This window comes from Bacillus cereus (genome assembly GCF_025917685.1).
GTDB classification, from domain to species: Bacteria; Bacillota; Bacilli; order Bacillales; family Bacillaceae_G; genus Bacillus_A; species Bacillus_A cereus_AT.
Window position 1 is genome coordinate 975,686 of record NZ_CP089518.1, and the last position, 922,746, is coordinate 1,898,431.

Below are 922,746 nucleotides of genomic sequence, written 5' to 3' on the forward strand. Positions count from 1 at the left end.
TGGATCAAAACCATATGCGATTGATGGCACAAAATCTTCTGTTTCAAATTGGGGCGGAAAAATGGCTGCATACGACTATACAATCGAGCCTGAAGATGGAGCGGTTGGTGTGTTTGCGCATGAGTATGGTCATGATTTAGGATTACCAGATGAATACGATACGAAGTACTCAGGACAAGGTGAACCTGTTGAGTCATGGTCTATTATGAGCGGCGGTAGCTGGGCTGGAAAAATTGCAGGAACAGAGCCAACAAGTTTCTCACCACAAAATAAAGAGTTTTTCCAAAAGAATATGAATGGTAACTGGGCGAATATCGTTGAGGTAGATTATGATAAACTTCGTACGGGAATTGGTGCTGCAACATATTTAGATCAAAGTGTTACAAAATCAAAACGACCAGGAATCGTTCGTGTTAACTTGCCGGACAAAGATATAAAAAATATCGAATCCGCATTTGGTAAGAAGTTTTATTACAGTACAAAAGGAAATGACATTCATACAACACTTGAAACACCAGTATTTGACTTAACAAATGCAACGAATGCTAAGTTCGATTATAAGACATTCTACGAACTTGAAGCGAAGTATGATTTCCTTGACGTAAATGCGATTACAGAAGATGGAACGAAGACACGTATTGATAGAATTGGCGAAAAAGATGTAAAAGGCGGTATGGATACAACTGATGGTAAGTGGGTTGATAAATCATACGATTTAAGCAAATTCAAAGGGAAAAAAGTAAAACTGCAATTTGAATATTTAACAGATATTGCAGTAGCTTATAAAGGATTTGCGTTAGATAATGCGGCATTAACTGTAGATGGAAAAGTTGTTTTCTCAGATGATGCAGAAGGTCAGCCAGCAATGACGTTAAAAGGATTTACTGTATCTAACGGATTTGAACAGAAAAAAAATAACTACTATGTAGAGTGGAGAAATTACGCTGGTTCTGACACGGCGTTACAACATGCGCGTGGTCCAGTGTTTAATACAGGAATGGTTGTATGGTATGCGGATCAAAGCTTTACAGATAACTGGGTAGGCGTTCATCCAGGTGAAGGATTCTTAGGAGTAGTAGATTCTCATCCAGAGGCAATTGTAGGGACATTAAACGGACAACCGACTGTGAAGAGCAGTACGCGTTATCAAATTGCCGATGCGGCATTCTCATTTGATAAAACGCCAGCATGGAGAGTAGACTCGCCAACTCGCGGTATCTTTGACTATAAAGGATTACCAGGCGTTGCAAAATTTGATGATTCTAAGCAGTACATCAACAGCGCGATTCCAGATGCAGGACGTAAGTTGCCGAAACTAGGATTGAAGTTTGAAGTAGTAGGTCAAGCTGAAGACAAATCTGCAGGTGCAGTTTGGATTCATCGATAGAATAAAGTGAAACTAAGAGGAGCTGCCTCATAAGTCGGTGAAACTGACCTATGGGCAGCTCTCTTCTTATTGTAGAAAGAGGCAGTCTAGGAACCAGTTCATTGGAAAGCGATTCTTTGAAAGCGCAAGAGACTATCGTAAAAAATATATAGACTATCAAATATAGAAGTGGAATCAAAACTCTATACTTTCGGAATTTTTTACGCAGGCAAACCATTGACCTATTATCTCGTTATGATGCTTAATAATTTGAGACGCCGATAATATTGTAGAATTATATGTACTATGCCCGTTCTTTACAAGAGTAACGTCATATCCTAAGCTGTATGCACGCCGGCATGTTGCATCTATACAAATTTCAGATTGAATTCCTGCTATAACAACTCGTTTTATATTTCTCATTTCTAGCTCTTGTTGCAGACTCGTTTTATGAAAAGAATCCGGATGATTCTTTTCAAGAACGACATCTCCTGTTGCTGGAGCAATTGATTTATGAATTTCCCATCCAGGTGTCCCTTGACTAAGTAAGGAACCAGACTTCCCGTTAAACTTCATATAAAAAATAGGGGCTGAAGCAGAACGGGCTTTAGAAATCAATAATTGAATAACTCTTAATAATTCCGTTCTATTATATAGGACTTTTTTCTCTTCAAATGAACCTACCTGTACATCAATAATAAGGAATGCTGTACAGCTTTTCATCATAAATACCCTCCTAATACTTAGTCCAAAAATACAAAAGTGAAATATATGCAAACTACAATGCTATGCGTATTTAATGTATCCAAAAGTTCTAAAGAATATTGCATGGAGGTATGAAGTGGATGCAAATAATTACACTTAGTAACAACTGTTTTAAATAAAGGACATGAAATTTGCAATCATATAATGAATTATGTTAAAAGGTATGCTCTCAAGATTCTATTGCGATTTTAATGGGGATAGCATTGTACATTTTAGCGAAATAAAAGCTCGAAAAGCGATATGTATAGTAACAATGTTACATTAGTATTTTTCTTTTTATTTATCCCGCTATTTGTGGGCAGTAAAACTGCCACCTCAAAATTCAGGTGGAGCAAAGAAGTTAGGTGAGAGTCGGACTGCCCGTAACCCCCAACTGATTAAAGTTTCACTTTATATATTCGCAACATAATATTAGTACGAATTACTATAGTAATATGAGTTTTTGCATATTTTTAAATTTAATATATCCTCCGAAAAGTTTTAATTGTATAATGTGTTTTGTCATATTCTTTTAGATTTTTCGACAAAAAATAACAAAAATAGAAGACGTATTGGGAGAATGCATTATGTACATAAAAATATTAAAATCAATTACATCATTATCGCTTATTGGTGGTGCTTTATTATATACAAATGGCAGTGATGTGAAAGCTGCTGAAGCGGGCGTTTTTTCTGATGTACCAACATCGCACTGGTCTTATCCGGCGATTAAAGATTTAGCGGGTAAAAATATTATTTCAGGCTATGGAAATGGAAAGTTTGGTTTTGGTGATGTTGCGACGAGGGAGCAAGTTGCAGCTTTAATTTATCGAGTGTTAGTACCGAATAAGCAAGGTGGTACGTTTAGTAATGATGGTGCCCGTTATGTATTAAAAGATGGGTCTACTTTAAATAATCCGTATCGTGATATTCGCTCAGGTTCTACAATGTTTCCGGAAGAGGTTTTAACGTTAACGAAATTGGGGATTTTTAAAGGTGATGGAAATGGCGGTTTTAGACCGAAAGATTCTGTTAGCCGCGCAGAAATGGCGCAAATTATTAAAAACGCGTTCCAAGTTTCAGCTAAACAAAAACATACATTTAATGATGTTCCAAATGGATTTTGGGCAGAAAACGCGATTAGTGCGGTGCAGTCAAACGGGATTGCATCTGGTACGGGAGACGGGAAATTTGAACCAGCTAAAATGGTAACGCGTGAACAGTATGCACAGTTTTTATATAATGCATTGAAATATAAAAAGCCTGAGGTTGCGGTGCAAGATACAGAAGATGCGGCATTATTAACAGCATTCAAAAATGAAGTGCAAACACGTATTAATACGTACGAAACGAACATTACACTTCCATATAAAACAAAAAATAGTAATACAGAAGAAGTGATGAATACACTTTTTAAAGCGTATAAAGAAGTCGCAAGTAAAAATGAGTATACAGATTATAATAGATCGAATGTTTCCTATTCACTGTCTGGATCACCTGGAAATTACACATTTTCGTTAAAGATTACATATCGTGAAACGAAAGAACAAACAGAGTATGTCATGAAACAAGCGAAAGCGATTGTTTCATCTATTATTCAAGCAGGAATGGATGATCACGAAAAAGTGAAGGCGATTCATGATTACGTAGTAAAACATGTTTCTTATGACACATCTTATAAAGCTTATACAGCATATGAAGCACTCGTAAATCATTCTGCTGTTTGCCAAGGTTACACACTATTAACCTATCAATTATTAAAAGAAGCTGGAATTGAGAATCATTTTGTAGTAGGAACTGGAGACGGTCAGCCTCATGCTTGGAATTTAGTGAAAATCGATAACAAATGGTACCACCTCGATACAACATTTGATGATCCCGTGCCAGATGTACAAGGCCGCGTAACGTATTCATATTTCAACTTATCAGATGAGCAAATTGCAAGAAATCACGTGTGGAACCGAGGGGACTATCCGCAAGCTACTACAAATTATTATGATACACTGACGAGTAAAATTGTAGGGAGAAACTCTAAATCAGCTGTGTACCAACAAATTTTGAAAGATACAAAGTTAAATTATTTAGGAAATGAATACATCGCAAATAGCTATAATGAATTAAAAAATAAAATGCAGCAGCGCTATAGTGCAAAGCCAGAGAAAATTGAGGTTCTTTATAAGCAATCAATGGACGGTTCACTGCAAGATGTGAGAAAAGTGATTGGAGAAATCGGTTATCCAAAAGGATCAAACCGTGTTTCTTATAAAGCGGAGCCGTATAATGCAAAAGAAGGGTATTCTTTGGTGACGATTACGTTTATGTATTAAGAATGAGAAAAAGCATCTGTTTTAGATGCTTTTTTTATTGTATTAATTCGATAGAATATGATAGCTTTTATAATTTTATATTTTGGATGATTAATAATGAATAAAAAGAAGATTTTTACTGCATTAATAGGCATTGTAACTTTACTTGTAATGATTAATGTAGTAGGTATTTCTTTATTTGTTGGCGGCATTGGTGTAATGAATATTATGTATGTTTCTGTTAGTGAGCGCCGTAAAGAAATTGGTATTCGCCGTGCTATAGGGGCGAAAAAGAGGGTGATATTATTGCAATTTTTAGTTGAAGCGATTTTTATCACTACCCTAGGTGGGGGCTTTGGAATTGCACTAGGATATAGTCTTTCACGTTTTATAGGTATATTTTTACCTGTTCACCCCATTTTAACAGCTAATGTTTTTATTGGATCGACTCTTACATCGATGATTATAGGTATAACGTTTGGTATTATACCAGCAATTAAAGCATCTAAATTAAGCCCTATAGAAGCAATCCGTCGTTAAATTTACTAATACATATAAATTACTAGTTTTATATTTTAGCCTTAATAAAATAATGATTAATGAAGCTAAAAATGCCTATTCTCTCGAATGATTTTTGAAGAAAGAATAGCATTTTTTATTCAATAAAAGTTATAGTAGATTAAATCTAGTATAACGAATGAAGTATCGACTTTTATGCTTTTTATTTAGACTCTGGTAAATGTTAATCATTGTATAAAGATTAAGGGCCCATCTATAAAGGGTCCTCACTTCGTGAAGACTAAAAATAATACTGTTTATCCTATCATAAAATCAAGGTAAGATTTTTGGTCGGAAAATCGGTCATTTGAAATCAAATTCTCTGAAATTACATAAGTACCATATAAATTACCCTTTTGGATTTCAAAAAAACATACTTTTTTCAGAATAAGACTTCTTTTCTTCTTTATATTATCTCTCGGGATTTCTAACCACTCGGTGTAATTTTGATTTACGTCTTGCTGAATCACTTTCTTTGCCCATACTGTCTTATCGCTTTTAATTATGATAGCAATATCATTTTTATGTAAATTCCCAGGATTTATATGAGCCATAATTGGATCTGCGTACTTAGCAACAAATCCACCAATACACTCTACATTTTGCTGCTTAATGATGTCATTAATCATACATATCCCCCATAACTAATTTTCATTTTGCGTGTTCTCCATTGCTTGTATTTTATCATAGAGCATCAATTGTTTATACGGTTCTATTGCAAAAAATCTCTTGAATTTGGCCAGATATAATCCAGAGCATATTGCTACGGCTAATTTATTGGACCCAGTCTTTGTATTTGCGCAAATGCCCATAAAGATGATTCTTGCATCTATTCCCGCTACCGTCCCTATTGTACCTAAGTTTCTAAATACATTGAATTCCAATAATGAGGCATTGTATTAATCTTACATGAATATGATATACAACCGAAATTACACAACATAGCAGCTCTTCCAAATGGTGTAATAAGGAAAAAGAAGAGCTCAATGAATTTTCTCATGCAAGTTTTTGATGCTATATTCAATATACTGCATGACTTTTTTCAAAAAGGAATTTGGATAGTCCTGTTCTTTTTTTTCTTAAATGAATTAATTAATTAATTAATCATAAGATACTTTTATTGAAAGGAAAAAAATTATGTTTTCTATAGCATATTTACCTATTATTTTGTATTTATTATTAGAATTTTATAGAAGTTCACCTGTTAAAGAAGAAAAACAAAATCGTGGTTCTAGTTTTTTTATCGGAGTAGTTTTAGCCTTGATGTTCACTATTCCAGAGATTATGTATTTTTTGACAATAAATAAGATTAATTCATTACTGTTTTTTGGTGTTACTGTCGGACTCATTGGTGTATGGATAAGATTTTCTTCAATGAAAATCTTAGGGAGATTTTATAGTAGGAATGTCGGAATGCAGGGGGAACATAAGTTAATTCAAAACGGTCTATATAAATATATTCGCCATCCTGGTTATTTAGGGTCTTTTTTGACCTTTTTAGGATTTGCTATATCTTCATCTTCGTTCATTGCCATTATCATAAATATCATTTTATTTTTCTTTGCGTATTCGTATCGTATAAAAATTGAAGAGAGAATTCTTATTACACTGTTTGGTGAACAATATAAACAATATCAGTCCAAGACTTGGCGAATTATTCCGTTTCTATACTAGAGATTATAGGAGAAAGTTCAAAATTAGTTACTAAAATCATTTAGTCTTTACATTGGAGTGATACCCAAACTAATCCTAAATAACATTGTGCTAAACAAATATCAGATTTATTTAAGACTGAGTAACTTCCGCTAATGAGAATTATGTGAATACGAAAGTCCTCCAGTTAAACAATCTGGAGGACTTTTAATAATCTTTTAAATACATTGAATCCCGATAATATTACGTTATGTTAACCAAACATGTATGCAATATACAAAAGGAATTTGACTTCTTAGAATCTAATATTCTATAAGTAAATAAAAGTGAAGGGGAGTTACATATGACTATAAGACTATTGCAAGCAACTGATGCAGAGAGTTATTGGAATTTAAGGTTGGAATCTTTAAAAGAGAACCCAGAGGCATTTGCAACAACTTATGAAGAATCAATGCAACAGGTTGCTAATAATTTAGAAACAGCAGGAAGTTTTACGTTTGGAGCATTTAAGAATGATAAACTCATAGGAATAGTTACTGTATTGCAAGAAAAACGATTAAAACTACAACATAGGGGCGTTATTGTATCTATGTATGTTACACCTAGTCAACGAAATTCCGGTATAGGCCAAGCACTTTTAAAAGAAACTTTAAAAAAAGCGAAAGAATTAAACCTAGAGCAAATTACTTTAACTGTATTAACAGATAACAAACCTGCAAAGGCGTTGTATGAGTCTATGGGGTTTCAGACATTCGGCATAGAGAAAAAAGCTTTAAAATACAAGGAACAGTATTTTGATGAGGAATTTATGGTTTTGGAGTGCCCATAATGAGACGTTATGTTAACTTTGTGTGAATATAATATTCATAGTCTGCCACATACTATGTTCTGATAAAATGAAATGAAAGGAAATTACTGTAAGGGGATGGTGGCTTGAGCAGGCAAAGGTTATTTGAGCTATTCTTAGTAACGTTTGCTTTACTATTCCTTCATGTGGGCACATTTACCAATTAAAAATTGAACGATAAATTTGGCAACTTTACCTTCTTTGTTGTACTTCTCATGTTTTATATCAACGTTGCATTTATAGAACGGTATTTTGATGATATACAAAAGTGGATTCGAAATATAACATTTTTTCTTGCCCTGTTAGTAGTAATTTTAGTATCAATATGGATAGATTACTTTTAAAACCCTATTTCCGAGAACGATAATTATGTAAATAAGCTGTCCATATGGGTAGCTTATTTTATTTTTTGCTTAGCACGGAGATTTTTTCATGAAGAAAAGACACTCACATGAGTGTCTTTTCCGATAGTTTTTTAGCAGAAGCAAGCAGCTCCAACGATGATTAATAAAATAAACAATACAACTAATAAAGCAAATCCTCCAGCAAAGCCGCCGCCGCAACTACCACCAAAGCCCATAACAGTTCCTCCTTTAGATAGGAGGGGAAAAACAAAGGTTCACTCATGTGTTTTAACGGATTCAATTTACTTTATGTATTTACGCATGAATGGAGCAGGTCCTTTTTTAAAAAAGAAAAACGCCCGACTGATTATAGCTTCACTTTATACTGTCATAGTTCCATGAAATGAGCTCGTATCAAATTTGTGTTCTATATAAATTTGATGCCATATCATAAAGGATAAGACTGTCCAAATTTTACGGCTATAGTCACCTTTACCGGTGCAGTGTGCTTCTAATAGATTTAAAACATAGTTCTTATCAACTAAGTAATCAGTTTCGCTCTCTTTAATAATTGTTACAGCCCAATCATACATTTCATTTTTTAACCAATGACGAATTGGCACAGGGAAACCTAGTTTTTTACGGTTTAAAAAAATCCTTCATCATTTTAACATCTTCAATATTCAATATCACACCCTCGACTGTATCTTTCTTCTCATCTTTAGCAATCGTAATTTGCTTCTTATTATCAACCCACACAAGAAACTCTTCTTTTGAGTCATCTTTATATGTAACGGTTATAGTAGAATGCACAGATTCTCTCTTTTTTTGATCTAATGTGATTGGTTTAGAGGTACCTTTTTGAACGGCTGAAACGATAGATTTTATCATTTTTTCGTTATCTGTTTGGGATTTGGAAGTAGTATTATTTATTGTTTTGAGTATTTCAATGTCTGTAATATTTGCGGAGTTTAATTGAAATGTATTTTGTGTATGTTCTTGCTTAGTTTGTGAAGCTTTATCTGTAGCTGAGGTGCTTGTACAACCTATTAAATTGAAAGATAGAACACTTAGAGCACATATGTAAGTGATTTTTTTCATTTTATCTCCTCCTCTAATTTAATTATAACAATATTCTGTTAATTTAGGTAGTTATTGTAAGGAAAAGGTAGAATAATATTTCACTCTTACAAAATTGTCACATTCATGTAAGGTAATTCAATAGATTAGATACTTTTTCCATGTCATAATAAAGACATAAGAAAGCTAATCAAAAAACTATAAGTTATTAGGAGAGTGTCAGTCATGATTGTAACAACAACGTCTGGAATTCAAGGTAAAGAAATTATTGAGTATATTGATATTGTAAATGGTGAAGCTATTATGGGTGCAAATATTGTCCGCGATTTATTCGCTTCAGTTCGTGATGTTGTCGGTGGTCGTGCTGGTGCTTACGAAAGTAAATTAAAAGATGCACGTGATATTGCGATGGATGAAATGAAAGAACTTGCAAAACAAAAAGGTGCGAATGCTATCGTTGGTATTGACGTAGATTACGAAGTTGTTCGTGATGGAATGTTAATGGTTGCTGTAAGTGGTACAGCTGTACGTATATAAGTAAATAAAAACAGGCTCACCCCTTGAAGCTTATGCTTTAAGGGGATTTTTTTGTTTTTCAGTTAAGCTATTTTCACTTCTATCTTTCTTTTGCTCATGACTAAAGTTAAAATGAACAAAATTAAGCTTAAAAGTGCCATTATAATAAAAACTTGCGTATAACCATCAAAATAATCACGAGCGATTCCTGCTAAGACAGGAATGAATCCGCCCATAATATATCCTCCTGATTGCATCATAGCAGTCCATGCACTCGCATCTTCTGAAGTTTTTGTTTCATATAGCGGTAGCATGAGAGCGAGTGGGAATACGCCGCCGAGACCGATACCTAGTAAAATAGAAGGGATCCATGGTGTAGTTAGTGGGTAAATCATAAGCGATAAACCTACGAGTACGAAGCATATACTCCCTAATAACCAAAGTGCTCGGTTTTTATAAATATCCGCTAATGTTGGAATTAAAAAGCTGCATATCATTTGAACAACTGTAAAAACAGTTATAAGAGTACCAGCTTGTTCGCTACTGACACCCATACTTTGATTTGCTGGCGCAAGCCACGTCGTAATGGAATAAAAGATTCCTGATTGTAGTCCGAAAAAGATTGTGAACAACCATGCTTTTTTATTTCTTATAGGTAAACTATTATTCTTTTTATCTTGTGTACTCGTATTCTTTTTTCGTTTCATAACCGGATACCAAAATAGAATAGCGATAATAGTAAGTCCCCCCCAAAAAGCGAGTGCCATATTCCAATCGTCTTTTAATACATGTTGTAAAGGAATCGTTAATCCTGCACTTAAAGAAGCGCCTGTCCCCATACCTACTGAATATATTCCAATCATTAAGCCGATTTTCGTAGGGAATTTTTCTTTAATAAAACCTGATAGTAACGGACCTGCAAGTGCGATCCCAATACCGATAAATAAAGAGCTCGCGAATAATGTGGAAATGGAAGAGGTAAAAGCTCTCATACATGTTGCGAAGCCAATTAAAATAAGACAAGCCATAATTGCTTTTTCTGCCCCATATTTTTTAATTACCTTCCCAGTCAGTAAGGCGAATGTCCCCATACAAAACACAGGAATAGCTGTTAAAAAACTAACGGAAAAATTGCTTATATTTAAGTCTTGTCGGATTGTTTCTAATAAAGGTGAAATAGATGTAATTCCGATACGTAAATTAATGGAAACAAAAAATAGTGCTAGTATATACAAATAAGTTCGTCCTTGATGTTTCAATTTAATTTTCTCCCCTCTTAAACATCGGACGTTATTGAGTATATCATCTGATGTTTGAGTGTAATATATAAGGAGCTTATTTCAGCTCCAAATTTTGAACGGCGTATGTTCGTGCCTCTTCGGCATTTTGTTTAAAAATAGCTTGGAATAACTTTTCATGAATGTCAGAGTTATCTTCATAGTTCACTGTATTTAATATTAATTGGCTTAAAATGTGGCGAAGGGCAGGTACGAAAGATTGATATAAATCAAGTAGAACTTCGTTTTTGCTCGCCTTTGCAATTGCTAGATGAAACTGAATATCTGCATCTATGTATGCTACATAATTTCCTTCTTGAAGGGCATTTTTTCTTTTATTCAAATGTCCTTTTAAGTATAAAAGATCCTCTTCGCTTCGGCGCTGTGCCGCTAACATCGCTACTTCTTTATCTAACATATTTCTTGCTTCATACACATGATTAATATTAGCTGCTTGCAATCGTTTTTCAAATGAATCTTGTGTTGTATTTAGTGAGACAATACGAGTACCTTGTCCTTGTCGAACTTCTAAGATGCCGGCATGTACTAATATCTTTATGCTTTCTCGCAGCGTCGAACGCCCTACACCTAACTCTTCCATTAATTGCGGCTCTGTAGGGAGGCGATCACCAACTTCATACTCGCCGGAAAAGATTTTTTCTTGTAAACGTTCCAACACTTCATCGACTAATTTCCGTCGAGAAACTTTTGAAAAAGATTTCTTTTCGTTTATATTCATCTGCTCATCTCCTGTTATATTCGCTTTTATGATAACCAATTTAAGTTCTGTTGACAATGTTATTTTTTAGGTAGTTGGAGCGGGAGGGGATAACGTTGATGAATAAATGAAAGGACAGCACATATTTTATATGACTCATATGTACTGTCCTCGCTTATTCCACAATTGTGTTTGTTTTTGGATTATGAATAATTGTTTCCTGTCTTGCTATAAATTTCATAAGCAAAAAATCCAAATAAATAGCCTATTCCAGCTCCTAAACCAACTGTAAACAGTGAGTGACCCGGGAAAAATATGTCGACAATTATACCGATTAAACACCCCAAAAGCATTCCCATTGGTATTAAACTATCTAATAAAACTTGAGCGTTTTTTGATTTTTTCTTACCTAAGTTACCGTTGTCATATTTATGTTTAAGCCTTCCAATCACATATAATATGATTCCTCCGACTATTACAACAGGCGCAATTACCGTAATTAACCACATGTTAGAATCTCCTTTCACCTTTTAAAGGAATTATACCAGATAATTACAAATGCACTCTTAAAAGTACTATCTAGTTTATTTAAAAGGCCAATCAAAAAAACCTTTCAATTGTAGTTAATAACTCGTCAAAAACACTTTCCCTTTCGTTTTCTCAGCAGACTGCACAACATCAACCGCAGTTTTCACATCTGCTAAGTCATACGTAGAATGTACCGTCATGAAACGTAATTTCTTATTTTCTACTAAGCGAATTAAGTGACGAAACGTTTCTTGCCATTTATATGGTGACACTTCTTTATTCCAATGTCGTAAATGAAATATGTTCGCGTGCACTTTTGCTTTCGTGACAATCTCTGCCCAGTTTACTTGTATACCTGATAGAAGACCAATCGTTAAAAAGTGCCCGTTTGGACGTAAGGAAAAAGCTAATTCATTTCCATCCGGTCCCCCGATAGAATCAATCGCAGCATCTGCACCGATCCCGTTTGTTAATTCCATAACGGTTTTATAAAGCGGGGCAGAGGAAGTATCTATTACATATTCAGCACCGAGCTGAAGTAACTCTTCTGTATGTTTACTATTTCTTGTCACTGCAATGAGCCGGAAGTTTAAAATTTGCGATAACTGTGCAAATAGATGACCAATAGCGGATCCACAGGCATTCACCAATAAAACGTCATTACGTTTTAAGTTTAGAGTTTCTGTACATGTAACCCACGCTGTAAGGGGATTAATATACATTTGTGCCGCTGTGAAATCATCAATGGAATCAGGTATAGGGACTACAAAGTCAGCTGATGTTGTAACAAATTCTTGCCAAGTACCTTCCCCTCGTAAAGGTAAAACACGTTTACCGATAAGGCCTTTAGAAACGAAAGAGCCAACATCTTCTACAATACCAACACCTTCATAACCAGGTATATTAGGTAAAGGGATCCTATGGGCGTACGCTCCGGTTACTGGAATTAAGTCAGATGGATTAATCGGTCTAACTAGCATACGAACTAAAACTTCATTATCTTTTAATGGTTCTATATTTTTATATTCAACTTGTAATACATCTTTTGGGTTACCGAACTCATGAAATTGAATGTATTTTCTGTGCAAGATAAACGTTCCCCCTTAGTTTGATTGGGTTAATTATAGCATTTTTAGCTTAATTGATTATTTCAGTAGCACTAAATAAAGAAGAGCAGACAGTCGTCGTTTATTCATTTAATAAAATCGTAGAAAATGGTATTGCTGTATATAAAAAAATTAATGAAAAATAGGCTCGCTTTATGCTTTGAGGGGACTTTTATTGTGCAAATGTTAAAAAGATATATTAATTATGTAGCATTGTATGGAGTGTTAAATTGATTTCCTAAATAAGTTATTAGGTACATATTAATATAATAAAAAGACGCCCTTGTGAGCGTCTTTTTCCAACTTGAGATAGATGTATCATTATTGTTCTGCTAGGGTATATAATTCTTGTTTGAAGTTTTCTCACACAAATGATCTGTGTATCAATTTGTTTTTGATATACAGATCATTTGTATGAGAATTCTTATAGATAATTGCTGAATCATAATCTTACATAAATGCTTTTAAAAGTTCTTGAACCAATGGAATTACTCCACCTACAAATTTTAAAACTGCCATTGCGATTTCCATATGATTGCCTCCTTTTTTAAATAGTAAGTTGTAATAAATATTTATATCACCATTATAGTAAGCGTTTACGTGAACATCAATGCATTTCGATATGCAATATTTCATATTTGTATTTGGTAATGAGGATGTAGAGGAATCAGTAACTCACCCCGCTATTTGTGGGAGTCGGGCTGTATGTAAAAGCCTTCATTTTATCAAAATGTAAGTTGCATCTTGTATAATGTAATGGTGGAGGTCAGATATGAAAAAAATAAGTTTAAATATAGATTTGGATACAAATGTATTGGAAGTGGTATTTATTCCAAGAAGGTTTATTATTTTATGGATTATACTCGTATATATAGCGTCAATTCTTTTAGAATTTCGTAATAATATTTTCTCTATAGATAGTTTTTTCTTTACAATAGTCATTGTTATTCATACTATTTTTCATTGGCATGCGAGTTCATTAAAGAATAGGCAATTGTTGTACTTCTTTTTTGTACAACTTTTCATTGTGTTTTTGGCTGCATTTATTGCAACAAATGCTTCGATAGCGATTTTTGTTGGATTAACTCCTATTTTAATCGCCCAAAGTTTATATGTTTATAACAATATATTTAAAGTAATGGCAGTTTTTACTCTTATGTATGCAATATTTTGTGCTGCAATTAGTATCAATTATGGTGTAAATAAATTAGCTATTCTTATCTCTATGTTTCTTTTAGTGTTAGCAATTATTGTTCCTTTTTCTTATATTAATAAGCAGCAATTTGATGCACGTAATCGTATACAGAGCTACATCCAAGAGTTAGAATCTGCATATATGAGAGTGGAAGAATTGACATTAGCTAATGAAAGGCAGCGAATGGCAAGAGATTTACATGATACGTTAGCACAAGGTTTAGCAAGCTTAATTATGCAATTGGAAGCAATAGATGCCCATATGCAAAAAGGGAATACAGGACGATCTCAAGAGATCATGAAACAAACTATGATAAGAGCGAGACAAACTTTACATGATGCAAGGTTGGTTATTGATGATTTGCGTCATACTACTAATTCATTTAATGGAGCAGTAGAGGAAGAGGTTCAACGTTTTTCTGAGGCTACGTCTATACAGGTGAGATTTACTATTCAAAGCCCCCCGCATATTTCAAGCTTAGTAAAGGAGCACTGTTTATATGTAATTAGTGAATGTTTAACGAATATCGCAAAACATTCACAGGCAACAGAGGTAAATTTAAAAGTTGAATATATCGATGATCTTGAAAAACTTACTATTGGAGTTGAAGATAATGGAATTGGGTTTGACACTGGATATATCGGTAAGAATCCTGGACATTATGGTTTGATTGGCTTAAATGAGCGTGTTCGATTGATTAAGGGAGAAATACATATATTGAGTGAAAAGATGAAGGGTACGAAAGTGTATATTCAAGTGCCTATAAATAAAGAAGGAGATAGCCATGAAGTATAACGTATTAATTGTGGATGATCATTTCGTTGTAAGAGAAGGTCTGAAACTAATAATAGAAACGAGTGATTCATTTCAAATTATAGGTGAGGCTGCAAATGGAGAAGAAGCCCTTTCCTTCATAGAGAAAAAGGAACCTGATGTCATTTTAATGGATTTAAATATGCCTAAAATGAGTGGTTTAGAAACAATTGAGGCTTTGAATGAAAAACAAAACCATACGCCGATTATCATATTAACTACTTATAACGAAGATGAATTAATGTTAAAGGGAATTGAGTTAGGGGCAAAAGGATATTTGCTAAAAGATACGGATCGTGAGAATTTGTTTCGAACATTGGAAGCGGCTATTCGAGGTGAGATTTTACTACAACCAAATATTATGGAAAAGATAGTGAAGTATAAAAGGAAAGAAGTACATGCTGATAAGGTTGAAGGGAATAACTTAACAGAAAAGGAATTGTTTGTGCTGAAAGCTATTGCACGCGGATATAAGAATAAAGAAATTGCATTCGATATGGGGATAGCTGAGCGAACGGTAAAAGCATATTTAACAAATATATACAATAAATTAGGTGTTAATTCCCGATCAGAAGCAGTAGCTGTATCTATTGAAAGGAAGTTAATTCATTTTTAAAACATTATATATGCCCAATCGTACATTATAGGCCTGCCCTTTTGTACGATTTTTTTATTTCTTTCTCATGTTATGCTTCAGAAAGTATGAGAGATTTAAGAACAATCTAATTGCATTACAATTACAGACGTTTCTAATGTAGGAAAGGAAGAAGAATAATTAAATGGAAACTTTGCTTTTAATTCCTGTAGTAATTTTCTTTATTTGGCTGCAAAGCAAACAAAGAAAAATAAACTGGATAGATATTATAACTTTTCTCATGATGATAGGGATTATTACTTATACGGCGCCGCAGCCAATGACTAGGGATTTACAAGCAGAGCTACTGGCAGTTACGCTTTTTTCTTTCGCTATTGGTATTTGGCAAGGTGGGGGAATTACAGTCTGTTATGTGGATGAAATTTTATATATTACAAATGGAAAACAGTATTCCATTTCATGGATTCTCTTAATAATTGGCAACATAATTATTATTAATATATTTGAAGGTGGATTTATATTTAATGGACCGTGGTTTCTTTTGTGTAGTGTTGTCATTACATCTGGGGTGAAAACCAGTATTCTATGTGTTCTGTACAAATTAACAGTGCGAAATTGAATGGAAAATCAAAGCTGTTTTCTTTTATCCCAACATAAAACGTATTGCTGTAAGTTCATTAAAAGACTGTAGTTGATAAAAAATGTGAAGGAAGTATTGGAAGAATGGGGGAGTTAACGTAGATGTTTCTACCTATTACTATATTTGATAGGTTTAGTTGGCTGGGGAATGTTGCTTTCTCTTCAGAAAAGATTAGCAGGAATCGAGCGCTTTCGAGGGCTGAAGAAAGAGATGTTAATTTGTGTAATAAGAACGGTATAGGTTCAGTTAATAATATGCATCAAAAAATAACGATAGATTCTGTGGAATATGGTGATAATTGTGTATTGGGCCGTGCAGAACCTCATTCAACAATTGTCATAACAAGTAGTGATATGTATGTTGGAAGCGGACGGGTTAATGAGTATGGAGAATTTAAAATATATACAAATGATTATCTGGAAGAGTATTTGGTACTAGAGATTCAGTTGATAATGGGCGGTTTCTATCAAGGAAGTATAACGGTAAAGTTAAAAAGTTAAGGTATGATGATTTTCTTTTTATTTAGTAAATAAAAAGGAAGCAACCGTAGTCGCTTCCTACATCTATTAAGCCGAAGCTTTCTTCATTCTCTCAAGTAAACTAGATAAAATATGCGTACGATAAGATTCTAGCTTTTTACCTTCATAAGTACGAATACCTAATTTTTTAAGTTCTTTTACATACCAACCTTTGCTTCCGAAATACATGTGATCGCTCCCCTTCAACTTTGTTTTTATTTGTTCTGATTGTACTTGGAGGTACAGGTAATATAATGAAGGAAATGAATTTCGCGCGAAAATGGTTAACTTTGTTGCAAAAGACATATATACTAAGGATAGTATATAACGAGGTGGGCAAGACGTGATTATAGAGAAGCACGAAATTCAAATTGACCAAATTACGAGCGGTAAAGTGAATATCTTTACTTTCTATAGAAATAGAAAGCAAATTGATGATCATTTTTTACGATTACAAGAACCATCGCTTACAGCAAACTACTTCTTCCATTTTCATTTTGATGCAGAGAGCTTGCATCTACTGCAGGAAGAGTTTCCAAGCGTATATCCGTACGACGGTAGTGAAACGATTCACGACTGGACGGAAAAGATGAAAGCAGAATTGCAACATCAGATCCAAACAGGTAAATGGAATAAACGCGTACGTATCGGCAATCGCATTCTAGATGTGGTGTTTACGTGGTGTGACGAAGATATAGTAGAGTGAAAAAGAAGCGGATGACGCTTCTTTTTTTTAGCGCTGGAATAAAACGAGCTTACCTGCAGAAGATGTGCAGCGATGTGTTTTTTCATACAATCCTTTTTCTTGTAAAATAGATTCACCTTTTGCTTTCGCTTCTTTTTCAGTTGCCGCCTCGAATGATTCGTCTAATGCTTTTGAACCATCTTTTTCAAAGACTGTTAGAACGTATACTCCCATGAAAATTCCCTCCAATAATAAAAATCAGAATCTTATAACTATTTTGGCATAAATCACTAGAATATGCAAAGAAATATATGACATTGCGTGTTACAATAAGGTGAAACTTTAATCAGTGGGGAGTTTTTTATTTCCTGCTTATTACTAGTTTTCACCAATTGAGCATTTATTGTTTGTGTTCATGCGGATAAAATGAAACTTTTGAACTATAGAAAGGATCGTTATTTGTGAAACAAGTGAAGTTTATACATGCGGCTGATTTGCATTTGGATAGTCCGTTTAAAGGGATGGAAATGAATGTAGCACAGTCTGTTTGGGAGAGAATGAAGCAAAGTACGTTTGAATCGTTCGAACGTATTGTTGATAAAGCGATTCAAGAGCGCGTTGATTTCGTATTACTAGTGGGGGATTTGTATGATGCGGAGACGAGAAGTTTGAGAGCGCAAGTGTTTGTGCGTGAGCAAATGAAGAGACTTTCGCAGTACGATATTCCCATTTTTATTATTCATGGTAACCACGATCATTTAGGGGGAAGCTGGGCAGCGATTGAGTTTCCGGAAAATGTTCATGTGTTTACGGAGCCTTATGTGGAAGAGAAGTCATTTTATAAAAATGGTGAGCTATTAGCTTCTATTTATGGGTTTAGTTATTTGCAGCAAGCGGTAACGGATAATATGACAGCGCAGTATACGAAAATGAGTGATGCGCCTTTTCATATTGGGATGCTTCACGGAAGTGTGGAAGGGGATGCGGAGCATAATCGCTATGCACCGTTTCAAATTCGTGAGCTGAAGGAAAAGCAGTTTGATTATTGGGCTCTTGGCCATATACATAAACGTGAAATTTTATCAGAAGAGCCTTATATTATTTATCCGGGCAATATACAAGGGCGTCATCGTAAGGAAATGGGCGAGAAGGGTGCGTACCTTATTGAACTTACGAAACAAGGATCGCATTGTTCATTTTTTCATACGGCGGATGTTGTATGGGATGAGATAGAAGTGAGTATCGATGGGCTTGAAACGGTTGATGATCTTATGACGAGCGCGTCAAGTGCGATGAATGAATGCCGAAGAGAAGAGGAAGGCACGCTTTTAACTGTCGTATTTACAGGGCAGGGGCCACTTTCTCCTTATTTGCGTGAAGACAAGCGCGTGGAAGAGATTTTTCATATTTTAGCAGCGGGAGAAGAGCGAAAAGATTTCGTTTATGCGATGAAGTGGAAAAATGAGACGGTTTCTTTTGCGGAAATTGAACGTTTGAAAGAGGAAAATCATTTCGTCGGTAGTGTGCTAAAAGAGTTAGAAGCTTTTACAAATATGGACGGAGTGTTGCGCACCATTTGGACATCTCCTGTAGCGCGTAATAGCATTGAAGCTTTTACGGAAGAAGAGAAGAAAGAGATTCAAAAGGAAGCGGAAAATATTATTTTAGAGCAATTATTCCAGCAAGAGAGGGATAAGAAATGAGAATTGAAAGACTCCATATTTATGGGTACGGAAAATTAGAAAATGTGGAAATGGATCTGTCAATGCTGACGGTGTTATACGGTGAAAATGAAGCGGGGAAATCGACAATTCGCTCGTTTATGAAAAGTATTTTATTCGGTTTTCCAACGAGAGGACAGCGCCGTTATGAACCGAAAGAAGGCGGAAAGTATGGCGGAGCAGTTACTGTTCAAACAGAAAAGTACGGTCGTTTAAAAATTGAACGATTGCCAAAGACGGCAGTAGGCGCGGTGACCGTTTATTTTGAAGACGGGAAAACTGGCGGCGAAGATATTTTAAACGATATATTAAGCGGTGTGAATGAAAGCTTATTTGATTCTGTTTTTTCATTTGATATGCATGGTTTGCAAAATATTCATCAGCTCGGCGAAGCGGATATTGGTAATTATTTATTTTCGGCAAGCGCAGTCGGAAGCGATGCGTTATTGCAGTTAGATAAAAAATTAGAAAAAGAAATGAATCAGCGCTTTAAGCCGAGTGGTCGTAATCCTGAAATTAACGTGTCACTGCAAGAGATGAAGAAAATTGAGGAAAAGATGAAAGAGTGGCAAGGGAAGATTGGCACGTATGAAAAACAGGTCGAGCAGTTAAAAGAAAGTGAAGAGAAACTTGCTTCTGTTCGTGCGGAAAAAGAGTCAGCCGAAAGACGAAAGCAAGACTATGAAATATTAGCGGCGCTTGAGCCTCTCGTTATTGAAAAGAGTGCGCACGAGAAAGTGTTAGAAAACGAGAACGGGCAGTTTCCTGTAAACGGAATGGTGCGCTATGAGGCGGTAAAGGCAAAGATAGAACCGCTCCAAGTACAAGTAGATTCACTTCAAAAAAAGATAGAAACAGTGCAATCAGAAATTGATTCCACAGAAATAGATGAAGCATTTTTACAAAAAGAAAGTTACGTAGAAGAACTTCGTATGCAGCACATGTCTTATGAAAATGCACGCCAAGAAATGCGTGATATGACGGGAAGTATTACGAATATAAAAGAAGAAATCGCAGAACTACAGCAGCAAATTGGAGCCACTTTTGAACAAGAGATGGTTCTTTCATTTGATATAAGTTTAGCGACGAAAGAATTAATTACGCAAACTGTGCAAAAGGCGCGTGAATTAGAATCGCAAAAAGCACAACTAGATGAACGTTTTAAAACGGCTCAGGAGCGATTAGAAGAGCAAGAAGAAAATATAAGACAGATTCAGAAACAAATGTTAGCGGATGAAGAGCGAAATACGTTAGTTGAGAAAGAAAAGTCATTTCAAGATGCGGCGTTTATCGGTATGGGCGCAGAGAGAATGAAGCGTCAGTATGAAGAGAAAGCGGGAGTTGCTAAGCAAAAGAAAAAACAGTGGCAAAGAGTTTGTCTTATTTTACTTCTTATTAACACGCTTGTTTTATTCACGAGCCTATTTATAGATAACCGCGTGCTATTATTTATTAGTGTCATTGTTTTTGTAGGGATTGTTTTAGCACTCGTTTTATATAAAGATCCATCAAGCGGATTACAAGAAGAACTCCTTACTCTTCAGCAAAGTGCTGGCGGGCGCCAAAGTGAAGAAGCGATGACAGTTCGTTATCAGTTAGAAAAGGATGAAGAGATTCGAAAGTTATTTGAGCGAGAGTCTTATAAATTGCAGCAAATGGAACGAGCTTATGATAAAGTCGTTTCATCGTATGAAGAATGGGAGCGAGAAACTTTCCAAATAGGAGAACAAGTAGATGCGTATAAAACGCGCTATATGTTCCCTGAATTTTTTACGTATGCGCACATGTTGCCAGCGTTTGAGCGTATTGAAAAAATGCAGCAATTATATCGTGAGCTAGATAAACAAGGCGAGCGGAAATCTTCATTATATGAAATGATTTCGCAATTTGAACATAAACTAGAAACTGTTATCGGTAGCACGGAGTATAGTAATTTGCATGAGGCGCAAAGTCGTATGCAAAATGAGAAAGAGAAGCGCCAAACTTGTAAGCAGCTGAAAGAGAAGCTGACGGAATGGCGAGAAGAATATGAGTTCATGCAAGAGCAATTGAAACAACTATTAGTAGAACGAGATAGCTTATGGCATATCGCAGATTCTACTAATGAAGAGATGTTTTTAGAAGCAGGTAAACGGGCAGAAAAACGTGAAGATGCGGATAAGCAAGTGAGGCGTTTATTACCTCAAATTGATCTTTTAGAACAGCGCTTAACGAGTTTGTCATTAGCTGAGCATTATGAGGCTGACGGTTATGATGAAAAGTTAAAGCAAGAAATGACCGCCGCGAAAAACTGTCTGACGAAAGAGAAAGAACTGACGGAGCGTATTGCGAAACACCGTATGGAAATTGCGAATTTAGAAGAAGGTAGTACGTATGGTGATTTAATGCATGAACGGGAAATGAAAAAAGCGCAAGTACGCGAACAAGTGAAGAAGTGGGCTGCTTATGCGGCGGCAAAGAAAGTATTAACGAAAACGAAGCAATATTATCATGAAGTGCATCTTCCGCGTATTTTACAAAAATCAGAAGAGTATTTCGTCTATTTAACAGGCGGACGATATAGTAAAATCTTTTCACCGTCAGAGGCGGAGCCGTTCATTGTTGAACGTAACGATGGTATGCGTTTTTACAGTCATGAACTAAGCCAAGCGACAGCGGAGCAGTTATACTTATCGTTACGATTTGCACTAGCGAAAACGTTTGAGCATGATTATCCATTTATTATTGACGATAGTTTCGTGCATTTTGATGCGATAAGGACGAATCGAACGATTGAACTTATAAAGGAAATTGCGAAAGATAGACAAGTAATCTTCTTTACATGTCATGCGCATTTACTCGCGTATTTTACAGAAAATGAGATTATAAAATTAACGCATAAGCGTAAAGAAAATGAGTTGTAGTATGCTATACTAAAAGTAACTGATTTGGTGGAGGAATTCGAATGAAAAAGAAAATTGCAGAATATGAAGTTGGTGAACAAGTCGATGTTTTCTTGTTAATTAAAACAGCGACAAAAGGTCTCGCAAGCAATGGGAAACCGTTTTTAACAGTAATCTTACAAGACCCAAGTGGAGATATTGAAGCGAAGCTATGGGATGTATCACCAGAAGTTGAAAAACAATATGTAGCGGAAACAATCGTTAAAGTAGCTGGAGATATTCTAAACTATAAAGGACGTATTCAATTACGTGTGAAACAAATCCGTGTTGCGAATGAAAATGAAGTAACAGATATCTCGGACTTCGTAGAAAAAGCACCAGTGAAAAAAGAAGATATGGTTGAAAAAATTACGCAATACATATTTGAAATGAGAAACCCGAACATTCAGCGTCTAACAAGACATTTGTTAAATAAGCACCAAAACGAATTTTTAGAATATCCAGCAGCGACGAAGAATCATCACGAGTTCGTATCTGGACTAGCTTATCACGTAGTGTCGATGTTAGATTTAGCGAAAGCTATTGCTACGCTATACCCATCGTTAGATAAAGATTTACTATATGCAGGCGTTATTTTACACGACCTTGGTAAAGTATTCGAACTATCAGGCCCAATTTCTACAACGTATACGTTAGAAGGAAATTTACTTGGCCACATTTCTATCATGGTGAACGAAATTGGGAAAGCAGCAGACGAACTACAAATCGATGCAGAAGAAGTATTAATTCTTCAACACATCGTTCTTTCCCACCATGGAAAAGCAGAGTGGGGTAGCCCAAAACCACCATTAGTAAAAGAAGCAGAAATTCTGCACTACATCGACAACTTAGATGCAAAAATGAATATGATGGACCGCGCATTAGGACGTACAAAACCAGGTGAATACACAGAGCGTGTCTTTGCTCTTGATAATCGTTCGTTCTATAAGCCAACTTTCCATAATTAAGATTGTGAATAGAATGGCCTCATTAAGTGTGGCATGACAATAAAATTGTTTAAAAAGATGGTGTGAAATTAAGTTTTCACACCATCTTTTGTTGCCCTGATAAGGGAAGACACTGCAAACAGCTTTAAAAACCATTATTTATTCCTTGATGAGGAAAGAAATAATGAGAGAAAAAGATGTAAATCATACGGAAAATTTATATTGCATTAGCTTGTGTAAAGCTAATGGATGAGAGTCTGTTGTCAATAAAAAAACGGATCTTAAACAAAACAATTCTTTTGCATATCATGTGATGCAAGGGAGGCAAGAGAACGTGTTCGTTGATTGGAAATCTTTTGTAGAGTATTCTAAATATAGAGTTGTATTAGGAATATTCTTTTAAGGAGAGTGATTACTTTATGCTAGGAAAATGGATGGATAAAGTAAGAGAACCTAGATGTATACACAATTATAAATTTATTAAAACTCAGGATAGTGAAAATTTTAAAACAGGGCAGATTGGGACAGCTAATATTTATAAGTGCGAAAAATGTGGTAAAGAAAAGGTGGATTATAAATATAACAGTGATATAAATAGTGATTTTTGGAATATATAAAATAAATCGTTTAATGAAACGGAGAATTACTAATATTAATTATTCGCTAAAATTACAAGTTATTGTAAGGATATTTAACTATTAAAGAATTTTAATAGCCTATGATTAGTTCATTGATTGTAGGCTATTTATTTTGGCGAGTGAAAAGGTTTTATTACCAGTAGATACGAAAATAATTACGCCACAAAACATATAGCATTTTAAACTAATACTGAGATATTAAAAAATTATCTCGAATTCAAGATAATTCACTTGCTTTTTAATCACTTGAGTTGTAAAGTGATAGTAACGAAAGGAATTACTACTTTCGTACGGATCGTTTTACACATTGAATTATTTTTTAAATTATCACTTGACTAGTAAAATGAATTAATTACTTCTTATAAACACGCGCTTCGCTGACCAGCAAGCAAAAATAAAATTATTAAATACAAATTAAAACCATTGGAGGAATAGAAAATGAACCAATTAAAAGGAATACACCACGTTACAGCGATTACAAGTAGTGCAGAAAAGAATTATGAATTTTTCACTCATGTTTTAGGAATGCGTTTAGTTAAAAAAACAGTAAACCAAGATGATATTCAAACGTATCATTTATTCTTTGCAGATGATAAAGGGAGTGCCGGAACGGATATGACATTCTTTGACTTCCCAGGCGTTCCAAAAGGAGTACACGGTACAAATGAAATTTCAAAAACTTCATTCCGAGTTCCAACTGATGCAGCGTTAGCATATTGGGTGAAACGTTTTGACCGTCTTGAAGTGGAACATACAGGAATTAAAGAGCAATTTGGTAAGAAAACTCTTTCTTTCGTTGATTTTGATGATCAACAGTATCAATTAATCTCTGATGAATTAGATAAAGGAATAGAATCAGGTACACCGTGGCAAAACGGTCCAGTTCCATTAGAATATGCAATTACTGGTTTAGGACCTGTATTTATTCGTATCGCGAACTTTAGTTTCTTTAAAGAAGTGTTAGAAAAAGTTCTATTATTCAAAGAGATTGCTCAAGAAGGAGAATTCTATTTATTTGAAGTGAACGAAGGTGGAAACGGTGCCTCTGTCATTGTAGAACATAATACAGTTCTTCCTGAAGCACAACAAGGTTTTGGTACAGTGCACCATGCTGCATTCCGCGTAGAAGATCGCGCTGTATTAGAAGAATGGATTGAAAGAATCGGTAGCGTAGGGCTTCCTTCATCTGGTTATGTAAATCGTCACTTCTTCGAATCATTATACGCACGAGTGGCACCGCAAATTTTATTTGAATTCGCAACAGATGGCCCAGGGTTTATGGGAGATGAGCCATACGAAACACTTGGAGAAAAATTATCTTTACCTCCATTCCTAGAGCCAAAGCGTGAAGAAATTGAAAAATTAGTTCGCCCAATTGATACAGTGAGAAGTACGAAGGAATTTATTAAAGAGTAAAAATAGAGGTAATAAGTAGGAGAGCAAGTAGTTTTAGCGGATCGCTGGAATTGCTTGCTTTTTTTGTTTTCGCTTTACAAGTATTTTGCTAAAATGTATGTAAAACTGATGGAGGAATAGAATGACGAAAATTAGTGGGTATACTTGTGGATGCTGCGGTACATATCATAAAGAAATTCCCATAAGTTATGGGTACCAAGCTCCAGCTTATTATTACGATGCTGAACCTGAAGAACGAGAAGATAGATTTGAAATGAACGATGATTTATGCGTGATGGATGGTGAACATTTCTTCATTCGAGGAATTATTGAGATTCCTATCATTGGTACAGATGAACACTTCCTATGGGGTGTATGGGTTTCATTAAGTGAAGCGAATTTTGATAAGGTGAATGAATTTTGGGATAAGCAACAATTATTAGAGCCGATGTTTGGGTGGCTTTCGACTGATTTACCATATGAGCTGGAAACAGTAAGTTTAAAAACAATGGTTCATCCGCGAGCGGATGGTATTCGTCCTTATATTGAACTGGAACCGACAGACCATCCTCTAGCAGTGGAATTTAGAGAAGGAATGACGATGGAACGGGTGCAAGAGATAGCGGAACAACTTTGTATAAATAACGATGATGATGAAAAAGAGTGCTGATGTTTGTTCAGCGCTCTTTTTCATCATGGGAAAATTAAGAGTGGAAACAAAGTGTACTATTTCATAAACCTGTCCTGGTTTTAAGGTATCCATAATGTGCTCTAAATTAACTTTGATGTTACTACTTTTGATAATGTGAATCATTTTAAAGTGTTATTAAAAGATGTTGTAATCGATTTGGCTCGTGAAGAAAAAAATAAAGTATACGATAAAAAACGCAAACTTCTAATCAAAAGAAGCTTGCGTTTTTTATTAACTAAAAGAAGTAAGGGACACCAAGTATAGTGATAACAAGCCTTCTTTCGGATATCCAATTGTCCGACCAAGTAATTCAGCGATGCAAAGGAAGCTAGCACCAAATAGCGCTGAGCAAACAATCTTTGATGGTTCATCTCACACTAATCGGACGGCCCGTTAACGCGGATAAAATAATTGACTTACTTTTTATTTGTAACTATAATAGTTACAAAGTAACCATTAGTAGTGGCATTGAGTAATATTTTTTTAATTTAATTGTAACCGATACGGTTACGATTAAAAAAGGAACATAAAACAACCAAAAAATGTAAAACCTTTAAATAGCAACATGAGAAAGGAGACGGGGATTTTGAAACGGTTTAAGTTTTATATGATTAGCGGTATTGTGCTCGTTTTGTTAATAGTTTGTAACTTCGTTGATAAGCCGATTGCGAAGGTTGAAGAAGTGAAAGATACTGTGATGATGAAGATAAATACGAAAGAGAGTATGGCACAAATTGATGGGCAGACAATTTATTTTAAGCAAATTGGCGTGGGGAAACCGCCTTTACTTATGCTTCACGGGTTTGGTGGTTCTTCAGATGGATTTAGTGATATTTATCCGGAACTAGCGAGAGATCATACGATTATTGCGGTTGATATTTTAGGATTTGGGCGTTCTTCTAAGCCAATAGATTTTCAGTATTCGTTTCCTGCGCAAGTGAATTTATATTATAAGTTAATGAAGAAACTTGGATATGATCAGTTCGCAGTACTTGGTCATTCGATGGGTGGAGAGATGTCCCTTAATTTAGCGTACTTATATCCGGACGCGGTTACGCATCTTATTTTAGCGGATTCTACAGGAATTGAATCTTTTGAGCAAAAAGAAGGTTATGAAATGCCACAGTTATCAACGGACCTGCAAACTGTAACTGCGATTACGGATTATAATAAAAATGAAGTGAAGAATAGTCGGGATGATAAAAAGCATTATGATGAGCTTACAAAAATGAAAGAGCGCCGTATTGCGATGGAGGCAGATAAAATAAAAGTGCCAACGTTGATTATATGGGGTCGACATGATAAGAGTGTTTCTTGGGAAAACGGTGAGCTGTATCATCAGTTATTTGCAAATAGTACGTTTCATATCATTGAAAAAGGATACCACGCACCGTTTCGCCAGGAACCAATCGAATTTATGGAATATGTACAAGCGTTTTTCGCGAAGCATCCACAAGGATAAAATGAATTTTCAAGCATAAATCCACTTCTTTCCTCATAGAGTGAAACTAATAAGGCTTGTCTAAGGAAAGGAATGAACGAAAGTGGAAACTTTACCATGGTGGATTTATCTTGTGATCGTTGGGATTGTATTGAGTGGTTACATGGTTTTATATACTTCGAAAAGAGAGCAAGAGATGGATAATGAGTTTATCGAAAAAGAAGGCGAAGTTTATATGAAGCGATTAGAAGAAGAGCGCGAGAAACGCAATCAGGATAGTGATAAAGATTCAGTATTGCTTTAATAGAAATTTTGAAAGGCTACCACTTAGTAGAACTTTACATCTAGGTTGGTAGTCTTTTTTTCTTTTGAGGGGAGCAAGTGCATGCCATCAAGTTAAGCTTATATAAGTTTAATTTTACATATATACGAGATTCATCATGAACTTTTATTGATGGTATTTATATATATATTTACTCATAAGAATGGAACTAGCTTAGTATTTATTGGGGGGATTAAGAATGAATAGGGATGAAACCTCATTACATCCTGATACGGGTGTTACGTCTGTAATGTTTGTTGAACGTTCATTAAATGAAATTCGTTTTTGGTCTAGAATCATGAAGGAGCATTCTTTTTTTCTTCGATTGGGGTTTAGATGCGAGGATACCCAACTAATCGAAGAGGCTAATCAATTTTATCGATTGTTTGAACATATCGAACAAATAGCATACTCCTATACAAATGAAACAGATCCTGGACAAATAAAAAGATTTAATTCAGAAGTACAACAAGCCGCAACTAATATTTGGGGATTTAAGCGGAAAATTTTAGGTTTAATTCTCACATGTAAATTGCCAGGACAAAATAATTTTCCACTGTTAGTTGACCACACAAGTAGGGAAGCTGATTATTTTAGAAGACGTTTAATTGAATTAAATGAAGGTAAATTAGATGCTCTTCCTGATGCTATTATTAAAGAAAATGTTTTCTTTTTAAGGATTATGGCAGACCATGCTAAATTTATTGGTCATCTTCTTGATCCATCGGAAAGAAAGCTTGTAGATACAGCCCGGAATTTTAGCAATGATTTTGATGAATTGATGTATCAAGCAATTGACTTAGAATCTATGAAACCACAATCTCAAACTGTTCCTCTTTTAGATCAATTTTTAGATCAAAATCGTGTGTCAGTTACATCTCTTCGGGATTTTAAGAAAACGGCACGTGATTTAATTGAGCAATGTAAAATAAAGAGTATCATTCATCCATTATTAGCAGACCATGTTTTTCGTGAAGCTGATAGATTTCTTGAAATAATTGATATGTTTGATGCTCATCTTACAAATATTAAATCACAATCTAGATAGTAGAAGATAAGGAAAGATACTATTTTTCCTTAAGGTGAGAAGTTAACAATTTATTGTTAGCTTCTTTTCTTTGTGATGAAAAGGTTTAAAAATGACACTTTTAGTGGATGAAGAGATAAAAATCAAAATTTTCTTTTCGTCTAGTAAATTTACCTTTAAAGACTATAAATACCTTTGATCATATATGTAATTATTTGCAAAATGATATATGCGGAAGATTTGCTAAATAAAGGGATTTAAAGTGAAAAGGAAAAATGATATTACTCCAAGTTCATTGTTTGTAGTCCATTTAAATCAATTGTGAAGTAATGATATTGAAGAATTACGGGACAATTTTAAAAGAATTTGATTTAGTGGAGAAAGGACCAAATGGACTCTGTTAGCTATCACAAAAATCCAATGTGCATATGCGAAGTGAAACAGAAGAAGGCCTATACTATGTCCTGTTTTTATATGTATCTTGGCTGTCTTATACATATGTATTTTGTCAGATAATCAAATAGATTAGTATAAAAATGAAAATGGAATTGATTTTTGCTAGAGAATACTATATATTCAATTTATTATAATATATGATTTTAACGTTACAAAGGAGGGGGATGTACTATGAAAAGAAGTAAATTTAAATTCACTAATTTAACAACGGCCGCCACTGAAGTGAATTTTAGTCCAAAATAAATTAGTTTAGATGAAGTTACCAAAAAGTACACAATTCCCATTGTACTCGAGGAGAGGGACTGACATGAATACAAAAAAATTTCAAACCTATGTGGCGTTGTCAACAAAAGACTGGAGTGCTGAAACATTTGTAAGAACCCTAGAAGAGATTGTAGCTTCGGCAAAAGAATATGAAAATGATTATATTGAAATCCATCAAGTATTAGAAATGGTAGTAACAGAAGTTGAAGTTGAGTATGTAATCATTCTAAATCATACGAGAAACTTAGATGATTTGGGGAAATACCTTAAATAATAATTTCTAAATACAGTTTATAAAAAAGGAACGCTTTCTGTTTATTATTCTAAAACAGAGGGCGTTTTTGTATTTTCCGTAAAGTTTTTATAGATTATTTTCTATTTTAAACAGTGATAGTAGTAGACTGTTAGAGAAAAACGTGTTGTATCCATAGTCACAGTAACCATCCAAACCCCAATTCATACACTAGGATAGAGGTTTTTTCACCTAATAATCCAATGAAAAAGGAGTGTAATGATGGAGAAACGTACTGTTAATGAAGCGGGAGGAAGTATACCACAACCAATCCGTAGCGATGGAGCAGGTGCGATTGATTCTGGCCCGCGTAATGTTATGCGGGATATTCAAAATCCGAATATGCTCGTTCCGCCTATAACTGATGCTGGATTAGTTCCTAACTTGAAATTTTCATTCTCAGACACTTCTATGATTTTAAAACACGGTGGGTGGTCTCGGGAGATTACTGTTAGGGAACTTCCGGTTTCGACTACGATTGCTGGTGTAAATATGAGTTTAACGGCCGGAGGAGTACGTGAACTCCATTGGCATAAACAAGCAGAATGGGCATATATGCTTTTAGGAAAGGCACGCATAACGGCTGTTGATCAAAATGGACGGAATTTTATTGCTGATGTTGGTCCGGGTGATCTTTGGTATTTCCCGCCTGGTATTCCGCATTCTATTCAAGGATTGGAACATTGTGAATTCCTGCTCGTTTTCGATGATGGACATTTTTCTGATCTATCTACTTTAGCTATTTCAGACTGGTTTGCACATACGCCAAAAGAAGTTCTATCGGCTAATTTCGGAGTGCCAGAAAGTGCTTTTAACTCTATTCCATCAGAGCAAATCTATATTTATCAAGGAGAGGTACCGGGTTCGCTTGAGAGTCAGGAAGTCCAGTCACCTGAAGGAGAAATTCTTTTAACCTTCAAGCACGAATTGTTAAAACAAACACCTATCAAGACCCCTGGTGGTAGTGTCCGAATTGTAGACTCTACTAATTTTCCTATTTCAAAAACAATTGCAGCAGCACTAGTTGAAATTGAGCCTGGCGGAATGAGAGAGCTCCATTGGCATCCTAACAACGATGAGTGGCAGTATTATCTTACTGGGCAAGGAAGAATGACTGTATTTCTTGGAGATGGTGCAGCTCGTACATTTGATTATCGAGCTGGTGATGTCGGATATGTACCGTTTGCGACGGGTCATTATATTCAAAATACAGGTACCGAAACATTGTGGTTTTTAGAGATGTTCAGAAGCAATCGTTTTGAAGATGTGTCGTTAAATCAATGGATGGCACTGACTCCTAAAGAAATAGTGGAAAGTAATGTGCATGTTGGGCCGCAAGTGATGGATTCTTTACGTAAAGAGAAATGGCCTGTTGTGAAATATCCTGGGTTTTCATATAGTCCGAAAAATTATGAGTAAAAATGAAAATTTGCGTTATTCTTTCTGGAGACTGATAAGAAGGGATGGCGTATTTTTTATGCCTAATCTAGTCTTTACTAGTATTCGTTCTTTGTATTATTGTTCGGGAAATTATTATAGAAGAAAAGTATATGAAATTTGCATGATATAAAATACAAAACGGCGCTATTATAAGGTGTAACGCACAAGTTGCACAGGTTATGCAACGATAACTAGCTTTACTCTTCATCATTTATTTGACCATACTAGGCTTAGAGAGGTGATAAGCACAGTATGATTTTTAGTGAACGTTTGAAAGAAGAAAGGGAAAAAAGAAATTGGTCGCAAAATGATTTGGCTGAAAACTTCATGTGAGCAGGCAGTCTGTTTCGAAATGGGAGACGGGAAAGAACTATCCGAGCATTGAAATTATTATTCATTTAAGTGATCTGTTCGGCATTACGATTGATGAGTTATTGAGGAGTGGTCAAGAGTTGACGCAGAAAGTAATAGAAGATAGTAAACAATTAGCGCATCCAAAATGGAAGGTGTTCTTTGATGGTCTATTTATGATAGGAGTATTTTTGTTTATTGCAAAAATCGTTGTATGGCTGTTAAATAAGTTTGCAGGAGCAGGCATTACAATTTTAGCGGATGCACCATACGTAATGAACTTTTTACCCCTCATATTAATGGTTATAGGTGGTACAGTTTCTGATAAGTTGAAGAAAATATATAGATAATGAAAGAAATCCCCCTACACTAGCTGTTCTTTCCACTCAAATTGTGTACTATAAAGGATAGGATGACATAAAGAAGGGGACATTTAGAATGGAATTTCATGAACAGAAGATTTTGCCGGCAGTGAGGCAAATTAAAGATTTGGAAAAGCTATTACATAGTTCGTATGAGTATATCGTTATTTTAGATATTCATGTCGGTCAATTGAGGAGTGTTATATCACTTGCGAAGCAATATTGTAAAAAGGTGTTTTTACATGTGGATTTAATTCATGGGTTGCAGAGTGATGGGCATGCGACGGAGTATTTATGCCAAGAGTTTAGACCGTACGGGTTACTTTCGACAAAGGCCGGTGTCATTATGAAGGCGAAGCAAAAGGGTGTTGTGGCAATTCAGCGTATCTTTTTAATCGATTCTAGCGCAATGGAAAAGAGTTGCAACCTTTTGGAAAAGACGAAGCCGGATTATATTGAGGTGCTTCCAGGAGCAATGACGGACATTATCGCTGAAGTGAAGGAGCGTACTGGTGTACCGATTTTGGCGGGTGGTTTTATTCGTACAGTTGATGATGTGGAGAAAGCGTTAAATGCTGGTGCGACAGCAATTACGACATCAAAACGCGAACTATGGAAACATTACCAAAAAAAGTGACGAAAATGTGAAAAAATTCTGTTGACACCGCTTTCATTAGAGGTTAACATTATAGACAAGTTAATAAACGTGACGGAGAAAAGAAGAGATCCACATTTCATTGTTTCTATATAATTTTATATAGAAACGTGCAAAGCTGTGGGTCTTTTTCTTTTGACAAAAACGAATGGCCATTCATTTTACCTCTATCACATTTAAAAGCGTTTAAATTGATTGTGGAGGGATTTTATGTCAGCATTTTTAGGGGAATTAATAGGGACAGCGTTGTTAATCTTACTTGGTGGCGGCGTTTGTGCTGGTGTAAGTTTAAAGAAATCGTTTGCGAAAGATTCTGGTTGGATTGTAATTACAATGGGCTGGGGCTTAGCGGTTGCTATGGCAGCGTATGCAGTTGGATCAATTAGTGGGGCACATTTGAATCCGGCTTTAACGATAGGACTTGCTTTTAAGGGAGCGTTCCCATGGAGTGACGTACCTATGTATATCGCAGCACAAATGATTGGGGCAATTATCGGGGCAGTTATCGTATATTTACACTACTTACCACATTGGAAAGAAACAGAAGATCCAGGAACAAAGTTAGGTGTATTTGCAACAGGTCCAGCAATTCCGAACACATTTGCAAACCTTTTGAGTGAAATGATTGGAACATTCGTTTTAGTATTTGGTATATTAGCAATTGGAGCAAATAAATTTGCAGATGGATTAAATCCATTTATCGTAGGTTTCTTAATTGTAAGTATTGGTTTATCATTAGGTGGAACAACAGGATACGCAATCAACCCGGCTCGTGATTTAGGTCCGCGTATTGCACACTTCTTCCTTCCGATTGCAGGAAAAGGCGGTTCAAATTGGAAGTATGCATGGATTCCAGTAGTTGGTCCGATTCTAGGTGGATCACTTGCAGGTTTATTCCATCAAGTTGTATTTGAAGGAAAACAAAATCCAGCACTTATTTATGTGATTATTGCAACTGTGATTGTACTAGCAATCTCTTATATGACAAGTAAAAAAAGCGGAAGCACTACAAATAATAGAAAAGTAGCATAGGGGGAAACCGATATGAAAAAATATATTCTTTCATTAGACCAAGGAACAACAAGCTCACGCGCAATTCTTTTCAATAAAGAAGGAAAAATCGTTCATTCAGCTCAAAAAGAGTTTACACAACATTTTCCAAAGCCAGGCTGGGTTGAGCATAATGCACAAGAAATTTGGGGATCTATTTTAGCAGTTATCGCAACTTGCTTAAGTGAAGCGGATGTAAAACCAGAACAAATCGCTGGTATCGGTATTACGAACCAACGTGAAACAGCGGTTGTATGGGATAAAACAACTGGAAAACCAATTTATAACGCAATCGTATGGCAATCTCGTCAAACAGTTGAAATTTGTGATGAGTTAAAAGAAAAAGGTTATAGCGAGATGGTTCGCGAAAAAACAGGTCTTTTAATTGATGCATACTTCTCTGGTACGAAAGTAAAATGGATTTTAGATAACGTTGAAGGTGCAAGAGAAAAAGCGGAAAACGGCGAGTTATTATTCGGAACAATTGATACATGGCTTGTATGGAAATTATCTGGCGGTAAAGCGCACGTAACAGATTACTCAAACGCATCACGTACATTAATGTTTAACATTCACGACTTACAATGGGATGATGAGCTTCTAGACATGTTAACAGTACCAAAGAGTATGCTTCCAGAAGTACGTCCATCATCTGAAATATATGGTGAAACAATTGATTATCACTTCTTCGGCCAAAATATACCGATTGCAGGTGTAGCTGGTGATCAGCAAGCAGCATTATTTGGACAAGCTTGTTTCGGTGAAGGTATGGCGAAAAATACTTACGGAACTGGTTGCTTCATGTTAATGAACACAGGCGAAAAAGCAGTTGCTTCTGAGCATGGCCTATTAACAACAATTGCATGGGGTTTAGATGGTAAAGTAAATTACGCATTAGAAGGAAGTATTTTCGTAGCAGGTTCTGCAATTCAGTGGTTACGTGACGGAATGCGCATGTTTAAAGATGCGAGCGAGAGTGAAGTGTACGCATCACGCGTTGCATCAACTGAAGGTGTATACGTTGTACCGGCATTCGTAGGTTTAGGTACACCGTATTGGGATAGTGAAGTACGCGGCGCTATGTTTGGTGTAACACGTGGTACGACGAAAGAGCACTTCATTCGTGCAACGCTAGAATCTTTAGCATACCAAACGAAAGATGTACTATGCGCAATGGAAGCTGATTCAGGGATTGAACTGAACACATTACGCGTTGATGGCGGAGCAGTTAAAAATAACTTCTTAATGAAGTTCCAAAGTGATATTTTAGAGGTTCCTGTAGAGCGTCCAGTGATCAATGAAACGACAGCTTTAGGTGCAGCATATTTAGCAGGTCTTGCGGTTGGATATTGGAAAAACCAAGATGAAATTAAAGCGCAGTGGCATATGGACAAACGCTTTGAACCAACGATGGAAGCGGAAACAAGCGAAGAGCTATATGCTGGATGGAAAAAGGCAATTGAAGCAACAAAAGCTTTCAAATAATCATAAACAGTGTTATAATGGTGACAAGTTAATAATTCGGTAGGAGATTTGGAGAGACCACAACGCGCTATAGAGGCGAAATCTATAGCGGAGTTTGTGGTCTCTTTTTTCGTTATCAAAGGGAGGAATTACCATGAAATTTTCAAGTAAACAACGTAAAGACGTATTAAATGGAGTAAATAAGCAAGAGTTAGATGTGATCGTAATTGGTGGAGGTATTACTGGTTCTGGTATTGCATTAGATGGGGCAACACGCGGTTTATCAACGATTGTGTTTGAAATGCAGGACTTTGCAGCAGGTACATCAAGTCGTTCAACGAAACTTGTACATGGCGGTTTACGTTATTTAAAACAACTTGAAGTGAAAATGGTAGCAGAGGTGGGGAAAGAGCGTGCGATCGTATATGAGAACGGTCCCCATGTAACAACACCAGAGTGGATGTTACTTCCGTTCCATACAGGCGGTACGTTCGGATCATTTAGTACATCAATTGGTCTTCGTGTATATGACTTCTTAGCAGGTGTAAAACGAAGCGAGCGCAGAAAGATGTTTAACCGTGAAGAAACGCTAAATAAAGAGCCTCTTGTAAAACAAGAAGGATTAAAAGGCGGCGGTTACTACGTAGAATATCGTACAGACGATGCGCGTCTTACAATTGAAGTAATGAAAGAAGCGATTGAGCATGGTGCGAAAGCTGTTAACTACGCAAAAGTAGACAGTTTCTTATATAAAGATGGAAAAGTATGCGGTGTACGTGTAATCGATTTACTAGACGGTGAAGTATACGAAGTTTACGGTAAGAAAATTGTAAACGCAGCCGGTCCTTGGGTAGATACACTTCGTGAAAAAGATAACTCGAAAAAAGGTAAAGTACTGCAGTTATCAAAAGGTGTTCACTTAGTAATTGATCAAAAACGTTTCCCATTAGGCCAAGCGATTTACTTCGATACACCAGATAAACGTATGGTGTTCGCGATTCCGCGCGGAGGAAAAACGTACGTAGGTACAACAGATACGTTCTATGATAAAGACGCAGCTGTACCGCACATGACAACAGAAGATCGCACATATATCATTAATGCGATTAACTACATGTTCCCAAGCGTGAAAATTACAGAAAAAGATGTGGAATCAAGTTGGGCTGGTGTACGTCCGTTAATTTATGAAGAAGGTAAGAATGCATCTGAAATTTCTCGTAAAGATGAAATTTGGACTTCTGAATCTGGTTTAATTACAATCGCAGGTGGTAAATTGACAGGATACCGCAAAATGGCTGAAATGGTAGTAGACTACGTAACGAACCTATTACAAAAAGAAGGACATAGCGCATATCCGAAGAGTGACACGAAACATATGCCAATCTCTGGTGGACATGTAAGTGGTTCACATGGATTCTCAGCATTCGTTGCGAAAAAAGCAGGCGAAGGTACGAAATACGGTTTAACAACAGCTCAAGCAGAAGAATTCGCGAAATTCTATGGCTCTAACGTAGACGTACTGTTCGACTTAGCGAAAAAACATAAAAACGAAGCGAAAGAATACAACATGCCGCTAGACGTTCTAATCCCTCTTGTATACGCAATGGATTACGAAATGACAGCGAAACCAGTTGACTTCTTCGTACGCCGCAGAGGTGCTGTATTCTTTAACATCCACTGGGTATACGAGTGGAAAGAAGCAGTAATCAACTACATGGCTGCAAAACTAGGCTGGAGCAAAGAAGAGCAAATGAAATATACTGCTGAACTAGAAAAAGCATTAACAGACGCTGTAATTCCTGTAGATCAACAAGAACAAGCAGCTGCGTTAGCGTAAAAATAGAGAACCACCTGAAGGGGAGCCTTTAGGTGGTTTTTGTTTTATTATGAATGCGCTAAAATATCGATTAAAGTGTTGTGTTTTACTCTTCCTAAAGAGAAATAAGCTTGAAATAAAGGTATAACAAAACGGTATGGACATAGCCAGCCATATTGTTATAGATTTATCCCGTCTTGTTTTGTTTTTTTCTTATTATTGGAGGTGTAAATATAAAGAAAAGCAAGAAGCCCATATAAGATTCCTCCTAACAAGAAAAACGGTTCAACAATTACTAATAGTAAAGAAAGGGATTCTGAGTCCAACAAGCTTTGAGTTATCCCTACGCCACCCCGCAAACCTAAAATTGCACATGCTCCCCATGCTGCAGTGAGCAACAACCAGGATGGAAATCTTCGTCCCCATGCTTGAACAAGTGCAAGTGCAGTAAATGCAGCAACTATACATAGAGCAATTGCAACTAGATTAATGATGAATAACACTTTGCCCATTGTCCTGCCTTCAAATCCTAAAGTACCTCCTGCCGCCCAATAAATGTGAATTAACCCGAATAGAGCTGACCAAACAAAAGCTGCATAACCAGTAAAAACCAACCACTTATCGATTTTGTCCGGCGGATGTTGATTATTATTGTTTTTGATTGTAATAACTCCTTTCATTACGAGGAATAATAGCAATCTTTTTGAATACCGTATAGTTTTATATACGGTATCATTTTATAATTTATTAGTATTAAATCCAATGGAAATGCGGAAATATTATGATTATATTTATGCGATCAGTTACTACATTATATGTCCCTTTTATGGAACAAAAATCAATTAGGACTTTTTAACCAAGGAGCTAAAATGTAGAGGAAACACGAATACGGTAAATGATGTCAAAATGCTAAATATACTCATGAAATAATTGATCTACTTATAAAAAGTTATGTAGAAAATGAACTATCTTCGGATCAAAAAAGAAAATTCGAATTGCTGACGGAATTATAAAACAACAGAAGTACCGCTACATTAGGGGTACTTTTTATTTTGTATCTTTATTGTGAATTTGAAACAAAGTTGTATACACCCTTTATCTTAAAATCAAGTTATGTTTAAATATAAATGTTAAAAATAAACCAAATGAGGTAAATTCTATGAAAAAGATTTGCGCTATTTTATTCTCTATCTTTTTACTACTTATTCTCTCTAGTTGCGGACGAGATATTTTAACTAAGGATACTATTGAAGACGGGTTCACACATCGATTAGACTTTGAAAATAAGTTAAAAGAATACTCAAATGGCATGATTGAGATCGAAGATTCAAATATAGAGTATCGTGATAAAGAAAACGATCGTATCTATAAAGCAGACTGGAAAGGATTTGAAATTTATTCCAAAATGGGTAAAAGTGATTGGCTGTCAAACTCCTATTCGGTTACAACTGAAAAACTGGTATTTGAGGATAAGACAGCTAATGAGCAGTATCGAAAACTAATGGAAATCATCATTCGTATTGCAGACCCAAAACTCAATATTGAAGAAGTAAATAAGCTAATAGATAGTGGAGTAGACTTAAACGAGGTAAAAGATGGGAGGGGGTTCTACTACCAACTAAAGGTAGGTCAAGACCCAGTAAACAACATTGACTTTACGATTGTACCTAAAGGTGGATGGTAATTGAAGAATGAATAGAAAGAGATAAGATTCTTAGTTGCGGTCTTAGTTTTTTGTTCTTTTAACTGATATCATTTTTGAAAAAACATGTTAAGCAAAATACAATGAGCTGCCCATATCGGCAGCTCATTTACATACTTATCGTTAGCGGAAGTCATTTTAAACTTCTATGTGTCGATTTTTTCTTTGCCCTTGCGGATAAACCACCATATCAAAGCTACAAGTAGTAGGAGGAGCGGTATTCCCTGAATAAAGAGAAATCCTCCCCAAAAATCAAGTTCAGTACTATATGGAGAGTCTGTTGCCATCACACCTATAAATAAAGCCACTGGAATTGTGCATAGATTTACCCCTAAACTGACCATTATGAATGTTAGATTTTTATCCTTAGTTTTTGGTGAATCAGAATTGAAGAATGAGAATACTGCAAGGCCGATTATAAAATACAGTATTACATAAAGCTGATTAAGATATCCCATAATATTCCTCCGTTATCCTAATTGTACCATTAGCAAGGCCTATTTTGTGTACATTTGGATGAATAGGATATTCATATAAAGTTAACATAACGTAACATTATTGATAGGAAGAAAAAAGTGGATCCCTACTCTCGCAAGGAATCCACCTATTCATTATATGCTTCTATACTTGTTTTGTTTTCTTTGCTAGTGCCAACTTCAAAAAAGCTGCAAGTAGTATGAGAAGCGGTATTCCCTGAATGAAGAGAAATCCTCCCCAAAAATCAAGTGCAGTACTATCTGGAGGGGCTGTTGCCATCCCGCCTATAAAAAAAGCTATTGGACTTGTGAGTAGATTTATCCCTAAACAGACCATTATCAACGATAGGTTTTTAGCCTTAATTTTTGGTGAACCAGATTTAAAAAATAAGAATATTGCAGTGCCGAATATAAGAAACAGTGTTACATAAAAATTTAACATAATAGCCCTCCATGACTTTAATTGTACCATCAGCAAGGACAAATTTGAACAAATAGGATATTTATGTAAGTCAGATATAGTGTCTCATTATCAGTAGCAAGAAAAAAGCGGATCCTTACTCTCAAAAGGAATCCACTCTCTCTTTTTCTATAACTATATTTTTATATGTTCCTACCATGCTGGGGGTACCCCATGCCCATCAACTTAAGAATTTTATAACAACACAGGCTAAAAATTCCATGTATTTTTGAAAGAAAACGGCTTATATTTTCGTTTTGGGGTATTTGCTTTTCATAGCTTGATGGTGATGGAGTAGCGCCAACAAAACGCGAATTTCGTACGCTAAGCAAAGTTATTAAAAGAAAAACCCGTTTTTCTGAACAGGTGAGAGTTATACAGTATTGTAGATGGAAAACATATCTAGATAATTCAAATCAGCTCAAATTATTTGACGTTGACTTTACTTTTTTGGTGCTTTGCATATCGATGGTAAATTCGTTGACCACGGTAGGACTTTGTTTCAAACCAAAACAAGAAAAATAAGATTACCTGCACACTAAAAAGTATAGTGAACAGGTAATCTAGGTTAGGTGTTTTGAGATTAATGAAAGCTAATTTATTTTTTGGATTCTTCCATCAATAATAGGCTGAATTGGTTCTTTTGCTTGTTTTATATAATCTACTAATGCTTCAAAATCAGTTGGTCCTGTTTCAGCATCTTTCCCATTTTTAAAGGATACAAATCCATCGCCACCTGAAGCTAGAAATGCATTCGCAACAACGCTGTAAGTTTTAGAAGGAATAATTTCTTCTCCATTTGTTAAGTGAATACTTGTGACTTTTTCTCCATTTGGCTTGTTCGCATCCCAAGTGTATTGGATCCCTGAAATTTGAAGCATTCTTGTGATGTCTTTTTGCCATTGTTGATTTAAAATATCACGTATGTCTTGACCCGTTAAATTAACCTTTATTAATTGATTTCCGAATGGTTGAATGCCATATATTTCTCCCCATGTAATATCACCAGCATCTAAGTCATTACGAATACCACCAGGGTTCATAAGAGCAATTTGGGATTGCATTGTTGCACGCTGGGCATCAGCAACTAAATTGCCGAGAGTAGATTCACCAGCCGTATTTAGTTTGCGATCTAGTGGATTGGTAGACTTACCAATAACCTCATTGACAAGAGGTGCGATTTTAGCTTGATACTTCTCCATCTTCTTCTTTATTTTTTTATCAGGCTCTATGCCTTCATGGTAAGTTGTAACAATTTCTGCTTTTTTCTCGACAATATCTTTTGTCTTACGATCAATCTTTACATCAACATCGGCAAAAGCCATTCCATAAGAATTTGCTTGTACGACAAGTTTATTATTAACAGTTCCATTTACATAGGTGTGGCTATGCCCCCCAAAAATAACATCGACTTCTGGATCAGTCTCATTTGCTAATCGGACGAGATCACCATTTGTTACGCCGTTCGCATCTGTTGTACCTCCGTTATGCGCAAGAACAACGATAGATTTAACGCCTAGTTCTTTCAATTGCTTTACGGATTTGTTAATGGCTTCAACTTCATCTGTAATTTCTACATTCTTTAGCATAGTAGGCATAACAACGTTAGGAACATCTGTTGTTACGACTCCGATAAAGCCAACAGGAACTCCTTGTACCTTTTTTATAGTAAATGGTGGTAAAAATAGACGCCCGGTGGATTTATTATAGAAATTTGCGGCAACATATGGGAATTTTGCTCCTTTAAAATTCCCTGTTTTTTCATGGTATCCACCATAAATAAGGCGGTGCATTTCTTCAACACCTTCATCAAATTCATGATTTCCGATGGTTCCAACATCAAATTTTAAATCGTTTAGAAATTCAATCGTAGGTTCGTCTTGTAATAATGCTGAGACAGGAGGACTTGCTCCAACGATATCGCCCGCATGAACCTTTAATGTATTTGGATTTTGTTTTTCACGATCACGTAAATAAGCCGCTAAGTACTCGATTCCCCCTGCATCTTTATTGTTAATTTTCTTTACAGTGTCTAGTTGCCCATGAAAATCGTTAATACCGAGCATTTGTACATCTATGTAGCGGTTTGGTTCTGTATTTGTTTGAGCCGAAGGCGCAGCAAATACACTTGAAAAAGTAATTGTACTTAATGCTAAAGCAACTGGAATGATTTTTTTTAACATAAAATTTTCTCTCCCCTTATTACAATCTGACATCATATGATATAATCTGTCATCATTCGATATTAATTTTAATAGATTAAGAAGATTATTTCTATAAAAATTCTACTAATTATAAAAATTAATAAGATTTTATTGTTTTCTGACAAAATACTCCTTCCTCAAAAATGTGAAACACTAATTTTAGGTGGGAGATGGATATCGGTATGCGCTACATAAATTGTTAGATATTCGCACACATCTGTTTTACAAACTATTCACAGGAAAACAGATTCATATGGATGAAATGACAGAATCAGAGTAAATGTAAAATAGGGTGAGTGCAAAATTATGGATGTTACTTTTATATTGTTCTTTGTAGGGAGACCTTACACATCCATCAAAGTAAGAGTGAAAGTAAACTGAGCTTGCGAAAGGATAACGCTTTTTATATTTGAGGGTATTAAAATTAACCTTAAAGAATGTATGCGATATGTTTTTCGTGCGGATAATTATGAAAGTTTATAGAAATGAATGTTAAAACAGTTTTTATTTACACTGATAGGACATAATTATATTCCAACTACAAATATTGATACGTCTATTAAATGGTATACTCATAATCTTTATTAAGGTAACGAGTTAGAGTTTTTCGTAACAAAAATGAGCAAAGGGATTTTGCTCTTTGGTTGAGCTAATACAAATGAATAAAAGGTTTACTCCTCGTAAAGAAAATTAGATTTAAAATAAAGGTAAAAAACGGTACGGACATTGCCATCCGTATTTTTTTATGAATTTATAAAACTTTTCCATGGCGTGCGTCGTCTAATATATGGGAAGGAGGAAATGATGTGGATGAATTAACGGTAGAAGTGTTTGAAATAGAAGATAAGGAGGACCTTATCGACGAAATAATGAACAAGTATGGACAAGAAGTCCTGCAGCTTGTGTATTCATATGTGAATAATAAAGAGGTTGCTGAGGATTTAACGCAAGATATATTTGTGAAATGCTATAAATCTCTTCATACATATAAAGGGAATTCTAATTTAAAAACATGGTTATGGAGAATTGCGATTAATCATTGTAAGGACTATTTAAAAAGTTGGTATAACAAAAAAGTTATCGTGACAGAGGATGAATCTGCGTATATTGAGATTCAAAATGATAGTGTCGAACAAACTGTCATTCAAAATGCAGAGGATAGTAGGCTGGCTTCTGCAGTAATGAATTTACCGATAAAATATCGAGAAGTGATTTATCTATTTTATTATGAAGAGTTATCAATTAAAGAGATTGCTACGGTAATAGAAGTGAAGGAAAACACGATAAAAACGAGATTGAAAAAAGCGAAGGAACTATTGAAGAAAGGATTGGAGGGATAATCAAATGGAAGATCGATTAAAAGGCTTGCGAAAATCAATGGAGAACACAACTTTTAAACATTTGAGTTTTTCTGATCAGCATCGAAAGCGGGTGCGTGAAAAAATCAATCAATCGTCCGAAAAGGAAGAAGATATCCTTTTAGCAGTGTTGCAACTTCTTATGAATGAAAAAACAGGTTATGAATTGATGCAGTTACTACGGGGGAGAGGGATTCAAAAGTTCGAAGGAAATGAAGGTTTTTTATACACTTTATTACACCGCTTAGAACAGAATCGTTTTATCCAATCGAGTTGGGATCACGAAGGAGCTAAATATTATCAATTAAATGATAAAGGAAATAAGATGCTGCGAAAGGCAGAGAAGAATGCTACGAAGGCACGAATTATATTAAAAGGATTAGTACAGGAGTGAGAAAAAATTGAACAAAAAAGGGGAGCAGTTTTTAAAAGAAGTTACGAACCATATTAAATCAAAAGAAGCGAAGGACTTGGTGGCAACTGAACTAGACTTTCACTTAAAACAGACGAAGAATATGTGGATGGATAAAGGGTTAAGCGAGGAAATTGCTGAAGATAAGGCTGTTGAGCAAATGGGGAGTCCGATTAAACTTGGCCAGGAGCTTAACAAACTACATAAGCCAAAGGTGGATTGGTTTTTAATTGGTTTATTAGTGGTTGCGATGGGGCTAGGATTTTTGCCGGTTCTAGCTTTTGGATATATGAATGATTTTCTAATGAATAAGGTGCTATCTGTTATTCTCGGTATTGCAACAGTTGTAGTGATGATGCTACTTGATTACCGGAAATTAGAGAGATTAGGGTGGCTGTTTTATACAATTGGTGTACTTATCTTGTTAATATTAAATTGTTTTCCAAACGCTGGGGTGGCTGGAGAACCGTTAATAAAAATTGGTCCCGTTGCAATTGGCCGTTTAATGGCAGTGCCGTTCTTTTTTCTAGCTTGGGCTTCTTTTTTCAATAATAGTAGGGTGAAAGTTAGGTATCTTGTGGCTTTGTATTTGTTTTCTCTGTATTTATTCTTAATTGGATCCGCTTTTTCAACAATGTTTATTTATATCGCGATGGTCTTCGTTATGCTTTGGTGGAGTAAATTAGGAAAGAAAACGGCAGTGATTATTACAGCTGTACCCATTTGCTTATTTATTATTAGGATGTCCTTTTCCCTGGATTCAGTGAAAAGATACTACTGGCCTACCTTTTTAGCATATATAAATCCAGAGCGTGATGCACGTGGCGCAGGGTTTATGTATATACGTTTAAAAGAGGTAATGTCGTCAGCAGGTTGGTTTGGTACAGCTGGAGATACAAAGTTCATCCCTGCTGGAGATACTGATTTTGTATTTGCAAGTTTGACTTACTATTATGGGTATTTTCTGGCACTAATTCTTGTGTTCGTTCTTTCTCTTTTTGTGGCAAGGATAGTGGTCATATCTTATAAAATAAATGACCGGTACGGTAAACTGCTTCTCGTTGGAGGGATGACTCTTTTTGTAGTTCAATTTATTTATAATGTTGGCATGATTCTAGGCCTATTACCGATTGCTGCTATATCCTTACCTTTTATTAGCTACGGATTAACGCCGACTGTATTTCATGCGCTTTTAATGGGGATTGTGCTCAGTGTATATCGACGTAAAGATATTTCGTTTAGAATGAGAAAAACACCTTGATACTTATATAAGTTGTATATAAAAAAATCATTACTATGATCAAGTACAAACGTAAATAGATAGTAGAAGAGGGTTATGATAAATAACCCTCTTTTTATGTTTAAATAAGCGAACTGGCTTTAATAGAAGTACATAATTCAGAACGAGAAATTGATTCAGCTAGCTGCTGTAAATAGGAGTATTCTTCCGTATTTTTTTCGGAAGTGTTAGGATCCAATAAAGGTGAAGAAAGAAGTACATCAATCGTAAGTATGTCTGCATCATGAGAAATGATGTTATACCCTGCAAATACAGGTCGTTTTAAGTCTTTTACTTTTTGAATCATCTGATGGAATTTCGTAACACTTATATTGATTTGTGCTAATGGAAAGCATTTTTGGGTAGGATTCTCGATGGTCTTTCTAATTTTATAATCGTATACGTAATAGTATTTCTCTTGCTGCTCAAGTGTTTGCAACTCTTTCGTTAATAAGTGGTATTTGTCTGTAAGTCCAGTTGTGAGTGCATCATGTTCTTCGCCAACTAATAATGTGAAAGGTCTTGGTGATGAGATTTTGAGAGGGCGGATGTTTAGGTCGGTAAAAGTAGGATTAGATTGTAAAATGGTATGTAATTTTTCGGTAGGAAACACGCCGTCATAAATAGCAATAAAATAATGGTTCATCTTGTCACTCCTTAGCTTTTTATAAAATGATATATTCTATTTTTAAGGTGTAAATCCTGCATAAAAAAGAAACACCTTGAATCATCAAGGTGTTTTCGTTATAAGTTCAAAACTCTCCGAATCAGCCCCAAGTACAAAAGGACTAACTTCGCCGACGCTATAAAGCTGCAATTCATGCATCGCGCGCGTACAAGCAGTGTAGAACAATCTACACAAGCTTTCATCACTGTACACATCTTTAGAAGCATCGTAAATAATAACAGCATCAAATTCGATACCCTTTGCTAAATAAGCAGGGATAACGACGATGCCTTGCTCATACTCGGCTGAGTTACTTTTCACAAGTTTAATATTCTCGATATGACTGAGTGCCTCGTAGGCAGCGGCACTTTCAGCTGCGGATTGACATATAATTGCGATCGTATTGTGCTGTTGTTTTTGTAGTTCAGCAACTTTGGCAGTAATACGGTCGTGCAGTTCGCTGAAATTAGACACTTTCGTCACTGTAGGTTTCTCACCGTCACGTTCAAAGGCATGAATGTTATTGCCTTCCGGTACGAGAGCACGTGTAAATTCAATAATCGGTTTTGTTGAGCGATAGCTACGAGTTAGGTTGATACCGTTCGTTTCATCTGGTCCGTATAAGCTAGTAAGTGTATTGAAATTCACTGCTTCACTCGCATGGGCAAATATCGCTTGGTTAAAGTCCCCGAGTACAGTCATTCTTGCAGCAGGGAAGAGACGTTTTAAAAACTCGAACTGAAACGGCGAATAATCTTGTGCTTCATCTACGAGTACGTGTTTAATCGATCTATTCGTTTGGAAGCCTTCAATTAACTCTTTTAAAAGTAAAAATGGAGTCGCATCCTCGTAATATAGTTTTCCTTCATCGAGCATGTTCACTGTTAATGAGCAAATATCATCCCATTCTTTCGGTTTTTCTCCAGTAACCAATGATGCATCTGTGAAGAGTTGTTTATATATTCCCGTGAAATTGATGAAGCGTAGTGTTTGAACACCTTTACGAAGCGGCTTCAATTTTTTGCGGACGATCATACGTCCAAGTACTTTCGTTTCTTGCTCATAATCATTAAAGGAGTTGTCGTCAAACTCTCCTTTTTTCTGTAAGTATTTATAAGCTTTTTGATATTCATCTTTACTAAGTAGTTCAATTTCTTCTTCTACCCAAGGTTTTTTTAGTTCTGCCTTTTCGATTGCATCTATTTGTTTATTTAGCCAATCCGTTAACTTTTCAATTCGATTATGGAAACGGAGGGAGGAGTCGGTATTGTAAAATTGCTCTGCGATTTCTTTAGCAGAGGCAATCAGTTTTCCTCTAAATTTCATTCCTCTAAATAGCATGCCTGAAGATTCAAGAGATTGTCTGTACGCTCTAATCATTTCGAAAAATTGAGTAGATGCTTTAAATCGAATGCTAGCATTTCTCGTTTTATAGATAGGGCTATTCGTTTCAGTTAACATATATTCTAATTGCTCATAAGGATCTTCAACGTCAAATGACTTGCTTAGTCTATGGTTTAAATATTCTTGGAATGTAACTTGCTGCATATTTTCTTCACCGAGTTCAGGTAGTACGTTAGAAACGTAGCTATTGAACATAGAGTTAGGGGAGAAGAGAATAATTTGATCTGCTTTTAACCATTCGCGATATTTATATAGTAAGTAGGCGATTCGTTGCAGGGCAGCTGACGTTTTCCCGCTACCAGCAGCTCCTTGCACGATAAGTAGTCGACCTTCATCGTGACGGATAATTTCATTTTGCTCGCGCTGGATAGTAGCAACAATACTTTGCATATGTTTGTTTGTACCTTTTCCGAGCGCTTGTTGCAGGATTTCATCGCCGATTGTAAGGCTCGTATCGAACATAGAATCAATCTCGCCATTTTGAATAATGTACTGTAATTTCTTCTCCACATTACCGTGGATTACGCCTCCTGGTGTACTGTATTCAGCCGGTCCTGGTGGATAATCGTAGTAAACACTCGAAATGGGTGCGCGCCAGTCATATATAAGAAAGTTTTCTCCGCTTGCATCAGTAAGTGTGGCTACGCCGATGTAAATTTGATCCGCAGCAGATTCTCCTTCTTCTTTGAAATCAATTCGCCCAAAGTAAGGTGCTTTATGCATGCGTCTTAATGCGGCAAGTCGATTAAAGGTGTGCTTATGGGTAATTTGTGTGACAGCTAGTGACTGAGCTTGTTGTCTTAAGTTGATAACTGTTTCAAGATAATCATCAAAAGTATCAGTATTCACTTTAACGTCATCCCAAAAATGTTTACGAATATTGATTACTTCTGCCCGGCGTCTGCCAGTTTCGTTTTCCAGTTTATCAATTTGCTCCGTAATCGTTTCTATTACGGTATCCAATCGTTTTTGCTCTAAATCAAGTTTTTTGTTCATACGTAAGCGCTCCTTTAAAAGTGAAAAATAGAGGTTGACTGAAGATGTGTTTTGGTGTACAATTAAGATACGGATAAATACATTCTGTTGTTTTTAGCGAATGCGTTTCTGTACTAATTTAACATAGTTTTTTAATTTAATCAATAATGATGAGATAAACCTTGGTTTCGTGTTGAGCGAATCAAGGTTTTTTTGTTTTTCTTTAAGAGGGGACTGCAAGCATTGTCAGTTTTTGTCGGTAAGTCGATATATTTCGAAAATCGCCGATATAATTAGAGTTACGGTCGATATAATTGAAAAATCGCCGATATAATTGGAGTTACGGTCGATATAATTGAAAAATCGCTGATATAAATAGATCTATAGTTGATCGATTTGAAGAACCAATCGCATAATTTCATTTACCGAATCTGGATGTAACGTATCGCGAAGAGAGAACATACAAAAAAGCTCGGGCTAAGCCCGAGCTTTTCATTATTTCTTTGCGTCTTTTTTAGCGTCAGCTTTTGGTTCTTCGAAAAGATCTTTCAAATCTTTGTCGTCAACTTTTACGTCAGCTTTTTTGATTTCTTTCATCATAAGATCGTTCATAAATTGAGCGTCTTGTGATTTTTCTTGAACTACTTCTTTTTTGATGTCAGCTTTTGCTTGATCGAAAGTTTTGTCAGCATGAGTATCAGTTACTTTAATGATATGGTAACCATGTTGTGTTTTTACTGGCTCACTTACTTCGTCTTTTTTCAGCTTACGAGCAGCTTCATCGAATTCTTTAACCATTTTATCTGGTCCGAAGAATCCTAAGTCGCCACCTTTTTCTTTTGAACCTGGATCTTCAGAGTACTTTTTCGCTAACTCTTCGAAAGATTTACCTTGTGCAAGTTCTTCTTTCACTTTTTTAGCAGTCTCTTCATCTTTTACAAGAATATGGCTTGCTTTAATTTCTTGCTTATAGTCTTCATATTTTGCTTGTAAGTCTTTATCAGTGATTGCTTTTGCAATTGCTTGTTCTTGAGCTAATGAAGCGCGAACACCGTTTTTAACTGTTTCTTCTTTAAGGCCTTGTTGTTTCAATAGTGTATCGAATTGATCACCGACTTGCTTTTTCATTTCATCGTACTTTTTGTCTACTTCTTTGTCATCGACTTTGTAGTTTTTGATAAGTACTTTTTCCATAACCATGTTATTTAGTACTTGTTTACCAGCTTGTGTCTTCATTTGATTGTAGAACTCTTCTTTAGTGATGTCACCAGCTTTAGATGTAACAATTTTGTCTGATGATGATGATGTTCCACATGCTGATAATGCGATTACACTTGTTGCGGCTAAGGCAAGCATAGCTTTCTTCATTCAATAAACACTCCTACTATTATGTATTTTTAATTTATCCCATACAAATGAAGAAACGCCTTATGATAGGTTATTTTCGTTCATAAGAACCCGATTAAGTCTCACTGATGTCTTTGCTTTTTTTATATGTAAAAGCACGCTTAACAGGGCTTAGCGAGGCTTTGGGATAAAGTTTAGATGCGTGTCGTTTATTTCATAGTATAAGCAATATGTACAAAATTTAATATATCATATTTCGACTCGTTTTCCTATTGATAAAGAAATTTTAACCAGTTTGTGTCAGATTTTGAAGGGGTACCACATTGGGCGCATGCTGCATATACAGAAAAGAGGAGGGGATGGGGGATGAATTCTCAACTTATTTTATTACTTGTACTGTTTATTTTATTGGTTATAGTAGGTATAATTTGCTTATAGAGGAAAAAAATGAGGAAGGGGCTTTCCTTCCTCACTTTCCATGAAATATAATTTCTACATAACTAGAAATTAATAGAATGGTAATACATACATTAATAACTCGAAAGACACCTGGCTGGCGGCTCGCAGATATTTGTTTTCGCTCACACAGTGTATGTGTCATGAAATTCGTGTAAAATATAACAAGAAGTGCAAATGCGACAAAAACAACGGTTATAAGAGTCATGAGGCGAGACCTCCTTTTGGCTAAAATACATATACTTTATATATTGTATCATACGATATTTTGTTCGTGTTACAAAATTCAGAAATAGAAGACTTTGTGTTAGGAAGTGAGGGAGAAAATGGACGTTGTAAGAAGACTAGAACAAGCTGAATATTACGTAGACCTACTATTTAAAATGATTGATGAAGAAAAGTGTCCATTTTATTCTTTAATCATAAAGAAAAAAGCTCGTAAAAAAGATATTGAACGTATACTAAATCTTTGTGAAAAGCTGAACGAACAATACGTAAAGGAGAAAGCGGAAGGCTTTCTATTGTTCGATGCGCTGTTAGATCAATTTGAAAAAGCGCTTCCACATCAGCTCGAAGTAAACGAAACTGCGGAAGCGCTAGTAAAACAAGGCTTATTTGTGCCACTTATGAATGAATTTTTACGCATGATTGCGAAAAGATAAAAAGATTATTTTTTAACTAATTTTTGATCGGACTCCGTAAAGTTCTCCTCAATATTCTCTAATGATTTCTCAAAAATATCGATGAAGTCTTGTCCGTAAATATTACGCAGGATTGCGATAAGTTCGATATTTTCTGGGAACTTACCGTAAAAATTACGAAGAGCAAGTGCCCCATTAAACACAGAATTATTTTCAGGATCATACTCCTCCATTAAGCGAAGTAGTAATTCTTCCCCTTTGTCTGTAATTTCAATGTACGTATTTCGTTTATCATCTTCTTTTTTCGAGAATACAAGATAGCCGCGTTCTTCTAGCTTTTTAGAGAAGTTAAACGCCGTTGATACGTGCATAACTCCAAACTTAGCAATCTCAGAAATAGAAGCCCCTTTTAAATGATAAGCGATTGATAAAATGTGATGCTCATTAATGTTCAAATCGTAAGGTTTAATCCACTGTTGCCAATCTTTCTCTACGCACTTCCATAACGCTTTTGATAATTGAGCAATGCGTTGGCTGAAAATCATCGCTTCTTTTACCGAGTAATCTTTTTCTCCACTTTTCATTTACTCACCCACTTTAACATTCTTTTTCATTACTATCTATTATGCCAGTAAAATAAAAATTAATAAAGTCTTTTTGTGAGAATTGTGAAAATTTTTTGGAAAAATGACATTCTATACAAATCATGCATAACTATGGAAGCGTTTTATGAGTCAAGAATACATGTGTTGTCCATACATGTTAAGGGATAACAGATATTGTAAATGCATAAAAACACGGCATATCTATGTGATATGCCGTGTCAAGGTCAATTCGTATAAAAAATATTTGTTATATGCAAAAAACTAAGCAGGAATATGTTTACGCTTTTTCTGGAACGGCTTCTTGTAGTTTCTCAATTGACTTTTGAATGTCTAAAATTTCTTTTTCAATATGTCGTTTGTTTTGAGAAATATCTTGTTTCCAGTTAGAAAGCGTGTCTTGCATATCGTCTTTTAGTTCTTGAAATACTTCTTTACCTTCTGAAGCAGTTTCAACGATTTGGCGCTTTAACAACTTCGTATCAGCTGTAATATCAGCTAATGTCTTTTTAATATCAGTTCCTTTTTCTTTCAGCTTACCGCGCATGGCTTTACCAGAAGAAGGAGTTGAGAAAAGAACGGCTAGTCCAGCAACTGCTCCGCCGCAAAGTACACCTGTAATAAAGGATTTAGCTTTTGACATAAAAGGAAACCTCCTTATTTTTCGTTCGTATTCATGATGTATAAAACTGTGCATATCTTTAAAACAAGGGGAAGAAAAGTGAACTTTTCTCTCTTGTACGTGCTATGCACAAAAAATCATATCCCCGGCATTTTTTGTGAAGAAACAAGCCATGCAATATATGCCGGAGGGAAGGCTTGTTATGTATTACTTCTTATTATAGTGGCACTATTTCACACTATTTGCAATTGTACTTGCGATGTTTTGTAAATTTTCCATAGTGTATTCATTTTGGTGTGATTTCCAGACAGCACCGAAACCATCGTTTTCACCGTAGCGTGGAATTAAATGAAGGTGGAAGTGGAATACAGTTTGTCCAGCTTTCTCGCCGTTATTGTTAAGCAAGTTGAAGCCAACTGGATTAAATTCTGCTTTCATTGCATTTGCGATTTTTGGAACGACAGCAAAAATATGTGATGCGATTTCTGGCGTTAACGCAAAAATGTCTTGTTTGTGAACTTTTGGAATAACAAGAGTATGTCCTTTTGTTACTTGACTAATATCTAAAAATGCAAGCACATGTTCATCTTCGTATACTTTTGAACAAGGGATTTGCCCGTCAATAATTTTACAAAAAATACAATTGTCCGCTGTATGATTCATCGATCTCATCCTTTCAAATAGCCTTAGCCGTATTTTACCATAATTACATAGGAGAACAAACACGAAAAACAGGAAGCTGACTCAGCTTCCTGTTTTCTGAAGAGGGATTGAAAAAGCATTTTTTATAATTTACGGTTCGCAGACACCTCATTTATTTAAGAAATGCACGGTAAATCGGCTAAAGTTTCTGCCGTAGACACCCCATTTTCAAGTGAAATGAATTGCAATCTTTTTTTAAAATGAAATTGTTTATTTTTTAAAACAGTATATGCTCTTTCGGAGACACCCCGTTTCGAAAATGAAACAAATTATCTGGTTATGTGTAAATTTCATTGTCCAATTTGGACACCCCATTTCATGATGACTTCACTGTGTTGTTATACTCATCAATTGGTGGTTGCTTTTTCAATGTGTTCCTTCCTCACTAATTATGATGTCCGCTTTCGTAAAAATATATGCTAATAAATTTAAATTTTTTTTGGAGGCATCGATACTATGTAGTACAGCGCCATTTTTGGTAAGATGAATATAGAATGAATACTAATGAAGAAAGTGGTGTCGTATGAGCGAGTTATTGCGTGTAGAAAATGTTACAGGAGGATATACGAAACGACCTGTACTAAAAGATGTTTCGTTCTCTGTGAATAAAGGCGAGCTTGTCGGCTTAATCGGTTTAAATGGAGCTGGTAAAAGTACGACAATTAAACATATCATCGGTTTAATGGAGCCGAAAAAAGGAACTGTCACAATTAACGGGAAAACAATTCGTGATGATATGACAGCGTACCGTTCTAGTTTCTCCTTCATTCCAGAAACGCCAGTATTATATGATGAGTTAACGTTAGAAGAGCATTTGAAATTAACAGCGATGGCGTACGGTGTAGATGAAAAACAATATGAAGAACGCGTAGGACAACTATTACAAGAGTTTCGCATGAAAAATCGTTTGAAATGGTTTCCGTCTCATTTCTCAAAAGGGATGAAACAAAAAGTAATGATTATGAGTGCATTTTTAGTTGAACCATCTCTTTACATTGTGGACGAACCTTTCGTTGGTCTTGATCCTTTAGCGATTCAATCGCTTCTTCAAATGATGGATCAAATGAAAAAGAGTGGTGCGGGTATTTTAATGAGTACACATATTTTAGCGACAGCAGAGCGCTATTGTGATTCATTCATTATTTTGCATCAAGGTGAAGTGAGAGCGATGGGAACATTATCAGAACTTCAATCCGGGTTTAATATGCCAGGTGCAACGTTAGATGATATTTACATTGCATTAACAAAGGAAGAAGATTATGAATAGCACAGCGTTATGGAAAGAACGGTTTCGACACTTTCTAAAAGAAGTTCGTACATATAGTAAATACGTATTTAATGATCATTTGAAATTTATTTTCGTATTTATCATCGGTGCAGGAGCGTATTATTACCAGCAATGGTTACAAACGTTAACATCTTCGTTTCCGACAGCGCTCGTTATGGCGGTCATACTTGGCCTCGTGTTAACAGCGGGGTCAATCCAAACATTATTAAAAGAAGCGGACCTCGTTTATTTGCTGCCAGTTGAAGAAAAGTTAAAGCCTTACTTTACAAAGGCATTTCTCTTTACGTTTATGATTCAGTTATACATAATCGCAATCGTAGCGGCTGCGCTTGCCCCGTTATACTTCCAGCAAATGAAACAAACAGGAGCGGCTTACATATGGATTGTAATCGCGTTCGTCATTGTAAAGGCGTGGAATTTATTCGTTGCGTGGGAAAAATCATTTTTAACAGATCAAAGCGTTCAAAAAGCAGATTGGTTCATTCGTTTTATCTTAAACGGCTTATTTGTGTACTTCCTTGTAGAACGTACTTCAGTCATTTTTACCGGTGTAATTGTCTTTTTAATGGTGCTATACCTCGCTGTTATGCATCAAAAGGTGAAGGGAAAGCCGCTGAACTGGGAGTATTTAATTTCTGAAGAAGGTAAAAAAATGATGCTGCTGTACCGCATTGCGAATATGTTCGTTGATGTACCAGCGTTAAAAGAGAGAGTATCACGCCGAAAATGGCTTGATTTCATCCTTTCGATGATCGGTGAGAAACGTACATATTTATACTTATATACGAGAACGTTTTTAAGATCCGGTAACTATTTTGGATTATATGTGCGCCTGCTCGCTCTTGGCGGAGTTATTCTTTACTTCATACCGTTTTTATATGGACGATTTATCGTAAGTTTTATTTTCCTATACTTAATCGGTTATCAGCTATTAACTTTATGGAAACATCACCGCATGAAAATTTGGCTTGATTTGTATCCAGTAAAGATAGATGAAAAGAAGAAAGATTTTCTTACTTTATTAAATGCGATTCTAATCATCGGGAGCGTAATCTTTACAGTTATATTTGCACTAGCAACGAAAGATTTCATGATGACAGGAATTTTACTAGTCGTAAGCATATTATTTAGTATTGGTTTCGTTTATCAATACGGTGCAAAGCGTATTGAGCGTTTAAATTGAAAGGAATGAACCTATGATTACATATGAAGAGAAGGTTATAAAAGAATTGGAGCAGTGGAAAGCTACATTCATGAAAGATTCTTCTATGATGACACGGTTCTCTAAAAAAGTGCAGGTGAAAGTGCAACAACTAGTGCCCGCGAAAGTGCAAAAGGTACTAACAGAAACGATTCGGATGATGGTGCAAACAATTAGCGCTGGATCAAACTTCATAAAACCGAAGCTAAAAGAAACGAACTGGTCACTGCAAAGACGAGACGATGAAGTCCGTAAAAAAATGGATGAGTACAAAAAAGTCGCAGCGGCAGAAGGGGCAGGAACAGGAGCAGGTGGTATTCTCCTTGGCCTTGCCGATTTCCCGTTATTACTGACCATTAAAATAAAATTTTTATTTGATGCAGCAACATTGTACGGATTTGATACGAGTAAACAAGAAGAACGCCTCTTTATTCTTCACGTTTTCCAGCTTGCTTTTTCAAGTGACGATTACCGAAAAGAAGTATGGAAAGCAATTGAAACGTGGGATACAGAAGAAGAAAATCATATGGACTGGGAAAAGTTCCAAACAGAGTACCGAGACTATATCGATTTAGCAAAAATGCTTCAACTCGTTCCAATCATCGGTGCCCCGGTTGGCGCATATGCGAATTATCAATTGTTGCAAAGACTTGGAGAAGTGACGATGAATTGTTATCGTATGCGATTGCTTAATAGAAATTAATTTGCGTTACAAAAAGCATCCTAAATGTGTAATTTAGGGTGCTTTTTTCTTTTCAGGAGTATCGCCCCATCACCGTCAAGATAAGAAAAGCAAATACCTAAAAACAAAAAAATTGACATCTCCAGGAAAAAATGTACATTTTTTTGTTTTGGGGCTTTATAAAATTCTTAAGTTAATGACTGTGTGGAACTATCATTATCCCTTCTATAAAGATAACTAAAATTTGGAAATCTTGTTTTAGTAGAAAATAGCTATTCTAAATAGTGAATTCATAATTATAAGGAGGAATTTAATTATGACAGCAATTACTAAGCTTAAACAAACTATTTCTGGATTAAAAAGTGCTCAAGCATGTTTAGAAGGATTTGTTCTTGATACTGACAATCAGCAAGCAAAACAACTGTATCAAAATGCAGCTCAGCAAACGCAGACAATTATTGATTCTTTAGAACCACGTGTTCAGGAGGTTCAACAAGATGAGCCCCAGTATAATCAATAAAGTGCAGTAACCCTCAGATTTTTTGCAGAGGTCTTATCATAGTTGGATTTATATATCTGGGGTTCTGACGTATACCCATCAAGCTAAGCTTATATAGGTTTAATTTCACGCGAGATTTTTTCTTTTTTTGGTATTTCTGGCGCATGGAAAGTATGCAAGTATTCATAATTTATGCAGAAACGGATATTTTCCCGTGGGGAATTTATCCGTTTTTTTGGCTGTATAACATGAGAAAATAATGATTTTCCCATAAGGTAACAAAATGGAACAAAAATTGCATAGATAAGTTGCAAAGATGAAGGGGGTTGAAAAGTGAAAGATGACATTCAGTTAAAGCGTTCGTTGACTTTTTTTCAACTTGTATTGCTAGGTTTAGCCTATATGGCACCATTAACGGTATTTACTACGTTTGGCGTAGTGGAATCTTTATCAAAAGGAGTGATACCAACAGCCTATATACTTGCGCTATGTGCGATGTTATTTACAGCATATAGTTATGGACAAATGACAAAAGCGTATCCAATTTCGGGATCAGCTTATACGTATACACAAAAGTCATTAAATCCAGGATTAGGTTTCATGGTTGGTTGGGTAATTTTAATGGATTATTTGTTTATCCCCATGATTAACTTCCTCATTATTTCACTCTATTTATCGGAATATCTGCCTTCTATTCCTTCTAGTATATGGATTATTGCGATGATTATAATTGTGACAGTAATTAATGTTGTAGGGACAAAAGTAACGATTACAATGAATATGATTTTTTTAGGGTTCCAATATATCGTATTGATAGTTTTTTGTGCTCTATGTATTAATTCACTTCTTAATGGAGTAGGAGAGGGAACATTATTTTCATTAAGACCGTTTATGAATCCAGATTCTTCAATAATTGCAGCATTTTCAGGGGCATCTATACTTTGTTTATCCTTTTTAGGGTTTGATGCTTTAACAACTTTTGCAGAGGAAACAATTCAACCAAAAAGAACTATTCCTAAAGCGATTTTCTTTGTCATTTGCTTTTCTGGAATGTGTTATATTATCGTCTCATATCTAGCACATCTAATACATCCAGACTATTTGGCATATAAAAGTTTAGATACGGCAGCTGTTGAAATCGCTAGAATGATAGGCGGAAATTTATTTAATGCTTTGTTTCTTGCAGGAATGGTTGTAACTTCATTCACATCCGCTTTAGCTTCTCATGCTAGTGTTTCGCGTATTTTATATGCAATGGGGAGGGACTCTGTACTACCAAAATCATTTTTTGCCTATATACATCCGCGTTTTCAAACGCCTATCAAAAATATTATTTTAGTGAGTATTTTTGCTTTGGTATCACTATTTACTGACCTTGTTACAATTACATCTTTTATTAACTTCGGTGCATTGATTGCTTTTACATTTGTGAATATTTCCGTCATCGCACATTATTTTATTAAACGGGGACAAAGGTCATTAAAATCTACGATTCTCTATTTGTTAATACCGCTAATTGGTGCATGTATAACAATTAAATTGTGGAGTGATTTAGACAAGATGTCTCTCATACTGGGAGGAATATGGACCATTATGGGTATTGTGTATCTTCTATATATAACAAAATTCTTCCGTGTTCAACCACCACAGATGAATTTTGATGAATTGCCAAAAGAAGATGGACAAGAAGTATCTATTTAGAGGGGGAGAATTATGAGAAAAAAAGCGGATATGATTTTAAGTAGTCATGCTGTATTTACAGGTATAGGAGAAAAACCTATCTCGGCATCAATTATTGTTAAGGATGAAAAGATTATTGCTCTTGTTCCGAAAGAAGATATTCATGGTTATGTAGATGCTGACACAATTGTACGTGATTTTGGAAATCAGCTTATTATGCCTGGATTTCATGATTTCCATATTCATTTAATGTTAGGAAGTTTAGTAAGTGAGGGAGTACAGTTAATTCATGCGCGTTCAGCTAGAGAAGTTGGAAAGTTTGTAAAGGAATTTGCTGAACGAAATAAAGAGATAAACTGTGTAATTGGAAGCAGTTGGGAACAGAATTTGTGGGAAATTCATGAAGAGCCACATCGGATGATATTGGATGAGTATATTGCAGATCGACCAGTGTTTTTATACCATGCTGAATTTCATAGTGTTTGGTTAAATAGTAAAGCACTTGAAATGGCAGGGATTAATAAAGAAACTAAGAGTCCACCATATGGAGAAATCGTTAGGGATCAAAATGGTGAGCCAACAGGAGTCTTAAAGGAAAATGCAGTCGGGTTAGTAACTAGCGTATTGCAGTTTAACTCTAAACGAAATAGGACACTGCTTCAAAATTTTTTAATAGAAGCTGCGAAATATGGAGTAACCTCTGTGCATGATTTATTGAGGATACCAGAAATGGGCGTGGAAGAAGCGGAGTTATATGATGAATTTGAAAAGATAGGAAAATTAACAACGAGAATTCATTTTGTTGCGCCGCTAAATGGAGATTTAAACTTAGCAAAATCCTTAAAGGAAAAATACCAATCTAGTATGGTTCAATTTTGCGGGTTTAAACAATTTATTGATGGAGTAACAACTAGTTATACGGCATATTTACTTGAACCATATAATGAAGAAACGACAAGAGGTCATACTACATATCCACCAGAAATCATAAAAAAATGGACAGTAGCGGCTGATAAGGAGGGCTTTCGCGTAAGATTTCATGCAATAGGAGATGGAGCTGTACGTTTAGCGTTAGATGCTTTTGAAGAGGCTGAAATACAGAATGGAAAAAGAGATGCAAGGCACGCAATTGAGCATGTCGAAATGATTCATCCCAATGATATTGAGAGGTTTCAAAAATTAGGGGTGTTGGCGTCTATCCAGCCTGAACATATTAATCTTACAAGTCGAGAAGTATATAGAAGGTTAATTGGATCAGAAAGAATGCAATACAATTACTTGATGAAAACATTAATGGATGCAGGAACAAAGCTTGTATTTGGCAGCGATTATCCTGTTGTTACAGTAAACCCGTTACCAGAAATTTACCGCGCTGTAACAAGGCTAGATGATGAAGGTGTGGAATGGAATTCGCAAGAGAAAATATCATTAGCGGAAGCGTTACGAGCATACACGTATACTCCTGCGTATGCCTCATTTCGCGAAAATGAACTAGGCATAATAGAAGAAGGGAAGCTAGCTGACATAGTTGTGCTAGATCGGAATTTGTTTACTGTACCGGTGGAAGAAATTAAAGATGCTAAGGTTACTTTTACAGTGGTAAATGGAAATATAGTTTTTCAGAATGAAAAAGAAAGTATAAAGAATTAATGGGGGGAAGATGAGAATGAGTGAAGTGACAATTGGGCTAGTTCAATTAGCGTGTAATGAGAATATCAAGGGGAATATAGAAAGAACAATAGCAAAGGTAAAAGAATCAGCGGAAAAGGGAGCACAGATTATTTGTTTACAGGAGTTATATCATGCTGAATACTTTGCTCAAAACGTTTCGGTTCGTAATTATGAACTGGCAATTCCTTTTGAACATGAAGCATTACAAGCGATGCAAAGGTTAGCGGAAGAACTTCATGTGGTTATAATTGTTCCTTTTTATGAATGGGTGGCACAAGGGATTTATTTTAACAGTGCAGCAGTGTTCGATGCTGACGGTAAATATTTAGGAACAACACGTAAAAATCATATTCCAGATGGACCGAGTTACCATGAGAAATATTATTTCACACCAGGAAATACAGGGTATCCAGTATATAGTACAAAGTATGGGAAAATAGGAATCGGGATCTGCTGGGATGAATGGTTCCCTGAAGTAGCACGAATTTTGACATTAAAAGGAGCAGAAATATTATTTTATCCTTCTGCAATTGGCTCTGAACCAGATTATCCAGAATTATCAACAAAACCAGTTTGGACAAAAGCTATTTCAGCTCATAGTATTCATAACGGTGTATTTGTAGCAGCTGTAAATCGAGTTGGGAAAGAAAAGGACATGTGTTTCTATGGAGGAAGTTTTATCAGTAATCCAATGGGGGACATTGTTTGTTCTTTAGGAGAGGAGGAAGGAATACTCATCCGAAAAATTGATACAAAGGAAATTAATGAAGCACGTAATCTATTGCAATTTTTAAGAGATCGTCGCACGGACACATATTCGCTAATTTTAGAAAAAGAAGTTCTAAACAGATAAAAAAGGCTCTCAAATTTGAGAGTCTTTTTTTGTTTCTATTCATATTTTTTATTATTTTACCAATAATATACATATGAAGTGGATTTGGTTATAAAGTTACTTGAGCTTACTTTACTGTATTTAGGGGTGCAAAATATGAAAGTATCAATATTTATTACTTGTGTTGCAGATGTTTTTTATCCAGAAGTAGGGAAAGATGTTGTGGAAATTCTTGAAGATTTAGGGTGTGAAGTTGATTTTCCAAAAACGCAAACTTGCTGCGGACAACCTGCTTATAATAGCGGGTATGTGAAAGAAACAAAAACAGCTGCAAAACATATGATTGAAGCCTTTGCTAGTTCAGAGTATGTTGTGGCGCCATCGGGGTCTTGCGCTATGATGGTTCACGAGTTTTCTAGCTTATTTTCTGAAAGTGAAGCGGAGTGGAAGAAAAAAGCAACTGAACTCGGGAATAAAACGTATGAATTCACACAATTTCTCGTTGAAGTATTAGGGAAAGAAGATTTAGGTGCAGAGCTTCATAAAAAAGCAACGGTTCATACGTCTTGTCATATGAGCCGATTAATGGGGATTAAGGAACCGCCGCAAAAATTATTAAAGTGTGTAAAGGGACTGGAAGTTGTTTCATTGCCGCATAATTATGATTGCTGCGGATTTGGAGGGACATTCTCGGTGAAAATGCCAGAGATCTCTGAAGAAATGGTTGAGGAAAAAGTAAAGCATATTATGGAAACCGGTGCGGAATTGTTAATTGGGATGGATTGTAGCTGCTTAATGAATATAAAAGGGCGTTTAACACGTAATGGCTACCCAATTGATGTAAAACATATTGCTCAAGTATTAAATGAAGATCGAAAATAAGAGGGGGATATAGAGATGGGAATGAGAATTGGGAACGATCTCTTTCATAAGCGTACTGAAACAGGCATTGGGGATCAATTTATGCGACAGGCTGTCAGGAAAGCGCAAGATGGTCTTAGAGTTAAGAAATTAAAAGCTACTGAGAGTCTTGGGAATTGGGAGGAATGGCGAGCTTTAGGAGAAGAAATTCGAAAGCATACATTAGAAAATCTTGATTATTATTTATATGAGCTAAGTGAAAATATCGAAAAAAACGGCGGTTTTGTTTATTTCGCAAAGACTGCAGAAGACGCAAGGGAATATGTAAAAGAGATTGTAAAAAAGAAAAATGCGAAAAAAATTGTGAAATCAAAATCGATGGTAACAGAAGAGATTAGTTTAAATGAAGCAATTGAAGAAGCTGGAGCGGAAGTGTTAGAAACAGATCTTGCTGAATTTATTCTACAAGTGAACGACCACGATCCTCCCTCGCATATTGTTGTTCCGTGTCTTCACAAGGATAAAGAACACATTTGTGAAATATTTAAAACAAAGTTAAATTACACTGGAACATCTGATCCTACGGAAATGGCGAGGTTTGTAAGATCATATTTACGGGATGATTTTTTTGCAGCGGATATAGGAGTGACTGGATGTAACTTTGCTGTTGCAGAGTCTGGATCAATTTCTATCGTAGCAAACGAAGGAAATGCAAGACTTACTACGACACTTCCGAAAACGCTGATTACAGTTATGGGGATGGAACGTATTGTTCCGACATGGGAAGAGCTTGATGTTTTAGTAACACTCCTATGCCGAAGTTCTGTAGGACAAAAGTTAACAAGTTATATTACAGGATTAACTGAGCCTGGCGGGACAGATGGACCTGAGGAATTTCATTTAGTCATTGTTGATAACGGTCGTTCCGATATTGTAGGAACAGAATTCCAAAGTGTTCTTCAGTGTATTCGTTGCGCGGCATGTATTAATGTGTGTCCTGTATACAGGCATATTGGTGGACATGCATACGGCTCTATTTATCCAGGGCCAATTGGAGCTGTGTTAACACCACTTTTAGGGGGATATGATGAATATAAGGATTTACCTTATGCATCTAGCCTTTGTGGTGCTTGTACAGAAGCGTGTCCAGTGAAAATCCCGTTACACGACTTATTAATTAAACATCGCAGCCGCATTGTAGAAGAAAAACAATCACCCGTAGCTTGGAACGTGGCTATGAAAGGTTTTGAAAAAGCGGTGAAGAGTCCTAGACTATTTTCTTTTGCTGCGAAGAGTGCTCCGTATGCATTAAAACCTCTTGCAAAAGGCGATAAGATCGAGCGTGGTATTGGGCCGTTAAAAGCGTGGACGGAAGCGAGAGATTTTCCAGTTCCGAAAAAACAACCATTCCGAGAGTGGTTTGAAAAACGCGTAAAGGAGAACGATGATGGCCATCCAAAATCGTGAGGAGTTTTTATTCCAATTATCAGAAAAGCTTGGTAGAAATCGTCCAGAAACAGTGGAAAAACCGAAATGGTCTGTTTCACCGCAGTGGAATGTTTTTGACGGACTTTCGCAAGACGAACTTGTATCAAAGTTAATAGAGCACTGCGAAGTGATTCATACAGAGGTGAAGCGAACAACAAAGGAAAATCTTGTTGAAACATTGGGGTCTTTTATAACAGATTGGAATATTAAATCTGTTATGTATGCGAATGATGAGCGCTTTAATGAGTATGGTCTTGCTCCATTTTTCAAAAATGAAGGTACAACACATTTTCGCGCATGGGGATTAGATCATAAAGAAGAGGACATAAAATTTGCGAAAGCTGCTGACCTTGGTATTACGTTCAGTGATATGACTCTGGCGGAATCAGGAACCGTTGTGCTATTTAATGATGGGTTAAAAGGAAGACATGTTAGTTTGCTTCCAGAGTCATATATTGCAATCGTTCCTAAAAGTACGATCGTACCAAGATTAACCCAAGCTACAAAACTGATTCATGATCAAAGTAAAGCGGGAGAAAACCTGCCGGCTTGTGTGAATTTCGTTTCTGGTCCGTCAAATAGCGCAGATATTGAAATGAACCTTGTCGTAGGTGTACATGGTCCAATTAGAACAGCGTATATTATTGTGGATGATCAATAATGAAACACACATGATGTATAAGAATGCTGAAAATAGAAAGCACTGGCCGTTAATATAGCCAGTGCTTTCTATTTTGCGAACATTACTGGTGAAAGTTAAAGACCAAGTCCACTATAGCTGACTCCAGCTACGATTAATATGATAAAGAGCACAATGAGTAATATGTAGCCGCTACTAACGCTCTTGCCATCTTGTCCAGCTTCACCGCCGCCAGTGCCACCACTACCGCCTTTACCGCCAAGTCCCATATGAACATCCTCCTTATTGTTATATGTTGCTTTTACTTTATGTTTTCTGCATTTACCAATAAATCCCTTCTGGAGCGCTAACTAACTTGCAAATCATTTCGTTTCATTTTATAATTTATTTACCGACCGGTAAGTAAAAGTAAGTGAGGTACAGTATGACAAAAAATTTACAAACATCGCAAAACATTGTAGAGGCATCATTTAAACTCATGGCAGAGCACGGTATTGAGAAGATGAGTCTTTCCATGATTGCGAAAGAAGTAGGCATATCAAAGCCAGCTATTTATTATCATTTTTCGTCTAAAGAAGCGTTAGTAGATTTTTTATTTGAAGAGATTTTTTCTGAATATCATTTCGTAAATTACTTCGATAAAGAACAATATACGAAAGAAAATTTTGCAGAAAAGTTAATCGCAGATGGTTTACAAATGTTGTCTGAGTATAAAGGCCAAGAAGGTATATTACGCGTTATAAATGAATTCATCGTAACTGCGACGCGAAATGAAAAGTATCAGAAACGTTTATTTGAAATACAAGAAGATTTCTTAAATGGATTCCATGATTTATTGAAGCAAGGTGTGGAACTTGGTGTTGTGTCAGAACATGGAACAGAAGAAAACGCGCATACGTTAGCGCTTGTTATTGATAACATGAGTAATTACATATTAATAGGATTCGATTTAAAGTATAAAGAAATTTGGATTCGAAATGTGAAAAACGTAATGAAGGGGGAATAAGGATGAAAATGCAAAAAAACTGGTGGCTCGGGTTTCTTGGATTTATTGGGGTTTATAAAATACCAGGTATGATAGAAGCTTTTCAAGCGGATAAAGGTTGGTTTGCATTAATCGGTTTCGTTTGGCTACTTTGGTTCGGATATTTTATTCCTGAGAAAAAGGATAAAGAAGAAGGAAAATAATAAAATATCAATTTTATGTAAAGTTATGTAAAATATAGGGTATAAGCATTCGTATATTAGATTACTAGATTTGGAGTGGTTACATGGATCCATTGAAAAATGAAATTCACCCTGACATGGTCAAGGTGTGGAAAACGCGTTCCTTAATTGAGCTAGGAATCAGTATTATAGTCATTTTGGCATATCTTTTCTTTATGATTAAGTTTAATTGGTGGGCTTGGATTTTTTATGTGCTCATCGGATTAACAATTGTATATACGCCGTTTGATTACTTTACGTTTCCAAAATTGCGGCAACGTTATTACAGCTACCAACTAAATGAAGAAGAACTTGAAATTCAGCACGGTCTTTTCGTTGTAAAACGTGTATTAGTACCGATGATTCGTGTCCAACACGTAACGATTGAACAAGGGCCAATTATGAGAAAACATGGATTAGCAGAACTACATATTTCAACAGCAGCAACTTCGCATAGCATTCCAGGTTTAACGATGTATGAAGCAGAAATGCTGAAAACGAGAATCGCAGAATTAGCGAAAGTGAGTGATGAGGATGTATAAGAGACAGCATCCAATCACGATGTTATTAGAATTAAAAATAACAGACTTTATACCATTACTTATTTTCATGTTTAGTTTAAACGGAAAGTTTCCATTTTGGTATTTAATTCCGGCTGGATTCGGTTTACTCACTATTTTTTCAGCATTTGAAAAATGGTATTACACAACATATTGGGTTGAAAATAACGTATTACATGTGAAACAAGGACTCTTTGTGAAGAAGGAGAGTTACTTAAATAAAGAACGTGTTCAAACGATTAATACAAGTTCAAACATTTTATATCAAATGCTTGGTTTAAAGAAAATTCAAATCGAAACAGCTGGTGGAGGCGATGATGCAGAAGTAAGCCTAGCTGGTATTACGGAAGATGAGGCGAAGAAGCTTATCTCCTTACTAAATGAGCCGACTCCAGAAGTGAAAGTAGAAAAAACATCAGAAGAAGTAGTAGAAAAAGAAGTTATGGCGGAGGAAAAGCAAGCGACAGAGTACAAATTAACTTTGAAAGAAATTTTATTAGCATCTGTTACATCTGGTCAGTTTGGACTATTATTCTCATTAATCTTTTTCGTGTATCACCAAGTAGATGAGTACATTCCGAAATGGATCAAAAAGAGCGTAGAGTCGTATGTAATGGATCATGATATATACGGCTGGATTTACATGGTAGCTATTTTACTTGTTGTTTCTTGGATTATATCCACAATTGGTTATGCGTTAAAACATGGCAACTTCACAGTAAATCGAAAAAACGATGAAGTGCGTATTTCTCAAGGATTACTTGAAAGGAAAGAACTTGTACTAAAGTTACACCGCATTCAAGGGATTACGATAAAAGAAGGTATTTTCCGTCAGATGTTCGGTTATTGTGCTGTGCAAGTCGAAGTTATTCAAAGTAAGGGATTGGGAGAAGAGAAAGACAAAGTTACGCTGCATCCGATTATTCGAAAAGATCGTGTGCAAGAGTTACTCGCTCATTTACAATTGCCATATGAACTGAATACAAACATTATTGCATTACCAAAAGCAGCCTTGCGCCGTTATTTAATTGATAGTTTCATTTTCTTTGCAATGCTAGCAATCCCGCTTACGGGGATAAGCATATACTTTGAAAAGTATTTCATCATGTGGGCATTAATTCCGCTCGCAATCCTCACCTTTACACTTGGATACGCAACATTTAAAACAAATGGTTACAGTGTAAACGGAGAGCAAATTACGCTTGTATATCGTAGTCTCGGAAAATATACAGGGCTTGTCAGAAGAAGACACGTCCAATCGATGGAAAAGACACAATCATATTTCCAGCGCCGCGCGGATTTATGTACGTATAAGTTCTCCAGTGCATCATCGAATTATAAAATAGAGCATACGAGAGTAGAAGATGCGAAGAGAATGCAGGATTGGTATAAGAAGAAATCAAGTGAGAAATAACTTGAAAAAGCTTGCCTATTACGAAAGGCAGGCTTTTTTTGTTATAGGAAAATGAGTGACTTAATCCATATATTAGTACAGCTACAGCGCACATATATCAATACATATCAAAAAAAGTAGTATACTTCTATTTCAGGAAAATCTGTGGAATTTTTGATATAAATGGTATACTGATATAGAAAAAGTATTAGGAGGCTATATATGATAAGTCAGTTAAAAAGAGAAGCACTTGATGCATTAAAAGGAAAATGGGGATTAGCGGTAGGGGCAACCTTATTACTTGGAATCCTTATTGGAGTTGTTGAACTTCTAACCACGGGTGTTTTCTCGATGTTTTGGGGCTGGAAAGAAGCAAGTGATTCGCTTACAGTAAGTATTATTGCAATGCTTGTTATCGGTCCATTAACAGTAGGTGCCTATTATCTCGTTTTACATGTAATCCGTAAGGATAATGCTGGTATTGGTCATTTATTTAGATGGTTTAGCGATGGAAGTAAGTTTATGAAGGCATTTTTAACATATTTACTAATGTATGTATACTTGATTCTATGGACATTACTTCTTATTATTCCGGGAATTATTAAATCATTTTCTTATGCTATGACGTACTTTATTTTGAATGATCACCCAGAATACACAGCGAATCAAGCAATTACTGAAAGTCGCCGTATGATGGATGGGCATAAAATGGATTACTTTTTACTATGCTTAAGCTTCATTGGCTGGTTCATTTTAAGTATTCTTACTATAGGAATCGGTTTCTTATGGTTGGCACCTTATTTCTACGCGACATCAGCTGCATTTTATGAAGAGATTTCAAAAGAATATTATAAAAAAGAAGGCACTACTTTCTAATAAAACACCTAAACCATCTATCCTAAAGAATATAGGGAGCAGATGGTTTAGGTGTTTTATATAGAAATTCTTCCCTCTATATTTTATTATAGAGGGTTATTTTTTTATATGAAAATGATAGGAAATCATGAATAATATAGGTAAAGAAAAAAAGCGAGGTGAATGAGATTGAGCAAATTTTTAATTCCGTATTCATTTTCTATATTAAGTTTCTTTATTTCAGCAACGGCACTTGATTTATATGATAGGATGGGAAAAAATGATGAGATGACTTCGCCGAACATACTGGGAAAGGTAATTCAATCTACTTCGCAAATGGGAGTCCTTACATTGTATTTCGGAGTACCTATTATTTTAGGTGGATGTCTTCTTGGAGAGTTATTATTTAGAGGTATCATTTTACGATTTAAATTAAGCTATATTATATCTTTATTATTATATCTACTTTTAGCTTTTAGTATTGTTTTTATCTTTTTGTCTGTAATGGTAGGAGTTCCAGCTGCATATGAAGAAGTTCGTACTCTTGAAATGATGTATTTCATAGGGATAACTATGATTTGCGCTGTTACATTCTTTGTGGGCCGGAATATATTGGAGAAAAAACAAGTTAATAATGGAGTGATAAAATGAAATATACATGTCCATGTTGCGGATATAAAGTGAAACTTTAATCAGTGGGGATTTTGTTCATTCCCCACTGATTATTAGTTGAACCAATCGGGCGTTTACGGGCAGTTAATTTCCCACCTAACACCTTTCTTTGCTCTAGCCGAATTTTGAGGAGGGAGTTTTACTGCCCGTTAATGCGGGGTAGAACATTAGAAGAAGAGCCACCAGGTACATATGAAATTTGTAATATATGTTATTGGGAAGATGATGAAGTTCAATTTAACGATCCTGACTTTGAAGGCGGGGCAAATGAAGCTTCGCTAAGACAAGCACAGAAAAATTTCATTGCATTTGGTGCTTGCGAGGAATGTTTTGTGAAATCAGTTAGAAAGCCGACTAGTGAAGATGTGAAGGATGCTAGTTGGAAGCAAATTTGTTGAGTAGTTTTAAATAAAAATGTTATTACTCCATTTAACAAGAGTAATAACATTTTTTTATGTAGTGACGAAAGAATTAACGCCGTCTTATAAGGTAAAATAATAAAGATGATAACGTAATAGGAAGGCCGGTTTCTAAAAAGGCTTCTAAATTAAAGGATAGAAAATTTCTGTCGTTAAACCACGTAAAAAATAAATAATTGTAGGAAATACCTAACAGTATAAATGCAGGAATTCCAATTTTTAATTCGTGACATCTTTTTATTTTTCTATAACAAAATTCACCTAATAAACAACCGATAAGAACGGGAATACTTCCAAGAATAATATACATAATGATCGAAACCCAAATCGGTCCCCATGAATCAGCGTAATTGGGAACTAGTGTATACTGCAAAACATTCATAACAATAGAGGAAACTAGTAAGCATGCTATATAGCTAACAGTAAATTTCTTCAATATAATCCCCCGCGCCTATGTAAAATAGTATAAAAAAGACATTTAGCAATAGAACTAGATGCAAATAAAAATCTTCCCATTTCCTGTATGTGATTATATCAAAAAAATTATAAAAAATTAGCAGTTATATGGCATTATTTTAGGTCTACTTTAATTAGTAGACTTTTTTTGTTGCAAAAAACCCCCGTAATAGTTTTTAAGAAAAAGTTAAGGAACGAAAGTCATAATAGGCTTATCAAAAAAATATACGAGGTGGAATGAAAATGGAACAAACGAAACAAAAGTTAATACAAATTTTACTCATAGTAAATTTTGGGATCAGTACGTGTGCAGCTATCGGAGTAGGATATGTAGCTTATAAACAAAGTAAAAGCCCTGATTTTTCAGAGATGGGCTCGAGAGGGCAGGGTAGGATGTTCCCGGGTAATGGTAATGGTCAATTCCAGCCGAATCAAGAGCAATCGGGACAAACTGAGCAATAGGAAGGAGAATAGAAATTTGAAAAAGTGGATTATTATTTCAACCATTATTGTTGTAATAGGAGGAGCGAGCGCTTGGTTCTTTTTACATAAAACAGATAAAACGCAAGGTGTTATAGCCGCTTCTCAAACAACGACAGTACAACAAGGAAAACTGGAGGTAGCAGTTAGTGGTTCGGGTTCGGTTACAGCAAATACAGATCAAGATGTAACAGCGAAAGGTACCATTCTTATTGTAGATACTATAAGTGTAGCGGCTGGAGATACAGTAAAAAAAGGTGACACACTTGTAACGTTTAAAAATGGTGCTGTTGTTTCGGCTCCATATGATGGGGAAATTAAATCAGTTAGTGCGAAAAAAGGCGGCAAAGCATCACAAGGAACAATTCTTCTTCGTATGGAAGATGCAGATGGATATACATCACCTGTAACGAGAGGAAACAATAGTGTAAGTTCGGATAAAGCAAGTGGTGGAAGTGGCTTGACAGTCGATAGTGTCAGTGTAAAGGAAGGTGATGTTGTAGATACAGGTGCAACACTTGTAACCTTTACAGATGGAAGTATTTTGCAAGCTCCAGTAACTGGAACAATCACAAGCCTTTCTGTTGCAAGCGGCGATTCTGTACAGGCTGCAGATCCAATTGCACACATAACAAATTATAATGCACTACAAACAACGATTAGTGTTGATGAATTAGATGTACCGAAAGTAAAAGAAGGTCAGGCGGTAAAAATAACAGCAAGTGCATTCGGAAATGAAACATTTAGCGGAAAGGTAACAAGTGTAGCAGAAAAAGGAACAGCAGAAAAAGGCGTTTCTACATTTGACGTAACTGTACAAATTGAAGATCCAAAAAATATGAAAATAGGTATGTCGACTGAAGCAAGTATCTCAATAGAAAGTAAAGAAGACGCATTATACGTTCCGGTAGAAGCGGTGTATACAAAAGGAAATGAAAAATATGTACTAGTTCCTACATCTTCAGACGATGCAGCGCAGTCAACCAAAAAAGTGACAGTAGAAACTGGGATTTCAAATGATACGCATGTAGAAATTACAAAAGGGTTAGCAAAAGGAGATACGGTGCAAATACCGAGGGTTAAATCTAACGGCAAGTCTTCTCAAGGGCCTATGATGATGCCTGGCGGAAACTCTCAAGGGGGATTTGGTGGCGGTAACTTCCAAGGAAGACCTGGTGGTGAATTTGGAGGAAGATCTAACGGCGGAGCTCCAGCTGGCGGCGGACAAGGAGGACGTTAATGTTATGGTAGAGCCAATTATTCAAATAAAGAACATGAAGAAAGTGTACGAACTTGGCGGCGAAACAGTAATGGCTCTAAAAAGTGTTTCCCTCGATATTCAAAAGGGCGATTTTATCTCTATCATAGGACCATCAGGCTCTGGAAAATCAACATTTATGAACATGATTGGATGCTTAGATCGACCGGATTCAGGTGAATACTTGCTAGATAATGAAGAAATAGGGAAAATGAAAAGCTCTGAGCTGGCGACGATTCGAAATGAAAAAATAGGTTTCATTTTTCAAAATTTCAACCTGATAGCGAAGCTTACAGCAGTTGAGAATGTCGAGCTTCCACTCATTTATCGAGGCATGAAAGCGGGAGAACGAAGAGAAACGGCATTAGAAGCATTACGAAAAGTAGGATTGGCAGATAGAGCGAATCATTTGCCATCTCAATTGTCCGGTGGGCAACAGCAACGTGTTGCAATAGCACGTGCGTTGGCTGGACACCCTCCTATTTTACTAGCAGATGAACCGACTGGAGCACTGGATAGTAAAACGAGTAAGGAAATATTGAGGATTATGGATTCGTTAAATGAGCAAGGGCATACAATTATTCTTATTACGCATGATTTAGAGGTTGCAAAGAGAGCAAGCCGTGTCGTCCGGATTCACGATGGACAGCTCTATGAGAATGGAGGTGAATGGTTTGCAAACATTCAAAATGGCACTGAAAAGCATTAAAGCAAATAAAATTAGAGCATTTTTAACGATGCTTGGGATTATTATCGGTGTATCCTCTGTTATAGTCATGGTTGCAATAGGGCAAGGTTCGACAAAAGAGGTACAAGATCAAATTGGCAACTTAGGTACAAATGTATTAACGGTATCGATTACGGATTCAGAGGCTACCTTTAAAGAAAAAGACGCAAAACAAATTCAGGATATCGATGGTATTAAAGATATTGCACCAACAGTATCAGGAAGAGTAACAGTGAAACATGAAAAAACGAATACACAAGTGTCAATGATTGGAACAACTTCTTCTTACTTAGACGTCCGTGATTTAAAACTGCAATCAGGACGCTTCATTGCAGACTTAGATCAGGAGAATCATTCAAAAATTGCAGTACTTGGTGCAAGCACAGCACAAACATTATTTGGTTTAGGAGACCCGGTTGGTCAATCAGTAAAGGTGAACGGAACATCGTATAAAGTCGTTGGGGTTCTTGAATCAGTAGGAAGCTCACTAGGAACAAGCGGAGATAGTACGATTATTGTCCCTCTTAGCACCGGACAGCGTTTAGCTGCTACTACGAATGTTGGGACAACATATGTGAAGGTAGAAAATGAAGATATGATTAATTTCATATCGACCCGAATTGAAAGAACGATGAATTCAATCTTGGGTGATACAGATAGTTATAGCGTATCAAGTCCGAAAGATTTAATGGAAACTGCATCATCTGTCAATGACACGATGACGTTCATGTTAGGTGGCAGTGCAGCAATCTCTCTTATTGTAGGCGGTATTGGTATTATGAACATTATGCTCGTATCAGTTTCAGAACGTACGAAAGAAATAGGTATTAGAAAAGCAATTGGAGCAAAGCGTAAAAATATTCTGCTTCAATTTCTCATCGAAGCAGTTATATTGAGTTCGTTCGGTGGAATAATTGGAATAGGAATTGGGGTAATTAGTGCACAAATATTTACGATAGCCACAGGTACAACAATAGCTTATTCCATACCTGTTATGTTGTTATCATTTGTTTTCTCTTTATTTGTTGGAGTTATATTCGGTGTATTTCCAGCGAATAAAGCGTCTAAGCTTGACCCAATTCAAGCGTTACGATATGAATAGAATAAAACATAGTTATAAAGTGCAAGTGTAATAGGCACAGGAACTTTAACAGCGATAAAAATAAAGATAATGAAAGTGAAAAGGTATCCTTCAAGTATTTGAGGATACCTTTTTTAGCTTATTTGGTATAAAAAAAGCATCTAGCAAAAGTACTAGATGCAAATAAAAACACAAGGGAAGAAAAAATTCTTCCCTTTTCCCGTAAGTAATTATATCAAAAAAATTATAAAAAACTAGCTTTATTTTTTATATAATTGATGTGTGAAGCTATGAAATTATAAGATTACACTATTTTTGTAGTGTTTTATTGAAAAAGGAGTTATATAAATGATTAATTTTAAACCGGAGAATTTCAACCAACTATTAAAAGTGACGCTAATTAGTGCGAATAAGTCGTATGATGCGATTAAAGATTATGAGTTTACGGGAGAAGCGGTAGTATTCCGTGTAGACTTCGAATATATTGATGTTGCACTGATGATTGTAGATATGTTAGGAAGATCAGCTTCTAAATTTAACATTTTGCCATATGCCCGTCCTAATACGGATGAAATAGATTATATTCAGTTTCAAGTGTATTCGATTAATGAAGGGAATTTTAAAGAAACGATTGATGTGATGTAAAAAACTATAATTTTACAAAAATGTATATAGCAACTAATATATAATTAATAAATTCATATAATTGGAGTGATGAGATGCAGCCGTTAGAAAGGGAGATTCATTCTAATATGCTGAAAGTGTGGAGAATTCACGCTTTAATGGGGGCAGCGGTTATATTAGCAGTCGTAATTGCGTATTTCTTTTTTATGATTAACTTTAACTGGTGGGGCTGGTTGTTTGGATTGTTAGTGACAGGAGCAGTTATATACATACCACTCGACTATTTTGTATTTCCAAATTTACGTCAACGTTATTATAGTTACAGATTAAATGAAGAAGAGATTGAGATTCAAAAGGGAATGTTCGTTATAAAACGTGTGCTTATTCCGATGATTCGCGTGCAGCACGTAACGATTGAACAAGGCCCGATTATGAGAAAGTATAATTTAGCAGAATTACATATTTCAACAGCAGCAACTTCTCATAGTATTCCAGGTTTAACGAAAGAAGAAGCAGAGCAGCTAAAAAGACAAATTGGAGAGCTTGCGAAAGTGAGTGATGAGGATGTATAAGAGGCAACATCCGATTACGATTTTATTAGGTATTCGAGTTGCGACTTTGTTGCCTTTTATTTTTCTTGTTTTATTTCGATCAGATGGTCAAGTAAAACCCTGGTATTTATTGCATCTTGTGCTTTTGTTTGTAGTATTCATTATGGTTATTTTTTCATCTGTAAAGTGGTATTTCAAAGTGTACTGGGTTGAAAATAATATTGTACATATAAAGCACGGTGTCTTTGTAAAGAAGGAAAGCTACTTAAATAAAGACCGTGTGCAAAATATTAGTACGTCTTCTAATGTCATTTATCAAATGCTTGGGCTTACGAAATTAAATATAGAAGTAGCGGGCGGCGGTAGTGAGCCGGAAGTGATGCTAGCTGGGATTAGAGAAGATGAAGCGAAGGAACTGATTGCCTTATTAAATAAAAAAAGAAGCGCTGCGAGTGAGGAAGTGCCCATGGCAGAAGAAAGTAAGACGATTTATCAGTTAACGATGAAAGAGATTTTAGTAGCTTCCATTACGTCTGGTAGATTCGGATTAGTGTTTTCTGGATTACTTCTTATTTACACAGAATTTAATCAATTTCTTCCAAAATGGCTTATAAATAAAGTGGAAGCGTATGTGATGGATAACGGTGTATATGAATTAATCGTTATGGCTGCGATTTTAATGGCAATTTCGTGGGTCATTTCAACAGCTGGCTATGCGTTAAAGTATGCGAACTTTACAATTGAGCGAAACGGAAATGAAGTTCGTATCGTGCAAGGATTGTTTGATAAGAAAGAGTTTGTGTTAAAATTGCACCGCATTCAAGCGATTACTGTGAAAGAAGGAATGCTTCGTCAGCCTTTCGGTTATTGCTCTGTCGAAGTAGAGGTCATTCAAAGTATAGAAGCGGCAGGGAATGAAGTGATGCTACATCCTTTTATGAAGAAGAGAGATGTACAGCAGTTACTTACATATTTACAGTTGCCGTATGAAATGGAAGAGGAAATCATTCATTTACCGAAGGCTGCATTGCGCCGTTACATAATAATGGGCTGGATTACAAGTGCCGTGCTTGCAATGCCGATCATCGGTGCGAGTATATATTTTAAACAAAATATCGCGTTGTTCACTCTGGTACCACTATTTATCGTATTTACGTTACTTGCATATGCTAGGTATACAAGTAGTGGTTATATGATACGAGAAAATCAGTTAGTAATGGTGTACCGGGGCCTTGCGAAATATACAGGAATCATGAGAAGTAGGCATGTTCAAGCAGTAGGATACAGTCAGTCGCATTTTCAAAAGAAAGATGAGTTATGTACAGCTGCCGTATCAGTAGCGGGGCAGAGGTATAAAGTGAAGCACATGCAAAAAGGAGACGCGCTTCGCATATATAATTGGTATAAAGAAAAAGGAAACACCGGTGTATAATGGTGTTTCCTTTTTTGTGTCGTCATTTGTCGATAAGTCGATATATTCGAAAAATCGCTGATATATTTTGAGTTGCGCCGATATATTTCAAAAATCGCTGATATATTTCGAGTTGCGCCGATATAATTTCACGTACTGCCGGTGTTGTACTACTTTTTAATTAAACTAAAACATCAAAAGTAGTCACGAATGACGGACGAGAGAAAATGCTCTTTTGCTGTTCTGCATGTGGATGCGCCTGAGCCTGGGCTTGGGCTTGTCCTTCTGCTTGTGCAGGACGTTTTTTATGAGCGTTTTCGAATGAACGTGATTCTGTCCAGTCTTTAAAGTTTTGCTCCGTTTCCCACATCGTTAAGATGACATATGTATCGTTACTTAATGGGCGTAGAACACGGATTGCTTGGAAGCCAGGTTCGTTTTCGATAAGGCCTGCGCGGTTTTTAAAACGGTTTTCAAATACAGGGCGACCTTCGTCTGTTACAGAAATGTTGTTACAAACGATGTAGCCAGGTTGTCCTTTAAATTCCCCAACAGCGTCTAATACGTCATACTGAAGTGCTGATTCTACAGACTCTTCTGTATTTTCTTTATAAAACATATCTTTTTCGTTATTTTTTGCAGTGAAATGCGCTTGTTCTAGAGGTGTTTCGTATGAAATAATAGCCTTCATTTTAATGCCCCCTTTATGGTTTGTCTCTATTATATCAATTCTCTTAAAAAACTTCGAAGATTATATACATAAAGATACTTCTTTTTCAAATAATAAATGTACCATCATTTGGAAAGAAGGCCGATGTATGAAGAAAGCAAAGTGGACTCTATTGGGCGGGTTAGCAACGTTTGTAGTAGCAATTGTACTTTATAAACTTATTGTGTTAGCTGGTGGCTATATGATGGATGAAAAGCAGCTTGTTTTCCACTCTTCATCACGTATCGTTGACCAGAAAGGAAAAGAAATTACGAAATTATATGTAGAAAATAGAGAACTCGTGCCGATCGAAGAAATTCCAAAGTACGTGCAGCAAGCATTTGTTGCTGTGGAGGATTCTCGTTTTTATGAGCATCAAGGAATTGATTATCCTTCTATATTTCGGGCGCTTTATAAAGACACGTTAGCTGGAGAGAAGGTAGAAGGCGGTAGCACGATTACACAGCAATTAGCTAAAAATGTCTTTTTAACTCGTGAAAAAACATTTACGCGCAAATTGAAAGAAGTCGCAATCTCTCTTCAATTAGAGCAAAAATATACGAAGCAGCAAATTCTTGAAATGTATATGAACCATATTTATTTTGGCCACGGGGCATATGGAATTCAAGCGGCAGCAAAGTTGTATTTTAATAAAAATGTAGAAGATTTAACAGTGGAAGAGGGGGCGATGCTTGCAGGGCTTCCGAAAGCGCCGAATGGCTATTCACCGTACTTATCTCCAGAAAAGAGTAAAGAGCGCCGTGATCTTGTTTTGTCACTAATGCATAAACAAGGCTATTTAACAGCGGAAGATAGTGTTCGTTACCAAGGGAAAACAATCGCTCTTTATAAAAATGCAGACGAACGTGAACTCGCATATATGCCGTATATCGATATGGTTATAGATGAAGCAGCGCGTTTATATGGTTTATCACATCAAGAAGTACTGCGCGGAGGATATACGTTTGTTGTACCGATGGATGAGAAAATTCAAAAGATAGCATATAACCAGTTTCAAGATGCGAGAAATTTCCCTGGTAAAGAAAACGGGGCGCAAGGTGCATTTTTATTAATGGATAACCAAACTGGCGGAATTAAAGCAGCAATTGGCGGAAGAGAGTATGTTCCGAGAGGGCTTAATCGTGTTTTTGCAAAAAGGCAGCCTGGTTCTGTTTTAAAGCCGCTTATCGTATATGGACCAGCACTTGAGACGAAAAAATATAATCCATATTCTTTATTAACGAATGAAAAAAGTTCGTTTGAAGGCTATGAACCTCGAAATTATAATCATGAGTATACGAAAGAGATGACGATGTACGATGCGGTATTAGAATCAGCAAACGTGCCAGCTGTCTCTTTATTAAATGAATTAGGGGTAGAAGAGGGAAAGCAATATTTAGAGAAAGGAAATGTTCATATTGCGGACTCAGGTTTAAGCACGGCACTTGGCGGGCTTAAAAATGGTGTTTCTCCATTTGATCTTGTTAAAATGTATCGCTCTTTTTTAGCAAACGGGAATATTATTGAACCGCACGTTATTGATAAAGTGTTAAATAGACACGGTGCAGTTCTTGGAGAATCATCAAAAGCTGAAACGAAAGTCTTTTCAAAGCAAACGGCATGGTACATGACAAAGATGCTGGAAGGAGTTGTGAAAGAAGGTACGGCGAAAGCTGGTGTATATAATGGAGCTTTAGCTGGAAAGACAGGCACAACTTCATTGCCGAATGATGACCATGGTGCGCGCGATATGTGGTTTGTTGGATATACACCGAATTTAGTAGGTGCAGTTTGGATTGGTTATGACCGCACCGATAAGGAGCATCAATTACAAGATGGAAATGCATCTGCAACGATGTTATTTAAAAAGATTTTAACGAAAGCAAACATACAAGATAAAGCGAGTTTTCATAGGCCAAAAGGTGTTGAAACAATTGGACTGCCAATTCGTTTAGATAAGATTAAAAACGTGGAAGCAAAACTAGCATTTAGTCCTTTCGGTTTATTTGCGATGAAACTAAGTTGGACGCCGCTTCCTGATGAGCGAATTATGTACCGGATTTATAAAGTTGAAAAAGGAATTCATACTCACGTTGGGACGGTAAAAGGAGCTGGGAAATATGAGGAAAAGTTTATTAACATATTCTCAAAACCGAGTTTTTACGTTGTGCCATTTAACACACAAACGAACCGCGAGGGAGAAAAGTCAAAAGTAGCTAAACCGTAGTTTTTCTCTGTGCTATAATAAGAATGTTGTGAAAATAGTAAGCGGTTTTACGAACATTTGTGTCAATTTAATGAACAACGTACATAATGTTATGCATTTTGTTTTTACAAGCTGTATAGTAAAAAAAGATAAATATCGGAATAGAGAATATTTAAAGAAAAAGCGTTGGTAAGGAAGGGAGCTAGGGTCTTGGTAAGAACTATAAATGAGACATTTTTAAAAGCATGTAGGGGGGAACGTACAGAGTATGTACCAGCATGGTATATGCGTCAAGCAGGTCGTTCACAGCCGGAATATAGAAAGATAAAAGAGAAATATTCTTTATTTGAAATTACACATAATCCAGAATTATGCGCTTATGTTACAAAGTTGCCAGTTGATCAATATAACGTAGACGCAGCAATTCTTTATAAAGATATTATGTCACCACTACCTGCAATTGGTGTTGATGTGGAAATTAAATCTGGTATTGGCCCAGTAATTGATAATCCAATCCGTTCTTTACAAGATGTAGAAAAATTAGGGGAAATCAATCCAGAAGATGACGTACCTTACATACTAGATACAATTCGTTTATTAACGACAGAAATGTTAGATGTACCGTTAATCGGTTTTTCAGGAGCTCCATTTACGTTAGCGAGCTATATGATTGAAGGCGGTCCTTCTCGTAACTACCATAATACGAAAGCGTTCATGTATGCAGAGCCGAAAGCTTGGTTCGCTTTAATGGATAAGCTTGCAGATATGGTTATTACATATTTAAAAGCGCAAATTAACGCAGGAGCAAAAGCTGTTCAAATTTTCGATTCTTGGGTTGGAACAGTAAATGTAGCGGATTACCGTATATTTATTAAACCAGCGATGGAGCGTATTTTTGCAGAAGTTCGTAAGGTGGGTGTTCCAATGATTATGCACGGCGTAGGTGCTGCACATTTAGTAAATGAATGGCACGACTTACCTCTTGATGTAGTAGGTTTAGATTGGCGCTTACCGATTGAAGAAGCACGCGCACGTGGCGTTCATAAGGCGGTACAAGGAAATATGGATCCTTCGTTCTTACTAGCACCATGGTCTGTTATTGAAGAACATGTAAAAGGTATTTTAGATCAAGGGATGAAAGAGCCAGGTTATATCTTTAATTTAGGTCACGGTGTATTCCCAGAAGTAAATCCAGATACATTAAAACGCTTAACTACATTTATTCATGAGTACTCTAAAGAACAGTTAGCGAAGTAAAGGAGATTGGCTGTATGAAAAAGAAAATTGGTTTGCTTGTAATGGCATACGGAACGCCATATAAAGAAGAAGATATTGAACGTTACTATACACATATTCGCAGAGGAAGAAAGCCAAGTCCTGAAATGCTAGAAGATTTAACAGAGCGTTACCGTGCAATTGGTGGTATTTCTCCTTTAGCTACTATTACATTAGAGCAAGCTAAAAAGTTAGAGACGCGTTTAAATGAAGTGCAAGATGAAGTAGAGTACCACATGTATCTTGGCTTAAAACATATCGAACCGTTCATTGAAGATGCAGTACAAGCTATGCATAAAGATGGAATAGAAGATGCAATTGCACTCGTTCTTGCCCCTCATTATTCTACTTTTAGTGTGAAGTCGTATGTAGGACGAGCGCAAGAAGAAGCAGAAAAACTTGGAAACTTAACAATTCACGGCATCGATAGCTGGTATAAAGAACCGAAATTTATTCAGTATTGGGTCGATGCAGTGAAAGGTATATATAACGGTATGCCAGAAGCAGAACGTGAAAAAGCTGTGTTAATCGTATCTGCACATAGCTTACCAGAAAAAATCATCGCACTGGGCGATCCGTATCCAGATCAACTAAATGAAACAGCGGACTATATTGCAAGAGGTGCTGAAGTAGCAAACTATGCAGTTGGCTGGCAAAGTGCCGGAAATACGCCAGATCCTTGGATTGGTCCAGATGTACAAGATTTAACGAGAGAACTAAATGAAAAGTACGGCTATACTTCATTCGTATATGCACCAGTTGGATTTGTTGCGGAACATTTAGAAGTTTTATATGACAATGACTTTGAGTGTAAAGTTGTAACGGATGAAATTGGGGCAAAATATTATCGTCCAGAAATGCCAAACGCATCGGACGCATTTATTGACTGTTTAGCAGATGTTGTAGTAAAGAAAAAAGAATCTGTAATGTAAGTAGAAAGGGGGAGCTTACTTGAGGAAAAAAGTTGTGATCATCGGCGGTGGCATCACAGGATTAACAACAATGTATAACTTACAAAAAGAAATTCGCGAAAAAAACTTGCCGATAGATACATTGCTTATAGAAGCGTCTGGTAAACTTGGCGGGAAAATTCAAACCGTTCAAAAAGATGGATTTACAATTGAACGTGGTCCTGATTCTTTCTTAGCAAGAAAAGAGAGTGCAGCTAAATTAGTGAAAGAATTAGGACTTGGCGATGAACTTGTAAATAATAAGGCAGGTCAATCATTTATCCTTGTAAATAATCGGTTACATAAAATGCCGAGCGGATCAATGATGGGAATTCCAACGCAAATTACGCCGTTTCTATTTTCCGGATTGTTCTCCCCAATTGGTAAATTAAGAGCTGGTTTTGACTTATTAATGCCAAGGTCAAAACCAGTTTCTGACCAATCACTCGGGCAGTTTTTCAGACATCGCCTCGGGAATGAAGTCGTTGAAAATTTAATTGAGCCATTATTATCTGGTATTTATGCAGGGGATATTGATGAAATGAGTTTAATGTCAACATTCCCTCAAATTTATCAAATCGAACAGGAGCACCGTAGTATTTCACTCGGTATGCGTGCGCTCGCTCCGAAGCAAGAGAAGGCCGAAGTGAAAAAAGGAATCTTTAAAACTGTGAAAACCGGTTTAGAATCTATAGTAGAATCTCTTGAAGTGAAGATTCTTAATGATATGGTAATAAAAGGAACGCGTATTGAGAAAGTTGCAAAACTTGGTGATGGCTATACGATTGCTCTTAGTAACGGAAAAGAACTAGAAGCAGATGCGATTGTAGTCGCAGCGCCGCATAAAGTGTTACCATCTATGTTTGCGCAATATAAACAGTTTCGTTTCTTCCGTAACATTCCATCTACATCCGTTGCGAATGTGGCACTTGCTTTCCCGAAGTCTGCCATTCAGCGCGATATTGATGGTACTGGATTTGTCGTATCAAGAAATAGTGATTACACGATTACGGCGTGTACGTGGACACATAAAAAATGGCCACATACAACGCCAGAAGGAAAAGTACTCCTTCGCTGTTACGTCGGACGTCCAGGTGATGAAGCGATTGTCGAACAAACGGACGAAGAAATTGTGCAGCTTGTATTAGAGGATTTACAAAAGACAATGGATATTACAGAGGATCCAGAGTTTACAATTGTAAGCCGCTGGAAAGAAGCGATGCCTCAATATACAGTAGGCCATAAAGAACGAATGAAGAAGCTCACAACATTTATGGAAAGTGAGTTGCCAGGTGTGTATTTGGCAGGTAGTTCTTACGCTGGTTCTGGTCTTCCGGACTGTATTGAACAAGGTGAGAGAGCTGCAAAGTGTGTGCTAACTCATTTAGAGAAAGTAATGGAAACGGAATTAGTCGCAAATTAAAATATTTCAAACAAACCGCCTTCAATTATATTGAAGGCGGTTTGTTTATTGGATAAAATACCTGTTAGTTAATAAACCTATATAAGTTATTTTGTGTTATAGTTTGAAAACTTGTAAATTAAATAAATTTTGTGTAAAACTTGTCGGAATATAGTTCTATATAACGAATCATTTGTTATGATAGACATGCTGAGAAAATATGAAATAGGGAGAGGAAAATAACTGTGAAGAAACTGTTAAGTGTCTTTTTATCATTCTTGCTATTGCTTTCATTTACGGGGACTTTAGCGCAGGCAGAAGAAACTACTTCTATGTCAGTAGAAAAAGCAATTCAAGTATTTAAGCAGCAAGGGAAAACGAAGGAGATAGTGGAAGGATATATTGTCGGATATACGCAAAGTCCTTCTAAATACACGAAGGATCCGGCTAAGTTTGATGACACAAACGTAGCAATTGCCGATTCGCCAAACGAAACGAATCCAGACAAAATCATGCCTGTTCAGTTGCCAAAAGGCGATGTGAGATCGGCAGTAAACGTGAAAGATCATCCTGAAAATATCGGGAAGAAAGTTAGTTTAACAGGGACGCTTGAATTATATTTTAGTAGCCCAGGTTTAAAATCGGTAACAGCTCATAAGTTTCAAGGGGAAGGACAAAACCGTGTTAGCGATGTAGTAGCTTCGCCTGGTGGCGGGGAAGTTGCTAAAGGAACAGCGGTAACATTAACAACGAGCACAGAAGGAGCAACAATCTACTATACGTTAGATGGTTCTAATCCTACAAACAAAAGTGTTCGTTATAACGGACAAATTGTAGTGAATGAAAATAGTGTAGTGAAAGCAATCGCAGAGAAAGAAGGGTTTACTTCTTCGGCGATTTCAACATTTTCATTTATTATCGTAAACAATGAACCAGTTCGTATTCATGATATTCAAGGGAAATCACATATTTCTCCTTACAATGGGAAGAAAGTATACAATGTGGAAGGCGTTGTAACAGCGCTTGATAAAAATGGCTTTTATATAGAAGACAATCAGCCAGATAATGACCCAGCTACGTCAGAAGGTATTTACGTATACAAAAAAGATGCGAATGTAGCGGTAGGAGATCTTATTCAAGTTGATGGAGAAGTAGAAGAATATGTTGGACCTGGATATGCAGAGCGATTTGAAACAGACTTAACGACGACGGAAATCAAGGCGAGTCGCATTGCTGTAATCGCAAAAGATCAACCTTTACCAGCACCGATTGTATTAGGAGAAAACGGTGTGAAAATCCCTGATCAAATTATCGATAATGATGCATTCGGTTTATTTGATCCAAATGAAGATGCAATCGATTTTTATGAAAGTGTAGAAGGTATGCGCGTTACGATGCCAACGCCAAAAATTATCGCTCCGCAGAAAAACGGTAATTTATATGTAACAGTAAAAAATGGCGGAGATAAAGTAGTAACGAAGTATGGTACACCTTTATTAGATAAAGAGCAATTAAATCCAGAGCGTCTTTCTGTAAAAGTACCTCGTGATTATGTCGCGAAAGTAGGAGATACGTTCACTGGAGATATAACAGGCGTAGTAGGATATGACTACGGTTCGTTCCGCATTTCGCCAGTAACGGAATTACCATCTGCAGTGGACGGTGGATTTAAGCAAGTAGGGGCAAATATTCAGCCGCGTCTTGATAAGTTAACAGTTGCTACATATAACATTGAAAACTTCTCAGCGAACAAAAAAGAAACAACGGACGAAAAAGTAAAAGCGTTAGCTTATTCTATTAAATATAACTTAAAAATGCCTGATATTATCGGTGTACAAGAGATGCAAGATAATAATGGATCAATCAATGACGGTACAACAGATGCATCTTTAAGTGCAAAACGTATTATTGATGCTGTATTAGAAATTCGTGGACCGAAGTATGAGTATGTAGAAATTGCGCCAAGCAACAATCAAGACGGGGGGGCACCTGGAGCTAATATCCGTGTCGGTTTCTTCTATAACCCATCACGTGTAAAATTAGCAGCAGTACCGAAGTTACTTGATAAAAATGTTGTTCGTATTGGAGACGAAAATCCTTTATTTGAAAGTACACGTAAACCGTTAGCGGCAGAATTTACGTTCCAAGGACAAAACATCGTTGTCGTTGCAAATCATTTAAACTCAAAACTAGGTGATGCAACGCCATTTGGAAAAGTGCAGCCGCTTGTATTAAAGAGTGAAGAAAAACGAGTTCAATTAGCACAAGAAGTGAATCAATTCGTACAAGGTATTCAGAAAAAGAATACGAATGCACCAGTTGTTGTATTAGGTGATATGAACGATTTCGAGTTCTCTAAACCACTAGCAGCACTGCAAGGAACGATATTAAAAGATATGTTAAACACAGTGCCGAAAGAGAATCGCTACACGTACATTCATGAAGGTAACGCACAAGTGTTAGATCATATTTTAGTAACAAATAACATCGCACCACACACAATTGTAGACCCAGTACACTTAAACTCAAACATTATGAAAGAACATGGACGTGTAAGTGACCACGACCCAGTACTGGCTCAAATTGATTTGAAGAAGGCTTCTTAAAGTAGGGGAACGCTTAGGTAACTAAGCGTTCTTTTTAGGCTGCATAATGAAATACCCCCAATTGCTAATGTTATATGCTTATTTAGTAAAAAGGTAGCCAAATAAGAGAACAGAGCTAATAAGTAAAATATTCAAAAGAGTGACCACTAAAGCTATAATAGGTAACACTTTCTTTTCAGAAGGACTAATAAATGAAATGATAGCCATTATTATAGATAAAATGGTTCCGCATAATATTGCGTACGTCATAGGAGTAATTGTATTGGGACCAAATCGATCTAAGACAGGAACAAGTGAAACCATTAAAATAGTACTGAATAGGCTAAAGGTTAAAAACATATAACTTTTCCAAGTATGAATTTTAGGTTGCATGATCAAAACGCCCCTTTCTGAGGTAATGTGGACTATTTATGTTTATCCATATGCAAATCATAACTGGAAAAATATTTTTATAATATTGTAAATTTTTAACTCAGTTTAAATTGTTGATCATTTTATTTGAAAAAGAGAATATAACTAATTACTCGAGATTATATATAGATACCCCTTTTTATAAAATTCATGATAAAATTAATTGAATATTTAGTTTTTAAGGAGGGTCAGCGATGCAAGCACGAATAAATGGGAAATTAATGAATCAGCTTGCAATTTTTTTTAGTACGATCGTCATGCTTCAGTTTGTAGCCGATATAACAGGGCTTACCCAGAATTTAGATAGTATGTATTACTTAATAAATACAGCAACTTCCTATATAACGTTTAGTTTGGCGGTTATTTTTACTTTAGTAGGTGCAAGAAGAGAATTAAGTAAATATGCAATTATTTCATTATGTTTAGTGGTAGCTATTAAAGCAATTTATTTTGCGGCGGTTGTTATTTTGTGGGGATTGGCTGGTACGCCGTAAAAGAATAGGTGATTAGATGAGTAGTGAAAGTATGCATTTGATACATGTAAACGAATAAGAGCGTAATTCCCATCTCACATAGGGAATTACGCTCTTATTCGTTTTAATCACTTAGTCTGAAATTGCTTGAAAAGCTTTTCTACACCGATCTCGTTTTTGAAGTCTTCTCATATATCTTTTTTTATCCCGTTGTAATCCTTTTATGTACATGAATAAGCTGACAAGGAAGAAAAATGTACATTGTAAAATGTATGGTGACATCCCGTGTAATGGTTGTTTCGGATCATATAAGTGAATAGGTGCTCCGCCTACTGTAGGGAATAGTGTATTTAGTAGGACGAAAGGAATGGAAGTAACTACAAATGGAAATAGAAGTGCCATGTAATCCTTTTGTGACCATGTGGACGCTGCTAAACCTAAGAGGGCCATTAAACCAGCGAATAAAAAATTAATCCCAATATATAGATGAATATAAGTGATGGGAGAAGAGAAATATAACTCTGCGAACATTCCGTTGCCGTTTATCATGCTAGTACCAACGGTGGGATCTCCATTTGGAATTGTTAATTTGCAAAGTAATAAAGAAAGAATGAACGGTAAAGTATAAAGAAATCCACCGCAGAAAAATGTAACGATATACTTCGTAAAGGAATACGAGAATAGGGAAATTTCCTTACTTATAAAAGATTTGAAACCATCGGATTTATCGGAATTGTAACTTGTACTAAATGGTAAACTTGCAATAACAGGAAGTAATAATAAATAAACATCCATTTCATTATCACGAAACCCGATCCATTTAAAAGCAGTTGCCATAGTCTCGTTCGTTGCGCCTCCTAAATAACGAATTACATAATAATAATGATAAATAGAAATAAGAACTAATCCACTAAACATAATAATTAAAGAAACACGATTACAAAAAGCTTGCTTTATATTTAAACGAAGTGCACGCATCATGACTGAAAAAGCCTCCACTATTTTTATAAATCTGTCTACTTTCTATATTACTATTAATTGTAAGGATTTTCTTGTTTTTTTATTTGATTATTTGAAGAAGGAGAATTTTGTTGTTGTGAAGTAAGGTTTAACTGTAAAGAGATAAAAGCTATTTTCTAAAATATGGTTGACAATTAAGTATTACATTTGTAATCTTAATAATAGATTACAAATGTAATACTTAGGAGTGAAACATACTATGACAAATCAGTTACCTAAAATATCTGAAGCGGAATTAGAAATTATGAAAGTACTTTGGTCGAACTCTCCACAAACAGCGAATGAAATTATAGAAGAACTGGAAGATGCAATGGACTGGAAACCGAAAACAATCCGTACATTAATTAATCGGTTAGTACAAAAGGAAGCTGTTTCTTACCATCAAGATAAAGGGCGTATGTACGCGTATTATCCGTTAGTATCACAAGATAATTATTTGCAAGTTGAAACGAAATCTTTACTAAAGCGTTTTTGCGGCGCGGCGTTTAAGCCATTACTTGTTAATTTCTTAAAAGAGGAAAAATTATCTTCAGAAGATATTAATGAACTAAAACGTATTTTAGATGAGAAGACAGAGGAGAATAAGAGGAAGGATCGATAAAAATGATAGACATGCTTATAAATGTATACCTTCCTCATTTTTTTGATTGGCTTATAGAAACGTCACTTATGGCTAGCATATTAGTTGGTTTTATTTTATGTATAAAAATTTTATTTAGAAATAAATTAACGCCCAGGTGGCAATATATGCTGTGGATTGTATTAATGATTAGACTCCTTTTACCATGGTCACCAGATAGCTCGTATAGCATTTATTCATTACTTTCCTATAGTTCTAGTGTATCGGAAGTTATTCCAAAAAATATGCCGTCTACTGAGAGTAAAGTGAACATAGAAAGCGACCGTAAAGTGGAATTGGAAACAAATTCTGAAACTATGACAAAAAATAATGAACTTGAAGTAAACGCGAGTGCGGAACAACAGCCTCCATTTTCTTTATACAAACTTGCTCTATATGTTTGGCTAGCTGGAGTAATCGTATTAGCAGCCATCACGTTTATTACAAATAGACGTTTATATTCGTACATAAAGAAACAACCGGATATTACGGATGAACAGGTCGTTACAGTGTTTAATCGCTGTAAGCAGACTATGAAAATGAAGAAGGCAGTTTCATTGCATCTAGCAGGGAAAATATCAAGTCCAACTGTTTTCAGTTTCTTCCGTCCGAAAGTATTACTATCAAAAAAACATATGAAAGTATTAAATGAGCAACAATTACAATATGTCTTTTACCATGAGTTAGCTCATATTAAGAGAAACGATGTAGCTGTAAATTGGATTATGTACAGTTTAATCTTATTAAATTGGTTCAATCCGATTCTTTGGTACGCCTATTTTTGTATGCGAGAAGATCAAGAATTAGCCTGTGATGCATATGCACTTACTTTTATAGATAAAGAGGAGCAAATTGCATACGGTCATACAATTATTACTCTTTTAGAACATTATTCCTATCAAGCACCAAGCCTAGCAAATTTAAGTAGAAATAAACGAACACTAAAAAGGAGAATCGTTATGATTAAAAAGTTCCAAAAGAAATCGTATCGCCTTTCTTTACTTGGAGTGATTACGATAGTTGCTATAGCAGGTGGATTCTTATTAAATGCAAGGATAACTGAGGGAGATGAAAGACCGGAAGAAAAGATTGTAGAAAAAAAGCAATCTAAAGCGGCTTTTGAGAAAGCGATAGAAACAGTATTAGGTACACCGGAGAATGCAAGTAGAGAATGGGGGATGTCAATAAAGTCATATAAAAGGAATACAGATTTTTTATATTTAGCAGAAAAGAATTTTACAAAAGAAGAATTTGATGAGTATGTTCAATTCTTTAAGGAAGCACAAGAAATTCGTAAAAAAGCAATGGTTAAGAAAAATGTGCCTGAGAATTATGATGGAGATACAAAGGAATTTAAACCTGAACGCTTGAAGAAAGTTGATCAAGAAAGACTAGCTACTATTGAGAAGAAATTAAAACCGCTTGGAGATAAGCTGGAGAAGTCTTTAACATATACTATAGAAGAAGCGAAAAATCATGTACCATTTCAAATTAAGCAGCCGACTTATATAACTGAAGGTTATGAGTTAAAGAGAGAATGGGCTGACTCATATTTTGGAAGAGATGTAGAATTAGTTATTAAATCAGAATATACAAAAGGGAAATATGGTTTTACAATTTATCAGTCAAGGATGTATGCAGGTGGTAATAAGGATCCACTACACTATATGATGCCTGGAGAAGATAATCTAGAAAGTTATAGTTTAGACGGGAAAGGAATGGTCTATAATAAATCTTCTCATGGAGAGGGTAAGTTAAGGGGCCTCAAAATGTTTGTACCCAAACAAGGCAAGAATAGTGAGTATCAAATTGTCATAGTGAATGATATTTTTACAAGAGATACAAAGATATACGAAGAGATAATCGATGATGAGCTAACTAAGAAAGAGATGGAGAAAATATTACTTTCTATGTCAAAATAAAAGACAGTGTTCTTAAAGTTTTGGTTTTAAGAACACTGTCTATTTAATTAGATTTCTAGTGTGATCTAGCCAGCAATTATTATGAATATATTCTAGCTTTCCATACAAGTATACTTTTTGATACACTATGGACAGTGTTATATAACTTGACTGGAATTTTTTATACTGGAAATAATAAAAAAGAGAACTTGTATACAATGTAAGCGTGTGGTAATATCAAGTATGTACTGATTGACTATATTATCCAATTGGTCATTTCTGGAGGTGATGATGTGGCGATAGATCGAAAACGTTCTATTATTGAAGCTGCAACAAAGTCTTTTTCAGCATTCGGTTATAAGGCGACGACGATGGATCAAGTTGCGAAGTTAGCGAATGTAGGAAAAGGAACAATTTATACTTTTTTCAAAAATAAAGAAGAACTATTTGGCGAAATTATTTCTAATTTAATTACAGAAATGAGGCAAGTTGCAAAAGATGCAATTCGTTCAGATATTTCATTTTTTGAAAATGTACATAGAGCATTATATAGCATCTTAGAATTTAGAAAAGAACATCAGCTCATGATTAAATTAATTCAAGAAGAGCGCGATATGGGGACGAAAGAAGTACAAGAAGTGATGCAACAAGTAGATGTGGAAATTGTTTCTGTCATTCAATCTTATTTAGAGATTGCAATTGAAAAAGGTGAAATTAGCAAATGTGATCCAGAAATTACAGCATTTATTATGCTACGCCTATACGTATCGCTTATTTTTGATTGGGAAAAAAATCATGAACCGCTAGAAAAAGAAAAAATCGCAGAATTATTTGAACTTTATTTATTAAAAGGATTGTCAAACTAAGATAATCCTTTTATTATTATAAAAAATGACTGATTGAACAAAATGGTCATAAGTTTAATTGAGGGGGGAATAGAGAAAGAAATTTCATAATGAGGAAAAGTTGCATAGTATAAATTTGGGGATGAGGCATATGTATGAACAGAATATAGCCTTTTTGTTTGCATAAAAATGACCGAATGTTGATTTTGGTCATTTTTAAAAAGGGGGATAAATTATGAAATGGCATAAGTTGCTTAGCAAAGAATTTGCAGAGATTATAAAAAGTAAAAAAATATTAATCCCAATCATTGCGGTTTTATTTGTACCGATTTTATATGCGGGTATGTTTTTATGGGCTTTTTGGGATCCGTATGAACAGCTAGATGACTTACCAGTTGCAGTAGTCAATTTAGATAAAGGTGCAGAACTTGATGGGAAACCAATTGAGGTCGGAAAAGGGCTCGTTGATAACTTAAAAGATAATAAAAGTTTTAAATGGGAATTTGTAAGTGAAAAAGAAGCGAAAGAGGGAATGGAAGGCAGAAAGTATTACATGTTAGTACGTATTCCAGATGACTTCTCAAGTAACGCTACAACGTTATTAAAAGACAATCCGAAACCATTGAACTTAGAATATATTCCAAATGAAAGTTTGAACTTCTTATCTTCACAAATTGGCGGAACAGCCATTGAAAAAATTAAAAGTGAAGTATCAAGCACGTTAACGAAAACATATGCAGAAAAAATGTTTGATTCCATTAAAGATGTCTCAAAAGGATTAGCAGATGGAGCGGATGGAGCAAATAAGTTACATGATGGAGCTAGTGAGTTGCATGATGGATCAAGTAAAGTGACGGATGGACTCCATACACTTCAAGGGAAGTCTGGAGAAATGAAAGATGGAGTTCAGAAATTAGCAGATGGATCTAGTAAATTATTAGATGGGTCCGGAAAAGTAACAGATGGTTTAAATACATTAAATAGTAAAACAGGCGAAATACAAACGGGTATAGGTAGATTACAAGATGGATCCGAGAAAGTAACAGCAGGTTTAAATACGTTAAATAGTAAAACAGGTGAGATGCAGACAGGTATAGGGAAATTACAAGATGGATCTCAGAAAGTAACAGTAGGTTTAAATACATTAGTAAGTAAAACAGGTGAATTAAAAACAGGAACGAATGAATTATCAACCGGTATGGAAAAACTTGCTGGCGGACAAAGTGAATTAGAAGGATATTCTCAAAACATTGAAAAGGGTTTGCAAGAGTTAAATAGTACAGTGAAAAATTTAGGGGAAATGCAGTCGAAAGTTCCTACTATATTAAATACGTTAAATGAGAAAATAGATGGAGCTGGAGAAAATGTAAGTCAGTTAAATGAATTCACTCAATCAACAGCAGGAGATGCAAAAACTGCAGCGCAAGATGTAGCTAATTTGCAAAAGCAAATCGAGAGTTTACCAAAAGAATATCAAGAGCAGCTACAACCATATATAGCAAATGCGGCAAAAAGTACAGCGACAGTTCAGCAGAAAGCCATTGGAGTAGCAGGTGGAACAAATAAATTAAATGAAGAAGTAAAACAATTAAAAGCTGGAATAAATCAAACAACAGGTGATGCGCAAAACAAACTACCGGATACAGCGGGATTGCAATCTTTAACGGATGGTATTGAGAAATTAGCCAGTGGACAAAAAGGATTTGTTGAAAATTTTCAAGGATTTGGTAAGAAGTTAAATGCTGCTAAAGACGGAGCAAATAAATTTAAAAACGAATCCGGTCAATTAATTGATGCGATAAATCAATTAGCAGATGGCTCGGGTAAAGTAACAGGTGGCTTAGACACATTATTTGCAGGAGCAAATCAAATGGCAGGTGGTGTAAATCAGTTAGTAGATGGTTCAAGCAAAGTGACAGGCGGTTTAGGTACATTATCAGTAGGAACAAACCAAATGATAGGTGGCGTAAATCAATTAGCAGATGGATCAGGGCAAGTAACAACTGGCTTAGGTACTCTAGATGGTGGGCTAAATAAAATATCCACTGGCTCAACCCAGCTAATCGACGGAGTAAATAAACTAACAGACGGATCCGGAAAAGTGACAGATGGACTCGTAAAAGTAAATGATGGTTCAGGTGAACTGGCTGAGAAACTTGGTGAAGGAGCAGAAAAAACAGGTGAAGTAAAAGGAACGGATAAAACGTATGATATGTTTGCAAACCCTGTAAAAGTGAAGACGGAGAAAATGGCGGAAGTTCCAAACTACGGAACAGGATTCACACCATATTTCTTATCACTCGGTTTATTCGTTGGGGCATTACTATTATCTATCGTATACCCATTACGCGATACAGTTGGCGTTCCGAAATCAGGATTCAGCTGGTTTATTAGTAAGTTCGGCGTTTTACTATCAGTCGGTATTATTCAAGCAATAGTAGCAGATGTCATATTACTGTTCTGGTTAGGTGTAGAAGTACAAAGTATTCCATACTTCATACTCTTTAGTATTGTTACGAGTTTAGCGTTTATTTCATTAATTCAATGTTTAGTAACAGCATTTGGTGATGCAGGGCGTTTCATCGCCATCATAACATTAATTATTCAGCTTACAACAAGCGCTGGAACATTCCCGCTAGAATTGATTCCGAAGTTTTTACAACCATTTAATGCTTGGCTACCGATGACATACTCTGTATCAGGATTTAAAGCAGTCGTATCAAGCGGTGATTTTAACTTTATGTGGCAAAACATTGGAATGCTCATGATCTTTATTGTTGTATTATCAATTGGAACAATCGCTTCCTTAACTTTGATGCACAAACGACAGTTTAAAAATATTGCTGACAATCAATCGATTGAAGCTTAGAAAAAAGCACCTTTTTGGTGCTTTTTTTATTTTAGTGCAGAGCATCTTTTCTGTCGTTCGTATACAAATGTTTTCCAAAGCTCTAGAAACGAAAGAAAAGGAATTACAACAATTTACAGAGAAACATAAAATAGAGGAGTTGATATGATGAAAGGAAATCTAACTTATTATTTTATCTTATATCCGCTAATTTTCTTTCTTGTTTTCGTCCTTTCACCTATCTTGTTTCATAAAGAAGAATATACAAGTATGAAAGATACACTGGGAATACTTTTATTCTACTATGTGTTAATTAGTGGATATTACATTATTGATGTTGTAAGCGAAAGAATAAAGAAAAACGATAAAGAAAAAAAGTGAAATTTTATTATAGAAAAACTGATGGAGGATAAAAAAATGACTGAAAGCGAAATGAAATTCCGGGATACAACCATTCGTAACTTTTTCGATAAAGAGGACCGCTTAAAATCGATTCCAGGTCAAAAGAAGAAAAAACTAGTATTGTTAGAGCATTTAGTTAGCAAGTTACATGCAGAGAATCAGTATACGGAAAAAGAAATTAATACATTCATAAAACAATATCACGAGGACTTTTGTACGATTAGACGAGAATTCATAGTGCATGGATTTATGGATCGTGAGGATAATATGTACCATATAAATGGGAGGGAAGCTTGGACGAAGTGGGAGGAGTTAAAATAATGAATCAGTGGGATCCCCACTGATTATGAGTCCGTGCTAGTTGTGCAGTTTCTTTGTAGTAAGTCTATGAACTCTTCAACATTTGAACTTGTAATGTATCCAAGCGTTATATATTCATCTTCATAGTAAAATATTATTTTTTTGTCAAAGATTCTTCTCTTCGTTTCTATAGATACAATTTTTTTATACTCAAATTCGGCGATTAATGTATTTTTATATTGGCTAAAAAAGAGAAGTCTTCTATTAGTAGCCAGTAGCATGCTGGAATACGGGATTTTATGAGTAATCGTATAGTCAGTGAACATTTTAGTGAAGAGACCGCCAATATTGGCAGTCTCTTTTTAGTGGCAATGTTTACACTGAGCGAACCTTAAGTTCCAGCCGATCTTTCTGACGAAGATGATGTGAAAAATGCATAGAAATAAGCTGGAACCATTCTGTTGCATTTAAGTAACCAAGCCCAGGGTGTTCGACTTTACAATTATTTGAAATAGAAGTAAGTGTTGCTTCGGTATTTTTTACAATTGTAATTAATTCTAGAAATTGTTTCTGCACTTCTTCTTTGTTAGTTGGGTTTTCAGGTGTATATCCTGGATGACCTGGCACTTTGATTTGTATGTCCGGGAAAGCCCCCAGTATATATACCTTTTCACCCATATCGGTTTTTTTATTAGTTACTGAGGGTGTTTCAGTTTTACATTTCGCGATTGCATTTAATTGCATGTATGTGGAGGCAACTAAATGATTATACATTTGACCGAGGGACCATTCCTCACTAGAAGGCTTCATCCTAAATTGTTCTATAGAGTATTTTTCTAACTCCTCTATGTAATACTTTGCTAACTCCTCGAATTTCTTCATCTTGCTAACTCCTTTTTATGAAAATGTATTTGTTAATACCTACTATAAAGGAGGGCTGCTGACAACATTATGTCAGTAGTGAAATAAAAAAATTAAAGATGTAACATTTTTTTTGCTTCATCACGGATTTTCTCAGAAAGAATTTTTGGCCCTAGTACTTGCACTTGGCTTCCCCAGCTTAATACCCATTGAAATACTTCGTCTATGCTTCTTGATTTCAAAAAGACGTGAAAACCATTATCTTTATGCTCGTATGAATCTATAAAAAAGTATCGTGATTCAATAATTTTATGCGCAATGTGGGCTGGGAATAATAAATGGATTGTAACAGTACGATTGTTTTCAGGTTGATAGTCTTGTAAAGAAAAGTCCTTCGGTTTTGTAAAAAATTTTTGTTCTTGCTGTAATGTATCCATACGGTCTAAGCGAAAATTACGTATTTGTTTTCGCAGTAAACAATGAGCAACGATGTACCAAATTCCTGAAATGTTGACTAAACCGTAAGGATGAACGGTACGTTTTGTTTTTGTAGTTTCTCTCGGTTTACGATATGAAAAAGAGATAGATTGCTCTCTTTGAATAGCTTCTTGTAACAAGAAAAGTTGGCTCTCTAGTTTTTCTTGCTCGGCTTGCTGGTTTGAAAATATAGGAGAAAGGAAACGGAAAGTTCCTCGCAAGCCCTCAATTTTCTTTTGTTGATCAGTAGGGAGGACTATCTCAAGTTTCTCTTTTGCTGATTGCGCATGTACAGAAAAAGAAGAGGTGAAAGCTTTCTCAATATAATCACCGCCCAATAAAAGAGTAACGGCCTCTTCTGGCGTAAGCTGAATGGGTGGTAAGAAATAACCATCCATTAATGAATAGCCGTGACCAGGCATTGAAAAAATGGGAACGCCGGATTCGCTGAGTGCGTCCATATCTCGATAAATAGTGCGTATACTTGTCTCAAATTTTTCAGCTAAGCTTTGTGCTGTGACAGTTTGTTTTCTTTGTAATTCAATTAATATAGCTAATAAACGATCCGTCCGATTCATGAAATATCATCCTTTATTTTATAAATATTCTTATTGTGAAATTCTAAAAGTAGTGTGTAATTTCCTGCCATTAACAGACTTTTCCCTATGTATAATATTAATATAGTAAAATCATAAGAACCTATATTGCAGTTTCCAATAATATACTATATAATCAGGATAAGAAAACGTTTTCATGCAAAGGGGGAAAATTTCGTGTCGACTATCGAGGACGTGGCGAAATTAGCGGGGTTATCAAGGACAACGGTTTCTAGGGTGATTAATAATCATCCATATGTTTCAGATGAGAAGAAAAAAAGGGTTCAATTAGCGATGAAGCATTTAGGCTTCGTTCCTAATTCTGCGGCGAGAAGGCTTCGTAAACAAAAAACGGAAACAATTGCGGTGCTTGTTCCAAGGATTACAAATCCTTTCTTCAGTCGATTTATTGAAGCAATCGAGATTGCTGCTTCTGAACATAAATATAAACTGATTATTTGTCAAACAAGGTATTTACCAGAAAAAGAGATGGAGTATTTACAATTATTATCTACGAAACAAGTAGATGGGATTATTCTATGTTCACTAGAAAATCCGTGGGAAGATGTAGAGCCATATTTACAACACGGTCCAATCGTGTTATGTAATGAATATATTGAAGAAGCAAATGTCCCAACAGTGAAATTTGATCATGCGCAAGGTGCATACATAGCTGCCAATCATGTATTAGAACAAGGATATCGTAATCTTATTTTTTGCCGTGGTAACGAAACCAAAGTAGTTAGCCAACAGCGAAAAATGGGCTTTTTACGCGCTATTACTGAAAAGAGTAGAGAAGTGGAAGCGATCGATTTTCTTGAAAACGCTTTCTCTTGGGATGATGGAAAACGAATATTCCATGAAGTATTAAAGGACAAAAAAAATCCTACCGCGATTTTGGCAGGAGGCGACGAGGTTGCAGCTGGAATTATCTCAGAGGCGAAACGCCATGATTGGAGTATCCCAGAGGATCTCGCTGTTATCGGTTTTGATAATCAAATTTTATCACAAATTACAGAACCAGGTATTACGACAATTGAACAGCCAATCGATGAAATGGCTCGAAAAGTTGTCGACCTGATGATGGATAAAATTCATACGAAAAATTATCGAAAAAAAGAATTGTATGAGTTTGAACTGGAGCTCTTGGTGAAAGGTTCAACGATGAAGGATACGATGTTATTAGCCTAGTAGACTATGTCTGCTAGGTTTTTTATGTTCACAAACTACTATTCTTCGTGAACGCAATCGTCACATTTGTTATGGTATGCTTCGTGCTGCTCATCAATTTCTTTCCCGCAGTGTGCACAAGTTTTCGTCGGTAAATTTCTGAAAAACTCCATTGGTTGATCGATCATGTCAATCCCTCCATTTCCATTTCTTACTATCATTGTATTAGTACAAAAAATAAAAGTCAACAACTGTTTTATAACAAAATTGAAAATTAATGAAAAAGTTTAGGAAATGGATTATAGTTAACAATGTAGGATGTAAGTAAAAAACTTTCTCAAGTACGGAGAAAAACTGCATTCCTACTCGGTTTTAGAAAGGATGGATACATATGAAAATGACTGTTGTCGGCTTTTGGGGCGGCTTTCCAGAAGCGGGAGAAGCAACGTCGGGGTATTTGTTTGAACACGATGGTTTTCGTTTACTTGTAGACTGTGGTAGTGGTGTACTAGCACAGCTTCAAAAATATATAACACCATCTGATATAGATGCAGTTGTACTGTCACACTATCATCATGATCATGTTGCAGATATTGGGGTATTGCAATATGCGAGATTAATTACGAGTGCGACAAAAGGGCAACTACCAGAATTACCAATATACGGTCATACGTTTGATGAGAATGGATTCCATTCTTTAACGCATGCACCGCATACGAAAGGAATCGCGTACAACCCAGAAGAAACACTTCAAGTTGGACCGTTCTCGATTTCGTTCTTAAAAACTGTTCATCCTGTTACATGCTTTGCGATGCGTATTACAGCTGGCGATGATGCTGTAGTATACAGCGCTGATTCCAGTTATATTCCTGAATTTATTCCATTCACGAAAGATGCTGATCTTTTCATTTGTGAGTGTAATATGTATGCACATCAAGAGGCTGCAAAAGCAGGGCATATGAATAGTACAGAAGTAGCAAGTATTGCGAAAGATGCAAATGTAAAAGAACTTTTATTAACGCACTTACCGCATACAGGAAACCCATCTGATTTAGTAACAGAAGCAAAACAAACTTTCAGTGGCCATATTACGCTAGCGCATAGTGGCTACGTATGGAATTCATGAGGTGATACGATGTTATTTATTGATAATAAAGGGATTACAGATCCTAGAATAAACTTAGCGATTGAAGAATATTGTGTGAAGAATTTAGATATTAACGAAACATATTTACTGTTCTACATTAACGAACCTTCCATTATCATTGGTAAAAACCAAAACACAGTAGAAGAAATTAATGCAGATTACGTAAAAGAAAAAGGTATTCATGTTGTTCGTCGTCTATCAGGCGGAGGCGCAGTATATCACGATTTAGGAAACTTAAACTTCAGCTTTATTACGAAAGATGATGGAGATAGTTTCAGCAACTTCAAAAAATTCACAGAGCCTGTAACGAAAGCACTCGGTAAATTAGGCGTAAATGCAGAGCTAAGTGGTCGTAACGACATTTTAGCTGAGGGTAGAAAAATTTCAGGTAACGCGCAGTTCTCAACGAAAGGTCGTATGTTCAGTCATGGTACGTTACTATTTGACTCTGAAATCGATCACGTTGTATCAGCGTTAAAAGTAAAAATGGATAAGATTCAATCAAAAGGAATTAAATCAATCCGTAGCCGCGTTGCGAACATTACAGAATTCCTAAACGAAAAAATGACGACAGAAGAGTTTAGACAACTTCTTCTAGAAACAATTTTCGAAGGAGAAACAGAAATTCCAACGTACGAATTAACAGAAGAGGATTGGAAAAAAATTCATAAACTTTCTGAAGAGCGTTACCGTAATTGGGACTGGAACTACGGAAAATCTCCGAAGTTCAACTTACAACATTCACACCGTTTCCCAGTCGGACAAGTTGACGTTCGTCTTGAAGTGAAAAAAGGAACAGTAACAGAATGTAAAATTTACGGTGACTTCTTCGGTTCACTAGATGTTCATGACATTGAAGAGCGTCTAACAGGCGTACAATTTGATAAAGATGCATTCACTGTAGCTTTAGAAGGCGTAGATATCGCGCGTTATTTCGGTAATATTACAACAGAAGATTTCTTACATTTATTCTTCTAAAAATAATGGGGGAGGCTGTCATAAAGGGCAGCCTCTTTCTGTTTGCGTAGATTGTCATGTTTTGTCGGTAAGTCGATATATTTGAAAAATCGCCGATATAATTTCATTTACCATAAAATCACAGGGCATCCGCCCCTTATAAAGGAATATATATATTCAAAAGGAGGCGGATCGAAATGAAAAGAGTAATGTACGTTGTATTCTTGCTCAGCCTAATCATCGGAATGACAGCCTGTAACGATAAAACTTCCTCAAGTCGTACACTTTTACTTATTGGAAAGCCAGCGAAGGATAATGTCATATATTATACGCATACAGATAACAAGCGAAAGATAGATGATATACAAACTATGTTTCAAAATAAGAAATGGAAAAGAAATGAAACGTTTAGTACCGTTGGTAAAACGCCAGATTTTGTCTTGTCGATAGATGAGGACAATAAAGGATTGCCGACATTATATGTTACAGTGTACATTCATGAAAATGGAGCGGACGCTCTCAATTTGTATGGGGAGCATATGCATTTAAATAAGGAGGAAGTTGAAAAACTTAGAGAGAAGATGAGTGCATATTATCCTAAAATGATTTCTGTGCTAGTTTAATAATTTGCTGGTAAGTGGAATTCCCTTATCCTCCCAAATAAATTCAACAGAAGATGCTCCGTGTATATGCAGTTAATAGAATATCACTTGCCACTTTAATTTTCTTTTAATATAATTAATTTAGAATTTTTAAATATTCTAAATTTTATAAAGGTGGGGTTTGTGTGAATCTCGTTCAATCTTTGGCTGAAACGGCAAAAAAGAAGGGGGATAAACTGGCTTATATATTTATGGATCAGTCGGTCTCTTATGACCAATTAAACAAAATGGTCACTAGGTTTTCTAGCAATTTAGCAAAAATGGGCATTGGAAAAGGGGACAATGTCGCATTAGCTGTTGGAAATTCACCACATTTTTTAGTCGGTTTATACGGAACGATGAAAGCCGGAGCAACTGTCATTCCGATTAATCCAATTTATACAGCAGACGAAATACATTATATTTTACAAAATGGAGATGTAAAAACAATCATCGTACTCGACGTCCTTCTACCTGTTATACAATCTCTTACAACAAGACTTCCTTCACTTGAAAATATCATCATATGCGAAACCTCATCAGATTTTAACCATACAGAAACCGAAAAAATGAAAACGTTTACTAATTTTGTAGGGACTGGAGATATAACTCACGAAGGCCCGGAACTAGATGAAGAAGATGTAGCTGTTATTTTATACACTTCAGGTACAACTGGAAAGCCAAAAGGCGCTATGTTAACACATAAAAACTTATATAGTAATGCAAGCGATGTGGCGTCGTATTTACAATATACTGCCGATGATCGTGTCGTTGCGGCGTTGCCAATGTTTCACGTGTTCTGTTTAACAGTTGCGGTAAATGCGCCGATTGTGAACGGGGCGACGATTTTAATGTTACCGAAATTTAGTCCGAAAGAAGTATTCCGTATTTGTCGTACGTATGAGCCAACGATTTTTGCTGGTGTACCGACGATGTACAATTACTTATATTTATTTGAAGAAGCGAGCGCAGAAGATGTGAAGACGCTGCGTCTTTGTATTTCAGGTGGTGCGTCAATGCCTGTTGCTCTTCTGCAAAACTTTGAAAAACGTTTTGGTGTAATCGTTTCAGAAGGATACGGTTTATCAGAAGCATCACCAGTTACTTGTTTCAATCCGTTAGATCGTCCTCGTAAACCAGGATCAATTGGAACAAATATTTGGCATGTAGAAAATAAAATTGTGAATGAACTTGGGGAAGAAGTACCAGTCGGTGCAGTCGGTGAATTAATTGTTCGCGGACCTAACGTTATGAAGGGTTACTATAATGCGCCAGAAGATACAGCAGCAACACTAAAAGAGGGTTGGCTGTATACGGGTGACTTAGCGAAAATGGATGAAGAAGGTTACTTCTATATCGTTGATCGTAAAAAAGATATCGTCCTAGTTGGCGGTTATAACGTATATCCTCGTGAAGTAGAAGAAGTATTATATACTCACGATTCGGTAGCTGAAGTTGTTGTAATTGGCGTTCCCGATGAAAATTTAGGAGAAGCAGTGCGAGCTTACGTCGTTCTGAAACAAACGAACGTAACAGAAGAAGAACTAATGCATTACTGCACGTTACATTTAGCGAAATATAAAGTACCAATGAGCATAGAATTTTTAACAGAGCTACCGAAGAATACGACGGGTAAGTTGCTGAGAAGAGCTTTGAGAGAGAAGGCATTGCAAGTATAAAAATGGGGCAACCATCTTTAACAAGGTGGTTGCCTTTGTATTTTTTAGCATTGGTTAAGCTATGATGCCATATATTTAAACCGTAATATGACCAAAAGGGAGGAGATATACGTGGAGCAGAAGGAATTACGCTTACGGAGAGTTCAATATCTTATTTGTGACATTATGGATGAAATGAACGCTGAAAATGAGAAGAAGAACTTAGAAATCTTGCAGCAAGTAATTGATCATCTTTCCGGTGCGATAGGTGATTTAGTTGATCCATCAAGCTCGTATTCTATCGATTATTTAGAAAGGAAAGTTCATACGGCTCATTATTTACTTTTTAAAAACGAGCGGAAGGCGTACTTATGTAGGAAATAGTATTTTAAATTATATTTGACAATGATAATCATTATCAATATGATAGTTATGTTGGATATATTCATATAAAAGGAGATGTCATATTAATAATGATTAAGAAAAAACATGTTAATGCGTTCGTTATAGCAGCAACTTTAGTAGTTCCATTTAGTGGTATTATGGCACCGATTGCGAAAGCAGATGCAGCGGTTGAAATGAAAGCAAATAGCAAACTAGCAGATGGCACATATGACGTTATTTTAAAGACTTATAAAGATCAAACGAACGATACATCAGTTGCTTCTACATATTTAAAAAATGCAAAAGTAACCATTCAAGGTGATAAAAAAATCGTTACGTTAACAGTTCAAGATAGTAGCTATTTTCAGTATCTTAAAGTAGAAGATACAAATAAATTAGGGACATTCCATGATGTAAAAGTGATTTCCGAAGATAAAGCAAATAACGGTACGAAAGTTGTTCAATTTGAAATTGATGAATTCTCGAAAAAATATAATATGCAAATGCATATATTAATTCCAGCAATTAAATATGACCATAAATATCAAGTACAGTTTGAAATTGATGCAAGTGCGATTGAAAAGAAATCTAAGTTCTCAGATGTACCAACGTGGGCACAAGAGTCAGTTCAATATTTAGTAGATAAAGAAGCAGTACATGGTAAGCCAGATGGTACATTTGCTCCAGCTGAAAATATTGATCGTGGTTCAGCGGCAAAAATATTAGCTACTGTTTTAGGATTAGAAATTAATAAAGATGCGAAGCCGTCATTCCGTGATGCGCAAAATCATTGGGCTACATCGTATATTGCCGCAGTTGAAAAAGCAGGTATTGTAAAAGGTGATGAGAAGGGTAACTTTAATCCGAGCGGGTTAATTAACCGTGCATCAATGGCTTCTATGCTAGTAAATGCATACAAATTAGAAAGAAATGAAAATATGAAACTACCAAAAGAATTTGCTGATTTAAAAAATCATTGGGGTGCGAAGTATGCAAATATTTTAATCCAAGAAAACATTTCCGTTGGAACAGATAATGGTTGGGCTCCAGATAAATCGGTAAGCCGTGCGGAAGCTGCACAATTTATTGCGAAGGCGGATAAGTTAAAGAAATAAATCGAAACTAAAATCAGTGGGATTCCATTCCCACTGATTTTTAGCATGTGTGGAGTTTCTTATATAACAAATTCAAATTCCAAGTTGACACATGTGAATTACGGAATTAAAATGAAAAGAAATCGAATAGAATACATTAGAAGCTAATCAGATAAACTGAAGGCGCACAATGTTCACGTTTGTGAATATATTGTGTGCCTTTTTCTATATGTATAAACTAAGGGGGTTTAACGATGAAAAAGTGGGGTAAGACAACGTTTATGAAAAGTACAGGTGTTTTATTATCAGCAGTTGTACTTTTATCAGGGTGTGGTTCGGCAACGTCCACTAATAATTCTGAAGGAAGTGGAGATACAAAAACAGTTGAGCTTTTAAATGTTTCATATGATCCAACGCGTGAGTTATATCAAGATTTTAATAAGGACTTTGCGAAGTATTGGAAAGAGAAACATGGCCAAACAGTAAATGTAAAACAATCACACGGCGGATCTGGAAGTCAGGCGCGCTCTGTTATTGACGGTTTAGAAGCGGATGTTGTAACGTTAGCACTCGCTTATGATATTGACGCAATTAGTAAGAAAAAACAGTTGGCAGAAGATTGGCAGAAGCGACTTGCGGATAATTCCACTCCGTACACATCAACAATTGTATTTCTTGTTCGAAAAGGAAACCCGAAAGGAATTAAAGACTGGGATGATTTAACGAAAAAAGGTGTTTCTGTCATTACACCAAACCCAAAAACATCAGGAGGAGCACGTTGGAACTATTTAGCAGCGTGGGGATACGCACTGAAAAAATATAATAATAGTGAAGATAAGGCGAAAGAGTTTGTTAGCCAAATTTATAAAAACGTAGAAGTATTAGATTCAGGAGCACGCGGAGCAACGACAACATTTGTTGAAAAAGGAATTGGTGACGTATTAATCGCATGGGAAAACGAAGCGTTATTATCCCAAAAAGAACTTGGAAAAGATAAATTCGAAATTGTAACACCTTCAATTAGTATACTAGCAGAACCACCAGTAGCTGTTGTAGATAAAGTAGTTGATAAAAAAGGAACGAAAAAAGTAGCAGAAGGGTATCTTGAATATTTGTACTCAGAAAAAGGACAGGAAATTGCGGCGAAAAACTTTTATCGTCCGCGTAATGAAAAAGTAGCAGAAAAGTACGCATCACAATTTCCGAAAGTTCAATTATTTACAGTTGATGAACTATTTGGCGGATGGAAAAAAGCGCAAGAAAAACATTTTAATGATGGAGGCGTATTCGATAAAATTTATCAAAAATAATGCGCGCTGCTAAAGGGTGATGAGGTGAAGGAATATGAGGAAGAAAAAACGTGTGTTACCGGGATTTGGATTATCTCTTGGATTTACAATGCTCTATATGAGTTTATTCGTACTTATACCACTTTCTATCGTATTTATTCAAACTTCGCAGCTAGGCTGGAAGAAGTTTGCTGAGGTTGTAACGAGCGAGCGTGTACTGCATTCTTATCAAGTGAGTTTAACGACTTCACTTGCAGCAGCAGTTGTAAATGCCATTTTTGGCTTATTAATTGCTTGGGTACTCGTTCGTTATACATTTCCAGGGAAACGATTATTAGATGGACTCATTGATTTACCGTTTGCCCTTCCGACAGCTGTAGCTGGTATTACACTTACAACGCTTTATGCGGAAAATGGATGGATTGGGAAAATATTTAGTCTGTTTCATATAAAAGTAGCTTTTACGCCGCTCGGAATAATCGTTGCGCTGACTTTTATCGGTTTACCGTTTGTCGTTCGAATGGTGCAACCGGTACTTCAAAATATTGATAAAGAAGTAGAAGAGGCGGCTTCTAGCTTAGGGGCGTCACGCTTTCAAATATTTGTGAAAATCATTTTGCCAGAAATATTCCCGGCTTTACTTGCTGGCTTTTCACTCGCATTTGCGCGGGCATTAGGAGAATACGGTTCTGTCGTTTTCATCGCAGGTAATATGCCGATGAAAACAGAAATCGCACCGCTTATGATTATGACGAAACTAGAACAATATGATTATGCAGGAGCAACAGCTGTAGCGACCGTGATGCTTATTATTTCACTTCTTTTCCTTCTTCTTATTAATATGATTCAAAGCTGGAGTAGAAGGCATGAATTAAAAAGTGAATAGGAGGAGAGAAAGTGGAACCAACATTATTAGAAAAGAAGATAGTAAAAAGTGTGTCAGCTACAAAAGAATCTAAACTTGTACCGAGTATATTAATTACAATTACAGTTTTATTTTTATCTCTCTTTCTATTACTCCCGCTCGTAACAATTTTTTTGAAAGCTTTTGAAAAAGGATTTGATGTATACCTTGCCGCTATCACAGATCAAGAAGCATTTTCAGCAATCAGGTTAACGCTTCTCGTTGCGTTAATCGTTGTGCCGCTTAATACGATATTCGGAGTAGCGGCTGCGTGGCTTATTACAAAGTTTCAGTTTAAAGGAAAACAAGTATTACTTTCTCTTATTGAACTGCCGTTTGCTGTGTCACCAGTTATTGCAGGATTAGTGTTCGTTTTACTTTTCACACCGCGGGGGGCTCTTGGCGAATGGTTACTCGAACATGGAGTGAAACTCATTTTCTCTGTTCCAGGCATTATTATCGCAACAATCTTTGTAACTTTCCCGTTCGTTGCACGTGAACTAATTCCGATTATGCAGGCCCAAGGGAAAAGTGAAGAAGAAGCAGCTTTATCACTTGGCGCAAGTGGCTGGAAAATGTTTTGGCGCGTTACGCTCCCAAACATAAAATGGGGTCTTTTATACGGCATGATTCTATGTAATGCCCGTGCTATCGGTGAGTTTGGAGCAGTTTCTGTCGTATCAGGTCACGTGCGCGGCATTACGAATACGATGCCGCTTCATATTGAAATTTTGTACAATGAATATCAATTTTCCGCAGCGTTCGCAGTAGCAACATTAATGTCATTAATCGCGGTGTTTACGCTCGTTATAAAAAACTGGATTGAATGGAGAATGGAAAAACGACAATAAGGGGGGATTATGGTGAGTATTCAAATTCAAAATGTATCAAAACAATATGGTACATTTCAGGCGCTAACAGACATTCATTTGGATATTCCAAAAGGCGAACTTGTCGCCTTATTAGGCCCGTCAGGTTCTGGGAAAACGACGTTATTACGAATTATTGCCGGATTAGAAGAAGCGGATGGTGGCTCTATATCATTTGATGGGGAAGACTTAACAAGCATTCATGTGAAAAATCGGCAAGTCGGCTTCGTCTTCCAGCATTATGCGCTCTTTAAACATATGAATGTATTTGAAAATGTCGCTTTCGGTTTAAAGGTAAGAAAGAAAAGCTTAAGACCGTCAGCAGAAGTGATAGAAGAAAAGGTAACAGAACTATTGAAACTAGTAAAAATGGATGGTTTCGCCAAACGTTACCCAGCGCAACTATCTGGCGGACAACGACAGCGTATCGCACTAGCGCGGGCACTTGCAGTTGAACCGAAAATTTTATTACTCGATGAGCCGTTCGGTGCACTTGATGCAAAAGTGAGAAAAGAATTACGAAGATGGCTTCGGAAACTACATGACGAATTTCAAATTACGAGCGTATTCGTAACGCATGATCAAGAAGAAGCACTAGACGTTGCAGACCGCATCGTTGTAATGAATGAAGGTCGCATTGAACAAATGGGAACACCGGAAGAAGTATATGAAAACCCAGCAAGTCCGTTCGTTTACGACTTTTTAGGAAATGTAAATTTATTTCACGGCCGCGTCCATAAAGGTAAGCTGAATGTAGGATCAGTGGAACTAGAAGCACCAGAGCATAAGCACGTTTCAAACGTAGACGGAGTAGCTTACGTAAGGCCGCATCACTTATCCATCTCTCGTACGAAACAAAGCGTAGATGCAATTCCTGCAAAAGTATCATACTCTCACGCAGTTGGACCTGTCGTATATGTAGAATTAAAACGAGACGGAACAGATGAGTATTTAGAAGCAGAAATTAGTAAAGAACAGTTTAGACAGCTAAGCATTCAAGCGGGTGATGTTGTATATGTACAGCCGAAAGAAGTGAAGGTGTTTATTCCGGAGGATTTTGTGATTTAAGAGAGCGAAAATTCAATTGAATTAACAGCAATCTATTAATAAGAGAAGGTCTCCTAAAATATCTTTTGGGAGACCTCCTCTTTGGTTATCGTGATAATTTTTTCTCATATGAAATGTACTAGAACAAAAGTGAACATAAGAGCTTTGTTGAATCATGTTCATATCATGTCGTTAGTAGACACGTATATAATGTGTTTTTTTAAGGTTGTTTTCGTAAGCATTGTTGCTATTAAACTATTTTAATTTTGGATATTTTTATCATATGTTTCTGCAACAAACACAAAGTCTACATGCTCTTTATCAATAAAAATACTTGTTTTAGATGGAAGACCTGTTATTTTAGAAACAATATCAACCTCAATAAAGTCAAATCCCACACGATAAGCATCTTCAATGTCAATTCCACCAGTTAGAAAATTTAATCCATCCCCAAATGACTTAAATACCAATACATTTTCTTTCAAACTTTTATTATCCATTTCAATCCATTCCTCGTTAATAAAAGTCTGACATGTCGTGCACTTTGGAACGCACTCGATGTGATGTATCCCCTTATAATTATTGTTATACAAGGCGGATAGTAATGGAGGATTAAATGTAAAGTATACTTATTATATAATTTATAAGGTGGAGGTAAATGTATGAATAAATTAGGGTTTAGAGTTATTCGCGGAGAAGAGGGATATGGTCATTATTTTGGTGGAGAAACTTGGAAAGTTCCTATATGTCCACAATGTAATGAACAAGCGCATCAAATATTTACCTTTGATTTGAATGATTCTAGATTAGAGGAACTTAAGACAGAAGGGTTAAGAGAGTTGCCATTAATCACTTGTTTAAATTGTTCCTTATATGAACATATACAAAATTTTAAAATAAATATAATGGAACGCTCTATACATACCATTACTCAAAGTGAGATGTTTGATTGGAAGTATGAATTAATTGATAAGATACCAGTTCCTTTGCCGAAATATGATATGAAATTAATAACGATGGAAAATTATGATGTCCCTTGTGATGAAGATGAATATGACGAAGCTTTAGATGCTATGGGAAGAGATTATATTTGTAGAATACTTGGAGCGCCTCTATACATAGACGATTCTATAGAGGTAACGTGTCCTTGTTGCTCGAAAAGTATGAACTATGTGGCTATGTTGACTGGAGAGGATTATGGGAACGAAGGGGGACTTACAGGAGGAATAACTTTTCAAATAGGAGAGAGTTTTTTATATTTTTATCTATGTAAAGAATGTCTAATCATACAAACTTTAATGCAGAGCACTTAAGTTTGTTCTGTAGTATTGAAAGTATTATTTTATAGAGAATCAATTGAAATTACGCTTATATGTAAAAGAATTTGAAGTAATTCAATCTCTTTTTTTATTATTGAAATAGCTTCTTAATTATTAATCAAAATATTTCACTATCTGCGGTGTTAAATCAAAATAAAGGAGTTGTAGCAACGTATGAATATGATGATGATGAATTTTAATAGTGTAGATAATTTATTTTCGATACTTTTAAAGTATCCAGTACGTATAATTTTAATATGTATTGGAATCGGCTGGATTTTTAAATGTATCAAACAAGGTTTCTTATTTTCAGCCGCACTTATGTTAACGATACTTACACTACTTTTTATTATTACATTTACAGACATATTAGCGTCTGTTTTAAATAGTATTCCTCTTATAATACAATATAGTGGTGTAGTATTTTTGCTAATACTATCATGTAGTATGTTTGATTATGAAGCTTCTCGTCAGTGAACTACTCACCACTTACTATTCTTATGGGCTATTTGAAGAGGAAGAATAGAAAATGTATATGAAATGTTGTCACTAGATGGAACAACCATTGGTAGGACGACGGAAAAAGAAATAGAAGAGGAAGAATAAGTAGAGTAATAATTAACATTGAGGATAGTAGTAATATGTATCCACCCTATAAAGGAATTTAAGGGAGATTTATAATGTTAGAAACAGTTCATGAAAGACAGGAACGAGAAAATCAGGATATAGAAACGTTAGCGGCTTTGAAACAGGCAGGTTCTACTTTAACGAAAGTACATTACCTAGAACATTATTTTTTATTAGATACTATAGACATCGCAGAGAAAATGGCAGATGTACTACATGTAAAAGGTTATGATATTTATGAACCGTCTGAACAAATTTCAAAAGATGGGTTAATTTACTTTGTATTTATAGTGGGCAAAAGAAATATTAAAAGATGACCCAAATAATGAAGTAGCTAAAAATTATATAAAAGAGAATTTATGAAAAAAGGATGTTCAGTTGAATATTTAAATTCATAATAGAAACGTTCTAAAAAGAAGAGCTGACGTAGGCTCTTCTTTTTTTGGATTATGATCCAATGCACTAACGTTTTAAACGCGACATTGCAAGATGGAAGAAGTAAATCTTGCATATATGGTAGTTTTAGAAACCGTATAAGTGTTAAAGTTGTAGAGAGTGGAAAAGAAATAAAGTCTGTAACAGCAACATGCAGTGATGGGAAGCAGCTTGGATCGATTGTAAAAGTATAAATAAAAAGAAGGTTTCCAGGAGTGATAGGAATTAGATTATTATTGATTCATTGGAGGTCTGTTAGTTATGAAAAAACTAGTATTCAATAAGTGGATGAATTTTTCATATATAGAAGGAGAAATTCTCTGTATTACAAAGGGAAATAAACAAGATATTATAATTTTAGTATTGGAGAAAAAGGTTACAGACACTTATTATTATAAAATTATACACTCTTTGAAATCTGGCGATTTGAAACAATATACTATAGAAAATAATCAATACTTTAACTTCATTCAACCTTTGGGAGAAAATTGGATTTTAGTTAAAGGTTTCGTTGAGAAAAAGGTAGATACGACAGCTACAATTTTTGATAATAAAGGAAACATCATTGCTTCATATTACTTAGGAATTGGAATTAAATATTTTCAAGTTGATGAAGAAGAACGTTTATTGGTTGGGTATAGTGAAGAAGGGATCTTTACTTCTGTAGATGAATTGTTTATTTCAGATGAAGAGTTTGATTCGATAGATTGGGAAAATATATATGATATTAATAAAGTTGAAAAGAGCGGATTAGCTATTTTCTCTAAGAATGGCAATTTAATTACTAATGAATTCAATAATTCAATAAAGAAATCTGTCTGTGATTGTACAGCAATAAATATACAAAAGACAGGTGATATTTTAATGTCTTATTATAATGAGCAAGGAACATATACATTCACACAGATTAATAAAGAACGATGTGAACAAGTTATCCTTTATGAAACAACATTGAATCACACGTCACTATATTTGAAAGTGAAAAATAATATCATCTTTGGTGTAGATAACAATCAAATATATGCATATTCACTTGTAAATAAAAAATTAGCAACTCTGTTAACAGTAGATAGTGAGGGAAATCTTATTCAATTTGAATATATTTTTTCAAAGGATCAAAAGATATACGCTGTTAAAGAGAACAGTCTATTTTGCTGGGAGCAACATGGAGTTTTAGAAGAGGGAGAATAAACGGAATTAGTATAATTTAATGAATTAAATTATATGTTACAGGTCAGGAAAATGCGTATGTTTATACTAGATTTTAGCTTAAAGGATTATATCCTTTTTGAAGATTTAGCGGAGGTATTAGGTTTAGAGGGAAATTATGATGCAATGAAATTCGTAAGGAATCAAGTCAAAGAAGCTGGAATAAAAGGCAGGGTTTGTTTTGATTCAGAGAGCGATTGCCTACTCCTTTTCGTGTAGTATTTCATTTTGTAGTTAATAAAAACAAATAGGAATAGATAAACTTAATATTATTAAATGAGAATAGTAGGATGGAATAGGGATAAATATAACTTTGAGAGAAAAGAAGGTGTATTATGGAGTTTACATTCGAAAAGGTTCAACGTATTGAAGATGCAAATATATATCGTGTTAGTAATGTAACTGATATTTATGAAATAGATTTATTTGATGATTATAATCGCAATGTTGATAATTTAAGTTTACTTGTTCAAGAGAGGATTCATCAGTTTATTGTACATGTAGATAAATCTGAGGAAAAAAATTAAAAAGAAGAAATAGGGTCTAAAAACATTTCCTACACAGTTTTTGATTCGGGAAGAAGGAACATTTTCTTTGTTTTTGATTCTATACCAAGGACAGAAGTATCATATATAATCAAGTATTTTTATGGTGTAAGTATAGAAAATACTTTTGCTATTATCAGTTTAGGAAATAGTGTTGGTATTAAACTAGAGAAAATAAATCAAAGTAAATTGATGAAGTGTTTCATGGGAGAATGTTTTGTACCACAAATCGAATTGGTTCCATCATCGGCGTGTGCATTTATTCAATATGATGGTGCGCTTTTAACGATTGCTAGTAATAATTTCGATATTTATGCAACATGAAAATAATAAGAGGTAATTAAATGTTTTTTTAGCGCAAGGAGATACTAGAGGATAGTTTCGAAGCTATTAAGTTGATATATGTAGGAGGTGTAAATAATGGAATGTTTTCATATAGGAGAGCGGGATGATAATTTCATCAAGGTTGTTATAACTGAATTTTCAAGTGAAGGAGATAGTTATTTTGGAGGAGCTTATTTCAAAGGAGAATGCGAACTAGGCTGTACTGGTTTTAAAGTGAAAACGACATCATTTTATTTTGACAATAATGATATATATCACTTTTACAAAGATCTCCAAAAAATATATACAGTGGGATCTGGAATAGTACATTTTAAATCAGAATCAAATGAGTTATCTTTAACTTGTCACTTGGACATTGATGCATCTTTTAAAATTTCAGTTAGATTTAAAGAGCTTGAAGGAGATAGTACGCTAAGTTGTTATATATATGAATCCTATGAATATATACCTAGTATTAAAAGTCAGCTTACTTCATTTTTAAATACTTTTAAATTCAATGGGGATGAATGGAAGTAAACTTTGAGGGTTCTATATAAAAAGTTGAATACTGAATCAGCTATTTCATGTGAGGATATTTAATATGAATTATATATGTTTAATCTGTGGTTTTGATGATTGTGATCAAGGCTATACGTTTGTTGCGTAGAGAGAAAAATGGTCGGAAAAAGGCGCGGTTTGGCATAACAACGCCGAAAAACCAACTGAGTGGTCATTAGAAAAACAACTAAAAAACATTGAGTGATTTTGTGGAATAACGAGTTAAAGAGAAAATTAATTGAAAATACGTTTATATAAGAAAAGAGTTTGAAGCAGTTCAAACTCTTTTTTATAATTATGTAGCGTAGTAGCTTTATATGTATTTTATAAACAATTCGGTATAATGTTGATAACAAATTAATGGTAGTTTAAGATACATGGCAATGTTACATATTAGTATGGTGTGAATGCAAAACGATTGGTGAATTATTCTAGGGAAAATAGAAACGCACATTAAAAATCTAAAACAAACCTTATGGTCGGGTATAATGCTTGAAAAAGAATAACTCAAAAAGGACGAAAAAACAAAGGGAAAAAGCATTTGAAAATTCAACGACAGCGAAATTTATGAAGATTTCGAATGCAGTGGGAAGACGTTAATGAAGGGAGACTAAAAATGCTTATAGAAATTTTAGAATTTGCTTCTATCTTGGCTTTAGAAGTTGTATTAATATTAACTGTTATGTTTCAGGATACATTCTTTATGAATATAAAGGAACAATATATTGAAACACGTATTGCGGCATTTATTTTTTGTATCCGTATGTTGTTCGGGACATGGGTAATATTTGTTACGGAAACTACTATAATCGCTGTCTCAAAAGTGACTGCAATTCAATTAATTATTTTATTTCTTATTTGGGCATTCTCGAAGTATGTACAAAAAAATAGTGAAAATTGGTGGATTACTATAATTGCTTTTGTTATTTATGGTGTTGGTACTTACATGTATATTCAGTTTGCTTTTAGAGGTTATTAATATATCACCAGAAAAGTTAGTGGTCAGAAAGATTCATTTGTTACATGTGTGTATGAAGGAAGAGCGAATATAGGCTCTTCTTTCTTATTAATATTAAGGAAGTTTGATGCTTATGTTTTATGTTTTATGTTTAGAATAAATGAGAGGTTTTTGATATATATGAAAGATATTGTATGTAAAGAATTAATAAGTTTTAAGTCTATTGTTGAAGCCTATCAATTTAGAAAAATGAATGTGGACTATAAACAAAATGTAATTTTATTAGTACAAGACAATCAGGATCGCCCTTGTATTATTTATTTAGATAAAAATAATGGGAATATAAGTCATATTAATTTAAACGTAGATATTGATGTGGAATCTGTGATGTGTATGCAGCGAATCGGAGAGAGATGGTTATTTATATTTAATTATGAAGATGAGAATGCGGTTATTTATAATCCGGATGGAAGTGAATATGTTAAGTTTTATGCCGGAGAAGGGATTCAAGATTGCCAGGCTGATGTGAATGAAGATATTTGGGTTAGTTATTGTGATGAAGGGGTTTTCGGAGAGTGCCCAATTGGAGTAAATGGTATAGTTGCTTTTGATTCTACAGGCCAATTGATTTTTGATAGCTATGATCAATATGTAGAAAAATATAATATACCTTATATAGATGATTGTTATGCAATTAATGTGTTAAATGGAGACGTCTGGCTCTATTATTATTCAGAATTTCCTTTAGTTCAAATGAAAGATAAAAAATTTCATATGTCGTGGAATGAAATAAATGTAATTAGGGAAATATGGTCGGAAAGTTTTGCGGTTGCTCAAGATAAAGTAGTATTCATTACTCAAGATAAAAAGTTGGTTGTTTATGATTTAAATAATAACCATGTGTACGATAGTAGCCCTTGTAATGAACGAGGAGAACCAATTCAATTTGTTAATTATTATAGCCGTGGGTCTGTTATGTATTTTCAGACGGATGATACGCTGTATTATGTTGATGCATGTAATATGTGAGGTGATAAATGTGAACGAACGCTTAAAGAGAATAGCAATGTTAAGAGAAAAAGTAGAGGGAAAAGCTGCTAGAGAAAAGTTTTTGATGTTATGTCCGTCCATAAAAAATTTCGAAGTTGTTAGTGGAGACAAAATAGCTTCAGTAGTAGAGTTCTTAATTCATGAGACACCTAATCCTGTCAAAGTTATGAGTGAATCAAATGCGGAACAAATTATCGATGAAATAAAAGAATTTGAACGTGAATTAACTAGTTTATTGTCTAAGAAGATTATTGTATGGTATGCACATGAAAACTGGGACTTTGGTGTGCAATTAAAATTAGAAGATTTCATGTTGTATACAAAAGAAATACTACATTTTATTGGATATGATGATCCGCAAAGGGGATTAATTCATTCTAGTCTTATTGTAGTAGATGAGTCTATGAGAAGTGCATTTTCTTTTCTAAAGAATGAGTATAATGTTGAGGTAGTGCTGTGGAAAGAAAGTTAAACTGTAGGAATTTATTATTATGAAATTTTCTTTAGCTGAAAGTTGAGGAATGGAGTATTTAAAAATATAGAAGGAGTAATGATATGGACATTTACGAGTTAGCTAATGATGTAGATTCAAAAGAAAAGCTAGTAGAATTCTTGTTTTATCTTCAAAAAGATTTCAAAGAAAATCGAGAAGATTGGGAGAACATAACGTTAGAAGATTACTTAGAATCAATGGAAGCATAGCTGAGTGATTGTGATGGTGCCTTTCAAAATAAAGGTGAAGAGATGTCTAAAAATATATCATGGAATTTCATAGCGACGCTATTACTAGCTGGATCTTATTATGAGTAATGAAAATTTTCAAAATGGGGTTTTTATATGATTAAATTGATTAAGCAAGAAAAGGATAAAGTGTTGTACTGGGAAGTATGGGAAGAAGATGAGAAAACTTTAATAGTGCATTGTGGCTGTGTTGGTGATACAGGGGAAATGTATGAAATAGAACTTTATCCATTCCAACGTGTTGAAAAAGAAATGAAAGAGTTAGCAGATGAACACTTGGCGGATGGTTATAAGGAACTCGATGAGGAAGAACTGATAGAATTTGTTTTGCAATATGATTATAAAGAAAATCAGTTGGAAGAGGCGCTGGAAAAGCGACACCAAGTTCAAGAGATGATGGATGAAGCATTAGGCTGGTCTGGAAATGGACATTGTGATGGTGGAGATATTGGTAGCGGGACAATTAACATATTTACTTTCGTAATTGACGTTGATAAAGCGTTGCAAACGACTCTAGATGAATTAGAAAATCAGCAATTATTAGATGGTGTGAAGATTGCCTATGTGAACGATGTGGAAGATTATATACAGGTTTATCCTAGTGAAGGGGTATTTAATTTATTATAAAAAGACTAAAGGTATGCCCCTTAGCCTTGTGTTTAATCAGTACTTCTCAGCTTTATATTCATTTGGAAACTATTTGAGTTCATTCCACTGCACTGTTTTTATTACCTGCCAATTCTATAGGTACAGAGATGTAGGGTGCAGTATATAATTGTTTCGCCATATACCTCCTAAGGTGTTTGTAACAAGGTAATGGGTTATTTTTCATTGTGATATTCTTCTAAAGTGATACCTTTCTCGTATATTTCTGTTGCAATGTCACCTACGTATCGAATATGCCATGGTTCATATGAATAGCCTGTAATGTGCTCTTTTCCTTTTAAATAACGTATAATAAATCCAGCACGATGAGCATTGTTTTTCAGCCATTTTCCTTCAGTAGTATTCGCGAATTGCGTTTCTAGTGTATTATTGACACTATTCGCAGATACATCCATCGTTAACCCCGTTTGATGTTCGCTATGACCTGGCCTTGCAGAAACTTTATCAGCTTGGACTTGACCTTGTTTCTCTACATTTCGTCTATAAACAGTTTGTTGATATTCTTCAGAACGAAATCCGGATATAGCATGTAATACGATTCCATCTTGTTTCGCTAAGGTAAATAATTTTTCCAAGGCGATAGCAGCTTCACTTCGTAAATGACTTTTTTCTTGAATCCCATCAAATGCAAATGTAACTTTAGGTACAACTAAATCGTCAGGTCTATAATTACTTGGAAGTTTCCTATTTTTGTTAACTACTACATCGACACTATTGGGGGATCCAATAGTTACAGATCCATCATTATTTTGTATATCGTCCTTGCCTTTAGCGATGTCAGTTATACTAGGGAAAAAAATATATATGCATAGGAAGAGAAGAACAGCTCCCCCTACTAAGCGGCCTATTAATTTTCTAATCATTTTATTTACTCCTTATAGCAAATCCATTTTAAAATTTACGTTTCTATATAATTTCGTATTAGCTATTTATTATAATTTAAAGATTAATGCTGCCAATTCAAAAAAGTCGAGCTAATTTTATTAAATCCATATGAAAATAATTTTTTTGTTTCTATAAATCTCTTAGTATCTTCGTTAGTTCCCGCAACAACAGAAATCAGCCTGTTTTCACCTTGTTTTGCTGTGCCTGTAAAACAGTATCCTGCTTCATCTGTAAATCCAGTTTTCAAACCATCAATTCCTTGAAAATACAATTCATCATTAGATGTATCGAGCATCTTATTTGTAGTTATTATAGTTGAACCATTATACGATAATGTATAGTTTGTTAGCTTGGTTATATCTAAAACTTCGGGATATGTTTTTAACAAATGTTGCGCGAGCGTTGCGACATCTAAAACAGTCATTTTTGACTCTTTATTTTGAGCATTTGGTAGTCCTGTAGCATTAACAAAATGAGTCGCATTAGATAAATTTAATTGCTTTGCTTTCATATTCATAAGCTTTGTAAAATTCTCTTCACTTTTAGAAATATGCTCAGCTAAAGCAACAGCAGCATTATTGGCTGATGATATTACCATCGCATGAAATAAATCTCTAACAGTTAAACGATTACCAACTCGTATATTGATCTTAGCTCCAATACTATTTACAGCATTTGGACCAATTCTGACGGGATCGCTCCATTTTAATGTACCGTTATGAATTTTTTCTAGTACAATATACTCGGTCATCATCTTTGACATACTTGCTGGAGCAAGGGGCACATTTTCATTCTTACCATAAACAACTTTTCCTGATTGTGCATCCATTAATATAGCAGCGTTAGCTTCTATAACGGGTTCTTTTGTAAAAGCTAAATAAGTATATAAGGTCACAAAAATAGCAATAAATACTATAAGCATGTTCCTACTTCTCTTTGCTATTTTCATTTTCAATTCTCCTTCATCATTGTTACTAGCAAAGTGTATGTTTCAGGTTTTGTTGCAAAGTTTCCGAAGACATAAAGAGCTGAGGAATATTGCAACAGAATCTGATTTTTATTATTACATTGCAATAGTAAATAAACTATCTAATAACCTTACGTAAAGGTGACAATCTTGTAAGGTTTCATAAGTAGAAAATGAATGTAACAAAAGGATCCTATTAATTTAGACCTCTAATTGTTAAATGCAAATCTAACAATTAGAGGTTTTTACTGTGATGAACAAGGTGCTTAATATTTACGTTTAACGTGCATAACAAGTTATAATAGAAGAAATCAATAAGGAGGCTGGCTGTGAAGAATCTTCGTTATTTCAATATATTTACTATGTTACTTGTATACACACTACTTATGTTTTACATAGGCTGGAACGGATGGGTTTGGCTTCATGCGGTATTTGGCTGGGAATCTTGGGGATATTACGCTTTCGTAGTTGGATTTATTTCATATGCGTATATTCTCGTGCAAGTGTTTAAGTTTTTGCCATTTCTGCGAACGATTGGTTCGATTTGGTTTGCGGTCATACAATATGCGCTTATGTTGTTGCCACTGGCTGATATTACAGTTTTCCTTTTTCAATTTGGGGTGGAGAAAGAAACAGCAATTATTTGGACAGGGGCGGCTGTGATAGCTGCATTTATCTTTATCTTTGCGTATGGAGTATTTAATGCGTATAGTCCAGTAGTAAGAAAATACGAAGTGCACATACCGAAAAAGGTAGAGGGGCGTAAAAATTTACGCATTGCGATGGCTTCTGATATGCATTTCGGTAAATTGTCTGGTGTTGCTCATTTGAAGAGACTTGTCCGTCATGTAAATGAAATGGAGCCCGATATTATTTTACTGCCTGGTGATATTATCGATGATCATCCAGGTGTGTTCATTCAGAAAAATATGGGACCAATCATGAAACAGATGAAAGCTCCATTAGGCGTATATGGTGTGTTAGGAAACCATGAATATTACGGCCGAGCTGTTCCTGAGTTTTTACAAGAGATGGATAAGATTGATATTCGTATTCTTTTAGATGAAGTCATTACAATTGAAGATGATTTTTATCTCGTCGGAAGAAGGGATAAAACAGAGCGTGATCGTCAAAGTTTTGAAAATCTAATGAGTACGGTAGATAAATCGCTTCCTGTTATCGCAATGGATCACCAACCATTTGAATTAAAACAAGCAGCGGACGCCGGCGTTGATTTATTATTATCCGGTCACACGCATCGCGGACAAATGGCGCCGAACCATATTGTGACGAGAAGAATGTACGAACTAGACTGGGGATACGCACAAAAAGGTGCATTCCACGCAATTGTTTCTTCTGGATTTGGATTCTGGGGACCACCGCTTAGACTGGGAAGTAGATCTGAGATTGTGCAGGTGGAAGTTACGTTTGAATAGGGGTATATAAAAGGGATTATACATGATTAATATGTATAGTCCCTTTTATTTTTTATTTCACAATCGTACTCTTTACTTGAATAAAATCTTAATTATTTGTTGTGGAGGTGTATTAATTAATTCATGGACAATAATAATTACCTACACCTTGTATGTAATGACTGAACTAACAGAAGTGATATTAATTCGTTAGATAAAAAAGAGTTTGTGCAATACTAGTTGTATAGATAGTGTTAAATATTGTAAAATAAAATGGTACTAAAAAAACTAAATTGGTACCAAGGGTTTAGGGGGCGGATTATGAAACAAAGAATATTAACAGAAACAATTCATCAAATTCAAACGAAGGGGTTTACATTTACAATTAATGACTTAGCAAAACAATTAGCTGTGAGTAAGAGGACGATCTATGAGCACTTCTCTTCAAAAAATGAGATCGTAGATGAAGTTATTCGTAATGTAATAGAAAGCATTCAAGAAAAGGAAAAAAATATCGCTGAAGAGGATACGTTACAAACAGTTGAAAAAATAAGAAGCATCTTAATTTGTATTCCACAACAATTCAAATTCATGGATGCACGTTTATTAGTAGAACTAAAAAAACATCATTATAATCAATGGGTGAAATTAGATCAGTTTTTACGTGAAGGATGGTCTACTGTAATTCGCTTAATAGAAGAGGGAATGAGAGAAGGGAGTATTAGAGAAATTCAAGTTCCATTTTTTATTGAAGTATATTTAGGAGCACTGAATCGCATATATGATCCTATGTTTATTGAAAAGGGTGATTATACATTGGGGAGTATGCTGGAATCCATTATGGACATGTTGCTGTATGGAATTTCTAATTCAAAATAGAAGGTGGGAGAATAATGCAGTGGATTTATTTATGCTTAGCAATTTTATTTGAAGTAGCGGGTACAACTGCGATGAAACTATCTGATGGATTAACAAAACTTGTCCCAAGTATTCTTATTTTTGTATTTTATGTAGTAAGTTTTTCATTTCTGTCATTTGCATTGAAGGGGATGGAGATGTCCGTTGCGTATGCGGTTTGGTCAGGCATGGGAATTGTAACAATTACAATAATTGGCTTTTTTTATTTTGGAGAAAGTATCAATGTAATTAAGATGCTAGCAATTTTTTTTATTTTAATTGGAGTCGTGATTTTAAATTTTAATAGTACGACACATGAAGAGAAGAACAAAGAAATGGTGGAGGAACGAGTACATTGAACCGTTTAAAATATTTTTTCCTGATTACTGATATTGGGTTTGTTATATATTGGTTCATAACAATTTTTCATATGATTCCACAAGAATATTTGTTTAAAAATTATCAAAATCCTATTTTAGTGGCATGGAATTGGTCTTTTCTACCTTTAGATTTATTAATCTCGTTGACGGGATTTTTAAGTTTGTATTTGTATTCTAAACAAAAGCATATTTGGAGCCATGTTGCGTTCTTATCACTAATTTTAACTTTTTGTTCAGGATTACAAGCTCTCGCATTTTGGACAATCCGTTTAGATTTCGATATTTCTTGGTGGATTCCTAATTTATATTTATTAGTTTATCCATGCTTCTTTTTAAAAGGTATTTGGAGAGAAATGTATGAGACTAACCTGAGATAAAAGAATGCAAGAGGTATAATCGGAGCGGAGGAAGAAAGTGAACTTACAATAGGGACTCGCCACATCGCCATCAAGTTAAGAAATACATTGTTTCCCAAAACAAAAAACGAACTGAATTCCCATGGACAACTATGAAGAGATAAAATTTTCTTTTTGGGATACTTTAATATCTTAGCTTGATAGAAATGGAAGTCCTCATATTTTTTCAATAAAAAAAGCTCACACAGGGAGCACTCAATAAAAATAAATGAATTAAAACAAATAACAGCCATGTATGATATACAACACTAAATGTGTTATATCTATATATTTATAATTTATAATTTTTATTGGTGCTAATTTCATAAAAGAGGTACGATTATAAGAATCGTCTGAGATAAAGGGGGATTATAAGTGGTTATAACAGATGTAATATACGGAGAATGTGAAGTGGATCCAGTGTTAGAAGAGTTAATTTTAAGTAAGTCTGTGCAAAGACTAAAAGGTATTCATCAAAACGGCGCAAGCTACTTAATAAATGAGAAGTGGAATGTAACACGCTTTGATCATTCAGTTGGTGCTATGTTGTTAATTAAAAAGCTTGGTGGTTCAGTAGAAGAACAAATTGCTGGTTTACTACATGACGTATCGCATACTGCTTTTTCTCATGTGATTGATTATGTTTTTGATAACGAAAATGAAAGTTATCATGAAGAAATATTTAGTTCTGTCGTGAAAAACTCGGAAATCCCGGCGATTCTTTCAAAATATGGTTATAACTATGAAGATATTTTGTTAGATGATTCGAAGTGGACATTACTTGAAAGATCTGCGCCAGAATTATGTGCAGACCGAGTGGATTATACATTGAGAGATATGTATACATATGGATATATTTCTTTAGAAGAGGCTCAAGATTTTTTAGATGATTTAGTCGAAGTTAATGGAAAAATGGTTCTTCAAAATATTGAAATTGCAGAATGGTTTACGAAGACGTATTACAAAGAAGTAATTGATTTCTTTATGAAACCAATGAATATTTACGGAAATGAAATGCTAGCTAAAACGTTAAAATTAGCCTTGCATAAAAAGGTTATTCATGCAGATGATTTTCTTCTCGAAGATGATGAGCTTATAGTGAAATTGCAGCTATGTAAAGATACAGAAGTACGTGCTGTATTAAGCAAAGTTCATCCGAATGTAAAAGTAGAAGAAGATAGAGATGATTATGATTTACATCAGAAAAATAAAGTACGTCTTATTGATCCTCTATTACTTCGTGCAGGTGAGGTTATTCAATCGTCTGTTGTGTCAGAAAATATAAGACAGATGAGTGATATCGCTTATGAAAAAGCGGTGAGAGGGATGTATGTGAAAGTGATTGCGAGTTAAAAAAGAAGTAGCGCATCATTTCTAATGCGTTACTTCTTTTTATTAATTATCAAACCAATTCCAAATCTCAATATCTCCAAGAGTCGCATAACGTACGTGCGGGGAGTTTTGTAGTTTTAATAACTCTTTCGACGGACCGGTAATGACAATGCCATATACTTTTACGCCGTTATCTTTTACATACTGATAGCGCTTATCTAGGTTCAGCTCTTTTTCATGAGTTCGAGTAGTTTTACTTACAGTTTCTTTATGTTCAGAAAGAATACGCATCATTTCTATTACTTCATCTTCTTTTGTCTTTGGTCGTTTTGCTTCATTATTAGGGAGATTTATATGCTCTCGAAATCCGATAACCTCTCTGCCATGCAAGATAAAATCTTCTTCATTTATTCTTTCTTGTCCTGTGTCTAAAGCGTACCATACAGGGGTTGGCGGCATTTCTTGTGCTTCAAATACGCTATATAGAATTGATTCTATTTCTTGTAAAGTATAAGCTCTGTCAAAGGATATCGCTACTTCTGCAACAGTTCCCTCATGTACTTTTGCAAGTGTATCCCACACTTTTTTAGATGGTTCTTTCAAATAATCACCTTGCTTGATTTTTGGATGAACAAAGGAAAGTTTGTTTGAATAAGATCTGTTTTCCCAGGATGGATTTGAGACAGTTACAGACGACAAGAAACTACGCGTTGTTACTGTGCCGATTGGAATTTCTTTTTTGCCGACCGTTTTATATAAATCGATTTCATTTTCTGTACGGAAAAAGGGTTTAATCTTTGTGCTGCCTCCAGCGGAACGACTATTTGGCATTGTTGCTTCTAGTGCGAGTGCTGGAATTTCATCTACTTCGACTAACTTTTTCATATTATAGAAGTAAAAAGAAGATGAAAAATGACCGACAAAATAGATTGCTATACAAACAGCAAGAACAAAACTAACGGTTTGCCAACGTTGTTTCCACTTTATTTTCCAAAATGGGACATTAAGATTTTGTGGTGGTAGTCTTTTCTTGATCGGCTCACTCTTCGTAAGCAATTCATCCAAATATACTTCACATTCCTCACAAGTCTCTATATGGCTTTCTAATTCTTCTTGTTCATCACGTGTGAGTGTTCCTTTTTCGTATTTTTCCCACAGTTTTTTAAACTCTGCACACCCCATCTGTATCACTCCTTTATGCTTTTCGTTTCTTTTCGTCCTCGGTGTAATTCAATTTTTACTTTTGCTAACGAGAGACCAGTCATTTCTGCTATTTCCTTATACGAGAATCCGTAGTAATCTCGTAGTAGCAGGATATTTCGTCTTTGGAGCGGAAGAGAAGATAAACTGTCTAACCAACTAGCAATCTCATGTTTTACGAAATAAGAGTGTTCTGTACTTGGCACGTTTGGTAAATGGAATTCTTCAATTTGCGTTGTTTTATACTTCTTTTCTTTTCGGTACCAATCGATAAAGGCGTTGTAGGCAATTGTAAATAACCACGGCCTAATTTCTTCTCCTTTATAATAATCAATATGGACGAGCATTCGGTAAAACGTTTCTTGCATGTGATCTTCCGCATAGTGGGAATCTCCGGTTAGGGAGAGAAGATAGCGAAATAAATCTTGCATATGCTCTGAGTAAATTTCTTCTAATGATTGTTTGCGTTTCACTACATTTCCCTCCCTTCATACATAACAACGAAATACATATAAAAAAGTTACAATTTTTATGGAATTATAGTAAAAAACGTCAAGAATTGGATAGGATTCTCTTTTATCATAATACATATAAGGCGGGTGAACAGAGATGGAAAGCTATGAAACACAAATTCAAAGGTCCATTGATTATATTGAGGAAGATGTAATGGAAAAACAAACGCTGCGTAATTTAGCACGTGTTGCAGGTTTTTCTGAGTCGCATTTTCATCGTGTATTCCAGGCGTTAGTAGGCGATACAGTAATGGAGTATGTTCGAAAGAGGAGGTTAGCCCAGGCAGCTTATCAACTTTCTCATACGGATGAAAAAGTTATTGATATCGCATTTGAGCATGGCTTTCAATCTCACGAAACGTTCACGAGAGCCTTTAAAAAATTATTTCAAATGACACCAAGTGAATATCGAAAACAAGAAATTGAAACACCAATGTATTATAGAGTGAATGTAAAACAAAGAAAATTAAATCCATATTTAGGGGGCATACAAATGGAATATCGTATTGTAAATAAACCAGAATTTTTAATGGCGGGTTATGAGTTGAAGACGACAAGTAAAGAAGGAAAAAACCATCAAGAGATTCCAGCATTTTGGCAAGAATATTTACAAAAAGATCTTGGAACGACGATTCCGAATCGTAAAGATACGAGCCAATGGGTAGAACTTGGATTATGTACTGATTTTAATTTAGAAACAGGGGACTTCACTTATATTATCGGAATGGAAGTTACAGACTTTGAAAATGTACCAAATGCAGTTGCAAAGCGTACATTCCCAGCTGCGACATATGCAGTATTTACAACGCCGAAAGTTCCTCATGAAGAAATGGTATCGTCTATTCATCAAACGTGGAATGCAGTATTCTCAGAATGGTTCCCGCACTCAGGATATGAACATTGCGGAGTTACAGAATTTGAGCTATACGATGAGCGTTCCCATGCAGATAAAAGTGAGTTTGCTCAAGTTGAGCTTTGGATACCAGTGAAGAAGAAATAATAAGAGGAAAAGTGAACCACTCAGTGGTTCGCTTTTTTATCATATAGGTTGCCACATTTGACGATTTTTGTCGGTAAATCGATATATCTTGAAAATCGCTGATATAATTTGAGTTGCGCCGATGTAATTTCATGTACCGTAGAACTAATAAGAAAAACTACTTCATAATTTCATTCACCGAAAAAATCCCTCAAAAAAAAGACGCCCTACAGCGTCTTTCCTATGAACTAAACGGAAACACAATTATAATCGTCGTTCCTTTTCCAAGTTCACTATCAATGGAGATCGTTCCGTTATGGGCATGAACGAGCTGTTTTGTAATGGCGAGGCCAAGTCCAGTTCCGATGTTGCTTTCTTCTGTATTTGTTCCTCTGTAATATCTTTCGAATAGAAGCTCTTTCGTTTTATCATCCATTCCTTTTCCGTTATCTGAAATAGAAAGTGTAAAGAAGTTAGCATTTTGCGAAAGTTTTACGATTACGTTTGTCGTTTCATTATTATGTTTAACAGCGTTTGCTAATAAGTTTTCGATAATACGCTGGAACCATTTTTCTTCAATAAAATATTGGATTTTGCTTGAACTTGGCACAAATTCAATGTTTTGATTTTGTAGTGTCGGGTTATTAATAAATTGTAATAGTACTTTTTGGACGAACTGATTAATTTCAACATTTACGTGTTGCGCAGGAAGAGTATTATTTTTTAATTGATATGTTAAGCTTAAGTCGTCAATTAATGTAGTCATATATTGAGATTTTTCTTTCATTACATGGCCAAATTGTTGAATGTCTTGATCAGTCCAATTATATTGCTTAGATTCTAGTAATAATGCATAGCCGTATATAGAGCTAAGCGGTGTTTTTAAATCATGCGTTAGGCCGGTAATCCACTCTTCGCGTGTTTGTTGCAGTACTTTTCTCATTGCATCGTTCTTTTTCAAAGTAATAGAAAGGTGCTCTAGTGAGTTTGTAACATCTTTAAATATACGGAACGACCATTTTTCTTTACCGGAGCGCCGGAACCGAACAGGCTTGCCTTTTTTACTAACAGGTTCTTCATATTTTCCTCCGGCTATGTTTTTAAGCCAGCGCATCGTGTGTAATAAAGGCTTTCCAAACTTATTTCCATACCAAATTGAAAGAATGACTAAATAAACAAACACAATAAGGAGGATTAAGCTGCATCCGATTAGAAGTTTCTTAGTAAATACATCATCTAATTCATCATCTGGATAATAATGAGCGTTTGGGGCGGATACAACGATGAGATGACCGCTATTTGAATCGTAAAAACTAGATATATTTTCTTTATAATTCCACGGTTCTTTTTCATTAAGAGCCGTTTTTATAGCCGAAAATGTTTTTTTCTTCCCAGTTGGATAGGAAAAAACTTCTTCGCTATTGTTATTAAATATTTGCAGTGTTGCTTTTTCTTTAGAAAGTAATTGTTTTTCTTGTTCAGTTAGTGCAAATTCATTTAATGATAAAGAAGGATGCCCTTGTTGTATCGTTTTTAGTAAAGCATTACTTTTTAGTTTGGCACCGTAAATAACGATCACTGGTTTCTTTTCTAATTTAATTTCCCAATAGTTAAATTTATAAATACTGTTGTTGCTATTCTGTAAATACGTAAGTAAGGATGTCTTTGTGTAAGAGGTAGGAACATCGTTAGGCGTATTAAAGTTGTAAAGGACCTTTCCATCTTCATCTACAATTTGAAGCCAATCACTCTTTTCTGTTATTAAATCTTTTACCTCAGATTTTAAAGTAATGTTATTGTCTTCAGAAGAAATATATTCGGAGATTGTAAAGGTATCATAATCAGAAATATTAGGTTCATATAAAGTACTATTAAGAAGAAAAATTAAATAAGAAAAAGAAGCAACTACTGCGATAAGTAACGTAACTAAGACAAAAACGTGTTGTAAAATAAACTGGATTATAAGTCGCTTATTAAAATTCATATCTGTAACCTACTTTGTAATGAACTTATAGCCAAGTCCACGAACTGTTTTTATGTATTCTGGTTTACTTGGATCTTGTTCAATTTTTTCACGTAGTTTTCGAATGTGAACCATAACAGTATTATCATCTCCATTATAGGCAGGAGCTCCCCAAACTTTTTCATATAATTCTTCCTTCGAAAATACGTAGTTCGGATTCTCACAAAAGAAGAGTAGTAATTGAAAGAGCTGAGCGGAACATTCGACAACGTTTCCATCTACTGTTAGTTCCGCAGAATGTTGATCAATTTCAAATCTCCCAAATGAAATGGAGTGCGTATTTTGTTCTTGTACGCTTTGCTTCATATGTCTTCGAAGTTGTGCTTTCATACGAGCGACTACTTCAAGTGGATTAAATGGCTTCGTAATATAATCATCCGCACCGTATGAAAATCCAGATACTTTATCTAAATCAGAAGTTTTCGCTGTTAGAAAGAAGATCGGACAATCTGTCTTTTGGCGAATGATCGGACAAATGTCAAAACCGGACTGTCCAGGAAGCATCACATCTAAAATGATTAAATCGTAATTGTTTTGTTCAATGAGAGATAAGGCCAGTTCCGCAGATGTTGCAGTTGTAATATGAGAAAAACCTTCTTTTTTAAGAATGGTAGTTAGTAATTGTAAAATTGCTGTTTCATCATCAACAAGTAAAATATTTGCGTGATACATATATATGAATCCCTCCTAATTTCCTCGAATATCATATCATCTTTTTGTAACTTATGGAATTTTTAAGGAAATTTTAAGGTTTTCTTTCACAAAAAATTAAGATTCAAATGATATGATAAAAGTAACATAGGGAGGAGATGAATGTGAATCCGTTTCAAACGATGCGAGCTAGATATTTTTTAATTGTATTTGCATTATTAATTTTAGTAGCACGAAGTAGTAATGAAGTGCTAGAAAATACATTTCATATACAGAATTCATCTTTAATAAATATTCTTATATTTTATATCCTTCCAATAATATGGCTGTTTTACAGATATAGAAAGCATTGTGTTTCATTTTCATTATTTATTAATAGAAACGAAACATTTAATCTAGTGCAAGTTTTGTATATCGCAATTATGCTATGTATTTTTAGTTACGGCTATCTTATTTTGTATATGTATAGCTTTGCATGGATTACACCAGATTTTATTATGAATGCCTTGCATGAACCGATTATAGATAGTACCGGGGGATATGTATATCAAGTTATTATGGTTGTATTTATCGCGCCTATTGTCGGAGAGTTTGTTTTTCGAGGCTTTTTACTACAGCGTTTTGCAGCGAAATGGGGTACTAGTATAGCGGTGGTCGTTGTAGCACTTTTATTTGCGTGCTTACATGTTGATTTCCTCGGTGCAGTTGTGTTTAGCATCGTACTATCAATTGTATATATTCGTACGAAAAGCTTACTCATGCCAATTGCCATTCATATGTTAAACAATGCGTTTGTAATCGGCGCTTCTTTTCTAATAAATAAAGAAGAGATAATGAGTTTTGCAGATTTCTCAAATTATACGACGTTCTTTCCAGGACTTATTATTTTTATAACGGGATTAAACTTAGTACTCATCTTTTTATTTGTTAATCGCAAATATTGGAATAAAGAAATGCCAGCTATATATGTAGAGCAGGAAAAGAGTTTTGCAGACGTAGTGGGGGATAAGTAAGATGAAGAAAACGTTTGAAAAAATATTGAAGGACATTATAGAGTCTACGTCTCTTACAGATATGTGTGATAAAAGCGTTTGTCATTGGTTACAACCTGTAGTAGATACGATTGTGTTTCCAGAGTATTACTTATTTTCTAGTACTCATTTAAAAGAAAATATTATTTCTCTTCTTATTGTATTAGGGATTTTAATAATATTTGGTCTTATTGTAGAAGCAATGATGAAGCGTATCTTCAGAAAAAATGAAGAGAAGTATGCGTGGGTTCATAAAGTATTCGAGAAAGTAATGGGGGCTTTCCTTTTGTTTTATGGCATGAAAACAATCATTTACTTTATAGCTATGAAACATCATTAATTCGAAATTTGAAAGGGATGTATAAAATTATATGAATGAAACAATATCGTCAAATAAGTTTTTTTATTTGATTGTACTGAGTTTAGTATTGATTACGACAGTAAATGTTGTTCTTCGCTGGGAGGAAGCTTACTTTTTTATGTATTTAGCGCTCCATTTATTAGGGATTTTATGCATAACGGGCGGAGTAGTTGCTGAGAAAAAGCATGAAGAAAGTATTAATTATATGTGTGTGATTGGTCTTATTTTACTTTTAACTGTACAAGGTATTATGAAATATAGTTCTTTTTCTTTGCAAGATTTTAATTTGTTAATAGATGTGCTCCCGTAAGGAATAGTATGATATGTAAAAGCGGCTTGTTTGTAAGTACATGTCTTATACTAGATTATGAGCCGAAGAAAATAGGTGAAACTCTTCTTGTAATAGAAGAGTTTTTTTATGTAGATTGAACGAGTTAGAACAATTCTCACGATTAGCTTGTTCTAATTTTGAAAGTACGAACTTACAATAATAATAGACAGGCAGCATAGAGGAGGGAATAACGTGAAGAAAGTTATTGGGTGGTCGCTTTTTTTGTACGTTGGGTTTGCGTTATTTATATATTGGTATTTATTTGGATGGAATCATGAACTCATTCCGGACATGTATAAAGGAACGAGTGCAGATCCAGAAACTTTTATGAATGCGAAAGAGCTTATGTTAAGCCAAGATTATTCGCGTATGAAAAATTTACTGTACTTTTTAGCGACGCCTCTTGAATGGATTATTTTATTATTTGTACTTGTGCTCGGTATTTCAAAAAAGTTTGAGAAATGGTCGAAGGAAACGACTAAAATAAGTGTCTTACAAGTTGCGATTTATTTCTTTTATTTATCATTACTTACAACGGTACTAGCATTACCGATGCAATGGATCGGCCGTAAAGTATCCGTTAATTACGGTATTTCAACGCAAAGTACACAAAGCTGGATTAAAGATCACGTCATCGATTTTTGGGTGAATTATGCGACTATGTTCCTCATTGTTACGGTTTTATTATGGCTCATCCGTAAATTCCCGAAGAGATGGTGGCTAGCAGGATGGGCACTCTCTGTTCCGTTTACGATTTTTTTAACGTTTGTGCAACCTGTTATTATTGATCCACTTTATAACGATTTCTCGACGCTGAAAAATAAAGAGTTAGAAACGAAAATTTTAGCGATGGCAGACAAAGCTGACATTCCTGCTAAACACGTATATGAAGTAAATATGTCGAAAAAAACGAATTCGTTAAATGCATATGTAACAGGAATTGGTCTTAACTCGCGTATTGTAATGTGGGATACAACGCTTAAGCAATTAAAAGATAAAGAGATTTTATTTATAATGGCCCATGAAATGGGACATTATGTTATGAAACATATATATTGGGGCGTTGCTAGTTATGTCTTGTTATCGTTTGTAGGTATGTATTTAATTAGTCGTATTTTAAATATGTGTATTCGAAAATGGGGAGATACGCTGCAAATTTCAAAAGTGGCATGTTTCTCAATTTTACCTTTGTTTTTCTTAATTTCCTCTTTACTATCTTTTGCATCACAACCAGCAACAAACTATGTTTCACGTATAGAAGAACGTGCGGCAGATCAATATGCTTTAGATATGACGAAAGATGGGAAATCAGGTGTGAGAACTTTTCAATATTTATCAAAAACAAGTTTAAGCCAAGTAAACCCGCCTGCGTTAGTGAAGTTTTTCTTATACACACATCCACCAATTTTCGAAAGAATTCATACGTTTGAACAATATGAAAAACAGAAGAAGCAGTAGGATACTGCTTCTTTTTATTGTGGAGTATTCGAATTTTGTATAATATATAGAATATTCAGTGAAATATTTAGGAGGTTAATATTTTGTTTCATTCAAAATCAATGCCAGCTATAAAAATGATTCTTTCGATGTCTATTTTTGGATCGATTGGATTCTTTTCTGTGCAAACTGGTTTACCGTCTTTTGAATTAGTATTTGTTCGTTGTATTTGTGCGACTTTATTTTTAGCATTATGTTGGTTAGTAACAGGGCAATACAAAAGTGAGAAATGGAACAAAAAAGAGACTATACAAATATTAGCTTGTGGTGTATTTCTCGTTTTTAACTGGGTATTTTTATTTAAAGCGTTTGAAGTCATGTCGATTACAATTGCGATTTCTGTGTATCATCTTGCGCCGATCATCGTATTAATGATTGGTAGTATTTTATTTAAAGAGAGATTAACAGCATTTGCGGTGCTGTCCATTGTCATATGTTTCATCGGCACAGTTTTAATAGCTGGAGTAGATGGCAATGTGTCGCTTGAGAAATTAATGTCATCTGGAATGGTGTGGGCGCTTCTTGCAGCTTTATTTTATGCATTTACAACGTTGCTCGGAAAAGGAATTAAGCATACGAGTGCATATGCGATGACATTTTTACAAACGTTTTTAGGTATATTTTTATTGCTACCATTCGTAGACTTCGGGAAGTTTCAAGGATTAACAGAGATGAACTGGATGATGATCACAGCGACAGGACTTATACATACGGGATTTGTATATTACTTATTTTTTGACAGTTTAAGAAATTTATCGACGAGATTAATTTCGGTATTAGTGTTTTTAGATCCTGCGGTTGCAATACTATTAGATACAGTCTTTACCGGATTTAGACCGACTAGTATGCAAGTAGTGGGGATTATCCTTATATTTGTAGGAATGGCATTTACTTTCTGGAAGCCGAGGGATGAAAGAGTGAAAGTGTACTCAGAAGCATAATATTTACCGGGATTAAAAGTAGCTACGTCATTAATGTTAATAGGTGGAATGTTTTTTAGTGCAAATGGACAATATTTGCACTTTTTTTGTCTGAAAAATGAAGTTTTTATAAGCAAAGGATTTAATGAAAATCTTATAGAATATGTTAATGTACAACATTGTAAATCCTTTGAAACTGAAGAAGGATTTACAGAGTGTACGTCATAATAATTTGTCTATGATTCGATATACCAATTGAAATGAGGACGGAGTTGCTTCCCTTTAGTAGTAATCTTCAAAATAATAGATGTTAAAAATGAATGTATTACATGAGATTTGCAAATACAGCATATGTAATATGGAAAAAGAATGTAGTCTATTATTTTCCATTTTAATGAAATGGAAATGAAGGAGAGAGGGCAATGAAGAAAAGAATGTTGCGTATAATGACGGTAGCGACTATTATGGGTGGTTTATTATTAAATGCAAATGTTCCTAATATAAAAGCAGAAGAGTATCCAGAAATGATTGTATTTGATGATGTTCCAGTAGACTATTGGGCATATGAATATATTATAGACGTTGCATATAATAAAGTTATGCTAGGTTATGGAAATGGGAAATTTGGTGTTGGCGATAATGTAACGCGAGAACAAGTGGCGGCAGTACTGTATCGCGCACTTAATATAAAACATGAAGGGCCATTACACAATCCGTATAAAGATATTTCTGAAAGATCAACAATGTTTCCAAAGGAAATTTTAGCATTAACAGAACATGGTATTTTTAAAGGTGATGAGAAGGGGAATTTCAGACCGAGGGAAACGATAACACGTGCAGAAGTAGCACAAGTCCTTACACGGGCATTTTCATTTGAAGTGAAGAAGAAACATACATTTACAGATGTACCAAATAATTATTGGGCAAAAAATGCAATTAGTACATTGCAATCTAATAATGTCATAATAGGAACAGGGAATGGAAAATTTGAACCAAATAAATTTGTAACACGTGAGCAATATGCAGCATTTTTATATAAGGCTATTATTAATTTTCATTTGAAAGATGAGAAGTATTAAGCGGAAATTCAAAAGTTGTTTAATAGTAAGGTGAAAATATTTTAATTATAGTAATATGTTATTTTAAAAAAAGTGCAAAAGTTTTGCGCTTTTTTTTATGTAATTCATGTATATTTATTCATTTTAATACAAAACATGAATTTACCAAAAATGAAAAAAACAGGTGTGTTAAAGTGACAATTAATAAGAAAAAGATATTATTTAGTAACTTTATTATCAACGAAGTGTAAAGGAAAGTATGTGAAAAACCGTTCACAAATTAGACAAAATTTATATAAATAAGTATATTGATACTTTTTTATTAATTCTTTATAGTAGAAAAAAAGTATGTTTTTAGGGGGAAAATGCGGTGAAGAAAAAGTTTTTAAAAATAGCAACGGCTTTAACAATTATGGGTGGAGTTGTATTAAGTGCAGAAGGTACTAAAGTAAATGCTGAAGTAGTTGTGAAGCAACAACAACAAGCAAATTCTGTTGTATTTAAAGATGTACCAAAAGGTCATTGGTCTTCTGAAGCTATTAACACTCTAGCAGGCTGGGGAATCATTAATGGTTATGGAGATGGGAAGTTTGGTTTTGGCGATAATGTAACACGTGAGCAAGTAGCGGCTTTAATTTATCGTACGATTGATTTTAGCGAAGTGTTTGAGGAAGGCGACGTACTTGAGAATCCATACAAAGATATTAATGAAAATTCAACAATGTTCATAGAAGAAATTTTAGTATTAACAGAAGTAGGTATCTTAAAAGGTGATGGAACTGGGAACTTTAGACCGAAGGATACGCTAACACGTGCGGAAATGGCACAGGTTCTTACGAATGCTTTTGAATTAGAAGCAAAGGGACCTCATACTTTTAATGATGTTCCAGCAGATTCATGGGCAAAAAATGCGATTAGCGCAATACAAACAAATAATATTACAAATGGAATAGGCGAAAATAAATTTGGTCCGTCTATGAGTGTAAAGCGTGAACAATATGCAACATTCTTACATAGAGCAATTTTAAATGATGAGCAACAATAATTTATAAAAAGAGCTGGTGTTATACAACACCAGCTCTTTTTTTTTGCTTGAAATAAATATATCTTTGGAAAAAATCTGTTAAATTTTCAAAAAAAACTTCCTTTTCTGAAGATTTGTTATATAATATAAAACATAAAATCAAATCTGTTATAAAACAGTTTAAGAAGGGGATGCTAATATGTCGACGCAAACTTCACGGGTTACACTGCCCGGAGAAATGTTACCAGCGTACAACGAAATATTGACACCTGAGGCGCTTAGCTTTTTAAAGGAACTACATGGAAATTTCAATGAACGTCGCGCGGAACTTTTACAAAAGCGTGTGGAGAAACAAAAAAGAATTGATGCAGGGGAGTTTCCTACGTTTTTAGAAGAAACAAAGCATATACGTGAAGGTGATTGGACAATCGCTGAGCTTCCGAAAGATTTAGAGGATCGTCGTGTGGAGATTACTGGACCAGTAGATAGAAAGATGGTCATTAACGCTTTAAATTCAGGAGCACATCTTTTTATGGCAGACTTTGAAGATTCGAATGCACCAACTTGGAGAAATGCTGTTGAAGGCCAAATTAACTTACGAGACGCTACTAGGGGAACGATCTCACATAAAAATGAGAACGGAAAAGAATATCGTTTAAATAGTAATACGGCTGTCTTAATTGTGCGTCCGAGAGGGTGGCATTTAGAAGAAAAGCATATGCAAGTTGACGGCAAGAACATGTCTGGCAGTTTGGTGGATTTTGGATTGTACTTTTTCCATAATGCGAAGACGCTTTTAGCAAAAGGAAGTGGCCCATACTTTTACTTACCGAAAATGGAAAGTTACTTAGAGGCAAGATTATGGAATGACGTTTTCATATTCGCTCAAAAATATATCGGTATTCCGAACGGAACGATTAAAGCGACTGTGTTAATAGAAACGATTCACGCTTCATTTGAAATGGATGAAATTTTGTATGAACTAAGAGATCATTCTGCTGGTTTAAACTGCGGGCGATGGGATTATATATTTAGTTTCTTAAAGAGTTTCCGAAATCATAATGAATTTTTACTTCCAGATAGAGCGCAAGTCACGATGACAGCGCCGTTTATGCGCGCGTATTCTTTGAAAGTTATTCAAACGTGTCATCGCCGTAATGCGCCAGCAATCGGAGGGATGGCAGCGCAAATCCCAATTAAGAATGATCCAGAAGCAAATGAGGCGGCTTTTGAGAAAGTGCGTGCTGATAAGGAGCGCGAAGCTTTAGATGGACATGACGGGACTTGGGTTGCCCACCCGGGACTTGTACCGGTTGCAATGGAAGTATTTAATCACATAATGAAAACGCCAAATCAAATTTTTAGAAAGCGTGAAGAAATACGTGTAACAGAAAAGGATTTATTAGAAGTACCGATGGGAACGATTACAGAAAGTGGTCTTCGCACGAATATTAACGTCGGTATTCAATATATTGCATCTTGGTTAAGTGGGCGGGGAGCAGCTCCAATTTATAACTTAATGGAAGATGCAGCAACAGCAGAAATATCAAGAGCACAAGTATGGCAGTGGATTCGTCATGAGGGTGGAAAGCTAAGTGATGGCCGTGATATCACTTTTAAATTGATGGAAGAATTGAAAGAAGAAGAACTAGCAAAAATAGAAAGAGAGATTGGTAAGGAAGCATTTAAGAAAGGGAGATTTGAAGAAGCTACAAAACTGTTTACAAGCCTTGTTCGCAATAACGAGTTCATGCCGTTTTTAACATTACCGGGTTATGAAATTTTATAAGAAACAAGAAAAGGGGATGGAACATATGAAAAACGAAAGAATTGATACATTGCAAGAAAGCTGGGAGTTAGATACACGCTGGAAAGGAATCACACGTCCATATTCAGCGGAAGATGTAATTCGTCTGCGCGGATCAATTGATATTGAACATACGTTAGCGCGCTGCGGTGCGGAGAAGCTTTGGAAATCACTTCATACAGAAGATTATATTAATGCACTTGGGGCATTAACAGGAAACCAAGCGATGCAACAAGTGAAGGCTGGATTAAAAGCTATTTATTTAAGCGGTTGGCAAGTAGCGGCAGATGCGAATCTTTCTGGACATATGTATCCTGATCAAAGCTTATATCCAGCGAACAGTGTACCGGCTGTTGTAAAACGAATTAACCAAACACTTCAACGTGCTGATCAAATTCAGCATATGGAGGGTAGCGGTGATACGGATTATTTCGTCCCAATTGTGGCGGATGCTGAAGCTGGATTTGGTGGACAATTAAATGTATTTGAACTAATGAAAGGAATGATTGAAGCGGGGGCATCTGGCGTGCACTTTGAAGACCAATTATCTTCAGAGAAAAAATGCGGGCATTTAGGCGGAAAAGTATTATTACCGACGCAAACAGCGGTGCGTAATTTAATTTCGGCACGTCTTGCTGCGGATGTCATGGGTGTACCAACAATTATCGTCGCAAGAACAGATGCAGATGCGGCAGATTTAATTACGAGCGATATCGATCCAGTTGATCAAGAGTTTATTACAGGTGAAAGAACACCAGAAGGGTTTTATCGTACGAAAGCAGGTCTTGATCAAGCAATTGCACGTGGTTTAGCGTATGCGCCGTATGCAGATCTCGTTTGGTGTGAAACGTCGGAGCCAAATTTAGAAGATGCAAAACGTTTTGCGGACGCAATTCATAAAAAATATCCAGGGAAGCTACTGGCTTACAACTGCTCCCCTTCATTTAACTGGAAACAAAAGTTAGATGAAAAAACGATTGCAAGCTTCCAAAAAGAAATTGCATCATACGGTTATAAATTCCAGTTCGTAACGCTTGCTGGATTCCATTCATTAAATTACGGCATGTTTGAATTAGCGCGTGGTTATAAAGAGCGCGGCATGGCAGCGTACTCTGAATTACAACAAGCAGAGTTCGCAGCAGAAAAAGATGGTTACTCTGCAACGCGCCATCAACGCGAAGTAGGAACAGGTTACTTTGATGAAGTAGCACAAGTTATTACAGGCGGTACTTCATCAACGACTGCTCTAAAAGGATCTACGGAAGAAGAACAGTTTACGAAATAGAGATAGAAGTAGGTGCCTATAATAGGCACCTACTTCTATTTAAAATATCCAATTTAATATAGTGAATATGCCAACGATAGCAGTGAAAAGAAGGCATGCGAATAATGCTAGACATCCCCATGTAAATAGTTTGTCTTTCCATGTTTCTTCATAATCATCAATGAGTTCTTCTATAACTTTCTTCTGCAATGGCTGTAAAGGATGTTCGGTGTGTAGTCCTGTAATAATGTCATGATCTCCTTTGAATTTTAAAGCACGTACAATATGATAAGGGTCGTTTCCCATCGATTTTTCAAATTGTCGACATGCAGCGTGCATAATATCTGTTTTCTCTTTTTCGAGATACCAATATCGTCCAGCCATTTCGGGGTATTGTAATGTAAAGTAAATATCACCGAGTTTTTTTCTAAGTTCTAACTCATTCGGATAAGTAGCGATTAATCCGTGTAATCTATCTCTTGCTTTTCCGAGGTTGTTATTTTCAATCTCTTTTTCAATTCTCTTTAATGTTTTTTCGGGGATTATTTCTGCCATGTAATCCTCCTTTATTAAAATCGGTGTGGTTATATTTTATAAGAAATACTAAAAATTAGAAATTCTATTTTCGAAAAAGATTGTACATTTTATTTTAATGTGCTATGATGATGTCAGTTGAATAGTTAAATTAAGCAATCCATATATTATCAAGTGCCGAAAACGAACGAGAAAAAGTATGTGAGAACTAGTTTATGTTTCGTATTTGATAATGTGTGGATTCTTTTTTTATACAGGAAGACTAAAATAATTTGTATTTTCTTAGGAGGAAATAATCATGGCAGTAACAGGACAAGTAAAATGGTTTAACAACGAAAAAGGCTTCGGTTTCATCGAAGTTCCAGGCGAAAACGATGTATTCGTACATTTCTCTGCAATCGAAACTGAAGGTTTCAAATCTCTAGAAGAAGGTCAAAAAGTTAGCTTCGAAATCGAAGAAGGCAACCGTGGACCTCAAGCTAAAAACGTAATCAAACTATAATTTTATAGTTGATGATGGAAAAAAGGATGGCTCATGCCATCCTTTTTTTGTTGTTGAAATATACGAACATAATGATTATATTGGGGGAGAAGGTGGGAATATATATGATGGAAAAGTATATAAATGAAGTAATACTCGATGTTTGTAGAGGTAATGAAAAAGAGTAAAAGGCTTTCCAAAAAAGGAGGGCCTTTTACTCTTCTTTTCCAATTTTTTTCTTTTTGCGTTTCTTGCATTCTGGGCATTTTGATTTACGAAAAGGCTTTGCAAAGAACAGTAGAATGAAAAATAAAGCGAATATAATACTAGCTGAGTTTTTCACAATCACAATGCTGTTATTTTTTATATGAATTGTTGGTTGGATCTCTTTTTCTTCCATAATGGCCCCCCATATATTGGATTTATATTTTAATTATAGCAAAGTTAATTATTGTAATGATGTGAAAAGAGGAAGAGATTATAAATATTTTTTGTACAGGTTTTAATCAATTCATTATTATATAGTTATTTTTAAATTTGATAAATGTTTGATAAATGATAAATTATTGTAAAAAAGGGGGATTTGTAAAGCATTTCCTTTTCGTAGGTGCTAAAATTATACATGCAGCTGCTACTATAAATAGAAAAAAGGAGATAGTAGAATATGGAAAGTAAAGTAGAACGTTATGTCGAAAATTATGTTGTAAGTAAAAATACGATGGCCTTACTTCCTGTTGTTCTAGGAGAAAAGAAAGTGGTTACGCGAATTGTTGAAATGGAAGATTCTTTTTTCGTATTTCAAAAACCTCTCGATATTATAGAGAGAAGTTGCCGGAAACATGGTTCAAGTTTTTTTGGAAGAAAAGAAGGAACGAAGGAGTTAACTAGTATTACACATAAAGCTCCTATCGCAATTAGCCCGACAGATCAACTTTATTTTTTCCCTACGTATTCTTATTCTCGAAAAGAGTGTGCGTGGTTGTCTCATTTTCATATTGAAAATAATAAAGAATTAAAAGATGGAAATCTTATTATTAGATTTATAAATGGTTTCGCTGTGAAATTAGAAATATCCAAAAGTAGCTTTGAAAATCAGCAAAATCGTACAGCGAAATTACGGACAGAGTATGAAGACCGTAAGAAAAAACAAGGAAATCCTTGTTTTAAAGAGATTGATAAAAGTGAAGAATCTAAATTAACGCCAGCCTATGAGAAAGTGTATTTTGTAAGGGAAGGTGAAGTGTGAGAGGAAAAGGGTGAGGAGACTCATCCTTTTTTGATTTCATTATATATACCGTTACGCTGTAAGATTCATAAATAAAACGAGAAAAATTTGCGGATTTTTTGTTCTTTAATAGCTTAAGGAAGTGTAAAATTACAATATAAGGGTAATTTTACCACATATACTTATCGCGATGTTAATATACATCATTTTACATTTGCGGCATACAGGATATTTCTTACCTTATTATATAAAAAGGAGATGGTATGTTGAAAAGGACTATGTTATTTTGGGCGCAATATATTCTTGTTTTGCCTATATTATTTCTTACCTTTATGTTTACTGGTTTCGTTGGTAGTCAGTTAATGATAGGTGCTGATAAACAACATTTTATTTTTACGCCTCAAAATGCAACAGAATATAGTCAAATTAGTGAAGTTGATAAATTGCTATTTGCTTTTTCAATTCAGCCAGTTGTCACCATAGTATTTCTGCTATCGATTGTGTACGTACTGACACTTATTGTCTTTCAAATTATTGAATGTAAGAAGAAAAGAAAGATATTACATAGTTTGCAATATATGATTCTTATACCAATTTTTATTTACTTGTGCTTAGGGATAATGCAATTTTCCGCAGTTAGTTTAACTTGGATAGATAATTGGAAAGATTATCTTATATTCACTCCTAGTACGATAACTGATGAGCAAGATATATATACGATTGATAAGTTTTTATACAAATTTCGAATGCTACCTATTCCGAGTACAGTATTAATACTATCTTTCTTATATTTATTAATACTTATCGTGATTGATAGTATACGCTTACTAAAAAAGTTTCTTGTAAGAACTAGTCATTAGAAAAAGAGGATTGTTTGAAGGTATAACAATTATTTGTCACTACTCATTTCTACCTGTATGGAAATACGGATTGATACTTCTGTAGTTCCTTCTTTTTCATAATATGTAACCGTTAAGTTATAACCTGTGCGTGGTGTCTAAATTATTCTCATGTTCTGTCGAATATTGAAAGATTATCATAGCATAATAATGAAGGAATTCTAGCGGAAGATATGGAAACTTAATAATTACATCTCCATATGTCATATCTACCATTTCCTCTTTCATATAAGCGATGATACAGTAGAGGTAGTAATTAGAGTAAAGGGGTAATGTGTAGAATGGATTTTCAGACAATCAAAGAATATTTTTCACCAGAAAATATGGATCACATTGTTGAAAGTTATAAAGCGTTCGGGCCGCTTCTTGGTATTGGTTTACCGATGATAGAGGCGCTTATTCCAGCATTGCCTCTCATTGTGTTTGTACTGGCGAATGCTGTTGCATTTGGTTTTTGGTTCGGTTTTCTTTATTCGTGGCTTGGATCAGTAATTGGTGCAATGCTTGTATTTTTCATCATTCGTAGCTTTGGAAGAACGCGTTTCTTTTCTTTTGTAAATAAACATGAGAGAGTGCGAAAGGCGATGGGATGGATTGAAAGAAAAGGGTTTGCGCCAATCTTTGTCATATTCTGTTTTCCGTTCACACCATCTGCGCTTATAAACGTTGTAGCTGGTTTGTCTCGCATTAGCGTAAAACAATTTGGACTAGCGTTAGCATTCGGAAAGCTTGTTATGATTTTTATTTTAACGTATATCGGTCATGATTTAATGTCGTTTATTCATAAACCGGTAAAATCCGTTATTGTAGCAATTGGTATTTTTATTTTATGGTATGTAGGTAAAAAAATTGAAGTAAAGTTAGAACTACATTAGGAAAAGTCTTCTTTATAAAGAAAAGCTTCATTATTAAAGGGCGAGGGGAGAAGCGAATGAAGAAAACTTTGAAAAAAGAAGGGCTAGAGTGGATAAGAACAATTTTAATTGGTGTACTATTAGCTGTATTTTTTCGAACGTTTTTCTTTTCAACGTACGTTGTAGAGGGGAAGTCAATGATGCCGACATTGCAAGATGGCAATATGCTCGTTGTAAATAAGGTGAGTTATCAAGTAGGGGACTTGAATCGATTTGATGTTGTTGTGTTTCATGCGAATAAAAAAGAGGACTATGTAAAACGAATTATCGGTTTACCTGGGGATCATATCGAATATAAGCATGATAAACTATATATAAATGGACAATTCGTAGATGAACCTTATTTAGAGAAGTATAAGAAAGAGATAAATGGACGACAACTAACAGGTGATTTTAAACTAGAAGAGTTAACGAAAGAAAAGTCGGTACCACCTGGATATATTTTTGTAGTAGGTGATAATCGCCTCGGGAGCTGGGATAGTAGGCACTTTGGATTTGTAAAAGCTGATACAGTTGTCGGTAAAGTTGATTTACGATATTGGCCGATTAAAGAGGTGCAAACGAATTTTTCAAAAGGTTGATATAATTAAGTAAAAGTATAGAAAAAGACAAACAACTCAGTTTGTCTTTTTTCGTGTCCTATAATACAATTATGGTAGCAAACTAACGTTCGTTATGTAAGTGAAAGGTGGGGTTACATGTCACTTCGATTTGTGATTGGTAGAGCTGGAAGTGGAAAAAGTACACTTTGTTTACACGAAGTGCAAGAAGAGTTAAAGCAGCGCCCAAGAGGGAAAACAATATTATATCTTGTGCCAGAACAGATGACATTCCAAACGCAACAGGCGTTAATTGGGAGTGAAGAGGTAAGAGGTTCTATTCGGGCACAAGTTTTTAGTTTTTCGCGATTAGCGTGGAAGGTGCTGCAAGAAGTTGGCGGAGCGAGTCGTCTTCATATTGATGAAGCGGGCGTGCATATGTTACTTCGTAAAATTGTAGAGTCCCGTAAAGATGGATTATCGGTGTTCCAAAAAGCAGCGGAGCAAAACGGTTTCTTTGAACATCTTGGTAGTATGATTGCGGAGTTTAAACGTTACAATGTGACGCCATCTAACGTATATGAAATGTGGCAACAATTAGATGCGCATAGCAGTAGTGCAGAGCAAAAGCTGCTAGCGAATAAAGTGTATGATTTACAGTTATTATATGATGATTTTGAACGTGCTTTAATCGGAAAGTATTTAGATTCAGAAGATTACTTACAATTATTAATTGAGAAGCTTTCAGAATCTGAATATGTAAAAGGCGCGGAAATTTATATAGATGGATTCCATTCATTTTCCCCTCAAGAGCTAGAAATTGTTAGAGGGCTAATGAGATTAGGAACTAGAATCACAATCACATTGACAATAGATGAAAAAACGTTAGCGCAGCCAGTGAATGAACTAGATTTATTTTATGAAACGACGTTAACGTATGAACGAATAAAGCAAGTAGCTCGTGAAGAGAAAATAGAAATTGAAAAAACAATTCCGTTGATGGAGCAGCCGCGTTTTCATTCTCCGGCATTAGCTCATTTAGAAGCCCATTATGAAGCGCGTCCGAATGAAAAATTTAACGGTGAAGCAAGTGTAACGATTAGTACAGCAGCTAATTTACGAGCTGAAGTAGAAGGTGTTGCTCGTGAAATTAGAAGACTTGTGGCGGATGAAGACTATCGTTACCGAGATATCGCAGTCCTTCTTCGTAACGGAGAAAGTTATTACGACGTAATGCGAACGTTATTTACAGATTATAATATCCCGCATTTCATCGATGAAAAACGCCCAATGTCACATCATCCGCTAGTAGAATGTATTCGTTCTGCACTCGAGATTATTAGCGGGAATTGGCGTTATGATGCAGTATTCCGCTGCGTGAAAACAGAGCTTTTATATCCATTAGATGTAAGAAAAGAAGCGATGCGCGAAGAGATGGATGAGTTTGAAAACTACTGTTTAGCGTACGGTGTACAAGGGAAGAGATGGACTTCAGAAGATCCGTGGATGTATCGCCGCTATCGTTCTCTTGATGATGCGAGCGAAATGATAACAGACAGTGAGCGTGAAATGGAAGAGAAAATAAATCAACTTCGTGACGTTGTAAGAACGCCAGTTATTCGTATGCAAAAAAGGCTGAAGCGTGCTGGAACAGTTATGCAAATGTGCGAAGCGGTATATTTATTTTTAGAGGAGCTTGACGTTCCGAAAAAACTAGAAGAATTACGTGTTCGTGCAGAAGAAAGTGGAGATTTCTTATTTGCGACAGACCATGAGCAAGTATGGGAAGAAGTGATGAGCCTTCTTGATACGTTTGTAGAGATGCTTGGTGAGGAGAAGATGTCACTATCTATGTTCACGGACGTTATGTCGACAGGTCTTGAGGCGCTTCAATTTGCGAACATTCCGCCGTCACTAGATCAAGTGTTAATTGCTAATATTGATCGTTCTAGATTATCAAATATTAAAGCGACATTCGTTATTGGAGTGAATGAAGGCGTTATTCCAGCAGCACCTATGGATGAAGGGATGCTGTCTGATGAGGAAAGAGAAGTTCTTGGCGCGGCAGGAATTGAATTAGCGCCAACGACGAGACAAACTTTATTAGAAGAACAGTTTGTTATGTATCAAATGGTAACGAGAGCATCTGAGAAATTATACATTTCATGCCCGCTTGCAGATGAAGAAGGGAAGACGTTACTTGCTTCTAGTTTTATTAAAAAAATAAAAAGAATGTTCCCTGATGTGAAAGAATCATTTATTACAAATGACGTAAATGACTTATCACGTTCGGAACAAATTTCATACGTAGCAACGCCAGAAGTGACATTGTCTTATGTCATGCAGCAGCTGCAAACATGGAAGCAATACGGATTTGAAGGTAATTTAGACTTTTGGTGGGATGTATATAATTTCTACGTTACTTCAGATGAATGGAAACAAAAAAGTAGCCGCGTGTTATCAAGTTTATTCTACCGAAATCGTGCACAGAAACTAAGTACAGCGGTAAGTAGAGATTTATACGGAGATACAATTAAGGGAAGCGTTTCTCGTATGGAATTATTTAACCGTTGTGCGTACGCTCATTTCGCACAGCACGGTTTATCGCTAAGAGAGCGTGATATTTTCAAACTTGATGCGCCAGATATCGGTGAACTATTCCATGCAGCGCTGAAAAGAATTGCAGACAGGTTATTACGTGAAAACCGTACTTGGGCAGATTTATCAATAAAAGAGTGTGAGCATCTTTCTACTTTAGTAATAGAAGAAATTGCACCATTATTACAAAGACAAATTTTATTAAGTTCAAACCGTCATTTCTATTTAAAACAAAAACTACAACAAATCATATTCCGTACATCACTCATTCTTCGTGAACATGCGAAGTCTAGCGGTTTTGTACCAGTTGATTTAGAAGTACCGTTTGGTATGGGCGGGACTGGATCTCTTCCGCCAATGGAATTTGCGTTGCCAAATGGTGTGAAGATGGAAGTAGTGGGCCGTATTGACCGTGTTGATAAGGCAGAAGATGAGAGTGGTACGTTCCTTCGTATTATTGACTATAAATCAAGTTCGAAAGCGTTAGATTTAACAGAAGTGTATTACGGACTAGCGCTTCAAATGTTAACGTATTTGGATGTTGTTACTTCAAATGCACATACGTGGATGAAAAAGGGCGGCACTGCATCACCGGCGGGTGTATTGTATTTCCATATTCATAACCCGATTGTTGAGATGAAAGGCGATGCATCTGAAGAAGAAATTGAGAAAGAAATTTTAAAGAAATTTAAAATGAAAGGGCTCGTACTAGGAGATGCTGATGTTGTTCGTTTAATGGATAATAAACTTTCAACAGGAAGCTCTGATATTATTTCTGCTGGTCTGAAAAAAGATGGTAGTTTTAGTGCGCGTTCTAGCATTGCAAGTGAACAAGAGTTTAATGTACTTCAAAAATATGTACACCACTCGTTTGAAAATATCGGAAAAGACATCACAGAAGGTGTTATCGATATTGCTCCTTACAAAAAGGGGAATAAAGCGGCTTGTACGTTCTGTAACTTTAAATCTGTTTGTCAGTTTGATGAATCACTTGAAGATAACCAATTCCGTACGTTAAAAGATATGAAAGATAGCGAAGCAATGGAGAAAATTAGAGAGGAGGTTGGCGGAGAATGATAGAAAATTGGCCTGAAAAACCAGAAGGTAGTCAATGGACAGATGACCAGTGGAAAGCGGTTGTAGCGAATGGACGTGATATTTTAGTCGCAGCAGCAGCTGGATCTGGGAAAACAGCAGTATTAGTTGAACGTATTATTAAAAAGATTATAAGTGAGGAAAATCCAGTCGATGTCGACCGCCTGCTCGTTGTAACATTTACGAATGCAGCGGCGCAAGAAATGAAAAATCGAATTGGAGAAGCGTTAGAAAAAGTATTAATTGATGGGCCAGGTTCACAGCATATAAGAAAGCAGCTTAGCTTATTAAATAAAGCTTCCATTTCAACAATCCATTCATTTTGTTTACAAGTGATTAGAGGATACTACTACATGCTTGATGTCGATCCTCGTTTCCGTATTGCGAACCAAACAGAAAATGAATTGTTAAAAGAAGAAGTGCTAGATGACATATTAGAAGAAGAGTATGGAATCGAAGATAATAGTATTTTCTTTGAATTAGTTGATCGTTATACGAGTGACCGTAGTGACGATGACCTACAACGAATGATTTTAGCGCTTCATACAGAATCAAGAGCGCATCCAAACCCGGAAAAATGGCTTGATAAATTAGTAGAAGCATACGATGTTGAAGGAAAGACGATTGAAGATTTAGTGTACGCTTCTTACTTATTAGAAGATGTGAAATTCCAGCTGGAAACAGCGGAACAGCATATTCGTAAAGCGACTGAACTCGCAATGCTTCCTGACGGTCCGGCGCCTCGCGTTGAAACGTTACAAGCGGATTTAGCTTTACTTGGAATGTTATCCTCAGCAGCTCGTGGGTCGTGGACAAGCGTTTATGAAGCGATGCAAAACGTATCGTGGCAAACGCTAAAGCGTATTAAGAAAAGTGATTACAACGAAGATGTTGTAAAACAAGTAGATTCTCTTCGTAATAAAGCGAAAGATGAAGTAAAGAAATTACAAGAAGAACTATTTAGCCGCAGACCTGAAAGTTTCTTACGAGATTTTCAAGATATGCATCCTGTATTAGAAAAACTCGTGAAGCTTGTAAAAGTATTTACAGAGCGTTTCCAAGCGATTAAGCGTGATAAAGGAATGGTTGATTTCACAGATTTAGAGCATTTCTGTTTACAAATTTTAAGCGAGCAAAGTGAAGACGGTGAAATGAAGCCTTCAGCAGTAGCGCTGCAATATCGTAATAAATTCGCTGAAGTACTAGTCGATGAATATCAAGATACGAATTTCGTACAAGAATCCATTATTAAATTCGTAACGAAAGACTCTGAGAGTGAAGGAAACTTGTTCATGGTAGGTGACGTGAAGCAGTCAATTTATCGTTTCCGACTAGCAGAACCAGGACTGTTTTTAGGGAAATACAAACGATTCACACAAGAAGGATCGGGCGGTGGAATGAAGATTGACTTAGCGAAAAACTTCCGTAGCCGTCATGAAGTGTTAGCAGGTACGAACTTTATCTTCAAACAAATTATGGGCGAAGAAGTCGGAGAAATCGACTATGATGCTGACGCTGAATTAAAGCTAGGTGCTAGCTATCCAGAAGGTGAAGATGTAGCGGCTGAATTACTATGCATTCAGCAAACAGAAGAAGAAGTGCTAGACGGTGAAGAAGGTGCAGAAGTAGAAAAAGCACAGCTTGAAGCTCGTCTTATGGCGCAGCGTATTAAAGCAATGGTCGATTCAGGTTATGAAGTGTATGATCGTAAAACTGATAGTATGCGCCAAGTACAATACCGTGATTTCGTTATTTTACTTCGCTCCATGCCGTGGGCGCCGCAAATTATGGAAGAGTTAAAGCTGCAAGGAATTCCGGTATATGCTGACCTTGCGACTGGTTACTTTGAAGCGACAGAAGTAAATATTATGATGAACGTATTCCGCGTTATCGATAATCCGATGCAAGATATTCCGCTTGCAGCTGTACTTCGTTCACCGATCGTTGGACTAAATGACGAAGAACTTGCAACGCTTCGTGCTCATGGAAAGAAAGGTTCATTTTATGAAGTGATGAGTTCATTCTTAAAAGGAGCACCGCTTGAAGAAGAACAAGAACTGCATGATAAATTAGAGTGGTTTTATAACTTACTGCAAGGGTGGCGTGAATTTGCGCGTCAACAATCACTTTCCGATTTAATTTGGAAAGTGTACGGTGAGACAGGCTATTACGACTTTGTCGGCGGTTTACCAGCCGGAAAGCAAAGACAGGCAAACTTACGCGTACTATATGACCGCGCGAGACAATATGAAGCAACATCGTTTAGAGGATTATTCCGCTTCTTACGTTTTATTGAGCGTATTTTAGAACGCGGAGATGATATGGGAACGGCGAGAGCTCTTGGAGAACAAGAAGACGTTGTTCGTATTATGACGATTCATAAAAGTAAAGGGCTAGAGTTCCCAGTCGTATTTGTAGCTGGACTTGGTCGCCGTTTTAATACACAAGATTTAATGAAACGCTTCTTACTTCATAAAGATTTCGGTTTCGGTTCACAATTTATCGATCCTCGTAAACGAATTAAATATACGACATTATCACAACTAGCGATTAAGCGTAAAATGAAAATGGAATTAATTGCGGAAGAAATGCGCGTATTATACGTAGCGTTAACGCGTGCAAAAGAGAAGTTAATTTTAATCGGAACAGTTAAGGATGCCAATAAGGAAATGGAAAAATGGCTCGATGCGCGGGAGCATAGTGAATGGTTATTACCAGATCATATACGTGCCGGAGCGTCTTGCTATTTAGACTGGATTGCACCTTCATTATATAGACATCGTGATAGTGAAATGCTTCTTGAATTAGGACAAGGAAATATTCCAGTCGACATTTATGAGTATGACACTAGCTGGAAAGTAGAAGTTGTTGATGGAAAAGATTTACTTGCACCAGAACCAGTTCAAGAAGAGAAACAAGAATTGTTAGAAGCGCTTCGTGAGAAAAAGGCTGTTCCGCTAGAAAGTGAACGGAAAGAAGAAGTGTACGATAGATTAATGTGGGAATACGGGTATGAGGACGCGACATCGCACCGTGCGAAACAATCTGTTACAGAAATAAAGAGAAATTATCAATCTGAAGAAGGTAGCGATAATGCCTTTATTAAAAAACTTCGTGCACCAATTAAAACACGTCCGCGCTTTATGGAGAAAAAAGGACTAACGTACGCAGAGCGAGGGACAGCAGTCCATGCCGTTATGCAGCATGTAGATTTGAAGAAACCAATTACGATTGAAGTTCTTCAAGAACAAATTGCAAGAATGGTAAATAAAGAACTATTAACATTTGAACAAGCTGAAGAAATAGCGATTGAAAAAGTCATTTCATTCTTTGATAGTGGTTTAGGTAAAAGAGTAGTAGCAGCAAAAAGTGTTGAGCGTGAAGTACCATTTACGATGATGCTTTCAGCAGAAGAAGCGTATCAAGATTGGCAAGGGAAGAAAGGCGAATCAATACTTGTCCAAGGGGTTATCGACTGTATGATCGAAGAGGAAGACGGAATTACATTAATCGACTTTAAAACAGATACGATTGAAGGAAAGTTTCCAGGCGGATTTGATCAAGCGAAACCAATTTTAGAAGACCGATACAAAGTACAGCTTTCACTATATGCAAAAGCACTCGAGAAAAGCTTAAAACATCCTGTGAAAGAGAAGTGTTTATACTTCTTTGATGGGAATCATGTTGTAAAGGTTGAGGAATAGAGCTTAGAAAGAGGTTATGGAGTATGGCGACGTTAAGAACTTGTGATCAAGGACACGAGTATTATAAAAATAGCGATTGTCCAACTTGCCCAACCTGTGAGAAAGAGAGAAAGCCGAAAGAAGGCTTTCTTTCTCTTTTTTCAGCACCAGCAAGGCGAGCGTTAGAACACTATGGAATTCACACTGAAGAAGAACTTTCAAAGTACAGTGAAAAAGAAATTTTGAAACTGCACGGTATAGGACCAGCATCTTTACCTAAATTGAGAGCGGCTTTAGCAGATAAGGGATTATCATTTAAATAAAGAAAAACTAATCATTAGTGAGGAGTAGCATCTTAACTAATGATTAGTTTATATAATCGGTATTAATTAGCTGGATAAACGTATATAACGAAATCTCATTTTGAAAATCTTAAATCGATGGACAAAACGCTTTAACAGATGAATTTATGAAGTGTAGAGAACTTGATAAAGAATATAAGTGAATTGATTATAATAGTAAGAAAGGAAGTGCAATACTATGGATTTCGAAACAGTAATGCAAGAGCTTGAAACTCTCGGCAAGGAACGGACTAAAAAAATATACATATCCAATGGTGCAAAGGAGCCACTTTTTGGAGTAGCTACAGGTGCTATGAAACCAATCGCGAAGAAAATAAAAATCAATCAAAGTTTAGCTGAAGAGCTTTATGCTACAGGTAACTATGATGCGATGTACTTTGCAGGCATTATTGCAGATCCAAAAACTATGAACGAATCGGATTTTGATCGTTGGATGGATGGGGCGTACTTTTATATGCTATCCGATTATGTGGTGGCAGTAACTTTATCAGAATCAGAGTTTGCACAAGACGTGGCTGATAAATGGATTGCAAGTGGTGACGAATTAAGAATGTCAGCGGGGTGGAGTTGCTACTGCTGGCTTTTAGGGAATCGAAAAGACCATGAATTTTCCGAAAGTAAGATTGCCAATATGCTAGAAGTTGTAAAAAATACAATTCATGATGCGCCAGAACGTACGAAATCCGCTATGAATAATTTTCTAAACACCGTGGGGATTTCATATGTGCCGCTACATGAAAAGGCAGTTGAAATTGCAAAGGAAGTAGGCATAGTGGAGCTAAAACGGGACAACAAGAAAAGCAGTTTTCTAAATGCTTACGAAAGTATTCATAAAGAACTTGATCGAGGAAGACTCGGATTCAAACGTAAATATGTAAGATGCTAAAAATAGAAGAAACAGCCCTAGCTCTACACAAAATAGAGCTAAAAGCTGTTTCTTTTTTACGCTGTTGCAATTTGATCTTGGTCTGCAACGTCCGAATCAAATGTATTTGTTGCACTAACTCCGCTAAAAGTATTAACGACAAATCCGACATTGGAAGCCCCAGACCCGTTATAAGCTTTCGTATTTTCTTTCGGAGATACATTATAAAAATCCCCTAAATTGAAAGAGCCATTACTGTTTTGAACGACGAGATTTCCTACAACAGAAGGCATGCTATCCACCTACTTTACTAAGCTTTTTAATTACTATATGAATTATTGAGCGGAAGGTTCATCACTAATGTATTGGCGGATTTGCATAATACGAGAGTTATTAAAAGCATAATCGACATTTCCAATTTGAAAGCAACCAGAATTTAAAAGTGTTCGCAATTCAACATTGTTTACTTCAATAAAAGGGCATTCATTTATAATATTTACTTTTACATCTGTTGTTCGCTTTGGAATAGTAATGTACTCATCTGTGAAAACTTCAAAAGCATCTAAGCGACCTTCTCCTTTTAAATAACAAGGAATTTCCCGATGAACTAAAAGTGCCCTACTTTTTAATTCCATTTGATTTGCATCACCAACTTGAAGTACTGCGGTAATCCCTAAAGAAATAATAGAAACATTTTGGACGACGGAAACATGATGTAACATAAGTTTGGTCTCCTTAGCCTGGAGTTGGAGGGACATCTGTTACTAATGGTACAAATGGCCCCTCTGTAACAGATTCGAATGGCGTATCAAGAATAGAAGAAAGGATGAGAAGGTTTGCATCTCCAATTAAAAATAATGCAGAAGAAGAAACCCCGTTCATTTTAATCTGCCCTACTTTTAACTCGCGGTTTACAACATTTAAATTCATACATACTTACTCCTTTCGGAAATTGCCCGGTATGTGTTGAATAAAGGAAAGAAAGGCTTTGTCAATATCTTGTTTCATTGCTTGAATAATGACGTCTCGTAAATAATTGGGATCTGTTGAAACACCCTCATAAGATTGAACTTGTGATAAATAATACGGAAGTCTATGTTCCATCTGTTTTTTTATGTCATCCACCATCATTTGCCGATACATCTCATCAAGCGGTGTTCTCTCTTCTTGTTCAAAATGGAGGATTCGATTATATGCTTCTTCATCTAAATAGCGATGCATTTCTTGAAGGACACCTTGATAGAAGTCTGGATTTGGTTCTGTTTCAGGGTTTACTTTCAACGTTTCTGTATCCACTTGAAAATCTTCAATTTGCTGCCCTTTTGTCGCAAATGGATTTAAACCAATATTTAAAGTGCCGTTTAAATTTTCTACTTTTAATTGATCGAATTTGTATTCCACTTTTCCTATAGAAGAGGAGGGGCGATTTTTTAATTCATTAAGCTCTTCTTGTAATAGGCGGACTTGATCTTCTAGGTTAAGGATGGTTGCTTGTTGTGTTTGAAGAGCTTGCTGAAGTTGGTGTAAGTAAGTATATATATCTTGATTCATTTTGTGATACCTCCTTTTCAATAGGGAGGGTATATTACTGCTATATATTTATGATAAGGATGGCCTAAGAAGAACTAGCTGAAAGGCTTTATGGAAATAATTTGTCCTTTCGCATTCAAAGGGCGAAGAGGTGCTGTAAATCCACCGCTATTTGAAAATTTAGATAGAGCTTTAATACTTCCGGCAGTACCAATTTGAAATACAGAAGATGTCGTAATGCTATCGATTTTAATACTGTTGATGATGATGCTTTGGTTTACATAAAAATTCAATGTAATCGCCTCCTTTAAGTTGAACCAATTATCGCTTGATCGATTACATCTGAATCATTTACAGTTGTTGAACTTTGATAATTGTAGACAGAGACATTATCTCCAACATTAAAGGAGCCGGCCCCGGCAAAAGCACGTGAATAACTAATAGGTCTAATCGCAAATACATCTCCAATATGAAAAATCCCACTTGAACCAATATTAACGATACGAATATGTCCGACCATAGCTGGCATATAAAACACCTTTCATTTTTAAAATTTTCTTTTCTACTATTGTATGGGCGTTTTCAATAAAATGTGTCCTTTTTTGAAATAAAAGAAACACATACGTTATTGCGTATGTGTTTCGAACATTTGAGTGTGTGTGCAATCTGTGTGTATAGGCCAAACAACATTTAAGAGCCTGTCCAGTTCCTGGCTACAATCCACTGTTTTTTGAGAAGTCATTCCGTAGCGTTCAGCAAAATAGATCATTTTTTCGCGTTTTTTTTCGATAGCTTGCTCAAACATTGAAATCGGCTCCATCTCTCAATAAATTTTATGTATATATGTAGTACATATTATACAAAAATCCCATAAAAAAGAAACATCTTCGCTAAAAAAAGTATAATTTCTACATTTTATGTCAAATGACGATGTGGAACAAATATAATAATGGTTGAATATTGTAAAAATTAGCGTGCATAAGAAGGTTTTTTTCTTAAGGATGCGAATACAATTAAAGGGTATGAGTTTTAGGATGGAGAGTGGAAATATTGCGTTTTGTAACGGCTAAGAAAGAAGAAAAGGTATTTGTAGGTATTGTGGATGAAGAGGAAGATAGAGTCTTACATTTAAGAGAAGCGCAAAGACAAAAAGGGGAAAAGGTTACGATCCCAATTACTATGTTAGAGTGTATTGAAAGAGGAAGTGAATGCCTTGAGAAGGTGTACGATATTGTAAATTGGGCGAAGGAAAATGCGGAAGCAGCGTATTATCCGTTAGCAGAAGTGAAAATATTAGCACCGATTCCAAGGCCGAGAAAAAATATTCTTTGTGTTGGAAAGAACTATCGTGAGCATGCGGTGGAAATGGGCGGAGTAGAGTCTATCCCTGAAAATATAATGATCTTTACAAAAGCGCCAACAACAGTGATCGGAATTGATGAGCAAATTAATGGTCACCCTCATGCAACGAATGAACTGGACTATGAAGGGGAGCTAGCAATCGTTATTGGTAAGCGAGGGAAACAAATAAAAATAGAAAAAGCTCTTGACCATGTTTTTGGATATACAGTTATAAATGATGTAACTGCTCGGGATATTCAAAGGAAACATAAACAATTTTTCCTAGGGAAAAGTTTCGATACATTTTGTCCGATGGGACCGTATTTAATTCATAAATCGATGGTTAGAACGCCGAATGAATTACACATTGAAACGGTGGTAAATGGAGAAGTAAGGCAAACTTCAAATACGAGAGAAATGATTTTTTCAGTAGAAGAAATTATTTCAACTATAAGTAAAGGCATGACATTAGAGCCAGGAGATATTATTGCAACAGGGACACCAGCTGGTGTTGGAAAAGGTTTTACACCACCGAAGTTTTTGCATGCTGGTGATGAAGTTGTTGTTACAGTAGAGGGAATTGGTACGCTTAGAAATATTGTGAAATAAAAAAAGAGCTATCTTTTCATAAGATAGCTCTTTCCTATGGTCGCGGATTAACAGAGTAATTTAAAATGGCAAAAATATACAATCTGATTAATGCTAAAGTGCAAATTCCAATTAGCATAACTGCAAGTGCGCTTCTTTCGCGGCCAAAACCGATAATTGTAAGGAAAACAGCAGTCCAAAATGATGTTTTTAGTAGTGTGAATGTATTAGGAGTTGAATAATGACTGAGTAACGTTGTAGATAATATGAAGCCGATGAATGTCATAGAAATAAAAATTGTAGCTAAATAGTTAATATGTTTACCGTATTTCAACAACATACAGTTACCCCCTTTTCTAAAAAGACGGAATATTCAATTTTATTTTACGGTAAATTACTAAAAAAAGAAAGAGGTTGTCCTATATTTTAGGACAACCCCACTATGATTAAGATAGTACAGCTTTAATTTTTTGGAATGCCCACTCTAAATCTTCTTCAGAGATTACTAGAGGTGGTGCAATACGAATTACGTTTTCGTGTGTTTCTTTACATAATAGACCAGCTGCTTTTAGTTGCTCACAGTAAGGACGAGCTGGCTCGTTTAATTCGATACCGATGAATAAACCTTTACCGCGAATGTCAGTAATCATTGGGTTATCAATTTCTCTTAATTGTCCAACTAGTTTTTCTCCTAATTGAAGAGAACGCTCTGTTAATTTTTCTTCTTCTAATACTTCAAGAGCTGCGATAGAAACAGCACATGCAAGTGGGTTACCACCGAATGTAGAACCGTGAGAACCTGGCTCGAATACGCCTAAAATGTCGCTGTTTGCTGCAACACAAGAGATTGGGAATACACCGCCGCCAAGTGCTTTACCAAGTATGTACATGTCAGGAGTTACATTGTCCCAGTCGCAAGCAAATACTTTACCAGTACGGCCTAAGCCTGTTTGGATTTCATCTGCTACGAATAAAACGTTTTCTTTTTTACATACTTCAAAAGCTTCTTTTAAGAAACCAGCTGGTGGAATGTTAATTCCTGCTTCACCTTGGATTGGCTCTAAAATGAATGCAGCTGTATTTGGTGTAATCGCAGCTTTTAACGCTTCTAAATCACCGTAAGGAATTACAATAATGCCAGGAAGCATCGGACCGAAGCCACGCTTGTACTCTTCGTTTGATGACATAGAAACAGCACCCATTGTACGTCCGTGGAAGTTATCTTCACAAACGATGATTTCTGCACGGTTTGCCTCTACCTTTTTCACATCGTAAGCCCAGCGACGAGCTGTTTTAATTGCAGTTTCAACAGCTTCTGCGCCTGTATTCATAGGAAGTACCATATTTTTATTTGTTAGTTTCGCAACTTTTTCGTACCAAGGACCTAATTGATCGCTATGGAAAGCACGAGAAGTTAACGTAACTCGATTAGCTTGGTCAATTAAAGCGTTAATAATTTTTGGATGACGATGACCTTGGTTTACTGCAGAATATGCACTTAGTAAGTCCATATAGCGGTTTCCTTCAGGATCTTCTACCCAAACGCCTTCTGCTTTAGAAATAACGATTGGAAGTGGATGGTAGTTATTTGCTCCGTATGTGTCTGTAAGTTCGATAATATCCTTAGTTTGAATCATGATTGTTCCCCCTTTTGTTATTACAAGAAGTTTGTAAATACTCTAAATATTATAGCATTTAAATGTAAAAAAGCGAAACATTTCCTGAAAATAAATGAACATGTTATCATATAGAGTGAAAAAGTGTGAAAAAGAGGAGGCAGGAATACGATGATACATATGCATATTACAGCATGGGCGTTAGGGTTAATTTTATTCTTCGTTGCGTATTCACTTTATTCGGCAGGAAGAAAAGGTAAAGGTGTACATATGGGGCTTCGCCTTATGTACATTATCATTATTGTGACAGGTTTCATGTTGTACATGAGTATTGTGAAGACGGCAACAGGTAGCATGCACATGTGGTACGGCATGAAAATGCTAGCTGGTATTTTAGTGATCGGCGGCATGGAAATGGTTCTTGTAAAAATGAGCAAAAACAAACCAACAGGGGCGGTTTGGGGCTTATTTATTGTTGCGCTAGTAGCAGTATTTTATCTTGGACTGAAATTACCGATGGGTTGGAAAGTATTTTAATTACAAATAAAACCACCTTATCTCTCGAATATTTGGGAGATAAGGTGGTTTTTATTTTATCCCGTAAACACCCGATTGTTGCGGGCTGATAATCAGTGGGGGATGCCCCTACTGATTAAAGTTTCACTTTATGTCGCATCGATATGCAACTCTTCTCCATTTACTTTCGTAAAACGGAACATATTTTTATTTGAAGCAGAGTGACGAACAAAATGGTGTTGCAGTGTACAAATCATCTCTTCATTATCGAATAAAAGAATATTTACACCTTCGCATGCTTCTTCTTTTGGCAAGAAGGATAAATAATTATGACAATACATGCAATCATATAAAGAGTAATGAAGGGATTGTAATGCCTCAGTTAATAATGTAAAGACAGAGTCAGGTAACTCCTCAAGCCATTCATTATAGCTAAGAAGTAATTTTTTTCGAATTCGTATCATTTCCCCGTTTTGCAAATGATGCTGTTCGTTGGCGATTTGTAATACATCTTGTTCATAGAAACGGGCTGGTAGCCAATTGTTGTTATACAAAAGTTCAAATCCATCTTGGATAATATCTTCTAATAAAAATGCTTCATCATTTTCATCATCAAAGAATACCCACTCATTGTTTATATATTCTACATTACCGACTGTATGAGCGCGCGGCTGGTTATACAAAATATGTTTGCGTTGTAACATAGTTCATTTCTCCTTTTATAGAAATAGTTATTCTTGTTATGGACAGTTCGTACGTCCTTTATAACTAGACACACCTAAAGAGAGGTGGGCATACAATAAAACACGCTTTACACTGTGAAACTGCTATTCCATATATGAATAGTTAGTTATCGTCAAGTTTGTTGTTTTTATGTATCCGCACTCATAGGGTGGGGATTACTGCACGTTCAGAAACAGATATTAGATTAGGAAGGATGATTCTTATGTGCGGGATTACAGGATGGGTAGATTATAAACGCTCATTAGAAGGAGAAAGAGACGTCGTTACGAAGATGGCTGAGACGTTAGCGAAGCGTGGTCCGGATGATAATAAAGTTTGGATAAAAGGAAATGTCGCATTTGGGCATAAACGGTTAATCGTTGTAGATCCTGAAGGTGGTAAACAGCCGATGACTTGTTTAAAAGATGAAACGAATTATGCCATTTGCTATAACGGCGAACTGTATAATACAGAAGACATTCGGAAGGAGCTGTTAAGAAGAGGGTACACATTCAAGGGTCATTCTGATACGGAAGTATTATTAGCTTCTTATATCGAATGGAAAGAAGAATGTGTCGATCATTTAAACGGTATATATGCGTTTGCAGTATGGGATGAACAGAAAGAACAAGTGTTTATTGCAAGAGATCGATTAGGTGTAAAGCCGCTTTTTTATAAATATGATAGTGGACGATTATTATTTGGTTCAGAGTTAAAAGCGATACTGGTGCATCCAGAGGTGAAGGCGGAAGTAACGTTAGAAGGATTATCAGAAATATTAGGTCTTGGACCATCTCGAACGCCTGGTCACGGCATTTATGCTGGTATTAAAGAACTGCGTCCGGGTCATGCGATGACTTTCTCAAAAGACGGTTTATGCATATGGAGATATTGGAATGTGGAAAGTAAAAAACATGAAGATTCATTTGAAGAAACCGTAGAAAAGACACGTTTTTTATTACAAGATGCGATTACGAGACAATTAGTTTCTGACGTACCGTTATGCACATTTTTATCGGGTGGTGTAGATTCAAGTGCTATAACAGCAATTGCCGCAAAAGAATATGAAAGATCAGGGAAAGGTCAATTACACACGTATTCTATTGACTATGAAGATAATGAAAAATACTTTAAAGCGAATGCATTTCAGCCTAATTCAGATACTCCATTTATTAACTTAATGACTGAGACATTTCAAACAATCCACCACCGTTGTGTCATTTCAAATGAACAACTAGCACAGTATTTAACAGAAGCAGTGCTCGTTCGTGATTTGCCAGGTATGGCAGATATTGATTCGTCATTATTATGGTTTTGTCGTGAAATTAAACAAGATTTTGTCGTCGGTTTATCTGGGGAATGTGCAGATGAAATATTTGGGGGGTACCCGTGGTTTTATAGAGAAGATGATTTACAATCAAGTGCATTCCCATGGATGCGCTCTACAGAGGCGCGTGAACAACTTCTAAAGAAAGAATGGAGAAGTAAACTAAATTTACAACAATATGTACAGCAGCGTTATGAAGAATCTATTCAAGAAGTTCCTATTTTAGAGGGAGAAAGCCCACTAGAAGCGAAGAGACGGCAACTATTTTATTTAAATATGGTATGGTTTATGACAACATTATTAGACAGAAAAGACCGTATGAGTATGGGTGCAAGCTTAGAAGTACGCGTTCCATTTGCTGATCACCGACTTGTCGAATATGCGTGGAATATTCCTTGGGAAATGAAAATGTATAAAAACCGCGAAAAAGGTCTATTGCGTAAAGCGTTAGAAGGATTGCTTCCAAATGACATCTTATATAGAAAGAAGAGTCCATATCCGAAAACGCATAATCCACACTATACGAAAGCAGTCACAGTATGGCTACAAGATTTATTAACAGATAAAGGATCAATTTTACACGAACTATTTGATAAACAGCAGCTAAGCGGATTAATTGAATCAGGTGGCAGTGCATTTCAATCGCCTTGGTTCGGTCAATTAATGACTGGGCCTCAGCTTTTAGCTCATTTAGCGCAAATTCATGTTTGGTTTAAAGAGTATGGGGTGAATATTAAGGAATAGTAAGAGGCGGCTTGCATGTTGTGTAAGCCGCCTTTTTTTCTATTTCACTTGAATATAAACATATCTATTGTATTTTCCATCACCTGTTGTTGCGGTTAAGACAACACGTCCGGGTTTTAAAGCTTTCACATGAGTTGTATCATTTTGGATTTCCAGGGCAATGATGTTTGTGTCACTACTTTTCCAAACTGTCTTTTGATTTGTTGCATTTTCAGGAAGAACGGAGGCAGATACAAGTTTTTCATCTCCTTGATTTAGCTCAAAAGATCGTTCGTCTACTTTGATACCTGTAACGGGCACGTGATTTGGTTCGACAGTTACTTTACATGTTGCTACATATTCGCCAGTAGCAGTTGTTGCAGTGATAGTTGTAGTACCAGTTTGTACAGCATGGATACTTGCTTTTTCATCCGTTGCTTGTATTGTTGCTACATTTGGATTATCGCTTTTCCAAATTAACTTTTTATTTGTAACGTTTGGGGTAATCTTCGCAACAAGTTCAAAGGTTTCTCTTTCTTTTAAAGAGTGTTCGGATTGATTAAGTGTAAGGTTAGTAGGGAACGTTTCAAGTAATTTCTCAGGTGTTTTTGCGTCCCAAGTCATAGGTTTATTCGAGCGCAGTGCTTGTGCTACAACTGCCGCTGTATCCATATTCGTCATAGAAGTTGTAATAGAGGATTTTGCTAGAATTCCAGGGCCGTTTGCCGCCCAAAAAATTGTCTTTTCTTCAGGAGATTCTCCGCCATGTCCATATCCTTTTCCTCCGTGGTCCGTTGTCATAATAATGAGGCTATCTTCTAATAAACCAGCGTCACGAATTGCATCTAATACAACCCCTACATTTTTATCTGTTTTTTCAATTTGTTGCATATATGCGGGGCTACCGTAGCCTTTAGAATGACCAGCACCATCAATATCGTCAAAATGAATGAATGTGATCGCAGTATCTTTTCCTTCGGTTTTAATGTAATTTGAGATTTTTGGTGCTAATTGGTCATCCGGGACAGACTCTAAGTGAGCGCCTACAGATTGTTCGATAATCCCTTTATTAATCGGACTCCATCCAGCGAATGAGGCTATTTTTGCGTATGGTCGTTCTTGTTTTAGTACTTTCATAAAGGATGGATAAGGTGAGTTTTCAGGGAATGCTACTGACCCTGCGACTGTATTATCAAGTTTGGTTTTATCAGGTGTTACACCATGTATGATGCCACCCCAGTTTTGAGCGCTAATCGTTGGTGAAAGAGCTTGCGCATTATAAGTGCTGGCACCGTTAGCGATAAAATTTTTAATATTAGGGGCAGTAGCATCTTTAACAGCGATACCGGCTCCATCTAACCCGATAATAAAGACATGTTTGTATGGGTAGTTTGTAGATTGTTTTAGCCGCTCTTGAAGAGGAAGCATGTCCTTTTCGTCAATTTTTCCATCTTCATTTAAATCCGCATGCTTAATTTCATCCCAGTTTTGACTATTTATATCTGATCCGGTGTATTGTTTTATAAAGTTTAAATCGTCTTGTTTAAGTAAACCATCACGTGTTATATCTAAAGAATTTCCAACAGTTAGTTCTGCAGTAGCGGCTTTTTTTCCATCTTCAGAAATGGCTTGAATTGTCGTTTTCCCAATGCCTTTTCCAATTACTTTGACTCTTTCATCTGTCGCTTCAATGTCTGCGATGCTTTTATCACTACTTGTCCAAGTAACTTTTTTATTTGTTGCATCGGAAGGTTGGATATTGGATTGTAAATAGGTGTAACCATCAATATTTAAATGAAGGGTTGGTTGATCAATGGAGATGTCAGTAACAGCAATTGGTGGAGCGGATTGATACATCTTTTGAACATCTGCAGCTGTTACTGCTTTTCTTAGAATAGATACTTCATCTAGTGTTGCGTCAAAGTTGTTTCCAAATAAAGTTCCTTTGCCATCAACTCCAATTTTTGTTGTGTAATTTGTATCGATTGTACCTTTCATTTTACTAATATCAATTTGTTGTTCTAGCTTTCCGTCTTTATAAATAGTTGCATATCCATCGCGGTCATGAGAAATCGTAATGTGATGCCAAACATTATCAGCGATATTTGGAATAGAGGCATCTATGCGAGAGCTACCAGAAGTTTTGAAATTCCAAAGGAGGGCCTTGTCCTTTAACCCAATAAACCACCCTAAGTTTCCACCGCTATTCCAATCTTTATTTGAAATGATAGCTGGATCAGCATTTACCCCGGAAGATTTTACCCAAAAGGCTACTGTGAAATCTGTACTTTCTCCAAATTTTAATTGCGAAGTGTCTCCTAAGTCGATATAAGAAGCGGTTTTTTGTGATATTGCTTTAAACTTGAGAGCCTTATTTATGCGTCCATCTGTAAATAAAGGATTACCATTTTTATACGAAATGATGTGATTGGACGCGGAACTATCATTTAGATTTTCCTCGAACGAAAGTTTCATAACCTCGTCAGTGAGTTTTTCTTGTTGCATTTGTATTGCTGGGGTGGGTGCAGCTAAAACGTTAAATGGAAGTGTCGTGGATAGGATCGTACTCATGGAAAGTGTAGAAATCAATGCTGCTTTTTTTATAAAAGGTTGTGTCATTTTAAATCCTCCTTATATGCTTCTTTAATTAGAATTCGACGGAATTCTGTTTTCTTTTCTAAGATAAATAGTAAAGTACAAATTTTGAGGAATTATAACCAGAATATTGAGATTTTTTTAAGGTGTTGTGAAGTTCCACAGTAATTAAGAAGAATACAAAAATATGACAAATAATATTAAATGAATTGTCATATAAAATTCGAAATCATATTAGAAATAGTACTTATTTAGAATAATTATTTTGACGTACTTATTATTACTTGTTATAATTGGAAACAAATGTTCTTGAAAAAGATTCTCATTTGCGAAGTTGAGGTGTTATATAGATGAAAAAGAAAAAAATAGGTTTACTCGTAATGGCGTATGGAACGCCAGAATCATTAGATGATGTAGAGGCGTATTATACACATATCCGTCACGGGCGTAAGCCGTCTGAAGAAGCGCTTCAAGATTTAATCGGGCGCTATAAAGCGATTGGCGGAATTTCACCACTTGCAAAAATAACGAAAGAGCAGGCGCATAAATTAACAGATTCATTGAATAAAATGTATACAGAGTATGAATTTGTTTGTTACTTAGGTTTAAAACATATTACTCCGTTTATTGAAGATGCAGTAGAAGAGATGAAGAAAGATGGAATTGAGCAGGCGATTAGTATCGTATTAGCACCGCACTATTCTACATTTAGTATTCAAGCGTATAATGACCGTGCAATTCGCCTATCAAAAGAAATAGGTGGGCCTGTTATTGAACCGATTGAGCAATGGTACGATGAACCGAAGTTTATTTCTTATTGGGCAAATCAAATTGAAGAAACGTTTACTAACATTGTAGATAAAGAGAAGGCAATTGTTATTTTCTCTGCACATAGTTTACCGGAGAAAATTATTGCTGAGGGAGACCCTTACGTAGAGCAATTACAGCGGACAGCGGATTTAATTGCGGCAGAAGCCGGTATAAAGCATTATACAACGGGTTGGCAAAGCGCTGGAAATACACCAGATCCATGGATTGGGCCAGATGTGCAAGATTTAACGAGAGATTTATATGAAGAACATGGTTATGAGTCTTTCGTATATTGTCCAGTTGGCTTTGTGGCAGAGCATTTAGAAGTTTTATATGACAACGATTATGAATGTAAAGTTGTAACTGATGAATTAAATGCCGCATATTTTAGACCAAATATGCCTAATTCACAATCTGTATTTATTGATTGCTTAGCTGAAATTGTTTCCAAAAAAATGAAGGAAATAGTTGACAAGGATTTATTTTTGAATAATAATTAGTTTATAATAATTTTAAATAAATAATAATTACTATGAGAGAAAGAGGAGGATCCCCCCATGACGAATCCAAATAATCGCTTAACAACAAACCAAGGTGCTCCAGTTGGAGATAACCAAAATTCTCGTACAGCTGGTCGCCGTGGACCGGTATTGTTAGAAGACTATCATTTAGTAGAAAAACTGGCTCACTTTGATCGTGAACGTATTCCAGAGCGCGTTGTGCATGCACGTGGTGCAGGTGCTCACGGTGTATTCGTAACGAAAAACAGCATGAAGCAATATACGAAAGCAGCGTTTTTACAAAATGAAGGAACTGAAACACCTGTATTCGTTCGTTTCTCAACGGTTATTCATGGTCAAGGTTCTCCAGAAACAGCGCGTGATCCACGAGGATTCGCTGTTAAATTTTATACAGAAGAAGGGAACTACGATATCGTAGGTAACCATTTACCAGTTTTCTTCATTCGTGATGCAATTAAATTCCCAGACATGGTGCATTCTTTAAAACCAGCACCTGATACAAATGTTCAAACACCAGATCGTTACTGGGATTTCATGACATTAACTCCAGAATCAACACATATGATGACATGGGTATTTTCTGATTATGGTACACCAGCGAGTTATCGTGAAATGGAAGGTTTCGGCGTCCATTCATTTAAATGGATTAATGCAGAAGGTAAAATTGTTTACATTAAATACCACTGGAAGCCACAGCAAGATGTACGTAACTTAAGTGCGAAGGAAGTGCAAGAGGTACAAGGGAAAGACTTCAACCATGCAACTCGTGACTTATTCGATGCAATTGAAAAAGGGAACTACCCGAAATGGGATTTACACGTACAAGTCATGCAACTAGATGAAACGGATTCTTTAGACTTTGATCCACTAGATCCAACGAAAGTATGGCCAGAAGATCGCTTCCCATTAATTGAAGTGGGGACAATGACGTTAAATCGAAACCCGAAAAACTTCTTTGCAGAAGTAGAACAAGTGGCGTTCTCTCCAAGTGCAACTGTAAATGGTATTGAACCATCTGAAGATAAATTATTACAAGGTCGTTTATTCTCTTACCCAGATACACAGCGTTATCGTCTTGGTGCAAACTACTTACAAATTCCTGTAAACTGTCCATACGCAGCTGTTCGTAACCAACAACGTGATGGTGCGATGCAAATCGATCAAAACCCATCTACAATAAACTACGAACCGAGTCGCCATACTGAAAATCCAGTTGAAGACCCAACTTACCGTGATTCAACTATGAAAGTAGAAGGCTATGTATCTCGTGAAAAAATCGAGAAACCAAATGACTTCAAACAAGCGGGTGAGCGTTACCGTTCATTCTCTAAAGAAGAGCAAGACAACTTAATTGCAAACTTAACAAATGACTTAAAGGACGTAAATGAGCGCACGAAATTGCTAGCTGTTTGTAACTTCTTCCGTGCAGATCAAGAGTACGGTATGCGTTTAGCTGGGGCGTTAAATGTTGATATAACACAGTATGTAGGGAATGCTCCGAAATAAATAGGAAAAGACGGCCAATTCTTGGTCGTCTTTTTATGTAAAATATGTTTTACATGATATGTAAAAGATGTTATACTCTTGTCAAACAAGTTTTACATACAAGAGGTATATTTCATGAATGTTGCTATTTTTATTATTGCTTTATGTGTCTTTTTATTTGTAGTGTTTGCTATTGTAAAAATGTTTATAGCAATCGGAAAACAAGGTGATGAGCGCGCTGCATTTATAAAAAATAAAGCGATGGCGGAAACGTTTCAAATCGCTATGGGATTAATGGTACTTGAGATGATCCCCTTCATTTATCACCGATTAAATGAAACGGTTGGAACGCCGTTTAATCCGGTTCGCTTTTTAGCTGTAATAGCGATTGCGTTTCTTATTATACTAAGCGCAAATAAAAGGAAGTACGGTGATTCGTAAGGTATTGTGCTTTTCAGTCATATCGGAATTTGTTGGTAAATCGATATGTTGTGTCGAAACGTTCATATATTCACGATAATAATAAGTGGGGTATGTACGGGTTTGAATAATTAATATGTATCAATCCCGATATAAAGCAGAAGCGATAATTATAACAAGACCCCTTTTATTTAATAGAGTTAAGCAGCCTGAGTTCTACATTGATAGGAACTCAGGCTTTTTTATGCAAAAAATTTATGAAATCGTTTCGGAATAAAGCTTAAGACAAGGAAGAGTGCGATTTCACCTAAAATAGCGACAGTGATATTGAATAAGAAGGTACGGAAATTTGCAGTAATGTGATTGAGTATAGCGTATTTCCAGTAGGATAAGCTCATGAAAATCACTCCTTATAGCGTTTTTTATAGTATATAAAAATTGTTTCGTAAAAGTGCATGTCCTAGTTTGTAATTTGTAAAAATACAAAATGAATTCTCAACAAAACCTCAACAATTGAGTAAGAAAAGAATATGGAATATATTACTTATACCACTACATAGAAATAGGAGTATTTACAAAGTTGTTTTCTGAATTAACATAAAATTTACAAAAAACTAATAAATTGTTGAAATAATACAAACAAAAATATATACTCTTTATATACTTTTTACAAAATAAGGATGTGATTAAATGATTTACAAGGTTACTTAATTGTATATGAGTTGTTTCATTCAAGGATTCGAAATAAATTTAAGTGAGGAGAAATGAATATGTTTCGATTTATGAAATCTCCAATCGGTATAGCGGTTGGGGTAGCTGCGGTTATATTGGCATCACCAAAAGCGAGAAAGGGATTGCGAAAGCTTGCAGTAAAAACAGTATCAGCCTTTCTTGGTGCGAAAGAACAAATTCAAAGTACGGGTTCGGAAATGGAAGAGGCTTTGCCGAAAGTGAAAGAAGCGGCACGTAAAGTAGCTGTGAAAACAGTATCACCAATTATAGGAGCGGTCGAAGCTGTTCCAAATACAATTTCTAAATTCCAGGAAAAATGGGTTTCTCGTGTAAATGCGTATCATTCTGAGCAAAATATAGATTATGAAAATCTGCCTGTCACTCCTTAAGTACTACATGAGTAATACAGCTTTTTACTTCCTTCAAGACGATAAGGAGGATGGGAATGCAAAGTAAATCATTAAAAACGAGATTTATACGATCGTTACCTGGAAGAATTCGAATTGAAATTTATAAGTTAAAACACAACAAGAACATGGCGAACTTGATATTAGACCGATTTAGTCAAGCGGAAGGTATTTATCAAGTAAGTCCCTCAATTTCTACAGGGAGAGCCCTTATTACTTACGATATCAACAAGACCTCTCTACATAACATTTGCAAAATAATTCAACTTATAGAAGAACAAGTGACCAAGCGAAAGAAAACTAGTACAAATAGCAGTGAAGAAAAGAAGGAATTAATAGATTATTCATCTAGTGTAGTTTCTCGTAATAATGACACTGTTCATAGCAAAAAGGATGAAGGTGTGCCGTTACCGTTAGCACTTTCGGTTGTTGGGTTAGGTGCTTTCGGCATAAAACAATTATTTATGGGTAGATCTGCCTTAGCTAGAAGTCCTGGTCTTTTTTATGTATCTGGAGCTTTATCTGTTGTGACGGGTTATCCGTTCCTGAAGCGAGGATTCAAAAAAATGGTTGCTAGCAAAAAGGTGAATTCTGATCTTGTGCTTGGTGTAGGAACACTTGCACTTGCGCTTGCACGGGAGAATATTGTCGTGCTTGCCGGTCTTAGTCTATTAAATTACTTAAACTGGAAGCGTAGTCAAGCAAACATAAACGAAGAAAATGAAGCGTATAAAGAAAATCTCCTTTCTCCAGAGATTAAAGCGTATAGTGAAAAACAATCAAAATGGGGAATGATTTTTGGTGGAGCAACTTGGGCTTTCACTAGAAATCCTTTACGCGGAATGGCAGTTTTATTAGCAGCTAATCCGAAACCGGCCGTCTCATCGGCAGAATATGCGTGGCGACAAGGTGACCTCGTTGCAAGAGAAAGAGGATATGTCATTCCAAGTGGTGGGTCGTTATCACAATTGTCTCGAACAAAAACGATAGTATTGGATGATACATCTCGTATATTCCAGTCCTCAGCAGAGGGGATGAGTTGTATTTCACAAGATGGAAATGAAGGGCAAGTTTGGTGCACAGCCGCTTCTCTTATTGAGAAAAGTGAGCATGTATGGAAAGAAGAAGTCATGCAATGGGCTGCGCAAACTGGAAGAACGTTAAGAAGAGCGTTTGAAGTTCAAATAGAGAATGAAGGGATAAAAGGTGAAATCCAAGGGATAACTTCCTTTTTCGGAAGTAAAGATTTTGCCGAGCGAAATGGTGTAGATATAAGTGCGTATGAGCTGGAAGTAAAGAGACTTGAAAAAGAAGGTTTTCAAGTGCAGTTCGTCGCTAAAAATAAAAAATGCCTCGGTCTATTAGTTGGATCGAAGGTTACTATTATTCCAGAATTCACAGAAGTAGTGAATGGATTACGTGAAAATAAGTGGAATATAGGCGTTTTGCAAAATAGTTTACATGTAAATCGTAACATTCTTTCTCATTATGGTGTGGATGATAGCTGGCAGCAGGGGGATGCGGCCAAACGGGTGGAATTGCTTCGCTCAAGTGGAGAAGAGGTATTATTTGCAACTGATCAAAATACAGATTTTCCGTCTATATCATTTGAAGAAATAAAAAATATCTCACAATCTACAGCGTATGCAAGCCGAATCAACATGTTGGTGAATGAGCATTTCTGCGCAGCGAAAGTGTGGAATGTGGTAGGAGAGATGTTAGCAGTTTGGTCTATATTCACAGCACCTGTAATCGCCTTATTTGCAAATGCTTTATCGTTAACGTTCTTATCTAGGGCGAAAAGAATGAGTGAGAAGATATTTTCCTATGGAGAATTGTCGAAAATGGATTCTTCTCAGCCAAAAGTGATTCCTGATAAACAAGATCAAATTCCATGGTATACATTTAATCAAGAAAAAGTGATGAATAGATTACAAGTTGAGAAGCAATATGGATTAAGTGATGCACAAGTGAATATGCGAAAAGAAGAATACGGAATGAACCAAATTGAACCGAAACCGTCAGTTCCTTGGATTGTATCGTTTATGGGTCAATTTAAAGAATTTACATCGCTTATTTTACTCGGAGCAGCCGGATTATCTGTTATATCTGGTGGTTGGTTCGATGGATTAGCGATGGGGACAATTCTCGTTGTAAATGCAATAATTGGGACGCTTCAAGAGCGGAAGGCGGAAAAGGTAGTTGAGGCTTTAAATCAATTCCGAGCTCCTGTTTGTAAAGTAATACGAGAAGAAGCGGAAATAGAAATATCAAGTAGTGAACTCGTTCCTGGGGATATTGTCTGCCTGGAAGCGGGAGACCGCGTACCTGCTGATCTTCGCGTTGTTAACTCTTGGAACTTAGAAATTAACGAAGCGATGTTAACGGGAGAGTCACTTCCAGTTGAAAAGAAAGCGGACGCTATGCTAGAAGAATGTTCGTTAGCAGAACGAAACAATATGCTCTTTATGGGGACGTCTGTAACACGCGGTAAAGCGGTAGCGATTGTAGTAGAAACAGGTATGCGTACAGAGATGGGCTATATGATTTCCTTAATGAAAGGGGAGGAAACAGAGCCTACGCCATTGCAGCAAAAGGTGACATCTATTAGTAAAACATTTATTAAAGGAGCATTTGTAGCTGGTGGTCTTGTACTTATGGCGGGGCTACTAAGGGGACTGCCAATTACGCAAATGATCACGACGTCGGTTGCTCTTACTGCCTCTGCTGTTCCAGAAGGGTTGCCAATTATGATCACAATTGCTTTAAGTGCGGGTATATTCCGTATGCAAAAGCAAAATGCACTCGTTCGAAAGCTTTCGAGCTTAGAAACGCTCGGTAGAACGACGGTAATTTGTTCTGATAAAACGGGAACCCTTACGAAAAATGAAATGACGGTTAAAGTAATTGCTACGCCGAATCGTTTATGGAGTGTAACGGGTGATGGGTATGAACCAGTAGGGGCGATTGCTGATGTAACTTCATCTAAAGTTGCTGCTGCTGTAGATACGGAGATAGAAGAGGCTATTTATCATAAAACGGAAAATGTGCCGCTAGAAAATCCGGATTTAGCTCGTATTCTTCAAATTGGTGTTCTTTGTAACAATAGTAAATTAGAGCAGGAAGATGATTTATGGGTTGTAAAAGGTGATCCGACTGAAGGAGCTTTATTAAGTTTGGCTTCTAAAGCGGGGGCATTACAGGAAGGTATGGCGTCGTTTGAACGCCATCATGAAGAACCATTTGATTCAGAGACGAAAATTATGAGTGTTGTTTGTAAAGAGAGTAACGCTGAAGAGTTATATAAGTTCTCAAAAGGTTCTGTAGAGGCGATTCTTACTCGTTGTAAATGGTATCAAGATAACGGTCAAATATATCCGTTATGTGATAAGCAAAAAGAAGTTATTTTACAACAAAATGAAGAGTTTGCAAAACAGGCATTACGAGTATTAGGTTTTGCGTACAGCAATGGCGAAAGTGATGATCTTACTTTTGTCGGATTAGTCGGTATGATCGATCCGCCAAAACCTGAAGTGGAAGAGAGTATTCGTGAAGCGATTGAGTTAGGTGTGAAGCCAGTAATGATTACGGGAGATCATCCGACTACGGCGATTTCTATTGCGAAACAAACTGGAATTTGGAATCGTGAAGATCGTGTTTTAACGGGATTAGAAATTGATAACATGACAGATGAGGAATTAAAAGAAGTTGTGAAAAGTACATCTGTTTTTGCTCGTGTGACTCCGGCTCACAAATTACGAATTGTAACGGCCTTCCAATCCGACGGTCAAATCGTCGCGATGACTGGAGATGGTGTAAATGATACACCGGCTATAAAAAAGGCGAATATCGGTATTGCGATGGGGCAAACCGGAACAGAAGTTACGAAAGAAGCCGCTGATTTGATTTTGAAAAAGGATCATTTCGGTTCAATTGTTGAAGGGGTAAAAGAAGGTAGAACGATCATCGGAAATATTCGTAAAGCAGTTGGTTGTTTATTGACGGGGAATTTAGCGGAAGTGTTAGTGACTAGTGCTGCTGTTATAGCGGGAATGCCGATTCCGTTAGTGCCAATTCAAATTTTATTAATGAATCTTATTACCGATGCTTTACCAGCGATGATTTTAGCTGTAAACCCTGGAAACAAAACGAAGCAAACGAAACGTCAAGATATTGTTGATAAAGATTTGTACAAAAAAGTTATTACAAGAGGAGTACTGCTTGGGGTAGGTTCGCTCGCTGTATTTGGTATTAGTTTAGCGGTTGGAGTACCTCTTCCAGTAGCACAAACATCAGCATTTGCAGCTTTAGTTGCCGGGCAGCTCATTCAAACTTTCTCTTGGAGACAAGAGGGATCAGAAGAAACAGTTCGCGATTGGTCAAAAGACCGGTTCTTTATTACAGCGTTAGGAACGTCTTGGCTTGTATTATTATCAGCTATATATGTACCTCCGTTAGCTCGTATATTCCATACTGTTCCGTTAACGCTCACACAATGGATACCTGTTCTTCTCGTGGCGGGCACAGTGTCTCAAATCGCGAAACCTATTATTAATTTAGTTTCATATAAGAATACTGATTTAGTAAAACCAGTAGTTTCTGAATCTGCATTATTAAAAACAGTGTAAAGGAGCAATGAAAATGATACGAAAAGTTGTTATTGGATCTACTTTAGCGCTAGCAAGTGCCGCTTTATTACCTGTCGTAAGAAATACACTTCGTCCGCTTGTTGAATCGGGGGCAAGGGGTGTGAAGTCTACTTTTGAAACAATTAAAGAGGAAGTAGAAGATATTATTGTGGAAGCGAAAATGGATAGAATGCAAAAGCAATTTGAGAAAGAACTTTCTTATGTGGAAGATGACATTACTGATGAACAAGAAGTGATAGAAGCGGCAGCTGAACAAGCGCAAGATGAAGTGGAGGAGATTAAACATGATGCATAAAGCTGTAGAAAAAGCTGTAGAAAAAGATGTAGATCACCATTTGGAAAAAGCGTTAGAGCACTTTGAGCAGGCATTAGATTTAAGTATAAAAGCAGCATCGGAAAATAAAGCGATGCAAAAAGAAATTGCTACGAAAATGGGTTCATTCACTGGTGAGATTTTTCACTCGGTTCGTGAAAAAGGAAAAGAAAACCGTATGAATATTATGAAATGGTTCACTCTTCCTCGCTTTTAAGGGTGGAGTACGAAATGGAAAGAATATAGGGAGCTTTTAACTCCCTTATTCATATTCCATACTATGTATGTCGCATTAATTTTCGGAATGTTCAGAATTATAAAATCATTAAGGGGTGAAAGAATTAAATGGCGGCATGGATGATGATATTAGCATTAACGTTTTCATCAAGTATCGATAACTTAGGGGTAGGAATTTCTTATGGGATTCGCAACATACGAATTAGCCATTTTTCTAATCTTATCATTTCGGTTATTTGCTTTTTGTTTAGTGTGGCCGGGATTTATTTTGGATTATGGCTTTCAAAAATTTTGCCTGGGATTATGCCAGTAGTCATTGGTTCTTTCTTATTAGTTGTCATTGGTCTTCGAATTGTATTATTAGCAATTCCGCGTAAGGTGGTAGTTGAAGGAGCGGAAGGTGAAGTAGCATCTACGGAAATAAATGGTTTAACGAAAAATATAGGTGAATCTGGAGGAATCGGATTTGTAGAATCTATCTTTCTTGGCATTGGTCTGTCTGCTAATGCATTAACGAACGGATTAGGTGCTGGTTTATTCGGTTTGAATCCGATAGCAATATGTGTTACTGCGGCAATTGGTAGTTTCATAACAGTTTGGGGCGGAGTTGCATTAGGGAGAAAGATAGCTCACGTTCGTATTGGGAAATTTACTTTAGGGCAATTTGGAACATTGATCAGCGGAACGTTACTATTAATTATTGCATTTGCTGCCTTTTTTTGATTGATTTATCCCACTATTTTTGGGCTGATAATCAGTGGGGTGAACAAAACCCCCACTGATTAAAGTCTCACTTTATAGAAAGAGAAAGGGATGATAGTTTTAACATCAGATGAATAGAAGGTGAGAGAAAGTGAGATTGCTTTATAAAAGGTTGAAGTACTCTGAACTTGAGGCGGAATTACAATTAGTAGAAAGTGTTTTAAGTTCAGGATATTTTATTTTATTAGATATATTCTTTTTGTCTTCGTTATTAACAGTGTTAACTTTTTCCTTGCACCATTCATTTCTAGCTGCATTTTTCATTTTTATTAGTTCTTATATTGCTTGTAGTTGCATATTTTTTTTATTGAGAAAATGGTTGCAATAAGTTGCACTATTAAACTTTGCAGAAGAAGCTGTCTTGAAAAATTTCGATTTTTTGAGGTGGCTTTATTTTATGAATTGTAATATATTTTTACAAAATGTAAACATATATTACGAATTCCCGCCTTGTAACTTGGCAAAAAAATTTGTTAATATAATTGTATAGAAGTTGTAGTTATATTGCGTGTGTCAACTATGATTATTCTCATGAATAGAGGGGAATGGAATATGTCTGAAGGAACTGAAAGAAGTAATCTTGGGTTGTTATTAAAAGAATTACTGAAGGAAAAGTCTTTGTCAATGCGAAAACTGAGTGCGCTTACTGGAATTGATACTGCTACTATTTCAATGATTATAAATGGGAAGCGAAAAGCAAATCCGAAGCATTTGCAAAAGTTTGCAGATTGCCTTGGTATTCCGATTGCAGATTTATTTGTGGCGGCAGGTTATTCTATTGAAACAAAGCAGGAAGAACAATCTGATATTCAAGTATCCATTAATAACATTGAACATTTACTTGAATCTTCACAGTTATATGATCAAAAGTTTAGTATCGCGAATGTAGAGCAACAATTGGCTAATTACGAACAATATTCGCAAACAGAAGAAGGGAAAGAAACGATTGAAAAGGGGTTTACTGAGAAGATTCTGAAGGTAAGTAGTATTGGACCATTTATTAATGATTTGAAAGAATTGTATGAGAGATTTACGAAAAAGAAGGGGACACCTGTAGAACTAGCTTTAATGGGAAGTGCTCTCATCTATTTTATTCTATCAGTCGATGTGATTCCGGATTACATTTTTCCTATCGGTTATTTAGATGATGCTGTTGCTGTGCAACTTGTTTTAAATTTGTTATTGAAAAGATAAGATACTTATATGAATAGATAGATAAAGATATTTATATACCAATAGTTTGGATTATTTGTGTTGTTATGAATATACGAAAAAGGTGTACCCCGTGTTAGAACGGAGTACACCTTTTTCGTATGTTTGTAAGTTTTAGTTCACAGATCTTTCTGTATACTCATAAGCCTTCTCCCCATGCATCGAAATATCAAGCCCCATTTGTTCTTCGTGGTCATCGACGCGAACAGGAAGGAAGAAGTTAATAGTCTTAATAATGGCGTACGTCATTATGATTGTGAATGCATATGTCGCTCCGATTGCTACAATTTGTTTGAAAAGAAGTGCGGCATTTCCATAAAATAATCCGTTAGCACCATCGCTATTTACAGTAGTAGTTGCAAATAGTCCAGTTGCAATACCGCCCCAAGTTCCTCCGATGCCGTGGCATCCAAATGCATCAAGTGTATCGTCGTACCCGAATTTGTTTTTTAAGAAGAAGACAGCGCCGAAACATAATATACCGCCAATCGCTCCGATAAGAAGGGCGAAGAAAGGTGTAACAAATCCGCAAGCTGGTGTAATTGCGACTAAACCAGAAACAACCCCGCAAGCAGCTCCCATCGCAGTCGGTTTTGATTGGAAGAACCATTCAGAAAGCATCCAAGTTAGAGCTGAAGCAGCAGCGGCTATATTTGTATTAATAAATGCAGTTAAAGCTACGTCATTTAAAGATAATGCACTACCGACGTTAAAACCGAACCAGCCGAACCAGAGTAAGCCTGCGCCTAACATTGTAAATGGTAAATGATGAGGAGAGGTACCGCTTATGTTTTTTCGTTTTCCAAGGAAAATAGCTAATACAAGACCAGCAACACCAGATGTGATATGAACGACATTACCGCCAGCGAAGTCTAACGCACCAAGTTCTCTTAGCCACCCGCCAACACCCCACACCCAATGAGCGACGGGATTGTAAACGATTGTTGTCCAAAGAAGGATAAAAATAAGAAAGGCAGAAAATCGCATTCTTTCGGCGAATGCACCTGAAATTAAAGCGGGAGTTAAAATGGCGAACATGAGTTGGAACATCATAAATAAATTGTGAGGAATAGTAGATGAGTAGTCTGGATTTGGTGAGTAGGTAACTCCGTTTAGACCGAACCAATCGAGATTGCCAATAAGTCCGTACCAATCTGGTCCGAATGATAAAGAATAACCGATAACAATCCATTGAATCGAAACGATAGCCATTGCGCTATAACTATGCATTGTCGTGCTGAGTACGTTTTTACTGCGAACCATGCCCCCATAAAAAAGTGCCAATCCTGGTGTCATCAACATGACCATTACTGTCGTTACAAACATAAAAACTGTATCTCCCGTATTCATTCTCTCTCCTCCTATTGTGTTAGAAAAAATAACATCGTCTTGTTATGTTTCATATCATATTCGAAAAAGAAATAAAAATCAACTAAAAATTCAGAAAACTTTTTGGGTGATGTTAGAAAATCTAACATCAATTATTTTAGAGGAATGAAATCAGCGTATGCGATTTGTTTTAATAATTGGTATAATATTCTTACAATTAGAAGTTTGGGGGATGCGTGTGAAAAAAATATGGACTAAGGAACTATTCATTTGTTTTTGTTTAGCTATTATTTTGTTTGTACCAATACATACTTTTGCGGAAGAAAAAAGAGAATGGCGAGATGAAGTTATATATTCCATTATGATCGATCGTTTTAATAATGGAGAGCCAAAAAATGATAAGCAATTGGATGTTGGAAATTTAGAAGCGTACCAGGGTGGAGATATACGAGGGATTATAAAAAGATTGGATTACATAAAAGAAATGGGTTTTACTACTATTATGCTTTCACCGCTTTTTGAAAGTGAAAAGTATGATGGATTAGGCGTTCGAAATTTTCAAAAAGTAAATGAACATTTCGGAACAGAAAATGATGTGAAAGAGCTTGTAAATGAGGCTCACCAAAAAGGAATGAACGTTGTCTTTCAATTTCTATATGAAGAAAATGAACAACAATTAATAGAATCGATGAAATGGTGGATAAAAGAAGTTGATTTAGACGGAAGTTATGTGATACATAGTGAAAAAAAGCCACGTGCTTTTTGGGATGATGTACAAAAAGATTTGCAGACAATAAAGAAAGATTTTCGTATTATGACAAAGGGAGAGAATGAGTACTATAAAAAAATAGTAGAGTCATTTTCAAAAGCAGATATGTCTGTGAAACCTTTATATGATGTGAGCGGAAAAGAAGGGGAATTCACTACGTTTTTAGATAATCAAGAAACAAAGCGATTTGCACGTATTGCAAAAGAAAATATGTATTACCCGCCGTCCCGTTTAAAACTAGCGCTCACTTACTTATATACATCCCCGGGGATACCGAATTTTTATTACGGAACTGAAATCGCATTAGATGGAGGAGATGCTCCAGATAATAGACGATTAATGGATTTCAAATCGGATGAAAAGTTCATGCAACACATAACGAAGCTAGGTGAACTTAGACAAACGAGACCATCTTTACGACGCGGTACGTTTGAACTTCTATATGATAAAGATGGAATGAGTATATTAAAACGAAAGTATAAAGACGAAGTAACACTAGTAGCGATTAATAATACGAAAGAAACACAAAAAGTTTCCTTGCCTGTAAGTACAATTGGTGAAAAACAAGAGCTAAGAGGATTGTTAGAAGACGAAATTATAAGAGAAGAAAACGGAAATTTTTATCTCGTTTTAAAGCGTGAGGAATCGAATGTTTATAAAGTTAGCGGAGAAACAGGTGTGAATTGGTTATTTATCTCTTTAATCGTCGGTGTGAACGTGTTATTTATTGCGTTTTTAATTGCGGTTAAAAAGAAGCGTAGATAAGGTCATAATTTAGATAGAAAAGAAAAACTCCTCTCATTAGAGGAGTTTTTCTTTTTAGCGATAGTTAATGAACTGTACGTCGATTGGTAAGTCAACGCTGCGAACGGCTGCGATTACTGCTTGTAAGTCATCACGGCTTTTCGCTGTTACGCGTACTTGGTCATCTTGAACTTGTGTTTTCACTTTTAATTTCATTTCTTTAATGATGTTGTTGATTTTTTTCGCGTTATCTTTATCGATACCTTGTTGCAGAGTTGCACGTTGGCGAACAGTGTTACCAGATGCAGCTTCAACTTTTCCGTAGTCCAAGTTTTTGATTGGAACGTTACGTTTTACAAGTTTAGCAATTAGAACGTCTTTTACTTGGTCTAATTTAAACTCGTCATCAGAAGTTAAAACAAGTACTTCCTTTTCTAATTTAATATCACTTTTACTACCTTTAAAGTCATATCGGTTTTGGATTTCCTTTAATGCGATGTTAATTGCGTTTGTTACTTCAGGTAATTCTACTTTCGAAACGATGTCAAAAGAACTCTCTTTTGCCATAGTTAGCACCTCCAAATAAATTTCTATCTTTTAATGCACCTAAATAGGCTATGTAATATACATATTAAAGTATAACGGAAAATACATCGATTAGATAGAGTGTTGCAACTTAAGTGTTTTGACGGATCATCCGTAGGGTAATATAGTCCTATAGATAAAGTCTTTATTTAATTATAGTGAATTTTGGGCAGTTGGACAAATAAAGGAAAAATCGTGTTATAATTAACTTTTGTTTGGAATGATAAAAAAGATAACTTTATATATATAGAAGGGAATTAAAAAATATGTATTTGCAATTAGGATCGATTGAACAGGTAACTGTTTTACGCGAAACGGAAATCGGATATATGGTTGGAAACGAAGAGGAAGAAATCTTCCTACATAAAAACGAATTAGCTGGAGAAATTGCAGAAGGCGATACGATTGATGTATTCTTATACCTTGATCACCAAAATCGTATTTCAGCAACAATGAAGGAACCAATTATTACAACACATGATTGGAATTGGGTAAAGGTTGTAGAAGTTATTCCTAGTTTAGGTGTGTTTGTTGATATTGGTGTATCAAAAGATATACTAATTCCACTTGATGAGTTTCCAATTTATATGCCAGTATGGCCTCAAGAAGGCGACGAATTATATTGTACGTTAAAATTAACGAATCGTGATCGTTTAATTGCTCTTCCGGCAAGAGACAGTGATATGCAAGAAATTATCGTAGATGCAACGCCATCTATGCGTAATAAAAACGTAAATGGACGTGTGTATCGTTCACTTCAAGTTGGTTCATTCATACTAACTGACGAGCATTTCCGTGCTTTCTTACACCATACAGAAAGAAAAGAACAAGTCCGCATCGGTGAGCGCGTAACAGGTCGTATTATTGACGTGAAAGATGACGGTACAATCAACATTTCACTTCTTCCTCGTAAAGAAGAAGGAATGGAAGATGATGCTGCAGTAGTTTATGAATATATGGAAGAACGAGGCGGAGCAATGCCGTTTTGGGATAAGAGCCACCCAGAAGACATTAAAGAACGTTTCAACATGAGTAAAGCTGCATTTAAGCGTGCACTTGGTAAACTGATGAAAGAAGAGAAGATTTACCAAGAAGAAGGCTGGACTTACTTTAAGAAATAAAGTGGACTAAAAAGAACTATCTTTTCTCTAAAATTATTAGGGAAGAGATAGTTCTTTTTGCGTTTAGCAAAAATTGAGAGGGGAGTAAGAGAATCGTTGGAAGAGGAATATTTTAAAGAATATAGAAAGGATAGATAGTTATATCTATATGAAAGAGAAGTTGAATTTATTTTTAATGGAAAAGAAAAGAGAAGAGGTGTGTAAATGAAATATTATAACGCTGGATACCTCATAATTTCCTACGATAGGGAACTTATCTATAAAGAATGCAATATTGAGGGGCTGTCACAAACGATTTTAACGATATGTAATGGGATTCGGCCTACATTTCCGGATTATTGGTTTTTTCCTTGGTGTAATTCAAATGAAAATGACCCTATTGCTCAGATGATAAATGCAAGATTGAAGATTAGTAAAGAGGGGCATGAAAGTGTACAATCTTTTTTAGATACATTAATGCGAGAAAAAAAGTTCGCATGGCCGAATACTTTTAAATCTTTAAAGGATGCGCGATTTTTTAAGCGAAATTATTTAAAGGGGATAGAAAATCTGGAGATTATTAGTTTGTATCTTTCAGAAGAGTATCGGACGAATTTTTTAATGAATGAGCGAGAAGAAAATGACTTTGAAGTTTCTATATATGATTTTCTCGAAAGTGCATTACCTGCTGATGTTGAAAACGATGAAATATTAGGATTTGATATATGTGGTTTTAGTAACAATAATTTTTATTCTTTTATTCATAATAATTTACAAGAGGATTTTGGCAAGAAATTAAATGATTTATCACTTGTTGATAAGTATGAAGATGCAAAGCGGATTATCGGTTTGATTGATGATGGGGAAATTGAGGCGGAAGAGGTATTGTGGTATGCGTGGTTAATTTTGAAATGCGTATAATCTGTTAAAGAAAGAGGTATAAGCATCGGATTAAAAGGGAGGCATTATAGTGCAAGAAAATGTACTAGAACAATTAATAAAACGTCTTTCCGTATTATCGTCCAAAAAAGAATGTGAAATATTAGCGGTGGATTTAAATGATATATATGAGAGTAGTAAAAGCTTTGAAAAAATGCTTGAAAATATGATGCACTCTCAGCAGTCTAAAGAAGGCTTAATAGATGCGTTAATTGAAGTAGAGATAGAGTTAGATCATATAAATTGGCATTATAAAAGCTTGAAGAAAAAATTGAAAATATTGATGAAAGATTAAAAAGCACGACCTTATTTGAACAAATAAGATCGTGCTTTATTTTAGTTCTCTTTCCCGAAAAGATGAGAAAATGTATCTTTTAAGTCACTGTCATTTATTTTAATATTCGCCTTTTTTAATTCATCTTGTAATAATTGTTGACCGAAGGAAGGATCGGCAATACGTTCTTCTTCTAAGTCTTTACGTATAGAGTCTTTCACTTTATCGTAAGGTTCTAAATCTTTTTTATCAGTTAGTTTAATAATGTGATAGCCGTTTGCTGATTTAACGGGATCGCTAATTTGCCCAACCTTTAATTTATAGGCAGCTTTTTCGAATTCAGGTGTCATTTTTCCTGCCCTGAAGTACCCGAGGTCTCCGCCATTATCTTTTGATATTACATCTTGAGATTCTTGTTTTGCTAACTCTTCAAATGAAGCGCCGGTATCCAATTTTTTCTTTATTTCTTTTGCTTCATTTTCGTCACTTACTAAAATGTGACTAGCTTTAATTTCTGGTTTATAGTGGTCTTTTACATCTTTTTCTGTAACGCTTTGTTTAATCGCTTCATTCAATGCGAGTTTGAATCTAATTTGATCTTTGAAATCTTCTTCATCTTTTAAACGATTATTTTCTAGTGCTGCTTTGAATTGGTCTCCATATTGATTTTTTGCTTTTTCTACTTCTTTATCTACTGCATCATCAGATACTTTATATTTTTTAGTGATAACATCTTGTGCTACCATTTCATATAGCATGTCTTTTCCATAGCGATCTTTTAATTGCTTTTCGAAATCGCTCTTCGTAATGGTTGAGTTGGTTGTTGTGGCGATTGTGGCCGAGTCATTTTTTTGTCCGCAAGCAGATAGCATTATTATACTTATTAGTGCAGTGATAATGAATATACTTTTTCCTTTCATGCTAACACCTCATCCGAATATGTTATCGCTATTGTAGAATATAGAAGTGAACATGAAGTGAATTTTTAATGTTTTTTTTCTGTAAAATGTAAAAAAAGTACATCAACATTAATGTTGATGTACGATGTAATCAAAGGTGATCGGTTTTCTTAGAATATGCACGTTTTCCTTGCTGAATATTTTTTTGCTCTTGTTCATTTTTTTGAGTGCGCTTTGCATTATTATCGCGTGCTTTTTTGTCGTTATCGCTCGTATGTGGCATATGTATCAACTCCATTTCTAAACGTTGTATGTTTATCATTTCCTTTTTCGTAAAGACTATGTATAGCGGTGCATTCATGAATACTAAAGGTGGATTAGAAATGGATTTGAAGCTGAATTATACGGAACTTATTAAGAAGTTAGTCGTTGTGATTATTGCAGGTTTATTAAATGCGATTGGGATGAATTTATTTTTAACGCCAGCTAAAGTATATGCGAGTGGCTTTGCTGGATTATCTCAATTATTATCACAAATGTTAGGTGACTTTTTATCTATTCACATATCTACGGGTGTATTGTTTAGTTTATTTAATATTCCTGTCGTTATTTTAGCATGGAAAAAGGTTGGGAAGGCTTTTACATTTTTTAGTTTTCTTTGCGTTGTATTTATGACTTTGTTTTTAGAAATTATCCCAGTTAGAGCGGTTTCGAACGATATCATATTGAATGCGATTTTTGGTGGTATTATTTCAGCGATTGGGGTAGGGATTGCTTTAAAGTGGGGTGCTTCTACAGGGGGCCTAGATATTATCGCCATGATTTTATCTAAAATAAAAGATAAGCCTGTCGGTACGTATTTTTTCTTCTTTAATGCACTTATCATTATCGCTGCTGGCTACGTATATGGATGGGAAAAGGCATTATATACTTTAGTCACTTTGTATGTATCAACGAGAATTATTGATGCGATTCATACCCGTCACGTGAAGATTACGGCACTAATTGTTACAAAGAACGGGGGAGATGTGAGAAAAGCGATTCACTCTCGTTTAGTGAGAGGGATTACAACTATACCAGCAACAGGTGCTTATACAAATGAAAATAAAGAAATGTTAATGATTGTTATTACTCGTTACGAGTTGTACGAATTAGAGAGGGTTATCAAACAGGTGGACCCAGGTGCATTTACAAATATACTGCAAACGGTCGGTGTGTTTGGATTGTTTAGAAAAGATTAAAGAGGACCAAAGCTGGTCCTCTTTTTTAATGCGAATTCGTAATGTTTTGCAATTGCTCCTGCATTTCACGTAGCTGAACTTTTTCAGCAGTTGAAGAGTTTGCATAAGCAGAGTGCAAAGAGTTTTTTGCTCTATAAACGAGTTCCTGTTGTTCAGCGCCACTTGAACAAGAAACGGCACTTGCAACAGCGTCTCTAGCTTGTTGGAATAGTAAGTTCCCCATTTAAACCCCTCCAAATGAAGAGTTACTTCTCGCTTTTTCTGCCTCAGCTAATGTACCTCTGTACGGGAATCTTGCATCATGCTTCATAACAGCATCGGCTCCTTGCTGGATAAAACGTTTTGATTTGTTCTTTTTACCCATTCGAAAAACCCCCTTTATTTAGCTGAAAACAATTGACGCGCTGACTTTTGCGTCTAATAATAGTATGAGCGTTTGGCGAGAAACTATAAGCAGGGAATTTTTAGATTACAACCCAAGAACCTCTTCTAAATATAGAGCGATCCCATCTTCTTCATTCGTTAATGTTGTATGATTTGCGAGTGATTTCAGCTCAGGAATTGCATTACCCATAGCGATGCCATGACCAGCAAATTCGATCATTTCAAAGTCGTTATCTTCATCACCAAAAGCGATAATTCGCTCTTTGGGAATATTGTAATGACCTGAAATTTTTTGTAATCCGACAGCTTTATTTAATCCGCTTTTTACAATTTCAATAATTGGCCAAGGTGCCCCCCATTTTCTATGATCGATGACTTCAGCGTGCATATCTGTTAAATGCTGGCGAATGGCAGCGGAATGCTCGTCATGTGCATCGATTAATAAGCAAGTTGGATGGTCGTTTAAAATATTTAATAAATCTCCTGTGAAAATCTTTGGAGAACCGAATTCGAAAATATGTTTTTTATCTTCATCAATTTCACGGACATACACATCATCCATGACTTCAGCATAGACATTTTTCACGCCGAAATCAAAGCAAGCTCGGACGATTTCTTGCGCTGTTGAAAGTTCAAGAGGAGAGTGATGTGTTCCCCAACTTGAATCAAGTGGGTGATGCACGTAAGCGCCGTTAAAGTTTACGATTGGTGTGTTAAGGCTAAGTTCTTTATAATAATCGTAACTAGCGCGGAATGGACGCCCTGTTGAAATAACAACAATATGTCCTTGTTCTTTTGCTTTTGCAATTGTGTTTTTAGTTCTTGGAGAAATTATTTTGTTGTCTGTTAATAAAGTTCCGTCTAAGTCTAATGCGATTAAATGTTGTTTATTCATAATTTCACCTCTTATAATAATTTTTTTGTTTCTATCTGTATTTCCGTTTTTAATATGCAGAAATAAGAGGTTAGACTGGGTGAAACTACTGTAAATGAAAGTTTCACTATATATCCATCTTACGTCGCGAAGCGCTGTGGTGTCTACTATTTCTCATTGGAAATTAGGAAAAGTCAACATCTTTTTAGAAAGTTCAAACAATGTTTCTTTCATTATGTATAATTTGTGAAAGGGGTTACATTGTTTGAACGATGCGACTTATAATGAACATGTAATCTTCTCGTATATGTTTGACTCTCCTTTGAAACTGGCCTAAAGTAGGTTGGTTTCTTTTTTTTCAACAAATATGTCAATAATTCCTGCTTAAGCTTGTGTAATTATATATATGTGCATGAGTAAACGGTAGTACTTGTTTCCTAAACATGACAGAAAAGCTTTCTTTTAAAATGGATATACTAATGAGGCAAGACGTCATGGAAGGAGAATGGAAATGGGACAAAATCGCAGGTTTCGTTCAGGGCAAAAAGCGCCAAATGATGGCATTTATGTAGAAATTGGTGAAACGGGAAGTATGGTGAAAGATCCACAAATGGTGAAATTAACTGCCGGGGATAGGTTCCCAGAGAACACAAATCATAACCGTCAGTGGACATATAAAAGAAAACCGTAACAGAAGCCGCAATCGTTATTGCGGCTTTTTTGCTTAGAAAAATGAATGTTACTTTTTGCATTTTCCAATAATAAGTTTGAAATACATAAGCAAAATTATTGTATAAAAAAGTCAGTTGGCGTATAATCAAATCAAAGGTCAAAGAAAGTCAAACGTTTGGAGGACGGTAAAGATGGACTTAAATCAAATGACAACGAAAACACAGGAAGCGATTATGAGTGCTCAGTCTTTAGCGGTATCTCATCATCATCAAGAAGTAGATACTGTTCATCTATTGCTTACGTTATTAGAGCAGCAAGACGGATTGGCAGTACGTATTTTTCAAAAAATGAATGTCGATATAGAAGCGTTAAAGCAAGGCGCCGAAAGTTTAATTAAGAAAAAGCCTTCTGTAACTGGAAGCGGGGCAGAGGCTGGGAAATTATATGTAACCGGTGCTTTGCAACAACTGCTTGTAAGAGCAGGGAAAGAAGCAGAGAAATTGCAGGATGATTACATTTCAATCGAACATGTATTGCTTGCTTTTTCTGAAGAGAAAGGCGATATAAATCAATTATTTACGAGATTTCATATTACGAAAGATAACTTATTACAGTCTTTAATGACAGTTCGGGGGAATCAGAGAGTGACTAGTCAAAATCCAGAAGCAACTTATGAAGCGTTAGAAAAATATGGACGTGATTTAGTGGCTGAAGTGAGAGCAGGGAAAATTGATCCTGTAATTGGCCGAGATAGTGAGATTCGCCGCGTGATCCGCATTCTTTCACGCAAAACGAAAAACAACCCTGTTTTAATTGGTGAGCCAGGTGTTGGTAAAACAGCAATCGTTGAAGGATTAGCGCAACGTATTGTGAAAAAGGATGTCCCAGAAGGATTAAAAGATAGAACAATCTTCGCTTTAGATATGAGTGCACTTGTGGCCGGAGCAAAATTCCGCGGTGAGTTTGAAGAGCGTCTGCAAGCTGTATTAAATGAAATTAAAAAGAGTGAAGGGCGTATTTTATTATTCATTGATGAACTTCATACAATCGTCGGTGCTGGTAAAACAGAAGGAGCGATGGATGCAGGGAATATGTTAAAACCGATGCTAGCTCGTGGTGAACTGCATTGTATCGGGGCAACGACGCTCGATGAATATCGTAAATATATCGAGAAAGATCCAGCGTTAGAAAGACGTTTCCAACAAGTATTAGCAGAAGAGCCAACTGTTGAGGATACAATTTCAATTTTACGTGGTTTAAAAGAGCGTTTTGAGATTTATCACGGTGTAAATATTCATGACCGTGCAATTGTAGCGGCATCGGTTTTATCAGATCGATATATTTCAGATCGTTTCTTACCCGATAAAGCAATTGACCTTGTCGATGAAGCCTGTGCAACAATCCGAACAGAAATTGATTCTATGCCAACAGAATTAGATGAAGTAACGCGTCGTATTATGCAATTAGAAATTGAAGAAGCTGCCCTTGGGAAAGAAAAGGACTTTGGTAGCCAAGAACGCCTAAAAACATTACAACGTGAATTATCGGACTTAAAAGAAGTTGCAAGCGGTATGAGAGCGAAATGGGAGAAGGAAAAAGAAGACATTCACAAAGTTCGTGACTTACGTGAACATTTAGAACGCTTGCGCCGTGAGTTAGAAGAAGCAGAAGGCAATTACGATTTAAACAAAGCGGCTGAACTTCGCCACGGAAAAATTCCAGCTATCGAAAAAGAGTTAAAAGAATCGGAAGAAATGGGTGCGCATAATAAACAAGAAAATCGCTTATTACGTGAGGAAGTAAGTGAAGAAGAAATTGCAGATATTGTTTCACGCTGGACTGGTATTCCTGTCGCAAAACTCGTTGAAGGTGAACGTGAGAAATTATTACGTCTAGAACAAATTTTATCAGAGCGTGTTATCGGTCAAGAGGAAGCGGTAAGCCTTGTATCAGATGCAGTACTTCGTGCTCGCGCTGGAATTAAAGATCCGAATCGTCCAATTGGTTCATTTATTTTCTTAGGACCTACAGGTGTTGGTAAAACTGAGCTTGCAAAAACGTTAGCACAAACGTTATTTGACAGTGAAGAGCAAATGATTCGTATCGATATGTCTGAGTACATGGAAAAACACGCAGTGTCACGCTTAATTGGTGCGCCTCCTGGATATGTGGGATATGAAGAGGGCGGACAATTAACAGAAGCAGTAAGACGTAAACCGTATTCTGTTATTTTGTTAGACGAAATCGAAAAGGCGCATCCAGAAGTATTCAACATTTTATTACAAATGTTAGACGATGGACGCATTACAGATTCACAAGGACGTACAGTAGACTTTAAAAATACGGTTATTATTATGACTTCAAATATTGGATCTGCTCACTTATTAGAAGGGCTAGAAGAAGATGGCTCTATTAAAGAAGAGTCAAGAGAACTTGTAATGGGACAATTAAGAGGACATTTCCGACCAGAATTCTTAAACCGTGTCGATGAAATTATTTTATTCAAACCTCTTACAAGGAATGAAATTAAAGGTATTGTTGATAAGATTGTACAAGAATTACAAGGGCGTTTAGCAGATCGCCACATTACAGTAGAATTAACGGAATCTGCAAAAGAATTTGTTGTAGAAGCTGGATTCGATCCGATGTACGGAGCTCGTCCCTTAAAACGATACGTACAACGTCAGGTGGAAACGAGATTAGCGAGAGAATTAATTGCAGGAACGATTACTGATAATAGTCACGTAGTTATTGATGTAGCAAATAATGAGTTAGTCGTTCATGTGCAATAAAAATAAAAAAAGAGTTCGGATAAAATCCGGACTCTTTTTTTAGTGTTGTTCTACTGGCTCGTTTGGAATCGTAGCTGAAATCGCTAGTACTAATACAGCAAGAACAACTGAGAAAATAGACGCTTGGTTAAAATCGTATGTACCGCCAGTCATAGAACCGATTACATAGCTCATCATATGTACAAGCGCGAACGACCAAATTAATGCCCAAATGAAACGCATATTTTACACCTCTATTCGTTCAATCTGTCCTTATTGTAACACAATTGAAAAAAGAATATAGAAAAATATTTGTAGATTTTTCAACGCAAATTTGCATTCTGTTCATACATTATAAAAGAGTACTTTTATACGTTTAGAAAATAAGGCGGGGGAAAAATGAGTATTACGGAACGTTTTTTTTACTTAGAAAAAGAACCATGTGTAATTTATTTACCGGAAAAGCCAAATGGATTTTCTGTTATGCTCCTAGGAGATTATAACTATTTTATTGAGAATGGTACAAGTTTATGGACACAGCATGCGGGAAAATCTTATTTTTTACATGGCCTTATTGAGGAAGGCTACACGGTCTTTTCTTCTAATTTATATGGAAGACACTGGGGGAATGACCAATCTGTTCGCCTAGCGAAACGTTTATATGATGTTGTTTTGAGAAAAGAGACATTAAATACGAAAATGCACATTATGGCAGATGGTATGGGTGCGCTTGTAGCGCTTGAAATGATGAACAAATACCCTGAAAGTATACGTTCTGTCATTATGTTAAATCCGTGTTTAGATTTGCCAGAATATGTGGAGTTCGAAAAAGAGCATAAGTTTTTTTACAAAAGATTAGTGAAGGAATTAAGTTTGGCGTATGATTCCAAAGAAGAAGAATTAGAATCAAAAATAAATAAGAAATCATTTACGCTTCTTCCGTCTTGTGTACCCGTTAAAATTTTCGTATCAACACAAGAAAAAAGAGGAAGAAAACAATTGTTACGTAAATACGAGAAAATGAGGCAATTAAATCAATGCGATACTTCTGTCTTATTCCATCTCCAAGATGTGAAATATAAAATGGTTAGACAAACGACGGATTTCTTTAAAAAATATGAAGAAGAATTGTGAAGCTCCCATATACATAAATGAGGAGCTATTTGTTTCAAGGGGAAAGGGTTGGTGGTATGAAACGCGTGCTAATTGTGGGTGCACTTACGTTTGTAGGTTATCACCTTGTGAATAAAATGATTGCAGAAGAAGTAGAAGTATATGGTCTTGATTTTGATGAATTTGATAGTATGACAAAAATTAATGAAGAGAAATTATTGTTGATTGGGCGAAATGCGTTATTTACGTACTATTCCATAAGGGATGAAGACGGATGGCGATCGGTAGAGGAAGAGAGTTTCGATACAGTTTATTTTTGTTTGTATGAGCCGAATCAGCAAAGTGGCTTTCGGAATGAAAGAGTCATATTACAATATTTAAAACGAATCGTAAGAATGTGTGAAAAAAATAAAGTAAAGTTAAATCTAATTTCTTCTATTGAAATAGGAAGCGCTGAAGAATCCGAAAACAAACGCCTGTTTTCGAAAGTGGAAGAAGGATTGAAAAAAGGAGAATTACAATATAGTGCATATCGAGTTCCTACAGTATATGGGCCATGGCAACCGTCGTTTATGATGTATCATCAGCTCATTTTATCAGAACTCGATGAAAAAGAGTGCCATTGTATAAGTGGAGAAAAAGGAAGGGATTTACTTTACGTTGAAGATGTATGTGAATACTTATGGGAAAATGGAATGAATGTAAAGCACCTCGGTATATATAATTTACTTAGTGGAAAAGAAGCATTATGGGAAAAAGGTATGAGCCTTTTACATGCAGATGGTAAGGTAAACAAAAAAGATGAGCATATAAGAAATGAAGCGGTAGAGATTGTTTCTCTTAAAAGAAATACGCCGTTAGAATTTGGTTTAAATAAACAATTGGCACATATGAAAAAATATAAAGAGTTATACGAAGGGTAGTGCACGTGTTACACTATTGTATGGACTATAAATTTAAATTTTTATTGGAGAGGAAGAGCATATATGAACGAAAAAAGCATGCAATTTTTACAAATCGCAATGAAGCATTTACCAGAAGCTAAGGCAATTTTAGATGATAATGGAATTGCACTTGATATGGAGAAAGCACAGCCTGTGTTAGAGCTATTGATGAAAGTAATGAGCGAAGCATATGAGCTTGGGAAAGCTGATAAAGAATAAAAAAACCTTCTTTTTTGAGAGGGAAAGAGGCTCAAGCCGTATGTAGAAGCGGTAAGGGCCTTTTTTTGTTTCGAGCGAGGTAAGGCCAGAGCGGTGATGAGGAGAAGGTCTTAGTTTTGAAGGGGAACTGATAAAGAATTAACCCGTCTTTTGGAGGGGAGGAGGCTCAAGCTGTGAGTAGAAGCGGTAAGGGCCTTTTTGTTTTGAGCGAAGTAAGGATAAGGTGATGGAATAATTTGTATTTCGAAATGGCAGGGATTTTTCTGTTTCTTTTAATGAAAAATAAAGTTGGTAATACGCCGTCTTTATTTTTTAGCTGAAATATATTCTAGACAAAAGTACATTTATGTTTTAAAATTAGTACCAAGTCATAATAATTGATATAAAACGGAGGGCTGCGATGTGAACGTGGGCATTTTAGGGATCGGAAGATATGTGCCAGAAAAAGTAGTCACAAATCACGATTTAGAGAAAATCGTAGATACATCTGATGAATGGATTCGTACGAGAACGGGAATTGCAGAAAGACGCATTGCCGATGATACAATAGATACTTCATATATGGCGGTAGAGGCTTCTAAAAAAGCACTTGAAGATGCAGGAATTAGCGGAGAGGATATCGATCTTATTTTAGTCGCAACAGTAACGCCGGATCGCGCATTCCCAGCAGTAGCTTGTGTAATCCAGGAAGCAATTGGCGCAAAACATGCAGCTGCAATGGATTTAAGTGCAGCGTGTGCTGGCTTTATGTACGGAATGATTACAGCGCAGCAATTTATTCAAACGGGAACTTATAAAAATGTATTAGTAGTTGGTAGTGACAAACTATCCAAAATTGTAGATTGGAATGACCGAAATACAGCAGTACTATTTGGGGACGGAGCAGGTGCTATCGTAATGGGAGCTGTTTCGGAAGGAAAAGGTGTACTTTCATTCGAATTAGGAGCGGACGGAAGTGGTGGTAAGCATCTTTATCAAGACGAGTATGTTATGATGAATGGCAGAGAAGTCTTTAAATTTGCCGTTCGTCAACTTGGTGATTCTTGTCTTCGTGTGTTAGAAAAAGCAGGACTTACGAAAGAGGATGTGGACTTCTTAGTACCACATCAAGCGAATATTCGTATTATGGAATCTGCAAGAGAGAGATTAAATTTACCGAAAGAAAAAATGAGTATGACAATTGAAAAGTTCGGTAATACATCAGCCTCTTCAATTCCAATTGCGATGGTAGAGGAATTGCAAAATGGACGTATTCAAGACGGTGATTTAATTATACTTGTTGGTTTTGGCGGCGGATTAACATGGGGAGCAGTCGCTCTTCGTTGGGGTAAATAAGGACTGAGAGAAAAAAAGGAGTGTATTTTGTATGGAAAAAAAGAGGGTCGTAATTACAGGATTAGGAGCTGTTACACCGATCGGAACAGATGTTGAAACAGCGTGGGAAAACATTAAAAAGGGTGTATCTGGAATCGGACGACTTACAAGAATTGATCCAGAAATGTTTCCAGCAAAAGTAGCAGCAGAAATTAACGACTTTGAAGTCGAGAAATATATTGATAAAAAAGAAGCGCGCCGTATGGATCGCTTTACACAATATGCAGTAGCAGCAGCGAAAATGGCAGTTGCGGATGCGAACCTTGAAATTACAGAAGAAAACGGACCCCGAATTGGTGTGTGGATTGGTTCTGGTATTGGCGGTATGGAAACATACGAAGAACAATTTAAGATTTTTACTGAAAAAGGTCCGCGCCGCGTGAGTCCATTCTTCGTACCAATGATGATTCCAGATATGGCAGCAGGTCAAGTATCAATCGCTACAGGAGCAAAAGGAATTAACACTTGTTCTGTAACGGCTTGTGCATCTGGTGCAAACTCAATTGGTGATGCATTTAAAGCAATTCAGCGTGGTGATGCTGATGCGATGATAACGGGCGGAGCAGAAGCACCGTTAACAAGTATGGCATTTGCTGGATTTAGTTCAGCGAAAGCATTAACATTTAATGAAGATCCAGCGACGGCTTGCCGTCCGTTCGATAAAAACCGTAGCGGTTTCGTAATGGGTGAAGGATCAGGAATTCTTATTCTTGAAGAATTAGAGCACGCGTTAGCACGTGGTGCCCATATTTATGCGGAAATTGCTGGTTATGGTGCAACGGGTGATGCGTTCCATATTACAATGCCTGCTCCTGGCGGTGAAGGCGGAGTGCGTGCAATGCGTCAAGCTTTAGCTGATGCAGGTCTAGAGCCAGAAGATATTGATTACATTAATGCGCATGGTACAAGTACAGATGCGAATGAAAAGTATGAAACGATGGCAATTAAAGAAACTTTCGGCGAGCATGCATATAAAGTAGCGATTAGCTCAACGAAATCAATGACAGGTCACTTATTAGGAGCAGCGGGTGCTGTTGAGGCGATCTTCTCTATTAAAACAATTACAGACGGAGTGATTCCTCCGACAATTAACTATGAAACGCCAGATCCAGATTGTGATTTAGATTACGTACCAAATAAAGCGAGACATCAAGAAGTAAACGCGGTATTAAGTAATTCATTAGGATTCGGTGGTCATAACGCAGTATTAGTATTTAAATCGTATAAATAATAGATGAAATAAGGTGTTTTTTCGTAACAAACTACGAAAAAACACCTTATTTATTTTTACGCTCTTTCCTTTTTTCGCATATACATAAAAAAAGGAGGGATGAAGATGGGGGTTGTTGATACGGCAAAATGGCTACACCTGTATTATGGACGCCCAGAAAAACTTTGTGAGAAATTTACAAAGTATATTCCATTGCCAAAAGAGAGGTTGTATCGCTTTTTAATCTCTAGAGGTATGTATCGCCCGGTAATGCGGGGTGAGCAGGAAATTAAAGAATTAGAGAAAAAAGAAATTTGGAAAGAACTTAGCATGGAGTATGAAAAATTAAAAAGTTGGCTAAAAGGTCCAGATGTTCCTATCTTTATTTTATTATCAGATTCATATAATCGAACGGTACAAGAAGAGTATAACGGGAAGGCTGGTTTATCTATGCGTCACGTTATTTTCTTATTCGTATGTGGACGTAATTCAGTAGAGGAACTAAAAGCTTTATTAACGCATGAATATCACCATATATGTAGATTGCATCAAATTGAGACGAAAGAAAAAGAGTATACATTACTTGATACGATGATTATGGAAGGCTTAGCTGAGCAAGCTGTATATGAAAGGTATACAGAAAAAAGATGCGCACCGTGGACTACTTACATTTCAAAAGAAGATGCTATTTATTATTGGAGAAATTCAATACAAGAACGAATAGATGTAAAGAGAGGTACGAGGGAGCATGATGTTTTATTAAATGGACTGCACCCGTATCCGAAAATGCTTGGCTATGCACTTGGATTCCATATTGTAAAAGATTGCGTAGCTTTTGAAGGAGAAGATACACTTTCTTTATTATCTATAGATGCGAAAGAAATATTGAATAAAGCAAATACATTTCACGTTTCGTAAAAAAACAGGAGAGCTATCTCTTGTTTTTTTATATATTATAGAAGAAAAAATAATAATTAGAATATATTTCCTCAAGTGGAATAAAGTTAAGCAAAAATGAACATAATGATTGGTACAAACAGTAGTGAAGTGAGGGGTAGAGAATGTTATATCTACATGATGTATGGGTAAATTGGTTTGAAGGTGAAGAGAATGGGTATAACGTTTGTCATTTTTACGAGTGGCGGAAAGATGATACGATTGAGCTATTAGATCAAGTGCCATTATTAAAAGTAGATTCCACATTATATCATTACATCGAGAACGAATTGTTAGAGCTTCCGCAAAAGTTATTGGAAGACGTACATCATAAGGCTTATATTCGTAAAAATCACGAACGTTTGCAACAAGAATATTGTTTTGTAGTTACAGATGGAAAAGGAATTATTGCGATTGATTCAATCGGCTATAATGTGCCAATTAGAAAAAGTAGGCTTATACCTCGTCAAGAGCAGATGGTATATGAGATGGTAGAAAATGTGCAAGCAGAAAAGTATGAGTTCCAGGTAGAAGAAATTGAAAAAGAACATCATATTTTATCACCATCGCCTTTCATTATGAATGGCTTGACTCGTAAAGAAAGACAGCTAAAACAATTATTATTTATGGCGTTAGATCAATTACATACAACGAAAAATCCAGCTGAAATTCGCTACTGGTTCACAGAGTGGGATCCATCAGCATACGGAATGGTTCAACATATGGAATTTGAAGATATTTGGGCTAAACTTTATGATGAAGCGAAAACTGGATGGTCTGAGAAACACGAACAATTATGTGAGCGTCTTGTAAAAGGACAGCCGTTTTTTGAAAAGCTATGGGAAATGGAAAATGAGCAGAAGGTAAATTAAAAAAACCGCCGATTGGCGGTTTTTTTTTTGGAGTTGGCAAGAATGTTCGGTGGCTTCGCGCCTTCCTGCGAGGCAAGAAGCGCCTCTGCGTCAGGAGCTCCATCCCCCTCACATTCTAAGCGAGCCGCCTCCGCTTTATAAGTTACCTACGTTTTCTGCTTAGTCCCATTGCGTTTTCTACTTTGCGTAGTTGTTTGAATGCGACGCGGTTTGCTTTTTCTGCACCTTTGTCTAGAATTTCGTCTAGTTCTGGGGAGCTGATTAGTTCGTTATATTTGTCTTGGATTGGGCGAACTGCTTCTACGACTACTTGCGCTAGGTCGCCTTTGAAGTCGCCGTATCCTTTTCCTTCGTACATTGCTTCTATTTCTTCAACTGTTTTTCCAGAGAATGAAGAATAGATTGTTAATAAGTTAGAGATACCAGGTTTATTTTCTTTATCGAATTTCACGATACCTTCAGAGTCAGTTACAGCACTTTTAATTTTCTTTTCAATTGTTTTCGGTTCATCAAGCATACTGATCATTGATTTTGGATTTGGATCAGATTTACTCATTTTTTTCGTAGGTTCTGTTAATGACATAACGCGAGCTCCTACTTTTGGAATGCGAATTTCAGGAACTGTGAACACTTCACGGAAACGTTTGTTGAAACGCTCTGCTAGATCACGTGTTAATTCCATATGTTGTTTTTGATCATCACCAACAGGTACGATTTCAGTGTTGTAAAGTAAAATATCAGCAGCCATTAATGGTGGATACGTAAGTAATCCAGCCGGAACTGAATCTCTACCAGAAGCTTTATCTTTATATTGTGTCATACGCTCCAATTCTCCAACGTAAGCAACTGATTGCATGATCCATCCTAGTTGAGCGTGTGCGGGTACTTCTGACTGTACAAATAAAGTAGCTTTTTCAGGATCGATGCCGCATGCAACATATAGTGCAGCAAGACTGCGGATGTTTTTACGAAGTTGTACGGGATCTTGAGGTACTGTAATCGCATGTTGGTTTACAATGCAGAAATAACAGTCGTGTTCGTTTTGAAGCTCTGTAAATTGCTTCATAGCTCCTAAATAGTTACCAAGTGTAATTGTTCCACTTGGCTGAATACCAGAAAAGATAACTGACATAAGTAATTCCTCCTAAATTTGAATGTGTGATAGGGAAGAGAAGGCATACAAAAAAGCCCATTCATCCCAAATTACATAGGGACGAATGGACCGCGGTACCACCCTAATTATTTCACCATTGTGAAATCTCTCAGATCCATAATAACGTCTGGATATAACGCCAAAGCCTACTACTCACGGTTCGGTTTGGTGCTCAAAAGCCCATTCCATATTGCACAATTACTTGTTCACACCAGCCACAAGCTCTCTGAAATTGCCTCAATATGTACTCTTCTTTATCATCGCATACATATAAATTTATTTATTGTTAACTGAGCCCTTTTAATATGAAAGAACTAAAGTTTTATAACAAAATGTTTTGCTGATTATTATATCATATGGAATAGTGTTTGCAAACTACATCAAAATAGTAAAGCTAATGAGAGTCGAGAACAGACCAAGTACGATACCAGTAATACAAATCGGATACGTCCATTTGAATGAATATGTTTTATAAATACGTTCTTTTTTATCGGTAGGTTCCTCTGCTTCTTCAATTAAAGAGTCAATTTTTTTGTTCGTACCAAATACTCTTTGGAATGCGTAAATTGTTACGTTAAAAAATCCATTTTGAAATATGTATAAAAAACCACCTATAAGAATAAAAACCAATGAGATATAGAATGAGATGTTGACAAAATTCAACAAAAACCGAGATGAAACGAGGAATGCGCCAACACTAGAAGCGATTATCGCTACGAAAAATAGTATACAAGTATGAAAAAAAACTTTATTCAAAATATTCCCCTCCGTCAAAATATTACTAGAATTATTATACTATAAAAGTTATAATAAGTAATATAAATAATTTTTTGAAAATTATATGCAATTAAAGTGTTAATTGCAAGATGATGGTAGCAATGTTAACGTATTCCTTTACAAAAAAATAAAAAAATAAATAATTTATTAAAAATTTTAACAAAAAAACAAAAAACTATATTCACAATCGTCATATTATATGTATAATGAAAATTGTAGAAACTTGGAGATTATTCTTTCAATTCTACTTTTTTACAAGTGAGGGTACAGGAAGTGCAATTAGGGGAGGCAATACAACATGAAGAAAAAGATACCGTTATTAATTGCATCAACGTTGACAGTGAGTATGTTAGGAGCTTGTAGTTATCAAAAAGAAGATAACAAAGCAGGTGCAAAAGAAAAATCCTCAAATAAGCAAGTGTTAAACCTAACTGAAACAGCTGAGATTCCAACAATGGATACGACGTTATCAACGGATGCAGCATCTTCTAACATCATGAATAATACAATGGAAGGATTATATCGTCTGGGGAAAGATGATAAACTCGTTCCAGGTGTCGCTAAATCCTATGAGAAATCAGAGGATGGTAAAAAGTATGTATTTAAATTACGTGAAGATGCGAAATGGTCTAACGGTGAGCCTGTAACAGCGAAAGACTTCGTTTATTCTTGGAGAAGAGCTGTAGATTCAAATACGGGTGCCAAGTTTGCTTACATACTATTTGATGTTAAAAATGCGGAGAAAGTTAACAAAAAAGAGTTACCAGTGGAAGAACTGGGTGTAAAGGCCATTGATGATCACACACTTGAAGTGGAATTAGACAACCCTGTTCCTTATTTTGTAAGTTTAACAGTCTATCCAACATTTTATCCTTTGAATGAGAAGTTTGTAAAAGAACAAGGAGATAAATTCGGATTAGAATCCAATACGACACTTTACAATGGACCATTCGTTTTAAATGAATGGAAGCATGAACAAAGTTTCAAATTGACGAAGAATCCGACGTATTGGGAAAATAAAGTAGTAAAACTTGAGGAAGTAAACTTCAATATTGTTAAGGATCGTTCAACGGCTATAAATTTATATGAAACAAAAGCAATTGATCGTGTAGTATTAACATCAGAGTTTGTAGATAAATACAAATCAGATGCTGATTTTAAAACAATTAAGAGACCATCTACACAATTCATTCGCTTAAATGAAAAAAATAAGTTTTTAGCAAATAAAAATATCCGAAAAGCAATTGCGATGTCCTTTGAACGTGAAAATATCGGAAAAGTTATTTTAAACGATGGTTCAGAAGGAATGTATGGTTTTGTTCCGAAAGGTTTGGCAAAAGGACCTAACGGAAAAGACTTCCGTGAAGAGAACGGAAAGCTTATAAAAGAGGATGTTAAAGAAGCTCAAAAATATTGGGAAGCTGGTAAAAAAGAACTTGGTGTAGACAAAGTAGAGTTAGAGTTATTAAACTTTGATACTGATGATGCTAAAAAAATCGGAGAGTATTTAAAAGGACAATTCGAAAAGAACTTACCAGGTTTAACAGTTTCAACAAAAATGCAGCCATTTGCACAAAAATTAAAACTTGAAGCAAGTGGAGATTATGCGATGTCATATGCGGGATGGAGTCCAGATTATATGGATCCAATGTCATTCCTTGAAATGTATACAACAGGTAATTCGCAAAATAAAGTGAATTACGCAAATCCAGCTTATGATGAACTAATTAAGAAAGCCAAAACAGAAGTAGATGTACAAGCTCGCTGGGATGCTCTATTAAAAGCAGAACAACAACTGCTTGAGGATGCAGCGATTGCTCCAGTATATCAACCTGGAAAGGCATATTTACAACGTAGTTCAATTACTGGCCTATTAGAGCATAAATATGGCGGAGAATTTAGCTATAAGTGGGTTGAACTCAAAAACTAAAAATGGTTTCCATCATGAATAAGGGTATATGCCTATGATGGGCATATGCTCTTATTTTAAAAAAATAAAAGTAAGAATATTTTAAACTATCTTATTGCTTTTGAGAAAAACGGGGAGGTGCTTGACTATGGGACGTTATGTATTAAAACGTTTCGTGTACATGGCTTTGACATTATTTTTAATTACTACACTGACTTTCTTTTTGATGAAATTACTTCCGGGTTCTCCGCTTAAAAATCAGGAGAAGTTATCACCGGCACAAAAAGAAATCATTCTTGAAAAATATGGTTTAAATGATCCAGTACCAGTTCAATATGCACGTTACTTAGGTAACTTAGCAAAAGGTGATTTAGGGGTATCATTCCAATATGATAACCGCCCAGTAACAGATATGATTGTGGACCGCATTGGACCATCAGCACAACTTGGTTTACAAGCGATTATATTAGGAACGTTTATCGGATTAATTTTAGGAATCGTTGCGGCACTTCGTAACAATACATGGGTCGATTATGGGGCGACAATAATTTCCGTACTCGGTATGTCGGTACCATCGTTCGTATTTGCCGCATTACTACAATATTTCGTAGGGGTAAAACTTGGTTGGTTCCCAGTAGCATTCTGGAAAGGACCAGAGTTTACAGTAATGCCTACAATTGCTTTATCGATGGCAGTTATCGCAACAATCGCACGTTTCGCTCGTGCAGAGTTAATTGAAGTTATGCAAGCCGACTACATTTTAACAGCGAAAGCAAAAGGAATTAGCCAAGGCGTTATCATTATCAAGCATGCACTTCGTAACGCGTTAATTCCAGTTGTAACAATTTTAGGACCAATGGTTGCCGGATTAATTACAGGGACACTAGTTATTGAGCAAATTTACGCTGTACCTGGACTTGGGGAACAATTCGTTAAATCGATTACAGTGAATGACTATACAGTTATTATGGGAACTACAATTTTCTATAGTGCGATCTTCATCTTAGTTATTTTCATTGTCGATATTTTATACGGAATTATTGATCCTCGTATTCGTTTAGCGGGAGGGAAAAAATGATGAAAGATGTACAAAAATTATCTCCAGATTTATTTCAACCAGCCAATCAAAGTAATGTTGATAATGAAGTCATTGCCCGTCCAAGCTTAACGTTTTGGCAAGATGTAAGAAGACGTTTGTTCCAACATAAAGGTGCAATGTTTGGTTTCGTATTATTAATGCTTATTGTACTACTAGCAATTATAGGACCGATGGTAAGTAAGCATTCTTATAAAGAGCAGGATTTAGGTCGTGCGAAAATGCCACCAAAAATTCCAGTGATTGAAAATATTCATTGGCTACCATTTGACGGTACAGATCAATATGGTGTTGACCAATATGAAAAACGTGATATTAAAGAGTACTTCTGGTTTGGTACAGATGATCTTGGCCGTGATTTATGGACAAGAACATGGGAAGGTACACGCGTATCATTATATATCGCTCTTTTAGCAGCAGCAATTGATTTAGTAATTGGGGTTGCATACGGAGGTATTTCAGCATTCTACGGCGGTAGAGTAGATAACATTATGCAACGTATTATGGAGATTATTAACGGTATTCCATATTTAATCATCGTTATTTTAATGGTAATCATTATGGGATCAGGTATATGGTCGATTACACTTGCGATGGCAATTACAGGTTGGATAGGGATGTCGCGTATCGTTCGTGGACAAATCCTAAAATTAAAAAACCAAGAATACGTATTAGCATCTCGTACATTAGGAGCAACGAATACACAATTAATTGTGAAACACTTAATACCGAACGTAATGGGACCAATTATCGTAATGACAATGTTTACAATTCCAACAGCGGTGTTTGGTGAAGCATTCTTAAGCTTCATTGGTTTAGGTATTCAGCCACCATTCGCATCACTTGGATCTCTTGTAAATGACGGTTATAAATCAATTCAAACGTATCCACATATGATGTTCATCCCAGCGGTTGTCATCAGTATGTTAATCTTAGCATTTAACTTAATGGCAGACGGATTACGCGACGCGTTAGATCCAAAAATGCGTAAGTAAAAGAGGGGAGAAGTAAAAATGAAAACATTGCTAGAGGTAAAAGATTTGCAAGTCTCCTTTGATACACATGCAGGTGAAGTACAAGCTGTACGCGGTGTTACTTTTGATTTAAAAAAAGGAGAGACATTAGCGATTGTAGGAGAATCTGGTTCTGGTAAATCAGTTACTTCTAAAGCGTTAATGGGATTAATTCCGAACCCTCCAGGACGTATTAAAAACGGTGAAATCGTATTTGAAGGTCGTGACTTAACGAAATTAACAGAAAAAGAAATGCAGCAAGTACGCGGTAAAGATATCGCGATGATTTTCCAAGATCCAATGACATCATTAAATCCAACGATGACAATTGGTAATCAGATTATGGAAGGCCTTATTAAACACCAAGGGATGAGTAAAGCGGACGCACGTAAAGTTGCTGTAGAATTAATCGACCTTGTAGGTATTCCAAATCCAGAAGCTCGCTTAAAACAATATCCTCACCAATTCTCAGGTGGTATGAGACAGCGTGTAGTTATTGCGATGGCGTTAGCTTGTAATCCGAAATTACTAATTGCCGATGAGCCGACAACAGCGCTAGACGTTACAATTCAGGCGCAAATTTTAGAGCTTATGAAGGACATTCAGCAAAAAACAGAAGCAGCAATCATTTTCATTACACATGACTTAGGTGTAGTGGCAAACGTTGCAGACCGAGTTGCGGTTATGTACGCTGGTAAAGTTGTTGAAATTGGAACTGTTGATGAAATTTTTTATAATCCACAACATCCATACACATGGGGCTTAATCGCATCTATGCCAAGCTTAGATGGTTCAGAAGAAGAGCTATATGCAATTCCTGGAACGCCTCCAGACTTATTAAAGCCGCCAAAGGGTGATGCTTTTGCACCACGTAATCCGCAGGCGCTGAAAATTGATTTTGAAATGGAACCACCTTTATTTAAAGTAAGTGATACACACTATGCGGCAACTTGGTTACTTCATGAGCAAGCGCCAGAAGTAAAACCACCGGCAGTTGTTGAAAAACGCATTCTTCAAATGAAAGCAGGTGAACAACATGACTAAACAACGTGAGAAATTAATTGAAGTAAAAAATGTAAAGCAACACTTCGACGTGAGTGGTGGTGTTGTCAAAGCGGTTAATGATATTTCATTTGATATTTACCGCGGAGAAACATTTGGTCTTGTAGGAGAATCAGGTTGTGGTAAATCAACAACTGGAAGAACAATCATTCGTTTATACGATGCAACTGCTGGTGAAGTGTTGTTCGATGGTGAAAATGTACATGGTAAAAAATCACGCGCAGAACTGAAGAAATTCAACCGTAAAATGCAAATGATTTTCCAAGATCCATATGCATCATTAAACCCTCGTATGACAGTAGGGGACATTATTGCAGAGGGTATTGATATTCACGGACTAGCAAAAAGTAAAAAAGAGCGTATGGATCGTGTTCATGAACTGTTAAACACAGTTGGCTTAAATAAAGAACACGCGAACCGTTTCCCGCATGAATTCTCAGGTGGACAACGTCAACGTATCGGTATTGCTCGAGCACTTGCTGTAGAACCTGAATTTATCATTGCCGATGAGCCAATCTCAGCACTTGACGTATCGATTCAGGCGCAAGTTGTAAACTTACTGAAACAGTTACAAAAAGAAAAAGGTTTAACATACTTATTCATCGCCCATGATTTATCGATGGTAAAATACATTAGTGACCGCATCGGCGTAATGTACCGTGGTCAAATCGTTGAGCTAACAACAAGTGATGAGTTATATGCGAATCCAATTCATCCGTATACAAAATCACTATTATCAGCAATTCCACTTCCAGACCCAGATTATGAGCGTAATCGTAAACGTATCGTATATGATCCAACTCAGCATGATTATGGTAGTGAAGTACCAACAATGCGTGAAATTCGCCCAGGCCATTTCGTATTATGTTCTGAAGCAGAGTATAAGAAATATAAAGAAATCTATCAATAATAAAAAAAGCCATTCTTCCATTAAGGAAGGGTGGCTTTTTTCTACTATATAAATGAGTGGTCAACATTGTCGGTAAGTCGATATATTGAAAGAATCGCCCATATAAATTTCATTCACTAATAACTACATCTTGATCAAACGAGTGTTACTGCGCCTGAACAGAAACACTTTCTTCTTGCTCATTCGGTTTAACAAGTGCATAACGTTCCCATGCTCTACTTTTCCAGCGGAAGAACATAATAATGGCACGCGTCCATTCGTCGATAGCAATCGCTAACCAAATACCAACGAGTCCCATATCTAAATGGAAGGCGAAAAAGTAACCGAGTGGTAAACTCATTAACACCATAGAGAATGCGCCGATTAAAACAGGGTATTTTGCATCACCAGCTGCACGAAGTGAATTAATGATGACGATGTTCATCGTGCGTCCCGTTTCAAGTAGTACACTTAGTAAAAGAACGCTTGCACCTAATTTAATAATGTGTGGATTATCTGTAAACAGTCCCATTAATTGTGTGCGGAATGTAATAACGAGAACAACCATACATAAAGTTACGCCAATTGCCCATTTTACACTTTTCCATACACGTTCATATGCTTCATCTTTTTCGCCGCCGCCAACAAGGCGCCCGATAATAATTGCTGTTCCCATACCAATCGCAATGGCAAATAAATAAGTGAACATGGAAATGTTAGTAGCGTATTGCCTTGCTGCCAATGATTCCGTACCTAAGTATGTTGCGTAATATAAGAAGACAATTTGACAAGCTTGATACATGACTTGTTCGAATGCAGATGGAATGCCGATCTTTAATATTTTGCCAACGTATTCTTTTGATAAAGTGAAGTAATATTGTAATTTCACACGGTATTCCATAACGCGGTATAGTAACCAGAAGAACACAATAAGTGCCAGTAGTCGACTGACAGCGGAAGAAATCGCGGCCCCTTGCACACCGAGTTCAGGGAAACCGAATTTCCCGAAAATAAGTACGTAGTTTCCGGCGATATGAATAATATTCATTCCGAGCGAAACAAACATTGCTTGCTTTGTAAAGCCGTGAACGCGGATAATTGCGGCTAACGAGTTAATAATAGCTTGAAGGAAAATAGCCCCTCCGACGATGGATAAATAGCTTTGTGCATACATTAGTACATCGCCTTGTAAATTCATTGCCATCATCATATGTTTTGAAAATAAAAGAAAACCAGCGCTTATAACGAGTCCGACCACTAAATTTAATGTGACGGCTAATGCTGATATTTTAGATGCTTCCATAAAACGTTTGGAACCGAGGTATTGAGATACGACGATCGCAGCGCCATTCCCAATTACTTCTAGTACCAAAATAGCGATATGAAGATATTGATTTGCTGCACCAACCCCAGATACAGCATCGTCTGATAATGCACTTAACATGAAAGTATCAGCGATCCCCATCAACATAAAAAGAAAAACTTCTAGAAAAATAGGCCATGTTAATAGGAATAAACTTAGTTTCTCAGTTGGCCCACTTTTTGAGTGAATTGCTGTCATATCTGTCCCCTCTTTACCGATATCTATTTTTAGCAAAGTGTATCGTAACATACTTTCATAGCCATTGCACTCATTTTAACCTACATATTTTTAATATGAAGAGACCTCCATTTTATGTTAATAAGAGAAGGATAATTATACGTAAAATATAATAGAATATAAAATTCATTTTTCTCTGATAATTTAGAAAAATATAAAAATAGTTTTTTTGACGTTTTAGTCAGGAAAAATAGCAATATGAAACGTTTACAAAGGTTTATTTTTTAACAGAAAATTTTAATAAAATAGAAATATAAATATACAAAGAATATATTTGTGTGTATAATATGAATTATTAGAACATATATATATTTCTTTCTGTTTGAAAATGAAAGGGCTAACATTTTTTGGAGGGGTGGAAGTATGAAAAAAAAGATACCAGTTTTTGTAGCATCAACAGTAGCGATGAGCATGGTTTTAGGGGCATGTAGTTATCAAAAAGATGAGCCGCAAGCGAACGCAAAAGGGGATAGCGGGAAAAGCGGTGCGAAGCAAGTTATAAACTTAATTGAAACACAAGAAATTCCAACGATGGATCCAGCTTTGTCAGCTGATGCAGTTTCTTCGAAAGTAATGAACAACACGATGGAAGGACTATACCGTCTTGGAAAAGATGATAAGTTAGTTCCAGGTGTAGCGAAAGAATTCCAAAAGTCAGAAGACGGTAAAAAGTATACATTTAAATTACGTGAAGATGCAAAATGGTCAAATGGTGAACCTGTAACAGCGAAAGATTTCGTATATGGATGGCAAAGAGCGATTAATCCAGATACAGCTGCAAAATCAGCGTACATTATGTATGATATAAAGAATGCAGAAAAAATTAATAAAAAAGAGATGAGTCCAGATCAATTAGGCGTAAAAGCAATTGATGATCACACGTTAGAAGTGGAATTAGATAATTCTATTCCATATCTTGTTGATTTAATGGTCTATCCGATCTTCTATCCTGTGAATGAAAAGTATGTAAAAGAGCAAGGTGCACAGTTTGGTTTAGAAGCAAATACAACACTTTATAACGGGCCATTTACATTAAGTGATTGGCAACATGAACGTAGCTTCAAAATGACAAAGAGCCCATCATATTGGGACAATAAAGAAGTGAAGCTTGAGGAAGTAAACTTTAATATTGTAAAAGATACGTCTACGCCAATTAATTTATATGAAACAAACGCAGTCGATCGAGCGACGTTATTAGCAGAGTTCATCGATAAATATAAAGGAAAACCAGATTTCAAAACGGTAGAAGATACTTCTGTATTCTTCCTTCGCTTAAATCAAAAAGACCCAGCTTTAGCAAATAAAAATATTCGTAAAGCAATTTCTCTTGGTTTTGACCGTAAACCATTCGTTGATACATTATTAAATAACGGTTCTAAGCCAGCGACGGGATTAATTCCTGACAATTTCATTAAAGGACCGGATAAAAAAGATTTCCGTGCTGAAAATGGAGATATTATAAAACCGAATGTAAAAGAAGCGAAAAAGTATTGGGAAGCTGGTAAAAAAGAACTTGGTAAAAATGAAATTGAATTAGAGATGTTAAATGAAGACGTGGAATTATCGAAGAAAACTGGTGAATATTTAAAAGGTGAGTTAGAAAAGAATTTACCAGGTTTAACAGTGAAAATTAAACAGCAGCCATTCGCGCAAAAACTAAAATTAGAAGATGCGGGTGACTATGTAATGTCATTCTCTGGATGGAGTGCAGATTTCCCAGATCCAGTTACATATCTTGATATGTTCGTAACTGACGGAGCACAGAATAAAATGAAGTATTCTAATCCGAAGTACGATGAGATTATTATGAAAGCGAAGAAAGATGGAAGCGACGTAAACGCTCGTTGGAAAAACTTATTAGAAGCAGAAAAAATGTTACTTGATGATGCTGCGATTGTTCCAGTATATCAACGTGGTAGAGCATATTTACAAAGAGAAACAATTAAAGATATGTACAATCATAAATATGGTGGCGAAGTAAGCTTCAAATGGGCATCAGTAGAGAAATAACAAAAAAAGCAGGTGATTACCTGCTTTTTTTAGTACGTACGTTTTTTATAAATGCCTTTTCCGCCAACTTGATTCCAACCAGATTGTACATCTAAACTTTTGTTAACAAACTTCATTTTTTCTTTCCCACCAAAGAGTTTTTCACCGATGCTATTTGTAATGACACCAATCAATGCTGTTATTCCAATGATGAGGGTAGCAACAATGATAAAATCAGTAAAAAAAGCAATCATATGCAAATTCCCCCTTTGCCTGCCTGTATTTTTATTGTATGAGATAAAAGGTAAAAAAGAAAGAAATGTCAGAAAAATGTTTGGCAATTTTAGAAATCGTATAGACATGGGTGATGAGATTTGTTAATATAAGAACAGATGTTCTTTCTGTTGTTTTAGCTTTTGGTCTTACATTTCTCAATTGAATTATTGGGAAAAGGTAAGAAAACGTTCTCTTTTAGGCGATTCATGTTATGAAAAAACAATCGTATATAACATGAAGTATATTGTAAAAAGCAGGCGTCAAAAGGGTTGAAGATTGTTGTTAGATGACAGTTAAAGTGAGTGTAATCATGTTACATAGCAGTGGAATACACGGAGAAGTTTTCTCAACTAGCAGTAAATTTACTGTATATTTCTTGCAAAAACTATTGTATAATGATTATAGAAGTTACTTATTAAAAGTAATTGTTGTTGCTTACATGAATTGTGATTTTTTACTTTGCTATAAGACAAGTTATCGTGAAAAATTGCGGAAGTTAGAAATTTAAACTGTAATTAGTACAGAATTTGTACTCTTTAAGGAGAGTGAGCTTTGTATGGTAACATTATATAGTTCTCCAAGCTGTACGTCTTGTAGAAAGGCGAAATTATGGCTAGAGGAAAATCATATTCCTTATACAGAACGTAATATTTTCTCAGATCCATTAACGATTGAGGAAATTAAAGAGATTTTACGTATGACAGAAAGCGGAACGGATGAGATTATTTCTACTCGTTCAAAAGTTTTCCAAGAATTAAATGTAAACTTAGAGTCTTTACCACTTCAAGATTTATATAAGATGATTCGTGACTATCCAGGGATTTTACGTCGTCCAATTATGATTGACGAGAAGCGCCTTCAAGTAGGTTACAACGAAGACGAAATCCGCCGTTTCTTACCACGTACAGTAAGAACGTTCCAATTGCGTGAAGCACAGCGTCTTGTAAATTAATTATAATAATATGAAAACCTTCTACCTATTATATAGTAGAAGGTTTTCTTTTAATGTTTCACATTTCGTAATCGAACTCGTTGAACGATAATACCGATGCATAAAACGGTGAAAATGAATAAGTAAGGAATACTTGTCGTGAAACTTGGGTTGTTATGAAAAAAAGTTGCAAGTCTGTCTTCATGTGTAATCATTTTTCCTGCTGTATAGGCGAGAACTGCTGCCCCGCAAAAAATGAGGAACGGAAAACGTTCCATGAGTATTAAAATAAGTTTGCTGCCCCAAATGATAATCGGGATAGAAATGAGTAGACCGATTATTACGAGTAATAATCTTCCGTGAGCTGCACCCGCAATGGCAATAACATTATCAAACCCCATAACGAGATCTGCGAATACAATCGTACGCACCGCTTGGAATAAAGTCGTTTTTCCCTGAATCGAAGAAAGATCGTTGTTGTTATCAGTTAGTAAATTTACTGCAATTAATGTGAGTAAAACTCCGCCGATGAGTTGTAAAAATGGGATGTCGAGTAAATAGACAGCTAGTATTGTGAGGAGAATTCGCAGCACAATTGCTAAAATAGTTCCAATCAAAATTGCTTTATTTCGTTTTGATTCAGGTAAATTTCGGCTAGCTAGTGCGATAACAATTGCGTTATCACCACCTAGTACAACATCGATACCGACGATCATTAGTACAGATGTTAAAAACTCTAAGTCCATTCGTCTGCCTCCATTTATGATGTTTTAATAAGCGATATGTATGTGATGAAGAAAGTTTGTTTAGCTTTTATCCCGCGCTTTTGGGATTAAATAATCTTCTCTTATAGAAGTTTTACTTTATTACAGTGTACGGGGCAATACGCAAATGTATGTCCAAATTTTTTGTGAACAGAGAATTGAAATAATGATATTTAGCCGACTATCTGCGGGTAGTAAGACTCCGTCACAAAACCCGGTTATAAAGAAAAGGAGTTAGTTTTGTGCTTTCCTGTCCGTAAATGCCCGATTAGTGTGGTTAATAATCAACGTGGATGAGCAAAGAACCCATCAATTAAAGTTTCAGTTTATGTAAGTAGCCGAATGCAGATAGGTATATAACTATTTTTGTAAAATAAATCGATTTTATTTCCATTCTGGAGAATCTTATCATAAAATGAGAGTACAAGAATCTATTGATTTGTCATATGAGTGGGGGATCCCTTCATAACAATTCTAAACAGGAAGGGAGAGTTGTATTTTGGAAATTGAAAGAATTAACGATCATACGATGAAATTTTTTATTACGTACGTTGATATAGAGGACAGAGGGTTTAACCGTGAAGAAATTTGGTATGACCGCGAACGGAGTGAAGAACTCTTTTGGGAAATGATGGATGAAGCTCGCGATCATGATGACTTCTTTATTGATGGACCGTTATGGATTCAAGTGCAAGCAGTCGACAAAGGGATTGAAGTACTTGTAACGAAAGCAGAACTTTCAAAGGATGGACAAAAATTAGAACTACCAATAGGTGTAGACAAAATTATAGATATTCCTTTAGATGAAGGAATCGAATCATTATTCCAGCAAGAATTAGAGGAAGAGGAAATAGAACCGACAGGTACAAACTTTAATGAAGATGGTACGTTTGGCTTTTTAATTAAGTTTAATGATTTTGAAGATGTAATTTCATTAAGTCATCGTCTAATTTTTGAAGATATAAAAGATGAACTGTATTCATTTGAGGACCGCTATTATGTATATGTGGAATTCGATGAAGTGCTACATGATGAGGAAGAGATTGATCGTATTTTAAGTATTGTTTTAGAATACGGGGAAGAGTCTACTTTAACGATTCATCGTGTAAGTGAGTATGGAAAGCAAGTTGTGAAAGAGCATGCGCTTGAGACAATTCGTAACCATTTTCCTTCTAAAACGTAGGCCGATTTCTATAGTATGAAATCGGCTTTTTTTATGAAGAATAGGAAAGTTTTCTTAGTAAGGGGGTAAGAGATGAAAAACACGTTAAAACTACTTTTCTTTTTTCTACTATTGTTCGCATTATTTGTTTCATTACGCATGTTTATTGATGTAGCATTTTATTCGGATGTCATGGGTATAAAAGACGTTTCGATTTTAGGTATTATTAGTATTTTATTTACGGTTTCTGCATTTTTAATTGGATGTGTTATTTTCTTAGAAAACAGACATCCATCCAAAACACTTACATGGTTAATCGTACTAGGAATTTTTCCAGTGTTCGGTTTCTTTGCTTATTTATTATTTGGACAAAACTTTCGCAGAAAAAGAATGTTCCAAAAGAAGGCGTTACTCGATGAACAGGCATTTTTACAATATAAGGGACACGAAGATTATGAAGAACGAATTTTACGAGACCATAAGCATCAAGAATTGCTATTTCGTTTAGCTGATCGATTGGGTGCTTTAAATATTTCATTTCAAACTGAAACGAGGACATTAACAAATGGAGACGAGACGTTTCAGGCAATTTTAGATGGGTTAAATCGAGCGAAACACCACATTCATATGGAGTATTACATTGTGCGTGATGACAAGCTCGGTACAGAAATTAAAGATATTTTAATAAAAAAATCAAAAGAAGGCGTTGTCGTTCGTTTTTTATATGACGCGGTTGGAAGTTTTAAATTATCAAATTCGTATATTGAAGAATTGAATGATGCAGGAGTAGAAATGATTCCATTTTTCCCTGTGCGCTTTCCGATTTTAAACGATAAAATTAATTATCGAAACCATCGAAAAATCGTTATTATAGATGGAAATGAAGGGTTTGTAGGCGGATTAAATATTGGTGATGAATATTTAGGGAAGGATAAATATTTCGGTTTTTGGCGAGACACGCATTTATATTTACGCGGTGAAGCAGTTCAAAGCTTACAGCTAATTTTCCTTCAAGATTGGTTTTATATGACTGGTGAGGCAGTATTAGCACCTGAATATTTACAAGCGAAAGCAGTTGAGGGTGATCATTGGGGCGGAGTACAACTCGTTGGAGGTGGACCAGATAATAAATGGGAAACAATTAAACATTTATATTTTGCAATGATTGCTTCAGCTAGGAAATCGATTTGGATTGCAACACCATACTTTATTCCAGACGATGATATTTTATCTGCATTAAAAGTAGCTGCACTTGCTGGTATTGATGTTCGTTTGTTAATGCCAAGTAAGCCAGATAAGCGCACTGTCTTTTATGCATCAAGATCGTACTTTCCGGAGTTATTAGATGCAGGAGTAAAAATATATGAATATGAAAAAGGTTTTCTTCATAGTAAAGTTGTTATCGTTGATTCGGATCTCGCTTCAATTGGGACAGCTAATATGGATATGAGAAGTTTTCATTTAAACTTTGAAGTAAATGCCTTTTTATATGATACAGATAGCATTCGAAAGCTCGTTCAAGATTTTAAAGACGATTTAGAAGAATCCAGTGAAATTCATGTTGACCGATTTCATAAGAGACGTCTTCATAGGCGGATTGTTGAATCGACGTATCGGTTATTATCACCTTTATTATAAAAAGAGATGTCCTAATTTAGGACATCTCTTTTTTTGAGAGGAATTTGTAGTAAATTGTAGAATACAAGGAGTTGAAAGGGTGTGATTGTGATGTTTATTGCAAGGAGAGAAAACGGAGAGAAAATTCATCTATTATATAACCGGGATGAAGAGTGTTTACGCGATATGCGTAAACGAGAAAAATTCTTTTGCACAGCTTGCGGAAAGGAAGTGCAAATGAAGTTAGGGACACAAAAGAGTTGGCATTTTGCTCATAAGAAAGTAGATTCATGTCTTGCGTTTTATGAGGCAGAATCTGTGTACCATATGCAAGGTAAAGAATTGTTATATAGATGGTTAAAACGTCAAAACTTTCATGTAGATATAGAGCATTATCTTTCGGAAATTCAGCAACGACCAGATATTTACGTAGAGAGGGCGGATAGAAAAATTGCGATTGAATATCAATGTGCAAATCTCTCCATAGAGCAGCTTTATAAGCGAACATATTCGTATTGGCAAGCTAGTATACAAGTTATCTGGATAATCGGTGGAAATCAGTTGAAAAAGCAATCCGCCCATTGGATGACATTCTCCGCCCTTATGGCCTTCTCCTTACAACCTTATCCTCAGCCATTCCTTATTTTCTTTTGTCCGAAACAAAAATCGTTTATGAAATGCGCGTTTATCACTCCGTTTTCTACAAATGTCTCTTTCTCACATACAATTTATTTACCAACCGATACGACTACTGTTGAAATGCTCTTTTCTCCCGTTCCTTTCCGAAAAGAGGTATTAGGACAAGAATGGAAGAGAAAAAAGAACCATTTTCGGCAAAACGCTCTATCTATCTGGAATTATAATCATAAGTCACTATTACGCCTCTTATATCAATATAAATGTACCCCATCGAGTTTTCCTTCTGAAATCGGTGTTCCGCTTCCATCCTCATTTGCTTTTCAAACAAATCCATTTATATGGCAAGCTTTTCTTTATATGAAGTGTATAAGTAAGCTTAAGGTAGGGGAGTATATTTCCCTTCAGTACGCATGTAATTATGTAGCGAAATATACGAAGAGGCGTCTACTTCCGTATTTTGCACAACATATATGGAAGATAGCAGTTGCAGAGTATATGACATTTTTATGTTATATAGGTGTGTTAAATAAAGTAGGTAATAATAAGTATCGAAAAATAAGAGATGTTGTTTTGTTAAAAACAGAGGAGGAAATTATGAAATATGATGACATTTGCTTAGCGCATGCACTATCTCTATTTGAGACAAAGTACAACATGAGAGAGGGAAAAGGGGATATAATAAAGACTGATCGTGAAGGAATTACATAAGAAAAATCGAATTGTACTTAAGTAGAGATATTTAAAGGAGGGCTTAAAGAATGGCTGAACAAAACACAGTAAAATCATTACCAGATCGCAATGAGATTGAAGAAGCAAACACATGGCGATTAGAAGATATTTTCCAAACAGATGCAGAATGGGAAAAAGAATTCCAAGCTATTAAAGAGCTATTGCCAAAGTTAACTGAATTTAAAGGGAAGCTTGGTGACTCTGCAGACAATTTGCTTGAGGCATTGCAATATGAAGATGAAATTTCAATGCGATTAGGTAAGCTATATACATATGCACATATGCGTTACGATCAAGATACAACAAACTCTGTGTATCAAGCATTAAATGATCGCGCAACAAATTTATACTCACAAGTATCTAGTAGCACAGCTTATATCGTGCCTGAAATTTTATCTATTTCAGAAGATACATTGGAAACATTCTTACAAGAAAATCGAGAACTAAGTGTATATGAGCATGCATTAGAAGAAATTACACGTCAACGCCCGCATGTATTATCGGAAGCTGAAGAAGCGTTATTAGCAGAAGCATCTGAAGTGATGAGTGCATCAAGTAATACATTTGGTATGTTGAATAATGCAGATTTAAAATTTCCATCTATTAAAGGTGAAGATGGAGAAGAAGTAGAAATAACACATGGTCGTTATATTCAATTTTTAGAAAGTGATGATCGTCGTGTGCGCGAAGATGCATTCAAAGCTGTATATGAAACGTACGGAAAATATAAGAACACATTTGCAAGTACGTTAAGTGGGGCTGTGAAACGTAATAATTTCAATGCCCGCGTTCGTAAATACGATTCTGCACGTCAAGCTGCATTAAGTAATAATAATATTCCTGAAGCGGTGTATGATCAACTTGTTGAATCGGTAAATGATAATTTACACTTACTACATCGCTATATTGATATTCGTAAGCGTGCCCTAGGTCTTGATGAGCTTCATATGTATGATTTATATACACCGCTTGTACCAGAAGTGAAAATGAATGTGAAGTATGAAGAAGCACAAGAAATGTTATTGAAATCTTTAAATGTACTTGGTGATGAATATGTTGAAATTTTAAAAGAAGCATATGAGAATCGCTGGGTAGATGTATATGAGAATAAAGGAAAACGAAGCGGAGCATATTCATCTGGTGCATACGGAACAAATCCGTATATTTTAATGAACTGGCATGATAATGTAAATAATTTATTTACACTTACTCATGAGTTTGGCCATTCAGTGCATAGTTACTATACAAGGAAGACACAGCCGCACGTATATGGTGATTATTCAATCTTCGTTGCAGAAGTAGCATCAACTTGTAATGAAGCGCTTCTAAATGATTACTTATTGAAAACGACAGAAGATAAGAAAGAGCGTCTATATTTATTAAATCACTATTTAGAAGGATTCCGCGGCACTGTATTCCGTCAAACGATGTTCGCAGAGTTTGAGCATATTATTCATAAGAAAGTACAAGAAGGACATGCTGTTACGCCGGACATGTTAACGGAAATCTACTATGATTTAAATAAGAAATATTTCGGTGATGCTTTAGTGATCGACGAAGAAATTGGTTTAGAGTGGTCTCGCATTCCGCATTTCTACTACAACTATTACGTATATCAATACGCAACAGGATTTAGTGCAGCGACAGCTCTATCTAAACAAATTTTAGAAGAAGGGCAACCAGCAGTAGAACGTTACATTAACGAATTCTTAAAAGCAGGAAGCTCTGATTATCCAATTGAAGTGCTGAAAAAAGCAGGAGTTGATATGGCATCTCCTGAACCTGTAAAAGAAGCATTACAAGTATTTGAAGAGAAGTTAAATGAATTAGAAGCGTTATTGTTTGAAGAGAAGTAATGAGAAAAGACGAGGGATTTTATCCTCGTCTTTTCTGTTTGGGGCATTTGCTCAATAGGTTAAAATGTCGATATTTGTCGAATTATTGAGGTGATTTTCCTCGCTTTTTCTATATTAGAAGGAATTTTTACGACTTATTTTTGTAGTTAAAATCCTTTAAATCGTTTTCTATAGTTGAAATAAGAGACAGCGATGACGATAACTCCAAATAAAAGAGGGAAGGCAATAATTTTAGGAAAAGCTTGTAGTAGAGAGAGGATGTACAAGAAAAAAGAAACGATAACACATAGAAAGATAAGAAAAATATGAGACTTTTTCATAAGGAAACCTCCTAAATAGCTTTTTTTATAGCTTATTCAAGAATGAAAACGTTTAGAATGTGACAAAAGTGTGAAATTCGACAAAAGGGGTTGTCATCTGACGTCGAATCTTGTAATATAATAAGCGTGAACGAATTCACATACAAACATATACCCCTTTGTTTGAACGTGAAAATTTCTCCCATCCCCTTTAATATTTTTATAAGCCGTAAAGAAAAAGACCTGGTGTTTACACCAGGTCTTTTTCTTTTGCTATCCATTTCCAATAACGCTCGCACTTCACTTCAATCATTTGTACTTTTCGTTTTAGTTGTAATTTTTTTAGTTCGCGCTCTATTTCTTGCTGCGGGCAGTCATATATGAATGAGATTTCCTTTGAAGAAATAAATTGTGTTGCTTCTAGTAATACCTCTAAAGGAGGTAATGGCTCTGGCTCAATCTCGCATTTTACAAGTTCTTTTAATAACTGTACGTATACATCATAGGAATAAATTCCTGCAATTTTAATACCTTCCTCATCTGAATTTGCATGGAAAAATAGGAGGGAAGGTATTTCTGTAATATGCATCTCATTTGTGAATTTCAGGTCGCATTGGAAAGCTTTTTTTGCGCTAACTGAGTGTAGGTCTTTTTTAAATTCCTCTACATCAATGCCGCTATCTTTTGCACATGTAAGCAATAGTTCACCATCTGGATTTGATACATTTTTAAGAAGAATGTATTCCTGGAGTTTTCGCAAAAACTTCGAACCTGCTTTTCGGCCTTGCAACTCCGCCGCTTTAATTGCCATCGAAACTAGATACGGCGTTGACGATGCCTCTTGCATATGTACTTTTCCATCACATGAAAAACCTTGTAAACTTGTTGTCTTTTCCCACACAAATCGAATATTAGCAGGTTTATTCCATTTGTGTGAGGAAGCGTTTGCCCCGTCCACTTTTCCAGTTACTATATGACGAATAGAGAAGTATTTCCCATATTCAAGCCATAGTTTAATAATAAATGGCTCGATATCCCAGCAATCTTTACAAAGTGGATCAATAAATAAATATGCTTCTACAGACTTATGCTCGCATGTGGAAGGAGAAGGCATATTCATATGCTTTGCTTCCTGCTTATCCATTACACTTCACCTGTTTCATTTGGAGTATTGACCATATGTTGAGCAGTTAATGCTAAACGTTCAAAAACAAACTCTCTTATATGACCGTGCACTCCTGTATCATCCATTGCTTGCTCCATGCATGATAGCCAAGCTTCTGCGCGTTTTGGAGTAATCTCAAACGGAAGATGGCGTGCTCTTAGCATAGGATGCCCATGTTCTTCAGTGTATAAATTAGGACCACCTAAATATTGTGTTAAAAATTGTTTCTGCTTCCTAGCAGTTTCTGTTAAATCATCCGGGAAGATCGGAGATAAGTCAGGGTGTTCACTGACATAGGAATAAAATGTATCCACTAATGTTGCAATGCATTGTTCACCGCCAATTGCTTCAAATGGTGTCATCGGTTGCTTGCTCATCCTTTATAAACTCCTTTTTCCATGAAATGTATATCTATTGTAGCAATGGAATGTTATGAAGAGCAACTAAACAGCCTTCATAACATTCGTTGCTTATTTTATGTGTTGCTAATAAATCTTTAATTTCCAAAAAGGTGAAACATAACCACCAGTAAATCACTTCTACACTGATGGAAATTTCACTTTAGCGCTCTTTGTTTTGTTTGGCAAGGAAAAAGCGTTTTACTTTGTTATTTGTATGACGAACTGGTACGTTATGTTGCTTTAATAAACTCATAAATGAGGCTTTACCAGCTTCCTCATCTTGTACTTCGTATTCGATTTCATAATCATCGTGATTGTAATAGAAACTATGATCAAAGACAAGTGTTCCACCTTCAAACAATGTTTCAGCTCTTTCTGTTGTTAAACTTCCCATATAAGTTAAAGAGGAAACTGGAATTTGTAGTTTCTGAAGTTGATCCATTACAGTTCCTTGAATGATTGCGTTTGTTTCCATCATAAGTTTTGCTTCTTTTTCTGTTATAGATTGATGAGTTTCTAATAAACCAATTTCAGCAGGTTGTTTTAATGTGAATGTATAAGTTCCATCTTTATGACGAATACGAAGTGCAGAGCCTGTATTTTTTAAAGAAAATTGAGTTGTTTCAAAGTAATGATTTACTTGTTTTGTAAATGCTTTAATAGAAAAAGACTTGCATAACCTTTGGAATTCTTCCTCTGTAACCATGTTTTTAAATTCAATTTCAATTTCTTGTGTCATTGTATGCGCTCCTTTTGAAAAATAATTCTTTACACATTATCGCTTTTTCGCAAATTTGGTTCAATGTTTTATTTGTTTGCGTCCATGTTATGATACAATAATACTGTTAAGTAAGACAGGAAGTTGAGATGGAGGAATTCGAGCATGCAAAATAAAATTCAAGTTAAGAGCGTAGAAATGAGAGAGAATGCGCTTATTTTTTGTGCGGAAAATACTGAAATAGAGGTAAAGGAGTTAAGTGCGCGTAATCACGTACTTGTAGACTCAGATAATTTATCATTTTTATATATCTTAGAAAACGAATCATCTTTCATTTATGTAAGTATTCCGCATACATGCTGGGAAGCAATGCATGAAGCGATGAATAAAGATACAGCAATGTTTATTCGCGTGAATGATATTGAAATGGAATTAGAAGCATTAAAAGAAGAAGTAGAGTATTTAGTTGAAAATATTGAAGGTAATGCAAATTACGGAGAAGAATTAGTAACTGCTGTAGAAAAAGTATTTCTATAAGCAAATGGATTGATTTTGGTGGTGGTTGAAATGAATCGTAATTGGGAAGACTTTTTAGCGCCTTATCACCAAGCGGTGGCAGAGCTGAAAGTGAAACTAAAAGGAATGCGTACTCAATTTGCAATGTTAACGGAGCATTCTCCAATTGAGTTTGTAACAGGAAGGGTAAAGTCGGTTGCAAGTATTATTGATAAAGCGGAGAAGAGAAATGTGCCGTTAGACCGGCTTAGAGAAGATATGCAAGACATCGCAGGCCTTCGAATGATGTGTCAATTTGTTGATGAGATTAAGCCTGTTGTAGAATATCTTCGAAAACGAAATGATTTTGAAATTGTGGAAGAACGTGATTATGTAACGCAAAAGAAAGATAGCGGTTATCGCTCTTACCACGTTGTCATTAGTTATCCTGTTCAAACGATACAGGGAGAGAAAAAAGTATTGGTTGAAATTCAAATACGTACGTTAGCAATGAATTTTTGGGCAACGATTGAGCATTCTTTAAATTACAAATATAGTGGACGTTTTCCTGAAGATATTAAAATACGCTTACAACGTGCAGCGGAAGCGGCATTTTTATTAGATGAAGAAATGTCTTCCATTCGTCTTGAAATTCAAGAAGCGCAAAAGATTTTTTCACGAAAGCAGGAAACGAAAGATTCTGAATCATAAACTAAAGGGTGTTGGGCGATGAAATTTACAATTATGTCAAAGGGAGATCAATCATCAGATACACTAGCAAGTACGATGAAAGAATACTTGTTAGATTTTGGTTTTACGATGGATGAAAAGGAACCTGATATTGTAATTTCTGTTGGGGGAGATGGAACGCTTTTATATGCGTTTCATCGTTACTATAATCGATTAGATGAAACCGCATTTGTTGGTGTACATACAGGGCATTTAGGTTTCTATGCAGATTGGTTACCGACGGAAGTAGAGAAGTTAGTAATTGCGATTGCTAAAACACCGTTCCAAGTAGTTGAATACCCACTTTTAGAGGTGATTATTCGCTATGTGAATGGTAGTAAAGAGTCGCAGTATTTGGCGATGAATGAAGCGACTGTAAAAAGTGCAGAAGGAACATTAGTAACAGAAGTGGAAATACGCGGAGAGTATTTTGAAACGTTCCGCGGAGATGGTCTTTGTATTTCTACTCCTTCAGGAAGTACTGCGTATAATAAGGCACTTGGCGGAGCGATTATTCACCCTTCTATTGAAGCGATTCAAATTGCAGAAATGGCATCAATTAACAATCGTGTATTTCGTACGGTAGGTTCGCCGCTCGTACTGCCGAAACATCATACATGCGTTTTAAAGCCGGCTGCAGGAATGAACTTGCAAATTACGGTGGATCATTTGACGATGGTTCATCAAGATGTGAAATCAATTCAGTATCGCGTTGCAAACGAGAAAGTACGATTTGTTCGTTTCCGTCCGTTCCCGTTCTGGAAACGTGTCCGTGACTCGTTTGTTGCAGATAAATAGAGAGGGTTTATATATTTGAACAGGTTTACATTGAAATGGGATATACAGCTTGCGGATGAGGGGACTTTAGTTAGAGAGTTTTTGAAAACGAAAGGAATTTCGAAGGCTGCTTTAACCGATATAAAGTTTCACGGTGGAGCTATTGAAGTAAACGGTCAACATGCGAGTGTTCGCTACAAGTTACAAGCCGGTGAAGAGTTACAAGTCTTCTTTCCGTTTGAGGAAAGAAGTGAAGGGATGGAAGCAGAAGATATTCCTTTAAATATTGTATATGAAGATGATGCAGTGCTTGTTGTAAATAAAGAAGCATATATGTCGACAATTCCGTCTAGGGAGCATCCGTCAGGAAGTGTTGCAAATGCTCTGTTATATCATTATGATAAACAGAACCTTGCAAGTACAGTGCACATTGTAACGAGACTCGATCGTGATACTTCAGGACTTATGTTAATTGCAAAAAATCGATTCGTTCACAACCTTTTATCAAAGCAGCATCAACAAAAAGGAGTGAAACGAACGTATGAGGCGCTCGTTCATGGAATGATCCTAGAAGAGATAGGGACGATTGATGCACCAATCGGACGAAAAGCGGATAGTATTATTGAGCGAACTGTCTGTGAAGATGGTCAAAGAGCTGTTACTCATTTTAGAGTGATGGAAAGTTCTTCTAATGAGACGCATGTAGCACTTGAACTTGAAACAGGAAGAACGCATCAAATTCGTGTACATATGGCGCATATAGGACATCCGCTACTTGGGGATGATTTATACGGCGGTCGAAGAGATGTGATGAAACGCCAAGCGCTTCATAGTACGTCTTTGACGTTTTATCACCCTATTTTAGAAAAGGAAATGACTTTTACCTTATGTATCCCAGATGACATGCAATCCGCTTTACATAACAATTAAAAGGGAACAAAATTCTTACTGAACGAAGAATTTTGTTCCCTTTTTTTAGCGGAATAATATTAAAATTTGATTTTCACCAGTACGTTTAATAACGAAAAAGCCACTTTCAGCTTTTGTAGCAATGCCGTCATCATTTGGAAGACAGTATCCGTGTGTTTCGCAAGTACCGTCATCACGTACTAACATTTGTCCAATTAATCCGACAGGAAGCCACTCAGTACGGTCTCTTCTTGATATATATTTACAAGCTGGATCCCATTCTGTATTTAAAAGAGGTTGTGTGTCTTGCGTGTCCGTATGCGCATATTGACGCTTTCCAAAGCTATCTGTTTTATAGCGTTTTTGCCAACTTAAAGCACCGCTATTTCCTATGAGAGCAGGAGTAGCACTAGATATTCCTAATATGAATAAATCATTTGAAGTAGCTTTTCGAATTTTTTCTTCGCTACTAAATGTAACGAAATGACCGACATCAATAGAACTATGATCTGCTGTCTCAAACATTTGTGCAAAATCCGTTCCACTTGCATTGTAAGAAGCACCATCGATATACATTTCTCCGTTGTGAGCAAGCCATTTTGCACCGATATTATGGTCGGTGTCATTTGTACCATTTGCAATAAACCAAGAATAAGATTCTTCTGCCGTGCCGAAGCGCCCCATAATATGGCTGCCTGCAAAATGAGCTGTTGATGTATGCATACCTTCCGCATGAGAAGAGAATCCGTTAGCGATAGTCGCGGTTCCTTCTGCATGTGCTGCTTCGCCTAAAGCAATTGTATGTTTTCCTTCCGCATGAGAATAAGAGCCGCCTGCTGTCGTTTCACTTCCTTCACTATGCGAACTATGTCCAGTTGCTTTTGTTTTTGATCCTTCTGCATGAGAGAAAGAACCTTTTGCATGTGTAAGAAGCCCTTCTGCATGTGAAGCTGTACCTTCTGCATTAGAATGAAGCCCCTCTGCATGTGCATACCGGCTCCCTTTTTTAACTTTTGTATTTTCGGGTGTAGGGGTCTGAATTACAATAGTTTTTTCTGTTTGTATATCATTTGATGGGGCTAATGCTTCTTTTATTTTTTTTACTTGATTTATAATAGTAGCTGGAATTTCTGGTTCCACTTTTTTATTTATTGCTACAGGGATGTTTTCTTCTGTATTTTGCTCTGTTTGCTCAGAATGTAATACCTGTTCACTATGATTAGAGAGAGGTTTATTTTTTTGTTGCATCTTTGTTTTTCTATTATCGATTATGCGGCTCATTACAGCATTTTCTAAAGAGACATATTTTGTTCTTGCTTTACTTTTTTTTGATGATTCTTGTTTTTCTAGTTCTTCTAAAGCTGCAGCTCGAATGCTACACCAATTGTTAATTCCGTACATAGGCAGATAGAAAGGCGGGAATTTTCTTTTTTGTTTAGAAGATTTTTTCTTCATTCTGTCACCTCCTGCGACAGTATATGCCGTGTACTTAAAAAAAGATGCACTTTATTGCATCTTTTTTTAAGTACATTACCTAGTTTTTATATGAGATGTGCCTAAATAATACGGTAATCCCTCGCAATTCATGAATTGCACTAAGTAAGGGGAGTTATGAAATTGGGCGGAATTTCTCAGCGACAAAAGGCAGGGAGGAAGGGACGGAAACGGTCTCCATTTCAGGAAAACGTAGTCCGGTTAGCTTTCCACCAAATACAGCACCAGTATCGATATTGACTGTGTGATTTACAAAGCGAGGTTCTTTTACTGGAGTATGTCCATATATAATCCAAGTTTCCCCGTTATATTCTTGCGCCCAGTCGCGACGGACAGGTGAGCCGTCAGCATGCTTTTCTCCTGTAATATCGCCATATAATACAAAGGTTTGTACTTTTTTATCTTGTCTTCCTATGTAATCTTGCCGAATCCCAGCGTGACATACGATTACTCTTTTTTCATCTAGTATGTGATATAAAGGGGATTGCTCATAAAGGGTGATGAACTTTTCTTTTATAATGTTTTGCTTATGAGAAGATAGCGCTTCATATTCAGCGACAGTTGTTTCGAGTCCGTGAGCGATTGTTACATTACCCCCAAGGAAAAATCGGTATAGTTTATTGCAGTGATTTCCAGGAGCGTAATAAGCTTCTTTTTTATTTATGACAAGTTCCCATACAATTTCAATCATACGTAATGAGTGAGGACCGCGATCTGTAATATCACCAACGAATGCAAGCTGACGTTGGTCAGGGTGAATGGGTAGGCCACTGTTCCAGTTGTATCCAAGTTTCGTCGTTAAATTTTGAAACTCTTGGAAGCACCCATGAATATCCCCTATAATGTCATATTTCATATTTAAACCTCCATCATATTTTTCATTAGTATATCTAAAAAAGGATAGAGATAAAAATGTACCGCTTTTTGTGTGGCTTATTTAAACATAAAGATTTTTGTTCTTGAGCGAACATTTAAAATAAATCCAATCGCAATCATGTATGTAAGCAGCGAACTTCCTCCATAGCTCATAAGGGGTAATGTTATCCCTGTAATAGGAAGTAATCCGATTGTCATCCCGATATTTTGGAATACTTGAAAAGTAAACATTCCGATTGTACCAGCACAAATATAACTACCGAAAGGATCATTACTTTCTAAAGCGATATGAATCATTCGGAAAATGAGTAAGAAAAAAAGTGAAATAATGACACTTGCACCTAAAAAACCAAATTGTTCAGCGACATTAGTGAAAATAAAATCTGTATGTGGTTCTGGAAAATATACTTGTCCATTTTCCCAACCCTTTCCTTGCATTTCCCCTGATCCAGCAGCTAAGAATGCTTGTCTTAGTTGATAGCCTTGCGCATCATATTTGTATGGTGCTAACCAGCCGTAGAAGCGATTTAATTGATATTCTTTTAAAATGTGTGCTTTAAAGAACTCTGTATGAGAAAAAAATATATATATTAATGTAGAACCCGCTGTGATAATGCCGGAGACTAATCCGAAAATAAAACGCCATCGTATACCGGAAACTAGTATCATTGCTGCGAGCATAGCTGAAATTACCATCGTATTCCCTAAATCCGGTTCCTTTGCAATAAGGAGTAGTGGTGGCAAACTTGCTGCGAATATCTTTCCGAGTAATAAAAAATCGCCCTGTATTGTTCTGAAAAAATATTTCTCATTGTGATTTGCTATAATTCGTCCAATGACGATAATTAAAAATAATTTCATAATTTCAGAAGGCTGGAAATTTCCGATGCCTGGAAGCCTGTACCAAGCGGTAGCGCCTTTAATTGTAAGGGCACCTGGTACTTGAAGTTCTAGCCCAATAAGTAATACCATTGCAAAGCTATATAAATACCAAGCAATTTTTTGATAACGATCGAAATCGATAATCATAATAACGCCAATAGCAATAAATCCAATGAAATACCATTGAATTTGCTTTAGTACAAAATTTACGTTTTGTAAAAATGGTGGTAAAGAGGCTTGCGCACTTGCAATAGCAAAGCAACTAACAGTCCCAATGGCAAATAAGATGAATAGCAATACGTAGTCTATTTGATATTGAGAATTTGGTTTCAATGTATATAGTCCTTTCTATCACCTAGTAAGTATATGGATGACGTCATGATAAAAATAATATGCAAGCAGACTGTTCATACATTTATTCCACTATTTGTGGGAAGTCATACATCACGAGGAAGGAATTGCTCCTCCCTTGAGATGTGCTATTTTGCACGGAGTTCTTTTGTAATTATATTTAAACAATAGGAAAGACGTGCATGTGTATTTATATCTGGAATGAGGTTTGGAAATAGATTGTAAAATTTGACCGCATTTTTATACCATCCGTAAGCTCTTATCAAACCCTTTTTATAATATTGGGCGTCTTGTAAGAAACCATACTTTTTCGAGGTTACAACGAGCTGTGAAAAATCTTCACAGCCTTCAAGGAATTTGTGATGTACTTGCTGTCCAGTATGAAGGCGGAATGAACTTAAAGGCTCAGTGATATACATCGCATCACCTTTTGAAAGTAAACTTATCCAAGAGGCCATATCAACACTACAACCATATTTTCTACCATTTAAAGTGCCGAAAGGTTCTGTTAATAGGTGTTTTCGAAAGAGTACAATTGTAGGTTCACCGATAATATTTTGTCCCTTTATAAGCATACGGTTTCCAAAATCTGTCCCATTTAGTAGAGTATCTTCATCGCATAATTTTTTCATGGAGGAATGTTGTTCAATTATATCTCCATTATCATTAATCCAAGTGCGATAGGATGTGATAAGTGCGAGGTTCCGATCTAAGTCTTGTTGGAAATAGAACATCATTTTTTCGATTTTATTACTATAAAATATATCATCGTCCATTAAGAAATTGATGTACTCTCCATTGGACTGTTCTAAGAGCATAAGTGAGTTATTAAATTGTCCTAGAGTAGCGGAATTTCGAATGTACGTTAGGTTTTTATAATTAGGTAAATAATGTCTCTCCATTAAAATTTCTGTTGCATCATTTGTACTATCATCTCCTACAATGATTTCAATATTCGAATAAGTTTGTGCTAATGCACTTTCTAGAGCAATTTTAAAATAATGTGGTCGATTAAAGGTGGGAATAAGGATGGAAACGAGAGGCAGATTTTTTTTGTTATTCATATACAACTACCTTTCAGGAATTTTTTGTGTAAGAATAATATCTTGATAACTTGTGTACTCAGTTCTGTTACACCATGAACCATAATGGGGGGGATTCATTATTTCTAGCCCATACTTATTTAATAGAACGCGAATATCGTTCTCAGGATAGGCAACTGCGAAATTAGGAATATCTTTATTCAGAACATAACAATTGTCAATTTGATGATGAAAATTTAATGCACTTAGTCCTCTATTTAAGTAATAGGATGATTCAGGATTAATTAAAAAGAAAGTAATAAAACATCTCCCGTCTTTTTTCAGAACTCGTGTAATCTCAGATACATAATGTTCTAATTCTTTCGGAAGGAGGTGTGTGAATACGGACGTTAAAAAAATAAAATCGAATGACTCGTCTTCATATGGAAACTTGTATTGGGAAGCATCTTCTTTTCCTTCTGGATTGTAGAACTGATTATATATGTCGACATGTTCAAAATGGAAGTTGTTACGGATTGTTGAAATGTTATTTTTGCACCATGTAATACCCTCGTTAAATAAGTCAAATCCATAATAAGCTCCATCATCACTTAAATAATTCATTAATGGAACCGCCATTCGGCCGATACCGCAACCTATATCTAACACTGTTTCATTTGATTTCAAATTGCCAATTTGAATAAAATACTGTATGAATTCGTTTCCAACTTTTTCGAAGTCACCACCTACATATTGAACGAGTTTTGGAGGTGGGAGTAATGTGATTTTTTTTTCATTTTCGTTCATAAATTTACTCCTTCCTTATAGTAAAGTAGAACATTGCCGCTTTTACTATATAGTTAAAACTTTATAGTAGGAGAAAAATGATATTTAAATTATTACGATATGTAAAGAATGTTTCTAAAAACAACTGATAATGGTGAGGAGCCCCTTGCTTTTTTATTATGCTATTAGTAGAGGAGCCCCCAATGGATACATTTTTCACTTTATTCTATTCTTTTCGCCAATAAATACCGAAATCATCAATTTTAGTAATAGGAGCTTTTAAGTTTCTTTGATTTCTGAAATCTGTTACAGCTTCTGCGCATGTTATTAATCCGTAATCATCAATAATGATATATCCACCTGTTGAAACTTTATCGTATAAGTTTACAAGACTATCCATCGTTGATTCATACATATCACCATCAAGGCGGGCAATTGCAATTTTTTCTACCGGTGCTGAAGGTAATGTATCTTTAAACCATCCCTTTAAAAATTGCACCTGATCATTTAATAAATCGTATTTTCTAAAGTTTTCTTGCACTTTTTCTAAAGAAACACGTAAGTAATCAAATGTGTGTAAATAATCACCGTAATCTTTTGGATACTGTTCTAAATTAGGTTCTGGCAGACCTTCAAACGAATCAGCAACCCAAACAGTACGATTTTTGATGTTGTTTGCTTGTAAAAAACCATTCATAAAGATGCATGATCCCCCGCGCCATACACCAGTTTCAATAAAGTCACCTTCTATATTTTCACGGACAACAGTTTCCATAGCCTCATGTAATTGATTCATACGTTTTCGCCCGATCATACTATGTGCTGCTCTTGGCCAATCTTTGCCACCTTGACGTTCACTTTTTGAAATGTTAGGATCAACGATTTTTAAATTATGATTTTCTGCGTACTGCTTAAGAAATAAAGGGAGTGGAACTGTAACTGGTTCATATGATAATTCTTTAGATATATGTAACGTAGCAGGTAAATATGGTTCATACTCTAACCATATTTCAAACAAAATTGTTTTCTTTAATAACTCAAGATAAAGCTGAATAGCAGATTTATTTTCCATATTTGTTCCTCCTGAGGAAATGTCATACAACAATATGATTATGTAGATAACGAAGGTTTCATGATTGAAATTGAAAAGCAGTAAAACTGATATCAGTTTTACTGCTAAGTAAAAATTAAGCGATTTTTTCAATAATAATGGATGCACTCGTACCAAGAGCTAACGATAATCCAAGCCCTGTAACAATCGCTTCAACCATTGATGGAATTACTGTAATTTGTGTAATTGCTTGGATAACGATAGGTGCTCCAAGTGAGATTAAACTTGTTCCAGTGCCAGGGATATCAACACCATTCACTTGAATTGCAAGACCACCTAATACACTTGCTAATGCAGTATATGCGATAACAGTAATTTTATAAAATCCAGTTTCAGTTATGAGGAAAGTATCAGCATCTAATTGAGAAATTGCTGTACCAAACTGAGCTCCAACAGTGTTAAATGGTACTGGGTCATTAAATCCAAGAGATATGCTAATTGCAGCAGAGTTAAATGCGTACAATCCTGCCGGAAGTCCTAATCCAGATGGTCCAGTCGGCCCGGTTGGTCCAGTGGCACCAGTCGGTCCAGTGGCACCAGTTGATCCAGTGGCACCAGTCGGCCCAGTCGCACCAGCTGATCCAGTGGCACCAGTCGGTCCGGTCGGTCCAGTCGGTCCAGTCGGCCCAGTCGGCCCAGTCGGCCCAGTGGCACCACCTGTACCACCTGTACCAGCTGGCCCAGTCGGTCCGGTCGGTCCAGTCGGCCCAGTCGGTCCGGTCGGTCCAGTCGGCCCAGTCGGTCCGGTCGGTCCAGTCGGCCCAGTCGGTCCAGTGGCACCAGTGGCACCAGTCGGCCCTGTAGGAAGGGTAAACGGCGGTATTGGCGGTAAAGTCGGTCCTACAAGATTAGGATCAAATGCACTAGCGGATAATGATTCATCGGGATTTAAGCCATCTGAATAATTATTATTTGACATAAATTCACCTCCATAAAGCTTTCATTATATAGTAGATGCAAACTCGTAAGAAAATGACACGGACATTTGAATTATTGAAAAGAATTCTAAAATGACTTGAACAATATAAAAAAGTGGAAAGTTTTGTATTTGTATAACATATGATTGAGTTGGAAGAAGGTGATTATATTGAACAAGCAAGGCATTACAATTAGTTTATGTATGATAGTTCGAGATGAGGAAAAGACAATAGCTCGATGTTTGGATGCGATCGGAAAAATTGTTGATGAAATTGTAGTAGTTGATACAGGTTCTGTTGATCAAACGAAAGAAATTGTAGAGAAATACACTCCTAATATATATGATTTCCAATGGATTGATGATTTTGCGGCAGCTAGAAATTTTTCTTTTTCAAAAGCGACGCAAGAATATATATTGTGGCTAGATGCAGATGACGTATTATTAGAGGATGCTCAAGAAGCATTGAAACTTTTAAAAAGGGAATTAGATGCTAAAGTAGATGCTGTTTCGATGCCGTATCATCTTGTAATGGATTCTAACGGAAAACCTCTTTATTGCACAAAAAGATATCGACTTGTAAAGCGTGAAAAACAGTTTCAATGGTTTGGTAAGGTACATGAGTATTTAGCTGTTTCCGGTGAAATCTATAATAGTAACGTTGCTATTACACATAAAAAGGAAAAAGAAGTGACGGATCGTAATTTGAAGATTTTTCAAAATACCGTAGCGGCGGGGGAAGAATTGAGTCCAAGAGATTTGTTTTATTACGCGAATGAGTCTATGGATAACGAAAAATTCAACGATGCGGTCCTTCTCTATGAAACATTTCTAAATCAAGACGAAGGATGGCATGAAGAGAAAATTTACGCATGCGGTAAGTTAGGGGATTGTTATGCGAAGCTTGGAATGTGGGAGAAGGCAATTGAATCTTGTGTAAAGTCGTTTCGGTACGATATCCCTAGAGGAGAGAATTGTACAAGAATAGGATATATATATATGGAACAACAAAAATATAATGAGGCGATCTTTTGGTTTAAACTAGCAACGGAAGTACCACTAGCAGCGGATAGTCCGTTTCACAGTCCAGCTAGCTACACATGGCTTCCATATTTGCAAATGTGTATTTGCTATAACAAGTTAGGAGATCCAGACAAAGCATATTATTACAATGAATTAGCAGCTTCTTACGTTCCGAATAATGCTGTAATTGAATATAACCGTAAATATTTTCGAGGTGTTTTTGATAAACAATATAAAGTGTAATGTAGGCTGTTTTTAGGAAATACCTTGTTATTATTCTAATGATGATAGATTGGCTATATATTAGAGTATTAGTAATGAAATCAGTAGAGGTGGCATCCTTTGTAAGATGTATTCTGTTCATATGAGATGTATATTTCAAATTCAATTTGCATAAGGAGTGTGTGAAATGAATCGCGAAAAAAGTTCTTTATATGAAGAAAAGTCCGATTATTATTATAATGCAGCGAATCCGAATGTATTAAAGCATATAAAAAAGGAATGGAAAGAAGTTCTTGATATTGGTTGCTCTAGTGGTGCATTAGGAGCGGTTATAAAAGAAAATGGCACACGTGTATCAGGTATTGAGGCATTTCCAGAAGCAGCGGAAAAAGCAAAAGAAAAGCTAGATCATGTTGTTTTAGGTGATATAGAGACAATGGATATGCCGTATGAGGAAGAGCAATTTGATTGCGTCATATTTGGGGATGTATTAGAGCATTTATTCGATCCGTGGGCTGTAATAGAAAAAGTAAAACCATATATAAAACAAAACGGTGTAATTTTAGCTAGTATACCAAATGTTGCTCACATTTCAGTATTAGCTCCCTTACTTTCTGGAAATTGGACGTATACAGAAAATGGCTTACTAGATAAAACGCACGTACGTTTCTTTACTTTTAATGAAATGCTAAGAATGTTTTTAAAAGCAGGATATTCTATTAATAAAGTAGATCGTGTATATATTGACCATAAAATGTATGAGCCACTTATTGAAGAGTTATATGGAATTTGTAAAAAATATCGTCTTGGAAGTGGCTTCATGGCTGAGACGGTTGTATTTCAATATATTATTGAAGCAGAAAAATCACAAGTATGAGTGCTGCAGAAAAAACAATATTATTTGTTACGTGTATAAATGATCGGAAATTGTATGCACAATGTGTGCGACATATATTGCAATTGGCAGTACCTCCAGGATACACTATACAGTTTATGCCGATTCGAAACGCAGAAAGTATGACGAGCGGATATAATAAAGCGATTTCGCATCCAGCGAAATATAAAGTGTATATACATCAAGATGTTTTCATTGTAAATGTAGGTTTTTTATATGGATTACTTCAATTGTTTCAGGAACATGAACATCTTGGAATGATTGGTATGGTTGGAGCCCAATATGTTCCTCCAAATGGAACATGGAGTGTAGGCAGAGGAGTTGTTGGAAAAGTAATTGGTTATATGAATGATTTATTTTATATGGCCAGTCAAGAAAAGCCGTACCATGAGTCAAAAACATTTATGCCAGTTGAATGTATTGACGGTTTATTAATGGCAACGCAATACGATATTCCGTGGCGAGAAGACTTGTTTGATGGGTTTGACTTTTATGATGTATCTCAATCATTTGAATTTAGAAAAGCTGGCTATACCGTTGGGGTTCCTGTACAGCGTGATGCTTGGTGCATTCACTATCATATTGATGTGAATATGACAAACTATGAAAAGTATAGAAAGATATTTGTGGAGCACTATATGTCAGATGTAAATCAAGACGAATAGAGGGGCTACAAAATGAAAGATCATACAATATTAGTCGTTGTTTGTATAAATAATGAAGAGCTTTTCAAGCAATGTGAGAGACAAATAAGAAACCTTTTTGTTCCCCCTGGTTATGTCGTACAAATTTTTCCGATACGAGATGCGAAAAGCATGGCAAGTGCATATAACCGAGCACTTTCATATCCCGCGAAGTATAAGGTTTATATGCATCAAGATACTTATCTTATTAATCGAGAGATGTTTTATACACTTATATCTCTTTTTAAAGATAACGAAAAACTTGGTTTAATTGGCGTAGCTGGTGCTCAGTTTTTACCGGGCAACGGGATATGGTGGGAAGGGAAAAATTTAGTAGGGAAAGTGATTGAATACAGAAGACAGAATTATCAATTATTAAATTTAGATCAGCTGTTTTATGGGAATCAATCATTTATGTCAGTTCAGGCAATTGATGGATTATTAATGGCCACACAATATGATATTCCGTGGCGAGAAGACTTGTTTCAAGGATTCCACTTTTATGATGTGTCGCAGTCTTTAGAGTTTCAAAAGGCGGGTTATTTAATTGGTATCCCTAATCAAGCGAATTTATGGTGTATTCATTACAACGGAGATGAATTTGATGCGGATATATACGAAAAGTACCGGAAAGTGTTTGTAGAACATTATAAAGATATATTATCTCCATCGTAAGGGAGAGATGCAGGGTGAAAGGAATTATTTTAGCAGGTGGTACTGGATCGAGACTATATCCAATAACGAAAGTAACAAATAAACATTTGCTTCCTGTTGGGCGGTATCCAATGATTTATCATGCGGTATATAAGATGAAACAATGCGAGATTACAGATATTATGATTATTACAGGCAAAGAACATATGGGAGATGTTGTTAGTTTCTTAGGAAGTGGTCACGAATTTGGTGTGTCCTTTACGTATCGTGTGCAAGATATAGCGGGCGGAATTGCACAAGCGTTAGGGCTTTGTGAGGATTTTATCGGGGACGATCGCATGGTAGTTATATTAGGAGATAATATTTTTTCAGATGATATTCGTCCATATGTTGAGGAGTTTACAAAGCAAAAAGAAGGTGCAAAAGTACTGCTTCAATCTGTAGAAGATCCTGAAAGATTTGGTGTAGCGCATATTCAAAACAAAAAAATAATTGAAATTGAAGAAAAGCCGACGGAACCGAAAAGTTCCTATGCTGTTACAGGAATTTATTTGTATGATTCGAAAGTTTTTACTTATATAAAAGAATTAAAACCTTCCGCAAGGGGAGAACTTGAAATTACAGATATAAATAATTGGTATTTAAAACGAGGGGTACTTACTTATAACGAAATGAGCGGCTGGTGGACGGATGCGGGAACTCATGCTTCTCTTCAAAGGGCGAATACGCTAGCCCGAGATATAAACTTTGGGAAACAGTTTAACGGAGAATAGGTGAGAATATGAAAGTTGTAGAAACAAACTTTACCGATGCAAAATTGTTAGAACCGAGGTTATTTGGAGATGAGCGTGGCTTTTTTACAGAGAGTTATAATAAGAAGGTGCTAGAAACATTAGGGATTACGTATTCATTTGTACAAGATAACGTATCTTATTCAGCACAGGCAGGAACGATTCGAGGATTGCACTTTCAAAAAAATCCGAAAGCACAAACGAAACTCATTCAAGTTATGCAAGGGGCAATTTACGACGTTATCGTTGATTTGCGAAAAGATTCACCAACATTTAAACAGTGGAAAGGATATATTTTAAGTGCGGATAATCATCGGCAATTATTGGTGCCAAAAGGATTTGCGCACGGGTTTTGTACGCTTGTTCCACATACTATTGTTATGTATAAAGTAGATGAGTATTATAGTGCACAGCATGACTCGGGATTACTTTGGGAGGATAAAGAATTAGCAATTCCATGGCCGGTAACAAATCCTATCTTATCTGATAAGGATCGAATATTACCATCACTTCAGGAATATGAAGATAGTTTTTAAGTAGGAGAGTTGTTTATGAATATATTAATAACAGGTGGAGCTGGATTTATTGGAAGTAATTTTGTTCATTACATGCTGCAAAGCTATGAAACATATAAAATCATTAATTTCGATGCATTAACATATAGCGGGAATTTGAATAATGTAAAGTCTATTCAAGAGCATCCTAATTACTCTTTTGTAAAAGGGAAAATTCAAAATGGAGAGCTGCTGGAGCATGTTATTAAAGAGCGTGATGTGCAAGTAATTGTTAATTTTGCAGCTGAATCACATGTGGACCGTAGTATTGAAAATCCGATTCCCTTTTACGATACGAATGTAATCGGGACAGTCACTTTATTAGAATTAGTGAAAAAGTATCCGCATATTAAGTTCGTGCAAGTATCAACAGATGAAGTATACGGTTCTTTAGGGAAAACAGGAAAGTTTACCGAGGAAACCCCGTTAGCTCCAAATAGTCCGTATTCTTCAAGTAAGGCGAGCGCCGACATGATAGCTTTATCTTATTATAAAACATATCAATTACCAGTTATAGTAACGCGTTGTTCCAATAATTATGGACCGTACCAATATCCTGAAAAGTTAATTCCATTAATGGTTACGAATGCACTGGAAGGAAAAAAACTACCGTTATATGGTGATGGCTTAAATATAAGAGACTGGTTACATGTAACAGATCATTGTCGTGCGATTGATATTGTTTTGCATAAGGGATGTGTAGGAGAGGTATATAACATAGGGGGGAATAACGAAAAAACAAATGTAGAAGTTGTGGAACAAATTATTACTCTCTTAGGAAAAACAAAAAAAGACATTGAATATGTTACGGACCGTTTAGGGCACGATCGCCGTTATGCGATTGATGCAGAGAAAATGAAGAACGAATTTGATTGGGAGCCGAAATATACGTTCGAACAAGGATTACAAGAGACGGTGCATTGGTATGAAAAGAATAAGGAATGGTGGAAACCATTAAAAGAACAGTAAGGGGCATGTAAATGAAAGAGCGGATTATCATAACAGGAGCAAATGGTCAATTAGGAAAGCAACTACAAGAAGAGTTAAATCCTGAAGAATATGACATATATCCATTTGATAAAAAGTTACTAGATGTAACAAATATATCCCGAATTCAGCAAGTGGTACAAGAAATAAATCCACATATAATTATTCATTGTGCAGCATATACGAAAGTTGATCATGCTGAGAAAGAACAGGATCTTGCTTATTTAATCAATGCAATAGGAGCTCGAAATATAGCGGTTGCTTCACAATTAGTAGGAGCAAAGTTAGTTTACATTAGTACTGATTATGTATTTCAGGGCGACAGACCGGATGGATACGATGAATTTTATAGTCCAGCGCCGATAAATATATACGGAGCTTCTAAGTATGCAGGAGAGCAGTTCGTCAAAGAGTTACATAATAAATATTTTATCGTTCGTACGTCGTGGCTATATGGTAAGTATGGAAATAATTTTGTGAAAACGATGATGCGATTAGGTAAGGAAAGAGAAGAACTATCTGTTGTAGCGGATCAAATCGGTTCTCCTACGTATGTGGCAGATTTAAATGTGATTATTAATAAGCTCATTCATACTTCTTTATACGGTACGTATCATGTATCAAATAGAGGCTCATGTTCTTGGTTTGAATTTGCTCAAAAAATATTTTTGTATGCAAATATGAAAGTGAATGTATTACCTGTTTCAACCGAAGAATTTGGATCGGCGGCTGCAAGGCCAAAATATTCTATCTTTCAACATAGTATGCTTAGGTTAAATGGTTTTGCACAAATGCCTTCTTGGGAAGAAGGATTAGAGCGTTTTTTTATAGAAACAAAAAGTCATTAACAAATTTATGTTAATGACTTTTTTGTTTGCCTTTAGGCGGTTTTATGGTACTATAATTATAGTATCAGGTACTAATAACAAGTATAAGTATTTCTGGGAGGATATATCATGGAACTATTACAAGGGAAAACATTTGTTGTTATGGGCGTTGCGAACCAAAGAAGTATTGCGTGGGGAATTGCTCGCTCTTTGCATAATGCAGGTGCAAAATTAATTTTCACATATGCAGGAGAACGTTTAGAAAGAAACGTTCGTGAATTAGCGGACACATTAGAAGGACAAGAATCACTTGTATTACCTTGTGATGTAACGAATGATGAAGAACTGACAGCTTGCTTTGAAACGATTAAGCAAGAAGTTGGTACAATTCACGGTGTTGCACACTGTATTGCTTTTGCAAATCGTGACGATTTAAAAGGCGAATTTGTAGATACTTCTCGCGATGGATTTTTACTTGCACAAAATATTAGTGCATTCTCTTTAACAGCTGTAGCAAGAGAAGCGAAAAAAGTGATGACAGAGGGCGGAAATATTTTAACTTTAACATACCTTGGCGGAGAGCGCGTTGTGAAAAACTATAACGTTATGGGTGTTGCGAAAGCTTCATTAGAAGCGAGCGTAAAATATTTAGCGAACGATTTAGGCCAACATGGCATTCGCGTTAACGCTATTTCTGCAGGACCAATTCGTACGTTATCTGCGAAAGGTGTAGGCGACTTTAACTCAATCTTAAGAGAAATTGAGGAGCGCGCACCACTTCGTCGCACAACAACTCCAGAAGAAGTTGGCGATACAGCAGTGTTCTTATTCAGTGATTTAGCACGCGGCGTAACAGGAGAAAACATTCACGTTGATTCAGGATATCATATCCTAGGGTAATTATAATTTTTAAAGGACAGTCTCTAAACGTTGAGACTGTCCTTTTTATTGTTCTCAGAAAGAACGATTTTTAACGAAAGTTCTTGCCACGTTATGAATATAACTATAATAGTACACGATTTATTCAGCTACGTATGGAAGTGGGAGGGACGAGTGTGAAGAATAAAAATAAAAGTTCAACAGTTGGAAAACCGTTGTTATATATTGCGCAAGTAAATTTAGAACTCGCTACACCGAAAATAAAAAGAATTATCTTAACAAACTTTGAAAATGAGGAGCAAAAAGAGAAAAGTAATAGAAATGAAAATATTGTAAGTAGTGCTGTGGAAGAGGTAATAGAACAAGAGCAACAAGTAGAAGAAAAAATAGAAGAAGCACAAGAAGAGCAACAAGAGCAAGAAGAGAAAGAGCCAGTGAGAACGGTCCCGTATAATAAATCATTCAAGGATATGAATAATGATGAAAAAATTCATTTTTTATTAAATCGCCCTCATTATATTCCGAAAGTAAGGTGCAGAATAAAAACAGCTACAGTCTCATATGTTGGATCGATAATATCGTATCGTAATGGCATTGTATTCATTATGCCGCAAAATAGTATGAGAGATATTAGGTTGTCTATAGATGATATCCAATCGATTAGTATGGCCGGCTTTTAAATATGTAAAGGTGGTAGAAATCTTCTACCACCCAAATAGTTTTTTAGTTTACTTAAATTAACTTATTAGATAGAAACGTCGCGTAAGCATTGAATAGCACAGAAACAGCTTAAATCAACAGTAATGCAAGTAGATGTTGATACTAGTCTTGCATTTGGTACAGCTAAAAACGTACAAATTGGATTGTCATTAGGCGGTATAGTAGAGCCATCACCTAATACTACAGTTAACACACGCAGCACCGCACAGCTATCATCGTCTACGCTTTCCACACGGAAAATTGGAGATTGGCAGCTAGTAAGGCTTGCAGATGGTGCAAATGCTTCAAATGGCGTTCCAGCTTTTGTGTATAAAATAAAAGGGCGTGTATTTGCTACTGATGCAGTATTGTGTGCTCCTAAAAATGGGATTTCACAACCAGATCCACACGTCGTAGTAGAACAATCTTGTAGTTCATTGATGAATTTTACAACGTCAACTACACAATGAGAAGAGCTATGGTGTTTATTTTCGTTACAACTCATTAATGTCACTCCTTATCTTCTTGTTTGTATTTACATTAATAAGATATTGGAGTCGAGGAGATTTGGTCACAATCTTAAGACCTTTTTTTTTAAATAGGCGAAAGAAGATAAGGGAAGGTGGAATCATGCTGTTTACAAGTTGGCTTTTATTTTTTATTTTCGCTTTAGCTGCTTTTAGGCTCACTCGTCTAATTGTATATGATAAAATTACAGTTTTTTTGCGAAGACCGTTTATTGACGAAATAGAGGTTACGGAGCCAGATGGAAGTGTATCAACGTTTACAAAAGTAAAAGGGAAAGGATTAAGAAAGTGGATTGGTGAATTATTAAGCTGTTATTGGTGTACAGGTGTATGGGTTAGTGCTTTTCTATTAGTTTTATATAATTGGATTCCCGTCGTTGCAGAGCCATTACTTGCATTATTAGCTATTGCAGGTGCAGCAGCAATTATTGAAACGATTACAGGATATTTTATGGGAGAATAATATATTTTCATAATACGAGAGGAAGCGGAGTTTAAAAGAATGAGGGAACGGAAATAAAGAGTTGTTCATATAGTAAATAGACAGAATTGACAGTAGAGGAGATGTTTGCTGTGAGCAATAATCCAAGGAAAAATTCATATGACCTGCAGCAATGGTATCATATACAGCAACAACACCAAGCACAACAACAGGCACATCAAGAACAATTACAGCAACAAGGATTTGTGAAGAAAAAGGGATGTAATTGTGGGAAAAAGAAGAACACAATAAAACACTATGAAGAATGAAGCACTCATGTTACTGTGAGTGTTTTTTATTGTACATATAAAAAGCGGTATTTCAAAGGAGAAATACCGCTTTTTACTAGCTAATTTGTGCAACTGTTAATGCCGCAGCACGAATGTCTACAGTTCCAAATAATTCAACTGGTACGATTTGAACTAAGTCGCCGGGATTCAAGTTAATAAGAATAACACCACTAGAAACATCTACTTCCCCAGTGCCGATAATGTTAGCACGGACTGCTGTTCCTGATCCTGGAATAACGTTATCTGGTGTGTCCAATGTTAAGAAGAACCGGGCAGCGTTTGGTGGAGCAGGAACATTTTCAAGACTTACCGTTAATGTATAACTGATTTGATAAATACCAGCTACTTGAATTCGAATGCCATTTCCGACACTTACTGTATTGTTTATTACAGGAACAGTAAGATTTGGGTTTGGACTTACGCTAGGTAATAGTAATGGTGTGAATAATGAAGCGAACTGAGGTGCTGAAGCGTTGAAAGCAAAACCGAAGGCTGGTAGTGTACTAGCTGGTTGTGCCTCACAATCAATTTTAGTAAATTCGCAATCAGAAGAGAACATGTTTTTCACTCCTTTATCTGTTTCTACTTTCAGTTAATGAAAAGGACAGGTTCTATGTTCTAGACAAGTTCCCAATTTTATAAAAAATACATAATAATACCTTTTAAGCATGGATTGGGTGGCAGAAAACTCTGCCACCCAATCCATGCTTAAATTAATATTTAGTTTTATATAGAAACATCGCGTAAGCATTGAATAGCGCAGAAGCAACTTAAATCAACAGTAAGACAAGTGGCGGTTGACACTAGTCTTGCATTTGGTACAGCTAAAAACGTACAGATTGGGTCGTCACCAGGTGGTACAGAGGTACCATCCCCTAAAACTACAGTTAATACACGCAATACAGCGCAATCATCATCATCTATACTCTCGACACGGAAAATGGGAGATTGGCAACTAGTAAGGCTTGCAGATGGCGCGAATGCTTCAAATGGTGTTCCGGCCTTTGTGTATAAAATAAAAGGACGTGTATTCGCTACGGATGCACTATTATGCGCTCCTAAAAATGGGACTTCGCAACCAGATCCGCATGTTGTAGTTGCACATTCTTGTAGTTCATGTATAAAACGAACGACATTAGATACACAGTTGAAATCACAATCATGGTGATGATGATCTTCATTACAATTGCAGCTCATTATGTTCACTCCTTATCGTGAGTTCTGACATACACTATTACAATATGAACGTGATATGGTTGATATTACGTTAATTCTCAGGATAGAAACAGGGAATTTATATAGAGGGGATGTACATAGTGTGATATGCAAAAAGACACCCTTATTTAATGGATGTCTTTTCAGGTAAATCTTTTCGCGTAGTATATAAAAAACGAGATATATCTAGTTTCTTTCCTCTGAAAAATTGCGGGGAGGAAATATAAAGTTCTTCTTTAGCGCGTGTAATGGCGACATAGAGTAATCGTCTTTCTTCTTCTAATGCTTCAGAAGTATCCGTCACACGGTCATTTGCATCTTTTAAAGAAGAAGTATGCGGCAATATACCATCGCTTGCACCAAGTAAAAAGACGCATGGAAACTCAAGGCCTTTCGCGTTATGAATTGACATAAGTGATACGGCATCTTTTTGCGGCATTGTTTTTAATGCTTCCATTTCTTTTTGACCTTGAATCGCCTCGTCAATAAATTGTAAGTAAGCTGGAATATCGGTGAAACGAGTTGCAGACTCCATTAATTCTTCTAACATTTCTTCTTGTATGTCTTTATGCATCGTAAAGGAAGAACGATCGTTACTTTGTAAGTACTCTAAATATTTTCCTTTACCATGAATAATTTCTTTTAATGCCTTTTTCGGTTCTAATTCTTTTATAAATTTAATAAAATCGATGCGCTCATTTACCTTTTTCACTTGAAAAGGTTTCAAGCTCGGATTTAATAATAAGAAATGAAGAAGAGAAGGGAAACGCCCCTCACCATATTTCCATTGCTCCCGTTCAATAAATGAAATACATTCATCACGGCCGATATACATCGTCGGCAATATGTTAGAAAGGGATTCTAGGCGAAACGGTTCTAGCACGAGTCGTAAATGATCTAATACAGGCTTAATTAAAGAGTGCTCGTAAAATGATTGACTCGCACCGTGTTTAATAAACGGGATTTTATGAATTGTAAGCTGATCAAGTAACGAACGACTTACAGAATGTGTGCGATACAGTAAACAAAAATCTTTATAGTTTCGCTCACCGCTATCTACCTTTTCTTGAATGAGCTGCAAAATTTGATTTGCTTCATCAAGAGTTGTAGCTGGTCGTGCGTAAAATGGTTGTACACCCTCTTCACGAACAGAATATAGCTCTTTATCAAAACGTTCTTGATTTAGCTTGATAACTTCATTTCCAAGTCCAACGATAAATGGATTGGATCGATAATTCGTATTAAGCGCAATAATCGTTGTATTATCAAATTCTTTTGGAAAAGATAAAATAATTTGGTGACTTGCTCCTCGCCAACCGTAAATCGCTTGATCGTCATCACCTGCGATAAATAAATTATTTCTTGGCGTGGCTAACAATTTTACAATTTCATATTGTGCATACGATGTATCTTGGAACTCATCTACTTCAATGTAGTGAAAACGTTGTTGCAATTGAGTAAGCAAAGGAGCATTATTTTCTAACATATAATACGTTTCTAATAAGATGTCGTCAAAATCGATATAATTGTATCGTTGTTTTACCTCTTCAAAACGTTCGTATACTTCTTTGAATTCTTGTTCAACCGGTGTTTTCGCTTTTACATCTTTCGGACGATTCAATTTGTTTTTCTCAAGTGAAATCATAGCGAGTATTGTTTCAGCATCATAATCGTCTTTTAAGCGTAATTCTTTCAAAATTTTCTTTATCATAATTTGTTTATGTTTTTCATTTGCTAAAATTTGCTGATTATATCCTTGACTACGAAGCAATTTTAAAAAGACAGAGTGGAATGTACCAGCAACAACATAGTTACTTGCAGCATGATTCATACCAGGCAAGTTTGCTACACGACTTCGGATTTCTTCAGCTGCTTTTTGTGTAAACGTAAGCAGTAAAATATTTCGCGGATGAACATGTTTTACATTAACTAAATAACCAACGCGAGTTGTTAAAACAGATGTTTTACCACTTCCAGCGCCAGCTAGTGTAAGAACAGGTCCTTCTGTCGTTTGCACTGCTTCTAACTGTTTTTCATTTAAATAAATACCTTGCTGTTCTAAAGCACGGAAATACGCCGCATCTGCATCTTCTTCCATAATTAAATGGGTAGACGTTTTCGGAATATGGTATGTCGCTTGCGGAATGCCAGCATGTGTTAACGATTTTTGTGAAAATTTTTCTTGTGTCATATATTCACCTTCAAAACTATAGCATCAACATTTAACTTTAGCGGAAGAAAAAGAAAATAGCAATGTAAAAAACAGGAGGGGTTACCTCCTGCTACAAATTTATTCCGCTATTTGCGGGCAGTAAAACTCCAAACTCAAAATTCAGGTGGGAGATCAACTGCCCGTAAACGCCCGATTGGTGAAGGCCAATAATCAGTGGGGATGAACAAAACCCCACTGATTAAAGTTTCACTTTACAATTCTTTTATCATTACGACGTGCGGGATATTTGCTTCCATAAACACATCAGAAGCCGTTACGTATCCTAGCTTTTTATAGAAAACTTCAGCATGTGTTTGGGCATGAAGTTTCAATTTCGGTAAAGACTCTTCCTTTGCGTAAGCTTCAAGTGCATCCATAATGATTTTGCCAATTCCTTTTTTACGATGGGAAGCTAGTACACAAATGCGTTCCATTTTCCCTATTCCATCAACGATGCGAAAGCGACCTGCACCGACTGGAATGTCATTGTCATATGCAACAACGTGCGCCGATGTATCTTCGAATTCATCGTACTCTTCTTCAGAAGAAACACGTTGTTCTTCAACAAAAACTTGTTTACGTACGGAGAATGCATCACTTAGCTGCGCGTCTGTTTGTACGATTTGTGCGTGCAAGTTAGTTGTTCCCCTTTCCAAGGTGGAATGTTTCATGTACAGTCCAAGTTCCGTTTTCTAATTGATATAGAAGGTGGAAACGATCAATTGGTTGTTCATAATAGAAATCTTTCATACGTAATCGACCTAATACATCAGCATGCTCTGCATCTGATAAGTCTTGACCGATTGTTAAATGAGGTACGAAAGAGTATTCACGCTCTTGTGTAAAGAAACCATTATGCATTTCTTCATTTAAGAAAGTTAGTTCAGGTGTTTTTTCTACTTTAAAATAAAGGACATTATTAACAGGTGCGAATGAACCGACTTTTCCAACATGAAGGGTGAAAGGGTTCGTTTTATTTGCGATTGTATGTAACTCGTTTACAATCGATTCTAGTTGATCATCTTGCGTCTCAAAGGGTGTTTTCAATGTAATATGTGGCGGAACTAATGCGTAGTGCGGATCATAACGTTTACGCAATCCGTTCGCTTTATCTTGAATCATTTTTGATGGAAAAATTACAATGCCTAATTTCATGTTCCAATTCCTCCCTTTGTAAGTCTAGTTAGATTTTGAGAATAAATCTCTTAATCTATTATATCAAATTATTCTGAATACTGCTCTCTATTATTTCATTGATAGAATATGAGAAAATGCTTTCGGCAAGTCTGCTTGCCAATACTTCCAAGTGTGATTCCCTTCAAACTCTTCATAATGGGTGATGAAATTTCTATCTGTAAGAAGTGTATTTAACTCGCGATTTGGTTCTACGAAATCAGATACTTGTCCGTCTGTGCGCTTTACAGCTGTTTCTTCTGTCCCAATGATGTGATAAAGTTCTAACGCCTGTGGATCTTTGAAGTCTTTTGCTAAGTTCATGACTGTTTCATCAACAAATGGTGATTGCATAACGACTTTACCGAATGTATGCGGATACATAAGCGCAGTCATGAAAGATACTGTACCACCAAGAGAATCTCCAATTAAAACGCGACCTTTACCCATTTGATACGTTGGATAATTTTCATCAATATATGGAGCAAGCTCGTGAGCAAGGAAACGAATGTAAGCAGCATTTTTTACATCATTCGGGAAATATTTTTCCTTACGATCGTGTACATTTTTATATGGAATACCGACAATAATTGTGCGGTCGATTTCTTCAGTTTCACGAAGACGCTCAATTACACGGTGTGCTTTACCAAGCTGAAAATAATCTCTACCATCTTGTGCAATAACAACCGTATGCTTATGGAGAGGTGTGTAATTTACTGGTAAATAAACAAGAAGTGTAAGTTCCTCTTGAAGTGATGTACTAAAAAATGAAATTTCTTCAATTCGCCCTATTGTTTGATTCATGTATATCCCCCTAAATAAAAATTTACTATGATTGTAAGAGCGACGCTTGTAGTGAAAAGGAAAGAAATATTCACTAATAGGTGCCTCAATTTCTATTTTACCATAATGGTACGAAGAATCTAAAAAATTAGTATTTAAGTTATGAAAGAAAACGGATATAATGAAGTGGGATTTTTTGCAGGTGAGAGGGGAGACAAGGTTTGAAACAAGAAAAATCAATCGCACTACCATTAGCAATTTCAATTATAGCAATTTCATTCGCAGCAGTTTTTGTAAAGATGTCCTCAGCACCATCTTCTATTTTAAGTATGTATCGATTATGGATTATCGTGCTTATTATGCTGCCAATCGTTTGGAAAAAGCGGGAAGAGTTTAGTAGGATTCAAAGAAAAGATTGGGGATTTTTAATTGGATCTGGTTTCTTTTTAGCGCTTCATTTTCTTTTATGGTTTGAATCTTTAAAGCATACGACAGTTGCTAGTTCGACGATTATTTTAGCACTTCAACCAATCGTATCTTTAGTTGGAGGTTTTTTCTTATTTAAAGAAAGAACAACATACTCAGCTATTGCGACAATGGGAATTGCGATACTAGGTGTAATGTGTATTGGCTGGGGAGATTTAGGGCTAAGTGAACAAGCAATTTATGGGGATATATTATCCTTTTTAAGTGTGATAGCAGTTGTCGGTTATTTATTTATCGGGCAAACGACAGTAAAGAAAGTATCACACTGGATTTACAGCTTTACAGTTTTTGCATTCGCAGGTATTTTTATGGGGATTTATAATATAGTGCTGCAAGTACCTTTTACAGGTTATACGAAGTGGGACTGGACCGTTTTTCTTTTACTTGCGATTGTGCCAACAGTGTCACATGTCATTAATAACTGGTTATTAAACTACGTAAATGCAACAACAATTTCAATGAGTATTTTAGGAGAACCAGTTGGAGCAACTATACTAGCGTTCTTCTTACTTGGGGAAAAATTAAACGCAATGCAAATTATCGGTAGCATGCTCGTATTGTTTGGTGTATCTGTTTTCTTACTGCAGCAACAAAAACGAACATCAAAAAATGTGGTGAACGAACCGGCTTATACACAGGAATTATAACGAGCCTATTCTAATATACGAAAAGAGAAGTTATTGGTAACTTCTCTTTTTTTGTTCTATGCAGAAAATAAAACAGATCAATAGGGGGAATTCCCGCCATATAGCATGAAAAAAGATAATATAAAGTGGAGTTACATCATACGTTTCTCATACAAATATAGAAGGGGAAAGGAGAGACCAAATGAAAGATATTTTAATGAAATACATGACGAAGCTTACAACATTAAGCGAAGAGCAGCAGCGTATAATCGTGGAAGAATTACAAATTGAAGAATATAAAAAAGGAACAGTACTCCTAAGACAAGGAGATGTTCCATCTAAATGTTACTTTGTATTAACAGGATGCGTGAGGCAACATTGTATAGATGAAGCCGGGAAAGAAGTTACATCAAATTTTTATACAGAAGAACAAGCAATTGCAAATTTCAATCATCATAAACCAGATAAATCATCCCCACATACATTAACGTGTCTAGAAGACTGCCTAGTTGTAGTTGGCGACCTGTATTGTGAAAAGGACATGTATAAGAAATATTCACAGTTAGAAGAAATGACACGTCAAATGATTGAATACAATTTTGGTGAGGTACAAGAAGAACTTACATTATTTATTGCATCGACACCAGAAGAGCGCTACAAATCATTATTACAAAAACGACCTCATTTAATCAATCGTGTTCCTCAATATCAATTGGCAAGTTATCTAGGTATTACGCCAGAATCATTAAGTAGAATTAAGAAACGACTCAAACAGTAGAGTTTTTTCCACCTCTAATCAATAGCCATATACTAAATCCTAGTTCACCTGCGATCATCGGTAGTTGAAAGACAACATTAAGAATGGAAATCATCGCATCATATTGTGAAAACATTGTATTCATGACGTGAATTACGATATAACCGATAGCAGCGATGAATAGTAATACACTAATCAATTTCGGTATTTGTTTAGATAGAAAAGTTACATATCCTAAAGCGAAAAGATGTAAGCCGAAAATGATTAACCCTACAGACCAAATGTATTCAAAAGCTTCTAGAAATAACATTGTATATGCTTCTGAATTGGCAACTGTACTTTTTGAAAGAAGTAATACAAATGTTAAATTGAATATAGCAATCCCAAGTATAGCTGTATACATAAGACGAAGACAGGTAGCTAGTAATGAGAGGCTAGCATGGATAGGTTTTAGAAAGAAATAAAGAGCCCAAGAGGCGATAATATCCGTAATGAAAATGATAATCCATCCGAAAATTTCTGCTTTGAAAAGTGAACTTGAAGTTTGAATATTATGGAGTGTCGTGCTCGCATTACTTGGTAAAACGAGATTTCCGTGAACAAAACCGTAAGAAAAAAATGCAGTGAATGCCATGATAAGAAGAGAAGTGCCTGCAAATAAGGCAAATTTTCGCTCAGTCATAATACGTCCTCCTATTCTAATGTTGTTTTCATTGTAATAGGGAAGAGGAGGAGATTCATTGACTTAAATCAAGAGAGGGGAAGTTTAGTGGAATTTCCATCAAAAAAAGATGTATGGTTATATCCGATTTTTTTCGTTGTCATTGGAGCGTGTTTTGCTCCCATATTTGTAGGGAGAGAATATTTTCTTTTATTTTTTACAATTCCGTTAGCAATATTATTTATTTGGAGTTGGTTTTCGACAAAATATATTGTCGGAGAAGAAACAATTACTATTAGATCTGGTCTCGTTAAAAAGCGCATATTTATACGAGATATAAAACAAATTTCAAATACGAAAAATCCAATAGCAGCTCATGCATTATCATTCGATCGACTTGAAATTGTTTACGGGTCATATGAAACAGAGATTATTTCTCCTAAAAATAAAGAACAGTTTATTAATCTTGTGAAAAGTAAAAATCCGCACATTGAAATGAAGTAAAAGAGTGGCTTCGTAGCCACTCTTTTACTTTGGGTTTGTCATATAAGGTTGTACATGAATGACGCATAGGTCACGAAATTTCCCCTCAGCAGTTGTAACAATTACGACCGCTCTTCCTGCACTTTTTCCAGTAATCGTTACCGTATCACCTTTTGGATACATTGTGATGACATCAGCATTCATATTTGTCCAAATAAGTTCTTTATTCGTTGCTTGCACTGGCAAAACGGAAGCTGATAACTCAATGCTTTGTCCAGTTCTTACTTTCAACTTATTTTTTTCCATATGAACACCGATGACTGAAATAACAGAAGGAGCAATAGAAATTTTGGGTGGATTAGGTTGTATGTTTAAACAAGAAGCAGAAGTATTTGTGATAGGTGAAAATTTTCTTATATGTTGTCGCTGGAAAGCTGCTAACATGTTGGAGTCCCCTTTCTGTATAAGTGCTGATACTAATACTATAAAGGAGTAGTGTTATGTTAAATTTAACGAAACATAAAGAATTTGTTAAATTTGAGAAGAAGATTGTCGAACTGTAATAAAAAAGCACTGCTGTTATTGTGACAGCAGTGCTTCCTTTTTATAGATTATGACGATGTTGTTTTTCAAAATCCTCAAAGTGCTCTTCAACTTCTTTTGAAGGCTGTGTTAGTAAACTAACAATTACGATTACTAGTAAACTAATAGCGAAACCAGGAATCATTTCATATAAGAAATCTTTTAAGAATTTGAATTGAGTCCAAATAATTACTGTAGCGGCACCTGAAATCATACCAGCAAGCGCACCCCATTTTGTCATGCGTTTCCAATATAAGCTTAATAAAATAGCTGGTCCGAATGAAGAACCAAATCCAGCCCAAGCGTATCCAACAAGAGCTAAAATCGTATCATTTTGTTTAAACGCTAATGCGCACCCAACTAAGGCGATAACAAGTACAGCCATACGACCGACAAATACAAGCTCTTTATCAGAAGCAGAGCGTTTAAAGAATGTACGATATAAATCTTCTGTTATAGCACTAGAGGTAACAAGAAGCTGAGATGAGATTGTACTCATAATCGCTGCTAAAATAGCTGCTAATAAAAATCCAGTAATAAGTGGGTGGAATAAAATTTTTCCTAGTTCAAGGAAAATTGTCTCTGGGTTAGATAATGTCAACCCTTGTTGTGAATAGTAAGCAATACCGATAAGACCAGTAAACATAGCTCCGACAACAGAGAAAATCATCCAGCTCATACCAATTCTTCGTGCGCTTTTAATTTCTTTTACAGACGAAATTGCCATAAAGCGTACGATAATATGAGGTTGTCCAACATAACCAAGGCCCCATGCGAATAAAGAAATCATTCCTAAAGTAGAGGCACCTTTAAAAATATCTAAACGTGTTGGATCTACAGATCGAATCGTATCAAACGCAGGTCCAAGTCCGTTCGAATTCATAATTGTTACGATAGGAACAAGAATAAGAGCGATTACCATAATGATTCCTTGCACGAAGTCTGTCCAACTTACCGCTAAGAAACCACCAAATAGTGTGTAAGCCACGACAACTGCTGCGACAATGAATAATCCAACATGATAGTTCATACCAAATGAATTTTCAAATAATACAGCGCCTGAAACTAGTCCTGAAGCTACATAGAAAGTAAAGAAAATCATAATAACAAGTCCGGATACTAAGCGTAGCATATGAGATTTGTCGTGGAAACGGTGTTCCAAAAATTCTGGGATAGTAATAGAGTTGTTTGCAATTTCTGAGTAGGTACGTAAGCGAGGAGCGACATAAAGCCAGTTTGCGTATGCGCCTAGTGTTAGGCCGATCGCAATCCAACTACTACTTAATCCAACGCTAAACATTGCACCGGGTAATCCCATTAAAAGCCAACCACTCATATCGGATGCTCCAGCACTTAATGCTGTTACTGCGGGGCCTAGTGTACGCCCGCCAAGCATATAATCTGTTAAGTTGGACGTTCGTTTGTAGGCGAAATAGCCGATTACTAACATCCCGAGCATGTAAATAGAGATAGAAGTTAAAGTTAACATCTGCGTACTCATGTAGTTCCCCTTCCTTTTGTAATGTCTTTTGATGCATTTTGCATATTTATAATCTATCATGATTATTCAGAAAAATCCATTCTAAAATACGAATTTTCTGAAATGTAAGCGTTTTTCGACAATGTTTTTCTTTTGTAATATATAATTTTATGACAAAAAACCTTAATTTAAATAGAGTATTTATTATATTTACATAAAAATAGGTTGTTTTGTCAATATAATATTGAATGAAGAAAAAATATTTTTTTCGGAAAAAGCATTGACTTTTTAGAAACGTGAGGAATATAATGAGTGCAACTTAAAAAAATGCAAGCGTTGATGAAGAAGAGTACACATGATGAACATGTCAGAGAGCTGATGGTTGGTGCGAATCAGTATGGAATTGATGTGGAATGGGCTTCGGAGCTTCCAAACCGAAACGAAAGAAGTAGGCTTTGGCGACATGATCTCATCGATACAAGAGACACGTATTGTTTTTGATACGGTAAAGTGCGTTACATTCGTAACGAATTAAGGTGGCACCACGGGAGTACCCGTCCTTTCTATAGGATGAGTACTCCCTTTTTGTGTATAAAAAATTAAATAAATGAAATCGTTTAAGTAAGAAGAGTACGTATATTTGGAGACGTTACAGAGAGCCGGGGGCAGGTGGGAGCCCGGTACGGTACCATATACGGAATGGGCTTACGAGAGGTATGCTGAACAATTTCTATTCAGTAGGCAACCCGGGTTCCGCCGTTACAAGGATAAGGTATATATTTTGTACCTGAATAAAGCGGGATGCTTTTGCGTCCAACCTGAGGTGGTACCACGGTAAATTTATCGTCCTCTACATATTTCGATATGTAGGGGACTTTTTTATTTTTCAGAGTGAGGTGAAAGGCATGATGACAAAAGAGGAATTTATGAAGCAAAAAGAACAAGGAAAAACATTTTTAGTAATTGCTGAAGAAGAAGGAGATAGCATTACGCCAATTTCTTTATATAGACGTATGAAGGGTAAGAAAAAGTTTTTACTAGAAAGTTCACAGCTTCATCAAGATAAAGGGCGCTATTCTTACTTAGGATGTAATCCTTATGGAGAAGTGAAAAGTGTCGGTATAGAAGTAGAACGAACGATGTATGGACAAACAGAAAAGTTGCAAGGTAACGTATTGCAAGTATTAGAAGAGGTAATCGCACCAGAACAAGTAGAGAGTCCATTTCCGTTTTGCGGAGGAGCGATTGGATATATCGGATATGACGTAATTCGGCAGTATGAAAATATAGGATTAGACTTGCATGATCCATTAAATATTCCAGAAGTACACGTACTACTGTATCGCGAGTTTATCGTTTACGATCATTTACGCCAAAAGTTGTCGTTTGTATATGTATGCGGGCAAGAAGATTCAGCTTCTTATGAAGAAGTATATGAAAGATTGCAAAGATACAAAGAGGAAGTGTTAAACGGTGAAGAAGAGAATGTGAGTGAAGTAATATCATCGTTATCATTTACTTCTTCAATAACGGAAAAAGAATTTTGTGAAATGGTAGAAACGGCGAAAGAGCATATACGAGCCGGGGACATATTCCAAGTCGTATTATCTCAACGTTTGAAAAGTGAGTGTAAAGGTGATCCATTTGCATTATACCGAAAACTTCGCATTGCAAACCCGTCGCCATATATGTTTTATATCGATCTTCAAGATTATGTTGTACTCGGTTCTTCGCCGGAAAGTTTGTTATCAGTAAGAGAGGATAAAGTGATGACGAACCCAATTGCGGGTACGAGACCGAGGGGGAAAACGAAGCAGGAAGATGAGGAAATCGAAAAAGAATTGTTAGGAAATGAGAAAGAGCGAGCAGAGCATATGATGCTTGTGGACTTAGGCCGAAATGACATTGGCAGAGTAAGTGAAATTGGCTCTGTGACGATAGATAAATATATGAAAGTAGAGAAATACTCTCACGTTATGCACATTGTATCTGAAGTTTACGGAACATTGCAAAAACAGATGAGCGGATTTGATGCATTAGCGTATTGTTTACCAGCTGGCACAGTGTCAGGAGCTCCGAAAATAAGGGCGATGGAAATTATCAATACATTAGAGCATGAAAAAAGAAATGTATACGCCGGAGCAGTTGGATATATTTCATTCTCAGGAAACCTTGATATGGCGCTAGCAATTCGAACGATGGTTGTGAAAGATGAGAAAGCGTACGTTCAGGCAGGAGCGGGTATCGTTTACGATTCAGATCCGGTTGCTGAATATGAGGAAACATTAAATAAAGCGAGAGCGCTTTTGGAGGTTATGAAATGATTGTACTGATTGATAACTATGATTCCTTCACATATAACTTGTATCAACTATTAGGCGAGTACGAAGAAAACATCGTCGTCGTAAGAAATGATCAAATAACAATTGAACAATTAGAGAAGATGAAGCCGAAAGGAATTGTGCTCTCACCGGGACCTGGGAAACCAGAAGATGCTGGAATTTGTATCGATGTTATTCGTCACTTTTATAAGGACGTTCCCATCTTAGGAATTTGCCTTGGCCATCAAGCAATCATATCCGTATTTGGAGGAGAAATTGTTAGAGCAGAGCGCATTAAACATGGAAAAACATCACGTGTGAAACATAACGGAACGTCAATCTTTTCGTACGTTACTCAGCCGCTAACGGCAATGCGTTACCATTCACTCGTCGCAGCACAAAATAGTTTACCACAATGCTTTGACATACTCGCGACGGCGATGGATGACGGAGAAATCATGGCAGTTCGTCATAACTATTATCCGCTCTTCGGATTACAGTTTCACCCAGAATCAATTGCAACAGAAGAAGGCGGAAAATTAATACGTGCCTTTTTAGCACAAGTGAAAGAGGAGGAGAGAGTATGAACAGTTATCTTCGAAAATTAGTAGAGGGACAGCATTTAACAGAGGAAGAAATGTATGAAGCAGGGCTCCTTTTATTAAGTGACAACATATTGGAAAGTGAAGTTGCAGCTTTCTTAGTATTGCTGAAAGCGAAAGGCGAAACAGCAGAAGAAATATACGGTCTCGTTCGTGCTCTTCGCGAAAAGGCATTGCCGTTTTCAAATCATATAAAAGGAGCGATGGACAATTGCGGAACGGGTGGTGACGGTGCACAAACATTCAATATTAGTACAACATCGGCATTTGTACTTGCCGGAGCTGGCGTAAAGGTTGCGAAACATGGAAACCGCGCTGTTTCTAGTAAAACAGGAAGTGCTGATTTATTAGAAGAACTCGGTGTAAACATTAGTTGTACGCCTGGTGAGATTGACTATTTATTAGAGAATGTAGGTATTGCCTTCTTATTCGCACCAGCGATGCATCCAGCATTAAGACGCATTATGAAAATAAGAAAAGAATTAAACGTTCCGACGATCTTTAACTTAATTGGACCGTTGACGAATCCAGTTCAGTTAGAATCACAATTTGTCGGTATTTATAAACGAGATATGTTATTGCCAGTAGCGGAAGTGTTGCAGAAACTTGGCAGAAAACAAGCGCTCGTCGTAAACGGAAGTGGCTTTTTAGATGAAGCATCATTACAAGGAGAAAACTGCGTCGCTATTTTAAAAGACAATGAAATAATCGAAATGAGTATTGAGCCTGAAAAATATGGTTTTTCAAGAGTGAAAAATGAAGAAATTAGAGGCGGGAATTCAAAAGAAAATGCAAAGATTACAATCGGAGTATTGAGCGGAGAAAAAAGTGTATACCGCGATACCGTTTTACTAAATGCAGGGCTTGCTCTTTTCGCAAACGGAAAAGCGGAAACGATTGAAGAGGGGATTAAACTAGCGACATCTAGCATTGACTCTGGAAAAGCATTAGCCAAACTAAACTTATTAATTGCAGTAAGCCATGAAAAATTAGAAAGGGTGAATTAAAGTGGGGACGATTTTAGAAAAAATTGTAGAGCAAAAGAAAGTAGAAGTTGCGGAGTTATATGAAACATATTCACCAGTGAAAGAAAAAAGGAAAACACACTCACTTGTAAAAGCTTTAGAGCAGTTTACTGTAATCGCAGAGGTAAAGCGAGCGTCTCCATCAAAAGGAGATATTAATGTACACGTTGATGTGCCAAAACAAGTGAAAACATATGAAGAATGCGGTGCTGGAGCAGTTTCGGTTTTAACAGACGGTCAATTTTTTAAAGGGTCGTTTTACGATTTACAAACAGCAAGAGCAGAAAGTAATATACCGCTATTATGTAAAGATTTTATAATCGATAAAATCCAAATCGATAGGGCGTATGAAGCTGGAGCAGATCTTATTTTATTAATCGTAGCGGCGTTAACGAAAGAAAAGTTACAAGAGCTTTATAGCTACGTACTAGAAAAAGGATTAGAAGCAATCGTTGAAGTTCATGATGAACAGGAATTAGAAATTGCGATCCGATTAAATCCGCACGTTATCGGCATTAACAACCGTAATTTAAAAACATTCGAAGTTGATTTAAGCCAAACAGAAAAGCTCGGAAAACGATTGAATGAGGAAAAGTTACTTTGGATTAGTGAAAGCGGCATTCATTCAAAAGAAGATATTATCCGCGTTAAAAGAGCGGGTGCAAAAGGCGTGTTAGTCGGAGAAGCACTTATGACATCATCTTCTATTAGTAGCTTTTTCGAAGATTGTAAGGTGAATATATGAAAGTGAAAATTTGTGGTATTACTGATATTGAAACAGCGAAAAGTGCGTGTGAATACGGCGCAGATGCACTCGGATTTGTTTTTGCAGAAAGTAAACGAAAAATCACTCCAGAGCAAGCGAAAGAAATTATTGAGGAAATTCCAGCCCACGTTCTCAAGGTCGGTGTTTTCGTAAATGAATCAGTAGAAGTGATCCGAAAAATTGCAGAGGAATGCGGGTTAACGCATGTTCAACTACATGGGGATGAAGACAATCATTACATCGGAAGATTGAAAATTCCGTCTATAAAAGCTGTAGGAGTAGCTTTAGAGCAAGATATGGAACATGCGAAAAAATACGAAACAGATTATATGTTATTTGATAGCCCGAAAGAAAAGTTCTACGGAGGAAATGGAAAGACATTCTCATGGGAGTTACTCGCGCATATGCCAAAAGCATTGCGAGAGAAAACGATATTAGCTGGTGGATTAAACATCATTAATATAGAAGAAGCTATTCAAACCGTTCAGCCATATATGGTCGATGTGAGTAGTGGAGTAGAGACAGAAGGAAAGAAAGATATAAAGAAAATAAAACAATTTATTAAAAAAGCGAAGGAGTGTTCAAAATGAACTACGCATATCCAGATGAAAAAGGTCACTACGGTATATACGGGGGGCGATACGTTCCAGAAACGTTAATGCAGTCCGTATTAGAATTAGAAGAAGTATATAAAGAAGCGATGCAAGATGAAGAGTTTCAAAAGGAATTAAACCATTATTTACAAACGTACGTTGGAAGAGAAACACCGCTATATTTTGCTGAAAATATGACGAAGTATTGCGGCGGTGCAAAAATTTATTTGAAACGTGAAGATTTGAATCATACAGGCGCACATAAAATTAACAATACAATCGGTCAGGCACTTCTTGCCGTACGAATGGGTAAGAAAAAAGTTGTCGCCGAAACAGGAGCAGGACAACACGGAGTTGCGACAGCTACTGTATGTGCCCTTCTCGGTCTAGAATGCGTCATCTTCATGGGAGAAGAAGATGTGAGACGTCAAAAATTAAACGTGTTCCGAATGGAATTACTTGGAGCGAAAGTAGAAAGCGTAGCCGCAGGTAGCGGTACATTAAAAGATGCGGTGAACGAGGCGCTTCGTTACTGGGTTTCACATGTGAATGATACGCACTACATTATGGGATCCGTTCTCGGACCGCATCCATTCCCGCAAATTGTTCGTGATTTCCAAAGTGTAATTGGGAAAGAAACGAAAAAACAATACGAAGCGTTAGAAGGGGAATTACCAGAAGCAGTCGTTGCTTGTATCGGTGGTGGTAGTAATGCAATGGGAATGTTTTATCCGTTCGTACACGATGAAGAAGTTGCTCTTTACGGTGTTGAAGCAGCTGGAAAAGGTGTTCATACAGAAAAGCACGCAGCGACTTTAACGAAAGGAAGCGTCGGTGTTTTACACGGATCGATGATGTACCTTCTGCAAAATGAAGAAGGACAAATTCAAGAAGCGCATTCTATTTCAGCAGGGCTAGATTATCCAGGCGTTGGGCCAGAACATAGCTTACTAAAAGACATCGGCCGCGTTTCTTATCATTCGATTACAGATGAGGAAGCGTTAGAAGCGTTCCAATTATTAACGAAAAAAGAAGGCATTATCCCGGCATTAGAGAGTTCACATGCTGTTGCGTACGCTTTAAAACTAGCACCGCAAATGAAGCAAGACGAAGGACTTGTCATTTGTTTATCTGGCCGTGGTGATAAAGATGTAGAGAGTATAAAACGTTATATGGAAGAGGTGTAAAAAATGGGAGTAGAAAAAATTAAAGCAGCGTTTGAAAATGGTAAAAAAGCATTTATTCCGTACGTAATGGGGGGAGACGGTGGACTTGAAAAGTTAAAAGAAAGGATTCGTTTTTTAGATGAAGCGGGAGCAAGTATTGTTGAAATTGGTATCCCGTTTTCAGATCCAGTCGCAGACGGCCCAACGATTCAAAGAGCAGGGAAACGAGCGCTAGATAGCGGTGTAACATTAAAAGGTATTTTTCAAGCGTTAGCAGAAGTAAGAAAAGAAGTGAAAATTCCATTTGTACTCATGACATATTTAAATCCAGTACTGGCATTCGGAAAAGAACGTTTCATCGAGAGCTGTCTTGAAGCAGGTGTGGACGGCATTATAGTTCCGGACTTACCTTATGAAGAACAAGACATCATTGCACCGCTTCTACGCGAGGCGAATATAGCTTTAATTCCGCTCGTTACTGTAACGAGCCCAATTGAGCGAATCGAAAAAATTACGAGTGAATCACAAGGATTCGTCTACGCCGTTACAGTAGCTGGTGTAACGGGAGTACGTCAAAACTTTAAAGGTGAGATTCATAGTTACTTAGAAAAAGTAAAATCACATACGCATTTACCGGTAGTGGCAGGGTTCGGTATTTCAACGAAGGAACATGTAGAAGAAATGATTACAATATGTGACGGTGTTGTCGTTGGAAGTAAAGTTATTGAGCTTTTAGAAAATGAAAAGCAAGAGGAAATATGTGAGTTAATACGTGCAGCAAAACAAAAAGAAGAGGCGTGAGTCTCTTCTTTTTGTTTTGTGTGATAAATGTTAAAATATACAGAAAATACTTATAAATTAGAGGGTGAGAAGGCATGCTAAGACGTAAACTATTATATCTTCTTTTAACTGTACCATTATACGCTTGGCTCATTAGCATGACGAAAATAGAGTTGATGGCTCTGTTTTTAGGATATGTATTCATCTTTTCCCAATTAAATCGAATACAAGAGCAATCTATTTTAGAAGTATGTATATTTTCGATTAGTATAGAACTATTTAGTATCGTTTCGATTGTGTTATTAAACGAGTTATTTCGGGGGATTTATTCATTTTCATTAATGAAATTTGGTAATATTGTACTGCAAGTAATATGTGCTTATATTGTGTTTGTTGTGCTAGAAAAAATAATCGGACAACAGACGATTTTTCAGGATAAAAGAAAATGGGAGTGATTCAAAAAAGGAGCCAAATGGCTCCTTTTTTGAATCTGTTGTAAAAACAATTGAAAAATATGACATCTGTTATATAATAGTTAAAAGTTGTATTTTTAATGAAATGAGATGATAACATGGCCATATTGTTGGCACTTATCCCAATTATGATGATTTTCATTTGTTTATTTTTATTTAAACAAACGTCATTAAGAGCCTCATTAATTTCTTATACCGTTTCTGTCGGAATCGTTTTACTCTCACCAACATTTCGGTTAGGGATAAGTGAAACTGTACACGCTACGATTAAAGGTTGGCTAATTTGTTTTATTGTCGGATACGTTTTGTTTTTCGGTATTTTTTTATTTCACCTCATGAACAAAATGGGATACATCGATCAAGTAGCACGATTTCTAGAACAAATCACGCACGATCGCTTATTGCAAATGCTTCTTATGTGTTTTGGTATTTGTCCACTTATTGAATCGGTGAGTGGGTTCGGTATTGGTTTTATGGTTGCAGCACCTATTTTTCTTTCTCTCGGTTATAAGCCGTTTCAAGCTGTACTACTTTCGTTTATCGGTCTACTCGCTAGTTCATGGGGCGCGATGGCAACGGGTACGATTATCGGTGCGCAACTTATTAACATGCCGCTCACAACTCTTGGCACAAATACAGCATTATTAAGCATCCCGATTTTTGCATACTTTATCTTTCTTTCTTTATACGTTGTCGGTGGCTTTCAGGCAGTTATAGAAAAGTGGAAGGAAGGCGTTGGTTTCTTTCTATTATTTGCGCTCGGAATCTATCTTTCTAACGCATACGTAAGTGTTGAATTAGCAGGGATATTAAGTTCTATCGTTACCATTACATTTGGTTTTCTTATCATTAAATTAAAAGGGAAAAATGAACAAAATCTAATAACAGAACATGCGGCTACAACGGAGAGAGAAGTATCTATTATAAAAATTATTAGCCCTTATATATTTCTAACAGTTTGTATTTTACTTTCTCGCCTCGTTCCAGCATTACATGATTTGCTCAGGTCATATGCGGTTCTCGATTTAAAATCATACTCTTACAAACTAGAGCTACTATATTCGCCAGGGTTTTGGCTCGCCATGACTTGTTTATTTACAATTATTTTCTTCCGCATTCCATCTAATATTATTAAAAAATCACTCTCGCAAACGATAAAACAATGGATTCCATTCGCAATTACAACGACAATGTTCATTGCGATTTCAGAGTTAATGGGGGCATCTGGTATGCATTCATTACTCGCAAAGACAGCTGGTGAAACATTTGGTACCTTTTTCGTTTTCGTTGCTCCTTTCATTGGGGGAATAGGCGGCTTTTTAACTGGTAGTAACGCAGGATCCAATGCGATGTTTATAAAGCTACAAATGCAAACAGCCCAAAACGTAGCACTCCCGTGGCAATACGTCACAACGCTCCAAAACACCGCATCATCAGTAGCGACAATCGCTTGTCCATCACGGATTACACTAGGCGCGTATTTATGCAATATCCCGTATCGTGAAAATGAACTATTAAAGAAGACGACGTTAATGATTTTTGGTGCGGTGTTACTTGTAGTAGTGGAAGTTTTCTTTTGGTATATATTGAGAAATTAAAAATCCTCCTAACATAGGAGGATTTTCTTTATGACTGGATAATGTTTTAAATATGAAAAGCTTCTACTAAATGAATAGGAGATGAAAGGTATGCCCTTAAAAAACTACGGTGTATTAAAAGGTACAGTTATACAATCTAAGATTGGAAAAGGCAAAACACCTCATTATCAAGTTCATTTACAAGGTGAAGCAGGAGTAGATTATCGCATTGCAATTAACGTGAAATCGCAAAGTTATCCATCGGAAGTTTTATATTTTGCGAGCGACGATATTCGATCAGAGGCAATTCATATTTTACCGACATTACCGTTCGGTTTTACAGAAATAAAAAATAATGAACCGAAAGTAGCTTTAGATTATGTAAGAGGTAATTTATTTGATTCCAAGCAAATGATTCCTTTACCTGCTGAAAAAGCAGGAGTTGATAATGATTTAAATGAAAAGATAGAGCGTTATATAAAGCGAGCAATAGAAGGAAAGGCGATTATTTATGCGTTTGGTGAAAGGTGGGGACCAGAAGAAAAGGTTCCGGATTCGTATTTCCACTTTACACCTGGAAACGGTATACACGATATTCACATGAATCAAGGGAATGTAGAGAAATGGCAAGGGGATAATGGTATATGGCAAGATGGTGGAATACTCATTCACTTTGAGAAGGAAGAAGAGTGGATCGGTATCTTTCTTGCATTCCAATCACAGTCATGGTGTACCGATGAAGAGGGACATCCTCGTGTTCCGGTTGAGCATTGTGATTATAGAAGTAAGAGATAGTTTTTTAGAACTAGAAAGACCATCGCAAGTTAGGTGGTCTTTTTTTACGGGATACAATTAGATTTAATTTGATATGATTGAATAGACTGAAAGTTATAGGTGGAGGGGGATAAAATGACAAAAAACAAACCGAAAGTTCTAATACTAGGATCATGCCATATGAGTGAGCATGAAGAATTATTGTCGGACGAGAGACAAGCTGAGATTACAGAATTTGTTTCTATCATGCAGAAGTTCCAGCCAACAAAAATTGCAGTTGAGAGCATTACAGATAATCAGAATAAATTAAATGAGAATTTTAAGCAGTATAAATTAGGTACATATAAATTGGCATTAAATGAAATAGATCAAATTGGGTTTAGGATGGCAGCGAACTTAAAACATGAACAAGTATATGCGATTGATTGGATGGGTGGAAGTGATGTTGTTGACTTCTGGGATATACATAAATGGGTGGAAGAAAATCAGCCAGGACTTTTTGAAGAAATATTTAGTTTAGTACCAGATTGTAACTTAACGGATGATAAGAGTGTGCTAGATTACTATAAAGAATTGAATGATCCAGTAATATTAAATCAATTGCATAAACTATATGTAAATATGGCGCGCATCGGTGAGTTTGGTCACTATGTCGGAATGGAATGGTTAACGTGGTGGTACAAAAGAAATTTAATTATGTATTCGAATATTGAACGTTTAATCGATTCAGCTGAGGAACGTATTTTATTTATAGTTGGTGCGTCTCATTGTTCTATCGTTTCTCGTTTTTTGGAAGAAGGAGAAAATTGCGAAGTAGTATCACCAGAAAAATATCTTTATGAAAAACATATATTGAAATAAAAGGGTACCCAAAAAATTTTGGATACCCTTTTATTTTTAAAACGAACGTCCTCTTCTCATCTTATAAAACATAAAACTAACAAGTGTAGAAAGACAAGAAAAAAGTAAAGCTACACTAGAAAATGCAATGAGATACATATTATATTTCATAACCTGTCCAATTAGCTGATTACTGTCGTACTGAAAAAGCCCCGCTATTATATTGAATAAAAATAATACGATAAACATGACGATAACACCGTCTATTGATCCTTTAATATCTGGCTTACTTAAAGCGATATGTGCAGAAATACAAATGGCGATAAATAAAAATAGCCAAAAGGAAGGATTCAATAAATTACTTATTGTAAATAAGCTTTTCAATAATACAAACGTCGATAGTAGCATGTTTTGAACCATCTCTACATTAATAGAAGTAGAAGCGATTGTTTTTTCGAGAGTTGTATTAAATAAGAAATATGAATTTGGTACGAAATAGCGCATTAAAAGGATTAGTGCTGTAATACCCGAAATAATAGGGCCAATTCCAATGAAGAAGTTCCCAATTCGTTGATAGATACTTTTTTGATTGTATTGATGTTGTACGTAACCTAAAGCTCCTTGACTTGTATCTGTCGGGAAGAACTGCGTTGCTACAATTTTATGACGAAATAGTATACACATAATTGCATGTCCAAGTTCATGAATAGGGACACCAATCCACGCAGTTAAAAGGAAGCCTTTCCTACCAAAAGCTCTCGACCAATACATTCGTGTGAGAGATTCTAAATAACCTAATATAAATCCAATTACAATGATGACACCAATTAAAGAAAATAATTGGATCACGCTTGTAAGGAGTGTTTGAAAAATCGAGTTTACAAATTCCACTGTCTTCATCCAATCTTTTAAAAATGTTATTTGCTCTGTTTCATAATAACATTATTTTTCTATATTACTAGCACATATAGTTTCGTTTAAAAGAAGGATTTCATATTCTTTTTCTTGTAGTCATGTTTTATGTCCAAAGTCATATATTGAATTTGTAACACCCTATAAGGTATATGCTTAAGGAGGGATGAGAGAATGAAATGTCCGGCGTGTCATACAGAAAATGCAGCGGAAGCAAAGTTTTGCGGGAATTGTGGACATTCATTAACGGAAGAAGTGGTAGCGAGTGGTGGGCAGGAAGAAGGGCAGCTATCGCGCAAGCAACAAGTAAAGGAAACTCGCCCAAATGAAACAGTAGAGCAAGCAAAACAATTTGCAAGTGGCTATTTTCAGTTCTTTAAAAATGCTTTTAAATCACCATCTGCCATTATGAAAAGTGGAAATATTGAAGTACGAAATGGAATTACAAGCCTTGTACTTATTTGTTTTTTAGGAGCATGTATTTTTTATAGAATAATGAGTGCTGGGGCAGCGGTAACGAGAACATTAGTACCAGATATAACTACTCCTACTTTCTTTGGAGAATCTTTAAAAGTCTTTTTCTTTTTATTAATTTTAACTGTATTTGTCGGATTTATTATTTTTGTAAGTGGTAAGATGATGAAATCGTCTTTTTCGTTTCTTGAAGTATTCGGGATATGGGGAACGATAGCGACGCCAGCTATTGCTATATTAGTTCTTTCTTTTCTGTTTAGTTTTCTATTGATCTTTTTTCTACCAATATTATTAGGGGTGGCTACAACGTATATGTCAATTAGTATCATCGTATCTATATTAAAACTAGATAGCGGGGGATTGGATCTTGTTTACACTCTTCTTATTGCAAATGTTTTAATCGGAATCGCAACATGTATTGTACTTTGGTCTTACATTTATACAATAATTCAAGCTTTTACACAGGGTTTAACGGGCTTCTAATGAAAAGGTGGTTGAATGGATGAATGTATGTACAAAGTGCGGAGCTCAGTATGAAGATGGAGTGCAATTTTGCCAAAACTGCGGGATGAAGAGGGAAAGTCTTGTAGTAAAGAAGAAAATGAGCGGCGGTACAAAAGTTGGCATTACACTCTTAATAGTACTTGTTATAGTAATTGGTGGATTGTATTTGTATGGATCATCGTATTATAAGCAAACGGCACAAGTAGACCGAATGATTACTATTTTACAAGAGAGGGACGGGGAGAAATTAGCTGAGATCATCATGGCAGATGATCCAGCCGTTATTGTCACGAGAGAGAGTGTAACGCCTCTATTTTCATATATAAAAGAAAATCCATCTTACGTGAATGAATTGAAAGAATATTTGAGGCAAGGTGAAAAACAAGGAGATGGAATAGAAAGAGCAGATCTTTCTTTAACGAAAGACGGAAAGTATTTCTTTATATTTGATCGGTATAAATTGAAAGCGAAGACGTATTATACGACTCTGCTTTCAAATGAAAAAGGTACATTATTAAAAATGAACGGAAAAGAAATTGATAAGACAAATGATAAAAAGTTTGAGAAGCAATATGGACCGTTTCTTCCAGGGACTCAAGTGTTTCAAGCGGAATATAAAAATGACTATGTAAAACTATCACGAGAGGAAAAGGTTGTACTTATAAAACAAAGTCAAAATAATGTAACGGTAGATTTAACGTTGCAAGGGCAATATATTACAGTTCAAACGAATGCGCCTGGTGCAACATTGTACGTGAATCAAAAGCCAGTTACTGCGTTGACCGGAGAAGAAATTACGTGGGGACCGGTAGCGACTGATGGAAGTGCGGCGATTTATTTAGAACGAAATGGAGAAAATGGAAGGGAAACGACAAAGGTAGAAACGGTAACGGCACTTTCGTCTTATAATCTTCCATTCCAAAAGAAAAGTACAGAAAAAACAGTTGTTTACAATGTTACTCCGCCTCCTACTACTCATTATGTATATAATGGTTTCATCTTCCCTGATAGTGATATTCGAAAATTAACGAGTGCGGACTTAACATATTTATCGAAAGAACAGTTGAAAATTGCTAGAAATGAAATATACGCAAGGCATGGACATATGTTTCAAACGAAAGATATGCAAGCATATTTTTCAAAACAGTCTTGGTATAGAGAGAATCCGTATTTTACAGGAACGTTAACGAGTGTGGAAGCTTATAATGTTGAACTGATTAAATCAAGAGAATAGAATGCATGAAAAAGGTACAGTGTATATTACTGTACCTTTTCTATGGTTGTGTAGCTGGACCAGGATCTCTTGAGAAAAAGATGTGAAAGAGGAATGTGACTTTACTTGCTCTTCCTGATGTACTTGCTTGCACATCAGATAAAGAACTAGACGTTAAAGCAACTTCAGAACGAGGGGGAACGACTATTTTGAGAGCATCATCTGATTCTGATGATATAGTAACCGTTATTGTATCCTCAGAAAAGTTTACAATTTTAACAGTACCAACTGGGAAGATGGATTTGCGAGCGTGTGATGCAGAAGCAAAGCGAGTCGATTTCCAAATAGTTTGTGAGAAAGTGTCATTATCAGATAACCAAGCACGTGCACTGTATAAAGTTACGCTAACGGTAAACTCTTGTTCAAGCGGGAGGGCGGGTCTCGGTTCTATCGGTTCCTCTGGAAGCTGGACGAGAAGGCCGGCGCACATGTATGTTTCACCTACTTTCAATAGTTACTGTTATAGCATACTAAATTTCTTGTTTATAAGACACGACGGTTACCTATTAAAGCATAGGTTTGTGCACCAAATTTGTAGATTAAATTCTTTTTCTTTACAATTTAAGTAGGTGTTATTTCTATAAAATATGGAAATCGTAAAGAGTATGTAAAAAGAAGGAGTGGTAAAGTGAACTATGTCATTATTGGTGGGGATGCAGCTGGTATGAGTGCAGCGATGCAAATTGTTAGAAATGATGAAACTGCAAATGTTGTAACGTTAGAAAAAGGTGAAATCTATTCATATGCTCAGTGCGGATTACCGTATGTGATTAGTGGTGTTATCGCCTCTACTGAAAAGTTAATTGCACGCGATGTAAAGACGTTTCGTGATAAATATGGAATTGATGCGAAAGTGCGTCATGAAGTAACGAAAGTAGATACGGAAAAGAAAATTGTGTATGCGGTACATACGAAGACGAAAGATGTATTTGAATTTTCGTATGACCGTTTATTAATTGCGACCGGAGTGCGACCTGTTATGCCGGATTGGGAAGGTAAAGATTTACAAGGTGTTCATCTTTTAAAAACAATTCCGGATGCTGAGCGCATATTAAGTACACTTGAAACGAGTAAAGTTGAAGATGTGACAATTATTGGCGGTGGTGCGATTGGTCTAGAGATGGCAGAAACATTTGTAGAACTTGGTAAGAAAGTAAGAATGATTGAGCGGAACGATCATATCGGTACAATTTATGATGCCGATATGGCGGAATATATACATACAGAAGCAGACAAACATAATATTGAAATTTTAACAAATGAAAATGTAAAAGCGTTTAAAGGAAAAGAAAGAGTAGAACAACTGGAGACGGATAAAGGGGCGTACAAAACTGATCTCGTTTTAGTATCTGTCGGTGTACAACCAAATACCGATTTTCTTGAGGGGACAAACATACGTAAAAATCCTAAAGGTGCAATTGAAGTAAATGCTTATATGCAAACAAATGTGAAAGACGTATATGCTGCTGGTGATTGTGCAACACATTACCATGTTATAAAGGAAACTCATGATCATATCCCGATCGGAACGACTGCAAATAAACAAGGGCGACTTGCCGGACTCAATATGGTTGATAAACGAAGAGCATTTAAAGGTACGTTAGGTACAGGCATTATTAAATTTATGAAGCTGACGCTTGCAAGAACAGGCTTAAATGAAAAAGAAGCGAAAGGGCTAAACATCTCATATAAAACGGTCAAAGTAGATTCAACAAATAGGGCAGGTTATTATCCAAGTGCTAAACCACTTTACTTGAAATTACTATATCACGCCGACACGAAACAATTGTTAGGCGGTCAAGTAATTGGAGAAGAAGGTGTAGATAAGCGAATTGATGTGATCGCGATGGCGCTTTTCAATAAAATGAGTATTCACGATTTAGAAGATGTCGACTTAAGTTACGCACCACCATATAACAGCGTTTGGGATCCAATACAACAAGCGGCAAGGCGAGCGGAATAGCACTTTTTAAGTGCTATTTTTTTTCGTTAAAGGGGAGTAATCAATTTTGTCGAATAAAGAGGTTTGGGAAATAGTTCTATATAGGAGAGGGGATCTTAAAAATGGTTGTGGCACTTCAAAAAGTTCAAGAATCAGAAAAAATGATTTTACGTAATTTATATTCACTATATCTTCATGACCTCTCTAAATTTACGACTAATATAACGATTGGAGCGGATGGTTTTTTTGAATACGAAGATTTAGACATGTTTTGGAAAAATGATGGAATCACTCCGTATTTTATAAAAGTTGATAGTAGTATTGTAGGATTTTTATTACTATTGGAACGTCCATTTTTGAAGAAAGAAAACGACTTTGGTATTAATGATATTTTCATATTGAATCAATATAAGGGAAAAGGAATCGGAAAAAAGGTTATGGAAAATTTACTAGAAGAGAAACGAGGACAATATTTCGTTATTGAACTTATAAAAAATGTACCAGCTGTTTCTTTTTGGAAGAAAGTATATAGAGAACTGAATATTGAATTTGACGAGCAAACACAGCTAATTGATGATGAAGAATGCCTCGTTCAAACGTTTAAAATATAATTAAATAGGTGCCCCTAATATATTACTTTGAAATTTAACTTTATTTTGAATATACCGTTCACCCTTGAAAACATAGTACTTATCGCTTATATTGTCATATAGTATTTATTTTTTTACAAAGCAATGAACGAACCAGGGGGTACAACATGGCAATTAACATGAAAACAATTGAAGAATGGATTGCTGAATCAAACGCAAGAAATGAAGAAGACTTTGGACACGTTGTTGAAGAAATGAAAGAAGTATGTGTCGGACTTGATAACGCGACATTAATTTATACGAAAAATGTATTTTGTTTCGGTAAGAAAGTAGAAGTATTGTTCTTCTTCCAAGATCATGTCGTTATCGGACAAGAAAAAGAAGAGTATGTTGAAATTGAGAAACTAAAGTATGATGACATTACAAATAGCAATCTAAAAACAAATGACAAAAATACAACGTTAGAACTAAAGTTTGCTAACGGGAAATCTATCGATTTAGACAGTCTAAATGATAACTACGGTACGAAAAATTGGTTATTTGCAAGACAAATTAAGAGTATCTTTAAATTAATCTAGTAAAAAAAGCAGACCTTAAAGGGCTGCTTTTTTTACTTATTTCCTATTACACAAAGGCAACCTCTTTCTTCGTAATATTTCACGCTTGTAAATCCCGTCTTATAAAAAAGGTTTACTAATTCTTCTGTCGTATTAAATTTATCCATATGATATTGAATTTTAAAAGTTTCAGCAACTAATAAAAAGGATCCGTTCGATTTTAAGATGCGAAATACTTCTTTCATATCATTCTCAACATCAGGCCAAAAATAGTGGGTTTGAAAAGCGGTAATGAGATCAAAGAAGTCCGGATGATATGGAATAGAGGAGACACTTGCTTGTTGAACAATTACTTTTTTCATTTGAACATCTTTTGTATTCGTCTGTATAGAATTTTTCACAGCTTGATCGGAGTAATCGATCCCGTAAATTTTCCCAAATGGAGTTCGTTTTGAAAGAGTTTGTATTGTTTTACCACCGCCACAGCCGATATCTAATATGATTGCATCTTCACGTATATGTATTTTTTGTAAAGCCCAATTTGTCAGTCTCATATGCGCAGCATTCATAATACGAAGCATTGAGGAACCAATTGTCCCGCGAGGATTTTTCGCTTGTTCGATTAAACGTTGTAAAATGCCCAATTTAAACGCTCCTTTTATGTAAGAATATATACTTATTTCGCTTTTAATAATTTAACTCCTCTAAAAAAAGCACGCCATTAATCGGCGTGCTTCTAATTATGCAAATACCCCTTCAACCAATTACGCGCTCGATACGCCCCAACCGGAATTTGAATGAGAGATGTTTCATTGCCGCCATCTATTCCGTACAATTGATCGCATGAATTTGTATCAAAACTAAGTAAAGGATGGCCACCCATTCCCATAGCAGTCGCAGCTAAAACAAGTCTATGGACGAGTATACCAGCTTCCATTTGGTGAATACGATATCCTCTATAGCCTAATGTATGTGTATAGTAATCTTTCTTTCCGACTACATGTAGACAAAGCGGTACTTGAAAAAGGTTTACGTTATCCATCGTCATACTTGATTGAAGGGAATAACGAAGATCTCCATATCGTATTGGCTGTATGGAATGTAATTTACTGTTATAAGCGTAAGCACCGTTTTCAATACCTGTTACGTTATAAAAACATCCATATAATGAGAGTCGTGCGTTTTCATTTAAAGAATTGCCATCAAGATCGTTGTAATAAGGGAAGGCGAGGCTCGCTTCTTGTAATAAAGTAGCAAGTGAACGAGTATCCCATTTTGTTAAAGTAAAGTCAGCATCAGGTGAATATCGTTTTTTACAAAGATGTAAGAAATCATAGGATAAACGTTCCACTTTAGGTAGCTGTACAGCATGTGCACTGTATTGCTGTCGATTTTCTTGAGTTAATGTTTGGAAATGTTCTGTCGATTCAATCATAGAAGCTGCGTTAACTTTTGTTATCATCGGATATTCATCTACATGCTTTGAGCGAACGAAATGCTCATGTGTTAACGGCGGGATTTGCTGTAACAAGTCATGAGAAGTAACAGTTGTATTTTCACGGTAATCATTATGAAACCAATCTTTCTGTGGTTCTGTACTTAGAGGAATAACACCATACACATTTTCCTCGCCTTCAGGCAGTCCAAGTAAATGATTCATTGCTCGGTCTAGAAACTGGAAATATACTCCATTCATGTAACCGAATTGTTTTGCACATTCAAGTAAATGCCCGATTAGAACACCACTATCTAACCCTTGAAGCCGGTATGAAAAGTTATTGTATTTAAAGAAGTTTTTCCAAAACATAGTGGATACAAATACTGCGCCAAAACAAGAATGTATGTTACAACGATTGCCGAGTGCTTCTGTAAGATAAGAATCGAAATTTCCCTCGCGAAGTAAGATAAGACGGTGATGCGCGGCGTCATAATGGTAAATGCCGTCTGGATAATGATCAATTTTTAAATACATATATAATTCATTTGGATATAAAGCACCCCCAGAAGGGATGAATCTTCGAAATAGAGTCGTTGTTTTATTATTTTCTAGGCTAGTAGTAGGTTGACATAATTGTGTTAAACCAAATGAGTACCAAAGATAATGCCCGATTTCCTCTAAGTTAGGTTTAGTAGAAGAGTTCCGCAAAGTTAATGGGATTTCTAAAGAGAGAGGGATGACTGGTAAATTTCGATATAATTTATAAGGAAGTGGTGCGTCGTCCCAGTCTACCTCATGATTCGGCATAATTTTATCAATAGAAAAATGGAGATGATGTAAAAAAGCATCCAGCTGCATGAAATCCCCTCCTTTACTATGGAAACGGGTGTGGATGTGGATTTAATTGTTCATTCGTTAAAGGCTCAGCCATATATCCAAGTGTCATTGGTACGGTATACACTCTATCCAGCCCTGTAACCCGAGTGAGATGATGTCCGAATGTCATTGGAAGCATGCCTGGAATTAATACTTTTACACAATGTAATCCGTTCTTTTCTATGAGAGGAACGGTTTGATCTACAACGATTACTTCAAGTCCAGATTGATGTAACCTGTTTAAAAGTTGATGAAGATCAGATGTTAAATCCATATCAAATGATTGTAATGCCCTCATTTCTTGAAACGTTTGCACCGGAGCATTTTCACGTAAAAGGAAGTGAAGACGTTCTTCCGCTTCTTTCAATCCGTACAGCATACTATGATCACCCATTTGCGTAACGAGATAAGGATCACGTAAACAGTCTTCATATTTTTCTTTGTTTTGTTCCAAATCATCATCTGATATAAGTAACATGCCAGCTATTTCATGAATCGCAGTTTTGATTGCTCGAATGGGCTCCATATGAGCACCACCAGCACAGACGAGATTCATCCCATCTTGCCTCGTGTTTTTCGCAATCACCCAAATGCTCGGAATACCGTGTTCCATTGTTGCGTTGAAAACGTGTAATTCATATCCAGTAATCGTACGCAAGCGCTCAATCATTAATTGTAATTCAGTATCATTTGCTGAACTAAGATCAAGACGAGGAAGAGGTAATTCTGCATACCATGTGAGTAAAAAAGCATCGCGCTCTACGATTTCTAATATGCCATGAAAAATGGCCTCTTCTAAACTACCACCAATCGCACATCCATTTGATGTTTCATACACAAAAGCATCTCTATGACCAAGGCTATAATAGGCGATTGATTCTGGAACTAAAAGTGGCCGTTTTTGTGATAAAGAATATCCCCATACCCAGTTTTGTTCATAATCAGGATCAAATGGTTTAAACGGAAAACTATTACGATTATAATGTTCATTTGTATGCACACCGAGTGTGAGGGGATTCAGTGCATGATCCTTTAAATCATGAAAACTACCATGCACATTTGTCTTTTTCCCACGAGGTGACATACCGCAATATCGTTCTAAACCTTCTAAAATAGCAGTTGCCTCACTCAGTGCAAATGAATGAGTTCGGCCTGCAACACCTTCATTTCCGAATAGTAACGGCATGTTTATAATGACGTCAGCAAATGGCAATAAAGAATGCTGCATTTTTCCATTCAAAATACCAGTCCGGTAATCTAAATAGTCTCTCGTTAAAAATGTGTTTAGCTCATGAATAGAACGACAGCGATACGTTTCAGTACTTGTTTTTAAGCTCGGTTGTAAAGAAATCTCTGCCGCATCCGCAGTATCATCAGGTAAAATACTACATACAGGACAGAGAGGGTCTGGAAGGAAAGAATGCCGTGTACATTGCAGGGTTTGTAAGTTTAGTAAAATGATTTCATTTTCTAAAGAAGAATGTCCGTGAGCTAATATTTTTTCAGTTTCAGCATGAATGAGCTGACACATTTGTAACATCCCATTTTGAGTCGCACGTACATCACGCCTCGTCTCGTTATCCGCTTTTAACGCATATTTCCGCTGTAGTTCCCACATTTCTTTTTGATCAAATCCAGCGATAAAGCGTCGTCCATCGGCACAATGGGTACATCCCGTTGCAAGAGGATGAATGTAAGGACCGATAACGCCTTCACCAAATGAAGTAAATGCACGAAGCCACGGAATATGATTCGAACGAAATGTCAGCTCAGCATCCTGATGAATAGTAGAAGGAGAGCCGTCATGTAATACGAGAGTGAGGTGAATATTTTCAGGGAGTTCGTCTGTAATTGTATGCTGGCGAATGATGGAATATTGTTTGCATAATTGATCATGTACATAGTCTGCAAGTAGGCCATCTCCTATAAGCAATATATTTTGAGTCATAGACCGTCCTCCTTTGCAATTAATACCCCGTATACACCGTCTAAGTTGTCTCTTAAAAATGATTCAATGGCTAAATCAAAAACGAATGGATAAAAATTATTTTCCGTTAAATTTTGTAAGGCAACTTGTAAAGACTGTACGCCTGGAATTTCTTCCTCTTCTTGTATTGCTACTCTAACAGAATCTGTACTATATACAACAACGGATGATTCTGGCAAAATATTAGCTTTATAAGGAATCTCTTCATTTTGAATATGAAGGAGTGCTTGTTGCAGAGCGTTTCTTAATGCCAATGTTATATTAATATTTGCCGCACCGTACCATCTATCATTTATACCAATCCAAATGACAGGAAAACCAAGTAACTCCTCACTCATTCCCACTTTAGGTATGTCATGAATTGTAGAGAGAGCATCGTAGTAAAACCTACAATGTTTATCATGAATTTCGGTTAAATCAAGCTCTGTAACCTCTTCTAGCATATGTGATTGGCGTTCACACAACTTATTATTTAAATGTTTTTGCAGTGCACGGTATACACCTTCTGTCATCGTTTCCCCAGCACCAATACCGATATCAGTATGTTCGGGGATAAGACGATGAATCATTTCAGCTACATACGTTTCAACTCCTGTTAAACCAGCTTCGCGGCGTGCTTCATTATGAGTTAAACCACCACAAGTTATAGCAGGAAGGGGAGAGGTAGGTCCGTCTGATAATGGATTTGCAACTTGAACATAGCATTGTGATAAAGGTAATTGGTGCAAATCTTGTTCATCCCACATATGGAATATGCCAGCTTCTTTAGAAGTTAATGTATCAAAAAAACGAAAAAGTTCAGTTGAAGTATATTGTCCAGAACGATGGGCAAGGTTTTCTTGAAGATTTTGCACCGTATCAATTGTAAAGATTTCATCGGTTGCGAGAAGATGCTTTATAAAAGGGTGCCACTTTCCTTCAAGTGTTTCTAAGTTTAATAAAAAGAATTGAGGATTATGCTGCCGGTGTAAATCGTCAGCGACATGTTTAAACAATTCAAAAACGATAATATTTGCTAACACTGCAGATGTGATTGGTGAGAAAGGCTCGGGCGGATTTTCATTTTGTAAAGTAGTTTCGTGTAGACGATGCCATGCGGATTCCCAGCATTCTTCACGATCTGCTATTACGACGGGGCCAGCTAAACCGACTCTTGATAAGCAAATAGCTGGTATGAAATTTTTCCCCTCATCTCTACAAATAGCATGTATTGCTCTTAAACTTTCAATATCTCCATTTTGAGAAACGTATAAAATCCAGTCGAAAGGCTCGAATACTTCATGTAAAGGACGATCTATTGTAGTATCTATTTCTTGAATAAGTACATTGTCATCAAGTTCATATGCACGTTCTACTAGCTCATGAATTCGGTCGTAATTTGTTTCCGCATAATCTGTGACAAGGTAATGAAATTTAGGTAATCCGGACTCTAGTAAAGAAGAAACTAAGGAAGTAAGCATATCTCCAGAACCAATTATAAGGACATTTGCCGCACGGTACGTCTCGAATTTTAAAGCACCTGAATGTGAATCGGCTTCTAAAAATTCAATTTGAGAAGCGTACCTGTCGAGTAACGCACTGTTTAATTCATGAGGAGCATCTTGACTTACATCACGGGCGAAACCATTTTCATATAAAATATCTCCAATTTCAAATACACGATTTTGATAGGGGAGAGGGAGACCATCGGTTATTTCTGCTAAAGAATAATTACCGTTAAACATAGGCATTAATTTTTCAATCCAGTTATAAATCCCATCACCGTCCATGCGGAATGAACTGGCGTTATTTCGAAAATAGACACCCCCGTTTGAATCGGGGAGGAAGAAAGTATCTTTATTTGCTTTCAGTTTTGCATGAGCTGGAAGGTTATTCATTTTAATCCTCCTTACGTTCTAGGCATACATTATTAGTCTATGTAATGCAATTTGTCCCGTATGAACGCAATAAAAAAAGGCTGTAGAATGATTCATTCTACAGCCTTTAATAGACTAATAGTCTATCAACCTTCTAATAATAATGATTTTGGATCTTCAAGCATATCTTTAACAGCAACAAGGAAGCTAACCGCCTCTTTACCATCGACAATACGGTGGTCGTAAGATAGTGCAAGGTACATCATCGGACGGTTTTCCATACGTTCTGCATCAATTGCAACTGGTCTTACTTGAATTTTGTGCATTCCTAGAATACCTACTTGTGGGCTATTTAGGATTGGTGTTGACATTAGAGAACCGAACACGCCACCATTTGTAATTGTAAATGTACCACCTTGTAGTTCTTTTAATGAAAGTTTGTTATCGCGTGCTTTCATACCTAAATTACGAATCTCGCTTTCGATTTCAGCGAAGTTTAATTGGTTAGCATCGCGTACAACTGGAACAACTAATCCATCTGGAGCTGCTACTGCAATACCGATATCATAGAATTTTTTAATGATAAGCTCATCGCCTTGAATTTCAGCATTTAATAATGGGAATTGTTTTAATGCTGCCACAACTGCTTTTGTGAAGAATGACATAAAGCCAAGACGCACATCATGTTTTTTCTCGAAAGCATCTTTGCGTTCTTTACGTAATTCCATGATCGCACTCATATCAACTTCGTTAAATGTTGTTAACATTGCAGACGTTTGTTGAACTTCTACAAGACGTTTTGCAATTGTTTGACGGCGGCGGGACATTTTCACACGCTCAACTGGTTTTTCGAATTCAGTTTTTGCAACTGGAGCAGGAGCTGGACTTTTTGGAGCAGCTGGTGCTTCTTTTGGCGCTGCAGCGTGAGCTTGTACATCATGTGGTCTCACACGTCCAAGTGGATCTGTGCTGCGTACGTCGTTTAAGTCGATTCCTAACTCACGAGCCATTTTACGAGCAGCTGGTGATGCGATAGGACGATTTGTATTTGGTAAACCTTGTAACGCTTTATTTTGTTCAGCACTTGGAGCTTCTGCTTTCGGTGCTTCAGTAGTTTCTTGTTTTGGTTGCTCAGCAGGTGGTGCAGGTGTACTTACTGCAACCGGTGCTCCGTTTACATCTAAAATTGCGATAGTTGCGCCAACTTCAACTGTATCCCCAGGTTCGCCTAGTAACTTCGATACAATACCTGAATCTTCTGCAATGATTTCTACATTGACTTTATCAGTTTCAAGCTCAACAACGCTGCCACCTTTCTCAACTTTGTCACCTACGTTGATAAGCCATTGTGAAATAGTTCCTTCGGTAATAGATTCTGCAAGCTCAGGTACTTTAATTTCGATCATTTTAAATGTCCTCCCCTTATTTGCCTAACGGTGTGTTTTGTCTTCTTTAATCTTCGGTAATCTCCATGTATTAGCTCGACTTGGGCAGAATATCTGCCCAAGTCGAGCTAATGAAATTCGTTGTTACTTTCAGTTGCTGAAAACTTCAATTTCTTGTTTATCTTGACGGAAGTTGTACTTCACATCTAAAGCATGTGCAACAATTAGTTCTTGCTCAGCTTTGTGAGCGAATGGATCGCCACCAGATGGGCTAGAACGATCCGGGCGTCCAATGTAACCTGTTTTTACTTTATCTCCAGCTAGTTCGAACAGAATTGGAGCCATGTAATGCCATGCACCCATATTACGAGGTTCTTCTTGAACCCAAATAATTTCTTCTAAGTTTTTAAAGCGTTTAATAATAGATTGAACTTTTTCAGCAGGGAATGGATACAACTGTTCAATACGAACAATATGAACTTCATCTAAGTTGTACTCATGTTTTCCAGACTCAATTTCTGCAGCTAAGTCAATCGCCATTTTACCTGTACTTAAAACAAGACGTTTTACTTTATTTGGCTTTGTACCAAGGTTTTCTTGTTCTAAAGCAGGTTGGAAACGTCCTTCGCTTAACTGACTAGCAGTTGAAAGCGTAAGTGGATGACGTAATAAACTCTTTGGCGTCATAAGCACTAACGGTCGAACAGCTTCTGTTCCTAAGATAGATGCTTGACGACGTAAAATATGGAAGTATTGTGCCGCGCTCGTTAAGTTTGCAACTGTCCAGTTATTCTCAGCAGCTAATTGTAAGAAACGCTCTGGACGTGCACTAGAGTGTTCTGGCCCTTGACCTTCATAACCGTGTGGTAATAGAAGAACTAAACCAGATTTTTGACCCCATTTTGCTCTTCCTGCTGAAACATATTGATCAAATAATGCTTGCGCAGTATTTGAGAAGTCACCATATTGAGCTTCCCACATAACAAGAGTTTCTGGAGCAAATACGTTATAACCATATTCATAACCAACAACAGCAGCTTCTGATAACGGACTGTTATGAACAGAGAATGAAGCGTTAATGTTCGGTAAGCGATGTAATGGTGAATATGTTTCGTTTGTATCAGTATCGTGTAATACGATATGACGATGCGCAAATGTACCACGCTGTGAATCTTGACCAGTTAAACGAATTGGCGTGCCTTCTTGTAAGATAGAAGCGAATGCTAACGATTCAGCAAGTGCCCATTCAATTTTACCATTCTCTTCAAGAGCATCTTTACGGCGCTCAAGAATTTTCTTCACTTTCGGATATATGTTAAATCCTTCAGGCCAAGATAATAGTCCTTCATTAATTGCACGAAGGGAGTCAATTGAAATACCAGTGTCAATCGATTGAATTCCTTTTGCAACAACCTCTGGAACTTTAACGTGAATTGTTGCAGCGCTCGTATCAGCTGGTGGCACTTGTGCGTATTCAGCCTTTAATTCCTCTTGTATAAACTGAGTAATTGTTTCAATCTCATCTGCATTCAGAACGCCAGCAGATTGTAATTGATCTGCATAAATTGCTCTTACAGTTGGGTGATTTTTAATTTTTTTGTACACTTGTGGTTGCGTAACTGCTGGATCATCCATTTCGTTATGACCATATCGACGGTAACCGATTAAATCGATTAAGAAGTCTTTTTTGAACAACGTACGATATTGGATTGCAAGGTTAGCAGCAGCAAGACAAGCTTCCGGATCATCAGCGTTTACGTGAACAATCGGAATATCGAAACCTTTTGCAAGGTCGCTTGAGTATTTAGTAGAACGAGAATCATAGCTATCAGTCGTAAAGCCGACTGCATTATTAGCGATAACATGAATCGTTCCGCCAGTTTGGTATGCATTTAATCTGCTTAAGTTGAGTGTTTCAGACACAACACCTTGACCAGGGAATGCAGCATCACCATGAACTAAAATTACGAATGATTTTGAAGTATCTTGTTCTGGAAGACCAGATTTTTTACGATTCTCTTGAGCTGCACGTGCGAAACCTTCAACAACAGGGTTAACGAACTCAAGATGACTCGGGTTATTTGCTAATGTAACGCGAGTGCTAACTTCTTCATTACCAACGACTTGCTCTCTACCTAAATGGTATTTCACGTCGCCAGTCCAGCCAGCATTTGCCACTGCGCCTTCTATTTTTGCATGTTTGAATTCAGCAAACATGTGACCATATGGTTTTTCTAGTACGTGAGCGAGTACGCTTAGACGACCACGGTGAGCCATACCAATCATGACATCTTCAACGCCGCCTTTAGCACCTTCTGAAACAATTTCATCTAGTACAGGTACAAGCATATCAACGCCCTCTATTGAGAAACGTTTTTGACCAACGAATGTTTTATGCAAGAATTGCTCGAAACCTTCAACAGCAGTTAAACGTTTTAAAAGAGCAGTTCGTTTTTTATTTGATAATGGTTGACGCAATAAATTTGATTCCACCATTTGATGCAACCACACGCGTTCTTCACTATCTTGTATATGTGAGAATTCATAAGCTAAAGATTTTGTATAAACGTCTTTTAATCTATGAATTACATCAAATGCAGTGTGAATACCCTCTGGTGCATCTTGCCATACTGTTTTAGCTGGAATCGCTTTCAAATCAGCATCGCTCAGTTCGTTCATTGCTTTTTCAAGAAGAGATTGTCCATTTGCAGCATCTTCCATCGGATTGATGTGAGCCAACGTATGCCCGAAAGAACGAATCTGTTCAACAAGTTGAACGACTTTAAGAATCTTTTCAATGTTCCCTGTGTTTTGAGGAGAAAAATGTGTTGCTGTGTTGTCCCCTGTTACGACATCATCTTGAAACGAAGGAGCTCCAAAAATTTCAAAAAGCTCTTGTAATTCCGGATCAACAGAACCTGCTCCAGTTACGTAAAGATCATACTGTTCAATAACATAACCAAGGTTCGGACCATGGAACTTGGCCCAAGGGTTTGTCGTTGTATTCTTCCTCGTCATTTGTTTAAACCTCCCAATGCATATAATCCTTTTCCTATACAAAAGGTGCATTTTGCTCTTTTTCAATAATTGATGAACTAAAAATTAATGTAATTGTTTTCTTTACTCTTATGTTATTACAATAATTTACATAATACCAAACACTATTACTTATCTGTTTTGTAAAAAAACATTCACAATAACTTATCACCCAAGTTAATCTTTCATGTTATAAAGTAATTTTACAGAAAAATGGGGTGGATATATTTGGTATACCTACATTAATAACTATAATTGTTGTATTTAAATATAAGTAAAATTGTTAGAATGTTTCGATAAAGATTAGTTTGAATTATGTATATTGAAATAATAAGCGCTTTCATTGATATTATACAACAATATAACGGAATATAGTATAAAAAATAAAAAATTATGAATTTAGCGTAAATTTTATTTCGATAGTGTTAAATATCGAAAGGAAAACGAAGGATTTCTACAAAAAAAGTGGCTAAACATAAAAAATGCTTCATAAACCGTTAGTTTCTATAAATATGGCGAAAAACAACGTAAAAACAATAGCACATTTCATCTAATAAGGAGAGGAATGAAATAGTTTTAAAGAATAAAACAAATATGGAGATATTAAATTTTCACAAAAGTGGGGAGGAGATATAGTAACGGATATATACATTGTTCCATGTTTCATTTCAAAATAGACATGATTAAGTTGAAAAAGTTTCTTCTATATAAATAGAACGAAAAATAAAACGAAATGAATGTAAAGGAACCTTGACGTAAAGTCTCCTTTACATATATACTCGATATAAGGAAGGAGGGAGAAATTTCCTTGGAAAATAAAATGGTCGAATACCGAAAAAAATTTGGACTATCTCAAGAAAAATTGGCTGAGAAACTTGGGGTTTCCAGACAAACCATCATTTCAATTGAAAAAGGGAAATATGATCCATCACTTCCATTAGCATTTGAAATAGCAAAAACATTTCAGACAACGATAGAACATGTATTTATTTATGAAGGAAAAGAAGAGGAGGAGAAAGGATGAATTATTCACAAAAGTACTTTGTTATTATGGGAATTATCTTTTTAATTATGAGTGGATTTATGATATTAGCAGGTATAATGACGCATTCGGCACCGCCAATTCCAACTTATACCGTGCTTGCAATGATGATTATGTGTTTCTGCCTAAGCTACTTGCACCCGCAATTTAAAGAAAAAGATGAGCGAATGAAACTCATTCGTTATAAAGGGATGTTCTTCAGCTTTTTTGCTCTAACAGCATATTATCTTCTTTTCTCTATTGGTTTGAACCTAAAAGTAATTACACTATCTGCGGTTGAATTATTGAATATACTTATGGCGCTTACGATGAGTACAGTTTTTATCTCATTTGTTGTTTTATCGAAAAGATATTAAGATGGAAGAGAGAAAGGAAGATTAACATATGCAAATGATGTATGCTTTTGGCATTGGGCTTGTATTATTTTTAGCCGTATTCTTATTTATTCGTAAAGATGTTCAAGGCGGGACGTTAACGAAAAGAGGATTTTATAAAATGATCGGCTGTCTAGTTGTTATGTTTATAGCGATTATCGTAATGATCGTTTTAATAAATCAGTCACTATAGAATTTAAAAATGGAACCTTACTTTTGTAAGGTTTTTCTTTTTGAAAAATAAAACAAAAATTACCATAAAACCCATTTGCTATCTATTCTCTATATTATATAATCCAATAAAATGATAGATAAGGAGAATAGTATATGAATAAAAAAGCTATCTTCTTTATAGCAGTATGTCTACTACTTATAGCTAGTATTACTTACATAATATGTAACAAACGAGAACAAGTGCCACCTATGTTAGTATGGGAGGGCCAGGAATACTACGTTACGAATGAACCTGCAAAAGCAGAAGAAGTCGGGAAAAAGCTTGGCGAAGTGACAAAGAAAATTGAAACAAGCAAAGAGCCTACTAAAGATAGTGAATCCAACATATTACAAGAAAAAACAGAAGTATTTGAAATGATTTTAGAAGAAGAGGATGAAAGGCGTCCCATACTTGTAAAAGAACCTAATAGTGAAGGGTATAGAGTAGCAAGGCCGATGTTAAAACAAGTACTTTAATTAAAAGGAGTCAATCAAGTAGAGGGCTTGTTGTAGAAAATATAAACTATTTACACTTACCATGAAAGAAGAAAAGTTGTTTGATTGAACTCGAACTCTATAGTAATTATAAAAGATTATTATATATTTGGTGTTTTTTGAAGTGGGATCTTTTAAAAAAGCATTGTATTGGATAGTTCCAATAATAGAGGTGTACATCCTTGCACCTTTTTGGCAGAGTGTCCTTATGCCTTTGGGGGGAATGTGATTAAAAATTCTAGTGTTTTTAAAAGTTTAACTGTTTCAGAGAAAGAAGAAACGGCTACGAATAGCTACGAAGTTGTTAAGGAACAACTGAAAGATTATTCGAAAAATTATGTGCAAGCACATAATGAGGGAGATTTTTCATTAGTTAAGAAATTTTATGATGAGGGAACTACTACATATGTATCTACAGAAGATTACATAAAACATCATACTAACAAATTCAAAATAGATCTGTATGATATTACGCTGCAAGAAGCACCTGAAAGAATAGGGAATTCAAGTACATATAACGTTAAAACTGATATGGAGTATCGATATGATACTAAAGAGAAGAAAATAAAGGAAGTGGTAAAAAATAGAACATTTCAAGTTACCCTTACTTCTAATAATCAATTAATTTTTAATAAGACAAATGCAGTTGGACAATCAGTTTGTTATAATCTAAATCAGCCAGCTGGTCAAAATAAGATAGATTGTGCTGAAACGAATTAAAAGCAATAGTGAAAGCATATGTTGAAAAGGGAATTTACTAGAGAGTAGTAGGCGTTATGAAATGGAAATCGGCAACTTTTGAAAAAGTAGTTACGTATAATCCATCTGTTGAGCAAATTATAAATACATTCAAGGCACAAAACTTAAATGGCGGAGCACTTATAAATTTTTTTAAGTACGTAATAAGAATTTTGTTTGAGAAATACGACTAAATGAAGATGGACACGAGCATTTTTTAGAAGAACCTTCAACTCTTTAGATATAATTAATAAATTAGAAGAGTTAAAAATACATACATCAGAAAAATATAATTTGCATTTAAAAGAGACAAAGGTGACGAATTGAAAGAAAGATCACTTACAAAATTTAGTGTGAAAATTTATAGGAGTTATAGAAAAGATGTTGGCTTGTGCCAGCATCTTTTTTTATATTCATGGTTTATTGAATGATGAGTTATATAAAGAGGGTAATTATACATTTACAATATAAAATCTTTATATTAAAATATAATAGGTAAAGGAGGGTGAGTAATGAGTCAATATTGGTATGATAATTTCAAGGATAATCCTGATTTGTACTCGGGATATTGTCGTAAGTTATGTCGTTCTTTAGGTCTTAGTGATTTTTACATAGTTAAAGTTTTGTATTTTGCTAATCTTATTCATGTCGCCACTTCGAAGTATGATGATGTTCTTTTTCACAGTGGAATTAGGTTTCCCTCAGAAACATTTACTTGGAAGCTTAGAGAAGCTAATTCTAAGGAGGAAAACTTTGATGTTGAAGCTTTCTTAGAATATGCAAGCGACTTAGTTGATGAATATGTACGAATTGATCCTGCTGATTTAAGGCCGAGTTTATTAGTTTTACACAAACATGTCCAATCTTCTTCAAAATTCGAGTTATTTGTTATAAATGGGGATATTTTTTCTTTTATAGATGAAAATTCTCATCTACCAGGTTTATTTGTCATAACACATGAAGATGAATATCTTTTTGTATCTGAGATCGGTGCTGACCCTGCAGATGTTATAGATGAAGTTGTAGAATTGAAGAAGAAATATAGGACTTTTGATTTACATATTATCGTTACTGAAACAAAATCAGATGCAAAACTATATGCAATGTATTTAGCTTTAAAATACTTGAGTACAGCTGATTTAAATATTACTTTAGATGTTCCGGAATACAGTAAAAGTTTGAAATGCCATTTTGAAAACCAAGTGATATGAGTAGTGTTATATTTTGTTTGGAAGGCCTTGCTGGGATGCGGGGTCTTATTTTGTGTTAATTAGAGGAACTAAAATAGTATATCTGAGTTTAATTATATAAGTTAAATATCACACCTTGAGGTTCATAAGATTATTGAACTTGCATATCAGTTTAAGTAAAGTAGTTAGCTAACCGTAGATAAGTTAGAAGTGAAGGTGATTTCTGAACGATTAGGACATAGTAAAATCAAAATCACATTGGATACTTACTCACATGTGTTGCCAATGATGCAAGAAGATGCGGTAAACAAAATAGAAGAGATTTTGTAGGGAATGTGACCAATTCTGTGACCACTGGTGTTTTTGAGGATAAGTTTAAATAAATAAAAAACCGCATCAAACGTTAATTTGATACGATTTCTATCAGTATGACCCCGGAGAGGCTCGAACTCACGACTTCCACCCTGTCAAGGTGGCGCTCTCCCTGCTGAGCTACGGGATCTTCAAAAATACTTATATAATAGCATCTTTAATAATCATGCTAAAGCAATTATATATAATTAACTGAAAATTTACAATGTTTTTGTGTAGTAAGTTTTTAAAGAGGTAGTGTAATAGAAAATAGATTTATTTCAGAGGTATATTAGTATGTATGTTTTTATATTTAATAAGTAGAAGATGCTGAGGTGTTATGATTTCCGATACCAATCCAAAGGACCTTTATCACTCAAATCAACAAGAAAAGGGAATAAGAAGTGTAAAGGTAAGCTTATAAGTTCTGGCATAGCGTTCAATGTTTTCTTTGATAGATATTGCCTTCCGGAGCAATATGGACAATCTTTTTCAAATATCAAGAGTATTGACCATACATCTTTTACTTTCCACTTCTTTTTACAATACGTGCAACACGCCATGGAGTTCCTCCTCATTTTCAGTTTTTTCTAGTATATTCTATTTTATTGTACTAAAGTCATTTGTATTTGAAGTGATAAAATGTAAGTTGTTTTGTTTTTTTTATATGGATGTATTATGCAATTTATGATCAAATGAATGCAGTTTGAGAATTATATAATAAGAGATTTTCATTTTCAGTATGCGATTTGGCCAATATATCCTTTTTACAATTTTCAAGAAATCATGTATAAATGAAGTACAAGATATTTATAAATATTCAGGAGTAGAGGGAGAATTATTGTAATGGTAAGAAAAACGTTCAAGATGCGCGTGTCTAGAAATAGAACGATTTCAATTAATGGATCGATTCTTGATGTGGATGTGACACATGATGAGTTTTTGCAAGAGTTTGTAGAGTGGGTCGATTCTAAAGGTTGGTCGTTTATGGGTATGACGGATGAGATTACAGCCGAGGAAGCTGGGCAAAAGTTAATAGATTCGTTGATTGATGAGAAGGATAAGAAAGAGTAATTCCTTCTTATTTTTTGTTGTATATTTATGTTCCTCATCGTAAAAGTGTGATATAGTAAAAAATAGTGAATATTCTTCCAATTTAATACAAATTACATATAGATTGGTAGAGTTATTTTATAGAATGTGAAAGTAAAGTGAAAAGGGAGAGTCATATGGTAAATTTTAAGAAAATTTCGGTTTTTATTATGGTTATTTGTTTATTTTTTTTGACACCTATGACGTTATATGCTGAGACGAATATTGGAGTAAATCCGGAGCAAGTGGCACCGCCGCCTGCGGAAGGGCCGAATGTTTTTAGTCAGTTTGCGACTACGATTGATGCGAAAACAGGAGATGTGTTGTACGACAAAAATGCACATCATCGTGCGTTTCCTGCTAGTATAACGAAAGTGTTAACGGCGATTTTACTGATGGAACATACGAAGCCAGAGGATCAATTTACGTTTTCACAATTAGCATTAGATCAAGAGAAGAGTAATTATCAAATTGAGTTTCAACCTGGTGAAACTATTAATAGAAATACTGCACTTATGATTTTAATGGTGCTGAGTGCGAATGATGTGTCGTATGCGATTGCGGAGCGTATTGGAGGAAGTGTTGAAAATTTCGCTAATATGATGAATGAAAAGGCGAAACAATTAGGGGCGAAAGATAGCCATTTTGTAACGCCAAATGGACTGCATGATCCAAATCATTATACGACGCCATATGATATGGCCATGATTACAAGAGGGGTGCAGAAGTATCCTGAGATTTTACAAGCGATGAATACGAAAAGGACGACGGTTACGACGTCTAGCCAGACGGTTTCTATTTTTAATAAGTCTACTTATTTTGAAAATCCATATAGTATTGGTGGTAAGACGGGTTTTACGAATGAAGCGCGCAATACGCTCGTTTTATTAAATGAGAAAGATGGAAATCGTATTATAAATGTAGTAATGGCTTCTCAAAGACCTGAAATTTATGAAGATTTAAAGCAGATGGCGGAATATTCTTTTGGTCAATTTGTGAAGCAAACGGTACTAGATAAACATAGTTGGCATCAAAAGACAACGTATTTAAATAAAGATATTGATAGTGAACTTGAAAAAAGTGTAGAACTTATGCTTAAGAAAGATGAAGGGAAAAATGTGAGAACGGCTTTCCGGGCGGCTTCATTAGATAAAGATTCGTTGTATCATAAAGGAATCCACCGTGGTGAGGTAGTTGGTGCAGTGGATATCACGAAGAATAATCAAACAATTGCGACGATAAACGTTCTTTCAAAAGAAGATGTTACTTTTACGATGCCTAAAAAAGATACAGTTGAACCTGAAGTAAAGGAATCGAATGTGAAAGTGATAAGTGTTGGAATAGGTGCGATTGTATTATTTGGAGCGATTTTATATGTAGTGCTGCGCCGAAATAACCAAGGGATGAAATCAGAAGAAAAATAAAATGGCTAGTATGGAGACTGTGATGAGATTTTGTCACGGTCTTTTTTGCGTTAATACACCCCTTATTAATAACTAATAATTGTAAATTTTCTTATTGCATTCCTCTATCGTTCGTTATATTATTTAGTTGTGTTCTTGTTAGAGAACCGAGGTGGGTATTGCATACTTCAAATAATATAAAACAACGGAGAGGGAGAGAGACGATGAAATTAATTTGGAAGGTGATTAGCAACGTTATCTCATTTGTTTTATTTGCAGTAATGGTTTGTTTAGCTTTTGTAGTTATTTCTTCAAAAGCTAGTGGTGGGGACCCGACAGTGATGGGCTATCAATTTAAAAGTGTTCTTTCAGGGTCGATGGAACCGACATTTTTAACAGGATCAATCATTGCGATCGAGCCAACGAAAGATGGTTCTAAATATCAAAAAGGTGATGTTATTACGTTTAAAGAGAAAGATAACAAAATTGTCACTCATCGTATTATCGGTGTGAAAGATATAAACGGAAAAGTAATGTATGAAACAAAAGGGGATAACAACAACGGACCAGATTTAGCACCAGTACTTGCAGAGAATGTAATCGGAAAATATGCAGATATTACAGTTCCATACGTTGGTTATGGACTGAATTATGCGAGTTCAAAAGCGGGAGCAGCATTACTTCTTATTATTCCAGGAGTCTTTTTACTTGGCTATTCCGCGATTTCTATTTTTGGCGCTATTCGTAGCATCGACGGAGAAAAGAAAGATAAAAAAGTAGAACAATCCGTCTAGTTATCTTAGTTATAATTTCCTACTAGGAAATTAACAAATATATATTATGGGGGATTTGGACATGACTTTAAAGAAAAAATTAGGGATGGGTATCGCATCGGCAGTACTAGGAGCAGCTTTAGTTGGTGGAGGAACATTTGCATTCTTTAGCGATAAAGAAGTGTCAAATAATACATTTGCGGCTGGTACGCTTGATTTATCATTAAATCCATCAACAGTTGTTAACGTATCGAATTTAAAACCTGGTGATACAATTGAAAAAGAATTTAAACTAGAAAATAAAGGATCTTTAGATATTAAAAAGGTTCTATTAAAAACAGACTATAGTGTAGAAGATACGAAGAAAGATAATAAAGAAGATTTTGGCCAACATATTAAAGTAACATTCTTAAAAAATGTAGATAAGCATGAGACGATTGTGAAAGAAACTACATTAGATAAATTGAAGGGTGATACACTTACAGCAGTAAATAATGATTTAGCTGCTTGGTTCTGGGATGAAAAAGGTATTTCTGCAGGTAAATCTGATAAATTCAAAGTGAAATTTGAATTCGTTGATAATAAAAAAGACCAAAATGAATTCCAAGGCGACAAGTTACAATTAACTTGGACGTTTGATGCACAACAAGGCGATGGTGAAACGAAATAATAATGACAACAAAAAGAGACTATCAAAAGTGGTAGTCTCTTTTTGTGTTAAAAGAGAAATGTAAAAAGAAACATAATTTGTATTTCATTTTGTAATTCACTTTATTATAATAAAGATATAGTTCTTGATAAAGAACGAGTTGTTCGATAGGAGAGATTAAGATGCTGAAGGCACCTCGCAAATTCAAAAAGATGCTTATATTGCCATGTTTGTGCTCTATTACTTTTTATTTAGGTTCTCAAATGATGACTTATACCGAAGCAGCTTTCATTCATGAGACGAAAGTGCAGGCTACTATTTCTACAGCAAGTATTTTTCCAAAAACAGTTGATCAGTTAACAGAGCAAGCTAAGCAACATAAGGAAGTTATTTTGCATGAGTATGAAGAGATGAAATCAAAATTAACTTTCACTTCCACTCAAGAGCTAGAACAGACACTTGCTACGTGGAAACAAGGACGTGAGAAAATTGTTGCGGAGAGGGAACTGTTACAAAAAGTATATGTATCAATAGAAAATCCGTATAACAAAGTGAAAGAAGAGTTAAAGGAAAATAAAAGTGAATCCACTAAGCAAGTATTCTCTTATGTGAATGCGGGTTTTCATATAGTGAAAGAAAACTGTGAGTATGTTGATAAAGAGGTTAATGTACAGGTAATTGATAAACAAATTCAAGCTTTTGAGAAATTATTAGTAGATGAAACAACAAAGCAAAAGAACCTTGAAGAGAGTAAGAAACAGGAAGAAGAGAAAAAGCTAGAAGAGAGTAAGAAACAGGAAGAAGAGAAAAAGCTAGAAGAGAGTAAGAAACAAGAAGAAGAGAAAAAGCTAGAAGAGAGTAAGAAACAAGAAGAAGAGAAAAAGCTAGAAGAGAGTAAGAAGCAAGAAGAAGCGAAAAAACTAGAAGAGAGTAAGAAGCAAGAAGAAGCGAAAAAGCTAGAGGAAAGTAAGAAGCAAGAAGAAGCGAAAAAGTTAGAAGAGAGCAAGAAACAAGAAGAACAGAAGAAATAGGAATAGCAAGTAAAATACAGCAGCATTTCGGAAGGTATAAATACAATCATAAGACAAATAGATGAGAGAGCCCTACTACTCATCTATTTACTTTGTTTTTTTTTGAAGGTATAAGGGCCAAAAAATTCAACGAATGCGAAGAAGTTAGTTGGCCGCACACTATTTGGTGAAGGCTAATAATCAGTGGGGATGGACAAAAAACACTGATTAAAGTTTCACTTTATTTCTCAATACTTTTCTGAAAAAAAGAAAAATTGTTGATAAATAAAAATAATCAAAAAATATATTGTGTTTATATAGTTTCGTTCGTTATAATGAACTTAAGGTTTTTAAAAAGAACAAATATTAGCTAAGCTAATATAGTTTTAGTTACACCTCTTATTTTGAAATAAGAGATAAAAATACAAAAAACAGCTAGGGGGAATTGATTGTGAGTCTGAAAAAGAAATTAGGTATGGGAGTTGCATCAGCGGCATTGGGGTTATCTTTAATTGGTGGAGGAACATTTGCATTCTTTAGTGATAAAGAAGTATCGAACAATACATTTGCAGCTGGGACGTTAGATCTTACATTAAACCCTAAAACGCTTGTAGATATTAAAGATTTAAAACCAGGGGATTCTGTTAAGAAAGAGTTCTTATTAAAGAACAGCGGTACTTTAGCGATTAAAGACGTTAAATTAGCGACAAAGTACAGTGTTACAGATGCAAAAAACGATAATGCTGGTGAAGACTTTGGTAAGCACATTAAAGTGAAATTCCTTTGGAACTGGGATAAGCAAAGTGAGCCTGTATATGAAACAACTTTAGCGGATTTACAAAATGCTGATCCTGATCTTGTAGCTAAAGATATCTTTTCTCCAGAGTGGGGTGAAAAAGGTGGCTTAGACGCTGGAACAGAAGACTATCTATGGGTACAATTTGTATTCGAAGATGATGGTACAGATCAAAACAAATTCCAAGGCGATTCATTGAACTTAGAATGGACATTCAACGCAAGCCAAACAGATGGCGAAGAAAAATAATAAATCAAAAGCGGGTATCCCCCGCTTTTTTTTATAAAGAAAAAGAAGTGCCAATTTTAAGCACTCCTTACTATGTATTATTGTTGATTTTTCTTCCATTGTGTAAATTCGAGAAATTCACGAAACTGTTCTTTTGAGACACCAGAGCTCATCGCATCTTTAACAAGCTGGGTCCATTCGGAGTCTAGATGACTTTCCGTTGTTGTTTCATCGTGAAGTAAAGTATCAACTGGAATTTGTAGAACAGCTGCAATTTTTTCAAGAAACTGGATGGAAGGGTTTTTTTGTAAATTTCGTTCTATAGAACTAATGTAAGATTTAGCAACACCAGCTTTTTCGGCGAGTTCTGTTAGTGAAATGCCTTTTTGTAAACGAAGGCGTTTTATACGTTCTCCTATCATATTTGCGCACCTTTCTATCAATATGTAGTCGTCTTATGATGTGAATATTATAACATAAAATTCGTTAAAAAGAACGAGGCTATTGAGCCTGGCTCGTATGCTTCATACGTTGAAAAAAGTGTTCAATATCTTGCAGGGCAATGCCAGCATCTAGAGCCTCAAGTATTAAATCAATCCATTCTTGATCTAGTGAGTCAGCCTTATCTTTGTACAAATGTAATTCCTCCCTAATTATTGGTCATAATTGCTGCTACATAGTAGACGATAATTAACCGACTTTTATATTTTATGTGTCAAATTATCGAATATTGTGTAGATGAAACAAAGATAAAATCCCCATTAAATTCCCTCTATGGAAAGTATAAGGTTTCTGTCAAAATTTTTCAATATTTTCTGAAAACATTGTTGAATTATGATATATTCGTATACTAACTAAGGAATTTTTACAAATATATTAAAAAAATTACATAACATGACTAAATATTGAAAAAATACTGAATTTTTAATAAAATATAATGTGTAATACATATTTTTTTATTAGGGGAGGAAATAAGGGATGAAAAAGAAACCGTTTAAAGTGTTATCATCAATCGCTTTGACAGCTGTTCTAGGCTTGTCACTTGGTGCTGGAAGTCAGCCTACATATGCTGAAACGCCGGAGAACAAGACAGCTACAAGCCCAGTTGATGATCACTTAATCCCAGAAGAGAGATTAGCAAATGCGCTAAAAAAACGTGGGGTAATTGATGCATCTGCTTCAGAGACAGAAACAAAGAATGCTGTCGAAAAGTATGTAGAGAACAAAAAGGGTGAAAATCCTGGGAAAGAAGCGGCAAATGGGGACCAACTTACGAAAGATGCATCTGACTTTTTAAAGAAAGTGAAAGATGCGAAAGCAGAAACGAAAGAAAAATTAGACCAACCTGCGACAGGTACACCTGCAGCGGCAGGCCCAGTTAAAGGCGGTTTAAATGGTAAAGTACCAACTGCTCCAGCAAAACAAAAAGAGTATAACGGTGAAGTTCGTAAAGATAAAGTACTCGTTTTACTTGTAGAGTACGCTGATTTCAAACATAACAATATTGATAAAGAGCCTGGCTATATGTATTCGAACGATTTTAATAAAGAACATTATGAAAAAATGTTATTCGGTAACGAACCGTTTACATTAGATGATGGAAGTAAAATTGAAACGTTTAAACAATATTATGAAGAGCAATCTGGTGGTAGCTACACTGTAGATGGAACAGTTACAAAATGGTTAACAGTTCCTGGTAAAGCAGCTGATTACGGTGCAGATGCTGCAGGCGGCGGCCATGATAATAAAGGACCAAAAGGACCACGTGATCTAGTAAAAGATGCATTAAAAGCAGCTGTAGATAGCGGTATTGATTTATCAGAGTTTGATCAATTTGACCAATATGATGTAAATGAAGATGGAAATAAAAATCAACCTGATGGTTTAATCGATCACTTAATGATTATTCATGCGGGTGTTGGACAAGAAGCTGGCGGCGGTAAATTAGGTGATGATGCAATTTGGTCACATCGCTGGACAGTTGGACCAAAACCATTCCCAATTGAAGGAACAAAGTCGAAAGTTCCATATTGGGGCGGAAAGATGGCTGCGTATGATTACACAATTGAACCAGAAGATGGTGCAGTTGGTGTATTCGCACATGAATATGGTCATGATTTAGGTCTTCCGGATGAGTATGATACACAATATAGCGGTCAGGGTGAGCCGATTGAAGCTTGGTCTATTATGAGTGGCGGAAGCTGGGCTGGTAAAATCGCAGGCACAACGCCAACAAGTTTTTCACCGCAAAATAAAGAGTTTTTCCAAAAAACAATCGGTGGTAACTGGGCAAATATCGTAGAAGTAGATTACGAGAAATTAAATAAAGGTATTGGTCTAGCAACATATTTAGACCAAAGTGTTACGAAATCTGACCGACCAGGTATGATTCGTGTTAACTTACCAGATAAAGATGTAAAAACGATTGCACCAGCATTCGGTAAACAATATTATTACAGCACAAAAGGTGATGACCTTCACACAAAAATGGAGACACCGCTGTTCGATTTAACGAATGCAACGAATGCGAAATTCGATTTCAAGTCATTATATGAGATTGAAGCAGGTTACGATTTCCTTGAAGTACACGCTGTAACAGAAGACGGTAAACAAACGTTAATTGAACGTCTTGGTGAGAAAGCAAATAGTGGAAATGCAGATACGACAAATGGAAAATGGATTGACAAATCATACGATTTAAGTCAGTTCAAAGGTAAGAAAGTGAAATTAACATTTGATTACATTACTGATGGTGGTCTAGCATTAAACGGATTCGCTCTTGATAATGCTTCATTAACAGTAGATGGTAAAGTTGTATTCTCAGATGATGCAGAAGGTACACCACAATTAAAATTAGATGGTTTCGTTGTATCTAATGGAACAGAGAAGAAAAAACATAACTACTATGTAGAGTGGAGAAACTATGCTGGTGCAGATAAAGCATTGAAATTTGCTCGTGGTCCAGAATATAACACAGGTATGGTTGTATGGTATGCGGATTCAGCTTACACAGATAACTGGGTTGGTGTACATCCAGGACATGGTTTCCTTGGTGTAGTTGATTCTCACCCAGAAGCAATTGTAGGAACTTTAAATGGTAAACCAACAGTTAAGAGTAGTACACGATTCCAAATCGCTGATGCGGCATTCTCATTCGATAAAACGCCAGCTTGGAAAGTTGTATCTCCAACGCGTGGAACGTTTACGTACAATGGTTTAGCGGGCGTACCGAAGTTTGATGATTCTAAAGCGTATATTAATCAGCAGATTCCAGATGCAGGACGTATTTTACCGAATCTTGGTCTGAAGTTTGAAGTAGTAGGACAAGCTGATGATAATTCTGCAGGTGCTGTTCGTTTATATCGTTAATACAGTAAAACTACCGAGAGATTTTCTTTCGGTAGTTTTTTTGTGAGCAATGAATTTTAAATAGCTGGAAAAGTCATATATAATGTAACTTTACGAATAGAAATTTGTTACATATAAAATCTATATAAATAATGAAAGAATTGGATAAAAATAGTGGAAGCAGGTGAGTGAATGAGTAGTTCCTCTATTGTAAATAAACAAAAGGAATATTTTTATAAAGGACATACAAGAAGTGTAGAAACGAGAAAGAATAATTTGAAGAAGCTTTATGAAGGAATTCAGCGTTTTGAGGATGAGATTTTTCAAGCGTTGAAATTAGATTTGAATAAATCAGTTCACGAATCATTTACAACAGAAATTGGATATGTATTAAAAGAGATTTCGTTTCAAATGAAGCATATTTCCTCTTGGAGTAAACCAAAGCGAGTTCGCACAGCACTGACTCATTTTGGATCAAAGGGGAAAGTAGTGCCAGAACCGTATGGTGTGACTCTTATTATCGCACCGTGGAACTATCCGTTTCAATTAGCAATTGCACCACTTGTAGGAGCGTTGGCAGCCGGAAATACAGTTGTTTTAAAGCCATCAGAGTTAACACCAAACGTTTCAAAAGTGCTTACGAGAATAATAGAAGAATTATTCCCAGAAGAGCTTGTATCGGTAGTAGAAGGCGGTGTTGAGGAAAGCACTGCACTTTTAAAGGAGCCATTTGATTATATTTTCTTTACAGGTAGTGTTGGAGTCGGAAAAGTTGTAATGGAAGCAGCGGCGAAAAAATTAACGCCTCTTACGTTAGAACTTGGCGGGAAAAGTCCATGTATTGTACATAAAGATGCGAAGCTAGATGTAACTGCAAGACGTATCGTTTGGGGCAAATTTTTAAATGCAGGACAGACGTGTGTAGCACCTGATTATATGTATGTTCATTCTTCAGTGAAAGAACAGTTAATCGAGGCATTACGACATGAAATCACAGAGCAGTATGGAAAAGAGCCTTTACAAAATGACAATTACGTGCGAATTGTGAGCGATCGTCATTTTGAACGATTATGTACATTTTTACAAGACGGCAAGCCGGTGATTGGCGGGAGTTATAAGAAAGAAACATTGCACATTGAGCCGACAGTCTTAACAAATGTTACATGGCAAAGTGCTGTTATGGAGGATGAAATTTTCGGACCAATCTTACCGATTATTGAGTATGATAAACTAGAAGATGTAATTAAAACGATTCAGCAACATCCGAAGCCTTTAGCTTTATATGTTTTTTCTGAAGATAGAAAAGTGCAAGAGCAAGTGACGAATAATATCCCATATGGCGGAGGATGTATTAATGATGTTGTGTATCATCTTGCAACGCCATATTTACCTTTTGGGGGAGTGGGGAGCAGTGGATTAGGCGGCTATCATGGTGAAGAAAGTTTTCGGACTTTTTCCCATTATAAAAGCATTTTGTCCCAATCTACAGCGTTCGACATGAAAATTCGTTACTCTTCTACAAAAAGTGCTTTAAAATTCATACGAAAGTTGTTAAAATGATGATGGTGTTTATCAGTAGGCGTAGCCGTATGATAATAGCCCCTTCGCAATGGAAGGGGTTTTTCTGTTCGACATATGTATCATGCGAAAATGAATCAAACATACTACATATAGAATAGAAGTGAACGCTTGCTAAATAACCATTTTTGTTTGGATCGAAACAAAAAATAGTCTATAGAACATAAATATTTATTCATGAATATAAAAATTAAAATTTAAGGTAGATAGGACGGGAAAATGAAAAAGATTATTAAAGTTGAAGCAGTAGAAAAACATTTTGGAAATCAAGTGATTATCCCCCCTCTTTCTTTAGATATTAAAGAAGGAGAATTTTTAACAATTTTAGGACCGAGTGGTTGCGGGAAAACGACTTTACTTCGTATGATCGCAGGATTTGAAACGCCAACTAAAGGGAATCTTTTATTAGATGATGAAAAGATTAACGATTTGCCACCATACAAGCGTCATATGAATTTAGTGTTCCAACATTACGCACTATTCCCACATATGAATGTTGAAAAAAATATTTGTTTCGGTATGAAAATGCAAAAAGTATCAGCAGCAGAACAGAAAGAACGTGCGGAAGAGGCAATGCGTTTAACGCAGTTACTTGAGTTCCGTAATCGTAAACCTTCTAAGCTTTCTGGTGGACAGCAGCAGCGTGTAGCAATTGCAAGAGCAATTGTGAACAACCCACGTGTATTACTATTAGATGAGCCACTTGGAGCGCTTGACTTTAAGTTAAGAAAAGATTTGCAACGTGAATTGAAAAACTTACAACGTAATTTAGGAATTACGTTCATATACGTAACGCACGATCAAGAAGAAGCGATGAGTATGAGTGATCGTATTGTCGTTATGAATAAAGGGCATATCGAACAAGTCGGCACGCCTAAAGAAATTTACAATCAACCGAAAACATTGTTTGTTGCGACGTTCATCGGTGAAAATAATATCGTGAAAAATGGGGAAAACTACGTAGCAGTTCGCCCTGAAAATGTAAAAGTTCGCTCGGTTGAAGAGCCAATTTTAAAAGAATACCACCTTGGACATATTGAAGATATTGAATTTGTTGGAAATATGGAAAAGCTATATGTACGTGAGGAGAAAACAGCGGAATTACTAATGGCATACCAAACTGCTGAAGAAGCAACGCAGTGGAGCATTGGGGATAATGTATATGTAGGCTGGGAGCAAGAGGACGAGGTGACCTTAAATTGAAGAAAGGGAAATTACTCGCATTACCTACAGTCGTATGGCTGTTACTCTTTTTCCTAATTCCACTTCTGTTCGTATTAGCATTTGCCTTCATGCAGCGCGGAGCATACGGGACAGTGGAGATGAAATTTACATTAGATAACATAGCGCGTGTGTTTGATCCATTATATATGGGGACGTTATGGGAAACAGTGAAGATAGCTGTTATTACTACAGTACTATGTTTATTAATCGGTTATCCATTTGCCTATACAATTACAATTGTTGATCGTAAATATCGTTCTATCCTTCTATTATTGGCAACGATTCCGTTCTGGATTAACTTTCTTGTTCGTTCATACGCATGGATTGTTATTTTACGTTCACAAGGACTTGTAAACACATTGCTATTGAAACTAGGTATCATTAGTGAACCTTTAAATCTGCTATATAATACACCTTCTGTAATACTCGGAATGGTATATTCTTTATTACCATTTATGATTTTACCAGTGTATGCAGCAATTGAGCAGCTTGATAAGCGTAAGTTAGAGGCAGCTTATGATTTAGGAGCAACACCAGTAAAGGCATTTTGGAATATAACAGTACCGATGACGATGTCAGGGATTACAACTGGTTCTATTTTAGTATTTGTTTCTTCTATCGGAATGTTTGTTGTATCAGACGTTATGGGTGGATCGAAAGTAGCATTAATCGGAAACGTAATTCAAAACCAATTCTTAGGCTCACGTGACTGGCCGTTTGGTTCCGCGTTATCTATGATTGTTGTTCTATTCTCTGTTCTGTTAATTTACTTATATTATCGTGCAACGAAAGTATATAAATATGATGGAAACGGAGGGGAATAGGCAAAAATGAAGAAGTTTTTAGTTTCTTATTCTTGGTTAATCTTATTGTTTTTGTATTTTCCAATGATGGTTTTAATGGTATATTCCTTCAACGATTCTCGCATTAATGCGGAATGGGAGGGCTTTACACTCCATTGGTATACAGATTTATTTCAAAAACAAGATGTTATTGATGCGTTTGTAAATAGTATTACGATTGCTCTTATAACGACAATTGTGACGACAGTTTTTGGTGTGATTTTTGCTATTGCATTACACCGTTACAAATATCGTTTTGAAGGAGCCATTAACGGTCTTGTATATTTACCAATTTTAATTCCTGATATTTTAATGGGATTATCTTTACTTATCCTATTTAGTCAATTAGGTATGGAACTTGGAAAAACAACAATTATTATTGCACACATTACATTCAGTATTTCATTTGTTGTTGTTATTTTAGCGGCACGTCTTTCTGGTATGGGACGTGATTTAGAAGAGGCTGCAAACGATTTAGGAGCAACGCCGTGGCAAACGTTTCGTTATGTAACGTTTCCAGCAATTGCACCAGGAGTTATTTCAGCCGCATTATTAACATTCACATTATCGATTGATGATTTTGTAATTAGTTTCTTCGTATCAGGACCAGGATCAACAACATTGCCATTATACATTTATAGTATGGTTAAGCGCGGAGTATCACCTGAAATTAATGCTCTTTCTACAATATTAATTGTTGTAATTGTAGGATTAATGGTGCTATCGGAAATTTTCCGTAATAAAGGTGCAGACGGTGAAGAAAACTCTGGAGGACACCTTCCTTTATAATACGAATGATATAGAAAGAACGAGGAGGTAAAAAATCAATGAAATTGATGAAGACATTAGCTGGCGCAGCTATTAGCTTCGGCCTTGTTGCAGGTGTACTTGCGGGCTGTGGTGAGAAGAAAGAAGAATTGAATATTTATAGTTGGGCTGACAACTTTGATGAGCAAGTTTTAAAAGATTTTGAAAAGAAATATAACGTGAAAATTAACTATGATAAATATGCAAGTAATGAAGAAATGCTTGCGAAATTACAAGCTGGTGGCGCGACATATGATTTAATTCAGCCATCTGATTACATGGTGAAAACGATGGCGAAGATGGACTTATTAGCGCCTTTAGATAAGAAGAACATCCCGAACATCGAGAACCTTGTTTCTAACTTTAAAACACCTGCATTTGATCCAGAGAATAAGTATTCTCTAGTATATACTTGGGGTGTAACAGGCATTGCATACAATAAAAAGTATGTGAAAGAAACACCTACAAGCTGGAATGATTTATGGAACGAGAAATATAAAGGACATGTTACTTTATTAAACGATTCTCGTGAAGTATTAGGAATGGGACTTAAGAAAAATGGTTTCTCTAATAGTACAAAAGAGGATGCACAGTTAAAGACAGCGTCTAATGATTTACAGAAGCTACTTCCAAACTTATTAGCATTTGATACAGATAATATTAAACAAAAATTCATTACAGAAGATGCATGGATCGGGACTGTATGGTCTGGAGACGCAGCATTTATTGCGAAAGATAACAAAGATGTAGGATACGTTGTACCAAAAGAAGGAGGCACAATTTGGGCTGACACGTTAGCGATTCCAAAAGGTGCGAAACATAAAGAACTTGCAGAGAAGTTTATGAATTACTTATTAGATGAAAAAGTAAGTGTGAAAAACTATGAGTCAATTGGTTACAGTAATCCAAATGAAAAAGCTCGTCCTCTTCATAGTAAAGAATATCGTGAAAACCACATGATTTTCTTAACGAAAGAAGAATTAGATCGTACTGAATGGCTTGTTGATGTAGACGATAAGTTAAAAGACTATGATCGCTACTGGACAGAGTTAAAAACAAAAGGTAAATAAGTAAGGGAATGCGGTTTCTAAAGTAGAAATCGCATTTTTTCATAAGTAGGAGGAAATCGTTTGAAGAAAAAGTTACATCGATATGAGTTCATGTGTATGATTTTATTACTTGCTTTATTCGGCATTATCGCTTGGAGAGTACAAGCAAGCGGAGTTACAGCATTGGATACATATGTCCGAGAGATGGTAAAAGGATTACAAACAGAAAGCTCAATTACATTCTTCACATATTTTACAAAGCTAGGATCTGCAATTGGAGTTATAACGACACTAATTATAAGTTTGCTCGTTTTTTGGAAAAAACGTTATTATGCTGCTATGATCGTGTATCCAATGGCTATATTAACGACACATCTTGTTAATAAAGGGATAAAAGAAATTGTAAAAAGAGACCGTCCATCATTAAACGAGGCACTTGACGCACTTGGATATAGCTTCCCAAGTGGACATGCAATGCTATCTATTATGACATTTGGTTTTCTTGCCTATATCATTGCTGCCAATTTGAAGAGTGTAGCTGGGAAATATGGTATTACGATTTTGATGGGAATATTAATTTTATTGATTGGTTTAAGTAGAGTTATTTTAAATGTGCATTATCCAACTGATATTTTAGCAGGTTACTGCGTAGGTGGTATTTTGTTAATTATAGCAATTTATTGTCATCGTTTACTTTCTGAAAGATTAGGGCTTAATAGAGAAAGATAGAACAATGCCTAAAAAACTGTCGTTATAGTTTTTTAGGCATTTTTTGTTTATATTCGGATGTGATACATTATAAGTAGATGATTGCACTAAATAAAGTAGGTGAAAATGTGTGAAGACAAATGTACATAAAGTTGATAAATGGGGAAAGATAGGAGCCTTTTTATATCAGTTTCGGTATACGGTAATTGTAGCGCTACTATTGCTCGCAGTAGGGCTCGGGATTTTTGCTCCGAAGCTTCCAGGAGTATTAGGTGGTGATGGTTTCCAAACAGAAGGAGATTATCAAAAGACGAAAGAAATTTTAGATAAAGATTTTAAGCAGTCTCAAGATACGCTTTTACTCGTTTTTGAGAAAGAAAAGAATGCTTCTCAAGAGGAGTTTCAAAAGCGTATAGATGGAATTATAAATCACATTCAAGAGAAGGAAACATACGAATCTTTCCATCATCCGATGCAAAATAAAGAGATGCTAAAAGATGATATCGGTTATGCGACGATATTATTTTCCGGGAAAACAAATAAAGAACGAATGGAAAAGACATTACAATTCGCTGAAAAAATTGTGAAGGAAAGTAATGCAGTATTAAAAGTAACACCGACAGGATATCCGAAAATTAATCAGGAGATTAATGAAAGGACGCAAAATGATTTAAAAGTAGCAGAGATGATTGGTTTGCCTATTGCTTTTCTCGTACTATTATTCTCATTTGGTAGTCTGCTTGCGTCTATTTTGCCGATTTTAAATGGCCTACTTAGTGTAATCAGTACGATGGGGATTTTATATTTTATAGGTAGCGATAAAGAGTTATCTATTTTTGTATTAAATGTTGCACCGATGATTGGGCTTGCATTATCAATTGATTTTGCACTGTTATTTGTAAATCGCTTTCGAGAGGAAGTGGCGAAGAGAACAGTGAAAGAAGCGATAGCGACTACGTATCAAACGGCAGGGCGTGCTATCGTATTTTCAGGGCTGTGTGTATTCGTCGGTTTATCAGGTTTATTTTTCTTTAAGATTGATTATATTCAGTCTGTTGCTATTAGCGGGATGATTGTCGTTATTATGAGCATTTTGTTTTCGCTCACACTTCTTCCGGCGCTATTATCTTTAATTGGTAAAAGGATATTAAAAAAGAATCAGGCGGCGCCTACGCCATCAAATGCATGGCGTAAATTTGCACAGTTTGTAATGAAACATCCAATCGTCATGATTATTGCTGTTACAACATTTATTGTTATTTGTTTATTACCGCTACGTACAGCTAACTTGCAGTTTCCTGGTGTTGAAGCGTTACCTGAAAAGAGTGACACAAGGGTTGCTTATGAGAAATATGAAGAAGCATTTAATAAAACTGTCAAAACACATGCTGATGTTACATTAGTAGTAGAGACGAAGAAAAATATGACAGAAAAAGAAAGCTTACAAAAGGTAGAAGATGTTGTTCAAAAGTTAAAAGATGATAAGAAAGTATATAAGGTGAAAAGTGTATATGACGGGCTAAATGGAATGAAAGCAGATCAAGTTGCTGGAATGTTACAATCACCAGAAGCTGCGAAAATAACTCCTATATTTGAAGCGTATACGAAAGAGAATAAGACAACAATTGAAGTCTTTTTGGATACGAAACCTCGTACAGAAACTGCTAAACAATGGGTTCGTGATTTCAAAAATAATTATAAAGAAAACGATGTTACCTATTATTTAGGCGGGATGACAACGTTCCAACAAGAGTTAGAAGATGAAATTAAAGATAAAGTTGCAATTGGTATGTCTGTTATATTTGGGTCAACATTTGTCATTTTATTATTCGCATTCCGTTCTATACTCATTCCAATTAAAGCAATTATTATGAACGTACTTAGTTTAAGTGCAACAATTGGAATTGTTATTTGGTTATTTGAAGGTGGACATTTCGGATTAGAAGAGAGTTCAGTTTTATTTGTATTACCCATCTTCATTTTCGGCCTCGTATTTGGACTTAGTATGGATTATGAAGTATTTCTTATTTCACGTATTCATGAGTTGTATGAGGAAACAGGAGATAACGATCAAGCAACGTTAGAAGGGCTTGTATCAACAAGCCGTATCATTACATCCGCTGCTTTAATTATGATTGTTGTTACCGGTGCGTTTGCATTTACAGATATTTTACCAGTAAAGCAGATGGGGATTGGGGTTGCATTAGCTATATTTCTTGATGCAACAATTATTCGCCTTATGCTAGTACCAAGTTTAATGAAATTGTTTGGAGATTGGAACTGGTGGTTACCATTCCGAAAGAAAAAAGAAAAATCGTCCTAAAAATACTCATCTATAAGGTGAGTATTTTTTTATGAATAGCAAGGCCTATATTTTGCAAATAGTATGTGATAAGAACATTACATACAAGTAGGTGAAGGCAATGTTTCGTTATTTTAAGTTTAAGCTAAATGATACAGTACAGTTTGCTGAAAAAGATGGACATATGTATCGCATTGTCGGTTATCGGTTAGAAAAAGGATTTTATCCAAAAGATGAATGGACTCATATCATTTATGAACTCCTTAGAGAATTTGATGGGTATACGATGGATGCGGAAGAAGAGGAACTTGTAAAGGTCATTCAAGTAGAGGATGAGTATTACAAAATACAAGAAGTATCGGGGTATCGTTATCCAGTAAAAATGAAGCAAAAGCAGCAAGTTATGAAAGGAGAGAAGATAGACGACTTATTAGATACGTACAACGACTATAAACGATTGGCAGATTTCTTTAAAGATTTATCGTATGAACAAAAAGCTGAAGCAGTATTGCAAGAAATGAAAAGAATTAGAGCATGAGGGGCAGTCTATTATAAGACTGTCTTCTCTTTTTGACGGTGCATCAAAGTGTGTTTTCCGTTACAATGAGAGAATCAATAGAAATAAGGTGATACAGTATGGAAACAAAGAAAAAGGGCGAATGGTGCGAAATTACGGTTCCAGCGATATGGAATAGTATAAGCATTGAATCGTTGTTAAAAGTAGAATGGGAAGTGCCAAAAAAGTTATTACATCAGCTTCGTATGGAAAAAGGTATTACGGTTAACGGAGAACAGAGGAGATGGGATGAGCTTTTAAAAGAAGGAGATAAGTTACAAGTTCATATGTTTATGGAGGAGGAGTACGGCATAGATCCAGAATATGGTGAATTAGATGTAGTGTATGAAGACGATCACGTACTCATTGTAAATAAGCAGGGGCAAATGGATACACATCCATCTGAAAAAAATGGGACGGGAACACTTGCTAATCTTGTTGCTTTTCATTTTCAAATGCAAGGTTTAGAGACGAAGGTTCGCCATATTCATAGGTTAGACAAAGATACGACAGGTGGTGTTGTATTCGCAAAACATAGAATTGCGGGTGCAATTATGGATCGTTTATTAATGGAACGGAAAATTAAAAGAACGTATGCGGCACTTGTTGAAGGAAAAGTAAAAAAGAAGCAAGGGACAATTGATGCAGCTATCGGAAGAGATCGACATCACGCTACGAGACGCCGTGTTTCTCCAAAGGGAGACCAAGCTATAACATATTATAAAGTAGAGAAATATTTTAACAAACAAAATGCTACGCTTGTAACGTTACAGTTAGAAACCGGTAGAACGCATCAAATTCGTGTTCATATGAGCTATAATGGAAATCCGTTAGTTGGGGATCTATTATATGGCGGTCAAACAAAATACATGTCTCATCAAGCGCTACATGCGATGAAGATTAATTTTGTGCATCCAATTACGAAAGAAGAGATTATGGTTGAGGTACCTTTCCCTGCAAACTTAAATAATACAATGAAAAAATTTGAAAGAGAAAACGGGTAAAATGTAAGTTTAAAATTGAAAAAGGTAGATTTTTGCAGGGATTTCTCGAAAAGAGGCGAAGCCGTTAAGAGAAAAGAGAGGTGAGAATCACTTGGTCAAATATAAATATGTGCTAGGAATATTTTTCGCTTGTCTTTTACTTACTCTATGCATCTATACATATTTACCAACTCGTATGGCAGTGCATTGGAACGAGAATGGTGTAGCGAATGAGTTTATAAGTAAACAAGTTGTCGTGTTATTTCTGCCTGTCCTTATTATTTTTTTACATGGATTCGTGTATATTATTTCACATAATATATATAAGTTTAACGAAGGAGAGCATTTTAGTGTAAGCGGATTTATAAAGAGTATTACTTTATTTATGTTGTTTATCCATATGCTTATTCTTTTTATTAATTTGAGAAGTAGTATATTCTTTCAGACAGGACTAACGATTGGAATTAGTATGTTTCTTTTTATGCTTAGTAAAGTGTTTAAAAAGGTGAAGGATACAGGGAAAGAACCGATCAAATTACAAAAAATCCGTTTAGTTAGTAGTCGAATCTTTCAAGTGATGGCATGTAGCATATTATTTTCATTGCTTTTGAGCCTGAAATGGGGATTTTATTTGTTAATTAGTGTAATAAGCTGCGGGTCTATTTTGTTTATGTTCTACATTTTATACGCATACATATTAGAAAGCTATGAAGCATAAAAAAAGAGTCTTCTCCTAGAAGACTCTTTTTCTATTTACTTCGTAATAAATTGCTGTGTCCAGTAGTTGCCGCTTTCTACATAACCAACACCGATGTGAGTGAAGCTGTTATTTAAAATGTTTGCACGGTGTCCAGCACTGTTCATCCAAGCTTGTACTACTTCTTCAGGTGTACGTTGGCCTTGAGCGATGTTCTCACCTGCAGATGTATAAGAAATGCCAAATTTCTTCATCATGTCAAACGGAGATCCGTATGTAGGGCTGTTATGATCAAAGTAGTTATTTTTTTGCATATCTTCAGATTTAATACGTGCTACTTTGCTTAATTCAGTATCGATTTGTAATGCTGATAAACCTTGTTTTGCACGCTCAGCGTTTGTTAATTCAACAACACGTTGTTCGAACTCGCTTAAAGATTTTGCTTCTTCAGCAGGCTTTTGCTCAGCTGGTTTTTGTTCAGCAGGTTTTTGAGTATTGTTGTTTTCAGCAGGTTTTTGAGCTTCTGGTTTTTGAACTTCTTCAGCAGGCTTTTGCTCAACTGGTTTTTGCTCAGCAGGCTTTTGAGTTTCTGGCTTAGCTGTTGGTTGTTCAGTCACAACATTTTCAGTAGGCTGTTGACCAGGAATGAAGCAATCTTGTTGGAATTGTCCTTGATTCCATTGTGCTAATGATTCAACTCCCATAGATTGTAAGAATGCTTGTAATTCTTGTTGGCTCATTTGCTTCATCATCATTTTTGAATGCTGAATATTTTGAACCTTTATGTTAGATGGTTGTACTGTTGCAGCTTGTGCATCTAAAGAAGATACTCCTAAAGTAAGAGCTGTTGCAGCAGCTACAGATAATAAAACACGCTTTTTCATGATGTGTGTCCCCCTATATAAAGTTTTAATTTGTTTTCACACGATTTGTTTTTGACAGCCTGTCTGACTGACAAATTCATCGTAGCATACAATTTACAAGAAAAAAGATGGAAAAAAATTCATAGACTTCGAAATTACCTAATTTATCCTAAGGGAAGAAAAGGGCGGAAATAAGAGAAACATAGAGTATAAAAGGAATTTTTAGCATTTTTATACTTCGTTTTAAGAGGGGGTTTTTGGATAAAGTTACCTAAATAGAAAATGAAGAATCCTATTGTATCAATGGTTTGAGCGATTTTTCGAGGAATATAATGGATTGATTTTTACAAAACTGTAATGTTTCTGTTGTTCTTTTTTATAATAAAGTAACATATTTTTAATGTTGTAGCAGACAAAAAAGCGGCTATCTCTTTACATAGACGAAGGAGATAGCCGTTTTCCTATTATTACGTATGTTACGAGTTATTACGAGTTAGTTTCAATTGCTTCTAATAATAAATCTACGATGTGAATTCCTCTCATTTTATGAGAAAGACCTTCCCGTTCAATGCCTAATTTTATTTGTAATAGACAACCTGGATTTGCAGTAACAATCTTTGCTGCATCTGTTTCATGTACACAGTCCATTTTATAATCTAGGAATTCCATTGATAACTCTGAATGAACAATGTTGTAAATACCAGCAGAACCACAGCAGCGGTCCGCATCTTTCATTTCACGGTATGTCGCGCCTTGGATGGCTTCTAGTAACATACGAGGTTCAGAAGATGTTCGCATAACATTGCGTAAATGACAAGAGTCTTGATACGTAATGATTTGTGGCGTGAGTCGTAAGTCAGTACGTTTATGGAAATCTAATTCTACTAGTATAGCGGTAATATCTTTAATTTTAGAAACAAACTGCTTTGCACGTTCAGCCCACTTTGGATCATCTTTTAAAAGATAATCATAGTCTACGAGGTAAGCTCCGCAGCCACCTGCATTCGTAATAATATAGTCTATTTGTAAATCTTCGAATGCTTGTATATTTCGTTTCGCTAATTCTTTTGCTCCACTTTTTTCACCAGCATGCCCATGTAATGCCCCGCAGCAACTTTGCGTTTTCGGAATAACGATATCGCAACCAGCTAACTGAAGAAGTTTCATCGTTGCGTTATTTGTTTCTAAAAACATCGTATCCATTAAACAACCTGTGAAGAATGCAACTTGTTTTTTCTTTGCTACCTCAGCAGGTAAAAATTCAGGACGATTTTTCATTGCTTTCATTTTAGGGACTTTTGGTAAAACAAGATCCATCGTTGCAAGTGTTTCAGGGAATAACTTCATAATCCCTGCTTTATGTGTTAGCGTTTGTAAACCAGAACGCTGGTAAAATCCGATTAGTCCTGTTAATGTTCTCATTCGATTTTGATGAGGGAATAGTCCTTCAAAAACGACTTTACGAACGGCTCTCACTGGCACCGAGAACTTTTTATTTTGATTTATAATATCACGAGCTTCTTCTAATAAATGTCCATAATTCACACCAGATGGACAAACAGGCTCACAAGCGCGGCAGCCAAGGCAAACATTTAATGTATTTTCAACATCCTCATCTGGCTCAATTAAACCATCGACGACGGCTTTCATTAATGCGATACGTCCGCGTGGTGAATGCGATTCTTTATACCCAGATTGAATATAAGTAGGGCAAGTCGGTAAACAAAAGCCGCATCGCATACAGTTTAGTAGTTCATCTTCACTTAATCGTTCTTTAAATTCCTTTTGAATGTTTTTTGTATTTAATGTGGTCATCGCTCAACCACCACTCTTTTACGAGAGTCTTTCGCGAACATTTTACCTGGATTCATAATGTTATTTGGATCGAAGGCTTGTTTAATTCCTTGCATAGCAGCAATACCTTCTTTACCTAATTTCATTTCTAAATAAGGAGCTTTCATCGCGCCAACACCATGTTCACCAGTAATCGTGCCACCAAGTTCAATTGCTTTCGCAAATATTTCAGCAAAAGCTTGTTCAGCTCGGTGCATTTCTTCTTCATTACGGGCATCTGTCATACAAGTTGGGTGTAAGTTGCCGTCACCAGCATGACCAAAAGTACAAATAGGAATATTATATTTCTTTGCAATTGCATTAATTGCTTCAACCATTGGAGCAATTTGTGAACGTGGTACCGTCGCATCTTCCAGTATTGTTGTAGGTTTTAGTCTTGCAAGTGCTGATAGTGCACTACGGCGAGCTGTTCGAAGCGCATCTGCTTCCGCTTCATCTTTTGCAACGCGAACATCGACTGCATTCATAGAACGACAAACGTTAGCCATTTTTTCAATATCTCGATTGACAACTTCGGGCGGGCCGTCTTGTTCAATTAATAAAATTGCCTTAACGTCAGTTGGTAAACCGATTTGTGCAAATTCTTCTACAACTTCAATTGTCGGTTGATCTAAAAACTCAAGTGTCGCAGGAATGATTTTATTTGCAATAATAGAAGAAACAGCACGTGCAGCTTCGTTAATATCTTCATATAGTGCGAGCATTGTTTTCTTCGTTTCAGGCATAGGAACAAGTTTTAATATCGCTTCCGTAACAACACCAAGTGTTCCTTCAGAACCGATAAATAGACGAGTTAAATCGTAACCAGCTACATCTTTTGCTAATTTACCGCCAGTGCGAATGATATCGCCGTTTGGTAAGACAAGCTCAAGCCCCATTACATAATCACGTGTTACGCCATATTTTAACCCACGCAATCCACCTGAGTTTTCATTAATGTTACCGCCGATTGTAGAAATTTTCATAGAGCTTGGATCTGGTGGATAAAATAAACCTTTTTCTTCTACTGCTTTAATAATATCAAGTGTAATAACGCCAGCTTGTACAGTAATTGTTAAATTTTCTTCGTCAATTTCTAAAATATTGTTCATATGGCGGAAAATAAGGACAATACCGCCTTCAAGTGGACACGCTCCAGCACAAAGATTTGTTCCAGACCCGCGAACATATACAGGAATTTTATGAGTGTTACACACTTTTAACACGTCTGCTACTTCATTTGTATTACGAGGAGCAATGACTGCATCAGGCATCGCTTGGAAGTTTGGAGTGGCATCATAACTATAAGTTAAACGCCCCATATTGGATGTATCTACATTATCTTCGCCAACAATGGATACGAATGAATCAATAATTTGCTTTTCTAACATTGGAAATCCCCCTCAAACTGTTAACGTATTTAGTAATAATAAAAAACGTTGTAACAGTGCTTTCATTATAATGATAAAAAAGTCAGGGGATTCTTTCTATGTGTAATCATCTAAAGATTAATCTGTTTTATCGTTCTTTTTTTGTATGATTATCTAATAATAGAAGTGAAAAGTATAAAACATTTAAATCTTTGAATTGTTTTGGGTCAAGTTCTGTATGTTCCTCAATCTTTTTTAACCTGTAATGCAATGTGTTAATGTGTATATGTAATTGCTGAGCTGTTTGCTTATAGGATTGGTTATAATCAATAAATAAACGTAAAGTGTGCATAAGTTCAGGAGATGATACTAAGTTTTCGATGGTACGCTCTAAAAACTGTTCCCGCGTTTCAGTAGAAATATCTTGTAAGCACATTTCTAAACGTAAATCTTCATTAAATACAATTTTTTTCGTTTCAAGTGATACTGAAAGAGCTTGTAATGCTTGTTCGTACGATAAGTTCATATTACTTGGTGTAACTGTTTGTCCAATCCCGATATATAAAGTAATAGAAAATAAAGTTTCACAGTCTTGTTTTAATCGTTTTAAAAATTGATAAGTTTGCTCTTTGGAGCTTATCGTTGTAAATAAGATGAATCGATCATTTCCCCAGCGAACAAAGAGATGCTCCTTTGCTAATATATTGCGTACGTGTTGCCAAATTTTACGCTGAAGCATCGTGTCATTTTGATCGATAGAGAACAAAATAAGTTGTTTCTTCTTATATAAATCAATACCAAGTGTTTTTGCACGATCGAAAAAACTTGGAGACCAGTCTGTATTTTGAAGCCAATCAAAAACAAATGCTTCATAAGAACGGTGCTCAAGTTCTAGCTGTTCTAAAAAGTAATTTTCGTGAATTAATAGTTCGGTCATCTTACGTAATATTTCTCCATATTGGGAAATGTTTTCAGGTTCTCCTGTGATTCCAATAACACCGATTACTTCATCATGGAATAGCAAAGGAAGATTCATCCCCGCCTTTACGCCTTGCAGTCGCCTTTCATCTTCTTTTGTAATAATGACAGTCTTTTTTTGTTTCGCACAGCGGAGTGCGCCTTCATGAAATTGACCGATTCTTTCCGCATCTGTACTTGCGATAATAACACCTTGTATATTAATGATAATAATATTTTCTGTAATCAGTCTGCGTACTTCCCGTACAATTTTATTCGCTAAATCAGGAAAAAGCATAATTTGCACACCTCAAATTCTATTTGTTGTACATTATATATGTAAGTTTATTAATAAAGGAAGATTTCACATTTTCCACACATTTATTTGTTATTTTACAATTATAACGAAATCATCCGAAGATGGAGGGAATCTTTTGAGAAAGTTTATTTTTCTTCTCTGTTTTTTATTTCTATTAGTGGGGTGTCAAGGAAGTTCATATACACCAATTGCTAAAGGTAAAAATGTTATTATAACAACGAATATAAAAGAAGGTAGTATTAGTTTTATTGATAAAAAATCTAAAAAATTAATCACGACATGGGAATTAAATGAACCGATGGCAGGAATTGCACTACTTCCAAATAATGAGGAAATACTTGTATACGGCAAGCAGTTAGAATATATGTATGTATACTCACTAACAGAAGGAAGACAGGTGGACAAATATAAGACTGGAAAAGGAATTGTGAATGTAGTCGTATCAGAAGACAAAAAACAATTATTTGCTGCCGATCAAAATGCTCAAAAGGTAAGGTTCTTTACGATAAAAGGGAAAGAGACAGGGAGTGTTTCAACAGGAAAAGGACCAATAACGATGGTAGAGCATGATAAGCGATTAACCGTGCTAAACTTTTATGATACGAAACTAACGACAATTGATACAAAGAAAAAAGAGGTTATACAATCCTTTATGATTCCCCCGGCATCAACAGGAGCAACGGTTAGCGCTGATGGGAAAGAAATATGGATTGGTGGACATGGTGATGGAAGTCAAGTGAATGAGAAAGTATTAGTGTATTCTTTACAGAGCGGAGAGATGGTGCGTTCTTTACATGCTCCATTTATGCCTGTGAATATAACAAAGGATGATAAGTATGTATATGCGCTAAGTCACGGTTCAAATACGCTTAGAAAGTTTGATGTTAGCACGTATCAAGAGGTAGCTTCTGTAGAAGTAGGATCAAACCCATTTTCATTTTTGAAAAGCGGAACAGAAGGGTATGTAGCTAGTTATGATGGCGATGAAGTATGCGTTATGGATATGAAGAATATGAAAATAAAACAAACAATTAAAGTCGGCAAAGGACCGTTTCAACTCATAGAGAGAGAAGGGGAAGGGCAATGAGTAAATATAAAGTGCTAGTTGTAGATGACGAAAGTGATATGAGACAACTTGTCGGAATGTACTTAGATAACTTCGGATACGAGTGGGGAGAAGCTGAAAATGGAAAAGAAGCACTTCAAAAATTAGAGAATGATCATTATGATTTCGTCGTACTAGATATAATGATGCCAGAGATGGATGGACTTTCAGTTTGTAAAGAGATTCGAAAAACATCGGATGTACCGATTATATTTTTAACAGCAAAAGGTGAAGAGTGGAATAGAGTAAACGGCTTACGTATGGGAGCCGATGATTATATTGTAAAGCCATTTAGTCCAGGGGAGTTAATTGCTCGTATGGAAGCTGTACTAAGACGGTATACAAAGCAAGAGCAGCAAGAGGAGATTCAATTTGGCCCGATCCTTATTAATGAAAAAAGTAGACGAATTGAGACGGATGGACAAGTAGTGTCACTTACAGTTAAAGAGTTTGATTTACTATATTTTCTTTGCCAACATAATGGACAAGTATTTAGTCGGGAGCAATTGCTTGAAAAAGTATGGGGATATGATTATGCAGGAAGTACAAGAACAGTAGATACGCATGTGAAAACGATGCGTCTAAAGCTCGGAGAAAGTGGAAACTACATTCAAACCGTTTGGGGTGTAGGTTATAAATTTGAGGTGTAACGTATGTTTACGATGGTACAAAAGCTTTGGCTTACAGTAGTATGTGCAGTATGTGTAACAGTTTCTTTTCTTTATTTTGTATCTTTATACTCATATGAAAAGCTATACGTGGACAATTTAAAAGATTCATTAGTAATGGAAGGGAAGCGTCTTGCTACGCAATATGATAAATATGAAGGAGTATCCACTTTTGAAGAGAAAGTAAGGGCATACGATCAAATATCTAGTTCAGATGTTCTTTTCGTGTATAATCCGCGTGATTTAAGTGCATGTTTGCCTTTCGATGTGCACCATCATTCTCTTATAAGTGAAGGGGATAGACAGTCACTATTAAATGGAAAAACTGTGACTAAGATAGGGTATGAAGAACATTTTAATCGCAATATTATGGGTGTTGTCATTCCTGTTTTAGATAATAAAAAATTAGTTGGTATTGTATACTCTTATATTCCTTTAAAAAGTATAAAAGATTTAATATTTGATATGGGCCTTATTTTAGCGCCGTTAGCACTGGCTATGATTCTAATTACAATATGGATTGGTAGAAAAATTATTATTGCTATCACAAGACCACTTTCGCAAATGGAGCGGGTTGCAAATCATTTGGCTACTGGAGATTTCTCAGAGCGGATTACAATTTCTTCAGAAGATGAAATCGGACGATTGGGAAAAGCGTTTAATAAAATGGCAAATTCTTTAGAAACAGAAGATGTAAAGCGTAAGGAGTTTTTAGCTAATGTTTCGCATGAGCTTAGAACACCACTTAGTTATATTAAAGGATATAGTGAAGCTATTTTAGACGGTGTGGCAAAGGGGCCGCAGCAGGAAAAAGTAACGCAACTCATCCATAAAGAAGCAGATCGCATGCAGCGCCTCGTTCATGATTTATTAGATTTAGCGCAGCTAGAAGGTGAACACTTTCCTCTAAAGAAACAACCTATCGTTTTTTCACAGCTTATTGAAGACGTACTTGATACGTACGAGTTACAGTTTATAGAAAAAAAACTTCGTATTTCAACGAATTTAAATCCTGAAATTATCGTAATGATTGATGATGATCGTATGCAACAAGTACTTCATAATGTGTTAGATAATGCGATACGTTATACAAATCAAAACGGGGATATCATAATAACATTAAAGCAAATTGATGATTACTGCGAATTGCACATAAAAGATACAGGAATAGGTATTGATACAGAGCATTTAGAAAGTCTCGGGGAACGCTTTTACCGAGTAGATAAAGCGAGAAGTCGTCAACATGGTGGCACAGGTTTAGGCCTTGCAATTGTAAGACAAATTGTTCATATACATGATGGTGAGTGGAGAATAGAAAGTGAAAAAGGTAAGGGAACGGCAGTTATTATTAAATTAAAAGTACAAGATGAGGAGAGCATGTTCTAACTTCGGAGATATGCTCTTTATAGTTACACGGAAATATATTAATTAATATCTAACAAATATCAAAAATTTGACTATTTTATGAACAAAACATTTGTACTTCTTACTAATTCGTTCTAAAATAGTTATGGATGCTAAGTTCTTATAAAACGTTACAATTGTTGTTTGGAAGATACTGAGGTGATTTAACTGGAGTACAAATCTATTAAACCAAAAAAAATTTACGAAGAAGTATCTGAAGCTATTTTAACAATGATTAAAAATGGTACGTTAAAACCTGGTGACAAGCTACTTCCTGTTCATCAATTAGCAGAGCAGTTTCAAGTTGGCAGATCTGCAGTTCGTGAAGCGCTAAGTGCGCTCAGAGCAATGGGCTTAATTGAAATGAAACAAGGAGAAGGTACATATGTAAAGAATTTCGATTCTTCTTCATTAACAAAATCATTAAATAATAAATTATTAATGAAGAAAGAGGATATTTTGAATTTATTAGAAGTACGGAAGGTGCTTGAAGTGGGGGCAGTTCGAGCAGCTGCGGCAAAACGTACGGATGATAATTTGCAAAATATGAAACATTGGTTAGATGAAATGGCAAAAAGCATTGGAGATGAAAAAGCTGGTGAAAAAGCAGACTTTCAGTTCCATATGGGAATCGCACAATCTTCGCATAATAGCATCTTACTTGAGCTCATGAATCATGTTTCAGAGATGATTGCTGAAACAATTGGTGAATCAAGACGCATTATTTTATATGGTGAACAAACGACATCAGAACGACTTTTAGAGGAGCATCAATCTATATATGATGAGGTGTTAAAGCAAGATGTGGAATTAGCGCAGCAAGCGATGCTAGATCATTTAACAAATGTAGAACATATTGTCACAGGTAAAAGCGATATAAATTCGTAATTTAATCTTTTAAAAATCTAATTTTCTGATAAAATAGAGAGATTAAGTAAGCGTTTTCTTTGGAAGAGGGAGAGGATAGGCCATGGTTGAGCCTACTTCTTCTAATCTTAGTCATCTGATGACCATATGATTGTTGGCGAAGTTGTAATGAGGGGGAATTATAGTTATGAAAGTTACTTTATTTGTTACTTGTTTAGTCGATATGTTTGAAACAAACGTCGGTAAAGCAACAGTTGAAGTATTGGAGCGTTTAGGTTGTGAAATTGAATTTCCAGAAGCACAAGTTTGTTGTGGTCAGCCTGCTTATAATAGCGGCCATGTAGAAGCAGCAAAAGAAGCGATGAAACATATGATTGAAACTTTCGAAGATGCAGAATATATCGTCACGCCATCTGGCTCTTGTGCGACAATGTTTCATGAGTATCCGCATGTTTTTAAAGATGATCCAAAATGGGCTAAACGTGCACAAAAGGTTGCTGATAAAACATATGAATTTACACAATTTATTGTAGATGTTTTAAAAGTTACAGACGTTGGTGCAAGTTTACCAGGGATTGCTACTATTCATAAATCCTGTCATATGACACGCCTACTCGGAGTAAAAGAGGCACCAGGGATTTTATTATCAAACGTAAAAGGATTAACTGTAAGAGAACTGCCAAACGAGCAAAATTGTTGTGGGTTTGGGGGAACGTTTTCAGTTAAGATGACACCTATTTCTGAGCAAATGGTGGATGAAAAAGTAGATAGTGTAATGGAAACAGGTGCTGATTATTTAATCGGTGCAGATTGTGGATGTTTGTTAAACATTGGCGGACGTATTGAGCGTTTAGGTAAAGAAGTAAAAGTAATGCATATTGCTGAGGTACTGAATAGTCGCTCATGAAGGGGGAACATAAGCTATGTCTATGAAAATCAGTGAGAAAAAATTTAATGATCGCGTAGGCGATGGAATTCAAGATTCGTTTATGCGCGGAGCGGTATCTTCTGCACAAACGAGATTATATACAAATCGATTAAAAGCAGCTGACGAATTAGGAAACTGGGAAGAGTGGCGTGAACTAGGTGAACAAATTCGTCAACATACATTAGAGAATCTTGATTATTATTTAATGCAGTTAAGTGAAAATGTATCAAAAAGAGGCGGTCACGTTTACTTTGCAAAAACGAAAGAGGATGCGGCAAAGTACATTCAAGACGTTGCGAAAAAGAAACAAGCGAAAAAAGTTGTAAAATCAAAATCAATGGTAACTGAAGAAATTAGTATGAACCATGCGCTTGAAGAAATTGGTTGTGAAGTGTTAGAAAGTGACTTAGGAGAGTATATCTTGCAAGTAGATAACGATCCACCTTCACATATTATTGCGCCTGCACTTCATAAAAATAGAACGCAAATTCGCGATGTGTTTAAAGAAAAACTTGGCTATGAAAATTCTGATGATCCATACGAAATGACAAAGTTTGTTCGTAAACAACTTCGTGAAAAATTTATGGATGCGGAAATTGGTGTAACAGGTTGTAACTTCGCTGTTGCAAATACTGGCTCTCTTTGTTTAGTAACGAACGAAGGTAATGCCGATCTTGTTATGTCGATTCCAAAAACTCAAATTGCAGTAATGGGTATGGAACGTATGGTTCCGACAATGGAAGAATTAGATGTTTTAGTTGGTTTACTATGTCGTAGTGCAGTAGGTCAAAAATTAACAAGTTATGTAACAGTAGCAGGACCAATTCAAGAGGAAGAGGTAGATGGACCAGAAGAGTTTCATTTAGTCGTTGTTGATAATGGCCGCTCTCAAATTCTTGGCTCGGAATTCCGTTCAGTATTGCAATGTATTCGTTGTGCTGCTTGTGTTAACGTATGTCCTGTATATCGTCACGTTGGTGGACATTCATACGGCTCTATATATTCAGGACCAATTGGTGCAGTGTTAACACCACTTCTAGGTGGATATGATGATTACAAAGAACTTCCTTATGCATCTAGTTTATGCGGAGCATGTACAGAAGCTTGTCCAGTAAAAATTCCATTGCATGATTTATTATTAAAACATCGTCAAGTTATCGTTGAGCAAGAAGGCCGTGCCCCACTTGCAGAAAAATTAGCAATGAAAATGTTTAGTATGGGTGCTTCTTCAGCAGCTTTATATAAAATGGGATCAAAAATGGCACCAGCAGCAATGAGTCCATTTACATCTGGTAACCGTGTATCAAAAGGCGTTGGACCGCTTAAAAACTGGACAGATATTCGTGAATTCCCGGCTCCAAGTAAAGAAAGATTCCGTGATTGGTATAAAGATCATAAGAAAGGCGGGGACAAATAATGACAGGATTAATTCAAAACCGTGAGTCCTTTCTAGATAATATCGCAAAAGAACTTGGACGCGCGCGTAAAACAGAAGGCGTAGAACGTCCAGCATGGAAAAGTAATGTGAATGTAGAAACGTTAAAGGACTATTCACAAGAAGAATTGTTAGAAGTATTTAAAAATCAATGTACAAACATTCATACAACTGTTGTGGAAACGACAAACGACCGTTTACGTGAAGATATTCAAAAGGTAATCGTCGAAAACGGCGGGGGACCTATTATGTTATCAGCAGATGAACGTTTTGATTCCTATGGATTGACTTCTTTATTTAAAGAAGAGCTTCCAAAGCAAAATGTTGAAGTAAATGTATGGGATCCTGAGAAAAAAGAAGAGAATATGCGTATAGCGGAAAAAGCGAATATTGGAATCGCATTTAGTGATTATACTTTAGCTGAATCTGGTACGATTGTTGTACAGAGTCATAAAGGTCAAGGGCGTTCTTTACACTTTTTACCGACTGTATACTTTGCTATTATTCCACGTGAAACACTTGTACCTCGTATTACGCAAGCAGTTCAGGATATGAACTCACGTGTAGAAAATGGCGAAGCAGTTGCATCTTGTATTAACTTTATAACAGGACCAAGTAACTCTGCAGATATTGAAATGAACCTTGTTGTCGGAGTTCACGGACCATTAAAAGCAGTATATTTCATCGTATAAAATAGGGGAAAGCAGGCCGGAAAACGGCCTGCTTTTTTAATAGAATAAAGATAATATGAAGTAGAAGTTCTCTCCTTTTTTTGCTATGTTCTTCTGGAAAGGAGAGGAAGGGATGTTCACTTATTTATATGCATTGTTAGTGGGGATGGTGTTTGGTTCTTTTTTTATGGTAATCGCAATGAGGGTTCCAGTAGGTGAATCTATTATTACACCGCGTTCGTATTGTCACTACTGCAAGTATACGTTAAAGCCGAAAGAACTTATTCCAATCATTTCATTTTGTATACAAAAAGGGCGTTGTACGAGTTGTAAAAGAAAAATCTCAAGTTTGTACATAGTATTTGAGTTCGTTACAGGGAGTTTATTTTTTCTTACTGTATATGTAATTGGAATAGAACAGGAGCTCATAATCATTTTATCGCTCATTTCTTTACTGCTTATTATTTCAGTTACAGATTTAGTATATATGTTAATACCTAATCGTATTTTAATTTGGTTTGCTTTTTTGCTTATTTTAGAATGTGTTTTTGTACCGTTAGTTACTTGGATAGATAGTATAGCTGGTAGTGGAACTATATTTATTTTGTTATATTGCATGCAAAAGATTTATCCAGCGGGTCTTGGCGGAGGTGATGTGAAATTACTTTCATTACTCGGATTTATAATAGGAGTGAAAGGCATTTTTATAACTTTATTTTTAGCATCTTTCCTTAGTCTTTGTTTTTTCGGAATAGGTATAGCATTAAAACGTATAAAGGTAAGAACTCCAATTCCGTTTGGACCTTTTATTAGCCTTGGAGCAATATGTTACGTATTGGTCATGTATGCAAAATAGAGGAGAGATAGAAAATGAATGTATATATGGATGATCAAAGAAGTTGCCCGTACGGATATGTTTTGGCAACTACAGTAGAATCTACCTTGCGTATGGTTAGGGATAATGAGATAAATATTATTTCCCTTGATTTTAATATGGGATGGCGAAAAAAAAGTGGGTTAGATTTTGTAGAAGCTTTCTGTAGGGAAGGTTTATATGCAAATGAGATTCACCTTCATACAAATGATGTCATCGGCATGCATCAGATGAAACAGAGAATAAAGAGAGGGAAGGAAGAAGGGGAAATTAATCCTTGTATTGTCTTGAAATATGTAGGGAGCTAAAAACTCCAAAGCAAAACTTTGGAGTTTTTAATGTTTCATATGTGCTTGTAAAGGAATAATTTCCTCTGTTTGAGCTGCTACTAATTCAGTTTCTTCTTGTTTAGCAACAGGTGCTTTCTTTGTTAAGTAATGATATACCATACCGACAAATACCGATCCGCCAATAATGTTACCGATTGTAACTGGAATTAAGTTATGAATAGCCCCAGCGAAAGTAATTGTATCAGGATGTGGTGAAACTAAAGATAAGGCAAACAATGATAAGTTTGCAATACTATGCTCATAGCCAGATAAGAAGAATGTGAAAACGAGCATCATTATCATCAATATTTTTGCTGTATCACCTTTTACTTGAGAAGGTAAGAAGCAGGCAAGACATACGAGCCAGTTACATAAAATCGCTTTAAAGAATAATTGCATTGTAGGTGTGTTCATTTTTCCTTCAACGACTGTATTCATTAAATGACCGTGATCGATTGCTCCGAAAATGCCAGTTGCGTAAAATAGTAGGGCAAAGAATAAAGCGCCAGCTAAGTTACCTGCATAACAAGCAATCCAGTTACGAAGTGTATCAGAAATCGTTGTTTCTTTTCGTAAAGTTGCCACTGTGAAATACATTGTATTTCCAGTAAATAATTCAGCACCGCCATACATAATAAGTACGAGAGCAATTCCGAAAAACATGGAAGCAGCTAAATAAGTTGCTGGTGAATCTGCAATGTGAAAAAAGTTACCTAACTTAAAACATAGTACAATAACAAAACCGATATAAATACCAGCAAGTGCAGCACGAATGAAATATTGCATTGGATTTGTATCTAGCATTTGCTTTTTGTTCTTAGCCAGTTTTACAACATAGTCTAATCCTTGTTCTAGCATGAGTAATACGCTCCTTTAGTACATCATCTATAAATACTCCTTATAAGAATAAAGTACATGGAATTGTTCACAGTTTCAATAAGTTTGTGCAATGTTTCACAAAAAGGACATACATAAATTAAGAAAGCGATTACAAAAGGTAGTATAATGGAATTTTTTCTAAAAATAGAGAGGGAATTGAAACAAAAAAGAAAAAGCGCTGTAATTACAGCGCTTTTTCGTCTAAATTCTTTTCTACTTTTACTTCTACTTCTTTCGAGAAGAACCAACCGCCAACTGCGATTCCAACTAATACAATCCAGAATGTAAGTTTCCACGGAGTAGATTCTGGGAATGAATGCGGAATTACATTTAATGCAGGGTGTGCTAATGTATAGATTGCTAACTTCACACCAACCCAACCTACAATTAAGAATGCTGCAGTTTCAAGTCCTGGTTTACGTTTTAATATTTGTACGAAAGCAGTTGCTGCAAATCGCATAATGACTAATCCGATAAGTCCACCTACAAAGATAACAACGAATTGCCCAGTATCAAGACTACCAATTGTACCTAATCCTGTTTTTGGTAAAGTCATTGCTAATGCAACAGCAGCTAAAATTGAATCGACTGCGAAGGCAATATCAGCAACCTCGACTTTAAATACAGTCCACCAAAAGTTCTCTTGTTTTTTCTTTGCTTCTTTTTCTTCTGTATCTTCATCCGTATTCTTTTTAACATACGTTTTAAATAAGTGATTACCAGCGATAAACATAAGGTAAATGGCACCGATTGCTTGCACTTGCCATACATCGACTAAGAACGAAATCATAAATAATGATCCGAATCGGAAAACAAATGCCCCAGCTAATCCATAAAATAGTGCTTTCTTTCGTTTTTCTTCTGGTAAATGTTTTACCATGATTGCGAGAACGAGAGCGTTATCAGCCGCTAAAATCCCCTCTAGTGCAATTAGGATGAGTAATACCCAACCATACTCCAATAATAATGATACATCCATGTACATTCTCCTCTCATTTCTATAAATGCTAAACAAGTGAAGAAGTTCCCCACTGCTTAGCTTCCCCATACTCCTGCGCATCAACGGTGGAAGGAATTGATAAAAACAAAAAAGACCTCTGCCGTTGATAGGCAAAGGTCTTGCTAGACATATGTAATGAAAATGCCAACAAAGCCGGAAGAACTAAGTTCTACGTAATGACGACTTTGTTTCCAAGAAATAGTTCTTGGACGCTACTCCCCTTTGGAGATATGCTATTGTACTCTCATTATATGGATAATTTATACGGTTGTCAACCTGTTAAAATATCTTCGTTTGGATATTTTATTTTTCTTTGTTTTTTACGCGCAAATGAAAAGGCTAATGTTAAAGGCCCCATCTTTCCAAAAAACATCATAAAGATAATAATTGTTTTGCCGATGATTGTTAAGTGTGGCGTCAAATTCATGCTAAGGCCGACAGTTCCAAATGCTGAAAATACTTCAAAAGCACTCATTAATAAAGGAACTCGTTCAGTGATGCTTAAAATTAAAATAGAAAGAAAAATAAACGAAATTGAAATAATGGTAATCGTTAAAGATTTGACAATGAGCGTATCTTTAATGGATTTTTTAAACACGACAATATCATCTTGTTCATGCAAAAATTTAAATACGCCTAAAAACATAATTAAAAAAGTTGTTAACTTAATCCCACCACCAGTTGAAGCACTGCCAGCACCAATAAACATAAGAAGCATCATTAATAAAAGGGAAGGTTTTGATAATGCAGAGATATCAACAGTATTAAACCCGGCAGTGCGCGTCGAAACCGCTTGAAAATAAGCAGCCATACCTTCTTCAAAGGGGGTAAAACCTCTCATGGAAATTGAATTATGAAACTCGAATATAAAAATAAAAGCTGTAGCAATAATATTGACGATTAGAGTAGAAGAGAGCATAAGTTTTGAGTGCAAAGCAAGGTTTTTAAAGTTTTTCTTTCTTTTTATATCTACGATCACTGTAAAACCAATTCCCCCTAAAATAATGAGAGAAGAAATAACAAGATTGACGAGAACGCTATGAGAGTGGGACATTAAATTATCGCTCCATATAGAAAAGCCAGCATTGTTAAAGGCAGAGATAGAATGAAAAAAACTGTAATAGATCCCTTTGGCAATCCCGTATTTTGGTACCCATTCAAAAGAGAGAAGTAAAGTAGCGATACATTCTACAGCAAAAGAAAATAAAAATAATGCTTTTGCAAGACGAATGATTCCACCGACATTTGTTTGGTTTAATGCTTGTTGTAATAAAATTCTGTTTTGAAGACCAATTTTTCTGCCGAGCATAATTGCAATTAAAACAGCAAAGCTCATAATGCCGAGCCCGCCAACCTGTATAAGCGTTAAAATTACACATTGGCCAAATAAGGTAAATACTTTTCCAGTGTCCACAACACCAAGCCCTGTAACCGTACAAGCAGAAACCGTTGTAAATAAGGCATCGAGCCATGAAATAGAAGTTGTTGTAGCAATTGGCAATTTTAATAAGCATGTACCAATAATTGATAGCGTAATAAAAGATAAAGTAAGAACACGGGGAGGGCTCATGCTAATGTTGATCCGTTTCATGTCACATATCGTTCCTTTCAATTTGCTCTTACTAGTATGTGAAGAAGAACTATTATGTATGTTAAAAAAGAAAGAGGCAGAGAATATCTGCCTCTAAGCCATATGTTATATAATTATCCGCGTAATTGTTGTTGAGCTAAAGCAACAAGACGTTTTGTTACTTCACCGCCAACTGAGCCGTTAGAACGAGATGCTGTGTTAGATCCTAAGCTTACACCAAATTCTTGCGCAATTTCATATTTAAATTGTTCAAGCGCTTGTTCTGCACCTGGAACTAGTAATTTGTTTGTTTTTACCATGTTGATACACATCCTTATGAGTAGTCCAGTTCAGCTAAGTACTATCTGAACTGGTACCGTTATTTTATGTGGAAACGACGTGCTCATACGCGGAAGTAATCGGTGTGTTTAGAAGTTCTTGGATAGAAAAAAAGAGTAGCAAATTTGCTACTCTTTTTTCAGTATTGTCGCTGTACCTTCCACGACAATATCATCGGATTGATTATATATGTTTGTTTGCAGCGTAATGATTTTTTTATCGTCACGTTTTTTTATAACTTCTGCCACAACGCGAAGTGTATCACCGATTTTGACAGGAGCACGGAATGAAACGTTTTGAGATAAATAAATCGTATTTTTGCCCGGGAGTTTTGTTCCAAGAATGGTAGAAATAAAACTTGAAACGAGCATGCCATGAGCAATACGTTCTTTGAACATTGTCGTTTTTGCAAAAGAGTCTAGAATATGAATAGGATTTACATCTCCAGTCAATTTTGCGAAATTGATAACGTCCTCATCCGTAATTTTTTTTGTTAGTGATGCTTGATCACCGACTTGAATCTCATCGTAACGAAGCTCCGGAACAGTTTGTGCTTCTTGAAATGGATTCATTTTGTCCTCCTTCTTTTCCATATCGAAAAATGTAAGCCATCTTGATGTAGTAGGAGGAAGAAAGAGTTTTGTTTGTGCTGCAGTTAGTTGCCACATTTTTCTTACTTGATGGAAGTAAATAGATTTTTTGAGTTTTCCTCGAACTGCTTTGCGAGTTCGAGTTGTTTGGACTTGAACTCTCCCAAAAAAACTTCTAACTGTTTTTGAACCTCTTCGCGTTGCGATTGTTGTTGTTCAATAAAGTGTTTTGTTGTTTCTTCAAATTGACCGCTAGTTTGAGTAAGAATAGACAAAGATGTTTTTGTAGGAGAAACAGTAAGTTGATGCATTTGAGTAGAAAGCTCATTCCATTTCCCTTGCCACTCGTTAATTTGATCATTTAAGGAGTTTCCAGTTAATTGCTTCACGTAATCTGTATATTGGTTATTGAACTGAGCTGTGAATTGTTGTAGTTCTTTTTCTAGTTCATTTACTCCTGATGTTAATTTATGCAAAGCGTCTTGTTGTTGTTTTAACGTTTCTAAAGTAAGTTGCTCTAATTGTTTCCCAGCTGAAGAGAAGAGGGAAAGAGATTGAGACCAGTTTTTCCAAAATGCATCGACTAATTCGTATGGTTTAGTTTCCATTGTTTGACCTCCAAATGTTTTTTTGCATATTGTGAACGCAGATTACTCTGCTGTACCACCAGGTGAAGATGAAGAACCCTTTTCATCCTTTTCTGGAGAAGTAGAAAATGGAAAGAATGCATTGGTGTATAACGTGAAAAACGTCCGCAACATATTTTGATAATGTTCAAAAGAAGTCGCACATGTTGATAAATATTGCTCTCCATATTCTGTTAAAGAATAAATTCGTTTCGCTGGCCCGCCTTCACTTGTATCCCAAGTGGAAGAAATGAGATTTTCTTTTTCTAACTTGCGCAATGTTCTATACACATTACCTTGGTCAACAGAAGAAAAGCCGATGTCCATTAGCATTTGAATGAGTTTGTAACCATGAAGACTCCAGTCTTTTAGACAGAGAAGTAAGAAAGGAACTAAGAAGTTTTTTGGCATGGAGTTTGGTTGTTTCGCTTGGTTTTTTTCCAAACTTTCTGGGTGTTCTGGTTCATTATGTAGCATGATTGTGCATCACCTCATGAATCAGTTAGATGGAATTTTTTGCTTATAAGTGCAATTTACACCTATCTGTTTTTAATGTCAATACATTTGTTAGAAAATAAAGAAAAATAAAATATAGACTTGAAGTTTTATTCGGAATATTAGAAAATAGTGAATAGGTTGAATTGTTTCAAAAACGAAAAAGGGAGTGTAGGCGAAGTGATTGATCAAAAATTCGATCCATTGCAAGCATGGAAAAATGCTTATGAACAAACCGAAACATTTTGGGGAAAAGCGCTCAATGAAACAATTAAAACAGAAGAATATTCTGCTTGGATGGGCAGCGTTCTAGATTTGAATTTGTTTTATCAAAAAGCATTAAATGATACGACAAAAAGTTATTTAGAACAAGTGAATGTGCCAACGAAAGAGGATATCGCTAGAGTAGCTACGCTTGTTATTAACTTAGAAAATAAAGTTGATAACATCGAGGAAGTTCTAGAAGAGAAAGTGGATTCATTAGGACAAGCTCCTACATTAAAGCGTGATGTTACGAAAGTAAAACAAGATATTCGCACGTTAGAAACGAAAGTTGATCAAATTCTAGAATTACTAGAAAAGCAAAATGCGGTACTAGCTAAACTACAAGTACCTGTAAAAGAAGAAGTAAAGCCTGCGAATAAGCCAGAAAATAAAAAATGATAAAAGCGTTTGTTTATAACGTGAAAAAGAGAGAGGGAGAATCTCTTTTTCATGAATAAACAACGAAACATAATTAATATATGGACTCTATTAGTATGAGTACCAAAATGATTCATAACAATCGTTCACAAATTCATTTAAGGGGGAAAAGAAATGGTTCAATTAAATGGCAAAGTAGCAATCGTAACAGGTGGGGCAAAAGGAATTGGGAAAGCAATTACAGTAGCATTAGCACAAGAGGGAGCAAAAGTTGTTATTAACTATAATAGCAGTAAAGAAGCGGCTGAAAACTTAGTAAATGAATTAGGAAAAGAAGGACATGACGTTTATGCAGTTCAAGCGGATGTTTCTAAAGTAGAAGATGCAAACAGACTTGTAGAAGAAGCTGTGAATCATTTTGGTAAAGTTGATATTCTTGTTAATAATGCTGGTATTACAAGAGATCGTACATTCAAAAAATTAAATCGTGAAGATTGGGAGCGCGTAATTGACGTGAACTTAAGTAGCGTATTCAATACGACAAGCGCAGTACTTCCATACATATCGGAAGCAGAAGAAGGAAGAATCATTAGTATTTCTTCTATTATTGGCCAAGCTGGTGGATTTGGACAAACAAATTACTCAGCAGCAAAAGCAGGTATGTTAGGATTTACAAAATCATTAGCGTTAGAACTTGCTAAAACAAATGTAACTGTAAACGCAATTTGCCCAGGATTTATTGATACTGAAATGGTAGCAGAAGTACCAGAAGAAGTGCGTCAAAAAATCGTTGCGAAAATCCCGAAAAAACGTTTTGGTCAAGCTGATGAAATTGCAAAAGGTGTAGTATACCTATGCCGTGACGGTGCGTATATCACTGGTCAGCAATTAAACATTAACGGCGGATTATACATGTAATGAAGTAAGAAAAAAGTGCATATCCATAGCAGGAATGCACTTCTTTTTTTAGAAAGAAATCGACCGAAAAGGGGATAAAAAAATGACTACATTCGTAACAGAATGGGAAAAGCAATTAGAGTTGTACCCAGAAGAATATCGCAAAGCATATCGTCGTGTGAAAAGAGCGAGCGAAATTTTATTACGCGAACCAGAACCACAAGTTGGTTTAACACCGAAAGAGGTTATTTGGACGAAGAATAAAACGAAGCTGTATCGTTATATTCCAAAACAAGAAAAAACGCAGAGAGTTCCAATCTTATTAATATATGCTCTTATTAATAAACCATATATTATGGATTTAACTCCAGGAAATAGTTTAGTGGAATATTTAGTAGATCGTGGTTTTGATGTATATATGCTTGATTGGGGCACATTTGGTTTAGAAGATAGTCATTTAAAATTTGATGATTTCGTGTTCGATTATATTGCAAAAGCAGTGAAAAAAGTAATGAGAACTGCAAAATCGGACGAGATTTCTTTACTGGGTTATTGCATGGGTGGAACATTAACATCTATTTATGCAGCACTTCATCCACACATGCCAATTCGTAACTTGATTTTTATGACAAGTCCTTTTGATTTCTCTGAAACAGGATTATACGGTCCTTTACTAGATGAGAAATATTTCAATTTAGATAAAGCGGTTGATACATTCGGAAATATTCCGCCAGAAATGATTGATTTCGGAAATAAGATGTTAAAACCAATTACAAACTTCGTTGGTCCATATGTTGCTTTAGTCGATCGTTCAGAAAATGAGCGCTTCGTCGAAAGCTGGAAGTTAGTCCAAAAATGGGTTGGTGACGGTATTCCATTCCCAGGTGAATCGTATAGACAATGGATTCGTGATTTTTATCAAAATAATAAATTAGTGAAAGGTGAACTCGTTATTCGCGGACAAAAGGTAGACCTTGCAAATATTAAGGCGAATGTCTTAAATATTTCCGCGAAACGTGATCATATTGCTTTGCCATGTCAAGTAGAGGCCTTACTTGATCATATTTCTAGCACGGATAAACAGTATGTATGTTTACCGACAGGACATATGTCTATTGTGTATGGTGGAACGGCTGTAAAGCAAACATATCCGACGGTTGGAAATTGGCTTGAAGAGCGTTCTAATTAAAAAGAAGAAATCCAACTAGCGTATGTTAGTTGGATTTTTTTATGGAAAATGACGAAACATAGGGAGGAGAAAAATACATTGTAGGAGTATAATTATGAAGCTTATGACTGGTAAGTTGTTTTGGAGTGCTGGAGTTTCTGTACCTTGTTATCCAACGTTAGAAAATGATATGATATGTGATGTGCTAGTAATTGGAAGTGGAGAAGCGGGTGCTCATATAGCGTATTCGTTAGCTAAAATTGGAATGCGTGTTATGCTCATTGAAAAAAGAGCAATTGCATGTGGTAGCACAGCTGCAAATACAGGATTATTACAATTTGTTCATGATAAATCGTTGACCTCTCTTATTCATACATTTGGTGAAGAGAAAGGGGGGCGAGCATATAGACTTTGTTATGAAGCGCTTAGAACAATGGAGAAAGTTGTGCCAACTCTCGATATTGATCCCCATTTTATTCCACGAAATAGTTTGTATTATGCAAGTAGAGATGAAGATATTTCATTTTTACAAGAAGAATATAATACGTTACGCCATTATGGGTTTCCGGTTGAATATTTTACAGAGTCTGATATTAAGAAGCGTTATTCATTTGCAAAACAAGCGGCGTTATATACAAACGGTGATGCAGAAGTGAATCCATATTTATTAGCGCATAGTCTTTTGCATAAAGCGAAACAAATGGGTGCTACTATATATGAGCATACAGAGGCATTACATATTAAACAAATCCAAAATGATTTAATTTGTTACACGAACACAGGAAATAAAATCGTAGCAAAGAATATTATTATGGCGACAGGTTATGAAGCAATCTTTGGAAAGAAAGAAAAAAACACAACAGTAGAAACGTCTTATGCTGTTGTAACAAATAAAATAGATTATTTTGAAGGCTGGCATGAGCAATCATTAATTTGGGAAACAGCACGGCCTTACTTATATTTTCGAACGTATCAAAACCGCATTATTGTAGGTGGATTAGATGAAGCGATGCAAATTCAATCAATTGGTGATACGAAATTATTGCATAAGCGTGATATCCTTATTAACATTGTAAAAGAAATGTTCCCGCAATATAAAAATATACAGGCAGAGTACTATTGGGCAGCAGCATTTGGTGGCAGTCATGATGGTCTCCCTATTTTAAAAGAAGATAAAGAAATACATAATTTATATTACGCACTGCCGTATGGGGGAAATGGAACTGTATACGGAATGGTATTTGCGAAACTATTTCAGCAGTTATTTACAAATGAAGAAAGTGATGATTTTTCTTTATTTAATCGATAGAAAAAGGTAGCGAAGTGATGGAATGAGAGATATAAAAAAGTTTTTACAAAAATTACGTCCCGTGCAACTTATCGTTGTATTTTATTTACTAGCGGTAGTTGTATCGGTAATTTTACTTAGTTTGCCATTTGTTACGAAGCCTGGTGTGAAATGGACATTTATAGATGCGCTGTTTACATCTGTTAGTGCCGTAAGTGTTACGGGACTTTCTGTTGTTACTATTTCAGATACGTTTACAACAGCAGGAATTATTGTTTTAGCCTTGATTTTACAATTAGGCGGATTAGGAATTATGGCACTTGGTACATTCGTTTGGATTATAACGGGTAAAAAGATTGGTTTGCAAAGAAGAAGGTTAATTATGGCAGACCATAACCAAGGAAATTTATCGGGCCTTGTAGAATTAATGCGTTCTATTTTAATTGTAATTATTTCGATAGAACTCATTGGAGCAATACTGTTAGGTACAAGATTTTTACTATATTTCCCGACTTGGCAAGAAGCTTATTTTCACGGTTTCTTTGCTGCTGTGAGTGCAACAACGAACGGAGGATTTGATTTAACAGGACAATCACTTATTCCGTACAAAAAAGATTACATTGTTCAAATGATTCATATGTTGCTTATTATTTTAGGAGCTATTGGTTTTCCGGTGTTAATGGAAGTAAAGCAATTCCTTAGTAAAAGGCGACAGCAACTATTTCGCTTTTCATTATTTACAAAATTGACGACAACGACATTTTTTGCACTCGTTATTGTTGGAACAATTATGATTTTTCTATTAGAACGAAATCATTTTTTAGTAGGAAAGTCATGGCATGAAACGGTATTTTATACGCTATTCCAATCTGTGACGACGCGAAGTGGTGGACTCGCTACAATGGACATCCGTGAATTATCACAACCAACGCTTTTATTTATGAGTATATTAATGTTCATTGGAGCATCTCCAAGCTCAGTTGGGGGCGGAATACGTACAACAACATTTGCTGTTAGTATATTATCGTTATATACATTTGCAAGGGGCGGGAGAACAGTCCGAGTTTTCAAACGTCAGCTACATGAAGAGGATGTGTTGAAAGCATCTGTCGTTATGACGATGGGGATTTTATTATGTGCCTCGGCGCTGTTTATTTTATCCATTACAGAAAATGTACCACTTATGAACTTAATAGTTGAAGTTTGTTCTGCTTTCGGGACAACGGGACTATCAACAGGTATTACTCCTGAATTAACAACTGTTGGTAAACTTGTACTCATTGTACTTATGTTTATCGGACGCGTCGGTATTTTAACATTTATATTAGCTAGTGGCGGAAGAGAGCAACCACCTCGCTATAAATATCCGAAAGAGAGAATTATTATTGGATAGTATGAAACCATTCTACCTATGTTAGGTAGAATGGTTTTTTAGTCGTTAATTCCAAATTGAGGATGCATAAAAGCATCATTTTTCTTATCAACTTCGTTTTTAAGTAGTTCTTGATTTTCTTCTGAAATCCACCCAATATCATTTGTAGGATGTATCCATTCTTCCCCAGCCATAATGGCAGGATCTACCTCATCACTCCAATTATTAAGAGGACTGTTAGTGGAATCGTATTTACTGTCTCCAATTACAACATCATATTGATTTATAAAAGGTTGTTTCATCTTTTTGCCCGTGCCTTTAAAAGATGGAAAATTCATTTGATGAGGGAGCGTTTCGTCTAAAATTGGCGATTGGATCGTTTCTTTCTCCTTCAAAGTCATCGCTCCTTTTTGTAATGGCTTGTTCGTATGTAGTATTTCCATATATAAGCTCTTATGTACTTGTTAACACTTCCCAGTAATAATTACTTTAAGTTGTTTCAAACTAGAATAGAAAGTTATTTAGTGAGAGCAGGTGAGTATGTTGGTAAAAAGGAAAGTAAAACAAAATGCAGCAATTAATAATAATAAAACTCCGAAAGAAAGCTTACCCGATGCAGAATTTGCAGTAGAGTATGAAGGAGAAAATAGTGCGAAGTACGCAAATCGTAATTCAAAAAAAGGTAAACAAAAATGAGGCGTTTTTTACAAACGCCTCATTTTTTTGTGGGATTATAAAGGTTTTTTTAATTATTTGTAAATTTCACGATTGATATTAGCAGAAAAATGAGAAAAAACATAGAAGTAGCAACGTATTACACAAAAACAAACAACAAACAAAAGATTAATGTTGGTTTAATACTGCTTTTACACTAGTTGTTTATATTTGAGTTGTACATAAGATTTGTAAAAGGAGAGAGAGACAGTGAAAAAAACAATCTTTAAAGCTGTAGCAACTGGAATGGTATTTTCGTTATTAATGGGGTGTGGTGCAAAGAAAGAAGAAAGTGCTGGGGCGAAAGTAAAAGATGATAAATTATCTGGATCATTAACTGTTTACACAGCGATTGAAGAAGAACTTGTACCAATTTATCTTGATTCTTTTAAAAAGAAATATCCAGATGTGAAGTTGAACATTGTACGTGATTCAACAGGAGTAATTACTGCGAAATTGCTAGCTGAAGGAAAAAATACACAAGCAGATGTTGTATGGGGAACTGCAGCGTCTAGTCTATTAGCTTTAGATAAAAAAGATATGTTAAAAGGATACTCTCCAAAAGGAGCAGATCGTGTTCTTCCGCAATTTAAAGATGATAAGCAACCAGAAAAATGGGTAGGAAATACTGCATTTATGACGGGGATTGCTGTGAATAAAGAAGAATTGAAGAAGAAAAATTTACCGATGCCAGAATCATATGAAGATTTAACGAAACCAGAATATAAAGGAACACTAGTTATGCCACATCCAGCTTCTTCTGGAACAGGATTTTTAACAGTTTCTGCATGGCTACAAATTATGGGAGAAGATAAGGGCTGGGATTACATGAAGAAACTTCATGATAATATGGCAACTTATACTCATTCAGGTTCAAAACCAGCGAAATTAGCAGGTGCAGGTGAATATCCAGTTGGTGTATCAATGGTTTATAGTGCTTTGAAAGAGAAACAAAAAGGTGCACCAGTTGAAGTTGTATTGCCGAAAGAAGGATTAGGTTGGGAAGTAGAAGCGAACGCACTTATTAAAAAAGATAATGCAAAAAATGATAAATTAGCGCAAGCATTTTTAGATTGGGCAATTACTGATGATGTAATGAAGTTATACTTCGAGAAAAATGGATTTGCGACAATTAAAAATGATTATAAACTTCCAGATGGATTCCCTAAAGATGTGACAGAAAAGTTATATAAAAAGAATGACTTTAAGTGGGCAGCAGAAAATCGCGACAAAATTTTAGAAAAATGGGAAAAAGAGTTTGGCCAAAAAGCAGAACCGAAAAAGTAAGTGAGTGGGAGAGAGAAAAAATGAGCGAATATTTATCAATTCAACACATTCAAAAACAGTTTGATGCATTTACAGCGTTAAAAGATATTTCTTTTACTGTGAAAAAAAATGAGTTTGTATGTTTATTAGGTCCAAGTGGTTGTGGGAAAACAACATTGCTTCGAATTTTAGCAGGGCTAGAAGAGGCAACAACAGGTAGTATAGCTGTGGATGGAAAAGATATTACAGCATTACCTCCCGGAAAGAGGAACTTCGGAATGGTGTTTCAATCGTATGCATTATTTCCGAATTTAACAGCACTTGAAAACATTGAATACGGCTTAAAGACAAAAAAATATGGAAAAGCAGAAGTAAAAGAGAAGGCGCTATCGGCGTTAGAACTTGTTGATTTGCTGAATGTAAAAGATAAATATCCTGCTCAAATGTCTGGTGGACAACAGCAGCGAGTGGCACTTGCACGTGCGCTCGCTCTGTCTCCCGATATTCTGTTACTCGATGAGCCGTTATCAGCTTTAGATGCAAAAGTGCGTGAAAAGTTGCGTAGAGAAATGCGCGATTTGCAAGAAAAAGTGGGAGTAACAACTATTATGGTAACGCATGATCAAGAAGAGGCATTAACAATGGCTGATAAAATTGTTGTAATGAATCATGCGGAAATTATGCAGATTGGAACACCAGAGGAGATTTATCAAAGACCAGCCAATCCGTTTGTGGCAGATTTTATTGGTTCTATTAATTTCTTTTCGAAAAATAACGAAGAACATGCAATTCGTCCGGAACATGTAACAGTTGTACAAAATAATGGTATTAAAACAGTTGTAGAAAGCATGGAATTTCGCGGCTCTGTATACCGGACGGAAGTGCGGGTTATAGAAGAGAAAACACACCTTTATAACGAGAAAATTGTAGTGGATATATTGGCATCAGAAGTAGAGGAAACTGCTATTAGAAAAGGAAAGCCAATTCAAATCTCTTTCTCAGAAAATCATATGTTGTCATATGGAAAGAAGGTCATTGTATAGATGGAGATGTTAGAAAATTTAAAGGTGGAAAGTGCGAAAAAAAAGATTAAAAGACGTATCGGTAAAGAAGAGTGGATACAAAGACTATTAATTATTGGTATGCTTCTTTCATTTTTTATCATGCTTGTATTGCCTCTATTACAACTATTTACAAAAGCCTTTTACGATAAAGACGGAGCTTTCGTTGGTGTTGCGAATTTCAGTAAATATTTCACAACACCAACGCTAGTACAATCATTACAAAATACGATATGGATTTCGGGCGCTACAACAATTATTTCAGTTACACTCGCGTTCGCTTATGCATATGCGATTGCTCGTACCAATGTTTTTGGAAAGCGCGTATTTCAATACGTAGCATTATTACCATTATTCGCACCGACGATGATGCACGGTATTGCGCTTACATATTTATTTGGTAATCAAGGATTAATAACAAAAGGGATGTTTGGTTTATTTGAAGGAATACAAATACCGTTATACGGACCAGTAGGAATTGTAATGGCTGAAGTTATGTATACATTTCCACAAGCATTCCTTATTTTATTAATTGCTTTCCAAGGTTCTGATTATCGTTTATATGAAGCTTCTAATATGTTAGGTGCAAGTAAAGCGAAGCAGTTTCTTACGGTTACTTTACCTAGTGTGAAATATGGATTAATTAGTGCGATGTTCGTTGTATTTACACTTAGTTTCACTGATTTTGGGGCACCAAAAATTGTTGGTGGACAATATAATGTGCTTGCTACTGACGTATATAAGCAAGTAATTGGACAGCAAAATATGTCCATGGGCGCAACTGTCGGAATGATTTTATTAATCCCAGCTATTTTCGCATTTGCAGTTGATCGTATTACGCAAAGGAAACAGGCGAATCTCTTATCTTCAAAAGCAGTACCTTACAGAATAATAAATAATAAGAAAAGAGATGTTATTTCATTCGTATATTGTAGCGTAGTAACGCTTATGATCATTCTTTTATTTGTGGCAGTTGGTATTGCTGCAAGTGTGAAAGTATGGCCATATAATATGAGTTTTACATTTGAGCATTTTAATTTTTCAAGTTTGACAGGAGACGGACTTGAAGCATTTAAAAATAGTGTAATTGTCTCAGCCGTTACGGCAGTTATCGGGGCGATTTTAACATTTGTGTTCGCTTATGCGATTGAAAAAATAGAACAGCTACAATTTTTAAGAAAAGTGGGTTATTTCTTCTCAATTGTACCGTTAGCGATTCCTGGATTAGTACTTGGATTAGGATATGTCTTTTTCTTCAGTCAACCAACAATTCAAATTCTAGGACTTTCAATAACAAATCCGTTTCATTCTTTATATGGCACAATTGCCGTTTTAGTATTAGTAAATATCATTCATTTCTACTCTGTAACATTCGTTACGGCAACGACGGCTTTAAAGAAACTAGACCGAGAGTTTGAGCTTGTTTCGCAGTCGATGAGCATACCGTTTTATAAAACTTTCTTTCGAGTAACGGTACCGATGTGTTTACCAGCCATTTTAGAAATGGTTATGTACTACTTCGTAAATTCAATGGTAACTGTATCGGCAGTCGTGTTCTTGTATGCGGCTGATTTTAAACTAGCTGCTGTATCAATTGTAAATATGGATGATGCAGGAAATGTAGCACCAGCAGCTGCAATGAGTGTACTTATTGTTGTTACAAATATTGTAGTAAGAGTTGTATATGAATGGGGAACGAAAGCACTTCGTAACCGAACGTCACAATGGCAAAAAAGATAAGTAAGAAGGGTGATGGATAGAATGAAAATAGAAGCAGTTATTTTTGATTGGGCAGGTACGACAGTTGATTACGGATGTTTTGCACCACTGGAAGTATTTATGAAAATTTTTCATAAACGTGGTGTTAAAATTACAGCAGAAGAAGCACGTAAGCCAATGGGATTATTAAAAATAGATCATGTAAGAGCACTAACAGAAATGCCTCGTATTGCGAATGAGTGGAAGCATGTTTTCGGACAATTACCAACAGAAGCAGACATTCATGAGATGTATAAAGAATTTGAAGAAATTCTCTTTGCTATTTTGCCAAACTATGCCACGCCAATTGATGGGATAAGAGAAGTGATGGCTTCATTACGTAAAAGAGGCATTAAAATCGGCTCAACAACTGGCTATACGAGAGAAATGATGGACATTGTTGCAAAAGAAGCAAAATTACAAGGGTATAAACCTGATTTTCTTGTGACGCCAGATGATGTTCCAGCAGGTCGTCCGTACCCGTGGATGTGCTATAAAAATGCGATGGAACTTGGTGTGTATCCGATGAATCATATGATAAAAGTTGGAGACACCGTGTCAGATATGAAAGAGGGCAGAAATGCTGGGATGTGGACTGTTGGCGTAATTCTCGGTAGTAGTGAGCTCGGCTTAAGCGAGTGGGAAGTTGAAACTATGGATCCGGTAGAACTTCATGAAAAGATGGAAGTAGTTCGTAATCGTTTCGTTGAAAACGGGGCTCATTTTACGATTGAAACGATGCAAGAACTGGAGAACGTAATTGAACATATCGAGAAACAAGAACTTATTATTTCATAAAAGGGGCACGGGATCATGAATGAAAATCACTACTTATTATTAACGCCAGGACCATTAACGACAACAAAAACTGTAAAAGAAGTTATGTTATATGATTGGTGTACGTGGGATGTTGAATATAACACGATGGTGCAAGATGTAAGAAATAGGCTTGTATCGTTAGCAACAAAGGAAGAAGAAAAGTACACAACAGTTTTAATGCAGGGAAGCGGTACTTTTTCGGTTGAAGCAGTAATCGGTTCTGTTATTCCTACAAATGGAAAGCTGCTTATTTGTACAAATGGTGCCTATGGTAAACGGATTGTGCAAATGGCGGAGATGTTACATATAGATGTGGTGGTCAGTCAAACGGAAGAGTGGGAGCCTACTAATATTGTAGAAGTAGAAAAGTTATTACAGCAAGATAAAGAGATTACGCATATTGCCGTTGTTCATTGTGAAACAACGACAGGTATTATTAATCCAATTGTAGATGTATGTAAATTAGGGAAGCAGTATGGAAAAGTTACAATTGTTGATGCAATGAGTAGTTTCGGCGGTATTGAAATAGACATTGCTGATTTACAAATTGATTTTTTAATTAGTAGTGCGAATAAGTGCATTCAAGGTGTGCCTGGATTCGGCTTCGTTATCGCAAAGCGTGATGAATTGTTGAAGTGTCAAGGGCAGGCACGTTCATTATCTTTAGATTTATACGATCAGTGGGAAATGATGGAAAAACAAAATGGAAAATGGCGTTTTACGTCACCTACACATGTTGTACACGCTTTTTATCAAGCGCTCCTGGAACTAGAAAAAGAGGGCGGAGTAAGAGCACGTTACAATCGATATTATAACAATCAAAAACTATTAGTGAATAGAATGAGAGAAATCGGATTTAAGCCACTAGTAGATGAAAAATATCAATCTCCTATTATTACATCTTTCATTTATCCAGAAGCAGGATTTGAATTTCAGCAATTATATAACGAATTAAAGCAGTACGGATTTGTTATTTACCCAGGGAAAATTTCGAAAGTAGATACGTTCCGTATTGGAAATATCGGTGATGTACATGAAGAAGACATTAATCGTTTAGTTGATAGTATTGCTAAAGGAGTTGTTATAGGGTGAAAGTATTTTGCTTAGGTGGAGCAGGTAAAATTTGTCGTGAAGCAATTTTAGATTTAGTACAATTTTCATCTTTTGAGACGATTACAGTAGCTGATTTTAATGAAGAAGAGGGCCTGAAAGTAGTAGAATGGCTCAACGATCCTCGCGTAGATTTTGTAAAAGTAGATGTAACGAATCATGAGGATACGGTTGCAAAAATGAAGGGCTATGACATTGTAATGGATGGCACGACGATAAAGCTAAATAGTTTGTCAACTCGTTGTATTGCTGAAGCAGGTTGTCACGGTGTGAATTTGAATGGATTTGGTGAAGAAAATGATTCGCATGCTATATTTGTTCAAAACGGAAAAACATGTTTACCTGGGTTCGGTATGACACCAGGTGTAACGCAAATGATGGCTATGCATGCAGCAAATCAACTAGATACTGTAGAGTCAGTTCGAGTAAGCCATGGCTCATATCGCCCAATTGCTTTTTCAGCATCAATTACAGAAACAACGACATATGAATATGATCCACATTTACCATCGCGTACAGTGTATGAAGACGGTGAATTTAAGCAAGTACCTCCGTTTGCGCGCCCAAGAGAAATTGAATTACCAGCGCCTTACGGAAAAACAACGCAGTATATAATCCCGCATTCAGAAACGATTACGTTGGCGAAGGCACTGAAGGACAAAGGTGTTGTGCTGATAGAAACGAGAGGTACTTGGCCTGAGCAAAATATGCAGCTCATTCGTGCTTTATATGATTATGGTATATTGCGTAATGATCAAATTGAAATAAACGGTAAAGAAATAGGTATTATGGATTGTATTTCGAAGTATCTACTAAAATCGAAAGAAGGAAAAGAAACAGAGCTTTATGGTTATGCACTTCATGTAGAGGTAGTAGGTATGAAAAATAATGAAAAACAAAGGCATGTGTTATATCATACACATCCGTTATCTGATGGTTCTGTAGTAGGTTGGGAGCAATTAAGAGCTTATACAAGAAATGTTGGAATCCCATTCGGAGTCGCTACAGAGTTAATTGCAAAAGGAGTAGTTAATAAAGTCGGTGTTATTACTCCTGAAGAAGCTTTTGAAAATCCACAAATCATTTTTGACGAATTAGAAAAGCGTGGTATTTATATTCATGAAGAGATTTCTACTTACAAAGAAAATTATAACTTTGTATAAGTAAGGCAGTTTATGAGGTAGATATAAATGGGGTGAGGCTATGTCTGTAGTAGGTGAAGAAAGAAAGCGAACAATTCTTGAGAAGGTAGAGTTTAAAGGGAAAGTAAAAGTTTCAGAATTAGCGAGAGAGTTTGCTGTATCAACAGAGACGATTCGCCGTTATTTAGAAGAATTAGATCGTGAAAAGAAGTTGAAGAAAGTGTATGGTGGAGCCGTTCAACTTCCGGGAGTTGGAATAGAGGCACCAATGTTAGAACGAGAGATGCTGCATATAGAAGAGAAGAAAAGAATTGGGTATAAAGCAGCAACGTTTGTAGAAGATGGAGATGTTATTGCGATTGATGATGGAAGTACACCACTTCAAATGGTACCATATCTTGTTCATCGTAAAAATTTAACGATTGTTACGAGTTCTTTTCCAGTAGCGACACAATTAATATCTTCTATTAATAAAAAGATGTTTCACGGTGAGGTTTTATTTATTGGTGGAAAAGTATCCCCAAAACATTCACGGGTGTCAGGGTCTATTTCACAGCAAGTAATCCATCAATTTCATTTTCATAAGGCATTCGTTTCGATTGATGGGTTGTTGCCAGGCTTTGGGGTTTCTAGCTTTGAATTAGAAAAGGCGAAACTTTCAGAAGCGATGATTAAGCTAGCTGAGAAAACATTTATTTTATGTGATCATACAAAGGTAGGCGTAAAAGGGAATTATAGAATATCAGCATTTTCTCAAATTCAACATGTCATTTGTGATAAGAAAATGCCTTATAGTTTTGAAGAAGAAGTCAAAAAACATAATATTCAATGGACAATTTGCTAAATGAATTGAATACATCTAGACTCCCGCCTAATTTTTAGGTGGGAGTTTTACTATCAGTAAGTAACAAAATAAAAGATTTGTATTTATGCAAAAAGTGGACACATTTTCTCATCTCGTTCATATAATTTACCAATACAAAAAAAGTTGGTCGAAGGAAAGAAGGGGAAGTATGTCAGAACGGATATATAATAAACTTGTATTGTATGCAAACATTTTGCAAAAAATTGGTGTTATTAATGAAAAGGAAAAAAGTGAAATCCTTCATACGATAGGTAAAAAAGCCCTTTGAGTAAAGGGTTTTTTATTTTGTATCTATGGAAATTATAAACTTAATGTAATATTCCCATTGACAATGATAATGATATTCATTATCATTTGTTATGTTAGTAATTGATAGGGATTATCAATTGAAATATATATAAGACAAGGGGATATTATTTTGAAAAAAAGTTATATTAAAGCTCTAGTAGTAGCAACAACATTAGCTATTCCATTTGCTGCATACTCTACTCCAGCATTAGCAGCAATAAAAATTGAAGCAAACCAGTCGTTAGCAGCAGCCAGTGATCGCACGTATGATACTGAGATTAAAATATATAAGGATCAAAAAGATGAGCCATCTATGGTTTCTCAGTACATAAAAAATCCTAAAGTAGCAATTGAAGACGGGAAAAAAATTGTTACTGTAACAATGCAAGATAGCGATTATTTTCAATATCTTAGAATAGAAGATAGAAACCAGCCTGGTGTATTTCATGATGTAAAAGTTTTGTCAGAAGATAAGAGGAAAAATGGGACGAAAGTAGTTCAATTTGAAATTGGTGAATTTGAGAAGAAGCATAATATGCAAATGCATATACTTATTCCAGCTATTGGATACGATCACAAATATCAAGTTCAATTTGAAATTAAAGATCCAACTGTAAGCGACAAAGAAACAGAGAAACCAGATGATAACTCTAATTCAGGCAATACGGAAACAGATAATCCAGTTGATAATCAAAATATGATAACAGATAACAAATTAAGAGAACTTGTTAATAAAAAAGTATTTAATAGAAAAGATTTAAATACACCAATTACGAAAGAAGAGTTATTACAAGTAAAGGACTTGTTTTTAAACACGAATGAGATTCTTGATTATAGTGCATTAAAATATATGCCAAATTTAAAATCTTTAACAGTTGCGAATGCGAAGATAACAGATCCGTCGTTCTTTGCGAATTTAAAGCAATTAAATCATTTAGCTTTGCGTGGTAATGAATTTTCAGATGTAACACCACTTGTTAAGATGGATAATTTAGAATCTCTTGATTTGAGTAATAATAAAATTACAAACGTTGCACCACTAATTGAAATGAAAAATGTAAAAAGTTTATATCTATCAGGCAACCAAATAGAAGATGTAATAGCATTAGCGAAAATGGAACAACTAGATTACTTGAATTTAGCAAATAATAAAATTACGAATGTTGCTCCATTAAGCGCGTTGAAAAATGTAACATACTTAACTTTAGCAGGTAATCAAATTGAAGATATTAAACCGTTATATTCATTACCTTTAAAGGACTTAGTATTAACGCGTAATAAGGTTAAAGATTTATCGGGTATTGATCAAATGAATCAATTACAAGAGTTATGGATAGGAAAAAATGAAATAACAGATGCTACTCCTCTAAGTAAGATGACACAGTTGAAAGTTTTAAACTTACCTAACAATGAGTTAAAAGATATTACTCCATTATCAAGTCTAGTAAACTTACAAAAACTTGATTTAGAGGCAAATTATATTTCAGACTTAACACCAGTTAGCAATTTGAAAAAGTTAGTATTTCTAAGTTTTGTGGCGAATGAAATCCGCGATGTGAGACCAGTTGTGGAATTAAGTAAGACAGCATATATTAATGTTCAAAATCAAAAAGTATTTCTAGAAGAAGCAGAAGTAAATAAAGAAATGAAAGTACCTATATATGAAAAAGATGGTGAAATTTCTACGAAAATTCGATTGAAGAGTGATAGTGGTACGTATAGTAACGGTGTAATTAAATGGAGTACGCCAGGTGAGAAGGTATATGAATTTGGAGTGAAAGATCCATTTGCGGATACAGGAATCTTCTTTACAGGATCTGTAATTCAAAATGTAGTAGAAAGTAAAGGGGATAACACTTCTAAAGAAGATGAAAAAGTAGAAGTAGTAGAATTTAAAGATGTACCAAAAGGACATTGGTCAGAAGAAGCAATTAATTATTTAGCGAAAGAAAATATTTTCAAAGGATATGGAAATGGACAATTTGGATTTGGGGATAATATTACCCGTGGACAAGTTGCATCTTTAGTACAAAGGTACTTGAAATTAGAAAATAAAGTAGAGCAGAAAGAGATGTTTACAGATACGAAAGGGCATATGTTTGAGCAAGATATTGCTACAGTTGCACAAGCTGGAATTATGCAAGGAGATGGTACAGGGAAGTTTCGTCCAGAAGGAGTATTAACTAGGTACGAGATGTCAGTAGTATTACAAAAAGTATTTCGGTTAAAGGCAAATGAAAGTAATTTGGAGAACTTTAAAGACGTACCAACTGGTCATTGGGCAGAAGGATATGTGAAAGCTTTAGAGGATAATAACATATCAAAAGGTGACGGGAATGGGAACTTTTTAGGGGATAATTTCGTAACACGTGAACAATATGCGCAATTTTTGTATAATGCAATAAAAAGATAATAAATGAGAAAAATACGTTATTCTTTAATAAGAAGAATAACGTATTTTTTATATGTACAAAATCAAGTAAGAAATAGACAGGAGTGCTTATAGGTGATATGTCTATTTTTCTGATAGGTGCTGAAACCATATTGACAAAAAGGCATTCTCGTGTGATAATTCAATTAAATTTTTAGAATAATCAAAAAACATTCCTTTTACATAGAAAGGATTCGAACATTATATTAATATTACGCCGGGGGTGACGAAATGTTATTTTTTCTGAAGAAATGGAACGAATTAAAAGATGTGAAGGCAGAACTGGCACTTCGCGATTGGTTTTATGGTACAAAAATTAGTTTATCGATGTGTACGTCAAAAGAGCCATTAACATTTTTGGTAAATGTAGAGGGAAGAGATAAAGGAGTATTTTCTGAAGAAGACTTTATTGTAGTAAATTGCATGTGTGAGCCAGTATTTGAAAACGAAGAAAAACCAGCTTCAGAGTCGTTTATGCATGCGGATATTTATAAAAAAAGCAGTGCAGAATGTATTTTACAAGTACAGACTGTAGATAGTCATTTAATGTCAGAGTTATATGGGAAAGAAGGAGAAGTGACATTCGAACAACGCAGCGTGGAACGTGTTTTTGGCAAAGAAGGCATTACAGAAATGACAATTCCAATTGTAGAAGATGAAAAAAAATTCGCTGATTTATTGGAAAGTAATGTTCCGAATTTTACTGAAGGTGGAGGAGTAGTCCTTGTTCATAATTACGGAATGATCGTGTGGGGAAAATCACCAGAAGAGGCGAAAAAATGGTTGGAAGGTATAGAATATTTAATGAACTACCACGTAAAGCTTTTAATGATAAAAGGGGCAAAAAGTTCTGTTATATAAAGGTGTATTCACAGTGGTTACCATTCTATAAAAATGAAAGCGTTTTAAAATTAAATTTCACTCATAAAATATAGGTCTCCTTATTATATATAGATTACATGTTGACATGTAAGGAGGAACATATTTTGCGAGTTAAATACCATTTTCTGCCAAAACAGCAAGTGACATTTTGCAAAACGAATGATTCTGGTGAAAAGGCTTTGCAAATTATGAATGAAACGGGATTTAGGGCGATCCCTGTATTAGCAGAAGATGAGAAGGAATTCACGGGGATTATTTATAAAGTAGATCTTTTAGAGAAGAAGTGTAATAGCGGATTAGAGCATGTAAGTACAGGAGATGTGCTGGAAGATTCAAATTCGTTTATTTTTGAAAAGGATTCTTTTTTTAGAGCTTTTTACGTGATTCGTCGTCTCCCGTTTTTAGCGGTTTTAAATGAATATAATGAATTTGTCGGTATTTTAACACATTCTAATGTATTTGATGTTATTGAAGATTCGTTCGGTATGCGGACGGGTGGTTATATATTAACAATTGCAACACAAGATTGTAAGGGAACAATTAAAGAGCTGGGGACATTGTTAAAGGCATACAATATAGGTGGACTGTTTACGCTTGATAATGGTGATCAATATATTCGCCGTATTATCGTAAATATATCAGATGAGTTAAATGAAAAAAGATTAAAGCAATTAATTGAAAAGATAGAGAAAAAGGGATTTAGGGTGAGTCATGTAGATCATATTTAAGTTAAAAAGGGAAGGTAGCTATCTGTTATATGTAGATAGCTACCTTTTTTAGTACGAGAAATGAATCTTATTTTGAAACAGGAGGTGGAGATAATACTAAATCAGATAAAAAAATGAAGTCTGCATGTTCGCGAACTTTAGGAATAGAAGTTTCAATAACACGTGATGTAATTTCACCTGGAGGACCAACGTGCCCGATAGCTACCATGATTGGTTTTTCTTGAATTTTTTTGATGAGTAATTGGGCTTGTCTTGAAATATGACTTGCCGTATATACATCATCAAAAAATAATTGATTTTCAATGATAGGCACCCCTAATTCTTTACCGATTTTTGGGACAACACTATTGGGATTTGTTTTACTATCTAAATAAAATAAACCGTGTTTTTTACAGGCAGAAAGTATAAGACGTACAATCCTTTCATCAGCGGTTACTTTTGATCCCATATGATTGTTCATTCCTATTGCATGAGGTATTTCTTGAATTGCTTGTTCGAGTCGGTTGTTTATTTCTTCATCGCTTAAATCTGTTGTAATCGCTTTCGGTCCAAGCCACTCTTTTTTTCCTCTAATTGGTTCCATGGGCATATGTATAATAACTTCATGCCCTTTTTTATGGGCAGCTATTGCATCTTGTTTAGTAGAAGGAAGAAATGGCATAACAGCAATAGTGAGTGGAATAGGAAGTGATAACATCCTATCAGTTCCTTTCATATTATTGCCGAAATCATCGATGACAATAGCAACTTTATTCGTATGAGCGTTTGCTTGAATAGGAAATAGGAAGAAGGGTATGAACAGGGTGAAGACGAGAAATGTAATAGTATATTTGTGCATTTGAATATTTCCTTTCTATTTTATCCCGCTATTTGCGGGCAGTAAGATTCCCACCTCAAAATTCGGCTAGAGCAAAGAAGTTAGGTGGGAGATCCACTGTCCGTAAATGCCCGATTGGTGAGGGCTAATAATCAGCGGGGGATGAACAAAACCCTCACTGATTAAAGTTTCACTTTATCAATCATCATTATGTTTTGCGTTTTTACATAAATTAAACAAAAAATGTCGAAGAAAAGTACATTGAAAATAGAGAACCCACTGTTTACTGAGTATTTACAAAAAAGAAGATGAAAAAAATGTCTATTATTGCGAATGTATTTACAAAGATAGAATAATTTGTAATAATTCTCAAAGTGAGGGTAAAGATTTGTAAATTACAGGGGGAAAATGTTAAAATTTCTGATTCTTCAAATAGAATTAAATGTTTAAAGGGCTAAAGTAGAAGAGACGTTGAGAGCATGGGAGAATAATAAGGGGGATATGGATGTTTACTGTAAAAAGGAAGTACACATTAGAAAAGCTTTCGCATGATATTCATATGAAACGTGAAGAAATGATCCATTTAGGATTAACAAGTGGGTTAAATAGTATGGAGACAATTCAAGTTAGTCAAGAATTGGACAAGCTTATCGTACAGTATCAGAGTTACAAAGAAAGACAAACACCGAAATGGTTTTCAATTATAAAGGTCCCTATTTTTCAAATTGGGTATGAAGGAAAATCGAGCAATTTTTGGAGAATGCTTGTGGCTGGTTTTATGAAATAAGTATAATTATCCTTTTGGGATAAGGATAATTATACTATGTGTAATGGAATCTCTATATGAACTGTCGTTCCTTTGTTTTCTTTACTATCAATAAATATATGCCCGTTGTACATCTCTACAATTCGTTTACATATGACAAGTCCAAGACCTGTTCCAGTATCTTTATTAGTAAAGAACGGATGAAAGAGGTGTTTTTGAATATGTTTTGGAATTCCTTTTCCAGTATCAATAATTTGCAGTTGTGCGTGTTTTTCATTGTTTGTTACTACAATGGTTAATGTATCACCAGAAGCCATAGCTTCAATTGCATTTTTTGTAATGTTTAAAACCACTTGTTTCATATGGTCTTTTGAGCAAAGTATATGAACAGGTTGGTCTGGAAAATGTAAATGAAATACAATGTTATGTAGATTCGCCTCAGATTGAATAATTAATGCTACCTCATTAAGAATCGTTCTTACATCATATGTTTGTTCAATGATGGCAGTTGGCTTTCCAAGAATAAGAAATTCGCTTACAATTTCATTAATCCGTTCTATTTCTTGTTCGATTATGGAAAAGTAGAACTGATCCTGGTCATCTTTATATTTCTCTTTTAACAGAGCAACGAGTCCTTTAATTCCAGTAAGAGGATTACGGATTTCATGGGCTGTACTAGCTGCAAAAGTTCCAACCAATTCAATTTTTTGCAGTTCATTTTGTTGTCTTTCCAGTTTTGTTTGACGTTTTAATAACATATATTGAGCAAGTAAAAATAAAATAGACAGTAAAAATAAAGTAGCTATACACTCTATTAAAACTAACTGGTATAAAGTTTGTTGATGAATAGGTAACGGAGAAACAGAGACCTTCCAATTTAATCTTTGGAGTGGGGTAGTGAGCATGTTAGAATGCCCATCGTTTGTTTCATTATTATCATCAGTTAGAAAAACTACATCATGTTTATCAGTCACTTCGAAATGATATTGTGGTTTAATAGCATTTAAAGAGGCTGAAATGTAGTCAAAACGTAAACTCGCTAATAATAAGCCTGAGAGTTCCTTTTGTCTATTAAATATTGGAGAGGCAATCATAATAGCTTGATGTCCAAGAACGCGATCTGTAATAACTGATGATACAGTTGTTTTCTTAGATTGTAATGCATCTTGAATGTATTGGCGGTCAGAAACGTCAATAGGCGGCGAATCGCCTTCAGATGCGATTGTAATCATCCCATCTGTTGTAGAGTAATATAGACCAGAAAATCGTGCATCGTTTCCATCCGTATCATGTACAATCTGTTTAATTCCATTGATGTTTCCAGTTTCGGTCCCTACGACTTTTGCGAGCATTTCTAAGGCAGATATAGCTTCGCCAAGGTGATGGTCTAAATAGTCTCTATATAAAAAGAGAACAGTGTGAGCAGATAGTTTGTTTTCTTGTTTCATTTGATAAGTGTGATACGAAAAAAATGTGGCACCGATCCCTATCGTTGGCAGTATAACAAGCAGTATGTAAAAAACTATGCTTTGTAATTTGACTTTCAAATTTGGTACTCCTTCTTTTTTATTATCATTATATATAAACTATGTTAAAATTGTCATGTTTTTATTCAAGAATCATTTGCATTACATTAGGGAAATGAAAAGGGATGAGTGAATATTCATTTGTAAATTGTAATGAAGTACTACGTTGCTTTTCTTTTTGTTGCGGAGAATTTAAGTGAAGGGTTGAAATGGTATGACATCAAATAATGAGCGAGAAGATATTTCTCAATCTTTAAAAGTATTTATTGCATTATCCCGTGTACATCGTTCTGTTATGGATACTACAAATAAATCCATACAAAGTAACGGATTAAATCCAACTGAGTTTGCTGTATTAGAACTACTATATCATAAAGGAGGCCAACCACTTCAGCAAATTGGTGAGCGTATTTTAATAGCTAGTGGCAGCATTACATACGTTGTAGATAAGCTCGAGAAAAAAGGACTAGTAAAGAGGATCCCATGCCCGAATGACAGACGTGTTATTTATGCGCAATTAACGGAGTCTGGGGAGAGCTTTATTGCTTCTATTTTTCCAGGGCATGAGCAAGTTATACATCAGTCTTTCGAAATGTTAACGAAAGATGAAAAGGATGAATTACTTGATCTATTAAAAAAAATTGGAAAGTATGAAAAATAATAATACGTTCCAAAGGAGCTTTGGATAAAGAAATCCAAGGCTTTTTTGTTTACATGTAATTATGACAGTAGCTGCTGTATTTTGCTGAAAAATAAGAGGATATTTGGAAGTGAGCATTGAATTATAGTAATGATGCATATAATGGAGAGGGGGCTCGTTCATGTCATTTAAAGACTATGAATATAAACGGCCAAATATTGAAGAATTAAAAGAGAAGTTTACTGTTGCTTTAGAAAAGTTCGATAATGCAAAAACGGTTGAAGAACAAAAACAAGTAATTAATTCAATTAATGAAATTCGTAATGATTTTGGTACAATGGGGAATCTTTGTTACATTCGTCATTCTGTTGATACGACAGATGCTTTTTATAAAGAAGAGCAAGATTTCTTTGATGAGTACTCTCCAGTTGTACAAGGCTATGGAACAAAATATTATAAGGCGTTAATGAATTCTCCATTCCGTGAAGAATTAGAAGCGTATTATGGAAAGCAATTATTTGCTCTAGCTGAATGTGATTTAAAAACATATTCAGATGAAGTAGTGAAAGATTTGCAATTAGAGAATAAATTGTCTTCACAATATACACAGTTGTTAGCATCTGCAAAAATTGACTTTGCAGGAGAAGAAAGAACGTTATCACAACTTATTCCGTTTATGCAAGGAAAAGAAAGAAGCGAACGTAAAGCAGCAAGTGAAGCATACTACGGATTTTTAGCTGGGAATGAGGAAGAGTTAGACCGTATTTATGATGAGCTTGTTAAAGTGAGAACAACAATTGCAAAAACACTTGGTTTTAAAAACTTTGTTGAATTAGGATATGCGAGAATGTATCGTACAGATTATAATGCTGAAATGGTTGCGGACTATCGCCAGCAAGTATTAGATTATATCGTTCCGGTTGCAACAGAGTTAAGAAATAGGCAAAAAACACGCATTGGTGTAGAAAAGCTCGCTTATTATGATGAAAACTTTGAGTTTGCTACAGGTAACCCAACTCCAAAAGGTGATGCGGATTGGATTATTAATCACGGGAAAACGATGTATAAAGAATTATCAGCTGAAACAGATGAATTTTTTAATTTCATGCTAGATAATGATTTATTAGATTTAGTTGCGAAAAAAGGAAAAGCTGGTGGTGGATATTGTACATATATTGAGAATTATAAAGCGCCATTCATTTTCTCAAACTTTAATGGAACGTCTGGTGACATTGATGTACTAACACATGAAGCTGGTCATGCTTTCCAAGTATATGAAAGTCGTAAGTATGAAATTCCGGAATACAATTGGCCAACATATGAAGCGTGTGAAATTCATTCGATGAGTATGGAATTCTTTACATGGCCGTGGATGAAGTTATTCTTTGAAGAAGATGCGGAAAAATATTATTTCTCACACTTAAGTTCAGCACTTCTATTTTTACCGTACGGTGTATCTGTAGACGAATATCAACATTATGTATATGAGAATCCAGAAGCATCGCCAGCAGAACGTAAGTCAGCATGGCGTAACATAGAGAAGAAATATTTACCACATCGTGATTATGAAGATAATGATTATTTAGAGCGCGGTGGTTTCTGGCAACGTCAAGGCCACATTTATAGCTCACCGTTCTATTATATTGACTACACGTTAGCTCAAATTTGTGCACTGCAATTTTGGAAACGTGCAAGAGATAATAGACAAGAGGCTTGGGAAGATTATGTGAATCTTTGTCAGCAAGGTGGAAGTAAATCATTCTTAGAATTAGTAGAAGTTGCAAATTTAACATCGCCATTTGCTGAAGGTTGTGTAAAAAGTGTAATTACAGAAATTGAAGCGTGGTTACGTGCTGTTGACGACACAAAATTGTAAAAAATATGCGCTTTTTTTCACATGTTTAACATCGACATAATGGAAAAATGATGAGATAATAAAAGAAAATTCAGAATTATCTAAGGGGTGTTTCTAATAAGGAGCACCTCTTTTCACCAACAAAAGGGGGGAAAGCATCATGCTTCAATCTAATATGGATGTTAGTTTAGAAACTTTAGTCCACTCATTACAGTCTACACGAAGCACGCTGTTATCAGAAATTGAAATGTTAAATGATACGGAGGTGAATGTAAAGCCACGTCGTGATAAATGGAGTATTATTCAAATTTTGCATCATTTACATTTAGTTGAACAGTCTGTCACATCTGCCCTTGTATATGCTTTGCAAAAAAAAGAAAGAAAAATTGCTCCATTTAAAGACCTCCAACTTACGCTTGATCGCACATATAAACGGGAAGCTCCTCAACAAATGAAACCAACAGAAACATTAATGAAGAAACTGCAAGGAATTCAATTACTAGAACATTCACGACAAGAATTATTACATGCACTTCATAGTGTGATAGATGAAAAAGAATTATTTGAAAATGGATTGAAACATCCTATTTTTAATGATTTGAATTTATACCAATGGGTTCAATTTTTGGATTTGCACGAACAAAGGCATCTTACACAGCTAAAAGAAGCAAAACATGCAATTTTACAGCGATAAAGTGAAACTTTAATCATTGGATGGCATCCCGCACTGATTATTATTCTTTACCGATCGGGCTGCCCTCAAATAACGGGATAAAGTGAAAGAAGCGGTGAACCGCTTCTTTTCCTTTTTTACTCATGCATAGTTTTCTTTCTCATTTTGGAATACTACATGGAGAAGAGAAAAGGAGTTGAAAAGTATGTCAAAGAAAAAGAGAGAAGAAGAGCGCGCTTGGAAAGCTCGGAAAGAGAATCAAAAACCACATGGAAAAGTGAAAGCTTTTGCAGAATTAGTTGAAGGAACAGAAAAAACGTGATGAATTTCATCACGTTTTTTGTATGATTGGGAAAGTTAATAAAAATGTTGTACCTGTTCCTTTTTCACTAATAATATCAATCTTTCCATTCATTGCTTGAATGACACTGAAGACGACCATCATCCCGAGTCCGGTCCCTTTTTCTTTCGTCGAGTAGAAGGGTGACCCGAGGCGTTTTACTTGTTCTGGATCCATACCAACGCCTGTATCTTTTATATATAATTGTATATGTTTATGGTCTGGAACTAATGTAAGAATAAGGTCACCACCGTTAGGCATAGCCTCAATACAGTTTTTAAAAATATTTAATAAGCATTGGTTCAGCTTTTGCCTTTCACCAGCTATAAAGAAAGATGTACTTTGTTTTATGTAATGTATACGAACATTCGTTAAATTGGCAAGAGGTGTAATCAAAGACAACGCATGAAGTAATTCTTCCTCTACTTGTAATTGTTGTTCTTTTTCAATACTCGGTTTTGCAAAAGTTAAGTAGTCGGTAAGAACATGATTTGCTTGTTCGATCCCATTAATGGCTATGTCGATATATAATTTTCGTTCCTTCTCAGAGCACGTATTTGACTGTAAAAGTTGCAAAAATCCTTTCGTTGAAGTTAAAGGATTACGAATTTCATGAGAGATGGAAGCCGCCATTTCGCCGATTAAATGAAATTTCTCAGCGTTCATAAGTTCATTTTGGAGACGAACTTGCATTTGTAATATGTGTAGTAAATATAAAATAAGGATCGTGCCAATCATCGTACATAGTTCGTACACAATGATATGTGGTATATAATCTGCATCATTTGTAACACTTGCAAGGAAAAATGGTATCCAACCAAATCCATAAGTAAGACTGTAAAAAATAGCAAGTGTTATTTTTATATGATTAGAACTTCGATTGAAAAATTTGTATGTTAATAGTAGAACAATAAATAGGAGAATAGAAGCGATAAAGGATGGAAACGCACCTATTCCTCCTAATAAAAAGCGATAAATGTTTAATACAGCTAAAATAGAACCACCAGCAATAGGCCCTCCCGTTAACGTACCGACAATTAATACGATATGTCGCATGTCGAACTGAAAACCATTATTTGTTTTTGCTGCAAAAGTGATACATAGTATGGTAGCGAGGCAACACAATACAATAAATATAGCTGAATTTAATTTAGGAGATCGTTTCCCTTTCTGATTCCAAAATAAATGATATACGAGCATTGTAACGAGAATAGATAATATATTTAAAAAGAGGTAAATAATAAAGAGTTCCAGTGGGATGCCTCCTCTCTTCTAACATTAAATTAATCATACTATAAAATGAAAGAAATGAAATGAGAAATAGCGGAAAAATCAGAAATTTTTTATGGTAGTATACAATATGTTACAATAAGCTTTGTCAATGAAAGAAGAAATTCCATGCACTGCATGGGAGAGGTTCGCGAACTCCCTCTATAAAAAACTATGGAAACAACAATATCCTTAGGTATTGTTTTGTTTTTTTATTGTGACAGTTCAAGAACGTTCTTTCTTCTTATTCGTAGTAGAGAAGGAGAATGAGTGAAATGAAAAAAGAAAAAGCAGTTGTTGTTTTTAGTGGTGGACAAGATAGTACAACATGTTTATTTTGGGCGATAGAGCAGTTCGCAGAAGTGGAAGCTGTAACGTTTAACTACAATCAACGTCATAAGTTAGAAATTGATTGTGCAGCAGAAATTGCGAAAGAGCTAGGTATTAAACATACGATACTAGATATGAGTCTATTAAATCAACTTGCTCCAAATGCGTTAACGAGAACGGATATGGAGATTACACATGAAGACGGTGAATTGCCATCGACATTTGTAGATGGACGAAATTTACTATTCTTATCATTTGCTGCTGTATTAGCAAAACAAGTTGGAGCACGTCATATTGTAACAGGTGTATGTGAAACTGATTTTAGTGGTTATCCAGATTGCCGTGACGTGTTTGTGAAATCGTTAAACGTTACATTAAATTTATCTATGGATTATCCGTTTGTCATTCATACACCACTTATGTGGATTGATAAAGCAGAGACATGGAAATTATCTGATGAACTTGGTGCATTCGAGTTTGTTAGAGAAAAAACATTAACATGTTATAACGGAATCATTGGTGATGGTTGCGGTGAATGTCCAGCATGTCAACTTCGTAAAGCAGGATTAGATACGTACTTACAAGAACGCGAAGGAGCGAACAACTAATGGATAATTTCTTTGGATTTCGCATCGTAGAAAATTTGCAAAAAATGGACAAGGATATTCAGCGTGAACAACTCAAGTATCATAATAGAAGAGTAATGGTCAGCAAGGAATTTACATTTGATGCAGCGCATCATTTACACTGTTATGAAGGTAAATGTAAAAATTTACATGGCCACACATATAAAGTCGTATTTGGAATTAGCGGATATGTAAATGAAATAGGCCTTGCAATTGACTTTGGAGATATAAAAGAAATTTGGAAAAATGAAATAGAAATTTATTTAGATCATCGTTATTTAAATGAAACATTACCAGCAATGAATACGACTGCTGAAAATATGGTAGTTTGGATTTATGAAAAGATGGCAGAAGCATTAACAAAAGATAATCGTGCGAGTGAATACAAAGGAGCGCGTGTTGAATTTGTTCGTTTGTTTGAGACACCGACTAGTTATGCGGAAGTAAGACGGGAGTGGATGCTCGATGAGTAAAATCCCAGTCTTAGAAATATTTGGCCCGACTATTCAAGGTGAAGGAATGGTTGTAGGACAAAAGACGATGTTTATCCGTACAGCTGGCTGTGATTATAGCTGCGCTTGGTGTGATTCTGCTTTTACGTGGGATGGATCGGCTAAAGATCAAATTAGACAGATGACTCCAGAAGATGTTTGGAATGAGCTTGTAGAAATTGGTGGCGAAAATTTTTCTCATGTTACGATTTCAGGGGGAAATCCAGCATTGCTGAAAAATATTGAGTTTCTTCTTTCTATATTAAAAGAGAATGGAATGCGAACAGCAATCGAAACGCAAGGGAGTAAATGGCAAGATTGGTTACTTCAAATTGATGAGATAACGATTTCTCCAAAACCACCAAGTTCGACGATGAGTACTGATTTTCAGAAGTTAGATGATGTGATTCAGAAACTAGCAGGAAAAGATATTAGTTTAAAGGTAGTAGTATTTGACGATTATGACTTTGAGTATGCAGTTAAGATGCATGAACGTTATCCAGATGTGCCATTTTTCTTACAAGTAGGGAATGATGATACAAAAACTGTGGATGATGCGATGCTAATTAAAAAATTATTAGATAAGTATGAATGGCTTATTGAAAAAGCGGTTAACTGTAAAGAGATGAATAATGCAAAAGTATTGCCGCAGCTTCATGCGTTAGTATGGGGAAATAAACGCGGAGTATAATGAGAAGGGATGTTTAAAATGGCAGGAAGATTAGATGAAGATTTAAAAGATGTAACATTATTAGGAAATCAAAATACAAAATATTTATTTGAATATAGCTCAGAAATTTTAGAGGTATTTGATAATAATCATCCAAACCGTGATTATTTTGTGAAATTCAATTGCCCTGAATTTACAAGCTTATGTCCGAAAACAGGCCAACCAGATTTTGCAACAATTTATATTAGCTACATTCCAGAACAAAGAATGGTAGAGAGTAAATCTTTAAAGCTATATTTATTTAGTTTCCGCAATCATGGTGACTTCCACGAAGATTGCATGAACGTTATTATGAATGATTTAATTAAATTAATGGATCCGCGTTACATTGAGGTATGGGGGAAATTCACACCACGTGGAGGGATTTCAATTGATCCTTACTGCAACTATGGTCGCCCAGGAACGAAATATGAACAAATGGCAGACTACCGCATGATGAACCATGATCTATATCCAGAAACAATTGATAATCGTTAATATATAATAGAAAGAAAGGATCTGTATGTTATACAGATCCTTTCTTTCTATTATATTATGCATTTTGATTAATGACAGTATAGTTTTTATGACTTACAACTGTAAGAGGTTCCATATCTAGTTCTCTAAAATTTTCCATAATTGTTATATCTACAATAACGGAGTTTTGATTTACTTTTTGAACACGGCCTTGCATTCCACCTTTAAATTCAATGATATCTCCAGTTTCTGCGATCTGCATAAGCAACTCTCCTTGTTACAGTTTTCCCAAAAAAGAATAATTTTGGTTTTTTTTATTTCCTCTTATTTTGAACCATATTGTCTAGTTTGTAAATGTTTCCAAAGTAAAAATTCGAAAAATATTCACTTTTTGTAAGAAAATATGTGAAAAAAATATTGTTAGGAGAGGAATGATGGAAATGCATACATCTTTATATGGGAGTATAATAAAAAAGATACAATGACCTACTAAAGTAGGAGAAATTAGGGGCGGTAAAATGATGTTTGAAATTGTGGGGAGCTTTATAGCGATTTTATTATTTTTATTTTCTTATATACAGTTGAAGAAAATGCGTCAACATGAAACAACTACATATTTTGATGGACTGGATGGTTTGCATACATCGATAACGCATGATAGTAGTGGGGATATGTAATGATGTATAACTTTCTTTTTATGCATGGTATGATGGCAATAAGAAATAGTACATAATATAGTTCGTAAGTGATGAATGGGGAGTGGAAAGAATGAGAATTTCTTTTATTCGTCATGGTCGTTTGGATAGTGCTATAGAGCCAATGACAATTATTTCATTTCGTGAATGGATGAAGCAATATGATTTAGGAACTACGGTAAAAGAAGCTCATATACCGATTGAAACAATTGAGGCGATTACAACAGCGAAATTGGTCGTAACGAGTGATCAGAGGCGCGCTGTGCAATCAGCAGCCGAATTAACGGATTCTTTATCTTTTGTGCAAAATCCTCTTTTTAGGGAAGCTGAAGTTCCGACAGGTTTTTATGCTCCAAAATGGTTGAAATGTAAACCTAATGTATGGATGTTTATTGGACGTACACTATGGATAGCTGCTTATAGTAAGGATGTTGAGTCTTATAAGGAAGTGCGAGAAAGAGCAAGGCAAGCTGCTAATATGTTACACCGCTATGCGCTCGTACACGGACATATTACTCTTGTAGGTCATAGTTATTTCAATGTGATGATTGGGACTGAACTGAGGGCAATAGGGTGGTCAGGTTCGCCTATTTTCCATAGGAAGCCGTGGGGATGTACAACGTATACATTTCGTGAGGCGATGGATGGAAATGTATTAAATACGAATTTAACATAAAAGAGACTGTCCCTTTGGCAGTCTCTTTCTTTACATAACAAGCAAAAAGAATTGTCCTTTTAAGATATAGAAACTAATGACCGTAATGGTTTTATTAGATGGGCATACGGTTCACCAACGAGCATAACGATGTTATCTTTTTTGTAACCAAGTTTTTCATATAGTGAAAAAGCGCGTTTGTTTTCTAAATTAACAAGTAAGGCGATTTTTTCATGACCTTTTTCAGTTGCATGAAGTTCAGCTGCATCGATTAATTTAGAGCCAATGCCACGTCCACTGTACATATTTGAAACTGACAACGTGTCAATATAATACTCATCAAGTTCAGCTTCTTTTTCTAACGTAATGGATTCGTCTTCATGTAGTTCTCTTAAGTGGTGTACGATTGGTGCATCAAGTTGTTCAGCGTTACTACCGTGATAAACGACAATAACCCCAACTACCTTTCCATCTTGTTCAGCCACTAAACAGTTTTCATAGCTCAATCGATTATTTTCTTTTGCGAACCATGTTTCAAGTCCTAGTATCACTTTTGCTTCAACTGTGCTACCTGTGATTTTTTCAGCAATTTCGTGCAGAGCGTTATACAGTAAAGGTGCTACTCCTATCGCATCTGTCTTTTTTGCTTTCCGAATCATAGTATCCCTCCTAGTTCTATGCATATATTGTAGCATAAAATAAAATAACAAACAGTGGATTGGAACTTTGTTATACAGAGCGTCAAAAAGTTTGATATAGAGAAGTAGCTATGTTAGTATATGATATTTAGTGCGAATATAATAAAGTGATATAGCTATAAAAATAATGAAAGTGAATTACATAATAGTAACGGGATAATTTTACCGTTGTCGACCTATAGAAGATGCGATAAAATAAACTATTGCAGAGAGGTGAAATACATGGATAAACAATTAGCAAATGCAATTTTGGATCAGCTGAAAAATGGTGAAATAAAGGAGTATGTTGCGACGAAAGATGTATTTTATACGTTCAGGGAAGTTGTTGTAAGTCGAGAAGATTTTAGACATATTATCGGGAATGCACAGCGCGGTGGACAGGTAATTTATACATATTCAGAAACACCACGTTCATAAATAGAAGATAAAGGAGAGGAGAATTATGGGAGATTTTAAACAAGGCATATTACCACATTGGGATTATATGTGGAAAGATAGAGCTGGGAATAGGTTTATGGGAATGGTTATGTATCCAGAGAAACGAAAATGTTCAGCAAAAATGCTTCAGAAAATAAAAAGAGCATATGAGCAAGCTGTAGAAATTAAAGTAACTGTACAAGTTCAACATACATATCAATACGTAGAAGGAATGATCGTATACTTTGATGAAGAAGCTCCTGTATGTACAATGCTCGATAAAGATGAGAATCCACATCATATATTTATAAAAGATATTTTGCGTATTGAGCATCCGGAATAATTTTTTTCATAAATAAATTGAAGTTCCATAATAATAATCTTTTTCTATAATAGTTATCTTTTAGTATGTAACGAGGAACGAAAGTATATGTATAATATTTAATAAAGTAAAATTGATAAATGTAATCGTTTTTTAGAACAGATTATCGTTTAATGTCTGTTCTTTTTTGCGTGATGCTGGAGAAATATATTACTCCAGCATTTACTGTTTTATGACAAAAAATATTGTCAACTTTTTTTAAAATAAGGTTAAATTCGTTGACAACTTTTTTGAAAAGCACTTTATTGACATGAGTTTTAGAATGTTGTTTCATAGTCTTTGTATTGAAAAAAATCGACGGTCATGTCGAAAAGTAAAAGTTAAAAAAAGAAAGAATTTATACATATATCTTGTGTCTTATTTTGAAACGTAATACAATATATAGAGAAATCAAGAAACGACATACAGAGAATATAGATTGGAGAGGGAGGGTCGGAAATGTTAGTTGCATATGATTCTATGACAGGAAACGTGAAGCGTTTCATCCACAAATTAAATATGCCGGCCGTTCAAATTGATGAAGCTCTAGTATTAGATGAAGACTTTATTCTTATTACGTATACAACAGGTTTTGGCAATGTACCGGAACGTGTTTTAGACTTTTTAGAACGCAATAATGAAAAATTAAAAGGCGTATCTGCAAGCGGCAATCGTAATTGGGGAGACATGTTTGGTGCAAGTGCTGACAAAATTTCTACTAAATATGAAGTGCCTATTGTATCAAAATTTGAGTTATCTGGAACAAATAATGATGTAGAATATTTTAAAGAAAGGGTGCGGGAGATTGCGACACATTGAACTGAATAATGAAATCACGCAAATGCAGGATGGTTTTTATCAGCTTCATAAAGATAAAGAGGCATTAGAAGTCTTTATGGAAGAGGCTAGAGAGAATACCGTTCCTTTTAATAGCGTGGCAGAGCGAATGGAGTATATGAAAGAACACGATTACTATTACAACGTTCTGGACGAGTATAGCTTGGAGGAAGTAGAAGGAGTATATAACATCGCTTATGGTGAAAACTTCGAGTTCCAATCTTATATGGCAGCATCTAAGTTCTATAAAGATTATGCGTTAAAAACGAATGATCAAAAACAATACTTAGAAAGCTATGAAGATCGTGTAGCAATTGTGTCACTATACTTAGGACGCGGTGATGTTGCGAAGGCAAAACAATTCGCAAGCATGATTGTAAAACAAAACTACCAACCAGCGACACCAACCTTTTTAAATGCGGGAAGAAGCAGAAGAGGAGAAATGGTGTCTTGTTTCTTGTTAGAGATGGACGATAGCTTAAATTCAATCGGCTTTAACATTAATACTGCAATGCAATTATCGAAAATCGGTGGTGGAGTAGCTTTAAACTTATCTAAGCTACGTGCACGTGGTGAGCAAATTAAAGGTATTGATAACGCCGCAAGTGGTGTAGTACCTGTTATGAAATTGCTTGAAGATTCGTTTTCATATGCGAATCAACTTGGCCAACGAAAAGGTGCCGGCGCTGTATACTTAAACATTTTCCATTGGGATATTATTGAATTTCTTGATACAAAAAAAATAAATGCCGATGAGAAGAGCCGTATTCAGTCCCTATCAATCGGAATTATCGTTCCAAGTAAGTTCTTTGAACTTGCTGAGAAAAACGAACCTTTCCATGTTTTCGCGCCTTATACAGTATTTAAAGAGTACGGAAAACATTTAGATGATATAGATATTGATGAAATGTACGATGAATTAATGAGCAATCCGAAAGTGAAGAAGAAGCCACTAGATATTAGTGCACGTGATATGCTGATTAAAATCGCTATGATTCAGCTTGAGTCTGGTTACCCATACTTAATGTTTAAATCAAATGCAAATAACCAGCATCCATTGAAGAATATTGGAACTGTGAAGATGTCGAACTTGTGTTAAATATGTAGCACCTTCTAGTAGAAATGCTAGTCGAACACTCCGTTAAACGGGGAAAGCCTCAAGTTTGAGGTAACCTACCGTGCTAAATCTTATCTTAGAATGAAAATATAAAAGTTCAGAATGTATCTTATTATTTTGTATAGCAGAGTTATCGGACAACATAAAGTAATAAGAGACTTTCTGAAAGATTAAGATAAGTAAAAGCCTAACGACTATCCCATTTGGGAGTAGAGCGCAAGCGATTGGCGTTCGAAAAGCGGAGCACCTAACCAGGTAATGCTGTAGGTGATGATATAGTCTGTCCTGTATGGTGACATACAGCAGTTGCATGAGCAACGGACTGAGTAGTAGCGAACTCGGTTGAACATTCGAGACAGAAATCTTCCAGCTTCAAGAAACTTCTGAAATAAATGATTACGGTACAGATGACATTATCCGTCGTGATATTAACTGTAACTTAGGATCGTTAAATATCGTAAATGTAATGGAAAATAAAGAAATCCGTGAAGCAGTTCATGCGGGAATGGAAGCTTTAACAGCTGTTTCTGATATGACGATCATTCCGAATGCGCCAACTGTAAAAAAAGCAAATGATGAGCTTCATTCAGTTGGACTTGGAGCAATGAATTTACACGGATATTTATCAAAAAATAAAATCGCATATGAAAGTGCAGAAGCGAAAGAGTTCGCTCGTACATTCTTTATGATGTTAAATTACTACTCGATTGAGAAAAGTATGGAAATCGCTAAAGAAAAAGGCGAAACATTTAAAGACTTCGATAAGTCTGATTATGCGAACGGCACATACTTTGAAAAGTATGAAACGACAGATTACAGCCCAGTAACTGAAAAAGTTCAGCAATTATTTGAAGGAATTCATATTCCAACAAAAGAAGATTGGACAAGTTTAAAAGAGCAAGTGAAGAAGAATGGATTATATAATTCATATCGTCTTGCTATCGCTCCTACACAATCTATCAGTTACGTTCAAAATGCAACTTCAAGCGTAATGCCGATCGTAAGTCAAATCGAATCAAGAACGTATGCGAATGCGACAACATATTATCCAATGCCATATTTATCAAAAGATACATTCTGGTACTATAAATCTTCTTACGACATGAATCAGTTTAAATTAATTGATTTAATCGCAGAAATTCAGGAGCATATTGACCAGGGAATTAGTACGATTCTTTACGTTAATAGTGATATTTCAACACGTGAGTTAGCACGTTACTACATCTATGCACATAAAAAAGGCTTAAAGAGTCTGTACTATACAAGAACACGTAAGTTAAGCGTGGAAGAGTGTGTGGCTTGTACTGTTTAATATAAAAAGTGTGACATTATGAGCAGGGTTTTCTGAACCCTGCTCATGCTTAGTTATCAATTTTTCATGTTTATTTAGAGAAGGGGCGATTGAATGCGCGCGGTAAACTGGAACAAAAAGGAAGACGATTTTAGTTTAATGTTTTGGAAGCAAAACATCGCTCAGTTTTGGACAGAAGAAGAAATCGCGGTATCTTCTGACAAAAATACTTGGGCACAATTATCAAGAGAAGAGCAGGTTGCTTATAAGCGTGTATTAGGTGGTTTAACACTTTTAGATACGAAACAAGGCGGCGAAGGGATGCCACTTGTACTTGTTCATCTTGAAAATTTACAAGCGAAAAGTGTATTAGCTTTCATGGGTGCTATGGAAGAAGTACATGCGAAGAGTTACAGTCATATTTTCACAACGCTAGCTACTGAAGAAGAAATTGATGATATTTTTGAATGGGTAGATAACCATCCATTACTTGAGAAAAAGGCTGGTATTATTACTCGCTACTACCGTCGTCTATTAAAGCCTGAAGTAACGAAAAAAGAGTTATACATGGCAATGGTAGCAAGCGTATTCTTAGAAAGTTACTTATTCTATAGTGGATTCTTCTATCCACTTTACTTAGCTGGTCAAGGTAAACTGACAGCAAGTGGTGAGATTATTAACCTAATAATTCGTGATGAGTCAATTCACGGCGTATTCGTCGGTATTTTAGCACAACAACTCTTCGCAGAACTTTCTGCAGAAGATCAACAAGAAGTGCAAAAAGAAACGCAAGAATTATTAATGGAACTATATGAAATTGAAATGGCATATACAGAAGAAATTTACACTTCTATCGGTCTTGTAGAAGATGTAAATCGTTTCGTTCGTTACAATGCGAATAAAGGACTTATGAACTTAGGGCTTGAACCGAAGTTTGAAGAAGAAGAAATTAACCCAATCGTTTTAAATGGTTTACGTACAGATACGAAAAACCATGATTTCTTCTCTGTAAAAGGAAATGGTTACGTAAAAGCAACGAATGTTGAAAAGTTATCAGACGATGACTTCGCATTCAATTTTTAATATAGTGTTATAGAAAAAGCTGTCTTTATAGAAAAGACAGCTTTTTTATATGGATGGTTTACATAATGTTATTATTTCATGAAAATATTTTAATCTTGTAAAAGCCCAGTTTATGAGGAAGTGGGGATAAAGAAAATACACGGGTTAAAGTTTTATTTTCATATTTAGTAGTATGAGAGATTGAATAACTTATGTAAAAATGAATAAAAAATGAGAAGAAATCAGGTCCAATTCCACCTATACGTTCTTTTTAATATTGAATTTTTAAACTCTAGAAATTTTGGCTTGAAAATTGCATGAATATTTAAAAAGTAACAAAAAGGGAGGTAATACTCGGTGTGATATATAGTCATTTGAAAACGCTTCCTTTTAACTGTCGATTTTTAAATGGAAATTAGATAGAGAAAGTAGGAGGAATGATAGGTGGGAAAAGTAGTTGGTTTAAAACGTTCATTAGGGCTTTGGTCAATTGTTATGCTAGGGGTCGGGTATATGACACCGATGGTTGGGTTTGATACATTTGGAATTGTTTCTGAAAAAACAGGCGGTCATGTTCCAGGAGCTTATCTTATTGCATTAGCAGGGATGTTGTTTACCGCTGCAAGCTACGGCAAAATGGTAAAGGTTTTTCCTACCGCAGGATCAGCTTATACGTATACACAGAAGACAATTAGTGCAAGGCTTGGATTTCTTGTTGGATGGTCCGCGTTATTGGATTATTTGTTTCTACCGATGGTGAACGCACTATTAACGAGAATTTATTTGTCAGCATTTTTTCCAAGTGTTCCTAGTTGGATATGGGTCATCGGTTTTATTCTACTGGTTACACTTATAAATATTATTAGCGTGAATGTTACTGCTAACTTCAATACTTTTTTAGTAATATTTCAAGTGCTAGTAATGGCGGTGTTTGTTTTTCTAGTTATAAAAGGTTTATTAGCGGGAGAGGGAACAGGAGAAGTTTTTTCCATTCAGCCGTTTTTTCAATCGGATATACAAATATCACCGTTAGTTGCAGGTGCGACAATTCTTTGTTTTTCATTTTTAGGTTTTGATGCAGTAACTACATTTTCGGAAGAGACACCAAACGCAAAGAAGACAATTCCACGAGCTATTTTTCTAACTGCTTTAATTGGTGGAGTTTTATTCATTACAACTACGTATTTTACACAATCTTTCTTTCCAGATACATCTGTATTTAAAGATAAAGAATCAGCGTCTCCAGAAATCGCGCTATATGTTGGAGGAAAACTATTTCAAGCTTTCTTTTTAGTAGGGACGCTTATGGGGACACTTGCGTCTGGTTTAGCTTCTCATACAAGTGTATCTCGACTATTATACGTAATGGGGCGAGACAATGTAATTCCGAAGAAAATATTCGGATACATTCATCCCCGCTGGAGAACGCCGGTATATAACATTGTTATTGTAGGAATGATTTCGCTCTCCGCTATATTCATTGATTTAGAAACGGCAGCATCTCTTATTAATTTTGGAGCGCTTATTGCATTTACATTTGTTAATTTATCTGTAATTTCCTACTATGTAATTAAGAAAAAAAGATATAAAACGATAAAAGACTGTTTGAATTTCTTAGTGATGCCTATTTTAGGTGCTGGTACTGTGGCAGTACTATGGTTTAACCTCAATATTCATTCACTTATTCTAGGGATTTGCTGGGCTGCTATTGGAATTGGGTACCTTCTATATGTTACAAATATGTTCCGCTTAGCTCCTCCGCAAATGCATTTTGAAGAAGCACAGGAAATATAAAAAAAGACATCGGATAAGTTCCGATGTCTTTTTTTTATATTTGATAATCATGCAGCATTGCATAAGTCATTCAAAGATTCATAAGTAGGAGGATAACAGATCGGATTAACATAGTATTTTCACTTGGCACGATTATTGCTTTGTACAATTAGTAAAAATATAAAGAGGGGTGTTATCGTGCCGATTCAATCAGAAAAACATACAAATACAGTTGAAGTTGAAAATCCTTTAGAGGAATTTCAATCTATATTAAAAGAGGCGCTTCATTTTTTAAGTTATCCAGACGAAGTATTCGAATTTCTGAAAAAACCGATGCGTTTTTTAGAAGTAAGCATTCCTGTTCGCATGGATGATGGAACAACAAAGGTATTTCAAGGGTATCGCGCTCAGCATAACGACGCAGCAGGGCCAACAAAAGGTGGTATTAGATTTCATCCAGATGTTACGGCAGAAGAAGTAAAAGCACTTGCTGGCTGGATGAGCTTGAAATGTGGAGTGACAGGACTGCCATATGGAGGCGCAAAGGGCGGGATTATTTGTAATCCACAGGAGTTGAGTTTTAGAGAACTAGAGTTACTGAGTCGTGGGTATGTAAGAGCAGTAAGTCAAATTGTGGGACCGACGAAAGATATTCCAGCACCTGATATGTATACAAATGCGCAAATTATGGCTTGGATGCTAGATGAATATGACCATATTAGGGAGTTTGACTCTCCAGGCTTTATAACCGGGAAGCCATTAATGCTAGGAGGATCACAAGGGCGGGAAACAGCGACTTCTAAAGGTGTATTGTATACACTTCAGTTAGTAAGTGAGTTAAAACAAATTCCCTTGCAAAATATGCGAGTTATTATTCAAGGGTTTGGGAATGTTGGAGGTTATTTGGCAAAATACTTATATGATATTGGTGTGAAAGTAGTCGGGGTATCAGATGCTATAGGAGGAATTTATAATCCAGACGGTCTAGATGTTCCTTATTTACTAGAAAACAGAGATTCTTTCGGTGTAGTATCGAATCTCTTTAGTAAAACAATTTCTAATCAGGAGTTGTTAGAAAAAGAATGTGATGTACTCATTCCGGCGGCAATTGGAGGAGTCATTACAAAACATAATGCAGGAAAGCTTGGATGTAAGATTATCATTGAGGCTGCAAATGGACCAACAACAAAAGAGGCGATAACCATGTTAGAAGAAAAGGGAATTTTGGTTGTTCCAGATATTTTGGCAAACTCTGGTGGCGTGATTGTTTCATATTTTGAATGGTGTCAAAATAACCAAGGATATTACTGGACGGAGCAATATGTTGATCAATGTTTAAAGGAGAAAATTACATCTAGTTTTTCTAACGTACTTGATACTTCTAAACGCTTTGGAGTAAATATGAAAATTGCTGCTTATATTGAAGGGGTTCGCAAGGTTGTAGAAGCATCACGCCTAAGAGGTTGGTTGCATTTTTAACCTAAAGGGAGGGCTAAAATGAAACTGGATATTTTATTAGAAGAAGTGGAGAGACAACAAATCGGTTATTACTGTATTGTGTCGAATAGTCATCGTTACGATATAGCTGTTACGTATTCACAACAGTTTCTTGGAAAAGCAATGGTTACCTCAATTCAAAATGGGAGAATGGTTTTATTAAGCCAAGAAGATATTGGAGAGGAACAATATTGGGCAACAAATCTAGGAATTGAGGTAGAGGACATAGAAGAGTTTCAAAGCTTTTTCTATATGATTCTTCAGTCACAAAGGTTAGAAGAACAATATTAATAGAATAAAAGAAAGGGATGATTGATTATGTATTATGATATTATTACGAGTCCGTGTTATGGAATAATTGAAAAAGTGTCTATCGATAAGGATTCTCGAATTTATGAATGGGAGCCATTATTCTCTATTAAAGATATGAATGGTAAACTGGAAGTAATTAAGATGGGATGTAGTGGAGAAGTTCAATCTTTAGAAGTAGAAGCGGGCGATAAAGTAATTCCAGGTATGGTATTAGCTTATATTCAAGAAGATCTTTTCGTTAGTGGTAGTGATTAATGATAGAACTATGAGGAAGATGGAGGCACTCATCTTCCTTTTTTCATTAAATAAAGAAAGAAATGTTTTATTTTCAGATTAATTAAAAAAATTTGTATTTAATGATACAATACAAATTAAATAGTTTAAAGGAGGAATAGCAGAATGTTTTCCATCGCTCATACAAAAATTAGACCCATAGTTTCTCTACCTATCGATCAATCTGAAAAGGAATGGAATATAGATGTTAAAAATATAAAAGAATCTTTTCTATTTTTAAAAAGAGGAGAGAAATTATTTGCATACGTTCATGTGAAGGATCTGCTATCAAATAGTAAGGAATTAACTTCTAAGCTATTACTTTCAAATGCTGTTTCACTAGATACAATATGTCATCTTAGTAAAGATATTTCTTTAACAGCTCTTTTTCAAATTATTGGGGCGCCGATTGCCATAGTGAAAAATGAAATGGATGAGCTAACAGGATATATAAGAAGAGAGGATGTTTTTGCAGAACTATTTAAACAAGAAAATCAGAGTGTTGATATATTGAAAATTATTTTAACGTCTATTCCAATGGGGATTTTTGTAGTAGATCGTGAAAAGAAAATTGTAAATTGCAATGAGTCTGGTTTGAAGATGATTAAATCGACTCCTGAAAGAGTTATGAATGTACCAGCAGAACTGATTTTTAATGGAGAACACATTAATAATGTATTTACAACGGGAAAAACGATCTTGAATCAATTACAAATCACAAATGAAATGGGTGTATTAGTTGACTATAGTCCGATTCCAAACTTTGATCAAAGTATTGAAGGAATGGTTATTATTGTGCAAGATTTGCCGATGGTCGAGGACATGGCGATGGAAATTGAATATATAAAGGATTTAAATAAAGATTTACATGCAATCTTGTCCAGTATTTATGATGAAATATTAGTTGTTAATCATAAAGGGGAATTAATTCGTTATAGTGAAACTGTTATCAATGATTTTTGGGGGAGTAATTTGAAGGACTTGTTAGGGAAAAATCTTTTAGAACTAGAAAAGAAAGGGTTATTTAGTCCATCGGTTACGCGATTAGTGTTGGAAAAACAAAAAAAGGTATCAGTTGTACAAGAAACAAAAAGCGGAAGGAAAATATTAGCAGTTGGAAACCCTGTATTTAATGAAAACGGAGAGCTTCATCGTATTATTATTGCCTCAAGGGATATCACCGAAGCAACGAGATTAAAGACGGAATTACATGAAATAAAGAAGATATCAGAGCAATATAAGAAGGAGTTAGATGACTTTAAAAATAAAGATCGTTTTCTTAAGAAGCTTATTTACTGTAGTCCCAAAATGGAACAAATTATTAACCAAGCTAAAAAAATAGCAGATTTTTCTTCTAATGTTCTTATTTCTGGAGAATCTGGTGTCGGAAAAGAAGTAATTGCCCAGGCAATTCATCAACTTGGGAACCGATCTTCAAAGCCATTTTTAAAATTAAATTGTGGTGCAATTCCAGAAACGTTGTTAGAAAGTGAACTATTTGGTTATACGAAAGGTGCTTTTACAGGAGCCGATAAAAATGGAAAAGAAGGATATTTTAAGCGAGCTGATCAAGGGGTTTTATTTTTAGATGAAATTGGAGAAATGCCTTTACATTTGCAAGTGAAATTGCTTAGAGTCCTGCAGGAACAAGAAGTAATTCCTATTGGAAGTACAACACCTACGAAAATAAATGTACAAATTATTGCTGCTACAAATAAGAGTCTTGAAAAGATGGTCGAATCTGGAACATTTCGTGAAGATTTATTTTATCGCCTCAATGTAATTCCGCTGCGAGTTCCTTCTTTACGAGAGCGAATGGAAGATGTTCCGGTACTTGCCTTTCATTTCTTACAACAGTTAAATGAAAAATATAATAAAAATTATCATTTAACTCCAGATGCACTTAACTTACTAGAGTTCTATTCATGGCCAGGAAATGTCCGTGAATTACAAAATATGATTGAACGTTTAGTTGTATCAGCAGATGATCCAGTAATTGAAGCGGAGTTTGTTAGTAAGTTTTTAACACCCGGTTATGACTTTAATAAAGCAAAACCAGTTATTACAAGAGTATTACCATTACAAGAAGCGCTACATTCTGTAGAAGAACAATTGATTTTGCTTGCAATGAAGCAGTATAAAACAACGACTAAGGCTGCAAAAGTTCTTGGAATCAGCCAATCTTCAGTGAGTCGTAAATATCAAAAAATTGTTAGTGAAAAAGGGATAGCGGCTGATATCATCTCTTATTCCTAAAAAAGGAGAAGGTCACATAGACTTCTCCTTTTTGTGTGCGCTTAGCATGTACATATTCTCTGGGATTCAAGTCCCGAGTGGTGAGGGCGGTAGCGGAAATCATTAAAGTTTCACTTTATGCAAAATGGAATAGTGTATGCGGAAATGCATAAAATGTTTGTTATTTTTAAGAAAATAGTCAGTTTATCCCGCTATTTGTGGGCAGTAAAACCCCCACCTCAAAATTCAGGTGGAGCAAAGAAGTTAGGTGGGAGCCCTGCTGCCTGTAAACGCCCGATTGGTGAGGGCTGATAATCAGTGGGGATGAACAAAACCCCCACTGATTAAAGTTTCACTTTATGTAGGATTCTTTTGAATTTTAAATATTGGCATGAAATTTGCTTATAAATATATAAACGATCGATAAAGGGGGATTCAATATAGTGCTAGATTTAAAAATGTATGTAAACGGTGAATGGAGAGACTCTAGTAATCAAGAAAAAAGAACGATTATTAACCCTGCTAATGGCAAGGGTATAGCATATGCACCTGAGGGAACGATTGAGGATGCAAAATACGCAATAGAAGTGGCAAGAGCGGCTTTTGATAGCGGAATTTGGTCAGAAACATCTACTGCTGAAAGGGCATCATATTTATTTAAAATAGCAGATGAAATTGATAAAAATATGGAAGAATTAGTATACCTTGAAACAATGGATAATGGAAAAACATACCGTGAGGCAGAAGGAGATATTGGAGATGCAGCGGCTTGTTTTCGCTATTATGCCGGATTGATTACAAAGCCAGATGGTCAAACATATCATGTAGCCGATCCGATGCAAGCGATGGTTGTAAGAGAGCCAGTTGGTGTTTGTGGATTAATTGTTCCATGGAATTATCCGCTATTGATGAGTGTATGGAAAATTGCACCTGCTTTAGCAGCTGGAAATACAATTGTGTTTAAACCTTCTGAAGTGACACCAATAACTGCAACAAAGCTATTCGAAATCCTTGAAAAAGTAGGGCTACCAAAAGGTGTTGCCAATATGGTAATGGGGGCCGGTCCAATAGTAGGGAATGAAATTGCAGCGAGTCATAAAGTCGATATGATTTCCTTTACAGGTGGAACAAAAACAGGTAAGCACATTATGAGAACAGCAGCAGATAATATGAAAAAGATTTCGTTAGAACTTGGAGGGAAATCTCCAAATATTATTTTTGCAGATGCAGATTTTGAGACTGCTATTGATTATGCTCTATTCGGTATTTATGCAGGTAGCGGACAAGTGTGTTCAGCAGGGTCGAGAATCCTTGTAGAGGAAAGCGTTTATGATAGATTTGTTAATAGTTTTGTAGAGAGAGCACAGCAAATTAACGTTGGGCCTGGTGATCATCCTGAATCAGAAATGGGGCCACTTGTAAGTCAAGAACATATGGAAAAAGTATTACGTTATATTGAAATTGGAAAAGACGAAGGTGCAAACGTTGCTTGCGGAGGTAGACGAATAATGGAGGATGGAAAAGGTGATGGTTTCTTTATTGAACCAACAGTCTTTGTCAATGTAAAACCTGATATGCGCATTGTCCAGGAAGAAATCTTCGGTCCTGTTGTGGTAATTCAAAAGTTTAAAACTGAACAGGAAGCAATTGAGTTAGCAAACGGTACGGATTATGGCTTAGCTGGAGGGGTATTTACGGTTGATGGTGCAAAAGCAATGCGCGTAATTCGCAAGCTTCGCGCAGGCATTACGTGGATTAATAGCTATCATCCAACATACAATGAGGCGCCTTGGGGCGGATATAAGCAAAGTGGTATAGGTCGTAGTCTAGGAACGTTTGGTTTAGAAGAATTTCAAGAAATTAAGCAGATTAATATAAATCTAGAAGTAGAACCTATTGGTTGGTTTGCAAATAAAAAAAATGTAGAGGTGAATTAGATGGAAACGAACGTGAAAAATAAATTGAATGAGAAAGAATCAAATGTAAATGAGTATATTACGAAAGTACTACAGTTAATTGAAAAAGAAAAAGTATCTGAAGAAGAGGCAAATTGGATTCAAAAAGAAACAGTAGACGGATTTAGAGAGCATGTGAATCCTGGTTTTCTTGCTTATAGAAAAACAGTAACAAAAGATGGACAATTTGCAGCAGTAGAATGGTCTGATGAAGGATCTTGTTTTATGGATATTAATGGTAAAAAATACATTGACTGTTTAGGTGGATTCGGAATTTATAATGTTGGTCACCGTAATCCGAAAGTAGTAAAAGCTGTAACAGATCAATTAAAGCGTCAAGCATTACACAGTCAGGATTTACTAGATCCACTTCGAGCAATTCTTGCAAAGATTTTAGCGGATATTACACCTGGTGATTTGAAATATGCTTTCTTCACAAATAGTGGAACAGAAAGCGTAGAGGCAGCATTAAAACTAGCAAAAATGTATAGTGAACGAACAACTTTCATTTCTACAACCCGTGCTTTCCATGGTAAGAGCCTTGGTGCTTTATCTGGGACGGCAAAAGGAATGTTCCGTAAGCCATTTTTACCATTAATTCCGGGTTTCCGCCATGTTCCATTTGGCGATATTGATATGATGAGAAAAACATTTGAGACATGTGCATTAGTGGGAGAAGATGTTGCAGCAGTTATTTTAGAGCCAATTCAAGGGGAGGGCGGCATTATTTTACCTCCAGAAAATTATTTGAAACAAGTGCGAGAGCTTTGTGATGAGTTTGGATCACTCCTTATTTTTGATGAAGTGCAAACTGGAATGGGCCGTACAGGAAAAATGTTTGCAGCAGATTTATATGATGTTGTACCGGATATTATTTGTCTTGCGAAAGCGTTTGGTGGAGGTGTAATGCCAGCGGGAGCTATTGTTGCGAAAGAAAAAGTATTCCAAAGTTGGTTTGAAAATCCATTTATGCATACAACAACGTTTGGCGGGAATCCTCTTGCATGTGCTGCTGCAATTGCAACAATCCATGTATTATTGGAAGAGAAATTACCGGAACGGGCGATGGAAGTTGGAGAGTATTTCTTAAAAGGATTGAAACAAGCAGCAGAAGGACACGAAGATAAAATCTTTGAAATCCGTGGTCAAGGTTTAATGATTGGGATTGAATTCCATAAAGACGAGATTGGTTATGAAGTGTCAAAGGCGATGTTTGATCAAGGTATTCTTGTTGCGGGAACATTAATTAACTCAAAAACAATTCGTATTGAACCATCCCTTACAATTAGTTATGAAGAAGTAGATACAGTTATTAATACGTTTAAATCTGTGCTAACTCAAGTAAAATAAATTTCGTATAATGTTATATGTGAATTCAAACGATTGAAACTATAATTAGAATAGATTTACTTATATTGTATTACAGGAAGGCAGTGTAACGAAAAAGTTACACTGCCTTTTTATTACATTTTTTGTTGTAAGTATTTACATGTAATTTGTCTTGGTGTACTATTTAACTAACACACTAAGACAGGAGGGGAGAAATGAAAATCGAGTTTTCTCCAAACACACCAATTTACATTCAAGTAATGGAATACATAAAAAAAGAAATTGTAACGGGTCATTTATTGCCTGGCGATAAAATTCCCTCTGTACGTGAATTAGCGAGTGAATTACAAGTGAATCCAAATACGATTCAACGTACATTTCAAGAACTAGAGCGGGATGGAGTTGTTGTAACGCGTAGAGGAATGGGACGATATGTAACGAATGAAGGGGAGAAAATTATGGAGCTGCGAAAAGATATGGCGAGAGAATTACTTCATTCTTTTATAGATGGAATGGACAATTTAGGTTTTTCAGAAGAAGAAATTCTTACAATCCTTCGTTCTTCATTACATGAGAAAAGGGAGGAGAACGAATGACAGAGTTATTAAAAATAGAAAACTTATGGAAGCGATACGGATTAAAAGCAGTGATCCGTGAGTTAAATATAGAGATTACAGAAGGAAAAATCGTTGGGCTTGTTGGAGATAACGGAAGCGGGAAAACGACGTTATTAAAAATGATTGCAGGTCTACAACATCCTTCTGAAGGCAGCATAGTAATTAATGGTAAAAAAGTAGGGTTAGAGACGAAAGAAATCGTTTCATTTATGTCTGACAAGCCAGTCTTTGATGATTGGATGACTGTAAAAGATGCATTATTTTTCTATCGAGATTTTTATAAAGATTTCGATATTCAAAAAGCAGTAGATACGATTGCGGAATTTAAAATACCGTTAGAAGAAAAAATTATAGCATTATCAAAAGGGATGGTGGAAAAGCTTCAAATTATTTTAACGTTTTCTCGAAAAGCGAAGTTATATGTACTGGATGAACCACTTGGCGGAATTGATCTTGTTTCTAGAGAACACGTATTAGATCTCATTTTAAAATTTTATAGAGAAGATTGTACCATACTAATCTCAACTCATTTAATAAATGAAGTTGAAAATATTTTTGATGAGGTAATCTTTTTAAAAGATGGAGAAATTGTATTGTATGAAAATGTAGAAGAGTTACGTTTTCAGAGAGGGAAAGCTGTCACGGATGTGTTTAAGGAGGTGTTTAGTAGATGAAGTCGAGCTTAATATATATGTACAATATGAATAAAAAACAGATTGTTATTTCGTTGTTATCATTTATATTTGTTGTGGCTGTTGCCTTTGTATGTATGGGCAATTATATTAAGAAGGAATCGGGAGAAATAAACCAAACAATCATAATTGCGTTAGTTATATTTGTATATATAATTTTTGTAGTAATGATGTTCATTCAAGCGATGTCTGCTTTCGGAAAAATGATTGAAAGTACATTATTTCGGTTAACACCGACATCAGGTAGAAAAATTGTTTTAGCAATATTGTTATTTGCTTTTATCTATTTAGCTATTTTTGAACTCTTAGGTACAATATTCTTATATAGTATTTCTATTAAATTAATAAAAGGTACTGAAATGTATGAAGCATTTATTGGTTTAACTCAAAAACCGTTTCAGCAAATAGTATCTTCAGTTTTGTTTGTATTTAATTTGGTTAGTCTGTTACTTATTTTACTTTTTGTAACAGCGAGTGTGAAGGTATTTTCTCTTAAGAAGAAAATTGAATACGGTGTTATCTTTGCTTTGTTTTTTACATTAAGTAAAGCAATGAGCCTGATATACGCGACATTAGGTAAGCTCGTACCAAGAGGTTATTTTATAGATAAATTATTATATATAGATGAATCGTTTTGTGACGGGGTTTATTTATATCCTGAAAAATTTATGAATCTATATAGTTTTAGTTTTTCTATAGGAATATTTATTCTACTTGTTTATATAACAGGTCGCATAATCGATAAAAAACTAGAAGTCTAAAGGAGGAATCAGCATTGGGAAACGTAGTAGTAAAATTAGAAAATGTTCGAAAAAGGATTGGTGGAACAGAAATTATCCGTGGTTTATCATTTGAGGTTCGTGAAGGGGAAGTGTACGGATTCCTTGGACCGAACGGTAGTGGTAAGACGACGACAATTCGTATGATGACAGGTCTTATATCAATGACAGAGGGCGATATTACAATTTGTGGTCATAGTATTCGCACGGAGCGTGAAAAGGCGTTAGAGCAAATTGGAGCGATTGTAGAAAACCCTGAACTATATGATTATATGACAGGAATGCAAAACTTAAAGCATTTTGCAAACATGGCAATTACTCCAATTAGTAAAGAGCGCATTAATGAAATTGTAAAGCTTGTTGAATTGGAGCATGCGATTCATAAAAAGGTGAAAACATATTCACTTGGTATGAAGCAACGTTTAGGAATTGCACAGGCATTACTGCATCAGCCGAAAATCTTAATTTTAGATGAGCCGACAAATGGATTAGATCCAGCTGGTATTCGTCAAATTCGTGATTATTTACAACGTTTAGCGAAAGAAGAAAATATTGCGGTCATTGTATCAAGTCACTTATTAAGTGAAATTGAATTGATGTGTGACCGCGTTGTTATTATTAAACAAGGTGAGTTTGTACAAGAGTATAACTTGCATGAACAAGCGAAACATGATGAGGCAGTAGTTGTAGCGTTTGAAGTAGATGAAGTTCAGAAAGCGAATGAAATCATTAAAGGTAAGACGCAAGGAAATGTAATTGTAGTATCTGTAATGAAAGAGGAAATTCCACAACTTGTAAAAAAACTTGTAAATGACGATGTGCTTGTATACGGAGTTGCTGTTCAAAATAAAACATTAGAGGATGAGTTCTTAGCGATTACAGGGGGAGTGAAAGCGTAATGTTTAAATTAATTCAAAATGAATTTTTAAAGTTACATGCGAAAAAAGGTATGTATATTTTAATCGGTGTGATTGCTTTATTGGAGATTTTAGGAGCCGTAGTCAAAGCAAAATGGGGTGAACCTGGTAGCTTGAGTGGAACTTACTTAGATTTTGCGAGTTCAAATATTGTTTTAATTATGATATTCACACCGATTTTTGGAATTACAATAGCCTCTCGCACAATTACAGATGAATTCCAAAAAGGAACAATTAAGCAATTATTAATTCGACCAAGAAAACGAATTACAGTTTTATTTTCTAAATATATTACGGTATTATTAACGATGTTATTTATCGTATTTGCTAGTACACTAATTGCGATGATTATTGGCGGCTTTGTAATGGACGGTAGTAAAACAGAATTAACGTTAGCGATTGTGTTAAAAACAATTTTATATCAACTTGTATCACCATTTTTCTTCGCAACGCTTGCATTCTTCTTTGCAAACGTATTTCGAAATTCTGTATTGCCATTACTTATTACTCTATTTTTATATTTCTTAGAACCGGCAATTACGATGTTACTTATGATGTTTGCAAAAGGTGTAGCGAAGTTTGTAGTATTCTTCCATTTGAATTTAAGTGTTTACGATAGTAATAAATTAGTTAGTGGCGGAGCAGAGCCAACATTTACAGAATTTACGTTTACAACTTCAGTATTACTTGTCATCGCGTATTTTGCTGTATTACTTGTAGCATCAAGTGTATTATTCCAAAAGCGTGACGTATTATAATAAAAGAAATCCCCGCTTGTAAAAATGGGGATTTTTATTACATAGTTTTTTACGTTCCTAGTATTCTGTATTTTTAATTAGAGATGCTGTCAGCCATAGAATATCGGATCTTCTCCAGCTAATCTTGGGTCATATAGTCTTTAAGGGGAGCGAATGTAAATTGTAATGAAGTTGAAGAACGGTGATATGGTATATCCAGTAAAGTCGTTATATATATGTTAAGAGATATGCTGTTCGGAAGTAATTGAGAAAAAAAGGAAGGTTTTCAACTATATTCATATTATAATTTAGTTATCCTGCCATTTGTAGGAGAGGGGTTTCCTATAAAACCCTGATTAATATTTTGCTTTTTACTATCTTTGGAGGTGTTCAATATGCAATATGCATTTTCACGTATAAGGCTACGTAGTTTTTTTGGATGGATGATTATAGGGATGTTCCTAACGATGATTCCATTAAGTTTATCAGGTGCTTCTGATAATACGATAGAATTCATGTCACAAATATCAATATTTTTCGTATTTCCACTATTGTGGCTATATTTAAAAACAAGTAAAAATAATGTCGTTTTTAAAAGTTTTTTTGATAAGCCCAGACGTTTACATTGGGGGTTAATTGTATTAGCCGCGATAATGGGAATGATTTTTTCAGTCGGTATATCCCAAATTCAATTTTATATTTTAGCACATACTTTACCTGATTTTTTAGTTACGATGTTAGAAGATGGAAATGTAATTAATACGAGTAATATATATATGACGATATTCACTTTCATTTCAGCATGTGTATTAGCTCCAATAATGGAAGAAGTTATTTTTAGAGGTTTTTTCTTACAGAGAATGGCATACAAATGGGGGATTAAACGAGCGGTCATTATATCCTCTCTTATTTTTGGATTAGGACATTTTGATGTTATCGGTGCTTTCATGTTTGGTGTTATTATGTGTCTTCTATACATAAAGACAAAAAATATATGGACGAATATTGCTGTGCATGCTTTAAATAATTTGATTGCAACGACTATGCAATTGGCAAGTGGAGATGGAAGTGACACAATCTCAATTGCGGAATTGCAGGCACAAAGTAATTTATGGATTGGCATTGGACTTGTGATTGTTGGATTACTTTGGTTAATCCCTTACATTTGGAAACAATGGCGTACGGTAAAAGAAGTAGGTGTGCCACCGCTTCGTTTCATAAATGAAGAAAAAGTAGTGAATACATCAGAAGAAAATGAAATATATAGCCAAGTGATAGTAACAGATAGATTGATGGCTGTAGAGCTGCCTGATGAAGCTGTAAATAAGCTTCGGTTAGAAGAAAATGATTATGTAACAGTTTCTGTAGAAGAAGATAAAATTGTTATAAAGAAAGCGTATAATAGATAATTAAAAAGTAGCTCCTAAAGAGCTACTTTTTAATTTGTAATAATCTCTACACGAAAATTATTACCGTTCTTTACATATTTAATATCTGTAACGATCCGAACTGTTTTTAGAAGTTCAACTTTTTCACCAATTCGAGGGATGGTCGGAACATTGTCCCAAATACCAAGCAAGTCATCTAATTGTGCCGTTTTTTCATAAAACCAGATTTTCAATGTAAAGCCCCTTTCTCGAACTTTATGTATTTTAATACATAATATATTATTTTTATTCTTATTGTAAGGGGTTTTTTAATATTTTATGAATAAAAATAAATTAATCTTCTGGGAAGATATGTTCAATGTCTGGAGTAAGAGCTACTTCTGATAATACGATATGAGAAACTGTCGTTGCATATGAAGAAACGTCATTAATAAATTCTTCAAGTTCTACGAGCGAAGGAACAGAAATTTTTACAATGTAGCATAAGCTTCCTGTTACTCGGTAACAAAAACTTGCAGAGGGATAAGACTGAATAAACTGTTGCATACGTGTTGTATCACCATTTTTTAAAGTGATTTCTAAAATACAATCTAAAACAAGTCCTGCTTTTTTATAATCGATATCGATAGTGTATTTTTGAATAACTCCTTCACTTTCAAGTTTACGAACACGTTCTGTAGTAGACGGAGCGGATAAGTTTACTCGCTTTGCCAATTCTCGCATCGAAAGTCGACTATCATTATATAATTCATTTAAAATTTTTCGATCAACACGGTCTAGTTGCATTTGTAAATAAACCTCCAGTAAAATGATATTTTTTGTAAAGTAAAAATATAAATTAAGATTCATATGAAATGTAAAGTGAACCTTATTTATTTTACAATAAAACAGAAGGAAATAGGAGGGGAAATGATGGAGAGGATTTCATTATCAAATGTAGGAGATACAAAGTTTCAAAAGTTATTAGGTCATAATCCGGATATATTACATTCGTGGAGTGCGTTAGAGGATACAATGTACAATAAAGGAACTCTTTCAGCAGAGTTGAAGGAGCAAGTGAGACGAACATTAGCGTATGGGAATGAATGTCCGTACTGTATGGCAAAGGGAAGACCTGATGATATGCAAAAGGTAGAAGAAATTAGTGTAGCAGTTACTTTTACGCATACATTTGTTCATGACCGAAAGGCGATAGATGATAATATGTTTCATATATTAAAACAATATTGGACGGAAAAAGAAATTGTAGAGCTTTGTGCCTATATTTGTTTTATTACCGCGTCGCAGCAACTTGGTTTTCTGTTTCAATTACAGCCCAATTAAATAGGAGGATAGTATGCTTAATCAAGTAGCACTTATAATCATTGATGTACAAGAAGCATTCAACTTGCCGTACTGGGGCATGAGGAATAACCTTTTTGCGGAAGAAAATATGAAAAGTTTGTTAGAAGAGTGGAGAAAAAGGAAACTACCAGTTTTTCATATTCAACATGTAAATAAAGAAGATGTTCAGTCGATGTTTTATCAATATGCGGAAACGGTGGACTTTAAAGAAGAAGTGCAACCAATGCTAAATGAAATAATTATCCAGAAATCCGTTAATAGCGCGTTCATTGGGACAAATTTAGAAGAACAATTAAGAGAGCAAAAATGTAATACGGTAGTGATTGTAGGATTAACAACAAACCATTGTGTGGAGACTACAACACGGATGGCAGGTAATTTAGGATTTACAACGTATTTAGTGAGCGATGCGACGGCTACTTTTAATCGTATAGGTCCAGACGAAATAGAGTATAGTGCAGAGGACATTCACAATATGACGCTTGTAAACTTACATGATGAATTTGCTAAGATTGTTACGACTGAAGAAGCCTTAAAATTATTTTAAAAAAATAATTACGGAATTATGTAGAAAAAAATAAGAATATTTCGTATAATCTAAGTATAATCATTTTAAAAATAGGGGTGGCATCATATGAAGAAAATTCCAGTAAAGAAAATAGAAGAAGTACTAGTTTTAGCAGGGGATAATAAACAAAAACAAAAGGAATTTTATGAATTGCTCTTAACAACTGATTTTTATGTTGCTGGTTCATTAGAAGCAGAGGACGGGGCAACAGAAGGCACACTTCGTTTACGTCATTTCCAAGGAGAAGATAGATGGATCGTTCCATTCTTTACACAAGTGGAATTTGTAAAAGATGTGTTGCCAGAAGGGACACCCCTTATTACGATACGTGGAAAAGAATTATTTGGTAGCATCGAGAAAGATGCGACAGCTGTATTAAATGTTGGAACAGATATGAGTAAAACATTTATTCCAGAAGAAATTGCAGATATAGCATCAGGACGAATCTTTAATTATTATAAGTAAAAGGAAAAGCTTAGTAGCTTTTCCTTTTTAATTTGAACATGGAGTGGTTATACCAGAAGAAATAGAAACAGTTTTGTTATTTGTATTTATTGTTGCTGTAGCTCCGAGGGGAATACCAATATTTGGGCTTATATGTCCGATTGGTAAACCGAATAGCACAGGTATATTATATGGTGTGAAATATTCATATAATATTGTTTGCAATGATTGGGATGGTTTAGAAGGGGTGCAGTCGTGACAACTTGTGAAAATAACGCCACTGCATTCATTAAACTGTCCAGATAAAAGTAGTTGATTTAACATCCGGTCAATGCGATAAGGTTCTTCACCAATATCTTCAAGCAATAAAAGTTTATTTGCCGTATTTATCTCATAGGGCGAGCCAATTATACTTGTTAACACAGTTAAATTCCCTCCAACTAATGTGCCTGTAACTGTACATGGAGAGGTAGGTACGATACATTTTGATGCAGATAAGATAGATGAATACGGATGGAAGAGTTGATTGAAGGAAGATAAAGAGAGAGAATCTATACCTTTTCCTAATTCTTCAATCATTGGACCATGAAAAGTAACCAGCTCCGCATAACGTGAAAAGGCAGTATGCAAAGCCGTAATATCGCTATATCCCCAAAAAATCTTTGGATTTTGTTGAATGATTTCATATTGAATGTAAGGGAGAAGGCGAGCGCTTCCGTAACCACCCCGTGCACAGAAAATCGCTTTGATCTTAGTATTTGCAAATGCTTCATGTATATCATCAAGACGAACTTGATCACTTCCAGCTAAATAGCCATACTTCTCATAAACACTCTTTCCAATTAATACGGATAATCCCATCTCTTGTAGTACTTTCACACCTTTTAAAACATTTTCGAGCGTTGGTGGGCCTGATGGGGCGATAACCATTACAGTGTCACCGTGTTTTAATGCATTTGGATAAATCATTGTATTCCCTCCTTCTCTTTCAATATATTCGAGCGGTGATGGTTCAATCCTTGCAAAAGCAGGGGAAAACATGCCACATAAAGAAAGTATAAGGAGAGTAGGAGGGAAAATGATGTTTACAAGCCGAGTTACAGAAATATTACAAGTGAAGAATCCTATCATTCAAGCTGGGATGGCAGGTGCTATTACAACGCCAGAGCTCGTTGCAGCTGTAAGTAATGGAGGAGGATTAGGTACGCTTGGAGCTGGCTATATGAGTCCTGAACAAATTCGTGAAGCTATTTATAAGATAAGGGAGTTAACAGATAAACCATATGGTGTTAATTTACTTTTAACAAAAGAGGTAAAGATAGAAGAAGAAAAGGTAAAAGAGGCGAACGTATTACTTGAATCGGTGAATAGAGAACTAGGTATAGAGGGAGAGCAGACGTTAAAGCTGCCGAAAAGTTATACAGCGCAATTACAAGTATTATTAGAGGAAAAAGTACCGGTCGTTAGCTTTGCATTTCAAACGTTAGAAAAAGAAGAAATAGAGGAATTAAAAAGAAGAGGAATAAAAGTTATCGGCACAGCTACCCATGTAGCAGAAGCGAAAGTACTCGCCGAGTTAGGCGTAGATATTATCGTCGGACAAGGTAGCGAGGCAGGAGGGCATAGAGGAACGTTTATTGGGAAAGAACGTGATGCTATGATTGGTACGTTTGCGTTAATTCCGCAATTAGTAGCAGAAGTACCTCATATCCCGATTGTCGCAGCAGGTGGTGTAATGAATGGGCAAGGGCTTGTTGCGGCATTTGCATTAGGGGCAGAAGCTGTTCAAATGGGATCAGCCTTTTTAACGAGTGAAGAAAGTATTACGCATGATGTGTATAAAGAAGCGATTTTGCATAGTACAGATACGAGCACAACTGTAACCCGTGCGTTTTCCGGGAAATATGCACGGGGTATTCGTAATGAATTTATTGAGAAGCATGAAGGAAGAGAAGAGAATTTACCGATGTATCCAGTGCAAAACGTATTAACTTCTAAAATACGCCAAGAAGCAGCGAAGCAAAATAAGGAAGAGTATATGTCGCTTTGGGCGGGACAAGCATCATCATTAGCACGAACGGAATCAGCTCAGCACGTAGTGAAACGTGTCATGAATGAAGCGGAGAATGTAATCGAACAATTACAAAATGTATATAGAAAAAGACCACTTGAATAATTCAAGCGGTCTTTTCGTTAGTTTGCTTTATAAAATTGTTGGATAGCTTCGTCGATGTAAACCCAGCCTTTCCAACCTAAGTGCATATGATCTTTTAAGAAGTACTTATCATATTCATGATTTGAGAAGTCAGCAATTGGATAGCCAGCTTTCTTAATTTGCTCATGAACTTTATTGTAGTATAACTCGCGTTTTTCTTTCGGGAAGCCAGCGTAATCATACCAAGGACCTTTTACAGGAACAGAAATGAAGAGTGGTTTTGCACCAGATTGTTTTAATAAATCAAGTACAATTTGTAAATCTTCATACTCTGGTGATTGGTCATAAGCATCATTTTTTAAGTAACCTTCACGTTGCTTTAATTTCTTCTTAATTTTGCTATTGAAGTAATCATCTTCGATACCGTATTCGTTAGAGCCTGATTCTACTGCACCTGTTTGATCAGCATGCTTACGAGCTTCTTCCCAGTTCATTTGTTTCAATGATGGATCAAGCGTTTCTTTATGCGGCTTAATATCAAACATTGCTGTAAATAAATCTTTACGATCTAAAATGTTACGATAAATATAAGCGAAAGGTTTAGCAGCAAGTGCTTTTACTTTATACTTTGTATCATCGTAGGCGATACCTTCAAGCGAAATTTTTAGTAAAGTTTCTTTTTTAACAATCTCAAAGTTTAATAAACGCTTCGCAATTTGTTTTTTCATTTCAGGTTTTAAATCATCGTTGAAAATGAAGTGGTAACCTTGTTGTTTTGAAAAGTTAGGTGCAAAGTGCGTTTCATCAATACCTTGTGGTACAAACCATTGCGGAGAAAGAACGAATATCATTTTTTTATCTTTCAATTGATCCATTGTCGATGCTAAGTTTAATACATGTACAAGGTCTTGTGTTCCGCCGCGTCCAAGCAGGAATGGTGTGAACCCTTCAGGCTTTACTTTGAAATAATTCGATGGATGGAAAGCATCCATACGTGCGAATTCCGATGAACCGTACATCGGAAGATATTTCGGGTCTGCTAACATCTTTTGCTGTAAAATCATACTTTGAATCTTTTCTTCTTTTAAAGAAGTCGCAGCTTGTTCTACTTTTTCATCACTTAAAAGTGGAAGTAGGAAGCGCGTTGGAATAAGTAAGAATACAGCAAAAAGGGCCAATGCTAAAAGCATCGGACCAAATTTTGCTTTGTTCATCGGATTTCTTCCAACTTCTTAATAACCATATTTGGTGTAGCCCACTCATCACGGTCAAAATCAGAAATAGACACTTCAATATCTAAACGCTCTTGGAATTCAACTAATAAAGATACTACAGCGAAAGAATCAAGAATACCTTCTTCAAATAATTGAACATCTAAGTTTTCTTTCACAATATCGTTTTCACATACTTCTTCTAAAATATCTAATACTTGCTCTTTGAATTCTGCCATTTTTAAAATCTCCTTTATATCCGAATATATTATATGTGCAACTTCTTAATGGAATAAGAAGAGTGCATTAAAAGTATCTGTTAAGGTGTCCAGAGAAAATTAGGAAACCGAAACATACAACGTGGAACGTAATTACAATCGCAAGGACGCGTGTAAATTTATTATTTGGCCAAAACTTATGCTTTTTGTTTTTTCGTTCGAAAATATCGAATAAAATAAACAGTGCGGCATGATATAGACCGTAAATAATATACTGAGCAACAGCGCTTCCTTGGATGTGCCAAATTCCCATGATGAAAAAGTTTAAAAATGCACCGATATACGAAATTGTGTAGCGGTTTTTAATTAACTTTTTCTTCGTTGCAAAAAAGACGAAGCGCATGTAAATAAAATCACGGAACCAGAATGATAAACTCATGTGCCAGCGGTTCCAGAAGTCTTTAATATTACGACTAAGGAATGGCTTATTAAAGTTTTCTGGCGTTTTAATTCCCATCATATAACTTACACCAATTACAAATGAGCTATAACCAGCAAAATCGAAGAATAGATATAAGCTATAGCTATACATATAAATCATATTTGAAAAGATTGTATCGTGTTGAGCGAATGCTGGATCCATAAAATATTGCTTTATTAAGTAAGCAATAATAAATTTATACAAGAAACCTTGGAAAATACGATTTAGTCCTGTATATAGTAAGTTTTGATATTCTTCAGCGCTAGGTGGCTTTTGAATATCTTTTTGGAATCTTCGGTAACGATCGATAGGTCCTGTTGAAATCGCAGGGAAGAATAAAACGAATTCCCAGAAGTTAAAGAAAGAAAGTTCTTTAATTAAACCATCACGAACTTCAAATACCATTTGAACTGCTCTAAATGTTACGTAAGATATACCTAGAAAAACAACAAGTTTTAATTCAGGTAAAACGGATGCAAACGGTGCGATTTTTGCCAAAATAAGTGGCAAAATTGATAAAATAACAGCTATACAAAACGTGAATGTACTATTATTTTGTTTTCTTAAAAGTAAATAGCCTTTAATAAGGGCGTATTGCCAAATAATAAATGCAGCTAACATCATTGCTTGCTTCGGTTTATCAGAGAAGATAATAGCAATCATTACTAATGTTAAAACGGCATTATATTTACGCAACATTTTACCTTTTAATCCAGCTATGATAGTAGGTATTAATAAAATGCCCACTATAGCGAAAAAATAAAATGATCCATATGCGGTCATGCTGTAACCTCACTCAATAATTTTTTGCGATCTACCTTTCCATTTGGTGTCATTGGAATAGAAGATTGATACATGAATTTACGTGGAATCATGTAGTTTGGTAAACGCTCATTGAGTTCTTTTTTGATTGCAGATGTTAATTTGAATTCTTTTTCAAACGAATGCTCTCCAGGAACAACAACCGCTAATAAATAATCGTATTTTTCACCTTTTTTAATTGGAACAATAACTGCTCCTTCTACGTAAGAACACGCACGAAGATGATGCTCAATTTCTTCTAATTCCATTCGATAACCATGAAGCTTAATTTGGAAATCAAGACGACCATTATAGAATAGAAGACCATTTTCAACATAGCCAGCATCGCCTGTTTTATAGGCGCGCTCACCGTCAATTATAGTAAATGCTTTTTCTGTTAATTCAGGGCTTCCTAAATATCCAACGCTTACGCTTGGACCGACAATTACGATCTCACCTTTTTCACCATCAGGTGCGATTGTGCCATCTTCTTTCATAATAAGAAGGCGACAGTCTGATTTACAGTAGCCAACTGGAAGTGATTTGTATTGATCAAGCACTTCTTCTGTAACGTGAATACCCGTTACAGCGACAGTAGCTTCTGTTGGACCGTACGTATTCATAATTGTTGCTTTCGGGAAACGCTCAATTAATTTTCTAGCTACTTCATTTGGTAACACTTCACCGCAGAATAAGAATGTTTTCATGTTTGGTAGCATACTCTCAGAGAAAGATGCTTCCATTAAACACATTTCAGCGAAAGATGGTGTCGAAGTCCATACTTGAATATCCGATTGCTCTAAAGAAGCAAACAAGTCTTTTGGACGTGCAATCATATCTTTATCGATTGCCCAAAGTGTACCACCTGTTACTAATGATGGGTAAATATCCATTACAGATAAATCAAATGAGAAAGGTGCTTGGTTTAAGAATACTTGCCCTGTTTGTAAGTTGAAATCTTCTACAGCCCATTTTGTAAAGCTAACAAGGCAGTTATAAGTAATCTGAACCCCTTTCGGATTACCTGTACTTCCTGATGTGTAAATAATGTAGAAGTTCTCATCACCTTTTACCGCATGTTCAGGATTTGGAATGTTCCCTTTATGAGTAAAGAAAATATCTTTTAAGTTGTCTTCACTTACAATGCGAACTGGTAAATCAGTTACAGTTACTTCTGTTTCTGATAAAAGTAATTTCGCACCAGAATTTTCAGCGATACGTTGTACACGATCAGCTGGGATAGATAAATCTACAGGAATGTAAGCATGTCCAGCTTTTACACATCCTAAAAAGTTAATAATCATTTCAGGTTGCATATGGCCATACACCATAATTGGTGAACGATCATCTGGATACTCAGAAGAAATCCAATGTGCTAACGCATCAGAATCTTCCTTTAATTGTTTGTACGTAATTTTCGCATCTCGCCAAACAAAAGCGGTTTGATCAGGCGTTTCTGCAGCCCACTTTTCAATTTGTTCTAATAACTTCATAACGTTCCCACCCTAGAATTCATTGTAAATAAATGTACTTGTGTTTGTATCATGGAATCCATACAACCAAAGTAATGCAAATAAAATTGCAAGGTAATAAACCGTCTTTGCAACCCATTGTGTGAGTGGTCGAGACCATATCTCTTTTAATCTTTCCATGTCTTTCCCTCTCTTAATGAAATAATAGCTCTTTGTAGGTATCATGTCCTACATTATTGTGAAAAAAACAAAATTCCACATTTTAGGTAAAAATAAGACAAAAGGCTCTTTTTTGATATTAGCACTAAATACTAAAAAAGAAAATCCCTAACTTAGCAATTATATTACATTCAGCATGAATTTGTAATGGGTTTGACATGTAAATAGAAAGTAGATTGTGTGAATGTATAAAAGTGGCCTGGGAGAATGTATAGAAATGCAATATTTGTTTGTATCTTTGAATTTTTCATAGTTAATTTATGAATTGCTAAAGTTTCTTAAAAGGAGGAATTTCTGATGAAGAGCGTGTGGAAGGATCTGATTTCAGAAGAAAACATTATTAAATGGAGACGGCATTTTCATAAATATCCAGAATTATCATTTCATGAAAAAGAAACTTCGCAATTTATATATGATACATTATGTTCATTTTCTTATTTTGAAGTAACAAGACCGACTAAGTATAGTGTACTAGCAATTAAAAGGAGTGTGCAAAAAGGAAAAGTAGTTGCTATTCGAGCGGATATAGACGCATTACCAATTCAAGAAGAGACACTAAAGTCCTATGCATCGGTCAATAAAGGTATCATGCACGCATGTGGGCATGATGCACATGCTGCTATTTTGTTAAGTGTTGCAGAGACGATAGCAAATATAAAGGAAGAGTTTGTAGGCGAAGTTCGTCTGTTTTTTCAGCATGCAGAAGAAGTATATCCTGGCGGTGGACAAGAAATGGTTGAGGCAGGTGTTATGGATGGTGTTGATTATGTAATAGGTTTACATGTTATGTCTGGATTGGAAAGCGGAAAGATTGGAATTGTGTATGGGCCGATGATGGCAGCACCAGACGTGTTTACAGTTGAAATTAACGGAAAAGGAGGGCATGCGGCGCGGCCGGAAGAAACGGTAGATCCTATTGCTATTGGAGCACAAATTGTTACAAACTTACAACATATCGTATCAAGAAATACAAGTGCTTTTATGCAAAGGGTAGTTTCAGTTACACAATTTCATGGGGGAATGGCGGATAATATTATTCCAAATGGAGCAACTTTAATGGGAACTGTTCGATCTTTTAATCAAACATTAAGAGAGGAAGCAAAAGAGAAAGTTGAGCAAATTGTGAAAGGAATTACAGAAGCTCATGGAGGGGATTATACATATACGTATCGTTACGGATATGATCCAGTTATTAATAATGAGTACATTACGAAAATAGTAGAAGAAAGTGCGATGAAATTGTTCGGAAATCAGTGTATTGTGCATCTTGAACCTTCTATGGGAGGAGAAGATTTTTCAGCATATTTAAGAAAAGCACCTGGTTGTTTCATTAAAATAGGGACGGGAAATAAAAGTATCAATACTTGTTATCCTCATCACCATCCGAAATTTGATGTGGATGAATCAGCCCTAATTTATGGAGTTGAACTATTTTTAGAGACAACTATAAGGTTACTAGAAACGTATAAAGAATAAAAAAAGGCAACTGCGCTCTATCGCAGTTGCTTCTATTTCTTTCCGTCAGAGAGGGCTGAGAAAGAACTATGCTCATTTATAGTATATGAATAGCTAACGGACAAGCTTGTACATTTTAACTATTTTTTAAAAAATAGTTATTGACTTTGATTATCAATTTCAATTAATCTAAGTGTGTAGATGGAATTGATAATTATTATCAGTTAGATAGATGAGGAACTTTAATGAGAAAAACATTTCACCTTTTACGAAGGGGATTAGAAAATAAAAATAAAGATGTCGATAAGCATATTGAGTGGCAACGAAATGTAATTCGTTCTGAATATGTAGACAAGAAGAATGCAAGTCAAACAGAAAAAGCGATACATAGTAAAGGGAGAGATTCAGTTGAGTAAGTTAATAATGATTTATGCAAGTATGAGTGGAAATACAGAGGAAATGGCCGATCATATTGCGGGTGCGATTCGTGAAACAGAAAATGAGATTGAAGTCATTGATATTATGGATACACCAGAAGCTTCTATATTAGAACAATATGACGGTATTATTTTAGGAGCTTATACTTGGGGAGACGGTGACCTTCCTGATGATTTCTTAGATTTTTATGATGCAATGGATGCGATTAACTTAACTGGTAAAAAAGCAGCAGCATTCGGTTCTTGTGACTCGGCTTATCCGAAATACGGTGTAGCGGTTGATATTTTAATAGAAAAGCTGCAGGAGCGCGGGGCAGCAGTTGTGTTAGAAGGACTAAAAGTAGAATTAACGCCAGAAGATGAAGATGTAGAGAAATGTTTACAGTTTGGAGCTGAATTTGTAAAACACCTTTCTTAATGGCAGAAGGGAGATGAAGAGCAATTGCATGAGAGAATCTCAATTAAAACGATGACAGATTATCATTTATATGATTTTATGCGTTGTCCACATAAATTTTATTTCCGTCATATAAAAAGAAGAGAACCATCTTCATTTGAATGACAACAAATAGCACAAATGATTGTGAATCAAATTATTAACGAGTATTACACACTACCAGCGGGCCAACAAACGAAAATTTTACTTTTAATATTAATAGAGAAATATTGGAAAAAAGTAAGGGTTAATATGTTTGCTTCCAAAGCAGAGTACTATATTGTTTTAGCGAAGTTAACAGATCACTTATTACAGTTTGTTGAACGAGATGAGAGTCAGGCACCGCCGTTATTTTTATATGAGAAGTTTCAAACATATATGGAAGAGTTAGGTGTTCATATTTCATTGACATTTGAAGTTGGTGAGTGGGGCAAACAATCATTTGTAATTAAAAAGTATGTTGTCGACGCGAATGAAGAAATGCTTGCTCTTTGTCAGAAGCTAATGACTGTGTTTAGTTATAAAGCTTTCGGCATTCTTCCAGGAAAAATAGAAGTTATTAATTTAATAGAAGGAACTAAGTATGAGTACATTCCAAAACAAGAAGATATTATAACTGGAATGGATGATTTATTTAGAATGAAAGAAATGCTGCAACAACCTGAGCACTACACAGAGCGCAATTTTCGTTCTGAGTGCATGAGCTGTGCCTTTCGTAGTGAATGCCAAGTGGAAGAGGCAAAAGAGGAAACATCGCAGAAGAAAAATATCGTACATTAAAGGATGCAATTTTGCATCCTTTTTATTATTGACATGAAAAGCTTTTCATCATTTACGGTATATTTGTAGCAGAATTTTAATAAGAGGAGGAATAATCAATGAGAGATGAAACAGCAGTATTTCAATGGTTAAAAGAACAAAATGCTCCTTTTGGAATTCAACTGCAAATTTTACAGGCATTTCAATTGTATAAAGTCATTGTTGAAATGGATAAAAAGTTAATGATGTATGAGGAGAGAGAATATAGGGAGAGAATTTAATCTCGCCCCTGTAGTATTGTTTTAAGCTGTTCTTCATTCTTCTTTAATGTTACGTTGTTGTTTGCTTCGGCGTTATAAATCAAGTTATGTAATAAAGGGCTGTATTGATAAAAGGTAGTGATGCGGTGAATAAGTAATGGATCATGGTGAGAAACAAGTGTACTGTATTGTTCATATACAGATGTAGTAAACTCATGACCGAAATCATAATATAGTCCAGCAAAATCAAAAGCGGGATCGCCAATTTGGGCATCTCCAAAATCGATAACACCTGAAATGGTTTTGCTTTGGTTTTTAAATAAAATGTGATGATGTGTAAAGTCAGCATGAATGATTGTATTTTGAAAGGTAGATTTAGCTATATTGGCAAAGAAATTTTCGAATAAACTATTTAAGGCTGATTTCTGTAATGAAGTAAAACTGTTAGTAAGATATTGATTTAATTTTGTTTGTAGCTCTGTCCAGTAGGTAAGTGTTTTTTCGATAGGGAATCCCAGCGTTTCAACACGTTTTAAAGGAATATTATGTAAAGTCGCAAGGAAAGTGGCTAATTGTGTAATAATTATTGTCCGTTCTTTTTGCTCTAACTTCGTAACTATTTCTGTTTTTAACGGTTCACCGTGAATGAGAGTATAGTAACTACAAAGTGGAACAGCATCAGTATCATTTTTATATAATAGGCAATACTGTGGAACCTCGATTTCTTGTAGCGAATGAGAGAGCAGTTTGCATAGTTCCTTTTCTAAAGGAATTCGCTTTGCACATTCTTGTTTTCGCGGGAAACGAAATAGTAGTTCATCATTTACTATAGCCGCTATGTTATCCCAGCCTTCTTCATTTTGTTTATATGAGTGTATAGAAAGATTAGGCAGAGCTTCTTTTATATACTGTTTGTAAGAGTCCATAATTGTTCCTCATTTCTAAGTTAAAATTAGGGTATTTCAGTTTATGATATCAGAATATTCCCTATATATATAACGCTTTTGGTTTGTTCATATAAAGCGGTAGTTTTATCCCGCTATTTGTCGGGCAGTAAAACTCCCACTTCAAAATTTGGCTGGAGCAGAGAAGTTCGGTGGGAGCCTTACTGCCGGTAAACGCCCGATTGATGTGGGCTAATAATCAGTAGAGGACGAGCAAAATCCTCACTGATTAAAGTTTCACTTTATAGATCAGTATGAGCTATACGTAAATCAGTATATGAATTTGTGAATTTTTTCCTCCTAAATTTTTTTAGACATATTTTCATAAGGTGTTCAGAATACAACAGATCGGCTATTTCTGTTTATTGAACGTATGAAATACACAAACTATAATAATAAATATAAATAACCGACACTATGTTGGTTAAAAAATAGGAGGTACAAAAATGAAAAACCAAGTATCAATAGTAGTTGAACATGAATTGAATGACGTAACACCAGAAATGATTGACTGGTGGTGGGATAATATTGATAACTCTGAACGATATAAACTATGGCACCCAGAAGAACATGTTGATTTTAAGTGGCTAGTTGATCCTAAAGTGCATGGGCATGTAGGAGCCATATCAGCTTCAATCGAATCTGCTGGGGATGGACTAGAGTTCCCGCTAAGAATTAGATGGGAAGATCCTAAAGATTGTCCTATAAATACCCATTACAGCCATGTTTTAATGGGTTCATGTTTAGATGATAATGACGATGTAATTTCACAAGTAATACATCAATACGAAAAATCCGAAAACGGTACAGTAATGACTTCTACATTCATTTTCCCGAAAGGATTACCACCATTTATTAATCTAAGTGGTTTATATAAACACAATGTAGAAGAAATGAGTCAGTTCAGTGAATTTTTACCAAATCTTTTTGAAGAAAATTTGTAAGACAACGTAACAGCGTTACTTTTAATAAGTGACTAACTAGAAAATAAATCGGACCGCACCCTTTTAGATAGGACTAAAATGGTGCGGTCTTTTTAATATCAAATCAATCACTTGCCACTTTACTTCTTTTGGGTAATGTACTCTTCCCTTCAAACGAAAATACCTCCGTTTAATTTACATACTTAGTATGCGAATTAAACAGAGGTGTTTTTTATGTACTACTATTCGGGCTCACTTCAAAGAGCAGAGGGGTCTTAAAGATTTTCATTTTGTTGCCCAAGTTCTTTTTGAGCAATGTATAAGTTTCCTTGCTCCACTTGTTTTAGTGTATGAACAGAATCTCCTGCATATCCTTTTTCTGTTTTAACAGTTCTTTTTGAACGATCAGATTCTTGTTTCTTCATATAATAAGCCACCTTTCATTAAAAATAGACGAAAATAATGAGTACGAGTAATACAGCTGCGAAAATGGTAATGCCCATTAAAAAAGAGGTGTTTTTATATTTAGGTGGCTTATGTACATCTTGCCTGTATCCAGGTGAAATTTCAGGTGCGAATTCTTCATCGAATGATTGTTTCTTTTGTTTTTCGTCCATATGTACCCACCTTTCTTTTTCATTATGTTACACGTTACAAGAAAAAATATGCATGAAGAAAACAGCCGCTATAACATTAGCGGCTGTTTTGTGTTGTATATTTTCTTTGTACTTGAAAGAGACGGATAAGTAGGAAGCTTGCACCAAATGCCAGACCGATAATAAGACCGATCCAATAACCTTTTGCGGCCCAGTCAGTATAAGTTGCTAATATGTAACCAAGAGGTAGGCCTATCACCCAATAAGCGATCAATGTCATAATTAAGGCAACATTTACGTCTTTATAACCACGCAACGCTCCTTGTACTGGAGTTGCAATCGCATCTGAAATTTGAAATAAAATCGCGAATATAAGAAATTCTTTTGCTAAATGATGAACTTTTGCATCTGTCGTATAAATAGAAGCAATTGCATCATCAAAGAAATAAAGAAAAATCGAATACAAAAGAGCGAATGCAAGGGCTAACCCAATCCCGATAAATCCATAGTGTTTTGCATTATTGTATCGTTTTGCACCAACTTCAAATCCAACTGCAATCGTCATTGCCATTGCTAAACTGAGCGGAGTCATATATAACAAGGAAGCAAAGTTCATAGCTGCTTGATGTGCTGCAATAGTTGTTGTACTAAAATTACTCATCATAAGTGTTACTGCAGCGAAAATACTCGTTTCAAAAAAGATAGCAAATCCGATAGGGACGCCAAGTTTTAAAAATGTTTTCCAACTTGCAAGAGAAGGGCGGTATAACTGTTTAAAGATATTAAATGATGCGAAAGGCTCTTTCGTCCGAATAATAATGACTGTAATAATTAAAATGCACCAATATGTTGCTGTAGAAGCGATTGCCGCACCGACACCGCCGAGTTTAGGGAAACCGAAGTTCCCAAAAATTAATAAGTAATTTAATACGACGTTAATTGGTAATGATAGCAATGTAATAATCATCGTTGTTCGAGTTTTTCCTAATGCATCAATAAATCCACGTAAAACAGTGTAAGTAAATAAAGGGATAATTCCAATTGCGATAATACTTAAAAATTGTGCAGCAATACGTTCTACAGGTTCTTCTAAGTGCATGCCGTTTAAAATAGGTGAAACAACGAAGAAACCGATAAAGATGACAACGAAACTAGCACAAATTGCTAAATAAACTGCTTGTATAACAACGTGGGGAACATCCTCTTTTTTCTTTGATCCAATCAGTTGTGCAACAATAGGAGTAGTAGCCATTAAAATTCCTGTTAATCCCGTACTAACTGGAAGCCATATACTCGTTCCGATAGCGACACCTGCTAAATCAGTAGGACTTGCATGTCCTGACATCGTCGTATCAAAAAAGCTCATCGCAAATAATGACATTTGCGTTACAAAAATCGGGAAAAAGAGTAAGACAAATTGCTTTAACTTTTGTGAGAATGAAGTAGTTTCTTTCATAAAATCCCCTTTCAACGTAAAAAACAAACTCTTATTATCATACAATTTAATCAAAAAATAGAAAAGAAATACGCGTATACAACAAATGAAATCAATAAAAAGGATGCACTTTGAAAAGGGATAAGGTATTATGATAAGGTGTGAAAAAATTACATATTCGTTATTAAGGAGGCACTACTTGTGGCTGATTGGTTAATTGGAATAATTATGGGTGCTGTTGAAGGTTTAACAGAGTTTTTACCAGTTTCATCAACAGGACATATGATTTTAACAGGTCATTTACTTGGATTTGACGATGAGAGAGCGAAAGTTTTCGAAGTTGTTATCCAATTGGGATCGATTTTAGCAGTTGTTGTTATATTTTGGAAGCGTTTATGGTCATTAGTCGGAATAGGGAAAGTAACAGATGGACCATCGTTAAATTTATTACATATTATTATCGGGATGATTCCTGCCGGAATTCTTGGTGTATTATTCCATAGTGCAATTAAAGAAGTTTTATTCGGTCCAGGACCGGTTGTTATTAGTTTAGTAGCTGGTGGTATTTTAATGATTGTTGCTGAGAAGTTTTCAAAACCAAGTACAGCGAGAACGTTAGATGAAATCACATATAAGCAAGCATTTACAATCGGGATGTTCCAATGTTTAGCACTTTGGCCAGGATTTTCTCGTTCTGGATCTACAATAAGTGGTGGTTTGCTAGCTCGTGTTTCACATACAGCGGCAGCGGAATATACGTTTATTTTAGCAGTGCCAATGATGGTAGCTGCAAGTGGATTAGATTTAATTAAAAGCTGGGATATTTTAAGCACGGCTGATATACCATTATTTGCAACTGGATTTATTACAGCATTTGTTGTTGCGATGCTTGCAATCGTTTCATTCTTAAAATTATTAGCTCGTGTAAAACTAACACCGTTCGCTTATTATCGTTTCATTTTAGCAGCGGTATTCTATTTCTTCCTTATGTAAGAATAAATTATCGGAAATACCCTATAGATTAGACGCTTGAAGAAGGTCTATTCTATAGGGTATTTCTTTTATAGCAGGAGAAAATAAAATTTTTGCTCTCATTTACTTGTATTTCACTATGTAAAATATGACATAATGATTTTGTTATATTAATATAAATAAAATTTATAGGGTATTTGAGAGGAGCAGTTTAGTGAGCTTTGCAATAGAAATAGTAATTCCAGCACCAATTGATGTTGTGTTTGATTATGTAAATAATGATGAGAAAATAATGGAATGGAGTACCTTTATGGTAGAAAATAGGTATCCTCCAAATGTAGATATAAACAATCCCCGTGAAGGTGATAAATATGTATCTGTGCAAAAGATGGGTAAGAAAATATATGAGTTTGAGGCGGAAATTTTAGAGTGTGAAGCACCTTATATCGTATCAATTGGATGTGAAATGAAGCAAGGTTATACTGCCGTAACTTATATGTTAGAAGAGGATGAAGAAGGTACATCGCTTACTTTAATCGTAGAATTTGAACCGAAGAATTTTTTATATAAGATTATGTACAAGTTGACCGGATGGATGACACGTGGAATATACATGGGTGAAATGGAACGTTTAGCAGAGTGCGTAGATGCTGTATATTCTCAGAAAAAAGGATTGTAATTTTGTAAAATAAAAAGCATGCCGAATTCGGCATGCTTTTTATTTTACTACTTTTTCAATCATGCTTTCCATTACATGTTCCCAAAGAGAAGTATCATCAGCTAAGGTAGCACGGAAATTAGCGTACATTTCTTTTTGTTTCTCTTCGAATGTTGGATCTTCTTTTTCAGGCAATGTAGCGCGCATTGAAGTTACTAACTCTTGTACTTTTGGAGCACGTGGTCCAAAGACGGCTTGTTCATTTCCATCTTTATCAATGAAAATAAAGATTGGAATCGCACGTGCCGTCCCGTTTGTTAAATATTGATCCATTAATTCTAAGTTTTCATCGCGAATTAATAATGACATCTCAATATTTGCAACTTCAGAAATTCGTTTCATAACAGGTACGCATAAAAGAGCGTCACCACACCAATCAGCTGTTAATACGATAACACGCCAGCCATCATTTTGACGTTCTTCTAATACAGGAAGTAATTCATTTGGAATTAAAAAGTTATTGTAAATGTGCAATAGCTCGTATTGATTTACTTTCATTTCATTCACATATGTATCAAAGGACATGCCTTTATCAGCCCATTGCTGTAAGTTCATAAGTAACACCTCTTTAGTATGATTTGCTTTCATTGTACCAATTTTTATATAGAAAAGCTTGTATTCTTACTCTTTCTTATCGCTTAATAATTTATTTAGTGTGAAAAGAAATAGTGCGACACATAGTTCAGCTGTATTTGACATTTGTATGCTCTCTATCCAGTCGTCAGCAGTATGAATGACGAACCAATCTAGTGTAATTTCAATAATGGAGAGAAGAGCAATTGAGAGCGAATTGGGCATACTTGTCATCATTGGATGTAGGAGTACTTTAAAGAAAATGAATATAAAATATGTAATACCATCTAATAAAAGAATAAGTAAAAAAAAGAGTAGGAGAGCTGTTCTTGATGAATATTCTATACCTGTAATTTGAAAGATTCCTACATATACAAAGAATATAAATGCAAAGAATATAGTGAGAATAAGAATAACAACACTAATAATAATAGTCTTATCTATTAGACTGAGATTAGAAATTTTGTCTTCTTCACTCATTATCCCAACTCCTTTTTCTGGAAAATCAATTTCATTGTACCATGAAATATCTGTTAAAAAACTACGGATTATGGGAAAATAAGGTGACAAAAAGTAAGATTTCATGTAAAATTATTAATAAGGTTTTTATTTAACTAAATGAAATAAAAGGGGCTGTCAAAGTTGTCTCAAAATCGAGAGCAATTAATGGAAGAACTATCGACAAATGTTTTTGCTATGTTCCGCACGTTGCGTAATGATATCGGAAAAATATTTGGTGGTTACATACCGTGGAATGAGTTCATCGTCCTTAGAATATTGAATCGTACGAATAAAGAAATGGTATCACGTGTAGCGAATGAGTTAAATGTGTCGAATAGTCATATTACAGCTGTCACAGAAAAATTAATTAATAAAGGTTTTGTAACTCGTTCACGTTCTACGTCAGATCGCCGAGTTGTATATTTGGAGATTACAGAACAAGGGAAAGATTTAGTTGCGAAAATGGAAGGTGCAAAAAAACAATATTTACAAGAAAGATTCTCTACACTTTCAGAAGAAGAAATGAATATAATGATATCAATTTCTAAAAAACTTATTTAATTCATTACAAGTGAGAAAACGCTTACGTAGTGAAGGAGAAGGCCTTCCTTATATGAGGAAGGTCTTCTTTCGTATGTAAAAGATTATAAAAAAGAAAATATGTAACATACTACTAGTAAAGGAAAGGGGGCAGAAATATGACAAATCGAAATGGTAGTAAAGGGAGCGGAAATCAAGGCTCACCGAAATCAGGGCGATTTCAGCAAGAGTTTAGTGCTGAATTTGAGACTGGAAATGATAACAAAGGAAAAGAATATCGTTCGAAAAAAGGAAGTAAATCAAAAAAGGAGTGAATCATTTCACTCCTTTTTTGATTTAAGATGCTGCAGATTGATCCGTATTATATTTTTCTTCTGATTTTGAAACAATCATTGCGCAAATTGCATCGCCAGAAATATTTACAGCTGTTCTCGACATATCAAGAATGCGGTCGATACCAATAATTAAAGCAATACCTTCTACTGGTAGATTTACTTGATTTAAAACCATCGTAAGCATTACTAGTCCAACACCTGGTACACCTGCAGTACCGATACTAGCGAGTACTGCAGTTAATACGACCATAGCTAATTGCGGTAATGTAAGTTCAACCCCGTATACTTGAGCGATAAATACAGTCGCGACACCCTGCATAATGGCAGTACCATCCATATTAATCGTTGCACCTAGTGGTTGTACAAAAGAGCTTATCGCTTTTGGAACTCCAAGTTTTTCTTGTGCAGTTTTCATTGCAAATGGAAGAGATGCATTAGAGCTAGATGTACTAAACCCAATTGCCATTACCGGTCCAAAATGTTTAAAGAAACGAATAATACTTTCTTTTGCCAATACCTTTAATAAGCCGCCGTATACGAAGACACCGTGAATAATGAGTACCAACATAACGACAATCATATACTTGAACATCGCAGCGACGCCTGCAAGACCCATTTTACCAACGGATGAAGCGAGCAATCCAAATGTTCCGATGGGAGCTAATTTCATAACGAGATTAACAAGATACATCATTAATTCGTTGCCCTGTTCAAGTAATGAATGGATACCTTGGACTCGTTTTCCTAAAATAGCTATACCGAGTCCGATCAATACGGCAAAGGCAATAATTTGTAACATGTTTCCATCAGCCATCGCCTTTGCTGGATTATCTGGTACAATATTCAGCAATGTATCAACGAAAGATGTCTCAGTTTTTGCACCTTCATACTTAAGCCCTTCTGTTTTAAAGTTACCGCCAGCCCCTGGTTTTATAATAAATGCGAATGTAACCGCAATGGAGATGGCAACTGCTGTTGTTACGAGAAAGAATGAAATTGATTTTAAGCCGATTCTTCCAAGCTGTTTCGGATCTCCAAGACCGGCAGCCCCAAGTACGATAGAAATGAATACAACAGGAACAACTAGCATTTTAATGAGGCGAATAAACAATTGACCAAGTGGATTGAACACATATTGATTTAATGGCTCAAAAATGGATGGAGCAGCTAAATTTAAAGTGAGTCCAACAACTAGACCGAGAAATAATGCAATTAAGATTGCTTTTGTTTGTTTCAATAAAATCCCCCTTGTTTTTGTGGAATTGCTTTCTAAATTAATTGTACCGAAAAAATACCTATTTTGACAATATTTTCTGAATATTTTGCGCGGAAATATCTATTTGAATATAGATAGGCCGATTTTGTTGAGATAAGCGAAGAGAGTTAAATTATGTATGTGGAAAACAAAATAGGCCATCACATGATGGCCTAGGGAAGGGGACAATTTATGTCAATTTAATTAGGGATGGAAGCTATTCAAGACACTGGGGAATGTCTTATAAATTAGGGAGGAACAGCTTCGATATATATACTATAAAAGATATATGTGACTTTGATGTGTACATAGAGTGAAAGGGAAAGGGAGTTTTAAGTAAGAAGGTAGAGAGAATAAAAAATAAGACCATCATAGGATGGTCAAGGGAAGGGGACAATTTATGTCAATTTAATTAGGGATGGAAGCTATTCAAAGACACTGGGGAATGTCTTATAAATTAGGGAGGAACAGCTTCGATACATATACTATAAAAGATAGATGTGACCTAGATGTGAACATAGAGTGAAAGAGAGAGGGAGTTTTAAGTAAGAAGAAAGAGAGAGTAAAAAAATAAGACCATCACATGATGGCCTAGGGAAGGGGACAATTTATGTCAATTTAATTAGGGATGGAAAGCTGTTCAAGACACTGGGGAATGTCTTATAAATTAGGGAGGAACAGCTTCGATACATATACTATAAAAGATAGATGTGACCTAGATGTGAACATAGAGTGAAAGAAAGAGGGAGTTTTAAGTAAGAAGAAAGAGAGAGTAAAAAAAATAAGACCATCACATGATGGCCTAGGGAAGGGGACAATTTATGTCAATTTAATTAGGGATGGAAAGCTGTTCAAGACACTGGGGAATGTCTTATAAATTAGGGAGGAACAGCTCCGATACGTATACTATAAAAGGTATATGTGACCCTCGTGTGAACTTGGCGTGAAAGATATGGGAATTTGAAAAAGGGGTAAAATAGTTGTTGATGTAAGAGTTATAGTATAAGTGGAGATATAATAGAAAATATTCTTTTGTAAAATGATAGGAATCTGAATATAAATAAAAGTTGAAATCTATGAAAAAAAGGATTATGCTCAACTATATTATGAGAATATAAGGGTTATCCCGCTACTTGTAGGCTCTTAAAGAGTCTTTATTTATGAGGGGATAAAAGCTTCACTTGATAAAGGGAGTTAGTGATATGGAAGTAGCAAAAAAACAAGGGTTGTATAATCGTTTTATACGATTAAATCCACCACAAATTTTAGCATTAGGCTTTTTTTGTTTAATTGTGGTCGGAGGATTGTTATTAAAGTTACCGTTTGCAACGAAAGTACATATTAGTTGGGTAGATGCTTTCTTCACAGCTACGTCGGCAGCGACTGTAACGGGTTTAGGCGTTGTAGATACTGCAAGTACATTTACGATGTTTGGTGAAATAGTTATTATGTTTTTAATTCAAACAGGTGGTCTCGGTCTTATGACGATAGCCATTTTAATTGTTTGGGTATTAGGTAAAAAAATTGGTTTACGTCACCGATTATTAATTGGAGAAGCATTTAATCAAACAAATATTGGTGGTCTTGTGAAATTAGTGAAACGAGTTTTTATTTTTTCTATTTGTATCGAGCTAATTGGAGTTATCTTTTTATCGATTCGCTTTATTCCAGAGTTTGGATTTGGAAAAGGTTTATACTATAGTATTTTTCACGTTATTGCGTCATATAATAATGCCGGTTTTGCGCTTTGGTCAGATAATTTAACAAGATATGTAGGAGATCCTATTATTAATATTGGGATTTGTTCTTTAATTGTAATAGGAGGGCTAGGGTTTACGGTATTAATTGATATATGGTATAGCCGCAGCTTCCGAAAATTATCGCTTCACTCCAAAATCATGATTGTTGGAACGATAGCACTTAACATTATTGCGATGATTGTGATTTTTGTATTGGAATATAATAATGTGAAGACTTTGGGACAACTACCTTTAAATGAAAAGTTATGGGCTTCGTTCTTCCAAGGAATTACACCTCGTACAGCCGGTTTTAACACGATAGATTATGGCGGAATGGAAGAGTCATCGATATTATTTACGATGATACTAATGTTTATTGGTGCAGGAAGTGTATCGACAGGTGGTGGAATTAAGTTAACGACATTCGTTATTTTAATTACATCAGTTCTTTCTTTCTTTAGAAAGAAAGAGGATTTTATTTTATTTCATCGTACGATTAAAATGTCGACAGTAACGAGAGCGTTAGCGATTGTCGTTGCTAGTCAAATACTTATTTTCACAGCGGTATTTGTATTAATGCTTACAGAAGACTTCAGTTTTATTCAGTTATTATTTGAGACAATTTCAGCGTTTGGCACAGTAGGGTTAACAATGGGGATTACTGCGAAGCTATCGGCGTTTGGAAAATGTATTATTATGTTTGTTATGTTTTGTGGATTAATCGGACCGTTAACACTTGTTTTCTCTTTGGCACGACCAGCGAAACAAAAAATTAAATATCCATCAGAAGATGTATTTACAGGATAAGGTATCCCGCATAAAGCGAGATACCTTTTTCATTTTAAAAAAGAGAGAACAATAACCCAATAAGCGCCACTCGGAATAAAATCGCAATGAGTGCAGCGATACCACCTACAATGGCAGCGATACCGCCAGTTACAGTAGCCCCACGATTATATGCGTAAATACCGAGTAAAACAGACACAAGACCAAACAGTGTTGGGAATGTAAATAGCGATAATATTGCTAAAGCAAGAGCAATAAAACCAGCAGTCGATCCAGCTGCAGACGATCTTACATCATCGTTATCTTTATCATCATAATCAATACGCTGTGGTGCAACTTCAGCTGCGTATTCTTCTTTATAGTCACTATAATCACTATCTATTCGATCTCTTTTCTTATATTCATCAAATTTCTCAGTCAAAGTAAGGACTCCTTTCATAACAAGGTTCAATAATAGTATGTTTCTCTTTACTGTTTTTATCCCACTATTTGCGAGCAGTAAGACTCCCGCCTCAAAATTCGGATGGAGCGAAGAAGTTAGGTGGGAGTCGGGCTGCCCGTAAACGCCCGATTGGTGAGGGCTAATAATTAGTGGGGGATGAACAAAACCCCCACTAATTAAAGTTTCACTTTATCCGAGCCTATACAGGGAGTAATATCCAATTGGAAAGTAAAAATGTTTTTTCAAAATAGGAAAACTAAGTATGACTTCCTCTATTTTGGAAAGTATAAAAAAGAATAATGAGGAAAGGGTGCAATACATAATGGAACATCCAATTGAAAATTTAATGAAAACAGCAATGACAAATTTAAAAGAGATGGTAGATGTAAATACGATTGTTGGAAGTCCAGTTTCAACAGCTGACGGAAATGTAGTATTAACAGTGTCTCAAGTGGCTTTCGGTTTTGGAGCTGGTGGAAGTGACTTTAAAGGGGATTTTATTTCTGAAAAACATAATGGCGGACAAGGGCAGCATAAAGAGAACAAGCAAAGTCATCCATTCGGAGGCGGAAGCGGGGCTGGGGTTTCTATTAGCCCAGTTGCTTTTTTAGTAGTTGGTTCTAACGGTGTGCAAGTATTGCATCTCAATAGTAGTACACATTTAATTGAAAAAGCTCTAAATACTGTACCAAGCACTGTAGATAAATTTGTAAATGGTCGCCACAAGTGAACTTGCATTTTTTAGGAATTATGATATATTAGAAAAAGTGCGCTTTAGGATGATCGGAATAATTGAACTGTAAATATATATGATGTGTGGAATAAGGGAGAGGAATTTATGATTAATATCAAAAACTTAGTAGTTGGCTTATTTATGTTAGTAAGCGGTTTTGTTGTATATGTAATAAAAGAAAAAGCTCCATTCTAAAACAGACAAACCGTTAATGTCTGTTTTTAATTTGTAAAAAATGTTGACAAGTTATTATATTGGTGTTATAATTTTAATTCGTGTCTCGGTTAAAGCTAGTGTAAAGTAAATAAATCTTATGAATATAATACGAAAAGTTTGCGAAAGATCGGGTAGTCTTACCAACAACTTTTGTGAACAAACCCTATAAATTGTATATGTAAGCTTTATATGTATACTAGTGAATCAAGGAGCGGTCAGTGGAACCGTAATGATGAGAGAGAGGTAGGGCTTTCATCCAGTATATGTTACTTTCCCGTTAGGTGAATATAAAAAAGAGGGCTCCTTTTGAAAAGGAGCCCTCTTTCTTTTGTGTATTGTGATTTGTAAAAATTTAAATGCGACTTTCAACCTGCTGACAAATTTCATCTGTTGTTAAACCATGAGCTGTAATTACCGATCCTTTTATTGATGTATCTGCAATACCCATCATATTAGAATCTTGCCCAGTTACAACACAACAATCGCACCCCTGTGCATCGTGTTCTGAGTTAAGTGTAACGACTTCATGTCCATGTTGCTGAAGAGCTTGTTGAACATCTGTTAACGAGTTTTCAACGCCAATTCTAGCCATAATTCTCACCTCCTACCATCTAGTCGTTAGTATGCTCAAGTTTTTACTATATATTTATGAAAAGATGGTAGGAAGAGAATATTTGTTTAGTCGTTATATACACCAGTAAGCATTTGACTTACGAATTGATCGTTTAAAGTATCTTGGGCGGAAGAAGTATTTGAATGAATGTCGATTGAAGCAATAAAATTATTATGTTCTTTATTATTTGGTTCTACCTCTACATAATTATCGAATTTACAAAAACCTTTCGTATCCATTAGATCAAATAGTTGAAGCATTTCTACTACCTCTTGTCTCGTTCCTTTAATTTGTACACACGCCATATTGATTTCCTCCTTCATTTTGACAAATTGTTTTTTAAAAATAGGATTATGATTACGAAATGAAAAATATGAATGTTATTTTTAGACAGCGTTATTTTTATTATTTTCCCCCTTTTTCAGCAAAAGTCGTTGTATATTCCCGAATTTATAAAAACGGACGTCCGTTTATTGAATACAATAGATTCGTATCAATTGACAAAAATCCTTCTTTTAAACAAATATTTTTTTTAGTGGAAATTGGCGAAAAAAATTTTTTGACTTTTTGTAAACGTTAACAATGCTGTTAAATCAATATAATCAAAGATGTACGTACGATTAAAAATTATAAATTTTCCAAAAATTCACTTGATTTATTTAGAAAGGAGAGTAAACTAGGAAACAATAAAAAACTCATAGAACATAGGGGGCGCTTTCCAGTGAACGAGCAATGGATTTTCTTAAATGGAGAATTTGTTCCAAAAGACGAAGCAAAAGTTTCAGTATATGATCATGGCTATTTATATGGCGATGGAGTGTTCGAAGGGATTAGGGTGTATAGCGGTAATGTTTTCCGTTTGAGAGAGCATCTTGTCCGATTATATGAATCAGCGAAATCCATCATGTTAGAAATTCCATATACGTTAGAAGAAGCAACGAAGATCGTTGTTGAAACGATTCGACATAACAAACTATCTAATGGATATATCCGGCTAGTTGTGTCAAGAGGACCAGGGAATCTTGGATTAGATCCCGATTCTTGTACAAAACCAAACGTAGTAGTAATTGCAGAACAACTATCTTTATTCCCACAAGAATATTATGAAAAAGGGATTCCAATTATAACAGTTGCAACGCGTCGTAATCGCCCAGATGTGTTGTCGCCTCAAGTAAAATCTTTAAATTACTTAAATAATATTTTAGTTCGCATTGAAGCGAAATTAGCTGGAGTACAAGAAGCACTTATGTTAAATGATCAAGGGTACGTAGCTGAAGGATCTGGAGATAACGTATTTATTGTAAAAGGAAATAAATTAATTACACCGCCAAGTTCTGCTGGGGCGTTAGAAGGTATTACACGAAACGCAATTTTAGAAATCGGCGAAAAGCTTGGATATGACGTAAGAGAAGAATTATTTACAAGGCACGATGTATATGTAGCTGATGAAGTATTTTTAACAGGAACAGCTGCTGAAGTCATTGCTGTTACGACAGTAGATGGTAGAACGATTGGTTTAGGAAAAACAGGTCCACATACAAATCGTCTATTAGAAGAATTTCGTAAATTAGTTGTAGAAGATGGTGAGAAAATTTACGAAGAAAATAAAGTTGGATAATAACCCTTTATGACATGATAAAACGTCGATAGGGAGGAGTAGTTGATTGTGAAGCCTCACAGAGAGTCGGTGGTTGCTGAAAACCGATGGTTCACGTCGACGAACATCGCCCTTGAGTGCTAAGCTGAAGCATTTGTCTAGGCTTAGACGGTAGCTCCGTTATTAGCTAGACTCATCCCGAGTCACTGAGGCAAGAGTATTCTTGCGAAGAAGGGTGGTACCGCGAAATCTTTCGTCCCTTCAGCACATAGCTGGAGTGTGGACGTAGGATTTTTTTATTTTATAAAGGGTATAAAAAGGGGGCTTATAAGAAAAATGTCTTCAAAAACAGAAGAGAAACTGTCAACTGGTGCACAGCTATTGTTAGAAGCGTTAGAAAAGGAAAGGGTAGAAGTGATTTTCGGTTATCCGGGTGGTGCTGTTTTACCTCTATATGATGCGCTTTATGATTGTGAGATTCCGCATATTTTAACGCGGCATGAACAAGGTGCAATTCATGCCGCTGAAGGATATGCAAGAATTACAGGAAATCCAGGAGTTGTAATTGCAACAAGCGGGCCTGGTGCTACAAATGTTATTACTGGTCTAGCTGACGCGATGATTGATTCATTGCCACTTGTTGTATTTACAGGGCAAGTAGCAACAACGTTAATCGGGAGTGATGCTTTCCAAGAAGCTGATATTATGGGGCTTACGATGCCGGTGACGAAACATAATTATCAAGTACGAAAAGCATCGGATTTACCCCGAATTATTAAAGAAGCATTTCATATCGCTAGAACAGGAAGACCAGGCCCAGTCGTAATTGACCTTCCGAAAGATATGGTAGTAGAGAAAGGTGAGCGATGTAGTGATGTACAAATGGATTTACCAGGATACCAGCCTAATTACGAACCGAATCTACTACAAATAAACAAATTATTACAAGCGATTGCGGCATCAAAAAAACCGTTAATTTTAGCTGGAGCAGGTGTATTGCATGCAAAGGCATCGAAAGAATTAACAAGCTTTGCTCGTAAATATCAAATTCCTGTTGTGCATACATTACTTGGTCTTGGTGGTTTTCCGCCAGATGATAAATTATTTCTTGGGATGGGAGGAATGCACGGTTCTTACACGGCTAATATGGCGTTATATGAATGTGATTTACTTATAAATATAGGAGCGAGATTTGACGATCGTCTTACTGGAAATTTAGCTTATTTTGCTAAAGAAGCGATTGTCGCACATATAGATATTGATCCAGCGGAGATCGGAAAAAATGTGCCGACTGAAATTCCAATTGTTGCGAGTGCGAAGCAAGCATTAGAAGCTCTACTCAACTTTAAGGAAGGGGAAGTAAATCACAATGATTGGCTCTCATTATTGAATAGTAGAAAAGAAAAATACCCTCTTTCTTACAAAGAGCATTCGGAATGTATTAAGCCGCAATATGCAATTGATATGCTATATGAAATTACGAAAGGGGAAGCGATTGTAACGACAGATGTTGGGCAACATCAAATGTGGGCAGCTCAATATTATCCGCTGAAAAATCCAGATAAATGGGTAACTTCTGGAGGCTTAGGAACAATGGGCTTCGGATTTCCAGCAGCAATTGGTGCACAAATTGCAAAGCCAGAAGAATTAGTTATTGCCATTGTCGGTGATGCGGGATTTCAAATGACCCTGCAAGAACTAAGTGTATTAAAAGAGCATTCTTTACCAGTTAAAGTGTTTATTTTAAATAATGAAGCTTTAGGAATGGTAAGACAATGGCAAGATGAGTTTTATAATCAAAGATATTCACATTCTTTATTGCCATGTCAACCAGATTTTGTTGCCCTTGCGAATGCATACGGCATAAAAGGCGTCCGTATTGATGATCCACTTCTTGCAAAGAAGCAATTACAACATGTGATTGAATTACAAGAGCCAGTCGTAATTGATTGCCGCGTACTTCAATCTGAAAAGGTTATGCCGATGGTTGCTCCAGGAAAAGGGGTTCACCAAATGGAGGGAGTGGAGAAAAGGTGAAGAGAATTGTTACAGCGACAGTTCGAAATCAAAGCGGTGTGTTAAATCGAATTACAGGTGTTATGACACGTAGACATTTTAATATTGAAAGTATTTCAGTAGGGCATACGGAATCGTCGGACATTTCAAGGATGACGATTGTTGTACATGTTGAAAGTGAACAGCAGGTTGAACAGTTAATTAAACAACTGCATAAGCAAATCGATGTCCTAAAAGTATCTGATATTACAGAAGAAGCAATGATTGCTAGAGAACTTGCGCTTATTAAAGTGGCAACCTCAAGTGTAACAAGAGCAGAATTATATAGTTTAATTGAACCGTTCCGAGCCGCTGTAATAGATGTTGGAAAGGATTCCATAGTGGTGCAAGTAACAGGTACCCAGGAGAAAGTAGAAGCGTTAATTGAATTACTTCGTCCATACGGTTTGAAAGAAATTGCTAGAACAGGTGTAACAGCATTTACACGCAGTATGAAAAAGCAAGATAAGCAAGTTATGTTAATTCAATAATCATTTAAATATAGGGGGAAATGAAAATGGCGAAAGTTTATTATGAGAAAGATGTAACGGTAAATGTATTAAAGGAAAAGAAAGTAGCAATCATTGGATATGGTTCGCAAGGTCATGCGCATGCGCAAAACTTACGTGATAACGGATTTGATGTAGTAGTAGGTTTAAGAAAAGGAAAGTCTTGGGATAAAGCGAAAGAAGATGGCTTTTCTGTATATACAGTAGCGGAAGCAGCAAAGCAGGCTGATGTAGTAATGATTTTACTACCGGATGAACTGCAGCCAGAAGTATATGAAGCGGAAATTGCGCCAAATTTAAAGGCAGGAAATTCTCTCATTTTTGCACACGGGTTTAATGTACACTTTGATCAAGTGAAACCACCAGCGAATGTAGATGTATTTCTAGTAGCGCCAAAAGGTCCAGGGCATCTCGTACGCCGTACATTTGCTGAAGGAGGAGCTGTTCCAGCACTATTTGCAGTATATCAAGATGCAACAGGAGTTGCGACTGAAAAAGCACTTTCTTATGCTGATGGAATTGGAGCGACGAGAGCTGGTGTATTAGAAACAACGTTTAAGGAAGAAACAGAAACGGATTTATTTGGAGAGCAAGCTGTGCTTTGCGGCGGAGTAACTGCACTAGTAAAAGCTGGATTTGAAACGTTAGTTGATGCAGGGTATCAACCTGAACTTGCATATTTTGAATGTTTACATGAATTGAAACTCATTGTTGATCTTATGTACGAAGGTGGACTTGAAAATATGAGATATTCAGTTTCAGATACAGCGCAGTGGGGAGACTTCGTATCAGGACCACGCGTTGTTACTGAAGATACGAAGAAAGCGATGGGAGAAGTGTTAGCAGAAATTCAAGATGGTACATTTGCAAGAGGCTGGATTGCAGAGCATAAAGCAGGAAGACCAAATTTCCAGGCGACAAATGAGAAAGAAAATGAACATGAAATCGAAGTAGTTGGACGTAAATTACGTGAAATGATGCCTTTCGTACAGCCACGAGTAAAGGTAGGGATTAAATAATATGAAGCAGATTTTGTTCATGGATACGACGCTTCGTGATGGCGAACAATCACCAGGAGTTAATTTAAATGAACAAGAGAAATTAAAGATTGCAAGGCAACTAGAGAGACTTGGTATTAATGTAATGGAAGCGGGATTCGCAGCAGCTTCTGAAGGCGATTTTCAATCGGTAAAACGTATCGCAAATACCATTCAAAATGCTACGGTTATGAGTTTAGCTAGAGCGAAAGAAAGTGATATTCGAAGAGCCTATGAAGCTGTGAAAGGCGCTGTCTCTCCTCGTTTACACGTATTTTTAGCTACAAGTGACATTCATATGAAATATAAGCTTTGTATGTCAAAAGAAGATGTATTAGATAGCATACATCGCTCGGTTACGCTCGGGAAATCATTATTTCCGACAGTGCAATTTTCAGCAGAAGATGCGACAAGAACATCGAGAGCATTTTTAGCTGAAGCAGTAGAAGTGGCGATTCGTGCAGGAGCGAATGTAATCAATATTCCTGATACAGTTGGATATACGAATCCAGAAGAATATTATTCTCTTTTTAAATACTTACAAGAATCCGTTCCTTCGTATGAAAAAGCAATTTTCTCTTGTCACTGTCACGATGATCTTGGGATGGCAGTAGCGAATTCATTAGCTGCAGTTGAAGGCGGAGCGTTACAAGTAGAAGGAACGATTAATGGAATTGGAGAAAGAGCGGGGAATGCAGCTCTAGAAGAGGTCGCAGTTGCTCTTCATATTAGAAAAGATTTCTATGAAGCAGAGTCTTCTATGACGTTAAAAGAAATTAAAGCGACAAGTACATTAGTAAGTCGTTTAACAGGTATGGTTGTACCAAAAAATAAAGCGATTGTTGGAGCAAATGCATTTGCTCATGAATCAGGTATTCATCAAGACGGTGTTTTAAAAGAAGTGACGACATATGAAATTATTGAACCGGCGCTTATAGGTGAATCTCAAAATCTATTTGTACTTGGAAAACATTCTGGTCGTCATGCATTTACGGAAAAAATGAAAGAACTAGGCTATGAATTTACAAACGAAGAACGAGATGCGGTGTTTGAAGCATTTAAAAAATTGGCTGATCGTAAAAAGGAAATTACAGAAGAAGATTTACGCGCGCTTATGCTGGGCGAAGCAGCATTTTCGGCACAACAATATAGTATTACGCAATTACAAGTACATTTCGTGTCCAATAGTACACAGTGTGCAACAGTTGTACTAAAAGATGAGGAAGGAAATATGTATGAAGATGCAGCAACTGGTTCTGGAAGTATAGAAGCAATCTATAATGCAATTCAAAGAATTTTAGGATTAGAATGTGACTTAGCGGATTATCGCATACAATCTATTACGCAAGGTCAAGATGCACTGGCCCATGTACACGTTGAATTAAAAGAAGGAATTCATCAAGTATCAGGTTTTGGTGTTGCACAAGACGTATTAGAGGCATCAGCAAGAGCATATGTTCATGCGGCTGGAAAATTGAAATCTTTTATAACGCTTGTGAAGTAAATGTTTGATAAGTGAGGAGAATTTTCCTCACTTATCAAATTAAAGTTCTGAAAATTCAGTTAAAGGAGTGTTGAAGTTGGAAAAACGTATTGTTTGTTTAGCGGGTGATGGTGTTGGTCCGGAAATTATGGAAAGTGCGAAGGAAGTATTGCATATGGTAGAGAGGCTATATGGACATCATTTTTATTTACAAGATGAGTACTTCGGCGGGAGTGCTATCGACTTAACCGGGCAACCATTACCACAGCGAACACTTGCCGCTTGTTTAGCAAGTGATGCGGTTTTACTTGGAGCGGTTGGTGGTCCACGGTGGGATGGTGCGAAAGAAAGGCCAGAGAAAGGATTATTAGCTTTAAGAAAAGGACTTGGTGTATTTGCGAATGTTCGACCTGTAACGGTAGAAAGCGCAACTGCACATTTATCGCCATTAAAAAATGCTGATGAAATTGATTTCGTTGTTGTTCGTGAATTAACAGGCGGTATTTATTTCTCTTATCCGAAAGAACGAACGGATGAAGTAGCAACCGATACACTTACGTATCATCGTCATGAAATTGAACGTATCGTTTCGTATGCTTTTCAATTAGCGAGCAAACGGAAGAAAAAAGTTACATCTATTGATAAGGCGAATGTTTTAGAGTCTAGTAAACTATGGAGAACTGTTACGGAAGAAGTAGCTCTTCGCTATCCAAATGTTGAATTAGAACATATTCTAGTCGATGCAGCCGCTATGGAATTAATTCGTAATCCAGGTCGATTTGACGTTATCGTAACAGAAAATTTATTTGGTGATATTTTAAGTGACGAGGCTTCTGTATTAGCAGGATCGTTAGGAATGCTTCCATCAGCAAGCCACGCTGAAAATGGTCCTTCGTTATATGAGCCTATTCACGGATCAGCACCGGATATTGCGGGGAGAAATAAGGCGAACCCAATTGCAATGATGCGTTCTGTTGCAATGATGCTTGGGCAATCATTTGGATTAACGAGAGAAGGGTATGCAATTGAATCCGCAATATCTGCAGTTCTTCAATCTGGAAAATATACAGCAGATATTGGGGGAGATGAGACGACAACTTCATTTACGAAGGCAGTTATTCAAGAGATGGAAGAGCAAGCACTAGTAGGGAGGGGACGATAATGGGAAAAAGATTACTAGATAAGCTTTGGGAGAGACATGTAGTTGCGACAAACGAAAATGGATTGGATTTATTATATATCGATCTTCATCTCGTTCATGAAGTAACGTCACCGCAAGCCTTTGAAGGCTTGCGGCTTACAAATAGAACTGTTCGGAGACCAGAATTAACATTTGCAACGATGGATCATAATATTCCAACGAAAGATGTTTGGAATATTACCGATCGTATTGCGAAGCAGCAATTGGATACACTTCGTGATAATTGTAAACAATTTAAGGTGCGATTAGCTGATATTGGTGATGAAGAGCAAGGAATCGTTCATGTTATCGGGCCGGAACTTGGACTCACGCAACCAGGGAAAACGATTGTTTGTGGTGATAGTCATACAGCAACTCACGGTGCTTTCGGAGCGCTAGCATTTGGCATTGGTACGAGTGAAGTGGAACATGTATTGGCGACACAAACGTTATGGCAACGTAAACCGAAAGCGATGGGCATTGAGCTAAAAGGGAAATTACAGAAAGGTGTTTACGCAAAAGATATTATTTTGCATCTCCTTTCAAAGTACGGCGTAGCAGTTGGAACCGGATATGTAATGGAATTTTACGGTGAGACGATTCATGCTATGGAAATGGAAGAGAGAATGACACTTTGCAATATGGCAATTGAAGGAGGAGCGAAAGCTGGTATCATTGCACCGGATGAAAAAACATTTTCTTATGTAAAAGGGCGTAAATATGCACCGAAAGACTATGGAACTTTTACGGGAAAATGGTCGGAGCTTTATACAGATTCAGATGCAATTTATGATTTACATATTTCGATAGATGTTACGGATTTAGCACCGTATGTTACTTGGGGAACAAATCCTAGTATGGGTGTTCGCATTGATGAAAAATTACCAGAAAAGCATGATGAAAATGATGAAAGAGCATTTTCGTATATGGGATTGAGTCCTGGACAAAGCACTTTTGAAATTCCAGTTCAGCATGTTTTCATTGGATCTTGTACAAATTCCAGGCTATCTGATTTAGAAATTGCCGCATCTGTTGTAAAAGGGAAAAAGGTAAAAGACGGTGTGCGAGCCCTCGTTGTGCCTGGGTCTAAAAGGGTAAGAGAAGCAGCAATGAAAAAAGGATTACATCGCATATTTGAAGAAGCGGGGTTTGAATGGAGGGAGCCTGGATGTTCAATGTGCCTTGGAATGAATCCGGATCAAGTGCCTGAAGGGGAACATTGTGCATCTACTTCAAATCGTAACTTTGAAGGAAGACAAGGAAAAGGAGCACGAACGCATTTAGTTAGCCCAGCAATGGCAGCAGCGGCTGCGTTATATGGTCATTTTGTTGATATTAGAAAGGAGAGTTACGATGGAGCCATTTCGTATTCATAAAGGCACTGCCGCAGTACTTATGAATGACAACATTGATACAGATCAAATTATTCCGAAGCAATATTTAAAGAAAATTGAAAGGACGGGATTTGGACAGTATTTATTTGATGAGTGGCGTTACGATAATGAGCGCCAGGAAAATCCTAATTTTCCTCTTAATGCCCCAGAAAGAAAAGGGGCAAGTATATTAATTACAGGTGATAATTTTGGGTGCGGTTCTTCAAGAGAACATGCTCCGTGGGCACTTGTTGATTATGGCTTCCACGTTATTATCGCCGGAGGGTTTGCAGATATTTTTTATATGAATTGTATGAAAAATGGTATGTTACCAATTGTAATGGATAAAGTAATGCGAGAACAACTTGCCAAAACTGATGTGAGAGAACAAATAGAAGTAGATTTAGAGAATGAGGTAATTACAACGAATACGCACAGGTTTCATTTTACAATCGAGAAAATGTGGAAAGAAAAATTATTAAATGGTCTAGACGAAATTAGTATTACGATGCAATATGAACAAGAAATTGGAGAGTATGAAAGGGAATTAGCTTTATATTAAGAAATAACGGAATTTTCGAAATGTATTTACATTCAGAATTAAGTGTTATATACTATGTAAAAATCAGAGGAGAAAGGGAGTAAGTATTATGAATATCGTGCAATCTATTAAAATGCTTACACAACTACATCATCATACATAAAACCCTTGAACCTAGCGTGAAAACGTGTAGGTACAAGGGTTATTCCCGTTGTACCTACACTCTACTGAAGAGCCTTGTAGGTATTTTGTCTACAAGGCTCTTTTTATTTTCGGTTTAGGTGAATGAAATAGGCATACATTAGAAAGGGAAAGGTGTGAGAATTTAGATGACAAAATGGAAACGGGCAAACCCAAATGGAACGAGAGACTATTTATTCGAAGAATGTACGTTAATTGAAGAAGTAGAACAAAAATTAAGGCGTACTTTTTTAGAGCGAGGTTATGAAGAAATAAGGACACCGACAATAGAATTTTATGATGTTTTTGCATTTCAAAGCAGGCCGATAGATGAGGAAAAGATGTATAAATTTTTTGATGAAAAGGGGCGGATTATCGTATTACGCCCAGATATGACAATTCCTTTAGCGAGAGTGATGGGAACGCAGAGGTGGGATACTCCGCTTAAACTGACGTATAGCGGGAATGTATTTCGGGCGAATGAGTCCCATTCTGGAAAATATAATGAAATCGTACAAAGTGGTATTGAAATTATCGGGATTGATAATGTAAGAGCTGAAATTGAATGCGTAATAAGTGTTATTCAGGCACTTCAAAAGTTAAAGGTGCAATCTTTTACAATTGAGATTGGGCAAGTACAGTTATATAAATGTATTGTAAAAAAACTCTCCATTCGTGATGAAGAAGAGAGTGTGCTTAGAACATATATTGAAAGTAAAAATTATGCTGCTCTATCAAATTTTATTAGAGAAAAGAAATTAGATCGATGTGATGAAACAGTAAGATTACTTGAGAAATTGCCAAGGCTATTTGGAAATTTAGAAGTTATTGAGGAAGCAGAAAAACTCGCTTCAAGTAATGAAATGAAAATGGCGATTGCCAGAGTGAAAGAAATATATGAAGCAATTGAAAAACTAGGCTATGGATCTTACATCTCAATTGATTTAGGTATGATCCAACATTTGGATTATTACACAGGTGTTATTTTCAAAGGGTATATATATGAAATTGGAGAAGAAATTGTTAGTGGAGGAAGATATGATGAGTTAATTGGGAATTTTGGAGAGATGCTGCCGGCTGTTGGACTCGCGGTGCAAGTCAATCAAATTGTGAAGGCGCTGCAAGAGCAGCAAGAACCATATGAACGAAAGAGAATAGATATTATGATTCATTATGAGTTAAATAGATTAGCAGAAGCGGAAAGATTACGAAATTTACTTCAAAAGGACGGGAAAAAAGTAGAGCTATCTTTATTCCCTAATTTAAACGACACCTTTCAATTTGCCAGAAAAAATAAAATAGTAACGGTCGTAGAGGCAAAGAACGAATCATTAGTGGAATATGTATGGAAAGAGAAATGGGTATTCCAGAAAGAGGGAGAAACTTCATGCGTAACATTCAAATTGCGTTAACGAAAGGAAGATTAGAGAAGCATGTGATTCCATTGTTTGAGCAGATTGGAATTGATTGTTCGGAGCTCAAAAATAAAGGACGAAAGCTTGTCTTTCAAAGTAGAAATACAGATATCTCATTTATTTTAGTGAAAGCAGTAGATGTTGCTACTTATGTAGAACATGGAGTAGCTGATATTGGGGTCGTTGGAAAAGATATTTTAATGGAAAACGAGAAAGATATTTATGAAATGTTGGATTTAGGAGTAGGCGTGTGTAAGTTTTGTGTTGCTTCTATTCCTACTTATAATCCGAAGAGCTACCGGAAGAAACGCATTGCTACGAAATATCCACATATTACTTCTAACTATTTTCATGATAAAGGGGAGGATGTAGAGATTATAAAAATAGAAGGTTCTGTAGAAATCGCTCCTATTCTTGGATTGGCAGATGCGATTGTTGATATTGTTGAAACAGGAAAAACATTACAAGAAAACGGACTCATTGTATTTGAGGAAATGTGTTCTATATCTGCTCGAATGATTGTAAATAAGGCTGCATTAAAAACTAAAAAAGACGAAATATTCAGTATTATAAATATGATGGAGCAAGAAATTTTGTCAGGAAAATAGGGGGACTTGTAATGGAGATAGTTTGTGAAGATTTTCAAAAGGCGTTATCGAAAATAAAATTGCTACGAGAAAACGCTAATATAATAGAAGGAACTGTTCAAAGAAGTGTAAGCGAAATCGTTCAAAATGTAAGGGAGAGTAAAGATAAGGCCCTATCTTTTTATACAAAAAAGTTTGATGGTGTGGAGATTAAAGAGTTTCGTGTAAGTGAGGAAGAAATAAAACAAGCGAGTATGTTTGTAGAGAATTCATTTTTAGAAGCGTTAAAAGAGGCGAAGAAAAACATTATTTCGTATCATGAAAAGCAAAAAAGGCAATCAATATTCGACTGCACGAGTGAAGGCATCATTAGAGGACAAATCATTCGGCCTTTAGAAAATGTAGGGGTATATGTGCCAGGCGGAACTGCTTCGTATCCTTCGTCAGTATTAATGAATGTATTGCCAGCAAAACTCGCTGGTGTGAAAAAGATTGTAATGGTAACACCACCAAGGCAAGGAGGAATTGATCCACATATTTTAGTTGCTGCAAGCCTTGCAGGAGTAGATGAAATTTATACGATAGGTGGTGCGCAAGCAATTGCTGCTTTAGCATACGGGACGGAATCGATTCCGAAAGTGGATAAAATAGTTGGACCAGGAAATTTGTACGTCGCTCTAGCGAAACGAGAAGTATACGGAATAGTAAATATCGATATGATTGCTGGACCATCAGAAATTGTAGTTATTGCTGATGAAACCGGCAATGCAAAATATATTGCTGCTGATTTATTATCACAAGCGGAGCATGACGAGAGAGCAACAGCAATTTGCATTACAACGAGTATAGGGTTAGCAAAAGAAATAGAAAGAGAGGTAGAAAGACAGCTAGCGACATTACCAAGAAGTGAAATCGCTCGTGAATCGATAAATAGAAATGGAGCTATCTTTATCGTTCCTTCTTTAGATGAGGCACTTCAATTATCGAATGAAATCGCTCCAGAACATTTAGAGTTACATATAAAAGAACCGATGAATGCTCTGGCTTGTGTGAAACATGCAGGATCTATCTTTCTTGGACCATATGCACCGGAACCGCTCGGTGATTATTTAGCAGGACCGAATCATGTGTTACCGACAAGTGGAACGGCAAGGTTTTTCTCACCGTTATCAGTCGATGATTTCGTGAAAAAATCAAGCTTTCTGTCTTATACGGAGGAAGCGTTAAGAGATGTACAACATCATATTGTAGAACTTGCCAATAAAGAAGGGCTACATGCACATGCGAGAGCAATTCAAATAAGATTTGAGGAGGAAGAATAATGCGTGAGTCCAGTCAAACACGTGAGACGACAGAAACAAAAATAAAATTAAGTTTGCAGCTTGATGAAGGCAAGAGCGTTTCTGTACAAACGGGAGTTGGATTTTTTGATCATATGCTAACTTTATTTGCAAGGCATGGAAGATTCGGTTTACAAGTGGAGGCGGAAGGCGATGTATTCGTTGATGCGCATCATACAGTTGAAGATGTTGGAATTGTACTCGGAAATTGTTTGAAAGAAGCATTGCAAAATAAAGAGGGGATTAATCGTTATGGCTCCGCATATGTACCGATGGATGAATCTTTAGGTTTTGTCGCAATTGATATTAGCGGGCGCTCATATATTGTATTTCAAGGAGAATTAACGAATCCGAAGCTAGGGGATTTTGATACAGAACTAACAGAAGAATTTTTTAGAGCTGTTGCTCATGCTGCCAATATTACATTACATGCTCGCATGTTATACGGAAGCAATACACATCACAAAATTGAAGCGTTATTTAAAGCGTTTGGTAGAGCGCTTAGAGAAGCTGTCGAAAGAAATGCCAACATTACTGGTGTAAATTCAACGAAAGGGATGTTGTAATTGATTGCTATTATAGATTATGGAATGGGAAATATTCGTAGTGTAGAACAAGCATTAAAATATATTGGAGCAGAGTACATCGTAACGAGTGATAAAGAAGAGATTTTTAGAAGTGATGGAGTGATTTTACCAGGAGTAGGTGCATTTCCAAAAGCGATGGATGTATTGGAAGAAAAAGATTTAGTGCGTGTGTTACAAGAAGTTGGGAGTTCAGGAAAACCGCTTCTAGGCATTTGCTTAGGAATGCAGCTTTTATTTGAAAAAAGTGAGGAGTTACAAGACTGTAACGGATTGAATTTATTACCAGGTATCATTCGGAAATTAAAAGTTCCTTATAAAATTCCACATATGGGATGGAATGAGTTAAAGAAAGAGGGAGAAATAGCGCTTTGGAATGGAGTAGAGGACGGTTCTTTCGTATATTATGTCCACTCTTATTATGCAGATTGTTCGAATGAAATTGTGTATGGGATAAGTGAATATGGAGTGAAAGTACCTGGTTTTGTAGCCAAAGGAAATATATACGGCGCACAGTTTCATCCTGAAAAAAGCGGTGACATAGGAATGCAAATGTTGAAAAATTTCAAAGGGGTGGTAGAAGCATGGAAATCTTCCCAGCTATCGATTTAAAAGAGGGGCGATGCGTTAGACTTTATCAAGGAGAGTTTAGTAAAGAAACAGTAATGAATGAAGATCCGGTTGCGCAAGCGATTATATTCGAAAAATTGGGAGCGAAAACACTACACATTGTTGATTTAGATGGTGCAATTGCTGGCGAGTCAGTAAATTTGCTCGTTATTGAAAGAATTTGCAAGGCAGTACGTATTCCTGTGCAAGTTGGAGGAGGAATTCGATCACTTGTAGCGGTAGAGAAGTTATTGTCAGTAGGTGTAGATAAAGTGATTTTAGGAACAGCTGCTCTTTATGATAAGGCATTTTTAGAAGAAGCAGTTTTTCTATATAAAGAAAAAATCATTGTTGGTATTGATGCGAAAAATGGTTTCGTAGCAACGAGAGGCTGGCTTGATGTGTCTGAAATTTCTTACATTGATTTAGCAAAGCAAATGGAGAATGTAGGTGTTCAAACGATTGTGTTTACAGACATTTCGAAAGACGGGACACTTGCAGGGCCGAATATAGAGCAATTGGGGTTACTACAAAAAAGCGTTGCTATTCGTCTTATTGCTTCTGGAGGAGTGGCATCTATTCAAGATGTGAAAAAGTTAAATGATATGAATATATACGGCGTCATAATTGGTAAGGCTCTTTACGAGAAAACGATTGATTTAGAAGAAGTGTTAGAGGTAACAAAGTTATGTTAGCGAAACGTATTATTCCATGTCTAGATGTAAAAGAAGGGCGAGTTGTAAAGGGGGTAAATTTTATAGGGTTACAAGACGTCGGTGATCCTGTTGAAATAGCTGCTTTATATAATGATGCGGGAGCAGATGAAATTGTATTTTTAGATATTACGGCAACGAATGAAGGACGAAAAACGATTATAGATGTTGTAGAAAAAACGGCTTCAAAAGTATTTATTCCTCTTACAGTTGGCGGTGGGATTTCAAGTGTTAAAGATATGTACAATTTACTAAGAGCTGGAGCAGATAAAGTTTCAATCAACTCAGCAGCAGTACGAAATCCAAAATTAATCGAAGAAGGAGCAGAACACTTTGGCTCACAATGTATTGTCGTAGCAATTGATGCTAGAAAAGTAGCAGAAGGTAAGTGGAATGTATATGTGAACGGCGGAAGAGTTGATACGGGAATGGATGCAATCAGGTGGGCAAAGCGCGTTACCGAGCTAGGCGCAGGCGAAATTTTATTAACGAGTATGGATGCAGATGGAACGAAAAACGGATATGACCTTCGTTTAACAGAAGAAATTTCAAAAAGTGTTTCCGTACCAGTCATTGCGTCAGGCGGATGTGGTCATGCTGATCACATTATAGAAGTCTTTCAAAAGACAACAGTTGATGCAGCACTTGCGGCATCAATCTTTCATTATGGTGAGGCGACAGTGCAGGACGTAAAGAGAAAATTAAGAAATGCAAATGTTGAGGTGCGGTTATGAAACCTAACTTTTCAAAAGGATTAATACCGGCAGTTGTCATCGAAGAGGATACGAAAGAAGTTTTAATGCTAGCTTATATGAATGAAGAAGCGTATGAAAAGACGCTAGAAACGAAAAGAACATGGTTTTATTCTCGTTCAAGAAGGTCGTTATGGAATAAAGGAGAAACATCAGGTAATGTCCAATATGTTCAGTCACTTTATTTAGACTGCGATCAAGATTCAATCGTTGTTGTCGTAAAGCAAATAGGGCCTGCTTGCCATACGGGAGAAAAAACGTGTTTTCACTATAAAATTATATAGGGGGGTACATATGGAAGATATCCTTAAGTTATTATTTGAAACAATTGAAGAACGAAAGAAAAATCCACTCTCTGAATCATATACGAATTATTTATTTTCAAAAGGTGAAGATAAAATTTTAAAGAAAATTGGTGAGGAGTGCACCGAAGTAATTATCGCGTCTAAAAATAATGATAAAGAAGAACTAGTAAAAGAAATGGTTGATGTGTTCTATCACTGTTTTGTTCTATTAGCTGAAAAAAATATTTCATTAGAAGATGTCATGCAAGAAGTGAAAGAAAGACATGGAAAGCTTTCGAGAGTAGGAGATCGAAAAGAAATAGATACATTATAAGGGGGAATATGGATGAAAGTGGACTATCACCTTCATTTAGAAGAAGGGCCTTATTCAATAGGCTGGCTTGCTAAAATAAATGATGCACTACAATATTATGAACCGCTTAAAGAGGATAAACATTCAATAGGCTGGCTTATGAAAACACAAGAACGCCTGCAAAAACGTGTGAAGGAAGGCCCATTTACATCGAAATGGATTGATTTATATTTAGAAGAGGCATTGCGAAAAGGGATAAAAGAAGTTGGCATTGTCGATCATTTATATCGTTTTCACGAGGCGAAAGGATATTATGAAAAATATGTAGATATTAGTGATTCGAAACTCGGTCGTTTACAGAAGGAGTGGCTAGACCAAGTAAGAGTAACGTCTCTTTATGATTTTACAAAGGCGATTGAAGAGGCAAAAGAGCGATGGAGTAAACGAGGGGTAACGCTCAAACTTGGAATTGAAGCGGATTATTTTATCGGCGGCGAACAAGAGTTAAAAGAGTTACTAGCATTAGGAGACTTTGATTATGTAATCGGTTCAGTCCATTTTATAGAGGGATGGGGATTTGATAATCCAGATACGAAAGAGTATTTTGGTAAGCATGAGTTACATACTTTATATCATACGTTTTTCGCTACAGTTGAAAGTGCCGTTCGTTCGGAGCTATTTGATATAATAGCTCATCTTGATAACATAAAAGTATTTAATTACCGGTTAGATGAGAATGAACAGCTTTCTTATTATAAGGAAATTGCGCGTGCGTTAGTAGAAACGAATACCGCAACAGAAATAAATGCGGGATTGTATTATCGCTATCCTGTGCGCGAAATGTGTCCAAGTCCGCTTTATTTACAAGTATTAGCTAACCATGGGGTTCCAATTACTCTCTCTTCAGATGCCCATTATCCGAATGATTTAGGAAAATATGTGGAAGAAAATATAAAGACATTACGCAATCATGATATTTCTCACGTAGCTACATTTACGAAACGAGTAAGAACGATGAGATTGCTTGAAGAAGAAGTAACAATTTCAAAATAAAAAACGATTTTTTGATGAAAACCACCTTTTTTGTTCAAAATAAGGAAGAGTCAAAAGGAGGGTGAAAAATGGTGAAACAACAAAATAAACAAAAAGTACAAGCGGCAGATCAAGCTTATACTTCTGAAACGAATACTACAGCTAACTCAGTTATCGAGGAACAAATTAGCGATACAGTTGCAGAAGGCACAATCGATGCAAAGCTTGGACAAGAATCGCAAGAGAAAGCATAAGAAGAGGGGAGAGATGAATCTCCTCTTTTCTTATGGATAAAAAAGTGTCGATTTTCAAAACTATAATCAAATTCCTTGGTTTTTATATGTGGATTTCTTACAATGAAATATAAGAGATATCTTATTTTGTATAGAAGAGGTGTTAGTAGTGGCGAAAATATTAGTAGCAGGGAAAATTCCAGAAATCGGATTAGAACTATTAAAGGATCATGATGTAGAAATGTATGATAAAGAAGAATTAATTTCTTTAGATGAATTAACAGAGCGTGTAAAAGATAAAGATGCATTGTTAAGTTTACTTTCTACAAAGGTGACGAAAGAAGTTATTGATGCAGCACCTCATTTAAAGATTGTTGCAAACTACGGTGCTGGTTACGATAATATTGATTTCACTTATGCAGGAGAAAAAGGAATTGCAGTATCGAATACACCGAAAGTATCAACTGAAGCGACAGCAGAATTAACATTTGCACTTCTTTTAGCAGCTGCACGGAGAATTCCTGAAGGTGATACGTTATGTCGTACAACTGGATTTAACGGATGGGCACCGTTATTCTTCTTGGGCCGCGAAGTACACGGTAAGACAATCGGAATTATTGGCCTTGGAGAAATCGGGAAGGCAGTTGCAAAGCGTGCGAGAGCATTTGGAATGAATGTTTTATATACAGGACCAAATCGAAAGCCTGAAGCTGAAAGTGAACTGGAAGCAACATACGTAACGTTGGAAGAATTATTACAAACAGCGGACTTTATTACAATTAACTGTGCGTATAGTCCGAAATTACATCATATGATTGGTGAAGAACAGTTTAAAATGATGAAGAAAACAGCATATATTATAAATGCTTCACGTGGACCAATTATGCATGAATCAGCACTTGCTCATGTACTAAAAACGAATGAAATTGAAGGTGCAGCTCTTGACGTATTTGAATTTGAACCGAAAATTACAGAAGAGCTAAAAGGATTAAAGAATGTAGTACTTGCTCCTCACGTAGGAAATGCAACATTCGAAACTCGTGATGCGATGGCTGAAATGGCAGTGAGAAATATTTTAGCTGTATTAAACGATGAAAAACCTGTAACACCTGTAAATCAAAAATTATTAGTTACAAAATAAAAAGAAACCTTCCGTATTCGGAAGGTTTCTTTTTATTTTTCTTTATTCGCTTTTTTAGACGGTCTTTGTCTAATGAATTGAGATAGCATATACAAAATATATAGTGGAATAGCAATGAATAAGAAAACAGAAAAATTACCGAACCCTGTTTGATACATTGTGATAATGATCCCAATTAAAAATAATGTAATAATTATGCTATATCGTGGAATTGGTACATCTTTTAAACTTGGGATACGAATTCGACTCACCATTAAAAATGCGAACGTTACAAATACTGTAATAAGAACGATTTTTGGAATGGTATGTGAAAATAATGTTAGGAAAGCGACAAGCCCTCCTGCTGCAGTAATCGGAACTCCAGTGAAATATTTCATAGAAGTAGATGATGGTGTTACATTAAATCGTGCTAAGCGATATGCTCCGAACAGTGGGAATAATCCCGCTATGTATAGTCCAATGATTCCGTAGTTGGAGAAAGATGTGTAATACATTAACACAGCAGGTGCCGCGCCAAACGTTACAACATCTGCGAGTGAATCAAGCTCTTTTCCCATTTGTGAATCAACGCGTAATAAACGAGCAACACGACCGTCAAGACTATCTAACATCATCCCGATAAGTACTAAAATAGCAGCTGATTTATAATATCCTAAAGATGCATAGCCGATTGACAAAAATCCACTATATAAATTTCCGAGCGTAAATAAGTTTGGAATAGCTGCTCTATACAAAATCTGATCCCTTGCTTTCTGTAATAAATTCTTAATTAGTGTATGAAAGTTTACTTATTTTATCATACCATAAATTTCTTCCTCATACGAAAGAAATTCCCAATTTGTGAAAGATTGTATAGAAGAGAAATTTGAAAAATAAGTAAAAAAAAAAGGAAGCAACTTTTGTAAAGTTGCTTCCTACACTATTCAAATTTCGTTGTCATCGTTCCGGTTTTATATCGATTGTTAGGATCAAATCGTAATAAATCTCCATAAATGAGTTTGTCGGATAATTTTAATTCTGTTTTTGCTTTTTCAATATAAGGCTGACATAGTGTTAAATCAGCTTCTTCACCTGTGCTTCTTTTATAGCACATATTTTTTGTATAAACATAATCTTCCGAAACAAAACTGCCGTCCCGCATTACCATAAGAGGGTCTTTTTCTTTCGTAAATAAGTCTGTTCCAAATTCTACGGATTGATTTGTTTTAATACCAAGTAAGTGAAGTAACGTTGGTTTAATATCAATTTGACCAGATACTTTAGAGATGACTTTTCCTTCTTGGCCAGGCACATGAATAATGAGAGGGACGCGTTGTAATTGCATAGAATCAAACGGTGTAATAGCGTCTTTCCCAAGGAACTGAGCCATAGCTGCATTATGGTTTTCAGAAATGCCGTAATGATCACCATAAATGACAATAACGGAATTATCATACAGTCCTTCGTCTTTCAATTGTTTAATAAATAATTTAAGAGCTTCATCCGTGTATCGAACGGTTGGGAAGTAGCGATTTAAAACACCACTTTCGGAATTAAATTCATCAACATATTGATCTTCTGGATTTAGAAGAAATGGAAAATGGTTTGTTAACGTAATAAATTTCGTATAGAACGGTTGTGGTAAAGATTTTAACTTTGGAATAGATTGCTCAAAGAACTCTTTATCTTTTAATCCCCAACCGACAGACATTTGTTCCGTTCCTACGTAATCATTTAAATTAAAGTAACGATCATATCCAAGCGCAGGGTACATTACATCACGATTCCAAAACGTTTTATCGTTTGAATGGAAGACAGCAGAAGAATATCCGTATTTCTTTAATTGTTCTGGTGTGGCAGTGTATTCATTTGTTGCATGAGTAAAGAATACAGAACCACGGTCTAACGGATAAAGGGAATTTTCAACGATAAATTCAGCATCAGAAGTTTTACCTTGTCCCGTTTGATGATAGAAGTTATCGAAATAAAAACTATCTTTAATAAACTCATTTAAAAATGGAGTAATCTCTTTTCCATTTATTTTTTTATTAATAACAAAACTTTGTGTAGATTCCATTGAAATTAAAATTACATTTTTACCTTTTGCAGCTCCAAATAAGTTTTTATCAACTTGTTTATCTTTTGAGTCTGTATAGTTTTTAATTTCAGAGAACCCGTCTCCACTTGCAAATACACGCTCAGCTGAAGACTTAGATTGAAGTGTAATATCAAATAGATGATATGTGTATAGACCTAAATTTTTCACGACAGTTTGACGATCAAATGAGCGTGAGAACATTTGTGGTTTATATATAACTGAAACAACAATTTGTAGTGCTAGTAATACTGTTACACCGCTAAAGAAAGTTCGCTTCTCAGAGCGAGAAAGTGGTGTTTTATCACCAAATGATGGGAATTTACGCGAAATAAACATTAAAATAATTGCGTCTGCAAATAAAAGTAATGTTTTATACGTAAAGAGTTCTTTTATACTCGTCCCTAAGTCAGCCATATTATTTGTTTGGAATAAAACAGGGAAAGTAACAAAATCGTTATAGAACCCGTAAAACATTGCATTTCCAAATAAAATAAATGACAGTATAAAACTAATTACAATAATAATTCGGTTTCGGTACTTAGATGCAAGTAAAGCGAAACCAAAAAATAATAGTAACGAAGCTAGTGGGTTAATAAAAAGCATAAATTCTTCAAAGAAGTTATCAATTCTAATATCAAATGCTAGCTTGTACACAATATATGTTTTTATCCATAATAAAACGACTGCAACTAGTGCAAATCGCAGTTTTGGAAACAGATTTTGTAGCATAATATACTCCTCTCCTAAAAGCATGACAGTTCTTGTGAGCCGGTTTGATTAGCGCCTCATTTTATATATACGAACAGTCCTTTATTATTATGTTTATTATACTATGAGTATCATTATACGAAAATAAAAGAGAGTTGTGGGCTTTTTTATAATAATTGAGTAGAAAAAGGGCAGTGGGAGACAATAAAACGGAGTTTCTATGTATGATAATTATAGTGCGCAGAAAGAATCGAGTAATAAAACGGAGGTTATAATGCGAAAATTATTATATTTTATAGTATGCAGTAGTGTTATACTTTTTGCTTCACCGAGTGTGTCGGTAGCACAATATGATGCACCTCTTATGGAAGATGCCCTTTATTCTGTTTTATTTCCGAAAATAAATAAAGCAATTGAAAAACAATATGGGAGCTTGAAGCCTTATCAATGTCCTAAAATTATTAGTTTAAAAAAAGTGTATAGTGGTACATATTTATTTCAAGCGAGTATTGAAGTAACGAAGTATGAACGTGTTGCTGGGAAAATTGCTCCACCATTTGAGAAGGTAACGATTACATTTAATAACGAAGAGGGCGAATGGGAAGTGACAAAGGTTTCAGTAAAGCGCTTACCAAATGATACAAAATTAAACTGTAAAAAAACAATATAAAAAATTGTTTGACAAATAAAATGGTCCTTTGGTATTGTTAATAGCAACAATTAGATGTTTGAAAATTAAATAGACTTACCTCATCTACTCTCAAAGGTAGAGGCCGCGATAGGAAAGAGTAAGCTATGGGAGATTTAATGGAATCTGTGATCATAGGTTGAAAGGGACTATTGCCGAAATATAAGAATAACCATCTTATTCATATATTGGGACTGCATTGAATAAATGTAGTACTGTCATAAGATTTATTTTATGGAGAGCTATTTGGAGATGTTGATGCGGTTTCTTATTTTGAGAAGATAACAACTCGTTTATTTTTTCAATATATATTTTTCCTAATAAGAAACGCGTGTGAACATTGTTCCGCGCGTTTTTTGTCTATCTAAAAGCGTGCTGCAATGAATAGAAGATTGGGGTTATGAGTTTTAGAGGAAATAAGGGAGGAATTTAAATGTATTTACACGGCACAAGCCGAATCAATGGGCAAGGACACTTAGAAATTGGTGGGTGCGATACGACGCAGCTAGCAAAACAATACGGAACACCACTTTATGTATACGATGAAGAGTCTATTCGAGGAAAGTGCCGCGCGTTTCATCGTGCTTTTAAAGAAAGTGGTTTCTCTTATCAAGTAGCATATGCAAGCAAGGCGTTCTTGTGCATGGAGATGTGCCGAGTAGCTCGTGAAGAGAATATGTCTTTAGACGTTGTTTCTGGAGGAGAATTATATACTGCGCTTCAAGCAGGATTTCCGGCATCGCGCATTCATTTTCACGGAAATAATAAAACAGCAGAAGAAATAATTATGGCTCTTCAGGCGAATATCGGTTGTTTTGTAGTAGATAATTTCTTAGAATTAGAAATTTTACATGATTTAGCAGTGCAACATGGAAAGTTTGTGAACATATTAATCCGTGTAACGCCAGGAGTAGAGGCACATACACACGAATATATAACAACAGGCCAAGAGGATTCGAAATTTGGATTTGGTGTTTCAAATGGTCAAGCGATGCAAGCGATTGAGCTAGCTTTGCAAAAATCAAATTATAATATGCTAGGAATTCACTCGCACATCGGATCACAAATATTCGAAACGGCTGGTTTTGTTCGAGCAATTGAAGTACTACGTCAATTTTTAGAAGAAGTGAGAGAGCGAACAAACTATGTAGTGAAAGTATTGAATGTAGGCGGAGGTTTCGGTATACGTTATACGGAGTCTGATACACCGTTAACACTTGAAACGTATGTGGAGGCTGTAACAAGTACGATAAGAGAGCAGTTTACAGTATGTGAATACCCGCTTCCAGAAATATGGATTGAACCAGGTCGTAGTATCGTAGGTGATGCGGGAACAACAATTTATACAGTTGGAGCGGTGAAAGAGATTCCTGGTATTCGGAAATATGTTTCAGTCGATGGTGGGATGACAGATAATTTAAGACCGGCTCTATATGGAGCGCGTTATGAGGCGATGTTGGCGAATCGAGGGAATCTTGAGAATGAGGAACTCGTTTCGATTGCTGGGAAATGCTGTGAAAGTGGAGATATGCTGATTTGGGATATTAACTTACCGCAAGTTGCTTCTTCTGATTTACTAGCAATTTCTTGTACGGGGGCATATGGGTACTCGATGGCGAATAATTATAATCGTATTCGTAGACCAGCTGTCGTCTTTGCAAAAGGCGGAACATCACAAATTGTTGTAGAGCGTGAAACATATGAAAATATTATTGGGAACGATCGCATACGTATTAAAGAACTTGTTTAAATAGGAAAAAGGAGTTGTTCGGATGGGCAATTCCTTTTTTATAAAATAAAATAATTAAAATATATCGGAAAACTAGGATTGAAAAAAAACAGAATTGTGATAAAATACAAATACAAAGCTTATCAAGAGAAGCGGAGGGAACTGGCCCGGCGAAGCTCGGCAACCTGCTTATAGAAAGCAAGGTGCTAAATCCAGCAAAATGGAATCCATTTTGAAAGATAAGGTAAAATATATTACCGAACAGTCTTTTCGAAATGGGAAAGATTTTTTTTATGAATAAAAAGGGGGGCTGTTCGCGTGAGTGTACGGGAACATTTTGATGAAGTATCTGAGAAAATTCAAGCGATGCTTGCTGATATGAAATATGGTTCCATTACAATTGTTGTGCAAGATGGAAAAGTGATTCAATTAGAAAAAAGTGAAAAAGTACGTTTAAAGTAAAAAGCGCTGACTAGAAAAACTAGAGGCGGTTTTAACCTATTTTATTAGGTTAAAACCGTCTTTTTGCTTTTACAGGGGGAAAAAACATGTTGACGTATGAAACGTGGGAAGAAAATAGTGTTTCATTTTCCGAAGAAGATGAAACGAAAGGCGCGCTATCAGTATTAAGTTGGGCTTATAACGAATATAAAGATGAAATTGTATATGCATGTAGCTTTGGGGTAGAAGGTATGGTTTTGCTGCACCTTATAAACCAAGTAAATCCATCCGCTAAAGTTGTATTTTTGGATACAAATGTACATTTTCGAGAAACGTATGAATTAATTCAAAAGGTGCGGGAACGATTTCCTTCATTAAATATTATAGAAAAACAGCCGGAATTTACACTTGATGAACAAGCGAAGTTGCATGGTGAGAAATTATGGGAGAGTAATCCGAATCTTTGTTGTAAAATTAGAAAAATTTTACCGTTAGAAAAATCATTAGCGGCGGAAAAAGCGTGGATATCGGGCTTAAGGAGGGAACAATCAGAAACGCGTAAGCATACAAAGTTTATAAATCAAGATCATCGCTTTCAATCTATTAAAGTTTGTCCACTCATTCATTGGACGTGGAAAGAAGTGTGGCGATATGTATACAAACATAGCTTGCCGTATAACCCATTGCATGATGTTGGATATCCAAGTATTGGATGTGAGAAGTGTACGTTACCTGTAGGAGAGGGTGGCGATTCGAGAGATGGTAGATGGGCCGGGAAAGTGAAAACAGAATGTGGTCTTCATTACCAATAAGATGAATTTGAAAATAAAGCTAAGAGAGGATATAGAAAATGAGTACAAGAAACGAATTAATAAATCGTATAGACGAGACATACGACGTATCACAAATTGAAAAAGAAATCAAATTAGACAACATTGCGTTAAGTGATTTAGAGCTATTAGCGACAGGGGGATATAGCCCACTAACTGGCTTTTTAGGAAAGAAAGATTATGATTCGGTCGTAGAAACGATTCGTTTAGCAAATGGTAGCGTATGGAGTATACCGATTACATTACCGGTAACAGAAGATGTAGCAGAGAGACTGAAAGTTGGAGAGGAAGTAAAGCTTGTCAGCGATGGAAATATATATGGTGTTATTCAAATAGAAGATATTTTTGTACCAGATAAAGAAAAAGAAGCGTTACTTGTATATAAAACGACGGATGAGGCTCATCCAGGAGTGAAAAAATTATATGAACGACCAAACGTTTACGTCGGAGGAGCTATTATTCTTACAAAACGCTTTGAAAATAATCAATTTCCTTCTTATCATTTAGACCCAATTGAAACGAGAGAAGAATTTAAAAAGCGTGGTTGGAAAACAGTAGTTGGATTTCAAACGAGAAACCCGGTACATCGTGCCCATGAGTACATTCAAAAGTCTGCTCTTGAAATTGTAGATGGTCTCTTTTTGAATCCGCTTGTTGGGGAAACGAAATCAGATGATATTCCTGCTGATGTAAGGATGGAAAGTTATGAAGTATTACTTCATAACTATTACCCTAAAAATCGTGTCTTTTTAGGCGTATTTCCTGCAGCAATGCGTTACGCAGGACCAAGGGAAGCGATATTTCATGCACTAGTAAGAAAGAATTTTGGTTGCACCCACTTTATTGTAGGGCGTGATCATGCTGGGGTAGGGGACTATTACGGAACATATGAAGCGCAGGAAATCTTTACGAATTTTACAGTAGAAGAGTTAGGGATTACGCCGTTATTTTTTGAACATAGTTTTTACTGCACTAAATGTGAAGCGATGGCTTCAACGAAAACATGTCCGCATGGAAAAGAAGACCATGTTATTTTATCGGGTACGAAAGTAAGAGAACTATTAAGAAACGGTGAGATTCCGCCAAGTACATTTAGTCGTAAAGAAGTAGTGGAAGTGCTAATTAAAGGCTTGAAAAAAGAAGTAGTAACAGAATAGGGAGAGAACGAGATGGATACGAATATTACTTGGCATACAGCTTCTGTTTCAAAAGATGAGAGAAGAGTGAAGAATGGGCATCACAGTTTTGTAGTTTGGTTTACTGGTTTATCGGCTTCGGGTAAATCTACAGTAGCGAATGCGGTTGCTCGTAAACTATTTGAAAAGAATATTGGAAATTACGTGTTAGATGGAGATAATATTCGCCACGGTTTAAATAAGGATTTAGGATTTTCTGAAAGTGACCGTATGGAAAATATACGACGTATTGGTGAAGTAGCGAAGTTATTTGTAGATCAAGGAACGGTTGTCCTTACAGCGTTTATTTCACCGTTTCGAGTAGACCGTAAACAAGTTAGAGACCTTTTGGCAGTAGACGAATTTATTGAAGTCTTTGTAAAGTGTCCGATCGAAGAATGTGAGAAACGTGATCCGAAAGGGCTTTATAAAAAAGCGAGACAAGGTGATATTAAAGAATTTACTGGTATTGATTCGCCTTATGAGGAACCAGGGAAGCCAGAATTAATCGTAGAGACACATAAGAATTCTATTGAAGAATGCGCAGAACAAATTGTGAATTATTTACAAGAGCGTAGTTTCATATAGGGGGATAAAAGATGAGTTATGAAAAAGTGTGGGCAAATAATGAAAAATTGAATCCGTCTGAGAAAAAGAAATTAGAAAAAGATGGATTAGAAATCTTTAATGACATTCCTTACTATGCGGAGAATGGATTTGAATCTATTCCGAAAGAAGAGTGGGACTCCTTTAAATGGGCCGGATTGTATTTGCAACGGCCGAAAGAAGCTGGATATTTTATGATGCGTGTAAATATTCCTTCAGGGATTATTACAAATGCGCAGGCAGAAGCGCTTGCTTCTATCGCCGAGGATTATGGACGCGATGTAATAGATATTACGACAAGACAGGCGATTCAGTTTCACTGGTTAGAAATTCAGCAAATTCCAGATATTTTTAAAAGATTAGCAAGAGTTGGATTATCTTCAGCAGGGGCGTGTGGTGATATAACGCGTAACATTACAGGGAATCCACTTGCTGGAATTGATGGAAATGAACTCTTTGATACGACGCATATTGTTAAAGAAATATATGACTATTTCCAGCACAATGAAGAGTTTTCGAACCTGCCACGTAAATTTAAGATGTCTATTAGTTCGAATATTTACAATTCTGCAAACGCAGAGATTAACTGTGTTGCATTTACACCTGCAACGAAAGAGATAAATGGTGAGAAAAAAGTTGGCTTTCATATAAAAGTAGGCGGGGGCTTATCAGCTCGTCCATACTTAGCAGAAGAATTAGACGTGTTCGTTTTACCAGAAGAAGTGAAAAAGGTAGCGATTGCGATTGCTACTATATTCCGTGATTTTGGATATCGCGAAAAACGTCATTTAGCACGTTTGAAATTTCTTGTTGCAGACTGGGGTGCAGAGAAATTTAAAGAGAAGCTAATAGAGTATACAGGACCGTTACAAAATAAAGGAAAAAGTGCACTCAAAGGATGGAATGCAGGCTATTTTTATGGTGTTCAAGATCAAAAACAAAAAGGATTAAAATATGTCGGATTTAATGTACCAGTAGGACGTTTACATGCAGAAGAAATGTTTGAGATTGCCAGAATTGCAAAGCAATATGGAAATGGACAAATTCGTACATGTAATTCACAAAATTTCATCATTCCGAATGTTCCACCAGAAAATGTAGCGGGTTTACTAAGTGAACCGTTGTTTGAGGCAATATCTGCAAGTCCGAAATCATTTATTGGTCATGCGGTTTCATGTACTGGTATTGAATATTGCAATCTTGCTCTAGTAGAAACGAAAGAAAGATTACGGAAAATTGCGGAATACTTAGATACACAAATTGCACTCGATGTTCCAGTTCGAATTCATATGGTAGGATGTCCAAATTCATGTGGTCAACGTCAAATTGCTGACATCGGATTACAAGGGGTGAAAATGAAAACGAAGGAAAAAGGAATAGTTGAAGCATTTGAAATATATGTAGGTGGAACGTTGTTAGATGGCGGTGCTTATAATCAAAAGCTAAAAGGAAAAATAGATGGTGAAGATCTACCAGATGTGCTCGCATCATTTATAAGTTATTTCAAAGAGAATAAGTTACCAGCTGAAACGTTTTATGATTTTGTTGGCCGCGTTGGCGTAGAAGAATTACAGTTGACATTAAATCACGTATTAGAAGAGCTAATAGCGTCTTAGGAGGGACAATATGGATTTATATCGTTTTGAAGCTGTATTAGCGAATAGTATTGTTCCAATTGTTGTTGTTGCTCAAAGTGAAGAACAGGCGTTTAAGCTTGCGGAAATTGAGCTTGAAAAACATTTTTTACCGTTGCCAGAAGTAAAGGAGATTTCTTTGTTTGAAAAAAAGAAGATTCGAAAAGGTGCGGCATTTGTTGTTCATGAGTAAATAACATTGTAATACGAAAGTATTCTAACTTCCATTCATATAAAAGGATGGAAGTTTCACTTTAATAGTAGAAATGAGGAGAGATGATGGGGAAGGTTTATATCGTTGGAGCGGGTCCTGGCGATCCGGATTTAATCACTGTTAAAGGGTTGAAATGTATCGAGAAGGCAGATGTTATTTTATACGACCGCCTCGTGAATAAAGAGTTGCTTTCATACGCAAAGCCTGAAGCAGATTTAATTTATTGCGGGAAACTCCCGAATTATCACACGATGAAGCAAGAGACAATTAACACATTTCTTATTAAATATGCGAAGAAAGGAAAAGTTGTAACGAGACTAAAGGGCGGGGATCCATTTGTATTTGGAAGAGGTGGAGAAGAAGCCGAAGCGTTAGCCAAACAAAGTATCCCATTTGAAATTATTCCTGGTATTTCAGCTGGTATAGCCGCTCCTGCTTACGCTGGAATTCCAGTAACACACCGCGATGCAAGTGCAAGTTTTGCTATTGTGACAGGACATAGAAAAGAGGATGCTGAAGAGGAAGTGAAGTGGGAAAGTTTAGCGAAAGGTGTAGATACATTAGCGGTCTATATGGGGGTTAGTAATTTACCTTATATATGTGAACAACTTATAAAACATGGAAAAGATCAAAGTACACCTGCCGCTATCATTGAGTGGGGGACCACATCTATGCAGCGTACTGTTACAGGGACGTTAGGAACAATTATAGATGTTGCTAAAAAAGAAAAAATTCAAAATCCAAGTATGATTATTATTGGAGAAGTTGTCCGTTTTAGAGAAAAGATACATTGGTTTGAGAAACAAGTGGAAAATGCATATCCAGTAAGCGGAGTATTGTAAAATGAAGGCTGTCTTGTATATATGTCATGGAAGCCGTTTGAAAGCAGCAAAAGAAGAAGCGGTTGCATTTATTACGTCATGTATGAACCGTGTAGAGGCAAAGATTCAAGAAGTTTGTTTTTTAGAGCTAGCGAGTCCTTCTATTGAAGAAGGATTTCGTACATGTGTGAAGCGTGGTGCTACAGAGATTGTCGCTATTCCTGTTTTTTTATTAGCGGCAGGACATGTAAAGAAAGATATTCCGCTTGAATTACGAAAGTTAAACGAGGAATATCCGGATATCAAAATAGTGTATGGTAATCCATTTGGTGTATCAGAAGTGCTTGTAAAAGCGGTATATAACGGAAGTGGCATTAAAGACTATGAAGAAGAAGTAACACTTTTGCTCGTTGCAAGAGGAAGCAGTGATCCGGAAACTTTACAAGACATGAAGTGGATTTCTTCTTTATTTCAAAAAGAAGAGAACATTAAAGAGGTGGAAATTTGTTATTTAGCAGCTGCGGAGCCAAAGTTTGAGGAGAAGTTGAGGGAAGTTGTAGAACGAGAAGAAAAGAGTATTGTTGTACTACCTTATTTATTGTTTACAGGCTTACTTATGAAACATGTTGAGAAAGAAGTGCTTCAATATGAGTTGGAAGAGATAAAAATAAGTCCATATTTAGGGAAGAATGAAGCGTTTCGAGAGATGTTAATTCAGAAAACAGAGGGAATATTGGAGGGAGAACAATATGTATCCACTTACAGTGCGAGTTGATAAGAAACGTGTTGTTGTCATTGGTGGAGGGAAAGTAGCAGGGTTTAAAATTGTTCCCTTACTAAAACAAGGTGCGGATATAATTGTGATAAGTACAGAATTAGATGCGAATTTAGTAAAACTTGTAGAAGAAAAGCAAATTCGTTGGTATCAAAGGGAGTATGAGAAAAGTGATATCGCCGATGCTTTTTTAGTAGTTGCAGCGACTAGCGATTCGGTACTAAATGAACAAATTGCTGAAGATGCCTCGGCAAATCAATTGGTAAATGTTATTACGAATCCGGAAAGTGGAAATGTTCATTTTCCGGCGGCAATTCATCGTGGATTGCTTAATGTAGCTGTTTCTACTGGAGGGGCTAGTCCGAAACTTGCAAAAAAAATTCGCGATGATATTGCAAATAAATATGATGAGAACTATGAATCATATCTTGATTTTTTATATGAAGTTAGAATAAAAGTGAAAGAATTACAAGTAGAGAAAAGGCAGAAAAATATATTATTGCAAGAAGTATTAAAGTCGATATATGTTCAAAATGAACAGAAAAGAGAAATTTTTTTACAAGAATTAGAGAGGGAACTTCATGTAGGATAGTGAGTGAATTGTGCTTTACAAATATAAAAATATAATTTATAATCACAAGTAACTTCAATAGATGAAATCGATGAGCAAGAAGAGTACGTATATTTGAGGCGTTCAGAGAGCTGGGGTAAGGTGTGAGCCCGGTACGATAAAATATACAGAATGGGCTTGCGAGAGGTATGTTGAACATTGTAGTAGGCAACCCGGGTTCCGCCGTTAAAAGGATAGAGTATCGGAATTTTTCCTGTACTTGAACAAGTGGGATTTATCAATCCAATTGAGGTGGTACCACGGTATTTACATTACATATATCGTCCTCTACATGCATATTTGCGTGTAGGGGACTTTTTTATTTTCTAAAGGAGGTGTGCGAGTATGAAATGAAAGTGTATAATTAGTAAAAGTTTAAATATTCAGAAAAGGAGAAATTATGATGGAAGAAACACAGCAATGGACGTCGAAAATAGGCTTTGTACTCGCAGCAGCCGGAGCCGCAGTAGGTCTTGGTGCCATATGGAAATTTCCATATGTTGCAGGTAATGGTGGGGGAGGCGCATTCTTCCTTGTATTTTTACTATTAACTTTATTTATAGGTATGCCGCTTCTTTTAGCTGAATTTGTTATTGGACGTAGTACGCAAAAAGAGGCAGTTACAGCTTATAAGGTATTAGTACCGAATAGTAAGTTATATCCTTGGATTGGTCGCATGGGAGTTGTTACTTGTTTTAGTGTACTATCTTTTTATAGTGTTGTAGGTGGATGGATTTTACTGTACTTATACTATAGTGTTACAGGAAGCTTCTGGAGTGGTGTTGCTGATTATGGACAATTGTTTGGTGAAACGATTTCAAATCCAGTAAGCGCGATTGGAGCGCAATTTATCTTTATGCTTTGCACTATTTTTGTTGTAAGTAAAGGTGTAGAGAAGGGGATAGAAAAAGCAAGTAAGTATATGATGCCGCTATTATTCATTTTATTTATTGCTATCATTATTCGTGCGTTAACACTTGATGGTGCTATGGCTGGGGTAGAGTTCTTCTTAAAACCAGATTTTTCAAAGCTTACAGCAGATACGATTTTATATGCGATGGGGCAATCTTTCTTCTCACTAACGGTAGGTGCCTCGGTAATGGTAACGTATAGTTCGTATTTAAAGAAAGAAGAGCATTTAGCTAAATCAGCGACATCTATTGTAAGTTTAACGGTATTTATTACAGTACTTGCAGGGTTAGCGATTTTCCCAGCGATTTTCGCATTAGGAGTTAAACCGACAGAAGGACCAGGGTTACTGTTTATCGTTCTTCCTGCTGTCTTTGCAAAAATTCCATTTGGGCAATTTTTCTTCATTATGTTTTTAGTTTTATTCTTCTTTGCGACTTTAACATCTGCGATTTCAATGCTTGAAATTGTAGTAGCATCTGTTGCGAAAGATAATGAGAAGAAGCGTCCATCAGCTTCGTTATTAATTGGTATTCTTATTTTTGCAGTTGGAATTCCATCAGCGTTATCGTTTGGAATTATGAGTGATGTGAAAATATTTGGTAAGACATTCTTTGATTTCGTCGATTTTTCGGTAAGTAATGTATTACTGCCACTCGGAGTACTAGCCATTTCGCTATTTGTACCAAATAAAATGAGTAAAGAGCTATTAATGAAAGAATTAGAAGTTACGGAAACGAAAGGGAAAACATTGTTTAATATTTGGTTCTTCTTGCTTAGGTATGTTATTCCGGTAACTGTAATTATCGTATTTTTAAATGCGATAGGCGTATTTAAAATGTTTGCATAATAAAAAGACGGAGATGTGGATTCTCCGTCTTTTTATTGTGTTGTAGGTGTATTTAATAAGCGATTATATGCTTTATAAGCTGTGACAACAGCGATAAAAGAACCAATTAAAAATAACGCTGAGCCACCGAATGTAAATAGCCGGCCAATGTATGTTTCTCTTGCTTCTTCTATTTCTTGTTGTAATTGTGTATTCATATTTATCACCTCGCAAAATATAGGCATTTAGTTGTAGTCTATGTGAAATGCCTACAAAGTGTGAAATGATAGTAAAAAAACTCGGTATGCACCGAGTTTTTTATAATCCGATATAAGGAGATGGATCAACTGCGTTTGTCTTACCGACATTCCATTCTCCTAGGTGAAGTTCAAAGTGTAAATGTTGTCCGTAGGATTGTCCAGTATTCCCCATAAATCCAAGTTGATCACCTTGTTTTACGGTCTGTCCATTAGATACAGAACGGCTACTCATATGTGCATATACAGTTGTATATGTTTTTCCGTTTATACGGTGAGATAAGTATACAACGTTTCCGTAACTAGATGATAATTCTGAACGGATAACGACGCCATCTGCAGCGGCAATAATTGGAATCGTTCCCGAAGCTGCGATGTCAATTCCTTTATGGTTATCTAAAGAACGTGTGCCAAACCCAGAAGTTTTCGATCCGGCTGCTGGTTTAATAAATCCACCTATATTCGTATCGTGTGGTACTGGAGCAGCCTGAGCAGGTGTAGCAGCTTGTTTGCGTGCTTCTTCAGCCTTATGTGCCTCTTCAGCTTTACGTGCTTCTTCCGCACGTTTTTCTTCTTCAATTGCTTTTTGAACAGCTTGACGCTGGTTTTCTAAAATGCCTTTTGATTCTTCTAACCCTTCAATCTCTGAATCTACTTTTGCTACTTTCGTATGTAGATCGTTAATAAGAGCTTGTTGCTGTTGTTGGTTACTTTGCAATTCTTGCTGTTTTTGTTCTAATTTTTGCTCAGATTCTTTCAGTTGTTGCTCTTTTTTCTCAACAGCCTCTTTTTCTGTCGTCACAGCATTTTGATCACTTGTTTGCTTTTTCACAATATCTGTATCGTTATTTAAAATTAAACTTACAGAATACATATTATCAACAAGATCGGCAATATTTGCAGAACTTGTTATTACTTCTGTAATGATACTCGTACGAGGCTTTTCTTGCATAGATTGTAGTCTTTGTTTAATAACTTCCTGTCGTGTATCTATATTCGTTTGTAATTGCTCTATATGTTTCTTTTTTTCGGTAATAACTTGCTGTGTGTTGCTAATTTCTTTTTTTGTATCGTTCAATTCAGCTTCGTTTTTATTAATAGAAGTAGTTAATTCGTCGATTTTCTTTTGTAATTCTTGGATTTCTTTTTCTATTTGTTCTTTCTCAGCTGATTTATTTTGTAAGTCATTTTGTTTGCCTTCTAATTCGGATTGAATGTCAGTTAATTTATCTTGATTTGTTTCAGCGTACACGGGTGAAAGTAACGGGGAAGCAAAAATCGTTCCTGCTGCTAAAACACTAATCGCTGCAAATTTCTTTTTCATTGTTGTCTGGCTCCTTTCCCTATGAATGTTATATATCATGAGAAGAAGAGTGTCTATCGTTGTAATCATAATGTAAAGAAAATTTTATAATTTTGCTAAGTTTTGTCGGAATTTAGTATCTTTTCGTAGTGTTTGTCATAAAGTTAAAATTCTTGAATGTATAGAAAAAGATATCAATTTCTATATTTCTTTTTAAAATCATGGGAAATGATGGAGTTTTCCATAATGAAACAGTATTTTAAAAACCTATCAATCACTAGTGAGGAATCGATTTCATGTGAGGTTTTCTGACATGGGGTTTGTTTTTGTCAAGAAAATTATTTGCATTCGTGCAAACTTATTTTGTTGTCAGATTTTAATTTTTGATTTATGATTTTTAACAGGGACAAAATGTAGTGAATTGTCGAATAATATGTAATACTCTTAATTTCTTAGTTTTATAGATATAGATAGAATGAGGGATAGATAGAGTGACACATCGAGGGGGTTACAACAAGTATGAAAAGAATAGGACTTGCATGGCAAATATTAATTGGTCTTGCGCTTGGTATTGCAGTTGGGGCGATTTTCTTTGGCAATCCAGAAGTGGTGAAGTACTTACAACCAATTGGTGATATTTTCATCCGATTAATTAAGATGATTGTTGTACCGATTGTTGTAGCAAGTATTGTTGTTGGGGTTGCTGGTGTTGGCGATGTTAAGAAGTTAGGCCGACTAGGCGGAAAAACAATTATTTACTTTGAAATTATTACAACGATTGCAATTGCTGTTGGTCTATTAATAGCAAACATTTTCCAACCTGGAAAAGGCGTTGATATGGATAAGTTAACAAAAACAGATATTTCTAAATATACACATACGACAGAGCAAGTACAAAGTCATTCGTTCGCGGATACGTTTGTAAATATTGTTCCGACGAACATTATGAAATCATTAGCTGAAGGTGATATGCTGGCTATTATCTTCTTCTCAGTATTATTTGGTTTAGGTGTAGCAGCAGTTGGTGAGCGTGGCAAACCAGTTCTACAATTTTTCCAAGGTGTAGCAGATGCAATGTTTTATGTAACGAACCAAGTTATGAAGTTTGCACCATTTGGTGTATTTGCATTAATTGGTGTTACAGTTTCTACATTCGGATTAGCTTCATTAATTCCATTAGGGAAATTACTCATTGTAGTATATGGGGCAATGATATTCTTCGTTGTAGTCGTATTAGGACTTACAGCGAAAATCTTTGGAATAAATATTTTCCAATTCTTTAAGATTTTAAAAGACGAGCTGATCTTAGCGTATTCTACAGCAAGTTCAGAAACGGTTTTACCGAAAATTATGGAGAAAATGGAAAAGTTCGGTTGTCCGAAAGCAATTACATCTTTCGTTATTCCAACAGGTTATTCATTTAACTTAGATGGATCAACTTTATATCAAGCGATTGCGGCAATTTTCTTAGCGCAAATGTACGGTATTGAATTATCCATTACACAACAAATTACGTTATTACTTGTATTAATGGTTACATCAAAAGGTATCGCAGGTGTACCGGGCGTATCATTCGTTGTATTATTAGCAACACTGGGTACAGTAGGTATTCCAGCTGAAGGTTTAGCGTTTATTGCAGGTATTGACCGTATTCTTGATATGGCTCGTACAGCAGTTAACGTTGTAGGTAACTCTTTAGCGGCTGTAGTTATGTCTAAGTGGGAAGGTCAATATGACGCTGAAAAAGGACAAGCCTATTTAAAAGAGATATCTGAAAAGGGTCAAGCAGCTTAATTATAATATGAACAAGCTCTCACATAATATGTGGGGGCTTTTCTATATATAGAAGAGGAGCGGACGTAATGAAACGTAAATATGGTGACGGTTCTTCGTGGAAGCGACTAATAGAGAAGGATTATAGGGTTAAGCAAGTAGAAGAGGGAATGTTAGGAATACTAGACATAAAAAAGGTGAGAGAGCCTAGTTATAAAGAGTACAATAGTAAAGAACTTTGCATTGCAGGTGATGGGTATACATGGATTCAATATTTTATAAACGGGAAAAACTTTGCAATTACAGCTATGTTAGACGATCAAAAAAAATTAGTGCAATATTATATCGATGTGACGAAAGAATTTAAAGTAGACGATCGTGGTTTACCTTATTTTGATGATTTATATTTAGATGTAGTGTTATTACCGAATGGTAAAATGTATGTATTGGATGAAGATGAGCTAGAGAATGCTTATAAAAGTGGCGATGTTACAAAAGAAGAGTATGAGTTAGCTTGGTACACTACGAAATGTATCATAGCTACAATAAAAAAGAGTGAATTTTATTGGATTTCAATATTGGAAGAAGAAATCAAAAAGTTAAAATGATTGTTGTATTCAAATTTTTGTATAATTACCAAAAAAATCTATACAAAAAATAATTGACTTTTGTTTTGTAAGCGAGTAAAGTTAGGGAAGAAATTATTATTAAAAAATAAATATGAAACCTTCTTATAAAGAGAGGCGGAGGGACTGGCCCTACGATGCCTCGGCAGCGGACTCGATTTTAGAGTGCTGTGCCAAATCCAGCAAGCATGTGCTTGAAAGATGAGAAGAGCGTTTCTTATAGATGTATAAGACCTCTTCTCGTTGGAAGAGGTCTTTTGTTATTCATTAGAAAAAAGGTTGAAACTAGGGAGAGATGGTACTTTGAAAGAAACGAGAGGAAATGGTTTAGCTTTATTACCACTTGGTATATTTTTGGCGCTATTTATTGGTTCTGGAATTATTACAGGTGATTTCTATAAATTGCCGATACTTATAGCAATCTCAATTGCTGTAGGAGTCGCTTTAGCGATGAATCACAAAGAAAGCTTTAATGTGAAAGTGGAGCGATTCGCTAAAGGTGCAGGAAATCCGGATATTATGATTATGGTATTAATTTTTGTTCTTGCAGGTGCTTTTTCTGAAACAGCTAAAGGAATGGGCGGAGTTGATTCTACAGTTAACTTAGCGTTATCTATTTTGCCGCAAGGATTTATCGTAGCTGGAATTTTTATTATCGGGGCATTTATTTCATTAGCGATGGGAACTTCAATGGGAACAATTGCAGCGTTAGCACCAATTGCTGTAGGTATTAGTGGGCAAACTGATATCTCAATTGCACTTGCGATGGCTACTGTTGTTGGCGGAGCGATGTTTGGTGATAATTTATCATTTATTTCAGATACAACAATCGCAGCTGTTCGTTCACAAGGAACAGAAATGAAAGATAAGTTTAAAACAAATTTTTTAATTGTATTACCAGCGGCTATTATTACAATTGTTCTATTAGTAATAATTACTTTAGGAAGTGATACACAAGTTAAAGCACATAGTTTTGACTGGATAAAGATTTTACCATATGCAGGAGTACTTATTACAGCGTTACTTGGTTGGAATGTACTTATTGTGTTAACTGGTGGAACTGTATTATCTGGTGCTATCGGTCTTATAGATGGAAGTTACACGTTAGAAAGTTTCTTTAAAAGTGTAACGACTGGAATGGGCGGTATGATGGAGTTAGTATTACTTGCTATATTAATCGGTGGTATGGTTGAACTGATCCAATATAATGGTGGTATTCAATATTTAATGAATCTTTTAACACGTAACATTCGTTCGAAAAAAGGAGCAGAGTTCGGTATTGCTGGTTTAGTGAGTATGACGAATATGTGTACAGCGAATAATACGATTTCAATTATTTTTACTGGTCCTCTTGCGAAGAACATTGCGGATCAATATGAAATTGATCCACGTAAATCAGCGAGTGTATTAGATCTTTTCTCATGTTGTGTGCAAGGATTAATTCCGTATGGTGCTCAAATGTTAACTGCGGCAGGGTTTGCCGCGTTATCTCCAATTGAATTGTTACCATACGCATTTTATCCAATTTTGGTTGGAGTATGTGGAATTATTTCTATATTAATTGGTTTCCCGAGGTTTTCTAAAGTGGCGGAAAAGAAAAAGTATCATAAAACAGCATAATTAAATATGGATGTTATTCGTAGTAACAGAAGCCGTACAGAGAATATTCTCTGTACGGCTTTTTATGCGTGATAAAAGAGGGAATTATCCTATCCTACCTTATGTTTTTACAAAAGGCTGAATTGAACTCAGTCTTAAGTCTGAGTTCAAAACGGTTCTTAAGCTCGTTATGGAAAAAAGAAAAAATAGTTAAGATAAGAGTATCAAATCGAAGGGAGGCAAGCACAAGATGAAACAATTTCTAGCGTTTATCGCAGCCGGTATTTTGGCTTTAATTGCTCTTGGTAGTCTTGCTGGTATTGTAGGATTCGCCATTGGAGCAGGAGTTGTGTACTGGAGCTATAAATCATTTGTGCGAGCTAAATCATTCTTTGGGAAGTTAGCTTGGGGTATTGTTGGTTTAATCGGTTTGTCCATTGCACTTTCTCATTCCCCAGCATTAATCGGTATCGCAGCATTAGTAGTCTTATACTACGGATACCGTGAGTGGAAGAAAGAAAAAAATGTAGTTGTTGATTCTGCTCCAGAAAGTTCTAAACCATATAGCAACTTTGAAGATGAGTGGAACAAGTTAATGAAAAACTAATATAAAATAAATCAAATTATAAAGTAGAAGAGAGGAAGATTTATAATGAAACAATCTTTATTCGGACGTGTACGCGATGCAATTTTAGCTGATTTTCATAACGTGTTAGATGAGAAAGAAAGAAAAAATCCAATTGCTATGTTAAACCAATATTTACGCGATAGTGAGCGTGAAATAACAAAAATTGAGAAGTTAATTCAGCGTCATAAAACATTAAAATCTAACTTCGCTCGTGAACTTGAGCAAGCACGTTATTTCGTTAATAAAAGATCAAAGCAAGCTATCATCGCACAAGAAGCAGGCGAATTACAATTGCATGAACGTGCATTAGAAGAAGTAGCGTATTATGAAGGGCAAGTAACTCGCTTAGAAGAAATGTATGCTGGTGTTGTAGAGCAAATTGATGAGTTAGAGCGTCGTCTTTCAGAAATGAAAAATAAATTAAAAGAAATGAACGCAAAGCGTATGGAATTAATGGCACGTGAAAATATGGCGCATGCAAACCGCCGTATGAATACTGCTATTCATAAAATGGATGAAAATAATCCGTTCTTACGATTCGAAGAGATTGAAGATCACATTCGTGACTTAGAGCTTCGTATAAATGAAGAGCATGAGCGTGATACATTTGATATGAAAATTGCAAAACTTGAGCGTGAAATGAAAGAGAAAAATGAAGTATCGTTAACGAAAGAAGTAACAAAATAATTGTAGTATATAATAAAACAGGCTTATGATATAGTGATAGAAGAAAAGGTGTTGGAAAGCAATGCCTTTTCTTCTATGTATATGTGACAAAGAGGGGGGGAGCTGAAATGAAGAAGCACTTTTCAAAAACACAATTAATGGGGATGCTCCTCATCATATTTGGATTCGGTCTTTTTCTTGATATGATACTCGGACATTTTGAACCAGGTGGTCTAATTTTTGCATTTATTATGATTATGTTTGGAAGGCATTACCGAAAGAAAAATCGTTATGTAAGAGGGAATGTATTTTTATTTGTCGGTGGTATTGTATTCTTATTCTTCTTATTTTCATCAGCAGCATTCGTACTTGTTGTATTTGCTTGTTTAGCTTTAATTGGTTATCAACTTATTCAACAAGGACATCAGCAAAAAGCAATGAAAGTTGAAATTAAAGAAAAGGGATATATAGATGAAGAAAAACAAATATATCGTACAGAACCGTATATAAAAAATATGTTCGTAGGTAATGTACGAATGATGGATCATATTTATGAACTTGAGGATATTAATGTCCAATATGGTGCTTGTGATGTCGAGATTGATTTAACAACTGCGATGATTCCAGAGGGAGAAACGGTAATTGTTATTCGGGGAGTCGTTGGTAATATTCGTTTATATGTGCCATATGATATCGAACTGTCTTTAAATCATTCTGTTATTGTTGGGCGAGTGCTCTTGCCGGGACACGAAGAAACAGGATTTAACCGTAATGTTACGTTTAGAACAGAACAGTATAAAGAAGCTCCTCGCCGTATAAAAATTATTTCTTCGCTTGTCGTAGGCGATACGGAAGTGAGGAAAGTATAATGAAAAAACAAAAGAATATTTCGTGGATGTATATTCGTTATTCTATGTTGTCCTCTGTGAGTATCGCACTTATTTGTACAATTGTATATGTATGGAAAAGCGAACAACAAGTTTATGATTTACTATGGAAAGAATCCATTGCTTCTGTTCCAATTGGCTTGTTTATTATGAGTACTAGTCTTCTTATCGGAGGAATTGTAGGGTATGCAATCGGTTATTATATAGAGCAGCGTATACAAGGATTAAATACTTTTCTATTTGAAGTAGAACGAGGGAATTTTCCGAGTGATGTTTCGTTTACTGCGGATGATGAATTTCATGAAGTGGAACGAAAAGTAATCGTTCTGGCTCGTCGATTAGAGGAGCAAGCTGGGCTATTTCAAAAAGTAACAAATGAACGAGCCCATTGGAATGAAGAGATGAGACAAGAAGCGATTTCTCAAGAAAGGCATCGATTAGCGAGAGAGCTGCATGATTCTGTAAGTCAGCAGCTTTTTGCAATGTCGATGATGATGTCAGCTATTAATGAACAAGTAGCTGAAATTCCAGGCACGACGAAAAAACAGTTGCAGCTTGTTGAGAATATGGTTGTAAATGCACAATCAGAAATGAGAGCATTGCTCCTTCATTTACGCCCAGTGCAGTTAGAAGGTAAGAAACTAACAGAGGGTATAGAAGAATTATTAACAGAACTGTCTAGAAAGCAACATATGAAAATTGAATGGTTAATTGAACCAATTCAATTAAAAAAAGGTGTAGAAGATCATTTATTCCGTATTGTACAAGAGGCGTTGTCTAATACTTTACGGCATGCGAAGGCAAAGAAAACCGAAGTACGCCTACGTAAAATTGATCAATATGCGATTTTGAAAATTATTGATGATGGTGTTGGTTTTAAAGTTGGGGTTAATAAGGCAGGTTCATACGGCTTAAGATCAATGCAAGAGCGAGTTCATGAAATTGGTGGTACATTAAAAGTGCTTAGTTTTCCAAATAAAGGTACGCAAATAGAAGTGAAAGTACCGATTATGATTGAGAGAGGGGGAGAGTCATGATAAAAGTATTACTAGTTGATGACCATGAAATGGTTCGAATGGGTGTATCAGCATATTTATCAACACAGCCAGATATTGAAGTAGTTGGAGAAGCTGAAAATGGAAGAAAAGGTTCAGAGTTAGCACTGCAATTAAGACCGGATATTATTTTGATGGATCTTGTCATGGATGAGATGGACGGTGTTGAAGCAACACGTGCTATTATTCAGGAATGGCCAGAAGCGAAAATTGTGGTTGTAACGAGCTTTTTAGATGATGAGAAGTTGTATCCTGTTATTGAGGCGGGGGCGACAAGTTATTTATTAAAAACATCAAGAGCGAGTGATATAGCAGACGCTGTACGAGCTACTTATGATGGAGAAACGGTATTAGAGCCAAAAGTTACTGGCAAAATGATGTCTCGTATGCGTCAGAAGAAAGAACAACCTTTGCATGAGGAGTTAACAGAAAGAGAGTCTGAAATTTTGTTATTAATTGCAGAGGGGAAAAGTAATCAAGAGATTGCAGATGAGTTGTTTATTGCCCTCAAAACAGTAAAGACACATGTGAGTAATATATTAAATAAGCTAAATGTAAGTGACAGGACACAGGCGGTTATTTATGCGTTTAGACATCAATTGACGAAATAAGAAGGAGGCTTTGACTATATATGGTCAAAGCTTTTTGTTGACGCTTAACATTGTAAGCGTTATCATTATATTGTTAACAGTACATACAAAGGGGAGAGAGTGTATGTTAGTTCAAACGATATTTGGAATGGATGAAACGAAAAAATTAGGTAACTATGTGAATGCGTTGCAAGCACTTTGTGAACAATATGATATTGAAACAGATCGTATCGCAATTATCGAGGCGACAGAAGAATATTATTTATTTCTAGTAAAGCAAGAAGATTGCTATGATGTTGTAAAAGTAGAAACAGTGGATACGAATATTGATTACTATACGAAAGCTTATAAAGTGAGTAGCTTTAATCATACTTCTTATCAAATGTAAAAAAACTCCCAAAATGGGAGTTTTTTTTATGATGCTTTTGATTCAGGTGAATTATCCGTTAATGGTACAGTTTTTGCACCACTTAATTTTGCGATAGCAAAACCGATAATAGCCCCAACTAATGCTGGTACTAACCAGCCAATTCCTTCATTATACAATGGAATAAACTCAAAATAAGATGTGATAAATGAAACAGGAATATTCCCTTGTTTTAATCCGTCAAAAACGCTCACAATCGCTGTTCCGATTAAAGCACATACATAAACAGATCGATAGCCACCGAAATATTTATGAAGTAATGATAATAACACGAGTACAATTGCAACTGGATATACAACAAGTAAAATAGGAACAGAGATTGCGATAATTTTTGTTAAACCTAAGTTGGCAACTAATAATCCTAACAAGCAAATGACACTTGCTAACATTTTGTATGAAAATTTTGTCAATAATGTTGAGAAGTATTGACTGCATGCAGATACAAGTCCAACGCATGTTGTTAAGCAAGCGAGTGTAACGATAAGAGATAATAGAATTAGACCATATGGACCGAATAATTGTTGTACGATAACGGTAAGTAGCTGTCCCCCATTTTTTGCGTATCCGAGAGAGGCACTAGTTGTACCGAGCCAGCCAAGTGCACCATATACAAGTACGAGACCAGTAGCGGCAATAAGTCCTGCTTTTGCTGTTGCGATGGCAATTGATTTACGATCACTCACACCTTTTGAGCGAATTGCATTTACAACGATAATCCCAAATGCAAGTGCTGAAATGGTATCCATCGTTAAGTATCCTTCCATAAAACCTTTGAAAATTGGAGAAGTTTGATACTCTTGCATGGCTGGTCCAGATTGCCCGAGGGGTGTAAATACACTCTTAACGAATAATAAAAAAATAGAGAGTAATAAAATAGGTGTTAATACACTTCCGATACGATCGACGAGCTTAGAAGGGTTTAAACTAAGCCAAAATACGATAGAAAAGAAGATGACTGTGTATAAAAATAGCACTAGGCTGCTAGAGCGAATGGTTTCTGGTAAGAAAGAACTAACTCCCATTTCATAAGCGACATTAGCAACACGTGGAATGCCCATAGATGGACCAATTGCAATGTATACAACTACTGTAAAGAAAATTCCGAATAATGGGTGAACATGACTTGCAAGTTGCTGCATTCCATTTCCTGATAAAGAAATAGCGATAACAGTAAGTAACGGTAAACCAACTCCTGTTAGTAAAAAGCCAATCATCGCTGGCCAAAAGTTTTCACCAGCATTTTGTCCAAGCATTGGAGGGAAAATTAAATTTCCTGCCCCAAAAAATAAAGAAAATAGCATAAGGCCTGTGAAAAAAACATGTTTTTTTGATACAGTGTTCATTGTTTTTCCTCCTTTTTGTAAATTCATGGTAAGAACACAAAAAACTCGTCCCTAAAGAAAGGGACGAGTTATATTTACCCGCGATACCACCCTAATTTATACATGTAGAAATAAATCTATATGTATACGGCTTTGCAACGTACAACATGATACGTGTTCCTTGTAACGGGGGACATCCGGTAAGAACTTACTTCAGCATTCGGTTCTACTTCTCGGAGATGATTTTCGGTTAAGCACTGAACGTTGGCTTTCAGCAAATCGCCAACTCTCTGGGGAACAGTCCTATAACGTACTCGTTCTCGTCAATGAATTTTTATTCAAGTATTCTGACAGTATTTTCACATGTTTTTTTTAGAAAGTCAACATATTTTTTGGGAAATATATTTACCTGTAGAAATATAGCTGAGAATATAAGGTTGAATGCTGTTTGTAAAAATGCTGTAAAACATTATAGGGAATTGTAAAGTTTATGGAGAAAATCGATATTTATAGGAGTAAAGAAGGTATTGTTAGAATTTACAGAGAATAATACAACAATCCACTTGCTGGAAAGAACAAACCAAAAGAGGTGACTGAAATGCTTGCGATGGGAGTATTATTTGGCATTATTGCTATAATTGGTTTTATGTGGTTATATTATTCGCGTTCGTTTAAACAAGCAGAAGTTTTACTCTTTCAAAAAGGTAGTTTGTTGACAAATCAGTCTAGATATTTAGTATGTCCGAAGTGTGGAAGTGCACAGGCCAGGAGTGGAGGATATCAAGAGTGTTGCAAAATTAGATTATGAAAGAAGGAAGCCTCACATTATTTTGTGAGGCTTCCTTCCTTACAATTTCATGGCGCTCCAAATGGTCCAACGATCTCTTTCGATAATAGGAGAGACGTTTTGTAATGCTGTTTGGATATGAAGTAGAAGTTGAGAAAGTTCATGATCTGTTAATTCATATAGAATGGATCGTCCGGTTCGGGGAGATAGGTCTTGTAGCAATGCTTCTACAGAATTATGTGTTTTTCGTACTTCCCATTGTGTTTGTATGGGGGACGCTTGAAGAGAATATTGTTGTAATTCTTGCTGTATAGTAGTGGTTTTTGGTCTTCTTTTTGATTCTATTTCAATGAGTTTTGGAAATACAGAGAAAAAGTATCCACGAATGTGTTCAGGGCTTCCTGGAATTGTACAATCTTCAATAGTTCGGTCTTGTAAAATCAGTATACCGCCTTTTTTTAATATGCGAGAAGCCTCTCGTATAAAAATAGGGATATTTTGTAAGTGGTGAATGACGGCACGCGAAATGATAAGGTCGAATGTTTCGTTAGGGTATGGAATGTTGTGCGCATCACCGTGAATGAATGAAATGTTTGGGAAGCCGTTACAGTTTTCTTTTGCAGCTTGTAATATTTCTTTTGAAAAATCAAGCCCAACAACACTTTTGGCTCCCATAAGAGCAAGTTCTTTCGTATAAATGCCGCCACCACAACCTATATCAATTACTTGTTTATTTTGCACATCTACAATATTGTTTATTGTTTCCTGCCATGAAATATGTGCGTTACGACTTGCATACGTATACCTATTATTTGCATCATGAAAATTAATGGACATTGTAAAATCCTCCCTTCAGTGTATAGTATAGCTCATTCTATATAATGTAACGTTTTTGTTTTATGTATGAGGATTATAAGAATTTCTTATTGGAAAAGGAGAATTGATTTGAAAGGGAAATATTTAATTTTTTTATGTGTTATTTTACTCGCGTCGTGTGGTCAAGCCGAGCAAAAGAAAGAATCGAAACAAGTAGAGGAGACAGTGAATGAAGTGAAAGAACCATTACAAGTAATTGTTATACAAAAAGGTACAGAAGAAAAAAAATTAAAGAAAATGGATGCGGAGTTAGTGGTGGATATTATAAACAAAGCAGAAAAACAAGAAGTAACAGGTAGCTTTGGTGAACCAGAATATGAAATACAAATTAGTAGAGATGGGAAAATAGAAACGTATTATGCATGGTTAAGAGGAGAAGATCGACGGGGATGGATGCAATATAAAAAAGCTATGTATATGCTGAACGAAAAAGATACGGAAAAACTTTTGGCTATATTTCCAAAAATTCCAGAACAAAAAGAAGATGAGATGCAGGTAGGGCCTTTAACAGAAGTAACGAAAAAAGATTTGCAGATTACCGCGTTTCATATTAAAGCGGGTGATCAAAAAATGAATTATACAGTACGATATACGATTTCACAATCACTATATAATAAGTTAGCGAAGGAACAAGAATATTATTTGCAATTGATTTTCCCGGAAAAGGTTCAAAAAGTAATTGGAGCAAAAGAAAGTGAAATAATTTCAGCTGAAAAAGTAAAGGAAGGGTATAAACAGTATGAATTGAAGGTTACTGTTCCCATAAAAGATGCTTCAGAATCACAATTAAAAGCACTAGAAAGCTATTATGATAATTACGGTTTGCAAATATTAAATAGTAAGAAAGAAAAAGTAGGAGCATTTCGAAACATTATTCAAATTGTTAAAGAGTATGGTGAAAAAATGAATTTACAAAGATAAAGTGAAACTTTAATCAGTGGAGGGCATCCACTACTGATTATTAGCTTTTACTAATCGAGATAAATGTGAATCGTAAAGTCTATATAGATTTTCCTAGGAAATGATAAGAGAGGGGAAAGACTCCCCTCTCTATTACTTTGCTTTTGCAGATGGCTCACTCATTGATTTTCGTGTAATAAGAAAAGAAATCATAAGAGCGGAAAGAATGATAAGAGCAATAAATAAGTGATTTGGCAACCAATCTAATAATAATACGTAGTAGCTAACGGTATAAAAAATAAGAGTTGAAGCTAAAAACGATAGAGCACCTATCATAAGAGATTGTAATTTCATTTGTGCATGCCTCCTTTCATTTATATTTTTGGCTAAAAATGGATGAAATAAACATTATTTCTAGCAATAGAAAAAAATATGTCATAATAGAGAAAAGAATAAGTTTTGATGAGTGTATATGGCTCAGTAAATCGAGATAAAGGAGAGGGAAATGAAAAATAATAAAAAAGGATTATGGGGAGTTATCGTCGCAATAGGGTTGTTTTTACTATCAAAGTTAAAATGGATATTTGCGATTTTTAAGTTAGCAAAGTTTTCAACAGTATTTAGTATGTTCTTATCGCTTGGTGCATACGCAGTTATATATGGTTGGAAGTTTGGAGTAGCACTCGTTTATTTGTTGTTTGTTCATGAAATGGGGCATTTATGGGCAGCTAGAAGAAAAGGCATACCAACATCTCCAGCAATCTTCATACCATTTATGGGAGCTCTTATTGGGATGAAAGAGATGCCGAAAAATGCAAAAGATGAAGCTTACATTGCATATATGGGGCCTCTTTTCGGATTACTTTCATTTTTACCCGCAATCCCACTTTATATAATAACGAAAGAGCCGTTTTGGGCGCTTGTTATTTTACTTGGGAGTATGATTAATTTCTTTAACTTAATTCCAGTTTCTCCGTTAGATGGCGGGCGGATTATTTCAGTTGTAAGTACGAAAATTTGGGGAGCGGGGCTTGTTTTACTACTTGGATATTCTATTTACTTCAAAAGTATTTTGGGAGGTTTTATTTTTATTATCGGCTGTATGGAATTATATAGAGTAGTAAAGAGAGATGGGCCAATTAAGGAATTAGGATATAGAATTGATGGAATGAAAGAATATGTTGCAAGGCTTGAAGAGGAGTTAAAAGAAACTGGTGCAGTGCATCGAAATATATATTTGATGCAACATGAAATAAATGTATTAAGGCAAAAAGAAAGAGAGAAAGAATTAAAAACAGGAGAGCTTCAAAAGATTGAAGTGCTAGAGTATCTTTTACCAAAGTTTGAGCCGCTGGATTACGTCCCATATGAAGATGAAAAAGAAACACATACAATTCATATAAGAGAAGCATTTGAAATGTCGGAAAGAAAATTACAGGAATGGGATACAGAAAAGAGACAACAGGAAAACTATTATAAAGTGGATACGAAAACGAAATGGATGGTATTTGCTTGTTATATCGGATTAATGGCTATACTCGGTTACACAGCTTATGAAGGGTATATTGTTTTACAAGAACATTTGCCAAGGAGAAATGTATAGAAAAATATTGTCGAAATGATAGGAAGGATTTATACAGAAATTACATTTCTACGAGAGAATGTTACAAGTATAGTCATACATTGTAACATCTTTAGTAGAGAAGGAGTTCTGTAATATGAGGAAATTGTTAAGTGTATTCGGGATTATTATCGTAATGATCATTGCGAGCTATAGTCTTATGAAAGTGCTGTTACATTATGCGAATAAGCCTGCAGAGGTAAATACAATAGCTCAAATAGATGATGTGCAAGAAGAGACAAAAGTGCTAGATTTTATTCGTATGACACATGAAAGTTATAATAATTTCTTAAATTATGGTAAAGCAGAGAATTATACAGAAGGGGACTGGAACCAATTTAAACAATGGTTTCAACAACAAGAATCGTCTTTAAAAAATATACATATAGAAATAAAGAATGAAACAATAAAACGCGATGTAAATAGAAGCTATGAAATTGTAAAAAAAGGTGTGGAACTTCAAAATATTGAGTATGTAGTTTATGCCCATCGTGTATACCATGACTTAGATATTATCGTAAATAAATATAGAGGTGAAACGAACATCTGGGGGTATACAGAATTTGGAGATGGGAAAGATATAAGGGTAATTGAACAAGCAATACAGTCCAAATAATAAGCTAGCTAGAATTCTAGTTGGCTTATTTTTTCTTGTAAGTGCAATGTTCATATATTTTTCACAAAAACACCGTGTTAATAGTGATTAAAATCACAATATGTATTATACAATTCAGTTAAACTAAAAACAGTTAAAGAAATAGAGGAGTGGGATACAATGTTAAGTGCAAAAACAATTGAAATCGTAAAATCAACAGTACCGTTATTGCAGGAAAAAGGCGTTGAAATTACAACGAGATTTTATCAAATTTTATTTTCGGAACATCCGGAGTTATTGAATATTTTCAACCATACGAACCAGAAAAAGGGAAGACAACAACAAGCATTAGCAAATGCGGTTTATGCAGCTGCAATGTACATCGATAATTTAGAAGCTATTATTCCAGTTGTAAAGCAAATCGGTCATAAACATAGAAGTTTAGGTATTAAAGCAGAGCATTATCCAATAGTAGGTACATGCTTACTACGAGCGATTAAAGAGGTCGCAGGCGCACCTGATGAAGTTTTAAATGCATGGGGAGAAGCGTATGGCGTCATTGCTGATGCATTCATTAGCATTGAAGCGGATATGTATGAAGAGGCTGCACATAAAGAAGGTGGATGGAAAGATTTCCGCAACTTTGTGATTGTTAAAAAAGTGAAGGAAAGTGACGTTATTACATCATTTTATTTAAAACCTGAAGATGGTGGGAAAGTTTCTTCATTCATCCCAGGACAATATGTAACGATTCAAATAAATATTGAAGGTGAAACATATACGCATAATCGTCAATATAGCTTATCTGATGCTCCTGGAAAAGAATACTATCGCATTAGTGTAAAGAAAGAAAAAGGTGTAGATACACCAGATGGTAAAGTATCTAATTACTTACATGATCATGTAGGAGAAGGAGATGTCTTACCAGTAAGTGCACCAGCGGGAGATTTCGTGTTAAATATGGAGTCAACATTACCTGTTGTACTAATTAGTGGTGGAGTAGGTATTACACCGATGATGAGTATGTTAAATACGCTAATCGAACAAGAATTAAAGCGTAATGTATGCTTTGTTCATGCAGCGATAAATAGTAATACACATGCGATGAAAGAGCATGTTGAGACAGTAGAAAAAGAGTATGAACAAGTGAAAGCATATACTTGCTATTCTTCACCGACAGAGCGAGATGTGGAAATGAAGAATTTTGACAAAGAAGGATTCATTGAACGTGAATGGTTACAAACTATTATTCCAACAACTGAAGCAGAATTTTATTTCTGTGGCCCAGTAGCATTTATGAAGCATATAAATGCTACATTGATTGATTTGGGTGTTAAACAAGAGAACATTCATTATGAATTTTTCGGTCCCGCAGCAAGCTTACAATAGATTAACGTTGCTAAACAAAAAACGAGGTATTATTTTACCTCGTTTTTTGCTTGTTCTCTTAATAAGCGATTTACTGTTTCGCGGCGTACACCTATGAGCTGACCAATTTCAGTTTGTGTTAATATTTCATAAATAGGGATGTCACCTAAATATAAGGTGAACCACTCTTGTAAACGATGAAGGCGCTCTTTAGGAGAAACAGTTGTCAATTGATCGATACGCTGTTGCATCATTCTTAATTTCGATTGCAATTGCATAGCGATATTTTCATAAGATGCAGGATTTGCCTGGAGTTGATCGTACCATTCATTGCTAATTATAGGCTCAACTTCTGTTTTCATTAAAGCGATAGCTGTACCGTGATATTCCTTCGGTGAAATTAAAGAATGGTGAGGTATCGTTTCACCAGGAACGATAATATTAAATAAAAATGGTGTTCCGTTTGCTTCTAACCGAATAACTTTTAATAAACCTTTTTTTATAAAATATAATGGACCGTCCTCACCTTGACGGAATAATACATCTCCCTTATGTAGAATCAATGTTAGCCCCCCATTAAAACATTTCTATTTCTTATATTTTAGCGTAAATGTATAAAGACACTATGCTTTTTAAACAGCAATTTCATTGACGAAATGTATGCTATTACAGTAGTATACTATTTAGTGTGTAATAGTACTAGCAATGAATACGCTGTAGGGGGTTTAGTATATTGTTAGATGCGATGAAGATGACGGATATGAGAATTCCGGCGAATGCTATCATTCATGTAGAAGAGATGAAAGGTGGAGTCGTTTTATCCGTTGAAATAGACGGCCAAATTATTTATACGATGGCTTATGATGAAGAAACAGATAGTTATGCTGAATTATATGATCGAAACGATAAGAGGGCGTGCCAAGTACATGAAGACTTTATGGGATGGTCACTTCTTCACTAAAAAGATGTCAATATGACATCTTTTTTTATTGAATCGATAGATTATACAAAGAAATGAAATATAAGGATAAAATTTGTAATAAATGATTTTGCATTGTTAGCACTTTGTAACTGCATGCGACCGGTTTTTTCGCTATCATAAAGATAAGAGTCGTAGCTATAGGAGTGATCAACTTGAAGAAAGTACATATTTCAAATTTTATGCTATTAAGTGTTTGTTTAGTTTTATTTGTTCTCCTAGGAGCCTTTTTATATTCATGTGTATAAGAAAAAACGCATTCTAGAAAGAACGCGTTATAAAAATGAAGTAATGATTAATCTAGTTCCAAGAATAATTAATGTGATACGTAATAAATTAATTACGGCATTACCGCTTAATTTTGTGTTAATATAAGCCCCGATTTTTCCACCAATCCATGCACCAGGAATCAAAATTAATGCATAGATCCAGCTAACATTTCCAAGGGAGATGTGAGTTGCAGAACTTACAATTGCTGATAAAAATACGATAAACATCGAAGTTGCTACAGCAATGTGTGCTGGGAACGCAAAAAGGAGCATCATCGCTGGCACAAGTAAGGCGCCACCACCGATCCCGAATAATCCGGATATAAATCCAACTATAAAGGCAATAAAGATAGCGAGAAATGGTGGGAATTGATAGTCTACAGTATTTCCTTCTTTATCTGTAAAAGATCGTTTAATTACAGTCATATTTGATAGGGAAAGAGGTTGTAATTTGTCTCGTAGCATAAGAAGAATGGAGACGAATATAAGAAAAATCCCAAAGTATAAAGAAAACGTATCTTGGTTTAAAAATTTGTTTGCCCATGACCCGATAATACCACCAGGGCCACTCCCGATAAATAAAATAAGTCCACTTTTATAATCTACCCGTTTATGTTTCATGTATGTAAGGGTAGAAGACAGCCCTGTAAAAACGACTGTTACCATAGAAGTTCCTACTGCGAGCTGTGGTGATAAACTGTGTAATCCAATTAATAACGGAACGATAATAATTCCGCCCCCAAGCCCTACTAGGCTCCCGACTGTCCCAGCGATTAATCCGATGAAAAGTAACATGATGTATTCCAAAATTGCCAACTCCTCTATATAACTTATCCACCAATCATTATACACGCTTTTTAATAAGAAATAGGCTTGTTCACAAAAAAGTCGTCTTCCTAGAAAAATAAGGAAGACGACTTTTAATTAAAAGATTAAGTGTAATAAGGAGTAAAATAACGCAGCTAAAGAAGCTGAAATTGGAAGTGTAATAACCCATGTAATTAACATACGTTTTGCAGTTCCCCATTTTACACCTTTCACACGATGAGAAGCACCAACCCCTAAAATAGAAGAAGAGATAACGTGCGTAGTACTAACCGGTAAGTGAATGAATGTTGCACCGAAAATAACAAGTGATGATGATAAATCGGCAGCTACACCATTTACAGGACGAATTTTCATAATTTGTCCACCGACAGTTTTAATAATTTTCCATCCACCGACAGAAGTACCAAGTCCCATTGCGATTGCACAACATAATTGTACCCAGAACGGAATGTCGTCAGAAGTATGATAGTTATTGGCCATAAGAGCCATCGTGATGATTCCCATTGCTTTTTGTGCATCATTCGTACCGTGTGTATAAGCTTGTAATGCTGCAGTGAAAATCTGGAATATACGGAAGTTCTTATTCGTTTTTGTTAAGTTAAAGTTTTTAAAGACTACTTTAAAAATACTGTATACGATATAACCAATAACGAAAGCGATAATCGGTGAAATGATTAAAGCTTCAATAATTTTTATGAACCCTTTGAAATTTAAAGCGGCAAAACCAGCAGCAGCAATTGCTGCACCTGCGATTGCACCAATGATTGCATGCGAAGAACTACTTGGAATACCGTAGTACCAAGTAATTAAGTTCCAAGCTATTGCTGCAAGCAAAGCAGCTAAAATTACAAGAGAACCATTTTGCAAAGCAAATGGGTCAACGATATCTTTTGTAATCGTTTTTGCTACACCTGTAAATGTCATTGCACCTAAAAAGTTCATAATAGCTGCCATAATAATTGCATGTCTAGGCTTTAGAGCTTTCGTTGAAACAGCCGTTGCAATAGCGTTTGCTGTATCGTGAAATCCATTGATAAAGTCAAAAGCTAAAGCGCAAATGACTACTAAAACGGTCAGTATCAAGAGTGTATCCATGATCAAACTCCTTACGCGTTCTTCATAATAATTGTTTCTAATACGTTTGCAACGCTTTGACAGCTATCAGCTACTTCTTCAAGCTCTTCGTAAATCTCTTTATATTGAATAATTTTAATCGGATCTTTTTCACGAGAGAATAAGTGTTTAATCGCGTGACGGCGAATATCGTCACATTGTGACTCGTAATCCTTAATCTTAATCGCATTTGTACGAATGTCGACTAATTTCTTTTTAGACAGTAATTCAACAGAATTTGCAATCTCAATCGCACATTGATTAATTGCTTCAACAAATTTAATCATGTATTCATCAGCTTCTGTAATAGAATACATTTCGAATAGACCAGCACTGTGATCTAATCCGTCTAATACATCATCCATACTCATTGCAAGCTGTAGGATGTCTTCACGTTCAATAGGAGTAATAAACGCTTTGTTTAGCTCCATAATGATTTCGTGAATAAATGAGTCACCTTTCGACTCATACTCTTTCATGCGCATAGAAAACTCTTTTAAATCGCTAGCATTTTTAATTTTATACTCCACGAAAAACTGCGCGCCTTCTTTTAAATTTTCGGAAACGTTCATTAGCATTTCAGAAAATTTATCTTTTTTTGATTTAAAGACCATTATTGTTACCCCCACAAAAGTAATATATGTAAAATATATTGGCTAGTCAATTCTAACAAAAAACTGTCGTTTTTTAAAACATTTTATCGAAAAGTTTACAAAAACTTAACATAACTCACATTGTTGCATTAATAATATTAATACTAATGGTGAATATCTTACTTGTAGAATGTCCTTTTCTTGTAAAAAGTATGAATGTGAAAGAAAAGCTTTACACTATAGGAAAGACTACGTTATTATAATAAATTTAAAAGGAGGTATATTCTTCCTTTTAAAAAGAAGCGTGTAAACAAACGAAGGAAGTGAACGAATGAAATTGAAGAACACTCACTTTAAAAAAACGCTTGAGTGGTTCAATCAGAGGAAAAAACTACGCAATTCATTAATTGTATTGGGAAGTTTGCTCGTTACTCTATTTATTGCTGTAAATATAATAATTTCCATTCAAGATATATCTGAATTAAAACAAGCTGTGCCACAACCGACTTTAATTTATGATGCAAATAATGAAGTTGCGACTAAATTAGCTTCTTCTAAAACAGAAGGGGTCAAAAGGAAAGATATTCCTGATATTATGGTTCAAGCAATTGTTGCAGTAGAAGATAAGGAATTTTTTAGTCATCATGGCATTTACTATAGTGGAATCATAAGCGCTGTATTTAAGAACATTACAGCTGGTGAAGTTGTGGCTGGTGGTAGTACAATTACACAACAACTTGCAAAAAATGTATTTTTAACACAAGATCGCACATACTCACGTAAAATAAAGGAATATTTTTTAACAAAAAAAATAGAGCGTACTTATTCAAAAGATGAAATTATAGAAATGTATATGAATCAAATTTATTTTGGTGAAGGTGCTTGGGGGATAAAAAGAGCAGCTAAATCTTATTTTGATAAAGAGGTAAAAGACTTAACAATTTCAGAAGCTGCAACGATTGCAGGATTAATTAAAGCGCCATCTGCGTATTCGCCGTATAAAAACTTTAATAAATCCATTGAAAGACGTAATGTCGTATTAGGTTTAATGAAGGAACAAGGATATATTTCTGCAGAACAATATAACCAGGAGAAAGAATCAGGTCTTGTATTACGACGTGGTGTTGATGATAAATATAAGGGGAAATATTCTCAATACGTAGATTATATTGTTAGAGAAGCGATGGACAAGTATGAATTAACACAAAATGAAATTTTAGCAGGTGGTTATCGTATTTATACGGAACTTGACCCGAAAAAACAACAAGCGGTTGAAGATGTTGTGAATAATGATAGTTATTTTAAAGATAGTGGTTCAGATCAGCTTATGCAAACTGGAGTGGTCCTTATGAATCCAAAAACTGGCGGTGTTCCAGCTTTAGTTGGAGGCAGAGGTCCTTATCAATTTTTACAGTTTAATCATGCAACACAATTAAAAAGGCAGCCCGGTTCAACGTTAAAGCCTCTTGCAGTGTATGTACCAGCGTTAGAACAAGGATATGAAGTATACGATGTTTTAAAAGATGAACCATTTAATATTAAAGAATATGCACCACAAAATAGTGATCATACGTTCCATGGTAATGTGACGATGTATGAAGCAGTGGCAAAGTCATATAATGTTTCAGCAGTTTGGTTATTAGAGCAAATTGGATTAGATAAAGGATTGAAATCTTTAGAGCGGTTTGGTATTCCATTAGAGCCTGAAGATCGTACGTATCCGATTGCTTTAGGAGGTATGCATGTAGGGACTTCTCCATTTGTAATGGCTCAAGCGTATAGCACATTTGCAAATGATGGTGTCCAAGTAGAAGCTCATGCCATTAGAGAAATCCAAAATGCTGAAGGAGAAACAATTGGAAAATGGTATAAGAAAGAAACTCGTGTGACGAACGAGAAAGTTGCCCAAAAGATGACATACTTATTAAAAGGTGTGATTGAAAGGGGAACGGGTGAAAAAGCGAAAGTTAATAATATCGATACCGCAGGCAAGACGGGGACTACCCAGCTTGTGAATGGACCAAGCGCTGGTGCGAAGGATTCGTGGTTTGTTGGATACACACCGGATTTAGTAGGTGCGATTTGGGTAGGGTATGATAAAACGGATAGTGAGCATTATGTGCCGGGGGGAAGTCAAATTACAACGACAATGTTCCGGGACATTATGAAGAAAGCGAATGGAAATCCAGCTCAAAAGGCATTTCAGTTATCACTAATACCTGAAGCGGATTATACAAAGCAATTAAAAATGATTGAGGAAGAAAAACGAAGGAAAGAAGAAGAGAAAAAAAGAAAAGAAGAGGAACAACAAAGAAAAAAAGAGCAACAAGAGTGGTTTGACAAAGTGAAAGAGTGGATTCCATCATTTTGGTAAAAGAAAGAGGCGAATAACGAAATTCGCCTCTTTTTCGTATGGAAAATAAAGTAAAACTTTAATCGGTGGAGATTTTTGTTTACCTTTACTAGTTATTAGTACATATCAATTGGGATAAATGATATTACTCGTTAAGTATAATGTTCGTACTGCCAAAGGATTGAGAATCGTATGTGACGATTACTGTACCTTTACTAATAGGTTCGTAAGGTAATTCTTCTTCATAATTACTATTATTTTTATTGTGGATAGAAAGTGTGATTTCATCAATTTTTTTATTTGTATACTGATCTTTAATCGTTTCAGCAATTTGAAGTAGCGCTTCGTAACTAGAAGCTTCTGTAATAAGCATTCCTTTTATAACCTTTTTTTCATTTTGTGTGGAAGAGGAATACGGGATGTTGTTTTGTTTTGTATACAGAAGTTCGTATGGAACTGTTTTTCTTTCTGCTTTTGAAATGTTTGAATATTTTAGAGTTAAAAGAAATCCTATACATAAAATTATGCATACCATAAGAACAAACCAAAAACGTGTCAGTGATATAATTCTCATTATCATCCCTCTTTCATGTCTTTGTCTTCACTATTTATCATACAAAAAGAGAATTAAGCTAAAGTAAATTTGAAGTAAAGAAACGTAAAGAAGGAGTACTTATCCTCCAAAATAAGTACTCCTTTTTATTAAAAGAGAGATTTAACATACAATCAAAGTAATACAAATTACTATAAATCAAATATTATTGGTCTTTCAAAAATAAGATAAAAACTAAAAGTTAGTAAATTCGGAAGACTGATAGTGTAGCTGTTGTGTCACCAGTGTTAGGAATAGAAATAGTATTTGCTGTAGGTTGTACAGCGATTGTTGTACCAGCTTGTAAAGTAACGATTGTAGAGAAAGAAACAGCACTACCGATAACGTTAGTTGAAAAATTACGAGTAGGTGGTTGACCGTCGAATGAAATACCGAATCCAAATGGTGAAGAACCCGGGAAGGTTGTAGATGCTGAGAAACTAATATCGTATACTCCTGTTTCTAGAATAGTTAAAGTATCTGAAGTGTCGTTAAAAGTTATATTATTTAATTCGAAAACTTGATTGAATTGGATGTTTGTTCCAGGAGATATAGTTTGAGGATTAGAATTTCCTATTGCTGCTATAGTTACAGGAATTGGTGTGCCCGCCGGTCCTTGAGCACCTTGAGCACCAGTAGCACCCGCCGGTCCTTGAGCACCTTGAGCGCCTTGGGCACCAGTAGCACCCGCCGGTCCTTGAGCACCTTGAGCGCCTTGGGCACCAGTAGCACCCGCTGGTCCTTGAGCACCTTGAGCGCCTTGGGCACCAGTAGCATCGGCAGGTCCTTGAGCACCTTGAGCACCTTGGGCACCAGTAGCACCCGCCGGTCCTTGAGCGCCTTGAGCACCTTGGGCACCAGTAGCACCGGCAGGTCCTTGAGCACCTTGAGCGCCTTGAATACCCTGTGGTCCTTGAAGTCCAGTAGGTCCAGTAGGTCCTATTGTTCCTCCACCAAGGCAATCTGATCCATATTGAACTAGGATAGCTTGAATTTCTGTAATGAGCTTAACTAGTTTATCGATAGCACAGCAATCGATTTTGAATAACTTAGCAATATACAATAAATAATTAAGCAAACTTTGTAGCTCAACGTACAATGCTCCGCATGAGAAGGGTGAGGACTTTAGGATAGTTAATAAGTTAGCGATAATAGAACTACCAATTTTTTCTTGTGCAGGTGATAAATCTAAGCAACTGAGGAATTTTTGAAGATTATTCAGGAGAGCAATTAGTTTATCGATGTTTTCTTGAGAAGGGTTTTGAAATACAGCTTGAATACTATGACCAAGAGCTTGAAGGAGTCTAGCATACTCTTTTAGTTCTGCCTTAGAGATCTTAATATAGCTGCAAGCTCTTACTTCGCAACAATCATTACCATAAAATACTTTCCCTTTATTTTTGTTGGACATTTGTTCATCCCTTTCTTTTATAGAATAAATAGTCGTTACTATATAATAAAATGAAAACTAAACTGAATTCTTGAGGGACAAACTACTATTTCAAAAAAATAAGAAGTTTACCTATATTGTGAAAACAAAGAACAATGAAGAGATAGAGAAAGATTTATATGAGTTAAAAAAGAATAGGCTAGAATAAAAAAACTGCACGCAAATTGTTAAATTATATCTAACAATTTGCGTGCAGTTCGTGGAACAGCACAACCTTTTTAATGATTAATTCGTTCATAGTTCGCTTTAGGTAAAATTGGAATGGAAATAGTGAAAGTTGTACCGTTTTGATTACTAGACATTTTTAATGTACCGTTATGATTTTGAATAATTTTCTTCGTTACTGATAATCCCAGTCCCGTTCCTGAGTCTTTTGTAGAGAAAAACGGATCAAATATATATTCTTGAATAGCTGGAGGAATGCCGGTTCCATTATCTTTGAAAGTAATACGAACAAAATTATCTAAGCGATAACTAGTAATTTGAATAGAAAGAGGTTCTTCACCTTGAGCATCGACAGCATTTTGAAATAAATTTAAAAAAACTTGCACGAGTTCATGGCGATCAATATTGACAAGTACACCATCTAATTCCGTAGAAAATTCATAGTCAATAGAAATGTTGTGTAAAAAAACTTCACTAGCAAGTAGTTGTTGAATATATTCGCGTAAAAACGTATTGATCGGAAAAGGTTCTCTAGTAAATTCACGCGTTTTTGAAATGGATAAAAATTTTGTGATAATACTATTTGCACGATCTAGTTCAGGAATGAGTAGACTTTTAAACAATTCTTTATTGGATGGAGAAACGCTATCTTGTAGAAATTGCAAGTACCCACGTACCGTTGTAAGGGGATTTCGTACTTCATGTGCAATCCCAGCTGCAATTCGTCCAGCTAGAGAAAACTTTTCGGCATCACGTTCTGTATTTAAATAATGAAATACACTAATAACTCGGAAAATCTCTCCATTATAATCACGAATAATGCGGTTGTTTACGATGCCGTAGTTTTTGTCTAACACTTCTTCATTATATATTTCGGTTCCTGTTTTTAACGTTTCAATAGCTTTAATTTGTTCTTCAGGTAAGTTTAATAATTGTTGAATTGGTTTCCCAATTATAGAATTTCGTATGACACCAAAATCATCTGCTGCAGCTTGATTACATAATGTAATGTTCCCTTTATTATCAATAAAAGTGACGTGATGCGAAAACGCATCGAAAATATGAACAAAATATTTTTCGAGTTGTTCAAATAAAAATAGTGAATCGCAAGTAAGCTGAAAGATAGGCTCTTTATCTTTTTGTTGTATCGGTTGAATAGAATGAGATGTTCTCGTTTTTTTTATTTGCAAACCAATATGTGGATTTTTATATGTGAAATGATGTGGTAATTGATTTACAAGCTCTTCATATAACCGTACTTTATTTTCTAATTCTTTTATTCGATTTTCATGAGATAAAATAATATCGTCTTGAAGCATAAATAACCCCTCAATTTAAAAATTCTTCCATCTAGTATATCATATTTTTATACGGATACTCTTAAAGAAAGAGCTACTTTGTGAAATTGGTCGGATGGTATTTTTGTGAAGTAATATAGAATGAGTGTAGGCTGAAGTTGAGAAGGGAGGAATTCGTTTGCTTTTTATTGGAGTAACGGGATGGGGAGATCATGTTTCTTTATATATAAATCCCTATGAAAATAGAAATAAATTGCGAACTTATAGTGAACATTTTCCCATTGTGGAAGTAGATAGTTCATTTTATGCGATACAACCTGCGCGGAATTATATAAAATGGGCGATGGAAACGCCGAAAGATTTTTCTTTAATAGTAAAAGCCTATCAAGGGATGACAGGGCATATGAAAGGGGAAATCCCTTTTTCTACGTTCGATGAGATGTTTGATGTGTATAAACAATCCATTCTTCCTTTAATAGAAGCAAATAAATTAAAAATGATTTTATTCCAATATCCACCATGGTTTGATTGTAAAGTGAAAAATGTAGATTTACTTCGATACACGAAAGAAAAAATGGAAGATTTACCATGTGCAATAGAATTTCGAAATCAAACATGGTTTTATCCAGAAATGAGAGATAAGACGTTACAGTTTTTAGAAAAAGAAAAATGGATTCATACAATTTGCGATGAGCCTCAGGCAGGAATAGGATCAGTACCGCTTGTATTAGAGGCAACAAACTCGGACATGGCGTTAATACGTTTTCATGGCCGAAATGTTCATGGTTGGTTGGATAAAGGAGAAAATTGGAGAGCGGTTCGCTGTTTATATCGTTATAATAATAAAGAGTTGGCGGAATGGGTAGAACGATTAGAGCGATTGAAAAAGAAGACAAAGGATATATATGTATTGTTTAATAATAATTCAGGTGGAGATGCCGCGGATAATGCAAAACAATTGATGGAAATGTTGAATATTGCATATGGTGAACCGAAACCGGAGCAATTAAATTTATTTGAATAAATACAAACAAGAAAAGCACTGCACAAACAGGGGGAATGTACAGTGCTTTTCTATATGAAAAAGAGGGGTAACAATGTTACTGAGCGTTTGGTTGATTCATTAATTGTTGGCTTCATAACAAATGATAATGGTTATCATTATCATTGTCAATGCTTTTTCGGAAAATAAGTAAAAAACTTTTTATCCCGCTATTTGCGGGCAGTAAAACTCCTACCTCAAAATTCGGCTGGAGCAAAGAAGTTAGGTGGAAGCCCTGCTGCCCGTAAACCTCCATTGATTAAAGTTTCACTTTATATTTTAAATAGTAATAAAAAAAGAACAGCGATTACTGCTGTTCTTTTCCATTGATGATTTGTTGTAAATCAAAAGGAGTTATCGCTTGGATAAATTCCTTTGAGATAAGTGTTTGAACGAGAGTGCTTTCAGAAATAGTAGCACCTGTTTTCTTTTGATAAGCTTTCTTTAATAAATCAAGTTTTTCAGCCGTTTCTTTCGGTAATTCAATTGTTAATGTGTTCATAATTTCTCCCCCTTACTATTAGAGTACCACTACAGTATAGGAGAGACAAGAAAAGAGAATATGAAACATAAAAAAGGTTACCAGATTTATAAATGGTAACCTTTTTTATGTATAAGAGTTATTAAGCAATACCGATATACTTTAAAGTTTTGGATGGAGTACTGTGGTCAAAGAAATGTTGTAAAAATGCGATATCAACACCTGATTTGTATGCACAATAGCCCCAAGTTTTTCGAAGTGTATGTGAGCTAATCCCTTCTAATCCAACTTCTTTTGCAGCTTTGTTTAAAATGTACCATGCATGTTGTCTCGTAATAGACTTTGTCCCTTTTTGAGACTTTAATAATGGCTCATTACGTTTCCAAGTTTTACGTTCTTTCATGTAATCTTCGATTGCGTGCTGTAAGTCTTCATTTACAGCAAACCATTTATGTTTCTTTACTTTTTCATTGTAAAATAAAATGGAATGGCGAACATTTTCGTCTTCATCGATTACATCACTAACTTTTAATTGTAAGATTTCACTTACTTTCAAGCCAGAATTTACAGCTAATACGAATAATAAGCCATCACGTTTCGAAGATTGTAAAAGTATATTTTTGATAGTTTCTAATTGTTTTTCGTTTTGAATTGGTTGTCCTGCTTGTTTCATTTCACGCACTCTCCTCTTTTGTATGTGTAAAGGAAAGGATTAACTTGTTTCTTACTATAAAGGGAGAGTGTGAATTTCATGTGAACTCCTAGTGAAATTAAGACAAATTATTTGACTTCTTTTACTTTTTGTAAATTAAAATAAAATACAACACTATTAGTTGTATTATACACACCGTATTCAGCGCGGTGTAAGTCTAAAATGTTTTTAACAATAGATAACCCAAGACCGGTACCTCCAGTATGACGGCTACGAGAAGCATCTAAACGGTAGAAGCGATCCCAAATTTTTTCAAGACTTTCTTCTGGAATAGGATTGCCTGTGTTTTCAATTTCGATTTTCACTGTATCTTCCGTTTCTACAACAGAGACGTGTATTTTTTCACCATCTGGAGTATATCGAATTGCATTGCTAAGCAAGTTCACAACTACTTGCTCAATACGGCTACGATTTGCTTTAACAAATAGAGATGAGTCAACATGGATGTCCACTTGTAAATGTTTTTCTTCCATGCTAAATAATAATTTTGTATAGACTTGTTGAATTAATTCACCGATTGAGAATGTCGACATTTCTAGTTTGTACGTACCAGATTCAAGTTTTGCTAATTCTAACATTTCAACAATAAGTCTATTCATATTTTCTGTTTCTTCTAAAATAACATTTGTATAATAGGTCGTATCTTTACTTACGCCATCTTGAATACCTTCAGCGAAGCTACGAATAACACTAAGTGGTGTTTTTAATTCATGAGATACACCAGAAATGAATTCTTTTCTCGTTTTTTCCAATTGACGTTCGCGTTCAATATCTTGTTGTAATTTTGTATTGGCAACATTTAATCGGTCGATTCGATCTTTTAAATTTACAGAGAGTGTATTAATACTGCTTGATAATCCACCAATTTCATCATCTGCTGCAACAGGTAACTTCTCGCTAAAATCAAAGTTGGCCATTTTTTTTGTAACACGATTTATCTTAATTAATGGTTTAACAATGATTTTTGAGTAATAGAAGGATAACAAAATAATAACGAGAAACACGATAATTAAGGCATAGACATAATAATCTTTTAAAACGAGCATCGCTTCATTAACGGGTTGTAAAGATGCTATCGCAAAAGCGTACTCCTTAATTTCTCCGTTTTCCATAATAGGCTTTACAAAGACACTGTTTTTTATATTTTCCCCACTATCTAAAATATACGTGTTTAATTGATTTGAATTAGAAGTACCTTGCCTAATAGTTCTTGCAAAATATTGAACAGCTTGTAATGTTTCAAAATCCTTTGCAAGACGAATCTCAGTCTTGGAAGGAAGCTGTAATTTAGATATTATCCCAGTAAAATGGATTGGAGAACCCGTATTATTATATCGATTTTTAAGTTTATTTTTAGATGGATTACCACTAATGGATTGAAAATCTGAATTGAATTGTTCATTTTCCCATCTAGTATTATTGGTTATTAATTCTTGAGGTGTTATTATATTATTCGGTTGGAGTAGTCCGTCTACATAAATTATTCCATCTTTTTTTAATCCTAAGTTTACGAATTTATTATATTCTTCAGGTGTTAAAAGGTTGTTAAGGGGGATGGAATAGGTTTTATTATTGTTAGGATTAATCACATCAATGTAAAAACTGTTTTCACTTTTAATAATTCCGTTAGAATCTAAAAATTGGATTTCAGCATTTGTTTTATCATGAAATTCTTGTTTTAATTTTCTAGTGTCCTCAAAGTCTTGGGCGCTTTTTTCATAATTATTTACGAATTTTTCAAAAGCCGTCTGAACGGTTTTTACTTTCTTATTAATATAAAACTTCTCTAAAAATAGAGATTGTCCAAGGAAAAAAAGGAGAAATATGATTGTAAATAAAGTTGATGTTAATAAAAATAGTTTAAAGACGATGCTTCTGTTCTTCACTGTTTCACCTCGTATGAAAAATACTGTAATATAAATGATTTCTTAATTATAACAAAGGTTACAAAAAAATAGAGGGGAGAAATCTGTCTCTCTCTAAAGTAGTTTTTTATAGAAAGTCACATAAAGAGAAGGTGCAGTGACTGTCGAAGTATTGTAGCATAAAAAAGAACTCGCCAGACGTATGACAAGTTCTTTAGTGTACTATTGCTGAATTGCTGCATCTAAAGCGATTTCAATCATTTCGTTAAATGTAGTTTGACGCTCTTCAGATGTTGTTTCTTCACCAGTGAAGATATGGTCGCTTACTGTTAATACAGATAATGCATTTACACCATATTTAGCTGCTAATGTGTAAAGAGCAGTCGTCTCCATCTCTACTGCTAATACACCGTAATCTCCAAGTTTTTTAACCATGTCCATGCTCTCACGATAAAATACATCTGCTGTTAATACGTTACCAACACGAACGTGTAATCCTTTTTCTGTTCCAGCATCGTAAGCTTTCTTTAAAAGATCAAAGTTTGCAGCAGGAGCAAAATCAAAACCTGGGAATGTTAAGCGGTTCATATTAGAATCTGTACAAGCCGTCATCGCAATAATAACGTCACGTACCTTAACATCTTTTTGAATAGCACCACATGTCCCAACACGAATTAAATTTTTCACTCCGTAGCTTTGAATTAATTCGTTTACATAAATAGAAATAGAAGGAACACCCATGCCTGTACCTTGAACAGATACACGCTTTCCTTTGTAAGTTCCAGTGAAACCTAACATGCCACGCACGTTGTTATAACAAGTAACATCCTCTAAAAATGTTTCAGCAATATATTTTGCACGTAATGGATCACCAGGTAATAGAATAGATTCAGCAATTTCGCCTTGTTTTGCTTCAATATGTACACTCATGAAAAATCCTCCTTATAATGTATTGATAGAAATCAATATCATTTGCATTATACACTACGACTCCTTTCAATCAAAATCTTTTTTATTTGTAATATGTGCAAAAGAGGAGGATTTCATAAATCATAATCTAGAATATATATTTAAGAGGTTTTGCATGGATAAAGACAATAAAAATGGTAGGTGATATTTTGAAAAATCTTGTCATTGGGCTTATTACACTAGTACTTATTGTGGCAGGAGGATTTTACATAAAAAAATATCAAGAAACTGTAGAAACGACCGGAGATGTTCAAGAAGTGAAGTGGGATGTGAAAAATAAAAAGGGAAATGAAAAAATCGATATTTCGTTTCAATTGCTAAATAAAATGAATAATGAAGTTCGTGGTGTGAACGATCAAATTCGAGCAGTGATAGTAGATGGGAATTTGAAAAACATACAACAAACGAAGCCTATATTTGCTGGAAATGGATCGTATAAGCTATCTTCAGATGTAGCGAAAGGTGAAGAGTACACGATATTTTTGTATGAAGATGAAAACAAGTCCGTGGAATCATTTTCTAAGAAAGATTTTGGTGAAGAAAAAAAGGAGAAAAACAAGGACAAAAATAAAAAGAAACTACCTGTTGATACTGTACTTACAAAAAATATAGGAGAGCATCAAGTGTCTCTTTTATTCGGTGCATTACACCCGAATGAGGCAACGACATTAACATTTCAGTTTCAAGCGAAAAAGGGAGAAAAGCTGAAATTAAATTCGGGGAGAGGTGAAGTCAACGCTCTTTATATCGTTGATGAGACAAGGGAGCATTTTTTATACGCTATTCCTGTTGATATGGATGAACAATTACAATATAGAATTACATTTCCTGAAGAAGGAACATATAAAATATGGGGAGATTTCTATATAAATGGTAAAAAATATACAAAAGAGTTTAGTATACAAGTGCAAAAACGAAAAAACAGCTAAGTACTTAGCTGTTTTTTCGTTTTCCTATTAATTTTGTTACAGAGAGCATTGTAATTGGTAAAGAATGATTCTTTCGAAATGCTAAATATTTTCCACTCCATGCAGGTTTGTATTTTTCTTTGAAATGTCGTAAACCGCTGAAGCTATATGTGTAACGAACGTTATTAAATATTGCAGCGGCAACTCGTTCAGACCAGAACGATTGCGTTGATAAACCGACATTTGAGAGTGGTGCCATACCAATATTAAAGGAATGGTATTCATTTTCTTTTGCCCAGTGGAATAAGTGGATAAAAATTGCATCCATGATGCCGCTAGGAGCGTCTGGATAATAACGCATTAAATCAACAGATAATATGCCACTTTGATATACTGGCATAAAGGTTGTAAAGGCAATTATTTTTCCTTCTGCATCAGATAAAGTAGCGATAGGGGCACGGCTAATATACTCATGATCGAAGTATCCAAGTGAAAATCCTTTTTCTTTTTTTCCGCCAAGCCAAGCATCAGACACTTTCTTTAATTCCTCGTATAATTCGTCTGAGAATGGTGGCTCATGAATAGAGAATGTATAACCTTCTCGTTCAAAACGGTTGAAAGTAGCTCGCATACCAGCACGTTTTTTTCCTGTTATTGTAAACGTGTTTAAATCAACGACAGCCTCTTCGCCAAGTTTAAAGAAGTTATAGCCGAAATCGTGGTATAAGCTCATCCATTTACTTTCAATTTGATAAAATACGCAAATATACCCAAATCGATCAGCTTCAGCTAAAAATTCTTGCAACACGGTACGGTAGGAGGATGGATCACCAATTGGATCACCAAGTACAACAAGACGTTTTCCAGTAATTGAAAAGAGAAGAAGTGCTTTTCCGTCACTACTAAAGAAGAACTGCTTATCTCCTAAAAAACCTAAATGACTAAGTACGTTCCCGCCATGTTCCTCTAAGAAGTTTTCTAACCTTTTGTCATTAGCTGGTTGCCCGGGAAATTCACTACGGTAACGATTGGCAATTAGTGAACCGATAAGTAAAAAAGTAGGAACGAAAAAGGCGGCTGCTAATGCACTTCGTTTAACCTGTGTAATATTTCGAACGACAAAATCGGGTTGGAATGCTTCTTTTGCGCCTGCAAATAAAATGCCTAAGTTTTTATATAAATATAACGTAAGCAATAAGAAGATAAATACTTTTACGATATCAGAAAGAGAGACTTCCATTTTCTCGCGTAAAAATCTTTTACGAAGCATATACAACACAGCAAGTACGATTAATAAAATAAAGGTTTCTTCAATATCAATTCCTTTTAGGGTATTAAAGATTGCTGCTCCAATTAAAGAAACAATTGTCATATAGTATGAACGCTTTGTTCCGTAATATATTCCTCGCGAAAGAATCAGGAGGAGAATACCAAATGTTAATGATAAGCTAAAAGAAAATTGAATAAGGTGCTTGGGTGCTAAAATATGTAAGGCGTGAGCTCGGTTAATACTAGTTGGTAAAATTGTTGATAGAATAACCATCAAGCCAGCGAACACTGTTAAAGCAGCGGATGCCCATGAACCTAATTTTCCTAAAAAATCACGTTGTAAAGTCCAAATTACGCCAGTTGTTTCTAATGCAGGTGCAATAAATGGTTTATCTTCAATTTTTTTAATGGCTGCTCCTGTCATTTCAAAGGCTGCAAAAATGAGACCAAGGCAGAATGGTAAGATGTAATAGACAAGGCGATATAATAACATAGCAGGTAGTAATACACCTGTATCAATACCGTATTGTCCGAGTCCAGTTAAGAAAACAAGATCAAATGAACCAAGGCCACCAGGGACAAGACTTACGACACCGGCTAAAGCTGCAATTACATAAACACCTAAAAACTTTTGAAATTCAATATCAATTCCAAACAATATTAAAATGACGTACATAACGATACCAGCAGATACCCACTCAACTAATGAAACTAATGAATATAAAACTGTTGGATTTTTCTCTGCTTCTTCATCCTCTTGTCCGTCTAGCTGTTTTGTTTTTCTATTTTTAATTTTAGAAAATCCAATATATATAGGAACGAAAAGAGCAAAGAAGATAAGAACAGGCCATAACCACGGTTTTTCATGCAGAATAAAACTAGTGTCTAATATTCCAATAAGGCCGAGGAATGAAAGAATGGCTAATCCGTTAATAAAAGCGGTTGTCATCCAAGCGATGCTTTTAATAAGTTTCCCATTATCTTTTATGTGCGGACGATATAACATTGTACGTACACCGGCACCAACAAGACCACCAAAACCGATAAATCCATTTAAAGTGTTTGCAATCCATGAGATGCGGAAAATCTTTTGTACAGGTATATCGGCTTTTAAGTAACGAAGCATAACAAAGTCATAAAAGAACATTGTTGAAACGGCAAATGCACCGAGTGTAATCGCTAAAAATACTCCACCAGTTGGAATGTTTTTAATTGTTTCAATCGCTTCTAAAAAAGAAATACCTGCTAATTCTTTTTTAGCTTGAAAGAAAACAATTGTTAAGACAACAAATGGGAAGAGTATTTTCCCGATTTGTAAGAAACGTTTCCATGAAAACGACATAAATACAACTCTCCTTGTGTAAGAAAACTGAGACAATAATATTATTATGACAAACTTCAAGAAAAATAAAAAGGTAAATTCCTGTATAGGGAAGCTATTTTTTATATAGGTTATATTTAAAAGAATATTTCGTTTATCGGAAAATTGGGTTAAAATAAGGTGGAAGAAGGAAGAGAGGGGAAGTAGATGATTATAATAGGTTACGCAGGATATGAGCTAGAAAAAGAAAAACCGAATACATCAGAAGATTTTTTTAATAGATCTGAAGTGACATATGTATTAAATAATCAAGAGAAAACCTTTTCTGTCTTATATGTTCGATATTTTGAAGAAATTTTACAAGAAATTACCCCTTTTGAAGGAAATCCAGTTTATAAAGTAGAAGAACAAGACGTATATTTACGAGATATTGTAGCAATCGCTTGTTTAGTGAACAATAAAGAGCTACGCGCGCAGAAGCGCTTGTATCTCAATGAAGTAACAGACTTTCAACGATACTTTGACGAAGGAACAGTGGTGAAAGTACAAGAAATATTAGCTGAATTACATAAAAATAAAAGAGTAGAAATAGCGTAAAACGGCAAAGGAGAGAGAAGCCATGTCTAATTTGATGGTTGAAAATCAAACAGAACAAGTTTCTATATTTTTAGAAGATGTCATTTCCTTAATAACTAATTATGTAAATTATCATACGTTACCTTCTTTATTGGAGGAAACACCAACAGGAAACGAGCAATATTATAAAGGGATATTAGGGTCAATAAGAAGACTTCTTGTTTTTTGTGAAGAAGGACTTGATGCATGTTTTGTTTTGCTGAATAGCCAGCCATTTCGAAAGACAGCAGCTGAAAAAGTTTTATATAAGATTTATCATCAAGTAATTGCAGAGTTTTTTTCGCCAAAGAATGATCATTGGTATGAAAATAGTCGTTCTGCTTATACAGGGAAAAATTCTATTGTTTTTCAGCAAACACCACCTGGATCTATAGAACGAATGATGAAGGATTTAGAAGGTAAATTTCAATTGATGCGTGAAGAACTAGAATATTACGAGACAGATTATCAAACAAAAATGTTGCACAAATATTAATTAAGGAAAAGAAGCTAAGGACACTTAGCTTCTTTTCCTTTTGTCCAGTTATATAAGGGATTTTAATTGAATATAGTTAAAGTGGATAGCATCAAGGAGGTGTGACATGAGTCAGCAAGGTGTATTTACAGATTACTTTCATGAAGTAGAAAGCTGGTGTGAAAGTGTTCTTCAAGTATTAGATAGCCGTGCAATGGAAGTGTATGATGTCCATATGCTTGCTTATAAAATTCAAACGTTATTAGAGCGTATGAAAGAGCATGAATACGACACAGATGCCGAGTTTATGTATGAAATAAGTGATGATGTAGAACATATTCAACACCATTTACAGGAAGTATTTATTCAAGAAGGAGAGGAATATGAACTAAGTGAAAGAGGGGATAGCGAACGAGCTGTTCCGATTGGGGGGCATACACTCCCGCCATTACCTTATCCATATAATGCGTTAGAACCGTACATTTCACGAGAAATTATGATGTTACACCATGATAAACATCATCGCAGTTACGTGGAAGGATTAAATAAAGCAGAGAAGATGATGGAAGAAGCGAGAAAAACAAATCAATTTGATTTAATTAAGCATTGGGAAAGAGAAGCGGCTTTTCATGGATCAGGTCATTACTTACACACGATATTTTGGAATAACATGAAAAAAGATGGTGGTGGAAGTCCGAGAGGGGCTTTTTCACAACAAATTGAGCAAGATTTCGGAAGTTTTTTGCGTTTTCAAAAGCATTTCACAGAGGCAGCTTCTAAAGTGGAAGGCTCAGGATGGGCGATTCTTGTATGGGTACCCCGTTCAGGAAGGTTAGAAATTTTGCAAAGCACGCTTCATCAATTGTTTACACAGTGGGATACGATACCACTCCTTGTACTCGATGTATGGGAACATGCGTATTATTTACAATATCAAAATCGAAAAGATGAATATATTAAAAATTGGTGGAATGTTGTAAATTGGCCTGATGTAGAAAAGAGGTTTGAAAGTGCAAAGCAAATTGAATGGACGCCGTATTAGACGCATATCCCATGCGTCTTTTTTATTGGAGGTGGAAGGAAGATTTCGTTCATATTTTAAAAGGCCAAGCATACACTTGTACAAAAAGTGCCAAAAGGACGTGGGGGGAAATATGAGACGGATTTGTATAATAATTACGCTAATTATAATGTACGCAAGCATTATGCCGATTCCTACATATGCAAAAATGAACGGTGGTGTCAGTGCTCGTAACGCAGTCTTAATGGAACAGCAATCTGGTCGTGTACTTTATGGGAAATTAGAACATGAGCCACAAAAAATTGCTAGTATAACGAAAATTATGACAGCATTGTTAGCTGCTGAATCAGGAAAAATGAAAGAACTAGTATCGGTTAGTAATGAAGCAGTACGAGTAGAAGGATCGGCAATTTATTTAAAGCCTGGACAAAAGGTAAAATTAGAGGATTTAGTATACGGACTCATGCTTAGGTCTGGTAATGATGCAGCGCAAGTAATTGCTGAAAATGTAGGAGGGAGTATAGAAGGGTTCGTATATTTAATGAATGAAAAGGCGAAACAAATTGGAATGAAAGATACTCACTTTTCAAATCCTCATGGCTTGGATGGAGATGGATCACATTATTCGTCGGCCTATGATATGGCACTTTTAACGAAATATGCCATGGGGAACGAGACCTTTAAGAAGATTTTTGGAACCAAAACGTATAAATCAGATTCTTGGGATTATCCGTGGAAAAATAAACATAAGCTTGTGACATCTTATTATGAATTTGCAACAGGAGGAAAAACAGGCTTTACAAAGAAAGCAGGACGAACGCTTGTTACAACGGCATCAAAAGATGGACTAGATTTAATTGTTGTAACTTTGAGTGCTTCTAGTGATTGGGATGACCATATGAATCTGTTTGACAAAGGTTTTGACCGTTTCAAGCAAACAAAAGTTTTAGGACAAGGAGCAATTGCTGAAATAAATGAAAAGAAATATGCCAATCATGTTTATACGAAAAATAGTTTTTCGGTACCGTTAACTGAAGAGGAAAAAAAGAGCGTAGTATTAAAAGTTGAACTGGATAAAAGTGCAAAACTTACGGATGGAGTAAAGGTTGGGAAGACAGACATTTATGTTGGTAATGAAAAAGTTGGAGAACGGAATTTATTTTATAGTAAACGGAAGTTAGTAGCTACAACGGGTATGTACTGGAACAATGTGAAAGAAATTTTTTCTTACATGATAGGTGTTGGGAACGATGGTTAATCTCGTCTGGGCAGCGATGGCGGTCATAGGGGTTGTGTATGCCATGATAAACGGAACGATGGAAGAAGTAACTAAAGCTGTATTTGACGGGTCAAAAGATGCGGTAACGATTTGCATAGGACTTATTAGCGTTTTAGTATTTTGGCTGGGCTTAATGAAAATTGCAGAGGAAGCAGGGTTGTTAAAAAAGTTAGTTACACTTTTTATGCCGATAGTAAAAAGATTGTTTCCAGAAATACCGAAGGATCATCCGTCAATGGGATTTATTCTATCGAATATGATGGCGAACTTTTTTGGACTAGGTAATGCAGCAACCCCTCTCGGTATTAAAGCGATGGAACAACTGAAAGAATTAAATGGAGGGAAGGATTCGGCCAGTCGCTCTATGGTGACGTTTCTAGCATTAAATACATCAGCTATTACTTTAATTCCTACTACAGTCATTTCGATTCGAATGACTTATGAATCAGCGAATCCTACTGAAATTGTTGGGGTAACATTCATTGCACAAGTGCTCTCGATGATCGGAGCAATTTGGATTGACCGCTATTTTTACCAAAGAAGGAGTAGAAAGGGGCGGAAAAAATGAGTATTGTAAATACAATTTCATTATGGGTAATCCCTTGTGTAATTGGTTTTATCCTTTTATATGGCACGATAAAGAAAGTTCCGACGTATGAATCGTTCGTTGAGGGAGGAAAAGAAGGGATTCAAATTGCAGTTTCCATTTTACCGTTTATGGTTGGAATGCTTGTATCCATTTCTATTTTCCGGGCATCAGGTGCTTTAGATGCAATGATATCTGTAATGAAGCCGATGTTAGATTTAATTCATGTCCCAGCAGAAATCGTTCCACTTGCGCTTATACGTCCTATTTCGGGATCTGCCGGTTTAAGTATTACAACCGATTTAATTGCCACATATGGACCAGATTCGTTTATTGGAAGATTAGCTTCTACGATGCAAGGTAGTACAGATACGACATTTTATATTTTAACGGTATACTTTGGGGCTGTTGGTATTAGAAAAATGGGAGATGCATTAAAAGTAGGACTTTTTGCAGATTTAATCGGGATTATTTGCTCAATTGTGTTTGTTTCTTTATTGTTTCAGTAATACTATTCATTTTTTAAGCTATTTCGCTTATAATACGTATACGACCACTATTAAGGTGTAGCTTAATGGTGGTTTTTTTATGCAGTATTTTTGACAAAATGATGAACTTTTATTGTGAGAAATATGAAAAATATGGACAATAATAAAGGATAAAAACATGATTTGACCTTTATATGTTTATTATCATCGCTATGTTGTTTAAGTGAGATGAGGTGAACAGTCGTAAAACGTATGCGGTTGCCAAGTCTTTCTAATGTAAGGTAAGATAAATTCGAGGTGAAAAAAAGAAATGGAACGATTACAAAAAGTGATTGCGCAAGCAGGTATTGCATCGAGAAGAAAGGCTGAGGAATTAATTCAGCAAGGGAAAGTGAAAGTTAATGGGAAAATAGTGAAGGAGTTAGGAACAAAAGTAACTCCTCAAGATAAAGTAGAAGTAAATAACATCCCTCTTGAAAAAGAAGAACCTGTTTATTTTTTACTATATAAACCAACTGGTGTAATTTCAAGTGTATCAGATGATAAAGGAAGAAATGTTGTAACAGACTTTTTCCCTGAAATTACACAACGTTTATTCCCAATCGGACGTCTAGATTATGATACGTCTGGCGTATTATTGATGACAAACGATGGAGATTTCGCCAATGTATTAATGCACCCGAGATATAAAGTTGACAAAACATATGTTGCAAAAATTAAAGGACCATTAACAGGTGAGAAAATTCGCATGTTAGAACGAGGTGTTACATTAGAAGACGGGAAAACAGCACCAGCAAATGTGAAAATTATTTCTTGGGACAAGCGTAAAGAGATGGCAATTGTACAATTAACAATTCATGAAGGTCGTAACCGTCAAGTACGTCGTATGTTTGAAGCGTTAGACTGTAAAGTTGTGAAATTAAAACGTGAACGTTATGCTTTCTTAGAAGTAGGGAGCCTGCGACCTGGTGATGCGAGAGAATTGACGCCACATGAGGTGAAACAATTACGCGCGCTTGCTTCTACAAAGCCAAGATAAGCTATAGAGTTACAATTTCACCAGTGGAGTGCTCTGCTGGTGATTTATTCAATACATACATTTATCGAGGAGAGGAGAGACAATATGAAAAAAAATCGCTTATTATTTCGTGTTATCATTCTGCTCATTTTAAGCGGTGCTGTAGGATTTACACTCTATCAAGGATTTTTCGCTGATAAAGAGAAAATGCAAATTGGAAAAGAAGCACCTAATTTTGTTGTGACGGATTTGGAAGGAAAGAAAATTGAATTAAAAGACCTAAAGGGAAAAGGTGTATTTTTAAACTTTTGGGGAACTTGGTGTAAACCTTGTGAAAAAGAAATGCCTTACATGAATGAGCTATATCCGAAATATAAGGAAAAAGGCGTTGAAATTATTGCGTTAGATGCAGATGAAACGGATATCGCAGTAAAGAACTTTGTAAACCAATATGGTTTAAAATTCCCAGTTGCGATTGATAAAGGAACAAAGATTATAGGGACATATGGAGTAGGACCATTACCTACAAGCTTTTTGATTGATAAAGATGGAAAAGTAGTGGAGAAAATTATAGGTGAACAAACGAAAGAACAGTTAGAAGGGTATTTAAAGAAAATTACTCCGTAATAAAGAAAGCCTTTACATATGAGGTGCTTACGTATAGCGCCTTCGATTTGAAATTTCTGAGTATTGCGGTAACTTAAAGGTAGAATATACAATAGTACATATAGATACAGGGGCGGTGAGAGTATTGAAAGAAATTAAGTGTGAATGTGGACATGTTAATCCGATAGGAACCGTGTTTTGTGAAGCTTGCGGAAAACCATTTGAAGGCAATGAGAATGTGAAATTACTAGATATGAGATATGAGGGAAGCGCACGAAGATCTCTCACACATACAAAAACGATAGTAGATAAAATCTGGAGTTTTTTCTCTTCTGTAAAAGTAGGTGTATGGTTAATCGTAATAACTTTAGCTGCATCGGCAATAGGAACTATCTTTCCTCAAGAAATGTACATAACTCCAGGAATCGAACCAGCTGAATATTATAAGACAGAGTATGGCTTTTTAGGGCAATTATACTATCAATTAGGATTTAATAATTTATATGGATCATGGTGGTATATGATTTTAATTGCTTCCATTGGTATTTCACTTGTTATATGTAGTTTAGACCGTGTAATTCCTCTATATAAAGCTTTAAAAAAACAAGGGGTGAAAAGACACCCAGGCTTTTTAAAGAGACAGAGATTGTACGGGACTGGTTCGCCGCAAGAGGGTGATTTAGACAAAATTCAAGTGAATTTAAAGAAGAGAAATTATAATGTAAAAGTAGAAGACGGTAATATTTTAGCAGAAAAAGGACGTTTCTCTCGCTGGGGTCCATATGTGAATCATATTGGTCTTATTATCTTTTTATTGGGTTCAATGCTGCGCTTCTTACCAAGTATGTACGTGGACGAAGCCCTTTGGTTACGTGATGGTGAAACGAAAGAAATACCAGGAACTGATGGACAATACTATTTGAAAAACGAAAAGTTTATAAAGGAAGTTTATGATAAGAGTAAGGATAAAGAAGTTTATGATGAGGCGATTGATCGTATTGGTGATAAAATGATCGCGAAAAATTTCCAAACGAATGCCGTATTATATAAAGCGGTCGGGGAAAATATAGCAGGTCAAAAGCCTAAATTAGAAAAGGTAAAAGAAGCTGAAATTCGAGTGAATGAACCACTGAAGTTTGACCAATTTGCTGTTTATCAAGTGGATTATAAGGAAAGTGAATTTAAAAGTATGTCCTTCCATTTGCAAAATAAAACAAATAATCAAAAGTGGGGACCGATTAAAGTGAATTTAGCGAATCCTACAGAAAAATATGATTTAGGAAACGGGTATTCTCTAGAACTATTAAGCTATTTTCCTGATTTTTATTTTGATGAAAATGGAAAGCCGAATACGAAGACAAAATTGCCAAACAATCCTGCATTCGTCTTTAAAATGTTTACCCCAGAAACACCAGATGGTGAAGTGAGCTTTGTTGGTATTCAGCAAAATATAGAACCTGACGGGAACAATAAATATAAAATGTCATTTGCAGGTGTGGAAATGCAAAATGCAACAGCACTTACTGTAAGAAAAGATTTAACGCTTTGGATTCTTGGTATTGGTGGATTTATATTTATGGTTGGTGTGATTCAAGGTATGTATTGGAACCATCGCCGTATTTGGATACAACGCGTCAATGATGAGTGGTGGGTTGCAGGTCATACAAATAAAAATTGGTTCGGTTTAAAGAAAGATATTGAAAGAGTACTAGAAGGAACAGCGATTCCGCAACCAAACGATAAAATGAATGATAAAAAAATTAGTTAAGGTGGGGAAACGATATGGTGCAAATAAGTAGTAATTTTCTGTTCGCTGCGTTCATCTTATATTTAATCGCAACTTTATTTTTTGGAGGAGCAATTAAAGAAAAAGGTAACAAGTGGGCAAATATAGGTATAACAATAACAATTTTAGGTTTTGTAGCCCAAACGGTATATTTTATAACGAGATGGATCGCTTCAGGACATGCACCAGTTAGTAATTTCTTCGAGTTTGGTACCTTCTTCGGGATGATGCTTGTTGGCGCTTTTATTGTTATGTATTTTATGTATCGCGTAAGTATTATCGGATTGTTTGCATTGCCAATCGCGCTTTTATTAATTGCATATGCAAGCATGTTTCCTAGAGAAATATCACCGCTTATCCCATCTTTAAAAAGTAATTGGCTACATATTCATGTAACGACAGCGGCAGCAGGACAAGCGATTTTAGCAATTAGTTTTATTACGGGCGTAATGTATTTACTGAAAAATGTAGATCAATCAACAAGAAGTAAGCGCACATTTTGGTTAGAAACAGTAGTTTTCACACTTGTTTGTACGGTTGGATTTATTGGAGTAACAACGGTATTCTCTAGTATGAAATACGAAGCAAAGTTTCAATGGATTGATAAAAATGAACAACAAGTCGAGATGAAGTATAATCTTCCAGCTTTAGTTGGACCACATGAAGGGAAGTTAATAACAGAAAATAAATTAGAGCCGACAGTAGAAGTTCCAGCAATTGTAAACGCAAAAAAATTAAATACTGTTATTTGGTCAGTGATAGTTGGAACACTACTTTATATTGTATTAAGACTTGTTTTACGCAAACGAGTATCAGCGGCACTTCAGCCGTTAGTAAAGAATACGAATAGTGATTTACTAGATGAAATCGGATATCGTTCTATTGCGATAGGGTTCCCAGTGTTTACGTTAGGAGCGTTAATCTTTGCAATGATCTGGGCTCAAATTGCTTGGACGCGCTTTTGGGGTTGGGATCCAAAAGAAGTTTGGGCACTTATTACATGGCTCTTTTATGCTGCGGTATTACATTTACGTTTATCTAAAGGATGGCATGGAGAAAAGTCTGCTTGGCTTGCAGTAATTGGTTTTGCAATAATTATGTTTAACTTTATTGTAGTAAACTTAATTATTGCGGGTTTACATTCATATGCATAGAGAAATAAAATAGGAGAGTGTATGTCACTTTCCTATTTTATTTTTGTCAACTTTTCTTCTTTTTTGAGAAAAACATGACAAAGTAGCGGTTGATTTTGTAAAATGATGTCGAGGACATTATATACTGTTCAAAAAAAATACATAGTTTTGGAAAAAAAATGAACAAACTTTATTATTCTTGTGAAGCATAATATGGAAAGTGAAACGTTTAAAAAATATTTTGTTAAATGAGAATAAGTGCAACATTATATTGTAGAAGGGTAGGTGTGAACCGTTGCGCTAAAATGCGTAGCGGGTAGAAATGGAAAATGAATCAAGAATATTAATTGTAGACGATGAGGATCGTATTCGTCGCTTATTGAAAATGTATTTAGAAAGAGAGCAATACACAATTGAAGAAGCAGATAATGGTGATACAGCTTTAGAAATGGCCTTACAAAATGATTATGATTTAATCTTATTAGATCTTATGATGCCTGGTAAAGATGGTATCGAAGTGTGCAAAGGGGTTCGTGAGAAGAAAGCGACGCCAATTATTATGCTGACAGCAAAAGGTGAAGAAGTAAATCGGGTACAAGGGTTTGAGGTAGGAACTGATGATTATATCGTGAAACCATTTAGCCCTCGTGAAGTAGTGCTTCGTGTGAAAGCGGTATTACGCCGTGCTGTACCAACAACATTCTTTACACAGGATACAACGACGAAAGATGTTACTGTGTTCCCACATTTAACAATTGATAACGACGCACATCGTGTTACAGCAGATGGTAATGAAGTGAATTTAACACCGAAAGAGTATGAATTACTATTATTCTTAGCGAAAGCTCCAGATAAAGTGTTTGACCGTGAGCAATTGTTAAAAGAAGTATGGCAATATGAATTCTTCGGAGATTTACGTACAGTTGATACGCATGTAAAGCGTTTACGTGAGAAGTTAAGTAAAAAATCACCAGATGCTGCGAAGATGATTGTTACTGTTTGGGGCGTTGGTTACAAGTTTGAGGTTGTGAACGACTGATGCTTTGGAGAAGTGTAGTAGGGAAGTTATGGATGACCATATTACTTCTCGTTTCGTTTGTTCTTGGATTTGTTGCGATTTTACTTTCGCAGTTTTTTAGAACGTATTATGTTGATATGAGTGAAGCTAGGCTTCAAAAAGTTGCAACTAGTGTTTCAGAGTTAATTGAAGAAGGTGCCGATGTAAAAACGATTGAGAATATCGCGTATAAATTCTCTGATCCACTTTCAAGAATCATTATTGTAGAAGATGGTAAGGAGATTTCCTCTTCTCCGAAACAAGAAGGGTTAGTTACTCTAACGATAGATGATTTAAAAGAAGATAAAGAATTAGCTGCTGTATTTAAAGACAAAAAAGAAATTAAAAATAACATTAGAAAAGCTTCTAATAGTAGGAAGAATAAAAATACTGAAAATGATATTATGATCGTCGGAAAACCGGTGCAATCAAAAAATCAAAGTGCAGTGTTCGTATATGAATCATTGCAAGTGCCGATACAAGGTATGGAGAGAACGACTGATTTTATTTTCTTATCGGCTGGGATTGCGATTATATTAACAACCTTCTTTGCGTTCTTCTTATCTACTCGAATTACAGCACCGCTTCGTAAAATGCGTGAGGTTGCTTTTGAGGTGGCACGTGGGAAGTTTGATGCAAAGGCTCCTATGGTTTCTCAGGATGAAATTGGTGAGCTTGCAACGGCCTTAAATCAAATGGGGAAACAGTTGAAGTTTAATATGAATGCCTTGCAGCAAGAAAAAGAACAGTTAGCTAGTATTTTGAGTAGTATGGCAGATGGGGTTATTACGTTAAATCAAGAAGGGGAAGTCGTAGTTATTAATCCACCGGCCGAACATTTCTTACAAGTTTGGCAAGAAGAAAAAGAGATAGAGCTAAGTAAAAAACTACCTTCTGAACTTGTTGAACTATTCCATCTCGTTGTAGAAAGTGAGCAACAACAAGTTGTTGAAATTAATTTGCAAAAAGGTAACTACGTAGTTCTTATGACGCCGCTTTACAATCAAACGAAAATTCGTGGGGCTGTAGCAGTGTTGCGTGATATGACGGAAGAACGTCGCCTTGAGAAGATGCGTCAAGACTTTATCGCGAATGTATCACATGAACTTCGTACACCAATGGTCATGCTTCAAGGGTATAGTGAAGCGATTTTAGATGATATTGTGCAAACGAAAGAGGAAATTAATGAGTTTGTTCAAATCATTTATGATGAATCTGTTCGTTTAGGTAAGCTTGTAAATGAATTATTAGATTTAGCTCGTATGGAAAGTGGTCACGTAGAGTTACATATTGGTGAAGTAGATATTCATCCATTTGTCGAAAAAATTGGCCGTAAATTCCAAGGGATTGCAAAGGATAAAGAAGTTCAATTAACAGTTGATTTCCAAAGCCCAATTGAACAATATCCGTTTGATGCAGATCGTATGGAGCAGGTATTGACGAATTTAATTGATAATGCAATCCGTCATACAAATGCGGGTGGACATGTTACACTTGTAATTAATACGGAAAATAGTGGGCTTACTTTTGAAGTGCAGGATTCAGGTGCGGGTATTCCAGAAGAAGATATTCCATTCTTGTTCGATCGGTTCTATAAAGCTGACAAAGCGAGAACGCGTGGGAAAAAGGTTGGAACTGGACTCGGACTTGCGATTGCTAAAAATATTGTTCAAGGTCATGATGGAAAGATTTCTGTATCCAGTGTCGTTGGAGAAGGAACTACATTCTCTGTATATTTACCAAATCGTATAATTTAGATATATATGTTTTTTAAAAGTGATAATGAATAAAAGCTCTACTGTTTTTTTATTTTTTTGTAAGTTCAATTAAATAAAGAATGGTAGAGTTTTTTCTTTAATAATCAGTATGAAAAAGAGAGGTGTCATAATGAAATGAAACTTTATACAAAAACAGGAGATAAAGGGGAAACGAGTGTAATAGGTGGCCGAGTGGATAAAGATCATATACGTGTAGAAGCTTATGGCACAATTGATGAGGCGAATTCTCATATCGGATACGCGCTGTCAAAATTGCAAGAGGAATGTTTTCGTGACATTTATAACGAGCTTGAAAATATTCAACATGAACTATTTGATTGTGGAGGAGATTTAGCAATAGTAGAGAAGAAAATCCCCTATAAAGTAACGATAGAGATGGTGGAGTATTTAGAGAGAAGAATTGATTTGTATACAGAAGAAGCGCCGCCATTAGAACGTTTTATTTTACCAGGTGGTAGCGAGGGATCAGCTGCAATACACATTGCACGTACAGTTATAAGAAGAGCAGAACGTTGTATAGTGTCATTGCAAAAAGAAGGAGAAACCAATGAAATTGTTCTAAAGTATGTAAATAGGTTATCTGATTATTTGTTTGCGGTAGCTAGAGTAATAAATGCGCGTTTACAAGTGAAAGATGTGGAATATAACCGCAGTGCACTTGTTTTTCGCAATAAAGAAGAGAAGGAAGTGGAGTAATTCACTTCCTTTTTTTGTATACTTTTTTCTGTAATATCCCACAATAGAGAAGGTATGACGGTTATTAGAAAACGGAGGATGTATATGAAAGCGTTAAAATGTGGCGTGGTGATATTGAGTATATTATTTTTATCTCAATTACATATTTACGCTGAAGAGAATCAGTGGATATGGCCTGTTGATGGGCAGGTAAGTGATTATTTTGGGACAAGACATGGGAAACACTATGGTATTGATATAGCTGCGTCCATTGGAACGCCTGTTGCAGCTATTCAAAATGGTAAGGTGACAAAGTCTTATTTTTCAAGTAGTTATGGAAATGTTGTGTTTATTAAACATGGAGAATATGAGGCTGTTTATGCGCATTTAAATAAGAGATATGTAGTTCAAGGGGATAATATTTCAAAAGGAGAGCGAATTGGAGAGGTAGGGAATACAGGAGAATCGAGAGGAGCGCATTTACATTTAGAAGTGCATCAAGGAAGATGGACGGTGGAGAAAAGGAATGCGATGAATCCGTTGCTTGTTTTAAATGAACAAAAAAATCAAGTCGTGTCATCATCATTATATGTTGTACAAAAAGGTGACACTTTAGTTAGTATTGCTCGAAGATTTAGTATGACAGTTGAGGAAATCAAAGTGAGAAATGGATTACGACAAGAGCGAATCTATCCGAACCAACAACTATACGTTAAGTAAAGGAAACTTCCCAAAGTATAACTTTTGAATAGATTTTTGAGAATACGATAGTAAATGAATTTATATCGATGTTTCGACAAGAAATGTTGACTTAGCAATAACGTACGAAGATAAGAGTAACCTATTCCTAACGAAAAACCGTCCCAAAAAATCTTTTGGGACGGCTTCTTTTACCAAAAAATAAAGACACATATAAATCCAGAAATAGCTAAGTAGCTATATAAGTAAAAGACTTTTGTTCTTGTTTTTTCTTTTGTCCGGAATAGTACGATAGTTGGTTCGATTAGACCAATTGTAAGACAAAGTAAACCAAGAAGCATAAAGCCAATTGAAAGAGAATACAGGGCGATTTGTGGTGCTTGAAATGGAATCATCCATTTTAATAAAAATGCAATAAGTGCAGTGTAACAAATGCTACCGATGTATTTATTCAATGGTGTATTAGAACGGAAACCAGGAAGTTTCTTGGAAAAAGGACGGGAAACAACTTCAATTTGTAAAGATGTATGTTCTTCAATTATTTTTTGAGCTTCTTTTCCTTTTTGGAAAAGGGATAAAATCCAGTTTCGCTCACCTTGGAAAATAAATTGAGAAGTTGTTAAATAGTGATCAACTTTTACCTTATTCCAACTCTTCCATGGATGACGCTCGCACAATTTTAATTTACTTTCTGTTTTTTTATCGTACTGATAAATACTTATGCCATCTTGGTCAAAAGTAGCGTAGTATGTCTCTTGTGAGAATGTGCCTAGATCAATTGGACAGTAGAAAAGTAATTCTTTTTTTAAATAAAAGTATTCTTTTCTTAAGTTCTTTTTCATTGCTTCTCGAATAGAGTGTCTTTTATCTTTCTTCATGACATTTCCTCCATAACTCAGAAAATGTTCTTATCTTAACAATTCAACATCTTATCACTTTTAACGATATATGACTAGGGGATTCATAAGAGAAATACCGAATTATAAAAAATATGGGTTGTATTGTAAAATATATTGATTGTATCTTTGGTTATATAAAATTAATAACTTATTTTTAATAAGTTACACTTTTTTTGTTCACAATACGATTATGTTGTTGTATAATGAAGTGGAAAATAGAATATCGGTCTATCTTCGGGGCAGGGTGAAAATCCCGACCGGCGGTGATGAACAGTTAATAATTTCGTTCTAAGCCCGCGAGCCGTTAAGGCAGGATTTGGTGTGATTCCAAAGCCGACAGTATAGTCTGGATGGGAGAAGATGGAGGTTCAAGCGTTCAAAAAAGATAAGTATTTGAACGTCTGTTTGATGTGCCTTAAAATTCTCCCTTTGTGTAAATCGCAAAGGGTTTTTTCGTTCTATGAAAAAATAGGCATAGCAGAACCTTTCCACTTTCCATGAGAAGATCGATGGAAAAGGAGAGAGAAAGATGAAACAAAAAAGCAGTGTAGTGCAGATGGTGAGTGTAGCGATGCTAAGTAGTATTGCGTATTTACTAATGATGTTGGATTTTCCATTCCCAGGGCTTCCGCCATTTTTAAAAATTGATTTTAGTGATGTGCCAGCTTTAATTGCGGCGATTATTTTTGGGCCGATTGCAGGAGTAATTGTAGAAGCGATAAAAAATATTTTACATTACGGGATTCAAGGAAGTTTAACGGGAGTGCCAGTTGGAGAAATTGCAAACTTTATTGCAGGATGTTTATTTATTGGACCAGCGGCTTTCTTATTTAGAAAGTATCGTACTGTAAAGAGTTTAACGACAGGATTAATGCTAGGGACAATTACAATGGCGTTAATCATGAGTGTATTAAACTACATCATCATATTCCCAGCTTACACTTGGTTTTTAAATTCACCAGCTATGTCTAGTGATGCTATAAAAACAACGGTTGTAACGGCAATCTTACCATTTAATTTGATTAAAGGAATTGTAGTGACAATTGTATTTGTAGCGTTATTCTCACGCCTGAAAGTATGGGTGTTTGCAAAAATGAATAATGCATAAAATATAAAGTGAAACTTTAATCAGTGAGGGTTTTGTTCATCCCCCGCTGATTATTAGCCTTCACCTATCGGGCATTTACGGGCAGCCCGACCCTCACCTAACTTCTTTACTTTCGTTGTTGAGGTAGGGGTCTTACTGCCCGTTGATGCGGGGTAAAATAAAACCATTAGTAGTATGGACTACTAATGGTTTTTTATTAAGTAGAATGAAAATAGAAAACAAAAAATACCCCTCATCCATATGAGGGGTATTTTTTGAAGTTAATAAAAGACTATTCGAATTTTAAAGAGTCGCCATCAAATGATTCGTCAGCAACTTTAATCGAGTCAGTTGGACAGCCTTCGAATGCATCCATCATATCTTCAATTAATACATCTGGAATTTCAACGATACCTTGGTTATCGTCTAATGTTACAAATGCAATACCTTCATCATCATAGTCATAAATGTCTGGTGCAGCAGCGCCACAAGCACCACATGCAATACAAGTATCTTTATCAACGATTGTATATTTTGCCATCTTTTTTCCCTCCTGATAATATGTATGTGAAAAGTTCGTCAAAAAATTATAACCTTATTGTAAAACGGTTTTTAAAACTTTTCAACATAAAATTATAATGATAATGCTTATCAATTAGGGTGTCAACTTGTTTTTGAATTATTTCATAAGATTTTCAAAATACTTAAATGTTATTTCGTTTGATACAATAGAATATATACAAGCATGTAGTGTGAATATGATAAGTTAAATGCGATCGTATTGAAAAAGGAATGAAGTTAGACTGAAAGGTGGAAGCGGTAATGCAGCTACAATATACTTTATTATATTGTTTAAAACAATTGAATGGTGAAAGAACCGTTTCTTCGATTTATTATTTGTTAAAAGGAAAGAGATCGTCGCAAACATTACAAGATGGGAATATGTTTCAAATTTCTTTTTTGTTTGGGATTTATAAATCATTAAATAGAGCTGATTATGATCAAGAAGTTGCAAAGTTGTTACAGACGGATTTAGTTCAATCTATACATGATAATACATACGTGTTAACGACTGCTGGTAATATGCAATTAAACAAATGGGAAGATGAATTTGCCTTTCCGACGTATTTACATGGTTTACACTATGGTGAAATAGGTGAAACGTTTTGGAGGAGATTAGCATTAATCGTTCAAACCATTTCGAATATACAACAGGCAAATGCGAAATTTATTCCAATTCAACAGGATACAGAAATAATGATGTGGGTGAAACGTTTTCTCACGGGAATACCATATACGAGAAATGAATTGGCTAAAAGATTGTGGAAGGAGATGCATACTCTTTTACAAAAAAATAATTCAGTAGAAGCGACAATCGTAACATATCGATTAACTGGCTATGAACGTATTGGGTGTACTTTACAACAATTAGCGGAAATTACGAAACAAGATATATTTCGAGTGTACTTTTTATTCTGGGGTACAATTCATTTCCTTATTCAAGAAGTTCGCAATAAAGAAAATGAATTTCCATTATTAGCTGAAATTATTTCTTATCCAAATGAGAAAGCTGATTTATTTAGCTTATCAACGAAAAAAACATATAATTTTTGGAGACAAGGACGCTCTTTAGAAGAAATAGCGACAATTCGGAATTTAAAGGTTGCCACGATAGAAGATCATTTTGTGGAGATTGCTTTACGAGAAAAAGAATTTTCTATTGAGATGTTTATGGGAAAAGAAAAAATAGAAAAAGTATCAAAAGTAATTGAAGCATTACAAACACGTAAATTGCGTGTGTTGAAGCAAGCGGTTGGAGAGGGAATCTCTTATTTTGAAGTCCGTCTTGTATTGGCACGGATGGAGGGTATTAATGAAGCTTGAGGAATATTTATATAAGTGGTTTGGATATTCTGAATTTCGTCCGGGGCAAAAAGGAGTTATTACGGACTTATTGGAAGGAAAGGATGTTGTAGCGATGCTTCCGACTGGAAGGGGGAAGTCGATGTGTTATCAACTTCCGGGGCTGCTGCAAGAGGGTACGGTGCTTGTTGTATCACCATTATTATCTTTAATGGAAGACCAAGTTACGCAATTAAAGTATGTCGTGAAAAATCGAGTTATTGCATTTAATAGTTTTCGGACGTTAAGTGAAAAAAGGGAAGCAATGAAAAAGCTATCTTTTTATAAATTTGTTTTCGTATCACCAGAGATGTTGCAGTCGGAACTTCTAATAAGAGAATTGAAAAAAATACATATTTCATTATTTGTCGTAGATGAAGCGCATTGTATTTCACAATGGGGGTATGATTTTCGGCCAGATTATAAAAAATTAGATAAAGTAATTGAGAGTATCGGCTCTCCAAATGTACTAGCATTAACAGCAACTGCTACAAAGGATGTACTGCGAGATATAGCCGAAAGTTTAAATCTAAAAAATGTCGCTGAGCATGTGTATTCAATTGATCGTCCAAATATTGCGATGGAAGTGCAATTTGTGGAAACGATAGAAGAAAAAAAAGAGGCGCTTTTTGAGCATATAATGTATTTGCAAGGACCTGGTATTGTTTATTGTTCAAGTAGGGCCTGGACAGAGCGTTTAACCGAGTATTTAAGAGGAAAAGGAATTACAGGTGTAGCTTTTTATCATGGTGGTATGGAACATGAAGAGCGTATGTTAATTCAACAACAGTTTATGAATGACCAGTTGCAAATTGTAATATGTACAAGTGCTTTTGGGATGGGGGTCAATAAGGCGAATACAAGATATATTATTCATTTTCAATATCCGACAAATGTAGCTTCCTATTTACAAGAAATTGGAAGGGCGGGGAGAGATGGTGAACCGAGTATAGCCATTTTGTTATGTAGTCCATTGGATCATGATTTGCCAATTTCAATCATTGAAGATGAATTGCCAAGTAAATCACAAATACAATTTTTATTTTCGTTACTACAAGAAAGAATGTTTCAAACGAAAGTATTACCAATAGAAGATGTAGAAGAAATTTGTTATAATGCAGCAAGATTTAATGAACAATATTGGCGTTTTATCCGTTATCATCTCGAACATCTTGGAATCATACAACAGCGAAATCTTCTGCTAGAGAGCTTGTCAGATGAAATAATGCACAGATTAATAGCGGAAGTGGAAGTGAGACTGCGTAATAAATATAGTGAGCTAGAAAATATGAAGTCATGGATACAAGTTCAAGGATGTAGGCGTGAATATTTATTACAACAGTTCGGTTATAGAAAGGAAAAAGAGATAGAAAACTGTTGTGATTACTGTGGTATTACAAAAACAGATTATAAAAAAAGACGAGCGCAACAGTCAGTTTTCGACTATAATTGGGAAACAGAGTTACAAAAGCTTTTCGGCCTAGGGAAGATGGAGGAATGATGAACATTCAAAGGCAAAATGTTGAAGATATGAGTCCGAGGGAAATAAGACTGAATCTATACATAACACAACTAATCATTATTGGTATCGGTTGTTTACTAGCATACATATTATTTCAAGATAAAAGAGAAGTTTATAGTTTGTGGAAATGGGAACCGATTTCTATACTTGTACTAGGTGGCTTATTAGCGATTTGTATTGTGTTATTAGATTATGTTGCAATGCGAGTGTTTCCAGAATCTTGGTTTGATGATGGTGGCATTAACGATAGAATGTTTCAAGGAATCTCTGTCATGCATTTACTCGTTATTACGTTTATTATTGGCTTTGCGGAAGAGTTTTTATTTAGAGGTGTAGTGCAGACTCATTTTGGAATTGTAATAGCGAGTTTAATTTTTGCTGTGTTACATATTCGGTATATAACGAAGCCTTTTTTGTTTTGTTTCGTCTGCTTTATTAGCTTTGTTTTTGGTTATGTATTCGAGTGGACAGGCAATTTGTTTATAACAATCTTTGCACACTTTCTTGTTGATTTTATAATGGGACTCCAATTAAGAAAATAAATGGAAGGTGGTGGTGAACAACATGAGAAAACGAATTCCTGATTTTGAAGAGGAGTTAGAAATTGAGCGAGTGGAAGAAGATGAAGGTTTACCGCCGCGTAGTGAAATTCATAGAAATAAAGAGAAAAAACCAAAATTTAAAATGAATCATATTTTCGTCCGAGTTTTAACATTTTTATTCATATTGTTACCTATTAGTATTCTATGGTATACAGATAAATATACACAGGTGAAAAGTGATAGTAATAATGCTGGGAAAAGTGCGTTTGAAGTAATTTTCTTTGATTCAGCTAAGACGGAATCTCAAAAGCAGTCTGAGAAAGTAGCAACTCATATTGTGAAAGATGGGGAAAGTTTAAAAAGTATAGCGAAGCAATATTTCTCAGATGAAAATGGAATGGAAGTAATTAAAAAGTATAATGATTTACAAGAAGACGAAGTGAGAGTAGGACAAGAATTAAAAATTCCTATAAAAGATAAGTCTGCGAAGTAAGAGAGCTAGTTAAATGAGTGATAAATAATAACTGCATATAAAATGAAGGACTATACTTTACGAGGAGGGAGAGTAAAAAATATATGACATGGATTATATTATTATGTACTCTCATATGCATTGGTTTTGTATGTCTTCTTGGAATGTATAAAGAAGCGATGCGTAATACTGTGCTGGAACATACATTAGTATTCAAAGAATTTCCGGAAAGTTTTCAAAAAGTTAATGTTTTTTTTATTTCGGATATTCATAGAAGGGTCATTTCTAGCTCGCTAATTGAACGAGTGAAAGGGAAAGTGGATATCGTAATTATTGGCGGTGATTTAGCTGAAAAAGGAGTACCTTTATCGCAAATATCTTTAAATATTCAAAAATTAAGAGAAGTAGCCCCTGTATATTTTGTATGGGGAAATAATGATTATGAAATTGAAAATCACGAATTAGATGCTTTATTGTTAGAAAATAATGTGAAGGTATTAGATAATACAAGAGTTGTATTTGAGTCTGAGTTAGGAGAGAAAATTTGCTTGCTCGGTATCGATGATGTTGGATTAGAACGAGATCGTTTAGATTTAGCATTGGCTGATTGTAAAGAAGAAGGTTTTCGCATTTTAATTAGTCACAACCCTGATATAATAAAGAAAATGTCTGGTAAAGAACAAATTTCGCTCGTGTTAAGTGGACATACACATGGAGGGCAAATTCGGTTGTTTCCATCTGAAAAATATTTAAAGGGTGGTATATATAAGCATTTTAATATGACACTCTTTGTTAGTAATGGGTATGGAACAACATTGCTTCCTCTGCGTTTTCGGGCACCTTCTCAAACGCATATCATTACGTTGTGTGGAGGGAAATAATGCCAACTTCAAATGGGAACTATAATATAAAAGCTGTTTCGAATATACTCGGAATTCAACCGAGTACACTTCGCGCATGGGAAAGACGCTATCATATTATTGCCCCAAAGAGAAATCAGGCGGGGCATCGTTTGTATACAGAAGAGCATATTTATATTTTGAAATGGTTAATGAACAAAGTTTCTGAGGGGATGATGATTGGACAAGCCGTTCAGTTATTAGAAGGGAATCGGTTGCAGAACAACATTCAAATAGAAAAAATTACTGATAAAGAAGTTGTTTTAGTGGACGATATACTACAAGCTTTGTTAGAATTTGATGAAATTACAACTTCTGCATTATTAAACGAGGTTTTTAGTATATATTCAACGGAAAAGGTTGTTATAAGTATCATTCTTCAAGTGGCAAACAAGTTGTTAATTTTAAAAAATAATAATGAGATTACAATGTCACAATTCAAATATGTTGTATCATTCTTACAAACACGTCTAGGAATGATTTATCATAATGCATCAGTGTATTCTTCCGTTAACAAAGTTTTCGTTTTAGAAAATAATATATTAAAAGGATTTATTTTCGCGACGTATTTACGAATAAAAGGATATCAAGCAATGTATATGGGGACAAGTTTAGATGAAGAAGGTATTTTACTAGCTATTGAACAATTGCAACCTAAGTATTTGTTTATATCTTTTGATGATGAACGAGAACTTGAAGAGGCAGTAAGATTTATTGATTTGTTGCAAGCAAAAAATAAAAATCTCTTTGTTGGTTTTATAGGAAGAAAAAGTATTGGGGATCAATTAAATCTTCAAAATATCCTTATTGGTAACACGAAAGAAGAATGGGATGGATGGTTAAGAATGTCAGAATAGTCGTTCGGAAAGAACCATCTATTTTCTATTTCATATAATAAAAATTAGATGCAATGGTTACGTAGGGAGGGTATGAGATGAGACTGGAACGTTTAAATTACAATAAGATCAAAATTTTCCTAACATTTGATGATTTATCAGAACGAGGATTAACGAAAGAAGATTTGTGGAGGAATGCACCGAAAGTACAGCAACTATTCCGTGATATGATGCAAGAAGCAAATGAAGAATTAGGGTTTGAAGCGGATGGTCCGATTGCTGTGGAAGTATTTTCTCTACAAGCTCAAGGTATGGTTGTAATTGTGACAAAAGAAAATCAAGAAGTGGACACAGAAGATGAGTTCCGTGACGAGTTTATTGAAATGCAAGTGACTCTTGATGAAAGTGAACATATACTTTACGAGTTTGCTACATTAGATGATGTAATCAATTTGTCAAATCGCTTATATAACCTTGGTGTAACTGATGGGAAGTTGTATACATGGGATAATCGTTTTTATCTTTGGATAGAAGAAGAAGAGCAATTTCAATTATTGAAGGCGGATTTTATAGCTATTTTAGCAGAATATGGTAATCCGTCAACGGCAACAATTTATCGCATAATGGAATATGGTAAAGAATTAATGGATTCTCAAGCAATTGAACAAATATACAATTACTTTGTGAAAAAGCAAAACCTCAGCTAATGTAACGTAGCTTGAGGTTTTATTTTTATTCAGCTGAAGATTGGAAAATCTAAAATCTATAAAGCGAAGTTTAGGCAACAAGACTAGCCGACCTGTAGTTGAAAATTTGATCAGTATTTCTTGATGAAATACTGATTTTATTGAATGTGTTTTGGTGAAAATAAAAAATATTTAAATATTTAAGTATTTTACTTTTCTAAAAGCAATAAAAGGACTATAATAATAGTGAAAACGCTTGCAATACGAAATAGTTTGTATATATTTGTTAGCGTTTTCTATTGCATTCCAAATTTAACGGTGTATACTAGGCAATGAAGGTTTACTAAACAAGTGAAATTACAGGGGGTTTACTTACTATGGTAGCCGAAAAGGGAACTCAAACGAAAACACAACAACAAGGGGAACAACATTTTGAATTGTTAAATTCAACACAAATTGTAATTAATGAAGCATTAGAAAAATTGGGTTATCCAAACGAAGTATATGAATTATTGAAAGAACCAATTCGTATGATGACAGTGAAAATTCCAGTTCGTATGGATGACGGGACTGTTAAAATATTTACAGGATATCGTGCACAACATAATGATGCTGTTGGTCCAACGAAAGGTGGAATTCGCTTCCATCCAAACGTAACAGAAAATGAAGTGAAAGCACTTTCTATCTGGATGAGTTTAAAATGTGGTATTGTTGATTTACCATACGGTGGAGGTAAAGGTGGAATCATTTGTGACCCGCGTGAGATGTCTTTCCGTGAATTAGAAAGATTAAGCCGCGGTTATGTACGAGCAATTAGCCAAATTGTTGGTCCGACAAAAGATATTCCGGCTCCAGATGTATTTACAAACTCACAAATTATGGCATGGATGATGGATGAGTATAGCCGTATCGATGAATTTAATTCACCAGGATTTATCACAGGTAAACCACTTGTATTAGGTGGATCACACGGACGTGAAACAGCGACTGCAAAAGGTGTAACAATTTGTATTCGTGAAGCTGCGAAAAAACGTGACATTGATATTAAAGGTGCACGCGTTGTTGTTCAAGGATTTGGTAACGCTGGTAGCTTCTTAGCTAAATTTATGCATGATGCAGGCGCGAAAGTAATTGCAATTTCAGATGCTTATGGCGCATTACATGATCCAAATGGATTAGATATTGACTACTTACTAGATCGTCGCGATAGCTTCGGTACTGTAACAAAACTATTTAATAATACAATTTCAAACAAAGAACTGTTAGAACTTGATTGCGACATTTTAGTTCCAGCTGCAATTGAGAACCAAATTACAGAAGAAAATGCTGATAAGATTAAAGCGAAAATTGTGGTTGAAGCTGCAAATGGCCCAACTACATTAGAAGCAACAAAAATCTTAACAGATCGTGGTATTTTACTTGTTCCAGACGTATTAGCAAGTGCTGGTGGCGTTACAGTATCTTACTTTGAGTGGGTACAAAATAACCAAGGTTACTACTGGACTGAGGAAGAAGTAGAACAACGTTTAGAAAAAGTAATGGTAAGATCATTCGATTCAATTTATGAAACATCACAAGTTCGTAAAGTAAACATGCGCTTAGCTGCATACATGGTTGGTGTTCGTAAAATGGCTGAGGCTAGTCGCTTCAGAGGTTGGGTATAATATATAATGTTTTGAGAAAACGTGATTTCCTTTCGAGGGGATCACGTTTTTTTGTTGAAGTATTAAATTGAGGTGTTGTATATGGAAAATGAAATGATGGAACGAGTAGAACAATTAGAAGAAAAGGTTAAGAGGTTAGAGGGAGAACTTGCAAGAACGATGGAAGCCAGAAAAACAAGTATCGTTCGGGTGTTCGGGGAAGGGTTACTGTTTTTAATATTTGGTTTGGTTGTAGTAGGGCCGATTATCGCCGTTGTAATCTCAATTCTTACTTGGTTTGCTGAAAAATAAAATAAAAACAAAAAGAACGCTTGTTCTACACGAACAAACGTGCTATACTCTCCTTAGATAAACAAAACGGAAATGATTTTAAGGAGAGATAAATGATGAAAATGACAGTAGACCAAAGATTTATGATGCCAGCGGATGTTGTAGAACGAGTGGAAGTATTACGAAACAAGCAAAGTAAGCGTGGCACATTATTACAATCAGTAAATAAATTTTTCGGTTTAGATACGAAAGAAGATTGTGTTTGGTTTTACGGTTTTTATGGAGTGGCTGTAAGTATTTTATTATTTATGGTATTCACATCAAATATTTTCGATTTTATCTTCGCATAAGAAATATGCTATAAGGACATTGCTACCGAATACATATAAGGAAGTAAGGTAATCTTCTAAAGCGGGAGTTGGTAGTAATGGCGATGTTTCCTATAGAGCGTAACTATATTGGATATGGAAGTTCACGACCGGGAATTCCTCTTTCTAAAGTAAGGTTTATTGTAAGTCATGATACGGGGAATCCTGGTAGCAATGCGATAGGGAATCGAGATTACTTTAATGAAATACAACCGAAAGCTTCGGCGCATACATTTATAGATGACAAAACAATATTGGAAATTGTCCCTATAAATGAGGTTGCATATCATGTTCGATATGGTGTGCCGACGGATAATGATCTATATGGTTATGATGCGAATAAGGCTGCCATTGGTGTGGAACTTTGCTATGGCGGTGATGTTAACTTTTGGGAAGCATATACTCGTTTTACATGGTATCATGCTTATTTATGTCAAAACTTTGGCTTGAATCCGAAAAAAGATATCGTATCACATAAAACACTTGATCCAGCTAGAAAGATTGATCCTGAAAATGTATTAGGGAAACAAGGTATTAAATTTCAGCAGTTTTTAGCAGATGTCTATCGGATGTACGTTTCGTTTAGATGACAAACATAAGAAAAATGAATACAATAAAGATAGGTGCCTACTGCTGTAAGTAGGTTTTTTCTTGTTTTTATAAATAGTGCAGAGGTAGAAGACTAGGAGTGAACCGAGTATGCAGAAAGAAACAGCTATCATAATTGGAGGCGGTCCGTGCGGATTAGCGGCAGCAATTTCGTTGCAAAAGGTAGGGATTAATCCGTTAGTAATTGAAAAAGGAAACATTGTAAATGCCATTTATAATTATCCAACTCATCAAACATTTTTTTCCTCTAGTGAAAAATTAGAAATTGGTGAAGTAGCTTTTATTACCGAAAACCGTAAGCCGGTTCGAAATCAAGCACTTGCGTATTATCGCGAAGTAGTAAAGCGTAAATCTGTACGCGTAAATGCTTTCGAACGAGTGGAGAAAGTTCAAAAAGATGGAGAAGTTTTTAAGGTTGAGACGACAAAACGTGATGGAAATAAAGAAATATATATAGCGAAATATATTGTTGTAGCAACTGGATATTATGACAATCCAAATTATATGAATGTTCCAGGTGAGGAACTGAAGAAAGTAGCTCACTATTTTAAAGAAGGACATCCTTATTTTGATCGAGATGTGGTAGTTATAGGTGGGAAAAACTCAAGTATAGATGCTGCGTTGGAATTAGTTAAATCAGGTGCGCGTGTAACGGTACTGTATCGTGGAAGTGAGTACTCGCCGAGCATTAAGCCGTGGATTTTGCCGGAATTTGAGGCATTAGTACGAAACGGCACAATTCAAATGCATTTCGGGGCTCATGTGAAAGAAATCACTGAACATACATTAACATATACGGTTGATGGTGAAGCACGTACAATCAAAAATGATTTTGTATTTGCGATGACTGGCTACCATCCTGATCATAGCTTCTTAACGAAGATGGGTGTTCGGATTGATGAAGAAACAGGACGTCCGATTTATACAGAGGATAAAATGGAAACGAACGCTGAAAATATTTTTATTGCAGGTGTAATTGCTGCTGGGAATAATGCAAATGAAATATTTATCGAGAACGGTAGATTTCATGGGGATGCAATTGCGCAAACCGTTGCATCAAGAGAACAATAAAAAGAAGCTGTCGAAATTCGACAGCTTCTTTTTTAATTGTGCATAAACATGTTTTGGATTGTTTTATGAGAGTTTGTATTCTCTAGTGCGACTAGTAATTTAATTCGCGCTTTTTGAGCATTTAAACCGTATGTGAAAACAATACCCATATCTTTTAATTGTTTGCCGCCACCTTCATATGAATATACGTCTTGAACGATACCATTGAAGCAACGTGAAACTAATACGACAGGAATGCCTTTGTTTATTAATCGTTCTAGACTAGGAAGTGTTCTTGGAGGTAAATTACCTTGTCCAAGTGCTTCAATAACAATTCCATCTACTGGAAGGTTTTCAATTGCTGCTAACAATGTATCATCCATGCCAGCATATGCTTTTAGAACAACTACGTTTTTAGAGACTTTACTTACTGAGTATGTTTCGTGATGTACTAAAGCGTGATGGAATACAACACCGCGTTTTGTTACCATGCCAATTGGTCCGTATTGTGGGCTTTGGAATGTCGCGACATTACTTGTATGTGTTTTCGTTACATTTGTAGCACAGTGAATTTCGTCGTTTAATACGACTAAAACACCTTTTTCCGCAGCTTCATTACAACTAGCAACTTTTACAGCCGATAAGAAGTTATATAGGCCATCAGCACCTAATTCATTACTAGAACGCATTGCGCCTGTTACAATGATAGGAATAGTTGCTTGTACTGTTAAATCTAAGAAATAAGCTGTTTCTTCTAATGTATCCGTACCATGTGTAATTACTACGCCATGAATGTTGTCTTGTTTTACTCTTTCATCAATGATGACTTGTAATTGTAACATTTCGCTCGGTGTCATATGAGGAGATGGTAGATGGAACACATCTTCAACAATTAAATCAACATCGCCTTCTAAATCAGGAATGAATTTTAAAAGAGGATTTTTTTCACCTGGTTGTACGACCCCAGTTTCTTTATCTTCCTCCATTGCAATTGTTCCACCTGTGTGTAAAACTAGGATTCTTTTCAATGCTATACCCCTTTCAAGTTGAAAAATACATTTAGAACATAACATGTTTTGAGTAAATTCGACAATGAAAATGTATAAAAGTACGCTTAGAAAATGACAATAAACTTAATTGTCTTATGTGCGTTGTACAAAGTGGCTATTAGGTAGAGTTTTATTTAAATAAATTTTAGAAACTTGATGCATAAATATAGAGAGGAAAGGAGCGAGTTTTTTGAAAAAAGTGGAGAAAATTATTATTCGCATATTGTTGATTCAATTTATTTGTCTTTCTATTGTACAGTTGCTCTTTATACATAAATCTTCTGTAAAATATTTATCAAAAATTGTTTATTATGAAGGTGTCATCACGAAAAATAAAGCGGAAATCTTACAGGTGAATAAGTAGTTTTCATTTTCTTCTAAGATGGATTATGCTACAATAATTGAGGATTTAATGACGTGAAGCAAATGGGAAGAAGCAGGGGGAGAATACCTGCTTTTCGTTTTGTTTTATAAGTGAAAAATGAGGTGTTACAATGGATAAACGAATTTCGATTGCTATAGATGGTCCAGCAGCTGCTGGGAAAAGTACAGTTGCAAAAGTTGTTGCAAAAAAACTTTCATATGTTTACATTGATACAGGCGCAATGTACCGTGCTATTACATATGCAGCCCTTGAACAAAAAGTGGATATTGAAAATGAAGAAAAGTTAATGGAAGTTGTAAAAAATGTGAATATTGAATTTCAACAAGGGGAAAATACACAACTTGTATTTTTAAATGGACAAGATGTTTCTGAAGTGATTCGTACGCCTGATGTGACGAATCGCGTATCTATTGTAGCGAAGCATCGTCTTGTTCGTGAAGAAATGGTACGTCGTCAACAAGAATTAGCTGAAAAGGGCGGCGTAGTAATGGATGGTCGCGATATTGGTACACATGTACTACCAGATGCTGAAGTGAAAATCTTTATGCTTGCTTCCGTAGAAGAAAGAGCAGAAAGAAGACATTTAGAAAATATGAATAAAGGTTTCGATTCTAATTTAGAGCAGTTAAAAGAAGAAATTGCTAGGCGTGATAAATTAGATTCAGAACGTGAAGTTTCTCCTTTGAAAAAAGCTGATGATGCATTGGAATTAGATACAACTTCTTTATCAATTGAAGAAGTTGTCCAAAAAATTATGGGTATTGTTGCAGGAGTATTTGCGAAATAAAGAAAGAGGATTATCCTCTTTCTTTATTTTTTTTGAAATGTAAAGGATACGTGAATTATAAGTCTCTTTTCTTGACAAATGGGCTAATTTGTAAGAAGTTAGTTACAGAGGAAAAAAACTGTCAGAATATATTCGCTATTATATTTCAAATCATACTTTCATCAAGATGATTTTGCTGTATACTATTTATATAGGTTTAATATAGTTTCTTGTGAACTGTATTGAAACAGAATATGTGATGATAAATTCTTAAACATGCAAATGAAAACATTTGTTTTCATTTCGTATATACATAAAAATGCTTTGTCAATTCTGTAGGGAGGTATTTCCATGGTAGAGAAAATGAATGAAGAAGTTATGAATTCAAAAGAATTACAAGTTGGTGACGTTGTTACAGGTTCTGTAACGAAAGTTGAAGAGAAACAAGTGCTTGTAAATGTTGGATACAAAACAGATGGCGTAATTCCGATTAGTGAATTAGCTAACGTTCATATTGAAAAAGCAAGCGATGTTGTAGAATTAGATCAAACACTTGAATTGAAAATTATTAAATTAGAAGATGATGATCTTGTTTTATCTAAAAGAGCTGTTGACGCAGAAAAAGCGTGGGTAGAATTACAAGAGAAATTTAATTCTGGTTATGTATTTGATGTTACTGTAAAAGATATCGTGAATGGTGGATTAGTTGTGGACCTTGGTGTTCGTGGTTTTATCCCAGCTTCACTTGTAGAAGTACATTATGTAGAAGACTTTGCTGACTATAAAGGGAAAACATTAGCGGTGAAAATTGTTGAATTAGACCGTGAAAAAAATCGTGTAATCCTTTCGCATAAAGCGGTAGTAGAACTAGAACTAGATTCTAAGAAAAAAGAAGCCATCTCTTCGTTAAAAGAAGGAGATGTTGTTGAAGGGACAGTACAACGATTGACGGATTTTGGTGCTTTCGTTAACGTTGGTGGTGTGGATGGTTTAGTTCACATTTCACAAATTTCACATGAACGTGTAGAACAACCTTCTGAGGTATTAGAGCAAGGTCAAAAGGTGAAAGTAAAGGTGCTATCTGTTGATGCCGATACACAACGTATTTCTTTATCAATTAAAGCAGCTCAGCCAGGACCTTGGGAAAATGTTGCTGGCGAAATAAAAGCTGGAGATATTCGTGAGGGAGTAGTAAAACGCCTTGTTACATTCGGTGCGTTTGTTGAAATTTTACCTGGTGTTGAAGGGCTTGTACATGTATCTCAAATTGCAAATCGTCACGTGAAAAATCCAAATGAAGTATTAGAAATGGGACAAGAAGTAAAAGTAAAAGTGCTTGAAGTTCATGTAGCAGAAAAACGTATTTCTTTAAGCATAAAAGAAACGCTTGAAGAAAATAATGTAACAGAAGATTATAGCCAATATGAGCCAAATGCTGATTCTGCTACTTTCCAGTTAAGTGATATTATTGGTGAACAACTGAAAAAATTAAAGAAATAAAGAGGGGTACAAGTGGTAAGGGCAAAACGTAAATTAGATCATATTGAATATGCTCTCTCTACTGGTCAGTCTCGTGCGCATGGCTTTCATGATATTGATTTTGTGCATCAAAGCTTGCCAAATTCAAGTTATGACACTGTAACATGTGAAACAAAAATCGGCGAACTTTCACTAAGTTCGCCGATTTTTATCAATGCGATGACTGGTGGTGGAGGAGAGCAAACATTACATATTAACGAGCAATTAGCATATGTAGCGAAACATCATAACCTTGCTATGGCTGTAGGTTCGCAAATGGCAGCCTTAAAAAATGATAGCGAGGCGGCTTCGTATAAAATCGTCAGAAAGGTAAACCAAAATGGTATTTTCTTTGCTAATTTGGGGAGTGAGGCAACTGTCGAACAGGCGAAGCGTGCCGTTGATATGATTGAAGCGAATGCACTGCAAATTCATTTGAATGTCATACAAGAGTTAACGATGCCAGAAGGAGACCGTGATTTTACGGGTGTACTTCGGCGAATTGAACAAATTGTGTTAAACAGTAAAGTTCCTGTCATTGTAAAAGAAGTGGGATTTGGAATGAGTAAGGAAACAGTACAGCAGTTAGCGAGTATAGGTATAACAGCAATTGATATTGGTGGACAAGGTGGTACGAATTTTGCTGCTGTTGAAAATGAAAGAAGACAGCGAATGCTTTCTTATTTTAATAACTGGGGCATACAAACAGCTTCCTCGATTATTGAAGCAACCTCTACAAATAATAACCTCTCTTTTATTGCATCTGGGGGCATACAAACAGCGCTAGACGTAGCGAAGGCGATCGCATTAGGGGCGAATACAACTGCGTTAGCCGGATACTTTTTACGTATTTTAATGCAAGATGGTGTCGAGAAGTTAGTGGATGAAATTGATCTTCTACATACAGATTTAAAATTCATTATGACAGCTCTTGGGGTAAAGAAGATAGAAGAATTACAATCTGTACCTCTTGTTGTAAAAGGCGAAACGTATCATTGGTTAATGCAGCGTGGGATTGATACTACGCATTATAGTAGGAGATAAAAAAATCAACCGTGTGGTTGGTTTTTTTTATAAAACGATGAAGTGATACATCGCCCTATATAATTATAATGATAAAAAAGAGAATATATTGTGATTGAGATATTAATACGAAAACAAAAGAATTATATCATGAATGGAATTTATTAAAATAATTACGAAAAAAGACGGTTTCATACAATGCTGAAACCGTCTTTTTTATTTTTAGTGCTGATTTTGCTTTCGAGCTTGCTCTGGTGTATCAAGACTAGTTGCACCAGGATATTGAAGTGATTGGTCGCGATCAGATTCAACGCGGCGTGATTCTCTTAGCTTTCGTTCTTGGCGATCTTTACCCATTGTGAGTTCCACCTCCTTATTAAAAGTTTTGCTGTTATGAGAAAAACTATGCACAAAGAAAAGGTAGGATTAACTTTCATAAAAAGTTCCCATAATGGAAAACATAGGAGGTGAAATGATGGATGGGAGTACTTTTTATTTTGTGGCTTGGATAGGATGGATTGTCGTGACCTTTTTTATGAAAAAAGAACCTATTCGTTGGAAGATAAGTGCTTGTATATTAATTTTTATTATTTGTTCTCCGTTAAATGTGACGATTGCTTCTTTTACTGTATCGGTAAATGCCCTTTTGCTTTGTATTATTTCTTTTGTAGGCATCACGCTATACTCTATTTGGAAAAAATTATACACCCTACTTTCGGCGCTTATTATTGCAATGTTATATACAAGTTTTCATTTGTTAGAAGTATATGATCCGATTTGGATTGTGGTTGATAGGTTGTTGCTACTAAGTGGCGCACTTGTGTATGCATCAATTTTATTGTACGGGGATCGCATATTAAGATTGTGCACCTTGTATATAGGGATGTTACAAGGAGAATTGTTGGTGACGCTTATTTTTCATAAATTACATTTTCCTTATGAATATGGCAGTTTAGCCTTTTTTGATGTTGTTGCTGTTTCTACTTTATTTATGGCGATTTTACTATGGATTACAAAAGTATCAGTATATATGGAACGATTTAAGAGGAAAACGCGTAAAAGAAGGGCGAGGGTAATACATGACTGAATATACACCAGCCATTTTATGTGGCGTAATTGCCGGGACGGTAACTAGGGTGTTAATGCTTCGTACCGATACGAGGCAATATCCGACGAGGCTTCACGGGAAAATTATTCATATTGCGATGGGATTAATTGCGGCTGCCTTAGGGGCAATTGCGATTCCGTCTATTTTGAAAAAAGATTTTTCTGCAATTACATTTCTTACGTTAGCAGCGACGCAATTTCGTGATGTGCGTAATATGGAAAGAAATACGCTTCAACAATTAGATGGATATGAGCTCGTACCACGTGGTAATACATACATTGAAGGGATTGCATTAGTTTTTGAAAGTCGTAACTATTTGGCAATGTTAACGTCGTTTGTAACAACGTTTGCGTATATAGGATTCCATTCGTGGATTGCCGGGGTAATTACTGGTATGATAAGTTTTTTAATTGCGAGAAAATTAATGTCAGGTAAAAGGCTTCATGATCTTGTAGAAATTGAGCACGTTCCACTTCGTTTTGAAGGAGCGGGACTTTATATTGATAATATTTACATTATGAATATTGGATTGCCAGCAAGGCAAGAAGAAATTATGAAATATGGGATGGGATTTATTTTAAAACCGAAATCGATAGATGCGATGGTTACAATCTCGAACTTAGGACAACGTCAAGCGATTTTACATGATGTTTCTGTTGCTTTAGGAATATATAGAGATTCTGGAACGCCGGCACTTGTACCGTTAGCGAAGCGTGATTTAGAGGATGGGAGAGTTGGGATTTTTGTTCTGCCGCAAGATCAGGATGCAGAAAAAGCGATAGGGGTAATTGGAAATGTACCAACATTAGAGAGTGCCGTTCATATGTCATCAGAAGCTCCGAAAGGAAGGGGAGATAAGAGATGATGTTAGAAAGTGTTATTCTCGCGGTTATTACAACAAAACCGGAGAAATTTGCAGGTGGTGCTCCTTTGTTTACTTGTGAATCGACAGAGGAATTGGAATTTGTTGCAAATAATTTAGAGGCGATTTTAGATGGTATTGCGCATCGCTTACAAGAGAATGTATATATTATTGTGAAACATTAGCAACGTGTGGTATAATATGAGGTGTTTTGATACGTTGAGAATTATTCTGGAATGCAAATCCCTTCTTGCACAAAGAAGGGTTTTTTACATAATAAACAGAAGCAAGTTGAAAGGATGAAAGTATATGCCGAAACCAGTAATAGCGATAGTAGGCCGCCCGAACGTAGGGAAATCTACTATTTTCAATAGAATTGTTGGAGAAAGAGTTTCAATCGTAGAAGATATACCAGGTATAACGCGAGACCGTATTTATAGTGCGGGAGAATGGTTAAATCATGAATTTAACATTATAGATACAGGTGGAATTGATATTGGAGACGAGCCGTTCTTGACACAAATTCGTCAACAGGCGGAAGTAGCGATTGATGAAGCAGATGTTATCATTTTTATGACGAATGGTCGCGATGGTGTAACTGCAGCGGATGAAGAAGTTGCTAAAATTTTATATCGTTCTAAAAAACCAATTGTACTTGCGGTAAATAAGGTTGATAATCCAGAAATGCGTAGTGATATTTATGATTTTTATGCGTTAGGATTTGGCGAGCCATTCCCGATTTCAGGTACACACGGTTTAGGACTTGGTGATTTGTTAGATGAAGCTGCAAATCATTTTCCAAAGATTGAAGAAGAAGCGTATGACGATGAAACAATCCGTTTCTCTTTAATTGGACGTCCAAACGTTGGGAAATCATCACTTGTAAATGCGCTTCTTGGTCAAGAACGTGTAATTGTAAGTAATATAGCAGGAACGACGCGTGATGCTGTTGATACACCATATAGCAAAGATGATCAAGATTATGTAATCATCGATACAGCTGGTATGCGTAAAAAAGGAAAAGTATACGAAAGTACAGAAAAGTATAGTGTACTTCGTGCACTTAGAGCGATTGAACGTTCTGACGTTGTTTTAGTTGTTTTAGACGGAGAAGAAGGAATTATTGAGCAAGATAAAAAAATCGCTGGATATGCTCATGATTCAGGACGAGCTGTTATTATCGTTGTAAACAAATGGGATGCAGTGAAAAAAGATGAAAAAACAATGAAAGCATTTGAAGAAAACATCCGTGCTCATTTCCAATTCTTGGATTATGCACCGATTGTATTCTTATCTGCGAAAACGAAAAAACGTACACAAACGTTATTACCGGTTATCAATGAGGTAAATGAAAGCCATAGCATCCGTGTACAAACGAACGTATTAAACGATGTAATTATGGATGCGGTAGCGATGAATCCAACGCCGACTCATAATGGTAGCCGTCTGAAAATCTTCTATGCGACACAGGTTGCGGTAAAACCACCGACATTTGTTGTGTTTGTAAATGATACAGAATTAATGCACTTTTCATATGAGCGCTTCTTAAAGAATCGTTTACGTGAAGCGTTCGGTTTTGTAGGAACGCCGATTCACATTATCGCTCGAGCAAGAGACTAATGGAGAGGATGTGATTTTATGACAAAAATCACAGTAATAGGAGCAGGTAGCTGGGGAACAGCGTTAGCGATGGTATTAGCTGACAATGGGCATGATGTACGTATTTGGGGAAACCGTCCTGAACTCATGAATGAAATTAATACGAAACATGAGAACAGTAAATATCTTCCAGGGATTGCATTGCCAAGCACAATCGTAGCCTACTCTTCTTTAGAAGAAGCGTTAGTAGATGTAAATACAGTACTACTAGTAGTACCGACGAAAGCGTACCGAGATGTATTACAAGAAATGAAAGAAATTGTTACAGAACCGATTACTTGGATTCATGCGAGTAAAGGAATCGAACCAGGTACGTCAAAACGTATTTCGGAAGTGATTGAGGAAGAAATTCCAGAGAACTTGATCAAAGATGTTGTTGTACTGTCTGGACCGAGTCATGCTGAAGAAGTCGGTTTACGTCAAGCGACAACTGTTACATCTGCAGCAAAGCGTATGGAAGCGGCTGAAGAAGTGCAGGATCTGTTTATGAATAGCTATTTCCGTGTATACACAAATCCGGATATCGTTGGAGTTGAGCTTGGTGGTGCGTTAAAGAATATTATCGCATTAGCTGCTGGGATAACAGATGGTCTTGGATTAGGTGATAATGCAAAAGCGGCATTAATGACACGTGGTTTAACAGAGATTGCTCGTTTAGGAAGAAAAATGGGCGGAAATCCGCTAACATTTGCTGGTCTAACTGGTATGGGAGACTTAATTGTAACTTGTACAAGTGTGCATAGCCGAAATTGGCGCGCTGGAAATATGCTTGGAAAAGGGCACTCTTTAGAAGAAGTGCTAGAAAGTATGGGTATGGTTGTAGAAGGTGTGCGAACAACGAAAGCTGCTCATGAATTGGCAGAGAAAATGGAAGTTGAAATGCCAATTACAGCTGCTTTATATGACGTGCTGTTCAATGGGAATAATGTGAAAGATGCAGTAGGCTCATTGATGGGACGTGTTCGAAAACATGAAGTTGAAGCGATACCTGATTTGTTATAAAGAAAGCGGTAGAAGTACATTTCGTACTTCTACCGTCTTTTATTTTTTTATGGGTCTTTTCACCAATTTTTTATTCCTGCATAGGATGAAGAGTAACTTGAGGAGAGGGTGAAAAGAATGGATAACAACATTTTTAATAACATTGAAAAAGAAGCGAAAGTGAATAAAGAAGATATTTTTAAATTAGCATCGTCTGTTCAAAATGCGAACTTACGTGATGAGACAGTGCTTCGCCAATTGATTCATCAAGTTGCTCTAATGGCAGGACGTGAAGTGCCGAAAGAGCAAGAGGATCAAATTGTAAAAGCAATCATTAACAATAATATGCCTGCTGATTTTGGTTCGTTAAGTAAAATGTTTAAAAAGTAAAATATGAGAAACAAAGAGTTTAGCGAATGCATATGATAGTCATGAAAGAATGGGAATAGAGCTGTTAAGGGCATATTTGGTCAACCGAAGCGCAAAATAATGCGCTTCGGTTTTATTTTTGTACATAAATTTTGTTAATTTGCAGTAAAATGGTGAATTATATTTGTTTAAAGATTTTAATTTGTTAAAATAGTATAAAAATAGATTGAAAGTAAAGGGGTGTATATATGTCGGAAGGGCTTATAAAAATGTGGTTTTCCTTAGGGGCAATGGGATTTATGTTTGTTGCAGTAGCTTTTATTTTATTAAGTAGACATAAAATGAAGAATAAATTTCTGAAAGGGATTACAGCGTTAGTAGCTTACACCCTCATGATTGTGTCGGGGATTGTTATTTTTCTTGTTGTATTTAGTGGGCCTGTGGAACAATAAAGGACGTTATAGGGAATAATCTATACTCGCATGAAAAGGTGATTGTCAGTGAAAAAAATCCATATTATTTTAATATTTTGTTGCATGAGCATTTTAACAGGGTGTATGTATCCGAAAGAAAATATGAAACAAAATGCGATTCCTTATGAAGATCAGTTACAAGTTGTTCAAAAAGCTATTACTACATATAAGGAACAAACGAATGGTTTATTGCCAATTAAGACGCGTGATATGAGTACGCCGATTTATCAAAAATATCCAATTGATTTTCAAAAAATTGCTCCGAGATACATGCAAGAGGCACCAGGGAATGCGTATGAAAGCGGGGGAGTTTATCAATATGTATTAATAGATGTTGAAACAAATCCGACAGTAAAGTTAATTGATGTTAGGATGGCGGAACAAATTCAAGAAGTGGCATTAAAGTTAAGGATGTATCGTGATGAACATCAATATCCACCGTTTAAAAAAGTAATTGCAGATGGTGTCTATGAATTAGATTTTAAAAAACTAGGATATAAGGATGTACCGCAAATAAAAAGCCCATATTCTGGAAAAGGGCTCCCTCTTGTAATCAATGAAAAAGGTGAAGTGTTTGTTGATTATAGAATCGACTTATATGAAGCGTTGAAAAAAAATGAAGGACAATTTAAGGAAGGAGAAGATATTCGGAATATATTATCGAAAGATTCCCCATTTGTACCTGCATATTCTTTACCGTATACAGTGAAAGACGGAGAACCAATTTTTTTAAAATCATAAGTCATGAACCTTTCTTTTAGTGAATAAGTTCTAGAAGAAAGGTTTTTTATGTTATACAACTTGTGATGCAAACAAAAGGTATTTTTTAAATAGTCATATGAAATTGGACAAAATTATATGATATATTGTCCGAACTTCTAGAATACCATTATATTATATCAGATATTATAGGCAACGTTAGAGAAGGTATTAGTTGACTATAAAAGCGGAATTATTCCCAAAAATATTGAGGGAGGGAATCACTTGGAAAAGGTAGATATTTTTAAAGATATTGCGGAACGCACAGGCGGTGATATTTATTTTGGAGTTGTAGGAGCTGTTCGAACAGGGAAATCAACATTTATAAAAAAATTTATGGAACTTGTTGTTATTCCAAATATTGAAAATGAGTCAGACCGTCAAAGAGCGCAGGATGAATTGCCTCAAAGTGCTGCTGGTCGTACAATAATGACGACGGAACCGAAGTTTGTTCCAAACCAAGCGGTTTCTATTGAAGTAGATGAAGGTCTTGAAGTGAATATTCGATTAGTAGATTGTGTTGGGTATACGGTTCCAGGAGCAAAAGGCTATGAAGATGAGAATGGCCCACGCATGATTAATACTCCTTGGTATGAAGAGCCTATTCCATTCCATGAAGCTGCAGAAATCGGAACACGTAAAGTAATTCAAGAGCATTCAACAATTGGTGTTGTTATTACAACAGATGGAACAATTGGTGAAATTCCAAGAAGAGATTATATAGAGGCAGAAGAACGCGTTGTAAATGAGTTAAAAGAAGTAGGAAAGCCTTTCATTATGATTATCAATACTGTACAGCCATATCATCCAGATACAGAGCAGTTACGTCAAAGTTTATCAGAAGAATATGATATTCCAGTAATTGCGATGAGTGTAGAGAGTTTAAGAGAAACAGATGTGTATAATGTACTTCGGGAAGCGTTATTTGAGTTCCCGGTCTTAGAAGTGAATGTAAACCTTCCAAGCTGGGTAATGGTGCTAAATGAAGGACATTGGTTACGCCAAAGTTATCAGGAAGCAGTTCAAGAGACTGTAAAGGATATAAAACGTCTTCGTGATGTGGACCGTGTCGTTTGGCAGTTTAGTCAATATGAATTTATTGATCGAGCAAGTCTAGCTGGCATCGATATGGGGCAAGGTGTGGCGGAGATTGATTTATATGCGCCAGATGAATTGTATGATCAAATTTTAAAAGAAGTAGTGGGAGTAGAAATTCGAGGGAAAGATCATTTATTGAAGCTTATGCTCGATTTATCTCATGCGAAAACAGAGTATGACCAAGTTGCGGATGCCCTGCGTATGGTAAAGCAAACCGGATATGGAGTAGCAGCGCCTGCATTAGCTGATATGAGCTTAGATGAGCCGGAAATTATTCGTCACGGTTCAAGGTTCGGTGTTAAATTAAAAGCGGTTGCGCCGTCTATTCATATGATTAAAGTGGATGTAGAATCAACATTTGAACCGATTATCGGTACTGAAAAACAAAGTGAAGAACTAGTTCGTTATTTGATGCAAGATTTTGAAGATGATCCGCTATCAATTTGGAATTCTGATATATTTGGGCGCTCTCTTAGCTCGATTGTTAGAGAGGGAATTCAAGCGAAATTATCTCTAATGCCAGAAAATGCGCGTTATAAATTGAAAGAAACGCTAGAAAGAATTATTAATGAAGGGTCTGGCGGATTGATTGCGATTATATTATAAGAAAAAATCCCTCTAATTGTAGAGGGATTTTTTTTTGTTTTGGAGTATGTAATAGTAAAATAAACAGTCATTATCTAATACTTTGTTGTAAATTGTCAAGTTTCATCAGATTTTCACATTTTAAGAGTAACAATTTCCTTAAAAATATTGAATTATAAAGGAGAATCGTATAATATAGGCGTTGATAATGATTTATCTACATCTTTGTAGTATAGAATTTGTAAAAATTGCCTACAAATGAAAGTAAGACTCATTTTATGATCATTATACAGTCTTATCTTTGGGAGGAGGTGAATGGCATGAACAAGACAGATTTAATCAATGCTGTTGCAGAAGCAAGTTCCCTTTCTAAAAAGGACGCAACAAAAGCAGTGGACGCTGTTTTTGATTCTATCTTAGAAGCTTTAAAACAAGGTGATAAAGTACAACTTATCGGATTCGGTAACTTCGAAGTTCGTGAGCGTGCGGCTCGTAAAGGTCGTAACCCACAAACAGGTGAGGAGATTGAAATCGCTGCAAGTAAAGTACCTGCATTCAAACCTGGTAAAGCGTTAAAAGATGCGGTTAAATAATCCTTACATATTAACAGGGAAGAAGAGTTTCCTTTTTGGAAACTCTTCTTTTTGCTTTTAAAAACATAAATATGCTAGAATGTGTTCGTATCACTTTTAGGTTTTTCGGGAGGGCTAGCGGATGGCAAAAGTTAATTTAGAACAAATTGAACACGCAGTACGTCTTATTTTAGAGGCAATCGGAGACGACCCAAATCGCGAGGGAGTACTTGATACACCGAAACGTGTTGCGAAAATGTACGCAGAAGTATTCTCGGGGATGCATGAGGATCCAAAAGAGCATTTACACAAAGTATTCGGAGAAGATCACGAAGAGCTTGTACTAGTAAAAGATATACCATTCTATTCGATGTGTGAGCATCATCTTGTTCCTTTTTATGGAGTTGCTCACGTTGCATATATTCCGCAAGGTGGAAAAGTAACGGGACTAAGTAAATTAGCTCGTACTGTAGACACAATTGCGCGTCGTCCGCAACTACAAGAACGTATTACATCAACAGTAGCTAACTCTATTATGGAAGTACTAGAGCCGCATGGTGTAATGGTAGTAGTAGAAGCAGAGCATATGTGTATGACGATGCGTGGTGTGAAAAAGCCTGGTGCAAAAACAGTAACGACTGCAGTGCGCGGCGTGTTAGAAAATGATGCAGCAGCACGTAGTGAAATTTTATCGTTTATTAAGACGAAGTAAAGAAAAGCGGGAAACTGCTTTTCTTTTTTTTTTTTGCAAATAAATGATATAGTTTTAGTATTAAAGAGCAAGAATATAAAAGTTGAAAATTATTTCTGCCTTTTGTGGAAATGAATGTTTGTAGTTGTTAGTGATGAAGATGATTCGTATGAATGAAAGTTGAGGATGCATTCGGTGACAGTTTGGCAGGAGTAGCCAAGTTTTGATTATAGAAAATAGAATGTATGTGTTATAATAAATTTTATGAATTAGAAAACAAGGGTGATTTTTTGTGTGTGACATCTACGGAGGGTATGCGGGTATTAAAGAGAAATTGATGGAGAAATTACGCCATCCTTATTTTATAAACTATATTGAAGAACCATTTATTGATGAAGAAAAAATAGCGCTGTTATACGGTGCATTAAAGGATGCAAATATACATAAAGAACAAATTGATCATTATGTAGTAACGATTATGCTTGTACAAATTGCTCTTGATACACATGAAAAAGTATCAAATAAAGCAAACGAAGAGACGAGTGGATTCCATAAGCGTCGTCAATTGACAGTGCTTGCAGGCGATTATTATAGTGGTCTATACTATTATTTATTGTCAATGAATTGTGATATTATCTTAATTCGCGCACTTGCTGAAGGAATTAAGGAGATTAATGAGCATAAAATTATGCTATATCAAAAAGCCCATGTGACGATTCAAGACATAATGGAAAGTGTAGTAATAATTGAATCTGCGCTGTTGCAAAAAACATGTGATCATTTTCATTTATCCAATTGGAAAACATATATAACTTATGTATTAGGAAAAAATCGTCTTCAAAAAGAGTGTCAATTGTATGCTGATAAACAAAATTCACCTGTTTTTCAAGCGGTTCAAAAAATCTCATTGGATGATGATAAAAATCTGGAAACAGTTATTAATGAATGGCTTATGGAAATGAAAAAGCAGGAAGAAAAATTTTTAGAGAATCATACAGAAGTTAATGAAATAATTTCTATGTTAAGAGATAAATCAAGGACATAAGCAACTTTACATTGGAAGAAGGTACGAGCATGCAACAATCAAAAGAAGAAAGAGTACATGACGTATTTGAGAAAATTTCTGATAAATACGATGTGATGAATTCTGTAATTAGTTTTCAAAGGCATAAGGTATGGCGCAAAGAAACGATGCAAATTATGGATGTGAAACCTGGGAGTAAGGCACTCGATGTTTGCTGCGGAACAGCTGATTGGACAATTGCGCTAGCAGGAGCTGTAGGGGAAAATGGAAAGGTTTACGGTTTAGACTTTAGCGAAAATATGCTAGCTGTCGGTAAACAAAAGGTAGAAGCTTTAGAATTAAAGCAAGTAGAACTTATGCATGGAAATGCAATGGAACTTCCTTTTGAAGATAATACGTTTGATTATGTAACGATTGGTTTTGGGCTACGTAACGTTCCGGATTACATGCAAGTATTAAAAGAAATGACGCGTGTAGTAAAACCAGGTGGAAAAGTAATTTGCTTAGAAACATCTCAGCCGACAATGATTGGTTTTCGTCAAGGGTATGTCTTATACTTTAAATATATCATGCCGTTATTTGGAAAGATGTTTGCAAAAAGTTATAAAGAATATTCATGGCTTCAGGAATCCGCTAGTACATTCCCAGGGATGAAAGAGTTAGCGAGTATGTTTGAAGAAGCTGGGCTTAAGAATGTGCAAGTGAAACCATTTACTTTTGGTGTAGCAGCTATGCATTTAGGTTTTAAACCAGAATCAAAATAGAAAAAGACGTTTTAGGTTAAGGTGAACAATATGAAGTTACAACTTATGTACTCTTTTTTACGATCGGATATTAATGTTATAGAAAAAGAATTGAAGAAGACAGTTGCTTCTGAGCAGCCGTTAGTAGAAGAAGCGGCATTACAGCTTATTGAAGCAGGTGGGAAGCGGATTCGCCCTGTTTTTGTTTTGCTTGCAGGGAAATTTGGTGATTATAAGTTAGATGCAATTAAGCATGTTGCGGTTGCATTAGAACTTATTCATATGGCTTCTCTTGTTCACGATGATGTCATTGATGCTGCGTTTTTGCGACGCGGTAGCGCAACAGTGAATGCGAAATGGGGAGATCGTATTGCAATGTATACAGGGGACTACTTGTTTGCGAAGTCTCTTGAATGTATAACAAATATAGAAATTCCAGATGCACATCAAGCGTTGTCTCATACAATTTTAGAAGTTTGTAAAGGTGAAATCGAACAAATTAAAGATAAGTATAACTATGATCAAAATTTAAGAACATATTTAAGAAGGATAAAACGAAAAACGGCATTGTTAATCGCCGCGAGTTGTCAGTTGGGAGCGATTGCTGCTGGTGCTAATCGTGATACTGTAAATCGTCTATTTTGGTATGGATATTTTGTTGGTATGTCTTATCAAATTATTGATGATATTTTAGATTTCGTATCGACAGAAGAGAAGCTTGGAAAGCCTGCTGGTGGTGATTTACTACAAGGTAACATTACATTACCTGCTTTGTATGCCATGGAAGATCCAGTTCTTCGTGAGAAAATTATTTCTGTGAATGAAAATACAGCAGCAAGTGAAATGAAAGAAATTATTGATGATATTAAAGCGAGCGAAGCTATTGATAAAGCATTTTCGTTTAGTGAACGTTATTTACATAAAGCATTAGAAATAATAAAACCACTCCCACGTGGACAGGCGAAGTATGCTTTGCAAAATGTCGCAAAGTATATTGGAAAACGAAAATTTTAGTGTTTTTTCTAAAAAATAAAATAATCTCTCTATTTCAAAACTATTGCACAATTGTGATAAGGGTGTTAATATGTGTGTGGGGATATACAATTACATACATAATTCAGAAGTGGAGAGATTTTTTATGGAAAAAACATTTCTAATGGTAAAACCAGACGGTGTACAACGTGCCTTCATTGGGGAAATTGTAGCTCGTTTTGAGAAAAAGGGCTTTCAATTAGTTGGTGCAAAATTAATGCAAGTGACTCCTGAAATTGCTGAACAACACTACGGTGAGCATAAAGAAAGACCTTTCTTTGGTGAATTAGTAGACTTTATTACATCTGGCCCTGTATTCGCAATGGTATGGCAAGGTGAAGGTGTAGTAGATACAGCACGTAATATGATGGGTAAAACACGACCACATGAAGCTGCTCCTGGAACAATTCGTGGAGATTTCGGTGTAACTGTTGCGAAAAACATTATCCACGGTTCGGATTCTTTAGAAAGTGCAGAGCGCGAGATTGCTATTTTCTTTAAGGAAGAAGAATTAGTAGACTACTCAAAATTAATGAATCAATGGATTTACTAATTATTTTAAAATAATTTGTAAACGCTTTAATAACTGTGATAATAGTAAAAAGTGCAAGAAGAATAGGGGTATTCTTCTTGCACTTTTTTTATTTTGATTTGTTACGAAGTTAGGACTGTTATGATATATTGGTATGTAAAGTAAAAGGTATAACGTTATGAAAATGATAGAATGATTACAAGTAGGATAAAGTAAGTAGTCCTTTTACTATATAATTTCAATGTTTTCTTATAGAATGATGAAAGATACCATTGCTATTTATGTAGCGGGATAAATACATATGCGAAAAGAGGAATAACGTATGCGATATATTACAGCTGGTGAATCCCACGGTCCGCAACTTACGACAATTTTAGAAGGTGTTCCGGCAGGGTTATCTTTAGTAGCGAATGATATAAATGAAGAATTAGCTAGAAGACAAAAAGGATATGGACGCGGTAGACGCATGCAAATTGAGAAAGACCAAGTACAAATTGTAAGTGGTGTTAGGCATGGGAAGACGATGGGATCCCCAATTGCACTTGTTGTTGAAAATCGTGATTTCACCCATTGGACAAAGGTTATGGGCGCAGAGCCGTTAACTGAGCAGGAAGAGAAAGAAATGAAAAGGCAAGTTACGAAACCTAGACCTGGACACGCAGATTTAAATGGTGCGATTAAATATGGTCATAGAGATATGAGGAATGTATTAGAGCGTTCTTCAGCACGTGAAACGACAGTTCGTGTTGCAGCTGGTGCAGTTGCAAAAAAGATATTAGCGGAATTAGGTATACAAGTAGCGGGACATGTTATCGAAATTGGTGGTGTACAGGCAGAAAATATTACGTATAACTCTATTGCGGAATTACAAAGTACTACAGAATCATCTCCTGTACGTTGTTTAGATGAAAAGGTCGGTAAAAAGATGATGCAAGCAATTGATGATGCGAAGGCAAATGGTGATTCTATCGGCGGTATTGTTGAAGTAGTTGTAGAAGGTATGCCAATTGGAGTAGGTAGCTATGTACATTATGATAGAAAATTAGATGCAAAATTAGCAGCGGCAATTATGAGTATTAACGCTTTTAAAGGTGTTGAAATTGGAATTGGTTTTGAAGCTGCGCATAGACCTGGAAGTGAAGTGCATGATGAAATTCTTTGGGATGAAGTGCAAGGGTACAGAAGAAAAACGAACAATGCAGGTGGAGTAGAAGGTGGTATGACAACTGGTATGCCGGTTATTGTGCGTGGTGTGATGAAACCGATACCGACATTATATAAACCGCTTCAAAGTATTGATATTGATACGAAAGAACCTTTTACAGCGAGTATTGAACGTTCAGATAGTTGTGCAGTACCGGCAGCTAGCGTTGTGGCTGAAGCTGTTGTCGCTTGGGAGCTCGCGACAGCTTTAATTGAACAATTTGGATTAGATCGTATCGATCTTATACGTGAAAATATTGAGAAACATAATGAATATGCGAGGGGATTTTAATGGAGAACATACATATTCAAACGAAATCAAAAGAATATGATGTACATGTTGGAAAAGAAGCGTTGTCACATTTAACAACGCTTATTCAAAAGATGAATCCTGCTGTATCTAACATAATGATCATTTCTGATGAAGCTGTTTCATCACTACATTTACAGACAGTTGTTGATGCATTACAAGTAGAGCAGGACGTGTTTTCGTTTGTTGTACCGAGTGGTGAAAAAGAGAAGTCTTTTGAAAATTTTTATGCGGCTCACACTTCGGCTCTTGAAAATAAATTAGATAGAAATTCTTTAATTATCGCACTTGGAGGCGGGATGATTGGGGATTTAGCTGGCTTTGTTGCCGCGTCGTTTATGCGTGGTATTCGCTTTGTCCAAGTTCCAACGACTTTATTAGCTCACGATAGCGCAGTAGGCGGGAAAGTAGCAATTAATCATCCACTAGGAAAAAATATGATTGGTGCGTTTCATCAGCCAGAAGCTGTTGTATATCATACGCCATTTTTACATTCGCTTCCTGAAAAAGAGTGGAGATCAGGTTATGCAGAAGTGATAAAGCATGCTCTTATTGGTGATGTAAAGCTATATCATTGGTTAAAAGAAGAAGTTCAAACATTAACGGATCTTCGTGATGAAAAATTAATTCACATATTAACGAAGGCAATTCCTGTGAAAGCGAACATTGTGTCGCAAGACGAAACAGAAAAAGGTGTACGTGCCCATTTGAATTTTGGGCATACGTTAGGACATGCTCTTGAAAAAGAGTTAGGATATGGAAATATTACTCACGGTGACGGAGTAGCGGTTGGGATGTTATTTGCCTTATTTTTAAGTGAGCAAGTGTACAAGGTTGATCTTGCTTATGAAGAGATGAAGCGGTGGTTCTTGAAATACGGCTATCCAAAAATGCCAAGTGATTTGAATGTAGAGCGCCTCGTTCAACTGATGAAACAAGATAAGAAAGCGAATGCAGGAACAATTCATATGGTACTTATGCAGGAATATGGGGTAGTGAATGTCGTATCTATTTCAGATGAGACTGTTCATATTGCGTTAGAAGCATTTCAAAAGGATATGGTCTAGAAAAGTTGTAGAACAGGTATGAAATGCATATGTAGCGGTATTCTCGTAATGGTGACGGTTATGATTAAAGATGACAGTAAGGAATTATAAATCATATCAATGACTGGGGGAAGAAAAGTGAGAGTAAAAGAGCAATTGTTAACTTTGAGAGCATATGTACCTGGGAAAAATATTGAAGAAGTAAAAAGAGAATATGGATTGTCAAAAATTGTGAAGTTAGCGTCGAATGAAAACCCATTTGGCTGCTCTGCGCGTGTGACAGAAGCATTAACTTCGTTAGCCAATCAATATGCACTTTATCCGGATGGGGCGGCTTTTGAACTTCGGGAGAAAGTAGCAGAGCATTTAGGTGTAAAGGCGGAACAACTTTTATTTGGTAGTGGGCTAGATGAAGTCATTCAAATGATTAGTCGTGCTTTGCTACATAATGGAACAAATGTTGTAATGGCGAACCCTACGTTCTCGCAATACCATCACCATGCTGTTATTGAAGGAGCGGAAGTTCGTGAAGTACCACTTAAAGATGGCATTCACGATTTAGATGCGATGTTACAACAAGTAGATGACAAAACGAAGATTGTATGGATTTGTAATCCGAATAACCCGACAGGTACATATGTAGAAAAACAAAAATTACTTTCATTTTTAGAATCAGTTCCAAAGTCAGTGCTCGTTATTATGGACGAAGCATATTATGAATATGCTGGGGCAGAAGATTATCCGCAAACATTGCCTCTTCTTGAAAAATACGAAAATCTTATGGTGCTACGCACATTCTCAAAAGCATATGGATTAGCTGCTTTTCGTATTGGATATGCGATTGGGGATGCAAAGCTTATAGGGCAGCTAGAGGTAGCGAGACTACCATTTAACACATCAACTATCGCCCAAGCAGTAGCATTAGCGGCAATAGAAGATCAACAGTTTTTACAAGAGTGCGTGAAGAAAAATGCCGAAGGGTTAAATCAATATTATGCATTTTGTAAGGAATATAACGTATTCTACTATCCATCCCAAACGAATTTTATTTTCTTGAAGCTCGGTATACCTGGTAATGAAGCTTTCGAACGATTAATGAAAAAAGGATATATCGTTCGTTCTGGTGCTGCATTTGGTATACATGATGGTATTCGTATTACTGTTGGGCTTAAAGAAGAAAATGCTGAGATTATTGAGTTGCTTACGGAACTTGTAAAAGAACAAGTGAAAAAAGAAGAGACGTATTCTTAATAAATAGTGAAGGCTCCTAGTATAGGAGTCTTTTTTATTTGAACTGTAATAAGGGGAGTTGTTTGCACGTTCAAGAAAGAAAACGTTACAATAGAAGTAGACGTATAAGAAGAACTATTGTACATATAACTTATTTAAAATGTGAGGAGGATACATTTTGAAACTAGTAGGACGAAAAAATAGTTTGAATGGGAAAATTGTTGTTCCAGGAGATAAATCTATTTCGCATCGCTCTGTTATGTTTGGGGCGATAGCAGAAGGGACGACGAAAGTATCAAATTTTTTATTAGGAGAAGATTGTTTAAGTACAATTGCATGTTTTCAAAAACTAGGTGTCAAGATTGAACAGAGTGGTAACGATGTCACGATTTACGGTAAAGGATTACATAATTTACAAGAACCGAAAGAAGTATTAGATGTGGGGAATTCAGGGACGACTATTCGTCTTATGCTTGGGATTTTAGCTAATACGCCGTTCTATAGTACGATAATCGGTGATGCATCAATTGGAAAACGTCCTATGAAACGTGTTACAGACCCGCTTAGTAAGATGAACGCTCAAATTGATGGTAGAGAAAATGGACAATATACACCTTTATCTATTCGTGGTGGAAAGGTGAAAGGTATGCATTACCATTCACCAGTAGCAAGTGCACAAGTGAAATCAGCAGTTTTACTTGCAGGTTTGCAAGGAGAAGGTGTAACTACAGTAACAGAGCCTATGCAGTCTCGTGATCATACAGAGAGGATGTTACGTGCATTCGGTTGTACAGTAGATGTTAATGAACGTACCGTGTCATTACAAGGTGGCCAACAACTTAAAGGGACAGACATAGAAGTTCCAGGAGATATTTCTTCGGCTGCATTTTTCTTAGTAGCTGGTGCAATTGTCCAAAAAAGTAAGCTTGTATTGGAAAATGTCGGTTTAAATCCAACGCGAACAGGGATTTTAGATGTTTTAACAAAGATGGGTGCACTTATTTCTATCGATAATATTAGAAACGAAGAGTTTGAACCGTGCGGGGATATTACGATTGAAACATCGAAACTAAAAGGAATAGAGATTGGTGGATCGCTTATTCCGAGGTTAATTGATGAAATTCCTGTAATTGCTTTATTGGCAACGCAGGCAGAAGGAATTACTGTTATTAAAGACGCTGAGGAGTTAAAAGTAAAAGAAACAAACCGTATCGATACTGTTGTAGATGAATTAGGCGAATTAGGTGCGAAAATTGAAGCTACACCAGATGGTATGATTATATATGGTAAACAAAATTTAAAAGGAAATGCTGTTAATAGTCACGGCGATCATCGTATTGGGATGATGCTAGCAATCGCATCTTGTATTATAGATGGAGAAGTAAAAATAGAGAATAGCGATGCGGTCTCTGTATCGTATCCGAACTTTTTTGAACAATTAGCTGCGCTATAAGAGAAAGTATAGGAAGAGGCAGTTCACTCAAAAGGTTGCGTTCTTACACCTAGTTGCTTATGATAAGTGAACAGAAGAGAAATATTTTTTGAATTAAAGGAGACGTTTATGCAAAAGTTTGAACAGGCTGTTACATATATTGAAAATGGTGAAGCGGAAAAAGGATTACAATTATTAAAAGAACAATTACAAGTTGCGAATGATGAAGAGAAGTATGATATCGCTCGCTATTATCATACACTTGGATTTACGGATGAGGCGTTAGCAATTACTGAAGACTTACGTTTATTATATCCGGAAGAAAGTGAATTTACGGTATTTTTAGCAGAATTATATATTGATTTAGACAAAGAAGATGAAGCAATTGAAGTACTTCATGATATTCCAGAAAATGATGATTTATATGTTCAATCGTTATTACTTGTTGCGGATTTATTCCAAATGCAAGGTTTTGATGATGTAGCAGAGCAAAAACTATTGAAGGCGAAAGAAATAATGCCTGAAGAGCCTGTTATTACGTTTGGATTAGCAGAATTATATAGTAGTAAAGGTGAAGAACAAAAGGCAATCACTTATTACGAGTCGCTATTAGCGGAGCATAAAGTAATGGGTGGTGTTGTCATTGCACTTCGCCTTGCAGAAACGTTAAGTGCGATTGGAAACTGGGAAGAGGCGATCTCTTACTATGAAGCAGGCTTAGAGGAACAAAAAGATATTCACTCCTTATTTGGATATGCGTTCACATTATATCAAGGAGAAGAATATCAAAGAGCAATTGGTGCTTGGCAAGAACTAAAAGAATTAGACCCTGAGTATGCATCACTATACATGTATTTAGCGAAAAGCTATGAAAAAGAAGGAATGCTTCAAGAAAGCTATGAAACACTTCATGAAGGAATTAAAGTAGATGAGCTTGCTGTTCCGTTTTATGTAGAATTAGCGAACATTGCAGCTAAATTAGGAAAAGTAGCAGAGGCAGAGGAAGTACTTCAAAAAGCGCTTGAGTTAGATCCAGGACATTTAGGTGCAATATTAAAATATGCGTATATCTTAAAAGGACAAGAAAAGTATGAAGAGTTAATTACAGTTGTAGAGCGTGCTATTGATAGTGGAGAGCAAGATACACAATTACTTTGGGATCTTGCGTTTGCAAAAAAACAATTAGAAATGTATTCGGATGCATTAAAACACTATGAAAGTGCATATACTTCTTTTAAGAATCATCCAGACTTCTTGGAAGAGTACGGCTATTTCTTATTGGAAGAAGGAATGCGAAAAGAGGCCAAAGAAGTGTTTGTTCAGTTATTACAACTAGACCCGACACAAATTCATATTGAAGAGTTGTTATATAATTTAGAGGATTTTTCATAAGTTGGAAGGAAACTGAATGCCGCTTCTTGAATCTAAAAAGAAAAGAGAAAGACAGAGGAGGGACTTAATTGCTATGAATACCCCTGTTTCTGTAAACGAGAAGAAGGATTTTGTAAAATGGTTTTTGAATAACTACCAACTGAAACAGCGTGAATGTGTATGGATTTTAAATTATTTAATGAGTCACGATCAATTAATGCATAAAGTCCACTTCGTAGAGCATGCAAAATATTGTCCGCGTGGCTTAGTGATGTCAGCAAATTGCGTGAAAGACACACCGTTTCACTTTTTTAAACAAAATGTAATGACAACAGATGCTGAAAAGTCGTTTCATGATATTCGTTTAAATCGAGATGAGGATATTTATATTCAACTCAACTTTAAATCATCGTTCCAAAATGCAAATTATGTAGCTGTATTAGAAGACAATCCATATTTACCAAAGCATATTGAAGTAAATGAAAAGGATCGTTTACTTGCAGAGAGATTTTTAGAAGAGAGTGTATTTTCGTTTAGAAGAGAACGTCTTTTGAAACAAATTGATGAAGCGTTGGATAAGCAAGATAAGGAAGCGTTTCATAGGTTAACAGCGGAGTTAAAGACTTTATAGAATTTATTTGGATTATTAATTTTTTACAAATTTCAGACTCTTTTTAAGAAAAACTACCTAATTTGGGTAGTTTTTCTTTTTTTACCTCTTTTAGTATGGTTTAATATATATAAAGTGAAAGTTCTGTCATTTTGATTAGAGGGAGGGGAGAAATGTGAAATGGATTGTAAAAGACGTGGAACAGTTTGAGCAAGCAAGAGAGTATGTAGATACAGGAGTAATACCTCTTTTATCAATTTCAGCAGCAAAAGAAATGAAAATGGTAGTAGAACAAGGTGAATTTATAGAATTGTTGAGTATGGAGTTGGAAAGAGAATATAAAGGAAGAGTGCTTTTACTACCTGCATTTACGTATTTAGTAGAAAGTCAAAAGAAAGAAAAAGTACGTTTGCAAGAGTGGACAGATCATTTGCAAAGCCAAGGTTTTAAGCATATTGCTTATGTTACAAGTGATTTTTCATGGAAAGAAGATATGCAAGAGTTACAAGGGGATTTATTTTGGTTTCCTTCATTGGCGTTAGAGCAATTTAGTGATCAAGCGAAGAGAGAAGTCATTCACGCTCATATAAAAAATATTATGGTAATGTTAGAAGAAAGATGGGGAAAGTAATAATAAACAGAAAGTTCTTATTATTATGAGTAGTATGATATTGACCTGTGCATGAGGGTATTATATCATGATAGTGTCCTAGTTTTTATTTTTTATATTATTTTTCACGAGGGGACAATTTCTGATAGAGGGGGGAAATTTTCGTGAGCGAGAAAGAACATCGTGTGTCAAGAAGACAGTTTTTAAATTACACACTTACAGGGGTAGGAGGCTTTATGGCAGCGGGTATTTTAATGCCGATGACGCGATTTGCGCTTGATCCGGTGTTAAGAAAAGAAGCGGGAACGGACATGGTTGCTGTTGCACAAGTAAAAGATATTACAACAGAGCCGAAGCGTTTTGACTTTAAGGTGAAGCAGGTTGATGGTTGGTACAAGTCTGAAGAGCCAAAATCAGCTTGGATTCATAAAGATGAAAGCGGAGACATTGTTGCGTTCTCTCCGGTATGTAAACATTTAGGATGTACAGTTAACTGGAATTCGGACAAAGCACATCCGAATCAATTCTTTTGCCCGTGTCACGGGGGCCGTTATACAAAAGATGGGGTTAACATTAAAGGCACACCGCCTCTTGCTCCGCTTGATGTGTATGAGTCTAAAGTGAAAGATGGAACGTTGTATTTAGGAAAAGCGAAGCCAAGAGGGGGTGGAAAGTAGATGCTAAATAAAATTTATGATTGGGTAGATGAACGATTAGATATTACACCAATATGGCGCGATATCGCTGATCATGAAGTACCTGAACATGTAAACCCGGCACATCACTTTTCTGCATTCGTCTATTGCTTTGGAGGACTTACCTTTTTCGTTACTGTAATTCAAATTTTATCTGGAATGTTTTTAACGATGTATTATGTGCCTGATATTAAAAACGCTTGGGAATCGGTTTATTATTTACAAAATGAAGTTGCTTACGGGCAAATTGTTCGTGGTATGCACCACTGGGGTGCTAGTCTCGTAATTGTAATGATGTTTTTACATACACTCAGAGTTTTCTTCCAAGGTGCGTATAAAAAGCCTCGTGAGTTAAACTGGATTGTTGGTGTTCTTATTTTCTTTGTTATGTTAGGTCTTGGCTTTACCGGATATTTATTACCGTGGGATATGAAAGCGTTATTTGCTACGAAAGTAGGGATTCAAATTGCAGAGCAAACGCCACTCATTGGTCCTTATATTAAAACATTACTCGCTGGTCATTCCGAAATTGTTGGCGCTCAAACATTAACTCGCTTCTTTGCTATTCACGTCTTCTTCTTACCAGCAGCACTTCTAGGTTTAATGGCCTTCCACTTCATCATGATTCGCAAACAAGGTATTTCCGGTCCGCTATAAGAGATTGCTAAATTAAAGGAGAAAGAACTAAAGGAGGGAGATTATGCATCGCGGCAAAGGGATGAAGTTTGTAGGAGATTCTCGGGTACCAGTAGCTCGGAAACCAAATATTCCAAAAGATTATTCGGAATATCCAGGGAAAACAGAAGCGTTTTGGCCGAATTTCTTGTTAAAAGAATGGATGGTTGGTGCAGTTTTTTTAATCGGTTATTTATGTTTAACAGTGGCACATCCGTCACCACTTGAGAGAATGGCGGATCCGACAGATGCCGGATATATACCACTTCCAGATTGGTATTTCTTATTCTTGTATCAGTTATTAAAGTATTCATATGCTTCGGGTTCATTTACTGTAATTGGTGCGTTTATTATGCCAGGTATCGCGTTTGGAGCATTATTGTTAGCACCATTTCTTGATCGTGGCCCAGAAAGGGCACCATTTAAGCGTCCAGTAGCAACTGGATTTATGCTTTTAGCAATTGCATCTATCATTTTCTTAACTTGGGAATCTGTAGCACACCATGATTGGGAAGCTGCAAAAAAGCAAGGAGCAATTGTAAAAACAGCACCAGTTGATAAAAATGATGACGGCTACAAACTCATGCAAAAAAATACTTGTTTAACATGTCATGGTGACAACTTACAAGGTGGTGCAGCAGCACCGGCTCTACAAAACTTAACTTTAAAACCGGAAGAAATCGCTAAAATTGCGAAAGATGGTAAAGGTGCAATGCCTAAAGGTGTATTTAAAGGAACGGATGAAGAGCTGAAAAAGCTTTCGGAATTCGTTGCAAAGTATAATAAAAAATAATAGAAAAGCTGACTGCAAATTTTGTAGTCAGCTTTTCTATTTAGTTAGAGGAAGTTTGTTATAATAGAGTAGGATTTAGTGAATGAATTACTTTGCTTGAAAGGTGTTGGACATACAGATTGGTTTACGTGTATGCAATGTTAAGACAGCGCTCAGTATTATTATTTTTATTGATTGTTAACATATTAGGCACAATTTACGGGTTTATATGGTATGGAAATCAATTAAAAGAAACGTCCCTAATATTTTGGCCGTTTGTACCAGATAGCCCGATGGCGAGCCTCTTTTTTGTCTTTGTTCTAATCGCTTTTTTGATAAAGAAGAACTGGGGATTAATAGAGGCACTAGCGATAGTTACTTTAATAAAATATGGTATTTGGGCGGTTGTTGTAAATGCAATTATGATTTATGTAAAAGGTCCTATTGGTCTTATGGGATATATGTTAATGTTATCTCATTTTGCAATGGCGGTGCAGGGAGTGTTATATGCTCCGTTTTATCGGATAAAAAAATGGCATTTCATTGTAGCTGGCATATGGACGTTACATAATGATGCAATTGATTATTTATTTTGGCAAATGCCGAGATACGGAATTATGCATTTATTTGTAGAGGAAATTGGTTATTTTACGTTTTGGCTAAGTATTGTTGTACTGTGTATCACATATTATTATTGCTTACGTGAGAACCGAAAACAGTTTTCTTTATGATGGTGAGAACATTTAGGGGGAGAAAATGAAGAAAAATAAGAGTGGTATAAACATATTGGATCGATTGATCACTTTAGTTGTTTCATATAGCATAGCATTTTCTATTTTCGCTCTCGCGACAATGGTAGTTGTATATGGAAAATGGCTGTATTATTTTGAAATTGATTTCTTAAATATTCCAGACTTAGCGGATATGACGAAAGATGAAATTAAAAGAAACTATGATGTGCTGATTACATATTTATCTCCGTTTTATGACGGAGCATTACAGTTTCCTACATTAGATATGTCTACAAATGGTCGCATTCATTTTGTAGATGTTAAAAATATTTTAGTAAAGATTCAATATGTGATGTATGCGACAATTACGATTGCAGTAATAGGCGGCGTTTATTTATTAAAAAGAAAAAATGAAAAGTTTTTACTGCACGGATCGATTTTAACAATCATATTTCCGATAGCACTGATGTTACCAATCGCTATTAATTTTGAAAAGAGTTTTGTATTATTTCATAAGCTTTTATTTAGCAATGATTATTGGATGTTTGATATTGAAACAGATCCGATTATTTTAACGTTACCGGAAGAATTCTTTATGCATGCTGCATGTGTTATTTTATTATTGATTTTAAGTGGAAGCATACTTTGTTACGGTGTGTATAAATATTTAGTGAAAAAGAAAAGGGTTTCAAAGAAAAAATTCTCTGTCTAAAGAGAATTTTTTTGCTTTCATAAAGATAATATATTTTTTGGTTTTGTTCTGTTCTATTCTTGTCCAACTCCACATATTTTGTACTAGTAGTTATAGGGGGGACCGGGATGAAGAGAACATTAATTGGACTGATAGCATTTCTAATTATAATGTTTCCAGTACGTATATATGCTGAAGAGTGGAGTGAACTAACTGGATTGCTAGATGACTCTTTACAGTTAGTAAAGAAAAATGAAGATGAGAAGGCAATACAAGTACTGCACCATTTCTCAGAGCAGTTTCTATCAAAGGAAAATGAAAATAATTCAAAAGTAACTCCGGGACAAATTAGAGTCGTTTCTTTGGCATACGATAAGGCGAAACAATCTCTTGTGGAAGATTTAGATAAGCAAGTTAAAGTTGATAATATGTTAGCGTTACAACTTGCTGTTGATGCACAAGTATCTAAATATCAGCCACTTTGGATGGAAAGAGAAAGAAAGATTATGGATGCTTTTTCTCAAGTAGAAAAAGCGATGAAAAAAGAAGATGATGGACAGTTCCAACAGACGCTAAATACATTTTTAAATGAATTTAATATTATTTATCCGAGTTTAATGATTGCCCTGCCAGAAAACGAAGCGCAGCGTGTAAATGCACATTTATCTTATTTGGATGAATTTCGTAACGTTATGTTAAAAACAAAAGGTGGACAAATGCAACTAGGGATTATTAAAGGTGATTTACAAAAAATATTTCATACAGTAAAAAAAGATGAGATTGCGCCCTCTCTCATTTGGTTTATGACCATTACTGGAGGACTTATTTTGTTCACTTTAACGTATGTTGGGTGGAGAAAGTATAAAGGAGAGAGAGAGAAACGGAGAAGTAACTTGCATTCTAAAGATAGATAATGTGTATAAATAAAGATACGGATTGTAAGGTTTATTTATTGACAATGGTGTAAGAAAAAAATAGAATGAGAAGTACTATAATTAAAACTTCAATGGAGGTTTATGATGTTTTATTTAATTTACTTCGCGATCATTTTGATCATACCGTTGTATGCACAGTCAAAAGTACGTAGTGCCTATAGCAAGTATTCACAAGTTTATTCAACTTCAGGTATGACAGGAGCGGAAGTTGCTCGGAAAATTTTAGATGAAAATGGATTGTACAATGTAGCTGTAGAAGAAACACCGGGTCATTTGTCGGACCATTACGATCCAACCGCAAAAACAGTTCGATTATCAACAGATAACTATTATGGACATTCAGTTGCTGGTACAGCTGTAGCAGCACACGAAGTAGGACATGCAATTCAAGATGCGAAAGATTATAACTTCATGCGTGTACGCCATTCGTTAGTGCCAGTTGCTAATTTTGGTTCAAACATGTCATGGGTATTTGTACTAATTGGTGTATTTGCACAAATGTCTGGTTTGTTGTTACTAGGAATTATTTTAATGGCAGCAGGTGTTATTTTCCAACTTGTTACATTACCAGTTGAATTTGATGCTTCAAAACGTGCAATGCAACAAATTGAAGCACTTGGTATCGTATCGACAGATGAGTACGGTCAAGCTCGTAAAGTATTAAATGCGGCAGCATTAACATATGTAGCAGCAGCGGCTGTAGCAGTATTTGAATTATTACGCCTTGTATTAATTTATACTGGTATGCAGCGTAGCGACGATTAAAGACTATCAATTATGATAGTCTTTTTTTTGTTTCGTGGAATGAATCTTATAACATGTTACAAATGGAAATAATAGAAATAATATGGGGTATAGAACTAGTTAAAAAAGATAAGTATGGAATGTTGAAAGAAGGTGACAGACATAGAATACCCAGAACATTTAGTTAAACAAGTGAGGGAGCGAAGTGCTACATACCAATTAGAAGGTTTTTTAAGTGGACAAGGTCCTAGAAATCCAAAATTAATGCTTGTTGGAGAAGCACCTGGTGAAACGGAAATTCATAATGGTATCCCGTTTAGCGGGAGAGCCGGAAAACATTTAATGGAGTTTTTAGAATGTATTCACGTTACAAGGGAAGAGGTATATATTACGAGTGCGGTTCGGAGTAGACCTTATAAATGGAGAGAGAAAAGGGAACGAAATGGCGAAATAATACAGAAGAAGTACAATAGAACACCAAATCAAGGAGAAATACTTGCTCATGCACCTTTGTTAGACTATGAGTTGGAACTTATACATCCGCCTGTTATTGTGACACTTGGTAATATTGCACTGCAGCGTTTCGTTGGTAAAAATAATAAAATTACGAGTGTTCATGGTGAATTGTTAAAGCAACCCGTGCAGCAATTGAAAGATAGTAGCAGTACAGAATTTATATGGACAGAAAAAGAATATTATATTTTTCCGACCTTTCATCCAGCTTCAATTTTTTATAATCGGAGTTTATTGGAGCTCATTTATGAGGATTTGGAGAAACTTAAAAGATGTATAATAAAAAACTAGAAAAGCTAAAGAGCTTTTCTAGTTGAATTTAATTATGTAACGGATTTTTATTTTCATCTAGTGTAAATCCTTCACCGACGACATCATGTACATCACTTACAGCAACAAAGGCGTGAGGGTCTACAGAAGTAATGATATTTTTTAATTTCACGATTTCGTTTTTTGCAACGACACAATATAGTACATTTCGTTCAACTTTTGTATAGGATCCAACTGCTTTTAAAAAGGTAGCTCCGCGCTCCATTTCTGATAAAATTTTTGCAGCAATTTCATCGTTTTTATCAGAAATAATAGTTGCACCTTTTGCTGCATAAGCTCCTTCTTGCATAAAATCAATAACCTTAGCCCCGATAAAAACAGCAACTAACGTATACATGCCCTCGCGGTATGATAAATATGTAAGAATAGAGACAATAATAACGACCGCATCAAACATAAACATCGTTTTCCCCATACTCCAGCCAACATATTTATGAGCTAGTCTTGCGATAATATCAACACCGCCAGTAGTCCCACCATACTTAAATATAATCCCAAGTCCTATACCGATAAATGCCCCTGCGAATAAAGCAGCCAGTGTCATATCATTTTGCAAGTTTAAATGTAAGTTGAGTACTTCGTAGCGTTGGAAAATCCATAGGAATAAAGATACGCTAAATGTACCGATTAGTGTATATAAAAATGTTGTTCGGCCGAGTAACTTCCAACCAATAAAAAATATAGGGATATTTAAAATTAAGTTTGTATAGGAAGGGTCAAGCGAAAATAGAAAATATAATAATAGCGTAATGCCGGTAAACCCACCCTCTGCAAGATGGTTTTCAATATTGATATTCACAATACCGAAAGAAAAAATAGCGGAACCGATTAAGATGAAAATGATATTTCGAATCTTCAAGTTTGCTTTCATATAGAAATCCCCCTAGTTATGTAATGATTGGAATTGCTCCGCTTAAACGGCAAAACATAATAAGTTATTTCTAGCTGCTAATAAAAATAGTGAATATCATAGGAACCCGATTGATTCAGGCTAATCTTTTGCAAAAATCACGTAAAAGAAGTTTCACTTTCCCCCGTCCCAACGGCTGGTAGAGGGAAAAGCGAAGAAGAAAAGGACGAACCAGCCGTAGGGACCCGATTGATTCAACTAATCTTTTGCAGAAAAACATTGCAAAAGAAGTTTCACTTTCCCCCGTCCCAACGGCTGGTAGAGGGAAAAGCGAAGGAAAAAAAGGACGAACCAGCCGTAGGGACCCGATTGGTTCAGGCTAATTTTTTGTAAAAATCACGTAAAAGAAGTTTCACTTTATTATAGTCTATCCAAAAAAGAGTCGTAAATAGGGATATGAGAGAATAATATTTGTCAAATCGCGATGAATTGGCTAACATGAAAGAGGAAGGAATAAGAGGTGACTAGTATGGAAGCAAAAACGATGAAAGATATGCAGAAGGAAGTAGATGCATATATCGGTCAATTTAAAGAAGGTTATTTTAGTCCGCTTGCAATGATGGCTCGTTTAACTGAAGAAATGGGAGAGCTTGCAAGAGAGGTTAATCATTATTATGGTGAGAAACCGAAGAAAACGACGGAGATAGAACGAAGTATTGAAGAAGAGCTTGGAGATGTGTTATTTGTTATGATTTGTATGGCAAATAGTTTAAATATTGATTTAGAAACAGCGCATAACATTGTAATGAATAAATTTAATACACGTGATAAAGATCGCTGGACACGTATTGATGAGGGAGAGAAAGAAGCATGAAAGAAATTAAAGTAATTATCGCTGGACCAAGAGGACGTATGGGACATGAAGCAGTCCTTCTAATGGAAAGAACAGCGCATTTCAATTTAGTAGCAGCAATTGATTATAAGCATGGCGGAGAAAAAATTTCTGATTTACCTGGAATGCCAGCGCTAGATGCACCTATTTACGCGGATTTACATACTTGTTTAGATGAAGTAGAAGCAGATGTATTGTTAGATTTAACAACACCAGAAATTGGAAAGAAACATGTGACACTTGCAGTTGAACGTGGACTTCGATCTGTTATTGGTACAACTGGATTTACTGAAGAAGAACTAAAGCAATTAACAGAAAATGCAAAAGAAAAAGAAGTAGGAACAATTATCGCTCCAAACTTTGCAATTGGTGCAGTTCTTATGATGAAATTTTCACAAATGGCAGCGAAGTACTTCCAAGATGTTGAAGTAATTGAATTACACCATGATCAAAAATTAGACGCACCATCAGGTACGGCTGTAAAAACAGTAGAATTAATCCGTCAAAATCGTGTACCAAAAGAGCAAGGGCATCCTAATGAAACAGAACAATTAGAAGGAGCACGTGGTGCAAATGTGGACGGTATTCACATTCATAGCGTACGTCTACCAGGGCTTATTGCACACCAAGAAGTAATGTTCGGCGGAGATGGACAAATGTTAACAGTTCGTCATGATTCATTCAATCGTGCATCATTTATGTCAGGTGTAAAACTATCAATTGAAACAGTAATGAACCTTGATCATCTTGTGTACGGTTTAGAAAATATTATCGACTAAAGGGGAGACAACGGATGAAAATTGCCTTAATCGCACATGACAAAAAGAAAGATGATATGGTTTCATTCGCGTACGCATATAAACCAATCTTTGAAAAACATGAACTTTTTGCAACAGGAACGACAGGCCTTCGTATTATGGAGGCAACTGGTTTAGTTGTAACAAGATATCAATCTGGTCCTCTTGGTGGCGATCAAGAAATTGGTGCAATGATTGCAAAAAATGAGATGGATATGGTGATTTTTTTCCGGGATCCACTAACAGCGCAGCCGCATGAACCTGATGTCAATGCGTTACTTCGCTTATGTGATGTATATGCCATCCCACTAGCAACGAATATGGCAAGTGCTGAAATGCTAATGCATGCATTAGAGCGGGGAGATTTAGATTACCGAAAGTTAAGAAAATGAGGGGAACAATTATGAGTGGATTACATATATTAGCGTTTGGTGCTCATGCCGATGATGTTGAAATCGGCATGGCAGGTACCATTGCAAAGTATACGAAGCAAGGATATGAAGTAGGCATTTGCGATTTAACAGAAGCTGATCTTTCTTCAAATGGAACGGTAGAACTAAGAAAAGAAGAAGCAAAAGCTGCTGCTCGTATTATGGGAGTAAAAACGAGAATTAATTTAGCAATGCCAGACCGTGGTTTGTATATGAAAGAAGAATATATACGTGAAATTGTAAAGGTTATTCGTACATATAAACCAACGCTAATTTTCGCACCATATTACGAAGATCGTCATCCAGACCATGCTAATTGCGCGAAACTTGTGGAAGAAGCTATCTTCTCAGCGGGAATTCGTAAATATATGCCGGAGATTTCGCCGCACCGTGTAGAGTCTTTTTATAATTATATGATTAATGGTTTTCATAAACCGAATTTTTGTATAGATATTAGTGAATACCTTTCTAAAAAGGTGGAGGCGTTAGAAGCGTATGAAAGTCAGTTTTCAACAGGAAGTGATGGTGTTAAGACGCCATTAACTGAAGGTTACGTTGAAACAGTAATTGCTCGTGAGAAGATGTTTGGGAAAGAAGTTGGAGTGATGTATGCCGAAGGATTTATGAGTAAGAAACCGGTTTTATTACATGCTGATTTAATAGGGGGATGTAAATGAGATTGAAAATAGGTATTACATGTTATCCTTCTGTAGGTGGTTCTGGTGTTGTTGGAACGGAATTAGGAAAGCAATTGGCGGAACGTGGGCATGAAATTCATTTTATTACATCGGGTGTACCATTCCGGTTAAATAAAGTGTATCCAAACATTTATTTTCACGAAGTAGCAGTAAATCAATATTCAGTATTTCAATATCCACCTTACGATTTAGCGTTAGCAAGTAAAATGGCCGAGGTTGCTCAAAGAGAAAATCTTGATATTTTACATGTGCATTATGCAATCCCTCATGCTATTTGTGCATATTTAGCAAAACAAATGATTGGAGAGCGTATTAAAATTGTTACAACCTTACATGGAACAGATATTACTGTGTTAGGTTCCGATCCTTCGTTAAATAATTTAATTCGCTTTGGTATTGAACAATCTGATGTAGTTACTGCTGTGTCACATTCGTTAATTGAAGAAACGAATGAACTTGTAAAACCAGATAAAGAAATTGAGACGGTATACAATTTTGTAGACGAACGTGTGTATTTCAAACGTGATATGTCTCAATTAAAAAAAGAATATGGTATACGAGAAAATGAAAAAGTGTTGATTCATATTTCAAATTTCCGAAAGGTTAAGCGTGTACAGGATGTTGTACAGTCATTTGCCAAAATTGTAAAGGGAGTAGATGCGAAATTGCTTCTTGTTGGGGATGGACCAGAGTTCTGTACTATTTTACAATTGGTGAAAAGTTTACATATTGAGGAACGTGTCTTATTCCTAGGAAAGCAAGATAATGTTGCAGAGCTTCTTGCGATGAGTGATTTAATGCTGCTTTTATCAGAAAAGGAAAGTTTTGGTCTCGTTATTTTAGAAGCGATGGCGTGTGGTGTGCCTAGTATTGGAACGAGGGTTGGGGGCATTCCAGAGGTCATTCAACATGGTGAAACAGGATATATATGTGAAGTTGGAGATACAGATGGAATAGCTAAGCAAGCAATTCAACTACTAGAAAATGAAGAACTTCACCGTAATATGGGAGAGCGGGCGATGAAATCTGTATATGAGCAGTTTCGTTCGGAAAAAATCGTTTCACAGTATGAGGCGATTTATTATGACATACTAAGGGATGACAATAATGGAAAGATTTAAAAAAGCTAGTTCAATTATTGAGATATTAAAACAGCACGGACATGAGGCTTACTTCGTTGGTGGAAGTGTACGCGATCTTATTATCGATAGACCAATTGGAGATATCGATATCGCAACATCTGCTTTACCAGAAGAAGTAATGGCTATTTTCCCAAGACATGTTCCGGTTGGTCTTGAGCATGGAACTGTAATTGTTGTAGAAAATGGTGAACCGTATGAGGTAACTACTTTTCGAACAGAAAGCGAATATGAAGATTTTCGGAGACCTAGTAGTGTTCAATTTGTCCGTTCATTAGAAGAGGATTTAAAACGACGTGATTTCACGATGAATGCAATTGCAATGACAGAGGAAGGCGAAATGATTGATTTATTTGCTGGGCAAGAAGCGATTCGTCTGAAGGAAATTACAACGGTTGGAGATGCTGCAGACCGTTTTCAAGAAGATGCACTGCGAATGATGCGTGGTATTCGGTTCGTAAGTACGTTAGGTTTCTCTTTGGAAACAAAGACGAAACAAGCAATTGAAACGTATGGGCATTTGCTCGAACATATAGCGATTGAAAGAATTACAGTTGAGTTCGAAAAGTTATTGACGGGTACGTATTGTGTGAAAGGGCTTCAAGAATTGGTAGAAACGAAGCTATTTTCTCATTTGCCATATTTACAAATGTCAGAAGAAAGACTCTTGAAAGCTACGCTGTATAAATGGGATTCTTTTGAAACAGACATTGAGGCGTGGGCATTTTTCTTATATTGTATCGGAGAAGAGCATCCATCTGTCTTTTTACGTCAATGGAAGTTCTCGAATAAAAAGATTAAGGATATTGTAGCGGTTTTATTAGCAATTCGTTCTAGAAAGGAGAAGGAATGGGATACAGTCCTTCTTTATAAAACTGGAATTCACATCGCTGAAATGGCGGAAAGAGTATATGAAGCGATAATAGAAAGTTATAATAGCGCGTCTGTTAAGCAAGTACAATCATTATTTCATGCATTGCCGATAAAAAATCGTCAAGAAATGAATGTGACTGGTAATGATTTATTAAGCTGGGCAGATAAAAAGCCAGGTCCGTGGGTTGCCGAAGTGCTTCAAAACATTGAAGAAGCAATCGTACAAGGAGATTTAGTCAATAAGAAAGAGAATATAAGGGAGTGGCTAGAAAAATGCAATCTACTATAAGAAAGCAGTTATTGCAAGTTTTTTCTGAAGCAGATGGTGAATTTGTATCTGGTCAAACACTTAGTGATAAACTTGGTTGTTCTAGAACTGCTGTATGGAAGCATATGGAGGATCTTCGTAATGAGGGATATGAACTCGAAGCTGTACGCCGCTTAGGTTATCGAATTGCTAGTAAACCAGATAAGGTAACTGCTAATGAAATTCAATTAGGATTACAAACAGAGCGTATAGGTAGAACGGTTTATTTTGAAGAATCAGTTGAATCTACTCAGCATATTGCAGCAAGACTTGCTTATGAAGGAGCAGAAGAAGGAACAATCGTCGTTGCAGAAGAACAAACAGCAGGTAGAGGGCGTTTAAGTAGAAAATGGCATTCACCAAAAGGGACTGGAATTTGGATGAGTATTATTTTGCGTCCATCTATTCCAGTTCATCATGCACCACAGCTTACTTTATTAGCGGCTGTTAGTGTGGCGCAAGCAATTGAAAAATGTACGGGTGTGAATGTAGGGATTAAATGGCCAAACGACATTTTAATTCAAGGTAAAAAAGCTGTCGGTATATTAACGGAGATGCAAGCTGATCCAGATAAAATTAATGCTGTAATTATGGGAATAGGTATTAATGCAAATCAAAAACAAGAGCATTTTGATGAGGAAATTCAACACATTGCAACTTCGTTAGCCATTGAGTCAGGGAAGCCAATTGTTCGTGCAGAACTTATGCAACAAATCTTTTTACAATTAGAAAAATTGTATGAAGAGTATTTAAAAAATGGTTTCTCTGTTATAAAAATTCTTTGGGAAAGTTACGCAATAAGTATCGGAAAAGAAATTACAGCTCGAACGATGAAGCAAACGATTAATGGATTAGCAAAAGGGATTACAGAGGATGGTGTATTGCTGCTTGAGGATCATCAAGGACACGTACATCACATTCATTCTGCGGATATAGAAATTAAGTAAAAGAAGTTCCTATTTTGGAGCTTCTTTTTGTCATTTAGACATTAATAAATTTCACATACCGTAATAAGGATAGAAAATTATTTTTTCGAAAAAATGTAGCAATTCCTTTTCAGAGTTTGCTATAATTAGTTCGAATATGGGCAGTATCAAAGCGAACTGCACCATTATTTTACGCAGTATGAAAAAATAATACTTTGGATTCTGCCTTGATCCAATAACGGACTGGGACAGAGGGATGAATAATGCCGACTAACACACAACCCTTCTGCCCTTTTATGGCCAGAGGGGTTTTTTATATGATTTCGGCCATCTCCTCTCTCCTGTATAAAGGAGGAGTAGTTTTTGAAAACAAAAACAGATTTTTTGAAAATGAAAGAGCAAGGTGAGCCGATTACAATGCTAACGGCGTATGATTATCCATCTGCTAAATTAGCAGAAGAAGCTAAAGTCGATATGATTTTAGTTGGTGATTCTCTAGGAATGGTTGTACTTGGATATGATTCAACAGTTCCAGTAACAGTAGAGGATATGATTCATCATACGAAAGCTGTACGCCGCGGCGCGAAAGAGACGTTTATTGTAACTGATATGCCATTCATGTCTTATCATATCTCATTGCAAGATACGATGGTTAATGCACGTCGCATTGTTCAAGAGAGTGGTGCACATGCATTAAAGGTAGAAGGTGCTGGAGAAGTTATATCAACTATTCACTACTTGACGAATGCGGGAATCCCTGTTGTGGCGCATTTAGGTTTAACTCCTCAATCTGTAGGAGTGCTAGGTGGATATAAAGTACAGGGGAAAGATGCTGAAAGTGCAAAAAAATTAATAGAAGACGCAAGGAAATGTGAAGAAGCTGGTGCGATAGCACTTGTGTTAGAGTGTGTGCCAATGCAATTAGCAGAACTTATTTCAGAGCAAATAACAATTCCTACAATTGGAATTGGAGCAGGACAAAAAGTAGATGGGCAAGTTCTTGTATACCATGATCTTATTTCGTACGGCGTAAATCGTGTTCCGAAATTTGTGAAGCAATATACGTCTGTTCAAGAGGAAATTGTGCGAGGGATTTCGCAATACGTTACTGAAGTAAAGACAGGGCAATTTCCTGAAGAAAAACATTCGTTCACAATGAAAGAGGAAGAATGCTTAGCGTTATACGGAGGAAAACAATAATGAAAATCATAACTACAGTGCAAGAAATGCAGCAAATTACAAACGAACTGCATGCAAGTGGAAAAAGTATCGGTTTTGTTCCAACGATGGGATATTTACATGAAGGGCATGCTACATTATTGCGTAAGGCAAGAGAAGAAAATGAAATTGTAGTTTTAAGTGTATTTGTAAACCCACTACAATTTGGACCAAATGAAGATTTAGATAGATACCCACGTGATATTGATAGGGACGAAAATGTAGCAAAAGAAAATGGTGTTGATTATTTATTTTATCCGAGTGTAAAAGAGATGTATCCAGCAGAACAAACGACAACAGTAGAAGTTGTGAAGCGTACCGACGTATTATGCGGCAAACAAAGACCTGGTCATTTCGCCGGTGTTGCGACTGTACTAATGAAACTATTTAATATCACATTGCCAACGCGTGCTTATTTCGGTATGAAAGATGCACAGCAAGTCGCTGTCATTGAAGGGTTTGTTGCTGATTTTAATATTCAAGTTACGATTGTACCAGTGGATATTGTAAGGGAAGAGGACGGATTAGCGAAAAGTTCTCGTAATGTGTACTTATCACAAGAAGAGCGTGAAGAGGCTCCTCATTTATACCGCAGTCTATGTATAGCGAAAGAAAAAATTGAGGCAGGCGAACGTAATTCAGAAATCATTACAACTCTTGTGCAAGAGTATATTGAGACATATACGAAAGGCACTGTAGATTATGCTGATTTATATGCATATCCTTCACTACAAGTAATGGATAAAATTGAAGGACGAATCATTTTAGCAATTGCAGTTAAATTTGAGAATGTACGATTAATTGACAATATAACATTAACGGTTAAATAAGGGGGAGCATCTATGTTTCGCACAATGATGAGAGCGAAGTTACATCGCGCAACAGTAACAGAAGCAAATTTAAATTATGTAGGTAGTATTACAATTGATGAAGATTTAATGGATGCAGTAAATATTGTAGAAAATGAAAAAGTACAAATTGTAAATAACAATAATGGTGCTCGCTTAGAGACATATGTTATTAAAGGAGAACGCGGTAGTGGTGTTGTTTGTTTAAATGGTGCAGCAGCAAGGCTTGTACAACCAGGTGATAAAGTTATTATTATTTGCTATGGTTTAGTGGCAGAAGAAAATGTTCATAAACAAGAGCCAAAAATTGCAGTGTTAGACGATGATAATCAAATTATTGAAATGTTAGGTGCTGAAAAAGCGGGTACGATATTATAAGTAGGAAAGCTATCTCTATTCTGGAGATAGCTTTTTTGTGCATCTTTTCATTAAGATGAGATAAAACGTGGTATAGTAACATTATATAATTTTTGTGTTTGATAGGTAAGAAATTGAGGTGTTACATATATGAGTAAGCGTTATGTCGTTGTTGATTTAGAGACGACAGGGAACTCCTGGAAGGATGGGAAGGATAAAATCACCCAAATTGCGGCTGTTGTAGTGGAAGATGGAGAGATATTAGAGATTTTTTCATCTTTTATTAATCCGAAGAGAGAGATTCCACCATTTATTACAGAATTAACAGGGATTGATCAGAGTTTGGTTAAGCAAGCCCCGTTATTTCAAGATGTAGCCCCGATGATTGTTGAGCTATTACAAGGTGCGGCTTTCGTTGCACATAACGTTCACTTTGATTGGAATTTTTTAACGGAAGAATTAAGACTGGCTGGATATACAGAAATACATTGCCCAAAAGTTGATACAGTTGAGTTGGCACAAATTCTTTTGCCGACAGCTGATAGTTATAAATTACGTGATTTAGCTAAGCAACATGAACTAGAGCACGATCAACCGCATCGTGCGGATAGTGATGCTCTTGTAACAGCGGAGTTGTTTTTACAATTTTTAAATGAAATTGAAAAGTTACCACTTGTCACGTTGCAATCGCTTTATGAATTAAGTGATGTTTTCCAAAGTGATATAGCTGATGTACTTTCTGAAAATATTTTAAAGAAAATGATGGATGGTAAAGAAAGGGCAGAAGGATATGAAGTGTATCGAAATGTTGCGCTTCGAAAGCGGAATTATTCTTTAAGTCTCAGTGAAACATGTTCATCTAAATTTGATGCTTTCTTACATAAGACAATGGATAAACTTGAATTGAATATGCCAAAGTTTCAAAAAAGAGAAAGTCAACAAATTATGATGAAGGAAATATATACAGCACTAAGAGATTCTAGGTTTTCACTTATTGAAGCAGGAACAGGTACGGGGAAGACTCTTGCATATTTACTTCCAAGTATTTATTTTGCAAAGAAAAAAGAAGAACCTGTCATTATAAGTACACAAACTGTACAACTGCAACAGCAAATACTAGAAAAAGAAATACCGTTATTACAGAAAATAATGCCATTTTCATTTGAAGTAGCTCTTCTGAAAGGAAGAAAGCATTATCTTTGTCTACACAAATTTGAATATGCTTTGCAAGAGGAAGAGAAAAATTATGATATGGCGCTCACAAAGGCAAAAATTTTAGTATGGTTATTGCAAACGAAAACTGGGGATCGTGATGAATTAAATATTCCTGAGGGCGGAAAATTACTTTGGAACCGTATTTGTAGTGATGCATATAGTCCAGGCGGGGTGCAAAGTAACTGGTTTAGTCGTTGTTTTTATCAACGAGCGAAAAATAAAGCATTATTTGCGGATATTGTTATTACAAATCATGCTTTATTATTTCAAGATTTTTCAAGCGAAGAACCACTGTTTGCTTCATGTGAACATATTATTTTTGATGAAGCTCATCATATAGAAGAAGCGGCGAGTAGAACATTAGGTGAACAGTTCTCATGCATGTATTTTCAATTAGCTTTATCTCGTCTTGGTACGCTAGAAACAGATGATGTACTTTCTAAAGTATATAAAATGATGAAAAAATCAGAGCAAGCATCTCGTTCGACTTTCCGTATGGTGAGTCATAGTTTGAAGGAATTGAAATTTGATGCGGATGAACTATTTCAAATGTTACGGACTTTCGTATTTAAACAAACAAAGCAGGAACAAGGGATGAGCAATATGCCGCTCATTTATCGATATAACACGGAAGTAGAGAAAGGTAAGTTATGGGATAGCATTACCGAGTTAACAAATCGATTTGTGTATGATGTAAGAAAATTATTGACTACACTTGAGAAGCAAGTTGATATATTGCAAAGTAAATTAGAATGGGAGATGCATGTCGTTACAGGTGAATTTATGCATTTAATTGAGTTGTTGAGAAAGATGGTACAATCTTTACAATTACTCATCTTAGAAAAAAATTCATACGTGACATGGATGGAGACTGAAACGAAGGGAACGATTCATTCAACAGTTTTATATGCGCAGCCTGTTCATATTGGTGAAAGATTTGCTGATGAATTTTTAACCCAGAAAAAGAGTGTTATTTTCACATCAGCAACGTTAACAGTTAATGATTCATTCGACTATATAAAAGAGGAGCTAGGTTTACATGATTTTGCTCCCAATACATTAAATGTTCCATCACCATTCCATTTTGAAGAACAAATGAAATTAATGGTTTCAACGGATGTGCCTTTTATTAAGAAAGCAAGTAATGAAGAATATATTGAGTCTATATCGGCACATATTGCGAAAATAGCGAAAGCTACAAAGGGTAGAATGCTCGTTTTATTCACTTCGTATGAAATGTTGAAAGAGGCGTATACGAATTTGAAAAATGATGAGGCATTAGAAGGATATTTATTATTAACGCAAAGTGTGAATAATAAGAGCCGAAGTCGTCTAATCCGCAAATTCCAGGAGTTCGACAAATCGATTTTGTTAGGAACAAGTAGTTTTTGGGAAGGGATAGATATACCTGGAGATGCCCTGAGTTGTCTTGTCATTGTCCGTCTTCCTTTTACCCCTCCTCATCAGCCGATGATGGAAGCAAAAGGAGAGTGGTTAAAAAATCAAGGAGAAGACGTATTCGCTAAGTTGGCGCTTCCGCAAGCAATCTTACGTTTCAAACAAGGGTTTGGTCGTCTTATTAGAACAAATACAGATACGGGAACTGTATTTGTATTAGATCGTCGTTTGACAAGTTCTTCCTATGGAAAACGATTTTTACAATCAATCCCAACTGTCCCGCTCTATGAAGGTCCTCTAGAAGAATTGTTAGAACAATTAAAGGAATGGCCAAATGAATAAAATTGGAATAAAAATACGCCTGAAGTACATTTAAACTTCAGGCGTAAAAAATGTGGGTAGGAGGAATTTTATTTTTCTTACTTCTTGTATACAAAATGTATTGGTTTTCGACTTGAAACCTTTTTTTGCTGTACATGTCCTGCTATAATAGATGGGTGATGAAGCAGGGGTTGTAAAGAATGTACTCTTATTGTAACCGCATTGCGTTCTTCTATAATTAGAAATTTTTGTGTAACGGAGGAGTTTTTTCATGGATAAGAAAATCGAAGTCCTATCAACGACGCGTATTAAATATTCGTCTGACTTGTATAAAATCGTTGATAGTTTGAATCGTACGTTAAAAGAGCAGGACCTCATGTTCGGATTAGCATTAGACGAAAAAGATAAAGAAACAGCTGTATTTACGATTTACAGAACGTAGTGATACAATGAAAAAGTGGATCTTTGCAATCGTTATCGTAATCGTTGCTAGCGGAATATATGGGGCGTATGTTTATAATAAAGCAATGGAAAAGAAAATCCCTAAAGAGGCAAAATCTGTAGAAATTGCAAAAGAAAAGGCAAAGCTTACAAAGGTAAAATCTGTGGATTATTATAACGGGAATTCTTCATATACAGTCGTACAAGGTGTAGACGAAAAAGGAGAACAAATTATTGTTTGGGTGCCTGATAAAAAAGGAAATGTCCTTGTGAAGAAAAAGAGCGAAGGTATTTCTGAAAAAGAAGCTTTGCAAAAATTGGCTGAACAAGCTACAGGAGAAGGTGCTGAGCCGAAGCCGAAACCAAAAGAAATTATAAAAGTAAAATTAGGTGCTCAAAACGATATTCCATTGTGGGAAATTACATATATTGATCAGGAAGATCGTTATACGTATTACTATTTAGAGTTTCAAAATGGGGTTTATGCTGGACACTACAGCATTGAAAAATAGATGTAGGGGGAACTACAAATGAAATTAGCAAAGCGAGTAGCTGCTTTAACACCATCTGCAACTTTAGAAATTACAGCAAAGGCACAAGCATTAAAAGCAGAAGGTCATGATGTAATTGGATTAGGAGCAGGAGAACCTGACTTTAATACGCCAGAACATATTATGGATGCTGCGCATAAAGCGATGTTAGAAGGACATACGAAGTATACACCAACAGGTGGATTACAAGCATTAAAACAAGAAATTGTGAAGAAGTTTACTCGTGATCAAGGAATTGCGTATGATCCATCTGAAATTATTGTATGTAATGGTGCCAAGCATGCATTATATACATTATTCCAAGTGTTACTTGATGAAGGAGATGAAGTTATCATCCCAACTCCTTATTGGGTAAGTTATCCTGAGCAAGTAAAGCTTGCTGGTGGTAAGCCAGTTTATGTGGAAGGTCTAGAAGGCAATGAGTACAAAATTACAGCAAAGCAGCTGCGTGAGGCAATTACAGAGAAAACGAAAGCAGTTATTATTAATTCACCGAGCAATCCAACAGGGATGATTTACAGCAAAGAAGAATTACAACAGCTTGGAGAAGTATGTTTAGAGCATGATATCTTAATCGTTTCAGATGAGATTTATGAAAAATTAATTTATGGTGACGCGGAATACACTTCAATTGCCCAGCTTTCTAATGCATTAAAAGAACAAACACTTATTATTAATGGCGTATCTAAATCACATTCTATGACAGGTTGGCGTATTGGATATGCAGCAGGAAATAAGCAGCTTATTAAAGCGATGACGAACTTAGCGAGTCATAGTACGTCAAACCCTACTTCAATTGCTCAATACGGTGCAATTGCTGCGTATGCAGGCTCACAAGAACCTGTAGAAACAATGCGTCAAGCGTTTGAAGAAAGATTGAACATTATTTATGATAAATTAATTCAAATTCCTGGTTTTACTTGCATTAAGCCACAAGGTGCTTTTTACTTATTCCCAAATGTAAAAGAAGCCGTAGCATTAGCTGGGTATGATACAGTTGATGAATGGGCAAAAGCATTATTAGAAGAAGAAAAGGTGGCTCTTGTTCCAGGTACAGGATTTGGTGCACCAAATAACGTTCGATTATCGTATGCGACATCTCTTGAGCAAGTTGAGAAAGCATTAGAACGAATTCATACGTTCATGAAAAGTAAAGTACAGGCTTAATCGTCTGTTTCTTGTAGTAAATGGAAAAAAGCCTCCCTATATATAGGGAGGTTTTTTTGACGAATTGTGGCAAAAAGAAATGGCTAAAGGTGTGTTATACTAGAAAGCGAGGTGTTTGGTGATGAAAAAGAAAATGATGTTACAATGGTTTGAGCAGGGAAGCATAGCGATTCCTAAATTGCTTATGATGCATTATAAAAAGCTAGGTTTAAATGAGACGGAATTTATGGTAGTACTTCATGTACACACATTTTTAGAATCAGGTAATTCGTTCCCGACTCCTTCAGAGATTTCAGAACGGATGACGATAACAGAAATGAAATGCATGGAAGTGATTCAGACTTTAATCCAAAAAGGTTTTTTAGCACTAGAAGGTGGACAAAGATCTGAAGCGATGATGTGTGAAAGTTATTCTTTACAACCACTGTGGGAAAAAATATTGCACTTTTTAATGAATGAATCTATAGAGGAAGAGCAAAAAGAACAAAAACAAATTCAAGTAAATTTATATACAGTATTTGAAAAAGAATTCGGAAGACCACTTTCGCCATTTGAATGTGAAACATTAGGGATGTGGGAAGATCAAGATCAACACCATCCAAATTTAATTCAAGCGGCTCTTCGTGAAGCTGTTATGAGTGGTAAACTTAATTTCCGGTATATTGATCGTATTTTGTTTGAGTGGAAAAAGAACGGAATTAAAACGGTAGATCAAGCGCAAAATCAAGGCCAGAAATTTAGAGCGAATCAACAACGCACACAACAAACGACAAAACAAGAGACGAAATTTACTGGGAAAGTGCCTTTTTATAATTGGTTGGAGCAGTAGTGTAGGAGGAAAGATATGTTGAACAAAACGCAAATTCGTTATTGTTTAGATACAATGGCGGATATGTATCCGGAAGCGCATTGTGAATTAATTCATGATAATCCATTTGAACTTGTAATCGCAGTGGCATTATCTGCACAATGCACAGATGCACTTGTGAATAAAGTGACGAAAAACTTATTTCAAAAATATAAAACACCAGAAGATTATTTAAGTGTGTCTTTAGAAGAGTTACAACAAGATATACGTTCCATTGGATTATTTAGAAATAAGGCGAAAAATATTCAAAAATTGTGCCGGATGTTACTAGATGATTATAACGGGAAAGTTCCAGAAGACCGTGACGAGCTGACGAAATTACCTGGAGTAGGGAGAAAGACAGCGAATGTAGTTGTTTCGGTAGCATTTGGAATTCCAGCAATTGCTGTTGATACGCATGTAGAGAGAGTAAGTAAACGGTTAGCAATTTGTAGATGGAAAGATTCTGTGTTAGAAGTGGAAAAGACATTGATGAAGAAAATTCCAATGGATGAGTGGGGAGTTACACACCATCGTATGATTTTCTTTGGGCGTTATTACTGTAAGGCGCAGCGAACACAATGTGAAGAGTGCCGATTACTAGAAATATGTCGTGAAGGAAAGAAACGAATGAAGGGGAAATAAAGGATGGAGCGAGTTATAGAAATACCGAAAGAGTTTCGGTACGTACCATTTTTTAAAAAGAGTGCAAATTCGATTACGTATAATACAGACCAGTCTTTTGAAGAAATAATACAAAATACTTACTTTATATTTGATATTGAAAGACAATATGAGCCGTGGAATGAAATTGAAACAAGTATTCCAGCGGTGTTAAATGTATGGAAAAGCAGGCATGAAGAAATTGCTACACTATTTCGAAACCGAAAAAAACAAGAAGCTGAGGGTCCGATGATTCTTTTTGCAGCACACTTGCTATCGGTTGTATATTGGCTAAATGAGAAGCCTGTTCATAGTTTGAATGAGATGCAAGTAAATACGAATGAATTGGAAGCACAACCTGTTAATTTTATAGAACGATACTCATTTATTATAAAGAAACCGAGTAATTATCATTCGTATATTCAATTAGCACAGTTGTATATTGAAATAGAAAAGCTACATGTTAAGAAAATGATAACAAAAAAGAAGTCCTTTTCTCGTTAAGAGTAAGGACTTCTTTTTTGTTATTAAGACTCTGATGTAACAACATCTCCGTCTGCGTGAGGTGTATCTCCTCCGGTATTCTGGTGGTGCTGCTCTTCTTCAGCTTTTTTTCTAGCTTCTTCTTCAGCTTTTCTCTTAGCTTCTTCGTCAGCTTTTTTCTTAGCTTCTTCGTCAGCCTTCTTCTTAGCCTCTTCTTCAGCAGCTTTCTTTTGAGCTTCTTCTTGCTGTTTACGTTGTTGTTCTTGTTGCTGTTGTTGCTGTTGCTGTTGTTGCTGTTGCTGTTGTTGCTGTTGTTGCTGTTGTTGCTGTTGTTGTTTACGCTGATCTTCTTCAGCTTTTTTTGTAGCTTCTTCTTGTTTTAGTTTATCTTCATTGGCCTTTTTCTGGGCATCTTCGTCAGCCTTCTTCTTAGCCTCTTCCTCAGCTTTTTTCGCATCTGGAGTTCCGCCAGGCGCAGTGAATGATGCACCAATTGCAGGACTTGTTCCAGTACCCTTTTTCGCTACTACAGAGAAGCTGTAAGTAACACCTGGTTTAATACCACCAAGAGTAGCTGTCGTACCGCTTACTGACAAGCTACCACTAGAACCGTCAGTAGCTTTATAGCTTGCTGCGTATGCATCAACATTTGATGATGGTCCAGACCAGTTCAGTGTCACTGTGCTAGCACCATCGAAAGCGACATTAAGGCCACTAGGTGGATCTACTTTAATTTCTTTAACTGCATCTTTTTTCGCACCTTTAATGTACAGTTCTCCATTTAATTCTTGTACAGAAGAAGGGCGCTCGAAACTAGATTTATCTGTAGCGAATTTGCTCATCATTACTTGGAACATTTGCTGAGCAATTCTAGTAGAACGATCTCCAATGTAATTTTCTGCACTATCTTTTTCATAACCGGTCCATACAGCCATTGTATATTGAGGCGTATATCCTGCGAACCAACTATCTCTGTTTGCATCTGCTGGAATATCGTATTTTTTAATAACAGATTTATCAAAGTTTTGTGTTCCTGTTTTACCAGCAACGTCAAAACCGGGAACATAAGCCGTTGGGCCAGTACCACCACTACCAGGTTTTACGACATCACGAAGTACATCGGTAACCATGTAAGCTGTATAATCGTGCATTGCTCGTTTTTCTTTCGGCTTAAAGCTTTTCTTTTTCCCATCTGGGAAAATAACTTCTTTAACGAAATGAGGCTTATTGTACATACCGTCATTTCCAAATGCTGCATAAGCTCCAGCGACATCTAACGGAGAGCCTTCATTACTACCAATTGCAGTTGATTCAAATACAGTATCATCTTTAAATGTCATGCCTAGACCTTTGGCGAATTCTTTTGATTTATCAAGCCCGACCGCTTGAGCTGTTTTTAAAGCAGGAATATTTAAAGATTTTTTTAGTGCGTCACGTAGGGAGACATCTCCTTTATAACTGTTTGTAGCATTTTTAATTTTTGTACCATCAGAGTATGTGTACTCTGAGTCATTTAATTGATGGTACGTAGACCATTGTAGATTTTCAATAGCTGGACCATAGTCAAAAATAGGTTTCATTGTTGAACCAACTTGACGTTTTAAATCGATAGCCATGTTGTGTCCTTTAAATGTTGATTTGTTTTCTTTACGACCGGCACCGACTGCACGAACTTCTCCAGTTTTCGTATCCATAAATACAAATGAGCCTTGGAATTGATCATTTGGATATTTAATAAGATCTCCATCCATTATTTTATCTGCATAATCTTGAGCTTCAAGGTCGAGATTTGTATGGATTATTAAACCATCAGAGCCAATATTCACATCAGGTATCTCTTTTTCTACTTCTTTGAAAACGGCATCTAAATATGCTTGATAAGGCATTTCAGTTGCATCTGAAGATGGAAGAAGACCTTCTTTTACAGAGATTTGCATAGCGTCGTTCATTTCTTGTTTTGTAATGTAGCCATGACGATTCATTAATGTTAGTACAACATTACGACGATTTGTTGCTCGTTCAACATTTTCTGGTTTTGTTGGATCATAAATGTTAGGACCTTGGGGTAAACCAGCGAGCATTGCAGCTTCATGTAACTTTAAGTCTTTTAAGTCTTTGTTGTAGTATTTTTTTGCTGCAGTTGCAATACCATACGAACGGTTACCTAAGTTGATCTTATTTAAGTACATTTCTAGAATTTCATGTTTAGAGTACTGTTGCTCTAATTTATAAGATAAGTACCATTCTTGCACTTTTCTCTTTGCGGTTTTTTCCATCGTTAGGAAATAGTTTTTAACTACTTGCTGTGTAATTGTACTACCACCTTGTGATCCAAAACCACCAGTGACATTTTCCATAACTGCTTTTGTAGTACGCTTAAAATCAATTCCACTATGATCATAGAAGCGTGAATCTTCAGTCGCAAGGAAGGCATTTTCAACTACTTTTGGAATTTGTTCATATGTAACATGGGTTCGTTTTTCAGCACCATATTCATAGAAGAAATTCCCGTTTTTATCAAGGAATTTTGTTGATAAAGGATTGACAAGTTTTGATTTGTCTAATTTCGGAGCGTCCTTTACCATAACAAAGAAAGCTGAAACGCCGGCAACGAGTCCGACGATACTAAGAAGTAGAAAACCTATAAGGAATTTCTTGAAAAAGGAACCTTTTTTCTTTGGTTTTTCTTCTTTATTTGTTTCTTTCGTTTGATTTTTTACATGATTTCGTTCTGTACGAGAACGATAATTATCTGACATTATACTTTCTCCTACCTTTCATTCTCTCCCCCAAAAGTCGAAAAAAGAGCCTTAGTGATGACTCTATCACGAAAAATAAACCGTGTCTAGTACGCGGATATAATCAATTCGAGGGTGATAACCGCATGATAATAAAGATCCATGCTCTTCTATTTCTTGTTTTGTAATCGATTTACGTCCACCAGTATTTTGACGATTCCAAAATGCAATAATATGTTTTGCATCTAATAAATAAAATTCATCAAAAAGTGTAAATTTAATAATAACAAATGCAATTCCATTATGAGCGATTACTTGCTTCATATGCTCAATTTGATGAAGGTGGAAGTTTTGAAGTGGAAAACTGGTTTTGTTTTTTGTTTCTTTTGCTTCAAAATCGATGTATTTCCCTTTGTATACACCGTTGTAATCTGTTGTAGAAGGTTGTTTGAAATACGCTTCTTTTACCACTGCAGCACTTCGAGCGGGGTAATCTACTTTTACAATTTGAAGAGGTGTAGGTTTTTTATGTACGCATGCAATATTATGGGTTAAGTAATATTGATTGGTTTCATTCAATTCCTCTTCAAGGGACATACCTCTATTACTGTAAGTATGTTTTTTTATTGGTGTTTTATGAGGTTGTGAAGCTTGATCGTACCTTTTTCCATTTGGGTAACGAATGGTCATATTGTGTCCACTCCCAACTTGTTAAGAATTACTTACAAAGGTGATTATATCAAAAAATGAAAAAAGATGTGACCTTTTTCAAGAAAGGTATGGTACTTATTCATGTTTAGCTGGAACGATTACGAAAAAATTAAACAAAACCGTAAGGATATTTTGTGTACAGAAGAGGAGAAAGCTATAGTTCTTAATATTAAGGAGAGAACGGATGTAGCTAACGTAGATAACATTTCACGTACACAATCTTACCAAGAATATTATTTGAGAAATAAAGAAATTAGGTGGTCTTTTTTAGCAAGTATGGTCTCAAGGAATGGGGGATGGAATATGACAGATTTAGAAGGAGAATATTATTCTAATCTTCTACCTCAAACAGTTAAGAGACGATTATTTCTTTGTTATGAGAAAGCTAATTGGATCATTTTCTTAGATGCATTTCCTCAACTATTATTGTATGAAGAAAGTAAAAGGCGATGTGAGCCGCTCTTTCATTTGTTGCAATTTTTCAACATATCAATTTTTATGGAAAAAGAATGGTCATATTTCTGGGAGGAAAAAGATATCAATAGGCTTATGACGGCACTTATTATTAATGAACAAAATAAAATTCAAAAACCAGTAATCGAGAATACATACTTTCAAAAACATGTATTTGATACGGCGGTGTTCAAATTTCAAGAAATACTTCACATTAGTGCAGTTGTTTTTCCGATGATGGAAGGGAGAATGTATGGGTTTTCGGTTTATCAATTTGAAACGTTACAAAAACGTATAGAACTTGGGAAGAAGTTAGCTTGGTTATTATTTCATTCAAAGTATAAAGATTCTTTTTATAAGTTTGCATTGCAAACTAGGCATACGGGATCAAGGATGGATTATGAATGCAATATAAGAGAGATTAGAAAATCAAGTACACCGGCTCTTAGAGATGTGTACGCTATTGTCGCTCACGAAAAATTAATTGAAAAAGATTGGTTTAGTGAAGGGATGGAAATGGAGTCTTTATTTGTACTTGAAAAACCAAAGGGGGGAATTAATATAACAGAATGGTATAGAATGAAGAGGGAGCAAATACATACTCTTTCTATATTAAGTAGTTTTGTTAAAAGAATAGATGAGTTCATGATATAATCAAAAAGTCCCGCCTTCCTACATGAAGGCGGGGCTTCTTGATTAAAAGTAATATGTTCTTCAACAAATTACTTTTTACTTCGCTATTTGCCGGCAGTACGACTTTAACCTCAGCACTTATCGAAAGCAAATAGGGAAGGTTAGACTGGAAATTAGCTATTTGTAAAAGCCGCTTTGGTTAAAGGGTCATTTTATCCCGCTATTTGTGGGCGGTAAAACTCCCACCTCAAAATTCGGCTGGAGCAAAGAAGTTAGGTGGGAGCCTTACTGCCCGTAAACGCTCGATTGGTGAAGGCTAATAATCAGTGGGGACGAACAAAACCCTCACTAATTAAAGTTTTACTTTATGTAGCGGGGTAATTTGGACCATCAAGCTTTGGATTACCAGTCTCAGGTTTGTTTTGTTGTTTGTTTTGTTTTTTCTTTTTTTCATTTTTATTTTTTGTCATCGTAATACACCTCCTTTTTGTATTGTTACCATTTCTAAAAATGGCATACAAAATGATTTCTTTGACGAATATCAACTAGTTTTGTCATGTGAGCAGGAGTAACCAATCAATCGGCGAAATTACATGACAAAGGAAAGGCAAAGAAGGGGGCGTTTTAAATATGGCGATGGTTCAGAAGGAAGATGTTATGAAAAAAATGGATCAAATGTTAAGTTCTCTCGATTTGCTGGAAATGAATATTGGGATTAGAATGAATCACGCATTGAAGGATAAAGTTGAAAAAATATGCAATAAGATAGAAATAACAGAAATGCATATCGAGCATATGGAAAATAAATTAGTGCATCACGAAGAAAAAGGGAGCTGGGTAAAGACATTTCAAAACGTCGTAGTGAGTGCATAATAAGGTGGGAATAAAATGAAATATGAAGCATTAATCCAGTCTTCGGAGAAGTTAATGCAGTATAATGATGAAGCCAATGTAAAGAAAAGAGAAATGGATGAATATGATTTTTATAAGGATATGAAGCCATTTGTTGATATGGTAGATGCGGAGCTAGAGGTGTGGAAAGAATTAGCTTATATATGGATAAAGGAAGAGCAGCCTAAGTATATACATGTACAACAAATCGATCAAGTGTATGAGAATTTACAAACTAATGTGCTACAATGTTTTGTTAATAAGGGAAAAGGTAAACGTTTCTTTGAAACTCATCAAGCTATTTCGTATACTTTGCAAAATATCGTAGATCAATGTAAGTAACAAGAGGGGAAAACCCTCTTGTTTTTTTAGGCTTCTGTCGCTGTTGTAGGTTTTGTTGCGCCGTTTATTTCTAATTCACGTATTAATGTTCGGTAATCTGAGATGCATATTTTTCCTTCGAGATAACAATGTCTCGCAAAGTCTAGCAGTTCATTTGAACTTTCTGTACAGTACCCCTTTTTTTGAGAAAACGCTTGTTTTAAATCCCCTAATACCATGTTGATTCCTCCCCCATGAGAATCTTCTTCCTTATTATCATAGCATGGAAGGGTTTACTTTCTAATTTTTTTAAAAATTTAAACTTCCGACAAAAACAGACAGATACTCCGTCACACATTTTATTTTATAGGTACATATTCTATATGTAGAAACTTATGTGAAGGAGGAGAGTATGCATGTTTCAACAACCTAATGTATATCAGCAAACAAATCCATATGCACAGCAAAATATGTACCAATATAATGAGGATACATATTTACGATATAATATGTATCCTTTCGAGCCTCATTATGGGAACCAAAATTATTATCAACCATTTGAAGTGTCGTTTGGGAATCAACCGCAACAAGAACAACCACAACAACCCTACATGAATCAACAGCAGCAACCACAACCGCAACAAGAACAACACCCCTACATGAATCAGCAGCAGCAACCACAACAACCCTACATGAATCAACAACAGCAGCAACCACAACAACCCTATATGAATCAACAACAGCAACCTTATGTGAATTCACAATATTATATGCCGCCACCATCTCCCTATGGAAATCAACAAGCGATGTTTTATCCACCAAAACAACCGTATCCAACTATGAATAAACAAAAGCAACAACAGCAACCGAGTCAATTTTCTAGTTTTGTTTCCCAATTTAAAACATCAGATGGCAACTATGATGTAAATAAAATGATGAACACAGCTGGGCAAATGATGAATGCAATGAATCAAGTGACGGGTATTGTGAAACAAGTTGGAGGTTTTTTTGGTAAATAATAGTGGGGGGTATCTATAATAGTATTATGTATGAAGTAGGGCAATAGTCAAATTTCTGTGAAATAAATGGGTGTATATAACAAGCGGCTTAACCTCTTCTCTCATATTGTAAAGTGTAGTCAGATTTTTTTTAAGAGAGAGGAGAGAAAAAACTATGCATCATTGTCATCCTTGCTTTGGAGGGCATAAGCCTGTAGGACCTATTTGTACAACTGCTCCTGTCATTCATCCGACAAAACAATGCGTAACACATTCTTTTTCAACAACGGTGGTGCCACACATTTTCCCAACGCATACAACACATGTACACCATCAACAAATTAAAAATCAAGGCTTCTTCCCACAAACAAACTCGAACGTAAATGTTGTAGACCCTGGTGATCCAGGATTTGTTGGTGGATTTGGCGGCGGATGTGGACCATGTGGTCATGGCCATCACCACCACCACGGGCATCAAATATCTCCATTTGGACCAGGACCGAATGTATCCCCATTTGGACCAGGACCGAATGTGTCACCGTTTGGACCGAATGTAGGACCAAATGTTGGTGGAATGTTTAAAAGGTAAATGATATGTTAGAACTAGCGAAATGCTAGTTCTTTTTTTGTAATTGGAGTGTTGATATGAAAGTTATTGCAGTAACAGGATATAAGCCATTTGAACTTGGAATATTTAAAAATGATCATCCAGGAGTAGAATGTATAAAAAAGGCGCTGCGTCGTAAATTAACTGCTTTTGTAGAAGATGGTTTAGAGTGGGTTATAATAAGCGGCCAGTTAGGTGTAGAATTATGGGCTGCTGAAGTTGTTTTTGAAATACAAGTAGAATATCCAGATTTAAAATTAGCGGTATTTACTCCATTTTTAGAACAAGAAGAAGGCTGGAAGGAAGATAACCGTGAATATTACGAATTTATTCTTTCGCAAGCAGATCACATTGATAGTATTACGAAACGGAAGTACGAAAGCCCAGAGCAATTTAAATTAAAGAATCAATTTTTTATTGCAAAAAGTGACGCACTTTTAGCTGTATACGATGAAGAAAAGCCTGGGAGCCCTAAATATATAGTAGAAGCGGCTAAGAAAAAAGGAGAAATAGAAAATTATCACAGTTATTTCATTCTTTTTTCTGATTTACAAGATATAATGGAAGAGGAACAGTGGAATAATGCAGATTAATATGTAATATTGTATTCGCATATTTGATTGACAAAAGGCATTGTTTCTGAAAAAATTTAGTTAATGAAAGCTTTGGCAAAAATTTGAGGTGAAGAAAATGATTTCGGATAAAATTAAATTAACAGCGAAAGATATTTTAGAAAAAGAATTTAAAACAGGTATGAGAGGTTATCAACAAGAAGAAGTAGATAAGTTTCTTGATATGATTATTAAAGATTATGAAGCTTTTCATAAGGAATTTGATCAATTAAAACAACAAAATGCTCGTTTAAAACGTGAATTAGAAGAGCAGAAAGTAGCGGCAACACAAGTTCCGCAACAACCAGTACAAACACCAGTTGCACAACCAGTATATAACAATACGAATACGGATATTTTAAAACGTCTATCTAATTTAGAAAAAGCTGTATTTGGAAGTAAGTTATACGAATAAATTAGGGTAACAAAAAGGTTAAAGTAGTTTACATAGAAAAAAACATTGCAAAATCTTTTTGTTTCCACTATACTAATGTTTGTCATAACGTTTGGGTAATCGCTGCAACGCCAACGTTGTAGAGGAAAGTCCATGCTCGCACGGCCTGAGATGGCTGTAGTGTTCGTGCCTAGCCAAGTCATAAGCTAGGGTATTCTGGCTGTAAGGCTAGTTTAACGGCAGGGAAAAAACCTAAGTCCTTTCGGATATGGTTTGACTACCTTTAAAGTGCCACAGTGACGAAGTCCTTGAAGAAATGATAGGAGTGGAACGAGGTAAACCCCACGAGCGAGAAACCCAAATAATGGTAGGGGAATCTTTTCCAAGGAAATGAACGATGGGAAAGGACAGGTTTTCGTAACCTGTAGATAGATGATTACCACCGGAGTACGAGGCGTGGGCCGTTTGCAGTACAAAGGAACAGAACATGGCTTACAGAACGTTATGAACCAACTATGAAATAACTCAGCTCTCCTTTGTTAGAGGAGGGCTTTTTATTTGTATGAAGTTATAAATTGTGAGTTAAAATGGTAAATGAGAAAAAATTCGTAATATGTAATAATTAATAGGACAACATGTTATTAATTATTGTTTGATTATACATAAGAGGTGAATGCAAATGGGAAAAGTTACTTTAATTGCAACAGCGGCAATGGGTATTGAAGCATTAGTTGCCCGAGAAGTTCGCGATCTTGGTTATGAATGTGAAGTGGAAAATGGAAAGGTAACGTTTGAAGCGGATGAAAAAGCAATTTGTCGTACGAATTTATGGTTGCGTACTGCGGATCGTGTGAAAATTAAAGTCGGCGAATTTAAAGCGACGACATTCGATGAGTTATTTGAAAAAACAAAAGCGTTAAACTGGGGAGATTACATTCCAGAGAACGGAGAATTCCCTGTTATCGGAAAATCTCTGAAATCAACATTATTTAGTGTTTCAGATTGCCAACGTATTGTTAAAAAGGCTGTTGTTGAGAAATTAAAAACAACTTATAGACGTACAACTTGGTTTGAAGAAGATGGTCCTTTATTCCGTATTGAAATTGCAATGCTCAAGGATATTGCAACGTTAACAATTGATGCGAGTGGTGTGGGTCTTCATAAACGTGGATACCGTCTTGAACAAGGTGAAGCGCCTTTAAAAGAAACATTAGCTGCGTCTTTAATTAAGTTAACAAACTGGAAGCCTGATCGTCCGTTCGTTGATCCTTTCTGTGGATCTGGAACAATTCCAATTGAAGCGGCACTAATTGGACAAAATATCGCACCAGGATTTAATCGAGGCTTTGCGTCGGATGAATGGGACTGGGTTGGTAAACAAAACTGGCGTGAGGCTCGCCAAGAAGTTGAAGATATGGCAAACTATAATCAACCACTGCAGATCATTGGGTCAGATATCGATCATCGTATGATAAGAGTCGCTCAAGATAACGCAGAAGAAGTTGGATTAGGAGATCTTATATCATTTAAACAAATGCAAGTAAAAGATTTCACAACAAAAGAGGATTATGGCTATGTTGTAACGAATCCTCCATACGGAGAACGTTTAAGTGAAAGAGCGCTTGTTGAAAAATTATATAAAGAAATGGGAGAGGTATTCCGCCCATTAGATACGTGGTCAATGTATTTATTAACAAGTTATGAAGCATTTGAGAAGTGTTACGGAAAAGATGCATCGAAAAAGCGTAAACTGTTTAACGGTTTTATTCGTACAGACTACTACCAATACTTCGGAAAACGTCCACCGCGTAACTCATAGTATAAAACTCCTCCAGCACGCATATACTGGCTATTATGTAATGCGTAAAGGAGGAAGTGATATGGATAGTTTCCAATTATCAATGATTCAAAAAGCTATTCACCGTACGTATGATGAGATCGGAAAAGAAGTGGATAGTCAAGGTGCAATTGTAGATGAAATACAAAAAGCACAAGAAGAATATTTATCAGCTCTTTCACATGAAACAGCGATTGATAAACGGTATTTAAAGTCATTAATATAGAAAAAAATTTTCCTTTTTCGAAAGGGAAATTTTTTTTCGTGTATTTCTATGTATTGTAACAGGGGAAAGTAGCTGTATACATATGTGTAACAGCTGCTATATCTTTTTATAGAAAAACTGTTTGGTTGGAGGCTAAGGATGTTTACTGAGAAGAGATTACCATTTGAAGTAGGAAAACAAGATAATTTTTATGATAAGTTGAATGAGTGGATTGGAGATGTGTTTTACGACATCCTTCCGGAAAAAGGCTTTGAAGAGCGTGATGAACAAATTTTTATGGCATTTCAGTTAGAGCGCGCTTTCCAAGAGAAAAAGGTTATGTTCGCAGAAGCGGGAGTAGGAACAGGGAAAACAATTGTATATCTTCTATATGCAATTTGTTATGCACGTTATACTGGAAAGCCAGCTATTATCGCTTGTGCAGATGAAACGTTAATTGAGCAGCTTGTGAAAGAAGAAGGGGACATTGCTAAGTTATCTGAAGCATTGGGACTATCTGTTGATGTAAGACTTGCGAAATCAATGGATAATTATTTATGTTTACGAAAACTAGAAGATGTTATGAGTGGACGTGCTCCAGAAGTAATTGAAGACGTATATTATGAATTACCACAGTTTGTATTTGATCATGGTACGATGCAAAACTTTACTCACTATGGTGACAGGAAAGAATTTCCGCTTTTAAATGATGAGGAATGGTCAAAAGTAAATTGGGATTACTTCCAAGATTGCTTCACTTGTGATTCTCGTCATCGTTGTGGACAAACTCTTTCTCGTGAACATTATCGTAAAGCGGCAGATTTAATCATTTGCTCCCAAGACTTCTATATGGATCATATTTGGACGTACGATGCTCGTAAACGTGAAGGACAAATCCCATTACTGCCTGAAAGTAGCTGCGTTGTGTTTGATGAAGGACATCTTGTAGAGTATGCAGCTCAAAAAGCTTTAACATATCGTTTAAAGCAAACGATGATGGAGCAACTTTTAACGAGATTGTTACAAAATGATATTCGTGAAGAGTTTGCACATTTAGTGGAAGAAACAATTTGGCAAACAGAGCGATTCTTTGATGTGTTACAAGAGAATAAAAAGGAAATTGCCGGTTCTGATCGTTTAGAAATTACTGTGACAGAAAAGGTAACTGCAGAGGCGAATAGACTTTACGCAAAAATCGGTGAAGTCGGTGACGCATTAGTATTTGAAAGTGAAATGCATACAGTAAACACATATGACTTAAATATCGTTGATGAACATTTAGATGTATTAGAACATTCACTTCGTCTGTTCATGCATGAGAAAAATGTAATTACATGGGGTGAAGAAGGTGATGGAGCCTTCACGTTAGTGATTATGCCACGTGCAGTAGAAGAAGTATTACAAGAGAAAGTATTCTCGAAGAAAATCCCGTATATTTTCTCGTCTGCTACATTATCTAATAACGATTCATTCGCATTTACAGCAAATAGCCTAGGGGTAAAAGATTACTTATCATTCTCAGTTGCCTCACCGTTTGATTATGAGGAGCAAATGGCAGTAAACTTACTATCGCATACGAAAGAAAATGAATGGGAAAGAAAGTGTCAATATACACTTGAAAATATACAGAAAACAAATGGACGTACACTTGTATTATTCCGTACAACACAAGAACTTGCAGCGTTTAAAGAATATGTAAGTAAAGAACAAATGTCCGTTCCGTTCCTATATGAAGGGGATCAAGAAATTAGTCAGCTCGTTTCTCGTTTCCAAAATGAAGAAGAGACTGTACTTTGTGCCGTTCATTTATGGGAAGGTTTAGATATTCCTGGTTCATCATTATCACATGTTATCATTTGGTCATTACCATTCCCTCCAAACGACCCTGTGTTTGAAGCGAAGCGTAAACATGTGAATGATCCATTCTGGGATGTAGATGTGCCTTATATGATTTTACGTCTTCGCCAAGGAATTGGGCGTTTAATTCGTACGAGCGACGATAAAGGTGTTATATCAATCTTCTTATCTGATACAGAAGATGAGAAAGTGATTGCAGCAGTGAAAAATGCACTACCAGTAGAAGCTAAAGAATTATAAGGAAAAAGCTTGGCGCTTGCCAAGCTTTTTTTCTATTATAAAAGGAATTTAGATTTCCATGTCGAATTAAGTTTGAGGTAGAAAAGGGAGGTTTTTATACGATGACAGTTGCTACATATGAAGTAGAAAAACAATTTTTAACATATGTGAAGAAGATTCAGAATTACGGAGAAGCATTAAGCTTAATGTTTTGGGATTTAAGAACAGGGGCACCAAAAAAAGGTGTGGATCAGCGTTCAGAAGTAATTGGTATGCTTTCGTCAGAAGTGTTTGTTATGTCGACTTCAGATGAGATGGGAAACTATTTAACGGAGTTAGAAGCTTTAATACGTGAAGATAAACTTTCTGAAACGACAAAGAAAATGGCTGAAGAGTGTCGTACAGAATATGATAGAAATAAGAAAATTCCACAAGCTGAATATGAAGCGTATGTGAAATTAGAAGCGAAAGCGGAAAGTGTGTGGGAAGAAGCTCGCGAAAAATCTGATTTCGAAATGTTCCGTCCGTATTTAGAGAAAATTGTTGAATTCAAAAAGAAATTTATTACATATTGGGGTTACGAAACATATAAATATAATACACTATTAGACATGTATGAGCCAGGAATCACAGTAGAAGTATTAGATCATGTATTTGGTCAATTGCGTGAGCGTATCGTTCCGCTTGTAAAAGAAATCTCTGAGTCTAAAAAAGGATTAAAAACAAGTGCTTTATCGGAACAATTTTCAAAAGAAAAACAAAAGAACTTTACATTAGAACTATTAAAGCAATTGAATTATGACTTTGAAGCAGGTCGTCTTGATGAAACAGTACATCCTTTCGAAATTACCTTAAATAGAGGGGATGTTCGTATTACGACACGCTATGATGAAAAAGATTTCCGTATGGCTGTGTTTGGAACAATTCATGAATGTGGTCATGCAGTATATGAACAAAACATTGCAGAACAATTTGAGGGTACACCGCTTTGCAGTGGTACATCTATGGGTATTCACGAATCACAATCATTATTCTTTGAGAACTTTATCGGCCGTAATAAATCATTCTGGAAGAAAAATTATGATTTATTAAAAGAGTATAGCGATGGTCAATTTGATGATATGTCAGTCGATGAGTTTTATGATGCAATTAACGAATCGAAGCCGTCATTCATTCGTATAGAAGCAGATGAGCTTACATACCCGCTTCATGTTATGGTTCGTTATGAGCTTGAGAAAGAATTATTTGATGGCACATTACAAGTGAAGGACTTACCAGCAGCTTGGAATGATAAGATGGAAGCATATTTAGGAATTCGTCCAGAAAATGATGCACAAGGTGTATTGCAAGATGTGCACTGGGCTGGCGGCTCATTTGGCTATTTCCCATCTTATGCACTTGGTTATATGTACGCAGCACAATTTAAACAAAGAATGCTAAAAGATATTCCGAACTTCGATGCATTACTAGAAGAAGGGAATGTGACACCAATTCGTGAATGGTTAACAAAAAACATTCACCAATATGGTAAAACGAAAAAGCCACTTGAAATTTTAAAAGATGTAACAGGTGAAGGGTTAAATGCGAACTACTTAGCTGATTATTTAGAAGCTAAATATAAAGAGATTTATGAGTTATAAAACAGGAGCTGCTTAATTGCAGCTCTTTTTTATGAGGGAGTGAGAGAAATGGGCTATATGTTTACAGTAATGTCGCAAACGGAAGCGGAAGAAATTGCATACAACTGGCATTATGAAGGGGAGTATTCTTTTTATGATATAGAGGCAGATCAAGAAGATTTAGCTGAATTTTTACATGATGAGAGTAGAGGGGACGACACATTTGCTGTGAAGGACAATGGTACTCTTATTGGCTTTTTTAGCTTTTGCAGAATGAATAGTCGAACGGTTGATATCGGACTAGGAATGAGACCTAATATAACTGGAAATGGATTCGGTTTAAAGTTCGTAAAAGCTGGACTAGATTTTAGTGAAGAAAAATATGGTTGTAACTATATAACACTATCAGTAGCGACATTTAATGAAAGAGCAATTACAGTGTATAAAAGAGCAGGGTTTGAAGCGGTTGGGACGTTTATACAGAAAACAAATGGTAGTTGTTTTGAGTTTTTGAAAATGAATTATATATGTAAAAATGATTAAGAAACAGTAGGGACCCTTCTGTTTTTTATTTGATTTTGAAATTTTGGAAGAGGATGTGTATGATAGAATTTTAGTAGCAAATAGTAGGTTTAGCGAGGAAAGGTAGAGGTAGTATGATTACAATTAAAACGAAAAATGAAATACATTTGATGCACGAATCTGGAAAGTTACTTGCTTCATGTCATAGAGAAATTGCGAAAATGATAAAACCAGGTATAACGACACAAGAGATTGATACGTTTGTTGAAATGTATTTAAAAAAGCATGGTGCAACGTCTGAACAGAAAGGTTACAACGGGTATCCCTATGCGATATGTGCATCTGTAAACGACGAAATGTGTCACGGGTTTCCGGCCGATGTTCCTTTAAATGAGGGAGATATTGTGACAATTGATATGGTAGTAAACTTAAATGGTGCACTTTCAGATTCTGCATGGACTTATATGGTGGGGGATATTTCTGCTGAAGCCAAAAGTTTATTGTTAGTAGCAGAGAGTGCTTTATATAAAGGGATTGATCAGGCGATAATGGGTAATCATGTAGGAGATATTGGTTATGCAATTGAAAGCTATGTATCTAATGAAGGTTTTTCTGTTGCAAGAGACTTTACGGGGCATGGGATTGGTAAAGAGATTCATGAAGAACCAGCAATTTTCCATTTTGGAAAGCCAGGACAAGGACCTCAGTTACAAGAAGGTATGGTAATTACAATTGAACCGATTGTAAATGTAGGTATGCGATATTCTAAAGTAGATTTAAATGGATGGACTGCACGAACGATGGACGGGAAATTATCAGCTCAATACGAGCATACAATTGCGATTACAAAAGATGGACCAGTCATTTTAACGAAGCTGTAATTGGGAATGAAAGAGTTTACAAAACTCGAACGAAAATAGTATTTTTAAAAAATTCGTACGTGTTTTTTCGATAAATGCTTTTCAAAGTACAAAAAGTACGTTATAATCCATCTATAAAATAAATAGTTAGCTACACTCATATAATCGCGGGGATATGGCCTGCAAGTTTCTACCGAAGTACCGTAAATACTTTGACTATGAGTGAGGACGAATATATTTGCTTGTTTAGCATTCTTTTTTTGCGAAACTCCAAAAGCGCGTCTCTCACTTGTAACGAGTGGTGGCGGCTTTTGGAGTTTTTTTATTGCATAAGAGGAGGAACAAACATGAAAGTATTACAAGAAAAGATTTTGAACGAAGGAAAGGTTTTATCTGGTGACGTATTAAAGGTAGATGCGTTTTTAAATCACCAAATTGATCCAGTACTTATGCAAGAAATCGGAAAAGAATTTGCTAAACGTTTTAAAGAAGATAATATTACAAAAATCGTGACGATTGAATCTTCAGGCATTGCACCAGCAGTTATGGCTGCATTAGAACTTGGTGTAAAAGTAGTTTTTGCAAGAAAGCGTAAATCGTTAACGTTACAAGATAATATGTACGTTGCAAACGTATATTCATTTACAAAACAAGAAACGAACGAGATTTCATTATCTCGAAATCATATCGATGAAAATGATCGTGTTTTAATTATCGATGACTTTTTAGCAAATGGTCAGGCTGCTTTAGGTTTAATGAGTTTAGTAGAGCAAGCTGGAGCAAGTATTGCAGGAATTGGAATTGTTATTGAAAAAGCATTTCAAGATGGAGGAAAGAAGCTTCGTGAACAAGGCGTTCGTGTTGAATCACTAGCAGAAATTGCATCACTTGATAACGGCACAGTTACATTTGTACAGCAAGAAACTGCGGAGGTGAAATAAACGATGAAGCAACATCCATTTAAAATCGCATCGCTTGGTATGCAGCATATGCTTGCGATGTATGCGGGCGCAATTATCGTTCCGCTTATTGTGGGCGGTGGACTTGGTTTAAATCAAAAAGAGTTAACATATTTAGTCTCAATTGATTTATTAATGTGCGGCGTTGCGACAATTTTACAAGCATTATCAAATCGCTTTTTCGGTATTGGACTTCCCGTTGTACTTGGTTGTACATTTACAGCTGTTGGACCGATGATTGCAATTGGAAAACAATACGGTGTGTCTTCTATTTACGGAGCGATTATTGCTGCTGGATTATTCGTTGTTATTTTTGCAAAGCTATTCGGGAAACTTGTAAAACTTTTCCCACCTGTTGTAACAGGATCTGTTGTTACAGTAATTGGAGTTACACTTGTTCCAGCCGCTATTAATGATATGGCTGGAGGAGTAGGCAGCAAAGATTTCGGTAGTCTTGAGAACTTAGCGTTAGCATTTGGTGTATTATTATTTATCATCGTTATGTATCGTTTCTTTGATGGTTTTATTCGTTCAATTTCTATTTTACTAGGTCTATTGTTCGGTACAATCGTTGCAGCTTTTATGGGGAAAGTAAGTTTGCAAGCTGTTGGAGAGGCGGATTGGTTCCACGGTATTCAACCATTTTACTTCGGTACTCCAACATTTGAATTAACACCAATTATTACGATGATTCTCGTTGCTTGTGTAGGGATTGTAGAAGCAACAGGTGTATACTTTGCATTATCTGATATTTGTAATAAAAAGATTGGTGAAAAAGAATTAACAAAAGGGTATCGTGCAGAAGGATTAGCGATGGTATTAGGTGGTATTTTCAACGCATTCCCATATACAACATACTCTCAAAACGTAGGGCTTGTTCAATTAACTGGAGTAAGAAATCGCGTTATTATTTATACTTGCGGTGGTATGTTAATCGTTCTTGGATTTATTCCTAAAATTGCAGCCATTACAACAATTATTCCGAAATCAGTACTTGGCGGTGCGATGTTAGCAATGTTCGGTATGGTTATGGCATATGGTATTAAAATGTTAAGTAGTGTTGATTTTGGAAGACAGGAAAACTTATTGATTGTTGCATGTTCTGTCGGAATCGGGCTTGGAGTTACAGTTGTTCCAACGTTATTCTCACAGCTTCCTGAAAATATTCGTATTTTAACGGATAACGGAATAGTTCTAGGAAGTGCGTCAGCAGTACTTTTAAATATCGTATTCAATATGGTGCCGCAGCGTAAAGTGAAAGTAAAAGAAGAGCCTGTTTCGATGCAAAGTGCGGTAAGAGAAGCGTAAAAAAGCAAGGTCTCATTATGAGACCTTGCTTTTCTTTTTAAGTGGCATCATTTTCCCGTACGTACCAAGGCGCCAAATGTACTCAAGTGGCCCGTATTGGTAATGAGAAAGCCACCAGCGGCTAATAAAGATTTGTAACGTGTAGAAGCCGATGCAAAATAGTGGTCCTACCCATAATGGAGCAGGATAATAATTTTTGAGCAATAGACCAAATACAAGTAATGTAACAATTGTATGTGAAAGGTAGTTTGTTAACGCCATTCGCCCAACGTACTGGAACGGACGTAATAATGTTTGCCATCTTTCTTGTTGTAATAAACGCATAAGCGTGAAAATGTAGAAGATGAATAATGTTTTCCCGCTAAACATTGTAAAGGCCTGCATATAAAATGGTTCATAAGATGGTTTTGATAAGAAGTAACGGACCATGAAGAACCACATTGGTAGTGTCAAAATGAACATAATGATTTGCCATTTTTTAAGCTTTGGATCTAACTCTTTCGTGCGGCGGAAAATATCTTTTTTGCCGGCGTATAAACCAAGTAAAAATAGTCCAACTGTTTCTGGGAGCATGAATATATTTAGTCCAATTCCTTCAGAATAAAATGCATGGAAACGATTTTGTATTTGTGACACCCAGTCTTCAAGTGGCATGATTGGTAAGGAAAACCCTAACTCTGCCTTTGGTACTAAGGCAACCACTATACTAGCGATTAGCATGAAAAATTGAAAAATACTTAGTAAAACTAATGCCCATATTAAAATAGTACGAGGCTCTCTCTTATAAAATAAGAATAAGAAAAACCCAGTGATTGCATAAGTATGTAAGATGTCCCCGTCCCATAAAAGAACATAATGCAAGAAACCAAATAATAATAAAATGAGAAGACGGCGAACAAATAAAGTTTTTGGACGATCTGTTTTCGCCTCAGCCCGACTCATAAAGATGTAAAAACCTAATCCGAATAAAAATGAGAAAATGGTATAAAACTTCGTTTGAATAAACATGTCAAAAAACAAGCGAATATAGCTGTCTAACCCCTCATAAACGCCTGAAATGTCTCGAGAATCAACACCAGCGATAATTGGCCAGTTAACAAGAAAAATACCTAGTACAGCTATTCCTCTAATGATATCGATGGAGTGTATCCTCTCGCCTTGTGTAAGATTTTGTGTCATTTTTTCCCTCCTTGTTAAGTAATTCCCTTTTATTATACAAAATGTAAGATAGAGGGTATAGGGTATATTTCCAATTTTTTTAACTGTTAAGTTATGTAGGATGAGATATAATAAGAGTGCACAACAAGTTTTAAACTTCTTTAAAACAGGCAGTAAAGCTCCTTTTCCCGAAGGAGCTTTCTTTTTTAGAAATTTGTTGATAATGATTCTCTTTAATGATAAAATGTATTCAAAAGTGATAATCATTATCAAAAAAAGGTTGGTGTGTTAATATGGTGTATGCACTTGTTGCAGGAACGATTGCTATATATGTTGGTGTTACAAAGTATGTATTAAATGGAGTAGGAACAATAAAATGAATAATATTACATAAAATCCCTTTCATTTGTAAAAAGAATGAAAGGGATTTTTTTATTTTTAATGAGAATATGCTGAAAATTTAGTATGATAGTAAAGTGAAACTGTAATCATTGGGATGCCCAGTCCTAAATGATTATTGTCACACAAATAGCGGGATAAAGTATATACATCTTGGATAAAGGGGAACAAGGGGATGACAAACATAGTACAGACAAACGGTATGAAAAAACTTGTTTGTTTTTATGAAGAGTGGCAAAAACATGGAGATGCAGAGAATAGTTTGAAGTTGTTTGAAGTGATTCAAAAATATAAACAAGAACAGCTTATGATAGCTTTTTGTGGTCATTTTTCGGCAGGGAAATCGACAATGATGAATCATCTATATAAAGCGCAATTACTACCGACAAGTCCAATTCCAACGAGTGCTAATGTCGTTAAAATTGAAAAAGGTTCTGATCGCGTTGTTGTTACGATTAAGTCTGGAGAACAGTATGAATATGACGGCGCATATTCAGCGGAAGAATTAAAACAAATATGTAAAGACGGTGATGAAGTAATTGGTGTTCATATTTATCGAAATGATGCACCAATTCCTGACGGAGTTATGTTAGTTGATACGCCAGGAATTGATTCTACAGATGATGCTCACCAATTAGCAACAGAATCAACACTGCATCTTGCAGATGTTATTTTTTACATGATGGATTATAACCATGTCCAATCAGAAGTAAACTTACAATTTGTTAAAGAATTGAAACAACGTAATAAAACGGTTTATCTCGTTGTAAACCAAATAGATAAACATAAAGAAAATGAACTATCTTTTGAGGAGTATAAAGAAAGTGTAAAACAATCTTTTGCTAACTGGGATATTGAAGTAGATGGTATTTTCTATACATCACTGCGAATGATGAATCATCCATACAATGAGATTCAAAGTTTAGAAGTACTAATCTCTTCTATCATGAAAGAAAAAGAGCAGTATGTAAGTAAGGGAATGGAGCGAGAAACAGAATATTTACTGCAAGAACATTTCTCATTTATTCTTTCTGAAAATGAAAAACAGCTTATAAAATATGAGGAAGAATTAGTCTCACCACTGTCGATTTCAGAGATTGTTGAAAAGAAGGAAGAGTTAATTGAAAATAAAAATCGAGCATCGAGTAAAGAATCTGATGTAAGAAATGAATTTATTAAAGGTTTACAAGCTATATTAGATAACGCGTATTTAATGCCATTTGAAATGAGAGAATTGGCAAATGAGTATTTAGAAACGAAATTAACGAAATTTAAAGTTGGTTTGCTATTTGCGAAGGGAAAGACGGAGCAAGAAAAACAGAGACGTGTAGATGCTTTTCATTCCGCCCTTCAAAAGACTGTTGAAACGCAACTTGATTTTCATGTGAAAGAATTCATTGTAACCTTCTTAAAAGAAGAGGGATTATTTACAGAGGAAATCGGGAAGGACATATATGCTCTAGAAATTGCTTTCGGGCCAGAATTATTGGCTGAAACAATTAAACAAGGGGCTGGCTTTACCGGTGATTACTTACTTCTATATACAGCTGATGTTGCAAATGAGTTGAAAAAAAGATATTTTATGAAATCTCAGCAAATCTTTGGGAAAAGTACGGGTACATTGCAGAAAAAAGCGAAGATAGAAGTTGCTCGTATTGAAGAAGAGATTGAAAAATACACGATGTTACAAACAGCAAAAGAAACGAAATTACAATACATTAAGGCGTATGAGGAATATGAGAGCTATTTAGGAGATGTTTGGAATGAACATATTTCTATACCAGATGGATTGCGAATAGACGAAATATTACAAAGTGAAAAACAAATTGTTAGTGAGAAGTTTACGCTACAAGAGCAAGAAATCGTAAATGATAACGAAATGGCTAGTGAAGAAGAAATTAAAGGGACGGCAGCTTTAAATATTCAGCGTATATTAGAAAAAGTGAAGAAAGCTGAAACAATATTAGATCCATTGCCTACACTGAAACATTTACAGCAAGAAGTAGTTGGAAAAAGACAGCGTGTAGAAACGAAGCAATTTACAGTAGCATTATTTGGAGCTTTTAGTGCTGGGAAATCATCATTTGCTAACGCATTGCTCGGTGAAAAGGTGCTTCCTGTATCACCAAACCCAACGACAGCAACGATTAATCAAATTTTGCCGGTTACAGAGGAAAAACCACACGGAACAGTGATTGTTCAGTTTAAATCAAAGCAAGCACTATTAGAAGATGTGAAAGCTGTTTATAAGCTGTTTCATTATGAGATTACTACGTTAGATGAAGCGTTAACGCAAATTGATAAAATTATGAAATATCCTTCACCGAGCGGGAAGCAAAAAACAACATTTAGCTTTTTACGAGCGGTACAAAAAGGATATGAGGCAGTTGCCGCTCATTTAGGGGAACAAGTACAAGTAACGTTAGAAGAATTCTCTGATTATGTAGCTAATGAAGAAAAATCATGCTTTGTTGAGTATATGGAGCTTTATTACGATTGTGCTTTAACAAGACAAGGAGTAGCTCTTGTAGATACACCAGGAGCTGATTCTATTAACGCCCGCCATACGGATGTTGCATTCCAGTATATTAAAAATGCGGATGCTATTTTATTCGTAACATACTATAATCATGTTTTCTCTCGTGCAGATCGTGAATTTTTAATTCAGCTCGGTCGTGTAAAGGATACGTTTGCGCTTGATAAAATGTTCTTCTTAATTAATGCGGCCGATTTAGCAGAGTCTGAAGAAGAACTTGAAATGGTAAAAGGTTATATTGCAGATCAGCTCTTGCAATATGGTATTAGAAATCCACGTTTATTTGCAATTTCAAGTTTATGTGCGCTTGAGGAAAAACAAGGGGAAAGTATTGACAAAGAAAAGTATGGCGTTTTACAAAACTCTGGGATTGCTAAGTTTGAAGAATCATTTACATCCTTTATGATGAGGGATTTAATGCTTGTATCTGTGCATGCTTTATATGGTGCATTGCAAGGAGCAAATCAACTTCTAGTAAATATGATAAATGGCGCAAAGCAGGGAAATGATGAGAAAGCGAAGCAAACAAAAAAATATGAAGCAGAGCGTGATCAGCTACTTCATATTATTTCGTCATATAGTGTGCTGGCTGAAGAACAAGCAATGCAAAATGAAGTGAAAGAATTGCTTTATTACGTACAACAACGCTTATTCCTGCGCTATAACGATGTGTTTACTGAATTTATTAATCCAGCATCACTTCGAACAGAGGGGAATGTAAAAACGCAGTTGCAACAGTGTGTAATGGAATTAGTTTCATTTATTCAACATGATTTATTACAAGAAATGCGTGCAACATCATTACGCCTTGAAAGATGGATAGATGAAGCGATGAAGCGTGCAAAGGATGAAATTGTTGTGAACTGCAAAGGAGAAAATGAATCGATTTCTCTGGGCGGAACAGTAGATTATGAATATAAAGTTATTACACATAAAGAGCCATTTCCTTCAATAGAAATAAAAGATTTCAAAAAGGCACTAGCGCATTTTAAAAATGAGAAAAGCTTTTTTGAAAAAAATGATAAAGCTTTTATGCAAGAAGACGCTAAAGGAGTACTAGAACCTTTCGTATCAAACTATGTAGCTGATGAAGAAGATTTATTTGTTCATCATTATAAGCAAGAGTGGGATACAAAATGGAATTTATTCCAAAAAGTGATGCAGCAAGATGTTGAGAAATATTATGAAAGTATATTATTTGCTTTAGCTGAAACAATTGATGTGACACTATATGAGCAAAGTAAAGAAGAGCTTCAAAAGCAGTTAATAGAAATAGAAAAAGAAATTTATGTTATATAGTCGCTATGAAAAAAAGATTCGTTCAATTTTCTTTTGTAATACAGTATCTAAAGATTTTACGAACCCTGCGAATTCATCAGTAGAAATCATATGAGTAAGAACTAAGCGTCTGCCGTCTGGTGTTTCACCGCATAAGACGAATGAAGAAAACTCATATGTTTTGTTTTCGACTACTAATTTTGGATAGGAATATGTGTCGTTCTTCTTTTTCTTTCCATCAATGGAGATGACGTTGCATTTTTTCTCATTGTTGTCCATGGTGAATCCCTCCTTTCTATTACTTATGGTAGACAAGGAGGGTTTAGAACAATGGAGAAGGGGGAATTTTTATGGATGTTGTATTAGATCGTGTTTCTAAAGATAATGTGCCAAAGTCTTTACTTTTGCTTGCTGATCCAAGCGAGCGGCAAATCGCTACATATATACAGAGAGGAATGGTATATGTAGCTAAAGTAGAGGGGAAAGTGGTTGGTGTATATGTGTTGTTGGAAACAAGACCAAAGACGATGGAAATTATGAATATTGCGGTTGTAGAACATATGCAAGGGAGAGGTATTGGTAAGAACATGTTGCTGCATGCGATAGAAACAGCTAAAGGATATGGCATGTACAAGATTGAAATTGGGACAGGTAATTCTAGCGTTTCACAACTTGCGTTATATCAAAAATGTGGATTTCGTATTTTTTCTATTGATTTTGATTACTTTTCGAAGCATTATGAAGAAGAGATTATTGAAAATGGAATTGTATGCCGTGATATGATTCGGCTTGCAATGGAATTGAATCAGAACGTATAACTTATTTAGGGGGAAGAGAAGATGGAAGTACATAAAGCAATTACAGCACATTCTCGTAAACAAAATGAAAGTGTAAAAGCATGTTTACAATTAGATGCGCAGCGTGAAGCAGCTATTGAAGCAGCCGTATCTCTTGCGTCAAATGGGAAAGAATTTTCGGTTGATGTCATTAATGTTGTAACAAAGCAAATTAATGATCTTGCAAAAAATGGTGTTACACTACAGCGTAAATATGTTACAGAAGAAATGGTTATGGAGTATGTAAGTCGTTTGCAAGAGAAAGAAGGTCGTTAAAGATGATAGTTACAGTCGAATGGTTACGTGAGCATATAGAAGATGAGAACGTCCGTATAATCGATTGTCGTTTTGATTTAGCGAATCCTAATTGGGGTAGAGAAAAGTATGAGGAAGAACATATTCTTCATGCGTTATATTTTGATTTAAATTTAGATCTATCAAGTCCTGTAACAGAACATGGTGGCCGCCATCCGTTGCCAAATATTGAGGAGTTTGTAGACAAGCTTTCGCAAGCTGGTATTGATGAACATACGACAGTAATTGCGTATGACAGTCAAGCTGGTGCAAACGCCTCTCGTTTATGGTGGTTATTAAACTATGTAGGACATGAAAAAGTATATATATTAGATGCTGGACTTCCGGCTTGGAAAGAGAATGGATTACGTACAACGGCAGAAATTCCTGTTGTTGCACGAAAAACATTTAAAGCAAATATACAAGATCATATGCTTGTAACGATGGACACGGTCAAAGAGAATATTCATGCAGGTACAGATATTACGCTAATTGATTCTAGAGAGCCAAAACGTTATATTGGTGCTGAAGAACTCGTTGATTCGAAGGCAGGGCATATTCCAACAGCAGTAAACTATTTTTGGAAAGATGGAATTTTAGAATCAGGACGTTTTAAAAACAACGAGGAACAGCAAGGACGTTTCCAAAATCTCGATAAAGAGAAGGAAACAATTGTATATTGTGGTTCTGGCGTTACAGCGTGTCCAAATATAGTTGCATTAAAATTAGCTGGTTTTCAAAATGTTAAATTGTATGCAGGTAGCTGGAGTGATTGGATTTCTTATCCAGAAAATCAAATTGAAAAAGAAGAAGATTAATCACTTGCATGCAAAAATAATTTGTATTAAAATAAGGTCACAAGCAAGAGATTGCTTCAAAAATAATATATTTTACACATTGGAAACAATGTGATAATATAACGACAAGTGAATAATACATCCTGCGGTGTACGTAACTTATTTATGTCTAAAACCGATGTTAGTTATACGGAAGCTCAATATTTAGCGACCATCATCAAGCCTTCCTTGTGGAGGAAGATGTACGGTAACTGTGAGGGCATCCACCTGCGAGTAGCGGGTTTTTGGACATTTACGAGGAGCGGCACGTGCGGGGGTCTTATTTCAACTAACATTATATAAAATTCCTACGGTGTACGTAGCTTGTGTATGTCTTAAACCAATAAGTATAATACGGAAGTTCAATATTTAAATGTAGATAGCAGGCCATCTTTTTAAGAAGGAAGCTACGAACATTTGTGAGAACATCCACCTGTGAGAGCAGGTTTATGGACATCTATAGATAACGGCATATGTGGGGCTATATAAAAACCTTACGTTTTATACGTAAGGTTTTTTTGTTGAATAAATATGTTCATATTATCTCGATTCACCGGTGAAATTCCCATAATAAATATAGCACTTGCGGTCTTCATCAATTTCTCTTGAATCTAGGGTGAATTCTAAATGCATTCCATCCCGTTGAATATATATAATATCTGAATGGAGGGACGGTAAGATTTCCTCGTAATTCCACACATCTTTACTTTCTATTATAATAGAATTCGTTTCCTTTAGCTCTCTAATTTCAAAACCTATGTGGGAGTATGTAGGATCTGAAGGGTCATTGGAAAACGCTTCTTTTTGAACATATATAACTGCTGCTCCGTCTGGATCTACTGAAGTGGCAGTAACAATATACGTATTGCTATCTTTTATAAAATATTCACAAGTCATTCGTGCGACGATTTCAGAGATAGAAATGTTTGTGTAGTTCCATAAAGCAGGATATAGCTTAGTTTCATCATGGAGTCGATATTCTAATCGCATTTTATCCCTCTTCTTCCTTTTTCTTCTACTTTATCATGGCTTCTTATATAATAGAAATATAATTTATAAAGGGGAGTGCAAAGGTGACAAAAACAAAATGGTTAGTAGGCGGTGTCTTAACGTCTCTAATGACAGGCACTTTATTTGGCTGCGCGCAAGATATTCCCCCAAAGCCGAATGATAATAGTTGTTCTGATTGGGATTGGGATGATGAACTGGGTGTATGGCAGTGTGAAGATAGTAGTTCTGGTTATAGAGGACATTACTTTTATGGTGGTAAATACTATCAAAATAAATCCACTTTCAAAAATTCATCAGAGTTTAAATCTTATCAATCTTCGTCAGAATTTAAAGGTGGAATTGGAAGCGGTTCAAAGGGTGGATTTGGAGGCTAAAATATGTCGCAATACATAAAGAGACGAAAAGAATTTTATTCGAATTATCCAAATTTCTGGTCGGATTTATATGAAAGTGAGTATAGTTTGTTTCATGTTTTTCCAATAACAGAGCAAACTATGAAACAGTTGCAAGTAGCGACTGAACGAATGGGGGAAATATTTTTTAAGACTGCTAGAATTCTTCGGAGTTTATCTGACGAGCAGCTGCTAGAATTTGGTTTTCCACCTACAAGCTTGCCTTTTATTAGGTTGAAAGGACTGTATCCTGAATCTGTTATTTCACGATTTGATTTTGCCTTAACAGATGATAATTGTATTAAAATGCTTGAGTTTAATAGTGATACACCAACTTTTATTGTAGAATGCTTTCAAATGAATGGGAAAGTTTGTGAAGAACTAGGCTATGATAACCCAAATGTAAATGACGAGCGTTTACTGTCTTCTGGTATTACAAAGGCTGTAATGGAAGCAACAAAAGGGATAGAGACTCCAAATGTCGTTTTTACCTCTCATCATGAACATATAGAAGATTGGAATACGACTATGTATTTGAGTCAGTTATGTCGAGTTGAAAATAAAGTGATGCCAATGTCGGAGCTTAGAATTACTGATGATGCTTTAGTAGATGGAGATGGTGTACGAATCGATGTTTTGTATCGTCAAACATATCCGATTGAAGATTTGATTGAAGATCAAGATCCGGAAACAGGGGATTTGGTAGGAGTGGAACTTTTGCAACTTGTGAAAGAAGGAAAGCTTTTTATTATAAATCCTATATCAGCTTTTTTACTTCAACCTAAATCAATTCAATGTCTTATTTGGGGACTAGCAGAAGAAGGTGCTTTTTACACAAGTGAGGAACAACAGTGGATTAAAGAATACATGTTACCTACATATTTAGAGCCGGATTTATTTTTGGAAAAGAATTCTTTCGTTCAAAAACCTTCGTTTGGTAGGGAAGGGGATACGATTACGATTCGTGATAAAGACGCAAGTATTATAATTCGAAATGTGCATGAAACATATAAAACGTCACTACCGATATTTCAAGAATATACAGAGCTTCCAGTAGTTGTTCTGGAAACTGAAAAAGGGATTGAAGAGCTCTCATATGTATTTGGGGCGTTTTTAATTGCTGGAAAAGCGAGCGGTATCGGTATACGTGCTGGAGGAAAAATTACAGGGAATGAATCTTATTATTTACCGGTAGGTATTAAGAAGGGGGAAAATAAATGATTAATTTTTTACTATATTTAGGAGTATCACTTGCACTGTTATCTATCGGCCTTTTTCTTATGGAAGTAACAACGAAAGTGAAAGAGTTCAAGTTAATGGCTCAAGGAAACAAAGCGGTAAGCTATGTACTTGGAGGAAGAGTACTTGGGCTAGCTATCGTTTTATATTCAACAGCTGCTAATTCTATTTCACTTTTGGATATGGTTTCGTGGGGAGCAGTTGGGATATTAGCACAGATTGTTGTATTTTATTTAGCAGAATGGCTTACACCACGTTTTAACATTAATGAAAGCCTCGAAGAAGATAATCAAGCAGTCGGTCTATTCCTTATGTTTTTATCACTTTCAATCGGAGTTGTAATTGCTGGTTGTGTAACATATTAAAACCCTTACGTTTTAACGTAAGGATTTTATTTTTTATGTGCTAATTTTTTGCAATATATGTTCAAATAATTTATCCCGCTATTTGTGGGCAGTAAAACTTCTACTTCAAAATTCAGCTGGAGCAAAGAAGTTAGTTGGGAGATTAACTGCCCGTAAAAGCTCGATTGGAGAGGGCTAATAATCAGTGGGGGATGAACAAAACTCCCACTGATTAAAGTTTCACTTTATGTAGTCGAATGCGTATTAGTGTACTCTACAAGAGGTAGTTGTTGTAATAAGGAAAAGTTTCCATACAAAGTGTTGACATCTATTTTAAATAAGAGTAACATTTTCTATGTAATGAAAATAAGTCTCTGTTAGGTGAGGCTCCTGTATAGAGAAATGCTACTGCCCAAAAATGTCGAGAGACGCCAATGGGTCAACAGGAATGATCGAATTAAGGTTTTTCTTAACGTAGCTGGTAATGAACCTATGCTATACAGTGCTAAAACTCGGTGAGGGAGAGGTCCGTAGATTTCTAATTATATTAGGAATCGTTTATTTGTGTATGCAATGACCTTTGCTCTCTTATGAGTAAAGGTCTTTTTTGTTACAAAGCTATGACTAATTTCATAGTATAGATTATAACTAAAAAATAAATGAGGAGGTGAGGAGCATGTCAAATTCTGACTCGGTTCCGTTACCCATATGCTTCAAATCAAAAATATATGATGTAGGCAGGAAACGACTTGTTCCTCCCTTTATATTTATCATAATGTAGCGTTTATTTGAGTATTCCAGCGCTAGACACTTTCACGCTAAAGTGGATAAATTGAGAAACAAAGCGTTTCTTCCTATGGTATAAAGGAGGAGACGATAATATGTTATATGCAAACAAAACTGTGGGTAACACGTCATATAAACTAAGTAAAAAATCAATAAAAGAACAAATAATGCTCCAAAAAAATAAAGATTTATTAATTGAAATTGCAACGAGAGATGTAAAATCTGTATTTGCGTATTTTAAAACAACAAGAGACGGACTATCTGTGAAAGAAGCACAAAAACGAATTCAAGTATACGGCCGAAATGAATTAATTTCAAAAAGAGCGCGTATTGCGGAAGTGATGATAAAGCTAAGTGAAATGATTCCAGGTCTTTCAAAACAAAATGCACGTGATGAATTACAATGTGAAACAGTTACTGTTTCTAGAGTAGAAGCATCTAGCCTAACAGGGCTAAACAATGAATTGAAAATGATGAAGCTACCAGTACAAGAGCTTGTACCTGGGGATATGATTTTTCTTTCAGAGGGCGATACAGTACCAGCAGATGTACGTATTATTTATGCAAATGATTTATTAGTGAATGAATCTATGCTGACAGGAAACGATGCTAGTATTGAGAAATTTGAAAGCTGCTATCATCTAGAACGTAAACGATTTATTCCATTAAAACGGATGAAAGACTATAATCCACTTGAACTTGAAAATGTATGTTTCAAAGGTACGTATATTGTTGGGGGAACTGCAAAAGCTGTAGTTGTTTCGACAGGTAAAAATACGTATTCAGGAATACTTCATACTTGTTGTGGTAGAACGTCTTAATTTGTTAATGATGCTAAATATAAAAAAACAATGTATAATAGACAAAGTTGAACAAAAACGTAGAATGGTAATCTATATATAACCTTACGTGATAACGTGAGGTTATTATTTTTTGTTAGTAGGAGAGGTATTATGAAAAAAGTATTATTAGTTGATGGTATGGCACTATTATTTCGTGCTTTTTACGCAACAAGTGTCTACGGACAATTTATGAAGAGACAAGATGGTACCCCAACGAATGGGATTCATGGTTATATGAAACATTTATTAACGGCAACACAAGCAATTGAGCCAACACACATTGTAACGTGCTGGGATATGGGAAGTACGACATTTAGAACAGAATCGTTCTCGAATTATAAAGCAAATCGTGCAGCACCGCCGGAAGAATTAATTCCACAATTTGATTTAGTGCAAGAAATGACTGCGAAATTATCTATTCCAGTCATCGGTATGAAAGGTTATGAAGCTGATGATTGTATCGGTACACTTGCAAAACAATATTGTAACGAAGCGGAAGTTTATATTTTAACTGGAGATACAGATCTACTGCAACTTGTTGAAAAGAACGTTACAGTTATGCTTCTTCGTAAAGGAATTGGAAATTATGAGTATTATACACCGGAGAAAATCATGGAAGAGAAAGGTGTAGAACCTTGGCAAATTGTCCATGCAAAAGCATTCATGGGAGATACAAGTGATAATTATCCAGGTGTAAAAGGTATTGGTGAAAAAACAGCGTATAAGCTTATTCAAGAACATGGTACAGTATCGGCAGTACTAGAAAATATAGCATCATTAACGAAAGCACAGCGTACAAAAATTGAAAGTGATTTAGAGAACTTAAATATCTCTTTACAATTAGCGCAAATTCATTGTGAAGTTCCAATTTCATGCTCGTTAGAAGAAGGGGTGCACACAATGGATGAAGAAAAACTACGATTCGTTTGCAACGAAATGAACTGGGGAAGACCTGAAATATTAATTAATATGCTTTAAAAGGTATGGAAAGGTAGATCAAATACATTTTTGATCTACCTTTCTTTTTTTGTTCACAAAGTTGTCAGAAAATAAACTCGATATTCATATGAAGTTCAAATAGATTTCACAACAATCAATTATTATAAGAACACACAGATAATTTCTTATCTTTTATATAAACCATCCCCCAAGGAGGAAAATAAACATGCGAAAAAAAGTGAGAAAATCCTTTAAACAATTATTAACTGAAAATAAACAATCATTATTAAGTAATAAAGAGAATATGAAAGAGATAGAAGAACGAATTGAGAAACGACATGTAGCATATAGTTGTTCTAATAATTGAATGAAGATTGATTTATAACACCCCTTCACAAAGTGAAGGGGTGTTATAGTGTAGTGAGAAGGGACAAAGAAGGGAGAGCTATTGTGTGAATGTAGTGGAGAAGCTTGGAGAAAATAATATATCATGTCTTATTAGTCTATCGGAAAGGATAGGCTGGGATTATAGTTTAGAAGAAATCGACACCATTTTAAGTTCAGGTATCGTATATGGCATGCGGAATGGAAAGGGAGAAGTAATTGCTAGTGCAGCAATTATATTATATGAAGGGGCATTAGCGTCTATCGGAATGGTGATTGTACATCCAGATTATAAAGGAAGAGGGCTCGGAAAAACGATAATAGATTCATGCGTTAAGAGCGTATCAACTCATACTCCAATTATGCTAATTGCTACGGATGAAGGAAAGCCTTTATATGAAAAGCTAGGATTCAGAGCGGTGAGTTATGTTTCTAAATACATATGTAATGTGTATAATGAATTTCATAAATATGAAACAAATGAAGAGTATATCATTAACTATGAAGAGCAAGATTTTGAAGATATAGTACAAATAGATGAAGGTGCATTTGGAGCAAATCGTAAAGAATTTTTAAGGTATAGAATTACACAGAGTGAACAATGTGTAGTTATTAAAGATAGAAAGAAAAAAATTATAGGTTATGGTCTAAGTATACAAACACCAGAAAATAAAATAATAGGACCAATCGTTGCTAAAAATGACACAATGGCAATGGGAATTGTTCATTCTTTAGCAAAAGGACATATTGGAAAATTAAGAATTGATGTACCAGAAGGAAAGAAAGATTTCATGAAAGAATTAGAGATTACTGGTTTTAAAAAGGCTAATACACCACCAATTATGATGAAAAATAGCGATGAATTATTAAAAAGGAATAATGAGCTATATAGTATTGCGGCACAAATTTTTGGATGAAAAAAGAATCCTTTTCACGTAAGGATTCTTTTTTAGGTAATTTAATCACGATATTGGTCATGAGTAGGTTGAAAGAGGTCTTCCTCGATATCCCTCACCATAGAAAAATGATCGACGTTATAATGCCCATGTAAAGTTTTATTATGATGACCAATAATTTGCTCTGCAGACAATACGTCAGAATCAGTTGTGGAATGACCATTTTTAATTAATGTAACGTCAAATCCTTGTACAGTAGCTGTTCTAACTGCGGTGTCAATGCAATGTTCTGTTTTACATCCACCTATAACAATATGATTAATTTTTTCTTCTTTTAAAAGTTCAAGTAAAGAAGTGCCATAGAATGAGTTTGTTGCTGCTTTATTAATAAGGATTGCAGACTGAGGTACTTTAATTTGATTATGTACTTCAAATCCTACACCACTACCAGAAGCAACATCGATATCTCTTACGAAAACAATAAGGGCATTTGAATCTATTGCTTTTTGTACGGCTGTATTTAGTGTAGATAATAGCACGGTTTTACGAAAAACTTCATTTTCTTGTTCATTTCCATCAATTAATTCTTGCTGAGCATCGATAATTAATAGTGCTTGTTTCATTCGCTATCCCCTTTAATATAAAATAAATTCCATTTTACATATTCTTTTATATTGTAAGGAAATCCTCTATTGTCTACGAAGTAGACGATAGATTTACAAAGTTGTCAAATAAATTTCATTCTCATAGCGTGTAAAAACATGTATGATAAGAAGTGGAGAATTTTTGAGTAGGTGGGAATATCATGCAAACAGTAGAAGATTATCTTTCATTCTTACATACGAAAGGATTTAAATTATCAGAGGAAGCACAAGGGTTTATTATGTTCGGACAGGGATATACGGGTGCATCTGATGGAATTGTAAACGCAGCAATAGAAGCGACGATTAAACATCAATTACAGTTTGATGGGAGTTATTTTGTTGCGTTATTAGAACGATTGAAAGAAGAAGAAATTACAGATAAAAAAAGCGCTAAGGCTTTTATGCGGAAGTTACAAGCGTAACTTCACGCAGCCCGCGCTTCTTTTTTTGTCTTTGAAGGAAGTTCAACAAAAACCATACCTAGGAATATACATAGACACCCGATAATGGCAGAAATAGAAAGTTGTTCGTTTGCAACTAGAACGCCTGTTAATGCAGCAAAAACGGGCTCCATTGCGAAAATAATTGCTACTCTCGTTGGAGAAGTGTGTTTTTGTGCAGATGTTTGAATGAAAAAAGCAATTGATGTCGCAAACAGGGAAGTTAGAAAGAGAGCGAATAAAAAGGACTGATTCGTCCATAGTGACACTGAAAATAATTTTTCCCAATCTTCAAACAAAAAGGCGCAAATAGAAGAAAACATACCAACAGCTAATACTTGTGACGTGCTTAACAATAAAGGTGATATTTTCTTAGAAAAGAAGCCGTTAACAAGAATATGGGCAGCGAAAGCAACTGCACAACCAAGAACGAGTATATCTCCAATGTTTAATTGAAAAGAATCACCAGCCGTTAATAAGTATAAACCTGCTGTTGCTACAGCAATACCGAGTACGATAAAAATGGTAGCTTTTTGTTTTAAAAAGATAAAAGACAAAATTGGTACCATAACGATACTAAGCCCTGTTAAGAAACCAGCTTTTGAAGAAGTTGTATAAAGTAAGCCGAATGTTTGTAATACATAGCCAACACATAAAAAGAAGCCAACGATTAATCCAGCGAGACTACTCTGTTTTATATCTTGTTTTGAAGATTTTTTTGAGAAAATCATTTGAACGAATAATAAAATAACTCCGGCGAATAAAAAGCGAATACCATTAAAAGTAAACGGACCAACGAAAGACATAGCATTTTGAACGACAACAAACGTAGCTCCCCAAATAAAAGAGACAAATAATAAAGCAAGAGGAGCAATCCAATCTTTTTTCACACTCATACCCCCGTTAATTTTGTAAGATAGCTTTTCTAGCTAATTCATCAGCGACTTTATTTTGACTACTTGGAATCCACTTAATAAAAAAGAGATCGAAACTTTTTATGTACTGCAGTGCTTCCTCTAATAGTGGTGCAAACATTTTATTTTTTGCGTATTCTTTTTCAACAGCTCGCTCGACAAGTTGCGAATCTGTACGAAAAGAGACAATGTTATAATTATGCTCCGTGCAATATTTTAATGCTGCAAGTAAAGCGTGGTATTCTGCTTCATGATTGGACATTGTCCCAAGGGGAAATGATAATTGTACAGCTGGTTGAACCCCTTTAATAAACACTCCTGCACCAGAAGGACCAGGATTTCCTTTTGATGCACCATCAATATATACTTCAATCAAAATGAGAAACCTCCAAATTATAAGATTATCCCCTACTTATATGTTTCCTTGAAGTAGGGGATAGAGTACTTAGCCGATTGTAAGACTATAACGACATGTAAATGTTTCATTCGCTTGTAAAGATTGAATTCCTTTTTTTTCCTTGAAATCTTTTGCTGGATTTATTTCATCAGCAATCCCGTACCAAGGTTCAATACATAAGAAAGGTGCGTTCTCGCCTGGTGTCCATACGCCGACAAATGGGAAGCCGTCAAATTCTACTTTTACAAATTTATTATGTTTATGAGAACGAATAGAGATTTCATTCGTATTCATATTTTCAAAAATAAGCGCATCATTTTTGAATAAATCGTATGTAAGTGGTAATTCATTCGTATTTTCAGCGATTAATTGCTTTTTACTTGAAAGGTAAGGTCCTTCTAATACGCTTGTTTCTAATCGTTCAGAACCATTAAATGATAAATGATAATCTGTAAATGATTCGCCCTCTAATAAGGGGAAGTTGAAACCAGGGTGTGCTCCGATTGAGAAGAACATCTCTTTTGAAGTAGGATTATTTACTCCATATGTTACATGAACGATTTGTCCGTCTAGCTCATAAGAAACGAGTAATTCGAATTCGTATGGGTATTTTTTTAATGTTTCTTCATTACTAGTAACAATATAAGTGATATTCGTTTCACTTTGTTCTTTTACAGAGAATGTAAGATCACGAGCAAAGCCGTGTTGTGTTAAAGAATATGGTTTACCATCTACGTAGTATGTATTATCTACTAATCGGCCGACAATTGGGAATAAAATTGGTGCGCGGCGCCCCCAATAAGTAGAATCGCCTTGCCATAAGTATTCAGTGTTATCTTCTTTTAAGCGAACGCTTTGTAATTCTGCACCTTTGTCAGAAATGGAAACGATCACTTTTTCATTTTGAATTGTTGCTGTCATGAAGTGAAACCTCCTAAATCTTTCATATGTTTTATTATACGTTGTCCAAAAGAAAAAAGGTAGTAAATGATAGGAATCTATTGACGAAAGAGTGCCTATTGCGTAAAATATACTCTTGTTGCTTAAAAACGAATAACGTGGTTCGAAACCATCCCACGTAAAAAAACTAAGGAGATTTTGTCATGAATATAAGAACATTAGTCGGTAATGGTATTTTAGCGGCATTATATATTGCTGTTTCTATGCTTATTCAGCCATTTGGCTTTACGAATGTACAGTTTCGTATTTCAGAGATGTTTAATCATCTCGTTGTATTCAATAAGAAAGCAATTTACGGGATTGTATTAGGTGTATTTTTAACGAATCTCTTTTTCTCACCTATGATCGCTTACGATTTAGTGTTTGGAGTAGGACAATCGATTCTTGCACTACTTGCAACTATTATTTCTATGCGCTTTATTAAAGGTGTTTGGGCTCGCATGATTTTTAATACGGTGATCTTTACAGTCACAATGTTTATGATAGCAATCGAACTTCATCTTGCATTTGATCTGCCATTTTTATTAACATGGCTAACGTGTGCAGTTGGTGAATTTGTTGTAATGGCGATTGGTATGCCTGTAATGTACTGGATTAATAAGCGAGTACAATTTGAAAGATTTATGTAATAGGTGAAAGAGCCGTTCCTTATATAGGGTGGCTCTTTTTGTATGTGATTATATTGAATATAATACTGTGACTCTTGATAAAATATAATAAAATAAATATAAGAAGTCTTATATAAGGGGAATCTAGTATGAAATATAAAATTCATTGGTTGTATAAAACAAAGCGTGGTTTACAAACGGAATTAACAACAGAGTACATGAACATAGAAGAAGTACTTCAATTTGCGGAGGATTTTGAGAAAACAGGAAGAGCGAAAGAACTATTATTTTTTGATGAAATGGACGCGGAATGGTCATTAAAAGAAATGAAAAAACTGAGTAAGCAAGTGGAGGAAGAGCCTCAAGAAATTCAAGTTTATTTTGATGGTGGTTATGATGTACAGACGAAAGAAGCTGGGGTTGGTATATGTGTATACTATAAAAAAGGAAATACAAATTATCGAATTCGTCGCAATGCATACATAGAAGGCATATATGACAATAACGAAGCGGAGTATGCATCACTATTATACGGGATGAATATACTCGAGGAATTAGGAATTAAATATGAACCAGTTACACTTCGGGGGGATTCTCAAGTTGTACTGCAGCAATTAGCTGGTGAATGGCCTTGCTATGATGAACATTTAAATCATTACTTAGATCAAATTGAACAAAAAGCAAAGAAAATGAAATTAAAGCTTGTTTGTGAACCGATATCTAGAAAACAAAATAAAGAGGCGCATCAATTAGCAACGCAAGCATTAGAAGGGACGGCGATTGACAGTCATAAAGAAATAACCGAATAGAGAGGTGCAAAGGTGAATAAAAAGCAACTCATTACAGAGGTAAATGACTTATTAGAGACGTATTGTGAAGGATGTTTCTTACAGAATCATAATCGGAAAAATCATAGTAAATACTATGCCCATTCTTTTTGTATACGGCAATGTACGGTTGGAGAGAAATTAAAAAAGTATGGAGAGCAATTGTCATGAAAAAACATCCAGAGAATTTTCTCTGGATGTTTTTTAGTGCTTCGCTTCGTGTAATTGATGCTCACATTTACTTAATTTTTTTTCTTCATTCATTAGAAACGGTTCGTCTAAATCCGTCGCAACGGATTTCATAATTTCTAGTTGAGAACGAGCCGCTTCTACTGCAGTAGTGGCATGCTCTAATGTGTCCGGATCCATTGAAATTGTTGCAGAACCTACCATTTTTTGTGCTGTTTCTACACGGAATTTTACTTCTTCAAAATCATTTACATGTGAACTCATTGTTATTGCCTCCTTTGTATTTTGCACATTTCACATAGTTTTCGCTCTGTAAAACGGAAATATACAAAAGAATAACAAAGGAGGTTACCAAGTAAGGTAACCTCCTGTCATATGTTGGATTAAAGTTTTACTACGTTAGCAGCTTGAGGTCCACGGTTTCCTTCAGTAATGTCGAAAGATACTTCTTGACCTTCCTCTAAAGCTTTGTAGCCGTCGCCTTGAATAGCAGAGAAATGTACGAATACATCATCAGAGCCGTCCATTTCGATAAATCCAAAACCTTTTTCATTGTTAAACCATTTTACTTTTCCTTGCATGTTACAATTCCTCCTAAAAAACGATTACTTTTTTTCATTTAGTGAAATTCATTAAAAAGAAAATATAATTTAAAAATGCTATATTCTCGAATATTCTGCTAAATGATTAATTTAAATATACACGAATTGGTAGAATTTAGTCAAGTAAGCGGTTTTATTTTTTGTATTTTTAAATAACTTTCTGCTCAAATTTTTAATAAGGTATAGGACAAGCCGCGTATGTAATATTCTTAAATGAAAGCTGTACATAATGAGGTGAAAGAATGAATGAGTCTTATTTATTAGATAATGAAGGAATGAAAAATAGAGTCGACATACCGAATTGGGTTGCAAAAGAATTTCATGATTTTTCGAATGTCGTGCTAGAAGCAACTTTTCCGTGTTATTTCGGTTTAACAGCTTTGAAAAAGAATGAACTTCGTTATTCATTTCTCTCTCATAATGATTGGGGACATTTACCCAATACAATGTTATCTTTTTTGGAGTTAATGAAAGAACGGCCAATTGTAAGAAGAGGTTTTTTTCTTTTTGTAGAACCGGAATGTGAAGAGAAATCAATCGAATATTATCGAGATTATTTTTGGAAAGTACTACAATATTTACATGAAAACGATGATCAAACATGGCCGAAGCAAATTCCTGAAGATCCAGATCATTATTTATGGGAATTTTCATTTGGTGGTGAACCGATATTTGCGTTTGGAAATGCACCGGCTTATAAACAGCGAAAGACTAGGCATTTAGGAAATTCTCTCGTTATTGGATTCCAACCACGAACTATTTTCGAGGGCTTAGAAGGAGATCGTCCTAAAGGCTCATATTCGAGACAAATGGTTCGTGAGCGAGTTGAAAAGTGGGATCAGCTGCCGAAGCATCCTAACATTAGTCACTATGGCGATCCTGACCATCGTGAATGGAAGCAATATTTTATTGGAGATGATATAGAACCGATTAAAGGTAAATGTCCTTTTCATCATAGGATAGAGAAATAAGAGCCATCAACTGGATGGCTCTTTTGTATATTTTGGATAAAAAAGGGTATTGTATTAGTGAATAATTTTTATGAAAGCTAGTCTATTTTCTATATTTGCATCATTATTTAATAGTAAAAGAAGTAGAAAGGATAGAGCGATGTTTGGAGCAATTATACAACAAATAGTATTGGGTATTTCATTAGCTGCACCGGTAGGTCCAATTAATATTGAAATGTTAAAACGTGGAATTGAACGTGGATTTTGGCATGCGTGGATTGTTGGAATCGGAGGAATGACTGCTGATATTTTGTTTATGCTTCTTATTTATTTTGGTTTATCTTCTGTTTTTATGTATACATATGTACAAGCTTTTATGTACTGCACTGGGTTTTTCCTGTTATTTTATTTAGGATTTCAAAGTGTAAAACAAGGAATCTCCCACTCGAATATGGAATATAACAAAGAAGAGGTAGGTGGACTTAAACAATCCTTTATGGCGGGATTTTTAATTGCGATATCCAACCCATTAAATCTCGTTTTTTGGTTTGGCATATACGGAAGTACACTTAGCTCATTGCTTACAAAGGTAACGAAACAAGAAGCTTTTTTGTACAGTCTTTGCATTATTATTGGTATTATTTTGTGGAACTTAAATATTGCTTTTTCTGTACATTTTGGAAGAACTTTATTAAAACCAAAAGCACTTGGCTATATTACAGCCGGAGCAGGTATTATTTTAGTAGGATATTCTATCCATTTTGCATACAAAGCTTTACAGTTGTTCACATAAGATTGAAGGGGAGATTTTTATGTATCGAACCACTATTGACGGAAAAGAAATTATCATCACACTAGCACCAAAAATCCGAAAAGAAATTACTGACAGGAACCCATTATATGAAGCGGTATTTAAAAATGCAGCAAGGTTGCTGCAAACGAAACAACCAACGTTTGCGGTAAATCATGAAATATTTGGGCTTATTATTGGAGAAGTACAGAGGGGTGAAGTAACGGTGTTTGCAGTAGAACACATTATCCCGAAGCAAAATATATTTGGTTCGAACACTTTTTTCTCGACAATAGAGCAGCAGGCAAATTTGTAAAGTGAATAGAATAAAATAGAAAAGAAATGGTCGTAACGATATGTTACGGCTGTTTTTTGGGAAAAGGGGGAAGAAAGATGAAGAGAGTGGTAAAGGAGTTCTTTTTACAACATGATATTGTTATTATGTATAGTATTCTATTTATTTTCATCATTATTTTAAAAATGCAATTTTTCACATGGATCGGTATGTTAGCGTGTGTGTTTGGGATTGCTTTTTATACTTTTAACGAATATATGACGCATCGTTTTTTATTCCATTTAAAGCCGCCTAAAAACGCATTTTTATTAAAAATGTTAAGAAGATTACATTATGATCATCATGTATATCCAGATGATTTGAAACTTTTATTTTTGCCTGTATGGTTTAGTATACCTAGCTTTACTATATATTTACTTATATCGTATGGTATTACAAAAAGTGTTACTGTTACACTTTCATTTGGAATAGGAATGATTATCATGCTCCTCGTTTATGAATGGAAACATTATATTGCACATAAACCGATTCGTCCCTTCACTAAGTTTGGAAGATGGCTAAAAAAACAGCACATATTACACCATTATAAAAACGAAAAGTTTTGGTTCGGAGTTTCAAATCCAGTATTCGATTTTATATTTGGAACACTTAAAGATGGAAAAGACGTTGAATTAAGTGAAACAGCTCGTAATTTAGAAAAGGAGACAAAGACAGAAGTAGTGCGATAAGCACTACTTCTGTCTTAATGAGGGAGGGATAATTGAGGTTTCGCTTTATTTTGAAAAAGTATATTAAAAATTTAAGAGAAAATGACGAAAAATGTCTATCGAAAAATCTTTGCAGGAATGTATGGATTGTCTAAAATGGAAATAAGTTTCTGAATATTTATAAAATTTAGTTTTTAGGTATGCAAGGGGGAATTATATTTTAAGTAAGAGAGGGGACTAGAGAATGAAACGAGATGATACATCAGCACGTAAGTTGCAAAATGAGGTGAATTATACAGAGGTTGTTCGGTCAGAAGAATTTCAATTACTGTTAAATACGAAAAAGAAGTTTATCGTTCCAATGAGTATTTTCTTCTTAAGTTTTTTTATTGCACTACCTATTTTAACATCGTATTCAAAGGTGCTCAATACACCGGTATTTGGTGATGTTACTTGGGCGTGGGTATTTGCTTTTGCACAATTTATAATGACATGGGCATTATGTATGATTTATAGCAAAAAGGCAGAATCCTTTGATAAAATCTCGCGAAAAATTCTACAAAATATGCAACAAGGGAGGGGCTGAATTTGAATACTACTGCGTTTGCACTATTTTTAATTATCGTCCTTGGTACACTCGTTATCACGTATTTCGCATCGAAAAAAACGAAAAATGCGAGTGAGTTTTATACGGCTGGAGGGGGATTAACTGGTTGGCAAAATGGTCTGGCCATTGCTGGGGATTATATGTCTGCTGCGTCATTTCTTGGTATCGCTGGAGCAATAGCGTTAACTGGGTTTGATGGTTTCTTTTATAGTATAGGCTTCTTAGTTGCTTACTTAGTTGTATTATATCTAGTTGCAGAACCGCTTAGAAATTTAGGGAAGTATACGCTCGCTGATATGATTGCGGCACGTTTTGATGCGAAAAAGGTTCGCGGTATTGCAGCGCTTAATACGATGACTATTTCGATTTTTTATATGATTGCCCAATTAGTCGGTGCGGGTGCACTTATTAAATTATTATTAGGTATCGAATATACGACATCTGTATTAATCGTGGGCACACTTATGACTGTGTATGTTATTTTTGGAGGAATGACAGCTACGAGTTGGGTTCAAATTGTAAAGGCTGTACTACTTATGGCAGGGACGTTTATTATTTCTGTTATCGTTTTCTCCAAATTTAATTTCAGTGTGACTGAAATGTTCGCTCAAATGAAAACAGCTACTCCACTGAAGGAATCATTTTTAAATCCAGGAGTAAAGTATAAAGATGGTCTTGATACACTTTCTTTAAATTTAGGACTAGTTCTTGGTACGGCAGGATTACCGCATATTCTTGTCCGCTTTTTCACAGTACGTGATGCAAAAACTGCACGTCAATCTGTTGTGTACGCTACGTGGTTAATAGGTGCATTTTATATTATGACGATTTTCTTAGGATTTGGTGCAGCTGCATTTGTAGGAAATGAAGCAATTATTAAAGCAAATCCAGCCGGTAATATGGCAGCACCTTTATTAGCTAAAGCGTTAGGTGGAGATTTCTTATTCGCATTCGTATCGGCGATTGCTTTTGCGACAATTTTAGCTGTAGTAGCAGGTCTTGTATTAACGGCAGCTTCCGCATTTGCTCATGATTTTTATAACGAGATTATTCGCAAAGGAAAATCAACGGAAAAAGAACAAGTTTCCATGGCTCGTTATGCATCTATTGGAGTAGCGATAGTATCTATTATACTCGCTTTATTTGCGCAAACATTAAACGTAGCATTTTTAGTATCACTAGCATTTGCAGTTGCTGCTAGTGCAAACTTACCAGTAATATTATTCACAATTTATTGGAAGCGTTTTAATACAACAGGAGCAATTTGTGGTATGATTGTCGGTCTTGTATCAGCAATTGTTCTTGTAGCATTAAGTCCTAATGTATGGAATCCTGTAGCAGGGAAAGCTATATTTGTTGGGGAAGCGATATTCCCATATACGACACCTGGAATTATTTCGATTCCGCTTGGATTTCTTGCAGCATATTTAGGAACTGTTTTCTCTAGTAAGAAAGAAGATGCAGCGAAGTTTGATGAAATTCTTGTGAAATCTAATACTGGTCATGGTATTAGCGACGCATCTTCGCATTAAAATAGAGGAGCTTTTCGAATTATAAGAAAAGCTCTTTTTCTTTTGTCATTTTCTTATAAATATTACTGTATTGTAAGTAGGATTTGTCATAATTTTGTGGAATGAAAATAAGCAGGGAGAAATTTAACTCATCATGGTACCAGCGCAGCTTTGTGAAAAATAAGTTGTTATGGAAGGTGGAAGAAATGATGAAGACAAAACAAACCGATGAATTATTAGCAAAAGATGAGCAATATGTTTGGCACGGAATGCGTCCCTTTAGTCCAAGTAGTACAATGGTAGGGGCAAAAGCAGAAGGGTGCTGGGTTGAAGATATACAAGGAAAAAGATATTTAGATGGTATGAGTGGTCTTTGGTGTGTGAATAGTGGATACGGAAGAAAAGAGCTGGCAGAGGCAGCTTATAAGCAATTGCAAACATTATCGTACTTTCCGATGTCACAATCACATGAGCCAGCTATAAAGCTTGCTGAAAAGTTAAATGAGTGGCTTGGTGGAGAGTATGTTATATTCTTCTCTAATAGTGGATCAGAAGCGAATGAAACGGCTTTTAAAATAGCAAGGCAATATTATGCTCAAAAGGGTGAACCACATCGTTATAAATTTATGTCACGCTATCGTGGTTATCATGGAAATACAATGGCAACGATGGCGGCAACTGGCCAAGCACAGCGTAGATATCAATATGAGCCATTTGCTTCAGGTTTTTTACACGTAACGCCTCCAGATTGTTACCGTATGCCAGAAATGGAATCACAAAATATTTATGATGTAGAGTGTGTGAAAGAAGTAGATCGTGTGATGACATGGGAATTAAGTGAAACGATAGCGGGATTTATTATGGAGCCAATTATTACAGGTGGAGGTATTCTAATGCCGCCACAAGACTATATGAAAGCTGTTCATGAAACGTGTCAAAAACACGGTGCACTACTCATTAGCGATGAAGTGATTTGCGGTTTCGGACGTACAGGAAAAGCATTTGGATTTATGAATTATGATGTGAAGCCAGATATTATTACAATGGCAAAAGGGATTACGAGTGCATATTTACCATTATCAGCAACAGCTGTGAAAAAAGAAATATATGAAGAATTTAAAGGGAAGGGAGAATATGAATTCTTCCGCCATATTAATACGTTTGGTGGAAATCCAGCAGCTTGTGCATTAGCGCTTAAAAACTTAGAGATTATGGAAAATGAAAATTTAATTGAGCGCTCTGCACAAATGGGCTCCCTTTTATTAGAGCAATTAAAAGAAGAAATTGGAGAACATCCACTTGTTGGGAATATTAGAGGAAAAGGTCTACTAGTTGGAATTGAACTAGTAAATGATAAAGAAACGAAAGAGCCAATTGATAACGACAAAATTGCAAGTGTTGTAAATGCTTGTAAAGAAAAAGGGTTAATTATAGGACGAAACGGCATGACGACAGCAGGATATAATAACGTCTTAACGTTAGCACCACCGCTTGTAATTTCAAGTGAAGAAATTGCTTTTGTTGTTGGAACGTTGAAGACAGCGATGGAACGCATTTAACGAATGAAGCGAGCTGCAATACAGCTCGCTTTTGTTTAGTAGGAGGGTTTTTTTTATGGAGAAATATGATCCTAACAAGCATTATCACATCGGATATTATGAAGATGGATATGATTTAGAAGTGACGGCGTACAAAAGAATAAAAGAACCAGTTTGGGATGCTTATATTCCGCACTATGAGGCAGACGATTTTTATAAGAAAGTGGAGGAAATGAAGCTAGGTGAATATATCGATGATTATGGAATTAAAGTATATTCATTTCGTGATGATATCGATGATGAAGAAGCTCGCTTCATTTTTGAAAAATGGTTAAAAAAGAATGAAATTGTTTAAAGAGAAAATGAAAAAGGAGATTGCTATCTTATAAAATAGCAATCTCCTTTTATTATATTAAACTTATTTACTTGCTTTCATTGCTTTATCTTTTGCACCAAAAGTGTATTTTAACATTGGTGGTGTAATCATTGTAGTTAAAATAACGACAATAACGATAGCTGTAAAGTAATCTTGTGCTAATAGTCCAGAAGAAAGTCCTGTACCTGCGATGATAAGTGCAACCTCACCACGAGAGACCATACCAGCACCGATAATTGCAGAAGACTTTGCATCAAATCCAGTCATGCGTGCACCAAATCCACAACCGATTAGTTTCGTTAATACAGCGATAACTGTTAATGCTAAGATGAACCAAATTTGATTACCAATACCATCAAATGTAATATTCATACCGATACTTACGAAGAATACTGGTACGAACATTGCGTAAGCGATTGGTTCTACTTTCTTTTCTACTTCATGTTTGTAGTTCGTTTGAGAAATTGCGATACCAGCTGCGAAAGCACCGATAATACCAGCAATTCCTAATAATTCGCCGAAATATGCGAATGAGAAACAGATAATAAGAGCCGCGCTCACGATAGACTCAGATACGCGTAGTGGTGATAACCAACGCATAATCGCTGGAACACCTTTCCATCCGATTAAAATAATAGAGGCGAAGAATACAACTTTCTTCAAGATAACCATTGTTAAGTTAACATCGTCTGTACCTAAGAAGCTCATTGCGAATGCTAATAAAATAACGACAAGAATGTCATCAAATACAGCTGCTCCAAGCATCGTTGTACTTTCACGTGTTTTCATCTTACCTAAATCGCGAAGTGTTTGAACGGAAATACTAACACTTGTCGCACATAGAAGTAATCCTAAAAATACAGCGTTCCCTTGTTCCATTCCCATAACAAGACCGGAAACATAACCACCTACGAATGGAAGAATGATACCTCCGAGTGCAACTGCTAAAGAAGAGTTACGATTTGCATTTAATTCTTCTAAGTCTGTTTCAAGTCCAGCCATAAACATTAAAAGAATAACACCAACATTACTTAATTGTGTTAGAAGTTCTGAGTTTTCAATCCAACCTAATACAGCTGGACCGATAACGATACCGACAATTAATTTACCGAGTACAGAAGGTTGACCTAATCTAACACTAAGGTCACCAGCAAGCTTTGTACTTAATAAAATAAGTGCAATTTGAAAGAAAAATTCGAATTCCATTTGATCCTCTCCTTATCACTTTGTATTTTTATTAAACGATTTCTCGGAATTTGCCTAATGAAAATATGTAAAACCCATTAAACAAAGGGTCTGATTACAAGTTCTTTTGAACTCGTAATTTGAACCTGTAATCAATATATAATAAAATTAATAAAAAATCAATGAAAAAATAGCAGATTTTCATGATGGGATTCGATTTAGGTATGGAGGGAATCAATATATAATAAGAAGAAATAAGGATACATTTTTAATGAATTGGAGAATGGAATATGTTAATAAATAAACGCTTTACAATTGGAGAAATGGCAAAAATGCATAATATCGCGGAATCTACATTAAGGTATTATGATGAAAAAGGAATTTTTCATCCGTCTATTGTCGATCCGCAAACGAATTATCGTTATTACACAATTGATCAGTTTTCACTGTTAGATACGATTAAATTTTTACGACAGTTAAATATTCCGTTAAAGGAAATTAAGAAATATATTGATGAGCGGAATCCATCTTATGCGCTTAATTTACTTGAAAAGCAACAAGAAATGATGTTAAAGAAGCAAAGAGAAATTGAGTATGCTTTGGCAAAAATGGAGCATAAAATCCATTTAATGAAGAAAGCGACGAAATCTGAAGCGAATCAAATTATTTATAAAAAGATACCGAAACGAAAAATTACAGCAATTGCAGTTGCGCCTAATACAACGGATGATATGTTTGAGTATTATATCCATTCATTGCAAAAAAATATGAAGCAAATCGATAATAGTTTATTTTCAGGAGATATCGGTGTAACAGTCTCAAAAAAAGCATTAATGCAAAATGAGTTTCAAGCATATAACAGTGTGTTTATTCTTTTAGATTACATGCCTTTTCAAGTACATACTTCAGATGAAATAAAAGAAGGGATATTTGCTTGTTCTTATCACCATGGACCATATGAAGAAACAGACACAACGTATATGGAATTATTAAGGCACATTGATAACGAAGGATATGAAGTGTGCGGAGATGCACTGGAACTTGCATTAATTGATTGGTCCGTAACAGAAAATCCGGAGGAGCAAGTAACGGAAATTCAAATACCTGTTATTAAAAAGACAAATAAAAAATAGGCTTATATATTTTTCAATTCTCTCTTGACCTTCAAGTTACTTGAAGGTTTAAACTGTGAACAGAGCGTTGAAAAAAGGAGCATATTAGTATGGAAGCAACAGAAATATTAAGAGAAAAACCGATAAAAAGTTTATTTATTTCATATTTAATACCAGCAGTTCTCGGAATGGTATTAATGTCAGTTAATATTGTGATTGATGCGGTCATGATTAGTAGGGGAGTTGGAGCGAACGGTTTAGCAGGAGTAAACGTGGCTATTCCAGCATTTTCGATTTTCTTCTCCATTTCATTATGGATTGGAATGGGTGGAGCAACATTATATTCGATTGCACTAGGCGAAAATAAACTTGAAAGAGCAAGGTCTATTTTTACGCAATCTATGACAGTAGCAGTTATTATCGTAGGCGTTTTAGCGGCTATTTGCGTATGGAGAATAGAAGATTTAGCATACTTATTCGGTGCAAATGAAGTGATTTTACCGTATGCGTTAGACTATTTACACGTGTTATTAACATTTGGAATGATATACGTGTTAGAAAATATTTTAAGTACATTTATACGAAATGACGGAAATCCTAATTTAGCAATGGCGGGTCTTGTTGTCACGGCTGTATTAAATATAGTATTTGATTATATCTTTATTTTCATCTTTGGATGGGGCGTAACAGGTGCTGCTTCAGCGACTATTCTTTCAGCAGCGATTGGTTTCCTCGTATTATTATCTCACTTCTTTAGAAAAAGTAGTATTTTAAAATGGACGAAATTCCATTTTGAATGGGATACGATTAAACAAATTATGGTGATTGGTTTCCCGAGTTTTACAGCAGAAAGTACAGTAGCAATCGTAACGATTGGTTTTAACATCGCATTCGTTCAATATGCAGGAGAAGTAGGAGTCGCTTCCTATGCGATGGTGAATAGCATTCATGCGATGACATTACTATTATTCTTCGGTGTTGGAGCAGCATTACAACCAATCGCAAGTTTCCATTACGGTGCAAATTTATCAGAAAGATTGCGTGAAGGATTACAGTTTGCTGTGAAAATTGCGGTTGTACTCGGAGGCATTGCGATAATTGTCGGATTATTCTTCGGGAAATATATCATTGGTCTATTTGATGTCCAATCGCCAGATCTATTGGAGTTAACGTTAACAGGTATTAGCTTGTTCTTTATCCAATACGTATTTTTAGGCTACAACATTGTGTATGGAGAGTACTTCCAATCAGTGCGACAAACGAAAAAATCGGTACTTATTATAATGAGCCGAGGGTTACTATTTATTATTCCGTTGTTATGGATTATGCCAAAGATATTTGGAATAAACGGAATTTGGCTCGTTATGCCAGTTGCGGAAGTATTGACAGCAATTATCGTATTTACGATGAATCGTATGAAACATCCTGTTCCGTTAAATATGGCAGGAAAGAAAGAAGCAATATAGTGAAGAAAATCCCCTTGAGCAAGTAAGGGGATTTTTTTCATTCTTTTAAACTAATCGCAAAAGACCCATCCGTTTCTTGAACAGACGCAAAAGCCACGTTTTTAATATTTGTAACGCCTTTCTCCTTTAACTCTGCATGTAACCACTTTTCGTTTTTATGGATTAACTTTAAGTTATCGTATTGAATTTGTGAATCAACGATAAGAGCAATTGGTAACCCTGCATACTTAACATCTATATTCATATCTTTTGGAGTCAATGGTACGAGTTCTCTCTTTGGCAAAATACTTATAGATCCATTGGATTCTAAAATTGCATATTCAATTTCATGAACACTTGGATATCCGGCGACGCGAAGGTTAGAAAGCAATTCGGGTATTGGATATCTACTTTTTTGTAAATTCTCAAAAATAATATCACCATGTTTAATTAAAATAATGGGGTGTCCGAGAATAAAACGATTTAGTTTGTTGAGTAAGCTTAATTTTGTAAGTAGTAAATGCAAACATGTAATAACAACCATACCGAGAAATGCTTGTAAAGCACCAGCGACTGGTATGGCTTGAAAAGCTAAATAAGATAAAAAGATAATAGCCCCAAAATCATGAGGAGTTAGTTGTGCCAATGCAGATTTACCAAGTAGCTTAAGTGATAGTAAAAATAAGATGAAAAAGAACGATACATTAAATAAAAAGAGAAGCAATAGGGACACTCCTTCGTGCGAAGTTGTACTTACTATTCCCGAAAGTAGTATAAATATTACCTTTTATAGGATGAATTAGGGTGAATTGGAATTTGGCTGTATACAAACAAATAAATGGATATTATGATGAAGGAAGTAAAGGGAATAGGAGTATATGGATATGAGAAAGAAGAAAATAATTAAGTACATTTTAGTTGTTATAATGATCTTCGCCGTGTATGCGGGGTTTTTACAATATAACATCTATAAGCATGGGCATATGAATGCCACCTACGATGCGGATTATATAATTGTACTAGGATCGAAAGTAAATGGAATAAAACCTTCTTATTCATTGCAATATCGTATTGATAAAGCAGCTGAGTATTTAAAATCACATGAGAAAACAATTGCTATCGTATCTGGAGGCCAAGGAAAAGGTGAAGATATTACAGAAGCATTAGCGATGAAACAAGGATTAATGAAACAAAATATTGCAGAAGACCGCATTATAATGGAAGACCGTTCGACGAGCACAGATGAGAATATTAAATTTTCAAAACCTCTTATCCCTGAACATCTGAAAAAAGGGATGATTGTAACGAACGATTTTCATATGTTCCGAGCGAAAAAGATTGCAGAAAAACAAGGATTGATATTAGAAGGTCTTCCGGCGAAAACACCGAAACCAATTATTATTCAATCGAACGTTCGAGAATATTTAGCGATTACGCAATATTGGTTTATGAATCGAATATAGTAAAAGTAATCCCGCCCGAAATTCGAGGCGGGATTTATTTTGAGGAAAATCTTACAAAACTGTCATCTTAATGAAAGGTAAAGCGATAGTTTCTAAAGTGGTTTCCTGACATAATGAAGGTAACAAAAAACTTTAGAGGTGAATCGGATGAAAGGGAATAATATTTTATCTTCGCTATGTTACTTTAGTATCTTTTTTGCACCGTTTTTACTGCCAATTATCGTTTACTTCGTTGCGGAAGACGAAGTAAAACATCATGCAAAAAAAGCATTTTGGTCACATGTTTTTCCATACGCAATTTTATTTGGAGGATTAGCATTATCAGGGGTATACGGTTTAAGTTTCAATCAGTCTGAGAGCGTTGGAATTGGGATGGTTATAACGTATGCAGTGTTTATTTTAGTAGGGATTTATTATTTCATTTGGAATATCGTTAAAGGAATTAAAGTTTTGAAAGCAGCGTAACAAGAATTGTATAACAGCATATTAATCCGAAGTTATTTAGCGATAGGTTAATATATTGAAATTGTCGCTAATATAATTTCATTTACCATAATAAAAGATACTGTAAAAAAAGAGCAATTCAAAAAGAATTGCTCTTTTTATGCTTATAAGTTGTGAATATTGAAAAAGATGTGTTAATTTTTCATTATGAAGAGAAAAAAGGAGTGATTTTTATGAGTGAGATGATACATAAAATGGAGCAACACGTTTCAGTTCGTAAATATAAAGAAGAACCAATTTCAAAAGAGGTAGTAGAAAGAATGGTGCAAGCTGCACAACATGCGGCTTCCTCACATTTTGTACAGGCGTATTCTGTTATATATGTAACAGATCAGGAACTAAAGAGTAAACTAGCTGAATTATCCGGGAATCGTCATGTGAAAGACTGCGCAGCATTCTTTGTTTGTTGTGCAGACTTAAAACGACTTGAAATGGCGTGTGAAAAACATGGTACAGAGATAAAACATGAAGGAGTGGAAGACTTTATCGTTGCGACGGTAGATGCTTCACTTTTTGCACAAAACTTAGCACTTGCAGCTGAATCATTAGGATACGGTATTTGTTATATTGGTGGAATTCGTAATAACCCGAGAGAAGTGAGTGAATTGCTTCATTTACCGGATAAAGTATATCCTGTGTTTGGAATGACAGTCGGTGTGCCAGATGAAGAACATGGAGTTAAACCACGTTTACCGGTAGCGGCCATTCTTCATGAAAATGGATATGATGAAACGAAATATGCTGAATTATTAAACGAATACGATGAAACGATGAGTGCGTATTACAAAGAAAGATCGTTAAATCAAAAAAACGTAACATGGACAGAATCAATGAGTTCATTTATGTCCAAAGAGAAAAGAATGCATATGAAAGAGTTTTTAAATGAAAAAGGATTAAATAAGAAATGAGTAAAAAGGCAAACCTGTGATGCGGGTTTGTCTTTTTTGGAGGAGAAATGTGATTGTTTTCGAATTGGTATAGAGGGAGGCGATAATATGAAAAAAGCTTTAATCTTTTTATTTGATGGCTTTGCAGAATTTGAAGTGAATATAGCGAGTTTATTTTTGACAAGTAAGGAGTTCGAAATAATAACAGCAACGGTAGACGGAAAAACAGTTACAGGAGAAGGCGGATTTTTGTGTCAACCACATGTCTCTATAGAGAATATTGAAGTAGTGGATTACGAAGTGTTTATTGTACCAGGAGGACATATTTTTGATCATTTAGAAAATGAAAAGTTGTTATCTATCGTGAACAAATTACATAAGCGAAATAAATGGATAGCGGGTATTTGTGCAGGGACATCTTTACTACATGCAGCAGGCGTACTTAATAAGAAGAAATTCTCAACATCATTAACTCCAGATGAAGAACACTTAGCAGATCTACATGAATGGAAATATAAACAAAAGAAAGATGTAACTGTGGATGGTAAGGTTATTACAGCGGTAGGGTCTGCATATGTTGAATTTGCAGTTGAAATAGTGAGGCAGCTTCATTTATTTAATGAATTTGAAGTGAATGAGAACTTACAATACTTTAAAAATATAACGGGACTTTGCGATGAAACTTTAGTTTAAGTGAATAGCTTTATATTAATACCTAAGTTTAGAAAGCTGTCGATTCTTTCTGAACTTAGGTATTTTGTTTGTTATCATATACGTAGAAATAAAAATTAATAAATTTTTACAAAAGTGATAGAAAATGAGAATGAAATGCCAATAGTAAGTAAAAGCAGCTGCTAAAGAGGAACTGAGGAAGGAAGATGCTTATGATTTTCAATTCTGAAGAGGATTTAATTATAGCTATGAAAAAACATGATCAAGATGCTTTGAAAGAAGTGATTGATCAATATGGAAAATTAATTTTGTACATTATTCATAAATCATTAAGTACCCCTATTGAAAAACAATATGTGGATGATTGTTATAACGATGTATTTACTGTCATTTGGTTTAATATCGACCAATTTGATACAGAAAAGGGAAACTTAAAATCTTGGATGATTGGTATTACTAAATTGAAGGCATTGGAATATAAAAAGAAAGTATATAAAGAGAATACAATCGATAAAGACGTAGAAATAGATACAGGTGTCCATGATAGGTATGAAATAGAACAAGAAGAAGAAATTATGGAAATAGTTCAAGATTTAAATAAGAAAGATCGATATATTTTTTTAAAGAGGTATATTGATGGACATTCCATTGACGATATTGCGAAAGAATTAAAAGTAACGGCGGATTATATATACAATCGAATTTCTCGTGGGAAGAAAAAACTTCAAAAACTGTGGAAAGGGAGTGTGTAATATGGATAAAAGATTATTATCGATGTTAAATGAGCTCCAATATTCAGAGGAAGAAATTACACGTTTAGAGAAAGAGGCGGATGCTTCTATAAATATAGATAAGTACTATGTAAGAAATGGTGAACTGCTAAAAAAATTAACTTTACAAATGCTTGAAGAGTCAATTCGCGAAGAGTTACAAGAAAATGAAGAAATTGAGAATGAACTGTTAGTAGGAGAGGGATGCATGGTAAATACAAAAGTAATACCGAATATTTATACTGTAGGTGCAACTTTTTACTATTATATCGTTTTAACAAATAAAAGGTTGCTGATGAAAGGATTAGATTGTTATTTTAAAAAGGTAAATGAATACAGTATGTTAATAGAAGATATTCAAGCAATTTCACAACATAAAAAAATGAAAAACGTATACGGGATTAAATATAATAAAAAATATATCCAATTTGGAAGTATAGAGCACGAACAAGAACTAGCTATGATTATTATGAAATTAAGACAGCATGGAGTAAAAGAAGAGAAATATAAAGATTTTGAGAAAGGCTGGATGATTTATTTCAATGTTCTAGTCATAGTAACATCCGGTCTTTTATTTTTAAAATATTTAATGTAAAAAGCGGCCAAAAAGCCGCTTTTTATGTTGCAGTTAATATTCTAATGATGATCCTGTAGCTCTAAAATATTTTTCTCGTGAAGGAGTCATTACCCGGATTGCTAATAAACAGGAAAGGAAAAGAATGAGTAATGAGCTACTTATTACAGTAATTTGAACGGAAAGAAATTGTGCGGATGCCCCAATTGCTAAAACGAAAAAGATTTGGATGAAATTTTTTATGGAATCAAACACGCTATCGATACGTCCTATCATATGTACAGGAATGTTATTTTGATAAAATGTGATAAAGCCAGTACCTGCAAATGATGAAGAAATGCCAAGTAAAATGAAACCAGCTGCCGCGACGATAAATGAATTTGAAAAGGCGAAAATTACATAACCTATTGCTGTGAAGATCATACCGAATCCGATACAATGTTGAATTGGTAATCGTTTGGCAAGGAGAGAGACAAGAAATGAACCGGAAACGTAAGCGGCACCAGTTATACTAACAAGCATGCTATATTCCATGTCGGACAAAAGCAGTACTTGATTTGTGAATACAACTTCTTGTGAATCGAGTGCCATAGAAACAAGCATAGTCGCTTGAAATAAAACGAATATGAGAATTATGTAAGTTTCCGTTCGAGCGAATGAAAAGACTTGTTTCCAATCACTTCGTAATGTTTGTACGAAAGTATTTGCAACCTCTTCGTTTTGCTTTGTTTGTAATGTAATGTTAGGCAAGTAGTAAATGAGAATGGTAGAAAGTAGAAAGGAAAGTGAGTTGCAGTAAATAACAAAGGTTGCTGAGTACGTGGTGAGAAGTATTCCAGCAAGAGCTGGACCGATAATAAAAGCCCCGCTCGTACAAAAGTTATTCCAAGCGTTGAATTGAGCGCGTTCTTCAGCTCGTATGAGCATTGTTTTATAAGTAAATGAAGCTGGATCGAAAAATGATGTAGCAATGCGAGTTAAAAAGATAAAAATATAAATGGCCCAAATAGAATCAAATAGTGGAATACAGCCAATGAGAGCTGCACGAATGATATCTGTGATGAGCATAATGGACCGTTTGTTTAATCGATCTACTATGCTACCAGACCATATTTTTGTAACAACGGTGGCAATTGGGCCAACAATCCATAATCCTGCTACAGCAGCAGGGGAGTTTGTACTATTTAACACCATTAAGTTTAGAGCGATGAGATACATAAAATCACCTAAACGAGAAATTCCTGTTCCCGACAATAATAATAATTTATTTTTCATAAACAAATGGCCCTTTCTTTCATTGTTTTTTAATCCTGCAGGAAATAGCGTATTCCTCTTCAGAGTTTGATTGACGAGCGGTTTTGTTTTCCCAACGTAATAAAACTTGTGTAATCTCCCAAGTAAGCTGTTGTAATTCCTCCGGAGTTAAAAATAGATGAGATACAATATGGTTACCTGTATTCGTTCCTTCTGTGCCACTTTCTTCAATATAGAAATGAGCCGCTTTTGCTTTATAATATTTTTCAATAATTCCGCGTTTTTCCTTCGTGTCTACTAATTCAAGTAACCCTCCATCATATAAAATTTGAACGTGATAATGTACGCTGCCAGCAGTTTTATTTAGTTTAGTAGCTACTTGTTTTGCAGTGAGTACTTCGTCTTTTAAAAGGTGAAGAATTTGAATACGAGTTGCATTGGAAATGAGCTTCTGCTGCTCAGCTGAAATAGTAAGTCTATCATCAAACATTATGGCATCTCCTTTCTTATAATCTAAATTTATTGTACATTCTAAAAAATTAGAACGTAAGGAAAATAAATCTCCTTTTTTCTCTGTATTTCGACATAAATAAAAATAGCATGTACATAGACATGCTATTAAGTGATAGTAGATTCTTCACTAAGTTTCCCGCAATAAAACAGGTAAAGCCATATAAAACTAACAAAAATACAGCATATAGCTAGTAAACTACCAATAATTTGAGGAGAAAGGATTTCTAATAGCCATCCAGTAATGAACATAGATAACTGTATAAGTGAACCATAAATAGAATAATGAAATGAAAAAACTTTACCCATCATATTTTCGTGCGTGTAAGTTTGAAGTAATGTCGTATCCAGTGGAACGATGATTCCTCCTGCTATGCGCATGCAGAGCAATGTAATGATACCGATAATAAGTTGATTAGATAAAATGAATCCGAGAAAGAAAATTCCTTGTAGTAAGTAGGCCCAACCAAATGCTCTTTTCATTTTTTCTTCATTTTTAGATATATATAAGTTAACGAGAAGACTACCAATCATAAGCCCAGCTCCTTGAACTGTATATAAAATTCCAATGTTAGAGTGGAAAATTCTTTCGGCATAGATTGTTAGAAGTAGCTGATAAGCCCCTCCAATAATGCCCCATGAAATTCCGACAAGAATTAAAGTTAAGATGATTTTTTGCTGCATTATGTATGTATAACCATCTTTTATATCAGTGAAAAACGCTTTTTTCGTGCTAAAAGTATTACGAGAAGGGATCTTCATTCTATGAATAATAAAGGCTGAAATAAAGTATGATAGGCTGTTCATTAAAAAAGCGACCTCAATACTTAAAGCTTGTGCGATAATCCCACCTAAAGAAGCCCCCATAATAGACATAAAACCATTAATTGTACTAGAAAGAGAGTTAGCGGTTACTAAATGATTTTGGTTTACGATATTCTTTAGAGTTGATTGCTTAGCGGGCTCAAATAAGCAAGAAAGTACTGATAAACATATATTAGAAATGAAAATAATCTCGATTTTATAGATCGCTAATAAATAAGTGAGGACGATAATTCCTCGTAAAATATCGGTGAAAATCATAATCTTTTTTTTCGAAAAACGGTCTACAATTCCGCCTATGAATGGGCTAAGAAAGAGTTGAGGTAATCCTTTACTCATAAAAGTGAGCGCCATCATAAATGGAGATTCTGTTATGCTATAGACAAATGTTAATAAAGCTACAGTATGAAACCAATCTCCAAGTACGCTTAACATTTGACCATAAAATAGTTTTTTGAAGTTTTTATTTGATTTAAGCAGTGTGGAATAAGAAACTGATTGCACTGACATAAAAATTACTCCCTATCTATTGGCGATGTTTGTACATGCTTTTTCCATTCACTTAAATACATTTTCTCTGCTTTATGTAGTCCAACAGGTAATTGTGCAATGAATTCTAAGCTATTTCCATCAGGATCGTTAAAATATACGGAGGCATGTGCTAATTCTGGAAAAACGATTGGCTCAATTGGCTCCATTCCAAAGTCTTTTCGCGCTGGAATTCCTTTCTGTTTGAGCCAGTGTATCGCGTCTTCTAAATCGTGTAAGCTTACTTGGAAAGCGATATGTCGTAAAGATGGATGATAAGTAACTTTGTATTCTTCTCCTTCCCAAAGGCCAATCCAACTTTCATTTTCTACAATCCAAAAGAAGGCGATATCTTTGTCTCTTTTATATAATTTTAGCCCCAGTGATTCATAAAAAGGTATCGAAATTTCTAAATTACAGACAGGTAAATGTGCTTCATAAAGACCTTTAATCATTATAATCCTCCTTAGTAAAAATGTTTCTTATTCCATAGTAAACGATTTCTTGTTAGTTGAAATCACAAAAAAGATGGACATAAATTCATACGAAAGTATGAAAAAACAGCTCAAATATGAGCTGTTTTCGTATAGTTTTTAGTTAACATATTTCATTCATTTAGAGTTTAGCGAAAAGGATACGTATTATATTTAAAACCCTCCGCCGCCACCCCAACAGCTACATCCGATAATGATTAGAAGGATGAATAGTACGATGAGTAAAGCAAATCCACCGCCGAAACCAGCGCAACTACCACCAAAGCTCATGTTTTTTCCTCCTTTTTAGGAAATTAATCTATATAACTAATGGATTACTTTATAAGATATGTTTTTTATTTGGAAAAGGAGCAAGTCTTACTTTTAATTAGACAAGAGCCTGTGAGCTAATTTAGATATGGCATACACTTAGTTTCATAGCACTTTTTGAAAAGGGTAAAACAATATGGAAAGGTATAATAGGTGGATGTAGCTTACAATTACATTAAAATTTCTTTTCATAAATATAAAATTTGTAAAAAAAACCATTTTTTTATTTTTTTATCGGTAAAAATGTACTATAATTTTACAAGTAATATTATGGGAAAAGGGAGTTTTAGTGTAGAGATGGAGATGGGACAATTACACAATAAAATAGAACACAAAAAGAAAGAGTTAATTCAACTTGTTGCTAGGCATGGATTAGATCATGATAAAGTTTTGTTATTTAGTCGAGATTTAGATATACTAATTAATAAGTTTATGAATATAAAAGACAAAGTATGTAAGTGATTAATCTTTAATTTTTTATATTAGGATTATTTACTGATAAAGGAGAGAACAGTTATTGGAACATTTACAAGAAGAGTTGTATAAACAAATAAAAGAAGAAAAAGGTGCAGTTACTATATTCTTAAAGAGCGGAGTAAGAATAGTAGGGGAAGTAGCTGGAGTAGATAGATTTACAGTATTAATGTTAGTAGATGGAAAACAACAACTTATTTATAAGCAGGCAATATCAACAATTATGAACTAAGACACTCGAAATGAGTGTCTTAGTTCATAATTAAATGGTTACTGCTTGCATGCTTCAACGTCAATGCCAGCAGCGAGTAATTTTTTTTCTCCGTCTTGTTCAATGATTTTTTGTAATTTAGATAAGAAAGAGTCAAAATCTGTATGTTTACCAACTTGGAAAGTCATTTTATGCTCAATTGGTAGCCAAGTATCAATATCAGCTTCGTTATGCTGAATTTTCACTTCAAGTTTATCAAGCGCGTTAGCAACTTTTGCTTCATACGTTTCTTTCGCTTCGAATTCCATCCATAAATCGTATAATTCTTCGCCAAGAGAACCTTCTAGTGTACGTTTAATATTTAAAATAGCCTCTTGTTCGTTTTTTTGTTTTTGTAATTGTAATTCACGGCTATTCATCGTATCAAAGGCGGGGATATCACCGGCTTCTGCTTCAACAAGATCGTGAATTATGACCATCTTAAGTAATTTTTCTATGTTTACTTTTTGATCCAAATAAGGCTCAACTAAGATAGCCATTAAGGACATACGCCAAGTATGCTCTGCAACACTTTCTTGACGTCCGTTTGAAAGCCAACTGTGTCGCATTTCGTATTTTAGTTTTTCTGCTAATGCAATGACCTGTAAAATATTATGTTCCATAGGAATCCTCCTCACATTGCTATATTATAATTCTAGTATAGAAATGAAATGTGTCAATTATATTGTTGTATTGCGATAGATAGATTATAAACGAATAATGAATATTATATGTAAAAACGCATTATTAAAATGAAAAAATATTTTATAAAAATGAAAAGAAAGGGCAGGAATATGGGAGACGAAAATCAAGTATTAGCTAGACCACAAAGAAAAAAAGGAAGTTTGATATTTCTAGCCCAATTGGTATTATAGTAGGTTTTGTGATTGTAATAGCGGCAATCATGTTTGGCGCGGTGGAATAAAAGGTTTTAAAAACTTCTTAGATGTCTCATCTATTTTAATTGTCGTAGGGGGGATAACAGCGACAATCGTTGTGGTATATAGATTTGGAGAAATAAAAAAATATATGAAAAGTATTTTTATTGTTTTACATAGAAGAGAAGAAGATTTAGAACAGTTAACTGATTTGTTTGTTGATTTTTCAAAAAAAGTCGAAAAAATATGGGTTACTTTCATTAGAAGTTGATGGAGAGCAAGTAGACAATCTTTTTATTCAAAAGGGAATTCGTTTAATGTTAAGCGGCTATGATGAAGCGGAATTAAAAAAAGTGTTAATGAAAGATGTTGAAACTGAAGTGTATGAGTTAAGAAAAGGCGCAACATTATTAGATAAATTTCACATGGAAAAAATGATGAAAAAGCAGTTTCAAAAAAGCACATGGATGAATTGTATAAAAAGTTAAAAGTATATGTGGATAATAATGGTGTTAGTCAAGTGAATGTATACCGAGAAGATACAGGTGTTAGCATCGTTATAGTAGACAATTTAATATTCGATAAGGGTGATGCGAATGCTAAGCCGGAAACGAAAGAAGTAATTAGTCAATTAGTAGGGTTCTTCCAATCGGTACCAAATCCAATTGTTGTGGAAGGACATATAGACAGTAGACCGATTCATAATGAAAAATTCCCTTCCAACTGGGAATTATCTTCGGCGTGTGCAGCTAATATGATTCATCATTTAATTGAAGTATATAATGTGGATGATAAAAGGTTAGCATCGGTATGATATGCAGACACAAAACCAGTAGCGCCAAATGATTCACCACAAAATTGGGAGAAGAACCGCCACGTTGTAATATATTAAGGAATAATATATTTCTATTTTAGTAATAAAATAATAAAAATACGGAATTTCTTTTAAAAAAATATTAAATTTTATCGTTTTATTTTGTATAATGAGTGAGAATGATAAGGTGAAATATTAAGATATTTTTATACATAGTAAGGAGAGAACCGAAAAGAATGGCACATAAAATTTTAGTTGTAGATGATGCGATGTTCATGCGAACAATGATTAAAAACTTGTTGAAAAGTAATTCTGAATTTGAGGTTATCGGTGAAGCAGAAAATGGGGTAGAAGCAATCCAAAAGTATAAAGAGCTTCGACCTGATATTGTAACACTAGATATTACGATGCCTGAAATGGACGGACTTGAAGCATTAAAAGAAATTATGAAAATTGATTCGAGTGCAAAGGTTGTCATTTGTTCCGCGATGGGACAACAAGGTATGGTATTAGATGCAATTAAAGGCGGGGCAAAAGACTTTATTGTAAAGCCATTCCAAGCGGATCGTGTAATCGAAGCTTTAACAAAAGTAGCAAACAGCTAATATAGAAGGGGTGCCACAAGGAATCAAAACAATGATAGTAGATAGGTATGTGGTCCCTTCTTTATTTTTTAAAACACTAAATCGTTATACATAAATGAAATGTTTGTTAGACAGATAGGGGATTAAAATGCAAACAGATCTATTAAATATATTTTTTGAAGAAGCAGAAGAACATTTACAGTCGCTAAATGAAAATGTGCTAAATTTAGAACGGAATCCTGCCGATATGGAAGTCGTAGGAGAAATATTCCGCTCAGCTCATACATTTAAAGGTATGTCTGCGAGTATGGAATTTACAGAAATGGCGGATTTAACGCATAAGATGGAAAGTGTTTTAGACGAAATTCGTCATGGTAATATGATGGTCAATGTTAATATTATTGATGTTATTTTTGAATGCATTGATAATTTGGAAAAGATGGTTGCAGATGTGCAGCAAGGCGGAATAGGTAATATAGATGTCATATCAACGAAATTTAAATTAGAAGCATTATTGAATGGAAATGCAGACGCCTCTATGGAAAATGCAGAGCAAGGTAATAAAAACAACAATGATACAGTTTCGCATGAAGTGCACATAACAGTTGAAAAACAAGCTATTTTAAAGGCTGTACGTGCCATTATGTGTTTGGAAGCGTTACAAAAATTAGGGGAAATACAAAAAACGGTTCCGAGCATTGAAGAAATTGAAGCAGACGCTTTTGGATTTGAGTTTACAGTATATATGAATACGGATCGTAGTGTTGAAGAGTTGAAACAAGTAGTTCTTCACGTTTCTGAAATTGAGAAAGTAGAAGTGAAACAAGGGAAACATAAAGCGCAAGAAATAGTAGTACAAGAAGCCGTACCCGTGGAAGAAGCGTTTCAGCAGGTTGAAACTGCACAGTTGGAGTCACCTTTAGAGCTACCAACTCAACAAGTAAGCAATACGTTAACGAAAAGTACTACAAAAACGAAAAATGCTAAAGTAGAGAATCGTTCTATTCGTGTTCAGTTAGAAAAAATCGAAAGATTAATGAATATGTTTGAAGAAAGTGTAATTGAGCGAGGACGAATTGATGAATTAGCAGAAACAATTCAAAATAAAGAGTTAATCGAGCATTTAAATCGATTAGGGGATATTTCAAAAGATATTCAAAATGTACTATTAAATATGCGTATGGTACCAATCGAAACAATTTTCAACCGTTTCCCGCGTATGGTGCGCATGTTAGCGAAAGATTTAGGAAAAAAAATAGATTTACAAATTACAGGTGAAGGTACTGAAGTTGATAAAATTGTTATCGATGAAATTGGTGATCCGCTTGTTCATTTAATTCGCAATGCAATTGATCATGGGGTTGAGACAGTTGAAAAACGCCGTGATGCTGGAAAAAACGAAACAGGTACTATTAAATTAGAAGCGTTCCATAGTGGGAATCATGTCGTAATTCAAATTACTGATGATGGAAACGGTATCTATAAAGAGAAAGTATTAGAAAAAGCGATTAAAAATGGTGTTATAACAGAAACAGAGGCAAATAAATTAACGGATCGTGAAGTGTATGATCTTATTTTCCAACCGGGGTTTAGTACAGCGGAAGTTGTGTCGGATCTTTCTGGACGTGGTGTTGGATTAGATGTTGTTAAACATACAATTCATAGTTTAGGTGGGCATTTAATTATTGATTCTGAGGAAGGAAAAGGAAGTACATTCAGAATTGAACTTCCATTAACTTTGTCAATTATTCAATCAATGCTTGTTCAAACAAATGATACGCGTTATGCGTTCCCCCTTGGTAATATAGTCGAAGCGATTCGAATTCAAAAGGAAGACATTCAATCGTTACAAGGAAAAGATGTTTTAAATTATCGCAATCAAATTATTGAAGTGAAACATTTAAGCACTGTATTTGGTGAGGAAACAGAAGGTCATGCGTTTGCATCATATGATAGTCAAATGGTTCCAGTATTAATTGTTCGCAATTCATATCGCAGCTATGGACTTATTGTCAACACGATTATCGGACAAAGAGAAATAGTCTTAAAGTCATTAGGTGACTTCTTTGCAGAGAGTTCTAACTATTTCTCGGGTGCGACAATTCTCGGTGATGGACGAGTGGTCCTCATTTTAAACCCAGAAGGTTTATAATAGGAATGAAGGAAGCTCCCTACTTGTATACGATTGGGGAGCTTTTTAGTTAGAACTGTTAATTAAGTGTGTGACAACAGCCGTTTACAAATGTTGTGGAAATAAATACATGTTCACAATGTGGCTAATAAGTTTGGTAAAAAAACGAGTGTAATCGAAAGTTTATATCATAAAAGAAAAACAGAAATGAGGAGGCAGGGAAAATGCCTGAGCAACACACAAAAGGGGATACGAGCACTATTGTACTAGAGAAAGAAAATGAGCATTTAACGCCTCAAGAGTGCGATATTCTTGGCGAGATTGCAAATATATCATTTGGTTCAGCTTCGACGGTATTATCAACCATCTTGAATAGGCAAGTAAGTATTACTACTCCTCATATAGAATTGGTGGATTTATATGATACAAGTGATGTTGAAATTCCGCATGTTGTATTAAATATTCATTTCACAAAAGGATTAGATATGGAAAATCTTCTTGTTTTAAAGCAAGACGTCGCTTTATCTATTGCTGATTTAATGATGATGGGAACAGGGGTAGTTGAAGAAGGGAAAGAGCTCGGTGAACTAGAGCTAAGTGCAGTACAAGAAGCAATGAATCAAATGATGGGATTCGCAGCAACATCTATGTCAGAGTTCTTCCAGGATACAGTGGATATGTCACCACCTACAATTAAAGTTGTGAGACTTCAGGAAGAGATGGAGAAAATCTCTGGTATTGATGGAAGTAACGTAATTATTAAAGTATCGTTTGAATTAAAAATAGATAATCTTGTAGATTCTAAACTTGTGCAAATTGTTTCAGTTGAACATGCGAAACAAATGATAAAAAAATTATTACAATTATCTGGTGGTGTGGAAGAAGGAATAGAAAAGCAAGCGGAAATTATGGAAGCTGAGGTTGTAGAAGAACAGATTGAGAAAGAGCAGTTAACACAAGAAGAGAAAGATGTACTTGGGGAAATTGCGAATATTTCGATTGGATCAGCTTCAACAGTACTATCAACGCTTTTAAACAAACCAGTCTCTATTAGTACACCAAATGTAGAGGCAATTAATGTTCGTCATTATGATGGAGTACCAATTCCTTTTGTTATATTAAATGTCGATTTTGTTGAAGGATTAAAGAATGAGAACGTATTCGTGTTTACAAAAGACGTTGCTTTAACGATGGTAGATTTAATGATGATGGGAACGGGTGAAATTGATCCGGAGAAGGAACTAGGTGAATTAGAGTTAAGTGGTATTAAAGAAATCATGAACCAAATGATGGGGCATGCTGCAACAGCAATGTCAGAAATATTTAAAGAAAAGATGGATATGACACCACCAGATGTTAAATTTGTTTCGTTAAAAGAAGAAATGGAGTATTGGGGAGAAGCGATGGAAGTGGACGAGCTTGTTCAAATTACGTTTAACATTGAATTTGGTGACCTTCTTCAGTCAAAGATGTATCAAATACTACCAATTGCAGAAGCAAAAGAAATGGTTAGACGACTTCTTTATCCGATGGTGGAAGAGCAAGAAGAAATAGTTGAAGAAGTTATTGAAGAGGAAGGAATTCCTGCACCAGTCATACAGCCGATGGAATATCAAGAAGTTAAACAGGTAGAGCCAGTGTATATGGATGCATCTATTCTACAAAATGTAGAAATGAATGTTAAATTTGTATTTGGAAGTACAGTGAGGACAATTCAAGATATTTTAAGTCTACAAGAAAACGAAGCGGTCGTACTGGATGAAGATATTGATGAACCGATTCAAATTTATGTGAACGACGTATTGGTTGCGTATGGAGAGCTTGTAAATGTAGATGGGTTTTTCGGAGTAAAAGTGACGAAATCGCTATAGGGGTTTGAACAAATAGATGAAAAATGTAAAGTTTTTTCTAGTGAGTTTGCTATTTATATATATATGTACTTTCTTCCCATTGCAAGGGCAAGCGGAAGAAGTAATTGGACAAGAGCAAAATATAAGTGAATTGAATGAGAAAGAGGAGCAACATATAGAAAATCGGGAACAGCCAGAACGAACGGAAATGCCCCCGGTTGAAGATGAAAGAAAAGCAATAGAGAATGAGAAAGAACAACGAGAAGAAAGAAAGATAGAAACAGACCGAGGAACCATTACAGTTAATAAGCAGGAATTAAAGGTTGGCGAAAAACTGCGAATTACTGTAGAGCCAAATGAAAAAAATATTAAAAGTGTAAAAGGTGTATTGCAATTACAACAAAATGGTGTGCAGTACAGGCAGGAAAGAGTAATATCTTTCGAGTATGAAGAAGAAACGAAACGATGGGTCGCCAATTACAAAGTCGGAATATATGATTTGCAAGGTGATTGGAATCTTCAGTTCGTTGAAAGCTATAAAGGAGATGAGAAGGAAGAAGTAGTAGAGAATGAATTAAATGTTCCGCTCATTCGAATAAATAATGAAACACCCACTATAGATAAAGAATTACCGAAGTTAGAGAAGGTTACTATTGATGAGGCGAACGAGAATTTTATTGAACGGAAAAAGGAAGAATCTGTTCATATACGAGTAAAGACGATAGATATAGAATCGGTTGTTAAAGAAGTGCGGGTTATATTAAAGGGAAAAGAAGAAAGTACCGATATTACATTTTTATTAGACTATAATAAACACGACATGGATTGGCAGAAAATAATTGAAATAACAGAAGCATTACCTATTGGTCAGCATCAACTTATTGTGGAAGTAACAGATGCGGCAGGTAACAAGCTTGTGACAGAGAGTGAATATATCATTTCTATTATCGAACCAAAAGTGAAAGATGATGAAAATATAGAAGAACATACGAATCAAAATAAACTAGAAGATAAGAAGGAAACTGAGAAGCAGGAAGATTCGAAAATGGAGACTCCGCTTCCGGAAGAAAAACTTCCAGTTGTTCAAATACCAAAGCAAGACGAGAAAGTAAACTATGTTATAAAAGAGCCGTTGAAAGAGAAAGAGGAAATCAACTATGTTATAAAAGAGCCGTTGACAGACAATAAGGAAGTAAATAATGGGAAGGCTCATAAAGATACAAAAAGCAAAAATGATAATCAAGTCGTTTCTAAAAAGAAAGAAAAAATAGAAGAACGACAAGAGAAAAAAGAAGAAAAAAGTGAACAGGGAGTACAAGCCTCTAATGTGTTTGCTATTATGTCAGGATTATTTGTACTATTTTTAGTTTTAAAGAGTAATAAAGAGTGGGGCTAATAATTTAAATGGTCTGTTACAGCTCTATTTCTCTTTGTATGGGTTATAGGTATCATATTGATTCGTATTCTATAATAAAAAAGGTCGTCATTTCAATTATGACGACCTTTTGCTATATTTTTTCATAGACAAATGTATCAAAACGCTGAAGGTTGTAGCGTTCGGGTGTTAAAATTTGTTCTGTGCTACCAACGAATAGTACGCCGCCTTTTCTTAAAGAACGACTAAATTTTTCATAGAGCTTTATTCTTGCTTCTTCTGTAAAATAAATCATTACATTTCGACAAATGATTAAATCGTAGTTCGTATCAAATGCCTGCATTAATAAATCGTGTTGCTTAAATGTGACTTGCTGTTTAATATTTTCATGTAATATATATGTATCATCTTCTTTTGTGAAATGACGTTGTTTTAAATCAATAGGTAATTCTTTTAAAGAGCGTTCTGTATATTGACCACGTTTCGCAGTTTCTAAAACATGATAATCAAGATCAGTAGCTTGAATTTCATAACGAAACGGAGCTAGATGCTTCGATAAGATTAAAGAAAGTGTATACGGTTCTTCACCGGCAGCGCAAGCAGCACTCCAAACTTTTAATTTACCGTTATTTTGTTCAAGTAGTTTTGGTAAAGCTTTCGTTTCTAACGTTTGCCAGCGTTCTTTGTTTCTGAAAAACTCTGAAACATTAATCGTAATGTAGGCAATAAAACTTAAAAATAATGTTTGATCAGTGCGTAAACTATTTAAAAAGTTTGTATAATTGTCAAAACCTTTTCTTGAAATGAAAGCATCGATTCTTCTGCGCATTCTATCTTGCTTATAGGAAGCGATATCCATATTAAATAGCTGTTTAAAACTTGTAATAAAATGATTATAATCTTGTTCAGTTTTCATATTTACAATAGGAAAAATAACGATATTGTTCCTCCCCCTTTACATCATACGAATTTTTTGTTCAAAGCTTTTTTTCATCTGCTTTTCATGTAAGCCTGGTAAATCATAAATAACGGCGTCAATTCCTGCTTCGTTTGCAATGTCAATAGGAATGACAGACGTATGTTTATCCCCATTATAAAAACAGAGAACTAAATCAGTATCTTCGACGATTTGCTTTACAAAAAACATATAATCTGATCGATAAATGGAGTCGGAAGGATGATCAAAAGCAATATATTCAGCTCCGTGTTTTTTTAAATAAGTAACGACTTCTTGAAATTCGCCTGTTAATAAATGTAACGGTTGTAGCGTATAAAGGCATAAATTTTGAGCGAGTCTTTCGTTTTCAATGAAAAAATGAAGAACTTCATTTTCAATAGATTTATAACATAATATGCAAATTTTATGTTTGTAAGCATAGTCAATTAAAAATTTTTTTATTTCTTCTTGATCTAATGCTGTTAATTGATTTGAACCACAAAGAAAAATATTCATAGTTTTGTGCCACCTCATGCTAAATTGTAACATATCTTCTATAAAAAATAACTGCAAAATATGAGTGTTCAGAGTATAATTATAAATAACTGGATTTTACGATTAAGTTTTGAAAGAAATAAAAAAATAAATAGGTGATATATATGCTACGTTCTGTCTCGCACAATCCGAATTTATCGCATATACCGCCTGCTACTCAAATACCGAAAGAAGCAAATGTCAGGACAGGACTTGCATTTTCGGATAATTTGCATGCAGATCCGAAAAAAGATAAATTGTTAGAACAAATGGAAGCGTTAGTTAATAATATTGGGGAAATTAAAGAGAAAATTGAATTAGAGTTAACGCTCGATAATATCATGGAATACAAAAATACTGTGAAATCATTTTTGAATTTTTATGTTGATAACTTACTGCAATATAAAGACGTTATGTCTCGTCATCCGCGTTATGGATATTCGCAGAAAATGACAATTGTAAAACAAGCTGAAGTGGGATTAAATGAATTGGAAGATGTTATGAATTTAATTAATACGAAAACAGGACATTTAGAAATGTTAAATCAAATTGGAGAAATTCATGGTTTAATTGTAAATTTAGTTTTGTAAAAGGGAAGGAAGCTATATGTACATACAATTATATGAAAAGCTTGTTATTATTCAAAAAGCATATGAAAATATTCAAACGCTTGGAGAACAAATATATGAGAATTTAAAACATAAAAATATAAATGCAGTTCAAAAGCTGCAAGTGGAACAATTACAATACATAGAAGGTGTAAAAGGATTATCTCGCTCTTTTGAGGAGATGGTTGTTCAGTTTTGTAAAGAAAAGAAAGTTGAACCATTGCGTATGCGTTCGCTATTTTCTTATTTTTCACCGGAAGAAATTGAAAAAATGGAAGAAATACAAAAAAGTTTAAATGAATTAGAAAAAAATGTAAAAATGGTTCTTTTGAAAAATCAATATCACTTAAACGTACTATTAAAAAATATAGAGATTATTGTAGATTCCGTTTCTGAATACAATTTGGAGAAAAACAATAATTCGCAAATCTTTATGAATGAACTATTGTAAAGGAGAAGTGAAGCATTATGAGGTTATCTGATTATAATACGCCGCTATCTGGTATGCTAGCGGCTCAAATGGGATTACAAACGACGAAACAAAACTTATCTAACATTCATACACCTGGTTATGTGCGTCAAGCCGTGAATTTAGGTTCTGCAGGAGCTAGTAACGGTCATACGCCAGGACAGAGAATTGGTTATGGTGTACAAGCATTAGGTGTTGATCGAATTACTGATGAAGTGAAAACGAAGCAATTTAATGATCAGTTGTCACAGTTCTCGTACTACGCATATATGAATTCTACTTTATCACGAGTAGAGTCTATGGTAGGAACTACAGGGAAAAATTCATTATCAAGTTTAATGGATGGTTTTTTTAATGCGTTTCGTGAAGTTGCGAAAAATCCGGAACAATCAAACTACTATGATACATTAGTTGCTGAGACTGGAAAGTTCACAAGTCAAGTAAATCGTCTTGCGAAAAACTTAGATACAGCGGAAGTACAGGCGACAGAAGATATTGAAGCGCATGTCAATGAATTTAATCGTCTTGGGGCTAGTTTAGCAGAAGCGAATAAAAAAATTGGACAAGCAGGGACACAAGTACCTAATCAACTATTTGATGAACGTGATCGCATTATTACAGAGATGTCTAAATATGCCAATATAGAAGTGTCTTATGAATCTTTAAATCCGAATATCTCGAATGTTAGAATTAATGGCGTTTTAACAGTAAATGGACAAGACACATATCCACTTCAATTAAATAAAGGGAACGAACCGATGACTGTTGCGATTTATGGCTCGGATATTCCTTTAACGGGTGGAGCAATTCAATCGGCAATAGATACGATAGCGAAGATTGCTAGTTATAAGAAAAATATTGAAGACTTAATGAGTTCTGTGAAAAATCAAGTGAATACAGTGATGGGAAAAGATTTCTTCGTTGGAGATCATGCGAAAGATATTCAGTTAAATCCTGAATTCGCAAAAGATGTTTCAAAAATGAAAATTCCTGCTGAAAAAGCAAGTAAACTGGCAGGAATTACAGATGGAGATTATAAAGAAGGTCTTTCTTATAAACAAGCGTTAGACCAATTTATAGTTGGTGTAGCTTCTGATAAAAGTGCGGTGAATGTTTATCGAAATATTCATAAAGATTTATTAGAAGGTATTCAGCAAGAAAAAATGAGTATAGAAGGCGTCAATATGGAAGAGGAAATGGTTAATTTAATGGCCTTCCAGAAATACTTCGTGGCAAACTCTAAGGCTATTACAACGATGAATGAAGTATTTGACAGTCTGTTTTCGATTATTAGATAACATGTAGAAGAATTGAAAAGCTTTTATATGGATCCAATCTAGGGTAGAAGCGCACAGAGCCTTTTAGTGGATCAAGCCGTGTAAAATCAGAGAAATGAAATGGTTGAATGGTAAGAAAGAAAATAACCGTACAAAGTGGCAGTTACTTCCCCTTGCCAAGTCAAATATAGATAAAGGAGAAGATAGGGATGAGAGTATCGACGTTTCAAAATGCAAACTGGGCAAAGAATCAGATGATGGATTTGAATGTGCAACAGCAATATCACCGAAATCAAGTAACTTCCGGTAAAAAAAATCTTCTCATGAGTGAAGATCCACTTGCAGCAAGTAAATCATTTGCGATTCAACATTCGTTAGCAAATATTGAACAGATGCAAAAGGATATAGCAGATTCTAGAAATGTGTTAAGTCAAACGGAAAATACATTACAAGGTATTGTGAAATCTTTAACGAGAGTGGATCAATTAACTTTGCAAGCGGTAAACGGGACGAATAGTCCTAATGAACTAAAAGCAAGCGCTGCAGAAATTGATCAGCTTTTAAAACAAGTGGTGTATTTAGCGAATAAACAAGAACAAGGGCGATATATTTTTGGTGGAGATAGTGCTTCAAAACCACCATTTGCAGAAGATGGTACATATCAAGGTGGGGAAAATGACGTTACCTGGAAATTAAATGATGGATATGAACTCAAAATGTTTCGCAATGGAAAAGATTTATTGGAACCCGTAATTAAAACGTTAACAAAAATAAGAGATGTTATGCAAAATGGAGACCAAGATGCACTGGAATCTGTAATGGGAGAAAATAAAAAAAGTCTAGATAATATATTGAATCGTACGACTGAAGTAGGTTCAATATTAAATACAGTGGACACATTTAAGACGATATTAAGTGAACAAAATCTAGCTCTTCAAGAAAATAGAAAAGAGACAGAAGATGTAGATTTAGCGGTAGCAATTTCAGATTTAGCTTATATAAATGCGACGTATGAGGCAACATTAAAAGCTGTTAGTACAATGAGTAAGACAAGTATTTTAGATTATATGTAGAAAAGAAGTGAAAAATTTGGGAACTTCAGTATCAAATTTAGGTGGAAGACAGCAAATATGGAATCTTGGTAACAATATTATTGATACCTCTAATCTAGTAAATTTAGAATTACAGGCTTTAGAAATGAAAAAAACACCTTACAATAATCAAAAACAAACCTTAGCTACGGAACGAAATGTATATGCGAGTATGAAAAAAGAATTCGGTAGTTTTATGCAAGTATTCAAGGAGATGTATGCGTTTAAAGGGAATGAGAAGAAAGCGGGGGTGTCTAAAGAGGGATTTATTAATGTTCAAGCGGATGCTTCCGCAATTGCAGGAACGTATACGATTAATGTTAAAAAAGTAGCGGAAAGACATCAGATTACAACTACACTCATAGATAAATCTGATTCTGAAAATCCTAAAAATATAATCGACTTGGATTCGGAAATTGGAAAAGATGCTACATTTCGTATTAACGATAAAGAAGTTAAGCTTACTAAAGAGATGACATATAAGGATTTTGTTAATAAAATGAATAATGGAAATTATGGAGTGTCTGTATATTCATTAGGTGGACAGTTGTTTTTCACATCAACTACTGCTGGGAAAAATGGAGAAATTAAATTAGTTGATGGTGAAGGTGGAATATTAAAAGACATTGGATTGGTAACTTCAGAAATGATAGATGGAAAAAATGTAATTGCCAAACAAGTAACAGCGCCTCAAAATGCCGAATTTATAATTAATGGTATGACTGATAGCAGTCCCTCTAATAAAATTGATACAATTCCAGGATTAACTATTAATTTGGAAAAGGAAACGACTGAACCAATTAAGGTTACGATTGAAGATTCAAACATTAAAGAATCAATCAATATGATAAAAAAAATGAGAGATCAATATAATAAGGCTGTTTCAACGCTCGATTTATTTGCCGGCGAAAATGGAGCTATGCAAGGTAATAATATTGCATTTTCTATTAGTAATATTATGGCTAATGTATTTAGACACAAACAAGATGATAAATTTATGTTTTCATTTGGAATTGAAGTCGATAAGACTGGAAAAATGGTTCTCGATGAAGAAAAGCTAAGTAAGGCTTTTAAGGAGAATCCAGAAACTGCAAAACAGTTCTTCTTTGGCTTTAATGGACTAGGGCATGAGATAGAAAAAAAACTAGATGGTATTTTAGGAGATGAAGGTGTAATAGGGCAGAGGTCAAAAAGTATAGAGGGGCAAATAAAAGAGCTAGATAAAAAAATTGATGCAATAGATAAGCTGAATAAACAAAAACAAGAGACCATTATTGATAAATATTCAAAGTTAGAACAACAGTTATCGATGTTAGATCAGCAACTAAAAACAATTAAAGCAATGACAAAGCAAAAAAGTGATGATTAATGAAAGTTAAGGAAGTGATCGTATGCAAGCATGGCAACGCTATATGCAAAATGACATTATGACGAGTAATCCAATTAAAAATACAATTTTTATTTATGAAAGATGTATCGTTGAGTTTCGTAATTTAGAAGAGCTTTTAAATACTTTTAAACTCCAAGAAGGAGATACGCTTCTTGAAAAATTAGAACGTATTTTTGAAGAGCTAAAGCTTCAATTAAATCCTGAGATTACTGAAGATTTGTATGATAGTTTATTCGGTTTATACGATTGGATTAGCATTCAAATTCAGACGATGAAAGTAACGCGTGAAGCAAAAGACATTGATACGATTGTGAAAGTGTTACAAGATTTAATAGATGGTTACCGCGGAGCACTTGAAAATGAACAATGATATTTATCAAGCGTTTGTCGGCTGTTTTAATGAAATCGGTGAATTGCAAGTGTCAGATGAAGAATTTGCTGAGAAAAGTGCTATGTTAAATCGCTGGATGGTGACTTTGGATGAAAAGATGCGAGCGGATGTTGCAGCGGAAGTGAGTCCATTAATAATAAAGGCAGCTCAACATATTCGAGATAAGAAAAAGATTTTGGAAGAAATGATTATGACAAATGATGGGCGAATGAAAGCTAATTCGTTTTACGGTAAATATTAATTGTAAAGTATGGAAACGGGTTCCTCTTATTACAAGGGGGATCCATTCTGTTGTTTGAATAAAGACGTTCCGCTGATTGAGGTTTCACTTTATGACTGTAATGGAAAAATAGCAATAATCTAAAAAAATGAACGTTATTTTATTGTTCTTATATCGAAATATTATATAGATTACTAGGTGAATACAGTTTTTTATATTCTTTTATATATTTTTGTATTTTTCTAAAGACAACAATGGGAAAATGGAATAAAATATGAAAGGGTACAAAATAGGTAATATTTTAATAAATACATATAAGGAAATAAATAATGAAGTGAAACTTCCATCAGTGGATGATCATGTCGTAAGCGGTATGATGGAAAAAAGAAGGGTGTGGAATATGCCGGACTTAGTTAGTGATGTTAGTCATTATATGAATTATTTAGTAACGAAGCGAAATACTGTTTCTAGTAATATTGCAAATGCGAATACACCGGGCTATAAAGCGCAAGATGTAACATTTGCTGAACAAATGAATATGAATAATCCACTATTCAAAAAAAATGCTGCGGATTTAAAGAGTAATTCAGACTTATATCAAACGAATGAAATGCACTTACCGACAGCAAATATGAAAAATACATATGCAAAGATCCAAACGAAATCAATGCAAACGAATAAAGATGGAAATAGCGTGGATGTAACGACAGAAATGCTAGATTTAATGAAAACAAACCAATTATATGGTATCTCAATTAATGCGATTAATACGCAATACGCAATTAACCAAGCAGCACGTGGACGTTAAGAGTAGAAGGAGAGACAACAATGTTCCAAGCAATTAATGCAAGTGGCTCAGCGCTAACTACAGCGAGAAAATGGATGGAAGTTACTTCTAACAATATCGTAAATGGGAATACGACGGGAGCACCAGACGCAGAGCCGTATCACCGCCGAAGTGTGGTGCTAGAATCAAATAATAATTTTGCAAATATGCTAGAGGGAGTTCCTGCTAACGGAGTGAAAATAAAAAGTATTGAAACAGATCGAAATGAAAATCTAGTATATGATCCAACGCATCCACATGCAAATGAAGAAGGATATGTACGTTATCCGAACATTGATGTGACAGCTGAGATGACGAATGTAATGGTTGCTCAAAAAATGTATGAAGCAAATACAAGTGTATTAAATGCAAATAAAAAAATGCTCGATAAAGATTTAGAAATCGGCCGAGGATAAGAGGGAAGAGGGGAAATATGAAAATCCAACCATTGTTAAATACACAGCCATTTGGAGCACTGAAAACTTCACAAACATCTGTAGTTGAAGGTAAAAGGTTTATTGATTTATTGGAAGATATGAATAAAACGCAAAACAATACACAAACTGCGGTATATGATTTATTGACAAAAGGGGTAGGAGAAACGCATGACGTTTTAATTCAGCAGAAGAAAGCTGAATCACAAATGAAAACGGCTACTCTTGTACGAGATAATCTTATTGAGAATTATAAGTCACTAATTAATATGCAAATTTAGGAAAATGGACGGGTGTGTTTAAATGGAAAAGATAAAAAATGTTTTCCAATCGTTAAAAACGTGGCATAAGTTAGTCATTGGTGCTGCGCTTTTAGCAATTGTAACAGGAGCACTTTTATACTTCACCTTGCCAGATAAATATGTTGTTGTATATCAAAATTTAAATGATGCAGATAAGCAAGAGATTACAGCAGAATTATCGAAGCTAGGTGTTGATTATCAATTAGCAGCCGATGGTTCGATTCGAGTGCAAAAGAACGATGCTCCATGGATTCGAAAAGAAATGAATGGAATGGGATTACCGTTTAATTCAAAAAGCGGTGAGGAAATTCTATTAGAAAGCTCGCTCGGTTCAAGCGAGCAAGATAAAAAAATGAAGCAGCTTGTCGGTACGAAAAAGCAATTGGAGCAAGATATTGTCCGAAACTTTGCGACAATTGAAACGGCAAATGTGCAAATTACATTACCTGAAAAAGAAACCATTTTTGATGAAGAGAAGGCAAAGGGAACAGCCGCAATTACTGTTGGTGTGAAACGTGGACAACTATTAACAGCCGATCAAGTTGCGGGTATACAGCAAATGATTAGTGCAGCCGTTCCGGGTGTGAAAGCAGAAGAAGTAAGTGTTATTGATAGCAAAAAAGGTGTTATCTCAAAAGGAGCAGATGCGGTGCATTCTAATAATTCTTCTTATGAAAAAGAAGTTGAGATGCAACACCAAATTGAAGGTAAATTAAAACAAGATATAGATGCAACGTTAATGACGATGTTTAAACCAAATGAATATAAAGTGAACACGAAAGTGTCTGTAAACTACGATGAAGTTACACGTCAGTCAGAAAAATATGGTGATAAAGGTGTACTTCGTAGTAAACAAGAGCAAGAAGAACGCTCAACGGCACAAGATAACCCAAAGCAAAGTGCTGGTATTACAGCGAACGGTGAAGTGCCAAACTACGGTACGAACAATAATCAAGATGGTAAGGTCGTCTATGAGAATAATAACAGTAACAAAATTGAAAACTATGAAATAGATAAAACAGTTGAAACAATCAAGAAACATCCAGAGCTAACGAAAACAAATGTTGTTGTATGGGTAGATAACGATACGTTAGTAAAACGAAGAATTGATATGACAACGTTTAAAGAAGCAATTGGTACAGCAGCTGGACTTCAAGTTGACCCGAACGGCAACTTTATAAATGGTCAAGTTAACGTTGTAACTGTTCAGTTCGATCAACCGAAAGTAGAGAAAGAGAAAAAACCAGAAGAAAGTGGTATTAATTGGTGGTTATTCGGTGGAATTACAGGTGGCTTGTTAGCGCTTGGTGGCCTATTATGGTTCTTCTTAGCAAGACGTAAGAAAAAGAAAGAAGAAGAGGAATATGATGAATACTTAGCAGAAGAGGAAGTTGCTGCAAGTAGTGAAAGTATTATGGAAATTCCTGAGGAAAAAATAGTACCAGAACCAGAGCCAGTAAAATCGATAGAACCTACATTAGATGAACAAGTGCAGGAAGCTACGAGAGAGCATGTAGAAAGTACGGCAAAAGTTATTAAAAAATGGCTAAACGGATAGTAAGGGAGGAAAAACAATGTTAGATGAAATCTCCTCCAAAGAAAAAGCTGCCATTCTCATTCGTACATTAGACGAAGAGGTGGCAGCAAAAGTCATTGAATATATGACGGCTGAGGAAAAAGAAGTGTTACTTCGTGAAATTGCGAAGTTTCGTGTACATAAACCAGAAACATTAGAAAATGTACTGGGTGAGTTTCTATATGAACTAAATGTAAAAGAATTGAATTTAGTGACTCCAGATAAAGAATACATTCGTCGTATATTTAGAAATATGCCAGAAGACGAGTTGGAAAAATTATTAGAAGACCTTTGGTACAAAAAAGATAATCCATTTGAATTCTTAAATTCACTAACAGATTTAGAGCCACTTCTTACAGTGCTTAATGATGAATCGCCACAAACGATAGCAATTATTGCTTCTTATATTAAGCCGCAACTAGCATCTCAATTAATTGAGAGATTACCAGATCATAAACGTGTAGAAACGGTAATGGGCATTGCGAAGCTAGAGCAAGTAGATGGTGAACTAATTAATCAAATTGGTGAGTTATTAAAAGCAAAATTAAATAATATGGCATTTAGTGCTATTAACAAAACAGATGGCTTGAAAACGATTGTGAACATTTTAAATAACGTTTCACGAGGCGTTGAAAAAACAGTTTTTCAAAAGCTTGATGAAGTCGATTATGAATTATCTGAGAAAATTAAAGAAAATATGTTTGTTTTTGAAGACTTACTCGGTCTTGAAGATCTTGCGATTCGCCGTGTGTTAGAAGAGATTACAGATAATGGTGTTATTGCGAAAGCAATTAAAATTGCAAAAGAAGAAATTAAAGAGAAATTATTTACATGTATGTCTTCAAACCGTAAAGAGATGATTCTAGAAGAGTTAGATGGCTTAGGACCGCTTAAGATGACGGATGCTGAAAAAGCGCAGCAAATGATTACAGGTACAGTGAAAAAGCTAGAGAAAGAAGGAAGAATTATCATTCAAAGAGGTGAAGATGATGTCCTTATTTAAAAACAGAATTCCGAAGAATTCTGTTTCTTTTTCTGAAGAAACGTATGAATTACAGTTTCCAAAACCAATACGAGTTCATGATGAAGGGGAAATACAAGTGAATCATGCAGAGCTTCTTGCGCAGCATGATGCATTACATATTGAAATGAACCATCTAAGGAAAGAGCAGCAAACGCTAGAACACGAACGTCAGCAGTTGTTACAGGCTAAAGAAGAGTTTCAAATGCATATTCATGAACAAATGGAACAGATAGAAGCAGCGCATATGCAGTTTCAAAAGGAGCAACAAGAAATAGCATACGAATGGACGGAATTATTATGGGAACAATCTTTTCAATTAGCAGAAAAAATTGTGAATCAAGCGATAGATTCACGATTATTAGACGTTCTGCCAATATTAACAGGGATCGTTCAAACATTACCCGCTTCATTTGAAAAGTTAATTATAACGGTTCATCCAGAAACATTTGAGCGTATACAAGAAGAGAAAGAAAATACGAAAGAGTATTGGTTACTACAATTAGTAGAATGGAAGTATGATTTTTCTTTACAGTTTGGTGAGTTTGTTTTGGAGGAAGAGAAAGAGTTCTTTGAATTTAAATTTGCACCAATATTTGCGAAACTTCGTCGTAAATGGGAAGAGAAAAAGTTGTTTGAGGAGCAAAATGTATGAATAGAAAGTTCATGAACGAACATAATAAATGGAATACGTTTATTGAAACACCGTTTTATACGAAAGTTGGCAAAGTTCATAGTGTACAAGAGCAGTTTTTTGTAGCGAAGGGACCGAAAGCGAAGATTGGAGATGTTTGTCTCGTTGGAGAGCATAGTATCTTATGTGAAGTGATTGCAATTGAAAAAGAAAACAATATGTTACTCCCATTTGAACAAACAGAAAAAGTGTGTTACGGAGATTCAGTTACATTAAGTGCAGAAGATGTCGTTGTACCCCGTGGTAATCATTTGCTTGGCAAAGTGTTAAGTGCAAATGGAGAAGTGTTAAACGAAGATGCTGAAAATATTCCAGTGGAAAAAATAAAATTAGATGCACCGCCGATTCATGCGTTCGAGCGTGAAGAAATTACAGACGTATTTGAAACGGGAATTAAATCGATTGATTCTATGTTAACGATTGGTATCGGACAAAAGATTGGTATTTTTGCTGGATCGGGTGTTGGTAAATCTACTTTACTTGGGATGATTGCGAAAAATGCAAAAGCTGATATTAACGTTATTAGTTTAGTAGGTGAACGTGGCCGGGAAGTAAAAGACTTTATACGAAAAGAATTAGGCGAAGAAGGTATGAAAACAAGCGTCGTTGTTGTAGCGACGTCAGATGAAAGTCACCTTATGCAACTTCGGGCGGCAAAGCTTGCAACATCGATTGCCGAATATTTCCGAGACCAAGGAAATAATGTATTACTTATGATGGATTCAGTTACTCGTTTTGCCGACGCTCGCCGAAGTGTAGACATTGCAGTCAAGGAATTACCAATCGGTGGTAAAACACTGTTAATGGAAAGCTATATGAAAAAGTTATTAGAGCGATCCGGAAAAACACAAAAAGGATCAATAACAGGTATTTATACAGTGTTAGTTAATGGTGATGATTTAAATGGTCCTGTACCAGATTTAGCTCGTGGTATTTTAGATGGACATATTGTATTAAAACGTGAGCTCGCAACTCTTAGTCATTATCCTGCCATTTCTGTATTAGATTCGGTAAGTAGGATTATGGAAGAAATCGTATCGCCGAATCATTGGCAACTTGCAAATAAAATGAGAAAAATTTTATCTATTTATAAAGAAAATGAATTGTATTTTAAATTAGGAACAATTCAAGAAAATGAAGAAAATACTTATATTTTTGAATGTAAAAATAGAGTAGAAGATATAAATATATTTTTAAAGCAAGGTCGAGCTGATAGCTTTCATTTTGAAGATGTTGTCCCAGCAATGCACCATATTGTATAAGACCTTGCCCTTCGAGGTCTTATTTTTTTGTTTTTAATATTTCACAGTTTTTTTGTGAAAAAACTATATAATAGAAAAAAGGAACGTTATAATAGGAAGGGGCTATGAAAAAGGGTGGATAAACAGCAGTACGACACGATAAAATTGCATATTAATCAAGAGAAAGAACAAATCTTGAAAGAAGTGTACGAACTAACAGCTGAAAAAAGAAAAATAGAACAAAAAAAAGAATATGATTTGCATGTTGTGAAATCACGTAGTAAAGTCGTACAAACTGGGCAACGTATTATGGTAGGTATGCTGTCTTCACATACATTTTCACCTGAAAGAATAGAAGAATGGAATCGGAAAATTAAAAAAACAGAAGGTTTTATTCAAAAAAATGAAAGCCTTTTAGAGAAAATAAAAGAAAAAGAACGTGTCATTGATGAAATGTATCAAGAAGATTGTAAGAAGCTTGCGAAAGTAAAAGAAGAGTTAGAAGAAAAAATGCTTCTTGATTTAAAAATGAGTATGAACGGATGAGGTGGATGTAGTGATACAATTTGTATTACCGGTGCAGCAAAGTTTACCTCCGCAAAAAGACAAAGGGCTAGAAGTACAATCGAAAAATGAAAATCCTTCATTCGATCGTGCGATGAGAATTGAAAATAAAAAACAGCCGAAAACGGAGAAATCGAAACGAGAAGAAGCACCAGAAAAAGAGAAGAAAGAATATCTTCTCGCAAAAAAAAAGGTAACGAAAAAAAAGCCGATTGAAAAGAAAGAAGAAAAAAAAGAGACAGAACAATTATTACTAGCTGTATCTGAGCAAATGATTACAATTGAGCAATTGCGTGTGCAGCCAGAATCGTTATATCAATACATGCAAAAAATACAAGAATTATATAAAGAATACGGAAATATTAAACTGAACGAATTGTCTACAGCTGAATTACAACAATTACAAGAAATCCTTTCGAACATTAATATTAAAAATATCATATATTTAGAAGAAACAATGCAAATGGCGTTAAACAAGGTGACGATGCCAGAGCAGACATTGCAAGTATTAAAAGTCGTAGAATCAGAAACTTGTAATATTGCAAAGAAACAAGAGGGGTCTAAGGAAGTAGACCCCTCGAAAGCAGAGAGTGATGATGTGAAAGTAGAGTTACCAAAATCCGATCAGTTAAATGACTCAAATTCGACCGGAGCTGAGTTATTAAATAAAGCAACGGGTACTGGCCAAATAGGAAAACAAAATAGTGGAGCTGAGAAGTTTACATTACCTGACTTAGGCAAGAAGATGGAAGAACAAGTAGAAGCTCTGCAAAAGTTTGTAGTGAAACAAGAACGTGTTTTATTCCAGCTAAATCCAGAGAAGCTTGGTACATTAACTGTATTTATGAAAAAGCATGGAGATCAAATTGATGTCCATGTAGAAATGGAAAAACACGATGCGAAAAAACGTGTTGAAATGATTTTTGACGAATTGAAGCTAAAGTTAAAAGAAAAAGAAATTAATATTCAAATTAGTTATTCAGAAAAAGATGAGCATCATAAAGAACAACGAGAACAAGAGCAAAGACAAAAGCAAAAACTAGCAAGTACGAAACAAGAGAAACAAGAATCGAAAGAATTTGCTGGATTATTGGAGGAATAAAGCGTGCCAACAGTGGGATTAAATACAACGAGTACAAATCATATTCCGTTACAGGCGGGAGCGCAAAAAAGCAACGCACCTGTTAACGGTGTACAGTCGCCAGTAGGGCAAACAAACGGAGTATCAGCAAGTACTCAAAAAACTCCCGGTGCAATGGAGAAAGATGATTTTCTAAAATTGTTTTTAGCGAGTTTTCAGCATCAAGATCCATTCAATGCGATGGATATGAATCAAATGATGAACCAAACAGCGCAGTTATCTCTTATGGAACAAGTGCAAAATATGACAAAGGCAGTTGACTCTTTAAGAACGACGATGTATTCGACAGCACTTGATGGCGGAATGAAGTTTTTAGGAAAGTATGTAAGGGGTATTGACGGTGAAGGGAACAAAGTGACTGGTCAAGTAGAGACAGTTCGCCTTGCAGAAAATAACGATGTACAGCTTGTTATTGATAATAAAGTTGTATCTCTTCGTTTCGTTGAAAGAGTATCTGATAAACTGATTGGAGAAACGAATCCAGAAGATGTAAAGAAAGATGATCAAAAAATAACTGAAGAAGTAAAAACAACAAATTCATAAGGGAGTGTCCATGCATTATGATTAAAGCGTTATATACAAGTATTACAGGAATGAATGCAACACAAAATGCATTAAGTGTAACTTCAAATAATATTGCCAATGCACAAACAGTTGGTTATAAAAAACAAAAAGCAATGTTTGATGATTTACTGTACAACAATTCAATTGGTGCAAAAGGTGACGATAGATACGCAGGGACGAACCCAAAAAGTATCGGTAACGGTGTGAAAATGAGCGGAACGGTTACGGATTATAGCGATGGTACAATTACGTTAACGGGTGGTAAAGCACAAGCAGCAATGGAAGGTAATGGTTTCTTCGTTGTAGGTGATTCAAAAGCTGGAAATATGGAATTTACACGTAAAGGGACCTTTACAATATCCTCGAATTACTATATTACGAATACAGAAGGTAAATATGTATTCGCTTATCCAGCCGATCCATCAACTGGTAATGTTGACTTATCTGGTATCCCAGGACCACTACAAATTCCAATGGGATCAGCAATCGGTGGTATTCGAACGTCAAAAGGTATAGTTGGAGGGAACATTCCAGCTGATGCAAAACACATTACGCAAGAATTGCCTGCATACGATGATGCCGGTAATACATGGACAATGCGCGTAGAGTTTACACAAGATGGTGAACATAATTACAAATATACAGTAAAGATGCGCAATGACTCGAAAAAAGAAACTGAGTTTACAGAGATTCAAGGCGCAGGTGGTAATGTGACATTCGATGCAGTAGGGAAGCCAGATCCAGTAAATCCTGAAGCGAATATTCCATTTAATGGTGGAACAGTAAAAATAGATTTTAGTAAATTAACAAACCACCCGACAGAGAAAACAATAGCAGTAACAAACGTAGATGGTAGACCAGCGGCAACTGTTAAAGATTGTTTTATTGCTGACGGTGGATATGTGATGGTAAAATATTCTGATGGAAGTATGAAAGCGGCAGGTCAATTAGCTGTTGGGATGCTCCCGAATGAAGGCGGCCTAATGAAAACTGGTAATGGTAACTTTACAGCGACAAATACAACTGGTATTTTAGCACTAGGTGTATCTGGTCAAAATGGTGCAGGAAAAGTACGTGGTGGTGCACAAGAAGGTGCAAACGTAGATTTATCTATAGAATTTGTTGATTTAATGTTATACCAACGTGGTTTCCAAGGAAATGCGAAAGTAATTAAAATTTCAGATGAAGTATTAAATGAAGTTGTAAACTTAATCCGATAATAAATAGTAAAGAAAAATTGTAATGTAGTAGAAAGGGTTTTATATTCGTATGACAAGACAAGAGCGAATTTTACAATTGCCTTTTTTCGAAAATAAACGTGAGCTTGCTGAGCAAGTGTTAAAAATAGAACGAGAAGAGCATGTATATTTACCAGATCAATTTGAAATCAAACAAGTGCCCCCATATTTGTTTGGTGAAAAACAAGTAATCATTGGCCGTATACACGAGTTTTATTTCGTAAGTATTGGTAGTGAAGGCGCTTGGAAGTATCAACTGTTTAAAGATGAGATGAAGTGCCGTGAGTTTTTCGTTATGTTGCCGGATATTACGGATCAGCAGCTTGCTTTTTGGTTTAATAACATTGAGTTGTTGAAAGGGGCATAAAAGTTCTTAAACGCTTTTTTTAGGTTTTGAGAGAAGGCCCAGCGATGTTTAGTAGCGGTTAGTGTCTATGAGTGGCTCGCATGTTGTAAAACGAGAGATACGGAGTGGTTCTAAGATAGTTGAAGAGGCAATGAGCCATGAATGAGATAGGTTAGTTGAGAAGGCCGAAAGTCAATTGTGGTGGTGCCTCTTCTCTCTTTGAAGATAGGGTCTATAAGTAGTGATTTGAAATAGATTATTTAGATTAATTTAAGATAGTTGTGTTATATTGTACAATTAGACTAAGTTTATATAAAAGGAGAGGTGAGGAGGATGGCGCAGAATAAGTATCGCGTTACATTCATTTCGCCGAGTGAGGTTGAGCAGCGGACTATAATGACGGCGAGGAGTTTGCCAGATTTAATTCGTAAAGTAGAGGGTATTATTGCAGATCCGAACGGTTATTTTGCAAATGATAAAAAGAATAATTGCTATTTTAAAGTGATTAAAGAAAATGTTACGTTTATTCAATATGAGTTACTATTTTCGGATAAGGAAATTCATATTGAAAAATTAAAACATATAGCACCGGCGGTATTGAAACAATTATTTAAAAAAATAAACGATCCGGAATTATATGCACTTGCACTCCTTGATGTTGATATAGCGACAAAGGATTATGTGCTAGGAGAAATGAATCCAGAGCTTAGAGTGAGAGTGGAAATAGAGCTTTCGAAAAAATGGGAAGCGATGCCAACAGAAATTGTAGGAGCGCAAGAAGTGTTATTAGAGGCACTTGCTTCGTTTATACAAGATTAAGCTTTACCACTGTTTTTATTATTTTTAAACTGTAAGCTCACTCAATTATATATATTTTTTATATAGATAATTGACTTTTTAGGTTTAATAAAGATTAATAAATAGATATACAGAATTAATGGAAAGGGAGCGACACTTTTATGTCACAAGCACAAAGTATTTTATTAGAAAGTGGAACAAACGAATTAGAAATCGTAACTTATACTGTTGGTGAAAATTTATTTAGCATCAATGTAATGAAAGTGCGTGAAATTATTAATCCATTCCCTGTTACAACTGTGCCGGAATCTCATCATGCAGTTGAAGGTGTTGTTCAAGTACGCGGTGAAATTTTACCTGTTATTAATTTAGCGACAGCCCTTAATTTAAGATCTACAAAGCCACTTGATCAAACGAAATTTATCATTTCGGAATTAAACCAAATGAAAGTTATTTTCCGTGTTGATGAAGTGCATCGAATTCAACGTATTTCTTGGGAACAAATTGATGAACCAGCTTCATTATCTATGGGACTAGAACAAACGACGTCAGGAATTGTAAAACTAGATGGGAAAATCATCTTATTGTTAGATTATGAGAAAATTGTTTGCGAAATTAGTAACAAAGGTTATGAGAATAAAACACTTTCAGGATTAGAACAAAAAACAGATCGAGCTGAAAAAGTTATTTATATTGCGGAAGATTCAGCGATGCTTCGCCAAATATTAGAAGAAACATTATCAACAGCTGGATATACGAAAATGAATTTCTTCAGTAATGGTGCAGAAGCATTAGCACAAATTGAAAAACTAGCAAAAGAGCAAGATGAAAAAATGTTTGAACATATTCATCTGCTTATTACAGATATTGAAATGCCAAAAATGGATGGACATCATTTAACGAAAATAATTAAAGATAGTGAAGTAATGAAGCAATTACCAGTTATTATTTTCTCTTCGTTAATTACAAACGAATTATTCTATAAAGGTGAGACAGTTGGGGCGGATGCTCAAGTGAGTAAGCCAGATATTCAAGAGTTAATTGGTTTAGTTGATCAGCTAGTGTTGTAAAAGGTTTTGAAAAGCGTTTTTTAGTTGGAAGAGTCGGCGTAAAATACATTTTTAGCTGAAAAGAGGAACTAGCCGTATAGTACTGGCTAGTTTCTTTTTAGTATGTACAGGTATAAAAAATCAAACGTCTCTAGAGTGTTTATGACAATACTCTCTTTCAAGGATTTAGCTGTTCTTATTTAGGGATTATTGATTGGTTTAATTAATAAGTGGTAGGATTTCTTTATTTGAAAATATAAGAGAGTGTATCTCTGGAGTGTGTTAGTAATATTTCGCGATAGCGCAAAAAATTTCGGTGAAATTATATTAGGAATACCATATAATAGAATTGAATGAATTTTATCGATATAACATCGTGTTAGATTTTGTATGATTTACTTAAAAATCTATTCTATTTTTATATACTCTATATACTTTTTAGTATGTTAATTATTTGACAGACAATTTCGAAATGCTATAATATGGATATGTAAAAATTGCTATTTTCTTAAAAGACATGGGAGTCAGATGAGAATTGTGAAAGGATGAGGGGGAGTGACACAGAGTATGTATCACCACACAGCAATCAATGTATTAAAACTTTTACAAAACATGTCAAATAATAAAACGAACAATATGAAATTAGAGGCGGAATTTAAAAAAATAGAGAAACAATTCCGAGTAAAGTATGAAGAGCTAATCGATTTATATAATAAAATGGTATTATTTCAAATAGATATAGAAAAAAATGGCGGTATGCGAGTATATGAAAAATCAGGAATTACATGGTTAAAGTCTGAACTAGAATTACTGTATGAAGTATATCAATTTTGTCAGCGGCAAGGCTTAAATATCGCAAATATTTCAAAATATGTTAGTAAAAATGAACTGAATTTATTTCCAAAAACAGAAAGTCAATTACAGAATACGTATTATAAATTAAAAAAACAAGAAATCCCGTTTGAAAATATTGAAAAACAGAAGCCGGGTCGAAAACGCAAATATACACCTGTAAAGGCTACCGTTGTTGAGACGAAACAAGAAAGAAAACAGGAAGTAAAAGAAGATTTCCAAAGTGAAGAGGACGAAAAGAATCTCGTAACTGTTATATCTGGTATTGTTGATAATTTTGAGACAATTAGTCAATCCCGTGAAAAGAAAGAATATGAATTACATCAGTTTATGGAGGGAATCTATAAGCTTTCTAGTATGGCTGCAGAGCGTTCGAAAGAAGAAAAGAATGCTCGAGGTCTTGAAGGTGAGGTACATTCATTACGAACTGAAAATGAAAGGTTGAAAAGAGAGAAGGAAGACCTTGTACATGATATTAAAGAAATGACGCACCATTTAATTCATTTCATTGCGAGCTCTGATATCGATCAAATTCGTACGTTGCCTTTCTTCGTAAAAGAGTGCAAACAAGATTTACATAAGCTGGGATTATATAACGCTCAAGACGGAAAAATGAAAAATGAAAATTGTGGTTGATAGTAGCGATCTTATGACTATATCATAATAAAAATGGGTACAAAACAAAAGGGAAATACATATACACTATGTATTTCCCTTTTGTTTTGTATGAAAATGTTCTAAAAAATATGTGTTTTGTAAAAACATTGGTAGTGAAACTGAAATAAATGATGTGTGGTCAACAATAAACCAGATATGGATGTGACTTGGAAAAAGAGGTCATATCATTAGTTTGCGGTTTTGATACGGATGAAAAGCACAATCTATCTCTTTTTTTGTTGAAATTATAACAAATAGGGGACAGTAAAGTAACTGTTAAAATATTGTAGCCGCCATTTTTAGGATTTGATTTTGCCTAATAGGAAATTCTATTGTTAGCAAAGTCTTTACCTCATTTTTGTTTTAGAAAGGAGAGAAGCGGATGGAGTCAATATGGCTAGAGTACGCTTGGGCATTATTAATTCTAATTGGATTAGAAGGCTTGTTATCGGCTGACAATGCTCTTGTCCTAGCGGTTATTGCGAAACATTTACCTGAAGAAGAGAAAAAAAAAGCTATAAATTACGGAATCATTATGGCCTTTGTTTTTCGATTTGCAGCCCTATTTGCGATTTCATTTATTGCAAATGTTTGGCAAATACAAGCAATAGGCGCCGCCTATCTTCTTTATTTAGGATTGAAGCATGTCATTCAGGCGCAATTTGGAAAAGACAATCAAAATATTCATGAGGAAGATGAAAAGGAAGCCGCAGGTAAAAGCTACTGGTTCACAGTAGGTAAAATTGCATTAGCTGACCTTGCTTTCGCGATTGATTCAATATTAGCCGCAGTTGCTCTTGCTTTGGGGCTTCCGGATTCACCGCTTGACGATTTCGGAGGTATGGATGGAGGACAGTTCATTGTTGTACTTCTTGGTGGGATTGCTGGACTTATTTTAATTAAATTTGCGGCAACTTGGTTTGTACAATTACTTGAGAAACGGCCAGCATTGGAAACAACAGCATATGCGATTGTTGCTTGGGTTGGTGTCAAATTAGCTGTAATTACACTGGCCCATGAGGATATTGGTATTTTAGACCATGATTTTCCGCACAGTACAACGTGGACTTTAATCTTCTATGGAGTATTAGTTGCTATCGCACTAATTGGTTGGTTTGCACCGGGAAATAATTCAGCCAAAAATAATCCTGAAAGGTAATAAAAAGGTCAGAGCATTATGTGCTTTGTCCTTTTTATTGATAATTATATTGTGTGTTTTCCGATTTAACGCTATAATTATAGTGTTAAAGATGGAATCGTGATATGACCTGTTATGAATCTATCATTTTATTTATGAATAAATGGATTGGTATTTTAGCAAGATGTGCTAATAAACTACTCCACCATGATGATAACGTGCCAAAAGTGTGGTGCGTATATTTTCGTGGTGGAGTTTTTTTATTCTCAAAAAGGGGGAGTAACCATGAACGACAGCATGGTTCATATTACAATTGACGGCAAAGAATATAGTGCTGAGCCTGGTTCAACTATACTGGGCATTATTAATGAGAACGAAATTGAACATCCACAAATTTGTTACGTGCCAGAAGTGGATCCTATTCAAACGTGTGATACTTGTATTGTAGAAGTGAATGGAAAGTTAGTACGATCGTGTTCTACAGTAGTGACGGACGGTATGAATATCGAATTATCTTCTATTAGTGCGAAGGCAGCGCAACATGAGGCGATGGACCGTTTATTGGAAAATCATTTGCTTTACTGTACAGTATGTGACAACAATAACGGGAATTGTAAATTGCATAATACGGCCGAATTAATGGAAATTGAGCATCAAAAATATCCTTACGAACCAAAAGTTGATGCAGGCGAAGTTGATATGTCCCATCCATTTTACCGCTATGACCCGAATCAATGTATCGCGTGTGGTCAATGCGTAGAGGTGTGTCAAAACTTACAAGTAAATGAAACGTTATCTATTGATTGGGAGGCAGAGCGCCCGCGTGTCATTTGGGACGAAGGAGTAGATATTAATGATTCTTCATGTGTAAGCTGCGGTCAATGTGTAACAATTTGTCCTTGTAATGCATTAATGGAGAAATCGATGCTCGGTGAAGCTGGATTTATGACAGGGTTAAAACCTGACATTATGGGGCCTATGGTTGATCTTATTAAAGAGGTTGAACCTGGATATAGTGGTATTTTCGCTGTGTCAGAAGTAGAAGCTGCGATGCGCGACACTCGTACGAAGAAGACGAAAACAGTATGCACGTTTTGTGGTGTAGGTTGTTCATTTGAAGTATGGACGAAAGGGCGCAAAATTTTAAAGGTGCAACCAACTTCTGAGGCGCCAGTTAATGCAATTTCTACTTGTGTAAAAGGAAAATTCGGTTGGGATTTCGTTAATTCTGAAAAACGACTTACGAAACCTTTAATCCGTAAAAATGGAGTGTTCATTGAATCAACTTGGGAAGAAGCGCTTGATGTAGTGGCGAATAAAATGGGCTCTATTAAAGAAGAGCACGGTAAAGGTTCTATCGGCTTTATTTCTTCTTCTAAAATTACGAATGAAGATAATTATGTTATTCAAAAATTAGCGCGTCAAGTGTTTGAAACGAATAACATTGATAACTGCTCACGCTATTGTCAATCGCCAGCGACAGATGGATTATTCCGTACAATTGGTATGGGCGGAGATGCAGGAACGATTAAAGATATTGCGCAATCGGGTCTTGTTATTATCGTCGGTTGTAATCCAACAGAAGGTCACCCAGTATTAGCGACTCGTGTGAAACGTGCGCATAAGCTTCACGGTCAAAAACTAATTGTTGCAGATCTTCGTAAAACTGAAATGGCAGAGCGTTCAGATATCTTTATTAGTCCAAAGCAAGGAACAGACCAAGTATGGTTAATGGCTGTTACGAAATATATGATTGATCAAGGTTGGCATGATCAGCAGTTCATCGATGAGAATGTAAACTTCTTTGATGATTTCAAAGATAGTCTCGCGGAATATACGCTTGAATATGCAGAAGAGATTACAGGCATTTCAAAAGAAACGCTCGTTACAATGGCAGAAATGATTCGTGATGCAGATGGTACGTGTATTCTTTGGGGAATGGGTGTAACGCAAAATACTGGTGGTTCAGATACTTCTGCTGCGATTTCAAACTTACTTCTTGCAACAGGAAATTATCGTCGCCCAGGTGCTGGTGCATATCCACTTCGTGGTCATAACAACGTACAAGGTGCTTGTGATATGGGAACCCTCCCAGGTTGGCTTCCGGGATATCAGCACGTTACTGACGACATAGAACGTACGAAATTTGAAATAGCTTACGGAGTAAAAATTGATAACAAACCAGGTCTGAATAACATTGAAATGCTTCATACAATTGAAGAAGGAAAAATGAAAGCAATGTATCTTGTTGGGGAAGATATGGCTCTTGTAGACTCGAACGCAAATCATGTGCATGAAGTGTTATCAAGTCTTGAATTCTTTGTCGTTCAAGATGTGTTCCTTTCTAAAACGGCTCAATACGCTGATGTTGTATTACCGGCAGCACCATCTCTTGAAAAAGAAGGTACGTTTACAAATACTGAGCGTCGTGTACAAAGATTATATCAAGTATTGCCGACGTTAGATGATGCGAAACCAGACTGGTGGATTGTACAGCAGATTGCCAATAAATTAGGTGCAAACTGGAATTATAATCACCCAAGTGAAATCTTTGCTGAAATGGCAAGTTTATCACCATTATTTGCACATGCAAACTATGAAGTGCTTGAAGGGTGGAACAGTTTCCATTGGGGAAGTTTTGATGGAACGAATACGCCGCTTCTTTTCAAAGATGGATTTAACTTCCCAGACAAAAAAGCTCGTTTTGCAATTGCTGATTGGGTACGTCCTGCTGAATTCCCAGCAGAATACAATCTCCATATTAATAATGGTCGTATGCTGGAACATTTCCATGAAGGTAATATGACGAATAAATCAAATGGTATTCAATCGAAAGTTCCGGGTGTTTTCGTTGAAATCTCTTCAGAACTTGCAAAAGAACGCGGAGTGAAAACAGGTTCATTAGTACGCCTTGTATCTCCTTTTGGAGCACTTAAATTACGTGCACTTGTAACGGATCGTGTAAAAGCGAATGAGCTGTATTTACCGATGAACTCGACAGATAACGAAACAGCGATTAATTTCTTAACAGGTCCCGCTGTCGATCAACGTACGAATACGCCTGCATATAAACAAACGAAAGTACTTATGGAAGTGTTAGAAGTAGAAGGTGAAAATCCGATGTCGAAAACGAATCCACGTAATAAAAAGCGCCATCCTCAAAAAGGTATTGAGGTAAATCGTAAGTGGGCTCGTCCAGGGTACGTACACTTAACAGATAAATAGGGAGGAGAAAAGAAGATGGCAGCACCTATTCAAGCGATTCAGAAGCAGGAGCTAACTGAGGAAGAAATAAAACAACAAAAACTCGAAGATTTAAAAGAACTGTTAACGAATAATGAAGCAGCGTTAAATCAAATGTTTAATATAGTAGGTGAACTGAATGACATTGGGATGCTGGAAGCGGCAAACTCAATGTTGAAAGCGAAAGAACCAATCGCAAAAATTATTCTCGGTCAAGTTACTCGTGAACCTGTTACAAATTTAATTAATAATATGATGGGCGCTGCAGGTGCTTTAACAGAACTTGACCCAGAACTTACGAAAAAGCTTATAGGTAGTTTATTAGTAGGGCTGGAAGAAGGTAATGAGCATCTGCAAAGTAATAAAAAGGTTGGTGTATTCGATCTTATGAAAGTACTAAAGGATCCAGATATTAACCGTGCTATCGGATTCGGGCTTCATTTCTTAAAAGGTATGGGTAAAGGATTAAAAGAAGAGTAGGTAAGCAACAATAATAGTATTTCATACGTTGTATGCATGTTGAAGTGATTTTTAAAAATGAACCTTTTCGTCTTATTATTTTCGTGAATAGTTTAGACGAAAAGGTTGTGTTGTTAAAATAGTTATGATGAAAGAATATGTGATAAGTTATTGGTAAGGAACAGGGGAGGAATGAGAGTATGTCAAAAATGGTACATGAATTTAATGATATGATCCGAAAGCTTCGAAAAGAGTTATTTGGGAAAGGGCCGGAACGAATTCATACTGTATTTACCGAAAACATGGCGATTGCTACACTTTATGGGAATTTGACACCTACAGAGAAATTCATTTCGGGAACTATGGATGGAGCGGAAATGGTTCATATGGCCCGAACGAAAATGATTCAAGAAGTGTATGCGGCTAATCCTCATGAACATTTAGAAGAACTTGTTGGTGCGAAGTTAGTTCATCTGTTTTCTGATATGAAAGTAGATGAAGATATTGCAGTTTCAGTGTTTGTCTTTGATAAAAATATAACGTGAGAGAAGGATACTCATCGTGAAATCGATTCAGGTGGAACGGGGAATTTTTAAATATGAGCAAGGCGAATTTAAATATATAGAGGACAGCATTGTAACAGAGTTTCCTGTTACGGTTAAAATTAACGGCCAGGAATTTGTTACAATGGTTAGTACTCCAGAGTATATTGAAGACATGGTAATAGGCTTTCTAGCATCTGAAGGCATTATCCGAAAGTATGAAGATATTGATGAAATATGGGTACAGGAAAAAGAAGGGTATGTTCATGTGAAAACGACGAAAATCAATCCTTATTATCGTGACATGCAAAACAAACGTTATATTACTTCGTGCTGTGGAATGAGTAGGCAAGGGTTTGTGTTTGCAAATGATGCGCTGACTGCGAAAGAAATGAATGATATTCGCGTAAAGATCTCTGCTGAGGATTGCTTTCGGTTAATGAATGATATGCAGCAATCTGCAGCCACTTTTCAACATACAGGCGGTGTCCATAATGCAGCTTTATGTGATGTGAGTGGAATTGTTTTAAGTCGCATGGACATCGGAAGACATAACGCTTTAGATAAAATTTACGGTTATTGTTTAAAAAATAACATTTCGATTGGCGATAAAATTATTGTTTTTAGTGGACGTATCTCTTCTGAAATTCTATTAAAAGTTGCGAAAATTGGCTGTGAATTAATATTGTCAAAATCAGCTCCAACTGAGTTAGCACTTGAGCTAGCGGAGCAGTTAGGGATTACTACATTAGGCTTCATTCGTAATAAATCTTTAAATGTATATACGCATCCAGAGCGGATTGTAAATATAAAATAAGTAGAAACGAGGCAATAATCATGAAATCTGTCACATTAGACAAATTAGATCGTCCTTTAAAGGATTTACGTATTTCTGTTACCGATCGCTGTAATTTTCGCTGTCGATATTGTATGCCAGAAGAGATATTTGGTCGTGATTATTCTTTTTTGTCTAATGATAAAATTTTATCTTTTGATGAAATTGAAAGGATTACACGTATTTTCGTTTCTTTAGGTGTAAGAAAGTTACGTATTACTGGGGGAGAGCCTTTACTTCGAAAAGACCTACCAAAACTCATACAGCGGTTAAACGAAATTGATGGCGTAGAGGATATTGGTTTAACGACAAATGGATCATTACTTAAAAAATTCGCTCCAGATTTATATAAGGCGGGTTTATCTCGTGTGACAGTTAGTTTAGACTCATTAAATGAAGAGCGCTTCTCTTATTTAAATGGGAATAGAAGTAAAGTGAAAACGGTTCTTGCAGGAATACAGGCTGCAGCGGAAGTCGGAATGAAAATTAAAATGAACATGGTTGTTCAAAAAGGGAAAAATGAGCAAGACATCGTTCAGATGGCAGAGTACTTTAAAGAAAATAAGCATATTTTACGATTTATTGAATATATGGATGTCGGTAATTATAACGGCTGGGAATTAGGCGAAGTAGTTTCTAAGCAAGAAATATTAGAAATGATTCATAAAGTGATGCCGCTTGAAAAAATGGAAGCGAATTATCCTGGTGAAGTTGCGACACGTTATCGATATATCGGTAGTGATGAAGAAATAGGAATAATTTCATCTGTAACGGATTCGTTCTGTTCATCATGTACAAGAGCTCGTATCTCCGCAGAAGGAAAATTATATACTTGTTTGTTTACTTCTAAAGGAAACGATCTTAAAGAATTACTTCGTACTGGATATACGGATGAGGAAATTACCGATATTATTCGTGACATTTGGAATAATCGTTCCGATCGCTATTCAGAAGAACGGTTAACGAATACAAGTAACAAAACAATGCCGAAAATTGAAATGTCCCATATTGGTGGTTGAGAAATCACTATGAAAGAAGGTTGTTCGTAGCCTCTTTTTGTTACAGGAAATAATGGAAAGCTTGCAAGTTTTGCAGGTTTTCTATGATTATAGTAAAAATGATGATTGATATTTCTGTAAGAGACATGCAGAGAAATTAAGCAGCATTCAAAAATCCTTAATTTTTTAAGGGTTTTTGAAGTTGCTTTTTTTAATTGAGAAAAATGGAGGAAACGATTATGGCATTTCATAAACCGGAACAAATCGCTGCGCTTGTGATTGAATCCGGTGTTCAAAAGGTAAGGCAACCGTTATCCGCAATGCTTATTCTTGGCTTTTTAGGAGGAGCATTCATTTCGTTAGGATTTTTACTTAATATTCGTGTTCTCGGTAATGTACCGGAGCAATGGGGAAGTTTAGTCAATTTTATAGGAGGAGCGGTTTTTCCTATCGGACTTATGCTCGTTGTGTTAGCAGGAGGAGAATTAATTACAGGAAATATGATGTCAATGTCTATGGCACTTTATGCACGGAAAATTTCATTGAAACATGTGTTAAACAATTGGGCTTGGATCACTTTAACTAACTTTGTAGGTGCACTTTTCGTAGCGTATTGTTTCGGTCATCTTGGCGGGCTAACTGAGGGTGCGTATTTAAATAAAACGATAGCGATAGCTCAAGATAAGTTACATGAATCTTTCGGGAGAACATTAATTTTAGCGATTGGTTGTAATTGGCTCGTATGCCTGGCGATTTGGTTAGCTTACGGAACAACCGATTTGATCGGAAAGATTGTTGGAATTTGGATTCCGATTATGGCCTTTGTCGTAATTGGATTTCAGCAAGTAGTAGCGAATATGTTCGTCATTTCAGCAGTTATTTTTGCCGGGCATCTTACGTGGATGGATCTTGCGAAAAACTTTGTTCCAGTCTTTATCGGAAATGTAATTGGTGGAGCTGGATTTGTTGGATTCGCTTATTTTTCTTGTTATCAGAAACAAAGCACTATTGAGAAAGATGTCTTGAAAAAATAACAGTATATGAAAGGAAGGCTGCCTCATGATAGAGCGGTATTCACGACAACAGTTGTTCACTCCTATTGGAAGTAAAGGGCAGGAAATGATTAGAAATAAGCATGTTTTAATAATAGGGGCAGGTGCGTTAGGAAGTGCAAGTGCAGAAAGCTTCGTACGTGCAGGTATCGGGAAATTAACGATTATTGATCGGGATTACGTAGAATGGAGTAATTTACAGCGACAACAACTTTACGCCGAACAAGATGCGATAGAAAAGTTGCCAAAAGCAATTGCAGCACAGAATCGTCTCAAACAAATTAATTCAAGCGTGCAAATTCAAGCTCTTGTAATGGATGCAAGAGTAGATAATATGGAAGCTTTATTAGATGGTGTTGATCTCATAATTGACGCAACAGATAATTTCGATATTCGGTTCATGATCAATGACTTATCACAAAAACACAATATTCCTTGGATTTACGGTTCTTGTGTCGGATCGTATGGTATGAGCTATACAATTATTCCGAAGAAAACACCGTGCTTACATTGCGTGTTGAAAAGTGTTCCTGTTACAGGGGCGACGTGTGACACAGTTGGAATTATTAGTCCAGCTGTTCAAATCGTTGCTGCTTATCAAGTGGCAGAAGCATTCAAAATTTTAGTAGAAGATTATGCAGCAATTAGAAAAACTTTTTTAATGTTTGATATATGGAGTAATCAACATCATTCTATCAAACTAGGAAAAATCAAAACGGAAGACTGTCCATCGTGCGGAACAAATAGAAGTTATCCTTATTTATCATACGAAAATCAAACGAAGACAGCTGTTTTATGCGGAAGAAATACAGTTCAAATTAGACCGGCGCATAATAGTCATTACAACTTTGATGAGTTAGAAAAAGTATTGAAAAAACACGGGAAAGTAGATCGAAATCCATATTTGCTATCTTGCCAACTAGACGATTACCGCATGGTCATTTTTCAAGATGGCCGTGTATTTATTCATGGAACGAATGAAATCCCAAAAGCAAAACAACTATACTATCGGTTATTAGGCTAATAGAAAGGGATGGGTAATGATGGAAAGAAGAGTGCCAATTACAGTTGAAGAGGCTGTCCGTAAAGTAATGGGATTTGCTAATTGTGGTGTAAAAGAACTAGTACCACTTGAATTAGCATACGGGCGAACATTAGCAGACGATTTAGTAGCGGATCACGATGTCCCTTCTTTCGATCGCTCGCCATATGATGGATTTGCTATTAGGGCAGAAGATACTTCGCGAGCAAGTCGTGAGAATCCAATTGTATTTGAAGTAATTGGTGAAATTGGAGCAGGTTCCGTATTCCATAAAGAAGTAGGAGCGTTTCAAGCAGTTCGAATTATGACAGGAGCACAAATTCCGAAAGGATGTAGCGCGGTCGTCATGCTAGAACTGACTCGTCATCGTCAATATGAGAATATCGGAAAAAGCTATATGGAAGTGAAACGCTCATTTAAAAAAGGGGACAATATATCCTTTCAAGGTGAAGATGCACGTAAAGGAACAGTTCTCGCAAAAAAAGGTTGTTACATTAATCCAGGTATTTCTGCTCTTCTTGCTACATTCGGTTACAGCGAAGTGCCTGTTGCGAAAAAGCCTGTCATTGGACTATTAGCGACTGGGAGTGAACTTCTCGATGTAAATGAAGAACTACAACCTGGGAAAATTCGAAATAGTAATACGTATATGATATCGTCTCAAATTCGAAGAGCAGGTGGAAGAGTAAAATACTTCGGGAAGTGGAGTGACGATTTGAATACGTGCTACGAAGCAGTGAAAAAAGCGTTAAGTGAAGTGGATATGTTAATTACAACTGGTGGTGTTTCGGTAGGAGATTATGACTATTTGCCAGCAATATATGAAAAGTTAGGTGCATCAGTTCTTTTCAACAAAGTTGCTATGCGGCCGGGAAGTGTCACCACCGTAGCGCAATTAAAAGGAAAATTATTATTCGGATTATCAGGTAATCCTTCTGCTTGTTACGTAGGTTTTGAATTATTCGTAAAACCTAGCATTCGTACGTATATGTTTAGTGAAAAGCCGCATGTAAAGCGAGAAAAAGCAATACTCGGAGAAGGTTTTCTAAAACCGAATCCATTTACAAGATTTGTACGAGCGAAGCTGAAGTATAACGGAGGACAACTAATCGCTTATCCATCAGGATTTGATAAATCTAGTTCCGTTTCTTCATTAGCAGAATCAAACATTTTTATCGTACTACTAGGCGGAACGAGAGGATATGAGAAAGGGATGTTTGTAGACGTTCTCTTATTAGAAGATAACGAAGGTAGTGAATGGCCTTGGACATTACGTAAAGTGGGGAGAGGTTTTGATGGGACAAGCACGATTTGAAATTGTAGATACTCCGATTGTAGTGGAAGAAGTAACGGATAAAGTGGCAAGAAGAGAAGCAGGAGCAATTACAACTTTTATTGGAACGGTTAGAGAATTAACGAAAGGAAAGCGAACGTTACACCTTGAGTATGAAGCATATAAGCCGATGGCAGTAAAAAAGTTTACTGAAATTGGAGAAGAAATTAAGGAAAAGTGGCCAGATGCGAAAATAGCAATCACGCACCGTGTTGGACGATTAGAAATAATGGATGTCGCAGTTGTCATTGCAGTATCGTCACCGCACCGTAAAGTAGCTTATGAAGCGAATGAATACGCAATTGAACGTATAAAGAGAATCGTCCCAATTTGGAAAAAAGAATTCTGGGAAGATGGAACGGAGTGGATTGAAGATCAGCTCGAAAATACTCCATATCAAGAAGGAAAACCGAAGAAAGAAGAATAAGAAGATGATTACAATTTTACTGTTCGCAAATTTACGAGAAGAAGTCGGTTCAGAGAAATTAGCAATAATAGAAAAACGAGAAATGTATGTTCATCAATTAAAAAAATGGCTGAAAAATAACTATCAATTACAGACGCTAGATAAAGTAATGGTTGCGATTAATGAAGAATTTGTAACGGACGAAGATATTGTAAAAGCCGGAGATATCGTAGCGTTTATCCCGCCTGTAAGTGGAGGTTAATTCTTTCTATTAGAATATCAAATTTTTTATATGTTAAGGAGGATCATTATGAGTGAATTTTCGCATTGGAATGAAGAAGGAAGAGCTAAAATGGTTGATATCTCTCAAAAAGATATTTCAACACGCACAGCTATTGCGCAAAGTACAATTTCATTATCGAATGAACTATTTGAAGCAATTCAAAGTGGTGGGTTGAAAAAAGGTGACCCGCTTCAAGTGGCACAAGTGGCCGGCATAATCGGTGCTAAAAAAACATCGGATATTATCCCTATGTGTCACCCTATATTAATCCAAGGAACAGACTTTACGTTTCATTATGAAAAGACAACTGATGGCTATGAGTTAATCATAAGAGTGACAGTAAAATGTAGTGGGAAAACAGGAGTAGAAATGGAAGCATTAACGGCCGTATCGATTGCAGCTCTTACTTTTTACGATATGTGTAAAGCAGTTGATAAAACGATGGTCATGAAAGAAACGTATTTAGTTCAAAAAACGGGTGGGAAAAGCGGAGACTCTTTTCACAAGATAAAATAATTACAATGGAAGGAATGTAAATGATGATTACTCACGAACAGATTATGAACGCGTTAAGCCATGTAGAAGATCCAGAGTTACACAAAAGTATTGTGGAACTAAATATGGTTAGAAATATAAAAATAGATGGTACCGAAGTTGGGCTAGAAGTAGTTTTAACAATTCAAGGTTGTCCGTTGAAAGCAAAAATTCAAAAAGATATTGAAGACTCCCTTCGAAACATTGGAGCGTCGAAAGTTTCCTTAACATTTGGTTCTATGACACCAGAAGAACGCGCGGCATTAACAGCGTCTTTAAAGAAAGAAGCTAGAACAGAAACAGGAATGCCTAGTATGCTTCGACCTGATTCAGGTGTGCGTTTTATTACTGTAACGAGTGGAAAAGGAGGAGTTGGTAAATCAACTGTGACGATTAACCTTGCTACTGCTTTAGCACGTATGGGCAAAAAGGTTGGAATTTTAGATGCAGATATATACGGGTTCAGTATCCCTGCTATGATGGAAACGAATGAAAAGCCAACAATGATTGATCAAACCGCGATTCCAGTCGTAAGTCACAGTGTTAAAATTATGTCGATGGGATTCTTCACAGAAGAAAATAATCCCGTTATGTGGCGCGGACCAATGTTAAACAAATGGATTCAAAACTTTCTTGCGAACACGCATTGGGGAGAATTAGACTATTTACTTCTTGATTTACCACCTGGAACAGGAGACGTTGCGATAGATCTCGCTGCAATGATCCCACAAGCGAAGGAAATAATCGTTACGACGCCTCATAATGTAGCTTCATTTGTCGCATCTAGAGTAGGAGTCATGGCAAAACATACGAAACACGATATTTTAGGTATCGTTGAAAACATGGCATATTACGAAGAACAAGATGGCTCAAGAAACTACCTCTTTGGAAAGGGCGGTGGCGAACTGTTAGCGGAACAACTGCAAACAGAAGTAATCGCCCAAATACCGTTTGCGAAGCGTGAAGAAAATAAAGGCTCATGTGTATATGATGAAGATTCACTCGTTGGAGAGCTGTTTACTTCTTTAGCGGAGGATATTGTTTATTATGAAGACTAGTATACAAAATAAGAGGAGAGATACATAGCGTATATGTATCTCTCTTTTGTCTTTTATGAATTGCTTACGGCTGTAGTAAATTAGAAATGTTTTGTGAAACTACATTAAGAACAATTAAATGCGTATTCTTTCTTAGGGCTGCCAAATATGTTCTTTTATAAATTGATATAGTCATTATTTTAAAGTTATTAAAAGGGTACGAAAACAAAAATGGAATTTTTACTACAGAGGGGGAAAGTAGGGACTGCCTGCTTCTATGCATGGATGGATTTTCTACCTAAGCGATAAGGGGGAATTTATTGTTTTAGATATATATAGATAAAAAGAACCTATCTATAAATAGAGAGGTTCTTTCATGAAACTAACTCAAATGGATTATTGTAATAATTTGGAAACCATTTGAGGAGTTTGGTTTGCTTGAGAAAGCATGCTAATACCAGCTTCGTTCAAGATTTTGAACTTAGTCATTTCAGACATTTCTTTCGCCATGTCAGCGTCTTCGATTTGAGAAGCAGAAGATGCCATGTTAGAAGCTTGGTTATTTAAGCTTTCTACATTGAAGTCTAGACGGTTTAATGTAGCACCTAAATCAGCACGGCTACCTGCGATAGATGCGATCATGCCATCGATAGCTTTAATTGCATTGTTAGCGTTATTGATAGCAGTAGTATCACTATCACCTTCAGTACCAGCTGATGGAGCGGCAGCTGTTCCGTCAGTGCCTGCGTTTGTTGCTGAGATAGAAATTTCGCTAAGTTTCTTTCCATCACCTGCTAAATTAGCACTGGTAACATTTGCTAGTTTGATATCGATAGTGCCGTTAATAGCAGGATTTGTAGCACCAGAATCAGTAGTATCAGAATCAGTAGTACCAGGATCAGCAACAGGAGCTGCTGGTGTTTTTGCAGCAGTTTTGGCTTGCCCATCATCATAACTATGGATTTTAATAGATCCATTATCACCATTTAATAATGTTTTTCCGTTAAATTGAGTGTTTGTTGAAATGTAATCAATTTGATCTCTTAATGCAGAAAATTCTTTTTCTAGTGCACCACGGTTTTCGTTTGTGTTTGTACCGTTGGCAGATTGAACTGCTAGGTCACGCATACGAAGTAAGATGTTAGATACTGAGTTCATTGCTGAATCAGCTGTACGAATCATAGAGATACCATCTTGTGTATTACGAGATGCAACACCTAATCCGTTTTCTTTTGCACGCATACGAGTAGCGATTGCAAGTCCAGCTGCACTGTTAATACGTTTACCGCTTGATAAACGGTTCATAGAAACGTTCATTTTGTCTTGATTTTGGCGCATGTATTCTTGTGTACGCATGCTATTAATGTTTGTATTGATTCTCATGTGAAGAACCCCCATTTTTTTATATTGATTTTTCTGCAAATTTAAAAATGGTAATATGCGAAAAAATCGATTTCGAATTTATTGTAAGTCTTGCTATATCAAGTGTCAACTTAAAATTTGAATTAATAAATATAAAAAAATAACAATTTAACAATTTAGTTGTTTTTTTATTACAAAGGATTATTGCAAATTTTTTTAAAAAAACCTAATATTAGATTATCTTCATTTACAGAAAAGGTGATGTTATGGTAGTTGGAAATATTGTAAAAGAAGTTCTTGCGTATAAAAAAGGACTAATTCAGCAAAAGTTAAGTAGTCCACAGGCGTTCGTTAGTAGTCGTTTTCAAGATCAATTGCAGAGTGAACCTGTGAAAGAGGCGAAGGTTACTCCGCAGCCGGTAAAAGTAGAGGATATGAGTCAGCCGGTACAATCTACGAAAATAGAAACGGTTGTTAATAAACCGGAAGAATCTATTAATAAAGTAGAGGAAGCGAGCAAGCCTGAGGAGACGGAGAAAGCTGAAACGAAACAAGTAGATGAAGTGCAAGTTGCACAAAAAGAGTTTGAGCGACGTTTCCCCGAAACGAAAAACGAGCCTGCTGATACGTGGGGATTAACGAATAAATATAATATTCAAAAAATACGTTCTTCCAATGAAGGTAAGTATGAGGATATTATTGATCGCGCTAGCCATACATATGGAATTCCGAAAACGTTAATTCAAAAAATGATTGAAGTGGAGTCTGATTTTAATCCGAAAACGGTGTCACATGCAGGGGCGATGGGGCTCATGCAGCTTATGCCAGCAAATGTGAAAGAGATGGGTATAAAAAATCCATTTTCACCAGCTGAAAGTATTGAAGGTGGCGTGAAAGAGTTAAGCGGTTATTTAAAGAAAAATAACGGTGATCTCGTATTGGCGCTTGCTTCTTATAATGCAGGCCCTGGTAATGTGAGAAAGTACGGAGGCGTACCACCATTTAAAGAAACGCAAGGATATATAAAGAAAATATTGAATATAGACGTTTCGAAATAAGAAATTTCATTTATATAAATAGAGAACATGATAGGGGAGTTGGCTAGATTTGAAACTACAAGATGATATTCCGTTAACGATTTATTTTGAAATCGGAAATACGAAAAAGAAAATTAAAGATCTGCTTCATATTACGAAAGGTACATTGTATCGTCTTGAAAATTCAACGAAAAATACGGTGCTTATTATGCTTGAGAATGAAGAGATTGGAACCGGAAATATTTTGACGAAGAATGGAAAAATGTACGTTGAAATTATTGAATTGAAAAGGTAGGGAAGGGGATTTTCATGAGTGGCGATAAATTAAGCCAAGAGCAAATTGATGCCCTGCTGAAGGCGGTAAATGAAGGCGAGGAAATGCCAGCTTTCGCACAAGAAGCAGGGAAACAAGATAAATTCCAAGAGTACGATTTTAATAGACCGGAGAAGTTCGGTGTTGAGCATTTACGTAGTTTGCAAGCGATTGCGTCGACTTTTGGAAAACAGACGTCACAGACGTTTTCAGCTCGTATGCGTATTCCGATTGAACTAGAGCCGTCGACTGTTGAGCAAGTTCCGTTTACGAGTGAGTATGTGGAGAAAATGCCGAAAGATTACTATTTATATTGCGTTATTGATCTCGGCCTTCCAGAGCTTGGAGAAATCGTAATTGAAATTGATTTAGCATTCGTTATCTATATTCATGAATGCTGGCTTGGCGGAGATAGTAAGCGTAATTTTACGATGCGCAGACCGTTAACTGCGTTTGAGTTTTTAACGCTTGATAATATATTTGCGCTTCTTTGTAAAAATTTACAACAATCATTTGAAAGCGTTGTTGCGATAAAGCCGAAATTTGTAACGACGGAGACAGATCCAAATGCGCTGAAGATTACGACAGCGAGCGATATTATTTCATTACTGAACGTAAATATGAAAACAGATTTTTGGAATACGACAGTTCGTATCGGGATTCCATTCTTATCTGTTGAAGAAATTATGGATAAGTTAACGTCTGAAAATATTGTCGAACATTCTTCGGATAAGCGTAAAAAGTATACATCTGAAGTAGAAGTGAAAGTAAATCAAGTGTATAAGTCTGTACACGTTGCGATTGGTGAGCAGAAGATGACAATGGGCGAGATTGAGCAAATTGAAGAAGGCGATATAATTCCGCTTCATACGAAAGTAACAGACCAACTACGTGGTTATGTAGATGGAAAACATAAATTTAATTGTTTTATAGGGAAAGATGGAACGCGTAAGGCGCTCTTATTTAAAAGTTTTATAGAGTAGGAGGATCCATATGAAACATGAAGTATCTCCTGTGTCATTAATGGGGTTGGAAAAATTTGCAAGAAAGCGAAATGAAGCGGGGAAGGCACATATTGATACCGTTTCAGATATTTCGATTGAACTTGGTGTAAAGCTTGGGAAATCATCTATTACGCTTGGTGATGTGAAGCAATTAAAAATTGGCGATGTTCTTGAAGTAGAGAAAAATTTAGGACATAAAGTAGATGTATATTTAAGCGATATAAAAGTCGGTATTGGTGAAGCGATAGTAATGGATGAGAAGTTCGGCATTATTATTTCTGAAATTGAAGCTGACAAGAAACATGCAGCGCTTATGAAGGCGCAAAATCAAATGCAGGATAAAGAGTAGAGGAGGAGTCATATGTCGTATATGACGACCTTATTTCAAGTCGTTTTACTGTTTGGTGCGTTCGGCTATGGTGCATATTATATGACGAAAAAGACGCGTAAACAGCAGTTTTTTAAGCAAGGTGAAAATGGCCATATTCAAGTGAAAGACGGCGTGTATTTAAATCATCAAACGAGCGCCTTTTTGTTTGAAGTGGACGGGAAGCAAGTGTTCACTGTTATTAGTAATAACGGTGTGCAATCTGTGCAATTAACAGGGACAGGAAATCAGTTTCAACAAGCACTAGAAGATGCGGTGAAGAGTGAAACGAAAAAAGTAGAGGATCCATCATGAGAATAAAGAAACAGTTATCGCTATTTGCCGTTATTTTCGCATTTTCTATTATTTTTTCATTTGTTTTTATAAATCCAGCGTATGCAGCCCCGAACGGTTTTATTAATTTCGAAAATGGAAAAGAGTTTACGAGTAATTCAAGTGTACAACTATTCGCGCTCGTTATCCTTCTATCATTATCTTCTTCTATCGTTCTTTTATTTACGCATTTCACTTATTTTATGATTGTTCTTGGGATTACTCGTCAAGGACTTGGGGTAATGAATTTACCACCGAACCAAGTGCTTGTTGGACTTGCATTATTTTTATCGCTATTTACGATGCAGCCAGTGCTTGGTCAGTTAAAGAGTGATGTGTGGGACCCGATGACGAAAGAAAAAATAACAGTAAGTCAAGCTGCGGAGACGACAGCTCCGATTATGAAAGATTATATGTCGAAGCATACGTATAAGCATGATTTAAAAATGATGCTGAAAGTGCGTGGAGAAGAGTTGCCGAAAGATTTAAAGGATCTTTCACTATTTACGCTCGTACCATCCTTTACGTTAACGCAAATTCAAAAAGGGTTATTGACGGGGATGTTCATTTATTTAGCGTTTGTCTTTATTGATTTAATTATTAGTACACTTTTAATGTACCTTGGGATGATGATGGTACCGCCGATGATTTTAAGTTTACCATTTAAAATACTCGTTTTCGTATATTTAGGTGGATATACAAAAATCGTCGATATTATGTTTAAAACGGTCGTCTGAAGCGTTTGATGCTATGTGATAGGAGTCATATAAATGAATACGTCACCAATTATAGATATTTTTCAAACCTTTTTTTATAAAGGGGTTATGATTTTAATGCCGGTTGCCGGCGTAAGTATGATTGTCGTTATTATTATCGCTGTCATTATGGCGATGATGCAAATTCAAGAGCAAACGCTGACATTTTTACCGAAAATGGCGAGTATTGTACTCGTTATTATCATTTTAGGTCCATGGATGTTTCAAGAGTTAACGACGCTTATTTTAGATTTATTTGATAAAATTCCATCGCTATTGCGTTCGTACTAAGATAGGTGAATTGAAATGAATATGGAATTATGGGCGGCGACGTTTTTTGCGTTTTGCCGCATTACTTCATTTTTATATTTTTTACCGTTCTTTTCAGGACGATCGATTCCTGCAATGGCAAAGGTTACATTTGGACTGGGTCTTTCGATTACAGTTGCCGACCAAGTTGATGTCTCTCACATAAAGACAGTTTGGGATGTAGCTGCTTATGCAGCAACGCAAATTGTAATTGGATCATCACTTTCAAAAATTGTAGAAATGCTGTGGAACATTCCGAAAATGGCCGGACATATTTTAGATTTTGATATCGGCTTATCACAGGCAAGTTTGTTTGATGTAAATGCAGGATCACAGTCTACTTTACTATCAACAATTTTTGATATATTTTTTCTCATTATTTTTATTTCACTTGGTGGCATTAACTATTTCATTGCCACGATTTTAAAGTCGTTTCAATATACAGAGGCGATTTCAAAATTGTTGACGACTAGTTTTTTAGATAGTCTAATCGCAACGTTATTATTTGCGATTACATCAGCGGTCGAAATTGCTTTGCCGCTTATGGGCAGCTTATTCATTATTAATTTTGTTCTTATTTTAATCGCAAAAAATGCACCGCAATTAAACGTTTTTATGAATGCATACGTGATTAAAATTACGTGTGGTATTTTATTTATTGCGATGAGTGTACCGATGCTCGGTTATGTGTTTAAAAATATGACAGATGTATTACTGGAAGAGTATACGACACTATTTAACTTTTTCTTAACAAAGTAGGGGGACGCGTATGGCAAAGGATAATAAAACAGAAAAGGCCACCCCGCAGAAGCGTAAAAAATCGCGTGAAGAAGGGAATATTGCCCGGAGTAAAGATTTAAATAATTTATTTTCCATTCTCGTATTAGCAGTTGTCGTTTATTTCTTTGGAGATTGGCTCGGTTATGAGATTGCCAATTCCGTAGCGGTGCTGTTTGATCAAATCGGAAAAAATACAGATTCGACCGAGTATTTTTATTTAATGGGGATTTTGCTACTAAAAGTATCGGCTCCTATATTAATACTCGTATACGCTTTTCATTTATTCAATTATATGATTCAAGTCGGTTTCTTATTTTCTTCTAAAGTCATTAAGCCGAAAGCATCACGTATAAATCCGAAAAACTATTTTACGAGATTGTTTAGTCGTAAAAGTTTAGTAGATATTTTGAAATCACTGTTTTATATGGGATTAATCGGTTACGTCGCTTACGTTCTTTTTAAAAAGAATTTAGAGAACATCGTCAGTATGATTGGATTTAACTGGACTGCGTCACTTACTGAAATTATTAGGCAAATTAAATTTATCTTTTTAGCTATTTTAATTATTTTAATCGTTCTTTCCATTATCGATTTCATTTATCAAAAGTGGGAGTACGAACAAGATATTAAAATGAAAAAAGAAGAAGTAAAACGAGAGCATAAAGATAATGAAGGGGACCCACAAGTAAAGGGGAAACGAAAAAACTTTATGCATGCCATCTTGCAAGGGACCATTGCAAAAAAGATGGATGGTGCAACGTTTATTGTAAATAATCCGACGCATATTTCAGTCGTACTTCGTTACAATAAACAAGTTGATGCGGCGCCAATTGTCGTTGCAAAAGGGGAAGATGAGCTCGCATTATACATACGAACGCTTGCCCGTGAACAAGAAATACCGATGGTGGAAAACCGTCCGCTCGCTCGTTCTTTATATTATCAAGTCGAGGAAGATGAGACGATTCCAGAAGATTTATACGTAGCTGTAATTGAAGTTATGCGCTATTTAATTCAAACGAATGAACTTGAAGTATAATAGCGCGTTTGGAGGAGATCTCTTTGTTTAAGATAGATTCTGCAAGAACTTATTTTTCTATCTTTTTAGCAGCGTCATTCGTAGTGGCGCTCTTAATTCCACTTCCACCATTTATACTTGATATTATTATCGTTTTTCTACTAAGTATGTCAGTGCTTATTTATATGCGAGCGACAAGTATTAACGAGTGGGATGAATTAAAGTCATTTCCAACGATGTTGTTATTAATCGGAATTTTCCGCGTATCGATTAACGTATCGACGACGCGAGCGATTTTGACAGACGGAAATGCCGGTCATGTTATTGAAGAGTTCGGCCAGTTCGTAATTGGCGGGAACTTATTAATTGGTATCGTTATTTTTACAGTATTAATCATATTCCAGTTTATCGTTGCAAACGGTGCATCTCGTACAGCTGAAGTTGCAGCACGTTTTACACTGGATTCTTTACCAGGGAAACAAATGTCTATCGATGCTGATTTAAACCAGCGCATTATTACTGAGAAAGATGCACAAGCAAAACGAAAAAAATTAAATATGGAAACAGAGTTTTACGGGGCGATGGATGGTGCAGGGAAGTTCATTAAAGGGGACGTTATTTTCGGGATCGTTATTTTATTCGTAAACATTATTTTCGGTTTAATTGTCGGTATGATGCAGCAAGGAATGAGTTTTGCTGAAGCAGCTATTCATTATACACAGTTAACTGTCGGTGACGGAATCGTAAACCAAATTGGTTCGTTAATGCTTGCAATTTCAACCGGTATTATCGTAACACGTGTATTTGACGGTTCACCGGATACAGTAACAGAAGGAATCTTTAAAGAGTTATTAGCACATGAAGTCGTTGTATATGCGCTTGGTGGTTTATTTATAGCAATGGGTATTTTTACTCCGCTACCATTTCTACCATTCGCACTCGTTGGTGGAACAATTATCTTCTTAGGAATTCGCAATAAAAACCGAATAAAGAAAGAAAAAGAAGACGAGCTTCAAAAAGAATTAGAAATGATTCAAGGCGAGGATGAGCAACTGCAACAAGTGGAAGATTCATTTGGAGTATTTACAGATAAATATCCAATTATTGTAGAACTCGGTTTAGATTTAGCAGCACTTGTAAAGCAGAAAATTAACGGGGAAACAGCTCGTGATAAAGTTGTTCTTATGAGGAAGTCGATTATTACTGACCTTGGTATTAACGTTCCTGGCATTAACTTTAAAGATAATACGAGTTTTAGACCACGTGGACGTTACATTATTCGTATTAAAGGTGCGAAGGCAGCTGAAGGTGTTTTAAAATCAGGTTATTTATTAGCACTGAAAACACCGAACGTAATGGCCGATTTAGATGCAGAACCAGCGAAAGATCCGATTTTCGGTGAAGATGGATATTGGATTTTAGAGCATATGGTACAAGATGCACAAATGAAAGGCTATCAAGTATTAGAGCCGCTTAGTATATTAATTACGCATTTAGATGTTGTCGTTAGACGTAATCTTCATGAGTTAATTCAGCGTCAACATGTAAAAGATTTAATTAACTCGCTTGAAAATGATAACGGCGTTTTATTAGAAGAGATTAAGAAGAAGGAAATTGACTTATCACTCGTTCAAAATGTTATTAAACAACTGCTAAAAGAAGGTATTTCTATTCGTGATTTACCAACTATTATCGAAGGTATTATTGACGGAAAAGAAATTTATCAAAATCATGTAGACGGTGTAACGTCATTCGTCCGTGAATGTATTTCAAAAGTGATCTGTGAAAATGCAAAAAATCCTGACGGTAAAATTTATGCGGCGCTCTTCTCAGATTCAATAGAGTTAGATGCGGATGTTGTAAATAATTCATACCAAGGTTACTTATTAAACTGGGATTTAGATTTAGAAACACGTGTTGTTGAACAAGTACAGCGTGTCTTTAAACAAGCTCGTTTAATGGGAAGAGAACCAGTATTATTAACGCGTAGAAAAGATTTCAGATTTGCGATTGTAAGACTTCTTGAGCGTTATCAAGTAGAAGCGCAAGTACTTTGTATTAGCGAATTAGCACCGGAAATTGTTGTAGATCAAATTGCCTATATTGAATAGTAGGAGGTGAAGTAATGGAAAGTACAGAAAAGAAAGAAGCGTTAATGCGAATAAAAGCAGCTTCGAAAAATGAATTGTATCGAAAGTTATTTGACCAATATGGTACAGATTATTATTACGTTGTCGATGAAAGTGTAAAACGAAACATCCCGTTTTTCTGGAAGAAGAATTATGAAATGCTAGTCGCTTTTCCTGAAGATAAAAAGGAAGAAAGTAAAAAAGGCATAGCCGAGTTTCATGACCAATTAATGGATGTTGTAAATGAATCTTCTGAAGAAATAGTGAAGGTAAATGGAATTCAATCGGTCTTGCACAATTTAGAAAACGTAACAACTTCTATGTCATACGCGGCGATGCAAACAGGAAATAGTGAAGAATGGGCAAGAAAGAGAAACTATTAAAGTTGTTTGAAAAAGGTATCGTCGTTGTGAAACAGACGGAAGAAGCGAAAGTAACGAAAAAGCAAAAAGTTGTGAAAAAAGTCGTTCCCGTCAAGAAAGAAGAAGTGGTTGTAAAAAAAGAAAAGCAAGAATCTGTACCGTTTATTATTCAAAAGGTAATTCGCATGCTAGAGCAAAACGATGTAGAACAATACTTCATTCATGCATATGCTGAAAAGTTAAAAGTGAAGTTTGAGAATGCGACGATGATTACAGAAGAAGAAGTGATCGGATATATATTGGAAGATATGAGGTCTCATTTCAATACGGAAAACGTATTTGAAAAAGAAGTGCAAACAATTGCATTAATCGGTCCAACTGGCGTTGGGAAGACGACTACACTTGCGAAAATGGCATGGCAGTTTCACGGTAAGAAAAAAACGGTCGGTTTTATTACGACGGACCACTCTCGCATTGGAACAGTGCAGCAATTACAGGATTACGTAAAAACAACTGGATCAGAAGTAATTGCTGTGCGAGATGAATCCGCAATGACAAGGGCGCTCACTTATTTTAAAGAAGAAGCGCGCGTCGATTATATATTAATGGATACAGCTGGGAAAAACTATCGTACGTCAGAAACGGTTGAAGAAATGATTGAGACGATGGGACAAGTAGAGCCAGACTATATTTGCTTAACGTTATCAGCTTCGATGAAAAGTAAAGACATGATTGAAATCATTACGAACTTTAAAGCTATTCATATTGATGGTATCGTATTTACGAAATTTGATGAAACAGCAAGTAGTGGTGAATTGTTGAAAATTCCAGCAGTATCATCAGCTCCAATTGTATTAATGACAGACGGACAAGACGTGAAGCAACATATACATATCGCTACAGCTGAACATTTAGCGAAACAAATGTTGCAAACATCATAGAAAAGAGGTGAAGGATAAGGCAACTGCCTTATTCAAACGAGTATGAACGGTCTTTATATAGGTTCTATGGGTATGATGAATTACATGCAGCGCATTAATGTTCATTCGAATAACGTTGCAAATGCTCAAACGACAGGATTTAAAGCAGAAAATATGACTTCTAAAGTATTTGATGTACAAGACACATATCGCCGTGGTGATGGAGCTGTGACAAATATCGGTTCGGTCGATTACGCTGTAGTACCAGCCGCAACGCATGTGAACTTAGTACAAGGAAATATACAAATGACAAATAGTGCTACAGATTTCTTTTTAGATGACGGTACAGCCGGTACAACATCATTTTTCGTTACATCTAAAAACGATGAAACGTTTTTAACGAGAGATGGTAGTTTTACAGTGAATAGTGATCGTTATTTACAAACATCTTCAGGTGCTTATGTTATGGATGTAAATAATGAACGTATTCGTATTCCTGAAAATGTTGATTTCTTCGTATCTAATAATGGAGAAATCTATAGAGAAGTTAACGATGGAACTTTGCAAAAACCAGATATTAAGAGAATAGTAATTGCACAGTTGCAAACAAAAACAGTAGATGCAGAAGCGAATGCACGTCTAATGCAAAGAGAGAATAAAAGCTTTACACTAGCAGAAGGAAACATTGCTGATTTACCGAACGGAACAGGGGCAGTAAAAAATCATATGCTAGAAAATTCAAATGTAGATATGACGAAAGAGATGGCAAATCTTATGACGAGTCAAAAGATGATTCAAGCATCGCAGCGTGTTATGACTTCATTTGATAAAATTTATGAAAAAGAAGCAAATGAAATATTGAAATAGGAGACTTCCGTTAACGGAAGTCCTTTTTTATTATTGCTTTTATTACAGTTACATCATAAAATGATAATGATTATCAATATCATTTTATCTATTTTCACAAGAATGGAATTTCATAATGACAGCAACATTTGTTTAACTAAGTGAATTAAAAACAAGGGGATGGTGTGTATATGTCTACAAAAAAACAACTTTGCATTGGATTATGTTTAATTTCTAGAAAGAAAGAGCAAGAGAGTGAGTTTAATTCGGGAATTGATGAACAAGTAGAGTTAGCGAAACAAGCAGAAAAATCGAAGTTAGATTTTGTTTTTAAAGCCGACTATTTAGTGGCGCATCCAGATTTAATTGCTCGTAATAAGGGGAATGTAATTTTAGATCCAACATTATTATTTACTGCTATTGCGTATGCAACAGAAAAAATTGGAGTTGTTACGACAGCTTCAACATCATTTTATCCACCATACATACTAGCGAGGCAACTACAATCTTTAAATTGGATTAGCAATGGCCGAGTAGGATGGAACATTGTCACATCAATTGACGGTGCTGAAAACTTTGGTGAGGCAGGGATGCCACCATCTGAGGAACGATACGCGAAAGCGGCAGAATGTACAGAGTTAGTAAGAAAACTTTGGAGGAGTCATCCTTATGAGGTTTTGAAAGAAGATAACGCAGATGTAATTAGAGAGATGGTAAAGCCTATTGAGCATCGTGGTGAGCATTTTGAGGTGAAAGGTCCACTTAATATACCGCAGCACATTTCTGGAGAAATGCCATTATTTCAAGCGGGTGCTTCAGAGTCTGGCCGGAATTTCGCTGCTTCTGTTGCGGATGCAATTTTTGCTGCAACGCCAGATGTGGAGTCAGGAATGGAACTGCGTCAAGATTTAAGAAGAAGAGCAAAGCAGCATGGGCGAAAGCAAGATGATATACGTGTATTACCTGGATTATATTTCTTTATAGGTGATACATATGAAGAAGCGCTAGAGATGCATAGGCAAGCTCATCAACATCTCACAATCGAGAAGAGATTTGCTTTACTTGAAATGGTACTCGGACTAGACACTAGAGGGATTCCGCTAGAAAATAAGATTACGGAAGAGATGCTGTCAAGTCGGGATCAAACCGTTCGCAGTAAAACACATGCCGAATTATTACGGAACTTCATCATTAAAAATGAACCAACCCTTGAACAAATACTAGAACGACCAGAAGTTGTTGGCTCCGCTCATTGGGTTGCGATTGGTACACCACAAGACGTATTCCAGCAAATTATGGATAGGTTTGAGGCAGGAGCGTTAGATGGATTTATTGCTATTCCAGGAGGACCTCCAAAGTCATTGGATCTATTCTTAAGTAGGGTCATTCCTTTATTTGTGAAGGCCGGTGTATTTAGGGAAGAGTATACAGGTTCTACTTTACGGGAGCATTTAGAGGGACATACCTCAAAAACATTGCAGTTAAAATAACAGGAGTGTTACGTACAAAAAGCCTTTCATAAGAAGGCTTTTTATTTTTGGGATTAAATTTCAGAATTATCAATTGACTTTATAGGTCTGTTTTTTTATATTAGTAGGTATACTAATAACTACTAACATACATGCATCGTTTTGAAATGAGAGTTATATAGATTGTGAGGGGTACTGATGGATGAAATTATAAAGGAATTACAAAAGTTAGGTTTTTCCCAGTACGAATGTAAAGCGTATATTGGACTATTAAAACATTCTCCAGTAACTGGGTATGAAGTGAGTAAACAGACAGGAGTACCTCGTTCTATGATTTATGAAGTGCTCGGTAAATTGATGGATAAAGGAGCGGTGCATATCGTTCCGTCAGAACCAGTGAAATATGTACCGGTACCAGCTACCGAATTAATGAATCGAATGCGAAAAGACTTTGAGAAGTCCTTTGAATTTTTAGATGAGAAATTAAATTGTTTAGAACAAGAGCGACAAATAGATGTAATTTCGCATATTCGCTCAAATGATCGTGTTGTAAAAGAAATATGCAATATAATTAATAGGGCAAAGGAAGAGTTATGGATTTCTGTATGGGAAGAACAAGTGCATGAAATTGAGCCATATATTCATCAAAAGGAAAAGGAAGGTGTACATATATTTTCAATCTTATTTGGTGCTCCGGATACAAAAATAGGCGCGACGTTTCACCATAACTATATGACGCCCCACGTTGTTGAAAAGAGAATGGGTGGTCATTTAACTGTTATTGCTCGTGATGGAGAGGAAGTATTAATAGCCAACTTCTCAAATGATAGCACTTCATGGGCCGTTACAACGTATGACCCAGCTTTAGTTCTCGTTGCTACAGAGTATGTGCGGCACGATATTATGGTCGAAGAAATCACGAAGGAATTTGGAGCTGATAAGTTAGATACGTTATGGCGTGAAAATATAGATTTAGTTCATGTCGTAACAGGAAAACGAACGATGGAAGGAATGGAGGATGATAAGGATGAGTAAAGCTCAGGCACATGTAGCTTTGCAGAGCGATGATACATTTCAGCAAGGAGTAAAAGATTGTTTACCAACTGTATTTGGTTATTTAAGCATCGGTATAGCAGCTGGTGTAATTGCAAAAACAGCAGGTTTCTCCATCATTGAAATTGCGTTTATGTCCACTTTAATTTATGCAGGTTCTGCCCAATTTATATTAGCTGGTATGTATGCAGCCGGTGCCCCTGCTTCAGCAATCATTTTCACCGTTTTTTTTGTTAATTTACGCCACCTTTTAATGAGTGCTGCCCTTGCACCATACTTTGCGAAACTTCCTCTATTAAAAAATGTAATGATCGGTTCTCAAATTACAGATGAAACGTTCGGCGTTGCAGTGCAGCACGCAGTGCAAAAAGGATATGTAGGCGAAAGATGGATGATCGGGCTTAATGTAACAGCGTATTTAAATTGGATTCTTGCTACTATTATTGGCGGGCTGTTTGGTGAGTGGATACCAGATCCGCATACGTACGGGATGGATTATGCATTACCAGCGATGTTCATCGGATTATTTGTACTTCAGCTAATAAGTAGTAAACCGAAACTAGCAATTCATTTAAGTGTAGCAATTGTAGCGATTATTATCGCATACGTTTCACACTTATTTATGCCAGATAGTATAGCGGTTATTATTGCAACACTACTAGCTGCGACGATTGGAGTGCTGATTGAAAAATGGAAATGAGATTAGATGTATTATTACTATTACTAGCGGCAGGAGCTGTCACACTAGTGCCGCGTATTTTGCCTCTTCTCGTATTTAGTAAACTACAAATTCCAGACTGGGGTTTAAAATGGTTAAATTACATACCAATTGCGATATTAGCAGCACTTTTAGCACAAGTATTATTTATGCATGAGACGATGCAGTGGGATTATCTTATCGCGGCAATTCCAACATTTCTTGTCGCAATCTATACTCGTAGTCTATTAGGCACCGTATTAACTGGAGTGATTGTGATTATTTTGTTACGTTTCTTTTTCTAGAAAGGATTCGGCTCGCATAATAGCGAAAGGTGTAATAACAAAAAAGATATAGGGGTGGTGTTATGATACTTTTAACGATAGGAGCAATTTTGTTAACGTTATTTATTTTCTTTATTATCGGCTTCATTACGTTTATGATGTTTGTTGATAAGGCGACACCTCAAATTTATTATACACCTTGTGAATCAGTGACAGTGAAATCTAAAGGTAAAAATAGAAGGAAGAAAAGTTGATATCGTGCTTTTCTTCCTTTTCTTTTACATTCCTGAAAGAACTAACAGCAACGCCCCGAATAGAAAACTAATAAAAGAAAGAAAACCGATACATATCGAGAACACACGATTATTTCTCCATTCGCGCCAGAAGACGATAAATCCTAAAATGCAAAGGAAAAACCAAATGGGTAAAAATATGAACTCACTCATTTTCTTGGGGAGTAACGAATAAAAAGTTGTTACATATAGTATCCAATTTGTCAAAAATAAAATACAAACGATAATGGATTGTGAATAGGGGCGTTTTAAAAATTTCTCATTTTTAACTGTTATAAAAATGAGAGTTAGCGCTGATATAAAGGCAATGATTATGAAAATAAGTAAGAGTAATGTAAGGGGCATTTGAACCTCCTTTATAAGAGTGGTTTCATAAGAAATGAGTCTATTAAATTGTATACTTGTTTTGTAGAGTGTTCGTTATATTTTTCAGTGTATGGATTTAAAAATCCATGCTCACCTTGTATTTGTTTTATTTCTAATAAAGGATTATCTTGTTGCTGTAATGTTTTCGTTAAGGAGGATACTGAAAAACTAATTTCTTTTTCAGGAAAAATCAGTAATGTAGCACATGCAGGTTTCATGTGAACATAATCGCGTATACGAGAACCGTAACATCCAATAATAAAATCTAGTTTTGGATTGTTACTACATAGCCATGAGATGGTAGCTCCAACGCTAAAGCCGATAAGTCCAATATGTGTGTAACGATTGCAAAGGCTATGAATGAGTCCCTCAATTTGCTTTTTTCCACCATCAAAGCCAATGTGATACATAAAATATTGGTATGCTTTTTCTTCATTATTATAATGAAATGGCTGTTGTAATTGTAGAAGATTAGGACAGAATACATCTATATGAGATGAAGTGAAGTGATCAATGACGTGATGCATATGGTCGTTCACACCATATATTTCATGAACAGCAATGAGAGCTAATTTTTTCTTCATCGTTACAATCTACCTCTATGAAACTTAAATTCTTTCTCAACAAGGCATATGCGCAAGTGGAAGTTTTCATACCATTGCTCACGGCCTCTTTTTTTCGCTTCTTTATGTAAGGCGTTCTGTTTCCAATTTTCAATTGCCTCAAGTGATTCCCAATAAGAAATTGTGATACCGAGTCCCGAATGATCTCGTGCACTTTCTACACCTAGAAATCCAGGTTGCTGTTTCGCAAGTTCCTCCATTGTTTCGGCAACGGTACTATAATCTGTTGTATCATTTGATAAATTAGAAGTGAATATAACCGCATAATAAGGTTTGTTTTTTTCTAAATCAGATTTCATTGTCTTTCCCCCTTAATGTGTAGTGCGAATAATTAATCCATAGTTTGTATTTTAGCAGGTCACAAAAAGAAAAGAAGTAGAAAATTCTTATTTTTTCATCCCATGTAAAATAGAGGATAGAAGAAATTTATAGTAAATAATCTAAAGGAAGAAAAATGCCACCTCAGAAAATTGAAGTGGCATTGCTTATATTTCCTCTAAGCTATTAACTGGAACTGTTAATTCGCGTTCTGGATTCGTTGCATCATATATGCGGGCGGTTTCGTTGCTTTCATCAACGTGTTGAATCATAACAGGCATTCCTTGAAAACTAACATTAGCTTCTTCTGAGGACTCAGAAAGCTCTTTTGCTCGTTGTATATTCATTTATATTCCTCCCATCATTATTATCTTTGCAAAAAAGGAGGGGTAATATACCATTTCGAGACATTCTTAAAGTTTTTGTATTATTTGTAATGTTCCCTTAATAAATGATGAAAAGATGGAATCCGGATAAGGTTGTATTTTTTGAGCTGCTTCGATTGCTTCTTCAAGCGCTCTTTGCTTATCGTTAAGTTTTACATAACAAAGGGCACGATATGCACCTGCTGTTGTAAGCCATGCTTGATCAAGTGGATGCATCATATAATCTGGTATTTTAGCACGTTGAAAAGCTTCCAGAGCTTCCTCGTATTTCTTTAATCCGTACAAAGCTTTTCCAGTTTCGAGGTAATACAACCCATCTTCTTGGAAAATCGGTTCGTCTTTTAGTTTTTCTCGAAATTGTTCTACATGTTCTAATGCAATTGTATATTCTTTAGTAATCGTGTTGTAGTAATACGCTTTTAATATATCTACGATCGCAACGGATAAAGTGTCTTCTGTAAAAATGGCGAATTGCTCAGATTTCTTAATGTAATGTAAATACTGTTCTTTATCAGCCGTCATGACTTTTTGATAAGATAATATGCGATAAAATTCATCTGTTTTATAATACACTTGATGTTTTTTTGAAAATGCTAATGCTTCTAATATGATTTTTTCACATTCCTCATATTTGCCACATGCGAGTAAAATAATGGCTTCTTTTAAGCACAATCTGATATGTATAATAAGATCCATTTCTAAATGGTTCGCTTCATAATCATCTCGAATACGAGCAATAAGCTGCAAACATTCCTCATACTTTTTACGTGAGAATAACGTATAAGAAAATGTTAATTTTGTTTCAGTACTGTCTCTGTATAAAGTATATTTTTCAAAAATAGAAGTTGCTTTTTCAACGTAAGACTCAATGCTGTAATCTTTCATTATAGCTGCTCCAGTAATAAATTGTTTATATAATCGGGCAGTATTTAAAGTGGGAGGGAGTTCCTTTTGAACGATAGGAAGTAAAGTTTCATACACCTTATCACATTTATTAGCCTTTATAAGTTGATCCATTTGTTGAATGAGTTCTACAATTTCTACATCATCATCTTCTAGTAAAAAACTCGTTTCGCACCCAAGTTTTTCAGCGATATATTGTAATGTTTTCATGGAAGGTGTAGCTTTTCCATTTTCAATTTGACTAAGCATGCTTTTTGTCAATTCGGAACCTGCTAGTGCTGTTTGTGTAAGTTTTTTTTCTTTTCGTAATGCTTTAATTTTTTCTCCGAGAGTTGCCATATTATTGCTCCTTTATAATTAAAAAAGTTAAATACAATTTAACTTTTTGTTGTAAAAATTTGAAAGTTAATTATATAATAAGTTTAACACAATTTAACTTTTGAGGGGAGAGTGTCATAATGGGGGATGTAAGTATAGTTCCAAATGATTCAAAAATGAAGATTGCAACGAGAAATATTATTTTAATGATGATTGGAAAGATGACGTCTTTGCTAGGGGCAGGTATTTATACGTTCGCAATGGGGTTATACGTATTAAAGACAACTGGTTCAGGGATGGGGTTCGCTACTACGCTCGTTTGCGGATCACTTCCAAGGATGATCTGTGGTCCGATTGCAGGTGCTGTAGCAGACCGTGTTAATCGAAAATGGCTTGTCATTGGCACTGATTTATTAAGTAGCTTAACGATGCTTATTATGTTTATTCTTGCTACTATATTTGGACCATCACTTCTTTTTATTTATATTTCAGCAGCATTATTATCAATTTGTGCAAGTTTTTATTCTGTTGCATTAACTTCGTCTATTCCGAGTTTAGTAGATGAGGGGCGTATTCAAAAAGCGAGTGCTTTAAATCAAACGGCAGCTTCTTTATCAAATATTTTAGGTCCGATTATTGGTGGAGTTGTATTTGGTTTCTTTTCAATTAAGTCGTTCTTTTTGTTAAATAGTATTACGTTCTTTTTAGCGGTTATTTTGCAATTATTTATTGTATTTGATTTATATAAAAAAGAAGTGGCTGAGAGTAAAGAGCATTTCTTGACGAGTATAAAAGAAGGTTTTTCATATGTAAAACGACAGCATGAAATATATGGTTTAATGAAAATAGCATTGTGGGTAAACTTTTTTGCGTGTGGGCTAACAGTTGCACTTCCATACATTATCGTCCATACATTGCATTTATCTTCAAAGCAACTCGGTACTGTAGAGGGAATGTTAGCAGTCGGGATGTTAATGGGTGCGATTGCTTTATCAGTGCGTAAAGAAGTGAATAATCTGTTTCGTTCTATTTATAGTGGACTGTTTTTATTTGCGGGTTTGAGTTTATGTACAGTTTTCCCGTTGTTAGTTACCATTCCGAAAGTAGCAAGTTTTATTTACTATATTGCTTTTATGATGTTAACTGGTATATCAATTATGATTGTAAATATTCCGATGCAAGTACATATGCAAAAGACGACAGATCCGAGCTATTTAGGGCGTGTGTTCGGCCTACTTGAAACAATTGCTACTGCAATCGCACCGCTCGGTATGATTGTATATGGATTATTATTAGATATATTACCTACTAGCATTGTTATGATGACAATAGGTGGAGGATTATTGTTAGTTGTATTAGTTGGAGTAAAGCAGCATATGGCGAAAAGAAAAGTAAATGTGTCAGCTTAAAAGAAAATTTTAATAAAATAAAAATGACCAAATTAGTATTTTAGTTTTTGAAACTCTTTTTCATGTATGTTAAAGTAAAGTGAGCAGGCAAAGAAAAGGAGAAAACATCATGAAAAAATTAAGTTTTGTTATGCTTTTTCTGTTAGTCGTAATGACTGGATGTAGCAATTATGACACGTATATTGAAACAGGTATGCAATCATTGAAAAATGAAAAATATAGTGATGCGATTATGTGGTTTGAAAAAGCGGAAAAAGAGAAATCAGGAAATGAAGCGAAGGCATATAAAGAAGTCGCTCAGTTATTGGATCACGGTGCGACAGCATTAAAAGACGGTAAGTATTTAGAAACGAAAGACATTGCAAATGAAGTGTTACAAAAGAAAAAAGACGATGCACTTGAGAAAGCTGTGAAATCAAATGCAGAAAATATGCTTCAAAAAGCAAAAGATGTTGAAGAAAAAGTAAATGAAAGAGTAGCGAAACGAAAAAAGATAGATGAAGAAGGAATCGATAAATTGATTAAAGCTGTGGATAGTATAGATGATGTAAAAGAAAAAGAGAAGAAAGTTTCAGAAGCATTAGATAAGGCTGAAGAGGCACAAGTAAAAATTGAGGAAAAGAAAAATAAATAGAGTTATAGTTTAAAAGGCTGTCGTGTATAACGACAGCCTTTTAATTTTTTTCTGCAAAAGAAGTAATGCTATGTAGTAAAAAAGAAATTATTTTAGAATCCCACCTGTCCTCATGATGAATGGTATAAATATTACGCTGAAATTCAAAATCAGGGATCGGTATATAGCATAGCTCATTTCGCTGTACTTCTTGTTCAATAGCAAGTTTAGAAATAAAGGCGACACCATTACCATATTTTAAAATTTGTTTTAACGTTTCTAATGAATCTAATTCAATTTCAGATTGGAATGTAATGTTATGTGCTAACGTCCATTGTGTAAGTAAATCTCGGGTTGTAGATGGGTTACGATGCAATAGTATACGCTCCTTCTCGATATCTTGTAAGGATACATTTTCTTTTTTAGAAAAATGATGTTCTTTGGAAAAAGCAAGGACAAGTGTATCAGGTATTATATTCGTTTGTTTTAAAAGTGGTTCATCAAATGGTGCAGCAGAAATTATCCCGAGATCAATTTCATGATTTTGTAGCATCGTTCGAATTTCAGGAGCTGTTTTTACCATGAGTGTTATTTTTATATTGGGAAATTCGCATTGAAATTGGTGTACAACTTCTGGTAAAAGATAAGTCGCTGGTACATAACTAGCACCAATTGTTATAGCGCCTTTATTAAAATCTTTAAACTCTTGTGTGACCCGCCTAGCTTCTTTCATAAGTGCATCTATTTTACAAGCATAATGATGCAATGCCTCTCCAGCCTCTGTTAAGAAATATCTTCCAGAACGTAATTCAAATAAAGACACACCGAGTTCCTCTTCTAAGCTTTTTATATGAAAGGTAATAGTAGGTTGTTTAACACCAAGTTTTTCTGCAACAATCGTAAGCTTTTTGTATTTCTTAATAAGCACTACAATTTCTAATTTTAAGAGATTCATGATAAGTTGACCCCTTTTTCTTCTAACTATAGAAAAAATCTATAGAAATAAATAGTTTATTAGAGATTTTTTAATTTAATCTTTACAGTACATTAACATTCAGTATAAATCTTCCAGATAGAATGAAAGCAGGTTAAGAATGAGGGGAGAGAGGTGAAACGATGGATATTAAAATTCATGGATTAGAAAAGGCATTTGGAAAAACGCAGGCTTTAAAGCCGTTACAGATTGTAATGAAAAAAGGCGAATTCACTACACTTTTAGGACCTTCAGGATGCGGGAAAACGACTTTACTTAGAATGATTGCAGGGCTTGAAGAACCAGATAAAGGTGAAATATATTTTGGAGATAAGTGCATGTATTCCTCGACAAAGAAAATAAAAACATCTCCTCATGAACGGAATATCGGTATGGTATTTCAAGATTTTGCTTTATGGCCGCATATGACTGTATTTGAAAATGTTGCATTTGGTTTAAGGGCTACAAAGCAAACGAATCAATTAAGAGAAAAGGTAGAAGATGCGATAAAGCAAGTTCGTTTGCAAGGTATGGAGAAAAGGTATCCGCATGAACTCTCAGGTGGACAGCAGCAACGTGTCGCATTTGCTAGAGCAATTGTAACAAAACCTCATTTTATTTTGTTCGATGAACCGCTTAGTGCACTTGATGCAATTTTGCGAGAAGAAATGCGATTAGAACTTATGGATATCGTTCATTCCATTGGTTTAACGGCATTGTATGTAACTCACGATCAAACAGAAGCTATGTCAATGTCAGATCAAATTATTGTTATGAAGCAAGGAGAAGTATTACAAAAAGGAACACCAGAAGATATTTATGTGAAACCGTCTCATGAATTTGTTGCAAAATTTGTTGGTAAGGCAAATTGGCTTGTAGAGAATAAACAAATGATTCGTCCAGAGCACGTGAACTGGACAAAAAATGAAGTGTGCGATACGTATACAGGTGAAATTCAGCACGTTACTTATGTAGGAGAACGTTATGAAGTAAAAGTAAATATGGGGACATTAGGTGTATGGACAGCTTATCACAACAGTAAGCTAAGCGTCGGTAAACCGGTATCGTTACATGTACCCAAAAAATGTATTCATCATATAGGGGGAGAATCGTATGAAGAAATTCAGTTCGCTTAAGTCTTTATTTGTATGCACTTTACTATTTTCTGCTGTAGTAGTAGGTTGTAGCTCAAAGACAGGTAATGTAGATGCAAAAAATAAAAATACTAATGAAAAGAAAATTGTTGTATATAGTGCAGGGCCAAAAGGGTTAGCAGAAAAAATTCAAAAGGACTTTGAAAAGAAAAGCGGTATAAAGGTGGAAATGTTTCAAGGAACAACTGGTAAGATTTTAGCGAGAATGGAAGCTGAAAAGAAAAATCCAGTCGTTGACGTTGTCGTACTCGCTTCTTTACCAGCGATGGAAGGATTAAAGAAAGATGGTCAAACGTTAGCTTATAAAGAAGCGAAACAAGCTGATAAGCTTCGTCCAGAATGGTCGGATGATAAAGGACATTATTTCGGGTATAGTGCTTCAGCATTAGGAATTGTGTACAACACAAAAAATGTGAAGACAGCGCCTGAAGATTGGAGCGATATAACGAAAGGAGAATGGAAAGGCAAAGTGAATCTTCCAGATCCAGCACTTTCAGGTTCGGCTTTAGACTTTGTAACAGGATACGTGAAAAAGAATGGACAAGATGGATGGAAGTTATTTGAACAGCTTAAGAAAAATGAAGTTACAGTAGCGGGGGCAAACCAAGAAGCGTTAGATCCAGTTGTAACAGGTGCGAAAGATATGGTAATTGCGGGTGTTGATTATATGACGTACAGTGCAAAAGCAAAGGGTGAACCTGTGGATATCGTATATCCAAAAAGCGGAACAGTCATTAGTCCACGTGCGGCAGGCATTATGAAGGATAGTAAAAATGTAGCAGGTGCAAAAGAGTTTATTGATTATTTATTATCAGATGATGTGCAAAAACAAGTTTCTAAAGCGTACTTATTGCCAGGTAGAACAGATATAAAAGCTGAAAATAGACCAAATGTGGAAGAGATTCCAGTATTAAATATTGATTGGAAAACAGTTGAGAAAGAACAGGATGAAATAGGAAAACAGTTTAAGAAAGTATTTCAATAAGATGGTGATTACATGGTAAATCGATTCGTATCAGTAAGACAAGTTGGAATGACGGTAGCGTTGTTACTTGTGGCGATGTTAATCGTCATTCCGCTTTTTCTCATTTTACTTTCTAGTGTATATGAAAATAGTAGTTGGAATTTTTCAAAGCCTTTTGAAGTGATGCAGAGTGGTGGATTAGCTGGGATTTTTCTAAACTCGATGCTTCTCGGGGTACTTGTAGTAATAGGAGCTACCATATTTGCATTTCCATTAGCGTTCATTATGAGCAAAACAGATGTAGGAAAGTATAGTAAGTTGGATATTGTTTTTATGATTCCATTTATGACGCCGCCGTATATTGGGTCAATGGGCTGGATTTTGTTCATGCAACCGAACGGCTATTTCGAACAGTTTTTTCCGATGCTAAAGACGATTTCATCTTCGTTTTTTAGTTTAGGAGGTATGGTTTTAATTATGAGTCTGCATTTATTCCCATTCCTTTATTTCATGTTGAAAAATACGTTACTTCAGATTGGGAGTAGTAAAGAAGAAGCAGCAGCAGTTCATGGCGGAAGCTTCTTCTATCGTTTAAGAAAAATCATATTGCCGTTATTAGTATCAAGTTATGTAATGGGTGCTTTACTCATTTTCGTAAAGACGATTGCTGAATTTGGAACGCCGGCTACATTTGGGCGGAGAATAGGGTTCCATGTGCTAACATCAGAAATTCATAAATTTATTTCGAGTTGGCCGATTGATTTTAGTAGTGCAACAGCATTGTCTTCTTTATTACTTAGTGCGTGTATGCTCATTTGGTATATGCAAAATGTATTAAATCGAAAATATTCATATGCAATGGTTAGTGGAAAAGGTGTGAAATCTAAAAGGTATACTTTGTCTATAGTTACACGTGTTGTAGCGTGGGTTTATGTAATTGGTTTATTAATAGTATCAATTGGAATCCCATACTTTTCTATACTGATTGCGTCGTTATCAAAATTAAGAGGCGGTGGCTTACATGTAAATAACTTTACAATAAGCCATTATGAGGCATTGTTTACAATTGGGTCTCCAGGACTAGAAGCTTTATGGAACAGTTTTCTGTTTTCACTCGTAACAGCGATTGTTGCTGTAATTATTGGAGTCTTTTTAGCACTTATGATTCGAAAGGGGAAAAATCCCTCTGAAAAAGGGCTTGATATGTGCGGTATGTTACCGAATATGGTACCAGGAATAGTGATGGTTGTAGGGCTTATTTTATTTTGGAATTCACCATATATGCCTATATCAATTTACAATACACCTGTCATGGTTATCGTAACGTATGTGGTTCTTTTTCTACCTTATACGGTGCAGTATGTAAAAGCTTCGCTCGGACAAATTGATGATTCTCTTATACAGGCGGGAAGCATTTTTTCTGGGAATTATATTTATATTTTTAGAAAAATAATATTGCCTCTTATTATTCCAGGAATTCTTGCTGGGTGGGCGATGACATTTACGATTTCGATAAGAGAGTTAGTAGCGTCGCTTCTCGTACTACCTCCATCAGTAGAAACGTCAGCAACGTTTATTTTTGCTCAATTTGAACAAGGGGAAGTATCTATAGGAATGGCGATGGCCGTTGTTTCTGTTGGACTTACAACAATATGCTTATTACTTCTGCAACATATGGAGCAAAAACGAAAAGGGGTAGCATGATGAGGATGGAAGTATGGGGAGGAGCAGGAGAATACGGCCGCTCTTGTTATTTTATAAAAAATAAGGAGACAAAAATATTATTTGATTGTGGTATTAATCGATCATATGTGGATAGTTATCCAAAAATAGAGAGAGAAATTGTTCCATTTTTAGATGCGGTATTTTTATCACATATTCATGAAGATCATACGATGGGTTTACCTTTATTAGCGAAGTATGGATATAAGAAAAAAATTTGGACGACTCGTTATACGAAGGAGCAACTTCCAACTTATTATGGGAAATGGAGAGACTACAATCTGACACAAGGGCGGAATTTACCGTATAACGATCAAAATATTAAAGATTTAAATTATGTATGTATTGATGAGATGAGTAATCCAAATGAATGGATACAGGTTACTCCTACATTGCGGTTTCAATGGGGGTATAGTGGGCATGTATTAGGAGCTGTTTGGTTTTTAGTAGATATGTGTGATACGTACGTATTTTATTCTGGTGATTATTCAGCAGAGTCTAATATACTACGAGCTAATTTACCTGAGAAATTGTATCGCGATATAAAAATTGCAATCGTAGATGCTGCTTATCACACTGATGATGTTTCGCAAAATGAACGGATAGACGAACTATGTGCGGAAATTGAACGAGTTGCACAAAATAAAGGGATAGCATTACTACCATTGCCCCCACTAGGTAGGGCGCAAGATATCGTATTGTATTTATATGAAAGATATAAAGAACTTCCAATTATAGTAGATAAAGAAATATTGGTTGGATTTGAAGAGATGTTCATATACAAAGGTTGGATAAAAAATAATGAAGAACTTGAGTGGATTATGGAAAGTTTAAAAGAAAACATAATAGTTATGGATAATGACATTTGTATGCAAAATAGTTGCGGAATAGTTGTAATGAGTGATGCGAATATGCAAACGAAACGAGCGCAGTTATATTATGAACAACTTCGGCAGGAAGAACGAAATTCTATTATCTTTACGGGACATACTGCTAAAGGGAGTTTTGCAGAAAAGGTTATGAAAGAGCAGGTAGGTATAGGATGTAGAGTGGGACGAGTTCCGTATAAGGTTCATCAAAGTATAAGTGATGTTAAGGCGATGTTAAATAAATTATTACCAGAACATACGGTGCTAGTACACGCCTTGAAAGAGGATACGGATCGATTACAGAAAAAGCTTAGCATAGCAGGATATAAAAATGTATATTCACTTACAATGGAATGTGTAGAATTGACTTAACATGTATAGGAAAAAAGGAATCCGTAGACATATGGATTCCTTTTTCTAATATATGAGTATTAAGCTAAATCAGCTGATACGAATATATCAGTATTTTGAAGGTTTTTAGAGCGTAAACTATAAGCAACTACCTTCTTTTTATATTGCTTTACAACGTCGACATGTTCTTCATGACTATAAATATAAAAGATAAAATCTTTTTTGCCACGTTTTGCATTGATAATTAAAGGAGTGCCCTCATTGTGTGGTGGTGCATAATAGCGGTCTAAAAATAAACCTTCGTTAAAATCATGAATAATTTTGGATTTCTTTTCGCCTTCTAAGTTATTTCCATTGATTGTAACAGTCACATTCTCTTCTTCAAGTTGTGGATGTGTTTCGTACTTGCTAATAATGGATTCAATAACAGAGTTAGGAAGGCTAGAAACGATAATTTTAAATGCCCCAAATACAACTAACATTACAATAAACCAAGTTGTCATAGTATTTCATCCCCTTTATCCCACAGTAACGGTCCGTAAAAGCCTGGTTGGTGCGGGCTAATAATCAGTGTGGGATAGATACCCCTTACTGACTAAAATTTCACTTTATCCTATTTAACAATATAACTCATATGGTAATAGTACATATGGTGAAGTTTTGTATAATTTGTGAAAAATATGCCATTTTTATGAACGAAATATTAGAAAAATCAATTTTGTTACAAAAAGTTGAAATCGAAGTATTTTAAAAGAAAAAGGTTTATAATAAAAATATAACTAATAACAACATTACTAATTATAAGGAAGTGTAACTATGAGTACTGTAGCAATCGTGTATGGTATTATTCTTTCTACAATTATCGTTTTATTTTTCGTTGGGGTTTCACGTTATATTCATAAATGGAAAGAATGCGTTGCGAAATTAAATCACATTGAAGAAGAATTAAGTGATTTAATGTTACATCATGGTAAGTAAACGTTTATTTTTTAACGAAACAATGTGAAGGATATCACAAAACATGCTCTCATCATGAAGGCATGTTTTTTTGTTATGTGAATGATTAGGCACATACATGTTTTTCATACGATACAGTGTAAGTGCAGAAAAATTAGGAGGACCAATTAAGGAGTCAGTTGTAATTGATCCTCCTAATTCAAATCGACTAAATAGCGTTAAAGAAAGTCACGACTCAAATATAATCGTTACGTTAAACGAACAAATAACATCATGTGAAATAGAGTAACTCTTTCTATTTTAGGAAGAGTTACTCTGTTTTGTTTAATTTTGTAATTCAATTCGCTATAATTATTATATAGAAGGGAATTTCTAGAGGGGGCATATTGTGAACATATTAAAGATTATAGGAATTGTTGCAGGAGTCATTATAGTAGCCGTTATAGCTTTCTTTGTTATTATGAAGTACTATTTGTCAAAAGAAGATCCTGATTATGTATTAAAGTACATAAAAGAACATAAAGATGATAAAACATGTTCATTACTAATTAGAAAAAATGGGGAAGTATTAACATCTATAAATGAAAATGTAAAATTGCCATTAGCGAGTACGGCAAAGATCGTAATAGCTGTTGAATTTGCTAAACAAGTGTCAGAAGGAAAAATAAGTCGAGATGAACAAATTTCATTGCATGAGCTAGAAAAATATTACGTTAAAAACACTGATGGCGGAGCGCATCCAGACTGGTTAGAAGATGCCAAAGCGAGAGAATTAGTGAAAAATGGACAGATCGCTTTAGAAGAAGTCGCTAAAGGGATGATTCATTATAGTTCTAATGCAAATACAACATATTTGTTAGATAAGCTTGGAATAGAAAGAGTAAATGAAAGTATAAAAGAGTTAGAGCTTACTAGTCATGACAAGTTCTCTTCGTATACTGCTTCACTATATATGAGAGGGTATGTAGAAAAAGAGCTTCATGAGCCAGAAAATCAATCGTTAGAAATGATACGTAACATGTCAAAGGATGAATATAATAAACATGTGTTACAAATTCATGAATGGATGAAAGATGAAGAAGAATGGAAAAAACGGGATATCCCATTAAAGGTAGATATGGAATTTCAGCGGATTTGGTCAGATCGATTAGTGGGTGCAAACGCTAAAGATTATATGAGTATAATGGACAAGATAAATAGTAGAAATTATTTTCCAAAATCAATGCAAGAAGAAATCGAGAATATTTTCAAAGGAACAGTTAATAATAGTAAGTTAGAATTTGCTGGGCAAAAAGGTGGCTCTACCGCATTCGTATTGACAAAAAGTCTGTATACTACAGATAAGAAGGGGAATAAGGTAGAAGTTGTAATTATGTTTAACGATATAGAAGATCAAGTTGCATACCAAAAATTGAGAAATAATATAGATTATTTTATACAAGACGCTGTAACAAATGAAGAGTTTAGAAGGAAATTATAATGAAATAATTTTATTATGTAAACAAGGGCGCTTTTTAGAAAGTGTCCTTTTCTTTTTATGATACAGGATTTCTTATTTACCTCATTGAATATAAATTGAAAATAAGAAAGGAAGTTGAAAAATGACGACAATATATTTCGTTCGCCATGCCCACTCTACATATACAAAAGAAGAACGGGAACGGCCTTTATCTGATAAAGGGTATTGTGATGCAGAGAATGTAACACGTTTATTAAAAGATAAACATATTGATATTGTAATCTCTAGCCCGTACAAAAGGGCGATTCAAACCGTGCAAGGGATAGCGAATACATATAATTTATCAATACAACTGGAAGAAGATTTAAGAGAGAGGTTATTAAGTAAAGAGCCAGTAACAGATTTTAACGATGCTATTCAGAAAGTGTGGGAAGACTGGACTTTTTCATACGAAGGCGGGGAATCAAGTAATATAGCGCAAAGGCGTGCTGTAATATGTATGCAAAGTATATTAAGAAAATATAAAGGTAAGAATATTGTAATAGGTACTCATGGGAATATTATGGTATTACTAATGAATTATTTTGATTTGAAATATGATTTTCAGTTTTGGAAAACACTTCATATGCCTGATGTGTATAAATTAACTTTTGATAATAATCGTTTCATTTCTGCTGAAAGAATGGAGAAAACAGGTCATCGGATAAAGTGAAACTTTAATCAGTGGGGAGGTTCATCCTCCACTGATTATTAGTTGAACCAATCGGGCTTTTACGGGCAGTTGATCTCCCACCTAACTTCCTCGTATTCGCCGAAGTTTGAGGTGAGAGTCTTACTGTCCGTTAATGCGGGATAAACATTTTGTAAAAGTTTATCAAAAAAAGAGGAAAGAGAGAAAGTATTGTAGAAGTATGACTTTGTAACATAAAAAATATTGGTTAAAGGAGGCTGTTTACATGTTTGAGAAAGAGAAAGAAGGGCTTATTGAAGTTCACAACGTATATGAAATCGCACCAGCAGATGGAGCAATTATAGGTATGGCAACGGAAGAAGAAATGGAGATTGCTGCTGAACTAGAGTTACAGTACTATGCCCATTCTCGTTTATTAGAAGCAAATATTCAGTTAGACGGTTCCTCCTATAAAGAGTTACTTCAGGAGTTCCAGGAGTACGAAAGAAAATCAATGAATTTTTGGAGAGCAATACATAAACGTTTAGCTGTGCCATGGGCATGGGTACTACGTATTGATGTTGCGAATGGTCCTATATATGTAAGCAATGGGAGTTCGTATTATGAAGAAGTTGATGATGACGAAGAAGATTATGAATAGATAAGTAAGGAAGCAGCTTTAGTTGCTTCCTTTTTTTATTTACAATGAGTGAATGGCTTCAATGATAGTATCTGGGCGATCATTTTCTATACCGTGACCAGCATCTTCAGCCAAAATGTACTGGCTGTTTATTGAGAGATTTAATTGTTCACGAATAAGTTCTTGCCACATATCTTCAAGTTGTGTAGCTTCTTCTTTTGGCATACCGCCCTCAATCAATTGTGCAATAGAATATTGAGGATCTCTACCGATAACGATTAATGGTATTTCTAATGTTTTATTTTGTTTTTTTATTGAGCGAGCACAATTTTTCCACTCGGACAGTTCAGAAGCTATCGCTTTATATAATGAAGGAGATGTAGAAAATTTGATATGCTGTTTTGTTGTATTGACGAGCATAGATTTTAGTTCATTATAAAGTGCTTCTGCATCCATGTTGGAGTAGGTATGATATTTTTGTAGCCACATATCATCAGAATCAGTTTGATCAGAAACCGGTAAATGCAGTTCATCTAATCGGTGTAAGTTCATGGAAGTAGAATCAACTAAAAGAAGTGCTTGCAGCCTATCTTCATGTAACATTGCAAAATGTTGTGCGCATAAACCTCCATAGGAATGACCGATTAAAATGATTGGCTCATAAATATCTAGTTTATGTAGTAACATATGTAGTTCTTTTACGACTTGCATTGTTGTACGTGGATTAGTTCCTAGCTCACTTTTTCCGTAACCTGGGCGATGATATGAAATGACTGTAAATTTTTGTGAAAGCTTTTCTATAATAGGAAGCCAATCATAAAATGAGCATCCCATTCCTGTTTGAATGACTACAGTTTGTTTACTGCTACCTTTCATATATACTTCTACAGTTTGTCCAAATATCTCTACTGATCTATTAATAGTAATTCCCCCTAAGCTTGAAATACTTTTTGGCAAGTAAAGACGATACACCAGGCACATATGCCGAAGAGTATAGATGTACTAAGTGAAAAGGAGTTCTTTAAACCGATATAAACAATAAATAATAGTAGTGCGGATGCGGGAAATCCATATAATACACCTAAAGCAAATTGACTCAATTCTTGTTTATTCCCGCCTTCGAAAGAAATCCAAAATAGGCTCAGTAAACTTACGAGAGGAAGGGCAGCAATAAAGCCGCCTATCGTACTATAATGTTTAGCGACTTCAGTAATAACGCCGATAATAAGTGCCGAAACGATTACTTTAACGAGGAAATGCATATTTTGCCTCCTGCGCTAATAACGAAAAAGCTTTTTCAATTAATTGTTGTTCTTCTTTCGATAACTGTGGTTCTAATATTTTTATCTTTTCTTTATCTAGTAAAGTATGCTTTTCTAATATTTCAATGCCTTCTTTCGTTAATGTAAGGTTCACAACTCTTTCATCTTGTTTGTTTCTTTCTTTAATGATAAATCCTTTTTGAATAAGGCGTTTTACATGTTCGGACGCTGTGTTATGAGATAAACCAAGTTCAGAAGCAATTTTTCCAATTGTTATATCTTTCTCACGAGAAACGATTTGTAAAATACGAATAGCTTGGTGGGAAAGGTTGTCTTCATATTCATATCGTAAGTGATAATAAATGCTCTCCCAGTATTGATTGATGTCTTTCATAATGATAAATCCCCCTATTTTTATATCGTATAGTAAGATATATTCGTGAATATAGAAATAAAATCCTTTTATTTGGATAAAAAATGTTGCAAAAGTTTATTTTTATTGAAATATAAGGTAATCTATGTGTAAAGGTATACATTTAGCAAGAGAGAGGATGATAGCTGTGAATACATTCAAATGGATGAGTCATGAACAGATGTATGTAGATGAAATACATGTTGAAAAATGTGGTCCTCTTTCAGTTGGCGTATATGGGGGAAATCAAGAGAGTGATGCATATGAACGAGGAGATGCAGTGCTTGCTTGGTGGGATCCTGAATTACAATTTGAATTTGTTATGATTTTTGATACACATCACAAAACGAAAAATATACATTATATAATAGAAGCGATTTCAGAAAGAAAAGAAAAACTAAAAGAGTTGTTTTCATATCCTATACATTTAGCTTTTCATCATACGCATATGTACTTGTTAGCGTTATTTACAGATAAGCTGTTTATTGAAAAATGTGATCAAGATGATGAGGAACTTGCATGCTTAATTTGTTTACGAAAAGGCGAATTTTTATATTGGCTATCAGTTGGTGATTGTTTCGCATATTTATTCCATTCTGAGAAAACGAAGAATGGAAAAGGGCGATTAAATAAACGGAAGAATTATGAATATATTGGTAGGAAAAATATTTTTGCAGCGAATACACCTTGCTTTACGTCAGGTGTAAGGGGATTAGAAAAAGGAATGAATCACATTGTAATGGCAACGGACGGTATTTTAGAGTGTGATAAACGAAGGTTTGATGATGATCAATCTTTAGTAGAAATATTGCACGACGGAAATAGCTTGCAGATTGAACCGGTATTAACAAATGTACTGCAGTGGAAAGGTAGAGATTGTGCCACAATTATTGGATGGTCCATTGACACTGAAAATAAACAATGCGCTAATTAATATAAAAGGAGTTCAAGGTTTTTATCCTTGAACTCCTTTTTGTTACGCGATATGGATGTGATACGTTTTTAACCATTCATTTACTTGAAGCATGTATTCCATAGCACTTCTTGCTTCAAAATTGTTAATTTCTTTATTACTTTGATCTGCAATGGCAAGTAATGTGGAATGATTAATAAGTGAGAAAATAGGATTGTTTTTATTACTGCACATGTCGAGTGATAAATTACGGATCGTTTGTAAATAATGTGGGTCTTGTGAAGTTGGATAAGCACTTTTTCTTCTATTGCGTACATCGTCAGGTAAAGCAGGTTTCAGTGCTCTACGTAAAATGCCTTTTTCAATATTATCAATGCTTTTTATGTTGAAAGGAACGTTCCATAAATATTCAACTAATCTATAATCGCAAAACGGTACACGAACTTCAAATCCTACAGCCATACTCATGCGGTCTTTACGGTCGAGTAAGAACGGAAGGAATCGGGTTAAAAATAAATAAAACATTTGACGTTGTTTCGCTGCTTTTTTATTTTCACCTTCAAGAGTAGGGACTTCAAGAACAGCTTCATGGAATCTTTTATTAATATAATGCTCAGGATTACATTGAGTTGTTACGTCGCTTAATAATAGAGAAGATGTGTTTTTCCAGTTTGTTAACCACGGAAACTTATCTACATATAATAGTTCTTCTTGATGAAACCAAGGATATCCCCCGAATACTTCATCGGCCGACTCCCCAGATAAAGCCACGGTTGCATCTTTTTTCATTTCGCAAAATAGTAAATATAGTGAAGTTTCCATTTCACCGGCACTCGGTAAATCTTTTGCACGAAGGGGAACGAATAAGTGATTTGCTAATTCTTCAGCATTCACAATAATATCATGATGCGATGTCCCTACATGTTCAGAAACACGTTTTACCCAAGGAGCGTCTAAGCCAGTGCGAGCAAATGTCAGCTCGAAATCTTTTGCGCTATTTACAAAGTCAACGGAATACGTATGAAGTGTTTTATTTTCCACTGCAAATTCTTTCCCCGCTAATGCAGTAATACCGCTAGAATCTAATCCTCCAGATAACATGCAAACGAGAGGAACATCGGCAATTAATTGTCTTTTTACTGTATCTTGTAAAATAGATAAAATATGCGATGATGTATCTTCTATTGAATCTGTATGGACCTTACTTTCTAAATTCCAATACTTCGTAACTACTTTTTTATCACGTGTAAACGTTATAGAATGTCCAGCACGCACTTCTTGAATATGTTTAAAGACGCCACATCCTGGAGTTCGAAATAAGCCTAATCCAAATATTTCATTTATGCCGTCCGCATCAATTTCAGCAGGAACAGATGGATGAGCTAATAATGCTTTTATTTCAGATCCGAAAATAATACTGTCATTTCTTTCTGTATAAAAGAGTGGCTTTACGCCTAAATGATCACGTGCTAAAAACAGTTGTTGCTTCTGATCATCCCATAAGGCGAAAGCGAAAATTCCGTTTAAATGTTGTACGCAGTCTTCTTTCCATTCTAAATAAGCATGTAGTAATACTTCTGTATCTGAATGCGTTTCAAATGCATGACCACATTTTCGAAGCTGTTCTCTCAGCTCACGAAAATTATAAATTTCTCCATTATAAGTAAGAGCATACGTATAATCACCAGCACGAAATGTCTTCGGCTGCGTCCCGCCTTCTGGGTCAATAACAATTAAACGTCGGTGTGCAAAGGCCGCACGAGGAGAAAACCAAAATCCTTCAGCATCAGGACCACGATGCTGAATACTATTTGCCATCTTTTCTAAAATAACATGTTGATTTGAAAGATCCTTTTTCCAATCTACCCAACCTGTAATTCCACACATACATATCTCATCTCCTAATTTAAAATTATAAAAGTAGATTAATTAAATGAAATGTACACCAGGTTAAAGAGTGTCTGCATAAATAGTGTACTACACTAATTGAATTACAGACTTGAGAAAATTTTCTTCAAGCTTATATTTATATGAGACAATGGCTAAGGAAAAGTATCCCATTACATACAAAAAATAAAAAAAGATGAGAGAAAAAAATTTCCAAAACGTTATATAGGGTGTAAAAGCTTTTACAAAAAAATAAGGGGAATCGCTACATGAAATCAAATGAGAAAAATTTTATAAAAAGATTACAGCGGCAAAAAGAAGATGCGCTAGAATTTGTTGTCGATACATACTTACCGCTCATAAAGGGGATAACGCACAAAGTACTTCTTCCAGTTCAAAATGATGGATTGATAGAGGAATGTGTAAATGATATATTTCTTTCCATTTGGAATAACGCAAATAAGTTTCATGGAGAGCCGAGTGATTTTAAAAAATGGATTGCAGCGATTGCAAAGTTTAAGGCAATTGATTATTACCGGAAAGCGACTAAAAAAGTAGAAATCATTTCAGATGAGTTTCATATAACTACGGAAAAATCGGCAGAAGACGAATTAATCGTTATGGAAGATAGGGAAAAATTATTGAAGCTTATTAATCAATTAGAACCGTTAGATCAAAAAGTGTTCATTATGAAATATCTACTCGGTATGAAGACAGAAGAAATCGGAGAGAAATTAGGATTAACCAGGGCGGCAATAGATAATCGTGTGTACCGGGGGAAAAAGAAACTACAACAAAATGCTACGAATATTAGTTTTGGAGGTAGTGCAATATGAAAGACATTTATGAACTATTAAATGATATTGATATAGATGAAAAAGAACTTGAGGAAATTGAGGCTTCTGAAATTGAAAAAGAAAAAGTGAAGCGTAATTTAAAACAATCGATACGTACGAAGAAAAAGATGAAAAGTTGGAAGAAGGGTGTTGCTGCTGCATCTATTTTAGTAGGATTATCAGTTGCAACACTCGGTATCGGATTTCCTACATATGCTGGAGGATTGCCAATTGTAGGTGACATATTCCGATTTTTAGATGATGGTAGAACAGGGTTATATGAAAATTATAAAGAGTTTTCGACTGAGTTGAATATGACGAGGGAGAGTAATGGGGTTAAGGTTACAATTAATGATGTAATTTCTGATGGCAGAACAGTATCTATAACGTATTCACTGGAAAGTGAGCAAGACTTAGGGGATGATCCTATCATATTAGGCGGATTGGATATAATGGACGCTCATGGGAGTTCAGGAAGTGGAAAAATGACTAAAGTTACTGAAAAAAAGTATGTAGGTATGGTAACAACGACGCACCATGATAGTAATAAAAAGGACAAAGTAAACTTTAGATGGAATATAGAGAGAATAGAGATGCCAGATAAGAAAAAATCAATACAAGGAAATTGGAATTTCGCGTTAACTGTAAAATCAGTGGATAGTAAAGAGAGAACAATTGGTGGAAGTTCGGAAAAAGAAGGTATAAAAGCAAATATGGAAAAGGTCGCAATGTCGCCGGTTTCATTTATTCTTTATTACAATCAAGAAGTTTCTAAGGGGGCGAGGAAAGAATGGGATAGTGTAGATGTTGAATTGACGGTTAAGGATGATTTAGGGAATGATTATTCGGGTGAAGGAAATGGGGGAAGTGGCAAAGATCCTTACAATATTCGATGGAGTGCTACATTCCAAAAGTTAAACGAAAATGCCACAAAGCTTATCATTACACCTCACGTGCACTTGCAAGTTCATACACCTGAAAATCATGGTGGGGTGGAGTATGTTAATGGGAAAGAGAAAAAAATTGAAGTGCCGAAAAAAGAAGCGAAGAGTAAAGATATAGTGTTAGATGATATTGTGATTGACTTAAAGAAATAAAAAGTGAGACTGCCTGAAATAACTAGGCAGTCTCTTTTCGTTAAGAACTAGTAACGAGTAACGCATGGGGATGCTGTGTTTTATATTCCTCTTTCCATGGAATGGTTAATTGTTCCCATGTTTCTCCGCTATCAACGGATTGAAACACGCCATCATTATTTAATGTGTAAAACGTATGAGGCTCAAAGGGATTTGTAGCAAGCATCGAAATGACTGTACCGATTGCAGAAGGTAGACCTTGTTGTACTTGCTGGAACGGAGTATCTTTCGTTTTTCGATATATATAAGATTCATAAGGAATACGGTGATGAGCGAGATCAGCACTCGGTGCGGCAGAAACGAGAAGTGTATTGCAATCAGCCGGATCGATAGCCATGCTGTATAAATAATGATGCTCTAGTCCTTCGCTACATGAAACCCAGCTGTTTCCACTGTTATAACTTTCGAGATATGCACGGTCAGGTCCGCCCATAAATCCGTCACCACATGATGCATAAAGGCGATCGGGGGCTTCAGGGTGCATCAGTAATTGATGAGCATCGATAGGAGCACCGAATTTTTTATCAATCCAAGTATGCCCCCTATCATTACTTTGAATAACAGCACCAGCTTCGATTGAAACGTGGATTGTATTTGGATTGTTTGGATCAACTGTAATCCAGCGTACGTGATGGGTAAAAGGTCTAGGCGGGAAAGCCCACGTATAGGAAGATAATAATGATTTCATATTTTTAAGTTCAAACCACGTTTCACCGCCATTTTCAGAACGGAATAAAGCACTAGGTTCTGTACCTACATAAACGACGCCATATTCGTTAACTTGTTCATTCGGGCTTATTGTAATGGAAGTGATCGAAGAATGTAAAATACCATCTTCTTTCGGAAAATCAAAGTAACGATAAGAGTCCCCAATTGGCCTCCAAGAATCCCCGCCATCATCGCTTAACCATAAACCTCGTCCGAATGTTCCGCAATATACACGATTCTTTTGAAATGGATCAACTGTAATACAAGTAGGTTGCATATCTTGTAAGTGATATGTGGTTTCATAGTTACCATTTTGTTTTTTCACTACAACAAGTTCACGCTCCATACAGAGGAATAGTCGTTTCAATTCAATAACCTCCTTCAAATTTCTTTCATTAGTAAACAATATGAAGCTGAAAAAGAAGTAGTCTTATTTTTTGTTGAGAAAAAGGACTTGTTTGAAAAGTAGCGAAGTGTGTATACAGAGGAAGCGGGATAAAGTGAAACTTTAATCGGTGGGGGTATTGTTCTTCCCCACTGATTATTAGCCTTCACCAATCGGGCGTTTACGGGCAGCAGGGCTCCCACCTAACTTCTTTGTTCTAACAGAATTTTGAAGTGGGAGTCTTACTGCCCGTTAATTCGGGATAAAGATGGGGAGTTTGTTTCATACTAACATACAGATATTGCACTTAGAGGAGTATAAGTATGGGACATTCACATGATCACGGTCATTCAAAAAATAAAAAAGCGTTATTAATTGCCTTCCTATTAACGACAAGCTTTATGATTGCTGAAGTTATTGGCGGATTTGTAACAAATAGTTTAGCGCTATTATCTGACGCGGGACATATGTTAAGTGATGCAGTATCCTTAGCGTTAAGTTTACTTGCGTTCAAGCTTGGAGAAAAAACAGCAACAACGGCAAAAACATACGGGTATAAGCGAGTCGAAATGTTAGCGGCATTATGTAACGGTGTCGTTCTTATTGTTATTTCAGTATACATCTTTATTGAAGCAATTCGCCGTTTTAAAGAACCAGTTGAGATTGCTAGTAATGGGATGCTTATTATTGCAGTACTTGGTCTACTTATTAATATTTTATCAGCCTGGATATTAATGAGAGGCGGAGATGTGAAGGGGAATTTGAATTTAAGAAGTGCTTTCTTACACGTATTAGGCGATCTATTAGGATCGGTCGGAGCGATTATTGCTGCGCTATTTATTAAATTTTTCGGATGGACTGCTGCAGATGCGATTGCTAGTATTCTTGTGTCTATTTTAGTCATTATTAGTGGATGGCGTGTAACACGTGATACGGTTCATATATTAATGGAAGGTGCACCACAACACATAAATGTTGAAGAGGTAAAAAGTACTTTATTAAATATTACGATTGTAAAAGAAGTTCATGATTTGCGCATATGGTCTGTTACATCGGATTTTCAAGTATTAACTTGCCACTTGATTATTAAAGGTAGTGAAACGCAAAGTGTATTAAAAGAGGCTACGGATGTATTAAAAGAGAAGTTTCATGTAGAACATGTCACCATTCAAGTAGAAATTGATGGTGAATTTAATCATAGTGAGACAACTTGCAAAGTATGAAAGAAAAAGGATAAGAAAAAGTGTCATAACATTTTTCGCACGACATACATATATATAATGTGGCCACAAATACTTTGTAAGGTAAATATTTCATGAAATTACTTTACTTATAAAGAGTCATCTTTTATAATCAAAAGTGGTAATTGATAAAGATTATCATTTTCAATGATCGTAGAAAGGAGTTTTTTAAAAGATGAGTAGTCAACTCCGTTTTGCTGTTGAAAATCGTAAGAGGCATTTAATTGATGAGTTAATTGGAGCAGGTGTGTTTAAGATTCGTGACCGACAATTATACGAGCTGTCTTTAGAGGAACTGGAAAAAGAGTACGAAGACATGGAAGATTATGCAGATATTCAGGCATAGCTATATAGATTAATAAAAGATGAGCTGGTTACGTTTTTGTGTAACCAGCTCTATTATTATTTCATAGAAATCATTTTTTGTATTTCTTTCATTGGACGGAGCCAGTTTTGAGACATCATTTGTTCCATTTGTTTTTCATCTTGCTTTTGTAGGGCTTGAATTATGGAGTGATGTTCTGCAATAGACTGACTCGCAGGAACAAAGTTTTGGAAAAATAAATATTCAAGGCGTAAAACGTGCAGCTGCATATTTTCTAGAAAAGGTTCAATATATCGATTTTTAGCAATAAAGGTGATGGTATTGTGAAATTGAATATCTAGATCTAAAGCTTGTTTTGAATCTTTTTCATTGATAGATTTTTGAAAAGCATCATTTATCCCGGAAAGTAGTGTAATATCAGCGTCAGTAATTTTTTGTAGTGCTTGTTTTCCTATAAGTGAGTGAAGACCAGCCATCGTCTCATAAATGATAGATACATCTTCAAATTTAATAGGAGTAATTTTCGTTTTTTGACCGGGAATCATTTCGACTAACCCAGAAAGCTCTAATATTTGCAAAGCTTCTCTAACAGGTGTTCTGCTAACCCCTAGTGCTTCCGCCAATTCCCCATCATTTATTTTTTCATCAGGTTGCAGTACACCTTCAATAATCCAATCTTGTAGTTGATTTAAAACGATTGATTTTGCTGAAACTCTTCCTGGTTTTTTATAATTTTGAGGGACAGGCATAGTGAATTCAATCCTTTCACTGTATATTTTTCTTTTTCGCATTCACAAGCTTTAATTTCGGTTTCCCTTCATCCGGTTTTGGGCTTAATATGAGCACCATTACAATGACACAAAAAGCCCCTAATAGCTGAAAAGATTGAAACGGTACGTGCAATATAAGTACAGAAGAAATAATAGCTGCGAGTGGTTCAGTACAACCGAATAATGTCGTTTCTTTCGGAGTAAGGTATCGTATGCTGTCTAAGTATAAATAAAATGCAATGAGTGTCCCGAAAATGACGACAAATGTGATGAGCGGTAGGGTACTTAGTTTTACATATTTCATAGTCGATAATAAAATGAATTCGTTTGTAGAAATAAAGTGTAGAATCGTTACACCAATACCCCCAATAATCATGCCCCATCCAACGATAACGGATGAAGACCATCTTTCTAACAATTCCTTTGAATATAAGCTATAAAATGCGAGAGATAATCCAGATAAAATGCCCCAAACGATAGCTGGTGTAGAAACAGCCAAATTATGAACAGACCCGTTTGTTAGTAATAGAAAAGTCCCTACTAATGAAAGTGTAATTGAAATAAAATCAATTTTTGATGGACGAACGCTCCATTTGAAAAGTAAGTATACAGTAATAAATATAGGAGCTAAATATTGCAATAATGTTGCAACGGCGGCATTTCCTTCTTTAATAGAAGCAAAATACGTGTACTGTACAGCAAGCATACCGAATAGGCCAAACAAAATCATTTTATTAGCATCAGATTTTTGTTTCCAGATGCCGAATATCTCTTTTCTACTCGTTCCGAATGATGAAATAATGAGCAAGATGACTCCGGATATAAGCAGACGAATGGTAACTAACCATTCAGCAGAAACGTTTTCGGATTGAAAAAGTTGTTGTGCTGCTGTTCCTGACAACCCCCATAAACAAGCGCCGATTATGACCATTATAATTCCTTTTAATCGATTTGGATCCATAAGGTATATAGTCCTCCTCCCCAAAGTATATATTGGATACAATATGCAATATATCACAGAATGGGGGAGTATAAATTGAAATTTCTGATTTTCTTAAGTGGAAATTGTATGAGGTGTAGTTAGGTCTACAATACAAGGAAGTACGTTAAATAAAGCAAGGTAAAATTATAAAATTAAATCATAATCAAGAGGATAAAAAAATAAAGATAAGAGTAATTTGATTTGCTAAAAATATATGTAGAAGGAGATATGTGATGAGCTGGGTTACCCATAAACCAACATTTGAATTTGATAATTATAGTCATTTTATTCGGGCGAATACGGCGTGGGTTGGGCATTTAGATTTCGCATATGATTTAGTAAGGTTTGAAAAGCCAGAAGTATTAGTTGAGTTAGGTACACATTTAGGGGCTTCCTTTTTCAGTTTTTGTCAAGGGGCAAAAGATGAAGGATTAGATACAAAATGTTTTGCTGTAGATACTTGGACAGGAGATGAGCATACAGGTCCATATGGGGAAGGTGTTTTTCAAATAGTAAGTAAAGTAGTAAATATGAGTTATCCTAATATAGGTAATTTAATTCGCTCTACTTTTGACGAGGCTGTGGATCGATTTCAAGATGGAATGATAAATTTGTTGCATATTGATGGCTATCATACGTACGAAGCAGTTTCTCATGATTATAAAACATGGTTACCGAAACTTGCGGATAACGGTATTGTTTTATTTCATGATATTGAAGTTAAAACTCGAGACTTCGGCGTGTATAAATTTTGGGAAGAAGTTAAAGCGAAGCACCCTCATTTTCAGTTTGAGCATTCATATGGACTCGGAGTGTTATTTCCGAAAGGTTGTAGCGATAAGTTTGCTGAAATACTTAAAAATAAAGACGAAATACAAAATATGTATAAATAAAAGTGGAGCATGCATCATTTTAATGATGTGTGCTTTTTTTGTGGAGAAAAATGGTAGTCCTTGAAAGGTGAGGATAATAGTAAAAAATCTTATTGTGGCAAATATTAAAAAAGTTATTCTTGAATTGTTCTATCTAAATAAAAATGTAACATTTTTTATATTTTCCATTGCGAAAAGTAACATCTACTTTTACAATAGAAAAGGTGTCCAATATATTATACTGGAAAAATAAATCGAAATAATATGAAAATTTTGTTTTGTCTTCGCTAATTGTATATTACATACATGTAAGACGACATACGTCATGTTATCGACTTGTAAGGAGAGAAAAAAATGAAAAGTGTAAGATTACCATCGATGCTAGAAATCATAGTTCTTTTATTACTATTTCTTGCTGTTGTCTTTTCCTTCCAAACGATTTTTGATCTCCCAATTCAATTAGCGCTATTTATTTCATGGTTTTTAGTAATTGCGCTTGGATTAAGATTAGGATTTCGTTATCAAGAATTGCAAGATGCAATTACGAAAGGGATTTCTAACGGATTAGAAGCAATACTGATTTTAGTTGCAGTAGGTGCTTTAATTGGAACTTGGATTGCTGGTGGCGTTGTACCAACATTAATCTATTATGGATTAGAGTTTATTCACCCTAGCATATTCTTATTAGCAACATTAATTATTTGTTCGATAACTTCTATCGCGACAGGAACATCATGGGGAACAGTAGGAACAGCAGGTATTGCTATGATGGCGATTGGTGAAGGACTTGGCTTACCACTTCCACTTGTTGCTGGTGCAGTTCTTTCAGGAGCTTATTTCGGCGACAAATTATCACCACTTTCTGATAGTACAGTTCTTGCAGCTTCTATGGCGAAAGTAGATGTTATTGCTCACGTTCGAGCTATGCTCGTATTAGATGTTCCGGCTTACATTATTACTAGCATTATGTTTACTGTAGCTGGTTGGATGTATGGCGGCGATAATGTAGATTTGAATCGAGTAGAGTTTTTAAAAGAAGCTTTATTAAAGGAATTTGATATTAAAATATGGATGCTTGTTCCGGCGGTCATTGTTATCGCACTATTAGCGATGAAGAAACCTTCTATGCCAACAATTGCAATGGGAGCTTTAATTGGTGCAATTTGGGCAACTCTTTTCCAAGGAATGAACTTAGGAGAGGCGATTGGAACAGCGTATAACGGATTCTCAATTCAATCTGGTGTCGAGTTTGTCGATAAGTTATTAAACCGTGGTGGAATTAACGGTATGCTTGGTTCAGTAGCCGTTATTATTTTCGGGTTAGGTTTTGGTGGACTACTTGAAAAGCTAGGTGTTTTAAAAGTAATCGTATCAAAATTTGAGAAGAAATTAAATTCTGCAGGTAATGTAACATTGTCTACATTAATCGTGGCATTCTTAGCTAATATATTTGGTTGTGCTATGTATGTTTCACTTATTTTAACACCGAAAATTATGGAAGATAGCTATGATAAATTAAAAATAGACCGCCGTGTATTAGCGCGTAACTCAGAAGTAGGTGGAACGTTAACATCTGGTATGGTTCCGTGGTCGGATAATGGTATTTTTATGGCTGGTATTTTAGGTGTAGCAACGTTCTCATACGTTCCGTTTATGTGGTTAAGCTTTGTTTCATTAATTTTGGCAGTTATTTACGGATATACAGGCAAATTCATTTGGTATGTAGATGACGCTGAAAAAGGAAAGCAAGCATCATAAAAAAATACCTTCTGCGATGGCGGAAGGTATTTTTTTTTATATATAAGAGTGAGAATTCTTATCATTTGGATGGAAGTCTGTTAAAATGAAAAATGTAGGTATTTTATTTTCAAGGGGATGAAAAAATGGAGTACAGAATTGAAAGAGATACATTAGGAGAAATAAAAGTTCCAGCTGATAAATTATGGGCAGCACAAACACAGCGTAGTAAGGAAAACTTTCCGATTGGAACAGAGCATATGCCGCTTGAAATTGTAAAAGCATTTGCGATTCTAAAGAAGAGTGCAGCGATTAGCAATCAGAAATTAGGAAAGTTATCAGAAGAAAAAGCACAAGCAATTGTGGAAGCTGCTGATGAAGTTATCGCAGAAAAATGGAATGAACATTTTCCGCTTGTCGTGTGGCAAACAGGTAGTGGTACACAATCGAATATGAATGTAAATGAAGTAATTGCAAACCGCGGTAATCAAATTTTGAAAGAAAAGGGATCTGAGGTACATATTCATCCGAATGATGATGTGAACATGTCTCAAAGTTCAAATGATACGTTCCCAACAGCACTTCATGTAGCGTGTGTAATTGCGGTAGAAAATCATGTATTGCCAGCTATTACGAAATTAAAAGAAACATTAGCAGAAAAAGTAACTGCATTTGAACATATTATTAAAATCGGTCGTACGCATTTACAAGATGCAACACCTTTAACGTTAGGACAAGAAATTAGCGGATGGCACCGTATGCTTGAAAAAACAGAGCGTATGATTGCAGATAGCAATACATATATGAAAGAATTAGCAATTGGTGGTACTGCGGTTGGAACTGGAATTAATGCCCACCCTAAATTTGGTGAGATGGTAGCAGAAGAAATTAGTCTGTTTACAGGTAAACAATTTGTTTCTGCACCAAATAAATTCCATGCGTTAACGAGCCATGATGAAGTTGTATTTACACACGGAGCATTAAAAGCATTAGCTGCTGATTTAATGAAGATTGCTAACGATGTGCGTTGGCTTGCAAGTGGTCCACGTAGTGGTCTTGGGGAAATTATTATTCCTGCAAATGAACCAGGAAGCTCTATTATGCCAGGGAAAGTAAATCCAACGCAAAGCGAAGCGCTAACAATGGTTGTAGCACAAGTTATGGGGAATGATGCAACAATCGGATTTGCTGCGAGCCAAGGGAATTTTGAGTTAAACGTATTTAAACCTGTTATTGCCTATAACTTCTTACAATCAGCTCACTTATTAGCGGATGCAATTGTTTCATTTAATGATAATTGTGCAGTTGGTATTGAAGCAGATGAAGAAGTAATTAATGAAAATGTGAATCGTTCATTAATGCTTGTAACAGCATTAAACCCGCATATTGGATATGAAAACGCAGCGAAAATTGCGAAGCATGCTCATAAAGATGGGTTAACTTTAAAAGAGGCAGCGCTGCAATCTGGATTACTAACAGAAGAGCAATTTGATGAAATTGTAGATCCGAAAAAAATGATTGCTCCGAAAGAGTAATAGAGGAAGCCAAGGTTCTTAGTATAGAATCTTGGCTTTTTTGATATTCACCTTTAATTTCTTTTTATGTCTCCTTCACTTGTACTACTGCAAGCTCCAAAAGATATTATTTGTTAGCAGACGTATTCATTACTTTCATATGTGGGCAGTTCTCTTTTAAGAGTGAAATGAATTTTTCTTCTTCTTGTGGTACGAAAGTTGTCACTGAGTCAAATAAATTATAATCAATTTCTAATTGCTGCCTAGTCCATTTTTCTGAACGGAGTGTTTTGCCAGAGTATTTAATGTGACGAATATCTTCAAATGGAATTTCAGTACGTAATATGAAACCGTGTTTTACAATAAGAGAAGATTCCGTTATGTTGTAGTGAGAGAAATAGAATGAAGAGAGATTCACGATATTTAACAGCATCATGAGAGTGAAAAAAATAGAATTCTCATTTTGCAAGAATAGTGAAATGAAAAAAATAATTATAAATAATGTAATGAAAATGACGTGAAATGGATTTTTTTTCGCTTTAAATTTCAAGTTAGTCACCTCGGTATACGTGTTCTTTAAATAAATTAAATCACAACATCGTAATAAAACGTGAGAATATGCAGAATTGCATATTCTTTCGGTTTATTATTCGTGTAAAATTTTTTGATAGGATAAATTTAAATGAAGTTTTTAGTAGTGGAGTGGCATAAAGTGACTAACAAGAATAGAAATGTAGTGCTAGTCATAATTAGTTGTATGATGATTATGAGTGGCTGCTCAAATAGATTCGTTGAGGATGGAAAGCGAAAACATGTATTTGTACAAGCGAGTAAAGTTTTAGTGGAAGTTGTTTATAAAATACATAAAAGGTAAAAAGGTGTTTCTATATGTGGAAACACCTTTTTTGTAGTTAAAATTGAATGCTGAAGTTTTGGAATGAGTGAATGCCGGTTCCATGTTGAACGAGGTTGTTATCACTTAAATATTGAATAGCATATTTTACTTCTTTCAATTTCACATCCTATAGTAATTAATTTATATAAATACATTCGCTTTTCGTTGTTTTAAATACTTTTTAAGATTTATTAATAGATGTTTTAATTAAAGTTTATAAAATAGGTAAACGAAACATTGAAATGTTTGTTTTTTATATGTTAAGATGATGTAGTGATAATAAACGTTATTGTAATTTGTTTGTTTTTAAATAAACCTTTTAAAGGAGTGTTTAGTGTGAGTGATATTTCAGAGAAGTTTTGGGATGCGTCAATAGATGAATTGAAGAAAGGATATGTATTCGATGAGGTAGCAGAGGAGTATATTTGTTTAGCTTGCGGAGAAACGTTTATTAAAGGGGTTATTTATCAAGAAAATCAAGTTTTGTATGAAGCAGAGAAGTATATACAGTTGCATATTCAAAATGAGCATACGTCTATGTTTGAATATTTATTAAATCTTGATAAGAAGTTAACGGGCTTAACGGATTTGCAAAAGAAAATGGTTCAGTTTTTTTATATGGGACTGAATGATAAAGAGATTGTGAAAGAGATGGATGGGGGAAGCACATCGACGATTCGCAATCATCGATTTACATTGCGAGAGAAAATGAAGCAAGCGAAGGTATTTTTAGCGTTAATGGAATTGTCAGAAGAAAAATCAAAAACTCCAACTAAATTTGTACCGATTCATAGAACAGCTACGATGGTGGATGATCGATACAATATTACAGAAGAAGAAAATACTGAAGTTTTAACAGCGCATTTTACAGAAGGTTTGGATGGGCCGCTTTCTAAATTTCCGAAAAAGCAAAAGCGTAAATTAATTATATTACGTCATTTAGTGAAGAAATTCGATAGTAATAAAAAGTATACTGAAAAAGAAGTAAACGCAGTTTTAGAAAATGTATATCCGGATTTTGTAACTTTAAGAAGATATTTAATCGAGTATGGTTTTTTAGATAGAACAGCCGATGGAAGCCAATATTGGGTGAAATTATAAGAATGAAGCAAAGCAAAGAAAGTGAATAGAAGCACATCATAAAAACAACTATACAAAGAGATAGGGATTGAAATATGTAGCACATTATAAAGACAAAAAAATGTATGTTGAAAGTATGATGAGCTTGAAGCATGAGAGGTCTCAAAAAGAAAGGGAATGGGCATTTCAATATCGAAAGTAGAATTGAAAAAAATGCAACAGTACGGAGCACACGGGTGTAACCGTGCAAACTTTTAATAAAAGGAGAAATGAAATTTGAAACCACCTACAGATAACAATAAAGAAGGTGTAGAGTCACAGAAGTCAGAAACGGAACATAAACCGATATGGAAATCGATGTCCATGTTTTTAGTACCGTTACTTTTAAGTAATGTATTACAATCAGTTGGACAGTTATTTGGAATGGTAGTAGTAGGAAGATGGCTTGGCGTAAATGATCTAGCAGCTATATCGGCATTCTTCCCGTTATTTTTCCTACTCGTTTCATTTGTAATTGGAATTGGTTCTGGTAGTTCAATTTTAATTGGTCAGGCATTTGGTGCTAAAAATGAAGAACGTTTAAAAGCTATCGTTGGTACGACGCTTACGTTTACTTTTATTATCGGAGTCGTGTTGGCGATAATAGGTAGTATTTTTGCGATGGATATTATGCGCCTTATGGGAACGCCAGAAAACATTATTGGAATGAGTGTGCATTACGCAAGAATTTTATTTATATCTATGCCAGTATTATTTTTATATTTTGCATACACAACATTTATGAGAGGTACAGGAGATTCTAAAACGCCATTTTACTTTTTAATCGTAAGTACAGTGCTAAATATGATCTTATTACCAATTCTTATTTTTGGTTGGTTAGGAGCTCCGAAATTAGATGTTTACGGAGCAGCCTATGCTTCAGTTATATCTACAGTTATTACGTTTATTGTCATGCTAGTGTATTTAAAGAAGAAAAACCATCCACTACAATTAGATGGGACAGTAAGAAAATATCTTCGCATGGACTGGGAGTTATTAAAGTTATTGTTACGCCTCGGTATTCCAGCGAGTATTAATATGATATTAGTTTCATTATCAGAAATCGCGGTAATCGCATTTGTAAATCGGTACGGTTCAGATGCAACAGCGGCGTATGGCGTTGTGAACCAAGTTGCAAGTTATGTACAAATGCCAGCGGTTAGCCTTGGTATTACAGTATCAATTTTTGCAGCACAATCAATTGGTGCGAACCAATTTGATCGATTGCAGAAAGTTGTTAGGGCTGGAATTATTATGAATTACATCATTGGCGGTGTATTGATATCTCTTATTTACTTGTTCTCAAGAGATATTCTAGCGCTATTTTTAACAAGTCAAAATACAATTGAAATTGCTCATAGCCTAATCATGATTACATTATGGAGTTACTTAATTTTCGGTCATGCACAAATTATTAGTGCGACAATGCGAGCAAGTGGTACAGTACTATGGCCAACTGTAATCAGTGTTGTATCAATTTGGCTTGTTGAAGTACCTGTGGCGTATTATCTTTCTTACCATACGAGCCTTGGTATAGAAGGGATATGGATTGGGTATCCAGCTGCATTCATCGTCAGCTTAATATTACAGTATGCGTATTATAAGCTTTCATGGCAGAAGAAACGAATTACACGATTAGTGAGTTAAAAGGTGAAAATGTGAAAATGTCCCTAGGTCATTATACTTAGGGACATTTTTTTGATGAATGCTTATAAATAACTTTTTAAAGTTATGTCAAAATGTTGTCTAATGAGTTTTCCATTATTCATATAAAACTCCCAAGCTGTATCTGGCGCACCTATAATTTCAAATGAACCTTCTGTAATATATAAAGCGCAATTATCTTCTAATGCAATGCCCTCTATATTACCTTGGTGAGTTTGTAGAAACGTATGGAAGGCATTCATTCTATTTAATTGATTGTAATGAGGGCAAAATCTTTTGTTAACAATACTCCAGCCACTACTTTCTATATAACCAGAACCTTCATAATCTGAACGTATGCTAGATGTGAACCAGCACATAGCGCCGGCACTACATCCCGCAATAAGCGTCCCGCGCTGTAAAGCAAACAGTAACTTTTCATCTAGTTTATGTTCTTTCCATTGTTCAAGCATGTGAACGTAATTTCCACCGCCAAGATAAATTAAATCGGCAGAATGGATCATCTCATCTATTTCATATTTAGTAGGTGTTTCGGTTGAAATGCGTAAAATTTGAACCTCACAATGTAATTGCTTTTCAAATGTTTCTAAAAATAACTTTATATATCCTTCATCATCACGACTAGCTGTTGGAATGAATAATACTTTTGGGTATTGTTTATTTGTTAATTCTATAAGTCGTTCATTAATATGCAAGTGATTTGAATCTTGTAAATCACCGCCACCAATGACAGCTAATTTCATAGTAAAGCACCACCTAATAATATTTGTTATGTAAAAATTCGATAGTGGGGAGTTACATTCCTTCTGTGATTTAATGAATAAGGGGAAATAAAGTAAACAATATATTGAAATAACATGAGGTATCGATAGCTGTAGATAGAAAGGAATTAGAAGCAGTTTATCCCGCTATTTGCAGGAAGTAAGATTCCCACCTCAAAATTCGGCTGGAGCAAAGCAGTTAGGTGGGAAATCAACTGCCCGTAAACGCCTGATTGGTGAGGGCTAATAATCAGTGGGGGATGAACAAAACCCCCCACTGATTAAAGTTTCACTTTATTGATATATAATACTGGATAATATTGTTTTAAAGTATGGAAACAATATGTTTAAATGAATATAACGACGTACTAATGAATATTGAAAGGGTATTTATATTTAAAAAGTACGGGGAATACCAGAAGTTTTACAAAAGTGTTTTTTACTTTTATAGGAACTTATTTTATAATATGGTAAAATTATATTGATATATTTATTAGCGTAGACTGAAAAGAGGGAGCGTGAAAGAGTGGATTTTCGATTTGAGTTCGCAGCGAAGGTGAAAGAATATTTAGATGATGAAAAAAATGAAAAAATAATAAAAGATGGACACAGAGATATAATTTATAAATATTTATATCCGTTAGAGAGTGAAATTGGAATTTTTAAAAATCCTCACTTTACTTTTTTTGCATCAGGACGACGTTCACATATAGTATTAGAAAATATTGAATTTAAAACAGAAGTAAACGTAGAAAGTAATATAATTGAAATTACAAAAATAGTGGATAATGTGGCGATTCCATTAGATACTATCGTAGCTAAAGATCGGGAATTATTTGCACTCGGGCGTAATGAGAAATTTAGTGTTCAAATATTAGAATATTATCTCTATGATACATTTGGAGAGAAGTTAGGTTTACAATGAATCGAACGTGGTACAGCTAACTAATTAGTGGAGATTAGGATTCATTTAAGTATCAGTTAATATCATTTATGTTTGACCTTCTATATATTTTATACTACAATCTGTAGTGTGAAAGGGGCCATACGATGTTTACTCAAAACTACAAGTTAAATGAGCAAGGGTTAAATCACTTTTTCGGACCGCTTGAAGCGAAAATAATGGAAATTGTTTGGGCTACTCAAGGTATTACCATTAAAGATGTGCAACAGAAATTAAGTGAAGAATCCCCAGTGAATTTTAATACTGTAATGACAGTTATGAACAGATTAGTAGAGAAAGCACATTTAGAAAAGCATATTGTGAAAAGAAGTGGTATGTATCGTACTACACAAACGAAGGAAGAATTTTTATCTAATCAAACGAAGAAAATGACACAGGAATTAATGGGTGAATTTGGAGATCTTGTTGTGAACCACATGATAGATGAGTTAGAACAAGCTGATCCATCTTTAATAAAAAAATTAGAAGAGAAATTAAGTCAGCTAAAAAAAGAGGACTGATAAAATGAAGTGGCAAATGCGTAAAATCGTTTTGTTAGCAGTGACTATTAGTGTGCTTTTTTTAAGCATGTTAGTATACTACGTTACATACCCATTTCTTTTTCAAAATAAAGCATTTTTCCTGTCGCAACTTTGTTTATTTGAATTACAAAAACATATGAGGGAGCTATCAATACTTCGTATAATGATAGCCGGATTACTGTTATTTACTGTAATCATTATGAGTAAAAGAATTTGGAAGCAATTTTTTTATAGTAAAAGATTGAAAAGAAATCTCGTATCTATTACTAGAAAAGGAAAGCAAGTGTACGTATTATCAACGTTACAGATTACGGCATTTACAATTGGATTATTTCGACCGAAAATTGTCATTTCAAAAGGAATGTTTCAGGCATTTTCTGAGGAAGAAATTGATGCGATTGTATTACATGAGGAATATCATCAAAAAAGTCGAGATCCATTAAAGTTATTTTTCTTTACCTTGTTAGCTGAGGGGATGATGTATATTCCTATATTAAAAGGGATGCTGCAGCGTTATCATGTATATCAAGAGCTATCAGCAGATAAATATGCGATGCAAAAAATGAAATCTTCATTTGAGCTAGGTAGTGCATTATTAAAGTTAATTAAAATAAAGACGATAGAAAATCAATGTATTACAGCGTCGTTTGCGAAAACCGCAATTAATTTACGAATTGAGCAAGTGTTGAATGAGAAAGTTGTTAAGCTGAATATGCCATTACATACAAATTCAGTATATGTAACGTTAGGGCTATTTTGTATGTCGATTGTACTTATTGTCGGAGAGTGCATATAGCCTCTTTTTTTAATAATTAACACTACATATTGTAGTGCGTTTAGGAGGGATAAAATGAATGCGGCGGATTTAACAATTTGGCTAGTAGTAGGGGCGGGGATACTTTCATTTATATCACCATGTTCTTTACCGCTATATCCATCTTATTTATCATATATTACAGGTGTTTCTATTCAAGATTTAAAAGAAAATCGTGGAATTATGCAAAAGTCAGCGATTATACATACAGTATTTTTTATGATCGGTTTCTCGGTTATTTTTTATGCGTTAGGTTTATCGGTAAGCTGGATTGGGATCACTTTTTCATCTAATCAAAGGTTGATTCAGCAAATTGGTGGGATATTTATTATTTTGATGGGGCTATTTATGATTGGATTGATTCAGCCTAAGTGGCTTATGGCAGAGAAAAAAGTACAATATAGAAGAAAATCGACAGGCTATATTCGCTCAGTTTTGGTCGGCATGACATACGCAGCAGGATGGACACCGTGTGTTGGACCAATATTTTCTGCAGTGCTTATGCTCGGTGCGACCAATCCTGAAAGTGCGCTTCTGTATATTACAGCTTACACCCTTGGATTTGCGGTTCCGTTTTTCGTGATGGCATTTTTTATTGGAAAGGTAAAATGGATTGTTACATATGCCAATGTCATGATGAAAATGGGCGGTGGAATTATGATTGTAACAGGAGTTTTATTATATACAAATCAAATGACGAAAATTACAGCATTTTTTATTCGTATATTTGGTGGATTTACCGGATTTTAGAAATGAGGAGGAAAAAAAGTGAAGAAACTAATTGCTATTATACTGGCCGGGGCACTAATTTGGGCAGGGGTTAACTTTTATAATACAAAGAAAGAAGAAAAAGAAAGAAAAGCGAAACAAGCGGAGTTACAAGAGAAAGAAGTATTACCACAAGTAGGGTTCAAAGCCCCAAACATAACATTAAAAGGATTAGATGGGAAGCTGTATTCGTTAAATGATGCAAAGGGAAAACCATATGTTATTAATTTTTGGGCATCATGGTGTGGACCATGTGAAATAGAGGCTCCTGACTTAGTTCGTTTGTATGATAAATATAAAAGGGATGTTGAAATCTTTGCGGTAAATGCAACAATCGGGGATCCAGTACAAGAAGCGAGTGCATTTGCAGATCGCCATGGATTTAAATTTCCTGTTCTATTAGATATGGATGGAGTAGCTGGAATAGATTATAAAGTATTTTCTTTACCAACGACATTTTTCGTTAATAAAGATGGAATTATTGTAGATCATGCACGAGGTGTATTACCTCCAGATCAATTAGAAGAGAAGTTTAAGAAAATAATTGAGAATTAAGAGGGGATTTCATAGTGATGGAGTGGATGGTGAGGTTACAACCCGTTTCTCTTATAATAGGAAGTCTATTTGGATTTACTCTAATGAAACTAAGGATGAAAAAGCAAAATATTCAATATGAAAAAATGATGGATGCAGTAACGAATGGCTTTCTCATCATTGTATTCATATGGAAATTTGCACCGGCAATATTAAATCCAGTATGGGCTTTTGGATCGCCGTTGCAAGCATTATTAGCTGTAGGAAGTATGAAACATATTATAGTAGGATGCGTAATTGCGAGTATATATATTGTTTGGAAAAGTAAAAAAGAGCAATTTTCCCTTCGGATTTTACTTGATACATTACCTTTTGGATTGTGCGTGAGTATTATCTTTTATTTTCTATTCCATCAAGAAATAGGTGGACAAACGACACTGCCGTGGGGGATGAAAGTATATGAATCTAAATTTTTGTATCATCCTATTTTCATGTATGAGATTATACTAGCACTCGGTATAATTTGCTCGTTATGGATTAAAAATGAAAGATTAGGGAATGGAAAAAATATAAGCTTTTTTCTAATTTGTGAGGGAATTGCTCATATCATTATTTCACTTATTAGTGAACAAAATTTAGTTCTATTTGGTCTTTCAATACAGCAAATACTCAGTTTTTGTGTTATTAGTTTAGGGATTTTGTTCGTACCAAAAAAATAAAAAATATCCATGTGCGGAGAGCATCCATGCATGGATATTTTTGTATCATCATATGAATTAAAAAATCGGCGGAGTAACAGAAAATAAAACAATCGCATTTTTCTCGAATTGATTCACCCATTTATGTTTTAAATAAGCGGGTATTTTTACGCTATCGCCAGTTTCTAATATGTAATCTTCTTCGTTTAAATATAATGTAATCTTCCCGTCTAATACAAATGCTAATTCTTCACCTTTATGTTCTAGCACATTTTCTGATGAAGCAGTATTCGGCGGAACGGTCATAATTGCTGTTGCTAAATTTCCTGTGAAATCAGGTGATAGCATTTCATATGATAAATTATCGATAATCATTTTCTTACGTTTATGAGAGCGTACGATTAAATCATCTGTATTAGTTTCTTCAAGTAAAAAGCTAAACGTTGGAACATCAAGTGCTTTTGCGAGTACTTTTAATGTTTGAATGGAAGGGTTAGCAGAACCACGTTCAATTTGACTTAACATAGATGGTGTAATTTCAGCCATCTTTGCTAGTTCTTTACTAGTTAAACCCTTTTCTTTTCTTTGTTTTTCAATTTTTTTACCAATATCTATATTTTCCATAGAGCATTCTCCTTAATGATTATTAAATTATATTTAAATAAATTAAATTATAATTAACTTAAACTAAAATGTATGTTAAACTGTATTAAAATTAATTTAATTATAATTTATTATATGGCTAGCTACAAGAATATGAGGAGGAAGAGAAATGAAGGGGATAGAGGCATTAAAAGAGCGATACCCACTATTAAATAACCTTATTGCAACGGAAGAAGTATTTTGGATAAATCCGAATACAGAAAAGTATGAAACGGCAATAAAAGGTTCGCCGCTTAATGAAGAAAATGTAAAAGATGCGGAAGAGAGATTAAAGCGCTTCGCACCATATATTGCGAAAGTTTTTCCGGAAACACAAGAAACGGGCGGCATTATAGAATCACCTTTAGTGAAAATACCTTCTATGAAACAGTCTTTAGAGAAAAATTACGGGCAGCCAATATTGGGAGAACTATTATTAAAGTGTGATAGTCAACTTCCGATATCAGGTTCAATAAAAGCTAGGGGAGGCATTTATGAAGTGTTGAAACATGCTGAACAATTGGCACTTCAGCATGGAATGTTAACGGAGGAAGACGATTACTCCATTTTAGATAGCGATACATGTAGAGAGTTTTTTGCAACATATTCTATTGCGGTAGGTTCGACAGGGAACTTAGGACTAAGCATCGGGATTATGAGTGCGAAACTAGGTTTTAATGTGACTGTTCATATGTCAGCAGACGCGAAACAATGGAAAAAAGATTTATTAAGAAGTAAAGGTGTGAACGTTATTGAATATGAGGCTGATTATAGTAAAGCAGTAGAAGAAGGACGAAGACAAGCTGATGCTGACCCTAGCTGTTATTTTGTAGATGATGAAAACTCACATGATTTATTTTTAGGATACGCAGTAGCGGCATCACGTTTACAAAATCAATTAGAAGAGTTAAAGATTGTAGTAGACGAAGAACATCCTTTATTCGTTTACTTACCTTGTGGTGTCGGCGGCGGACCGGGCGGAGTAGCATTTGGTTTAAAGTTGTTGTATAAAGACAACGTCCATTGTTTCTTTGCAGAGCCGACACATTCTCCATGTATGTTACTCGGGTTAATGACAGGACTTCATGATAAAATTGCTGTTCAAGATATCGGAATTGATAATGTAACAGACGCGGACGGACTGGCAGTAGGAAGACCGTCTGGATTTGTTGGGAAAACGATGGAACCATTTTTAAGTGGAAATTATACAGTAAGTGACGAAGAGTTATATAGATTATTAAAAGAACTGGCTGATACGGAAAACGTTTATTTAGAACCTTCTGCATTAGCGGGTATGGTAGGTCCGTTGAATGTATGTAAAGCTGAAAATGAGTATTTACAAAAGCAACAGTTAACAGAGAAGGTGAAGAAAGGTACTCATATTGTGTGGGGAACTGGTGGGAGCATGGTTCCGAAAGATGTGATGAATGGGTATTATAAGAAAGGTTCGGAATTAACAATAGCAGAGTAACGAAAAATGAGGCGATCTAAAGCCTCATTTTTTCATGTACATAAAAATCTTTGTTATTTTCACATTAGTTCTTTATAGTATAGATATAAAGGATAACTAATATCGAATAAATATAACAAAAGAGCTTTATTTTACATAATAAGAGGATGTGTGTATACGATGTCATTACAGACAAAATATATAGCGGGTATTTCGCTTGGGGTTATGGGAGTAGGCTTTGCCGCTTCTATCCCTTTTCAAGGAACGATAGCTGGGGAGATTATTCAAGGTGGATTTGAAGCTGGGTTAGTTGGTGGACTTGCGGATTGGTTTGCGGTTACAGCTTTATTCCGTCATCCGTTGGGAATTCCAATTCCACATACAGCATTATTACCTAAAAATCGGAAGCGGGTAACAAAGGGACTCGTTTCTACGTTAGAAAATGAATGGCTGACGAAAGAAAGTATTACAAGTAAAGTAAAAGAAATGCAGCTAGCGCAAATGGTACTGCAAATTGCTGAGAAAGAGTTACAGTCTGATGCTGTGAAAAAAGGGATTGTAACAATTGCTGAGAAAGCGATTCTTCAAATAGATACGGAAAAATTAGCAGTTATTATTGAAAAAGAATTAAAAACATATTTGCATACAATTAACACAAGTAACATATTACAAGTTCTTGTGGATCAATTAGTTGTGCAAGAATATGATGAAAAGACACTTGATTACATATTAGTAAAAGTGAAAGATTGGACGGCGCAAGATGAAGCGCGTTACCAGCTCGGAAGCTTAGGCATGAAGGCGATGGAAAACATAAAAGTAGATGGATTCTTACAGTTTACTTTGAAATCGTTTATGAATATTGTAGATGAAGATAAAATTGGCGGCATTTTGCAGAAGTTTATTATTAGCAATATTAACAGCTTACAAGATGCGGATAATAGCACAAGACAACTTATATTAGCGAAAATTCGTCAAGAAATTATAAATGTAAAAGAAAATGAATCTTTACTGCAGGAATTAGAGAATTGGAAAGAAAAATGGATTGCAAATTGGGATGCTACTGACAAAATAAAAGAGATGCTAGAGCAAGTACAGAGTAGGGCAGTTACCTTTGTGAAAAATGAAGAATTTGCCGATAAATATGTTGTTCCATTCTTACAAACACAAATGAATAAAATAAAAGAAGATGAACTGACTGTTCAAAAAATAGAAGATTGGTTACAAAAACAAGTGGTTAATATTGTTGAAAAAAATCATTCGAAAATTGGAAAGCTTGTGCAAGAAAACCTTGATAAGTTAGATGATAAAACATTAATCGAAATGATTGAAAATAATGTCGGTAAAGATTTGCAGTGGATCCGAGTGAACGGGGCGGTTTGCGGATTTATGATTGGATTAGTGTTAGAAGGAATTAAAGCGATTATATGAGAAAAACCTTCCGCAATTGCGGAAGGTTTTTCTTATTTTTCAATAACGCTCATATTTAAATTATAAGCTTTCTCAATATTTAACTTGTACGTGCCATTTCCAGTTTTAATTGAATTTTTATACCAATGTTCTTGGTTGTTTAATTCTGGATGTTCTTCTGAAGAATTATTTTCTTTTTTCGTTAAATCTTCTACTTGTTCCCAAGGTGTACTTCCATGTGTTTCTTTTTGATTCGTTACTGCTGTTAAAGATACATCACTCTCTTTTGCAAGATGGATAGACACTCTTGAGCTTTCCTGTACAAACCAATTATTTTGTAATTGACCTGGATAAAGAGATAGTTCGTTATTTGAAGCACGGATTTCCACATTTTTATTTTGCGGAAGAACAAGCGTTGGTTTCACCTGTGGTGCTGAATTAAATAACGTATGCTGAACAGGTAATGATTTTAAAGTGATATACATCGTTTCTCCAGCCGTTTGAACTGAAAGGAAATCATCTCGTTTTAAATTGAGTTTTTCATTTGCTTTCGTCGTTATTTCATAAGTTCCCAAAAGATGAATTTGATTTGTATTATTTCCCTCTATCGTTAGAGGTTGATGTCCTGCATCTACTACGATTTTTTTGATAGATTCAGGTATATCAAATTGTCCGTCTGGAATATTACTCGTTTGTCTCGTTGTGTTAATAGAGTGACGAACTTCTTCTAGTACTCCAGTTGATAATAAACAGTAAAAAGCAATTCCGACGCTTCCTAAAACGCCGATAAAGAAAATGCTAAAAATATCATATTTAATAAATGATTGTTCCTTCTTAGAAAATAAAAGGTATAGTAAAACTTCAGCTCCAAGTATGATAAGTAAAACTGGCCACCATGCAGTTAGTGTATCTAATACTTGAATTCCTTTTACGACTGAAAATAGTAAAAAGCATCCTAACGATATAATAGAAAGCCCCATTGAGAATGTTCCAACACGCCAAGTCCTCATTCGCTTGTCCCACCTTTGTTTTCTTTATTTCCAAGTAACAATTTAAAGCCGCCGCCAATTAAAAGGAGCGCAACGATAGATGTTTGGAAATAGCGATAATATAGTTCACTAAGATGAATATTAAATATAGTTACAAAATAATCATTCAAAATAGGAAGGACTGTTTGATCTAATAAATAATAAACACCTAATGCGATTAATCCGATACCAATCCATCTTTGATGATTTATAAAATAATCGATAATTGGTTCGTCTTGTACTCGTTCTTTTCCGTATTTTGCTGTTTGCTGTAACGCATCAAAAAAGCTATAGAACCAAATGATTGGTACTAAAAATAAAAATGCAGAGAGTCGTAATAAATCGAGTAAATAAATAGATAGTAAAAAGGCTGCCATAAGCTGAAGACCACGACGTTGTAAACCTAAATACATATGTCCTGCTCCAGGGAACATTGCTAAAATAGAAGCAAATGTTTTACTTTTCTTTCCTTGTTCTCGATGTTCTTCAAAATCTTCGAAAATAGTGCGATCATCTAGTTGCTCGCCACGTTCTTTTTTCTGTAGTTGCTGAACGACATCGAAGAAATTATAAATCCATAAAACAGGTAGCGTAATAAGAAAGATAAGGAAACTTCCTTGATGAGTTAGTAATGTAACAAATACAATCATGCTACCTAAGCCTGTGCATGCAACTAAAAATGTAAGACCACGCTGCATAAGTCCTAATTGAAAATGTCCAAGTCCAGGAATAATTGATAAAAGAATGATGTAAAATCGTTCGCTTTCTTTAGTGGTTTCTGGATTTTGTTCTGCATCTTGCTTTCGTGATTGATTTATAAGAGTAATGACTAAGTCAATTAAATTGATTGTCCATAAAGCTGTAAATAAAAATAGAAGGAGAAAAATAATTCTATGATCTCCGTAGAGAACTGTAATACCTGCTGTAGCGATAAATAGAAATAAAGCTCCTCCGCTATATAGAATAAAACGTCCAAATTTCTTTAAATATAAATGTCCAAGCCCAGGAATTAGCCCTAATACAAGTGCTAAAAAGGGATTTTTATTCATGCTTTGAACCTCCGTTCTTTTTTGGTGTGTCTACCGATTTGTTTACAATTTGCTGTGAGATAGAAGTCTCATTGTGTTTCGAAGATTTTTCGAAATTTGATGTCGCTGTGAAAATATAATGGAATAAACCACTTACCATAAAAATAATTGTAGCCGCCGTCGCAATTATGTAGTGAATAATCGTACGCTTTAGCTGGTTTGATTTCATATTTTCATTAGGCTGTAACGTTTCGAAATTAATTTGCGATATAACTTCGTTCGTAAATGAATAATCATTTATCATTGGAAGGTTTTCAAGTTGTTCATCAATATTTTCCATATAAAGTGCTAAACAATGATCACATTCATAAAGGTGCTCTTCCATAGATTCACGTTCATTGCTTGCTATAACATCTAATGTATACTTGTGCCAATCTTCTTTTGAATAATGCATCATAGAAACTCTTCCTCCTTCCAATGTTTTTTAATCCATTTTCTTGCCCGATACAGTTTCATTTCGACCGTTTTCACTTCGATGTTTTCTTGGAAAGCAATTTCTTGATAACTTTTTTCCTCTAAGTAATGCGCGAGAACGACGTCACGGTAATTGTCGGGAAGTTCTCTTAGTTTTTGAGCAATGAGTAATTTTTGCTCTTTCGTCAATAGTAAAGCTTCAATGTTATGAGAGGATTTTATATTTTCCTCTGTTTCTTTACATAAGGAGAGTTCTTCGTTTTCTCTAGCTTTCTTTCTCTTATAATCAATAGCGTGATTGGTGGCAATACGTGCCATCCACGTTTTTAATCCGCGAAATTGATAATTTGGGAGAGAGGTGTGAATTTTTACGAATACTTCTTGTGTAACATCTTTAGCATCTTCTTCATGTCTTAAAATAGAAAAGATAACTTGAAAAATATAATGACGATATGTTTGTACAAGGATACGAAAAGCATGCTCGCTTCCTTGCTGTGCTTTTTCAATTAATTGTTTTTCCTCAATCGGTCTCTCCCTCCTTTTTGACGCATTCTATTATATAGACGTAAAGAATGATAAGTCACCCTACACATGTTGTAAAAAAAGAATAATATATTTTTAGCAGGAGGGCTATATGAAAAAGGTGTGAAAAAATGGTAAGGCGAAGTATATAATGAGCAAGTGGGAAATGTTACACGGAGAAAGGATGTGAATGTTAGTAGGGGAAGGTCCATACTAACAAACATGAAAATTAAAATATTAATAGCAGATGATAATTCTTTTATTAGAGAAGGCATGAAAATTATTTTAAATACATACGAAGAATTCGAAGTATTAGAAACTGTAAATGATGGAAAAGAAGCTGTAGCGTATTGTAAAAAACATGAAGTGGATATTGCACTTTTAGATGTTCGTATGCCAAATATGAACGGGGTAGAGGCGACGAAGTTAATCTGTGAAGAGACAAAAACGAAACCGCTTATTTTAACGACGTTTGATGATGATGAATATATTTTGGATGCAGTGAAAAACGGAGCGAAAGGTTATTTATTAAAAAATAACGATCCGGAGCGTATTCGTGATGCGATAAAAGGAGTATATAACGGACAAACTGTTATGCAAGATGTTGTTCTTGATAAAATTAAGAGTAATTTACTAGAAAATAAAGAAGCGGAATCTAAAATAGATAAGAGCCTTTTTACAGAAAGGGAGCTTAGTATTATCGCATTAATTGCAAAAGGCTTCTCTAATAAAGAGATTTCGAAGCAACTTTTTATATCTGAGGGAACAATTGCGAATTATATTACATCAGTTTTAGGGAAAACTGGACTTGAACATCGCACACAAATTGCGATTTATTACTTAACAGGGAAAGTAGATTAATGATATGGAATTTTGGCTAACTGTAAGTAAACTTATTGTCTTTTTATATATAGTGTTTAGCTACATTCATTTAAATGTTACGAACCTACCGTGGATTATACTTACTTTGCTTATATATCTTTCTATAAATGTGATGATTTCCATATTGAAAAAAGATACGTACAATAAGATTTTAATTTGCGTATCAGTTGGCGTAGTTATGTTATTTACGTGGAGGGTTCATCCGTTTTTTATTTTGTTTTTACCTTTGAACTTATATGAAATTGCAAATTATTGTATAGAAAAGAAATGGTTAATCTTTTTCATTATGATCCTTCCTATTATTTTTATAGGTGAAGGTATTCAAATGACGTATGGACTTATTAGTGTATTTTGTTTTTTTTCCTTAACGATAGCCCACCGCTATATAGTACGATTATTAAAACTCGAAATGCAAAATGATAAAATGAGAAAAGACATACAAAGACTTACGAAAAACTTAAATGAAAATAAAGATTACATAAGGCAATCAGAATACACATTTAAGTTAGAGGAGAGAAATCGATTATCTCAAGAAATTCATGATAAAATTGGTCACTCGATGACGGGTGCACTCATTCAAATGGAAGCAGCGAAGAGATTAATGGAAATAGATAAAGTGAAATCTGCTGAGTTATTACAAAATGCAATTCATATTTCGAAAGACGGCATTGAAAGCATTCGGATTACATTGAAAAATATGAAGCCGCCAATTGAACAAATTGGAATTCATCGTATGAAATTATTCATAGAGGAATTTGCCGGTAAGCATGATGTAAACATTCCTTTCGTATATAAAGGAAACTTAGATATGATTTCTCCAATTCAGTGGAAGATTATCGGTGAAAATGTTACGGAGGCATTAACAAATACGATGAAATATGCTGACGCGACAGTCATTTCAATAGATATTCATGTACTTAACAAGGTGGTTAAAGTACAAGTGAAGGATAATGGTAAGGGGGCAACTCTTGTTAAAAAAGGCCTTGGTATTATGGGGATGGAGGAGCGAACAGCGTCTGTAAACGGTAAAATTATTGTAGATGGGACAAGTGGTTTTTCAGTAACAATGTTGTTGCCGATATAAGGGAATAGGACGAGGATGAATCATCTCATATGAAAAAAGTGAATAATCTCATGTGAAAAGAATGAACTTCTGCACTGAGCAGGTTCATTCTTTTTGTTTATACTAAAAGCAGAGAAACCGAAATAGGGGTGAAATGATGAATACATTGGAAATTAAAAATTTAACGAAAAAATTTGGTGATTTCATCGCGGTAGATAATATGTCTTTATCTATTAAAGAAGGAGAAATATTTGGATTTTTAGGATCGAATGGTGCTGGTAAGAGTACAACGATAAATATGATTGCTGGCTTGTTAAGAAGTAATGAAGGTGAAATTAGCATACTAGGAAAAAATATAAAGAAAAATAATCGATTTGCGAAAATGAACATCGGTATCGTTCCACAAGATATAGCAATATATGAAGAGCTAACCGCCTATGAAAATGTGAAATTCTTTGCCGGATTGTACGGACTAAGAGGAGCTGAACTAAAAGCGAGAGTAGAGGAAGCACTTCAATTTGTGGGGCTTAGTGATAAACATAAAAGCTATCCGAAAAACTTTTCTGGCGGGATGAAAAGAAGGCTGAATATCGCTTGTGCAATCGCTCATAGACCGAAGTTAATTATTATGGATGAACCGACAGTTGGAATTGATCCGCAGTCAAGGAACTACATTCTTCAGTCTGTCCGAAAATTAAATGAAATGGGAAGTACGATTATTTATACGAGTCACTACATGGAAGAAGTCGAAGAGATTTGTACGAAAATAGCAATTGTAGATCACGGTAAGGTAATTGCGGAAGGAACGAAAGAACAGTTAAAAGCGATTATTACCGATACGAAAGACATTTGGATTGAAGTGAAGTCAGTAGAAAATCTAGACGTTGAAAAATTAAAAGAGATAAACGGTGTGAAAGCTGTTCAAATTGAAGAGAACGTAATCAAAGTAAATTCTGATGCAGGATTAAATAATTTAAATAAAATTATTCAACACTTTATTAATCATGATATTGAAATTCGTTCATTAGAAGAGCAGGCTCCGAATTTAGAAACAGTATTCCTTACATTGACCGGAAGAAACTTACGAGATAAATAAAGTGATTGTAAGAATAGGAAAAGGGAGGTTCATCGATTGAACATCTTCAATATTGCAGTTATGCACATTAAAAGAGATTTCAGGGACGTAAGAACGTTAGTTTTTATGTTAGCATTTCCGATTGTGCTTATGCTTGTATTAGGAACAGCGTTAAGTAACGCATTTAATAGCGATAGTCATTCGATTAAAGACATACAAGTGCTTTATAAAGATAAAGCGGGAAGCACTTTTTCTCAATCATTTGAAGCATTTACGAAAGAGGTCGATAAATCGGGTATTCATTTTAAAAAAGCTTCCGAAGGTATAGATGGGAAAGAAGAAGTGCAGCAAAATAAATATGCTGCATATGTAGAATTGAATAAAGATGGTGCGAAATTTTACGGAAGCGACAGAAGTAGTATTGAAGGAAGTATTGTTGAAGGAATACTTACGACATTTGTTGATAAGTACAATGTAGCGGCAGAAGTTGCAAAAGTAGATCCAAGTAAGGTTAGCACAGTTATTTCAAATGGAAATCATAATGATTATATTAAAGAAACATCTTTACAAGCTGCTAAAAAACCAGGTTCTATGGATTACTACGCGGTTGTAATGACGACAATGATTGCACTGTATGCGGCAATGGGGGCGAGTTTTTTAATTCGAGGAGAACGAGTACGTAAAACAGGAGATCGTTTAATTGCAGCACCTATAAGTAAGGCTGAAATTTTCATTGGGAAAGTGCTCGGTAGTCTTGTAGCAAATGCACTTTGTCTATTACTCGTCGTTATATTTAGTAAATTTGTTTTTCAAGCGAATTGGGGCGACCATCTTGGAATCATATTTATTATTTTACTAACAGAAGTTTTTCTGGCAATTAGTTTCGGTTTAGGAATCGGATTTATTACAAAAACAGGTGAGGCATCTAGAGCAATTATTATGGTTGTTGTGCAATTAGCTTCTATTTTTGGTGGTGCTTATTTTGTAGTGGAAGAAAATGTCGTTACGAATTTATCGCCATTAACGTGGGCCAACACAGCCATTATGAAAATTATTTATGCAAATGACATAGGAGCAGCACTGCCGGTTATTTCTTTAAATCTTGGAATTTCAGCAATCTTTTTATTAATTGCGATTATCGCATTAAGTAGACGGGAGGGGCTGTAATATGAAAGATATTTTATGGCTCATACGAAAAACATTAGTTGCGCTTTTTAAAAATAAAAAAGGATTATTGCTTATTGTAAGTTTGCCGATAATAGGAACACTCATTTCTTTTTCAATATATGGTAATGTAGGGCAAGGAACGTTAAATATTGGGGTTATAAATAAAGAAAATCAGCCTATCGCAAATGATACAGTGAAATTTTTAGAAGGACTCAATCATGTAAATGTTAGTAAAATTAAGGAATCTGAAGTGGAAGATAAACTCACTTCAAAAAAACTTGATGGTGTTATTACATTACAGTCTGGTTTTTCCGAAAGTGTTCGAGTAGGGAAACCGAGTCATATTGAAGTTTCATCGATTAAAGGTGATCAAGTAACAGTATTTATAAAATCATATTTATATAATTATGTTGATAATATCGCTGCGATTAGTAAAGTGGCGGGGGCGGATCAAAGTACGTTTGATAGTATGTACGCTGGTTATCAAAAAAGTTCATTTAAAGTAAAAGCAGAGACACTTGAAGATACTTCGAAAAATAAGGATATGACAAATCAAACGATTGGTTATCTTATCATGTTTATGCTATTTTCGGCAGCGAATTTATCTGGAATTATTTTAAAAGAAAAAGAGAACAGAACGTATTTTAGATTATTATCGACACCGATAGATGGAAAGAAATTTATATTATCTAATGTCGCGGTGAATATGATTATACTAACAGTGCAGATTGTAATTGCCGTATTATTTATGAAGTATGTTTTTCATACAAATATAAATATGCCTTTCACAGTGATGATTGGTGTACTCATGATATTTGCTTTAATCGCGATTGGTTTGTCTTTAGTCATTGTGTCTTTTGCGAAAAATTCAACTGCTTCAAATGCGATGCAAAATGTCGTTATTGTACCGACATGTTTATTAGCGGGATGCTATTTCCCATATGATATTATGCCGAAAACAGTACAAAAAATAGCTGATTTTTTACCGCAACGCTGGCTAATGGACACGATTTCGAAATTACAGCAAGGAATTCCGTTTTCAGAGTTGTATTTAAATATTTTAATCTTATTCGCCTTTGCAATAGCGTTCTTCTTAATTGCGATTTATAAGTTTGGAAGAAATAATGATGCAAGGAACTTTGTTTAATGAAAAGGTGTGGCGCAATGCCACACCTTTTTTGTATTCGTAATTTACAGTATCTTTTGTAATATAGGAATGCTTTTGTAGAGCGCTTCGTTATGCGAAGCATGCACAACATATTTATTTCCCTCTAGAAGAAAAACGCTATGTAGAACAGTGTTACCATCACCATGTTTTGTAAGTATATCACCGACGACTTTTCCGTCTGTCCATTCCAGTTTTGAATGTGAAGGGACGACTTGTAAATATTGAATCGTTTCCACTCCATCTCCTGCAATGAGTGTAGTTTCAATATTTCTTTTCTCTATAATAAATCTATTTGCATTTAATGTATCGAGGAAAGGATTTTTCATTTTCATCTTGTTATAAGGAAGAAATGTAATAGAAGAGCCGGATTTTATAAATAAATAATTTCCGTAATCTTTACAAGGAATAACATCTTGTAAACCTGGAAAGTAAAGGTGTATCGCTTTAACTTTATCCATATTATGAAAGGTGCTTAAGTAATGAATATATTGTTCCATATAAAAATGAACAATATTTATTTTAGAAGAGGCATGAACAGGGAGACTACCCCCAGTCCAATAACTATAATTGGGAGGAGATCCAGCGTTTGGTGTACAGAGTATAATAAGTTGCTCCACATCATTTTCATATTCTTCACTTTGAACGTAAGAACGTGCAAGAAGTCCACCCATACTATGACAAACTAAATTTAGTTTATCACACCCTGTAAATTTTTTAACATAGGCAATTGTTTTTAATAAATATTTTTGAGTAGAAACAGTAATACGCTGACGCCAGTCATAAAAACAGATAAACAAGTTTTTATTTCGTTCATAGCCGATACTTTCTAACATCATGATGAATGGTTCATAAACAAACGCAGAAAGTCCAAAGCTCCAATTACCAGTACCAGGGATAATAATATTACTCATTGAACCGAAAAGACCTGGAATAAAAATAATAGGAGTTTTTCTTATTTTCATATTCTGCTCTCCTTTAACTTTGTAACATCCCAAAAAAGTGGGAAATACATTTTGAATGAAAATTTATTTTAATGAAACACTACGGGTTAGAAAGTAATTTGAGCGGAAGGAAATTAAAATGATAAAAAAGATATTGCGAGTTGCTTCTATTATTATTGGTATATTCGTTTTTGTTTTAATTGGGATGCATATTGACGTTACGCTCGGACGGAAAATGGAAGCCGGGAAAAATATGCCGACAGAGTATGCTCCTCATTATAGTGACTTTCAATTATATGTAGAAGGGAAATCATTATATGAGCAGTTATTTGAAGATATTAAAAAAGCGAAAAGCTCCATTTACACTTATTTTTACATTTTGTCAGATGATAAAAGTAGTTACACTTTTTTAAATTTATTAATGCAGAAGGCGAGAGAAGGGGTGACCGTATATTTGTCGGTCGACTTAATTAATGATCTATCTTTTGACAGAAAGGTGAAAAATGAATTAAAAGAGAACGGTGTTCACTTTACATATAGTAGAAAACCTGAGTTGCCATTTGGATTTTATTCTCTACATCATCGGAATCATCGCCGTATTACGACGATTGATGGGGAAATTGGTTATACGGGTGGATTTAATATGGGAGATGAATATTTAGGGAAAGATAAGCGTTTTGGATATTGGCGTGACTATCATGTACGGATAAGAGGAGAAGGAGCAAAAGATTTAGAAGAGCAATTCGCTTTAGATTGGAAACGAGATACGAAAGAAAATATAAAAAGAAGTACGAACAAAGCTAGTAAAGGGAATACATTACATACGATGGCTAGCTACAATGGACATCACGTCGCTGAAAAATATATCGAATTAATAAAAGAAGCGAAGCATTCAATTGTCATTACAACACCATATTTTATAGCGAAAAATAAAGAATTAATGAATGCTTTAATTGGAGCGCAAAAGCGTGGTGTTACAGTGAAAATACTTTGGTCATATAAACCGGATATACCTCTTATTAAAGAGGCGGCATATCCTTACATCCATCAAGCTGTTAAAAACGGGATTACTGTGTATGGTTATAAAAAAGGGATGTTTCATGGAAAGTTAATGCTGATTGATAATGAATTAACTGTTATCGGTACAACGAACATAACTGCACGTAGCTTCTATATAAATGATGAGATGAATTTGTATATTCACGGTGGACCTATCATAGCGCAAGTGAATGAGGCGTTAACGCAAGACATTGGTGATTCGAAAGAGATGACAGAAACATTTTTTGACAACTTATCTTTCTGGGAGCGTTGTAAGGAGAAAGTAGTTGGATGGGTTGATTTTTATTTGTGATGATTAACAAAGGGTGTCTATAAAAGGCACCCTTTGTTAATGGAAAATACTATTTTTCATGCACAAGCATCGAAACATCATCATTAATCAACGTCCCAACATGTTCACCTAAACAAATTCTTTTCATAACGCCAGGCTCATCAAAGTTAAAGACATGTGCCGGTAAATTATAATCTCGAGCAAGCAGTAAAGCGGCTTGATCCATGACTTGTATGTTTTGCCTAACAACATCGTTATAGTTCAGTTTTCGATACATTTTCGCTGATTTATTATGTTTTGGATCACTTGTAAAGACACCGTCTACTCCTTGTTTTGCGACTAAAATGGCGTCGCTATTCATTTCAATGGCTCTTTGTACACTTGGGTAATCTGTTGTAACGAATGGTTGCCCGTTACCACCACCGAATATGACAACATAACCGTTATTTAAATGATGTACTGCACGTAAGCGAATATATGGTTCAGCTACTGCATTAAAAGGGATGGAAGTCATAACGCGTACTTCTCTATCTGTTTTACTTGTTAAAACGCCGCGAAGCATTAAGCTGTTAATAATCGTACCTAGCGTACCGATATTATCAGCTTCTACACGATCAATTCCCCATTCTTCAGCTAGATGACCTCTGAAAATGTTACCGCCGCCGATGACAATGGATACTTCAATATCTAGGTCGATAATGGATATTATTTCGTTTGCGATATGTTCTAATCGTTTGGAGTTAAAGCTATTTCCGGATTGATCGGCAAGAGCGCCGCCGCTTAGTTTTATTAAGACTCTTTTATATGGCCTCATAACAATTCCCCCTATATAGATCGCAATAAAAAAAGGAACAAAGGCGAATGCCTTTGTTCCTTTTTAAGAAAATGAAAAAGAAAAGAAGAAGATAGGACGAATTGCTTTGTATAGTTTTTCATACCATCCACTCCTTTTCATTTCGATTTGTTTTAAGTATATATCTTTTTGATTATACGAAACAATCTGATTACTTATCAAGTTTATTTTATCGTTTTTTAACAAAATGGTGTCAATGAAAAATAGAAGAAAAATATTTGAATTTTTTGTGACATACTTGTAGGTTTTTGTATGATTTTGTAGGTTCGCTTATATGATGTGTGAGTAGCTTTTATAAATTCAAATTGAAAGCGTTCGCATGAAGGGGATGAACATATATGAAAAAATTCGGATTGGCAACACAAATTTTTGTCGCACTTGTTTTAGGGATTGTAGTAGGGGCAATCTTTTATGGCAATAAAACGGCGATTTCTTATATCACACCAGTTGGGGATATATTTATTCATTTAATTAAGATGATTGTAGTACCAATTGTTATTTCAGCATTAATTGTTGCGGTAGCTGGTGTAGGAGATATGAAAAAGCTTGGGAAACTAGGCGGGAAAACAATTCTTTATTTCGAAATTATTACGACGATTGCTATTTTAATGGGATTAATTGCAGCGAATATATTCCAGCCAGGTACTGGCGTTGATATGAATAATTTGCAGCAAAGTGATATTTCTTCTTATAAACAAACAGCAGATGCAACAGAGAAGAAAGGTTTTGCTGAAACGATTGTTCACATTGTACCGAAAAATATATTTGAGTCTATTACACAAGGTGACTTATTACCGATTATATTCTTCTCAGTACTATTCGGTTTAGGAGTTGCGGCAATTGGAGAAAAAGGAAAGCCTGTCTTTAACTTTTTTGAAGGTGTACTCGAAGCAATGTTTTGGGTTACAAATCAAGTTATGAAATTTGCACCATTTGGTGTATTCGCATTAATTGCGGTTACGGTTGCAAAATTTGGTGTAGGTACACTACTTCCTTTAGGAAAACTAGTGCTAGCTGTATACGTAACTGTTATACTATTCGTTGTGATTGTATTAGGTATTAATGCACGAATGGTTGGAGTAAATATTTTTACATTAATGAAAATTTTAAAAGAAGAACTTATTCTTTCATTTACGACAGCAAGTTCAGAGGCTGTTTTACCTAATATAATGAGAAAGATGGAAGAGTTCGGTTGTCCAAAGGCAGTTGCCTCTTTCGTAATTCCGACAGGTTATACATTTAACTTGACTGGATCAGCTATTTATCAAGCGTTGGCGGCATTGTTTGTTGCACAAATGTACGGTGTACACATGTCACTGATGGAGCAAATAACGTTATTATTCGTTCTCATGTTAACATCCAAAGGTATGGCGGGAGTTCCAGGTGCATCATTCGTTGTTGTATTAGCAACGTTAGGATCAATGGGATTACCTCTAGAAGGCATCGCATTAATTGCGGGAATTGACCGCATTTTAGATATGATTCGCTCAGCTGTCAATGTATTAGGAAATGCATTAGCTGCCATTGTTATGTCGAAGTGGGAAGGCGAATTCGATGATGAGAAAGCAAAACAATATGTAGAAACAGTCAAACAAACAAAAGCAGCATAAGAAATCGTTAAGGAGTGAAGAATCATGGCAACATTAACCGAGGTTAAAAATGGAGTACGGATTGAAAAAGATTTTTTAGGTGAAAAAGAAGTGCCAAATTATGCGTACTATGGTGTGCAAACAATGCGTGCAGTAGAAAACTTCCCAATTACAGGATACAAAATTCATGAGGGCTTAATTAAAGCGTTCGCAATTGTAAAAAAAGCAGCAGCACTTGCTAATACAGATGTGGGAAGATTGGAATTGAAAAAGGGTGGCGCTATCGCAGAAGCATCACAAGAAATCCTTGATGGGAAATGGCATGATCATTTCATCGTTGATCCAATCCAAGGCGGTGCAGGAACTTCAATGAATATGAATGCAAATGAAGTCATTGCCAATCGTGCCCTTGAATTATTAGGAATGGGTAAGGGAGACTATCATTATATTAGTCCAAACAGTCATGTAAATATGGCGCAATCAACAAACGATGCATTCCCAACAGCTATTCATATTGCAACATTAAATGCATTAGAAGGTTTATTACAAACGATGGGTTATATGCATGATGTATTTGAATTAAAAGCAGAACAGTTCGATCATGTTATTAAAATGGGTCGTACGCATTTACAAGATGCTGTGCCAATTCGTCTTGGACAAGAATTTAAAGCATACTCTCGCGTACTTGAGCGTGATATGAAACGAATTCAGCAATCTCGTCAACATTTATATGAAGTAAACATGGGAGCAACTGCAGTTGGTACAGGCTTAAATGCAGATCCGGAGTATATTGAAGCAGTTGTAAAACATTTAGCTACAATTAGTGAATTACCACTTGTTGGTGCTGAAGATTTAGTAGATGCAACGCAAAATACTGATGCGTACACTGAAGTATCTGCAGCGTTAAAAGTATGTATGATGAACATGTCTAAAATTGCGAACGACCTTCGATTAATGGCATCAGGTCCACGTGTTGGATTAGCAGAAATTATGCTACCAGCTCGTCAACCAGGTTCATCTATTATGCCAGGTAAAGTAAACCCTGTTATGCCAGAAGTAATTAATCAAATTGCGTTCCAAGTAATTGGTAACGACCATACAATTTGCCTTGCTTCAGAAGCAGGACAATTAGAATTAAACGTTATGGAACCAGTACTTGTTTTCAACTTACTTCAATCTATTAGCATTATGAATAACGGTTTCCGTGCCTTTACAGATAATTGCTTACAAGGAATTGAAGCGAATGAAGATCGCTTAAAAGAGTATGTTGAGAAGAGTGTAGGAATTATTACAGCCGTGAACCCTCATATCGGTTATGAAGCAGCAGCTCGCGTTGCGAAAGAAGCAATTGCAACAGGTCAATCCGTTCGAGAACTTTGTGTGAAAAATGGTGTATTGTCACAAGAAGAATTAGAGTTAATTCTAGATCCATTCGAAATGACACACCCAGGGATTGCAGGAGCAACTCTTTTAAAGAAAAATTAAAAGAAGAGGGGGACAATCCCCTCTTTTTTGTTTACAATATAGAAATGTTATATATGAATAGAGGTAGGGATGTTATGAGTAAGTTTACAGTGGCTTCTAATGGTTCATTAGAAACGACATTAAGAGGAGTAGAAGTATTATCAACACCACTTTTAAATAAAGGGGTAGCTTTCACACAAGAAGAAAGAGAAGAATTAGGTTTAAAAGGGCTATTACCGCCTGCAGTTTTAACATTAGATGAACAAGCGCGCAGAGCGTATGAGCAATTTTGTTCTCAACCGGATGATTTATTAAAGAATGTATACTTAACAGCGTTACATGATCGAAATGAAGTGTTATTCTATCGTATTTTAACAAATCATTTACGTGAAATGTTACCAATCGTATATACACCTACTGTTGGTGTAGCAATTCAAAGATATAGTCATGAATATCGTAAACCACGCGGTGTTTATTTATCAGTTAATGATCCTTCAGGTATTGAAGAAGCATTTGCAAATATCGGTGCAACAGCTGAAAACATTGATTTAGTCGTTGTAACAGATGGAGAAGGTATATTAGGAATTGGTGACTGGGGTGTTGGTGGAATTAACATCGCGATCGGGAAATTAGCTGTATATACGGCCGCAGTTGGAATCGATCCTAGTCGTGTATTACCAGTAATTTTAGATGTAGGTACAAATCGTGAGGAACTATTAAACAATCCATTTTATATTGGAAATCGTCACCCTCGTATAACAGGTGAAGCTTACGATGAATTTATTGATACATTTGTACAAGCGGTAAATAAACAATTCCCGAAAGCACTTTTACATTGGGAAGACTTCAGTTCTCGAAATGCACGAAAAATTTTAGATAAATATCGTCATGACGTTTGTACATTTAATGATGATATTCAAGGTACAGGTGCAGTTTCGCTTGCTGCAGTATTATCGGCAGTAAAAGTTTCTGGTGTGCCGTTAAGTGAACACCGTGTCGTTGTGTTTGGTGCTGGTACGGCTGGAATCGGTATCGCAGATCAAGTAAGAGATGCAATGGTTCGCGTCGGATTATCAGACGAAGAATCTCATAATCGTTTCTGGTGTATTGACCGTAATGGATTAGTTACAGATAATATGGAAGATCTTCTTGATTTCCAAATTCCATATGCAAGAAAAGAAGCTGAAGTAAGTGAGTGGGAACAAAATGATGTAATCGGACTTGCTGAAGTTGTGAAACATGTAAAACCGACAATTTTAATTGGTACATCTACTGTTGCGGGTGCATTTAAAGAGGAAATTATTAAAGAAATGGCTTCTCACGTAGAAAGACCAATCATATTACCGATGTCGAATCCAACGCCACTTGCTGAAGCGAAACCAGCAGATTTAATCGAGTGGACAGAAGGAAGAGCGTTAGTTGCAACAGGAAGTCCGTTTGAACCGGTTACATATAACGGTGTAACTTATGTGATTGGACAGTCAAATAACGCACTTATCTTCCCAGGACTAGGTCTTGGTACAATTGTTGTTCGTGCAAGCGTAATGACAGACGGTATGTTTGCGGCAGCAGCTGAAGCTGTTGCAAGTATGGTAGATACAAGTCAGCCAGGAGCACCTATTTTGCCAGAAGTTGAAGAGTTACGTAATATTTCTGAAATGGTTGCAATTGAAGTAGCGAAAGTTGCAGTTGCAGAAGGTGTTGCTAGAGAGAACTTAAGTGATAACGATATTAAGATTGCAGTGAAAGAAGCAATATGGGAACCGGAGTATCGCCAAATAAAAGCGGTAGAAAAGGATAGAATATAGAAAAAAAGCCCGTTTATAATAATAAGCGGGCTTTCCTTGTTCATTTTTGAAAAAATACATAGGAAGTGGCAGCTTTGAATTGGAATCAATTATGGAAGAAAGATATGTCTCTTTTAATTATTTTAATGGTTGTTGTTCCGATTGCTGGAGAGCTGAATTTTCATCCTTTTAATGATACGTTTCGTGTTAGCTTCGGGACACCGCTTTTCTTCTTTTTATTATTATTTTTAAGAAAAATGCCAGCAGCTGCTGCAGGTATTCTTGTCGGTATATCTGTAGTTTTATTCCGTGTATGTCTTGATTGGATCATGCAAGGTTCATTTCATATGACAGAATCATTTTATTTGCGCTACCCTGTGTTCTTTTATTATTTTATTTATGGAAGTCTTTTTTCGCTTTGTAGGGTGAATAAGTTTCATCAGAAGCCAATCGTTATTGGTTGCCTTGGGATTACAATTGAAATTATCGCAAGTATGTCAGAACTTGCGTTTTATCATATGTTAGTGCTCGGTACAACAATAACCGTTTCTGAAGTTAATAAACTCATCATTATTGCTATTTTTCGTAGTTTCTTTGCGCTTGGTTTTTTAAATATGATGAATTTGTATGAAACGAAATTAAAAGAATCGCAAGTGCGAAAAGAAAATGAAAAAATGTTGATGCACCTTTCTAATTTATATGTGGAATCAGTTCATTTGAAAAAAACGCTGCAAAATGCGGAGTTAATTACACAAGAAGCGTATCAATTATATCGTAATTTACAAGCGAACGATGATTTGAGTAGTATAGAAAATTATAGTAAAACAGCATTGAAAATAGCGGGAGAAGTGCATGAAATAAAAAAGGATAATCAAAGAATTTTTGCAGGATTATCTAAATTGTTATTAGATAAAAATGTGGCTGAGTATGTAGAAGGTCATGAGCTTGCGGAAATGATTGTGAGAATAAATGAGAAGTACGCTGACATGTTGGAAAAAGAGATACGTTTTTCAAAGCATATAGAAGGTGAACATGCAGAATATCATGTGTATACAGTCTTATCAATTTTCAACAACTTAGTTGCAAATGCAGTTGAAGCAATCGAGGATAATGGTGTTATTATTATTAAGCTATATAAAATTGAAAAACATATATTCTTTGAAGTAATTGATGATGGACCTGGTATTGTACAAAAATATAAGAAATTAGTATTTAAACCTGGATTTACTTCGAAGTATGATCAAACGGGAACACCATCAACAGGAATTGGACTTTCTTACATAAACGAAATGGTAACAGAACTCGGAGGAGAAGTAAGATTAGAAGACCGAAAAGCTGGCAGAGGGTGTAAGTTTGTAGTTTGTTTACCGGAGTGCAGTTTAAAGCGGGAAGGGGAATAAAGTTGTTTTATTATATCGTAGATGATGATGAAGTTTTCCGCTCTATGCTTTCGCAAATTATTGAAGATGGTGATCTTGGGGAAGTAATTGGAGAATCGGAAGATGGTGCTTTTATTGAAGCAGATCAACTAAATTTTAAAAAAGTAGATATTTTATTTATTGATTTATTAATGCCGATGCGAGACGGGATTGAAACAGTTCGCCATATTGCGTCCTCTTTTACAGGGAAAATTATTATGATTTCTCAAGTTGAATCGAAACAGCTTATTGGTGAGGCGTATACACTTGGAGTGGAATATTATATTACAAAGCCATTAAATAAAATTGAGGTTGTATCTGTTGTAAGAAAAGTAATGGAACGTATTCGTTTAGAGCGCTCTATACATGATATTCAAAAATCATTGAATAACGTTTTCAAGTGGGAACAGCCGCAAGTTCGAAATGAGCCAATGCAAGAAGGGAAAAAAATAGCGGATTCAGGACGCTATTTATTATCAGAACTTGGTATTGCGGGAGAGAATGGAAGTAAAGATTTACTTAGTATGCTGGAATATTTATATGGACAAGAAAAAGCACAAACGTTTGACTTTGGATTTCCTGCATTAAAAGATATTTTCCACTATATTACGATGAGGAAATTAGGAGATGGAGCTTTAGATACGGATATTGATAAAGAGAAAAAAGCATCTGAACAAAGAGTGCGCAGAGCGATTTATCAGTCGTTAAATCATTTGGCCTCTCTAGGATTAACAGATTTTTCAAATCCGAAATTTGAAAGCTATGCTCCGAAATTTTTTGATTTCACTGTAGTTAGAAAACGTATGACTGAAATGACGAAAGATGAAGTAGCAACTTCTGGGCATATACGTATTAATACGAAGAAATTTATTCAAGTGTTGTATTTTGAGGCGAAACGGTTGATGGAGATAGAGTAAAAAGATGCTTATAAATAAGCATCTTTTTTTGTTAAATCTACATTTTATATTTTCTCTTGGAGCATGTAAAATGTTAGTTAAGAGAAACTGGTTTTAAATTAAAGAGGTGTAAAAAATGAGTTTTACATTAAACAAATCGATTATTAAAGAAGTATGCGGAGAGACCTCATATAAAAGAGGCGAAGCTTATTATAAATCAAATAAAGTGATAGTAAATCATTATGATGAAAATAAAGAAATTTGCGAGGCGACAGTAAAAGGGAACGAAGATTTTCATGTTACAGTAGAAAAAGCTAAAAAAGGTGATGTTGTTGCGAAATGTAGTTGTCCTTCATTAGCATCTTTTCAAACGTATTGTCAGCATGTTGCGGCAGTACTGATACAAATAAATTATAATCAGCAAATGGGTGGTATGCTCCCCGCTAGTAGTGAAAATATGAGCGGAAATGATCAATTGACAAGCGGGATGTTTCAGTTGTTTGCAGAGAAACCATTAAGACCAAAAAGTAAACAACACCGTTTTGATACACGTGAAATATTAGATGTTGAGTTTATATGTACACCAGTAGCTACGAAAAGTGGTGGGGCACTTCTAGGAATTCAGCTGAAACTTGCCAAAACGTATTTCGTAAATCATATTAGAGAATTTCTTTCTAAAGTGGAGAAAAGAGAGTCTTTTCATTGTTCGAATGAATTTACATATACACCGGATGTACATAGCTTCAGGCAAGAAACGGATGCGATTATTCAGCAACTAATTAAAATTCATCATAACGAAAAAATGTATGAGGATACGCTGGAAGTACACACAAAACAAGATGATAGTATGATTTTAATACCGCCAGCTTCATGGACGGATATGCTTTCTTTACTTTCTAGAGTAGAGTTAGTGAGACTTAATCAAGGTGGACAATCGTTCCGTCGTTTGCATATTTCAAAAGGACTACTTCCCTTGCATTTTGAGTTTAATAAAGGTAGTAACGGTGGATTTACACTTTATATTGATGGGTTACAACAAGTAGACGTAATGGATACGTATAGTTATGCTCTATTTGGAGGAAAACTGTATCAGTTGAATGCTGAGGATTGTAAGCGGCTTATCGAATTACAAAAAATGATGAATCGCTCTAGTAGTAAACAATTGTATATTCCAGCAGATAAGATGGAACACTTTGTAGCAAAAGTTGTACCAGGATTAATGAAGCTTGGTACTGTGCGAATTGATGAAGTAATATCAGATCGTGTCGAAATGCCTTCGCTAAAAGCAAAACTGTATTTAGATCGAGTGAAAAATCGCTTGTTAGCAGGTCTCGAATTTCATTATGGAAACGTCTCGATTAATCCGTTAGAAGAGGATGGGCAGCCATCTGTTTTTAATCGTGATGAGAAAAAGGAAAATGAAATAATGGAAATTATGAATGAAAGTGCCTTTGCAAAGACAGAAGGCGGTTATTTTATGCATAATGAAGAAGCTGAATATAACTTTTTATATCATGTTGTTCCAACGTTAAAAGGTTTAGTTGATATTTATGCGACGACAGCAATCAAATTACGCATTCATAAAGGAGATACTGCTCCTCTTATAAGGATTAGAAGGAAAGAGAGAATCGATTGGTTATCATTCCGCTTTGATATAAAAGGTATTCCAGAGGCAGAAATTAAAGGTGTATTAGTTGCTCTTGAGGAGAAACGGAAATATTATCGTTTAGCAAGTGGTTCTCTACTATCACTTGAGAGTAAAGAGTTTAATGACATTAATCAGTTTATAAAAGAATCTAATATTCGAAAAGAGTTTTTAAAGGGAGAAGAAATAGACGTCCCTCTTATTCGTAGTGTGAAATGGATGAATTCACTACAAGAAGGAAATGTTTTAAGTTTAGATGAGTCTGTTCAAAAGTTAGTAGAAAATATTCAAAACCCGAAAAAATTAAAGTTTGCTGTGCCAAATACGTTAAATGCAGAAATGAGAGAGTATCAAGTATACGGATTTCAGTGGATGAAAACACTCGCACATTACCGTTTTGGGGGTATTTTAGCAGACGATATGGGACTAGGTAAAACGTTGCAAAGCATTGCTTTTATAGACTCTGTTTTGCCGGAAATTCGAGAGAAGAAACTGCCTATATTAGTTGTCTCTCCATCTTCCCTTGTTTACAACTGGCTTAGCGAGTTGAAAAAATTCGCTCCACATATTAGAGCGGTTATTGCTGATGGAAATCAAGTGGAGCGCCGGAAAATTTTAAAGGATATAACGAAATTTGATGTTATCATTACGTCATATCCTTTACTTAGAAGAGATATAAGGTTATATGCAATGCCATTCCATACGTTATTTCTTGATGAAGCACAGGCGTTTAAAAATCATACGACGCAAACTGCAAGAGCAGTGAAAACAATTCAGGCAGAATATCGTTTTGGATTAACGGGAACACCTGTAGAAAATTCGTTGGAAGAGCTATGGTCTATTTTCCGTGTCGTCTTCCCAGAATTATTACCAGGAAGAAAAGAGTTCGGTGATTTAAGACGTGAAGATATTGCGAAGCGAGTAAAACCATTCGTGTTGAGAAGGTTAAAGGAAGATGTATTACAGGAGCTACCAGAAAAAATTGAGCACATACAATCATCAGAACTTTTATCAGATCAAAAGAGGCTTTACGCAGCTTATTTAGCGAAGTTAAGAGAAGAAACGTTAAAACATTTGGATAAAGATACGTTACGTAAAAATAAAATTAGAATATTAGCTGGTTTAACGAGGTTAAGGCAAATTTGTAATCATCCTGCATTGTTTGTTGATGATTATAAAGGGAGTTCAGCTAAATTTGAGCAGCTGTTAGAAATTTTGGAGGAATGCAGAAGTACAGGGAAGAGAATTCTTATATTTTCTCAATTTACGAAGATGCTTTCGATAATCGGGCGGGAATTAAACCGTCAAGCCATTCCATACTTTTATTTAGACGGGAGTACACCTTCGGAAGAGCGTGTAGAGCTATGCAATCGGTTTAACGAGGGGGAAGGAGATTTATTCCTGATTTCTTTAAAGGCTGGTGGTACAGGACTAAATTTAACAGGTGCAGATACAGTTATATTGTACGACTTATGGTGGAATCCAGCTGTGGAACAACAAGCAGCGGATAGAGCGTATCGAATGGGACAAAAAAATACTGTGCAAGTGATTAAGTTAGTAGCACATGGAACAATTGAAGAAAAAATGCACGAGTTACAAGAGAGTAAGAAAAATTTAATCGCTGAAATTATCGAGCCAGGGGAAGAAAAGCTATCTTCTATTACGGAGGAAGAAATTCGCGATATTCTTATGATTTAATATGGAAAAAAAGCTATGCTTTCATAGAGATGAGAGCATAGCTTTTTTGGTTGTAATAATTATATTTTGTTTTGTACAAAGTAAAGAGATAAAGTGAAACTTTAATCAGTGGGGGCATCACCCACTATTTATTTTATTTCTTTGTACCTTTACTTTTGTATGGCTTTGCAGCTGCCTTTTTCTTTGCACTTGATTGCCAACGATTCCATCCTTTACTTCCTGTACCTTGTCCTACACCTTTTTTCGGTTTTGCTTTCGTTTTGCTCATATAATCACTCCGTTATATAAAAATCTTATTTAATAATAGTCAATGAATTAGAAAATACTCTTGATAAATGACTATGTTTGCTCTAAGTAAAAACAAACTGCTTGAATGCTATAGTATATCATGAAATTGCGAGTAAACTGAAAGGAATTACAAATAAAATGAAAATAATAAGAAATACTGCGGATTCTATTTTTCGAACGATCACATTACTGGTTGTGTATATGTTAGTTTCAGTTAGTGAAATGTTTTTTGGATTGAAGAGACAAAGGAAATAAAAATGTTATATTAAGAACAGTCGGTAAAGGCATAAAATAAAGAATTGAAAAATATTTTAAAACTTTTTGTTGACTTTATCTATTTTTTGTATAGAATAATCATTAATAAAATGTTTCAGAGATGTGACAATAAAACGACTATGAAAGGACGAGTAGTAGTAGGATGTAGTTTAAGCGAGTCAGGGGCGGTGTGAGCCTGATACGAAGCCTATTATGAAGAACCTCCTGGAGTCGCTAACCGAAATCCTTTATAGGAAAGTAGACTTAGCCGGGAACTTCGCCGTTACAAGAAGAACAGTATCGAGATTTTTTAATCTCCGTACTGTATAAGTGAGCAACCTCTGTTGCTAATTTGGGTGGTACCGCGGAACCAAAGTCTTTCGTCCCAGTTTTTGGGAAAGAAGGGCTTTTTTTGTTGGCTTTTTTCCACAACATCCAAACATTTTAGGAGGAAACCACCATGTATCAATCATTAATGACAGTAAGAGAGACTCAAATCGCAATTAAGGAAGTTAAAACATTTTTCGAGGATCAATTAGCAAAACGCCTTGAACTATTCCGCGTATCTGCACCACTATTCGTAACGAAAAAATCAGGATTAAACGATCACTTAAACGGTGTAGAACGTCCGATTGAATTTGATATGTTACATTCAGGAGAAGAATTAGAAATTGTTCATTCACTAGCGAAGTGGAAACGATTTGCACTACATGAATATGGATATGAAGCTGGTGAAGGTTTATATACTAACATGAACGCGATTCGTCGTGATGAAGAACTTGATGCAACACATTCCATTTACGTTGACCAATGGGATTGGGAAAAAATCGTTCAAAAAGAATGGCGTACTGTAGATTACTTACAAGAAACAGTACGAACAATTTATGGAATATTCAAAGATTTAGAAGATCACTTATTTGAAAAATATCCGTTCCTTGGAAAGTATTTACCAGAAGAGGTTGTTTTCATTACTTCCCAAGAGCTAGAAGACAAATATCCAGAGTTAACACCGAAAGATCGTGAACATGCAATTGCGAAAGAACATGGTGCAGTCTTTATTATTGGAATTGGTGATGCACTCCGTTCAGGTGAAAAGCACGATGGACGCGCATCCGATTATGATGATTGGAAATTAAACGGTGACATTTTATTCTGGCACCCAGTACTACAAGCTTCATTCGAATTATCATCAATGGGAATTCGTGTTGATAGTAAAGCGCTTGATGAGCAGTTAACGAAAACTGGTGAAGATTTCAAACGTGAGTACGATTTCCATAAAGGTATATTAGAAGATGTACTACCATTAACAATTGGTGGCGGTATTGGACAATCAAGAATGTGCATGTACTTCTTACGTAAAGCACATATCGGTGAAGTTCAATCTTCTGTATGGCCTGACGATTTACGTGAAGCCTGTAAGAAAGAAAACATTCATCTGTTTTAATAGAAATATGAGGGAGAGTAGCTCAGGCATAGAGCTATCCTCCCTTTTTTATTGTGTAAACGAGTGGTTTACAGTGAGTTTTACTAATAGTTTCTTTCTTTTTGATATCCTTTTATGTAATAATTTGTTAAAGAAGGGGGCGTTATGAGTTTAGGAGAACAACTTAAAAGATTACGAGAGTCAAAAGGGTTTTCGCAGGAAGGTGTCGCTAAAAAGATTGGTTTGACAAGGCAAGCGGTGTATAAAGTGAAACTTTAATCAGTGGAGCGATTTATCCCACTGATTATTAGTTGAACCAATCGGGCTTTTATAGGCAGTTAATCCCATCTGGCTTCCTTGATGTATTTAAAAGCTACGATGGGATTTAGTGCCTGTTAAAGCGGGGTAAATGGGAAAATGATAAAAGCTGTCCGGACATTGAAAATTTGATTTTGCTGAGTGAAATGTATAATGTTACACTCGATGAATTAATAAAAGGGAATCAAGATTCAAAAAAGAAAATACATATTGATGAAGAAGATGAGGATTTTGAGAAAGAGAATGAATTTGGTTTTTATATGGGGTTTGGATTGCTAATTATGAGTGCTTTCATTGATTATGAAAGAATGCAGGTTGTTGTATTAGGAGTTGTGTTATTCATGATGGTTTTTTACTGGGATGTGAAGAAAGTTATTTTGAATGAATATAGATCGTTTTTTCAAGGGAAAGAGCGATAAGATATGTAATGAAAAGTGAGAAGAGTCCGTTATATTTCCTAGGAAAGGATATTACGAATAATTTAATTGTTTTATGATGATTTTTGGATATCGATAATATGTTAAAAAGCTGTTTGTATAGAGTCTTGAAATCTATGTGTAAAATGATAATAAAGTTATTTAATTTTAAAAGCTCAAACGATCATAACCCCGTTCTAAAGTTAGGACGGGGCTGAAAATCTAAGTTTTATTGAATAAGAATTTTCTTCAAATATTTTTACTTCAGTAATGTATATTTCAGTAAAGACTTTTTATAAAACATTACTTACTTGTTACCGAGTTCTTCCGCTAAACCGACTAAAATGCCTTCGGTTCCACGAATGTAGCAAAGTCGATACGAGTCCTCGTACTGAACTACTTCGCCAACGAGCTGAGCACCATGCTTAGTAAGTCTGGATACCATTTCGTCAATGTCTTCAACGGTAAACATGACGCGCAAATAACCGAGGGCGTTTACAGGAGCTGCTCGGTGATCTGCTATAGTAGCTGGGGCGAGAAATCGCGAAAGTTCAATTCGGCTGTGGCCATCTGGGGTAACCATCATAGCAATCTCTACGCACTGAGAACCGAGTCCGGTTACGCGACCAGCCCATTCACCTTCGACAGTTGCTCTCCCTTCGAGTTTCAAACCAATCTCCTCGAAGAAAGAGATTGCGTTATCAAGGGATTCTACAACGATGCTGACATTGTCCATTCTTAGTAATTTGTTTTTTGTCATTGTCTTTATCTCCTTATATGTAAAAGTGTGTTATCTAATCATCTCCATAATTATACTATTAAAAAGTTACAAATTCCTTCCAAACAAAAACACCTTGTCACAGTGTAGGAGAATGTGACAAGGTGTTTTTAAGTATGTCATATAGTATCTTGTTAACAAACAATACCGCGACTTCCCTGCAAAATATTTCTACCCTATACGCCATTAAATGGTCCGATTGTTGTATAGAATTAATTGTATTATTTGAATGACAAATAAATTTCTTGTCACTCTATACAATGTAAACAGCTTTCTATTTATAATAGGAAGGAACTAGATTCATATAATTTATTTTAAGTTTTACGAGTGGAAATTAACTCATCTGCACTAAAGGCTCAATTTTCGCCATAAATGATTGATGCAGCGCCTCGACACCTGTTACTAAATGAAGGCGGTCAATAACGACAGACACTTTAATTTCTGATGTACTTACCATTTTAATATGAATATCTTCTTCTTTTAAAGTAGTGAACATATTCGCAGCAACACCTGGATTAGAGACCATACCAGATCCTACAATTGATACTTTTGCTAAATGATTTTCATATTCTACTGATTCATAGTGAAGTGCTTCTTGGTTTTGTTCCAATACTTCTAAAGTCTCTCTTAAATCATTAGAGTGAATGGAGAAGGAGAGATGAACAGTTCCTTCATTTGTAATACTTTGAATGATGATATCTACATTAATATGTGCCGCTGCTAATGTAGAGAAAACGGTTGAAAGTGAACCATGTTCTAATCCTTTCATTGTGACACGCGTAATATTATCCTCAAATGCAATACCTTTAACGATTGATTGTTGTTCCATGTTACATTCTCCTTTTACAATTGTTCCGTTTTCTTGTGCCATACTTGAGCGAACTTCTAAAACGACATTATGGTTTTTCGCAAACTCAACAGCACGGGGGTGTAATACACCAGCACCGAGGTTGGCAAGTTCTAACATCTCGTCATAAGAAATTTCATCTAATTTATAAGCATCTTTTACAACTCGTGGGTCCGTCGTATATACGCCGGTCACATCCGTGTAAATATCACATTTTTTTGCTTTCAGTGCAGCAGCTAATGCAACAGCAGTCGTATCAGAACCACCGCGTCCAAGTGTTGTAATTTCATGGTCTTCACTGGCTCCTTGGAAGCCAGCTACGATCACAATCGTGCCTTCAGCAAGATAGGACTGTATACGATCTGTATGAATGTCAGTAATCCGTGCACTACTATGTACAGATTCTGTCGTAATACCAGCTTGCCATCCGGTTAAGGAAATGGCGTTATAGCCTTTTGCTTGTAGTGCCATCGTTAACAATGAAATGGTTACTTGTTCTCCTGTTGATAGAAGCATATCCATTTCGCGTTTACTCGGATTCTCTGTAATAGCGTTAGCAAGTGCTACAAGTTCATCTGTACTTTTCCCCATTGCTGAAACGACAGAGACAATGCTATGTCCTCGTTCATATTCTTCAATAATTAAATTTGCTACATGTTGAATGCGTTCGACGCTTCCAACAGAAGTACCGCCAAACTTTTGTACAATCGTTTCCATTACGAATTCCTTCTTTCGTCCATTTTTAAGAATAGGTTAGGACATATACAAATCCCAATATTCCTGTAGTTACCAGAGAGAAAAACAAAAAACACCATCTCAAATAAGTGAGGATGGTGCTGTTACAGGAAAAGGGAAACAGAAAACGGAGCTAATAAAAAAACCGCCAAAAAAGGAATATCATAAAAAATGATATCTCTTTTTTGTAGATAGCTCTTCACACGTACATGTCTGTACATATGACAGTTCTGTTTCTATTCGAAAACAGCCCCAATCGATAAATGCAGAGAAATTTATCAATTTCGGCAACACTTCCTTTCTTCTAAATTCATAGACATCTCTGTGTCTCCTTTAGAATACTTATAAGCGTTGCAACCTCTATCTCACGTTTTAGGCGAGAGTGTTTGATTTATGAAGTTGTTGGTAACATTTGTTTTATAATAATTTAAATTTTTCAGGGAATCAAGTGTTTTATATATATTTTAAAAATTCTATCTTTTTTGAGGGTTATTTTGTGAAAAATGTAGCAAAATAAATTCGGTGCATGTACATTAAAAATATAGAGCATGGGAGGTGGAAGGATGGGCAAGAAAAAGCCTATTTATGTAGCGACAGAAATGAAAACAACAATGGAGAAATTATGGGAATATACGCAAGAACCGGACCTACATACAGAGTGGGATGCACGTTTTACAGAAATCTCGTATTTGGAGAAAAAGGAGGGGGAGCCGCAGAAGTTTTTATATAAAACGAATATTGGTTTCGGACTTGAAATAGCTGGAGAAGGAGAATCGATAGGTGAAGTAAGAAAAGAAACTGGAGAGCGCATGTCTTCTTTAAAATTTTGGACAGACAATCAATTATCACTTATACAAATCGGGCGTGGTTATTGGAAATATACACCGAATGAAGAACATATTTATTTTGAGACGCAATATGATTATGATACAAGGCTTGGTCGTATAGGAAATGTGATAGATTCATATGTTTTTCGACCTTTATTAGGTTGGGCAACTGCATGGAGTTTTGATGCTCTCAAATTATGGTTAGAAAAAGACCTCCATCCTAGTATGTTAATTAGAAGAACGATGACGTATTGGCTCGTTTGCTTTTTATTTGCTTTCGTATGGTTATATCAAGGGGGCGTACCGAAAGTGATTTTTAGTCATCCAGAGGAAGTGAAGATGCTTTCTGAGTTAATCGGATCGAATGAAAGTAGTATTTCTATACTTAAAATAGTTGGATTTTTAGAAATAATATGGGGTGTTATGTGGCTATTGCCATTTCAAAAACGAAAGTTGTTTATATTACATATTGTTATGTTAATAGGCTTAACTATAGTGGCAGGAGTTACGAATATCACAAGTTTTACGCAACCGTTTAATCCGCTTACATTAAATTTTCTTCTAATAGGGTTATCGATTGTCGGTTATATAAATAGCACTAATTTGCCGAGCGCAAAAAATTGTAAGAGGAAGAGAAAGGGATAAATGTATGGCTAATATTTATGAGAGATTATTAGGAGATACCTATAAAAATCTTCATCCAAAATTACAGAAACGCTATGAGATTACAGAAAAAAATAGCTTTACTGGAGAAGGGAAGATGGATGAAATTTACGGAGGTTCTTTTTTCGTAAAATTGATATTAAAAATTGCATCGAAGTTTCGAATGTTTTTCTCTGAGCGGGGGAAGGAAGTGCCATTTACAATACATAATACCGTTGAACGAGATGAACATGGAAAGGAATTTGTGCGGTGGAATCGTACTTTTTATTTTCATAATAAGAAAAGGTATTTTAACGCTGTTATGCAGTTGGATGAAGAGAATAATGAAATTTTAGATTATTTTGGCAAACCGCATATGCTCGTTTCTACATTGAATTTTTATATTGATGAGGTGGGGGCAATACATATTTCTTCAAAGAAACAATGGTTTTACATGTTCGGAAGAAAAATACCGTTACCTAGATTTTTATACGGAGATGCAAAAATTGTAGAAAGTTATGATGAAACACTACAATGTTTTCGAATTCATGTACAAGTACGCAATCCGTTAATTGGTTCATTATTTTCATATAAGGGAACATTTGTGGAGAGGAAATAAAAAATATGAAAAATATAATAGTTGGGCTTGCTTGTTATATTATATTTCTAATATACGAGTGGTCGAATGTAAACCCTGTTGAAGCAATTATATTGTTATCTATTTTATTATTTATACCGATGTCATTTTGTATTATTGACAAAGAAACAAGAAATGGATCATATTTATTATTTTATAAATTTGGAGAATTTTTATATCCAATAGCAGCAGTTAGTGCGATGCTAGCTTTCGTAACAAATCATTTCATTTTTGCTCTTCTTTGGCTTATGTATACTGGGATTATTGCATTATTTGGTGTAAGTAGATTACTAGAAAGAGGATGGAAACCGTTAGAAGAGACAGCTATTGATAGTGCGTTTATATATTTGTTTTTAGGTGGTTTCTGGTTTTTTGCTTCAGTAGCAAAACTTTCCATTATGCATTTTAGTTCTGACATTGTTTTACTCACAGCTGCACACTTTCATTATTCGGCATTTCTATTGCCGTTATCAGCTGGTTTAATTGGGAGAAAAAGAGAAAAGAGAAGTAAAGTATATGATGCTATTATGTTTATCATCGTCATTTCACCTATGACAGTTGCAGTAGGAATTACGTACTCAAGGGTATTTGAATTTTTTGCAGTGTTCCTATATTTATGTGCTATTTATGGTTATGGGATTTATGTTTTGCGCACGAAATTTAATGCTATCAGTGCAAAGGTTCTCCTGATCATATCGTCTAGCATACTAATGGTAACAATTATGTTTTCGCTTATATACTCATATGGGAATTTGAAATATGTAATGACGATTACAATTGCACAAATGGTTTGGATTCACGGTGTTGTAAATGGAATTGGAGTAGCGTTACTAGCATTTGTCGGCTGGATCATTGAAAAGAGTACTCCGAATTATAAATATTACAGGAAACCAATGAGCAGATTAAGAGGAAATGCGACAGTTGGTGAAGCATTTTTACATAACAGAAATTTAATAGATAGCAAGGAATACAACGGTTTAGTTGATAAAATGAAGGATTTTCATAGTGAGGCATTTGACATGGCGAAGATTCCTTTAAGTATTATTCGTTTTTATGAAAATACAAAAGAGTATGAGTTACAATCGCATATTAAATGGACTCGTTGGTTCCGCCCGTTTGCATTTTGCTATGAGAAAATGAGTAAGCGTGTAGGACAAATACATTTAGGAATGGGCGACAAGTGGGAAACGATGCATGGCTCTATCATAGGGGTAATAGATGAGAAGGATGGAAGAGAGAATGTAAGGGCTTGGCTAAGAAAAAATGAAGCAGGAGAATCTATTTTTGTAGCTCTTTACTCAAAACATACATATAAGAATGAGACATACATGAATATTGGATTACCTTTACCATATTCGAATATGATGGGGGTTTTGAAATTATGTAATAGGAGTAATGATTTAATTATTACTAGTAAGCTGAGAAGAAATGGTAAGGGGGATGAGGGGATTTATTTACATACTCGTTTCTTTACAATACGTTTACCGTTAGCAGAGACATTTATTATTAAAGAGGGTGCAAATCAAAGGTTAGAAGCTAACCATAAAATGTGGATATTCGGAATCAAGTTTTTAGAAATTGATTATGAGATTAAGAGATTAAGAGATTAGAGGAGAAGTAAGAAAAGCTTGGGGAGATTCCAAGCTTTTTATGTATGGGTAATTGTCATAGCAACTTGTTTATTTAAGTCTCGGTCCCAAACACGTTGAATTTCAAACGTACCTTTTTCAAAAAATAATGGGAATTTCTCTTTAAACCAATCTTGCATAGGAAGATTTAGTGCTGTGCCGATTGGTACCCATAATAATTCGCCTTCAGGAGGATTCAAAAGGAGTTCACCTTCAAATGAATCTGTGCATTAGTTAAATACCATATATCGAACATTTTCTTTCGGATTTACGTATTCATCTAATCCCTTAAAAGTTAAATTTGAAACAAGTAATCCAGTTTCTTCTTCTACTTCTCGCTTAGCAGCCTGAACGATACTTTCTGGAAAATCTACCTATGAAACCAGGGGAGCCTAGATGATCGGGGCGCTGTATTAGCAATACTTCGTTATTCCGCTGAATCATACACATTGTATAAATACGGTGTTCTATATCTTTCCAATTCTTGCTCATACGAATCTCTCCTCTTAAAAAATAAGAATCTTATAGTTTCTAACTATAGTTATTTGTTCCAAAAAATACAATAATAATACAAAATATAATTGAGTATTAATAATTTTCAAAACTATAATTAGTCTGTTACATAAAAACATTGTATTTGAGAGGGGAATATATTCTATGAAAGTTTCGATGTTGCCAAATATCGTTTAGCTAAATAAAAAAACATCGTTTGCTAAGCCCATCGTCTATATAGAGATGGGCTTTTTATATGGACTTATATAATTTTGTATCGAGATAAAAAGATATATCGTATTATGCTGATTATAAATAAAATAATGGTAGATTAGTTTATTTTTATCACGTATACTTTTACTGTTGACTAATTAATTGAATTAAAAGTTTGTTAGTTTAATAGGGAAAATTTTATTAAAAAGGGAGGCAAGTTAACACGGGACAAGCATATACATAACGTGTTAAAAAATATGAAAAAAAGTATTTCTAATGTGTTAGCAGTGACAGTCGCACTTCAAGTAGTGATGGCTCCAGCAACTTCATTTGCAGCTGAAAAGGAATTTCCAGACGTTCCGAAAGATCATTGGTCATATAAAGCAATTACTAATTTAACGTCAAAAGAAATTATTGCAGGATATGATAATGGTAAGTTTGGATTCGGGGATGTTGTAAATCGTGAGCAAGTAGCCGCATTAATATATCGTACATTAAAACCAGAAGCGAAAAGCGAATATAAAAATCCATACTCTGATATTAGCGAAGGGACAACAATGTTCCAAAAAGAAATTTTAGCTTTAACAGATATGGGGATTTTCGTAGGTGATGGTAAAGGAACATTTAGACCGAAAGAATCTTTAACTCGTGCGGAAATGGCTGTAATTTTACAGAGAGCCTTTAAACTAAAAGTAATAGCTAATCATACATTTAATGATGTTCCTAAAAATCATTGGGCAAATGATGCGATTAGTGCATTAGAGTCTAACGGCGTTGCTGCAGGTAATGGCTCAGGTGCATTTAATCCAACTAGTGTTTTAACACGTGAAGAATATGCGCAATTTTTATTTAATGCCATGGCCTCATATATCGATTTAGATGTAACATTACCTTCTAATGTAACAGCTCAAGAGATTGATAATTATATTAAAAGATATCATCCCGATAGTCCGCTTGTTGGAGTTGGACAAGACTTTATTAAAGCGCAAAACGAGTATGGCGTGAACTCTTTATATTTAGCAGCACATGCAATCTTAGAGTCTGGATACGGGAAATCAGAAATTGCATATCGTAAACATAATTTATTTGGACTACGAGCGTATGATTGGGACCCATTCGCACATGCAAAATATTTACCATCTTATGGATTAAGTATTTCATACAATGCTGATTATGTGAGGAAGAATTACTTAGAACAAGGTGCTAAGTATTTCAAAGGTTACACATTACCTGCGATGAATGTAATGTATTCAACTGATAAAGAATGGGCTGGCAAAATTGCTAATATTATGGAACGTATTAAGCCTTTCAATAACAAAGATTATCAAAATGTAAAACGATTACCGAAAAACCCTAATACATTAAATGTAGATGCATTAGGCGAAACAATTCCATATAAAGATTACGCAAAAGATGCGAAAGCTACTGTTCAATCAGTAGGATCTTACTATCAAGTTCCATTCCCGTTTAACAATCCAATAAAGAGTGTACCAAACGTTACACAAAATGAAGTTGGAAAATTAGAAAATGGTACAAAAGTAAATGTATATCGTGAAGATCCAAATGGCTGGGTAGAATTCTCACTTGAAAATGCGCCAGAAAAATATTGGACATTGAAGAAGAATTTAAAATTATAAATAAAAAAGGTGTTTTCATATATGAAAACACCTTTTTTATTTATATTCAACACGTGATATTTGTAGATTCATTATGATTTTCTTTTTTGTATTTTTACCAATAATTTAACAGTTTCATATATAATTAAAGGTGTTAAAGATTGAATTTTCTGTGTTCAATCTCAGATATTAACTTAATTTGAAAAGAGGAGAGAGATATGCAAGGAGAAATACCAACAGAGAAAAATTTAAGTTATGTCGGTAAATTGTTATTGCCAATTAAAGTGTCACCACACTTTAAGTTTTTATGGATTGGGCAATTACTTTCGACTTTAGGTAGTTCGATAACGATGGTTATTTTGCCAGTCGTTGTGTATTCATTAACTGGTTCAACAGTTGTAATGGGAATAACTATGGCAATGTACATGCTTCCTAATATTCTTGCGTTACCGTTTGCTGGATTAGTCGTGGATCGAATTGATCGGGTGAAATTAATGTTATTTACAGATATAATTCGCTGCATATTAATGCTATTACTTGCAACACTGATATTTATGGGCGTTTTAACAATTCCACTTCTATATGTACTCGTAGCATTATATGGACTTATGGAAGGGATATTTCAGCCGGCGTATGCGGCTGTAAGAGCGAAAGTATTTGTACCGGAAATTCGAAATGCAGCTAATGCATTAACGCAAATGAGTAATCAAGGTATACGACTAATTGGACCGGCTCTTGGAGGATTGATCGTTTCAGTTGCATCTGCCGGAATAGGATTTGGACTGGATGCAGTAACGTATTTGCTATCATTTTTATGTTTATTATTTTTAAGAGAAATAAAGTTCAAAAAGGTAAAAACCATTGAAAAGAGTAAGATCGATTACAAACAAGAGTTTATGGAAGGTGTTTTAGTTTTAAAAAGCCACCCGTGGCTATGGATTACAATTTTAGTCTTTTCTTTCATAAATATTTGTTATGCAGGAATTATCGTTGTGTTAATTCCATGGTTGTTTAATGTTCATCACCATTTTGATGCTTACGTATATGGATTGGGTATGGCTTCTTCTGGTGCTGGAGCTGTAATTGCAGCACTAATTTTCGGTGGGAGGCAGCAGTGGCGTAAGAGGGGATTACTTGCATATGGTGGTGTGTTAATAAGTGGAATAGCACTATTAATTATGCCTTTCGTTTCTGGGGCACCTGCTTTAATAGCTTTAATGGCAATGGAAGGATTCGGTATTATGATATTTGGGCTCATTTGGGAAACAAGTTTACAAGAGCTTGTACCAGAAGAAGCATTTGGAAGAGTGGCAAGTCTTGATATGTTAGGTTCATTTGCTTTATTGCCATTAGGATATGTGATTGTAGGTTGGTTAGCTACTGTAATAGGTGGCAAGATAACAATTATAATGCTAGCTATTTTAGTACTCATAACAATTGGGATGGCATTGTCTGTACCAAGTATTCGGCGGTTCGATTGATTATGTAGGCTAAAAGGGGGATATGGTATATGACAATAGAAAGCCTAAATGATTTAGTAGTAGATAAGTCGGGATGTAAATACGTTTTGGGAGAAAAGGTATTTGAAGTAAGGAATTTTACTGTGTATATTGCTACGCCTATAGGAAGTGAAATGGCATATAGTCGATTGATTTTAATGAAGCACCTTTCTAATAAAAAATCATCCGTACATATTTGGTATAAAAAACTTTGTATGGAAGCAACGACAGTGGAAATTGCAAAAGAAGTGACAGAAGCAATTCAATCTGGTTTTGTAAATAAAGAGTAAGCCCTAATCCAATTAGGGCTTATTCTTCATTAAACACAAATGTTTGTTTCATTTTTTTACCCTCATTAACTGGATGACCGTTGTAAGAGAAATTCTTTTCTTCCCAAGTAATAACGACTTTGAAATTATGGCTATTAAAGTCTAATGGGAATACCATGTAGTCAAAGCTTGTATGACTTTTTGAAACGTTGTTATTTATTGTAGTAGGATTAAAAGTAGCTTTAGATGTAGGTGTGTTATCAAGTATTTCCACTGATACATTTGAGGCATCATTACCGATGTTTTTTACGAATAAACTATACGTATCATATACACCGTGTTTTGGTTGCGCCGCTTGCTTGTTTGAGTTATGAGATTTGTCAATTTCGATATACCACTGTGTAGACTTTGACGCAATTGGTAGTGATTGAAATGTGTATGCGCTAGCTTGCATTGGTAGTGCTAAACATATAAGCGTAAAGAGAGTTATTATTTTGCGTTTCATTTTAGAGAGCTCCCATTCTTTAATGGATTTATTTGTTATTATCTTCTCTTTGTGAAAAAATATACCATATAATGTAAGGCGATATTGTAAATAAGAGAGGCTGTTTTTTGTCTTATAAAAAGAATATACTAAAAATTCTGTATAAATTGTTTATTTAATATAGTGAAATATGCTAGAATAATTTGAAAGCGTTTCCTTATATAGGTCTAAGAAAATGCTTTTTGAAGGGGAGGGGATAGAAGTGATTACATTTTTAGTGTCAATCGTCGTATTGATAATCGGTTATTTTACATACGGAAAGTTTATTGAAAAGATATTTGGAGTAAATTATACAAGAAAAACACCGGCATATGTGAATCGAGATGGAGTAGACTATGTACCTATGGATAGGCGAAAGAATTCTATGATTCAATTACTTAATATTGCAGGTACTGGTCCTATATTCGGGCCAATCTTAGGTGCTTTATATGGTCCAGTTGCATTTGTTTGGATTGTGATAGGGGCGATTTTTGCAGGAGCCGTTCACGATTATCTTACAGGGATGATTTCTATACGAAATAAAGGGGCGCATATTCCTGAATTAGCAGGGAAATTTTTAGGGAATGCAATGAGACATATTGTAAATATTTTTTCACTATTACTTTTAGTATTAGTAGGAACTGTATTTATAACAACGCCAGCATCATTACTTGATATCGTATTGCAAGGAAAAGTGTCAATAACTATTATCTTATCTGTAATTTTCATATATTATATTTTATCTACAATCTTACCGATTGATAAAATTATCGGAAAAATTTATCCACTATTAGGTGCCTTATTGTTAATAAGTGCTATTGGTATAGGTGGAATGATGATAATAAAAGGCTCTCCGATTCCAGAGTTAACGTTTGAAAATATGCATCCAGACAATGCACCTATTTTCCCATTATTAATGTTGACGATTACGTGTGGTGCCTTATCAGGATTCCACGCAACACAATCACCAATTATCTCACGTACACTTCAAACGGAGAAACATGGCCGTTATGTATTTTTCGGTATGATGATTGCAGAAGCGATAATTGCGATGATCTGGGCAGCTGCGGCGATGAGTATTTTCTCTTACGGTGAATTAAATGAGTTAATTAAATCGGGTACACCAGCTGCGGTTGTAAGTGAGATTTCGAAGACGATGTTAGGTGCTGTTGGTGGCACAATAGCTGTTATTGGGGTCATTGTATTGCCAATTACATCTGGAGATACAGCATTCCGTGCGGCACGTTCTATAATTGCGGACTATTTCAATTTCAATCAAACAAAATTAAAAAACCGTTTAATCATTGCGATTCCATTGTTTGTTATTGCATATGGCTTGACGAAGATTGATTTTTCACTATTATGGAGATATTTCTCTTGGGCTAACCAATCAACTGCGGCAATTGCACTATGGATTGGAACGATGTATTTATTTATTAAAGGAAAACCGTATATTGTAGCTTTGATTCCGGCAATATTTATGACGCTCATGACAGTCGTTTATATTTTAAATGCGAAGATTGGTTTTAATATTCCACTAAATACAGCGTATATAGTAGGTGCGGTTATTACAGTTATTTTAACTGCTATATTCTTTATAAAAGCTGTGAAAAATAAAAAAGAGAATATTGAAGTAGACGTGCAATTAGAGAAGGAAGCTGTGTAGAGATTTTCTACACAGTTTTTTGTAATATGAAAAAATTACCAAGTATATGTTAAAATAATATTGTCATACAACAAGGGGGATTTGTTTTATGGAAAATGGACATCTTGCTAAAGTAGATTTAACGAAAAGAATTGATTCGAAATCTAAGTACAATAAGAAACTCGAAAAATATCAAATGCGTTTATTAGCACTACAGCAAATTTTAAAAGAAGAGAAAATAGCCGTTATGCTCGTTATGGAAGGTTGGGATGCGGCAGGTAAAGGCGGAGCGATTAAGCGAGTGACTGAACATCTTGATCCACGCGGATTCCAAGTAAATCCAATCGGAGCGCCTGCTCCCCATGAAAAACGGTATCATTATTTGCAACGTTTTTGGCGGAAACTTCCTCAATATGGGCAAATTACTATATTCGACCGTTCATGGTATGGTCGTGTATTAGTTGAACGTGTTGAAGAGTTCGCCACAAAGGAAGAGTGGACGAGGGCGTATGGTGAAATTAATGATTTTGAGAAGTTATTAACAGATGATCATTACATAATAGGAAAGTTTTTCTATCACATTAGTAAAGACGAACAGTTGAAACGATTTAAAGAGAGAGAGAACAACCCTCTTAAAAGATGGAAAATTACAGATGAAGACTGGCGTAATCGTGAAAAATGGGATGAATATGTCGAAGCAGTGGAAGACATGTTTGAAGAAACAGATAAGCCGAATGCTAAATGGAATATTATTGCGAGTAATGATAAATTATACGCTCGTTTAAAAACATTGAAAGTAATTATTTCGTTAATTGAGGATTATTTCGTAGAGCATGGTATAGAATTACCTTCTTATTACTATGAAATAAAAGAAGGTGAGAAAAAGGAAATTAAATCTGTGCAAGATGTAGGGGGTAAATAGCATAGAGAGATTTTGTCATTATTAGAGGTAGGTATGAAACATGAGAAGGAGCTGTCCCGTAAGTAGGTGAAACTAAACTATGGGACAGCTTTTTTTAGTTAGAATGTATTTATATTAGATGAATCAATGAGAGTGTCGTTCAAATAACGAATACAATTGTCATTGAATATGAAACAATAATTATAGTACATTAACAAAAGGAATTAATTTTAAAAGGAGGGTGAGAAAATGCTAGGTAAGGCGGAAACTTCAGTAAATAACCATATGTATACAGAAGAAGAGCAACAAAAATTATATAAACGAACGTTACTAATCGTAAGTATTTCACAAATGTTCGGCGGAGCGGGATTAGCTGCTGGAATTACAGTAGGTGCACTTCTTGCGCAGCAAATGCTTGGAACAGATGCATATGCAGGATTACCGGCTGCTATGTTTACAATGGGATCTGCAGTAGCGGCTTTCTTCGTTGGGAAGTTATCGCAAAAATATGGTCGCCGAATAGGACTTGCAACAGGGTTTATAGTAGGGGGACTAGGGGCTATTGGAGTTGTATTAGCTGCTTTAACAAATAATATTATTCTATTACTAGTCTCTTTACTCATATATGGTTCAGGTACAGCTACAAATTTACAAGCGCGTTATGCTGGAACGGATTTAGCGAATAAGAAGCAGCGAGCAACTGCTATTAGTATTACGATGGTAATGACGACTTTTGGTGCAGTTGCAGGTCCAAATTTAGTAGGTGTAATGGGAAGGTTTGCTCATTCAATTGGAATTCCTGAACTTGCTGGTCCGTTCATATTATCGGCAGCTGCATTTATACTAGCGGGTCTTGTCCTATTTGTTATGCTTCGTCCAGATCCGTTAATTATTGCTAACATAATAGAAACATATAAACAAGAACATACATATAAAGGGCGACCAGTAACAGAAGAAATGATAGAAAATAAGCGTGGTGTTACTGTTGGAGCAATTGTTATGATACTTACTCAAATAGTGATGGTTGCGATTATGACGATGACGCCAGTTCATATGGGACACCACGGTCATGGATTAAGTGCAGTAGGGCTTGTAATTGGTTTTCATGTAGGTGCAATGTACCTTCCATCACTTGTTACAGGAATGTTAATTGATAAAATTGGCCGTACTACGATGAGTATAGCTGGTGGGATGATTTTACTTGCAGCGGGTGTCATAGCTGCGATAGCACCGAGTGATTCTTTACTATTATTAATTGTTGCTCTTTCTTTACTTGGATTAGGATGGAACCTCGGATTGATTAGTGGTACAGCACAAATCGTTGACTCCACAACTCCTTCTACACGTGCTAAAACACAAGGGAAAATAGATGTTTTTATTGCGTTAGCCGGAGCTTCAGGTGGAGCGATGTCAGGAATGGTAGTAGCTAACTCCAGTTATGCCGCATTATCATTAGCGGGAGGAGTGTTAGCATTATCGCTAATCCCTGTTGTGATATGGTCTCGAAAAGGGGCAAGAAATTAAAGTAAAGAGAGGTTCTAGTTACTGACTAGAACCTCTCTTTATATACTTAACTTAAATCCCACTCCACAATAAGCCCTAAATGCGTAAGACCACCACCAAATCCATACAGCAAAAGTGTGTCTCCATTAGTTAATTTTCCTTCTTTTCTAGCTAAATCTAGAGCGAGTGGAATGGAGGCTGATGATGTATTCCCCATGTATTTTACACTTGTTAAAGTTTTTTGAATTGGAATTTCGGTTTTCTCACAAATAGATTCAATCATTCGTAAGTTAACACTATGTGGGATGAACCAGTCTATATCATCTATTTGCATATTTGCGGTATGTAATAAATTTTTTATACCTGCTGGCACTGTGCGTGTTGCCCATTTATATACTTCTCTTCCGTTTTGAACAATTTTTTCATTTGTTTGCAGTGGTGTGCCATTCATAGTAGTAGATAAGTTTGTTCTGTATAGATTAATGCCGCCGTCACCGTTTGTTCCCATGTGAGTAGCGATAAAGCTTGGTTTGTTTTCATCTCTTTCTAATAAAATAGCTCCAGCACCATCACCGAACAAAATACAGGTCGTTCTATCGGTGTAATCAGTAACTTTAGATAATGTCTCTGTCGCTATGACAAGTACTTTTTGATGTGAACCAGAAGTGATTAAGCCATTACCGACGTGCAGTCCGTATGTGAAACCAGCGCAAGTCGCATTTAAATCAAAAGCTAGTGTATGAGGTATGTCGAAGTATTGTTGTATTTGGCAAGCAACACTAGGGAAAACAAAGTCAGCAGTAGTGGTAGCGACAATGATACAGTCGACATCTTCTAAGCTTTTCTTATATGTTTTACATAAATTTTCAATTGCTTTAATGGCTAAGTGAGAAGAGTATTCTTCTTCACTAGCGATTCTTCTTTCCTTCATTCCTGTTCTTTGCACAATCCATTCATCATTCGTATGGACCATCTTTTCTAAATCGTTATTAGACAATATTTGCTTTGGAACATAAGTACCGATTGCAGTAATACGAGATTTAGAATTCATAGGAACATCTCCTAACTTATTTTTATAACCTGATACTAATATCAGGTTATAAAAATGTCAATAAAGACTTTTATTGTATTGAAACGATAATGTTTAATTCACTATGGAGGAATTTGGCGAATGACGTAAAAATAATATACGGAAAGCTTCTAAAATTGATAATGTGAAGGGGTTTGAGATTCTTGAAAAGAATCGTATATGTATTGTCTCTTGTTTTAATTTGTAGCTTTACTTATTTTATTTTACCAGAGAAGTCTTATGCTTGTGATTGTACTAAAGCATCACCAGAAGAGAGGTTACAAAAAAATGATGTAGTGTTTGAAGGTAAGGTGTTAGAAGTTCAAGAGAAAGATGGAGAAATGAAAACATTATTTGAAGTGAAGAAAATTTGGAAAGGGACAAGCTCTTCGCAAGCTATTATATATACAAGTTTTAGTAGCTGTGCATTTCATTTTGCAGAGGGAGGAGAGTATCTAGTCTTTTCTTCTTATAGAGGAGAGGAAAAGTTAGAGACATCTATTTGCAGTGGAACGAAGAGATTAGATGAGGCAGAGATTGAGAAAAATACTTTAAGTCATATTGCAAAAGAGTCTGTTCCGACGAAGAAAGTGGATTTAAAAGGTGAAATGATAAGCAGTTTAAGTTGGTGGCAAGTGGCTATCATTTCTATAGGTCTGTTATTGATAATTGCTGTTGTTATTTTTATTGTGAGAAGAATGCGCAAAAAATGACGATTAAAGTAAAAATACAAAGATTTTCTTTCTATTTTTATAGGTGGTTTAATCTTGTGAAAGTGAATTACTTATGCTACACTTTATGTAACTTAAAATGAACGGAGGGGCTTCCTTTGATCTTAATCAGATTACGTCTCAATACTTTGTGCCGATAATTGAATAGCGCTCAAAGGCTCTGTCTGTGTACAGAGTGAACGGGATTGGTCTGCCTATTTTAAAGGAACCCTTTATTAAGCTTATATGTGAAAAAGAGGGAGGGACGAATACGCCCTCTTTTTGTTTTGCCTTTATAAATAGAATGGGATAGTATAGGTGAACACTTGTTGGATACGTATACTATCTTGGGACTTTTTGACCATGTTATAGGACGAAAGCACTGCTTTCTTCTATTTCTTTGGTGAACCCTTATCCGTTTACGAAAACACAGGCAGTGACCTGTGTTTTTTATTTTGCGTAATCGAAATGGAGGAATAAATATATGGAAGAATTATTACAAAGAGCAATATTAGTTGGAGTAAATTTAGGTAATGAAGCTGATTTTGCGTATTCGATGGAAGAGTTAGCGAATCTTACGGAAGCTTGTGATGTGGAAGTAATCGGTCAAGTGACGCAAAATTTACAACGAGTAAATCCGTCGCATTATATTGGAAAAGGAAAGATTGAAGAGGTAGCAGCGTATGTGAAAGAAGCCGATGCGAATATGGTTATCTTTAATGATGAATTATCTCCTTCTCAAATTCGAAACTTAGAAGAGGATTTAGATTGTAAAGTAATTGATCGTACCATTTTAATTTTAGATATTTTTGCGCAGCGTGCGAAAACGAAAGAAGCACAGTTGCAAGTAGAAGTGGCCCATCTTCAGTACATGATGCCTCGTTTAATCGGTCTTCGTGAATCGTTAGGAAGACAGAGCGGGGGAGTTGGCACGAAAAATAAAGGTGTCGGTGAGAAGAAGTTGGAATTAGACCGTCGTAAAATTGAAGAACAGATTGCAGCTCTAAATAAAGAATTAGAGGCACTTGTTGCACAGCGTCAAACGCAGCGTAAACAACGTAAGAAAAATGAAATTCCAGTTGTGTCATTAGTAGGATATACGAATGCAGGTAAATCAACAATAATGAATACAATGCTTGAAATTTTTAATGGTACTGTAGAAAAACAAGTATTTGAAAAAGATATGTTATTTGCGACATTAGAGACATCTGTACGAAATATTGATTTGCCGGATAATAAATCATTTTTATTAACGGATACTGTTGGATTTGTAAGTAAATTACCGCATCATCTTGTGAAAGCATTCCGTTCAACGCTAGAGGAAGTGGCGGAAGCAGATTTACTCATTCACGTCGTAGATTACTCAAATCCTAATTATGAGCAATTAATTGATATTACAAATGAAACGTTAAAGAAAATTGGCGTGGAAAATATCCCGACGATTTATGCATACAACAAATCAGATATAGTAGATGTTGAAATTCCGAAAGTGCAAGAAGATCGCGTTTATTTATCTGCGAAGAAACATGTTGGAATTGAAGAGCTTGTAGAAATGGTTCGCTCACACATTTATAAAGAGTATACGAAGTGTGAAATGTTAATTCCATATGATCAAGGACAGGTAGTTTCTTATTTCAACAATCATGCACACGTTTTATCTACGAGTTATGAAAACGAAGGTACGAAAATGGAACTAGAATGTAAGACGAGTGATTACGAGAAGTATAAGCGCTTTGCTATTTAATAGAAAAGGCGATCCTAATATTTTTTTAGGATCGCCTTGTTCTTCATAGTTGGACCCCTTTCCTTCGTCCTGTCCCAGTATAAAAGAAAATACAGAGAGTTCATATAAATAAATCCGACAAAGCATATAGAAAAAATATATTTTTTTAGAAGTTGAATTTCTGGAAAAAGAAACGAAACCAGTATAGAATAGAAATGTTTCAAAAATCAGAATTTATTACACCTACTGTAATAAATATATATTTTGTACAGAAAGGGGAGATTCATATATGCAGGCAGTTTCACAAAAAAGTACAGTGGAAACACCGACGATATATCGAATATTATTTGCGATTAGTTTCGGACATTTTTTGAATGATTCGATGCAAGCGGTTGTACCAGCGTTGTTTCCTATTTTGGAAAAAACGATGAATTTATCTTATATGCAAGTAGGGTGGATTGCGTTCGCGTTAAATATGACGTCATCGATTATGCAGCCGGTTTTTGGTATGTATTCAGATAAGAAGCCGTCACCATTTTTATTACCGCTCGGTATGTTTTCGAGCATGCTTGGGATGATTGGGCTGGCGTTTGCTCCGAACTTTATTATTGTTATTATTTCTGTTTTATTTATTGGATTAGGTTCCGCGGTCTTTCATCCTGAAGGTGCCCGCGTTGCTTATATGGCGGCAGGTGCCAAACGTGGTTTAGCACAAGCGATTTATCAAGTGGGAGGAAACACAGGGAATTCTCTAGCCCCTATTTTTACAGCATTAATTTTCGTTCCGCTCGGTCAAATAGGCTCTTTAGGTTTTACAGCCTTTGCAGCAGTAGGAATTGTATTACTAATTTTTGTATCAAATTGGTATAGAAATGAATTAGCCACTGGTGCTGTTAGAAGGAAAAAGAGGGCTGCACTTGAGGCGGAAAATGCAATTGTAAGTACACATATTAAATTTGTTATTATACTTCTTGTTTTTCTAACATTTGTACGTTCTTGGTACGGTGCTGGTATCGGGAATTTTTATCAATTTTACTTAATTGAGCATTACGGTTTATCTATAAAAAATGCCCAGTATTTCGTATTCGCATTTATGATTGCTGGTGTATTAGGTACTTTCTTTGGTGGCCCGTTAGCAGATAAATTCGGTAAGAAAAAGATAATTGTATTTTCAATGCTCGGTTCAGCGCCGCTTGCACTTTTACTACCTCACGTTTCACTCGTGTGGGTTGTACCATTATTTTTATGTATTGGTTTTATTAGTTCAAGTAGTTTTAGTGTAATTGTTGTATATGCACAAGAGCTTGTTCCTGGAAAAGTAGGGATGGTATCAGGATTGATTGTTGGCCTTGCGTTTGGTCTTGGAGCATTAGGTGCTGTAGTCCTTGGAAAATTAGCTGATATGTATAGCCTTCAATTTATTATGCTATTATGTAGTGGTTTACCATTAATTGGACTTACTTCATGGTTACTGCCAAATGATAAGAAAACGATAGAATAGGGGATGCACTATGAAATTATGTGAAAACGTTACAGAATTAATAGGAGATACACCTGTCGTCCGATTATCTAAATTTATTCCAGAGGACGCAGCGGATGTGTATGTAAAACTGGAAATGTTTAATCCGTCACGCAGTGTGAAAGATCGTGCTGCCTATAACTTAATTCATATTGCCGAGGAACACGGTCTCATTAAGCCAGGTGATACAATTATTGAACCGACAAGTGGAAATACGGGAATTGGCTTAGCGATGAATGCAGCTGCTAAAGGATATAAAGCGATTTTAATTATGCCAAATAATATGTCCAAAGAGCGTATTAATTTATTGAAAGCATACGGAGCAGAAGTAGTTTTAACACCAGCTGAACAAAGAATGCCAGGAGCAATTGCGAAGGCGGTAGAGTTACAAAAAGAAATTCCAAATAGTTTTATTCCGCAGCAATTTGAAAATCCAGCAAATCCGAATATACATCGTTATACGACTGCACTTGAAATTTATGAACAAATGGATGGAGAGCTTGATGCATTTGTAGCAACGGCGGGAACGGGTGGAACAATTACAGGGATCGGTGAAACGTTAAAAGAGAAACTACCAAACTTATACATTGCAGTAGTAGAACCGAAAGGATCCCCAGTGTTATCTGGCGGTGTTCCAGGCCCTCATAAACTAGTAGGAACAAGTCCTGGTTTTATTCCGAAAAACTTAAATACAGAAGTGTATAACGAAATTATTCAAATTGCAGATGAAGAGGCATTAACGACAATGAGAAACTTAGCAAGACAAGAAGGTTTATTAGTAGGGCCGTCTTCAGGAGCTTCTGTTTACGCAGCAATTATGATTGCAAAACGCTTAGGCGCTGGTAAAAAAGTTTTATGTATTGCACCTGATACAGGTGAGCGTTATTTGAGTATGGGATTATTTGAATAAAAATGATAGAAACCCCTTAATGGTGAAATAGAGCTATTAAGGGGTTTGTTGTAGGTTATTAAGAGAGGGGAAGCACAATGAAACTATTAAAACCAACAAATGAATATAGTGAACAAATTATGGAATATCGGGAGGCATTTTTACATGCCGGTGAACAACCACACGGTAGTAGTTCTCTACAAAATTTTGCTTCTCTTGATAAATGGTTTGCAAAAGTGAGTATACAAGAAGTAGGAGAAAGCTTACCATCTAACCGAGTGCCGTCTAGTCAGTTTTTAAGTATTGAGAAAGGAGAACTTATTGGTTTTGTGAATATTAGACATCGATTAAATCCAGAATTATTACTGGAAAGCGGTCATATCGGTTATAGTATCGATCCGAATAAACGTCGCCTAGGTTACGCGACAAAACAATTGAAACTTGCATTAAGTGAAGCGCAAAAGTTAGGGTTGAAGAAAGTGTTAATAACTTGTGATAAAGCTAATATTGCTTCGGCTAAAACGATTCAAAAGGTTGGCGGTGTGCTAGAAAATGAAGTAGTTTCTTCTAATTCTGGCGAAATTGTTCAGCGTTATTGGGTAGAAATATGATTTAGTGGAAATTTGAAAAGGTAATATAATGTTTAATATCGAAATAGATAAATGAAAAGTAAGGGGAGTACTGCGGTTTTAGGGGGAAATGCAATGGGATTAAAAGAGAAAGCGATAGAGATGTCGGAGATTTATAGGCAAAACCAGAAAGTTGAAGCTATTATTTTAGCAGGATCTGTAGCGAGAAAGTTAGAAGATGAACATTCAGATATTGAATTACATATTTTATGGTCAGAACCACCAGAGGATGAAGAGCGTCTAGGTCCAATTAATAATATTGGTGGAACGATTTTGTCATATCATCCCTATGAGGATGAAGAATGGTCGGAAACGTATTTGACGAAAGACGGAATTAAGCTAGAGATTAGTAACTTTTTAACATTGACAGTAGAAAAAATTATTTCAGAAGTTATAGAGCAGTATGATATAAATTATGAGAAACAATGTATTGTATCATCGGTTCATGATGGTGTGAGTTTGTATGGAGAAGTAAAAGTACATGCTCTAAAAGATAAAGTTGAAGCATTTCCAGAAGAACTGGCGAAAAGGATGATTTCAGAAAACCTTTGGTTAAGCAATCGTTGGCATAATCGAGAGGCACTTTTGAAACGGAAAGATTGGCTTATGCTATATGATGTCATTTGTGAAGCGCAAAGGGATTTATTCGGTGTTTTATTCGGTTTGAATAGAATGTACGTGCATCATCCTGCATTTAAATGGATGCCATATAATGTGGAACGAATGAGTATTAAACCTGAAAATCTATATGAGCGTATGGCGAATACGTTAATAGGGGAACCGGAGTATAGTGTACAGGAGTTAGAAGTGTTAATTGAAGAGGTATTACATTTAGTAGAACAATATGTTCCAGAATTAAATGTTGCTGAACAACAAAAGCGTATTCAATATGCAAAGTGAAAAAGAAGAGATGTAACAACGAGTTACATCTCTTCTTTTTTTATTTTACTAATTTTCCTAGTACGGGTAATCGTTGAACCCTATCACCGAGAATATGCGAAGCAAGTCCACTCGTTAGTACGAATAAAAGATAAACAAGTCCTCCTGCTGCGGCGCATATAAACACAATGATCAGTGATTCTATATAAGATTGTCCAGGAATAATCCAGCTTATAATTGATCTTAATGCAATTACAACAGCAGACATTGCTGCGGAGTAAATCGTAATTAGAAATACTGTTTTTGCTGTTTCACCAATTTTGAATTTCGCAAACTTAACGATGCAGTACAGCATAATAATATTTGAAACGAGATATCCAAGAATTGTTCCAATTACAGCACCATGCCCACCGAATAAATGTAAGAGCGGTGTGTTCACCACAATTTTAACGAGAATACCGACTGAGAATGCAATCATTGTTTTTCTTTGATAATCAATTCCTTGTAATATAGCAGCTGAAACTGTGAAAATCGCACTTAATACAGCAGAAGGTGCAAATGAAATTAAATATTGTGATCCACCAAGTGCAATTTCAGGATTTACATAAACCATGCGGAATGCATCGTAAGCGATACTAGCTAAACCGAATGCGGCTGGGATAGTGAAGAATAACAACACTTGGAATATCTTTGAAATTTGTTCTTGTAATTCTTCTAGTTTCCCACTTGTAAATGATTTCGTTATAGCTGGAATAATTGTTAATGAGAATCCAGTTGCAAGTGAAGCTGGAATCATAATTAACTTTTGGGCATAGTTCGTTATATAAGCGAAGACTGCATTAGCGGTTTCTAAAGGCTCTCCCATTGCTCTAAGGACATCAGCTACAGTATATTGATCTACTAACGTATAGAGCGGAATTGCAATACCGACAAATACAATTGGGATTGCATATCTAAGTAATTCCATATAAATATTTTTTAATGGAATATCGGATGCCCTTGACTTTAATTCACCTTCGGGAGGCTTTAATCCGTTATATTTTTTCCAGTACAGCATTAAAATAGAGACGCTGGCAAGTGCCCCGATAACAGCACCAAACGTAGCAACTGCAACAGAAGAAGCTACTGAACCCCCTAATAGTTTTGAGACGATAAAACTACCAACTAAAATGAAGACAACGCGTGCGATTTGTTCCACAACCTGAGAAACAGCACTTGGTTTCATATGTTGAAAACCTTGGAAATAACCGCGTGTAACACTCATAGCTGGTACGATAATAAGCGCGAAACTTAATGCTCGCATTGTAAGTGTTACGTCGGCGATAAATTGTGGATCGGGCGTTTTCGAGCGAATAATAAATTGTGATATGTACGGTGCTCCAATAAATAAAATTAAAAATCCTAAAAAGCCCATAAACAACATCAATTTTACGCTAGAGTTGTATAATTTTTTACTTGTACTATAATCACCAAGTGCATTATGTTTTGCAACAAATTTGGAGACGGCAATAGGAATACCAGCTGTTGAAAAGCTTAATAAAATACCGTACCAAGAGTATGCATATCCGTATAAAGCGACCCCTTGCGTTCCAACTAATAATTGAAAGGGGAAGAAGTATATAAAACCTAAAATTCGTGAAATCATTGTTGCACCACTTAATAAAGCAGTGCCTTTTAAAACTTTTGAAGTAGACAAAATTCTTTCCTCCTACTCGTGCTGTCTTGCATTCATCGTATACTACTATAAACCTGCTAGAGAAGTTAATACAGTATAAACCATAAATGTTCTAATACTATTCATACAAAAGTCATATTTTGAATTTTTGAATAGAATGTAATACATAAAAATTCAAAATATAAGTTGACACTATTTTTAATGTGTGATAAAAATGATAGTAATCAATTCGGAAAATAATATTTGGGCAATGAAAGGGTATAGTAGTGAAAATCTCCCTATTTCAGAGAGCTGATGGTTGGTGTGAATCAGTATATAGATTATTCATGAAGTTCGTCCTGGAGCATCTTTCATAAATCTCATATTTTGAGGAAATGAAAGACGGTAGTTTATACCGTTATCAAATAAAGTGGTGAAGATTGTTTCACAACTAGGGTGGTACCGCGATATTTATCGTCCCTACGTATTTACGTAGGGACGTTTTTTATTTAGGTCCTAACTTTGGTGTGGCTTCATAACTAGGGTGGTACCGCGATATTTTATCGTCCCTACGTATTTGCGTAGGGACGTTTTTTATTTAGGTCTTACTTTTGTTGTATCTTCATAACTAGGGTGGTACCGCGATATTTTTGTCGTCCCTACGTATTTACGTAGGGGCGTTTTTTATTGTTAGGGAGGAAGTGAACGTATTAGAAAAGAGTATGGATAGAACAATATAAATACCGGATTGTAAAACAGAAAAAGATAAAGAGAGGAGATTAACAAATGAATTCACAGCAATGGACGTCGAAATTAGGTTTCGTATTAGCTGCAGCAGGTTCAGCGATTGGTCTTGGAGCGATTTGGAAGTTCCCGTATATGGCCGGAATTGGAGGGGGCGGCGCGTTCTTCCTTATTTTCATCGGTTTCACATTATTAATTGGTTTACCGCTATTATTAGCTGAATTCGTTATCGGAAGAAGTACACAAAAAGAGGCTGTTGATGCGTATAGCGAAATCGCACCAAAAACACTATGGCCTTGGTTAGGTAAATTAGGGATTGTAACTTGTTTCATATTACTTTCTTTCTACAGTGTTGTAGGGGGATGGATTTTACTATATTTATGGAATGCAATTACAGGTAGACTATGGGAAGGAAATGGGGCATACGAAGCTACGTTTGGTGAAATCATTTCCAATCCATATTTAGCAGTTGGATCACAGCTATTATTCATCCTTATTACTATTTTCATCGTAAGTAAAGGCGTACAAAATGGTGTTGAAAAAGTAAATAAATATTTCATGCCAGCACTATTCGTTTTATTCTTTGTATTAATCGTTCGTGCACTTACATTAGACGGTGCTGGAGAAGGCGTTCGCTTCTTCTTACAACCTGACTTCTCAAACGTAACATCAGAAATCATTTTATATGCAATGGGGCAATCGTTCTTCTCACTATCTGTCGGTGTAGCCGTTATGGTAACGTATAGCTCGTACTTACCGAAAGAAGAAAGTTTACCGCGTTCAGCATTTTCTATCGTAGCTTTAACGCTTGTGATTACATTACTTGCAGGACTAGCAATTTTCCCAGTTGTATTCGCATTTGGAATGGAACCATCTCAAGGACCTGGACTATTATTTATTGTATTACCAGCTATTTTCAGTAAAATGGCGTTCGGAAAATTATTCTTCATTGTTTTCTTATTACTATTCTTCTTTGCTACTATTACATCAGCAATTTCGATGTTAGAAATTAGCGTTGCATCTTTAACTGCAAAAGGTAAAGGAAAACGTGAAAAAATGGCTTTAATCGTTGGATTATTAATCTTCGTTGTTGGGGTACCATCAGCATTATCATTCGGTTTGTTAAGCGATGTGAAACCATTTGGAAAAACAATTTTTGATTTAGCAGATTATGCGGTTAGTAACATACTAATGCCACTTGGTGTTTTATTAGTTTCCATCTTTGTTCCTTTAAAAATGAAGAAAGATGTATTAATGAAAGAGCTTGGTGTAAGTAAAAATAAAGGCTATAAATTATTCGTATTATGGTTATTCTTACTTCGCTATATTGCACCAATTGCGATTATTATCGTATTCCTAAATGTACTTGGAATTATATAAAAAGAGAGGTAGCGCATCGCTCTATGATTACGCTACCTTTTTATTGCAGTTCGTTTACCGTTACGAACTAATAGCCCTTCTTAGATAATGAGTCTAAAATATCTTTAAAAAGTATGAAGATGCAAGGAGAAGAGATTTATCATATAATAAATTGAAAAAGGTACATTAGGAGGTGTTTAAATGGCGATTATAATTCAATTGCCGGACACTGCAGCGTCTCATGCAAAGCCAAGTATGGAAATGGCGATACTTTGCGTGAGGTAGACAAGTAATATACAATCGCCTAAATGAGCTCGTATCATTTTTTATATTTGGCTTTGCACCTTATTGAAATGAACCATAAAAAATAAGGGGCGAGCAGAAATGAAATACGTTAAAGCTGCGACGGTTTTACCAGAAAGTTTAATTATGGAAATTCAAAAGTATATACAAGGTGAAACAATTTACATTCCAAAACAAGAAACAAAACATTATAAATGGGGTACACGATCTGGAGGAAGAAAACAGCTGGATGAAAGAAATAAAGCAATTAAAGAAGCATTTAAAAGCGGAAGTGCTATTCATCAACTTGCAGAAGAGTATTTTCTTTCCGGAGAAACGATTAAAAAGATAGTGTATTCTAAATGAAGATAAAAGAGTCTAGTTCAAATATTATTTTGAACTAGACTCTTTTTGCTTTGTATGTATCGGATATATTGTGTATGAATGGGCAAGATAATAGAAAAAATGTGCCGTTTTTTTACTAGAATATAGAGCATTTGAGTGGAAAGCAGAAAGGTGAGCATATATGAATCATTTAGGACAAATAACGATAGAACTATTTTTTGGTTTTTTTGTTCTATTGGTTGCTACAAAAATATTAGGGAAAACACAAATATCGCAGTTAACGCCTTTTGATTTTATTTCTGCTATTGTTCTCGGAGAATTGGTCGGAAATACTATATATGACCCGAAAATAAAAGTATGGTCTATTTTATATGCAGTACTTGTATGGGTAGTGTTAATTTATATTATAGAAGTAATAACGCAAAAATTTAGAGGGACGAGAAGTTTTTTTGAAGGCTCTCCGTCAATCATTATCCGTAATGGATATATTGACCGGGAACAACTAAGTTCAAATCATTTGGACATAAACCAATTACAGCAAATGCTACGGCAGCAAAAAGATATTTTTTCAATCCGGGAAGTTGAGTTTATGATTTTGGAACCTAACGGAAACGTAAGTGTTCTGAAAAAAAGTAAATATGAATCTCCCACTATAAATGATTTAAGTTTAAAAAATAAGCCTGTATACTTACCGATTTCATTAATTAGTGATGGAAAAGTAGTGAAAGATAATTTGAGGGAAGCAGGTTTTGATGAAGGATGGCTTTATAAACAAATAAAACAAAAAGGGATTACTAAATTTGAGGATGTATTATATGCAGAATGGAAAACAGATGATGGTTTCTTTTGTCAGGAAATGCAGCGGTAGAGAATAATCGATGTATGTAATATTCTTTTCTAAGTTATCTTTTACATATCAAAAAACGTAATCATTGTATACAATAAAATTAGATCAACAATTTGTATGGAGTGATAAAGATGGAAGCTTTTATTAGAAGTGATCAATATAATTTTATAAAGTCACAAGCTTATATTTTAGCAAATGGACATGCGACGGCAAATGATAGAGGAGTAATTCAAGCGTTAAAATCACTTGCAATTGAAAAGATACTACATGTATTTGAGAATTTAACGGATGAACAAAAAGAGTTAATTGATACGGTATTAACAGTTAAAAATAGAGAAGATGCAGAATCATTTTTAATGAAAATAAATCCGTATGTAATTCCGTTTCAGGAAGTTACAGCACAAACGTTAAAAAAACTATTCCCTAAAGCAAAAAAATTAAAACTGCCTGATATGGAAGAACTGGATATGAAAGAATTATCTTATTTAAGCTGGATTGACAAGGGATCAAGCAGGAAATTTATTATAGCGAAAAATGATAAAAATAAGTTTGTTGGTCTGCAAGGAACATTTCAAAGTTTAAATAAAAAAAGCATTTGTTCATTATGTCATGGGCATGAAGAAGTAGGAATGTTTTTAGTTGAAATTAAAGGTGATGTACAAGGAACTTTTGTTAAAAAGGGAAACTATATTTGCAAAGATGGTGTAGCTTGCAATCATAATATGAAATCGCTTGATAAATTACAGGATTTTATTGAGAGACTAAAGAAATAAAATAGAAGACCTCTAGTATTTAAACTGGAGGTTTTTATTTTTTGAAGAAGAAGTAATAGGCTCCTTTGTAGATGTAGATTTATAAAAAAAGTTAGGTCATTTATAATAAAATGTGATAAAAATATCTATTTGGATACAGTCGCTTATATGCAAGGAGGTAAAACATGGATTCCATTTTAGCGAAAGAAGTGGTATTAAAAGTGAAACGGTGGCCTAAAGATACGATTGCAGCGGGGCGTTGTCATACTGTTGGCCTAAAATCGGATGGCACGATGATAGCAGTGGGCCGAAATAAAGAAGGAGAATGTAATGTAAGTGGCTGGCGTGATATTGTATCGGTCGCAGCGGGCAATGTCCATATGGCGACGAACACGGGTAATGCTCATACAATCGGTCTTAAATGTGACAGTACTGTGGTAGCAGTGGGTTGGAATAAGCATGACCAATGTGATGTAAACGATTGGCATAATATTGTATCGGTTGCGGCGGGATGGCGCCGTACCATTGGTCTTAAAGCGGATGGCACGGTGATAGCAGTGGGCCGAAATAAAGAAGGAGAATGTAATGTAAGTGGCTGGTGTGATATTGTGGCGGTCGCGGTGGGTGACTGGCATACAGTCGGTCTTAAATTGGACGGAACGGTGACGACTGTGGGTAATAATCGATATGGCCAATGCAATGTAAGTGGCTGGCGTGGTATGGTGGCGTTGGCGGCAGGTTATCTTCATACTGTGGGTCTGAAATCGGATGGCACGGTGATGGCTGTCGGTAATAATAAACATGGTCAATGTGATGTAAGCAGCTGGCGTGATATTGTGGAAATAGCGGCAGGGAGTAAGCATACAGTCGCTCTTAAATCAGATGGTACTGTAGTGGCAATGGGTTCGAATGAGTATGGTCAATGTAATGTAAGCAATTGGAGTGATATTGTAGCGATAGCGGCGGGGTGTGCACATACCGTCGGCCTTACATCTGACGGCACGGTGGTAGCAGTAGGTGATAATACATACGGTCAATGCGACGTAAGTAGCTGGTGTAACATCCGATTGCCTGGCAAATAGTTAATTTACAATAAATCACTAGTAATATTATTCTATTTTAGGAGTAATTATGGAATAGGATATGTAGATAAGAATCCCTTTTTAAAAGAGGTTCTTATTTTTTTCCGTAAAATGAGTGTCAAAATGGAACTTTTTAAAGCTAAAGTAGAAGATATAATTTATAAATAAAGCATGAGAGGTGAAGGATTGTTTAAAAAGCTTTTATTTTCTTTACCAGATATTTTACTTGTGTGTATTGTTTTCTACATAACATATACAAAAACTTTTAGTTTTGGACAGACGTTAGTAATTTCAATTGCAATCGGAATTATTGGTGGTCTTGTTATAAGAATTTGTAAGGATGTATTCACGTATATAAGGTGGACAATTAAACAGAGGAAATCTTGAATATGTTTAACACCTATTAGGAGGAGCGGAAATGACTAATAAAAAGAATAGAGTGAAAAACGAAATAGCACTTTGGACATTAACAGCAGTTGTTCTTTTAATTGTATGGTACTTTTTTCAAAGATAAAAACGCATCGTACTTAAAAGAGCACGATGCGTTTTTATTATTTTTTCTGCCAATTTTCTTGAATAAAGTCTTCACGGCCAGATTCTTTACGCTCTAAAGCATATTTCTCTGGATTCTTTTTATAGAAATGTTGGTGGTACTCTTCTGCTTCATAAAAAGGTGCAGCAGGAAGAATTTCAGTCACAATAGGATCTTTAAACATACCGCTTTCTGCTAGCGTTTGCTTCGATTTTTCAGCAAGCTCTTTTTGTGTTTCATTATGATAAAAAATTGCTGTGCGGTAAGAGGGACCACGGTCAAAAAATTGTCCGCCATCATCAGTCGGATCGATTTGTGGCCAATATAAATCTAGTAATTTTTGATACGGGAAAATAGAAGGATCAAATGTAATTTGGACGACTTCTAAATGTCCAGATGTCCCTGATTTTACTTGTTCATATGTTGGATTTTCTATATGACCTCCTGCATAACCAGAAATGACTTTTTGAATACCAGGAAGCTCATCAAATGGTTTTACCATGCACCAAAAGCAGCCACCAGCGAAGGTTGCGAGTTCGTATGTTTTTTCGGACATTGCTGTAATCCTCCTAAATATATATGTTTTATATAGTATTATATAAATTGTTTTATTGCGCAATAAAAAAGATTTGAAAATATATGTTTTTTATAAACAAGATCCTCCGCTCACATCAATCAATTGACCAGTAACCCAGCGGCTGTCTGGGGAAGCAAGAAATGCAGCAGTATCGGCAATGTCTTCAACTTCACCTAAGCGATTGAAGGCGGAAATAGTAGTAGCATACTGTTTCATCATTGGATCGCTCAAGAGTTCTGCGTTCATATCTGTTTTAATAAATCCTGGAAGTATTGCATTCACTGTTATTCCTTGTGCTCCGAGTTGTTTTGCAAGCGTGAAAGTCATCGTGTTAATTGCACCTTTCGTCATACTATATGCAACGAAATCAGGCAAAGAAATGCGGGTGGCAGCTGATGAAATATTAATAATTCGGCTATTATCACGTAAACGTGGTAGTGCTTGTTGAATGATAAAGAATGGTGCTTTTGCATTTACTGAAACCATTCTATCAAAAAATTGTTCAGTCGTTTCTTCAATAAAGGCACCAGGACCGATTCCAGCGTTGTTTATTAAAATATCAAATTGTGTTCCACCAGTTCTTTTTTGTAATTCGTTATCTAAAGAAATATAAAGGTTGTCTACACCGTGTAAAGATTCAAGATTTGCACCGATAGAAAAAGCTGATCCGCCATTTGATTGAATTTCATGAACAGTTTCTTCAGCATCTTCTTTTCGATTTCCATAATGAACAGCAACTAATGCACCGTCGTTTGCTAACCGTTTTGCGATAGCACGTCCAATTCCTCGGCTTGCTCCTGTAACTAATGCTATTTTACCTTTTAACATAGTTTTCTCATCTCCTCATAAATTGTATATGTTTTTAAGTTGTTTTTCTTTATGTAGTAACGCGAACATACTTAAGTAATGTATGAGTATGTGTAAGAAGTTCATTCCGATTTTGTTTTGAGAAAAAATAAATAGATTTCTAGTAAATAGAATGAATTTTAATTTTTTTCTAAAAACATGTTGACAATGAAAAGAACCGCGTCCTATAATACGTGTAACAAATAAAAGTGAATTAAGAATTTTCTAACTTTATATATTGTATATGCAAAGAAGAGGAAAGTAGATGATTATGGTCGTTTCAGAGAGCTACTCCTAGGCTGTGAGAGTAGTAGCAATCGAATCATTGAAGATCACCTCGGAGCATCGCTTGCGAAAGGGAAACTGAGTAGAGGGCGGCGGCATCGTCTCCGGTAAAAGGACGGAGGTCTGATTGGACCTATGAAGCTTATATTTCGTGAGAAGTATAAGGAAGCTGAGTGGTAACGCGAAACTCTCGCCTCAGCAATCAAAGCTACTAATTTGTAGTAGTTGATTGCTGAGGCGAGAGTTTTTATTTTAAAAAATAGAATAAAAGAATGCGAGGAAGAGGAGAGTAAATGATAAAGATTGTTTCAGAGAGCTGCCCAAAGGCTGTGAGGGTGGTAACAATTGAATCATTGAAAATCACCTCGGAGCACTGCTTTTGAAGTTAGTAAAAAGTAGCGGAGTTGTTTTCCGATAGAAAAACAAAAGTCTAATTGGACTTGCAGAGCTTATATTTCGTGAGAAGTGTAAGGAAGCTGAGTGGTACCACGATTCCCTCGTCTCAGCAATGGATTGCTACAAGTATGTAAGTAATCGATTGTTGAGACGAGTATATTTTTAAGATTATTATACTGAATATTCTGTTAAAAATACTCATCTCAGCAATCGATATAGAAATAGATTGCAAAAATAGAGAGAAAAAAGAGGAGCGATGTGAGATGGGAAACCAGTACATTTACATGAATGGGGAATTTGTAGAAAAAGAAAAGGCAGTTGTTTCAGTATATGATCACGGCTTTTTATACGGGGACGGTGTATTTGAAGGGATTCGTAGTTACGGAGGAAATGTATTTTGTTTAAAAGAACATGTGAAACGACTATATGAATCGGCGAAATCTATTTTACTTACAATTCCAATGACGGTAGATGAAATGGAAGAAGCAGTTTTACAAACATTGCAAAAAAATGAATACGCGGATGCCTACATTCGATTAATTGTTTCAAGAGGAAAAGGTGACTTAGGGCTTGATCCGAGAAGCTGTGTGAAACCGAGCGTAATTATCATTGCAGAACAATTAAAGTTATTCCCTCAGGAATTTTATGATAATGGACTAAGCGTTGTGTCTGTTGCATCAAGACGTAATACGCCAGACGCATTAGACCCACGCATTAAGTCAATGAACTACTTAAATAACGTGCTTGTAAAAATTGAAGCGGCACAAGCGGGAGTGCTAGAGGCTCTTATGTTAAATCAACAAGGATATGTTTGTGAAGGCTCTGGAGATAATGTTTTCATTGTGAAAGATGGAAAAGTGTTAACACCTCCTTCGTACTTAGGGGCGCTAGAAGGTATTACGAGAAATAGTGTGATTGAGTTATGTGAGCGTCTAAGTATTCCGTGTGAGGAAAGGCCATTTACTCGCCATGATGTATATGTAGCAGATGAAGTGTTTTTAACAGGAACTGCAGCGGAACTAATTCCTGTAGTGAAAGTAGATTCAAGAGAAATTGGAGATGGAAAACCAGGAGATGTAACAAAAAGATTAACCGAAGAATTTAAAAAATTAACGAGAGAAAGAGGAGTACGTGTTCCAGGGTTGGCGGAAAGTTTAGCGTAAATAGGGAGAGGAGTTAATTGAAATGGAGGAACAGTATACAGCATGCGATGAACTGCAGAGTGAAGAAGCTACAGGTGCTGGACACGTTATTCAATGTTTGAAGAAATTAGGTGTAACGACCGTTTTCGGTTATCCGGGCGGAGCGATTTTACCAATATACGATGCGTTATACGAAAGTGGTTTAAAGCACGTGTTAACTCGTCATGAACAAGCTGCAATTCATGCAGCTGAAGGATATGCGAGAGCTTCTGGAAAGGTTGGAGTAGTCTTTGCTACCTCTGGTCCAGGGGCGACGAATTTAGTTACGGGTTTAGCAGATGCTTATATGGATTCGATTCCTTTAGTAGTCATTACAGGGCAAGTTGCAACGCCTTTAATTGGTAAAGACGGATTTCAAGAAGCGGATGTTGTCGGAATTACAGTACCTGTTACGAAGCATAATTACCAAGTTCGTGATGTAAATCATTTATCAAGAACTGTGCAAGAAGCTTTTTACATCGCCGAAAGCGGGCGACCGGGACCGGTATTAATTGATATTCCAAAAGATGTTCAAAATGCAAATGTAACAAGTTTCTTTAATGAAGAAGTGGAGATTCCAGGATATAAACCAGAACCTTTGCCAGACAGTTTGAAACTGAGAGAGGTAGCAAAATCAATTTCAAAAGCAAAACGCCCACTCCTTTATATCGGGGGAGGCGTCATTCATTCAGGCGGATCTGAAGAACTCATCAAGTTTGCGAAGGAGAATCGTATTCCAGTCGTTTCAACTTTAATGGGGCTGGGTGCATATCCGCCGGGAGATCCGTTGTTTTTAGGAATGCTCGGTATGCATGGAACGTACGCTGCAAATATGGCAGTAACAGAATGTGACTTATTACTGGCGTTAGGTGTTCGTTTTGATGATCGTGTAACAGGAAAATTAGAACTTTTTTCTCCGCATTCGAAAAAAGTACATATTGATATTGATCCTTCTGAGTTCCATAAAAATGTAACTGTAGAGCATCCGATTGTTGGTGATGTGAAAAAGGCGCTACATATGCTGTTACATATGTCTATTTATACACAAACAGATGAATGGCTTCAAAAACTGAAGAAATGGCAAGAAGAATATCCACTTTCATATAAGCAAAAAGAATTTGAGTTAAAACCACAGCATGTTATCAACTTAGTAAGTGAATTAACGAATGGTGAAGCGATTGTCACGACAGAGGTAGGACAGCATCAAATGTGGGCTGCTCACTTTTATAAAGCGAGAAAACCACGGACTTTTCTAACATCAGGGGGATTAGGGACGATGGGATTTGGTTTTCCAGCAGCAATTGGTGCTCAGCTTGCAAAAGAAGAAGAACTTGTCATCTGTATTGCTGGTGATGCTTCTTTCCAAATGAACATTCAAGAGCTGCAAACAATTGCTGAAAATAATATTCCTGTCAAAGTATTCATCATAAACAACAAATTTTTAGGGATGGTAAGGCAATGGCAAGAAATGTTTTATGAAAACCGTTTGTCGGAATCGAGAATTGGGTCACCAGATTTTGTGAAAGTAGCAGAAGCTTATGGTGTAAAAGGGCTAAGAGCAACAAATTCGTTTGAGGCGAAAAAGGTAATGTTAGAAGCATTTTCTCATGAAGGTCCTGTCGTAGTTGACTTTTGTGTAGAAGAAGGTGAGAACGTCTTTCCGATGGTTCCGCCAAACAAAGGGAATAACGAAATGATTATGAAGAGGTGGGAAGAATGAGTCATACTTTTTCATTAGTTATTCATAACGATCCGAGCGTCTTATTACGCATAAGTGGAATTTTTGCTCGGCGTGGTTATTATATTTCTTCTTTAAATTTAAACGAAAGAGATACAAGTGGTGTTTCTGAAATGAAACTAACAGCAGTTTGTACTGAAAATGAAGCAACGTTACTTGTCAGTCAGTTGAAAAAATTAATCAATGTACTGCAAGTAAATAAATTATAAGGAGTGTATGGAATATGAAAACTTATTATGAGAAAGATGCAAATTTAGAGCTATTAAAAGGGAAAACAGTTGCGGTAGTCGGATATGGATCTCAAGGTCATGCCCAAGCACAAAATTTACGCGATTCTGGTGTGGAAGTTGTAGTTGGTGTTCGCCCTGGTAAGTCATATGAAGTAGCAAAAGCTGATGGATTTGAAGTAATGTCTGTTTCAGAAGCGGTTCGAACCGCACAAGTTGTACAAATGTTATTGCCGGATGAACAGCAAGCATATGTGTATAAAGCAGAAGTAGAAGGAAATCTCCGTGAAGGACAAATGTTACTTTTCTCACATGGATTTAATATTCATTTCGGCCAAATTAATCCGCCAAGTTACGTAGATGTAGCAATGGTTGCGCCAAAAAGTCCAGGACATCTCGTTCGCCGTGTATATCAAGAAGGAAATGGTGTTCCGGCATTAGTCGCAGTGCATCAAGATGCAACGGGAACAGCGCTACATGTAGCACTGGCATATGCAAAAGGTGTAGGTTGTACACGTGCAGGTGTAATTGAAACGACATTCCAAGAAGAAACAGAAACAGACTTATTCGGTGAGCAAGCAGTGCTTTGCGGAGGGGTAACAGCACTTGTGAAAGCTGGTTTTGAAACGTTAACGGAAGGTGGATATCGTCCTGAAATTGCATACTTTGAATGCTTGCATGAATTAAAGTTAATTGTTGATTTAATGTACGAAGGCGGATTAACGAATATGCGTCATTCTATTTCAGATACGGCAGAGTTTGGAGATTATGTAACAGGATCGAGAATTGTTACAGATGAAACGAAGAAGGAAATGAAACGTGTTCTTACAGAAATTCAGCAAGGTGAATTCGCGAAAAAATGGATTTTAGAAAATCAGGCGGGGCGCCCAACGTATAATGCGATGAAAAAAGCAGAACAAAATCATCAGCTTGAAAAGGTGGGGGCAGAACTTCGTGAAATGATGAGCTGGATTCATGCACCGAAAGAATTAGTAAAGAAATAGATTAAGAGAGTATAAGTGAAAAATATGTAAGAGGGGATTTGACAAGATGAGAAGTGACATGATTAAAAAAGGTTTTGATAAAGCTCCGCATCGTAGTTTATTAAAAGCAACCGGTTTGAAAGATGAAGATTTTGATAAACCGTTTATAGCGATCTGTAATTCTTTTATTGAAATTATTCCAGGGCATAAGCACTTGAACGAATTTGGAAAACTTGTAAAAGAAGCCGTTCGTGCAGCGGGCATGGTACCATTCGAATTCAATACAATTGGAGTAGACGATGGTATTGCGATGGGACATATCGGTATGCGTTATTCGCTTCCGAGTCGTGAAATTATTGCAGATTCAGTAGAAACAGTTGTAAATGCACATTGGTTTGATGGCATGATTTGCATTCCAAACTGTGACAAAATTACACCTGGTATGATGATGGCGGCTCTTCGTATTAACATTCCAACTGTATTTGTTTCAGGTGGTCCGATGGCTGCGGGAAAAACATCTAAAGGAGAAGTTGTTGATTTAAGTTCCGTTTTTGAAGGGGTAGGAGCTTATCAATCCGGGAAAATTTCAGAAGAAGAATTAAAGGATATCGAAGATCATGGCTGTCCATCTTGTGGCTCTTGTTCGGGTATGTTTACCGCGAATTCTATGAATTGTTTATGTGAAGTGTTAGGTTTAGCTCTTCCAGGAAACGGTAGTATTTTAGCAATTGATCCAAGACGTGAGGAGTTAATTAAACAAGCAGCAGAGAAATTAAAAATTTTAATTGAGAGAGATATTAAGCCACGCGATATTGTGACAGAAGAGGCAATTGATGATGCATTTGCACTTGATATGGCGATGGGAGGATCTACGAATACAGTATTACACACGCTAGCGCTCGCACAAGAGGCAGGATTAGATTACGATATGAACCGTATTGATGCTGTTTCAAGACGTGTACCGCATTTATGTAAAGTAAGCCCTGCTTCTAATTGGCATATGGAAGATATTGATCGAGCAGGCGGGATTAGTGCAATTTTGAAAGAGATGAGCAGAAAGGAAGGGGTACTTCATCTAGATCGAATAACTGCTACTGGGCAAACATTAAGAGAAAACATTGCTGAATCTGAGATTCAAGATAAAGAAGTTATTCATACTCTTGAAAACCCTCATAGTGAGGAAGGGGGATTACGTATATTAAAAGGAAACCTTGCGAAAGATGGGGCAGTTATTAAAAGCGGAGCAACAGAGGTAAAACGATTTGAAGGACCTTGCGTTATTTTTAATTCACAAGATGAGGCGCTTGCGGGCATTATGCTTGGAAAGGTGAAAAAAGGAGATGTAGTTGTCATTCGTTATGAAGGGCCAAGAGGCGGACCAGGTATGCCAGAAATGTTAGCACCAACATCAGCAATTGCTGGTATGGGGTTAGGAGCAGATGTTGCGCTATTAACGGATGGACGTTTCTCGGGTGCTTCACGTGGTATTTCAGTAGGGCATATTTCACCAGAAGCAGCTGCGGGCGGAACGATTGCACTTCTTAAACAAGGGGATATCGTTTGTATCGATGTTGAGGAGAGATTATTAGAAGTAAGAGTTAGTGATGAAGAATTAGATAAGCGTAAAAAAGAATGGAAACGACCAGAACCGAAAGTGAAAACTGGCTGGCTTGGGCGTTATGCACAAATGGTAACATCGGCGAATACAGGTGCAGTCCTAAAAATCCCGAATTTCGATTGAGCCAATCTAAAAGAGATAAGGATGATATGAAATGGTGCAGAAAGTAAAGGAGAGAGTGAAAATTGAAGATATCTTAATGGCTCATAATTGCATGAAAGATATCGTTATTAAAACACCGTTACAACGAGATACAGTTTTATCTGAGAAATATGATTGTGACGTTTATGTGAAACGAGAAGACTTACAATTGATTCGATCTTTCAAAATTCGTGGTGCGTATAATTTGATTCAAAGTTTACCGAAAGAAAAGTTACAAAATGGTGTTGTTTGTGCAAGTGCTGGTAATCATGCGCAAGGGGTAGCTTATACGTGTAATTTATTGAAGATTCCGTCAAAGATTTTTATGCCCACAACGACACCTAAGCAAAAAGTATCACAAGTCCAATTTTTCGGTGGTGATTTCGCAGAGATTGTATTAGTTGGTGATACATTTGATAGCTCTTTCCAAGAAGCACAGCGCTATTGTGATGAAAATAAGATGACATTCGTTCATCCGTTCGATGACCCGTATGTCGTTGCTGGTCAAGGAACAGTGGCGGTTGAAATTATGCATGATATGGAGAAACCAGTTGATTATATCTTTACAGCAATCGGCGGTGGCGGGTTAGCATCAGGTGTTGGTACATATGTGAAAGGTGTTAGTCCTGCTACAAAGGTCATTGGTGTAGAACCGATGGGGGCTGCATCTATGAAAGAGGCTTTTCTTCAAAATGAAAATGTGGCATTGGAGAAAATAGATAGTTTTGTTGATGGGGCAGCGGTTAAAAAGGTAGGAAAGTTAACATTTGAAACTTGTAAAGAGGTAATTGATGATATTGTTTTAGTACCAGAGGGAAAGGTTTGTACGACGATTTTAGAACTGTATAAGAAAAATGCAATTGTAGCTGAACCCGCTGGAGCACTTTCTATTGCGGCGCTTGATCTTTACAGGGATGAAATAAAAGGGAAAACAGTTGTATGTACGCTAAGTGGTGGAAATAATGATATTGATAGAATGCAAGAAATGAAAGAACGTTCCCTCATTTATGAAGGATTAAAGCATTACTTCATCATTGAATTCCCGCAGCGTTCAGGAGCACTAAGAGAGTTTCTTGATAAGGGATTAGGCCCAGAAGATGATATTACACGATTTGAGTACATTAAGAAACATAATAAAGAAAATGGTCCAGCACTAGTCGGTGTAGAATTAAAACATAAAGAAGATTACGAGCAATTAATTACTCGTTTTAAAGAAAATAATATTCAATTTGTGGAGCTCAATAAAAATCCTATTTTGTTTGATTTACTTATTTAAAAGAAATAGAAAGAGAGCTATTATTAGCTCTCTTTCTATTTACGTTTATTTATTATTTTCCCAGTATCATCAATTTCTACATCGGTTGAAACCGTTTGTAAATATTGTAGTGCTTTTTTCTTTTCTTCTTCATTTACAGGAGAAACTTGGTTGTTGCGAATGATGTACGGGTTAAATGACATTTGGACATCATTTCCTTTAAAGGTTAAAGTTAATACGCCAGTTTCGGCGCTTTTTCCATTCACATAACTTGGGAATAAAAAGTTTCCTAATGAGTAAGCGATAGGAACTTTATTATAATACTCAAACCCTTGTAACCAATGTGGATGACTGCCGACAATTGCGTCAGCTCCTGCTTCAACCATTTTAGGTACATATTGTTTTTGATATTCTATTGGACGATTTGATTTTTCAACGCCCCAATGCATATAAACGATTACATAATCAGCATCTTTCTTTTGCTCTTGAATCGTTTTTGTTACAAGATCTAAATCATATCCGTTCGTAACGCCAGGCTTATTTTCACCAGCTACCCAATTAAAGTTAGGCATAAATCGAACGAAGGAAAGAAACTTAAACTTTTTTCCTTTTACAGTTAGTTCACGAGAGGTATAAGCATCCTCAGCATTTTTTCCGGCTCCAGTGTAAGGTAGTTTTAATTTTTCGACGTGAGAAATGGTGTCTAGTAGTCCATCTTGTCCATAATCAAGCGTATGGTTATTGCCAATATTGACAATATCGTATCCAGTATTTTTTATTGCTTGTAGTGTGGATGGGTCACTTTTAATCCAAAATTGTTGTCCAGGTACTTTTTTTTCTCTCGTTGTAAATGCTGACTCTAAATTAATAAAAGAAATATCAGCTTTTGTTATTTCTTCTTTTACATGTTGGAATGGATAATCAGCCCCATTTTTTTCGATTACGGGACGTAATTGCCAATCGAACATTGTATCACCAGAGAAGGTGAGTGTGATTTCAGGCTCTTCTATTTTCTTTTCGCTTTTTGAAGCTGTTTTACTAGATTTGTTTTGCATATCAGGTTTGTCTTTCGCTTTTGAAATAAAAGAGTAGTTGATTAATAAAACAATTGGTGTAATGAAAAAGGCTATTAACAGAAATCGTTTTAGTAAAATTTTCATAAATACCTTCCCTTTTGAATTTATCCCGCAAGTAGATTAACAATGAATCTACTAAAAGAAATCGGTCTTTGTATAGTAACAAAAAAATAGCGGGTTATATAGTAGAAATTGTTTGTTAATATTCACAATATTAAGTTAACATATAGATAACCTGTAAATCAATGTATAAACCAAAATATAGAAATAAAGAATTCGAAGGGTGAAGAATGAGAAATGGTTATATTAGGAGCAATTGTAAATGGGATTTGTATTATATTTGGTACTTTACTTGGTAAATTATTTAGTGCGATTCCAGAAAGTATGAAGGGAACAATTATGCATGCAATCGGTTTAGCGGTTACTGTACTTGGACTTCAAATGGCATTAAAAAGTGAAAATTTTCTTGTTGTCATACTAAGTTTAGTTATTGGTACGGTAATCGGGGAATGGCTACAATTAGAAGAAAGGTTAAAACTGTTAGGGGATTGGTTAGAAAATAAAGTTGGATCGAAAGGGAAAGGGAGCATATCAGAAGGCTTTGTAACAGCCACACTTATTTTTGCAATTGGTGCGATGGGGATACTTGGTGCATTGGACAGTGGGATTCGCGGAAATCATGATATTTTATTTACAAAGGCGATTATCGATGGATTCATTTCTATTATATTAACGACAACTCTAGGAATTGGCGTAGTATTTTCAGCGATTCCAGTGATTTTATATGAGGGAGGTATTGCAGTTTTTGCAACACAAATTAATAGTTTTGTTCCAAAAGAATTAATGAATCAATTTATAGTGGAAATGACTGCTACTGGCGGTATTATGATATTCGCAATCGGATTAAATTTACTTGGATTTATTAAAATTAAAGTGGCAAATTTACTTCCAGGCATATTAATGGTTGGAGTAATTGTTTCTATTATATATGGTTATGGTTTGATAATAAGTCATTAGGGGAAGGGATATAGATGGTGGAATTCCAATTTACAAAACGTGCATATAAAATATTGGAGATCGCAGCAGAAGAGACTGAGTGTAGTAAAGGTATTATCCATCCGGTTCATCTATTTATAGGAGCTTGTAAGGAAGGTACTGGAGTTTGCGCGGAGTTACATATGTATTTATTTCACACGGTGGGCATGGATTTTTTAGCAAAGATATCGTTACTCCAACAATATTATGTAAATGAAATAGAATACATAAATGTTGGGGAGTTTAAAGTTTCAAATAAGACGATAGAAGTTTTAAAAGTAGCGAAGAAACGGATGGAACGTTTTCAGCAAATATTAATAAATGAAGGGCATGTTTTATATGCAATTTTTCAAGGGGATACAGTTATTGATAAGGTTATAAGTAAAAAGATGAAAAAAGATGTATTGCAAATTACATCTGAACCAAGAGATTTGACGGTTGCATTAAAAAGATTTGATCCTATTTGTAATAGTTTAAGTCATAATATTAGAAAAGCGATCTCTTCTGATTTTGAAAAGTTGGCACGTTTTGTTAAGAATGAATTTGGTGAGCGTTGGTTAAAATCTTTAGATTATGGATTTCGGACATATAAAGAAGAGTTACCTATTTTTATTGCTGAACAAGGAGGAGAAATCATTGGTTTCGCTTGTTATGATGTTGTGAGAGGAAAGAAAGGGCTGTTTGGACCGATGGGTACAGTGAAACATAATCGTGTGAACGGTGTTGGGAAGACGTTATTGAATCATTGTTTATATGACATGAAGAAAAGCGGATATGAGTATGCAATTATAGGACAAGCAGGTCCGATTGAGTTTTACGAGCGATGCTGTAATGCACGTTTAATACCCATAGGAGATAATTAACTCTATCCCTTTGCTAAGAATGCAAGGGGATAGAGTTTTATTATGTATAAAGCAAATTACTAAACTTTTTTTAGAAAACGGTGTAGAATGGGGAGCGAAAGAAAGAAGGTGTGAAAATGGCCAGCTGGAAACGAAATTTAATGATTTGTTGGCTAGGTTGTTTTACCACTGCCGCCGGTATGAGTTTAGTAATTCCTTTTTTATCTTTTTATATTGAGGAATTAGGGGTGACCGGCACTTCTAGTATTGCACAGTGGTCGGGACTTGCATTTGGTGTGACATTTTTAATGGGTGCGATCGTATCACCAATATGGGGCAAGCTTGGTGATATACATGGACGGAAATTGATGCTTATACGTGCGAGCCTTGGTATGGCGATAATTATGACGCTTATGGGGTTTGTGACGGACGTGTATCAACTAGTCGCACTTCGGTTTTTAATGGGAGCGGTATCAGGTTTCCTTTCTACAGCGATGACATTTATTGCTGCAGAAACTCCGCAAGAACATTCAGGTTGGGCGATTTCTACAATCTCAACAGGAGGCGTGAGCGGTTCATTACTTGGGCCGATACTCGGAGGTTATTTGTCAGAGTTAATCGGAATGCGCCATGTTTTTCTAGTTACAGGAGCTTTCTTATTCCTTTCCTTTCTCATCGTCTTTTTCTTCTTACATGAAGAGAATCATTCTGCTAAAGCAAAAAAGGCACAGCCGAAAAAAGTATGGACGATGGTCCCGGCAAAACATTTAATAATAAGTTTATTTGTAGCAACGTTTATTATTCAGCTTGCAAATATGTCAATTCAACCTATTATTACGCTGTACGTAAAACATTTGGCAGGACCAGGAACAGATCATATTGAAATGATTGCAGGTGCAGTTATGTCTGCGACAGGATTAGCAGTTATTTTAGCAGCTCCGAAGCTAGGACGATTATCAGATCATATAGGTCCTCAAAAAACGTTAGTTGTAGCGTTGTTTGCTGCCGGAATTATTTTTATTCCGCAAGCATTTGTAACCTCAGCTTGGCAACTATTAATTCTTCGCTTTTTATTAGGTATTGCACAAGCAGGACTATTACCTTCCGTACAAACTCTACTAAAACAACATACGCCAACCCATGTAACGGGACGAATATTTGGATATAATCAATCGTTTCAGTTTTTAGGAAATATGATTGGGCCAGTACTTGGTGGGCAAATTGCAGCTCACGCAGGCTTCCAATATGTTTTCTTCTCTACATCATCATTATTATTTATTGCATGTATTTGGGTTTATTTTCATAGTAAGAATGCAGAGGTATCAGAGAAACAACATTTGGAAGTTAGTTAATTAGGTGAATGAACAGTAAAAAGGATGAAGCGATATTTGCTTCATCCTTTTTTATTAAAACTGAAGGCAAAGATAACTTAATGTACCTAGCTCGTAGCTACGGTGAATGACTTTTCCTGTCTGTTCACCACTACCCATTGCGATAAATAAAGGAACAAAATGCTCTGCTCGTGGTACTGCTAATTGTGCATGAGGCGCATTCTTCTCCCAATTAAACAATGCATCTTTATCATTGGTCTGCATATGTTTAATAATCCAATCATCAAATTCAATTGCCCAATTTTCAGGTGTTGTTTGATTCCATTTCAATACTCGTAAATTATGAACAGTAACACCGCTACCGATTACTAAAATATCTTCTTGTCCAAGTCCTTTTAGTGCTTCTCCAATTTCAAATTGTTCTTTTGCAGGGAGGAATGGATTTACTGATATTTGTATGACAGGAATATTTGCTTCTGGATACATACGATGCAGGAGTGTCCATGAACCATGATCTAACCCTCTCGTCATATTATGTCGGACTGGAATGTCTTTATTTTTAAATTTTGTTGCTAGCATAGATGCAATGCTAGAAGAGCCTTTCGCACGATATTTGATTTCGTATAACTCAGGAGGAAAACCTCCAAAGTCATAAATTGTTTCATATTCTTCATCTGAAGAGGAAATCGTTAATACTTCACTTTCCCAGTGAGCGGTAAAAATAACAATAGCTTTCGGTTTATATGTTTCTCCAAGTGTCTTTAAAAAGCGTGTATAGTCTGTATCTTGAATGGCAAGCATTGGTGAACCGTGTGCTAAAAATAGTGATGGCATCATAGTAGAAACCTCCTAAAAATTATATAGTTACTTTATGTAAGTAACTATATAATTTTATTTTAAGTCCGTCAAGAGAATAGTTTGAAAGATAAACAATGAATGCATTTGTCATAATAGAAGCAATTGCATATAATACATAATAAGAATAATGAATGGATATTCATTTTTTGAGATACATAATAGATTTGGGGGCTGACGAAATGAACGTACAGAAAAGTTTCGTTACGGCATTGGATGGATCGGAAATTTATTTGCGTAAGTGGTTACCAGAAGGAGATCCGCGAGGGATTATTCAAATTGCACATGGTATGACAGAACATGCAGGTGTTTATACAGACTTTATTGATGCTTTATTAGAAGCAGGATATGGTGTTTATGCTCATGATCATAAAGGGCATGGAAAAACAGTGAAAAGAGAAGAAGACTATGGTCATTTCGAACCAAATGTAGGTTGGAGTGAGGCTGTGTCTGATGTGATTTTTGTTTCGGAAATGATAAAAGAAGAGCAGACAGGTCCATTGTTTTTACTTGGACATAGTATGGGTTCTTTTTTATCAAGACGTGCTGTACAACTTAAAGGTGAACTATATGATGGATTTCTTATTTCAGGAACTGGTGGAAATCCAGGGCTTTTAGGAAGTATCGGTCATAAAGTAGCGACAATTGAGATGAAATTACGCGGGCCCAAAACGAAAAGCCCGATGCTAAACTTTTTATCTTTCGGAAACTTTAACTCGCACTTTAAGCCAAATCGTACAAAATTTGATTGGTTATCTTCAGATAATAGCCAGGTAGATAGATATATAAAAGATCCTTTATGTGGCTTTATTTGCACAACAAGTTTTTATCGAGAATTATTTCATGGTGTACTAGAAGTAAATAAAATAGAAGAATTCAAGAAAACACCAAAAAATCTTCCGATACATATATTCTCTGGAGATCGTGATCCTGTTGGAGATATGGGAAAAGGTGTAACAGAAGTTTATGAAAACTATAAAAAATGTGGTGTGAAAGACCTGACACTACGTTTATATGAAAATGGAAGACATGAAATGTTCCATGAAGTGAATAGAGATGAAGTGTTTAAAGATTTGATTTCTTGGTTAGATAGACATATTGTATGAGAAGAAACCTCACTTTTTTGAAGTGAGGTTTCTTTGAGGAAATGGAGGAAAGATTATGAGCGGATTTGTAAATAAAGAATATATAGAAATAGATTTTCAATATGAATTGATTAAAGAAGAGGAATTAAAAAATTGTACCTTCATAAAATGCCGTTTTAGAGGGGTAGATGCATCAGAAGTTTTTACTAAAAATTGTAATTTCATAGAATGTGATTTTACTGGTTCTCTTTTTAATGCTTCTATCCACCAAGGAACTACATTCGCAAATTGTAAGTTTGTTGGTGCGAATTTATTCGTATCTAAGTTTGAAGAATGTAAAATGACTGGATCCGATTTTGAAGAAGCGAATTTAGATGGAATAACAATAATATCCGGTGATTGGTCATATACAAATTTAAGGTTCGCGAACTTAAGTAAACAAATGCTAAAAGGTATACGTTTAATTGAAGCTGACTTATATGAATGTAATTTAGAAAAAGCAGATTTACGTGAAGCAGATTTAACAGGTGCACAATTAGGTAAGGCAAAACTTAGCGGTGCAGATTTAAAAGGAGCGATAGTTGATAGAGTTGATTTTAAAAGTTTTGATTTGAAAAATGTGAAATTAGACATAGCGCAGGCAGTTGCAGTAGCAAGATGTTATGGAGCTAAGGTGAACTGAATTGTTTGTAAAACCGTTCAAATTGCTGAACGGTTTTACAAATTATAATAGTAGTATAATAGTGAATGAGGTGTTTATAGTATGGAAGATAAAACATTAGGTTTACTACTAGATGTTGTTGGGGAATTATTTTCAGATGAAATTTCCATTGCAGTTTCGAATACGAAAGAATATATTTACTATCGGCCAAGTAAACGAATTGATTTAAAGATTAGCGTCGGGGATCCTATAAAGGAAGGGACGATTGCTCATAAAGCAATGATAACGAAGCAAAAAGCCTCTGAGTTTATTAACCGGGATGTTTTTGGTATTCCTTATCATGGAATGGCCGTACCATTTTCAAATAATAGCAAGATTGAAGGGTGCGTGACGGCAATTTATCCAGCTTTAACGGATGGCAAGTCAGTCGTTACTTTAAAAACAACAGACGGCTGGGTTCCGGTTCCTTTTTCAAAGGTCATGTATTTAGAGGCTAAAGATAAAAAGACGTATGTGAATTCAGAAGAGTTATCAGGAACACATAAATACTCGCTACAAGAATTCGAATACTTGCTTCCGAAAGATTCATTTATTAGATGTCACCGTTCATTTATTGTAAATGTTAATCATATTAAAGCGATTTATCCTGATACTCATTCTACTTTTTTACTTTCGATGGATAATGGGGAGAGAGTACCAGTTAGTCAATCATACGCCAGTTATTTCCGTAAGCTTCTAGGATTCTAGATTTTTCTGCTTTAGAGCCTAGATTTGCTGTTTTGTCTGAATTTTCGGCATTGTATACTAAAATTCCTATTTTGATGGTGTTAATGTGTAAAATAATTATGAATATTCATTGAGAGAGGGATTACATATGGAGAATAATTTGGATAGAATCAGGGATCAACGTTTAAAAGATCGGGTAGTTACACCTGAAGAAGCAGCTTCATGGATTGAAAGCGGAATGACTTTAGGCCTAAGTGGATTTACACGTGCTGGGGATGTAAAAGCAGTCCCATTTGCGCTAGTGAACCAAGTTAAGAATGATAAATCTTTTAAAGTAAATGTTTATACTGGAGCTTCCTTAGGTTCGGATGTAGATAAATTATTTGCTGAGGCAGGAATTTTAGGGAAGAGATTGCCATTCCAAGCCGATGCAACTATGCGAAAAGGAATTAATAACGGAGACTTTTTATTTGTGGATCAGCACTTATCTCATACAGCAGAGTTACTCCGTGCTGACGTTATGGATATAGATTTCGCTATTTTGGAAGCGGTTGCGATTACCGAGGACGGAATGATTATTCCAACCACTTCAATTGGAAATTCCTTAGCATTTTCCTTAAATGCTAAGTCTATTATTATTGAAATGAATATGGCCCAATCCGCGCAACTAGAGGGGCTGCATGATTTATATGAACCAGGAAAACAAGGGGAAAGGCTTCCAATTCCGCTAGTGAAAACGGATGATCGAATTGGAACGATCGGTATTCCGATTGATGTTGAAAAAGTGAAGGGGATTGTGTTTACGAATCAACTAGATTCGCCATCGACAATTGTTCCTCCGGATGAAGAAACTGTTATTATGGCACAGCATTTAATAGAGTTCCTTCGAAAAGAAGTAAAAGTAGGCCGATTAACAAATCATTTAGCGCCGTTACAATCAGGAATTGGTTCAGTTGCTAACGCAGTATTGCACGGAATGTTAGATTCAGAGTTTGAAGATTTAGAAGTATATTCCGAGGTTTTACAAGATGCGGTTTTTGATCTTATGGATGCTGGAAAAGTCAATTTTGCTTCTTGTTGTTCTATCACGCTTTCTGAAGAGAAAATGCAACAAGTATTTTCCAACTTTGAAAAATATCGTGACAAATTAATGATGCGCCCGCAAGAGATTTCTAATCATCCTGAAATCATTCGCCGCCTTGGATTAATCTCGATTAATACTGCTTTAGAATTAGATATGTACGGAAATGTCAACTCTACTCACGTTTTAGGTACAAAAATGATGAATGGTATTGGTGGTTCTGGTGATTTTGCAAGAAATGCACGCCTAGCTATCTTTGTTACGAAATCGATTGCAAAAGGTGGTAACATTTCAAGTATCGTTCCTTTCGTCTCTCATGTGGACCATACTGAACACGATGTAGATGTTATCGTTACTGAACAGGGGTATGCTGACTTAAGAGGGTTGGCGCCAAGAGAAAGAGTGGAACTGATTATTGAGAATTGCGCACATCCAATGTATCGTGATCAGCTAAGAGCTTATTACGAAGAAGCACAAGCAAGAGGTGGACAAACCCCTCATGTTTTAGAAAAAGCTTTTTCTTGGCATACGAATTATGCTGAAAATGGAACAATGCTTGAAGCAGTAGTAGAAACTATATAAATGAGTATCGTAAGAAATAGTAAAATGAATGGTTGAGTTTGAAGGTTAAAAGAAAAAGAGAACGCCAATTTTTGGAAATGGCGTTCTCTTTTTCTTTTGAAAAATTGTTATCCATAATACGGTGAAACTTTTTAGTTTTATGATAAGGATTTATAAAAGTAATCTCTTATCTACGGAAATAAGAGGTTTTTTTAATTACTTTTCGAATCATATTAATAGCTTACATATTGAAGATGGGGAGAAAGAATCATGAAGATAAGAAAAGCGGAATTAAGAGAAGCAAATGAATTAAGTGAACTCGCACTACATTCAAAAGCAATGTGGAACTATAGTGAAGAATTCATACTTGCTTGTAAGGAAGATTTAACAATTACAGAAGAGTACATAAAAAATAATTTTGTATATGTTTTAGAAAACGATAATACGAAGATTGGATTTTTCTCATTTTTACGTAATGATAAAGCTCTCGATTTTTTATACATTCATCCTCGTTGCAAAGGGAAAGGGTACGGGAAAATACTTTGGGAGTATGTAATAGAAAAAGCAAATGAACTAGGAATAAAAAGTTTTACAATTGATAGTGATCCGAATGCGAAAGGATATTACTTGAAGATGGGAGCAAAGTTAATCGGAGAGACGCCGTCAACGGTTTTTAAGGATCGACTATTACCGCTTTTGCAATATGATGTGTAAAACTATTAATGTCGGGGGAAGATGAGAGTGGATAATGTGAAGAAAAAACAAATATATGACATGTTAACAAAATCGTGGTCGATTGAAACAAGTTCAAAATGGACGAGCGAAAATCCGGCAAAGGGACAATGTGGTGTAACGGCTCTAGTTGTTCAAGACTTATACGAGGGAGAGATTAAAAAAACGAAAGTAGGAGAAGTATGGCACTTTTATAACCTTATAGATGGAAAGATGTTTGATTTTACAGAGACTCAATTCAATGGAAAATTGAATTATATGGATGAGAAATCAAATCGGGAAGAAGCATTTACGGATACAAATGAAAAACAATATAGCATTTTGAAGGAAAAGATAACGAAAGAATTAAAATTATCTTTTGACTCTTAATCTTTAATAAGTTACTATAATGGTGGTAACTTATTAAAGGGAACTTCATAGAGTTGAAAGGGGAAATACTTTTGAAAACAACTTATGTAAACGCTACAATCGTAACGATGAATGAACAAAACGAAGTGATAGAAAATGGATATATCATTGTAGAAAATGATCAAATTATAGATGTAAAGAGCGGAGAATTCGCTAATGATTTTGAAGTAGATGAAGTAATTGATATGAAAGGAAAGTGGGTTTTACCAGGGCTTGTAAATACACATACACACGTTGTAATGAGTCTCTTAAGAGGTATTGGCGATGATATGTTATTACAACCATGGCTTGAGACGAGAATTTGGCCACTTGAAAGTCAGTTTACTCCAGAGCTTGCGGTCGCTAGCACGGAATTAGGATTACTTGAAATGGTGAAAAGTGGTACAACATCATTCTCTGACATGTTCAATCCAATTGGAGTAGATCAAGATGCAATTATGGAAACGGTATCAAGGAGTGGAATGCGAGCTGCTGTTTCAAGAACTTTATTTAGCTTCGGAACGAAAGACGATGAAAAGAAAGCAATTGAAGAAGCTGAGAAATATGTGAAGCGTTATTATAACGAAAGTGGTATGTTAACTACGATGGTTGCACCACATAGTCCATATACATGTTCTACAGAACTGTTAGAAGAATGCGCACGTATTGCAGTAGAAAATCAAACGATGGTTCATATTCATCTTTCGGAAACAGAGCGTGAAGTACGTGATATTGAAGCACAGTACGGAAAACGTCCAGTAGAATATGCAGCAAGTTGTGGGTTGTTTAAACGCCCAACAGTTATTGCACACGGTGTAGTATTAAATGAAAATGAGCGTGCATTTTTAGCAGAACATGACGTTCGAGTAGCTCATAATCCGAATAGTAATTTAAAACTAGGATCGGGTATAGCGAATGTAAAAGCGATGCTAGAAGCAGGAATGAAAGTTGGAATTGCAACAGATAGTGTTGCATCTAACAACAATTTAGATATGTTTGAAGAAATGCGCATAGCAACTTTATTACAAAAAGGTATTCATCAAGACGCAACAGCATTACCAGTTGAAACAGCTCTTTCTCTTGCGACAAAAGGAGCTGCGGAAGTAATTGGCATGAAACAAACGGGATCACTTGAGGTTGGAAAGTGTGCTGATTTTATTACGATTGATCCGTCTAATAAACCGCATTTACAACCAGCAGATGAAGTGTCATCGCACCTTGTATATGCTGCTAGTGGAAAAGATATAAGTGATGTAATTATTAACGGTAAACGTGTTGTTTGGAATGGTGAATGTAAAACATTAGATGAAGAGCGTATTATATTTGAAGCGAGTCGTTATAAACGTGGTTTACAAAGATAAGTATTTACATGTCAGTTGAAAAAGCTATCCTTTTTAAAAAAAGGATAGCTTTTTTTGAACGAATAAATATTCAAAAGAATGTCGCATCTTTCTATTAGTATTTCTGCTATAATATATTACGCTTTATAATATTTTATATTTAAGGAGAACAATTCATGAAGCTAAAAAAGAGCCATTTAATGGTAATGGCACTTGTTACATCTTTATTATTAACAGCTTGTAATAATAAAGCGAATAAAAGTGATACAGAGGCTAAAAAACAAGTGCTAAATGTAACGGTATCAGAAGAAATTCCTTCTCTTGATACTGCGAAAACAATGGATGGTACGTCAGCACACGTTATGCAAAACATATTTGAAGGATTGTATGTGCTAGATGATCAAGATCAGCCTATTCCAGCAGTAGCAAAATCATTTGAAAGAAGTGAAGATGGTAAAAAATATACATTTGAATTGCGTAAAGATGCAAAATGGTCAAATGGTGATAATGTAACAGCAAATGATTTTATGTTTGCGTGGAAACGTGCGATTAATCCTGAAACAGCATCTCAATATGCATACATGCTCTTTCAGGTGAAAAATGCGAAAGAAATAAATAAGGGAACAATGCCACTTGATGAACTTGGGATTAAAGTCATAAATGATTATAAGTTAGAAGTTGAACTCGAACAGCCGATTCCATATTTCTTACAGTTATTAGCTTTACCTATATACTTACCACAGCATGAATCATTTTTGAAAGAACAAGGGGGCAATTACGGGCTTGAACCTAGTAATCTCATATATAATGGCCCATTCGTGTTAGAAACATGGAAGCATGAACAAGAATTTCAATTGAAGAAAAATGATACATATTGGGATCAAAAGAAAGTGAAGTTAGACGAAATAAACTTTCATATCGTAAAGGATACAATGACGGCTGTAAATTTATATGAAGCTGGTAATTTGGACCGGGTGCCTATTAATTCGCAAATTGTAGATAAGTATAAAGGGAATAAGGAATTACACATGTCGAGTGATCCTGGAATTGCTATGCTACGTTTTAATGAAAAAAATAAGGCGTTAGCAAATAAAAAAGTGCGTCAGTCTATCTCATTAGCGTTAAATAAAGAAGATTTTGTTACTCACTTTATTAATAACGGGGCAAAACCTGCAAGTGGACTTGTACCAGTTGGTCACGTGAATGAAGAGATTGGAAAAGATTTTAGAAAAGAGAACGGAGATATTTCTTCATATGATTTACAAAATGCGAAAAAGGTTTGGGAAGAAGCGAAAAAAGAACTTGGAGTAGAGCAAGTAAACCTCGAGTTTTTAACGTTTGAACAAGATAACGCAAAACGTATGACGGAATATATAAAAGGTGACTTAGAAAAGAATTTGCAAGGATTAACGATACAAATTAAACAACAGCCGTTTAAACAAAAGTTACAACTAGAACAAACAGGCGATTACGATATATCTATGGTAAATTGGGGACCTGATTATAAAGATCCAATTAGTTATTTAGAGTTATTTACGACGAGTAATCCGAATAATAAAATGAGTTACTCTAATTCTCGTTACGATGAATTAATAAAGAAAGCGAAAAATGAGCTAGTACTAGATCAAGAGAAACGCTGGGAAGCTCTGCAAGAGGCTGAACGTATTCTATTAGAGGACGCTGCGATAGCACCGCTTTATCACATTGGCTCAGCTTATGTACAAAAGGACTATGTAAAAGGAATTGAGAAGCATCAATTTGGTGGCGTGTATACGTATAAAAATGCTTATATTGATAAGAAGTAAATAAAAAAACCTTATTTTTAAAAGAATAGTCAATGACTATTCTTTTATTTATTACCTCGGTATTTTACATGAAACTCGTTAAAGAAGAGGATTTTCAAAACAAAAGTAAACATATTCTTTATATTCAGCAACTGTCATTTTATTTAATTCAGCTAAGTGGCGAACAACAACGAGTAGCAATTGCTAGGGCACTATCTTACAATGTTGATTTACTTATTGCTGATGAACCAACAGCACATACCCTTTACTATTTCTATAGTCGTACTTAAATAAACGATATTCCGTAAAGTCTTGATAGTGATGGACGGGACCCCAATTAAAATTTCTTAAACTTAATTGGACTTACCATTAAGAGAGCGAGGATTAATGTAATCCATGCATTGCTATATGAAAACAATGCCATGCCAGCCAATGGTAATCCAGCAGCTGGAATCGGTAATCCCTTAAAATATCCAATGGTTGGTTTAACACTAAATTTAGCTAATCTTAAAGCACCCATCGTTGGGAAAAGGATAAATGCCAAAGAAGTTAAAACAGAGGGTGTTGCTATCGAATGAAATAAAAGTGCAGGAGCAACCCCGAAACTAACAATATCAGCTAAGGAATCTAATTCTACACCAAACTCACTGTTCACTTTTAATTTTCTCGCAATCCTTCCATCAAGAAAATCAAAAACAGCTGAAAAGAAAATGAAAATGGAGGCTACTTCCAAATAGTCATTCATATTCATAGTAATTGAAAAAACACCGCACAATAAATTTCCAATCGTAAATAAATTCGGTATAGCTTTTACAGTCTGATTGAACAAGGTTGTCCCCCCTAAGTTGATTAAATTTCACATTTATGTAGCATTTTCTATATATTCTTCCGTTATTCTTAAAAATATATGACCACTGTATGCTAAGTAAATTTCGACAAGAGAAAAGCTGATTTCCTGTCCGTTAATAAGGGTTCTACCAGCGCTATTTTTGCGGCTCATATGTATAAACTTGTTAAAAAAGAATTTGTAAATGGTGTTATTATTACAGAACCATATAAATATGGAACGCATATCTCACGTATTGACCTTACTTTTACAAAGCAAGAGGGAAAGCTGGTTTTAAAAGATAAAACCGCTACGGCTATACCTGAAAAAACCTTACTTTTAAAAGTAAGGTTTTTTTACACATAAATTCTATTAAACAGATTTTAATAAAGAATAAAAATTCGTATCATAGGGGATATCATCTTGATACATATAGTTTTTTAGAACACCTTCTTTTTCAAAACCTAATTTTAATAGCACTTTATTTGAAGCCTCGTTTTCAAGAAAGACAATTGCACCGATCCGTTTTAAATGTAGCGTGTGGAAACCATATGATAAAACGTCAGAAACCGCTTCAGTGGCATACCCATTTCCCCAGTGTTCAGGGAGAAAGGCATAACTTATATTTGCTCGTTTGTGCTCAGAAGACCAATCGTGAAAACCAATTGTCCCAATGAGTTCTTTCTTATCTTTTAATTCGATTCCCCATTTTATACCGTTTCTTGCATTGTAACTCAGTTTAAAATTATTAATGATTTGTTTTACTTGATCAACATCCTGTAATGGTTTTTGACCATAATAGCGCAGTACATCAGTATTAGAAAAACATTGTAGTATACCTGGTGCATCTTCTTCAGTAAGTTCTCGCAAAATGAGTCGATCGGTTTTTAATATAGGAAACATGCCTTCACTCCATTTCTTTTGAAACTCGAATGTGTTGTTATTATATAATTTAATCTGAAAATAAAGATTATTCAAGAGGGAAGTAAGGTTTGGATTTGTGATAAAATTGATTGTGGAATATATTTCAAAAAGAGGTACATACATAAGTGATAAGTAAAAGAGAATTACTTCACTAAAAAAGGTATTCCAGTTTTATTGGAATACCTTTTTTCATTACCCTATAAATGTTTGATACAGTAAGAAAATATTTAAAATGATAACAAGTGCAGCAATGATCCAAGCGATAAAGGTTGTTATGCGGTGATTAACGAGTGCACCCATAATTTTTTTACTGCTTGTAAACATGATAAGTGGTACTAATGCAAAAGCAATACCGAATGATAAGACGACTTGGCTCATGACTAAAGCGTAAGTTGGATTTACACCTAAAGCGATAATAACTAATGGTGGAATCATTGTAATAAAGCGGCGTAAATATAACGGAATATGCATTCGAATGAATCCTTGCATAATAATGTCACCTGACATTGTACCGACAGAAGAGCTAGATAGTCCTGCTGATAAGAGCCCAATCCCAAATAACGCAGCTGATACAGGACCGACTAAGTTGCTAAACTGAGTGTATGCCACATCTAAATCTTCAACGTGCATACCGTTTTTAAAGAATAGTGCAGCTGCTACAATTAACATACTCGCATTAATTGCTCCAGCGATAACCATTGCAATAATAATATCGATAAATTCGAAACGGAAAATCTTTTTCTTTTGTTCGTCAGTTGTTCCGACCACACGGCGTTGTGTCAATGCAGAATGTAAATAGATTGCATGTGGCATAACTGTTGCGCCTAATATCCCTGCTGCAAGTAATATACTGTCTACACCTTGGAATTTTGGAATGAAAAGTCCTGAAAGTAGAGGGCTTAATTCTGGCTTTGCATAAAAAACTTGAATCCCAAATGCTATTACTACAATAAAAATCATCCCTGTAATAATAGCTTCTAGTGGACGAAATCCTCTGCGTTGAAACTCAAGAATAATAAATGATCCGACTGCTGTAATTAAAGCAGCTGGTAACATCGGAATTCCAAATAATAAATACAATCCGAGTGCTGCCCCGATAAATTCAGCTAAATCTGTAGCCATAATAACGAGTTCACCTTGAATCCATAAGCCAATAGACACAGGTTTTGGAAAGTGTTCGCGAGCGATTTCAGGTAAATTATTTCCCGTAGCAATTCCTAATTTAGCGGATAAAGTTTGGATTAATACTGCCATTAAGTTAGAAGCGAATATAACCCATAATAGTAAATATCCATATTGTGAACCAGCTGCGATATTTGTAGCAAAGTTACCAGGGTCAATATAAGCAACTGACGCGATAAAAGCGGGTCCTAAAAACGGTAACAGTCTTTTCCAACCTTTCGTTTCGCCACTTAAAGCTAAGTGTGCTGATTGAACAGTTGTACTTTGAGAAGGGACTTGTTCATCTTTTGTTATATCTTTATTCATAGTAGTTTTCCCCTTTGAAATGTTAACTTGATGAAATTATTGTATTTATTTTTACCCATTATTTCAATACATTTAAATGTATGAGATGATATTTTTATTTGAACATAAATGTTTCCTTAGTGCAAATTATATGCCTTTATGCAATGGATGGTGTGGTGTTATAAAAAATTGGGAGTTTATGGTGTGGTGACGTGGGGAAACATAATAAATTAAAGGGCTATTTTTGAAATTTATGTGAACATAAAGCCTATAATACAGCATATTAATTGATGGAAATGGATTTGTATGATATATAATATATTGGGATTACAACATAACCATAGTGTTTTGGTGTGTAATCTTGTTTTTTATTTTTGTTAACTTATAGAAAAAATTGTAAATAGAAGAAAATAGGCTAAGTACAATTTAGTGTGTATTTTCTTATTATATATGTTTTGATATGAACGTTAACTTATACATGATTTTAAAAATTAGATAGGTGGTAGAAATACATTGGCAACTACAAAACCATATAGAGTATTACTATATTACATGTACACAACAATTGAAAACCCAGAAGAATTTGCTGAACAGCATTTAGTATTTTGTAATTCACTTGAATTAAAAGGAAGAATTCTTGTAGCTAAAGAAGGAATTAATGGAACTTGTTCTGGAACTGTAGAACAAACAGAGAAATACATGGAAGCAATGAACAACGATCCACGCTTTGACGGTATCGTATTTAAAATAGATGAAGAAGAAGGGCACGCATTCAAGAAAATGCACGTACGTCCTCGTCCAGAGTTAGTTACACTTCGTCTAGAAGATGACATTAACCCACACGAAATAACTGGTAAGTATTTAGAGCCAAAAGATTTTTATGAAGCAATGAAACAAGAAGATACAGTTATCATTGATGCACGAAATGATTATGAGTTTGATTTAGGACACTTTAAAGGTGCGATTAAACCGGATATTGAATCATTCCGTGAATTACCAGACTGGATTAGAGAAAATAAAGAAACACTTGAAGGCAAAAAGATTTTAACGTACTGTACAGGCGGAATTCGCTGTGAGAAATTCTCTGGTTGGTTAGTTCGTGAAGGCTATGAAGATGTAAGTCAGCTTCACGGCGGAATTGTAACGTACGGAAAAGATCCAGAAGTACAAGGTGAGCTATGGGATGGACAATGTTACGTGTTCGATGAGCGTATCGCTGTACCAGTAAACCAAAAAGAACATGTTATTGTTGGTAAAGACCACTTTACTGGTGAACCTTGTGAGCGCTATGTAAACTGTTCAAATCCAGAATGTAACAAGAAAATTTTATGTTCTGAAGAAAACGAAGCGAAACACTTACGCGCATGTTCTCATGAATGTCGTGTAAGCCCACGTAACCGCTACGTAATACAACATGAATTAACTGAAGAACAAGTAGCTGCTGCATTAGAGAAAATCGAAGCAGGGAAGTAAGTGAAATTCGTGTAATAAAAAAGGGTACTCCAAACTTTATGGTGGAGTACCTTTTTTATATTGTCCGGTTCTGTTTTTTTGTCGGTAAGTCGATATATCTGGAAAATCGCCGATATATTTTGAGTTGCGCTGATATATTTAAAAAATCGCTGATATATTTCGAGTTGCGCCGATATATTCGAAAAATCGCTGATGAAAATTTCATTTACTGAAGTGCGCCACATATGGAAAATTTGAAAATAAACTTCATTACTTCTTATCATCTTTCTCTTTCACAGCAGATAGTACAGTTTGTTTTACCCATGCTTGTCTTCTTCGATGCTGTATACCCCATTGGTATAAACTTTGTGCACCTAAAATAAAGGAAATGACTATACCGCTAATTGCTATTAACAGTGCGAAAAGTTCAAGAGGCGATGATATTTTGTTTGAATCTGTGTTTCTTAAAAGGTCAATCATAGTAAACCCTAACATTTGGCCCACCACAGAGTAGAGAGTTAAAATTAATAATAAAAGGCTATCTTTTTTAGCGGCGACATTTTCTTGATATTTAAACAAACCATCAAGATTTTGTTTCGCGTTCGAGTATAAAATTTCAATGTTAAAAAGTTTTCTTAAGCGGAAGAAAATATCTTCACTTTGTGATTGAGATACTAATTCTAAAGAAAAATAATTCGCTGTAAACGAATTGATAGAGTAAATTAATTTCTCTATTTCATTTGTATCTTGTTCAATATTTAGTTCAGCATAAGCGTTCGCCATCTTTAATAAAACAACTTTATGGAATAGGTTTAATAATAAAGCGTAATAAAATTCTCCGTACATTTGACTAGCAAGTTTAGTGACTTCTCGTTCACCTTCATTTGTTATACATGTGAAAATATGTTCTTCCATAATAAAATAACGGTTAGGAGCCCATCTTTGATAAGAATGCTTTGTTAAATAATCGTGAATATAAGGAACATTATTTGCGCTAATATACGGCTTACCATCGTCTGTTAATCCGGAAAGACTGGAAGCTCGATATACATCAACTACATGAAGGTCTGACTTTTTGTTAATAGATAATAAGGTTTGTACATACATTCGTTGGTCTTCAAAGAAGGGGAATGTTTGAAAGTATGAACTCCGCAACCTCTTATTCTCAAAGAAGTCTGTTAAGCCATGAAATAAATCGCCGAATATAAGTTTTTCTACTTGTGAATATTTTTTTCCATCACATTCAATACAAATGGTCTCAGTTGTATCATTTCTAGTTTCAAGCACACGGAAGCGAGAAGCGAATTCGATGGCTTCTGATAATGTCATGTTTGGAGCGGTTTTGACTTCTGTTCGAATTGTTAAGAAGCCAAGCTCATAAGGACAAAGTGTTACATCAATAGAATGTATCTTGAATGGAACGGAAATAAGATTTGTTGTTAAATGTCCATTTAAATTAAGATCTTTAGAAAAGCGCTGTAGTCCCTTTTGATGTTCTGAATGAGGAAAAAGAATTTTATTCGTAAATGAAAGATAGTATGCTTCCATCTTTTGATGTGAAACTTGAAACTGCCCGTAATATGTATTTTCATCTTCAAGATGATCAAGTCGAAAAGGACGGAAATTATTTTTTTGTAAGAAAGGGAACATATTTTGTTCATATCCAGTTTTAAACGAAAACGGGAATATAAATTGAAATATAGCTGTTGTTACATCTTTTTCTTCGATTGTTTGTATTGCCTCCATTTACATAGTTTCCTTTCAATATAGGCTATAGAAACAACATGCCCAAATCTTATTAAAAATAACCGCCGTTTTTTCATTCAATTAAGAATGAAAATTCAGCTGATTTATTAGGAGACATGTATAATATTATGTATACTAAAAGTAGTGAATTTGTCTTTTAAAGGGGGATGTAATATGCGTATTTTAGTGCTAGGAGCTGGAGGCGTTGGAGGTTTTTTTGGTGGACGACTAGTAGAAAAGGGAGAAGATGTAACTTTTCTCGTGCGTAATAAACGGAAACAACAATTAGAGGAAAAAGGTCTTGTTATCAGAAGTATTAACGGCGATTTTTCATTTCAACCGAAATTGATAACGAAAGAAGATAGAACGTCTCCATTTGATGTAATTGTATTCTCAACAAAAGCGTATCACCTAAATGAAGCGATAACAGATTTGAAACCATTTGTAGGAGAGGATACAGTAATAATCCCATTGTTAAATGGTATCGCTCATTTAGCACTATTACAAAAGGAATTCGGTGAAGAAAAGGTGATGGGTGGTTTATGCTTTATTGAAACGACATTAAATAACGAAGGGGATGTCGTGCAAACTAGTGCTGCCAACAGACTTGTATTTGGGGAAATTAAGCCTCAAGATGCAGAGAGGATGCAGCGTATTTCGGAAGTATTTGCGGGTACGAAAGCTAGTTTTGTATTAAGTGAAAATATTACACAAGATATGTGGCACAAATATTTATTTATTACTGTAATGTCAGGTGTGACAACATTAATGCGTGCACCAATAGGCCCGATTCGTGAAAGTGAAGGTGGACGTGATTTTATTCGAAACTTATTTGAAGAATCAGTGCAAATCATGAAATCCATAGAGGCTCCAGTTAAAGATAATATTGTTGAGGAACATATGAAAACGATTGATAAAATTTCTTATGATATGAAGTCATCTATGCAGCGCGATATGGAAAAAGGCTCGCTCATTGAAGGAGAACATTTACAAGGATATTTACTGGATTTAGCAGAGCAATTTTCTATAGAAGCACCTTTATTAGGCGCTGTATATCAAAATTTAAATGTATATGAAAAAGTGATTTTAACTAAAGAAATAGTATGAAAAAGAGCAAAGGATAGCAACATATAAATGTTGCTATCTTTTTTGTTTTTATTTTTGACAACTTATTCGTTTCTTTTCGTTCTTTCTGTCGTATTTCTTTCTTTTTCACGGTTACCATAAAACTGATTAATTTCATTTGCTAATGCATCTAAATATGAATCAGAAAAAATAGGCTTCTTTTCTTTAGACATATGGGTCTCCTTTATCAATTTTTTAGTATTCATTATGTATATTTACGGGCGGATTATGCGCAATCATTTTAAATTTTTATTTTTTAAAATTTTTGTTTACATTTTGAAAATAAAGGAGTATTATAATCCACAGTTTCAATTTTCTAAATCGCTGAAACCGCATGGTGCGGGGGACCCGTTCTTACGGATTAGTACATAATCCGATGGGGTGAATCCTTGAAAAAAGGTAGGGCTACTCATAGGCCCGAATCCGACAGCTAACCTCGTAAGCGTTATATTGAGAAGGAAGGTGGAGCTTGTGCGACAAAAAAAATAATGTCTACAAGTCTATTTCGCTATGGCTTGTAGACATTTTTTGTTTTCTGAAGAAATAGTTTGCTGGCTGTAACTAGCAGAAAAGTTCGTACAAAATTATTGGAGAGTGGACAGCAGTGGTTTCATCTATCAAAAGGTTTTTAATTGGAAGGCCGTTAAAATCAACTGAGTTAGGAGAGCAAAAGCTTAATAAAACAAAGGCGCTAGCCATTTTATCTTCTGACGCATTGTCATCGGTTGCATACGGGCCAGAGCAAATATTAATCGCATTAGCAGGTCTTGGAGCAATAGCTTATTGGTATTCCATTCCGATAGCTGTTGGGGTATTAGTGTTATTAACTGCTCTTATTTTATCTTATCGCCAAATTATTTTCGCTTACCCTCATGGCGGAGGCGCATACGTAGTATCAAAAGAAAATTTAGGTATGAATCCAGGATTAATAGCTGGAGGGTCTTTATTAGTCGATTATATTTTAACTGTTGCAGTAAGTGTATCTGCAGGTACCGATGCGCTCACGTCTGCTTTTCCTAGCTTACATGCACATAGTGTAATTATTGCAGTTGTATTTGTTATATTAATTACGATATTAAATTTAAGAGGGGTAACGGAATCAGCTTCCATTTTAGCATATCCAGTTTATTTATTCGTTTTAGCACTATTTATATTAATTGGTGTAGGGATATATAATATTTTAACTGGTCACGTGTCACCGACTTTACACACGCCGATTGGAACACCAGTTGCAGGAATTAGTTTGTTCTTACTGTTACGAGCATTTGCTTCAGGAAGCTCTGCTTTAACGGGTGTTGAGGCGATATCTAACGCAATTCCAAACTTTAAAGATCCTGCACCTAACAATGCAGCGAAAACATTGCTTGCAATGGGTGCATTACTTGCAGTTTTATTTTCAGGAATTGTCTTTTTAGCTTATTATTACGGAATTAATCCAAGTAAGGAAGTAACAGTCGTTTCACAAATTGCTGAACAAACTTTTGGACGTAATTTCATGTACTATTTCATACAAGGTACAACAGCTTTAATATTAATTCTTGCTGCTAATACAGGTTATTCTGCATTTCCGCTATTAGCAGTTAATCTTGCGAAAGATAAGTTTATACCGAGAATGTTTACGATTAGAGGAGACCGCCTAGGTTACTCAAACGGTATTATTATACTTGGAATCGCTTCAATTATTTTAATTGTAGCTTTCCAAGGGCAAACAGAACATTTAATCCCGTTATATGCAGTAGGTGTATTTATTCCATTTACACTTTCTCAAACTGGGATGGTATTAAAATGGCTTCGTGAAAAACCTGAAGGATGGGCTTTGAGATTAACGGTCAATTTAATTGGTGCAGTCATTAGTTTTATCGTAATGAGTATGTTCTTTTTAACTAAATTCGCACAAGTTTGGTCGATCCTTATTTTCTTACCTGCCATTATCTTCTTGTTCCATCGAATTAAGAAGCATTATGATGCAGTGGGGGATCAATTAAGTTTAAAAACTTGTGAACCACTTGTTCCGATTGAAGGGAATGTAATTGTCGTTCCTGTAGCAGGTATGACTCATGTAGTAGAAAATTCACTGAACTATGCGAAGGCACTTTCCGCGGATCAAGTTATCGCTGTATATGTTGCCTTTGACAGAGAAGAGGAAAAGAAATTTGAAGAGAAATGGCAGAAGTGGCAGCCAGAAGTAAGACTTGTTACATTACATTCTCATTATAGAAGTATCATTCAGCCGTTAACAAAGTTCATTGATACAGTGCAATATAAAGCGAGTGAATCAAATTATCGGGTTACAGTCGTTATACCACAGTTTATTCCGAAAAAAGGCTGGCATAACATTCTTCATAATCAATCTAGTTTACTCATTCGTGCGTATTTACTCTATAAAAGAAATGTTGTTATTACGACAGTTCCATATCATTTGAAAAAGTAATAAGATTTTTTAAGGATAGCTTCACGAAACTGAAGCTATCCTTTTTGTGTATATGCTATGCATAATTGCATATAGGTCTTAAAATTATATTACAATAATATTATCACTTATGAGTAAACAGTGTTTTTTGTTGTGATATATGGATATTTTAATTGAGAAAGTTAATCGGATTTTATTTTGGAATAAAGACATGAGGGCTTGAAAATAAAGGGAATTAAAATACTTCTTTACGGTAGATAAATAGCTGTGTTTAAATGACCTTACAGTACAAAACTTAAATAAAAACAAAACGGAATTTCATATTTACGTGCGTTATTTAGCTTAAAATGAATAATATTTTCATGTAATATATTCACTGTGTGAATGTAGAAATTGCGATGAAACAGAAATTTTATACAATATTATTCATACTAAGCACATATGAAAAGTTATGAAGTGTTTTATAACAATAAGTAAGTACTGTGGAAATAAAGTTTGAGAGAGGTGGTTCGTACATGACTCACGGTGAGAACGTTCTCTATTTTTAACCATCTCAAATCATTTGCAAGAAAATAGAATAATAAAATGGGATAGTAATAGTTACTAATACATAGGAGGAGTTAAAGTGAAAAAAACTTTAATTACAGGGTTATTGGTTACAGCAGTATCTACGAGTTGCTTCATTCCTGTAAGCGCTTACGCTAAGGAGGCGCAACCAGAAGTGAAAACAGTATATGCACAAAATGTAATTGCTCCAAATACATTATCCAATTCAATTAGAATGTTAGGATCACAGTCACCGCTTATACAAGCATACGGATTGGTTATTTTACAACAGCCAGACATTAAGGTGAATGCGATGAGCAGCTTAACGAATCATCAAAAGTTTGCAAAGGCAAATGTACGAGAGTGGATTGATGAATATAATCCGAAGCTAATCGATTTAAATCAAGAGATGATGAGATATAGCACTCGATTTAATAGCTATTATAGTAAGCTCTATGAACTAGCAGGAAACATAAATGAAGATGAACAAGCAAAAGCAGATTTTACAGGCGCATATGGAAAATTACAATTACAAGTACAAAGCATTCAAGAGAGTATGGAGCAAGATTTATTAGAGTTAAATCGATTTAAAACGGTATTAGACAAAGATAGTAGCAACTTATCAATTAAAGCTGATGAAGCAATAAAAACACTACAAGGATCAAGTGGAGATATTGTGAAATTAAGAGAAGATATTAAAAGAATTCAAGGGGAAATTCAAGCTGAATTAACGACTATTTTGAACAGGCCTCAAGAAATTATTAAAGGTTCTATTAATATCGGTAAACAAGTATTTACAATTACAAATCAAACTGCGCAGACGAAAACAATTGATTTCGTTTCTATCGGTACTTTAAGTAATGAAATTGTAAATGCTGCCGATAGTCAAACGAGAGAAGCAGCTCTTCGCATTCAGCAAAAGCAAAAAGAGCTACTACCACTTATTCAAAAGTTATCACAAACTGAAGCAGAGGCGACACAAATTACATTTGTTGAAGATCAAGTAAGTAGCTTTACAGAACTAATCAATCGTCAAATTACAACTTTAGAAACGTTATTAACGGATTGGAAAGTTTTAAACAATAATATGATCCAAATTCAAAAGAATGTTGAAGAAGGCACATATACAGACAGTAGTTTACTTCAAAAACATTTCAATCAAATTAAAAAAGTAAGTGATGAAATGAATAAACAAACAAATCAATTTGAAGATTACATTACAAACGTTGAAGTACATTAAGCAAAAAAATAATTAGCGATATAGGGAGAGAAGAAAAATGACAAAAAAACCATATAAAGTAATGGCTCTATCAGCACTTATGGCAGTATTTGCAGCAGGAAACATCATGCCAGCCCATACGTATGCAGCTGAAAGCACCGTGAAACAAGCTCCAGTTCATGCGGTTGCAAAAGCTTATAATGACTATGAAGAATACTCATTAGGACCAGAAGGCTTAAAAGATGCAATGGAAAGAACAGGTTCAAATGCTTTAGTAATGGATCTGTACGCTTTAACAATTATTAAACAAGGTAATGTTAACTTTGGTAATGTATCATCTGTTGATGCGGCTTTAAAAGGAAAAGTCATTCAGCATCAAGATACAGCGAGAGGAAATGCGAAGCAATGGTTAGATGTATTAAAGCCACAGCTTATTTCAACGAATCAAAATATTATCAATTACAATACGAAATTCCAAAACTATTATGATACTTTAGTTGCTGCGGTAGATGCAAAAGATAAAGCGACTCTTACAAAAGGGTTAACTAGATTATCAAGTAGTATTAATGAAAATAAAGCGCAAGTAGATCAGTTAGTAGAAGACTTGAAGAAATTCCGAAATAAAATGACGTCGGATACGCAAAACTTTAAGGGTGATGCAAATCAAATTACATCTATTTTAGCAAGTCAAGATGCAGGAATCCCGCTTCTGCAAAATCAAATTACAACGTACAATGAAGCAATTAGTAAATATAATGCAATTATTATCGGTTCATCAGTGGCGACAGCACTAGGCCCAATTGCAATTATCGGTGGTGCAGTAGTTATTGCGACAGGTGCAGGAACGCCGCTAGGGGTCGCATTAATTGCAGGTGGTGCAGCAGCTGTAGGTGGTGGTACAGCTGGTATCGTATTAGCGAAGAAAGAGCTTGATAATGCACAAGCTGAAATTCAAAAAATAACAGGACAAGTTACAACCGCTCAATTAGAAGTAGCTGGATTAACAAACATTAAAACACAAACGGAGTATTTAACAAATACAATTGATACTGCAATTACAGCGTTGCAAAACATATCAAATCAATGGTATACAATGGGATCAAAATACAATTCTTTACTTCAAAATGTAGATTCTATTAGTCCAAACGACCTTGTTTTCATTAAAGAAGATTTAAACATTGCGAAAGATAGCTGGAAAAACATTAAAGACTATGCAGAAAAAATTTATGCTGAAGATATTAAAGTAGTGGATACGAAAAAAGCATAATAGTAATTAAACTGTTTCAGCATTATGTATAGATAAATGATTTTCAAATAATAGAGAGCTCCTGTTCAGTAGTGAGCAGGAGCTCTTTTTACCTCTAACGTTTCATATCCTCATAAAAAGAATAGGTGATAAGTATGCGTAATAATTTCTATAAAAAATGTCTTTTAACGATAATGATTGCTGGAGTCGCAACGAGTAATGCGTTTCCTTTACATCCTTTTGCAGCAGAACAAAACGTAAAGACACTACAAGAAAATGCGAAAAATTATTCTCTCGGACCAGCAGGATTCCAAGATGTAATGGCACAAACGACATCAAGTATGTTTGCAATGGATTCATATGCAAAATTAATTCAAAATCAGCAAGAGACTGATTTGAGTAAAATAAGTTCCATTAATAGTGAGTTTAAAGGAAATATGGTTCAGCATCAAAGAGATGCAAAAATTAATGCGGCGTATTGGTTAAATAATATGAAGCCTCAAATTATGAAAACGGACCAAAATATTATTAATTACAATAATACTTTTCAAGCGTACTATAATAGCATGCTAGTAGCGATTGATCAAAAGGATAGCGGTAAATTAAAAGCGGATTTGGAAAAGTTATATGCGGATATTGTAAAGAATCAAAATGAGGTAGATGTATTATTAGGGAATTTGAAAGCTTTTCGCGATAGAATGGCGAAAGACACAAATAGTTTTAAAGAGGATACAAATCAATTAACAGCAATTTTGGCTAGTACGAATGCAGGTATTCCAGCATTAGAGCAACAAATAAATACATATAATGATTCAATCAAAAAGAGTAATGATATGGTTATCGCTGGTGGTGTACTTTGCGTAGCGCTAATAACATGTCTTGCTGGCGGACCGATGATTGCAATTGCGAAAAAAGATATCGCAAATGCAGAAAGAGAAATAGCCAATTTAAAAGATAGAATTTCTGGAGCACAAGCAGAAGTAGCAATTTTGACTGATGTGAAAAATAAAACAACAAATATGACAGAAACAATTGATGCAGCAATTACAGCACTGCAAAACATATCAAATCAATGGTATACAGTAGGTGCGAAATATAATAACTTACTACAAAACGTAAAAGGAATGAGTCCAGAAGAATTTACATTTATAAAAGAAGATTTAAATACAGCGAAAGATAGCTGGAAAGATGTAAAGGATTATACAGAAAAATTGCATGAAGGTGTGGCGAAGTAAACAGTGGACTAGTTCCGCTGTTTATTTTTTTATCCCGTTTTTTGTGGAGAGCCGAGCATGTAATTTTATCCATAAGTTTGCTGTGCGTTTTATCAATGTGGCTTTCTATGAGAATTTGACTTGTTTTTTCATTTTGGGGTGGTAAAAAATTCTTAAGTTGATGGGCATGGGATAGCACCACATGCCATCAACTTAAGAACAGGAACTTACGCTTGAACATAATATCAAATTTAAATGAGCAAAGCTCTATTTCAAGTGAATAGAATCCACTCTTTAAGAATACATAAAATATATACATACAAGCTTAGTCTGATTACTACATCATTAGTGAAAGTAGGATTCTATAGATTTTGGAGGAAGAAATATGCAAAAAAAGGTTCTCCTGTTTACAGATTTGGGGATTGATGATGCGTTTGCTATACTGTACACCTTTTTTCGTAAAGACATTCAACTTGTAGGAATTGTAGCCGATTATGGAAATGTATCAAGAGAAAATGTATTAAGAAATATTAACTATTTGAAGTACATTGCGGGAAGGGAAGAGATACCTGTATTCCTTGGTGCTTCTGTACCGTTGACAGGTATAGTGATTCAGTATTTCCCTGAGGTACATGGAAAAGTCGGATTAGGGCCTATTATTCCCCCTGAAATTTCATATCCAGTTTATCCTTTAAATGATATTTATCAAATTATAGAATCAAATTTAGAAAATCTTACAATTATCAATTTAGGAAGACTTTCTTCGTTAGCTACGACTTTTGTATTGAATTTAGAAACAATGCGAAACGTAAGAGAATGCGTTTGCATGGGGGGAGCTTTTTTCTATCCAGGTAACGTAACTGCTGTGGCTGAAGCTAACTTTTACTCAGACCCTTATGCAGCAAACTTAATTCTGCAGCATGCAAAGAACTTGACAATTATTCCTTTAAATGTGACTCAACATGCGATTGTTACACCCGAAATGGTCCAGCAAATCGATGCATTTCACCGGAATACACAGGATCTTGCAGGACTCATCATCAAACCTATGTTAGACTATTATTATAAATTCTACTCCAAGTCTAATCCAGGTATAAGTGGAAGTCCTATGCATGATTTTGTGACAGTGTGGTATTTGCTGAATCAAGAGGCTGTGGGCCTTTCAAGAGTACCTATTAAAGTAATTCCTGACCAAGGAGAAGGATTTGGTCAAAGTATTGCAGATTTTCGTTTTACTACTAATCCAGGCTATAAAACGCATAATGTAGCTTTTCAGTTTGATTATGAAAAATTCAAGAAGGATATTATGGAAACGTTTTTAAAGAAGAGTGTGTAACAGACTTTATTAATTTCAGATAATACGGATTATGTGAATGTAATGCCACTTCACTTAACGTACAGGAATTCGACTTTATTAGGTTAAATTTCGCTTAGCATATAAAACTTCCAAAATGTTGGCTGTATCCCATCACTATCAAGCTAACAAAACAAAGTAAAACACCCCACTAAAATGAAAAAATCCGCGAATTTCTCAAAGTAATTAACTGCAGTGAAAGAAAATTTTCATTTCGGGGTTACATTAAAACTTTAGCTTGATGGCCGTGGATTTCGCAATCAAAATGTGAATTTCATACGCTTAAGGAATTTCTTTGTTAAACGTACATTAAGGAAGTTCCATAAACGATATTTAATATTTGTTATTGAAGGGTTTTGTTATCGTTACTATAAAAAGAATAAATATAAATCCATTTAACTGTTTCAAGATCATCTGTATCGAGTGTATGAAGCTGAAAAATAAAGTTTCATTGTAAAGACTAAATGGAATAGCAGTTCAGGTAGATAAAATTCGATAGTCGAAATTTCTTGCATAAAGCTGTATAATGCTTGTAACGAAAGGGAAATACAGGAAAGGATTTGTAATAAGTTACTATGGATAAGGATAAACAACAATTAAGCGTTGAAGTTGCAAGATTATATTATCAATCAGATTATAGTCAGCAAGAAATTGCTAACAAATTAAATATCTCAAGACCGACGATCTCTAGATTATTAAAGTACGCAAAAGAAAAAGGATTTGTTCAAATTAGTATAGCTGATCCATTTGCTGATTTAGATAACGTTGGGAATTTACTTAAAGAAAAGTACAACTTGTTAGAGGCACATGTTGTGTTTTCTCCAGTACCAGAATATGCAACGATTACGGAGTATATTAGTAAGTATGCTGCTGAGTATATGGAAAAGACAGTGAAAAACGGTGATATCGTTGGTGTAAGCTGGGGAATGACGATGTATGAAATCGCCAGAAAAATCGTACCTCAACATGTAAAAGGGGTAGAGGTTGTCCAATTAAAAGGTGGCATTAGTCACTCAAGTGTAAATACATATGCAAATGAGACCATCGCTTTATTTGCAGAGGCTTTTCAAACGACACCAAGAAATCTACCACTTCCAGTTATATTTGATAATGCGGTGACAAAAGAATTAGTAGAGCAAGATCGACATATTCATCACATTATTGAAATGGGGAAACAAGCAAATGTTGCGATTTTCACTGTTGGTACAGTGCGTGATGAAGCGTTATTATTCCGATTAGGATATTTAGATAAGGATGAAACGAACATTTTGAAAAAACAAGCTGTCGGTGACATTTGTTCACGTTTCTTTGATGGAGACGGAAATATTAGTAGCGAAGAAATTAATAAGCGTACAATTGGAATTGAGTTAGAGGAACTTAAATTAAAGAAACGTTCTATTTTAGTTGCAGGTGGCAATAGAAAAATAAAAGCAATTGATGGTGCGTTACGCGGTGGGTATGCAAATGTATTAATTATCGATCAGCATACAGCAAAAGAATTGTTACATTATCAAAAAGGTTAGAAATAAAAGGTTTTCTCAAAATATTAATTTTGAGAAAGCCTTTTATTTTTAGTATGAATAAATCAATGTGTAGTACCTTGTAAAGTATTTGTAAGGAACGCTCTTTGATTGATCTCCTTTTTCAAAAATTAGTGAATTAGCCATAATATCTCTATCTACAAAAGTCCATCCATCTTGCTCCATCATATCGATAAAAGGTTCCATTTTTCCACGCTTTACTAAGTAGGGGTATTGATTATCTATCGGTTCTACTTCCACCATTTCTTTGTCTTGAATAACCATCTTAGACATAGCCAAAGCAAATGGAATGGGGTTTCCTTCTTGGAAAATAACATCCCTTTTATAAAAAATAAATATGGATAGTGAGGTGCATACTAGCAATGTGAATATAAAGAATTTTGACTTAAACAATTGGTTCACATCCTTTATTTACAAGCTTATACTACTTTCAATGTATTACAAGAAATTCCCTTCTGAAAAAGAATGAACAGAATTTCAAAAGTGTATTTACATTTGTTCAACTAAGAGTTAGAATGAAGTTGTTAAAAGATATGAGGAGTGAAGATAATGAATATTGCAAAGTTAATTGACCATACAATTTTAAAAGCTAATACTACAAAAGAAGATGTTATGAAAGTAATCGAAGAAGCAAAGGAATATAAATTCGCTTCTGTTTGTATTAATCCTACATGGGTGAAGCTAGCTGCTGAAGAATTAGCTGGACATGATGTAGACGTTTGTACTGTAATCGGTTTCCCATTAGGAGCAAGCACTACTGAAACAAAAGCATTCGAAACAAAAGATGCTATCGCAAAAGGTGCAACTGAAGTTGATATGGTAATCAACGTAGGTGCTTTAAAAGATGGCGACAATGAGTTCGTTGAAAAAGACATTTATGAAGTAGTACAAGCAGCAAAAGGAAAAGCTCTTGTAAAAGTTATTATTGAAACTTGCCTATTAACAGACGAAGAAAAAGTACGTGCTTGTGAATTATCAGTAAAAGCTGGCGCTGATTTCGTAAAAACTTCAACTGGATTCTCAACTGGCGGAGCAACTGCTGAAGACATCGCATTAATGCGTAAAACAGTAGGACCAAACGTTGGTGTAAAAGCATCTGGCGGCGTTCGTACACGTGAAGATGCAGACAAAATGGTAGCGGCTGGAGCTTCTCGCGTTGGAGCAAGTGCTAGTGTTGCAATCGTATTAAACGATGCAAAAGGTGCTACAGATAACTACTAATTAATAAAGTGTGAAAAGCAATAGATACACAAAGTATAGTGTATCTATTGCTTTAACAATTGAAAATAATGTAAGCGGATACGAATGGGAGGAGACGGCTTATGAAATACTTAATAGGTGTTTTTGGCCTCGTATTGATTTTAGGTATCGCATGGCTTGCTAGTAATAATAGAAAAAAAGTCAAATATCGCCCAATCATAACGATGGTTATATTACAATTCATTTTGGGATTTTTATTATTAAATACAAGCGTAGGGAATATATTAATTAGCGGAATAGCAGATGGTTTTGGAGAATTATTAAAATATGCCGCTGATGGTGTGAATTTCGTATTTGGTGGATTAGTAAATCAAAAAGAGTTTTCATTCTTTTTAAGTGTATTAATGCCAATCGTATTTATATCAGCTTTAATAGGTATTTTGCAACATATTAAAGTATTACCTATTATTGTGAAATCTATCGGTCTAGCATTAAGTAAAGTAAATGGAATGGGGAAACTAGAATCATATAACGCGGTAGCTTCTGCGATTTTAGGACAATCTGAAGTGTTTATTTCAGTTAAGAAACAACTAGGATTATTGCCAGAGAAAAGAATGTATACATTATGTGCATCTGCAATGTCTACAGTTTCTATGTCTATCGTTGGATCATACATGGTGTTGTTAAAACCTCAATATGTTGTAACCGCTTTAGTTCTGAACTTATTCGGCGGATTCATCATTGCTTCTATCATTAATCCGTATGAAGTTACAGAAGAAGAGGATATGTTAGAAGTACAAGAAGAAGAAAAAAAGACATTCTTTGAAGTATTAGGGGAATACATTATAGATGGATTTAAAGTTGCGATTACAGTAGCAGCTATGTTAATTGGTTTCGTTGCTCTTATCGCATTCATTAATGCAGTATTTAAGGGTGTAATCGGTATTTCATTCCAAGAAATTCTCGGTTATGTATTTGCACCATTTGCATTTATTATGGGTGTGCCTTGGCATGAAGCAGTTAACGCAGGTAATATTATGGCGACAAAATTAGTATCAAATGAATTTGTTGCGATGACAGATTTAGCACAAGGAAACTTTAATTTCTCAGATAGAACGACAGCGATTATATCTGTATTCTTAGTATCATTTGCAAATTTCTCTTCAATTGGAATTATTGCTGGAGCAGTTAAGAGCTTAAATGAAAAACAAGGGAATGTAGTCGCAAGATTTGGTTTGAAATTACTTTTCGGTGCAACGTTAGTAAGTTTCTTATCAGCAACAATCGTGGGCTTATTATTTTAATAGATTCATATAATATAAAAAGGAATGGTGATTGTAATGAGAATGGTAGATATTATTGCGAAAAAACGTGACGGCAAAGAATTAACGACTGAAGAAATTAAATTCTTTATTAATGGATATACAGACGGAAGTATTCCTGATTATCAAGTGAGTGCACTTGCAATGGCAATCTTTTTTAAAGATATGACAGATCGTGAGCGTGCAGATTTAACGATGGCAATGGTGGAGTCTGGAGAAACGATCGACTTATCAGCAATTGAAGGAATTAAAGTAGACAAACATTCAACTGGCGGTGTTGGTGATACAACTACATTAGTATTAGGACCATTAGTAGCTGCTTTAGACGTACCAGTAGCAAAAATGTCTGGTCGTGGTTTAGGACATACGGGCGGAACAATTGATAAATTAGAAGCGGTAGAAGGATTCCACGTTGAAATCACGAAAGAGCAGTTCATTGATATTGTAAACCGTGACAAAGTAGCTGTTATTGGACAAACAGGAAACTTAACACCTGCAGATAAAAAGATTTATGCATTACGCGATGTAACAGGAACGGTTAACTCAATTCCTTTAATCGCAAGTTCAATTATGAGTAAAAAAATCGCAGCTGGTGCTGATGCAATCGTACTTGATGTAAAAACAGGTGCTGGCGCATTTATGAAAACAGAAGAAGATGCAAAAGAATTAGCGCATGCAATGGTACGTATCGGAAATAATGTAGGACGTCAAACTATGGCTGTTATTTCAGATATGTCACAACCACTTGGTTTTGCAATTGGTAATGCTTTAGAAGTGAAAGAAGCGATTGATACGTTAAAAGGTGAAGGTCCAGAAGATTTAACAGAATTAGTACTTGTATTAGGAAGTCAAATGGTTGTACTTGCGAAAAAAGCAAATACATTAGAAGAAGCTCGTAAAATGTTAATTGAAGTTATGAAAAATGGGAAAGCAACTGAGAAATTTAAAGAGTTCTTAAGCAATCAAGGTGGAGACAGCTCAATTGTAGATAATCCAGAAAAAATGCCACAAGCGAAGTATGTAATTGATGTACCTGCTAAAACTTCAGGTGTTATTTCAAACATTGTTGCAGATGAAATCGGTATCGCTGCGATGTTACTTGGTGCAGGCCGTGCAACGAAGGAAGATGAAATCGATTTAGCTGTAGGTTTAATGTTACGTAAAAAAGTTGGCGATACAGTAAAAGAAGGCGAGCCATTCGTAACGATTTATGCAAATCGCGAAAATGTAGAAGATGTAAAAGTAAAAATTTATGAGAACATTTCTATCGCTGAAACAGCAGTGGCTCCTAAATTAGTTCATACAGTTATTACTGACTAATCATCATTACATTTACTTTGAGGAGGAAATAATATGGATAAGAAAAAATATATTGAAGAAGCAAATAAGATGTTATCAAAAGCATATATTCCGTATTCGAAATTTCCCGTTGGTGCAGCATTAGTTACGAAAGAAGGTAAAATCTATACTGGCTGTAATATAGAAAATGCTTCTTACGGCTTATGTAACTGTGCAGAAAGAACAGCAATCTTTAAAGCAGTATCAGAAGGTGAGCGTGACTATAGTTACCTAGTCATTACAGGCGAAACTGATGGACCAATTTCACCATGTGGTGCATGTAGACAAGTTATTGCTGAATTTTGTGATCCGAAAATGCCTGTTTTACTAACGAATGTAAAAGGTGATGAAAAAGAAGTGACGGTTGAACAGTTATTGCCGGGTGCTTTCACAATTGAAGATTTAAAATAAGTAAAAGCCATTCCACAAGGAAAAGTTGTGGAATGGCTTTTTTGTTTTTAAAAAATAGAATGTAACATTCTGTTCATATTCCGTTCATAAACATTCCGTAAAATAATTGCAGCGGATATGGAAAACGACGATATGAATTGTCGTTCTACAGCAGGAGGAATATAATGAAGAAATTATATAATGCAGCATTCATGTACTTAATTATTGGTTTATTATCAGGTGTATTTGCAAGAGAGTATACAAAAGCACAAGGAATTAAAGGATCTACTATGTTACAGCTAGTGCATACGCATGTATTAGTATTAGGGTTCATATTCTTTTTGGTTGCATTAGCTTTGTTTAAAGTGTTTCATGTACAAGAAACAAAAAGCTTTCACGTATGGTTTATTGTTTATAATGCAGGATTAATTTTTACTATCGCTACAATGGTATTTAGAGGTCTTCTACAAGTAAACGGAACAGACTTTAACGGTTTAAGCCATATGGCTGGATTAGCTCATGTCATTATTAGTGTCGGGCTTGTTTGGTTTATGATTTTGCTAAAAAAGTCTTTTAAATAGATAGGAGTGGAGAATATGAGTTTAGCACTTTTATCAAGTATCGTAGCAGTTTGTATGGCTGTTGGAGTGATGTTTCTTCGCTTTAAGTCAGCGAAAAAACCGGTAACGAAAAAGAAAATTATATTACCGCCAATCTTTATGAGTACTGGCGCATCGATGTACTTCTTACCAGAGTTTCGGTTAACATCGTTAGAAATAGTAGAGGCAATTAGCGTAGGACTTATTTTCTCTATATTTCTTATTAAAACATCTAAGTTCGAAATAAAGGGCGAAGATATATATATGAAACCGTCAAAAGCGTTCATATTTATTTTAGTAGGCTTATTAGCTGTACGGGTAGCATTAAAATCATATTTAAGTCAATCGATTGATTTGGCGCAATTAAGCGGGATGTTTTTCTTACTTGCTTTTGCGATGATCGTATCGTGGAGAATTGCTATGTATCGCTCGTATACTAAATTAGAAAAGACAATAAAAAGAGCTGGAATTTCTATATAGGAATTTCAGCTCTTTTTATGTTTTATACGATTGTTTTTTTAGCCTTGATTTCATTTGCTTAATTTTAAACGTATTTGAGCATCTTGTAATGCGACTGGTGTAACGTTAAGACCATTTTGATCAACGATTTTTGTGTTTAATAAAATGGAATCTAAGCTTCCACGAAATGTTTTTGTATAGTTTTGACGCAACATTTGTTGTTCTTGTTTTTCATCAACTGTTAATCCAGATGCTTTTTCTTTTTTTGATAATTCGTTAATACGGAATAAAATGTTTTGCATTTTGTTCACCTCTTATTTTAATTTAAATTAGTTACTTACTAATTTATAGTTATTTTATCCTATCTTTTAGAAGATGTCAATGCTCCTAAAAAATAACTGAACAACATAGGTAAAGGAATAGTTTATACATATGATAATGGAGGTTTAACTTTTTATATGAATACTATTAATTGACGAAAAATTATAACAATAATAAAATGAATAACAGAGGATAATTATCTTTAAAAACATACATAGAACACTAGGGGGATTATTATGAAGTCAACATTTTTTGCTCGAAATAGAGAACGATTAGCGAAAACATTACATGATGAATCTATTACTATTTTATTTGCTGGACAGGCACCTCATATGTCAGCTGATGCACATTATAAATTTATACCGAATCGAAATTTTTATTATTTAACGGGGATCGATGAGCCGAATGTTATTTTCATGTTAAAAAAGTTTGGGAATAGTGTAGAAGAGACTCTCTTCATTGAAAAATCAGATCCGGTGCTTGAAAAGTGGGTTGGAAAAACAGTTTCTAAAGAAGATGCAGAACAAATTTCATGTATAAAAAAAGTTGTATATATAGAAAGCTTTGAAAAGACAATGGCAAATACACTTTTCACAGAAAATGTGAAACATGTGAATTTAGATTTGGAACTTCGTGAGTGGAAAGGTACAGAGCCGAAAACGTTAGCGTTTGCTAAACATGTAAGAGAACAATATCCACACGTTACAATCGGTAATGTATACCCAAACATTTGTGAATTACGAGTGTTTAAAACAGAAGAAGAAATTGAAATCATAAAAGACGCTATTGCTGTTACTAAAGAGGGTATTTATAATGTACTGAAGCATGCAAAAGCAGACATGATGGAATATGAATTAGAAGCTCATTTTGATTTTACGTTGAAATCATCTGGCATTAAACATCATGCATTTAATACAATTTTGGCGAGTGGTAAAAACGCTACTGTGCTGCATTATGAAGATAATGATGCAAAAGTGGGACAAGGTGATCTAGTACTGCTCGATTTAGGTGCTCAAAAAGACTATTATAATGCTGATATTAGTTACACATTCCCAGCTAGTGGAACATTCTCTAGTCGCCAAAAGCAAATATATAATATCGTGTTAAAAGCATTAAAAGAAACAACGGAACTTATTAAGCCAGGTTTAAAATTCGCTGCATTAAATGAGCATACAAAAAAGGTGCTAGCAGAAGAATGTAAAGCAATTGGTTTAATTCAAGAAGACGAGGAATTAACGAAATATTATTATCACGGTGTCAGCCACTTCCTTGGTTTAGATACACATGATGTAGGAACGTACAAAGATAGAGTATTAGAAGAAGGTATGGTTATTACGATTGAACCAGGTATATATATTGAAGAAGAATCAATTGGAATTCGTATTGAAGATGATATTCTTGTCACGAAGGACGGATATGAAAACTTGTCAAAAGATATCATTAGAGAAGTTGAAGAGATTGAAGAGTTTATGAGAGAGAATAATGTAAATGTAAAAGAAGATGAAGTTGTTACGAAATAATGATTGGAAGAGGCGCTCAATTTTGGGCGCCTTTTTATTTTGCTTATTTTATATCTCCATATTTTCTTGAAAATTGCCTTCTATAATAATCGTGAAAAGAAAAAGGGGGAATTTTCCATGAAGAGATTTGTATTAACAGCAGTTACAGTCTCCGTAATATCTTTAATTGCTGCGTGTTCTGCGACTACAAATACAACAAATGCTCATAAAAATATGAATGATAAAAAAACAAAACAGACTGAAACGGCTACAAAGCCATTGAAAGTTATAAAAGGGACAGAAGTTACTTTAGTAGCGAAAGAAGAAAAACAAAAGCTAAGTAGCGGTGTTATTGTTCCAGTCTGGACATTTAATGGTTCATCCCCAGGTCCAGAAATCAGGGTGAAAAAAGGTGAAAAGGTTAAAGTGACATTAAAAAATGAATTACCTGCGCCAGTATCTATTCATTGGCATGGGTATCCTGTCCCAAATAACATGGATGGAATTCCAGGCGTGACACAAGATGCGGTTGAATCAGGAAAAAGTTTCACCTATGAATTTGAAGCGAACGTACCAGGAACATATTGGTATCATTCACATCAAGATTCTGTAAATCAACTAGATAGAGGCTTGTATGGCGCTCTTATTGTAGAGGATACAAATGAAAATTATGATAAAGATTACACATTAATGTTAGATGAATGGGTAACTGATAAAGAAAAAATTAATAAGCAGTTAAAAGAAATGACAAAAGGGCCAACAGGTAATAAATCTAAGGGTAATGAAAATACGAAAAAGAATGATGATATGAAAGGCATGGATCATTCCGGTATGGACATGAAGAGTGATAAAAAAGACTCTGGCAATATGGCAGGCATGGATCATGGAAATATGAAGATGGAAGGTCATGATATGAGTATGTATGACTTATTCACAATCAATGGTAAAAGCGGTGATTTAGTAGAGCCCTTAAAAGTGAATGAGGGTGATAAAGTTCGTCTTCGACTCGTTAATGCGGGTTATTTATCACATGATATACACGTTCACGGTCATGATTTAAAAGTAATTGCAACAGATGGTCAACCAATTAATGATCCAAAAGTTATAAAAGAAAAAGTAATTTCAATTGCACCGGGTGAACGTTATGATGTTGAATTTACAGCTAACAATCCTGGGAAATGGTACGTTGAAGACCATTCAGAAAATAAGGATGCAAAAGGAATGAAAGCTGTTATTGAATATGATGGAAGCAAAGAGATGAAAGACAAAGCAGATGAAAAAGAAAAATTACCGAAATTAGATATGACGAAATATGGTGCTAAAAGATTAGGTAGTTTCACGTTAGGCCAGCAGTATACTGCCACATATAATATGGACTTGAATACGCAAATGAATGGAAATGAAATGGTATATACAATTAACGGAAAGGTATTCCCAGATATTGACCCAATTTCAGTGAAAAAGGGTGACTTAGTAAAAGTAAAATTAGTAAATCGCTCTAAAGCGGACGATCATCCGATGCATTTACACGGTCATTTCTTCCAGGTGTTAAGTAAAGATGGAAAACCGGTAGAAGGTTCTCCAATTGTTAAAGACACTTTGAACTTAAAATCAGGAGAAGAATATGAAGTAGCCTTTGTAGCAGACAATCCGGGTGAATGGATGTTCCACTGTCATGATTTACACCATGCTTCAGCGGGGATGGTAACAGAAGTGAAATATACAGATTATAAATCTGAGTATGTTCCAAACCCTAATATTCCTAATAAGCCAGAATAACATAAAGCAGTTATCCATAGGATAACTGCTTTATGTATTTTAGTCTTTAGCGTTATGCATATGTTGATCATGCTCGGATGCAGGTGGAGGTGTATGATCTGGGAATGTTACGAATACAGTGAGAACAATTACTACGCCAATTGAGAGCGATAATAGAAACTGGCGATGGATATAAGTAGAAAAGGTTTCTGATAAAAGGTGAATCATACATGACATAGTTATCGTTATGGTAAGTAAGAGGCTAATGAACAGTATAATATGGGCTTGTTGAGCGTTTAACATCTCTGTAATCATAGCGCCCATCATACTTGCCATTAATCCAGAGAACATACCTTCTAAGGCAGTATAAAGGTGAAAGCGTAGACCGACTAAAAGACCGATAAACCCACTAATCAAAATAGCAAGCAAAGTAGAATGTAGTAATTCTCCTTTAAAGAGAATGCCTAAATAAAAACCTATACTTAAACCAATACACATACTAAAAGACATAATAAATACCATATACTCCATTAGGGTACCCTTACGTTTAGAAATATATGATGTAATAATAATCGAGATACAACAAAGTGTTAAAGTAGTTAGCGTATAAGCAAACATCATGATACCTCCCTGTCCTATCGTTCACTTCATCATATGTTCAAATGGAGAATACTTATGCTAATATATATCTGCAAATTATCTGCACAATTTAAAAACGGTATGCAGTAATGAAGGGAAGGACGCTCGATTTTTTGGCGTCTTTTTTGTCTATGAGCATGTGAAAGAAATTGTTATATAATGAGTTTCTATTGTGAAGCCATAAAGAATCAGCGTATAATATTATAGGTCTCACATTTTTGAGACAAACCGCGAATGATAAATAAGATTGTTGTTTTATCATCGTCTCTAAACATATATACAATGAAAGTAACACTGGAATACAGATAGGGAGTTAGAAGATGAAATTAATTATTGCCGAGAAACCAGATCAAGGTTTGGCTCTTGTTTCACAATTTAAATATCGCCGGAAAGATGGGTATTTAGAAGTAGAAGCAAATGAGTTATTTCCAAATGGAGCGTACTGTACATGGGCAATTGGTCATTTGACGCAGTTATGTAATCCAGAACATTATCACGCAGAGTGGAAAAAATGGTCACTTAATACGTTACCGATGATTCCAGAGCGTTTTCAGTTTGAGGTAACAAAGTCAAAGTATAAGCAATTTAACGTTGTGAAACAGCTGTTACATAACCCTCAAGTAACAGAAATTATTCACGCGGGCGATGCTGGGCGTGAAGGGGAATTAATCGTACGAAACATTATTAACCTTTGTAACGTGCAAAAACCAATGAAGCGCTTGTGGATTTCATCTTTAACGAAGCAAGCTATTTATCAAGGGTTTAAAAACTTACTAGATGAAGCAGATACGATTAATACGTATTACGAAGCATATACAAGATCCTGCGCTGACTGGGTTGTTGGTATGAATGCATCGCGTGTCTTTAGTATTTTGCTAAAGAAAAAGGGAATGAATGATGTTTTTTCAGCTGGACGTGTACAGACTCCAACATTGGCGTTAATAGTAAAGCGTGAAAAAGAAATAGAGAACTTTAAGTCAGAGCCATTTTGGGAAGTGTTTGCAACTTTTAATATAGAAGGAAAAAAATATGAGGGAAAATGGGAGAAAGACAATGAATCTCGCCTAAAAGACCCTGATATGGCAAATAAAATTGCGGCATTTTGCCAAGGTAAACCGGCTGTAGTAAAAGAAATGAAAACGGAGCGTAAAGAGTTTCAGCCGCCGTTTTTATTTAATTTATCAGCACTGCAAGCGACAGCGAATAAAGCTTTTAAATTTTCACCGAAAAAGACGCTTGATATAACACAAGCACTATATCAAAAAGGGATAGTTTCTTACCCACGTTCGGATTCTAACTATGTTACACAAGGAGAAGCAGCGACGTTTCCTGATATTTTACAGAAGTTAAGTCAGTTTGATGAATATAAAGGCTTATTGCCAGCACCAATTGAATCAATTATGAATAACAAGCGTTATGTGAATGAAAAGAAAGTTACAGATCACTACGCAATTATACCGACAGAGCAAGTTACAAATCCAAGCAAATTATCAGGTGATGAAAAGAAAATTTACGATATGGTCGTAAGAAGACTGATTGCGGCGCATTATGAAGTAGCAATCTTTGACTACACAACGATTACAACTCTTGTAGACGAACGTGCTGCGTTCATTTCGAAAGGAAAACAGCAAATTCAAGAAGGTTGGCGTAAAGTTATTTTCCAAGACGATAAAGATGACGAAACGATTCTTCCAATTGTAGCTGAAGGTGAACAAGGAAAAGTTGTAAAGGTGAAAGTGAAAGAAGGAAAAACACAGCCACCGAAGCGTTATACAGAAGGACAACTTATTACGTTAATGAAAACGGCGGGTAAGTATTTAGAGAATGAAGAGCTTGAGAAAGTATTAAAGAAAACAGAAGGTTTAGGTACTGAGGCTACTCGTGCTGGTATTATTACAATGCTGAAAGACCGTAAATATATAGATGTGCAGAAAAACCAAGTGTACGCAACCGATAAAGGAAAAGTATTAATTACAGCAATCGGTGATAAAATACTGGCTTCACCAGAAATGACAGCAAAATGGGAGCAACGCCTTGCGGAAATTGGAGAAGGTACAGCTTCACCAGCTACATTTATGGAACAAACGAAAAAGCTATCAGCTAAAATTATTGAAGATGCGGTGGAAATGTCGGAGAAATGGGATTTCACTGGATTACATGTTGAATCGATTGAACGAAAAGGATCGAAATTTACAACAGGTAAAAAGGTGGGGAACTGTAAAAAATGTGATGGCGATGTTATTGATAAGTCGACGTTTTACGGTTGTTCAAACTACAATACAACACAATGTGACTTTACCATCTCGAAGAAGATATTAAGTAAAACAATTTCGCAAAAAAACATGACAAAGCTTTTAAAAGGTGAGAAGACCGATTTAATTAAAGGCTTTAAAAAAGGTGAGAAAACGTTTGATGCGAAGTTAGAGTGGAAAGATAATAAGATTAATTTTGTGTTTGAGAATTAATAGTGTCAACAAATAAAAAAGTGCTTTACTGAATAAAAAAGTCCTTTCCAAAGTAAAAGGTTAGGTTTGAAAAAAATATTGATAAAATAGAAAAAGCATGACGATTTAATGTCATGCTTTTTCTATTTTATAATTACAGACTTTTGTGTACTAATACTAAAAATTATTTAAAATAATTGTTTGAAAAGATGGTATGAAATAGTGTTAAGTAGCAATAAAGTTATTTAATTTACAATAAAGTCCTTTAACAAATAAAAAAGTTGTTTAAAAATCCTTCTTTAACTAAACGGCAGGTTAGTTTTAATACGATGTTTGTTTTATCATTTAACCAAAGTAATAGAAGGTCGAAGAAAAGGCAGTAATAAAGAAGTGCCATTCCTAATGTGGACTGGCACTTTGTAAGGTGCAAAATTCATTGTTTGATTTCGACTGAGGAATTCGATTTATCTATTTTTCCTGTACTTTATTATGATTCCTTAGGCAGCCTTCTCTGTTTTAAATATCCATTGTTGAAGAGTTGGTTGATAATACGGTATCATCCACCCTAAAATTTTGCCGATAAAATAGGCGGCGATTAGTGTACCGATTCCTATTGATCCTAATGATTGAATGAAAACTATACAGATTGCACCAGCCACACAAATGTTGATTAAATCGCTCAAAATTTTTGCGTTACCGAATTTCAAATTAAATTTTTCACTAATTGCATAAGTTAACGCATCATACGGCATTAATGGCAGTTTCGCTGTTGTATAGCCCATTAAACCGACTGCTATAACAAATAGGCTAACAATCAAATAGACACTTCGGGCAAAGATAGTTTCAGGTGTGGGGAAAAGTTGTACAAGGAAGAGCGTTGCATCCATGAAGAACCCAAATAAAAACGAAATAATGAATTGACTCACAAATTCATTGAACTCCATTCGTTTACTTAATATTACTTGAATAATAATGTATAAAACATTTGCAAGCGCCATTGTCACACCAACCGATAAACCAACCGTTAGCGTACTTGCATATGCTAATGATGACACAGGCGATACACCAAACCCTGCTTGAATCGACATGCTAATGCCGATCGACATAAAAAATAACCCGAGCACGTATAAGACGAGGCGCTTCAAGGTTCTGTTCCGATGATTCATAGTATCTCTCACTTTCTAGTTAATATTATCAATATAAAGACTATAGCTATAGAATTAAATATAACGCCAAACTCGACATATGAAAAATATATATATGATAAACTAATCATATCAAAAAACATATGACGGAGAGATACAATGGATTTCAGGCAATTATATTACTTTAAAGAAATTGTGAAACAAGGAAGCATTTCTAAAGCAGCAGAAGTGCTCCATATCGCGCAACCACCACTTAGTCAATTATTAAAAAAGCTTGAAACTGATCTTGGCACAACTTTAATTCATCGATATCGTCAAAAATGGGAGCTTACAGAAACAGGTGAAATACTATACCAATATGCCAATCAAATGCTAATGCAAATTCAAGATGTAAAGCAGCAAATTCAAGAAATTGAACAAGGTATAGGAGGAACAGTAAGTATCGGTGTATCGTCTACATGTTCTAATATGCTCATTGACTATGTTAGTATGTTTAGAACACAATACCCTAATGTTAAAATAAATATAGTAACTGGAAATTCAGAAGAATTATTAAAAAGACTAGAACAAAGAGAAATTGATGTTGCCTTACTTTTAAGATTGGGCGATAGTGAACAATATGAGATGAAAATATTAAAAAAACAACCAACCGCTGTGATTATACCAACAAGCTGGGCAACATCGTTTTCATCACAGCATGTGACGATTGAACAGATAGCCCAGTTCCCATTCATTATGCTAGGAGCAATGGAAGGACTCTCTTTCAATGAAGATCTCTTCAAAGTGTTTGATGAACATCAAGTCAAGCCAAATATCATTATCGAGTGTAAAGATATAAGGATGGTTATAGCACTTGTTAGTAGAGGGCTAGGATTATCCGTTATTCCAAGAATGGATTACACATCAACATTTTTAGAACATACAACGCTTTTTGAATTGAAACAATTTGATTTTCACCTAGAGCCTGTAATAGTAAAATTAAAAGACCAAAGAATTTCAAAAGTAGCATCTCAATTTTGGGAAATGGTTGATTAGGAGATGTGAACAAAGCAAAAATAGTCTTTAATCAAGTAATATAGACATCGTCCGAAGAATTGAGTTGGAATAAAAAAGTTCTTTACTTGAGGAAGTTTCAAACTGACTGTAGCTATATAAATAAAAGATAAAAAAGTTCTTTACTAATTTGAAAAACGCAGTAATTACACTACTTATTAGTAAAGAACTTTTTTATACAAAGACAAGTGGTTTCAACAAATAAAAAAGCTCCTGCCCGAGTGAAAGGTGCTATAACAGATTAAGTTTGAAAAAATAATGATAGAAAAGAAAAAGCATGACAATTGTATGTTATGCTTTTTTATTTTTACTTAAACAAAATATACAACAAAAATATTATATAAAATAATAAAAATTTATTGTAAAACAATAAAATATATAATAAAATCAAAATCAGAATAAATAAGTATGCTGCTTTTCATAGAAAAGGTAACAACGTTATTTTTAAAACTAGAGGAGGTATGAATATGGACATTAACAATTTAATCATTGAAAATATGGATAACCCTCATGAGTTGGAAAAAATGTATAGAAAAGACCCGAAAGCTTTTAAAAAGTCATTCTCACAAGTATGGGAACAAAATCCTGGTTCTCAGATTCTTGGTGCTTGGTATGAAAGGTTGCATTTTAAGGAGAAGGCAAATACAGAAAAAACATCTTTATTTCAAAAGGGTTTCTTATTCATGGGCCTTTTAGCTATTCTGGCCGGGATAAGCACCAGAATCATTTTCCACTTTGTCGAACAGGGTGCAATTGCTCCAATTAACTTGGCTTTTGGTGTAATTCCCTTTATTGTCACTTATTTTGTTTACAATAATACTCCGAAAAAAAGTATTATTTATTCCCTTGTAGCGTTGTTCTTAATTTCCGGGTTGTATCTTAATATGTTGCCATTAAATGATAAAGACAGTATTATCCTTGTTTATTTACATCTTCCTATATTGTTATGGGTCTTAGTAGGGCTTGCATTTACGGGAAATGAATATTCAAAGGGTAGTACAAGATTAGCCTATATTAAGTTTAATTTGGAATATTGTCTTCTCTACGCCAGCATGGCAGTGAGCGGAATGGTATTAGCTGTATTGACTATGCGGTTATTTATCTTTGTTGACTTGGATATAGGAGAATTCTATTTTAGTAATGTTGTTTTATTTGGTGCTGCTGCTCTCGCTATTGTGGCTGCATACTTGGTATCGACGAATCTTAAACTTGCTAAAAATATTACACCATACATATCTAAAATTTTTAGTCCTCTCGTCCTGATCACATTGTTGATCTATCTTATAACGGTTATATGGGTCGGGAAAAACCCGTTCTTGGACCGCAATTTCCTAATGGCGTTCAACGGAATACTCCTTGGTGTATTGGCTGTCACCATATTTTCCATTGTTGAGAGTGACTCAGACGAGAAAAAGAACATTTCAGATTATATCAATTTTGCCTTAATTGTTCTTGCGCTTATTATTGATACTGTAGCTCTGTCAGCCATCGTATTCAGACTTTCTTCTTACGGGATTACACCTAATAGACTTGCTGTTTTAGGGGTAAACATACTGATTTGGGCAAATCTAATTTGGATTATGTTTTCCTATATGCGTTTTCTACAAAACAAATCAGGACCGACAACTATCCAAGATGCCGTTACGAAGTATTTGCCAATCTACGGACTTTGGGCTGCTTTCGTTATATTTACTTTTCCTATAATTTTTAATTAGAAAGGTTTTGTTAACGTAACGACAAGTTAATCTTCTATAATCAATAAAATCCTTAAAGTCGCTATTATACATGGGTGTATAATAGCGACTTATTTTCATTACGTCTGTAGTATCAGTTATTTCATTTTCTATAATTTCTCGACAAAAAAACGTCCTGAATTAGGACGTTTTTTATTATGTATATTGCTGCTTCTTCTTAATAAGTAATAATACTTGTGACACACAAGCTAGTACTGGTAGTTCTATTAATGGCCCAATAACTAATGCAAGTGCAATAAGAGGCTCATCTGGAAAAGCAGTCACAGCAATAGCAAGTGCAACAGGTGAGTTTCTCGCTAACGTTGTTAAGCTTAGGCTGACAGTGTCTTCATAGGATAAATGCATCATACGTCCTACAAACTGTCCTAGTATAAAGTTAATCATGAAGAACAGTAATACTGGTATAAGTAACAATAAAACAACATTCATATTTTGTAATAAGTACTTACCTTGTGAGGCAAACATCGCTACTATTGCTAAACTTAAAAATACAATTTGAGCAGAGCTGAAAAACGGAATGAGTTTATTCTCAAGTGTTTCAGCTTTTTTCACTTTATGCATAATGAATTTTGTAGCGTGCGCAAGTAAAAATGGTAAGACGATTACGATAACAATACTTTCTACTAAAACAGAAACCGCTACAGTCTTCATTACACCAGCAAATAAAAATAAATAAATTGGAAGCAGTAATACTTGTAAAATTAAATTTACGGGTAAAATTGCTGTAGAAAGTGCTACATTTCCTTTCGCTATTTCAGTAAATATTAAGTACCAATCTGTACATGGAGTAACCATCAACATTATAAATCCAACCCAAAGTGCTGGGTGATCTGAAAGAAATAATGCTCCTAATCCCCAAGCAAGGAAAGGTGTCCATATAAAGTTAATACCTAGGCTTGTTCCAGCGAATTTTAAGTTGCGGAATCCATTTTTTATTTCTTTCAACGGGATGCTGAGGAATAATCCATATAGCATGAAAAATAAGAAGGGGACAATAAATTTGTCTGAATACATATGTATGACGTTAAATTGTCCAAGTATGATGCCGCATATAACAGCAAAAAGAATAATAAAAGTTTGAATCTTTTCTATAGTGCTCATGAATAAATCCTTTCTAAATATGAATTTTCCTCTCTAAGTTTATTATACAAGTAATAAAGTCGTATTTGGTGTTCAATTGTATTTTAGTTAATGTTTTTAATTCGAGATTTATTTTTTTATTAAAAGTTACTTGACTAAAGTAAGTGACTATATTACAATCACTTACATAAGGTAATTAAATAACAAAAAGTTTTAGTCAGCTTTATTTAAGGTATCAACTGGAACTTTTTATTAGAATAAGAATTTTTATGATGATGAATAATGAATATGATAAGAAAGTTTAGGTGAAGAGAATGGGACTATTTAGCTCATTATTTGGTAAAAAAGAAGAAAATACAAAAGTAGAGGGGAATAAAAAAATGTCAAAAGTATTATTCGTAAAAGCAAACGATCGTCCAGTGGAGCAAGCAATTAGTTCAAAAATGTATGAAACATTTGTAAGTACTTATAAAGAAGCTAATCCAAATACAGAAATTACAGAGTTAGATTTATTTGCATTAGATCTTCCTTATTACGGAAATATCGCTATTTCAGGTGGATACAAACGTAGTCAAGGTATGGAGTTAACAGCTGAAGAAGAGAAGGCTGTTGCTACAGTAGATCAATATTTAAATCAGTTTTTAGAAGCCGATAAAGTTGTATTCGCGTTCCCACTATGGAACTTTACAGTACCAGCACCGTTAATCACATATATTTCATACTTATCTCAAGCTGGAAAAACGTTTAAATATACAGCAAATGGTCCAGAAGGTTTAGCTGGTGGTAAGAAAGTAGTTGTATTAGGTGCTCGTGGTTCAGATTACTCTTCAGAACAAATGGCTCCTATGGAAATGGCAGTTAATTACGTAACAACTGTACTTGGATTCTGGGGAATTACAAATCCAGAGACAGTTGTAATTGAAGGACACAATCAATATCCAGATCGATCACAACAAATTGTTGAAGAAGGTTTAGAGAACGTCAAGAAAGTAGCGGCGAAATTTTAATTAATAGTAAATGTAAAAACCAACATGGATGACCATGTTGGTTTTTTAGTCTATTTCTATGTTAAAAAATGTATATTTATAAAATAAATGAAAAGTTTGAAAATAGTATTGCAAAATATTATATATCAAACTATAATGAGTTCAAGAATAGTTGATACTTAAATTAAATATTCAGAAAATTCAATTAGTTAAAATTGGAAAATGAGATAAGGAAATTTGAATGGGGGTTATATTATGGCGAATAAAGTACCGTTTTCGTTCATAGTAGTTATTGGATTAATGTTATTTGCACTATTTTTTGGAGCAGGAAATTTAATTTTCCCGGCAATGCTTGGTCAATCGGCAGGAGAAAATGTATGGATTGCTAACGCTGGATTTTTAGTAACTGGTGTTGGATTACCATTACTAGGTGTACTAGCATTTGGTTTTTCAGGTAAAGATGATTTACAGTCATTAGCAAGTCGTGCTCACCCAGTGTTCGGGATTGTGTTTACAACAGTTTTATACTTAGCGATCGGTCCGTTATTTGCAATACCGAGAACAGGAAATGTATCTTATGAAATTGGTCTTAAGCCGTTTATGCCAGAGGGATTAGGTTCTACACCTTTAATTCTTTTCACAATTGTATTCTTTAGCATCACTTGTTTTTTTTCGCTAAATCCCGCGAAAATTGTCGATATTGTTGGAAAAATCTTAACGCCAATTAAATTAACATTCATCGGTATTTTAGTAATCGTTGCTTTTATTCACCCGATTGGAGAAATGCAAGCACCAGTTGAAGCTTATACATCACACGCATTCTTTAAAGGATTCCAAGAAGGATACTTAACGATGGACACGCTTGCATCATTCGTATTCGGAATCATCATCATTAATGCAATTAAAGAAAAAGGTGCGAAAACGAAAACGCAAATTATGGTCGTTTGTGCAAAAGCGACAATCATTGCAGCATCTATTTTAGCAATTATCTATACAGCTCTTTCTTATATGGGTGCTTCAAGTGTTGCAAAGCTTGGACATTTAGAGAACGGCGGAGAAGTATTAGCGAAAGTTTCTAACTACTATTTTGGATCATATGGTGGAGTATTATTAGGATTAATGATTACAGTAGCTTGTTTAACAACTAGTGTAGGACTTGTATCAGCATGTTCTTCATTCTTCCATAAGTTATTCCCAAATGTTTCTTACAAAGCAATTGCAGTCACGCTATGTGTATTTAGTGCAATTGTTGCAAACGTAGGATTAACACAATTAATCGCAGTTTCTGTTCCAGTATTAACAGCAATTTATCCACTAGCAATCGTATTGATTTTCTTAACATTCTTCCATTCATTATTCAAAGGAAGAGCTGAAGTTTATCAAGTGAGCTTAACTGTAACATTTATTATCAGCTTATTCGATGGATTAAGTGCAGCTGGAGTTAACATTGAAGTAGTAAGCCAAGTGTTCACTAAATTCCTTCCGATGCAGGAAGTAGGATTAGGCTGGATCTTCCCAGCGATTATCGGTGGATTTATCGGGTACGGTATTAGTGTTCTAAAAGTGAAAAATCAAGTTCAACCAGCAGCTAGAGCGAATAAGAAAATAGGTTAAATATAAAAAGTTATAGACTTGTTTCTATAACTTTTTTTGTTACTATTAATAAGGATAGAAAAAATAAAGTAGTAGGGGAAATAGAATGAAAAAAACAATTGATCATATCGGCATCGCAGTTCGAGATATAGATAGTACGATACGTTTTTATGAAAAGGTATTGTTAGGAACTTTAATAGATCGTTACGTAAGTGAGGCACCAGGCGTTGAAAGTGAAGTGGCTATTCTTGAAGTAGATGGCGATAGAATTGAATTACTTGCGCCTACGAATAATACGACATCTCCAATAGCCCGATTTATTAAACAAAAAGGTAAAGGCGTTCATCACGTTGCGTATCGTGTAGATGATTTAGATGTAGCTTTAGAAGAGTTAAAAGAACAAGGTATTCGAACGTTAGAACATACACTTCGAATGAATAAACATGGTAGGCGATTAATTTACCTTAACCCAGCAGATACTGAAGGGACAATTATTGAGTATTGTGATTATCCGGAAGAGAAATAAAAGAAGTATATTTTTGAGAAAGGTGTTACGTACTAACGTAGCACCTTTAAATATATGTATTTGTGTGGAGTGACAAAAAAGTTATACATTTTATAAGAAAGTCATATCTTATACTAAGATGAAAATTAGCTGATTATTCTCTTTTTCCATAGCAACATGTTAAAGGGGAATAGTAGTTTGTAACCAACTATATATTTTTAGGCAATTAATATAAATAGTTAATTTCATGTATTGGAGAGTGGTTATCTGTGGAGATTTCAAATAGTGCTGAAAATTATAACGTATTATTTGTTAAATCTGGTGCTTCTGTATATTTTCCGGTGCTAGAGGAATCTATATTTAATAGTTTGACAAAAGCAATTGGTAATGTAACGATGGTAACATACGAAAATTTGGTGAAAACAGCTTTAAAGATACAACCGTCTCTCATTATTGTATTCCATGGTTTTGAAGAAGGGATAACTAAGGGGATACAAGAATTAAAGCAATATAAATTTAAGACTGCACTCTGGCTTACAGATGATCCTTACTTTACAGATGTGACGAAAAACTTAGTGCTTGATTATGATTATGTTTTTACACAAGATACAGGATGTATTGATTTTTATAAAGATTTAGGCTGTGATAATGTATATTACTTGCCTTTAGCGGCCGAACCTCCTTTATATACGCCGATACTTACGGAAGAGGAATACGCATTTGATATTAGTTTCATAGGGACTGCTTTTGATAATCGGCTCGCGTTTATTGATTCAATTGCAGAGTACTTAGTGACTAAAAACACTCTAATTATAGGATGTAATTGGGATAGACTAAAAAGTTATGAGTTATTGAAGGATAAAATTTTACTTTTACCATTTTTGGTTTATAAAAATAGTATGGGATATTACAAAAAAAGTAAAATTAACATTAATATACATCGTTCGATAGAGGATTTAACATTTAATATAAATAAAGTAAAAATAAATGCTTGTTCCATTAATAATCGTACATTCGAAATAGCTAGTACAGGTGCTTTTCAAATGACGGATATTCGTTCAGACTTGGAAAAGTGCTATATTCCAGGGGCACAAATTGAGACATTTACTTCATCGGTTGATTTTATAGAGAAAGCAGAAAGATATTTAGTGAATCCGGCACAAAGAAAGAAAATTGCGATGGAAGGACTTAAGAGAACGCTAATCGAACATACATATGATAAAAGGGTAAAACAGTTGTTAAAAATAATTGAAAGTAACCCTAAAAAAGAAAATGAAATTTAAAAATAGGGAAAGGATATGTTGAAACACAACATATTTAAAGAACAAGGTATTCGAGCGTTAGAGCATATACTTCGAATGAATAAACATAGCAGAAGGTTAATATATCTTAACCCGGCAGATACAGAAGGAACAATCATTGAGTACTGTGATTATCCAGAAGAGAAATAAAAGAAGGATATTTTTTTAAAAGGTGTTACGTACTAACGTATCACCTTTTTATTTATCCCGCTATTTGTGGGCAGTAAGACTCCCACCTCAAAAGCTGGCGAATGTGAGGGAGTTAGGTGGGGGAAGGGCAAAAAAACCACTGATTAAAGTTTTACTTTATGTATTTCACATTTTCTTCACAAATGATTCACGATAACTTTTCTTTTTTAGAAACTTACAAAAATATATTTTGTGCTATAATAATAATCGACTTTAAAAATATAAGTAATGTCTGTGAGGATAGTTACTATTATATTAGAAGTATAGAGGTGAGGAATTAATAGAGAGTGATACTATATAGATCCTTATACTTAATCAGGTTAATAGTTTAGCGGAGAATAAAATTCAAGAAGTAAAGTAATGAAAGTGTAGTGACGAAAAAGAAAGAAGTGAAATGAGTGTGAAAGTAATAAGAAGGTTAGGGGCATGGCTATTAATTGCATGCGTTTTTATCATATTAATACCAAAAAGTGCATCTGCTCATGCGTATGTTGTAAAATCAAACCCTACGGAAAATGAAACATTAAAGAAAGCACCACCTGTTGTGAAAATTGAATTTGATGAGGATATACAAGTTTCACATTTTAATACATTGTTTGTAAGAGATTCCTCAGGTAAAAGAGTAGATTTAAAAGATGCTCATATAGATAAAAGTAATAAAAAATTATTAGAAGCTGGCTTAAAAGAGAATCTCAAAAATGGTCTCTATTCTATTCAGTGGAAAGCTATTTCAGCTGATGGACATCCAATTCAAGGAGTTATTCCGTTCCGTATTGGGTCAGCAGAAGCGGGAACAGATGATATAAAAGTAGAAGAGATGGGCTATGTTCCGAAAATCGATATGATTGTGGAACGCGGAATTTTATATACAAGTTTTTCTCTATTTATCGGTGTTCTATTATTTAATCTTATCCTTTATAAAGGAAGTGAAAGTCAAGTTCAGTCGAGGAGTAAGAAAATAATATGGATATCATTATTTGGTATATTCATTAGTTTACTTTTCAATTTACCATTGCAAGCGAAAATAAATGCTGATGTTTCATGGCTAGAAGCATTCGATCCTTTATTATTAAAAGAAACATTACAGCTATCTGTTTTTGGTTATGTATGGATCACTCAAATGGCTCTTATTAGTATGCTTATAATTGTTACATATTTTGCGATGAAGCGTGAAAAGCTTTCGTCTTTTAAAGTATGGAGCATTCCAATACTATTATTTATTGGGTTACTTGTTATGAAAGCCTTCAATAGTCATGCATATGGATTAAAGTTTAAAGAAATTGCTGTCGTTATGGACTTTCTACATTTATTTGCAGCTTCATTATGGGTTGGTGGTCTATCATCGATTATTCTTCTTTTACGTAAAGAGGATGGTAAGTGGGCTATGTATTGGGATGCGATTAAGCGTTTTTCACCATGGGCAACAGGTACTGTCATAGTGATTTTATTAACAGGTCTTTTTAACAGTACATTTTTTATTCCAACGATCCATTCACTATTTGATACGAAGTATGGATTAGCCTTATTAGCAAAGATACTTTTATTCGTTTGTATGGGTATATTGGGAATTATTCATTATGTGAAAGGGAGAATGCGAGCGCAGCAAAGGTTAGGAGCTACGGTGAAAGTAGAGTTTATCATTGGAGTTATCGTTTTCATAATCGTGGCCTTTATGACAAACGTACAAACACCACCGATGCCTCCTACTGGACCTTTTACAGAGAGTAAACAATTAGATAATGGATATGAACTTACGCTAAATGTAAGTCCTAATAAAGTAGGACAGAATACATTTCATATTACTTTGAAGGATGAAAATGGACAACCTGTTACTGATATGGAGCAAATTATACTAACGACTCAATCGTTAGATATGAATATGGGCAAAGGTTCATTTAAAGTTTCGGCAGTTTCACCGGGAGAATATGAAGCGGAAGGTATGTATATTAACATGACAGGAAACTGGAATATACAAGTTCACGGATTAACAAAATCTCTTGATAGCTTTGATACGGATTATAAATTTATAGTAGGCGGCAGGTAAAGTGAAACTTTAATCAGTGGGGGACGCATCCCACACTGATTATTAGCCCGCCCCAATTGGGCTTTTACGGGCAGTTGATCCCCAGCCTAACTTCTTTGCTTTCGCTGAATTTTGAGGTAGGGGGTCATACTGCGCGGCGAATAGCGGGGTAAAGAGGCGTTATAGATGAAAGGGAGTAAATAGAAAATGAAACGTATAAAAAAATTAGGAACAACAATGATCGCAACAATAATTGCAATGGGAATTTTTTCGTTACCTGTTAGTGCTCATGTGACTGTAAAACCAGCAACTTCTGACGTTAGCTCTTGGGAAACTTATACAATAAAGGTACCTGTTGAAAAGAATATGGCAACAACAAAAGTTACACTGAAAATACCATCTGGAGTCGAGTTTCAACAGTATGAGCCAGTGCCAGGATGGAAAGTGGAAGAACAAAAAGATGCAGCTGGAAAAGTTAAAACTGTAATATGGGAAGCAACAGGAGATGGGATTTTACCTGGTCAGTTCCAGCGATTTACTTTCGTAGCTAAAAATCCAGATAAAGAACAAAAAATAGCTTGGGATGCATATCAGCAATATAAGGACGGAGAAATTGTTGAATGGACAGGTGATGAGAAAGCTGAGAAACCACATTCTCTTACTACGATTGCAAAAGGTACATCATTAACAGGAGAACATGGTGAAGTATCTAATGTGAAAGAGAATGCAGGTATCATTAATATGCAAACAATAGCAATTATCTTATCCATTTTGGCAATTGTATCGTCAGTGGGTACTTGTATTTTTGTAGTACGTCGTAAAAAATAGGCAACATTGAAAGGTCTCATTGAAAGTAATGAGACCTTTGTTAATTAATATTAGAGATTAAGCAGCCTCGAGGAGGGATGCGTGTTTGAAGTGTTAAAATTAAATAATTTTTTGTATCTTCTGCTCTTTACTTTTTAGAGATGGTCATAAGCGAACCAGCATTGTTTCAGGGTGGCGTGACAAGAAATTGGAGGAGAAATATTGGGAAATAAAAAATTGACATTCGTATTATTCATTTACCATACAAAAAGCCCCACAAGCATAGCGCTTAATAAGGAAACAGCCATTCCGCTAACAAGAAGCTTCCAAACATTCTTACCGATGATTGAAGATTTTTCTCCGCCAAATAATGAATTGTAAGTTCCATAAATCATACCTACTGTACTAAAGTTAGCAAAAGAGGCTAGAAATGTTGTTGCAACTGCAATCGTATGCGGTTGTAAAGACTTTAAGTTTGATTTTAAATCCATCATTGCAACAAATTCGTTCGTTGTTATTTTTATCCCCATTAATTCAGCTACATACATAGCATCACTGCCTGATACACCAAGTAAAAATGCAAAAGGACTAAAGATAATAGAGAAGATTTTTTGAATTGTTAAACCTGTTACAAAAAAACTTAAAATCCCATTTAAACATGCTGTTAATGCTACATATCCAATTACCATAGCTAAAATAACAATAACCATATTCATCCCAACTAACATACTATTTGAAATGGTAGAAAAGAAATCTTTTTTTTCATTTTTTGAAGGTGAATAAATAATATCTTCTTCTTTAGTGACTTCTATAGGATTTAAAACATTGGCTAAAATTAATGCGTTAATACAGTTTAAAGGAATGGCGCTGAAAATATATGTTGCTGGAACCATTGATAGATAAGCACCAAGAATGGAACCGCTGACGCTACTCATACTCATAATTCCAAAAGTCAACAAACGATTTTCTTTTAAAACAGATAATTGATCACGAACAACTGCAAGTGCTTCCGTGTTTCCTAAAAACATCATTTGAATGGAAAAGAAGCTTTCTAACTTTGGTAAACGAGAAATCTTTGAAATGATTGCACCTACTTTATCGATAATCCAAGTTAAGATTCCAAAATAAGAAAGAATATCAAAAAAAGTGATAACAAAAATGATAGGAAGTAATGCGCTAAAGAAGAAATCAATTGTTTGATTTTCCATAGCTGAAGGAAATGCAAATCGAATACCTTCATTCGCACATGAAAGTAGCCAACTGAAAAATGACGCAATTTTATTAATTATGATACTACCCAATTTGGTACCTAACATAAACCATGTAATAAAAAGCTCCAATATTATTAGAATACTGATTGGTCTCCATTTTATTTTTCTTTTATTAGGCGAACATAGGAAAACGAATAATATTACAATGAAAATCCCTAAAATATTTAATATGAAATTCATGTCAACAACTCCTTGAGCTTTATTATTTGTATATAAAAAAGCTCTTATTCTTCATACTTTGGCTAATGAACAGAAGTATGAAGAATAGGAGAGGAACAAAAAATTGATGGTTTATAAACATCCCAATACAACGAGAGAAATCATATCATTATTTGAATTTTTGTATTCTACGGGCTGCCGTATTGGAGAAGACGTAAAACTGAATCGTGATGATATTAACTTCTCAACGAATCATTTTGCATGGGAAAGGTGATAAAGAAAGGGAAGTATACTTTAATACTCGTTGCACTATTTGGTTAAAAAGGTATCTAGATGAAAGAGATGATGAGGAGCCTTGTTTGTTTATTACGGGAAGAAGGCTGAAAAGAAACTTGTAGAAAATGCCTTCTTAGACCATACAGGTTGGGAAACCTCGCATCTACTCAAGACCATGAGAGATGCGACAGACTTTTATTTTGACGAGATATGCCAGATTCACATGCCGACATGGTCAAAGGGGCGGGTTACATTGGTAGGTGATGCAGCGTATGGACCATCACCTTTATCGGGTCAAGGCTCTAGCCTGGCGCTTGTCGGGGCTTTTGTATTAGCTGGTGAACTCAAAGCTGCAGATGGCGACTTCGCCCGTGCATTTATTGCCTATGAACAAAAAATGAGAAAGTTTGTTGAGAAAAATCAAAAAATAGGATTAATGGCTGCAGGGAGTATGGTTGAAAAATCGAAATTCAAAATCTTTCTTCGCAACTTAATGTTGCGTATACCAACTATTATGGTTGTACGATTTAAGATGGTTTCGAAAATGATAGCGAAAGCTGCTAACGGGATAGAGCTGAAAGATTATTGATATGGATAGTTATAACAAAAAGAGAGATTTCCCTTTTTGTTGGTACTTAAAGTGATGGTGCACAAAATAGACATAAGAAAGAGCCTACAAAAAGTAGGCTCTTTCTTATGTCTATTTATTTCATTTCAACTTGCTGCCCTACAGCAAGTGTTTTCGGCTTTATATTTACAAAACAAATACTTACCACAATAAATAAAAGTCCGATAAATAAGCTAATCGTAATTGCCTCATGTAAGAAAATTGAACTTACAATAATAGCGATAAGAGGGATAAGGAATGTATAAGCTCCAACTTTGCTTGCTTCACCGGCTCCAACAAGTGTGAAGTAAGCGAGCCACCCCATTGCAATAACAAAGAATGAGATGAATAGTAGTACACTTACAAATGGTATACTCCAAGCGATGTTAGACCAGCTTTCAAATTCTGAACCAAATCCGATTAAGCAAAGTCCGCCAATAATAAGCTGAAGTGTTACCATCCAAATGGCATTAACGCGGTGTCCAGTTTTCTTAATAAATACTGTGCCGAGTGCCCAGCCGATAGCACAGCCTAAAGCAAGTAGAACACCGATAATAGAAATATGTCCAGTTAAACTACTAGAGCTAATAACCCCTACACCAATAAATCCAAGAATAAGTCCGAAAATTTTCAAGCCATACATTGCCTCTTCAAGCCAAATCCATGAGAAAATGCCGAGTAAGACAGGTTGGAGAAATACGATTGCGGAGAATAGTCCGGCGGGCATGTATTGAAGTCCGACAGTTTGTAGTCCGTAAAATATAATGATGTTAAGTAAAGAAGAAATAACGTATAAATGCCAAGTTTCTTTTAAATGTAACTCTTTGTATTTCGGTAAAGCGAAAAGGAGTAAAATGAATCCTCCAATTAAAGTTCGAACGCCTGCAAATAAAACGGGTGGTGTATAATGTAGGGCAAACTTAGATAAAGGCCAATTGATTCCCCACATGAAAACGAGAAACGTAAGGATTATGGCTGTCTTAGTTCGAGAAAGCTGTGTCACTGTAAAACCTCCTTGGTGTTATTCATCTCACTATGATATGATATCGACTGTGATAAATAAAATGAATCTTTTTTATAAGGAGTATAAGTGATTAGTTATGACCATTACACAACTGCAAGTATTAATAAAAACTGTTGAGTTAGGTAGTTTTACGAAGGCTGCTCGGGTGTTAAATATGACGCAACCAGCTGTAAGTCATGCGATTTCAAGTATTGAGTCAGAATTAGGAGTTACTATTCTTATACGTGATAAACGAAAAGGATTACTCGTTACGGATGTAGGAAACAGAATTCTTGTACATATTAGAGAGATTTTGAACGGTGTAGAGAAGATTGAACAAGAAGTTGCGATGGAGAAAGGGCACGAAGTTGGGACGATTCGAATTGGTAGTTTTCCGAGTGCTTCTGCGCATTTCTTACCCAAAATGATAAATCTTTTTAAGGAGAAGTATCCGAACTTAGAAGTCGTTCTTTGTGAAGGGACGATTAAAGAAGTTGAAGATTGGTTAGTATCGAGGGTTGTTGATATAGGAATTGTTATTTTGCCTAATAAAGATATGGAGATTGTCCCATTAACGAAGGGGAAAATGGTTGTTATCTTAAGAGAGGATCATCCTCTTTGTAAGAAGGACTCTATTACAATTAGTGATTTAGAGAATGAACCGATCATATTATGTAAGGGCGGATACGAACCACCCATTATTGATATGTTTAAACAAGCCAACGTACCACTTCGGGCTGAGTATGTAATTTCGACCGTTACTACAGCTTTAAATATGATTCAAGAAGGATTAGGTATTGCAATATTAGCTGAATTATCTTTAACGAATTTACCAAAAAATGTGCAAACGAGAGAGTTGGAACCGCAAGTATGGAGAGAAATTGCTTTAGCTGTTCCATCATTAAAGGATTCTTCAATCGCTGTGCAGCTATTTATTGAAGAATTTCAAGCGCTATTTACAGAATAAAAAGAAGTGTCTCATATATCATAATGGGACACTTTTTAATTTGCTTATAAAAAATCTATCAAAAGGATTGACTTATCTTTTAGTTGTAACTATAATGATTACATCGAGGTGGTGATTACGATGAAAATTAGTAGCCGCTTTTCTATAGCTGTTCATATTTTATCTATTTTAAAAAACAATCCATCTTCACTTTGCACTTCAGACTATATGGCCAAAAGTGTAAATACAAATCCGGTAGTCATTCGTAAAATAATGTCGTACTTGAAACAAGCTGGATTTGTTTACGTAAATCGCGGACCAGGTGGCGCGGGGTTATTAAAGGATTTACATGAAATCACGTTGTTAGATGTGTATCATGCAGTAAATGTAGTGGAAGAGGATAAACTATTTCATATTCATGAGCAACCAAATCCAGATTGTCCAATTGGCGCGAATATTCAAGTGGTGTTAGAAGTTATATTAATTCAAGCGCAATCCGCGATGGAAGAAGTTTTGAAAAATATTACGATGGGGCAGTTGTTTGAATCTTTACAAGAGAAAATGAATGCTTAAAATATTATCTATATTTTTTTATTATTAATGTAACTGTTTTGATTACAACTATAAAGGTAAGGTGTAAAAATTATGACTGTAAAAATGAAAGTATACTCAGACTTTATATGTCCGTTTTGTTTTTTAGCAAAAGGTCCATTAGATGAAGTAGCGAAAGAGAAAGACGTAGAAATTGAATGGATGCCATTTGAATTACGTCCAAGTCCATATTCAAAAATAGATCCATGGAATGAACCAGAAAAGTTAGGTTCATGGGATGCTTTCATTCTTCCTACAGCGAAGAAATTAGGAATCGATATGCGCTTGCCACGTGTTTCACCGCATCCATATACACATCTAGCTTTTGAAGGATGTGAATTTGCGAAAGAACGTGGGCTAGGGAATGAGTATCATCACCGCGTATTCACCGCATTTTTCCAAGAAGAACAAAACATTGAAGATATTGATGTGTTAACAAAACTAGCGGTAGAAGTAGGGCTTCCAGAAGCTGAATTTAAAGATGCATTAGTAAATCGAAAATATAAAGAAAAACATCAAGAAGCAATTCAGCGTGCATATGATGAAGCGAATATTATGGCTGTTCCAACTGTCATGATTGGCGATGAAGTCATTCAAGGGCTTGCTAGTAAAGAAACGCTAGAGAGAGTAATTGATAAAGAAATTGAAAAGAATAAAACAAATTCTTTTGAAGGAATGCAATGTAATACAGATGGATATTGCTAATTCGCTTGTTATGAAATAACAAAATAAATTATAAAACAAATATTTGGAGGAATTAAAATGTCAGCAACTACAACAAACTTAAAAGAAGCAATCGTGAACCGTCGTTCAATTCGTAAAGTAACAAAAAATGATGCAATTACAAAAGAAAGAATTGAAGAGGTTTTAAAAACAGCTTTACACGCACCAACATCTTTCAATATGCAAAGTGGCCGTATGGTTGTATTAATGGATGGAGAGCATGAAAAGTTTTGGGATATCGTAAAAGAAACGCTTAGATCACGCGTACCAGCAGAAAACTTTGAAGCGACTGTAGAAAGACTAAAAGGTTTCCATACAGGTGTAGGTACAGTTTTATTCTTTGAAGATCAAGCAACTGTAGAAAAAATGCAAGAAAATGCACCGTTATATAAAGATCAATTCCCATTCTGGTCTCATCAAGGTAATGCCATGTTACAACATACTGTGTGGATGCTATTGTCTGCTGAAGGAATTGGCGCATCACTGCAACATTACAACCCAATCGTAGATGCTGAGGTAAAAGAAACTTGGAACATTCCAGCAGAGTGGAGTTTAGTAGGACAAATGCCATTTGGTGAGCCAAATGAAGAACCAGGGGAAAGAACATTCTTACCTACTGAAGATGTAGTGAAATTTTATTAAGAAATTTGATATATAAAGAGTTAGATAAACAAAAGGAGAGTACATATTAGCCATATATGTACGCTCCTTTTGTATGTAATGTTTAAACTCTTATTGTAAGAACAATTTCCTTCATATGCATCGATGTTTTTCCTTACAATTAAAAATCTATTATGTTTATTATTTTGAAATGACAGTAAACATCCCTGTCATGTTTGGTGAGTAATCTTTAAAATCAAATTTCTCATAGAACGATTCTTTACCTTGTGATGCAAACAAACCGACAAACGCCTTATCAGGGGCGTTCTCATTTAAGTATGCAACTAAACGATGCATGATTTCTTTCCCAATACCATGTTTCTGATAATCTGGATGAACCACTATATCTTGAATATAGAAATAGATAGATCCATCGCCAACAATTCTCCCCATGCCGATAATTTGATCATTATCTTTGACTGTGATGCAGTGAATAGAATGCTGCAGTGAAGTATCCGCTACTTCAAAATTCATATAATTAGTCCATCCAACAGAATCACACAAATATTTATATTCTTCTAATGTTGGAATGTTAAGTTTAAACTCATATGTTTTCAAAATGTATCCTCCAAGTTCTTAAATTCAACAAGTATATAAATTCGACATTTTTTGATATTTTCCTTCTCTTACACAACTGAATTCCCTTTTAGTAATTGAATTACGCACAGTTTCCTTATTTGTATTTGTGTTAATTTATAAGAGTTTAGGGAAGAAATATAAGAAATAATCCGGTGAGAAAGGAAGTAGAAAAATGAATGATGAGAAAAAATATACAGTGGTAGGTACTGATGTCGAGGAAGTAAAGCGTTTAAACAAAAATTCAGGGTTAACGTATAACCAAGTGAAGGAATTGTTAGCGAAGCAAATGCAAAAAAGAAATGATTAGATTGAAATAATTAAGCTTTTCATTTAGTATTTTTTTAGAGAGGGTTAAGTAATAGATAACTCTCTTTTTTCAATATGAAAAATCTACTAAGGAGCAACAGTTTAAAAATAGACGATCTCCTAAAATATAGAGTTGATAAAGTAGTTTTTAGAAAAGTATTAGATAAAAAAATCCGACAATAAAAAAGAAAAAAAGGATTCTTCCCAATTAATAAGAAAGATTGTCTATAGAAGCTCATAAAATGTAATAGTATTACAATGAATAAGTGTGTGTTGCAATATATCCAATTTCCATCCATTGAAGGGGGAGGTTAAATCTTAATGAATGACGTGAAAAATTTTTTTCGAAGTAGAGGGTTTCAACGATTTCTCGTTTTAATAATATTAGCGCTTGTATTATATGGATTAAAAAGTATGATCAATTTAATTTTGATTACGTTTATACTGACATTTTTAATGGATCGGTTTCAACGTTTTATTTCAAAGAAGTTGAAAGTGAATAGGAAGGTAGTTATTGCTTGTTTATATATAATATTAGTGACCTTTATTGTCACAACATTGTATAAGTATTTACCGGTACTAACGATACAAATTTCACAATTAATTTATCAATTTAAATTGTTTTTTCAACATCCACCTGATAATGAGATGATTAGATACGTACTTTCAGCAATTAATGAAATGGAAGTATCAAAATATATTGAACAAGGTGTGGATGTCATTTATCAATCAATAGCAAACATAGGAAAGGTAAGTTTGCAAATACTATTGTCTCTTATTCTAAGCTTATTTTTCTTATTAGAAAAAGAGCGGATTATTTCATTCACGTCTAAATTTAAAGATAGTAAATTAAAGATTTTTTATGAGGAGATTGCATATTTCGGCGAAAGATTTGCAAGATCGTTTGGCAAGGTGATTGAAGCACAGTTTTTAATTGCGGTTGTCAATTGTGTGCTCACTGTAATCGCACTTGTCATTTTAGGATTTCCACAGCTCCTTGTATTAGCTGTCATGGTCTTTCTACTCGGTTTGATTCCAGTTGCTGGTGTTATTATTTCCCTGTTTCCACTGTGTATAATTGCCTATAACGTCGGTGGAGTTATGTATGTTGTATACATACTAGTATTCATTACAATAATCCATGCTCTTGAAAGTTATTTTTTAAATCCAAAATTTATGTCTGCAAAAACGAATTTACCTGTTTTTTATACATTTATGATTCTTATCTTTTCAGAGCATTTCCTCGGAATATGGGGGCTTATTATCGGGATACCGATCTTTATCTTTTTATTAGATGTACTTGACGTAAATAATGATAAATCGATTAAAAGTAATAAGTGATAGAAATAACCGATGTTGTCTTTTGGGGAAAACATCGGTTATTTCTTATTTTTTCTTTGGAGGAGGTAGTTTTATAAATTTATTTGCAATTAAAGCTATAATAACAGCAGCAAAAATAAACACCGCGATTATGCCAACCCCCATACCTGCCCATCCTCCTATAAGGAAGATACTTATCGGTATTGCTAACAAGCTTAAAATAATAAGAATCAATCCGAGATTCTTATCATATTTTTTGGTTGGAAATAATGTTCGGATGATTAAAAAGAGAAAAAGTATTAATGCCGCTACAGCTAGTAAGAGGATTACAATTGTCAAAGAATCATTCATGAAATCACTCCTTTCTATTATAGATAATATTACCGTTTAAATTGAGGGGGAACTGTAAAAATATAAAAAAGCAATCCAATATAAATTGGATTGCTTTTTTGATTAAAATATATGATTAAAGAACAGGAGCCATTGTTTCTTTCAATACTTGAACAGAGTGATCGAATTTTAATTCTTCTTCTTCACTTAATTCAACTTCTAAAATTTCACGAACGCCTCCGCGGTTTAAGACAGCAGGTACGCCAATATAAACATCTTGTTGGCCGTATTGACCTTCAAGGTATGCTGATACAGTTAATACGCTGTTTTCATTGTTTAAGATTGCTTTCGTAACACGTAGCAGTGACATACCGATGCCGTAGTATGTAGCACCTTTTCGTTCAATAATGTGGTAAGCTGCATCACGCACGTTTATGAAAATATCATCTAAATCTTTTTGATTATATGTGTTGTCTTTTTCAAGAAGCGTTTCTAGTTTTTGAATGCCAATTGATACGTGACTCCAAACAGGAAGTTCTGTATCACCGTGCTCTCCGATAATATAAGCGTGAATGTTATGAGGTCCAATATCGAAGTACTCACCTAACATATAGCGGAAACGAGCTGAGTCAAGAGTTGTACCAGAACCAATTACGCGTTCTTTTGGCAATCCAGACTCTTTCCAAGTTACGTAAGTTAAAATATCTACAGGGTTAGTTGCGATTAAGAAGATGCCATCAAATCCGCTATCCATAATGCTACGAACAATTTGCTTGAAAATTTTAGCGTTTTTCTCAACTAAGTCTAAGCGTGTTTCACCTGGTTTTTGTGGTAACCCAGCAGTAATTACAACAAGATCTGCGTCTTTACAATCTTCATAACTACCTTTCCAAACCTTTGTTGGAGCTGGTGCGAAAGGTACGGCATGGCTTAAGTCCATTGCTTCTCCTTCTGCTTTTGCTTCATTTACATCCACTAAAACAAATTCTTCAGCTACAGCTTGGTTAATCATGCAGTAAGCATAACTACACCCAACTGCTCCTGTTCCTACTAATACAACGCGGTTAATACCTTTTTTCATTTCAAAATTCCTCGCAATTTCATTAATTTTATTATGTAAGATAATACGTCTTACTTCTAAAGTTTCATATCTATTTTATTACATTTTATAAAAGATATTCAAGTAATTGAAAATGTATCCGCTCAATTACTTGAATGAAACATAGGAATCCTGTTAAACGAATATAATTCAGTAAAATCCTTCATAAAAGGGGAATTGGCATGGGGAATCCATTATCGATGGAAGAAATGCTTCAAATTATTCATGAAGGGCTTGCCAAAACAAATAACCCCAAACGGATTACAATTGCCGGTGCAGGGATGTCTGGATTAGTTGCAGCATCTTTATTAAAAGAGGCTGGGCACGAGATAACGATTATAGAAGCAAATAACAGAATAGGTGGCAGGGTGTATACGATTCGTGAACCATTTAGTGCAGGGCTATATTTTAACGCAGGCCCTATGCGTATTCCGGATACTCATGATTTAACTTTAGCTTACATTCGTAAATTTAAACTACCGTTAAACTTTTTTATTAATAAAACTTCTGCAGATATAATTTATACGAATAACAAAAGAACGAGATTGGATGTGTTTGAAAAGGACCCAAGTGTACTTGGATATCCAGTTTTAAATAAAGAAAGGGGGAAAACGGCAGAAGGATTAATGTTAGAGGTATTGGAACCGATACTTAATTATATTAAGAAAGATCCTAATAAAAACTGGATTATTGTTGAAAAAAAGTATAAAGCATATTCGCTCGGTTCATTTTTAACCGAGTATTATTCAGATGGGGCAATAGATATGATCGGAGTACTTCTTGATATGGAAGCATACATGGGAATGTCTTTAATTGAAGTATTACGCGAAATGATCTTTTTCACTTCAACGGCGAAATATTATGAGATAACGGGCGGGATGGATGCATTACCAAATTCATTTTTACCAGAGCTAAAGGATAATATTTTTATGTCTTATAAAGTAGAAAAAATTATACAGGAAGATAATAAAGTAATGATGCAAGTAACACATGAAAAAACGTTAAATTCATTCATAGTAACTGGTGACATCGCTATTGTCACAATTCCATTTTCAGCTTTGCGATTTGTAGAAGTCCAGCCGTATCATTTATTCTCTTATTATAAAAGACGGGCAATTCGTGAATTGAATTATATTGCTGCAACTAAAATTGCGATAGAGTTTAAAAGTAGATTTTGGGAAAGAGTGGGGCAGTGTGGTGGTAAATCTATTACAGATTTACCGATACGTTTTACATATTATCCGAGTTATGGCATTCAGTCACCAGGGGCAGCTATTGTTATAGCAAGTTATACGTGGGCGGATGAGGCATTAACATGGGATAGTCTCCCGCATAGAGAGCGTATTCGTTACGCATTGAAAAATTTAGCGCAAATTTATGGGAATGTGGTCTATAGTGAGTTTATAAAAGGGGAATCTTTTAGCTGGAGTAAGAATACGTATTCTTGCGGAGCATTTACAGCTTTTGAACCAGGGCAAGAGCTAGAATTATTTCCTTATATTGCGTCGCCGGCTGGAAACGTACACTTTGCAGGAGAACATACAACGTTGACACATGGGTGGATGCAGGGAGCGATTGAGTCTGGAATTAGAGTTGCTCATGAAGTAAATGAAAAGTGAAGCTAGTAGATATATTTACAAATTGTTATTCTTTTAATAAAATGATAAATATAAATCGTAATTATTACGCTTTGAATACGTTTGAAATAAAGAAATGGATGGTTGATCAAATGAATAAAGTGGAAATTCATATATTAGGTGGTTTTTTAGGTAGTGGAAAATCAACATTATTACAAAATTTATTATTAGCGGAGAAAAAGAAGAATAGAAAAGTTGCTGTTTTAATGAATGAAATTGGTGAATACTCAGTAGATACAGATATTATTGGTAAAGAGAATGTATTAAGAGAATTACTAAAAGGATGTATTTGTTGTACGTTAAAGGAAGAACTTGAAATACAATTGCATTCATTATATCAGCAAGAAAGACCAGATGTAATTTACATAGAAACAACAGGCGTTGCACATCCAATTGAAGTGTTAGATGCATGTGTATCACCAATTTTAGCACCTTTCTTAGAAGTGAAATCAATTGTAGTCGTTTTAGATGCAGTAAGATGGCTAAATCGAAGTATATTAAGTGCAAATGTGCAACAGTTACTGCATGAGCAAATGAAATTTGGTAGTCACCTTCTTATTAATAAATCAGATTTACTAACAGAAGAAGATAAGAACAAAGTATTTGAAGAAGTGAAAGCAATAAATAGTCATGCGAAATTGTTTGAAACAAAATATTGTAATATATCTTTAAATGATATAGAAGAAGCTGAATTTGTGAGTGATGGGGAACACGAGACACTTCATGTTAAACAGCATTTACATATACAAACGATGACGTATCAATTCACGAAATCGATTGATCAAGACAAATTATATGAATGGCTTTCGAATTTACCAGATAGTATTTATCGAGTGAAAGGTTTTGTGAAATTCCATGGAGATAAATACCCTCATCTATTCCAATATTCGTTTGGGGTACCGACTTTATTGGAGCAAGATTTTGGTTTCCCGACAAACTTGGTAGTAATAGGGGAAGGGCTAGATAAGAAACAATTGATTGAAGGGTTAGAGAAGGTCGAGCTTAATTCTAACTGAAAGTAAAAGACTAACCTATTTTAGGTTAGTTTTTTTTAGTGTACGGAAAAGTGCTTGTCGGATTTTGCCTAATTAAAATAGTTGTAAAATTCAGAAATAAATTTATAATCAAATCTAAGAGGTGATTCAGGTGTCAGAAAAAATAATAGTGGATGTAAAAAACTTAACAACAAAAGGACTTGAAACGAGAGAAAAGTTATTGTGTGCTGCAGAAAAAGTATTTGGTAGTAAAGGATATTATGAGGCTTCTATTGTGAATATTACGCAAGAAGCAAATGTGGCACATGGAACATTTTATAATTATTTTCCAACTAAAAAAGATATATTTGATGAATTAATTCTTAAGTTTAACCGTGAGTTACGCTTAATTATTAAAGAAGAAATGAAGGGGATATCAAGTTATGAAGAGGCACAAAGAAGAGGTTTTCAGGCCTTTTTTCGATGGGTGAAAGATCGTCCTAATCTATATAACATTGTACAACAGGCGGTAGTTGTTGATGATAATTTATATAGATGGTATTATGCAAAGCTAGCAAATGGATTTTTAAAAAGTTTATCGGCTGGCATGGAAGCGGGAGAATTTAAACGACTTGATAAAGAAACAATTGCGTATTGTCTTATGTCAATTGGTCAATTTTTAGGAATGCGATGGGGCTATTGGGAAGAGAAAGATGTTCCGGAAGATGTATTTGAAGCAGCGATGTCATTAATATTTGAAGGATTGAGAAAGAGATAAGGGAGTGGGGAAAATATGCAAGGCATTGCTTATTGGATTGAAAAACGGGCCTATTTGCATCCAGATCGCATTGCCATTATTACAGAAGAGGAGGAAATGACATATAAACAGTTAAATGAGTATGTAAGTAAAGTAGCAGCATATTTAATTTACGACTTAAATGTGCAAAAAGGAGAGAGGATAGCTATTTTATCACAAAATAGCTTGGAATATATTGTACTTTTATTTGCTATAGCAAAGGTAGAATGTATTGCTGTTCCACTGAATATACGGTTAACAGAAAATGAACTTATATTTCAGTTGAAAGATAGTGGAGCTACAGTTTTATTTGTAGAGGAAACATTTCAAAATATGGCACTGTCAATGCAGAATGTAACATATATACAAAGAGTTATTTCGATTAAAAGTTTAAAAGAAATAGAAGATAGAAAAATTGACAACTTTGAAGAGATAAATGAAAGCGCATCCTTTATTATATGTTATACCTCGGGGACAACAGGACAACCGAAAGGAGCTGTACTTACACAAGAGAATATGTTTTGGAATGCGCTTAATAATACATTTGCGATTGACCTAACTGTTCATGACCGCTCCATTGTGTTATTGCCTTTATTTCATATTGGTGGGATTGGTTTATTCGCATTTCCAACTTTATTTGCAGGTGGAATAATCATTGTTCCGAGAAAATTTGAGCCAACCATAGCTCTTTCTATGATAGAAAAATATAAAGTGACTGTTGTAATGGGAGTACCTACAATTCACCAAGCATTAATTAATTGCGCAAAGTTTGAAACTACAAATTTACAATCAGTTCGCTGGTTTTATAACGGTGGTGCACCATGTCCAGAAGAGTTGATGAGAGAATTTATAGATAGAGGATTTTTATTTGGTCAAGGCTTTGGTATGACTGAAACATCACCAACCGTATTTATGCTTTCAGAAGAAGATGCAAGACGTAAAGTAGGCTCAATTGGAAAACCTGTTCTGTTTTGTGATTATGTACTTATTGATGAAAACAAAAATAAAGTTGAGATTGGTGAAGTTGGAGAGTTACTAATAAGAGGGCCAAATGTAATGAAAGGGTATTGGAATCGGCCAGATGCAACAGAAGAAACGATTCAAGATGGTTGGTTATATACGGGAGATTTAGCTAGAGTTGATGAAGATGGTTTTGTATACATTGTCGGTAGAAAAAAAGAAATGATAATTTCCGGTGGTGAAAATATTTATCCACTTGAAGTAGAGCAAGTTATTAATAAACTGTCAGAAGTATGTGAGGTAGCAGTAATTGGTACACAACATGTAAAGTGGGGAGAGATTCCAATCGCCTTTATTGTGAAAAAGAGTTGCAGTGTATTAACTGAAAAGGAAGTCATTGATCATTGTCGTTTATTTCTAGCCAAATATAAAGTTCCAAAAGAAATTGTGTTTCTAGAGGAATTTCCTAAAAATGCAACTGGTAAAATTCAAAAAGCACAGTTAGCAAATCAACTGAAAAGTAGGTGAAAAGATGACGATGTATAGTTCCGGTCAACAGGCATCATGTAGTAAAACAATAACGGAAACAGATTTTGTACTATTTGCAGGTTTAAGTGGGGATTTTAATCCAATTCATATTGATCATGAGTATGCGAAACAAACTAGATTTAATCAAAGAATTGCACATGGTTTATTAACTTCTAGTTTATTATCACAATTGTTAGGCGTTCATTTACCAGGAAAGGGTTCCGTTTATATGGAACAAACTATTAAATTTACAGCGCCAGTTTTTATAGGAGATACGATTACAGCCACGGCAACAGTACAAAAATTTATGATAGAAAAGAGAGTTTTGAAATTGTTAACTGAGTGTCATAACCAAAAAGGAGATTTAGTGTTAACAGGTGTAGCGACGATGATGGTGCCAAAAGAAGGAGGAATTGTCTAATGAGAATTGGGATTGAAGCAACTGGTGTTTTCTTCCCGAAAGACGTAGAGACAGCCGCAGATTTATCTAAAAAAACAGGTATTCCTGAGAATATTATTATAGAAAAGTTTGGGTTATATGAAAAACATGTCGCAGACGAAACGATGCATGCATCAGATTTAGCTATTGCTGCTGCAAAGCCAATATTATTACAAGTAGATCCTCAATCTATTGATGTAGTCATTTATTTTGGCAGTCCACATAAAGATTACCACGTATGGTCTAGTGCCCCAAAAATTCAGCATGAACTTGGATTGAAAAATGCTTATGCCTTTGAAGTTATGAATGTTAGTTCTTGCTTTCCCATTGCTCTTAAAGTCGCAAAAGATATGCTCTACTCCGATAACTCAATTGAAAATATATTATTAGTAGGTGGATGTAAAGAATCTCAAATTGTAGATTATGATAATCCACGCTCACGTTTTATGTTTAATTTTGCTGATGGCGGAAGTGCAGCTTTAGTAAAAAAGGGAGCTAGCAAAGGTGAAATATTAGGCAGTGCGATTATAACGGATGGTTCATTTCATGACGATGTTCGTATTCCAGCTGGTGGATCGAAGCTGGTTGCGAGCTATGATACAGTTGAGAATCGACAACATTATATTGATGTAATAGAACCTATTAGTATGAAAGAACGTTTAGACCGGGTTTCAACCCCTAATTTTGATAAGGTTATTCGGGAGGCGTTAAGAAAAAGTGGATTTACTCCTAAAGATATTAAAGTATTGTTACCACTGCATACAAAACGTTCCATGTTAATAGAATTGATACAGGGGCTAGGGCTAGCAGAAGAACAAGTTGTATATTTAGATCATTATGGACATATGTCAGCGCTTGATCCGTGTATTGGCTTACACTTTGCGAATGAACAAGGAAAATTACAGCCTGGAGATATTGCAGTGGCTGTTAGTGCAGGTACTGGGTATACTTGGGCAGCTACTGTGATTAGATGGTAGTAAGCATGAATTTTATCAAAAAAATTATATGTTGTTTTTTCATTGTAACTGTAAGTCTAGGGATGTTTGCTTCTGTAGGAAGTGCCTCTGCTGTAAAATATGTGAAATCATGGGGGAGTGAGTTAGATACTTCTAAGTTATTAAGGACACCAGTGGCGATGGCAAGGGATACAAAAGGATTTTTGTATGTTGTTGATATGGGGAATAATAGGATTGTGAAAATAGATAAGAATGGAGAAGTTGTTGATGCTATAGGAACTTTAGGTGAAGGTCCGGGACAGTTTAATATGCCATTTGGTATTGCTGTTGATAAAGAAGGTAATATTTTAGTTGCGGATACAGCGAATTATCGTATTCAAAAATTTAATGAGGAGTTTCAATTTATTAAAAGTTGGGGCACAAAAGGTAAAGGAAGTGAGCAGTTCTCGTTTCCTAGGGAAATTGCAGTAGATAGCGATAATAATTACTATATTACGGATGAATACAATCATCGTATTCAAAAATATAGCCCGGATGGGCAGTATATTCAAACAATAGGGAGTTATGGAAAGGCGAATGGAGAAATGGCTTTACCACAAGGAATCGCGGTAAATAAACAAGACGAGGTCTATATTGCAGACACATATAACAATCGTATTCAAGTGTTTGATAAAAAAGGGGAGTTTCAGCGAGTAATCGGAACAGGAATTGCAGGTTTAGGCCCATATCAATTCTACCATCCAAGAGGAATAAATTTTGACTCAACATCTGGATTGCTATATGTAGCAGATACATATAACAATCGGATAATGAAATTTACAAATAAAGATCAATTTTTATATGCATCAGGTAACTTTTTCCAGTTTGTTTATCCTAATCAAGTTCTTCCGGATGGTAAAGGGAATATCTATATAACGGATACGGGAAATAATCGTGTACTTTTATATAATGAGGTAGGCCTAACAGCGGTAATGAAGAAAACCATAGGTAATGAAAGGAATGGAAATACACAATATGCAGGACCTTATGATGTCGAAAGAGACACGAATGGAAATGTTTTTGTATCTGATTCTTTTAATCATCGAATTTTGAAATATGATATATCTGGGAAGATTGTTGCTAAGTGGGGAAGTTTATTTGGTACTGGTGGTCCACTTGGGTTCGGAAGTCTTCCAGGACAGTTTTTTGTTCCAAGACAGATTGCAACGGATCGTTACAATAATGTGTATGTATCTGATTCTGTAAATCATCGTATCCAAAAATTCACCAATTCAGGGATAGCGCTTGCTTCATATGGTTCATTTGGAGTATTACCAGGTTTTTTTCAATTTCCATCTGGAATAGCTATTGATAGTAAAGGAAACATATTTATAGCTGATTCAGAAAATCATCGTATTCAAAAATTTAATCCATTCTTTGTATATATGAAAGAATGGGGGAGAAAAGGAAGTGGAGAGGGAGAGTTTTTTCAACCTATGCAATTAGCAATTGATTCAAAAGATAATGTTTATGTTATTGATCGGATTAATAATAGGGTTCAGAAATTTGATAATGAGGGTAATTTTCTTGCAAAGTGGGGTGCAAATCATGGAGCTGGAAACTTAGATCCACTAGAAAATTGGAGAGAGGGTCCAGGAGATCTTTTTTTGCCAATAGGAATTGAAATCGATATAAATAATACGGTGTATGTCACAGATACTTCTAATAATCGTGTGAATATTTACAATGAAAATGGGGATTTTTTAGAGTCTTTTGGAGGTTTTAATGGTATGTCAGGGCAGTTTTTCTCACCACAAGGAATAGATGTGGATAGTCAAGGGAATATCATTATTACAGATGGTTTACTCCAAAGAATTCAATTTTTTAAGAAAGCTAATTAATATTGGAGACTCAAAATGCTTGTTACAAAGGATAGAAGTTTAATAGTTTGGGAATGCGGTATAGGTAGGAATAAAATATTTATATGAAATTGTAAAGGTGTTTAATGGAAATCGGAGAAGATACATGTATACTAACAATCTCGTTTATATTATTCAAAGGAAAAGTCATAATTACGGATGGGTAACTTTGGCGTGTTTGATTCTATCAGAAAGTAAAGTATGGGGAGGATCACAATGTCGATGAAAAAACGTAAATGGCTAAGAACGGTGGTTACTGGTTGTGTTTTAGGTTCGTTATTAGTAACAGCGGCTTGTTCAGGAAAGAAAACAAGTACAGAGGATGAAAAGACGATTAAGGTAGGGGTTCTTGCTTCATTAACAGGTCCATTAGAATCATATGGAAAACAAACAGTGAACGGATTTGAATTAGGGCTAGACTATGCAACTGGTGGAACTGGGAAAGTGGAAGGGAAGAAGATTAAGTTTGTTGTAGAAGATACGGAAACGAAAGCTGATGTAGCGGTTAAAAAAGCTACGAAGTTATTAGAAGAAGAGAAAGTCGATTTTTTAGTCGGATCGTCTAGTTCAAGTGATACATTAGCGGTTTTACCACTAGCTCAAGAATATGAAAAAATAATGGTTGTAGAACCAGCAGTAGCTGATAGTATTACCGGGAAGAACTGGAATAAATATATTTTTAGAACAGGTAGAAATTCATCTCAAGATGCAGTCGCTGGTGCTGCGGCAATTGCTAAAAAAGATGTAAAAATAGCAACGTTAGCACAAGATAATGCTTACGGCCGTGAGGGAATTGCGGCATTTAAAGCTGGAGCGAAGAAATTAGGTGCGAATATTGTAAACGAACAATATGCTGATACAAATTCGACTGACTTCACTGCAAATATTCAAAATATCATTAGCTCAAAGCCGGATTATTTATTTATCGTTTGGGCAGGGGCAAATTCACCTTGGAAACAGTTAAAAGATATGAATGTGGAAGCGCAGGGTATTAAAATTTCTACCGGTGCACCAGATATACCGGCATTAAAAACGATGGATGCGTTAGTAGGAATGCAAGGTTTTTCTGTTTATTATCACACACTTCCGAAAAATAAGGTGAATGATTGGTTAGTTGAAGAACATAAAAAACGATTTAATGGTGCGGTGCCAGATTTATTTACAGCAGGAGGAATGTCAGCGGCAATTTCAATTGTAGAAGCTTTAAAGAAAACAAAAGGTGATACAGATGTAGATACATTGATTAAGAAAATGGAAGGAATGGAATTTGATACACCGAAAGGAAAGATGAAGTTTAGAGAAAAAGATCACCAAGCGATGCAGACACTTTATTCTATCACATTGAAAAAGCAAGATGGTGTTGATTATCCGGTGCCAGTATTAGAGCGAGAATTAACGATGAAAGAGACAGAACCCAAAGTTCAAAATAAATAGACTGAATTTTCTGTTGTTTTGTATAAAGAGGGAGTACACCCTCTTTATACGTATTTCTTTCATACTTAAAGCTTTAAAGGGAGGGATTTCGTGACACATTTGCTAGAAACGAAAAATCTTTGCGTATCTTTTGGCGAGCATCATGTTATTAAGGATGTGAATTTAACAGTACAAAAAGGAAAGCTCATTTCAATTATTGGACCAAATGGTGCAGGAAAGACAACGCTATTCAATTTACTAAGTGGACAAATTTCTCCAACAAAGGGTGAAGTATATTTTAAAGGACAAGAGATTACAAATTTATCAATTTCGGATCGTACTCGATTAGGAATTGGTCGTTCTTTTCAACTTACAAATATATTCCCAGAGTTAACGGTACTTGAAAATGTTCGTTTAAGTGTTCAATCATTTGTGCAAGATTACTATAGTTTTTTTCCGAGTTCGGCAAAATTTAAGCAACAAGTTGGAGAGGCGAGACGTTTCTTAAAAACAGTATTACTTCACGAGAAAGAACATGTATTAGCGAAAGATCTAGCGCATGGTGAAAAACGAAAGTTAGAGCTTGCGATGTTATTAGCTTTAAAAACGGATGTGTTACTACTTGATGAGCCGACGGCAGGTATATCAGTTGAGGAGGTACCGGCTATTTTACAAGTGATTGAAAATATTAAGAAACATCCAGAGAGTACAATTGTACTTATTGAACACAAAATGGATATGGTACTAGGTTTGTCAGACCATCTTATCGTTTTATTCCATGGAGAGTTATTGGCTGAAGGTTTGCCCGAAGAAATGATGAAAGATGAGCGTGTACAAAGTGCTTATTTAGGGGGATTATATAGTGGCACTATTACAAGTGAATAATATAGAGACGTATTTAGATCAGTTTCATATTTTACAAGGGGTATCTCTTACTGTTGAGAAAGGAACGATTACTGTACTGTTTGGAAGAAATGGGGCAGGGAAGACTACGACATTACGTTCGGTTATGGGATTTCACCATATCGCACATGGTGAAATTTATTATGATAGTACACAAGTAAATGGATTATCTACACATTTAATTTCAAGGAAAGGAATAGGGTATGTACCAGAAAATCAAGGTATTTTTCACGACCTGACAGTAGAAGAAACATTCGCTCTTGCTAGGGAGAAGGGAGAAGAAGCGGAAAAAAAAATAGACTGGATGCTTGAATTATTTCCAGATTTAAAGCAATTTTGGCACAAAAAAAGTGGACTCTTAAGCGGAGGGCAAAAGCAAATGCTAGCAATTTCAAGAGCATTTATTAATAGTGATGGTTTATTACTTATTGATGAGCCGAGTAAAGGCTTGTCGCCCATTATGATAGAAAAATTAATGATAGCCATTTTGAAAATGAAAGAGAAAACAACAGTTTTACTCGTTGAACAAAACTTTATGATGGCTAGTCAAATTGGTGATTACTTTTATATTATGGATAACGGAAGAATTGTTCATAACGGTTTTATGCATGAATTAAAAGAGGATAAGGAAATGTGTCACAAATATTTAGGAATCTCTTAACATGAATCCGGGGTGAGAAGGATGGATGTGTTAATCAATTTATTTGTAAATGGGATTTCAACAGGGATGCTCATTTTTTTATTAGCGTCAGGTCTTTCACTTATTTTCGGTTTAATGAGCGTTCTAAACTTCGCACATGGTGGGTTATTTGCATGGGGAGCTTTTACAGGTGTATGGATATTTAATACAACTGGAAGCTATTTACTCGCTTTAATTGGAGCAATTGCTATGGGGATGTTTCTTGGATTCATTTTAGAAAGGTTCCTTATTAGACCGGTATATGGAAATCATGTTCGCCAGCTTCTTGTGACGCTTGGAGGAATGCTTGTACTTAGTGAATGTATTAAAGTATTTTGGGGGCCAAATCCAATTGGTGCTAAATTACCGTTATGGTTACAAGGTAGTTATACATTTGAAGGCGTTATATTAATTAAATATCGTCTATTCGTTATTTTAATTGGGATCATCATTTACATTGCCTTACTATTATTGCTCAAAAAAACAAAGATAGGTCTTATGATTCGCGCAGGTGTAATGGATAAAGAGATGGTTCAAGCGCTCGGTATTAATGTAAAAGCGATATTTTCTTTCGTCTTTTTACTAGGAGCAGGGATGGCGGCTTTGGGAGGCTTCTTATTAGCACCGTATTCTGGTGTTATTTTCGCCGAGATGGGTATGCAGTATGCGATTTTAGCTTTTATAGTAGTGATAATAGGAGGATTAGGAAGCGTACAAGGTTCAGCAATCGCTTCTTTAATTGTTGGATTAGCTGGTGCTTTTACAGCATATTTTATACCGGATTTATCACTTGCAATTAATATGTTAATGTTACTATTTTTCTTAATAGTGAAGCCAACTGGACTTGTTGGTGAAAAGGGGTGAAACGGTGAACAGCACATCGGATCGAATTAAAGTATACTTCGGAGTTTTTATGCTCATTTGTTTAAGTGTATTTCCATTCGTAAATGATTCACGGAGCTTGTTAATTTTGTTCACTCAAATCTTCATCTTCGCTATTTTCGCTATGAGCTTTGATGTTCTACTTGGCTATACAGGCATTGTCTCATTCGGTCATTGTATGTTCTTTGGAATAGGAGCGTATGGTGTGGCACTCTTATTTGATCGGCAAGGGGTGTCTATCACAAACTTTTTTATAGGAATAGCAGCCGCAATTATTGTATCAGCCATCGTTAGTTATATAATTGGTATGCTTTCATTACGTTTGAAAAGTCATTTTTATGCAATGTTAACGCTCGCTATTTCCCAGCTGTTTTTTGTACTTGCTGAAAAATGGCGTTCACTGACTCACGGAGGAGATGGATTTACATTTGGTGTACCAAATATATTCCGTGATCGTTTTACATTTTATTATATAACATTTATATGTCTAATCGTCATTTTCATCTTGTTACGTCTTTTCACAAAGTCTTCAATTGGAAAAGTATTAAAGGCCATTTCACAAAATGAACAACGCGTTGAAGCACTTGGATATAAAGTTCTTCATTATAAAATTATCGCAAGTGTAGTAGCAGGAGTAGTAGCGGCAATTAGCGGTGGTTTATTTGTCATCACATTGCGTTTTGTAAATACGACGGTATTTTCAATTGAAATGACGCTAAACGCATTATTGATGACAATGATTGGAGGAGTTGGAACGTTAATAGGAGCCATTGCTGGAGCTGGAATTATTGAATCACTTAAATATTATTTATCAGAACTAGCAACAGAATATCCGATTTTTGAAAGATGGACGATTATTCTAGGTTTATTATACATTATCGTGTTATTAGTTTTTCCAAAAGGATTAGTTGGAACGATTAAGAAGTTGAAGAATTTTAAAAGAAGTAAGAAGGAGAAGAGTACAGGGGTGGAACAGAACGTGTAAAATAAGTCTTCAAGATGAAAAGGGATGTCCTAGTAGTTAAACATATTAACTAGGTAACATCCCTTTTTATTGTATTAAGCCGATAGTATATGAAGGTTATATTAGCGATTCGAAAAAGGATATCTATTTACCCGTAAAATACGACAAGTGTAGCCTCTTTATTAATTAAATAGTTCACCAGGAATCGCTTTTTCTAAGTCTCGAGTTGTGAAGAAGTTAATAGGTAGTTTTTCAACCGCGACATTTTCAACTGGAACTAATTTATCATTTCTAATCGGTAAAAAAGCTATCCCATTTCCCTCAACAATAAACTCTTCAATAAGCGAATAAGAATCTAACTGTTGAAGTTGATGCTGGGATAGATTGTTTTCTTTTAGAAATTGTATTGTCATATTTCTAAAAGGGCACTTTTTATCGTTACTAACAAAGAAAAGTTCTTTTGAAAAGTCAATGTTACACTGTTCTTTCGCTTTTAATAAGCCTACAGAAACTGAAGTGGTGAATACTTTTTTAAACGCTGCGTCGGGATAATCCTCATAAGTTATGACCATATCAACTTTTTGTTGCTGTAGTAGTTTTTGTAAATGGCTACTACTTTCTATATATATTTGATAATTCCTGAAATTTTCTTTAATACGCATACTTAAATAATTAGTCAAAATAGATTGTGACGTCGCTATTACATAAGAAGAAGTACTTGTTTTAATTTCATCTTTCGCTTCTTCTAAAAGAGCTAATATTTTATTCGTGTAGTCTAATAAAATGTCACCAGAAGGTAACAGGGAAACACCTTTGTTATCTCTATGTAGTAAAGGTGTTTCTAATTCTTGTTCTAATTTTTTGATTCGCTCAGTTACATTTGGTTGTACATAGCCTAGCTCTTTAGCAGCTTTACTAATAGATCCTTCGTTAGCTACAGTTTTAAATATGATAAGATCATTTATTTCCATTCATTTCAGCCCCTTATACGGTATCATTATAAATGATACCAAACATAATTTATACCTATTTTACGTCATCCGATCATCGGTTTATCATTATGTATATAAGATTGAAAGTGAGTGATAAACATGATTGGTATGCAATATAAGGTCATTTTGCCAAAAGATTATGATATGGGGACTATTAGAGAAAGGGTGAAAAAGAATGGTTATAAAACGGATGGTTTTCAAGGGTTGAATTTTAAGGCTTATTTAATTGCTGAGGCAGGTAAGTATGGGGATTTCCATAATTGTTATGCACCTTTATATATTTGGAATGGTCATGAAGGGATGAACAAATTTATCTTTGAAGGGTATTACGATAATATTTTGCAATCGTTTGGGTGGCAACAAATAAATATAGGTGTTCCATTAATTGTTAATTTAAGTAATGATTTTAGAAAAAGTAGATATGCTGTTGAATATGCAAGAAGTATTTCTCCAAGTAAATCGCTGATTGGGACGCAATTAAATAAAGTAAATGAAAATGTGCAAAACATAGAAAAATGTTTAGGAAATGTAATAGTTTATAATCCGGATAAGTGGGGATATAGTCAATTCAGTTTTTATAAGGAAAAGCCTGAAATAGATGTAATGGACGATGTTACTATTTATGAGATTTTACATATTTCACGATGATATGTTGTTGAATGCTAAATTAAGAAAAAGGAATGAAAATGTATGCCTTTTGTGAACGTTTATTATAATGAAAATATATTAAATAAAGAAGAGTTGAAAAAGATAGGTGAATGTATCCATCTTTCATTAATTGAACATTTTAACATCCCTGAAAATGATTATTTTCAAATGTTTTTACCTTATCAACGAAAACAATTTTTGTATAATCCATATTATTTGTTGGAAAGAGGAGAAATGAGAACTGAGAATATGATTCATGTTTCTATTACATGTGGACCTGGAAGAACAGTGCAACAGAAAAAAGGTTTGTATCAATCTATATCCGTTGGGATTTCAGAATATTCCAACGTAAAAGTTACTGACATTTTTATTACATTACATGAGACAGCTGCTGAAAACTGGTCATTTGGTCAAGGGATGGCACAATTGGTAAAAATGAAGGGAGCAAAATGATGAATGAACCAATTGAATTTTATATTCCAAAGAAAATGAGAGAAATAGCACCTGTATTTTCTCATTATAGTGAAGAGATATTATTTGGGGAAGTGTGGGGGGATGCCGCTTTAACATTAAGAGAAAGAAGCTTATGTACATTGTCGGCATTAATCAGTCTGGGTAATATAGAACAATTACCATTTCATCTGAAGCTAGCTAAACAAAATGGGATGATGGAGAATGAATTAGTTACATTAATAACACATATGGCTTTTTACGTTGGTTGGCCAAAAGCTGTGGCAGCTTTAAATATAGCAATGAATGAAATGGAAAATTAAGAATAATGATTTTGGGAGATATTTTTAACGTATTTCTACTTGCATTACTATCACTTGAGTGGTAAAGTGATAGTAAGATCAACGCTAGGAAGTGATGAAACATGCGTGAGAATACGATAGGATCATTAATTTGGTTACGCCTAATACGATTTACGAACCAAAGTAATCAAATGTCAAATGAGTTTTTAAAACGTTTTGATTTAACGACAGCTCAATTTGATGTGCTTTTGCAAATACGGACTTATCAGCCATTAACACAAATGGAGTTAGCAGAAAAGGTTACCGTTACACAAGGCGGTATTTCTCGAATGTTAACACGTCTTGAAAAAGAAGGATATATTATACGAAAACAAGATTGGAAAACGAAAACAATTAGTCTTACAGAGCAAGGGGAAGAGGCTTTAGAAAGAGCATTGCCAGAGCAACTTGCATTTCAATCATCATTTTTTGATGATGTATTAAATGAAGAAGAGCAGAAAATACTATACGAGTTGATGACAAAAGTTCATAAGCATAGTGAAAAAAAAGAATTACCGAATGAGTAATTTTTTTTACTCATTCAATTGACTAATCAAGTGATAAAGAGGAGGAAGTTTTATGTATACAATTCCAGGACATCACCACATTTCTATGGTGACTAAAAATGCGAAAACGAATAATGATTTTTATCGAGATATTTTAGGATTACGCCGAGTGAAAAAGACAGTCAATCAAGATAATCCATTTATGTATCATTTGTTTTATGGCGATTTAACAGGGAGTGCCGGAACTGAATTATCATTTTTTGAAATGCCGAATGTAGGAAGAACAATCCGTGGCACAAATGCAATAACGCAAATAGGTTTGCTCGTACCTTCAATAGAAAGCCTTACATTTTGGAAGAAACGTTTTGAGTCGCTTCAAGTGGCGCATGGAGAAATTACAACTTACGCCAGCCGAGACGCACTGCACTTTGAAGATCCAGATGGCCTACGGTTAGTGCTACTAAATAATAACGGTGAAGAGGTACCTGAATATTGGACTGCATGGGATGACTCTTCTGTAGAGCAGAATCATCGTATTTTAGGTATGGGAACAGTTGAAATGACAGTGCGCAGTTTAAATAAATTATCAAAAACATTAACAGGTTTATTTGGTTATAAAGAAGTATCTCGTTCAGATGATGAGGGGATTTATCAATCTATTGCCGGTCAATCTTTTGGAGAAATTTTGGTGAAACAGCAAGAGGGAGAGAGTGAAAGACCTGGAAAAGGAAGTATTCATCATTTAGCTATTCGTGTAAAAAATGATGAAGAACTGAGTTATTGGAATGAAGCTGTGAAAGATAAAGGGTTCCAATCAACTGGGATTATCGATCGCTTTTATTTTAAAAGTTTATATTTCCGTGAGTCAAATGGAATTTTATTTGAGATTGCGACGGATGGACCAGGATTTACTGTAGATTCAGCAGTTGCTGAATTAGGAAAAGAGCTAGATTTACCACCATTTTTAGAAGAGAGAAGAAAAGAGATTGAAGAGAAATTAATACCACTTGATTAAAAGGGAGAGGACAACTATGGAAAAATACCGTATTGATACAAGTAAAGGAATTGAATTTGGATTATATTCAATTGGAGATCACATTTTAAATCCGCATAATGGTTCGAAAATAAGTGCAGAAAAAAGAATTCATGAACTAATTGAAACAGCTAAGTTAGCAGATAAAGCTGGACTTGATGTGTTTGCTGTCGGTGAAAGTCATCAAGCGCATTTTACAACGCAAGCTCATACAGTTATTTTAGGAGCTATTGCACAAACTACGAAAAACATTAAAATCGCGAGTTCTGCAACAGTATTAAGCACGTCAGATCCGGTTCGTGTATATGAGGATTTTGCTACAATCGATTTAATTTCTAATGGTCGTGCGGAAATCGTTGCTGGTCGTGGATCTCGTATTGGGGGATATAGTTTACTGGGTTACGATGTAAATTATTATGAAGAACTATTTGAAGAGAAGATGGATCTTTTATTAAAAATAAGTAAAGAAGAAAGTGTAACATGGAAAGGGCAGTTTAGAACGCCGCTTGAACATGCGACAATTATACCGAGAGCAAAAAATAACAATATGCCAATTTGGCGTGCTGTTGGAGGGCCACCTGCTAGTGCAATTAAGGCAGGTCACGCAGGTGTACCAATGATGCTTACGACACTTGGTGGCCCAGCCATTAATTTTAAAGTTTCGGTGGATGCATATCGTGAAGCTGCTGAACAAAGTGGTTTTGATCCAGCAACATTACCAATTGCTACAACAAGTTTATTTTATACAGCAGAAAATTCACAAGATGCACTTAGTGAATATTATCCTCATATTCATGCTGGTATGCTTGCACTACGTGGTGGTGGGTATCCAAAACAACAATTTACTAATGCAGTAGATTATCGTGACGCGTTAATGATTGGTAGTCCGCAACAAATTATTGAAAAAATGCTGTATCAACATGAGTTATTTAGGCAACAACGTTTTATGGCACAAATTGATTTTGGCGGTGTACCATTTGATAAGATTGAGAAAAACATCGAATTAATTGCAACTGAAATTATGCCGGCTGTTAGAAAGCACATAGCAAAATAATTGGAAAATACCGGGAGTCTAGCTGACTCTCGGTATTTTTTATGTTAATTCAGTTTTGAAAAATGACGAAAAAATGAATTTTTAGTCTAAAAAAGGAAAGGGTTTTTCTATTTGTGAATAACAATATTCTTAATTTGAATTTTGTAAATACATTTTTCTCTTGACAAAAATATAGCGTGTTTCCAGGTTTGATTTGAGGACATTTTTTAAGAGGAAAGTCAAGCGCATGAAGAGAAAAACGTAATAATAATTGATATAAGAGTCTGTTGTATGTTTGAAAAACAAGTTTTTAAAATGTGAGAAATCTAATTCAAAAAAATTACAAAAGACATATTTCAGACAAAATCCTGTCAATAATACGTCAAAAATCACCTGAATTTATTATGTAAGTATATTATACAATTCGATTAACGAATAAAACACTACTGAAATAGTGAAAAGGTAAATCGTATGAAGAAAGTTCTTTTGTAATTATCTAAAAAACTGACAATCTATATTTTCAGAAAGTACATAAACGAATTTATCTTTTTGTATTTCCAAATGATTGAATTGTTCGTTATGAAGTGAATTCAATCGATATTACGATATAAAAAATTATGAAGGAAGTGAATTTAGCATGGAAACGCTCGAATTGGCACGAATACAATTTGCATCTACAACGATTTTTCATTACTTTTTCGTTCCGCTATCTATTGGTTTAGCTTTTATCATTGCGTTAATGCAAACGTTGTATGTGGTAAAGGGACAAGAAGTTTATAAGAAAATGACAAAGTTTTGGACACAAATATTCCTTGTTAACTTTGCAGTAGGTGTTGTAACGGGTATTTTACAAGAATTTCAGTTTGGTATGAACTGGTCAACATATTCACGTTTTGTTGGTGATGTTTTCGGACCGTCACTGGCAATTGAAGGTTTATTAGCATTTTTCATTGAGTCTACATTCCTAGGTTTATGGGTATTCGGTGAGGATAAACTTCCGAAGCGAGTTCACCTTTTATGTATTTGGCTCCTTTCAATAGGAACAATGTTATCAGCATTTTGGATTTTAACTGCAAGTGCATTTATGCAGTCCCCGGTAGGATATGAAATGGCTGCAGATGGACGTGCGCAGATGAATGATTTCTTGGCAATTATTCAAAATCCACAACTATGGGTGCAATTCCCGCATACAATTACAGCGGCACTTGCAACAGGCGCATTCTTTATTGCTGGTGTTAGTGCATGGAAAATTGCAAAACAACAAGAGACTGAGGTGTTTAAGAAGTCTTTCAGAGTTTCTATCGTTGTCGGAACAATTTCAACAGCATTGGTATTATTTTTCGGTCATGCACAAGCACAAAATTTAATTAAGACACATCCAATGAAAATGGCAGCAGCTGAAGCATTATGGAATACGAGTGAAGATCCTGCGCCATTTACAGTATTTGCAAAAATTGATACAGAGAAGAAAGAAAATTCGTTTGAAATTCAAATCCCTTATATGCTAAGTCTATTGTCATACGATAAATTTAGCGGTCAAGTAGAAGGAATGAATCAAATTCAAAAACAATATGAAGAAAAATATGGACCTGGGGATTATATTCCGCCAGTACATATTATGTTCTGGAGTTTTAGAGCGATGGTAATGAGTGGAACATTCATGCTTCTTTTAGGAGTGTACGGCTGGTTCTTATCAAGAAAAGATCGTTTAGCTGAAAAAACTTGGTATTTAAAATTAATGGTATATGCAATTGCACTACCGTTTATCGGAAATACAGTAGGTTGGATTATGACTGAAATGGGACGTCAGCCTTGGGTTGTCTTCGGTGTTATGAAAACAGAAGATGCAGTATCTCCAAACGTTACATTTGGAGAAGTATTATTCTCTCTTGTTTCATTCACATCATTATATGTAATTATTGGAGGCATTACTGTTTACTTATTCGTTCGTATCATTAAAGGACATGCGAATAAGAAAACGAAAAAGGATTATCAAAGCCATGATCCATTTGATAAGGAGGAAGAGTATGTTATCTCTTAATGAGTTATGGTTTCTAATTATTTCAACCTTATTCGTTGGGTTCTTTGTACTTGAAGGTTTCGATTTTGGTGTAGGAATCGTTTCAAGGTTTTTAGGAAAGAACGATTTGGAAAAGCGAATATATTTAAATACAATTGGACCGTTTTGGCACGCAAATGAAGTATGGCTTGTTTGTGCTGGTGGTGCTATGTTTGCGGCATTTCCGCACTGGTATGCAACTTTATTTAGTGGGTTCTATATTCCGTTTGTGTTTATGCTTCTTGCTTTAATTATAAGAGGCGTTTCCTTTAAATTCCGTGCGAAAATAGAAAACCATAAGTGGAAAAGTTTCTGGGATTGGGGCATGTTTATTGGAAGCATGCTACCTCCTATACTTTGGGGAGTTGCGATCGCAAACTTTATGACAGGTGTACCAATTGATGAAAGTAAAAATATGGTAGGCGGATTTATGAAATTACTTCACCCATTTGCGTTACTTGGAGGAGTTATGTTTCTTCTTCTATGTATTGTTCATGGTTTGCAATTTCTTACTATACGTACAACAGGAAAATTACGAGAACGTGCACGTATTGCCGCGACAAAGATTGCACCTTTTGCATTAATAACACTTCTTGTTTTTGCAGCTGTAGGGTTATGGAAAACAGATATTTTCACCACACATGGTTCAGAGTGGCTAATGGTTCCAATTGGAGCTTTTGTAGCGCTATTTGTTTCTACTTTATTAAATAAAAGAAGAAGAGATGGTTGGGCTTTCTTTATGACGAGTTTAACAATCATTTTGCTAAGTGCAAGTGTGTTCATCGGTATGTTCCCGCGTGTCATGATTAGCTCATTAGGAGCGGTAAATGATTTGACAATTTATAATGCGGCATCAGGACCTTATGCATTAAAACTGATGAGCTATTTTTCTCTTGCTATTTTACCGTTTGTTATCGGTAGTCAAATATGGAGTTTCTATGTATTTAGACAACCTGTTAAGTCAGACAAAGATTTGGAGTACTAATGAAAAGAAAAAGAGGACTTCCGTCGTATCCTGGTAGCCGAGTTTTATATGTGACTTTAAGTCTTATTAGCATTTTAGAGGCGTGTAGTATCATTGCGCAGACAGTGTTTTTAGCACGAGCAATCACATTTTTATTTCATGGAGAAACAGTGCAAGCTGTGCTAAATGAAACTGTTTATTTTGGAGTTATGTTTGCAGCACGCCAAATGTTGGTGCGCGCATCGCAAATATTGGTTGAGCGTTTCGCTGAAAAAACAGGATTGGCATTACGTAAACAGTTAATAGAAGCATATTTTACATTAGGACCTAGATTTGTCCAAACGAATGGGACTGGTCATCTGGTTACTTTATCGATAGAAGGTATTGAGAAATTCAAAACTTATATTGAATTAACAATTCCTAAAATGATTAGAAGTAGTATCGTACCAGGACTAATTGTTCTATATGTTTTTACACTGGATATTAAGTCTGGAATCATTTTAGTTGTAACGATTCCGATTGTGATTATATTTATGATCCTTCTAGGATTAGCAGCGCAGAAAATGGCGGATAGCCAATATGAAACATATCGTGTACTTTCTAATCATTTCGTAGATACGTTAAAAGGGTTAGAAACATTAAAGTATTTAGGGAAAAGTAAACAGCACGAAGGAAAGATTGAAAAAGTGAGTAAACGATATAGAAAAGCAACGATGCGTACTTTGCGAGTTGCTTTTCTTTCTTCTTTTGCATTAGATTTCTTTACGAGTTTATCAATTGCATTTGTAGCAGTTGGATTAGGGATACGGTTAATAGATGGGACAATTATACTGTTACCAGCTCTTACGATTTTAATTTTAGCGCCGGAATATTTTCTGCCGATTAAGCAAGTTGGAGCGAATTATCATGCTACATTAGATGGACAACTTGCAATGGAGCAAATAGAAGAAATTCTACAGAAACAAAAAGAAATAGAAAAGAAGGATTCAAATGTAGATATAGTATGGAATTCTTCTAGTAGCTTGAAATTACAAGATGTAAAAGTAAATAATGATGAATCTGAAAAGGCTATATTAGAGGGAATTGATTTTACTTGGCAAGGTAACGGTGCTATAGGCATTATTGGTGAAAGTGGGGCAGGGAAATCAACGCTAATCGATGTGTTAGCAGGATTTCTAAATCCGTCTGGTGGAAATATGATTGTAAATGGTGTGGAAATTGACGCATCTACTCGAGAAGATTGGCAAAAAAACATTGCTTATATTCCGCAACAACCTTATATTTTTCCACTTTCGTTAAAAGATAATATTTGTTTCTATGAAGCGAATACACTTGATGAAGAAGTTGAGAGAGTTATAAATGAAGTGGGCCTTCGTTCGCTAGTTGCATCATTACCACATGGGATGTACGAAAGAATTGGAGAAGGTGGACGTATGCTTAGTGGCGGACAAGAACAACGTGTCGCTATGGCACGTGCACTTTTAAGTAAAAAGCCAATTATTTTATTAGATGAACCTACAGCACATCTTGATATTGAAACTGAATTTGAAATAAAGCAATCGATGTTACGTCTGTTTGAAGGTAAGTTAGTATTTCTTGCAACGCATCGTCTGCATTGGATGAAGCAAATGGATCATATTCTTATTTTAAATAAAGGGGAAATTAAAGAAAGTGGAACATATGAAGAACATTTAAAGAATGAGACATTACATTTTCATAGGGAAGAGAGGGGAGAGCGATGAGTAATTGGATTAAGCCTTATATACAGCAAAATAAAGGTAGAATGACTTTGACTATTTTCCTGGGGCTTCTTGGGGTTAGTTCGGGTGCGATGTTACTTTTTATTTCAGGTTATTTAATTTCTAAATCTGCTCTCAGACCAGAAAATGTAATGGCTGTATATGTTCCTATTGTCGCAACGCGTGCATTTAGTATAGGACAAGCGGTCTTTCATTATTTAGAGCGTTTAGTTGGGCATGATGTTGTACTACGTATATTAGAAAAAATGAGAACGAAACTATATAGAATTGTAGAACCACAGGCGTTATTTTTCCGCTCACGCTTTCAAACTGGTGATGTACTAGGTGTATTGTCTGAGGATATTGAACATTTACAGAATCTATATTTACGAACAATATTTCCTAGTATATTAGCGTTAGTTGTATATAGCATCTTCGTACTTGTTATCGGTGCATTTGATTTAGTATTTGCACTCATTGCAGGCTGTATGTTAGCTATTATCGTTTTTCTTCTTCCGTTTGTATCACTGCTTTTAATGAAACGACATCATATCGCTTTGAAGCAAGGAAGAAATCGTTTGTATCAACAATTGACAGATGTAGTATTTGGGTTATCTGATTGGCAGGCGAGTGGTAGAAAAAATGAATTTATTAATGCGTATGTAGAGCAAAATGATCAATTGTTAAAAACGGAGAAGAGAGTGAAACGCTGGTATCATATTCGAGACAGTCTCATTCATTTAGTAGTAGGGATTGTAGTTATTTTAATGATTATATGGACTGGGAATGAAGCGTCAAGTGAACAGATTGCACCTACAGTTATCGCGGCTTTCGTATTAATGACTTTATCTGTAACGAATGCGCTTATTCCTATTTCAGATGCCATCGATCGAATCCCATCGTATGTAGAATCTGCTCATCGTCTTAATCGTGTAGAAAGTGAAAGTGTTTTACATGATGAAATGGATTTGCATGGAGATAAAGATTACGTTGCACCAAAACATGTAGATATTGAACTGAATCATATATCGTATAGTTACCCAGATAGTAACGAGACTGTATTAAAAGATGTCTCGTTACAAATAAAAGCAGGAAAGAAAATTGCTATTTTAGGTAGAAGTGGAACAGGGAAATCTACTTTACTAAAACTGTTAACTGGGGCGTTACGTCCGGTGAGTGGCCAAGTTATATTGAATGGTGAACAAGCTCATACGAATCTTTTGTCAAAATATATTTCTGTATTAAACCAAAAACCACATTTATTCGATACGACAATTGGAAATAATGTGCGGATCGGTAAACCAGAGGCTAATGATAAAGAGATATGGAAAGCTTTAGAGAAAGCGCAGCTAGCACCACACATTGCTTCTCTTCCTGATGGATTACAAACAAAAATGCATGAAATGGGAAAGAGGTTTTCTGGCGGAGAAAGGCAAAGGGTAGCATTTGCGAGAACCCTTATGCAAGAAACACCAATCATTGTACTTGATGAACCGACTATCGGTTTAGACCCTAAAACGGAATTAGCCTTAATAGAAACAATGTTTTCTGCAACAGAAGAAAAGACTGTTATTTGGATTACACATCATCTTGTAGGAATTGAACATGTAGATGAAGTTATTTTCCTTGATAGTGGTCAAATCGCTATGCAAGGTAGCCATGAACAGCTACTGAAAGAAAATGAGAAATATCGTAGGTTATACGAGCTTGATAAAGGTATATAAGAATGACATGCAAAAAAACACAAATTCTTGATAGTTCAAGGTTTGTGTTTTTGTATTTGTGGTGAAATCATATAGGTCGTATAAGCTACTTGATCATGAATTGGTTATATATTGTTAGAAAGGGTGTTTAAAACCTATCCTTTCAAGGCAATACTTGAGCCATAGTGAATGGATTGTTGGAAGGCGTGATTAATATGTTTGAAGAGGATGGCATTGTTTTAATTCTGGAGCCTGCTGATGAGCGGAATATGAGGAAATTTATTTTTACAGTACCGAAGTCAGTTTATGAAAAAAAAGAGATTTTATTACATTACGGAACACCTTTAGGCCAAGGATATACGGACATTATAGAAGATATTATTAGTGTACATATAGACATAGATATTCTAACAGTAATAGGGCATGTGAGAGGATAAAGAGAAACTTTAATTAGTGGGAGTCATACTGACCTTGAAAACAGACGTACTTAAAATAAGTATGTCTGTTTTTATATTTATATGAAGATAGTTTCGAGGTGCATGTTGAACAGGAAAATAATGATTTTTCTAGAATGTATAAAAGGAAGATTAAAAAATAAGATATGATGTGATAAGGTGTATAAGAAGAAAACAAAGTGTTTATAAATGAATAAAAGTATGGAAAATATTTGGGAGGTCAAAATGAAGTTTACAAAAATACTGTTACTTTCAATTGTAGTTTCAATTGGTTTGATGGGATGTTCGTTAGTAGAGGAAGGGAAGAACTCTATAGACTATGCTCAAAAAGCGACAGACTATGTAAATGAAATAAGTGCATTTGCAAATGAAGCGCCAGCATTAGCTGAAAAGGCTGTTAATGATAAAGAAGCTCGAAAAGAACTAGAAACGAAACTTACTGAAATTAAACAAGATATACCAGCTTTTAATGAATTAACACCACCGGATGTAGCGAAGGATCTTCACCAGCAAATCGTCGGGTATAATGAAAAGTTAAATACATTAATTGATACCTCTATGCAAAAGATAGAGGAAGGGAAAATGAATGTAGAGCAGTTTAAAAACTCTGAGCTTATGCAGACGATAGAACAAGTTCAGGATTTGAAAGATAAGGTTCAAAATTTAGGGCAATAATAAAAAGATCCGTTTATGATAAACGGATCTTTTTATTATTGTATACAATAGATGATTACACCAATGACAATAATAATGTTGCCAATGATTTTTCGTTTCGTTATTTTCTCTCCTAGGAAGTACCAACTAAAAATTAAAATGATAATATAACTTAATGATTCTAATGCAGATGCTTGCTTTAATGCCAAGCCCTTTAAGGCGATCACATTTAATCCGGCATTAATTACAAATAAAAAGTAGCCGATGATAACATAAGGATTCACATATTCTTTTATTTTAGAATCGTATTGTTGTAAAGTAGCCTTTTTTAATAATATTTGTGAGTAATTGGCTAAAATTATCCCGAATATCAATAATAGCATATAACTATTCATCTTTTGTCACCACCACAATTCCGACGATAATAATAGCTGCGCCAAGTATGTGATTCCACTGTATCGTATCTCCAAATAGGAATACTGACCAAAGCATTGACCATAGTATTATAATTCCACGGTGTGAATATGCTCTAGAAATTTCAAAATTCTTAATGACTTGTTGCCATAGAATTGCGTATCCGAATAAAAGTACAACAAGTCCGAAGTAAGCAATAAAAAATGAAATTGATGCAATAGGGAATTGAGCTGCCCATTTCATGTAGACCATAATGATAGAATATATCAAGAAGGCCACATGTAAAAATACATAGTTTTTAATAGTTGGTTTCATATATTCACTCTCTTTTACTTTATATACACGTATGTAAACTCGATGTATATAATCAATAGCTTCTTATTATATATAAGGCATATTGAAATGATTTTTGTTTATTTCTTCATATTCCAAAATATATAGTATCATGTCTTCTAATGTAAAACAATAGAAGGCAATATGTAGATTTAGAGCTGAAAATAATAGAGTTAGTGGAGTTAGATTTTCCACTGTTCTATTATTTGTATCGTTTTATTTGTTGCATCCATCTCTACTTGAATACCTATTGGCAAAGTAATCATTGGATGAGTATGACAACAGTCAAAATCGGCTAGAAAAGGAAGCTTTTGATTTTGTAATACTTCTAATAATATTTCGTAAGGTTTTCTATTTGTACCACAATCATCAAATTGCTCATGTTTTCCAAGGATGATACCTGAAACTTTATCAAAAACGCCGTTAATTTTAAGTAATGAAAAACTTCTTTCGATAGTAGCTGCATCTTTTGAGCTATCTTCAATAAAGAGAATATCACCTTCTTGAATGTGTGGCATATAAGGGCTGCCCCAAATACCTTGTAAAGTGTTTAAATTCCCACCAATAATACGTCCAGTAGCTTTTCCACCTATTACTGAAATCCAATTGTTCGGTCGAAGATCTTTTTCTTTCGTTTTTTCTTCCCAATTAATCAATTCATCTGACCAAAATAACGGCTGGTTTATGTTGTAAGGAAGGTGTTGATCAGTTAATAAAGTATCCGCAAAATATTTGTATGTGCAATCTACGAAAGGCTCAAATTCACCAAAAGAAGGAACGAGTGCTGGACCATAAAATGTAGGAATTCCTGTTTTTGCATAAATTCCTAGTAATAATGCTGTTGCGTCTGAATAGCCAATCATTATTTTAGAGTTTTTTTGAAAAGAAGCATAATCAATATAAGGTAATAATGAATTTGAATTCATTCCCCCAATTGTCGACATGATACAAGAAACGTTAGGGTTTCTAATTAATTCATTTAGTTCCTCAGCACGATCTTTAATGCTCCCTGAACGATAATAATCATATTGACCTGTTAGTGAACCTTCTAATATATGAAATCCTTTCTTTTGTAAGTATAATTTTGCTCGCTCAAATCTCTTTGGAGAAGTATGGGCTACTGGTGAAGAGGGAGAGTAGATGCCAATTGTATCGCCATATTTTAATGCTTTTGGAAGTATCATTTGTATAAATCCTTTCTATTTATAGTGTTTTTGCGCTTAGATGTTATTGAATATTCTTATATTTCGTTGTTTTTAGTGTAACACATATGAAAAAGAGAAAGAGGTTGAAATTATAATTGCTGTAGATGAATAAATATGCTTTTTACCTTGACGATATAAAGTAATTGTTGTTATGGTTAAACATGAGTGTATAAAAGGTTTGCTAAAGGAGTTTTAGAATGAAGCGGTTGAAATGGGGAGGATTAACAATCCTATTAGTAGTAACTCTAGGTATATGTTGGTTCTTTTTCCAAGGAGTTCAAAAGAGTGAAACAAATGTAGATACTCAGCCTTTACAAGTGGCAGAGCTACCTAAAACAGGGCTATCTGAAAAAGTAGTTCCACCAAAATATATACCACCAGAAATTGATGCAAAAGCAGCTATTATTATCGATGCGAGTAATGGAGAAGTTATTTATCAAAATAATGAAAATGAAGCTGTTGCCCCTGCTAGTATGTCAAAAATGATGACAGCATATCTCGTTTTAGAGAGTATACATAATGGGAAAGTACGCTGGGAAGATCCAGTGAAAATAAGTGCGAAATCGGCACAAACAGAGGGTGCAAAAATCCCGATGCAAGTAAATGATACATTAACTGTTAAGGACTTATACCATGCGTTAATGATTGAGTCGGCTAATAATTCGGCTGTCGCTTTAGCAGAACATGTAGCTCAGACAGAGAAAAACTTTGTTGAACTTATGAATGAAAAAGCCCAGCAGTTAGAAATGTCAGATAAAGCTAAATTCGCGAATGCTTCCGGATTACAGGAGCCCGACGGAAGTGAAACAAAAATGACAGCAGCTGACGTAGCGAAATTAGCGTATCATCTTATAAAAGACTATCCAGAGATATTAGAAGTGACTCACTTACGTCAAAGTCAGTTAGCATTTAATAATATTAATGTTACAAACACAAATGAAATGTTAAACAAAAATAATAAAGCTTTATATATAGAAGGAATAGACGGATTAAAAACAGGATTTACAGATAGCGCAGGGTATTGTTTTACAGGTACTGCAAAACAAGGCGATAATCGCATCATTACAGTTGTTATGGGGACGAAGGGGAAAACAAAACGTTTTACAGAAACAAATAAATTAATGTCCTATGCATTTCAATTGCTTAATTAGGTGAAGAAATAAGGGAATTAGATTGTTATAAAAATAAAGCGGACAGTTTATTGAACCTTGATGTTGGTGACAATAGACTGTTTTTTTATTCTTTGACGTATTGGGAGTAAAAACTTAAGTGATATCATTTGAATTTGATTTTTTTTGTTGATATTATTAAGTTAAGAACTTATTAATAATAAGTTTAGGAGGCGTTATATGCTTCATACAGACGATACTGCCTCAAATAAAAATTGGAGGGAATTGTGATGGCAAAAGATTTTTACTCAGCAATTGAAGACAGAAGATCTATTTACGCGATTAGTAAAGAGCAAGTAGTTTCTGATGAAAGAATTCAAGAAGTGATTTATCATGCTGTGAAACATACACCTTCGGCTTTTAATTCTCAAAGTGCAAGAGTTGTTGTATTACTAGGTGAACAACACGACAAATTATGGGATGTTACGAAAGAAACGTTACGAAAAATTGTACCTGAAAATAATTTTGCACCTACGGAAGAGAAAATGAATGCATTTAAAAGTGGCTATGGGACAGTTTTGTATTTTGAAGATAGTAGAGTAGTAGAAAGTTTGCAAGAGAACTTTGCACTATACAAAGATAATTTTCCTACATGGTCTCAGCAATCTTCTGGAATGGTGCAATTTGCGATTTGGACAGCGTTAGAGATTGAAGGTTTTGGTGCTACGTTGCAGCATTATAATCCGTTGATTGATGAAGAAGTAAAAAAAGAATGGGATGTACCTGAAAACTGGAAGTTAACTGCGCAAATGCCATTTGGTAAACCGGTAGCTTCGGCAGGAGATAAAGAATATCAGTCATTAGAAACTCGTGTGAAAATTTACAAATAAAATAAAAAGGTGAACAGAGATATAATCTGTTCACCTTTTTATACATGGTAGGAGTTTGTATGCTGAATTGTTTTCATCTGTTCTTTTAATTCATTTTTCTTTGTTTCAATAGTGTGTACCTTTTTAAATGTTGCAAATGATAATAAGTGAGTAAGTATATAGTAAATTTCGATATTATTAGTTATGTGATCGTCTATTATTTTTTCCACAAATGCAACTCCTCTTTGTATGTGATTATATATATTCTATCAATAAAACCCTAATAATTCCATATTTAGAAGAGGAAAAATAATCAATTGTGTTTTTGGAAGGGGAATGCTCTCAAGTCGGATGAAATTTTCGTGTGTGAAATCTTACAAATCATCACTTTGTTTAAAATCATACATAGTATTGAGAATTCATTTTCCTAATATATTATACTATTAATAAATAAGGGTTTTTTTGTCATGATAAGAGTGTGCCCCATGAAAAAGAACTTTCTAGAAAAATATATTGTGTTTATGTATTAGATTAATGGAATTTCAGTATTAGATAGAAAGTGTAAAATCTATATTGAAATAACGTATGAAATTTTAAATTTTGATGTAATACATAAGAAATTTGAAAAAATCGTTGCAAAAACACACTGTTTAATGGTAAAGTTCACATGAAGTTCACACGAAATTCACTTCAATCGTTTAAAATAAACGACGTGTGAAAAATAAAACTCTTGCTAAAAAATGGAACTGGATGAATATTTTACTTTGATAATATTGTAAAGTATTAAGTTTATAGTTTTTTCTCAAGAGGATAGTAGGGAAAGGAAGTAAAGACAACTTATGAAAAAAGTAATCGCAGGTTTAGCAGCAGCGTCTGTAGCAGGCGTAGCAGTTCCTGGAATGGATTCTGCTCATGCACAAGTTTCAAATGATGCGCTAAAAGAAATTAATGGACAAACTCAAACTCAAACGACTGTAACTGAAACAAAAACGGTAGAAACAACTTCTGAATTAAAATACACAGTAACAGCTGATGTATTAAATGTACGTTCAGGTGCTGGTACAGGACATAACGTTATTTCTAAAGTGAAATCAGGTCAAGTACTTCAAGTAATTGGACAAGAAAACGGTTGGTTCAAAGTTAGTGTAAACGGTCAAACAGGTTATGTAAGTGGGGACTTCGTAACAACTGGTGGCAATAAAGGAACTACTACTACTGTTCAGCAAGGAACAGGTACTTACACAGTAAACGTTTCTTCATTAAACGTACGTACAGGCCCAAGTACATCTCATACTGTTTTAGGTTCTGTAAATAAAGGAAAAACAGTTCAAGTTGTAGGTGAAGTTCAAGATTGGTTTAAAATTAACTTCAATGGTGGAACTGGATACGTAAGCAAAGACTTCGTAACAAAAGGTGGTTCAGCTGTATCTAACCAAACTCAGCAACCAACTACAAACAACAATACTACTACAGTTCAAACTGGTGGATCATATGTTGTTAACACAGGTGCTTTAAAAGTACGTACAGGTCCAGCTACATATAACCCTGTAATTGGTGGGGTAACAAATGGTACAGTATTAAACGTTACTGGCGCTGAAAATGGTTGGTATAAAATTAACCATAATGGCCGCACTGGTTACGTAAGTGCAGACTTTGTTAAGTTTGTAAAAGGCGGAGTGAACAATGTAGTTACTGGTGGTAACGAAGGTACGAACCAAGGCACGAACCAAGGCACGAACCAAGGCACGAACCAAGGCACGAACCAAGGCACGAACCAAGGCACGAACCAAGTACAAAAACCAACAGGTGGAGATACATCTTCAATCGCTGGATTCGCTAGATCTTTAAATGGTTCAAAATATGTATTTGGTGGTCAAACTACTGCTGGTTTCGACTGCAGTGGATTCATTCACTACGTATTAAATCAAACTGGTCATTCAGGCGCTCGTCAAACAGTTGCTGGATACTGGAGCTCTAAAACAAAAACTAGCAATCCACAACCAGGTGATTTAGTATACTTCTCTGACACTTATAAACCAGGTCTTTCTCACATGGGTGTTTACTTAGGAAACGGTCAGTTCATTAGTGCGGAAAATGAAAGTGTTGGTGTAAGAATTAGTTCAGTTAATAACTCTTACTGGGCTAAACACCTAACAGGTTACACAAAAGCATACTAAAAAAAAGTATTTTTTATACTTTTTGTATAGAGAAAAGGCTTTCCAGGGAAACTTGGGAAGCCTTTTTCATATTTGGATAGATTACAAATATAGAAGCATTTATTTTAATTTCCCATGTAAAAATTTAGCATATAAATCATGGAAATAGTTTGGGCGGAATAGGTTTGCTGCATGTCCTGCTAATGGAATTTCTTTATATAAAACGTTCGGAAGAATGGACTTTAAATCAAAGAGACAAGACTTATAGAGATGATCATGTTCCCCCATCACCCATAATATAGGATGGGGAAGTGCTTTTAATTTAGATTTCAAGTCGAATTCTAAGCGATGTCGTAATGACTCAGCAATAATGGAAGAGTGTAATTGTAATCCGAAACGGTAATAAATATTTCTTGAAATTACAGCGAATGGATTAGCCTTTAATATCCCACTTGGGAAAATAGTATTTGCATACTGAGAAAGCCAAGCTGAATATTCATCCCCGCGTTTTTCCCAAAATCTCTGAAAAACATTATATAAACGGGAAGGATTATTATAATGTCCACCAATATGACAAATGCTTAATACTTTTTCAGGATGCATTTGCGCAAATGTCGTAGAGATATAACAGCCGTAGCTTAGAGCGCAAATATGAGCTTTTTTAATACCCTCTTTTTCATACAAGTTCAACAATTGATCTACGAGGCGCTGTATTGAAAAGTCGATAGCTTCTCCTTTATCATCTCCGTGGCCTAATAAGTCATAAGTTATAATGTTGTAGTATGCAGAAAATCGTTTATGCTCTTTTTTGAAGGCACGGCGATTTCCAACTAATCCATGAATAAAAATAATTGTTTCCTTTTCAGAATGTTTATTTGTTTGCAAAAAGGATACTCCTTTCAGTAACTGGAGATTTATTTAGTATTTTAAATTGGCTAATTAAGAAAATCCGTTATATATATATATTCTATGCCTAGTCTAGCATTTGCATAGAATAATATTAAGTACCAGGTAATAATATCAGATGTTTATATCTGTTGTAAAGATGAGTTTATATGTATATTTTGTAAAAATAGAAAAAGTGTGTTTACATTCAGTTTACATTTATATCGTATTCTATTTTTAGAAATCATAGTTTTGTTGAAAACGAGGAGATGAACGACAATGGAAGTTGGGAATACAGAAAAGAAAAAAGGAAATTGGAGGCAGTTTTTACGTCTTATTCAAGATACAAATCCACCGAAAGGTATTCTTATTTTTGCATTATTAATGAGTTTACTTTCTACTGGAGCGAGTTTGTTTATTCCGATGTTAACAAAAGGATTAGTTGATAATTTTTCGCTTTCTTCAATTAGTACAGGACAAATTGTTGGGTTAGTCGCATTCTTTATTATGCAAACAATTGCTGCAGGATTGTCAATTTATTTACTGAATTATATTGGACAAAAAATTGTAGCTGGACTTAGAGAACGATTGTGGAAAAAGGTACTTATTTTACCAGTGTCTTATTATGATCAAAATAGAACTGGAGATACAATTAGTCGTATGACAAATGATACAGGTGTTGTTAAAACATTAATTTCTGAGCATTTGTCAAACTTATTAACAGGCGGTATCTCAATTATTGGATCGTTAATTGTATTATTTGTTTTAGATTGGAAAATGACAGCATTACTTTTAACGGTTATTCCATTATCTGTACTAATTTTAGTGCCACTTGGACGGAAAATGTATAAGATTTCAAAAGCACTTCAAGATGAAACAGCTTCTTTTACAAGTGTGTTAACACAGGTGTTATCAGAAATTCGTTTAGTGAAATCTTCAAATACGGAAAAAAGAGAATATGAAACAGGTAATACAGGTATCCAAAAGTTATTGCAATTTGGTTTGAAAGAAGGAAAAGTGCAAGCGTTAATTTCACCAGTTATGTCGTTTGTTTTAATGGCGTTGCTTGTTATTATCGTAGGGTATGGTGGAATGCGAGTTTCTAGTGGCGCATTAACAACAGGAGAACTTGTAGCGTTTATTTTATATTTAGTTCAAATTATAATGCCAATGAGTCAATTATCTATGTTTTTCACACAATTCCAAAAGGCAATTGGTGCAACTGAAAGAATTAATATGATTTTAGAATATGAAGTAGAAGACCATGAAACTGGTGTGAAAGTTACAAATGCAAAGCAGTCGATCGTTATTGAAAATGTGAATTTTGAGTATAACGAAGATGAGAAAGTATTGAAAAATATCGATTTCACGATTGAATCTGGAAAAGTAACAGCGATTGTAGGACCAAGTGGTAGTGGGAAAACAACTTTATTCTCGCTATTAGAACGTTTTTATGAGCCGACTAATGGTGTAATAAAATTAGGAGAAGAACCAATTACGGCCTATTCATTACAGTCATGGCGACGTCAAATTGGTTACGTTTCACAAGATAGTCCGTTAATTGATGGAACGATTCGTGATAATATTTGCTACGGTGTTGAGAATGAAGTGACGGATGAAGAAATTGAAAAAGTGGCAGCAATGGCATATGTTGATGCGTTTATTCATGATTTACCGAGCGGCTACGCAACAGAAGTTGGAGAGCGTGGTGTGAAGCTTTCTGGAGGGCAAAGACAACGAATTGCGATCGCTCGAGCGTTACTACGAAATCCGCAAATCCTTATGTTAGATGAAGCGACTTCAAGTCTTGATAGTAAATCCGAATCGGTTGTTCAGAAGGCGTTAAATAACTTAATGAAAGGTAGAACAACTTTAGTTATTGCGCATAGACTTTCTACTGTTGTAGATGCAGATAAAATTATCTTTATTGAAAAAGGGAATCTTACAGGAAGTGGCTCACATGATGAGTTATTACGGACACACGACATGTACCGTGAATTTGCAATGCAACAATTGAAAATTAAAGAAGGAGCATTATAGAATGAAAACAATCAGTGGGGGGACACTTCACTGATTGTTAATTTTAGAGTGCTAAAAAGTATGTTAAGCAGAAAGGGGATGATTCCTTGATACCTAAAATATTAATTGTAGATGATGATCCGCACATTAGAGAACTTGTTTCTGTATTTTTGGAACGAGAAGGTTTTCAAACATATGAGGCTGTTGATGGATTAGATGCTCTTCGAAGAATAGAAGAAGTGAAAGTTGATATGGCGATTCTTGATATTATGATGCCAAATATGGATGGGTTTGATTTATGCTATGAATTAAGAAAATACTATGATATACCGATTCTTATGTTAACTGCTAAAGGTGAAACATCTCAAAAGATAAAAGGGTTTCACCTCGGAACAGATGATTATCTTGTAAAACCATTTGATCCTTTAGAATTAGTTGTGAGAGTGAAGGCATTGTTGAAACGTTATCAAATTACAGTATCGCAATCTATTCAAGTTGGGAATGTACTGTTAAATCGTAAAACATTTGAAGTTAACGCCGGAGAACAAACGGTGACGTTGCCGTTAAAAGAATTTGAATTACTCTTTACATTAGGATCTAAAGCGGGAAGAACTTGTTCAAGAGAGCAATTAATAGAAGATGTATGGGGATATGATTTTGAAGGGAATGAACGCACGCTAGACGTTCATATTAATCGATTGCGTGAAAAGTTTCAAGAAGAGTTATCGAAGTTTAGTATAAGGACGATAAGGGGCTTAGGGTATCGCTTAGAGGTAAGTAAATGAGAAAAAGAGAAAGAATGAGTAAGATGAAGATGTTAAAAGTAATGGGGGCGATAGTAGCGCTCTTTACTTTTCTTACTATAATTTGGTCTATAGCCTTTTTTGTATCGTCTAGTGTCATGAAAGCTCTGGAAATAAACGTATCGCCTTTTATTACTTTTCTAATTAGTGATATGGTTGGCTTTGTTTTTATTGTTCTTATTTGGACATTAATCGGGATTTTAATGAGACCGAAGCGAGAGGCAATGATTTGGACTATTATTGAACCGATACAAAAAATTGCAAAAGGAGATTTCTCTGTAAAAATACGAAATGAAGAAAAGTATGATGGAGAAATTGGTGTACTCGTAAAGAGTATCAATGATATGACAGATGAACTGAACGCAATGGAGAAACTGCGCCAGGAATTTGTATCGAATGTTTCTCATGAAATACAGTCACCATTAACTTCTATAAAAGGGTTTGCTAGAGCGCTGCAAGATAATAATCTTTCTGAGGAAAAAAGAAAGCACTATCTTACCATTATTGAAACTGAAACAACGAGATTATCTAAACTGAGTCAAAATCTATTAAAGCTAACACTTTTAGAATCAGAAGAGTATACACCAGAAAGAGTGAGTTATCGATTAGATCAACAGTTAAAGCAAATTGTATTAAATAGTGAACCGCTGTGGGCTGAAAAAGAAATTGAGTTAGACCTTGATTTAGAAAAAGTGCAAATTACTGCCGACCAAGAAAGTGTGAGTCAAGTATGGATCAATTTAATTCATAATAGTATTAAATTTACTCCAAGTGGTGGTACGATTACAATCCAATTAAAAGAACATAAGGAATTCCTAGAAGTAAGTATTCATGATACGGGAATTGGTATATCAGAAGAGCAGAAGCAACATGTTTTTGAGCGTTTTTATAAAGCCGATTCTTCACGAAACCGTGCTTATGGAGGAAGTGGCTTAGGTTTAGCAATTGTAAAAAAAGTACTCGACCTTCATAATGGAGAAATAAAAGTCGAGAGTGAGGAAGGGAATGGTACAAAATTTATTGTGCGTATTCCTAAATATGAAGAGAAGTAGTGTTAGGAGGAAAGATTTCTAACACTATTTTTCTTTAAAAATGTATATATAGCTACTATGGTTACCTATAAGTAACCTACGCACATGAAAGTGCATCATTGCCTTTTTTCATAAACATAGATACACTTTTAATATAATAAACAACTGAGATGATTAAGGAGTGTTATACTTGGCAGAATTATTACAAGGTAAAAATGCTTTAATTACAGGAGCAGGTAGAGGGATTGGTCGCGCTGTAGCAATCGCATTAGCGAAAGAGGGCGTAAATGTAGGTCTTTTAGCTCGTTCAGAAGAAAACTTAAAAGCAGTTGCGAAAGAAGTGGAAGCAGAAGGCGTAAAAGCTGTTATTGCCACTGCTGACGTATCTTCATATGAAGAAGTAACGACTGCAATTGAAACTTTAAAAAATGGTTTAGGATCTATCGATATTTTAATTAATAACGCTGGTATTTCTAAATTCGGTAAGTTTTTAGAACTAGAAGTTGCTGATTGGGAAAAAATCATTCAAGTAAACTTAATGGGTGTATACTATGCAACTCGCGCCGCTTTACCAAGCATGATTGAACAACAATCTGGTGATATTATTAACATTTCATCTACAGCAGGACAAAAAGGCGCGCCTGTAACAAGTGCATATAGTGCTTCTAAATTTGGTGTTCTTGGCTTAACAGAATCGTTAGCGATGGAAGTTCGTAAACATAACATTCGTGTAACGGCTTTAACTCCAAGTACAGTAGCGACTGATATGGCTGTAGATTTAGGGTTAACTGATGGAAATCCTGATAAAGTAATGCAAGCAGAAGATATTGCAGAATTTATCGTAGCACAGCTGAAATTAAATAAACGTACATTTATTAAATCAGCAGGACTTTGGTCTACTAATCCGTAAGGGCTACATTTATCAACAAAGAAGGGACATCTATTCTGTAATGGAGTGGATGTCCCTTCTTTATTTTTGTGTGTGAAACGAAATTTTCGGTATAATCAAGTGTGAATGGTAGAAAAGGATAAAAAAACTTTAAGGGGATGGTATTTACATGAGTACGATTGAGAAATGGACGGCTGTTGATCAATATATGAGTGATGTATTAATACCGAAAGATTCTACATTAGAAGAAGTCCTTCAAGCAAACGCTGCAGCTAATTTGCCAACACATGATGTATCGCCAACGCAAGGGAAGTTTTTGCAACTATTAGTACAAATTCAAGGAGCTCGTAACATTTTAGAGATTGGTACTTTAGGTGGATATAGCACGATATGGCTTGCAAGAGCATTGCCATCTGGAGGTCGAGTTGTTACATTGGAAGCAAGTGAAAAGCATGCCGAAATTGCACGTAGCAATATTGAACGTGCCAATTTGAATGATAAAATTGAAATACGAACAGGATTAGCACTACATTCTTTACAGCAAATAGAAAATGAGAAGTATGAACCATTTGATTTTATTTTCATAGATGCAGATAAACAAAATAACCCTGCTTATTTTGAATGGGCACTGAAACTATCACGCCCTGGTACCGTAATTATTGGGGATAACGTAGTACGTGAAGGTGAAGTAATTGACAATACTAACAGCGATCCTCGTGTACAAGGGATACGTCGTTTCTATGAATTGATAGCTGCAGAACCGCGTGTAAGTGCTACAGCGCTTCAAACTGTCGGAAGTAAAGGGTATGATGGATTTATAATGGCAGTCGTAAAAGAGTGATGTGAGGAGGTAAAAGGGATGAAAAAGAAATTTCAAAAATTATAACATGTATCTTGTGTAACACAGCTAGCTCGTGGACCTCCAACATACATAAAAATATAAGTTTATATAAAAATTGGAGGTTAGGAATAGATGAGAACTGAAAAAGAAATGTTAGACTTAATTGTTAATACAGCAAATGAGGATGAAAGAATTCGAGCAGTCATCATGAATGGATCACGTGTAAATCCAAATGTGAAAAGAGATTGTTTTCAAGATTATGATATTATATATGTTGTAAAAGATATCCAATCTTTTACGTCTAATCATAATTGGATTCAAAGATTTGGAGAGATAATGATTGTACAAATGCCGGAAGAAATGTCATTAATTCCAGCAGATGAAGACGGGAAATTTCCGTACTTAATGCAGTTTATGGATGGGAACCGAATCGATTTAACGTTAGTTCCGGTTGATTTGATACATACATTCGTTGGACAAGATAGTTTAAGTAAACTACTTCTTGATAAAGATGATTGTATTGGAGAATTTTCTATAGCAAGTGATAAGGATTACTTAATAAAAAAGCCTACAGAAAAAGAGTTTTTAGATTGCTGTAATGAATTTTGGTGGTGTAGTACGAATATCGCAAAAGGGTTATGGAGAGAGGAACTTTCTTATGCAAAAGGGATGCTTGAAGGGCCAGTACGAGATATGTTAATCGTAATGCTAGAATGGCATATTGGTATGAAAACAGACTTTACAGTTAATGCAGGGAAGTTTGGTAAGCATTTCGAGCAATATTTTGAAAAAGATATATGGCAACAATTTAAGAGGACCTTTTCTAATGCTGAATATGAAAACATATGGGAGTCATTCTTTGTAATGGGAGATTTATTTAGGGAAGCTGCGAATGAAATTGCTAGCACTTATGGTTATCAATATCCGCAAGATGATGATGACAAAGTGACGAGCTATTTAAAACATGTGAAAGCTTTGCCGAAAGATAGTACAACGATATATTAATTGTATAAAGTAGTAAGACTGTCCTAATTATGGACAGTCTTATTTTTGTTCATGAATAAGAATTTCTCTAACAAAGTGCAGCTGAATCACATATGAAATTTTAGGGAGGTTTTTATCATGTATTATTTTTATTCACCAGAGATGTTCGTTCCATTTCAATGGGGATTAGAGCGAAATGTTTCGTATGCTTATATGCCATATAACTCATTTTATTATGGAGACTATATAAGCTCATTGCCATACGCTTTACATGTTTCTCAAAATTATGAAGTCCATATGAAAGAAAAGGATCGTGGGTCATGGACACCGTTTTCGTGGGCCGAAAAATATGCGTATGCATTTTCAGGTCCATATAATAAAGCGGAAGTAGCTCTTACATTTGATGATGGACCAGATTTAGTATTTACGCCAAAAATTTTAGATAAGTTAAAACAACATAATGTAAAAGCTACTTTTTTTCTGCTTGGTGAAAATGCAGAAAGGTATCCGAATGTAGTAAAGCGTATCGCTAATGAAGGGCATGTAATTGGTAATCATACGTATAACCATCCGAATTTAGCGAAAGTAAATGAGGCTGAGTACCGTAATCAAATTATAAAAACGGAAGAAATATTAAATCGTTTAGCTGGTTATGCACCTAAATTTATACGTCCGCCGTATGGTGAAATACTTGAAAATCAATTGAAATGGGCAACGGAGAAAAATTTTATGATTGTACAGTGGAGTGTTGATACGGTTGATTGGAAAGGTGTAAGTGCTGATACGATTACAAATAATGTGTTAGGGAATTCATTTCCAGGTAGTGTCATACTTCAGCATTCAACTCCAGGCGGACATTTGCAAGGATCTGTAGATGCACTAGACAAAATCATTCCGCAGTTAAAAATGAAAGGGGCTCGGTTTGTAACGCTTCCAAGTATGTTCCAGACATCGAAAGAAAGAAAGTGAATGTGTTATCAATTGGGAAATTTAGGGTTATGTCGTATAATGAAAGTGTAGGTTAGGAGGGGATATAATTGATTGATGCACTAGTAAACATAGGAATGAGCATATTGATTGGTGTTATATTTATACTTGCTGCACTTATACTTCAAAAAAGTCCACCGACAGATATTAACGCGGCATATGGTTATCGTACGAAGCGATCTATGAAAAATAAGGAACTATGGGATGCGGGTAATAGGTATAGTGCGGAAGTGATGAAACAAAATGGTTTCATCATGATGTTAATTGGAAGTGTTATTAGTATACTGTTTAGATATCCGCATACAATGATAGCGGTTATGATTGTTATGCTGTTGTTAATTATTCGCTTATTTATACAAGTAGAGAAAAGGTTGAAGCTCCTTGAACAATGATGATAAATAAAATAGGACTCCCCGGATATTATAAGCTAGGGGTCCTATTTTATTTATAAACTATTATTTTTTAGTAATTCTTTTCCTTGTTCTATAACAAATTCGTAGTATTGAAGGTCATAAGGGTAAATATCTTCAAATGTTATTGTAATCAGTTTATTGCTCAAAACAGAAATAGCCGTAAAAGATGAAATCTCTCTTTTTAATAGTTGTAGAAAAGAAGTTGCGTGTATTTTCATCACATCGTCTACTTCTTCACCTGGTGTAAAAGGTAGAGGTTGTATTACATTGTGAAAATACATATGACAAAATTCGCGATCAGTAAGATTAGAAATTTCATAATCTATTTTAAAGATTCCTTTGTATGCTAAATCAGTAGTTTGAAAAGAAAGCCCTAATTCTTCTTCAATTTCACGAAGACCGCCAATTTCTACTTCTTCATCATGCATAATGTGCCCAGCTGAAGTAATATCCCATATATTTGGAGCTTCTTTTTTATTTTTAGAGCGTAATTGGAAATATAAAAACATATCTTCATCATCTTTTTCTACAAACCAGCAATGGAATGTTTCGTGCCAATCACCGTCACGATGCACTTCATCACGTAATTTCTTTCCAAGTGTATTTTTTTCAGAATCAAATATCGTTAACCACTCTGTCATTTTAATTCCCCTTTCTGCAAATTTTATTATACAATATTGTATTGAATTTTGGGAAAATAAAGAAGAAGGAGTGGCTATAAGTGGAGATAGAGAATAAGGAAATAAAATCAATAATTTCAACTGAGGAAGAATTAAGACAAATATTGGGGCAACCAAGTGAGCGGGCTTTGAAAAAAGTTATTTCATCACTTGATCATCATTGTGTAGATTTTCTGTCTAAATCTCCTTTTCTAGTATTATCTACTGCAAATAAATTAGGAGAGTGTGATGCTTCGCCGAGAGGGGATGCACCTGGATTTGTATATATATTAAATAATAATAAAATTATCATTCCAGAAAGACCGGGCAATCGTCGGATAGACTCCATTTTGAATATTATTTCAAATCCACGCGTAGGGCTAATCTTTGTTATTCCTGGTCTTGGGGAGACACTCCGAATAAACGGTAAAGCATATATTACAAACGATGAAGAAATTTTGAAAGAAATGCAGGCGAATGGACGTAATCCGTTACTTGGAATTGTTGTTGAGATAGAGGAGTGCTATATCCATTGTGCAAAAGCTTTTATACGTTCAAAAATGTGGGATCCAGAATCGTGGTTAAATAAAAAAGAGTTACCTTCAGCAGCGAAGATGTTACTGGAGCATGCGAAAGTGAATGCTTCAGAAGAGGACGTTGCACGTTCTTTAGAAGAAAGTTATACGAAAAGATTGTATTAAAAAATTCTTTATTGATATAGTTTTAGAAAGTAGAGATCTTCTCGTTTTAAAATGGAATATTTATATATGAACTGTTGATTTGCAAGCTAGTAAATTGCAAAAAAAGTAATAAGAGCAGTCATTGTAAAATGTTATTGTGAAATATAATGAAAAATTATCTTTAAAATAGTGAGTAAAAATAGGCTTGCTTTTTAAAATTTTCATAACTATAATAAGTTAACAAATAGACATGAACGAAAAAGTAACGATAAGGACATGAGATGATTTTTACGGTTTACAGAGAGGGAAGACAAGGCTGTGAGCTTCCTAACACGAAAAATGATCTTACCACCTTTGAACTTCAATAGTGAACGAGTAATCTAGTAATTATTGACGGTATCAGCCGTTATCTGAACTTGAGCAATCTAGAAGAAAATAAGTCTAGGTTGGAACAAGGGTGGAACCACGAAAACACATTCGTCCCTTTCCTAGGGATGAGTGTGTTTTTTATAGCTTTTAAGATTGAAAATTTAAAATAATTAAAAAATATATTGTTTTTGTCTTTTATGCGAGTATAATGAGTTAACAAATATATATGAGCGAAAAAGTAACGATAAGGACATGAAATCATTTTTACGGTTTACAGAGAGGGAAGCCAAGGGTGTGAGCTTCCTAACACGAGAAATGGTTTTACCACCTTTGAGCTTCAATAGTGAACGAGTAATCTAGTAATTATTGACGGTATCAGCCGTTATCTGAACTTGAGCAATCTAGAAGAAAATAAGTCTAGGTTGGAACAAGGGTGGAACCACGAAAACACATTCGTCCCTTTCCTAGGGATGAGTGTGTTTTTTTATTACTTTGAAAGGAGGTGCTGTAATATGAAACGATTTGTACGTACGGAAATAACCACCACCTGTATGGGGAAATGGCAGAGTAAGGTGATTGATAGAGCCGAAAAATAAAATTTTAGGAGGAGATTAGAAGATGAATAATGTAATTAATGTTGGGGTAATCGGTTTAGGTACTGTCGGAAGTGGTGTTGTTCATATTTTGAAAGAGCATTACCAAAAAATCGCACTTGATACAGGGTGTGAAGTAAAGGTAAAGACAGTCGTTGTGCGTGATTTAGAAAAAGAACGTGACGTTTGTATTGATGGAATCGTAGTTACGCGTAATGTGGATGAAGTTCTAAATGATTCAAATATAGATATTGTAGTAGAGGTAATGGGCGGAATTGAAGAAGCAAAACAGCATATTATTAAGGCATTACAAAGTAAAAAACATGTTGTAACAGCAAATAAAGATTTAATGGCTGTATACGGGGCTGAGCTTCTACAATTAGCAAATGAAAATAATTGCGATTTGTTTTATGAAGCAAGTGTAGCAGGTGGAATTCCAATATTAAGAGGATTGGCAGACGGACTGGCCTCAGATCAAATTGAAAAAATAATGGGAATTGTAAATGGAACAACTAATTATATGTTAACAAAGATGAGTCAAAATGGATGGTCGTATGAAGAGGCTTTACAGGAGGCACAAAAATTAGGTTTCGCAGAATCAGATCCAACAGCAGATGTAGATGGTCTGGATGCAGCAAGAAAGGTAGCGATTCTTGCTAACCTAGGTTTTTCGATGAATGTTTCTTTAGATGATGTTCAAGTTAGAGGGATTCGAAAGGTTGAAAAAGAAGATTTAGAAATGGCGAAAAAGTTAGGGTTTACTATGAAACTAATTGGTAAAGCGGAGAAGCAAGGATCATCTATTCATTTAAGTGTAGAACCGACTTTATTGCCAAGTCACCACCCATTATCGAATGTGAATAACGAATTTAATGCGGTATATGTTCATGGTCAAGCGGTAGGAGAAGTGATGTTTTACGGACCGGGCGCTGGGAAGTTACCAACTGGATCTGCAGTAGTTAGTGACATTATTTCAGTCGTTAAAAATATGAATCAAATACCGAAACATAAAAGTGTATTAAAAGAACCAGAGCCGTATGAATTACAAGATGATGAAGAAGTAGTTTCTAAATATTTTTTACGTATTTCATTAAGTGATGAACCTGGGATGTTACAAAAAATAACAGAATGTTTCGCTAATTGTTCTGTAAGTTTAAAAGAGGTAATTCAGTTGCCGCTGAATAGGGACCTTGCAGAAGTTGTTATCGTGACACATCACACTTCAAAATATCAATTTGAACAAGTGTTAAGAGCGATTGAAGATATCGCAAGTGAAATAAACAGTTACTACAGTATTGAGGAGGAAAAACAATATGTATAAAGGACTTTTAAAACAATATGCTTCATATTTACCGGTAAGTGAAAATACACCAGATGTTAGTTTAATGGAAGGGAATACACCTCTTATTCCATTATTAAATATATCAAAGCAATTAGGAATTCAGTTATATGGGAAGTACGAGGGAGCGAACCCGACAGGTTCTTTTAAAGATCGTGGTATGGTAATGGCGGTTGCTAAGGCGAAAGAAGAAGGCTCAGAGGCAATCATTTGTGCATCAACAGGTAATACATCGGCATCGGCTGCAGCATACGCGGCACGTCTCGGAATGAAGTGTATTATCGTAATCCCAGAAGGGAAGATTGCGCACGGGAAATTAGCGCAAGCAGTCGCTTATGGGGCAGAGATCATTTCAATAGAAGGGAACTTTGATGATGCACTTAAAGCTGTAAGAAATATTGCTGCAGAAGAGCCAATTACATTAGTAAACTCAGTGAATCCTTATCGAATTGAAGGACAAAAAACAGCAGCATTTGAAATTTGTGACCAGTTGCAAAAAGCGCCAGATGTTCTAGCTATCCCTGTTGGGAATGCAGGAAATATTACAGCATACTGGAAAGGGTTCTGTGAATATGAGAAAGAAAAAGGGTATAAGAAACCAAGAATTCACGGTTTTGAAGCGGAGGGAGCAGCAGCGATTGTTAAAGGACATGTAATTGAGGCGCCTGAAACGATTGCAACAGCGATTCGTATTGGTAATCCAGCAAGTTGGTCGTATGCAGTAGAGGCTGCTGAGCAGTCAAATGGTGAAATAGATATGGTATCAGATGAGGAAATATTACATGCGTATAGATTGTTAGCAAAAACTGAAGGAGTTTTCGCTGAGCCAGGATCAAATGCTTCATTGGCCGGTGTAATTAAACATGTTCAATCTGGAAAAATCAAAAAGGGAGAAACAGTTGTTGCAGTATTAACTGGAAATGGTTTGAAAGATCCTGATATCGCTATTTCTTCTAATAAATTTGACATTGCAAGTGTTGCAAATGATATAGAACAAATCAAAGATCATATAAAAGGGGTGATTATGTCGTGATACCATTAAGCGTTCGTGTTCCTGCTAGTACAGCGAATGTTGGACCTGGATTTGACTCGGTGGGAATAGCTTTGTCATTGTATTTAGATGTGGTAGTAAAAGAGCAAGCTGATAAATGGCAAGTCATCCATTCCTTTGAAGATTCAATTCCAACAGATGAAAAAAATTTAATCGTTAGCACGGCATGTAAAGTGTGTCCTTCTTTATCGCCCCATATAATAGAAGTTACTAGTAATATTCCGCTTACAAGAGGTCTAGGAAGTAGCGCATCAGCGATTGTAGCAGGAATAGAGCTTGCGAATCAACTTGGCAATTTGAACTTAACAACTGATCAAAAAGTTCAAATTTCCACAAATTTTGAAGGGCATCCAGATAATGTCGCTGCTTCTATTTTAGGCGGAACAGTAATCGGAGCACTGGACGGGAAAAATGTTTCGGTTGTAAGGATTGAAAGTAAGGAATTAGGCGTAATTTCTCTCATTCCGAATGAAGAGCTAAATACGGATGAAAGCCGATCTGTATTACCAGAGGTGTTTCCGTTTCATGAAGCAGTTAAGGCTAGCGCGATAAGTAACGTATTAGTAGCTGCGTTATGTCAAAAGAAGTGGGAAGTTGTTGGTGAAATGATGGAAAGAGATCATTTTCACGAGCCATATCGTTTAGAACTTGTACCGTTATTACCGTCAATTCGTAAATGTGCAAAAGAATTCGGAGCATATGGCACAGCGCTTAGCGGTGCGGGACCGTCCATTTTTATATTAACTCCATATGAGAAACGACAAGAAATTGCGGAGCAATTAGCGAGAGTATTTACAGCTATGAAAGTATGTGAGCTTGAAATCGACCATAAAGGGATTACTGTAAATAAGGAAGAACATATTGGATTATAAAGAAAGCTAGCATCGCTAGCTTTCTTTATGTTGTAAATATCTGTTAAATTGGCATGTAAAAGAAAGATAATAATGTATAATTTAGTAAAGAGTGTATTAATTTTGGAGGTGCTTATATGAATAAAGAGTCACTAGAAGAAAAAAGAGAACGTATGAGACAAAGTGAATTAAAAAGTAATCCCACTGGTTCCTTAAATGACGGACTCAATAGAGTGGAATCAGGTAGTCCTGTTGATATGACAGGGGGGATGAATTGGAAAGGTACAGGGATAATCATCTTAGTACTACTTTTAGGATACTTTGTATACACTTACTTTTTCAGTTAAAGAATGTTTGTTAAAATTTTGATTTGTTTAGTTTCATAATTAGTGAAAAAGAAAAAAGCAGTTATCGTATTACATATCTTTTAAGCGAGTTAAAGTTGTTCATATCACCTTTTTTAATACTCCAAATAGAGCTAGCAATATGCTAGCTCTATTATTTTTTGCCACATTCCTGTAACAAAGCACCTGTATATTCATTGGTGGAGGTGCAGAGGATGAAAAAAATGATAGCGATATGTCTTCTTACAACTATGTCATTTTCGACTTTAGTCGGTTGTGATGTAAAAGGTAATAATACTGTACAAGAGTCTAAAATAAAGAAAGCGACGTATAAAGATTTTACTTACGATGTAAATCCAGAAACATTCACAATAACTGTAGAACATGAGGGTGTAAAGGAACAGGCATCACAACCCCTACCGAAAATGAAGGTATCGAATGTAAAAAAAGAAAAGGATCGTACATCGTGGGAATATCCAGATGAAAAAGTAAAAGTAAACTTAGAAAAGAAAAAAGACCACTTAAACATTGAAGTGGAATCGACTGGTGCGGAAAGCTTTACGTGGCCGAAAGTAGAGGCTGAAAATTATACACTTCCGTTATGGGAAGGTAAGCAAATTCCGAGCAATGATGAGAATTGGAAGAAGTTTTTAAAGGATGATGCATATTCATTTGCTGAATCATTTTCTATGAAGTTTTTTGCATTAAATGGTTCTAAATATTCGATCGTATATATTGCGAATAATATGTTTAATAATGAATTGAAATTTCATTCAAATCCAAAAATAGGGTTTGATTTCACACATGAATTCCCGAGTATAAATAAAAATAAAACATATGGCTTTCAATTATATGTGACAAATAATGATGCAGTAAGTATTGCTAAACTGTATAAGGATAATATTGTTGAAAAAGGTGAATTTAAAACATTACAAGAAAAGGCAAGAAAAAATAAAGAAATCGAAAAGCTTTATGGGGCAGCTCATTTTTACTTTTGGAATCAAAATGGTTTATCAGAAAGTAACGTAAATTGGCCGAAGCTAAGAGAGCAAATAAATAGCCCGGTGTTTAGTCATATAAAAGAGCTTATTCAAAAAAATAGTTCAGAGCCTGGGGAATTGAATGTATTTGAGCAGGTGAGTAAACAAGACTTTATCGATAAGTACCAAAAAAATGTTATTTTACGCTATACAAACGAAGTATTATCTATGAAGGAATTGTATAAAGAGGATATTTTCCCGAAAGTTAATCAGGAAGCTAGTGTGTTATTAAAGAAAGGTGTAGATCACTTATCGAAGACAGAGCTGTATAGCTTAAATAAACATTTATTAAAGTCAGTACTCGGTGATGCAGTTGAAGAAGTAAGTAAATGGGGTAAAGCAGATGGGACGGATATACTAAAGGAAATGAAAGAGGCCGGAATAGAAAAGGCGTGGATTGGTTTACCGAACTGGGAACAAGGGTTTATGCAGCCTAATTTCGTTACAGAAGCGAAGGAAATGGGATATTTAGTTGGTCCGTATGATTCTTATCATTCTATTCACGAAAAAGGGGATAAAAATTGGAACACAGCTTCCTTTACTGACCCATCATTATACGAAGAGGCTACTGTAACGAAGAAAAATGGAGAAAAGGTGCAAGGGTTTTTAGGTAGAGGGCGAAAACTAAATCCGACATTATCACTTCCTAGTGTAAAAGAGCGAATGAACGACATATTGCAAAATGGTCCTAAATATAATTCATGGTTTATCGATTGTGATGCGACAGGTGAAATTTATGATGACTATTCGGCAAAACATATAACGACACAAGAACAAGATTTAAAAGCAAGATTAAAACGAATGGATTATATTGCGCAAGAAAAAGGTATGGTAGTGGGCTCTGAGGGCGGAAATGATTTTGCGAGTAGTACGATTGCATTTGCTCATGGAATTGAAACGCCAGTTATTAAATGGGACGATGAAGATATGAGAAAAAACAAAACAAGCCCGTATTATGTAGGTGGATATTGGTCACCAAATCAAAATGTTCCCGAAAAATATGCAAAACAAGTACCGTTGAAAGAAGAATATAAACAAGTATATTTAAATCCAGTATATTCGGTACCATTATATAAATTAGTATACAACGATTCCGTTATTACAACGCACCATTGGGAATGGGGAAGTTTGAAGGTGAAAGATGAAGTTGGAAATCGTATGTTATATGAGTTATTGTATAATGTTCCTCCGTTGTACCATTTAGATGAAATAGAGTGGAATAAGCATAAAAAAGAAATTACACAGCATCTGAAAGTTTGGAATGAAGTTCATGAAAAAGCAGTAAAAGAAGAAATGACGAACTTTGCATATCTGTCAGAAGATAAGCTAGTACAATCTGCTTCATATGGAAAGGATATTAAAATTATTGTGAATTTCTCAAATGAAGATGTAGAAATAGAAAAAACGAAAATACAAGCAAAATCAGCTTTAATTAATAATAATGGGAAGCAAATGATATACACACCAAATGAGAAATAATAAGGTGAAACTTTAATCAGTGGGGGTGTTCATCTCCCACTGATTATTAGCCTTCAATCGAGCTTTTACAGGAAAAATTTCACTCTTTATTCTTACTGAAATTCGAGGCTCTTACTACCTAAATAACAGAATGGTAAATCTGTGAATTCGAATGCTTTGAAGTGTTAAATTTTTGAAGTTGATAAACAGTGACTTGCCAAAAATAAGCACGAGAGTATAATGTGAAATGGAATACATATTGGATTCATGATGTAACCTTACAAAAATGTAAGGTGATTGAAAGGAAATTCAATATGAAGATTACTAGACATACATTATACTAGGAAAAGAGAAAGAGAGGAGAATGAACATGAGCTCTGAATTAGAACAAAACACGAGAAGTAATAAAAAGCGTTCTAAAAGAAAGTCAATGAAATGGTTCATATTAATTCCATTTTTCCTACTTATTTTTGGAGGAGTAGGATATGGTTCATTTATATATAACAAAGCAAAAGCTGTTGTAAGTGATGCGTATGCAAAAATTGATAAGTCATCAAAGCGTGATAAAGAAGTTGAACCTTTAAAGGATAATATTTCAATATTAATTATGGGTGTAGATGGAAGTGAAATGAGAAAAAGCCAATATGGCGAAGCGGTTCGAACGGATGCACTTTTATTAGCAACAATTAATAAAGATGATAAGTCTGTTAAGCTAGTAAGTATTCCACGTGATTCACGTGTTTATATTCCAACTAGAAAAAAACTAGATAAAATTACTCATGCTCACGTATTTGGTGGCGTGGAAAGTACCCGAGATACGGTGGAAAGATTTTTAAATGTCCCTGTTGATTATTATGTGAAGTTTAACTTTGAATCATTCGTACAAATTGTCGATTCAATTGGTGGTATTGATATTGATGTACCAGTTACTTTCACTGAACAAGATAGTAAAGATCAAGCTGGTATGATCCATTTAGAAAAAGGTTACCAACATTTAAATGGAGAACAAGCACTTGCACTTGCAAGAACGCGTAAAATTGATAGTGATGCAATGCGTGGTCAAAGACAACAACTTGTAATTGAAGCAATTGCGAAAAAAGCTATGTCTGTTCAATCAATTAGCAAAATGGGCTCGTTACTTGATGCAGTGGATAAAAATATGAAAACAAACTTAACGTTTGATGACATGCTTGCTATTACGAAAAATATGGCTGGATCTGACTTGCAAATGGAAAAAATGCAAATTGAAGGTACTGATAAACGTATTGGTGGTATTTATTATTACATTCCAAACGAAAAAAATGTGAAAGATATTTCGAATAAGTTAAATGAGCATTTAGGTGTAACACCAAAGTCAGTTCGAAATGAATAGTAAAAAAGATTGGCCTTAGCCAATCTTTTTTTATGGGAATACAATTGTAACTTTTCTGTAACGATTTTTTATTTTAGAAAAATTATACTCATATGTATGAGAATATTGGAGAAGCAAAAAGTGTAAAAAAATACTTAAAATCTGTAGTAAGGAAAGATATCATATGCCGAAATGGATAAGCATTATGGGAATCGTCTTTATATTGACTGGATGTAAAATATCTGAAGCTCCGACGAGTTTAATGGAAGCTCCTGCAAATGAAAAGTGGATTAATGAATTAAGAGAGCAAATAGATAAAGATTTGCCTGTTAATTATCGATTGCTTACTCCAATGTCTAATAAAGATAAACAGATGATTTGGTCAATGGATTTTAAACAAGATAATAAAAAAGAAGCAATCGTCTTTTATAAATTACCGAATGAAGATCGGAGTATATATTTAGCTATTTATGCGGAAAGCAGCAAGGGCTGGAAACTAAAGTCCACTCATACATTTGATGGTGAGGATATAGATATCGTTAAAGTCGGTGATTTTACAGGGAACGGGAAGCGGGAGTTATTAATTGGAATCTCTGTAAGTCGTGAATCTTTAGAACATGTAATGTATGCTTTTTCGGAAGAAAATGATGATATGAAGGAGATTTATAATCGGCAATATACGAAGTTATTTATAGAGGATTTAAATAAAAATGGCCTTAATGATATAAGTCTTGTTACTTATAAAAAAGATGAGCAATTGAAAGTTGAGCTCATTGAGCAGTTTAATACAATGTCAGAAGTTACATTTGATCCTTATATAAATAGTATTCAAAGAATACAAATGGGACGTATTTCTAACACGTCAAAGGCAGTTGTAATTGATGCAGGAGTGGGGGCTCATTCAGGTATAACATATGTAGCGAAATTTGATAAGGATCATTATGAGGGACTACCTATAGACGGGAAAGAAGATTTATTTAATGATTATGTTGTGGAAAGTAAAGACGTTAATGAAGACGGCATTATTGAATTTGTTCGTACTGTGCGTCCAAAAGGTTGGGAAGAGGTATCGTATGGAGAGAGCACAATGTTTGAACGTTATATACAGTGGAGTGAAGAGGGAATTAAACCGATAGAAGAAAGATATGTCAATATAGATAAAGGTTATTTTATCAAAATCCCTCAAGAGCTAATTGGAAAAATAACTGTCCCAGTTCAGCAAGAAGCATCGGATGTTCAAAAATTTATGGATGTAACTACAAATAAAATATGGCTTGAAGTCCATATTTTTAAGCGGAAAGAATGGTTCAAAATAAAAGGATACGAGGCAGCAGTTAAAACGGCTTCTCACGTATATGCAGTACCGAAGCAGTCTAAATTTGAAAAAGTAAAAGCATATATAAAACCGCTAGCGGATTATCAACAAGAGTAGGGAGGTGGGAATTATGTCAGCAATTTTAGTTTTAGAAGATGAAATACCAATCCGTAGCTTTATTGTCTTAAATTTGAAACGTGCTGGATTTTATGTATTAGAAGCTAGTACTGGAGAAGAAGCGTTACAGATTTTAAGTGAACATACTGTTGATGTAGCGGTACTTGATGTTATGTTACCGGGGATTGATGGTTTTCAAGTATGTAAAGCTATCCGGGAAGAAAATAAAAAAATGGGCATTATTATGTTAACAGCGCGTGTACAAGATGAAGATAAAGTACAGGGGCTAGGAATTGGTGCAGATGATTATATCGCAAAGCCGTTTAGTCCAGTAGAATTAATTGCACGTATACAATCTTTATTAAGAAGGATAGAAGTACATGAAGAAACAACGAATACAATCACGTCTGGTCCGTTTTCGTTAAATATCATAGAAGAAAGATTATATAAAGGTGGACAATTAGTTGATTTAACCCCTACAGAGTACATGATACTACAGTATTTAATGAATCAGGCTTCGAAGCCGGTTTCGCGTGATGAAATTTTAAATATGATTTGGGGAACTAATTACGTAGGCGAGACGAAAGTAGTCGATGTAAATATGAGACGGTTACGTCAAAAGATAGAATATAATCCGTCAGAACCAGAGTTTATCCATACTGTGTGGGGAAAAGGATATGTGTGGAAGGAAACTATAAGATGAGACGGAAAGTGACTTTATATTTTATGACGGTCATTACACTAATGCTTGTATTATTTGAAGTAGCATTTTCAGTTTCAATTTATCGATATTATTATAATAGTATTGTGCAATATGTTGAATCTCATGCAAAGACAAGTACACGTTTTTTCTCGGAATACAATTCACTATATTTTATTCGATTGCAAGAATATAGTGGAGAAATAATTGAGAGTTTCCAATTAGAAGGAACGGAATTACAATTGATGGATCGTCACGGTACGATTATACAGTCGTCCAGTGGACAAAAGGTAGAAGGTAAAGTAGTTATTCCGTATTCTTTACTAGAAGGGGAAATGTATCATCAAGTTACTACTACGAAAGATAACGTGAAACAGTTAGAAGTGTTTAGTCCACTTATTCATCAAGGACAAACTATCGGTGTTTTGAAATATATGACTGTTTTAACGGATGTAAATGCAAAGATTATTGAAATTATTATGTTTACTATTTCAGTTGGAATTGTCATCTCAGGTATCGTATTTTTAATAAGTAGACGATTGGCGAATTCGTTTGTGAAACCTCTCGAATCTATTATTCATGCTTCTTCGCAAATTGCAGAAGGTACATTAAAGGAGCAAATTAAAGAAGATTATCCTGGTGAATTAGGTGAGTTAGCACATAGTTTAAATTATATGGCCGATAAAATAGAAAAAGCTGAGCAAATGAAAAATGAATTTATTGCCTCTATTTCGCATGAAATACGAACACCTTTAACAGGAATTAAAGGGTGGAGTGAGACGTTAAAAACAGTAGATCATTTAACAGATGAAGAAATAAAGCAAGGTATGGGAATTATTTCAGGTGAAACAGACCGATTGATATATTTAGTAGAAGAGTTACTAGATTTTTCAAGATTGCAGTCAAATCATTTTAATTTATATAAACAAAAAGTGCAATTGTACGATATACTAGAAGAGACGATTTGGCAATTAACTCCTAAATCAGAAGAGAAACAGATTCAACTAGTTGCTAATTTAGAACGAGTAGAACTAGTAGGAGATCAAAATAGATTAAAACAAGTTTTTCTAAATATTATTCATAATGCTATTAAATATTCAAATGAAAAAGGTACAATTTACATTGAAGCGGCCAAAAGTGAAGGAAAAGCCGTGATTAAGGTGACAGATCAAGGTATTGGAATTGCTAAAGAACATCTACCGTTTATAGAGCAGTCATTTTATCAGATTAATAACCATATTGAAGGCGCAGGTATTGGATTAGCTATCGTCAAAAAAATGGTGGATCTTCATGGTGGTACGCTTAGTATTACAAGTAGAGAAAGAGTAGGAACAACAATTTTGATAACACTCCCACTATAATTTTTACATAAAGTATGTTTATATAGTGTAATAAAAATAAATAGATGTATAATTATATTGGGTGATTTATATATGAGATTAATAGGGAGAGGAATTCGATAGAATGGAAAAGGCTTTTAAAATTAAACAAGTAGTAGTTGTTATAATAGCGATTGCAACAGTAGCTATTGGGTATTTTATGTTTCAATCAATTACTTCACCAGCAAAAGCTGTTGCGAAACAAGAAAATGTAATACAGCTTGCAAGTGAACAACCGAAAGTTGAAATGAATAAAACGGCACCAAGTCGTTTTAATGGACAGGAAAGAAAAGTTGCTTACCTTACATTTGATGATGGGCCAGGAAAATATACGGCTGAATTATTGAATATGTTAAAACAGCATGATGCGAAGGCGACATTCTTTTTAATTGGTGCGAATGTGAAACAGTTTCCTGATTTAGTAAAACGTGAAAATGCAGAAGGACATTATGTTGGAATGCATAGTATGACACACAATTTTGCGAAGTTATATAAAAATGGCGAGTATGTTAATGAAATGAAAGAAGATCAAGGCTTAATCGCAAATATTATTGGGAAAGCCCCTAAATTAACACGTCCTCCATACGGATCGATGCCTGGTTTAAATGAAGGTCTCCGAAATAAAGTAGTTGAGGATGGTTTAAAAGTGTGGGACTGGACAATTGATTCTTTAGACTGGAAATACAATAAAGTACCAGTTGATGCAGCGGCAGCGCAAATCGCTCAAAATGTATTAGCTGGTGCAACAAAACCGCAAGAGGTCATTTTAATGCATGACATTCACCCGCAATCAGTTGCTGCTGTACCAGCAATTTTAAAGGGTCTAAAAGAAAAAGGTTATGAATTTGAAGCATACCATGAAGAGAATCACTTCCCAGTGAATTTCTGGCACGATAACCGTATGTAATTGGAGGAATTGAAGTTGAAGTATGGAAAAGTAGCAGTAGTTGGAGCATTATCAGTAGGATTATTATCAGGTTGTTTCGGTGAAAAACCAGAAGAAAATTTATATACGGCTTTTGAAACAGCAGCGACACAAGAAAAATCGTTAGCTGATGATACGAAAAAGTTAGAGCAATTAGAAAAGCAAGGGCAAGAACTATATTCTCAAATTTTACAAGAGGGTAAAGAACATAATGAAGCAGTCACGAAGAAGATAGAGGAAGCTACTGCAAATGTAAATGAACGTGAGAAAGTATTGAAAAACGAGAAAGAACTGTTAGAGAAAGCTCAGAAGGAGACGAAATCAGTTCAAAGCAATATAGAGAAGCTTGAAGATAAGAAATTACAAAAACAAGCTAAAGCAGTAGAAGAGTCGTATAAAAACCGTTATGAAGCATTCCAAAAAATGAATGAGGATTACACGAAGGCGTTAGCGAATGAAAAAGAGCTGTATGAAAAATTAAAAGTAAAAGAAACGAAGTTAAAAGAAATTGGTGAAAAAGTTAAAACTGTTAATGAGTTAAATGTGGAAGCTCAAAAGGCGAAAGAACAATTTAACAAACATACAAAAGAGTATAATGACAGTAAATTAGCATTTTACAAAGATGCACAGATTAAGATTAAAGAACAGAAATAAAGGAGTATCTTAATCTCGATAAAAAACTATAGAAAAAGCCGAAAAAACATTGTAATAAAAATGTTTTTTCGGCTTTTGTTGCTGGATGAATAGAAAAGACTGGAATTGATATCATAAAAGAGTTATAGTGTATTATTCGAAGGAAAACATTGTAAAGTAAGGAGAATGAAATATGTCATATGAATTTTTATTCAAATTAGGCTTAGCACTCTTTTTAGGATTATTCATCGGGATAGATAGGCAGCTAAAGAATAAACCGCTTGGTGTGAAAACGAGTATGGTTATTTCTGTAGCAAGTTGTTTAATTACAATGGTTTCAATTGAATCTGTAAATGTATATTCTGTACCGGGTCATACGAATATGGATCCAATGCGATTAGCTGCCCAAATTGTTAGTGGTATCGGTTTTCTTGGAGCGGGGGTAATTTTACGAAGAAGTAATGACGTTATTTCAGGGTTAACGACTGCGTCTATGGTATGGGCCGCTTCTGCACTAGGTATTGCAATTGGGGCAGGATTTTATATACAAGCGACGGTTGCTATGATTTTAATCATTTTAGCAATTAACGTACTTCCTCAAATTGTGAAAATTGCAGGCCCGTATTCATTAAGACAAAAGGACTTATCTATAAAAATTACTGTAAAAGAGCATCAAGAATTAGATGGTATATTTAAGCAAATAAAAAATTTAGGTATGCATGTGAAACGAGTGAAAATTAAAGATATTGATAATGGAGCATTTCAGCAATTGGAGATGGTTATTTTAGCTCCAGAAGATTTATATACAACTGAGTTATACAGTTCTCTAAAAGAGATTGATCGTGTTGTCTCAGTTGAAGTTGAAAGTAGATAAAAAAGAGTGAAGTGAATTCACTCTTTTTTATTTGGATTTTTAAGGAAAAAAATTGATATAATGAGGAGTAAACAAGGGGGAGAAAATGATGGAGGTACATATTAGAAGAGCGATAAAAGATGATATATCAGCTATAGAAAAGGTACACGCTGATAGTTGGAAAACAACGTATAAAGGGATATTCGCTAATGAAATTTTAGATAATATAACATATGAACAACGAGAAAAACAGTGGGAAAGCATTTTTCAAAAAGAAGGTAATCATCAATTTAGATTTGTAGCAGAGACATTAAATGGAACTATAATCGGATTCATTGATGGGGGAGTTGAAAGGAGCGGTACATATAATTGTGATGGGGAATTATATGCAATTTACCTTTTACAACAGTATCAAGGACTGAAAATAGGCCAAAAGTTATTTCAAGCATTGCTATCAGAATGTATAAAAAATGATATGCAATCTCTTTTAGTTTGGGTCGTTACTAATAATTCTTGTAAAACGTTTTATGAAAAATTTAACCCTGAAAAAATTGATAAGAAATTTTTAGAGAGAGTACAGGTAGAAGAAACAGCGTATTGCTGGAGAGATTTGAATATTTTATATAAAAAATTACAGGATTCAATATAAAATAATAATATTATGTAAACAAGCAAGCAGGTATACGTTTAGTATACCTGCTTGCTTGTTTTGGATCGATAATAATGAAAAATGCAGAAAATATTAAGTAATTAGTTTGAAAGGAAGATATTTTTAATCATGTTTTTAATGAGATTAAAGATATGTTGAAAAATAATAAAAATTCGGTCAGATGAAAAAATTCTGAAACATACCCTTGAATTGATAATGATATTCAATTAGAATCATAATTGATAATGATATTCAATTATTGTTTATTAAATAAAATTTCGATAGCTTTAATATAAAGAGGAGGACCAGTATGCAGCATGCGAAACAAATCGCAGAACATGCAACAATACAAAGCTTTTTAAACTGTTATTTAAGAGAAACAGGGAGTGGAGAATGGATTACAGAGGATGAAAGAATGGAAAGTATCTTCAGTAATACGTTAAATAGAGATACAGTCCTCACATATTTATGTTGTCGGTTATCAGCACAGAACGTTACTTTGTATGGAGAAGTTTTATATAAATCATCAACAGATCGCCATTTGTTTGGAGAACAGTTTTATTATCAAATTGGAGAGTGCAAAACTGTTATAAAAGCAGATTATGTTACAGTTATTACGTTTTTAATAAAAGAGATGTCTATCAACTATGGAGAAGGTACGAATCCTGCTGAACTTATGCTTCGAGTCATTCGTAGTTGCCAAAATATTGAGGAATTTACAAAAGGTAGAACAGAAGATACATCTGCATTATATGGTTTCCATACAACTTTTATAGAAGCGGAGCAGTCTTTATTATTTGGGCATTTAACTCATCCTACCCCAAAGAGTAGACAGGGTATATTGGATTGGAAAAGTGCAATGTATTCTCCAGAATTAAAAGGAGAATGTCAGCTTCATTATTTTCGGGCACATAAAAGTATAGTAAATGAAAAATCGTTATTATCAGATTCTACAACAACAATTATAAAAGAAGAATTAAGTAATGATGAGATAGTTAGTAAGGAATTTATAGAGAAGTACTGTAAGGAAGATGGGTATTCATTAATTCCTATTCATCCGCTTCAAGCAGAATGGCTATTACACCAATCTTACGTACAGGATTGGATAGATCAAGAATTGCTTGAGTATGTTGGTCCTATAGGCAAGTATTATATGGCAACATCATCACTGAGAACGCTATATCATCCTGATTCGAAGTATATGCTTAAGTTTTCATTTCCAGTGAAAGTAACGAATTCAATGCGTATTAATAAATTGAAAGAACTTGAGAGTGGTCTTGAAGGGAAGGAAATGTTAAATACGGCAATTGGTGAAGTACGAGAAAGGTTTCCAGGTTTTGATTTTATTTGTGACCCAGCCTTTATTACATTAAATTATGGGACACAAGAATCTGGATTTGAAGTGATTATTCGAGAGAATCCTTTTTATAGTGAACATGCAAATGACGCTACATTAATTGCTGGGTTAGTTCAAGACGCTATACCTGGAGAACGTAATCGTTTATCGAATATCATCCATCGCCTAGCAGATTTAGAAAGTAGAAGCTGTGAAGAGGTAAGTTTAGAGTGGTTTAGACGATATATGAATATTTCTTTAAAGCCGATGGTATGGATGTATTTACAGTATGGAGTTGGATTAGAGGCACATCAGCAAAATAGCGTTGTTCAGCTAAAGGATGGTTATCCAGTAAAATATTATTTCCGTGATAATCAAGGGTTTTATTTCTGTAATTCAATGAAAGAGATACTTAATAATGAGCTAGCTGGTATTGGAGAACGTACTGGAAATTTATATGACGATTATATTGTAGATGAAAGGTTTCGTTACTATTTAATTTTTAATCATATGTTTGGACTTATTAACGGTTTTGGTACAGCAGGGTTAATTAAGGAGGAAATTCTACTTTCTGAATTAAGGTCTGTACTCGAATCATTCCTTCCATATAACCGGGAACCTTCTACATTTTTAAGAGAATTGTTGGACGAGGATAAGTTGGCATGCAAAGCGAATTTGCTAACGAGATTTTTCGATGTCGATGAGTTAAGTAATCCGTTAGAGCAAGCTATTTATGTACAAGTACATAATCCGCTCGTTAGAGAAGTGGCTGTTCGTTCCTAAATAGCGTTAAAATTTCACGTAATACAAATAATGGAATTTCGTAATAAAGTGGAGGGATTTATGAGAGTGGACATGTATCACACGAAAATATTGAGGGCACTCGAATCAGAAGATTACATTTCAGTGCGAAGAAGGGTGTTACGTCAATTAGTAGAATCGTTAATTTATGAGGGGATTATAACGCCAGTTCGTGTTGAGAAGGAAGGACAAATTCTGTTTATTATACAAGGACTTGATGAAGAAGACAAAAGTGTTTCGTACCAATGTTATGGAAGAGAGCGGATGACATTCGGTCGTATTTCTTTAGACTCATTAATAGTAAGAGTCCAAGATGAACAACAAGAAATACAATCTGTGTCGCAATTTTTGGAAGAAATTTTTCGAGTTGTTAACGTGGAACAAGCCAGATTAGATTCTTTTATTCACGAATTAGAACAAACGATATTTAAAGACACGATTGCACAATATGAAAGAGATAATAAGGAAGAATACACTCAAAAATCTTATGATGAGTTTGAAAGTCATTTAATAGATGGTCATCCCTATCATCCTAGTTATAAAGCACGTATCGGTTTTCAATATCGTGACAATTTTCAATACGGATATGAGTTTATGCAGCCAATGAAACTCATATGGATTGCAGCTCATAAAAAATACTCAAGTGTAGGTTATAAAAATGAAGTGACTTATGACAACATTTTAATAGAGGAGATTGGAGAGCGTAAATTAGAAGAGTATTTGGAACGAATTCATAATGTGGGATGTAATCCAAAACAGTACGTGTTTATACCTGTTCATCCATGGCAGTGGGAGAATTTCATTATCCCGAATTATGCTGATCATATACAGGATAAATTTATTATTTATTTAGGAAAATCAGAGGATGAATATTGTGCGCAACAATCTATGAGGACGTTAAGAAATGTTACGAATCCAAAGAAACCATATGTAAAGTTATCGCTGAATATACTCAACACTTCAACGCTCCGTACGTTAAAACCATATTCTGTTGTGAGTGCACCAGCTATATCGAATTGGTTACATGATGTCGTAAGCAATGATTCGTATTTACGAGATGAATCGCGCATAATTTTGTTACATGAGTTTTCGAGTGTAACGTATGATACGAATAAGAAATCTGTATATGGTTCATTAGGATGTATTTGGCGTGAAAGCGTTCGTAAGTATTTGGATACTCAAGAGGATGCAATTCCCTTTAATGGCTTATATGCAAAAGAGAAAGATGGGACACCAATTATTGATCCATGGTTAAACAAATATGGAATAGAAAATTGGCTGCAATTACTCATTCGAAAAGCGATAATACCTGTTTTACATCTTGTTATAGAGCATGGAATTGCATTAGAATCCCACGGTCAAAATATGATTTTCGTCCATAGAGAAGGGATCCCTGTCCGTATTGCACTAAAAGATTTTCATGAAGGGCTGGAGTTTTATCGTCCATTTTTGAAAGAAATCGAAAAAAGTCCTGACTTTACTAAAATGCATAAAACATATGCGAATGGTCAAAAAAATGATTTCTTTGAAATGGACCGTATTGAATGTTTGCAAGAAATGGTTTTAGATGCGCTGTTCTTGTTCAATCTAGGTGAACTGGCTTTCGTGCTGGCAGATGAGTATCAATTGAAAGAGGAACAATTTTGGATCATTCTTGTTGAAGAAATAGAAAATCATTTTGAAAGATTTTCGCATCTGAAAGAACGTTTTGAAGCATTACAATTATATGCACCTACATTTCATGCAGAGCAATTAACGAAGCGGCGCTTATATATGGATGTGGAATCACTTGTTCATGAAGTTCCAAATCCGTTGTATAGTGCAAAGCAACTTACAATACAAAAATCAGTTGTTACAGGGGGAAATCATGCTAATCGTTAATAAACAAGAATTTAGCAAAAATGATTTTGAATTGAGATTACAAGGTTACGAGGGAGTGGAACAATTTCAAGAAGCAAAAGGAAATAGATTTGCACTTTGTCTGAAAAATCCATTCGATATTATTACGCTTGTGTTTTTCCTAAAAGTAAAAAGAGCATCTGTACTACTTATTCATGAAGATACGCCAAAGGATACAGCTATTGAAATAGCAGAGCGTGCAAAGTGTACTGCACTTTTATACGGAGAAAGTAACGATTTTACAAAATTAGAAGTTCCAAATCTGTTACAAGAAGAACCGTCTTTATTACAATATAGTTCAGGCACAACAGGAGAGCCAAAACTAATTCGTAGAGCATGGACGGAAATTGAAACGGAAATTGCTGCTTACAATGAAGCTTTAAAATGTGAAGAAGACGAAGTTCCAATTGTAATGGCTCCAGTTTCACATTCATATGGATTAATTTGTGGTACGTTATCAGCAATTACGAGAGGTAGCAAACCTATAATCATTACAAATAAAAACCCTAAATTCGCATTAAATATAGTTCGTAATACCGAAAAACATATCATATATGCAGTACCACTTATGCTACATATTATGGGGAGTTTTCCGCAAGGGACTTTTCAGTTTCATAAAATTATGACATCAGGGTCACCATTACCAGAAACGCTATTTTATAAGTTAAAAGGAATGACGAAATATATGATGCAGCAGTACGGCTGTTCTGAAGCTGGTTGCATTAGTATATGTCATGCTATGGAAACACATTTAGATTTAGGAAAACCACTTCCTCATGTAAGTATTAACATAGGTTCAAATGAAGATGAACCTGAAGAAATCGTAGTGAAAATTGCTGGAAAGGAGATTTATACAAAAGATTTAGGGTATAAATCTGAGCAAGGCCTTCATTTTATGGGGCGAATGGATGATGTTATTAATGTATCCGGTTTAAAGGTATTTCCTATAGAAGTGGAGGAAACGATGCTTCGATTAGAAGGTATTCAGGAGGCAATTGTATATCGCGGGAAGCATCCTGTGATGGGAGAAATAGTAAAAGCAAAAGTAGTCTCTCGTATTGAACCAGTACAAATAAGAGAATGGTGCATACAGCATTTACCGTCTTATAAAGTGCCGTATGAAATTGAAAATGTAGCAGAGATTCCGAAAAATAAAACAGGGAAAGTAAGTCGGAAGTTATTAGAGATGGGAGAGATGACACCATGAGTCGTGAAATGTTAAAAGAAGCAGTTTTAAGCATTATGAGAGAAAAAATGGAACTGAAAAATGTAACGCATTTAGAAGAAACGATGCATTTAAATCAAGATTTATATATAGATTCGGTAATGATGTTACAGCTCATAGTATACATAGAAATGGATTTAAAGTTATGCGTTCCAGAGGATGAGATAGACCCAAAGGCGTTTCTTACTGTAGGATCTTTGCTCGATTTTATGGAAGATTTGCAGCCGTTACACGAAGTAAATGTGAATAACTAACCTTTAGGAAAGTGGATGAGAGTATGACTTCAATTAAAGTTCACTGTTTAGTGAGTTGTTTTTGTGAAATTATAAAAAGGCGTAGCGATATAGATTACCGTCCATTTTATTTCGGATTATGGGATGGAGATTTTGATATAACAGAAGGCGGGATTATTTCTTATCATTCCGAAAACATTAACCATGATAACTACTTGCTCTGGTATGAAAAATTGTATGGTATTAAAGTGAACGAATGGTACGATCATTCAAAAGATAAGAGTATCAATGTAGAAACATTTTTAGAATTAGTAGAAAATAAACCGGAAAATCGTTACGTAATTGTAATGGTTGATATGTCTTTATTGCCTGAGAGAGAAAATAAATTTCATCAAAAACCGTTTCCGCATTACTTAATGATATCGAAGACAGAGAAAGAAGACGAATGGTTCATGCTTGATCCTGATTTTCGCTGGGAAGGGAATATGGAAAGAGAAGAAGTGCTCCATTCTGTTAAAGGCAACCCATTTGGTGGAGGCTATTTCATTGATATAGAAGGAATTCAGGAGCCAACACAAGAGATGGTAGAAAGTTATTTCATGGAGACATTCAAAAAGGATGATAATGAGCTAACTATGGAATTAAAAAAATTAATAATAAAAATGGTAAATGAAGAGGATGGGTATTCACTTTCCGGGCTTGTAGCGGCAGTAAAGCAAATACCCGTATTAGCAATACGTAAATATAGCTATGAACATGCCTTTGCATACTTCCGTGAAACTTTACAATATTCGGAGCAAGAATTTGATTATTGGTGTGATCGAGTGGAAGAGATTGTACAAGGATTTACAAATGTACAGTACCGTGCTATTAAAATGGCAATGACAAAAAATAAAGATATGTTATTAGCGATTGTTGGAAAACTTGATGAAATGAATACAATTGAACTGCAGATTAAGAATGAATTAGAAAAACAGTTTCTGTCATGGAAAGATATGAAAAACAAATCAGTCTGTTTTAACTAATATAAGTTCATTGAATTTAAGATAAGGGAGTTCAAACCTATGAAATATTCGCTATGTACAATTTCATTTCGCCATCAATTAATTTCATTTACTGATATTGTTCAATTTGCATATGAAAACGGTTTTAAAGGAATTGAGTTGTGGGGGACTCATGCACAAAATTTATATATACAAGAGCGTGAAACGACAGAACGAGAAATAGATTGTTTAAAGGATAAAAATTTAGAGGTCACGATGATAAGTGATTACTTGGACATATCATTATCCGCAGATTTTCAAAAAACGATGGAAAAATGTGAACAGCTGGTAACACTAGCTAATTGGTTTAATACAAATAAAATTCGTACGTTTGCCGGGCAAAAAGGTAGTGAGGATTTCTCGGGGCAAGAGAGAGTAGAGTATGTGAAGCGAATTCGCATGATTTGTGATCAATTTTCCCAGCATAATATGTATGTACTATTAGAAACACATCCAAACACGTTAACGGATACTTTACCGTCTACTGTGAAATTGTTAGAAGAAGTAAATCATCCATATTTGAAAATAAACCTAGATTTTCTTCATATATGGGAATCTGGTGCAGACCCGATAGATAGTTTCCAGCGACTAAAGCCGTGGATACAACATTACCATTTTAAGAATATATCATCGGCGGAGTATTTACACGTGTTTGAATCAAATAATGTATATGCCGCTGCTGGAAGTCGTATAGGAATGGTTCCATTATTTGAAGGTATAGTAAATTATGATGAAATCATCCGGGAAGTGAGAGATACTGAACATTTTGCTTCACTTGAGTGGTTTGGACATAATGCGAAGGATATATTAAAAGAAGAAATGAGAGCATTAACGAATAAAAAATTAGAAGTAGTAACTTCATAAGGTGAAATGATGAAAGAGTCTCGTTTAGGAGACTCTTTTATTTTATAAATAACCAAAAATTACCATGTATTTAATTTTGGATTTGATACAATTTAATATATATAAGGAGGTGATCGGTAATGGCTAGAAATCGTAACGCTAATCAATTAGCATCACATGGAGCACAAGCAGCTCTAGATCAAATGAAATATGAAATTGCACAAGAGTTTGGTGTACAACTTGGAGCTGATACTTCTTCACGTGCAAACGGTTCTGTAGGTGGTGAAATTACAAAACGCCTTGTAGCGATGGCAGAACAACAGCTTGGTGGCGGATATACTCGCTAAATGTAGAAGGTTATAGGAGAAAGGAAGGATTCTTCCTTTCTTTTTTATTTATTTTCAAGTAATTGGTATGGATATATTGTGAACAGGATTCAAAGAATAAGAGTAATGCTATATTTTATCCAATTTCTTTTGTTGTAAATGGAATGTAGTAAAGATGAAATAGCCCTGGTGGAATGTGAACATAATTTCCAGCAGGGCTATTATATGGTAAGAAATATATGATGAAAGGTTCCGAAATCAACATGTTAAAAAAAGAAAACTGTTGTTTAATTGCACTTGCATCAGTTCCACTTGTTATGACGTTAGGTAATTCAATGCTTATTCCAATCCTGCCAACCATTGAAAAGAAATTACATATTTCATCTTTCCAAGTATCCATGATAATTACAATTTATTCTATCATTGCAATTATACTCATACCGATTGCTGGTTATTTATCAGATAGATGGGGACGAAAGATGGTAATGGTTCCAAGTTTATTAATTGCAGCTATTGGAGGAGCGATAACGGGCTGGGTATCATGGAAAGTTGATAATCCTTACGTTTGGATTCTTATCGGAAGAGCGATTCAAGGGATCGGTGCTGCTGGTGCTATGCCAGTTGTGATACCATGTGTAGGTGATTTATACAAAGATGAAAAACAGGTTAGTGCAGGCTTAGGAATCATTGAGACGTCAAATACATTTGGAAAAGTATTGAGTCCCATATTAGGATCAGCTCTTGCGGCAATTGTATGGTTCTTACCATTTTGGGCAATCCCAGTTTTATGTGTAATATCGATTGTTTTATTATTGGTGCTAGTAAAGGCGAAGAAGCAAGAAGAAGAAGTCCCGCCATTGAAAGAGTTTGTTCAATCTATTATCTCTACGTTTCGGGAAAAGGGAAGATGGTTAATTGCCATTTTTATATTAGGTGCAATTATTATGCTTATTTTATTCGGAATCCTTTTTTATCTGTCAACTATACTGGAGTCGAAGTACGAAATTCATGGTATATGGAAAGGGTGTGTACTCGCTATTCCTTTGCTTGTACTATCACTTAGCTCATATATGGCTGGTAAAAAAATTGGAGATAAACAAGATATTATGAAAAAGTGTATTTATATTGGATTTTTACTGGCTGCTGTATCGGTCTTCTTACCTTTATTCCTAAAAGGAATCTATTTACTAGTTCTTTGTCTTGTTATTATGGGGATTGGAATAGGTATTGCACTACCTTGTTTAGATGCTCTACTTACACAAGGAATTGAAAAAGAGCAGAGAGGAACAGTTACGTCATTTTATAGTTCAATGCGATTTATCGGTGTAGCAGCTGGACCACCCCTTTATTCTTTTTTTATGAAAGGGACGGATCATGAAGTGTTTTATTTAACAAGTATTTTCGCTATTATTGGTGCCGTCATAGCAATCATTTGGATTAAACCAGCAAAAGATACAATGATGGTAAAACAAAAACCGGAACCGACTTCATAATTAGAAAGAGAATTGTATGCTATGTAATTAGCATGCGGTTCTCTTTGTCTGCTATTTGTGGGCTAATAATCAGTGGGGAAACCCCCACTGATTAAAGTTTCATTTTATTTAGTTAGGAAAAATAACTTGTTTTAACATGTAAAGCCCGACTCCCCATATGATTAGTCCTGAAAATTTATTTAATACCGTAATCGTTTTTCCTGTTGAATCTAATCCTTTTAGGAATTTTCCAGCTAAAGCTAAGCTAATAAACCAAATCCAAGAAACTATAATTGTTGCAAAAGTGAAAGCCCATTTTTCACTTCCTATGTATTGGATAGAGTTTGTTCCAATTACACCAATTGTGTCTAAAATTGCGTGTGGATTTAGTAATGAAACCGATGCTGCGAAAATAATTTGATTTTTTAAAGGCATACTTTTTTCTTGTTTTACATCATTTGCAGGATCGCTTCTCCAAATAACCCAGCCCATATACATAAGAAAGAAAAATCCAATCAAATACAAGGTGGTTGTTAACCAAGAGAAAGTTAGGAGCACAAGGGAGACACCCTGTACAGCAATTAAAATTAGCAACGTATCACATATAGATGCAGTTAATACTACAGGGGCTACTCTCCAAATATTTGGTTGGCTCGCACCTTGGTTAAAGACAAAAATATTTTGGACACCTAATGGAATAATAAGACCAAATGCAAGGATGATACCGTGAATAATTGCTTCATTCATCATATTACCTCCTACTTAATGTGATTAATTATGATAGTGTATATTGTATAGAAGAAATGAAAGTTTGTATCCATCCATATGGTTGGATAGGTTACCAACCAAAAAAATGTGAGGTGATATGATGGAAAGGTTAGTTTGGAAACCTAATATGTCTTCACCTATTCCATTATATAAACAAATAGAATCTTATATAAAAGAAAGAATTGTTAATGGGGAATGGACAGTTGGAACTAAATTACCTTCACAAAGAGATTTGGCGCATACGTTTGAAGTAAATCGAAGTACAATTGTAATGGCTTTCGATGAATTAGTAGCAAAAGGGTATATTGAGGGGAATGGCCGGAAGGGAACAATTGTTATAAATAATAGTGAGAGTACTGCCACATATGCACCCCCTCCTAACTGGCGGTCCTATGTGGAAACAGGGCTTCATTATCCAAATCTTCCTGCTGTACAAGAGATTAATCAAGCTGAATTTACTCCCAATGTAATTCGATTAGGAACAGGTGAGCTCGCGCCGAGCCTCTTACCTGAGAAAAAGATGAAGGAAATTATTAATAAAATTTTACAATCAAATGTTACACTTGGGTATGAGGAACCGAAAGGAAATCTTTATTTAAGAGAAAAAATTGCGGAATATTTAAAAGGGCATGGGGTATATGTATCTCCTGACTCTATTTTAATTGTTTCAGGGGCAATTCAAGCACTGCAACTTATTTCTATGGGGCTTCTTCCGAAAGGAGCGTCAATTTTATTAGAAAAACCATCATATTTATATTCGCTTAATGTATTTCAATCAGCAGGAATGCGTTTAATTGGAATACCAATGGATGAGAATGGTTTAAATGCATCATATATTACGAAATATAAGAAGCAATTTAATGCATCTATTTTATATACAATCCCGTCTTTTCATAATCCTACGAACTTTAGTATGAATGCGAAGAAACGAATAGAAGTGATGGAAATCTGTAATGAAATTGGATTGCCTATTATAGAGGACGCGGTGTATCAAGACTTATGGTTTGATGAGCCTGTTTCAAAGCCTTTAAAGGCATATGATAAAAACGGAATTGTACTACATATAGGGAGTATGTCTAAAGTAATTAGTCCAGGATTAAGAATTGGATGGATTGTTGGACCTGAGCCAGTCATTCAAAGATTGGCAGACATAAAAATGCAAACAGATTATGGTTCAAGTTCTATATCTCAGCAAATTGCAGCGGAATGGTTTACAAATGGATTGTATGATGAACATTTACAGTTTGTAAGAATTAAGTTGAAAAAGCGCAGAGATTTTATGTTACAAATGTTAGAGAAATATTGTCATGGTATAGCCACATGGTATGAACCGGCAGGTGGTTTTTATATTTGGTTACATTTGAATGTACCCGTTTCGAACCGTAGCTTATTTGACAAAGCTTTGAAAGAAAAGATTTTATTAAATCCAGGTACTTTGTATGATAGAAGTGCAAACCAATTTTTGCGCCTATCATATTCATACGCAACGTTAGAAGAAATTGAAATAGGTATAAAAAAATTTGCACAACTAATGAAAATGTAAGAGGAGAAAATAATGAAACGATATGTAATTTGCCAAATTATCGATGGGGATAAATATTTAGCTGCTTATGCGGAGACGAAGCAGGATGCAATTGAAAAAGCAGAATTGTTAGGATTACGAACGGGAAATCGATACACAGTTATTACTGCGGAGGAAGCTGAAGGGTTAACTTATCCTTAAGCAACGTATAATAATTATGCAAGAAGTAAATAAGCCTAGTAATATATGATATTACTAGGCTTATTTTTTTTGAAAGCGTTAAGTGTTCTCGTATGAAAAATAATAGTATTATGAGTCAAGTTGACGGAAATACCGATTTGTTTTTCGGTCCTGATTTCCGTTTCTATATTCATCAATATATTGTCTGAAGTTCCAAGATTGTATAAACTTATTTGCAGCGTTATAACCAGAATTGTAAAGCCACTCTTTTTCTTCCTTTGTTAACTCAAAGTTTGTACTTGTAATGGATCCTGTTGGAATTGTAATCGTTCTTGCTTTAGATTCCTTGTCTAAATGACGTAAATCATGGGCTTGCATCATTGTTTTAAATAGTCCTTTGAACATGGAGATAGGCTCGTTATAGTGGGCAGGATCAGCTTGAATCTCATCTTTTACAAAATGAAACCCAAAAGTCGGCCAGCGAGGAGAGGTGGGTGAGTCGAAAATCCAAATTGGATAATTGCTTAAAATCCCTCCATCAACCATATAACAGGGTTGCTTCCATTTTGGGGTTCTCCATTTTACGGGTTCAAAGAAGAAGGGGATTGTACTACTCATTCTTACAGCTTTAGCAATAGAGAAGCGATAATTTAAAAATCCATAGTTCGGTAAATCATCGGGGAAGACAACCATTTTACCATTACTTATATCAGAAGCGATAATTTTAAGCTTATTTAAATCAGGTAAATCTGTAAATAAGTGAATTCCTTTTTTTCGAAGTAATGCTTCAATCCATTCTTCTATAAAAATATTAGAGTAAATACCAAGAGTAGTCCATGCGCTTAATCCTTTGCCGATAAACGGGATTCTGTCAATAAAGGTTTTCTTCATAAATTTATTATAATCAATATCAGTTATTATCGTTTTTAACTCTGAACAAGAATATCCTGCTGCTAGGAGCGCTGCGATAATTGAACCAGCTGATGTTCCAGCAACACGCTCCCATTCATAGCCTTTTTCAGCTAACGCGCAAATTGCTCCTACATGCGCAACTCCGCGTACACCGCCTCCTTCAAAAACACCATCAATCTTCATCAATCATACTTCCTTTCGAATAAAAGATTTGAAAATGGCAAAAAAGCACGTATTGTACGTGCTTTTTTACAATAGTTTTTGAGTTTACTAGCAGCCTACAAAGCCGCCCCAACAGCTAGCTCCGATGATGATTAGAAGGATAAATAAAACGATTAATAAAGCGAAACCTCCATAACCACATCCACCACAACTACCGCCGTAACCGTAACCGCCGCCATAACCACCGCAACTATATCCGTAACCCATGTGGAATTCCTCCTTAAATTAAAAATAAAAATGAACGAGGGGAAAATGTACTGGAAGAAATAATGAACTATCGTGTTTGTAGGAACAATGTATACTATGCTTTTTTAAACTTGTTCGCGTATGAGGGATAAGCCCGTTTTTTGAAGGCTTGTTGATTTTACGATAAATGGAGTATAATCTTTGTGCTATGATACAAATAAGTATGTAAATGTAAGGAGAATTTATGGATAAAAAAATTGAAGTATTAATTGATAAATATGGACTGTCACATTTAAAAGAGGAACTTATTAATACTGTATTTCCTTGTGTAAAAGTTGTGCCAAAGCAGGAGGAAAGAGTTGCGATAGGTAGTTCGAAAATGGGGGGAGTTCCTGATTTGCCGGATTCATTTGAATATCCAATGTATAAAGGAACCCCATTACATTTTATTGCACAATTTAATTTAAGTGATTTACAAAACGTTCGTATGGAACACAATCTTCCTAAAACAGGGATGTTATATTTCTTTAGTATTGAAAATTACTTTGAAGAAGACGTGGATCAAACCAAAGCTGGACGTGTACTTTATTATGATTTCCCTGTAGAACAATTATGTAGAGCAAATGAAACGCAAGCGAAGTATACTCAATGCGCAATTACTTTTGAACTGACTTATAAATTACCAGAACTTTTCATTGAAGATGAGGCAGATTCAGATCGTTTCTTGCAATTACTTGAAGAGCTAATTCCAGACAACTATGATAATCATCAAATGTTTGGTGAGCCATTCTCTGTACAAGAGGAAGTATTATATGAGACAGGGGAATATATGGGGATAGAGCCACAGCAAATGACGCTTTTATTCCAAATTGATTCAGATCATAAAAATTGTAATATGGTTTGGGGAGAATTAGGAATGCTGTATTTCTGTATTAGTAATGAAGATTTGAAAAATCGACGTTTTGAAAATACATGCTGTGTATTACAAACTTGTTAATGAAAAAGGTTGTTCTTGTAAAAAGAACAACCTTTTTACAATGTTAAATATGCATAATCTCATATGACCTATTTTGAAAAGTATTGTATACTCTGAAACTATACGATACTTTTTCGTATAGTTATAGAATGTAAGGAGTGACAAGATGGGAAAGACAAGTAAGTATGTGACAGTTGCCGCACTTTGTTCAACTATAGCAATAGGAGGCTTACAGGCGTCATCTGTATCTTATGCGGCTACGAATCCGACTACAGTGACAGCACAATCAGATGCAAAGTTGTTAAATGATTTCAGAAAAGAATTAAAAAAACATATTGATAATCGAGATGAAAATATTACAATCGCATATAAAACAAAAGATAGAAATGCTAGAGATGTTATGGATCAATTATACAAAGAGTATAATAAAATTGTAGATGCTGATGAGTATGTAAAATATAATGTAGCGTCTACTAAATATTCTATAAAAGGGATGCCAGGGAATTATACGTTTACATTACAAGTGAAATATCGTGAATCAAAAGAGCAAACACAATATGTAAAATCTCAGGTAAAAGCAATTATCGGTTCAATTGTAAAACCAGGAATGGATGAGCATGAGAAAGTAAAAGCTATTCATGATTACGTTGTAAAACATGTATCTTATGATACGTCTTATCAAGCGTATACAGCATATGAAGCGTTAGCGAATGGTTCTGCAGTTTGCCAAGGATATACATTATTAACATATGAGTTACTAAAAGAAGCAAGTATTCAAAATCATATTGTAACAGGTACAGGAAATGGACAAGCTCATGCATGGAATTTAGTGGACATTGAAAACAAATGGTATCATCTTGATACTACATTCGATGATCCAGTACCAGATAAAGCTGGGCGCGTAACATATTCATATTTTAATATGTCTGACGAGCAATTAAGTAAAGACCATGATTGGGATCGAAGTAAATACCCAGCAGCAACTACAAGTTACTTTGGTGAATTAACAAGTAAAATAAAAGCCGGTAGTTCAAAAACTGTTGCATATGAACAAATGCTAAAAGAAACAAATTTAAAGTATTTATCTGCACAATATGGAGCGGAAACTTACAATGAATTCAAGAAAAAATTGCAGCAACAATTCGCTTCTAAGCCAGAAAAGGTAGAAGTACGATATAAGCAGTCCATGGATGGAACAATGCAAGATATAAAGAAAGTATTAAATGAAATAAATTGGCCAAAAGGTGCAAAGCGTGTATCTTATCAAGTAGCACCATATAGTGCAATGGCAGATTATTCATTAGCGACAATTACATTTACGTATTAAGAAATGAAAAAGAGCACCTGTAAAAGGTGTTCTTTTATTATGTATTGCTTCAAAAATCGGAATTATATGATAAAATAAAAAGAGGAAGGATGTGGAATCTGAATGGATTTGTTCGAAAGTAATATTTTTACATCGATATATACTTGTTTAGTAGTCGGGCTTATCGTTTTGTTTTTCATATCATTTACTCTGTTCATTAAAAGATTATTGCAAAACAACACTATGAAAAAACAACATGTGATCAATATGAACTAGCAGCTAGATCGAATTATTGAATTGTTTGAAAAAGATAAGAAATAGCGATAGAAGATGTATGAAAAGGGGAAGAGCATGGCTAATTATATAAAAGAATTACGTGAAAAAGTAGGGCACGACTGCGTTTTCTTAAACTTTGCGGGCGGTTGTGTGTTGAATGAACATGGAGAAGTATTACTGCAAAAAAGAGGTGATTTTAACGCTTGGGGATTTCCTGGCGGTGCAATGGAAATCGGAGAATCTGCCGCAGAAACTGCGATTCGAGAAATAAAAGAAGAAACAGGTTATGATGTAGAAATAAATGAGCTTATCGGGGTGTATACAAAATATTTTCAAACATATCCAAATGGAGACAGAGCCCAGTCAATTGTGATAGTCTTTTCATGCTCAATTTCCGGAGGAGAGAAAAAAGTAGACGGCGATGAAACGTTGGATTTGAAGTTTTTCCCGTTAGACAAAATGCCTCCGTTATTTTGTAAACAACATGAAGATTGCTTACAGGATTTATTAGAGAAAAGAGTTGGGGTATATCGCTAACACATAAAAAAGAAGCTAATCTCATTTAGCTTCTTTTTTATGTGTTATTTCCACCAATCATCAAACATTGACGCTGGTACGTGTCTTTTATGCTCACTTACTGTGTAACGCTTCTCAATCTTTTCAGCAACGTCAGCTGGAACTGCTTTACCTTCTAAATAGTCATCTAATTGATCGTAAGTAATACCTAACTCTGTTTCATCAGCTTGACCTGGTTTTTCATCTAATAAATCAGCTGTTGGCATTTTTAAGTAAAGTCGCTCGTCCGCACCTAATTCTTGTAATAAAGCACGTCCTTGGCGCTTCGTTAATCCTGTTAATGGTAATAGGTCCGCACCACCATCTCCGAATTTTGTAAAGAATCCTGTTACAGCTTCTGCAGCGTGATCTGTTCCGATAACAAGTAGTCCTTGTTGTCCGCCGATTGCGTATTGTGTAACCATGCGAATGCGTGCTTTTACGTTTCCTTTATTGAAATCTGTTAATGATTCACCTAATAAGTTTTCATATTGATTTGAGAAGGCGTCAACGGTTGAAGCGATATCAAATGCAGTTGATTGATCAGCTTGGATAAATTGTAATGCTAATTGTGCATCATCTTCATCCTTTTGCACTTTGTAAGGAAGACGTACAGCGATAAACGTTGCGTTCCCACCTTCATTACGAATTTCCTCAACTGCAAGCTGAGCTAAACGTCCAGCTAATGTAGAGTCTTGTCCACCACTAATTCCAAGTACAAATCCTTTCGCACCTGTTTTTTTTACATAATCTTTTAAGAAATCAACACGTTTACGGATTTCTGCTTTCGGATCAATTACAGACTGAACATGTAATGCTTTCATAATCTGTTCTTGTAATGTCATTATGTTTCCTCCTATTCATATTAAAGCGGTAAATAAGTTTATATGTATATTGGTACATACTTCTATCCTTTATTATTTCGCAAAACTAACGAATATACAATAGGATGCGTGTATGAATATGAATGAAGTTATTATAAATAAACTGTTTTGTATAAGCAATTTTTTTAAACCTTTCAATAATGTAAGGTTTTTGTCATTTGAATCGATGGAAGGTATTTCCGAATTTTACTAATATAAAAAAGCAAAGTTAGTAGAAGGGCGGAGAAGTAGTATGAACATTAGAGAACTTGCATTTCGAAATGTAACGCGAAATAGACGAACATATTCAGCATATTTTTTGAGTAGTGCATTTGCTATTATGGCCTTTTTTGTGTATTCATTTTTTGCGTTTCATCCGGCATTAAGTGCTGGACAATTAGGACAGTACGTATTCGTAAGTATGTCTTTTGCACAGTCTATTATTTACTTGTTTACATTTTTCTTCATTTTATATTCTATGGGAATGTTTTTAAAAACGAGAAAACGTGAGCTAGGGATATTAATGATGCTTGGAATGACGAAATATCAATTAAAGCGTCTTATCTTCTTTGAAAATATCATGATTGGAATAGGGGCAATTATTTTCGGGATTCTTTCAGGTATGCTGTTTTCAGGAGTACTAATTTTTGTAGCCCCAATGATATTAAAACTAGATATTTCCTTATCCTATTACATACCGATGAAAGCGATAGTTGTAACGAGTATTATGTTTTTCATATTATTTATTATCATTTCCTTATTTAGTGCCGGAATGGTTCGTAAAAATAAAATTATGAAGTTGTTTAGAGGATCAGCAGAGGCGAAGCCAGAACCAAAAGCATCAATTATTTCTTCTATATTAGCAGTAGTATTGCTTAGTGCGGGTTATGCAGGAGCGCTTATGTCACATGGTGCAATGGTATTTATTATGATGATTCCTGTTACAACGGTAGTCACTATCGGTACGTATTTGCTGTACAAGCAGTTGAGCGTCTTTATTATTCGATTATGTAAAAAAAGTAAACGTTTCTATTGGACACAAACAAATATTATTACTTTGTCAGATTTAGCGTACCGTATGAGAGATAACGCAAGAATGTTCTTTATTGTAACGATTATTTCAACAGTAGCATTTTCAGCAATAGGTACATTGGTTGGATTTGCATCAATGACGAAAGAAATTATGGACAGACCAATTGCGTTTCATTACCACTCAAAGAAAGAAAATACTAGCGAAATACAGCATATACAAATGATTGACAAAGGATTAAAGAAATATAATATAGAAGCTTCAAAAATAAATGTTTCTACGAAAAAAGCGGAGGAGCAGTCGTTAAGAAGCGCTACTTTTATAAAAGAATCGGATTATAAGGAATATGCAAAATTAACAGGAGAACCATTTAATACTGTATCAAATAAAGAGGCTTTATTTTTGTCAGTTGAAATACCTGGACCACCAATGAAAGAAAGAAAAGAAATCGCTTTACCCAATATGAATGAACAGTTAAAAGTGAAAAAAGTTACTTCGTCTTCATTGAGTAAAATATTAAGAGGTAATGTTTATGTAATCTCTAATAATCAATATGATTCATTACAAGATGGATTTAAAGAAGAAAAAGATTATATGTATAAAACAAAAGGAACGAAAGATGAAATTGAGGTTGGTAAAGAGCTTACACATCAGATTAAGCCTTATCAAGAACATGCAACGTTTAGTGCAGAAGAGTACGATCAAAATCAAAGTTTACAAATTGCAGGACCCATTTTATTTGTAGGTTTCTTTATAGGTATTGTATTTTTTGTTTGTGCAGGAAGCTTCCTTTACTTCCGCTTATTTTCTGATTTGGAGGACGATACTCGTTTATTTGAAATGATTCGAAAAGTTGGATTGACGAGAGGCGAATTATCGAAAGTAGTCACAATCCGCTTAGCGCTTTTATTCTTCGTTCCAGTTGGAGTTGCAACATTACATGGGGCAGTAGCATTAACTGCGTTAGGACAAATGTTTGAGTACTCACTGTTTAAAGAGAATACGATTGTATTAAGTATTTTTGTAAGTATTCAAGTTTTGTATTTCGTCATTATACGAGCTCGTTATTTAAAACAATTGAAAGAAAGATTGAATATTCGTTAAATGTGTTTTTTTAACTTTTGTCCTATATTTTCTAAAAAGAGTAAGGCATTACCAAATATATAGTGATAAAATGAAAATAGCGAGGTGAAAAAAATAATAGAGAGTAAGGGGGGAGTAACATGAAAGCAACAGGAATTATTCGAAAAGTAGATGAATTGGGACGGATAGTTATTCCTAAAGAATTACGAGATGTATTAGGAATACAAATCAAATCACCACTTGAAATTTTTGTAGAAGAAGATAAAGTTATTTTACAAAAATATCAACCTTACAATGCTTGTCAAATAACAGGTGATGTTTCAGATCAAAATATTTCATTAGCAAATGGAAACATTACTGTTAGTATAGAAGGCGCAAAACATGTAATAAAAGAAATTGAGCAGTTTTTGAAAAAAAGTGAGATTTAGTCTTAATTTATCCCGCTATTTGTGGGCAGTAAAACTCCCACCTCAAAACTCGGCTGAAGCAAAGAAGTTAGGTGGGAGTCGGACTGCCCGTAAACGCCCGATTGGTGAGGGCTAATAATCAGTGGGGGATGAACACCCCCACTGATTATAGTTTCACTTTATATTATTCTTTTGAAAAACTAAAAAAGAAAAGGACCATTTAATGGGTCCTTTTCTTTTGTTTATTGAGAAATATTTGAGAGGAAGGGAAATGGAACGAATAAAACGAATGTTAAGTTTAAACGTACTCAATAGTGGTCTGAAATGAAAATAATACATTTTCAGGAGGGATTACGATGAATAGTAGTACAGCGAATAAACAAAAAGGCATTAAATTAATTCCGTTTACCGTAAATAAGGTGGTTGAACAAGTAAATGAAATTCCACCAGGTGTACAATTGATTCATGCTCCGCAAGTATGGGAAAAGAGCGCGAAAGGAAAAGACATTGTCGTTGCCGTTTTAGATACAGGTTGTGATATAAATCATGTAGATTTAAAAGATCGTATTGTTGGTGGGAGAAATTTCACGAAAGATTATGAAGGAAATCCCAATATTTATCTTGATAATAACGGGCATGGTACTCATGTAGCGGGGACAATTGCAGCGACTGAAAATGGAGTGGGTGTATTAGGTGTAGCACCACTTGCTAAAATGTTAGTATTAAAAGTATTAGCAGGAGACGGTTCTGGAAGTTATGAGCAAATTATTGAGGCTATTCATTATGCTGTAAATTGGAGAGGACCGAATAAAGAGAAAGTGAGAATTATTTCAATGTCACTTGGTGGTCCACAAGATGTACCAGAGTTACATGAAGCTATTCAAAATGCGGTGAGGCAAGATGTTCTCGTTGTATGTGCTGCTGGAAATGATGGAGATTGTAACGATGAAACTGAAGAATTAGATTTTCCAGGTGCTTATTCTGAAGTGATTGAAGTAGGGGCTGTTAATTTAGAGCGGAAAATTTCATGCTTTAGTAATTCGAATCAAGAAATCGATTTAGTAGCACCAGGTGATGAAATACTATCTACGTATCCAGAAGGGAAATATGCGGTATTAAGTGGTACTTCAATGGCGACGCCGCATGTAGCTGGGGCTCTCGCACTACTCATTAAGCAATGCGAGAGAGAATATGGCAGAAAGTTATCAGAGCCAGAAATATACGCACAACTTATTAAAAGGACTGTACCTTTAGGGTATGAACGTACATCTGAAGGTAACGGATTAATAGATTTGCTAAAAGAATAGGAACTACTAAAAAACATCTCATATGAATATGAGATGTTTTTTAGTATGGTTCTGTCTCGTTTAATACAATATCTAATAAACCGGGGAATCTAGCATTTAAATCTTCTTCACGAAATGTTTTGACACAGCTACATCTATTCTTTCTGAAGTAGAAGCTATGCATATGATTAAAAAAGAAGAGCTTGATTTACGGGACCAGTCTGTCCAAAATTAGAAAGAATTCATCCATCAATTATTACGTATACGTTGTTCTGTATCAATATCGAAAAAATGAGCTTTAGTTAAACTAAAAGCTAACGGAATTTTATCGGTAGCTTTAATTTCTGAACGAGCATTGATTCGTGCAATAAAATTTTGGCTCGCAAGTTTTCCATGAATCATCGTCTCAGCTCCTAATAATTCAGCAACTTCTACTGTAATTTCGACGGTCGATTCAGGAGAAGATTGAAGAACAATGGGTTCATCATGAATGTCTTCAGGGCGAATACCAAGTATGATTTCTTTTTTATCATATCCTTTATTCTTTAACGTTTTTAGTTGACCATCTGGTATTTTGAAGCGGATGTTTTCTATATGAAAATAATTATCTTGTAATGCCCCGGTAAAGAAATTCATAGCTGGAGAACCAATGAATCCGCCAACAAAAATGTTTTCAGGATTATCATATACTTCTTTTGGAGTACCAACTTGCTGGATGAGCCCATCCTTCATAACAACAAGGCGTGATGCCATTGTCATTGCTTCTGTTTGATCATGTGTCACATATATAGTGGTCGTATTTAACCGGCGATGAAGTTTAGAGATTTCTGAACGCATACTTACGCGTAATTTTGCGTCTAAATTGGATAGAGGCTCGTCCATTAAAAACACTTTTGCGTCACGGACGATAGCTCTTCCTAGTGCAACCCGTTGGCGTTGTCCACCTGATAATGCCTTTGGTTTTCGTTCTAAGTAATCTTCAAGCCCTAAGATTTTCGCCGCCTCCGTTACTCGGCGATTAATTTCATCTTTGGGAAGTTTGCGTAGTTTCAAGCCAAAAGCGATATTATCATAAACAGTCATATGTGGGTATAGTGCGTAATTTTGAAATACCATCGCAATGTTGCGATCTTTTGGAGCGATATCATTCATACGCTCTCCATCAATATAAAACGAACCATTAGAAATGTCTTCTAGACCTGCAATCATACGTAGAGTTGTTGATTTTCCACATCCAGAAGGACCTACAAATACGATAAACTCTTTATCTTCAATATGTAAATTAAAGTCAGAAACAGCAGTGGTTTTATTATCATAAACTTTAAAAATATGATCTAATACAAGTTCGGTCATGATTACTCACTCCTTTTTTTGAATTAATTGAATTATAAGATTATTAAAACCGTAAGTAAATCGGCATAGTGCACAAAAGAATAAGAGGCTTTTATGCAAGTTTACGAAATATCCAATGAAAGAAACGCCATATAAACTGTTACTGCACCTTCGAAAGTTTTTATATTAATTCCTGTCTTTTCAATAAATTTATCAATTCGATATTGTAAAGTATTACGATGTAAATATAATTGTTTAGCTGCAAGAGATACATTTAAGTTACATTGGAAGAATACTTTAACGCTATCTATTAGTTCTTTGTCATTTGAAATGTGTGCCAATAATTGATTCGTGTATTTTTTTCTTTCTTCTTTCGGTAATGAGATTATTAATTGATAAGGGAGGAGTTGTTCAATGTATGTAATTTTTTTAGATAGATAGGGAGAAAGAACAGAAAATAATTTTTGCTCCCATTGATACAGATAAGCAAATTCAGTTGTTTGCGTATAGCGTCTTCCAACAAAGAAGGATAGGGATATAAAAAAATCTGTTTCTAGTGTATCTAAGGCTGTTTGCAATACAGATTCTGGTATGTTTTCTTCTAAGATGAGAACACCGGCTTGTGAAGTTTCCCATATCATTGTAGTAGTAAAAGAAAACATAGACTGTAAAGCATCTTGAAATTCTTCTCTCTCTACTATAGGTTGTGTTGTGAAGAAGTGTAAAAAACGAACTGATAGTATAGAGATAATATTATTTTTGTATAATGCTTCATACCACGATTTTTCTTTTTCTGTTCTATAAAATGTATCAGTATGGATGGGTGTTAAGATGGATGAAAGCAATTGATGTTCCCTTTGATGCAATCGGATTTTTCGAATTCCGACTTTGTTTCCTTCAACTAAAAACCAGCTATAATCCTCAGACAACACAGCTTCATTGATTTTTATATCCTCACCATAATATGTTTTTAATTGTTGAATCATAGGAACACTCCCCTTTCTAAAATAATAGCAACAATATATTAAAGAAGTATAGATTCATTGCAATTATTCTTAAATTTTTGCGCTAGAATCTGGTTTGTTTTTGCTAGAATTTATAGCGTTTCTGTAATGTGAAGGAGATAGATTCGTTTCTCGTTTAAATGATTGTGCAAAGAATGATTGGGAAGAAAAACCGGTAATAGTTGAAATATTAGAAATCGAATAGTTGGTAGTTTCTAACAATATTTTACTTTCTCTAATACGAGTTTGAATTAAGTATTCAATAGGCGAAACACCGACGAATTTCCTGAAGGAATGGGATAGATAATATTTATTAATATGACTGATTCTTGCTAATGTATCCAGGCTGATATTTTCGTGAAAATGTTGCTTAATATAGTTTTTAATAAATTCAATATCTTTATTGATTTTTTGAGTAGATGTTTTCTCTACATTGAAAGATTTTTTTCTCATCATCTTAAGTAACAAAATTTCCAGAACATTTTGTATAATTAAATCGTAATCTTCTTGATGGTTTTCCACTTCCTCGACCAATTGCTGAAGGTAGAAGAGGAAATTTTTTTGATCCTGTTTATAATTATGAATAGTGACTTGACTAGGATTTTCTATGGATGAAAAGGAAAGACCTTGAATACCGAGTGCGATGTATTCGAGTGGGTGATTACTATCAGACTTTTCCGTGTGCTCGATATTTGGATTGATGATAATCAAATTGTGCTCTTGGACGGGGATTTCTTCTTTGTAAAAGATAAAAGTTCCTTTGCCCTTGGTAATATACAATAGCTCTGTAAAGTGATGCGCATGAATGGTGCTATGCCAATCTTTATCGTATTTTGATTTTGTTATATAAAGAAGTTTTACTGGAAGATGGTTTCGTTGAAATTGCGGAATCTCATATACTTCATTGGACAAATGAATCCCTCCTTCGTAGACTTTTTATCTATATTATAAAGATTTTAGTGGGATATTCAGTAAAAAGCAAGATATCTAAAAAACAGGACAAGATGTTTATTGTGAAAGCGTTATCTATTTTGTATTCTTTAATTATGAAAGGAAGATTAGGAGATGGGGGTAAGATAAAGATGAAAAAAAAGATTTTGTTTTCTGGAATGACAGCTTTATTATCTCTTAGTTTAATAGCCTGCCAGAGTGATACTACAAAGGTTGATAACTCTAAGAGCGGTACAGACTCTAGTAAAAAACAAATCCTTCATGTGGCGGCGCTTGAATCGGCTTATGGCAAAGAGATGTGGACCAAAATGATTGACGCATATGAAGCTGCTAATCCAAAAGTTGATGTTAAATTGACGGTGGATAAAAATCTCGAGGATGTTATCGGCTCGAATATGAAAGCAGGAAACTATCCGGATGTGGTGTTATTGGCAACCGGGAGAAAACAGGCGCTGACAGAAACATTGATTAAAGATAAAGCTTTAGAAGATATTACGGATGTTTTAGATAGGAATGTTTATGGTGAAGATGTCAAAGTCAAAGATAAGTTGGTACCAGGGCTTACTGGTACACCTGCGACTAACCCTTATAACGACGGCAAAACTTATATGGCACCAATGTTCTATAGTCCAACTGGATTATTCTATAATGCCAGCTTATTCAAGGAAAAAGGTTGGGAAGTACCAAAGACTTGGGATGAGATGTGGGCGTTGGGCGATAAAGCGAAAACTGAAGGGATTTCTTTATTTACTTATCCTACCACTGGTTACTTTGATACATTCTTCTACTCCCTACTATTAGGGGGGGGTGGACCTGAATTATACAATAAGGCTATGAAATATGGAGATGGTGCTTGGGAAACTGCTGAAGCAACAAAAGCCTTCGAAATTGTCGGAAAATTAGGAAAATATACAGAACCAACAACTGTTGCTAATGCAAATGATAAAGACTACAAGAAAAATCAACAATTGATTCTCGATAACAAAGCGTTGTTTATGCCAAATGGTACGTGGGTTGTTGGCGAAATGAAAGAAGCCCCTCGATCTAAAGGTTTTGAATGGGGCATGATGGCTTTACCGACAATTGATACTAGTAGCGACCGTTATGCATTTACTTTCTTTGAACAAATGTGGATTCCTTCGGCAGCTAAAAATAAACAAGCAGCTAAAGATTTCATGACGTTTGTTTATTCTGATAAGGCCGTTGAAATTTTTGCGGAATCCAGTGCGATTCAACCTGTCAAAGGCCTTTCTAATAAACTGACAGGTGAAAATAAATCATTCTATAGTATCTATGATAATGGAGTGAAAGTGGGTGTAGGTGGATTTGCTGCAACAAAAGCCGTTGAAGGTGTAAGTATGCCAGATACATTATTTAGAACAATTGACAGTGTTATTTCTGGTGATAAAAAGGTGAAAGATTGGCAAAGCTCTGTTGAAAAAGTGAGTGACCAATTACGGTCTGCATTAAAATAAATTAGTTTTCACTACGTACAGTGGTGAGTCGCTAGTCTCACCATTGTACTTATTAACTGAGGTGATGGCATGAATAAGACAACAGAAAAAAGAATTTTTATTTTTGTTTGTACTGCACCCGCACTAATCCTGTTAGCCATTTTTATGATTGTTCCTACGATTGAGGTATTCAGGATGTCCTTATATAAGTGGGGAGGATTTTCTAATAATAAGGTATTTGTTGGGCTCGATAACTTCAAAATTTTATGGAATGATATGAACTTCTTTCGATCTCTCCAAAACAGTATTGTATTGATTGTTATCGTTACATTTATCACGATGGTGCTGGCGATCTTATTTGCCACTTTGTTAACAAGAGAAAAAATAAAAGGTAAAAGCTTCTTTCGGATTATTTTTTATATCCCTAATATCTTATCCGTTGTAGTTATCGCGGGAATATTTTCTGCAGTTTATGACCCAACTACAGGGTTGTTAAATAATATACTTGCTTTGTTTAACCTTGAAAACCTTCAAAAGATGTGGCTCGGTAATCAAAAGATTGCTATTTACAGCATTGGCGGGGCACTCATTTGGCAAGCAATTGGTTACTATATGGTCATGTATATGGCAGCGATGGCGAGTATCCCGGAAAGTTTTTATGAAGCATCTGCTTTGGAAGGTGCTGGACGGGTCAGACAATTTTTCAGTATTACTTTACCGTTAATTTGGAATAACATGCGGACGACGTTAACTTTCTTCGTTATTAGTACTATTAATTTAAGTTTTCTTCTCGTTCAAGCAATGACTGGCGGCGGACCTGACGGATCGACGGAAGTGTTTTTAAGCTATATGTATAAGCAGGCTTACACCAATTCTTCTTACGGTTACGGTATGGCTATTGGGGTGGTCATTTTCCTATTCTCATTCGCATTATCTGCAATTATCAGTGGTGTCACTAAAAGGGAAGTGTTGGAGTATTAAGGAGGTCCAAAAACGATGGAAACACAAAAAAGAATGACTACAGAAACAGCGTACCAAGATCCAAAAACGATGGAAAGCCAAAAAGAAATGACTGTAGAAACAGCTTATCAAGCCCCAAAAACAGTGAAGACTCAAAAAGGAATGACTACAGAAGCAATATATCGCTGTTTTATATATGTAGCACTGATTACGTTAGCAATTTCTATTATTATTCCTGTTGCATGGGTTTTCTTAGCCTCAGTGAAGAAGAACTCGGAGTTTTATGGAAGTCCTTGGGCCATGCCGAAAAGTTTCTATTTTCAAAACTTTATCGATGCTTTCCAAAAGGCAAACATGGGTACCTATATGTTGAATTCAGTCATGGTAACTGCGTTGGCTCTGTTTATTTTATTGATTGTGGCCTTACCAGCAGCCTATGTGTTGGCAAGATATACTTTTAGAGGAAGCAAATTAATAAATACTTTTTTTAAAGCTGGATTATTCATCAATGTGAACTACATTGTTGTTCCAATTTTCTTGATGTTATTGGACGGAGATACCTTTTTACGAGGCCAACTTGGTGATGGATTTCTACTAGACAATTTATTTATTTTAGCTGTGGTATATGCGGCGACAGCGCTACCATTTACCATTTACTTGCTGTCTAGTTTTTTTCAATCGCTTCCATCCACGTATGAGGAAGCGGCGTTGGTCGATGGTGCCGGATATTTCAAAACAATGATTTCAGTCATGATTCCTATAGCTCGTCCAAGTATTATTGCCGTCATTCTATTTAATTTTCTTGCCTTTTGGAACGAATACATTATTGCATTAACATTAATTCCAGGACCGAATAAAACGTTGCCTGTTGGGTTAATGAGCTTGATGGCAGCTCAAAAATCTGCTGCGAATTATGGTCAAATGTATGCAGGAATGGTTCTAGTTATGCTGCCAACTTTGATTTTATACATCATTGTTCAAAAAAAATTAACACAAGGAATGACCCTTGGTGGTTTAAAGGATTAGAGGAGGATTTACATGAAAAAGAAAAAAGGCCGTGTTACTTTACCGAGTGAAGAAAATTTTCTTAAGGAAACAAAAGAATTGATGGAACGATGGGGTGCAGATGCGATTCGCGATAGTGATGGAACGAAACTAGATGATGATATTAAACAATTGGATGCGAAAATTTATACGACTTATTTTGTTGCTCGAGCTCACAATGAGTTCGCAGAGAAGCACATGGATGAATGCCAGCAACTTTATTTAATGAGTTTGTTTAATACTGCGCTTACTGATAGCCTTGAAATTGATTTTATGAAAGGATACTTTGAGGAACAATTAAAGCCGGATTACGTTCACAGTCCTAAAAAATACTGGGAGGTTATTGATCGGACAACAGGAGAAGTTGTTGACGTTAATGATTGGGAAGTAAACGAAGAGCAAAATCGTGTTTTGATTACGAAGGCGATTCCTTGGCATGAATATACGGTTTCATTCCTAGTCTATGCGATTTGGGATCCAACCCAAATGTATAATCATATTACTAATAATTGGGGAGATAAGCCACATGATATTCCTTTTGATGTCAGACAGCCACATTCCAATGAATTTATGAAAACCTATTTAAAACAATGGCTGACAGAAAATCCGGATACAGATGTGGTCAGGTTTACAACGTTTTTCTATCATTTTACCCTTGTGTTCAATAATCTTGGTAAAGAAAAATTTGTCGATTGGTTCGGATATGGTGCTAGTGTTTCAGTTGCTGCTTTGGATGCCTTTCAAAAAGAAAAGGGCTATCGCTTAAGACCAGAGGACATTGTTGATCAAGGTTATTACAATACTTCGTTTCGAATTCCAACTCCTGCTTTTTTAGATTATATAGATTTTGTTCATAAGTTCGTTGCTGAAGAAGCAAAGAAACTTGTAGATATTGTCCATGAAAGTGGAAAAGAAGCAATGATGTTCCTTGGTGATAACTGGATTGGTACAGAACCATATGGGAAATACTTTGAAAATATCGGATTGGACGCAGTGGTAGGCAGTGTGGGTGGGGGAGCCACACTACGTATGATTGCAGATATACCACATGTTCGTTACACAGAAGGGCGTTTCTTACCTTATTTCTTCCCAGATACTTTTTACGAAGGTAACAATCCGACGATTGAAGCGAATGAAAATTGGTTAACGGCGCGCAGAGCTTTACTGAGGAATCCTGTTGATCGTATCGGGTATGGCGGTTATTTAAGTCTAGCCTATCAATTTCCGGAATTTATCTCCTATATTGAAAAAGTTACTGAGGAATTTCGTGAAATTCATGACACGATCAAAGGTGTGAAACCATACAGCGGTCTTAAAGTTGCAATTTTGAATTCTTGGGGTAAGTTGAGAACTTGGCAAACACATATGGTTGCTCATGCACTATGGTATAAACAAATTTATTCTTATTTAGGTGTTTTAGAATCCTTGAGCGGGGCTGCCGTGGAAGTTACGTTCATTAGTTTTGATGATGTCATTAACGATGGGATGCCTGAGGATATTGACGTCATTATTAATGCCGGCGATGTGGGCACAGCTTTTTCAGGCGGGGCTAATTGGATTAATGAAAAATTAGTCACAACCATTAGGGCCTGGATGTATAATGGCGGAGGTTTCATAGGCATTGGCGAACCTACAGCCTATCAGCATGAAGGACATTATTTTCAATTGGCAAACGTCTTAGGTGTTGACAAAGAACTAGGATTCAGCTTATCAACAGATAAATATTTTATTAATCCTGTCCAAAATCATTTTATTTCTGCTGACAGCACCCAATTTGATTTTGGTGAAGGAATGAAAAACATTTATGCGTTATCAGATAAAACCGAAATAATCGAATATTCAAATGGAGAAGTTCATCTTTCTAGTCATCAGTTTGGAGAAGGGAGATCCGTCTATATAGCAGGACTGCCATACAGCGAAGAAAATACACGTCTGCTGATGCGTGCGTTATACTATGCTGCCCATAAAGAAGGAGAATTTCAAAAGTATCATGCGAGCAACATTTATTGTGAAGTTCATGCATATCCATCTATTCAAAAAATGGCGATTGTTAACAACTCGATGGTCGAACAAATGACGGTTGTCTACGACGGACAAGGAAACAGGAAAGAAGTGACGTTGGCACCTAGTGAAATTAGGTGGGAGGACTTTTCAAATGAAGGCTAATATTTTATTCATTATTAAAATTGTTCTGTTTATCGTATGCCTGTCTTTAATTATCACCTACCAAAAGACAGCTGGTAAATTCGAACTGGGGATGATGTTGATTGGATTAGCTGGTCTCTTAGGGCTGCTTTATGATTACAATCGGAAATATGTATAAATCAACCAGGGGAAGTGAATTGATCAAGGAATCGCATATATATGTTCAACGATAACAATTATAGAAAATTACTCAATGCTCCAAATACAAACCTAGGGGTGCGGACAAATGAAAAAGGCAATCGGCATTGATATTGGAGGAACAAAGATTGCAGCAGGAATCATTTCGGATACGGGCGAACTGCTTGAACGTGCGGAAGTAAAAAGTGCGCCTTCAGACAGTGAAACAATGTTTGGTAGAGTCGTAGAAGCTGTTGAACAAGTTCTCAGAAAATCATTGATTACAATCGCTGATATCGAGGGTATTGGCGTTGGGGTACCGGGAAAAGTGGATTGCGAGAAGGGTATTGCCGTTTTTCAAAACAATTTACCTTGGAGACAGTTTCCTATTTCGATCCGTTTGCAGGAGCAACTTGGTATCCAGAGGATCACGGTTGACAATGATGTCTATATGGCGGCTTATGCTGAATGGAGAGCAGCACATGTAAAAAGGAATGAAACCTTTGTCTATGTGACTATAAGTACGGGAATATCCTGTTCTATCATTCATAAAGGCTCATTTTTTAGGGGGGCAGGGTTTGCCGGAGAACTGGGTTTGATCCCTGTCCTCTCAAAGGGGATCAATGAACGATTAGAAAAAATAGCTGCTGGACCGGGGATCCAGAGGATAGCTGAAAAGGAATTACAGGTAGATACTATTTCAACCAAGGATGTTTTTGCTGGTTATATAAACGAGGTACCGGAATATCAGTTCATTATCAATGAAGTAACCGACTACTTAACTCAAGGACTTTATTCGATTTCCTCCTTATTGGATCCGCATAAAATGGTTTTTGGTGGCAGTGTCATTGTGAAAAATCCATTTCTACTGGAGTTGATTAAAGCGAAGCTGAAAATGTATCAGCTTCCTGAGCAACAACATCTTTTGGACCAAATGAGCATCAGTACATTGGCACAAAATAATGGAGTTGCTGGTGCAGGATTACGAGTATTTGAAGGTATGTAATGAGGAAACGCCGGTCTTCATTTATGGAGAGAATGATGGCAAATAGGTAGAGGAGTGGACGAAAATGTTTACATTAAGTCAAGAAAATTTAGTTTCGTTAGGTGCATCGATAACAACAGCGGAAATAAAACGGCAGCCTGATCTATGGGCCGAAACCTTTGCTTTGTATTTGAAGAAAAGCGGAGCGATTGAAGAGTTTTTGCAAAAATTATTAACGAAACACAGCCGGGTTCGAGTTATTTTTACAGGCGCTGGAACGTCTGCCTATGTCGGTGATACAGTTACCCCTTATCTAAAAGAAAAAGTCAATGAACAACAGTTGGAAATGCTAAGTATTCCGACAACCACTTTGGTTTCAAACCCTTACCAATTTTTAAAAAAGGATTTTCCAACCGTACTCGTTTCATTTGCTAGAAGTGGGAACAGCCCGGAAAGTGTTGCTGCCGTACAATTAGCTGAGCAAATAGTAACTGATTTGTATCAGATAACGATTACTTGTGCTAAAGAGGGTAATTTAGCCAAACAGGCAATGGGGAATGAAAATAATTTATTGTTATTGATGCCTGAAAAATCGAATGATCAAGGATTTGCAATGACAGGAAGTTATACGTGCATGGTGTTAACGGCATTACTCGTTTTTGATTCTTTATCGACTGAAGAAAAATCAAAGATAGTGAAGATGATTCATCAAATGGGTGAAAGTGTTATTCAAAGGGAAGACGTCATCCGAGAGATAGTAGATTTTGATTTTGACCGAATTATTTACTTAGGTTCTGGTAGTTTAGAAGGCTTAGCGAAAGAATCACAATTAAAAATATTAGAACTGACAGCCGGAAAAATTGTCACCGCATTTGATTCACCGTTAGGATTCCGGCATGGTCCAAAATCATTTGTAAACGAAAAATCATTAGTTTTTGTGTTTGTTTCCAATCATCCTTATACACGTCAATATGATTTAGATATGTTAAAAGAAATGCAGCAGGACAACATTGCCAGCTATATCTGTGCCATCGAGGTTGATGGAGAAATCAATTATGCTGGGAACAGGTTTGTATTCGGCAGAGAGGCCCAGTCTGTACCAGATGCTTACTTAGCATTACCTTTTGTCATGATTGGGCAAACAGTTTCACTGTTAGCTTCCGTGAAAGTAGGTAATACACCGGATACACCTTCACCGACAGGAACGGTGAACCGCGTCGTTAAAGGTGTTACCATCTACGAATATTAGTAACTAGGGTAGGGGAAAAATACATGTCTATTTTTATCTTTGCAGATAAGTTTTTTCTTGAGGGAAAGATCGTAGGGCCTGGATTTCTGGAAATCAAAGATGGTAAATTTGGTGTTTTTTCAGAAAATAGGCCAGAGGAAGCGGCAGAAATCATTGAGTATGCAGGAAGTTGGATCGCTCCTGGTCTAGTAGACACACATATTCATGGATTTAGAAATTACGACATTATGGACAATAATTTCGAAGGACTGAACCAAATTTCGGTAGGACTCCTTTCTTGCGGAGTCACATCCTTTTTACCGACAACCTTAACCTCTTCGGTAGAATTGTTGAATAACGTCGTTGAAATGATTGGTGTCAATTACACGAAAGTGCAAGGCGCAAAAATTAAAGGGATTTTTTTAGAAGGGCCGTTTTTTACTGAAAAGCATAAAGGGGCACAAAACACGAAATATTTTTGTGATCCATCGGTTGATATGTTGAAAGTTTGGCAGAAATTATCAAATGATTCTATTAAAAAAATTGCGATTGCACCTGAAAGAAAAGGTGCAGTGGAATTTATTGAATATGCTGTGGGAGAAGAGATTGTAGTGGCGTTGGCCCACAGTGACGCAACTTATGAAGAAGCAAAGGGAGCGATTGAAAAAGGGGCTTCCATTTTTGTTCATACTTTCAATGGAATGAGTCCGCTGCACCATCGTGAGCCGGGGATGGTTGGAGCGGCCATGAATCTAAAAGATGTTTTTGCCGAAATCATATGTGATGGACATCATGTTCATCCCGTTGCCTCAAATATTTTAATGAATGTCCGCGGCAGAGAAAAGATTGTGATGGTATCCGATTGTATGATGGCTGGAGGTATGCTTGAAGGAACTTATCAACTGGGAGAATTTCCTGTGAAAGTAAAAGATGGGATGGCTCGTTTGGAAAGCGGAAGTTTAGCAGGTAGCATTTTGCAATTAAAAGATGCTGTCAAAAATGTCATCGAGTGGGGAATTGCCACACCTGAGGAAGCGATTTACATGGCGAGTACTGCACCAGCTAAAAGTGTTCAAATCGATGGCGAATGTGGGAAGATTGCCGAGGGATATGCCGCTGACTTTATTGTGATGACGCCAGCGATGGATTTAGCTGCTACTTATCTTGATGGTGTGTGCCGTTTTCAAGCTTAAATATTTTTCTGAAAGAGGGATTACCAATGATTTTATCTGTCACCATGAATCCATCTGTCGATATTTCCTATCCGATTCATGAATTAAAGTTAGATGTTGTCAACCGTGTAGAAACGGTTCGTAAAACTGCTGGTGGAAAGGGCTTGAATGTTGCGCGAGTGATCGCTCAAATGGAAGAAGTCGTCCTAGCGACAGGTATTATTGGTGGTACGATTGGCGAATACATTATTCAAGAATTAAATAAAAGCAATATTCCAAATGACTTTTTAAAAATTAAAAAAGAATCAAGAAATTGTATTGCCATTCTTCATGAAGGGATGCAAACAGAGATTTTAGAATCTGGGCCGACATTATCCGAAGAAGAAGGGGCGGATTTTTTAGAAAAATTTGAATGCCTGCTGCTTACAACAGCTTCACTTGTGACAATTTCGGGCAGTTTGCCAAAAGGATTACCGACTAACTTTTATTATCAAATGTTAGAAATCTGTCATAAAAACGGAATTCCAGTGATTATGGATTCGTCAGGGGAATCTTTGAAAAACGCCTTGATGAATAAAGAAAAACCATTTGCCATCAAACCGAATACAGCGGAATTATCTCAGCTGCTGGGCATTAACATGGAAGCAGGAATCATTGATCTGAAGCAAGCATTAAACCATGAACTATTTACTGGGATTGAGTGGACTATCGTGTCATTGGGTGGCGAAGGTGCCTTTGTCAGATATGGCGAGGAATATTACAGAGTTACGATCCCGAAAATAGAAGTGGTCAATCCTGTTGGATCTGGTGATGCGACAGTTGCAGGATTAGCTGTGGCACTACATCAAAATCAAACGGTAGAGACTGTTCTTAAAACAGCGATGACTACGGGAATATTAAATGCTATGGAAGCTGGAACTGGTTATATTAATATGAATAAGTTTAAACATTACTTTGATCTCGTTAAAGTTGAAAAAATAGATTGGTAGAGGAGAATGTTGATGTTAGAACTAACCAAAAATAAATTGGAAGCTCTAAAACGTTTATCTGCTGAAAATGGCATAATTGGAGCATTGGCTATTGATCAACGCGGTTCATTAAAAAAAATGCTCGCATCTGGCGGTGCAAGTCATGTTGGAGACGAGGGCATTATCCGTTTCAAAGAATTGGTTTCTGAGGAATTAACACCATTTGCAACGGCGATTCTTTTGGACCCAGAATACGGTTTGCCAGCGGCTAAGGTCCGCGATAAAGAATCAGGATTAATAGTAGCGTATGAAAAAACTGGCTACGATGCGTCAGAAGTAGGACGGTTGCCGGATCTATTACCGGAATGGTCAGTGAAACGATTAAAGGAAGCAGGTGCCGATGCTATTAAGTTCTTACTCTACTATGATTTCAATGAAGATGAAAAAATTAATAACTATAAACATGTCTATATGGAACGTATCGGATCTGAATGTGCAGCTGAAGACATACCATTTTTCTTGGAGATTGTGACTTATGATGCTGAAAATGATGATGTGAAAAGTAAAGCATATGCAAAAATAAAACCGTATAAAGTAATTGAGGCCATGAAGGAGTTCTCGAAACCACAATACAAAGTAGATGTTTTAAAAGTAGAGGTTCCAGTAGATATGAACTTTGTGGAAGGATATACAGAAGGTGAATTTGTTTACAGTAAAGAAAAAGCAGCTTCCTATTTCAAAGAACAAAGTGAAGCGACCGAGCTGCCGTTTATATTCCTGAGTGCAGGAGTAAGCGCAAAATTATTTCAAGAAACATTAAAATTTGCTAAAGACTCCGGTTCTACCTTTAACGGAGTGTTATGTGGTCGGGCAACCTGGAAAGACGGTGTGATACCGTTTGCTATAGGCGGTGAACAAGCAGGTCGTGATTGGTTAAAAGATATTGGTAAACGGAATACTGAAGAATTAAATCTCGTATTGAAAGAGACAGCTAACTCATGGTTTGCTAAAGTAAAAGTAGCAGCTGAGCTTCAAAGTTAGTACAATATCTTTTCTTCCATTTTTAAATGGAATGAAGAAAAATGAGTAGACATTCGTCTGCTCATTTTTTATTTGCGTTCAGTATGGCCACAAATTCTAGGGTGAAAGCTAAGAACAGTTAAGGGAGCAGTGATCATGACTAAGGGGAGGAGAGCAACCTTTACATATAAATAAACCGAAGAATATTAATTATCGTATAAAATTCAATAAAAAACATACTTGAAAAGGTAACAATATCCTTATTTTGTAAGCGTTTTAAAAAGACAATATATCTAAAAAAAGAAACAATATCTTTATTGAGTGGGCACTTGAAAAAAACTATTCTAAACATAAGTGAAAGCGGTACCTTTCAGGTTTTGGTATATTTTAAAAATGAATGTGCAGGTATTGTTTTTAACTAAAATTTAAATTTCAAAGGGGGAGAAGAATTGGAGAGTAAGCATTTCAAGAGAGCTTTTAATACCCTTCTTGCACTTGTGCTAATTGTGCCGACATTTTTAGTTAGTATGATTGTGCCATTACACGTAGGAGCAAAGGTGTCTAATCCATGGGTCACAATTTCATCTGGAGGAAACGAAGTCAATGTATTAATAGAACAAAATGGGAAGTCTTATGCAAGGCTTGGAGCAGGTGCTGGAAATGATAATGGGGCTAAAGCCGCAATTTTTCAAGAACAAAATAAAGCCGCTAAAGAATCGGGAACGATGGCGTATACCTTTACTCCAGAAACCAAGGGAGAAGATACTAGATTTGGTTTCTATCCTCATTATATTGACAATAATAACTTCGTTTTTGTAGGCTACGACTCACTTGGATGGTTCTATGAATACAAATATCAAGGAAAAGGTGATTGGTTAAAAACGAGACCGAATGTTCCACTTCCAGAGGCTGGGACCTCACATTCCATAAAAATCGATTATAGCGGAACTACTATGAATATTACATTAGATGGAAAAGATTTATTTGGACCGGTTACTTTACCTAATGATGTAAATAACCTCCTTACAGGTAAGGAAGCAGTTAAACTCGGTGCTTTTGGAGATAAAAAAAGTCAAGTTCTCATTGAATTAGGAGCTGCACCTAGTGATGGAGGCACGGATCCAGGAGATGAAAAACTTGTCGACATTACGGATAATAAACTAGAAGAAGGAGACTTTAAAATTATCTCAGGCGACGGAAAAGTTACTTATAATGAAGATGGTTCAGCAACTTTCGGTGTTACATCTACCCAAAAGAATCGAATTGTCTACAACCAAATGAAGGCGATTAAAAATGGTGTTTTTGAAGCGAATGTTACTACTAATACCGACAAGATGAATCGCTTTGGATTAATCTATCGTGTTCAAAATTCATCTACATACACATATGTAGGTACAGGGGATACGAACGATCAGTATTTTGGTGAAACTTTTGGTCCTATAAACAATTGGACGTCGATGACTTCAAACGTGCCGTTAAAAGCAAAACAAACATACCATTTACGTTTAGTATTCATGGACGATGTTGCGACGTTATACATTGATGGTAAAAAGGTAGATTCTTGGACTTTAACAGGTGGTGTAGATCAAGCGGGCTTACTAGGGTTTGAAAAAAGCCGAGGTGCTGCCGATATTACGATTTCAAATGTCAAAATAAAAGAATATAGTGCGCCAAAACCTCCAGATACTCCACCAGTAGAAGATACATTAAAGTCAAAGTATATGGACGTCACAATTGACCAAGTATTCCCGCGGATTGTGAAATACAAAGTTGGCGATAAAGTAATGAGTGGACAGGAAGCTCCTGTTTACGGATTGAAAGTAAATGGTGGACTATACTATCCTAAAGTAAACTTTGAAAAGTTAAACGATAGTGAAGTGCTATATACCTTAAAAGTTGTGGATGAAATGAAAAACCTTGATGCTGTATTTAAAGTATCTTTGAAGGTGAATGATAATAAGGTTATTTATAGTTTCGATGAAATTAAGAATAATGGTAGTGCCAAAATTGAGACAGTTGAGTTTGCTGATATGAACTTTATTTCGGTAAATTCGGAGCAAAAAGGTGCAAAAGCTAAATTAACGAATATTAGTACAGATGTTAGGAAAACAGGTGATGTAGATGTAAAAGTAGATTCTTCCATGGAGGAAATAGGTACATCTACTAAAAATTATACAGCATTTTTGTCAACTGACGAATTGAGTGCAGGTGTATGGTCTAGTTCAGAAGTGGACGGCTATAAAAACTTAGTTGCTAATCGATATGTAAATAAAAATGGTGCGAAAGCAATGGGAATAGGTTCTAGTGCACTCTATTACCAAAGAGATTTTATGCCAGAGCCACAAAAGAATAAACCAACTATTAAAATAGCTATTGCTAAAGATTTGAATAATGATAATAAGGCAGACTGGCAGGATGCGGCGATTGCATACCGTGATATTATGCAAGACATTAAAGGATACCAAGATGTAAACAATAATGTTGGAATGCGTATTGCAATGAATTTCGGATCACAAGCACAACAACCATTCTTAAAAACATCAGATAATGTAAAAAAGGTTGCCCTTGCTACAGATGAATTGGGGCAAGCTGTAATATTAAAAGGATATGCAAACGAAGGGCATGATAGTGGTCATCCAGATTATGGTGATGTGGGTGAACGTATGGGCGGCGTTAAAGATTTAAATACGCTTATTAAAGAGGGGCGTAAGTATAATACCCAATTTGGTGTCCATATAAATGCTCAAGAAACTTATCCTGAAGCGAAAGCTTTCAATAATGATTTTATTGATCGTCCAAGTTCTTTAGGATGGGGATGGTTAGATCAATCTTATACAATTAATAAATTAAAAGATTTGTATTCTGGATCGCGTGCGAAAAGACTAGATGAATTGAAAACTGCTGCTCCAGATCTTGACTTTATTTATTTGGATGTATGGTATCAAAATCAATGGGAATCAAATAGAATAGCAGATCAATTTAAAGATAGAGGTTGGAGATTAACAACGGAATTTGGTGGTTCTATGGCCAATTATTCAACGTGGCAACATTGGGCTACTGATAAGAACTACGGTGGTCCGGAAAGCAAGGGCATTAACTCAGAAGTACTGCGCTTTATTAGCAATCACCAAAGAGATTCTTGGGTGTTGAATTGGCCTGAAGTAGGTGGAACTGCTGACCATCCATTACTTGGTGGATTTGAATTAGCTGGTTTCGAAGGATGGCAATCTGATAAGAATTTCGATAACTTTATTCGCATGACATTTGATACTAATTTACCTACTAAATTCCTACAAAAATATTATGTAACGAATTGGACAGATGTAGAAGGTGATAAAAGCAAGACAAACTTAGAAAAGGAAATAAAATTGAAGGACCCAAGTAATGGGGATGTTGTCGATGTAACTAGAAAAGACAATGCTAGGGAACGTGTTATTACACTGAATGGAAATGTAATACTTGATGGAAAGGCTTATTTAATTCCTTGGGTGAAACAAGACTTTAAAAATCCAACTTCTGATTCTGAAAAACTGTATCACTGGAATTTGGAAGGTGGTACAACTACTTGGACACTTCCAGATGAATATAAGGGTATATCTAATGTTTATGTATACAAATTGACAGATCGCGGTAGAACAGATGTGAAAGAAGTCAAAGTCGTAAATAATAAGGTAACTTTGACAGCTAGTGCGGCAACGCCTTATGTTGTTGTACCAAAAAAAGATAAGGGCTTGGAAATCCTTGACTATGATTGGAGCAAGGGTGCTCATATATATGACGCTGGATTCAATACAGGAAAAATAAGTGCATATACAACTATTGAGGGTGATAACAAAGCTGTAAGCGCCATTAGAACGAATCAAACTGGAAGCAACCGTAATTTAAGTAGTGGAGATTACTATTTGAATATTGATAGTCCATCAAAAGATACAACTGTTTCTCGTGTCCTTACTGGTTTGGAACCAGGAAAAGATTACGTAGCAGAGGTATATGTTGAAAACAATAGTGATGTCAAGGCCGGAATTACAGTAACAGGTGGGAAAGAAGACGTTAACAATTACACACTTCGCAGCCTGCAAAAGAACTATGTTAAGGCAGATTCACATGCCTCAAATGATGGATACAATAGCAAAATGCAAATCATGCAAGTGAGCTTTACAGCTGTAACTAATAAAGCTAAATTAACTCTCAGCCGTGATTCTGGAAAAGGAAACACAAAATTTGATGATATTCGGATCGTTCAAAAGTCCTTAAAAAATAATGTCTCACCGACGGAATTTAAACAAGATTTTGAATCGGTGGTACAAGGAATTTACCCGTTTGTTATTGGTAACACAGAAGGTGTAGAAGACAACAGAATTCATTTGTCTGAATTGCATGCTCCATATACGCAAAAAGGATGGGCAGGTAAAAAATTAGTCGATGATGTATTAGGTGGGAATTGGTCCGTTAAAGTGAACACTGGAAACAAAGGTTTGTTATATCGTACCATTCCTCAAAATTATCGTTTCGAACCTGGAGTAACATATAAAGTATCATTTGACTATCAAACAACAGCAAATGCATATCGCTTTATTTCAGGGGATCAAGAAATTGATGTTCGAGATATTGCGAATGCAAAGGGGTTGAGTGTGAATAACACTCTTACTGCATCTACTGACACAAAAACAGCAGAGTTTACTGTGACAGGTTCTGAGAACGGTCAAACTTATGTTGGAATTTTCAGTGATGGAACTAGTTTAAACGGGGATACCGGAGCAGGTACGTTTATGTTAGATAATCTACGCATTGAAAGATTGGCTCCAGGGGGAGAGGCTCATTGAGTTTTTGAGGTAAAGAGCTTGATTCAAGTTGAAGGTTGTTTCATACTTAGAGTAACATCGTAAAGCAAAGGCCTATCTCCAAGGAGATAGGCCTCATTGTGTTCATTGACCCATCGGAAACTTCTCTTGAAAAATCTCTTTCCCTTTGTATGTTTTTTTGTGAGTTTTTACAAATGAAAAGCAAGATGTCTAAAAAATACGACAAGATGTTTATTGTGAAAGAGTTTTTACATACGTATAATTTAACAAAATAGCTTGCAAAACGAGCGGGAAACCGAGGTGTGTTAATAGTTTGTTCGGAGAAAGCGATTCTTACATGAGGGTGGAGGCCAACTCGTACGGTTGTCCATAAAATTATAAAAGATGCATGGAACTGGCATCACAACAACCCAAACGGCTATGAGGATAGAGGAGGTAAACGCTGATGATATATCAAGCTATCCAGCAGTTAATTGATAGTGCTATTGAAGTTCAATTGATTGAACAAGAAGATGCAATATATACAAGGAATAAAATCCTTTCCTTACTTTGTTTAGATGACTTTGTAGTGGAAGCGTCAGCACCTGCAAAGAAAGCAATTTCGGAGTTATTGGAAGAGTTAATTGAATATGCTTGTATACATAAAGTCATCGAGGACGTACTGGACGAGAAGGAGATTTTAGCAAGTGCAATTATGGATGTTTTTATGTCCAAACCGTCCGCTATCAATGCTCTATTTTATGAAAAATACGAACAAAATCCGAAGGCTGCGACAGATTACTTCTATGAATCAAGTAAAAACAGCAACTATATCCAAATGAAGCAAATCGCCAAAAATATAAATTATAAAGTAAATACGGAATACGGTACCATTGATATAACGATTAACTTATCAAAGCCGGAAAAAGACCCCAAACAAATTGCAAGAGAAAAAGTATTGGAAAGTACGAGTTATCCAAAATGTTTACTCTGTATTGAGAATGAAGGATATGTGGGCAGAATTGGACATCCTGCGCGATCGAATCATCGTATGATTCATATGGACCTTACAGATGAAAGGTGGTTTCTGCAGTATTCTCCATATATATACTACAATGAACACTGTATTGTATTGTCCGCAGAACACCGTGATATGAAAATTGACCGCCAAGCCTTTTTACGTTTGTTAAAATTTGTAGAAAAATTCCCGCATTATTTTCTTGGCTCCAATGCAGATTTGCCAATTGTAGGAGGATCTATTCTAACACATGACCATTATCAAGGTGGAAACTATGAATTTGCAATGGCAAATTCATCGAATGACCTAATTTTTGAACTAACCAACTTTCCAGAAATCCAATGTTCTATTGTTAAATGGCCTATGTCAGTTATTCGCTTAAGAAGTAACGACATAGAACAAGTAGTAAATGCAGGGGAGTACATATTAGAGAGGTGGAAGGGATATAGTGATCCTTCTGTTAATATATTTGCATTTGTGAATGAAATTCCACATAATACGATTACTCCGATTGCACGCTACCGTAATGGTATGTACGAATTGGACCTTGTTTTGCGAAACAATTGTACAAGTGAAGAACATCCGCTGGGTATTTTTCACCCTCATGCGGAAGTACAGCATATTAAAAAGGAAAATATCGGCCTGATTGAAGTAATGGGGTTAGCTGTACTTCCTGCTCGTTTAAAAACAGAGCTTCGGGAAGTGGAAAAATTCTTACTTGATATTCCAAGTGATATTCAATCGCATCATATACGATGGGCAGAACAATTAAAAACTAAATATGGAAATCGGATAGATGAACAAAATGTACAGGGGATTGTAAGAGAAGAGGTGGGATGGAAATTTGTACAGGCGCTTGAAGATGCTGGTGTTTTTAAACGAGACGAAGAAGGGGTATCGGCGTTTAAATGTTTTATTCAAACTTTAAATTAGGAATGGACCTGGTAGTTATGGTGATTACAAAATGGCCTAATTATATGATAAGGGAGGTAATCATATGGGGAAGTGCGAGCATAAGCAACTACAGGAATTGAAACAGGTGGGTGGTCCTATATTAATAATGTGTATAAAATGTAATCAAATCCTTAAAGTATCCAAAGGGTCCAGTACAAAAATAAAGTAAAAAAGAATGAAGCGCATGTATTCCTAACGGGTGAAAAAGTAATTGTTGGGATTATATATTTTCGTGTGTCAATGGTTTTGTAGATCATTTATAGCGCCTGGATGTATATTGTAAGTATGATGGAACATACGGGGGGAGTAACATTGCAGGAAATGGATGATTTAGCAGTGGGTGATGAACGAAATCCTCACTGATTAAAGTTTTACTTTATTAAAAGAATAGAAAATACTAAAAAACATCTCATATGAATATGAGATGTTTTTTAGTATGGTTCTGTCGCATGTATTACAACATCTAATAAACCAGGGAATCGAGCATTTAAATCTTCTTCACGAATTGAAATGAAACGTTGAGTTCCTTCAAGGCGTGTATACATAACACCTGATTCACGTAAAACTTTGAAATGATGAGATAAAGTTGATTTCGCGATAGGGATGTTTAATGAGCCACAAGATTGTTCGCTTTTCTCAAGTAACATATTTACAATTTGTAAACGGATTTGATCGCTAAGTGCATATAAGACGGAAGAGAATTGAATTTCTTCTCGATTTGGATGATAGAGTGTACGCATTTTTTCACCTGCTCGTATAAGTTAAGTTATTTGCACTATAACATATAAAGTGGTATATTTCTATTGTTCGAATATAATCGAACAATAGAAATATAGGGGGAGAAAAAATGAAGTACACAAAATTGCAAAAGGCAGGACTAAATATTTCTAAGTTGGGGTTAGGAACGAATGCAGTAGGGGGACATAATTTATACACTGATGTGAATGAGGAAGAAGGAAAGCGATTAATAGAAGAAGCTATTCAGCAAGGTATCACATTTTTTGATACAGCGGATTCATATGGTTTCGGTAGATCAGAGGAATTGGTAGGAGAAGTATTGAAAGGAAAACGCTACGAATTTGTACTTGCTACAAAAGGTGGAATTCAGCCGTTATTAAATGGAGAAACGTATATTAACAATGAGCCAAGCTATTTAAGAAATGCTGTGGAAAATAGCTTAAGAAGATTACAAACTGATTATATTGATTTATATTATTTACATTTTACAAATCCTGAAACAAGTTACATAGATTCAATTGGAGAGCTTACCCGTTTAAAGGAAGAGGGGAAAATTCGTTCGATTGGGATTTCAAATGTAAGTGTAGAACAATTAAAAGAAGCAAATCGATATGGAGATATAGATGTTGTACAAGCGCCTTACAATATGTTAAATCGTACTGCTGGGGAAGAACTATTGCCGTATTGTATTGAAGCAGATATTTCATTTATTCCGTATGGACCTCTTGCATTTGGAATATTAGGTGGTAAATATACAGAAGATTTTAAATTGAATGAAGGTGATTGGCGCCAAAGTGTAAGTTTATTTGAAGAAAATACATATAAGAGTAACTTTAAGAAAGTTGAAAGGCTAAAAGGTATAGCTAATGAAAATAATATAGAAGTGTCTCATTTAGCGTTAGCATGGTTATTAAACAAAGAAGGAATTGATACTGTTATTCCTGGTGGGAAACGGGCAGAGCAAATAAGAGAAAGTGTAAAAGCAGTGGACGTTTCATTGAATAAAAAGATTATGAAAGAAATCGAATCTATTTTAGAAGATTAGTTGAAAAGAGGGGTAGTGCCCTCTTTTTTATATAAAAGGAGAAGGTCTAAATGAACAGAGTACTAGCTGTATTCTTTATGATAATGTTTATGATTGGTACGGATACATTTTTAATTTCACCACTTTTGCCAACTTTACAACAGGTGTATCATGTTTCAACTGAGTTGTCAGGATGGATGGTTAGTTCATATGCTTTAGGATATGCTGGATTTGCGCTAATCGCTGGTCCTATATCAGATGGATTAAACAGAAAAAAAGTAATGATACTAGGTATGATTTTTTTCGCAATTAGTACGTTTTTGTGCGGAATTGCACCTAGTTTTTTATGGATGCTAATTTTTCGGTTTTTAGCAGGTGTAAGTGCAGCGTTTGTATCTCCGCAAGTGTGGGCATCTATTCCACTACTTATAGAGAAGAAGCAAATTGTGAAAGCGATTGGGATTGCAACAGCAGGGTTATCAATCTCCCAAATTTTAGGGCTGCCAATTGGAGCATATTTAGCAACGATACATTATACAACACCATTCTTCGTTATTGGTATATTATCAGCACTACTTGTCGTTCTTATTTATGTTACATTACCAGAAATACAGCCAGTTCAAATAGGTGGAAATGAAAAAAATATATTAAAGCGCTATAAACAATTACTTAGAGAATCAAAGGTTTCACTTTCTTATTTTGCATATTTTGTTTTTCAAACTGGTAATTTTGCAGCATTTTCATTCTTTGGTGTGTGGCTTTCCAGTCAATTTGGCTTACAAGTTCATGAAGTAGGTACAGCTATGCTCGTATTAGGATTAGGAAATTTAACTGGTAACATTTTTGGGCCGAGAATCGTAAATAAAATTGGTTATAACCTTTCTTTCTATGGTGGAATTGTATTTACAGCAGTGCTATATGTCATACTTCCTCATTTAAAGAACATTATATTTGTAGAGTTATTTTTCTTTGTTTTATTTTTTGTGACAGGAATTTTGTTTGTATTGATGATGGGGCGCTTACAAAATATGTCTAGTATAGCAAGAGGAACAGGAGCCGCTCTAGCTAATGCTTCTATGTATATTGGTCAAATGATTGGAGCGGCAATAGCAGGAATGTTATTTGCAGCATCTCACAATTTTATACTTGTAGGTAGTTTTACTGCTTTACTATATATAGGAGCTTTATTTTTGTTTAGAAAAAGTGAAAAGCTTAATGAAGATAGTGAAACAGGAATTGCATCATAAAGCCTTTAAAAATAAATCGGGGAAATCCAAAACAATAAAAAATCCCTAAAGAGATAGGGATTTATATATCGGCATATCGTTCCTTGGAAAAGGATATACCTAGTTTACTATATTGAAGTACATACGGTTGTGAAATAGATATGAAAGTAATGTGAAAAATGCCGTAATAAAAAGCACTGTTTTAGCTAAAACAGTGCTTTTCTCTTTGATTGAACAGTTGCTGCATTTTCATCATGTATTCCTGCATCATCAACAATTCGTTTTTTAGCTTTATTTAATAGATGGTTTACTGCTTCACCAAAATAGTTAGCTTCGCTTTTTGTGCGGGCTTCTCGTAAACATTTATAGTTTTCTAGCAGTTCCTCTTTTTCGGTGTTTGTTAAGAAATCTTCTATTTTCTTTTTTGTCATACGAAACACCCTTTCTTCTGACAAACGACGCAATAGAAAATATTTATTTTTTATTATAACAATAATTTTTAAAGAAAGTATAGACTAACGTCGTAATAGTTTGTCAATTTCTTGGATTTTCTCATCAACTTTCCCAATTTGCGTATTTTTAGCCTGTTCACCACCAAGAGCTTGGTGAAGTAAAAACGTTTGACCGGAAATAGCGGTCACAATGGAGACTTTTATAATTTCTTTTATTAAGGTGACATCGAATAAAACGAGTCCAAGAAGTGCGGCTAGGCTACCTGTAAAAATATCAGTTAAAAATCCAAAATGAAAAAAAGTTTTTAAACGGCGTGGAAGCAATAACTTGCCTTGGTTATTGATCAGATGGGAAACGAAGCCAGTAATGCCACCAACGAGAACAGCGGTTAGCCATTGATACATTTCCATCGAATCCACTCCTTTTAGTGAATAAGATTCGATTTTTTCATATTGATTCCTTTTAATATTTCATATAAGCGTATTGAGAAAGTTTGTTTGGGTATATTCTTTATTCAATTTAATTATAACAGAAAATTCCGATATATTTCAGTCTATTATATGAATCGCTTATACAATAATATGAATACAGAAAGGTGTGTGTGATATGAATATAGATTATCGAGTAAGAAGTGTAGATGGTTATACAAAAAATATAGGGGAATTAGTAAGTATGATGGAGCATACGAGGGCTGTAACATTACAGGAAATAAAAAATCTATCAGTTGAGCAATTAGATTTAAGTATGCCGAGTGGTGGAAATTCAATTGGTGCTTTATTAAAACATATAGCAGCTATTGAAAAAGTCCATCAGCTTATTTCTTTTCAAAATCGTGATTTTACAAAAGAAGAATTAGAAATATGGGAAGATGCACTGTATTTAGGGGAAGCGGGGAAATCTATTCGTGGCTATGACATACCGTATTATGTACAACTTTTGCAAAAAGTGCGAGAAGAAACACTAAAGTGTTTGAGTGAACAGGGTGACGAATGGCTAATGCCAGAAAGAAAGTGGCCTAATGGCGTAGTGTATAATCAGCACTACCTTTGGTTTCATGTGCTAGAAGATGAAATTAGTCATCGCGGACAAATTAAAATGCTAAAAAATAATTTGTTTGAAAATTACGTTAAATAAGGTAGCTTTTTAATGGGATATTCCATATAATGAGAGTAATTAAAATTAGAACGGGGTGATGTATTATGGCGAAATTGACGTATATGAATAATAAACCAAATACAAAGGTGGATGGAAAGGGCGATACTCTATAAGTGAGCGCACAATCCTTCCACTAAGTTCAAACTAGGGAGGATATCAATTTGGATCAAAATATTTTAGAATCGTTCGGATGGGATTCTTTTTTTGAGGAACAAGCTGTAGAGAATTATGAAGTAGGACGTATTTTACTTGAGCATAAGCATATGTATCGGATTATTTGTAATGATGGTGAATATGTAGCGGAACTGTCTGGAAAGTTTCGTCATGAAGTGTTAACGAAAGGGGATTATCCGGCAGTTGGTGATTGGGTGTATATAAAGAAAATAGAAAATGAGAAAAAGGCAATTATTCATCGTGTTTTTCCAAGGAGAAGCTCTTTTTCTAGACAAGAGGCTGGCTACCGAACAGAGGAACAAATTATAGCTACGAATGTAGATTATCTTTTTTTAGTAAATGCTCTGAATCATGATTTCAACGTAAGAAGGATGGAACGTTATTTACTATTGGCTTATGAGAGTGGTGCAATGCCTGTTATTGTTTTAACGAAGAGTAGTTTATGTGAAGATGTGGAACAGAAAATTGCAGAAACTGAAGCGGTAGCAATCGGTGTTCCAATATTTGTTGTTGATAGCTTAGCGTACGTCGGAATAGAATCATTGCAGCAATTTGTTTCACCAGGAAAAACAATTGCTTTAGTTGGATCTTCAGGTGCAGGGAAATCTACTTTGTTAAACGCATTAATAGGAACAGTTGTAGCAAAAACCGGAGATATACGTGAAGAAGATAGTAAAGGGAGACATACGACAACTCACCGTGAATTGTTCCAATTACCAAGTGGCGGTTTAGTAATTGATACTCCTGGTATGAGGGAACTTCAGCTTTGGGAAGGAAGCGCGGCAATTCAAACTACATTTTCTGATATTGAAGATCTTGCAAATACTTGCCGCTTTCGAGATTGTAAACATGACGGTGAACCAGGATGTGCAGTGCGAAGTGCTATAGATAACGGAATTATACCTGTAGAGCGCTTGCTAAGCTATAAAAAGTTGCAAAGAGAATTGGCATATGTTATGAGAAAACAAAACATTACTCTGGCAAGAGCGGAACGAGATAGATGGAAAAAGATTTCTAAACAACATAAAAAAATATAAAAAACCAAAGGGCTTGTTCCTTTGGTTTTTTGTATTTGTAAATTTCATATTAATATTATTAATATATATAGACAAATAGAATTGATTTGTTTAAACTTTACAAAGTGTTCATCAAAACAAGTTATAAAAATAAAAACTAAGGAATGGATATATTCAAAATTAGCTCATTTATTCTTTAGAGCTTAATATTGAAATGCAGGAGGTTTATAATGCGTAAACTAGTAAGTTGGTTTAGAGATATGAAAGTAGCAAAAAAACTATTAATTTCATTTTTTGTTATATTAATTGCGGCAGTCTCTATTATTGGGGGCATGTCGTATCAAACAGCAAAAAAGAATTTTGAATCACAAATTATGAGTAGTGCTCAGGATAATATAAAAATATTGGATAATTTAATCAATCAAATGATTGAAGCGAAATTCAACGATGTAAATAATTTTGCACGAGTGATTCATACTGATATGTATCAAGGGGATAATCAGGATGAACTAAGAAAAACATTATCTCAATATATTAGTTTGAACAAAGATGTTGAACAAGTGTATGTTGCCGGAAACGATAAAAAATTTGTACAAGAACCAAATATACAAATTGTAGCAGATTATGATCCAACAGCGCGTTCTTGGTATAAAGATGCAGTGAATAAGCAAGGTGGAATTGTTGTCACTGAACCATATAAGGCACAAGGAAATGGACATATTGTCGTAACAATCGCAAAACAAACTGAAGATAAAAATGGTGTTGTTGCGGTAGATTTAAGTTTAGATAATTTATTGAAAACAACGAAGTTAATCAATATTGGCAAAAAAGGCTATGCTTTCATTTTAGATGGGAAACAAAAAATAATTGCTCACCCTCAAGAAAAATCGGGTGACAAGGCAGATGATTCTTGGGCAACGAAAATATACGAAGATAACCATGGCACTTTTTCATACACTTATAGTGGTAGTGACAAGAAAATGGTATTTGCCACAAACTTAAAAACAGGTTGGAAAATTGCTGGGACGATGTACTCAAATGAAGTAGTTGAGGCTGCTCAACCTGTATTTTATAATATGTTAATTGTAATGTTTATTTCATTAGTTGTAGGTGGAGTGCTTATTTATTTCGTGACACTTTCTATTACCAAACCTTTAAAACAATTAGTTGTCACTTCTAAAGAAATAAGCGAAGGGGACTTAACTCAAACGATTCAAATACACTCAAATGATGAAATTGGACAACTTGCGAAAGGTTTTAATGAGATGACTCATTCACTACGTACATTAATCGGAAGAATTAATACTTCAGCAGGGCATGTTGCAGCTGCATCTGAAGAGTTAACAGCAAGTGTGAGACAAGCGAGTGAAGCGACTGAACAAATTACATCAGCAATGGATGAAATATCAAGTGGTGCAACGACGCAAACAGCAAGCGTAGAAACTGGTGCTATGTTACTGTTTGATGTAACAGAAGGGATTCAGCATGTAGCAAATAGTTCATCATCTATTAATACTGCTTCCACTCATACTCGTGAAAAAGCAGAAGATGGTGGAAAGTTAGTAGGAAAAACAGTGAATCAAATGCAGTCTATTGCGGAATCTGTTTCACAATCAGATGTTGTTATTCAGTTATTGAATAACAAATCAAAGCAAATTGGTGATATTTTAGAAGTCATTCAAAATATTGCAGATCAGACAAATCTTCTAGCTTTAAATGCAGCAATTGAGGCTGCAAGAGCTGGTGAGCATGGAAGAGGCTTTGCAATTGTTGCTGATGAAGTACGAAAATTAGCAGAACAATCTAGTGTATCATCAAGTGAAATTAGTAAATTAATTTGTGAAATACAAGATGATATGAGTAAGACAGTAAAATCTATGAATAATGTAAATGAAGAAGTTCAATCTGGACTTGTTATTGCAAATGAAACAAAACAAAATTTCACTGAGATTTTACAATCTACAAATGAAATTGCTGATCAAATTAAAACGATGGTTGAAACGGCTAATGGAATGTCAAAAGGTGCAAATGAAGTATCTATTTCAGTTGGCCAAATTGCAATGACAGCACAAAATAACGCGACGAGTACACAAAGTGTTGCAGCGTCAGCTGAGGAGCAGTTAGCTTCCATGGAAGAAATTAGTTCTGCGGCTGGTACACTATCTCAAATGGCTGAAGAGTTACAGGTATTAATTGAA

Annotated in this window: 946 protein-coding genes, 1 tRNA gene, 3 other RNA genes, 27 pseudogenes, 11 riboswitches and 12 other annotated features (2 of these 1000 only partly in view); of the genes and pseudogenes, 729 read left to right on the forward strand and 248 right to left on the reverse strand. The window is 35.3% G+C overall.

Annotated features, from left to right (window positions below; genetic code table 11):
* Window positions 1–1,387, forward strand: the 3' portion of a protein-coding gene (locus tag LUS72_RS04965) for an immune inhibitor A domain-containing protein (protein WP_097829882.1). 998 nt of this gene lie to the left of the window's left edge; the window shows 1,387 of its 2,385 coding nt (coding positions 999–2,385); its start codon lies off the left edge, out of view; its stop codon occupies window positions 1,385–1,387.
* Window positions 1,388–1,561: 174 nt separating this feature from the next.
* Here the strand turns inward: LUS72_RS04965 and LUS72_RS04970 are convergent, their stop codons facing one another.
* Window positions 1,562–2,092 carry a cysteine hydrolase family protein gene (locus LUS72_RS04970; RefSeq protein ID WP_033730911.1) on the reverse strand — a complete coding sequence of 177 codons (531 nt, stop codon included), beginning with the start codon at window positions 2,090–2,092 and terminating at the stop codon, window positions 1,562–1,564.
* Window positions 2,093–2,697: 605 nt separating this feature from the next.
* Here LUS72_RS04970 and LUS72_RS04975 point away from each other — a divergent pair.
* A complete protein-coding gene (locus LUS72_RS04975) occupies window positions 2,698–4,437 on the forward strand; it encodes an S-layer homology domain-containing protein (protein WP_264448640.1) in 1,740 nt (579 codons plus the stop codon).
* A 162-nt stretch (window positions 4,438–4,599) separates the two neighbouring features.
* Window positions 4,600–4,956, forward strand: a pseudogene (locus tag LUS72_RS04980) (ABC transporter permease); the annotation flags it as partial.
* Window positions 4,957–5,231: 275 nt separating this feature from the next.
* Here LUS72_RS04980 and LUS72_RS04985 read toward each other — a convergent pair.
* The gene (locus tag LUS72_RS04985; protein ID WP_097829884.1) at window positions 5,232–5,603 is read right to left on the reverse strand and encodes a hypothetical protein; all 372 of its coding nucleotides are present in this window, start codon (window positions 5,601–5,603) and stop codon (window positions 5,232–5,234) included.
* Window positions 5,604–5,703: 100 nt separating this feature from the next.
* Between LUS72_RS04985 and LUS72_RS04990 the strand changes: the two are divergent.
* From LUS72_RS04990 to LUS72_RS05005, 4 genes and pseudogenes are all read left to right on the forward strand, one after another.
* A pseudogene (locus tag LUS72_RS04990) lies at window positions 5,704–5,841 on the forward strand (alpha/beta hydrolase); the annotation flags it as partial.
* A gap of 270 nt (window positions 5,842–6,111) precedes the next feature.
* Window positions 6,112–6,648, forward strand: a complete 537-nt coding sequence (locus LUS72_RS04995; RefSeq protein WP_097829885.1) for a methyltransferase family protein — start codon at window positions 6,112–6,114, stop codon at window positions 6,646–6,648.
* Window positions 6,649–6,970: 322 nt separating this feature from the next.
* A complete protein-coding gene (locus tag LUS72_RS05000) occupies window positions 6,971–7,456 on the forward strand; it encodes a GNAT family N-acetyltransferase (protein ID WP_097829886.1) in 486 nt (161 codons plus the stop codon).
* A 104-nt stretch (window positions 7,457–7,560) separates the two neighbouring features.
* Window positions 7,561–7,818 (forward strand): annotated as a pseudogene (locus LUS72_RS05005) (DUF3963 domain-containing protein).
* 131 nt (window positions 7,819–7,949) lie between these two features.
* Here LUS72_RS05005 and LUS72_RS05010 read toward each other — a convergent pair.
* From LUS72_RS05010 to LUS72_RS05020, 3 genes and pseudogenes are all read right to left on the reverse strand, one after another.
* On the reverse strand, window positions 7,950–8,054 hold the full coding sequence (locus tag LUS72_RS05010) for a YjcZ family sporulation protein (RefSeq protein ID WP_000505684.1): 105 nt from the start codon (window positions 8,052–8,054) through the stop codon (window positions 7,950–7,952).
* Between the two features lie 144 nt (window positions 8,055–8,198).
* Window positions 8,199–8,468, reverse strand: a pseudogene (locus LUS72_RS05015) (asparagine synthase-related protein); the annotation flags it as partial.
* Window positions 8,458–8,919, reverse strand: a complete 462-nt coding sequence (locus LUS72_RS05020) for a hypothetical protein (RefSeq protein WP_264448642.1) — start codon at window positions 8,917–8,919, stop codon at window positions 8,458–8,460. The pseudogene LUS72_RS05015 and the gene LUS72_RS05020, both read right to left, overlap by 11 nt.
* Window positions 8,920–9,123: 204 nt before the next feature.
* Between LUS72_RS05020 and LUS72_RS05025 the strand changes: the two genes are divergently transcribed.
* Complete coding sequence (locus LUS72_RS05025; RefSeq protein ID WP_000637505.1) at window positions 9,124–9,435, forward strand: heavy metal-binding domain-containing protein; 312 nt, start codon at window positions 9,124–9,126, stop codon at window positions 9,433–9,435.
* A 62-nt stretch (window positions 9,436–9,497) separates the two neighbouring features.
* Here LUS72_RS05025 and LUS72_RS05030 read toward each other — a convergent pair whose 3' ends face one another.
* From LUS72_RS05030 to LUS72_RS27225, 5 genes are all read right to left on the reverse strand, one after another.
* Window positions 9,498–10,679: an MFS transporter gene (locus LUS72_RS05030; protein WP_264449052.1), complete on the reverse strand. Its 1,182-nt coding sequence runs from the start codon at window positions 10,677–10,679 to the stop codon at window positions 9,498–9,500.
* 70 nt (window positions 10,680–10,749) lie between these two features.
* Window positions 10,750–11,430, reverse strand: a complete 681-nt coding sequence (locus LUS72_RS05035) for a FadR/GntR family transcriptional regulator (protein ID WP_097829889.1) — start codon at window positions 11,428–11,430, stop codon at window positions 10,750–10,752.
* Window positions 11,431–11,612: 182 nt separating this feature from the next.
* A complete protein-coding gene (locus tag LUS72_RS05040; protein ID WP_097829890.1) occupies window positions 11,613–11,918 on the reverse strand; it encodes a hypothetical protein in 306 nt (101 codons plus the stop codon).
* Window positions 11,919–12,032: 114 nt separating this feature from the next.
* Window positions 12,033–13,028, reverse strand: coding sequence for a zinc-dependent alcohol dehydrogenase family protein (locus LUS72_RS05045; protein ID WP_420720171.1), 996 nt, complete (start codon window positions 13,026–13,028; stop codon window positions 12,033–12,035).
* A gap of 465 nt (window positions 13,029–13,493) precedes the next feature.
* Complete coding sequence (locus LUS72_RS27225; protein WP_097829892.1) at window positions 13,494–13,679, reverse strand: hypothetical protein; 186 nt, start codon at window positions 13,677–13,679, stop codon at window positions 13,494–13,496.
* Window positions 13,680–13,815: 136 nt separating this feature from the next.
* On the opposite strand from LUS72_RS27225, the gene LUS72_RS05050 reads away from it, so the two are divergent.
* The 4 genes from LUS72_RS05050 to LUS72_RS05065 all read left to right on the forward strand — a co-directional run bounded on the left by LUS72_RS05050 (window position 13,816) and on the right by LUS72_RS05065 (window position 16,786).
* Complete coding sequence (locus tag LUS72_RS05050; protein WP_264448644.1) at window positions 13,816–15,033, forward strand: sensor histidine kinase; 1,218 nt, start codon at window positions 13,816–13,818, stop codon at window positions 15,031–15,033.
* A complete protein-coding gene (locus tag LUS72_RS05055) occupies window positions 15,023–15,667 on the forward strand; it encodes a response regulator (RefSeq protein WP_264448645.1) in 645 nt (214 codons plus the stop codon). Before LUS72_RS05050 ends, LUS72_RS05055 begins: the two co-directional genes overlap by 11 nt.
* 163 nt (window positions 15,668–15,830) lie before the next feature.
* Window positions 15,831–16,265 (forward strand): hypothetical protein, encoded by a 435-nt coding sequence (locus LUS72_RS05060; protein ID WP_264448646.1) that lies wholly within the window; start codon window positions 15,831–15,833, stop codon window positions 16,263–16,265.
* Window positions 16,266–16,387: 122 nt separating this feature from the next.
* A complete protein-coding gene (locus tag LUS72_RS05065; protein ID WP_071772315.1) occupies window positions 16,388–16,786 on the forward strand; it encodes an Ig-like domain-containing protein in 399 nt (132 codons plus the stop codon).
* 66 nt (window positions 16,787–16,852) lie between these two features.
* On the opposite strand, the gene LUS72_RS05070 is transcribed toward LUS72_RS05065, so the two are convergent.
* The gene (locus tag LUS72_RS05070) at window positions 16,853–16,993 is read right to left on the reverse strand and encodes a YflJ family protein (RefSeq protein WP_000273535.1); all 141 of its coding nucleotides are present in this window, start codon (window positions 16,991–16,993) and stop codon (window positions 16,853–16,855) included.
* Window positions 16,994–17,147: 154 nt separating this feature from the next.
* Here LUS72_RS05070 and LUS72_RS05075 point away from each other — a divergent pair, with 154 nt between their 5' ends.
* A complete protein-coding gene (locus LUS72_RS05075; protein ID WP_029437729.1) occupies window positions 17,148–17,510 on the forward strand; it encodes a hypothetical protein in 363 nt (120 codons plus the stop codon).
* Window positions 17,511–17,537: 27 nt separating this feature from the next.
* Here the strand turns inward: LUS72_RS05075 and LUS72_RS05080 are convergent, their stop codons facing one another.
* A complete protein-coding gene (locus LUS72_RS05080) occupies window positions 17,538–17,723 on the reverse strand; it encodes a YhzD family protein (RefSeq protein WP_000539551.1) in 186 nt (61 codons plus the stop codon).
* A gap of 227 nt (window positions 17,724–17,950) precedes the next feature.
* Here LUS72_RS05080 and LUS72_RS05085 point away from each other — a divergent pair, with 227 nt between their 5' ends.
* The 6 genes from LUS72_RS05085 to LUS72_RS05110 all read left to right on the forward strand — a co-directional run bounded on the left by LUS72_RS05085 (window position 17,951) and on the right by LUS72_RS05110 (window position 25,781).
* Window positions 17,951–19,192, forward strand: a complete 1,242-nt coding sequence (locus tag LUS72_RS05085) for a metallophosphoesterase family protein (RefSeq protein ID WP_097829896.1) — start codon at window positions 17,951–17,953, stop codon at window positions 19,190–19,192.
* The gene (locus LUS72_RS05090; RefSeq protein WP_264448647.1) at window positions 19,189–22,113 is read left to right on the forward strand and encodes an ATP-binding protein; all 2,925 of its coding nucleotides are present in this window, start codon (window positions 19,189–19,191) and stop codon (window positions 22,111–22,113) included. The genes LUS72_RS05085 and LUS72_RS05090 overlap by 4 nt, the downstream gene beginning before the upstream one ends.
* Window positions 22,114–22,154: 41 nt before the next feature.
* Complete coding sequence (yhaM, locus tag LUS72_RS05095; protein ID WP_000726646.1) at window positions 22,155–23,099, forward strand: 3'-5' exoribonuclease YhaM; 945 nt, start codon at window positions 22,155–22,157, stop codon at window positions 23,097–23,099.
* A gap of 398 nt (window positions 23,100–23,497) precedes the next feature.
* The gene (locus tag LUS72_RS05100; RefSeq protein WP_002150116.1) at window positions 23,498–23,695 is read left to right on the forward strand and encodes a hypothetical protein; all 198 of its coding nucleotides are present in this window, start codon (window positions 23,498–23,500) and stop codon (window positions 23,693–23,695) included.
* 459 nt (window positions 23,696–24,154) lie between these two features.
* Window positions 24,155–25,132 carry a ring-cleaving dioxygenase gene (locus tag LUS72_RS05105; protein ID WP_097829898.1) on the forward strand — a complete coding sequence of 326 codons (978 nt, stop codon included), beginning with the start codon at window positions 24,155–24,157 and terminating at the stop codon, window positions 25,130–25,132.
* Window positions 25,133–25,253: 121 nt separating this feature from the next.
* Window positions 25,254–25,781, forward strand: coding sequence for a DUF2199 domain-containing protein (locus LUS72_RS05110; RefSeq protein WP_097829899.1), 528 nt, complete (start codon window positions 25,254–25,256; stop codon window positions 25,779–25,781).
* A gap of 256 nt (window positions 25,782–26,037) precedes the next feature.
* On the opposite strand, the pseudogene LUS72_RS05115 reads toward LUS72_RS05110, so the two are convergent.
* Window positions 26,038–26,156, reverse strand: a pseudogene (locus LUS72_RS05115) (iron chelate uptake ABC transporter family permease subunit); the annotation flags it as partial.
* A 232-nt stretch (window positions 26,157–26,388) separates the two neighbouring features.
* On the opposite strand from LUS72_RS05115, the gene LUS72_RS05120 reads away from it, so the two are divergent.
* The 10 genes and pseudogenes from LUS72_RS05120 (at window position 26,389) to glpD (ending at window position 36,763) form a co-directional block, all read left to right on the forward strand.
* Entirely contained in the window at window positions 26,389–27,264 is an 876-nt protein-coding gene (locus LUS72_RS05120; RefSeq protein ID WP_141533303.1) for an alpha/beta fold hydrolase, read from the forward strand.
* A gap of 82 nt (window positions 27,265–27,346) precedes the next feature.
* Window positions 27,347–27,547: a sporulation YhaL family protein gene (locus LUS72_RS05125; protein WP_097829900.1), complete on the forward strand. Its 201-nt coding sequence runs from the start codon at window positions 27,347–27,349 to the stop codon at window positions 27,545–27,547.
* 217 nt (window positions 27,548–27,764) lie between these two features.
* Entirely contained in the window at window positions 27,765–28,613 is an 849-nt protein-coding gene (locus LUS72_RS05130; RefSeq protein WP_001078040.1) for a DUF2935 domain-containing protein, read from the forward strand.
* 742 nt (window positions 28,614–29,355) lie between these two features.
* Window positions 29,356–29,586 carry a hypothetical protein gene (locus tag LUS72_RS05135; protein WP_087970766.1) on the forward strand — a complete coding sequence of 77 codons (231 nt, stop codon included), beginning with the start codon at window positions 29,356–29,358 and terminating at the stop codon, window positions 29,584–29,586.
* 240 nt (window positions 29,587–29,826) lie between these two features.
* A complete protein-coding gene (locus LUS72_RS05140) occupies window positions 29,827–31,023 on the forward strand; it encodes an oxalate decarboxylase family bicupin (protein WP_097829901.1) in 1,197 nt (398 codons plus the stop codon).
* Between the two features lie 273 nt (window positions 31,024–31,296).
* A pseudogene (locus LUS72_RS05145) lies at window positions 31,297–31,745 on the forward strand (helix-turn-helix domain-containing protein).
* 88 nt (window positions 31,746–31,833) lie between these two features.
* The gene (gene glpP, locus LUS72_RS05150) at window positions 31,834–32,394 is read left to right on the forward strand and encodes a glycerol uptake operon antiterminator GlpP (RefSeq protein ID WP_097829902.1); all 561 of its coding nucleotides are present in this window, start codon (window positions 31,834–31,836) and stop codon (window positions 32,392–32,394) included.
* 228 nt (window positions 32,395–32,622) lie between these two features.
* The gene (gene glpF, locus LUS72_RS05155; RefSeq protein ID WP_097829903.1) at window positions 32,623–33,444 is read left to right on the forward strand and encodes a glycerol uptake facilitator protein GlpF; all 822 of its coding nucleotides are present in this window, start codon (window positions 32,623–32,625) and stop codon (window positions 33,442–33,444) included.
* Window positions 33,445–33,456: 12 nt separating this feature from the next.
* Entirely contained in the window at window positions 33,457–34,947 is a 1,491-nt protein-coding gene (gene glpK, locus LUS72_RS05160; RefSeq protein WP_097829904.1) for a glycerol kinase GlpK, read from the forward strand.
* A 133-nt stretch (window positions 34,948–35,080) separates the two neighbouring features.
* A complete protein-coding gene (glpD, locus tag LUS72_RS05165) occupies window positions 35,081–36,763 on the forward strand; it encodes an aerobic glycerol-3-phosphate dehydrogenase (protein WP_098361658.1) in 1,683 nt (560 codons plus the stop codon).
* Between the two features lie 158 nt (window positions 36,764–36,921).
* Here the strand turns inward: glpD and LUS72_RS05170 are convergent, their stop codons facing one another.
* A complete protein-coding gene (locus LUS72_RS05170) occupies window positions 36,922–37,422 on the reverse strand; it encodes a DUF3995 domain-containing protein (protein ID WP_097829906.1) in 501 nt (166 codons plus the stop codon).
* 479 nt (window positions 37,423–37,901) lie between these two features.
* Here LUS72_RS05170 and LUS72_RS05175 point away from each other — a divergent pair, with 479 nt between their 5' ends.
* Entirely contained in the window at window positions 37,902–38,426 is a 525-nt protein-coding gene (locus tag LUS72_RS05175; RefSeq protein WP_097829907.1) for a hypothetical protein, read from the forward strand.
* A gap of 164 nt (window positions 38,427–38,590) precedes the next feature.
* Here LUS72_RS05175 and LUS72_RS05180 read toward each other — a convergent pair whose 3' ends face one another.
* From LUS72_RS05180 to LUS72_RS05190, 3 genes are all read right to left on the reverse strand, one after another.
* Window positions 38,591–38,902: a hypothetical protein gene (locus LUS72_RS05180; RefSeq protein WP_071747296.1), complete on the reverse strand. Its 312-nt coding sequence runs from the start codon at window positions 38,900–38,902 to the stop codon at window positions 38,591–38,593.
* Between the two features lie 163 nt (window positions 38,903–39,065).
* Window positions 39,066–39,362 carry a hypothetical protein gene (locus LUS72_RS05185; RefSeq protein ID WP_071772337.1) on the reverse strand — a complete coding sequence of 99 codons (297 nt, stop codon included), beginning with the start codon at window positions 39,360–39,362 and terminating at the stop codon, window positions 39,066–39,068.
* Between the two features lie 611 nt (window positions 39,363–39,973).
* Window positions 39,974–41,563, reverse strand: coding sequence for a bifunctional metallophosphatase/5'-nucleotidase (locus LUS72_RS05190; protein WP_097829908.1), 1,590 nt, complete (start codon window positions 41,561–41,563; stop codon window positions 39,974–39,976).
* A gap of 827 nt (window positions 41,564–42,390) precedes the next feature.
* Here LUS72_RS05190 and LUS72_RS05195 point away from each other — a divergent pair.
* Genes LUS72_RS05195 through LUS72_RS05205 form a run of 3 tightly spaced genes read left to right on the forward strand, consistent with a single transcriptional unit; the run spans window position 42,391 to window position 44,615 of the window.
* Window positions 42,391–42,924 carry a sigma-70 family RNA polymerase sigma factor gene (locus LUS72_RS05195; RefSeq protein ID WP_097829909.1) on the forward strand — a complete coding sequence of 178 codons (534 nt, stop codon included), beginning with the start codon at window positions 42,391–42,393 and terminating at the stop codon, window positions 42,922–42,924.
* A gap of 4 nt (window positions 42,925–42,928) precedes the next feature.
* A complete protein-coding gene (locus tag LUS72_RS05200) occupies window positions 42,929–43,336 on the forward strand; it encodes a PadR family transcriptional regulator (RefSeq protein WP_264448648.1) in 408 nt (135 codons plus the stop codon).
* A 7-nt stretch (window positions 43,337–43,343) separates the two neighbouring features.
* Window positions 43,344–44,615 carry an FtsW/RodA/SpoVE family cell cycle protein gene (locus tag LUS72_RS05205; RefSeq protein ID WP_097829911.1) on the forward strand — a complete coding sequence of 424 codons (1,272 nt, stop codon included), beginning with the start codon at window positions 43,344–43,346 and terminating at the stop codon, window positions 44,613–44,615.
* 100 nt (window positions 44,616–44,715) lie between these two features.
* Here the strand turns inward: LUS72_RS05205 and LUS72_RS05210 are convergent, their stop codons facing one another.
* The 4 genes from LUS72_RS05210 to LUS72_RS05225 form a co-directional block, all read right to left on the reverse strand.
* The gene (locus tag LUS72_RS05210) at window positions 44,716–45,279 is read right to left on the reverse strand and encodes a hypothetical protein (RefSeq protein ID WP_097829912.1); all 564 of its coding nucleotides are present in this window, start codon (window positions 45,277–45,279) and stop codon (window positions 44,716–44,718) included.
* A gap of 84 nt (window positions 45,280–45,363) precedes the next feature.
* A complete protein-coding gene (gene helD, locus LUS72_RS05215; protein WP_264448649.1) occupies window positions 45,364–47,700 on the reverse strand; it encodes an RNA polymerase recycling motor HelD in 2,337 nt (778 codons plus the stop codon).
* Window positions 47,701–48,174: 474 nt separating this feature from the next.
* Window positions 48,175–49,047, reverse strand: coding sequence for a peptidylprolyl isomerase PrsA (gene prsA / locus LUS72_RS05220; RefSeq protein ID WP_097829914.1), 873 nt, complete (start codon window positions 49,045–49,047; stop codon window positions 48,175–48,177).
* Between the two features lie 448 nt (window positions 49,048–49,495).
* Window positions 49,496–49,690, reverse strand: a complete 195-nt coding sequence (locus LUS72_RS05225) for a hypothetical protein (protein ID WP_000172693.1) — start codon at window positions 49,688–49,690, stop codon at window positions 49,496–49,498.
* A gap of 118 nt (window positions 49,691–49,808) precedes the next feature.
* On the opposite strand from LUS72_RS05225, the gene LUS72_RS05230 reads away from it, so the two are divergent.
* Window positions 49,809–50,144 carry a DUF1878 family protein gene (locus tag LUS72_RS05230; protein WP_071747306.1) on the forward strand — a complete coding sequence of 112 codons (336 nt, stop codon included), beginning with the start codon at window positions 49,809–49,811 and terminating at the stop codon, window positions 50,142–50,144.
* Window positions 50,145–50,149: 5 nt separating this feature from the next.
* Here LUS72_RS05230 and LUS72_RS05235 read toward each other — a convergent pair whose 3' ends face one another.
* The 3 genes from LUS72_RS05235 to LUS72_RS05245 form a co-directional block, all read right to left on the reverse strand.
* Window positions 50,150–50,707, reverse strand: a complete 558-nt coding sequence (locus LUS72_RS05235; RefSeq protein ID WP_000834920.1) for an HTH-type transcriptional regulator Hpr — start codon at window positions 50,705–50,707, stop codon at window positions 50,150–50,152.
* Window positions 50,708–51,005: 298 nt separating this feature from the next.
* Entirely contained in the window at window positions 51,006–51,368 is a 363-nt protein-coding gene (locus LUS72_RS05240) for a YtxH domain-containing protein (RefSeq protein WP_002201482.1), read from the reverse strand.
* A 207-nt stretch (window positions 51,369–51,575) separates the two neighbouring features.
* Window positions 51,576–52,010: an HIT family protein gene (locus LUS72_RS05245; protein ID WP_001016832.1), complete on the reverse strand. Its 435-nt coding sequence runs from the start codon at window positions 52,008–52,010 to the stop codon at window positions 51,576–51,578.
* Between the two features lie 562 nt (window positions 52,011–52,572).
* On the opposite strand from LUS72_RS05245, the gene ecsA reads away from it, so the two are divergent.
* The 10 genes from ecsA (at window position 52,573) to LUS72_RS05295 (ending at window position 62,912) form a co-directional block, all read left to right on the forward strand.
* Window positions 52,573–53,316: an ABC transporter ATP-binding protein EcsA gene (gene ecsA / locus LUS72_RS05250; RefSeq protein WP_097829915.1), complete on the forward strand. Its 744-nt coding sequence runs from the start codon at window positions 52,573–52,575 to the stop codon at window positions 53,314–53,316.
* Window positions 53,309–54,520, forward strand: coding sequence for an ABC transporter permease (locus tag LUS72_RS05255; protein WP_264448650.1), 1,212 nt, complete (start codon window positions 53,309–53,311; stop codon window positions 54,518–54,520). Before ecsA ends, LUS72_RS05255 begins: the two co-directional genes overlap by 8 nt.
* A gap of 13 nt (window positions 54,521–54,533) precedes the next feature.
* Complete coding sequence (gene ecsC / locus LUS72_RS05260; RefSeq protein ID WP_264448651.1) at window positions 54,534–55,241, forward strand: ecs operon protein EcsC; 708 nt, start codon at window positions 54,534–54,536, stop codon at window positions 55,239–55,241.
* Window positions 55,242–55,536: 295 nt separating this feature from the next.
* Complete coding sequence (locus LUS72_RS05265; RefSeq protein WP_264448652.1) at window positions 55,537–55,740, forward strand: DUF1657 domain-containing protein; 204 nt, start codon at window positions 55,537–55,539, stop codon at window positions 55,738–55,740.
* A 312-nt stretch (window positions 55,741–56,052) separates the two neighbouring features.
* Window positions 56,053–57,420: an APC family permease gene (locus LUS72_RS05270; protein ID WP_264448653.1), complete on the forward strand. Its 1,368-nt coding sequence runs from the start codon at window positions 56,053–56,055 to the stop codon at window positions 57,418–57,420.
* Window positions 57,421–57,432: 12 nt separating this feature from the next.
* Window positions 57,433–59,049: an amidohydrolase gene (locus LUS72_RS05275; protein WP_264448654.1), complete on the forward strand. Its 1,617-nt coding sequence runs from the start codon at window positions 57,433–57,435 to the stop codon at window positions 59,047–59,049.
* Window positions 59,050–59,065: 16 nt separating this feature from the next.
* Entirely contained in the window at window positions 59,066–59,923 is an 858-nt protein-coding gene (locus LUS72_RS05280; RefSeq protein WP_264448655.1) for a carbon-nitrogen hydrolase, read from the forward strand.
* Window positions 59,924–60,058: 135 nt separating this feature from the next.
* Window positions 60,059–60,784: a (Fe-S)-binding protein gene (locus LUS72_RS05285; protein ID WP_097829919.1), complete on the forward strand. Its 726-nt coding sequence runs from the start codon at window positions 60,059–60,061 to the stop codon at window positions 60,782–60,784.
* Window positions 60,785–60,799: 15 nt separating this feature from the next.
* Window positions 60,800–62,230: a LutB/LldF family L-lactate oxidation iron-sulfur protein gene (locus LUS72_RS05290; RefSeq protein ID WP_264448656.1), complete on the forward strand. Its 1,431-nt coding sequence runs from the start codon at window positions 60,800–60,802 to the stop codon at window positions 62,228–62,230.
* On the forward strand, window positions 62,211–62,912 hold the full coding sequence (locus LUS72_RS05295) for a LutC/YkgG family protein (protein WP_097829921.1): 702 nt from the start codon (window positions 62,211–62,213) through the stop codon (window positions 62,910–62,912). The genes LUS72_RS05290 and LUS72_RS05295 overlap by 20 nt, the downstream gene beginning before the upstream one ends.
* A gap of 95 nt (window positions 62,913–63,007) precedes the next feature.
* On the opposite strand, the gene LUS72_RS05300 is transcribed toward LUS72_RS05295, so the two are convergent.
* Window positions 63,008–63,160: a sporulation protein YjcZ gene (locus tag LUS72_RS05300; RefSeq protein ID WP_097829922.1), complete on the reverse strand. Its 153-nt coding sequence runs from the start codon at window positions 63,158–63,160 to the stop codon at window positions 63,008–63,010.
* 155 nt (window positions 63,161–63,315) lie between these two features.
* On the opposite strand from LUS72_RS05300, the gene LUS72_RS05305 reads away from it, so the two are divergent.
* The 7 genes from LUS72_RS05305 (at window position 63,316) to LUS72_RS05335 (ending at window position 67,975) form a co-directional block, all read left to right on the forward strand.
* Entirely contained in the window at window positions 63,316–63,897 is a 582-nt protein-coding gene (locus tag LUS72_RS05305) for a TetR/AcrR family transcriptional regulator (RefSeq protein ID WP_097829923.1), read from the forward strand.
* A 2-nt stretch (window positions 63,898–63,899) separates the two neighbouring features.
* Window positions 63,900–64,079: a hypothetical protein gene (locus LUS72_RS05310; RefSeq protein ID WP_002150063.1), complete on the forward strand. Its 180-nt coding sequence runs from the start codon at window positions 63,900–63,902 to the stop codon at window positions 64,077–64,079.
* Between the two features lie 83 nt (window positions 64,080–64,162).
* Entirely contained in the window at window positions 64,163–64,639 is a 477-nt protein-coding gene (locus LUS72_RS05315; RefSeq protein ID WP_088077895.1) for a PH domain-containing protein, read from the forward strand.
* The gene (locus tag LUS72_RS05320) at window positions 64,632–66,071 is read left to right on the forward strand and encodes a PH domain-containing protein (RefSeq protein ID WP_264448657.1); all 1,440 of its coding nucleotides are present in this window, start codon (window positions 64,632–64,634) and stop codon (window positions 66,069–66,071) included. Before LUS72_RS05315 ends, LUS72_RS05320 begins: the two co-directional genes overlap by 8 nt.
* Before the next feature lie 201 nt (window positions 66,072–66,272).
* Entirely contained in the window at window positions 66,273–66,926 is a 654-nt protein-coding gene (locus LUS72_RS05325) for a DUF975 family protein (protein WP_264448658.1), read from the forward strand.
* 168 nt (window positions 66,927–67,094) lie between these two features.
* Window positions 67,095–67,556: a hypothetical protein gene (locus LUS72_RS05330; protein WP_264448659.1), complete on the forward strand. Its 462-nt coding sequence runs from the start codon at window positions 67,095–67,097 to the stop codon at window positions 67,554–67,556.
* 173 nt (window positions 67,557–67,729) lie between these two features.
* Window positions 67,730–67,975 (forward strand): CPCC family cysteine-rich protein, encoded by a 246-nt coding sequence (locus tag LUS72_RS05335; RefSeq protein WP_264448660.1) that lies wholly within the window; start codon window positions 67,730–67,732, stop codon window positions 67,973–67,975.
* A 73-nt stretch (window positions 67,976–68,048) separates the two neighbouring features.
* Here the strand turns inward: LUS72_RS05335 and LUS72_RS05340 are convergent, their stop codons facing one another.
* Window positions 68,049–68,432: a hypothetical protein gene (locus LUS72_RS05340; RefSeq protein WP_264448661.1), complete on the reverse strand. Its 384-nt coding sequence runs from the start codon at window positions 68,430–68,432 to the stop codon at window positions 68,049–68,051.
* A gap of 263 nt (window positions 68,433–68,695) precedes the next feature.
* Between LUS72_RS05340 and LUS72_RS05345 the strand changes: the two genes are divergently transcribed.
* The 7 genes from LUS72_RS05345 (at window position 68,696) to LUS72_RS05375 (ending at window position 74,605) form a co-directional block, all read left to right on the forward strand.
* Entirely contained in the window at window positions 68,696–68,914 is a 219-nt protein-coding gene (locus LUS72_RS05345) for a hypothetical protein (protein ID WP_264448662.1), read from the forward strand.
* 16 nt (window positions 68,915–68,930) lie between these two features.
* Window positions 68,931–70,172: an efflux RND transporter periplasmic adaptor subunit gene (locus LUS72_RS05350; RefSeq protein WP_264448663.1), complete on the forward strand. Its 1,242-nt coding sequence runs from the start codon at window positions 68,931–68,933 to the stop codon at window positions 70,170–70,172.
* 4 nt (window positions 70,173–70,176) lie between these two features.
* Window positions 70,177–70,899: an ABC transporter ATP-binding protein gene (locus LUS72_RS05355; RefSeq protein ID WP_097829933.1), complete on the forward strand. Its 723-nt coding sequence runs from the start codon at window positions 70,177–70,179 to the stop codon at window positions 70,897–70,899.
* Window positions 70,865–72,019 (forward strand): ABC transporter permease, encoded by a 1,155-nt coding sequence (locus tag LUS72_RS05360; protein WP_373605114.1) that lies wholly within the window; start codon window positions 70,865–70,867, stop codon window positions 72,017–72,019. The genes LUS72_RS05355 and LUS72_RS05360 overlap by 35 nt, the downstream gene beginning before the upstream one ends.
* A gap of 327 nt (window positions 72,020–72,346) precedes the next feature.
* Window positions 72,347–72,643: a protoporphyrinogen oxidase gene (locus tag LUS72_RS05365; RefSeq protein ID WP_097829934.1), complete on the forward strand. Its 297-nt coding sequence runs from the start codon at window positions 72,347–72,349 to the stop codon at window positions 72,641–72,643.
* A 74-nt stretch (window positions 72,644–72,717) separates the two neighbouring features.
* Window positions 72,718–73,194, forward strand: coding sequence for a PH domain-containing protein (locus LUS72_RS05370; RefSeq protein WP_097829935.1), 477 nt, complete (start codon window positions 72,718–72,720; stop codon window positions 73,192–73,194).
* On the forward strand, window positions 73,187–74,605 hold the full coding sequence (locus LUS72_RS05375; protein WP_264448664.1) for a PH domain-containing protein: 1,419 nt from the start codon (window positions 73,187–73,189) through the stop codon (window positions 74,603–74,605). Before LUS72_RS05370 ends, LUS72_RS05375 begins: the two co-directional genes overlap by 8 nt.
* 160 nt (window positions 74,606–74,765) lie before the next feature.
* Here LUS72_RS05375 and hmoB read toward each other — a convergent pair whose 3' ends face one another.
* A complete protein-coding gene (hmoB, locus tag LUS72_RS05380; RefSeq protein ID WP_060489224.1) occupies window positions 74,766–75,275 on the reverse strand; it encodes a heme-degrading monooxygenase HmoB in 510 nt (169 codons plus the stop codon).
* 127 nt (window positions 75,276–75,402) lie between these two features.
* On the opposite strand from hmoB, the gene LUS72_RS05385 reads away from it, so the two are divergent.
* The 5 genes from LUS72_RS05385 (at window position 75,403) to LUS72_RS05405 (ending at window position 83,732) form a co-directional block, all read left to right on the forward strand.
* Window positions 75,403–77,520: a transglycosylase domain-containing protein gene (locus tag LUS72_RS05385; RefSeq protein ID WP_097829937.1), complete on the forward strand. Its 2,118-nt coding sequence runs from the start codon at window positions 75,403–75,405 to the stop codon at window positions 77,518–77,520.
* Window positions 77,521–77,709: 189 nt separating this feature from the next.
* Complete coding sequence (hemE, locus tag LUS72_RS05390; protein ID WP_128855557.1) at window positions 77,710–78,756, forward strand: uroporphyrinogen decarboxylase; 1,047 nt, start codon at window positions 77,710–77,712, stop codon at window positions 78,754–78,756.
* A 14-nt stretch (window positions 78,757–78,770) separates the two neighbouring features.
* Window positions 78,771–79,706 carry a ferrochelatase gene (gene hemH / locus LUS72_RS05395; protein ID WP_097829939.1) on the forward strand — a complete coding sequence of 312 codons (936 nt, stop codon included), beginning with the start codon at window positions 78,771–78,773 and terminating at the stop codon, window positions 79,704–79,706.
* Window positions 79,707–79,725: 19 nt separating this feature from the next.
* Window positions 79,726–81,147: a protoporphyrinogen oxidase gene (gene hemY, locus LUS72_RS05400; RefSeq protein ID WP_264448665.1), complete on the forward strand. Its 1,422-nt coding sequence runs from the start codon at window positions 79,726–79,728 to the stop codon at window positions 81,145–81,147.
* 218 nt (window positions 81,148–81,365) lie between these two features.
* Window positions 81,366–83,732 carry a DUF6359 domain-containing protein gene (locus LUS72_RS05405; protein WP_264449053.1) on the forward strand — a complete coding sequence of 789 codons (2,367 nt, stop codon included), beginning with the start codon at window positions 81,366–81,368 and terminating at the stop codon, window positions 83,730–83,732.
* A gap of 78 nt (window positions 83,733–83,810) precedes the next feature.
* On the opposite strand, the gene LUS72_RS05410 is transcribed toward LUS72_RS05405, so the two are convergent.
* A complete protein-coding gene (locus LUS72_RS05410; RefSeq protein ID WP_097829942.1) occupies window positions 83,811–84,104 on the reverse strand; it encodes a hypothetical protein in 294 nt (97 codons plus the stop codon).
* A 233-nt stretch (window positions 84,105–84,337) separates the two neighbouring features.
* On the opposite strand from LUS72_RS05410, the gene LUS72_RS05415 reads away from it, so the two are divergent.
* Complete coding sequence (locus LUS72_RS05415) at window positions 84,338–84,637, forward strand: hypothetical protein (RefSeq protein WP_128855552.1); 300 nt, start codon at window positions 84,338–84,340, stop codon at window positions 84,635–84,637.
* Between the two features lie 111 nt (window positions 84,638–84,748).
* Here LUS72_RS05415 and LUS72_RS05420 read toward each other — a convergent pair whose 3' ends face one another.
* The gene (locus LUS72_RS05420; RefSeq protein ID WP_264448666.1) at window positions 84,749–85,597 is read right to left on the reverse strand and encodes a hypothetical protein; all 849 of its coding nucleotides are present in this window, start codon (window positions 85,595–85,597) and stop codon (window positions 84,749–84,751) included.
* 238 nt (window positions 85,598–85,835) lie between these two features.
* Here LUS72_RS05420 and LUS72_RS05425 point away from each other — a divergent pair, with 238 nt between their 5' ends.
* The 6 genes from LUS72_RS05425 (at window position 85,836) to LUS72_RS05450 (ending at window position 92,572) form a co-directional block, all read left to right on the forward strand.
* On the forward strand, window positions 85,836–86,237 hold the full coding sequence (locus LUS72_RS05425) for a BlaI/MecI/CopY family transcriptional regulator (protein WP_000184503.1): 402 nt from the start codon (window positions 85,836–85,838) through the stop codon (window positions 86,235–86,237).
* Between the two features lie 2 nt (window positions 86,238–86,239).
* On the forward strand, window positions 86,240–88,177 hold the full coding sequence (locus LUS72_RS05430) for a M56 family metallopeptidase (RefSeq protein WP_264448667.1): 1,938 nt from the start codon (window positions 86,240–86,242) through the stop codon (window positions 88,175–88,177).
* Window positions 88,178–88,449: 272 nt separating this feature from the next.
* The gene (locus LUS72_RS05435) at window positions 88,450–89,022 is read left to right on the forward strand and encodes a TetR/AcrR family transcriptional regulator (protein ID WP_097829945.1); all 573 of its coding nucleotides are present in this window, start codon (window positions 88,450–88,452) and stop codon (window positions 89,020–89,022) included.
* A gap of 214 nt (window positions 89,023–89,236) precedes the next feature.
* Window positions 89,237–91,870, forward strand: coding sequence for a YhgE/Pip domain-containing protein (locus tag LUS72_RS05440; protein ID WP_264448668.1), 2,634 nt, complete (start codon window positions 89,237–89,239; stop codon window positions 91,868–91,870).
* Window positions 91,871–92,014: 144 nt separating this feature from the next.
* Window positions 92,015–92,230, forward strand: coding sequence for a hypothetical protein (locus LUS72_RS05445; protein WP_264448669.1), 216 nt, complete (start codon window positions 92,015–92,017; stop codon window positions 92,228–92,230).
* 36 nt (window positions 92,231–92,266) lie between these two features.
* On the forward strand, window positions 92,267–92,572 hold the full coding sequence (locus LUS72_RS05450; protein WP_264448670.1) for a DUF2087 domain-containing protein: 306 nt from the start codon (window positions 92,267–92,269) through the stop codon (window positions 92,570–92,572).
* A 23-nt stretch (window positions 92,573–92,595) separates the two neighbouring features.
* On the opposite strand, the pseudogene LUS72_RS05455 reads toward LUS72_RS05450, so the two are convergent.
* The 3 genes and pseudogenes from LUS72_RS05455 to LUS72_RS05465 all read right to left on the reverse strand — a co-directional run.
* Window positions 92,596–92,871: pseudogene (locus LUS72_RS05455) on the reverse strand (PH domain-containing protein); the annotation flags it as partial.
* 55 nt (window positions 92,872–92,926) lie between these two features.
* Complete coding sequence (locus tag LUS72_RS05460; protein WP_097829951.1) at window positions 92,927–93,433, reverse strand: DinB family protein; 507 nt, start codon at window positions 93,431–93,433, stop codon at window positions 92,927–92,929.
* 92 nt (window positions 93,434–93,525) lie between these two features.
* Entirely contained in the window at window positions 93,526–94,467 is a 942-nt protein-coding gene (locus LUS72_RS05465; protein WP_264448671.1) for a helix-turn-helix transcriptional regulator, read from the reverse strand.
* A 195-nt stretch (window positions 94,468–94,662) separates the two neighbouring features.
* Between LUS72_RS05465 and LUS72_RS05470 the strand changes: the two genes are divergently transcribed.
* Window positions 94,663–95,676: a LacI family DNA-binding transcriptional regulator gene (locus LUS72_RS05470; protein ID WP_264448672.1), complete on the forward strand. Its 1,014-nt coding sequence runs from the start codon at window positions 94,663–94,665 to the stop codon at window positions 95,674–95,676.
* A gap of 38 nt (window positions 95,677–95,714) precedes the next feature.
* Here LUS72_RS05470 and yhfH read toward each other — a convergent pair whose 3' ends face one another.
* On the reverse strand, window positions 95,715–95,843 hold the full coding sequence (gene yhfH, locus LUS72_RS05475; protein WP_000567010.1) for a protein YhfH: 129 nt from the start codon (window positions 95,841–95,843) through the stop codon (window positions 95,715–95,717).
* A 203-nt stretch (window positions 95,844–96,046) separates the two neighbouring features.
* Between yhfH and LUS72_RS05480 the strand changes: the two genes are divergently transcribed.
* The 10 genes from LUS72_RS05480 (at window position 96,047) to LUS72_RS05525 (ending at window position 105,666) form a co-directional block, all read left to right on the forward strand.
* On the forward strand, window positions 96,047–96,781 hold the full coding sequence (locus tag LUS72_RS05480; RefSeq protein ID WP_264448673.1) for an MBL fold metallo-hydrolase: 735 nt from the start codon (window positions 96,047–96,049) through the stop codon (window positions 96,779–96,781).
* A gap of 9 nt (window positions 96,782–96,790) precedes the next feature.
* Window positions 96,791–97,780 carry a lipoate--protein ligase gene (locus LUS72_RS05485; protein ID WP_264448674.1) on the forward strand — a complete coding sequence of 330 codons (990 nt, stop codon included), beginning with the start codon at window positions 96,791–96,793 and terminating at the stop codon, window positions 97,778–97,780.
* Window positions 97,781–97,956: 176 nt separating this feature from the next.
* Entirely contained in the window at window positions 97,957–98,382 is a 426-nt protein-coding gene (locus LUS72_RS05490; protein ID WP_264448675.1) for a hypothetical protein, read from the forward strand.
* Window positions 98,383–98,546: 164 nt separating this feature from the next.
* Complete coding sequence (locus tag LUS72_RS05495; RefSeq protein ID WP_264448676.1) at window positions 98,547–100,079, forward strand: fatty acid--CoA ligase family protein; 1,533 nt, start codon at window positions 98,547–98,549, stop codon at window positions 100,077–100,079.
* 111 nt (window positions 100,080–100,190) lie between these two features.
* The gene (locus LUS72_RS05500) at window positions 100,191–100,442 is read left to right on the forward strand and encodes a hypothetical protein (protein WP_088095455.1); all 252 of its coding nucleotides are present in this window, start codon (window positions 100,191–100,193) and stop codon (window positions 100,440–100,442) included.
* A gap of 89 nt (window positions 100,443–100,531) precedes the next feature.
* Entirely contained in the window at window positions 100,532–101,557 is a 1,026-nt protein-coding gene (locus LUS72_RS05505) for an S-layer homology domain-containing protein (RefSeq protein ID WP_264448677.1), read from the forward strand.
* 233 nt (window positions 101,558–101,790) lie between these two features.
* Window positions 101,791–102,846, forward strand: coding sequence for a sulfate ABC transporter substrate-binding protein (locus tag LUS72_RS05510; protein ID WP_098361662.1), 1,056 nt, complete (start codon window positions 101,791–101,793; stop codon window positions 102,844–102,846).
* Window positions 102,847–102,880: 34 nt separating this feature from the next.
* Complete coding sequence (gene cysT, locus LUS72_RS05515) at window positions 102,881–103,711, forward strand: sulfate ABC transporter permease subunit CysT (RefSeq protein ID WP_097829960.1); 831 nt, start codon at window positions 102,881–102,883, stop codon at window positions 103,709–103,711.
* A gap of 11 nt (window positions 103,712–103,722) precedes the next feature.
* A complete protein-coding gene (gene cysW, locus LUS72_RS05520; protein ID WP_097829961.1) occupies window positions 103,723–104,580 on the forward strand; it encodes a sulfate ABC transporter permease subunit CysW in 858 nt (285 codons plus the stop codon).
* Window positions 104,581–104,592: 12 nt separating this feature from the next.
* Complete coding sequence (locus tag LUS72_RS05525; protein WP_097829962.1) at window positions 104,593–105,666, forward strand: sulfate/molybdate ABC transporter ATP-binding protein; 1,074 nt, start codon at window positions 104,593–104,595, stop codon at window positions 105,664–105,666.
* Window positions 105,667–105,905: 239 nt separating this feature from the next.
* Here LUS72_RS05525 and LUS72_RS05530 read toward each other — a convergent pair.
* Window positions 105,906–106,229 (reverse strand): annotated as a pseudogene (locus LUS72_RS05530) (hypothetical protein); the annotation flags it as partial.
* A 78-nt stretch (window positions 106,230–106,307) separates the two neighbouring features.
* Between LUS72_RS05530 and LUS72_RS05535 the strand changes: the two are divergent.
* From LUS72_RS05535 to LUS72_RS05585, 11 genes and pseudogenes are all read left to right on the forward strand, one after another.
* A complete protein-coding gene (locus tag LUS72_RS05535; RefSeq protein ID WP_097829963.1) occupies window positions 106,308–106,958 on the forward strand; it encodes a hypothetical protein in 651 nt (216 codons plus the stop codon).
* A gap of 686 nt (window positions 106,959–107,644) precedes the next feature.
* Window positions 107,645–107,908, forward strand: a complete 264-nt coding sequence (locus tag LUS72_RS05540; RefSeq protein ID WP_264448678.1) for a ribonuclease E inhibitor RraB — start codon at window positions 107,645–107,647, stop codon at window positions 107,906–107,908.
* A 132-nt stretch (window positions 107,909–108,040) separates the two neighbouring features.
* Window positions 108,041–108,220 carry a Wall associated protein gene (locus tag LUS72_RS05545; protein ID WP_264448679.1) on the forward strand — a complete coding sequence of 60 codons (180 nt, stop codon included), beginning with the start codon at window positions 108,041–108,043 and terminating at the stop codon, window positions 108,218–108,220.
* A gap of 67 nt (window positions 108,221–108,287) precedes the next feature.
* Window positions 108,288–109,217 (forward strand): hypothetical protein, encoded by a 930-nt coding sequence (locus LUS72_RS05550; RefSeq protein ID WP_264448680.1) that lies wholly within the window; start codon window positions 108,288–108,290, stop codon window positions 109,215–109,217.
* A 353-nt stretch (window positions 109,218–109,570) separates the two neighbouring features.
* Window positions 109,571–110,104: pseudogene (locus LUS72_RS05555) on the forward strand (hypothetical protein).
* A 96-nt stretch (window positions 110,105–110,200) separates the two neighbouring features.
* Window positions 110,201–110,641, forward strand: a complete 441-nt coding sequence (locus LUS72_RS05560) for a WapI family immunity protein (RefSeq protein ID WP_264448681.1) — start codon at window positions 110,201–110,203, stop codon at window positions 110,639–110,641.
* 637 nt (window positions 110,642–111,278) lie between these two features.
* Window positions 111,279–111,641 (forward strand): hypothetical protein, encoded by a 363-nt coding sequence (locus LUS72_RS05565; RefSeq protein ID WP_141533307.1) that lies wholly within the window; start codon window positions 111,279–111,281, stop codon window positions 111,639–111,641.
* Between the two features lie 159 nt (window positions 111,642–111,800).
* Window positions 111,801–112,649: a hypothetical protein gene (locus LUS72_RS05570; protein WP_264448682.1), complete on the forward strand. Its 849-nt coding sequence runs from the start codon at window positions 111,801–111,803 to the stop codon at window positions 112,647–112,649.
* A 10-nt stretch (window positions 112,650–112,659) separates the two neighbouring features.
* Complete coding sequence (locus LUS72_RS05575; protein ID WP_264448683.1) at window positions 112,660–113,142, forward strand: YxiF family protein; 483 nt, start codon at window positions 112,660–112,662, stop codon at window positions 113,140–113,142.
* An 83-nt stretch (window positions 113,143–113,225) separates the two neighbouring features.
* A pseudogene (locus tag LUS72_RS05580) lies at window positions 113,226–113,480 on the forward strand (DUF7660 family protein).
* Window positions 113,481–113,507: 27 nt separating this feature from the next.
* Window positions 113,508–114,038: a hypothetical protein gene (locus LUS72_RS05585; protein WP_264448684.1), complete on the forward strand. Its 531-nt coding sequence runs from the start codon at window positions 113,508–113,510 to the stop codon at window positions 114,036–114,038.
* Between the two features lie 194 nt (window positions 114,039–114,232).
* Here LUS72_RS05585 and LUS72_RS05590 read toward each other — a convergent pair whose 3' ends face one another.
* Together LUS72_RS05590 and LUS72_RS05595 are read right to left on the reverse strand one after the other, a co-directional pair.
* Window positions 114,233–114,940: a M15 family metallopeptidase gene (locus LUS72_RS05590; RefSeq protein ID WP_264448685.1), complete on the reverse strand. Its 708-nt coding sequence runs from the start codon at window positions 114,938–114,940 to the stop codon at window positions 114,233–114,235.
* Window positions 114,941–115,023: 83 nt separating this feature from the next.
* A complete protein-coding gene (locus LUS72_RS05595; RefSeq protein ID WP_264448686.1) occupies window positions 115,024–115,911 on the reverse strand; it encodes a D-alanyl-D-alanine carboxypeptidase family protein in 888 nt (295 codons plus the stop codon).
* A gap of 347 nt (window positions 115,912–116,258) precedes the next feature.
* Here LUS72_RS05595 and LUS72_RS05600 point away from each other — a divergent pair, with 347 nt between their 5' ends.
* The 5 genes from LUS72_RS05600 (at window position 116,259) to LUS72_RS05620 (ending at window position 120,369) form a co-directional block, all read left to right on the forward strand.
* Window positions 116,259–117,365, forward strand: coding sequence for a metallophosphoesterase (locus LUS72_RS05600; protein WP_264448687.1), 1,107 nt, complete (start codon window positions 116,259–116,261; stop codon window positions 117,363–117,365).
* A gap of 300 nt (window positions 117,366–117,665) precedes the next feature.
* On the forward strand, window positions 117,666–118,223 hold the full coding sequence (locus tag LUS72_RS05605; protein WP_264448688.1) for a TetR/AcrR family transcriptional regulator: 558 nt from the start codon (window positions 117,666–117,668) through the stop codon (window positions 118,221–118,223).
* Between the two features lie 14 nt (window positions 118,224–118,237).
* The gene (locus LUS72_RS05610) at window positions 118,238–118,600 is read left to right on the forward strand and encodes a DMT family transporter (protein WP_264448689.1); all 363 of its coding nucleotides are present in this window, start codon (window positions 118,238–118,240) and stop codon (window positions 118,598–118,600) included.
* Window positions 118,597–118,998: a YvaD family protein gene (locus LUS72_RS05615; RefSeq protein WP_264448690.1), complete on the forward strand. Its 402-nt coding sequence runs from the start codon at window positions 118,597–118,599 to the stop codon at window positions 118,996–118,998. Before LUS72_RS05610 ends, LUS72_RS05615 begins: the two co-directional genes overlap by 4 nt.
* 393 nt (window positions 118,999–119,391) lie before the next feature.
* Window positions 119,392–120,369: an HD domain-containing protein gene (locus LUS72_RS05620; RefSeq protein ID WP_264448691.1), complete on the forward strand. Its 978-nt coding sequence runs from the start codon at window positions 119,392–119,394 to the stop codon at window positions 120,367–120,369.
* A 42-nt stretch (window positions 120,370–120,411) separates the two neighbouring features.
* Here LUS72_RS05620 and LUS72_RS05625 read toward each other — a convergent pair whose 3' ends face one another.
* Together LUS72_RS05625 and LUS72_RS05630 are read right to left on the reverse strand one after the other, a co-directional pair.
* On the reverse strand, window positions 120,412–121,530 hold the full coding sequence (locus LUS72_RS05625) for an anti-sigma factor (protein WP_097829976.1): 1,119 nt from the start codon (window positions 121,528–121,530) through the stop codon (window positions 120,412–120,414).
* 5 nt (window positions 121,531–121,535) lie between these two features.
* Window positions 121,536–122,021 carry an RNA polymerase sigma factor gene (locus LUS72_RS05630; protein ID WP_264448692.1) on the reverse strand — a complete coding sequence of 162 codons (486 nt, stop codon included), beginning with the start codon at window positions 122,019–122,021 and terminating at the stop codon, window positions 121,536–121,538.
* A 136-nt stretch (window positions 122,022–122,157) separates the two neighbouring features.
* On the opposite strand from LUS72_RS05630, the gene LUS72_RS05635 reads away from it, so the two are divergent.
* The gene (locus tag LUS72_RS05635; RefSeq protein ID WP_264448693.1) at window positions 122,158–123,060 is read left to right on the forward strand and encodes an AraC family transcriptional regulator; all 903 of its coding nucleotides are present in this window, start codon (window positions 122,158–122,160) and stop codon (window positions 123,058–123,060) included.
* 220 nt (window positions 123,061–123,280) lie between these two features.
* Here the strand turns inward: LUS72_RS05635 and LUS72_RS05640 are convergent, their stop codons facing one another.
* Window positions 123,281–125,023 (reverse strand): ATP-binding response regulator, encoded by a 1,743-nt coding sequence (locus tag LUS72_RS05640; RefSeq protein WP_097829979.1) that lies wholly within the window; start codon window positions 125,021–125,023, stop codon window positions 123,281–123,283.
* A 9-nt stretch (window positions 125,024–125,032) separates the two neighbouring features.
* Window positions 125,033–125,734: a response regulator transcription factor gene (locus LUS72_RS05645; RefSeq protein WP_097829980.1), complete on the reverse strand. Its 702-nt coding sequence runs from the start codon at window positions 125,732–125,734 to the stop codon at window positions 125,033–125,035.
* Window positions 125,735–125,871: 137 nt separating this feature from the next.
* Between LUS72_RS05645 and LUS72_RS05650 the strand changes: the two genes are divergently transcribed.
* The 9 genes from LUS72_RS05650 (at window position 125,872) to aceA (ending at window position 135,027) form a co-directional block, all read left to right on the forward strand.
* On the forward strand, window positions 125,872–126,726 hold the full coding sequence (locus LUS72_RS05650) for a CPBP family intramembrane glutamic endopeptidase (protein ID WP_097829981.1): 855 nt from the start codon (window positions 125,872–125,874) through the stop codon (window positions 126,724–126,726).
* A 1-nt stretch (window position 126,727) separates the two neighbouring features.
* Window positions 126,728–127,084 (forward strand): hypothetical protein, encoded by a 357-nt coding sequence (locus LUS72_RS05655; protein ID WP_264448694.1) that lies wholly within the window; start codon window positions 126,728–126,730, stop codon window positions 127,082–127,084.
* A gap of 31 nt (window positions 127,085–127,115) precedes the next feature.
* Window positions 127,116–127,415, forward strand: a complete 300-nt coding sequence (locus LUS72_RS05660; protein ID WP_097829982.1) for a hypothetical protein — start codon at window positions 127,116–127,118, stop codon at window positions 127,413–127,415.
* Between the two features lie 213 nt (window positions 127,416–127,628).
* Window positions 127,629–128,894 (forward strand): M48 family metallopeptidase, encoded by a 1,266-nt coding sequence (locus LUS72_RS05665; RefSeq protein WP_097829983.1) that lies wholly within the window; start codon window positions 127,629–127,631, stop codon window positions 128,892–128,894.
* 83 nt (window positions 128,895–128,977) lie between these two features.
* A complete protein-coding gene (locus tag LUS72_RS05670) occupies window positions 128,978–129,874 on the forward strand; it encodes a DMT family transporter (protein ID WP_264448695.1) in 897 nt (298 codons plus the stop codon).
* Window positions 129,875–130,275: 401 nt separating this feature from the next.
* The gene (locus LUS72_RS05675; protein ID WP_264448696.1) at window positions 130,276–130,932 is read left to right on the forward strand and encodes an S-layer homology domain-containing protein; all 657 of its coding nucleotides are present in this window, start codon (window positions 130,276–130,278) and stop codon (window positions 130,930–130,932) included.
* Between the two features lie 349 nt (window positions 130,933–131,281).
* Window positions 131,282–131,956: an S-layer homology domain-containing protein gene (locus LUS72_RS05680; protein ID WP_097829985.1), complete on the forward strand. Its 675-nt coding sequence runs from the start codon at window positions 131,282–131,284 to the stop codon at window positions 131,954–131,956.
* A 178-nt stretch (window positions 131,957–132,134) separates the two neighbouring features.
* Window positions 132,135–133,724: a malate synthase A gene (aceB, locus tag LUS72_RS05685; RefSeq protein WP_097829986.1), complete on the forward strand. Its 1,590-nt coding sequence runs from the start codon at window positions 132,135–132,137 to the stop codon at window positions 133,722–133,724.
* 25 nt (window positions 133,725–133,749) lie between these two features.
* A complete protein-coding gene (gene aceA, locus LUS72_RS05690; protein ID WP_097829987.1) occupies window positions 133,750–135,027 on the forward strand; it encodes an isocitrate lyase in 1,278 nt (425 codons plus the stop codon).
* 39 nt (window positions 135,028–135,066) lie between these two features.
* Here the strand turns inward: aceA and LUS72_RS05695 are convergent, their stop codons facing one another.
* Window positions 135,067–135,561 carry a DUF6584 family protein gene (locus LUS72_RS05695; protein WP_097829988.1) on the reverse strand — a complete coding sequence of 165 codons (495 nt, stop codon included), beginning with the start codon at window positions 135,559–135,561 and terminating at the stop codon, window positions 135,067–135,069.
* Between the two features lie 277 nt (window positions 135,562–135,838).
* On the opposite strand from LUS72_RS05695, the gene cspA reads away from it, so the two are divergent.
* Window positions 135,839–136,042, forward strand: a complete 204-nt coding sequence (cspA, locus tag LUS72_RS05700; RefSeq protein WP_000301522.1) for an RNA chaperone/antiterminator CspA — start codon at window positions 135,839–135,841, stop codon at window positions 136,040–136,042.
* A 193-nt stretch (window positions 136,043–136,235) separates the two neighbouring features.
* On the opposite strand, the gene LUS72_RS05705 is transcribed toward cspA, so the two are convergent.
* Complete coding sequence (locus LUS72_RS05705) at window positions 136,236–136,421, reverse strand: hypothetical protein (protein ID WP_097829989.1); 186 nt, start codon at window positions 136,419–136,421, stop codon at window positions 136,236–136,238.
* A 264-nt stretch (window positions 136,422–136,685) separates the two neighbouring features.
* On the opposite strand from LUS72_RS05705, the gene LUS72_RS05710 reads away from it, so the two are divergent.
* From LUS72_RS05710 to LUS72_RS05745, 8 genes are all read left to right on the forward strand, one after another.
* Window positions 136,686–137,267, forward strand: a complete 582-nt coding sequence (locus LUS72_RS05710) for a competence protein ComK (protein WP_097829990.1) — start codon at window positions 136,686–136,688, stop codon at window positions 137,265–137,267.
* 242 nt (window positions 137,268–137,509) lie between these two features.
* The gene (locus LUS72_RS05715; protein WP_097829991.1) at window positions 137,510–138,106 is read left to right on the forward strand and encodes a DUF4306 domain-containing protein; all 597 of its coding nucleotides are present in this window, start codon (window positions 137,510–137,512) and stop codon (window positions 138,104–138,106) included.
* Window positions 138,107–138,426: 320 nt separating this feature from the next.
* Window positions 138,427–139,020, forward strand: a complete 594-nt coding sequence (locus LUS72_RS05720) for a TVP38/TMEM64 family protein (RefSeq protein ID WP_097829993.1) — start codon at window positions 138,427–138,429, stop codon at window positions 139,018–139,020.
* A 56-nt stretch (window positions 139,021–139,076) separates the two neighbouring features.
* The gene (gene lepB, locus LUS72_RS05725) at window positions 139,077–139,640 is read left to right on the forward strand and encodes a signal peptidase I (RefSeq protein ID WP_097829994.1); all 564 of its coding nucleotides are present in this window, start codon (window positions 139,077–139,079) and stop codon (window positions 139,638–139,640) included.
* A 117-nt stretch (window positions 139,641–139,757) separates the two neighbouring features.
* Window positions 139,758–143,273, forward strand: a complete 3,516-nt coding sequence (addB, locus tag LUS72_RS05730; RefSeq protein ID WP_264448697.1) for a helicase-exonuclease AddAB subunit AddB — start codon at window positions 139,758–139,760, stop codon at window positions 143,271–143,273.
* Window positions 143,270–146,995: a helicase-exonuclease AddAB subunit AddA gene (addA, locus tag LUS72_RS05735; protein WP_097829996.1), complete on the forward strand. Its 3,726-nt coding sequence runs from the start codon at window positions 143,270–143,272 to the stop codon at window positions 146,993–146,995. The genes addB and addA overlap by 4 nt, the downstream gene beginning before the upstream one ends.
* A 23-nt stretch (window positions 146,996–147,018) precedes the next feature.
* On the forward strand, window positions 147,019–147,297 hold the full coding sequence (locus tag LUS72_RS05740) for an RNA polymerase alpha subunit C-terminal domain-containing protein (RefSeq protein ID WP_097829997.1): 279 nt from the start codon (window positions 147,019–147,021) through the stop codon (window positions 147,295–147,297).
* Window positions 147,298–147,514: 217 nt separating this feature from the next.
* Complete coding sequence (locus LUS72_RS05745; protein ID WP_097829998.1) at window positions 147,515–148,222, forward strand: DNA alkylation repair protein; 708 nt, start codon at window positions 147,515–147,517, stop codon at window positions 148,220–148,222.
* 56 nt (window positions 148,223–148,278) lie between these two features.
* Here the strand turns inward: LUS72_RS05745 and gerPF are convergent, their stop codons facing one another.
* From gerPF to LUS72_RS05780, 7 genes are all read right to left on the reverse strand, one after another.
* Complete coding sequence (gene gerPF, locus LUS72_RS05750; RefSeq protein ID WP_002170786.1) at window positions 148,279–148,494, reverse strand: spore germination protein GerPF; 216 nt, start codon at window positions 148,492–148,494, stop codon at window positions 148,279–148,281.
* A gap of 42 nt (window positions 148,495–148,536) precedes the next feature.
* The gene (locus LUS72_RS05755) at window positions 148,537–148,923 is read right to left on the reverse strand and encodes a spore germination protein GerPE (protein WP_097829999.1); all 387 of its coding nucleotides are present in this window, start codon (window positions 148,921–148,923) and stop codon (window positions 148,537–148,539) included.
* Between the two features lie 13 nt (window positions 148,924–148,936).
* Window positions 148,937–149,131 carry a spore germination protein GerPD gene (gene gerPD, locus LUS72_RS05760; protein WP_001052805.1) on the reverse strand — a complete coding sequence of 65 codons (195 nt, stop codon included), beginning with the start codon at window positions 149,129–149,131 and terminating at the stop codon, window positions 148,937–148,939.
* A 6-nt stretch (window positions 149,132–149,137) separates the two neighbouring features.
* Complete coding sequence (gene gerPC, locus LUS72_RS05765) at window positions 149,138–149,752, reverse strand: spore germination protein GerPC (protein ID WP_097830000.1); 615 nt, start codon at window positions 149,750–149,752, stop codon at window positions 149,138–149,140.
* 74 nt (window positions 149,753–149,826) lie between these two features.
* Window positions 149,827–150,024, reverse strand: coding sequence for a spore germination protein GerPB (gene gerPB / locus LUS72_RS05770; protein ID WP_097830001.1), 198 nt, complete (start codon window positions 150,022–150,024; stop codon window positions 149,827–149,829).
* A 14-nt stretch (window positions 150,025–150,038) separates the two neighbouring features.
* A complete protein-coding gene (gene gerPA, locus LUS72_RS05775; protein ID WP_001111191.1) occupies window positions 150,039–150,260 on the reverse strand; it encodes a spore germination protein GerPA in 222 nt (73 codons plus the stop codon).
* Between the two features lie 96 nt (window positions 150,261–150,356).
* Complete coding sequence (locus LUS72_RS05780) at window positions 150,357–150,536, reverse strand: aspartyl-phosphate phosphatase Spo0E family protein (RefSeq protein WP_002087032.1); 180 nt, start codon at window positions 150,534–150,536, stop codon at window positions 150,357–150,359.
* Between the two features lie 245 nt (window positions 150,537–150,781).
* Here LUS72_RS05780 and LUS72_RS05785 point away from each other — a divergent pair, with 245 nt between their 5' ends.
* Window positions 150,782–151,681 (forward strand): fumarylacetoacetate hydrolase family protein, encoded by a 900-nt coding sequence (locus LUS72_RS05785; protein ID WP_170961003.1) that lies wholly within the window; start codon window positions 150,782–150,784, stop codon window positions 151,679–151,681.
* 34 nt (window positions 151,682–151,715) lie between these two features.
* Here LUS72_RS05785 and LUS72_RS05790 read toward each other — a convergent pair whose 3' ends face one another.
* Both LUS72_RS05790 and rocD read right to left on the reverse strand, forming a co-directional pair.
* Window positions 151,716–152,000: a hypothetical protein gene (locus LUS72_RS05790; protein WP_264448698.1), complete on the reverse strand. Its 285-nt coding sequence runs from the start codon at window positions 151,998–152,000 to the stop codon at window positions 151,716–151,718.
* Window positions 152,001–152,106: 106 nt separating this feature from the next.
* On the reverse strand, window positions 152,107–153,297 hold the full coding sequence (rocD, locus tag LUS72_RS05795) for an ornithine aminotransferase (protein WP_097830004.1): 1,191 nt from the start codon (window positions 153,295–153,297) through the stop codon (window positions 152,107–152,109).
* Window positions 153,298–153,447: 150 nt separating this feature from the next.
* Here rocD and LUS72_RS05800 point away from each other — a divergent pair, with 150 nt between their 5' ends.
* Complete coding sequence (locus LUS72_RS05800; protein ID WP_097830005.1) at window positions 153,448–153,813, forward strand: YisL family protein; 366 nt, start codon at window positions 153,448–153,450, stop codon at window positions 153,811–153,813.
* A gap of 128 nt (window positions 153,814–153,941) precedes the next feature.
* On the opposite strand, the gene LUS72_RS05805 is transcribed toward LUS72_RS05800, so the two are convergent.
* Window positions 153,942–154,496 (reverse strand): DUF2777 domain-containing protein, encoded by a 555-nt coding sequence (locus LUS72_RS05805; protein ID WP_264448699.1) that lies wholly within the window; start codon window positions 154,494–154,496, stop codon window positions 153,942–153,944.
* 242 nt (window positions 154,497–154,738) lie between these two features.
* On the opposite strand from LUS72_RS05805, the gene asnB (LUS72_RS05810) reads away from it, so the two are divergent.
* Window positions 154,739–156,586: an asparagine synthase (glutamine-hydrolyzing) gene (asnB, locus tag LUS72_RS05810; RefSeq protein ID WP_097830007.1), complete on the forward strand. Its 1,848-nt coding sequence runs from the start codon at window positions 154,739–154,741 to the stop codon at window positions 156,584–156,586.
* Between the two features lie 39 nt (window positions 156,587–156,625).
* Here the strand turns inward: asnB (LUS72_RS05810) and LUS72_RS05815 are convergent, their stop codons facing one another.
* Complete coding sequence (locus tag LUS72_RS05815) at window positions 156,626–159,184, reverse strand: Ig-like domain-containing protein (protein ID WP_264448700.1); 2,559 nt, start codon at window positions 159,182–159,184, stop codon at window positions 156,626–156,628.
* 326 nt (window positions 159,185–159,510) lie between these two features.
* On the opposite strand from LUS72_RS05815, the gene hemH (LUS72_RS05820) reads away from it, so the two are divergent.
* The 10 genes from hemH (LUS72_RS05820) to LUS72_RS05860 all read left to right on the forward strand — a co-directional run bounded on the left by hemH (LUS72_RS05820) (window position 159,511) and on the right by LUS72_RS05860 (window position 170,690).
* Window positions 159,511–160,470 carry a ferrochelatase gene (gene hemH / locus LUS72_RS05820; RefSeq protein ID WP_264448701.1) on the forward strand — a complete coding sequence of 320 codons (960 nt, stop codon included), beginning with the start codon at window positions 159,511–159,513 and terminating at the stop codon, window positions 160,468–160,470.
* A 57-nt stretch (window positions 160,471–160,527) separates the two neighbouring features.
* Window positions 160,528–161,997 (forward strand): catalase KatB, encoded by a 1,470-nt coding sequence (gene katB, locus LUS72_RS05825; protein ID WP_097830010.1) that lies wholly within the window; start codon window positions 160,528–160,530, stop codon window positions 161,995–161,997.
* Window positions 161,998–162,111: 114 nt separating this feature from the next.
* Window positions 162,112–162,417 carry a hypothetical protein gene (locus LUS72_RS05830; RefSeq protein ID WP_097830011.1) on the forward strand — a complete coding sequence of 102 codons (306 nt, stop codon included), beginning with the start codon at window positions 162,112–162,114 and terminating at the stop codon, window positions 162,415–162,417.
* A gap of 749 nt (window positions 162,418–163,166) precedes the next feature.
* Window positions 163,167–163,517: a YtxH domain-containing protein gene (locus tag LUS72_RS05835; protein ID WP_097830012.1), complete on the forward strand. Its 351-nt coding sequence runs from the start codon at window positions 163,167–163,169 to the stop codon at window positions 163,515–163,517.
* A 56-nt stretch (window positions 163,518–163,573) separates the two neighbouring features.
* A complete protein-coding gene (locus LUS72_RS05840) occupies window positions 163,574–168,163 on the forward strand; it encodes a cation-translocating P-type ATPase (protein ID WP_264448702.1) in 4,590 nt (1,529 codons plus the stop codon).
* A gap of 13 nt (window positions 168,164–168,176) precedes the next feature.
* Complete coding sequence (locus LUS72_RS05845; RefSeq protein WP_002170806.1) at window positions 168,177–168,479, forward strand: hypothetical protein; 303 nt, start codon at window positions 168,177–168,179, stop codon at window positions 168,477–168,479.
* Window positions 168,469–168,714, forward strand: a complete 246-nt coding sequence (locus tag LUS72_RS05850; RefSeq protein WP_097830014.1) for a hypothetical protein — start codon at window positions 168,469–168,471, stop codon at window positions 168,712–168,714. Before LUS72_RS05845 ends, LUS72_RS05850 begins: the two co-directional genes overlap by 11 nt.
* A gap of 128 nt (window positions 168,715–168,842) precedes the next feature.
* Window positions 168,843–169,457: a sporulation membrane protein YtaF gene (gene ytaF, locus LUS72_RS05855; protein WP_097830015.1), complete on the forward strand. Its 615-nt coding sequence runs from the start codon at window positions 168,843–168,845 to the stop codon at window positions 169,455–169,457.
* 130 nt (window positions 169,458–169,587) lie between these two features.
* Window positions 169,588–169,824, forward strand: a complete 237-nt coding sequence (locus LUS72_RS27230; RefSeq protein ID WP_002170809.1) for a hypothetical protein — start codon at window positions 169,588–169,590, stop codon at window positions 169,822–169,824.
* Between the two features lie 224 nt (window positions 169,825–170,048).
* A complete protein-coding gene (locus LUS72_RS05860) occupies window positions 170,049–170,690 on the forward strand; it encodes a helix-turn-helix domain-containing protein (RefSeq protein ID WP_097830016.1) in 642 nt (213 codons plus the stop codon).
* A 132-nt stretch (window positions 170,691–170,822) separates the two neighbouring features.
* Here LUS72_RS05860 and LUS72_RS05865 read toward each other — a convergent pair whose 3' ends face one another.
* Window positions 170,823–172,058, reverse strand: coding sequence for an ammonium transporter (locus LUS72_RS05865; RefSeq protein ID WP_264448703.1), 1,236 nt, complete (start codon window positions 172,056–172,058; stop codon window positions 170,823–170,825).
* Window positions 172,059–172,215: 157 nt separating this feature from the next.
* Here LUS72_RS05865 and LUS72_RS05870 point away from each other — a divergent pair, with 157 nt between their 5' ends.
* The gene (locus LUS72_RS05870) at window positions 172,216–173,571 is read left to right on the forward strand and encodes an alpha-amylase family glycosyl hydrolase (RefSeq protein ID WP_264448704.1); all 1,356 of its coding nucleotides are present in this window, start codon (window positions 172,216–172,218) and stop codon (window positions 173,569–173,571) included.
* 54 nt (window positions 173,572–173,625) lie between these two features.
* Here LUS72_RS05870 and LUS72_RS05875 read toward each other — a convergent pair whose 3' ends face one another.
* Entirely contained in the window at window positions 173,626–174,117 is a 492-nt protein-coding gene (locus tag LUS72_RS05875) for a YajQ family cyclic di-GMP-binding protein (RefSeq protein WP_001051113.1), read from the reverse strand.
* A gap of 284 nt (window positions 174,118–174,401) precedes the next feature.
* Here LUS72_RS05875 and LUS72_RS05880 point away from each other — a divergent pair, with 284 nt between their 5' ends.
* The 3 genes from LUS72_RS05880 to LUS72_RS05890 all read left to right on the forward strand — a co-directional run bounded on the left by LUS72_RS05880 (window position 174,402) and on the right by LUS72_RS05890 (window position 176,469).
* Window positions 174,402–175,256, forward strand: a complete 855-nt coding sequence (locus LUS72_RS05880) for a CvfB family protein (RefSeq protein WP_097830018.1) — start codon at window positions 174,402–174,404, stop codon at window positions 175,254–175,256.
* 204 nt (window positions 175,257–175,460) lie between these two features.
* A complete protein-coding gene (locus tag LUS72_RS05885) occupies window positions 175,461–176,156 on the forward strand; it encodes a hypothetical protein (RefSeq protein ID WP_264448705.1) in 696 nt (231 codons plus the stop codon).
* A gap of 49 nt (window positions 176,157–176,205) precedes the next feature.
* The gene (locus LUS72_RS05890; protein ID WP_141533310.1) at window positions 176,206–176,469 is read left to right on the forward strand and encodes a hypothetical protein; all 264 of its coding nucleotides are present in this window, start codon (window positions 176,206–176,208) and stop codon (window positions 176,467–176,469) included.
* 41 nt (window positions 176,470–176,510) lie between these two features.
* Here the strand turns inward: LUS72_RS05890 and prsA (LUS72_RS05895) are convergent, their stop codons facing one another.
* Together prsA (LUS72_RS05895) and LUS72_RS05900 are read right to left on the reverse strand one after the other, a co-directional pair.
* Window positions 176,511–177,368, reverse strand: coding sequence for a peptidylprolyl isomerase PrsA (prsA, locus tag LUS72_RS05895; RefSeq protein ID WP_097830021.1), 858 nt, complete (start codon window positions 177,366–177,368; stop codon window positions 176,511–176,513).
* A 130-nt stretch (window positions 177,369–177,498) separates the two neighbouring features.
* The gene (locus tag LUS72_RS05900) at window positions 177,499–177,630 is read right to left on the reverse strand and encodes a DUF3941 domain-containing protein (RefSeq protein WP_001120851.1); all 132 of its coding nucleotides are present in this window, start codon (window positions 177,628–177,630) and stop codon (window positions 177,499–177,501) included.
* Window positions 177,631–177,730: 100 nt separating this feature from the next.
* Here LUS72_RS05900 and LUS72_RS05905 point away from each other — a divergent pair, with 100 nt between their 5' ends.
* Window positions 177,731–178,588 carry a YitT family protein gene (locus LUS72_RS05905; protein WP_097830022.1) on the forward strand — a complete coding sequence of 286 codons (858 nt, stop codon included), beginning with the start codon at window positions 177,731–177,733 and terminating at the stop codon, window positions 178,586–178,588.
* A gap of 25 nt (window positions 178,589–178,613) precedes the next feature.
* Here LUS72_RS05905 and LUS72_RS05910 read toward each other — a convergent pair whose 3' ends face one another.
* From LUS72_RS05910 to LUS72_RS05920, 3 genes are all read right to left on the reverse strand, one after another.
* Window positions 178,614–178,811, reverse strand: coding sequence for a DUF3813 domain-containing protein (locus LUS72_RS05910; protein WP_000527405.1), 198 nt, complete (start codon window positions 178,809–178,811; stop codon window positions 178,614–178,616).
* Window positions 178,812–178,952: a hypothetical protein gene (locus LUS72_RS05915; protein WP_000516816.1), complete on the reverse strand. Its 141-nt coding sequence runs from the start codon at window positions 178,950–178,952 to the stop codon at window positions 178,812–178,814.
* 105 nt (window positions 178,953–179,057) lie between these two features.
* On the reverse strand, window positions 179,058–179,867 hold the full coding sequence (locus tag LUS72_RS05920) for a Cof-type HAD-IIB family hydrolase (RefSeq protein WP_001041222.1): 810 nt from the start codon (window positions 179,865–179,867) through the stop codon (window positions 179,058–179,060).
* Between the two features lie 490 nt (window positions 179,868–180,357).
* Between LUS72_RS05920 and LUS72_RS05925 the strand changes: the two genes are divergently transcribed.
* Window positions 180,358–180,537 carry a YjzC family protein gene (locus LUS72_RS05925; protein ID WP_071744626.1) on the forward strand — a complete coding sequence of 60 codons (180 nt, stop codon included), beginning with the start codon at window positions 180,358–180,360 and terminating at the stop codon, window positions 180,535–180,537.
* Window positions 180,538–180,709: 172 nt separating this feature from the next.
* On the forward strand, window positions 180,710–183,310 hold the full coding sequence (clpB, locus tag LUS72_RS05930) for an ATP-dependent chaperone ClpB (protein WP_097830024.1): 2,601 nt from the start codon (window positions 180,710–180,712) through the stop codon (window positions 183,308–183,310).
* Window positions 183,311–183,349: 39 nt separating this feature from the next.
* Here the strand turns inward: clpB and LUS72_RS05935 are convergent, their stop codons facing one another.
* Window positions 183,350–183,532: a YjzD family protein gene (locus tag LUS72_RS05935; protein WP_001211113.1), complete on the reverse strand. Its 183-nt coding sequence runs from the start codon at window positions 183,530–183,532 to the stop codon at window positions 183,350–183,352.
* 156 nt (window positions 183,533–183,688) lie between these two features.
* Between LUS72_RS05935 and LUS72_RS05940 the strand changes: the two genes are divergently transcribed.
* The 7 genes from LUS72_RS05940 (at window position 183,689) to LUS72_RS05970 (ending at window position 189,957) form a co-directional block, all read left to right on the forward strand.
* Window positions 183,689–184,423 (forward strand): lipase family protein, encoded by a 735-nt coding sequence (locus LUS72_RS05940; protein WP_097830025.1) that lies wholly within the window; start codon window positions 183,689–183,691, stop codon window positions 184,421–184,423.
* A 29-nt stretch (window positions 184,424–184,452) separates the two neighbouring features.
* Window positions 184,453–185,325, forward strand: a complete 873-nt coding sequence (locus LUS72_RS05945; protein ID WP_141533311.1) for an NAD-dependent epimerase/dehydratase family protein — start codon at window positions 184,453–184,455, stop codon at window positions 185,323–185,325.
* A 63-nt stretch (window positions 185,326–185,388) separates the two neighbouring features.
* On the forward strand, window positions 185,389–185,565 hold the full coding sequence (locus tag LUS72_RS05950) for a ComZ family protein (protein WP_001003336.1): 177 nt from the start codon (window positions 185,389–185,391) through the stop codon (window positions 185,563–185,565).
* Between the two features lie 402 nt (window positions 185,566–185,967).
* On the forward strand, window positions 185,968–186,900 hold the full coding sequence (fabH, locus tag LUS72_RS05955; RefSeq protein WP_001100550.1) for a beta-ketoacyl-ACP synthase III: 933 nt from the start codon (window positions 185,968–185,970) through the stop codon (window positions 186,898–186,900).
* 31 nt (window positions 186,901–186,931) lie between these two features.
* Window positions 186,932–188,170, forward strand: a complete 1,239-nt coding sequence (gene fabF / locus LUS72_RS05960) for a beta-ketoacyl-ACP synthase II (protein ID WP_071744630.1) — start codon at window positions 186,932–186,934, stop codon at window positions 188,168–188,170.
* A 105-nt stretch (window positions 188,171–188,275) separates the two neighbouring features.
* Entirely contained in the window at window positions 188,276–189,067 is a 792-nt protein-coding gene (locus LUS72_RS05965; protein WP_097830026.1) for a DUF2268 domain-containing putative Zn-dependent protease, read from the forward strand.
* 143 nt (window positions 189,068–189,210) lie between these two features.
* Window positions 189,211–189,957, forward strand: a complete 747-nt coding sequence (locus LUS72_RS05970; RefSeq protein WP_000966130.1) for a YjbA family protein — start codon at window positions 189,211–189,213, stop codon at window positions 189,955–189,957.
* Window positions 189,958–190,099: 142 nt separating this feature from the next.
* Here LUS72_RS05970 and trpS read toward each other — a convergent pair whose 3' ends face one another.
* Together trpS and LUS72_RS05980 are read right to left on the reverse strand one after the other, a co-directional pair.
* Window positions 190,100–191,089 carry a tryptophan--tRNA ligase gene (trpS, locus tag LUS72_RS05975; protein ID WP_097830027.1) on the reverse strand — a complete coding sequence of 330 codons (990 nt, stop codon included), beginning with the start codon at window positions 191,087–191,089 and terminating at the stop codon, window positions 190,100–190,102.
* 74 nt (window positions 191,090–191,163) lie between these two features.
* Window positions 191,164–191,380, reverse strand: a binding site (T-box leader).
* A 105-nt stretch (window positions 191,381–191,485) separates the two neighbouring features.
* Window positions 191,486–191,866, reverse strand: a complete 381-nt coding sequence (locus tag LUS72_RS05980) for a DUF3899 domain-containing protein (RefSeq protein ID WP_097830028.1) — start codon at window positions 191,864–191,866, stop codon at window positions 191,486–191,488.
* A 319-nt stretch (window positions 191,867–192,185) separates the two neighbouring features.
* Here LUS72_RS05980 and LUS72_RS05985 point away from each other — a divergent pair, with 319 nt between their 5' ends.
* The 5 genes from LUS72_RS05985 to LUS72_RS06005 all read left to right on the forward strand — a co-directional run bounded on the left by LUS72_RS05985 (window position 192,186) and on the right by LUS72_RS06005 (window position 197,877).
* The gene (locus LUS72_RS05985; protein WP_097830029.1) at window positions 192,186–193,817 is read left to right on the forward strand and encodes a peptide ABC transporter substrate-binding protein; all 1,632 of its coding nucleotides are present in this window, start codon (window positions 192,186–192,188) and stop codon (window positions 193,815–193,817) included.
* A gap of 127 nt (window positions 193,818–193,944) precedes the next feature.
* On the forward strand, window positions 193,945–194,874 hold the full coding sequence (gene opp3b / locus LUS72_RS05990; RefSeq protein WP_000534165.1) for an oligopeptide ABC transporter permease: 930 nt from the start codon (window positions 193,945–193,947) through the stop codon (window positions 194,872–194,874).
* On the forward strand, window positions 194,871–195,887 hold the full coding sequence (gene opp3C, locus LUS72_RS05995; protein WP_000974094.1) for an oligopeptide ABC transporter permease: 1,017 nt from the start codon (window positions 194,871–194,873) through the stop codon (window positions 195,885–195,887). Before opp3b ends, opp3C begins: the two co-directional genes overlap by 4 nt.
* An 18-nt stretch (window positions 195,888–195,905) precedes the next feature.
* Window positions 195,906–196,949, forward strand: coding sequence for an ABC transporter ATP-binding protein (locus LUS72_RS06000; protein ID WP_097830030.1), 1,044 nt, complete (start codon window positions 195,906–195,908; stop codon window positions 196,947–196,949).
* Entirely contained in the window at window positions 196,942–197,877 is a 936-nt protein-coding gene (locus LUS72_RS06005; RefSeq protein ID WP_097830031.1) for an ABC transporter ATP-binding protein, read from the forward strand. Before LUS72_RS06000 ends, LUS72_RS06005 begins: the two co-directional genes overlap by 8 nt.
* Window positions 197,878–198,022: 145 nt before the next feature.
* Here LUS72_RS06005 and LUS72_RS06010 read toward each other — a convergent pair whose 3' ends face one another.
* On the reverse strand, window positions 198,023–199,468 hold the full coding sequence (locus LUS72_RS06010; protein WP_141533312.1) for an MATE family efflux transporter: 1,446 nt from the start codon (window positions 199,466–199,468) through the stop codon (window positions 198,023–198,025).
* Window positions 199,469–199,819: 351 nt separating this feature from the next.
* Between LUS72_RS06010 and LUS72_RS06015 the strand changes: the two genes are divergently transcribed.
* Entirely contained in the window at window positions 199,820–201,466 is a 1,647-nt protein-coding gene (locus tag LUS72_RS06015; RefSeq protein WP_098361664.1) for a peptide ABC transporter substrate-binding protein, read from the forward strand.
* A 29-nt stretch (window positions 201,467–201,495) separates the two neighbouring features.
* On the opposite strand, the gene LUS72_RS06020 is transcribed toward LUS72_RS06015, so the two are convergent.
* Complete coding sequence (locus LUS72_RS06020) at window positions 201,496–201,699, reverse strand: hypothetical protein (RefSeq protein WP_000559981.1); 204 nt, start codon at window positions 201,697–201,699, stop codon at window positions 201,496–201,498.
* Window positions 201,700–202,277: 578 nt separating this feature from the next.
* Here LUS72_RS06020 and spx point away from each other — a divergent pair.
* Window positions 202,278–202,673 carry a transcriptional regulator Spx gene (gene spx / locus LUS72_RS06025; RefSeq protein WP_000258267.1) on the forward strand — a complete coding sequence of 132 codons (396 nt, stop codon included), beginning with the start codon at window positions 202,278–202,280 and terminating at the stop codon, window positions 202,671–202,673.
* 50 nt (window positions 202,674–202,723) lie between these two features.
* Here the strand turns inward: spx and LUS72_RS06030 are convergent, their stop codons facing one another.
* Entirely contained in the window at window positions 202,724–203,398 is a 675-nt protein-coding gene (locus LUS72_RS06030; RefSeq protein ID WP_071744644.1) for a TerC family protein, read from the reverse strand.
* Between the two features lie 517 nt (window positions 203,399–203,915).
* On the opposite strand from LUS72_RS06030, the gene mecA reads away from it, so the two are divergent.
* The 4 genes from mecA (at window position 203,916) to pepF (ending at window position 209,419) form a co-directional block, all read left to right on the forward strand.
* Entirely contained in the window at window positions 203,916–204,599 is a 684-nt protein-coding gene (mecA, locus tag LUS72_RS06035) for an adaptor protein MecA (RefSeq protein WP_000402127.1), read from the forward strand.
* A gap of 72 nt (window positions 204,600–204,671) precedes the next feature.
* Entirely contained in the window at window positions 204,672–206,216 is a 1,545-nt protein-coding gene (locus LUS72_RS06040; protein ID WP_097830035.1) for a cardiolipin synthase, read from the forward strand.
* Between the two features lie 90 nt (window positions 206,217–206,306).
* Entirely contained in the window at window positions 206,307–207,542 is a 1,236-nt protein-coding gene (locus tag LUS72_RS06045) for a competence protein CoiA (RefSeq protein ID WP_141533315.1), read from the forward strand.
* 50 nt (window positions 207,543–207,592) lie between these two features.
* On the forward strand, window positions 207,593–209,419 hold the full coding sequence (gene pepF / locus LUS72_RS06050; RefSeq protein WP_097830037.1) for an oligoendopeptidase F: 1,827 nt from the start codon (window positions 207,593–207,595) through the stop codon (window positions 209,417–209,419).
* Window positions 209,420–209,565: 146 nt separating this feature from the next.
* Here pepF and LUS72_RS06055 read toward each other — a convergent pair whose 3' ends face one another.
* The 4 genes from LUS72_RS06055 to LUS72_RS06070 all read right to left on the reverse strand — a co-directional run bounded on the left by LUS72_RS06055 (window position 209,566) and on the right by LUS72_RS06070 (window position 212,023).
* Entirely contained in the window at window positions 209,566–209,739 is a 174-nt protein-coding gene (locus tag LUS72_RS06055) for a hypothetical protein (protein WP_000748141.1), read from the reverse strand.
* A gap of 229 nt (window positions 209,740–209,968) precedes the next feature.
* Window positions 209,969–210,862, reverse strand: coding sequence for a ClpXP adapter SpxH family protein (locus tag LUS72_RS06060; protein WP_097830038.1), 894 nt, complete (start codon window positions 210,860–210,862; stop codon window positions 209,969–209,971).
* Window positions 210,862–211,260, reverse strand: a complete 399-nt coding sequence (locus LUS72_RS06065; protein ID WP_000043388.1) for a globin domain-containing protein — start codon at window positions 211,258–211,260, stop codon at window positions 210,862–210,864. The genes LUS72_RS06060 and LUS72_RS06065 overlap by 1 nt, the downstream gene beginning before the upstream one ends.
* Before the next feature lie 184 nt (window positions 211,261–211,444).
* Window positions 211,445–212,023, reverse strand: coding sequence for a CYTH domain-containing protein (locus tag LUS72_RS06070; protein ID WP_097830039.1), 579 nt, complete (start codon window positions 212,021–212,023; stop codon window positions 211,445–211,447).
* Between the two features lie 144 nt (window positions 212,024–212,167).
* Between LUS72_RS06070 and LUS72_RS06075 the strand changes: the two genes are divergently transcribed.
* The 4 genes from LUS72_RS06075 to LUS72_RS06090 are packed head-to-tail and all read left to right on the forward strand — an operon-like array spanning window position 212,168 to window position 214,933.
* A complete protein-coding gene (locus LUS72_RS06075) occupies window positions 212,168–212,539 on the forward strand; it encodes a UPF0738 family protein (RefSeq protein ID WP_097830040.1) in 372 nt (123 codons plus the stop codon).
* Window positions 212,540–212,569: 30 nt separating this feature from the next.
* The gene (locus tag LUS72_RS06080; RefSeq protein ID WP_097830041.1) at window positions 212,570–213,208 is read left to right on the forward strand and encodes a GTP diphosphokinase; all 639 of its coding nucleotides are present in this window, start codon (window positions 212,570–212,572) and stop codon (window positions 213,206–213,208) included.
* 18 nt (window positions 213,209–213,226) lie between these two features.
* Window positions 213,227–214,024 (forward strand): NAD kinase, encoded by a 798-nt coding sequence (locus LUS72_RS06085; RefSeq protein WP_000673196.1) that lies wholly within the window; start codon window positions 213,227–213,229, stop codon window positions 214,022–214,024.
* A 15-nt stretch (window positions 214,025–214,039) separates the two neighbouring features.
* Entirely contained in the window at window positions 214,040–214,933 is an 894-nt protein-coding gene (locus LUS72_RS06090) for an RluA family pseudouridine synthase (protein ID WP_097830042.1), read from the forward strand.
* A 45-nt stretch (window positions 214,934–214,978) separates the two neighbouring features.
* Here the strand turns inward: LUS72_RS06090 and LUS72_RS06095 are convergent, their stop codons facing one another.
* The 7 genes from LUS72_RS06095 to LUS72_RS06125 all read right to left on the reverse strand — a co-directional run bounded on the left by LUS72_RS06095 (window position 214,979) and on the right by LUS72_RS06125 (window position 222,353).
* Entirely contained in the window at window positions 214,979–216,367 is a 1,389-nt protein-coding gene (locus LUS72_RS06095; protein ID WP_097830043.1) for a peptidase G2 autoproteolytic cleavage domain-containing protein, read from the reverse strand.
* 154 nt (window positions 216,368–216,521) lie between these two features.
* Window positions 216,522–217,262, reverse strand: coding sequence for a bis(5'-nucleosyl)-tetraphosphatase PrpE (gene prpE, locus LUS72_RS06100; RefSeq protein WP_097830044.1), 741 nt, complete (start codon window positions 217,260–217,262; stop codon window positions 216,522–216,524).
* 77 nt (window positions 217,263–217,339) lie between these two features.
* A complete protein-coding gene (locus LUS72_RS06105) occupies window positions 217,340–218,497 on the reverse strand; it encodes an FtsW/RodA/SpoVE family cell cycle protein (protein ID WP_097830045.1) in 1,158 nt (385 codons plus the stop codon).
* A 146-nt stretch (window positions 218,498–218,643) separates the two neighbouring features.
* A complete protein-coding gene (locus LUS72_RS06110; RefSeq protein WP_097830046.1) occupies window positions 218,644–219,579 on the reverse strand; it encodes a glycosyltransferase family 2 protein in 936 nt (311 codons plus the stop codon).
* A 6-nt stretch (window positions 219,580–219,585) separates the two neighbouring features.
* Window positions 219,586–220,344: a class I SAM-dependent methyltransferase gene (locus LUS72_RS06115; RefSeq protein ID WP_097830047.1), complete on the reverse strand. Its 759-nt coding sequence runs from the start codon at window positions 220,342–220,344 to the stop codon at window positions 219,586–219,588.
* A gap of 205 nt (window positions 220,345–220,549) precedes the next feature.
* Window positions 220,550–221,395 (reverse strand): TylF/MycF family methyltransferase, encoded by an 846-nt coding sequence (locus tag LUS72_RS06120; RefSeq protein WP_097830048.1) that lies wholly within the window; start codon window positions 221,393–221,395, stop codon window positions 220,550–220,552.
* A gap of 115 nt (window positions 221,396–221,510) precedes the next feature.
* Window positions 221,511–222,353 carry a BclA C-terminal domain-containing protein gene (locus LUS72_RS06125; protein WP_264448706.1) on the reverse strand — a complete coding sequence of 281 codons (843 nt, stop codon included), beginning with the start codon at window positions 222,351–222,353 and terminating at the stop codon, window positions 221,511–221,513.
* Between the two features lie 165 nt (window positions 222,354–222,518).
* Between LUS72_RS06125 and LUS72_RS06130 the strand changes: the two genes are divergently transcribed.
* The 10 genes from LUS72_RS06130 (at window position 222,519) to LUS72_RS06175 (ending at window position 230,545) form a co-directional block, all read left to right on the forward strand.
* On the forward strand, window positions 222,519–223,616 hold the full coding sequence (locus tag LUS72_RS06130; RefSeq protein ID WP_097830182.1) for a glycosyltransferase: 1,098 nt from the start codon (window positions 222,519–222,521) through the stop codon (window positions 223,614–223,616).
* A gap of 166 nt (window positions 223,617–223,782) precedes the next feature.
* A complete protein-coding gene (locus LUS72_RS06135) occupies window positions 223,783–224,472 on the forward strand; it encodes a class I SAM-dependent methyltransferase (RefSeq protein ID WP_097830050.1) in 690 nt (229 codons plus the stop codon).
* Window positions 224,469–225,155, forward strand: a complete 687-nt coding sequence (locus LUS72_RS06140) for a glycosyltransferase family protein (RefSeq protein ID WP_097830051.1) — start codon at window positions 224,469–224,471, stop codon at window positions 225,153–225,155. The genes LUS72_RS06135 and LUS72_RS06140 overlap by 4 nt, the downstream gene beginning before the upstream one ends.
* A 12-nt stretch (window positions 225,156–225,167) precedes the next feature.
* Window positions 225,168–225,848 carry a glycosyltransferase family protein gene (locus tag LUS72_RS06145; RefSeq protein ID WP_097830052.1) on the forward strand — a complete coding sequence of 227 codons (681 nt, stop codon included), beginning with the start codon at window positions 225,168–225,170 and terminating at the stop codon, window positions 225,846–225,848.
* A gap of 14 nt (window positions 225,849–225,862) precedes the next feature.
* Window positions 225,863–226,600, forward strand: a complete 738-nt coding sequence (locus LUS72_RS06150) for a sugar phosphate nucleotidyltransferase (RefSeq protein WP_097830053.1) — start codon at window positions 225,863–225,865, stop codon at window positions 226,598–226,600.
* 8 nt (window positions 226,601–226,608) lie between these two features.
* Complete coding sequence (gene rfbC / locus LUS72_RS06155; RefSeq protein ID WP_097830054.1) at window positions 226,609–227,154, forward strand: dTDP-4-dehydrorhamnose 3,5-epimerase; 546 nt, start codon at window positions 226,609–226,611, stop codon at window positions 227,152–227,154.
* A 15-nt stretch (window positions 227,155–227,169) separates the two neighbouring features.
* Window positions 227,170–228,141 carry a dTDP-glucose 4,6-dehydratase gene (rfbB, locus tag LUS72_RS06160; RefSeq protein ID WP_097830055.1) on the forward strand — a complete coding sequence of 324 codons (972 nt, stop codon included), beginning with the start codon at window positions 227,170–227,172 and terminating at the stop codon, window positions 228,139–228,141.
* An 11-nt stretch (window positions 228,142–228,152) separates the two neighbouring features.
* Window positions 228,153–229,007 carry a dTDP-4-dehydrorhamnose reductase gene (gene rfbD / locus LUS72_RS06165; RefSeq protein ID WP_097830056.1) on the forward strand — a complete coding sequence of 285 codons (855 nt, stop codon included), beginning with the start codon at window positions 228,153–228,155 and terminating at the stop codon, window positions 229,005–229,007.
* 108 nt (window positions 229,008–229,115) lie between these two features.
* Window positions 229,116–229,886 carry an enoyl-ACP reductase FabI gene (fabI, locus tag LUS72_RS06170; protein ID WP_000421885.1) on the forward strand — a complete coding sequence of 257 codons (771 nt, stop codon included), beginning with the start codon at window positions 229,116–229,118 and terminating at the stop codon, window positions 229,884–229,886.
* Between the two features lie 134 nt (window positions 229,887–230,020).
* Entirely contained in the window at window positions 230,021–230,545 is a 525-nt protein-coding gene (locus tag LUS72_RS06175; protein ID WP_097830183.1) for a spore coat CotO family protein, read from the forward strand.
* Window positions 230,546–230,610: 65 nt separating this feature from the next.
* Here the strand turns inward: LUS72_RS06175 and exsY are convergent, their stop codons facing one another.
* On the reverse strand, window positions 230,611–231,069 hold the full coding sequence (exsY, locus tag LUS72_RS06180; protein WP_097830057.1) for an exosporium assembly protein ExsY: 459 nt from the start codon (window positions 231,067–231,069) through the stop codon (window positions 230,611–230,613).
* Window positions 231,070–231,194: 125 nt separating this feature from the next.
* On the opposite strand from exsY, the gene LUS72_RS06185 reads away from it, so the two are divergent.
* Both LUS72_RS06185 and LUS72_RS06190 read left to right on the forward strand, forming a co-directional pair.
* Window positions 231,195–231,554 carry a DUF1360 domain-containing protein gene (locus tag LUS72_RS06185; protein ID WP_097830058.1) on the forward strand — a complete coding sequence of 120 codons (360 nt, stop codon included), beginning with the start codon at window positions 231,195–231,197 and terminating at the stop codon, window positions 231,552–231,554.
* 101 nt (window positions 231,555–231,655) lie between these two features.
* Complete coding sequence (locus LUS72_RS06190; RefSeq protein WP_097830059.1) at window positions 231,656–231,841, forward strand: cytochrome C oxidase subunit III; 186 nt, start codon at window positions 231,656–231,658, stop codon at window positions 231,839–231,841.
* A 76-nt stretch (window positions 231,842–231,917) separates the two neighbouring features.
* Here LUS72_RS06190 and exsF read toward each other — a convergent pair whose 3' ends face one another.
* From exsF to LUS72_RS06220, 6 genes are all read right to left on the reverse strand, one after another.
* Window positions 231,918–232,421, reverse strand: a complete 504-nt coding sequence (exsF, locus tag LUS72_RS06195; RefSeq protein WP_097830060.1) for an exosporium protein ExsF — start codon at window positions 232,419–232,421, stop codon at window positions 231,918–231,920.
* Between the two features lie 167 nt (window positions 232,422–232,588).
* Entirely contained in the window at window positions 232,589–233,059 is a 471-nt protein-coding gene (gene cotY / locus LUS72_RS06200) for a spore coat protein CotY (protein WP_097830061.1), read from the reverse strand.
* A 142-nt stretch (window positions 233,060–233,201) separates the two neighbouring features.
* Window positions 233,202–235,268, reverse strand: a complete 2,067-nt coding sequence (locus LUS72_RS06205; protein ID WP_097830062.1) for an ATP-dependent helicase — start codon at window positions 235,266–235,268, stop codon at window positions 233,202–233,204.
* Window positions 235,269–235,501: 233 nt separating this feature from the next.
* Complete coding sequence (locus tag LUS72_RS06210; RefSeq protein ID WP_097830063.1) at window positions 235,502–235,924, reverse strand: GNAT family N-acetyltransferase; 423 nt, start codon at window positions 235,922–235,924, stop codon at window positions 235,502–235,504.
* Window position 235,925: 1 nt separating this feature from the next.
* Window positions 235,926–236,444: a YjcG family protein gene (locus LUS72_RS06215; RefSeq protein WP_070141304.1), complete on the reverse strand. Its 519-nt coding sequence runs from the start codon at window positions 236,442–236,444 to the stop codon at window positions 235,926–235,928.
* 90 nt (window positions 236,445–236,534) lie between these two features.
* A complete protein-coding gene (locus LUS72_RS06220; protein WP_097830064.1) occupies window positions 236,535–237,266 on the reverse strand; it encodes an alpha/beta hydrolase in 732 nt (243 codons plus the stop codon).
* A 200-nt stretch (window positions 237,267–237,466) separates the two neighbouring features.
* Here LUS72_RS06220 and LUS72_RS06225 point away from each other — a divergent pair, with 200 nt between their 5' ends.
* Window positions 237,467–238,378, forward strand: coding sequence for a DMT family transporter (locus tag LUS72_RS06225; protein ID WP_097830065.1), 912 nt, complete (start codon window positions 237,467–237,469; stop codon window positions 238,376–238,378).
* A gap of 181 nt (window positions 238,379–238,559) precedes the next feature.
* A complete protein-coding gene (locus tag LUS72_RS06230; protein ID WP_097830066.1) occupies window positions 238,560–239,135 on the forward strand; it encodes a Crp/Fnr family transcriptional regulator in 576 nt (191 codons plus the stop codon).
* Here LUS72_RS06230 and LUS72_RS06235 read toward each other — a convergent pair.
* Entirely contained in the window at window positions 239,125–239,796 is a 672-nt protein-coding gene (locus tag LUS72_RS06235; RefSeq protein WP_097830067.1) for a DUF4386 domain-containing protein, read from the reverse strand. The genes LUS72_RS06230 and LUS72_RS06235 overlap by 11 nt on opposite strands.
* 87 nt (window positions 239,797–239,883) lie before the next feature.
* On the opposite strand from LUS72_RS06235, the gene LUS72_RS06240 reads away from it, so the two are divergent.
* Window positions 239,884–240,279 carry a PH domain-containing protein gene (locus LUS72_RS06240; protein WP_097830068.1) on the forward strand — a complete coding sequence of 132 codons (396 nt, stop codon included), beginning with the start codon at window positions 239,884–239,886 and terminating at the stop codon, window positions 240,277–240,279.
* Between the two features lie 24 nt (window positions 240,280–240,303).
* Here LUS72_RS06240 and LUS72_RS06245 read toward each other — a convergent pair whose 3' ends face one another.
* Both LUS72_RS06245 and putP read right to left on the reverse strand, forming a co-directional pair.
* Window positions 240,304–240,702, reverse strand: a complete 399-nt coding sequence (locus tag LUS72_RS06245; protein WP_097830069.1) for an Ig-like domain-containing protein — start codon at window positions 240,700–240,702, stop codon at window positions 240,304–240,306.
* A gap of 160 nt (window positions 240,703–240,862) precedes the next feature.
* Window positions 240,863–242,341 (reverse strand): sodium/proline symporter PutP, encoded by a 1,479-nt coding sequence (gene putP / locus LUS72_RS06250; protein WP_097830070.1) that lies wholly within the window; start codon window positions 242,339–242,341, stop codon window positions 240,863–240,865.
* 306 nt (window positions 242,342–242,647) lie between these two features.
* Window positions 242,648–242,885: a binding site (T-box leader), on the forward strand.
* A 42-nt stretch (window positions 242,886–242,927) separates the two neighbouring features.
* Window positions 242,928–243,174 (forward strand) — a binding site (T-box leader).
* A 51-nt stretch (window positions 243,175–243,225) separates the two neighbouring features.
* Between putP and trpE the strand changes: the two genes are divergently transcribed.
* The 11 genes from trpE to LUS72_RS06305 all read left to right on the forward strand — a co-directional run bounded on the left by trpE (window position 243,226) and on the right by LUS72_RS06305 (window position 253,258).
* Complete coding sequence (gene trpE, locus LUS72_RS06255; RefSeq protein WP_141533319.1) at window positions 243,226–244,644, forward strand: anthranilate synthase component I; 1,419 nt, start codon at window positions 243,226–243,228, stop codon at window positions 244,642–244,644.
* Complete coding sequence (locus LUS72_RS06260) at window positions 244,641–245,228, forward strand: aminodeoxychorismate/anthranilate synthase component II (RefSeq protein ID WP_097830073.1); 588 nt, start codon at window positions 244,641–244,643, stop codon at window positions 245,226–245,228. The genes trpE and LUS72_RS06260 overlap by 4 nt, the downstream gene beginning before the upstream one ends.
* The gene (gene trpD, locus LUS72_RS06265; protein WP_264448707.1) at window positions 245,225–246,250 is read left to right on the forward strand and encodes an anthranilate phosphoribosyltransferase; all 1,026 of its coding nucleotides are present in this window, start codon (window positions 245,225–245,227) and stop codon (window positions 246,248–246,250) included. The genes LUS72_RS06260 and trpD overlap by 4 nt, the downstream gene beginning before the upstream one ends.
* 1 nt (window position 246,251) lies before the next feature.
* On the forward strand, window positions 246,252–247,013 hold the full coding sequence (gene trpC / locus LUS72_RS06270; protein WP_097830075.1) for an indole-3-glycerol phosphate synthase TrpC: 762 nt from the start codon (window positions 246,252–246,254) through the stop codon (window positions 247,011–247,013).
* Window positions 247,010–247,624 (forward strand): phosphoribosylanthranilate isomerase, encoded by a 615-nt coding sequence (locus LUS72_RS06275; protein ID WP_264448708.1) that lies wholly within the window; start codon window positions 247,010–247,012, stop codon window positions 247,622–247,624. The genes trpC and LUS72_RS06275 overlap by 4 nt, the downstream gene beginning before the upstream one ends.
* Window positions 247,621–248,814 (forward strand): tryptophan synthase subunit beta, encoded by a 1,194-nt coding sequence (gene trpB / locus LUS72_RS06280; RefSeq protein ID WP_097830077.1) that lies wholly within the window; start codon window positions 247,621–247,623, stop codon window positions 248,812–248,814. The genes LUS72_RS06275 and trpB overlap by 4 nt, the downstream gene beginning before the upstream one ends.
* A gap of 3 nt (window positions 248,815–248,817) precedes the next feature.
* Window positions 248,818–249,594, forward strand: a complete 777-nt coding sequence (gene trpA, locus LUS72_RS06285; RefSeq protein WP_097830078.1) for a tryptophan synthase subunit alpha — start codon at window positions 248,818–248,820, stop codon at window positions 249,592–249,594.
* Window positions 249,595–249,668: 74 nt separating this feature from the next.
* Window positions 249,669–250,028 (forward strand): DUF4029 domain-containing protein, encoded by a 360-nt coding sequence (locus tag LUS72_RS06290; RefSeq protein WP_097830079.1) that lies wholly within the window; start codon window positions 249,669–249,671, stop codon window positions 250,026–250,028.
* Between the two features lie 116 nt (window positions 250,029–250,144).
* Complete coding sequence (locus LUS72_RS06295; RefSeq protein WP_097830080.1) at window positions 250,145–251,644, forward strand: L-lactate permease; 1,500 nt, start codon at window positions 250,145–250,147, stop codon at window positions 251,642–251,644.
* Between the two features lie 90 nt (window positions 251,645–251,734).
* Window positions 251,735–252,418, forward strand: a complete 684-nt coding sequence (locus LUS72_RS06300) for a DUF2278 family protein (RefSeq protein WP_097830081.1) — start codon at window positions 251,735–251,737, stop codon at window positions 252,416–252,418.
* A 114-nt stretch (window positions 252,419–252,532) separates the two neighbouring features.
* On the forward strand, window positions 252,533–253,258 hold the full coding sequence (locus LUS72_RS06305) for a DUF5694 domain-containing protein (RefSeq protein WP_097830082.1): 726 nt from the start codon (window positions 252,533–252,535) through the stop codon (window positions 253,256–253,258).
* Between the two features lie 36 nt (window positions 253,259–253,294).
* Here LUS72_RS06305 and LUS72_RS06310 read toward each other — a convergent pair whose 3' ends face one another.
* A complete protein-coding gene (locus LUS72_RS06310) occupies window positions 253,295–254,128 on the reverse strand; it encodes a hypothetical protein (protein ID WP_097830083.1) in 834 nt (277 codons plus the stop codon).
* Window positions 254,129–254,323: 195 nt separating this feature from the next.
* Here LUS72_RS06310 and LUS72_RS06315 point away from each other — a divergent pair, with 195 nt between their 5' ends.
* Together LUS72_RS06315 and LUS72_RS06320 are read left to right on the forward strand one after the other, a co-directional pair.
* Window positions 254,324–255,106, forward strand: a complete 783-nt coding sequence (locus LUS72_RS06315; RefSeq protein ID WP_097830084.1) for a zinc ribbon domain-containing protein — start codon at window positions 254,324–254,326, stop codon at window positions 255,104–255,106.
* Window positions 255,107–255,125: 19 nt separating this feature from the next.
* Window positions 255,126–256,361 (forward strand): TcaA 3rd/4th domain-containing protein, encoded by a 1,236-nt coding sequence (locus tag LUS72_RS06320; RefSeq protein WP_097830085.1) that lies wholly within the window; start codon window positions 255,126–255,128, stop codon window positions 256,359–256,361.
* Window positions 256,362–256,401: 40 nt separating this feature from the next.
* On the opposite strand, the gene LUS72_RS06325 is transcribed toward LUS72_RS06320, so the two are convergent.
* Complete coding sequence (locus tag LUS72_RS06325) at window positions 256,402–256,830, reverse strand: hypothetical protein (RefSeq protein WP_097830086.1); 429 nt, start codon at window positions 256,828–256,830, stop codon at window positions 256,402–256,404.
* Between the two features lie 198 nt (window positions 256,831–257,028).
* On the opposite strand from LUS72_RS06325, the gene LUS72_RS06330 reads away from it, so the two are divergent.
* From LUS72_RS06330 to LUS72_RS06340, 3 genes are all read left to right on the forward strand, one after another.
* Entirely contained in the window at window positions 257,029–258,363 is a 1,335-nt protein-coding gene (locus LUS72_RS06330; RefSeq protein ID WP_097830184.1) for an FAD-dependent oxidoreductase, read from the forward strand.
* 101 nt (window positions 258,364–258,464) lie between these two features.
* Window positions 258,465–258,953 (forward strand): GNAT family N-acetyltransferase, encoded by a 489-nt coding sequence (locus LUS72_RS06335; RefSeq protein ID WP_097830087.1) that lies wholly within the window; start codon window positions 258,465–258,467, stop codon window positions 258,951–258,953.
* Window positions 258,954–259,099: 146 nt separating this feature from the next.
* On the forward strand, window positions 259,100–259,510 hold the full coding sequence (locus LUS72_RS06340) for a DUF3908 family protein (protein ID WP_097830088.1): 411 nt from the start codon (window positions 259,100–259,102) through the stop codon (window positions 259,508–259,510).
* A gap of 32 nt (window positions 259,511–259,542) precedes the next feature.
* Here the strand turns inward: LUS72_RS06340 and LUS72_RS06345 are convergent, their stop codons facing one another.
* The 6 genes from LUS72_RS06345 to odhA form a co-directional block, all read right to left on the reverse strand.
* On the reverse strand, window positions 259,543–260,133 hold the full coding sequence (locus LUS72_RS06345; protein WP_097830089.1) for a class I SAM-dependent methyltransferase: 591 nt from the start codon (window positions 260,131–260,133) through the stop codon (window positions 259,543–259,545).
* Between the two features lie 92 nt (window positions 260,134–260,225).
* Window positions 260,226–261,785, reverse strand: a complete 1,560-nt coding sequence (locus LUS72_RS06350) for a SagB family peptide dehydrogenase (RefSeq protein ID WP_097830090.1) — start codon at window positions 261,783–261,785, stop codon at window positions 260,226–260,228.
* 16 nt (window positions 261,786–261,801) lie between these two features.
* Window positions 261,802–263,751, reverse strand: a complete 1,950-nt coding sequence (locus LUS72_RS06355) for a TOMM precursor leader peptide-binding protein (protein WP_097830091.1) — start codon at window positions 263,749–263,751, stop codon at window positions 261,802–261,804.
* Window positions 263,748–265,667, reverse strand: coding sequence for a putative thiazole-containing bacteriocin maturation protein (locus LUS72_RS06360; RefSeq protein ID WP_097830092.1), 1,920 nt, complete (start codon window positions 265,665–265,667; stop codon window positions 263,748–263,750). The genes LUS72_RS06355 and LUS72_RS06360 overlap by 4 nt, the downstream gene beginning before the upstream one ends.
* Before the next feature lie 125 nt (window positions 265,668–265,792).
* Window positions 265,793–267,052: a 2-oxoglutarate dehydrogenase complex dihydrolipoyllysine-residue succinyltransferase gene (gene odhB, locus LUS72_RS06365; RefSeq protein ID WP_097830093.1), complete on the reverse strand. Its 1,260-nt coding sequence runs from the start codon at window positions 267,050–267,052 to the stop codon at window positions 265,793–265,795.
* A gap of 129 nt (window positions 267,053–267,181) precedes the next feature.
* Entirely contained in the window at window positions 267,182–270,049 is a 2,868-nt protein-coding gene (odhA, locus tag LUS72_RS06370; RefSeq protein ID WP_097830094.1) for a 2-oxoglutarate dehydrogenase E1 component, read from the reverse strand.
* 826 nt (window positions 270,050–270,875) lie between these two features.
* Between odhA and LUS72_RS06375 the strand changes: the two genes are divergently transcribed.
* The 8 genes and pseudogenes from LUS72_RS06375 to LUS72_RS06410 form a co-directional block, all read left to right on the forward strand.
* Window positions 270,876–271,091, forward strand: coding sequence for a helix-turn-helix transcriptional regulator (locus LUS72_RS06375; protein WP_002011455.1), 216 nt, complete (start codon window positions 270,876–270,878; stop codon window positions 271,089–271,091).
* Window positions 271,088–271,465, forward strand: coding sequence for a hypothetical protein (locus LUS72_RS06380; protein WP_001109920.1), 378 nt, complete (start codon window positions 271,088–271,090; stop codon window positions 271,463–271,465). The genes LUS72_RS06375 and LUS72_RS06380 overlap by 4 nt, the downstream gene beginning before the upstream one ends.
* A 28-nt stretch (window positions 271,466–271,493) precedes the next feature.
* On the forward strand, window positions 271,494–271,676 hold the full coding sequence (locus LUS72_RS06385; RefSeq protein ID WP_001178300.1) for a DUF3976 domain-containing protein: 183 nt from the start codon (window positions 271,494–271,496) through the stop codon (window positions 271,674–271,676).
* Window positions 271,677–271,810: 134 nt separating this feature from the next.
* Entirely contained in the window at window positions 271,811–272,173 is a 363-nt protein-coding gene (locus tag LUS72_RS06390; RefSeq protein WP_098361673.1) for a hypothetical protein, read from the forward strand.
* 243 nt (window positions 272,174–272,416) lie between these two features.
* Window positions 272,417–272,911, forward strand: coding sequence for a TcaA NTF2-like domain-containing protein (locus tag LUS72_RS06395; protein WP_097830096.1), 495 nt, complete (start codon window positions 272,417–272,419; stop codon window positions 272,909–272,911).
* 56 nt (window positions 272,912–272,967) lie between these two features.
* A pseudogene (locus LUS72_RS06400) lies at window positions 272,968–273,238 on the forward strand (hypothetical protein); the annotation flags it as partial.
* 203 nt (window positions 273,239–273,441) lie between these two features.
* Window positions 273,442–274,140, forward strand: a complete 699-nt coding sequence (locus LUS72_RS06405) for a hypothetical protein (RefSeq protein ID WP_097830097.1) — start codon at window positions 273,442–273,444, stop codon at window positions 274,138–274,140.
* Window positions 274,141–274,323: 183 nt separating this feature from the next.
* Window positions 274,324–274,449, forward strand: a pseudogene (locus LUS72_RS06410) (site-specific integrase); the annotation flags it as partial.
* 99 nt (window positions 274,450–274,548) lie between these two features.
* Here LUS72_RS06410 and LUS72_RS06415 read toward each other — a convergent pair.
* A tRNA-Val gene (locus LUS72_RS06415) sits at window positions 274,549–274,621 on the reverse strand.
* A gap of 187 nt (window positions 274,622–274,808) precedes the next feature.
* Window positions 274,809–275,033, reverse strand: coding sequence for a hypothetical protein (locus tag LUS72_RS06420; RefSeq protein WP_097830126.1), 225 nt, complete (start codon window positions 275,031–275,033; stop codon window positions 274,809–274,811).
* Window positions 275,034–275,316: 283 nt separating this feature from the next.
* On the opposite strand from LUS72_RS06420, the gene LUS72_RS06425 reads away from it, so the two are divergent.
* From LUS72_RS06425 to calY, 6 genes are all read left to right on the forward strand, one after another.
* Window positions 275,317–275,544 (forward strand): hypothetical protein, encoded by a 228-nt coding sequence (locus tag LUS72_RS06425; protein ID WP_000251863.1) that lies wholly within the window; start codon window positions 275,317–275,319, stop codon window positions 275,542–275,544.
* A 155-nt stretch (window positions 275,545–275,699) separates the two neighbouring features.
* The gene (locus LUS72_RS06430; protein ID WP_097830127.1) at window positions 275,700–276,986 is read left to right on the forward strand and encodes a D-alanyl-D-alanine carboxypeptidase family protein; all 1,287 of its coding nucleotides are present in this window, start codon (window positions 275,700–275,702) and stop codon (window positions 276,984–276,986) included.
* 203 nt (window positions 276,987–277,189) lie between these two features.
* The gene (gene sipW / locus LUS72_RS06435) at window positions 277,190–277,759 is read left to right on the forward strand and encodes a signal peptidase I SipW (protein ID WP_097830128.1); all 570 of its coding nucleotides are present in this window, start codon (window positions 277,190–277,192) and stop codon (window positions 277,757–277,759) included.
* 61 nt (window positions 277,760–277,820) lie between these two features.
* On the forward strand, window positions 277,821–278,408 hold the full coding sequence (locus LUS72_RS06440; protein WP_097830129.1) for a CalY family protein: 588 nt from the start codon (window positions 277,821–277,823) through the stop codon (window positions 278,406–278,408).
* 161 nt (window positions 278,409–278,569) lie between these two features.
* Window positions 278,570–279,418 carry a DUF4047 domain-containing protein gene (locus LUS72_RS06445; protein WP_264448709.1) on the forward strand — a complete coding sequence of 283 codons (849 nt, stop codon included), beginning with the start codon at window positions 278,570–278,572 and terminating at the stop codon, window positions 279,416–279,418.
* Between the two features lie 430 nt (window positions 279,419–279,848).
* Entirely contained in the window at window positions 279,849–280,442 is a 594-nt protein-coding gene (gene calY, locus LUS72_RS06450; RefSeq protein ID WP_097830131.1) for a biofilm matrix protein CalY, read from the forward strand.
* 77 nt (window positions 280,443–280,519) lie between these two features.
* Here the strand turns inward: calY and LUS72_RS06455 are convergent, their stop codons facing one another.
* Complete coding sequence (locus tag LUS72_RS06455; RefSeq protein WP_002011473.1) at window positions 280,520–280,843, reverse strand: helix-turn-helix domain-containing protein; 324 nt, start codon at window positions 280,841–280,843, stop codon at window positions 280,520–280,522.
* 79 nt (window positions 280,844–280,922) lie between these two features.
* Complete coding sequence (locus LUS72_RS06460) at window positions 280,923–281,057, reverse strand: anti-repressor SinI family protein (protein ID WP_002011474.1); 135 nt, start codon at window positions 281,055–281,057, stop codon at window positions 280,923–280,925.
* Between the two features lie 342 nt (window positions 281,058–281,399).
* Here LUS72_RS06460 and inhA1 point away from each other — a divergent pair, with 342 nt between their 5' ends.
* From inhA1 to LUS72_RS06515, 11 genes are all read left to right on the forward strand, one after another.
* A complete protein-coding gene (inhA1, locus tag LUS72_RS06465; protein ID WP_097830132.1) occupies window positions 281,400–283,790 on the forward strand; it encodes a M6 family metalloprotease immune inhibitor InhA1 in 2,391 nt (796 codons plus the stop codon).
* Window positions 283,791–283,961: 171 nt separating this feature from the next.
* Window positions 283,962–285,329, forward strand: a complete 1,368-nt coding sequence (locus tag LUS72_RS06470) for an aldehyde dehydrogenase (RefSeq protein WP_097830133.1) — start codon at window positions 283,962–283,964, stop codon at window positions 285,327–285,329.
* Between the two features lie 237 nt (window positions 285,330–285,566).
* Complete coding sequence (potA, locus tag LUS72_RS06475) at window positions 285,567–286,550, forward strand: spermidine/putrescine ABC transporter ATP-binding protein PotA (protein WP_002117249.1); 984 nt, start codon at window positions 285,567–285,569, stop codon at window positions 286,548–286,550.
* The gene (gene potB, locus LUS72_RS06480; protein ID WP_097830134.1) at window positions 286,547–287,395 is read left to right on the forward strand and encodes a spermidine/putrescine ABC transporter permease PotB; all 849 of its coding nucleotides are present in this window, start codon (window positions 286,547–286,549) and stop codon (window positions 287,393–287,395) included. Before potA ends, potB begins: the two co-directional genes overlap by 4 nt.
* Window positions 287,396–287,401: 6 nt before the next feature.
* Window positions 287,402–288,202, forward strand: coding sequence for a spermidine/putrescine ABC transporter permease PotC (gene potC, locus LUS72_RS06485; protein WP_097830135.1), 801 nt, complete (start codon window positions 287,402–287,404; stop codon window positions 288,200–288,202).
* A 38-nt stretch (window positions 288,203–288,240) separates the two neighbouring features.
* Window positions 288,241–289,290 carry a spermidine/putrescine ABC transporter substrate-binding protein PotD gene (potD, locus tag LUS72_RS06490; RefSeq protein ID WP_097830136.1) on the forward strand — a complete coding sequence of 350 codons (1,050 nt, stop codon included), beginning with the start codon at window positions 288,241–288,243 and terminating at the stop codon, window positions 289,288–289,290.
* Between the two features lie 60 nt (window positions 289,291–289,350).
* Window positions 289,351–289,998 carry a phosphatase PAP2 family protein gene (locus LUS72_RS06495; protein ID WP_141533328.1) on the forward strand — a complete coding sequence of 216 codons (648 nt, stop codon included), beginning with the start codon at window positions 289,351–289,353 and terminating at the stop codon, window positions 289,996–289,998.
* A 109-nt stretch (window positions 289,999–290,107) separates the two neighbouring features.
* Window positions 290,108–292,300 (forward strand): MMPL family transporter, encoded by a 2,193-nt coding sequence (locus LUS72_RS06500; protein ID WP_097830137.1) that lies wholly within the window; start codon window positions 290,108–290,110, stop codon window positions 292,298–292,300.
* A gap of 100 nt (window positions 292,301–292,400) precedes the next feature.
* Window positions 292,401–292,817 (forward strand): histidinol dehydrogenase, encoded by a 417-nt coding sequence (locus LUS72_RS06505; RefSeq protein WP_071744732.1) that lies wholly within the window; start codon window positions 292,401–292,403, stop codon window positions 292,815–292,817.
* Window positions 292,818–292,915: 98 nt separating this feature from the next.
* Entirely contained in the window at window positions 292,916–293,839 is a 924-nt protein-coding gene (locus LUS72_RS06510) for an RluA family pseudouridine synthase (RefSeq protein WP_097830138.1), read from the forward strand.
* Window positions 293,840–293,930: 91 nt separating this feature from the next.
* Window positions 293,931–294,536 carry a DUF1648 domain-containing protein gene (locus LUS72_RS06515; RefSeq protein WP_097830139.1) on the forward strand — a complete coding sequence of 202 codons (606 nt, stop codon included), beginning with the start codon at window positions 293,931–293,933 and terminating at the stop codon, window positions 294,534–294,536.
* A gap of 35 nt (window positions 294,537–294,571) precedes the next feature.
* Here the strand turns inward: LUS72_RS06515 and LUS72_RS06520 are convergent, their stop codons facing one another.
* From LUS72_RS06520 to LUS72_RS06535, 4 genes and pseudogenes are all read right to left on the reverse strand, one after another.
* Complete coding sequence (locus LUS72_RS06520) at window positions 294,572–295,399, reverse strand: CAP domain-containing protein (RefSeq protein WP_097830140.1); 828 nt, start codon at window positions 295,397–295,399, stop codon at window positions 294,572–294,574.
* Window positions 295,400–295,864: 465 nt separating this feature from the next.
* Window positions 295,865–297,193: a (Fe-S)-binding protein gene (locus LUS72_RS06525; protein ID WP_097830141.1), complete on the reverse strand. Its 1,329-nt coding sequence runs from the start codon at window positions 297,191–297,193 to the stop codon at window positions 295,865–295,867.
* The gene (glcD, locus tag LUS72_RS06530; RefSeq protein ID WP_097830142.1) at window positions 297,190–298,602 is read right to left on the reverse strand and encodes a glycolate oxidase subunit GlcD; all 1,413 of its coding nucleotides are present in this window, start codon (window positions 298,600–298,602) and stop codon (window positions 297,190–297,192) included. Before glcD ends, LUS72_RS06525 begins: the two co-directional genes overlap by 4 nt.
* Window positions 298,603–298,719: 117 nt before the next feature.
* Window positions 298,720–299,836, reverse strand: a pseudogene (locus LUS72_RS06535) (CdaR family transcriptional regulator).
* A 136-nt stretch (window positions 299,837–299,972) separates the two neighbouring features.
* Here LUS72_RS06535 and LUS72_RS06540 point away from each other — a divergent pair.
* The 9 genes from LUS72_RS06540 to LUS72_RS06580 all read left to right on the forward strand — a co-directional run bounded on the left by LUS72_RS06540 (window position 299,973) and on the right by LUS72_RS06580 (window position 308,117).
* Entirely contained in the window at window positions 299,973–300,944 is a 972-nt protein-coding gene (locus tag LUS72_RS06540; protein ID WP_097830144.1) for a YncE family protein, read from the forward strand.
* On the forward strand, window positions 300,941–301,612 hold the full coding sequence (locus tag LUS72_RS06545) for a response regulator transcription factor (RefSeq protein ID WP_097830145.1): 672 nt from the start codon (window positions 300,941–300,943) through the stop codon (window positions 301,610–301,612). The genes LUS72_RS06540 and LUS72_RS06545 overlap by 4 nt, the downstream gene beginning before the upstream one ends.
* Before the next feature lie 3 nt (window positions 301,613–301,615).
* On the forward strand, window positions 301,616–303,016 hold the full coding sequence (locus tag LUS72_RS06550; protein ID WP_097830146.1) for a sensor histidine kinase: 1,401 nt from the start codon (window positions 301,616–301,618) through the stop codon (window positions 303,014–303,016).
* 216 nt (window positions 303,017–303,232) lie between these two features.
* Window positions 303,233–303,922 carry a FadR/GntR family transcriptional regulator gene (locus LUS72_RS06555; RefSeq protein WP_264449054.1) on the forward strand — a complete coding sequence of 230 codons (690 nt, stop codon included), beginning with the start codon at window positions 303,233–303,235 and terminating at the stop codon, window positions 303,920–303,922.
* A 166-nt stretch (window positions 303,923–304,088) separates the two neighbouring features.
* Window positions 304,089–304,808 (forward strand): (Fe-S)-binding protein, encoded by a 720-nt coding sequence (locus tag LUS72_RS06560; RefSeq protein WP_071770241.1) that lies wholly within the window; start codon window positions 304,089–304,091, stop codon window positions 304,806–304,808.
* 16 nt (window positions 304,809–304,824) lie between these two features.
* Window positions 304,825–306,246 carry a LutB/LldF family L-lactate oxidation iron-sulfur protein gene (locus LUS72_RS06565; RefSeq protein ID WP_000061921.1) on the forward strand — a complete coding sequence of 474 codons (1,422 nt, stop codon included), beginning with the start codon at window positions 304,825–304,827 and terminating at the stop codon, window positions 306,244–306,246.
* Window positions 306,246–306,956, forward strand: a complete 711-nt coding sequence (locus tag LUS72_RS06570) for a LutC/YkgG family protein (protein ID WP_097830148.1) — start codon at window positions 306,246–306,248, stop codon at window positions 306,954–306,956. Before LUS72_RS06565 ends, LUS72_RS06570 begins: the two co-directional genes overlap by 1 nt.
* 112 nt (window positions 306,957–307,068) lie before the next feature.
* Window positions 307,069–307,791 (forward strand): prepilin peptidase, encoded by a 723-nt coding sequence (locus LUS72_RS06575; RefSeq protein ID WP_097830149.1) that lies wholly within the window; start codon window positions 307,069–307,071, stop codon window positions 307,789–307,791.
* 14 nt (window positions 307,792–307,805) lie between these two features.
* Window positions 307,806–308,117 carry a cyclic-phosphate processing receiver domain-containing protein gene (locus LUS72_RS06580; protein WP_097830150.1) on the forward strand — a complete coding sequence of 104 codons (312 nt, stop codon included), beginning with the start codon at window positions 307,806–307,808 and terminating at the stop codon, window positions 308,115–308,117.
* A 27-nt stretch (window positions 308,118–308,144) separates the two neighbouring features.
* Here the strand turns inward: LUS72_RS06580 and LUS72_RS06585 are convergent, their stop codons facing one another.
* From LUS72_RS06585 to phaQ, 7 genes are all read right to left on the reverse strand, one after another.
* Window positions 308,145–308,996: a formate/nitrite transporter family protein gene (locus tag LUS72_RS06585; protein WP_097830151.1), complete on the reverse strand. Its 852-nt coding sequence runs from the start codon at window positions 308,994–308,996 to the stop codon at window positions 308,145–308,147.
* 205 nt (window positions 308,997–309,201) lie between these two features.
* Window positions 309,202–309,996 (reverse strand): TerC family protein, encoded by a 795-nt coding sequence (locus LUS72_RS06590; protein ID WP_141533329.1) that lies wholly within the window; start codon window positions 309,994–309,996, stop codon window positions 309,202–309,204.
* Window positions 309,997–310,075: 79 nt separating this feature from the next.
* A riboswitch (yybP-ykoY riboswitch) is annotated at window positions 310,076–310,250 on the reverse strand.
* 38 nt (window positions 310,251–310,288) lie between these two features.
* Window positions 310,289–311,608 carry a TrkH family potassium uptake protein gene (locus LUS72_RS06595; protein WP_264448710.1) on the reverse strand — a complete coding sequence of 440 codons (1,320 nt, stop codon included), beginning with the start codon at window positions 311,606–311,608 and terminating at the stop codon, window positions 310,289–310,291.
* A gap of 113 nt (window positions 311,609–311,721) precedes the next feature.
* Window positions 311,722–311,907, reverse strand: a complete 186-nt coding sequence (locus LUS72_RS06600) for an alpha/beta-type small acid-soluble spore protein (protein WP_000241212.1) — start codon at window positions 311,905–311,907, stop codon at window positions 311,722–311,724.
* Between the two features lie 147 nt (window positions 311,908–312,054).
* On the reverse strand, window positions 312,055–312,498 hold the full coding sequence (locus LUS72_RS06605; RefSeq protein WP_001067911.1) for a MaoC family dehydratase: 444 nt from the start codon (window positions 312,496–312,498) through the stop codon (window positions 312,055–312,057).
* Between the two features lie 101 nt (window positions 312,499–312,599).
* Entirely contained in the window at window positions 312,600–313,124 is a 525-nt protein-coding gene (gene phaP / locus LUS72_RS06610; RefSeq protein WP_000448600.1) for a polyhydroxyalkanoic acid inclusion protein PhaP, read from the reverse strand.
* Window positions 313,125–313,166: 42 nt separating this feature from the next.
* Window positions 313,167–313,619 (reverse strand): poly-beta-hydroxybutyrate-responsive repressor, encoded by a 453-nt coding sequence (gene phaQ / locus LUS72_RS06615; RefSeq protein WP_097830154.1) that lies wholly within the window; start codon window positions 313,617–313,619, stop codon window positions 313,167–313,169.
* 198 nt (window positions 313,620–313,817) lie between these two features.
* Between phaQ and phaR the strand changes: the two genes are divergently transcribed.
* The 5 genes from phaR (at window position 313,818) to LUS72_RS06640 (ending at window position 319,025) form a co-directional block, all read left to right on the forward strand.
* Window positions 313,818–314,300, forward strand: coding sequence for a polyhydroxyalkanoic acid synthase subunit PhaR (phaR, locus tag LUS72_RS06620; RefSeq protein WP_000566960.1), 483 nt, complete (start codon window positions 313,818–313,820; stop codon window positions 314,298–314,300).
* 153 nt (window positions 314,301–314,453) lie between these two features.
* The gene (locus tag LUS72_RS06625) at window positions 314,454–315,197 is read left to right on the forward strand and encodes an acetoacetyl-CoA reductase (RefSeq protein WP_000250411.1); all 744 of its coding nucleotides are present in this window, start codon (window positions 314,454–314,456) and stop codon (window positions 315,195–315,197) included.
* An 82-nt stretch (window positions 315,198–315,279) separates the two neighbouring features.
* Window positions 315,280–316,365 carry a class III poly(R)-hydroxyalkanoic acid synthase subunit PhaC gene (phaC, locus tag LUS72_RS06630; protein ID WP_071744751.1) on the forward strand — a complete coding sequence of 362 codons (1,086 nt, stop codon included), beginning with the start codon at window positions 315,280–315,282 and terminating at the stop codon, window positions 316,363–316,365.
* Window positions 316,366–316,459: 94 nt separating this feature from the next.
* Window positions 316,460–317,653, forward strand: coding sequence for an NAD(P)/FAD-dependent oxidoreductase (locus tag LUS72_RS06635; protein WP_264448711.1), 1,194 nt, complete (start codon window positions 316,460–316,462; stop codon window positions 317,651–317,653).
* Window positions 317,654–317,675: 22 nt separating this feature from the next.
* Window positions 317,676–319,025: a TrkH family potassium uptake protein gene (locus LUS72_RS06640; RefSeq protein ID WP_097830157.1), complete on the forward strand. Its 1,350-nt coding sequence runs from the start codon at window positions 317,676–317,678 to the stop codon at window positions 319,023–319,025.
* A gap of 38 nt (window positions 319,026–319,063) precedes the next feature.
* On the opposite strand, the gene LUS72_RS06645 is transcribed toward LUS72_RS06640, so the two are convergent.
* Window positions 319,064–319,447, reverse strand: a complete 384-nt coding sequence (locus LUS72_RS06645) for a DUF3905 domain-containing protein (protein WP_264448712.1) — start codon at window positions 319,445–319,447, stop codon at window positions 319,064–319,066.
* Window positions 319,448–319,544: 97 nt separating this feature from the next.
* Here LUS72_RS06645 and LUS72_RS06650 point away from each other — a divergent pair, with 97 nt between their 5' ends.
* The 11 genes from LUS72_RS06650 (at window position 319,545) to cbpA (ending at window position 332,068) form a co-directional block, all read left to right on the forward strand.
* Entirely contained in the window at window positions 319,545–319,700 is a 156-nt protein-coding gene (locus tag LUS72_RS06650) for a hypothetical protein (RefSeq protein ID WP_000960560.1), read from the forward strand.
* 228 nt (window positions 319,701–319,928) lie between these two features.
* Window positions 319,929–321,005 carry a putative 2-aminoethylphosphonate ABC transporter substrate-binding protein gene (locus tag LUS72_RS06655; RefSeq protein ID WP_000750898.1) on the forward strand — a complete coding sequence of 359 codons (1,077 nt, stop codon included), beginning with the start codon at window positions 319,929–319,931 and terminating at the stop codon, window positions 321,003–321,005.
* A 20-nt stretch (window positions 321,006–321,025) separates the two neighbouring features.
* The gene (locus LUS72_RS06660; RefSeq protein WP_071744756.1) at window positions 321,026–322,027 is read left to right on the forward strand and encodes a putative 2-aminoethylphosphonate ABC transporter ATP-binding protein; all 1,002 of its coding nucleotides are present in this window, start codon (window positions 321,026–321,028) and stop codon (window positions 322,025–322,027) included.
* Window positions 322,028–323,785, forward strand: coding sequence for a putative 2-aminoethylphosphonate ABC transporter permease subunit (locus LUS72_RS06665; protein WP_264448713.1), 1,758 nt, complete (start codon window positions 322,028–322,030; stop codon window positions 323,783–323,785). It begins immediately after the preceding gene.
* 21 nt (window positions 323,786–323,806) lie between these two features.
* A complete protein-coding gene (phnX, locus tag LUS72_RS06670; protein ID WP_097830158.1) occupies window positions 323,807–324,601 on the forward strand; it encodes a phosphonoacetaldehyde hydrolase in 795 nt (264 codons plus the stop codon).
* A 15-nt stretch (window positions 324,602–324,616) separates the two neighbouring features.
* Window positions 324,617–325,714, forward strand: coding sequence for a 2-aminoethylphosphonate--pyruvate transaminase (gene phnW, locus LUS72_RS06675; RefSeq protein WP_264448714.1), 1,098 nt, complete (start codon window positions 324,617–324,619; stop codon window positions 325,712–325,714).
* Window positions 325,711–326,895 (forward strand): saccharopine dehydrogenase family protein, encoded by a 1,185-nt coding sequence (locus LUS72_RS06680; RefSeq protein WP_264448715.1) that lies wholly within the window; start codon window positions 325,711–325,713, stop codon window positions 326,893–326,895. The genes phnW and LUS72_RS06680 overlap by 4 nt, the downstream gene beginning before the upstream one ends.
* Window positions 326,896–326,935: 40 nt before the next feature.
* Window positions 326,936–327,718, forward strand: a complete 783-nt coding sequence (locus tag LUS72_RS06685; protein ID WP_264448716.1) for a DeoR/GlpR family DNA-binding transcription regulator — start codon at window positions 326,936–326,938, stop codon at window positions 327,716–327,718.
* A 439-nt stretch (window positions 327,719–328,157) separates the two neighbouring features.
* Window positions 328,158–330,440 carry an NEAT domain-containing leucine-rich repeat protein gene (locus LUS72_RS06690; RefSeq protein WP_264448717.1) on the forward strand — a complete coding sequence of 761 codons (2,283 nt, stop codon included), beginning with the start codon at window positions 328,158–328,160 and terminating at the stop codon, window positions 330,438–330,440.
* Between the two features lie 249 nt (window positions 330,441–330,689).
* Entirely contained in the window at window positions 330,690–331,319 is a 630-nt protein-coding gene (locus LUS72_RS06695) for a class II aldolase/adducin family protein (protein WP_264448718.1), read from the forward strand.
* Window positions 331,320–331,444: 125 nt separating this feature from the next.
* The gene (gene cbpA, locus LUS72_RS06700; RefSeq protein WP_071744763.1) at window positions 331,445–332,068 is read left to right on the forward strand and encodes a cyclic di-AMP binding protein CbpA; all 624 of its coding nucleotides are present in this window, start codon (window positions 331,445–331,447) and stop codon (window positions 332,066–332,068) included.
* Window positions 332,069–332,135: 67 nt separating this feature from the next.
* Here cbpA and LUS72_RS06705 read toward each other — a convergent pair whose 3' ends face one another.
* Window positions 332,136–332,906 carry a divergent polysaccharide deacetylase family protein gene (locus LUS72_RS06705; protein ID WP_097830165.1) on the reverse strand — a complete coding sequence of 257 codons (771 nt, stop codon included), beginning with the start codon at window positions 332,904–332,906 and terminating at the stop codon, window positions 332,136–332,138.
* 484 nt (window positions 332,907–333,390) lie between these two features.
* Between LUS72_RS06705 and LUS72_RS06710 the strand changes: the two genes are divergently transcribed.
* The gene (locus LUS72_RS06710; RefSeq protein ID WP_097830166.1) at window positions 333,391–333,672 is read left to right on the forward strand and encodes an aspartyl-phosphate phosphatase Spo0E family protein; all 282 of its coding nucleotides are present in this window, start codon (window positions 333,391–333,393) and stop codon (window positions 333,670–333,672) included.
* Between the two features lie 29 nt (window positions 333,673–333,701).
* On the opposite strand, the gene LUS72_RS06715 is transcribed toward LUS72_RS06710, so the two are convergent.
* On the reverse strand, window positions 333,702–335,198 hold the full coding sequence (locus tag LUS72_RS06715) for a DUF3149 domain-containing protein (RefSeq protein ID WP_264448719.1): 1,497 nt from the start codon (window positions 335,196–335,198) through the stop codon (window positions 333,702–333,704).
* Window positions 335,199–335,391: 193 nt separating this feature from the next.
* Between LUS72_RS06715 and LUS72_RS06720 the strand changes: the two genes are divergently transcribed.
* The 4 genes from LUS72_RS06720 (at window position 335,392) to LUS72_RS06735 (ending at window position 338,667) form a co-directional block, all read left to right on the forward strand.
* Window positions 335,392–335,838 carry a MarR family winged helix-turn-helix transcriptional regulator gene (locus LUS72_RS06720; protein ID WP_000203343.1) on the forward strand — a complete coding sequence of 149 codons (447 nt, stop codon included), beginning with the start codon at window positions 335,392–335,394 and terminating at the stop codon, window positions 335,836–335,838.
* A 160-nt stretch (window positions 335,839–335,998) separates the two neighbouring features.
* A complete protein-coding gene (locus LUS72_RS06725; protein ID WP_097830168.1) occupies window positions 335,999–337,693 on the forward strand; it encodes a M3 family oligoendopeptidase in 1,695 nt (564 codons plus the stop codon).
* A gap of 139 nt (window positions 337,694–337,832) precedes the next feature.
* The gene (locus tag LUS72_RS06730; protein ID WP_097830169.1) at window positions 337,833–338,366 is read left to right on the forward strand and encodes a DinB family protein; all 534 of its coding nucleotides are present in this window, start codon (window positions 337,833–337,835) and stop codon (window positions 338,364–338,366) included.
* A gap of 184 nt (window positions 338,367–338,550) precedes the next feature.
* Window positions 338,551–338,667 carry a DUF6254 family protein gene (locus LUS72_RS06735; protein ID WP_000038354.1) on the forward strand — a complete coding sequence of 39 codons (117 nt, stop codon included), beginning with the start codon at window positions 338,551–338,553 and terminating at the stop codon, window positions 338,665–338,667.
* 9 nt (window positions 338,668–338,676) lie between these two features.
* On the opposite strand, the gene LUS72_RS06740 is transcribed toward LUS72_RS06735, so the two are convergent.
* Window positions 338,677–339,885 (reverse strand): ATP-binding protein, encoded by a 1,209-nt coding sequence (locus LUS72_RS06740; protein WP_097830170.1) that lies wholly within the window; start codon window positions 339,883–339,885, stop codon window positions 338,677–338,679.
* A gap of 207 nt (window positions 339,886–340,092) precedes the next feature.
* A riboswitch (PreQ1 riboswitch) is annotated at window positions 340,093–340,136 on the forward strand.
* A gap of 93 nt (window positions 340,137–340,229) precedes the next feature.
* On the opposite strand from LUS72_RS06740, the gene queC reads away from it, so the two are divergent.
* From queC to queF, 4 genes are read left to right on the forward strand one after another with little or no spacing between them, the layout of a single operon-like run.
* Window positions 340,230–340,892, forward strand: a complete 663-nt coding sequence (gene queC / locus LUS72_RS06745; RefSeq protein ID WP_097830171.1) for a 7-cyano-7-deazaguanine synthase QueC — start codon at window positions 340,230–340,232, stop codon at window positions 340,890–340,892.
* Window positions 340,892–341,383 (forward strand): 6-carboxytetrahydropterin synthase QueD, encoded by a 492-nt coding sequence (gene queD, locus LUS72_RS06750; RefSeq protein ID WP_097830172.1) that lies wholly within the window; start codon window positions 340,892–340,894, stop codon window positions 341,381–341,383. Before queC ends, queD begins: the two co-directional genes overlap by 1 nt.
* A complete protein-coding gene (gene queE, locus LUS72_RS06755) occupies window positions 341,376–342,092 on the forward strand; it encodes a 7-carboxy-7-deazaguanine synthase QueE (RefSeq protein WP_097830173.1) in 717 nt (238 codons plus the stop codon). The genes queD and queE overlap by 8 nt, the downstream gene beginning before the upstream one ends.
* Before the next feature lie 18 nt (window positions 342,093–342,110).
* Window positions 342,111–342,608: a preQ(1) synthase gene (gene queF, locus LUS72_RS06760; protein WP_264448720.1), complete on the forward strand. Its 498-nt coding sequence runs from the start codon at window positions 342,111–342,113 to the stop codon at window positions 342,606–342,608.
* Between the two features lie 55 nt (window positions 342,609–342,663).
* On the opposite strand, the gene LUS72_RS06765 is transcribed toward queF, so the two are convergent.
* Window positions 342,664–342,849, reverse strand: coding sequence for a YkvS family protein (locus LUS72_RS06765; protein ID WP_001165081.1), 186 nt, complete (start codon window positions 342,847–342,849; stop codon window positions 342,664–342,666).
* 256 nt (window positions 342,850–343,105) lie between these two features.
* On the opposite strand from LUS72_RS06765, the gene LUS72_RS06770 reads away from it, so the two are divergent.
* Both LUS72_RS06770 and LUS72_RS06775 read left to right on the forward strand, forming a co-directional pair.
* Complete coding sequence (locus LUS72_RS06770) at window positions 343,106–343,264, forward strand: hypothetical protein (RefSeq protein WP_097831843.1); 159 nt, start codon at window positions 343,106–343,108, stop codon at window positions 343,262–343,264.
* Between the two features lie 91 nt (window positions 343,265–343,355).
* A complete protein-coding gene (locus LUS72_RS06775; protein ID WP_264448721.1) occupies window positions 343,356–343,958 on the forward strand; it encodes a histidine phosphatase family protein in 603 nt (200 codons plus the stop codon).
* Window positions 343,959–344,017: 59 nt separating this feature from the next.
* Here LUS72_RS06775 and LUS72_RS06780 read toward each other — a convergent pair whose 3' ends face one another.
* Window positions 344,018–344,596 carry a GNAT family N-acetyltransferase gene (locus LUS72_RS06780; protein ID WP_097831841.1) on the reverse strand — a complete coding sequence of 193 codons (579 nt, stop codon included), beginning with the start codon at window positions 344,594–344,596 and terminating at the stop codon, window positions 344,018–344,020.
* A 261-nt stretch (window positions 344,597–344,857) separates the two neighbouring features.
* Between LUS72_RS06780 and LUS72_RS06785 the strand changes: the two genes are divergently transcribed.
* From LUS72_RS06785 to LUS72_RS06875, 19 genes and pseudogenes are all read left to right on the forward strand, one after another.
* Window positions 344,858–345,052, forward strand: a complete 195-nt coding sequence (locus tag LUS72_RS06785) for an abortive phage infection protein (RefSeq protein ID WP_097831840.1) — start codon at window positions 344,858–344,860, stop codon at window positions 345,050–345,052.
* Window positions 345,053–345,077: 25 nt separating this feature from the next.
* Window positions 345,078–345,395, forward strand: coding sequence for a hypothetical protein (locus tag LUS72_RS06790; protein WP_071744777.1), 318 nt, complete (start codon window positions 345,078–345,080; stop codon window positions 345,393–345,395).
* A gap of 477 nt (window positions 345,396–345,872) precedes the next feature.
* Complete coding sequence (gene nrdI, locus LUS72_RS06795) at window positions 345,873–346,232, forward strand: class Ib ribonucleoside-diphosphate reductase assembly flavoprotein NrdI (protein ID WP_000959445.1); 360 nt, start codon at window positions 345,873–345,875, stop codon at window positions 346,230–346,232.
* Window positions 346,219–347,346 (forward strand): annotated as a pseudogene (locus LUS72_RS06800) (ribonucleotide reductase N-terminal alpha domain-containing protein); the annotation flags it as partial. The gene nrdI and the pseudogene LUS72_RS06800, both read left to right, overlap by 14 nt.
* Window positions 347,347–347,728: 382 nt before the next feature.
* Window positions 347,729–348,679, forward strand: coding sequence for a ribonucleotide reductase large subunit (locus LUS72_RS06805; protein ID WP_306295567.1), 951 nt, complete (start codon window positions 347,729–347,731; stop codon window positions 348,677–348,679).
* A gap of 93 nt (window positions 348,680–348,772) precedes the next feature.
* Window positions 348,773–349,741, forward strand: a complete 969-nt coding sequence (gene nrdF, locus LUS72_RS06810; protein WP_097831839.1) for a class 1b ribonucleoside-diphosphate reductase subunit beta — start codon at window positions 348,773–348,775, stop codon at window positions 349,739–349,741.
* Between the two features lie 423 nt (window positions 349,742–350,164).
* A complete protein-coding gene (locus LUS72_RS06815; RefSeq protein ID WP_097831838.1) occupies window positions 350,165–351,514 on the forward strand; it encodes an APC family permease in 1,350 nt (449 codons plus the stop codon).
* A 177-nt stretch (window positions 351,515–351,691) separates the two neighbouring features.
* Window positions 351,692–352,972, forward strand: coding sequence for a Glu/Leu/Phe/Val family dehydrogenase (locus tag LUS72_RS06820; protein ID WP_097831837.1), 1,281 nt, complete (start codon window positions 351,692–351,694; stop codon window positions 352,970–352,972).
* 18 nt (window positions 352,973–352,990) lie between these two features.
* Window positions 352,991–353,281: an SAV0927 family protein gene (locus tag LUS72_RS06825; protein WP_097831836.1), complete on the forward strand. Its 291-nt coding sequence runs from the start codon at window positions 352,991–352,993 to the stop codon at window positions 353,279–353,281.
* 27 nt (window positions 353,282–353,308) lie between these two features.
* On the forward strand, window positions 353,309–353,557 hold the full coding sequence (locus LUS72_RS06830; RefSeq protein WP_000291043.1) for a biotin/lipoyl attachment domain-containing protein: 249 nt from the start codon (window positions 353,309–353,311) through the stop codon (window positions 353,555–353,557).
* A 144-nt stretch (window positions 353,558–353,701) separates the two neighbouring features.
* Window positions 353,702–355,831, forward strand: coding sequence for a sigma 54-interacting transcriptional regulator (locus LUS72_RS06835; RefSeq protein WP_097831835.1), 2,130 nt, complete (start codon window positions 353,702–353,704; stop codon window positions 355,829–355,831).
* Between the two features lie 422 nt (window positions 355,832–356,253).
* Window positions 356,254–357,747, forward strand: a complete 1,494-nt coding sequence (locus LUS72_RS06840; RefSeq protein ID WP_097831834.1) for an aldehyde dehydrogenase family protein — start codon at window positions 356,254–356,256, stop codon at window positions 357,745–357,747.
* Window positions 357,748–359,115, forward strand: coding sequence for a putrescine aminotransferase (locus tag LUS72_RS06845; RefSeq protein WP_097831833.1), 1,368 nt, complete (start codon window positions 357,748–357,750; stop codon window positions 359,113–359,115). It abuts the gene before it with no gap.
* Between the two features lie 194 nt (window positions 359,116–359,309).
* On the forward strand, window positions 359,310–359,690 hold the full coding sequence (locus LUS72_RS06850) for a GntR family transcriptional regulator (protein ID WP_097831832.1): 381 nt from the start codon (window positions 359,310–359,312) through the stop codon (window positions 359,688–359,690).
* The gene (locus LUS72_RS06855) at window positions 359,687–360,385 is read left to right on the forward strand and encodes an ABC transporter ATP-binding protein (RefSeq protein WP_097831831.1); all 699 of its coding nucleotides are present in this window, start codon (window positions 359,687–359,689) and stop codon (window positions 360,383–360,385) included. Before LUS72_RS06850 ends, LUS72_RS06855 begins: the two co-directional genes overlap by 4 nt.
* On the forward strand, window positions 360,382–361,164 hold the full coding sequence (locus LUS72_RS06860) for an ABC transporter permease (protein ID WP_264448722.1): 783 nt from the start codon (window positions 360,382–360,384) through the stop codon (window positions 361,162–361,164). Before LUS72_RS06855 ends, LUS72_RS06860 begins: the two co-directional genes overlap by 4 nt.
* A gap of 14 nt (window positions 361,165–361,178) precedes the next feature.
* Complete coding sequence (locus LUS72_RS06865; protein WP_097831829.1) at window positions 361,179–362,081, forward strand: ABC transporter ATP-binding protein; 903 nt, start codon at window positions 361,179–361,181, stop codon at window positions 362,079–362,081.
* Entirely contained in the window at window positions 362,081–362,857 is a 777-nt protein-coding gene (locus LUS72_RS06870; RefSeq protein ID WP_097831828.1) for an ABC transporter permease, read from the forward strand. Before LUS72_RS06865 ends, LUS72_RS06870 begins: the two co-directional genes overlap by 1 nt.
* A 374-nt stretch (window positions 362,858–363,231) precedes the next feature.
* Window positions 363,232–364,245, forward strand: a complete 1,014-nt coding sequence (locus LUS72_RS06875) for a CPBP family intramembrane glutamic endopeptidase (protein WP_097831827.1) — start codon at window positions 363,232–363,234, stop codon at window positions 364,243–364,245.
* A gap of 29 nt (window positions 364,246–364,274) precedes the next feature.
* Here the strand turns inward: LUS72_RS06875 and LUS72_RS06880 are convergent, their stop codons facing one another.
* Together LUS72_RS06880 and LUS72_RS06885 are read right to left on the reverse strand one after the other, a co-directional pair.
* Window positions 364,275–364,457, reverse strand: a complete 183-nt coding sequence (locus LUS72_RS06880; RefSeq protein ID WP_000707108.1) for a DUF3913 family protein — start codon at window positions 364,455–364,457, stop codon at window positions 364,275–364,277.
* Between the two features lie 100 nt (window positions 364,458–364,557).
* Entirely contained in the window at window positions 364,558–365,010 is a 453-nt protein-coding gene (locus LUS72_RS06885; protein WP_001175507.1) for an Lrp/AsnC family transcriptional regulator, read from the reverse strand.
* Window positions 365,011–365,073: 63 nt separating this feature from the next.
* On the opposite strand from LUS72_RS06885, the gene LUS72_RS06890 reads away from it, so the two are divergent.
* The 3 genes from LUS72_RS06890 (at window position 365,074) to LUS72_RS06900 (ending at window position 366,601) form a co-directional block, all read left to right on the forward strand.
* Window positions 365,074–365,547, forward strand: coding sequence for a carboxymuconolactone decarboxylase family protein (locus LUS72_RS06890; protein WP_141533331.1), 474 nt, complete (start codon window positions 365,074–365,076; stop codon window positions 365,545–365,547).
* Between the two features lie 13 nt (window positions 365,548–365,560).
* The gene (locus LUS72_RS06895; protein WP_097831825.1) at window positions 365,561–366,115 is read left to right on the forward strand and encodes a cysteine hydrolase family protein; all 555 of its coding nucleotides are present in this window, start codon (window positions 365,561–365,563) and stop codon (window positions 366,113–366,115) included.
* Window positions 366,116–366,202: 87 nt separating this feature from the next.
* Entirely contained in the window at window positions 366,203–366,601 is a 399-nt protein-coding gene (locus LUS72_RS06900; protein WP_097831824.1) for an SseB family protein, read from the forward strand.
* Between the two features lie 27 nt (window positions 366,602–366,628).
* On the opposite strand, the gene LUS72_RS06905 is transcribed toward LUS72_RS06900, so the two are convergent.
* Window positions 366,629–367,549: a S66 peptidase family protein gene (locus tag LUS72_RS06905; RefSeq protein ID WP_097831823.1), complete on the reverse strand. Its 921-nt coding sequence runs from the start codon at window positions 367,547–367,549 to the stop codon at window positions 366,629–366,631.
* 70 nt (window positions 367,550–367,619) lie between these two features.
* On the opposite strand from LUS72_RS06905, the gene LUS72_RS06910 reads away from it, so the two are divergent.
* Window positions 367,620–368,756 carry an NAD(P)H-dependent flavin oxidoreductase gene (locus tag LUS72_RS06910; protein WP_141533332.1) on the forward strand — a complete coding sequence of 379 codons (1,137 nt, stop codon included), beginning with the start codon at window positions 367,620–367,622 and terminating at the stop codon, window positions 368,754–368,756.
* Between the two features lie 17 nt (window positions 368,757–368,773).
* Here LUS72_RS06910 and dltD read toward each other — a convergent pair whose 3' ends face one another.
* The 5 genes from dltD to LUS72_RS06935 form a co-directional block, all read right to left on the reverse strand.
* Window positions 368,774–369,949 (reverse strand): D-alanyl-lipoteichoic acid biosynthesis protein DltD, encoded by a 1,176-nt coding sequence (gene dltD / locus LUS72_RS06915; RefSeq protein ID WP_097831821.1) that lies wholly within the window; start codon window positions 369,947–369,949, stop codon window positions 368,774–368,776.
* On the reverse strand, window positions 369,946–370,185 hold the full coding sequence (dltC, locus tag LUS72_RS06920) for a D-alanine--poly(phosphoribitol) ligase subunit DltC (protein ID WP_000807310.1): 240 nt from the start codon (window positions 370,183–370,185) through the stop codon (window positions 369,946–369,948). Before dltC ends, dltD begins: the two co-directional genes overlap by 4 nt.
* A gap of 67 nt (window positions 370,186–370,252) precedes the next feature.
* Entirely contained in the window at window positions 370,253–371,428 is a 1,176-nt protein-coding gene (gene dltB / locus LUS72_RS06925) for a D-alanyl-lipoteichoic acid biosynthesis protein DltB (RefSeq protein ID WP_097831820.1), read from the reverse strand.
* On the reverse strand, window positions 371,425–372,939 hold the full coding sequence (dltA, locus tag LUS72_RS06930; protein WP_097831819.1) for a D-alanine--poly(phosphoribitol) ligase subunit DltA: 1,515 nt from the start codon (window positions 372,937–372,939) through the stop codon (window positions 371,425–371,427). The genes dltB and dltA overlap by 4 nt, the downstream gene beginning before the upstream one ends.
* A 12-nt stretch (window positions 372,940–372,951) precedes the next feature.
* A complete protein-coding gene (locus LUS72_RS06935) occupies window positions 372,952–373,098 on the reverse strand; it encodes a teichoic acid D-Ala incorporation-associated protein DltX (protein ID WP_000440293.1) in 147 nt (48 codons plus the stop codon).
* Between the two features lie 336 nt (window positions 373,099–373,434).
* On the opposite strand from LUS72_RS06935, the gene LUS72_RS06940 reads away from it, so the two are divergent.
* The 5 genes and pseudogenes from LUS72_RS06940 to LUS72_RS06960 all read left to right on the forward strand — a co-directional run bounded on the left by LUS72_RS06940 (window position 373,435) and on the right by LUS72_RS06960 (window position 376,505).
* A complete protein-coding gene (locus tag LUS72_RS06940) occupies window positions 373,435–374,613 on the forward strand; it encodes an amidohydrolase (protein WP_264448723.1) in 1,179 nt (392 codons plus the stop codon).
* A 224-nt stretch (window positions 374,614–374,837) separates the two neighbouring features.
* Complete coding sequence (locus LUS72_RS06945; RefSeq protein WP_264448724.1) at window positions 374,838–375,008, forward strand: hypothetical protein; 171 nt, start codon at window positions 374,838–374,840, stop codon at window positions 375,006–375,008.
* Window positions 375,001–375,447, forward strand: coding sequence for a flavodoxin (locus LUS72_RS06950; protein ID WP_097831816.1), 447 nt, complete (start codon window positions 375,001–375,003; stop codon window positions 375,445–375,447). Before LUS72_RS06945 ends, LUS72_RS06950 begins: the two co-directional genes overlap by 8 nt.
* A gap of 24 nt (window positions 375,448–375,471) precedes the next feature.
* Window positions 375,472–376,245, forward strand: a pseudogene (locus LUS72_RS06955) (hypothetical protein).
* Between the two features lie 98 nt (window positions 376,246–376,343).
* Window positions 376,344–376,505, forward strand: coding sequence for a hypothetical protein (locus LUS72_RS06960; protein ID WP_097831814.1), 162 nt, complete (start codon window positions 376,344–376,346; stop codon window positions 376,503–376,505).
* On the opposite strand, the gene LUS72_RS06965 is transcribed toward LUS72_RS06960, so the two are convergent.
* Window positions 376,502–377,410, reverse strand: a complete 909-nt coding sequence (locus LUS72_RS06965) for an aminoglycoside phosphotransferase family protein (protein ID WP_264448725.1) — start codon at window positions 377,408–377,410, stop codon at window positions 376,502–376,504. The genes LUS72_RS06960 and LUS72_RS06965 overlap by 4 nt on opposite strands.
* Before the next feature lie 464 nt (window positions 377,411–377,874).
* On the opposite strand from LUS72_RS06965, the gene LUS72_RS06970 reads away from it, so the two are divergent.
* On the forward strand, window positions 377,875–378,372 hold the full coding sequence (locus LUS72_RS06970; protein WP_097831812.1) for a DAPG hydrolase family protein: 498 nt from the start codon (window positions 377,875–377,877) through the stop codon (window positions 378,370–378,372).
* Window positions 378,373–378,626: 254 nt separating this feature from the next.
* Here the strand turns inward: LUS72_RS06970 and LUS72_RS06975 are convergent, their stop codons facing one another.
* The 3 genes from LUS72_RS06975 to LUS72_RS06985 all read right to left on the reverse strand — a co-directional run bounded on the left by LUS72_RS06975 (window position 378,627) and on the right by LUS72_RS06985 (window position 380,403).
* Window positions 378,627–378,776, reverse strand: a complete 150-nt coding sequence (locus LUS72_RS06975; RefSeq protein ID WP_097831811.1) for a hypothetical protein — start codon at window positions 378,774–378,776, stop codon at window positions 378,627–378,629.
* Between the two features lie 18 nt (window positions 378,777–378,794).
* Window positions 378,795–378,968: a hypothetical protein gene (locus tag LUS72_RS06980; protein WP_000343684.1), complete on the reverse strand. Its 174-nt coding sequence runs from the start codon at window positions 378,966–378,968 to the stop codon at window positions 378,795–378,797.
* A 76-nt stretch (window positions 378,969–379,044) separates the two neighbouring features.
* Complete coding sequence (locus LUS72_RS06985) at window positions 379,045–380,403, reverse strand: MATE family efflux transporter (protein ID WP_097831810.1); 1,359 nt, start codon at window positions 380,401–380,403, stop codon at window positions 379,045–379,047.
* Window positions 380,404–380,583: 180 nt separating this feature from the next.
* Here LUS72_RS06985 and uppP point away from each other — a divergent pair, with 180 nt between their 5' ends.
* Both uppP and LUS72_RS06995 read left to right on the forward strand, forming a co-directional pair.
* Window positions 380,584–381,375, forward strand: a complete 792-nt coding sequence (gene uppP / locus LUS72_RS06990; RefSeq protein WP_071744808.1) for a bacitracin resistance undecaprenyl-diphosphatase — start codon at window positions 380,584–380,586, stop codon at window positions 381,373–381,375.
* Window positions 381,376–381,568: 193 nt separating this feature from the next.
* Window positions 381,569–382,033 carry an SRPBCC family protein gene (locus LUS72_RS06995; protein ID WP_097831809.1) on the forward strand — a complete coding sequence of 155 codons (465 nt, stop codon included), beginning with the start codon at window positions 381,569–381,571 and terminating at the stop codon, window positions 382,031–382,033.
* A 39-nt stretch (window positions 382,034–382,072) separates the two neighbouring features.
* Here the strand turns inward: LUS72_RS06995 and LUS72_RS07000 are convergent, their stop codons facing one another.
* Entirely contained in the window at window positions 382,073–382,660 is a 588-nt protein-coding gene (locus tag LUS72_RS07000) for a thioredoxin family protein (RefSeq protein ID WP_141533333.1), read from the reverse strand.
* A 33-nt stretch (window positions 382,661–382,693) separates the two neighbouring features.
* The gene (locus LUS72_RS07005) at window positions 382,694–383,125 is read right to left on the reverse strand and encodes a regulatory YrvL family protein (protein ID WP_097831807.1); all 432 of its coding nucleotides are present in this window, start codon (window positions 383,123–383,125) and stop codon (window positions 382,694–382,696) included.
* A 162-nt stretch (window positions 383,126–383,287) separates the two neighbouring features.
* On the opposite strand from LUS72_RS07005, the gene LUS72_RS07010 reads away from it, so the two are divergent.
* Window positions 383,288–383,707, forward strand: a complete 420-nt coding sequence (locus LUS72_RS07010) for a MarR family winged helix-turn-helix transcriptional regulator (protein ID WP_000081439.1) — start codon at window positions 383,288–383,290, stop codon at window positions 383,705–383,707.
* Window positions 383,708–383,844: 137 nt separating this feature from the next.
* Window positions 383,845–384,000 (forward strand): imidazoleglycerol-phosphate dehydratase, encoded by a 156-nt coding sequence (locus tag LUS72_RS07015; protein ID WP_264448726.1) that lies wholly within the window; start codon window positions 383,845–383,847, stop codon window positions 383,998–384,000.
* 22 nt (window positions 384,001–384,022) lie between these two features.
* Here LUS72_RS07015 and LUS72_RS07020 read toward each other — a convergent pair whose 3' ends face one another.
* Window positions 384,023–385,258: a dicarboxylate/amino acid:cation symporter gene (locus LUS72_RS07020; protein WP_264448727.1), complete on the reverse strand. Its 1,236-nt coding sequence runs from the start codon at window positions 385,256–385,258 to the stop codon at window positions 384,023–384,025.
* Between the two features lie 1,220 nt (window positions 385,259–386,478).
* Between LUS72_RS07020 and LUS72_RS07025 the strand changes: the two genes are divergently transcribed.
* Window positions 386,479–387,822 carry a TrkH family potassium uptake protein gene (locus tag LUS72_RS07025; protein ID WP_098361684.1) on the forward strand — a complete coding sequence of 448 codons (1,344 nt, stop codon included), beginning with the start codon at window positions 386,479–386,481 and terminating at the stop codon, window positions 387,820–387,822.
* 34 nt (window positions 387,823–387,856) lie between these two features.
* Here the strand turns inward: LUS72_RS07025 and LUS72_RS07030 are convergent, their stop codons facing one another.
* Window positions 387,857–388,222: a hypothetical protein gene (locus LUS72_RS07030; RefSeq protein WP_000136552.1), complete on the reverse strand. Its 366-nt coding sequence runs from the start codon at window positions 388,220–388,222 to the stop codon at window positions 387,857–387,859.
* 283 nt (window positions 388,223–388,505) lie between these two features.
* Here LUS72_RS07030 and ytfJ point away from each other — a divergent pair, with 283 nt between their 5' ends.
* Both ytfJ and LUS72_RS07040 read left to right on the forward strand, forming a co-directional pair.
* The gene (gene ytfJ, locus LUS72_RS07035) at window positions 388,506–388,973 is read left to right on the forward strand and encodes a GerW family sporulation protein (protein ID WP_097831804.1); all 468 of its coding nucleotides are present in this window, start codon (window positions 388,506–388,508) and stop codon (window positions 388,971–388,973) included.
* Between the two features lie 108 nt (window positions 388,974–389,081).
* Window positions 389,082–389,171: a hypothetical protein gene (locus LUS72_RS07040; RefSeq protein WP_000608227.1), complete on the forward strand. Its 90-nt coding sequence runs from the start codon at window positions 389,082–389,084 to the stop codon at window positions 389,169–389,171.
* A 373-nt stretch (window positions 389,172–389,544) separates the two neighbouring features.
* Here LUS72_RS07040 and LUS72_RS07045 read toward each other — a convergent pair whose 3' ends face one another.
* A complete protein-coding gene (locus LUS72_RS07045; RefSeq protein ID WP_002149532.1) occupies window positions 389,545–389,784 on the reverse strand; it encodes a YkuS family protein in 240 nt (79 codons plus the stop codon).
* Between the two features lie 86 nt (window positions 389,785–389,870).
* Window positions 389,871–390,110 (reverse strand): DUF3911 family protein, encoded by a 240-nt coding sequence (locus tag LUS72_RS07050; RefSeq protein ID WP_000752504.1) that lies wholly within the window; start codon window positions 390,108–390,110, stop codon window positions 389,871–389,873.
* A gap of 59 nt (window positions 390,111–390,169) precedes the next feature.
* On the opposite strand from LUS72_RS07050, the gene LUS72_RS27235 reads away from it, so the two are divergent.
* The 21 genes from LUS72_RS27235 (at window position 390,170) to LUS72_RS07150 (ending at window position 408,763) form a co-directional block, all read left to right on the forward strand.
* Window positions 390,170–390,385, forward strand: coding sequence for a hypothetical protein (locus LUS72_RS27235; protein WP_044739212.1), 216 nt, complete (start codon window positions 390,170–390,172; stop codon window positions 390,383–390,385).
* A gap of 141 nt (window positions 390,386–390,526) precedes the next feature.
* Entirely contained in the window at window positions 390,527–391,423 is an 897-nt protein-coding gene (gene ilvE, locus LUS72_RS07055; protein ID WP_001005501.1) for a branched-chain-amino-acid transaminase, read from the forward strand.
* Window positions 391,424–391,439: 16 nt separating this feature from the next.
* Window positions 391,440–391,666, forward strand: a binding site (T-box leader).
* Window positions 391,667–391,738: 72 nt separating this feature from the next.
* Window positions 391,739–393,439 (forward strand): acetolactate synthase large subunit, encoded by a 1,701-nt coding sequence (gene ilvB, locus LUS72_RS07060; RefSeq protein ID WP_264448728.1) that lies wholly within the window; start codon window positions 391,739–391,741, stop codon window positions 393,437–393,439.
* Window positions 393,436–393,948 (forward strand): acetolactate synthase small subunit, encoded by a 513-nt coding sequence (ilvN, locus tag LUS72_RS07065; RefSeq protein WP_000822951.1) that lies wholly within the window; start codon window positions 393,436–393,438, stop codon window positions 393,946–393,948. The genes ilvB (LUS72_RS07060) and ilvN overlap by 4 nt, the downstream gene beginning before the upstream one ends.
* Before the next feature lie 26 nt (window positions 393,949–393,974).
* The gene (ilvC, locus tag LUS72_RS07070; RefSeq protein WP_097831801.1) at window positions 393,975–394,985 is read left to right on the forward strand and encodes a ketol-acid reductoisomerase; all 1,011 of its coding nucleotides are present in this window, start codon (window positions 393,975–393,977) and stop codon (window positions 394,983–394,985) included.
* Window position 394,986: 1 nt separating this feature from the next.
* On the forward strand, window positions 394,987–396,507 hold the full coding sequence (gene leuA, locus LUS72_RS07075; protein WP_097831800.1) for a 2-isopropylmalate synthase: 1,521 nt from the start codon (window positions 394,987–394,989) through the stop codon (window positions 396,505–396,507).
* A 76-nt stretch (window positions 396,508–396,583) separates the two neighbouring features.
* A complete protein-coding gene (leuB, locus tag LUS72_RS07080; protein ID WP_097831799.1) occupies window positions 396,584–397,648 on the forward strand; it encodes a 3-isopropylmalate dehydrogenase in 1,065 nt (354 codons plus the stop codon).
* Complete coding sequence (gene leuC, locus LUS72_RS07085) at window positions 397,648–399,042, forward strand: 3-isopropylmalate dehydratase large subunit (protein WP_097831798.1); 1,395 nt, start codon at window positions 397,648–397,650, stop codon at window positions 399,040–399,042. Before leuB ends, leuC begins: the two co-directional genes overlap by 1 nt.
* On the forward strand, window positions 399,020–399,601 hold the full coding sequence (leuD, locus tag LUS72_RS07090) for a 3-isopropylmalate dehydratase small subunit (RefSeq protein WP_264448729.1): 582 nt from the start codon (window positions 399,020–399,022) through the stop codon (window positions 399,599–399,601). Before leuC ends, leuD begins: the two co-directional genes overlap by 23 nt.
* Window positions 399,602–399,909: 308 nt before the next feature.
* Entirely contained in the window at window positions 399,910–401,172 is a 1,263-nt protein-coding gene (hisZ, locus tag LUS72_RS07095) for an ATP phosphoribosyltransferase regulatory subunit (RefSeq protein ID WP_097831796.1), read from the forward strand.
* On the forward strand, window positions 401,148–401,783 hold the full coding sequence (gene hisG / locus LUS72_RS07100; RefSeq protein WP_097831795.1) for an ATP phosphoribosyltransferase: 636 nt from the start codon (window positions 401,148–401,150) through the stop codon (window positions 401,781–401,783). The genes hisZ and hisG overlap by 25 nt, the downstream gene beginning before the upstream one ends.
* Window positions 401,784–401,794: 11 nt before the next feature.
* Window positions 401,795–403,084 (forward strand): histidinol dehydrogenase, encoded by a 1,290-nt coding sequence (gene hisD / locus LUS72_RS07105; protein WP_264448730.1) that lies wholly within the window; start codon window positions 401,795–401,797, stop codon window positions 403,082–403,084.
* A complete protein-coding gene (hisB, locus tag LUS72_RS07110) occupies window positions 403,084–403,668 on the forward strand; it encodes an imidazoleglycerol-phosphate dehydratase HisB (RefSeq protein ID WP_097831793.1) in 585 nt (194 codons plus the stop codon). Before hisD ends, hisB begins: the two co-directional genes overlap by 1 nt.
* Window positions 403,669–404,298 carry an imidazole glycerol phosphate synthase subunit HisH gene (gene hisH, locus LUS72_RS07115; RefSeq protein WP_097831792.1) on the forward strand — a complete coding sequence of 210 codons (630 nt, stop codon included), beginning with the start codon at window positions 403,669–403,671 and terminating at the stop codon, window positions 404,296–404,298.
* The gene (hisA, locus tag LUS72_RS07120) at window positions 404,271–404,990 is read left to right on the forward strand and encodes a 1-(5-phosphoribosyl)-5-[(5-phosphoribosylamino)methylideneamino]imidazole-4-carboxamide isomerase (RefSeq protein WP_098361685.1); all 720 of its coding nucleotides are present in this window, start codon (window positions 404,271–404,273) and stop codon (window positions 404,988–404,990) included. The genes hisH and hisA overlap by 28 nt, the downstream gene beginning before the upstream one ends.
* A complete protein-coding gene (gene hisF / locus LUS72_RS07125) occupies window positions 404,984–405,742 on the forward strand; it encodes an imidazoleglycerol phosphate synthase cyclase subunit (protein WP_097831790.1) in 759 nt (252 codons plus the stop codon). Before hisA ends, hisF begins: the two co-directional genes overlap by 7 nt.
* Window positions 405,739–406,044, forward strand: a complete 306-nt coding sequence (gene hisI, locus LUS72_RS07130) for a phosphoribosyl-AMP cyclohydrolase (RefSeq protein WP_097831789.1) — start codon at window positions 405,739–405,741, stop codon at window positions 406,042–406,044. The genes hisF and hisI overlap by 4 nt, the downstream gene beginning before the upstream one ends.
* 10 nt (window positions 406,045–406,054) lie before the next feature.
* Window positions 406,055–406,378: a phosphoribosyl-ATP diphosphatase gene (hisE, locus tag LUS72_RS07135; protein ID WP_097831788.1), complete on the forward strand. Its 324-nt coding sequence runs from the start codon at window positions 406,055–406,057 to the stop codon at window positions 406,376–406,378.
* A 12-nt stretch (window positions 406,379–406,390) separates the two neighbouring features.
* Window positions 406,391–407,410 (forward strand): histidinol phosphate phosphatase domain-containing protein, encoded by a 1,020-nt coding sequence (locus LUS72_RS07140; protein WP_097831787.1) that lies wholly within the window; start codon window positions 406,391–406,393, stop codon window positions 407,408–407,410.
* A gap of 68 nt (window positions 407,411–407,478) precedes the next feature.
* Window positions 407,479–407,643: a YozQ family protein gene (locus LUS72_RS07145; RefSeq protein ID WP_097831786.1), complete on the forward strand. Its 165-nt coding sequence runs from the start codon at window positions 407,479–407,481 to the stop codon at window positions 407,641–407,643.
* A gap of 148 nt (window positions 407,644–407,791) precedes the next feature.
* Window positions 407,792–408,763 carry an NAD(P)-dependent oxidoreductase gene (locus tag LUS72_RS07150; protein ID WP_264448731.1) on the forward strand — a complete coding sequence of 324 codons (972 nt, stop codon included), beginning with the start codon at window positions 407,792–407,794 and terminating at the stop codon, window positions 408,761–408,763.
* 32 nt (window positions 408,764–408,795) lie between these two features.
* On the opposite strand, the gene pssA (LUS72_RS07155) is transcribed toward LUS72_RS07150, so the two are convergent.
* Window positions 408,796–409,497: a CDP-diacylglycerol--serine O-phosphatidyltransferase gene (gene pssA, locus LUS72_RS07155; RefSeq protein WP_044739224.1), complete on the reverse strand. Its 702-nt coding sequence runs from the start codon at window positions 409,495–409,497 to the stop codon at window positions 408,796–408,798.
* A 185-nt stretch (window positions 409,498–409,682) separates the two neighbouring features.
* Window positions 409,683–411,569, reverse strand: coding sequence for an LTA synthase family protein (locus LUS72_RS07160; protein WP_002086724.1), 1,887 nt, complete (start codon window positions 411,567–411,569; stop codon window positions 409,683–409,685).
* Between the two features lie 253 nt (window positions 411,570–411,822).
* On the opposite strand from LUS72_RS07160, the gene LUS72_RS07165 reads away from it, so the two are divergent.
* The 12 genes from LUS72_RS07165 (at window position 411,823) to LUS72_RS07220 (ending at window position 422,830) form a co-directional block, all read left to right on the forward strand.
* The gene (locus LUS72_RS07165; RefSeq protein ID WP_001228834.1) at window positions 411,823–412,218 is read left to right on the forward strand and encodes a DUF3888 domain-containing protein; all 396 of its coding nucleotides are present in this window, start codon (window positions 411,823–411,825) and stop codon (window positions 412,216–412,218) included.
* A gap of 89 nt (window positions 412,219–412,307) precedes the next feature.
* Window positions 412,308–412,489: riboswitch (Lysine riboswitch) on the forward strand.
* Between the two features lie 180 nt (window positions 412,490–412,669).
* Window positions 412,670–413,986, forward strand: a complete 1,317-nt coding sequence (gene lysA / locus LUS72_RS07170) for a diaminopimelate decarboxylase (RefSeq protein WP_097831784.1) — start codon at window positions 412,670–412,672, stop codon at window positions 413,984–413,986.
* A 116-nt stretch (window positions 413,987–414,102) separates the two neighbouring features.
* Window positions 414,103–414,211: riboswitch (SAM riboswitch) on the forward strand.
* Window positions 414,212–414,283: 72 nt separating this feature from the next.
* Window positions 414,284–414,427, forward strand: a complete 144-nt coding sequence (locus LUS72_RS07175) for a YezD family protein (protein WP_000116159.1) — start codon at window positions 414,284–414,286, stop codon at window positions 414,425–414,427.
* Between the two features lie 86 nt (window positions 414,428–414,513).
* Complete coding sequence (locus LUS72_RS07180; RefSeq protein WP_097831783.1) at window positions 414,514–415,218, forward strand: phosphoadenylyl-sulfate reductase; 705 nt, start codon at window positions 414,514–414,516, stop codon at window positions 415,216–415,218.
* A 38-nt stretch (window positions 415,219–415,256) separates the two neighbouring features.
* Window positions 415,257–416,393, forward strand: a complete 1,137-nt coding sequence (gene sat, locus LUS72_RS07185) for a sulfate adenylyltransferase (RefSeq protein ID WP_097831782.1) — start codon at window positions 415,257–415,259, stop codon at window positions 416,391–416,393.
* 12 nt (window positions 416,394–416,405) lie between these two features.
* Window positions 416,406–416,999 carry an adenylyl-sulfate kinase gene (gene cysC, locus LUS72_RS07190; protein WP_264448732.1) on the forward strand — a complete coding sequence of 198 codons (594 nt, stop codon included), beginning with the start codon at window positions 416,406–416,408 and terminating at the stop codon, window positions 416,997–416,999.
* A gap of 11 nt (window positions 417,000–417,010) precedes the next feature.
* Window positions 417,011–418,633, forward strand: coding sequence for a nitrite/sulfite reductase (locus LUS72_RS07195; RefSeq protein ID WP_097831780.1), 1,623 nt, complete (start codon window positions 417,011–417,013; stop codon window positions 418,631–418,633).
* A 10-nt stretch (window positions 418,634–418,643) separates the two neighbouring features.
* Window positions 418,644–418,844, forward strand: a complete 201-nt coding sequence (locus LUS72_RS07200; protein ID WP_097831779.1) for a DUF3906 family protein — start codon at window positions 418,644–418,646, stop codon at window positions 418,842–418,844.
* An 86-nt stretch (window positions 418,845–418,930) separates the two neighbouring features.
* The gene (gene cobA, locus LUS72_RS07205) at window positions 418,931–419,707 is read left to right on the forward strand and encodes a uroporphyrinogen-III C-methyltransferase (protein WP_098361687.1); all 777 of its coding nucleotides are present in this window, start codon (window positions 418,931–418,933) and stop codon (window positions 419,705–419,707) included.
* A 1-nt stretch (window position 419,708) separates the two neighbouring features.
* Window positions 419,709–420,461: a sirohydrochlorin chelatase gene (locus LUS72_RS07210; protein ID WP_097831777.1), complete on the forward strand. Its 753-nt coding sequence runs from the start codon at window positions 419,709–419,711 to the stop codon at window positions 420,459–420,461.
* Window positions 420,436–421,053 carry an NAD(P)-binding protein gene (locus LUS72_RS07215; RefSeq protein WP_097831776.1) on the forward strand — a complete coding sequence of 206 codons (618 nt, stop codon included), beginning with the start codon at window positions 420,436–420,438 and terminating at the stop codon, window positions 421,051–421,053. The genes LUS72_RS07210 and LUS72_RS07215 overlap by 26 nt, the downstream gene beginning before the upstream one ends.
* 61 nt (window positions 421,054–421,114) lie before the next feature.
* Window positions 421,115–421,363: a binding site (T-box leader), on the forward strand.
* 111 nt (window positions 421,364–421,474) lie between these two features.
* A complete protein-coding gene (locus LUS72_RS07220) occupies window positions 421,475–422,830 on the forward strand; it encodes a sodium-dependent transporter (RefSeq protein WP_141533337.1) in 1,356 nt (451 codons plus the stop codon).
* Window positions 422,831–422,862: 32 nt separating this feature from the next.
* On the opposite strand, the gene LUS72_RS07225 is transcribed toward LUS72_RS07220, so the two are convergent.
* Entirely contained in the window at window positions 422,863–423,027 is a 165-nt protein-coding gene (locus tag LUS72_RS07225) for a hypothetical protein (RefSeq protein WP_002135196.1), read from the reverse strand.
* Window positions 423,028–423,127: 100 nt separating this feature from the next.
* Window positions 423,128–424,390 (reverse strand): murein hydrolase activator EnvC family protein, encoded by a 1,263-nt coding sequence (locus tag LUS72_RS07230; RefSeq protein WP_097831774.1) that lies wholly within the window; start codon window positions 424,388–424,390, stop codon window positions 423,128–423,130.
* Window positions 424,391–424,888: 498 nt separating this feature from the next.
* Here LUS72_RS07230 and gltP point away from each other — a divergent pair, with 498 nt between their 5' ends.
* The 9 genes from gltP to LUS72_RS07275 all read left to right on the forward strand — a co-directional run bounded on the left by gltP (window position 424,889) and on the right by LUS72_RS07275 (window position 432,581).
* Window positions 424,889–426,163, forward strand: coding sequence for a glutamate/aspartate:proton symporter GltP (gltP, locus tag LUS72_RS07235; protein WP_002086711.1), 1,275 nt, complete (start codon window positions 424,889–424,891; stop codon window positions 426,161–426,163).
* Between the two features lie 68 nt (window positions 426,164–426,231).
* Entirely contained in the window at window positions 426,232–426,750 is a 519-nt protein-coding gene (locus LUS72_RS07240; protein WP_097831773.1) for a ribonuclease FAU-1 family protein, read from the forward strand.
* Window positions 426,751–426,870: 120 nt separating this feature from the next.
* A riboswitch (SAM riboswitch) is annotated at window positions 426,871–426,976 on the forward strand.
* Between the two features lie 95 nt (window positions 426,977–427,071).
* Window positions 427,072–428,388: a Na+/H+ antiporter NhaC family protein gene (locus LUS72_RS07245; RefSeq protein WP_097831772.1), complete on the forward strand. Its 1,317-nt coding sequence runs from the start codon at window positions 427,072–427,074 to the stop codon at window positions 428,386–428,388.
* Window positions 428,389–428,617: 229 nt separating this feature from the next.
* On the forward strand, window positions 428,618–428,974 hold the full coding sequence (locus LUS72_RS07250) for a lmo0954 family membrane protein (RefSeq protein WP_000808645.1): 357 nt from the start codon (window positions 428,618–428,620) through the stop codon (window positions 428,972–428,974).
* A 45-nt stretch (window positions 428,975–429,019) separates the two neighbouring features.
* Complete coding sequence (locus tag LUS72_RS07255; RefSeq protein ID WP_097831771.1) at window positions 429,020–429,682, forward strand: PspA/IM30 family protein; 663 nt, start codon at window positions 429,020–429,022, stop codon at window positions 429,680–429,682.
* Between the two features lie 107 nt (window positions 429,683–429,789).
* A complete protein-coding gene (gene liaF, locus LUS72_RS07260; protein WP_000716083.1) occupies window positions 429,790–430,530 on the forward strand; it encodes a cell wall-active antibiotics response protein LiaF in 741 nt (246 codons plus the stop codon).
* On the forward strand, window positions 430,530–431,585 hold the full coding sequence (locus LUS72_RS07265; RefSeq protein WP_264448733.1) for a sensor histidine kinase: 1,056 nt from the start codon (window positions 430,530–430,532) through the stop codon (window positions 431,583–431,585). The genes liaF and LUS72_RS07265 overlap by 1 nt, the downstream gene beginning before the upstream one ends.
* Window positions 431,582–432,214, forward strand: a complete 633-nt coding sequence (locus tag LUS72_RS07270) for a response regulator (protein WP_000598709.1) — start codon at window positions 431,582–431,584, stop codon at window positions 432,212–432,214. Before LUS72_RS07265 ends, LUS72_RS07270 begins: the two co-directional genes overlap by 4 nt.
* Before the next feature lie 10 nt (window positions 432,215–432,224).
* Window positions 432,225–432,581, forward strand: coding sequence for a DUF3992 domain-containing protein (locus LUS72_RS07275; RefSeq protein ID WP_141533338.1), 357 nt, complete (start codon window positions 432,225–432,227; stop codon window positions 432,579–432,581).
* Window positions 432,582–432,607: 26 nt separating this feature from the next.
* Here the strand turns inward: LUS72_RS07275 and brnQ3 are convergent, their stop codons facing one another.
* Window positions 432,608–433,963: a branched-chain amino acid transport system II carrier protein BrnQ3 gene (gene brnQ3 / locus LUS72_RS07280; RefSeq protein ID WP_097831769.1), complete on the reverse strand. Its 1,356-nt coding sequence runs from the start codon at window positions 433,961–433,963 to the stop codon at window positions 432,608–432,610.
* A gap of 56 nt (window positions 433,964–434,019) precedes the next feature.
* Window positions 434,020–434,278, reverse strand: a binding site (T-box leader).
* Window positions 434,279–434,540: 262 nt separating this feature from the next.
* Between brnQ3 and LUS72_RS07285 the strand changes: the two genes are divergently transcribed.
* Entirely contained in the window at window positions 434,541–434,750 is a 210-nt protein-coding gene (locus tag LUS72_RS07285; RefSeq protein ID WP_000880630.1) for a hypothetical protein, read from the forward strand.
* 39 nt (window positions 434,751–434,789) lie between these two features.
* On the opposite strand, the gene LUS72_RS07290 is transcribed toward LUS72_RS07285, so the two are convergent.
* Window positions 434,790–435,566, reverse strand: coding sequence for a class I SAM-dependent methyltransferase (locus LUS72_RS07290; RefSeq protein ID WP_264448734.1), 777 nt, complete (start codon window positions 435,564–435,566; stop codon window positions 434,790–434,792).
* Between the two features lie 108 nt (window positions 435,567–435,674).
* Here LUS72_RS07290 and LUS72_RS07295 point away from each other — a divergent pair, with 108 nt between their 5' ends.
* The gene (locus tag LUS72_RS07295) at window positions 435,675–436,526 is read left to right on the forward strand and encodes a YhfM domain-containing protein (protein ID WP_141533339.1); all 852 of its coding nucleotides are present in this window, start codon (window positions 435,675–435,677) and stop codon (window positions 436,524–436,526) included.
* Window positions 436,527–436,658: 132 nt separating this feature from the next.
* Here LUS72_RS07295 and LUS72_RS07300 read toward each other — a convergent pair whose 3' ends face one another.
* Window positions 436,659–436,859: a hypothetical protein gene (locus LUS72_RS07300; protein WP_097831767.1), complete on the reverse strand. Its 201-nt coding sequence runs from the start codon at window positions 436,857–436,859 to the stop codon at window positions 436,659–436,661.
* A 151-nt stretch (window positions 436,860–437,010) separates the two neighbouring features.
* On the opposite strand from LUS72_RS07300, the gene LUS72_RS07305 reads away from it, so the two are divergent.
* The 3 genes from LUS72_RS07305 to hmpA all read left to right on the forward strand — a co-directional run bounded on the left by LUS72_RS07305 (window position 437,011) and on the right by hmpA (window position 440,110).
* Complete coding sequence (locus LUS72_RS07305; protein ID WP_097831766.1) at window positions 437,011–438,108, forward strand: site-2 protease family protein; 1,098 nt, start codon at window positions 437,011–437,013, stop codon at window positions 438,106–438,108.
* 115 nt (window positions 438,109–438,223) lie between these two features.
* On the forward strand, window positions 438,224–438,742 hold the full coding sequence (locus tag LUS72_RS07310) for a hypothetical protein (RefSeq protein ID WP_097831765.1): 519 nt from the start codon (window positions 438,224–438,226) through the stop codon (window positions 438,740–438,742).
* Between the two features lie 159 nt (window positions 438,743–438,901).
* Window positions 438,902–440,110, forward strand: a complete 1,209-nt coding sequence (gene hmpA / locus LUS72_RS07315; protein ID WP_097831764.1) for an NO-inducible flavohemoprotein — start codon at window positions 438,902–438,904, stop codon at window positions 440,108–440,110.
* 29 nt (window positions 440,111–440,139) lie between these two features.
* Here the strand turns inward: hmpA and LUS72_RS07320 are convergent, their stop codons facing one another.
* Window positions 440,140–440,652: a Crp/Fnr family transcriptional regulator gene (locus LUS72_RS07320; protein WP_264448735.1), complete on the reverse strand. Its 513-nt coding sequence runs from the start codon at window positions 440,650–440,652 to the stop codon at window positions 440,140–440,142.
* A gap of 170 nt (window positions 440,653–440,822) precedes the next feature.
* Here LUS72_RS07320 and LUS72_RS07325 point away from each other — a divergent pair, with 170 nt between their 5' ends.
* The gene (locus LUS72_RS07325; protein WP_000883004.1) at window positions 440,823–441,050 is read left to right on the forward strand and encodes a hypothetical protein; all 228 of its coding nucleotides are present in this window, start codon (window positions 440,823–440,825) and stop codon (window positions 441,048–441,050) included.
* 293 nt (window positions 441,051–441,343) lie between these two features.
* On the opposite strand, the gene LUS72_RS07330 is transcribed toward LUS72_RS07325, so the two are convergent.
* The 3 genes from LUS72_RS07330 to LUS72_RS07340 form a co-directional block, all read right to left on the reverse strand.
* Window positions 441,344–442,144 (reverse strand): sulfite exporter TauE/SafE family protein, encoded by an 801-nt coding sequence (locus LUS72_RS07330; RefSeq protein ID WP_097831762.1) that lies wholly within the window; start codon window positions 442,142–442,144, stop codon window positions 441,344–441,346.
* 117 nt (window positions 442,145–442,261) lie between these two features.
* Window positions 442,262–443,260: an inorganic phosphate transporter gene (locus LUS72_RS07335; RefSeq protein WP_097831761.1), complete on the reverse strand. Its 999-nt coding sequence runs from the start codon at window positions 443,258–443,260 to the stop codon at window positions 442,262–442,264.
* 11 nt (window positions 443,261–443,271) lie between these two features.
* Window positions 443,272–443,892: a DUF47 domain-containing protein gene (locus LUS72_RS07340; RefSeq protein ID WP_000231446.1), complete on the reverse strand. Its 621-nt coding sequence runs from the start codon at window positions 443,890–443,892 to the stop codon at window positions 443,272–443,274.
* A 310-nt stretch (window positions 443,893–444,202) separates the two neighbouring features.
* On the opposite strand from LUS72_RS07340, the gene LUS72_RS07345 reads away from it, so the two are divergent.
* Window positions 444,203–446,245, forward strand: coding sequence for a transglycosylase domain-containing protein (locus LUS72_RS07345; RefSeq protein WP_097831760.1), 2,043 nt, complete (start codon window positions 444,203–444,205; stop codon window positions 446,243–446,245).
* Window positions 446,246–446,369: 124 nt separating this feature from the next.
* On the opposite strand, the gene LUS72_RS07350 is transcribed toward LUS72_RS07345, so the two are convergent.
* From LUS72_RS07350 to LUS72_RS07360, 3 genes are all read right to left on the reverse strand, one after another.
* Window positions 446,370–446,798, reverse strand: a complete 429-nt coding sequence (locus LUS72_RS07350; protein ID WP_097831759.1) for a hypothetical protein — start codon at window positions 446,796–446,798, stop codon at window positions 446,370–446,372.
* 220 nt (window positions 446,799–447,018) lie between these two features.
* Window positions 447,019–448,227, reverse strand: a complete 1,209-nt coding sequence (locus LUS72_RS07355) for a Gly-Xaa-Xaa repeat protein (protein ID WP_264448736.1) — start codon at window positions 448,225–448,227, stop codon at window positions 447,019–447,021.
* Between the two features lie 257 nt (window positions 448,228–448,484).
* On the reverse strand, window positions 448,485–449,750 hold the full coding sequence (locus tag LUS72_RS07360; RefSeq protein ID WP_264448737.1) for a PAS domain-containing sensor histidine kinase: 1,266 nt from the start codon (window positions 449,748–449,750) through the stop codon (window positions 448,485–448,487).
* Window positions 449,751–449,907: 157 nt separating this feature from the next.
* Between LUS72_RS07360 and LUS72_RS07365 the strand changes: the two genes are divergently transcribed.
* A complete protein-coding gene (locus LUS72_RS07365) occupies window positions 449,908–450,753 on the forward strand; it encodes a DUF72 domain-containing protein (RefSeq protein ID WP_264448738.1) in 846 nt (281 codons plus the stop codon).
* Window positions 450,754–451,078: 325 nt separating this feature from the next.
* Here the strand turns inward: LUS72_RS07365 and LUS72_RS07370 are convergent, their stop codons facing one another.
* The 4 genes from LUS72_RS07370 to deoD all read right to left on the reverse strand — a co-directional run bounded on the left by LUS72_RS07370 (window position 451,079) and on the right by deoD (window position 454,759).
* The gene (locus tag LUS72_RS07370; RefSeq protein WP_001094855.1) at window positions 451,079–451,273 is read right to left on the reverse strand and encodes a DUF3924 family protein; all 195 of its coding nucleotides are present in this window, start codon (window positions 451,271–451,273) and stop codon (window positions 451,079–451,081) included.
* Window positions 451,274–451,394: 121 nt separating this feature from the next.
* Entirely contained in the window at window positions 451,395–451,925 is a 531-nt protein-coding gene (locus LUS72_RS07375) for a tyrosine-type recombinase/integrase (RefSeq protein WP_000806230.1), read from the reverse strand.
* A gap of 107 nt (window positions 451,926–452,032) precedes the next feature.
* The gene (locus tag LUS72_RS07380; protein WP_097831755.1) at window positions 452,033–453,850 is read right to left on the reverse strand and encodes a sensor histidine kinase; all 1,818 of its coding nucleotides are present in this window, start codon (window positions 453,848–453,850) and stop codon (window positions 452,033–452,035) included.
* Window positions 453,851–454,051: 201 nt separating this feature from the next.
* Complete coding sequence (gene deoD, locus LUS72_RS07385) at window positions 454,052–454,759, reverse strand: purine-nucleoside phosphorylase (protein WP_000110707.1); 708 nt, start codon at window positions 454,757–454,759, stop codon at window positions 454,052–454,054.
* A 173-nt stretch (window positions 454,760–454,932) separates the two neighbouring features.
* Here deoD and LUS72_RS07390 point away from each other — a divergent pair, with 173 nt between their 5' ends.
* Complete coding sequence (locus tag LUS72_RS07390) at window positions 454,933–455,727, forward strand: hypothetical protein (RefSeq protein ID WP_097831754.1); 795 nt, start codon at window positions 454,933–454,935, stop codon at window positions 455,725–455,727.
* Window positions 455,728–455,731: 4 nt separating this feature from the next.
* Here the strand turns inward: LUS72_RS07390 and mprF are convergent, their stop codons facing one another.
* Window positions 455,732–458,317, reverse strand: coding sequence for a bifunctional lysylphosphatidylglycerol flippase/synthetase MprF (gene mprF, locus LUS72_RS07395; protein WP_097831753.1), 2,586 nt, complete (start codon window positions 458,315–458,317; stop codon window positions 455,732–455,734).
* 186 nt (window positions 458,318–458,503) lie between these two features.
* Between mprF and LUS72_RS07400 the strand changes: the two genes are divergently transcribed.
* From LUS72_RS07400 to LUS72_RS07465, 14 genes are all read left to right on the forward strand, one after another.
* Entirely contained in the window at window positions 458,504–458,893 is a 390-nt protein-coding gene (locus LUS72_RS07400) for a hypothetical protein (RefSeq protein WP_097831752.1), read from the forward strand.
* Window positions 458,894–458,915: 22 nt separating this feature from the next.
* On the forward strand, window positions 458,916–459,407 hold the full coding sequence (locus LUS72_RS07405) for a YpuI family protein (RefSeq protein ID WP_000067564.1): 492 nt from the start codon (window positions 458,916–458,918) through the stop codon (window positions 459,405–459,407).
* 106 nt (window positions 459,408–459,513) lie between these two features.
* Window positions 459,514–460,428 carry a superoxide dismutase gene (locus LUS72_RS07410; RefSeq protein WP_097831751.1) on the forward strand — a complete coding sequence of 305 codons (915 nt, stop codon included), beginning with the start codon at window positions 459,514–459,516 and terminating at the stop codon, window positions 460,426–460,428.
* Between the two features lie 112 nt (window positions 460,429–460,540).
* Entirely contained in the window at window positions 460,541–461,665 is a 1,125-nt protein-coding gene (gene dacB / locus LUS72_RS07415; RefSeq protein ID WP_097831750.1) for a D-alanyl-D-alanine carboxypeptidase DacB, read from the forward strand.
* Window positions 461,658–462,254, forward strand: a complete 597-nt coding sequence (spmA, locus tag LUS72_RS07420; RefSeq protein WP_097831749.1) for a spore maturation protein SpmA — start codon at window positions 461,658–461,660, stop codon at window positions 462,252–462,254. Before dacB ends, spmA begins: the two co-directional genes overlap by 8 nt.
* The gene (spmB, locus tag LUS72_RS07425; protein WP_000029515.1) at window positions 462,251–462,781 is read left to right on the forward strand and encodes a spore maturation protein SpmB; all 531 of its coding nucleotides are present in this window, start codon (window positions 462,251–462,253) and stop codon (window positions 462,779–462,781) included. Before spmA ends, spmB begins: the two co-directional genes overlap by 4 nt.
* Before the next feature lie 289 nt (window positions 462,782–463,070).
* Window positions 463,071–463,799 (forward strand): 23S rRNA pseudouridine(2605) synthase RluB, encoded by a 729-nt coding sequence (gene rluB / locus LUS72_RS07430; RefSeq protein WP_097831748.1) that lies wholly within the window; start codon window positions 463,071–463,073, stop codon window positions 463,797–463,799.
* Between the two features lie 84 nt (window positions 463,800–463,883).
* Window positions 463,884–464,405, forward strand: a complete 522-nt coding sequence (gene resA, locus LUS72_RS07435; RefSeq protein WP_097831747.1) for a thiol-disulfide oxidoreductase ResA — start codon at window positions 463,884–463,886, stop codon at window positions 464,403–464,405.
* A 124-nt stretch (window positions 464,406–464,529) separates the two neighbouring features.
* Window positions 464,530–466,152: a cytochrome c biogenesis protein ResB gene (resB, locus tag LUS72_RS07440; RefSeq protein WP_141533340.1), complete on the forward strand. Its 1,623-nt coding sequence runs from the start codon at window positions 464,530–464,532 to the stop codon at window positions 466,150–466,152.
* A 14-nt stretch (window positions 466,153–466,166) separates the two neighbouring features.
* Window positions 466,167–467,324: a cytochrome c biogenesis protein ResC gene (resC, locus tag LUS72_RS07445; RefSeq protein WP_097831745.1), complete on the forward strand. Its 1,158-nt coding sequence runs from the start codon at window positions 466,167–466,169 to the stop codon at window positions 467,322–467,324.
* Window positions 467,325–467,625: 301 nt separating this feature from the next.
* A complete protein-coding gene (resD, locus tag LUS72_RS07450; protein ID WP_000426861.1) occupies window positions 467,626–468,342 on the forward strand; it encodes a DNA-binding response regulator ResD in 717 nt (238 codons plus the stop codon).
* Window positions 468,342–470,117: a sensor histidine kinase ResE gene (resE, locus tag LUS72_RS07455; protein WP_097831744.1), complete on the forward strand. Its 1,776-nt coding sequence runs from the start codon at window positions 468,342–468,344 to the stop codon at window positions 470,115–470,117. The genes resD and resE overlap by 1 nt, the downstream gene beginning before the upstream one ends.
* Before the next feature lie 135 nt (window positions 470,118–470,252).
* Entirely contained in the window at window positions 470,253–470,834 is a 582-nt protein-coding gene (locus LUS72_RS07460; RefSeq protein WP_097831743.1) for a cob(I)yrinic acid a,c-diamide adenosyltransferase, read from the forward strand.
* A gap of 84 nt (window positions 470,835–470,918) precedes the next feature.
* Window positions 470,919–471,533 carry a peptidoglycan DD-metalloendopeptidase family protein gene (locus LUS72_RS07465; RefSeq protein ID WP_097831742.1) on the forward strand — a complete coding sequence of 205 codons (615 nt, stop codon included), beginning with the start codon at window positions 470,919–470,921 and terminating at the stop codon, window positions 471,531–471,533.
* A gap of 170 nt (window positions 471,534–471,703) precedes the next feature.
* Here LUS72_RS07465 and LUS72_RS07470 read toward each other — a convergent pair whose 3' ends face one another.
* A complete protein-coding gene (locus tag LUS72_RS07470) occupies window positions 471,704–472,390 on the reverse strand; it encodes a hypothetical protein (protein WP_097831741.1) in 687 nt (228 codons plus the stop codon).
* A gap of 247 nt (window positions 472,391–472,637) precedes the next feature.
* Window positions 472,638–472,777, forward strand: a riboswitch (FMN riboswitch).
* 163 nt (window positions 472,778–472,940) lie between these two features.
* Between LUS72_RS07470 and LUS72_RS07475 the strand changes: the two genes are divergently transcribed.
* Entirely contained in the window at window positions 472,941–473,519 is a 579-nt protein-coding gene (locus LUS72_RS07475) for an ECF transporter S component (RefSeq protein ID WP_097831740.1), read from the forward strand.
* A 271-nt stretch (window positions 473,520–473,790) separates the two neighbouring features.
* On the opposite strand, the gene LUS72_RS07480 is transcribed toward LUS72_RS07475, so the two are convergent.
* Complete coding sequence (locus LUS72_RS07480) at window positions 473,791–474,039, reverse strand: ferredoxin (protein ID WP_001151994.1); 249 nt, start codon at window positions 474,037–474,039, stop codon at window positions 473,791–473,793.
* 281 nt (window positions 474,040–474,320) lie between these two features.
* Between LUS72_RS07480 and LUS72_RS07485 the strand changes: the two genes are divergently transcribed.
* From LUS72_RS07485 to LUS72_RS07540, 12 genes are all read left to right on the forward strand, one after another.
* Window positions 474,321–475,382: a YpbB family protein gene (locus LUS72_RS07485; RefSeq protein WP_097831739.1), complete on the forward strand. Its 1,062-nt coding sequence runs from the start codon at window positions 474,321–474,323 to the stop codon at window positions 475,380–475,382.
* Window positions 475,372–476,901: a RecQ family ATP-dependent DNA helicase gene (locus tag LUS72_RS07490; protein ID WP_097831738.1), complete on the forward strand. Its 1,530-nt coding sequence runs from the start codon at window positions 475,372–475,374 to the stop codon at window positions 476,899–476,901. The genes LUS72_RS07485 and LUS72_RS07490 overlap by 11 nt, the downstream gene beginning before the upstream one ends.
* Complete coding sequence (locus LUS72_RS07495) at window positions 476,901–477,464, forward strand: CPBP family intramembrane glutamic endopeptidase (protein WP_001025786.1); 564 nt, start codon at window positions 476,901–476,903, stop codon at window positions 477,462–477,464. The genes LUS72_RS07490 and LUS72_RS07495 overlap by 1 nt, the downstream gene beginning before the upstream one ends.
* 22 nt (window positions 477,465–477,486) lie before the next feature.
* The gene (locus tag LUS72_RS07500) at window positions 477,487–477,957 is read left to right on the forward strand and encodes a LysM peptidoglycan-binding domain-containing protein (protein ID WP_097831737.1); all 471 of its coding nucleotides are present in this window, start codon (window positions 477,487–477,489) and stop codon (window positions 477,955–477,957) included.
* 83 nt (window positions 477,958–478,040) lie between these two features.
* Window positions 478,041–478,817 (forward strand): metallophosphoesterase, encoded by a 777-nt coding sequence (locus tag LUS72_RS07505; RefSeq protein WP_097831736.1) that lies wholly within the window; start codon window positions 478,041–478,043, stop codon window positions 478,815–478,817.
* Entirely contained in the window at window positions 478,817–479,692 is an 876-nt protein-coding gene (locus LUS72_RS07510) for a MerR family transcriptional regulator (protein ID WP_097831735.1), read from the forward strand. The genes LUS72_RS07505 and LUS72_RS07510 overlap by 1 nt, the downstream gene beginning before the upstream one ends.
* A 77-nt stretch (window positions 479,693–479,769) precedes the next feature.
* Window positions 479,770–480,378, forward strand: a complete 609-nt coding sequence (locus tag LUS72_RS07515; RefSeq protein WP_097831734.1) for a genetic competence negative regulator — start codon at window positions 479,770–479,772, stop codon at window positions 480,376–480,378.
* Window positions 480,379–480,734: 356 nt separating this feature from the next.
* Window positions 480,735–482,021 (forward strand): NAD-specific glutamate dehydrogenase, encoded by a 1,287-nt coding sequence (gene gudB, locus LUS72_RS07520; RefSeq protein WP_071744887.1) that lies wholly within the window; start codon window positions 480,735–480,737, stop codon window positions 482,019–482,021.
* 81 nt (window positions 482,022–482,102) lie between these two features.
* Entirely contained in the window at window positions 482,103–482,312 is a 210-nt protein-coding gene (locus LUS72_RS07525; RefSeq protein WP_097831733.1) for a hypothetical protein, read from the forward strand.
* Between the two features lie 92 nt (window positions 482,313–482,404).
* Window positions 482,405–482,641, forward strand: a complete 237-nt coding sequence (locus tag LUS72_RS07530) for a DUF3961 domain-containing protein (RefSeq protein ID WP_002075213.1) — start codon at window positions 482,405–482,407, stop codon at window positions 482,639–482,641.
* A gap of 77 nt (window positions 482,642–482,718) precedes the next feature.
* Window positions 482,719–483,249: a peptidoglycan recognition protein family protein gene (locus LUS72_RS07535; RefSeq protein WP_001240648.1), complete on the forward strand. Its 531-nt coding sequence runs from the start codon at window positions 482,719–482,721 to the stop codon at window positions 483,247–483,249.
* A gap of 109 nt (window positions 483,250–483,358) precedes the next feature.
* Entirely contained in the window at window positions 483,359–484,339 is a 981-nt protein-coding gene (locus LUS72_RS07540) for a YpdA family putative bacillithiol disulfide reductase (protein WP_097831732.1), read from the forward strand.
* A 32-nt stretch (window positions 484,340–484,371) separates the two neighbouring features.
* Here LUS72_RS07540 and ansA read toward each other — a convergent pair whose 3' ends face one another.
* Window positions 484,372–485,346, reverse strand: a complete 975-nt coding sequence (ansA, locus tag LUS72_RS07545) for an asparaginase (RefSeq protein WP_097831731.1) — start codon at window positions 485,344–485,346, stop codon at window positions 484,372–484,374.
* A gap of 211 nt (window positions 485,347–485,557) precedes the next feature.
* On the opposite strand from ansA, the gene LUS72_RS07550 reads away from it, so the two are divergent.
* The 4 genes from LUS72_RS07550 (at window position 485,558) to fni (ending at window position 489,080) form a co-directional block, all read left to right on the forward strand.
* Window positions 485,558–485,731, forward strand: coding sequence for a DUF5359 family protein (locus LUS72_RS07550; protein WP_097831730.1), 174 nt, complete (start codon window positions 485,558–485,560; stop codon window positions 485,729–485,731).
* A 130-nt stretch (window positions 485,732–485,861) separates the two neighbouring features.
* On the forward strand, window positions 485,862–486,539 hold the full coding sequence (gene cmk, locus LUS72_RS07555) for a (d)CMP kinase (protein WP_097831729.1): 678 nt from the start codon (window positions 485,862–485,864) through the stop codon (window positions 486,537–486,539).
* A gap of 330 nt (window positions 486,540–486,869) precedes the next feature.
* Entirely contained in the window at window positions 486,870–488,018 is a 1,149-nt protein-coding gene (rpsA, locus tag LUS72_RS07560; protein WP_097831728.1) for a 30S ribosomal protein S1, read from the forward strand.
* 12 nt (window positions 488,019–488,030) lie between these two features.
* On the forward strand, window positions 488,031–489,080 hold the full coding sequence (fni, locus tag LUS72_RS07565; RefSeq protein WP_097831727.1) for a type 2 isopentenyl-diphosphate Delta-isomerase: 1,050 nt from the start codon (window positions 488,031–488,033) through the stop codon (window positions 489,078–489,080).
* Window positions 489,081–489,281: 201 nt separating this feature from the next.
* On the opposite strand, the gene LUS72_RS07570 is transcribed toward fni, so the two are convergent.
* Window positions 489,282–489,416: a YpzI family protein gene (locus LUS72_RS07570; RefSeq protein ID WP_000513901.1), complete on the reverse strand. Its 135-nt coding sequence runs from the start codon at window positions 489,414–489,416 to the stop codon at window positions 489,282–489,284.
* Window positions 489,417–489,534: 118 nt separating this feature from the next.
* Here LUS72_RS07570 and LUS72_RS07575 point away from each other — a divergent pair, with 118 nt between their 5' ends.
* From LUS72_RS07575 to LUS72_RS07720, 30 genes are all read left to right on the forward strand, one after another.
* A complete protein-coding gene (locus LUS72_RS07575) occupies window positions 489,535–490,146 on the forward strand; it encodes a YphA family membrane protein (protein WP_097831726.1) in 612 nt (203 codons plus the stop codon).
* Window positions 490,139–491,032, forward strand: coding sequence for a YIEGIA family protein (locus LUS72_RS07580; protein WP_097831725.1), 894 nt, complete (start codon window positions 490,139–490,141; stop codon window positions 491,030–491,032). Before LUS72_RS07575 ends, LUS72_RS07580 begins: the two co-directional genes overlap by 8 nt.
* Window positions 491,029–491,214 (forward strand): capping complex subunit for YIEGIA, encoded by a 186-nt coding sequence (locus tag LUS72_RS07585; protein ID WP_000979049.1) that lies wholly within the window; start codon window positions 491,029–491,031, stop codon window positions 491,212–491,214. Before LUS72_RS07580 ends, LUS72_RS07585 begins: the two co-directional genes overlap by 4 nt.
* Window positions 491,215–491,338: 124 nt before the next feature.
* Window positions 491,339–492,649: a ribosome biogenesis GTPase Der gene (gene der, locus LUS72_RS07590; protein ID WP_097831724.1), complete on the forward strand. Its 1,311-nt coding sequence runs from the start codon at window positions 491,339–491,341 to the stop codon at window positions 492,647–492,649.
* A gap of 18 nt (window positions 492,650–492,667) precedes the next feature.
* Window positions 492,668–493,690, forward strand: a complete 1,023-nt coding sequence (locus LUS72_RS07595; protein ID WP_128855295.1) for an NAD(P)H-dependent glycerol-3-phosphate dehydrogenase — start codon at window positions 492,668–492,670, stop codon at window positions 493,688–493,690.
* Window positions 493,691–493,807: 117 nt separating this feature from the next.
* Window positions 493,808–494,059, forward strand: coding sequence for a stage VI sporulation protein F (locus LUS72_RS07600; RefSeq protein ID WP_000369753.1), 252 nt, complete (start codon window positions 493,808–493,810; stop codon window positions 494,057–494,059).
* Window positions 494,060–494,286: 227 nt separating this feature from the next.
* Window positions 494,287–494,490, forward strand: a complete 204-nt coding sequence (locus LUS72_RS07605) for a DUF2768 domain-containing protein (RefSeq protein WP_002117663.1) — start codon at window positions 494,287–494,289, stop codon at window positions 494,488–494,490.
* Between the two features lie 48 nt (window positions 494,491–494,538).
* A complete protein-coding gene (locus LUS72_RS07610; RefSeq protein ID WP_141533341.1) occupies window positions 494,539–495,252 on the forward strand; it encodes a hypothetical protein in 714 nt (237 codons plus the stop codon).
* Window positions 495,253–495,495: 243 nt separating this feature from the next.
* Window positions 495,496–496,974 (forward strand): stage IV sporulation protein A, encoded by a 1,479-nt coding sequence (spoIVA, locus tag LUS72_RS07615; RefSeq protein WP_000416521.1) that lies wholly within the window; start codon window positions 495,496–495,498, stop codon window positions 496,972–496,974.
* Window positions 496,975–497,273: 299 nt separating this feature from the next.
* Window positions 497,274–497,546 (forward strand): HU family DNA-binding protein, encoded by a 273-nt coding sequence (locus LUS72_RS07620; protein ID WP_001043860.1) that lies wholly within the window; start codon window positions 497,274–497,276, stop codon window positions 497,544–497,546.
* A 121-nt stretch (window positions 497,547–497,667) separates the two neighbouring features.
* Window positions 497,668–498,237, forward strand: coding sequence for a GTP cyclohydrolase I FolE (folE, locus tag LUS72_RS07625; RefSeq protein ID WP_001151482.1), 570 nt, complete (start codon window positions 497,668–497,670; stop codon window positions 498,235–498,237).
* A 271-nt stretch (window positions 498,238–498,508) separates the two neighbouring features.
* Window positions 498,509–499,261 carry a heptaprenyl diphosphate synthase component 1 gene (locus LUS72_RS07630; protein WP_141533342.1) on the forward strand — a complete coding sequence of 251 codons (753 nt, stop codon included), beginning with the start codon at window positions 498,509–498,511 and terminating at the stop codon, window positions 499,259–499,261.
* A gap of 29 nt (window positions 499,262–499,290) precedes the next feature.
* Window positions 499,291–500,004 carry a demethylmenaquinone methyltransferase gene (locus tag LUS72_RS07635; RefSeq protein WP_097831722.1) on the forward strand — a complete coding sequence of 238 codons (714 nt, stop codon included), beginning with the start codon at window positions 499,291–499,293 and terminating at the stop codon, window positions 500,002–500,004.
* 30 nt (window positions 500,005–500,034) lie between these two features.
* Entirely contained in the window at window positions 500,035–500,997 is a 963-nt protein-coding gene (gene hepT, locus LUS72_RS07640; RefSeq protein WP_000776069.1) for a heptaprenyl diphosphate synthase component II, read from the forward strand.
* A gap of 124 nt (window positions 500,998–501,121) precedes the next feature.
* The gene (gene ndk, locus LUS72_RS07645; protein ID WP_000415879.1) at window positions 501,122–501,568 is read left to right on the forward strand and encodes a nucleoside-diphosphate kinase; all 447 of its coding nucleotides are present in this window, start codon (window positions 501,122–501,124) and stop codon (window positions 501,566–501,568) included.
* 301 nt (window positions 501,569–501,869) lie between these two features.
* Window positions 501,870–503,042 carry a chorismate synthase gene (gene aroC / locus LUS72_RS07650; RefSeq protein WP_264448739.1) on the forward strand — a complete coding sequence of 391 codons (1,173 nt, stop codon included), beginning with the start codon at window positions 501,870–501,872 and terminating at the stop codon, window positions 503,040–503,042.
* Window positions 503,042–504,127 (forward strand): 3-dehydroquinate synthase, encoded by a 1,086-nt coding sequence (gene aroB, locus LUS72_RS07655; RefSeq protein ID WP_097831720.1) that lies wholly within the window; start codon window positions 503,042–503,044, stop codon window positions 504,125–504,127. Before aroC ends, aroB begins: the two co-directional genes overlap by 1 nt.
* A gap of 117 nt (window positions 504,128–504,244) precedes the next feature.
* Window positions 504,245–505,357, forward strand: a complete 1,113-nt coding sequence (gene hisC / locus LUS72_RS07660; protein ID WP_097831719.1) for a histidinol-phosphate transaminase — start codon at window positions 504,245–504,247, stop codon at window positions 505,355–505,357.
* Window positions 505,358–505,514: 157 nt separating this feature from the next.
* Window positions 505,515–506,789 carry a 3-phosphoshikimate 1-carboxyvinyltransferase gene (gene aroA / locus LUS72_RS07665; protein ID WP_097831718.1) on the forward strand — a complete coding sequence of 425 codons (1,275 nt, stop codon included), beginning with the start codon at window positions 505,515–505,517 and terminating at the stop codon, window positions 506,787–506,789.
* A 108-nt stretch (window positions 506,790–506,897) separates the two neighbouring features.
* A complete protein-coding gene (locus tag LUS72_RS07670; RefSeq protein ID WP_071744913.1) occupies window positions 506,898–508,160 on the forward strand; it encodes a tetratricopeptide repeat protein in 1,263 nt (420 codons plus the stop codon).
* A gap of 73 nt (window positions 508,161–508,233) precedes the next feature.
* The gene (locus LUS72_RS07675; protein WP_001095919.1) at window positions 508,234–508,770 is read left to right on the forward strand and encodes a ReoY family proteolytic degradation factor; all 537 of its coding nucleotides are present in this window, start codon (window positions 508,234–508,236) and stop codon (window positions 508,768–508,770) included.
* A gap of 154 nt (window positions 508,771–508,924) precedes the next feature.
* The gene (locus tag LUS72_RS07680; RefSeq protein ID WP_097831717.1) at window positions 508,925–509,380 is read left to right on the forward strand and encodes a YpiF family protein; all 456 of its coding nucleotides are present in this window, start codon (window positions 508,925–508,927) and stop codon (window positions 509,378–509,380) included.
* A 143-nt stretch (window positions 509,381–509,523) separates the two neighbouring features.
* Window positions 509,524–510,036, forward strand: coding sequence for a menaquinol-cytochrome c reductase iron-sulfur subunit (qcrA, locus tag LUS72_RS07685; protein WP_097831716.1), 513 nt, complete (start codon window positions 509,524–509,526; stop codon window positions 510,034–510,036).
* A complete protein-coding gene (gene qcrB / locus LUS72_RS07690; protein WP_000932700.1) occupies window positions 510,037–510,711 on the forward strand; it encodes a menaquinol-cytochrome c reductase cytochrome b subunit in 675 nt (224 codons plus the stop codon). It begins immediately after the preceding gene.
* A 43-nt stretch (window positions 510,712–510,754) separates the two neighbouring features.
* Window positions 510,755–511,522: a menaquinol-cytochrome c reductase cytochrome b/c subunit gene (gene qcrC / locus LUS72_RS07695; RefSeq protein ID WP_071770138.1), complete on the forward strand. Its 768-nt coding sequence runs from the start codon at window positions 510,755–510,757 to the stop codon at window positions 511,520–511,522.
* A gap of 119 nt (window positions 511,523–511,641) precedes the next feature.
* The gene (locus LUS72_RS07700; protein ID WP_141533343.1) at window positions 511,642–512,232 is read left to right on the forward strand and encodes a lipoprotein heptaprenylglyceryl N-acetyltransferase LhaT; all 591 of its coding nucleotides are present in this window, start codon (window positions 511,642–511,644) and stop codon (window positions 512,230–512,232) included.
* 25 nt (window positions 512,233–512,257) lie between these two features.
* Window positions 512,258–512,944 carry a lipoprotein intramolecular transacylase Lit gene (locus tag LUS72_RS07705; protein WP_097831715.1) on the forward strand — a complete coding sequence of 229 codons (687 nt, stop codon included), beginning with the start codon at window positions 512,258–512,260 and terminating at the stop codon, window positions 512,942–512,944.
* Between the two features lie 107 nt (window positions 512,945–513,051).
* On the forward strand, window positions 513,052–513,837 hold the full coding sequence (gene ypjB, locus LUS72_RS07710) for a sporulation protein YpjB (protein WP_097831714.1): 786 nt from the start codon (window positions 513,052–513,054) through the stop codon (window positions 513,835–513,837).
* 105 nt (window positions 513,838–513,942) lie between these two features.
* On the forward strand, window positions 513,943–514,623 hold the full coding sequence (locus LUS72_RS07715) for a zinc metallopeptidase (protein WP_000499538.1): 681 nt from the start codon (window positions 513,943–513,945) through the stop codon (window positions 514,621–514,623).
* A gap of 141 nt (window positions 514,624–514,764) precedes the next feature.
* Window positions 514,765–515,406 carry a uracil-DNA glycosylase gene (locus LUS72_RS07720; RefSeq protein WP_097831853.1) on the forward strand — a complete coding sequence of 214 codons (642 nt, stop codon included), beginning with the start codon at window positions 514,765–514,767 and terminating at the stop codon, window positions 515,404–515,406.
* Between the two features lie 28 nt (window positions 515,407–515,434).
* Here LUS72_RS07720 and LUS72_RS07725 read toward each other — a convergent pair whose 3' ends face one another.
* On the reverse strand, window positions 515,435–516,316 hold the full coding sequence (locus LUS72_RS07725) for a YitT family protein (RefSeq protein WP_000646622.1): 882 nt from the start codon (window positions 516,314–516,316) through the stop codon (window positions 515,435–515,437).
* A gap of 508 nt (window positions 516,317–516,824) precedes the next feature.
* Here LUS72_RS07725 and LUS72_RS07730 point away from each other — a divergent pair.
* The 17 genes from LUS72_RS07730 (at window position 516,825) to LUS72_RS07810 (ending at window position 531,888) form a co-directional block, all read left to right on the forward strand.
* Complete coding sequence (locus tag LUS72_RS07730; RefSeq protein ID WP_002158575.1) at window positions 516,825–517,169, forward strand: nucleotide pyrophosphohydrolase; 345 nt, start codon at window positions 516,825–516,827, stop codon at window positions 517,167–517,169.
* A complete protein-coding gene (gene dapB, locus LUS72_RS07735) occupies window positions 517,166–517,966 on the forward strand; it encodes a dihydrodipicolinate reductase (RefSeq protein WP_000658792.1) in 801 nt (266 codons plus the stop codon). The genes LUS72_RS07730 and dapB overlap by 4 nt, the downstream gene beginning before the upstream one ends.
* A gap of 14 nt (window positions 517,967–517,980) precedes the next feature.
* Window positions 517,981–518,376 (forward strand): methylglyoxal synthase, encoded by a 396-nt coding sequence (gene mgsA, locus LUS72_RS07740; protein WP_000684753.1) that lies wholly within the window; start codon window positions 517,981–517,983, stop codon window positions 518,374–518,376.
* A gap of 11 nt (window positions 518,377–518,387) precedes the next feature.
* Entirely contained in the window at window positions 518,388–519,092 is a 705-nt protein-coding gene (gene bshB1, locus LUS72_RS07745; protein WP_097831713.1) for a bacillithiol biosynthesis deacetylase BshB1, read from the forward strand.
* Window positions 519,089–520,234 carry an N-acetyl-alpha-D-glucosaminyl L-malate synthase BshA gene (gene bshA, locus LUS72_RS07750; protein ID WP_097831712.1) on the forward strand — a complete coding sequence of 382 codons (1,146 nt, stop codon included), beginning with the start codon at window positions 519,089–519,091 and terminating at the stop codon, window positions 520,232–520,234. The genes bshB1 and bshA overlap by 4 nt, the downstream gene beginning before the upstream one ends.
* Window positions 520,221–521,414 (forward strand): CCA tRNA nucleotidyltransferase, encoded by a 1,194-nt coding sequence (locus LUS72_RS07755; protein WP_097831711.1) that lies wholly within the window; start codon window positions 520,221–520,223, stop codon window positions 521,412–521,414. Before bshA ends, LUS72_RS07755 begins: the two co-directional genes overlap by 14 nt.
* Entirely contained in the window at window positions 521,399–522,379 is a 981-nt protein-coding gene (locus LUS72_RS07760; RefSeq protein WP_097831710.1) for a biotin--[acetyl-CoA-carboxylase] ligase, read from the forward strand. Before LUS72_RS07755 ends, LUS72_RS07760 begins: the two co-directional genes overlap by 16 nt.
* A 342-nt stretch (window positions 522,380–522,721) precedes the next feature.
* On the forward strand, window positions 522,722–523,558 hold the full coding sequence (gene panB, locus LUS72_RS07765) for a 3-methyl-2-oxobutanoate hydroxymethyltransferase (RefSeq protein WP_097831709.1): 837 nt from the start codon (window positions 522,722–522,724) through the stop codon (window positions 523,556–523,558).
* Window positions 523,558–524,406 carry a pantoate--beta-alanine ligase gene (gene panC / locus LUS72_RS07770; RefSeq protein ID WP_097831708.1) on the forward strand — a complete coding sequence of 283 codons (849 nt, stop codon included), beginning with the start codon at window positions 523,558–523,560 and terminating at the stop codon, window positions 524,404–524,406. The genes panB and panC overlap by 1 nt, the downstream gene beginning before the upstream one ends.
* 12 nt (window positions 524,407–524,418) lie before the next feature.
* Window positions 524,419–524,802 carry an aspartate 1-decarboxylase gene (gene panD / locus LUS72_RS07775; protein ID WP_000490180.1) on the forward strand — a complete coding sequence of 128 codons (384 nt, stop codon included), beginning with the start codon at window positions 524,419–524,421 and terminating at the stop codon, window positions 524,800–524,802.
* Between the two features lie 129 nt (window positions 524,803–524,931).
* Entirely contained in the window at window positions 524,932–527,736 is a 2,805-nt protein-coding gene (gene dinG, locus LUS72_RS07780) for an ATP-dependent DNA helicase DinG (RefSeq protein ID WP_097831707.1), read from the forward strand.
* Between the two features lie 250 nt (window positions 527,737–527,986).
* The gene (locus LUS72_RS07785; RefSeq protein ID WP_000358352.1) at window positions 527,987–528,157 is read left to right on the forward strand and encodes a YpmA family protein; all 171 of its coding nucleotides are present in this window, start codon (window positions 527,987–527,989) and stop codon (window positions 528,155–528,157) included.
* 7 nt (window positions 528,158–528,164) lie between these two features.
* Window positions 528,165–528,668 (forward strand): cell wall elongation regulator TseB-like domain-containing protein, encoded by a 504-nt coding sequence (locus LUS72_RS07790; RefSeq protein ID WP_097831706.1) that lies wholly within the window; start codon window positions 528,165–528,167, stop codon window positions 528,666–528,668.
* A gap of 18 nt (window positions 528,669–528,686) precedes the next feature.
* Window positions 528,687–529,874 (forward strand): aspartate transaminase AspB, encoded by a 1,188-nt coding sequence (gene aspB / locus LUS72_RS07795; protein ID WP_097831705.1) that lies wholly within the window; start codon window positions 528,687–528,689, stop codon window positions 529,872–529,874.
* 121 nt (window positions 529,875–529,995) lie between these two features.
* Entirely contained in the window at window positions 529,996–530,703 is a 708-nt protein-coding gene (gene dnaD, locus LUS72_RS07800) for a DNA replication protein DnaD (protein ID WP_000728545.1), read from the forward strand.
* Window positions 530,704–530,718: 15 nt separating this feature from the next.
* Entirely contained in the window at window positions 530,719–531,366 is a 648-nt protein-coding gene (gene nth / locus LUS72_RS07805; protein WP_264448746.1) for an endonuclease III, read from the forward strand.
* 3 nt (window positions 531,367–531,369) lie between these two features.
* On the forward strand, window positions 531,370–531,888 hold the full coding sequence (locus tag LUS72_RS07810; RefSeq protein ID WP_097831704.1) for a YpoC family protein: 519 nt from the start codon (window positions 531,370–531,372) through the stop codon (window positions 531,886–531,888).
* 23 nt (window positions 531,889–531,911) lie between these two features.
* Here LUS72_RS07810 and LUS72_RS07815 read toward each other — a convergent pair whose 3' ends face one another.
* Window positions 531,912–534,626: a penicillin-binding protein 1A gene (locus tag LUS72_RS07815; protein WP_264448747.1), complete on the reverse strand. Its 2,715-nt coding sequence runs from the start codon at window positions 534,624–534,626 to the stop codon at window positions 531,912–531,914.
* A 66-nt stretch (window positions 534,627–534,692) separates the two neighbouring features.
* Window positions 534,693–535,295, reverse strand: coding sequence for a Holliday junction resolvase RecU (gene recU, locus LUS72_RS07820; protein WP_071770132.1), 603 nt, complete (start codon window positions 535,293–535,295; stop codon window positions 534,693–534,695).
* 102 nt (window positions 535,296–535,397) lie between these two features.
* On the opposite strand from recU, the gene LUS72_RS07825 reads away from it, so the two are divergent.
* Window positions 535,398–536,423 carry a DUF2515 domain-containing protein gene (locus LUS72_RS07825; protein WP_097831702.1) on the forward strand — a complete coding sequence of 342 codons (1,026 nt, stop codon included), beginning with the start codon at window positions 535,398–535,400 and terminating at the stop codon, window positions 536,421–536,423.
* 344 nt (window positions 536,424–536,767) lie between these two features.
* On the opposite strand, the gene LUS72_RS27240 is transcribed toward LUS72_RS07825, so the two are convergent.
* Window positions 536,768–536,947, reverse strand: a complete 180-nt coding sequence (locus LUS72_RS27240; RefSeq protein ID WP_097831701.1) for a phage portal protein — start codon at window positions 536,945–536,947, stop codon at window positions 536,768–536,770.
* Window positions 536,948–537,032: 85 nt separating this feature from the next.
* On the opposite strand from LUS72_RS27240, the gene LUS72_RS07830 reads away from it, so the two are divergent.
* Window positions 537,033–537,275, forward strand: coding sequence for a hypothetical protein (locus LUS72_RS07830; protein WP_001252038.1), 243 nt, complete (start codon window positions 537,033–537,035; stop codon window positions 537,273–537,275).
* A 15-nt stretch (window positions 537,276–537,290) separates the two neighbouring features.
* Window positions 537,291–537,635, forward strand: a complete 345-nt coding sequence (locus LUS72_RS07835) for a YppE family protein (RefSeq protein ID WP_097831700.1) — start codon at window positions 537,291–537,293, stop codon at window positions 537,633–537,635.
* Between the two features lie 26 nt (window positions 537,636–537,661).
* Here the strand turns inward: LUS72_RS07835 and LUS72_RS07840 are convergent, their stop codons facing one another.
* Complete coding sequence (locus LUS72_RS07840) at window positions 537,662–537,853, reverse strand: YppF family protein (RefSeq protein ID WP_000242654.1); 192 nt, start codon at window positions 537,851–537,853, stop codon at window positions 537,662–537,664.
* Between the two features lie 177 nt (window positions 537,854–538,030).
* On the opposite strand from LUS72_RS07840, the gene LUS72_RS07845 reads away from it, so the two are divergent.
* From LUS72_RS07845 to pbuX, 13 genes are all read left to right on the forward strand, one after another.
* Window positions 538,031–538,633, forward strand: coding sequence for a YppG family protein (locus LUS72_RS07845; RefSeq protein ID WP_264448752.1), 603 nt, complete (start codon window positions 538,031–538,033; stop codon window positions 538,631–538,633).
* A gap of 154 nt (window positions 538,634–538,787) precedes the next feature.
* Complete coding sequence (locus tag LUS72_RS07850) at window positions 538,788–539,201, forward strand: CotD family spore coat protein (RefSeq protein ID WP_097831698.1); 414 nt, start codon at window positions 538,788–538,790, stop codon at window positions 539,199–539,201.
* Between the two features lie 56 nt (window positions 539,202–539,257).
* Entirely contained in the window at window positions 539,258–539,812 is a 555-nt protein-coding gene (locus LUS72_RS07855) for an SLOG family protein (RefSeq protein ID WP_097831697.1), read from the forward strand.
* Between the two features lie 97 nt (window positions 539,813–539,909).
* Window positions 539,910–540,245: a cell division regulator GpsB gene (gene gpsB / locus LUS72_RS07860; RefSeq protein WP_000622426.1), complete on the forward strand. Its 336-nt coding sequence runs from the start codon at window positions 539,910–539,912 to the stop codon at window positions 540,243–540,245.
* 87 nt (window positions 540,246–540,332) lie between these two features.
* Window positions 540,333–540,724: RNase P RNA component class B (rnpB, locus tag LUS72_RS07865), an RNA gene on the forward strand.
* A 179-nt stretch (window positions 540,725–540,903) separates the two neighbouring features.
* Complete coding sequence (locus LUS72_RS07870) at window positions 540,904–542,043, forward strand: THUMP domain-containing class I SAM-dependent RNA methyltransferase (protein ID WP_097831696.1); 1,140 nt, start codon at window positions 540,904–540,906, stop codon at window positions 542,041–542,043.
* Window positions 542,044–542,104: 61 nt separating this feature from the next.
* On the forward strand, window positions 542,105–542,287 hold the full coding sequence (locus LUS72_RS07875; RefSeq protein ID WP_000376887.1) for a DUF3921 domain-containing protein: 183 nt from the start codon (window positions 542,105–542,107) through the stop codon (window positions 542,285–542,287).
* 138 nt (window positions 542,288–542,425) lie between these two features.
* Complete coding sequence (locus tag LUS72_RS07880; RefSeq protein ID WP_097831695.1) at window positions 542,426–544,363, forward strand: ATP-dependent DNA helicase; 1,938 nt, start codon at window positions 542,426–542,428, stop codon at window positions 544,361–544,363.
* 101 nt (window positions 544,364–544,464) lie between these two features.
* Window positions 544,465–545,982, forward strand: coding sequence for a carboxypeptidase (ypwA, locus tag LUS72_RS07885; RefSeq protein WP_264448756.1), 1,518 nt, complete (start codon window positions 544,465–544,467; stop codon window positions 545,980–545,982).
* A 48-nt stretch (window positions 545,983–546,030) separates the two neighbouring features.
* Complete coding sequence (locus LUS72_RS07890) at window positions 546,031–546,504, forward strand: GNAT family N-acetyltransferase (RefSeq protein WP_097831693.1); 474 nt, start codon at window positions 546,031–546,033, stop codon at window positions 546,502–546,504.
* A gap of 113 nt (window positions 546,505–546,617) precedes the next feature.
* Window positions 546,618–547,364 carry a type I methionyl aminopeptidase gene (locus tag LUS72_RS07895; protein WP_097831692.1) on the forward strand — a complete coding sequence of 249 codons (747 nt, stop codon included), beginning with the start codon at window positions 546,618–546,620 and terminating at the stop codon, window positions 547,362–547,364.
* Between the two features lie 116 nt (window positions 547,365–547,480).
* Window positions 547,481–547,582: riboswitch (purine riboswitch) on the forward strand.
* A 108-nt stretch (window positions 547,583–547,690) separates the two neighbouring features.
* On the forward strand, window positions 547,691–548,284 hold the full coding sequence (locus tag LUS72_RS07900; RefSeq protein WP_097831691.1) for a xanthine phosphoribosyltransferase: 594 nt from the start codon (window positions 547,691–547,693) through the stop codon (window positions 548,282–548,284).
* A 3-nt stretch (window positions 548,285–548,287) separates the two neighbouring features.
* Window positions 548,288–549,610, forward strand: coding sequence for a xanthine permease PbuX (gene pbuX, locus LUS72_RS07905; RefSeq protein WP_097831690.1), 1,323 nt, complete (start codon window positions 548,288–548,290; stop codon window positions 549,608–549,610).
* A 15-nt stretch (window positions 549,611–549,625) separates the two neighbouring features.
* On the opposite strand, the gene LUS72_RS07910 is transcribed toward pbuX, so the two are convergent.
* The gene (locus LUS72_RS07910) at window positions 549,626–550,789 is read right to left on the reverse strand and encodes a DUF418 domain-containing protein (protein WP_097831852.1); all 1,164 of its coding nucleotides are present in this window, start codon (window positions 550,787–550,789) and stop codon (window positions 549,626–549,628) included.
* 553 nt (window positions 550,790–551,342) lie between these two features.
* On the opposite strand from LUS72_RS07910, the gene LUS72_RS07915 reads away from it, so the two are divergent.
* Window positions 551,343–555,002, forward strand: a complete 3,660-nt coding sequence (locus tag LUS72_RS07915; RefSeq protein WP_264448759.1) for a dynamin family protein — start codon at window positions 551,343–551,345, stop codon at window positions 555,000–555,002.
* A gap of 3 nt (window positions 555,003–555,005) precedes the next feature.
* Here LUS72_RS07915 and LUS72_RS07920 read toward each other — a convergent pair whose 3' ends face one another.
* The gene (locus LUS72_RS07920; RefSeq protein ID WP_097831688.1) at window positions 555,006–555,260 is read right to left on the reverse strand and encodes a DUF3931 domain-containing protein; all 255 of its coding nucleotides are present in this window, start codon (window positions 555,258–555,260) and stop codon (window positions 555,006–555,008) included.
* Window positions 555,261–555,331: 71 nt separating this feature from the next.
* Between LUS72_RS07920 and LUS72_RS07925 the strand changes: the two genes are divergently transcribed.
* The 5 genes from LUS72_RS07925 to ssrS (LUS72_RS07945) all read left to right on the forward strand — a co-directional run bounded on the left by LUS72_RS07925 (window position 555,332) and on the right by ssrS (LUS72_RS07945) (window position 557,433).
* Entirely contained in the window at window positions 555,332–555,799 is a 468-nt protein-coding gene (locus LUS72_RS07925; RefSeq protein ID WP_097831687.1) for a GNAT family N-acetyltransferase, read from the forward strand.
* Between the two features lie 21 nt (window positions 555,800–555,820).
* Window positions 555,821–556,093, forward strand: coding sequence for a YpbS family protein (locus tag LUS72_RS07930; RefSeq protein ID WP_000451820.1), 273 nt, complete (start codon window positions 555,821–555,823; stop codon window positions 556,091–556,093).
* A 2-nt stretch (window positions 556,094–556,095) separates the two neighbouring features.
* Entirely contained in the window at window positions 556,096–556,929 is an 834-nt protein-coding gene (locus LUS72_RS07935; protein WP_097831686.1) for a sulfurtransferase, read from the forward strand.
* Between the two features lie 116 nt (window positions 556,930–557,045).
* Window positions 557,046–557,228, forward strand: a non-coding RNA gene (gene ssrS, locus LUS72_RS07940) — 6S RNA.
* A gap of 21 nt (window positions 557,229–557,249) precedes the next feature.
* A non-coding RNA gene (ssrS, locus tag LUS72_RS07945) (6S RNA) lies at window positions 557,250–557,433 on the forward strand.
* 54 nt (window positions 557,434–557,487) lie between these two features.
* On the opposite strand, the gene LUS72_RS07950 is transcribed toward ssrS (LUS72_RS07945), so the two are convergent.
* Window positions 557,488–557,937: a hypothetical protein gene (locus LUS72_RS07950; RefSeq protein WP_097831685.1), complete on the reverse strand. Its 450-nt coding sequence runs from the start codon at window positions 557,935–557,937 to the stop codon at window positions 557,488–557,490.
* An 83-nt stretch (window positions 557,938–558,020) separates the two neighbouring features.
* On the opposite strand from LUS72_RS07950, the gene LUS72_RS07955 reads away from it, so the two are divergent.
* The 7 genes from LUS72_RS07955 (at window position 558,021) to LUS72_RS07985 (ending at window position 563,801) form a co-directional block, all read left to right on the forward strand.
* Window positions 558,021–558,332, forward strand: a complete 312-nt coding sequence (locus tag LUS72_RS07955; protein WP_097831684.1) for a hypothetical protein — start codon at window positions 558,021–558,023, stop codon at window positions 558,330–558,332.
* 3 nt (window positions 558,333–558,335) lie between these two features.
* A complete protein-coding gene (locus tag LUS72_RS07960; protein WP_097831683.1) occupies window positions 558,336–559,571 on the forward strand; it encodes a glutathionylspermidine synthase family protein in 1,236 nt (411 codons plus the stop codon).
* Window positions 559,568–559,954 carry a DUF350 domain-containing protein gene (locus LUS72_RS07965; RefSeq protein ID WP_097831682.1) on the forward strand — a complete coding sequence of 129 codons (387 nt, stop codon included), beginning with the start codon at window positions 559,568–559,570 and terminating at the stop codon, window positions 559,952–559,954. Before LUS72_RS07960 ends, LUS72_RS07965 begins: the two co-directional genes overlap by 4 nt.
* A gap of 345 nt (window positions 559,955–560,299) precedes the next feature.
* Window positions 560,300–560,463, forward strand: a riboswitch (M-box (ykoK) riboswitch).
* Between the two features lie 351 nt (window positions 560,464–560,814).
* Complete coding sequence (locus tag LUS72_RS07970; protein ID WP_071770119.1) at window positions 560,815–561,540, forward strand: P-type ATPase actuator domain-containing protein; 726 nt, start codon at window positions 560,815–560,817, stop codon at window positions 561,538–561,540.
* 132 nt (window positions 561,541–561,672) lie between these two features.
* On the forward strand, window positions 561,673–562,539 hold the full coding sequence (locus LUS72_RS07975) for a 5'-3' exonuclease (protein ID WP_097831681.1): 867 nt from the start codon (window positions 561,673–561,675) through the stop codon (window positions 562,537–562,539).
* 187 nt (window positions 562,540–562,726) lie between these two features.
* Entirely contained in the window at window positions 562,727–562,867 is a 141-nt protein-coding gene (locus tag LUS72_RS07980) for an FbpB family small basic protein (RefSeq protein WP_097831680.1), read from the forward strand.
* Window positions 562,868–562,952: 85 nt separating this feature from the next.
* Window positions 562,953–563,801, forward strand: a complete 849-nt coding sequence (locus LUS72_RS07985; protein ID WP_097831679.1) for a GNAT family N-acetyltransferase — start codon at window positions 562,953–562,955, stop codon at window positions 563,799–563,801.
* Between the two features lie 41 nt (window positions 563,802–563,842).
* On the opposite strand, the gene LUS72_RS07990 is transcribed toward LUS72_RS07985, so the two are convergent.
* Window positions 563,843–564,403 (reverse strand): isochorismatase family protein, encoded by a 561-nt coding sequence (locus tag LUS72_RS07990; RefSeq protein WP_097831678.1) that lies wholly within the window; start codon window positions 564,401–564,403, stop codon window positions 563,843–563,845.
* A gap of 182 nt (window positions 564,404–564,585) precedes the next feature.
* Here LUS72_RS07990 and LUS72_RS07995 point away from each other — a divergent pair, with 182 nt between their 5' ends.
* Window positions 564,586–564,846 (forward strand): DUF6123 family protein, encoded by a 261-nt coding sequence (locus tag LUS72_RS07995; protein WP_001195212.1) that lies wholly within the window; start codon window positions 564,586–564,588, stop codon window positions 564,844–564,846.
* Window positions 564,847–564,848: 2 nt separating this feature from the next.
* Here LUS72_RS07995 and LUS72_RS08000 read toward each other — a convergent pair whose 3' ends face one another.
* From LUS72_RS08000 to LUS72_RS08010, 3 genes are all read right to left on the reverse strand, one after another.
* Window positions 564,849–565,754, reverse strand: coding sequence for a DMT family transporter (locus LUS72_RS08000; RefSeq protein ID WP_141533345.1), 906 nt, complete (start codon window positions 565,752–565,754; stop codon window positions 564,849–564,851).
* A 13-nt stretch (window positions 565,755–565,767) separates the two neighbouring features.
* Window positions 565,768–566,154 carry a reverse transcriptase-like protein gene (locus LUS72_RS08005; protein WP_000573869.1) on the reverse strand — a complete coding sequence of 129 codons (387 nt, stop codon included), beginning with the start codon at window positions 566,152–566,154 and terminating at the stop codon, window positions 565,768–565,770.
* A 69-nt stretch (window positions 566,155–566,223) separates the two neighbouring features.
* Window positions 566,224–567,096, reverse strand: a complete 873-nt coding sequence (locus tag LUS72_RS08010) for an aldose 1-epimerase family protein (RefSeq protein WP_097831676.1) — start codon at window positions 567,094–567,096, stop codon at window positions 566,224–566,226.
* A gap of 131 nt (window positions 567,097–567,227) precedes the next feature.
* Window positions 567,228–567,272: riboswitch (PreQ1 riboswitch) on the forward strand.
* Window positions 567,273–567,278: 6 nt separating this feature from the next.
* Here LUS72_RS08010 and LUS72_RS08015 point away from each other — a divergent pair.
* The 3 genes from LUS72_RS08015 (at window position 567,279) to LUS72_RS08025 (ending at window position 568,741) form a co-directional block, all read left to right on the forward strand.
* Complete coding sequence (locus tag LUS72_RS08015) at window positions 567,279–567,764, forward strand: QueT transporter family protein (protein WP_002171225.1); 486 nt, start codon at window positions 567,279–567,281, stop codon at window positions 567,762–567,764.
* Window positions 567,765–567,892: 128 nt separating this feature from the next.
* Window positions 567,893–568,552, forward strand: a complete 660-nt coding sequence (locus LUS72_RS08020) for a ribonuclease H family protein (RefSeq protein WP_097831675.1) — start codon at window positions 567,893–567,895, stop codon at window positions 568,550–568,552.
* A 12-nt stretch (window positions 568,553–568,564) separates the two neighbouring features.
* A complete protein-coding gene (locus LUS72_RS08025) occupies window positions 568,565–568,741 on the forward strand; it encodes a zinc-finger domain-containing protein (RefSeq protein WP_033711748.1) in 177 nt (58 codons plus the stop codon).
* A gap of 33 nt (window positions 568,742–568,774) precedes the next feature.
* On the opposite strand, the gene LUS72_RS08030 is transcribed toward LUS72_RS08025, so the two are convergent.
* Both LUS72_RS08030 and cspB read right to left on the reverse strand, forming a co-directional pair.
* Window positions 568,775–569,023 carry a DUF2564 family protein gene (locus LUS72_RS08030; protein WP_048373299.1) on the reverse strand — a complete coding sequence of 83 codons (249 nt, stop codon included), beginning with the start codon at window positions 569,021–569,023 and terminating at the stop codon, window positions 568,775–568,777.
* A 119-nt stretch (window positions 569,024–569,142) separates the two neighbouring features.
* Window positions 569,143–569,340 (reverse strand): cold shock-like protein CspB, encoded by a 198-nt coding sequence (gene cspB, locus LUS72_RS08035; RefSeq protein WP_001161729.1) that lies wholly within the window; start codon window positions 569,338–569,340, stop codon window positions 569,143–569,145.
* Between the two features lie 263 nt (window positions 569,341–569,603).
* On the opposite strand from cspB, the gene LUS72_RS08040 reads away from it, so the two are divergent.
* From LUS72_RS08040 to LUS72_RS08075, 8 genes are all read left to right on the forward strand, one after another.
* Window positions 569,604–570,332 carry a YqcI/YcgG family protein gene (locus LUS72_RS08040; RefSeq protein WP_097831674.1) on the forward strand — a complete coding sequence of 243 codons (729 nt, stop codon included), beginning with the start codon at window positions 569,604–569,606 and terminating at the stop codon, window positions 570,330–570,332.
* 139 nt (window positions 570,333–570,471) lie between these two features.
* Window positions 570,472–571,104 carry a LysE family transporter gene (locus tag LUS72_RS08045; protein ID WP_000466555.1) on the forward strand — a complete coding sequence of 211 codons (633 nt, stop codon included), beginning with the start codon at window positions 570,472–570,474 and terminating at the stop codon, window positions 571,102–571,104.
* A 19-nt stretch (window positions 571,105–571,123) separates the two neighbouring features.
* The gene (locus LUS72_RS08050; protein WP_097831673.1) at window positions 571,124–571,417 is read left to right on the forward strand and encodes a cytoplasmic protein; all 294 of its coding nucleotides are present in this window, start codon (window positions 571,124–571,126) and stop codon (window positions 571,415–571,417) included.
* Window positions 571,418–571,494: 77 nt separating this feature from the next.
* Entirely contained in the window at window positions 571,495–572,124 is a 630-nt protein-coding gene (locus LUS72_RS08055) for a sterol desaturase family protein (protein WP_070141582.1), read from the forward strand.
* 223 nt (window positions 572,125–572,347) lie between these two features.
* The gene (locus LUS72_RS08060; protein WP_097831672.1) at window positions 572,348–572,689 is read left to right on the forward strand and encodes a DUF485 domain-containing protein; all 342 of its coding nucleotides are present in this window, start codon (window positions 572,348–572,350) and stop codon (window positions 572,687–572,689) included.
* A gap of 2 nt (window positions 572,690–572,691) precedes the next feature.
* Entirely contained in the window at window positions 572,692–574,242 is a 1,551-nt protein-coding gene (locus LUS72_RS08065; RefSeq protein WP_097831671.1) for a solute symporter family protein, read from the forward strand.
* Between the two features lie 188 nt (window positions 574,243–574,430).
* The gene (locus LUS72_RS08070) at window positions 574,431–575,780 is read left to right on the forward strand and encodes an aspartate aminotransferase family protein (RefSeq protein WP_141533346.1); all 1,350 of its coding nucleotides are present in this window, start codon (window positions 574,431–574,433) and stop codon (window positions 575,778–575,780) included.
* A 55-nt stretch (window positions 575,781–575,835) separates the two neighbouring features.
* Window positions 575,836–576,114 carry a DUF3986 family protein gene (locus LUS72_RS08075; RefSeq protein WP_097831669.1) on the forward strand — a complete coding sequence of 93 codons (279 nt, stop codon included), beginning with the start codon at window positions 575,836–575,838 and terminating at the stop codon, window positions 576,112–576,114.
* A 63-nt stretch (window positions 576,115–576,177) separates the two neighbouring features.
* On the opposite strand, the gene LUS72_RS08080 is transcribed toward LUS72_RS08075, so the two are convergent.
* Window positions 576,178–577,341, reverse strand: a complete 1,164-nt coding sequence (locus LUS72_RS08080) for a cation:proton antiporter (RefSeq protein WP_000393901.1) — start codon at window positions 577,339–577,341, stop codon at window positions 576,178–576,180.
* Between the two features lie 269 nt (window positions 577,342–577,610).
* Between LUS72_RS08080 and LUS72_RS08085 the strand changes: the two genes are divergently transcribed.
* Window positions 577,611–578,453, forward strand: coding sequence for a MerR family transcriptional regulator (locus LUS72_RS08085; RefSeq protein ID WP_097831668.1), 843 nt, complete (start codon window positions 577,611–577,613; stop codon window positions 578,451–578,453).
* A gap of 89 nt (window positions 578,454–578,542) precedes the next feature.
* Window positions 578,543–579,898 (forward strand): MATE family efflux transporter, encoded by a 1,356-nt coding sequence (locus tag LUS72_RS08090; RefSeq protein ID WP_264448772.1) that lies wholly within the window; start codon window positions 578,543–578,545, stop codon window positions 579,896–579,898.
* Window positions 579,899–579,935: 37 nt separating this feature from the next.
* Here the strand turns inward: LUS72_RS08090 and LUS72_RS08095 are convergent, their stop codons facing one another.
* Window positions 579,936–580,601, reverse strand: coding sequence for a DUF421 domain-containing protein (locus LUS72_RS08095; protein ID WP_071770104.1), 666 nt, complete (start codon window positions 580,599–580,601; stop codon window positions 579,936–579,938).
* Window positions 580,602–580,761: 160 nt separating this feature from the next.
* Here LUS72_RS08095 and LUS72_RS08100 point away from each other — a divergent pair, with 160 nt between their 5' ends.
* The 6 genes from LUS72_RS08100 (at window position 580,762) to LUS72_RS08125 (ending at window position 584,768) form a co-directional block, all read left to right on the forward strand.
* Entirely contained in the window at window positions 580,762–581,340 is a 579-nt protein-coding gene (locus LUS72_RS08100) for a YdcF family protein (RefSeq protein WP_097831666.1), read from the forward strand.
* A gap of 147 nt (window positions 581,341–581,487) precedes the next feature.
* Window positions 581,488–581,805 carry a magnetosome magnetite crystal formation protein family gene (locus LUS72_RS08105; protein ID WP_078181280.1) on the forward strand — a complete coding sequence of 106 codons (318 nt, stop codon included), beginning with the start codon at window positions 581,488–581,490 and terminating at the stop codon, window positions 581,803–581,805.
* A 212-nt stretch (window positions 581,806–582,017) separates the two neighbouring features.
* Window positions 582,018–582,752: an oxygen-insensitive NADPH nitroreductase gene (nfsA, locus tag LUS72_RS08110; protein ID WP_097831665.1), complete on the forward strand. Its 735-nt coding sequence runs from the start codon at window positions 582,018–582,020 to the stop codon at window positions 582,750–582,752.
* 87 nt (window positions 582,753–582,839) lie between these two features.
* A complete protein-coding gene (locus LUS72_RS08115) occupies window positions 582,840–583,424 on the forward strand; it encodes a DJ-1/PfpI family protein (protein ID WP_097831664.1) in 585 nt (194 codons plus the stop codon).
* A gap of 185 nt (window positions 583,425–583,609) precedes the next feature.
* Window positions 583,610–584,155 (forward strand): sigma-70 family RNA polymerase sigma factor, encoded by a 546-nt coding sequence (locus LUS72_RS08120; protein ID WP_141533347.1) that lies wholly within the window; start codon window positions 583,610–583,612, stop codon window positions 584,153–584,155.
* A 1-nt stretch (window position 584,156) separates the two neighbouring features.
* Window positions 584,157–584,768: a flagellar motor switch protein FliG gene (locus LUS72_RS08125; protein WP_097831662.1), complete on the forward strand. Its 612-nt coding sequence runs from the start codon at window positions 584,157–584,159 to the stop codon at window positions 584,766–584,768.
* 33 nt (window positions 584,769–584,801) lie between these two features.
* Here the strand turns inward: LUS72_RS08125 and LUS72_RS08130 are convergent, their stop codons facing one another.
* The 5 genes from LUS72_RS08130 to LUS72_RS08150 all read right to left on the reverse strand — a co-directional run bounded on the left by LUS72_RS08130 (window position 584,802) and on the right by LUS72_RS08150 (window position 588,625).
* Window positions 584,802–586,022: an MFS transporter gene (locus tag LUS72_RS08130; protein ID WP_097831661.1), complete on the reverse strand. Its 1,221-nt coding sequence runs from the start codon at window positions 586,020–586,022 to the stop codon at window positions 584,802–584,804.
* Window positions 586,023–586,041: 19 nt separating this feature from the next.
* Window positions 586,042–586,491, reverse strand: coding sequence for an ArsR/SmtB family transcription factor (locus LUS72_RS08135; RefSeq protein WP_264448775.1), 450 nt, complete (start codon window positions 586,489–586,491; stop codon window positions 586,042–586,044).
* Window positions 586,492–586,619: 128 nt separating this feature from the next.
* Window positions 586,620–587,843 carry an MFS transporter gene (locus tag LUS72_RS08140; RefSeq protein ID WP_264448776.1) on the reverse strand — a complete coding sequence of 408 codons (1,224 nt, stop codon included), beginning with the start codon at window positions 587,841–587,843 and terminating at the stop codon, window positions 586,620–586,622.
* Window positions 587,844–587,848: 5 nt separating this feature from the next.
* The gene (locus LUS72_RS08145; protein WP_071770098.1) at window positions 587,849–588,316 is read right to left on the reverse strand and encodes a VOC family protein; all 468 of its coding nucleotides are present in this window, start codon (window positions 588,314–588,316) and stop codon (window positions 587,849–587,851) included.
* A 192-nt stretch (window positions 588,317–588,508) separates the two neighbouring features.
* Window positions 588,509–588,625, reverse strand: coding sequence for a YjcZ family sporulation protein (locus tag LUS72_RS08150; protein ID WP_000007805.1), 117 nt, complete (start codon window positions 588,623–588,625; stop codon window positions 588,509–588,511).
* A 282-nt stretch (window positions 588,626–588,907) separates the two neighbouring features.
* Here LUS72_RS08150 and LUS72_RS08155 point away from each other — a divergent pair, with 282 nt between their 5' ends.
* Window positions 588,908–589,126: an aspartyl-phosphate phosphatase Spo0E family protein gene (locus tag LUS72_RS08155; RefSeq protein WP_097831851.1), complete on the forward strand. Its 219-nt coding sequence runs from the start codon at window positions 588,908–588,910 to the stop codon at window positions 589,124–589,126.
* A 55-nt stretch (window positions 589,127–589,181) separates the two neighbouring features.
* On the forward strand, window positions 589,182–589,370 hold the full coding sequence (hfq, locus tag LUS72_RS08160; RefSeq protein ID WP_097831658.1) for an RNA chaperone Hfq: 189 nt from the start codon (window positions 589,182–589,184) through the stop codon (window positions 589,368–589,370).
* Between the two features lie 38 nt (window positions 589,371–589,408).
* On the opposite strand, the gene LUS72_RS08165 is transcribed toward hfq, so the two are convergent.
* Window positions 589,409–590,011, reverse strand: coding sequence for an HD domain-containing protein (locus tag LUS72_RS08165; RefSeq protein ID WP_000400778.1), 603 nt, complete (start codon window positions 590,009–590,011; stop codon window positions 589,409–589,411).
* Between the two features lie 171 nt (window positions 590,012–590,182).
* On the opposite strand from LUS72_RS08165, the pseudogene LUS72_RS08170 reads away from it, so the two are divergent.
* The 6 genes and pseudogenes from LUS72_RS08170 to LUS72_RS08195 form a co-directional block, all read left to right on the forward strand.
* Window positions 590,183–590,685: pseudogene (locus LUS72_RS08170) on the forward strand (flagellar motor protein MotP); the annotation flags it as partial.
* Window positions 590,685–591,158, forward strand: a pseudogene (locus LUS72_RS08175) (OmpA family protein); the annotation flags it as partial. The pseudogenes LUS72_RS08170 and LUS72_RS08175, both read left to right, overlap by 1 nt.
* A 158-nt stretch (window positions 591,159–591,316) precedes the next feature.
* Window positions 591,317–591,685, forward strand: coding sequence for a response regulator (locus LUS72_RS08180; RefSeq protein ID WP_071770096.1), 369 nt, complete (start codon window positions 591,317–591,319; stop codon window positions 591,683–591,685).
* A gap of 127 nt (window positions 591,686–591,812) precedes the next feature.
* Window positions 591,813–593,816, forward strand: a complete 2,004-nt coding sequence (locus LUS72_RS08185) for a chemotaxis protein CheA (RefSeq protein WP_264448779.1) — start codon at window positions 591,813–591,815, stop codon at window positions 593,814–593,816.
* Between the two features lie 203 nt (window positions 593,817–594,019).
* Window positions 594,020–595,666, forward strand: a complete 1,647-nt coding sequence (locus tag LUS72_RS08190; protein ID WP_097831656.1) for a flagellar motor switch protein — start codon at window positions 594,020–594,022, stop codon at window positions 595,664–595,666.
* Between the two features lie 16 nt (window positions 595,667–595,682).
* Window positions 595,683–597,041, forward strand: a complete 1,359-nt coding sequence (locus LUS72_RS08195) for a transglycosylase (RefSeq protein ID WP_098361692.1) — start codon at window positions 595,683–595,685, stop codon at window positions 597,039–597,041.
* A gap of 112 nt (window positions 597,042–597,153) precedes the next feature.
* Here LUS72_RS08195 and LUS72_RS08200 read toward each other — a convergent pair whose 3' ends face one another.
* Together LUS72_RS08200 and LUS72_RS08205 are read right to left on the reverse strand one after the other, a co-directional pair.
* Window positions 597,154–597,936, reverse strand: a complete 783-nt coding sequence (locus LUS72_RS08200; RefSeq protein WP_097831655.1) for a CheR family methyltransferase — start codon at window positions 597,934–597,936, stop codon at window positions 597,154–597,156.
* A 39-nt stretch (window positions 597,937–597,975) separates the two neighbouring features.
* The gene (locus LUS72_RS08205) at window positions 597,976–598,473 is read right to left on the reverse strand and encodes a flagellar motor switch protein FliG (protein WP_264448782.1); all 498 of its coding nucleotides are present in this window, start codon (window positions 598,471–598,473) and stop codon (window positions 597,976–597,978) included.
* Window positions 598,474–598,616: 143 nt separating this feature from the next.
* Between LUS72_RS08205 and LUS72_RS08210 the strand changes: the two genes are divergently transcribed.
* From LUS72_RS08210 to LUS72_RS08385, 36 genes are all read left to right on the forward strand, one after another.
* Complete coding sequence (locus LUS72_RS08210) at window positions 598,617–599,081, forward strand: YaaR family protein (protein WP_097831653.1); 465 nt, start codon at window positions 598,617–598,619, stop codon at window positions 599,079–599,081.
* Between the two features lie 16 nt (window positions 599,082–599,097).
* A complete protein-coding gene (locus LUS72_RS08215; RefSeq protein WP_097831652.1) occupies window positions 599,098–599,550 on the forward strand; it encodes a hypothetical protein in 453 nt (150 codons plus the stop codon).
* Window positions 599,551–599,567: 17 nt separating this feature from the next.
* Entirely contained in the window at window positions 599,568–600,866 is a 1,299-nt protein-coding gene (gene flgK, locus LUS72_RS08220) for a flagellar hook-associated protein FlgK (RefSeq protein WP_097831651.1), read from the forward strand.
* 188 nt (window positions 600,867–601,054) lie between these two features.
* Window positions 601,055–601,918: a flagellar hook-associated protein 3 gene (locus LUS72_RS08225; RefSeq protein ID WP_097831650.1), complete on the forward strand. Its 864-nt coding sequence runs from the start codon at window positions 601,055–601,057 to the stop codon at window positions 601,916–601,918.
* A gap of 16 nt (window positions 601,919–601,934) precedes the next feature.
* Entirely contained in the window at window positions 601,935–603,305 is a 1,371-nt protein-coding gene (locus tag LUS72_RS08230; protein ID WP_097831649.1) for a flagellar hook-associated protein 2, read from the forward strand.
* Between the two features lie 22 nt (window positions 603,306–603,327).
* Window positions 603,328–603,696 carry a flagellar export chaperone FliS gene (gene fliS / locus LUS72_RS08235; protein WP_097831648.1) on the forward strand — a complete coding sequence of 123 codons (369 nt, stop codon included), beginning with the start codon at window positions 603,328–603,330 and terminating at the stop codon, window positions 603,694–603,696.
* Window positions 603,686–603,958, forward strand: coding sequence for a flagellar biosynthesis protein FlgG (locus LUS72_RS08240; RefSeq protein WP_128855214.1), 273 nt, complete (start codon window positions 603,686–603,688; stop codon window positions 603,956–603,958). Before fliS ends, LUS72_RS08240 begins: the two co-directional genes overlap by 11 nt.
* Before the next feature lie 253 nt (window positions 603,959–604,211).
* A complete protein-coding gene (gene flgB, locus LUS72_RS08245; protein ID WP_306475213.1) occupies window positions 604,212–604,745 on the forward strand; it encodes a flagellar basal body rod protein FlgB in 534 nt (177 codons plus the stop codon).
* Between the two features lie 20 nt (window positions 604,746–604,765).
* Window positions 604,766–605,179, forward strand: coding sequence for a flagellar basal body rod protein FlgC (gene flgC / locus LUS72_RS08250; RefSeq protein ID WP_097831645.1), 414 nt, complete (start codon window positions 604,766–604,768; stop codon window positions 605,177–605,179).
* Between the two features lie 17 nt (window positions 605,180–605,196).
* The gene (gene fliE / locus LUS72_RS08255) at window positions 605,197–605,478 is read left to right on the forward strand and encodes a flagellar hook-basal body complex protein FliE (RefSeq protein ID WP_097831644.1); all 282 of its coding nucleotides are present in this window, start codon (window positions 605,197–605,199) and stop codon (window positions 605,476–605,478) included.
* 22 nt (window positions 605,479–605,500) lie between these two features.
* Complete coding sequence (fliF, locus tag LUS72_RS08260; RefSeq protein ID WP_097831643.1) at window positions 605,501–607,057, forward strand: flagellar basal-body MS-ring/collar protein FliF; 1,557 nt, start codon at window positions 605,501–605,503, stop codon at window positions 607,055–607,057.
* Window positions 607,058–607,073: 16 nt separating this feature from the next.
* Window positions 607,074–608,078: a flagellar motor switch protein FliG gene (fliG, locus tag LUS72_RS08265; RefSeq protein WP_097831642.1), complete on the forward strand. Its 1,005-nt coding sequence runs from the start codon at window positions 607,074–607,076 to the stop codon at window positions 608,076–608,078.
* Window positions 608,065–608,751, forward strand: coding sequence for a FliH/SctL family protein (locus tag LUS72_RS08270; RefSeq protein WP_097831641.1), 687 nt, complete (start codon window positions 608,065–608,067; stop codon window positions 608,749–608,751). Before fliG ends, LUS72_RS08270 begins: the two co-directional genes overlap by 14 nt.
* The gene (locus LUS72_RS08275; RefSeq protein ID WP_097831640.1) at window positions 608,748–610,052 is read left to right on the forward strand and encodes a flagellar protein export ATPase FliI; all 1,305 of its coding nucleotides are present in this window, start codon (window positions 608,748–608,750) and stop codon (window positions 610,050–610,052) included. The genes LUS72_RS08270 and LUS72_RS08275 overlap by 4 nt, the downstream gene beginning before the upstream one ends.
* Window positions 610,053–610,166: 114 nt before the next feature.
* Window positions 610,167–610,577, forward strand: coding sequence for a cytoplasmic protein (locus LUS72_RS08280; RefSeq protein WP_097831639.1), 411 nt, complete (start codon window positions 610,167–610,169; stop codon window positions 610,575–610,577).
* 10 nt (window positions 610,578–610,587) lie between these two features.
* On the forward strand, window positions 610,588–611,697 hold the full coding sequence (locus LUS72_RS08285; RefSeq protein WP_170961008.1) for a flagellar hook-length control protein FliK: 1,110 nt from the start codon (window positions 610,588–610,590) through the stop codon (window positions 611,695–611,697).
* A 3-nt stretch (window positions 611,698–611,700) separates the two neighbouring features.
* The gene (locus LUS72_RS08290) at window positions 611,701–612,279 is read left to right on the forward strand and encodes a flagellar hook assembly protein FlgD (protein ID WP_264448787.1); all 579 of its coding nucleotides are present in this window, start codon (window positions 611,701–611,703) and stop codon (window positions 612,277–612,279) included.
* Window positions 612,280–612,296: 17 nt separating this feature from the next.
* Window positions 612,297–613,520 (forward strand): flagellar hook protein FlgE, encoded by a 1,224-nt coding sequence (locus tag LUS72_RS08295; protein WP_097831637.1) that lies wholly within the window; start codon window positions 612,297–612,299, stop codon window positions 613,518–613,520.
* Between the two features lie 49 nt (window positions 613,521–613,569).
* Window positions 613,570–613,905, forward strand: coding sequence for a DUF3964 family protein (locus LUS72_RS08300; RefSeq protein WP_097831636.1), 336 nt, complete (start codon window positions 613,570–613,572; stop codon window positions 613,903–613,905).
* Between the two features lie 312 nt (window positions 613,906–614,217).
* A complete protein-coding gene (locus LUS72_RS08305; RefSeq protein WP_097831635.1) occupies window positions 614,218–614,703 on the forward strand; it encodes a LysR family transcriptional regulator in 486 nt (161 codons plus the stop codon).
* Between the two features lie 140 nt (window positions 614,704–614,843).
* Entirely contained in the window at window positions 614,844–615,752 is a 909-nt protein-coding gene (locus tag LUS72_RS08310) for a chemotaxis protein (protein WP_097831634.1), read from the forward strand.
* Window positions 615,753–616,298: 546 nt separating this feature from the next.
* Window positions 616,299–617,219: a DNA-binding domain-containing protein gene (locus LUS72_RS08315; protein ID WP_373605111.1), complete on the forward strand. Its 921-nt coding sequence runs from the start codon at window positions 616,299–616,301 to the stop codon at window positions 617,217–617,219.
* Between the two features lie 403 nt (window positions 617,220–617,622).
* Entirely contained in the window at window positions 617,623–618,399 is a 777-nt protein-coding gene (locus tag LUS72_RS08320; RefSeq protein WP_097831633.1) for a TerC family protein, read from the forward strand.
* A gap of 104 nt (window positions 618,400–618,503) precedes the next feature.
* Complete coding sequence (locus LUS72_RS08325) at window positions 618,504–618,695, forward strand: hypothetical protein (protein ID WP_097831632.1); 192 nt, start codon at window positions 618,504–618,506, stop codon at window positions 618,693–618,695.
* Window positions 618,664–621,603 (forward strand): formate dehydrogenase subunit alpha, encoded by a 2,940-nt coding sequence (gene fdhF / locus LUS72_RS08330; protein ID WP_097831631.1) that lies wholly within the window; start codon window positions 618,664–618,666, stop codon window positions 621,601–621,603. Before LUS72_RS08325 ends, fdhF begins: the two co-directional genes overlap by 32 nt.
* Before the next feature lie 15 nt (window positions 621,604–621,618).
* The gene (locus tag LUS72_RS08335) at window positions 621,619–622,101 is read left to right on the forward strand and encodes a helical membrane plugin domain-containing protein (RefSeq protein ID WP_097831630.1); all 483 of its coding nucleotides are present in this window, start codon (window positions 621,619–621,621) and stop codon (window positions 622,099–622,101) included.
* Between the two features lie 179 nt (window positions 622,102–622,280).
* Window positions 622,281–622,625 carry a Na-translocating system protein MpsC family protein gene (locus LUS72_RS08340; RefSeq protein WP_000041502.1) on the forward strand — a complete coding sequence of 115 codons (345 nt, stop codon included), beginning with the start codon at window positions 622,281–622,283 and terminating at the stop codon, window positions 622,623–622,625.
* Window positions 622,626–622,641: 16 nt separating this feature from the next.
* Window positions 622,642–623,439 (forward strand): formate dehydrogenase accessory sulfurtransferase FdhD, encoded by a 798-nt coding sequence (gene fdhD / locus LUS72_RS08345; protein WP_097831629.1) that lies wholly within the window; start codon window positions 622,642–622,644, stop codon window positions 623,437–623,439.
* Window positions 623,440–623,459: 20 nt separating this feature from the next.
* Window positions 623,460–624,476, forward strand: coding sequence for a GTP 3',8-cyclase MoaA (gene moaA, locus LUS72_RS08350; protein ID WP_097831628.1), 1,017 nt, complete (start codon window positions 623,460–623,462; stop codon window positions 624,474–624,476).
* A 218-nt stretch (window positions 624,477–624,694) separates the two neighbouring features.
* A complete protein-coding gene (locus LUS72_RS08355) occupies window positions 624,695–625,489 on the forward strand; it encodes a formate channel (protein ID WP_097831627.1) in 795 nt (264 codons plus the stop codon).
* Window positions 625,490–625,514: 25 nt separating this feature from the next.
* Window positions 625,515–626,531, forward strand: a complete 1,017-nt coding sequence (locus LUS72_RS08360; RefSeq protein ID WP_097831626.1) for a molybdopterin-synthase adenylyltransferase MoeB — start codon at window positions 625,515–625,517, stop codon at window positions 626,529–626,531.
* Between the two features lie 19 nt (window positions 626,532–626,550).
* Entirely contained in the window at window positions 626,551–627,864 is a 1,314-nt protein-coding gene (gene glp, locus LUS72_RS08365; RefSeq protein WP_097831849.1) for a molybdopterin molybdotransferase MoeA, read from the forward strand.
* Window positions 627,845–628,309, forward strand: a complete 465-nt coding sequence (locus LUS72_RS08370) for a molybdenum cofactor biosynthesis protein MoaE (protein WP_098361693.1) — start codon at window positions 627,845–627,847, stop codon at window positions 628,307–628,309. Before glp ends, LUS72_RS08370 begins: the two co-directional genes overlap by 20 nt.
* Window positions 628,310–628,313: 4 nt before the next feature.
* Window positions 628,314–628,550, forward strand: a complete 237-nt coding sequence (gene moaD, locus LUS72_RS08375; protein ID WP_097831625.1) for a molybdopterin converting factor subunit 1 — start codon at window positions 628,314–628,316, stop codon at window positions 628,548–628,550.
* Between the two features lie 48 nt (window positions 628,551–628,598).
* Complete coding sequence (gene moaC, locus LUS72_RS08380) at window positions 628,599–629,087, forward strand: cyclic pyranopterin monophosphate synthase MoaC (protein WP_097831624.1); 489 nt, start codon at window positions 628,599–628,601, stop codon at window positions 629,085–629,087.
* Window positions 629,088–629,107: 20 nt separating this feature from the next.
* The gene (locus tag LUS72_RS08385) at window positions 629,108–630,163 is read left to right on the forward strand and encodes an Mrp/NBP35 family ATP-binding protein (RefSeq protein ID WP_264448793.1); all 1,056 of its coding nucleotides are present in this window, start codon (window positions 629,108–629,110) and stop codon (window positions 630,161–630,163) included.
* Window positions 630,164–630,538: 375 nt separating this feature from the next.
* Here the strand turns inward: LUS72_RS08385 and LUS72_RS08390 are convergent, their stop codons facing one another.
* Complete coding sequence (locus LUS72_RS08390; RefSeq protein ID WP_264448794.1) at window positions 630,539–631,525, reverse strand: flagellin N-terminal helical domain-containing protein; 987 nt, start codon at window positions 631,523–631,525, stop codon at window positions 630,539–630,541.
* A gap of 245 nt (window positions 631,526–631,770) precedes the next feature.
* Here LUS72_RS08390 and LUS72_RS08395 point away from each other — a divergent pair, with 245 nt between their 5' ends.
* From LUS72_RS08395 to LUS72_RS08475, 17 genes and pseudogenes are all read left to right on the forward strand, one after another.
* On the forward strand, window positions 631,771–632,562 hold the full coding sequence (locus LUS72_RS08395) for a lytic transglycosylase domain-containing protein (protein ID WP_097831622.1): 792 nt from the start codon (window positions 631,771–631,773) through the stop codon (window positions 632,560–632,562).
* A gap of 49 nt (window positions 632,563–632,611) precedes the next feature.
* A complete protein-coding gene (locus LUS72_RS08400) occupies window positions 632,612–632,836 on the forward strand; it encodes a flagellar motor switch protein FliN (RefSeq protein ID WP_097831621.1) in 225 nt (74 codons plus the stop codon).
* Between the two features lie 14 nt (window positions 632,837–632,850).
* Entirely contained in the window at window positions 632,851–633,837 is a 987-nt protein-coding gene (fliM, locus tag LUS72_RS08405) for a flagellar motor switch protein FliM (RefSeq protein ID WP_097831620.1), read from the forward strand.
* 10 nt (window positions 633,838–633,847) lie between these two features.
* Window positions 633,848–634,207, forward strand: coding sequence for a flagellar motor switch protein FliN (locus tag LUS72_RS08410; RefSeq protein ID WP_097831619.1), 360 nt, complete (start codon window positions 633,848–633,850; stop codon window positions 634,205–634,207).
* A 12-nt stretch (window positions 634,208–634,219) separates the two neighbouring features.
* Entirely contained in the window at window positions 634,220–634,540 is a 321-nt protein-coding gene (locus LUS72_RS08415) for a flagellar motor switch protein FliN (protein WP_264448797.1), read from the forward strand.
* The gene (locus LUS72_RS08420) at window positions 634,537–635,295 is read left to right on the forward strand and encodes a flagellar type III secretion system pore protein FliP (protein ID WP_097831618.1); all 759 of its coding nucleotides are present in this window, start codon (window positions 634,537–634,539) and stop codon (window positions 635,293–635,295) included. The genes LUS72_RS08415 and LUS72_RS08420 overlap by 4 nt, the downstream gene beginning before the upstream one ends.
* 33 nt (window positions 635,296–635,328) lie before the next feature.
* Window positions 635,329–635,604, forward strand: a complete 276-nt coding sequence (locus LUS72_RS08425; RefSeq protein WP_001098085.1) for a flagellar biosynthetic protein FliQ — start codon at window positions 635,329–635,331, stop codon at window positions 635,602–635,604.
* Between the two features lie 15 nt (window positions 635,605–635,619).
* Complete coding sequence (locus LUS72_RS08430; protein WP_097831617.1) at window positions 635,620–636,381, forward strand: flagellar biosynthetic protein FliR; 762 nt, start codon at window positions 635,620–635,622, stop codon at window positions 636,379–636,381.
* A 10-nt stretch (window positions 636,382–636,391) separates the two neighbouring features.
* A complete protein-coding gene (flhB, locus tag LUS72_RS08435; protein ID WP_264448801.1) occupies window positions 636,392–637,438 on the forward strand; it encodes a flagellar type III secretion system protein FlhB in 1,047 nt (348 codons plus the stop codon).
* A 23-nt stretch (window positions 637,439–637,461) separates the two neighbouring features.
* The gene (flhA, locus tag LUS72_RS08440; protein WP_264448803.1) at window positions 637,462–639,528 is read left to right on the forward strand and encodes a flagellar biosynthesis protein FlhA; all 2,067 of its coding nucleotides are present in this window, start codon (window positions 637,462–637,464) and stop codon (window positions 639,526–639,528) included.
* Window positions 639,529–639,542: 14 nt separating this feature from the next.
* Window positions 639,543–640,849 (forward strand): annotated as a pseudogene (locus LUS72_RS08445) (ATP-binding cassette domain-containing protein).
* Between the two features lie 42 nt (window positions 640,850–640,891).
* The gene (locus tag LUS72_RS08450; protein WP_097831613.1) at window positions 640,892–641,695 is read left to right on the forward strand and encodes a flagellar basal-body rod protein FlgG; all 804 of its coding nucleotides are present in this window, start codon (window positions 640,892–640,894) and stop codon (window positions 641,693–641,695) included.
* A gap of 170 nt (window positions 641,696–641,865) precedes the next feature.
* Complete coding sequence (locus LUS72_RS08455) at window positions 641,866–643,164, forward strand: NtaA/DmoA family FMN-dependent monooxygenase (RefSeq protein ID WP_097831612.1); 1,299 nt, start codon at window positions 641,866–641,868, stop codon at window positions 643,162–643,164.
* Between the two features lie 177 nt (window positions 643,165–643,341).
* The gene (locus LUS72_RS08460; RefSeq protein WP_097831611.1) at window positions 643,342–644,178 is read left to right on the forward strand and encodes a TrmB family transcriptional regulator; all 837 of its coding nucleotides are present in this window, start codon (window positions 643,342–643,344) and stop codon (window positions 644,176–644,178) included.
* Window positions 644,171–644,896, forward strand: coding sequence for an AzlC family ABC transporter permease (locus tag LUS72_RS08465; RefSeq protein ID WP_097831610.1), 726 nt, complete (start codon window positions 644,171–644,173; stop codon window positions 644,894–644,896). Before LUS72_RS08460 ends, LUS72_RS08465 begins: the two co-directional genes overlap by 8 nt.
* Window positions 644,887–645,198, forward strand: coding sequence for an AzlD domain-containing protein (locus tag LUS72_RS08470; RefSeq protein WP_000425942.1), 312 nt, complete (start codon window positions 644,887–644,889; stop codon window positions 645,196–645,198). The genes LUS72_RS08465 and LUS72_RS08470 overlap by 10 nt, the downstream gene beginning before the upstream one ends.
* A gap of 62 nt (window positions 645,199–645,260) precedes the next feature.
* A complete protein-coding gene (locus LUS72_RS08475; RefSeq protein ID WP_000602235.1) occupies window positions 645,261–645,431 on the forward strand; it encodes a DUF3951 domain-containing protein in 171 nt (56 codons plus the stop codon).
* A 24-nt stretch (window positions 645,432–645,455) separates the two neighbouring features.
* Here LUS72_RS08475 and LUS72_RS08480 read toward each other — a convergent pair whose 3' ends face one another.
* From LUS72_RS08480 to LUS72_RS08500, 5 genes are all read right to left on the reverse strand, one after another.
* Entirely contained in the window at window positions 645,456–645,815 is a 360-nt protein-coding gene (locus LUS72_RS08480) for a hypothetical protein (RefSeq protein WP_097831609.1), read from the reverse strand.
* An 11-nt stretch (window positions 645,816–645,826) separates the two neighbouring features.
* The gene (locus LUS72_RS08485; RefSeq protein ID WP_097831608.1) at window positions 645,827–646,420 is read right to left on the reverse strand and encodes a dienelactone hydrolase family protein; all 594 of its coding nucleotides are present in this window, start codon (window positions 646,418–646,420) and stop codon (window positions 645,827–645,829) included.
* Window positions 646,421–646,422: 2 nt separating this feature from the next.
* A complete protein-coding gene (locus tag LUS72_RS08490; RefSeq protein WP_097831607.1) occupies window positions 646,423–646,758 on the reverse strand; it encodes an antibiotic biosynthesis monooxygenase family protein in 336 nt (111 codons plus the stop codon).
* A 186-nt stretch (window positions 646,759–646,944) separates the two neighbouring features.
* Window positions 646,945–647,124, reverse strand: coding sequence for an H-type small acid-soluble spore protein (locus LUS72_RS08495; protein WP_097831606.1), 180 nt, complete (start codon window positions 647,122–647,124; stop codon window positions 646,945–646,947).
* Between the two features lie 66 nt (window positions 647,125–647,190).
* Window positions 647,191–648,405, reverse strand: a complete 1,215-nt coding sequence (locus LUS72_RS08500; protein ID WP_097831605.1) for a helix-turn-helix domain-containing protein — start codon at window positions 648,403–648,405, stop codon at window positions 647,191–647,193.
* 119 nt (window positions 648,406–648,524) lie between these two features.
* Between LUS72_RS08500 and LUS72_RS08505 the strand changes: the two genes are divergently transcribed.
* Window positions 648,525–649,793, forward strand: a complete 1,269-nt coding sequence (locus tag LUS72_RS08505; protein ID WP_097831604.1) for an MFS transporter — start codon at window positions 648,525–648,527, stop codon at window positions 649,791–649,793.
* 109 nt (window positions 649,794–649,902) lie between these two features.
* Window positions 649,903–650,427: a COG3014 family protein gene (locus tag LUS72_RS08510; protein WP_097831603.1), complete on the forward strand. Its 525-nt coding sequence runs from the start codon at window positions 649,903–649,905 to the stop codon at window positions 650,425–650,427.
* A gap of 40 nt (window positions 650,428–650,467) precedes the next feature.
* Here the strand turns inward: LUS72_RS08510 and LUS72_RS08515 are convergent, their stop codons facing one another.
* On the reverse strand, window positions 650,468–651,361 hold the full coding sequence (locus LUS72_RS08515) for a LysR family transcriptional regulator (protein WP_097831602.1): 894 nt from the start codon (window positions 651,359–651,361) through the stop codon (window positions 650,468–650,470).
* A 161-nt stretch (window positions 651,362–651,522) separates the two neighbouring features.
* Between LUS72_RS08515 and LUS72_RS08520 the strand changes: the two genes are divergently transcribed.
* The 4 genes from LUS72_RS08520 to LUS72_RS08535 are packed head-to-tail and all read left to right on the forward strand — an operon-like array spanning window position 651,523 to window position 656,460.
* Complete coding sequence (locus tag LUS72_RS08520) at window positions 651,523–652,515, forward strand: ABC transporter ATP-binding protein (protein WP_097831601.1); 993 nt, start codon at window positions 651,523–651,525, stop codon at window positions 652,513–652,515.
* Window positions 652,493–653,518: an ABC transporter substrate-binding protein gene (locus tag LUS72_RS08525; protein WP_097831600.1), complete on the forward strand. Its 1,026-nt coding sequence runs from the start codon at window positions 652,493–652,495 to the stop codon at window positions 653,516–653,518. The genes LUS72_RS08520 and LUS72_RS08525 overlap by 23 nt, the downstream gene beginning before the upstream one ends.
* Window positions 653,519–653,530: 12 nt before the next feature.
* Window positions 653,531–655,201, forward strand: coding sequence for an ABC transporter permease (locus LUS72_RS08530; RefSeq protein WP_097831599.1), 1,671 nt, complete (start codon window positions 653,531–653,533; stop codon window positions 655,199–655,201).
* The gene (locus LUS72_RS08535; RefSeq protein WP_141533351.1) at window positions 655,198–656,460 is read left to right on the forward strand and encodes an MBL fold metallo-hydrolase; all 1,263 of its coding nucleotides are present in this window, start codon (window positions 655,198–655,200) and stop codon (window positions 656,458–656,460) included. The genes LUS72_RS08530 and LUS72_RS08535 overlap by 4 nt, the downstream gene beginning before the upstream one ends.
* A gap of 59 nt (window positions 656,461–656,519) precedes the next feature.
* Here the strand turns inward: LUS72_RS08535 and LUS72_RS08540 are convergent, their stop codons facing one another.
* Window positions 656,520–656,942, reverse strand: a complete 423-nt coding sequence (locus LUS72_RS08540) for a YfmQ family protein (protein ID WP_097831597.1) — start codon at window positions 656,940–656,942, stop codon at window positions 656,520–656,522.
* A gap of 131 nt (window positions 656,943–657,073) precedes the next feature.
* Here LUS72_RS08540 and LUS72_RS08545 point away from each other — a divergent pair, with 131 nt between their 5' ends.
* The 6 genes and pseudogenes from LUS72_RS08545 (at window position 657,074) to LUS72_RS08570 (ending at window position 660,186) form a co-directional block, all read left to right on the forward strand.
* The gene (locus LUS72_RS08545; RefSeq protein ID WP_002018064.1) at window positions 657,074–657,190 is read left to right on the forward strand and encodes a hypothetical protein; all 117 of its coding nucleotides are present in this window, start codon (window positions 657,074–657,076) and stop codon (window positions 657,188–657,190) included.
* Window positions 657,191–657,255: 65 nt separating this feature from the next.
* Window positions 657,256–657,417 (forward strand): hypothetical protein, encoded by a 162-nt coding sequence (locus LUS72_RS08550; RefSeq protein ID WP_016088490.1) that lies wholly within the window; start codon window positions 657,256–657,258, stop codon window positions 657,415–657,417.
* Between the two features lie 109 nt (window positions 657,418–657,526).
* Window positions 657,527–657,685, forward strand: a pseudogene (locus LUS72_RS08555) (cupin domain-containing protein); the annotation flags it as partial.
* Window positions 657,686–657,784: 99 nt separating this feature from the next.
* Window positions 657,785–658,876 carry a serine hydrolase gene (locus LUS72_RS08560; RefSeq protein ID WP_098361695.1) on the forward strand — a complete coding sequence of 364 codons (1,092 nt, stop codon included), beginning with the start codon at window positions 657,785–657,787 and terminating at the stop codon, window positions 658,874–658,876.
* Window positions 658,877–658,997: 121 nt separating this feature from the next.
* Entirely contained in the window at window positions 658,998–659,567 is a 570-nt protein-coding gene (locus tag LUS72_RS08565; protein WP_097831595.1) for a histidine phosphatase family protein, read from the forward strand.
* Window positions 659,568–659,811: 244 nt separating this feature from the next.
* Window positions 659,812–660,186 (forward strand): hypothetical protein, encoded by a 375-nt coding sequence (locus tag LUS72_RS08570; protein ID WP_000461761.1) that lies wholly within the window; start codon window positions 659,812–659,814, stop codon window positions 660,184–660,186.
* 39 nt (window positions 660,187–660,225) lie between these two features.
* Here the strand turns inward: LUS72_RS08570 and LUS72_RS08575 are convergent, their stop codons facing one another.
* The 3 genes from LUS72_RS08575 to LUS72_RS08585 are packed head-to-tail and all read right to left on the reverse strand — an operon-like array spanning window position 660,226 to window position 661,821.
* Window positions 660,226–661,146 carry an alpha/beta fold hydrolase gene (locus LUS72_RS08575; protein WP_141533458.1) on the reverse strand — a complete coding sequence of 307 codons (921 nt, stop codon included), beginning with the start codon at window positions 661,144–661,146 and terminating at the stop codon, window positions 660,226–660,228.
* The gene (locus LUS72_RS08580; protein ID WP_097831594.1) at window positions 661,098–661,427 is read right to left on the reverse strand and encodes a DUF3147 family protein; all 330 of its coding nucleotides are present in this window, start codon (window positions 661,425–661,427) and stop codon (window positions 661,098–661,100) included. Before LUS72_RS08580 ends, LUS72_RS08575 begins: the two co-directional genes overlap by 49 nt.
* On the reverse strand, window positions 661,411–661,821 hold the full coding sequence (locus tag LUS72_RS08585; RefSeq protein WP_097831593.1) for a MarR family winged helix-turn-helix transcriptional regulator: 411 nt from the start codon (window positions 661,819–661,821) through the stop codon (window positions 661,411–661,413). Before LUS72_RS08585 ends, LUS72_RS08580 begins: the two co-directional genes overlap by 17 nt.
* A gap of 124 nt (window positions 661,822–661,945) precedes the next feature.
* Between LUS72_RS08585 and LUS72_RS08590 the strand changes: the two genes are divergently transcribed.
* A complete protein-coding gene (locus LUS72_RS08590; RefSeq protein WP_097831592.1) occupies window positions 661,946–662,773 on the forward strand; it encodes a PP2C family serine/threonine-protein phosphatase in 828 nt (275 codons plus the stop codon).
* A 42-nt stretch (window positions 662,774–662,815) separates the two neighbouring features.
* Here the strand turns inward: LUS72_RS08590 and asnB (LUS72_RS08595) are convergent, their stop codons facing one another.
* Window positions 662,816–664,639, reverse strand: coding sequence for an asparagine synthase (glutamine-hydrolyzing) (gene asnB / locus LUS72_RS08595; protein ID WP_097831591.1), 1,824 nt, complete (start codon window positions 664,637–664,639; stop codon window positions 662,816–662,818).
* Window positions 664,640–664,908: 269 nt separating this feature from the next.
* Between asnB (LUS72_RS08595) and LUS72_RS08600 the strand changes: the two genes are divergently transcribed.
* Window positions 664,909–665,475, forward strand: a complete 567-nt coding sequence (locus LUS72_RS08600; protein WP_264448810.1) for a sigma-70 family RNA polymerase sigma factor — start codon at window positions 664,909–664,911, stop codon at window positions 665,473–665,475.
* Entirely contained in the window at window positions 665,472–666,572 is a 1,101-nt protein-coding gene (locus tag LUS72_RS08605) for a DUF4179 domain-containing protein (RefSeq protein ID WP_097831589.1), read from the forward strand. The genes LUS72_RS08600 and LUS72_RS08605 overlap by 4 nt, the downstream gene beginning before the upstream one ends.
* 40 nt (window positions 666,573–666,612) lie before the next feature.
* Here LUS72_RS08605 and LUS72_RS08610 read toward each other — a convergent pair whose 3' ends face one another.
* Window positions 666,613–667,686, reverse strand: coding sequence for a WD40/YVTN/BNR-like repeat-containing protein (locus LUS72_RS08610; RefSeq protein WP_264448811.1), 1,074 nt, complete (start codon window positions 667,684–667,686; stop codon window positions 666,613–666,615).
* 341 nt (window positions 667,687–668,027) lie between these two features.
* Here LUS72_RS08610 and LUS72_RS08615 point away from each other — a divergent pair, with 341 nt between their 5' ends.
* Window positions 668,028–668,927, forward strand: a complete 900-nt coding sequence (locus LUS72_RS08615) for a cation diffusion facilitator family transporter (protein WP_097831587.1) — start codon at window positions 668,028–668,030, stop codon at window positions 668,925–668,927.
* Between the two features lie 193 nt (window positions 668,928–669,120).
* Window positions 669,121–669,291 (forward strand): Fur-regulated basic protein FbpA, encoded by a 171-nt coding sequence (gene fbpA, locus LUS72_RS08620; RefSeq protein WP_000098301.1) that lies wholly within the window; start codon window positions 669,121–669,123, stop codon window positions 669,289–669,291.
* 56 nt (window positions 669,292–669,347) lie between these two features.
* On the opposite strand, the gene LUS72_RS08625 is transcribed toward fbpA, so the two are convergent.
* Both LUS72_RS08625 and LUS72_RS08630 read right to left on the reverse strand, forming a co-directional pair.
* Window positions 669,348–670,019 carry a GntR family transcriptional regulator gene (locus LUS72_RS08625; protein ID WP_097831846.1) on the reverse strand — a complete coding sequence of 224 codons (672 nt, stop codon included), beginning with the start codon at window positions 670,017–670,019 and terminating at the stop codon, window positions 669,348–669,350.
* A gap of 16 nt (window positions 670,020–670,035) precedes the next feature.
* On the reverse strand, window positions 670,036–671,001 hold the full coding sequence (locus tag LUS72_RS08630; protein WP_097831586.1) for a DMT family transporter: 966 nt from the start codon (window positions 670,999–671,001) through the stop codon (window positions 670,036–670,038).
* Between the two features lie 254 nt (window positions 671,002–671,255).
* Here LUS72_RS08630 and LUS72_RS08635 point away from each other — a divergent pair, with 254 nt between their 5' ends.
* The 3 genes from LUS72_RS08635 (at window position 671,256) to fumC (ending at window position 675,166) form a co-directional block, all read left to right on the forward strand.
* Window positions 671,256–671,915, forward strand: a complete 660-nt coding sequence (locus tag LUS72_RS08635) for a class I SAM-dependent methyltransferase (RefSeq protein WP_097831585.1) — start codon at window positions 671,256–671,258, stop codon at window positions 671,913–671,915.
* A 333-nt stretch (window positions 671,916–672,248) separates the two neighbouring features.
* On the forward strand, window positions 672,249–673,652 hold the full coding sequence (gene nhaC / locus LUS72_RS08640; RefSeq protein WP_097831584.1) for a Na+/H+ antiporter NhaC: 1,404 nt from the start codon (window positions 672,249–672,251) through the stop codon (window positions 673,650–673,652).
* Between the two features lie 125 nt (window positions 673,653–673,777).
* Window positions 673,778–675,166: a class II fumarate hydratase gene (gene fumC / locus LUS72_RS08645; RefSeq protein WP_097831583.1), complete on the forward strand. Its 1,389-nt coding sequence runs from the start codon at window positions 673,778–673,780 to the stop codon at window positions 675,164–675,166.
* Between the two features lie 106 nt (window positions 675,167–675,272).
* On the opposite strand, the gene LUS72_RS08650 is transcribed toward fumC, so the two are convergent.
* Window positions 675,273–675,695: a PH domain-containing protein gene (locus LUS72_RS08650; RefSeq protein WP_097831582.1), complete on the reverse strand. Its 423-nt coding sequence runs from the start codon at window positions 675,693–675,695 to the stop codon at window positions 675,273–675,275.
* Window positions 675,696–675,827: 132 nt separating this feature from the next.
* On the opposite strand from LUS72_RS08650, the gene LUS72_RS08655 reads away from it, so the two are divergent.
* Complete coding sequence (locus LUS72_RS08655; RefSeq protein ID WP_097831581.1) at window positions 675,828–676,019, forward strand: hypothetical protein; 192 nt, start codon at window positions 675,828–675,830, stop codon at window positions 676,017–676,019.
* A 37-nt stretch (window positions 676,020–676,056) separates the two neighbouring features.
* On the opposite strand, the pseudogene LUS72_RS08660 reads toward LUS72_RS08655, so the two are convergent.
* Window positions 676,057–676,158 (reverse strand): annotated as a pseudogene (locus LUS72_RS08660) (MBL fold metallo-hydrolase); the annotation flags it as partial.
* Window positions 676,159–676,376: 218 nt separating this feature from the next.
* On the opposite strand from LUS72_RS08660, the gene LUS72_RS08665 reads away from it, so the two are divergent.
* Both LUS72_RS08665 and LUS72_RS08670 read left to right on the forward strand, forming a co-directional pair.
* Window positions 676,377–677,141, forward strand: a complete 765-nt coding sequence (locus LUS72_RS08665; protein WP_097831580.1) for a DUF2087 domain-containing protein — start codon at window positions 676,377–676,379, stop codon at window positions 677,139–677,141.
* Between the two features lie 255 nt (window positions 677,142–677,396).
* Entirely contained in the window at window positions 677,397–678,806 is a 1,410-nt protein-coding gene (locus LUS72_RS08670) for an MATE family efflux transporter (protein ID WP_097831579.1), read from the forward strand.
* A 62-nt stretch (window positions 678,807–678,868) separates the two neighbouring features.
* Here the strand turns inward: LUS72_RS08670 and LUS72_RS08675 are convergent, their stop codons facing one another.
* Entirely contained in the window at window positions 678,869–679,567 is a 699-nt protein-coding gene (locus LUS72_RS08675; protein WP_097831578.1) for a peptidase E, read from the reverse strand.
* 544 nt (window positions 679,568–680,111) lie between these two features.
* Between LUS72_RS08675 and LUS72_RS08680 the strand changes: the two genes are divergently transcribed.
* From LUS72_RS08680 to LUS72_RS08705, 6 genes are all read left to right on the forward strand, one after another.
* Complete coding sequence (locus LUS72_RS08680; protein ID WP_264448813.1) at window positions 680,112–680,510, forward strand: DUF3942 family protein; 399 nt, start codon at window positions 680,112–680,114, stop codon at window positions 680,508–680,510.
* Window positions 680,511–680,635: 125 nt separating this feature from the next.
* Window positions 680,636–681,049, forward strand: a complete 414-nt coding sequence (locus LUS72_RS08685) for a BlaI/MecI/CopY family transcriptional regulator (protein ID WP_097831576.1) — start codon at window positions 680,636–680,638, stop codon at window positions 681,047–681,049.
* 4 nt (window positions 681,050–681,053) lie between these two features.
* Entirely contained in the window at window positions 681,054–681,866 is an 813-nt protein-coding gene (locus LUS72_RS08690; RefSeq protein ID WP_097831575.1) for a M56 family metallopeptidase, read from the forward strand.
* Window positions 681,867–681,920: 54 nt separating this feature from the next.
* Entirely contained in the window at window positions 681,921–682,634 is a 714-nt protein-coding gene (gene ccdA, locus LUS72_RS08695) for a cytochrome c-type biogenesis protein CcdA (protein ID WP_097831574.1), read from the forward strand.
* 18 nt (window positions 682,635–682,652) lie between these two features.
* Window positions 682,653–683,207 carry a TlpA family protein disulfide reductase gene (locus LUS72_RS08700; protein WP_097831573.1) on the forward strand — a complete coding sequence of 185 codons (555 nt, stop codon included), beginning with the start codon at window positions 682,653–682,655 and terminating at the stop codon, window positions 683,205–683,207.
* 14 nt (window positions 683,208–683,221) lie between these two features.
* A complete protein-coding gene (locus LUS72_RS08705; RefSeq protein WP_141533456.1) occupies window positions 683,222–683,905 on the forward strand; it encodes a prolipoprotein diacylglyceryl transferase family protein in 684 nt (227 codons plus the stop codon).
* Between the two features lie 57 nt (window positions 683,906–683,962).
* On the opposite strand, the gene LUS72_RS08710 is transcribed toward LUS72_RS08705, so the two are convergent.
* Window positions 683,963–684,508, reverse strand: a complete 546-nt coding sequence (locus LUS72_RS08710) for a helix-turn-helix domain-containing protein (RefSeq protein ID WP_098361800.1) — start codon at window positions 684,506–684,508, stop codon at window positions 683,963–683,965.
* 148 nt (window positions 684,509–684,656) lie between these two features.
* Here LUS72_RS08710 and LUS72_RS08715 point away from each other — a divergent pair, with 148 nt between their 5' ends.
* Together LUS72_RS08715 and LUS72_RS08720 are read left to right on the forward strand one after the other, a co-directional pair.
* Window positions 684,657–685,997 (forward strand): D-serine ammonia-lyase, encoded by a 1,341-nt coding sequence (locus LUS72_RS08715; RefSeq protein WP_097831570.1) that lies wholly within the window; start codon window positions 684,657–684,659, stop codon window positions 685,995–685,997.
* 159 nt (window positions 685,998–686,156) lie between these two features.
* Window positions 686,157–687,404 (forward strand): DUF445 domain-containing protein, encoded by a 1,248-nt coding sequence (locus LUS72_RS08720; protein WP_097831569.1) that lies wholly within the window; start codon window positions 686,157–686,159, stop codon window positions 687,402–687,404.
* A 32-nt stretch (window positions 687,405–687,436) separates the two neighbouring features.
* Here the strand turns inward: LUS72_RS08720 and exsE are convergent, their stop codons facing one another.
* Genes exsE through LUS72_RS08740 form a run of 4 tightly spaced genes read right to left on the reverse strand, consistent with a single transcriptional unit; the run spans window position 687,437 to window position 690,438 of the window.
* Window positions 687,437–688,393 (reverse strand): exosporium protein ExsE, encoded by a 957-nt coding sequence (gene exsE, locus LUS72_RS08725; protein WP_097831568.1) that lies wholly within the window; start codon window positions 688,391–688,393, stop codon window positions 687,437–687,439.
* Complete coding sequence (locus tag LUS72_RS08730; RefSeq protein WP_097831567.1) at window positions 688,390–689,460, reverse strand: hypothetical protein; 1,071 nt, start codon at window positions 689,458–689,460, stop codon at window positions 688,390–688,392. Before LUS72_RS08730 ends, exsE begins: the two co-directional genes overlap by 4 nt.
* Window positions 689,453–689,896: a hypothetical protein gene (locus LUS72_RS08735; RefSeq protein ID WP_264448817.1), complete on the reverse strand. Its 444-nt coding sequence runs from the start codon at window positions 689,894–689,896 to the stop codon at window positions 689,453–689,455. Before LUS72_RS08735 ends, LUS72_RS08730 begins: the two co-directional genes overlap by 8 nt.
* Window positions 689,893–690,438 carry an RNA polymerase sigma factor gene (locus tag LUS72_RS08740; RefSeq protein ID WP_258237052.1) on the reverse strand — a complete coding sequence of 182 codons (546 nt, stop codon included), beginning with the start codon at window positions 690,436–690,438 and terminating at the stop codon, window positions 689,893–689,895. Before LUS72_RS08740 ends, LUS72_RS08735 begins: the two co-directional genes overlap by 4 nt.
* Before the next feature lie 219 nt (window positions 690,439–690,657).
* Here LUS72_RS08740 and LUS72_RS08745 point away from each other — a divergent pair, with 219 nt between their 5' ends.
* From LUS72_RS08745 to LUS72_RS08765, 5 genes are all read left to right on the forward strand, one after another.
* Window positions 690,658–691,296: a response regulator transcription factor gene (locus LUS72_RS08745; protein ID WP_097831564.1), complete on the forward strand. Its 639-nt coding sequence runs from the start codon at window positions 690,658–690,660 to the stop codon at window positions 691,294–691,296.
* Between the two features lie 4 nt (window positions 691,297–691,300).
* On the forward strand, window positions 691,301–692,401 hold the full coding sequence (locus tag LUS72_RS08750; protein ID WP_097831563.1) for a sensor histidine kinase: 1,101 nt from the start codon (window positions 691,301–691,303) through the stop codon (window positions 692,399–692,401).
* Between the two features lie 136 nt (window positions 692,402–692,537).
* The gene (locus LUS72_RS08755) at window positions 692,538–693,476 is read left to right on the forward strand and encodes an ABC transporter ATP-binding protein (RefSeq protein WP_097831562.1); all 939 of its coding nucleotides are present in this window, start codon (window positions 692,538–692,540) and stop codon (window positions 693,474–693,476) included.
* A gap of 36 nt (window positions 693,477–693,512) precedes the next feature.
* Window positions 693,513–694,622, forward strand: a complete 1,110-nt coding sequence (locus tag LUS72_RS08760; protein ID WP_097831561.1) for an ABC transporter permease — start codon at window positions 693,513–693,515, stop codon at window positions 694,620–694,622.
* Between the two features lies 1 nt (window position 694,623).
* On the forward strand, window positions 694,624–695,769 hold the full coding sequence (locus LUS72_RS08765; protein ID WP_097831560.1) for an ABC transporter permease: 1,146 nt from the start codon (window positions 694,624–694,626) through the stop codon (window positions 695,767–695,769).
* Between the two features lie 44 nt (window positions 695,770–695,813).
* On the opposite strand, the gene LUS72_RS08770 is transcribed toward LUS72_RS08765, so the two are convergent.
* Window positions 695,814–696,752: an esterase/lipase family protein gene (locus LUS72_RS08770; RefSeq protein WP_097831559.1), complete on the reverse strand. Its 939-nt coding sequence runs from the start codon at window positions 696,750–696,752 to the stop codon at window positions 695,814–695,816.
* A gap of 118 nt (window positions 696,753–696,870) precedes the next feature.
* Between LUS72_RS08770 and cls the strand changes: the two genes are divergently transcribed.
* Window positions 696,871–698,082: a cardiolipin synthase gene (gene cls / locus LUS72_RS08775; RefSeq protein ID WP_141533455.1), complete on the forward strand. Its 1,212-nt coding sequence runs from the start codon at window positions 696,871–696,873 to the stop codon at window positions 698,080–698,082.
* A 49-nt stretch (window positions 698,083–698,131) separates the two neighbouring features.
* Here cls and pyrH read toward each other — a convergent pair whose 3' ends face one another.
* Window positions 698,132–698,875 carry a UMP kinase gene (pyrH, locus tag LUS72_RS08780; protein WP_097831557.1) on the reverse strand — a complete coding sequence of 248 codons (744 nt, stop codon included), beginning with the start codon at window positions 698,873–698,875 and terminating at the stop codon, window positions 698,132–698,134.
* Between the two features lie 377 nt (window positions 698,876–699,252).
* On the opposite strand from pyrH, the gene LUS72_RS08785 reads away from it, so the two are divergent.
* The 6 genes from LUS72_RS08785 to LUS72_RS08810 all read left to right on the forward strand — a co-directional run bounded on the left by LUS72_RS08785 (window position 699,253) and on the right by LUS72_RS08810 (window position 709,411).
* Window positions 699,253–700,524 carry a cation:dicarboxylate symporter family transporter gene (locus LUS72_RS08785; protein ID WP_097831556.1) on the forward strand — a complete coding sequence of 424 codons (1,272 nt, stop codon included), beginning with the start codon at window positions 699,253–699,255 and terminating at the stop codon, window positions 700,522–700,524.
* A gap of 24 nt (window positions 700,525–700,548) precedes the next feature.
* Entirely contained in the window at window positions 700,549–701,988 is a 1,440-nt protein-coding gene (gene aspA, locus LUS72_RS08790) for an aspartate ammonia-lyase (protein WP_097831555.1), read from the forward strand.
* A gap of 74 nt (window positions 701,989–702,062) precedes the next feature.
* Window positions 702,063–703,775 carry an oxaloacetate-decarboxylating malate dehydrogenase gene (gene malS, locus LUS72_RS08795; RefSeq protein ID WP_141533454.1) on the forward strand — a complete coding sequence of 571 codons (1,713 nt, stop codon included), beginning with the start codon at window positions 702,063–702,065 and terminating at the stop codon, window positions 703,773–703,775.
* Window positions 703,776–703,840: 65 nt separating this feature from the next.
* Entirely contained in the window at window positions 703,841–705,154 is a 1,314-nt protein-coding gene (locus LUS72_RS08800; RefSeq protein WP_097831554.1) for an ATP-binding protein, read from the forward strand.
* 2 nt (window positions 705,155–705,156) lie between these two features.
* The gene (locus LUS72_RS08805) at window positions 705,157–706,089 is read left to right on the forward strand and encodes a response regulator (RefSeq protein ID WP_097831553.1); all 933 of its coding nucleotides are present in this window, start codon (window positions 705,157–705,159) and stop codon (window positions 706,087–706,089) included.
* A gap of 115 nt (window positions 706,090–706,204) precedes the next feature.
* Window positions 706,205–709,411: a DEAD/DEAH box helicase gene (locus tag LUS72_RS08810; RefSeq protein ID WP_097831552.1), complete on the forward strand. Its 3,207-nt coding sequence runs from the start codon at window positions 706,205–706,207 to the stop codon at window positions 709,409–709,411.
* A 133-nt stretch (window positions 709,412–709,544) separates the two neighbouring features.
* Here the strand turns inward: LUS72_RS08810 and LUS72_RS08815 are convergent, their stop codons facing one another.
* Window positions 709,545–709,679, reverse strand: coding sequence for a DUF3934 domain-containing protein (locus tag LUS72_RS08815; RefSeq protein ID WP_000047588.1), 135 nt, complete (start codon window positions 709,677–709,679; stop codon window positions 709,545–709,547).
* Between the two features lie 406 nt (window positions 709,680–710,085).
* Window positions 710,086–710,345 (forward strand) — a binding site (T-box leader).
* A 69-nt stretch (window positions 710,346–710,414) separates the two neighbouring features.
* Between LUS72_RS08815 and asnA the strand changes: the two genes are divergently transcribed.
* The 3 genes from asnA (at window position 710,415) to LUS72_RS08830 (ending at window position 712,114) form a co-directional block, all read left to right on the forward strand.
* The gene (gene asnA / locus LUS72_RS08820; protein WP_097831551.1) at window positions 710,415–711,398 is read left to right on the forward strand and encodes an aspartate--ammonia ligase; all 984 of its coding nucleotides are present in this window, start codon (window positions 710,415–710,417) and stop codon (window positions 711,396–711,398) included.
* A gap of 144 nt (window positions 711,399–711,542) precedes the next feature.
* Window positions 711,543–711,656 carry a helix-turn-helix transcriptional regulator gene (locus LUS72_RS08825; RefSeq protein WP_420720166.1) on the forward strand — a complete coding sequence of 38 codons (114 nt, stop codon included), beginning with the start codon at window positions 711,543–711,545 and terminating at the stop codon, window positions 711,654–711,656.
* Between the two features lie 113 nt (window positions 711,657–711,769).
* Complete coding sequence (locus LUS72_RS08830; RefSeq protein ID WP_306475214.1) at window positions 711,770–712,114, forward strand: helix-turn-helix domain-containing protein; 345 nt, start codon at window positions 711,770–711,772, stop codon at window positions 712,112–712,114.
* Window positions 712,115–712,418: 304 nt separating this feature from the next.
* On the opposite strand, the gene LUS72_RS08835 is transcribed toward LUS72_RS08830, so the two are convergent.
* Both LUS72_RS08835 and LUS72_RS08840 read right to left on the reverse strand, forming a co-directional pair.
* Window positions 712,419–712,871, reverse strand: coding sequence for a VOC family protein (locus tag LUS72_RS08835; protein ID WP_097831550.1), 453 nt, complete (start codon window positions 712,869–712,871; stop codon window positions 712,419–712,421).
* Between the two features lie 352 nt (window positions 712,872–713,223).
* On the reverse strand, window positions 713,224–714,453 hold the full coding sequence (locus LUS72_RS08840) for an aspartate kinase (protein ID WP_097831549.1): 1,230 nt from the start codon (window positions 714,451–714,453) through the stop codon (window positions 713,224–713,226).
* A 202-nt stretch (window positions 714,454–714,655) separates the two neighbouring features.
* A riboswitch (Lysine riboswitch) is annotated at window positions 714,656–714,842 on the reverse strand.
* Window positions 714,843–715,034: 192 nt separating this feature from the next.
* On the opposite strand from LUS72_RS08840, the gene LUS72_RS08845 reads away from it, so the two are divergent.
* The 3 genes from LUS72_RS08845 to LUS72_RS08855 are packed head-to-tail and all read left to right on the forward strand — an operon-like array spanning window position 715,035 to window position 718,187.
* Window positions 715,035–715,943 carry a DoxX-like family protein gene (locus LUS72_RS08845; protein ID WP_097831548.1) on the forward strand — a complete coding sequence of 303 codons (909 nt, stop codon included), beginning with the start codon at window positions 715,035–715,037 and terminating at the stop codon, window positions 715,941–715,943.
* Between the two features lie 4 nt (window positions 715,944–715,947).
* Window positions 715,948–716,559: a DUF4166 domain-containing protein gene (locus tag LUS72_RS08850; protein ID WP_097831547.1), complete on the forward strand. Its 612-nt coding sequence runs from the start codon at window positions 715,948–715,950 to the stop codon at window positions 716,557–716,559.
* A gap of 5 nt (window positions 716,560–716,564) precedes the next feature.
* The gene (locus LUS72_RS08855; RefSeq protein ID WP_097831546.1) at window positions 716,565–718,187 is read left to right on the forward strand and encodes a YndJ family protein; all 1,623 of its coding nucleotides are present in this window, start codon (window positions 716,565–716,567) and stop codon (window positions 718,185–718,187) included.
* Between the two features lie 38 nt (window positions 718,188–718,225).
* Here the strand turns inward: LUS72_RS08855 and LUS72_RS08860 are convergent.
* Window positions 718,226–718,697 (reverse strand): annotated as a pseudogene (locus tag LUS72_RS08860) (NUDIX domain-containing protein).
* A 470-nt stretch (window positions 718,698–719,167) separates the two neighbouring features.
* Here LUS72_RS08860 and LUS72_RS08865 point away from each other — a divergent pair.
* From LUS72_RS08865 to LUS72_RS08875, 3 genes are all read left to right on the forward strand, one after another.
* Entirely contained in the window at window positions 719,168–720,547 is a 1,380-nt protein-coding gene (locus LUS72_RS08865; protein ID WP_097831844.1) for an S-layer homology domain-containing protein, read from the forward strand.
* A gap of 197 nt (window positions 720,548–720,744) precedes the next feature.
* Entirely contained in the window at window positions 720,745–722,007 is a 1,263-nt protein-coding gene (locus LUS72_RS08870) for an MFS transporter (RefSeq protein ID WP_097831545.1), read from the forward strand.
* 29 nt (window positions 722,008–722,036) lie between these two features.
* Window positions 722,037–722,315, forward strand: a complete 279-nt coding sequence (locus LUS72_RS08875; RefSeq protein WP_097831544.1) for a hypothetical protein — start codon at window positions 722,037–722,039, stop codon at window positions 722,313–722,315.
* Between the two features lie 19 nt (window positions 722,316–722,334).
* Here LUS72_RS08875 and LUS72_RS08880 read toward each other — a convergent pair whose 3' ends face one another.
* Window positions 722,335–722,799, reverse strand: coding sequence for a hypothetical protein (locus LUS72_RS08880; protein ID WP_098361797.1), 465 nt, complete (start codon window positions 722,797–722,799; stop codon window positions 722,335–722,337).
* A gap of 241 nt (window positions 722,800–723,040) precedes the next feature.
* Here LUS72_RS08880 and LUS72_RS08885 point away from each other — a divergent pair, with 241 nt between their 5' ends.
* The 3 genes from LUS72_RS08885 (at window position 723,041) to LUS72_RS08895 (ending at window position 726,887) form a co-directional block, all read left to right on the forward strand.
* Complete coding sequence (locus LUS72_RS08885; protein ID WP_097831542.1) at window positions 723,041–724,483, forward strand: carbon starvation CstA family protein; 1,443 nt, start codon at window positions 723,041–723,043, stop codon at window positions 724,481–724,483.
* A gap of 88 nt (window positions 724,484–724,571) precedes the next feature.
* Entirely contained in the window at window positions 724,572–725,384 is an 813-nt protein-coding gene (locus LUS72_RS08890; protein WP_097831541.1) for a polyphosphate kinase 2 family protein, read from the forward strand.
* Between the two features lie 228 nt (window positions 725,385–725,612).
* On the forward strand, window positions 725,613–726,887 hold the full coding sequence (locus LUS72_RS08895) for an MFS transporter (protein ID WP_097831540.1): 1,275 nt from the start codon (window positions 725,613–725,615) through the stop codon (window positions 726,885–726,887).
* A gap of 46 nt (window positions 726,888–726,933) precedes the next feature.
* Here the strand turns inward: LUS72_RS08895 and LUS72_RS08900 are convergent, their stop codons facing one another.
* Window positions 726,934–727,917, reverse strand: a complete 984-nt coding sequence (locus tag LUS72_RS08900) for a ketoacyl-ACP synthase III (RefSeq protein WP_097831539.1) — start codon at window positions 727,915–727,917, stop codon at window positions 726,934–726,936.
* 182 nt (window positions 727,918–728,099) lie between these two features.
* Here LUS72_RS08900 and LUS72_RS08905 point away from each other — a divergent pair, with 182 nt between their 5' ends.
* The 6 genes from LUS72_RS08905 to LUS72_RS08930 all read left to right on the forward strand — a co-directional run bounded on the left by LUS72_RS08905 (window position 728,100) and on the right by LUS72_RS08930 (window position 734,305).
* Window positions 728,100–728,648: a cobalamin biosynthesis protein CbiN gene (locus tag LUS72_RS08905; RefSeq protein WP_141533452.1), complete on the forward strand. Its 549-nt coding sequence runs from the start codon at window positions 728,100–728,102 to the stop codon at window positions 728,646–728,648.
* 481 nt (window positions 728,649–729,129) lie between these two features.
* The gene (gene hflX / locus LUS72_RS08910; RefSeq protein ID WP_071770040.1) at window positions 729,130–730,389 is read left to right on the forward strand and encodes a GTPase HflX; all 1,260 of its coding nucleotides are present in this window, start codon (window positions 729,130–729,132) and stop codon (window positions 730,387–730,389) included.
* 268 nt (window positions 730,390–730,657) lie between these two features.
* Window positions 730,658–731,869, forward strand: coding sequence for an MFS transporter (locus tag LUS72_RS08915; protein ID WP_097831537.1), 1,212 nt, complete (start codon window positions 730,658–730,660; stop codon window positions 731,867–731,869).
* 10 nt (window positions 731,870–731,879) lie between these two features.
* Window positions 731,880–732,797: a cysteine synthase A gene (gene cysK / locus LUS72_RS08920; RefSeq protein ID WP_097831536.1), complete on the forward strand. Its 918-nt coding sequence runs from the start codon at window positions 731,880–731,882 to the stop codon at window positions 732,795–732,797.
* A 77-nt stretch (window positions 732,798–732,874) separates the two neighbouring features.
* The gene (locus tag LUS72_RS08925) at window positions 732,875–733,387 is read left to right on the forward strand and encodes a GNAT family N-acetyltransferase (RefSeq protein WP_097831535.1); all 513 of its coding nucleotides are present in this window, start codon (window positions 732,875–732,877) and stop codon (window positions 733,385–733,387) included.
* Between the two features lie 93 nt (window positions 733,388–733,480).
* Window positions 733,481–734,305: a DUF4037 domain-containing protein gene (locus LUS72_RS08930; RefSeq protein WP_097831534.1), complete on the forward strand. Its 825-nt coding sequence runs from the start codon at window positions 733,481–733,483 to the stop codon at window positions 734,303–734,305.
* Window positions 734,306–734,345: 40 nt separating this feature from the next.
* On the opposite strand, the gene LUS72_RS08935 is transcribed toward LUS72_RS08930, so the two are convergent.
* Complete coding sequence (locus LUS72_RS08935) at window positions 734,346–735,980, reverse strand: putative polysaccharide biosynthesis protein (RefSeq protein ID WP_097831533.1); 1,635 nt, start codon at window positions 735,978–735,980, stop codon at window positions 734,346–734,348.
* Between the two features lie 220 nt (window positions 735,981–736,200).
* Window positions 736,201–736,423, forward strand: a binding site (T-box leader).
* Window positions 736,424–736,724: 301 nt separating this feature from the next.
* Between LUS72_RS08935 and LUS72_RS08940 the strand changes: the two genes are divergently transcribed.
* From LUS72_RS08940 to LUS72_RS08965, 6 genes are all read left to right on the forward strand, one after another.
* Window positions 736,725–738,062 (forward strand): sodium-dependent transporter, encoded by a 1,338-nt coding sequence (locus LUS72_RS08940; protein ID WP_016094308.1) that lies wholly within the window; start codon window positions 736,725–736,727, stop codon window positions 738,060–738,062.
* 363 nt (window positions 738,063–738,425) lie between these two features.
* Window positions 738,426–738,689, forward strand: coding sequence for a CD3324 family protein (locus LUS72_RS08945; RefSeq protein ID WP_097831532.1), 264 nt, complete (start codon window positions 738,426–738,428; stop codon window positions 738,687–738,689).
* 160 nt (window positions 738,690–738,849) lie between these two features.
* Window positions 738,850–739,536, forward strand: coding sequence for a DUF421 domain-containing protein (locus LUS72_RS08950; RefSeq protein ID WP_097831531.1), 687 nt, complete (start codon window positions 738,850–738,852; stop codon window positions 739,534–739,536).
* A 110-nt stretch (window positions 739,537–739,646) separates the two neighbouring features.
* The gene (locus LUS72_RS08955) at window positions 739,647–740,288 is read left to right on the forward strand and encodes a FusB/FusC family EF-G-binding protein (RefSeq protein WP_097831530.1); all 642 of its coding nucleotides are present in this window, start codon (window positions 739,647–739,649) and stop codon (window positions 740,286–740,288) included.
* 164 nt (window positions 740,289–740,452) lie between these two features.
* A complete protein-coding gene (locus LUS72_RS08960) occupies window positions 740,453–741,349 on the forward strand; it encodes an RCC1 domain-containing protein (RefSeq protein WP_097831529.1) in 897 nt (298 codons plus the stop codon).
* Between the two features lie 186 nt (window positions 741,350–741,535).
* Window positions 741,536–741,736 carry a hypothetical protein gene (locus tag LUS72_RS08965; protein WP_097831528.1) on the forward strand — a complete coding sequence of 67 codons (201 nt, stop codon included), beginning with the start codon at window positions 741,536–741,538 and terminating at the stop codon, window positions 741,734–741,736.
* 164 nt (window positions 741,737–741,900) lie between these two features.
* On the opposite strand, the gene msrA is transcribed toward LUS72_RS08965, so the two are convergent.
* A complete protein-coding gene (gene msrA / locus LUS72_RS08970; RefSeq protein WP_097831526.1) occupies window positions 741,901–742,437 on the reverse strand; it encodes a peptide-methionine (S)-S-oxide reductase MsrA in 537 nt (178 codons plus the stop codon).
* Between the two features lie 90 nt (window positions 742,438–742,527).
* Window positions 742,528–743,286, reverse strand: coding sequence for an SDR family oxidoreductase (locus LUS72_RS08975; RefSeq protein ID WP_098361796.1), 759 nt, complete (start codon window positions 743,284–743,286; stop codon window positions 742,528–742,530).
* 258 nt (window positions 743,287–743,544) lie between these two features.
* Window positions 743,545–743,790, forward strand: a binding site (T-box leader).
* 67 nt (window positions 743,791–743,857) lie between these two features.
* Window positions 743,858–744,097, forward strand: a binding site (T-box leader).
* A 151-nt stretch (window positions 744,098–744,248) separates the two neighbouring features.
* Here LUS72_RS08975 and ilvE (LUS72_RS08980) point away from each other — a divergent pair.
* Genes ilvE (LUS72_RS08980) through ilvA form a run of 6 tightly spaced genes read left to right on the forward strand, consistent with a single transcriptional unit; the run spans window position 744,249 to window position 751,149 of the window.
* On the forward strand, window positions 744,249–745,148 hold the full coding sequence (ilvE, locus tag LUS72_RS08980) for a branched-chain-amino-acid transaminase (protein ID WP_071745099.1): 900 nt from the start codon (window positions 744,249–744,251) through the stop codon (window positions 745,146–745,148).
* Window positions 745,149–745,170: 22 nt separating this feature from the next.
* Entirely contained in the window at window positions 745,171–746,886 is a 1,716-nt protein-coding gene (gene ilvB / locus LUS72_RS08985) for an acetolactate synthase large subunit (RefSeq protein WP_097831523.1), read from the forward strand.
* Window positions 746,883–747,113, forward strand: coding sequence for an ACT domain-containing protein (locus LUS72_RS08990; protein WP_044440462.1), 231 nt, complete (start codon window positions 746,883–746,885; stop codon window positions 747,111–747,113). Before ilvB (LUS72_RS08985) ends, LUS72_RS08990 begins: the two co-directional genes overlap by 4 nt.
* Window positions 747,114–747,127: 14 nt before the next feature.
* Complete coding sequence (ilvC, locus tag LUS72_RS08995; RefSeq protein ID WP_097831522.1) at window positions 747,128–748,135, forward strand: ketol-acid reductoisomerase; 1,008 nt, start codon at window positions 747,128–747,130, stop codon at window positions 748,133–748,135.
* A 46-nt stretch (window positions 748,136–748,181) separates the two neighbouring features.
* Window positions 748,182–749,855, forward strand: a complete 1,674-nt coding sequence (gene ilvD / locus LUS72_RS09000; RefSeq protein ID WP_097831521.1) for a dihydroxy-acid dehydratase — start codon at window positions 748,182–748,184, stop codon at window positions 749,853–749,855.
* Window positions 749,856–749,886: 31 nt separating this feature from the next.
* Window positions 749,887–751,149, forward strand: a complete 1,263-nt coding sequence (gene ilvA, locus LUS72_RS09005) for a threonine ammonia-lyase IlvA (protein WP_097831520.1) — start codon at window positions 749,887–749,889, stop codon at window positions 751,147–751,149.
* 35 nt (window positions 751,150–751,184) lie between these two features.
* Here the strand turns inward: ilvA and LUS72_RS09010 are convergent, their stop codons facing one another.
* Entirely contained in the window at window positions 751,185–752,288 is a 1,104-nt protein-coding gene (locus LUS72_RS09010) for a CapA family protein (protein ID WP_097831519.1), read from the reverse strand.
* Between the two features lie 213 nt (window positions 752,289–752,501).
* On the opposite strand from LUS72_RS09010, the gene LUS72_RS09015 reads away from it, so the two are divergent.
* The 3 genes from LUS72_RS09015 (at window position 752,502) to LUS72_RS09025 (ending at window position 755,433) form a co-directional block, all read left to right on the forward strand.
* Complete coding sequence (locus LUS72_RS09015) at window positions 752,502–753,221, forward strand: DUF554 domain-containing protein (protein WP_097831518.1); 720 nt, start codon at window positions 752,502–752,504, stop codon at window positions 753,219–753,221.
* Between the two features lie 14 nt (window positions 753,222–753,235).
* Window positions 753,236–754,102, forward strand: a complete 867-nt coding sequence (locus LUS72_RS09020) for a GNAT family N-acetyltransferase (RefSeq protein ID WP_097831517.1) — start codon at window positions 753,236–753,238, stop codon at window positions 754,100–754,102.
* 116 nt (window positions 754,103–754,218) lie between these two features.
* Entirely contained in the window at window positions 754,219–755,433 is a 1,215-nt protein-coding gene (locus tag LUS72_RS09025) for a multidrug efflux MFS transporter (RefSeq protein WP_097831516.1), read from the forward strand.
* 54 nt (window positions 755,434–755,487) lie between these two features.
* Here LUS72_RS09025 and LUS72_RS09030 read toward each other — a convergent pair whose 3' ends face one another.
* Window positions 755,488–756,249, reverse strand: a complete 762-nt coding sequence (locus tag LUS72_RS09030) for a DODA-type extradiol aromatic ring-opening family dioxygenase (RefSeq protein WP_097831515.1) — start codon at window positions 756,247–756,249, stop codon at window positions 755,488–755,490.
* A gap of 200 nt (window positions 756,250–756,449) precedes the next feature.
* Between LUS72_RS09030 and LUS72_RS09035 the strand changes: the two genes are divergently transcribed.
* From LUS72_RS09035 to LUS72_RS09075, 9 genes and pseudogenes are all read left to right on the forward strand, one after another.
* Complete coding sequence (locus tag LUS72_RS09035; RefSeq protein ID WP_097831514.1) at window positions 756,450–757,373, forward strand: alpha/beta hydrolase; 924 nt, start codon at window positions 756,450–756,452, stop codon at window positions 757,371–757,373.
* A gap of 55 nt (window positions 757,374–757,428) precedes the next feature.
* On the forward strand, window positions 757,429–758,034 hold the full coding sequence (locus LUS72_RS09040; RefSeq protein WP_097831513.1) for a pentapeptide repeat-containing protein: 606 nt from the start codon (window positions 757,429–757,431) through the stop codon (window positions 758,032–758,034).
* Between the two features lie 81 nt (window positions 758,035–758,115).
* Window positions 758,116–758,760 (forward strand): LytTR family DNA-binding domain-containing protein, encoded by a 645-nt coding sequence (locus tag LUS72_RS09045; RefSeq protein WP_097831512.1) that lies wholly within the window; start codon window positions 758,116–758,118, stop codon window positions 758,758–758,760.
* A 127-nt stretch (window positions 758,761–758,887) separates the two neighbouring features.
* A complete protein-coding gene (locus LUS72_RS09050) occupies window positions 758,888–760,402 on the forward strand; it encodes a succinyl-CoA:acetate CoA-transferase ScpC (protein WP_097831511.1) in 1,515 nt (504 codons plus the stop codon).
* 249 nt (window positions 760,403–760,651) lie between these two features.
* Window positions 760,652–761,095: a GNAT family N-acetyltransferase gene (locus LUS72_RS09055; RefSeq protein ID WP_097831510.1), complete on the forward strand. Its 444-nt coding sequence runs from the start codon at window positions 760,652–760,654 to the stop codon at window positions 761,093–761,095.
* A 27-nt stretch (window positions 761,096–761,122) separates the two neighbouring features.
* The gene (locus tag LUS72_RS09060) at window positions 761,123–761,482 is read left to right on the forward strand and encodes a YunG family protein (RefSeq protein WP_098361794.1); all 360 of its coding nucleotides are present in this window, start codon (window positions 761,123–761,125) and stop codon (window positions 761,480–761,482) included.
* 53 nt (window positions 761,483–761,535) lie between these two features.
* Window positions 761,536–762,861: a bifunctional S-methyl-5'-thioadenosine deaminase/S-adenosylhomocysteine deaminase gene (locus LUS72_RS09065; RefSeq protein ID WP_141533451.1), complete on the forward strand. Its 1,326-nt coding sequence runs from the start codon at window positions 761,536–761,538 to the stop codon at window positions 762,859–762,861.
* 155 nt (window positions 762,862–763,016) lie between these two features.
* A complete protein-coding gene (locus LUS72_RS09070) occupies window positions 763,017–764,645 on the forward strand; it encodes a peptide ABC transporter substrate-binding protein (protein WP_097831507.1) in 1,629 nt (542 codons plus the stop codon).
* Between the two features lie 143 nt (window positions 764,646–764,788).
* Window positions 764,789–764,884 (forward strand): annotated as a pseudogene (locus tag LUS72_RS09075) (ATP-binding cassette domain-containing protein); the annotation flags it as partial.
* A 77-nt stretch (window positions 764,885–764,961) separates the two neighbouring features.
* On the opposite strand, the gene pssA (LUS72_RS09080) reads toward LUS72_RS09075, so the two are convergent.
* A complete protein-coding gene (pssA, locus tag LUS72_RS09080; protein WP_097831505.1) occupies window positions 764,962–765,453 on the reverse strand; it encodes a CDP-diacylglycerol--serine O-phosphatidyltransferase in 492 nt (163 codons plus the stop codon).
* 150 nt (window positions 765,454–765,603) lie between these two features.
* Here pssA (LUS72_RS09080) and LUS72_RS09085 point away from each other — a divergent pair.
* Window positions 765,604–765,780, forward strand: a pseudogene (locus LUS72_RS09085) (5'-nucleotidase); the annotation flags it as partial.
* Window positions 765,781–765,822: 42 nt separating this feature from the next.
* On the opposite strand, the gene LUS72_RS09090 reads toward LUS72_RS09085, so the two are convergent.
* Window positions 765,823–766,353, reverse strand: coding sequence for a GNAT family N-acetyltransferase (locus LUS72_RS09090; RefSeq protein ID WP_097831504.1), 531 nt, complete (start codon window positions 766,351–766,353; stop codon window positions 765,823–765,825).
* Window positions 766,354–766,566: 213 nt separating this feature from the next.
* A complete protein-coding gene (locus LUS72_RS09095) occupies window positions 766,567–767,862 on the reverse strand; it encodes an Nramp family divalent metal transporter (RefSeq protein ID WP_097831503.1) in 1,296 nt (431 codons plus the stop codon).
* A gap of 492 nt (window positions 767,863–768,354) precedes the next feature.
* On the opposite strand from LUS72_RS09095, the gene LUS72_RS09100 reads away from it, so the two are divergent.
* Window positions 768,355–769,314 carry an oxygen-dependent tRNA uridine(34) hydroxylase TrhO gene (locus tag LUS72_RS09100; protein ID WP_097831502.1) on the forward strand — a complete coding sequence of 320 codons (960 nt, stop codon included), beginning with the start codon at window positions 768,355–768,357 and terminating at the stop codon, window positions 769,312–769,314.
* Between the two features lie 249 nt (window positions 769,315–769,563).
* On the opposite strand, the gene LUS72_RS09105 is transcribed toward LUS72_RS09100, so the two are convergent.
* The gene (locus LUS72_RS09105; protein WP_097831501.1) at window positions 769,564–771,039 is read right to left on the reverse strand and encodes a hypothetical protein; all 1,476 of its coding nucleotides are present in this window, start codon (window positions 771,037–771,039) and stop codon (window positions 769,564–769,566) included.
* 174 nt (window positions 771,040–771,213) lie between these two features.
* On the opposite strand from LUS72_RS09105, the gene panE reads away from it, so the two are divergent.
* A complete protein-coding gene (gene panE, locus LUS72_RS09110) occupies window positions 771,214–772,146 on the forward strand; it encodes a 2-dehydropantoate 2-reductase (protein ID WP_097831500.1) in 933 nt (310 codons plus the stop codon).
* Window positions 772,147–772,208: 62 nt separating this feature from the next.
* On the opposite strand, the gene LUS72_RS09115 is transcribed toward panE, so the two are convergent.
* A complete protein-coding gene (locus tag LUS72_RS09115; protein ID WP_255290728.1) occupies window positions 772,209–772,337 on the reverse strand; it encodes a hypothetical protein in 129 nt (42 codons plus the stop codon).
* Window positions 772,338–772,476: 139 nt separating this feature from the next.
* Window positions 772,477–772,624: riboswitch (cyclic di-AMP (ydaO/yuaA leader) on the forward strand.
* Between the two features lie 144 nt (window positions 772,625–772,768).
* Here LUS72_RS09115 and LUS72_RS09120 point away from each other — a divergent pair.
* The 6 genes from LUS72_RS09120 (at window position 772,769) to LUS72_RS09145 (ending at window position 781,676) form a co-directional block, all read left to right on the forward strand.
* Window positions 772,769–774,595: an APC family permease gene (locus tag LUS72_RS09120; protein ID WP_097831499.1), complete on the forward strand. Its 1,827-nt coding sequence runs from the start codon at window positions 772,769–772,771 to the stop codon at window positions 774,593–774,595.
* A gap of 604 nt (window positions 774,596–775,199) precedes the next feature.
* Complete coding sequence (nheA, locus tag LUS72_RS09125; protein WP_097831497.1) at window positions 775,200–776,360, forward strand: non-hemolytic enterotoxin NHE subunit A; 1,161 nt, start codon at window positions 775,200–775,202, stop codon at window positions 776,358–776,360.
* A 37-nt stretch (window positions 776,361–776,397) separates the two neighbouring features.
* A complete protein-coding gene (gene nheB, locus LUS72_RS09130; protein ID WP_000162968.1) occupies window positions 776,398–777,606 on the forward strand; it encodes a non-hemolytic enterotoxin NHE subunit B in 1,209 nt (402 codons plus the stop codon).
* Window positions 777,607–777,740: 134 nt separating this feature from the next.
* Window positions 777,741–778,820: a non-hemolytic enterotoxin NHE subunit C gene (gene nheC / locus LUS72_RS09135; protein ID WP_097831496.1), complete on the forward strand. Its 1,080-nt coding sequence runs from the start codon at window positions 777,741–777,743 to the stop codon at window positions 778,818–778,820.
* Window positions 778,821–779,184: 364 nt separating this feature from the next.
* The gene (locus LUS72_RS09140; RefSeq protein ID WP_264448832.1) at window positions 779,185–780,135 is read left to right on the forward strand and encodes a nucleoside hydrolase; all 951 of its coding nucleotides are present in this window, start codon (window positions 779,185–779,187) and stop codon (window positions 780,133–780,135) included.
* Window positions 780,136–780,728: 593 nt separating this feature from the next.
* Entirely contained in the window at window positions 780,729–781,676 is a 948-nt protein-coding gene (locus tag LUS72_RS09145; protein WP_097831494.1) for a DNA-binding transcriptional repressor DeoR, read from the forward strand.
* Between the two features lie 48 nt (window positions 781,677–781,724).
* On the opposite strand, the gene LUS72_RS09150 is transcribed toward LUS72_RS09145, so the two are convergent.
* The gene (locus tag LUS72_RS09150; protein ID WP_000477042.1) at window positions 781,725–782,087 is read right to left on the reverse strand and encodes a hypothetical protein; all 363 of its coding nucleotides are present in this window, start codon (window positions 782,085–782,087) and stop codon (window positions 781,725–781,727) included.
* A gap of 156 nt (window positions 782,088–782,243) precedes the next feature.
* Between LUS72_RS09150 and deoC the strand changes: the two genes are divergently transcribed.
* The 6 genes from deoC to LUS72_RS09180 all read left to right on the forward strand — a co-directional run bounded on the left by deoC (window position 782,244) and on the right by LUS72_RS09180 (window position 787,023).
* Window positions 782,244–782,915 (forward strand): deoxyribose-phosphate aldolase, encoded by a 672-nt coding sequence (deoC, locus tag LUS72_RS09155; protein WP_001017444.1) that lies wholly within the window; start codon window positions 782,244–782,246, stop codon window positions 782,913–782,915.
* A 101-nt stretch (window positions 782,916–783,016) separates the two neighbouring features.
* The gene (locus LUS72_RS09160; RefSeq protein ID WP_070141767.1) at window positions 783,017–784,198 is read left to right on the forward strand and encodes a NupC/NupG family nucleoside CNT transporter; all 1,182 of its coding nucleotides are present in this window, start codon (window positions 783,017–783,019) and stop codon (window positions 784,196–784,198) included.
* Between the two features lie 36 nt (window positions 784,199–784,234).
* On the forward strand, window positions 784,235–785,536 hold the full coding sequence (locus LUS72_RS09165) for a pyrimidine-nucleoside phosphorylase (RefSeq protein WP_097831493.1): 1,302 nt from the start codon (window positions 784,235–784,237) through the stop codon (window positions 785,534–785,536).
* A 33-nt stretch (window positions 785,537–785,569) separates the two neighbouring features.
* A complete protein-coding gene (locus tag LUS72_RS09170) occupies window positions 785,570–785,965 on the forward strand; it encodes a cytidine deaminase (RefSeq protein ID WP_264448833.1) in 396 nt (131 codons plus the stop codon).
* Between the two features lie 164 nt (window positions 785,966–786,129).
* The gene (locus LUS72_RS09175; protein WP_097831492.1) at window positions 786,130–786,525 is read left to right on the forward strand and encodes a DUF2871 domain-containing protein; all 396 of its coding nucleotides are present in this window, start codon (window positions 786,130–786,132) and stop codon (window positions 786,523–786,525) included.
* Window positions 786,526–786,540: 15 nt separating this feature from the next.
* Window positions 786,541–787,023 carry a CcdC family protein gene (locus tag LUS72_RS09180; protein WP_097831491.1) on the forward strand — a complete coding sequence of 161 codons (483 nt, stop codon included), beginning with the start codon at window positions 786,541–786,543 and terminating at the stop codon, window positions 787,021–787,023.
* A 50-nt stretch (window positions 787,024–787,073) separates the two neighbouring features.
* On the opposite strand, the gene LUS72_RS09185 is transcribed toward LUS72_RS09180, so the two are convergent.
* Complete coding sequence (locus tag LUS72_RS09185) at window positions 787,074–787,304, reverse strand: DUF896 domain-containing protein (RefSeq protein WP_097831490.1); 231 nt, start codon at window positions 787,302–787,304, stop codon at window positions 787,074–787,076.
* Between the two features lie 255 nt (window positions 787,305–787,559).
* Here LUS72_RS09185 and LUS72_RS09190 point away from each other — a divergent pair, with 255 nt between their 5' ends.
* Together LUS72_RS09190 and LUS72_RS09195 are read left to right on the forward strand one after the other, a co-directional pair.
* Window positions 787,560–788,843, forward strand: a complete 1,284-nt coding sequence (locus tag LUS72_RS09190; RefSeq protein WP_097831489.1) for an aminopeptidase P family protein — start codon at window positions 787,560–787,562, stop codon at window positions 788,841–788,843.
* 117 nt (window positions 788,844–788,960) lie between these two features.
* Window positions 788,961–790,601, forward strand: coding sequence for a multicopper oxidase family protein (locus LUS72_RS09195; RefSeq protein ID WP_097831488.1), 1,641 nt, complete (start codon window positions 788,961–788,963; stop codon window positions 790,599–790,601).
* A 39-nt stretch (window positions 790,602–790,640) separates the two neighbouring features.
* Here LUS72_RS09195 and LUS72_RS09200 read toward each other — a convergent pair whose 3' ends face one another.
* Window positions 790,641–791,198, reverse strand: a complete 558-nt coding sequence (locus tag LUS72_RS09200; protein WP_097831487.1) for a hypothetical protein — start codon at window positions 791,196–791,198, stop codon at window positions 790,641–790,643.
* 341 nt (window positions 791,199–791,539) lie between these two features.
* Between LUS72_RS09200 and topB the strand changes: the two genes are divergently transcribed.
* On the forward strand, window positions 791,540–793,684 hold the full coding sequence (gene topB, locus LUS72_RS09205) for a DNA topoisomerase III (RefSeq protein ID WP_097831486.1): 2,145 nt from the start codon (window positions 791,540–791,542) through the stop codon (window positions 793,682–793,684).
* A 476-nt stretch (window positions 793,685–794,160) separates the two neighbouring features.
* Here the strand turns inward: topB and LUS72_RS09210 are convergent, their stop codons facing one another.
* Window positions 794,161–794,829, reverse strand: a complete 669-nt coding sequence (locus tag LUS72_RS09210; protein WP_097833486.1) for a YczE/YyaS/YitT family protein — start codon at window positions 794,827–794,829, stop codon at window positions 794,161–794,163.
* Window positions 794,830–794,967: 138 nt separating this feature from the next.
* On the opposite strand from LUS72_RS09210, the gene LUS72_RS09215 reads away from it, so the two are divergent.
* A complete protein-coding gene (locus LUS72_RS09215; protein ID WP_097833485.1) occupies window positions 794,968–795,843 on the forward strand; it encodes a LysR family transcriptional regulator in 876 nt (291 codons plus the stop codon).
* Between the two features lie 485 nt (window positions 795,844–796,328).
* Window positions 796,329–797,576: a DUF4153 domain-containing protein gene (locus tag LUS72_RS09220; RefSeq protein ID WP_264448834.1), complete on the forward strand. Its 1,248-nt coding sequence runs from the start codon at window positions 796,329–796,331 to the stop codon at window positions 797,574–797,576.
* A gap of 174 nt (window positions 797,577–797,750) precedes the next feature.
* On the opposite strand, the gene LUS72_RS09225 is transcribed toward LUS72_RS09220, so the two are convergent.
* A complete protein-coding gene (locus LUS72_RS09225) occupies window positions 797,751–798,716 on the reverse strand; it encodes an arsenic resistance protein (protein ID WP_264448835.1) in 966 nt (321 codons plus the stop codon).
* Window positions 798,717–799,009: 293 nt separating this feature from the next.
* Between LUS72_RS09225 and LUS72_RS09230 the strand changes: the two genes are divergently transcribed.
* The 7 genes and pseudogenes from LUS72_RS09230 (at window position 799,010) to LUS72_RS09260 (ending at window position 806,120) form a co-directional block, all read left to right on the forward strand.
* Window positions 799,010–799,702, forward strand: a complete 693-nt coding sequence (locus LUS72_RS09230) for an FMN-dependent NADH-azoreductase (RefSeq protein WP_097832503.1) — start codon at window positions 799,010–799,012, stop codon at window positions 799,700–799,702.
* A 234-nt stretch (window positions 799,703–799,936) separates the two neighbouring features.
* Window positions 799,937–801,295 carry a branched-chain amino acid transport system II carrier protein gene (gene brnQ / locus LUS72_RS09235; protein WP_097832502.1) on the forward strand — a complete coding sequence of 453 codons (1,359 nt, stop codon included), beginning with the start codon at window positions 799,937–799,939 and terminating at the stop codon, window positions 801,293–801,295.
* Between the two features lie 85 nt (window positions 801,296–801,380).
* Window positions 801,381–801,800 carry a VOC family protein gene (locus LUS72_RS09240; RefSeq protein ID WP_000750834.1) on the forward strand — a complete coding sequence of 140 codons (420 nt, stop codon included), beginning with the start codon at window positions 801,381–801,383 and terminating at the stop codon, window positions 801,798–801,800.
* A gap of 248 nt (window positions 801,801–802,048) precedes the next feature.
* Window positions 802,049–803,062, forward strand: coding sequence for a CgeB family protein (locus LUS72_RS09245; protein ID WP_097832501.1), 1,014 nt, complete (start codon window positions 802,049–802,051; stop codon window positions 803,060–803,062).
* A 36-nt stretch (window positions 803,063–803,098) separates the two neighbouring features.
* Window positions 803,099–803,230, forward strand: a pseudogene (locus LUS72_RS09250) (glyoxalase); the annotation flags it as partial.
* Window positions 803,231–803,663: 433 nt separating this feature from the next.
* Window positions 803,664–805,313, forward strand: a complete 1,650-nt coding sequence (locus LUS72_RS09255) for a copper resistance CopC/CopD family protein (RefSeq protein ID WP_141533450.1) — start codon at window positions 803,664–803,666, stop codon at window positions 805,311–805,313.
* Window positions 805,314–805,499: 186 nt separating this feature from the next.
* Complete coding sequence (locus LUS72_RS09260; protein ID WP_097832500.1) at window positions 805,500–806,120, forward strand: YcnI family copper-binding membrane protein; 621 nt, start codon at window positions 805,500–805,502, stop codon at window positions 806,118–806,120.
* Window positions 806,121–806,356: 236 nt separating this feature from the next.
* Here LUS72_RS09260 and LUS72_RS09265 read toward each other — a convergent pair whose 3' ends face one another.
* Window positions 806,357–807,550, reverse strand: coding sequence for a nucleoside transporter C-terminal domain-containing protein (locus tag LUS72_RS09265; protein WP_097832499.1), 1,194 nt, complete (start codon window positions 807,548–807,550; stop codon window positions 806,357–806,359).
* 145 nt (window positions 807,551–807,695) lie between these two features.
* Between LUS72_RS09265 and LUS72_RS09270 the strand changes: the two are divergent.
* Window positions 807,696–807,924, forward strand: a pseudogene (locus LUS72_RS09270) (tyrosine-type recombinase/integrase); the annotation flags it as partial.
* A pseudogene (locus LUS72_RS09275) lies at window positions 807,912–808,394 on the forward strand (FAD-dependent monooxygenase); the annotation flags it as partial. The pseudogenes LUS72_RS09270 and LUS72_RS09275, both read left to right, overlap by 13 nt.
* 115 nt (window positions 808,395–808,509) lie before the next feature.
* Here the strand turns inward: LUS72_RS09275 and LUS72_RS09280 are convergent.
* Entirely contained in the window at window positions 808,510–809,415 is a 906-nt protein-coding gene (locus tag LUS72_RS09280) for a DMT family transporter (RefSeq protein WP_071745702.1), read from the reverse strand.
* Window positions 809,416–809,512: 97 nt separating this feature from the next.
* Here LUS72_RS09280 and LUS72_RS09285 point away from each other — a divergent pair, with 97 nt between their 5' ends.
* The 4 genes from LUS72_RS09285 (at window position 809,513) to LUS72_RS09300 (ending at window position 812,317) form a co-directional block, all read left to right on the forward strand.
* The gene (locus LUS72_RS09285; protein ID WP_071769982.1) at window positions 809,513–810,382 is read left to right on the forward strand and encodes a LysR family transcriptional regulator; all 870 of its coding nucleotides are present in this window, start codon (window positions 809,513–809,515) and stop codon (window positions 810,380–810,382) included.
* Window positions 810,383–810,502: 120 nt separating this feature from the next.
* Window positions 810,503–810,934 carry an Rrf2 family transcriptional regulator gene (locus tag LUS72_RS09290; RefSeq protein WP_097832498.1) on the forward strand — a complete coding sequence of 144 codons (432 nt, stop codon included), beginning with the start codon at window positions 810,503–810,505 and terminating at the stop codon, window positions 810,932–810,934.
* A gap of 72 nt (window positions 810,935–811,006) precedes the next feature.
* A complete protein-coding gene (locus tag LUS72_RS09295) occupies window positions 811,007–811,657 on the forward strand; it encodes a DsbA family oxidoreductase (protein ID WP_071733864.1) in 651 nt (216 codons plus the stop codon).
* A gap of 57 nt (window positions 811,658–811,714) precedes the next feature.
* Window positions 811,715–812,317 carry a nitroreductase family protein gene (locus LUS72_RS09300; protein WP_097832497.1) on the forward strand — a complete coding sequence of 201 codons (603 nt, stop codon included), beginning with the start codon at window positions 811,715–811,717 and terminating at the stop codon, window positions 812,315–812,317.
* Between the two features lie 159 nt (window positions 812,318–812,476).
* Here LUS72_RS09300 and LUS72_RS09305 read toward each other — a convergent pair whose 3' ends face one another.
* Window positions 812,477–812,893, reverse strand: a complete 417-nt coding sequence (locus LUS72_RS09305; protein ID WP_097832496.1) for a GNAT family N-acetyltransferase — start codon at window positions 812,891–812,893, stop codon at window positions 812,477–812,479.
* 193 nt (window positions 812,894–813,086) lie between these two features.
* Between LUS72_RS09305 and LUS72_RS09310 the strand changes: the two genes are divergently transcribed.
* Both LUS72_RS09310 and LUS72_RS09315 read left to right on the forward strand, forming a co-directional pair.
* Window positions 813,087–813,221, forward strand: coding sequence for a hypothetical protein (locus LUS72_RS09310; RefSeq protein WP_000997342.1), 135 nt, complete (start codon window positions 813,087–813,089; stop codon window positions 813,219–813,221).
* Between the two features lie 320 nt (window positions 813,222–813,541).
* Window positions 813,542–814,561, forward strand: a complete 1,020-nt coding sequence (locus LUS72_RS09315; RefSeq protein ID WP_097832494.1) for an AI-2E family transporter — start codon at window positions 813,542–813,544, stop codon at window positions 814,559–814,561.
* Window positions 814,562–814,606: 45 nt separating this feature from the next.
* Here the strand turns inward: LUS72_RS09315 and LUS72_RS09320 are convergent, their stop codons facing one another.
* Together LUS72_RS09320 and LUS72_RS09325 are read right to left on the reverse strand one after the other, a co-directional pair.
* Window positions 814,607–814,891: a YesK family protein gene (locus LUS72_RS09320; RefSeq protein ID WP_097832493.1), complete on the reverse strand. Its 285-nt coding sequence runs from the start codon at window positions 814,889–814,891 to the stop codon at window positions 814,607–814,609.
* A 115-nt stretch (window positions 814,892–815,006) separates the two neighbouring features.
* Window positions 815,007–815,951 (reverse strand): L-lactate dehydrogenase, encoded by a 945-nt coding sequence (locus LUS72_RS09325; RefSeq protein ID WP_000715316.1) that lies wholly within the window; start codon window positions 815,949–815,951, stop codon window positions 815,007–815,009.
* 200 nt (window positions 815,952–816,151) lie between these two features.
* Here LUS72_RS09325 and LUS72_RS09330 point away from each other — a divergent pair, with 200 nt between their 5' ends.
* From LUS72_RS09330 to LUS72_RS09385, 12 genes are all read left to right on the forward strand, one after another.
* Window positions 816,152–817,588 carry a flavin monoamine oxidase family protein gene (locus LUS72_RS09330; protein WP_264448836.1) on the forward strand — a complete coding sequence of 479 codons (1,437 nt, stop codon included), beginning with the start codon at window positions 816,152–816,154 and terminating at the stop codon, window positions 817,586–817,588.
* Window positions 817,589–817,698: 110 nt separating this feature from the next.
* On the forward strand, window positions 817,699–818,622 hold the full coding sequence (locus LUS72_RS09335) for a CobW family GTP-binding protein (protein WP_097832509.1): 924 nt from the start codon (window positions 817,699–817,701) through the stop codon (window positions 818,620–818,622).
* A 130-nt stretch (window positions 818,623–818,752) separates the two neighbouring features.
* A complete protein-coding gene (locus LUS72_RS09340) occupies window positions 818,753–819,358 on the forward strand; it encodes a TetR/AcrR family transcriptional regulator (RefSeq protein ID WP_141533448.1) in 606 nt (201 codons plus the stop codon).
* 15 nt (window positions 819,359–819,373) lie between these two features.
* Complete coding sequence (locus LUS72_RS09345; protein ID WP_264448837.1) at window positions 819,374–820,864, forward strand: o-succinylbenzoate--CoA ligase; 1,491 nt, start codon at window positions 819,374–819,376, stop codon at window positions 820,862–820,864.
* Window positions 820,865–820,868: 4 nt separating this feature from the next.
* Window positions 820,869–821,285 (forward strand): MaoC family dehydratase, encoded by a 417-nt coding sequence (locus LUS72_RS09350; protein WP_097832490.1) that lies wholly within the window; start codon window positions 820,869–820,871, stop codon window positions 821,283–821,285.
* Complete coding sequence (locus tag LUS72_RS09355) at window positions 821,285–822,280, forward strand: 3-oxoacyl-ACP synthase (RefSeq protein ID WP_097832489.1); 996 nt, start codon at window positions 821,285–821,287, stop codon at window positions 822,278–822,280. The genes LUS72_RS09350 and LUS72_RS09355 overlap by 1 nt, the downstream gene beginning before the upstream one ends.
* 62 nt (window positions 822,281–822,342) lie before the next feature.
* Window positions 822,343–824,139: a 6-bladed beta-propeller gene (locus LUS72_RS09360; RefSeq protein WP_264449055.1), complete on the forward strand. Its 1,797-nt coding sequence runs from the start codon at window positions 822,343–822,345 to the stop codon at window positions 824,137–824,139.
* A gap of 234 nt (window positions 824,140–824,373) precedes the next feature.
* On the forward strand, window positions 824,374–825,591 hold the full coding sequence (locus tag LUS72_RS09365) for a substrate-binding domain-containing protein (protein ID WP_097832488.1): 1,218 nt from the start codon (window positions 824,374–824,376) through the stop codon (window positions 825,589–825,591).
* 90 nt (window positions 825,592–825,681) lie between these two features.
* Entirely contained in the window at window positions 825,682–826,455 is a 774-nt protein-coding gene (locus LUS72_RS09370; RefSeq protein ID WP_000149306.1) for an ABC transporter ATP-binding protein, read from the forward strand.
* Window positions 826,433–827,134: a branched-chain amino acid ABC transporter ATP-binding protein gene (locus LUS72_RS09375; RefSeq protein WP_098361792.1), complete on the forward strand. Its 702-nt coding sequence runs from the start codon at window positions 826,433–826,435 to the stop codon at window positions 827,132–827,134. The genes LUS72_RS09370 and LUS72_RS09375 overlap by 23 nt, the downstream gene beginning before the upstream one ends.
* A gap of 21 nt (window positions 827,135–827,155) precedes the next feature.
* Window positions 827,156–828,016, forward strand: a complete 861-nt coding sequence (locus LUS72_RS09380; RefSeq protein WP_000382784.1) for a branched-chain amino acid ABC transporter permease — start codon at window positions 827,156–827,158, stop codon at window positions 828,014–828,016.
* Window positions 828,017–828,065: 49 nt separating this feature from the next.
* Complete coding sequence (locus LUS72_RS09385) at window positions 828,066–829,019, forward strand: branched-chain amino acid ABC transporter permease (protein WP_097832507.1); 954 nt, start codon at window positions 828,066–828,068, stop codon at window positions 829,017–829,019.
* Between the two features lie 161 nt (window positions 829,020–829,180).
* On the opposite strand, the gene LUS72_RS09390 is transcribed toward LUS72_RS09385, so the two are convergent.
* Window positions 829,181–829,969: a LysR family transcriptional regulator gene (locus LUS72_RS09390; RefSeq protein WP_097832486.1), complete on the reverse strand. Its 789-nt coding sequence runs from the start codon at window positions 829,967–829,969 to the stop codon at window positions 829,181–829,183.
* Window positions 829,970–830,089: 120 nt separating this feature from the next.
* Between LUS72_RS09390 and LUS72_RS09395 the strand changes: the two genes are divergently transcribed.
* From LUS72_RS09395 to LUS72_RS09450, 12 genes are all read left to right on the forward strand, one after another.
* Window positions 830,090–830,638 carry a DUF4865 family protein gene (locus tag LUS72_RS09395; protein ID WP_097832485.1) on the forward strand — a complete coding sequence of 183 codons (549 nt, stop codon included), beginning with the start codon at window positions 830,090–830,092 and terminating at the stop codon, window positions 830,636–830,638.
* 42 nt (window positions 830,639–830,680) lie between these two features.
* Entirely contained in the window at window positions 830,681–831,091 is a 411-nt protein-coding gene (locus tag LUS72_RS09400) for a tautomerase family protein (protein ID WP_264448838.1), read from the forward strand.
* On the forward strand, window positions 831,088–831,411 hold the full coding sequence (locus LUS72_RS09405) for a carboxymuconolactone decarboxylase family protein (protein WP_170961035.1): 324 nt from the start codon (window positions 831,088–831,090) through the stop codon (window positions 831,409–831,411). The genes LUS72_RS09400 and LUS72_RS09405 overlap by 4 nt, the downstream gene beginning before the upstream one ends.
* Window positions 831,412–831,512: 101 nt before the next feature.
* A complete protein-coding gene (locus LUS72_RS09410; RefSeq protein ID WP_001208967.1) occupies window positions 831,513–831,956 on the forward strand; it encodes a MarR family winged helix-turn-helix transcriptional regulator in 444 nt (147 codons plus the stop codon).
* 52 nt (window positions 831,957–832,008) lie between these two features.
* The gene (locus LUS72_RS09415) at window positions 832,009–832,950 is read left to right on the forward strand and encodes a ring-cleaving dioxygenase (RefSeq protein WP_097832482.1); all 942 of its coding nucleotides are present in this window, start codon (window positions 832,009–832,011) and stop codon (window positions 832,948–832,950) included.
* A gap of 16 nt (window positions 832,951–832,966) precedes the next feature.
* Complete coding sequence (locus LUS72_RS09420) at window positions 832,967–834,022, forward strand: LLM class flavin-dependent oxidoreductase (RefSeq protein ID WP_264448839.1); 1,056 nt, start codon at window positions 832,967–832,969, stop codon at window positions 834,020–834,022.
* A gap of 616 nt (window positions 834,023–834,638) precedes the next feature.
* A complete protein-coding gene (gene cydA, locus LUS72_RS09425) occupies window positions 834,639–836,042 on the forward strand; it encodes a cytochrome ubiquinol oxidase subunit I (protein ID WP_097832480.1) in 1,404 nt (467 codons plus the stop codon).
* Window positions 836,029–837,045 (forward strand): cytochrome d ubiquinol oxidase subunit II, encoded by a 1,017-nt coding sequence (cydB, locus tag LUS72_RS09430; RefSeq protein WP_264448840.1) that lies wholly within the window; start codon window positions 836,029–836,031, stop codon window positions 837,043–837,045. Before cydA ends, cydB begins: the two co-directional genes overlap by 14 nt.
* Window positions 837,045–838,766 carry a thiol reductant ABC exporter subunit CydD gene (gene cydD / locus LUS72_RS09435; RefSeq protein WP_097832479.1) on the forward strand — a complete coding sequence of 574 codons (1,722 nt, stop codon included), beginning with the start codon at window positions 837,045–837,047 and terminating at the stop codon, window positions 838,764–838,766. Before cydB ends, cydD begins: the two co-directional genes overlap by 1 nt.
* The gene (cydC, locus tag LUS72_RS09440; protein ID WP_264448841.1) at window positions 838,763–840,487 is read left to right on the forward strand and encodes a thiol reductant ABC exporter subunit CydC; all 1,725 of its coding nucleotides are present in this window, start codon (window positions 838,763–838,765) and stop codon (window positions 840,485–840,487) included. Before cydD ends, cydC begins: the two co-directional genes overlap by 4 nt.
* A gap of 194 nt (window positions 840,488–840,681) precedes the next feature.
* A complete protein-coding gene (locus tag LUS72_RS09445; RefSeq protein ID WP_097832477.1) occupies window positions 840,682–840,903 on the forward strand; it encodes a hypothetical protein in 222 nt (73 codons plus the stop codon).
* Window positions 840,904–841,146: 243 nt separating this feature from the next.
* On the forward strand, window positions 841,147–841,596 hold the full coding sequence (locus LUS72_RS09450) for a DUF6376 family protein (RefSeq protein WP_264448842.1): 450 nt from the start codon (window positions 841,147–841,149) through the stop codon (window positions 841,594–841,596).
* 35 nt (window positions 841,597–841,631) lie between these two features.
* Here the strand turns inward: LUS72_RS09450 and LUS72_RS09455 are convergent, their stop codons facing one another.
* From LUS72_RS09455 to LUS72_RS09465, 3 genes are all read right to left on the reverse strand, one after another.
* The gene (locus tag LUS72_RS09455; protein WP_097832475.1) at window positions 841,632–841,970 is read right to left on the reverse strand and encodes an EamA family transporter; all 339 of its coding nucleotides are present in this window, start codon (window positions 841,968–841,970) and stop codon (window positions 841,632–841,634) included.
* Window positions 841,963–842,304, reverse strand: a complete 342-nt coding sequence (locus LUS72_RS09460; protein WP_070141862.1) for an EamA family transporter — start codon at window positions 842,302–842,304, stop codon at window positions 841,963–841,965. The genes LUS72_RS09455 and LUS72_RS09460 overlap by 8 nt, the downstream gene beginning before the upstream one ends.
* A gap of 200 nt (window positions 842,305–842,504) precedes the next feature.
* Entirely contained in the window at window positions 842,505–843,506 is a 1,002-nt protein-coding gene (locus LUS72_RS09465) for a S66 family peptidase (RefSeq protein WP_264448843.1), read from the reverse strand.
* Window positions 843,507–843,724: 218 nt separating this feature from the next.
* On the opposite strand from LUS72_RS09465, the gene LUS72_RS09470 reads away from it, so the two are divergent.
* The 3 genes from LUS72_RS09470 to entFM all read left to right on the forward strand — a co-directional run bounded on the left by LUS72_RS09470 (window position 843,725) and on the right by entFM (window position 847,682).
* Complete coding sequence (locus tag LUS72_RS09470; RefSeq protein WP_264448844.1) at window positions 843,725–844,678, forward strand: D-alanyl-D-alanine carboxypeptidase family protein; 954 nt, start codon at window positions 843,725–843,727, stop codon at window positions 844,676–844,678.
* A 248-nt stretch (window positions 844,679–844,926) separates the two neighbouring features.
* Window positions 844,927–845,526 carry a nitroreductase family protein gene (locus LUS72_RS09475; protein WP_264448845.1) on the forward strand — a complete coding sequence of 200 codons (600 nt, stop codon included), beginning with the start codon at window positions 844,927–844,929 and terminating at the stop codon, window positions 845,524–845,526.
* A gap of 818 nt (window positions 845,527–846,344) precedes the next feature.
* Window positions 846,345–847,682: an enterotoxin EntFM gene (entFM, locus tag LUS72_RS09480; protein WP_264448846.1), complete on the forward strand. Its 1,338-nt coding sequence runs from the start codon at window positions 846,345–846,347 to the stop codon at window positions 847,680–847,682.
* Between the two features lie 99 nt (window positions 847,683–847,781).
* On the opposite strand, the gene LUS72_RS09485 is transcribed toward entFM, so the two are convergent.
* Entirely contained in the window at window positions 847,782–848,546 is a 765-nt protein-coding gene (locus tag LUS72_RS09485; protein ID WP_097832469.1) for an alpha/beta fold hydrolase, read from the reverse strand.
* A gap of 279 nt (window positions 848,547–848,825) precedes the next feature.
* On the opposite strand from LUS72_RS09485, the gene LUS72_RS09490 reads away from it, so the two are divergent.
* The 8 genes from LUS72_RS09490 to LUS72_RS09525 all read left to right on the forward strand — a co-directional run bounded on the left by LUS72_RS09490 (window position 848,826) and on the right by LUS72_RS09525 (window position 856,492).
* Window positions 848,826–850,586, forward strand: a complete 1,761-nt coding sequence (locus LUS72_RS09490; RefSeq protein ID WP_097832468.1) for an ABC transporter ATP-binding protein — start codon at window positions 848,826–848,828, stop codon at window positions 850,584–850,586.
* 86 nt (window positions 850,587–850,672) lie between these two features.
* Window positions 850,673–851,350 (forward strand): envelope stress response regulator transcription factor HitR, encoded by a 678-nt coding sequence (hitR, locus tag LUS72_RS09495; protein WP_097832467.1) that lies wholly within the window; start codon window positions 850,673–850,675, stop codon window positions 851,348–851,350.
* A complete protein-coding gene (gene hitS / locus LUS72_RS09500) occupies window positions 851,347–852,420 on the forward strand; it encodes an envelope stress sensor histidine kinase HitS (protein ID WP_141533447.1) in 1,074 nt (357 codons plus the stop codon). Before hitR ends, hitS begins: the two co-directional genes overlap by 4 nt.
* Window positions 852,421–852,589: 169 nt before the next feature.
* Entirely contained in the window at window positions 852,590–853,309 is a 720-nt protein-coding gene (locus LUS72_RS09505) for a 3-ketoacyl-ACP reductase (protein WP_002012353.1), read from the forward strand.
* Between the two features lie 148 nt (window positions 853,310–853,457).
* A complete protein-coding gene (locus LUS72_RS09510; RefSeq protein WP_097832466.1) occupies window positions 853,458–854,129 on the forward strand; it encodes an O-methyltransferase in 672 nt (223 codons plus the stop codon).
* A gap of 132 nt (window positions 854,130–854,261) precedes the next feature.
* Window positions 854,262–855,134 carry an aminoglycoside 6-adenylyltransferase gene (locus LUS72_RS09515; RefSeq protein WP_097832465.1) on the forward strand — a complete coding sequence of 291 codons (873 nt, stop codon included), beginning with the start codon at window positions 854,262–854,264 and terminating at the stop codon, window positions 855,132–855,134.
* A gap of 117 nt (window positions 855,135–855,251) precedes the next feature.
* Complete coding sequence (locus LUS72_RS09520) at window positions 855,252–856,082, forward strand: peptidoglycan-N-acetylglucosamine deacetylase (protein WP_097832464.1); 831 nt, start codon at window positions 855,252–855,254, stop codon at window positions 856,080–856,082.
* Between the two features lie 71 nt (window positions 856,083–856,153).
* On the forward strand, window positions 856,154–856,492 hold the full coding sequence (locus tag LUS72_RS09525) for an SdpI family protein (RefSeq protein WP_141533459.1): 339 nt from the start codon (window positions 856,154–856,156) through the stop codon (window positions 856,490–856,492).
* 53 nt (window positions 856,493–856,545) lie between these two features.
* On the opposite strand, the gene LUS72_RS09530 is transcribed toward LUS72_RS09525, so the two are convergent.
* The gene (locus LUS72_RS09530; RefSeq protein WP_097832462.1) at window positions 856,546–857,154 is read right to left on the reverse strand and encodes an NUDIX hydrolase; all 609 of its coding nucleotides are present in this window, start codon (window positions 857,152–857,154) and stop codon (window positions 856,546–856,548) included.
* Between the two features lie 80 nt (window positions 857,155–857,234).
* Here LUS72_RS09530 and LUS72_RS09535 point away from each other — a divergent pair, with 80 nt between their 5' ends.
* From LUS72_RS09535 to LUS72_RS09640, 22 genes are all read left to right on the forward strand, one after another.
* Window positions 857,235–857,873, forward strand: a complete 639-nt coding sequence (locus tag LUS72_RS09535) for a pyridoxamine 5'-phosphate oxidase family protein (RefSeq protein ID WP_097832461.1) — start codon at window positions 857,235–857,237, stop codon at window positions 857,871–857,873.
* Between the two features lie 235 nt (window positions 857,874–858,108).
* Window positions 858,109–858,340 (forward strand) — a binding site (T-box leader).
* A 113-nt stretch (window positions 858,341–858,453) separates the two neighbouring features.
* Window positions 858,454–858,685: a binding site (T-box leader), on the forward strand.
* A gap of 154 nt (window positions 858,686–858,839) precedes the next feature.
* Window positions 858,840–860,135 (forward strand): homoserine dehydrogenase, encoded by a 1,296-nt coding sequence (locus tag LUS72_RS09540; RefSeq protein WP_264448847.1) that lies wholly within the window; start codon window positions 858,840–858,842, stop codon window positions 860,133–860,135.
* Window positions 860,128–861,186 (forward strand): threonine synthase, encoded by a 1,059-nt coding sequence (thrC, locus tag LUS72_RS09545; RefSeq protein WP_097829798.1) that lies wholly within the window; start codon window positions 860,128–860,130, stop codon window positions 861,184–861,186. The genes LUS72_RS09540 and thrC overlap by 8 nt, the downstream gene beginning before the upstream one ends.
* The gene (thrB, locus tag LUS72_RS09550) at window positions 861,183–862,076 is read left to right on the forward strand and encodes a homoserine kinase (protein WP_097829797.1); all 894 of its coding nucleotides are present in this window, start codon (window positions 861,183–861,185) and stop codon (window positions 862,074–862,076) included. Before thrC ends, thrB begins: the two co-directional genes overlap by 4 nt.
* A gap of 116 nt (window positions 862,077–862,192) precedes the next feature.
* Complete coding sequence (locus LUS72_RS09555; protein ID WP_097829796.1) at window positions 862,193–862,402, forward strand: DUF6366 family protein; 210 nt, start codon at window positions 862,193–862,195, stop codon at window positions 862,400–862,402.
* A gap of 212 nt (window positions 862,403–862,614) precedes the next feature.
* Complete coding sequence (locus LUS72_RS09560) at window positions 862,615–864,918, forward strand: glycoside hydrolase (protein WP_097829795.1); 2,304 nt, start codon at window positions 862,615–862,617, stop codon at window positions 864,916–864,918.
* A gap of 349 nt (window positions 864,919–865,267) precedes the next feature.
* Window positions 865,268–866,269 (forward strand): LCP family protein, encoded by a 1,002-nt coding sequence (locus tag LUS72_RS09565; RefSeq protein WP_097829794.1) that lies wholly within the window; start codon window positions 865,268–865,270, stop codon window positions 866,267–866,269.
* Window positions 866,270–866,432: 163 nt separating this feature from the next.
* Window positions 866,433–867,680 (forward strand): hypothetical protein, encoded by a 1,248-nt coding sequence (locus LUS72_RS09570; RefSeq protein ID WP_264448848.1) that lies wholly within the window; start codon window positions 866,433–866,435, stop codon window positions 867,678–867,680.
* A 13-nt stretch (window positions 867,681–867,693) separates the two neighbouring features.
* Entirely contained in the window at window positions 867,694–868,383 is a 690-nt protein-coding gene (locus LUS72_RS09575) for a response regulator transcription factor (RefSeq protein WP_097829792.1), read from the forward strand.
* Window positions 868,380–869,741, forward strand: coding sequence for a sensor histidine kinase (locus LUS72_RS09580; RefSeq protein WP_264448849.1), 1,362 nt, complete (start codon window positions 868,380–868,382; stop codon window positions 869,739–869,741). The genes LUS72_RS09575 and LUS72_RS09580 overlap by 4 nt, the downstream gene beginning before the upstream one ends.
* A 103-nt stretch (window positions 869,742–869,844) precedes the next feature.
* Window positions 869,845–870,666, forward strand: coding sequence for a peptidoglycan-N-acetylglucosamine deacetylase (locus LUS72_RS09585; protein WP_071745654.1), 822 nt, complete (start codon window positions 869,845–869,847; stop codon window positions 870,664–870,666).
* Between the two features lie 15 nt (window positions 870,667–870,681).
* Complete coding sequence (locus LUS72_RS09590; protein WP_071745653.1) at window positions 870,682–871,338, forward strand: YkyA family protein; 657 nt, start codon at window positions 870,682–870,684, stop codon at window positions 871,336–871,338.
* A gap of 172 nt (window positions 871,339–871,510) precedes the next feature.
* Entirely contained in the window at window positions 871,511–872,191 is a 681-nt protein-coding gene (locus tag LUS72_RS09595; protein WP_000119498.1) for an MgtC/SapB family protein, read from the forward strand.
* 88 nt (window positions 872,192–872,279) lie between these two features.
* Entirely contained in the window at window positions 872,280–872,819 is a 540-nt protein-coding gene (locus LUS72_RS09600) for a GNAT family N-acetyltransferase (RefSeq protein ID WP_264448850.1), read from the forward strand.
* A gap of 310 nt (window positions 872,820–873,129) precedes the next feature.
* On the forward strand, window positions 873,130–874,938 hold the full coding sequence (locus tag LUS72_RS09605; protein ID WP_264448851.1) for an IucA/IucC family protein: 1,809 nt from the start codon (window positions 873,130–873,132) through the stop codon (window positions 874,936–874,938).
* 60 nt (window positions 874,939–874,998) lie between these two features.
* A complete protein-coding gene (locus tag LUS72_RS09610; protein ID WP_264448852.1) occupies window positions 874,999–876,837 on the forward strand; it encodes an IucA/IucC family protein in 1,839 nt (612 codons plus the stop codon).
* A complete protein-coding gene (locus LUS72_RS09615; RefSeq protein WP_097829787.1) occupies window positions 876,824–878,062 on the forward strand; it encodes an AMP-binding protein in 1,239 nt (412 codons plus the stop codon). Before LUS72_RS09610 ends, LUS72_RS09615 begins: the two co-directional genes overlap by 14 nt.
* Window positions 878,059–878,334 (forward strand): petrobactin biosynthesis protein AsbD, encoded by a 276-nt coding sequence (asbD, locus tag LUS72_RS09620; RefSeq protein ID WP_097829786.1) that lies wholly within the window; start codon window positions 878,059–878,061, stop codon window positions 878,332–878,334. Before LUS72_RS09615 ends, asbD begins: the two co-directional genes overlap by 4 nt.
* A gap of 23 nt (window positions 878,335–878,357) precedes the next feature.
* On the forward strand, window positions 878,358–879,338 hold the full coding sequence (locus LUS72_RS09625) for a DUF6005 family protein (protein ID WP_141533548.1): 981 nt from the start codon (window positions 878,358–878,360) through the stop codon (window positions 879,336–879,338).
* A 39-nt stretch (window positions 879,339–879,377) separates the two neighbouring features.
* Window positions 879,378–880,220: a sugar phosphate isomerase/epimerase family protein gene (locus tag LUS72_RS09630; RefSeq protein WP_264448853.1), complete on the forward strand. Its 843-nt coding sequence runs from the start codon at window positions 879,378–879,380 to the stop codon at window positions 880,218–880,220.
* Window positions 880,221–880,339: 119 nt separating this feature from the next.
* Window positions 880,340–880,546 (forward strand): alpha/beta-type small acid-soluble spore protein, encoded by a 207-nt coding sequence (locus LUS72_RS09635; RefSeq protein ID WP_000113539.1) that lies wholly within the window; start codon window positions 880,340–880,342, stop codon window positions 880,544–880,546.
* Between the two features lie 221 nt (window positions 880,547–880,767).
* Entirely contained in the window at window positions 880,768–882,018 is a 1,251-nt protein-coding gene (locus tag LUS72_RS09640; RefSeq protein WP_097829783.1) for a bacillibactin exporter BcbE, read from the forward strand.
* Window positions 882,019–882,126: 108 nt separating this feature from the next.
* Here LUS72_RS09640 and LUS72_RS09645 read toward each other — a convergent pair whose 3' ends face one another.
* Window positions 882,127–882,744 carry a LysE/ArgO family amino acid transporter gene (locus LUS72_RS09645; RefSeq protein ID WP_264448854.1) on the reverse strand — a complete coding sequence of 206 codons (618 nt, stop codon included), beginning with the start codon at window positions 882,742–882,744 and terminating at the stop codon, window positions 882,127–882,129.
* A 118-nt stretch (window positions 882,745–882,862) separates the two neighbouring features.
* Between LUS72_RS09645 and LUS72_RS09650 the strand changes: the two genes are divergently transcribed.
* Together LUS72_RS09650 and LUS72_RS09655 are read left to right on the forward strand one after the other, a co-directional pair.
* Window positions 882,863–884,308: a MocR-like pyridoxine biosynthesis transcription factor PdxR gene (locus LUS72_RS09650; RefSeq protein ID WP_264448855.1), complete on the forward strand. Its 1,446-nt coding sequence runs from the start codon at window positions 882,863–882,865 to the stop codon at window positions 884,306–884,308.
* 12 nt (window positions 884,309–884,320) lie between these two features.
* Window positions 884,321–884,488: a DUF3933 family protein gene (locus LUS72_RS09655; RefSeq protein ID WP_097829780.1), complete on the forward strand. Its 168-nt coding sequence runs from the start codon at window positions 884,321–884,323 to the stop codon at window positions 884,486–884,488.
* 108 nt (window positions 884,489–884,596) lie between these two features.
* Here LUS72_RS09655 and LUS72_RS09660 read toward each other — a convergent pair whose 3' ends face one another.
* Entirely contained in the window at window positions 884,597–885,562 is a 966-nt protein-coding gene (locus LUS72_RS09660; RefSeq protein ID WP_264448856.1) for a patatin-like phospholipase family protein, read from the reverse strand.
* An 87-nt stretch (window positions 885,563–885,649) separates the two neighbouring features.
* Window positions 885,650–885,808, reverse strand: a complete 159-nt coding sequence (locus tag LUS72_RS09665) for a YjcZ family sporulation protein (RefSeq protein WP_000540422.1) — start codon at window positions 885,806–885,808, stop codon at window positions 885,650–885,652.
* A gap of 223 nt (window positions 885,809–886,031) precedes the next feature.
* Between LUS72_RS09665 and LUS72_RS09670 the strand changes: the two genes are divergently transcribed.
* From LUS72_RS09670 to LUS72_RS09685, 4 genes are all read left to right on the forward strand, one after another.
* On the forward strand, window positions 886,032–886,784 hold the full coding sequence (locus LUS72_RS09670) for a YwqG family protein (RefSeq protein ID WP_264448857.1): 753 nt from the start codon (window positions 886,032–886,034) through the stop codon (window positions 886,782–886,784).
* Window positions 886,785–886,929: 145 nt separating this feature from the next.
* On the forward strand, window positions 886,930–888,090 hold the full coding sequence (locus LUS72_RS09675; RefSeq protein WP_264448858.1) for a transglutaminase domain-containing protein: 1,161 nt from the start codon (window positions 886,930–886,932) through the stop codon (window positions 888,088–888,090).
* Window positions 888,091–888,192: 102 nt separating this feature from the next.
* Complete coding sequence (locus tag LUS72_RS09680) at window positions 888,193–888,345, forward strand: DUF4083 domain-containing protein (RefSeq protein WP_264448859.1); 153 nt, start codon at window positions 888,193–888,195, stop codon at window positions 888,343–888,345.
* A gap of 75 nt (window positions 888,346–888,420) precedes the next feature.
* Window positions 888,421–888,882, forward strand: a complete 462-nt coding sequence (locus tag LUS72_RS09685) for an NUDIX hydrolase (protein ID WP_097829776.1) — start codon at window positions 888,421–888,423, stop codon at window positions 888,880–888,882.
* Between the two features lie 44 nt (window positions 888,883–888,926).
* Here LUS72_RS09685 and nadE read toward each other — a convergent pair whose 3' ends face one another.
* Entirely contained in the window at window positions 888,927–889,745 is an 819-nt protein-coding gene (gene nadE / locus LUS72_RS09690; RefSeq protein ID WP_097829775.1) for an ammonia-dependent NAD(+) synthetase, read from the reverse strand.
* Between the two features lie 271 nt (window positions 889,746–890,016).
* Here nadE and LUS72_RS09695 point away from each other — a divergent pair, with 271 nt between their 5' ends.
* From LUS72_RS09695 to LUS72_RS09710, 4 genes and pseudogenes are all read left to right on the forward strand, one after another.
* On the forward strand, window positions 890,017–891,897 hold the full coding sequence (locus LUS72_RS09695) for an FtsX-like permease family protein (RefSeq protein WP_264448860.1): 1,881 nt from the start codon (window positions 890,017–890,019) through the stop codon (window positions 891,895–891,897).
* A 119-nt stretch (window positions 891,898–892,016) separates the two neighbouring features.
* Window positions 892,017–892,304, forward strand: coding sequence for an AbrB/MazE/SpoVT family DNA-binding domain-containing protein (locus LUS72_RS09700; RefSeq protein ID WP_000648281.1), 288 nt, complete (start codon window positions 892,017–892,019; stop codon window positions 892,302–892,304).
* A 335-nt stretch (window positions 892,305–892,639) separates the two neighbouring features.
* Window positions 892,640–893,590, forward strand: coding sequence for a serine protease (locus LUS72_RS09705; RefSeq protein WP_264448861.1), 951 nt, complete (start codon window positions 892,640–892,642; stop codon window positions 893,588–893,590).
* A gap of 112 nt (window positions 893,591–893,702) precedes the next feature.
* A pseudogene (locus tag LUS72_RS09710) lies at window positions 893,703–893,804 on the forward strand (IS6 family transposase); the annotation flags it as partial.
* A gap of 14 nt (window positions 893,805–893,818) precedes the next feature.
* Here LUS72_RS09710 and LUS72_RS09715 read toward each other — a convergent pair.
* The 3 genes from LUS72_RS09715 to LUS72_RS09725 form a co-directional block, all read right to left on the reverse strand.
* The gene (locus LUS72_RS09715; protein ID WP_264448862.1) at window positions 893,819–894,922 is read right to left on the reverse strand and encodes an ABC transporter ATP-binding protein; all 1,104 of its coding nucleotides are present in this window, start codon (window positions 894,920–894,922) and stop codon (window positions 893,819–893,821) included.
* 101 nt (window positions 894,923–895,023) lie between these two features.
* Window positions 895,024–895,887 (reverse strand): PucR family transcriptional regulator, encoded by an 864-nt coding sequence (locus LUS72_RS09720; protein WP_097829771.1) that lies wholly within the window; start codon window positions 895,885–895,887, stop codon window positions 895,024–895,026.
* 69 nt (window positions 895,888–895,956) lie between these two features.
* Entirely contained in the window at window positions 895,957–896,817 is an 861-nt protein-coding gene (locus LUS72_RS09725; RefSeq protein WP_097829770.1) for an AraC family transcriptional regulator, read from the reverse strand.
* A 170-nt stretch (window positions 896,818–896,987) separates the two neighbouring features.
* Between LUS72_RS09725 and LUS72_RS09730 the strand changes: the two genes are divergently transcribed.
* The 12 genes from LUS72_RS09730 (at window position 896,988) to galT (ending at window position 914,741) form a co-directional block, all read left to right on the forward strand.
* Window positions 896,988–898,331: a carbohydrate ABC transporter substrate-binding protein gene (locus LUS72_RS09730; protein ID WP_264448863.1), complete on the forward strand. Its 1,344-nt coding sequence runs from the start codon at window positions 896,988–896,990 to the stop codon at window positions 898,329–898,331.
* 69 nt (window positions 898,332–898,400) lie between these two features.
* A complete protein-coding gene (locus tag LUS72_RS09735; protein ID WP_097829769.1) occupies window positions 898,401–899,291 on the forward strand; it encodes a carbohydrate ABC transporter permease in 891 nt (296 codons plus the stop codon).
* A 15-nt stretch (window positions 899,292–899,306) separates the two neighbouring features.
* The gene (locus tag LUS72_RS09740; protein WP_097829768.1) at window positions 899,307–900,296 is read left to right on the forward strand and encodes a carbohydrate ABC transporter permease; all 990 of its coding nucleotides are present in this window, start codon (window positions 899,307–899,309) and stop codon (window positions 900,294–900,296) included.
* A 12-nt stretch (window positions 900,297–900,308) separates the two neighbouring features.
* Window positions 900,309–902,480, forward strand: coding sequence for a 1,3-beta-galactosyl-N-acetylhexosamine phosphorylase (gene gnpA, locus LUS72_RS09745; RefSeq protein ID WP_264448864.1), 2,172 nt, complete (start codon window positions 900,309–900,311; stop codon window positions 902,478–902,480).
* Window positions 902,470–902,637, forward strand: coding sequence for a DUF6903 family protein (locus LUS72_RS09750; RefSeq protein WP_170961051.1), 168 nt, complete (start codon window positions 902,470–902,472; stop codon window positions 902,635–902,637). The genes gnpA and LUS72_RS09750 overlap by 11 nt, the downstream gene beginning before the upstream one ends.
* Window positions 902,638–902,745: 108 nt before the next feature.
* Window positions 902,746–903,642, forward strand: coding sequence for an ROK family protein (locus LUS72_RS09755; RefSeq protein WP_264448865.1), 897 nt, complete (start codon window positions 902,746–902,748; stop codon window positions 903,640–903,642).
* 64 nt (window positions 903,643–903,706) lie between these two features.
* On the forward strand, window positions 903,707–904,870 hold the full coding sequence (locus tag LUS72_RS09760; protein ID WP_264448866.1) for an SIS domain-containing protein: 1,164 nt from the start codon (window positions 903,707–903,709) through the stop codon (window positions 904,868–904,870).
* Window positions 904,871–904,893: 23 nt separating this feature from the next.
* Window positions 904,894–906,042, forward strand: a complete 1,149-nt coding sequence (nagA, locus tag LUS72_RS09765; protein ID WP_264448867.1) for an N-acetylglucosamine-6-phosphate deacetylase — start codon at window positions 904,894–904,896, stop codon at window positions 906,040–906,042.
* 26 nt (window positions 906,043–906,068) lie between these two features.
* Window positions 906,069–907,010, forward strand: a complete 942-nt coding sequence (lacC, locus tag LUS72_RS09770; protein WP_097829763.1) for a tagatose-6-phosphate kinase — start codon at window positions 906,069–906,071, stop codon at window positions 907,008–907,010.
* 12 nt (window positions 907,011–907,022) lie between these two features.
* A complete protein-coding gene (gene lacD, locus LUS72_RS09775; protein ID WP_097829762.1) occupies window positions 907,023–908,030 on the forward strand; it encodes a tagatose-bisphosphate aldolase in 1,008 nt (335 codons plus the stop codon).
* A gap of 428 nt (window positions 908,031–908,458) precedes the next feature.
* The gene (locus LUS72_RS09780) at window positions 908,459–912,832 is read left to right on the forward strand and encodes an endo-alpha-N-acetylgalactosaminidase family protein (protein WP_264448868.1); all 4,374 of its coding nucleotides are present in this window, start codon (window positions 908,459–908,461) and stop codon (window positions 912,830–912,832) included.
* A gap of 424 nt (window positions 912,833–913,256) precedes the next feature.
* Window positions 913,257–914,741 carry a UDP-glucose--hexose-1-phosphate uridylyltransferase gene (gene galT / locus LUS72_RS09785; RefSeq protein ID WP_097829760.1) on the forward strand — a complete coding sequence of 495 codons (1,485 nt, stop codon included), beginning with the start codon at window positions 913,257–913,259 and terminating at the stop codon, window positions 914,739–914,741.
* A gap of 452 nt (window positions 914,742–915,193) precedes the next feature.
* On the opposite strand, the gene LUS72_RS09790 is transcribed toward galT, so the two are convergent.
* The gene (locus LUS72_RS09790; RefSeq protein WP_097829759.1) at window positions 915,194–915,502 is read right to left on the reverse strand and encodes an ArsR/SmtB family transcription factor; all 309 of its coding nucleotides are present in this window, start codon (window positions 915,500–915,502) and stop codon (window positions 915,194–915,196) included.
* Between the two features lie 107 nt (window positions 915,503–915,609).
* Between LUS72_RS09790 and LUS72_RS09795 the strand changes: the two genes are divergently transcribed.
* A complete protein-coding gene (locus LUS72_RS09795) occupies window positions 915,610–916,545 on the forward strand; it encodes an aldo/keto reductase (protein ID WP_264448869.1) in 936 nt (311 codons plus the stop codon).
* 50 nt (window positions 916,546–916,595) lie between these two features.
* Window positions 916,596–917,771 carry an MFS transporter gene (locus LUS72_RS09800; RefSeq protein WP_264448870.1) on the forward strand — a complete coding sequence of 392 codons (1,176 nt, stop codon included), beginning with the start codon at window positions 916,596–916,598 and terminating at the stop codon, window positions 917,769–917,771.
* Between the two features lie 185 nt (window positions 917,772–917,956).
* Here the strand turns inward: LUS72_RS09800 and LUS72_RS09805 are convergent, their stop codons facing one another.
* Together LUS72_RS09805 and LUS72_RS09810 are read right to left on the reverse strand one after the other, a co-directional pair.
* A complete protein-coding gene (locus LUS72_RS09805) occupies window positions 917,957–918,181 on the reverse strand; it encodes a hypothetical protein (protein WP_000162605.1) in 225 nt (74 codons plus the stop codon).
* Window positions 918,182–918,265: 84 nt separating this feature from the next.
* Window positions 918,266–918,613 (reverse strand): DUF4257 domain-containing protein, encoded by a 348-nt coding sequence (locus tag LUS72_RS09810; RefSeq protein WP_097829756.1) that lies wholly within the window; start codon window positions 918,611–918,613, stop codon window positions 918,266–918,268.
* A 196-nt stretch (window positions 918,614–918,809) separates the two neighbouring features.
* Here LUS72_RS09810 and LUS72_RS09815 point away from each other — a divergent pair, with 196 nt between their 5' ends.
* The 3 genes from LUS72_RS09815 to LUS72_RS09825 form a co-directional block, all read left to right on the forward strand.
* On the forward strand, window positions 918,810–919,337 hold the full coding sequence (locus LUS72_RS09815; RefSeq protein ID WP_097829755.1) for a DinB family protein: 528 nt from the start codon (window positions 918,810–918,812) through the stop codon (window positions 919,335–919,337).
* 182 nt (window positions 919,338–919,519) lie between these two features.
* Window positions 919,520–920,569, forward strand: coding sequence for a ribosome small subunit-dependent GTPase A (gene rsgA / locus LUS72_RS09820; protein ID WP_097829754.1), 1,050 nt, complete (start codon window positions 919,520–919,522; stop codon window positions 920,567–920,569).
* Between the two features lie 209 nt (window positions 920,570–920,778).
* Window positions 920,779–922,746 carry the 5' portion of a HAMP domain-containing methyl-accepting chemotaxis protein gene (locus LUS72_RS09825; RefSeq protein ID WP_264448871.1) on the forward strand. 15 nt of this gene lie beyond the right edge of the window, so only the first 1,968 of its 1,983 coding nucleotides appear in the window; the start codon lies at window positions 920,779–920,781; its stop codon lies beyond the right edge, outside the window.

Coding starts and splice junctions, on each gene's coding strand:
- LUS72_RS04970 (WP_033730911.1), bottom strand. CDS start 2,092: ATGATGAAAAGCTGTACAGCATTCCTTATTATTGATGTACAGGTAGGT.
- LUS72_RS04975 (WP_264448640.1), top strand. CDS start 2,698: ATGTACATAAAAATATTAAAATCAATTACATCATTATCGCTTATTGGT.
- LUS72_RS04985 (WP_097829884.1), bottom strand. CDS start 5,603: ATGATTAATGACATCATTAAGCAGCAAAATGTAGAGTGTATTGGTGGA.
- LUS72_RS04995 (WP_097829885.1), top strand. CDS start 6,112: ATGTTTTCTATAGCATATTTACCTATTATTTTGTATTTATTATTAGAA.
- LUS72_RS05000 (WP_097829886.1), top strand. CDS start 6,971: ATGACTATAAGACTATTGCAAGCAACTGATGCAGAGAGTTATTGGAAT.
- LUS72_RS05010 (WP_000505684.1), bottom strand. CDS start 8,054: ATGGGCTTTGGTGGTAGTTGCGGCGGCGGCTTTGCTGGAGGATTTGCT.
- LUS72_RS05020 (WP_264448642.1), bottom strand. CDS start 8,919: ATGAAAAAAATCACTTACATATGTGCTCTAAGTGTTCTATCTTTCAAT.
- LUS72_RS05025 (WP_000637505.1), top strand. CDS start 9,124: ATGATTGTAACAACAACGTCTGGAATTCAAGGTAAAGAAATTATTGAG.
- LUS72_RS05035 (WP_097829889.1), bottom strand. CDS start 11,430: ATGAATATAAACGAAAAGAAATCTTTTTCAAAAGTTTCTCGACGGAAA.
- LUS72_RS05040 (WP_097829890.1), bottom strand. CDS start 11,918: ATGTGGTTAATTACGGTAATTGCGCCTGTTGTAATAGTCGGAGGAATC.
- LUS72_RS27225 (WP_097829892.1), bottom strand. CDS start 13,679: ATGAAATATTGCATATCGAAATGCATTGATGTTCACGTAAACGCTTAC.
- LUS72_RS05050 (WP_264448644.1), top strand. CDS start 13,816: ATGAAAAAAATAAGTTTAAATATAGATTTGGATACAAATGTATTGGAA.
- LUS72_RS05055 (WP_264448645.1), top strand. CDS start 15,023: ATGAAGTATAACGTATTAATTGTGGATGATCATTTCGTTGTAAGAGAA.
- LUS72_RS05060 (WP_264448646.1), top strand. CDS start 15,831: ATGGAAACTTTGCTTTTAATTCCTGTAGTAATTTTCTTTATTTGGCTG.
- LUS72_RS05065 (WP_071772315.1), top strand. CDS start 16,388: ATGTTTCTACCTATTACTATATTTGATAGGTTTAGTTGGCTGGGGAAT.
- LUS72_RS05070 (WP_000273535.1), bottom strand. CDS start 16,993: ATGTATTTCGGAAGCAAAGGTTGGTATGTAAAAGAACTTAAAAAATTA.
- LUS72_RS05080 (WP_000539551.1), bottom strand. CDS start 17,723: ATGGGAGTATACGTTCTAACAGTCTTTGAAAAAGATGGTTCAAAAGCA.
- LUS72_RS05090 (WP_264448647.1), top strand. CDS start 19,189: ATGAGAATTGAAAGACTCCATATTTATGGGTACGGAAAATTAGAAAAT.
- yhaM (WP_000726646.1), top strand. CDS start 22,155: ATGAAAAAGAAAATTGCAGAATATGAAGTTGGTGAACAAGTCGATGTT.
- LUS72_RS05100 (WP_002150116.1), top strand. CDS start 23,498: ATGCTAGGAAAATGGATGGATAAAGTAAGAGAACCTAGATGTATACAC.
- LUS72_RS05105 (WP_097829898.1), top strand. CDS start 24,155: ATGAACCAATTAAAAGGAATACACCACGTTACAGCGATTACAAGTAGT.
- LUS72_RS05110 (WP_097829899.1), top strand. CDS start 25,254: ATGACGAAAATTAGTGGGTATACTTGTGGATGCTGCGGTACATATCAT.
- LUS72_RS05130 (WP_001078040.1), top strand. CDS start 27,765: ATGAATAGGGATGAAACCTCATTACATCCTGATACGGGTGTTACGTCT.
- LUS72_RS05135 (WP_087970766.1), top strand. CDS start 29,356: ATGAATACAAAAAAATTTCAAACCTATGTGGCGTTGTCAACAAAAGAC.
- LUS72_RS05140 (WP_097829901.1), top strand. CDS start 29,827: ATGGAGAAACGTACTGTTAATGAAGCGGGAGGAAGTATACCACAACCA.
- glpP (WP_097829902.1), top strand. CDS start 31,834: ATGGAATTTCATGAACAGAAGATTTTGCCGGCAGTGAGGCAAATTAAA.
- glpF (WP_097829903.1), top strand. CDS start 32,623: ATGTCAGCATTTTTAGGGGAATTAATAGGGACAGCGTTGTTAATCTTA.
- glpK (WP_097829904.1), top strand. CDS start 33,457: ATGAAAAAATATATTCTTTCATTAGACCAAGGAACAACAAGCTCACGC.
- glpD (WP_098361658.1), top strand. CDS start 35,081: ATGAAATTTTCAAGTAAACAACGTAAAGACGTATTAAATGGAGTAAAT.
- LUS72_RS05170 (WP_097829906.1), bottom strand. CDS start 37,422: ATGAAAGGAGTTATTACAATCAAAAACAATAATAATCAACATCCGCCG.
- LUS72_RS05175 (WP_097829907.1), top strand. CDS start 37,902: ATGAAAAAGATTTGCGCTATTTTATTCTCTATCTTTTTACTACTTATT.
- LUS72_RS05180 (WP_071747296.1), bottom strand. CDS start 38,902: ATGGGATATCTTAATCAGCTTTATGTAATACTGTATTTTATAATCGGC.
- LUS72_RS05185 (WP_071772337.1), bottom strand. CDS start 39,362: ATGTTAAATTTTTATGTAACACTGTTTCTTATATTCGGCACTGCAATA.
- LUS72_RS05190 (WP_097829908.1), bottom strand. CDS start 41,563: ATGTTAAAAAAAATCATTCCAGTTGCTTTAGCATTAAGTACAATTACT.
- LUS72_RS05200 (WP_264448648.1), top strand. CDS start 42,929: ATGGAAGATCGATTAAAAGGCTTGCGAAAATCAATGGAGAACACAACT.
- LUS72_RS05210 (WP_097829912.1), bottom strand. CDS start 45,279: ATGAACCATTATTTTATTGCTATTTATGACGGCGTGTTTCCTACCGAA.
- helD (WP_264448649.1), bottom strand. CDS start 47,700: ATGAACAAAAAACTTGATTTAGAGCAAAAACGATTGGATACCGTAATA.
- prsA (WP_097829914.1), bottom strand. CDS start 49,047: ATGAAGAAAGCTATGCTTGCCTTAGCCGCAACAAGTGTAATCGCATTA.
- LUS72_RS05225 (WP_000172693.1), bottom strand. CDS start 49,690: ATGACTCTTATAACCGTTGTTTTTGTCGCATTTGCACTTCTTGTTATA.
- LUS72_RS05230 (WP_071747306.1), top strand. CDS start 49,809: ATGGACGTTGTAAGAAGACTAGAACAAGCTGAATATTACGTAGACCTA.
- LUS72_RS05235 (WP_000834920.1), bottom strand. CDS start 50,707: ATGAAAAGTGGAGAAAAAGATTACTCGGTAAAAGAAGCGATGATTTTC.
- LUS72_RS05240 (WP_002201482.1), bottom strand. CDS start 51,368: ATGTCAAAAGCTAAATCCTTTATTACAGGTGTACTTTGCGGCGGAGCA.
- LUS72_RS05245 (WP_001016832.1), bottom strand. CDS start 52,010: ATGAATCATACAGCGGACAATTGTATTTTTTGTAAAATTATTGACGGG.
- ecsA (WP_097829915.1), top strand. CDS start 52,573: ATGAGCGAGTTATTGCGTGTAGAAAATGTTACAGGAGGATATACGAAA.
- LUS72_RS05255 (WP_264448650.1), top strand. CDS start 53,309: ATGAATAGCACAGCGTTATGGAAAGAACGGTTTCGACACTTTCTAAAA.
- ecsC (WP_264448651.1), top strand. CDS start 54,534: ATGATTACATATGAAGAGAAGGTTATAAAAGAATTGGAGCAGTGGAAA.
- LUS72_RS05265 (WP_264448652.1), top strand. CDS start 55,537: ATGACAGCAATTACTAAGCTTAAACAAACTATTTCTGGATTAAAAAGT.
- LUS72_RS05275 (WP_264448654.1), top strand. CDS start 57,433: ATGAGAAAAAAAGCGGATATGATTTTAAGTAGTCATGCTGTATTTACA.
- LUS72_RS05280 (WP_264448655.1), top strand. CDS start 59,066: ATGAGTGAAGTGACAATTGGGCTAGTTCAATTAGCGTGTAATGAGAAT.
- LUS72_RS05285 (WP_097829919.1), top strand. CDS start 60,059: ATGAAAGTATCAATATTTATTACTTGTGTTGCAGATGTTTTTTATCCA.
- LUS72_RS05290 (WP_264448656.1), top strand. CDS start 60,800: ATGGGAATGAGAATTGGGAACGATCTCTTTCATAAGCGTACTGAAACA.
- LUS72_RS05295 (WP_097829921.1), top strand. CDS start 62,211: ATGGCCATCCAAAATCGTGAGGAGTTTTTATTCCAATTATCAGAAAAG.
- LUS72_RS05300 (WP_097829922.1), bottom strand. CDS start 63,160: ATGGGACTTGGCGGTAAAGGCGGTAGTGGTGGCACTGGCGGCGGTGAA.
- LUS72_RS05305 (WP_097829923.1), top strand. CDS start 63,316: ATGACAAAAAATTTACAAACATCGCAAAACATTGTAGAGGCATCATTT.
- LUS72_RS05310 (WP_002150063.1), top strand. CDS start 63,900: ATGAAAATGCAAAAAAACTGGTGGCTCGGGTTTCTTGGATTTATTGGG.
- LUS72_RS05315 (WP_088077895.1), top strand. CDS start 64,163: ATGGATCCATTGAAAAATGAAATTCACCCTGACATGGTCAAGGTGTGG.
- LUS72_RS05320 (WP_264448657.1), top strand. CDS start 64,632: ATGTATAAGAGACAGCATCCAATCACGATGTTATTAGAATTAAAAATA.
- LUS72_RS05325 (WP_264448658.1), top strand. CDS start 66,273: ATGATAAGTCAGTTAAAAAGAGAAGCACTTGATGCATTAAAAGGAAAA.
- LUS72_RS05335 (WP_264448660.1), top strand. CDS start 67,730: ATGCGGGGTAGAACATTAGAAGAAGAGCCACCAGGTACATATGAAATT.
- LUS72_RS05345 (WP_264448662.1), top strand. CDS start 68,696: ATGGAACAAACGAAACAAAAGTTAATACAAATTTTACTCATAGTAAAT.
- LUS72_RS05355 (WP_097829933.1), top strand. CDS start 70,177: ATGGTAGAGCCAATTATTCAAATAAAGAACATGAAGAAAGTGTACGAA.
- LUS72_RS05365 (WP_097829934.1), top strand. CDS start 72,347: ATGATTAATTTTAAACCGGAGAATTTCAACCAACTATTAAAAGTGACG.
- LUS72_RS05370 (WP_097829935.1), top strand. CDS start 72,718: ATGCAGCCGTTAGAAAGGGAGATTCATTCTAATATGCTGAAAGTGTGG.
- LUS72_RS05375 (WP_264448664.1), top strand. CDS start 73,187: ATGTATAAGAGGCAACATCCGATTACGATTTTATTAGGTATTCGAGTT.
- hmoB (WP_060489224.1), bottom strand. CDS start 75,275: ATGAAGGCTATTATTTCATACGAAACACCTCTAGAACAAGCGCATTTC.
- LUS72_RS05385 (WP_097829937.1), top strand. CDS start 75,403: ATGAAGAAAGCAAAGTGGACTCTATTGGGCGGGTTAGCAACGTTTGTA.
- hemH (WP_097829939.1), top strand. CDS start 78,771: ATGAAAAAGAAAATTGGTTTGCTTGTAATGGCATACGGAACGCCATAT.
- LUS72_RS05410 (WP_097829942.1), bottom strand. CDS start 84,104: ATGCAACCTAAAATTCATACTTGGAAAAGTTATATGTTTTTAACCTTT.
- LUS72_RS05415 (WP_128855552.1), top strand. CDS start 84,338: ATGCAAGCACGAATAAATGGGAAATTAATGAATCAGCTTGCAATTTTT.
- LUS72_RS05420 (WP_264448666.1), bottom strand. CDS start 85,597: ATGATGCGTGCACTTCGTTTAAATATAAAGCAAGCTTTTTGTAATCGT.
- LUS72_RS05425 (WP_000184503.1), top strand. CDS start 85,836: ATGACAAATCAGTTACCTAAAATATCTGAAGCGGAATTAGAAATTATG.
- LUS72_RS05430 (WP_264448667.1), top strand. CDS start 86,240: ATGATAGACATGCTTATAAATGTATACCTTCCTCATTTTTTTGATTGG.
- LUS72_RS05440 (WP_264448668.1), top strand. CDS start 89,237: ATGAAATGGCATAAGTTGCTTAGCAAAGAATTTGCAGAGATTATAAAA.
- LUS72_RS05445 (WP_264448669.1), top strand. CDS start 92,015: ATGATGAAAGGAAATCTAACTTATTATTTTATCTTATATCCGCTAATT.
- LUS72_RS05450 (WP_264448670.1), top strand. CDS start 92,267: ATGACTGAAAGCGAAATGAAATTCCGGGATACAACCATTCGTAACTTT.
- LUS72_RS05460 (WP_097829951.1), bottom strand. CDS start 93,433: ATGAAGAAATTCGAGGAGTTAGCAAAGTATTACATAGAGGAGTTAGAA.
- LUS72_RS05465 (WP_264448671.1), bottom strand. CDS start 94,467: ATGAATCGGACGGATCGTTTATTAGCTATATTAATTGAATTACAAAGA.
- yhfH (WP_000567010.1), bottom strand. CDS start 95,843: ATGATCGATCAACCAATGGAGTTTTTCAGAAATTTACCGACGAAAACT.
- LUS72_RS05480 (WP_264448673.1), top strand. CDS start 96,047: ATGAAAATGACTGTTGTCGGCTTTTGGGGCGGCTTTCCAGAAGCGGGA.
- LUS72_RS05485 (WP_264448674.1), top strand. CDS start 96,791: ATGTTATTTATTGATAATAAAGGGATTACAGATCCTAGAATAAACTTA.
- LUS72_RS05490 (WP_264448675.1), top strand. CDS start 97,957: ATGAAAAGAGTAATGTACGTTGTATTCTTGCTCAGCCTAATCATCGGA.
- LUS72_RS05505 (WP_264448677.1), top strand. CDS start 100,532: ATGATTAAGAAAAAACATGTTAATGCGTTCGTTATAGCAGCAACTTTA.
- LUS72_RS05510 (WP_098361662.1), top strand. CDS start 101,791: ATGAAAAAGTGGGGTAAGACAACGTTTATGAAAAGTACAGGTGTTTTA.
- cysT (WP_097829960.1), top strand. CDS start 102,881: ATGAGGAAGAAAAAACGTGTGTTACCGGGATTTGGATTATCTCTTGGA.
- LUS72_RS05535 (WP_097829963.1), top strand. CDS start 106,308: ATGAATAAATTAGGGTTTAGAGTTATTCGCGGAGAAGAGGGATATGGT.
- LUS72_RS05540 (WP_264448678.1), top strand. CDS start 107,645: ATGTTAGAAACAGTTCATGAAAGACAGGAACGAGAAAATCAGGATATA.
- LUS72_RS05545 (WP_264448679.1), top strand. CDS start 108,041: ATGATCCAATGCACTAACGTTTTAAACGCGACATTGCAAGATGGAAGA.
- LUS72_RS05550 (WP_264448680.1), top strand. CDS start 108,288: ATGAAAAAACTAGTATTCAATAAGTGGATGAATTTTTCATATATAGAA.
- LUS72_RS05560 (WP_264448681.1), top strand. CDS start 110,201: ATGGAATGTTTTCATATAGGAGAGCGGGATGATAATTTCATCAAGGTT.
- LUS72_RS05565 (WP_141533307.1), top strand. CDS start 111,279: ATGCTTATAGAAATTTTAGAATTTGCTTCTATCTTGGCTTTAGAAGTT.
- LUS72_RS05570 (WP_264448682.1), top strand. CDS start 111,801: ATGAAAGATATTGTATGTAAAGAATTAATAAGTTTTAAGTCTATTGTT.
- LUS72_RS05585 (WP_264448684.1), top strand. CDS start 113,508: ATGATTAAATTGATTAAGCAAGAAAAGGATAAAGTGTTGTACTGGGAA.
- LUS72_RS05590 (WP_264448685.1), bottom strand. CDS start 114,940: ATGATTAGAAAATTAATAGGCCGCTTAGTAGGGGGAGCTGTTCTTCTC.
- LUS72_RS05595 (WP_264448686.1), bottom strand. CDS start 115,911: ATGAAAATAGCAAAGAGAAGTAGGAACATGCTTATAGTATTTATTGCT.
- LUS72_RS05605 (WP_264448688.1), top strand. CDS start 117,666: ATGAAACAAAGAATATTAACAGAAACAATTCATCAAATTCAAACGAAG.
- LUS72_RS05610 (WP_264448689.1), top strand. CDS start 118,238: ATGCAGTGGATTTATTTATGCTTAGCAATTTTATTTGAAGTAGCGGGT.
- LUS72_RS05625 (WP_097829976.1), bottom strand. CDS start 121,530: ATGGGGTGTGCAGAGTTTAAAAAACTGTGGGAAAAATACGAAAAAGGA.
- LUS72_RS05635 (WP_264448693.1), top strand. CDS start 122,158: ATGGAAAGCTATGAAACACAAATTCAAAGGTCCATTGATTATATTGAG.
- LUS72_RS05640 (WP_097829979.1), bottom strand. CDS start 125,023: ATGAATTTTAATAAGCGACTTATAATCCAGTTTATTTTACAACACGTT.
- LUS72_RS05645 (WP_097829980.1), bottom strand. CDS start 125,734: ATGTATCACGCAAATATTTTACTTGTTGATGATGAAACAGCAATTTTA.
- LUS72_RS05650 (WP_097829981.1), top strand. CDS start 125,872: ATGAATGTGAATCCGTTTCAAACGATGCGAGCTAGATATTTTTTAATT.
- LUS72_RS05655 (WP_264448694.1), top strand. CDS start 126,728: ATGAAGAAAACGTTTGAAAAAATATTGAAGGACATTATAGAGTCTACG.
- LUS72_RS05660 (WP_097829982.1), top strand. CDS start 127,116: ATGAATGAAACAATATCGTCAAATAAGTTTTTTTATTTGATTGTACTG.
- LUS72_RS05675 (WP_264448696.1), top strand. CDS start 130,276: ATGAAGAAAAGAATGTTGCGTATAATGACGGTAGCGACTATTATGGGT.
- aceB (WP_097829986.1), top strand. CDS start 132,135: ATGTCGACGCAAACTTCACGGGTTACACTGCCCGGAGAAATGTTACCA.
- aceA (WP_097829987.1), top strand. CDS start 133,750: ATGAAAAACGAAAGAATTGATACATTGCAAGAAAGCTGGGAGTTAGAT.
- LUS72_RS05695 (WP_097829988.1), bottom strand. CDS start 135,561: ATGGCAGAAATAATCCCCGAAAAAACATTAAAGAGAATTGAAAAAGAG.
- cspA (WP_000301522.1), top strand. CDS start 135,839: ATGGCAGTAACAGGACAAGTAAAATGGTTTAACAACGAAAAAGGCTTC.
- LUS72_RS05705 (WP_097829989.1), bottom strand. CDS start 136,421: ATGGAAGAAAAAGAGATCCAACCAACAATTCATATAAAAAATAACAGC.
- LUS72_RS05710 (WP_097829990.1), top strand. CDS start 136,686: ATGGAAAGTAAAGTAGAACGTTATGTCGAAAATTATGTTGTAAGTAAA.
- LUS72_RS05715 (WP_097829991.1), top strand. CDS start 137,510: ATGTTGAAAAGGACTATGTTATTTTGGGCGCAATATATTCTTGTTTTG.
- LUS72_RS05720 (WP_097829993.1), top strand. CDS start 138,427: ATGGATTTTCAGACAATCAAAGAATATTTTTCACCAGAAAATATGGAT.
- lepB (WP_097829994.1), top strand. CDS start 139,077: ATGAAGAAAACTTTGAAAAAAGAAGGGCTAGAGTGGATAAGAACAATT.
- addB (WP_264448697.1), top strand. CDS start 139,758: ATGTCACTTCGATTTGTGATTGGTAGAGCTGGAAGTGGAAAAAGTACA.
- addA (WP_097829996.1), top strand. CDS start 143,270: ATGATAGAAAATTGGCCTGAAAAACCAGAAGGTAGTCAATGGACAGAT.
- LUS72_RS05740 (WP_097829997.1), top strand. CDS start 147,019: ATGGCGACGTTAAGAACTTGTGATCAAGGACACGAGTATTATAAAAAT.
- LUS72_RS05745 (WP_097829998.1), top strand. CDS start 147,515: ATGGATTTCGAAACAGTAATGCAAGAGCTTGAAACTCTCGGCAAGGAA.
- gerPF (WP_002170786.1), bottom strand. CDS start 148,494: ATGCCTTCTGTTGTAGGAAATCTCGTCGTTCAAAACAGTAATGGCTCT.
- LUS72_RS05755 (WP_097829999.1), bottom strand. CDS start 148,923: ATGTTACATCATGTTTCCGTCGTCCAAAATGTTTCTATTATTTCTTTA.
- gerPD (WP_001052805.1), bottom strand. CDS start 149,131: ATGAATTTAAATGTTGTAAACCGCGAGTTAAAAGTAGGGCAGATTAAA.
- gerPC (WP_097830000.1), bottom strand. CDS start 149,752: ATGAATCAAGATATATATACTTACTTACACCAACTTCAGCAAGCTCTT.
- gerPA (WP_001111191.1), bottom strand. CDS start 150,260: ATGCCAGCTATGGTCGGACATATTCGTATCGTTAATATTGGTTCAAGT.
- LUS72_RS05780 (WP_002087032.1), bottom strand. CDS start 150,536: ATGTTTGAGCAAGCTATCGAAAAAAAACGCGAAAAAATGATCTATTTT.
- LUS72_RS05790 (WP_264448698.1), bottom strand. CDS start 152,000: ATGTTGTTGAAATACGGTAAACATATTAACTATTTAGCTACAATTTTT.
- rocD (WP_097830004.1), bottom strand. CDS start 153,297: ATGATTCAAACTAAGGATATTATCGAACTTACAGACACATACGGAGCA.
- LUS72_RS05800 (WP_097830005.1), top strand. CDS start 153,448: ATGATACATATGCATATTACAGCATGGGCGTTAGGGTTAATTTTATTC.
- LUS72_RS05805 (WP_264448699.1), bottom strand. CDS start 154,496: ATGTTACAACGCAAACATATTTTGTATAACCAGCCGCGCGCTCATACA.
- asnB (WP_097830007.1), top strand. CDS start 154,739: ATGTGCGGGATTACAGGATGGGTAGATTATAAACGCTCATTAGAAGGA.
- LUS72_RS05815 (WP_264448700.1), bottom strand. CDS start 159,184: ATGACACAACCTTTTATAAAAAAAGCAGCATTGATTTCTACACTTTCC.
- hemH (WP_264448701.1), top strand. CDS start 159,511: ATGAAAAAGAAAAAAATAGGTTTACTCGTAATGGCGTATGGAACGCCA.
- katB (WP_097830010.1), top strand. CDS start 160,528: ATGACGAATCCAAATAATCGCTTAACAACAAACCAAGGTGCTCCAGTT.
- LUS72_RS05830 (WP_097830011.1), top strand. CDS start 162,112: ATGAATGTTGCTATTTTTATTATTGCTTTATGTGTCTTTTTATTTGTA.
- LUS72_RS05835 (WP_097830012.1), top strand. CDS start 163,167: ATGTTTCGATTTATGAAATCTCCAATCGGTATAGCGGTTGGGGTAGCT.
- LUS72_RS05840 (WP_264448702.1), top strand. CDS start 163,574: ATGCAAAGTAAATCATTAAAAACGAGATTTATACGATCGTTACCTGGA.
- LUS72_RS05845 (WP_002170806.1), top strand. CDS start 168,177: ATGATACGAAAAGTTGTTATTGGATCTACTTTAGCGCTAGCAAGTGCC.
- LUS72_RS05850 (WP_097830014.1), top strand. CDS start 168,469: ATGATGCATAAAGCTGTAGAAAAAGCTGTAGAAAAAGATGTAGATCAC.
- ytaF (WP_097830015.1), top strand. CDS start 168,843: ATGGCGGCATGGATGATGATATTAGCATTAACGTTTTCATCAAGTATC.
- LUS72_RS05860 (WP_097830016.1), top strand. CDS start 170,049: ATGTCTGAAGGAACTGAAAGAAGTAATCTTGGGTTGTTATTAAAAGAA.
- LUS72_RS05865 (WP_264448703.1), bottom strand. CDS start 172,058: ATGAATACGGGAGATACAGTTTTTATGTTTGTAACGACAGTAATGGTC.
- LUS72_RS05870 (WP_264448704.1), top strand. CDS start 172,216: ATGCGATTTGTTTTAATAATTGGTATAATATTCTTACAATTAGAAGTT.
- LUS72_RS05875 (WP_001051113.1), bottom strand. CDS start 174,117: ATGGCAAAAGAGAGTTCTTTTGACATCGTTTCGAAAGTAGAATTACCT.
- LUS72_RS05880 (WP_097830018.1), top strand. CDS start 174,402: ATGTATTTGCAATTAGGATCGATTGAACAGGTAACTGTTTTACGCGAA.
- LUS72_RS05885 (WP_264448705.1), top strand. CDS start 175,461: ATGAAATATTATAACGCTGGATACCTCATAATTTCCTACGATAGGGAA.
- prsA (WP_097830021.1), bottom strand. CDS start 177,368: ATGAAAGGAAAAAGTATATTCATTATCACTGCACTAATAAGTATAATA.
- LUS72_RS05900 (WP_001120851.1), bottom strand. CDS start 177,630: ATGCCACATACGAGCGATAACGACAAAAAAGCACGCGATAATAATGCA.
- LUS72_RS05905 (WP_097830022.1), top strand. CDS start 177,731: ATGGATTTGAAGCTGAATTATACGGAACTTATTAAGAAGTTAGTCGTT.
- LUS72_RS05910 (WP_000527405.1), bottom strand. CDS start 178,811: ATGGGGAACTTACTATTCCAACAAGCTAGAGACGCTGTTGCAAGTGCC.
- LUS72_RS05915 (WP_000516816.1), bottom strand. CDS start 178,952: ATGGGTAAAAAGAACAAATCAAAACGTTTTATCCAGCAAGGAGCCGAT.
- LUS72_RS05920 (WP_001041222.1), bottom strand. CDS start 179,867: ATGAATAAACAACATTTAATCGCATTAGACTTAGACGGAACTTTATTA.
- LUS72_RS05925 (WP_071744626.1), top strand. CDS start 180,358: ATGGGACAAAATCGCAGGTTTCGTTCAGGGCAAAAAGCGCCAAATGAT.
- clpB (WP_097830024.1), top strand. CDS start 180,710: ATGGACTTAAATCAAATGACAACGAAAACACAGGAAGCGATTATGAGT.
- LUS72_RS05935 (WP_001211113.1), bottom strand. CDS start 183,532: ATGCGTTTCATTTGGGCATTAATTTGGTCGTTCGCGCTTGTACATATG.
- LUS72_RS05940 (WP_097830025.1), top strand. CDS start 183,689: ATGAGTATTACGGAACGTTTTTTTTACTTAGAAAAAGAACCATGTGTA.
- LUS72_RS05950 (WP_001003336.1), top strand. CDS start 185,389: ATGAACGAAAAAAGCATGCAATTTTTACAAATCGCAATGAAGCATTTA.
- fabF (WP_071744630.1), top strand. CDS start 186,932: ATGGAAAAAAAGAGGGTCGTAATTACAGGATTAGGAGCTGTTACACCG.
- LUS72_RS05965 (WP_097830026.1), top strand. CDS start 188,276: ATGGGGGTTGTTGATACGGCAAAATGGCTACACCTGTATTATGGACGC.
- LUS72_RS05970 (WP_000966130.1), top strand. CDS start 189,211: ATGTTATATCTACATGATGTATGGGTAAATTGGTTTGAAGGTGAAGAG.
- trpS (WP_097830027.1), bottom strand. CDS start 191,089: ATGTCAGTTATCTTTTCTGGTATTCAGCCAAGTGGAACAATTACACTT.
- LUS72_RS05985 (WP_097830029.1), top strand. CDS start 192,186: ATGAAGAAAAAGATACCGTTATTAATTGCATCAACGTTGACAGTGAGT.
- opp3b (WP_000534165.1), top strand. CDS start 193,945: ATGGGACGTTATGTATTAAAACGTTTCGTGTACATGGCTTTGACATTA.
- opp3C (WP_000974094.1), top strand. CDS start 194,871: ATGATGAAAGATGTACAAAAATTATCTCCAGATTTATTTCAACCAGCC.
- LUS72_RS06000 (WP_097830030.1), top strand. CDS start 195,906: ATGAAAACATTGCTAGAGGTAAAAGATTTGCAAGTCTCCTTTGATACA.
- LUS72_RS06005 (WP_097830031.1), top strand. CDS start 196,942: ATGACTAAACAACGTGAGAAATTAATTGAAGTAAAAAATGTAAAGCAA.
- LUS72_RS06010 (WP_141533312.1), bottom strand. CDS start 199,468: ATGTTACGATACACTTTGCTAAAAATAGATATCGGTAAAGAGGGGACA.
- LUS72_RS06015 (WP_098361664.1), top strand. CDS start 199,820: ATGAAAAAAAAGATACCAGTTTTTGTAGCATCAACAGTAGCGATGAGC.
- LUS72_RS06020 (WP_000559981.1), bottom strand. CDS start 201,699: ATGATTGCTTTTTTTACTGATTTTATCATTGTTGCTACCCTCATCATT.
- spx (WP_000258267.1), top strand. CDS start 202,278: ATGGTAACATTATATAGTTCTCCAAGCTGTACGTCTTGTAGAAAGGCG.
- LUS72_RS06030 (WP_071744644.1), bottom strand. CDS start 203,398: ATGGACTTAGAGTTTTTAACATCTGTACTAATGATCGTCGGTATCGAT.
- LUS72_RS06040 (WP_097830035.1), top strand. CDS start 204,672: ATGAAAAACACGTTAAAACTACTTTTCTTTTTTCTACTATTGTTCGCA.
- LUS72_RS06045 (WP_141533315.1), top strand. CDS start 206,307: ATGTTTATTGCAAGGAGAGAAAACGGAGAGAAAATTCATCTATTATAT.
- pepF (WP_097830037.1), top strand. CDS start 207,593: ATGGCTGAACAAAACACAGTAAAATCATTACCAGATCGCAATGAGATT.
- LUS72_RS06055 (WP_000748141.1), bottom strand. CDS start 209,739: ATGAAAAAGTCTCATATTTTTCTTATCTTTCTATGTGTTATCGTTTCT.
- LUS72_RS06060 (WP_097830038.1), bottom strand. CDS start 210,862: ATGGATAAGCAGGAAGCAAAGCATATGAATATGCCTTCTCCTTCCACA.
- LUS72_RS06065 (WP_000043388.1), bottom strand. CDS start 211,260: ATGAGCAAGCAACCGATGACACCATTTGAAGCAATTGGCGGTGAACAA.
- LUS72_RS06070 (WP_097830039.1), bottom strand. CDS start 212,023: ATGACACAAGAAATTGAAATTGAATTTAAAAACATGGTTACAGAGGAA.
- LUS72_RS06075 (WP_097830040.1), top strand. CDS start 212,168: ATGCAAAATAAAATTCAAGTTAAGAGCGTAGAAATGAGAGAGAATGCG.
- LUS72_RS06080 (WP_097830041.1), top strand. CDS start 212,570: ATGAATCGTAATTGGGAAGACTTTTTAGCGCCTTATCACCAAGCGGTG.
- LUS72_RS06085 (WP_000673196.1), top strand. CDS start 213,227: ATGAAATTTACAATTATGTCAAAGGGAGATCAATCATCAGATACACTA.
- LUS72_RS06095 (WP_097830043.1), bottom strand. CDS start 216,367: ATGAAGAAAAAATCTTCTAAACAAAAAAGAAAATTCCCGCCTTTCTAT.
- prpE (WP_097830044.1), bottom strand. CDS start 217,262: ATGAAATATGACATTATAGGGGATATTCATGGGTGCTTCCAAGAGTTT.
- LUS72_RS06110 (WP_097830046.1), bottom strand. CDS start 219,579: ATGAATAACAAAAAAAATCTGCCTCTCGTTTCCATCCTTATTCCCACC.
- LUS72_RS06115 (WP_097830047.1), bottom strand. CDS start 220,344: ATGAACGAAAATGAAAAAAAAATCACATTACTCCCACCTCCAAAACTC.
- LUS72_RS06120 (WP_097830048.1), bottom strand. CDS start 221,395: ATGGAAAATAAATCTGCTATTCAGCTTTATCTTGAGTTATTAAAGAAA.
- LUS72_RS06125 (WP_264448706.1), bottom strand. CDS start 222,353: ATGTCAAATAATAATTATTCAGATGGCTTAAATCCCGATGAATCATTA.
- LUS72_RS06135 (WP_097830050.1), top strand. CDS start 223,783: ATGAATCGCGAAAAAAGTTCTTTATATGAAGAAAAGTCCGATTATTAT.
- LUS72_RS06140 (WP_097830051.1), top strand. CDS start 224,469: ATGAGTGCTGCAGAAAAAACAATATTATTTGTTACGTGTATAAATGAT.
- LUS72_RS06145 (WP_097830052.1), top strand. CDS start 225,168: ATGAAAGATCATACAATATTAGTCGTTGTTTGTATAAATAATGAAGAG.
- rfbC (WP_097830054.1), top strand. CDS start 226,609: ATGAAAGTTGTAGAAACAAACTTTACCGATGCAAAATTGTTAGAACCG.
- rfbB (WP_097830055.1), top strand. CDS start 227,170: ATGAATATATTAATAACAGGTGGAGCTGGATTTATTGGAAGTAATTTT.
- rfbD (WP_097830056.1), top strand. CDS start 228,153: ATGAAAGAGCGGATTATCATAACAGGAGCAAATGGTCAATTAGGAAAG.
- fabI (WP_000421885.1), top strand. CDS start 229,116: ATGGAACTATTACAAGGGAAAACATTTGTTGTTATGGGCGTTGCGAAC.
- LUS72_RS06175 (WP_097830183.1), top strand. CDS start 230,021: ATGGAAGTGGGAGGGACGAGTGTGAAGAATAAAAATAAAAGTTCAACA.
- exsY (WP_097830057.1), bottom strand. CDS start 231,069: ATGAGTTGTAACGAAAATAAACACCATAGCTCTTCTCATTGTGTAGTT.
- LUS72_RS06185 (WP_097830058.1), top strand. CDS start 231,195: ATGCTGTTTACAAGTTGGCTTTTATTTTTTATTTTCGCTTTAGCTGCT.
- LUS72_RS06190 (WP_097830059.1), top strand. CDS start 231,656: ATGTTTGCTGTGAGCAATAATCCAAGGAAAAATTCATATGACCTGCAG.
- exsF (WP_097830060.1), bottom strand. CDS start 232,421: ATGTTCTCTTCTGATTGCGAATTTACTAAAATTGATTGTGAGGCACAA.
- cotY (WP_097830061.1), bottom strand. CDS start 233,059: ATGAGCTGCAATTGTAATGAAGATCATCATCACCATGATTGTGATTTC.
- LUS72_RS06205 (WP_097830062.1), bottom strand. CDS start 235,268: ATGACACAAGAAAAATTTTCACAAAAATCGTTAACACATGCTGGCATT.
- LUS72_RS06215 (WP_070141304.1), bottom strand. CDS start 236,444: ATGAAATTAGGCATTGTAATTTTTCCATCAAAAATGATTCAAGATAAA.
- LUS72_RS06220 (WP_097830064.1), bottom strand. CDS start 237,266: ATGAATCAAACAATAGGGCGAATTGAAGAAATTTCATTTTTTAGTACA.
- LUS72_RS06230 (WP_097830066.1), top strand. CDS start 238,560: ATGAAAGATATTTTAATGAAATACATGACGAAGCTTACAACATTAAGC.
- LUS72_RS06235 (WP_097830067.1), bottom strand. CDS start 239,796: ATGACTGAGCGAAAATTTGCCTTATTTGCAGGCACTTCTCTTCTTATC.
- LUS72_RS06245 (WP_097830069.1), bottom strand. CDS start 240,702: ATGTTAGCAGCTTTCCAGCGACAACATATAAGAAAATTTTCACCTATC.
- putP (WP_097830070.1), bottom strand. CDS start 242,341: ATGAGTACGCAGATGTTAACTTTAACTTCTATCTCTATTTACATGCTC.
- trpE (WP_141533319.1), top strand. CDS start 243,226: ATGATGACAAAAGAGGAATTTATGAAGCAAAAAGAACAAGGAAAAACA.
- LUS72_RS06260 (WP_097830073.1), top strand. CDS start 244,641: ATGATTGTACTGATTGATAACTATGATTCCTTCACATATAACTTGTAT.
- trpD (WP_264448707.1), top strand. CDS start 245,225: ATGAACAGTTATCTTCGAAAATTAGTAGAGGGACAGCATTTAACAGAG.
- LUS72_RS06275 (WP_264448708.1), top strand. CDS start 247,010: ATGAAAGTGAAAATTTGTGGTATTACTGATATTGAAACAGCGAAAAGT.
- trpB (WP_097830077.1), top strand. CDS start 247,621: ATGAACTACGCATATCCAGATGAAAAAGGTCACTACGGTATATACGGG.
- trpA (WP_097830078.1), top strand. CDS start 248,818: ATGGGAGTAGAAAAAATTAAAGCAGCGTTTGAAAATGGTAAAAAAGCA.
- LUS72_RS06290 (WP_097830079.1), top strand. CDS start 249,669: ATGCTAAGACGTAAACTATTATATCTTCTTTTAACTGTACCATTATAC.
- LUS72_RS06295 (WP_097830080.1), top strand. CDS start 250,145: ATGGCCATATTGTTGGCACTTATCCCAATTATGATGATTTTCATTTGT.
- LUS72_RS06300 (WP_097830081.1), top strand. CDS start 251,735: ATGCCCTTAAAAAACTACGGTGTATTAAAAGGTACAGTTATACAATCT.
- LUS72_RS06305 (WP_097830082.1), top strand. CDS start 252,533: ATGACAAAAAACAAACCGAAAGTTCTAATACTAGGATCATGCCATATG.
- LUS72_RS06315 (WP_097830084.1), top strand. CDS start 254,324: ATGAAATGTCCGGCGTGTCATACAGAAAATGCAGCGGAAGCAAAGTTT.
- LUS72_RS06320 (WP_097830085.1), top strand. CDS start 255,126: ATGAATGTATGTACAAAGTGCGGAGCTCAGTATGAAGATGGAGTGCAA.
- LUS72_RS06325 (WP_097830086.1), bottom strand. CDS start 256,830: ATGTGCGCCGGCCTTCTCGTCCAGCTTCCAGAGGAACCGATAGAACCG.
- LUS72_RS06335 (WP_097830087.1), top strand. CDS start 258,465: ATGGTTGTGGCACTTCAAAAAGTTCAAGAATCAGAAAAAATGATTTTA.
- LUS72_RS06340 (WP_097830088.1), top strand. CDS start 259,100: ATGGCAATTAACATGAAAACAATTGAAGAATGGATTGCTGAATCAAAC.
- LUS72_RS06350 (WP_097830090.1), bottom strand. CDS start 261,785: ATGCAGCTGGATGCTTTTTTACATCATCTCCATTTTTCTATTGATAAA.
- LUS72_RS06355 (WP_097830091.1), bottom strand. CDS start 263,751: ATGACTCAAAATATATTGCTTATAGGAGATGGCCTACTTGCAGACTAT.
- LUS72_RS06360 (WP_097830092.1), bottom strand. CDS start 265,667: ATGAATAACCTTCCAGCTCATGCAAAACTGAAAGCAAATAAAGATACT.
- odhB (WP_097830093.1), bottom strand. CDS start 267,052: ATGATCGAAATTAAAGTACCTGAGCTTGCAGAATCTATTACCGAAGGA.
- odhA (WP_097830094.1), bottom strand. CDS start 270,049: ATGACGAGGAAGAATACAACGACAAACCCTTGGGCCAAGTTCCATGGT.
- LUS72_RS06380 (WP_001109920.1), top strand. CDS start 271,088: ATGAATTATTCACAAAAGTACTTTGTTATTATGGGAATTATCTTTTTA.
- LUS72_RS06385 (WP_001178300.1), top strand. CDS start 271,494: ATGCAAATGATGTATGCTTTTGGCATTGGGCTTGTATTATTTTTAGCC.
- LUS72_RS06390 (WP_098361673.1), top strand. CDS start 271,811: ATGAATAAAAAAGCTATCTTCTTTATAGCAGTATGTCTACTACTTATA.
- LUS72_RS06405 (WP_097830097.1), top strand. CDS start 273,442: ATGAGTCAATATTGGTATGATAATTTCAAGGATAATCCTGATTTGTAC.
- LUS72_RS06420 (WP_097830126.1), bottom strand. CDS start 275,033: ATGGCGTGTTGCACGTATTGTAAAAAGAAGTGGAAAGTAAAAGATGTA.
- LUS72_RS06425 (WP_000251863.1), top strand. CDS start 275,317: ATGGTAAGAAAAACGTTCAAGATGCGCGTGTCTAGAAATAGAACGATT.
- LUS72_RS06430 (WP_097830127.1), top strand. CDS start 275,700: ATGGTAAATTTTAAGAAAATTTCGGTTTTTATTATGGTTATTTGTTTA.
- sipW (WP_097830128.1), top strand. CDS start 277,190: ATGAAATTAATTTGGAAGGTGATTAGCAACGTTATCTCATTTGTTTTA.
- LUS72_RS06440 (WP_097830129.1), top strand. CDS start 277,821: ATGACTTTAAAGAAAAAATTAGGGATGGGTATCGCATCGGCAGTACTA.
- LUS72_RS06445 (WP_264448709.1), top strand. CDS start 278,570: ATGCTGAAGGCACCTCGCAAATTCAAAAAGATGCTTATATTGCCATGT.
- LUS72_RS06455 (WP_002011473.1), bottom strand. CDS start 280,843: ATGATAGGAGAACGTATAAAACGCCTTCGTTTACAAAAAGGCATTTCA.
- inhA1 (WP_097830132.1), top strand. CDS start 281,400: ATGAAAAAGAAACCGTTTAAAGTGTTATCATCAATCGCTTTGACAGCT.
- LUS72_RS06470 (WP_097830133.1), top strand. CDS start 283,962: ATGAGTAGTTCCTCTATTGTAAATAAACAAAAGGAATATTTTTATAAA.
- potA (WP_002117249.1), top strand. CDS start 285,567: ATGAAAAAGATTATTAAAGTTGAAGCAGTAGAAAAACATTTTGGAAAT.
- potC (WP_097830135.1), top strand. CDS start 287,402: ATGAAGAAGTTTTTAGTTTCTTATTCTTGGTTAATCTTATTGTTTTTG.
- potD (WP_097830136.1), top strand. CDS start 288,241: ATGAAATTGATGAAGACATTAGCTGGCGCAGCTATTAGCTTCGGCCTT.
- LUS72_RS06505 (WP_071744732.1), top strand. CDS start 292,401: ATGTTTCGTTATTTTAAGTTTAAGCTAAATGATACAGTACAGTTTGCT.
- LUS72_RS06510 (WP_097830138.1), top strand. CDS start 292,916: ATGGAAACAAAGAAAAAGGGCGAATGGTGCGAAATTACGGTTCCAGCG.
- LUS72_RS06520 (WP_097830140.1), bottom strand. CDS start 295,399: ATGAAAAAGCGTGTTTTATTATCTGTAGCTGCTGCAACAGCTCTTACT.
- LUS72_RS06525 (WP_097830141.1), bottom strand. CDS start 297,193: ATGACCACATTAAATACAAAAAACATTCAAAAGGAATTTAAAGAACGA.
- glcD (WP_097830142.1), bottom strand. CDS start 298,602: ATGTTAGAAAAGCAAATTATTGATTCATTCGTATCCATTGTTGGCGAA.
- LUS72_RS06545 (WP_097830145.1), top strand. CDS start 300,941: ATGAGTAAATATAAAGTGCTAGTTGTAGATGACGAAAGTGATATGAGA.
- LUS72_RS06550 (WP_097830146.1), top strand. CDS start 301,616: ATGTTTACGATGGTACAAAAGCTTTGGCTTACAGTAGTATGTGCAGTA.
- LUS72_RS06560 (WP_071770241.1), top strand. CDS start 304,089: ATGAAAGTTACTTTATTTGTTACTTGTTTAGTCGATATGTTTGAAACA.
- LUS72_RS06565 (WP_000061921.1), top strand. CDS start 304,825: ATGTCTATGAAAATCAGTGAGAAAAAATTTAATGATCGCGTAGGCGAT.
- LUS72_RS06570 (WP_097830148.1), top strand. CDS start 306,246: ATGACAGGATTAATTCAAAACCGTGAGTCCTTTCTAGATAATATCGCA.
- LUS72_RS06575 (WP_097830149.1), top strand. CDS start 307,069: ATGTTCACTTATTTATATGCATTGTTAGTGGGGATGGTGTTTGGTTCT.
- LUS72_RS06580 (WP_097830150.1), top strand. CDS start 307,806: ATGAATGTATATATGGATGATCAAAGAAGTTGCCCGTACGGATATGTT.
- LUS72_RS06585 (WP_097830151.1), bottom strand. CDS start 308,996: ATGCTAGAACAAGGATTAGACTATGTTGTAAAACTGGCTAAGAACAAA.
- LUS72_RS06590 (WP_141533329.1), bottom strand. CDS start 309,996: ATGGATGTATCATTATTATTGGAGTATGGTTGGGTATTACTCATCCTA.
- LUS72_RS06595 (WP_264448710.1), bottom strand. CDS start 311,608: ATGAAACGGATCAACATTAGCATGAGCCCTCCCCGTGTTCTTACTTTA.
- LUS72_RS06600 (WP_000241212.1), bottom strand. CDS start 311,907: ATGGTAAAAACAAACAAATTACTAGTTCCAGGTGCAGAACAAGCGCTT.
- LUS72_RS06605 (WP_001067911.1), bottom strand. CDS start 312,498: ATGAATCCATTTCAAGAAGCACAAACTGTTCCGGAGCTTCGTTACGAT.
- phaP (WP_000448600.1), bottom strand. CDS start 313,124: ATGGAAACTAAACCATACGAATTAGTCGATGCATTTTGGAAAAACTGG.
- phaQ (WP_097830154.1), bottom strand. CDS start 313,619: ATGCTACATAATGAACCAGAACACCCAGAAAGTTTGGAAAAAAACCAA.
- LUS72_RS06625 (WP_000250411.1), top strand. CDS start 314,454: ATGGTTCAATTAAATGGCAAAGTAGCAATCGTAACAGGTGGGGCAAAA.
- phaC (WP_071744751.1), top strand. CDS start 315,280: ATGACTACATTCGTAACAGAATGGGAAAAGCAATTAGAGTTGTACCCA.
- LUS72_RS06635 (WP_264448711.1), top strand. CDS start 316,460: ATGAAGCTTATGACTGGTAAGTTGTTTTGGAGTGCTGGAGTTTCTGTA.
- LUS72_RS06640 (WP_097830157.1), top strand. CDS start 317,676: ATGAGAGATATAAAAAAGTTTTTACAAAAATTACGTCCCGTGCAACTT.
- LUS72_RS06645 (WP_264448712.1), bottom strand. CDS start 319,447: ATGGAAATACTACATACGAACAAGCCATTACAAAAAGGAGCGATGACT.
- LUS72_RS06650 (WP_000960560.1), top strand. CDS start 319,545: ATGTTGGTAAAAAGGAAAGTAAAACAAAATGCAGCAATTAATAATAAT.
- LUS72_RS06660 (WP_071744756.1), top strand. CDS start 321,026: ATGAGCGAATATTTATCAATTCAACACATTCAAAAACAGTTTGATGCA.
- LUS72_RS06665 (WP_264448713.1), top strand. CDS start 322,028: ATGGAGATGTTAGAAAATTTAAAGGTGGAAAGTGCGAAAAAAAAGATT.
- phnX (WP_097830158.1), top strand. CDS start 323,807: ATGAAAATAGAAGCAGTTATTTTTGATTGGGCAGGTACGACAGTTGAT.
- phnW (WP_264448714.1), top strand. CDS start 324,617: ATGAATGAAAATCACTACTTATTATTAACGCCAGGACCATTAACGACA.
- LUS72_RS06685 (WP_264448716.1), top strand. CDS start 326,936: ATGTCTGTAGTAGGTGAAGAAAGAAAGCGAACAATTCTTGAGAAGGTA.
- LUS72_RS06695 (WP_264448718.1), top strand. CDS start 330,690: ATGTTATTTTTTCTGAAGAAATGGAACGAATTAAAAGATGTGAAGGCA.
- LUS72_RS06705 (WP_097830165.1), bottom strand. CDS start 332,906: ATGCACAAATATACTATTACATTTCTCGTCTTCACCCTGTTCATACCC.
- LUS72_RS06710 (WP_097830166.1), top strand. CDS start 333,391: ATGTTTACTGTAAAAAGGAAGTACACATTAGAAAAGCTTTCGCATGAT.
- LUS72_RS06720 (WP_000203343.1), top strand. CDS start 335,392: ATGACATCAAATAATGAGCGAGAAGATATTTCTCAATCTTTAAAAGTA.
- LUS72_RS06725 (WP_097830168.1), top strand. CDS start 335,999: ATGTCATTTAAAGACTATGAATATAAACGGCCAAATATTGAAGAATTA.
- LUS72_RS06730 (WP_097830169.1), top strand. CDS start 337,833: ATGCTTCAATCTAATATGGATGTTAGTTTAGAAACTTTAGTCCACTCA.
- LUS72_RS06735 (WP_000038354.1), top strand. CDS start 338,551: ATGTCAAAGAAAAAGAGAGAAGAAGAGCGCGCTTGGAAAGCTCGGAAA.
- LUS72_RS06740 (WP_097830170.1), bottom strand. CDS start 339,885: ATGCTCGTATATCATTTATTTTGGAATCAGAAAGGGAAACGATCTCCT.
- queC (WP_097830171.1), top strand. CDS start 340,230: ATGAAAAAAGAAAAAGCAGTTGTTGTTTTTAGTGGTGGACAAGATAGT.
- queD (WP_097830172.1), top strand. CDS start 340,892: ATGGATAATTTCTTTGGATTTCGCATCGTAGAAAATTTGCAAAAAATG.
- queE (WP_097830173.1), top strand. CDS start 341,376: ATGAGTAAAATCCCAGTCTTAGAAATATTTGGCCCGACTATTCAAGGT.
- queF (WP_264448720.1), top strand. CDS start 342,111: ATGGCAGGAAGATTAGATGAAGATTTAAAAGATGTAACATTATTAGGA.
- LUS72_RS06765 (WP_001165081.1), bottom strand. CDS start 342,849: ATGCAGATCGCAGAAACTGGAGATATCATTGAATTTAAAGGTGGAATG.
- LUS72_RS06770 (WP_097831843.1), top strand. CDS start 343,106: ATGATGTTTGAAATTGTGGGGAGCTTTATAGCGATTTTATTATTTTTA.
- LUS72_RS06775 (WP_264448721.1), top strand. CDS start 343,356: ATGAGAATTTCTTTTATTCGTCATGGTCGTTTGGATAGTGCTATAGAG.
- LUS72_RS06780 (WP_097831841.1), bottom strand. CDS start 344,596: ATGATTCGGAAAGCAAAAAAGACAGATGCGATAGGAGTAGCACCTTTA.
- LUS72_RS06785 (WP_097831840.1), top strand. CDS start 344,858: ATGGATAAACAATTAGCAAATGCAATTTTGGATCAGCTGAAAAATGGT.
- LUS72_RS06790 (WP_071744777.1), top strand. CDS start 345,078: ATGGGAGATTTTAAACAAGGCATATTACCACATTGGGATTATATGTGG.
- nrdI (WP_000959445.1), top strand. CDS start 345,873: ATGTTAGTTGCATATGATTCTATGACAGGAAACGTGAAGCGTTTCATC.
- nrdF (WP_097831839.1), top strand. CDS start 348,773: ATGCGCGCGGTAAACTGGAACAAAAAGGAAGACGATTTTAGTTTAATG.
- LUS72_RS06825 (WP_097831836.1), top strand. CDS start 352,991: ATGAAACTGGATATTTTATTAGAAGAAGTGGAGAGACAACAAATCGGT.
- LUS72_RS06830 (WP_000291043.1), top strand. CDS start 353,309: ATGTATTATGATATTATTACGAGTCCGTGTTATGGAATAATTGAAAAA.
- LUS72_RS06835 (WP_097831835.1), top strand. CDS start 353,702: ATGTTTTCCATCGCTCATACAAAAATTAGACCCATAGTTTCTCTACCT.
- LUS72_RS06845 (WP_097831833.1), top strand. CDS start 357,748: ATGGAAACGAACGTGAAAAATAAATTGAATGAGAAAGAATCAAATGTA.
- LUS72_RS06850 (WP_097831832.1), top strand. CDS start 359,310: ATGAAAATCGAGTTTTCTCCAAACACACCAATTTACATTCAAGTAATG.
- LUS72_RS06855 (WP_097831831.1), top strand. CDS start 359,687: ATGACAGAGTTATTAAAAATAGAAAACTTATGGAAGCGATACGGATTA.
- LUS72_RS06860 (WP_264448722.1), top strand. CDS start 360,382: ATGAAGTCGAGCTTAATATATATGTACAATATGAATAAAAAACAGATT.
- LUS72_RS06870 (WP_097831828.1), top strand. CDS start 362,081: ATGTTTAAATTAATTCAAAATGAATTTTTAAAGTTACATGCGAAAAAA.
- LUS72_RS06875 (WP_097831827.1), top strand. CDS start 363,232: ATGCAATATGCATTTTCACGTATAAGGCTACGTAGTTTTTTTGGATGG.
- LUS72_RS06885 (WP_001175507.1), bottom strand. CDS start 365,010: ATGCAACTAGACCGTGTTGATCGAAAAATTTTAAATGAATTATATAAT.
- LUS72_RS06890 (WP_141533331.1), top strand. CDS start 365,074: ATGAAATGTAAAGTGAACCTTATTTATTTTACAATAAAACAGAAGGAA.
- LUS72_RS06895 (WP_097831825.1), top strand. CDS start 365,561: ATGCTTAATCAAGTAGCACTTATAATCATTGATGTACAAGAAGCATTC.
- LUS72_RS06900 (WP_097831824.1), top strand. CDS start 366,203: ATGAAGAAAATTCCAGTAAAGAAAATAGAAGAAGTACTAGTTTTAGCA.
- LUS72_RS06905 (WP_097831823.1), bottom strand. CDS start 367,549: ATGATTTATCCAAATGCATTAAAACACGGTGACACTGTAATGGTTATC.
- LUS72_RS06910 (WP_141533332.1), top strand. CDS start 367,620: ATGCCACATAAAGAAAGTATAAGGAGAGTAGGAGGGAAAATGATGTTT.
- dltD (WP_097831821.1), bottom strand. CDS start 369,949: ATGAACAAAGCAAAATTTGGTCCGATGCTTTTAGCATTGGCCCTTTTT.
- dltC (WP_000807310.1), bottom strand. CDS start 370,185: ATGGCAGAATTCAAAGAGCAAGTATTAGATATTTTAGAAGAAGTATGT.
- dltB (WP_097831820.1), bottom strand. CDS start 371,428: ATGACCGCATATGGATCATTTTATTTTTTCGCTATAGTGGGCATTTTA.
- dltA (WP_097831819.1), bottom strand. CDS start 372,939: ATGAAGTTATTAGAACAAATTGAAAAGTGGGCTGCAGAAACGCCTGAT.
- LUS72_RS06935 (WP_000440293.1), bottom strand. CDS start 373,098: ATGGAAAGATTAAAAGAGATATGGTCTCGACCACTCACACAATGGGTT.
- LUS72_RS06940 (WP_264448723.1), top strand. CDS start 373,435: ATGAAGAGCGTGTGGAAGGATCTGATTTCAGAAGAAAACATTATTAAA.
- LUS72_RS06945 (WP_264448724.1), top strand. CDS start 374,838: ATGAGAAAAACATTTCACCTTTTACGAAGGGGATTAGAAAATAAAAAT.
- LUS72_RS06960 (WP_097831814.1), top strand. CDS start 376,344: ATGAGAGATGAAACAGCAGTATTTCAATGGTTAAAAGAACAAAATGCT.
- LUS72_RS06965 (WP_264448725.1), bottom strand. CDS start 377,410: ATGGACTCTTACAAACAGTATATAAAAGAAGCTCTGCCTAATCTTTCT.
- LUS72_RS06970 (WP_097831812.1), top strand. CDS start 377,875: ATGAAAAACCAAGTATCAATAGTAGTTGAACATGAATTGAATGACGTA.
- LUS72_RS06975 (WP_097831811.1), bottom strand. CDS start 378,776: ATGAAGAAACAAGAATCTGATCGTTCAAAAAGAACTGTTAAAACAGAA.
- LUS72_RS06980 (WP_000343684.1), bottom strand. CDS start 378,968: ATGGACGAAAAACAAAAGAAACAATCATTCGATGAAGAATTCGCACCT.
- LUS72_RS06985 (WP_097831810.1), bottom strand. CDS start 380,403: ATGAAAGAAACTACTTCATTCTCACAAAAGTTAAAGCAATTTGTCTTA.
- LUS72_RS07000 (WP_141533333.1), bottom strand. CDS start 382,660: ATGAAAGCAAATCATACTAAAGAGGTGTTACTTATGAACTTACAGCAA.
- LUS72_RS07005 (WP_097831807.1), bottom strand. CDS start 383,125: ATGAGTGAAGAAGACAAAATTTCTAATCTCAGTCTAATAGATAAGACT.
- LUS72_RS07015 (WP_264448726.1), top strand. CDS start 383,845: ATGACAAATCGAAATGGTAGTAAAGGGAGCGGAAATCAAGGCTCACCG.
- LUS72_RS07025 (WP_098361684.1), top strand. CDS start 386,479: ATGGAAGTAGCAAAAAAACAAGGGTTGTATAATCGTTTTATACGATTA.
- ytfJ (WP_097831804.1), top strand. CDS start 388,506: ATGACTTCCTCTATTTTGGAAAGTATAAAAAAGAATAATGAGGAAAGG.
- LUS72_RS07040 (WP_000608227.1), top strand. CDS start 389,082: ATGATTAATATCAAAAACTTAGTAGTTGGCTTATTTATGTTAGTAAGC.
- LUS72_RS07045 (WP_002149532.1), bottom strand. CDS start 389,784: ATGGCTAGAATTGGCGTTGAAAACTCGTTAACAGATGTTCAACAAGCT.
- LUS72_RS07050 (WP_000752504.1), bottom strand. CDS start 390,110: ATGGCGTGTGTACAAATTAAAGGAACGAGACAAGAGGTAGTAGAAATG.
- LUS72_RS27235 (WP_044739212.1), top strand. CDS start 390,170: ATGAAAAATATGAATGTTATTTTTAGACAGCGTTATTTTTATTATTTT.
- ilvB (WP_264448728.1), top strand. CDS start 391,739: ATGTCTTCAAAAACAGAAGAGAAACTGTCAACTGGTGCACAGCTATTG.
- ilvC (WP_097831801.1), top strand. CDS start 393,975: ATGGCGAAAGTTTATTATGAGAAAGATGTAACGGTAAATGTATTAAAG.
- leuA (WP_097831800.1), top strand. CDS start 394,987: ATGAAGCAGATTTTGTTCATGGATACGACGCTTCGTGATGGCGAACAA.
- leuC (WP_097831798.1), top strand. CDS start 397,648: ATGGGAAAAAGATTACTAGATAAGCTTTGGGAGAGACATGTAGTTGCG.
- leuD (WP_264448729.1), top strand. CDS start 399,020: ATGGAGCCATTTCGTATTCATAAAGGCACTGCCGCAGTACTTATGAAT.
- hisZ (WP_097831796.1), top strand. CDS start 399,910: ATGACAAAATGGAAACGGGCAAACCCAAATGGAACGAGAGACTATTTA.
- hisG (WP_097831795.1), top strand. CDS start 401,148: ATGCGTAACATTCAAATTGCGTTAACGAAAGGAAGATTAGAGAAGCAT.
- hisD (WP_264448730.1), top strand. CDS start 401,795: ATGGAGATAGTTTGTGAAGATTTTCAAAAGGCGTTATCGAAAATAAAA.
- hisB (WP_097831793.1), top strand. CDS start 403,084: ATGCGTGAGTCCAGTCAAACACGTGAGACGACAGAAACAAAAATAAAA.
- hisA (WP_098361685.1), top strand. CDS start 404,271: ATGGAAATCTTCCCAGCTATCGATTTAAAAGAGGGGCGATGCGTTAGA.
- hisF (WP_097831790.1), top strand. CDS start 404,984: ATGTTAGCGAAACGTATTATTCCATGTCTAGATGTAAAAGAAGGGCGA.
- hisI (WP_097831789.1), top strand. CDS start 405,739: ATGAAACCTAACTTTTCAAAAGGATTAATACCGGCAGTTGTCATCGAA.
- hisE (WP_097831788.1), top strand. CDS start 406,055: ATGGAAGATATCCTTAAGTTATTATTTGAAACAATTGAAGAACGAAAG.
- LUS72_RS07140 (WP_097831787.1), top strand. CDS start 406,391: ATGAAAGTGGACTATCACCTTCATTTAGAAGAAGGGCCTTATTCAATA.
- LUS72_RS07145 (WP_097831786.1), top strand. CDS start 407,479: ATGGTGAAACAACAAAATAAACAAAAAGTACAAGCGGCAGATCAAGCT.
- LUS72_RS07160 (WP_002086724.1), bottom strand. CDS start 411,569: ATGCTACAAAATCTGTTTCCAAAACTGCGATTTGCACTAGTTGCAGTC.
- LUS72_RS07165 (WP_001228834.1), top strand. CDS start 411,823: ATGCGAAAATTATTATATTTTATAGTATGCAGTAGTGTTATACTTTTT.
- lysA (WP_097831784.1), top strand. CDS start 412,670: ATGTATTTACACGGCACAAGCCGAATCAATGGGCAAGGACACTTAGAA.
- LUS72_RS07180 (WP_097831783.1), top strand. CDS start 414,514: ATGTTGACGTATGAAACGTGGGAAGAAAATAGTGTTTCATTTTCCGAA.
- sat (WP_097831782.1), top strand. CDS start 415,257: ATGAGTACAAGAAACGAATTAATAAATCGTATAGACGAGACATACGAC.
- cysC (WP_264448732.1), top strand. CDS start 416,406: ATGGATACGAATATTACTTGGCATACAGCTTCTGTTTCAAAAGATGAG.
- LUS72_RS07195 (WP_097831780.1), top strand. CDS start 417,011: ATGAGTTATGAAAAAGTGTGGGCAAATAATGAAAAATTGAATCCGTCT.
- LUS72_RS07200 (WP_097831779.1), top strand. CDS start 418,644: ATGGATTTATATCGTTTTGAAGCTGTATTAGCGAATAGTATTGTTCCA.
- cobA (WP_098361687.1), top strand. CDS start 418,931: ATGGGGAAGGTTTATATCGTTGGAGCGGGTCCTGGCGATCCGGATTTA.
- LUS72_RS07210 (WP_097831777.1), top strand. CDS start 419,709: ATGAAGGCTGTCTTGTATATATGTCATGGAAGCCGTTTGAAAGCAGCA.
- LUS72_RS07215 (WP_097831776.1), top strand. CDS start 420,436: ATGTATCCACTTACAGTGCGAGTTGATAAGAAACGTGTTGTTGTCATT.
- LUS72_RS07220 (WP_141533337.1), top strand. CDS start 421,475: ATGGAAGAAACACAGCAATGGACGTCGAAAATAGGCTTTGTACTCGCA.
- LUS72_RS07225 (WP_002135196.1), bottom strand. CDS start 423,027: ATGAATACACAATTACAACAAGAAATAGAAGAAGCAAGAGAAACATAC.
- LUS72_RS07230 (WP_097831774.1), bottom strand. CDS start 424,390: ATGAAAAAGAAATTTGCAGCGATTAGTGTTTTAGCAGCAGGAACGATT.
- gltP (WP_002086711.1), top strand. CDS start 424,889: ATGAAAAGAATAGGACTTGCATGGCAAATATTAATTGGTCTTGCGCTT.
- LUS72_RS07240 (WP_097831773.1), top strand. CDS start 426,232: ATGAAACGTAAATATGGTGACGGTTCTTCGTGGAAGCGACTAATAGAG.
- LUS72_RS07250 (WP_000808645.1), top strand. CDS start 428,618: ATGAAACAATTTCTAGCGTTTATCGCAGCCGGTATTTTGGCTTTAATT.
- LUS72_RS07255 (WP_097831771.1), top strand. CDS start 429,020: ATGAAACAATCTTTATTCGGACGTGTACGCGATGCAATTTTAGCTGAT.
- liaF (WP_000716083.1), top strand. CDS start 429,790: ATGAAGAAGCACTTTTCAAAAACACAATTAATGGGGATGCTCCTCATC.
- LUS72_RS07265 (WP_264448733.1), top strand. CDS start 430,530: ATGAAAAAACAAAAGAATATTTCGTGGATGTATATTCGTTATTCTATG.
- LUS72_RS07270 (WP_000598709.1), top strand. CDS start 431,582: ATGATAAAAGTATTACTAGTTGATGACCATGAAATGGTTCGAATGGGT.
- brnQ3 (WP_097831769.1), bottom strand. CDS start 433,963: ATGAACACTGTATCAAAAAAACATGTTTTTTTCACAGGCCTTATGCTA.
- LUS72_RS07285 (WP_000880630.1), top strand. CDS start 434,541: ATGCTTGCGATGGGAGTATTATTTGGCATTATTGCTATAATTGGTTTT.
- LUS72_RS07290 (WP_264448734.1), bottom strand. CDS start 435,566: ATGTCCATTAATTTTCATGATGCAAATAATAGGTATACGTATGCAAGT.
- LUS72_RS07300 (WP_097831767.1), bottom strand. CDS start 436,859: ATGAAATTACAATCTCTTATGATAGGTGCTCTATCGTTTTTAGCTTCA.
- LUS72_RS07305 (WP_097831766.1), top strand. CDS start 437,011: ATGAAAAATAATAAAAAAGGATTATGGGGAGTTATCGTCGCAATAGGG.
- LUS72_RS07310 (WP_097831765.1), top strand. CDS start 438,224: ATGAGGAAATTGTTAAGTGTATTCGGGATTATTATCGTAATGATCATT.
- hmpA (WP_097831764.1), top strand. CDS start 438,902: ATGTTAAGTGCAAAAACAATTGAAATCGTAAAATCAACAGTACCGTTA.
- LUS72_RS07335 (WP_097831761.1), bottom strand. CDS start 443,260: ATGGATACACTCTTGATACTGACCGTTTTAGTAGTCATTTGCGCTTTA.
- LUS72_RS07340 (WP_000231446.1), bottom strand. CDS start 443,892: ATGGTCTTTAAATCAAAAAAAGATAAATTTTCTGAAATGCTAATGAAC.
- LUS72_RS07345 (WP_097831760.1), top strand. CDS start 444,203: ATGAAATTGAAGAACACTCACTTTAAAAAAACGCTTGAGTGGTTCAAT.
- LUS72_RS07350 (WP_097831759.1), bottom strand. CDS start 446,798: ATGAGAATTATATCACTGACACGTTTTTGGTTTGTTCTTATGGTATGC.
- LUS72_RS07355 (WP_264448736.1), bottom strand. CDS start 448,227: ATGTCCAACAAAAATAAAGGGAAAGTATTTTATGGTAATGATTGTTGC.
- LUS72_RS07360 (WP_264448737.1), bottom strand. CDS start 449,750: ATGCTTCAAGACGATATTATTTTATCTCATGAAAATCGAATAAAAGAA.
- LUS72_RS07370 (WP_001094855.1), bottom strand. CDS start 451,273: ATGAACACATTAACAATTGAATTACCGAAAGAAACGGCTGAAAAACTT.
- LUS72_RS07375 (WP_000806230.1), bottom strand. CDS start 451,925: ATGAAACAAGCAGGACAACCAATTCAAAACGAAAAACAATTAGAAACT.
- deoD (WP_000110707.1), bottom strand. CDS start 454,759: ATGAGTGTACATATTGAAGCAAAACAAGGCGAAATTGCTGAATCTATT.
- LUS72_RS07390 (WP_097831754.1), top strand. CDS start 454,933: ATGGTAGGTGATATTTTGAAAAATCTTGTCATTGGGCTTATTACACTA.
- mprF (WP_097831753.1), bottom strand. CDS start 458,317: ATGTCGTTTTCATGGAAACGTTTCTTACAAATCGGGAAAATACTCTTC.
- LUS72_RS07400 (WP_097831752.1), top strand. CDS start 458,504: ATGATTATAATAGGTTACGCAGGATATGAGCTAGAAAAAGAAAAACCG.
- LUS72_RS07405 (WP_000067564.1), top strand. CDS start 458,916: ATGTCTAATTTGATGGTTGAAAATCAAACAGAACAAGTTTCTATATTT.
- LUS72_RS07410 (WP_097831751.1), top strand. CDS start 459,514: ATGAGTCAGCAAGGTGTATTTACAGATTACTTTCATGAAGTAGAAAGC.
- dacB (WP_097831750.1), top strand. CDS start 460,541: ATGAGACGGATTTGTATAATAATTACGCTAATTATAATGTACGCAAGC.
- spmA (WP_097831749.1), top strand. CDS start 461,658: ATGGTTAATCTCGTCTGGGCAGCGATGGCGGTCATAGGGGTTGTGTAT.
- spmB (WP_000029515.1), top strand. CDS start 462,251: ATGAGTATTGTAAATACAATTTCATTATGGGTAATCCCTTGTGTAATT.
- rluB (WP_097831748.1), top strand. CDS start 463,071: ATGGAACGATTACAAAAAGTGATTGCGCAAGCAGGTATTGCATCGAGA.
- resA (WP_097831747.1), top strand. CDS start 463,884: ATGAAAAAAAATCGCTTATTATTTCGTGTTATCATTCTGCTCATTTTA.
- resC (WP_097831745.1), top strand. CDS start 466,167: ATGGTGCAAATAAGTAGTAATTTTCTGTTCGCTGCGTTCATCTTATAT.
- resD (WP_000426861.1), top strand. CDS start 467,626: ATGGAAAATGAATCAAGAATATTAATTGTAGACGATGAGGATCGTATT.
- resE (WP_097831744.1), top strand. CDS start 468,342: ATGCTTTGGAGAAGTGTAGTAGGGAAGTTATGGATGACCATATTACTT.
- LUS72_RS07460 (WP_097831743.1), top strand. CDS start 470,253: ATGAAACTTTATACAAAAACAGGAGATAAAGGGGAAACGAGTGTAATA.
- LUS72_RS07465 (WP_097831742.1), top strand. CDS start 470,919: ATGAAAGCGTTAAAATGTGGCGTGGTGATATTGAGTATATTATTTTTA.
- LUS72_RS07470 (WP_097831741.1), bottom strand. CDS start 472,390: ATGAAGAAAGATAAAAGACACTCTATTCGAGAAGCAATGAAAAAGAAC.
- LUS72_RS07475 (WP_097831740.1), top strand. CDS start 472,941: ATGAAACAAAAAAGCAGTGTAGTGCAGATGGTGAGTGTAGCGATGCTA.
- LUS72_RS07480 (WP_001151994.1), bottom strand. CDS start 474,039: ATGGCAAAATATACAATCGTTGATAAAGATACTTGTATTGCATGTGGT.
- LUS72_RS07485 (WP_097831739.1), top strand. CDS start 474,321: ATGCAGCTACAATATACTTTATTATATTGTTTAAAACAATTGAATGGT.
- LUS72_RS07490 (WP_097831738.1), top strand. CDS start 475,372: ATGAAGCTTGAGGAATATTTATATAAGTGGTTTGGATATTCTGAATTT.
- LUS72_RS07495 (WP_001025786.1), top strand. CDS start 476,901: ATGAACATTCAAAGGCAAAATGTTGAAGATATGAGTCCGAGGGAAATA.
- LUS72_RS07500 (WP_097831737.1), top strand. CDS start 477,487: ATGAGAAAACGAATTCCTGATTTTGAAGAGGAGTTAGAAATTGAGCGA.
- LUS72_RS07505 (WP_097831736.1), top strand. CDS start 478,041: ATGACATGGATTATATTATTATGTACTCTCATATGCATTGGTTTTGTA.
- LUS72_RS07510 (WP_097831735.1), top strand. CDS start 478,817: ATGCCAACTTCAAATGGGAACTATAATATAAAAGCTGTTTCGAATATA.
- LUS72_RS07515 (WP_097831734.1), top strand. CDS start 479,770: ATGAGACTGGAACGTTTAAATTACAATAAGATCAAAATTTTCCTAACA.
- gudB (WP_071744887.1), top strand. CDS start 480,735: ATGGTAGCCGAAAAGGGAACTCAAACGAAAACACAACAACAAGGGGAA.
- LUS72_RS07525 (WP_097831733.1), top strand. CDS start 482,103: ATGGAAAATGAAATGATGGAACGAGTAGAACAATTAGAAGAAAAGGTT.
- LUS72_RS07530 (WP_002075213.1), top strand. CDS start 482,405: ATGATGAAAATGACAGTAGACCAAAGATTTATGATGCCAGCGGATGTT.
- LUS72_RS07535 (WP_001240648.1), top strand. CDS start 482,719: ATGGCGATGTTTCCTATAGAGCGTAACTATATTGGATATGGAAGTTCA.
- LUS72_RS07540 (WP_097831732.1), top strand. CDS start 483,359: ATGCAGAAAGAAACAGCTATCATAATTGGAGGCGGTCCGTGCGGATTA.
- cmk (WP_097831729.1), top strand. CDS start 485,862: ATGGATAAACGAATTTCGATTGCTATAGATGGTCCAGCAGCTGCTGGG.
- rpsA (WP_097831728.1), top strand. CDS start 486,870: ATGGTAGAGAAAATGAATGAAGAAGTTATGAATTCAAAAGAATTACAA.
- LUS72_RS07570 (WP_000513901.1), bottom strand. CDS start 489,416: ATGGGTAAAGATCGCCAAGAACGAAAGCTAAGAGAATCACGCCGCGTT.
- LUS72_RS07575 (WP_097831726.1), top strand. CDS start 489,535: ATGGATGGGAGTACTTTTTATTTTGTGGCTTGGATAGGATGGATTGTC.
- LUS72_RS07580 (WP_097831725.1), top strand. CDS start 490,139: ATGACTGAATATACACCAGCCATTTTATGTGGCGTAATTGCCGGGACG.
- LUS72_RS07585 (WP_000979049.1), top strand. CDS start 491,029: ATGATGTTAGAAAGTGTTATTCTCGCGGTTATTACAACAAAACCGGAG.
- der (WP_097831724.1), top strand. CDS start 491,339: ATGCCGAAACCAGTAATAGCGATAGTAGGCCGCCCGAACGTAGGGAAA.
- LUS72_RS07595 (WP_128855295.1), top strand. CDS start 492,668: ATGACAAAAATCACAGTAATAGGAGCAGGTAGCTGGGGAACAGCGTTA.
- LUS72_RS07600 (WP_000369753.1), top strand. CDS start 493,808: ATGGATAACAACATTTTTAATAACATTGAAAAAGAAGCGAAAGTGAAT.
- LUS72_RS07605 (WP_002117663.1), top strand. CDS start 494,287: ATGTCGGAAGGGCTTATAAAAATGTGGTTTTCCTTAGGGGCAATGGGA.
- LUS72_RS07620 (WP_001043860.1), top strand. CDS start 497,274: ATGAACAAGACAGATTTAATCAATGCTGTTGCAGAAGCAAGTTCCCTT.
- folE (WP_001151482.1), top strand. CDS start 497,668: ATGGCAAAAGTTAATTTAGAACAAATTGAACACGCAGTACGTCTTATT.
- LUS72_RS07635 (WP_097831722.1), top strand. CDS start 499,291: ATGCAACAATCAAAAGAAGAAAGAGTACATGACGTATTTGAGAAAATT.
- hepT (WP_000776069.1), top strand. CDS start 500,035: ATGAAGTTACAACTTATGTACTCTTTTTTACGATCGGATATTAATGTT.
- ndk (WP_000415879.1), top strand. CDS start 501,122: ATGGAAAAAACATTTCTAATGGTAAAACCAGACGGTGTACAACGTGCC.
- aroC (WP_264448739.1), top strand. CDS start 501,870: ATGCGATATATTACAGCTGGTGAATCCCACGGTCCGCAACTTACGACA.
- aroB (WP_097831720.1), top strand. CDS start 503,042: ATGGAGAACATACATATTCAAACGAAATCAAAAGAATATGATGTACAT.
- LUS72_RS07670 (WP_071744913.1), top strand. CDS start 506,898: ATGCAAAAGTTTGAACAGGCTGTTACATATATTGAAAATGGTGAAGCG.
- LUS72_RS07675 (WP_001095919.1), top strand. CDS start 508,234: ATGAATACCCCTGTTTCTGTAAACGAGAAGAAGGATTTTGTAAAATGG.
- qcrB (WP_000932700.1), top strand. CDS start 510,037: ATGCTAAATAAAATTTATGATTGGGTAGATGAACGATTAGATATTACA.
- qcrC (WP_071770138.1), top strand. CDS start 510,755: ATGCATCGCGGCAAAGGGATGAAGTTTGTAGGAGATTCTCGGGTACCA.
- LUS72_RS07705 (WP_097831715.1), top strand. CDS start 512,258: ATGAAGAAAAATAAGAGTGGTATAAACATATTGGATCGATTGATCACT.
- ypjB (WP_097831714.1), top strand. CDS start 513,052: ATGAAGAGAACATTAATTGGACTGATAGCATTTCTAATTATAATGTTT.
- LUS72_RS07715 (WP_000499538.1), top strand. CDS start 513,943: ATGTTTTATTTAATTTACTTCGCGATCATTTTGATCATACCGTTGTAT.
- LUS72_RS07725 (WP_000646622.1), bottom strand. CDS start 516,316: ATGAAAGCAAACTTGAAGATTCGAAATATCATTTTCATCTTAATCGGT.
- LUS72_RS07730 (WP_002158575.1), top strand. CDS start 516,825: ATGGAAGCAAAAACGATGAAAGATATGCAGAAGGAAGTAGATGCATAT.
- dapB (WP_000658792.1), top strand. CDS start 517,166: ATGAAAGAAATTAAAGTAATTATCGCTGGACCAAGAGGACGTATGGGA.
- mgsA (WP_000684753.1), top strand. CDS start 517,981: ATGAAAATTGCCTTAATCGCACATGACAAAAAGAAAGATGATATGGTT.
- bshB1 (WP_097831713.1), top strand. CDS start 518,388: ATGAGTGGATTACATATATTAGCGTTTGGTGCTCATGCCGATGATGTT.
- bshA (WP_097831712.1), top strand. CDS start 519,089: ATGAGATTGAAAATAGGTATTACATGTTATCCTTCTGTAGGTGGTTCT.
- LUS72_RS07755 (WP_097831711.1), top strand. CDS start 520,221: ATGGAAAGATTTAAAAAAGCTAGTTCAATTATTGAGATATTAAAACAG.
- LUS72_RS07760 (WP_097831710.1), top strand. CDS start 521,399: ATGCAATCTACTATAAGAAAGCAGTTATTGCAAGTTTTTTCTGAAGCA.
- panC (WP_097831708.1), top strand. CDS start 523,558: ATGAAAATCATAACTACAGTGCAAGAAATGCAGCAAATTACAAACGAA.
- panD (WP_000490180.1), top strand. CDS start 524,419: ATGTTTCGCACAATGATGAGAGCGAAGTTACATCGCGCAACAGTAACA.
- dinG (WP_097831707.1), top strand. CDS start 524,932: ATGAGTAAGCGTTATGTCGTTGTTGATTTAGAGACGACAGGGAACTCC.
- LUS72_RS07785 (WP_000358352.1), top strand. CDS start 527,987: ATGGATAAGAAAATCGAAGTCCTATCAACGACGCGTATTAAATATTCG.
- LUS72_RS07790 (WP_097831706.1), top strand. CDS start 528,165: ATGAAAAAGTGGATCTTTGCAATCGTTATCGTAATCGTTGCTAGCGGA.
- aspB (WP_097831705.1), top strand. CDS start 528,687: ATGAAATTAGCAAAGCGAGTAGCTGCTTTAACACCATCTGCAACTTTA.
- dnaD (WP_000728545.1), top strand. CDS start 529,996: ATGAAAAAGAAAATGATGTTACAATGGTTTGAGCAGGGAAGCATAGCG.
- nth (WP_264448746.1), top strand. CDS start 530,719: ATGTTGAACAAAACGCAAATTCGTTATTGTTTAGATACAATGGCGGAT.
- LUS72_RS07810 (WP_097831704.1), top strand. CDS start 531,370: ATGGAGCGAGTTATAGAAATACCGAAAGAGTTTCGGTACGTACCATTT.
- LUS72_RS07815 (WP_264448747.1), bottom strand. CDS start 534,626: ATGTCAGATAATTATCGTTCTCGTACAGAACGAAATCATGTAAAAAAT.
- recU (WP_071770132.1), bottom strand. CDS start 535,295: ATGACCATTCGTTACCCAAATGGAAAAAGGTACGATCAAGCTTCACAA.
- LUS72_RS07825 (WP_097831702.1), top strand. CDS start 535,398: ATGTTTAGCTGGAACGATTACGAAAAAATTAAACAAAACCGTAAGGAT.
- LUS72_RS07830 (WP_001252038.1), top strand. CDS start 537,033: ATGGCGATGGTTCAGAAGGAAGATGTTATGAAAAAAATGGATCAAATG.
- LUS72_RS07835 (WP_097831700.1), top strand. CDS start 537,291: ATGAAATATGAAGCATTAATCCAGTCTTCGGAGAAGTTAATGCAGTAT.
- LUS72_RS07840 (WP_000242654.1), bottom strand. CDS start 537,853: ATGGTATTAGGGGATTTAAAACAAGCGTTTTCTCAAAAAAAGGGGTAC.
- LUS72_RS07845 (WP_264448752.1), top strand. CDS start 538,031: ATGTTTCAACAACCTAATGTATATCAGCAAACAAATCCATATGCACAG.
- LUS72_RS07850 (WP_097831698.1), top strand. CDS start 538,788: ATGCATCATTGTCATCCTTGCTTTGGAGGGCATAAGCCTGTAGGACCT.
- LUS72_RS07855 (WP_097831697.1), top strand. CDS start 539,258: ATGAAAGTTATTGCAGTAACAGGATATAAGCCATTTGAACTTGGAATA.
- gpsB (WP_000622426.1), top strand. CDS start 539,910: ATGATTTCGGATAAAATTAAATTAACAGCGAAAGATATTTTAGAAAAA.
- LUS72_RS07870 (WP_097831696.1), top strand. CDS start 540,904: ATGGGAAAAGTTACTTTAATTGCAACAGCGGCAATGGGTATTGAAGCA.
- LUS72_RS07875 (WP_000376887.1), top strand. CDS start 542,105: ATGGATAGTTTCCAATTATCAATGATTCAAAAAGCTATTCACCGTACG.
- LUS72_RS07880 (WP_097831695.1), top strand. CDS start 542,426: ATGTTTACTGAGAAGAGATTACCATTTGAAGTAGGAAAACAAGATAAT.
- ypwA (WP_264448756.1), top strand. CDS start 544,465: ATGACAGTTGCTACATATGAAGTAGAAAAACAATTTTTAACATATGTG.
- LUS72_RS07890 (WP_097831693.1), top strand. CDS start 546,031: ATGGGCTATATGTTTACAGTAATGTCGCAAACGGAAGCGGAAGAAATT.
- LUS72_RS07895 (WP_097831692.1), top strand. CDS start 546,618: ATGATTACAATTAAAACGAAAAATGAAATACATTTGATGCACGAATCT.
- LUS72_RS07900 (WP_097831691.1), top strand. CDS start 547,691: ATGAAAGTATTACAAGAAAAGATTTTGAACGAAGGAAAGGTTTTATCT.
- pbuX (WP_097831690.1), top strand. CDS start 548,288: ATGAAGCAACATCCATTTAAAATCGCATCGCTTGGTATGCAGCATATG.
- LUS72_RS07910 (WP_097831852.1), bottom strand. CDS start 550,789: ATGACACAAAATCTTACACAAGGCGAGAGGATACACTCCATCGATATC.
- LUS72_RS07915 (WP_264448759.1), top strand. CDS start 551,343: ATGACAAACATAGTACAGACAAACGGTATGAAAAAACTTGTTTGTTTT.
- LUS72_RS07920 (WP_097831688.1), bottom strand. CDS start 555,260: ATGGACAACAATGAGAAAAAATGCAACGTCATCTCCATTGATGGAAAG.
- LUS72_RS07925 (WP_097831687.1), top strand. CDS start 555,332: ATGGATGTTGTATTAGATCGTGTTTCTAAAGATAATGTGCCAAAGTCT.
- LUS72_RS07930 (WP_000451820.1), top strand. CDS start 555,821: ATGGAAGTACATAAAGCAATTACAGCACATTCTCGTAAACAAAATGAA.
- LUS72_RS07935 (WP_097831686.1), top strand. CDS start 556,096: ATGATAGTTACAGTCGAATGGTTACGTGAGCATATAGAAGATGAGAAC.
- LUS72_RS07950 (WP_097831685.1), bottom strand. CDS start 557,937: ATGCGATTAGAATATCGACTCCATGATGAAACTAAGCTATATCCTGCT.
- LUS72_RS07960 (WP_097831683.1), top strand. CDS start 558,336: ATGTCGCAATACATAAAGAGACGAAAAGAATTTTATTCGAATTATCCA.
- LUS72_RS07965 (WP_097831682.1), top strand. CDS start 559,568: ATGATTAATTTTTTACTATATTTAGGAGTATCACTTGCACTGTTATCT.
- LUS72_RS07970 (WP_071770119.1), top strand. CDS start 560,815: ATGTTATATGCAAACAAAACTGTGGGTAACACGTCATATAAACTAAGT.
- LUS72_RS07975 (WP_097831681.1), top strand. CDS start 561,673: ATGAAAAAAGTATTATTAGTTGATGGTATGGCACTATTATTTCGTGCT.
- LUS72_RS07980 (WP_097831680.1), top strand. CDS start 562,727: ATGCGAAAAAAAGTGAGAAAATCCTTTAAACAATTATTAACTGAAAAT.
- LUS72_RS07990 (WP_097831678.1), bottom strand. CDS start 564,403: ATGAAACAAGCACTATTAATTATCGATGCTCAGCAAGAATTAATTGAT.
- LUS72_RS07995 (WP_001195212.1), top strand. CDS start 564,586: ATGCAAACAGTAGAAGATTATCTTTCATTCTTACATACGAAAGGATTT.
- LUS72_RS08010 (WP_097831676.1), bottom strand. CDS start 567,096: ATGACAGCAACAATTCAAAATGAAAAAGTGATCGTTTCCATTTCTGAC.
- LUS72_RS08015 (WP_002171225.1), top strand. CDS start 567,279: ATGAATATAAGAACATTAGTCGGTAATGGTATTTTAGCGGCATTATAT.
- LUS72_RS08020 (WP_097831675.1), top strand. CDS start 567,893: ATGAAATATAAAATTCATTGGTTGTATAAAACAAAGCGTGGTTTACAA.
- LUS72_RS08030 (WP_048373299.1), bottom strand. CDS start 569,023: ATGAGTTCACATGTAAATGATTTTGAAGAAGTAAAATTCCGTGTAGAA.
- cspB (WP_001161729.1), bottom strand. CDS start 569,340: ATGCAAGGAAAAGTAAAATGGTTTAACAATGAAAAAGGTTTTGGATTT.
- LUS72_RS08040 (WP_097831674.1), top strand. CDS start 569,604: ATGAATGAGTCTTATTTATTAGATAATGAAGGAATGAAAAATAGAGTC.
- LUS72_RS08045 (WP_000466555.1), top strand. CDS start 570,472: ATGTTTGGAGCAATTATACAACAAATAGTATTGGGTATTTCATTAGCT.
- LUS72_RS08050 (WP_097831673.1), top strand. CDS start 571,124: ATGTATCGAACCACTATTGACGGAAAAGAAATTATCATCACACTAGCA.
- LUS72_RS08055 (WP_070141582.1), top strand. CDS start 571,495: ATGAAGAGAGTGGTAAAGGAGTTCTTTTTACAACATGATATTGTTATT.
- LUS72_RS08060 (WP_097831672.1), top strand. CDS start 572,348: ATGAAACGAGATGATACATCAGCACGTAAGTTGCAAAATGAGGTGAAT.
- LUS72_RS08070 (WP_141533346.1), top strand. CDS start 574,431: ATGAAGACAAAACAAACCGATGAATTATTAGCAAAAGATGAGCAATAT.
- LUS72_RS08075 (WP_097831669.1), top strand. CDS start 575,836: ATGGAGAAATATGATCCTAACAAGCATTATCACATCGGATATTATGAA.
- LUS72_RS08080 (WP_000393901.1), bottom strand. CDS start 577,341: ATGGAATTCGAATTTTTCTTTCAAATTGCACTTATTTTATTAAGTACA.
- LUS72_RS08085 (WP_097831668.1), top strand. CDS start 577,611: ATGTTAATAAATAAACGCTTTACAATTGGAGAAATGGCAAAAATGCAT.
- LUS72_RS08090 (WP_264448772.1), top strand. CDS start 578,543: ATGGAAGCAACAGAAATATTAAGAGAAAAACCGATAAAAAGTTTATTT.
- LUS72_RS08100 (WP_097831666.1), top strand. CDS start 580,762: ATGAGAAAGAAGAAAATAATTAAGTACATTTTAGTTGTTATAATGATC.
- LUS72_RS08105 (WP_078181280.1), top strand. CDS start 581,488: ATGAAAGGGAATAATATTTTATCTTCGCTATGTTACTTTAGTATCTTT.
- nfsA (WP_097831665.1), top strand. CDS start 582,018: ATGAGTGAGATGATACATAAAATGGAGCAACACGTTTCAGTTCGTAAA.
- LUS72_RS08115 (WP_097831664.1), top strand. CDS start 582,840: ATGAAAAAAGCTTTAATCTTTTTATTTGATGGCTTTGCAGAATTTGAA.
- LUS72_RS08120 (WP_141533347.1), top strand. CDS start 583,610: ATGCTTATGATTTTCAATTCTGAAGAGGATTTAATTATAGCTATGAAA.
- LUS72_RS08125 (WP_097831662.1), top strand. CDS start 584,157: ATGGATAAAAGATTATTATCGATGTTAAATGAGCTCCAATATTCAGAG.
- LUS72_RS08130 (WP_097831661.1), bottom strand. CDS start 586,022: ATGAAAAATAAATTATTATTATTGTCGGGAACAGGAATTTCTCGTTTA.
- LUS72_RS08135 (WP_264448775.1), bottom strand. CDS start 586,491: ATGTTTGATGATAGACTTACTATTTCAGCTGAGCAGCAGAAGCTCATT.
- LUS72_RS08140 (WP_264448776.1), bottom strand. CDS start 587,843: ATGTCAGTGCAATCAGTTTCTTATTCCACACTGCTTAAATCAAATAAA.
- LUS72_RS08145 (WP_071770098.1), bottom strand. CDS start 588,316: ATGATTAAAGGTCTTTATGAAGCACATTTACCTGTCTGTAATTTAGAA.
- LUS72_RS08150 (WP_000007805.1), bottom strand. CDS start 588,625: ATGAGCTTTGGTGGTAGTTGCGCTGGTTTCGGCGGTGGATTTGCTTTA.
- LUS72_RS08155 (WP_097831851.1), top strand. CDS start 588,908: ATGTACTATAATTTTACAAGTAATATTATGGGAAAAGGGAGTTTTAGT.
- LUS72_RS08165 (WP_000400778.1), bottom strand. CDS start 590,011: ATGGAACATAATATTTTACAGGTCATTGCATTAGCAGAAAAACTAAAA.
- LUS72_RS08180 (WP_071770096.1), top strand. CDS start 591,317: ATGGCACATAAAATTTTAGTTGTAGATGATGCGATGTTCATGCGAACA.
- LUS72_RS08185 (WP_264448779.1), top strand. CDS start 591,813: ATGCAAACAGATCTATTAAATATATTTTTTGAAGAAGCAGAAGAACAT.
- LUS72_RS08190 (WP_097831656.1), top strand. CDS start 594,020: ATGCCTGAGCAACACACAAAAGGGGATACGAGCACTATTGTACTAGAG.
- LUS72_RS08195 (WP_098361692.1), top strand. CDS start 595,683: ATGAAAAATGTAAAGTTTTTTCTAGTGAGTTTGCTATTTATATATATA.
- LUS72_RS08200 (WP_097831655.1), bottom strand. CDS start 597,936: ATGAAAACTGAACAAGATTATAATCATTTTATTACAAGTTTTAAACAG.
- LUS72_RS08205 (WP_264448782.1), bottom strand. CDS start 598,473: ATGAATATTTTTCTTTGTGGTTCAAATCAATTAACAGCATTAGATCAA.
- LUS72_RS08210 (WP_097831653.1), top strand. CDS start 598,617: ATGCTACGTTCTGTCTCGCACAATCCGAATTTATCGCATATACCGCCT.
- LUS72_RS08215 (WP_097831652.1), top strand. CDS start 599,098: ATGTACATACAATTATATGAAAAGCTTGTTATTATTCAAAAAGCATAT.
- flgK (WP_097831651.1), top strand. CDS start 599,568: ATGAGGTTATCTGATTATAATACGCCGCTATCTGGTATGCTAGCGGCT.
- LUS72_RS08225 (WP_097831650.1), top strand. CDS start 601,055: ATGAGAGTATCGACGTTTCAAAATGCAAACTGGGCAAAGAATCAGATG.
- fliS (WP_097831648.1), top strand. CDS start 603,328: ATGCAAGCATGGCAACGCTATATGCAAAATGACATTATGACGAGTAAT.
- LUS72_RS08240 (WP_128855214.1), top strand. CDS start 603,686: ATGAACAATGATATTTATCAAGCGTTTGTCGGCTGTTTTAATGAAATC.
- flgB (WP_306475213.1), top strand. CDS start 604,212: ATGAAAGGGTACAAAATAGGTAATATTTTAATAAATACATATAAGGAA.
- flgC (WP_097831645.1), top strand. CDS start 604,766: ATGTTCCAAGCAATTAATGCAAGTGGCTCAGCGCTAACTACAGCGAGA.
- fliE (WP_097831644.1), top strand. CDS start 605,197: ATGAAAATCCAACCATTGTTAAATACACAGCCATTTGGAGCACTGAAA.
- fliF (WP_097831643.1), top strand. CDS start 605,501: ATGGAAAAGATAAAAAATGTTTTCCAATCGTTAAAAACGTGGCATAAG.
- fliG (WP_097831642.1), top strand. CDS start 607,074: ATGTTAGATGAAATCTCCTCCAAAGAAAAAGCTGCCATTCTCATTCGT.
- LUS72_RS08270 (WP_097831641.1), top strand. CDS start 608,065: ATGTCCTTATTTAAAAACAGAATTCCGAAGAATTCTGTTTCTTTTTCT.
- LUS72_RS08275 (WP_097831640.1), top strand. CDS start 608,748: ATGAATAGAAAGTTCATGAACGAACATAATAAATGGAATACGTTTATT.
- LUS72_RS08295 (WP_097831637.1), top strand. CDS start 612,297: ATGATTAAAGCGTTATATACAAGTATTACAGGAATGAATGCAACACAA.
- LUS72_RS08300 (WP_097831636.1), top strand. CDS start 613,570: ATGACAAGACAAGAGCGAATTTTACAATTGCCTTTTTTCGAAAATAAA.
- LUS72_RS08305 (WP_097831635.1), top strand. CDS start 614,218: ATGGCGCAGAATAAGTATCGCGTTACATTCATTTCGCCGAGTGAGGTT.
- LUS72_RS08310 (WP_097831634.1), top strand. CDS start 614,844: ATGTCACAAGCACAAAGTATTTTATTAGAAAGTGGAACAAACGAATTA.
- LUS72_RS08315 (WP_373605111.1), top strand. CDS start 616,299: ATGTATCACCACACAGCAATCAATGTATTAAAACTTTTACAAAACATG.
- LUS72_RS08320 (WP_097831633.1), top strand. CDS start 617,623: ATGGAGTCAATATGGCTAGAGTACGCTTGGGCATTATTAATTCTAATT.
- LUS72_RS08325 (WP_097831632.1), top strand. CDS start 618,504: ATGACCTGTTATGAATCTATCATTTTATTTATGAATAAATGGATTGGT.
- fdhF (WP_097831631.1), top strand. CDS start 618,664: ATGAACGACAGCATGGTTCATATTACAATTGACGGCAAAGAATATAGT.
- LUS72_RS08335 (WP_097831630.1), top strand. CDS start 621,619: ATGGCAGCACCTATTCAAGCGATTCAGAAGCAGGAGCTAACTGAGGAA.
- LUS72_RS08340 (WP_000041502.1), top strand. CDS start 622,281: ATGTCAAAAATGGTACATGAATTTAATGATATGATCCGAAAGCTTCGA.
- moaA (WP_097831628.1), top strand. CDS start 623,460: ATGAAATCTGTCACATTAGACAAATTAGATCGTCCTTTAAAGGATTTA.
- LUS72_RS08355 (WP_097831627.1), top strand. CDS start 624,695: ATGGCATTTCATAAACCGGAACAAATCGCTGCGCTTGTGATTGAATCC.
- LUS72_RS08360 (WP_097831626.1), top strand. CDS start 625,515: ATGATAGAGCGGTATTCACGACAACAGTTGTTCACTCCTATTGGAAGT.
- glp (WP_097831849.1), top strand. CDS start 626,551: ATGGAAAGAAGAGTGCCAATTACAGTTGAAGAGGCTGTCCGTAAAGTA.
- LUS72_RS08370 (WP_098361693.1), top strand. CDS start 627,845: ATGGGACAAGCACGATTTGAAATTGTAGATACTCCGATTGTAGTGGAA.
- moaD (WP_097831625.1), top strand. CDS start 628,314: ATGATTACAATTTTACTGTTCGCAAATTTACGAGAAGAAGTCGGTTCA.
- moaC (WP_097831624.1), top strand. CDS start 628,599: ATGAGTGAATTTTCGCATTGGAATGAAGAAGGAAGAGCTAAAATGGTT.
- LUS72_RS08385 (WP_264448793.1), top strand. CDS start 629,108: ATGATGATTACTCACGAACAGATTATGAACGCGTTAAGCCATGTAGAA.
- LUS72_RS08390 (WP_264448794.1), bottom strand. CDS start 631,525: ATGAGAATCAATACAAACATTAATAGCATGCGTACACAAGAATACATG.
- LUS72_RS08395 (WP_097831622.1), top strand. CDS start 631,771: ATGGTAGTTGGAAATATTGTAAAAGAAGTTCTTGCGTATAAAAAAGGA.
- fliM (WP_097831620.1), top strand. CDS start 632,851: ATGAGTGGCGATAAATTAAGCCAAGAGCAAATTGATGCCCTGCTGAAG.
- LUS72_RS08410 (WP_097831619.1), top strand. CDS start 633,848: ATGAAACATGAAGTATCTCCTGTGTCATTAATGGGGTTGGAAAAATTT.
- LUS72_RS08415 (WP_264448797.1), top strand. CDS start 634,220: ATGTCGTATATGACGACCTTATTTCAAGTCGTTTTACTGTTTGGTGCG.
- LUS72_RS08420 (WP_097831618.1), top strand. CDS start 634,537: ATGAGAATAAAGAAACAGTTATCGCTATTTGCCGTTATTTTCGCATTT.
- LUS72_RS08425 (WP_001098085.1), top strand. CDS start 635,329: ATGAATACGTCACCAATTATAGATATTTTTCAAACCTTTTTTTATAAA.
- LUS72_RS08430 (WP_097831617.1), top strand. CDS start 635,620: ATGAATATGGAATTATGGGCGGCGACGTTTTTTGCGTTTTGCCGCATT.
- flhB (WP_264448801.1), top strand. CDS start 636,392: ATGGCAAAGGATAATAAAACAGAAAAGGCCACCCCGCAGAAGCGTAAA.
- LUS72_RS08450 (WP_097831613.1), top strand. CDS start 640,892: ATGAACGGTCTTTATATAGGTTCTATGGGTATGATGAATTACATGCAG.
- LUS72_RS08455 (WP_097831612.1), top strand. CDS start 641,866: ATGTCTACAAAAAAACAACTTTGCATTGGATTATGTTTAATTTCTAGA.
- LUS72_RS08460 (WP_097831611.1), top strand. CDS start 643,342: ATGGATGAAATTATAAAGGAATTACAAAAGTTAGGTTTTTCCCAGTAC.
- LUS72_RS08465 (WP_097831610.1), top strand. CDS start 644,171: ATGAGTAAAGCTCAGGCACATGTAGCTTTGCAGAGCGATGATACATTT.
- LUS72_RS08470 (WP_000425942.1), top strand. CDS start 644,887: ATGGAAATGAGATTAGATGTATTATTACTATTACTAGCGGCAGGAGCT.
- LUS72_RS08475 (WP_000602235.1), top strand. CDS start 645,261: ATGATACTTTTAACGATAGGAGCAATTTTGTTAACGTTATTTATTTTC.
- LUS72_RS08480 (WP_097831609.1), bottom strand. CDS start 645,815: ATGCCCCTTACATTACTCTTACTTATTTTCATAATCATTGCCTTTATA.
- LUS72_RS08485 (WP_097831608.1), bottom strand. CDS start 646,420: ATGAAGAAAAAATTAGCTCTCATTGCTGTTCATGAAATATATGGTGTG.
- LUS72_RS08490 (WP_097831607.1), bottom strand. CDS start 646,758: ATGAAATCTGATTTAGAAAAAAACAAACCTTATTATGCGGTTATATTC.
- LUS72_RS08495 (WP_097831606.1), bottom strand. CDS start 647,124: ATGAATATACAACGAGCAAAAGAGCTTTCTGAGTCCTCAGAAGAAGCT.
- LUS72_RS08500 (WP_097831605.1), bottom strand. CDS start 648,405: ATGGCAACTCTCGGAGAAAAAATTAAAGCATTACGAAAAGAAAAAAAA.
- LUS72_RS08505 (WP_097831604.1), top strand. CDS start 648,525: ATGGGGGATGTAAGTATAGTTCCAAATGATTCAAAAATGAAGATTGCA.
- LUS72_RS08510 (WP_097831603.1), top strand. CDS start 649,903: ATGAAAAAATTAAGTTTTGTTATGCTTTTTCTGTTAGTCGTAATGACT.
- LUS72_RS08515 (WP_097831602.1), bottom strand. CDS start 651,361: ATGAATCTCTTAAAATTAGAAATTGTAGTGCTTATTAAGAAATACAAA.
- LUS72_RS08520 (WP_097831601.1), top strand. CDS start 651,523: ATGGATATTAAAATTCATGGATTAGAAAAGGCATTTGGAAAAACGCAG.
- LUS72_RS08525 (WP_097831600.1), top strand. CDS start 652,493: ATGAAGAAATTCAGTTCGCTTAAGTCTTTATTTGTATGCACTTTACTA.
- LUS72_RS08530 (WP_097831599.1), top strand. CDS start 653,531: ATGGTAAATCGATTCGTATCAGTAAGACAAGTTGGAATGACGGTAGCG.
- LUS72_RS08535 (WP_141533351.1), top strand. CDS start 655,198: ATGATGAGGATGGAAGTATGGGGAGGAGCAGGAGAATACGGCCGCTCT.
- LUS72_RS08540 (WP_097831597.1), bottom strand. CDS start 656,942: ATGACAACTTGGTTTATTGTAATGTTAGTTGTATTTGGGGCATTTAAA.
- LUS72_RS08545 (WP_002018064.1), top strand. CDS start 657,074: ATGGTAATAGTACATATGGTGAAGTTTTGTATAATTTGTGAAAAATAT.
- LUS72_RS08550 (WP_016088490.1), top strand. CDS start 657,256: ATGAGTACTGTAGCAATCGTGTATGGTATTATTCTTTCTACAATTATC.
- LUS72_RS08565 (WP_097831595.1), top strand. CDS start 658,998: ATGACGACAATATATTTCGTTCGCCATGCCCACTCTACATATACAAAA.
- LUS72_RS08570 (WP_000461761.1), top strand. CDS start 659,812: ATGTTTGAGAAAGAGAAAGAAGGGCTTATTGAAGTTCACAACGTATAT.
- LUS72_RS08575 (WP_141533458.1), bottom strand. CDS start 661,146: ATGTGCCTGGTGTATCGTCTTTACTTGCCAAAAAGTATTTCAAGCTTA.
- LUS72_RS08580 (WP_097831594.1), bottom strand. CDS start 661,427: ATGCATTTCCTCGTTAAAGTAATCGTTTCGGCACTTATTATCGGCGTT.
- LUS72_RS08585 (WP_097831593.1), bottom strand. CDS start 661,821: ATGAAAGACATCAATCAATACTGGGAGAGCATTTATTATCACTTACGA.
- LUS72_RS08590 (WP_097831592.1), top strand. CDS start 661,946: ATGTGTAAAGGTATACATTTAGCAAGAGAGAGGATGATAGCTGTGAAT.
- asnB (WP_097831591.1), bottom strand. CDS start 664,639: ATGTGTGGAATTACAGGTTGGGTAGATTGGAAAAAGGATCTTTCAAAT.
- LUS72_RS08600 (WP_264448810.1), top strand. CDS start 664,909: ATGAAATCAAATGAGAAAAATTTTATAAAAAGATTACAGCGGCAAAAA.
- LUS72_RS08605 (WP_097831589.1), top strand. CDS start 665,472: ATGAAAGACATTTATGAACTATTAAATGATATTGATATAGATGAAAAA.
- LUS72_RS08615 (WP_097831587.1), top strand. CDS start 668,028: ATGGGACATTCACATGATCACGGTCATTCAAAAAATAAAAAAGCGTTA.
- fbpA (WP_000098301.1), top strand. CDS start 669,121: ATGAGTAGTCAACTCCGTTTTGCTGTTGAAAATCGTAAGAGGCATTTA.
- LUS72_RS08625 (WP_097831846.1), bottom strand. CDS start 670,019: ATGCCTGTCCCTCAAAATTATAAAAAACCAGGAAGAGTTTCAGCAAAA.
- LUS72_RS08630 (WP_097831586.1), bottom strand. CDS start 671,001: ATGGATCCAAATCGATTAAAAGGAATTATAATGGTCATAATCGGCGCT.
- LUS72_RS08635 (WP_097831585.1), top strand. CDS start 671,256: ATGAGCTGGGTTACCCATAAACCAACATTTGAATTTGATAATTATAGT.
- nhaC (WP_097831584.1), top strand. CDS start 672,249: ATGAAAAGTGTAAGATTACCATCGATGCTAGAAATCATAGTTCTTTTA.
- fumC (WP_097831583.1), top strand. CDS start 673,778: ATGGAGTACAGAATTGAAAGAGATACATTAGGAGAAATAAAAGTTCCA.
- LUS72_RS08655 (WP_097831581.1), top strand. CDS start 675,828: ATGAAGTTTTTAGTAGTGGAGTGGCATAAAGTGACTAACAAGAATAGA.
- LUS72_RS08675 (WP_097831578.1), bottom strand. CDS start 679,567: ATGAAATTAGCTGTCATTGGTGGCGGTGATTTACAAGATTCAAATCAC.
- LUS72_RS08685 (WP_097831576.1), top strand. CDS start 680,636: ATGTTTACTCAAAACTACAAGTTAAATGAGCAAGGGTTAAATCACTTT.
- LUS72_RS08690 (WP_097831575.1), top strand. CDS start 681,054: ATGAAGTGGCAAATGCGTAAAATCGTTTTGTTAGCAGTGACTATTAGT.
- ccdA (WP_097831574.1), top strand. CDS start 681,921: ATGAATGCGGCGGATTTAACAATTTGGCTAGTAGTAGGGGCGGGGATA.
- LUS72_RS08710 (WP_098361800.1), bottom strand. CDS start 684,508: ATGGAAAATATAGATATTGGTAAAAAAATTGAAAAACAAAGAAAAGAA.
- LUS72_RS08715 (WP_097831570.1), top strand. CDS start 684,657: ATGAAGGGGATAGAGGCATTAAAAGAGCGATACCCACTATTAAATAAC.
- LUS72_RS08720 (WP_097831569.1), top strand. CDS start 686,157: ATGTCATTACAGACAAAATATATAGCGGGTATTTCGCTTGGGGTTATG.
- exsE (WP_097831568.1), bottom strand. CDS start 688,393: ATGAGGACTTGGCGTGTTGGAACATTCTCAATGGGGCTTTCTATTATA.
- LUS72_RS08730 (WP_097831567.1), bottom strand. CDS start 689,460: ATGAATAAAAATCCCTTTTTAGCACTTGTATTAGGGCTAATTCCTGGG.
- LUS72_RS08735 (WP_264448817.1), bottom strand. CDS start 689,896: ATGATGCATTATTCAAAAGAAGATTGGCACAAGTATACATTAGATGTT.
- LUS72_RS08745 (WP_097831564.1), top strand. CDS start 690,658: ATGAAAATTAAAATATTAATAGCAGATGATAATTCTTTTATTAGAGAA.
- LUS72_RS08750 (WP_097831563.1), top strand. CDS start 691,301: ATGGAATTTTGGCTAACTGTAAGTAAACTTATTGTCTTTTTATATATA.
- LUS72_RS08755 (WP_097831562.1), top strand. CDS start 692,538: ATGAATACATTGGAAATTAAAAATTTAACGAAAAAATTTGGTGATTTC.
- LUS72_RS08765 (WP_097831560.1), top strand. CDS start 694,624: ATGAAAGATATTTTATGGCTCATACGAAAAACATTAGTTGCGCTTTTT.
- LUS72_RS08770 (WP_097831559.1), bottom strand. CDS start 696,752: ATGAAAATAAGAAAAACTCCTATTATTTTTATTCCAGGTCTTTTCGGT.
- cls (WP_141533455.1), top strand. CDS start 696,871: ATGATAAAAAAGATATTGCGAGTTGCTTCTATTATTATTGGTATATTC.
- pyrH (WP_097831557.1), bottom strand. CDS start 698,875: ATGAGGCCATATAAAAGAGTCTTAATAAAACTAAGCGGCGGCGCTCTT.
- LUS72_RS08785 (WP_097831556.1), top strand. CDS start 699,253: ATGAAAAAATTCGGATTGGCAACACAAATTTTTGTCGCACTTGTTTTA.
- aspA (WP_097831555.1), top strand. CDS start 700,549: ATGGCAACATTAACCGAGGTTAAAAATGGAGTACGGATTGAAAAAGAT.
- malS (WP_141533454.1), top strand. CDS start 702,063: ATGAGTAAGTTTACAGTGGCTTCTAATGGTTCATTAGAAACGACATTA.
- LUS72_RS08810 (WP_097831552.1), top strand. CDS start 706,205: ATGAGTTTTACATTAAACAAATCGATTATTAAAGAAGTATGCGGAGAG.
- LUS72_RS08815 (WP_000047588.1), bottom strand. CDS start 709,679: ATGAGCAAAACGAAAGCAAAACCGAAAAAAGGTGTAGGACAAGGTACA.
- asnA (WP_097831551.1), top strand. CDS start 710,415: ATGTATCAATCATTAATGACAGTAAGAGAGACTCAAATCGCAATTAAG.
- LUS72_RS08825 (WP_420720166.1), top strand. CDS start 711,543: ATGAGTTTAGGAGAACAACTTAAAAGATTACGAGAGTCAAAAGGGTTT.
- LUS72_RS08835 (WP_097831550.1), bottom strand. CDS start 712,871: ATGACAAAAAACAAATTACTAAGAATGGACAATGTCAGCATCGTTGTA.
- LUS72_RS08840 (WP_097831549.1), bottom strand. CDS start 714,453: ATGGAAACGATTGTACAAAAGTTTGGCGGTACTTCTGTTGGAAGCGTC.
- LUS72_RS08845 (WP_097831548.1), top strand. CDS start 715,035: ATGGGCAAGAAAAAGCCTATTTATGTAGCGACAGAAATGAAAACAACA.
- LUS72_RS08850 (WP_097831547.1), top strand. CDS start 715,948: ATGGCTAATATTTATGAGAGATTATTAGGAGATACCTATAAAAATCTT.
- LUS72_RS08855 (WP_097831546.1), top strand. CDS start 716,565: ATGAAAAATATAATAGTTGGGCTTGCTTGTTATATTATATTTCTAATA.
- LUS72_RS08865 (WP_097831844.1), top strand. CDS start 719,168: ATGAAAAAAAGTATTTCTAATGTGTTAGCAGTGACAGTCGCACTTCAA.
- LUS72_RS08870 (WP_097831545.1), top strand. CDS start 720,745: ATGCAAGGAGAAATACCAACAGAGAAAAATTTAAGTTATGTCGGTAAA.
- LUS72_RS08875 (WP_097831544.1), top strand. CDS start 722,037: ATGACAATAGAAAGCCTAAATGATTTAGTAGTAGATAAGTCGGGATGT.
- LUS72_RS08880 (WP_098361797.1), bottom strand. CDS start 722,799: ATGAAACGCAAAATAATAACTCTCTTTACGCTTATATGTTTAGCACTA.
- LUS72_RS08890 (WP_097831541.1), top strand. CDS start 724,572: ATGGAAAATGGACATCTTGCTAAAGTAGATTTAACGAAAAGAATTGAT.
- LUS72_RS08895 (WP_097831540.1), top strand. CDS start 725,613: ATGCTAGGTAAGGCGGAAACTTCAGTAAATAACCATATGTATACAGAA.
- LUS72_RS08900 (WP_097831539.1), bottom strand. CDS start 727,917: ATGAATTCTAAATCTCGTATTACTGCAATCGGTACTTATGTTCCAAAG.
- hflX (WP_071770040.1), top strand. CDS start 729,130: ATGGAAGAATTATTACAAAGAGCAATATTAGTTGGAGTAAATTTAGGT.
- LUS72_RS08915 (WP_097831537.1), top strand. CDS start 730,658: ATGCAGGCAGTTTCACAAAAAAGTACAGTGGAAACACCGACGATATAT.
- cysK (WP_097831536.1), top strand. CDS start 731,880: ATGAAATTATGTGAAAACGTTACAGAATTAATAGGAGATACACCTGTC.
- LUS72_RS08925 (WP_097831535.1), top strand. CDS start 732,875: ATGAAACTATTAAAACCAACAAATGAATATAGTGAACAAATTATGGAA.
- LUS72_RS08930 (WP_097831534.1), top strand. CDS start 733,481: ATGGGATTAAAAGAGAAAGCGATAGAGATGTCGGAGATTTATAGGCAA.
- LUS72_RS08940 (WP_016094308.1), top strand. CDS start 736,725: ATGAATTCACAGCAATGGACGTCGAAATTAGGTTTCGTATTAGCTGCA.
- LUS72_RS08945 (WP_097831532.1), top strand. CDS start 738,426: ATGAAATACGTTAAAGCTGCGACGGTTTTACCAGAAAGTTTAATTATG.
- LUS72_RS08950 (WP_097831531.1), top strand. CDS start 738,850: ATGAATCATTTAGGACAAATAACGATAGAACTATTTTTTGGTTTTTTT.
- LUS72_RS08955 (WP_097831530.1), top strand. CDS start 739,647: ATGGAAGCTTTTATTAGAAGTGATCAATATAATTTTATAAAGTCACAA.
- LUS72_RS08960 (WP_097831529.1), top strand. CDS start 740,453: ATGGATTCCATTTTAGCGAAAGAAGTGGTATTAAAAGTGAAACGGTGG.
- msrA (WP_097831526.1), bottom strand. CDS start 742,437: ATGTCCGAAAAAACATACGAACTCGCAACCTTCGCTGGTGGCTGCTTT.
- LUS72_RS08975 (WP_098361796.1), bottom strand. CDS start 743,286: ATGTTAAAAGGTAAAATAGCATTAGTTACAGGAGCAAGCCGAGGAATT.
- ilvE (WP_071745099.1), top strand. CDS start 744,249: ATGGGAAACCAGTACATTTACATGAATGGGGAATTTGTAGAAAAAGAA.
- ilvB (WP_097831523.1), top strand. CDS start 745,171: ATGGAGGAACAGTATACAGCATGCGATGAACTGCAGAGTGAAGAAGCT.
- LUS72_RS08990 (WP_044440462.1), top strand. CDS start 746,883: ATGAGTCATACTTTTTCATTAGTTATTCATAACGATCCGAGCGTCTTA.
- ilvC (WP_097831522.1), top strand. CDS start 747,128: ATGAAAACTTATTATGAGAAAGATGCAAATTTAGAGCTATTAAAAGGG.
- ilvD (WP_097831521.1), top strand. CDS start 748,182: ATGAGAAGTGACATGATTAAAAAAGGTTTTGATAAAGCTCCGCATCGT.
- ilvA (WP_097831520.1), top strand. CDS start 749,887: ATGGTGCAGAAAGTAAAGGAGAGAGTGAAAATTGAAGATATCTTAATG.
- LUS72_RS09010 (WP_097831519.1), bottom strand. CDS start 752,288: ATGAAAATTTTACTAAAACGATTTCTGTTAATAGCCTTTTTCATTACA.
- LUS72_RS09015 (WP_097831518.1), top strand. CDS start 752,502: ATGGTTATATTAGGAGCAATTGTAAATGGGATTTGTATTATATTTGGT.
- LUS72_RS09020 (WP_097831517.1), top strand. CDS start 753,236: ATGGTGGAATTCCAATTTACAAAACGTGCATATAAAATATTGGAGATC.
- LUS72_RS09025 (WP_097831516.1), top strand. CDS start 754,219: ATGGCCAGCTGGAAACGAAATTTAATGATTTGTTGGCTAGGTTGTTTT.
- LUS72_RS09030 (WP_097831515.1), bottom strand. CDS start 756,249: ATGATGCCATCACTATTTTTAGCACACGGTTCACCAATGCTTGCCATT.
- LUS72_RS09035 (WP_097831514.1), top strand. CDS start 756,450: ATGAACGTACAGAAAAGTTTCGTTACGGCATTGGATGGATCGGAAATT.
- LUS72_RS09040 (WP_097831513.1), top strand. CDS start 757,429: ATGAGCGGATTTGTAAATAAAGAATATATAGAAATAGATTTTCAATAT.
- LUS72_RS09045 (WP_097831512.1), top strand. CDS start 758,116: ATGGAAGATAAAACATTAGGTTTACTACTAGATGTTGTTGGGGAATTA.
- LUS72_RS09050 (WP_097831511.1), top strand. CDS start 758,888: ATGGAGAATAATTTGGATAGAATCAGGGATCAACGTTTAAAAGATCGG.
- LUS72_RS09055 (WP_097831510.1), top strand. CDS start 760,652: ATGAAGATAAGAAAAGCGGAATTAAGAGAAGCAAATGAATTAAGTGAA.
- LUS72_RS09070 (WP_097831507.1), top strand. CDS start 763,017: ATGAAGCTAAAAAAGAGCCATTTAATGGTAATGGCACTTGTTACATCT.
- LUS72_RS09090 (WP_097831504.1), bottom strand. CDS start 766,353: ATGTTTCCTATATTAAAAACCGATCGACTCATTTTGCGAGAACTTACT.
- LUS72_RS09095 (WP_097831503.1), bottom strand. CDS start 767,862: ATGAATAAAGATATAACAAAAGATGAACAAGTCCCTTCTCAAAGTACA.
- LUS72_RS09105 (WP_097831501.1), bottom strand. CDS start 771,039: ATGGAGGCAATACAAACAATCGAAGAAAAAGATGTAACAACAGCTATA.
- panE (WP_097831500.1), top strand. CDS start 771,214: ATGCGTATTTTAGTGCTAGGAGCTGGAGGCGTTGGAGGTTTTTTTGGT.
- LUS72_RS09115 (WP_255290728.1), bottom strand. CDS start 772,337: ATGTCTAAAGAAAAGAAGCCTATTTTTTCTGATTCATATTTAGATGCA.
- nheB (WP_000162968.1), top strand. CDS start 776,398: ATGACAAAAAAACCATATAAAGTAATGGCTCTATCAGCACTTATGGCA.
- nheC (WP_097831496.1), top strand. CDS start 777,741: ATGCGTAATAATTTCTATAAAAAATGTCTTTTAACGATAATGATTGCT.
- LUS72_RS09140 (WP_264448832.1), top strand. CDS start 779,185: ATGCAAAAAAAGGTTCTCCTGTTTACAGATTTGGGGATTGATGATGCG.
- LUS72_RS09145 (WP_097831494.1), top strand. CDS start 780,729: ATGGATAAGGATAAACAACAATTAAGCGTTGAAGTTGCAAGATTATAT.
- deoC (WP_001017444.1), top strand. CDS start 782,244: ATGAATATTGCAAAGTTAATTGACCATACAATTTTAAAAGCTAATACT.
- LUS72_RS09160 (WP_070141767.1), top strand. CDS start 783,017: ATGAAATACTTAATAGGTGTTTTTGGCCTCGTATTGATTTTAGGTATC.
- LUS72_RS09165 (WP_097831493.1), top strand. CDS start 784,235: ATGAGAATGGTAGATATTATTGCGAAAAAACGTGACGGCAAAGAATTA.
- LUS72_RS09170 (WP_264448833.1), top strand. CDS start 785,570: ATGGATAAGAAAAAATATATTGAAGAAGCAAATAAGATGTTATCAAAA.
- LUS72_RS09175 (WP_097831492.1), top strand. CDS start 786,130: ATGAAGAAATTATATAATGCAGCATTCATGTACTTAATTATTGGTTTA.
- LUS72_RS09180 (WP_097831491.1), top strand. CDS start 786,541: ATGAGTTTAGCACTTTTATCAAGTATCGTAGCAGTTTGTATGGCTGTT.
- LUS72_RS09185 (WP_097831490.1), bottom strand. CDS start 787,304: ATGCAAAACATTTTATTCCGTATTAACGAATTATCAAAAAAAGAAAAA.
- LUS72_RS09190 (WP_097831489.1), top strand. CDS start 787,560: ATGAAGTCAACATTTTTTGCTCGAAATAGAGAACGATTAGCGAAAACA.
- LUS72_RS09195 (WP_097831488.1), top strand. CDS start 788,961: ATGAAGAGATTTGTATTAACAGCAGTTACAGTCTCCGTAATATCTTTA.
- LUS72_RS09200 (WP_097831487.1), bottom strand. CDS start 791,198: ATGTTTGCTTATACGCTAACTACTTTAACACTTTGTTGTATCTCGATT.
- topB (WP_097831486.1), top strand. CDS start 791,540: ATGAAATTAATTATTGCCGAGAAACCAGATCAAGGTTTGGCTCTTGTT.
- LUS72_RS09210 (WP_097833486.1), bottom strand. CDS start 794,829: ATGAATCATCGGAACAGAACCTTGAAGCGCCTCGTCTTATACGTGCTC.
- LUS72_RS09215 (WP_097833485.1), top strand. CDS start 794,968: ATGGATTTCAGGCAATTATATTACTTTAAAGAAATTGTGAAACAAGGA.
- LUS72_RS09220 (WP_264448834.1), top strand. CDS start 796,329: ATGGACATTAACAATTTAATCATTGAAAATATGGATAACCCTCATGAG.
- LUS72_RS09225 (WP_264448835.1), bottom strand. CDS start 798,716: ATGAGCACTATAGAAAAGATTCAAACTTTTATTATTCTTTTTGCTGTT.
- LUS72_RS09230 (WP_097832503.1), top strand. CDS start 799,010: ATGGGACTATTTAGCTCATTATTTGGTAAAAAAGAAGAAAATACAAAA.
- brnQ (WP_097832502.1), top strand. CDS start 799,937: ATGGCGAATAAAGTACCGTTTTCGTTCATAGTAGTTATTGGATTAATG.
- LUS72_RS09240 (WP_000750834.1), top strand. CDS start 801,381: ATGAAAAAAACAATTGATCATATCGGCATCGCAGTTCGAGATATAGAT.
- LUS72_RS09255 (WP_141533450.1), top strand. CDS start 803,664: ATGAGTGTGAAAGTAATAAGAAGGTTAGGGGCATGGCTATTAATTGCA.
- LUS72_RS09260 (WP_097832500.1), top strand. CDS start 805,500: ATGAAACGTATAAAAAAATTAGGAACAACAATGATCGCAACAATAATT.
- LUS72_RS09265 (WP_097832499.1), bottom strand. CDS start 807,550: ATGAATTTCATATTAAATATTTTAGGGATTTTCATTGTAATATTATTC.
- LUS72_RS09285 (WP_071769982.1), top strand. CDS start 809,513: ATGACCATTACACAACTGCAAGTATTAATAAAAACTGTTGAGTTAGGT.
- LUS72_RS09290 (WP_097832498.1), top strand. CDS start 810,503: ATGAAAATTAGTAGCCGCTTTTCTATAGCTGTTCATATTTTATCTATT.
- LUS72_RS09295 (WP_071733864.1), top strand. CDS start 811,007: ATGACTGTAAAAATGAAAGTATACTCAGACTTTATATGTCCGTTTTGT.
- LUS72_RS09300 (WP_097832497.1), top strand. CDS start 811,715: ATGTCAGCAACTACAACAAACTTAAAAGAAGCAATCGTGAACCGTCGT.
- LUS72_RS09310 (WP_000997342.1), top strand. CDS start 813,087: ATGAATGATGAGAAAAAATATACAGTGGTAGGTACTGATGTCGAGGAA.
- LUS72_RS09315 (WP_097832494.1), top strand. CDS start 813,542: ATGAATGACGTGAAAAATTTTTTTCGAAGTAGAGGGTTTCAACGATTT.
- LUS72_RS09320 (WP_097832493.1), bottom strand. CDS start 814,891: ATGAATGATTCTTTGACAATTGTAATCCTCTTACTAGCTGTAGCGGCA.
- LUS72_RS09325 (WP_000715316.1), bottom strand. CDS start 815,951: ATGAAAAAAGGTATTAACCGCGTTGTATTAGTAGGAACAGGAGCAGTT.
- LUS72_RS09330 (WP_264448836.1), top strand. CDS start 816,152: ATGGGGAATCCATTATCGATGGAAGAAATGCTTCAAATTATTCATGAA.
- LUS72_RS09335 (WP_097832509.1), top strand. CDS start 817,699: ATGAATAAAGTGGAAATTCATATATTAGGTGGTTTTTTAGGTAGTGGA.
- LUS72_RS09345 (WP_264448837.1), top strand. CDS start 819,374: ATGCAAGGCATTGCTTATTGGATTGAAAAACGGGCCTATTTGCATCCA.
- LUS72_RS09350 (WP_097832490.1), top strand. CDS start 820,869: ATGACGATGTATAGTTCCGGTCAACAGGCATCATGTAGTAAAACAATA.
- LUS72_RS09355 (WP_097832489.1), top strand. CDS start 821,285: ATGAGAATTGGGATTGAAGCAACTGGTGTTTTCTTCCCGAAAGACGTA.
- LUS72_RS09360 (WP_264449055.1), top strand. CDS start 822,343: ATGTTTGCTTCTGTAGGAAGTGCCTCTGCTGTAAAATATGTGAAATCA.
- LUS72_RS09365 (WP_097832488.1), top strand. CDS start 824,374: ATGTCGATGAAAAAACGTAAATGGCTAAGAACGGTGGTTACTGGTTGT.
- LUS72_RS09380 (WP_000382784.1), top strand. CDS start 827,156: ATGGATGTGTTAATCAATTTATTTGTAAATGGGATTTCAACAGGGATG.
- LUS72_RS09385 (WP_097832507.1), top strand. CDS start 828,066: ATGCTCATTTGTTTAAGTGTATTTCCATTCGTAAATGATTCACGGAGC.
- LUS72_RS09390 (WP_097832486.1), bottom strand. CDS start 829,969: ATGGAAATAAATGATCTTATCATATTTAAAACTGTAGCTAACGAAGGA.
- LUS72_RS09395 (WP_097832485.1), top strand. CDS start 830,090: ATGATTGGTATGCAATATAAGGTCATTTTGCCAAAAGATTATGATATG.
- LUS72_RS09400 (WP_264448838.1), top strand. CDS start 830,681: ATGCCTTTTGTGAACGTTTATTATAATGAAAATATATTAAATAAAGAA.
- LUS72_RS09405 (WP_170961035.1), top strand. CDS start 831,088: ATGATGAATGAACCAATTGAATTTTATATTCCAAAGAAAATGAGAGAA.
- LUS72_RS09410 (WP_001208967.1), top strand. CDS start 831,513: ATGCGTGAGAATACGATAGGATCATTAATTTGGTTACGCCTAATACGA.
- LUS72_RS09415 (WP_097832482.1), top strand. CDS start 832,009: ATGTATACAATTCCAGGACATCACCACATTTCTATGGTGACTAAAAAT.
- LUS72_RS09420 (WP_264448839.1), top strand. CDS start 832,967: ATGGAAAAATACCGTATTGATACAAGTAAAGGAATTGAATTTGGATTA.
- cydA (WP_097832480.1), top strand. CDS start 834,639: ATGGAAACGCTCGAATTGGCACGAATACAATTTGCATCTACAACGATT.
- cydB (WP_264448840.1), top strand. CDS start 836,029: ATGTTATCTCTTAATGAGTTATGGTTTCTAATTATTTCAACCTTATTC.
- cydD (WP_097832479.1), top strand. CDS start 837,045: ATGAAAAGAAAAAGAGGACTTCCGTCGTATCCTGGTAGCCGAGTTTTA.
- cydC (WP_264448841.1), top strand. CDS start 838,763: ATGAGTAATTGGATTAAGCCTTATATACAGCAAAATAAAGGTAGAATG.
- LUS72_RS09445 (WP_097832477.1), top strand. CDS start 840,682: ATGTTTGAAGAGGATGGCATTGTTTTAATTCTGGAGCCTGCTGATGAG.
- LUS72_RS09450 (WP_264448842.1), top strand. CDS start 841,147: ATGAAGTTTACAAAAATACTGTTACTTTCAATTGTAGTTTCAATTGGT.
- LUS72_RS09455 (WP_097832475.1), bottom strand. CDS start 841,970: ATGAATAGTTATATGCTATTATTGATATTCGGGATAATTTTAGCCAAT.
- LUS72_RS09460 (WP_070141862.1), bottom strand. CDS start 842,304: ATGAAACCAACTATTAAAAACTATGTATTTTTACATGTGGCCTTCTTG.
- LUS72_RS09465 (WP_264448843.1), bottom strand. CDS start 843,506: ATGATACTTCCAAAAGCATTAAAATATGGCGATACAATTGGCATCTAC.
- LUS72_RS09470 (WP_264448844.1), top strand. CDS start 843,725: ATGAAGCGGTTGAAATGGGGAGGATTAACAATCCTATTAGTAGTAACT.
- LUS72_RS09475 (WP_264448845.1), top strand. CDS start 844,927: ATGGCAAAAGATTTTTACTCAGCAATTGAAGACAGAAGATCTATTTAC.
- entFM (WP_264448846.1), top strand. CDS start 846,345: ATGAAAAAAGTAATCGCAGGTTTAGCAGCAGCGTCTGTAGCAGGCGTA.
- LUS72_RS09490 (WP_097832468.1), top strand. CDS start 848,826: ATGGAAGTTGGGAATACAGAAAAGAAAAAAGGAAATTGGAGGCAGTTT.
- hitS (WP_141533447.1), top strand. CDS start 851,347: ATGAGAAAAAGAGAAAGAATGAGTAAGATGAAGATGTTAAAAGTAATG.
- LUS72_RS09510 (WP_097832466.1), top strand. CDS start 853,458: ATGAGTACGATTGAGAAATGGACGGCTGTTGATCAATATATGAGTGAT.
- LUS72_RS09515 (WP_097832465.1), top strand. CDS start 854,262: ATGAGAACTGAAAAAGAAATGTTAGACTTAATTGTTAATACAGCAAAT.
- LUS72_RS09520 (WP_097832464.1), top strand. CDS start 855,252: ATGTATTATTTTTATTCACCAGAGATGTTCGTTCCATTTCAATGGGGA.
- LUS72_RS09530 (WP_097832462.1), bottom strand. CDS start 857,154: ATGACAGAGTGGTTAACGATATTTGATTCTGAAAAAAATACACTTGGA.
- LUS72_RS09540 (WP_264448847.1), top strand. CDS start 858,840: ATGAATAATGTAATTAATGTTGGGGTAATCGGTTTAGGTACTGTCGGA.
- thrC (WP_097829798.1), top strand. CDS start 860,128: ATGTATAAAGGACTTTTAAAACAATATGCTTCATATTTACCGGTAAGT.
- LUS72_RS09555 (WP_097829796.1), top strand. CDS start 862,193: ATGAATAAAGAGTCACTAGAAGAAAAAAGAGAACGTATGAGACAAAGT.
- LUS72_RS09560 (WP_097829795.1), top strand. CDS start 862,615: ATGAAAAAAATGATAGCGATATGTCTTCTTACAACTATGTCATTTTCG.
- LUS72_RS09565 (WP_097829794.1), top strand. CDS start 865,268: ATGAGCTCTGAATTAGAACAAAACACGAGAAGTAATAAAAAGCGTTCT.
- LUS72_RS09570 (WP_264448848.1), top strand. CDS start 866,433: ATGCCGAAATGGATAAGCATTATGGGAATCGTCTTTATATTGACTGGA.
- LUS72_RS09575 (WP_097829792.1), top strand. CDS start 867,694: ATGTCAGCAATTTTAGTTTTAGAAGATGAAATACCAATCCGTAGCTTT.
- LUS72_RS09580 (WP_264448849.1), top strand. CDS start 868,380: ATGAGACGGAAAGTGACTTTATATTTTATGACGGTCATTACACTAATG.
- LUS72_RS09585 (WP_071745654.1), top strand. CDS start 869,845: ATGGAAAAGGCTTTTAAAATTAAACAAGTAGTAGTTGTTATAATAGCG.
- LUS72_RS09595 (WP_000119498.1), top strand. CDS start 871,511: ATGTCATATGAATTTTTATTCAAATTAGGCTTAGCACTCTTTTTAGGA.
- LUS72_RS09600 (WP_264448850.1), top strand. CDS start 872,280: ATGGAGGTACATATTAGAAGAGCGATAAAAGATGATATATCAGCTATA.
- LUS72_RS09605 (WP_264448851.1), top strand. CDS start 873,130: ATGCAGCATGCGAAACAAATCGCAGAACATGCAACAATACAAAGCTTT.
- LUS72_RS09610 (WP_264448852.1), top strand. CDS start 874,999: ATGAGAGTGGACATGTATCACACGAAAATATTGAGGGCACTCGAATCA.
- LUS72_RS09615 (WP_097829787.1), top strand. CDS start 876,824: ATGCTAATCGTTAATAAACAAGAATTTAGCAAAAATGATTTTGAATTG.
- asbD (WP_097829786.1), top strand. CDS start 878,059: ATGAGTCGTGAAATGTTAAAAGAAGCAGTTTTAAGCATTATGAGAGAA.
- LUS72_RS09625 (WP_141533548.1), top strand. CDS start 878,358: ATGACTTCAATTAAAGTTCACTGTTTAGTGAGTTGTTTTTGTGAAATT.
- LUS72_RS09630 (WP_264448853.1), top strand. CDS start 879,378: ATGAAATATTCGCTATGTACAATTTCATTTCGCCATCAATTAATTTCA.
- LUS72_RS09635 (WP_000113539.1), top strand. CDS start 880,340: ATGGCTAGAAATCGTAACGCTAATCAATTAGCATCACATGGAGCACAA.
- LUS72_RS09640 (WP_097829783.1), top strand. CDS start 880,768: ATGAAAGGTTCCGAAATCAACATGTTAAAAAAAGAAAACTGTTGTTTA.
- LUS72_RS09645 (WP_264448854.1), bottom strand. CDS start 882,744: ATGAATGAAGCAATTATTCACGGTATCATCCTTGCATTTGGTCTTATT.
- LUS72_RS09650 (WP_264448855.1), top strand. CDS start 882,863: ATGATGGAAAGGTTAGTTTGGAAACCTAATATGTCTTCACCTATTCCA.
- LUS72_RS09655 (WP_097829780.1), top strand. CDS start 884,321: ATGAAACGATATGTAATTTGCCAAATTATCGATGGGGATAAATATTTA.
- LUS72_RS09660 (WP_264448856.1), bottom strand. CDS start 885,562: ATGAAGATTGATGGTGTTTTTGAAGGAGGCGGTGTACGCGGAGTTGCG.
- LUS72_RS09665 (WP_000540422.1), bottom strand. CDS start 885,808: ATGGGTTACGGATATAGTTGCGGTGGTTATGGCGGCGGTTACGGTTAC.
- LUS72_RS09670 (WP_264448857.1), top strand. CDS start 886,032: ATGGATAAAAAAATTGAAGTATTAATTGATAAATATGGACTGTCACAT.
- LUS72_RS09675 (WP_264448858.1), top strand. CDS start 886,930: ATGGGAAAGACAAGTAAGTATGTGACAGTTGCCGCACTTTGTTCAACT.
- LUS72_RS09680 (WP_264448859.1), top strand. CDS start 888,193: ATGGATTTGTTCGAAAGTAATATTTTTACATCGATATATACTTGTTTA.
- LUS72_RS09685 (WP_097829776.1), top strand. CDS start 888,421: ATGGCTAATTATATAAAAGAATTACGTGAAAAAGTAGGGCACGACTGC.
- nadE (WP_097829775.1), bottom strand. CDS start 889,745: ATGACATTACAAGAACAGATTATGAAAGCATTACATGTTCAGTCTGTA.
- LUS72_RS09695 (WP_264448860.1), top strand. CDS start 890,017: ATGAACATTAGAGAACTTGCATTTCGAAATGTAACGCGAAATAGACGA.
- LUS72_RS09700 (WP_000648281.1), top strand. CDS start 892,017: ATGAAAGCAACAGGAATTATTCGAAAAGTAGATGAATTGGGACGGATA.
- LUS72_RS09705 (WP_264448861.1), top strand. CDS start 892,640: ATGAATAGTAGTACAGCGAATAAACAAAAAGGCATTAAATTAATTCCG.
- LUS72_RS09715 (WP_264448862.1), bottom strand. CDS start 894,922: ATGACCGAACTTGTATTAGATCATATTTTTAAAGTTTATGATAATAAA.
- LUS72_RS09720 (WP_097829771.1), bottom strand. CDS start 895,887: ATGATTCAACAATTAAAAACATATTATGGTGAGGATATAAAAATCAAT.
- LUS72_RS09730 (WP_264448863.1), top strand. CDS start 896,988: ATGAAAAAAAAGATTTTGTTTTCTGGAATGACAGCTTTATTATCTCTT.
- LUS72_RS09735 (WP_097829769.1), top strand. CDS start 898,401: ATGAATAAGACAACAGAAAAAAGAATTTTTATTTTTGTTTGTACTGCA.
- LUS72_RS09740 (WP_097829768.1), top strand. CDS start 899,307: ATGGAAACACAAAAAAGAATGACTACAGAAACAGCGTACCAAGATCCA.
- gnpA (WP_264448864.1), top strand. CDS start 900,309: ATGAAAAAGAAAAAAGGCCGTGTTACTTTACCGAGTGAAGAAAATTTT.
- LUS72_RS09750 (WP_170961051.1), top strand. CDS start 902,470: ATGAAGGCTAATATTTTATTCATTATTAAAATTGTTCTGTTTATCGTA.
- LUS72_RS09755 (WP_264448865.1), top strand. CDS start 902,746: ATGAAAAAGGCAATCGGCATTGATATTGGAGGAACAAAGATTGCAGCA.
- LUS72_RS09760 (WP_264448866.1), top strand. CDS start 903,707: ATGTTTACATTAAGTCAAGAAAATTTAGTTTCGTTAGGTGCATCGATA.
- nagA (WP_264448867.1), top strand. CDS start 904,894: ATGTCTATTTTTATCTTTGCAGATAAGTTTTTTCTTGAGGGAAAGATC.
- lacC (WP_097829763.1), top strand. CDS start 906,069: ATGATTTTATCTGTCACCATGAATCCATCTGTCGATATTTCCTATCCG.
- lacD (WP_097829762.1), top strand. CDS start 907,023: ATGTTAGAACTAACCAAAAATAAATTGGAAGCTCTAAAACGTTTATCT.
- galT (WP_097829760.1), top strand. CDS start 913,257: ATGATATATCAAGCTATCCAGCAGTTAATTGATAGTGCTATTGAAGTT.
- LUS72_RS09790 (WP_097829759.1), bottom strand. CDS start 915,502: ATGCGTACACTCTATCATCCAAATCGAGAAGAAATTCAATTCTCTTCC.
- LUS72_RS09795 (WP_264448869.1), top strand. CDS start 915,610: ATGAAGTACACAAAATTGCAAAAGGCAGGACTAAATATTTCTAAGTTG.
- LUS72_RS09800 (WP_264448870.1), top strand. CDS start 916,596: ATGAACAGAGTACTAGCTGTATTCTTTATGATAATGTTTATGATTGGT.
- LUS72_RS09805 (WP_000162605.1), bottom strand. CDS start 918,181: ATGACAAAAAAGAAAATAGAAGATTTCTTAACAAACACCGAAAAAGAG.
- LUS72_RS09810 (WP_097829756.1), bottom strand. CDS start 918,613: ATGGAAATGTATCAATGGCTAACCGCTGTTCTCGTTGGTGGCATTACT.
- LUS72_RS09815 (WP_097829755.1), top strand. CDS start 918,810: ATGAATATAGATTATCGAGTAAGAAGTGTAGATGGTTATACAAAAAAT.